848 protein-coding genes, 1 tRNA gene, 3 rRNA genes, 11 pseudogenes and 2 riboswitches (2 of these 865 only partly in view) are annotated in these 905,428 nt (G+C 73.2%); of the genes and pseudogenes, 517 read left to right on the top strand and 346 right to left on the bottom strand.

The window, feature by feature from the left end; translation table 11 throughout:
- From GA0074704_RS13015 to GA0074704_RS28780, 3 genes are all read left to right on the top strand, one after another.
- Positions 1-1,683, top strand: partial view of an RHS repeat-associated core domain-containing protein gene (locus GA0074704_RS13015; RefSeq protein WP_231926845.1) — the 3' end only. It extends 4,782 nt beyond the left edge of the window; 1,683 of the gene's 6,465 nt are visible here — the last part of the coding sequence; its start codon lies beyond the left edge, outside the window; it ends in the stop codon at positions 1,681-1,683.
- A 92-nt stretch (positions 1,684-1,775) separates the two neighbouring features.
- Entirely contained in the window at positions 1,776-2,288 is a 513-nt protein-coding gene (locus GA0074704_RS28775; protein ID WP_157743664.1) for a DUF6346 domain-containing protein, read from the top strand.
- On the top strand, positions 2,281-2,604 hold the full coding sequence (locus GA0074704_RS28780) for a hypothetical protein (protein WP_157743665.1): 324 nt from the start codon (positions 2,281-2,283) through the stop codon (positions 2,602-2,604). The genes GA0074704_RS28775 and GA0074704_RS28780 overlap by 8 nt, the downstream gene beginning before the upstream one ends.
- Positions 2,605-2,723: 119 nt before the next feature.
- Here the strand turns inward: GA0074704_RS28780 and glgB are convergent, their stop codons facing one another.
- Positions 2,724-4,826 carry a 1,4-alpha-glucan branching protein GlgB gene (gene glgB / locus GA0074704_RS13030; RefSeq protein WP_088970753.1) on the bottom strand — a complete coding sequence of 701 codons (2,103 nt, stop codon included), beginning with the start codon at positions 4,824-4,826 and terminating at the stop codon, positions 2,724-2,726.
- Positions 4,827-5,101: 275 nt separating this feature from the next.
- A pseudogene (locus GA0074704_RS13035) lies at positions 5,102-7,168 on the bottom strand (maltotransferase domain-containing protein); the annotation flags it as partial.
- Between the two features lie 117 nt (positions 7,169-7,285).
- On the opposite strand from GA0074704_RS13035, the gene GA0074704_RS13040 reads away from it, so the two are divergent.
- Genes GA0074704_RS13040 through GA0074704_RS13050 form a run of 3 tightly spaced genes read left to right on the top strand, consistent with a single transcriptional unit; the run spans position 7,286 to position 8,992 of the window.
- The gene (locus GA0074704_RS13040) at positions 7,286-7,543 is read left to right on the top strand and encodes an AbrB/MazE/SpoVT family DNA-binding domain-containing protein (protein WP_231926846.1); all 258 of its coding nucleotides are present in this window, start codon (positions 7,286-7,288) and stop codon (positions 7,541-7,543) included.
- Positions 7,533-7,988, top strand: coding sequence for a type II toxin-antitoxin system VapC family toxin (locus tag GA0074704_RS13045; RefSeq protein ID WP_088970755.1), 456 nt, complete (start codon positions 7,533-7,535; stop codon positions 7,986-7,988). The genes GA0074704_RS13040 and GA0074704_RS13045 overlap by 11 nt, the downstream gene beginning before the upstream one ends.
- Before the next feature lie 59 nt (positions 7,989-8,047).
- Complete coding sequence (locus GA0074704_RS13050) at positions 8,048-8,992, top strand: inositol-3-phosphate synthase (RefSeq protein ID WP_088970756.1); 945 nt, start codon at positions 8,048-8,050, stop codon at positions 8,990-8,992.
- A gap of 44 nt (positions 8,993-9,036) precedes the next feature.
- Here the strand turns inward: GA0074704_RS13050 and glgA are convergent, their stop codons facing one another.
- Positions 9,037-10,245 (bottom strand): glycogen synthase, encoded by a 1,209-nt coding sequence (gene glgA, locus GA0074704_RS13055; RefSeq protein ID WP_088970757.1) that lies wholly within the window; start codon positions 10,243-10,245, stop codon positions 9,037-9,039.
- Between the two features lie 95 nt (positions 10,246-10,340).
- Here glgA and glgC point away from each other — a divergent pair, with 95 nt between their 5' ends.
- On the top strand, positions 10,341-11,573 hold the full coding sequence (gene glgC, locus GA0074704_RS13060; RefSeq protein ID WP_088970758.1) for a glucose-1-phosphate adenylyltransferase: 1,233 nt from the start codon (positions 10,341-10,343) through the stop codon (positions 11,571-11,573).
- 70 nt (positions 11,574-11,643) lie between these two features.
- Positions 11,644-13,287: a phosphoglucomutase (alpha-D-glucose-1,6-bisphosphate-dependent) gene (gene pgm / locus GA0074704_RS13065; RefSeq protein WP_088970759.1), complete on the top strand. Its 1,644-nt coding sequence runs from the start codon at positions 11,644-11,646 to the stop codon at positions 13,285-13,287.
- A gap of 9 nt (positions 13,288-13,296) precedes the next feature.
- Here the strand turns inward: pgm and GA0074704_RS29880 are convergent, their stop codons facing one another.
- Positions 13,297-13,881: an acyltransferase gene (locus tag GA0074704_RS29880; protein ID WP_088970760.1), complete on the bottom strand. Its 585-nt coding sequence runs from the start codon at positions 13,879-13,881 to the stop codon at positions 13,297-13,299.
- A 247-nt stretch (positions 13,882-14,128) separates the two neighbouring features.
- Between GA0074704_RS29880 and GA0074704_RS13075 the strand changes: the two genes are divergently transcribed.
- Positions 14,129-14,704 carry an O-methyltransferase gene (locus GA0074704_RS13075; RefSeq protein WP_088970761.1) on the top strand — a complete coding sequence of 192 codons (576 nt, stop codon included), beginning with the start codon at positions 14,129-14,131 and terminating at the stop codon, positions 14,702-14,704.
- A gap of 169 nt (positions 14,705-14,873) precedes the next feature.
- On the opposite strand, the gene GA0074704_RS13080 is transcribed toward GA0074704_RS13075, so the two are convergent.
- On the bottom strand, positions 14,874-15,788 hold the full coding sequence (locus GA0074704_RS13080; protein WP_088973650.1) for an NAD(+)/NADH kinase: 915 nt from the start codon (positions 15,786-15,788) through the stop codon (positions 14,874-14,876).
- A 109-nt stretch (positions 15,789-15,897) separates the two neighbouring features.
- Complete coding sequence (locus GA0074704_RS13085) at positions 15,898-18,999, bottom strand: M14 family metallopeptidase (protein WP_088970762.1); 3,102 nt, start codon at positions 18,997-18,999, stop codon at positions 15,898-15,900.
- A gap of 303 nt (positions 19,000-19,302) precedes the next feature.
- Between GA0074704_RS13085 and GA0074704_RS13090 the strand changes: the two genes are divergently transcribed.
- The 4 genes from GA0074704_RS13090 (at position 19,303) to GA0074704_RS13105 (ending at position 25,354) form a co-directional block, all read left to right on the top strand.
- On the top strand, positions 19,303-21,462 hold the full coding sequence (locus GA0074704_RS13090) for a Gfo/Idh/MocA family oxidoreductase (protein WP_088970763.1): 2,160 nt from the start codon (positions 19,303-19,305) through the stop codon (positions 21,460-21,462).
- 168 nt (positions 21,463-21,630) lie between these two features.
- Positions 21,631-22,890: a glycosyltransferase gene (locus GA0074704_RS13095; RefSeq protein WP_231926912.1), complete on the top strand. Its 1,260-nt coding sequence runs from the start codon at positions 21,631-21,633 to the stop codon at positions 22,888-22,890.
- Complete coding sequence (locus GA0074704_RS13100; RefSeq protein WP_157743667.1) at positions 22,884-24,170, top strand: hypothetical protein; 1,287 nt, start codon at positions 22,884-22,886, stop codon at positions 24,168-24,170. Before GA0074704_RS13095 ends, GA0074704_RS13100 begins: the two co-directional genes overlap by 7 nt.
- Positions 24,167-25,354: a glycosyltransferase family 4 protein gene (locus GA0074704_RS13105; protein ID WP_088970766.1), complete on the top strand. Its 1,188-nt coding sequence runs from the start codon at positions 24,167-24,169 to the stop codon at positions 25,352-25,354. Before GA0074704_RS13100 ends, GA0074704_RS13105 begins: the two co-directional genes overlap by 4 nt.
- Before the next feature lie 94 nt (positions 25,355-25,448).
- Here the strand turns inward: GA0074704_RS13105 and GA0074704_RS13110 are convergent, their stop codons facing one another.
- The 4 genes from GA0074704_RS13110 to GA0074704_RS13125 form a co-directional block, all read right to left on the bottom strand.
- Positions 25,449-26,564, bottom strand: a complete 1,116-nt coding sequence (locus GA0074704_RS13110; protein WP_231926847.1) for a glycosyltransferase family 4 protein — start codon at positions 26,562-26,564, stop codon at positions 25,449-25,451.
- 68 nt (positions 26,565-26,632) lie between these two features.
- The gene (locus GA0074704_RS13115; protein ID WP_088970768.1) at positions 26,633-28,627 is read right to left on the bottom strand and encodes a heparinase II/III domain-containing protein; all 1,995 of its coding nucleotides are present in this window, start codon (positions 28,625-28,627) and stop codon (positions 26,633-26,635) included.
- Positions 28,628-28,663: 36 nt separating this feature from the next.
- Positions 28,664-29,818: an aminotransferase class I/II-fold pyridoxal phosphate-dependent enzyme gene (locus GA0074704_RS13120; protein ID WP_088970769.1), complete on the bottom strand. Its 1,155-nt coding sequence runs from the start codon at positions 29,816-29,818 to the stop codon at positions 28,664-28,666.
- A complete protein-coding gene (locus tag GA0074704_RS13125) occupies positions 29,815-30,450 on the bottom strand; it encodes a sugar transferase (RefSeq protein ID WP_269458919.1) in 636 nt (211 codons plus the stop codon). The genes GA0074704_RS13120 and GA0074704_RS13125 overlap by 4 nt, the downstream gene beginning before the upstream one ends.
- Before the next feature lie 305 nt (positions 30,451-30,755).
- Between GA0074704_RS13125 and GA0074704_RS13130 the strand changes: the two genes are divergently transcribed.
- Positions 30,756-31,766, top strand: coding sequence for a DUF389 domain-containing protein (locus GA0074704_RS13130; RefSeq protein WP_088970770.1), 1,011 nt, complete (start codon positions 30,756-30,758; stop codon positions 31,764-31,766).
- Here GA0074704_RS13130 and GA0074704_RS13135 read toward each other — a convergent pair.
- Both GA0074704_RS13135 and GA0074704_RS13140 read right to left on the bottom strand, forming a co-directional pair.
- Positions 31,729-32,163, bottom strand: a complete 435-nt coding sequence (locus tag GA0074704_RS13135; protein ID WP_088970771.1) for a hypothetical protein — start codon at positions 32,161-32,163, stop codon at positions 31,729-31,731. The two genes, GA0074704_RS13130 and GA0074704_RS13135, sit on opposite strands and share 38 nt — an antisense overlap.
- Positions 32,164-32,491: 328 nt before the next feature.
- Positions 32,492-34,984, bottom strand: a complete 2,493-nt coding sequence (locus GA0074704_RS13140) for a Tex family protein (RefSeq protein ID WP_088970772.1) — start codon at positions 34,982-34,984, stop codon at positions 32,492-32,494.
- Between the two features lie 109 nt (positions 34,985-35,093).
- Between GA0074704_RS13140 and GA0074704_RS13145 the strand changes: the two genes are divergently transcribed.
- The 3 genes from GA0074704_RS13145 to GA0074704_RS13155 all read left to right on the top strand — a co-directional run bounded on the left by GA0074704_RS13145 (position 35,094) and on the right by GA0074704_RS13155 (position 39,559).
- Positions 35,094-36,605: a deoxyguanosinetriphosphate triphosphohydrolase family protein gene (locus GA0074704_RS13145; RefSeq protein WP_088973652.1), complete on the top strand. Its 1,512-nt coding sequence runs from the start codon at positions 35,094-35,096 to the stop codon at positions 36,603-36,605.
- 273 nt (positions 36,606-36,878) lie between these two features.
- Positions 36,879-38,264 (top strand): lipopolysaccharide biosynthesis protein, encoded by a 1,386-nt coding sequence (locus GA0074704_RS13150; RefSeq protein ID WP_157743668.1) that lies wholly within the window; start codon positions 36,879-36,881, stop codon positions 38,262-38,264.
- Between the two features lie 125 nt (positions 38,265-38,389).
- Positions 38,390-39,559 carry a glycosyltransferase gene (locus GA0074704_RS13155; protein WP_088970774.1) on the top strand — a complete coding sequence of 390 codons (1,170 nt, stop codon included), beginning with the start codon at positions 38,390-38,392 and terminating at the stop codon, positions 39,557-39,559.
- Positions 39,560-39,568: 9 nt separating this feature from the next.
- Here GA0074704_RS13155 and GA0074704_RS13160 read toward each other — a convergent pair whose 3' ends face one another.
- The 7 genes from GA0074704_RS13160 to GA0074704_RS13190 all read right to left on the bottom strand — a co-directional run bounded on the left by GA0074704_RS13160 (position 39,569) and on the right by GA0074704_RS13190 (position 47,849).
- Entirely contained in the window at positions 39,569-40,213 is a 645-nt protein-coding gene (locus tag GA0074704_RS13160; RefSeq protein WP_088970775.1) for an acetyltransferase, read from the bottom strand.
- Between the two features lie 103 nt (positions 40,214-40,316).
- Complete coding sequence (locus GA0074704_RS13165; protein WP_088970776.1) at positions 40,317-41,459, bottom strand: MBL fold metallo-hydrolase; 1,143 nt, start codon at positions 41,457-41,459, stop codon at positions 40,317-40,319.
- 145 nt (positions 41,460-41,604) lie between these two features.
- Positions 41,605-42,639, bottom strand: coding sequence for an SDR family NAD(P)-dependent oxidoreductase (locus GA0074704_RS13170; RefSeq protein ID WP_088970777.1), 1,035 nt, complete (start codon positions 42,637-42,639; stop codon positions 41,605-41,607).
- The gene (locus GA0074704_RS13175; RefSeq protein ID WP_088970778.1) at positions 42,636-43,820 is read right to left on the bottom strand and encodes a zinc-dependent alcohol dehydrogenase; all 1,185 of its coding nucleotides are present in this window, start codon (positions 43,818-43,820) and stop codon (positions 42,636-42,638) included. Before GA0074704_RS13175 ends, GA0074704_RS13170 begins: the two co-directional genes overlap by 4 nt.
- A 602-nt stretch (positions 43,821-44,422) precedes the next feature.
- Entirely contained in the window at positions 44,423-45,184 is a 762-nt protein-coding gene (locus tag GA0074704_RS13180) for a succinate dehydrogenase/fumarate reductase iron-sulfur subunit (protein WP_088970779.1), read from the bottom strand.
- Complete coding sequence (locus GA0074704_RS13185) at positions 45,181-47,115, bottom strand: fumarate reductase/succinate dehydrogenase flavoprotein subunit (protein ID WP_088970780.1); 1,935 nt, start codon at positions 47,113-47,115, stop codon at positions 45,181-45,183. The genes GA0074704_RS13180 and GA0074704_RS13185 overlap by 4 nt, the downstream gene beginning before the upstream one ends.
- Positions 47,116-47,117: 2 nt before the next feature.
- Complete coding sequence (locus GA0074704_RS13190) at positions 47,118-47,849, bottom strand: succinate dehydrogenase cytochrome b subunit (protein WP_172880536.1); 732 nt, start codon at positions 47,847-47,849, stop codon at positions 47,118-47,120.
- Between the two features lie 35 nt (positions 47,850-47,884).
- On the opposite strand from GA0074704_RS13190, the gene GA0074704_RS13195 reads away from it, so the two are divergent.
- Together GA0074704_RS13195 and GA0074704_RS13200 are read left to right on the top strand one after the other, a co-directional pair.
- Positions 47,885-48,829, top strand: a complete 945-nt coding sequence (locus tag GA0074704_RS13195; protein ID WP_088970781.1) for a LysR family transcriptional regulator — start codon at positions 47,885-47,887, stop codon at positions 48,827-48,829.
- A gap of 112 nt (positions 48,830-48,941) precedes the next feature.
- Positions 48,942-49,967 carry a potassium channel family protein gene (locus GA0074704_RS13200; RefSeq protein ID WP_157743669.1) on the top strand — a complete coding sequence of 342 codons (1,026 nt, stop codon included), beginning with the start codon at positions 48,942-48,944 and terminating at the stop codon, positions 49,965-49,967.
- Positions 49,968-49,981: 14 nt separating this feature from the next.
- On the opposite strand, the gene hrpA is transcribed toward GA0074704_RS13200, so the two are convergent.
- Positions 49,982-54,022, bottom strand: a complete 4,041-nt coding sequence (hrpA, locus tag GA0074704_RS13205) for an ATP-dependent RNA helicase HrpA (RefSeq protein ID WP_088970783.1) — start codon at positions 54,020-54,022, stop codon at positions 49,982-49,984.
- A gap of 90 nt (positions 54,023-54,112) precedes the next feature.
- On the bottom strand, positions 54,113-55,417 hold the full coding sequence (locus GA0074704_RS13210) for an MFS transporter (protein ID WP_088970784.1): 1,305 nt from the start codon (positions 55,415-55,417) through the stop codon (positions 54,113-54,115).
- A 61-nt stretch (positions 55,418-55,478) separates the two neighbouring features.
- On the opposite strand from GA0074704_RS13210, the gene GA0074704_RS13215 reads away from it, so the two are divergent.
- The 3 genes from GA0074704_RS13215 to GA0074704_RS13225 all read left to right on the top strand — a co-directional run bounded on the left by GA0074704_RS13215 (position 55,479) and on the right by GA0074704_RS13225 (position 57,516).
- The gene (locus GA0074704_RS13215) at positions 55,479-56,039 is read left to right on the top strand and encodes a CGNR zinc finger domain-containing protein (protein ID WP_088970785.1); all 561 of its coding nucleotides are present in this window, start codon (positions 55,479-55,481) and stop codon (positions 56,037-56,039) included.
- A 61-nt stretch (positions 56,040-56,100) separates the two neighbouring features.
- Positions 56,101-56,568 (top strand): cytidine deaminase family protein, encoded by a 468-nt coding sequence (locus GA0074704_RS13220; RefSeq protein ID WP_088970786.1) that lies wholly within the window; start codon positions 56,101-56,103, stop codon positions 56,566-56,568.
- An 84-nt stretch (positions 56,569-56,652) separates the two neighbouring features.
- A complete protein-coding gene (locus GA0074704_RS13225; RefSeq protein ID WP_088970787.1) occupies positions 56,653-57,516 on the top strand; it encodes a phytanoyl-CoA dioxygenase family protein in 864 nt (287 codons plus the stop codon).
- A gap of 6 nt (positions 57,517-57,522) precedes the next feature.
- Here GA0074704_RS13225 and GA0074704_RS13230 read toward each other — a convergent pair whose 3' ends face one another.
- The gene (locus GA0074704_RS13230; RefSeq protein ID WP_088970788.1) at positions 57,523-58,464 is read right to left on the bottom strand and encodes a MerR family transcriptional regulator; all 942 of its coding nucleotides are present in this window, start codon (positions 58,462-58,464) and stop codon (positions 57,523-57,525) included.
- Positions 58,465-58,583: 119 nt separating this feature from the next.
- Here GA0074704_RS13230 and GA0074704_RS13235 point away from each other — a divergent pair, with 119 nt between their 5' ends.
- The 4 genes from GA0074704_RS13235 to GA0074704_RS13250 are packed head-to-tail and all read left to right on the top strand — an operon-like array spanning position 58,584 to position 62,555.
- Entirely contained in the window at positions 58,584-59,630 is a 1,047-nt protein-coding gene (locus tag GA0074704_RS13235; protein WP_088970789.1) for a FecCD family ABC transporter permease, read from the top strand.
- A complete protein-coding gene (locus tag GA0074704_RS13240; protein WP_231926849.1) occupies positions 59,627-60,712 on the top strand; it encodes a FecCD family ABC transporter permease in 1,086 nt (361 codons plus the stop codon). Before GA0074704_RS13235 ends, GA0074704_RS13240 begins: the two co-directional genes overlap by 4 nt.
- 5 nt (positions 60,713-60,717) lie before the next feature.
- A complete protein-coding gene (locus GA0074704_RS13245) occupies positions 60,718-61,611 on the top strand; it encodes an ABC transporter ATP-binding protein (RefSeq protein WP_088973655.1) in 894 nt (297 codons plus the stop codon).
- Complete coding sequence (locus tag GA0074704_RS13250; protein WP_088970790.1) at positions 61,611-62,555, top strand: ABC transporter substrate-binding protein; 945 nt, start codon at positions 61,611-61,613, stop codon at positions 62,553-62,555. The genes GA0074704_RS13245 and GA0074704_RS13250 overlap by 1 nt, the downstream gene beginning before the upstream one ends.
- A 163-nt stretch (positions 62,556-62,718) precedes the next feature.
- On the opposite strand, the gene GA0074704_RS13255 is transcribed toward GA0074704_RS13250, so the two are convergent.
- From GA0074704_RS13255 to trmB, 5 genes are all read right to left on the bottom strand, one after another.
- Entirely contained in the window at positions 62,719-63,654 is a 936-nt protein-coding gene (locus GA0074704_RS13255) for an endonuclease domain-containing protein (protein ID WP_088970791.1), read from the bottom strand.
- Positions 63,655-63,887: 233 nt separating this feature from the next.
- Positions 63,888-64,532: a hypothetical protein gene (locus GA0074704_RS13260; RefSeq protein ID WP_088970792.1), complete on the bottom strand. Its 645-nt coding sequence runs from the start codon at positions 64,530-64,532 to the stop codon at positions 63,888-63,890.
- A gap of 126 nt (positions 64,533-64,658) precedes the next feature.
- Positions 64,659-65,501, bottom strand: coding sequence for an FkbM family methyltransferase (locus GA0074704_RS13265; protein WP_088970793.1), 843 nt, complete (start codon positions 65,499-65,501; stop codon positions 64,659-64,661).
- A 143-nt stretch (positions 65,502-65,644) separates the two neighbouring features.
- Positions 65,645-68,158, bottom strand: a complete 2,514-nt coding sequence (locus tag GA0074704_RS13270) for a DEAD/DEAH box helicase (protein ID WP_088970794.1) — start codon at positions 68,156-68,158, stop codon at positions 65,645-65,647.
- 134 nt (positions 68,159-68,292) lie between these two features.
- Positions 68,293-69,024, bottom strand: a complete 732-nt coding sequence (trmB, locus tag GA0074704_RS13275; RefSeq protein WP_088970795.1) for a tRNA (guanosine(46)-N7)-methyltransferase TrmB — start codon at positions 69,022-69,024, stop codon at positions 68,293-68,295.
- Positions 69,025-69,153: 129 nt separating this feature from the next.
- Between trmB and GA0074704_RS13280 the strand changes: the two genes are divergently transcribed.
- Together GA0074704_RS13280 and GA0074704_RS29420 are read left to right on the top strand one after the other, a co-directional pair.
- A complete protein-coding gene (locus tag GA0074704_RS13280) occupies positions 69,154-69,771 on the top strand; it encodes a hypothetical protein (protein ID WP_088970796.1) in 618 nt (205 codons plus the stop codon).
- Positions 69,772-70,811: 1,040 nt separating this feature from the next.
- Positions 70,812-71,414, top strand: a complete 603-nt coding sequence (locus tag GA0074704_RS29420) for a class F sortase (RefSeq protein WP_377470941.1) — start codon at positions 70,812-70,814, stop codon at positions 71,412-71,414.
- A 92-nt stretch (positions 71,415-71,506) separates the two neighbouring features.
- Here GA0074704_RS29420 and GA0074704_RS13290 read toward each other — a convergent pair whose 3' ends face one another.
- From GA0074704_RS13290 to GA0074704_RS13300, 3 genes are all read right to left on the bottom strand, one after another.
- Positions 71,507-71,827, bottom strand: a complete 321-nt coding sequence (locus GA0074704_RS13290; RefSeq protein WP_088970797.1) for an antibiotic biosynthesis monooxygenase family protein — start codon at positions 71,825-71,827, stop codon at positions 71,507-71,509.
- Positions 71,828-71,865: 38 nt separating this feature from the next.
- Positions 71,866-72,663, bottom strand: coding sequence for an exodeoxyribonuclease III (locus GA0074704_RS13295; RefSeq protein ID WP_088970798.1), 798 nt, complete (start codon positions 72,661-72,663; stop codon positions 71,866-71,868).
- A gap of 85 nt (positions 72,664-72,748) precedes the next feature.
- Positions 72,749-73,669 carry a proteasome assembly chaperone family protein gene (locus tag GA0074704_RS13300; protein ID WP_088970799.1) on the bottom strand — a complete coding sequence of 307 codons (921 nt, stop codon included), beginning with the start codon at positions 73,667-73,669 and terminating at the stop codon, positions 72,749-72,751.
- A 419-nt stretch (positions 73,670-74,088) separates the two neighbouring features.
- Between GA0074704_RS13300 and GA0074704_RS13305 the strand changes: the two genes are divergently transcribed.
- The 3 genes from GA0074704_RS13305 to GA0074704_RS13310 all read left to right on the top strand — a co-directional run bounded on the left by GA0074704_RS13305 (position 74,089) and on the right by GA0074704_RS13310 (position 76,128).
- Positions 74,089-75,069, top strand: a complete 981-nt coding sequence (locus GA0074704_RS13305; protein WP_088970800.1) for a peptidase M23 — start codon at positions 74,089-74,091, stop codon at positions 75,067-75,069.
- Between the two features lie 86 nt (positions 75,070-75,155).
- On the top strand, positions 75,156-75,305 hold the full coding sequence (locus GA0074704_RS29050; protein WP_172880539.1) for a hypothetical protein: 150 nt from the start codon (positions 75,156-75,158) through the stop codon (positions 75,303-75,305).
- 37 nt (positions 75,306-75,342) lie between these two features.
- Complete coding sequence (locus GA0074704_RS13310; protein WP_377470807.1) at positions 75,343-76,128, top strand: hypothetical protein; 786 nt, start codon at positions 75,343-75,345, stop codon at positions 76,126-76,128.
- A gap of 39 nt (positions 76,129-76,167) precedes the next feature.
- Here the strand turns inward: GA0074704_RS13310 and GA0074704_RS13315 are convergent, their stop codons facing one another.
- Together GA0074704_RS13315 and GA0074704_RS13320 are read right to left on the bottom strand one after the other, a co-directional pair.
- The gene (locus tag GA0074704_RS13315; RefSeq protein WP_088970801.1) at positions 76,168-77,016 is read right to left on the bottom strand and encodes a GDSL-type esterase/lipase family protein; all 849 of its coding nucleotides are present in this window, start codon (positions 77,014-77,016) and stop codon (positions 76,168-76,170) included.
- A 93-nt stretch (positions 77,017-77,109) separates the two neighbouring features.
- Positions 77,110-77,715, bottom strand: coding sequence for an antibiotic biosynthesis monooxygenase (locus GA0074704_RS13320; protein WP_088970802.1), 606 nt, complete (start codon positions 77,713-77,715; stop codon positions 77,110-77,112).
- A 154-nt stretch (positions 77,716-77,869) separates the two neighbouring features.
- Between GA0074704_RS13320 and GA0074704_RS13325 the strand changes: the two genes are divergently transcribed.
- The 5 genes from GA0074704_RS13325 (at position 77,870) to GA0074704_RS13345 (ending at position 82,477) form a co-directional block, all read left to right on the top strand.
- Positions 77,870-78,133 (top strand): DUF6343 family protein, encoded by a 264-nt coding sequence (locus tag GA0074704_RS13325; RefSeq protein ID WP_088970803.1) that lies wholly within the window; start codon positions 77,870-77,872, stop codon positions 78,131-78,133.
- Between the two features lie 15 nt (positions 78,134-78,148).
- Positions 78,149-79,561, top strand: a complete 1,413-nt coding sequence (locus tag GA0074704_RS13330; RefSeq protein ID WP_088970804.1) for an NADP-dependent succinic semialdehyde dehydrogenase — start codon at positions 78,149-78,151, stop codon at positions 79,559-79,561.
- Between the two features lie 78 nt (positions 79,562-79,639).
- The gene (locus GA0074704_RS13335) at positions 79,640-80,605 is read left to right on the top strand and encodes a TIGR03885 family FMN-dependent LLM class oxidoreductase (protein ID WP_088970805.1); all 966 of its coding nucleotides are present in this window, start codon (positions 79,640-79,642) and stop codon (positions 80,603-80,605) included.
- 37 nt (positions 80,606-80,642) lie between these two features.
- A complete protein-coding gene (locus GA0074704_RS13340; RefSeq protein ID WP_088970806.1) occupies positions 80,643-82,223 on the top strand; it encodes a Na+/H+ antiporter in 1,581 nt (526 codons plus the stop codon).
- The gene (locus GA0074704_RS13345) at positions 82,220-82,477 is read left to right on the top strand and encodes a UBP-type zinc finger domain-containing protein (protein ID WP_088970807.1); all 258 of its coding nucleotides are present in this window, start codon (positions 82,220-82,222) and stop codon (positions 82,475-82,477) included. The genes GA0074704_RS13340 and GA0074704_RS13345 overlap by 4 nt, the downstream gene beginning before the upstream one ends.
- Positions 82,478-82,487: 10 nt before the next feature.
- Here GA0074704_RS13345 and GA0074704_RS13350 read toward each other — a convergent pair whose 3' ends face one another.
- Genes GA0074704_RS13350 through GA0074704_RS13370 form a run of 5 tightly spaced genes read right to left on the bottom strand, consistent with a single transcriptional unit; the run spans position 82,488 to position 86,923 of the window.
- Positions 82,488-83,408, bottom strand: coding sequence for a hypothetical protein (locus GA0074704_RS13350; protein ID WP_088970808.1), 921 nt, complete (start codon positions 83,406-83,408; stop codon positions 82,488-82,490).
- A gap of 59 nt (positions 83,409-83,467) precedes the next feature.
- Complete coding sequence (locus GA0074704_RS13355) at positions 83,468-84,001, bottom strand: GNAT family N-acetyltransferase (RefSeq protein WP_088973658.1); 534 nt, start codon at positions 83,999-84,001, stop codon at positions 83,468-83,470.
- Positions 83,998-85,224, bottom strand: coding sequence for an MFS transporter (locus tag GA0074704_RS13360; RefSeq protein WP_088970809.1), 1,227 nt, complete (start codon positions 85,222-85,224; stop codon positions 83,998-84,000). Before GA0074704_RS13360 ends, GA0074704_RS13355 begins: the two co-directional genes overlap by 4 nt.
- Position 85,225: 1 nt before the next feature.
- The gene (locus GA0074704_RS13365) at positions 85,226-86,263 is read right to left on the bottom strand and encodes a serine hydrolase domain-containing protein (protein WP_197697626.1); all 1,038 of its coding nucleotides are present in this window, start codon (positions 86,261-86,263) and stop codon (positions 85,226-85,228) included.
- A gap of 57 nt (positions 86,264-86,320) precedes the next feature.
- On the bottom strand, positions 86,321-86,923 hold the full coding sequence (locus GA0074704_RS13370) for an HAD family hydrolase (RefSeq protein ID WP_088970810.1): 603 nt from the start codon (positions 86,921-86,923) through the stop codon (positions 86,321-86,323).
- 54 nt (positions 86,924-86,977) lie between these two features.
- Here GA0074704_RS13370 and GA0074704_RS13375 point away from each other — a divergent pair, with 54 nt between their 5' ends.
- Positions 86,978-87,487, top strand: coding sequence for a GNAT family N-acetyltransferase (locus GA0074704_RS13375; protein ID WP_088970811.1), 510 nt, complete (start codon positions 86,978-86,980; stop codon positions 87,485-87,487).
- Positions 87,488-87,495: 8 nt separating this feature from the next.
- Here GA0074704_RS13375 and GA0074704_RS13380 read toward each other — a convergent pair whose 3' ends face one another.
- Complete coding sequence (locus GA0074704_RS13380; RefSeq protein ID WP_157743670.1) at positions 87,496-87,990, bottom strand: GNAT family N-acetyltransferase; 495 nt, start codon at positions 87,988-87,990, stop codon at positions 87,496-87,498.
- Between the two features lie 108 nt (positions 87,991-88,098).
- On the opposite strand from GA0074704_RS13380, the gene GA0074704_RS13385 reads away from it, so the two are divergent.
- Both GA0074704_RS13385 and GA0074704_RS13390 read left to right on the top strand, forming a co-directional pair.
- Entirely contained in the window at positions 88,099-88,398 is a 300-nt protein-coding gene (locus tag GA0074704_RS13385; protein ID WP_088970813.1) for a hypothetical protein, read from the top strand.
- A gap of 141 nt (positions 88,399-88,539) precedes the next feature.
- Complete coding sequence (locus GA0074704_RS13390) at positions 88,540-89,019, top strand: hypothetical protein (RefSeq protein ID WP_088970814.1); 480 nt, start codon at positions 88,540-88,542, stop codon at positions 89,017-89,019.
- A 107-nt stretch (positions 89,020-89,126) separates the two neighbouring features.
- Here the strand turns inward: GA0074704_RS13390 and GA0074704_RS13395 are convergent, their stop codons facing one another.
- Complete coding sequence (locus GA0074704_RS13395) at positions 89,127-91,742, bottom strand: glycoside hydrolase family 9 protein (RefSeq protein ID WP_088970815.1); 2,616 nt, start codon at positions 91,740-91,742, stop codon at positions 89,127-89,129.
- Positions 91,743-91,979: 237 nt separating this feature from the next.
- Here GA0074704_RS13395 and GA0074704_RS13400 point away from each other — a divergent pair, with 237 nt between their 5' ends.
- Complete coding sequence (locus GA0074704_RS13400; protein WP_088970816.1) at positions 91,980-92,708, top strand: PP2C family protein-serine/threonine phosphatase; 729 nt, start codon at positions 91,980-91,982, stop codon at positions 92,706-92,708.
- A 22-nt stretch (positions 92,709-92,730) separates the two neighbouring features.
- Here GA0074704_RS13400 and GA0074704_RS29885 read toward each other — a convergent pair.
- Together GA0074704_RS29885 and GA0074704_RS29890 are read right to left on the bottom strand one after the other, a co-directional pair.
- Positions 92,731-93,798 (bottom strand): annotated as a pseudogene (locus tag GA0074704_RS29885) (ATP-dependent helicase C-terminal domain-containing protein); the annotation flags it as partial.
- A gap of 123 nt (positions 93,799-93,921) precedes the next feature.
- Positions 93,922-95,460: pseudogene (locus tag GA0074704_RS29890) on the bottom strand (helicase-related protein); the annotation flags it as partial.
- A gap of 99 nt (positions 95,461-95,559) precedes the next feature.
- Here GA0074704_RS29890 and GA0074704_RS13410 point away from each other — a divergent pair.
- Positions 95,560-96,663, top strand: coding sequence for an IS30 family transposase (locus tag GA0074704_RS13410; RefSeq protein WP_088968620.1), 1,104 nt, complete (start codon positions 95,560-95,562; stop codon positions 96,661-96,663).
- A 118-nt stretch (positions 96,664-96,781) separates the two neighbouring features.
- On the top strand, positions 96,782-97,513 hold the full coding sequence (locus tag GA0074704_RS13415) for a class I SAM-dependent methyltransferase (protein ID WP_088970818.1): 732 nt from the start codon (positions 96,782-96,784) through the stop codon (positions 97,511-97,513).
- Positions 97,514-97,582: 69 nt separating this feature from the next.
- Here GA0074704_RS13415 and GA0074704_RS13420 read toward each other — a convergent pair whose 3' ends face one another.
- The gene (locus GA0074704_RS13420; RefSeq protein WP_088970819.1) at positions 97,583-98,410 is read right to left on the bottom strand and encodes a SigB/SigF/SigG family RNA polymerase sigma factor; all 828 of its coding nucleotides are present in this window, start codon (positions 98,408-98,410) and stop codon (positions 97,583-97,585) included.
- A 375-nt stretch (positions 98,411-98,785) separates the two neighbouring features.
- On the opposite strand from GA0074704_RS13420, the gene GA0074704_RS13425 reads away from it, so the two are divergent.
- Entirely contained in the window at positions 98,786-99,562 is a 777-nt protein-coding gene (locus GA0074704_RS13425) for a hypothetical protein (protein WP_088970820.1), read from the top strand.
- On the opposite strand, the gene GA0074704_RS13430 is transcribed toward GA0074704_RS13425, so the two are convergent.
- A complete protein-coding gene (locus tag GA0074704_RS13430; RefSeq protein ID WP_088970821.1) occupies positions 99,511-101,100 on the bottom strand; it encodes a phospholipase D family protein in 1,590 nt (529 codons plus the stop codon). The genes GA0074704_RS13425 and GA0074704_RS13430 overlap by 52 nt on opposite strands.
- 134 nt (positions 101,101-101,234) lie before the next feature.
- On the opposite strand from GA0074704_RS13430, the gene GA0074704_RS29665 reads away from it, so the two are divergent.
- A complete protein-coding gene (locus GA0074704_RS29665; protein ID WP_269458920.1) occupies positions 101,235-101,363 on the top strand; it encodes a hypothetical protein in 129 nt (42 codons plus the stop codon).
- A 62-nt stretch (positions 101,364-101,425) separates the two neighbouring features.
- Here the strand turns inward: GA0074704_RS29665 and GA0074704_RS13435 are convergent, their stop codons facing one another.
- The gene (locus GA0074704_RS13435; protein WP_088970822.1) at positions 101,426-102,397 is read right to left on the bottom strand and encodes a pirin family protein; all 972 of its coding nucleotides are present in this window, start codon (positions 102,395-102,397) and stop codon (positions 101,426-101,428) included.
- 10 nt (positions 102,398-102,407) lie between these two features.
- The gene (locus GA0074704_RS13440) at positions 102,408-102,890 is read right to left on the bottom strand and encodes a MarR family winged helix-turn-helix transcriptional regulator (RefSeq protein WP_088970823.1); all 483 of its coding nucleotides are present in this window, start codon (positions 102,888-102,890) and stop codon (positions 102,408-102,410) included.
- 159 nt (positions 102,891-103,049) lie between these two features.
- Here GA0074704_RS13440 and GA0074704_RS13445 point away from each other — a divergent pair, with 159 nt between their 5' ends.
- Both GA0074704_RS13445 and GA0074704_RS13450 read left to right on the top strand, forming a co-directional pair.
- The gene (locus GA0074704_RS13445) at positions 103,050-103,586 is read left to right on the top strand and encodes a GNAT family N-acetyltransferase (RefSeq protein ID WP_088973660.1); all 537 of its coding nucleotides are present in this window, start codon (positions 103,050-103,052) and stop codon (positions 103,584-103,586) included.
- Positions 103,587-103,596: 10 nt separating this feature from the next.
- A complete protein-coding gene (locus tag GA0074704_RS13450) occupies positions 103,597-104,184 on the top strand; it encodes a DUF1684 domain-containing protein (protein ID WP_088970824.1) in 588 nt (195 codons plus the stop codon).
- Between the two features lie 69 nt (positions 104,185-104,253).
- Here the strand turns inward: GA0074704_RS13450 and GA0074704_RS13455 are convergent, their stop codons facing one another.
- Positions 104,254-104,835: a general stress protein gene (locus GA0074704_RS13455; RefSeq protein WP_088973661.1), complete on the bottom strand. Its 582-nt coding sequence runs from the start codon at positions 104,833-104,835 to the stop codon at positions 104,254-104,256.
- Between the two features lie 121 nt (positions 104,836-104,956).
- Here GA0074704_RS13455 and GA0074704_RS13460 point away from each other — a divergent pair, with 121 nt between their 5' ends.
- Genes GA0074704_RS13460 through GA0074704_RS13470 form a run of 3 tightly spaced genes read left to right on the top strand, consistent with a single transcriptional unit; the run spans position 104,957 to position 108,131 of the window.
- Positions 104,957-106,798 carry a glycoside hydrolase family 15 protein gene (locus GA0074704_RS13460; RefSeq protein ID WP_088970825.1) on the top strand — a complete coding sequence of 614 codons (1,842 nt, stop codon included), beginning with the start codon at positions 104,957-104,959 and terminating at the stop codon, positions 106,796-106,798.
- On the top strand, positions 106,795-107,574 hold the full coding sequence (locus GA0074704_RS13465; protein WP_088970826.1) for a glucose 1-dehydrogenase: 780 nt from the start codon (positions 106,795-106,797) through the stop codon (positions 107,572-107,574). The genes GA0074704_RS13460 and GA0074704_RS13465 overlap by 4 nt, the downstream gene beginning before the upstream one ends.
- Positions 107,575-107,621: 47 nt before the next feature.
- Positions 107,622-108,131 carry a metallophosphoesterase family protein gene (locus tag GA0074704_RS13470; protein WP_088970827.1) on the top strand — a complete coding sequence of 170 codons (510 nt, stop codon included), beginning with the start codon at positions 107,622-107,624 and terminating at the stop codon, positions 108,129-108,131.
- Here GA0074704_RS13470 and GA0074704_RS13475 read toward each other — a convergent pair.
- Positions 108,125-108,343: a DUF3072 domain-containing protein gene (locus GA0074704_RS13475; protein ID WP_197697627.1), complete on the bottom strand. Its 219-nt coding sequence runs from the start codon at positions 108,341-108,343 to the stop codon at positions 108,125-108,127. The genes GA0074704_RS13470 and GA0074704_RS13475 overlap by 7 nt on opposite strands.
- A gap of 80 nt (positions 108,344-108,423) precedes the next feature.
- On the opposite strand from GA0074704_RS13475, the gene GA0074704_RS13480 reads away from it, so the two are divergent.
- Entirely contained in the window at positions 108,424-109,380 is a 957-nt protein-coding gene (locus tag GA0074704_RS13480; RefSeq protein WP_088970829.1) for an NAD(P)/FAD-dependent oxidoreductase, read from the top strand.
- Positions 109,381-109,470: 90 nt separating this feature from the next.
- Here GA0074704_RS13480 and GA0074704_RS13485 read toward each other — a convergent pair whose 3' ends face one another.
- The 3 genes from GA0074704_RS13485 to GA0074704_RS13495 all read right to left on the bottom strand — a co-directional run bounded on the left by GA0074704_RS13485 (position 109,471) and on the right by GA0074704_RS13495 (position 113,723).
- Complete coding sequence (locus GA0074704_RS13485; protein ID WP_088970830.1) at positions 109,471-110,784, bottom strand: cation:proton antiporter; 1,314 nt, start codon at positions 110,782-110,784, stop codon at positions 109,471-109,473.
- Between the two features lie 94 nt (positions 110,785-110,878).
- Positions 110,879-111,556 (bottom strand): HAD family hydrolase, encoded by a 678-nt coding sequence (locus GA0074704_RS13490; RefSeq protein ID WP_088970831.1) that lies wholly within the window; start codon positions 111,554-111,556, stop codon positions 110,879-110,881.
- Between the two features lie 10 nt (positions 111,557-111,566).
- The gene (locus GA0074704_RS13495) at positions 111,567-113,723 is read right to left on the bottom strand and encodes an ATP-binding SpoIIE family protein phosphatase (protein ID WP_088970832.1); all 2,157 of its coding nucleotides are present in this window, start codon (positions 113,721-113,723) and stop codon (positions 111,567-111,569) included.
- A gap of 189 nt (positions 113,724-113,912) precedes the next feature.
- On the opposite strand from GA0074704_RS13495, the gene GA0074704_RS13500 reads away from it, so the two are divergent.
- A complete protein-coding gene (locus GA0074704_RS13500) occupies positions 113,913-114,764 on the top strand; it encodes a mechanosensitive ion channel family protein (protein WP_088970833.1) in 852 nt (283 codons plus the stop codon).
- A 58-nt stretch (positions 114,765-114,822) separates the two neighbouring features.
- Here GA0074704_RS13500 and GA0074704_RS13505 read toward each other — a convergent pair whose 3' ends face one another.
- Complete coding sequence (locus GA0074704_RS13505; RefSeq protein WP_088970834.1) at positions 114,823-115,185, bottom strand: DUF6401 family natural product biosynthesis protein; 363 nt, start codon at positions 115,183-115,185, stop codon at positions 114,823-114,825.
- Positions 115,186-115,330: 145 nt separating this feature from the next.
- Between GA0074704_RS13505 and GA0074704_RS13510 the strand changes: the two genes are divergently transcribed.
- Complete coding sequence (locus GA0074704_RS13510; protein ID WP_088970835.1) at positions 115,331-115,780, top strand: hypothetical protein; 450 nt, start codon at positions 115,331-115,333, stop codon at positions 115,778-115,780.
- Here GA0074704_RS13510 and GA0074704_RS13515 read toward each other — a convergent pair.
- From GA0074704_RS13515 to GA0074704_RS13535, 5 genes are all read right to left on the bottom strand, one after another.
- Positions 115,777-115,986, bottom strand: coding sequence for a hypothetical protein (locus GA0074704_RS13515; protein WP_088970836.1), 210 nt, complete (start codon positions 115,984-115,986; stop codon positions 115,777-115,779). The genes GA0074704_RS13510 and GA0074704_RS13515 overlap by 4 nt on opposite strands.
- A gap of 196 nt (positions 115,987-116,182) precedes the next feature.
- On the bottom strand, positions 116,183-116,443 hold the full coding sequence (locus tag GA0074704_RS13520) for a hypothetical protein (protein WP_088970837.1): 261 nt from the start codon (positions 116,441-116,443) through the stop codon (positions 116,183-116,185).
- Positions 116,444-116,562: 119 nt separating this feature from the next.
- Entirely contained in the window at positions 116,563-117,024 is a 462-nt protein-coding gene (locus tag GA0074704_RS13525; RefSeq protein WP_088970838.1) for an SRPBCC family protein, read from the bottom strand.
- A 52-nt stretch (positions 117,025-117,076) separates the two neighbouring features.
- Positions 117,077-117,493 carry a DUF2795 domain-containing protein gene (locus tag GA0074704_RS13530; RefSeq protein WP_088970839.1) on the bottom strand — a complete coding sequence of 139 codons (417 nt, stop codon included), beginning with the start codon at positions 117,491-117,493 and terminating at the stop codon, positions 117,077-117,079.
- A 64-nt stretch (positions 117,494-117,557) separates the two neighbouring features.
- A complete protein-coding gene (locus GA0074704_RS13535) occupies positions 117,558-118,538 on the bottom strand; it encodes a YihY/virulence factor BrkB family protein (RefSeq protein WP_088970840.1) in 981 nt (326 codons plus the stop codon).
- Between the two features lie 163 nt (positions 118,539-118,701).
- On the opposite strand from GA0074704_RS13535, the gene GA0074704_RS13540 reads away from it, so the two are divergent.
- On the top strand, positions 118,702-119,115 hold the full coding sequence (locus GA0074704_RS13540) for a ChaB family protein (protein ID WP_088970841.1): 414 nt from the start codon (positions 118,702-118,704) through the stop codon (positions 119,113-119,115).
- A 61-nt stretch (positions 119,116-119,176) separates the two neighbouring features.
- Here the strand turns inward: GA0074704_RS13540 and GA0074704_RS13545 are convergent, their stop codons facing one another.
- Positions 119,177-120,610, bottom strand: a complete 1,434-nt coding sequence (locus tag GA0074704_RS13545) for an aldehyde dehydrogenase family protein (RefSeq protein WP_088970842.1) — start codon at positions 120,608-120,610, stop codon at positions 119,177-119,179.
- A 72-nt stretch (positions 120,611-120,682) separates the two neighbouring features.
- Between GA0074704_RS13545 and GA0074704_RS13550 the strand changes: the two genes are divergently transcribed.
- Positions 120,683-122,317 (top strand): phytoene desaturase family protein, encoded by a 1,635-nt coding sequence (locus GA0074704_RS13550; RefSeq protein WP_088970843.1) that lies wholly within the window; start codon positions 120,683-120,685, stop codon positions 122,315-122,317.
- Between the two features lie 48 nt (positions 122,318-122,365).
- On the opposite strand, the gene GA0074704_RS13555 is transcribed toward GA0074704_RS13550, so the two are convergent.
- Both GA0074704_RS13555 and GA0074704_RS13560 read right to left on the bottom strand, forming a co-directional pair.
- Positions 122,366-123,133, bottom strand: coding sequence for a polyprenol monophosphomannose synthase (locus GA0074704_RS13555; protein WP_088970844.1), 768 nt, complete (start codon positions 123,131-123,133; stop codon positions 122,366-122,368).
- 128 nt (positions 123,134-123,261) lie between these two features.
- On the bottom strand, positions 123,262-123,708 hold the full coding sequence (locus GA0074704_RS13560) for an SRPBCC family protein (RefSeq protein ID WP_088970845.1): 447 nt from the start codon (positions 123,706-123,708) through the stop codon (positions 123,262-123,264).
- 173 nt (positions 123,709-123,881) lie between these two features.
- Between GA0074704_RS13560 and GA0074704_RS13565 the strand changes: the two are divergent.
- The 8 genes and pseudogenes from GA0074704_RS13565 to GA0074704_RS13600 form a co-directional block, all read left to right on the top strand.
- Positions 123,882-125,600: pseudogene (locus tag GA0074704_RS13565) on the top strand (HAD-IIIA family hydrolase); the annotation flags it as partial.
- A 68-nt stretch (positions 125,601-125,668) separates the two neighbouring features.
- A complete protein-coding gene (locus GA0074704_RS13570; protein ID WP_088970847.1) occupies positions 125,669-126,643 on the top strand; it encodes a glycosyltransferase in 975 nt (324 codons plus the stop codon).
- The gene (locus GA0074704_RS13575; protein WP_088970848.1) at positions 126,628-127,848 is read left to right on the top strand and encodes a glycosyltransferase; all 1,221 of its coding nucleotides are present in this window, start codon (positions 126,628-126,630) and stop codon (positions 127,846-127,848) included. Before GA0074704_RS13570 ends, GA0074704_RS13575 begins: the two co-directional genes overlap by 16 nt.
- On the top strand, positions 127,845-128,600 hold the full coding sequence (locus GA0074704_RS13580; RefSeq protein ID WP_088970849.1) for a D-sedoheptulose-7-phosphate isomerase: 756 nt from the start codon (positions 127,845-127,847) through the stop codon (positions 128,598-128,600). Before GA0074704_RS13575 ends, GA0074704_RS13580 begins: the two co-directional genes overlap by 4 nt.
- Entirely contained in the window at positions 128,597-130,087 is a 1,491-nt protein-coding gene (locus tag GA0074704_RS13585) for a PfkB family carbohydrate kinase (protein WP_088970850.1), read from the top strand. The genes GA0074704_RS13580 and GA0074704_RS13585 overlap by 4 nt, the downstream gene beginning before the upstream one ends.
- On the top strand, positions 130,084-130,785 hold the full coding sequence (locus GA0074704_RS13590; protein WP_088970851.1) for an SDR family oxidoreductase: 702 nt from the start codon (positions 130,084-130,086) through the stop codon (positions 130,783-130,785). The genes GA0074704_RS13585 and GA0074704_RS13590 overlap by 4 nt, the downstream gene beginning before the upstream one ends.
- On the top strand, positions 130,782-131,735 hold the full coding sequence (locus GA0074704_RS13595) for a glycosyltransferase family 9 protein (protein WP_088970852.1): 954 nt from the start codon (positions 130,782-130,784) through the stop codon (positions 131,733-131,735). Before GA0074704_RS13590 ends, GA0074704_RS13595 begins: the two co-directional genes overlap by 4 nt.
- Positions 131,719-132,702: a DNA topoisomerase IB gene (locus GA0074704_RS13600; RefSeq protein ID WP_088970853.1), complete on the top strand. Its 984-nt coding sequence runs from the start codon at positions 131,719-131,721 to the stop codon at positions 132,700-132,702. The genes GA0074704_RS13595 and GA0074704_RS13600 overlap by 17 nt, the downstream gene beginning before the upstream one ends.
- Before the next feature lie 302 nt (positions 132,703-133,004).
- On the opposite strand, the gene GA0074704_RS13605 is transcribed toward GA0074704_RS13600, so the two are convergent.
- On the bottom strand, positions 133,005-133,769 hold the full coding sequence (locus GA0074704_RS13605; protein WP_231926851.1) for a TetR/AcrR family transcriptional regulator: 765 nt from the start codon (positions 133,767-133,769) through the stop codon (positions 133,005-133,007).
- 79 nt (positions 133,770-133,848) lie between these two features.
- Here GA0074704_RS13605 and GA0074704_RS13610 point away from each other — a divergent pair, with 79 nt between their 5' ends.
- Positions 133,849-135,471, top strand: coding sequence for an MFS transporter (locus GA0074704_RS13610; protein WP_197697628.1), 1,623 nt, complete (start codon positions 133,849-133,851; stop codon positions 135,469-135,471).
- 164 nt (positions 135,472-135,635) lie between these two features.
- On the opposite strand, the gene GA0074704_RS13615 is transcribed toward GA0074704_RS13610, so the two are convergent.
- A complete protein-coding gene (locus tag GA0074704_RS13615) occupies positions 135,636-136,139 on the bottom strand; it encodes a hypothetical protein (RefSeq protein ID WP_088970855.1) in 504 nt (167 codons plus the stop codon).
- A gap of 83 nt (positions 136,140-136,222) precedes the next feature.
- Entirely contained in the window at positions 136,223-137,854 is a 1,632-nt protein-coding gene (locus GA0074704_RS13620) for a RecQ family ATP-dependent DNA helicase (RefSeq protein ID WP_088970856.1), read from the bottom strand.
- A gap of 113 nt (positions 137,855-137,967) precedes the next feature.
- On the opposite strand from GA0074704_RS13620, the gene GA0074704_RS13625 reads away from it, so the two are divergent.
- Together GA0074704_RS13625 and GA0074704_RS13630 are read left to right on the top strand one after the other, a co-directional pair.
- Complete coding sequence (locus GA0074704_RS13625; protein ID WP_088970857.1) at positions 137,968-138,804, top strand: class I SAM-dependent methyltransferase; 837 nt, start codon at positions 137,968-137,970, stop codon at positions 138,802-138,804.
- A 44-nt stretch (positions 138,805-138,848) separates the two neighbouring features.
- Entirely contained in the window at positions 138,849-139,490 is a 642-nt protein-coding gene (locus tag GA0074704_RS13630) for a TetR/AcrR family transcriptional regulator (protein ID WP_088970858.1), read from the top strand.
- Positions 139,491-139,517: 27 nt separating this feature from the next.
- On the opposite strand, the gene GA0074704_RS13635 is transcribed toward GA0074704_RS13630, so the two are convergent.
- Complete coding sequence (locus GA0074704_RS13635; protein ID WP_088970859.1) at positions 139,518-140,468, bottom strand: TIGR03557 family F420-dependent LLM class oxidoreductase; 951 nt, start codon at positions 140,466-140,468, stop codon at positions 139,518-139,520.
- 80 nt (positions 140,469-140,548) lie between these two features.
- Positions 140,549-140,671, bottom strand: a complete 123-nt coding sequence (locus GA0074704_RS29670; protein ID WP_269458921.1) for a hypothetical protein — start codon at positions 140,669-140,671, stop codon at positions 140,549-140,551.
- A gap of 180 nt (positions 140,672-140,851) precedes the next feature.
- Between GA0074704_RS29670 and GA0074704_RS13640 the strand changes: the two genes are divergently transcribed.
- Complete coding sequence (locus tag GA0074704_RS13640) at positions 140,852-142,339, top strand: glycoside hydrolase family 3 protein (protein ID WP_088970860.1); 1,488 nt, start codon at positions 140,852-140,854, stop codon at positions 142,337-142,339.
- Positions 142,340-142,343: 4 nt separating this feature from the next.
- Here the strand turns inward: GA0074704_RS13640 and GA0074704_RS13645 are convergent, their stop codons facing one another.
- Both GA0074704_RS13645 and GA0074704_RS13650 read right to left on the bottom strand, forming a co-directional pair.
- Positions 142,344-142,631 (bottom strand): GNAT family N-acetyltransferase, encoded by a 288-nt coding sequence (locus GA0074704_RS13645; protein ID WP_088970861.1) that lies wholly within the window; start codon positions 142,629-142,631, stop codon positions 142,344-142,346.
- Positions 142,628-143,854, bottom strand: coding sequence for a cysteine desulfurase-like protein (locus tag GA0074704_RS13650; protein WP_088970862.1), 1,227 nt, complete (start codon positions 143,852-143,854; stop codon positions 142,628-142,630). The genes GA0074704_RS13645 and GA0074704_RS13650 overlap by 4 nt, the downstream gene beginning before the upstream one ends.
- A 90-nt stretch (positions 143,855-143,944) precedes the next feature.
- On the opposite strand from GA0074704_RS13650, the gene GA0074704_RS13655 reads away from it, so the two are divergent.
- The 7 genes from GA0074704_RS13655 to GA0074704_RS13685 all read left to right on the top strand — a co-directional run bounded on the left by GA0074704_RS13655 (position 143,945) and on the right by GA0074704_RS13685 (position 148,384).
- Positions 143,945-144,298 (top strand): hypothetical protein, encoded by a 354-nt coding sequence (locus tag GA0074704_RS13655; protein WP_088973663.1) that lies wholly within the window; start codon positions 143,945-143,947, stop codon positions 144,296-144,298.
- Positions 144,299-144,361: 63 nt separating this feature from the next.
- Positions 144,362-145,183: a DUF1206 domain-containing protein gene (locus tag GA0074704_RS13660; RefSeq protein WP_088970863.1), complete on the top strand. Its 822-nt coding sequence runs from the start codon at positions 144,362-144,364 to the stop codon at positions 145,181-145,183.
- 69 nt (positions 145,184-145,252) lie between these two features.
- Positions 145,253-146,449 carry a mechanosensitive ion channel family protein gene (locus tag GA0074704_RS13665; protein WP_088970864.1) on the top strand — a complete coding sequence of 399 codons (1,197 nt, stop codon included), beginning with the start codon at positions 145,253-145,255 and terminating at the stop codon, positions 146,447-146,449.
- 331 nt (positions 146,450-146,780) lie between these two features.
- Entirely contained in the window at positions 146,781-147,215 is a 435-nt protein-coding gene (locus GA0074704_RS13670; protein WP_088970865.1) for a phage holin family protein, read from the top strand.
- A complete protein-coding gene (locus GA0074704_RS13675) occupies positions 147,212-147,622 on the top strand; it encodes a DUF3618 domain-containing protein (RefSeq protein WP_088970866.1) in 411 nt (136 codons plus the stop codon). The genes GA0074704_RS13670 and GA0074704_RS13675 overlap by 4 nt, the downstream gene beginning before the upstream one ends.
- Positions 147,619-147,891, top strand: a complete 273-nt coding sequence (locus tag GA0074704_RS13680) for a DUF4235 domain-containing protein (protein WP_088970867.1) — start codon at positions 147,619-147,621, stop codon at positions 147,889-147,891. Before GA0074704_RS13675 ends, GA0074704_RS13680 begins: the two co-directional genes overlap by 4 nt.
- A 289-nt stretch (positions 147,892-148,180) precedes the next feature.
- The gene (locus GA0074704_RS13685; protein ID WP_007075740.1) at positions 148,181-148,384 is read left to right on the top strand and encodes a cold-shock protein; all 204 of its coding nucleotides are present in this window, start codon (positions 148,181-148,183) and stop codon (positions 148,382-148,384) included.
- 133 nt (positions 148,385-148,517) lie between these two features.
- Here GA0074704_RS13685 and GA0074704_RS13690 read toward each other — a convergent pair whose 3' ends face one another.
- Positions 148,518-148,712 (bottom strand): hypothetical protein, encoded by a 195-nt coding sequence (locus tag GA0074704_RS13690; protein WP_088970868.1) that lies wholly within the window; start codon positions 148,710-148,712, stop codon positions 148,518-148,520.
- 16 nt (positions 148,713-148,728) lie between these two features.
- The gene (locus GA0074704_RS13695; RefSeq protein WP_088970869.1) at positions 148,729-149,712 is read right to left on the bottom strand and encodes an aldo/keto reductase; all 984 of its coding nucleotides are present in this window, start codon (positions 149,710-149,712) and stop codon (positions 148,729-148,731) included.
- An 87-nt stretch (positions 149,713-149,799) separates the two neighbouring features.
- Here GA0074704_RS13695 and GA0074704_RS13700 point away from each other — a divergent pair, with 87 nt between their 5' ends.
- Together GA0074704_RS13700 and GA0074704_RS13705 are read left to right on the top strand one after the other, a co-directional pair.
- The gene (locus GA0074704_RS13700) at positions 149,800-150,594 is read left to right on the top strand and encodes a trans-aconitate 2-methyltransferase (RefSeq protein WP_088970870.1); all 795 of its coding nucleotides are present in this window, start codon (positions 149,800-149,802) and stop codon (positions 150,592-150,594) included.
- Positions 150,591-151,616: an adenosine deaminase gene (locus GA0074704_RS13705; RefSeq protein WP_088970871.1), complete on the top strand. Its 1,026-nt coding sequence runs from the start codon at positions 150,591-150,593 to the stop codon at positions 151,614-151,616. Before GA0074704_RS13700 ends, GA0074704_RS13705 begins: the two co-directional genes overlap by 4 nt.
- Positions 151,617-151,825: 209 nt before the next feature.
- Here GA0074704_RS13705 and GA0074704_RS13710 read toward each other — a convergent pair whose 3' ends face one another.
- Positions 151,826-153,223: a HAMP domain-containing sensor histidine kinase gene (locus GA0074704_RS13710; RefSeq protein ID WP_088970872.1), complete on the bottom strand. Its 1,398-nt coding sequence runs from the start codon at positions 153,221-153,223 to the stop codon at positions 151,826-151,828.
- Between the two features lie 29 nt (positions 153,224-153,252).
- Positions 153,253-153,942, bottom strand: coding sequence for a response regulator transcription factor (locus tag GA0074704_RS13715; RefSeq protein WP_088970873.1), 690 nt, complete (start codon positions 153,940-153,942; stop codon positions 153,253-153,255).
- 74 nt (positions 153,943-154,016) lie between these two features.
- Here GA0074704_RS13715 and GA0074704_RS13720 point away from each other — a divergent pair, with 74 nt between their 5' ends.
- Complete coding sequence (locus tag GA0074704_RS13720) at positions 154,017-154,931, top strand: ADP-ribosylglycohydrolase family protein (RefSeq protein WP_088970874.1); 915 nt, start codon at positions 154,017-154,019, stop codon at positions 154,929-154,931.
- A 120-nt stretch (positions 154,932-155,051) separates the two neighbouring features.
- On the opposite strand, the gene GA0074704_RS13725 is transcribed toward GA0074704_RS13720, so the two are convergent.
- Positions 155,052-156,044: a DUF1775 domain-containing protein gene (locus GA0074704_RS13725; RefSeq protein WP_088970875.1), complete on the bottom strand. Its 993-nt coding sequence runs from the start codon at positions 156,042-156,044 to the stop codon at positions 155,052-155,054.
- A gap of 212 nt (positions 156,045-156,256) precedes the next feature.
- Here GA0074704_RS13725 and thrS point away from each other — a divergent pair, with 212 nt between their 5' ends.
- Both thrS and GA0074704_RS13735 read left to right on the top strand, forming a co-directional pair.
- A complete protein-coding gene (gene thrS / locus GA0074704_RS13730; protein WP_088970876.1) occupies positions 156,257-158,308 on the top strand; it encodes a threonine--tRNA ligase in 2,052 nt (683 codons plus the stop codon).
- A 61-nt stretch (positions 158,309-158,369) separates the two neighbouring features.
- Positions 158,370-158,921 carry an HIT family protein gene (locus GA0074704_RS13735; RefSeq protein ID WP_088970877.1) on the top strand — a complete coding sequence of 184 codons (552 nt, stop codon included), beginning with the start codon at positions 158,370-158,372 and terminating at the stop codon, positions 158,919-158,921.
- Between the two features lie 40 nt (positions 158,922-158,961).
- On the opposite strand, the gene GA0074704_RS13740 is transcribed toward GA0074704_RS13735, so the two are convergent.
- Complete coding sequence (locus tag GA0074704_RS13740; RefSeq protein ID WP_088970878.1) at positions 158,962-159,459, bottom strand: hypothetical protein; 498 nt, start codon at positions 159,457-159,459, stop codon at positions 158,962-158,964.
- Between the two features lie 112 nt (positions 159,460-159,571).
- Here GA0074704_RS13740 and GA0074704_RS13745 point away from each other — a divergent pair, with 112 nt between their 5' ends.
- Positions 159,572-160,573, top strand: a complete 1,002-nt coding sequence (locus GA0074704_RS13745) for an aldo/keto reductase (protein WP_231926915.1) — start codon at positions 159,572-159,574, stop codon at positions 160,571-160,573.
- Between the two features lie 41 nt (positions 160,574-160,614).
- Here the strand turns inward: GA0074704_RS13745 and GA0074704_RS13750 are convergent, their stop codons facing one another.
- The gene (locus GA0074704_RS13750; RefSeq protein ID WP_088970880.1) at positions 160,615-162,777 is read right to left on the bottom strand and encodes an elongation factor G-like protein EF-G2; all 2,163 of its coding nucleotides are present in this window, start codon (positions 162,775-162,777) and stop codon (positions 160,615-160,617) included.
- 240 nt (positions 162,778-163,017) lie between these two features.
- On the opposite strand from GA0074704_RS13750, the gene pgsA reads away from it, so the two are divergent.
- The 7 genes from pgsA (at position 163,018) to GA0074704_RS13785 (ending at position 169,351) form a co-directional block, all read left to right on the top strand.
- Positions 163,018-163,638 carry a phosphatidylinositol phosphate synthase gene (gene pgsA, locus GA0074704_RS13755; protein ID WP_088970881.1) on the top strand — a complete coding sequence of 207 codons (621 nt, stop codon included), beginning with the start codon at positions 163,018-163,020 and terminating at the stop codon, positions 163,636-163,638.
- Positions 163,635-164,564, top strand: coding sequence for a phosphatidylinositol mannoside acyltransferase (locus GA0074704_RS13760; RefSeq protein ID WP_088970882.1), 930 nt, complete (start codon positions 163,635-163,637; stop codon positions 164,562-164,564). Before pgsA ends, GA0074704_RS13760 begins: the two co-directional genes overlap by 4 nt.
- A 52-nt stretch (positions 164,565-164,616) precedes the next feature.
- The gene (locus GA0074704_RS13765; protein ID WP_088970883.1) at positions 164,617-165,777 is read left to right on the top strand and encodes a glycosyltransferase family 4 protein; all 1,161 of its coding nucleotides are present in this window, start codon (positions 164,617-164,619) and stop codon (positions 165,775-165,777) included.
- Positions 165,778-165,859: 82 nt separating this feature from the next.
- On the top strand, positions 165,860-166,363 hold the full coding sequence (locus GA0074704_RS13770; RefSeq protein WP_088970884.1) for a hypothetical protein: 504 nt from the start codon (positions 165,860-165,862) through the stop codon (positions 166,361-166,363).
- A 478-nt stretch (positions 166,364-166,841) separates the two neighbouring features.
- Positions 166,842-167,762: a pyridoxal 5'-phosphate synthase lyase subunit PdxS gene (pdxS, locus tag GA0074704_RS13775; protein WP_088970885.1), complete on the top strand. Its 921-nt coding sequence runs from the start codon at positions 166,842-166,844 to the stop codon at positions 167,760-167,762.
- Positions 167,763-167,764: 2 nt separating this feature from the next.
- Positions 167,765-168,370 (top strand): pyridoxal 5'-phosphate synthase glutaminase subunit PdxT, encoded by a 606-nt coding sequence (gene pdxT / locus GA0074704_RS13780; RefSeq protein WP_088970886.1) that lies wholly within the window; start codon positions 167,765-167,767, stop codon positions 168,368-168,370.
- 228 nt (positions 168,371-168,598) lie between these two features.
- Complete coding sequence (locus tag GA0074704_RS13785; protein WP_088970887.1) at positions 168,599-169,351, top strand: YebC/PmpR family DNA-binding transcriptional regulator; 753 nt, start codon at positions 168,599-168,601, stop codon at positions 169,349-169,351.
- A 64-nt stretch (positions 169,352-169,415) separates the two neighbouring features.
- Here the strand turns inward: GA0074704_RS13785 and GA0074704_RS13790 are convergent, their stop codons facing one another.
- The 5 genes from GA0074704_RS13790 to GA0074704_RS13810 all read right to left on the bottom strand — a co-directional run bounded on the left by GA0074704_RS13790 (position 169,416) and on the right by GA0074704_RS13810 (position 174,504).
- On the bottom strand, positions 169,416-170,477 hold the full coding sequence (locus GA0074704_RS13790; protein ID WP_088970888.1) for an ABC transporter permease: 1,062 nt from the start codon (positions 170,475-170,477) through the stop codon (positions 169,416-169,418).
- The gene (locus GA0074704_RS13795; RefSeq protein ID WP_088970889.1) at positions 170,474-171,367 is read right to left on the bottom strand and encodes an ABC transporter ATP-binding protein; all 894 of its coding nucleotides are present in this window, start codon (positions 171,365-171,367) and stop codon (positions 170,474-170,476) included. Before GA0074704_RS13795 ends, GA0074704_RS13790 begins: the two co-directional genes overlap by 4 nt.
- A gap of 80 nt (positions 171,368-171,447) precedes the next feature.
- A complete protein-coding gene (locus GA0074704_RS13800) occupies positions 171,448-172,140 on the bottom strand; it encodes a response regulator (protein WP_088970890.1) in 693 nt (230 codons plus the stop codon).
- The gene (locus tag GA0074704_RS13805) at positions 172,137-173,414 is read right to left on the bottom strand and encodes a sensor histidine kinase (protein ID WP_088970891.1); all 1,278 of its coding nucleotides are present in this window, start codon (positions 173,412-173,414) and stop codon (positions 172,137-172,139) included. Before GA0074704_RS13805 ends, GA0074704_RS13800 begins: the two co-directional genes overlap by 4 nt.
- Before the next feature lie 91 nt (positions 173,415-173,505).
- Positions 173,506-174,504 (bottom strand): hypothetical protein, encoded by a 999-nt coding sequence (locus GA0074704_RS13810; protein ID WP_088970892.1) that lies wholly within the window; start codon positions 174,502-174,504, stop codon positions 173,506-173,508.
- Positions 174,505-174,553: 49 nt separating this feature from the next.
- On the opposite strand from GA0074704_RS13810, the gene GA0074704_RS13815 reads away from it, so the two are divergent.
- Complete coding sequence (locus tag GA0074704_RS13815) at positions 174,554-175,234, top strand: TetR/AcrR family transcriptional regulator C-terminal domain-containing protein (RefSeq protein WP_088970893.1); 681 nt, start codon at positions 174,554-174,556, stop codon at positions 175,232-175,234.
- Between the two features lie 45 nt (positions 175,235-175,279).
- Here the strand turns inward: GA0074704_RS13815 and GA0074704_RS13820 are convergent, their stop codons facing one another.
- Both GA0074704_RS13820 and GA0074704_RS13825 read right to left on the bottom strand, forming a co-directional pair.
- Positions 175,280-176,227: a permease prefix domain 1-containing protein gene (locus GA0074704_RS13820; RefSeq protein ID WP_088970894.1), complete on the bottom strand. Its 948-nt coding sequence runs from the start codon at positions 176,225-176,227 to the stop codon at positions 175,280-175,282.
- Positions 176,224-176,565, bottom strand: a complete 342-nt coding sequence (locus tag GA0074704_RS13825) for a PadR family transcriptional regulator (protein WP_088973664.1) — start codon at positions 176,563-176,565, stop codon at positions 176,224-176,226. Before GA0074704_RS13825 ends, GA0074704_RS13820 begins: the two co-directional genes overlap by 4 nt.
- A gap of 133 nt (positions 176,566-176,698) precedes the next feature.
- Here GA0074704_RS13825 and GA0074704_RS13830 point away from each other — a divergent pair, with 133 nt between their 5' ends.
- From GA0074704_RS13830 to GA0074704_RS13840, 3 genes are all read left to right on the top strand, one after another.
- Entirely contained in the window at positions 176,699-178,174 is a 1,476-nt protein-coding gene (locus tag GA0074704_RS13830) for a LamG domain-containing protein (RefSeq protein WP_088970895.1), read from the top strand.
- A 159-nt stretch (positions 178,175-178,333) separates the two neighbouring features.
- Positions 178,334-181,870, top strand: a complete 3,537-nt coding sequence (gene dnaE / locus GA0074704_RS13835; RefSeq protein ID WP_088973665.1) for a DNA polymerase III subunit alpha — start codon at positions 178,334-178,336, stop codon at positions 181,868-181,870.
- A 213-nt stretch (positions 181,871-182,083) separates the two neighbouring features.
- Positions 182,084-183,121, top strand: coding sequence for an aminotransferase class V-fold PLP-dependent enzyme (locus tag GA0074704_RS13840; protein ID WP_088970896.1), 1,038 nt, complete (start codon positions 182,084-182,086; stop codon positions 183,119-183,121).
- A gap of 84 nt (positions 183,122-183,205) precedes the next feature.
- Here GA0074704_RS13840 and GA0074704_RS13845 read toward each other — a convergent pair whose 3' ends face one another.
- Entirely contained in the window at positions 183,206-184,378 is a 1,173-nt protein-coding gene (locus tag GA0074704_RS13845; protein WP_088973666.1) for an acyl-CoA dehydrogenase family protein, read from the bottom strand.
- A 151-nt stretch (positions 184,379-184,529) separates the two neighbouring features.
- Between GA0074704_RS13845 and GA0074704_RS13850 the strand changes: the two genes are divergently transcribed.
- The 8 genes from GA0074704_RS13850 (at position 184,530) to GA0074704_RS13885 (ending at position 191,821) form a co-directional block, all read left to right on the top strand.
- A complete protein-coding gene (locus GA0074704_RS13850) occupies positions 184,530-185,174 on the top strand; it encodes a TetR family transcriptional regulator (protein WP_088970897.1) in 645 nt (214 codons plus the stop codon).
- Entirely contained in the window at positions 185,171-186,244 is a 1,074-nt protein-coding gene (locus tag GA0074704_RS13855) for an alcohol dehydrogenase catalytic domain-containing protein (RefSeq protein ID WP_172880542.1), read from the top strand. The genes GA0074704_RS13850 and GA0074704_RS13855 overlap by 4 nt, the downstream gene beginning before the upstream one ends.
- A 243-nt stretch (positions 186,245-186,487) precedes the next feature.
- Complete coding sequence (locus GA0074704_RS13860) at positions 186,488-187,249, top strand: ABC transporter ATP-binding protein (RefSeq protein WP_088973668.1); 762 nt, start codon at positions 186,488-186,490, stop codon at positions 187,247-187,249.
- Entirely contained in the window at positions 187,236-187,928 is a 693-nt protein-coding gene (locus GA0074704_RS13865) for an ABC transporter ATP-binding protein (protein ID WP_088970898.1), read from the top strand. Before GA0074704_RS13860 ends, GA0074704_RS13865 begins: the two co-directional genes overlap by 14 nt.
- Positions 187,929-187,982: 54 nt before the next feature.
- Positions 187,983-189,227, top strand: coding sequence for an ABC transporter substrate-binding protein (locus GA0074704_RS13870; RefSeq protein WP_172880545.1), 1,245 nt, complete (start codon positions 187,983-187,985; stop codon positions 189,225-189,227).
- Positions 189,228-189,234: 7 nt separating this feature from the next.
- Positions 189,235-190,116: a branched-chain amino acid ABC transporter permease gene (locus tag GA0074704_RS13875; protein WP_088970900.1), complete on the top strand. Its 882-nt coding sequence runs from the start codon at positions 189,235-189,237 to the stop codon at positions 190,114-190,116.
- On the top strand, positions 190,113-191,129 hold the full coding sequence (locus tag GA0074704_RS13880) for a branched-chain amino acid ABC transporter permease (RefSeq protein ID WP_088970901.1): 1,017 nt from the start codon (positions 190,113-190,115) through the stop codon (positions 191,127-191,129). The genes GA0074704_RS13875 and GA0074704_RS13880 overlap by 4 nt, the downstream gene beginning before the upstream one ends.
- A 77-nt stretch (positions 191,130-191,206) precedes the next feature.
- On the top strand, positions 191,207-191,821 hold the full coding sequence (locus tag GA0074704_RS13885; RefSeq protein WP_231926852.1) for a transcriptional regulator: 615 nt from the start codon (positions 191,207-191,209) through the stop codon (positions 191,819-191,821).
- Positions 191,822-191,836: 15 nt separating this feature from the next.
- On the opposite strand, the gene GA0074704_RS13890 is transcribed toward GA0074704_RS13885, so the two are convergent.
- The gene (locus GA0074704_RS13890) at positions 191,837-192,409 is read right to left on the bottom strand and encodes a TetR/AcrR family transcriptional regulator (protein WP_088970902.1); all 573 of its coding nucleotides are present in this window, start codon (positions 192,407-192,409) and stop codon (positions 191,837-191,839) included.
- Between the two features lie 54 nt (positions 192,410-192,463).
- On the opposite strand from GA0074704_RS13890, the gene GA0074704_RS13895 reads away from it, so the two are divergent.
- The 3 genes from GA0074704_RS13895 to GA0074704_RS13905 all read left to right on the top strand — a co-directional run bounded on the left by GA0074704_RS13895 (position 192,464) and on the right by GA0074704_RS13905 (position 195,893).
- Positions 192,464-193,525, top strand: a complete 1,062-nt coding sequence (locus GA0074704_RS13895) for an FAD-dependent monooxygenase (RefSeq protein ID WP_088970903.1) — start codon at positions 192,464-192,466, stop codon at positions 193,523-193,525.
- A gap of 176 nt (positions 193,526-193,701) precedes the next feature.
- Positions 193,702-195,273, top strand: a complete 1,572-nt coding sequence (locus tag GA0074704_RS13900; RefSeq protein WP_088970904.1) for an MFS transporter — start codon at positions 193,702-193,704, stop codon at positions 195,271-195,273.
- 11 nt (positions 195,274-195,284) lie between these two features.
- The gene (locus tag GA0074704_RS13905; protein WP_088970905.1) at positions 195,285-195,893 is read left to right on the top strand and encodes a TetR/AcrR family transcriptional regulator; all 609 of its coding nucleotides are present in this window, start codon (positions 195,285-195,287) and stop codon (positions 195,891-195,893) included.
- A gap of 98 nt (positions 195,894-195,991) precedes the next feature.
- On the opposite strand, the gene GA0074704_RS13910 is transcribed toward GA0074704_RS13905, so the two are convergent.
- The 3 genes from GA0074704_RS13910 to GA0074704_RS13920 all read right to left on the bottom strand — a co-directional run bounded on the left by GA0074704_RS13910 (position 195,992) and on the right by GA0074704_RS13920 (position 200,016).
- A complete protein-coding gene (locus GA0074704_RS13910) occupies positions 195,992-197,911 on the bottom strand; it encodes a helix-turn-helix domain-containing protein (protein WP_088970906.1) in 1,920 nt (639 codons plus the stop codon).
- A gap of 14 nt (positions 197,912-197,925) precedes the next feature.
- Entirely contained in the window at positions 197,926-198,708 is a 783-nt protein-coding gene (locus GA0074704_RS13915; RefSeq protein ID WP_088970907.1) for a 3-hydroxybutyrate dehydrogenase, read from the bottom strand.
- Between the two features lie 141 nt (positions 198,709-198,849).
- Complete coding sequence (locus GA0074704_RS13920) at positions 198,850-200,016, bottom strand: hypothetical protein (RefSeq protein ID WP_157743671.1); 1,167 nt, start codon at positions 200,014-200,016, stop codon at positions 198,850-198,852.
- Positions 200,017-200,273: 257 nt separating this feature from the next.
- Here GA0074704_RS13920 and ruvC point away from each other — a divergent pair, with 257 nt between their 5' ends.
- The 8 genes from ruvC (at position 200,274) to GA0074704_RS13960 (ending at position 209,730) form a co-directional block, all read left to right on the top strand.
- Complete coding sequence (ruvC, locus tag GA0074704_RS13925) at positions 200,274-200,801, top strand: crossover junction endodeoxyribonuclease RuvC (RefSeq protein WP_088970909.1); 528 nt, start codon at positions 200,274-200,276, stop codon at positions 200,799-200,801.
- The gene (gene ruvA, locus GA0074704_RS13930) at positions 200,798-201,400 is read left to right on the top strand and encodes a Holliday junction branch migration protein RuvA (protein ID WP_088970910.1); all 603 of its coding nucleotides are present in this window, start codon (positions 200,798-200,800) and stop codon (positions 201,398-201,400) included. Before ruvC ends, ruvA begins: the two co-directional genes overlap by 4 nt.
- Positions 201,401-201,443: 43 nt before the next feature.
- On the top strand, positions 201,444-202,508 hold the full coding sequence (ruvB, locus tag GA0074704_RS13935; RefSeq protein WP_088970911.1) for a Holliday junction branch migration DNA helicase RuvB: 1,065 nt from the start codon (positions 201,444-201,446) through the stop codon (positions 202,506-202,508).
- A 139-nt stretch (positions 202,509-202,647) separates the two neighbouring features.
- Complete coding sequence (gene yajC, locus GA0074704_RS13940) at positions 202,648-202,995, top strand: preprotein translocase subunit YajC (RefSeq protein WP_172880548.1); 348 nt, start codon at positions 202,648-202,650, stop codon at positions 202,993-202,995.
- Positions 202,996-203,219: 224 nt separating this feature from the next.
- Positions 203,220-205,184, top strand: coding sequence for a protein translocase subunit SecD (secD, locus tag GA0074704_RS13945; protein WP_172880550.1), 1,965 nt, complete (start codon positions 203,220-203,222; stop codon positions 205,182-205,184).
- Between the two features lies 1 nt (position 205,185).
- Positions 205,186-206,379, top strand: a complete 1,194-nt coding sequence (gene secF, locus GA0074704_RS13950) for a protein translocase subunit SecF (RefSeq protein WP_088970914.1) — start codon at positions 205,186-205,188, stop codon at positions 206,377-206,379.
- A 101-nt stretch (positions 206,380-206,480) separates the two neighbouring features.
- Positions 206,481-207,047, top strand: coding sequence for an adenine phosphoribosyltransferase (locus GA0074704_RS13955; protein WP_088973670.1), 567 nt, complete (start codon positions 206,481-206,483; stop codon positions 207,045-207,047).
- Between the two features lie 226 nt (positions 207,048-207,273).
- On the top strand, positions 207,274-209,730 hold the full coding sequence (locus GA0074704_RS13960; RefSeq protein WP_172880912.1) for a RelA/SpoT family protein: 2,457 nt from the start codon (positions 207,274-207,276) through the stop codon (positions 209,728-209,730).
- Positions 209,731-209,799: 69 nt separating this feature from the next.
- Here the strand turns inward: GA0074704_RS13960 and GA0074704_RS13965 are convergent, their stop codons facing one another.
- Entirely contained in the window at positions 209,800-210,627 is an 828-nt protein-coding gene (locus GA0074704_RS13965) for a peptidylprolyl isomerase (RefSeq protein WP_088970916.1), read from the bottom strand.
- 60 nt (positions 210,628-210,687) lie between these two features.
- The gene (locus GA0074704_RS13970; protein WP_088970917.1) at positions 210,688-211,554 is read right to left on the bottom strand and encodes a peptidylprolyl isomerase; all 867 of its coding nucleotides are present in this window, start codon (positions 211,552-211,554) and stop codon (positions 210,688-210,690) included.
- Positions 211,555-211,812: 258 nt separating this feature from the next.
- Between GA0074704_RS13970 and GA0074704_RS13975 the strand changes: the two genes are divergently transcribed.
- The 3 genes from GA0074704_RS13975 (at position 211,813) to GA0074704_RS13985 (ending at position 214,952) form a co-directional block, all read left to right on the top strand.
- Positions 211,813-212,529 carry an MBL fold metallo-hydrolase gene (locus GA0074704_RS13975; RefSeq protein ID WP_088970918.1) on the top strand — a complete coding sequence of 239 codons (717 nt, stop codon included), beginning with the start codon at positions 211,813-211,815 and terminating at the stop codon, positions 212,527-212,529.
- Positions 212,530-212,614: 85 nt separating this feature from the next.
- Positions 212,615-213,943: a histidine--tRNA ligase gene (gene hisS / locus GA0074704_RS13980; protein WP_088970919.1), complete on the top strand. Its 1,329-nt coding sequence runs from the start codon at positions 212,615-212,617 to the stop codon at positions 213,941-213,943.
- 70 nt (positions 213,944-214,013) lie between these two features.
- Entirely contained in the window at positions 214,014-214,952 is a 939-nt protein-coding gene (locus GA0074704_RS13985) for an acyl-ACP desaturase (RefSeq protein ID WP_088970920.1), read from the top strand.
- A 4-nt stretch (positions 214,953-214,956) separates the two neighbouring features.
- Here the strand turns inward: GA0074704_RS13985 and GA0074704_RS13990 are convergent, their stop codons facing one another.
- Entirely contained in the window at positions 214,957-215,472 is a 516-nt protein-coding gene (locus GA0074704_RS13990) for a PaaI family thioesterase (RefSeq protein ID WP_088970921.1), read from the bottom strand.
- A gap of 56 nt (positions 215,473-215,528) precedes the next feature.
- Here GA0074704_RS13990 and GA0074704_RS13995 point away from each other — a divergent pair, with 56 nt between their 5' ends.
- Positions 215,529-216,035 (top strand): winged helix-turn-helix transcriptional regulator, encoded by a 507-nt coding sequence (locus GA0074704_RS13995; RefSeq protein WP_088970922.1) that lies wholly within the window; start codon positions 215,529-215,531, stop codon positions 216,033-216,035.
- On the opposite strand, the gene GA0074704_RS14000 is transcribed toward GA0074704_RS13995, so the two are convergent.
- Positions 216,036-216,866: an SGNH/GDSL hydrolase family protein gene (locus tag GA0074704_RS14000; RefSeq protein ID WP_088970923.1), complete on the bottom strand. Its 831-nt coding sequence runs from the start codon at positions 216,864-216,866 to the stop codon at positions 216,036-216,038.
- A 244-nt stretch (positions 216,867-217,110) separates the two neighbouring features.
- On the opposite strand from GA0074704_RS14000, the gene GA0074704_RS14005 reads away from it, so the two are divergent.
- Together GA0074704_RS14005 and GA0074704_RS29895 are read left to right on the top strand one after the other, a co-directional pair.
- On the top strand, positions 217,111-218,166 hold the full coding sequence (locus GA0074704_RS14005; protein ID WP_088970924.1) for a S1 family peptidase: 1,056 nt from the start codon (positions 217,111-217,113) through the stop codon (positions 218,164-218,166).
- A 90-nt stretch (positions 218,167-218,256) separates the two neighbouring features.
- On the top strand, positions 218,257-218,529 hold the full coding sequence (locus GA0074704_RS29895) for an MFS transporter (protein ID WP_157743672.1): 273 nt from the start codon (positions 218,257-218,259) through the stop codon (positions 218,527-218,529).
- On the opposite strand, the gene GA0074704_RS14010 is transcribed toward GA0074704_RS29895, so the two are convergent.
- The gene (locus GA0074704_RS14010; RefSeq protein ID WP_157743673.1) at positions 218,411-219,004 is read right to left on the bottom strand and encodes a DUF998 domain-containing protein; all 594 of its coding nucleotides are present in this window, start codon (positions 219,002-219,004) and stop codon (positions 218,411-218,413) included. The two genes, GA0074704_RS29895 and GA0074704_RS14010, sit on opposite strands and share 119 nt — an antisense overlap.
- Positions 219,005-219,403: 399 nt before the next feature.
- On the opposite strand from GA0074704_RS14010, the gene aspS reads away from it, so the two are divergent.
- From aspS to GA0074704_RS14030, 4 genes are all read left to right on the top strand, one after another.
- A complete protein-coding gene (aspS, locus tag GA0074704_RS14015; protein WP_088970926.1) occupies positions 219,404-221,209 on the top strand; it encodes an aspartate--tRNA ligase in 1,806 nt (601 codons plus the stop codon).
- Between the two features lie 68 nt (positions 221,210-221,277).
- A complete protein-coding gene (locus tag GA0074704_RS14020; RefSeq protein WP_088970927.1) occupies positions 221,278-222,087 on the top strand; it encodes a sugar nucleotide-binding protein in 810 nt (269 codons plus the stop codon).
- Positions 222,088-222,172: 85 nt separating this feature from the next.
- Positions 222,173-222,805: an ArsR/SmtB family transcription factor gene (locus tag GA0074704_RS14025; RefSeq protein ID WP_088970928.1), complete on the top strand. Its 633-nt coding sequence runs from the start codon at positions 222,173-222,175 to the stop codon at positions 222,803-222,805.
- Complete coding sequence (locus GA0074704_RS14030; protein WP_088970929.1) at positions 222,802-224,094, top strand: MFS transporter; 1,293 nt, start codon at positions 222,802-222,804, stop codon at positions 224,092-224,094. Before GA0074704_RS14025 ends, GA0074704_RS14030 begins: the two co-directional genes overlap by 4 nt.
- A 13-nt stretch (positions 224,095-224,107) precedes the next feature.
- On the opposite strand, the gene GA0074704_RS14035 is transcribed toward GA0074704_RS14030, so the two are convergent.
- On the bottom strand, positions 224,108-224,848 hold the full coding sequence (locus tag GA0074704_RS14035) for a GNAT family N-acetyltransferase (RefSeq protein WP_088973671.1): 741 nt from the start codon (positions 224,846-224,848) through the stop codon (positions 224,108-224,110).
- Between the two features lie 162 nt (positions 224,849-225,010).
- Here GA0074704_RS14035 and GA0074704_RS14040 point away from each other — a divergent pair, with 162 nt between their 5' ends.
- The 22 genes from GA0074704_RS14040 (at position 225,011) to GA0074704_RS14145 (ending at position 251,192) form a co-directional block, all read left to right on the top strand.
- Positions 225,011-225,223 (top strand): hypothetical protein, encoded by a 213-nt coding sequence (locus GA0074704_RS14040; RefSeq protein WP_088970930.1) that lies wholly within the window; start codon positions 225,011-225,013, stop codon positions 225,221-225,223.
- Between the two features lie 75 nt (positions 225,224-225,298).
- Positions 225,299-226,822 carry a replication-associated recombination protein A gene (locus tag GA0074704_RS14045; RefSeq protein WP_088973672.1) on the top strand — a complete coding sequence of 508 codons (1,524 nt, stop codon included), beginning with the start codon at positions 225,299-225,301 and terminating at the stop codon, positions 226,820-226,822.
- A gap of 2,084 nt (positions 226,823-228,906) precedes the next feature.
- The gene (locus tag GA0074704_RS14050) at positions 228,907-229,605 is read left to right on the top strand and encodes a hypothetical protein (protein ID WP_088973673.1); all 699 of its coding nucleotides are present in this window, start codon (positions 228,907-228,909) and stop codon (positions 229,603-229,605) included.
- A 150-nt stretch (positions 229,606-229,755) separates the two neighbouring features.
- Complete coding sequence (locus tag GA0074704_RS14055; RefSeq protein ID WP_088970931.1) at positions 229,756-230,217, top strand: DUF948 domain-containing protein; 462 nt, start codon at positions 229,756-229,758, stop codon at positions 230,215-230,217.
- 31 nt (positions 230,218-230,248) lie between these two features.
- Positions 230,249-230,554 carry a hypothetical protein gene (locus GA0074704_RS14060; protein WP_088970932.1) on the top strand — a complete coding sequence of 102 codons (306 nt, stop codon included), beginning with the start codon at positions 230,249-230,251 and terminating at the stop codon, positions 230,552-230,554.
- Positions 230,551-233,229 (top strand): alanine--tRNA ligase, encoded by a 2,679-nt coding sequence (gene alaS, locus GA0074704_RS14065; protein WP_088970933.1) that lies wholly within the window; start codon positions 230,551-230,553, stop codon positions 233,227-233,229. The genes GA0074704_RS14060 and alaS overlap by 4 nt, the downstream gene beginning before the upstream one ends.
- A 72-nt stretch (positions 233,230-233,301) precedes the next feature.
- On the top strand, positions 233,302-233,763 hold the full coding sequence (gene ruvX, locus GA0074704_RS14070) for a Holliday junction resolvase RuvX (protein WP_088970934.1): 462 nt from the start codon (positions 233,302-233,304) through the stop codon (positions 233,761-233,763).
- A complete protein-coding gene (gene mltG / locus GA0074704_RS14075) occupies positions 233,760-234,998 on the top strand; it encodes an endolytic transglycosylase MltG (protein ID WP_088970935.1) in 1,239 nt (412 codons plus the stop codon). Before ruvX ends, mltG begins: the two co-directional genes overlap by 4 nt.
- Entirely contained in the window at positions 234,995-235,807 is an 813-nt protein-coding gene (locus GA0074704_RS14080; RefSeq protein WP_088970936.1) for a shikimate dehydrogenase, read from the top strand. The genes mltG and GA0074704_RS14080 overlap by 4 nt, the downstream gene beginning before the upstream one ends.
- A 192-nt stretch (positions 235,808-235,999) precedes the next feature.
- Positions 236,000-237,754, top strand: a complete 1,755-nt coding sequence (locus tag GA0074704_RS14085) for a CBM96 family carbohydrate-binding protein (protein ID WP_088970937.1) — start codon at positions 236,000-236,002, stop codon at positions 237,752-237,754.
- Positions 237,755-237,964: 210 nt separating this feature from the next.
- Positions 237,965-239,905 (top strand): hypothetical protein, encoded by a 1,941-nt coding sequence (locus GA0074704_RS14090; RefSeq protein WP_231926918.1) that lies wholly within the window; start codon positions 237,965-237,967, stop codon positions 239,903-239,905.
- Between the two features lie 95 nt (positions 239,906-240,000).
- The gene (locus tag GA0074704_RS14095) at positions 240,001-240,549 is read left to right on the top strand and encodes an acyltransferase (RefSeq protein ID WP_088970938.1); all 549 of its coding nucleotides are present in this window, start codon (positions 240,001-240,003) and stop codon (positions 240,547-240,549) included.
- Entirely contained in the window at positions 240,542-242,227 is a 1,686-nt protein-coding gene (locus GA0074704_RS14100; protein ID WP_088970939.1) for a lipopolysaccharide biosynthesis protein, read from the top strand. Before GA0074704_RS14095 ends, GA0074704_RS14100 begins: the two co-directional genes overlap by 8 nt.
- A gap of 79 nt (positions 242,228-242,306) precedes the next feature.
- Positions 242,307-243,557, top strand: a complete 1,251-nt coding sequence (locus GA0074704_RS14105; RefSeq protein ID WP_231926919.1) for an O-antigen ligase family protein — start codon at positions 242,307-242,309, stop codon at positions 243,555-243,557.
- Positions 243,554-245,140, top strand: a complete 1,587-nt coding sequence (locus tag GA0074704_RS14110) for a lipopolysaccharide biosynthesis protein (RefSeq protein ID WP_088970940.1) — start codon at positions 243,554-243,556, stop codon at positions 245,138-245,140. The genes GA0074704_RS14105 and GA0074704_RS14110 overlap by 4 nt, the downstream gene beginning before the upstream one ends.
- 11 nt (positions 245,141-245,151) lie before the next feature.
- Entirely contained in the window at positions 245,152-246,054 is a 903-nt protein-coding gene (locus GA0074704_RS14115) for a sulfotransferase domain-containing protein (RefSeq protein ID WP_088970941.1), read from the top strand.
- Positions 246,051-247,316 carry a hypothetical protein gene (locus tag GA0074704_RS14120; RefSeq protein ID WP_231926853.1) on the top strand — a complete coding sequence of 422 codons (1,266 nt, stop codon included), beginning with the start codon at positions 246,051-246,053 and terminating at the stop codon, positions 247,314-247,316. Before GA0074704_RS14115 ends, GA0074704_RS14120 begins: the two co-directional genes overlap by 4 nt.
- A gap of 47 nt (positions 247,317-247,363) precedes the next feature.
- On the top strand, positions 247,364-247,846 hold the full coding sequence (locus GA0074704_RS14125; protein ID WP_088970942.1) for a glycosyltransferase family 28 protein: 483 nt from the start codon (positions 247,364-247,366) through the stop codon (positions 247,844-247,846).
- Positions 247,843-248,505 (top strand): glycosyltransferase, encoded by a 663-nt coding sequence (locus GA0074704_RS14130; RefSeq protein ID WP_377471374.1) that lies wholly within the window; start codon positions 247,843-247,845, stop codon positions 248,503-248,505. Before GA0074704_RS14125 ends, GA0074704_RS14130 begins: the two co-directional genes overlap by 4 nt.
- On the top strand, positions 248,502-249,419 hold the full coding sequence (locus GA0074704_RS14135; protein ID WP_088973677.1) for a glycosyltransferase family 2 protein: 918 nt from the start codon (positions 248,502-248,504) through the stop codon (positions 249,417-249,419). Before GA0074704_RS14130 ends, GA0074704_RS14135 begins: the two co-directional genes overlap by 4 nt.
- A gap of 71 nt (positions 249,420-249,490) precedes the next feature.
- The gene (aroC, locus tag GA0074704_RS14140) at positions 249,491-250,669 is read left to right on the top strand and encodes a chorismate synthase (protein WP_088970944.1); all 1,179 of its coding nucleotides are present in this window, start codon (positions 249,491-249,493) and stop codon (positions 250,667-250,669) included.
- Positions 250,670-250,685: 16 nt separating this feature from the next.
- Positions 250,686-251,192, top strand: coding sequence for a shikimate kinase (locus tag GA0074704_RS14145; RefSeq protein ID WP_088970945.1), 507 nt, complete (start codon positions 250,686-250,688; stop codon positions 251,190-251,192).
- Here GA0074704_RS14145 and GA0074704_RS14150 read toward each other — a convergent pair.
- Positions 251,182-251,997, bottom strand: a complete 816-nt coding sequence (locus GA0074704_RS14150) for an alpha/beta fold hydrolase (protein WP_088970946.1) — start codon at positions 251,995-251,997, stop codon at positions 251,182-251,184. The two genes, GA0074704_RS14145 and GA0074704_RS14150, sit on opposite strands and share 11 nt — an antisense overlap.
- 85 nt (positions 251,998-252,082) lie before the next feature.
- Here GA0074704_RS14150 and GA0074704_RS14155 point away from each other — a divergent pair, with 85 nt between their 5' ends.
- The 5 genes from GA0074704_RS14155 to nusB all read left to right on the top strand — a co-directional run bounded on the left by GA0074704_RS14155 (position 252,083) and on the right by nusB (position 256,081).
- A complete protein-coding gene (locus GA0074704_RS14155) occupies positions 252,083-253,048 on the top strand; it encodes a helix-turn-helix transcriptional regulator (RefSeq protein WP_088970947.1) in 966 nt (321 codons plus the stop codon).
- Positions 253,049-253,113: 65 nt separating this feature from the next.
- Positions 253,114-254,190, top strand: coding sequence for a 3-dehydroquinate synthase (gene aroB, locus GA0074704_RS14160; RefSeq protein ID WP_088970948.1), 1,077 nt, complete (start codon positions 253,114-253,116; stop codon positions 254,188-254,190).
- Positions 254,187-254,630, top strand: a complete 444-nt coding sequence (aroQ, locus tag GA0074704_RS14165) for a type II 3-dehydroquinate dehydratase (RefSeq protein ID WP_088970949.1) — start codon at positions 254,187-254,189, stop codon at positions 254,628-254,630. Before aroB ends, aroQ begins: the two co-directional genes overlap by 4 nt.
- A 459-nt stretch (positions 254,631-255,089) precedes the next feature.
- Positions 255,090-255,647, top strand: a complete 558-nt coding sequence (efp, locus tag GA0074704_RS14170) for an elongation factor P (protein ID WP_088970950.1) — start codon at positions 255,090-255,092, stop codon at positions 255,645-255,647.
- A 23-nt stretch (positions 255,648-255,670) separates the two neighbouring features.
- A complete protein-coding gene (gene nusB, locus GA0074704_RS14175; RefSeq protein ID WP_172880914.1) occupies positions 255,671-256,081 on the top strand; it encodes a transcription antitermination factor NusB in 411 nt (136 codons plus the stop codon).
- Positions 256,082-256,149: 68 nt separating this feature from the next.
- Here the strand turns inward: nusB and bldD are convergent, their stop codons facing one another.
- Positions 256,150-256,638 carry a transcriptional regulator BldD gene (gene bldD / locus GA0074704_RS14180; protein ID WP_088970952.1) on the bottom strand — a complete coding sequence of 163 codons (489 nt, stop codon included), beginning with the start codon at positions 256,636-256,638 and terminating at the stop codon, positions 256,150-256,152.
- Between the two features lie 288 nt (positions 256,639-256,926).
- Between bldD and pyrR the strand changes: the two genes are divergently transcribed.
- The 19 genes from pyrR to GA0074704_RS14275 all read left to right on the top strand — a co-directional run bounded on the left by pyrR (position 256,927) and on the right by GA0074704_RS14275 (position 279,310).
- Positions 256,927-257,508 carry a bifunctional pyr operon transcriptional regulator/uracil phosphoribosyltransferase PyrR gene (gene pyrR, locus GA0074704_RS14185; RefSeq protein ID WP_088970953.1) on the top strand — a complete coding sequence of 194 codons (582 nt, stop codon included), beginning with the start codon at positions 256,927-256,929 and terminating at the stop codon, positions 257,506-257,508.
- Between the two features lie 55 nt (positions 257,509-257,563).
- Positions 257,564-258,490 (top strand): aspartate carbamoyltransferase catalytic subunit, encoded by a 927-nt coding sequence (locus GA0074704_RS14190; protein WP_088970954.1) that lies wholly within the window; start codon positions 257,564-257,566, stop codon positions 258,488-258,490.
- Positions 258,487-259,764: a dihydroorotase gene (locus tag GA0074704_RS14195; protein WP_088970955.1), complete on the top strand. Its 1,278-nt coding sequence runs from the start codon at positions 258,487-258,489 to the stop codon at positions 259,762-259,764. The genes GA0074704_RS14190 and GA0074704_RS14195 overlap by 4 nt, the downstream gene beginning before the upstream one ends.
- A 58-nt stretch (positions 259,765-259,822) precedes the next feature.
- The gene (carA, locus tag GA0074704_RS14200) at positions 259,823-261,013 is read left to right on the top strand and encodes a glutamine-hydrolyzing carbamoyl-phosphate synthase small subunit (RefSeq protein WP_088970956.1); all 1,191 of its coding nucleotides are present in this window, start codon (positions 259,823-259,825) and stop codon (positions 261,011-261,013) included.
- Positions 261,006-264,398 carry a carbamoyl-phosphate synthase large subunit gene (gene carB, locus GA0074704_RS14205; RefSeq protein WP_088970957.1) on the top strand — a complete coding sequence of 1,131 codons (3,393 nt, stop codon included), beginning with the start codon at positions 261,006-261,008 and terminating at the stop codon, positions 264,396-264,398. The genes carA and carB overlap by 8 nt, the downstream gene beginning before the upstream one ends.
- The gene (locus GA0074704_RS14210; RefSeq protein WP_088970958.1) at positions 264,395-265,438 is read left to right on the top strand and encodes a quinone-dependent dihydroorotate dehydrogenase; all 1,044 of its coding nucleotides are present in this window, start codon (positions 264,395-264,397) and stop codon (positions 265,436-265,438) included. Before carB ends, GA0074704_RS14210 begins: the two co-directional genes overlap by 4 nt.
- A 181-nt stretch (positions 265,439-265,619) precedes the next feature.
- Complete coding sequence (locus tag GA0074704_RS14215; RefSeq protein WP_088970959.1) at positions 265,620-266,894, top strand: adenosylmethionine--8-amino-7-oxononanoate transaminase; 1,275 nt, start codon at positions 265,620-265,622, stop codon at positions 266,892-266,894.
- A 76-nt stretch (positions 266,895-266,970) separates the two neighbouring features.
- Positions 266,971-267,807, top strand: a complete 837-nt coding sequence (gene pyrF, locus GA0074704_RS14220; protein WP_088970960.1) for an orotidine-5'-phosphate decarboxylase — start codon at positions 266,971-266,973, stop codon at positions 267,805-267,807.
- 179 nt (positions 267,808-267,986) lie between these two features.
- A complete protein-coding gene (gene mihF / locus GA0074704_RS14225) occupies positions 267,987-268,304 on the top strand; it encodes an integration host factor, actinobacterial type (RefSeq protein ID WP_088970961.1) in 318 nt (105 codons plus the stop codon).
- A gap of 26 nt (positions 268,305-268,330) precedes the next feature.
- Complete coding sequence (locus tag GA0074704_RS14230) at positions 268,331-268,864, top strand: guanylate kinase (protein ID WP_088970962.1); 534 nt, start codon at positions 268,331-268,333, stop codon at positions 268,862-268,864.
- Between the two features lie 48 nt (positions 268,865-268,912).
- Positions 268,913-269,176, top strand: a complete 264-nt coding sequence (gene rpoZ, locus GA0074704_RS14235) for a DNA-directed RNA polymerase subunit omega (protein WP_007075826.1) — start codon at positions 268,913-268,915, stop codon at positions 269,174-269,176.
- A 15-nt stretch (positions 269,177-269,191) separates the two neighbouring features.
- Complete coding sequence (gene coaBC / locus GA0074704_RS14240; protein ID WP_088970963.1) at positions 269,192-270,400, top strand: bifunctional phosphopantothenoylcysteine decarboxylase/phosphopantothenate--cysteine ligase CoaBC; 1,209 nt, start codon at positions 269,192-269,194, stop codon at positions 270,398-270,400.
- Positions 270,401-270,483: 83 nt separating this feature from the next.
- Positions 270,484-271,689 carry a methionine adenosyltransferase gene (gene metK / locus GA0074704_RS14245; protein ID WP_088970964.1) on the top strand — a complete coding sequence of 402 codons (1,206 nt, stop codon included), beginning with the start codon at positions 270,484-270,486 and terminating at the stop codon, positions 271,687-271,689.
- Between the two features lie 59 nt (positions 271,690-271,748).
- On the top strand, positions 271,749-273,659 hold the full coding sequence (locus GA0074704_RS14250) for a primosomal protein N' (RefSeq protein ID WP_088970965.1): 1,911 nt from the start codon (positions 271,749-271,751) through the stop codon (positions 273,657-273,659).
- Between the two features lie 213 nt (positions 273,660-273,872).
- A complete protein-coding gene (locus tag GA0074704_RS14255; RefSeq protein WP_088970966.1) occupies positions 273,873-274,853 on the top strand; it encodes an AAA family ATPase in 981 nt (326 codons plus the stop codon).
- A gap of 84 nt (positions 274,854-274,937) precedes the next feature.
- Positions 274,938-276,209: a cytochrome P450 gene (locus GA0074704_RS14260; protein ID WP_088970967.1), complete on the top strand. Its 1,272-nt coding sequence runs from the start codon at positions 274,938-274,940 to the stop codon at positions 276,207-276,209.
- Between the two features lie 41 nt (positions 276,210-276,250).
- The gene (def, locus tag GA0074704_RS14265) at positions 276,251-276,811 is read left to right on the top strand and encodes a peptide deformylase (protein WP_088970968.1); all 561 of its coding nucleotides are present in this window, start codon (positions 276,251-276,253) and stop codon (positions 276,809-276,811) included.
- Between the two features lie 4 nt (positions 276,812-276,815).
- Positions 276,816-277,742, top strand: a complete 927-nt coding sequence (gene fmt / locus GA0074704_RS14270; RefSeq protein WP_088970969.1) for a methionyl-tRNA formyltransferase — start codon at positions 276,816-276,818, stop codon at positions 277,740-277,742.
- The gene (locus GA0074704_RS14275) at positions 277,739-279,310 is read left to right on the top strand and encodes an RsmB/NOP family class I SAM-dependent RNA methyltransferase (RefSeq protein WP_231926854.1); all 1,572 of its coding nucleotides are present in this window, start codon (positions 277,739-277,741) and stop codon (positions 279,308-279,310) included. The genes fmt and GA0074704_RS14275 overlap by 4 nt, the downstream gene beginning before the upstream one ends.
- Positions 279,311-279,543: 233 nt before the next feature.
- On the opposite strand, the gene GA0074704_RS14280 is transcribed toward GA0074704_RS14275, so the two are convergent.
- On the bottom strand, positions 279,544-280,434 hold the full coding sequence (locus GA0074704_RS14280) for a septum formation family protein (protein WP_088970970.1): 891 nt from the start codon (positions 280,432-280,434) through the stop codon (positions 279,544-279,546).
- 259 nt (positions 280,435-280,693) lie between these two features.
- Here GA0074704_RS14280 and rpe point away from each other — a divergent pair, with 259 nt between their 5' ends.
- From rpe to pheT, 17 genes are all read left to right on the top strand, one after another.
- Positions 280,694-281,374 carry a ribulose-phosphate 3-epimerase gene (rpe, locus tag GA0074704_RS14285; protein ID WP_088970971.1) on the top strand — a complete coding sequence of 227 codons (681 nt, stop codon included), beginning with the start codon at positions 280,694-280,696 and terminating at the stop codon, positions 281,372-281,374.
- Position 281,375: 1 nt separating this feature from the next.
- The gene (locus GA0074704_RS14290) at positions 281,376-282,332 is read left to right on the top strand and encodes a response regulator (protein ID WP_088970972.1); all 957 of its coding nucleotides are present in this window, start codon (positions 281,376-281,378) and stop codon (positions 282,330-282,332) included.
- A gap of 81 nt (positions 282,333-282,413) precedes the next feature.
- Positions 282,414-282,587: riboswitch (FMN riboswitch) on the top strand.
- A gap of 167 nt (positions 282,588-282,754) precedes the next feature.
- Positions 282,755-283,816, top strand: a complete 1,062-nt coding sequence (gene ribD, locus GA0074704_RS14295; protein WP_088970973.1) for a bifunctional diaminohydroxyphosphoribosylaminopyrimidine deaminase/5-amino-6-(5-phosphoribosylamino)uracil reductase RibD — start codon at positions 282,755-282,757, stop codon at positions 283,814-283,816.
- Between the two features lies 1 nt (position 283,817).
- Entirely contained in the window at positions 283,818-284,429 is a 612-nt protein-coding gene (locus GA0074704_RS14300) for a riboflavin synthase (protein WP_088970974.1), read from the top strand.
- On the top strand, positions 284,429-285,124 hold the full coding sequence (pnuC, locus tag GA0074704_RS14305) for a nicotinamide riboside transporter PnuC (protein WP_088970975.1): 696 nt from the start codon (positions 284,429-284,431) through the stop codon (positions 285,122-285,124). The genes GA0074704_RS14300 and pnuC overlap by 1 nt, the downstream gene beginning before the upstream one ends.
- On the top strand, positions 285,121-286,398 hold the full coding sequence (locus GA0074704_RS14310; RefSeq protein ID WP_088970976.1) for a bifunctional 3,4-dihydroxy-2-butanone-4-phosphate synthase/GTP cyclohydrolase II: 1,278 nt from the start codon (positions 285,121-285,123) through the stop codon (positions 286,396-286,398). The genes pnuC and GA0074704_RS14310 overlap by 4 nt, the downstream gene beginning before the upstream one ends.
- A gap of 2 nt (positions 286,399-286,400) precedes the next feature.
- A complete protein-coding gene (gene ribH / locus GA0074704_RS14315; protein WP_088970977.1) occupies positions 286,401-286,898 on the top strand; it encodes a 6,7-dimethyl-8-ribityllumazine synthase in 498 nt (165 codons plus the stop codon).
- A gap of 329 nt (positions 286,899-287,227) precedes the next feature.
- The gene (locus GA0074704_RS14320; protein WP_088973679.1) at positions 287,228-287,491 is read left to right on the top strand and encodes a phosphoribosyl-ATP diphosphatase; all 264 of its coding nucleotides are present in this window, start codon (positions 287,228-287,230) and stop codon (positions 287,489-287,491) included.
- Positions 287,492-287,536: 45 nt separating this feature from the next.
- Positions 287,537-288,382 carry an ATP phosphoribosyltransferase gene (gene hisG / locus GA0074704_RS14325; RefSeq protein WP_088970978.1) on the top strand — a complete coding sequence of 282 codons (846 nt, stop codon included), beginning with the start codon at positions 287,537-287,539 and terminating at the stop codon, positions 288,380-288,382.
- Positions 288,379-289,347: a DMT family transporter gene (locus GA0074704_RS14330; protein ID WP_088970979.1), complete on the top strand. Its 969-nt coding sequence runs from the start codon at positions 288,379-288,381 to the stop codon at positions 289,345-289,347. The genes hisG and GA0074704_RS14330 overlap by 4 nt, the downstream gene beginning before the upstream one ends.
- Positions 289,344-289,817, top strand: coding sequence for a PH domain-containing protein (locus GA0074704_RS14335; protein WP_088970980.1), 474 nt, complete (start codon positions 289,344-289,346; stop codon positions 289,815-289,817). The genes GA0074704_RS14330 and GA0074704_RS14335 overlap by 4 nt, the downstream gene beginning before the upstream one ends.
- A 350-nt stretch (positions 289,818-290,167) precedes the next feature.
- Positions 290,168-290,818, top strand: coding sequence for a translation initiation factor IF-3 (gene infC / locus GA0074704_RS14340; RefSeq protein ID WP_088970981.1), 651 nt, complete (start codon positions 290,168-290,170; stop codon positions 290,816-290,818).
- Positions 290,819-290,837: 19 nt separating this feature from the next.
- Positions 290,838-291,032 (top strand): 50S ribosomal protein L35, encoded by a 195-nt coding sequence (rpmI, locus tag GA0074704_RS14345; protein WP_088970982.1) that lies wholly within the window; start codon positions 290,838-290,840, stop codon positions 291,030-291,032.
- A gap of 32 nt (positions 291,033-291,064) precedes the next feature.
- Entirely contained in the window at positions 291,065-291,457 is a 393-nt protein-coding gene (gene rplT / locus GA0074704_RS14350) for a 50S ribosomal protein L20 (protein ID WP_088970983.1), read from the top strand.
- A gap of 32 nt (positions 291,458-291,489) precedes the next feature.
- Positions 291,490-292,329, top strand: a complete 840-nt coding sequence (locus GA0074704_RS14355) for a TrmH family RNA methyltransferase (RefSeq protein WP_088970984.1) — start codon at positions 291,490-291,492, stop codon at positions 292,327-292,329.
- Between the two features lie 217 nt (positions 292,330-292,546).
- Positions 292,547-293,629 (top strand): phenylalanine--tRNA ligase subunit alpha, encoded by a 1,083-nt coding sequence (pheS, locus tag GA0074704_RS14360; RefSeq protein WP_088970985.1) that lies wholly within the window; start codon positions 292,547-292,549, stop codon positions 293,627-293,629.
- 40 nt (positions 293,630-293,669) lie between these two features.
- Positions 293,670-296,252 (top strand): phenylalanine--tRNA ligase subunit beta, encoded by a 2,583-nt coding sequence (pheT, locus tag GA0074704_RS14365; RefSeq protein ID WP_088970986.1) that lies wholly within the window; start codon positions 293,670-293,672, stop codon positions 296,250-296,252.
- Between the two features lie 47 nt (positions 296,253-296,299).
- Here pheT and GA0074704_RS29175 read toward each other — a convergent pair whose 3' ends face one another.
- On the bottom strand, positions 296,300-298,588 hold the full coding sequence (locus GA0074704_RS29175) for a beta-1,3-glucanase family protein (RefSeq protein WP_088970987.1): 2,289 nt from the start codon (positions 298,586-298,588) through the stop codon (positions 296,300-296,302).
- Positions 298,589-298,862: 274 nt separating this feature from the next.
- Between GA0074704_RS29175 and argC the strand changes: the two genes are divergently transcribed.
- Genes argC through argH form a run of 8 tightly spaced genes read left to right on the top strand, consistent with a single transcriptional unit; the run spans position 298,863 to position 307,365 of the window.
- Complete coding sequence (argC, locus tag GA0074704_RS14375; RefSeq protein ID WP_088970988.1) at positions 298,863-299,864, top strand: N-acetyl-gamma-glutamyl-phosphate reductase; 1,002 nt, start codon at positions 298,863-298,865, stop codon at positions 299,862-299,864.
- Positions 299,861-301,033: a bifunctional glutamate N-acetyltransferase/amino-acid acetyltransferase ArgJ gene (gene argJ, locus GA0074704_RS14380; RefSeq protein ID WP_088970989.1), complete on the top strand. Its 1,173-nt coding sequence runs from the start codon at positions 299,861-299,863 to the stop codon at positions 301,031-301,033. Before argC ends, argJ begins: the two co-directional genes overlap by 4 nt.
- A gap of 58 nt (positions 301,034-301,091) precedes the next feature.
- Positions 301,092-302,033 carry an acetylglutamate kinase gene (gene argB / locus GA0074704_RS14385; protein WP_088970990.1) on the top strand — a complete coding sequence of 314 codons (942 nt, stop codon included), beginning with the start codon at positions 301,092-301,094 and terminating at the stop codon, positions 302,031-302,033.
- Positions 302,030-303,247, top strand: coding sequence for an acetylornithine transaminase (locus GA0074704_RS14390; RefSeq protein WP_088970991.1), 1,218 nt, complete (start codon positions 302,030-302,032; stop codon positions 303,245-303,247). The genes argB and GA0074704_RS14390 overlap by 4 nt, the downstream gene beginning before the upstream one ends.
- Positions 303,244-304,173, top strand: coding sequence for an ornithine carbamoyltransferase (gene argF / locus GA0074704_RS14395; RefSeq protein ID WP_088970992.1), 930 nt, complete (start codon positions 303,244-303,246; stop codon positions 304,171-304,173). Before GA0074704_RS14390 ends, argF begins: the two co-directional genes overlap by 4 nt.
- On the top strand, positions 304,170-304,685 hold the full coding sequence (locus GA0074704_RS14400) for an arginine repressor (RefSeq protein ID WP_088970993.1): 516 nt from the start codon (positions 304,170-304,172) through the stop codon (positions 304,683-304,685). Before argF ends, GA0074704_RS14400 begins: the two co-directional genes overlap by 4 nt.
- Entirely contained in the window at positions 304,682-305,887 is a 1,206-nt protein-coding gene (locus GA0074704_RS14405) for an argininosuccinate synthase (RefSeq protein ID WP_088970994.1), read from the top strand. Before GA0074704_RS14400 ends, GA0074704_RS14405 begins: the two co-directional genes overlap by 4 nt.
- Positions 305,888-305,901: 14 nt before the next feature.
- Positions 305,902-307,365, top strand: a complete 1,464-nt coding sequence (gene argH / locus GA0074704_RS14410) for an argininosuccinate lyase (protein WP_088970995.1) — start codon at positions 305,902-305,904, stop codon at positions 307,363-307,365.
- Between the two features lie 57 nt (positions 307,366-307,422).
- Here the strand turns inward: argH and GA0074704_RS14415 are convergent, their stop codons facing one another.
- From GA0074704_RS14415 to GA0074704_RS14445, 7 genes are all read right to left on the bottom strand, one after another.
- Positions 307,423-308,580, bottom strand: coding sequence for a phospholipase D-like domain-containing protein (locus GA0074704_RS14415; RefSeq protein WP_088970996.1), 1,158 nt, complete (start codon positions 308,578-308,580; stop codon positions 307,423-307,425).
- Entirely contained in the window at positions 308,577-310,850 is a 2,274-nt protein-coding gene (locus GA0074704_RS14420) for an MMPL family transporter (protein ID WP_088970997.1), read from the bottom strand. The genes GA0074704_RS14415 and GA0074704_RS14420 overlap by 4 nt, the downstream gene beginning before the upstream one ends.
- Positions 310,851-311,028: 178 nt before the next feature.
- Positions 311,029-311,301, bottom strand: a complete 273-nt coding sequence (locus GA0074704_RS14425) for a hypothetical protein (protein WP_157743674.1) — start codon at positions 311,299-311,301, stop codon at positions 311,029-311,031.
- Positions 311,298-311,630 carry an ArsR/SmtB family transcription factor gene (locus GA0074704_RS14430; RefSeq protein WP_197697530.1) on the bottom strand — a complete coding sequence of 111 codons (333 nt, stop codon included), beginning with the start codon at positions 311,628-311,630 and terminating at the stop codon, positions 311,298-311,300. Before GA0074704_RS14430 ends, GA0074704_RS14425 begins: the two co-directional genes overlap by 4 nt.
- 81 nt (positions 311,631-311,711) lie before the next feature.
- Positions 311,712-312,059, bottom strand: a complete 348-nt coding sequence (locus GA0074704_RS14435) for an MmcQ/YjbR family DNA-binding protein (protein ID WP_088971000.1) — start codon at positions 312,057-312,059, stop codon at positions 311,712-311,714.
- Between the two features lie 64 nt (positions 312,060-312,123).
- Positions 312,124-314,649: an AMP-binding protein gene (locus GA0074704_RS14440; protein ID WP_088971001.1), complete on the bottom strand. Its 2,526-nt coding sequence runs from the start codon at positions 314,647-314,649 to the stop codon at positions 312,124-312,126.
- A 138-nt stretch (positions 314,650-314,787) separates the two neighbouring features.
- Positions 314,788-315,228, bottom strand: coding sequence for a hypothetical protein (locus GA0074704_RS14445; RefSeq protein ID WP_088971002.1), 441 nt, complete (start codon positions 315,226-315,228; stop codon positions 314,788-314,790).
- A 164-nt stretch (positions 315,229-315,392) separates the two neighbouring features.
- Here GA0074704_RS14445 and GA0074704_RS14450 point away from each other — a divergent pair, with 164 nt between their 5' ends.
- The 3 genes from GA0074704_RS14450 to GA0074704_RS14460 all read left to right on the top strand — a co-directional run bounded on the left by GA0074704_RS14450 (position 315,393) and on the right by GA0074704_RS14460 (position 316,922).
- Complete coding sequence (locus GA0074704_RS14450; RefSeq protein ID WP_088971003.1) at positions 315,393-316,010, top strand: DNA-3-methyladenine glycosylase; 618 nt, start codon at positions 315,393-315,395, stop codon at positions 316,008-316,010.
- Positions 316,011-316,156: 146 nt separating this feature from the next.
- A complete protein-coding gene (locus GA0074704_RS14455) occupies positions 316,157-316,624 on the top strand; it encodes a hypothetical protein (protein ID WP_088971004.1) in 468 nt (155 codons plus the stop codon).
- A 31-nt stretch (positions 316,625-316,655) separates the two neighbouring features.
- Positions 316,656-316,922 (top strand): transcriptional regulator, encoded by a 267-nt coding sequence (locus GA0074704_RS14460; RefSeq protein ID WP_231926433.1) that lies wholly within the window; start codon positions 316,656-316,658, stop codon positions 316,920-316,922.
- A 28-nt stretch (positions 316,923-316,950) separates the two neighbouring features.
- Here the strand turns inward: GA0074704_RS14460 and GA0074704_RS14465 are convergent, their stop codons facing one another.
- Positions 316,951-317,361: a hypothetical protein gene (locus GA0074704_RS14465; RefSeq protein WP_088971006.1), complete on the bottom strand. Its 411-nt coding sequence runs from the start codon at positions 317,359-317,361 to the stop codon at positions 316,951-316,953.
- Between the two features lie 147 nt (positions 317,362-317,508).
- On the opposite strand from GA0074704_RS14465, the gene GA0074704_RS14470 reads away from it, so the two are divergent.
- Both GA0074704_RS14470 and GA0074704_RS14475 read left to right on the top strand, forming a co-directional pair.
- The gene (locus tag GA0074704_RS14470) at positions 317,509-318,603 is read left to right on the top strand and encodes an LLM class flavin-dependent oxidoreductase (protein ID WP_088971007.1); all 1,095 of its coding nucleotides are present in this window, start codon (positions 317,509-317,511) and stop codon (positions 318,601-318,603) included.
- Positions 318,600-319,223 carry a CE1759 family FMN reductase gene (locus GA0074704_RS14475; protein ID WP_088971008.1) on the top strand — a complete coding sequence of 208 codons (624 nt, stop codon included), beginning with the start codon at positions 318,600-318,602 and terminating at the stop codon, positions 319,221-319,223. Before GA0074704_RS14470 ends, GA0074704_RS14475 begins: the two co-directional genes overlap by 4 nt.
- Positions 319,224-319,227: 4 nt before the next feature.
- On the opposite strand, the gene GA0074704_RS14480 is transcribed toward GA0074704_RS14475, so the two are convergent.
- Both GA0074704_RS14480 and GA0074704_RS14485 read right to left on the bottom strand, forming a co-directional pair.
- Positions 319,228-320,106 (bottom strand): universal stress protein, encoded by an 879-nt coding sequence (locus GA0074704_RS14480; protein WP_088971009.1) that lies wholly within the window; start codon positions 320,104-320,106, stop codon positions 319,228-319,230.
- 117 nt (positions 320,107-320,223) lie between these two features.
- Positions 320,224-321,120 (bottom strand): universal stress protein, encoded by an 897-nt coding sequence (locus tag GA0074704_RS14485; RefSeq protein WP_088971010.1) that lies wholly within the window; start codon positions 321,118-321,120, stop codon positions 320,224-320,226.
- Between the two features lie 149 nt (positions 321,121-321,269).
- Between GA0074704_RS14485 and GA0074704_RS14490 the strand changes: the two genes are divergently transcribed.
- Together GA0074704_RS14490 and GA0074704_RS14495 are read left to right on the top strand one after the other, a co-directional pair.
- On the top strand, positions 321,270-321,686 hold the full coding sequence (locus tag GA0074704_RS14490; RefSeq protein WP_088971011.1) for an Hsp20/alpha crystallin family protein: 417 nt from the start codon (positions 321,270-321,272) through the stop codon (positions 321,684-321,686).
- A 103-nt stretch (positions 321,687-321,789) separates the two neighbouring features.
- Positions 321,790-322,260: a cyclic nucleotide-binding domain-containing protein gene (locus GA0074704_RS14495; protein WP_088971012.1), complete on the top strand. Its 471-nt coding sequence runs from the start codon at positions 321,790-321,792 to the stop codon at positions 322,258-322,260.
- A gap of 8 nt (positions 322,261-322,268) precedes the next feature.
- On the opposite strand, the gene pflA is transcribed toward GA0074704_RS14495, so the two are convergent.
- The 4 genes from pflA to ppdK all read right to left on the bottom strand — a co-directional run bounded on the left by pflA (position 322,269) and on the right by ppdK (position 328,673).
- The gene (gene pflA, locus GA0074704_RS14500; protein ID WP_088971013.1) at positions 322,269-323,054 is read right to left on the bottom strand and encodes a pyruvate formate-lyase-activating protein; all 786 of its coding nucleotides are present in this window, start codon (positions 323,052-323,054) and stop codon (positions 322,269-322,271) included.
- Complete coding sequence (pflB, locus tag GA0074704_RS29180; protein WP_088971014.1) at positions 323,051-325,315, bottom strand: formate C-acetyltransferase; 2,265 nt, start codon at positions 325,313-325,315, stop codon at positions 323,051-323,053. The genes pflA and pflB overlap by 4 nt, the downstream gene beginning before the upstream one ends.
- Before the next feature lie 221 nt (positions 325,316-325,536).
- Positions 325,537-326,001, bottom strand: a complete 465-nt coding sequence (locus tag GA0074704_RS14510; RefSeq protein WP_088971015.1) for a hypothetical protein — start codon at positions 325,999-326,001, stop codon at positions 325,537-325,539.
- 11 nt (positions 326,002-326,012) lie between these two features.
- Positions 326,013-328,673: a pyruvate, phosphate dikinase gene (ppdK, locus tag GA0074704_RS14515; RefSeq protein ID WP_088971016.1), complete on the bottom strand. Its 2,661-nt coding sequence runs from the start codon at positions 328,671-328,673 to the stop codon at positions 326,013-326,015.
- Between the two features lie 131 nt (positions 328,674-328,804).
- On the opposite strand from ppdK, the gene GA0074704_RS14520 reads away from it, so the two are divergent.
- The 3 genes from GA0074704_RS14520 (at position 328,805) to GA0074704_RS14530 (ending at position 331,406) form a co-directional block, all read left to right on the top strand.
- Positions 328,805-329,308, top strand: a complete 504-nt coding sequence (locus GA0074704_RS14520; RefSeq protein ID WP_088973680.1) for a GNAT family N-acetyltransferase — start codon at positions 328,805-328,807, stop codon at positions 329,306-329,308.
- A gap of 10 nt (positions 329,309-329,318) precedes the next feature.
- Entirely contained in the window at positions 329,319-329,951 is a 633-nt protein-coding gene (locus tag GA0074704_RS14525; RefSeq protein WP_088971017.1) for a YgjV family protein, read from the top strand.
- Between the two features lie 123 nt (positions 329,952-330,074).
- Positions 330,075-331,406 carry a hemolysin family protein gene (locus tag GA0074704_RS14530; protein WP_088971018.1) on the top strand — a complete coding sequence of 444 codons (1,332 nt, stop codon included), beginning with the start codon at positions 330,075-330,077 and terminating at the stop codon, positions 331,404-331,406.
- Between the two features lie 3 nt (positions 331,407-331,409).
- On the opposite strand, the gene GA0074704_RS14535 is transcribed toward GA0074704_RS14530, so the two are convergent.
- The 4 genes from GA0074704_RS14535 to GA0074704_RS14550 all read right to left on the bottom strand — a co-directional run bounded on the left by GA0074704_RS14535 (position 331,410) and on the right by GA0074704_RS14550 (position 333,805).
- Positions 331,410-331,721 (bottom strand): PRC-barrel domain containing protein, encoded by a 312-nt coding sequence (locus GA0074704_RS14535; RefSeq protein WP_231926435.1) that lies wholly within the window; start codon positions 331,719-331,721, stop codon positions 331,410-331,412.
- Positions 331,714-332,094, bottom strand: coding sequence for a hypothetical protein (locus GA0074704_RS14540; protein WP_088971020.1), 381 nt, complete (start codon positions 332,092-332,094; stop codon positions 331,714-331,716). The genes GA0074704_RS14535 and GA0074704_RS14540 overlap by 8 nt, the downstream gene beginning before the upstream one ends.
- Positions 332,091-333,317, bottom strand: coding sequence for an NRAMP family divalent metal transporter (locus GA0074704_RS14545; RefSeq protein WP_088971021.1), 1,227 nt, complete (start codon positions 333,315-333,317; stop codon positions 332,091-332,093). The genes GA0074704_RS14540 and GA0074704_RS14545 overlap by 4 nt, the downstream gene beginning before the upstream one ends.
- Positions 333,318-333,421: 104 nt before the next feature.
- Positions 333,422-333,805 carry a PaaI family thioesterase gene (locus GA0074704_RS14550; RefSeq protein WP_172880917.1) on the bottom strand — a complete coding sequence of 128 codons (384 nt, stop codon included), beginning with the start codon at positions 333,803-333,805 and terminating at the stop codon, positions 333,422-333,424.
- Positions 333,806-333,913: 108 nt separating this feature from the next.
- Between GA0074704_RS14550 and tyrS the strand changes: the two genes are divergently transcribed.
- From tyrS to rrf, 4 genes are all read left to right on the top strand, one after another.
- Positions 333,914-335,197 (top strand): tyrosine--tRNA ligase, encoded by a 1,284-nt coding sequence (tyrS, locus tag GA0074704_RS14555; protein ID WP_088973681.1) that lies wholly within the window; start codon positions 333,914-333,916, stop codon positions 335,195-335,197.
- A 647-nt stretch (positions 335,198-335,844) separates the two neighbouring features.
- A 16S ribosomal RNA gene (locus tag GA0074704_RS14560) occupies positions 335,845-337,359 on the top strand.
- Positions 337,360-337,731: 372 nt separating this feature from the next.
- A 23S ribosomal RNA gene (locus GA0074704_RS14565) occupies positions 337,732-340,844 on the top strand.
- A gap of 77 nt (positions 340,845-340,921) precedes the next feature.
- Positions 340,922-341,038: ribosomal RNA gene (rrf, locus tag GA0074704_RS14570) — 5S ribosomal RNA — on the top strand.
- Together the 16S, 23S and 5S rRNA genes form the textbook arrangement of a ribosomal RNA operon.
- Positions 341,039-342,342: 1,304 nt before the next feature.
- On the opposite strand, the gene GA0074704_RS28795 is transcribed toward rrf, so the two are convergent.
- Positions 342,343-342,804 (bottom strand): hypothetical protein, encoded by a 462-nt coding sequence (locus GA0074704_RS28795; RefSeq protein WP_157743675.1) that lies wholly within the window; start codon positions 342,802-342,804, stop codon positions 342,343-342,345.
- Between GA0074704_RS28795 and GA0074704_RS14575 the strand changes: the two genes are divergently transcribed.
- Together GA0074704_RS14575 and GA0074704_RS14580 are read left to right on the top strand one after the other, a co-directional pair.
- The gene (locus tag GA0074704_RS14575; protein ID WP_408632000.1) at positions 342,781-343,746 is read left to right on the top strand and encodes a tetratricopeptide repeat protein; all 966 of its coding nucleotides are present in this window, start codon (positions 342,781-342,783) and stop codon (positions 343,744-343,746) included. The two genes, GA0074704_RS28795 and GA0074704_RS14575, sit on opposite strands and share 24 nt — an antisense overlap.
- Positions 343,743-344,759, top strand: coding sequence for an HAD-IIA family hydrolase (locus GA0074704_RS14580; RefSeq protein ID WP_088971023.1), 1,017 nt, complete (start codon positions 343,743-343,745; stop codon positions 344,757-344,759). The genes GA0074704_RS14575 and GA0074704_RS14580 overlap by 4 nt, the downstream gene beginning before the upstream one ends.
- A 19-nt stretch (positions 344,760-344,778) precedes the next feature.
- On the opposite strand, the gene GA0074704_RS14585 is transcribed toward GA0074704_RS14580, so the two are convergent.
- Positions 344,779-345,114 (bottom strand): SCP2 sterol-binding domain-containing protein, encoded by a 336-nt coding sequence (locus GA0074704_RS14585; protein ID WP_088971024.1) that lies wholly within the window; start codon positions 345,112-345,114, stop codon positions 344,779-344,781.
- Between the two features lie 114 nt (positions 345,115-345,228).
- Here GA0074704_RS14585 and GA0074704_RS14590 point away from each other — a divergent pair, with 114 nt between their 5' ends.
- The 5 genes from GA0074704_RS14590 to GA0074704_RS14610 all read left to right on the top strand — a co-directional run bounded on the left by GA0074704_RS14590 (position 345,229) and on the right by GA0074704_RS14610 (position 351,791).
- Positions 345,229-345,828, top strand: a complete 600-nt coding sequence (locus GA0074704_RS14590) for a phasin family protein (protein WP_172880553.1) — start codon at positions 345,229-345,231, stop codon at positions 345,826-345,828.
- Between the two features lie 28 nt (positions 345,829-345,856).
- The gene (locus GA0074704_RS14595; protein WP_088971025.1) at positions 345,857-346,120 is read left to right on the top strand and encodes a hypothetical protein; all 264 of its coding nucleotides are present in this window, start codon (positions 345,857-345,859) and stop codon (positions 346,118-346,120) included.
- Positions 346,121-346,142: 22 nt separating this feature from the next.
- Positions 346,143-347,006 carry a TlyA family RNA methyltransferase gene (locus GA0074704_RS14600; RefSeq protein ID WP_088971026.1) on the top strand — a complete coding sequence of 288 codons (864 nt, stop codon included), beginning with the start codon at positions 346,143-346,145 and terminating at the stop codon, positions 347,004-347,006.
- Positions 347,003-347,893, top strand: a complete 891-nt coding sequence (locus GA0074704_RS14605; protein WP_088971027.1) for an NAD kinase — start codon at positions 347,003-347,005, stop codon at positions 347,891-347,893. The genes GA0074704_RS14600 and GA0074704_RS14605 overlap by 4 nt, the downstream gene beginning before the upstream one ends.
- Positions 347,894-348,068: 175 nt before the next feature.
- The gene (locus GA0074704_RS14610; RefSeq protein WP_088971028.1) at positions 348,069-351,791 is read left to right on the top strand and encodes a S8 family peptidase; all 3,723 of its coding nucleotides are present in this window, start codon (positions 348,069-348,071) and stop codon (positions 351,789-351,791) included.
- A gap of 160 nt (positions 351,792-351,951) precedes the next feature.
- Here the strand turns inward: GA0074704_RS14610 and GA0074704_RS14615 are convergent, their stop codons facing one another.
- Positions 351,952-352,950: an HTH domain-containing protein gene (locus tag GA0074704_RS14615; protein WP_231926437.1), complete on the bottom strand. Its 999-nt coding sequence runs from the start codon at positions 352,948-352,950 to the stop codon at positions 351,952-351,954.
- A gap of 81 nt (positions 352,951-353,031) precedes the next feature.
- Here GA0074704_RS14615 and recN point away from each other — a divergent pair, with 81 nt between their 5' ends.
- From recN to GA0074704_RS14715, 20 genes are all read left to right on the top strand, one after another.
- Positions 353,032-354,789: a DNA repair protein RecN gene (gene recN / locus GA0074704_RS14620; protein ID WP_088971029.1), complete on the top strand. Its 1,758-nt coding sequence runs from the start codon at positions 353,032-353,034 to the stop codon at positions 354,787-354,789.
- Positions 354,790-354,909: 120 nt separating this feature from the next.
- The gene (gene steA / locus GA0074704_RS14625; protein WP_088973683.1) at positions 354,910-356,088 is read left to right on the top strand and encodes a putative cytokinetic ring protein SteA; all 1,179 of its coding nucleotides are present in this window, start codon (positions 354,910-354,912) and stop codon (positions 356,086-356,088) included.
- A gap of 28 nt (positions 356,089-356,116) precedes the next feature.
- Entirely contained in the window at positions 356,117-357,055 is a 939-nt protein-coding gene (locus tag GA0074704_RS14630) for a copper transporter (protein ID WP_088971030.1), read from the top strand.
- Positions 357,056-357,119: 64 nt separating this feature from the next.
- A complete protein-coding gene (locus GA0074704_RS14635; protein ID WP_088971031.1) occupies positions 357,120-357,986 on the top strand; it encodes a hypothetical protein in 867 nt (288 codons plus the stop codon).
- Between the two features lies 1 nt (position 357,987).
- Positions 357,988-359,667 (top strand): murein biosynthesis integral membrane protein MurJ, encoded by a 1,680-nt coding sequence (gene murJ / locus GA0074704_RS14640; RefSeq protein ID WP_088971032.1) that lies wholly within the window; start codon positions 357,988-357,990, stop codon positions 359,665-359,667.
- A gap of 120 nt (positions 359,668-359,787) precedes the next feature.
- Positions 359,788-360,954 carry a glycosyltransferase family 4 protein gene (locus tag GA0074704_RS14645; protein ID WP_088971033.1) on the top strand — a complete coding sequence of 389 codons (1,167 nt, stop codon included), beginning with the start codon at positions 359,788-359,790 and terminating at the stop codon, positions 360,952-360,954.
- The gene (locus tag GA0074704_RS14650) at positions 360,954-363,227 is read left to right on the top strand and encodes a hypothetical protein (protein WP_231926440.1); all 2,274 of its coding nucleotides are present in this window, start codon (positions 360,954-360,956) and stop codon (positions 363,225-363,227) included. The genes GA0074704_RS14645 and GA0074704_RS14650 overlap by 1 nt, the downstream gene beginning before the upstream one ends.
- Before the next feature lie 150 nt (positions 363,228-363,377).
- Positions 363,378-365,132 carry a CTP synthase gene (locus tag GA0074704_RS14655; RefSeq protein WP_088971034.1) on the top strand — a complete coding sequence of 585 codons (1,755 nt, stop codon included), beginning with the start codon at positions 363,378-363,380 and terminating at the stop codon, positions 365,130-365,132.
- A complete protein-coding gene (locus GA0074704_RS14660) occupies positions 365,129-365,734 on the top strand; it encodes an NUDIX domain-containing protein (RefSeq protein WP_088971035.1) in 606 nt (201 codons plus the stop codon). Before GA0074704_RS14655 ends, GA0074704_RS14660 begins: the two co-directional genes overlap by 4 nt.
- Before the next feature lie 453 nt (positions 365,735-366,187).
- Positions 366,188-367,303 carry an alanine dehydrogenase gene (gene ald / locus GA0074704_RS14665; RefSeq protein WP_088971036.1) on the top strand — a complete coding sequence of 372 codons (1,116 nt, stop codon included), beginning with the start codon at positions 366,188-366,190 and terminating at the stop codon, positions 367,301-367,303.
- 26 nt (positions 367,304-367,329) lie between these two features.
- Complete coding sequence (locus GA0074704_RS14670; RefSeq protein WP_088973684.1) at positions 367,330-368,322, top strand: site-specific tyrosine recombinase XerD; 993 nt, start codon at positions 367,330-367,332, stop codon at positions 368,320-368,322.
- Between the two features lie 255 nt (positions 368,323-368,577).
- Positions 368,578-369,501, top strand: a complete 924-nt coding sequence (locus GA0074704_RS14675; protein WP_088971037.1) for a ParA family protein — start codon at positions 368,578-368,580, stop codon at positions 369,499-369,501.
- A 41-nt stretch (positions 369,502-369,542) separates the two neighbouring features.
- Positions 369,543-370,541: a segregation and condensation protein A gene (locus GA0074704_RS14680; protein WP_231926442.1), complete on the top strand. Its 999-nt coding sequence runs from the start codon at positions 369,543-369,545 to the stop codon at positions 370,539-370,541.
- Between the two features lie 4 nt (positions 370,542-370,545).
- Positions 370,546-371,529, top strand: coding sequence for an SMC-Scp complex subunit ScpB (gene scpB, locus GA0074704_RS14685; RefSeq protein ID WP_088971038.1), 984 nt, complete (start codon positions 370,546-370,548; stop codon positions 371,527-371,529).
- Positions 371,516-372,286, top strand: coding sequence for a pseudouridine synthase (locus GA0074704_RS14690; protein WP_088971039.1), 771 nt, complete (start codon positions 371,516-371,518; stop codon positions 372,284-372,286). Before scpB ends, GA0074704_RS14690 begins: the two co-directional genes overlap by 14 nt.
- Before the next feature lie 185 nt (positions 372,287-372,471).
- Positions 372,472-373,152 (top strand): (d)CMP kinase, encoded by a 681-nt coding sequence (gene cmk, locus GA0074704_RS14695; RefSeq protein WP_088971040.1) that lies wholly within the window; start codon positions 372,472-372,474, stop codon positions 373,150-373,152.
- A gap of 58 nt (positions 373,153-373,210) precedes the next feature.
- Positions 373,211-374,614 (top strand): ribosome biogenesis GTPase Der, encoded by a 1,404-nt coding sequence (gene der, locus GA0074704_RS14700; RefSeq protein ID WP_088971041.1) that lies wholly within the window; start codon positions 373,211-373,213, stop codon positions 374,612-374,614.
- 225 nt (positions 374,615-374,839) lie between these two features.
- Complete coding sequence (locus tag GA0074704_RS14705) at positions 374,840-377,080, top strand: hypothetical protein (RefSeq protein ID WP_088971042.1); 2,241 nt, start codon at positions 374,840-374,842, stop codon at positions 377,078-377,080.
- A 44-nt stretch (positions 377,081-377,124) separates the two neighbouring features.
- On the top strand, positions 377,125-377,646 hold the full coding sequence (locus GA0074704_RS14710; protein WP_157743676.1) for a low temperature requirement protein A: 522 nt from the start codon (positions 377,125-377,127) through the stop codon (positions 377,644-377,646).
- Positions 377,647-377,685: 39 nt separating this feature from the next.
- Positions 377,686-377,759 (top strand) — tRNA-Pro (locus GA0074704_RS14715).
- 75 nt (positions 377,760-377,834) lie between these two features.
- Here GA0074704_RS14715 and GA0074704_RS14720 read toward each other — a convergent pair.
- The 13 genes from GA0074704_RS14720 to GA0074704_RS14785 form a co-directional block, all read right to left on the bottom strand.
- Entirely contained in the window at positions 377,835-379,118 is a 1,284-nt protein-coding gene (locus GA0074704_RS14720) for a tyrosine-type recombinase/integrase (RefSeq protein ID WP_088971044.1), read from the bottom strand.
- Positions 379,118-379,324 carry an excisionase family DNA-binding protein gene (locus GA0074704_RS14725; protein ID WP_088971045.1) on the bottom strand — a complete coding sequence of 69 codons (207 nt, stop codon included), beginning with the start codon at positions 379,322-379,324 and terminating at the stop codon, positions 379,118-379,120. The genes GA0074704_RS14720 and GA0074704_RS14725 overlap by 1 nt, the downstream gene beginning before the upstream one ends.
- 153 nt (positions 379,325-379,477) lie before the next feature.
- The gene (locus tag GA0074704_RS14730) at positions 379,478-381,073 is read right to left on the bottom strand and encodes a replication initiator (RefSeq protein WP_088971046.1); all 1,596 of its coding nucleotides are present in this window, start codon (positions 381,071-381,073) and stop codon (positions 379,478-379,480) included.
- Entirely contained in the window at positions 381,070-381,966 is an 897-nt protein-coding gene (locus GA0074704_RS14735; RefSeq protein WP_088971047.1) for a DUF2637 domain-containing protein, read from the bottom strand. Before GA0074704_RS14735 ends, GA0074704_RS14730 begins: the two co-directional genes overlap by 4 nt.
- A complete protein-coding gene (locus tag GA0074704_RS14740) occupies positions 381,963-382,271 on the bottom strand; it encodes a hypothetical protein (protein ID WP_088971048.1) in 309 nt (102 codons plus the stop codon). The genes GA0074704_RS14735 and GA0074704_RS14740 overlap by 4 nt, the downstream gene beginning before the upstream one ends.
- Positions 382,272-382,287: 16 nt before the next feature.
- Positions 382,288-382,962 carry an NUDIX domain-containing protein gene (locus GA0074704_RS14745; RefSeq protein ID WP_231926443.1) on the bottom strand — a complete coding sequence of 225 codons (675 nt, stop codon included), beginning with the start codon at positions 382,960-382,962 and terminating at the stop codon, positions 382,288-382,290.
- On the bottom strand, positions 382,959-383,303 hold the full coding sequence (locus GA0074704_RS14750; RefSeq protein WP_088973686.1) for an RRQRL motif-containing zinc-binding protein: 345 nt from the start codon (positions 383,301-383,303) through the stop codon (positions 382,959-382,961). The genes GA0074704_RS14745 and GA0074704_RS14750 overlap by 4 nt, the downstream gene beginning before the upstream one ends.
- A gap of 782 nt (positions 383,304-384,085) precedes the next feature.
- On the bottom strand, positions 384,086-384,805 hold the full coding sequence (locus tag GA0074704_RS14760; RefSeq protein WP_088971049.1) for a GGDEF domain-containing protein: 720 nt from the start codon (positions 384,803-384,805) through the stop codon (positions 384,086-384,088).
- Complete coding sequence (locus tag GA0074704_RS14765) at positions 384,802-385,320, bottom strand: DUF6197 family protein (RefSeq protein ID WP_088973687.1); 519 nt, start codon at positions 385,318-385,320, stop codon at positions 384,802-384,804. Before GA0074704_RS14765 ends, GA0074704_RS14760 begins: the two co-directional genes overlap by 4 nt.
- An 86-nt stretch (positions 385,321-385,406) precedes the next feature.
- On the bottom strand, positions 385,407-385,592 hold the full coding sequence (locus tag GA0074704_RS14770) for a hypothetical protein (protein WP_088971050.1): 186 nt from the start codon (positions 385,590-385,592) through the stop codon (positions 385,407-385,409).
- Positions 385,589-386,479 carry an FtsK/SpoIIIE domain-containing protein gene (locus GA0074704_RS14775; protein WP_088971051.1) on the bottom strand — a complete coding sequence of 297 codons (891 nt, stop codon included), beginning with the start codon at positions 386,477-386,479 and terminating at the stop codon, positions 385,589-385,591. The genes GA0074704_RS14770 and GA0074704_RS14775 overlap by 4 nt, the downstream gene beginning before the upstream one ends.
- A 106-nt stretch (positions 386,480-386,585) precedes the next feature.
- Positions 386,586-387,518 carry a hypothetical protein gene (locus GA0074704_RS14780; protein ID WP_088971052.1) on the bottom strand — a complete coding sequence of 311 codons (933 nt, stop codon included), beginning with the start codon at positions 387,516-387,518 and terminating at the stop codon, positions 386,586-386,588.
- A gap of 125 nt (positions 387,519-387,643) precedes the next feature.
- Positions 387,644-387,976, bottom strand: a complete 333-nt coding sequence (locus GA0074704_RS14785) for a hypothetical protein (RefSeq protein ID WP_088971053.1) — start codon at positions 387,974-387,976, stop codon at positions 387,644-387,646.
- 193 nt (positions 387,977-388,169) lie between these two features.
- Here GA0074704_RS14785 and GA0074704_RS14790 point away from each other — a divergent pair, with 193 nt between their 5' ends.
- A complete protein-coding gene (locus tag GA0074704_RS14790) occupies positions 388,170-388,919 on the top strand; it encodes a helix-turn-helix domain-containing protein (RefSeq protein ID WP_088973688.1) in 750 nt (249 codons plus the stop codon).
- 26 nt (positions 388,920-388,945) lie between these two features.
- Positions 388,946-389,416 (top strand): NUDIX hydrolase, encoded by a 471-nt coding sequence (locus tag GA0074704_RS14795; protein WP_088971054.1) that lies wholly within the window; start codon positions 388,946-388,948, stop codon positions 389,414-389,416.
- Here the strand turns inward: GA0074704_RS14795 and GA0074704_RS14800 are convergent.
- Positions 389,404-389,958, bottom strand: a complete 555-nt coding sequence (locus tag GA0074704_RS14800; RefSeq protein WP_088971055.1) for an HD domain-containing protein — start codon at positions 389,956-389,958, stop codon at positions 389,404-389,406. The two genes, GA0074704_RS14795 and GA0074704_RS14800, sit on opposite strands and share 13 nt — an antisense overlap.
- A gap of 118 nt (positions 389,959-390,076) precedes the next feature.
- On the opposite strand from GA0074704_RS14800, the gene GA0074704_RS28800 reads away from it, so the two are divergent.
- Positions 390,077-392,458: a hypothetical protein gene (locus GA0074704_RS28800; RefSeq protein WP_157743677.1), complete on the top strand. Its 2,382-nt coding sequence runs from the start codon at positions 390,077-390,079 to the stop codon at positions 392,456-392,458.
- 509 nt (positions 392,459-392,967) lie between these two features.
- A complete protein-coding gene (locus tag GA0074704_RS14805) occupies positions 392,968-394,437 on the top strand; it encodes a hypothetical protein (protein WP_157743678.1) in 1,470 nt (489 codons plus the stop codon).
- A 522-nt stretch (positions 394,438-394,959) separates the two neighbouring features.
- On the opposite strand, the gene GA0074704_RS14810 is transcribed toward GA0074704_RS14805, so the two are convergent.
- Positions 394,960-395,412 carry a DUF3592 domain-containing protein gene (locus tag GA0074704_RS14810; protein ID WP_157743679.1) on the bottom strand — a complete coding sequence of 151 codons (453 nt, stop codon included), beginning with the start codon at positions 395,410-395,412 and terminating at the stop codon, positions 394,960-394,962.
- A 361-nt stretch (positions 395,413-395,773) separates the two neighbouring features.
- On the opposite strand from GA0074704_RS14810, the gene GA0074704_RS14815 reads away from it, so the two are divergent.
- Genes GA0074704_RS14815 through GA0074704_RS14830 form a run of 4 tightly spaced genes read left to right on the top strand, consistent with a single transcriptional unit; the run spans position 395,774 to position 399,184 of the window.
- Positions 395,774-396,610: an ABC transporter ATP-binding protein gene (locus GA0074704_RS14815; RefSeq protein WP_088971058.1), complete on the top strand. Its 837-nt coding sequence runs from the start codon at positions 395,774-395,776 to the stop codon at positions 396,608-396,610.
- Entirely contained in the window at positions 396,607-397,431 is an 825-nt protein-coding gene (locus tag GA0074704_RS14820) for an ABC transporter permease (protein WP_088971059.1), read from the top strand. The genes GA0074704_RS14815 and GA0074704_RS14820 overlap by 4 nt, the downstream gene beginning before the upstream one ends.
- Positions 397,428-398,570 (top strand): sensor histidine kinase, encoded by a 1,143-nt coding sequence (locus tag GA0074704_RS14825; protein WP_088971060.1) that lies wholly within the window; start codon positions 397,428-397,430, stop codon positions 398,568-398,570. The genes GA0074704_RS14820 and GA0074704_RS14825 overlap by 4 nt, the downstream gene beginning before the upstream one ends.
- Positions 398,567-399,184, top strand: a complete 618-nt coding sequence (locus tag GA0074704_RS14830; protein ID WP_088971061.1) for a response regulator — start codon at positions 398,567-398,569, stop codon at positions 399,182-399,184. The genes GA0074704_RS14825 and GA0074704_RS14830 overlap by 4 nt, the downstream gene beginning before the upstream one ends.
- A 138-nt stretch (positions 399,185-399,322) precedes the next feature.
- Here GA0074704_RS14830 and GA0074704_RS14835 read toward each other — a convergent pair whose 3' ends face one another.
- Positions 399,323-400,066, bottom strand: coding sequence for a TetR/AcrR family transcriptional regulator (locus GA0074704_RS14835; RefSeq protein WP_157743680.1), 744 nt, complete (start codon positions 400,064-400,066; stop codon positions 399,323-399,325).
- A 106-nt stretch (positions 400,067-400,172) separates the two neighbouring features.
- Here GA0074704_RS14835 and GA0074704_RS14840 point away from each other — a divergent pair, with 106 nt between their 5' ends.
- Complete coding sequence (locus GA0074704_RS14840) at positions 400,173-401,738, top strand: MFS transporter (RefSeq protein WP_197697531.1); 1,566 nt, start codon at positions 400,173-400,175, stop codon at positions 401,736-401,738.
- The gene (locus GA0074704_RS14845; protein WP_157743681.1) at positions 401,704-403,386 is read left to right on the top strand and encodes an FAD-dependent oxidoreductase; all 1,683 of its coding nucleotides are present in this window, start codon (positions 401,704-401,706) and stop codon (positions 403,384-403,386) included. Before GA0074704_RS14840 ends, GA0074704_RS14845 begins: the two co-directional genes overlap by 35 nt.
- A 107-nt stretch (positions 403,387-403,493) precedes the next feature.
- Here the strand turns inward: GA0074704_RS14845 and GA0074704_RS14850 are convergent, their stop codons facing one another.
- Complete coding sequence (locus GA0074704_RS14850) at positions 403,494-405,467, bottom strand: acyl-CoA dehydrogenase family protein (RefSeq protein WP_088971064.1); 1,974 nt, start codon at positions 405,465-405,467, stop codon at positions 403,494-403,496.
- Positions 405,468-405,688: 221 nt separating this feature from the next.
- Here GA0074704_RS14850 and GA0074704_RS14855 point away from each other — a divergent pair, with 221 nt between their 5' ends.
- From GA0074704_RS14855 to GA0074704_RS14870, 4 genes are all read left to right on the top strand, one after another.
- Complete coding sequence (locus GA0074704_RS14855) at positions 405,689-405,958, top strand: BON domain-containing protein (RefSeq protein WP_157743682.1); 270 nt, start codon at positions 405,689-405,691, stop codon at positions 405,956-405,958.
- Positions 405,959-405,990: 32 nt separating this feature from the next.
- Positions 405,991-406,374 (top strand): DUF1330 domain-containing protein, encoded by a 384-nt coding sequence (locus tag GA0074704_RS14860; protein ID WP_088971066.1) that lies wholly within the window; start codon positions 405,991-405,993, stop codon positions 406,372-406,374.
- Between the two features lie 203 nt (positions 406,375-406,577).
- Positions 406,578-406,817 (top strand): hypothetical protein, encoded by a 240-nt coding sequence (locus GA0074704_RS28805; RefSeq protein ID WP_157743683.1) that lies wholly within the window; start codon positions 406,578-406,580, stop codon positions 406,815-406,817.
- A gap of 421 nt (positions 406,818-407,238) precedes the next feature.
- Entirely contained in the window at positions 407,239-407,841 is a 603-nt protein-coding gene (locus GA0074704_RS14870; RefSeq protein ID WP_231926445.1) for a L,D-transpeptidase family protein, read from the top strand.
- Positions 407,842-407,895: 54 nt separating this feature from the next.
- Here GA0074704_RS14870 and GA0074704_RS14875 read toward each other — a convergent pair whose 3' ends face one another.
- Positions 407,896-408,576: a hypothetical protein gene (locus tag GA0074704_RS14875; RefSeq protein ID WP_197697532.1), complete on the bottom strand. Its 681-nt coding sequence runs from the start codon at positions 408,574-408,576 to the stop codon at positions 407,896-407,898.
- Between the two features lie 136 nt (positions 408,577-408,712).
- Between GA0074704_RS14875 and fdh the strand changes: the two genes are divergently transcribed.
- From fdh to nrfD, 3 genes are read left to right on the top strand one after another with little or no spacing between them, the layout of a single operon-like run.
- Positions 408,713-412,009: a formate dehydrogenase gene (fdh, locus tag GA0074704_RS14885; RefSeq protein ID WP_269458897.1), complete on the top strand. Its 3,297-nt coding sequence runs from the start codon at positions 408,713-408,715 to the stop codon at positions 412,007-412,009.
- Positions 412,006-413,007 carry a 4Fe-4S dicluster domain-containing protein gene (locus GA0074704_RS14890; protein WP_088971070.1) on the top strand — a complete coding sequence of 334 codons (1,002 nt, stop codon included), beginning with the start codon at positions 412,006-412,008 and terminating at the stop codon, positions 413,005-413,007. Before fdh ends, GA0074704_RS14890 begins: the two co-directional genes overlap by 4 nt.
- Positions 413,004-414,047, top strand: a complete 1,044-nt coding sequence (gene nrfD, locus GA0074704_RS14895; protein WP_088971071.1) for an NrfD/PsrC family molybdoenzyme membrane anchor subunit — start codon at positions 413,004-413,006, stop codon at positions 414,045-414,047. Before GA0074704_RS14890 ends, nrfD begins: the two co-directional genes overlap by 4 nt.
- A gap of 12 nt (positions 414,048-414,059) precedes the next feature.
- Here nrfD and GA0074704_RS14900 read toward each other — a convergent pair whose 3' ends face one another.
- On the bottom strand, positions 414,060-415,310 hold the full coding sequence (locus GA0074704_RS14900; RefSeq protein ID WP_157743684.1) for a low temperature requirement protein A: 1,251 nt from the start codon (positions 415,308-415,310) through the stop codon (positions 414,060-414,062).
- Between the two features lie 196 nt (positions 415,311-415,506).
- Here GA0074704_RS14900 and GA0074704_RS14905 point away from each other — a divergent pair, with 196 nt between their 5' ends.
- The 18 genes and pseudogenes from GA0074704_RS14905 to GA0074704_RS14995 all read left to right on the top strand — a co-directional run bounded on the left by GA0074704_RS14905 (position 415,507) and on the right by GA0074704_RS14995 (position 434,848).
- On the top strand, positions 415,507-415,950 hold the full coding sequence (locus GA0074704_RS14905) for a phage holin family protein (RefSeq protein ID WP_088971073.1): 444 nt from the start codon (positions 415,507-415,509) through the stop codon (positions 415,948-415,950).
- A 102-nt stretch (positions 415,951-416,052) separates the two neighbouring features.
- Entirely contained in the window at positions 416,053-417,264 is a 1,212-nt protein-coding gene (locus tag GA0074704_RS14910) for a cation:proton antiporter domain-containing protein (RefSeq protein ID WP_088971074.1), read from the top strand.
- 240 nt (positions 417,265-417,504) lie between these two features.
- A pseudogene (locus GA0074704_RS29900) lies at positions 417,505-418,263 on the top strand (SigB/SigF/SigG family RNA polymerase sigma factor); the annotation flags it as partial.
- Between the two features lie 493 nt (positions 418,264-418,756).
- On the top strand, positions 418,757-420,322 hold the full coding sequence (locus GA0074704_RS14925; RefSeq protein ID WP_088971076.1) for an ANTAR domain-containing protein: 1,566 nt from the start codon (positions 418,757-418,759) through the stop codon (positions 420,320-420,322).
- A gap of 121 nt (positions 420,323-420,443) precedes the next feature.
- Complete coding sequence (locus GA0074704_RS14930; protein ID WP_088973692.1) at positions 420,444-420,893, top strand: DUF1622 domain-containing protein; 450 nt, start codon at positions 420,444-420,446, stop codon at positions 420,891-420,893.
- Positions 420,890-421,153, top strand: coding sequence for a DUF1622 domain-containing protein (locus GA0074704_RS14935; RefSeq protein WP_088971077.1), 264 nt, complete (start codon positions 420,890-420,892; stop codon positions 421,151-421,153). The genes GA0074704_RS14930 and GA0074704_RS14935 overlap by 4 nt, the downstream gene beginning before the upstream one ends.
- Before the next feature lie 68 nt (positions 421,154-421,221).
- Positions 421,222-422,889, top strand: a complete 1,668-nt coding sequence (gene ctaD, locus GA0074704_RS14940) for an aa3-type cytochrome oxidase subunit I (protein WP_088971078.1) — start codon at positions 421,222-421,224, stop codon at positions 422,887-422,889.
- 96 nt (positions 422,890-422,985) lie between these two features.
- A complete protein-coding gene (locus tag GA0074704_RS14945) occupies positions 422,986-423,309 on the top strand; it encodes an NADH-quinone oxidoreductase subunit A (protein ID WP_088973693.1) in 324 nt (107 codons plus the stop codon).
- Positions 423,300-424,556, top strand: coding sequence for a hypothetical protein (locus GA0074704_RS14950; RefSeq protein ID WP_088971079.1), 1,257 nt, complete (start codon positions 423,300-423,302; stop codon positions 424,554-424,556). Before GA0074704_RS14945 ends, GA0074704_RS14950 begins: the two co-directional genes overlap by 10 nt.
- On the top strand, positions 424,553-425,476 hold the full coding sequence (locus GA0074704_RS14955) for an NADH-quinone oxidoreductase subunit H (protein ID WP_088971080.1): 924 nt from the start codon (positions 424,553-424,555) through the stop codon (positions 425,474-425,476). Before GA0074704_RS14950 ends, GA0074704_RS14955 begins: the two co-directional genes overlap by 4 nt.
- Position 425,477: 1 nt before the next feature.
- On the top strand, positions 425,478-426,017 hold the full coding sequence (locus tag GA0074704_RS14960; protein WP_088971081.1) for an NADH-quinone oxidoreductase subunit J: 540 nt from the start codon (positions 425,478-425,480) through the stop codon (positions 426,015-426,017).
- Positions 426,018-426,025: 8 nt separating this feature from the next.
- Positions 426,026-426,319 carry an NADH-quinone oxidoreductase subunit NuoK gene (locus tag GA0074704_RS14965; protein WP_377471475.1) on the top strand — a complete coding sequence of 98 codons (294 nt, stop codon included), beginning with the start codon at positions 426,026-426,028 and terminating at the stop codon, positions 426,317-426,319.
- Entirely contained in the window at positions 426,316-428,226 is a 1,911-nt protein-coding gene (locus GA0074704_RS14970) for a proton-conducting transporter transmembrane domain-containing protein (protein WP_088971083.1), read from the top strand. Before GA0074704_RS14965 ends, GA0074704_RS14970 begins: the two co-directional genes overlap by 4 nt.
- 3 nt (positions 428,227-428,229) lie before the next feature.
- Positions 428,230-429,711, top strand: coding sequence for a complex I subunit 4 family protein (locus GA0074704_RS14975; protein WP_088971084.1), 1,482 nt, complete (start codon positions 428,230-428,232; stop codon positions 429,709-429,711).
- Entirely contained in the window at positions 429,708-431,120 is a 1,413-nt protein-coding gene (locus tag GA0074704_RS14980) for an NADH-quinone oxidoreductase subunit N (protein ID WP_088971085.1), read from the top strand. The genes GA0074704_RS14975 and GA0074704_RS14980 overlap by 4 nt, the downstream gene beginning before the upstream one ends.
- 35 nt (positions 431,121-431,155) lie before the next feature.
- Positions 431,156-433,054: a chloride channel protein gene (locus GA0074704_RS14985; RefSeq protein WP_088971086.1), complete on the top strand. Its 1,899-nt coding sequence runs from the start codon at positions 431,156-431,158 to the stop codon at positions 433,052-433,054.
- Between the two features lie 103 nt (positions 433,055-433,157).
- Positions 433,158-434,612: a cation:proton antiporter domain-containing protein gene (locus tag GA0074704_RS14990; RefSeq protein WP_088971087.1), complete on the top strand. Its 1,455-nt coding sequence runs from the start codon at positions 433,158-433,160 to the stop codon at positions 434,610-434,612.
- 53 nt (positions 434,613-434,665) lie between these two features.
- Positions 434,666-434,848 carry a hypothetical protein gene (locus tag GA0074704_RS14995; RefSeq protein ID WP_157743685.1) on the top strand — a complete coding sequence of 61 codons (183 nt, stop codon included), beginning with the start codon at positions 434,666-434,668 and terminating at the stop codon, positions 434,846-434,848.
- On the opposite strand, the gene GA0074704_RS15000 is transcribed toward GA0074704_RS14995, so the two are convergent.
- Genes GA0074704_RS15000 through ccsA form a run of 5 tightly spaced genes read right to left on the bottom strand, consistent with a single transcriptional unit; the run spans position 434,787 to position 439,314 of the window.
- Positions 434,787-435,725: a cytochrome c-type biogenesis protein CcmH gene (locus tag GA0074704_RS15000; protein ID WP_088971089.1), complete on the bottom strand. Its 939-nt coding sequence runs from the start codon at positions 435,723-435,725 to the stop codon at positions 434,787-434,789. The genes GA0074704_RS14995 and GA0074704_RS15000 overlap by 62 nt on opposite strands.
- Complete coding sequence (locus GA0074704_RS15005) at positions 435,722-436,276, bottom strand: TlpA family protein disulfide reductase (protein WP_157743686.1); 555 nt, start codon at positions 436,274-436,276, stop codon at positions 435,722-435,724. Before GA0074704_RS15005 ends, GA0074704_RS15000 begins: the two co-directional genes overlap by 4 nt.
- A complete protein-coding gene (locus tag GA0074704_RS15010; RefSeq protein WP_088971090.1) occupies positions 436,273-438,162 on the bottom strand; it encodes a cytochrome c-type biogenesis CcmF C-terminal domain-containing protein in 1,890 nt (629 codons plus the stop codon). The genes GA0074704_RS15005 and GA0074704_RS15010 overlap by 4 nt, the downstream gene beginning before the upstream one ends.
- Positions 438,152-438,553, bottom strand: coding sequence for a cytochrome c maturation protein CcmE (locus tag GA0074704_RS15015; RefSeq protein ID WP_088971091.1), 402 nt, complete (start codon positions 438,551-438,553; stop codon positions 438,152-438,154). Before GA0074704_RS15015 ends, GA0074704_RS15010 begins: the two co-directional genes overlap by 11 nt.
- Positions 438,550-439,314 (bottom strand): cytochrome c biogenesis protein CcsA, encoded by a 765-nt coding sequence (gene ccsA, locus GA0074704_RS15020; RefSeq protein WP_088971092.1) that lies wholly within the window; start codon positions 439,312-439,314, stop codon positions 438,550-438,552. Before ccsA ends, GA0074704_RS15015 begins: the two co-directional genes overlap by 4 nt.
- A gap of 132 nt (positions 439,315-439,446) precedes the next feature.
- Between ccsA and GA0074704_RS15025 the strand changes: the two genes are divergently transcribed.
- From GA0074704_RS15025 to GA0074704_RS15095, 15 genes are all read left to right on the top strand, one after another.
- Positions 439,447-440,478, top strand: coding sequence for a cytochrome c oxidase subunit II (locus tag GA0074704_RS15025; protein ID WP_172880556.1), 1,032 nt, complete (start codon positions 439,447-439,449; stop codon positions 440,476-440,478).
- A 7-nt stretch (positions 440,479-440,485) separates the two neighbouring features.
- A complete protein-coding gene (gene ctaD / locus GA0074704_RS15030) occupies positions 440,486-442,411 on the top strand; it encodes a cytochrome c oxidase subunit I (protein WP_088971094.1) in 1,926 nt (641 codons plus the stop codon).
- Entirely contained in the window at positions 442,408-443,013 is a 606-nt protein-coding gene (locus tag GA0074704_RS15035; RefSeq protein WP_088971095.1) for a cytochrome c oxidase subunit 3, read from the top strand. The genes ctaD (GA0074704_RS15030) and GA0074704_RS15035 overlap by 4 nt, the downstream gene beginning before the upstream one ends.
- Positions 443,013-443,411: a hypothetical protein gene (locus tag GA0074704_RS15040; RefSeq protein WP_088971096.1), complete on the top strand. Its 399-nt coding sequence runs from the start codon at positions 443,013-443,015 to the stop codon at positions 443,409-443,411. The genes GA0074704_RS15035 and GA0074704_RS15040 overlap by 1 nt, the downstream gene beginning before the upstream one ends.
- A 29-nt stretch (positions 443,412-443,440) precedes the next feature.
- Complete coding sequence (locus GA0074704_RS15045; RefSeq protein ID WP_088971097.1) at positions 443,441-444,292, top strand: cytochrome c oxidase assembly protein; 852 nt, start codon at positions 443,441-443,443, stop codon at positions 444,290-444,292.
- Positions 444,289-444,678, top strand: coding sequence for a c-type cytochrome (locus GA0074704_RS15050; protein WP_088971098.1), 390 nt, complete (start codon positions 444,289-444,291; stop codon positions 444,676-444,678). Before GA0074704_RS15045 ends, GA0074704_RS15050 begins: the two co-directional genes overlap by 4 nt.
- Positions 444,679-444,681: 3 nt before the next feature.
- Positions 444,682-445,497: a cytochrome bc1 complex diheme cytochrome c subunit gene (gene qcrC, locus GA0074704_RS15055; protein ID WP_088971099.1), complete on the top strand. Its 816-nt coding sequence runs from the start codon at positions 444,682-444,684 to the stop codon at positions 445,495-445,497.
- Positions 445,494-446,360: a Rieske 2Fe-2S domain-containing protein gene (locus GA0074704_RS15060; RefSeq protein WP_157743688.1), complete on the top strand. Its 867-nt coding sequence runs from the start codon at positions 445,494-445,496 to the stop codon at positions 446,358-446,360. Before qcrC ends, GA0074704_RS15060 begins: the two co-directional genes overlap by 4 nt.
- Positions 446,357-448,081: a cytochrome bc1 complex cytochrome b subunit gene (qcrB, locus tag GA0074704_RS29185; RefSeq protein ID WP_197697533.1), complete on the top strand. Its 1,725-nt coding sequence runs from the start codon at positions 446,357-446,359 to the stop codon at positions 448,079-448,081. The genes GA0074704_RS15060 and qcrB overlap by 4 nt, the downstream gene beginning before the upstream one ends.
- On the top strand, positions 448,078-448,566 hold the full coding sequence (locus GA0074704_RS28815) for a DUF421 domain-containing protein (RefSeq protein WP_157743690.1): 489 nt from the start codon (positions 448,078-448,080) through the stop codon (positions 448,564-448,566). Before qcrB ends, GA0074704_RS28815 begins: the two co-directional genes overlap by 4 nt.
- Before the next feature lie 172 nt (positions 448,567-448,738).
- A complete protein-coding gene (locus tag GA0074704_RS15075; RefSeq protein WP_088971100.1) occupies positions 448,739-450,505 on the top strand; it encodes a thiamine pyrophosphate-dependent enzyme in 1,767 nt (588 codons plus the stop codon).
- Positions 450,502-453,582, top strand: a complete 3,081-nt coding sequence (locus GA0074704_RS15080; RefSeq protein ID WP_088971101.1) for an FAD-binding and (Fe-S)-binding domain-containing protein — start codon at positions 450,502-450,504, stop codon at positions 453,580-453,582. Before GA0074704_RS15075 ends, GA0074704_RS15080 begins: the two co-directional genes overlap by 4 nt.
- Positions 453,579-454,667, top strand: coding sequence for an enolase C-terminal domain-like protein (locus GA0074704_RS15085; RefSeq protein WP_088971102.1), 1,089 nt, complete (start codon positions 453,579-453,581; stop codon positions 454,665-454,667). Before GA0074704_RS15080 ends, GA0074704_RS15085 begins: the two co-directional genes overlap by 4 nt.
- A gap of 1 nt (position 454,668) precedes the next feature.
- Entirely contained in the window at positions 454,669-455,037 is a 369-nt protein-coding gene (locus GA0074704_RS15090; RefSeq protein WP_088971103.1) for a hypothetical protein, read from the top strand.
- The gene (locus tag GA0074704_RS15095) at positions 455,034-455,474 is read left to right on the top strand and encodes a PPC domain-containing DNA-binding protein (RefSeq protein ID WP_088971104.1); all 441 of its coding nucleotides are present in this window, start codon (positions 455,034-455,036) and stop codon (positions 455,472-455,474) included. The genes GA0074704_RS15090 and GA0074704_RS15095 overlap by 4 nt, the downstream gene beginning before the upstream one ends.
- A 4-nt stretch (positions 455,475-455,478) precedes the next feature.
- Here the strand turns inward: GA0074704_RS15095 and GA0074704_RS15100 are convergent, their stop codons facing one another.
- Positions 455,479-457,248, bottom strand: a complete 1,770-nt coding sequence (locus tag GA0074704_RS15100) for a glycoside hydrolase family 15 protein (protein ID WP_088971105.1) — start codon at positions 457,246-457,248, stop codon at positions 455,479-455,481.
- 252 nt (positions 457,249-457,500) lie between these two features.
- Here GA0074704_RS15100 and GA0074704_RS15105 point away from each other — a divergent pair, with 252 nt between their 5' ends.
- The gene (locus tag GA0074704_RS15105; protein WP_088971106.1) at positions 457,501-458,514 is read left to right on the top strand and encodes an SDR family oxidoreductase; all 1,014 of its coding nucleotides are present in this window, start codon (positions 457,501-457,503) and stop codon (positions 458,512-458,514) included.
- Positions 458,515-458,729: 215 nt separating this feature from the next.
- Here the strand turns inward: GA0074704_RS15105 and GA0074704_RS15110 are convergent, their stop codons facing one another.
- The 5 genes from GA0074704_RS15110 to GA0074704_RS15130 form a co-directional block, all read right to left on the bottom strand.
- Positions 458,730-459,041 carry an STAS domain-containing protein gene (locus GA0074704_RS15110; protein ID WP_157743691.1) on the bottom strand — a complete coding sequence of 104 codons (312 nt, stop codon included), beginning with the start codon at positions 459,039-459,041 and terminating at the stop codon, positions 458,730-458,732.
- A gap of 121 nt (positions 459,042-459,162) precedes the next feature.
- Positions 459,163-459,450 carry a BON domain-containing protein gene (locus GA0074704_RS15115; RefSeq protein ID WP_088971108.1) on the bottom strand — a complete coding sequence of 96 codons (288 nt, stop codon included), beginning with the start codon at positions 459,448-459,450 and terminating at the stop codon, positions 459,163-459,165.
- A 43-nt stretch (positions 459,451-459,493) separates the two neighbouring features.
- Complete coding sequence (locus GA0074704_RS15120) at positions 459,494-459,757, bottom strand: hypothetical protein (protein WP_231926447.1); 264 nt, start codon at positions 459,755-459,757, stop codon at positions 459,494-459,496.
- A gap of 52 nt (positions 459,758-459,809) precedes the next feature.
- Entirely contained in the window at positions 459,810-460,220 is a 411-nt protein-coding gene (locus GA0074704_RS15125) for an STAS domain-containing protein (protein ID WP_088971110.1), read from the bottom strand.
- 226 nt (positions 460,221-460,446) lie between these two features.
- Entirely contained in the window at positions 460,447-460,983 is a 537-nt protein-coding gene (locus tag GA0074704_RS15130) for a MarR family winged helix-turn-helix transcriptional regulator (RefSeq protein ID WP_088971111.1), read from the bottom strand.
- 24 nt (positions 460,984-461,007) lie between these two features.
- Here GA0074704_RS15130 and GA0074704_RS15135 point away from each other — a divergent pair, with 24 nt between their 5' ends.
- Together GA0074704_RS15135 and GA0074704_RS15140 are read left to right on the top strand one after the other, a co-directional pair.
- The gene (locus tag GA0074704_RS15135; protein WP_088973697.1) at positions 461,008-461,796 is read left to right on the top strand and encodes a potassium channel family protein; all 789 of its coding nucleotides are present in this window, start codon (positions 461,008-461,010) and stop codon (positions 461,794-461,796) included.
- Positions 461,789-462,886: a PP2C family protein-serine/threonine phosphatase gene (locus GA0074704_RS15140; protein WP_088971112.1), complete on the top strand. Its 1,098-nt coding sequence runs from the start codon at positions 461,789-461,791 to the stop codon at positions 462,884-462,886. Before GA0074704_RS15135 ends, GA0074704_RS15140 begins: the two co-directional genes overlap by 8 nt.
- Positions 462,887-462,955: 69 nt before the next feature.
- Here GA0074704_RS15140 and GA0074704_RS28820 read toward each other — a convergent pair whose 3' ends face one another.
- Complete coding sequence (locus GA0074704_RS28820; RefSeq protein ID WP_157743692.1) at positions 462,956-464,722, bottom strand: serine/threonine-protein kinase; 1,767 nt, start codon at positions 464,720-464,722, stop codon at positions 462,956-462,958.
- 126 nt (positions 464,723-464,848) lie between these two features.
- Here GA0074704_RS28820 and GA0074704_RS15150 point away from each other — a divergent pair, with 126 nt between their 5' ends.
- Positions 464,849-465,943 (top strand): AI-2E family transporter, encoded by a 1,095-nt coding sequence (locus GA0074704_RS15150; RefSeq protein ID WP_157743693.1) that lies wholly within the window; start codon positions 464,849-464,851, stop codon positions 465,941-465,943.
- Positions 465,944-466,132: 189 nt separating this feature from the next.
- On the opposite strand, the gene GA0074704_RS15155 is transcribed toward GA0074704_RS15150, so the two are convergent.
- Entirely contained in the window at positions 466,133-467,326 is a 1,194-nt protein-coding gene (locus GA0074704_RS15155) for a DUF2254 domain-containing protein (protein WP_088971114.1), read from the bottom strand.
- 100 nt (positions 467,327-467,426) lie between these two features.
- On the bottom strand, positions 467,427-468,560 hold the full coding sequence (locus GA0074704_RS15160; protein WP_231926451.1) for an FUSC family protein: 1,134 nt from the start codon (positions 468,558-468,560) through the stop codon (positions 467,427-467,429).
- Between the two features lie 176 nt (positions 468,561-468,736).
- Here GA0074704_RS15160 and GA0074704_RS15165 point away from each other — a divergent pair, with 176 nt between their 5' ends.
- Entirely contained in the window at positions 468,737-469,252 is a 516-nt protein-coding gene (locus tag GA0074704_RS15165; RefSeq protein ID WP_088971115.1) for a DUF421 domain-containing protein, read from the top strand.
- Between the two features lie 191 nt (positions 469,253-469,443).
- Here the strand turns inward: GA0074704_RS15165 and GA0074704_RS29055 are convergent, their stop codons facing one another.
- Positions 469,444-469,614: a hypothetical protein gene (locus GA0074704_RS29055; protein WP_172880559.1), complete on the bottom strand. Its 171-nt coding sequence runs from the start codon at positions 469,612-469,614 to the stop codon at positions 469,444-469,446.
- Between the two features lie 412 nt (positions 469,615-470,026).
- Between GA0074704_RS29055 and GA0074704_RS15170 the strand changes: the two genes are divergently transcribed.
- Positions 470,027-471,313, top strand: a complete 1,287-nt coding sequence (locus GA0074704_RS15170) for an IS256 family transposase (RefSeq protein ID WP_088970031.1) — start codon at positions 470,027-470,029, stop codon at positions 471,311-471,313.
- Between the two features lie 108 nt (positions 471,314-471,421).
- Positions 471,422-472,483: an NAD(P)/FAD-dependent oxidoreductase gene (locus tag GA0074704_RS15175; RefSeq protein ID WP_088971116.1), complete on the top strand. Its 1,062-nt coding sequence runs from the start codon at positions 471,422-471,424 to the stop codon at positions 472,481-472,483.
- 289 nt (positions 472,484-472,772) lie between these two features.
- Here GA0074704_RS15175 and GA0074704_RS15185 read toward each other — a convergent pair whose 3' ends face one another.
- A complete protein-coding gene (locus GA0074704_RS15185; protein ID WP_088971117.1) occupies positions 472,773-473,180 on the bottom strand; it encodes a RidA family protein in 408 nt (135 codons plus the stop codon).
- Positions 473,181-473,590: 410 nt separating this feature from the next.
- Entirely contained in the window at positions 473,591-474,610 is a 1,020-nt protein-coding gene (locus tag GA0074704_RS15190) for an aldo/keto reductase (RefSeq protein ID WP_088971118.1), read from the bottom strand.
- Between the two features lie 146 nt (positions 474,611-474,756).
- Between GA0074704_RS15190 and GA0074704_RS15195 the strand changes: the two genes are divergently transcribed.
- A complete protein-coding gene (locus GA0074704_RS15195; RefSeq protein ID WP_088971119.1) occupies positions 474,757-475,344 on the top strand; it encodes a TetR/AcrR family transcriptional regulator in 588 nt (195 codons plus the stop codon).
- A 32-nt stretch (positions 475,345-475,376) separates the two neighbouring features.
- Here GA0074704_RS15195 and GA0074704_RS29430 read toward each other — a convergent pair.
- From GA0074704_RS29430 to GA0074704_RS15205, 3 genes and pseudogenes are all read right to left on the bottom strand, one after another.
- A pseudogene (locus tag GA0074704_RS29430) lies at positions 475,377-475,472 on the bottom strand (IS5 family transposase); the annotation flags it as partial.
- A 33-nt stretch (positions 475,473-475,505) separates the two neighbouring features.
- Positions 475,506-475,961, bottom strand: a complete 456-nt coding sequence (locus GA0074704_RS15200) for a nuclear transport factor 2 family protein (RefSeq protein WP_088971120.1) — start codon at positions 475,959-475,961, stop codon at positions 475,506-475,508.
- Positions 475,962-476,038: 77 nt separating this feature from the next.
- On the bottom strand, positions 476,039-476,545 hold the full coding sequence (locus GA0074704_RS15205; RefSeq protein ID WP_269458924.1) for a nuclear transport factor 2 family protein: 507 nt from the start codon (positions 476,543-476,545) through the stop codon (positions 476,039-476,041).
- Between the two features lie 81 nt (positions 476,546-476,626).
- Between GA0074704_RS15205 and GA0074704_RS15210 the strand changes: the two genes are divergently transcribed.
- Positions 476,627-477,190, top strand: coding sequence for a TetR/AcrR family transcriptional regulator (locus tag GA0074704_RS15210; protein ID WP_088971122.1), 564 nt, complete (start codon positions 476,627-476,629; stop codon positions 477,188-477,190).
- Between the two features lie 394 nt (positions 477,191-477,584).
- Here the strand turns inward: GA0074704_RS15210 and GA0074704_RS15220 are convergent, their stop codons facing one another.
- The gene (locus GA0074704_RS15220; protein ID WP_088971123.1) at positions 477,585-478,559 is read right to left on the bottom strand and encodes a CPBP family intramembrane glutamic endopeptidase; all 975 of its coding nucleotides are present in this window, start codon (positions 478,557-478,559) and stop codon (positions 477,585-477,587) included.
- A gap of 21 nt (positions 478,560-478,580) precedes the next feature.
- Positions 478,581-479,231 carry a hypothetical protein gene (locus GA0074704_RS15225; RefSeq protein WP_088971124.1) on the bottom strand — a complete coding sequence of 217 codons (651 nt, stop codon included), beginning with the start codon at positions 479,229-479,231 and terminating at the stop codon, positions 478,581-478,583.
- Positions 479,232-479,329: 98 nt separating this feature from the next.
- Here GA0074704_RS15225 and GA0074704_RS15230 point away from each other — a divergent pair, with 98 nt between their 5' ends.
- The 4 genes from GA0074704_RS15230 (at position 479,330) to GA0074704_RS15245 (ending at position 483,575) form a co-directional block, all read left to right on the top strand.
- Positions 479,330-479,938, top strand: a complete 609-nt coding sequence (locus GA0074704_RS15230; RefSeq protein ID WP_088971125.1) for a TetR/AcrR family transcriptional regulator — start codon at positions 479,330-479,332, stop codon at positions 479,936-479,938.
- Positions 479,939-480,027: 89 nt separating this feature from the next.
- Positions 480,028-481,206, top strand: a complete 1,179-nt coding sequence (locus GA0074704_RS15235; protein WP_088973699.1) for a GDSL-type esterase/lipase family protein — start codon at positions 480,028-480,030, stop codon at positions 481,204-481,206.
- 320 nt (positions 481,207-481,526) lie between these two features.
- Positions 481,527-482,432 carry a class A beta-lactamase gene (gene bla, locus GA0074704_RS15240; protein ID WP_088973700.1) on the top strand — a complete coding sequence of 302 codons (906 nt, stop codon included), beginning with the start codon at positions 481,527-481,529 and terminating at the stop codon, positions 482,430-482,432.
- A 180-nt stretch (positions 482,433-482,612) separates the two neighbouring features.
- Entirely contained in the window at positions 482,613-483,575 is a 963-nt protein-coding gene (locus GA0074704_RS15245) for a CPBP family intramembrane glutamic endopeptidase (protein WP_088971126.1), read from the top strand.
- Here the strand turns inward: GA0074704_RS15245 and GA0074704_RS15250 are convergent.
- From GA0074704_RS15250 to GA0074704_RS15265, 4 genes are all read right to left on the bottom strand, one after another.
- The gene (locus tag GA0074704_RS15250; RefSeq protein ID WP_088971127.1) at positions 483,572-484,492 is read right to left on the bottom strand and encodes a serine hydrolase; all 921 of its coding nucleotides are present in this window, start codon (positions 484,490-484,492) and stop codon (positions 483,572-483,574) included. The genes GA0074704_RS15245 and GA0074704_RS15250 overlap by 4 nt on opposite strands.
- Positions 484,489-485,418 carry a LysR family transcriptional regulator gene (locus tag GA0074704_RS15255; protein WP_088971128.1) on the bottom strand — a complete coding sequence of 310 codons (930 nt, stop codon included), beginning with the start codon at positions 485,416-485,418 and terminating at the stop codon, positions 484,489-484,491. The genes GA0074704_RS15250 and GA0074704_RS15255 overlap by 4 nt, the downstream gene beginning before the upstream one ends.
- 130 nt (positions 485,419-485,548) lie before the next feature.
- A complete protein-coding gene (locus GA0074704_RS15260) occupies positions 485,549-486,202 on the bottom strand; it encodes a Type 1 glutamine amidotransferase-like domain-containing protein (RefSeq protein ID WP_088971129.1) in 654 nt (217 codons plus the stop codon).
- Positions 486,203-486,304: 102 nt separating this feature from the next.
- Complete coding sequence (locus GA0074704_RS15265; RefSeq protein WP_088971130.1) at positions 486,305-486,934, bottom strand: DUF4291 domain-containing protein; 630 nt, start codon at positions 486,932-486,934, stop codon at positions 486,305-486,307.
- A 137-nt stretch (positions 486,935-487,071) separates the two neighbouring features.
- Here GA0074704_RS15265 and GA0074704_RS15270 point away from each other — a divergent pair, with 137 nt between their 5' ends.
- Positions 487,072-487,428, top strand: a complete 357-nt coding sequence (locus GA0074704_RS15270; RefSeq protein ID WP_088971131.1) for a VOC family protein — start codon at positions 487,072-487,074, stop codon at positions 487,426-487,428.
- A 13-nt stretch (positions 487,429-487,441) separates the two neighbouring features.
- Here GA0074704_RS15270 and GA0074704_RS15275 read toward each other — a convergent pair whose 3' ends face one another.
- Entirely contained in the window at positions 487,442-488,674 is a 1,233-nt protein-coding gene (locus tag GA0074704_RS15275; protein WP_088973701.1) for a DUF6357 family protein, read from the bottom strand.
- A gap of 8 nt (positions 488,675-488,682) precedes the next feature.
- Entirely contained in the window at positions 488,683-489,336 is a 654-nt protein-coding gene (locus GA0074704_RS15280) for a hypothetical protein (protein WP_088971132.1), read from the bottom strand.
- 313 nt (positions 489,337-489,649) lie between these two features.
- Here GA0074704_RS15280 and GA0074704_RS15285 point away from each other — a divergent pair, with 313 nt between their 5' ends.
- Positions 489,650-490,636: a LacI family DNA-binding transcriptional regulator gene (locus GA0074704_RS15285; RefSeq protein ID WP_172880562.1), complete on the top strand. Its 987-nt coding sequence runs from the start codon at positions 489,650-489,652 to the stop codon at positions 490,634-490,636.
- Between the two features lie 8 nt (positions 490,637-490,644).
- Here GA0074704_RS15285 and GA0074704_RS29765 read toward each other — a convergent pair.
- A pseudogene (locus GA0074704_RS29765) lies at positions 490,645-491,013 on the bottom strand (formylglycine-generating enzyme family protein); the annotation flags it as partial.
- A gap of 86 nt (positions 491,014-491,099) precedes the next feature.
- Entirely contained in the window at positions 491,100-492,005 is a 906-nt protein-coding gene (locus GA0074704_RS15295; RefSeq protein WP_157743694.1) for a hypothetical protein, read from the bottom strand.
- A gap of 278 nt (positions 492,006-492,283) precedes the next feature.
- Between GA0074704_RS15295 and GA0074704_RS15300 the strand changes: the two genes are divergently transcribed.
- Complete coding sequence (locus tag GA0074704_RS15300) at positions 492,284-494,239, top strand: elongation factor G (protein WP_088971135.1); 1,956 nt, start codon at positions 492,284-492,286, stop codon at positions 494,237-494,239.
- A 195-nt stretch (positions 494,240-494,434) separates the two neighbouring features.
- On the top strand, positions 494,435-497,620 hold the full coding sequence (locus GA0074704_RS15305; protein ID WP_088971136.1) for a penicillin acylase family protein: 3,186 nt from the start codon (positions 494,435-494,437) through the stop codon (positions 497,618-497,620).
- Positions 497,621-497,738: 118 nt separating this feature from the next.
- Here the strand turns inward: GA0074704_RS15305 and GA0074704_RS15310 are convergent, their stop codons facing one another.
- From GA0074704_RS15310 to GA0074704_RS15320, 3 genes are all read right to left on the bottom strand, one after another.
- Positions 497,739-498,191, bottom strand: coding sequence for a MerR family transcriptional regulator (locus GA0074704_RS15310; RefSeq protein ID WP_157743695.1), 453 nt, complete (start codon positions 498,189-498,191; stop codon positions 497,739-497,741).
- Positions 498,191-499,681: a SulP family inorganic anion transporter gene (locus GA0074704_RS15315; RefSeq protein WP_377471860.1), complete on the bottom strand. Its 1,491-nt coding sequence runs from the start codon at positions 499,679-499,681 to the stop codon at positions 498,191-498,193. The genes GA0074704_RS15310 and GA0074704_RS15315 overlap by 1 nt, the downstream gene beginning before the upstream one ends.
- A 173-nt stretch (positions 499,682-499,854) precedes the next feature.
- Complete coding sequence (locus GA0074704_RS15320) at positions 499,855-500,634, bottom strand: thioesterase II family protein (RefSeq protein WP_157743696.1); 780 nt, start codon at positions 500,632-500,634, stop codon at positions 499,855-499,857.
- 414 nt (positions 500,635-501,048) lie between these two features.
- On the opposite strand from GA0074704_RS15320, the gene GA0074704_RS15325 reads away from it, so the two are divergent.
- The 5 genes from GA0074704_RS15325 to GA0074704_RS15345 all read left to right on the top strand — a co-directional run bounded on the left by GA0074704_RS15325 (position 501,049) and on the right by GA0074704_RS15345 (position 514,415).
- On the top strand, positions 501,049-501,786 hold the full coding sequence (locus GA0074704_RS15325) for a PAS domain-containing protein (protein WP_088971139.1): 738 nt from the start codon (positions 501,049-501,051) through the stop codon (positions 501,784-501,786).
- A gap of 161 nt (positions 501,787-501,947) precedes the next feature.
- A complete protein-coding gene (locus GA0074704_RS15330; protein ID WP_197697534.1) occupies positions 501,948-502,667 on the top strand; it encodes an aspartate/glutamate racemase family protein in 720 nt (239 codons plus the stop codon).
- 29 nt (positions 502,668-502,696) lie between these two features.
- The gene (locus tag GA0074704_RS15335) at positions 502,697-505,369 is read left to right on the top strand and encodes a non-ribosomal peptide synthetase (protein ID WP_088971140.1); all 2,673 of its coding nucleotides are present in this window, start codon (positions 502,697-502,699) and stop codon (positions 505,367-505,369) included.
- Positions 505,350-513,089, top strand: coding sequence for an amino acid adenylation domain-containing protein (locus GA0074704_RS15340; RefSeq protein WP_088971141.1), 7,740 nt, complete (start codon positions 505,350-505,352; stop codon positions 513,087-513,089). The genes GA0074704_RS15335 and GA0074704_RS15340 overlap by 20 nt, the downstream gene beginning before the upstream one ends.
- Positions 513,090-514,415, top strand: coding sequence for an MFS transporter (locus tag GA0074704_RS15345; RefSeq protein ID WP_088971142.1), 1,326 nt, complete (start codon positions 513,090-513,092; stop codon positions 514,413-514,415). It abuts the gene before it with no gap.
- 31 nt (positions 514,416-514,446) lie between these two features.
- Here the strand turns inward: GA0074704_RS15345 and GA0074704_RS15350 are convergent, their stop codons facing one another.
- The 5 genes from GA0074704_RS15350 to GA0074704_RS15370 are packed head-to-tail and all read right to left on the bottom strand — an operon-like array spanning position 514,447 to position 522,319.
- The gene (locus GA0074704_RS15350; RefSeq protein WP_088971143.1) at positions 514,447-515,865 is read right to left on the bottom strand and encodes a condensation domain-containing protein; all 1,419 of its coding nucleotides are present in this window, start codon (positions 515,863-515,865) and stop codon (positions 514,447-514,449) included.
- A complete protein-coding gene (locus GA0074704_RS15355) occupies positions 515,858-517,099 on the bottom strand; it encodes a cytochrome P450 (RefSeq protein ID WP_088971144.1) in 1,242 nt (413 codons plus the stop codon). Before GA0074704_RS15355 ends, GA0074704_RS15350 begins: the two co-directional genes overlap by 8 nt.
- Positions 517,096-520,254 carry a non-ribosomal peptide synthetase gene (locus GA0074704_RS15360; protein ID WP_088971145.1) on the bottom strand — a complete coding sequence of 1,053 codons (3,159 nt, stop codon included), beginning with the start codon at positions 520,252-520,254 and terminating at the stop codon, positions 517,096-517,098. Before GA0074704_RS15360 ends, GA0074704_RS15355 begins: the two co-directional genes overlap by 4 nt.
- Positions 520,255-520,280: 26 nt before the next feature.
- Complete coding sequence (locus GA0074704_RS15365) at positions 520,281-522,107, bottom strand: non-ribosomal peptide synthetase (RefSeq protein ID WP_088971146.1); 1,827 nt, start codon at positions 522,105-522,107, stop codon at positions 520,281-520,283.
- Positions 522,107-522,319 (bottom strand): MbtH family protein, encoded by a 213-nt coding sequence (locus GA0074704_RS15370; protein ID WP_088971147.1) that lies wholly within the window; start codon positions 522,317-522,319, stop codon positions 522,107-522,109. Before GA0074704_RS15370 ends, GA0074704_RS15365 begins: the two co-directional genes overlap by 1 nt.
- Before the next feature lie 279 nt (positions 522,320-522,598).
- Here GA0074704_RS15370 and GA0074704_RS15375 point away from each other — a divergent pair, with 279 nt between their 5' ends.
- Both GA0074704_RS15375 and GA0074704_RS29190 read left to right on the top strand, forming a co-directional pair.
- Positions 522,599-523,780, top strand: coding sequence for a S8 family peptidase (locus tag GA0074704_RS15375; protein ID WP_088971148.1), 1,182 nt, complete (start codon positions 522,599-522,601; stop codon positions 523,778-523,780).
- Positions 523,781-523,805: 25 nt separating this feature from the next.
- Positions 523,806-524,972 carry a M23 family metallopeptidase gene (locus tag GA0074704_RS29190; protein WP_088971149.1) on the top strand — a complete coding sequence of 389 codons (1,167 nt, stop codon included), beginning with the start codon at positions 523,806-523,808 and terminating at the stop codon, positions 524,970-524,972.
- Here GA0074704_RS29190 and GA0074704_RS15385 read toward each other — a convergent pair.
- From GA0074704_RS15385 to GA0074704_RS15395, 3 genes are read right to left on the bottom strand one after another with little or no spacing between them, the layout of a single operon-like run.
- Entirely contained in the window at positions 524,952-526,145 is a 1,194-nt protein-coding gene (locus GA0074704_RS15385) for an HAD-IA family hydrolase (RefSeq protein WP_157743697.1), read from the bottom strand. The two genes, GA0074704_RS29190 and GA0074704_RS15385, sit on opposite strands and share 21 nt — an antisense overlap.
- A gap of 8 nt (positions 526,146-526,153) precedes the next feature.
- Positions 526,154-526,855 (bottom strand): HAD family hydrolase, encoded by a 702-nt coding sequence (locus GA0074704_RS15390; RefSeq protein ID WP_088971151.1) that lies wholly within the window; start codon positions 526,853-526,855, stop codon positions 526,154-526,156.
- Between the two features lie 3 nt (positions 526,856-526,858).
- The gene (locus GA0074704_RS15395; protein WP_088971152.1) at positions 526,859-527,617 is read right to left on the bottom strand and encodes an HAD family hydrolase; all 759 of its coding nucleotides are present in this window, start codon (positions 527,615-527,617) and stop codon (positions 526,859-526,861) included.
- A gap of 487 nt (positions 527,618-528,104) precedes the next feature.
- Here GA0074704_RS15395 and GA0074704_RS15400 point away from each other — a divergent pair, with 487 nt between their 5' ends.
- From GA0074704_RS15400 to GA0074704_RS15410, 3 genes are all read left to right on the top strand, one after another.
- Positions 528,105-529,265: a glycosyltransferase family 39 protein gene (locus tag GA0074704_RS15400; protein ID WP_088971153.1), complete on the top strand. Its 1,161-nt coding sequence runs from the start codon at positions 528,105-528,107 to the stop codon at positions 529,263-529,265.
- 100 nt (positions 529,266-529,365) lie between these two features.
- Positions 529,366-531,273: a glycosyltransferase family 2 protein gene (locus GA0074704_RS15405; protein WP_088971154.1), complete on the top strand. Its 1,908-nt coding sequence runs from the start codon at positions 529,366-529,368 to the stop codon at positions 531,271-531,273.
- Positions 531,261-532,406: a glycoside hydrolase family 26 protein gene (locus tag GA0074704_RS15410; RefSeq protein WP_088971155.1), complete on the top strand. Its 1,146-nt coding sequence runs from the start codon at positions 531,261-531,263 to the stop codon at positions 532,404-532,406. Before GA0074704_RS15405 ends, GA0074704_RS15410 begins: the two co-directional genes overlap by 13 nt.
- Here GA0074704_RS15410 and rfbB read toward each other — a convergent pair.
- Positions 532,403-533,422, bottom strand: coding sequence for a dTDP-glucose 4,6-dehydratase (rfbB, locus tag GA0074704_RS15415; RefSeq protein WP_088971156.1), 1,020 nt, complete (start codon positions 533,420-533,422; stop codon positions 532,403-532,405). The two genes, GA0074704_RS15410 and rfbB, sit on opposite strands and share 4 nt — an antisense overlap.
- An 88-nt stretch (positions 533,423-533,510) precedes the next feature.
- On the opposite strand from rfbB, the gene GA0074704_RS15420 reads away from it, so the two are divergent.
- Positions 533,511-534,677 (top strand): low temperature requirement protein A, encoded by a 1,167-nt coding sequence (locus GA0074704_RS15420; protein WP_231926453.1) that lies wholly within the window; start codon positions 533,511-533,513, stop codon positions 534,675-534,677.
- Between the two features lie 33 nt (positions 534,678-534,710).
- Here the strand turns inward: GA0074704_RS15420 and GA0074704_RS15425 are convergent, their stop codons facing one another.
- Positions 534,711-535,667, bottom strand: a complete 957-nt coding sequence (locus GA0074704_RS15425; RefSeq protein ID WP_088973703.1) for an SDR family NAD(P)-dependent oxidoreductase — start codon at positions 535,665-535,667, stop codon at positions 534,711-534,713.
- 82 nt (positions 535,668-535,749) lie between these two features.
- On the opposite strand from GA0074704_RS15425, the gene GA0074704_RS15430 reads away from it, so the two are divergent.
- Positions 535,750-536,661 carry an AraC family transcriptional regulator gene (locus GA0074704_RS15430; protein WP_088971158.1) on the top strand — a complete coding sequence of 304 codons (912 nt, stop codon included), beginning with the start codon at positions 535,750-535,752 and terminating at the stop codon, positions 536,659-536,661.
- Here the strand turns inward: GA0074704_RS15430 and GA0074704_RS15435 are convergent.
- Positions 536,631-537,170 (bottom strand): hypothetical protein, encoded by a 540-nt coding sequence (locus tag GA0074704_RS15435; RefSeq protein WP_157743698.1) that lies wholly within the window; start codon positions 537,168-537,170, stop codon positions 536,631-536,633. The genes GA0074704_RS15430 and GA0074704_RS15435 overlap by 31 nt on opposite strands.
- A 210-nt stretch (positions 537,171-537,380) precedes the next feature.
- Here GA0074704_RS15435 and GA0074704_RS15440 point away from each other — a divergent pair, with 210 nt between their 5' ends.
- A complete protein-coding gene (locus tag GA0074704_RS15440; RefSeq protein WP_088971160.1) occupies positions 537,381-538,235 on the top strand; it encodes an NAD-dependent epimerase/dehydratase family protein in 855 nt (284 codons plus the stop codon).
- A 51-nt stretch (positions 538,236-538,286) separates the two neighbouring features.
- On the opposite strand, the gene GA0074704_RS15445 is transcribed toward GA0074704_RS15440, so the two are convergent.
- From GA0074704_RS15445 to GA0074704_RS15455, 3 genes are all read right to left on the bottom strand, one after another.
- On the bottom strand, positions 538,287-538,556 hold the full coding sequence (locus GA0074704_RS15445; protein WP_088971161.1) for a GlsB/YeaQ/YmgE family stress response membrane protein: 270 nt from the start codon (positions 538,554-538,556) through the stop codon (positions 538,287-538,289).
- A 101-nt stretch (positions 538,557-538,657) separates the two neighbouring features.
- Positions 538,658-539,674, bottom strand: coding sequence for an Acg family FMN-binding oxidoreductase (locus GA0074704_RS15450; protein ID WP_088971162.1), 1,017 nt, complete (start codon positions 539,672-539,674; stop codon positions 538,658-538,660).
- Positions 539,675-539,847: 173 nt separating this feature from the next.
- Positions 539,848-541,080 carry a PucR family transcriptional regulator gene (locus tag GA0074704_RS15455; protein ID WP_088971163.1) on the bottom strand — a complete coding sequence of 411 codons (1,233 nt, stop codon included), beginning with the start codon at positions 541,078-541,080 and terminating at the stop codon, positions 539,848-539,850.
- A gap of 86 nt (positions 541,081-541,166) precedes the next feature.
- Between GA0074704_RS15455 and GA0074704_RS15460 the strand changes: the two genes are divergently transcribed.
- From GA0074704_RS15460 to GA0074704_RS15475, 4 genes are all read left to right on the top strand, one after another.
- Positions 541,167-542,258 carry a ferredoxin reductase gene (locus tag GA0074704_RS15460; protein ID WP_088971164.1) on the top strand — a complete coding sequence of 364 codons (1,092 nt, stop codon included), beginning with the start codon at positions 541,167-541,169 and terminating at the stop codon, positions 542,256-542,258.
- Positions 542,259-542,272: 14 nt separating this feature from the next.
- Positions 542,273-543,442, top strand: coding sequence for a fatty acid desaturase family protein (locus GA0074704_RS15465; RefSeq protein ID WP_088971165.1), 1,170 nt, complete (start codon positions 542,273-542,275; stop codon positions 543,440-543,442).
- Between the two features lie 300 nt (positions 543,443-543,742).
- Positions 543,743-545,254, top strand: a complete 1,512-nt coding sequence (locus GA0074704_RS15470) for an ATP-binding protein (RefSeq protein ID WP_088971166.1) — start codon at positions 543,743-543,745, stop codon at positions 545,252-545,254.
- A gap of 61 nt (positions 545,255-545,315) precedes the next feature.
- Positions 545,316-547,130 carry an acyl-CoA dehydrogenase gene (locus GA0074704_RS15475; protein WP_088971167.1) on the top strand — a complete coding sequence of 605 codons (1,815 nt, stop codon included), beginning with the start codon at positions 545,316-545,318 and terminating at the stop codon, positions 547,128-547,130.
- A 4-nt stretch (positions 547,131-547,134) separates the two neighbouring features.
- On the opposite strand, the gene rph is transcribed toward GA0074704_RS15475, so the two are convergent.
- The gene (gene rph / locus GA0074704_RS15480) at positions 547,135-549,732 is read right to left on the bottom strand and encodes a rifamycin-inactivating phosphotransferase (RefSeq protein ID WP_088971168.1); all 2,598 of its coding nucleotides are present in this window, start codon (positions 549,730-549,732) and stop codon (positions 547,135-547,137) included.
- A gap of 477 nt (positions 549,733-550,209) precedes the next feature.
- Between rph and GA0074704_RS15485 the strand changes: the two genes are divergently transcribed.
- On the top strand, positions 550,210-550,542 hold the full coding sequence (locus GA0074704_RS15485; protein WP_088971169.1) for a YciI family protein: 333 nt from the start codon (positions 550,210-550,212) through the stop codon (positions 550,540-550,542).
- Entirely contained in the window at positions 550,539-551,759 is a 1,221-nt protein-coding gene (locus GA0074704_RS15490; protein WP_088971170.1) for an RNA polymerase sigma factor, read from the top strand. The genes GA0074704_RS15485 and GA0074704_RS15490 overlap by 4 nt, the downstream gene beginning before the upstream one ends.
- Positions 551,760-551,771: 12 nt before the next feature.
- On the opposite strand, the gene GA0074704_RS15495 is transcribed toward GA0074704_RS15490, so the two are convergent.
- Positions 551,772-552,371 (bottom strand): TetR/AcrR family transcriptional regulator, encoded by a 600-nt coding sequence (locus GA0074704_RS15495; protein ID WP_088971171.1) that lies wholly within the window; start codon positions 552,369-552,371, stop codon positions 551,772-551,774.
- Between the two features lie 26 nt (positions 552,372-552,397).
- On the opposite strand from GA0074704_RS15495, the gene GA0074704_RS15500 reads away from it, so the two are divergent.
- A complete protein-coding gene (locus GA0074704_RS15500; protein ID WP_088971172.1) occupies positions 552,398-553,138 on the top strand; it encodes an SDR family oxidoreductase in 741 nt (246 codons plus the stop codon).
- Between the two features lie 17 nt (positions 553,139-553,155).
- Here the strand turns inward: GA0074704_RS15500 and GA0074704_RS15505 are convergent, their stop codons facing one another.
- The 3 genes from GA0074704_RS15505 to GA0074704_RS15515 form a co-directional block, all read right to left on the bottom strand.
- Complete coding sequence (locus GA0074704_RS15505; protein ID WP_088971173.1) at positions 553,156-553,818, bottom strand: MOSC domain-containing protein; 663 nt, start codon at positions 553,816-553,818, stop codon at positions 553,156-553,158.
- A 639-nt stretch (positions 553,819-554,457) separates the two neighbouring features.
- Positions 554,458-555,156 carry a COG1361 family protein gene (locus GA0074704_RS15510; protein WP_088971174.1) on the bottom strand — a complete coding sequence of 233 codons (699 nt, stop codon included), beginning with the start codon at positions 555,154-555,156 and terminating at the stop codon, positions 554,458-554,460.
- A 34-nt stretch (positions 555,157-555,190) separates the two neighbouring features.
- Positions 555,191-555,829, bottom strand: coding sequence for a hypothetical protein (locus tag GA0074704_RS15515; protein WP_088971175.1), 639 nt, complete (start codon positions 555,827-555,829; stop codon positions 555,191-555,193).
- Positions 555,830-556,187: 358 nt separating this feature from the next.
- On the opposite strand from GA0074704_RS15515, the gene GA0074704_RS15520 reads away from it, so the two are divergent.
- The 6 genes and pseudogenes from GA0074704_RS15520 (at position 556,188) to GA0074704_RS15555 (ending at position 560,846) form a co-directional block, all read left to right on the top strand.
- A complete protein-coding gene (locus GA0074704_RS15520) occupies positions 556,188-556,679 on the top strand; it encodes a hypothetical protein (protein ID WP_088971176.1) in 492 nt (163 codons plus the stop codon).
- Between the two features lie 534 nt (positions 556,680-557,213).
- Positions 557,214-558,401: a helix-turn-helix domain-containing protein gene (locus tag GA0074704_RS15530; protein WP_088971177.1), complete on the top strand. Its 1,188-nt coding sequence runs from the start codon at positions 557,214-557,216 to the stop codon at positions 558,399-558,401.
- Between the two features lie 268 nt (positions 558,402-558,669).
- Positions 558,670-558,993 (top strand): annotated as a pseudogene (locus GA0074704_RS29770) (hypothetical protein); the annotation flags it as partial.
- Positions 558,990-559,208, top strand: a complete 219-nt coding sequence (locus GA0074704_RS15545) for a hypothetical protein (protein WP_088971180.1) — start codon at positions 558,990-558,992, stop codon at positions 559,206-559,208. The pseudogene GA0074704_RS29770 and the gene GA0074704_RS15545, both read left to right, overlap by 4 nt.
- 35 nt (positions 559,209-559,243) lie before the next feature.
- Entirely contained in the window at positions 559,244-559,540 is a 297-nt protein-coding gene (locus GA0074704_RS15550; protein WP_088971181.1) for a hypothetical protein, read from the top strand.
- Between the two features lie 127 nt (positions 559,541-559,667).
- The gene (locus tag GA0074704_RS15555; RefSeq protein WP_157743699.1) at positions 559,668-560,846 is read left to right on the top strand and encodes a glycoside hydrolase family 26 protein; all 1,179 of its coding nucleotides are present in this window, start codon (positions 559,668-559,670) and stop codon (positions 560,844-560,846) included.
- Here the strand turns inward: GA0074704_RS15555 and GA0074704_RS15560 are convergent.
- Positions 560,767-561,681: an AfsR/SARP family transcriptional regulator gene (locus GA0074704_RS15560; protein WP_231926459.1), complete on the bottom strand. Its 915-nt coding sequence runs from the start codon at positions 561,679-561,681 to the stop codon at positions 560,767-560,769. The two genes, GA0074704_RS15555 and GA0074704_RS15560, sit on opposite strands and share 80 nt — an antisense overlap.
- A 292-nt stretch (positions 561,682-561,973) precedes the next feature.
- Between GA0074704_RS15560 and GA0074704_RS15565 the strand changes: the two genes are divergently transcribed.
- Positions 561,974-562,648 carry a hypothetical protein gene (locus GA0074704_RS15565; protein WP_088971183.1) on the top strand — a complete coding sequence of 225 codons (675 nt, stop codon included), beginning with the start codon at positions 561,974-561,976 and terminating at the stop codon, positions 562,646-562,648.
- Between the two features lie 35 nt (positions 562,649-562,683).
- Here GA0074704_RS15565 and GA0074704_RS15570 read toward each other — a convergent pair whose 3' ends face one another.
- From GA0074704_RS15570 to GA0074704_RS15585, 5 genes are all read right to left on the bottom strand, one after another.
- Positions 562,684-563,298 (bottom strand): HD domain-containing protein, encoded by a 615-nt coding sequence (locus GA0074704_RS15570; RefSeq protein WP_088971184.1) that lies wholly within the window; start codon positions 563,296-563,298, stop codon positions 562,684-562,686.
- Between the two features lie 77 nt (positions 563,299-563,375).
- Positions 563,376-565,076, bottom strand: a complete 1,701-nt coding sequence (locus tag GA0074704_RS15575) for a long-chain-fatty-acid--CoA ligase (protein WP_269458925.1) — start codon at positions 565,074-565,076, stop codon at positions 563,376-563,378.
- Positions 565,077-565,146: 70 nt separating this feature from the next.
- On the bottom strand, positions 565,147-565,314 hold the full coding sequence (locus GA0074704_RS29060) for a hypothetical protein (RefSeq protein WP_172880565.1): 168 nt from the start codon (positions 565,312-565,314) through the stop codon (positions 565,147-565,149).
- Between the two features lie 84 nt (positions 565,315-565,398).
- Positions 565,399-566,112 carry a polyamine aminopropyltransferase gene (locus GA0074704_RS15580; RefSeq protein ID WP_088971185.1) on the bottom strand — a complete coding sequence of 238 codons (714 nt, stop codon included), beginning with the start codon at positions 566,110-566,112 and terminating at the stop codon, positions 565,399-565,401.
- Positions 566,113-566,242: 130 nt separating this feature from the next.
- Positions 566,243-566,623 (bottom strand): hypothetical protein, encoded by a 381-nt coding sequence (locus GA0074704_RS15585; RefSeq protein WP_088971186.1) that lies wholly within the window; start codon positions 566,621-566,623, stop codon positions 566,243-566,245.
- A gap of 238 nt (positions 566,624-566,861) precedes the next feature.
- Between GA0074704_RS15585 and eccB the strand changes: the two genes are divergently transcribed.
- Positions 566,862-568,250, top strand: a complete 1,389-nt coding sequence (gene eccB, locus GA0074704_RS15590; protein ID WP_088971187.1) for a type VII secretion protein EccB — start codon at positions 566,862-566,864, stop codon at positions 568,248-568,250.
- A gap of 4 nt (positions 568,251-568,254) precedes the next feature.
- Here eccB and GA0074704_RS15595 read toward each other — a convergent pair whose 3' ends face one another.
- The 4 genes from GA0074704_RS15595 to GA0074704_RS15610 all read right to left on the bottom strand — a co-directional run bounded on the left by GA0074704_RS15595 (position 568,255) and on the right by GA0074704_RS15610 (position 572,255).
- On the bottom strand, positions 568,255-568,860 hold the full coding sequence (locus GA0074704_RS15595; protein WP_088973706.1) for a class I SAM-dependent methyltransferase: 606 nt from the start codon (positions 568,858-568,860) through the stop codon (positions 568,255-568,257).
- Between the two features lie 181 nt (positions 568,861-569,041).
- A complete protein-coding gene (locus GA0074704_RS15600; protein ID WP_088971188.1) occupies positions 569,042-569,908 on the bottom strand; it encodes a carbohydrate ABC transporter permease in 867 nt (288 codons plus the stop codon).
- Positions 569,908-570,864 (bottom strand): carbohydrate ABC transporter permease, encoded by a 957-nt coding sequence (locus GA0074704_RS15605; RefSeq protein ID WP_088971189.1) that lies wholly within the window; start codon positions 570,862-570,864, stop codon positions 569,908-569,910. The genes GA0074704_RS15600 and GA0074704_RS15605 overlap by 1 nt, the downstream gene beginning before the upstream one ends.
- On the bottom strand, positions 570,861-572,255 hold the full coding sequence (locus tag GA0074704_RS15610) for an ABC transporter substrate-binding protein (RefSeq protein ID WP_088973707.1): 1,395 nt from the start codon (positions 572,253-572,255) through the stop codon (positions 570,861-570,863). Before GA0074704_RS15610 ends, GA0074704_RS15605 begins: the two co-directional genes overlap by 4 nt.
- A 116-nt stretch (positions 572,256-572,371) precedes the next feature.
- Between GA0074704_RS15610 and GA0074704_RS15615 the strand changes: the two genes are divergently transcribed.
- Genes GA0074704_RS15615 through GA0074704_RS15625 form a run of 3 tightly spaced genes read left to right on the top strand, consistent with a single transcriptional unit; the run spans position 572,372 to position 575,612 of the window.
- A complete protein-coding gene (locus GA0074704_RS15615) occupies positions 572,372-573,412 on the top strand; it encodes a zinc-dependent alcohol dehydrogenase (RefSeq protein ID WP_088971190.1) in 1,041 nt (346 codons plus the stop codon).
- Positions 573,409-574,227, top strand: a complete 819-nt coding sequence (locus GA0074704_RS15620) for a sugar phosphate isomerase/epimerase family protein (protein WP_088971191.1) — start codon at positions 573,409-573,411, stop codon at positions 574,225-574,227. Before GA0074704_RS15615 ends, GA0074704_RS15620 begins: the two co-directional genes overlap by 4 nt.
- Before the next feature lie 23 nt (positions 574,228-574,250).
- Positions 574,251-575,612 (top strand): MGH1-like glycoside hydrolase domain-containing protein, encoded by a 1,362-nt coding sequence (locus GA0074704_RS15625; RefSeq protein ID WP_088971192.1) that lies wholly within the window; start codon positions 574,251-574,253, stop codon positions 575,610-575,612.
- Here the strand turns inward: GA0074704_RS15625 and GA0074704_RS15630 are convergent.
- The 3 genes from GA0074704_RS15630 to GA0074704_RS15640 all read right to left on the bottom strand — a co-directional run bounded on the left by GA0074704_RS15630 (position 575,574) and on the right by GA0074704_RS15640 (position 578,192).
- A complete protein-coding gene (locus GA0074704_RS15630; RefSeq protein WP_088971193.1) occupies positions 575,574-576,278 on the bottom strand; it encodes a CBS domain-containing protein in 705 nt (234 codons plus the stop codon). The two genes, GA0074704_RS15625 and GA0074704_RS15630, sit on opposite strands and share 39 nt — an antisense overlap.
- A 121-nt stretch (positions 576,279-576,399) precedes the next feature.
- Entirely contained in the window at positions 576,400-577,638 is a 1,239-nt protein-coding gene (locus GA0074704_RS15635) for a hypothetical protein (RefSeq protein WP_088971194.1), read from the bottom strand.
- Positions 577,639-577,679: 41 nt separating this feature from the next.
- Positions 577,680-578,192 carry an NUDIX hydrolase gene (locus tag GA0074704_RS15640; protein ID WP_088971195.1) on the bottom strand — a complete coding sequence of 171 codons (513 nt, stop codon included), beginning with the start codon at positions 578,190-578,192 and terminating at the stop codon, positions 577,680-577,682.
- A 73-nt stretch (positions 578,193-578,265) separates the two neighbouring features.
- Here GA0074704_RS15640 and GA0074704_RS15645 point away from each other — a divergent pair, with 73 nt between their 5' ends.
- Positions 578,266-578,760, top strand: a complete 495-nt coding sequence (locus tag GA0074704_RS15645; protein WP_088971196.1) for a type II toxin-antitoxin system PemK/MazF family toxin — start codon at positions 578,266-578,268, stop codon at positions 578,758-578,760.
- A gap of 58 nt (positions 578,761-578,818) precedes the next feature.
- Here GA0074704_RS15645 and GA0074704_RS15650 read toward each other — a convergent pair whose 3' ends face one another.
- Positions 578,819-579,469, bottom strand: a complete 651-nt coding sequence (locus tag GA0074704_RS15650; protein WP_088971197.1) for a GGDEF domain-containing protein — start codon at positions 579,467-579,469, stop codon at positions 578,819-578,821.
- Positions 579,470-579,725: 256 nt separating this feature from the next.
- On the opposite strand from GA0074704_RS15650, the gene GA0074704_RS15655 reads away from it, so the two are divergent.
- The 6 genes from GA0074704_RS15655 (at position 579,726) to GA0074704_RS15680 (ending at position 585,049) form a co-directional block, all read left to right on the top strand.
- Positions 579,726-579,965, top strand: a complete 240-nt coding sequence (locus GA0074704_RS15655) for a DUF397 domain-containing protein (protein WP_088971198.1) — start codon at positions 579,726-579,728, stop codon at positions 579,963-579,965.
- A gap of 127 nt (positions 579,966-580,092) precedes the next feature.
- On the top strand, positions 580,093-580,980 hold the full coding sequence (locus GA0074704_RS15660; protein WP_088971199.1) for a helix-turn-helix domain-containing protein: 888 nt from the start codon (positions 580,093-580,095) through the stop codon (positions 580,978-580,980).
- Positions 580,981-581,064: 84 nt separating this feature from the next.
- A complete protein-coding gene (locus GA0074704_RS15665) occupies positions 581,065-581,913 on the top strand; it encodes an SAM-dependent methyltransferase (protein WP_088973708.1) in 849 nt (282 codons plus the stop codon).
- A gap of 146 nt (positions 581,914-582,059) precedes the next feature.
- Positions 582,060-583,127 carry a LacI family DNA-binding transcriptional regulator gene (locus tag GA0074704_RS15670; protein WP_088971200.1) on the top strand — a complete coding sequence of 356 codons (1,068 nt, stop codon included), beginning with the start codon at positions 582,060-582,062 and terminating at the stop codon, positions 583,125-583,127.
- Between the two features lie 2 nt (positions 583,128-583,129).
- A complete protein-coding gene (locus GA0074704_RS15675; RefSeq protein ID WP_088971201.1) occupies positions 583,130-583,333 on the top strand; it encodes a hypothetical protein in 204 nt (67 codons plus the stop codon).
- A gap of 198 nt (positions 583,334-583,531) precedes the next feature.
- Complete coding sequence (locus tag GA0074704_RS15680) at positions 583,532-585,049, top strand: serine/threonine-protein kinase (protein WP_088973709.1); 1,518 nt, start codon at positions 583,532-583,534, stop codon at positions 585,047-585,049.
- A gap of 33 nt (positions 585,050-585,082) precedes the next feature.
- Here GA0074704_RS15680 and GA0074704_RS29450 read toward each other — a convergent pair whose 3' ends face one another.
- Positions 585,083-585,499, bottom strand: a complete 417-nt coding sequence (locus GA0074704_RS29450; protein ID WP_231926460.1) for a phosphotransferase — start codon at positions 585,497-585,499, stop codon at positions 585,083-585,085.
- Between the two features lie 70 nt (positions 585,500-585,569).
- Here GA0074704_RS29450 and GA0074704_RS29455 point away from each other — a divergent pair, with 70 nt between their 5' ends.
- From GA0074704_RS29455 to GA0074704_RS15695, 3 genes are all read left to right on the top strand, one after another.
- A complete protein-coding gene (locus GA0074704_RS29455; RefSeq protein ID WP_231926462.1) occupies positions 585,570-585,779 on the top strand; it encodes a hypothetical protein in 210 nt (69 codons plus the stop codon).
- Positions 585,780-585,846: 67 nt separating this feature from the next.
- Positions 585,847-586,644 (top strand): DedA family protein, encoded by a 798-nt coding sequence (locus GA0074704_RS15690; protein WP_088971202.1) that lies wholly within the window; start codon positions 585,847-585,849, stop codon positions 586,642-586,644.
- Between the two features lie 862 nt (positions 586,645-587,506).
- Entirely contained in the window at positions 587,507-588,094 is a 588-nt protein-coding gene (locus tag GA0074704_RS15695; RefSeq protein ID WP_088971203.1) for a hypothetical protein, read from the top strand.
- 65 nt (positions 588,095-588,159) lie between these two features.
- Here GA0074704_RS15695 and GA0074704_RS15700 read toward each other — a convergent pair whose 3' ends face one another.
- A complete protein-coding gene (locus GA0074704_RS15700) occupies positions 588,160-589,521 on the bottom strand; it encodes an alpha/beta hydrolase family protein (RefSeq protein WP_231926464.1) in 1,362 nt (453 codons plus the stop codon).
- 216 nt (positions 589,522-589,737) lie between these two features.
- Here GA0074704_RS15700 and GA0074704_RS15705 point away from each other — a divergent pair, with 216 nt between their 5' ends.
- From GA0074704_RS15705 to GA0074704_RS15715, 3 genes are all read left to right on the top strand, one after another.
- The gene (locus GA0074704_RS15705) at positions 589,738-590,049 is read left to right on the top strand and encodes a MazG-like family protein (RefSeq protein WP_088971204.1); all 312 of its coding nucleotides are present in this window, start codon (positions 589,738-589,740) and stop codon (positions 590,047-590,049) included.
- A 141-nt stretch (positions 590,050-590,190) separates the two neighbouring features.
- Positions 590,191-591,165 (top strand): pirin family protein, encoded by a 975-nt coding sequence (locus tag GA0074704_RS15710; protein ID WP_088971205.1) that lies wholly within the window; start codon positions 590,191-590,193, stop codon positions 591,163-591,165.
- Positions 591,166-591,208: 43 nt separating this feature from the next.
- Positions 591,209-591,874, top strand: a complete 666-nt coding sequence (locus GA0074704_RS15715; RefSeq protein ID WP_088971206.1) for an HhH-GDP family DNA glycosylase — start codon at positions 591,209-591,211, stop codon at positions 591,872-591,874.
- A 243-nt stretch (positions 591,875-592,117) separates the two neighbouring features.
- On the opposite strand, the gene GA0074704_RS15720 is transcribed toward GA0074704_RS15715, so the two are convergent.
- A complete protein-coding gene (locus tag GA0074704_RS15720) occupies positions 592,118-592,774 on the bottom strand; it encodes a DUF1345 domain-containing protein (RefSeq protein WP_197697535.1) in 657 nt (218 codons plus the stop codon).
- Between the two features lie 43 nt (positions 592,775-592,817).
- Positions 592,818-593,090 carry a DUF2795 domain-containing protein gene (locus GA0074704_RS15725; RefSeq protein WP_088971207.1) on the bottom strand — a complete coding sequence of 91 codons (273 nt, stop codon included), beginning with the start codon at positions 593,088-593,090 and terminating at the stop codon, positions 592,818-592,820.
- Between the two features lie 166 nt (positions 593,091-593,256).
- On the opposite strand from GA0074704_RS15725, the gene GA0074704_RS15730 reads away from it, so the two are divergent.
- On the top strand, positions 593,257-593,667 hold the full coding sequence (locus tag GA0074704_RS15730) for a DUF2267 domain-containing protein (protein ID WP_088971208.1): 411 nt from the start codon (positions 593,257-593,259) through the stop codon (positions 593,665-593,667).
- A 96-nt stretch (positions 593,668-593,763) separates the two neighbouring features.
- Here the strand turns inward: GA0074704_RS15730 and GA0074704_RS15735 are convergent, their stop codons facing one another.
- Entirely contained in the window at positions 593,764-594,939 is a 1,176-nt protein-coding gene (locus GA0074704_RS15735) for a CaiB/BaiF CoA transferase family protein (RefSeq protein WP_088971209.1), read from the bottom strand.
- An 80-nt stretch (positions 594,940-595,019) separates the two neighbouring features.
- On the opposite strand from GA0074704_RS15735, the gene GA0074704_RS15740 reads away from it, so the two are divergent.
- The 6 genes from GA0074704_RS15740 (at position 595,020) to GA0074704_RS15765 (ending at position 600,376) form a co-directional block, all read left to right on the top strand.
- Positions 595,020-596,102 carry a glycosyltransferase family 4 protein gene (locus GA0074704_RS15740; RefSeq protein ID WP_088971210.1) on the top strand — a complete coding sequence of 361 codons (1,083 nt, stop codon included), beginning with the start codon at positions 595,020-595,022 and terminating at the stop codon, positions 596,100-596,102.
- A 175-nt stretch (positions 596,103-596,277) separates the two neighbouring features.
- Positions 596,278-597,300 carry a TerC/Alx family metal homeostasis membrane protein gene (locus GA0074704_RS15745; RefSeq protein WP_088971211.1) on the top strand — a complete coding sequence of 341 codons (1,023 nt, stop codon included), beginning with the start codon at positions 596,278-596,280 and terminating at the stop codon, positions 597,298-597,300.
- 116 nt (positions 597,301-597,416) lie between these two features.
- Positions 597,417-598,007, top strand: coding sequence for a sulfite oxidase-like oxidoreductase (locus GA0074704_RS15750; protein WP_197697536.1), 591 nt, complete (start codon positions 597,417-597,419; stop codon positions 598,005-598,007).
- A gap of 1 nt (position 598,008) precedes the next feature.
- Positions 598,009-598,770, top strand: a complete 762-nt coding sequence (locus tag GA0074704_RS15755) for a ferredoxin reductase (RefSeq protein ID WP_088973712.1) — start codon at positions 598,009-598,011, stop codon at positions 598,768-598,770.
- Between the two features lie 17 nt (positions 598,771-598,787).
- A complete protein-coding gene (locus GA0074704_RS15760) occupies positions 598,788-599,081 on the top strand; it encodes a DUF6510 family protein (protein WP_088973713.1) in 294 nt (97 codons plus the stop codon).
- A 707-nt stretch (positions 599,082-599,788) separates the two neighbouring features.
- Positions 599,789-600,376: a hypothetical protein gene (locus GA0074704_RS15765; protein WP_088971213.1), complete on the top strand. Its 588-nt coding sequence runs from the start codon at positions 599,789-599,791 to the stop codon at positions 600,374-600,376.
- An 80-nt stretch (positions 600,377-600,456) separates the two neighbouring features.
- On the opposite strand, the gene GA0074704_RS15770 is transcribed toward GA0074704_RS15765, so the two are convergent.
- The 8 genes from GA0074704_RS15770 to GA0074704_RS15805 form a co-directional block, all read right to left on the bottom strand.
- On the bottom strand, positions 600,457-601,398 hold the full coding sequence (locus GA0074704_RS15770) for a carbohydrate kinase family protein (protein ID WP_088971214.1): 942 nt from the start codon (positions 601,396-601,398) through the stop codon (positions 600,457-600,459).
- 3 nt (positions 601,399-601,401) lie between these two features.
- The gene (locus GA0074704_RS15775; protein ID WP_088971215.1) at positions 601,402-602,505 is read right to left on the bottom strand and encodes a glycoside hydrolase family protein; all 1,104 of its coding nucleotides are present in this window, start codon (positions 602,503-602,505) and stop codon (positions 601,402-601,404) included.
- A 136-nt stretch (positions 602,506-602,641) separates the two neighbouring features.
- Complete coding sequence (locus tag GA0074704_RS15780) at positions 602,642-603,676, bottom strand: LacI family DNA-binding transcriptional regulator (RefSeq protein ID WP_088971216.1); 1,035 nt, start codon at positions 603,674-603,676, stop codon at positions 602,642-602,644.
- Between the two features lie 72 nt (positions 603,677-603,748).
- Positions 603,749-604,876 carry a glycoside hydrolase family 172 protein gene (locus GA0074704_RS15785; protein WP_088971217.1) on the bottom strand — a complete coding sequence of 376 codons (1,128 nt, stop codon included), beginning with the start codon at positions 604,874-604,876 and terminating at the stop codon, positions 603,749-603,751.
- 37 nt (positions 604,877-604,913) lie between these two features.
- The gene (locus GA0074704_RS15790) at positions 604,914-605,750 is read right to left on the bottom strand and encodes a carbohydrate ABC transporter permease (RefSeq protein WP_088971218.1); all 837 of its coding nucleotides are present in this window, start codon (positions 605,748-605,750) and stop codon (positions 604,914-604,916) included.
- A complete protein-coding gene (locus GA0074704_RS15795; RefSeq protein ID WP_197697537.1) occupies positions 605,750-606,712 on the bottom strand; it encodes a carbohydrate ABC transporter permease in 963 nt (320 codons plus the stop codon). Before GA0074704_RS15795 ends, GA0074704_RS15790 begins: the two co-directional genes overlap by 1 nt.
- The gene (locus GA0074704_RS15800) at positions 606,709-608,031 is read right to left on the bottom strand and encodes an ABC transporter substrate-binding protein (RefSeq protein WP_088971219.1); all 1,323 of its coding nucleotides are present in this window, start codon (positions 608,029-608,031) and stop codon (positions 606,709-606,711) included. The genes GA0074704_RS15795 and GA0074704_RS15800 overlap by 4 nt, the downstream gene beginning before the upstream one ends.
- A 165-nt stretch (positions 608,032-608,196) precedes the next feature.
- Positions 608,197-609,210 carry a LacI family DNA-binding transcriptional regulator gene (locus GA0074704_RS15805; RefSeq protein ID WP_197697538.1) on the bottom strand — a complete coding sequence of 338 codons (1,014 nt, stop codon included), beginning with the start codon at positions 609,208-609,210 and terminating at the stop codon, positions 608,197-608,199.
- A gap of 147 nt (positions 609,211-609,357) precedes the next feature.
- Between GA0074704_RS15805 and GA0074704_RS15810 the strand changes: the two genes are divergently transcribed.
- Genes GA0074704_RS15810 through GA0074704_RS15820 form a run of 3 tightly spaced genes read left to right on the top strand, consistent with a single transcriptional unit; the run spans position 609,358 to position 613,206 of the window.
- Positions 609,358-609,546 carry a hypothetical protein gene (locus tag GA0074704_RS15810; protein WP_088971221.1) on the top strand — a complete coding sequence of 63 codons (189 nt, stop codon included), beginning with the start codon at positions 609,358-609,360 and terminating at the stop codon, positions 609,544-609,546.
- Between the two features lie 37 nt (positions 609,547-609,583).
- A complete protein-coding gene (locus GA0074704_RS15815) occupies positions 609,584-610,789 on the top strand; it encodes a NosD domain-containing protein (protein WP_088971222.1) in 1,206 nt (401 codons plus the stop codon).
- A 20-nt stretch (positions 610,790-610,809) separates the two neighbouring features.
- Positions 610,810-613,206: a glycoside hydrolase family 32 protein gene (locus tag GA0074704_RS15820; protein WP_172880571.1), complete on the top strand. Its 2,397-nt coding sequence runs from the start codon at positions 610,810-610,812 to the stop codon at positions 613,204-613,206.
- A 49-nt stretch (positions 613,207-613,255) separates the two neighbouring features.
- Here the strand turns inward: GA0074704_RS15820 and GA0074704_RS15825 are convergent, their stop codons facing one another.
- Positions 613,256-614,488: an MFS transporter gene (locus GA0074704_RS15825; protein WP_088973715.1), complete on the bottom strand. Its 1,233-nt coding sequence runs from the start codon at positions 614,486-614,488 to the stop codon at positions 613,256-613,258.
- 373 nt (positions 614,489-614,861) lie between these two features.
- On the opposite strand from GA0074704_RS15825, the gene GA0074704_RS15830 reads away from it, so the two are divergent.
- Entirely contained in the window at positions 614,862-615,395 is a 534-nt protein-coding gene (locus GA0074704_RS15830) for a GNAT family N-acetyltransferase (RefSeq protein ID WP_088971224.1), read from the top strand.
- 21 nt (positions 615,396-615,416) lie between these two features.
- Here GA0074704_RS15830 and GA0074704_RS15835 read toward each other — a convergent pair whose 3' ends face one another.
- Entirely contained in the window at positions 615,417-616,865 is a 1,449-nt protein-coding gene (locus tag GA0074704_RS15835) for a M20/M25/M40 family metallo-hydrolase (protein ID WP_088971225.1), read from the bottom strand.
- 137 nt (positions 616,866-617,002) lie between these two features.
- Here GA0074704_RS15835 and GA0074704_RS15840 point away from each other — a divergent pair, with 137 nt between their 5' ends.
- Positions 617,003-618,301, top strand: a complete 1,299-nt coding sequence (locus GA0074704_RS15840) for an NAD(P)/FAD-dependent oxidoreductase (RefSeq protein WP_088971226.1) — start codon at positions 617,003-617,005, stop codon at positions 618,299-618,301.
- A 40-nt stretch (positions 618,302-618,341) separates the two neighbouring features.
- Here the strand turns inward: GA0074704_RS15840 and GA0074704_RS15845 are convergent, their stop codons facing one another.
- The 3 genes from GA0074704_RS15845 to GA0074704_RS15855 form a co-directional block, all read right to left on the bottom strand.
- Positions 618,342-619,436 carry an AI-2E family transporter gene (locus tag GA0074704_RS15845; RefSeq protein ID WP_088971227.1) on the bottom strand — a complete coding sequence of 365 codons (1,095 nt, stop codon included), beginning with the start codon at positions 619,434-619,436 and terminating at the stop codon, positions 618,342-618,344.
- A gap of 46 nt (positions 619,437-619,482) precedes the next feature.
- On the bottom strand, positions 619,483-620,265 hold the full coding sequence (locus tag GA0074704_RS15850) for a spermidine synthase (RefSeq protein WP_088971228.1): 783 nt from the start codon (positions 620,263-620,265) through the stop codon (positions 619,483-619,485).
- Positions 620,266-620,333: 68 nt separating this feature from the next.
- Entirely contained in the window at positions 620,334-621,302 is a 969-nt protein-coding gene (locus GA0074704_RS15855) for a DUF2267 domain-containing protein (RefSeq protein WP_088971229.1), read from the bottom strand.
- A gap of 203 nt (positions 621,303-621,505) precedes the next feature.
- On the opposite strand from GA0074704_RS15855, the gene GA0074704_RS15860 reads away from it, so the two are divergent.
- Positions 621,506-621,820: a hypothetical protein gene (locus GA0074704_RS15860; RefSeq protein WP_088971230.1), complete on the top strand. Its 315-nt coding sequence runs from the start codon at positions 621,506-621,508 to the stop codon at positions 621,818-621,820.
- Between the two features lie 60 nt (positions 621,821-621,880).
- Here GA0074704_RS15860 and GA0074704_RS15865 read toward each other — a convergent pair whose 3' ends face one another.
- Both GA0074704_RS15865 and GA0074704_RS15870 read right to left on the bottom strand, forming a co-directional pair.
- Entirely contained in the window at positions 621,881-622,228 is a 348-nt protein-coding gene (locus GA0074704_RS15865; RefSeq protein WP_172880577.1) for an STAS domain-containing protein, read from the bottom strand.
- A gap of 84 nt (positions 622,229-622,312) precedes the next feature.
- Complete coding sequence (locus GA0074704_RS15870) at positions 622,313-622,720, bottom strand: STAS domain-containing protein (RefSeq protein WP_231926466.1); 408 nt, start codon at positions 622,718-622,720, stop codon at positions 622,313-622,315.
- A 212-nt stretch (positions 622,721-622,932) separates the two neighbouring features.
- Here GA0074704_RS15870 and GA0074704_RS15875 point away from each other — a divergent pair, with 212 nt between their 5' ends.
- From GA0074704_RS15875 to GA0074704_RS15895, 5 genes are all read left to right on the top strand, one after another.
- The gene (locus GA0074704_RS15875) at positions 622,933-624,693 is read left to right on the top strand and encodes a PP2C family protein-serine/threonine phosphatase (protein ID WP_088973717.1); all 1,761 of its coding nucleotides are present in this window, start codon (positions 622,933-622,935) and stop codon (positions 624,691-624,693) included.
- On the top strand, positions 624,690-625,739 hold the full coding sequence (locus GA0074704_RS15880; protein ID WP_088971232.1) for a cobalamin B12-binding domain-containing protein: 1,050 nt from the start codon (positions 624,690-624,692) through the stop codon (positions 625,737-625,739). Before GA0074704_RS15875 ends, GA0074704_RS15880 begins: the two co-directional genes overlap by 4 nt.
- Before the next feature lie 87 nt (positions 625,740-625,826).
- Positions 625,827-626,174 (top strand): STAS domain-containing protein, encoded by a 348-nt coding sequence (locus tag GA0074704_RS15885; protein ID WP_088971233.1) that lies wholly within the window; start codon positions 625,827-625,829, stop codon positions 626,172-626,174.
- Between the two features lie 72 nt (positions 626,175-626,246).
- Positions 626,247-626,693: a response regulator gene (locus GA0074704_RS15890; protein WP_088971234.1), complete on the top strand. Its 447-nt coding sequence runs from the start codon at positions 626,247-626,249 to the stop codon at positions 626,691-626,693.
- A 123-nt stretch (positions 626,694-626,816) separates the two neighbouring features.
- Positions 626,817-627,335 (top strand): ATPase, encoded by a 519-nt coding sequence (locus tag GA0074704_RS15895; RefSeq protein ID WP_088971235.1) that lies wholly within the window; start codon positions 626,817-626,819, stop codon positions 627,333-627,335.
- A 48-nt stretch (positions 627,336-627,383) separates the two neighbouring features.
- Here the strand turns inward: GA0074704_RS15895 and GA0074704_RS15900 are convergent, their stop codons facing one another.
- Positions 627,384-628,250, bottom strand: coding sequence for a hypothetical protein (locus GA0074704_RS15900; protein ID WP_172880580.1), 867 nt, complete (start codon positions 628,248-628,250; stop codon positions 627,384-627,386).
- A 305-nt stretch (positions 628,251-628,555) separates the two neighbouring features.
- Here GA0074704_RS15900 and GA0074704_RS15905 point away from each other — a divergent pair, with 305 nt between their 5' ends.
- Positions 628,556-629,503 (top strand): endonuclease/exonuclease/phosphatase family protein, encoded by a 948-nt coding sequence (locus tag GA0074704_RS15905; protein ID WP_231926468.1) that lies wholly within the window; start codon positions 628,556-628,558, stop codon positions 629,501-629,503.
- 23 nt (positions 629,504-629,526) lie between these two features.
- Here the strand turns inward: GA0074704_RS15905 and GA0074704_RS15910 are convergent, their stop codons facing one another.
- Positions 629,527-629,952 carry an OsmC family protein gene (locus GA0074704_RS15910; RefSeq protein WP_088971236.1) on the bottom strand — a complete coding sequence of 142 codons (426 nt, stop codon included), beginning with the start codon at positions 629,950-629,952 and terminating at the stop codon, positions 629,527-629,529.
- A 60-nt stretch (positions 629,953-630,012) separates the two neighbouring features.
- Complete coding sequence (locus GA0074704_RS15915; RefSeq protein ID WP_088973720.1) at positions 630,013-630,963, bottom strand: serine/threonine-protein kinase; 951 nt, start codon at positions 630,961-630,963, stop codon at positions 630,013-630,015.
- A 182-nt stretch (positions 630,964-631,145) separates the two neighbouring features.
- Between GA0074704_RS15915 and GA0074704_RS15920 the strand changes: the two genes are divergently transcribed.
- Positions 631,146-631,379, top strand: a complete 234-nt coding sequence (locus tag GA0074704_RS15920) for a hypothetical protein (protein ID WP_088971237.1) — start codon at positions 631,146-631,148, stop codon at positions 631,377-631,379.
- 4 nt (positions 631,380-631,383) lie between these two features.
- Here the strand turns inward: GA0074704_RS15920 and GA0074704_RS15925 are convergent, their stop codons facing one another.
- Positions 631,384-632,049 (bottom strand): alpha/beta fold hydrolase, encoded by a 666-nt coding sequence (locus tag GA0074704_RS15925; protein WP_231926470.1) that lies wholly within the window; start codon positions 632,047-632,049, stop codon positions 631,384-631,386.
- A 295-nt stretch (positions 632,050-632,344) separates the two neighbouring features.
- Between GA0074704_RS15925 and GA0074704_RS15930 the strand changes: the two genes are divergently transcribed.
- From GA0074704_RS15930 to GA0074704_RS15950, 5 genes are read left to right on the top strand one after another with little or no spacing between them, the layout of a single operon-like run.
- A complete protein-coding gene (locus GA0074704_RS15930) occupies positions 632,345-633,085 on the top strand; it encodes a response regulator transcription factor (protein ID WP_088973721.1) in 741 nt (246 codons plus the stop codon).
- Positions 633,063-634,583 carry a sensor histidine kinase gene (locus GA0074704_RS15935; protein ID WP_088971238.1) on the top strand — a complete coding sequence of 507 codons (1,521 nt, stop codon included), beginning with the start codon at positions 633,063-633,065 and terminating at the stop codon, positions 634,581-634,583. The genes GA0074704_RS15930 and GA0074704_RS15935 overlap by 23 nt, the downstream gene beginning before the upstream one ends.
- A gap of 51 nt (positions 634,584-634,634) precedes the next feature.
- Positions 634,635-637,022: a glycosyltransferase family 39 protein gene (locus GA0074704_RS15940; RefSeq protein ID WP_088971239.1), complete on the top strand. Its 2,388-nt coding sequence runs from the start codon at positions 634,635-634,637 to the stop codon at positions 637,020-637,022.
- A 3-nt stretch (positions 637,023-637,025) separates the two neighbouring features.
- Positions 637,026-638,252 carry a glycosyltransferase gene (locus GA0074704_RS15945; protein ID WP_088971240.1) on the top strand — a complete coding sequence of 409 codons (1,227 nt, stop codon included), beginning with the start codon at positions 637,026-637,028 and terminating at the stop codon, positions 638,250-638,252.
- 44 nt (positions 638,253-638,296) lie between these two features.
- Positions 638,297-638,977, top strand: coding sequence for a helix-turn-helix transcriptional regulator (locus GA0074704_RS15950; RefSeq protein ID WP_088971241.1), 681 nt, complete (start codon positions 638,297-638,299; stop codon positions 638,975-638,977).
- 34 nt (positions 638,978-639,011) lie between these two features.
- Here GA0074704_RS15950 and GA0074704_RS15955 read toward each other — a convergent pair whose 3' ends face one another.
- Complete coding sequence (locus GA0074704_RS15955; protein ID WP_088971242.1) at positions 639,012-639,410, bottom strand: VOC family protein; 399 nt, start codon at positions 639,408-639,410, stop codon at positions 639,012-639,014.
- A 194-nt stretch (positions 639,411-639,604) separates the two neighbouring features.
- Here GA0074704_RS15955 and GA0074704_RS29065 point away from each other — a divergent pair, with 194 nt between their 5' ends.
- The 4 genes from GA0074704_RS29065 (at position 639,605) to GA0074704_RS15970 (ending at position 644,683) form a co-directional block, all read left to right on the top strand.
- Positions 639,605-639,754, top strand: a complete 150-nt coding sequence (locus GA0074704_RS29065; protein ID WP_172880583.1) for a hypothetical protein — start codon at positions 639,605-639,607, stop codon at positions 639,752-639,754.
- Between the two features lie 9 nt (positions 639,755-639,763).
- On the top strand, positions 639,764-641,191 hold the full coding sequence (locus GA0074704_RS15960; protein ID WP_088971243.1) for a methyltransferase domain-containing protein: 1,428 nt from the start codon (positions 639,764-639,766) through the stop codon (positions 641,189-641,191).
- The gene (locus tag GA0074704_RS15965; protein ID WP_088971244.1) at positions 641,184-643,232 is read left to right on the top strand and encodes a sulfatase-like hydrolase/transferase; all 2,049 of its coding nucleotides are present in this window, start codon (positions 641,184-641,186) and stop codon (positions 643,230-643,232) included. The genes GA0074704_RS15960 and GA0074704_RS15965 overlap by 8 nt, the downstream gene beginning before the upstream one ends.
- Positions 643,233-643,399: 167 nt before the next feature.
- Positions 643,400-644,683 carry a citrate synthase gene (locus tag GA0074704_RS15970; protein WP_088971245.1) on the top strand — a complete coding sequence of 428 codons (1,284 nt, stop codon included), beginning with the start codon at positions 643,400-643,402 and terminating at the stop codon, positions 644,681-644,683.
- Positions 644,684-644,969: 286 nt separating this feature from the next.
- On the opposite strand, the gene GA0074704_RS15975 is transcribed toward GA0074704_RS15970, so the two are convergent.
- Positions 644,970-646,373, bottom strand: coding sequence for a glycosyltransferase family 4 protein (locus GA0074704_RS15975; protein ID WP_088971246.1), 1,404 nt, complete (start codon positions 646,371-646,373; stop codon positions 644,970-644,972).
- A 317-nt stretch (positions 646,374-646,690) separates the two neighbouring features.
- Here GA0074704_RS15975 and glgX point away from each other — a divergent pair, with 317 nt between their 5' ends.
- The 9 genes and pseudogenes from glgX (at position 646,691) to bla (GA0074704_RS16015) (ending at position 657,468) form a co-directional block, all read left to right on the top strand.
- Positions 646,691-648,811 (top strand): glycogen debranching protein GlgX, encoded by a 2,121-nt coding sequence (gene glgX / locus GA0074704_RS15980; protein WP_088971247.1) that lies wholly within the window; start codon positions 646,691-646,693, stop codon positions 648,809-648,811.
- Positions 648,812-648,815: 4 nt separating this feature from the next.
- Entirely contained in the window at positions 648,816-651,146 is a 2,331-nt protein-coding gene (gene treY, locus GA0074704_RS15985) for a malto-oligosyltrehalose synthase (protein WP_088971248.1), read from the top strand.
- Positions 651,143-652,876, top strand: a complete 1,734-nt coding sequence (gene treZ, locus GA0074704_RS15990; protein ID WP_088971249.1) for a malto-oligosyltrehalose trehalohydrolase — start codon at positions 651,143-651,145, stop codon at positions 652,874-652,876. The genes treY and treZ overlap by 4 nt, the downstream gene beginning before the upstream one ends.
- A gap of 245 nt (positions 652,877-653,121) precedes the next feature.
- Positions 653,122-653,790, top strand: coding sequence for a tetratricopeptide repeat protein (locus GA0074704_RS15995; protein WP_231926472.1), 669 nt, complete (start codon positions 653,122-653,124; stop codon positions 653,788-653,790).
- A gap of 161 nt (positions 653,791-653,951) precedes the next feature.
- On the top strand, positions 653,952-654,269 hold the full coding sequence (locus GA0074704_RS16000; RefSeq protein ID WP_088971250.1) for a PadR family transcriptional regulator: 318 nt from the start codon (positions 653,952-653,954) through the stop codon (positions 654,267-654,269).
- On the top strand, positions 654,266-655,096 hold the full coding sequence (locus GA0074704_RS28830; RefSeq protein WP_157743700.1) for a hypothetical protein: 831 nt from the start codon (positions 654,266-654,268) through the stop codon (positions 655,094-655,096). The genes GA0074704_RS16000 and GA0074704_RS28830 overlap by 4 nt, the downstream gene beginning before the upstream one ends.
- A gap of 64 nt (positions 655,097-655,160) precedes the next feature.
- Positions 655,161-655,898 carry an ABC transporter ATP-binding protein gene (locus tag GA0074704_RS28835; RefSeq protein ID WP_157743701.1) on the top strand — a complete coding sequence of 246 codons (738 nt, stop codon included), beginning with the start codon at positions 655,161-655,163 and terminating at the stop codon, positions 655,896-655,898.
- Complete coding sequence (locus GA0074704_RS16010; protein ID WP_088971251.1) at positions 655,885-656,682, top strand: ABC transporter permease; 798 nt, start codon at positions 655,885-655,887, stop codon at positions 656,680-656,682. The genes GA0074704_RS28835 and GA0074704_RS16010 overlap by 14 nt, the downstream gene beginning before the upstream one ends.
- Positions 656,683-656,722: 40 nt before the next feature.
- Positions 656,723-657,468: pseudogene (bla, locus tag GA0074704_RS16015) on the top strand (class A beta-lactamase).
- A 16-nt stretch (positions 657,469-657,484) separates the two neighbouring features.
- Here the strand turns inward: bla (GA0074704_RS16015) and GA0074704_RS16020 are convergent.
- Together GA0074704_RS16020 and GA0074704_RS16025 are read right to left on the bottom strand one after the other, a co-directional pair.
- Positions 657,485-657,712 (bottom strand): helix-turn-helix domain-containing protein, encoded by a 228-nt coding sequence (locus GA0074704_RS16020; protein WP_088971252.1) that lies wholly within the window; start codon positions 657,710-657,712, stop codon positions 657,485-657,487.
- Positions 657,712-658,191: a DUF2975 domain-containing protein gene (locus tag GA0074704_RS16025; protein ID WP_088971253.1), complete on the bottom strand. Its 480-nt coding sequence runs from the start codon at positions 658,189-658,191 to the stop codon at positions 657,712-657,714. Before GA0074704_RS16025 ends, GA0074704_RS16020 begins: the two co-directional genes overlap by 1 nt.
- Before the next feature lie 273 nt (positions 658,192-658,464).
- On the opposite strand from GA0074704_RS16025, the gene GA0074704_RS16030 reads away from it, so the two are divergent.
- Together GA0074704_RS16030 and GA0074704_RS16035 are read left to right on the top strand one after the other, a co-directional pair.
- Positions 658,465-658,821 carry a hypothetical protein gene (locus tag GA0074704_RS16030; RefSeq protein ID WP_088971254.1) on the top strand — a complete coding sequence of 119 codons (357 nt, stop codon included), beginning with the start codon at positions 658,465-658,467 and terminating at the stop codon, positions 658,819-658,821.
- 8 nt (positions 658,822-658,829) lie between these two features.
- Positions 658,830-659,489 carry a nucleotidyl transferase AbiEii/AbiGii toxin family protein gene (locus GA0074704_RS16035; protein ID WP_231926474.1) on the top strand — a complete coding sequence of 220 codons (660 nt, stop codon included), beginning with the start codon at positions 658,830-658,832 and terminating at the stop codon, positions 659,487-659,489.
- 89 nt (positions 659,490-659,578) lie between these two features.
- Here the strand turns inward: GA0074704_RS16035 and GA0074704_RS16040 are convergent, their stop codons facing one another.
- Complete coding sequence (locus GA0074704_RS16040) at positions 659,579-661,057, bottom strand: glutamate--cysteine ligase family protein (RefSeq protein ID WP_088973724.1); 1,479 nt, start codon at positions 661,055-661,057, stop codon at positions 659,579-659,581.
- Between the two features lie 179 nt (positions 661,058-661,236).
- On the opposite strand from GA0074704_RS16040, the gene GA0074704_RS16045 reads away from it, so the two are divergent.
- Positions 661,237-661,575 carry a DUF3817 domain-containing protein gene (locus GA0074704_RS16045; RefSeq protein WP_088971256.1) on the top strand — a complete coding sequence of 113 codons (339 nt, stop codon included), beginning with the start codon at positions 661,237-661,239 and terminating at the stop codon, positions 661,573-661,575.
- A 67-nt stretch (positions 661,576-661,642) separates the two neighbouring features.
- Here the strand turns inward: GA0074704_RS16045 and GA0074704_RS16050 are convergent, their stop codons facing one another.
- Positions 661,643-662,185: a hypothetical protein gene (locus GA0074704_RS16050; protein WP_088971257.1), complete on the bottom strand. Its 543-nt coding sequence runs from the start codon at positions 662,183-662,185 to the stop codon at positions 661,643-661,645.
- 153 nt (positions 662,186-662,338) lie between these two features.
- Here GA0074704_RS16050 and GA0074704_RS16055 point away from each other — a divergent pair, with 153 nt between their 5' ends.
- The 4 genes from GA0074704_RS16055 to GA0074704_RS16070 all read left to right on the top strand — a co-directional run bounded on the left by GA0074704_RS16055 (position 662,339) and on the right by GA0074704_RS16070 (position 668,303).
- Positions 662,339-663,463: a baeRF2 domain-containing protein gene (locus GA0074704_RS16055; RefSeq protein WP_088971258.1), complete on the top strand. Its 1,125-nt coding sequence runs from the start codon at positions 662,339-662,341 to the stop codon at positions 663,461-663,463.
- Entirely contained in the window at positions 663,456-665,219 is a 1,764-nt protein-coding gene (locus tag GA0074704_RS16060) for a thiamine pyrophosphate-binding protein (protein ID WP_088971259.1), read from the top strand. The genes GA0074704_RS16055 and GA0074704_RS16060 overlap by 8 nt, the downstream gene beginning before the upstream one ends.
- 307 nt (positions 665,220-665,526) lie before the next feature.
- Positions 665,527-666,897: a hypothetical protein gene (locus tag GA0074704_RS16065; protein WP_088973725.1), complete on the top strand. Its 1,371-nt coding sequence runs from the start codon at positions 665,527-665,529 to the stop codon at positions 666,895-666,897.
- Positions 666,898-667,163: 266 nt separating this feature from the next.
- Positions 667,164-668,303: a SigB/SigF/SigG family RNA polymerase sigma factor gene (locus GA0074704_RS16070; protein ID WP_088971260.1), complete on the top strand. Its 1,140-nt coding sequence runs from the start codon at positions 667,164-667,166 to the stop codon at positions 668,301-668,303.
- Between the two features lie 359 nt (positions 668,304-668,662).
- Here GA0074704_RS16070 and ctaD (GA0074704_RS16080) read toward each other — a convergent pair whose 3' ends face one another.
- The 5 genes from ctaD (GA0074704_RS16080) to GA0074704_RS16100 all read right to left on the bottom strand — a co-directional run bounded on the left by ctaD (GA0074704_RS16080) (position 668,663) and on the right by GA0074704_RS16100 (position 674,434).
- Positions 668,663-670,666 carry an aa3-type cytochrome oxidase subunit I gene (gene ctaD, locus GA0074704_RS16080; protein WP_088971261.1) on the bottom strand — a complete coding sequence of 668 codons (2,004 nt, stop codon included), beginning with the start codon at positions 670,664-670,666 and terminating at the stop codon, positions 668,663-668,665.
- 87 nt (positions 670,667-670,753) lie between these two features.
- Positions 670,754-671,482: an ATP-binding protein gene (locus GA0074704_RS16085; RefSeq protein ID WP_088971262.1), complete on the bottom strand. Its 729-nt coding sequence runs from the start codon at positions 671,480-671,482 to the stop codon at positions 670,754-670,756.
- Between the two features lie 88 nt (positions 671,483-671,570).
- The gene (locus tag GA0074704_RS16090) at positions 671,571-672,035 is read right to left on the bottom strand and encodes a DUF4383 domain-containing protein (protein ID WP_088971263.1); all 465 of its coding nucleotides are present in this window, start codon (positions 672,033-672,035) and stop codon (positions 671,571-671,573) included.
- A gap of 145 nt (positions 672,036-672,180) precedes the next feature.
- Positions 672,181-673,338 (bottom strand): glycosyltransferase, encoded by a 1,158-nt coding sequence (locus GA0074704_RS16095; protein ID WP_088971264.1) that lies wholly within the window; start codon positions 673,336-673,338, stop codon positions 672,181-672,183.
- Between the two features lie 112 nt (positions 673,339-673,450).
- Complete coding sequence (locus GA0074704_RS16100; RefSeq protein WP_231926923.1) at positions 673,451-674,434, bottom strand: glucosyl-3-phosphoglycerate synthase; 984 nt, start codon at positions 674,432-674,434, stop codon at positions 673,451-673,453.
- Between the two features lie 249 nt (positions 674,435-674,683).
- Between GA0074704_RS16100 and GA0074704_RS16105 the strand changes: the two genes are divergently transcribed.
- The 6 genes from GA0074704_RS16105 to GA0074704_RS16130 all read left to right on the top strand — a co-directional run bounded on the left by GA0074704_RS16105 (position 674,684) and on the right by GA0074704_RS16130 (position 682,421).
- Positions 674,684-675,685: a Gfo/Idh/MocA family protein gene (locus GA0074704_RS16105; RefSeq protein ID WP_088971266.1), complete on the top strand. Its 1,002-nt coding sequence runs from the start codon at positions 674,684-674,686 to the stop codon at positions 675,683-675,685.
- A complete protein-coding gene (locus GA0074704_RS16110) occupies positions 675,678-676,766 on the top strand; it encodes a zinc-binding dehydrogenase (protein ID WP_088971267.1) in 1,089 nt (362 codons plus the stop codon). The genes GA0074704_RS16105 and GA0074704_RS16110 overlap by 8 nt, the downstream gene beginning before the upstream one ends.
- Positions 676,767-676,801: 35 nt before the next feature.
- A complete protein-coding gene (locus GA0074704_RS16115) occupies positions 676,802-678,541 on the top strand; it encodes an ABC transporter ATP-binding protein (RefSeq protein ID WP_088971268.1) in 1,740 nt (579 codons plus the stop codon).
- A gap of 100 nt (positions 678,542-678,641) precedes the next feature.
- Positions 678,642-680,936, top strand: a complete 2,295-nt coding sequence (gene secA2, locus GA0074704_RS16120; RefSeq protein ID WP_088971269.1) for an accessory Sec system translocase SecA2 — start codon at positions 678,642-678,644, stop codon at positions 680,934-680,936.
- 165 nt (positions 680,937-681,101) lie between these two features.
- Positions 681,102-681,842 carry a GAF and ANTAR domain-containing protein gene (locus tag GA0074704_RS16125; RefSeq protein WP_088973726.1) on the top strand — a complete coding sequence of 247 codons (741 nt, stop codon included), beginning with the start codon at positions 681,102-681,104 and terminating at the stop codon, positions 681,840-681,842.
- Positions 681,843-681,917: 75 nt separating this feature from the next.
- On the top strand, positions 681,918-682,421 hold the full coding sequence (locus GA0074704_RS16130) for a DUF2231 domain-containing protein (protein ID WP_088971270.1): 504 nt from the start codon (positions 681,918-681,920) through the stop codon (positions 682,419-682,421).
- Between the two features lie 7 nt (positions 682,422-682,428).
- Here GA0074704_RS16130 and GA0074704_RS16135 read toward each other — a convergent pair whose 3' ends face one another.
- Entirely contained in the window at positions 682,429-683,397 is a 969-nt protein-coding gene (locus GA0074704_RS16135) for a DUF3500 domain-containing protein (RefSeq protein WP_172880587.1), read from the bottom strand.
- Positions 683,398-683,450: 53 nt separating this feature from the next.
- The gene (locus GA0074704_RS16140) at positions 683,451-683,843 is read right to left on the bottom strand and encodes an ankyrin repeat domain-containing protein (protein ID WP_088971271.1); all 393 of its coding nucleotides are present in this window, start codon (positions 683,841-683,843) and stop codon (positions 683,451-683,453) included.
- Positions 683,844-683,937: 94 nt separating this feature from the next.
- Here GA0074704_RS16140 and GA0074704_RS16145 point away from each other — a divergent pair, with 94 nt between their 5' ends.
- From GA0074704_RS16145 to GA0074704_RS16190, 9 genes are all read left to right on the top strand, one after another.
- Positions 683,938-684,315: a cupin domain-containing protein gene (locus GA0074704_RS16145; RefSeq protein WP_088971272.1), complete on the top strand. Its 378-nt coding sequence runs from the start codon at positions 683,938-683,940 to the stop codon at positions 684,313-684,315.
- 115 nt (positions 684,316-684,430) lie between these two features.
- Positions 684,431-684,874 carry a cysteine dioxygenase gene (locus tag GA0074704_RS16150; RefSeq protein WP_088971273.1) on the top strand — a complete coding sequence of 148 codons (444 nt, stop codon included), beginning with the start codon at positions 684,431-684,433 and terminating at the stop codon, positions 684,872-684,874.
- Positions 684,875-684,931: 57 nt separating this feature from the next.
- Positions 684,932-685,423: a rhodanese-like domain-containing protein gene (locus GA0074704_RS16155; protein WP_088971274.1), complete on the top strand. Its 492-nt coding sequence runs from the start codon at positions 684,932-684,934 to the stop codon at positions 685,421-685,423.
- Positions 685,424-685,552: 129 nt separating this feature from the next.
- Complete coding sequence (locus GA0074704_RS16160; protein WP_408632010.1) at positions 685,553-686,128, top strand: winged helix-turn-helix domain-containing protein; 576 nt, start codon at positions 685,553-685,555, stop codon at positions 686,126-686,128.
- Between the two features lie 225 nt (positions 686,129-686,353).
- Entirely contained in the window at positions 686,354-686,962 is a 609-nt protein-coding gene (locus GA0074704_RS16165; protein ID WP_088971276.1) for a winged helix-turn-helix domain-containing protein, read from the top strand.
- Between the two features lie 23 nt (positions 686,963-686,985).
- Positions 686,986-687,612 carry a nucleoside/nucleotide kinase family protein gene (locus tag GA0074704_RS16170; RefSeq protein ID WP_088971277.1) on the top strand — a complete coding sequence of 209 codons (627 nt, stop codon included), beginning with the start codon at positions 686,986-686,988 and terminating at the stop codon, positions 687,610-687,612.
- Between the two features lie 172 nt (positions 687,613-687,784).
- Positions 687,785-688,183 (top strand): TraR/DksA family transcriptional regulator, encoded by a 399-nt coding sequence (locus GA0074704_RS16175; RefSeq protein ID WP_088971278.1) that lies wholly within the window; start codon positions 687,785-687,787, stop codon positions 688,181-688,183.
- Between the two features lie 45 nt (positions 688,184-688,228).
- Entirely contained in the window at positions 688,229-689,101 is an 873-nt protein-coding gene (locus GA0074704_RS16180; RefSeq protein ID WP_088971279.1) for a DUF72 domain-containing protein, read from the top strand.
- Between the two features lie 302 nt (positions 689,102-689,403).
- Positions 689,404-689,832 (top strand): DUF2267 domain-containing protein, encoded by a 429-nt coding sequence (locus tag GA0074704_RS16190; RefSeq protein ID WP_088971281.1) that lies wholly within the window; start codon positions 689,404-689,406, stop codon positions 689,830-689,832.
- Positions 689,833-689,886: 54 nt separating this feature from the next.
- Here GA0074704_RS16190 and GA0074704_RS16195 read toward each other — a convergent pair whose 3' ends face one another.
- On the bottom strand, positions 689,887-690,645 hold the full coding sequence (locus GA0074704_RS16195; protein ID WP_088971282.1) for a DUF72 domain-containing protein: 759 nt from the start codon (positions 690,643-690,645) through the stop codon (positions 689,887-689,889).
- 10 nt (positions 690,646-690,655) lie between these two features.
- The gene (locus tag GA0074704_RS16200; RefSeq protein ID WP_088971283.1) at positions 690,656-691,405 is read right to left on the bottom strand and encodes a PIG-L deacetylase family protein; all 750 of its coding nucleotides are present in this window, start codon (positions 691,403-691,405) and stop codon (positions 690,656-690,658) included.
- A gap of 246 nt (positions 691,406-691,651) precedes the next feature.
- Here GA0074704_RS16200 and GA0074704_RS16205 point away from each other — a divergent pair, with 246 nt between their 5' ends.
- Together GA0074704_RS16205 and GA0074704_RS16210 are read left to right on the top strand one after the other, a co-directional pair.
- Positions 691,652-691,957 carry a hypothetical protein gene (locus tag GA0074704_RS16205; RefSeq protein WP_088971284.1) on the top strand — a complete coding sequence of 102 codons (306 nt, stop codon included), beginning with the start codon at positions 691,652-691,654 and terminating at the stop codon, positions 691,955-691,957.
- 3 nt (positions 691,958-691,960) lie between these two features.
- Positions 691,961-693,250 (top strand): cupin domain-containing protein, encoded by a 1,290-nt coding sequence (locus GA0074704_RS16210; RefSeq protein ID WP_088971285.1) that lies wholly within the window; start codon positions 691,961-691,963, stop codon positions 693,248-693,250.
- Positions 693,251-693,708: 458 nt separating this feature from the next.
- Here GA0074704_RS16210 and GA0074704_RS16215 read toward each other — a convergent pair whose 3' ends face one another.
- From GA0074704_RS16215 to GA0074704_RS16235, 5 genes are all read right to left on the bottom strand, one after another.
- The gene (locus GA0074704_RS16215) at positions 693,709-694,377 is read right to left on the bottom strand and encodes a hypothetical protein (protein WP_088971286.1); all 669 of its coding nucleotides are present in this window, start codon (positions 694,375-694,377) and stop codon (positions 693,709-693,711) included.
- Positions 694,374-697,046, bottom strand: a complete 2,673-nt coding sequence (locus GA0074704_RS16220) for an FtsK/SpoIIIE domain-containing protein (RefSeq protein ID WP_088973728.1) — start codon at positions 697,044-697,046, stop codon at positions 694,374-694,376. The genes GA0074704_RS16215 and GA0074704_RS16220 overlap by 4 nt, the downstream gene beginning before the upstream one ends.
- Positions 697,039-698,136, bottom strand: a complete 1,098-nt coding sequence (locus tag GA0074704_RS16225) for a hypothetical protein (RefSeq protein WP_088971287.1) — start codon at positions 698,134-698,136, stop codon at positions 697,039-697,041. Before GA0074704_RS16225 ends, GA0074704_RS16220 begins: the two co-directional genes overlap by 8 nt.
- An 8-nt stretch (positions 698,137-698,144) precedes the next feature.
- Positions 698,145-698,405 carry a hypothetical protein gene (locus tag GA0074704_RS16230; protein WP_088971288.1) on the bottom strand — a complete coding sequence of 87 codons (261 nt, stop codon included), beginning with the start codon at positions 698,403-698,405 and terminating at the stop codon, positions 698,145-698,147.
- 185 nt (positions 698,406-698,590) lie between these two features.
- A complete protein-coding gene (locus GA0074704_RS16235; protein ID WP_088973729.1) occupies positions 698,591-698,968 on the bottom strand; it encodes a hypothetical protein in 378 nt (125 codons plus the stop codon).
- Between the two features lie 116 nt (positions 698,969-699,084).
- Here GA0074704_RS16235 and GA0074704_RS16240 point away from each other — a divergent pair, with 116 nt between their 5' ends.
- From GA0074704_RS16240 to GA0074704_RS16245, 3 genes are read left to right on the top strand one after another with little or no spacing between them, the layout of a single operon-like run.
- Positions 699,085-701,640: an ATP-dependent Clp protease ATP-binding subunit gene (locus GA0074704_RS16240; RefSeq protein WP_088971289.1), complete on the top strand. Its 2,556-nt coding sequence runs from the start codon at positions 699,085-699,087 to the stop codon at positions 701,638-701,640.
- Between the two features lie 19 nt (positions 701,641-701,659).
- Positions 701,660-701,815: a hypothetical protein gene (locus tag GA0074704_RS29070; RefSeq protein ID WP_172880590.1), complete on the top strand. Its 156-nt coding sequence runs from the start codon at positions 701,660-701,662 to the stop codon at positions 701,813-701,815.
- Entirely contained in the window at positions 701,815-702,165 is a 351-nt protein-coding gene (locus GA0074704_RS16245; protein WP_088971290.1) for a DUF3140 domain-containing protein, read from the top strand. Before GA0074704_RS29070 ends, GA0074704_RS16245 begins: the two co-directional genes overlap by 1 nt.
- A 56-nt stretch (positions 702,166-702,221) precedes the next feature.
- Here the strand turns inward: GA0074704_RS16245 and GA0074704_RS16250 are convergent, their stop codons facing one another.
- From GA0074704_RS16250 to GA0074704_RS16260, 3 genes are all read right to left on the bottom strand, one after another.
- Complete coding sequence (locus GA0074704_RS16250) at positions 702,222-702,458, bottom strand: hypothetical protein (protein WP_088971291.1); 237 nt, start codon at positions 702,456-702,458, stop codon at positions 702,222-702,224.
- A gap of 16 nt (positions 702,459-702,474) precedes the next feature.
- Positions 702,475-703,482, bottom strand: a complete 1,008-nt coding sequence (locus tag GA0074704_RS16255; protein WP_088971292.1) for a LysR family transcriptional regulator — start codon at positions 703,480-703,482, stop codon at positions 702,475-702,477.
- A 73-nt stretch (positions 703,483-703,555) separates the two neighbouring features.
- Positions 703,556-704,173 (bottom strand): hemerythrin domain-containing protein, encoded by a 618-nt coding sequence (locus GA0074704_RS16260; protein ID WP_088971293.1) that lies wholly within the window; start codon positions 704,171-704,173, stop codon positions 703,556-703,558.
- Between the two features lie 159 nt (positions 704,174-704,332).
- On the opposite strand from GA0074704_RS16260, the gene GA0074704_RS16265 reads away from it, so the two are divergent.
- On the top strand, positions 704,333-705,661 hold the full coding sequence (locus GA0074704_RS16265; RefSeq protein ID WP_088971294.1) for a M20/M25/M40 family metallo-hydrolase: 1,329 nt from the start codon (positions 704,333-704,335) through the stop codon (positions 705,659-705,661).
- 60 nt (positions 705,662-705,721) lie between these two features.
- Positions 705,722-706,381 carry a hypothetical protein gene (locus tag GA0074704_RS16270; protein ID WP_088971295.1) on the top strand — a complete coding sequence of 220 codons (660 nt, stop codon included), beginning with the start codon at positions 705,722-705,724 and terminating at the stop codon, positions 706,379-706,381.
- 66 nt (positions 706,382-706,447) lie between these two features.
- Here GA0074704_RS16270 and GA0074704_RS16275 read toward each other — a convergent pair whose 3' ends face one another.
- Both GA0074704_RS16275 and GA0074704_RS16280 read right to left on the bottom strand, forming a co-directional pair.
- The gene (locus tag GA0074704_RS16275; protein ID WP_088973730.1) at positions 706,448-706,639 is read right to left on the bottom strand and encodes a DUF5703 family protein; all 192 of its coding nucleotides are present in this window, start codon (positions 706,637-706,639) and stop codon (positions 706,448-706,450) included.
- An 82-nt stretch (positions 706,640-706,721) separates the two neighbouring features.
- Positions 706,722-707,693 carry an aldo/keto reductase gene (locus tag GA0074704_RS16280; RefSeq protein ID WP_088971296.1) on the bottom strand — a complete coding sequence of 324 codons (972 nt, stop codon included), beginning with the start codon at positions 707,691-707,693 and terminating at the stop codon, positions 706,722-706,724.
- 164 nt (positions 707,694-707,857) lie between these two features.
- Between GA0074704_RS16280 and GA0074704_RS16285 the strand changes: the two genes are divergently transcribed.
- Positions 707,858-708,910, top strand: coding sequence for an LLM class F420-dependent oxidoreductase (locus GA0074704_RS16285; protein ID WP_088971297.1), 1,053 nt, complete (start codon positions 707,858-707,860; stop codon positions 708,908-708,910).
- On the top strand, positions 708,907-709,743 hold the full coding sequence (locus tag GA0074704_RS16290; RefSeq protein WP_088971298.1) for an undecaprenyl-diphosphate phosphatase: 837 nt from the start codon (positions 708,907-708,909) through the stop codon (positions 709,741-709,743). Before GA0074704_RS16285 ends, GA0074704_RS16290 begins: the two co-directional genes overlap by 4 nt.
- Before the next feature lie 71 nt (positions 709,744-709,814).
- Here the strand turns inward: GA0074704_RS16290 and GA0074704_RS16295 are convergent, their stop codons facing one another.
- Positions 709,815-710,405, bottom strand: coding sequence for a hypothetical protein (locus GA0074704_RS16295; RefSeq protein ID WP_088971299.1), 591 nt, complete (start codon positions 710,403-710,405; stop codon positions 709,815-709,817).
- 959 nt (positions 710,406-711,364) lie between these two features.
- Here GA0074704_RS16295 and GA0074704_RS16300 point away from each other — a divergent pair.
- The 4 genes from GA0074704_RS16300 (at position 711,365) to mshC (ending at position 714,907) form a co-directional block, all read left to right on the top strand.
- Complete coding sequence (locus GA0074704_RS16300) at positions 711,365-712,078, top strand: histidine phosphatase family protein (RefSeq protein WP_088971300.1); 714 nt, start codon at positions 711,365-711,367, stop codon at positions 712,076-712,078.
- A gap of 112 nt (positions 712,079-712,190) precedes the next feature.
- The gene (locus tag GA0074704_RS16305; protein WP_088971301.1) at positions 712,191-712,781 is read left to right on the top strand and encodes a DUF3090 domain-containing protein; all 591 of its coding nucleotides are present in this window, start codon (positions 712,191-712,193) and stop codon (positions 712,779-712,781) included.
- Positions 712,778-713,596: an SCO1664 family protein gene (locus GA0074704_RS16310; protein ID WP_088971302.1), complete on the top strand. Its 819-nt coding sequence runs from the start codon at positions 712,778-712,780 to the stop codon at positions 713,594-713,596. The genes GA0074704_RS16305 and GA0074704_RS16310 overlap by 4 nt, the downstream gene beginning before the upstream one ends.
- A 72-nt stretch (positions 713,597-713,668) precedes the next feature.
- Complete coding sequence (gene mshC, locus GA0074704_RS16315; RefSeq protein WP_088971303.1) at positions 713,669-714,907, top strand: cysteine--1-D-myo-inosityl 2-amino-2-deoxy-alpha-D-glucopyranoside ligase; 1,239 nt, start codon at positions 713,669-713,671, stop codon at positions 714,905-714,907.
- Between the two features lie 196 nt (positions 714,908-715,103).
- On the opposite strand, the gene GA0074704_RS16320 is transcribed toward mshC, so the two are convergent.
- Entirely contained in the window at positions 715,104-715,895 is a 792-nt protein-coding gene (locus GA0074704_RS16320) for a GntR family transcriptional regulator (protein ID WP_088971304.1), read from the bottom strand.
- Between the two features lie 114 nt (positions 715,896-716,009).
- The gene (locus GA0074704_RS16325) at positions 716,010-716,879 is read right to left on the bottom strand and encodes a PAC2 family protein (protein WP_088971305.1); all 870 of its coding nucleotides are present in this window, start codon (positions 716,877-716,879) and stop codon (positions 716,010-716,012) included.
- A gap of 236 nt (positions 716,880-717,115) precedes the next feature.
- On the opposite strand from GA0074704_RS16325, the gene metH reads away from it, so the two are divergent.
- Complete coding sequence (metH, locus tag GA0074704_RS16330; RefSeq protein ID WP_088971306.1) at positions 717,116-720,631, top strand: methionine synthase; 3,516 nt, start codon at positions 717,116-717,118, stop codon at positions 720,629-720,631.
- A 57-nt stretch (positions 720,632-720,688) separates the two neighbouring features.
- Here the strand turns inward: metH and GA0074704_RS16335 are convergent, their stop codons facing one another.
- From GA0074704_RS16335 to GA0074704_RS16365, 7 genes are all read right to left on the bottom strand, one after another.
- A complete protein-coding gene (locus GA0074704_RS16335; RefSeq protein ID WP_157743702.1) occupies positions 720,689-721,513 on the bottom strand; it encodes a phosphotransferase in 825 nt (274 codons plus the stop codon).
- A gap of 100 nt (positions 721,514-721,613) precedes the next feature.
- On the bottom strand, positions 721,614-722,042 hold the full coding sequence (locus GA0074704_RS16340) for a DUF6069 family protein (protein WP_088971308.1): 429 nt from the start codon (positions 722,040-722,042) through the stop codon (positions 721,614-721,616).
- Entirely contained in the window at positions 722,035-722,502 is a 468-nt protein-coding gene (locus GA0074704_RS16345) for an SRPBCC family protein (protein WP_088971309.1), read from the bottom strand. Before GA0074704_RS16345 ends, GA0074704_RS16340 begins: the two co-directional genes overlap by 8 nt.
- On the bottom strand, positions 722,499-722,843 hold the full coding sequence (locus tag GA0074704_RS16350; RefSeq protein ID WP_088971310.1) for an ArsR/SmtB family transcription factor: 345 nt from the start codon (positions 722,841-722,843) through the stop codon (positions 722,499-722,501). Before GA0074704_RS16350 ends, GA0074704_RS16345 begins: the two co-directional genes overlap by 4 nt.
- 153 nt (positions 722,844-722,996) lie before the next feature.
- The gene (locus tag GA0074704_RS16355; RefSeq protein ID WP_088971311.1) at positions 722,997-725,174 is read right to left on the bottom strand and encodes a HelD family protein; all 2,178 of its coding nucleotides are present in this window, start codon (positions 725,172-725,174) and stop codon (positions 722,997-722,999) included.
- A gap of 213 nt (positions 725,175-725,387) precedes the next feature.
- Positions 725,388-726,203, bottom strand: coding sequence for an MBL fold metallo-hydrolase (locus tag GA0074704_RS16360; protein WP_088971312.1), 816 nt, complete (start codon positions 726,201-726,203; stop codon positions 725,388-725,390).
- On the bottom strand, positions 726,197-726,784 hold the full coding sequence (locus GA0074704_RS16365; RefSeq protein WP_088973731.1) for a dihydrofolate reductase family protein: 588 nt from the start codon (positions 726,782-726,784) through the stop codon (positions 726,197-726,199). The genes GA0074704_RS16360 and GA0074704_RS16365 overlap by 7 nt, the downstream gene beginning before the upstream one ends.
- 72 nt (positions 726,785-726,856) lie before the next feature.
- Between GA0074704_RS16365 and GA0074704_RS16370 the strand changes: the two genes are divergently transcribed.
- Positions 726,857-727,372: a winged helix-turn-helix transcriptional regulator gene (locus GA0074704_RS16370; protein WP_088971313.1), complete on the top strand. Its 516-nt coding sequence runs from the start codon at positions 726,857-726,859 to the stop codon at positions 727,370-727,372.
- Between the two features lie 104 nt (positions 727,373-727,476).
- The gene (locus tag GA0074704_RS16375; RefSeq protein WP_088971314.1) at positions 727,477-728,055 is read left to right on the top strand and encodes a dihydrofolate reductase family protein; all 579 of its coding nucleotides are present in this window, start codon (positions 727,477-727,479) and stop codon (positions 728,053-728,055) included.
- Here GA0074704_RS16375 and GA0074704_RS16380 read toward each other — a convergent pair.
- A complete protein-coding gene (locus tag GA0074704_RS16380; protein ID WP_088971315.1) occupies positions 728,045-728,746 on the bottom strand; it encodes a helix-turn-helix domain-containing protein in 702 nt (233 codons plus the stop codon). The two genes, GA0074704_RS16375 and GA0074704_RS16380, sit on opposite strands and share 11 nt — an antisense overlap.
- An 86-nt stretch (positions 728,747-728,832) precedes the next feature.
- Between GA0074704_RS16380 and GA0074704_RS16385 the strand changes: the two genes are divergently transcribed.
- On the top strand, positions 728,833-729,507 hold the full coding sequence (locus tag GA0074704_RS16385; protein ID WP_088971316.1) for a nucleotidyltransferase domain-containing protein: 675 nt from the start codon (positions 728,833-728,835) through the stop codon (positions 729,505-729,507).
- Positions 729,504-730,250: a nucleotidyltransferase domain-containing protein gene (locus GA0074704_RS16390; RefSeq protein WP_088971317.1), complete on the top strand. Its 747-nt coding sequence runs from the start codon at positions 729,504-729,506 to the stop codon at positions 730,248-730,250. Before GA0074704_RS16385 ends, GA0074704_RS16390 begins: the two co-directional genes overlap by 4 nt.
- Before the next feature lie 11 nt (positions 730,251-730,261).
- On the opposite strand, the gene GA0074704_RS16395 is transcribed toward GA0074704_RS16390, so the two are convergent.
- The 4 genes from GA0074704_RS16395 to GA0074704_RS16410 all read right to left on the bottom strand — a co-directional run bounded on the left by GA0074704_RS16395 (position 730,262) and on the right by GA0074704_RS16410 (position 733,105).
- Positions 730,262-731,155, bottom strand: coding sequence for a DUF4253 domain-containing protein (locus tag GA0074704_RS16395; protein ID WP_088971318.1), 894 nt, complete (start codon positions 731,153-731,155; stop codon positions 730,262-730,264).
- Between the two features lie 81 nt (positions 731,156-731,236).
- Positions 731,237-731,803, bottom strand: a complete 567-nt coding sequence (locus GA0074704_RS16400) for a snapalysin family zinc-dependent metalloprotease (RefSeq protein ID WP_088971319.1) — start codon at positions 731,801-731,803, stop codon at positions 731,237-731,239.
- Positions 731,804-731,921: 118 nt separating this feature from the next.
- Complete coding sequence (locus GA0074704_RS16405; protein WP_231926476.1) at positions 731,922-732,815, bottom strand: bifunctional helix-turn-helix transcriptional regulator/GNAT family N-acetyltransferase; 894 nt, start codon at positions 732,813-732,815, stop codon at positions 731,922-731,924.
- Positions 732,816-732,829: 14 nt separating this feature from the next.
- Complete coding sequence (locus GA0074704_RS16410) at positions 732,830-733,105, bottom strand: alpha/beta fold hydrolase (protein ID WP_197697690.1); 276 nt, start codon at positions 733,103-733,105, stop codon at positions 732,830-732,832.
- A 173-nt stretch (positions 733,106-733,278) separates the two neighbouring features.
- Between GA0074704_RS16410 and GA0074704_RS29195 the strand changes: the two genes are divergently transcribed.
- Positions 733,279-733,722: a hypothetical protein gene (locus tag GA0074704_RS29195; RefSeq protein WP_197697539.1), complete on the top strand. Its 444-nt coding sequence runs from the start codon at positions 733,279-733,281 to the stop codon at positions 733,720-733,722.
- Between the two features lie 40 nt (positions 733,723-733,762).
- Complete coding sequence (locus tag GA0074704_RS16425; protein ID WP_088971320.1) at positions 733,763-734,056, top strand: DUF1330 domain-containing protein; 294 nt, start codon at positions 733,763-733,765, stop codon at positions 734,054-734,056.
- Between the two features lie 121 nt (positions 734,057-734,177).
- Here the strand turns inward: GA0074704_RS16425 and GA0074704_RS16430 are convergent, their stop codons facing one another.
- The 4 genes and pseudogenes from GA0074704_RS16430 to GA0074704_RS29205 form a co-directional block, all read right to left on the bottom strand.
- Positions 734,178-734,447 (bottom strand): hypothetical protein, encoded by a 270-nt coding sequence (locus tag GA0074704_RS16430; protein WP_088971321.1) that lies wholly within the window; start codon positions 734,445-734,447, stop codon positions 734,178-734,180.
- A gap of 37 nt (positions 734,448-734,484) precedes the next feature.
- Positions 734,485-734,865, bottom strand: coding sequence for a VOC family protein (locus GA0074704_RS16435; RefSeq protein WP_088971322.1), 381 nt, complete (start codon positions 734,863-734,865; stop codon positions 734,485-734,487).
- A gap of 361 nt (positions 734,866-735,226) precedes the next feature.
- Positions 735,227-735,841 (bottom strand): DinB family protein, encoded by a 615-nt coding sequence (locus tag GA0074704_RS29200; protein ID WP_197697658.1) that lies wholly within the window; start codon positions 735,839-735,841, stop codon positions 735,227-735,229.
- Positions 735,842-735,862: 21 nt separating this feature from the next.
- Positions 735,863-736,717, bottom strand: a pseudogene (locus tag GA0074704_RS29205) (dihydrodipicolinate synthase family protein); the annotation flags it as partial.
- 70 nt (positions 736,718-736,787) lie between these two features.
- Between GA0074704_RS29205 and GA0074704_RS16450 the strand changes: the two are divergent.
- Together GA0074704_RS16450 and GA0074704_RS16455 are read left to right on the top strand one after the other, a co-directional pair.
- Entirely contained in the window at positions 736,788-737,708 is a 921-nt protein-coding gene (locus GA0074704_RS16450) for a LysR family transcriptional regulator (protein WP_088971324.1), read from the top strand.
- A gap of 57 nt (positions 737,709-737,765) precedes the next feature.
- The gene (locus tag GA0074704_RS16455) at positions 737,766-737,975 is read left to right on the top strand and encodes a hypothetical protein (protein WP_088971325.1); all 210 of its coding nucleotides are present in this window, start codon (positions 737,766-737,768) and stop codon (positions 737,973-737,975) included.
- Between the two features lie 65 nt (positions 737,976-738,040).
- On the opposite strand, the gene GA0074704_RS16460 is transcribed toward GA0074704_RS16455, so the two are convergent.
- Positions 738,041-738,466 carry a hypothetical protein gene (locus GA0074704_RS16460; RefSeq protein ID WP_088971326.1) on the bottom strand — a complete coding sequence of 142 codons (426 nt, stop codon included), beginning with the start codon at positions 738,464-738,466 and terminating at the stop codon, positions 738,041-738,043.
- 129 nt (positions 738,467-738,595) lie between these two features.
- Between GA0074704_RS16460 and GA0074704_RS16465 the strand changes: the two genes are divergently transcribed.
- On the top strand, positions 738,596-739,360 hold the full coding sequence (locus tag GA0074704_RS16465) for a neutral zinc metallopeptidase (RefSeq protein ID WP_088971327.1): 765 nt from the start codon (positions 738,596-738,598) through the stop codon (positions 739,358-739,360).
- A 123-nt stretch (positions 739,361-739,483) separates the two neighbouring features.
- Positions 739,484-740,131: an HAD family hydrolase gene (locus tag GA0074704_RS16470; protein ID WP_269458898.1), complete on the top strand. Its 648-nt coding sequence runs from the start codon at positions 739,484-739,486 to the stop codon at positions 740,129-740,131.
- An 80-nt stretch (positions 740,132-740,211) separates the two neighbouring features.
- Here the strand turns inward: GA0074704_RS16470 and GA0074704_RS16475 are convergent, their stop codons facing one another.
- The 4 genes from GA0074704_RS16475 to GA0074704_RS16490 form a co-directional block, all read right to left on the bottom strand.
- A complete protein-coding gene (locus GA0074704_RS16475) occupies positions 740,212-742,761 on the bottom strand; it encodes an ABC transporter permease (protein WP_088971328.1) in 2,550 nt (849 codons plus the stop codon).
- Complete coding sequence (locus GA0074704_RS16480) at positions 742,761-743,528, bottom strand: ABC transporter ATP-binding protein (RefSeq protein ID WP_088971329.1); 768 nt, start codon at positions 743,526-743,528, stop codon at positions 742,761-742,763. The genes GA0074704_RS16475 and GA0074704_RS16480 overlap by 1 nt, the downstream gene beginning before the upstream one ends.
- Before the next feature lie 317 nt (positions 743,529-743,845).
- Positions 743,846-744,532 (bottom strand): response regulator, encoded by a 687-nt coding sequence (locus GA0074704_RS16485; RefSeq protein WP_088971330.1) that lies wholly within the window; start codon positions 744,530-744,532, stop codon positions 743,846-743,848.
- Between the two features lie 208 nt (positions 744,533-744,740).
- Positions 744,741-745,706 carry a RecB family exonuclease gene (locus GA0074704_RS16490; protein ID WP_231926478.1) on the bottom strand — a complete coding sequence of 322 codons (966 nt, stop codon included), beginning with the start codon at positions 745,704-745,706 and terminating at the stop codon, positions 744,741-744,743.
- 144 nt (positions 745,707-745,850) lie between these two features.
- Between GA0074704_RS16490 and GA0074704_RS16495 the strand changes: the two genes are divergently transcribed.
- The 3 genes from GA0074704_RS16495 (at position 745,851) to GA0074704_RS16505 (ending at position 748,737) form a co-directional block, all read left to right on the top strand.
- Entirely contained in the window at positions 745,851-746,942 is a 1,092-nt protein-coding gene (locus GA0074704_RS16495; protein WP_377471113.1) for a site-2 protease family protein, read from the top strand.
- Positions 746,939-747,976 (top strand): tRNA (adenine-N1)-methyltransferase, encoded by a 1,038-nt coding sequence (locus GA0074704_RS16500; protein ID WP_088971331.1) that lies wholly within the window; start codon positions 746,939-746,941, stop codon positions 747,974-747,976. Before GA0074704_RS16495 ends, GA0074704_RS16500 begins: the two co-directional genes overlap by 4 nt.
- A gap of 191 nt (positions 747,977-748,167) precedes the next feature.
- Positions 748,168-748,737, top strand: a complete 570-nt coding sequence (locus tag GA0074704_RS16505; RefSeq protein WP_088971332.1) for a hypothetical protein — start codon at positions 748,168-748,170, stop codon at positions 748,735-748,737.
- Positions 748,738-748,812: 75 nt separating this feature from the next.
- On the opposite strand, the gene GA0074704_RS16510 is transcribed toward GA0074704_RS16505, so the two are convergent.
- Positions 748,813-749,106 (bottom strand): ferredoxin, encoded by a 294-nt coding sequence (locus GA0074704_RS16510; protein ID WP_088973737.1) that lies wholly within the window; start codon positions 749,104-749,106, stop codon positions 748,813-748,815.
- Positions 749,107-749,283: 177 nt separating this feature from the next.
- Between GA0074704_RS16510 and arc the strand changes: the two genes are divergently transcribed.
- The 8 genes from arc to GA0074704_RS16555 all read left to right on the top strand — a co-directional run bounded on the left by arc (position 749,284) and on the right by GA0074704_RS16555 (position 758,202).
- Positions 749,284-751,065, top strand: a complete 1,782-nt coding sequence (gene arc, locus GA0074704_RS16515) for a proteasome ATPase (RefSeq protein ID WP_088971333.1) — start codon at positions 749,284-749,286, stop codon at positions 751,063-751,065.
- A gap of 168 nt (positions 751,066-751,233) precedes the next feature.
- Positions 751,234-752,751 carry a depupylase/deamidase Dop gene (gene dop / locus GA0074704_RS16520; protein ID WP_088971334.1) on the top strand — a complete coding sequence of 506 codons (1,518 nt, stop codon included), beginning with the start codon at positions 751,234-751,236 and terminating at the stop codon, positions 752,749-752,751.
- Positions 752,752-752,857: 106 nt separating this feature from the next.
- Positions 752,858-753,067, top strand: coding sequence for a ubiquitin-like protein Pup (locus GA0074704_RS16525; protein ID WP_088973738.1), 210 nt, complete (start codon positions 752,858-752,860; stop codon positions 753,065-753,067).
- Positions 753,068-753,213: 146 nt separating this feature from the next.
- A complete protein-coding gene (locus tag GA0074704_RS16530) occupies positions 753,214-754,362 on the top strand; it encodes an RNA-guided endonuclease InsQ/TnpB family protein (RefSeq protein ID WP_088971335.1) in 1,149 nt (382 codons plus the stop codon).
- A 142-nt stretch (positions 754,363-754,504) separates the two neighbouring features.
- Complete coding sequence (gene prcB / locus GA0074704_RS16540) at positions 754,505-755,344, top strand: proteasome subunit beta (protein WP_172880596.1); 840 nt, start codon at positions 754,505-754,507, stop codon at positions 755,342-755,344.
- Between the two features lie 71 nt (positions 755,345-755,415).
- Positions 755,416-756,246 (top strand): proteasome subunit alpha, encoded by an 831-nt coding sequence (prcA, locus tag GA0074704_RS16545; RefSeq protein WP_088971337.1) that lies wholly within the window; start codon positions 755,416-755,418, stop codon positions 756,244-756,246.
- Positions 756,247-756,589: 343 nt separating this feature from the next.
- Positions 756,590-757,948 carry a Pup--protein ligase gene (pafA, locus tag GA0074704_RS16550; protein WP_088971338.1) on the top strand — a complete coding sequence of 453 codons (1,359 nt, stop codon included), beginning with the start codon at positions 756,590-756,592 and terminating at the stop codon, positions 757,946-757,948.
- Between the two features lie 59 nt (positions 757,949-758,007).
- Positions 758,008-758,202 carry a hypothetical protein gene (locus GA0074704_RS16555; RefSeq protein WP_088971339.1) on the top strand — a complete coding sequence of 65 codons (195 nt, stop codon included), beginning with the start codon at positions 758,008-758,010 and terminating at the stop codon, positions 758,200-758,202.
- 108 nt (positions 758,203-758,310) lie between these two features.
- On the opposite strand, the gene GA0074704_RS16560 is transcribed toward GA0074704_RS16555, so the two are convergent.
- From GA0074704_RS16560 to GA0074704_RS16590, 7 genes are all read right to left on the bottom strand, one after another.
- Positions 758,311-759,417: a sensor histidine kinase gene (locus GA0074704_RS16560; RefSeq protein ID WP_088971340.1), complete on the bottom strand. Its 1,107-nt coding sequence runs from the start codon at positions 759,415-759,417 to the stop codon at positions 758,311-758,313.
- Positions 759,396-760,094 carry a response regulator transcription factor gene (locus tag GA0074704_RS16565; protein WP_088971341.1) on the bottom strand — a complete coding sequence of 233 codons (699 nt, stop codon included), beginning with the start codon at positions 760,092-760,094 and terminating at the stop codon, positions 759,396-759,398. Before GA0074704_RS16565 ends, GA0074704_RS16560 begins: the two co-directional genes overlap by 22 nt.
- A 5-nt stretch (positions 760,095-760,099) precedes the next feature.
- Positions 760,100-760,759: a VanZ family protein gene (locus GA0074704_RS16570; protein ID WP_231926480.1), complete on the bottom strand. Its 660-nt coding sequence runs from the start codon at positions 760,757-760,759 to the stop codon at positions 760,100-760,102.
- Positions 760,760-760,795: 36 nt separating this feature from the next.
- Positions 760,796-762,046, bottom strand: a complete 1,251-nt coding sequence (locus GA0074704_RS16575; protein ID WP_088971342.1) for a serine hydrolase domain-containing protein — start codon at positions 762,044-762,046, stop codon at positions 760,796-760,798.
- A 199-nt stretch (positions 762,047-762,245) separates the two neighbouring features.
- Positions 762,246-763,169 (bottom strand): hypothetical protein, encoded by a 924-nt coding sequence (locus tag GA0074704_RS16580; RefSeq protein ID WP_088971343.1) that lies wholly within the window; start codon positions 763,167-763,169, stop codon positions 762,246-762,248.
- A 266-nt stretch (positions 763,170-763,435) separates the two neighbouring features.
- Positions 763,436-764,521, bottom strand: coding sequence for a DUF3866 family protein (locus tag GA0074704_RS16585; RefSeq protein WP_088971344.1), 1,086 nt, complete (start codon positions 764,519-764,521; stop codon positions 763,436-763,438).
- A gap of 42 nt (positions 764,522-764,563) precedes the next feature.
- The gene (locus GA0074704_RS16590) at positions 764,564-765,562 is read right to left on the bottom strand and encodes a cation diffusion facilitator family transporter (protein ID WP_088971345.1); all 999 of its coding nucleotides are present in this window, start codon (positions 765,560-765,562) and stop codon (positions 764,564-764,566) included.
- A gap of 130 nt (positions 765,563-765,692) precedes the next feature.
- Here GA0074704_RS16590 and GA0074704_RS16595 point away from each other — a divergent pair, with 130 nt between their 5' ends.
- The 5 genes from GA0074704_RS16595 (at position 765,693) to tatC (ending at position 769,473) form a co-directional block, all read left to right on the top strand.
- Positions 765,693-766,682 (top strand): helix-turn-helix transcriptional regulator, encoded by a 990-nt coding sequence (locus tag GA0074704_RS16595; RefSeq protein ID WP_088971346.1) that lies wholly within the window; start codon positions 765,693-765,695, stop codon positions 766,680-766,682.
- A complete protein-coding gene (locus tag GA0074704_RS16600; protein WP_088971347.1) occupies positions 766,679-767,686 on the top strand; it encodes a helix-turn-helix transcriptional regulator in 1,008 nt (335 codons plus the stop codon). The genes GA0074704_RS16595 and GA0074704_RS16600 overlap by 4 nt, the downstream gene beginning before the upstream one ends.
- A gap of 10 nt (positions 767,687-767,696) precedes the next feature.
- Positions 767,697-767,945, top strand: coding sequence for a hypothetical protein (locus GA0074704_RS16605; protein ID WP_088971348.1), 249 nt, complete (start codon positions 767,697-767,699; stop codon positions 767,943-767,945).
- A 214-nt stretch (positions 767,946-768,159) separates the two neighbouring features.
- Complete coding sequence (gene tatA / locus GA0074704_RS16610; RefSeq protein ID WP_088971349.1) at positions 768,160-768,501, top strand: Sec-independent protein translocase subunit TatA; 342 nt, start codon at positions 768,160-768,162, stop codon at positions 768,499-768,501.
- An 18-nt stretch (positions 768,502-768,519) separates the two neighbouring features.
- Entirely contained in the window at positions 768,520-769,473 is a 954-nt protein-coding gene (gene tatC, locus GA0074704_RS16615) for a twin-arginine translocase subunit TatC (protein WP_088971350.1), read from the top strand.
- A gap of 69 nt (positions 769,474-769,542) precedes the next feature.
- Here tatC and GA0074704_RS16620 read toward each other — a convergent pair whose 3' ends face one another.
- The 6 genes from GA0074704_RS16620 to GA0074704_RS16645 all read right to left on the bottom strand — a co-directional run bounded on the left by GA0074704_RS16620 (position 769,543) and on the right by GA0074704_RS16645 (position 775,386).
- The gene (locus tag GA0074704_RS16620; RefSeq protein ID WP_088971351.1) at positions 769,543-770,568 is read right to left on the bottom strand and encodes an ABC transporter ATP-binding protein; all 1,026 of its coding nucleotides are present in this window, start codon (positions 770,566-770,568) and stop codon (positions 769,543-769,545) included.
- Positions 770,565-771,548, bottom strand: a complete 984-nt coding sequence (locus GA0074704_RS16625; RefSeq protein WP_088971352.1) for an ABC transporter ATP-binding protein — start codon at positions 771,546-771,548, stop codon at positions 770,565-770,567. The genes GA0074704_RS16620 and GA0074704_RS16625 overlap by 4 nt, the downstream gene beginning before the upstream one ends.
- Entirely contained in the window at positions 771,545-772,426 is an 882-nt protein-coding gene (locus GA0074704_RS16630) for an ABC transporter permease (RefSeq protein WP_088971353.1), read from the bottom strand. The genes GA0074704_RS16625 and GA0074704_RS16630 overlap by 4 nt, the downstream gene beginning before the upstream one ends.
- Positions 772,423-773,367 (bottom strand): ABC transporter permease, encoded by a 945-nt coding sequence (locus tag GA0074704_RS16635; protein WP_088971354.1) that lies wholly within the window; start codon positions 773,365-773,367, stop codon positions 772,423-772,425. The genes GA0074704_RS16630 and GA0074704_RS16635 overlap by 4 nt, the downstream gene beginning before the upstream one ends.
- 16 nt (positions 773,368-773,383) lie before the next feature.
- Complete coding sequence (locus GA0074704_RS16640; RefSeq protein WP_088971355.1) at positions 773,384-774,922, bottom strand: ABC transporter substrate-binding protein; 1,539 nt, start codon at positions 774,920-774,922, stop codon at positions 773,384-773,386.
- 146 nt (positions 774,923-775,068) lie between these two features.
- Positions 775,069-775,386 (bottom strand): hypothetical protein, encoded by a 318-nt coding sequence (locus GA0074704_RS16645; RefSeq protein ID WP_088971356.1) that lies wholly within the window; start codon positions 775,384-775,386, stop codon positions 775,069-775,071.
- A 175-nt stretch (positions 775,387-775,561) separates the two neighbouring features.
- Here GA0074704_RS16645 and GA0074704_RS16650 point away from each other — a divergent pair, with 175 nt between their 5' ends.
- From GA0074704_RS16650 to GA0074704_RS16660, 3 genes are read left to right on the top strand one after another with little or no spacing between them, the layout of a single operon-like run.
- Positions 775,562-775,903, top strand: a complete 342-nt coding sequence (locus GA0074704_RS16650) for a YciI family protein (protein ID WP_088971357.1) — start codon at positions 775,562-775,564, stop codon at positions 775,901-775,903.
- Positions 775,900-777,129: an RNA polymerase sigma factor gene (locus GA0074704_RS16655; RefSeq protein ID WP_088971358.1), complete on the top strand. Its 1,230-nt coding sequence runs from the start codon at positions 775,900-775,902 to the stop codon at positions 777,127-777,129. Before GA0074704_RS16650 ends, GA0074704_RS16655 begins: the two co-directional genes overlap by 4 nt.
- 47 nt (positions 777,130-777,176) lie before the next feature.
- Positions 777,177-778,106: a diacylglycerol/lipid kinase family protein gene (locus GA0074704_RS16660; protein WP_088971359.1), complete on the top strand. Its 930-nt coding sequence runs from the start codon at positions 777,177-777,179 to the stop codon at positions 778,104-778,106.
- A 6-nt stretch (positions 778,107-778,112) separates the two neighbouring features.
- Here GA0074704_RS16660 and GA0074704_RS16665 read toward each other — a convergent pair whose 3' ends face one another.
- The gene (locus tag GA0074704_RS16665; protein ID WP_088971360.1) at positions 778,113-778,997 is read right to left on the bottom strand and encodes an ABC transporter substrate-binding protein; all 885 of its coding nucleotides are present in this window, start codon (positions 778,995-778,997) and stop codon (positions 778,113-778,115) included.
- Between the two features lie 59 nt (positions 778,998-779,056).
- On the opposite strand from GA0074704_RS16665, the gene GA0074704_RS16670 reads away from it, so the two are divergent.
- Positions 779,057-779,359, top strand: coding sequence for a GNAT family N-acetyltransferase (locus GA0074704_RS16670; protein WP_088971361.1), 303 nt, complete (start codon positions 779,057-779,059; stop codon positions 779,357-779,359).
- 7 nt (positions 779,360-779,366) lie between these two features.
- Here the strand turns inward: GA0074704_RS16670 and kynU are convergent, their stop codons facing one another.
- A complete protein-coding gene (gene kynU / locus GA0074704_RS16675) occupies positions 779,367-780,626 on the bottom strand; it encodes a kynureninase (protein ID WP_088973740.1) in 1,260 nt (419 codons plus the stop codon).
- A 111-nt stretch (positions 780,627-780,737) separates the two neighbouring features.
- Positions 780,738-780,923 (bottom strand): hypothetical protein, encoded by a 186-nt coding sequence (locus GA0074704_RS16680; RefSeq protein WP_088971362.1) that lies wholly within the window; start codon positions 780,921-780,923, stop codon positions 780,738-780,740.
- A gap of 236 nt (positions 780,924-781,159) precedes the next feature.
- Between GA0074704_RS16680 and GA0074704_RS16685 the strand changes: the two genes are divergently transcribed.
- The 3 genes from GA0074704_RS16685 (at position 781,160) to GA0074704_RS16695 (ending at position 783,977) form a co-directional block, all read left to right on the top strand.
- The gene (locus tag GA0074704_RS16685) at positions 781,160-782,203 is read left to right on the top strand and encodes a zinc-dependent alcohol dehydrogenase family protein (RefSeq protein ID WP_088971363.1); all 1,044 of its coding nucleotides are present in this window, start codon (positions 781,160-781,162) and stop codon (positions 782,201-782,203) included.
- 113 nt (positions 782,204-782,316) lie between these two features.
- Positions 782,317-782,967: a fasciclin domain-containing protein gene (locus GA0074704_RS16690; RefSeq protein WP_088971364.1), complete on the top strand. Its 651-nt coding sequence runs from the start codon at positions 782,317-782,319 to the stop codon at positions 782,965-782,967.
- Positions 782,968-783,050: 83 nt separating this feature from the next.
- A complete protein-coding gene (locus GA0074704_RS16695; protein ID WP_088971365.1) occupies positions 783,051-783,977 on the top strand; it encodes a diacylglycerol kinase in 927 nt (308 codons plus the stop codon).
- On the opposite strand, the gene GA0074704_RS16700 is transcribed toward GA0074704_RS16695, so the two are convergent.
- Entirely contained in the window at positions 783,940-784,971 is a 1,032-nt protein-coding gene (locus GA0074704_RS16700) for an EamA family transporter (RefSeq protein ID WP_377471110.1), read from the bottom strand. The genes GA0074704_RS16695 and GA0074704_RS16700 overlap by 38 nt on opposite strands.
- Positions 784,972-785,110: 139 nt before the next feature.
- On the opposite strand from GA0074704_RS16700, the gene GA0074704_RS16705 reads away from it, so the two are divergent.
- Positions 785,111-786,214 carry an IS30 family transposase gene (locus GA0074704_RS16705; protein ID WP_088971366.1) on the top strand — a complete coding sequence of 368 codons (1,104 nt, stop codon included), beginning with the start codon at positions 785,111-785,113 and terminating at the stop codon, positions 786,212-786,214.
- A gap of 54 nt (positions 786,215-786,268) precedes the next feature.
- Here the strand turns inward: GA0074704_RS16705 and GA0074704_RS16710 are convergent, their stop codons facing one another.
- Positions 786,269-787,003: a TetR/AcrR family transcriptional regulator gene (locus GA0074704_RS16710; protein WP_231926482.1), complete on the bottom strand. Its 735-nt coding sequence runs from the start codon at positions 787,001-787,003 to the stop codon at positions 786,269-786,271.
- Between the two features lie 76 nt (positions 787,004-787,079).
- On the bottom strand, positions 787,080-787,850 hold the full coding sequence (locus tag GA0074704_RS16715; RefSeq protein ID WP_377472145.1) for an HAD family hydrolase: 771 nt from the start codon (positions 787,848-787,850) through the stop codon (positions 787,080-787,082).
- An 85-nt stretch (positions 787,851-787,935) separates the two neighbouring features.
- Between GA0074704_RS16715 and GA0074704_RS16720 the strand changes: the two genes are divergently transcribed.
- From GA0074704_RS16720 to GA0074704_RS16730, 3 genes are all read left to right on the top strand, one after another.
- A complete protein-coding gene (locus GA0074704_RS16720) occupies positions 787,936-790,734 on the top strand; it encodes a DEAD/DEAH box helicase (protein WP_088971368.1) in 2,799 nt (932 codons plus the stop codon).
- 166 nt (positions 790,735-790,900) lie between these two features.
- On the top strand, positions 790,901-791,797 hold the full coding sequence (locus GA0074704_RS16725; protein ID WP_088971369.1) for an MHYT domain-containing protein: 897 nt from the start codon (positions 790,901-790,903) through the stop codon (positions 791,795-791,797).
- 68 nt (positions 791,798-791,865) lie between these two features.
- Positions 791,866-793,542 carry a glycoside hydrolase family 10 protein gene (locus tag GA0074704_RS16730; protein ID WP_231926484.1) on the top strand — a complete coding sequence of 559 codons (1,677 nt, stop codon included), beginning with the start codon at positions 791,866-791,868 and terminating at the stop codon, positions 793,540-793,542.
- Positions 793,543-793,555: 13 nt separating this feature from the next.
- Here GA0074704_RS16730 and GA0074704_RS16735 read toward each other — a convergent pair whose 3' ends face one another.
- Complete coding sequence (locus tag GA0074704_RS16735) at positions 793,556-794,434, bottom strand: alpha/beta fold hydrolase (RefSeq protein WP_088971370.1); 879 nt, start codon at positions 794,432-794,434, stop codon at positions 793,556-793,558.
- Positions 794,435-794,521: 87 nt separating this feature from the next.
- Between GA0074704_RS16735 and GA0074704_RS16740 the strand changes: the two genes are divergently transcribed.
- Positions 794,522-796,486 carry an AfsR/SARP family transcriptional regulator gene (locus tag GA0074704_RS16740; protein ID WP_231926486.1) on the top strand — a complete coding sequence of 655 codons (1,965 nt, stop codon included), beginning with the start codon at positions 794,522-794,524 and terminating at the stop codon, positions 796,484-796,486.
- A gap of 45 nt (positions 796,487-796,531) precedes the next feature.
- Here GA0074704_RS16740 and GA0074704_RS16745 read toward each other — a convergent pair whose 3' ends face one another.
- The 3 genes from GA0074704_RS16745 to GA0074704_RS16755 all read right to left on the bottom strand — a co-directional run bounded on the left by GA0074704_RS16745 (position 796,532) and on the right by GA0074704_RS16755 (position 799,208).
- A complete protein-coding gene (locus GA0074704_RS16745) occupies positions 796,532-797,275 on the bottom strand; it encodes an SDR family NAD(P)-dependent oxidoreductase (RefSeq protein WP_088971371.1) in 744 nt (247 codons plus the stop codon).
- 98 nt (positions 797,276-797,373) lie between these two features.
- Positions 797,374-797,997 carry a TetR/AcrR family transcriptional regulator gene (locus GA0074704_RS16750; RefSeq protein ID WP_197697540.1) on the bottom strand — a complete coding sequence of 208 codons (624 nt, stop codon included), beginning with the start codon at positions 797,995-797,997 and terminating at the stop codon, positions 797,374-797,376.
- Entirely contained in the window at positions 797,994-799,208 is a 1,215-nt protein-coding gene (locus tag GA0074704_RS16755; RefSeq protein WP_088971372.1) for an acyl-CoA dehydrogenase family protein, read from the bottom strand. The genes GA0074704_RS16750 and GA0074704_RS16755 overlap by 4 nt, the downstream gene beginning before the upstream one ends.
- 120 nt (positions 799,209-799,328) lie before the next feature.
- Here GA0074704_RS16755 and GA0074704_RS16760 point away from each other — a divergent pair, with 120 nt between their 5' ends.
- From GA0074704_RS16760 to GA0074704_RS16785, 6 genes are all read left to right on the top strand, one after another.
- Positions 799,329-800,081 carry an SDR family NAD(P)-dependent oxidoreductase gene (locus GA0074704_RS16760; RefSeq protein ID WP_231926928.1) on the top strand — a complete coding sequence of 251 codons (753 nt, stop codon included), beginning with the start codon at positions 799,329-799,331 and terminating at the stop codon, positions 800,079-800,081.
- Between the two features lie 68 nt (positions 800,082-800,149).
- On the top strand, positions 800,150-801,679 hold the full coding sequence (locus tag GA0074704_RS16765) for a long-chain-fatty-acid--CoA ligase (RefSeq protein WP_088971374.1): 1,530 nt from the start codon (positions 800,150-800,152) through the stop codon (positions 801,677-801,679).
- The gene (locus GA0074704_RS16770) at positions 801,676-802,662 is read left to right on the top strand and encodes a phosphotriesterase family protein (protein ID WP_088971375.1); all 987 of its coding nucleotides are present in this window, start codon (positions 801,676-801,678) and stop codon (positions 802,660-802,662) included. The genes GA0074704_RS16765 and GA0074704_RS16770 overlap by 4 nt, the downstream gene beginning before the upstream one ends.
- Before the next feature lie 47 nt (positions 802,663-802,709).
- Positions 802,710-803,453, top strand: a complete 744-nt coding sequence (locus tag GA0074704_RS16775) for an SAM-dependent methyltransferase (protein WP_088973746.1) — start codon at positions 802,710-802,712, stop codon at positions 803,451-803,453.
- A gap of 103 nt (positions 803,454-803,556) precedes the next feature.
- On the top strand, positions 803,557-804,309 hold the full coding sequence (locus GA0074704_RS16780; RefSeq protein WP_088971376.1) for a dienelactone hydrolase family protein: 753 nt from the start codon (positions 803,557-803,559) through the stop codon (positions 804,307-804,309).
- 9 nt (positions 804,310-804,318) lie between these two features.
- Positions 804,319-805,053 carry a YqjF family protein gene (locus GA0074704_RS16785; protein WP_088971377.1) on the top strand — a complete coding sequence of 245 codons (735 nt, stop codon included), beginning with the start codon at positions 804,319-804,321 and terminating at the stop codon, positions 805,051-805,053.
- 139 nt (positions 805,054-805,192) lie between these two features.
- Here the strand turns inward: GA0074704_RS16785 and GA0074704_RS16790 are convergent, their stop codons facing one another.
- On the bottom strand, positions 805,193-806,116 hold the full coding sequence (locus tag GA0074704_RS16790; protein WP_088971378.1) for a 5'-3' exonuclease: 924 nt from the start codon (positions 806,114-806,116) through the stop codon (positions 805,193-805,195).
- 55 nt (positions 806,117-806,171) lie between these two features.
- The gene (locus tag GA0074704_RS16795) at positions 806,172-806,399 is read right to left on the bottom strand and encodes a hypothetical protein (RefSeq protein WP_088971379.1); all 228 of its coding nucleotides are present in this window, start codon (positions 806,397-806,399) and stop codon (positions 806,172-806,174) included.
- 102 nt (positions 806,400-806,501) lie between these two features.
- Here GA0074704_RS16795 and GA0074704_RS16800 point away from each other — a divergent pair, with 102 nt between their 5' ends.
- Positions 806,502-807,599 carry a DUF4037 domain-containing protein gene (locus GA0074704_RS16800; RefSeq protein WP_088971380.1) on the top strand — a complete coding sequence of 366 codons (1,098 nt, stop codon included), beginning with the start codon at positions 806,502-806,504 and terminating at the stop codon, positions 807,597-807,599.
- Here GA0074704_RS16800 and GA0074704_RS16805 read toward each other — a convergent pair.
- Both GA0074704_RS16805 and GA0074704_RS16810 read right to left on the bottom strand, forming a co-directional pair.
- Complete coding sequence (locus tag GA0074704_RS16805; RefSeq protein WP_088971381.1) at positions 807,596-807,949, bottom strand: YciI family protein; 354 nt, start codon at positions 807,947-807,949, stop codon at positions 807,596-807,598. The two genes, GA0074704_RS16800 and GA0074704_RS16805, sit on opposite strands and share 4 nt — an antisense overlap.
- A 4-nt stretch (positions 807,950-807,953) precedes the next feature.
- Complete coding sequence (locus tag GA0074704_RS16810; protein ID WP_088971382.1) at positions 807,954-809,183, bottom strand: MalY/PatB family protein; 1,230 nt, start codon at positions 809,181-809,183, stop codon at positions 807,954-807,956.
- Between the two features lie 306 nt (positions 809,184-809,489).
- On the opposite strand from GA0074704_RS16810, the gene GA0074704_RS16815 reads away from it, so the two are divergent.
- Positions 809,490-809,810, top strand: coding sequence for a TraR/DksA family transcriptional regulator (locus tag GA0074704_RS16815; protein ID WP_088971383.1), 321 nt, complete (start codon positions 809,490-809,492; stop codon positions 809,808-809,810).
- Between the two features lie 49 nt (positions 809,811-809,859).
- Here the strand turns inward: GA0074704_RS16815 and GA0074704_RS16820 are convergent, their stop codons facing one another.
- The 3 genes from GA0074704_RS16820 to GA0074704_RS16830 form a co-directional block, all read right to left on the bottom strand.
- The gene (locus GA0074704_RS16820; RefSeq protein ID WP_088971384.1) at positions 809,860-811,296 is read right to left on the bottom strand and encodes a cellulase family glycosylhydrolase; all 1,437 of its coding nucleotides are present in this window, start codon (positions 811,294-811,296) and stop codon (positions 809,860-809,862) included.
- Between the two features lie 158 nt (positions 811,297-811,454).
- Positions 811,455-812,888, bottom strand: a complete 1,434-nt coding sequence (locus tag GA0074704_RS16825; protein WP_088971385.1) for an ATP-binding protein — start codon at positions 812,886-812,888, stop codon at positions 811,455-811,457.
- Positions 812,885-814,552: an FAD-dependent oxidoreductase gene (locus GA0074704_RS16830; protein WP_231926488.1), complete on the bottom strand. Its 1,668-nt coding sequence runs from the start codon at positions 814,550-814,552 to the stop codon at positions 812,885-812,887. The genes GA0074704_RS16825 and GA0074704_RS16830 overlap by 4 nt, the downstream gene beginning before the upstream one ends.
- Before the next feature lie 177 nt (positions 814,553-814,729).
- On the opposite strand from GA0074704_RS16830, the gene GA0074704_RS16835 reads away from it, so the two are divergent.
- From GA0074704_RS16835 to GA0074704_RS16855, 5 genes are all read left to right on the top strand, one after another.
- Positions 814,730-817,315: a discoidin domain-containing protein gene (locus GA0074704_RS16835; protein ID WP_088971386.1), complete on the top strand. Its 2,586-nt coding sequence runs from the start codon at positions 814,730-814,732 to the stop codon at positions 817,313-817,315.
- Positions 817,316-817,376: 61 nt separating this feature from the next.
- Positions 817,377-817,946, top strand: a complete 570-nt coding sequence (locus GA0074704_RS16840; RefSeq protein WP_088971387.1) for a GNAT family N-acetyltransferase — start codon at positions 817,377-817,379, stop codon at positions 817,944-817,946.
- A gap of 137 nt (positions 817,947-818,083) precedes the next feature.
- Complete coding sequence (locus GA0074704_RS16845) at positions 818,084-818,206, top strand: 50S ribosomal protein L36 (protein WP_088971388.1); 123 nt, start codon at positions 818,084-818,086, stop codon at positions 818,204-818,206.
- Positions 818,207-818,241: 35 nt separating this feature from the next.
- Complete coding sequence (locus GA0074704_RS16850; RefSeq protein ID WP_088971389.1) at positions 818,242-818,691, top strand: DUF5709 domain-containing protein; 450 nt, start codon at positions 818,242-818,244, stop codon at positions 818,689-818,691.
- Positions 818,692-818,835: 144 nt separating this feature from the next.
- A complete protein-coding gene (locus GA0074704_RS16855) occupies positions 818,836-820,083 on the top strand; it encodes an ROK family transcriptional regulator (RefSeq protein ID WP_088971390.1) in 1,248 nt (415 codons plus the stop codon).
- 22 nt (positions 820,084-820,105) lie between these two features.
- Here the strand turns inward: GA0074704_RS16855 and GA0074704_RS16860 are convergent, their stop codons facing one another.
- The 7 genes from GA0074704_RS16860 to GA0074704_RS16890 all read right to left on the bottom strand — a co-directional run bounded on the left by GA0074704_RS16860 (position 820,106) and on the right by GA0074704_RS16890 (position 828,607).
- The gene (locus tag GA0074704_RS16860; RefSeq protein WP_088971391.1) at positions 820,106-821,515 is read right to left on the bottom strand and encodes a GH1 family beta-glucosidase; all 1,410 of its coding nucleotides are present in this window, start codon (positions 821,513-821,515) and stop codon (positions 820,106-820,108) included.
- A 17-nt stretch (positions 821,516-821,532) separates the two neighbouring features.
- A complete protein-coding gene (locus tag GA0074704_RS16865; protein WP_088971392.1) occupies positions 821,533-822,564 on the bottom strand; it encodes an ABC transporter ATP-binding protein in 1,032 nt (343 codons plus the stop codon).
- Positions 822,561-823,610: an ABC transporter permease gene (locus GA0074704_RS16870; protein ID WP_088971393.1), complete on the bottom strand. Its 1,050-nt coding sequence runs from the start codon at positions 823,608-823,610 to the stop codon at positions 822,561-822,563. Before GA0074704_RS16870 ends, GA0074704_RS16865 begins: the two co-directional genes overlap by 4 nt.
- Before the next feature lie 3 nt (positions 823,611-823,613).
- A complete protein-coding gene (locus tag GA0074704_RS16875) occupies positions 823,614-824,591 on the bottom strand; it encodes an ABC transporter permease (protein ID WP_088971394.1) in 978 nt (325 codons plus the stop codon).
- Complete coding sequence (locus tag GA0074704_RS16880) at positions 824,588-825,733, bottom strand: ABC transporter ATP-binding protein (RefSeq protein WP_088971395.1); 1,146 nt, start codon at positions 825,731-825,733, stop codon at positions 824,588-824,590. The genes GA0074704_RS16875 and GA0074704_RS16880 overlap by 4 nt, the downstream gene beginning before the upstream one ends.
- Before the next feature lie 74 nt (positions 825,734-825,807).
- Positions 825,808-827,484, bottom strand: a complete 1,677-nt coding sequence (locus GA0074704_RS16885) for an ABC transporter substrate-binding protein (RefSeq protein WP_088971396.1) — start codon at positions 827,482-827,484, stop codon at positions 825,808-825,810.
- Between the two features lie 121 nt (positions 827,485-827,605).
- A complete protein-coding gene (locus GA0074704_RS16890; RefSeq protein ID WP_088971397.1) occupies positions 827,606-828,607 on the bottom strand; it encodes a LacI family DNA-binding transcriptional regulator in 1,002 nt (333 codons plus the stop codon).
- Positions 828,608-829,088: 481 nt separating this feature from the next.
- Between GA0074704_RS16890 and GA0074704_RS16900 the strand changes: the two genes are divergently transcribed.
- From GA0074704_RS16900 to GA0074704_RS16915, 4 genes are read left to right on the top strand one after another with little or no spacing between them, the layout of a single operon-like run.
- Positions 829,089-830,204 (top strand): M24 family metallopeptidase, encoded by a 1,116-nt coding sequence (locus GA0074704_RS16900; protein WP_088971399.1) that lies wholly within the window; start codon positions 829,089-829,091, stop codon positions 830,202-830,204.
- A complete protein-coding gene (locus GA0074704_RS16905; RefSeq protein WP_088971400.1) occupies positions 830,201-831,343 on the top strand; it encodes an acyl-CoA dehydrogenase family protein in 1,143 nt (380 codons plus the stop codon). The genes GA0074704_RS16900 and GA0074704_RS16905 overlap by 4 nt, the downstream gene beginning before the upstream one ends.
- A 21-nt stretch (positions 831,344-831,364) precedes the next feature.
- Positions 831,365-831,586, top strand: coding sequence for a DUF433 domain-containing protein (locus tag GA0074704_RS16910; RefSeq protein ID WP_088971401.1), 222 nt, complete (start codon positions 831,365-831,367; stop codon positions 831,584-831,586).
- 54 nt (positions 831,587-831,640) lie between these two features.
- Positions 831,641-832,123 (top strand): Lrp/AsnC family transcriptional regulator, encoded by a 483-nt coding sequence (locus GA0074704_RS16915; RefSeq protein WP_088971402.1) that lies wholly within the window; start codon positions 831,641-831,643, stop codon positions 832,121-832,123.
- Here GA0074704_RS16915 and GA0074704_RS16920 read toward each other — a convergent pair whose 3' ends face one another.
- Together GA0074704_RS16920 and GA0074704_RS16925 are read right to left on the bottom strand one after the other, a co-directional pair.
- Positions 832,124-834,520: a hypothetical protein gene (locus GA0074704_RS16920; protein WP_157743703.1), complete on the bottom strand. Its 2,397-nt coding sequence runs from the start codon at positions 834,518-834,520 to the stop codon at positions 832,124-832,126.
- Between the two features lie 25 nt (positions 834,521-834,545).
- Positions 834,546-835,112 carry a histidine phosphatase family protein gene (locus GA0074704_RS16925; protein ID WP_088971404.1) on the bottom strand — a complete coding sequence of 189 codons (567 nt, stop codon included), beginning with the start codon at positions 835,110-835,112 and terminating at the stop codon, positions 834,546-834,548.
- A 177-nt stretch (positions 835,113-835,289) separates the two neighbouring features.
- On the opposite strand from GA0074704_RS16925, the gene GA0074704_RS16930 reads away from it, so the two are divergent.
- The 4 genes from GA0074704_RS16930 to GA0074704_RS16945 all read left to right on the top strand — a co-directional run bounded on the left by GA0074704_RS16930 (position 835,290) and on the right by GA0074704_RS16945 (position 836,682).
- Positions 835,290-835,484, top strand: coding sequence for a CsbD family protein (locus tag GA0074704_RS16930; RefSeq protein ID WP_088971405.1), 195 nt, complete (start codon positions 835,290-835,292; stop codon positions 835,482-835,484).
- A 95-nt stretch (positions 835,485-835,579) separates the two neighbouring features.
- Positions 835,580-835,909 carry a hypothetical protein gene (locus GA0074704_RS16935; protein ID WP_197697541.1) on the top strand — a complete coding sequence of 110 codons (330 nt, stop codon included), beginning with the start codon at positions 835,580-835,582 and terminating at the stop codon, positions 835,907-835,909.
- On the top strand, positions 835,906-836,337 hold the full coding sequence (locus GA0074704_RS16940) for a MerR family transcriptional regulator (RefSeq protein ID WP_088971406.1): 432 nt from the start codon (positions 835,906-835,908) through the stop codon (positions 836,335-836,337). The genes GA0074704_RS16935 and GA0074704_RS16940 overlap by 4 nt, the downstream gene beginning before the upstream one ends.
- 9 nt (positions 836,338-836,346) lie before the next feature.
- Positions 836,347-836,682: a YnfA family protein gene (locus tag GA0074704_RS16945; RefSeq protein WP_088971407.1), complete on the top strand. Its 336-nt coding sequence runs from the start codon at positions 836,347-836,349 to the stop codon at positions 836,680-836,682.
- Positions 836,683-836,736: 54 nt separating this feature from the next.
- Here GA0074704_RS16945 and GA0074704_RS16950 read toward each other — a convergent pair whose 3' ends face one another.
- Positions 836,737-838,143: a KamA family radical SAM protein gene (locus tag GA0074704_RS16950; protein WP_088971408.1), complete on the bottom strand. Its 1,407-nt coding sequence runs from the start codon at positions 838,141-838,143 to the stop codon at positions 836,737-836,739.
- A 145-nt stretch (positions 838,144-838,288) separates the two neighbouring features.
- Between GA0074704_RS16950 and kdd the strand changes: the two genes are divergently transcribed.
- The 6 genes from kdd (at position 838,289) to GA0074704_RS16980 (ending at position 845,103) form a co-directional block, all read left to right on the top strand.
- Complete coding sequence (gene kdd / locus GA0074704_RS16955; RefSeq protein ID WP_088971409.1) at positions 838,289-839,350, top strand: L-erythro-3,5-diaminohexanoate dehydrogenase; 1,062 nt, start codon at positions 838,289-838,291, stop codon at positions 839,348-839,350.
- 5 nt (positions 839,351-839,355) lie between these two features.
- Positions 839,356-840,942 carry an amidohydrolase gene (locus GA0074704_RS16960; RefSeq protein WP_088971410.1) on the top strand — a complete coding sequence of 529 codons (1,587 nt, stop codon included), beginning with the start codon at positions 839,356-839,358 and terminating at the stop codon, positions 840,940-840,942.
- Positions 840,943-841,014: 72 nt separating this feature from the next.
- On the top strand, positions 841,015-842,580 hold the full coding sequence (gene kamD, locus GA0074704_RS16965; RefSeq protein WP_088971411.1) for a lysine 5,6-aminomutase subunit alpha: 1,566 nt from the start codon (positions 841,015-841,017) through the stop codon (positions 842,578-842,580).
- On the top strand, positions 842,577-843,374 hold the full coding sequence (gene kamE / locus GA0074704_RS16970; RefSeq protein ID WP_088971412.1) for a lysine 5,6-aminomutase subunit beta: 798 nt from the start codon (positions 842,577-842,579) through the stop codon (positions 843,372-843,374). Before kamD ends, kamE begins: the two co-directional genes overlap by 4 nt.
- The gene (gene kal / locus GA0074704_RS16975; protein WP_088971413.1) at positions 843,371-843,769 is read left to right on the top strand and encodes a 3-aminobutyryl-CoA ammonia lyase; all 399 of its coding nucleotides are present in this window, start codon (positions 843,371-843,373) and stop codon (positions 843,767-843,769) included. The genes kamE and kal overlap by 4 nt, the downstream gene beginning before the upstream one ends.
- Complete coding sequence (locus GA0074704_RS16980) at positions 843,766-845,103, top strand: glutamate mutase L (protein ID WP_088971414.1); 1,338 nt, start codon at positions 843,766-843,768, stop codon at positions 845,101-845,103. The genes kal and GA0074704_RS16980 overlap by 4 nt, the downstream gene beginning before the upstream one ends.
- 419 nt (positions 845,104-845,522) lie before the next feature.
- On the opposite strand, the gene GA0074704_RS16985 is transcribed toward GA0074704_RS16980, so the two are convergent.
- Positions 845,523-846,098, bottom strand: a complete 576-nt coding sequence (locus tag GA0074704_RS16985) for a helix-turn-helix domain-containing protein (RefSeq protein WP_088971415.1) — start codon at positions 846,096-846,098, stop codon at positions 845,523-845,525.
- A 78-nt stretch (positions 846,099-846,176) separates the two neighbouring features.
- Here GA0074704_RS16985 and GA0074704_RS16990 point away from each other — a divergent pair, with 78 nt between their 5' ends.
- The gene (locus tag GA0074704_RS16990) at positions 846,177-847,748 is read left to right on the top strand and encodes an FAD-dependent oxidoreductase (RefSeq protein WP_088973749.1); all 1,572 of its coding nucleotides are present in this window, start codon (positions 846,177-846,179) and stop codon (positions 847,746-847,748) included.
- A 25-nt stretch (positions 847,749-847,773) separates the two neighbouring features.
- Here GA0074704_RS16990 and GA0074704_RS16995 read toward each other — a convergent pair whose 3' ends face one another.
- The gene (locus GA0074704_RS16995; RefSeq protein WP_088971416.1) at positions 847,774-848,409 is read right to left on the bottom strand and encodes a response regulator; all 636 of its coding nucleotides are present in this window, start codon (positions 848,407-848,409) and stop codon (positions 847,774-847,776) included.
- Positions 848,406-849,623 (bottom strand): sensor histidine kinase, encoded by a 1,218-nt coding sequence (locus GA0074704_RS17000; protein WP_231926489.1) that lies wholly within the window; start codon positions 849,621-849,623, stop codon positions 848,406-848,408. Before GA0074704_RS17000 ends, GA0074704_RS16995 begins: the two co-directional genes overlap by 4 nt.
- Before the next feature lie 218 nt (positions 849,624-849,841).
- Between GA0074704_RS17000 and GA0074704_RS17005 the strand changes: the two genes are divergently transcribed.
- From GA0074704_RS17005 to GA0074704_RS17025, 5 genes are read left to right on the top strand one after another with little or no spacing between them, the layout of a single operon-like run.
- Complete coding sequence (locus GA0074704_RS17005) at positions 849,842-850,879, top strand: ABC transporter permease (protein WP_231926491.1); 1,038 nt, start codon at positions 849,842-849,844, stop codon at positions 850,877-850,879.
- Positions 850,876-851,583: an ABC transporter ATP-binding protein gene (locus GA0074704_RS17010; protein WP_088971417.1), complete on the top strand. Its 708-nt coding sequence runs from the start codon at positions 850,876-850,878 to the stop codon at positions 851,581-851,583. The genes GA0074704_RS17005 and GA0074704_RS17010 overlap by 4 nt, the downstream gene beginning before the upstream one ends.
- Before the next feature lie 30 nt (positions 851,584-851,613).
- Positions 851,614-853,212 carry an apolipoprotein N-acyltransferase gene (gene lnt / locus GA0074704_RS17015; RefSeq protein ID WP_088973752.1) on the top strand — a complete coding sequence of 533 codons (1,599 nt, stop codon included), beginning with the start codon at positions 851,614-851,616 and terminating at the stop codon, positions 853,210-853,212.
- Positions 853,213-853,250: 38 nt separating this feature from the next.
- Positions 853,251-854,051 (top strand): polyprenol monophosphomannose synthase, encoded by an 801-nt coding sequence (locus GA0074704_RS17020; protein WP_088971418.1) that lies wholly within the window; start codon positions 853,251-853,253, stop codon positions 854,049-854,051.
- Between the two features lie 51 nt (positions 854,052-854,102).
- Positions 854,103-854,618, top strand: coding sequence for an FxsA family protein (locus GA0074704_RS17025; RefSeq protein WP_088971419.1), 516 nt, complete (start codon positions 854,103-854,105; stop codon positions 854,616-854,618).
- A 55-nt stretch (positions 854,619-854,673) separates the two neighbouring features.
- On the opposite strand, the gene GA0074704_RS17030 is transcribed toward GA0074704_RS17025, so the two are convergent.
- Positions 854,674-855,015: an RNA polymerase-binding protein RbpA gene (locus GA0074704_RS17030; protein WP_046564157.1), complete on the bottom strand. Its 342-nt coding sequence runs from the start codon at positions 855,013-855,015 to the stop codon at positions 854,674-854,676.
- Between the two features lie 222 nt (positions 855,016-855,237).
- On the opposite strand from GA0074704_RS17030, the gene GA0074704_RS17035 reads away from it, so the two are divergent.
- On the top strand, positions 855,238-856,719 hold the full coding sequence (locus GA0074704_RS17035; RefSeq protein ID WP_088971420.1) for a peptide MFS transporter: 1,482 nt from the start codon (positions 855,238-855,240) through the stop codon (positions 856,717-856,719).
- 1 nt (position 856,720) lies between these two features.
- Here GA0074704_RS17035 and GA0074704_RS17040 read toward each other — a convergent pair whose 3' ends face one another.
- Positions 856,721-857,860, bottom strand: coding sequence for a hypothetical protein (locus GA0074704_RS17040; protein ID WP_088971421.1), 1,140 nt, complete (start codon positions 857,858-857,860; stop codon positions 856,721-856,723).
- An 83-nt stretch (positions 857,861-857,943) separates the two neighbouring features.
- Between GA0074704_RS17040 and GA0074704_RS17045 the strand changes: the two genes are divergently transcribed.
- Both GA0074704_RS17045 and GA0074704_RS17050 read left to right on the top strand, forming a co-directional pair.
- Positions 857,944-858,453 (top strand): NUDIX hydrolase, encoded by a 510-nt coding sequence (locus GA0074704_RS17045; RefSeq protein ID WP_088971422.1) that lies wholly within the window; start codon positions 857,944-857,946, stop codon positions 858,451-858,453.
- A 56-nt stretch (positions 858,454-858,509) separates the two neighbouring features.
- Complete coding sequence (locus GA0074704_RS17050; RefSeq protein WP_088971423.1) at positions 858,510-859,064, top strand: GNAT family N-acetyltransferase; 555 nt, start codon at positions 858,510-858,512, stop codon at positions 859,062-859,064.
- Here the strand turns inward: GA0074704_RS17050 and GA0074704_RS17055 are convergent.
- Both GA0074704_RS17055 and GA0074704_RS17060 read right to left on the bottom strand, forming a co-directional pair.
- Positions 859,051-859,776: a sulfite exporter TauE/SafE family protein gene (locus GA0074704_RS17055; protein ID WP_088971424.1), complete on the bottom strand. Its 726-nt coding sequence runs from the start codon at positions 859,774-859,776 to the stop codon at positions 859,051-859,053. The genes GA0074704_RS17050 and GA0074704_RS17055 overlap by 14 nt on opposite strands.
- Positions 859,773-860,183: a YkvA family protein gene (locus GA0074704_RS17060; RefSeq protein WP_088971425.1), complete on the bottom strand. Its 411-nt coding sequence runs from the start codon at positions 860,181-860,183 to the stop codon at positions 859,773-859,775. The genes GA0074704_RS17055 and GA0074704_RS17060 overlap by 4 nt, the downstream gene beginning before the upstream one ends.
- A 140-nt stretch (positions 860,184-860,323) precedes the next feature.
- Between GA0074704_RS17060 and GA0074704_RS17065 the strand changes: the two genes are divergently transcribed.
- Positions 860,324-860,806 (top strand): DnaJ family domain-containing protein, encoded by a 483-nt coding sequence (locus GA0074704_RS17065; RefSeq protein ID WP_088973753.1) that lies wholly within the window; start codon positions 860,324-860,326, stop codon positions 860,804-860,806.
- Positions 860,807-860,909: 103 nt separating this feature from the next.
- Here GA0074704_RS17065 and GA0074704_RS17070 read toward each other — a convergent pair whose 3' ends face one another.
- The gene (locus GA0074704_RS17070) at positions 860,910-861,707 is read right to left on the bottom strand and encodes a class I SAM-dependent methyltransferase (protein WP_088971426.1); all 798 of its coding nucleotides are present in this window, start codon (positions 861,705-861,707) and stop codon (positions 860,910-860,912) included.
- Between the two features lie 18 nt (positions 861,708-861,725).
- Here GA0074704_RS17070 and GA0074704_RS17075 point away from each other — a divergent pair, with 18 nt between their 5' ends.
- On the top strand, positions 861,726-862,130 hold the full coding sequence (locus GA0074704_RS17075) for a methyltransferase domain-containing protein (RefSeq protein WP_157743704.1): 405 nt from the start codon (positions 861,726-861,728) through the stop codon (positions 862,128-862,130).
- 335 nt (positions 862,131-862,465) lie between these two features.
- On the opposite strand, the gene GA0074704_RS17080 is transcribed toward GA0074704_RS17075, so the two are convergent.
- Both GA0074704_RS17080 and GA0074704_RS17085 read right to left on the bottom strand, forming a co-directional pair.
- The gene (locus tag GA0074704_RS17080; protein ID WP_088971428.1) at positions 862,466-862,936 is read right to left on the bottom strand and encodes an HNH endonuclease; all 471 of its coding nucleotides are present in this window, start codon (positions 862,934-862,936) and stop codon (positions 862,466-862,468) included.
- A gap of 163 nt (positions 862,937-863,099) precedes the next feature.
- The gene (locus tag GA0074704_RS17085) at positions 863,100-864,014 is read right to left on the bottom strand and encodes an alpha/beta hydrolase (RefSeq protein WP_088971429.1); all 915 of its coding nucleotides are present in this window, start codon (positions 864,012-864,014) and stop codon (positions 863,100-863,102) included.
- A 108-nt stretch (positions 864,015-864,122) separates the two neighbouring features.
- Between GA0074704_RS17085 and GA0074704_RS17090 the strand changes: the two genes are divergently transcribed.
- Entirely contained in the window at positions 864,123-864,557 is a 435-nt protein-coding gene (locus tag GA0074704_RS17090) for a MarR family winged helix-turn-helix transcriptional regulator (protein WP_088971430.1), read from the top strand.
- Positions 864,558-864,795: 238 nt separating this feature from the next.
- Here the strand turns inward: GA0074704_RS17090 and GA0074704_RS17095 are convergent, their stop codons facing one another.
- The 3 genes and pseudogenes from GA0074704_RS17095 to GA0074704_RS17105 all read right to left on the bottom strand — a co-directional run bounded on the left by GA0074704_RS17095 (position 864,796) and on the right by GA0074704_RS17105 (position 869,320).
- Positions 864,796-866,244 (bottom strand): DUF4153 domain-containing protein, encoded by a 1,449-nt coding sequence (locus GA0074704_RS17095; protein ID WP_231926495.1) that lies wholly within the window; start codon positions 866,242-866,244, stop codon positions 864,796-864,798.
- A 1,154-nt stretch (positions 866,245-867,398) separates the two neighbouring features.
- A pseudogene (locus GA0074704_RS29465) lies at positions 867,399-867,809 on the bottom strand (hypothetical protein); the annotation flags it as partial.
- Between the two features lie 35 nt (positions 867,810-867,844).
- The gene (locus GA0074704_RS17105; RefSeq protein WP_231926497.1) at positions 867,845-869,320 is read right to left on the bottom strand and encodes a hypothetical protein; all 1,476 of its coding nucleotides are present in this window, start codon (positions 869,318-869,320) and stop codon (positions 867,845-867,847) included.
- A gap of 116 nt (positions 869,321-869,436) precedes the next feature.
- Between GA0074704_RS17105 and GA0074704_RS17110 the strand changes: the two genes are divergently transcribed.
- Together GA0074704_RS17110 and GA0074704_RS17115 are read left to right on the top strand one after the other, a co-directional pair.
- Positions 869,437-870,465, top strand: coding sequence for an aldo/keto reductase (locus tag GA0074704_RS17110; protein WP_088971433.1), 1,029 nt, complete (start codon positions 869,437-869,439; stop codon positions 870,463-870,465).
- Between the two features lie 158 nt (positions 870,466-870,623).
- Positions 870,624-872,102, top strand: a complete 1,479-nt coding sequence (locus GA0074704_RS17115; RefSeq protein WP_172880599.1) for a vWA domain-containing protein — start codon at positions 870,624-870,626, stop codon at positions 872,100-872,102.
- Positions 872,103-872,120: 18 nt separating this feature from the next.
- Here GA0074704_RS17115 and GA0074704_RS17120 read toward each other — a convergent pair whose 3' ends face one another.
- Positions 872,121-872,939 carry a TIGR04222 domain-containing membrane protein gene (locus GA0074704_RS17120; RefSeq protein ID WP_088971434.1) on the bottom strand — a complete coding sequence of 273 codons (819 nt, stop codon included), beginning with the start codon at positions 872,937-872,939 and terminating at the stop codon, positions 872,121-872,123.
- Between the two features lie 89 nt (positions 872,940-873,028).
- Positions 873,029-874,279: an MFS transporter gene (locus GA0074704_RS17125; protein WP_088971435.1), complete on the bottom strand. Its 1,251-nt coding sequence runs from the start codon at positions 874,277-874,279 to the stop codon at positions 873,029-873,031.
- Positions 874,280-874,348: 69 nt separating this feature from the next.
- Between GA0074704_RS17125 and GA0074704_RS17130 the strand changes: the two genes are divergently transcribed.
- From GA0074704_RS17130 to GA0074704_RS17165, 8 genes are all read left to right on the top strand, one after another.
- On the top strand, positions 874,349-874,840 hold the full coding sequence (locus GA0074704_RS17130) for a MarR family winged helix-turn-helix transcriptional regulator (protein WP_088971436.1): 492 nt from the start codon (positions 874,349-874,351) through the stop codon (positions 874,838-874,840).
- 32 nt (positions 874,841-874,872) lie between these two features.
- Positions 874,873-875,388 carry a GNAT family N-acetyltransferase gene (locus GA0074704_RS17135; protein ID WP_088971437.1) on the top strand — a complete coding sequence of 172 codons (516 nt, stop codon included), beginning with the start codon at positions 874,873-874,875 and terminating at the stop codon, positions 875,386-875,388.
- Between the two features lie 84 nt (positions 875,389-875,472).
- Positions 875,473-875,907 (top strand): Hsp20/alpha crystallin family protein, encoded by a 435-nt coding sequence (locus GA0074704_RS17140; protein WP_088971438.1) that lies wholly within the window; start codon positions 875,473-875,475, stop codon positions 875,905-875,907.
- A 106-nt stretch (positions 875,908-876,013) separates the two neighbouring features.
- Complete coding sequence (locus GA0074704_RS17145) at positions 876,014-877,012, top strand: tyrosine-type recombinase/integrase (RefSeq protein WP_088971439.1); 999 nt, start codon at positions 876,014-876,016, stop codon at positions 877,010-877,012.
- Positions 877,013-877,061: 49 nt separating this feature from the next.
- Complete coding sequence (locus GA0074704_RS17150) at positions 877,062-877,763, top strand: TetR/AcrR family transcriptional regulator (protein WP_088971440.1); 702 nt, start codon at positions 877,062-877,064, stop codon at positions 877,761-877,763.
- The gene (locus tag GA0074704_RS17155) at positions 877,760-878,188 is read left to right on the top strand and encodes a VOC family protein (protein WP_157743705.1); all 429 of its coding nucleotides are present in this window, start codon (positions 877,760-877,762) and stop codon (positions 878,186-878,188) included. The genes GA0074704_RS17150 and GA0074704_RS17155 overlap by 4 nt, the downstream gene beginning before the upstream one ends.
- 233 nt (positions 878,189-878,421) lie before the next feature.
- On the top strand, positions 878,422-878,961 hold the full coding sequence (locus GA0074704_RS17160) for a DUF1062 domain-containing protein (protein WP_231926498.1): 540 nt from the start codon (positions 878,422-878,424) through the stop codon (positions 878,959-878,961).
- A 91-nt stretch (positions 878,962-879,052) separates the two neighbouring features.
- Positions 879,053-879,898, top strand: a complete 846-nt coding sequence (locus tag GA0074704_RS17165) for an LLM class flavin-dependent oxidoreductase (RefSeq protein ID WP_088971442.1) — start codon at positions 879,053-879,055, stop codon at positions 879,896-879,898.
- Positions 879,899-879,946: 48 nt separating this feature from the next.
- On the opposite strand, the gene GA0074704_RS17170 is transcribed toward GA0074704_RS17165, so the two are convergent.
- The gene (locus GA0074704_RS17170; protein WP_088971443.1) at positions 879,947-880,318 is read right to left on the bottom strand and encodes a VOC family protein; all 372 of its coding nucleotides are present in this window, start codon (positions 880,316-880,318) and stop codon (positions 879,947-879,949) included.
- Positions 880,319-880,332: 14 nt separating this feature from the next.
- Entirely contained in the window at positions 880,333-881,082 is a 750-nt protein-coding gene (locus tag GA0074704_RS17175) for a helix-turn-helix domain-containing protein (RefSeq protein WP_088971444.1), read from the bottom strand.
- Between the two features lie 232 nt (positions 881,083-881,314).
- On the opposite strand from GA0074704_RS17175, the gene GA0074704_RS17180 reads away from it, so the two are divergent.
- Together GA0074704_RS17180 and GA0074704_RS17185 are read left to right on the top strand one after the other, a co-directional pair.
- Positions 881,315-881,980 (top strand): DUF4097 family beta strand repeat-containing protein, encoded by a 666-nt coding sequence (locus GA0074704_RS17180; RefSeq protein WP_331716633.1) that lies wholly within the window; start codon positions 881,315-881,317, stop codon positions 881,978-881,980.
- Between the two features lie 13 nt (positions 881,981-881,993).
- A complete protein-coding gene (locus GA0074704_RS17185; protein WP_088971445.1) occupies positions 881,994-882,809 on the top strand; it encodes an alpha/beta fold hydrolase in 816 nt (271 codons plus the stop codon).
- Positions 882,810-882,813: 4 nt separating this feature from the next.
- Here GA0074704_RS17185 and GA0074704_RS17190 read toward each other — a convergent pair whose 3' ends face one another.
- The gene (locus GA0074704_RS17190; protein ID WP_088971446.1) at positions 882,814-884,520 is read right to left on the bottom strand and encodes an acyl-CoA dehydrogenase family protein; all 1,707 of its coding nucleotides are present in this window, start codon (positions 884,518-884,520) and stop codon (positions 882,814-882,816) included.
- A 112-nt stretch (positions 884,521-884,632) separates the two neighbouring features.
- Here GA0074704_RS17190 and GA0074704_RS17195 point away from each other — a divergent pair, with 112 nt between their 5' ends.
- Positions 884,633-885,091, top strand: coding sequence for an Rv0361 family membrane protein (locus GA0074704_RS17195; RefSeq protein WP_088971447.1), 459 nt, complete (start codon positions 884,633-884,635; stop codon positions 885,089-885,091).
- A gap of 3 nt (positions 885,092-885,094) precedes the next feature.
- Here the strand turns inward: GA0074704_RS17195 and GA0074704_RS17200 are convergent, their stop codons facing one another.
- The 3 genes from GA0074704_RS17200 to GA0074704_RS17210 are packed head-to-tail and all read right to left on the bottom strand — an operon-like array spanning position 885,095 to position 888,038.
- Positions 885,095-885,814, bottom strand: a complete 720-nt coding sequence (locus GA0074704_RS17200; RefSeq protein WP_088971448.1) for a thymidine kinase — start codon at positions 885,812-885,814, stop codon at positions 885,095-885,097.
- A 45-nt stretch (positions 885,815-885,859) separates the two neighbouring features.
- Positions 885,860-887,251: an MFS transporter gene (locus GA0074704_RS17205; protein ID WP_088971449.1), complete on the bottom strand. Its 1,392-nt coding sequence runs from the start codon at positions 887,249-887,251 to the stop codon at positions 885,860-885,862.
- A gap of 19 nt (positions 887,252-887,270) precedes the next feature.
- Complete coding sequence (locus tag GA0074704_RS17210) at positions 887,271-888,038, bottom strand: glycerophosphodiester phosphodiesterase (RefSeq protein WP_088971450.1); 768 nt, start codon at positions 888,036-888,038, stop codon at positions 887,271-887,273.
- 106 nt (positions 888,039-888,144) lie between these two features.
- On the opposite strand from GA0074704_RS17210, the gene GA0074704_RS17215 reads away from it, so the two are divergent.
- Both GA0074704_RS17215 and GA0074704_RS17220 read left to right on the top strand, forming a co-directional pair.
- Positions 888,145-888,582 carry a helix-turn-helix domain-containing protein gene (locus GA0074704_RS17215; RefSeq protein ID WP_088971451.1) on the top strand — a complete coding sequence of 146 codons (438 nt, stop codon included), beginning with the start codon at positions 888,145-888,147 and terminating at the stop codon, positions 888,580-888,582.
- Positions 888,575-888,943 carry a DUF4180 domain-containing protein gene (locus GA0074704_RS17220; RefSeq protein WP_088971452.1) on the top strand — a complete coding sequence of 123 codons (369 nt, stop codon included), beginning with the start codon at positions 888,575-888,577 and terminating at the stop codon, positions 888,941-888,943. The genes GA0074704_RS17215 and GA0074704_RS17220 overlap by 8 nt, the downstream gene beginning before the upstream one ends.
- On the opposite strand, the gene GA0074704_RS17225 is transcribed toward GA0074704_RS17220, so the two are convergent.
- The gene (locus GA0074704_RS17225) at positions 888,940-889,785 is read right to left on the bottom strand and encodes an SDR family NAD(P)-dependent oxidoreductase (RefSeq protein ID WP_088971453.1); all 846 of its coding nucleotides are present in this window, start codon (positions 889,783-889,785) and stop codon (positions 888,940-888,942) included. The genes GA0074704_RS17220 and GA0074704_RS17225 overlap by 4 nt on opposite strands.
- 427 nt (positions 889,786-890,212) lie before the next feature.
- On the opposite strand from GA0074704_RS17225, the gene GA0074704_RS17230 reads away from it, so the two are divergent.
- Positions 890,213-891,046, top strand: coding sequence for a nitroreductase/quinone reductase family protein (locus GA0074704_RS17230; RefSeq protein WP_088971454.1), 834 nt, complete (start codon positions 890,213-890,215; stop codon positions 891,044-891,046).
- Between the two features lie 30 nt (positions 891,047-891,076).
- Here the strand turns inward: GA0074704_RS17230 and GA0074704_RS17235 are convergent, their stop codons facing one another.
- Positions 891,077-891,853: a lysophospholipid acyltransferase family protein gene (locus GA0074704_RS17235; RefSeq protein WP_088971455.1), complete on the bottom strand. Its 777-nt coding sequence runs from the start codon at positions 891,851-891,853 to the stop codon at positions 891,077-891,079.
- Positions 891,854-892,028: 175 nt separating this feature from the next.
- Between GA0074704_RS17235 and GA0074704_RS17240 the strand changes: the two genes are divergently transcribed.
- Positions 892,029-893,441, top strand: a complete 1,413-nt coding sequence (locus GA0074704_RS17240; protein WP_197697665.1) for a cytochrome ubiquinol oxidase subunit I — start codon at positions 892,029-892,031, stop codon at positions 893,439-893,441.
- A gap of 16 nt (positions 893,442-893,457) precedes the next feature.
- Positions 893,458-894,456, top strand: coding sequence for a cytochrome d ubiquinol oxidase subunit II (cydB, locus tag GA0074704_RS17245; protein WP_088971457.1), 999 nt, complete (start codon positions 893,458-893,460; stop codon positions 894,454-894,456).
- Positions 894,457-894,524: 68 nt separating this feature from the next.
- On the opposite strand, the gene GA0074704_RS17250 is transcribed toward cydB, so the two are convergent.
- Positions 894,525-894,962, bottom strand: coding sequence for a hypothetical protein (locus tag GA0074704_RS17250; RefSeq protein WP_088971458.1), 438 nt, complete (start codon positions 894,960-894,962; stop codon positions 894,525-894,527).
- Between the two features lie 102 nt (positions 894,963-895,064).
- Here GA0074704_RS17250 and GA0074704_RS17255 point away from each other — a divergent pair, with 102 nt between their 5' ends.
- Positions 895,065-895,484, top strand: coding sequence for a MarR family winged helix-turn-helix transcriptional regulator (locus GA0074704_RS17255; protein ID WP_088971459.1), 420 nt, complete (start codon positions 895,065-895,067; stop codon positions 895,482-895,484).
- 39 nt (positions 895,485-895,523) lie between these two features.
- Complete coding sequence (locus tag GA0074704_RS17260) at positions 895,524-896,726, top strand: GNAT family N-acetyltransferase (protein WP_088971460.1); 1,203 nt, start codon at positions 895,524-895,526, stop codon at positions 896,724-896,726.
- Positions 896,727-896,810: 84 nt separating this feature from the next.
- On the opposite strand, the gene GA0074704_RS17265 is transcribed toward GA0074704_RS17260, so the two are convergent.
- The 4 genes from GA0074704_RS17265 to GA0074704_RS17280 form a co-directional block, all read right to left on the bottom strand.
- Positions 896,811-897,650, bottom strand: a complete 840-nt coding sequence (locus GA0074704_RS17265) for an alpha/beta fold hydrolase (RefSeq protein ID WP_088973757.1) — start codon at positions 897,648-897,650, stop codon at positions 896,811-896,813.
- Positions 897,651-897,709: 59 nt separating this feature from the next.
- Entirely contained in the window at positions 897,710-898,405 is a 696-nt protein-coding gene (locus GA0074704_RS17270; RefSeq protein WP_088971461.1) for a hypothetical protein, read from the bottom strand.
- 67 nt (positions 898,406-898,472) lie between these two features.
- Positions 898,473-898,928: a peroxiredoxin gene (locus GA0074704_RS17275; protein WP_172880601.1), complete on the bottom strand. Its 456-nt coding sequence runs from the start codon at positions 898,926-898,928 to the stop codon at positions 898,473-898,475.
- A gap of 75 nt (positions 898,929-899,003) precedes the next feature.
- Positions 899,004-899,843: a patatin-like phospholipase family protein gene (locus GA0074704_RS17280; RefSeq protein ID WP_088973758.1), complete on the bottom strand. Its 840-nt coding sequence runs from the start codon at positions 899,841-899,843 to the stop codon at positions 899,004-899,006.
- A gap of 75 nt (positions 899,844-899,918) precedes the next feature.
- Between GA0074704_RS17280 and GA0074704_RS17285 the strand changes: the two genes are divergently transcribed.
- Positions 899,919-900,647, top strand: coding sequence for an SDR family NAD(P)-dependent oxidoreductase (locus tag GA0074704_RS17285; protein WP_088971463.1), 729 nt, complete (start codon positions 899,919-899,921; stop codon positions 900,645-900,647).
- Between the two features lie 55 nt (positions 900,648-900,702).
- On the opposite strand, the gene GA0074704_RS29675 is transcribed toward GA0074704_RS17285, so the two are convergent.
- Positions 900,703-900,831 (bottom strand): MFS transporter small subunit, encoded by a 129-nt coding sequence (locus tag GA0074704_RS29675; protein WP_269458900.1) that lies wholly within the window; start codon positions 900,829-900,831, stop codon positions 900,703-900,705.
- Positions 900,828-902,249, bottom strand: a complete 1,422-nt coding sequence (locus GA0074704_RS17290; protein ID WP_088971464.1) for an OFA family MFS transporter — start codon at positions 902,247-902,249, stop codon at positions 900,828-900,830. Before GA0074704_RS17290 ends, GA0074704_RS29675 begins: the two co-directional genes overlap by 4 nt.
- 202 nt (positions 902,250-902,451) lie before the next feature.
- Between GA0074704_RS17290 and coaD the strand changes: the two genes are divergently transcribed.
- The gene (gene coaD, locus GA0074704_RS17295) at positions 902,452-902,889 is read left to right on the top strand and encodes a pantetheine-phosphate adenylyltransferase (protein WP_088973759.1); all 438 of its coding nucleotides are present in this window, start codon (positions 902,452-902,454) and stop codon (positions 902,887-902,889) included.
- 80 nt (positions 902,890-902,969) lie between these two features.
- Here the strand turns inward: coaD and GA0074704_RS17300 are convergent, their stop codons facing one another.
- Positions 902,970-903,533, bottom strand: coding sequence for an AAA family ATPase (locus GA0074704_RS17300; RefSeq protein WP_088971465.1), 564 nt, complete (start codon positions 903,531-903,533; stop codon positions 902,970-902,972).
- Between the two features lie 83 nt (positions 903,534-903,616).
- Here GA0074704_RS17300 and GA0074704_RS17305 point away from each other — a divergent pair, with 83 nt between their 5' ends.
- Both GA0074704_RS17305 and GA0074704_RS17310 read left to right on the top strand, forming a co-directional pair.
- Complete coding sequence (locus GA0074704_RS17305; RefSeq protein ID WP_088971466.1) at positions 903,617-904,627, top strand: tyrosine-type recombinase/integrase; 1,011 nt, start codon at positions 903,617-903,619, stop codon at positions 904,625-904,627.
- Between the two features lie 19 nt (positions 904,628-904,646).
- Positions 904,647-904,727: riboswitch (ZMP/ZTP riboswitch) on the top strand.
- Between the two features lie 13 nt (positions 904,728-904,740).
- On the top strand, positions 904,741-905,428 hold the 5' portion of the coding sequence (locus GA0074704_RS17310) for a bifunctional 5,10-methylenetetrahydrofolate dehydrogenase/5,10-methenyltetrahydrofolate cyclohydrolase (RefSeq protein ID WP_088971467.1). Its footprint extends 191 nt past the window's final position; only the first 688 of its 879 coding nucleotides appear in the window; its start codon is at positions 904,741-904,743; its stop codon lies off the right edge, out of view.

A 905,428-nucleotide genomic window follows, 5' to 3' on the forward strand; every position in this document is an offset into this window, starting at 1 on the left:
TGGACCGCCACCGACAGCTGCGCCACCACCCCCACCGACACCAACAAGAGCATGGTGGGCAACAGCATCGGTGGCAGCGCGTACTGGACCAGCTGGAGCATCGACCTACTCGGCAACCGCACCCAGCAAACCGAACACGGCCTCGGCGGCGCCGGTAACACCACGACGACCTACACCTATGACGGCAACGGCCAGAACAAGCCCCACACCCTGACCTCCACCACCAAGGCAGGAGCCGCCACCGGCACCACCGCCTACACCTACGACGCCGCCGGCAACACCGCAACGCGCAACGCCGCCCAGGGCAACCAAACCCTCACCTGGGACGACGCCGGCGACCTCGTCACGGTCAGCGGGGGCACCAGCGGCAACAACGACTTCATCTATGACGCCGACGGCAACCTGCTGCTCCAGAAAGAGCCCGGCAAGGCCACCTTGTACCTGCCCGGACAGCAGCTGACCCTGAACACGGCCACCGGCATCATCGACGGGGATCGCTATTACGCGCTACCTGGCGGGGGCAACTGCATTCGCTCGGGCAGCGGTACGGCGTACACCTTCGCTGTGACCGACCACCAGGGAACGCCGTCGCTATACCTCGACAGCACCGCCCAGAACCCCACCTGGCGGCAGTACACCCCCTATGGGGGCCCCCGTGGCGCCACCGTCACCGTGCCCGACAATCGAGGCTTCCTGAACAAGCCGATGAGTCCTACCGGACTCACCGTCATCGGCGCCCGTGAGTACGATCCGACTATCGGGCGGTTCGTATCGGTGGACCCGATGCAGGACGCCGGCGATCCTCAACAGTGGAACGGCTACGCCTACGCCGATAACACCCCGGTGACGTCCAGCGATCCCACCGGCATGATCCCGGAGGACTGCCGACACTTCGACTGCTACGGCTACAGCCCGACCAAGGGTTGCCCCGGCGGCTGCGGCTCGACGGATAACGTGAAATGGGGCAAGAAGCATCACAAGTCGAGCACCAAGCCGAAGCCCCACGGCAAGTATGTGCCGCCGCCGCGACCGGCCCCCAAGCCCAAGATCAAGCCCAAGAGCAAGTGCGGCGCCTTCTCCTGGGTCTGCAAGCAGGCCTCCCGCGCCGGTGACTGGATGAAGGATCACCCGGACATCACCGGGGCCGTGGCAGGGCTCGTCGTCGGCGTGGGATGCACGGCCTTCACGCTCGGAGCAGGCGCTCTCGCATGTGGCGCTCTCGGTGGTGCGGTGGGCAGCGGTCTCACCTCAGCGCTGGAAGGAAACAGCATCGGTGAGGTGGCATTCGACACCACCGTGGGTGCCCTGTTCGGTGTAGCCGGGGGAGTCGCAGGAAATACCGGCGGTGCCTTCGTCGGACAAACCTTCAAGGCTCTGGGAAAGAAGGCCGTCGGTGAAGCGCTCCAAACAGGGGGCAAGGCAGCCGGCAGCACCTTCAAGAGCCTCTTCAACAGCGAGGCGCGTGAGGTCATGACCCGCAGCGGTATGAAGGGATTGGCGAAGACCCACAAGGTGCTGCTCGGTAATAGGCTCGGTCGAGGGGTGTATGGAAAGGTGCTCAAGGAGGGTGCGCCCAACATGGCCGGTGGTTTCGTGGTCAACGGGTTCATACCAGGCAGCCCGAGTGACATCGGAAAGTGGAACCCCTTCAACGCCGTACAGGGTGCTCTGACCGGCTTCTAGGGGAGAGAGTTCTTTTGTCTCATTCTGCTCGCGGCGCGGGAGACAGTGGGCGGAGCTATCTCCGCTCACTGCTCTCCTGCGCCGCCTGGTCAGTGCTGATCGCTGCCGTCACGGGGATCCTGGGCCTGGGGCTGACGACCGTGATGAGTGCATACCCGGGGGAGACGACGCCGGCCTGGTCATCTCCGGAGTCCGTTCGCGCGGACGTGCTTCGATGTGCACGGATCGGCCCGGTGAGTTCATCCGGATTCGGCTACTGGTGGCGGTGCCAGGTGATGGTGATGGGGCCGGAAGGATCCACGAGGAAAGTCACCCTCAGCGGTTCCGTGGTAACCCAGGCCGACATGGGGCGGTCGATCAGGCTCGTGGAAAGGTGCACCGGCCGAGACAGCCGCGAGTGTGTGTACACACGTCCGGGTAGCGAGGTGGTTGCGGCGGCGTTTCGTCTCCTCCACATCGTGCGGTTCACCGTCGTCGCCGTCGGGCTTGTCACCATCGTTCTGCTGCTGGTCCGGGGTGTGCTCGGCCAGCGACTGTACAGTCGGCTCGTCCCGTCCGGCCGAGAGTCGGCTTCGCAGGGAGGAAGTAGTAAGAGTGATGAATGAATCCCAGGTCCGTTCCGGCGAAACCGGGCTGAAGATCCGGTTCTCCTACCCGGCCGGTCCGTTCGCGGACGTCTACCGATCCACCCGTCCCGGAGTTGGCCTGAACGGGTCCCCTCCTGTGCTGTCGAACTGGGGGGAACAGTGGTTCCCCGTTCCTGCCGGCTCCTGGGCCGTCAAGGTTACGGTGGCCTTCGGCGGCCAGGATGGCTTCGGCGTCGCCGAGTGTGTGGTGTCGGTGGGCGAAGGGGCTGTCGTCGATCTGGAGTACCGCGCCCCGACTGTCCTCGGATTGAGCGGTACCCTTCGTCGCCGCTGACCCGCGGGGCCTGTCCCGCAGCCCGGCTGGTCACGCCGGCAGCGGCGGTAGCGATCGCTGTCCCGGCGCGGCGCACCCCCGGAGTCGGCGCTCAGGCGAGTCGGATCCCAGCGCCGCACCTATTTCCTGAGCAGCCAGAGCACACCCAGCGGCGGCACCCGCAGCGCCACGGACGCCGGCATCCCGTGCCACGGCACGTCCTGCGCGTGCACCGCGCCCAGGTTTCCCACCCCCGACCCGCCGTAGTGCTGCGCGTCGGTGTTGAGCACCTCGCTCCACGTCCCGCCCGCCGGCAGCCCGACCCGGTAGTCCTCCAACGGCGTCGCGGAGAAGTTCGCCACGCAGACCAGGGTGCCGCCGTCCGGAGCGATCCGGATGAACGAGACGCTGTTGTTGGCGACGTCGTCCCCCGCGATCCACCGGAAGCCGGCCGGCTCGGTGTCCTGCGCCCAGAGCGCCGGGACCTCCCGGTACGCGCGGTTCATGTCCGCGACCAGGCGCTGCACGCCGGACCGGGCCGGGTCGTGCAGGAGGTACCAGTCCAGGCCGCGCTGCTCGCTCCACTCCCGGTCGTCGGCCAGCTCGCAACCCATGAAGAGCAACTGCTTGCCGGGGTGCGCCCACATGTACGCCAGCAGCGCGCGTACGTTGGCCAGCCGCTGCCAGGTGTCGCCGGGCATCTTGCCGGCCAGCGACCCCTTGCCGTGCACCACCTCGTCGTGGCTGATCGGCAGCACGTAGTTCTCGCTCCAGGCATACGCCAGGGAGAAGGTGAGCTGGTGGTGATGGTGCTGGCGGTAGATCGGGTCCTTCGAGGTGTAGAGCAGGGTGTCGTGCATCCAGCCCATGTTCCACTTGAACCCGAAGCCGAGCCCGCCGTCGGCGGTGGGCCGGGTGACCCCCGGCCAGGCGGTCGACTCCTCGGCGATCATCAGCACACCCGGGTGGTTCTTGTAGACGGTGGCGTTGGTCTCCTGGAGGAAGGCGATCGCCTCCAGGTTCTCCCGGCCGCCGTACTGGTTGGGCAGCCACTGCCCCTCCTGGCGGGAGTAGTCCAGGTAGAGCATCGAGGCGACCGCGTCGACCCGCAGCCCGTCGACGTGGAACTCGTCGAGCCAGTAGAGCGCGTTGGCGACCAGGAAGTTGCGGACCTCGCGGCGGCCGAAGTCGAAGACGTACGTGCCCCAGTCGGGGTGCTCGCCGCGGCGCGGGTCGGGGTGCTCGTAGAGCGCGGTGCCGTCGAAGCGCGCCAGCGCCCACTCGTCCTTGGGGAAGTGCGCGGGCACCCAGTCGAGGATGACCCCGATCCCGGCGCCGTGCAGCCGGTCGACGAGATGGCGGAAGTCGTCCGGGTCGCCGAAGCGGGACGTCGGGGCGTAGTAGCCGGTCACCTGGTAGCCCCAGGAACCGCCGAACGGATGTTCCATGACCGGCAGGAACTCCACGTGGGTGAAGCCCAGCTCGGTGACGTACTCCGTCAGCTGGTCGGCCAGCTCCCGGTAGCTCAGGCCGGGCCGCCAGGAGCCCAGGTGCACCTCGTAGACGCTCATCGGCTCCTGGTGCGGCTGCCGCTTCGCGCGCCGGGCCAGCCAGTCGTCGTCGGACCACTCGTACGTCGAGTGGTGCACCACGGAGGCGGTGGCCGGCGCGGTCTCGGCGTACCCGGCCATCGGGTCGGCCTTGTCCCGCCACCGCCCGTCGGCGCCGAGGATGCGGTATTTGTAGCGGGCGCCGACGTGCGCGCCGGGCACGAAGACCTCCCAGACGCCGCTGGAACCCAGCGTCCGCATCGGCCAACCGTCGTCCGGGCCCCAGCCGGTGAAGTCGCCGACCACCCGGACCGCGCGGGCGTTGGGCGCCCAGACGGCGAACGCCACCCCCTCGTCGAAGACCCGCGCGCCGAGCGCCTCCCAGAGCCGCTCGTGCCGACCCTCGCCGATCAGGTGCAGGTCCAGCTCGCCCAGCGTCGGCGGGTAGCGGTACGGGTCGTCCCGGACCGCGCCGTCCACCTCGACCCGGTAGTCGAGCACCTCGCCCGGCACGGTGACCTCGAAGACCCCGGCGTCGTGCGCCCGCTTCATCGGGTGCCGTTCGCCGTCGAGGAGCAGCGTGACCTCACCGGCGCCCCGACGCAGGGTGCGGATGGTCGTCCGCCCGTCGGCCGGGTGCGCGCCGAGCAGGGCGTGCGGGTCGTGCGACTCGCCGGCGATCAGCTGGTCCATCGGGTGTCCTTCGGGGCGTTCGTGGGCTGGGCGGCGCCGCGCTTGCGGCCCTTGCCGCCCTTGCCGCGGCGGGGCCGCGGAACGGCGGCGGCCTGGGCGGCCGTCGGCGCGCCGGGACCGGCCGCCGGTGGGCCGGAGTCGGCCGGAGCGCCGGGGCCGGCCACCGAAGAGTCCCGGTCGGCCTGCGCGTCGGGAGCGGCCCGGGGGCCGTCGGGGGCGCGGCTGGCCGGACCGGGGGCGGGGCCGTGGCCGGTCCCGCCGGCCCGCGGCGGGCCGTCGACCGGTCCGGTCGGCGCGGTGCCACCGGACAGGTCGTCCGGTACGTCCTCGATGGTCAACTCGGCCGGCGCGGTCGCCGCCACGGGCTCCGCCGGCACGGCCGGCCGCCGGACCGTCAGCACGTGCGCCGGTTGCAGGTACGGGTCCAACCGGACCGCGTTGCGCTGCCCCCAGTCGTAGCTGGCGCCGGTCAGCTCGTCGTGCACGGTGAACCGCTCGTGCCAGTCGAAGCCCAGCGCCGGCATGTCCAACGTCGTGTTGCCCCACTGCACCGTCTGCGGGTCGAAGGAGCAGACCACGATGACCGTGTTGCCGGTCTCCGGGTCGTGCTTGGACCAGCAGAGCAACGCCGGGTTGTCGATGTCGTGGAAGCGCAGGTTGCGCAGCCGGTGCAGGGCCGGGTTCTCCTGGCGTACCCGGTTGAGGGTGGTGATGAACGGCGCCAGCGACCGGCCGTGCGTCTCGGCCGCGGCCCAGTCCCGGGGGCGCAGCTCGTACTTCTCGTTGTCCAGGTATTCCTCGGCGCCGGGGCGGGCGACGTGCTCGAAGAGCTCGAAGCCGGCGTACATGCCCCACGAGGGGGAGAGCAGCGCGGCCAACACCGCCCTGATCTTGAACATCGGCGGGCCGCCGTGCTGCAACGACTCGTGCAGGATGTCCGGCGTGTTGGGCCAGAAGTTGGGCCGCATGTAGTCGGCCGCGGCGACCAGCTCCTCGCAGTACGCCCGCATCTCCGCCGCGCTCGTGCGCCAGGTGAAGTACGTGTACGACTGGGTGAAGCCGACCTTGCCCAGCCCGTGCATGATCGCCGGCCGGGTGAACGCCTCGGCCAGGAAGAGCACGTCCGGGTCGACCTTCTTGACCTCGGCGATCAGCCAGTGCCAGAAGTCGAACGGCTTGGTGTGCGGGTTGTCCACCCGGAAGATCCGGATGCCCTCGCCCACCCAGTGCAGCACCACCCGCAGCACCTCCGCGCGGATGCCCTCCGGGTCGTTGTCGAAGTTCAGCGGGTAGATGTCCTGGTACTTCTTCGGCGGGTTCTCCGCGTACGCGATGCTGCCGTCGGCCCGGGTGGTGAACCACTCCGGATGCTCGGTCACCCACGGGTGGTCGGGGGCGCACTGCAACGCCAGGTCCATCGCCACCTCCAGGCCCTCCTCTGCCGCGGCGGCGACGAACGCGCGGAAGTCCGCCGGCGTACCCAGGTCGGGGTGGATGGCGTCGTGGCCGCCCTCGGCCGCGCCGATCGCCCACGGCGAGCCCACGTCGTCCGGCCCGGCGGTGAGCGCGTTGTTCGGGCCCTTGCGGTTGACCCGGCCGATCGGGTGGATCGGCGGCAGGTAGAGCACGTCGAAGCCCATCGCGGCGACGCCCGGCAGGCGCTCGGTGGCGGTGGCGAAGGTGCCGGACCGGGCGGGGGAGTCGACGGTGGCCGCGACGGCGCCCTCGGAGCGGGGGAAGAACTCGTACCAGGCGGAGAAGAGCGCCCGGGGGCGGTCCACCCAGAGCCGGTGCTCCACGCCGGTGGTGACCAGTTCGCGCACCGGATGGTCCCAGATCAGCTCGGCCAGCTCCAGCGCCGGGGCGACCCGGCGGGGCAGGTCGAGCGCGGTGTCCTCAAGCGCCGCGACGGCGGCCCGGACCCGCTCGACGTCCGCCGCCGGCACCAGGTCCAGCGCGGCGGTGAGCACGCGTACGCCCTCGGCCAGGTCGTTGGCCAGGTCGGCCGGCCCCTGCCCGGCGGCGATCTTCTTGGTCACCGCGTTCTGCCAGGTGAGGTAGGGGTCCTGGAACGCCTCGACGGTGAACACCCAGTCGCCGACCGCGTCGGGTCGGATGGTGGCGTGCCAGGTGTCCTGGCCCGGCTCACCGGCCCGCATCCGGGTGAAGGGGCGCGCCGCGCCGTCCGGGCCGCGCCACACCACGTTGCAGCCGAGCGCGTCGTGTCCCTCCCGGTAGGCGCGCGCCGACACGGGCACCACCTCGCCGACCACCGCCTTGGCCGGGTATCGACCGCAGGCGACGGAGGGGGAGACGTCTTCGATCGGGAACCGTCCGCTCACCCCGCCAACCTACTGTGCGAGATCCCTTCGTGCGCGGCCAAGCACCCCAGGCGCCGCTCGGGCGCGAGGAAACTGACCTGCACCGTGACGGGACGTGTCACGTATCGTTGGTATTACGTGACGGAAGGCCAGGGCATGCGGTTGAACAGCAAGGGCCAGGTGACGATCCCGGCAGCGTTGCGGGCCCGGTACAACCTGCACGAGGGCGACGAGGTCGACGTCGTCGAGGAGGGCGGCGCCCTCCGCATCGTCCGGTTGTCCGGCGGCGACACCCGGGGGCAGCGCCTCGTGCGCCACATGCGGGGCCGGGGCACCGCCAAGGAGACGCAGCACATGTCCACCGAAGAGTTGATGGAGCTGCTGCGTGGCGAGTGACCGGCTCTGTGCGGTGGCGCCGCGTCCAGTGGATGCGGCGACGACCCTGGTCGACACGAATGTGCTGCTGGACGTCCTCACCGACGACCCCAAGTGGGGGGAGTGGTCCGGCAGCGCGCTCGCCGAGGCCCGGGATGCCGGCAGCCTCGTGATCAACCCGATCGTGTACGCCGAGGTGTCGGTCCGCTTCACCCGGGTCGAAGAACTGGACGAGGCGTTGCCGGCCGGGGACTTCCTGCGCGAGGAGCTTCCCTACCCAGCGGGTTTCCTGGCCGGCAAGGCGTATGCCCGGTACCGCAGGTTGGGCGGGGTGAAGCGGTCACCTTTGGCCGACTTCTACATCGGCGCTCACGCAGCGGTGTGCCGCTACCACCTACTGACCCGTGACGGCACGCGGTACCGCACCTACTTCCCGAACCTGTCGCTGGTCACGCCGGACGCCTGACCGCGGACGGACGGTTTCGCGGGCACCCGCGACCGGTCGTCCTGCCGTACCGTCGCTCGATGATCGAAAGAGTGAGAGTGGCGGTCGTGGGCGTCGGCAACAACACCTCGGCGCTCGTGCAGGGAATCGCCCGCCACCGGCGGACCGGCGACCCGGCCGGTCTCCGCCGGCCGGTGATCGACGGGCTCGGGGTGGGTGACGTCGACATCGTGGCGGCGTTCGCCACTTCGGCCGAGAAGGTGGGTCGGGACCTCACCGAGGCCATTTTCCTGCCGCCGAACAACTTTCCCTGCCTCGACGGCCCCATACCGTCGGTGGGAGTCCCGGTGACCAGGGGGCTCGTCGACGCGTCCGGGGTGGAGCGGGTGGCTGCGGCCCTGGCCGGGGCCGAGGTTCTGCTCTACTCGGCGCCGAGCGGCCGGCCGGAGACCGCCCGAGCGTACGCCGAGGCCGCCCTGGCGGCCCGGGTCGCGTTCGTGAACACCACGTCGGACCCGGTGGCCCGCGACACCGCGCTGCTGGACAGGTTCACCGCAGCCGGTCTGCCGCTGCTCGGCGACGACCTGGCCAGCCAGTTCGGCACGTCGGTGCTGCACGACGCCCTGCTGCGGCTGCTCGCCGAGCGGGGGCTCGACCTGGTCAGTTCCTACCAGGTCAACCTGGGCGGCACCGAGGACTTCCGCAACCTGGTCGAGCGGCCCAACACCAAGCACCAGTCCAAGCTCAACGCCCTGTCGGCCGCCGACAAGGTGCAGATCGCGCCTCTCGGTTATCTGTCGCAGCTCGGATCGCAGAAGGTGGCCCACCTCAACATCGAGGCGCAGGGCTGGGCCGGGACGGCCGTGAGCCTCGACGTCAAGCTCAAGGTGCACGACCCGAGCGGTGCCGCAGGGGTCAACATCGACCTGGTCCGCCTGGCGGCGAGCGCGTTACGGGACGGGCGCGGCGGGCACTGCGCAGAAGCGACGCCACTGTTCAAGTCCCCGCCGGGAACGCCGGTCTGAAACCCGCCCGTGGGGACGGCCGAGGTCGGCCGTCCCCAGCGTGGTCAGCCCGCCGCGCCCACCGACCGGTACACCTCCACCGTCTGCTGCGCGATGGCGTCCCAGGAGAAGTGCTCGACCGCCCGCCGCCGCCCGGCCAGGCCGAACTCCTGCGCCCGCTTCGGGTCGCCCAGCACCTCGTTCATCCCGGCCGCCAGGTCGGCCACGAACTTCTCCGGGTCCAGCGGTCGCCCGCTGCCGTCGGCGGCCTGCTCGATCGGGACCAGCAGCCCGGTCTCGCCGTCGGCGACCACCTCGGGGATGCCGCCGGTGGCGGTGGCCACCACCGCCGTCTCGCAGGCCATCGCCTCCAGGTTGACGATGCCCATCGGCTCGTAGACCGACGGGCAGACGAAGATCGTGGCGTGGGTGAGCACCTGGATCACCTCGGGCTTGGGCAGCATCTCGGCCACCCAGACCACCCCGGAGCGGTTGGCCCGCAGCTCGGCGACCAGGCCCTCCACCTCGGCGGCGATGTCGGGGGTGTCCGGGGCGCCGGCGAGCAGCACCAGCTGGGTGTCGGCCGGCAGCTCGCGGGCGGCCCGCAGCAGGTACGGCAGGCCCTTCTGCCGGGTGATCCGACCGACGTAGACCACGCTGGGGCGCGACGGGTCGATGCCGAGCCGGTCCACCACGTCGGTGCCGTGGTCGGGGGCGTACTGGGCGGTGTCGATGCCGTTGTGGACCACGTGCACCCGGTCCGGATCCACGTCGGGATACGCGGTCAGCACGTCGCGTCGCATCCCCGCGCTGACCGCGACGATCGCGTCGGCCGCCTCGTACGCGGTCCGCTCGCACCAGGAGGAGAGCGCGTACCCGCCGCCGAGCTGCTCGGCCTTCCACGGGCGCAGCGGCTCCAGGCTGTGCGCGGTGACCACGTGCGGCACCCCGTGCAGCAGCTTCGCGGTGTGCCCGGCCAGGTTGGCGTACCAGGTGTGGCTGTGCACCACGTCGGTGCCGGCGCACCCGGCGGCCATCTCCAGGTCGACGCCCATGGTGCGCAGCGCCGCGTTCGCCCCGGCCAGCGCGGCCGGCTCGGCGTACGCGGTGACCCCCGGCTCGGTGCGCGGCGCGCCGAAGCAGTGCACCCGCACGTCGGCGAGCCGGCGCAGCTCCCGGGCCAGGTACTCCACGTGCACCCCGGCGCCGCCGTAGACCTCCGGCGGGTACTCCCGGGTCAGCAGGTCGACGCGGAGCGGGGTGAGATCGGTCATGCCCGGCACCCTAGTGCAGAAACCCGCCCCGCACCCGGCGCGCAACTGTGCCCGTACGAGTGGTGAAGTGGCGGCGACATGGCTAGCGTCGGGACATGGCTGCAAAGGTGCTCGCTATCGTTCTGGCCGGCGGAGAAGGCAAGCGCCTCATGCCGCTCACCACGGACCGGGCCAAGCCGGCCGTCCCGTTCGGCGGGATGTACCGCATGGTCGATTTCGTCCTGTCCAACCTGGCGAACGCCGGCTTTCTCAAGATCGTCGTGCTGACCCAGTACAAGTCCCACTCGCTGGACCGGCACATCACCAAGACGTGGCGGATGTCGACCCTGCTCGGCAACTACGTCACCCCGGTCCCCGCCCAGCAGCGGCGCGGTCCGTGGTGGTTCGCCGGCTCCGCGGACGCGATCTACCAGAGCTTCAACCTGATCAACGACGAGCAGCCGGACTACGTGATCGTCTTCGGCGCCGACCACATCTACCGGATGGACCCGCGGCAGATGGTGGACGACCACATCGCCTCCGGCGCCGGCGTCACCGTGGCCGGCATCCGCCAACCGCTGTCGATGGCCGACCAGTTCGGGGTGATCGAGGTCGGCGACGACGGCAAGCGGATCCGCGCCTTCCGGGAGAAGCCCACCGACGCGGTCGGCCTCCCCGACGCCCCGGACCAGATCTACGCCTCGATGGGCAACTACGTCTTCAGCACCCGGGCGCTCTGTGAGGCCGTCGAGCGCGACGCCGAGGACAAGACCAGCAAGCACGACATGGGCGGCAGCATCATCCCGATGCTGGTCGAGCGGGGCGAGGCCAACGTCTACGACTTCAAGGACAACGAGGTCCCCGGCAGCGACGACCGGGACCGCGGCTACTGGCGGGACGTGGGGACGCTGGACTCGTTCTACGACGCCCACATGGACCTGATCAACGTCCACCCGGTGTTCAACCTCTACAACTTCGACTGGCCGATCTACACCGAGCAGCCGCCGTACCCGCCGGCGAAGTTCGTCCACCAGTGGGGTGAGCGGGTCGGCCGGGCGGTCGGCTCGATGGTCTCGCCCGGCGCGGTGATCTCCGGCTCGCTGGTGGAGAACTCGGTCGTCTCGCCGAAGGTCAAGGTGCACTCCTGGGCGCACGTGGACGGCGCGGTGCTGATGGAGGGCGTCGAGATCGGCCGGCACGCGGTGGTCCGCCGGGCCATCCTGGACAAGAACGTCTACGTCCCGGAGGGCGCCGAGATCGGCGTCGACCTGGAGAAGGACCGGCAGCGCTACACCGTGTCCGACAATGGCATCGTGGTGATCGGCAAGGGGCAACGCGTCGAGCCGTGAGGCAGGTGTGACGCCCGCCCGCGCCGGGAACCACCCACCGTCCGTACCCCGCTTCCTGGAGGTTGCCGCAGTGGCCCACCCCCGTGCCGGACAGCCGGCCCAGCCCGCCGACCTGGTCGACGTGCCCCGGCTGCTCACCGCCTACTACGCCGAGCACCCGGACCCGGCCGACCCGGCGCAGCAGGTCTCCTTCGGCACCTCCGGGCACCGGGGGTCGTCGCTGCGCAACGCCTTCAACGAGGACCACATCCTCGCCGTGACCCAGGCGCTCTGCGACTACCGGCGGGAGCAGGGCCTGTCCGGCCCGCTCTTCCTGGCCCGGGACAGCCACGCGCTCTCCGCCCCGGCGGAGGCCAGCGCGCTGGAGGTGCTCGCCGCCAACGAGGTGACCGTGCTGCGGGACAGCCGGGACGGCTACACCCCGACCCCGGCCGCCTCGCACGCGATCCTCACCCACAACCGGGGTCGCACCAGCGGGCTCGCCGACGGCATCGTGATCACCCCGTCGCACAACCCGCCGGACGACGGCGGCTTCAAGTACAACCCCACCAACGGCGGTCCGGCCGACACCGACGTCACGAAGTGGATCCAGGACCGCGCGAACGCCATCCTGGCCGCCGGGCTCAAGGAGGTGAAGCGGATCCCGTACGCGCGGGCCCGCGCCGCCGACACCACCGGGACGTACGACTTCCTCGCCAACTACGTCGACGATCTGCCCGCCGTGCTGGACATCGACGCGATCCGCGACGCCGGGGTGCGGATCGGCGCCGACCCGCTGGGCGGGGCGAGCGTGGCGTACTGGGGGGAGATCGCCGAGCGGCACCGGCTGGACCTCACGGTGATCAACTCGACGGTCGACCCGACCTGGCGGTTCATGACCCTGGACGGCGACGGCAAGATCCGCATGGACTGCTCGTCGCCGAACGCGATGGCCTCGCTGATCGCCGCCCGCGCCGACTACCAGGTCTCCACCGGCAACGACGCCGACGCCGACCGGCACGGCATCGTCACCCCCGACGGCGGCCTGATGAACCCCAACCACTACCTCGCGGTCGCCATCGGGCACCTGTTCCGCACCCGCGACCAGTGGGGCCCGGCCGCCGCGATCGGCAAGACCCTGGTCTCCTCCTCGATGATCGACCGGGTCGCCGCCGACCTGGGCCGGCCGCTGCTGGAGGTGCCGGTCGGCTTCAAGTGGTTCGTGCCCGGCCTGCTGGACGGCACCGTCGGCTTCGGCGGCGAGGAGAGCGCCGGCGCGTCGTTCCTGCGCCGTGACGGCGGCACCTGGACCACCGACAAGGACGGCATCCTGCTCTGCCTGCTGGCCGCCGAGATCATCGCCACCACCGGCCGTACGCCCAGCCAGCACTACGCCGAGCTGGCCGAGCGGTTCGGCGCGCCCGCGTACGCGCGGATCGACGCGCCGGCGACCCGGGAGCAGAAGGCCGTGCTCGGCAAGCTCTCCCCGGAGCAGGTGACCGCCACCGAGCTGGCCGGCGAGCCGATCACGGCCACGCTCACCGAGGCGCCCGGCAACGGGGCGAAGCTCGGCGGGCTGAAGGTGACCACCGAGTCGGGCTGGTTCGCCGCCCGGCCGTCGGGCACCGAGGACGTCTACAAGATCTACGCCGAGTCGTTCCAGGGTCCGGAGCATCTGGCCCGGATCCAGGCCGAGGCGAAGGACCTGGTCGACGGGGTGCTCGGGCAGCACTGAGAAGGATGGCTACGGAGTCAGCGGGCGGATGTCGGTGGGGCGTGGTCCGAAGTACAGAGCATTGGGTGGAACGTCGGCTCGGACGATCGCCCCGGCTGCCACGACGGAGCCGTGGCCGATCCGGCAAGGTCCCACCAGCACCGCCCGCCCCCCGATCCAGCAGCCGTCCTCGATGATTACCTCCGTCGACCGTCCTGCGCCGGCACGTTGATCCGCCTGCCCAATCTCGTGCGTTCCGGCCAGAACGCAGACGTCTGGGCCGATGGCGCATCCAGAGCCGATCTCCATCCGACTCGTCGGCCCGCCATATGCGCGGAAGTGATGACCCACAAAGGTGTCAGGCCCGATCGAGACCTGCCTGATGAGGAAGCTGGCACTGGCGGTGACTCGAGCGGTTCGGTGGACCTCCAGCCCTGCCGCGGTGAGAATTACCTGCCGTAGTCGAAAACCGCGAGTGTTTGGCGTGAGCCGCATGGCGTTGCGCAGTAACAGATGACGCGAACCCATAGCTGGCTCTCCTGGTCTCGTTGACGCTGGTGGCGTCTCCTTCCCGTACCGAGGGGGAACGAGTCGACCCTGATGTCGGTTACTCATCTCGGTTTCTCGGCTGCCACACCTGTCTGCCCAGGTGCCTGGATCAATGCCAGGGAAGTGTGTCCACCCGGATTGAAGCACTTTCTAGACAAGCCTGCCCAAGGGCGGAACCGTGCTGTCCCTCGATCGTTGGGCACGGAGGTCGTCGCAAGTCGGTCGATCGACGTTAATCAGAAGCAAAAGTGAGGCAATCTTGCGAACCTTCCGCCATTGGACGCCCCGATATGTCGTTGACCGTTCTCTTGAGATGCGCTTTCGCCGCAGTCACCCGGGAACGCCGTGGCTCACGCCGCGGGCGATCGAGATCCTGGACGGCGTGTTGCTGAAGACAGACCGCGGGCTCGAGTTCGGTTCGGGGGGAAGTACCCTTTGGTTCGCCAACCGGCTTCAGCGCTTGGTCAGTGTGGAGCATGACCAGTCCTGGCACGACCTGGTGTCCCGGCAGTTGAAAGAGCAAGCGGTCCATAACGTGGACTACATATTCGCGCCGCAGGATGTGTCGGAAGAGCTGGGGAATGAGAGTGAGTACGCTCGCACTGCCCTCCGCTTCGCTGATGGCAGTCTGCAATTCGTTCTGGTCGACGGTGTGTACCGGGACCACTGCACACGGTTGGTCCTGTCGAAGATCGCTCCGGGTGGTGCGCTTGTCATCGACAACGTGAACTGGTGTCTGCCTTCGGATTCGCGTGCCCCCGGTTCGCGTCGCCCCGCTGACGGTCCGGCGACCGAAACGTGGCGCGAGATCGCAGGAATCATCTCCGGCTGGCGCACGATTTGGACCAGCTGCGGAGTGTCGGACACAGCCATCTTTGTCCGGCCCTGAGTGGTGCTACTTCCTCCTCGCTGAGTCTCCTGCTTTGGGCTCAGATACCGGCTGTCACGTGCCGAGAGGCAAGGAGGTGCCGGAGCAGTTGCCGCAGTCACGGCACTCTGCCCGCAGCCTGCCGAGCTCCGGCCCGAAGTGCCGCCCGGCCAAGGGCGCCACGCCCTGATCAGCAGGGCGGTGGCAGCTCACGCTGGTCGTGCTGCCGCCGCAGCTCCTCCGGGAGCAGCTCGCGGAGCTGGTCGGGCAGGAACGGCAGGTCGAGCAGGCTGAGCTTGAGCTGGTTGCGTTCCTGGTAGCGCAGCGGGTCGAAGCGGACCACCAGCCCGGCGTCGCGGCGGTAGCTGATCGCCACCGTTCCCTCGGTCGCCGCGTCGTTGATCACCTGACCGTCCATCTCCACGGCCACCGCCGCCGAGTTCGGTTGCAGCTCCAACCGGATGCTCTCGTTCGGGGAGAGCACCAGCGACCGGGAGATGCCGGCCATCGGCGCCGACGGGGTGACCACCACCGCGTCGGCGGCCGGGGAGACCAGCGGGCCGCCGGCGGCGTAGCTGTACGCCGTCGAGCCGGTCGGGGTGGCCACCACCAGCGCGTCGCAGCGGTAGTAGCCGTAGCGCTGGCCGTCCACGGCGAGGGTGGCGGTGACGAAGCCGGAACCGGGCTGCCGGACCAGCGCGATGTCGTTGAAGGCCACCACGTCGTCGCCGCACAGGTCGCAGGCCAGGCAGGCGTGCGACTCGACGGTGAAGTCCCTGGCCAGCAGCCGGCCCAGCGCCTCCGGCAGCTCCGGCGGTGCGATCTCCACCAGGAAGCCGAGCCGCCCCAGGTGTACGCCGAGGACCGGCTTCGGGTCGCGGACGGCGGAGCGAAGCGCGCCGAGCATGGTGCCGTCGCCGCCGATGCTGATCAGGGCGTCGGCCCGGGCCGCCAGCTCGTCGCCGGGGACCGGTTCGACGCTGGTCGGCACCCGGTGCTGGTCGGCCGTGGCCACCATCAGCGACTTGTGGTTCCTCGTCGCCCACCGCTCGATGATGTCGACCACCTCGGAGACATCCCGGGTGGGATGCAGCACCAGACCCAGCCCGCCCACCCGTACAGCTCACCACATCCGGGTCGGGGGCGCTCGGCGTACCGGCCAGGTGCGCCGGCGGTGCGAACACCGCCGGCGCACCCCTCGGTCCGGTTCCGTCCTACGGCTTGGCGGCCAGGTGCTTCAGCGACCGGGCGACCAGGTCGTCCCGGGCGGCCGGGGCCAGCCCCTCCAGGCCGAAGCCGAGGTAGACGCTGTCCGTGGTGACCACGGCCGCCCCCTCCGAGAACGCCTGCTGGCTGCGCGACCAGTCGTTGGCGGCGGTGTCGGAACCGGCCGGCGGGCCGGCCACCGTCCAGCCGCCCAGGTCCGGCGTCTCGAAGGAGGTCTGCGAGACCACCGCACCGTCGGCGATAACCCGCGCGTCGTCCAGGAAGACGCCCAGGCCCTGGGTGCCCCAGTCGGAGACGTACGAGATGGAGACCTCCACCTGCTTGCCGGCGTACGCCGACAGGTCGACGGCGAACTCCTGCCAGCCGCCGGAGGCGCCGGTGGCCGCGTTCCAGGTGCCGGTGCTGCCCGTCGGCGAGCAGTCCGCCCCCTGGTAGTGACCGAGGAACGGGTGCAGCTGCGCCACCCAGCCCGACTGGCAGCTCTCCCCGGTGCCGGTGCCGGTGTGCCCGTTGGTGTCCGGCAGCGTCGTCCAGGTGTCGCTGCCCACCTCGTGCGCCTCGACGAGCATGTAGTCCCAGTCCTGCTCGATGTCGTACGAGGTGAAGAAGCGCAGCTCACCGCTGCTCGCCCCGGTCAGGTCCACGGTCCGGGTGAGCCGCTTGTACGACTGGTCCGCCCGGCCGCTGTAGAGGTACCAGTCGCCGGTGTGCGGATCGAACGGCGCGCCGCCCGGCCGTACCCAGTCCACCGCCGCCGAGCTGGCGAACTGCGGGAACTGGTCGGGCTTGAGGAAGCTCGACGTGGTCAGGAAAGACGCCGTGTGGTCCTGGTTGCCCGCCGATCCGGCGGCGTTGAGCTGCCCGGTGAAGCCGGTGAAGGCCCCCGCCGAGCCGCGCACCGGGTAGGGGTTGCCGTCCGCGTCGGTGCCGCCGTCGCTGACGTAGTTGTAGGCGCCGAGGTAGTACTGCTGGAAGTCGTTGAGCAGCGGCAGGCAGGCCACGTCGTTCGGGTTGGTGCACTCCGGTGGGGCGTCCGGCCGGTAGACGTACGAGCCGTTGGCGCCCTGCGCGAAGAGCGCGTACTTGCCGCTGACCAGGACCTTGCCGCCCTCGTTGAGGTAGTCACGGACGGCCAGCTCGGTGTCCAGCGCGGCTCGGGCCGCGGTGCCGCCGACCTGCCCCGGCGAGCGGGGGATGATGTCGTCGCCGGTCTCCCAGATCACCGTCTTGTAGTGCGACAGCACGCCCAGCGGGTGCGGGGCCTTGCGGCCCATCGCGTCGAAGTCGTACACGTCGGCCCGGTGACCGGCCTTCGTCACCGACGCGGCGATCTGGTCGGCGTACTTCGCGGTGGGGGTGTTCTGCGCCGGGCTCAGGCCGGTGGTGTCCTCCACCGCGAGGACCAGCACGTCCCCGCCGACGTCGGTGTGCACCCGGTAGGTGAAGTGACCGCTGGCCACCGGACCGGTGCGGGGCTTGACGCCGGTGAACCAGACCTCCACCCGGTCACCGGGTTTCGTGCCGGTCACGGTGCCGCGCAGCTCGGCGTAGTAGTCGTCGTTGGTGTCGCCGTACCGCTCACCGCCGCGCCACTCGCGGACCTTGACCGTCTTCGGCCGGCCGCCGTTGACCACGTAGTGCATCCGGACGTCCTTGAGGGCCCGCCGGGCGATCGTGGCGACCTGCTGGGTCCGGCCGTACGAGGTGTCGAAGGAGTCCACCACGAAGTCCGGGGTGCTGCGGCCGACCACCGACACCGGGTCGTCCGGGTCGCCGGCCGACTTGGCCACGGCGAGGGCGAACGGCAGGTTCTTGGTCACCTCGGCGGAGATCAGCTTCTCGTCGTCGGGGAAGATGAAGCCGCTGACGCAGTCGGCCGGGTCCCACTGGTCGTCCGGGTCGGACGCGGAGGCCGTCTGGCAGGTGGACATCTCCGGGGTGAAGCCGAGGGTCTTGTAGCGCACCTGCGCGTGGGCGTCGGTGTCGCCGTTGGTGGTGTACAGCTCGGCGGAGATGTCCGGGTCGTAGCCCGGGACGGCCGGGTGGGCGTCGTCGCCGGCCATCGTTTCGTAGATGACGTCGTCCGGGGTGGGCGTGCTCACCTGCCAGCCCACGCCGTAGAGCAGCAGCTCGGCGGCGGAGTGGTAGTTGATCAGGAACTTGAAGCCGACGCGCTTGAAGAGCCGGTCCAGCGCCTTGGTCTCCGGCTCGGAGTTCGGCCCGGTGCCGCGGTACGTCTCGCTGGACGGGTCCGGCGAGGAGCCCTCGTCGTCGTAGCCCCACTTGTAGGCGAAGTTACGGTTGAGGTCGACGCCGTCGCCGCTGGTGATCTGTCCGTCGCCGTTGTTGTCCCGGAGGTTCTTGCGCCACAGCCGGTTGCCCGGGGTGAACGTGTAGTCGTAGCCGTCCGGGTTGGCCACCGGGAGAAACCACAGCTCCCGGGTGTCCACCAGGGAGGTGATCTCCGGGTCGGTGCCGTAGTTGTCCAGGTAGTGGTGCAGCAACCGTCGGGTCATCTCCGGGGTGATCCACTCCCGGGCGTGCTGGTTGCTGGCGTAGAGCACGGCCGGCCGGGTGCCGTCGGGCACCTTGCCGGCGTTCTTCGTCACCTTCACCGCGAGGATCGGCTTGCCCTGCACGGTCCGACCGATGGTCTCCAACTTCGCGATCTTCGGGAACCGGGCCGCGGTCGCGGTCAGCTCGTCGCGGATGCCGCCCGGCTCGCTGTACGAGCGGAACGCCTTCCAGCCGGCGGTGGCCTGCTCCCGCAGCAGCTGCGACGCGGGTTTGCCGTCGACCTTCTTGACGCTCAGCGGCACGCCCTGTCCGGCCAGCCGCTTCGCCTCCCGGCGGCTGAGCACCGTCTCGACCCGGGCCCCGCCGGCGGTGGTCTGCACCGCGTCGTGTCCCAGGTCGACCCCCGCCGCGCGGAGCTTGCCCAGCTGCTGCGCGTCCACCGTGCCTACGTACACCTCCAGACCGTCGCGGGCGACCGGGTCGGACGGTGGTCGGGCACTGGCCGGTGCGGTCAACGCCAACGCGCCGACCAGTGTGAACACGCCGGCGATCGCCAGCCGTCTGCGCCTCATCGCGCCCCCTTCGGTGGAAGGACCTGTGGTCGGAGCCTTCCCGGGTTGGTGAATACATGTCAATGACTCGATGAGGTATTTCGTCGACCGTCGGTGTCGGCCCGGTCGCGGTTCGGCGCGCCTCCAGGCCCAAATGCCGGACCAGCCCGTTGGCTTGTCGCTTTTGCGTGACTAACCGCTGATCCCGGTCGTTGAGTGTGGGACGAGGCGCGGCCGGCCGCCGCAACGGTCGTGCGTCCGCGTCGGCGGGACGAGTCGCCCGCCATGTACCCGATGTCCTCTCTTCGAAGGCAGGCACGCCCCGTGAAGCAGATCGTCCAGTCGGTGTCCGACGGCGAGCTGAGGGTCGTCGAGGTTCCGCAGCCCGAGCCGGCCGCGACCGAGACGCTCGTCGCCACCCGCAGGTCTCTGCTCTCTGCCGGAACCGAACGCGCCGTGCGGGAGCTCGCCTCGGCGAGCCTGCTGCGCAAGGCCCGGGCGCGGCCCGATCTGGTCCGCCAGGTGGTGAGCAGGGCGCGCACGGCGGGCATCCGCTCGACGGTCGCCGCGGTCCGTAGCCGGCTCGACGAGGACATGCCCCTCGGGTACAGCGCGACGGGTGTCGTCGTCGCCGCCGGTGCCGCGACCGAGGGACTGCGGCCCGGGATGCGGGTGGCCACCGCCTCGGTGGGGCATGCCGAGTACCAGGCGGTGCCCGGCCTGCTCGCGGTGCCCGTCCCCGAGCCGGTGTCCGACCAGGCCGCCGCGTTCGGCGCGGTCGCGGCCATCGCACTGCAGGGCCTTCGGCAGGCCGAGGTCGGCGTGGGCGGGTCGGTCGCCGTGGTCGGTCTCGGTCTGGTCGGACAGCTGACCGTTCGCCTGGGGCTGGCCTCCGGCCTCACCGTCATCGGCATCGACCTACGGGACTGGACGGCCGAGCTGGCCGCCAGCGGCGGCGCGGTCGGCCTGGTGGAGGCCGGTGCCGCGACCACGGACCAGATCATGGAACTGACCCGCGGCCGGGGGGTCGACGCCGTCCTGATCACCGCCGCGACCCGCTCGTCGGAGCCGGTGACCCGCAGCACCGAGATCGCCCGCGACCGCGCCCGGTTGGTGGTGGTCGGGGACGTCGGTCTGGAGCTCGACCGCCGGGGTTTCTACGAGCGCGAGCTGGATCTCCGCTTCGCGCGCAGCTATGGGCCCGGCCGACACGACCGGGCGTACGAGGACTGGGGCGTCGACTACCCGATCGGCCACGTCCGGTGGACGGCAAGGCGCAACATCGAGGCGTACCTGGACCTGGTGGCCGGCGGTCGGGTCGCGGTCGACGACCTGGTCACGCACGTCTTCCCGGTGGATCAGGCAACGGCGGCGTACGACGTGCTGGCCGCCGATCCCCGCGCGCTGGCGGTGCAGCTCAGCTACTCCGCTCCCGCCGAGCCGACCCGGGACGCGATCACCGTCCGACCGCGCAGCCGCTCCCCACGACCCCGGGCCGGCCTGATCGGCGCCGGCAACTACGCCAAGGCGACGTTCCTGCCCGCGCTGAAGGCGGCCGGCTGGGCCGACGACCTCGCCGCCATCACTTCGGCCAAGGGCTTGACCGCCCGGCACGCCGCGGAGCGCAACGGCATCGCGCTCGTCCTGCCGACCGCCGCGGACCTGCTGGCCCGCGACGACATCGACACGGTGTTCATCCTCAGTCGCCACGACTCGCACGCCGACCTGGTGGCGCGGGCGCTCGACGCCGGCAAGCACGTCTTCGTGGAAAAGCCGCTCGCGCTGACCCAGGACGAGCTCGACCAGGTCCGAGCAGCGTACGACCGCAACTCCGGCCACCTGTTCGTCGGCTACAACCGCCGGCACGCGCCCATGGTCGCTCACACGAAGCGGGTCCTGGCGGCCGACGTCGGGCCGCTGAGCATCAGCTACCGAGTCAACGCCGGAACTTTGCCCGACACGCACTGGTACCACGACCGCCGGCAGGGCGGTCGGATCCGCGGCGAGGTGTGCCACTTCATCGACCTCGCGTCCTGGCTGGTGGGTGGACAGCCTGCCGCCGTGCACGCGTACGGCAGTGGGCGTGGCGAGCCGGGACTCGAGCAGGACGTCAACGTCCTGCTCGGCTACCCGGACGGTTCCACGGCGACGATCACGTACTGCACGCGTGGGCACCGGAGCACCTCGAAGGAGCGGCTGGAGATCCTCGGCCGGGGACACACCGTTGTGATCGACGACTTCCGGCGTCTGGAGATCGACGGGCGGGAGGCGAAGCTGTCCGCAGGGGGCAAAGGGCACCGAGAACTGCTCACCCACGTACGAACGGCGGTCGCTAAGCCGGTGTCCGACCAGCGGGAGCTCGCCGCGTCCTTCGGTTCGACGAGGGCCGCCCTGTCCGTGGTCGCCGCCCTGGCCGGTGTCGACGCGCAACCGTCGCGCCTTCCTACGCAGGTGGGTGACGTGACCGCCGGGTATGCCTCGTGAACGGGGCATCCGTACCAAGCCGCGGGACGGTCTTTATCCCCTGGCACCAGGAGCATGCGGCGAAACTCGGGTACAAGTCCACTCCAAGGCATGCCCCGTACATCCAGGCGGATCGTCTGCTAGAGGTATCCGACAGGGCTGTTCGGCAGCTCGTTCGCTACGCGCGTGATGGTGGCGCGGATGTATAGGTCTGGTCGGCCGGACAGCGTCCGCGTAGGTGTCTTCGTCGGTCACTTCATCCCCGCCTACCGATCGGGTGGACCGATCCGCAGCCTGTCGGCGATCACCGCAGCCCGGACTTCCGGTGTCACTTACACGGTGTTCACCCGCGACAGGGACGCGGGCGACCCGCAACCGTTCTCCGTCGCGCGACCCGGCCACCTCGTCGAGTTCCAGGGGCGCAGGGTGATGTACGTCGACATCACCCGCCCGCTGGCCTACCTGCGGGCGCTGCGCCGCTTCGTCCGGCCGGGGTACGACATCTATTACTTCAACAGCCTCTGGAACCGGCCGTTCACGATGGTGCCACTGCTGCTGATCTGTCTGGGCGTCCTGGCCCGCAGGCCGGTGCTGCTCGCACCGCGCGGTGAACTGCTCGCCGGTGCGCTCGGCCCCAAGGCGTGGCGCAAACGAGCGGGGCTGCGCGTCATGCAGCTCCTGCTAGCCAGGGTCGAGGCGGCAATCCACTGCACCTCTGCCGAGGAGGTGGACAGCGCCCGCCGCTTCTTGCCAGCCCGCCGCATCGAGCTGGTGCAGGACGCGTTCGACCCGGACGAGCGCTTCGACGTCGAGCCGCCGCGCGACCCAGAACCCGCCGGCCCGCTGCGGGTCTGTTTCTTCTCGCGGGTCCACCCGCACAAGAACCTCGCTGGCGCACTCGCTGCGTTGGCCCTGATGACCGAGCCGGTACATCTGCGGGTGATCGGCCCGGCGGCGGACGAGGCTTACCACCGTCACTGCCAGGACCTGGCCGCGCGGTTGCCGGGGCACATCCGGGTGGAATTCCTGGGTGCGGTGCCGCATGAACAGGCGGCTGCCGCGCTCGTCTGGGGGCACGTCTTCCTTCTGCCGACCAAGGGGGAGAACTTCGGGCATGCCATCCGAGAGGCGATGGCCGCAGGACTGTGCCCGGTGATCTCCGACGCAACCCAGTGGACCGAACTCGTCCGCGAGGCCGGTGGCGTCGCGTTGCCGTGGTACGACACTGACGGTTTCGCTCGGCACCTGTCGTTGCTGGCCCGCTGCTCCCCACAGGAGCTGCGGGCCCTGCGGAGCGGAGTGCTCGCCGCGTACCAGGCATGGGCTCGACGTCAGATTCCCAGTCCGGTACTCATGGACGAGCTCCTGGCAAGGCTAGCGGGGAAGATCGTCGCACCGACGATCGCGCCGGGCGTCGCCGGCGCACTGAGGGGCGGGCGCGCATGTTAGTCGATGTCCGGGGCGTTCCGGCGGTGGTAGCCATGATGTTCTGCGCCGCTGCGGCCGGTGCGGCGGCGGGAACCAGCCTCCTGCTGGGTGCCGTCGTGTGCACCCTGCTCGTCCTGCTCCTGATTTTCCTGCTAGACAGCAGTGAGACATGGGTGTGCGGAGTGTCACTGGTGCTGTGCCTGGCCTGCGCCGTCTCGCTCGAACAACTGGCGCCTTTTCAGGACGTCGTCCGGATTGCCGCGGTCCTCTTGCTCGTTGCAGGTGTTGCCTCCGGCATGCTGCGGACGGCCAAGTGGTACGGCCGCCGGCTCCGCCCGGCTCGCCCTCTGATGGAGCTGTACCTGATCGGAATGACGGGTTACCTGCTCGCAGCCACCCTGCCGTTCGGCGAGGCCCGGGCGCTGGCGGTGGGTATCCTCGGGCTGCTAACGACCGCCGCGTACCTGCTGTTGGCCGCGAGGTACGTGTCACCCCGGGCGCTCGACGCGGCTCTCGTCGCGGTGCTGATGCTGACGGTCGCCGCGTCCCTCGTGCTCGGCCTTGTGGCACCGGACGTCGCCGTGGTCGGCGAGCGGTTGAGGGGCGTCACGGCCAATGCGAACCTGCTGGGTGTATACGGCCTGCTCCTGGTTGCGACGGTCGTGCTGCGCAAGCGCTCCTGGCCGTTGACGTCGGCTGGAGCTGTGTTGGGCGGTGCGGCGATCGTCTGGACAGCGAGCCGGGGCAGCGCCCTGTCACTGCTGCTTGCGCTCGTCGTGGGCGCCGTGGTCAACGCGGGACGCGCCCGCCGGTTGGCGTTGCCGGTGGTGGCCTTGGCGGCCGCACCCTTTTTCTGGAGCCTGCGTAACGCGTCCGCCGCCGACCTGACCCTCTACCGCACCAACAACTCCCGTGAGGTGGGCATTCGGGAGGTAATGGAGCTGATGCGAGCCGACTCCCTCGCCGGGCTGGGCATCCACAACGCCTATGCCGCGAACGGTAGCGCCGTGCTGACGGCATTCGTTCAAGGCGGGCTGCTGGCAATATGCCTCATTCTGATGATCTGCGTCGCCTTCCTCTGGTCCAGTTGGAAATCGGGACCGGCCACTTTCGCGCTCGCCTTGGGCGTGGTGCTGCACTCCAACTTCGAGCCGTGGGCGTTGGCCTCGATGAGCCCGATTTCGCTCCTCGTAGCGCTGACCTGGCTCTCCCTGGTCGAAACGGGCGCCAGGACGCTTCCGAAGCGCGCGGCGCCGACCGCTAGCTCTCTAGTCCGGCATCCCCTCGGGAGCACCGCATGAAGCGTGCGATCTTCTGGCAGAACTGTCCCTCGATCCATCAGACGGCGCTGATCCGGTCTGTCGGGGACGTGCTCGGCACACCGAGTGTAGTGGTGATCGAGGCACCTTTGGACCAGCGGCGACTGGGTGCTGGCTGGACCATGCCTGATTACGGCGACAGCACGGTCATCGTCGCCCCGTCCGCCGCCGAGCGCAGGCGACTGGAAGAAGCCTCCGCCGATTCGGCGATGCACGTTTTCTCCGGGCTGGGCGCCTACCCGCAGACGACCGGATCAATGGTGCGCCTCGCCCCGTCCCGGCGCGCCGGTGGCTCGGTCAGCCTCGTCTACGTCGAGCCGTGGCCCGAGTCGCTGCTACGGGATGTCAAGTATCGCTTCGCGCGGCTGCGACACCGGGGCACGGTAGACGGGGTGCTGGCATGTGGCCGGGCTGGCGTCGAGCAGTACCGGCGGATTGGATTCGGAGCGTCACGGGTCTTCGAGTTTGGCTACTTTCTCGACGTGGCCGACGCGTGTAAGTATCCGGATGTGGGTGCGGGTGCCGGCGGTACCGGCCCGGTGCGGCTCGTCTTCGTGGGGCGGCTTGATGGAAACAAGCGCCTGAACTGGGCCCTGAAAGCGCTCTCCGTTCTGCGGGACCGGGACTGGCGTCTCGACGTCGTAGGTACGGGACCCCGGCACGACGAACTGACTCGGCTGGCGGACGAGCTTCATGTCGGTGATCGCGTGCGATGGCACGGTGTGTTGCCCAACCATGAGGTCAACGTCCTATTGGCGGCCTCCGACGTGCTGGTCCTGCCGAGCCGGTACGACGGCTGGGGGGCGGTGGTGAACGAGGCCCTCGGCGCCGGCACGCCCGCCATCGTCAGTGACGCCGCGGGCTCTGCTGCCCTCGTGGCCGGCGGCGCCCGGGGGAGCGTCTTCTCGGCGCTGTCGCTCGATTCCCTGCGTCGCGCGTTGCTTCATCATCTGGATGAGGGCCCGGTGGACCCGGGACGGCGGGCGGACATCCGTTCCTGGGCGGCGCATCGCGCCTCTGCGCCGGCCGCAGCGACGTACCTGCTGGAGATCGCGGCCTCAGTACGCAGCGGCGGACCGGTGCCGGCCCCGCCTTGGAGGATGCCGCCGCTCGAGGCCGGACCGGCAGCTGGCTGGTCAGGCGGGCCCACCGGCGTGAGCTTTTGACCAGACCCACCGGGCAAGTCGACGCACGGCTCCCTGCCGCCTGCTCGACCGAGGTCAGGCGTACGCAGCACCACAGCGCCGGGGCCGGCGGCGGTCAGTCCGGCTCATCCGCCGCTGTATCGACAACTGAGGTGAGCAGGCTGGCGAGAGCAGCCGTCATCGCCCGGCGCGACTGGTTCTCCCCGATCCACCGCCGCCCGGTCGTGCCCATCTTCGCCAACTCGTCGGTACTGGCCTGGGCCACCTGACCGAGACCATGGGCCAGGTCAGTCGGCGGCGTCACAAGACCTGCACCGGTGCTCATGACGAGATCACCGACGGTCCCCGGGGAGTTGGTGACGATCGGCAGCCCGGCGGCCATGTAGTCGAACACCTTGTTCGGGCTGACGCCGATACGGAACAATTTCACGTCGGCGAGTACATGCACGCCGACGTCCGCGGCGTGAAGCAGGTCGGGCATCTCGGTCTTCGGTACCGGGTCAAGGAATCGAACATTGCGGATTTCAGCCGCCGCCGTCTGCAGACGCGGCTTCTCGGCACCCGATCCCACCAGCACGACGTCCAGTTCAGGGACCGCCCTGGCTGCATCGAGAAGCAAATCGAGCCCGTTGGCGGGACCGTGCGCCCCGGCGTAGACGGCGGTGCGGCGGGTGAACCCGTAGTGCTGCCGCAAAGTGTCGCGGGCAGCGCCGGGCACGAAATCCTCAGGGTCGGCCGCGTTGGGAATGAAGGCGATCCTCTCGGGCGCCACGCCCTTGGCCTCGATCGTCGCCCGCACGCCCGGGGCCATGATCACCACCCGGTCGGCCCGCCGGTACAGGAACCGCTCCAAGCGCTCCAGCATCCGGTACGCCGACGACTCCTCCGCCAGAGTTCCCATGTCAACCAGCACGCGCGGCCACAGGTCCCGGACCTCCAGGACGAGCGGCGCTGACCGCAGGGCGGCCACGATCCAGCCGGCCAGACCGGCCAGTAGATGCGGTGAGGAGGCGTACACCACGTCCGGGCGGGGCTGCCGCAGACCGGCTGCTGTCGCGGTGACCGCGAAACTAGCCCAGTTGAACACTCGTCCCAGGCCGTTTCCCCGGTACGGGGTCACGGCGACCGGGTGAAATCCGGGCTCCGCGCGTTGCGGCAGCCCGGTCGTCAGGTTCCGGCGAGCCGCGATGATCACTGACGACCAGCCAGGCAGCCGGCTGAACAGCTCCACGTGCCGGGTGCCTCCCGGCTGGCCCCGGGGCACGGCAAAGTGGTTGAGGACGAGGACGCTGCGTCGGGTCATCGTGGCGCTCGCACGTGGTGGACCTGCCCTGAATCGGTGTGGGTGACGGCCAGGCACGCCCCGGTTCGACTCCAGGTCACTGCGAACCGGAGCCCGTCGAGGTCGTCCGGTCCGCCCCGCAGACCTGGTGCGGTGCCGAGTCCCCACACGGTGGTGGCGGCCCGGCTCTCGGCGGTGATCCAGGTCGCCGGCTCCCAGCGGCCGTAGGTCCGGCTGTACCAGCCCGCGAACGGCGTGGACCGGCCGCGTACCGTCGAGTGGCCGGCCAGACCGAAGAGGCCGACCTTGCTCTCGCCGACGGTCATGGTGTCGCCGTCCAGCAGGACGTCGGGGTGCAGTGGGACGGTCAGCGACCACGACCCGACGGCAGTGGACCGGTCGGCGAACTCGACGACCGCCACGTACCGGTCGGCCACCACGACGGCGCGGCCAACTCGTACCGGGCGCTCACCTCGCGCGTACGCGTCGTGCCAGCCGAAGAGGACGGTCTGCCCGGGCAGGATGAGCGGTTCCCCCAGATGGCCGCGGCCGCTGTTGAGCCAGCGGAACGCCCGGTGCGGTACGAGCTGGTCGCGGCCATCCGGCCGGCGCACCGGGTGGGCGGCCGAGGTGCGCAGCCCGTTGCGCACCTCCAACGGGCCGTTGTACGTGCCGGTGCCCGGGTCGGCGACCAGCCACCGGTCACCGTGTCTGATCCAGACCGAGGTCAGGTCGGCGTGGCCGTGCGAAGGGCCAGCGTCCACCTTGAACCAAACTCGCCACGGCCCCCGCTTGACTCGAGCGATGCCTCCCGAGGCCGTCACGGCCGGGGTGCGGACGGTCGGGGCGAGGTCGCCCGCCTCGGGCGGCTCGGGCGCGTACCACGCCAGCTCGTCGAAGTCGGCGTACCACCGGGTCGGCACCCGATCGCCGCACAACACGAGGCCGAGTGCGACCGAACCGGCCACGTCGAGCGGGTCGCCGGAGGACGCGAGCACGCGCCCCTCGTCCCAGTCGCCGTACTGTGGGATCTCACCGTCGAACACACCGAGCCGTATCAGGTGGCGGCTAGCCGCGTGAAGGTCATGTCGTACGCCGGCCGGCGCCTCGCCCAACAGCACCCGCACGATGAGCATCTCGAGGACGAACCGGTGGTACGACAGGGAGTCCTCGATCATCCGGCCGTCGGCGGCCACGTGCCGGCGAAGCTGGGCCGCGAACATCCGCTCGCCGGCGAGCCCCCACCAGCGCGCCCGTCGAACGGTGGGGAACATCCGTGACAGCACGATCAGCCCGAGTGCATCGCCGAGCATGTGGTTGTTGCGCATGCTGCTCATCGTGTAGGGCAGCTCAACCGTCAGGTGGCGGGCGCTGGCCAGTAGCAGCCGCTCCATGGTGACCACCAGCTCACGGGGTAGTCGCTCGCCCGCCAGTACCAGAATCTGGCTCCATGCGATGGCCCGTAGGGCGAGTTCGAGGCTGGAGTACCAGTTCACTCCCCGCTCCGGTGGCGACTGCTCGCACCAGGACCGCAACAGGCCGGTGAGCCCGTCCAGCCATGGCCCGGTCGGGTCGAGGTGGGCGGCGCGGGCCAATACCACCAGGTCACGGTGGCGAGCAACCTCCCAGGTGTGCTTGACGTCTGACAGTCGAGCGTCGGAGCGGATGTCGATCCGCCACCACGGCTCGAGCTCCGGCCATTGCCGCCCGGTCAGCGGGTCGGTGGACCACGGCGCGGACCCCCCGGTCCTCACCCGCTGTCCGAAGGCGCGCAGGCCCTGTCCGAGCACGCTGCCGGCGTCGTCCAGGCAGCGCTGCCGAGCCGCTTCGCCGTGCGGCAGCAGACCGGTCAGGTGCACCGGGACGGCCGGGTGGTAGCGGCGCACCTTTCCGCGGAACAGGACGGCGTGGAATCCACTGCGCTTGGACGCCTCGTACGCCGCTCGAACGGGCGCAGACGGGCCAAGGGCGCGGGTGTCCGCGGCGATCGTGCGCAGAGCGCTTCGTGCCATCGGCTTCCTCCAGAGGCGGTTGACGCGCGTCTTTCGTCAGGCCGGCTGGGCGACGTGCTGGTCGCGAGCGGCGACGAAGGTTTCGACAGCTGCGAAGACCCGGGCTGTGTCCGCCTCGGTCATCGCCGACCCGCTGGGCAACGTCAGCCCGGTCGCGAACAACGCCTCCGCCGCGCCGGTCAGCAGCGCCTCCGCCTCGGCGTACACGGGTTGCAGGTGCATCGGCTTGAACACCGGCCGGGTCTCGATGTCCCGTTCGCGGAGGAAGGCCCCGAGTTGCTCGGCCCGCCAGCCGGTCTGCGCCTGGTCCACCACAACGGTGGTCAGCCAGCAGTTGGCCGCCCGGTCGTCGCCGGCAAGCACCCGTACGCCGGGCACCGGCGCGAACAGTTTCTCGTACCGTTCCCGTAGGTGCCGGCGTCGGGAGACCATTCCGTCGAGGCGGCGCAGCTGGGCCAACCCGAGCGCGGCGAGCAGGTTGCTCAGCCGGTAGTTGTAGCCGATCTCGGTGTGCTCGTAGTGGGCCACGGGTTGGCGGGCCTGGGTGGCGAGATACCGGCAGCGGGCCAGCAGTTCCGCGTCGTCGGAGAGCAGCATTCCGCCGCCGGAGGTGGTCAGGATCTTGTTGCCGTTGAACGAGAGGACACCCACGCGGCCGAACGACCCGGCCGCCTGCCCAGCCTGGGTGGAGCCGAGGGCCTCGGCGGCGTCCTCCACCACGGGCACTCCGAAGCGGTCACAGACCGGCAGCAGGGCCGGGTAGTCGGCGCAGGCGCCGAAGAGGTCCACCGGCACGACCGCTCCGACCCGCTGGCCGCGTTCGTGCTGGCGCTCCAGGAGTCGCTCGACCAGGGTGACGTCGAGGTTGCCGGTGTGCGGGTCGCAGTCCACGAAGACCGGCCGGGCACCGGCGTACCGCACCGCGTTCGCGGTGGCCACGAAGGTCAGCGTCGGGACGACGACCACGTCGCCCGGCCTGACTCCCACGGCCAGCAGGGCCAGGTGCAGGGCGGCGGTGCCGGAGCCCACCGCGACCGCTCCGTGGGTGCCGACACGCGCGGCCATCTCCCGCTCGAACGCGTCGAGTTCCGGACCGACCGGCGCGATCCACCCCGACCTGAGGGCAGCTGTCAGGTACGACTCCTCCAGCGGTCCGACGTCGGGTGGGGACAGATGGATGGTCCGGCTCATCGCGCTCCTTCGGTGCGGGCGGTCACGCCGTGCCCCGGTTCGATCCGCACCGGGTGGGCCGGCGTGCCGAGGAATTCCGGAGCGGTGACGTGACCGGCCGCGGAGATCCCCTCTCGTCGCAGCACGGTCCGGACGGTGTCGAGCAGGATCGCCAGATCCAGTCGGAGGCTGCGGGTGTCCACGTACTCGACGTCGAGGTCGAGCTTCTCCTCCCAGCTCAGGCTGTTGCGTCCGCGCACCTGGGACAGCCCGGTGACACCGGGCCGGACCTCGTGCCGGCGGGCCTGCCACGGGGAGTACCGGTCCAGGTATTCGGGGAGCAGCGGGCGCGGTCCGACCAGGCTCATGTCGCCGCGCAACACGTTCCAGAGGCTGGGCAGTTCGTCCAGACTGGTCGCGCGCAGCCACTTCCCGAAGGCGGTCAGCCGGGCGGCGTCGTCGAGCAGTCCACGGCTCGGGTCCATCGGCAGCATGGTGCGGAACTTGACCACGTCGAAGCACCGGCCGTGCAGGCCGGTGCGGCGTTGGCGGAACAGCACCGGTCGGCCCAGCCCCACGGCAACCAGCAACGCGACCGCCGCGATCACCGGTGCGGCGAGCACCAGCAGCAGGGCGGCCATGGCCACGTCCACGATCCGCTTTCCGCGGTCCCTGCGGAACTCTCGCGGGGGACGGGGAGGCGCAACCACCACACCGGTCACCGGCACCGCTCCGACCTCCCGTCATCTACTGTTAAAACAACATAAAACATGTACCACGCCCAAACCTGGCGTAACCGTGCGTTCGGTTTGTTGAGGGGCGGATCCGTCCGGATCAACCTGCGGAACGCCCGACAGGACACGGCCCCGCCCGTTTCGGAGCCGGAACCGGGGGTGGGGGGACCGGCGTCGCGCGCGCAGTAGGGTTCCTCCACAGCGCATCGGGCGACGGGAGGGCCATGCTGCATCTGAGGGTGATCGCACCGGCTGACCAGTCGTCAGCGGTCGCCGACCTGTTGGCGGCCGATCCCGGCGTGACCCATCTGGTGGTCCTGCCGGGCGCCGCCCGCCAGCCGGCCGGCGACCTCATCACCTGCGACGTGGTCCGGGAGAGCGCCGACGGCGTGCTGCGGCACCTTCAGCGGTTGGGCGTGGAGGCACGCGGGGCGATCGCCGCCGACGACGTGGACATGACGCTCTCCGCCGCCGCCGACCGGGCCGCCGAGGCTGCTCCTGGCCATGGCGAGGACGCCGTGGTCTGGGACGAGATCGCCGCGAAGACGGGCGAGCAGACCGTGCTCACCGGCACGTTCCTGGCGCTGATCATCGTGGCCACGATGATCGCCGGCGTCGGCGTGCTGCTGGACCAGCCGATCCTGATCGTCGGCGCGATGGTTGTCGGCCCGGAGTTCGGGCCGCTGGCGGCGCTCTGCGTGGCGCTGCTGCGCCGGCAGCCCGACATCATCGGCCGCTCGATCAAGGCGCTGGTGGTCGGTTTCCCGGTCGCCATGGTCGCGACCGTGCTGAGCACCTGGGCGCTCACCGCGACCGGCCTGGTCAGCCGGGAGATGCTGCTCGCCGACCGGCCGCTGACCGACTTCATCTGGCGTCCCGACGCGCTCTCCTGGGTGGTGGGCATCCTGGCCGGGATCGCCGGCATGCTCTCCCTGACCTCGAAGAAGTCGGGTTCCCTGGTCGGAGTGCTGATCTCGGTGACCACCGTGCCGGCCGCGGCCAACGTGGCGGTGGCGGCGGCCTACGGGGTGTGGCACGAGGCGGCCGGCTCCGCGCTCCAGCTGGTGATCAACCTGGCGGCGATCGTGCTGGCCGGCCTGCTCACCCTGGTGGTGCAGCTGCTCTGGTGGCGGCGGGTCGAGCGCAGGGGCAACGGCGGCGTGCCACGTCAGCGGACGGACCGGCCGCCGGCTGGGGTCACCGCCAGTCGTCGCCCGCCTCGAGACGCAGGCTGAGCAGCGTCGCCAGCGGCATCGACTCGCCGTCCCGACCGCCCCGGCCGACCACCAGCGGCGGCGGGGCGGGCTCGGGGCTGGCGCCGAGCAGTCGGGACCGCAGGCTGGCCGGCACGGTCAGCAGATAGAAGCGTCCCGCGGTGTCGACCGCGCGGCTCCGGGCCCGGTCGACGTACCAGCCGGTGAGCCCGGTGCGGTAACGGCCGCGCCCGTCGTAGGACGCCGCCGTGAGCCGCTCGGCGCGCAGCCCGCGCCAGGTCGCCTCGGCGGCGAACCCGGCGACCAGCTCGGCCGCCTCCGCCTGCTCGGTCGCGCGCTGCCGGGCGTCCGCGTCGGCGTGCGCGCGTACCGCGTGGCGCTGCCGCTCCCGCCACTCGCGGCCGTCGTCCTCACCCACGCACCCGACGGTACGCGCGACGCGGATGCCGCGTCACGGCGGCTGCGCCCGGCCGGCGGTCCCGGCGTCCACGACTGTCCCCGGAGCGGGCGGGTCCCGCGAGCCGTGGCGGCGGCCGGGCCCGCCAGTCGACCACTACCGACCTGAGAGCGTGGACGACTCAGCGCCGTGAGTCGTTCACGCCCTCAGGTCCGTAGCGTCCGTCGAGCGATGCGACCGGCCGCCAGGCCCGCCGACGCACCGGTCAGGCCGCCGGACCCGCCTGATGCACCGTTCGGGCCGCCGGGCCCGCCCGACGCACCGGCCAGGCCGCCGCAGCGGGCCCGGCTCAGGCGAGTCCGGCCCGCCGCAGTGCCTCCGCCATCTCGCTGTTGGCCGGCGCGGCCGTGCCCCGGCCCTGGCGCTGCGGGGACCCGCCGCGGTCGCCGCCCGCGGTGCCGCCCCGCCCACCGCGTGAGCCCGAGCCGCCCTGCCCGCCGCGCGAGCCGTCCTGCCCGGCCCGGGGGCCACCGCGCGTGCCGCGGTCGCCGCCGCTCGCGCCGGCCCGGTCACCGCGGGCGGCGGCACCCTGATCCGGCCGGGGGCCGCGCTCGCGGCGACCACCGCCGCCCTGGGGTCGGCCACCGTCGGCGGGCGTCTCGTCGTCCAGCCGCAGGGTCAGCGAGATCCGCTTACGGGCCGCGTCCACGTCGAGCACCTTGACCCGGACCACGTCACCGGACTTCACCACGTCGCGCGGATCCTTCACGAAGGTGTGCGACATCGCCGAGACGTGCACCAGGCCGTCCTGGTGGACGCCCACGTCGACGAAGGCCCCGAACGCGGCCACGTTGGTCACCACGCCCTCCAGCAGCATGCCCGGTGTCAGGTCGCCGATCTTCTCCACGCCCTCGACGAACGTCGCGGTGCGGAACTCCGGCCGCGGGTCGCGACCCGGCTTCTCCAGCTCGGCCAGGATGTCGGTGACGGTGGGCAGGCCGAACTTGTCGTCGACGAAGTCGGTGGCCCGCAGCCCGCGCAGGATCGCCGACCTCCCGATGACCGCGCGCAGGTCCTGCCCGGTGCTGGCCAGGATCCGCCGCACCACCGGGTACGCCTCGGGGTGCACGCTGGAGGAGTCCAGCGGGTCGTCGCCGCCGGGGATGCGCAGGAAGCCGGCGCACTGCTCGAACGCCTTCGGCCCCAGCCGGGCCACCTTCTTCAGCTCCGAGCGGGTGCGGAACGGGCCGTTGGCGTCCCGGTGCAGCACGATGTTCTCGGCCAGCCCGGCGCCGATCCCGGAGACCCGGGTGAGCAGCGGCGCGGAGGCGGTGTTGACGTCCACGCCGACCGCGTTGACGCAGTCCTCGACGACCGCGTCGAGCGACCGGGACAGCTTCACCTCGGACAGGTCGTGCTGGTACTGCCCGACGCCGATCGAGCGCGGGTCGATCTTCACCAGCTCGGCGAGCGGGTCCTGGAGGCGCCGGGCGATGGAGACCGCGCCGCGCAGCGAGACGTCCAGCCCGGGCAGCTCCTGGGAGGCGTACGCGGACGCGGAGTAGACCGACGCCCCGGCCTCGGAGACCATCACCTTGGTCAGCTTCAGCTCCGGGTGCCGCTTGATCAGGTCGGCGGCGAGCTTGTCGGTCTCCCGGCTGGCGGTGCCGTTGCCGATGGCGACCAGCTCGACGCCGTGCGCGCCGGCCAGCTTCGCCAGGGTGTCGATCGAGGCGTCCCACTGCCGGCGCGGCTCGTGCGGATAGATCGTGTCGGTGGCCACCACCTTGCCGGTCGCGTCGACCACGGCCACCTTCACCCCGGTGCGCAGGCCCGGGTCCAGGCCCATCGTGGCCCGGGTGCCGGCTGGCGCGGCGAGCAGCAGGTCGCGCAGGTTGGTGGCGAAGACCCGGACGGCCTCCTCCTCGGCCGCCTGCCACAGCCGCATCCGCAGGTCGGCGCCGAGGTGGATCAGGATCCGGGTACGCCACGCCCAGCGCACCGTGTCCGCCAGCCACCTGTCGGCCGGCCGGCCCTGGTCGCTGACGCCGAAGCGCCCGGCGATCGCGGCCTCGTACCGGGTCGGGCCGGTGACCACGGCGTCGGAGTCGCCCTCGGGCTCCGGGTCCATGGTCAGGTCGAGCACGCCCTCCTTCTCGCCCCGGAGCATGGCCAGGATCCGGTGCGACGGCAGCTTCGGGTACGGCTCGGCGAAGTCGAAGTAGTCGGCGAACTTGGCGCCGGCGCTCTCCTGGCCGTCGCGTACCCGGGAGACCAGCCGGCCCCGCGACCACATCTGCTCGCGCAGCGTGCCGATCAGGTCGGCGTCCTCGGCGAACCGCTCGATCAGGATGTGCCGGGCGCCCTCCAGCGCGGCGGCGGCGTCGGCCACGCCCTTGTCGGCGTCGACGAACCCGGCGGCGGTGCCCCGGGGGTCCTGCGTCGGGTCGGTGAGCAGGGTGTCCGCGAGCGGCTCCAGCCCGGCCTCGCGGGCGATCTGCGCCCGGGTCCGCCGCTTGGGCTTGTACGGAAGGTAGATGTCCTCCAGCCGGGACTTCGAGTCGGCCGCCATGATCTGCGCTTCCAGGGCCTCGTCGAGCTTGCCCTGGCCGCGGATCGACTCCAGCACCGCGGCCCGCCGCTCGTCCAGCTCGCGCAGGTAGCGCAGCCGCTCCTCGAGGGTGCGCAGTTGCGCGTCGTCGAGCAGGCCGGTGGCCTCCTTGCGGTAGCGGGCGATGAACGGCACGGTGGCGCCGCCGTCGAGCAGCTCCACGGCCGCCCGCACCTGGCGTTCGGCGACGCCGAGCTCGTCGGCGATGCGCTGGTGAACAGACTGGGTCACGATCTTGATCCGCCTTCGCTCTGGGTTCCGTGCCCGATTCTGCCGCCCCCCGCCGCCGCGCGGGGAAGGGCCCCTTCCAGACGCCTCCCGTCCGGCTATCGTGGCGATCATGGAACAACCTGCGGATCCGCGGGCCCGACGGCTCTTCGGCGGCAGCGCCCGGGCGCTCGGCGACCTCGCCACCGGCCCGTTCCGCGCCGACCGGGACCGGATCGTCGGGTCACCCTTCTTCGCCCGCCTCAACGGTGTCACCCAGGTGATCAGCCCGGGTGGCTCGGGCCTGCTGGTGCACAACCGGCTCACCCACAGCCTCAAGGTGGCGCAGGTGGCCCGGGCCATCGCCGAACGACTCACCGCCGACGAGCAGGTACGCGCCGTCCTGGAGAAGCTGGGCGGCTGCGACCCCGACGTGGTGGAGGCGGCGGCCCTCGCCCACGATCTGGGGCATCCGCCCTTCGGGCACCTGGGGGAGCGGGTCCTGGACCGGCTGGCCCGGCAGCGGCTCGGGCTCACCGACGGGTTCGAGGGCAACGCGCAGTCGTACCGGATCGTCACCAGCACCGAGATCCGCGGCGCGGCCACCACCGGGCTCGACCTCACCGCCGCGGTCCGCGCGGCGATGCTGAAGTACCCGTGGACCCGGCTGGATCACCCGGACCCGCACCCGCGCACCATGGACCCGCCGCCCCGTGGCGCGACCCCGCCGCCGGACGACCCGGAGAGCGGCTCGTCGAAGTTCGGGGCGTACCGCACCGAGCTGGACGACCTGCGGCAGGCCCGGGAGCCGTTCGCCGGGCGGATCGCCGACTGGCAGCAGACCGTCGAGGCGTCGATCATGGACACCGCCGACGACATCGCGTACGCCATCCACGACGTGGAGGACTTCTACCGGGTCGGGGTGCTCCAGCAGGGTGCGGTGGCGGCCGAGCTGATGGCCTGGCAGCGCGACGTCGGGCACCTCCGCACCGCCACCGACGGTGGCCTGGACTCCGGTGGCCGGCGGCCGGGCGCGGCGATCGAACGGCTGCGCCGCCAGCTGCACCGCAAGGACGCCTGGATCGCCGACGACGAGGCGTTCGCCGCCGCCGTGGAACACGTCCGGCAGGAGCTGGTCGAGGGGCTACTCGCCTCGCCGTTCGACGGCTCGATCGAGGCCGAGCAGTACGTGGCCCGCTTCTCCGCCCGCTGGTCCACCCGGTTCGTCGAGTCGATCCGGGTGACCACCGATCCGAACGTCCGCTCCGGGCACGTGCTGCTGGCCGACGCCCAGTGGCACGAGGTGCAGGTGCTCAAGTTCGTCCACCACCGGTTCGTGCTGGCCCGCCCCGACCTGGCCCTGCACCAGCGCGGTCAGGCCCGGCTGCTCGGCACCCTGGTCGAGGCGCTCTGGGAGTGGCTGCTGGACCCGGAGGAGTCGTCCCGGCTGCCGCGCCGGCTGCACGACCTGGTGGAGCTGGCCGAGGCGGAGCTGCACCCGCGTACCCCGGACCGGATCGGCAAGGCCCGCGGACGGGCCATCGTCGACTTCGTCGCCCAGCTCACCGACGGGCAGGCGGTGGCCATGCAGGACGCTTTGTCGGGGCGCTCCGGCGCCCTCTGGACCGACGCCTTCGTGCTCTGACCGTCATCAAGTTCGGGCTTTCGAGAGTCGGCCGGCAACTCCGGCTGCCCTGGCTCGTTCACCGAGTGGAGGGCCGGGGCGCGGCAATCTAGGGCCCTGAACAGCCGCATGCGAGGGCGAGCCGACAGAACGGGGAATACCAGTGCAGATCGTCACCGCTCGGACCGGCCTGCCTTGATCGACCAAAACAGCGGTGGTATGACGAGGACGACGAGTGGAGCAGCGGCACCCCGCCCGGCTTCGCAAACAGGTCCGGCCGGGGGCGGACGACGCTTGCGCGCTCTGCAGAACCTGCTGCCGATCGCCGCCGGAGAGCGGCGTGTCCTCGTCAACGTGCTGACCGCGGTGGCCGGCAAAGGGATTGGCTTCCTTGCCCCACTGATCATCACGCCGGTGGCCTTCACCTACATGGGCGCCGAGCGGTACGGGCTCTGGATGGCGGTCACGGCACTGACCGGCATGGGAGTGTTCGCCGATCTTGGGCTGAGCGACGGGTTGCTCACTCGGCTGAGTTACCACGCCCGGACGGATCAGGAGAAGGCGCGGGAGATCGCCAGTGCCTACACCGTCCTCGGGGCGAGCGCGCTCGTGCTGCTGGCGATCGTGGCGCTGGCTAGCCGCACCGTTCCGTGGGCGGAACTGCTCGGTGTCGACGATCCCCGGCTGGCGGGCCAAGTGCCGATGCTGGTTCTCATCTGCTTCGGTCTCCTCGCCGCCAACGTTCCGTTGACCATAATTCATCGCATCCAGTACGCCCAGGGAAAGGCCGCGCTGAGTAACGGCTGGCAGGCCTTGAGTGCCGTCGTGTCAGGCCTGGCCGTCCTGGCCGGCGTAGCTATGGATCTGGGGTATGTCGTCGTCGTCGCGGTAGCGGTCGCGGCCATACCGTTGATGAATCTTATTAACACATTTCTCTACTTCGCTGTCTGGAACAGGCCTCTCCGGCCGCGGCTGGCGAATGCCGACCGGAATGCGGCCCGCAGGCTCCTGAGGCTGGGCCTGAAATTCTGTCTCCTCTCGCTGCTCTGGTCAATCGCCCTCAACGTCGACAGTCCGTTGATCGCGCGAACGCTTGGCCTCGCCGCCGCAGGCGCATACGTTGTCGTCGCTAAGCTCTTCGCTCTGCTGAACGTGTTTGTCACCGTCATGAACCTGGCCATCTGGCCCGCCGTCGGCGGCGCGTTGGCTCGAGGTGATGTCGCACGGGTCCGTCGCGGCATTCGTCACATGATCCTCCTTTACACTTTCGGCGTCGGCGGTGCCGGGCTGCTGCTGGTCGTCTTTGGGCGAGACCTTCTGCGTGTCTGGGTGAGCGCGGTGGACGATTCCTCGGTTCCCCTGCCGTTGTTGGGTGGACTGGCTCTCTGGGCGGTTGTCTCGGCGATGGTTACGCCGCTCTTCGTCGTGCAGACCGCTACCGGGATGATGAAACATCAAATCCGTGGTTGGGCGGGCTTCCTGGTCCTGTCGATCGTCTTGAAGTATCTCCTGTTGCGACATATCGGGGTCGTCGGCATTCCTGCGGGAGCCTGTCTCGCCTACTTGGTTGTCATGTGGCCGTCCGCCGTGGTCGGTTACGCGCAGGCTGTCCGCTCGGTTCAGGGGGAGAGGGTCGGGCCGCACGGTACCGTGGCCGGTGCCGAGCGGCTGTCGGTGTAGCTGCCCTCCCTTCCCTCGCGGCAGTGACTGTCAAGGCGTGCCATTTTTTCTTTTAGGCAGTTATTGTGGCTTATTCGTCATAGTCTGTCTGATACCTGCACCGCATCAACGGAGGATTGGGATCCATGCTGCATCAGCGATACCTGACGGAGGCGACGGCTGCTCATCCGATGCGGCACGCCGCTACTCCGACGCGCCGGGTGTTGAGAGTTGTGGCACCGATGAATTTCGGAGGGACCGAGCAGTGTGTGGCCGATCTGCTGCCACGCATCGCCAGCGCTGGCGTGGTGACCGACTTCGTGACGCTAAGCAGCGAGATCGGCCAGGGCCCGCTGGCCGAGGCGGCCCGACAACAGGGGGGAAGGGTGTGGCCGGTCGCGCTCGACAGGCGGTTTAGCGTCACCCTTCTGCGTCTGCTGCGGCAGGTCCGTCCGGATGTGGTGCACTCCGACTGCGGTAACTTCTCCGGACTGATCCTCACACTCGCGGCGGCCGCGGGGGTGTCCACCCGGATCGCACATTTCCGGGGTGACGACAACCACCGCCGTCGTCTACATCAGCGCGCCAAGCGCGCAGTGCTTCGACGACTCGTCCATGCGGCGGCCACAGACATCATCGGGGTGTCACCGAGTGCGCTGACGTGCGCATATAGGCCCTCCTGGCAGGCCGATCCACGCTGCCAGGTCGTGCTCGAGGGGTTGGACCTGGACCGGCTGATGCGGCCCTCGGATTTCGACGTCAGGCAGGCTATCGGTGCGCTACCCGGCGAGCTGATCTGCCTGACGGTGGCTCGTTCATCCCCGCAGAAGCGTAGATGGCTGTTGCCGCCGGCGATCGCGGCACTGGGCGCCCGGGGAGTGAGAGCGCACTGCGTCATCGTCGGGCCCCTTTGGGGTCCAGATGACGAGCGGGTACGCCAGGTCGCAGCCGAATGCGGCGTGGCGGATCGGGTGCATCTGTTGGGAGCCCGCAACGACATCGGTAGCCTGCACCGGCAGGCGGACGTGTTTCTCCATCCGTCGAATCTGGAGGGACTGCCAGGCGCGGTGCTGGAGGGCGTGGCGCTGGGAACACCGACGGTTGCCACTGACCTTCCCGGCGTTCACTTCATCGCGGAGCGCCTTCCGGGTCTGACGATCGTCGACTTGGACGAGTCTCCCTCCGGCTGGGCGGCAGCCGTCCTGAAGGCGGTCTCACGGCCCATTGATCGGCCGGCGGCGATGGAACGCTTCCGCGCCAGCATCTTCTCCGCTGATGCGGCGGCCGCCACCTATGTGGACATCTATCGTCGCTGAGCGTCGGGGTCAGCGCGCCGGTACGCCCTTCACCGCCGTGCCGGCCGGCACGTCCCGGGTCACGCACGCGCCGGCACCCACCGTCGCCTCGGCACCTATCCGCCGGCCGGGCAGCACCACCGCACCCGCACCCACGAGGGCGGCCCGGCCCAACCGGCAGTCGCCGGACACGGTCGCCATGGGGTGCAGCGAGACGAAGTCGTCGGCCACACAGTCGTGCGCCAGGGTCGCGTTCTGGTTGACGTGTACGTGCCGGCCGACCACGACGTTCGTGGTGATCCGGGCACCGGCGAAGACCACCAGCCCTTCGGCCGAGACGAGGTCTCCGCCGACGGTGGCGTCCGGGTGCACCAGCGTGGCGTACGGCAGGTCGGCGGTGTCGGCACGGAAGGCGACCACCCGGCGGGCGCGCGGATCGCCGATGCCGAGCACCACGTGGGTGGCGCGGGGCAGTTCCCCCAACGTGCCCAGCGGACCGAGCCAGGACATCCCGAGAGCCTGGACCCGTTTGCGGTTGACCTCGGAGGGAGCGTCGTCCACGAAACCGAGCAGACGCCACGGTGTTGCGTCGGTGACTCGGTTCGCGGCGCGTACCAGCTCCGCGATCTCACGGCCGTGGCCGCCGCAGCCGACGATGACGAGATCCACGGTCATGGTGCCCCTCCGATTCCGGCTGCCAGCACCCAAACTATCCACGAACGGGACACCGAGGTTATGGCTGCTGCCGGACCTCTTCGGGCGGGCGGCTTCGGCGGGGTCAGGCGATCGACTGCCACCAACCGTCGACCGCCGGCGGGTCGTCCACCACCACCCGCTCACCCGGTCGGGGCACCGCCAGCCGGACGTCGCGCGCCTTGGCCTCCGCCCAGAGCCGGTCCACCGGCTCCGCCCAGTCGTGCAGGGCCAGGTTGAAGGTGGCCCAGTGCACCGGGACGAAGAGCCCGCCCCGCAGGTCGAGGTGGGCGGCGACCGCCTCCTCGGGGAACATGTGGATGGTCGGCCACGCCCGGTCGTACGCGCCGATCTGCATCAGCGTGACGTCGAACGGGCCGTGCTCGGCGCCGATCTCGGCGTACCCGTCGAAGTAGCCGGAGTCGCCGGTGTAGAAGACCTTCCGGTGCGCCCCGGCCACCACCCACGAGCTCCACAGCGTGCCGTCGCGGCGCAGGCCGCGGCCGGAGAAGTGCTGGGCGGGAGTGGCGGTGATCGTCAACCCGTCCAGCCGGTGGCTCTCCGACCAGTCCAGCTCGATGATCCGCTCCGCCGGCACCCCCCACCGGTCCAGGTGCGCGCCCACCCCCAGCGGCACCAGGAAGGGCGCCGACTGGTGGGCGACCAGGCCCTGGACCGTGGCCATGTCGAGGTGGTCGTAGTGGTCGTGGGAGATCAGCACCGCGTCGACCGGCGGCAGCTCCTCGAGGCGGACCGGGGGCTGGTGGATACGGCGGGGGCCGACCGCCGCCGAGGGGGAGCAGCGCTCGCTCCACACCGGGTCGATCAGCACCCGGCGTCCCTCGATCTCGATCAGCGCCGAGGCGTGGCCGTACCAGACGATGCTCAGCTCACGGTCGCTGTCGTCGGCCGGCGCGCCGGCCGGGCGCAGCAGCGGCACGGCCGCGGTGGGCCGCCGCTTCTGCTTGCCGAAGATCAGCTCCCGGAGCACGTTGCGGCCCGGGTCGGCCACCATCGTGCGGGTGTCGGCGCGGTTGTGGAAGGTGCCGTCGCGGAACCGGGGGGAGCGGGCCGCCCGTTCCGCCCGGGCGCCGGCGAGCCGCCCGCCGAGCTGGGCCGGCACGTCCCGCGCCGTCCAGGCCAGGCCCGCCACCGCGGCCAGCCCCGCCATCCGCCACAGCCGCCCGCCGAGTGCCCGCTCGACCGTCCGTTCCGCTTCCGCGCCCATTCCGCCGCCCTCTCCGCCGTGTCCCGCCGTACACGGTAGTCACCCGGGGCCCGGCCCGCCCGTGAGCGGGGCCCGCCGGTCCCGCGGCCGGCCCCGGCGCCCACCGGCGGGCCCCGCGGAAAGCCGGACCCGCGCGGTACGCCGGTCAGCCGTCGCGGCGCAGCAGCGCCGCGCTCACGGCGGTGGCCGAGTCACCCACCGCCTTTGCCGCCCGGGTGCCACCGGCGAGGGCCGAGCCACCGAGCGACCGAGCCGCCCGGCCGCCCCGGGCCGCGGCGAAGCCGCCCACCGACCGGGCCAGCCCGGCCAGGTCGGGCAGCCAGCCGCCCCGGACCGCCTCACCGGCGGGGTTCGGGCTGAACACGACGCCGTCGTGCGGCTCCACCGGCCGGCGGGCCAGCCCGGCCAACCGCATCAGCGGCCCGACCAGCACGTCGTACACGCCGGGCAGCAGGGTGAAGCCGGCCCGCATGACCACGTTGGCCCGGCCCACCGAGACCTCCCGGCGGGGCCGGTCGACGCAGTGCGCGATGGCCCGCGCCACCCGTTCCGGGGTGGTGATCGGCAGCGGCGGCCGGCCGATCCGGCCCAGGTAGTTCGCCGCCTGCTGGTAGACCGGGGTGTCCACGCTGCCCGGGTTGACCAGGCAGATGTTCACCCCGGGCAGCTCGCGTGCCTCCTGCTGCAACGCCCGGGTGAGCCCCTGCAACCCCCACTTGCTGGTCACGTAGCCGCTCATGTAGGGCGCGGTCACGTGCCCGAGCACCGACCCGGTGAGGATCAGCGTGCCACCGCCGACGGACTTGAAGTGCCGCAACGCCACCCGGGCAGCTCCGGCGGCGGCCAGCAGGTCGGTGCGGACCACCTGCTCGAAGACCTCCGCCGGCACGTCCTCGAACCGCCCGTACGCCATCACCGCGGCGGTGTGCACCCAGACGTCGATCCGGCCGAACTCGGCGAGCGCGGTGGCCGCGAGGGCGTCCAGCGCCCCGGGCTCGGTGACGTCGGTGGGTACGTCCCGGACCTCGGCGCCGGCGTCGCGGCACTCCCGGCGTACCTCGGCCAGGGTCTCGGGGGAGCGGGCCGCGAGGACCAGACGGTCCCCGCGGCCCGCGAACTCCCGGGCCGCCGCGCGACCGATGCCGCTGGTCGCCCCGGCGATCACCACGACCCGGCTCACGGCGCGAGCACGACCTTCACGCAGCCGTCGTCCTTCTTCTGGAACATCTCGTACGCCTGCGGCGCCTGCTCCAGCGGCACCCGGTGGGTACGCAGGTCCTCCACGCCCAGCGGGTCGTCGGAGCCTGCGAGCAGCGGCATGATCTCGTCGGTCCAGCGGCGTACGTGGCACTGCCCCATCCGCAGCTGGATGCCCCGGTCGAACATCTCCATCAGCGGCATCGGGTCGACCTCGCCGCCGTACACGCCGGAGATGGAGACGGTGCCGCCGCGGCGGACCGCCTTCAGGGCGGCCTTGAGCACGACGAGCCGGTCCACGCCCACCTTGTCGGTCATCGTCTGGGCCAGCTTGTCGGGGAGCAGCCCGGCGGCCGTCTGCGCCAGCTTGCCGGTGGTGGAGCCGTGCGCCTCCATGCCCACCGCGTCGATGACCGCGTCCGGGCCGCGCCCGTCGACCAGGTCGATCAGCGCGCTCGACACGTCGTCGAGTTTGCTGACGTCGAGGGTCTCGATGCCGTGCCGGCGGGCCATCTCCAGCCGCTCCGGAACCAGGTCCAGGCCGATCACCCGGCCGGCGCCGAGGTGGCGGCCGATCCGGGCGGAGAGCTGTCCCACCGGGCCGAGACCGAACACGGCCAGCGTGCCGCCGGGCGGGGTGTCGGCGTACTTCACCGCCTGCCACGCGGTGGGCAGGATGTCGGACAGGTAGAGGTAGCGCTCGTCCGGGCCGCCCTCGGGGATCTTGATCGGGCCGAACTGGGCCTGCGGGACCCGCAGGTACTCGGCCTGCCCGCCGGGGACCGAGCCGTAGAGCGAGGTGTAGCCGAACAGCGCGGCGCCCTTGCCCTCGGCGGTGACCTGGGTGGTCTCGCACTGGGCGTAGAGCTGCCGCTTGCACATCCAGCAGTCGCCGCAGGAGATGTTGAACGGGATCACCACCCGGTCGCCGGGCTTGAGCCGGCTCACCCCGGAACCGACCTCCTCGACGATGCCCATCGGCTCGTGGCCGAGGATGTCGCCGGGCTTCAGGTAGGGGCCGAGCACCTCGTACAGGTGCAGGTCGGAGCCGCAGATCGCGGTCGAGGTGATCCTGACGATGGCGTCGGTCGGCTCCTCGATGCGGGGGTCGGGGACCTCCTCCACGCGTACGTCGCGCTTGCCGTGCCAGGTGAGTGCCTTCATGCCGGATTTCCCCTCTCGGTGCCGTCCATGGGACTGCTACCCGGGAGAACGGGCTTGAACCGATGCGTGGGCCACCTTCGCGGCGGCGGGATCTCCGTGCGGAGGTGGGCGGCGTCACCCGACCGGTCCGTGGGGCCGGCGCCTTGGCGGAACCCGCCCGCCCGGTTGGTCGAGGGCCTCGCCGGCGGTCACCGACGGTCAGCCGCGCGCCGCCAGCGAGGTCCACCCCGGGCCGCTCTGCTCTGCTCGCCCCGACGCAACACTACTCACCGTCACCGGGATGGCAGGCTGGTTCGCTGAGGTGACGGCGAGGAAGCACTGTTCAGGGCGGTGTTGCGCGGGCGGCAGCAGAGCAAAGACGCGCGGCGGGGGCGGCGGGAGCCCGGCCAGGGTCACGTCGGGTGACTGGCCAGGCGGCCGCCACTTGCCGTACGGAGAGTCGTCATTGCGGCCACGCATGCGCCGTCCCCGAGGCCGGAGACCGCGTACCGCCGGTCGTGGTCGGCCGGTTGTCGCGTCACCGGGTACGAAACCGCCGGCCGCCGCGCCCGAAGGGGGCGTGGCGGCCGGCGGTCAGGACGGGTCCGGACGATCGGGCGGTGTCAGGCGCCCGGGGTGTCCCCGCGCTTGGCGGTCGCCGCGAGGTAGTCGCGGTTGAGCCGGCCGATGGTGTTCAGCGGGATGCCCTTCGGGCAGACCGCGGTGCACTCACCGGCGTTGGTGCAGCCACCGAAGCCGGCCTCGTCGTGCGCGTCCACCATGCCGATCACCCGGGTGTACCGCTCCGGCTGGCCCTGCGGGACCAGCGACAGCTGGGTGATCTTGGCGGCGGTGAAGAGCATGCCGGAACCGTTCGGGCAGGCCGCCACGCAGGCGCCGCAGCCGATGCAGGCCGCCGACTCGAAGGCGGCGTCCGCGTTGGCCTTGGCCACCGGCACGGAGTGCGCCTCGGGGGCGCTGCCGGTCGGCGCGGTGATGTAACCACCCGCGGCGATGATCTTGTCGAAGGCGCCGCGGTTGACCACCAGGTCCTTGATGACCGGGAAGGCCCGGGCCCGCCACGGCTCGATGTCGATCGTCTCGCCGTCGGAGAACTGCCGCATGTGCAGCTGGCACGCGGTGGTGCCGCGCTGCGGCCCGTGCGCGTCACCGTTGATCATCAGGCCGCACATGCCGCAGATGCCCTCGCGGCAGTCGTGGTCGAACGCCACCGGCTCCTCCCCGCTGAGGATGAGCCGCTCGTTGAGCACGTCGAGCATCTCCAGGAACGACATGTCCGGGGAGATGTCCTCGACCGGGTAGGTCACCATCCGACCCTTGTCGTTGGGGCCGTCCTGGCGCCAGATGCGCAGGGTCAGGTTCACTTGTAGCTCCGCTGCGTGGGGTGGACGTACTCGAACTTCAGGTCTTCCTTGTGCAGCACCGGCTCGCTGGGCCCGCCGTACTCCCAGGCCGCCACGTAGGCGAACCGGTCGTCGTCGCGCTGCGCCTCGCCGTCCGGGGTCTGGTGCTCGGCCCGGAAGTGACCGCCGCAGGACTCCTCGCGGTGCAGCGCGTCGATGCACATCAGCTCGGCCAGCTCGAAGAAGTCGGCCACCCGGCCGGCCTTCTCCAGCGACTGGTTGAGCCCCTCGCCGTCGCCCGGGACCTTGACCCGCTGCCAGAACTCGTCGCGCAGCGCCCGGATCTGGTCGATCGCCTTGCGCAGGCCGGCGTCGGAGCGCTCCATGCCGCAGTGCTCCCACATGATCTGACCCAGCTCGCGGTGGAACGAGTCGACCGTCCGGTCACCGTCCACGGCCAGCAGCCGGGCGATCCGGTCCTCGACGTCCCGCCGGGCGGCGACCGCCTCCGGGTGACTCGGCTCCACCTTCTCCAGCGGGCCGGAGGCCAGGTAGTTGGCCAACGTGTTCGGCAGCACGAAGTAGCCGTCCGCGAGGCCCTGCATCAGCGCCGAGGCACCGAGCCGGTTCGCGCCGTGGTCGGAGAAGTTGGCCTCCCCGATTACGAACAGGCCGGGGATGCTCGACTGGAGGTCGTAGTCGACCCAGAGGCCGCCCATCGTGTAGTGCACGGCCGGGTAGATCCGCATCGGGACCTCGTACGGGTCCTCGCCGGTGATCCGCTCGTACATCTCGAAGAGGTTGCCGTACTTGGCCTCGATGGCCTTGCGGCCGAGCCGGCCGATCGCGTCGGCGAAGTCGAGGTAGACGCCGAGCTTGGTCGGACCGACGCCACGACCCTCGTCGCAGACGTTCTTCGCGGCGCGGGAGGCGATGTCCCGGGGGACCAGGTTGCCGAAGGAGGGGTAGATCCGCTCCAGGTAGTAGTCCCGCTCGTCCTCTCCGATGTCCTTCGGGTTGCGGTCGTCGCCCTTGGCCTTCGGCACCCAGACCCGGCCGTCATTGCGCAGCGACTCGCTCATCAGGGTCAGCTTCGACTGGTGGTCGCCGGAGACCGGGATGCAGGTCGGGTGGATCTGCGTGTAGCAGGGGTTGGCGAAGTACGCGCCCTTGCGGTGCGCCCGCCAGGTGGCGGTGACGTTGCAGCCCTTGGCGTTCGTGGAGAGGTAGAAGACGTTGCCGTAGCCGCCGGAGGCGAGCACCACCGCGTCGGCCATCTCGGTGCTGATCTCACCGGTGACCAGGTCGCGGACGACGATGCCGCGGGCCTTGCCGTCGACGATGACCAGCTCCAGCATCTCGTGCCGGGCGTTCATCTCCACGTTGCCCAGGCCGATCTGCCGCTCCAGCGCCTGGTACGCGCCGAGCAGCAGCTGCTGGCCCGTCTGACCCCGGGCGTAGAAGGTGCGCTGCACCTGGGCGCCGCCGAACGAGCGGGTGTCCAGCAGGCCGCCGTACTCGCGGGCGAACGGGACGCCCTGGGCGACGCACTGGTCGATGATGTTCACCGACACCTCGGCCAGCCGGTGCACGTTCGACTCGCGGGAGCGGAAGTCGCCGCCCTTGACGGTGTCGTAGAAGAGCCGGTGCACCGAGTCGCCGTCGTTGCGGTAGTTCTTGGCGGCGTTGATGCCACCCTGGGCGGCGATCGAGTGCGCCCGGCGCGGGCTGTCCTGGTAGCAGTAGGACTTGACGCGGTAGCCCTGCTCGGCGAGGGTCGCGGCGGCCGAGCCGCCGGCCAGGCCGGTGCCGACCACGATCACCGTCATCTTGCGGCGGTTGGCGGGGTTGACCAGCTTCGCCTCGAACCGGCGGGTCTCCCAGCGGTTCTCGATCGGCCCCTCCGGGGCCCTGGTGTCGGCGATCGGGTCGCCCTCGGTGTAGAGATCCATGGTCAGGACACCAATCCGGTGAGTACGGCGAACGGGACCACCAGGTAGCCGGCGCAGAGCGCCACGGCGAAGACCAGCGCGGCGGTACGCGCCCGGCGCTCGCCCTTCGGGGTCTGCTGTCCGAGGCTGCGGAACGCGCTGAAGGCGCCGTGGCGCAGGTGGAAGCCGACCGTGACGATCGCCAGGGTGTAGAAGAGCGTGACGTACCAGCGTTCCGGGGCGAAGTCGGCGACCACGTTGCCGTACGGGTTGCTGGCGTCGCCCTGGGGGTTCAGGTGACCGGTGGTCAGGTCCAGGATGTGGTAGATCACGAAGAGCAGGATGATCACCCCACCCCAGCGCATGGTCCGGGCGGCGTAGCTGCCGTTGACCTTCTTGCGGTGGGCGTACTTCACCGGGCGCGCGGCGCTGGCGCGCCGGGCCAGCACGGTGGCGGCGACGATGTGCGCGACCACGGCGCCGGTGAGGACGGCTCGCTGGATCCACAGGTACCAGGTCTCGGGCAGCAGCGGCGTGCCGATGCCCCGCAACCAGTGCGCGTAGTGGTCGAACGACGTCTCGCCGGTGAAGATCTTGAGGTTCCCCAGCATGTGCACGATGAGGAACAGCGCCAGCAGGATGCCCGTCACCGCCATGACGGCCTTCAGGCCGACGTTCGAACGGATGGGCGACCGAGTTTTCGTGATTACCACCTGACCGACGCTAGGAGCAGTTTGATCAGTCGTCCAATGCATCGACCTCGTAGTCTTGATAGCCATAAGCTATGTAGATGCAGCTCCATCAGCTCCGGTACTTCGTCGCGGTCGCAGAAGTACGACATTTCACCCAAGCCGCCGACCTGGTGGGGATAACCCAGCCCTCGTTGAGTAAGCAAATTCACGCCCTGGAGACCGACCTCGGGGCCCCGCTCTTCGAACGGGTAAGGGGCAACATCGCCCTCACCGCGGCCGGCGAGGTGCTGCTGCCGCTGGCCAAGCGGATCCTCGCCGACGTGGACACCGCCACCCGGGAGGTGCAGGAGCTGGTCGGGCTGCGCCGCGGCCGGGTACGCCTCGGGGCCACCCCCAGCCTGGCCACCTCGCTGGCCCCGCCGGTGCTGCGCCGGTTCCGCGACGCGCACCCCACCGTCGACCTGCGGGTGGTCGAGGGCGGCTCACAGGACCTGGTCCGCGACCTGCTCCGCGGCGACCTGGACCTGGCCCTGATCATCATGCCGTCCAGCGGCGGCGACCCGGGCCTGCGCGCCGATGCGATCCTGCGGGAGAGCCTGGTGGTCGCCTCGGTCGAGCCGCTGCCCGCCGCCGAGGACACCGGCGAACTGCGGATCGGCGACCTGCGTGACCAGCCGCTGGTGATGTTCCGCGAGGGCTACGACCTGCGCGACGCCACCCTTCAGGCCTGCCGGGAGGCCGGCTTCGAGCCGACTCTCGCCGTCGACGGCGGCGAGATGGACGCCGTGCTGAGCTTCGTCGAGGCCGGCCTCGGTGTCGCCCTGGTGCCCGGCATCGTGGTGGCCCGCCGCCCGGGCGTCCGGGTGACCCGCCTCGCCCCGCCCGGCGTGCGCCGCACCATCGCCGTCGCCCGCCGCCGCGACGTCGTCCCCACCCACGCCGGCCGCGAGCTGCGCCGCATCCTGCTGGAGTACGTCCACGACGCCACCGCCGCCGCCGACCTGCCCCCCGGGGTGGAGCCGCTCGAGGCACACCGAAATTGACCTTCGGGTTGCGGCCACTCCGAACCTGTCCGAGGTTGGTACGACCTGGCCGTCCCCCGGCGTCCAGGCCAGCGACCGCGGAAAGAGACAGCGACCGCGGAAAGAGACAGTGGTGGAGTTTGTGAGTGCGGTGCTGATCACTCTGGGTGTGCTCGTGGTGCTGGTCGTCGTGGTCGACACCACGTTGACCACGATGTCGCTCCGCGGCGGTGCCGGTCCGCTGACCAGCCGGTTGGCGGAGACGGTGTGGCGGGCGATGTGCCGGCTGGCCGGCCCCGGTCCCGGCCGGCACCGGCTGCTCGGCTGGGCCGGCACGGTCGTGCTCCTGATCACCTTCCTGACCTGGGTCGCCGGCCTGTGGGTGGGATGGTTCCTGGTGTTCAGCGCCGAACCCGAGTCGGTACTCGACCAGTACGGCCGGCCGGCCGACGGCTGGTCGCGGCTCTACTACTCCGGGTTCTCGATCTTCACCCTGGGCGTCGGCGACTACACGCCCGGCACGACGAGCGCCCAGGTGTCCACGAGTCTCGCCGTGCTCACCGGACTGTTCCTGGTCACTCTCGGCATCACCTACCTCCTGCAGGTGGTGTCGGCGGTGGTCGACAAGCGGACCGTCGCCGGCCACATCGCCGCCCTGGGCGACGACCCGGTCGACATCGTGCGCCGGGGGTGGACCCCGGACGGTTTCTCGCCGATGTTCACCCAGCACCTCACCAGCCTGACCCCCGAGGTGATCCGGCTCGGCGAGCGGCACGTGGCGTTTCCGGTCCTGCACTACTTCCATGCCCACCACCGGGCGGAGGCCGCGCCGGTGGCGATGACCGTGCTGGACGGGGCGGTGCTCCTGCTGCGCCACGGCGTGCGTCCCGCCGACCGGCCGGACGTCGGCGCGGTGGACCCGCTGGCCCGGGCGCTACGCCAACTGGTCCGTACCTTGGAAGGGTCGTTCATTCCGGTGCCCGACGTCCCGCTGAACCCGCCGAGCCTGGACGCCGTCGCCCGGTCGGGCGTCCCGGTCGTCGACCCGCAGACGTACGAGCAGTCCGTGGAGGACTGCCGCGGCCAACGCTGCGGCCTGCGCGGCTGGTGCGCCAGCGACGGGTGGACCGAGCAGGATCTGAGCCTGGCCGCGGACTGACCCCGTCCCGGCCGTCAGCGCCCCTCGGCGTCGTCCATCGCCCGGTAGATCCGCTGCTCGGAGACGGGATAGGGGGTGCCCAGCGCCTGGGCGAAGACGTTCACCCGCAGCTCCTCGATCATCCAGCGGATCTGCCGGGCGGCGACCGACTGCCGCTTCGCCGGGGGCAGCGCGGCCAGCATGTCCTGGTATTCCCTCTGCACCACCGCGATCCGGTCCTGCTGAGACTTGTCCCGCTGGGGGTTTCCGGCCAGCCGGTCCAGCCGCCGCTCGATCGCGGTGAGGTAGCGCAGCAGGTCCGGCAGGCGGGCGTAGCCGGCCTCGGTGATGAAGCCGGGGTGCACCAGGCCGGAGAGCTGGTTGCGGATGTCGGCCAGGGCGGCCACCACGGCCAGGTTGCGGGTGGCGCCGAGGCGCTGCTCCACCGCGTACGCCGAGGCGAGCACGCCCCGGACCCGGTCCATCACCTCGACCACCGTGTCCACCAGGTCGGCGCGGACCCGCTCCCGCAGGGCGGCGAACCCCTCGGCGTCCCAGGCGGGGCCGCCCGCGTCGGCGATCAGCTTGTCGATGGCGGCTCCTGCGGCGTCGGAGATCAACGCCTGCACCCCGCCGTGCGGGTTGCGGGACAGCGCCAGCTTCGCCTCGTTCGAGAGCCGCCCCTGGAGGAACTTCGCCGGGGACGGCACGGTGAGCCGGAGCAGCCGGCGGGTGCCCGCCCAGTGCGCGGCCTCCTGCTCGGCGGGGGAGTCGAACACCTTCACCCCGACCGTGGCGCCCTCGTCGACCAGGGCCGGGTACGCGGTCACCGCGTAGCCTGCGCGCACCTGCTCGATGGTCCGGGGCAGCGCGCCGATGCCCCACTCCTTCAGGCCCGTGCGGGCGACGTCCGGCGCGGCGGCGGCGACGACCTGGCGTACCTCCTGACGGAGCCGGCGTTGCAGGTCCGGCAGGTCCTTGCCCTCGGCGACCGGCTTGTTCTCCTCGTCGAGGATCCGGAAGCTGACCCGCAGGTGCGCCGGCAGCCGGGCGGTGTCCCAGGCGTCGCGGGGCACCGTCACCCCGGTCATCCGGCGCAGCTGGGCGGTGAGCGCGTCGAGCAGCGGCTCCCTGCCGGCCGGCATGGCGGCCAGGGCGGCCCGGGCGTAGTCGGGGACCGGCACGAAGTTGCGCCGGACCGCCTTGGGCAGCGACCGGATCAGCGCGATGACCAGTTCCTCGCGCAGGCCGGGCACCTGCCAGTCGAAGCTCTCCGCCGGCACCTGGTTGAGCAGCGGCAGCGGGATGTCCACGGTGACGCCGTCGGTGGGCGCGGTGGGGTCGAAGGTGTACGTCAGCGGCAGGTTCACCCCGTCGGCCGACCACTCGTCCGGGTAGTCGGCCTCGTCGACGCCGCCCCGGCCGGCGTTGACCAGCAGTTCCCGGGTGAAGGTGAGCAGTTCCGGGGTCTCCCGCCGGGCCTTCTTCCACCACGAGTCGAAGTGCCGGCCGGAGACGACGTCGGCGGGGACGCGCTCGTCGTAGAACTGGAAGATGGTCTCGTCGTCGACCAGGATGTCGCGGCGGCGGGCCCGGTTCTCCAGCTCCTCCACCTCGGTCAGCAGCTTCTGGTTGTCGGCCCAGAACTGGTGGTGGGTGGACCAGTCGCCCTCGACCAGGGCGTGCCGGATGAACAGCTCCCGGCTCAACGTCGGGTCGATCCGCCCGAAGTTGACCTTGCGGGAGGTGACGATCGGGATGCCGTAGAGGGTGACCTTCTCGTAGGCCATCACCGCGGCCTGCTTCTTCTCCCAGTGCGGCTCGCTGTAGCTGCGCTTGACCAGGTGCTGGGCCAGGGGCTCCACCCACTCGGGCTCGACCCGGCCGGCGACCCGGCCGAAGAGCCGGGAGGTCTCCACCAGCTCGGCGGCCATCACCCAGCGCGGTGGCTTCCGGAACAGCGCCGACCCGGGGAAGATCATGAACTTCGCGCCACGCGCGCCCAGGTACTCGTGCTTCTGGGCGTCCTTGAGCCCGAGGTGCGACAGCAGGCCGGGCAGCAGCGACTGGTGCACCTTCGGGGTGTCGATCTCCTCGGGCAGGTCCGCGGCGACCCCGCGCCGATCGCCGTCGCCGGCCGGCTCGCCTCCGCCGCGCCGCGCACGCCGCCCGTCACCCGGCTCGGGGGTACGCAGCACCTGGCGCAGTTGGCTGACGATGTCCTGCCACTCCCGCACCCGCAGGTAGTTGAGATATTCGGCCTTGCACATCCGCCGGAACGCGCTGGACGACAGCTCCCGCTGCTGCTCGCGCAGGTACCGCCACAGGTTGAGGTACGCGACGAAGTCCGACTCCTTGTCGGCGAACCGGGCGTGCGCCTGGTCGGCCTGGGCCTGCTTGTCGGCGGGCCGCTCGCGCGGGTCCTGGATGGACAGCGCGGCGGCGATCACCACCACCTCGGTGGCGCAGCCGTTGCGCTCGCCCTCGATCACCATCCGGGCCAGCCGCGGGTCGACCGGAAGCTGGGCGAGCCGCCGGCCCAGCGCGGTGAGCCGCTTCTCCGGGTCGGTCTCGGCCGGGTTCAGCGCGCCCAGCTCGTGCAGCAGGTTGACGCCGTCGGTGACGTTGCGCCGGTCCGGTGGGTCGATGAACGGGAACGCGGCGACGTCGCCGAGCCCGATCGAGGTCATCTGGAGGATGACCGAGGCCAGGTTGGTGCGCAGGATCTCCGGGTCGGTGAACTCGGGCCGGGACGCGAAGTCCTGCTCGTCGTAGAGCCGGATGCAGATGCCGTCCGAGGTACGCCCGCAGCGACCCTTGCGCTGGTTGGCGCTGGCCTGCGAGACCGGCTCGATCGGCAGCCGCTGCACCTTCAGCCGGCTGGAGTAGCGGGAGATCCGGGCCGTGCCCGGGTCCACCACGTACTTGATGCCGGGCACGGTCAGCGAGGTCTCCGCGACGTTGGTGGCCAGCACCACCCGACGGTTGGTGTGCGCGGCGAAGACCCGGTGCTGCTCGGCGGCCGAGAGCCGGGCGTACAGCGGCAGGATCTCGGTACCCAGCAGCGACCGCTTGTTCTGCACCAGCTTGGCCAGCGCGTCGGCGGTGTCCCGGATCTCCCGCTCGCCGCTGAGGAAGACCAGGATGTCGCCCGGCCCCTCGGCGGCCAGCTCCTGCACCGCGTCGCCGATGGCCTGGATCTGGTCGCGGACGTTCTCGCCGTCGGCGTCGTCCTCCTCGTCGGCCTCGGTGACCTCGACCAGCGGCCGGTACCGCACCTCCACCGGGTAGGTACGGCCGGAGACCTCGACGATCGGCGCGGGCCGGCCGTCGGCGTCGGCGAAGTGCTGGGCGAACCGGTCGGTCTCGATGGTCGCCGAGGTGATGATCACCTTGAGGTCGGGGCGGCGGGGGAGGAGCTGCCGGACGTAGCCGAGGATGAAGTCGATGTTGAGGCTGCGCTCGTGCGCCTCGTCGATGATCAGCGTGTCGTACTGCCGGAGCATCCGGTCGGTCTGGAGCTCGGCCAGGAGGATGCCGTCGGTCATCAGCTTGACCAGGCTGTTCTCGCCCACCTGGTCGGTGAAGCGGACCTTGTAGCCGACCACGTCGCCCAGCTCGGTGCCGAGCTCCTCGGCGATCCGGTCGGCGACGGTGCGGGCGGCCAGCCGGCGGGGCTGGGTGTGCCCGATCAGGCCGGTGATGCCGCGCCCCAGCTCCAGGCAGATCTTGGGCAGCTGGGTGGTCTTGCCGGAGCCGGTCTCGCCGGCCACGATCACCACCTGGTGGTCGCGGATCGCCGCGGCGATGTCGTCGCGACGCTCGCTGACCGGCAGCTGCGGCGGGTACGTGATCGTCGGCACCGCGGCCCGCCGGCTGGCCAGCCGGGCCTGCGCCCGGTCCATCTCGGCGGTGATCTCGACGAGCGCGCTCTCCCGGCGCTGCGGATCCCTCAACCGGCGTACGCCGTCGAGCCGCCGTTGCAGCCGGCGCTGGTCGCGGAACATCAGGTCGGGCAGGCGGCGGTGCAGCTCGCGGACGGGATCGGACGCGGCGGAGGCGGGTGGAGTCTGCATGTCGTCGCCAAGGATAGGCAGGCGGGCCGACGTTCGCCCCCGGGTTACCGCCCCGCCGTCGTGCCCGGCCGGCCTCCGCCGCCGCTCGGGTCACCGGCCGGGTGCCGTCCGGGCGTCGGCACGGGCCGGACGCGGGGACGGCGGCGCCGTGCCGGTGGCCGGGCGGGCGTCCTCGGGGCGGCGCAGGGTACGGATCCGCCGGGTGAACATCGGCAGTGCGGAGACGGCCAGGCCGGCTGCCCCGACCGCGACCGCACCCCGGCTGCCCAGCGTCGAACCGAGCGCTCCGCCGGCCGCGGCACCGATCGGCAGCACTCCGAAGATCAGCAACCGGTAGCCGCCGTTGCTGCGGGCCAGGGAACCGGTCGGGATGACGATCTGGCGCAGCGTGACCGAGAGCACGTTCGCCGCACCCAGCCCGATCCCGCTGACGAACTGCACGACGGCCAGCCCGGTGGCGAGCGCCATCCCGGAGCCGGGCAGGACGGCGATCAGCAGCGGCGTACCGGTGGAGAGGACGAGCGCGGCCGCGAACGCCCGCCCGTAGCCGAGCCGGTCGGCCGCCCGCAGTGAGGTCACCGTGCCGAGGAAGGCGCCCGCGCCGGCCGCGCTGATCGCCAGGCCGAACAGGCCGGCGCCGAGCTGCCGGTCGGTCACCGCCCAGACCACCAGGTTGACGGTGAGGATCTGCGCCGCGCCGTTGTAGACGGTGGCGTGCGCGGTCATCGCCCGCAGCCAGGGATTGGCCGCGATCACCCGCAGCCCGCCCAGGATCCCGGTCCCCTCCTCCTCCCGTGGCGGCGCCGGTTCCGGGCGCCGGGCCCGGTGCACCCCGACCGCGCTGGCCAGGTAGCTCGCCGCGTCCAGGGCGATCGCCAGCGGCGGACCGGCCAGCTGGGCCAGCCCGCCGGCGATGCCCGGGCCGGCGACCTGGGCGGCGGTGCTGGAGCCCTGGGCGGCCCGGTTGGCGGCGGCCAGGTCTCCCGGCTCGACCAGTGACGGCAGGTAGGCGAAGCTGCCGATGTCGAAGACCACGCCGGCCGCGCCGACGGCCAGCGCCACCGACACCAGCAGCGGCACGGAGAGCAGCCCGCCCAGGTACGCGGCGGGAACGACGGCGAGCGCGGCGGCCCGGACCAGGTCGGCCAGCACCATGATCCGCCGGCGTCGGCGGCGTTCCAGCCAGTGACCGACGAGCAGCGGCAGCAGCAGGTTGGGCAGGTAGCCGGCGGTGGCGACGGCCGCGACCCCGGCGGCACCGGCGTCCAGGGTCAGCGAGGCGACCAGGGGCAGGGCCACCGCGGTGACCTGGCTGCCCACCGCCGACACGGTGTGTCCGGCCCAGAACCAGCGGAAGTCGCGGTTGCGGGCGAGCAGGCCCGATCTCGTTACCATCTGAACCCCACTATCCAGTAACGGTTACCGGTTGACCCTCCCATGCCGGTACGTTTTCCGCATGCGACAGCCCGGTGACCGCGCCCCCGCACCGGCTCCGCTCGCCTTGGTGCAGGACCTGGCCAACACCGCCGACATCGAGGCGGGGCGGGACGAGCTGCGGACCGTCGACGAGCTGACGGCGTTCTGCGCGGCGCACGACGTGCCGGCGATCGCGCTGACCGACGCGGACGTGGCGCGGGCCCGCCGGCTGCGCGAGGCGTTGCGCGACGTCTGTCAGGCGCACACCGGCACCGACCTGCCGGCCGAGGCCGGCCAGCTGCTCGCCGAGCAGTTCCGGGCGGCGCCGCTGATGGTCACCTTCGGTCCGGACGGGCGGGCCGGCGCGGCGCCAGTGCCCGGGTTGGGTGGCGTCGACGTGCTGGTCGCCGAGGTGGGGCGCGCTGTCCTCGCGGCGGTGGCAGACGGCACCTGGCTGCGGCTCAAGGCGTGCGCGGCGCACGGCTGCCGGTGGGTCTACTACGACCACAGTCCCGGCGGGCGCAGCCGCTGGTGCACGATGAGCATCTGCGGCGCCCGGGCCAAGATGCGCGCCTTCCGGGACCGCAACCGGCCCGGCTGACCGGGATCGCCGGGCGGCCCGGCTAGAGTGGCCGCCGACCCACCCCGTGGACGGAGGCCAGATGAAGGAGACCGACCGGGCCCTGGTGCAGGCCGCCACGGCGGTGGCGAAGCTGCGCTGCCGAAGTGAGAACCACACCGTCGCCGCCGCGGTGCGTACGGTCGACGGCCGGGTGTTCACCGGGGTGAACGTCTACCACTTCACCGGTGGCCCGTGCGCCGAGCTGGTCGCGCTGGGTGCGGCCGCCACCCAGGGGGCGGGGGAGCTGGAGGCGATCGTCGCGGTCGGGGACCGGGGTCGGGGCGTGCTGGCCCCGTGCGGTCGCTGCCGGCAGGTGCTGGCGGACCACCACCCGTCGATCCGGGTGATCGTCGGGCCGATGGACGCGCTGCGGCTGCTGCCGGTCACCGACCTGCTGCCCGAGACGTACGTCTGGGCGGACCAGCAGCTGGACCCGGCCCTGACCGTCCGGACCGGTCAGTGGCCGATGCCGGCGGTGCCCGGCAGCCGTCCCGCCTCCGAGGACTGAGCCCACCGCGGGTGCCGTCCGGCACCTCTTGCGGACGTTCTACAACGTTGTAATACTCGGGTCGTCCGCCGACGAGGAGGCCCGATGACCCCGCCCGCCACCCCGGCCACCAGCCACCCGGCCGCCCCCGCCGACGAGGCCGAGACCCCGGTCGAGGCGCTCGGTGACCTCTACCGCGACGGCATCACCGCCTGCCGGGGCGCGTTCTCCCCGGACTGGGTCCGGCGGGTCGGCGAGGACGTCGACGCCGCCTTCGAGGAGGCCCGCTCCCGGCCCGACGGCGCCGTCGGCCGCGGATTCCAGCGGTGGTACGTCGAGATCCACCCCGAGCAGCTGCGCGGTTTCGTCGACCTGGTCACCCACCCGTGGGTGGTGTCGGTCTGCCGCGCCGTCCTCGGCCCCGCGTACGAGATCGTCGAGCTGGGCTTCGACATCCCGTTCCCCGGCGCGGCCATGCAGCCCTGGCACCGGGACTTCCCGATGCCGGAGGAGACCCGGCTGCGGCGCCGGCTCACCTCGCTGGCCTTCAACCTGACCACGGTGGACACCGTCGAGGCGATGGGCCCGTTCGAGATCGCCCCGGGCACCCAGTGGGACGACGGGCGGCACTTCGACCACGAGATGTTCCCGCCGAAGGAGCGCTACCCCCGCTACGAGGCCCGCGCCGTGCGCAAGTACCCGAAGCGTGGGGACATCTCGGCGCGCTCCGCCCTCACCGTGCACCGGGGCACCCCGAACGTCAGCGACCTGGCCCGGCCCGTGCTGGTGCTCGGGGTCGACGCCCCCGGCGCCGGCAACGCCGAACACCACGACCTGGCGGTCACCCGGGGCTACTGGGAGAGCCTGCCGGAGCTGGTCCGGGCCCACCTGCGCTGCCCGGTGGTCGACGCGCTGGAGCCGATCCGGCAGAAGCACACCATCGAGGGGCTGGTGATGGGCGCGGAGTGAACGCGCTCAGTCCGCCGCCGCGCGGGTCCGGGCCCGCAGCGCCCGGATCGACCAGTCCAGCACCGGGGTCAGGTTCTCGCCGGGCGGCCAGCCGTTGACCACGGACAGCAGGTGCTCGTACCGCTCCCGGCGCGGGTCGTTCGCGGACTCCAGCCGGTCCAGCAGCCGCCGCCGCAGGTCGGCGTCGTCGGGGCGGCCGCAGAGCCGCGCGTACCGGTCCGTGGCCGCGGCGAGGACCGGGTCGGCCCGGGGCGAGGTGGGGTCCACGCCGGCCGCGAGTGCCGGGCCGACCTGCTGGCGGACCATGGCGACCGCGTCCCGGCGTACGCCCGGGGTGCCGGCCCGGTCGGCCGCGTGCTGCTCCGCCAGCCGGCGCAGGAGGGCCCGGAACTCCGGGTCGAGGGTCAGTTCCGCCAGCTCCACCCAGGCTTCCACCTGGTCGTCGTCGGGGTCGTCTGGCAGCTCCGGGGTCAGCGAGCGGCGGATCCCGCCGAACCCGGCGTCGGCGGGCAGGCCGGTGAAGGCGGCGTCGAGGAGGTCGTCGACCAGGCGCCGCCGCTGCGCCTCGGCCAGGCCGGCGAGCCGGTGCAGGAGGTCGGCCTGCGCCACCGTCGAGTCGCGTCGGGCGATCACGGTCAGCACCGCGCGGCGAAGCCGCAGCAGCCGGATCTGCGTGGCCAGGGCGTCGGCGTGTGCCGCGGCGACCTCGGGAAGCGAGATCTCCCGGTGCACGGCCCGGCGGACCGTGGGCAGGTCCACGCCCAGCTCACGCAGGGTCCGGACCAGGTTCAGCCGGTTCGCCGCCTCGGCGCCGTAACGACGGTGGCCGCTCGGGCCGCGGTCGGTCGGCGGCACGAGGCCCCGGTCCGACCAGAACCGGATGGTCCTGACGGGCAGCCCGGTCCGCCGGGCCAGGTCGCCGATCGAGTAGTGGGTCTCGTCGTCCATGCGCCCACCCTGCCGCCTCCACCCGCTGGAGGTGCAACCCCGCATCGAAGAATCCAAGTTAGGCAACCCTAACTACTCTCTACTAAGGTAAGGCGAACCTAAGTTGAGAGGGGTGATCCGTGCCCACCGTCGCCGTGCGACCCACCCGGGCCGGCAGCCCGAGCCGTCGCGGCACCGGCCGCCGCGTCGCGGTCGCCTCGGCGGCTGCCCTGCTGCTCGCCGCCGCGCTGCTCGCCAGCCTGGCGCTGGGCAGCCGGACCCTCCCGGTGAGCCAGGTGTGGGCCGCCCTGGTCGCCCCGGACGGCGGGGACGCCACCACGATCGTCCGGGAACTGCGGCTGCCGCGTACCGCCCTGGGCCTGGTCGTCGGGCTCGCCCTCGCCCTGGCCGGGGTGCTCTTCCAGGCCGTCACCCGCAACCCGCTCGCCGAGCCGCGCATCCTCGGCGTCAGCGCCGGCGCGTCCTGCGGCGTGGTGCTCGCCATCGCGGTCTTCGGCGTCGGCACCCTCTCCGGGTACGTCTGGTTCGGCGTCGCCGGCGCGCTCCTGGCCGGCCTGCTGGTCCTCGCCGTCGCCAACGGCACCCGCGAGGGCGCCGCCCCGGTCACCCTCGCGCTGGTCGGCGCGGCCCTCGACGCCAGCCTCGCCGCCGTCGTGTACGCGCTGCTCAGCATCGATGCCCGCACCTTCGAGGAGTACCGGTTCTGGGTGGTCGGCGGGCTCACCGGACGGGACGTCGGCGTCGCCGGGCAGGTGCTCCCGTTCGTCCTCGCCGGGACCGCCCTGGCCGCCCTGGTCGCCCGCGGCCTCGACGCGCTCGCCCTCGGCGACGACGTCGCCCGGGCCCTCGGCAACCGGACCGGGCTGGTCCGCCTCGGCGCCGGGGGCGCCGGCGTGCTGCTCACCGGCGCCGCCGTCGCCGCCGCCGGACCGATCGCCTTCGTCGGGCTGGCCGTGCCGCACCTGGCCCGGGCCATGGTCGGCGCCGACCACCGGTGGACCCTGCTGGTCGCCGGGCTGCTCGGGCCGACCCTGCTGCTCGGCGCCGACATCGCCGGCCGGCTGGTCGCCCCGCCCGGCGAGATCCCCGCCGGCATCGTCACCGCCCTGCTCGGCGCCCCACTGCTCGCCCTGCTCGTCCGCCGCGCCCGGGTGGTGACCGCGTGACCGCGCTGCTGCCGGCCGGAGCGCCGCCGACCGGTGACGGCGCCCCGACCATCGCACCGGCCGGACGGGTGCTGCTGCGGGTCGGGCCGGTCGTCGTGCCGTTCCGCCGACGGCCGGTGACGGTGGCCGCCGTGCTGCTCGGGCTGCTCGCCGTCGCCGTGGTGCTCAGCCTCTCGGCCGGCACCCCGTACGTCGCCCCGGCCGACGTGCTGCGCGCGCTCTCCGGCGCCGGCACCCCGTACGACCTGGTGGTGCTGGACCTGCGACTGCCCCGCGCGGCGCTCGCCGCACTGGCCGGGGCGGCCTTCGGGATGGCCGGCACGCTGATCCAGAGCGTGGCCCGCAACCCGCTGGCCAGCCCCGACGTCATCGGCGTCACCCAGGGCGCCGGACTGGCCGCCACCGTCGCCCTCACCACCGGCGCGGCGGCGGTGCTCGTCGCGCCGGCCGCGCTGCTCGGCGGGCTGCTGGCCGCCGCCCTGGTCTTCGCCCTCGGCGCACGACACGGCCTGGCCGCCCAGCGGTTCGTGCTGGCCGGCGTGGCCCTCGCGTTCGCCTTCCGGGCGTCGACCGAGGTGGTCATGCTCGCCGCCGACCCGATCGACGGCCTGCGCGCCCAGCTGTGGCTGATCGGCACCCTGGCCGGCAAGGGCTGGTCGGAGGCCGCCTGGATCGGCGTCACCCTGGCCGTGCTGCTGCCCGTGCTGGCCTGGGCCGGCTGGGCCCTGCGCAGCACCACGCTCGACGACGACACCGCCCGCGGCCTCGGGGTACGCCCCGTCGCCCGGCGGATCGGCCTGGCCGCCACCGGTGTGCTGGTGGCCGCGATGGCCACCGCCCAGGTCGGCGCGGTCGACTTCGTGGCGCTGGTGGCGCCGCAGGTGGCCCGCCGCCTGGTCCGCGCCGAGCGCCCGCCGCTGGTCTGCGCGGCGCTGCTCGGGGCGCTGCTGCTGGTCCTCGCCGACCTGGCCGGCCGCCGGCTGTTCGCCCCCACCCAACTGCCGGCCGGCGTGCTCACCGCGGCCATCGGCGGCCCGTACCTGATGTTCCTGCTGCTGCGGAACCGAGGAAGGCGGTCGTGACCGCGATGCTGTCCACCCGCGACCTGGTCGCCGGCTACGACGAGCGGACCGTGCTCGACGGGCTCGACCTCGACCTGCCCACCGACGCGTTCACCGTGATCGTCGGAGCGAACGCCTGCGGCAAGTCCACCCTGCTGCGCACCATGGCCCGGCTGCTCACGCCCTGCCGGGGCGCCGTGCTGCTCGATGGTGCCGCCATCCGGGACCTGCCCACCCGGGACGTGGCCCGGCGGCTCGGCGTGCTGCCGCAGAACCCACTGGTGCCCGAGGGGATCACCGTCGCCGACCTGGTCGGCCGCGGCCGGCAGCCCCACCAGCGGTGGTGGCGACAGTGGTCCGCCGAGGACGGCCGGGCGGTGGACACCGCGATGGCCATGGCCGACGTGGCCGGGCTCGCCGACCGCCCGGTCGACACCCTCTCCGGCGGGCAACGCCAGCGGGTCTGGATCGCCATGGCGCTCGCCCAGGACACCGAGGCGCTGCTGCTGGACGAGCCGACCACCTTCCTCGACCTGGCTCACCAGGTGGAGGTGCTGGACCTGCTGCGCAGCCTCCGGGCCGAACGGGGCCGCACCGTGGTGGCCGTGCTGCACGACCTCAACCAGGCCGCCCGGTACGCCGACCACCTCGTCGCGATGCGCGCCGGCCGGGTGGTCGCCGCCGGACCGCCCCGCGAGATCCTCACCGCCGGCCTGGTCCGGGAGGTCTTCGGGCTCGACTGCGTGGTGGTGCCCTGCCCGGTCAGCGGCGCCCCCCTGGTGGTCCCCGCCCTCACCCAGACCCCGGCCGCCACCGCCCCGGCGACCCCTTCCACCAGCTCCCCGGCCGCCCCGGCGGTCCGTTCCACAAGCGACGACGCGGAACCGCCGCGCGTCGGCACGTACCCGAAAGGACTCTGATGCGTCGACTCGCCGCCGCCCTCACCGCGGCCCTGTTCCTCGGCGTCGGCCTCACCGCCTGCGGTGAGAGCGACCCGGTCGCCGGCACCGCCACAGGCGAGACCCGGGAGATCACCCACGCCATGGGCACCACCCGGGTGCCGGCCGCCCCGAAGCGGGTCGTGGTGCTCGACACCGACAAGATCGACACCGCGCTCTCGCTCGGCGTCACCCCGGTCGGCGCGGCCACCGCCGGCGAGGCGCGCAGCTGGCCCACCTACCTCGGCGAGGAGAAGCTCGCCGCCATCAAGGAGGTCGGGGTGCTCACCGAACCCGACCTGGAGGCGATCAACGCGCTGAAGCCCGACCTCATCCTCGGCAGCAGGTTCCGCCAGGAAAAGTTCTACGACGAGCTCGCCGCCATCGCCCCGACCGTCTTCACCGAGAAGGTCGGCGTCACCTGGAAGGAGAACTTCCTCCTCGACGGCCAGGCCCTCGGCCGGCAGCAGCAGGCTCGCGACCTGCTCACCGCGTACGAGCAGCGGGCGAAGGAGTTCGGCGCGTCGCTGGGCGACGCCGCCGCCCGCCAGATCTCCATCGTGCGGTTCATCCCCGGCAACATCCGGGTGTACGGCCCCGACTCGTTCTCCGGCATCGTCATCGGCGACACCGGGCTCGGCCGCCCCCAGCGGCAGCTCCTCGACGGCAAGGAGGACCGCCGCTTCGACCTGGTCAGCCCCGAGCGGATCAACGAGGTCGACGGCGACGTCATCTTCGTCACCGCGTACGGCGAGAAGGCGGCCGGTGAGCAGGCGAAGGTCACCGGCGGCAGCCTCTGGCAGCGGCTCTCCGCGGTCCGGGCGGGCAAGGCGCACCCGGTCTCCGACGAGGTCTGGATGACCGGCATCGGCGTCGGCGCCGCCAACAAGATCCTCGACGACCTGGCAAAGCACCTGACGCCCTGACCCCGCTCTTCGCCCGCCCCGCCCGCGCGGCCCGCGCGGCCCCGCCCAAGATCGCGCTTGATCCAGGAAGTAGTGGCCTCCTTCCGCGCCGGAGGCCACTGTTTCCATGTTCGAGCGCGATCTTGTGGGCGAAGCGGGATCCCGCCGGCGGGGCGACGGGGTGTCACGTCCGGCCTCGGTGACCTCTGGCCCGGAGGGCGGCGCGGACCTCGGCGAGGAAGCCTTCGAAGTCCTCCCGGAGACGTTTGCCAGTCACATGCAGCACGATCCAGTCGCCGCCGATCAGTTGGTTGAGGCGGCGGCGGTCCCGGTGGAACTGCTCGGCATCGTCGTGCCACAGCCCGTCGTACTCGACGGCGACCTTGAACTCCGGCCAGGCCAGGTCGAGCCTGGCGACGAAGCGGGTCCCGTCGGCCACGACCCACTGGGTCTGCGGCCGGGGCAGCCCAGCCAGCACCAGACGGGCCCGCGTGCGCGACTCCTGGGGGGACTCGGCCCCCGCGTCGGCGAGGTCGACGGCACGTAACAGGGACCGCCAGCCCCGCCGTCCGGCCCGGGCGAGCGCGTACTCCCGCAGCGCCGGGATCCCGACCAGTCGACGGGCCAGCAGCCCGTCGAGGATGACGACCGCCTCCACCACATCCAACCAACCGGACACGTCCCAGCACGTACGCGGAACTGTGGTGACCAGCAGCCCGTCCTGGTCGCAGACATCGTCCGGATCAACCTCCGCCCGATGGACCCGCAGCCCAGAGGCCGGGCCCCGCCGCGCGCCGACTCTGGTCCCCCTGGTTGTCGGAGCGAGGAGCTCCGGCTCCCCGCCGGTGGCGCTTAGTGCGTCGCGCGACGGCTGATCCGACCCGCAGACGGTGGGCACCAGGACGTCCACCGGTTCCCGCGGCTCGACCTTGCCGACCCGGTAGAGAGCCGCGGCGGAGCGACCGGCGACAGCGGTGCCGGGAGGCACGAGCCAACGGGTGACCGCCCGGCAGCGATCGCGGTGTGAGACCGGCAGTAGTGCGTCGGCGTAGACGTCCCGGAACAGGTTGCGCCAGGCCGTGCTGCGTAGATCGTTGCGGGTCAGCAGACCCTGGGACACGGCAACCGATCCGCGGAAGATCCGGCCGCGCAGTTGGGGAGGTCGTCGGGGCGCCTTCGGCATGCGGGCCACGCTGCCAAATTCGCTCGCCTGGAGTCGACCCCTGTGGACAACCCTGCAAGATCGCGCTTCAACATGGAAGTAGTGGCCTCCCTGGCGGCGGGAAGCCACTACTTCATGGATCGAGCACGATCTTGCGGAGCGGAGCGGGGCGGGGCGGGGCGGTTTGGTGGTCAGGCGGCGGTGGACCAGATGGCGCGGAAGGCGGCCGCCTCGCCGGCCAACCACTGCTCCACCTGGTCGGGCTTGACCGCCTCCGGCATGCGGTGGGCCTCGCCCCGGCGGACGTCGACCAGGACCGGCTCCGCGTGCGGGAGCACCGCGTCCATGTGTCGGGCCATCAGGTGCAGGGTGGCCAGGGCGGCCTCCTCGCTCGGCGGCGCCTCGTCGAAGTGCAGCCGGATCGCCTCGGCGCGGCCGTCGGCGTACCGGACGCCGAAGTGGGGGTTGATCTTCACTGGCAGGTCACCGAGCATCGCCAGGGCGTCGCGGGTCTGCGCCAGGTCGACCCCGGCCGGGTCGCCGAGCGAGCGGAGCCAGCTGGTGGCCCCGGGCACGAGGGCCTGGTAGAGCGGCTTCCAGCGGGGCTTGACCAGGTCGGGCACCTGCTCGAGGTGGGTGCCGCCGGTGTGGAAGGCGACGTCGGCCTTCAGCGCCTTGACGAACTGGCCGTGCGGGTTGAAGCCGTGGCGGCTGGCGCGCTGCTTGCGCAGGCCGCCGACGAAGGTGGCCTTGGTCGGCCCGGTGCGGTCGACGTACCGGGTGAAGCCGAGGAGCGTGGCGTAGGGGGTGAGCGGGGCGGAGGCGGGCGCGGTCACGGGCGTCCTCCCAGTTCAGGAGCGCTATTAGTACATACATTCTAATAGACGGGGCTGACATCGCCCAGGGCACAAAAAGGGCCGCCCGGACATCCTGGGCGGCCCTTTTTCGAGTCTGATGGATCGTTACGACCGCAGACCGACCTGTGGCGTGCGTGACGCATAGACGTAGTACGGCACCCAGGGGCGACCGTCGACGGGCCGGGTTCGAATGGTGAAGCCAGCACCGCGTAACAGCTCGACCACTCCCTTGAAGGTGCGCTGCCACTCCCGTCCTGGCTGGTCGGCCAGAAAGTCGTGGCAGGAGACCGCCAGGTGGCGCACCGCGCTCAGGGCCTCCACCGACCCGCGAAGCGCCGGCAGTTCCGCCCCCTCGATGTTCATCTTGAGCAGGTCGACACGACGCAGGTCGTACGCGGACATGACCTCCGCGAGGGTGCGACCGCGGACCGGCACACCCGCCGACGCGTCGGTGGTCAATCCGTTGACCACGTGTCCCTGGTCGTCGTCATTCTCCAGGTGGACCGTTCCCGGGGTGTCCACGATCGCGCACTCCACCGGGGTCACGTTGGTCAGCCGGTTGAGGGCGACGGTACGACGCAGGCAGTCGAACGTGCGCGGATGCGCTTCGATCGCGACGACCCGGCCATGCTCCCCGACCAGTCGGGAGAAGAGACGGACCTCGCCGCCGATGCCGGCCCCGACGTCGAGGACGGTGTCGCCCGGCTGTGGCCGGTAGGCGTGGAGGAAGAAGTCCTCAGCCTCTCGATCCTGCCGGTCCGGCGTGAGCGGCGTGAGGAAGGTGTTCACCAGGGTGCCGGTCGGATGCCGGTGGATCCAGGCGCCATCGTCGTATCGCACACGGCAGGGGATTCCGCGCGCGGAGTAGTAGGCACCGCCGATCCGCGCCGTCAGGCGCGGACCGACCCGCCTGGTCAACAGGTCCACCATCTGCCGTTTGCCAGCCATACCCTCTCCTCGCTCGACGGGCACGCCGGCGCCCGCCGAGCTCCGGAAGTGTCGTCCCCGCTATTGGAGAAACGACAGGGACCACCCGACCGTGACGCGAGAAGCAGGCCAATTCGGACACCTGTAACAGGCGTCGACCGAGGTCAGAGCTGGCCGACGTCGGTGATCCGGACGACCGCCACCCCGGCCTCGTCGGAGGCGGCCAGGTCGACCTCGGCGCTGATGCCCCAGTCGTGGTCGTCCTCCGGGTCGTCCAGGATCTGCCGCACGGTCCACTTCTCGCGGCCCTGTTCGATCATCAGCAGCGCCGGCCCGCGCGCGTCCGGTCCCACCCCGATCAAGTCGTACGCCTCGAAGTACGGCTCCAGCGCGTCCGCCCAGGCGTCGGCGTCCCATCCGTTCGCCGCGTCCAGCTCGCCGAGCAGGTCCCAGCGGCGCAGGGCGGCCAGCTCGACCCGGCGGAACAGCGCGTTGCGCACCAGCACCCGGAACGCGCGGGCGTTGCGGGTGACCGCCGGCACCTTCTCCTCCAGGGAGGCGTGGGCCTGGGCGGCGTCGGCGACGTCGGAGGGGTTGCGCAGCCGCTCCCACTCGTCGATCAGGCTGGAGTCGACCTGGCGGACCAGCTCGCCCAGCCACTCGATGAGGTCGACCAGCTCCTCGGTCTTGGCGTCCTCGGGGACGGTCTGCCGCAGCGTCTTGTACGCGTCGGCGAGGTAGCGCAGCACCAGCCCCTCGGAGCGGGTCAGGCCGTAGAACTGGACGTACTCCCCGAAGGTCATGGCCCGCTCGTACATATCCCGGACGACCGACTTGGGGGAGAGCTCGTGGTCGGCCACCCAGGGGTGCCCCCGGCGGTACATCTCGTACGCCCCGTCCAGCAGCTCCGCGAGCGGCTTGGGCCAGGTCACCTCGTCGAGCAGCTCGATCCGGGCCTCGTACTCGATGCCCTCGGCCTTCATCGCGGCGACCGCCTCGCCGCGGGCCTTGAACTGCTGCGCCGACAGGATCTGCCGCGGGTTGTCGAGGATCGACTCGATCACGCTGAGCACGTCGAGGGCGTACGACGGGGACTCGACGTCGAGCAGCTCGATGGCGGCCAGCGCGAGCGGGGAGAGCGGCTGGTTGAGCGCGAAGTCGAGCTGGAGGTCGACGGTGAGCCGGACCCGGCGGCCGGTCTCGTCCGGCTCGGCCAGCTCCTCGACCACCCCGCCAGCGCGCAGCGCCCGGTAGATGGCGATGGCCCGGCGGATGTGCCGGCGCTGGGCGGTAGCGTCCTCGTGGTTGTCGGTGAGCAGGTGCCGCATCGCGGTGAACGCGTCGCCGGGGCGGCCGATCACGTTGAGCAGCATCGAGTGGCTGACCTGGAAGCTGGAGGTCAACGGCTCGGGCTCGGCGTCGACCAGCCGCTGGAAGGTCGGCTCGCCCCAGCCGATGGAGCCCTCCGGCGGCTTCTTCTTGACCACCTTGCGGCGCTTCTTCGGGTCGTCGCCGGCCTTGGCGAGGGCCTTCTCGTTCTCGATGACGTGCTCGGGGGCCTGCACGACGACCCGGCCGATGGTGTCGAAGCCGGCCCGCCCGGCCCGGCCGGCGATCTGGTGGAACTCGCGGGCCTTGAGCAGCCGGGTACGCACCCCGTCGTACTTCGACAGGCCGGTGAAGAGCACCGTGCGGATCGGCACGTTGATGCCGACGCCGAGGGTGTCCGTACCGCAGATGACCTTGAGCAGGCCAGCCTGGGCCAGGGTCTCCACCAGCCGGCGGTACTTGGGCAGCATGCCGGCGTGGTGCACGCCGATGCCGTGCCGGACCAGCCGGGACAGCGTCTTGCCGAAGCCGGAGGTGAACCGGAAGTTCCCGATCGCACTCGCGATCATGTCCTTCTCGGCCCGGCTGCACACGTTGACGCTCATCAGCGCCTGGGCGCGTTCCAGCGCGGCGGCCTGGGTGAAGTGCACGACGTACACCGGGGCCTGCTTGGTCTCCAGCAGCTCCTCGAGCGTCTCGTGCAGCGGCGTGGTCGCGTACGAGAAGATCAGCGGGACCGGCCGCTCGGCCGAGCGGACGACGGCGGTGGGCCGGCCGGTACGCCGGGTCAGGTCGTCGACGAAGCGGGTGGTGTCGCCGAGGGTGGCGGACATCAGCACGAACTGCGCCTGCGGCAGCTCGATGATCGGCGCCTGCCACGCCCAGCCCCGGTCGGGCTCGGCGTAGAAGTGGAACTCGTCCATGATCACCTGGCCGACGTCGGCCCGGGCGCCTTCGCGCAGCGCCAGGTTCGCCAGGATCTCGGCCGTGCAGCAGATGATCGGGGCGTCGGCGTTGACGCTGGCGTCGCCGGTCAGCATGCCGACGTTCTCCGCGCCGAAGACCTCGCAGAGGGCGAAGAACTTCTCCGACACCAGTGCCTTGATCGGCGCGGTGTAGAAGGTGGTGCGGTCGTCGGCCAGCGCCGCGAAGTGCGCCGCGATCGCCACCAGGCTCTTGCCCGAGCCGGTCGGCGTATTCATGATCACGTTCGCGCCGGAGACGATCTCGATGACCGCCTCCTCCTGGTGGGGATAGAGGTCGAGGCCGCGCTCGGACGCCCAGGTGGCGAACGCGTCGTAGAGGGTGTCGGGGTCGGCGGTCTTCGGCAGCGCGGCGGTGAGAGTCATGGCGGCTCCCATCGTGCCCGGATCACGGCCCCTCGCGCCAACCGGGTCCGCCACGACGCCCGCCGGGCGCCCGCGTCGTCCCGCCTGTCCGGCTCCGCGCCCGCGCCGGCCCCGGCCGGGGTACGCCCCGCGGGTCAGCCCCGGGCCGCGTCGACCCGCCGGTGGACCAGGTCGAAGACCGGCCGGCCGGCGGTCAGCGCCCGCCGCTCGAACTTGGTGACCGGCCGGTGCGCCGGGCGGGGAGCGTACCCGCCGTGCACGTCGACCAGCTCCGGGTCGGCGGTGAGCGTCTCGCGCATCGACTCGGCGTACTGCGCCCAGTCGGTGGCGCAGTGCAGGGTGCCGCCCGGGACCAGCCGGGAGCGCAGTAGCGCCACGTGCTCCGGCTGGATGATCCGCCGCTTGTGGTGCTTCGACTTCGGCCACGGATCGGGGAAGAAGACGTGCACCGCGTCCAGCGAGCCCTCCGGCAGCGCCCGGACCAGGTCCAGCGCGTCGCCCTGCGCCAGCCGGACGTTGGCCAGCCCCTGCCGCTGCACCAGGTCCAGCAGGTTGGCGATTCCGGGCGTGTGCACCTCGACCGCCAGATAGTCTCGGCCCGGGTCGGCGGCGGCCATCACCGCCGTCGCGTCACCCATCCCGGAGCCGATCTCCAGCACCACCGGGGCCCGACGGCCGAAGAGCGCGGCCGGATCGAACGGCCCGGTCAACTCCTCGGTGATGTCGAAGCCGTAGGTGGGCCAGAGCCGGTCCAACGCGTCGGTCTGCCGGCCGCTCATCCGGCCGCGGCGCGGGTGGAAGGTGCGGATGCGGGACGCGGGGCCCGGCGGGCGCGCGGCAACGGGGTTCGGGTCGGTGGAGGTCACAGCGAACCGAGCGTACGCGACGGCTCCGCCGGAACGGATGTGGTGGGCGGCCGGGGGTGAGAGGATTCATCCCGTACGGCAGGACGGGCGGTCCGCTGCGCGGTACGGCCCACGGCGCCGGGAGGGGTCATGAGGTCAGTCACGCGGCTCGGCGCGGCGGTCGCGGTCGCCGCGATGGCCGGCGCCCTGTCGGCGGCCACCCCGGCGAACGCCCGCGCGCTGCCGGCCCGGGCCGAACCGGCCCCCGTCGAGGAGACCCCGTCCTCCGGCGACATCATCTTCATCGAGGTGACCCCGGCGACCGTGGAGGCGGGTTACCTGGTCGGCATCCGGGCGAGCTGCCGGGAGAACTCGGTGCCCGCGATCGCGGTGTCGGACGCCTTCGGCCGGGTCCAGGTGCAGCCGCAGCGGGGTCTGCTCACCGCCTCCCCGATGGTGCACGAACGCACCCGGCCAGGGAACTACCGGGTCAAGCTGGAGTGCCGGGGCGGCGAGACGGCCTCGACCATGCTCCAGGTGGTCAAGTCGGTACGCCCGACCGCGTCGCCGACCCGTCAGCCCACGAGGCCGCCCACTCACCCGCCCACTCACCAACCCAGCCGGGGCCCGGCGACCGGCTTCGGCGGCACCGCCGACTCCGGAGGGCTGGGCGGGCTGCTCGTTCCCGGTGGGTTGGCGCTCACCGTCGCCGGGGTGGCCGTGGGGCTGACCGCCCGGCGCCGGCCTCGCGGCATCGTCCGGCGCTGAGGCCCGCCGTGGCGTCGCCCACCGCCCCGCCACCGGCCCGCGGCCGGCGTCCCTCCCCGTTCCCGGTCGCCGACCCGCCGCCCGAGCCCGCCCCACCGGCCGTCGGGGCACCCGGCTCCGCGGCGGATCCGCCGGCCGCCGTCGCATCGCCCGCCGCCGCATCGCCCGCCGCCGCATCGCCCGCCGCCACGCCGCCCGCCGCCACGCCGCCCGCCCTGGCCGGCGACGCATCGCCCCGCCCGGCCGCCGCCGGGCCGGCCGGGCACCGGGTCGCCGGGCGACCCATGGGCCGGGTGTACGGGTCACGAGCCCGACGGCCGGCGCGCCCGGACGGGCGGCAGCGCGGGTCGGTGACCGGCGCGGAGCCCGGGCCGGAGATACCCGACACCGAGGCGCCGGCCCCGATCTGGGAGCCCGACCCGTCCGGGTCGCAGTTTCGCCACCCGGAGCCGTCAGCGGCGATCTGGGAGCCGGAGCCGTCACCGCGGGCCTCGTCGCCGAGCCCTGCCGAGCAGGCCGGGACGATCGCCGGTTCTCGCCCTGAGCAGGCCGGGACGATCGCCGGTTCTCGCCCTGAGCAGGCCGGGACGATCGCCGGTTCTCGCCCTGAGCGGGCCGGGACGGCCGCCGGTTCTCGCCCCGACCGGGCCGGGGTCGGACCTCGCCCCGACCGGGCGGAAGCACCGACGTCCGACGGCCCACCATCGGCCCGGGCGGCGGGTCCGGCCGGCGGCGCCTGGTGGCCGGTGGATCAGCCGCCCCCGCCCGGCGACCTGCGATCCCGCCCACCGGGCGCCAGTCGGGGCCAGCTGTCCCGGGCCGCCCGCTGGGTAGGGGCGTGGCAACCGGTCTCGTCGCCGCCGGCCGCCCGTCCGTCTCCCGCCCGGCGGGCCTCCGTGGTCCGCCCGGTGGTCGGCCGGGACCTGGTCGCCCCCGAGCGGGCCGCCCGGCCCGCCGACGCCCCACCGCCGGTCCCGCCGACGACGGGCGCCGGCTCCCGCCCGGACCGGGGTAGGGGCCGCCGCCCATGGTCCGGGCCGCTGGCGATCGTCCTGGTGTTGTTCGGCATCTTCGCCACCGGGGCGGGGCTGGGGCGTACCGCCGGCCCGTTCGACCGGTTGACCGGCGGCGGGACGGCCGAACGGGCTCCGGTCGCGGCGCCAGAGCCGGCCCGCTTGCCGGTCAGCCGCCCGATCCGGCTCAGTGTGCCGGCGATCAAGGTGGCGGCGCCGGTCTCCGCGGTCGGCCAGGCCCCCGACGGGACCATCGCGGTGCCGCCGCTGAGCCGGCACAACGAGACCGGCTGGTACGACCGCGGCCCGACCCCCGGCGAGCCCGGTCCGGCGGTGATCGTCGGTCACGTGGACACCAAGACCGGTCCGTCCGTCTTCTACGACCTGCGCAAGCTGAAGCCGGGGGACCGGATCGAGGTGACCCGGGCCGATCGCAGCGTGGTGGTCTTCAAGGTCGACTCGGTCGAGTACTTCGACAAGGACAACCTCCCAGCCGACCGGGTGTACGGCGACCAGGGGCCGCCCGGCCTGCGTCTGATCACCTGCGGCGGCGACTGGGTCGGTGGGCACACCGGCTACGCCGACAACGTGATCGCCTTCGCCTCGCTGGTCGAGACCCGCCGCCCCTGACCGTCGCCGTCCGGCCCGCGCGTCGCCGTCCGACCGCCGGCACGGCTCGACGACCCGTAGGTCCGGCCGGCGCGGCGCCCGCCGGTGGAGCGTCAGCCCTTGCCGGTCACCTGCTGGACCACCTCGAACTCCAGCAGCGTCGCGCCGGAGGCCACCGGTCGCCGCTGCTCGCCACCCTCGCCGCCGGCGTGCGCCGCCCGGGACGGCCCGGCCGCCCACGCCTGGTACGCCTCCTCCGTCTCCCAGCGGGTGTAGACGAAGTAGCGGGTTTCACCGGCCACCGGGCGCAGCAGTTCGAAGCCGAGGAAGCCGGGGGAGTTCTCCACCGCGCCGGCCCGGGCCGCGAACCGTCGTTCCAGCTCCTCGCCGGCGCCGGACGGGACGTCGATCGCGTTGATCTTCACGACTGCCATCCGCCCACCCTAGCCGGCACGGCCCGGTGCGCAGCGGCTCACAGCGGTTCGACGGCGGGCACCAGGTCGGCGTCGACCACGATCGGGGCGTGGTCGGAGGGGCCCTTGCCCTTGCGGGCCTCCCGGTCCACGTAGGCCGCGCGGACCGTGCGGGCGAACGGGGCGGAGGCGTACACCAGGTCGATCCGCATGCCCTTGTTCTGGTGGAACATGCCGGCCCGGTAGTCCCAGTAGGTGTAGGGGTGCGGACCCTTCATCGGCGTCGGCACCACGTCGTCCAGGCCGAGGTCGCGCAGGGCGGCCAGGGCGGCCCGCTCGGCGGGGGTGACGTGGGTGGAGTGCCGGAACAGCGCCGGGTCCCACACGTCGGCGTCGGTGGGGGCGACGTTGAAGTCGCCGCAGACCGCCACCGGCAGGCCACCGGCGAGTTCCGGTTCCAGCGCGTCCCGCAGGCCCGCGAACCAGGCCAGCTTGTACGCGTAGTGCGGGTCGTCGGGGGAGCGGCCGTTGGGCACGTACACCGACCAGACCCGCAGCCCGTCGCAGGTGGCGGAGATGGCGCGGGCCTCCGGCTCGGGGAACCCGGGCTCGCCGGGGAACCCGACGGTCACGTCGGCCAGCCCGACCCGGGACAGGATGGCCACCCCGTTCCACCGGCCGTCGCTGTGGCTGGCCACCGTGTAGCCCAGCTCGCCCACCTCGGCGACCGGGAACGCCCCGTCGGGGCACTTGGTCTCCTGGAGGCAGACGACGTCCGGGGCGGTGCCGGCGAGCCAGTCCAGCAGCCGGGGCAGTCGGGCCTTCACCGAGTTGACGTTCCAGGTCGCCAGGCGCATGGGTCCAGCCTGCCGCATCGGCGGCCCGCCCGCCGCCCGGCACGACGGAGGGTCCCCCCGACGCCGGGGGGACCCTCCGCGACGATCAGCTGCCCGGCGCGTCGTTGGGGCGGCTCTGCTCGGCCAGGAAGCGTTCCAGCTCGGCGCCGAGCTCGTCGGCGGTGGGCAGCGGCCCGTTCTCGGCGGCCAGCAGGTTCTTCTCGCCGCGCCCGCGGGCGAACGCGTCGTACTGCTCCTCCAGCGCCTGGACCAGGGCGGCGGCGTCGTCGGTCTGGGCGACCTGGCGGTCGATCTCGACCCGGACCACCTCGGCGGCGGCCCGCAGGCCGTCGTGCGGCAGCAGCAGGCCGGTGCTGCGCGACACCGAGCTGAGCAGCACCTCGGCGGCGGCCGGGTACTCGGCCTGGGCCACGTAGTGCGGCACGTGGGCGGCGAAGCCGAGCGCGTCGCGGCCCTGCTGGCCGAGCCGGTACTCCAGCAGGTGGCCGATGCTGCCGGGCACCTGTACCCGCTGCAGCCACGGCTCGTAGCCGGCGATCAGCTCCGGGCGGGTGGCGTGCGCGGTGAGCCCGGTGGGCCGGGTGTGCGGCACGGCCATCGGGATCGAGTTGAGCCCGACGGTGAGCCGGACGTCGAGGCGGGCGGTGAGCCCGGCCACGGCGGCGGCGAACCGCTCCCACTGGAGGTCCGGCTCGGGGCCGGTGAGCAGCAGGAAGGGCGTCTCGTCGTCGTCGTGCAACAGGTGCAGTGTGAGTTCGGGGGCGTCGTAGTGCTCCCAGTGGTCCTCGACGAAGGTCATCACCGGGCGCCGGGAGCGGTAGTCGAAGAGCTGGTCGACGTCGAAGGTGGCGATGGGGCGCGCCTCCAGCGAGGTGAGCAACTGCTCGCGCGCCAGCCGGGTGGCGTTGCCCGCGTCGACGAAGCCGGTCAGGGCCTGGATGAGCACGGGTTGGCCGAGGTCGGGCAGGTCGTCGGTGAGCTGGTAGAGCTCGTGTGGGTCGAGCACCGGTAGGGACCTCCTGGGAAACGCGCGTACGGGCGCCGCGCGGGAACGGCACCCGGTTCGGGGAACCACCCGCAATCCTGATCCATTCCATCAGGCGCCGATCACCGGCCGTCGGGCCGTCCCACCGGGCCGCCGACCACGTGGCCGGAGCCGTGGATGGCGAGACATCCACCGTACGGGCCGACAGGTGGTCAGCCGTACGACCGATGCGGGTGATCTTGACCGGTCGAGTGCCGGCGAGCGTGCTTCCTGCCTGCGCCGCCCCTCGGCGGGGCGGTTGACCGGTTGGCCCGACCCGGGCGGTTTGGCAGGTTGTGCGGGCGTAAGTGGCGGTCTGCCGAGCTTGCGGGGTCTTGTTTGTGTTCAGCGCCACGTGATCACCCACCGTGATCATGCGGATCTCCGCCTAGCCTCGTCGAATGCGTGACGACGGCACCCTCGACGACCAGTACGCCCCCGAAGGCACGACTGGCCGTTCGGACGACATCCCCTCGTCCGATCGGACCGGCGCTTCCCGTGACCCCCGCCAGGGCCGGATCCTCGGCCGCCTGCTCCCCCGTACCCGTTCCGCCCAGCGGACTAACCCCGCCGGCGCCACCGGGCGCCCCGTGCGCGCCCGGGTGGCCGTGGCCACCGGCCTGGTCTGCTGCCTCGGCGCCGCTGCCGGCGTCACCCAGTTCGGTGGTGGCCTGACCGACCAGGTCGGCCGGACCGTCGGGCTCGCCGAGCAGGCCGAGCGGGCCGCCGCCGAGCCGGCCTCCCGCGGACTGGAGCGGGCCGCCGTGGCCGCCCCGCCCTCGCCCCGGCCCTCCGCGACCGCCACCTCGACCCCGGACCCGGACGTCTCCCCGACGCCGACCAAGAAGCCCACCGCCACCAAGAAGCCCACCGCCACCAAGAAGCCGAAGCCCAAGGTCAAGCCGAAGCCCCGGCCGAAGCCGGTCCTGGTCGACGCCGCCCCGGTCGCCGGTCTCGACGAGACGCAGATGGACAACGCCAAGGCGATCGTGCGCGCCGCCAAGAAGATGGGCGTGCCGCGGCAGGCGATGGTGATCGCGGTGGCCACCGCCATGCAGGAGAGCACCCTGCTCAACTACGCCAGCGGCGTGCTGCCCGAGTCGCAGGACTACCCGCACCAGGCGATCGGCTGGGACCACGACTCGGTCGGGCTGTTCCAGCAGCGGCCGAGCAGCGGCTGGGGCACCGTCGAGCAGCTGATGGACCCCGAGTTCGCCACCCAGGCGTTCCTCGCCGTGCTGCTCCAGGTCCCCGGCTGGCAGGACATGCCGGTCACCGTGGCCGCGCAGATCGTCCAGGTCTCGGCCTTCCCCGACGCGTACGCGCAGTGGGAGTGGGCGGCCACCGAGGTGGTCGACGCGATCTACCCGCGTCGGAACTGACCGGGGCCCGCATCTGGCCACTGTGGACGCTTGAGCGTTGTCTCCGCGGGGTACACATGATGAGGAGCAACCCACAGGAGGTCGACATGTCAGCACTGGTGCGACGGATCAGCACGTTCCTGCGCTCGCCCCGCGGGCAGCAGCTGGTCGAGCGCGGCCGGCGGGAGATGGCCAAGCCGGAGAACCAGGCCCGGCTGCGGCAGCTCGCCACCCGGCTGTCTTCTCGCCGCCGCTGACCACGGCGCAGCCGTCCCTCGACCTCCGGGAGCATCCGTGACCGACTCCGCGTCCGTCGAACCGCCCACCGGCCGGGACGCCGCGCCGACCGACCCCGTCGTGCCGCCCGCTGCCGGCCCGGCGCCGGCCGACGGCACGGACGCGCCCGACGCCCCACCGGCCCGGCTCTGGGACCGGATGCGGGACGACCCGCAGTACGCCCCGGAGCACCTCGCCCTGGAGGCGGTACGCCGGCTCGGGCCGGAAGCCGCCCGCTGGGCGCGACGGGCCCGGGCCGACCGGCCCGGTGTCTCCGCCGAGGAGTTGGCCGAGCAGGCCGTCCGCCGGTTCGTCAACCACGCCCGGTTCTCCGGCGCGGTTTCCGGCGCCGCGGGGCTGCCCGGCGCCGTGATCGACGTGGGGGTGCTGGCCTGGACCCAGGCCCGGATGGTGCTGCACGTCGCCGCCGCGTACGGGGTGGATCCCGAGCACCCGGACCGGGCCACCGACCTGCTGGTGCTGCAGAAGGTGCACAAGGTCGCCGAGAGTGCCCGGCTCGCCCTCGGGGTGGCCGCCGGGCGGGAGCGCGCCGGAGCGCTCTTCGGCGCCGGCGGGCAGGGCCCGCTGGGTCGGGCCATGCTGCGGCTGGGCGTACGCCTGGCGCAGATGGCCGGGGTGCGCGCCGCCAAGCGGGTCGCCGCCAAGGTCATCCCCGGGGCAGCCATCGTCCTGGGCACCTGGGCCAACTCGTCGGCCACCACCGACCTGGCCGCCCGCGCCCGCACCCTCTACCGGGCCGGGGCGCCGCCCGTGCCGACACCGCGTGACGGTACGTCGGCATAGCCGCGGCAGCGGCCGGTCGGCCCGGCCGGCGGCGGCCGGTCAGTCGGCCCAGCCGGCGGAGCGCCAGGTCGCCTCGGCGAGCCGGCGCTGGCCGGTGGCGTTGGGGTGGAACCAGTCCAGCTTGTTGACCAGGTCCAGGGAGAACCGCACCCGGTGCACGGCCCCGCCGTCGTGCCGGCAGCGTGACCCGTACGCCCGGCAGGCCGCCCGCAGCTGCGCGTCGTAGTCGTCGATCCGCTGCCGGAAGGTGGCCCGGCGGGCGACCGCCGCGGGCGCGGTCGAGGTGGGGTCGGCCAACAGGGCCGGGCAGACGCCGTACCGCCAGGCGCGCACGGCCCGGTCGTCGGTGTGCCCGACCTGCCAGAGCCGGTAGAGGTCGGGGATGCTGACCACCAGCACCCGCGCCTTGGGTCGGCCCTTGCGCAGCACCCGCAGCGCCCGGTCGACCTGGTCGCGGAAGGTGGCCACCGGGGTCATCTGGTCGATGCCGCCCCGGCAGGCGTCGTTGGCCCCGATCAGCACGGTCACGTAGTCGGCGCGGTCGCGGACCGCCGCCTCGGCCTGCCCGGTGAGCGCGGTGGCCCGGGCCCCGGGCGCGGAGCGGTTGTGGGCCCGGCCGCGCAGCGCCGGATCGATCTCCAGCAGTCGCTGGTAGTGGCTGTCTATCCGCAGGCCGTCCCCGGTGGACCAGGAGTTGCGCTGGCACGAGGTGAGCACCACGCAGGAGCCGAAGCCGGCGGTGATCGAGTCACCCAGCGCCGACATGCTGACGGGCAGGCCCGGCCGGCCGGGGTCGCGGGACGGGCGGGGAGACGCCTGACCGCCCTCGCAGGCGAGGGCGACGAGCGCCGCGAGGCAGGCGACGGCGGCGACCCAGCGACGTGGCATGGTCCACCCCAGTTCGGTGCGGAGAGCAACGGCGGGGTAACCCTATGCGGTCGATCGACGGCTGTCGAGAGGTTGCCCGGTGGACGGGTGGGATCAGCGGCGGGCGGCCCGCCACGGCGCCGGCTGGCCGTGCAGCCACCAGTGCAGGGCCCGGGTGATCCGGGGCAGCACCAGGTAGGTCATCAGCGGCGTCAGGCAGAGGGTCATCAGCAGGGTCCGGGCGGCCAGCGGCACGTCGGGGATGAACCGGGCGGTCAGCAGGGTGGCGGTCAGGCTCAGCGGGAAGAAGGCCAGCCAGATCGTCACCGCCTGCTTCCACCGGGGCGGGGCCGGCGGCACCGCCGGCTCGGCCGCGAGGGTCTCGACGACGTGGTCGACCGGGGCGTCGAACCAGCCCTCGATGCCGGTACGCCGCTCCACCCGGGTGTGCTCGACGATGCCCTGCGCGGAGGTCAGCCACCAGGTGCGCTGGGGCGACTCCTCCCAGCGGCGCAGCGTCTCGTCGTCGGCGAAGCGGTAGAGCATGTGCCACTCGGGCGAGCCCGGGGCGCTCTGCACCCAGCCCACGCCCAGGAAGCCGGGGAAGCCCTCGGCCAGCGCGCTGCCGGCCCGCATCCACGCGATCATCTCGTGGCTGCGGGCGGGATCGGCGCGTCGGGCGATCGCGACGGTCACCGGCATCGTCTGGGTCATGGTCATGCCCTCATCCTTCCGGTCGGCGTCGGTTCGGGCCCGGTCACGGCGCAGGGTTGTAACGCAACGCACCGGGCGGCTCATCCCGGGCGGTGGCGGGGATCACCGGCTCGGGGCGGCGCACCGGTTAGGGCGGCACCAGCGGGGGTAGCCCGATGCAATGACGAGATCCCAGCCCCGGCGCGCCCGCGGGACGGTCGGGCACGCGTACAGCGCGCTGAACCTGCGCCTGGCGCTGGCGGCGTTCGGTCTGGTCACCATGACCCTCTTCGCCGTGCTGGCGTTCCGGGCGCACGTGGTGTGGCTCGGCGTGGTCTGCGCGCTGTTCGCCCTGGTCGCCGTGGTCGACCTGGTCGTCGTGCAGCGCCGCCGCGCCGCCCGGCACCGCGAGCAGCCGGGCGCGCGGCACTCACTGTTCGAGTGACAGGAGTACGACACGATGCCCATCGCCACCACCAACCCCGCCACCGGACAGGTGCTCAAGACGTACGACCCGATGTCGGACGAACAGGTCGACGCCGCCATCGAGCGGGCGCACCTCGCGTTCCGGCAGTTGCACGACACGACGTACGCGCAGCGGGCGCAGTGGCTCAACGCCGCCGCCGACCTGCTCGACGCCGAGCGGGACGCCACCGCCCGGCTGATGACCACCGAGATGGGCAAGACATACGCGGCCGCGAAGGCCGAGGTCACCAAATGCGCCACCGCCTGCCGCTTCTACGCCGCCAACGCGGAGAAGATGCTGGCCGACGAACCGGCCGACGCGGGCGCGGTGAAGGCGACCCGGGCGTTCGTCCGCTACCAGCCGATCGGGCCGGTGCTCGCGGTGATGCCGTGGAACTTCCCGCTCTGGCAGGTGATGCGGTTCGCCGCGCCGGCCCTGATGGCCGGCAACACCGGCCTGCTCAAGCACGCCTCCAACGTGCCGCAGACCGCGCTCTACCTGGAGGACGTGTTCCGCCGGGCCGGCTTCCCGGAGGGCGCGTTCGGCACCCTGTTGGTCGGCTCGGACGCGGTGGAGCGGATCCTCGCCGACCCCCGGGTCCGCGCGGCCACCCTCACCGGCAGCGAGGCCGCCGGCCGGTCGATCGCCCAGATCGCCGGCCGGGAGCTGAAGAAGACGGTGCTGGAACTGGGCGGCAGCGACCCGTTCGTGGTGATGCCCTCGGCCGACCTGGACAAGGCCGCCGAGGTGGCCACCACCGCCCGCTGCCAGAACAACGGCCAGTCCTGCATCGCCGCGAAGCGGTTCATCGTGCACACCGATGTCTTCGACGCGTTCGCCGAGAAGTTCGCCGCCCGGATGTCCGCGCTGCGGGTCGGCGACCCGATGGACGAGAACACCGACGTCGGGCCGCTGGCCAGCGAGCGGGGCCGCGACGAGATCCACGACCAGGTGAGCGACGCGGTCGACAACGGCGCGACGGTGCTCTGCGGCGGCGAGAAGCCCGACGGCGACGGCTGGTTCTATCCGCCGACCGTGGTCACCGACCTGAAGCCCGAGATGCGGATGTGGTCCGAGGAGGTCTTCGGCCCGGTCGCCGGCCTCTACCGGGCGAACTCCTACTCCGAAGCCATCGAGATCGCCAACGGCACCTCCTTCGGGCTGGGTTCCAACGCCTGGACCACCGACCCGGCCGAGCAGGAGCGCTTCGCCACCGACCTGGACGCCGGCAACGTCTTCATCAACGGGATGACCACGTCCTATCCGGAGCTGCCGTTCGGCGGGGTGAAGAACTCCGGCTACGGCCGGGAACTGTCCGCGGTGGGCATGCGGGAGTTCTGCAACACCAAGACGGTCTGGATCGGCGAGGGCGAGGCCGTCGCCGGCGCCGGCGCGCACTCCGAGTAGCCCTCCGTCGTCAGCAGGCTCCCGGTTCGCGCCGGGGGCCTGCTTACGTTGCGGGCGGGTTGGGTAGGAGGTGCGGCCATGACGGTGTTCGGCTTCCACGCTTCCCACGAGCAGATCCACCCGACCAAGCTGCTGGAGGCGGTGATCCACGCCGAACGGGCGGGCTTCGGGGCCGCCATGTCCTCGGACCACTTCTCACCCTGGAGCGCGCGGCAGGGCCAGTCGGCCTTCGCCTGGTCGTGGCTGGGCGCGGCGCTGCAGGCCACCAACCTCTCCTTCGGCGTGGTCAACGCCCCCGGCCAGCGGTACCACCCGGCGATCATCGCCCAGGCCATCGGCACCCTCGGCGCCATGTACCCGGGCCGGTTCTGGGCCGCGCTGGGCAGCGGCGAGGCGAGCAACGAGCACATCACCGGCGACGGCTGGCCGCGCAAGGAGCTGCGCAACGCGCGGCTGCGCGAGAGCGTCGACGTGATCCGGGCGCTGCTCGCCGGCGAGGAGGTCAGCCACGACGGCCTGGTCCGGGTGGACCGCGCCAAGCTCTGGACCCGCCCCGAGCAGCCGCCCGCCCTGATCGGCGCGGCGGTCAGCGTCGAGACCGCCCGGTGGGTCGCCGACTGGGCCGACGGCCTGATCACCGTCAACGCGCCGATCGAGCACCTGCGGCAGATGATCGACGCCTACCGGGAGGCCGGCGGGCGGGGGCCGCTGCACCTCCAGGTGCACGTCAGCTGGGCGCCCGACCAGGACCAGGCCGAGGCCATCGCGTACGACCAGTGGCGCAGCAACGTCTTCCCGCCGCCGGTCTGCTGGGACCTGGACACCGCCGAGCACTTCGACGCGGTCAGCGAGCAGGTGCCGATGGAGAAGGTCTCCTCGACCGTGAACGTCTCCGCCGACCTGGGCCGGCACGTCGGCTGGCTGGAGGAGTACGTCGAGCTAGGCTTCGACCAGATCGCGCTGCACCACGTCGGGCAGGAGCAGCGGGCGTTCATCGACGCCTTCGGCGCCGAGGTGCTGCCGAAACTGCGGACCGCCGGCTGATCGGGAGGAACCCGGACGCCGCCTAGGCTCGTACCCCATGGAACCTCTCTTCGAGGTTGTGATCTTCCTGGCGATCGCGACCTTCGGTGCGGCGCTGGCCCGCCGGCTGGGCCTGCTCGCGCCGATCCTGCTGGTGGTGCTCGGCCTCGCCCTGTCCTACCTGCCCGGCTTCCCTGAGGTCCGGCTCGAACCGGACCTGGTGCTGATCGGCATCCTGCCGCCGCTGCTCTGGGTGGCCGCGCTGGAGACGTCGGTGCCGGCGTTCAAGCTCAACCTGCGGCCGATCCTGCTGCTCGCGGTCGGCCTGGTGATCTTCACCGCGTTCGTGGTCGGCACCGTCGTGCACCTGTTCCTGCCCGCGCTGCCGTACTCGATCTGCCTGGCGCTGGGCGCGGTGGTGGCGCCGCCCGACGCGGTCGCCGCCACCGCGGTCGCCCGCAAGGTCGGCCTGCCCCGCCGGATCGTCACGATCCTGGAGGGGGAGAGCCTGGTCAACGACGCCACCGCGCTGGTGCTGCTGCGGGTGGCGATCGCCGCGGCCACCGCCGGCAGCGGTGGGGTCGGGGTCGGCTACGTGGCCCGGGAGGTGCTGGTGGCCACCGGCGGCGGCATCCTGGTCGGCCTGCTCGGCGTGGTGGTCTTCAGCTGGCTGCACAAGAAGATCGACGAGCCGCTGCTGGACAACGCCCTGTCGCTGATCGTGCCGTTCATCGTGGTCTTCGCCGCCGAGGAGATCCACGCCTCCGGGGTGGTCGCGGTGGTGGTGACCGGCCTGGGCATCGGGCACAAGCTGCCGCTGCTGCTGTCGGCCGCCTCCCGGTTGCAGACCACCGCCTTCTGGCGACTGGCCCGGTTCCTGCTGGAGGGCGTGGTCTTCCTACTGGTCGGCCTGCAACTGCGGGAGGTGCTGCGCGAGTTGGACGAGCCGTTCGGTTTCCTGGCCGGGATCACCGCGGCGGTGCTCGCGGCGGTCTTCCTGTCCCGGTTCGTCTGGCTCTTCCCGGCCACCTACCTGGCCCGGCTGGTGCCCGGGGTGCGGCGCAGGGACCCGGTCCCGCCGGTCCAGGTGCCGATCGTCATCGGCTGGGCCGGGATGCGCGGCGTGGTGACCCTGGCCGCCGCGCTGGCGCTGCCGCTCACCCTGGCCGGTGACCGGCCCTACCAGCGGGCGCTGTTCATCTGGCTGGCCTTCGCGGTGATCGTGGTGACCCTGGTCGCCCAGGGCGCCACGCTGCCCGCCGTGGCCCGCCGGTTGCGGCTGCCCGCCGACGACCCGGTGCAGGACGCGCTCTCGGCCGCCGCCGTGCAGCAGCGCGCCAGCCGGGCCGCCCGCGACCGCCTGGAGGAGTTGGCCGACAGCGTCCCCGACGCGGTCGCCGAACGGGCCCGGCGGGTCCTGGAGAACCGCACCAACATGGCCTGGGAGCGGCTCGGCGGCGCCGAGCGGGAAACCCCGTCGGCGGCGTACGGTCGGCTGCGACAGGAGATGATCGACGCGGAACGGGAAGTGTTCCGGGCCGCCCGCGACTCGGGGAAGATCCCCGAGGAGGTCCTGGTCCGGGCCTATCGTGACCTGGATCTGGAGGAGTCGTTGCTGCGCCAGGAGGAGAACCGATGAGCTGCCAGCACCTGGCCGAGGCCGGGACCGCCGAACCGGCGACCACCACCGAGTGCCCGGACTGCGTGGCCATCGGCAACACCGACTGGGTCCACCTGCGCTCCTGCCTCACCTGCGGGCACGTCGGCTGCTGCGACTCGTCGCCGTACCAGCACGCGTCGAAGCACTTCGCGTCCACCGGGCACCCGGTGATGCGGTCGATCGAGCCGGGCGAGGCGTGGCGGTGGTGCTTCGCCGACGAGGAGATCGGCTGAGCGGCCCCGGTCAGGCCGTCCCGAGGGTGGTCAGCGGTTCGGTGCTCAGGCAGGAGATCAGGCAGCGTTCCTTGGCGTCGCCCAGCAGGCGGGCCGTCCAGTCGGTGAAGCCGCCGTCGCCGACCTCCAGCGCACCGCCGCGCAGGGTGACGCGCACCGCGCCGCAGCGGTAGTAGCCGCGCCCGCGCCGGCGGTCCGGCTCGTCGTACAGGGGCACCGGGCCGCCGGCCACCGCCGGGCGTACGGTGTCGGCGAGCCGCTCGGCGAACACCGGAGCGTCCAGGACGGTCACGTGCAGCCCGGGGTCGGCCCCGCCGGCCAGTTCGTCGAGCACCCTTTGCCAGAAGGCGAGGTGCCGGACGAGCAGGCGCGCCTCGGTTCGGCCCGACCCGGTGTCGCGGGCGGTGGAGACCAGCGTGAAGAGGCGGAAGTGGGGTCCCCACTCCGGGCCGAAGTCCTGGGCCCGCAGCACCCGGTGTGCGGCGGCCAGGTGCAGCTCGCCGCGGTGGCCGCGGCGGCGGCGGTCGGCCGCCTCGACGGCCAGGGCGTTCGTCGGGTCGCTCACCACCTCCGTGGCGCGCGCCGTGCTGAGGATCCGGTGCTGACTGACCGGCGCGACGGCCGAGCAGGTGCCCAGCGGGACGACCGGGGAGAGTTCGACGCCCGCCACGTCGGCCGGCAGCAGCGCCCAGATCCGGCTCTCCAGCCGGGCCAGCGCCCGCGGGTCGACGGCGGCCGGGCGGACGAAACGATCCTGCTGCCAGCCGCGCAGCACCTGCGCCGGGCGTACGCCGGTGGCCCGGTCCCGGGCCACCGCCATCAGCAGCGTACGCAGGTCGGCCCCGGACAGGCCGGCCAGCGCGGCGCGGGTGCCCGCCGGCAGGGCCGCCCACACGCGGCGTTCGGGTCCGGGCAGTCGGGGCGCGTCCATCGGGCCACCATCGTTGACGCCCCCGGCGCGACGCGACCGGTTTTCGGTTCGCCGACCGCTCAGTCGACCCGACGTTCGAGCACCTGACCCGGCCACGGGGGCCGGCCGGGTCGTTCGACGGTGAACGGGTCGGTGGCGGTGAAACCGCAGCTCTCGTAGAACCGCACCAGCGCCCGGTCGTCTCCGGCGTAGCAGTCCACCCGCAGCAGCCCCACCCCGCGCCGGCGGGCCAGCTCGGCGGCGTGCGACAGCAGCCGCGCCCCGATGCCGAGGCCGGCCTGCGCCCGGTCGGTGATCAGCAGGTTGACGTACACCTCGGGCTCGGTGGGCGGCGGCACGTAGGCGGTGGATTCGCCGACCACCAGCGCGCCGACCGGCCGGCCGTCCAGCTCGGCCAGCCACAGGCCGTCGCCGTTGGCATAGGCCTGCACCTGTGCGATCCGGGCCGGGTCCGTCGAGCTGGGTCCGGTGCCCCACTGGCCGGTCCGGCCGCGCGCCGCCAGCCAGGCGATGGCGGTGTCGAACAGCCGCAGGATGGCGTCGGCGTCGGCCGGGCCGCCGGGGCGCAGGGTGAGGGTGGGCTGATCCGTCATGGCGGAGATGCTGCCACCTCGCCGGCCCGCCCGTCGGCCGCGCGGGCCCACCGGGTCAGCGCCGGCACGGCCAGGCCGGTGCCGGCGAAGACCACGCCGAGCACCAGCCAGCCGGGACCGCCGCCACCGAGCACCAGGGGCGTGAGCAGCGCCGGCCCGACCGCCCGGGCCAGGCCGCCCAGCATGCCGTCCACCCCCTGGTACGCCCCGATGGCGTCCGGCGTCGCCAGGTCGTACGCCAGTCCCGCGCCGGCGCTGCTGTGCCACAGGTCGCCGACGGTCAGCAGCACCGTGGCGGCCAGCAGCAGCACCGTGGCCGTACCGGAGGACCGGCCGGCGCTCGCGGCGTAGAGCGGGGTCGCGGCGGCCAGCAGCAGGCCGGCGCGGCGCATCCGCCGGGCGGCCGGGGCGGCCCGGTCGACGCCCCGGCTGAGCCGGACCGCGAGCAGCACGGTGAGCACCGTGTTGACCAGCAGCACCGCCGACACCACGGGTGGCGGGGCGCCGGTCCGGCCGACGATCCACAGTGGCACCACCAGACCGAGCAGCGTCACGTAGAGGGAGAGCACCGCCGAGGCGGCGCTGACCGCCACGAACCGCCCGTCGCGCAGCGCCGCCCAGGGGCGTTTCCTGGTCGCGGCCACCGGTGGCTGCGGCGGTAGCCGCAGCAGCAGCGCCGCCGAGAGCAGGTAGGTCAGCACGTTCCCGACCACCAGCGCCCGGTAGCCGGCCACGCTGTCGGCCGCCAGCGCGAACCCGGCCGACCCCGCGCCGACGGCGATGCCCAGGTTCGCCACCGCGCGCAACGTGGCGAAGGCGTGCACCCGTCCGCCGGGTCCGCCGACCGCCGCGACCAGGGCGGCCCGGACGGCCAGGTTGCCGGTGGCGAGCAGGCTCTCCACCACCGCCACCAGCAGGAAGACCGGCACCGAGTCGACCAGCAGGTACGCCCCGGCGGCCACCGCCTGGCCGACCTGGAGCAGGGCCCGCAGCGTACGCGGATCCCGGCGGTCGGCCAGCGCGCCCAGCGGCACGCTCGCGGTGAGCCCGACCAGCCCGGCGACGGTCAACCCGGCGGCGACGGCGGTGGCCGGCAGCCCGACGCCCCGGGTGAGGTAGAGGGCGCCACCGGCCAGCCACAGCCCGGTGCCGACGGTGTTGGCGAGGGTGGCCAGCGACAGCGTGCGCAGCGGGCCCGGCGCGGGCAGCGGGGAGAGTCGCATGTCAGTCGGGGAACGCGGCGGAGACCTCACGGATCAACGCCGCCACGTCGTCGCCCCAGTGCGAGGCGATCACCAGATCCCGGGCCGGGTCGACCCAGATCAGGTGGCGGCCGCCGTTGCCCCGGGCGCAGCGCCCGCTGGCCGGCGCCCCCGGCTGCACCCGGCCGGTGTCGTTGCGCCACCACAGGTAGCCGTAGTCGGGGTTCAGCGCGCACGGCGCCCAGGCCCGGTCGATCCACTCGGCACTCAGCAACCGCCGCCCGTACCAGGTGCCGCCGGAGACGTACAGGTCACCGAGCAGGGCCAGGTCGCTCGCGGAGATCCACAGCCCGCCACCCCAGTGCGCGCCACCACTGACCACCGGCACCGGTCGGCCGTCGATCGTGACCACCGAGTCGGCGTACCCGTGCCAGGACCAGGTGTCCGACGCGCCGAGCGGGTCGAGCACCGCCTCCCGCAGCACGTCGGGCAGCGGGCGGCGGAACAGCAGCGTCAGGGCCAGGCAGAGCAGGTTCACCCGTACGTCGTTGTAGGCCCAGCCGGTGCCGGGCGCGCCCTCCCGCTCGAAGCCCTCGCGGCGGCTCTGCGCGTCCACCCCGGTGGGCTTGCCCCACAGCTCACCGGTCCATCCGCTGGTCTGCTGCAGCAGGTGCTCCCAGGTGATCCCGTCCACTGCGAGACGGGCCAGCACAGGGTGGTCGACGGCCTCCGTCACGGGGGTGCCCGGGGTGAGCAGTCCCCGGTCGAAGGCCACTCCGGCCAGGGTGGACACCACGCTCTTCGTGCCGCTGAACAGCATCTCGGGCACGGTGGGGTCGCCCCAGCTGGCGACGACCTCGCCGCGGTGCCGGATCACCCCGCTGGCGCCGGAGCCGGGCAGCAGCGGGCCGATCACCTCCCGGTGTGACTCGTCGGCGACCTGCGCGGCCAGGTAGCGGGGCATGTCGTCGATGCCGGCGGTGACCCGCTCGGCTTGGCGGTCGGCGGCGGCACGCAGCGCGTCGAGGTCGGGTCGGGCCACGTCGTCATTGACGGTCATGACCGGACCCTAGGCCGGTTCCGCCTCCGGACGCCGTCCCGTACGACGCGACGCCGGTCACAGGGCGGCGGCGCGCTCCCGAGGGTGGGGCACCCGGACCGAGGCCATGCCGGCGGCGGTGGCGGCCTGGATACCGAGGTCGGTGTCCTCGAAGACCAGGCACGACTCCGGCGGCACGTCGAGCAGCCGGGCGGCGGTGAGGAAGGCGTCCGGCGCGGGCTTGGCCCGCGGGTACTCCCCGGCGCAGACCAGCACGTCGAACCGGTCGAGCAGACCGAGCGTGCGCAGCGAGCCGGTGACGCCTTCCCGGGTGCTGCCGGAGACCACAGCGAACGGCACCCGGCCGTGCGCGTCCTCGATGTGGGCCAGCACCTCCGGCACGGCGGTCAGCCGGGGCAGCGCCTCCTGGTACAGCTCCTCCTGGCGGCGCAGCACCGCATCGACCGGCATGGCCAGGCCGTGCCGTTCGTTGAGGTTGGCGACGATGTCGGCGACCGGCCGGCCGCCCCAGGCGTAGAACAGTTCCTCCGGGAACTCGCAGTCCCACTCGTGCAGCGCCGCCGTCCAGGCGACGTGGTGCAGCGGCATCGAGTCGGCGATGGTGCCGTCGCAGTCGAACAGGTACGCGCCGAACTCGCCGGCCGGCAGGGGGAGGGCCATCGGCTGAGGATAATTCGCTGGGCCCGACGGCGGCGACCTGGTTGCCTCGGGGCCATGGAACCGATCCGCGCCGCCCGCGCCGACGAGTTGACCGAGCTGCAGTCGATCGAGGTCGACTCGGGGGCGCCGTTCCGCGACATCGGCATGACCGACGTCGCAGACAGCCCACCGATGCCGCACGACGTGCTCGCCGGCCATCAGGCGGCCGGCCGGTGCTGGGTGGCGGTCGACGGGGACGACCAGCCGATCGCCTTCGTGGTGGTCGAGCCGGTCGACGGCTGCGCCCACGTCGCGCAGATCAGCGTCGCGCCCGCGTACGCCCGGCGGGGTGTGGGGCGGCGGCTGCTCGACCACGTCGCGGGCTGGGCCGGCGGGCGTGGACTGCCGGCGCTGACCCTGACCACATTTCGCAGCGTGCCCTGGAACGGGCCGTACTACGTCCGCTGCGGCTTCCGGGAGCTTTCGGCCGCGGAACTCGCCCCCGGCCTGGTCGACACGCTGGCGGCCGAGGCAGCGATGGGACTGGACATGACCGACCGGGTGGCGATGCTGCGCCGAGTCTGACCGCCGGGTCAGGGCGGGGGTGTGGGCAGCCGGCGGCCGAGGGAGAGCCCCGAGTCGCCGTACCCGTGCCGTCGGTAGAACGCGACCGCGCGGTCGTTGCGGTGGTGGATCCCGGCGGAGAGCCAGCGGATGCCCTGGTCGTTGGCCCAGCTCTCGGCGGCGGCCAGCAGCGCGGCCCCGACGCCGTGGTCGCGGCGGTCGGGCAGCACAACGGTGTGCACGGCCGCGGACGGCTCGGGTCGCAGGATCTGGTGCTCGGGCGGATCGCCGTGCCGCAGCACCTCGATCATGCCGACCACCCGCCCGTCCGGTGCCTCGGCCACCAGCACGGCGTCCCGGCCCCCGGCGAGCACGGCCCGGAAGTGGTCGGCGACGACGTCCGACCGGGGAACGCGGTAGGTCTCCGGGTCGAGGGCGAGGTGGGCGTCGGCGTTGGCCAGCCGCAGTGCCACCAGGGCGGGCAGGTCGGCGGCGGTGGCCGGTCGGACGGTGGCTGACCTCACGGCCGCCATTGTCCCAAGAAAATTCCCGCCGACTGCATCCGGCGTGGACGGTGCCGGCGAAGTGCTTGGTGGAACACCCCATGTCAGGAGCGCAGAAGGGGAAACACCATGAAGAAGATGCTGTACGCCGCCGGCGTCACCGCCGCGTTCGCCGCCAGCCTCGCCGTCGCCGCGCCCGCCTCGGCCGCCCCGGCCAACGACGGCGCCGCCTGCGTGCAGGCCGGTCTGGGCACGCTGAAGAGCCTGGGCCTGCTCCAGGCCGCCGCCCAGCAGAAGATCGACTACTCGACCCTGGCCGACCCGACCGCCGGCCCGATCTTCGCCGACCTGCCGGAGGGCTCCTACCTCTCCCTCGGCCAGGTCGTGAAGCTGCACACCACCAACCCGGAGCTGTTCGCCTGGTGCTGACGCCCGCGACCGGCGGTTGGAGCTGACGGCCGGTCACGATTCAGGTCCATTGCGGAACCAGGGCCTTCCCGACCGAGGGGAGGCCCTGGTTCGTGTTCCTGGCCGCCCGCCCCGGGGGCCGGCGGCCGATAGGGTGACCGCATGGTGCTGCCGTTCGTGGTCACCCTGCGCGGCTACGACATGCGCCAGGTCGAGGGCCTCTTCACCGAGGTCGACCGTGCCCTGGCCGGCGACAGCGAGGTGGCGCGGGCCGCCGCACGGGACGCCCTTCGGTCGGCTGGCCTGCGCCGTCGGATACGCGGTTACGCGCCCGGCGAGGTGGATGCCGCGATAGCTCACCGGCAGGAGGCACTCTCGTCCCTGGGCGGCCGGCTGCGACCCGTACCGGTGCGACCGGCTGCCGACACGCCGGCTCCGTTCACCGTCGTCGTCGGCGGATACGACATCCGCCAGGTCGACGACCTCCTCGCCACGGCTGACCGTGCGCTGGCCGCCGACAGCGCCGTGGCGCGGGCCGCGGCGCGGGACGCCCTCCGGTCGGCCGACCTGCGCCGTGGGTTGCGCGGGTACGCGCGCCGAGCCGTGGACGAGGCGGTGGCAGAGCGGCTACGGGCTCTCTGACATCGCCCAGCGGTCGGCCCGGTCATGATCCCGCTCGAACATGGAAACAGTGGCCTCCCGGAGCGGGGAGGCCACTGTTTCCTGGATCGAGCACGATCACGCGGGGGTCAGGACAGCGTGCACGCCTTCCCGTTGAGGGTGACCAGGCCGGGGTTCGGGTTGGGGCCGCCGGCGCTTCCGCCGTTGAGCCCGAAGGTGACCTCGGCGCCGGGGAGGATCTTCGCGTTCCACGACTCGTTGCGGGCGGTCACCGTCGCACCGGACTGGGCCAGCCGGGCCGACCAGAAGTTGGTGACGTGCTGGTCGCCGGTGAACGCCCAGCGCACCGACCAGCCGTCCACCGCCGTGGCGCCGGTGTTGCGGACGGTCACCTGGGTGGTGAAGCCCTCCGGCCAGCTGCCGTGCGTGGTGTACGTGGCCATGCAGGTCGGCGCCGGCACCGCCGCCGCGTCGCCCTGGTCGGCGAGGAACGACGCCAGCCAGGCCAGCGCCGAGTTCCAGTTGATCGCGACCTCGTTGGTCGAGTACGAGTTGATGTCGTCGACGTAGCAGAACATCGGCTGGCAGCCGGCGAGCAGCTGGGCGGCGTACGGGTCCTGGATGCCGGCGTTCGCGCCACCGGCCAGCGAGCCGGCGGGCGGGTTCGGCAGCTCCGGGTTCAGCTGGTGGGCGAAGATCCGGCTGTGCTGGTTGTGCGCGTTCCGCTCACCCCAGCCGGTCACGTACGACATGTTCAGCGCGTTGCGGCCGAGCAGGTAGTCGGCGGCCTGCACCGCCCCGTCCCGGTACTTCGCGTCCCGGGTCAGGTCGAAGGCGGTGCCCAGCACGACGGCGTTGTTGACGATGTTGCTGTTGCTGCCCCAGACGTACGCGCCGGCCTCGCCGGGCAGCGGCAGCCCGTACGCCTGCGTCTTCGCGGCGGTCAGGTAGCGGTCGGCGGCGGCGGTGACCGAGGCGCGCACCTTCGCCTTCTCGGTGGCCGGCAGTGTGCTTGGCACGGTGGCCAGGTCGAGGCGGCCCAGCGCGGCCACGCTCTGCCAGCCGAACGCGCCGCCCGCGTCGAAGACGTCGGCGGTGTGCAGCGGGGAGCCGGTCAGGTCGGTCAGGTACGCCTTGTCCCCGGTGGTCAGGAAGAGTTCGACGGCGGCCCAGTAGAACTCGTCGGCGACCTTGTCGTCCTCGTACGCGCCGCCGCCGGTGCCGTCGGTGACGCTGGCGTAGATCGCCGGGTGGGCCTTGGCGGCCGCGTACGCGGTCTTCGCGGCGTCCCGGCAGCGCTGGGCGAACGCGGCGTCGTAGCGGGCGTAGAGCCGGGCGCACTGGGCGCCGACGGCGGCCAGGTTGAGGGTGGCCGCGGTGGACGGCGGGTGCAGCTCGCGTGGCTGCGGGTCGTCCTGCGGGGCGAGCGGCAGGCCGGTCCACGCCCTGTCGTGGATCTTGTGGTGGGCCATCCCGGCCAGCGGCTGGCCGGCCGGCACCTGCATGCGCAGCAGGAACTCCAGCTCCCAGCGGGCCTCGTCGAGGATGTCCGGCACCTTGTTGCCCCGCTCGGGCACCCGCAGAGTCGAGTCGCCCAGCGCGGCGCCGCCGGCGGCGGTCTCGGCGGTCTTGGTCCGCTCGAAGGCGTTGAGCAACTGGTAGGTGGCGATGCCGCCGTTGACCACGTACTTGCCGTGGTCGCCGGCGTCGTACCAGCCGCCGCGCACGTCCAGCTCGTAGTCGCAGACGCCGGGCTGGCAGGGCACGTCGGTGTCGCCCTGGTTGGGCGCCACGCCGAGGTGCCCGGCCGGCCGGGCGTACGCCGCGCCGATCAGGTCGCCGTCGATCGGGGTGCCGCTGCGCTGGGCGTAGAAGAACTGCAACGAGTCGGCGCGCAGCCGGTCGTAGACGGCGCCGGAGATGTCGAACGGGTGGCTGGTCTCGCCGTCGACGACCAGGGTGTAGCCGGTCCCCGGGGTCTTCACGGCGGAGAAGTCGACGGTCTGCACGTTCTGCCCGGAGGCGGCGTCGACCCCGCGCGGCGTGGCGCTGCCGCTGGCCACCACCGTCCCGGCAGCCGACCGCAGCTGCCAGGGCAGCGGGTCGGTGGCCTCGGTGACCACGGTGGCGTTCTTCGGCCCGCCGGGCAGGTAGCCGACCTGGTTGACCCGCACGCGCGGCCCGGTGTCCGGCACGTACGGCGGCGCCGCCTCGCCGCCGCGCAGCGAGACGTTGTCCAGGCAGAAGGTCTGCGCGTCGGCGCTGCCGCCGACCTGGAAGATCAGCTGCGCCGAGGGGTTGTCGGTGCCGGCGGTGAAGGTCTGCTCGACGTGCCGGGCGGCGCCGCTCGCGGCGACCTCGCTGGCGAAGTAGCCGGTGTAGGGGGCGCTGCCCTGCTGGAGCACCGCCTTGACGGTCGCCCCGGGGGTGGCCCGGACGTCGAAGGCGATGGTGTACTCGGCGCCGGCGAGCAGGCGTACCCCCTCCTGGCCGATGCCGGCGTCCCACGGGTTCGCCGTGCCGGCGGCCACGCCGGTGCAGAGCCAGCCGTCGACCACGTCCAGCGGGCCGGTGCCGTAGGAGAACCAGGGGTTCACCCCGGCGGCGAAGTCGCCGTTGGTGAGCTGTTCGGGGGCGTCCGGCGGCACCTCGGCGTACGCCGTGCCGGCGCCCGTGCCGAGGAGGGCCAGGACGGTCGCCGCGGCGAGCGCCGCACGGCGGCGTCGACGGCGGTCAGATGGCATCACGGGGCTGTCCTCCGGTGGTGGGGTCTGCTGCGGTGAGCAGGGAAAACGTTCTCCCGATACTGGGAGCGCTCCCAGCGCTCGATGTTTCCAGTCGGTAACCCGGCTGTCAATCGATCCGACCCGATGAGCTGCGAATCGGCCGGACGGAGGAGGACAGTGAGATTCGCCGCGCCACGCGTCATCGTCCTGATCTCCTAGAGACAATTCCGCCCTCCGCCTGGCAGGCTGCCTCCCATGACCCTGAAGCTTCGTTCCGTCGGGGCGAGCGACCGTGGGCTGATCCGCAGCGGAAACCAGGACGCCCTGCACGCCGGCGCCTGGCTCGTCGCCGTCGCCGACGGCATGGGCGGCATGGCCGCCGGTGACCTCGCCAGCCGGATCGCCATCGACGCGGTCGGGCCGCTCGACCTCGAGACCCCCGAGCACGCCCTGGTCGAGGCGCTACAGAGCGGCATAGAGCTGGCGACCGCCCGGATCCGCCAGGCCGTCGTCGAGGACCCGGAACGACAGGGCATGGGCACCACCCTGACCGCGCTGCTGTTCGCCCGTACCGGCAGCTGCCTGGCGCTGGCCCACGTCGGCGACTCCCGGGCCTACCTGTTCCGCGAGGGGGTGCTCAAGCAGGTCACCCGGGACGACACCTTCGTGCAGATGCTTGTCGACCAGGGTGTGATCAGCCCCGAGGAGGCCAGCAGCCACCCCCGCCGGGCCGTGGTCACCCAGGCGTTGCAGGGCGACGAGGTCTCCCCGGCGTACGCCACGATGGTGCCCCGCCCTGGTGACCGCTGGCTGCTCTGCAGCGACGGGCTCTCCAACGTGGTCCGGCCGGACACCCTCGCCGAGGTGCTCGGCGACCACGCCGACCGGGGCGAGTGCGCCCGCCGGCTGATCGACCTGGCGTTGCGGGCCGGCGGCCCGGACAACGTCACCGTGGTCATCGCCGACGTCACCGACGAGGACTGACCCGCCGGGCCGACGGCCCGGGTCAGCGGCGGCGGGGCGTGGCGTGCCGGGTCGGCGCAGCGGTGGTCGGATCCTCCGGCCACGGGTGCCGTGGGTAGCGTCCGCGCAGCTCGCCACGGACCTGCGGGTAGCCGGTGCGCCAGAACGACGCCAGGTCCGCGGTGACCGCCACCGGCCGGCCGGCGGGGGAGAGCAGGTGCAGCAGCACCGGCACCCGCCCGTCGGCGATCCGGGGCGCGACCGGCCAGCCGAAGGTCTCCTGGAGCTTCACCGCGAGCACCGGGGCGGCCGGGTCCGAGTAGTCCACCCGGACCCGGGAGCCGCTGGGCACCGTGAGCCGCTCCGGCGCCAGCTCGTCCAGCCGGCCCGCCAGGGACCACGGGACCAGCCGGCGCAACGCCGAGGTCACGTCGACCCGGCCGAGGTCGGCCCGGCGGCGGGCGGCGGCCAGCTCCGGGCCGAGCCACTGCGGCGCCGCGGCCAGCAGCGCCTCGTCGTCCACCTCCGGCCACTGGCCGCCCAGCGCCTGCCGGCAGAACGCCAGCCGGGCGCGAAGCGCGTGCGCGGCCGGCGTCCAGCCGAGCAGCCCCAACCCCTCCTGCCGCAGCCCGGTCAGCAGCGCCGTGGCAACCCGCTCCGGATCGGGGCGGGCCAGCGGACGCTCGGTCAGCTCGATCGCACCCAGCCGCACCACCTCCCGGGCCACCACGTCCCCGTTCGACCAGGCGGTCTCCCGCTCCCGGATCAGCAGCGGGCCGGCCACCTCCCGGGCGGTCGCCTCGTCCACCGGCGCGGCCGAACGGACCCGGGCGGTGGGCGCGCCGGGCCGGCGGTCCGCGACCGCGACGGCCAGCCAGGCGGAGCCGGCCAGCCCGGACCCGGGCGCCAGCTCCGCGGCGGTCCCGCCGGCCATCAGGTACGACCCGCCACCGGCGCGCCGGGCCCGTGCCAGCCGCTCCGGGTACGCCAACCCGACCAGCAGCCCCGCGGCCAGATCGTCGGGCAGGTGCTCCCCGACGCCGGTCCCGCCGGCGGGGCGGTCCTCCCCGCGGGCCCGGCCCGCCGCTCCGGCGGTCCGGCCGGCTCCCGGTTGGCCGGTCCTCCGGTGACCGGCACCGGGCTGGCCGGGCGTCGTGCCGGTGGGCTGGCCGGGCGTGGTGCCGGTGGGCTGGCCGGGCGTCGTGCCGGTGGGCTGGCCGGGCGTGGTGCCGGCGGGCAGGGCGGCGCGCAGCCGGCGTACCTCGGCCCGCCAGCGGGCGGTCGCCCCGGCGTCGATCCCCGCCCGCAGCCGCCGCCAGGCGGCCGGCAGGTCGTCGCCCGGCCCGACCACACCCTCCTCCGCCAACAGGGCGACCACCTCGGCGGCCCGGTCCGCGCCGACCCGAGGTGCCCCGTCGAGCAGTGCGCGGGCCAGGCGTGGGTGCGCGCCCGCAGCCGCGATGGCCCGGCCCCGGCCGGTGATCCGCCCGTCGTCGTCCACCGCGCCGAGGCCGGCCAGGGTGTCCCGGGCGACCGTCATGGCGGCGGTCGGCGGCGGATCGGGCAGCGCCAGCCCGGTACCGTCGGGACGGCCCCACGCCGCCAGTTGCAGCGCGAACCCGGTCAGGTCCGCGGTGGCGATCTCCGGCTCCGGTTGGGCGGGCAGCCGCTGGTGGGTGGCCTCCGACCAGCAGCGGTAGACGTACCCGGGGGCCTCCCGGCCGGCCCGGCCGGCGCGCTGGGTGGCGGCCGCGCGGGAGACCGGCACGGTCACCAGCGCGCCCAGCCCACGGGACAGGTCCATCCGGGGCACCCGGGCGAGCCCGGCGTCGACCACCACCCGGACGCCGGGCACGGTCAGGCTGCTCTCCGCCACCGCCGTGGCCAGCACCACCCGCCGCCGGTCCGCGGCTTCCCACCCGGGTTCGGACCCGTCAGGCCGGGACGGCCGGCGCAGGGCCGCGTCCTGGTCGGCGCCGCGCATCCGGCCGTGCAGGGGCAGCACCGTCACCCGGTCACGCAGGTCGGCCAGGCGTCCGGCGACCCCGGCGATCTCCCCGGCGCCGGGGAGGAAGACGAGCACGTCGCCGTCGCGTTCGGCCAGCGCCCGCCGGACGGTGGCCGCCACGTGGTCGAGCAGGGCCGGGGCGACCCGGGTGGGATCCGGGGTGACCGCGCGCGGCGGCGGCGCCCAGATCCGCTCGACCGGGTGCAGGGCGGCCTGCGCGCTCACCACGGGCGCCGGGGCGCCATCCCCGCCGAGCAGGGCGGCGAACCGGTCCGTCTCCGGGGTGGCGGACATGGCCAGCAGCCAGAGGTCGGGGCGGAGCGCCGCCCGGGCCTCGACGGTGAAGGCGAGCGCCAGGTCGGCGTCGAGCTGCCGCTCGTGGCACTCGTCGAGCAGTACCGCGCCGACCCCGGACAGCTCCGGGTCGTGGTGCAGGCGACGGACCAGCAGGCCGGTGGTCACCACCTCCACCCGGGTGTCCGGGCCGACGCGCCGCTCGCCCCGCACCGCGTACCCGATCCGACCGCCGACCCGTTCGCCGAGCAGGTCGGCCATCCGGTGCGCCGCCGCCCGGGCAGCCACCCGCCGAGGCTGCGCCACCAGCACCCGGCCGTCGACCCGGTCGGCGACGGCCAGCGGCGCGAGGGTGGTCTTGCCGGTCCCCGGCGGCGCCACCAGCACCCCCGCGCCCGCGTCGCCCAGGGCGGCCACCACCGCCGGCAGCACCCCCCGCACCGGCAGCTCCAGCCCCACCTCGCTCAACACACCAACACTCTCCCACCCCCGCCGGAACCTGGGCCCGGCCGCCCAGCCCGTTGATCATGAAGTAAGCGGCGAAGTCGATCTGGCGGTTTCTAGGCTTCAGTGCAACTGATCTTGGTTGGGCTGGAGGTGCTGGTGGCGAGGCCGGGTGTGTTGACGTTCGGGCATCGGCAGGTGTTGGAGCATTTGTGGGGGGTTGGTCGGACGATCTCGCAGATCGCGGGGGTTCTCGGGGTGCCGGTGTGCACGGTGTCGCGGGAGGTGGCGCGGAACAACAGTGCGCGGCACGGGACGAAGAACCCGCTGGGGCGGTCACTGCCGCATGGGCGGGGGCGCCGCCCGTATCGGTGGGGTTATCAGGCGCAGTGGGCGCAGCGGCGGGCTGACGCGGCCAGGCGGCGGCCGGCGAGGGCGAAGCTGGCGGTCGGTACGCGGCTGCGGCAGGTGGTGGCGGGGAAACTGGCCCGTAGGTGGTCTCCGAAGCAGATCGCCGCGTGGTTGCGGGCCACGTTCGCCGACCGGCCGGAGTTGCAGGTGTCCCACGAGACGATCTACCAGGCGATCTACGTGCAGTCGCGAGGCAATCTGAGGGCCGAGTTGACCCGGCAGGTAGCGCTACGGTCGGGACGCACCCAGCGGCGTCCGCAGTCACGTGCCGCGGGCGCCGCTCGCCGTCGGCGGCCCTGGATCGCAGACCTGCACATCAGCACCCGGCCCGCGGAGGTCACCGACCGGGCGGTGCCCGGGCACTGGGAAGGTGACCTGGTCATCGGCAAGGCCGGCGCCTCAGCGATCGTGACCCTGGTGGAACGAGCCACCCGTTACGTGATGCTCGGCGCCCTACCCCACGGCCGCGACAGCGAAGCCGTCATCGGTGTGCTCACCAACCTGGCCACCCGCATGCCCACGCACCTGCGCCGGTCGCTGACCTGGGACCAAGGCGTGGAAATGGCCACCCACCCCGTGTTCACCGTCGCCACCGGCTGCCCGGTCTACTTCTGCGACCCCCACAGCCCCTGGCAACGCGGCACCAACGAAAACACCAACGGGCTGCTACGCCAGTACTTCCCCAAGAGCAGCTACGACTTCCGCACCATCGACCAGAACGGCTTGGACGAGGTCGCCCACGAACTCAACACCCGCCCCCGACAGACGCTGGACTGGAACACCCCAGCCCAGCGTCTGGCTCACCTCATCACCGCCTAACGATTGCACTCACCCCTTGACCCCGCCTCTCCAAAACTGCCGCAAACTTCATGATCAACGAGGTGGGGGTGGGGTTTTTCATATTGAGGGGGATCGAAGGGTGGGGTTGGGTGGAGGGGTGGGGCGGATCGCGTACGACGAGGAGCAGGCCGCCGCCTTCGCCGCCGGGCGAGGGCTGGGGCTGGGCGGGTTGGGGGCCTGGCGGGACGCCGTGGCGCGACACCTGCCGGCCGAGCCGGGAGTGCGGCTGCTGGATCTGGGGGCGGGGACCGGCACCTGGTCCGCGGCGTTCCGGCAGTGGTTCGACGCCGACGTGCTGGCCGTCGAGCCGGCGGCGGCGATGCGGGCGCGGTGCGCGTACCCGGGGGTGGTCGGCGGTCGGGCGGAGGCCCTGCCGGTCGCGGGGGCCAGCCTGGACGGCGCGTGGATCTCCACGGTGATCCACCACCTGCCGGACCTGGCCGCGGTGGCCGCGGAGCTGCGGCGGGCGCTGCGGCCCGGCGCGCCGGTGCTGATCCGCTCCGTCTTCGCCGGCCGGGGCGGAGGGGTGAGCCTGTTCCGGTGGTTCCCGGAGGCGCTGCGGGTGCTGGAGACGTATCCGTCGGTGGCCGAGGTCTGCGCGGCGTTCGGGACGGCGGGGTTCGAGCCGGTCGCCCTCGAGTCGGTGCCGCAGGTCAGCGCGCCCTCGCTGGCGGTGGCCGCGGCCGACCTGCGCCGGGCGGCGCACACCCCGCTGGTGCTGCTCGACGACGCCGACTACGAGCGCGGCGTGGTGCGGCTGCGGGTCGCCGCCGAGCGGGCGCCGCTGGCGCCGGTGGTGGATTCGCTGGACCTGCTCGTGCTGCGCTGAGCGGGCCCGGACACGACGATGGCCGGGTCCGCCGACCCGGCCATCACCGTGTTACCCCCTGGAAAAGACTCAGTAGGTGCCGTCCAGCTGCCCGCGCAGCTTGGTCAGCGCCCGGGCGAGCAGCCGGGAGACGTGCATCTGCGACACGCCGATCTGCTCGGCGATCTGCGACTGGGTCAGGTTGCCGTAGAAGCGCAGCGTGAGGATCTTCTGCTCGCGCTCGTCCAGCGTGGCCAGCGCCGGGCCCAGGGCGACCCGCAGCTCGGCCAGCTCGAACTCGTTGTCCTCGCCGCCGAGCATGTCGCCCAGCTCGGTGGCCCGGTCGCCGTCGCCGGTCGGCGTGGACAGCGACACCGCGTTGTAGGCGCGGGCACCCTCCAGGCCCTCCAGGACCTCTTCCTCGGTGAGCTTGAGGTGGGCGGCGATGTCGGCGACCGTCGGCGAGCGGCCGAGGGTCTGCAGCAGCGAGCTGTTGGCGTCGGAGATGGCCAGCCGCAGTTCCTGGAGGCGACGCGGAACCCGGATGTCCCAGGTGCGGTCGCGGAAGTGCCGCTTGAGCTCACCGATGATGGTCGGGATGGCGTATCCGGCGAAGTCCACGCCCCGGGTGGGGTCGAACTTGTCGATCGCCTTGATCAGGCCGACGGCGGCGGTCTGCGCCAGGTCGTCGGTCGGCTCGCCCCGGCCGCTGTAGCGGTGGGCGAGGTGGTTGGCGAGCGGCAGCCAGGCCTCGATGGCCTTGTCACGCATCGCGGCGCGGGAAGGGTGGTTCGCCGGCAGGGCGGCCATCGCGTTCAGCAGGTCGGCGGCGCTGTCGGTGAGCGCCCGCGGGTCCAGCTTCTCGGTGGTCGTCGGCGCGGCGGTCGCCGTCTGCTCAGTGGTGGTCGGCGCGGTCATGGGTGGTCCTCCCTGCACCTCGTCCGCGGATAAAAGACGTGACGCTTTGGTTTAACTTCAGATGGGCCGTTCGGGAGTCACCTTAGCCTGATCGGCTCCCGGAAATCTAGCCGAAAGTACGATGTACTTAAGTTATTTACGGGCAGGAAGGCCGTGAACCGGACAAAAATTCCGGTTTTGTGATCGCGGTTACCGGTACGGACGGCCCACCGTGACCCGACGATCACCCGGCGTCGACCAACCGGCCGTCGCCGCCGCTCGGCTGATCGGCAAGAGGAAACCCGACAATCGGCGCCGACTGTCGGGTTTCCGTCGTTGTTCCGCCGCCGGGACGCGCCGTAGCGTCGCTGGGACAGTTCCCTGGTTGGAGGCGCCGTGCTCGACCCCACCGCACCCCAGATCGTGGTGCAGTGCCGGACGCTCTCCTTCAGTTGGCTGCCCGCCGACCCGGACGCGGTCGCCGCCCTCGTTCCCGCCGGCCTGTGCCCCCGACCCGACCGCCAGGTCTTCCTCAGCCAGTACGTGGTCGACGACGAGACGCAGACCTCCGGCTTCGGCGCCTACTCCCTGACCTACCTCGGAGTCGCCCTGGTCGGGGTGGACGCCCCCGACGGCCGCCCCGGCGGCTGGTGGACCCACTATCTCGCCTCCAGCGACAGGGTGCGGAAGTACGCGACGGCGCGCGGCGCCCCCGTGGCTGCCGGCCGTACCCGCGTCGACGTGCGCGGTGACCGGCTGGAGGCGGTGACCGAGGTCGACGGGAAACCGCTGATCCGGTCCCGCTGCCGGGTCGGCGACACCGGCACCCGGATCCGCAGCGGCCACAGCCGCTTCCTCACCGCGACCGAGGACGGCCGGCTGCTCAGCGCGCTCTATCCGTTCCTCGCCGAGCCGGTGGCGCCGTTCGAGGTCGAGTCGGTGGAGTTCCTCGACCCCGGGCACCCGGTGTACGCGCTGCGTCCGGACAACCCGTTGACCATCGACTGGGGCTTCTACACCCCGCGCGCCTCGTTCGCCTTCCCCGGCGGCTTCGACAGCATGCCCGGGCCGGCCGAGCGGGGCCGCCCCCACGGGGAGCCCGGCGAGCCGCTCACCGGCGGTCAGAAGGTGCCGGCGCGGCGGGCCCGCAGCGGTCTGCCGTCCGGGTCGTAGACCAGCCGGTAGACCGGCAGCGCCCAGATCCGGGTGTACCAGGGCAGTCGCTCCGGCTGGTGCGGGCGCAGCCGCCCGGGCGGGCGCGGGCCGACCCGGCCGCCGTCGTGCCACCGCTGCAACTCCTGGGCGGTCGAGACGATCGCCTCGACCGCCGTCGCCGGGTCCAGCAGGTCGTCGTCCCCGCCCCCGTCGGGATCCCGGTCCAGGTGCTCCCGCCACAGCCGAAGCCGCAGGTCCCGGGCGAAGACCCGGGCCCCGTCGCCGTGGCCGCCCGGGTCGGGGGGCTCGCGCTCGTCGCGGGTCTCGTCGAGCACCGCGCAGGACAGTTCGCTGTCGTGGGTCCACGACCGCCGGTTGAAGTTGTCGCTGCCGACGCTGGACCAGGTGTCGTCGACCACGCACACCTTGGCGTGCACGTAGACCGGCTCGCCGGCGTGGTTCTCCACGTCGAAGACGTGCACCCGGTCCGGCGCGGCCTTCTGGCAGAGCGAGAGCGCCTGCTCCCGGCCGACCATGTTCGGCGGCAGGGCCAGCGCACCGTCCACGTCCGGGTGCCGGGGGACGACCGCCACCAGGTGCAGCTCCGGGTTGGCGCGCAGCGCCTGGGCGAACAGCTCCGCCACCTCGGTCGACCAGAGGTACTGGTCCTCCAGGTAGATCAGCCGCCGGGCCCGGCGGATCGCCTTGGTGTACCCGCGGGCCACGGTGCGCTCACCGTCCGGGGCGAAGGAGTAACGCGGGCGTACCGCCGGGTAGGTGCGCAGCACCTGGATCTGGTGCGGGCCGCACGGAGGCGGGTCGGCCGGCTGGTCGGGCAGCGGATCCGGGCGCAGGTCCGAGCCGCGCAGCCGGTCCCGCAGATAGGCCAGCGGGTTCTCCGAGTCCAGCGGCATCGGGTCGGTCCAGCGCTCCCGGAAGGCGGTGTCCAGCGCGCCGACCACCGGCCCGCGCAGCGCCAGCTGCACGTCGTGCCAGGGCGGGTGCGGGCCGTACTTCGGGGACATGACCACGGCCTGCGGGTCGCCCCCGTGGTCGGCGTCGTCCCGGCGGCTGTGGCACAGGTCGATGCCGCCGGCGAAGGCGATGTCCCGTTCCGGCGCGCCGGGGCGGCGCAGCACGACCAGCTTCTGGTGGTGCGAGCCGCCGCGGCGTACCCGCTGGTCGAGCAGCACCTCGCCGCCCGCGGCGCAGATCGCCTCGCTCAGGCTCCGGTTCTCCGCCTCGCTGTAGGAGAGCGCGTCGAGGTGCGAGCGCCAGAGCAGCCCCTTGACCACCACCCCGCGCTGGGCCGCCCGGGCGAACAGCTGCACCACCGTCGGGCCGTCCGGGCGCATCCGCTCGTCCGGGTCGCCGCGCCAGTCGGTGAAGAAGAGATGGTCGCCACGTTCGAGCGCCTCCACCTCGGCGACCAGGCGATCGAAGTACGCGGCGCCGTGAATTAACGGCTCGGCAAGGTTTCCGGTCGTCCAGACGGGTAATTCCGAGACCGGGTTGGCGCGTTCCTGCTCGGTGAGGAACCAGTCCCGCAGCGTCACGTTCCAGCCCCCCGAGGTCGACGACGTCCTCACGGTATGGCCCCCGCGACGGTCGCGCACCTCCGGCCCCCTGGTCGGATGCGGTCTCACGGGGACGGGCGTACCGAAACCGACAACGCCGAGGAGGCCACCCCATGCCCGCCGAGACGACGAACACCGTGACCGAGTACCGCGAGCCGGCGGTCGAGGGGGAGCGGGGTGCGCTGGTGGCGGTGTTGGTGATGGTGCTGCTGGGCGTGGCGGGGATCTTCGCCGTCTCCTGATCCCGCGTACGCCCGCGGACGCCCCGGCGATCGCCGGGACGCCCGCGTGGAGCGGATCGGGGTCAGGCGCCGGTGTGCGGCATCCGCCCCGCCGGGACGACACCGAGCCGGCCGGCCTGGAAGTCCTCCACGGCCTGCATGAGCTCGGCCCGGGTGTTCATCACGAACGGCCCGTAGTGCGCCACCGGCTCCCGGATGGGCTGTCCGCCCATGATGTAGAGCTCCAGCGCCGGGGTGTTGGCGTCCTGCCGCGCGTCCGCGGTGACCCGCAGCGCGTCGCCGGGGCCGTGCACGGCGAGCTGGCCGGTGTGGATCGGCCGGCTGTCGGTGCCGACGGTGCCCCTCCCGGCCAGCACGTAGACCAGCGCGTTGAAGTCGGCCCGCCAGGGCAGGCTCAGCTCCGCGCCTGGCTGCACCGTCACGTGCGTGATGGTGATCGGGGTGTGGGTCGAGCCGGGCCCCTGGTGGCCGGCGACCTCGCCGGCGATCACCCGGATCAGCGCGCCGCCGTCCGGCGTGGTGAGCAGCGCCGACTCGCGACCCCGGATGTCCTGGTAGCGCGGCGGGATCATCTTGGCCACCTTCGGCAGGTTGACCCAGAGCTGCAGGCCGTGGAAGAGGCCGCCGCTGGTCACCAGGTGCTCCGGCGGCGCCTCGATGTGCAGCAGCCCGCTGCCGGCGGTCATCCACTGGGTGTCGCCGTCGGTGATGGTGCCGCCGCCGCCCTGCGAGTCCTGGTGGTCCATGATCCCGTCGATCATGTAGGTCACCGTCTCGAAGCCGCGGTGCGGGTGCCACGGGGTGCCCTTCGGCTCACCCGGCGCGTAGTCGACCTCGCCCATCTGGTCCAGGTGGATGAACGGGTCCAGCTCGCTCATCGGCACGCCGGCGAAGGCCCGGCGCACCGGGAAGCCCTCGCCCTCGTAGCCGCTGGGCGCGGTGGTGAGCCGGCGGACCGGCCGGTAGGCGGTCGACTCGTCGAGCCGGGGCAGGCGGGGCAGGACCAGGACGTCGTCCACGGTGATCGCGGGCATCTCGAACTCCTTAGCTGTCGCGGTGGGTGGCCGACGCGTCGCGGTCGGCGCGCAGGCGCCGGCCGAGCCGTTCGAAGACCCGGGTGAGGCAGGCGACCTCGGCGTCGTCGAGGTCGTCCATCAGGTGGCTGCGCACGGAGCGCAGGTGGTGCGGCGCCGCCTCGCGCAGCGTGAGCAGGCCGGCTGCGGTGAGCACGGCCTCGCTGCCCCGGCGGTCGCCCGGGCAGCTCTCCCTGGCCACCAGGCCGCGCTTCTGCATCGAGGTGATCTGGTACGTCAGTCGGCTGGGCGAGAACACCAGCCGGCCGGCCAGCTCGCCCATCCGTAGCCGCTGGCCGGGGGCCTCGGAGAGCAGCACCAGCACGTGGTAGTCGGCGAAGCTCAGCTCGCTGTCGGTGCGCAGGTCGTCCTCCAACTGGGTGAACAGCCGTTGGCTCGACTCGATGTACGCCCGCCAGCAGGCCATCCGCGTGGCGTCCAGGCTCTCGGTCACGGCACCACGATATCACTCCTTGAAATTTGAACAAACCCGTTCCGGGCTGTCGATCCCGAGAACGTCGGCGAGGAGCGGCGATATTCCTCAGAATTTGAACGAGATGGTCGGGGTAATGCGGGTGCCCACGGCCCGGGCGCTGTGCCACACTCCGGCACCGTGGAACCCGTCGCCCTCACCGCCCCCGGCCTGTCCCTGCGTCCCTGGCGGATGACGGACGCCCCGGTCGTGCTGGCGGCGTTCGCCGACCCGGCGATCGCCCGCTGGAACCCGCAGCAGGTCACCGACGAGGCCGGAGCCGCGCAGTGGCTCCGTCGCCGGACGGGCGCCGACGACAGCGCGATCTCCCTCGCGGTCACCGACGCCGCCGACGGCGCCCTGCTCGGCGCCGTCTCGCTGCACCACCTCCACGGCGAGGACGCGCAGGTCGGCTACTGGACCACCGCCGCGGCCCGCGGCCGGGGAGTCGCCACCCGCGCCGTCACCGTGCTCACCGGATGGGGCTTCGACCGGCTCGGGCTGCACCGGATCGAGCTGTGCCACGCCGTGCCGAACGTCGCGTCCTGCCGGGTCGCCGAACGGGCCGGGTACGCCGCCGAAGGGGTGCTGCGCGAGTCCTACCGGTACGGCGACGGCCGGCGGTACGACGAGCACCTGCACGCCCGGCTCGCCACCGACCCGCCGCCCGCCCGATAGCGTCGAGGGCGTGGACGATCTCGACCTGCTCGACTGGCGCGAACGCGTCGCCCAGCTGTACCTGTCCGACCTCGACCTGGCCGGCTTCCGGTCCGCCCGCGACGAGCTCTTCGCCACCCACCCGAGCAGCCCGCTGCCGGCGCGGGCGCGAGCCGGCTTCACCGGGCTGCCCTGGTTCCCGCCGAACCCCGAGGCAGTGGTCGAGGCGCCGCTGCGCCCCGCCACCGGAGAACTGGAGATCGACACCGGCGGGCCGGACGGGGTGGTGCGCTACCGCCGGTTCGCGGTCGCCGCCACGCCGTGGGGCGAGCTGACCCTGTGGTGGATCGAGGCGTACGGGGGCGGGCTGTTCGTGCCGGTACGCGACGGCACCAGCGGACTCCAGACGTACGGCGGCGGCCGGTACCTCACCGACACCGTCAAGGGCACCTTCGGCCGGGGCCTGACGGTGCTGCCCGGCGAGCGGGTCCGGCTGGACGCCAACTACCTCTACAACCCCTCCTGCGCCTACGACGACCGGTGGGCCTGCCCGCTCGCGCCGCCGGAGAACCGGGTCGACGTCCCGATCCGGGCCGGCGAGCTGTCCTGGCATCCGTGACCGGCGACCCGACCGGCACGCGCCGACGCTCCCGGCGCACCGTGCGCCGGGAGCGTCGAACCGAGGGCCTCAGCGGGCCGTCGTGCCGGTGGGTGTCAGGTGCATCCGTCCCAGCAGCTGCCGCGCATGGTCGGCCAGGTCGGCCTCCACGGTCACCGCGTACTGGCTGGCGCGCAGCGAACTGGCCGAGGTGAAGTCGCGCTGGCCACCCGTCATCGCGTGCGCCACCGCCCCGAACACCGCGCCCCAGATGGCGCCGATCACCAACCCGACCAGGATCACCGCGATCCAGTTGCCGGCGGTGAAGATGCCGAACAGCAGGCCGATGAAGAGGCCGAACCACGCGCCGGTACCGGCGCCCACGGCAGCCGCCCGACCGGTGTTCATCCGGCCCAGCACGGTCTCCACAAGCGTCAGGTTCGTGCCGACGATCGAGGTCCGCTCCACCGGGAACCGGTTGTCCGCCAGATAGTCCACCACCCGCTGGGCGGACGGATAGTCCGGGTACGAGCCGATCGTCACGGTCGGCGGGCCGGCCTGCGGGCCGTGGCCGTCACCGCTGGGCGGTTCCGGCCGGCCGGCCGGCCCGGTCGGTAGGTTGCCACCAGTCGTGGGTCGCCAGGCGGCGGTGGGTGTCGAAGGTCTGGTCATCAGCATCCTCCTTCGTCAACACCCCGCGTTCCCGAGCCCGACGACGGGTAACGCGCCCCGCCCCGGTCGATCCCGGCGGCCGAGGGGGAATGCGGCAGGCAGGGCCGGGGTAACCCGCCCCGTGCAGAGCGGACGGATCAGCGAGCACGGCTTCCTGGCCGACGGCCGCAGCGCTGCCCTGGTCGATCGCGCCGGCGCGGTCAACTGGTGGTGCCCGGCCCGGTTCGACGGGCCCTCGGTCTTCGGCCGGCTGCTCGGCGACGACGCCGGGCACTGGTCGATCCGACCCGAGGGCGAGTTCACCAGCGAGCGGTCCTACCTGGACGACACGCTGGTGCTGCGTACCGTCTTCCACACCGCGCACGGCTCCGTCGCGGTCACCGACGCGCTCGCGCTCGAACCGGGGGCGCGGGGGCACGACATCGGGCGGCGCTCGCCCGGCGTACTGGCCCGGCTGGTGGAGGGGCTCTCCGGCGAGGTGCCGATGCGGCTGGACTACCGGCCGCGGTTCGAGTACGGCCGGGTGGACGCGTACCTCACCGAGGACGACGGCGTGGTCCGGGCCACCGCCGGGGCGGACCGGCTGGCCCTGCGCGGCGCCGTCCCGCTGACGTACGGGGTGGGGAAGGCCGGCGCCCGGTTCACCGCCCGGGCCGGCCGGTCGTACGGCTTCACGCTGGGCTACGCGCCCACCTACGGTGGCGGCGACCCGGTGCTGCCGGACGCCGACCGGGTGGTCGCCGAGGCGGTCACCGGCTGGCGGTCCTGGGCCGGCCTGCACGACTACCGGGGGCTCTACCGCGACCAGGTGCGGCGCAGCGCCATGGTGGTGCAGGGGATGACCTACGGCCCCAGCGGCGCGATCGTCGCCGCCGCCACCACCTCGCTGCCGGAGGAGATCGGCGGCGACCGCAACTACGACTACCGGTTCGTCTGGGTGCGCGACTTCAGCCTCACCCTCCGGGCACTGTGGCGCTCCGCCTGCCCGGACGAGGCGAACCGCCAGTTCTCCTGGGTGTCCCGGGCGATGGGCCGCATCGGCGACGAGCCGGTGCCCATCATGTACGGCGTCCAGGGCGAACGGGACCTCACCGAGCACACCCTCGACCACCTGCCCGGCTACCAGGACAGCCGACCGGTCTTCGTCGGCAACGACGCCTGGCGGCAGCGGCAGACCGACGTGCTCGGCGAGATCCTCGACGCCGCCTGGCTGATGCGGCACTACCTGGACCCGATGGCCCCGGAGGTCCGCCAGCTGCTGCGCGACCTCGCCGACCAGGCCACCACCGACTGGCGCCGCCCCGACGCCGGCATGTGGGAGGCGCGCGACGCGGAACGGCACTACGTCTCGTCCAAGGTGCAGTGCTGGACGGCGCTGGACCGGGCGGTGCGGTTCGGGCCGCGGATCGGCGACGCGGCCGACGTCGCCCGCTGGGCCGCCGCCCGCGACGAGGTACGCGAGGCGGTGCTCACCCGGGGCTGGAACGCGCGGGTCGGCGCGTACACCGGGGCCTTCGACTCCGACGACCTGGACGCCTCGGTCCTGCTGATGCCGTTGGTGGGTTTCCTGCCCGCGACCGACCCGCGGATGCGCGCGACCATGGACCTGATCGAGCGACGGCTCGGACACGACGGCCTGCTGCGCCGCTGGGACACCGACCCGGCCGGGTTCGTCATCTGCTCGTTCTGGCTGGCCGGCTGCCTCGCCGAGGCCGGCGAGGTGGACCGTGCCGCCGCACTCTTCGAGCAGCTCGCCGCCCGGGTCAACGACCTGGGACTCTTCGCCGAGCAGATCGACCCGGTCAGCGGGGAACAGCTCGGCAACTTCCCGCAGGCCTTCTCGCACATCGGACTGATCAACACCGCCGGCCGGATCACCGACGCGCTCGCGCGGTCGGCCGCGACGTCCACCGCACCCGCCGTGCCGACCGGCGCGGCGTCGAGGGAGGGAGCACGGCGATGACCGGACGACTGGACGGCAAGAAGGCCCTGATCACCGGATCGGACTCGGGTATCGGGCAGGCCACCGCGATCGAGTTCGGCCGGGAGGGTGCCGACGTGGTGGTGCACTACCTGCACGACCACGCCGGGGCCAACCACACGAAGGCCGAGATCGAACGGGCCGGGCGGCGGGCGGTCGTCGTGCAGGGCGACATCAGCGTCGAGCACCAGGTGGACGCCATGTTCGACGAGGCGCTGGCGGAGTTCGGGACGCTGGACATCCTGATGAACGACGCCGGGGTGGACGCGTCCGGCATCCCCGTGGCCGACCTGGACACCGAGACCTGGGACCGGTGCATCCGGACCAACCTCTACGGCATGTTCTTCTGCTCCCGCCGCTTCGTCCGGCACCGCAGGGACGCCGGCGGCGGTGGCCGGATCATCAACATCACCTCCATCCACCAGGAGGTGGCCCGGGCCGGCGGCGCCGACTACGACGCCAGCAAGGGCGGCATGCTGGAGCTGGCCAAGAGCCTCGCGCTGGAGGTGGCGCCGATGCGGATGAACGTCAACAACATCGGCCCCGGCATGGTCCTCACCCCGTTCAACCAGGAGGCCATCGACAACCCGGACTACCTGCACGAGCAGGTGCAGAGCATCCCGTGGAAGCGGGCCGCCGAACCGGGGGAGATCGCCAAGCTCGCCGTCTTCCTGGCCAGCGACGACGCCGACTACGTGACCGGCTCGACGTACTTCATGGACGGCGGCCTGATGCAGAACCAGGGCCAGGGAGCCTGAGCGGGCCGCGCCGGGCGGCCGGTGGCGCCGCCCGGCACGATGGGGACATGCGCCTCGTCGTCACCGCCGACACCCACGTTCCGAAGCGGGCCCGGGACCTGCCCGAACCGCTCTGGACGGCGATCGACGCCGCCGACGTGGTCGTGCACGCCGGGGACTGGGTGGACGAGGCGCTGCTGGACGCGGTGCAGGCCCGGGCCCGCCGGCTGGTCGGGGTGTACGGCAACAACGACGGCCCGCCGTTGCGTGCCCGGCTGCCCGAGGTGGCCCGGGTCGAGCTGGCCGGGCTCCGCGTCGCCGTCGTGCACGAGACCGGCCCGAAGCAGCGCCGCGAGGAACGCTGCGCCGCCCGGTTCCCCGACTGCGACCTGCTGGTCTTCGGGCACTCCCACATCCCGTGGGACAGCGTCGCGCCGGGTGGTCTGCGGCTGCTCAACCCGGGGTCGCCCACCGACCGGCGGGCCCAGCCGTACGCGACGTACCTGACCGCGCGGGTGGCGGCGGGGCGGCTCGACGAGGTCGAGCTGCACCGCCTGCCCCCGCGCGGCGGTCACTGACCGCGGCCGGTCTCCGCCTGGAGCTCGTCGATCCGCTTCGAGGCCTCGGCCTTGGTGAGGTCCTCCGGCACCTCGGCGCCGGCCTCCTGGGCCAGGGTGTGCAGGTACGACTCCTGGGCGGCGGTGGGCGGCTCCTCGCCGGTGACCCACTCGTCGGGGTCCTTGACGGCGGCCTGCGGGTTGGCGTTGCTGCGGTTGGCGTCGGTCATCATCAGTCCTCTCCTCGAACACCTGTGCCAGTACCCCGGTGGTGTCGGCTTCATTCCGCCCCGCCGCCGCATACGATCACCGGATGGACACGGGTGTGGTGGTGGTCGGCGCCGGGATCGCCGGGGTGGCGTGCGCGGTCGAGCTGACCCGGGCCGGGGTGCCGGTGGAGATCCGCGAACGGGGACGCGTCGCCGGCGGCCGGATGGCCAGCAAGCGCTTCGACGGGCGCCCCGCCGACCTGGGCGCCGCCTACTTCACCGTCGACGACCCGGACTTCGCCGCGGTCGCGCAGCAGTGGCGGGCCGCCGGGCTGGCCCGGGAGTGGACCGACACCTTCGTCGCGTACGACCGTGACGGCCGGCGGGAACGGCGCGGGCCGGTGCGCTGGGCCGCCCCCGGTGGCCTGCGTTCCCTGGTCGAGCACCTGGCCCGGGACCTGCCGCTGACCGTCGACCGGCTGGTGCTCGGGGTCGAGCCGGGCCCGGTCGTCGACGGTCGGCCGTGCGCCGCGGTGGCGCTGGCGGTGCCCGGCCCGCAGGCCGCCCTGCTGCTCGACCCGGCGCTGGTCGAGGCGACCCGGGTGGTGCAGGACCAGCGCTGGACGGCCGCGCTCGCCGCCGTGCTGCGCTTCCCCGGCCGCCGCTGGGCCGACTTCCGGGGTGCGTTCGTCAACGACCACCCGGTGCTCGCCGTGGTCTGCGACGACGGCGACCGGCGCGGCGACGGCGCCCCGGTGCTGGTCGCGCACACCACCCCGGAGTTCGCCGCCGGGCACCTGGCCCAGCCGACGGGTGCCGGGCCGGCGATCGAGGAGGCCGTCCGGGACCTGCTCGGGCTCCCCGAGCCGGCCGAGTTGGTGCACGTGCACCGCTGGACGTACGCCAAGCCGGCGTCGACCGCGGAGGGGACGTACCACCTGGACGCCGACGGCATCGGGCTGGCCGGGGACGCCTTCGGCGGCAAACCCCGGGTGCAGACCGCCTGGCGCTCCGGCCGCGACCTCGGCCGAGCCCTGACCACCCACCTGACCACCCCCTAACCCCCGCCGCTCGTCGATCAGGGAGTTCTGGTCGTCCGGAAGCGCTCTCCGTGACGAAAACTCCTTGATCGACGAGCCGGACGGGAGGGGTCAGCCGTTCGCGGCGGCCGGGGTCGGTTCACCGGCTGGGGTCGGTTCCTTGGCGGCCTGGCGTTCGGAGGTGTCCTGGGTGCGTTCGCCCTCGCGGTCCAGCAGTTGCATGACCGGGGTGGCGGCCATGCCGTGCACCACCACCGACACCAGCACCACCAGACCGGCCATCGCCCAGACGAGCTGCGCCTGCGGGAACTCCGTCTTCGTCGTGGCGTACGCCAGGTAGTAGAACGAGCCGACGCCCCGGATGCCGAACGCGGAGATCACCCAGTGCTCCGCCGGCCGACCGGGCGCCCCGCGCAGCGACAGCCAGCCCGCCAGCGGGCGGATCACGAAGATCAGGGCCAGCCCCACCGCGGCGGCCTGCCAGGTCAGCGGCTTGAGCAGGCCGCCGACGATCGCGCCGCCGAAGAGCAGCAGCAGCATGACGGTGAGCAGCCGCTCCACCTGCTCGGCGAAGTCGTGCAGCACCGAGTGGAACTCGTGGGTCCGCTCCGCCGCCCGGATCGCCCGCGCGGCCACGAAGACGGCGAGGAAGCCGTACCCGCCGGCCACCTCGACCAGCCCGTACGCCAGGAAGGTGGCGGCCAGGGCCAGGAACCCCTCGGCGTGCTTGGCCAGCCGGATCTCGCTCGGGGCCCGGAAGAAGAGCTTGCCGAGCAGCCAGCCGATGAGCAGGCCGCCGCCCACCCCGACGGCGAGCTTGTAGAGCACGTCGACGGCGAACCACTCGGCGAACCAGTCGGCCGGGGCGAGGCTGGTGGAGGCGATGGCGATCGCCGCGTACACGAAGGGGAAGGCCAGCCCGTCGTTGAGCCCGGCCTCGGAGGTGAGGGCGAAGCGCACCTCGTCCTCGGAGTCCTCCGCGTCGGTCGGCTCACCGACCTGCACGTCGGAGGCGAGCACCGGGTCGGTGGGGGCCAGCGCGGCGCCCAGCAGCAGCGCGGTGGCCGGCACCAGGCCCGCCCACCACCAGCCGAGCAGCGCCACCGCCGCGATGCACAGCGGCATGGCGATGGCCAGCAGCCGCCAGGTCGACGACCAGCGGCGCCAGCTCAGTGGCCGGTCGATCTTCAGTCCGGCGCCCATCAGGGCGACGATCACCCCGACCTCGGTCAGGTGGGTGGTGAACGTGTCGAACCGGAGCGGGTCGGGCACGGGCAGCCCGACCGGGAGCAGGAACACCAGCATGCCCAGCCCGAGGAAGGCGATCGGCATGGAGAGGGGCCGGCGTTCCAGCACCCGGGGCAGGATCCCCGCGAGCAGGGCGCCGATCCCCACCACTGCGAACGCCACGTCTACCGGCTCCACGACACCACCCTTCGGCCTCGCCCGTGCCTCGGGGAGGTGGTGACACACCTTGCCCTGCGGACGACCCCGCCAATCGTGGCTGTCCGGGTGATCGTCACCGCAGTGCGGCGATCGGGCTTTCCGCCAGGCCGGCCAGCAGCGCCGCCGGGTCGTCGTAGACGGCCACCGCGCCCGCGCCGGCCAGCTCGCCGCGGCTGGTGCCGCCGCAGGCCAGCCCGATGCACGGGATGTCCAGCTTGCCGGCCGCCGCCACGTCCCAGACCGAGTCGCCGACGAACACCACCTCGGCGGCGTCCAGTCCGGCCTGCTCGAGCGCGGCGATCAGGATGTCCGGCGCCGGCTTGCTCTGCTGCGCGTCCGCCGAGCTGGTCACCGTGTCGATCACGTCGTCGGCGTCGAGCACCTTGCGCAGCGCGGCCAGCTCGTGCTCGGCGGCGGAGGTGGCCAGCACCACCCGCAGGCCCCGCGCCGCGCAGGCCCGCAACAGCTCCGCCGCGCCGGGCAGCGGGGCCAGCCGTTCGAACCAGCCCGCGAAGAGACTGTCGTGGGCGTCGCGGAGCTTGTCGTCCTGGTCCCGGTCGCGTTCCGCGCCGAGCAGGTGGTCGAGGAGCTTGTCCGAGCCCATCCCGATGGACCGGTGGATGACCGCCATGGGCACCCGGTGGTCGGCCTGGCGCAGCGCCTCCCACCAGGCGACGGTGTGCAGGTAGGTCGTGTCGACGAGGGTCCCGTCGACGTCGAGGAGGACTCCGCTGCGCTTCAGATCGGGCATGGCGCTCCTCCTACCCGTCGGAACCGTCCGCGACGCCTGGCCGGTCGGCCGGGATGAGGATCTCGAACCAGACGGTCGAACCGCGCACCGTGGGGTCGGTGCCCCAGGCGTCGCTCAGCTCCTCGATCAGCCCGAGGCCCCGGCCCCGGCTGCTCAGCGTGTCGGTCTGGGCGCGGGTCACCGTGCCCCGGGTGCCCGAGTCGGCGACCGAGACCAGCAGCCGTTCCGGGCTCAGGTCGACCGCCACCCGGGCGGCCGTGCCGGCGTGCAGCAGCGCGTTGGTGGTCAGCTCGCTGGTGCACAGCACGGCCGCGCCGATCACCTGCTCGGGCACCTGCCAGTCGGTGAGCTGGCCGGTCATCCAGTGCCGGACCCGGCTCGGCGCGGTCGGCTCGGCCGGCACCTCCATGCTCGCCGACCGGCTCGGCCGGAGCGCGTGCTCCACGGCCAGCACCGCGACGTCGTCCTCGGTGGCGCCCGGCACCGCCGCGCTGGCCACCGCGCACAGCGCCCGGGGGTCGCCGCTGCCCGCCCCGGCCACCGCCGCCGCCAGCCCGTCCAGCCCCGCCGACAGGTCCTGCCAGCGTCGCTCGACCACCCCGTCGCTGAACATCAGCAGCGTGTCGCCGGCGGTGAACGGCACGGTGGCCGTACCCGGGCGGCAGCCCAGCCCGAGTGGCGGGCCGGCGGGCAGGTCGACGTAGCGGGCGGTGCCCGTACCGTCCGGGGCGCAGCGCCGGATCAGCGGCGCCGGGTGCCCGGCGCTGGCCAGGGTGACCTGCTGCGACTCCAGGTCGATCACCCCGAAGACCACCGTGACGAACAGCTCGTAGGTGTCGGCCTCGGTGCCGAGGCTGGCGACCAGCCGGTCCAGGCCGCCGAGCACCGCGTCCGGTCGGGGGTCGCTCAGCGCCAGCGCACGCAGCGCGGCGCGGACCTGCCCCATCCGGGCGGCGGCCTGCACGTCGTGGCCCGCCACGTCGCCGAGCACCACACCCAGCCCGCCGGTGGGCAGGGTGAACGCGTCGTAGAAGTCGCCGCCGGCGGCGTTGCCGTCCACGCCCGGCTCGTAGCGGGCGGCGATCCGCAGCCGGGGCATCGCCGGCAGGTGCTCCGGCAGCATGCTGCGTTGCAGCAGCTGGGCGGTGCCGTGCTGGGTCTCGAACCGGCGGGCCCGCTCGGCGGCCTGGCCGACCAGCTCCACCGCCGCGGCGAGCAGGGCCCGTTCCGCGCCGGTCCAGGTGTGCGCCTCCTGGTAGCCCACCGACAGCGCGCCGCGGATCACCGACGAGCGCAGCGGCAGCACCGCCAGCGCCCGGATCTTCTGGTCGTGGCGGTCCACCGCGCTGTCCCGCAGCGGCTGGCCGTCGGCGACCAGGAACGGCACCCCGCTGCGGGCGGTGGCGATCACCGGAGCGGCGGAGTCCTGGGCGGCCCGCCGCCACAACGGCGGCAGCCGCTCGTCGGCCTCGTCCAGCAGCTCGCCCCGGACCCGCCGCACCGTACGCCAGTTGCTGCCCTCGTCGATCGCGAAGGACACCCGGTCGGCGTCGAACGACCCCAGCGCGTAGCGCAGCGTCACCCGCGCCACGTCGTCCAGGGTGAGCGTGCCGGCCAGTGCTGCGGCGAAGTCGCTGAGGCTCTGCAGCTGCTGGGTGACCTGGCTGGTCTGCACCAGCACGCTCAGCACCCCGACGATGCGGCCCGCGCTGTCCTGCACCGCCGAGTGCGCCCGGGTGAAGGCGGCCCGGCCGGCGGTGCCGAGGCTGCGGTGGATCGGCAGCGTCGAGTCGCGCTCCAGGAACGGCTCGCCGCGCCGGTAGGTGCGCTCGATCACCTCGGCGGCGCCGGGGGCGTGCCACACGTCGGCGAAGACCTCGGCTGCGGGCCGACCGATCGCGGCGGGGTGCCGCGGGCCGAGCACCTCGGCGTACCCCTCGTTGTAGAGCAGCACGAAGTCGTCGCCGTAGAGCAGGCACATCGGCACCGGCGAGGCGAGGACGACGTCGATGACCGCGCGTACGGCCGGGTCCCACCGCTCGCGCGGACCCAGCGGGGTGTCGCCCCACGGGTGGGCGAGCACCGCGGCCGCCGCGTCGGTGGGCCCGGGAGCCTCCGTGGGAGCGGGAGCGGATGGGGTGGGAACTCGCCCGACCGTGCCTGGCATGGACGCAGCCTATCCGGAGCCCCGACCGGGCGACCCGATCATGCCGGCCGAGCCGGCGCGGCGGAGAGTTCCGGCAGGTCACGGCCGGTATGCCGGCCGATGTCGGGAAATTCCGCCAGGCGGCTGCGGCGTGCTGCCCGGTCGAGGGGGTATGCGGGCGGCGCTAGTCCATGCGACAGGAGGGACATCATGCCGAAAACCCTCGCGGTCGGGCAGGCCGACATCGGTTCCGCCCTGACCGACTTCTGGAGGTCGGTGCTGCTCTTCATCCCGAGGGCCATCGCGTTCATCGTGATCCTCGTGGTGGGCTGGCTCATCGCCCGAGCCGTGCTGAAGATCGTGGACGCGGCACTGGAACGGGTCGGGTTCGACCGGGCGGTCGAACGCGGCGGCATCAAACGTGCGCTGGAACGGACCAAGTACGACGCCAGTGACATCCTGGCCAAGCTGGCCTACTACGCCGTGCTGCTGTTCACCCTGCAGTTCGCCTTCGGGGTGTGGGGACCCAACGCGATCAGCGACCTGATCCGCGGCGTGATCTCCTGGCTGCCCAGGGCGTTCGTGGCGATCATCATCGTGGTCGTGGCCGCCGCCATCGCCAACGCGGTGCGCGACCTGATCACCGGGGCGCTGGGCGGGCTGTCGTACGGAAAGGTGCTGGCCGACCTGACCGCCGTGTTCATCCTGGCGCTCGGCATCATCGCCGCGCTGAACCAGGTGGGCATCGCCACCACGGTCACCACGCCGGTGCTGATCGCGGTCCTGGCCACGGTGGCCGGCATCCTGGTCGTCGGCGTCGGCGGTGGTCTGGTGAAGCCGATGCAGAACCGCTGGGACGGCTGGCTCAACCGGATGGCCGAGGAGTCCCGGGCGATCCAGGCGCAGCGGCAGGGGCAGAACGCCGGGCGCAGCGACTACGAGCGGCAGATGGCCGACCGTGGTGGTCAGCGTACCCAGGTGATGCCGGAGTCCTCGATGACCGGGTCGCGCGGCGGCCGGCCGGGGGACGAGACCCAGCAGTTCGGCCGGCCGAACGGCTGAGCCGGCGACGGTGCGACGAGGGTGTCCGCGGGGCGATCGCGGGCACCCTTCGCCGTGCTCAGGCCAGGTGTCGGGGATCCAGCGAGCGGGTCAGCGCGCAGACCGCCAGCAGGCGGGTGAGCGTCCAGTCGGGCTCCGCCCACCAGTCGGCGTCGGCGGGCGGCCACCAGCCGTGCTGGCGGGCAGCGGAGCGTACTCCCTCGGCGTAGCCGGCGAGGGCGGCCGGGGTGAGCGGCCGGCGGTCGCCGTCGAGGCTGTCGCGGACGGCGGCGGCGTGCTGGTCGACGCTCGCCAGCAGGCCCGGCCGGGCGGCCGCCGCGGCCATGCCGGCGGTCCCGACCGACGCCGTCAGCAGGGCGAGGGTGGACCGGGCGGAGGCCACCGCGGTTCCGGTGGTTACCTGGGGGTACGGCACTCGCATGAGCTACGAGGCTAGCCATCCGGTGCCTCGGGCAACCTCGGCCGCTCGGGTCGACCGGACTCGGTCGCCGGGATTGACCCGGATTCCGCTGGGCAGAAGGAGAAGCGGGCCCCGATCGGGGCGGACCGGGGATGCGGAGGCACGGATGGGACAACGGGTGGACGGGCCGGACGAGGCCCACCGGCGGCCGGCCGGGGTGAGCGACGAGACGGTCGCGGCGCTCGGCAAGCTCAGTGAGGCGCTGGAGACGGTGGAGCGGGTACGCGGCCACCTCTATTCGCTGCACCAGCTGGTGGGGCACGCCGACCTGATGCTCGACGAGGCGGTGGAGAAGTTCCGCGCCGCCGGGCACCCGGAGATCGCCGACCGGATCGCCACGGAGCTGCTCGGCCGCAACGTCATCGCGGGCCGGTGGACGTTCCAGATCGTCGAGGACTTCGACGACGGCTACTACGCGCTCTTCCGCCAGGTCGACCGGGACGCCCGCGACGAACTGGTCGACGGTATGCGGCACCTGTACGAGGCGGAGATGAAGGAGGAGCGGCGTACCCGGGGGCTGCCCGGGCACGAGGCGCGGCCCGGCCGCCGGGGCTAGTCGGCGCCGGCGCCTTCCGGCTGGCGACGCTTGGTGTCGTCGGCGAGAATCACGGTGGCCACCATCAGCGCGACGCAGAGGCTGAACAGCCACGAGTCGTCGGAGACCAACCAGGCGGCGACGGGGGCCTGGAGCGCGGCGAGCAGGAAGCCGAGCCAGGCCAGCCGACGCTGACGTGGGGTGAGGATGCCGGAGCCCTGTTGCATTCCGAAAGTCTTACGCGACGGCCCCGGCCCGCCCGAGCCCTCGGCGTCGATTCTGGATGACCTGTCCGCTTTTCCGGACGACCGGGCCGCATATTTTGTCGGTTCGGGGGTGGTCGGTGGCGGCGCCGGTTGTTCTCGTCGGGCACGACGAAGGCGCCCGGCCGTACGCCCGGGCGCCTGACCTCGCCGCAGCGCCTCACATGGTGTCCGGACCGGTCCGTCCCGTGGTCGACGGCCGGTACGCGCGCTCGGCGTCGGTCATCTCCCGCCGTTCGGCCTGCGGGCCGGCGCCGCGGTCGACCGCCTCCGGCCCGTGACCGAAGGCCGCCTCCTCACCCGCGTCGTTGCCGGTGACGTCGTCGGCCTGCCCGTCGATGGTCGACCGGGCGATGGCCCGGTCCAGCTCCTCCAGCGGGGTCTTCTGCTCGTCCCGCCACACCCTGTCGTTGTCCGTCATCCCTCTGCGGTACCCGGGCGGGATGATCGCAAACGGCCGCCTGGACGGGCGGGCCCGGAACGCGCCGACGGCCGCCGGAGATCCGGCGGCCGTCGGCGAAGACGGAACGGGGGAGGGGATCAGGGGGTCGGCCGGTCCACCGAACCGCGCCACGCGCCGGTCTCCTGACCGCGCCGCTCGATGAACGTCTTGAACCGCTCCAGGTCACCCTTGGCCCGGCGGTCGACCACGCCCAGCTTGTCGCCGGCCTGCTCGACCACGCCGTGCGGCTCGAAGTCCATCTGGAGGGTGACCCGGGTGTGCCCCTCGTCGAGGCGGTGGAAGGTCACCACGCCGGCCTGCTGGGTGCCGCCGGTGGACTTCCAGGCCACCCGCTCGTCGGGGAGCTGCTCGGTGATCTCGGCGTCGAACTCGCGCTTGACCCCGGCGATCTCCACCGTCCAGTGGGTCATCGTCTCGGAGAGCTGCCGGACCTCCTGCACGCCCTCCATGAAGTGGGGGAACTCCTCGAACTGGGTCCACTGGTCGTACACGGTCCGGATCGGGACCGCGACGTCCACGTGCTCGACAACGCCGCTCATGCAGGTTCCTCCTTCGTCCGCCGGTGCTCGGCCGGATCGTGGGCCGATCCGGTCACCAGCGGGTCGTCTCGTTCTTGTGCCCGAGCGCGGCCCACACCTCGGAGATCGTCTGGTAACGGGTGCCCTCGGGGAGCCGCTCCAGGGCGGCCACGATGTCGGCCGGCGCCTGGTTCTCCAGGGCGTTGGCCACCAGCGCCGCACGGTCACCGGGCAGGGCGGTCATGGTGATGAACCGGCCCAGCCGACTGCGCGCCTCCACGTCCTCGGAACTCATCCCCTGCGGGGAGCCGGTACGCAGGTCGCCGGCCGGGGCGGTGGTGGCGCCCGGCTGGTCCTCACCGGCCGGCTCCGCCTCGCGGAACTCCTCCACGCGCGAACCACCGGTTCCCGGTCCCTGCACGAGCCCGGCCACGTCCTGGCTCATGTTGTCGTCGACCCGGGGCGAGTGCTTGCTGCTGCCTCGTTCCATGTCGTGAGCGGTACCCGGGCAACGGGCCGGCAAACCGGAGCGCCGCGAGACTGGCACCACATCGTCACGAATCAGCCGGTTCCCGGGGCGGCAGGATCGGCTCACCGGGATCCTTCGCCCCGCTCTGCAACACCCGCCCCCGCTGCAACTCCGCGTTGATCTGCACCCCGAGCATCAGGGCGCAGTTGGACAGGTAGAGCCAGACCAGGAACGCGATGACCGCGCCCAGGCTGCCGTAGGTGACGTCGTACGAGCCGAAGTTCGCGACGTACAGGCCAAAACCGAAGGAGGCCAGCAGCCAGGCCAGCAGCGCCACCGCGCCGCCCGGGGTGAGCCAGCGGAACCGGGGCTGGCGCACGTTCGGCGCGATCCAGAACAGCAGGGACAGCAGCACCATCACCACCATGGCCAGCGCCGGCCACTTCGCGACGCTCCACAGGGTACGGCTCAACCCGCCCGCCCCCACCAGGTCGCCGACCGCGTCGGCCACCGGGCCGCTGACGATCAGGCCGGTCGCCACCACGGCCAGCAGCAGCAGCGACAGCGCGGCCAGCCCGATCTGGATCGGGCGCAGCTTGTAGACCGGCCGGCCCTCCTGCACCCCGTAGATGGCGTTCGAGGCCCGGGTGAACGCCCCGATGAACCCCGACGCCGACCAGAGCGCGCCGAGCAGACCGAAGCTCAGCAGCACCTTCGCCCCGCTCTGCTGGTCGACCACCCCACGGACCACGCTCACGAAGCCCTCGTTGCCCACCACCGAACCGGCGCCGACGTCCCGGGCCAGGTCCAGCACCGTGTCCACGGTCCGCTCGCCCTCGGAGACCAGCCCGACCAGGGCGACCACCACGATGGTGGAGGGGAACAGCGCCAGCACCCCGTAGTAGGTCAACGCGGCAGCCCAGTCGGCGCAGTTGTCCTTGAGGAAGTTGCGCCCGCTGCGCACCAGCACCCCGCGCCAGGTGCGCCAGCTCAACTGGCGTACCCGGCGGGGGATCCGCCGCTGTGCGCCCTGCGGCGCCGCGGCCGGCTCCGTCGTCGCTGCCATGCCCGCTCCCGTCGCCCCGGCCGCCGGACCGCTCGTTCATCGCCGGCGCGCACCGGTCGAGGCGGTACCCGGGCCGGAAAATCGACAAACCCGACCCCGCGTTTGCCGGTGCCGCCGGGGGGAACGGTCCAGGCAGACGCAATCGACGCGCAAGGAGGACGAGATGCCCGGGCGCGAGGTACTGCCCAGCACGCTGCGGCGCTCCCCCCAGAAGGCCCAGCGCACCTGGGAGAAGACGCACGACTCGGCCGTCGAGACGTACGGCGAGGGGGAGCGGGCGCACCGCACGGCGTTCGCCGCGGTGAAGCACGAGTTCGAGAAGGTCGGCGACCACTGGGAGCCCAAGGGCCGCAAGGGCCCGAGCGACCGGCAGGCGGCCGGCGGCGGCCCCGCCCGGCGCGCCCCCACGGCCGGCGGCGTGGACGCCAACGCCACCAAGGACCACCTCATGGAGGTGGCGAAGAAGCTGGACGTCCCGGGCCGGTCCCGGATGACGAAGCCGGAACTGGTCAAGGCGATCGAGAAGGCGAACACCCGGCAGACCGCCAAGGCCCGGGAGAAGAGCAAGGGTCGCTGACCCGACCGGGTACGCGAGGGAGTGGCCGTCGGATCCGACGGCCACTCCCTTTCGTCTCAGCTCACCAGTGCCCGCCGCCGGGGGCCTGGAGGTGCACCGTCTTGACGGTGCTGAACTCGTCCAGCAGTTCCGGCCCGTACCCGAAGCCCTGCCCGCTGCCGCGGCGTGGCTGCGCGGCGCCACCCGGCGCGCCCCCGAAGACCGCGTTGACCTTGACCGTGCCCACCGGCAGCTCCCGCCAGGCCCGCTGGGCGTGGCTCATCGACGGCGTCAGCACCGTGGCGGCCAGCCCGTACGGCGAGTCGGCGGCGCAGCGCAGCGCCTCGCTGAACGAGTCGACCACGACCACCGCGGCGACCGGCCCGAACGTCTCCTCGCGGACCAGGGTCATCTCGTGCCGGCAGTCGGTCACGACCGTCGCCGGATAGAACGCCCCCGGCCCCTCCGGCAGCACCCCGCCGGCCCGCAGCGTCGCCCCCTCGGCCACGGCGGCGGTCACCTGCCCGTGCACGTGGTCCCGGTGCCGCCGGTCCACCAGCGGGCCCAGCTCCGTGGACGGCTCGCGGCCCGGACCGACGGCCAGCGCGCCGGCCCGCTCGACCAGCGCGTCGACGAAGTCCTCCGCCACGTCCCGGTGCGCGTAGATCCGCTCCACCGCCACGCAGATCTGCCCCGCGTTGGCGAACGAACCCATCGCCGCCTGCTCGGCCGCCCAGACCGGATCCACCCCGGCGTCCACGATCAGCGGGTCACTGCCGCCGTTCTCCAGCAGCGCCTTCGCCCCGGTACGGGCGCACGCCGCGGCGATCGCCCGGCCGGTGGCCGTGGACCCGACGTGGGCCACCACGTCCACCTCCTGCCCGGCCAGCGCCGCGCCCACCTCGCCGCCGCCCGTCAGCAGCGACAGCACCCCGGCCGGCAGCACGCCGTCCAGTGCCTTCGCCAGCAGCCAACCGGTCGCCGGGGTCCGCTCGCTCGGCTTGTAGAGCACCACGTTGCCGGTGACCAGGGCGGCGCCGAGCAGCCCGCAGGAGACCGCCACCGGGTCGTTCCACGGGGTGATCGCGGCGACCACCCCACGCGGCTCCGGCGCCATGAAGTCGATCGCGTCGGCGCTGCCGTGCAACGTCCGGCCGCCGCGCAGCGGCGCCAGCTCGGCGTACTGGCGCAGCGTGCCGATGCCCGCCTCGACGCCGCCCCGGGCGTCGCCCAGTGGCTTGCCCATCTCGGCGGTGACCGCCTCGGCCAGCTCGTCGGTCATCGCCGCCACCGCGTCCGCGGCGCGGTGCAGCGCCGCCGCGCGTTCCGCCGCCGGCGTCACCGCCCACTCCGCGGCGACGCCGCGCGCCGCCTCCACCGCCTTGGCCACCTCGTCCGGCGTGGCCACTCCGACGGTGCTGACCGGGGAGCCGTCGGCCGGGTCGTGCACGACCAGTTCGCCCCCTTCGCCGCCCGCGCCCCACACTCCACCGATGAGCTGCTCAACCCTGTACATGCGGCAGTGGATGCCCCCGCTCCGGCGAGGCAAACGCGTTTCGCCCGGTAACCGGCCGGGTAGGCGGATCGGATGACGTCGCCCGCCATCCCGACCGGTTCCGCCCTCCCGACCGGTGCGGAGAGCGTCGATGCCATCGTCGTCGGCGCCGGCCACAACGGCCTGGTCGCGGCGAACCTGCTGGCCGACGCCGGCTGGGAGGTGCTGGTGCTGGAGGCCACCGAGGCCCCGGGCGGCGCCGTCCGGTCGGCCCAGGTCACCGCCCCCGGTTACCTCAGCGACCTCTACAGCTCCTTCTATCCGCTCGGCTACGCCTCCCCGGTGCTGGCCGGGCTGGACCTGGACCGGTACGGCCTGCACTGGACCAACTCCCCGGACGTGCTGGCGCACCTGCTGCCCGACGGACGGGCCGCGGTGATCAACCGGGACCTGGACACCACCGCCGCCTCGCTGGAGAAGTTCGCCCCGGGCGACGGCGACCGCTGGCGGCACGCGTACGCCGACTGGCGCGAGGTCTCCGGGCCGATGCTGGACACCATCACCAGGCCCTTCCCGCCGGTGCGCGGCGGGGTGGAGCTGCTGCGCCGGCTGCGGGTCGGCGGCGCGCTGCGGCTGGCCCGCCGGCTGGTCGTCCCGGTCCGCAAGCTCGGCGACGAGCTCTTCGAGGGCGAGGGCGGCCCCGCGCTGCTGGCCGGCTGCGCGCTGCACACCGACCTGTCCCCCGAGGAGGCCGGCTCCGGCGTGTACGGCTGGCTGCTGGCCATGCTCGGCCAGGAGGTCGGCTGGCCGGTGCCGGTCGGCGGCGCCCAGAAGATCACCGACGCGCTGGTGGCCCGGCTGACCGAGCGGGGCGGGCGGATCCTCTACGGCGCCCGGGTCGACCGGGTGCTCACCGCCCGGGGCCGCGCCATGGGGGTACGGACGGCCGGCGGCAGCCGCTGGCGGGCCCGCCGCGCGGTGCTGGCCGACGTGCCGGCCCCCGCGCTCTTCCTCGACCTGGTCGGCGCGGACGCCCTGCCGCCCCGGCTGGTGGAGGACCTGGCCCACTTCAAGTGGGACGGCTCCACCCTCAAGGTCGACTGGGCGCTCTCCGCCCCGGTGCCGTGGACCAACCAGGAGGTGGCCACCGCCGGCACCGTGCACCTCGGCGCCGACCTCAACGGGCTGACCAGCTATTCCGGCGCGCTGGCCCGGGGCGAGGTGCCCCGCGACCCGTTCCTGCTGGTCGGGCAGATGTCGGTGGCCGACCCGAGCCACTCGCCGCCGGGCACCGAGTCGCTCTGGTCGTACACCCACCTGCCGTTCCGGCGGACGTGGCGGGCCGAGGACCTGGCCGGGCACATCGAGCGGATGGAGGAGGTGCTGGAGGCGGCGGCCCCCGGCTTCCGCTCGCTGATCGTCGGGCGGCACGTAGCCAGCCCGGCCGACCTGGAGAACGGCGACCCGAGCCTGGTGGGCGGCGCGCTGGGTGGGGGCACCGCGGCCGCGTACCAGCAGCTCTTCCTGCGGCCGGTCCCCGGCCTGGGCCGGGCGGACACCCCGGTGGACCGGCTCTACCTGGCCAGCTCCTCCGCGCATCCCGGCGGCGGGGTGCACGGGGCCCCCGGGGCCAACGCCGCCCGGGCGGCGTTGGCCCGCGACCGGGCGCTCACCGGCGGCCTGTACAAGGGCGTGATCGGCGCGGCGAACCGGGCCGTCTACCGCTGACCGGCGGGTTCGCGCCGGTCAGCGGGTCGGCGAGACGGTGCCGGCCGTTCAGCCGGGCAGGTTGCGGTGCCGGCTGCGCAGCTTGAACGGCATCAGGGCGCTCTCCACCTTGGTGGCGGTGGTCATCTTCGACAGGCCGTCGCGCCGCTCCTCGAAGCGGATCGGCACCTCGAGGATGGTGTGCCCGAGCTTGGTGGCCAGGTAGTGCATCTCCACCTGGAAGCTGTAGCCGTTGGACTGGACCCGGTCCAGGCCGATGTCGCGCAGCGCGTCGGCCCGCCAGATCTTGAACCCGGCCGTCAGGTCGCGGATCCGCACCCGCAGCAGGGTGTGCACGTAGAGGTTCGCCCAGCCGCTGAGCGCCCGGCGGTAGAGCGGCCAGTTCTCGTCCAGCTGCCCACCGGGCACGTAGCGGGAGCCGATCACGACCCCGGCCTGGGTGGAGAGCAGCGCGCCGAGCATGCCGGGCAGCGCCTCCGGCGGGTGGGACAGGTCGGCGTCCATCTGCGCGACGTAGTCGGCGCCGCCGTCGAGGGCGCGGCCGATGCCATCGACGTACGCCCGACCCAGGCCCTCCTTGCCGGGCCGGTGAACGACCTCGATCCGGTCCGGGTGCTCGATGGCCAGCTTGTCGGCCACCTCACCGGTGCCGTCGGGGGAGTTGTCGTCGGCGACGAGCACCTTCAGCCCGGGCAGCGGCAGGGCGAGGAGCCGCTCGACCAGCACCGGGAGGTTGCCCGCCTCGTTGTAGGTCGGAACGACGACGGTCAGGCGCGCGTCCCGCCACGGCGAGGGCAACTGCACGGGTTCGATCATGGCGATATCCTCGGTTTGCCGACAGGGTTCCCTGAGAGGGTAGCCACTGGCCCGGTGGCCCGCGGCCCAGGCTCCCCGTACGCACCGTATCCGCGGCTCGCCGCCCGCCCCACGGGCCGGGCGGCGGGTCACTCCTGCGGCTTCTGCCGCACCGCGATGTCGGAGAGCCGACGCAGCGTCTCCTTGTTCCGCTGGTGCAGCACCAGGTCGTTGAGCTTGTTGCGGAACCAGCGCAACGGCCCGGCGGCGAAGTCCTCGCCGAGCCGGACCCGGGTGGCGCCCGCGCCGACCGGCTCCAGCGCGAACGAGACGATCGCCTCACCCGCGGGCCAGAGCCCGGCGCGCAGCACCAGCCGGTGCGGCGCGTCGCAGAGCAGCACCGTCGAGGCGTCCTGGAGAGAGAGGGGCCACGGGCCGGCCCGGTGGTGCAGCTGGGTGCCGACGCGCGGCCAGTCCGGGTCCACGTCGCGGACGTGCGCCGTGCCCACCACCCAGTCGCTGTACGTCCACCCGTCGGAGAGCACCTTGAAGACCTGCTCCGGGGGAGCCTGGATCACTTTCTCCACAATCGCCACGCGGCACCTCATACCCCTCACGCCGGTACCGGTAACCGGGCGGCCGGGTTAGCTTCTCGGCGACGACGGGTAACGCCGCACCGACCCTCGGTGCAGCGGGACGGGTCGTGCCGGCCGGCGTACCCCGGCCGAAGATGATGTTTACTCCTCCGGGCCCCGGGAACCCGCCGCCCGTGCGACGGGACCAGGAGGAGCCGGATCAGCGCAGGTCAGCCCGGGTCGACCCGGGTGGTGACCGGCTCTTCCCGCCGCCCACCCGGCCGGCCGGGGTGCTGTTCGACGCGGTGCTGCTGGACCGGGACGGCACGCTCGTCGAGGACGTGCCCTACAACGGTGACCCGGAGAAGGTCCGCCCGCTGCCCGGGGTGCGGGAGGCGCTGGACCGGCTGCGCGCCGCCGGGCTGCGGCTCGGGGTGGTGACCAACCAGTCGGGCCTGGCCCGGGGCCTGTTCGGCGCGGCGGACCTGGCCCGGGTCAACGCGCGGGTGGAGGAGTTGCTCGGGCCGTTCGACGACTGGCAGGTCTGCCCGCACGACGACCGGGCCGGGTGCCGGTGCCGCAAGCCGGAGCCGGGCATGGTGTACGCGGCCTCGGGCGCGCTGGGCACCGTACCGGCCCGCTGCGTCCTGGTCGGCGACATCGGCGCCGACATGGTGGCGGCCGGTGCCGCGGGCGCGGGCGCGATCATGGTGCCGACGCCGGTGACCCGGCCCGAGGAGATCGCCGCCGCGCCGCACGTGGCCCGGGACCTGCCCGCCGCCGTCGAGGAGATCCTGCGCCGCCAGAACGCCGTCCGCCCCGCCGCCCCGCGCCGGGACAGAGCCGGCACCGTCCTGGTGGTCCGCAGCGACTCCGCCGGAGACGTCCTGGTCACCGGACCCGCCATCCGCGCCGTCGCCGCCGGCGCCCACCGCGTCGTCCTGCTCTGCGGACCCCGCGGCCGCGCCGCCGCCGACCTGCTGCCCGGCATCGACGAGATCATCGAATGGCCACTGCCCTGGATCGACGGCAACCCCGAGCCCGTCGACCCCGACGACATGCGCCACCTCACCGAGCGCCTCGCGCAGGTCGACGCCGACGAGGCGATCATCTTCACCAGCTACCACCAGTCGGCCCTGCCCCTGGCCCTGCTGCTGCGCGTCGCCGGCGTACCCCGCATCCACGCCATCAGCGACGACTACCCGGGCAGCCTCCTCGACACCCGCCACCGCGTCCCGGTCGGCGTGCCGGAACCGGAGCGCGCGCTGTCCCTGGCCGCCGCCGCCGGTCACGCCCTGCCCGACCACGACGGGCCCGGGCTGCGGCTGCGCACCGACGCGGTCCCGCCACCCCCGGCCGAGCTGGGCGGGCCCGGCTACGTGGTGCTGCACCCCGGCTCCACCGTCCAGGCCCGCGCCTGCCCGCCCGAGCTGGCCGCCCGGATCGTCCGGGTGCTCGCCGAGGCCGGCCACCGGGTGGTGGTCACCGGTGGGCCGCACGAGCGGGAGCTGACCGCCCTGGTCGCCGGCGACCTCGGCGTGGACCTGGGTGGCCGGACCGGCCTGGCCGAGCTGGCCGCCGTGCTCGCCGGGGCCGGCGCGCTGGTGGTCGGCAACACCGGCCCGGCGCACGTGGCCGCCGCGCTCGGCGTACCGGTGGTCAGCCTCTTCGCCCCCACCGTCCCGTACGGACAGTGGGGCCCCTACCGGGTACCGACCGTCCGGCTCGGCGACGCCGGGGCGCCGTGCCGGGACACCCGGGCCACCAGCTGCCCGGTCGCCGGGCACCCCTGCCTGTCCCGGCTGGACCCGGCCGACGTGCTCGCCGCCGTACGCCTGCTCGGCGTCCCCGCCGACCGCCCGCCGGCCCGGACCGGCCCCGCCGTCGGGGTGGCCGCCGTCGCGGCCGGATCATCCGCCGCCGTCGCGGCCGGGTCGCCCGCCGCCGGTCGGGCGGTCACCACCAGCGGCGGGAGCGGCCGATGAACGTGCTGGTCTGGCACGTGCACGGGTCGTGGATGACCTCGTTCGTGCACGGCAAGCACCGCTACCTGGTGCCGGTCACCCCCGAGCGCGGCCCGTACGGGCTGGGTCGGGCCCGCACCTACCCGTGGCCGGCGGACGCCGTCGAGGTGACCCCGCAGGAGCTGCGCCACGCCGACGTCGACCTGGTCGTGCTGCAGCGGCCCGAGGAGTTCGACCTGGCCTGCGAGTGGCTGGGCCGGCGGGTCGGCCGGGACATTCCGGCGATCTACGTCGAGCACAACACCCCGAAGGGCGACGTGCCGAACACCCGCCACCCGATGGCCGACCGCGACGACCTGCTGCTGGTCCACGTCACCGCGTTCAACGAGCTGTTCTGGGACAACGGGAGCACCCGCAGCACGGTGGTCGAGCACGGCATCGTCGCCCCGACCGTCGAGTGGACCGGTGAGCTGGACCGGCTCGCCGTGGTGATCAACGAGCCGGTGCGCCGCTGGCGGGTCACCGGCACCGACCTGCTGCCCCGGTTCGCCGAGATCGCCCCGCTGGACGTCTTCGGCATGGGGGTGGCCGGACTGGCCGAGCGGCTCGGGCTGCCCGCCGGCCGGGTCACCACCCACGACGACGTGCCCCAGCACCTGATGCACGCCGAACTCGCGCGGCGGCGGGCGTACCTGCACCTGTGCCGGTGGACCTCGCTCGGGCTGAGCCTGATCGAGGCCATGTCCATCGGCATGCCGGTGGTCGCGCTGGCCACCACCGAGGCGGTGGTGGCGGTGCCGCCGCCGGCCGGCGTCCTGTCCACCCGGATCGACGTCCTGCGCGACGGCGCCCGACGGTTCGTCGAGGACCGGTCGCTGGCCGCCCGCACCGGCGCGCAGGCCCGTGCGGCGGCGCGGGAGCGCTACGGCCTGGAACGTTTCCTCGCCGACTGGGACCGGCTGCTGGAGGAGGAAGTATGCGCGTCGCGCTGATCTCGGAGCACGCCAGCCCGCTCGCCGTCCTCGGCGGGGAGGACGCGGGCGGCCAGAACACCCACGTCGCGGAGCTGGCCGCCGCGCTGGTCGACGCCGGCCACGAGGTCCGGGTCTACACCCGCCGCGACGCGCCGGACCTGCCGGTCACCGTCCGAGCCCCGGACGGCTTCGACGTGGTGCACGTACCGGCCGGACCGGCGGAGCCGCTGGCCAAGGACGAGCTGCTGCCGCACATGCGGGAGTTCAGCCACTGGCTGGTGGACCGGTGGCGGGGCGGGGACTGGACGCCCGAGGTGATCCACGCGCACTTCTGGATGAGCGGGCTGGCCGCGCTGAGCGCGGGCGGACGGACCGGGGTGCCGGTGGTGCAGACGTACCACGCGCTGGGCACGGTCAAGCGGCGGCACCAGGGGGTGCAGGACACCAGCCCGGCCCGACGGGTCGCGTACGAGCGGGAGCTGGGCTGCTCGGTCGACCGGGTGGTCGCCCAGTGCCGCGACGAGGTCGGCGAGCTGGTCCGGATGGGAGTCCCCCGGTCCCGGATGACGATCATCCCGTCCGGGGTGAACCTGAGCACCTTCACCCCGCTCGGCCCGACCGCCGAGCGGGTGCCGGGGCGGGCCCGGATCCTCACCGTCGGCCGGCTGGTGGAACGCAAGGGCTTCCAGACGGTGATCCGGGCGATGGCGCACGTACCCGATGCGGAGTGCGTCGTGGTGGGGGGTCCCCCCGCCGGCCTGCTGGAGTCCGACCCGTACGCCCGGCGGTTGCGGGCCCTGGCTGAGTCGTGCGGGGTGGCCGACCGGGTGCGGCTGGTCGGCGCGGTGCCCCGGGAGGAGATGGGGCGCTGGTACCGGTCGGCGGACGTGCTGGTCGCCGCCCCCTGGTACGAGCCGTTCGGCCTCACCCCGCTGGAGGCGATGGCCTGCGGCATCCCGGTGATCGGCACCGCGGTCGGTGGCCTCACCGACACGGTGGTGCCCGGCCGCACCGGTGACCTCGTCCCGGCCCGCGACCCGCGGGCGTTGGGCACCGCCGTCCAGGGCCTGCTCACTGACCGGATCCGCCGCTTCGGGTACGCCACCGCGGCGCTGGACCGGGCCCGGCGGTGCTACTCCTGGGCCACCACGGCGGAGAGGCTCGCCGAGGTCTACGGGGAGGTGGCCGCGGTGCGCCGGCCGAGCCGGGTGGTCGCCGGATGACGGCGCGGTCGCCGGACCTCCGGCCGGCCGACGGCGGGGGACCGTCGGTGCTGGACGTGCACCTGGCCCACCTGGCGGAGGCGCTGCTGTCCTACCGGGAGTGCGAGGGACTGCTCGCCCGGTGGGGCCGGGAGCTCGCGGCGACCCTGGTGGCGGGCGGGCGGTTGCTGGTGGCCGGCAACGGCGGCAGCGCCGCCGAGGCCCAACACCTCACCGCCGAACTCGTCGGCAAACTCCGCCACGACCGCGAACCACTCTCCGCCATCGCCCTGCACGCCGAAACCAGCGCCATGACCGCCATCGGCAACGACTACGGCTACGACGAGGTCTTCGCCCGCCAGGTCCGCGCCCACGGCCGACCCGACGACATCCTCCTGCTCCTGTCCACCAGCGGCACCAGCCCCAACCTGCTCACCGCAGCCCACGCCGGCCACGCCACCGGCCTGCGCACCTGGGCCTTCACCGGCCCCGCCCCCAACCCACTCGCCGACGCCTGCCACGAGGCCCTCGCGGTGTCCTCGGCGGACAGCCAGGTGGTGCAGGAGCTGCACCTGGTCTCGGCTCACGTGCTCTGCGAGTACGTCGACTGGGCCCTGACCGCCGTGCCGGGCGCGGCCACCGAACCGGTGCCGGTCGCGGCGACGCGTCCGGCCCCCGCCGGGACCACCCGGGCGGGGCCGGTGCGCACGGGGGTCGAGGTGGTGCTCGGCGCCGACCGGGAGACCGAGCCGGAACGAGGAGGTCGAGCGTGACGGGACCCGTGGTGGTGATCGGCGACACCCTGCTGGACCGGGACGTCGAGGGAGTGGTGAACCGGCTCTGTCCGGACTCGCCGGTGCCCGTGCTGGACGAGACCGCGCACGTGGACCGGCCCGGCGGGGCGGGACTCGCGGCGCTCTTCGCCGCCGCGCAGGGTGCCGAGGTGGCCCTGGTGACCGCGCTGGCCGACGACGCGGGCGGGGCCCGGCTCAGCTCGCTGCTCACCGCCGCGGGAGTGCAGGTGTACGGGCTGCCGTTGGCCGGCGCCACACCGGAGAAGATCCGGCTGCGGGCCCGGGGACGGGTGCTGCTGCGGCACGACCGGGGTGGGCCGGCGGGGGAGCCCGGGCAGCCCAGCGAGGCGGTGCTGCGGCTGATCGCCACCGCGTCGGCGGTGCTGGTCAGCGACTACGGGCGCGGGGTGGCCCGGCAGCCGGCACTGCGGGCCGCGCTCGCCGCCACCGCCGCCCCGGTGGTCTGGGACCCGCACCCGCGCGGGCCGGCGGCGGTGCCCGGCGTCCAGTTGGCCACCCCGAACGAGTCCGAGGCGCGGGAGCTGGCGAAGGTCGCGCCGGGCGCGTCCCGCCTGGTCACCGCCTCCCGGGGCGCGCAGGGACTGCGGGAGCGCTGGCGGGCCGGCGCGGTGGCGGTCACCCTGGGCGGCGACGGGGCGCTGCTCTGCCACGCCGGGTCCACCCCGCTGGTGGTGCCCGCCCCGGCCAGCGCCGAGGGGGACACCTGCGGCGCGGGCGACCGGTTCGCGGCGGCGGCCAGCCTCGCGCTGGCCCGGGGAGCGCTGGTCTCCGAGGCGGTGCAGCACGCGGTCGCCGAGGCGTCGGCGTACGTGGCGGGCGGGGGAGTGGCCGCCGTCCTGCCGCCGCCGGTGCGTACGGCGCCCGCCGTGGTCACCGTGTCCGGCGGGGACCGGATCGGCGTGGTGGCCGCGGGCGCGCTCGCCGCCGAGGTACGCGCGGCGGGTGGCACGGTCGTCGCCACCGGCGGCTGCTTCGACCTGCTGCACGCCGGTCACGTCGCCACCCTCCAGGCCGCCCGGCAGCTCGGTGACTGCCTGATCGTCTGCCTGAACTCCGACGCCAGCGTCGCCGGGCTGAAAGGGCCGGACCGGCCGGTGGTGCCGCAGGGCGACCGGAGCCGGATGCTGGCCGCGCTGAGCTGCGTCGACGCGGTGCTGATCTTCGACGAGGCCACCCCGCACGCGGCGCTGTCCTGGCTGCGGCCCGACGTCTGGGTCAAGGGCGGCGACTACGCCACCGGGGCGGGTGACGAGCCGGCGCTGCCCGAGGCGGAGCTGCTGCGCCGCTGGGGCGGGCACACGGTGGTGGTGCCCTACCTCGACGGCCGGTCCACCAGCGACCTGATCGCGGCGGCCCGGGCGGGCCGGCGGCGGGCGGCGGAGAGCCAGGTGGGCGAGCCGGGCCGGCACGAGGTGCGGTCGGCGACGACAGGGAGGTCACGATGAGCCGTGGGGTGCCCGGAGCCGGGCCGACCGTCCTGGTCACCGGTGGGTCGAGTGGGCTGGGCGCGGCGGTGGTGGCCGCGGTGGCCAGGGCCGGTGGGCGGCCGTTGGTGCTGGACCGGCGGGCGCCGGCCGACGGGGTGCCGTGGGTGGAGTGCGACCTGGCGGACGCCCGGGCGGCCGAGGAGGCCACCCGGCAGCTCGCCGAACGCTCGGGCGGGTTGGACGGGGTGGTGACCGCCGCCGGCATGGACGTCCCGGGGAAACTCGCCGACCTGCCCGGGGAGACCTGGGACCGGATCGTCGCGGTGGACCTGCTGGCCACCGCCGCCGTGGTGCGGGCGGCACTGCCCTATCTGGAGGCGTCCCGGGGCAGCGTCGTCACGGTGGCCTCGACGTTGGGCGTCAAGGCGGTCAGCGACGCCACCGCGTACTGCGCGGCGAAGTTCGGGGTGGTCGGCTTCACCCGCGCCCTCGCCGCCGAACTCGCCGGCACCGTCGGCGTCACCCTGCTGATCCCCGGCGGCATGCGGACCGCCTTCTTCGACGACCGGGACGAGCAGTACAAGCCCGGCCCCGACGCGATCCTCAACGATCCGGCCGACACGGCCGCGGCCGTCATGTTCGCGCTGTCCCAGCCGGCCGGCTGCGCGGTGCGGGAGATGGTGGTCTGCGCCGAGCAGGAGTCGTCGTACCCGTGATCCTCGTCCTGCGGGCGCTCGGCGTCGGGGACCTCGCCACCGGGGTCCCCGCGCTGCGCGCCCTGCACGCCGCGTACCCGGAACAGGAGTTGGCCCTCATCGCCCCCGCCTGGCTCGACCCCCTGATCGACCTGGTCGGCGGCATCGACCGACGGATCCACACCGACGGCCTCGGACCCCTGCCCCGGACCGGGCCGGCACCGGAGATCGCGGTCAACCTGCACGGCAGGGGCCCACAGTCACACCGGATGCTCACCACCACCCGACCCGACCGCATGCTCGCCTTCGCCAACCCCGACGCCGGACACCACGACGGACCGGCCTGGAACGACGACGAACACGAGGTGCACCGCTGGTGCCGGCTGCTCGCCTGGTACGGCATCCCCGCCGACCCGGGCGACCTGGCGTTGCTTGCGCCCCCGCCGTCGGGCGTGCCGACCGGGGTGACCGTCGTGCACCCGGGCAGCAAGATCCGGGCGAAGCGCTGGCCGGCCGACCGGTTCGCCGCCCTGGCGCGGCAGCTCACCGAACGGGGACACCGGGTGGTGGTCACCGGCTCCGCCGACGAGCGGGAACTCGCCGGGCGGGTGGCGGACCGGGCCGGGTTGCCGGCCACGGCCGTGCTCGCCGGCCGCACCGACGTCGGCGAGTTGGCCGCCCTGGTCGCCCGGGCCCGGTTGGTGGTCAGCGGGGACACCGGGGTGGCCCACCTGGCCACCGGCTACGGCACCGCCTCCGTGGTGCTCTTCGGACCGGTCCCGCCGGACCGGTGGGGACCGCCGCCCGGCCGCTCCCGGCACCGGGTGCTGACCGCTGGCGACGGTGAATGGACCGGTGGCGCAGGGGTAGGAACGCCATCGACGATGGCGGCCATCCCGCTCGACCGGGTGCTGGCCGCCGTGGACGAGGCGGAACAGGCGGTGCGGACGTCCGGTGCGATTGCGGCGTAGTGATCCGGGCAGGCCGGGGTACGGACGTCGCCGGCGCGGCGAGGGCTGGCGGTACGTCGACAAGGCCGGCGCGCCGCTGCGCGACCCGGACGAGGTGGCCCGGATCGACGGCCTGGTCATCCCGCCCGCCTGGGAGGACGTCTGGATCTCGCCGTACCCCAACGGGCACATCCAGGCCACCGGCATCGACGCGGCCGGACGCAAGCAGTACCTCTACCACCCGCAGTGGCGGCGCAAGCGGGACGAGGCGAAGTTCGACCACGTCCTGGAGGTGGCGCACCGGCTGCCGGTGCTGCGCAGCCGGGTGGCGCAGGACCTGGAAGGTCGGGGACTGAACCGCAACCGGGTGCTCGCCACGGTGACCCGGCTGCTCGACATGGGCATGTTCCGGGTCGGCAACGACCAGTACGCCGTCGGCGACGAGGCCACCTACGGGGTCTCCACGCTGCGGCCGGAGCACGCCCGGTCCCGGGGTGGCTGCGTGGTCTTCGAGTTCCCGGCCAAGGGCGGCGTCGAGCAGGTACGCCGGATCGAGGATCCGGAGCTGTGCCGGGTGCTGACCAACCTGCGCCGGCGGCGTCGCAGCGAGGAACGCCTCTTCGGCTACTGGGACGGTCGGGACTGGCGCGACGTGCGCAGTGACGAGGTCAACGACTACCTGCGCGACGCCAGCGGCGGGGAGATGACCGCGAAGGACTTCCGCACCTGGCACGCCACGGTGCTGGCCGCCACGGAACTGGCGACGTTGGGTCCGGCGCGCTCGGCGACGGCCCGTAAGAGGGCGGTGGCCGCCGTGATGCGGTCCGTGTCGGAGCTGCTGGGCAACACCCCGACGGTGGCCCGGACCTCCTACGTGGACCCGCGGGTGGTCGACCTGTTCCACGACGGGGTGGTGGCGCCGGTGGCGCCGCAGACGCCACGGGAGGACGCCGAACGGATCGTGTTGGCCCTGCTGGAGGACGCCTGACCGGTGCCGGCGGAGGTTCGGGGCGCGGCGGGGACCGCGGGAACCTGACCGGTCCCGCCGGGTCCTGGGGGAACCGCGACGGGACCGGCGTTCGGTGGTGGCGCGTCGGTCCGGCGGGAGCCGCCGGGCGGTCGCCCGCGACCGTGGTCGCGGGCGCCTCGCCCCAGCCCCCCGATGTGCCCGGGCCTGCCGGTCTCGACCGGCGTCGGCCCGCATCGAGTATGGCCAGCGGAGGTTGACCGTACGCGCCAGCCGGTTGACGATCCGCGCCACCCGTCCCGGCTGGGCGCGTCGGTGGCGGTTCAGCCGGTGGTCCGCCGGCCGATCAGCGCGGCCACCCCGTCGAGCACCCGCTCCAGGCCGAAGACGAACTCGTCGTCCGGGTCGTCGTCGCGGTCGAGCACGCCCGCCGCCAGCACCCGGTGCAGGGCGGGGAACCGCTGCGGGTCGGTCACCCGGGCGACCAGCCGCCGGTAGGTGGGCATCAGCTCGCCGGGCGCGATGCCGGCGGCCCGGGTGCCTTCGACGATCTGCGCGGTCAGCAGGGACTCGTTGCGGACGTACCCGGTGACCAGCAGGATGACCGACATCTTCTCGTTCTCGGCGAGCCCGGTGTCGGCGAGGCAGCGCAGGCCGTCCTCCAGCCACGCCAGCGAGTTGGGGGTCAGCGGCGGGCCGGCGATCGGCACCAGCAGCATCCACGGGTGCCGGCGCAGCGCGGAGCGGTCGGCCCAGGCCCACCGGGCCAGCCCCGCGCGCCAGTCCCGGCCGTCGTCGCCGGCGCCGGGGGGTTCGCCGTACGCGGTGTCGACCATCAGGGTGAGCAGCTCGTCCTTCGCGCCGACGTACCGGTAGAGGGCCATCGTGCCGGCGCCCAGTTCCTTGGCGACCCGGCCCATGGAGACGGCGGCCAGGCCCTCGTCGTCCGCCACCCGCACGGCCGCCTCGACGATCCCGGCCAGGGTGAGGCCGGGCCGGGGGCCCTTCGGCGCGCGGTCGCGCAGGCCCCAGGCGGCCTCGATGGCCGGGGGGAGAGCGGGACCGGTGTCGTCCTTCGTCGCGTCCACATTTCCTCCTTGCCCCGTCATCCTATTTCTGCGTATGGTCTACGCAGAAGAGCGTATGCCGTACGCAGAAGGAGTCGCGATGAGTCAGACGGGGGCCCCGGCCCGGGCGGGCCGGCGGGAATGGATCGGGTTCGGCGTGCTGATGCTGCCGCTGCTGCTCGTCTCGATGGACGTGTCGGTGCTCTACTTCGCCGTCCCGTTCATCAGCGAGCAGCTGCGGCCCAGCGCCACCCAGCAGCTCTGGATCTTCGACATCTACGGGTTCATGCTCGCCGGGCTGCTGATCACGATGGGCGCGCTCGGTGACCGGATCGGCCGGCGCCGGCTGCTGCTGCTCGGGGCCGCCGCGTTCGGCGGCGCGTCGCTGCTGGCCGCGTACGCCGACAGCGCCACCGCCCTGATCGCCGCCCGCGCGGTGCTGGGCGTCGGCGGGGCCACCCTGATGCCGTCCACGCTGGCCCTGATCCGCAACATGTTCCACGACGAGAAGCAGCGCGGCACCGCCGTGGGCATCTGGACCGCGGCGATGACCGGCGGCGTGGCGATCGGGCCGGTGCTCAGCGGCGTGCTGCTGGAGCACTTCTGGTGGGGTTCGGTCTTCCTGATCAACATCCCGGCGATGCTGCTCCTGCTGCTGCTCGCCCCGGCGCTGGTGCCGGAGTTCCGCAACCCGGCCGCCGGCCGCTTCGACCTGCCCGGGGCGGTGCTCTCGCTCGGGGCGCTGCTGCCGGTGATCTACGGGATCAAGGAGGCGGCCCGGGACGGCTGGACCCCGGCCCGGGGCGCGGCGGTCGCCCTCGGCGTGCTGCTCGGCGTCGCCTTCGTCGCGCGGCAGCGCACCGCCCGGCACCCGATGGTCGACCTGGCGCTGTTCCGCCGCCGTGCCTTCAGCGGCGCGCTCGGCGCCAACCTGCTGGCCATGTTCGGCCTGGTCGGCTTCGCCATCTTCACCACCCAGCACCTCCAGTCGGTGCTCGGCCTGAGCCCGCTGCGGGCGGCGCTGTGGAGCCTGGTGCCGGCGCTGGCGGTCGGTGGCGTCGCCCCGGCCGGCACCGCCCTGGCCCAGCGGGTCGACCGCGCCTGGCTGATCGCCGTCGGCTTCGTGGTCGCGGCGGGCGGCTTCACGGTGCTCACCCGGGTGACGCCGGACTCGCCCCTGTGGCTGCTGCTGCTCGGCGCGGCCGGCTACGCCGCCGGCCTGGTCCTGGTGATGTCCCTGGTCACCGAGTTGGTCCTGGGGGCGGCCCCGCCGGAGCGGGCCGGGGTTGCTTCCGCGCTGACCGAGTCCTCCAGCGAACTCGGCGGCGCGCTCGGGATGGCGGTGCTGGGCAGCGTGGGCGCCGCGGTCTACCACCGGGAGGCGGTCGACGGACTGCCGTCCGGCCTGCCCGGCGGCGCGGTGGCCACCGTCCGGGAGACCCTCGGCGGGGCGCTCGCCGTGGCCGACGGCCTGCCCGCCGCCACCGGCGCGGCGGTCCTGCGTGCCGCCCGGCTCGCCTTCACCGACGGGCTGCACTCGGCCGCGGTGGCGGCGGCGCTGGTGATGCTGGCTGCCGCGGTGGTCGCGGCAGCGGTGCTACGGGGCGCCCGCCTGCCGGCGGCGGCCGGGTCGGTCGCCGTGGAGACCGCACCGACCGACGTGCCGGCCACCCCGGCCGCCGGGGCCGTCCTCGCCCCACCGGTACGACCGCAGTCCCGCTGAGCCCGGGGCCCGCGTCCGGGGCGAGCCGGGGTGCCGCAGGTCGGGTCGTCAGGGCGACGGGACGGGCCGACAGGCCGCGGGTCGGTGCTCTACACACGCAGGGGCGATCCGCGCGGGCACGGGGCCGCGCGGATCGCCCCTGCGTCGACGCTCGTCCGGCGTCGTCAGTCGTTGAGCACGTGCGACAGCCGGTCCCGGAACCGCCGCTCGGAGTCGCTGACCTGGTCCCCGCCGATGCCGAGGATGCCCCCGCTGGAGGCCGCCCCGACCACCTGCTCGGCGATCTCCACCAGCCAGTGCTTGTACGCCCCGGCCTGGCCCTCGTCGACCCGGGCGGCCAGCAGGGCGGCGGCCTCACCGGCGCGGACCAGCACGTCGTCGATCATGGGCTGCGGGTCGGCCGGCGCGATGACCGGCAGTTCGGCGCCCGCCTCCGGGTCGCCGACCCGGGTGACGATCTCGCCGGCGACCGCGGCCACCAGCGGGCTGGCCGACTCGCGGCCCGCGGAGATGGTCTCCAGTCCGGCGGCGTTCTCCGCCATGGTGCGGCGGGTGCTGTCGGACTCGGCGGCGCTCGCCGCGGTCACCACGGACTGTGGAAGGCCGACCAGCAGCCCCCACTCCTCGTCGGAGAAACCGAAACCGGTGTACGCCGGCTGCTCGATCACGGCAGAGCCCTCCTCGGCACAGCTTGTCAGGGTCAGGTGGTGGTTCCGGCCGTCACGTGCCGGCGGCCGGGGTCCGGCTCAGGCTAGTCCAGCGTCAGCAGGCCCTGTTCGGACACCACGCGTACGGACAGGGTCTTGTATCCCACCTCGTCGAAGAGCACGGTCATCTTGTCGTCCTCGTAGTTCAGCACCAGCCCGGGCCCCCACTCGGGGTGCCGGACCTGGCTGTGCACGGGGAACGGCCCTACCGCGCCGGTGTCGGCGACGCTGGTGCCGGCGTGGCAGTTGTCGCAGTGCCCGCAGACCTCGCTCATCTGCTCGCCGAAGTAGGCCAGCAGGGCCTGGCCGCGGCAGCCGGTGGTCTCGGCGAAGGCGCGCATCATGTCGGTCCGCGACCGGGTGACGGTCTGCTGGCGCTCGGCCTCGGCCAGTGCCGCCGCGGCGGCCTCCGCCGGCTTCGGGGCGTACCGGGGGGCACCCAGCTTCTGCTTGGCCCGAAGCTCGACGGCGCCGATCTGTTCCAGCAGGGACAGGAACTGGCCGAGCTTGCGCGGCCCGAGACCGCTCCGTTCGCGCAGCTCCTTCTTGGTCACCGGCTTCTTGCGGACCAGCGCGGCCAGCTCGCGGAGTTCGTTCTCGTTGGGCAGGCCGCCGCTGAAGAAGCGCTGCAGGCCCACGTCCTCGGCCCGCCAGAGCAGCAGCACCCGGGCCGGCTGGCCGTCCCGCCCGGCCCGGCCGATCTCCTGGAAGTAGCTGTCCGGGGAGTCGGGCAGGGCCATGTGCACCACCCAGGCGATGTTCGGCTTGTCGATGCCCATGCCGAACGCCGACGTGGCCACCATGATCGGGACCTGGTCGGCGAGGAACGCCTCGTGCAGCTCGTTGCGGGCGGCGGTCGGCATGCCGCCGTGGAAGAACTTCGACGGGAAGCCGGCGTCGGTCAGGCGCTGCGCCAACTCCTCGGCGGCCCGCCGGGTGGGCACGTAGATGATGCCGGGCCGCTCGTCGTCGCGGAGCAGGGCGGTCAGCCGCCGCCAGCGGTAGTCGTCGGTGGGGCAGTACGCCACCTCGAGGAAGAGGTTGGGGCGGTCCAGCCCGGAGACCACCACCTCGGCGTCGCGCAGGTGCAGCCGGGCGATGATGTCGTCGCGTACCGGCGGGGAGGCGGTGGCGGTCAGCGCCACCACCGGCGGCCGGCCGAGGCCGTCGATGAGGTGCCCGAGCGCCAGGTAGTCCGGGCGGAAGTCGTGTCCCCAGGCGGAGATGCAGTGCGCCTCGTCGATCGCCACCAGGGCCGGCTTCAGCTCGCGCACCTCCGCCATCCGGTCCGGATTGCTCAACGCCTCCGGGGTGATGAAGAGGAACTCGGCCCGGCCCTCGCGGATCTCGACGATCGCCTGCGCCTGCTGGGCGGCGCTCTCGTCGGAGCTGATCCGCACGGCCCGCAGCTCGGGGCGTTGCCGTTCGTTGAGCGCGGCGATCTGGTCCTGTTGCAGGGCCAGCAGGGGGGAGATGACCACCGTGGGTCCGGGGATCAGGCTCGCCGGGATCTGGTAGATCGCCGACTTGCCGGCGCCGGTGGGGAGGACCACCAGCGCGTCGCGTCGCTTCATCACCGCGCGCATGGCGGCGAGCTGGTTGGGCCGCAGCTCGGTCCAGCCGAAGAGGCTCTTCGCGGCACGGCGCAACGTCGTCGAGTGCGTGGACAGTTTCATCGGTGACCGGACGTACCCGAGCCGATCAACGCCGAAACCGTTGACCGCGGGACAGTCCCGACATCATTATGAACGCCTGTTCATGAATGTCGGTTCATTACGGGAGGGGCCGCATGGCGACCATCGTCAACACCCACCAGTCCGCCGCCTGGAACGGCTACGAGGGGCGGCACTGGGCCGACCATCAGGCCCGCTACGACGCGGTCAACGGCGGTTTCAGCGACGTCCTGCTCGCCGCCGTGCGCCCCGGCGACCGGGTGCTGGACGTCGGCTGCGGCAACGGCCAGCTCACCCGGCTCGCCGCCCGGGCCGGCGGCGGGTACGCCGTCGGTGTGGACCTCTCGGGCCCGATGCTGGAGCGGGCCCGCTCCTCGGCCGCCGAGGAGGGCCTACCCGACGTCGAGTTCGTCCGCGCCGACGCGCAGGTGCACCCGTTCCCGCCGGGCGCGTTCGACGTCGCGCTCAGCCGCTTCGGGGTGATGTTCTTCGCCGACCCGGTGGCCGCGTTCGCCAACGTCGGCCGGGCGCTGCGCCCCGGCGGCCGGCTCGCCTTCGTCTGCCTGGACAGCTTCCGCCACGGCGACCTGGGTGCGGTGCTCGGGGCGCTCGCCGGTCATCTCCCGCCGCCGGGGACCGACGGCACCGGCGCGGCGGAGCCGCTCTCCCTGGCCGACCCCGACGTCGTCCGCCGGGTGCTCACCGCCGCCGGCTTCGCCGGCGTGGAGTGCGAACCGGTGGAGGCCGTCGGGACCTGGGGGCGCGACGCCGCGGACGCCGGCCGGTTCCTGGCCGGCTGGGGGCCGATCCGGTACCAGCTCGACCGGGTCGACCCGGCCACCGCGGAGCGCGCCCGGGCCGCCCTGGTCGACGCGCTGCGCCGCCACGAGCACCCGTCCGGGGTACGCCTGCGCGGCACCGCCTGGCTGGTCACCGCCGACCGCCCCGCCTGACCGTTACGACTGCCCGGTCACCGGCGAGCCTAGGATGCCTGGTGATGTCACCGAGGAGAGCCGCCGCCCTGCGCGACGGGGGGCAGAACCTGCGCGAGCACCTGATCGCCGCCGCCGGCCGGCTCGTCGCGACCCGCGGCACGGCGGGGCTGACCGTACGGGACATCGCCCGGGAGGCCGGCGTCGCCGACGGGGTGCTCTACAACCACTTCGCCGACAAGGAGGAGCTGGTCGCGTACGCGCTGCACGCGCACGTGCGGGCGGTCGGGGCCGGGCAGGCCGGGGAACCGCCCCGGCCGGGGGAACGGACGGTCGGGGCGAACCTGCGGGCGTACCTGGAACGGGCCCTGGCCGTCCACGCGGCGATCCTGCCGGCGTTCACCGGGGTGGTCGGCCAGCCCAAGGTTCTGGCCCGGCTCGCCGAACTGCCGAACCCGATGGGCGGCGGGGACGGGTTGCGCGCGGAGTTCGCCGGCTACCTGCGCGCCGAGCAGCGGCTCGGTCGGGTCCGCGCGCAGGCCCGGCCGGAGGCTGTCGCCACCCTGCTCGTCGGCGTCTGCCACGACCTGGTCCTCGGCCGGTTGCTCGACCCGTCCGGCCCGGCCGTGCCCGAGCCCGCCCCGGACCTGGTGTCCGACGTGGTCGAGACCCTGCTGCACGGCCTCGCCCCGCCCGGTGCCGGCTGACCGCCCCGGCGCCCCCTCCGACTGCCGTCAGCGCAGGCGCGGGAGGACGTCCCGCTGGTAGAGGTCGAACAGCCCCTGCCAGTTCGGGCCGGTGTTGGCGACGTAGACCTCGTCGAAGCCGGCCTTGGCGTACCTGTCGATCATCTCCAGGTGCGCGTCGGCGCTGTTGCCGCAGACGAACGACTCCTTCATCATCTCCGGCCGGACCAGCTGGGCGGCCTGCTCGAAGTGACGCGGCGAGGGGAGCACCTGGGACAGCTCACCGGGCACCCCGGCGTTCGGCCACTTCTCGTACGCGATCCGCATGCCGGCCTCCTCGCTGTCGGCGTACGCGGCCTTGAAGCCGGCCTGGCACGGCTTGTCCCCGCCGCCGCCGTCGCGGAACCGGCGCACCATGTCGGCGTCGGGCATGGTGCTGACGTAACCGTCGCCGATCCGGGCGGCCAGGTCGATCGCCTTGGGGCCGAAGCCGGAGACGTAGACCTTCGGCGGTGTCTCCGGCAGCGTGTAGATCCGGGCGTGCTCGACGGTGTAGTGCCGGCCGTGGTGGTTGACGAACCCGCCCGCCCACAGCTCGCGCATCACCTCGACGGCCTCCTCCAGCATCTCCAGCCGGACGTCGGTCTGTGGCCAGGCGTCGCCGAGGATGTGCTCGTTGAGCGCCTCGCCGGAGCCGACGCCGAGCACGAACCGACCCTCGTGCAGGACGGCGCTGGTGGCCGCCGCCTGGGCCAGCACCGCCGGATGGATGCGGACGGTCGGGCAGGTCACCGCGGTGGTCACCGGGAGCGAGCAGACCTGGCTGAGCGCCCCGATGGTGGACCAGACGAAGGGGCTCTGGCCCTGGGCGTCGACCCACGGGTGGTAGTGGTCGGAGATCCACAGTGCCTCGAAGCCGGCCCGCTCGGCGCCGCGCGCCTGCTCCAGCAGCTCCGCCGGGGTGTACTCCTCGCTGGACAGGAAGTATCCGATCCTCATCGCTTTCCCCTCGTCACGTGCCGTTGCGGACGGGGAGTGCGGTACCCGGGCGGGGCCGGGCGGAACCGCCGACGGGCCGATCAGCGCTTGAACATCGCCCGGATCGCGATCAGCAGGAACAGGCCGCCCACCACCAGGCCGAGCAGGCGTACGCCGGGGATGTCGGCCGCGCCGGTGGCGTCGGCGAGCAGCGTGGGAGCCATGCCGGCACTCTCCCACGCGGTCCCGCCGAGCGCCAGCAGGAAACAGTAAGGTTTATTGACTGTTTGGGGCCGCGGGTGTGACCATGGCAGGCACGCGCCGGGCGGCGGTGGGTGGCGAGGTACGGGGTGGGTGGCGATGAACGCTGTGCGGACCGGTCAGGGCGTCGGGGCGGAGGCGGCGTGAGCTTCCCGGAACGCGAGCTGACCCGGCTGGCCGCGGCCGTCCTGCAACCCGGCTTCGTCGGCACCACCCCACCGCCCTGGATCCGCCGCTGGCTGGCCGACGGGCTCGGCGCGGTGGTCCTGTTCGCCCGCAACGTGGCCGGCCCCGAGCAGCTCGCCGGCCTGACCGCGGCGCTGCGCGCCGAGCGCCCCGACGTCGTCGTGGCGATCGACGAGGAGGCCGGCGACGTCACCCGGATCGAGTCGACCCGGGGCAGCTCCCGCCCCGGCAACCTGGCCCTCGGCGCGGTGGACGATCCGGCGCTGACCGAGGCGGTGGCCCGCGACCTCGGCCTGGAGCTGGCCGCGGCCGGCGTCACCCTCAACTACGCCCCGGACGCCGACGTCAACTCCAACCCCGGCAACCCGGTGATCGGGGTGCGTTCCTTCGGCGCCGACCCCGACCTGGTCGCCCGGCACACCGCCGCCTGGGTACGCGGCCTCCAGACCGGCGGGGTGGCGGCCTGCGCCAAGCACTTCCCCGGCCACGGCGACACCAGGGTCGACTCGCACCACGACCTGCCGGTGATCGGCGCCTCCGGCGCGGCGCTGCGCGCCGGTGAGCTGGTCCCGTTCCGGGCCGCCGTGGCGGCCGGGGTGCAGGCCGTGATGACCGGCCACCTGCTGGTGCCCGCGCTCGACCCGACGCTGCCGGCGACGCTGAGCCCGTACATCCTCGGTGGCCTGCTCCGCGAGGAGCTCGGCTTCCACGGCGTGGTGGTGACCGACGCGATCGAGATGCGCGCGGTGGCCGACCGGTACGGCCTGGCCGGTGCCGCGGTCCGGGCCCTCGCCGCCGGGGCCGACGCGGTCTGCGTGGGCGGGGAACACGCCGACGAGGAGACCGCCACCCGGCTGCGGGACGCGATCGTGGCCGCCGTGCGCGGCGGCGAACTGCCCGAGGAGCGGCTGGCGGAGGCCGCCAAGCGGGTCGGCGAGCTGGCCGCGTGGACGGTGGCCGCCCGCGCCCGGACGACCGGCGCGGCCCGGCCCGGGGCGACGGTCGGGCTGGCCGCGGCGCGGCGGGCCGTGCGGGTGACCGGGACACCGGCCGGGGCGGGCCTGCTGCCGCTCACCCGGCCGCCGCACGTGGTCGAGTTCGCCCCGCCCCGCAACATCGCCATCGGCCCGGAGACCCCGTGGGGGGTGGCCGCCCCGCTCGCCGCGCTGCTGCCCGGCACCACCACCGCCCGGTACGACCGCGACGCGACGCCCACCGACCCGACCGCCGAAGCGGTCGGCCGGCCGCTGGTGCTGGTGGTGCGGGACCTGCACCGGCACGACTGGATGCGGACCGCCGTGACCCGGGCGCTGGCCGCCCGCCCCGACGCGGTGGTGGTCGAGCTGGGCGTGCCCGAGCTGGTCACCGGCGCGGTCCACCTGGCCACCCACGGCGCCACCCGGGCCTGCGCCCGGGCCGCCGCGGAACGGCTCACCGCCGGTTGACGCCTCAGGAGTCGACGGTGACCAGGTCGGCGTAGTCGGGGTGCCGTTCGATGAAGGCGGCCATGAACGGGCACCGGGGGACCACCCGGCCGCCCCGGGCCCGGATCTGGTCGAGGGTGCCCCGGATCAACGCCGCGCCCACCCCCATGTTCTGGAACCTCTCGTCCACCTCGGTGTGCGTGAAGACCAGCACCTCCCCGCGCGGCACGTACGCGGTGAAGCCGGCCAGCGCGTCGTCGACCAGGATCTCGAAGCGGTGCGCGGCGGGGTTCTCCTCGACCAGAAAGCTCACCGGGCCATTCTGCCCCGGCCGGCGACCAGCCTCGCCAGTTCGGCCAGCAACCGGTCGGTCTCCTCGACGGTGTTGTAGTGGTAGACGCTGGCCCGGACCGCCCCGCCGCGCTCCCGCAGCCCCATCGCCTGGAAGTACTCGTAGGCGTAGTAGTCGCCGGAGGAGAGGCAGAGCCCGGCGGCGCCCAGCTCGGCCGCGGTCTCGGCCGGGGTCAGCCCGGCCACCCGGAAGGAGACCGTCGGGCAGCGCCGCGCCGGCGAACCGAGCACGGTCACCTCGGGCAGCGCCGCCAGGCCGGCGACCAGCCGCGCGAAGACCAGCTCCTCGTGCTCCTGCGCGGCGGCCAGCCCGGCCCGGACCCGGGCCCGCCGGTCACCCGTCGCCGCCGGGTCCAGGGTGGCCAGGTGGTCCACCGCGGCGGCCACCCCGGCCAGCAGCGGGAAGCTGGGAGTGCCGAACTCGAACCGGTCCGGCACCGCGTCGGAGGACGGGAGCAGCTTCTCCGGACGCAGCTGCGCCCAGCGGGCCGGGTCGGCCACCATCGCGCCCAGGTGCGGGCCGGACCACTTGTAGGCGCTGGTCACGAAGAAGTCCGCGCCGAGCTGCTCGAGGTCGGTGGGACCGTGCGGCACCGAGTGCACCCCGTCCACGCAGACCAGCGCCCCGGCCGCGTGCGCCGTCTTCGCGATCGCCGCGACGTCGGGCACGGTGCCGGTGGCGTTGCTGCCGGCGGTCACCGCCACCAGCCGGGTGCGCTCGCCCACCAGGTCGGCGTACTGGCCGGCGGGCAGCTCGGCGGTGTCCCGGTCGAACTCGGCCCAGCGCACCGTCGCCCCGGCCGCCTCGGCGGCCTGCACCCACGGCCGGACGTTGGCGTCGTGGTCCAGCCGGGAGACCACCACCTCGTCGCCCGGGCGCCAGGTCGCGCCGAGGGTCCGGGCGAGGGTGTACGTGAGCGCGGTGGCGCTCGGCCCGAGGACCACCCCGGCGGGGTCCGCGCCGAGCAGGTCGGCGACCGCGGTCCGGGCGGCGGCGACCAGCTCCAGCGACCGCCGGCCGGGGGCGAAGGCGGCGCTGCGATTGCCGATGGCGTGCCGCATCGCCGCGGCGACGGCCTCGATCACCGGCGCGGCGGTCTGGGTGCCCCCGGCACCGTCGAAGTGGGCGAAGCCCTCGGTCAGGGCGGGGTACGCGGCCCGGGTGCGGGCGATGTCGAACGGCATGCCCGGACCCTAACCCGCACCGGCGTTCGGCCGGAAAAGATGATCAACCGGCTGGTGACCGGCGTGCCGGCGTCTCGTACCCTTGGCCCGGTGACGAACCGACGGCACCTCCCCTCCACCATCGCCGCCCGACGGGCCGGCGGCCTCCTGGCCGGCCTGGTGCTCGGCGCGGCGCTGCTCACCGGATGCAGCTCGCAGGGCGCCTCCACCGACTGCGGCCTGGACGCCTGCACGGTCACCTTCGACCGCGGTGTCGAGGCCAGCACCACCATCCTCGGCGTCGAGGCCAAGCTGGTGGGCGCCCAGGGCGACCAGGTGACCGTCGAGGTGGCCGGTGAGCAGCTCTCGCTGACCGTGGGTCAGCAGGCCGCCTCGGCCGGGGACTTCTCGGTCACCCTGGACAGCGTCACCGACGAACAGGTCAAGATCCGGGTTTCGCGCTAGTTCCGGCAGCTCGGGCCGGGCGGCCCACGTTTGGAAATCTTCGCAACCGGAGATTGTGCCGCCATGTCTCTCACCCGGAACGCCGAAGCCACCGCCTCGCAGGCCGCGAACAGCCGGTGGCTCGAACTGCTGACCCGCGCCGGCTTCATCGGCTACGGCATCGTGCACCTGCTCTTCGCCTGGCTGGCCTTCCAGATCGCCTTCGGCCGCTCCGGCGAGGAGGGCAACCAGAACGGCGCCCTGCGCACCCTGGGCGAACAGCCGCTCGGCGAGTTCCTCCTGATCGCCGTCGCGGTGGGGCTGATCGCGATGGCCATCTGGCAGCTGTTCGAGGCGATCCTCGGGCACCGCTCGGCGCAGGGCAAGGAGCGGCTGGTCGAGCGGATCACCTCCGTGGTCCGCACGATCGTCTTCGGCTGGCTGGCGTACACCGCCATCAAGGTCGTCCAGGACGCCAGCGCCAACGCCTCCGACCGGCAGCAGGCGCTGTCGGAGAAGCTGATGGCCTCCACCGGCGGCCGCTGGCTGGTCGGGCTCGCCGGCCTGGTGCTCGCCGCGGTGGGCATCGGCATGGTGATCTACGGGATCAAGAAGAAGTTCCTGCGCAACCTCAAGACCGAGCAGATGAGCCCGAAGGCGCTCTCGCTGACCCGCCGCCTCGGCATGGCCGGCTACGCGGCCCGGGGCACCGTCTTCGCGATCGCCGGGATCCTGGTCGTCACCGCCGCCGTGAAGTACGACCCGGAGAAGGCCCGTGGCCTGGACGCCGCGCTGCGCACCCTGCGGGACCAGTCGTACGGGCCGGTGCTGCTGGTGCTGATGGCCCTGGGCATCGCCGCCTTCGGCGTCTACTGCTTCGTGCAGTCCCGCTACCGAAAGGTCTGAGCTGGTCGATGGCGGGATCGCCGGGCACCATTGGGCCTTTGCCCGACGCCCGGTGGGGGGAGACAACCTGTGCAGAGCTACCTGACGACGATCGCCGCCGCGCTGGGCGCGGCGGCGATCGCCCTCGTGGTGGTGGAGGTGATCCACCGGGTGGTGCGCCGGCTCGGCCGCCGCTCGCTGCTGATGACCGAGCTGACCGATCACGCCCACCGCTCGTTCCAGGTTGCCGCGACGGTGTTGGCCGTCCAGCTCGCGGTGCGTTACACCACGACGTACGCGGTGGGGACCCCGTGGCGGAAGCTGGTGCTGCACACCCTGGTGCTGGCCGTGGTCGCCGCCGTCGCCTGGCTGGTGGCCTCGCTGCTGGTGGTGGTCGAGGACACCGCGCTGGCCCGGTTCCGTACGGACGTGCCGAACAACCGGCACGCCCGTCGGGTGCGCACCCAGGTGGTGCTGCTGCGGCGGCTGACGATCGCGGTGATCGTGGTGCTGGCGGTGGGCGTGATGCTGATGACGTTCCCCGCCGTCCGCGGCATCGGCGCCGGCGTGCTGACCAGCGCCGGTGTCTTCGGTGTGGTCGCCGCGCTGGCCGCGCAGAGCCTGCTCGGCAACGTCTTCGCCGGCCTCCAGCTCGCCTTCAGCGACGCGGTACGCCTCGACGACGTGGTGGTGGTCGAGGGGGAGTGGGGCCGGATCGAGGAGCTGACCCTCAGCTACGTGGTGGTCCAGATCTGGGACGACCGGCGGCTGATCCTGCCCACCTCGTACTTCACCAGCACCCCGTTCCAGAACTGGACCCGCACCGAGGCGGCGGTGCTCGGCACCGCCGAGTTCGACCTCGACTGGTCCATCCCGGTCCAGGCGATGCGCGAGGAGCTGCGCCGGCTGGTGGAGAGCACCGAGCTCTGGGACGGCCGGGTCTGCGTACTCCAGGTCACCGACGCCACCGGCGGCATGATCAAGGTGCGGGCGCTGGTCAGCGCGGCCGACGCCGGCAGCCTGTGGGACCTGCGCTGCCTGGTCCGCGAGCACCTGGCCGCCTGGGTACGCGACCACCGGCCGACCGCCCTGCCGCGGCTGCGCACCGAGCTGGGCGACGCCTCCGGGGCGCTGCCCTGGCAGTGGGTGCAGCCCCGCCGGCCGGTCCGTCGGCTCGCCGAGCCGGAGATGCCCGACGACGCGCGGGTCTTCGGCGGCAGCGACGACGGCGACGCCCGCAGCGAGGCCTTCGTCGGCCCCGAGGAGACCGCCGACGGGCGCCGCTGATCTCCTGACTCGTCCCCGCGCCCCCGGTCGCCTCCCACGGCGGTCGGGGGCGCGGCCGTGTCCACCCCGGGTGCGTGACCTTCGGTGGTCGACGGACGTTGGCCCGTACGCCGGGCGAGTCGACCCGGTGCGGCGCGGACCGGTGGCCGCCGGCGGGTTTGACGGCCCCGTTCCGGGGGACCTGCTGCGCACGCCCTGCGTCCGGCCGGTCGCCCGTCGGGCCACGACCGGGCGGCGGGCTCGTGCGGCCGGTTTCCACCGGTCGCCCCGCGCAGGATTGACGGGCGGCGGCTCCGGGCATACAGCGCGGTGATGATGAAAGGAGGACAGCATGGCTGACGTCGCGAGTCGCAGCACGTCCCGGACCGGAAGCGAGCCGTCCACCGCCGAGTTGGTGCAGCGGGCCACCGAGCAGGTCTCCCGCCTGGTGCGGGACGAGTTGGCGCTGGCCCGGGCGGAGTTGACCGAGAAGGGCAAGCACGCCGGGATCGGGATCGGACTCTTCGGCGGTGGCGGGGTGATGGCCCTGTACGGCGCCGGCGCCCTGGTCGCCACCGTGATCCTGCTGTTGGCGCTGGTGATGCCCGCGTGGCTGGCCGCCCTGATCGTGGCGGTGGTGCTCTTCGTGCTCGCCGGGATCCTCGCCCTGATCGGCAAGAAGCAGGTCAGCCGTGCCGTCCCGCCGGTGCCGGAGGCGACGGTCCGCAGCCTTCGGGCGGACGTGGACACCGTCACCGCCGCGGTGAAGGACGGGAGGCGGGCATGACGACGGGCAACGGGACCGGTGACAAGGAGGCGCTCCGCGAGGAGATCCGCCGGACCCGGGTGGAACTGGGCGAGACCATGGAGCTGCTGGCCGCGAAGGCGGACGTGAAGGCCCGGTTGCGGGAGTCCGCCGAGCAGGCCAAGGAGCGGATGCGGGAGCAGGCGGCGCAGACCGTGGCCCGGGTGCGCGGGCAGGCGGCGCAGAAGGCCGTCGAGATCCGCGGGCAGGCGGCGCAGAAGGCCGTCGTGATGCGGGGCCAGGCGGCGCAGAAGGCGCAGGTCGCGCGGGTGCAGGCGTACGAGACGGGATCCGCCGTGCGTCGCAACCCCGCGCCGTGGGCGGCGGTCGCGGCGGGTGCGCTGGCGACCGTGATCGTGGTGTTGATCGTGCGGGGGAGGCGTTCGTGAGCAAGGGCATCGGCAAGGCCGCGTACAAGCCGGTCGGGGTGCTGCTCGGCATCGCCGCGGGCACCGTCGCCGGGGCGATCTTCCGTAAGGTCTGGACGATCACCGCCGGTGACGGCGAGGCGCCCAGCGCGACCGACGAGGACCGCCGCTGGGGCGAGATCCTGGCCGCCGCGGCGCTGCAGGGCGCCATCTTCGCGGTGGTCCGGGCGGCCGTCGACCGTGGCGGCGCGGTCGGGGTACGCCGGCTGACCGGCCGCTGGCCCGACTGAGGACGGCAGTGTGAAAGGCCCCTTCCCGCATCGACGGGTAAGGGGCCTTTCGCACGGCCGGACCGGCCCGGCCAGCCGATGGAGACATCCGTCAGGTCACATGTCGGAGATTTTTCGTCCGGTGGGCTGTGCAGAGTTTTCGCCACGTGGTTTGCTGTTCCACGCTGTTGCGAGATGGCGTGGGTTGAGAGAAGTCTCCTTCACCGGGGGCCGCCTCAGGCGCCGCTGCTCGAAAACGGCCAATCGGCCGCACGGCGTGCTCGGCCGCCAGTTTTAGAAGGAGATACACATGGCGCAGGGAACCGTGAAGTGGTTCAACGCAGACAAGGGCTTCGGCTTCATCACCGTCGACGGCGGGGGTGCTGACGTGTTCGTCCACTTCTCGGCCATCCAGACCAGCGGCTACCGCACGCTGGAGGAGAACCAGCGGGTGGAGTTCGAGATCGCCCAGGGTCAGAAGGGTCCGCAGGCCGAGCAGGTCCGCCCCATCTGATCGAGCAGGGACCGGCCGGCAGCCGCCGGTCCGGTGATCCGGACCCCCGGATCGACGTTAAGCCCCGTGTCCTGTCCGGACACGGGGCTTTCCGCTGTCCCGTCCCCGCCCGGGGACGGGGCCGCGTGGTGGGTCAGGGACGGCGGCGGGAGCGCAGGCCGCGCCAGAGCACGACGAGTCCGACCAGGACCAGCAGCGGCCCGAGCAGCGCCCAGATCCGCTGGTCGGTCATCACGCTGCCCCCGACGTAGCCCAGGCCCTGCACCGTCCACACCGCCCCGACCACGACGGCCAGCAGGCCGAGGGTCAGCGTCAGCCACCCCTTCATCGGTCCCCCCTCCGCGTCACCACCGGTGGTGCACCTGCGGCCGGATCAGCTCGTCGTAGGTGTTCCGCACGGCGGCGATCTCCTCGGGCGCGAGCGGCGGCTGGTCGGCCGTGGCGGCGTTGCGCCGGGCCTGCTGGGCGTCGCGGGCGCCGGGGATGACCACGGTGACCCCGGGCTGGTCGAGCACCCAGCGCAGGGCGAACTGCGCCATCGTGCGGTCGTCGCCGGCCAGCGGAGCCAGCCGGCGTACGGCGGCCAGCCCGAGGTCGTAGTCGACGCCGGAGAAGGTCTCGCCGACGTCGAAGGACTCGCCGTGCCGGTTGAAGTTCCGGTGGTCGTCGGCGGGGAAGGTGGTGTGCTCGTCGTACCGGCCGGAGAGCAGGCCGCTGGCCAGCGGCACCCGGGCGATGATGCCGACGCCGGCCGCCGCGGCGGCGGGCAGCACCTGGTCCAGGGGCTTGAGCCGGACGGCGTTGAGGATGATCTGGACGCTGGCCACGCCGGGGCGGGCGATGGCGGTGAGCGCCTGGTCGCAGGTCTCCACGCTGACCCCGTAGCCGGCGATCCGCTCCTGCGCCACCAGGGTGTCCAGGGCGTCGAAGACCCGGTCGTCGGCGAAGACCGGGGTGGGTGGGCAGTGCAGCTGGACCAGGTCCAGGGTGTCGACGCCGAGGTTGGCCCGGGACCGGTCGGTCCAGGCCCGGAAGTTCTCCAGGGTGTACGCCTCGGGGACCTGCTCCACCCGCCGGCCCATCTTGGTGGCCACGGTCAGCCCGTGCCCGGGGCGTCCGCGCAGGAACCGCCCGATGAGCTGCTCGCTGCGGCCGTCGCCGTACACGTCGGCGGTGTCCAGGAAGGTGACCCCGGCGTCCACGGCGGCGGCCAGGACGGCCAGGGCGTCGTCCTCGCCGACCTGTCCCCAGTCGCCACCGAGCTGCCAGGCGCCGAGTCCGACGATGCCGACACGCCGGCCGAGCCGGTCGAAGCTGCGCTGTTCCATTGGACCGAGCCTAATCAGTAGGTTGCCGGGGCGCGCGGCGGGCCGTACCGTCTCCAACAAGACGGACGTACGGTTTGGGAGGCTGTCATGTGGGACCCGACCACCTACCTGCGCTACGGCGACCAGCGGTCCCGGCCCTTCCACGACCTGGTGGCCCGCGTCGTGGCCGACCGGCCCCGGGCGGTGGTCGACCTCGGCTGCGGTCCCGGCACGCTGACCGCCACCCTCGCCGATCGCTGGCCGGCCGCCCGGATCGCCGGCCTCGACTCCTCCGCGGAGATGATCGGCCGCGCCACCGCGCTGGACACCCCGGTCGACTTCGCCGTGGGTGACGTCCGGGCCTGGCGTCCGGAACCGGACGTGGACGTGCTGGTCTGCAACGCGGTGCTCCAGTGGGTGCCCGGCCACGAGGAGCTGCTCACCCGTTGGGCCGCCGAGCTGCCCGCCGGGGCCTGGCTGGCCTTCCAGGTGCCCGGCAACTTCGCCGCCCCCTCGCACCGGGCGCTGCGCGCGGTCGCCCGCCGCGACCGGTGGGCCACCACCCTGGGCCCGCTGCTGCGCGAGGCCCCGGTGGGCGACCCGGCCGACTACGCGGCGCTGCTCACCGGGGCCGGCTGTGCGGTGGACGCCTGGGAGACCACCTACCTGCACCTGCTGCCGGCCCCCGACGGCGCCGAACACCCCGTGCTGAGCTGGATGGAGGGGACGGCGCTGCGCCCGGTCCGGGCCGCGCTGGACGCCGCCGGCTGGTCGGACTTCCGCGCCGAGCTGGGGGTCCGACTCGCCGAGGACTACCCGGTACGGCAGGGTCAGGTGTACTTCCCGTTCCGCCGTATCTTCGTGGTGGCCCGAACCGGCGCCCACGCAGAGGAGAAACCGTGACCGACCTGCCCACCTTCATCGCCGGGCTGCCGAAGGCGGAGCTGCACGTGCACCACGTGGGCTCCGCCTCGCCCCGGATCGTCGCCGAGCTGGCCGCCCGCCACGAGGGACGCAGCCCCGTCCCGGCCGACCCGGACAAGCTCGCCGACTACTTCGCCTTCCGCGACTTCGCCCACTTCATCGAGGTCTACCTCAGCGTCGTGGACCTGATCCGCGACCCGGAGGACGTCTGGATCCTCACCCACGAGGTGGCCCGCGAGCTGGCCCGCCAGCAGGTCCGCTACGCCGAGCTGACCGTCACCCCGTACTCGCACGTGCACCGGGGCATTCCGGCGCCGGCCTTCTGCGAGGCCATCGAGGACGCCCGCAAGCGGGCCGAGGCCGACTTCGGCATCGCGCTGCGCTGGTGCTTCGACATCCCCGGCGAGGCCGGCCTTCCCGCCGCCGAGGAGACGCTGCGGATCGCCCTGGAGGAACGCCCCGACGGGCTGATCAGCTTCGGTCTGGGCGGCCCGGAGATCGGGGTGCCCCGACCGCAGTTCAAGCCGTACTTTGACCAGGCTCGGGCGGCCGGGCTGCGTTCGGTGCCGCACGCCGGGGAGACCACCGGCCCGCAGACCGTCTGGGACGCCCTGCGCGAGCTGGGCGCCGAGCGGATCGGGCACGGCATCTCCGCCGCGCAGGACCCGGAGCTGCTGGCGTACCTGGCGCAGCACGGGATCGCCCTGGAGGTCTGCCCCACCTCCAACGTCCGCACCCGGGCGGTGCCGACCATCGCCGAGCACCCGCTGCGGCAGCTGGTCGACGCCGGTGTGCTGGTCACGATCAACTCCGACGACCCGCCGATGTTCGGCACCACCCTCAACGACGAGTACGCCGTGGCAGCGTCGCTGCTGGACATCGGCCCGGAGGGACTGACCGCGCTGGCCCGCAACGCGGTGACCGCGTCCTTCCTGGAGCCGGCGGAGAAGGCCCGGCTCGGCGCCGAGATCGACGCGTACCTGGCGGGCGTCGCCGGCTGAGCGGCGGGAAGGTGGCGCGCGGCGGAAGCCTGGTGTGGGGGGACCGGCTCCCGCCGCGCGCGGCTCCGCCGGCCGGGTGGGTGGAACGGGGCGAAAGGCCGGCGGAACTGATGGGTTCGCCAGACGATCCTGACAGCCCGCGAGCCGGTCACCTGCGCCGTTAACCCGGATCTAAGGAAGACTTGCGACGGCCCACAGTCGACGCCGGTTCAGGCGTCGGTGGGACGTTGCCTCGGCCAGCGCCGGCCGGTCTTCGGCTCGCGGGCGTCCCGCGCCATCCGACCGACCAGCCCGAACCGGCTCACCTGGCGGGGCACCGCGTCCGGGTCGGTCAGCAGCATCACCACGCTGGCGCCGCCGAGCCGGGCCCGGTCGATGCTCACCGACCCGTTGGCCTGCAGGGCGACCCGCTTGGCGATGTCCAGCCCCAGGCCGGTCGAGCCCTGGTCGCTGGCGCCCCGGCGCAACGCCCGGTCCGGGTCGGGGATGCCCGGGCCGGCGTCGTCGATCCGGATCGCCACGTACCCGTCCCGGCGGGAGACGGCCACCTCGAACGCGGTGCCCTGCGGGGTGTAGCGGAAGACGTTGCCGATCACCGCGTCCAGCGCGGCGGCCAGCTCGGCCCGGGGCACCGACGCGGGGATCCGCAGTTGCGCCCCGGTCACCCGGTGCGGGCGGTTCTGGTCGCCGGCGAGGGCCGCCCAGAAGACCATCCGGTCCCGGACCACCTCGCTGACGTCGCACATCGCCGGGCCGCTCTCCTGGCCGACCGCCTTGCGGGTGGCCTTGATCAGCTGGTCGACCTCGCCCTCCAGCGTGACGATCGCCTGCCGGATCCGCCGGATGCCGCGGCGCCGGTCCAGCTCCGCCTCGCTGAACGTGCCGATGCTGGTGTCGTCGGACTCCAGCGCCTCGGCGTCCAGCCGCAACGCCGTCAGCGGGGTACGTAGCCGGTGGGAGAGGTCCGCCACCAGTTCCCGCTCGTCGGCGCGCGCCGCGACCAGGCGGTCGGCCATCCGGTTGAACGCGTACCCGGCCTCGGCCAGCTCGCGCGGGCCGCTCGGCTCGAGCCGTACGCCCAGGTCGCCGGCGCCCACCGCGAGCGCCGCCTTGACCAGCTCGCCGGTGGACTCCACGGCCCGGGCGGCGACCCGGTCGACCACGATCACCGACGCGCCGACCAGGGCAGCCGCGACCGCGGCCAGCAGCAGCCAGCGACCGCCCGCACCCTCGTCGAGCAGGTCCTGCGGGACGAAGACCTCGACCACGACCACCCGCTCGCCGAGCACCACCGGGTCGAGCCGGGCCTTGCCGCCGGGCACGTCCACCACCACCGAACGGCGCCCGTCCCGGGCCTCGGCCAGGTCGGCCTCGCCGACCCGACCGGCGGGACCGGCGCCCAGCCCGTGCACGACCGCCCGGGTGTCCGGGGTGTCGCCGCTGGCCTGCACCGCGCGGCGGACCGCGGCCGGTTCCGTGCTGACCGCCAGCGCGCCGGTGACCAGCGCGCCGCGCCGGGCGGCGTCGGCGAGCACCTGGTCGTGCGCCTCGTCGCCCAGGCTGATCCCCAGCGGGACGAGGAAGGCGAGCGCGACCAGGCTGCACATGCCGGCCGTGAGCGCGGCCAGCGCGGCCCTCAGTCCGGGGCCACCAGCCGGAATCCCACCCCCCGCACGGTGCGCAGGTAGCGCGGCTTCGCCGCGGACTCGCCCATCTTTCGGCGTAGCCAGTAGAGGTGAACGTCGATGGTCTGGTCCTCGCCGACCGACGGCTGCCGCCATACCTCCTCCAAGAGTTCCCGGCGGGACACTACCCGGCCCGGCCGCGCGGCGAGATACGCCAGCAGGTCGAATTCCTTGCGGGTGAGCGCCAGCGGCTCACCGTCGAGCAGCGCGCTGCGCTCACCCACGTCCACCCGCAGGCCACCAACGGTGTGCACGGCCGGCTGCACGGTCCGGCTGGCCCGGCCGACCCGGCGCAGCACGGTGGTGATCCGGGCGTCGAGGTGCGCCCCGGTGAACGGCTTCACCATGTAGTCGTCGGCGCCGGCCCGCAGCAGCCGGACCACCGACTGCTCGTCGTCGCGCGCGGTGGCGATGATGATCGGCACGTCGGTGATGCCGCGCAGCATCCGCAGCGCGTCCGAGCCGTCCAGGTCGGGCAGGCCCAGGTCGAGCACCACCAGGTCGGGGGTCTCGGCGGCTACCCGGCGCAGCGCGTCCAGCGCGGTGCCCACGGCGTGCACAGCGTGCCCACGGTCGGTGAGGGAGCGGAGCATCGCGCCGCGGACGACGTGGTCGTCTTCGACCAGGAGCACGGTGGCCACGTGGAGAACCGTACTTGGCGTGGCAAGTTGATCGCGTTGCGGCACACCCCGGAACCGGGCAAGCTGGGACGACGATGGCCTTCACTCTCTTCCCCGACACCCGGCTGGCGCTGGCCCGGGACGCCCTGACCGGCCTGTCGGTCGGCGACGCGCTCGGCGCGACCTTCTTCCGGCCCGGCGACGCGGTGGCCCCCTGGGGTGACCCGCCGACCGGCCCGTGGCCGTGGAGCGACGACACCGAGATGGCCTGCTCGGTGCTGGCGGTCCTCGCCACCGCGGGCGAGGTCGACCGGGACGACCTGGCCACCTCCTTCGCGCAGCGTTACGACCCGGCCCGCCGCTACGGCGCGGGAGCGGTCGGGATCCTCGAACTGATCCGCGGCGGCACGCCCTGGCCGGTGGCCGCCGCGTCGGCCTTCGACGGGCAGGGCTCCTGCGGCAACGGGGCCGCCATGCGGGTCGGCCCGCTGGGCGCCTGGTTCGCCGACTCCACCCGGCGCGCCGCCGACCAGGCCCGCGCCTCCGCCGAGGTCACCCACGCCCACCCGGAGGGGATCGCCGGCGCCGTCGCGGTGGCGGTCGCCGCCGCGCTCGCCGCCCGCGCCCGGCTGGCCGGCGACCGCCCCGAGCCGGCCCGGCTGCTGGCCGCCGTCACCGCTGCCCTCGACCCGACCGGCGAGGTGCACGACGGGGTACGCCGGGCCGCCGCGCTGCTCGGCCGGCCGCTGCCACGGGTCGTGGACGTGCTGGGCAACGGCTCCCGGATCACCGCGCAGGACACCGTGCCGTTCACCCTCTGGGTGGCCGCCACCCACCTCGACGACTACCCGACCGCGCTGCGCGCCTGCGTCGAGGCGGGCGGGGACGTGGACACCACCGCCGCCATCGTGGGCGCCGTGGTCGCCGCCCACTGCGGGGTGGGCACCCCCGGCGGCGTCCCGTCCGGCTGGCTGTCCGCCCGGGAACCCCTCCCCACCTGGCTCCCCTGACGCCGCCCGCCCCGCGCGCCGCCCCGCCCCGCGTCAAGATCCGCGCAACGTCGTGGAAGTTGTTGCCTCCCTCGTGGGGGATGGGGACTCTTTCCGTGAAGTTGTCCGCTCGGCGAGGGCTCAGCGGGCCTCGGCGGGGGCGCTGGAGGGACGGGCGGGGATGAGGTCGCGGTCGGGGTCGGAGTGGGCGTCGGGGGTGTCGGGCGGGAGGGCCAGCACGTGGTGTCGGCGGCGGCTGACCAGCCAGCCGATCGCGGCCCCGCCGCCGAGCCCGGCGAGCAGGCCCCCGCCCAGCAGCAGGTCGGCGCTCGGCCCGTCGGTGGATGCCGCCGTCGACGCCGGCCCCGCTGCCCGAGCCCCGTCACTCCCTGCGTACGCCCCCGGTGCCTGGTCCGATCCCGGTGCCTGACCCGCACCTGTCGCCGGCCCCGGCTCCGAGCCCGATGCCGAGCCGGGCTGCTGGACCGGCCCGGCGGCGTCGGTGCCGCCGTGCCCGGCGTGCCCGCCCGAGACGGGCAGGGCCGGCAGCAGGGGGATCGTCGGCGCGGGATGTGCCCCGCCGGCCGGGTCCGTCCACCGGATCACGGTGCCGTCGGCGTACGTCTGGATCAGTTGGAAGGTCACCCGGTCGGTGGCGGGCATCGGTCCCATGCCGAGGGAGAGCCGGGCGGGCGCGGTGCCGGCGCCGGGCGCCCGGGTCCAGGTGACGGCCTCGGTCACTCGGTCGAGTTCAGGGGAGTGGATGCCGGCGACCGGACGGTCGAGGGTGCGGGTGGTGATCCGGGGCGCCCAGTCCGGCACGGACAACGGATAGACCTCCCCGATCGGCGCGTCGGGCGGCATCCGCAACTCGATCCGGGTGGTCCGGCTGCCGGCCCGTTCCTCGGGCAGCAGCACGGCCACCTCGACCGCGTCCCCCTGGTGCACCTGGGCCGGGGTGGTCGTCACCGTCGCCCCCGCCGCCGCACCGGGAACGGCCGCCGCGGCTCCCCTCGGCAGGCCGGAGATCCCGGCGCCGGGACCCGCCGCCGAGGCGGTACCCGGCCAGCCCAGGGTCCCGGTCGCCACGGCGGTCAGCAGCAGCGCCGTCCGAACCCGACGGGTCATCGTCATGTCGCCCCCATCCGTCTGTGCCGGGCCGGTACCGGCTCCGGCCCCACCCGGTAGTTCGGCGCCGGGAGCGGAAAGGTTCAACGGTGGGCCGAACCGGACGCCACCGGCGGGGGCGGACCCGGCGTCGCCGACGGCGCGCCGGAGGGCGACCGATAGCATCGCAGGAGCCGGTGACCCGGCACCCCAGATCCGTTTCGACGACAGGAGCCACCGTGTCCGCACCCCGTACCCCCGTCGTGGCCGACCCCGTCGTCGTCGCCGCCGGGACGACGGCGGCCGACGCGGTGGCCGCGGCCGGCCTGCCCACCAGCGGCCCCAAGGCGATCGTGGTGGTCCGCGACCCGCAGGGTCAGCTGCGCGACCTCGACTGGGCGCCCGCCGAGGAGACCAGCGTGGAGCCGGTCGCCATCGACACCCCGGACGGGCTGAACGTGCTGCGCCACTCCACCGCGCACGTGCTCGCCCAGGCCGTGCAGGACGTCTTCCCCGAGGCGAAGCTCGGCATCGGCCCGCCGATCGAGAACGGCTTCTACTACGACTTCGCCGTCGACAAGCCGTTCCAGCCGGACGACCTGGCCAAGCTCGAGAAGCGGATGCAGGAGATCGTCAAGTCGGGCCAGCGGTTCCGCCGCCGCCGCTTCGGCAGCCTGGACGAGGCGAAGGCCGAGCTGGCCGCCGAGCCGTTCAAGCTGGAGCTCGTCGACCTCAAGGGCGAGCAGGAGCAGAGTGACGTCAAGGGCGAGGGGCTGGACTCCTCCGAGGTGATGGAGGTCGGCGGTGGTGAGCTGACCATCTACGACAACCTCGCCGCGAACGAGGACAAGGTCTGCTGGTCGGACCTGTGCCGTGGCCCGCACCTGCCGAACACCCGGCTGATCGGCGCGTTCAAGCTGATGCGTTCGGCCGCCGCGTACTGGCGGGGGTCGGAGAAGAATCCGCAGCTGCAGCGGGTGTACGGCACCGCGTGGCCGACCCGCGACGAGCTCAAGGCGTACCTGAAGCTGTTGGAGGAGGCGGCCCGCCGCGACCACCGCAAGCTCGGCACGGACCTCGACCTGTTCAGCTTCCCGGACGCCATCGGGTCGGGCCTGCCGGTCTTCCACCCCAAGGGTGGCGTGATCAAGCGGGAGATGGAGGACTACGTCCGCACCCGCCACATCGAGGAGGGCTTCCAGTACGTCGGAACCCCGCACATCTCGAAGGAAGGGCTCTTCCACACCTCGGGCCATCTGCCCTACTACGCCGACGGCATGTTCCCGCCCATGGAGCTCGAGGGCGCGGACTACTACCTCAAGGCGATGAACTGCCCGATGCACAACCTGATCTACCAGTCGCGGGGGCGGTCCTACCGGCAGCTGCCGATGCGGCTGTTCGAGTTCGGGTCGGTCTACCGCTACGAGAAGTCGGGCGTGATCCACGGCCTGACCCGGGTGCGCGGCTTCACCCAGGACGACTCGCACTCCTACTGCACGAAGGAGCAGGCGCCGGCCGAGATCAAGCACCTGCTGACCTTCGTGCTGGGCCTGCTCAAGGACTTCGGCATCGACGACTTCTACCTGGAGCTGTCGACCCGCGACGAGGCCAAGCCGGAGAAGTTCGTCGGCACCGAGGAGGACTGGGCGACCGCCACGGCGGTGCTGGAGGAGTGCGCCCGGGAGACCGGCCTGGACCTGGTGCCCGACCCGGGCGGCGCGGCGTTCTACGGCCCGAAGATCTCCGTGCAGGCCAAGGACGCCATCGGCCGCACCTGGCAGATGTCGACGATTCAATACGACTTCAACCAGCCGAAGGGCTTCGGGCTGGAGTACCAGGCGGCGGACGGCACCCGGCAGCAGCCGGTGATGATCCACTGCGCGAAGTTCGGCTCGATCGAGCGGTTCATCGGGGTGCTCACCGAGCACTACGCGGGGGCGTTCCCGGCCTGGCTGGCCCCGGTGCAGGTGGTCGGCATCCCGATCCGCGACGACCACGCCGACTACCTGGAGGGCTTCGCCGACACGCTGCGCCGGCAGGGGATCCGCGCCGAGGTGGACATGGGCGACGACCGGATGCAGAAGAAGATCCGTAACGCCCAGCAGCAGAAGATCCCGTTCATGGTGATCGCCGGCGACGACGACGTGGCCGCCGGCACGGTCTCCTTCCGCTACCGGGACGGCTCGCAGCGCAACGGCGTACCGCTGGACGAGGCGGCAGCGCACGTGCTGGACGTGGTCCGCTCCCGGACCAACGCCGGCCCGACCGCGCCCGGCACCCCGAACACCTGACGGAGCCCGGGCGGGCCGTGCCGTGCGGCGGCCGGCCCGCCCGGACCGTAGGATCGCCAGCGTGACAGGGGCGGAGCGGCACCTCGACGGCGACGACGGACTGGCGGACGGTCTGGAGCGGCTCTGGACGCCGCACCGGATGACCTACATCTCCGGGGAGGACCGGCCCGAGGGCGGCTACGAGAAGCCCACCGGCTGCCCGTTCTGCCTGGCCCCCGGCCTGCCTTCGGAGACCAGCCTGGTGGTGGCCCGGGGCGAGCACGTCTTCGCGGTGCTCAACCTGTATCCGTACAACCCCGGTCACCTGCTGGTCTGCCCGTACCGGCACGTGGCCGACTACACCGAGCTGGACCTGCCGGAGACGGCCGAGCTGGCCGCCTTCACCCAGGACGCGATGCGGGTGGTGCGGCGGGTCAGCAACGCGCACGGCTTCAACCTGGGGATGAACCAGGGCGGGGTGGCCGGCGCCGGGATCGCCGCCCACCTGCACCAGCACGTGGTGCCCCGGTGGGGCGGCGACGCGAACTTCATGCCGGTGGTGGGGCGGACCAAGGTCCTGCCGCAGCTGCTGGCCGACACCCGCGACCTGTTCGCCAAGGCCTGGCCCGCCTGAGGGGCGCGGCGCGCGGCCGGCGCCCGGCCGCCGCGGTGGCTCAGCCCGCCGCGCGGAACGCGGCCACCAGCTCCGGCCAGCTCTCCACCCGGTGTACGCCGGCCAGGTGGGCGGTGTGCGCCACGACCTCGGCCGGGCGGGGCCGGAACAGGTACCGGTGCCCGACGGTGTCCAGGTAACCGAGCACCTCCAACCGGTCGTCGACGAAGTCGGTGAGCCCCAGTCGCGCCGCGATCGGCCCCTTCTCCGGCCTGCTGCGGCAGAAGTGCAGCCGCTCCGGACCGATGCCGGTGCGGTCGTGGAAGCCGTGGTGGGCCAGCCAGTCCCGGGTACGCCGTTCGGTCGACTCGCCGCACTTGGACACCACGTGCACCTCGTCGGCGAGCCCCGTGAGCGTCGCCAGCGCCTCGAAGGCCCCCGGCACAGGTGGCGTGAGCCGCCAGTTCGGCCCGAAGAACGACGTGTCCTCGTCGGAGTCGGCCGGTTCGATGATCACGCCGCCGACGTCCACTCCCAACAGCCGCATGCGGTCGATCATGCACCAACGGTCACGATCGCGCCCATCGGGCCGAACGGGATGGCACGATGCGTCGGTGGCAGTGACGACGCGGACGCTGGGCCGCAGCGGCATCGAGGTCAGCGCCCTCGGCATGGGGTGCTGGGCGATCGGCGGCCCCTGGGCCGAGGCGGGCCGGCCGCTGGGCTGGGGGCCGGTCGACGACGAGGAGTCCGTCCGGGCGGTCCGCCGGGCCCTGGACCTGGGGGTGACCCTCTTCGACACCGCCGACACGTACGGCGCGGGGCACGGCGAGCGGGTCCTCGGCCGGGCGCTCGCCGGCCGCCGCGACGAGGCGGTGATCGCCACCAAGTGGGGTTACACCTTCGACGAGGACGCCCGGCAGGCCACCGGGGAGGACACCAGCCCGGCGTACCTGCGCCGGGCGGTGGTCGCCTCGCTGCGCCGGTTGGGCACCGACCGGATCGACCTGTATCAGCTGCACCTGGGCGACCTGCCGGTGCCCCGGGCCGAGGCGCTGCTGGGCGCCTGCGAGGAGCTGGTCGCCGACGGGCTGGTCCGGGCGTACGGGTGGAGCACCGACCGGCCCGACCGCGCCGCCGCCCTGGGCCGGCGGGGCAGTTCGGCGACCGCCGTGCAGCACGGCCTGTCGGTGCTGCGCGACGCCCCGGAACTGCTCGCCGTCTGCGAGAAGTACGACCTGGCCAGCGTGGCCCGGGGGCCGCTCGGCATGGGCCTGCTGACCGGCAAGTACGCCGCCGGCTCCACGCTGCCCCGCGACGACGTACGGGGTACCGGGCCGACCTGGCTGGAGTGGTTCCGCGGCGGCCGGCCCGCTCCGGAGTGGCTGCGCCGGGTGGCGGCGGTACGCGGCGCGTTGACCGCCGACGGCCGTACCCCCGCCCAGGGTGCCCTGGGCTGGATCTGGGCCCGCAGCGGCCGGACGGTGCCGATCCCGGGCTGCCGCACGGTGGCCCAGGTCGAGGAGAACGCCGGGGCGCTGCGCCTCGGCCCGCTCTCCCCGGACCAGTTCGCCGAGGTGGAGCGCCGCCTAGCCGCGGTCCGGTCGGCGGCCCTGCGCGACGCCGACCGCCCGTTCTGGCCGATGCCGTCGGTGCCCACCGCCCGCCCCTGACCGCCGTCGTCGCCGACGACGGCCGGGCGCGGATCGGAGGTTCAGCCGTTGGCGGCGTGTTCCTTGCGGAGCTGGTCGGCGAGGTGGGTGGGCATCGGGTCGTAGCGGGCGAACTCGCGGCGGAAGGTGCCGGTGCCGGCGGTCATCGCGCGCAGCTCGACCGCGTACCGGAGCAGTTCGGTGGCCGGCACCTCGGCCCGGACCAGGGTGCGGCCCTCGGCGTCCGGGTCGGGTTCGGTGCCGAGCACCCGGCCGCGCCGGCCGGACAGGTCACCCAGCACGGCGCCGACCGACGGGTCGGGCACCCGGATGGTCACCTCGTCGACCGGTTCCAGCAGCGCCGGGGCGGCCTTGTCGGCGGCGTCGCGCAGGGCCAGCGCCCCGGCGGTCTGGAAGGCCGCGTCGGAGGAGTCGACGCTGTGCGCCTTGCCGTCGACGAGGGTGACCCGCAGGTCCACCACGGGGTGGCCGGCGACCAGGCCGCGTTCCATCTGGGCCCGGACGCCCTTCTCCACCGACGGGATGTAGTTGTGCGGCACCGCCCCGCCGACGACCTTGTCGACGAACTCGAAGCCGGCGCCGCGGGGCAGCGGCTCCACCTCGATGTCGCAGACGGCGTACTGGCCGTGGCCGCCGGACTGCTTGACGTGCCGGCCGTGCCCGCGGGCGGCGCCGGTCAGCGTCTCGCGCAGCGACACCCGCACCGGCTCGGTCTCCAGTTCGACGCCGCCGCTGCGCAGCCGGTCCAGCACCACGTCGGCGTGCGCCTCGCCCATGCACCAGAGCACCAGCTGGTGGGTCTCCGGGTTGCGTTCCAGCCGCATGGTCGGGTCACCGGCGACCAGCCGGGCCAGGTTGCGGGCCAGGGCGTCCTCGTCGGCCCGGCTCTTCGCCACGATCGCCACCGGCAGCAGCGGCTCGGGCATCTCCCAGGGGGCGATCAGCAGCGGCTCGTCCCTGGCGGAGATGGTGTCGCCGGTCTCCGCGCTGCCGGACTTGGTGATCGCGCAGAGGTCGCCGGCCATGCAGGCGCTCACCTCGCGCAGGGTCGCGCCCAGCGGGGTGAAGATGTGTCCGACCCGCTCGTCGGCGTCGTGGTCGGGGTGGCCGCGTTCGGTCAGGCCGTGCCCGGAGACGTGGATCACCTGGTCGGGGCGGAGCGTGCCGGAGAAGACCCGGACCAGGGAGACCCGGCCGACGTGCCGGTCGACGGTGGTCTTGACCACCTCGGCGACCAGCGGACCGTCCGGGTCGCAGGTCAGCGGCGGCCGGGGGCCGCCGTCCACCCCGGTGACCGCGGGCAGGTCGTGCTCCAGCGGCGACGGGAAGCCGGCGGTCAGCACCTCCAGCAACGCGTCCAGGCCGACCCCGGTCTCGGCGCAGACCGGCACCACCGGATAGAAGTGGCCGCGGGCGACCGCCTTCTCCAGGTCCTCGATGAGGATGTCGGTGCCGATCTCCTCGCCCTCGAGGTAGCGGTCCATCAGGGTCTCGTCCTCGCTCTCGGCGATGATCCCCTCGATCAGCTCGCCGCGGGACTCGGCGATGGCCGGCAGGTGCTCCGGGTCGGGTTCGCGCACGGCGGCGGGGTGCCCGGCGGTGTAGTCGAAGACCCGCTGGGTGATCAGGCCGAGCAGCCCGGCCACGGAGACCCCGTCGTCGCCGAGCATCGTCAGGTAGAGCGGCTGCACGTTGTCGCCGAAGACCCGCTGGCACAGCGCCACGGCCTCGTCGAAGTCGGCGCGCGGGTGGTCCAGCCGGGCCACCGCCACCGCGCGCGGCATGTCGACCGCCGCGCACTCCTCCCACAGCGCCGCGGTGGCCGCGTCCATTCCGTCGACGGCGGAGACCACGAACAGCGCCGCGTCGGCGGCCCGCAGGCCGGCCCGCAGCTCACCGACGAAGTCGGCGTAGCCGGGGGTGTCGAGGAGGTTGACCTTGACGCCGTCGTGCACCAGCGGGGCGCAGGCCAGGCTCACCGAGCGCTGCTGGCGTACGGCCGCCGGGTCGTGGTCGCAGACCGTGGTGCCGTCGGTGACCGTGCCGGCCCGACCGATCGTGCCGGTGGCGGCGAGCAGCGCCTCCACCAGGGTGGTCTTGCCCGCGCCCGAGTGCCCGACGAGCACCACGTTGCGAACCCTGTCGGGTCCGGTCACCACCGGCGTGCCGCCGGTGACACCCTTCTCCTGATTTTTCTGCGCCATCGGGGCGCACCTCCCTCAGCCGTGGTGGGTGGTGTCCGCCGCGCGCGACGGGAAGCGGCCCGAGCGGGTTCCGCGGCGACATCCTCCGGTGCTCTGCTGCCTTGCGGTCACGGGACGGGTGGCCGGGTGAGCTGGCTCACCCCGCCACATCCGATCTCACACCCGTTGTCGACCCGGCACAAGGCTCCGGGCTGACCGGCCGTACCGCGTCGCGGGACGGACCGTTATCGTGGGACCGCCATGGCGAAGATCTTCCAAGTGTCGGCCCGCGCGGGGATGACCCGCGTCGTCGAGCCGATCGCGCGCGGCCTGCTCCGCGCCGGCGTCACCCCCAACGCGGTCACCGTGACCGGCACCCTCGGCGTGCTCGTCGGCGCTCTCGGCTTCGGCGCCCGCGGCCACCTGGTCGCCGGTGCCCTGATCGTGACGTTCTTCGCGCTGACCGACCTGCTCGACGGGACGATGGCCCGGATGAGCGGCGGCTCGACGCGGTTCGGCGCCTTCCTCGACTCGAGCATGGACCGGATCGCCGACAGCGCCGTCTTCGGCGCCGTCGCGTACTGGCTGGCCACCGAGGGCGACCACGCCGGGACGGCGGCCGCGCTGATCTGCCTGGCCGCCGGCGGCCTGGTCTCCTACGTCAAGGCCCGCGCGGAGGGGCTCGGGATGACCTGCAACGTGGGCATCGCCGAGCGCACCGAACGGCTGCTGATCGTCGGCGTGGGCGGCCTGCTCACCGGACTGGGCGTGCCGCTGGCCCTGGAGATCGCGTTGTGGCTGCTGGCCGCCGTGTCGATCTTCACGGTCGGGCAGCGGATGGCCCATGTGTACCGGCAGGCCCAGCGGGTCGGCACGGAGTGAACCTCACCGAGCTCGGCTATGTCGCCGGATGGCGTCTGGCCCGGGCACTGCCCCAGCCCGTGGTGGCGGCGGCGTTCCGGGCGGGCGCGGACCGCGCCCACCGCTCCGGCGGCAGGGGTACGGCCCGACTGCGCGCGAACCTGCGCCGGGTGGTCGGCCCCGACGTGCCGGAGGCGGAGCTGGACGACCTGGTCCGGCGCGGCCTGCGCTCGTACGCCCGGTACTGGATGGAGGCGTTCCGCCTGCCGTCGCGCAGCCGGGAGCAGATCCTGGCCGGGTTCCGGCTGGACGGCGTGGAGAAGCTCGCCGCCGACGTGGCCACCGGCCGGGGCGCGGTGGTGGCGCTGCCGCACGCCGGCAACTGGGACGCGGCGGGCGCCTGGGTCGCGGCCACCGGTTGGCCGATCACCACGGTCGCCGAGCGGCTCAAGCCGGAGGGCGTCTACGAGCGATTCCTCGCCTTCCGGCAGGGGCTCGGGATGGAGATCCTGCCCACCCACGGCGGTGACCGGCCGACGTTCGACGTGCTGGTGGACCGGGTGAAGGCGGGCGCGGTGGTGCCGCTGCTGGCCGACCGGGACCTCTCCGCCCGGGGCGTGGAGGTGGACTTCTTCGGCGGGCGGACCCGGATGCCGGCCGGCTGCGCGCTGCTGGCGATCCGGACCGGCGCGCCGCTCTACGTCGCCTCGATGTGGTACGAACCGGACGCCGCCCGCGCCTCGATCGAGGGGCCGCTGGAGCTGCCCGACCCGGACAGCGGCCCGCTGGACCAGCGGGTGCGGCTGCTGACCCAGCGGATTGCCGACGGTCTGGCGGCGGGCATCGCCCGGCATCCGGAAGACTGGCACATGTTGCAGCGGATGTGGCTGGACCAGCCCGGCGCCGCCCGGGGCGGGACCGCCCCGGCGACCACCGGCTCGGTCTGAGTGGGCGGCCGGTTGGTCGCCGACGACGCGGGCGCGGACGAGAGGCGTTGACGTGCGGATCGGCATCGTGTGCCCGTATTCCTTCGACGTCCCCGGCGGGGTGCAGAACCACATCGTCGACCTGGCCGAGGCGCTGATCGGTCTGGGGCACGAGGTCAGCGTGCTGGCCCCGGCCGACGACGACGCCGCGCTGCCGCCGTACGTGGTGTCGGCGGGGCGGGCGCTGCCGCTGCCGTACAACGGGTCGGTGGCCCGGATCGCGTTCGGGCCGGTCTCCACCGCGCGGGTGCGGCGCTGGATCACCCGGGGCGAGTTCGACGTGCTACACGTGCACGAGCCGCTCACGCCGAGCCTGTCGATGTTGGCGGTGCTCTGCGCCCGGGGCCCGGTGGTGGCCACCTTCCACACCGCGATGACCCGTTCCCGGGTGCTGTCGGCCGCGCAGGGGCTGCTGCAGATCCTGCTGGAACGGATCACCGCCCGGATCGCGGTCAGCGCCCTGGCCCGCAAGGTGCAGGTCGAGCACATGGACGGCGGCGCGGTGGAGATCCCCAACGGGGTGACGGTCGCCAAGTTCGTCGACGCGCAGCCGCTGCCGGGCTGGCCGGGGGAGTGCGGGCCGGGCGTCGGCGGGACGCTGGGTTTCCTGGGCCGCTTCACCGAGACGCGTAAGGGTTTCCCGGTGCTGCGGGACGCGTTCGTGGCGCTGGCCGCCGAGCGGCCGGGGCTGCGGTTGCTGGTCGCCGGGCCCGGCGACCGGGACGACCTGTTCGAGCGGATCCCGGCCGGGCTGCACGACCGGGTCACCTTCCTCGGCCTGGTCTCCGAGGCCGACAAGGCCCGGATGCTGCGCAGCGTGCACCTGTACGTCGCGCCGAACATCGGTGGGGAGTCCTTCGGGATGATCCTGACCGAGGCGCTCGCCGCCGGCACCACCGTGGTCGCCAGCGACCTGGACGCGTTCCGTCGGGTGCTCGACGGCGGTCGGGCCGGCCGGCTCTTCCCGACCGGTGACCCGCTGGGGCTGCGCGCCGCCCTGGCCGAGCTGCTCGACGACCCGGCGCAGCGGGCCGTGCTGACCGCCTGCGGCGACCAGGTGGTCACCCACTTCGACTGGCCGGTGGTGGCCCGCCGGGTGGTGGAGGTGTACGCCGCCGCGATCGAGGCCACCGACGGGCGGGTCATCGACCAGGAATGGGTGGGACTCGGCTGAGTCCTGGGCCGGTTGGTACGGATGTGACGTTCGCGTGACGAGGGCCGCGTCCGTGCCGGGCGGGGAACCGGGCGGCACTACGATGCCGGGCATGTGGTGGCTGGTGGGTGCGGGTCTGGTGCTCGGGCTGGTGGCGGCGTACCTGACCTGGACCGCCGGGCGGGTCGAACGGTTGCAGTCGCGGGCGGAGCTGGCGGCCCGGGCGTTGGACGCCCATCTGCTGCGCCGGGCGGCGGCCGCCGCGGTGCTGGCCGAGCGCCGGTACGGCGTCGAGCTGTACGCGGCGGCCCGGATCGCGCTGGACGCGGCCCCACAGGAGCGGGAGGCGGCCGAGAACGACCTGACCCGGCAGCTGCGCGCGGTGGACCTGGACCCGACCGACCCGGACTGCGAGGCGGTGGTGGCGGCGAGCCGCCGGTTGGCGCTGGCCCGGCAGGTGCACACCGACCTGGTGCGGGACGCCCGGACGGCGCGCAGTCGCCCGCTGGTGCGGTTGTTCCGGATGGGGCGGCGGCACACCTGGCCCCGCTACTTCGACATCGACGACCCGACCCTGGCCGTCCCCGCCGACGTCACCACCGGCTGACCCGCGCCCGCCTGGCCCGCGCCCGGCACCTGCGCTCCGGCGGCCTCTGGTCGGCGGGCCCAGGTCGGGGTGGGCCCGGTCGGCGGCCCGCCGGTTCCGGTCGGCGCCGGTGACGGCATGTCGGCTCTACCCGCCGGGTTGGCTGCGGGTCGTGGCGTGTTGGCCGCCGGCGTCGGTGTGGCTGCGGGTTGCGGGTGAGGGCGTTGTCGGCCGGCGGCGCAACGAGAGGTGCTCGTGGCGATGTTCGTGCCCCACGGCTGCCTACGGCGCCCGCCCGGAGGAGCGCCGGCTGGTTCGGGCCTTCCGCACTCGGGTCGCGGCGCGGTGCGGGATTCCGGCGGGGGAGCGCCCCCGACCAGGGGTGATCGGGGCCACAGGGCAGGCCACCGGGGGTCTGATTGGCTGTCGGACCAGCGTTGACGCCGTCGTAGCCTGACAGCGATCCACCCCCAGTGTCCGTCCCAAGGAGCGATGACCCGTGTCCGAATCCACCTCTCCGAACACCGGCGCCACCAGCCCCGTCGTCGGCACCGCGCGGGTCAAGCGCGGCATGGCCGAGATGCTCAAGGGCGGTGTGATCATGGACGTGGTGACCCCCGAGCAGGCGAAGATCGCCGAGGACGCCGGCGCCGTCGCGGTGATGGCGCTCGAGCGGGTGCCCGCCGACATCCGGGCCCAGGGCGGCGTCTCCCGGATGAGCGACCCGGACATGATCGACGGCATCATCGAGGCGGTCTCCATCCCGGTGATGGCCAAGGCCCGCATCGGCCACTTCGTCGAGGCGCAGGTCCTCCAGTCCCTCGGCGTGGACTACGTCGACGAGTCCGAGGTGCTCACCCCGGCCGACTACGCCAACCACATCGACAAGTGGCAGTTCACCGTCCCGTTCGTCTGCGGGGCGACCAACCTGGGTGAGGCGCTGCGCCGGATCACCGAGGGCGCGGCGATGATCCGTTCCAAGGGCGAGGCCGGCACCGGCGACGTCTCCAACGCCACCATGCACATGCGGAAGATCCGGCAGGAGATCGCCCGGCTCAGCTCCCTGCCGGCCGACGAGCTGTTCGTCGCCGCCAAGGAGCTCCAGGCGCCGTACGAGCTGGTCAAGGAGGTCGCCGAGACCGGCAAGCTGCCGGTGGTGCTGTTCACCGCGGGCGGCATCGCCACCCCGGCCGACGCCGCCATGATGATGCAGCTGGGCGCCGAGGGCGTCTTCGTCGGCTCGGGCATCTTCAAGTCCGGCAACCCCGCCCAGCGGGCCGCCGCGATCGTCAAGGCCACCACCTTCCACGACGACCCGGACGTGCTGGCGAAGGTCTCCCGGGGCCTGGGCGAGGCGATGGTCGGGATCAACGTCGACGAGATCCCCCAGCCGCACCGCCTGGCCGAGCGCGGCTGGTGACGATGCGCGCGCCCACCGTCGGTGTGCTCGCCCTCCAAGGCGACGTACGGGAGCACGTGACCGCTCTCGCCGCGGCCGGCGCGGACGCCCGACCGGTGCGCCGCCCGGTCGAGCTGGACGCGGTCGACGGCCTGGTGATCCCGGGCGGGGAGTCCACCACGATCAGCAAGCTGGTCGACGTCTTCGAGCTGCGCGAGCCGATCGACAAGCGGATCGCCGGCGGGATGCCGGTCTACGGCTCCTGCGCTGGCATGATCATGCTGGCCGGCGAGGTGCTCGACGGTCGGCCCGACCAGCGCGGCTTCGCCGGCATCGAGATGACCGTACGGCGCAACGCCTTCGGCCGGCAGGTCGACTCGTTCGAGGCGCCGGTCGAGGTCACCGGCGTCGAGGGCGGGCCGTTCCACGCGGTCTTCATCCGGGCGCCGTGGGTCGAGCGGGTCGGCGACGGGGTGGAGGTGCTGGGCCGGGTCACCGACGGTCCGGCGACCGACCGGATCGTCGCGGTCCGGCAGGGCAACCTGCTGGCCACCTCGTTCCATCCGGAGCTGACCGGCGACCGGCGGCTGCACGCGTACTTCGTGGAGCTGGTTCGGGCCGCCGCCTGAGCCGGCGGTTTCCACCGGTTTGCCGCACTGCGGCGGCCCGCTTCGGGCCGCCGCAGTGCGGCGCGTGACATCCGCCCGGCCGGCGTCGGTAGGATTGCCGAGATTCGGCAGGGCCATCTGCCCGCCACGGCTTCCACCAGAGCTGACCGGCACCTCCGCGTGCGCCGGCGGGAGCGGGGCGTGCGCGGTGCGGTCGATGCAGACGGCGGGTAGCAACGGAGGTAACAGATGTCCGGCCACTCAAAGTGGGCGACGACCAAGCACAAGAAGGCGGTCATCGACGCCAAGCGCGGCAAGATGTTCGCCAAGCTGATCAAGAACGTCGAGGTCGCGGCGCGGACCGGCGGCGGTGACCCGGCCGGCAACCCCACCCTCTTCGACGCCATCCAGAAGGCCAAGAAGAACTCGGTCCCCAACGACAACATCGACCGCGCGGTCAAGCGCGGCTCCGGCCTGGAGGCCGGGGGCGCCGACTGGCAGACGATCATGTACGAGGGCTACGGCCCGAACGGCGTGGCGATGCTGATCGAGTGCCTCACCGACAACCGCAACCGGGCGGCCACCGAGGTGCGTACCGCGCTGACCCGCAACGGCGGTTCGTTGGCCGACGCCGGCTCGGTGTCGTACATGTTCTCCCGCAAGGGCGTGGTGATCGTCCCCAAGGCCGACACCACCGAGGACGACGTGATGATGGCGGTCCTCGACGCCGGCGCCGAGGAGGTCAACGACCTCGGTGAGGCGTACGAGGTGGTCTCCGAGCCGACCGACCTGATCGCGGTCCGCACCGCCCTGCAGGACGCCGGCATCGAGTACGAGTCGGCCGAGTCGTCGCTGATCCCGAGCGTGAACGTGCCCCTGGACGAGGAGGGCGCGCGCAAGGTGTTCAAGCTGATCGACGTCCTCGAGGACTGCGACGACGTGCAGAACGTCTACGCGAACTTCGACGTCCCGGACGAGGTCATGGCGGCGGTCGACGCCTGATCCCGATCCGCCGCCACGGGCGCCGGCACCCTCTCGGGGGTCCGGCGCCCGTAGCGTGTCCGGCTCAGCCGATCCGCTCCCGCTGCCGCCAGGCCGCCCGCACCGAGGTGCGCCCGTTCGTCCGCAGCAGCGAGCCCTCGTAGACCCGCGCCCCGGCGGCGAGGAAGCCGGCGGCGGTGAGCAGCAGCAGCGCCAGCGCCACGAACGGCTCCCAGCCGGCCGCGTCCCCGGTGAACAGCCGGACCGGCATCGCCGTCGGCGAGGAGATCGGCAGGTACGACAGGATCCGCATCGCGGTGGCGTTGTCGTTGAGGAACACCACCGCGAAGAACGGGGCCATCACCGCGAGCTGCACCGGCGTGGCCGCCCCGGCGATGTCCTCCTGCCGGTTGACCAGCGCCCCGGCCGCCGCCCACATCGCCGCCAGCAGCAGGAAGCCGAGCAGGAAGAACGGCACGAACCAGCCCAGCGCAGGGGCGACCAGGGCGAGCAGGTCCCCACTGCCGGCCAGGCGCATCCCGGCCAGCGCGGTGAGCGCGATCAGGGCGACCTGTCCGAGCGCCAACGCTCCGGCGGCGAGGATCTTGCCGGCCAGCAACGCCCGGACCGGCACCGCCGCCACCAGGATCTCCACGATCCGGGTCTGCTTCTCCTCGGTGACGCTCTGCGCCACCTGGATGCCGAACGTCTGGGACATGATGAAGAAGACGAACGCGAACGCGAACGGCACCAGGTAGGCGGTGACCGGGTCCACCGCGTCCGGGTCGAGCAGCCGCACCGTCGGGGCCGTGCTGAGCGCCCGCACCACGTCGTCCGGGGCGCGGTCGTCGCCGATCACGATGGGTCCGGCGACGACGGCCGCGTCGGCGTCGCCGGCGCGTACCGCCCGTTCCGCCGCGGCGTCGTCGGCGACCACGAGGACCTCCAGGCCGGCGGTCCGCAGCGGAGATGCCTGGGCGGCGGTGACCGCCACGGTCGACGGGCCGCCCCGCAGCAGCGCCGGCAGGACGGTGGAGGCGACGGCGATGAGCAGGAAGATCAGGGTGCCGTAGAGGAACGACTTGTCGCGGAGCTTGACCTTGATCTCGCGGGCGGCGACCAGTCGGGTGGCCTGGTAGGTGTTCACTGGTTGACCTCTCGGAAGATCTCGGCGAGCGACGGGGTGACCGGGTGGAAGGCCCGCACCGGTCCGCGGGCCAGCGCCGCGCGCAGCACCGACTGGTCGTCCGACGCCGGGTCGAGGTCGAACACGGCCCGTCGCCCGTCGAGGTCGACCAGGTTGACGCCCGCCTGGTCCCGTAGCCATCCGGCGTCGCCGTCGACCACCAGCTCGAACCGGGGTGTCGTGTACGCGGCCCGCAGCTCGTCGCGGGGCCCGGCCGCCCGGATCGTGCCACCGGCGATGATCACGAGGTCGTCGCAGAGCCGTTCGACCACGTCGAGCTGGTGGCTGGAGAACAGCACGGGCGCGCCGGCGGCGGCGCGTTCCCGCAGCACGGCGACCACCGTGTCGACGGCCAGTGGGTCGAGCCCGGAGAAGGGCTCGTCGAGGATGAGCACCTCCGGGTCGTGCACCAGGGCGGCGGCGATCTGGGCCCGCTGCTGGTTGCCGAGGGACAGGGTCTCCAGCAGGTCGTCGCCGCGCTCACCCAGGTCGATCCGCTCCAGCAGCGCGTCGGTGCGGCGGCGCGCCGCCGCCGGGTCCAGGCCGTGCAGGCGGCCGAGGTGGACCACCTGCTCGCGGGTGGTCATCTTCGGGTAGAGGCCCCGTTCCTCCGGCATGTAGCCGAACCGCCGCCGCGCGTCGCGGGTGAGCTGTCGCCCCTGCCACGTCACCTGCCCCGCGTCGGGGGCGAGCACGCCGAGGACGATCCGCATGGTGGTGGTCTTGCCGGCGCCGTTGCCGCCGACGAACCCGGTCAGCCGGCCGGCGGTCACGTCGAAGGTGACGTCGGAGAGCACCTGACGGCCGTCGAAGCTTCGGTCGACGCCGTCCAGGTGGAGCACGCTGGTCATGCCGGCGACGCTACGGCCACGAGGGCGGTACGTCGTCCCACCACGGGTTGATCACCAAGGTCCGCCGGGCGGTGGACCCGTCACCCGCCGGGCCGCACCAGACCGTGCTCGTACGCGAAGATCACCGCCTGGACGCGGTCACGCAGGCCCAGTTTCGCCAGCACCCGGCTCACGTGGGTCTTCACGGTCGCCTCGCCGACGTGCAGCACGGCGGCGATCTCCGCGTTGCTGGACCCGCGCGCCACCAGCGCCAGCACCTCCCGCTCACGCGGTGTCAGCTCCGCAGTCGCGGCCTCGTTCCGGGGGCCGGTCGGCGCCGCGCCGGGGCGGGCGAAGGTGGAGATCACCCGCCGGGTGAGCGCCGGGGCGATCAGTCCGTCGCCGCGTGCCACCACCCGCACCGCCTCGATCAGGTCCTCCGGGGTGCCGTTCTTGAGCAGGAAGCCGCTGGCCCCGGCGCGCAACGCCGCGAAGAGGTAGTCGTCGCGGTCGAAGGTGGTGAGGATCAGCACCGCCGGGCCGTCGGGGTCCCCGGCGCCGGTGATCCGGCCGGTCGCGGCCAGCCCGTCGAGCACCGGCATCTCCACGTCCATCAACACCACGTCCGGGCGCAGCGCGGCCGCCATCGCCACGGCCCGCTCCCCGTCGGCGGCCTCGCCCACCACCTCGATGTCCTCCTCCACCTCGAGGATGACCCGGAAGCCGCTGCGGACCAGGTGCTGGTCGTCGACGAGCAGGACCCGGACCGGCCGGTCGGACACCAGGGCGTTCACGCCGACCGTCCCGCCGTCTCGACGGGCAACGGGATGCGGGCGCGGACCCGGAAGCCACCCCCGGAGCGGGGTCCGGCCTCCAGCGTCCCCCCGTGGGCGGCGGCCCGCTCACGCATGCCGATCAGCCCGAGGCCGTGGCCGTGCGGCACGCCACCGCGTCCGTCGTCGCTCACGTCCACCTCCAGCTCCCGCGCCAGGTAGCGGATCCGGACGTCCAGGCAGGTGGCGTTGGCGTGCTTGACGGAGTTGGTGACCGCCTCCTGCACCATTCGGTACGCCGCCTGCGACACCGATCGGGGCAGTGGGAGCGGATCGCCGAACACGCCGAGTTCGGCGTGGAGCCCGGTCTCCCGGGCCCGGTCCACCAGCGCACCCACCTGGTCGATGCCGGCGGTGTCCGCCGGTGCGTCGCCGGGCCCGACGTCCGGGTCGCGTAGCACGCCGAGCATCCGGCGCAACTCGTCGACGGAGGTCCGGGCCGTGTCCTCGATGGCGCTCAGCGCGGTCCGCGCCTTGTCCGGGTCCCGGTCGAGCACCCGCCGGCAGGCGGCGGCCTGCACTCCCATGACCGACACGTGGTGGGCGACCACGTCGTGCAGTTCCCGGGCGATGCGTACCCGTTCGCTCATCACCGCGCGTTCCCGTGCCTCCTCCTGCGACCGGCGGAGCTGTTCGGCCTGCTCCCGCAGCTCGTGCCGGTGACGGGCGGCGACCCAGGCGGTCTGGCCGAAGTAGTAGGCGAAGGCGAAGAACAGCACGTTGAACAGCACGCCGTTGATCACGGCGGCGAGCACCGGCGGCACCGGTCCGGCCGCGTCGGTGAAGCTGCTCGACGAGAGCTGGTCGGCGCGCAGCGCGAGCGACAACCCCAGCCAGCCGAACATCGCGGCGATGACGCCGATCCGGATGCGCCCGGCCAGCCGCCGGTCGGCGCCCCACGCGCCGAGGGTGTAGAGCGCGGCGAAGAGCGCCCCGGAGGGCAGTTGCGACAGTGGGATCGCCCGGGCCTGCCCGGCGACGAACGCGATCGACACGAGCACGGTGACGGCGGCGGGCCAGCGTCGCCGGACCGCCAGCGGGGCGGTGGCCGCCACGGTCCACCAGAGCTGTTCGGCGAGGCTGGGCGGCGGGCCGAGCAGGAACGCCCCGGTGCTGCGGGCCAGGGTCAGCTCGAACAGGGCCAGCACGGTGACCGCCAGACCGATCCAGAGGTCGGCGCGGCGCTGCTCGACGCTGGGAGGGGGCCGTCGCCAGCCGGTGGGTGCGGTGCTCACCGTACGACCATGCCACCCGGACCTGTGCGCACCCGGCCGGGGTGGTTCCCGCCCTGCCCCGTGCCGGGACGGGGACCACCCCGACCGGTGGTCAGCTCCCGGCGAAGCGGCGTGCGACCGCGTCGAAGGCCGCCTTGCGCCGCACCCGCCCGTCGGGCAGCACGGCGACCAGGCCGTAGCCGGCGGCGTCCAGGTCGAGTTCCGGCTCGGGGTGGTGCGGATAGCTGAACGCCGCGTAGCTGAAGACGAAGGCGCCGTCGACGCCGGCCGCCTCCGCCGCGTCGAGCAGCGCGCCGACCTCCTCGGCCTGGCCGGCCTCGTCCCGGGTCACCGGCTCGCGGAGCCGCGGTGGGTCGGCTTCCCGGTCGACCACGGTCCAGGCCGTGGCACCCCGCTGCGCGGCCCCCGTGTACGTGGCGCAGCCCAGCTCGGTGAGGACCGTCGGCCGCCCGGGTCGGCGCCAGCCGGCGATCCGCCCGGCCCACTCCTGGCGGGTCTGCCCGGCCCGGTAGTGGTCGACGCCGACCAGGTCGAACGGCGTCCAGTCGACGGTCTCGAAGTCCAGCGCGGCGTAGGTCACCGGCCCGGTGAAGTGCGCCCGGGCGGTTGCCGCGGCGCGCCGCAGGTGCCGGTTGAGGGCCCACGGGAACGGGCCGTGCCGCAGGGTGCTGGCGACCAGCCGACGAGGGCTGGTCAGGGTGGCCACCCGTTGTGCCGCGGTGGCGCCGGCCACGATGCCGCGCAGGAACAGGGTGGCCTCCCAGCCGGCCACCAGCACCACGTCGGCGCCCTCGGCGCGCAGCCGCTCGGCGTCGTCGGCGCAGGCCGCCAGGTGGGCCCGGGCGGTGGCGGGGGTGACGTCGATCAGGCCGGGGGAGACCCACACCGAGAGGCCGGCCTCGGCTGCGGCGATGCCGGCCGTACGCAGCCGCGCCGGGTCGCGGCCGATCAGGCGTACGGCGTTGGCGCCCAGCTCGGTGCGGATCACCCGCAGGTCCCGCCGGACCCCGTCCGGGTCGAAGTGGGGCCGGGAGGGGCGGCCGGGCAGCAGCTCGACGCCGGTGTCGTAGACGACGCCCCGGATCCGCATGGCCACTCCTTATCGATACGCCGTATCGTTGCCGGTACACTGTAGCGCCATGACCGTGGTCTGGGAACGCCCGGAGCCCGCCCGGCGCCACCGCCCGCTGCTGGACCGGCCGTCGATCGTCGCCGCGGCGACCGCCCTGGCCGACGCCGGTGGCCTGGACGCGGTGACCCTGCGCGGCGTCGCCGCCCGCCTCGACGTGCTGCCGATGCGGCTCTACCGCCACCTCGACTCCCGGGACGATCTGCTCGACCTGCTCGCCGACGCCACCTGCGGCGAGATCGTGCTGCCCGCCGCCGGGGCCGGTGACTGGCGCGCCCGGCTGCGGGCCCTCGCCGCCGCGACCGTGGTGGTGGCCCGCCGGCACCCCTGGTACGTGCCCCTGCTCGGCAGCCGCCCGCCGTACGGGCCGCACGGCCTGGCGTACCAGGAATGGCTCTTCGCGGCGGTGGACCGGCCGGGCCTGCCGGTGGACACGCTGATGCACGCCGCCGACGCGTTCCTGGGCTATCTGGTCGGCCAGCTGCACCTGGAGCTGCTGCGGGTGCCGGCCGGGGCGTCAGCCCACGTGCCGGCCCCCGAGCAGCTCGCCTACCTGGCCCGGGCCGTCGCCGGCGGCCGGCACCCCACCCTGGCCCGGATCTTCGCCGAGGGCCGCCAGCTCGACGCCACCGAGGCGTTCGACGCGGGGCTGGAGATCGTCCTCGACGGGATCGCCCCGAGACTCGGTTGAGGGGCGGCCGGCCCGGCACCCCCGTGTGCGCCGGGCCGGCCGCGGTCAGTGGGTGGCGCGGTGGGTCTTGATGCCGGCCTCGATCAGCCCCCAGAGGGCGATCCCGACGGTGCCGACGATCGCGACAGTGCTGACCGTGGTGAGGTTGCCGTCCTCGCCGAGCCAGTCGACGCGCCGGACCAGCTCCGGGTTGATCAGCCGCTCGCTGTGCAGCAGCCACACCACCGGCAGGACGAAGGCCAGGTCGAGTGCGAGCCGGACGCCGAACAGCGGCCAGGTCCACCGCCCGACCCGGTACTTGACGATCTCGAAGAGCGCGCCGAGCAGCAGGACGGCGAGCAGCGCCGGCAGCCAGGTCCGCCACAGCGCGGGGTCGAGCAGCGGGACGTCCCGACCGTCCCGCCCCGGCACCCAGGAGCGGAAGTGCTGGGCGACCAGAAAACCGCCGAACAGGGCGAGCATCGCCACCGAGGCGCAGGTGTCGGTCAGCCGCAGGTCCCGCTCCTTCGGTACCGCCGGCAGCTGGTCCGGGGTCCAGGCGGGAAGTTCCAGCGGGGTCCGGGTGCGCTCCAGCACCGCGAAGACCAGCGTCGTCCAGAAGGCGATCTGCGCGGTGGTCTGGATGGCGGCGCTGATGCCGGCGCCGACGGCGCCCCCGGCGGAGCCGGTCGCCGCCTCCACAACCCCGACCACCACGCCCACCAGCGCCGGGATGTAGGTGAGCAGCCGGCGCAGCAGGTTCCACCAGATCAGGTAGTAGGTGGGGCCGATCAGGTGCAGGGTGCGGTCGGTGTACCGGGCGGCGAGCCGGTCCGGCGGCCCCAGCTCGGTGAGCACCTCCCGTTCGGCGGCGGAGGGGTCCTGCCCGGCGCCCGCCCGGTCCTCGATCATGTCCGCGATGGCGGCCCGCAGCTCGGTGGCGATCTCCTCGCGGCGCTGCGACGGCACGGATCGCAGCGTCGCGGCGAGGTAGCGGTCGGTCAGGGTGTTCATTCGGCTACTCCTTCGATCAGCCCGGCGACGGAGGTCTGCACGGCGGCGAGGTCGTCGAGCAGCCGGCCCAGCAGCGTCTCGCCATCGGCGCTGGTCCGGTAGAACTTGCGCGGTCGGCTCTCCTCGGTGTTCCACTCGCTGGTCAGCAGCCCCTGTTCCTCCAGCCGACGCAGCAGGGGATAGAGCGTGTTCGCGTCGACCGGGAAGCCGTGGGCCGCGAGTCGTTGCAGCAGCGCGTAGCCGTAGTCGGGGCGGCGCAGGGCGATCAGGCTCGCCAGCACCCCCGTGCCCCGGCGCAACTCCTGGAGGTGGGTTCGGAGGATCTCGTCGTTCACCACGAGTAGCACTATACCGTGTGCCGCACACTATTAGTGCCCCGCACGATGAAGTGCGATATGGCCGGGGCGGCGCGGCGGGGATCGCGACTGGCAGACTGCCGACCGTCGATCATGGAGATTCGGGGGTACGCAGATGGTCAGCAGGCGGGGACTTCTCGGTGGCGCGGCCGTGGCCGGGGTGGCATCGGTGGCCGTCGGGGCGCTGCGTCCGGCGGCGGCGCTGGCCGAGCCGCTGGACACGCCCCTCACGCCGGTCGACGGGCCGCACCTGGCCCAGGCCGAGCTGATGGTGCGGTACCAGCGGATGCTGGCCGCCGGCCTGCTCACCGACGGGCTGGTGGGCCACTGGCCGCTCGACGGCGCCGGCGCCGACATCTCCGGGTACGGCCACGACGTCTCGCCCGGCCCCGGAGCGACCTGGACGAAGCTTCGGGCCGGGGGCGAGCTCAGCCTGGACGGCACGTCCGGCGCGTACGCCCAGGTGCCCGGCCGGGTGGTCAACACCCTGTCGTCCTTCACCGTCTCGGCGTGGGTGCGGCTGGCGGAGACCGCCTCGCTGACGAACATGTACACCGCGGTGAGCCAGGACGGCACGACGAGCCGCTTCCTGCTTCAGTACGACCCGGCGTACGGCTGGGCGTTCAAGCTGCGCCGACCGGACGAGAGCGGCTTCGTCGTGGCGCGCACCGCCACCAACACCGCCCAGCTCGGCGTCTGGACCCACCTGGCCGGAGTGTTCGACGCCGCCGCCAACACGATCCAGCTGTACGTCGGCGGGCAACTCGCCGGCAGCGCGGCGGTCACCTTCCCAGCCTGGGACGCCACCGCCGGGTTCAACATCGGCCGTGCGCTGTTCGGCGGCGCGTACGTCAACCGGTTCAACGGGGCGATCGACGACGTGCGCGCCTACGGGCGGGCGCTCACCGCCGCCGAGGCGGCGCTGATCGGCGGGTACACCGCCCGGCAGAACAACCGCTACTACACGGACGGCTCGTCGTCGGTGACCTGGGGGTCGCCCGCCGACCCCACCACGTGGGTGTCGCTCGCCCGCTGCTCGTCCTTCCTGACCTGGGTGCTGAAGCGGTCCTGCCCGTGGGCCACCGACGCCTACTTCCGGACCTGGTTCAACGACACGATCCCCGAGGCGGCCGACTACCGACAGGCATTCGCCGACGGCACCGGTGGCCCACACTTCCGGCGGATCACCCGGGTGGCCGACCTGCGCCCGGGCGACCTGATCGCGATCGACTACCGGGGCACCGTCAGCGGCAACACGGGGCACATCGTGATGGTGCGCAGCGTCAAGGGCACCTACAGCGGTGGGATGAACTTCTCCGGCGAGACGCAGTACGCCGTCGAGATCGTCGACTGCACCTCCGACGCGCACGGCATGTACGCCAAGGGCAACTACGATCTCTACCCCGACACCCGGGTGGTCGAGGACGACCTCCGCAAGACCAACTTCGAGGGCGTCGGCATCGGCCACATGATGTTCTACGCCTCCGACGCCACCGGTGAGTTCTCCCGGTACCGGTGGAGCGTCAACAGCGGGACCACCAACACCCACACGGTCGCCGACCGACCGGTCGCAGCTGCCCGGGTGTGCTGAGCCGACCGCCGAGAGTGACCCGCGGCGGGTGAGGCGGAGAGACCTCCGCCACCCGTCGCGAGGTCCGCCCGCGCGGCTCTCCCAGCCCCTGATCGAATCTCGGTAGGGTGGGCCGACGGCCTCGACCAACCCATGATCCTGACCCGGGGGGCGCCACGCATGGGCGATTCGTTCGCGCATCTGCACGTACACACCGAGTACTCGATGCTCGACGGGGCGGCCCGGCTCAAGGACCTGTTCGCCGAGGCCAAGCGGCTGGGCATGCCGGCCGTGGCGATGACCGACCACGGCAACATGCACGGCGCGAACGACTTCTACAAGCAGGCGATGGACGCCGGGATCACCCCGATCCTCGGCGTCGAGGCGTACGTGGCGCCCGAGTCGCGCTTCCACAAGGCGCGGGTCAAGTGGGGCCGGCCCGAGCAGAAGAGCGACGACATCTCCGGCAACGGCGCCATCACCCACATGACCATGTGGGCGGCGAACGCGACCGGCCTGCACAACATGTTCCGGCTCAACTCGCGCGCCTCCATGGAGGGCCACTACGTCAAGTGGCCCCGGATGGACATGGAGCTGATCGCCGAGCACGCCGAGGGGATCATGGCCACCACCGGCTGCCCCTCCGGCGCGGTGCAGACCCGGCTGCGGCTGGGCCAGTTCGACGAGGCACTCAAGGTCGCCGCCGCCTACCAGGACATCTTCGGCAAGGACAACTACTTCCTGGAGATCATGGACCACGGCCTCGACATCGAGCGCCGGGTCCGGGACGGGTTGACCGAGATCGCCCGCAAGCTCGACATCCCGCCGGTGGTCACCAACGACTCGCACTACACCCACGAGGCGCAGGCCGAGGCGCACGACGTGCTGCTCTGCGTGCAGACCGGCAGCAACATCGCCGACCCCAACCGATTCCGCTTCGAGGGCGGCGGCTACTTCATCAAGTCGGCCGACCAGATGCGCGCGGTGGACTCCTCCGAGCTGTGGCAGCAGGGCTGCCGCAACACCCTGTTGGTCGCCGAGAAGGTCGACCCGACCGGCATGTTCCAGTTCCACAACCTGATGCCCCGGTTCCCGATCCCCGAGGGGGAGACCGAGGAGTCGTGGTTCCGCAAGGAGACCTTCGCCGGGCTCAAGCGCCGGTTCCCGAACGGCATCCCCGAGGGGCACGTCGTCCAGGCGGAGTACGAGCTGGGCGTCATCATCCAGATGGGCTTCCCGTCGTACTTCCTCGTGGTCGCCGACTTCATCCAGTGGGCCAAGAGCCAGGGCATCGCCGTCGGCCCCGGCCGTGGCTCGGCCGCCGGCTCGCTGGTGGCGTACGCGCTGGGCATCACGGACCTCGACCCGATCCCGCACGGGCTGATCTTCGAGCGGTTCCTCAACCCCGAGCGCGTCTCCATGCCGGATGTCGACATCGACTTCGACGAGCGTCGGCGCGGCGAGGTGATCCGCTACGTCACCGACAAGTGGGGCGAGGACAAGGTCGCCCAGATCGCCACCTTCGGCACGATCAAGGCGAAGGCCGCGATCAAGGACTCGGCCCGGGTGCTCGGCTTCCCGTACGCGGTGGGCGACCGGATCACCAAGGCGATGCCGCCCGCGGTGATGGGCAAGGACATCCCGCTCACCGGCATCTTCGATCCGCAGCACCCGCGCTACGCCGAGGCCGGCGAGATCCGCGGCCTGTACGAGTCCGACCCGGACGTGCGCAAGGTGATCGACACCGCCAAGGGCATCGAGGGGCTGATCCGGCAGACCGGCGTGCACGCCGCGGGCGTCATCATGTCCGCCGAGCCGATCATCGAGCACATCCCGCTGATGCGCCGGGACGCCGACGGGGCGATCATCACCCAGTTCGACTACCCGACCTGCGAGTCGCTCGGGCTGTTGAAGATGGACTTCCTCGGCCTGCGCAACCTGACGATCATCGACGACGCGGTCAAGAACATCGAGCTCAACCACGGGAAAAAACTCGACCTGCTGGCCCTTGAGCTGGACGACAAGGCCGCGTACGACCTGCTCGCCCGGGGCGACACGCTGGGCGTGTTCCAGCTCGACGGCGGCCCGATGCGCTCGCTGCTGCGGCTGATGAAGCCGGACAACTTCGAGGACATCTCGGCCGTGCTGGCGCTCTACCGGCCCGGCCCGATGGGCGTCGACTCGCACACCAACTACGCGCTGCGCAAGAACGGCCTCCAGGAGATCACCCCGATCCACCCGGAGCTGGAGGAGCCGCTGCGGGAGATCCTCGCCCCCACCCACGGCCTGATCGTCTACCAGGAGCAGGTGCAGCGCGCCGCACAGATCCTCGCCGGTTACACGCTCGGCCAGGCCGACCTGCTGCGCCGGGCGATGGGCAAGAAGAAGAAGGAGATCCTGGACAAGGAGTTCGTCCCGTTCCGGGACGGCTGCCGCGAGCGCGGCTACTCCGACGCGGCGATCCAGGCGGTGTGGGACGTGCTCGTCCCGTTCGCCGGGTACGCCTTCAACAAGGCCCACTCGGCGGCGTACGGCCTGGTGTCGTACTGGACCGCGTACCTCAAGGCGCACTACCCGGCCGAGTACATGGCGGCGCTGCTGACCTCCGTCGGCGACGACAAGGACAAGATGGCGCTCTACCTGTCGGAGTGCCGGCGGATGCGCATCCAGGTCCTCCCGCCGGACGTGAACACCTCGGCCGGTCCGTTCACCCCGGTCGGCGCGGAGATCCGCTTCGGCCTCGGCGCGGTCCGCAACGTCGGCGCGAACGTGGTCGCCTCGATCATGCGCTGCCGCGACGAGAAGGGCGACTACACCGACTTCTACGACTTCCTGTCCAAGGTCGACGCGGTGGTCTGCAACAAGAAGACCATCGAATCGCTGATCAAGGCGGGCGCCTTCGACGCCCTGGGGCACACCCGCAAGGGCCTGCTCGCCGTGCACGCCGACGCCATCGACGCCTTCGCCGACGTCAAGCGCAAGGAGGCCGTCGGCCAGTACGACCTGTTCGGCGCCGGCTTCGGCGACGCGGACACCGGCGGCGGCAGCACCACGGTCATGCCGGTCATCGGCGAGTCGGAGTGGGACAAGCGGGACAAGCTCGCCTTCGAACGCGAGATGCTCGGCCTCTACGTCTCCGACCACCCGCTGTTCGGGCTGGAGCACGTGCTCGGCGCGGCGGCGGACTGCACCATCGCCGCGCTGTCGGAGGAGGGCACCGTGCCCGACGGCGCGGTGGTCACCCTGGCCGGCATCCTCTCCGGGGTGCAGCGCCGGGTCACCAAGCAGGGCCGGGCCTGGGCCTCGGCCACCCTGGAGGACCTGGCCGGCGGGGTGGAGACGCTGTTCTTCCCGAACACCTACGAGGTGATCGGGCAGTACATCGCCGAGGACGCCATCGTGGTGGTCAAGGGGCGGGTCGACCGGCGTGACGACACTCCCCGGATCATGGCGATGGACATGTCCATGCCGGACGTCAGCACCAACCCGGCGAACAAGCCGATCACGCTGACCATCCCGGTGCACCGCTGCACCCCGCCGCTGGTGGAACGGCTCAAGGAGACCCTGGTGCTGCACCCCGGCGACGCCGAGGTGCACGTCAAGCTGCTCAACGGCGGCAAGGTGACCACGCTGCGGCTCGGTCCGTTCCGGGTGGCGCCGACCACGGCGTTGATGGGCGACCTGAAGAGCGTCCTCGGCCCCGCCAACGTCAGCTGACCCACCCGTCGCGCCCGCCGGCCCACCACCCGCGCGCCCGCCCGCCCGCCCGCAGGATCGTGCTCGATCCATGATGTAGTGGCCTCCCTGTCACCACGAGGCCACTACATCCATGTTCGAGCGCGATCATGGGGCCGGCCGGGCACGGTGGGCAGGCCACGACTGGGTGATTGGCGCTGACCGGTGGCCGGTGGCCGCCGCTAGCGTCGGGGTATGGAGATCTCGAAGGCGCAGCAGTTGTGGCAGCCGGAACCCGGCTGGTTGAACACCGCCACCTACGGGCTGCCGCCGGAGCCGGCGTGGACGGCGATGCAGGAGGCCCTCGCCGGCTGGCGGGTGGGGCGGATGTCCTGGGAGGGCTGGTCGGAGTCGGCCGGGCGGGCCCGGGACGCCTTCGCCGGCCTGGTCGGGGTGGCGGCGACGGACGTGGCGGTCGGCGCGACCAGCTCGCAGCTGCTCGCCCCGGTGGCCGCCGCGCTGCCGTCCGGCGCCACGGTGGTGGTCCCCGAGGTGGAGTTCACCTCCAACCTGTTCCCGTGGCTGGTGCAGCAGGAGCGCGGGGTGAAGGTCCGCACGGTGCCGCTGGCCGGGCTGGTCGACGCGATCGACGCCAGCACCGACCTGGTCGCGTTCAGCCTGGTCCAGTCGGCCGACGGCGCGATCGCCCCGTACGAGAAGGTGGTCGCGGCGGCCCGCGCGCACGGCGCCCTCGTCGCGGTGGACGCCACCCAGGCCTGCGGTTGGCTGCCCTTCGACGCCGGGCTGGCCGACGCGGTGGTGGTGTCGGCGTACAAGTGGCTGATGGCCCCGCGTGGCACCGCGTTCGCCTACCTGGCCCCGCAGCTGCGGGACCGGATGCGTCCCGACGCGGCCTGCTGGTACGCCGGCGCCGACCCGTACGCCTCCTACTACGGTCCGCCGCTGCGGCTGGCCGACGACGCCCGCCGGTTCGACATCTCCCCGGCCTGGTTCAGCTACGTGGCCGCGGCGCCCGCCCTGGAGCTGCTGGCCGAGATCGGGCTGCCCGCCGTGCACGCGCACGACGTGGCGCTGGCCAACCGGTTCCTCGCCGGGCTGGGCCGGCCGCCGGGGGAGAGCGCCATCGTGTCGGTCGACGTGCCGGACGCCCAGGAGAAGCTGGAACGCGCCGGCGTGCGCGCGGCGGTCCGCGCCGGCCGCGTCCGCGCCTCCTTCCACCTCTACACCACCGAGCAGGACGTCGACCGCGCCGTCGAGGCTCTTACCGCCTGAGTGGACAACTCCGGGGAAGTTGCTGCCTGCCAGCTGATTCAGGCGGCACCTTCCCCGACACTGCGAGCCGGGCCGGGGAACGCGTCAGGCGAGGTGGCCGCCGATCTTCGTGTAGCCGCGCAGGAGGTCGCGGGAGATGATCAGCCGCTGCATCTCGTCGGTGCCCTCGAAGATCCGGTACAACCTCACCTGCCGGTACCAGCGTTCGATGGGCAGCTCCCGGGTGTAGCCCATGCCGCCGTGGATCTGGAGCACCCGGTCCACCACCCGGTTGACCATGCCGGCGCCGTAGAGCTTGCCGATCGAGGAGGCGTGCCGGGGGTCCAGGCCCTGGTCGACGGTCCACGCGGAGCGCAGCACCAGCCAGCGGGCGGCCTCCAACTCGACCTCCGAGTCGGCGATCATCCACTGGATCGCCTGGTTGGTGCCGATCTTCGCGCCGAACGTCTCGCGGGTGTTGGCCTGGTCGATCGCCATCTGCAACGCTCGTTCGGCGATGCCGATGGCGTGCGACGGGATCGTGTAGCGGCCCTTGCCGATCCATTCCATGCCCAGCGCGAAGCCCTGGCCGACCTCGCCGAGGATGTTGCGGTGCGGCACGCGTACGCCGTCGAAGACCAGCGCGGCCGGACCGCCCTCGCCCATCGTCTGGATGAACTCCGACCGCCAGCCCATCGCACGGTCCACCAGGAACGCGGTGGCGCCGCCGTTGCGGGCGCCCTTCTCCGGGTCGGTCACCGCGACCACGATCGCGAAGTCGGCGTCGTTGCCGTTGGTGATGAACGTCTTCTCGCCGTCGAGGACCCAGTCGTCGCCGTCGCGGCGGGCCCGCAGCCGGATGTTCGCCGCGTCCGATCCGGCGCCCGGCTCGGTGATGGCGAAGCAGGAGATCCGGTCGCCGGCGATGGTGGGGAGCAGGAACTCGCGCTTCTGCTCCTCGGTGGCGTGGAAGAGGATGTTGTCGGCCTCGCCGCCGAAGCGGAACGGCACGAAGCTGCGACCCAGTTCGGTCCAGATCAGCGACTGCAGCACGGCGGGCAGGTCCATGCCGCCGTACTCCTCGGGGGTGGCCAGCCCCCAGAAGCCGAACTTCTTGGCCTTGAGCTGCAGCTCGCGAAGCTCGGAGCGCTCCAGGCCGGGCCGGTGGGCGCGCTCGCGGCGCAGCACCTCCTGCTCCAGCGGCACGACCTCGCGGGTGATGAACGTCCGGACAGTCTCCCGGACCGCCCGTTCCTCGTCGGTCAGCGAGAAGTCCACCATGGGCCCCTTCCGAAGGGTGTGTCGTGACGGTGCGGCGGCCCTTAAACTAGCGGCGTAAGTTTTCCGGCGTCCAGACCCCGGCCCGGTCCCGGTCGCCGCCTGCCCGCGCCCGCCGTCGGGCCGGGTGGCAACCCCACGAGGAGTACGCGTGGCCCGACCTCGGCAACCCCTGCTGGACCGACGGCGCATCGTCGAGGCGGCCCGGGCGGTGATCGACGCCGAGGGGCTGCCAGCGCTCTCCACCCGCCGGCTCGCCGCCGAACTCGGCGTCCAGGGGCCCTCGCTCTACAACCACTTCGCCACCAAGGACGAGATCCTCGACGCGGTGGCCGACAGCGTCACCGCCACCGTGGACACCTCGGCCTTCGCCACCCTCGGCTGGCAGGAGGCGCTGCGGCACTGGGCGCGCTCCTACCGGCGGGCGTTGGCCGCGCACCCGAACATCGTTCCCTACCTGGTGCAGGGCCCCGGCCGTCGACCCGCCGCCCTGGCGATGGCCGACACCGTGCACGGCGGACTGGTCCGGGCCGGCTGGTCACCGGCGCGGGCCACCCACATCGGCGCGGCACTGCGCTACTTCGTGGCCGGCTCCGCGCTCGCCTCGTTCGCCCGCGGCTTCCTCGACGACCCGCAGCTGTACGCCGGACACCCGCACCTGCACCAGGCGCACCGGATCGCCGGGCGGCAGCGCAGCGTCGACGAGGGCGCCTTCGCCCTCGGCCTGGAGGCGCTGCTGCACGGCCTCGCCGCCGAGTACGACCGCAGCGTCGTGGTGCAGGGGGCTCAGCCGTGAGGGCGCTGGTGGCCCGCGGCGGCGGCGACCCGCGCGTCGAGGAGGTACGCCTGCCCGCCCCGGGCCCCGGTGAGCTTCGGGTACGCATCCGGGCCGCCGGGCTCTGCCACTCCGACCTGTCCATGGTGAACGGCACCATGCCGGCGCCGTTCCCGCTGGTGCTCGGGCACGAGGCCGCCGGTGTGGTGGCCGAGGCCGGGCCCGGCGCCACCGTGCCGGTCGGCACGCAGGTGGTGCTCAACTGGGCGCCGGCCTGCCGCACCTGCTGGTTCTGCCGGCACGACGAGCCGTGGCTCTGCGCCGCGAACACCGCCCCTGCGGTGCCCCGGGGCGTCACTGCAGAGGGGGAGCCGCTGCACGTCACGCTCGGCCTGGGCGCGTTCGCCGAGGAGGTGGTGATCCCGCAGGCCGCCGCCGTCCCGGTGCCGGCCGACCTGCCGCCGGCGCAGGCCGCGCTGCTCGGCTGCGCGGTGCTCACCGGCTCCGGCGCGGTCCGCAACACCGCCCGGGTCGCCCCGGGCCAGTCGGTGGCCGTGCTGGGCCTGGGCGGGGTGGGGCTGTCGGTGATCACGGCGGCCCGGGCGGCCGGGGCGACCCCGATCCTCGCCGTCGACGTGGCCGAGGCGAAACGGGACCTGGCTCTGGCCGCCGGGGCGACCGACTTCCTGCGCTCCGACGACACCCTGTCCCGGGAGGTCCGGGCGCGTACCGGTGGCCTGGGCGTCGACCACGCCTTCGAGTGCGTCGGCCGGTCCGCCACCATCCGGGCGGCCTGGCGGCTGGCCCGGCGCGGGGGAGCGGTCACCGTGGTCGGGATGGGCGCGAAGGACGACCTGCTCACCCTCTCCGCGCTGGACGTCTTCCACTCCGCCCGTACCCTGCGGTCCTCGGTCTACGGCTCGTCCGACCCGGATCGGGAGGTGCCGGTGCTGGCCAGGGCCGTCGCCGACGGGGCGCTGGACCTGACCCCGCTGGTCAGCGGCACCATCGGGCTCGACGAGGCGCCGGCGGCGTTGCGCCGGCTGGCCCGTGGCGAGGGCGCCCGCTGGGTGGTCACCTTCCCGGGGTGACCGCGCGGCGCCGCGCAGGTGGACCGGCCACATGTGGGCGTCGGTCGATGTGTCGCGGGTCCGGTGACCGGGCGTCGGCGGACCCGTCCCTATGGGGAGCGGGCCCGTCCGACGCCGGGCGAATGTGTGGGGCTTCGACATGGCTCGGCTTTGCCGCCCCACCGTAGGTTTCCAGCACGCGACGGCCCTGTGACCACGGTCACCGACCTGGCCGTCGCCTGAGGACCTGCGGAGGATGTGGCGATGGCCGGGCGAGCGCTCCTGTCGGCCCGTGGGCTGACCCGCGACTTCCGGGGTTTCCGGGCCGTCGACCAGGTCGACCTCGACGTCGCCGCGGACAGCGTGCACGCCCTGGTCGGCCCGAACGGCGCCGGCAAGACCACCCTGTTCAACCTGCTCACCGGCTTCCTGCCGCCGACCGCGGGCACGATCGAGTTGGACGGCCGGGACGTCACCGGCCTGCCGCCGGAACAGGTCGCCCGGCTCGGCGTGGCCCGCTCCTTCCAGATCACCAGCCTCTTCCCGCAGCTGTCCGGCCGGGAGCACGTGGAGCTGGCGTTGCAGAGCCCCAGCGGGCTGGGCTGGCGGTTCTGGCGCTCGGCCAAGCTGATGCGCCGCTACCGCGAGCGGGCCGACGAACTGCTGGACATGGTCGGCCTGGCCGAACTCGCCGAGGCGCCCGCCGAGGCCCTGGCGTACGGGCGCAAGCGGGCCCTGGAGCTGGCCATCGCGCTCGCCCTGGACCCGAAGGTGCTGCTGCTCGACGAGCCGACGGCCGGGATGGGGCTGGAGGACGTCGACCGCACCGTCGAACTGGTCAGCCGGGTCCGCCAGGGCCGGACCGTGGTGATGGTCGAGCACAACATGAGCGTCGTGGGCCGCCTCGCCGACACCGTCACCGTGCTCCAGGCCGGCAAGGTCCTGGTCGAGGGCCCCTACGAACAGGTCCGCGCCGACGAGCGGGTCATCACCGCCTACCTGGGAGCCACCGATGCTGCGCATTGACAACCTCTCCGCCTTCTACGGCGAGGCCCAGGTGCTGCGGGAGGCGAGCCTGGAGGTGGCCCCCGGTGAGGTGGTCACCCTGGTCGGCCGCAACGGCGCTGGCAAGTCCACCCTGCTGCGCTGCGTGATGGGGCTGCACTCCGGCCAGCGGGGGACGATCAGCCTCGACGGCCGGGATCTCACCCGGCTGCCGGCGTACAAGCGGGCCCGGCTGGGGCTCGGTTGGGTCCCCGACGACCGTGGCGCGTACGCCACGCTCACCGTGACCGAGAACCTGTCCCTGCCGCCCCGGGTCGGCCCCGACCCGTGGTCGCTCGAGCGGGTCTACGAGGCGTTCCCCGCCCTGTACACCCGGCGGGACTCGCCGGCCACCAAGCTCTCCGGCGGGGAGCAGCAGATGCTCGCCCTGGCCCGGGTGCTGCGGATGGGCGCCCGGCTGCTGCTCTGCGACGAGCCCACCGAAGGGCTGTCGCCGCTGCTCGTGCAGCAGGTCGGCGACCTGCTGCGGGAGGCAAAGCGGCACGGCGTGACCGTGCTGCTGGTGGAGCAGAACCTGCACTTCGCCACCGGCGTCGCCGACCGGCACTACCTGCTGGCCGAGGGACGGGTCGTGGAGGCGATGGACAACTCCGAGGTGCGCTCGCGGGAACGCGAGCTGCTGGCGTACCTGGGGATCTGAATTTCTTCAACGGCACATCGAACCGCGCGTCGGCGCGGATGTGGAGGGATCGGCATGCGCAGAACCGCAGTTCTGGCGGCGGCGTCCGCCGTCGCGCTGCTCGCCGCTGGGTGCGGCGGCGGGGGTCCGAGCGGATCGGGTGACTCGAAGCTGACCGACGACAAGGTCGTGCTGGGTGTCCTCAACGACCAGTCCGGGGTGTACGCGGAACTGTCCGGCAAGAACTCGGTGAAGGCCGTGGAGATGGCGATCGCCGACTTCAAGGCCAAGTACGGCGACAAGGCCGTGACGAAGAACATCAGCGTCGAGTCGGCCGACCACCAGAACAAGCCGGACATCGCCAACACCAAGGCGGCCGAGCTCTACGACCGCAAGGGCGTCGACGCGATCCTCGACGTGCCGACCTCGTCGGCGGCGCTGAAGGTGGCCGACGTGGCCAAGGCGAAGAAGAAGCTCTATTTCAACATCACCGGCGCCACCACCGCCCTGACCGGGGCGTCGTGCAACAGGTACACCTTCCACTACGCGTACGACAGCTACATGCTGGCCCACGGCACGGGCACCCAGGCGACCCAGCAGGGCGCGAAGAACTGGTACATCGTCTACCCGGACTACGCGTTCGGCCAGGACATGGAGAAGAAGTTCTCCGCGGCCGTGGAGGGCGCCGGCGGCAAGGTCGTGGCGAAGGACGCGACGCCGTTCCCGAACGACAACTTCTCCACCTTCCTGCTTAAGGCGCCGACGCTGAACCCGAAGCCGGACACCCTGGGCACCATGCAGGCGGGCGCGGACCTGGTCAACCTGGTGAAGCAGTACAACGAGTTCAAGCTGCGGGACAAGGGCGTCGGGCTGGCCGTCGGCCTGATGTTCCTCACCGACATCCACTCGCTGACCCCGGCCGCGCTGGCCGGCACCACCTACACCGACGCCTGGTACTGGAACTTCGACCAGCAGAACCGGGAGTGGGCGGACCGGTTCCTCGCCGAGACCGGCACCCGGCCCACCTTCGCGCACGCCGCCAACTACTCCGCCGCCATGCAGTACCTGGAGGCGGTGCAGGCGGCCGGCACCGACGACGCCGACACCGTGGTGAAGGGCCTGGAGGGCAAGGAGATCAACGACGTCTTCCTGCGCAACGGCAAGATCCGCGCCGAGGACCACCGGGTCGTCCACGACGCCTACCTGGCCCAGGTCAAGCCGCAGGCCGAGGTCAAGGAGGACTGGGACTACGTGAAGATCCTCAAGACCATCCCGGCGGCCGAGGCGTTCGCGCAGCCGTCCGGCGACTGCAAGATGTGACCAGGCCATGACCGGTTTCCTTCAGCACACGTTCGACGGGCTGGTGAACGGGGCCTTCTACGCCCTGCTCGCCCTCGGCCTGTCGGTGATCTTCGGGATGCTCCGCGTGGTCAACTTCGCCCACGGCGCCTTCTACATGCTCGGCGCGATGGGGGCGTATGTCCTGCTGACCGAGTTCGGGGTGCCGTTCTGGTGGGCGCTGGTGATCATGCCGGTGCTGCTGGGGGTGCTGGGCATGGCGCTGGAGCGGGCCTTCGTGCACCGGCTGGCGCAGCTCGACCCGCTCTACAACTTCCTGCTCACCTTCGGCCTCACGCTGATCCTCCAGGACCTGGTGAAGTCCCGGTACGGCGTGCAGTCCAGCCCGTACACCACCCCCGCCGAGCTGGGCGGATCGGTCGACCTCGGCCTGTTCGACTTCCCGACGTACCGGGTCTTCGTGCTGGTCTTCGCCGTCGCGATCTGCGCCGGCGTGTGGTGGCTGCTGACTCACAGCCGGGTCGGCATGGTGGTGCGGGCGGCGACCGAGCGCCCGGAGCTAACCCGGGCGTTCGGGATCAACGTGGGGCGGTGGGTGACCCCGGTCTTCGGCTTCGGCATCGCGCTGGCCGGACTGGCCGGGGTCCTCGCCGCCCCGATGCGGGCGGTGAACCCGCTGATGGGCGCCGACCTGATCATCGTGGTCTTCGCGGTGGTGGTGATCGGCGGCCTGGGCTCGATCTTCGGATCGGTGGCCGCCGGGTTCGGCATCGGGCTGATCCAGGCCTGGGGCGTGGTCTACCTGGCCGACTGGCCGATCCTGTCGCAGACCCTGGTGTTCATCGTGATGGCGGCCGTGCTGATGTGGCGTCCGGCCGGGCTGTTCGGGCGTGAGGAGGCAGCGGCATGACCACGACGGTCGACAGCGAGGCCGGCGCGAAGCCCGGTCGGGCCGGCTCCGGGCTGGTCGCGGTGGCCCGCGCCCCCTGGTGGGTCCGGTACGCGCTGCTCGCGGTGGGGCTGGTGGTGGCCCTCTGGCTGCCCAACGGCCTCTATCCGGCGGTGGCCGTGGACATCCTGTGCTGGGCGCTCTTCGCGGTCTCGGTGGATCTGCTGCTCGGCTTCACCGGGCTGATGTCCTTCGGCCACGCGGCGTTCTGGGGCACGTCGGCGTACGTCGCCGGGATCGCGGCGATCGAGGCCGGCCTGCCCTTCCCGCTCGCGGTGCTGACCGGCGCGCTGGCCGCGGCCGTGATCGCCGTGCCGATCGGCTACCTCGCGGTGAAGCGGACCGGCATCTACTTCGCCATGGTGACGCTGGCCTTCGCCCAGATGATCTACTACGTCGCGAACAAGTGGGGCACGGTCACCGGCGGCGAGAACGGCCTCCAGGCGGTGCCGCGCGAGCTCGGCGGGGTGGACCTGAGCGACGAGTACTACTTCTACTACGCGGCGCTGCCGATCACCCTGCTCGGGCTCTGGGCGGCGTGGCGGATCGTGAACTCGCCCTTCGGCCGGGTGCTGGTCGGCATCCGGGACAACCCGGCACGGGCCCGGGCCCTGGGCTACCCGGTGCACCGCTACAAGCTGACCGCGTTCGTGCTGTCGGCGTTCCTGGCCGGGCTGGGCGGCGGTCTCTACGTGATGGGGCACCAGTTCGTCTCGCTGGACGCGCTGCACTGGACCACCTCCGGCAAGGCGGTGATCGTGGTGGTCCTCGGCGGGATGGGCACCCTGTGGGGCGGGGTGATCGGCGCGGGGCTGCTGGTGCGCCTGGAGGACTGGTTGTCGTTCTCCGGCTTCGAGCAGATCGGCCTGGTGACCGGCGCCATCTTCGTGCTGGCCGTGGTGCTGTTCCGCAAGGGCATCTGGGGCAGCGCCGCCGCCCTGGCCTCCCGGTGGTCGGCCGGTCGCGGCAAGTAGTCACCCGCGACGCGCATCCGTTTCGCGTCCTCCGGACGAACCCCCTGGTAGTGGTCGTCTACCCGGGGGTACGTCTGGTGCTGACTCTTCCGTTGCCGGCCGAGGCCGCCGAAACGGCGCGCAAGCGGCTGTCGTTGGCCGCCGAGGACCTGGACGGCAACCGGGTCGCGGCGGAGATCCTCGACCTGGCCGCCGGTCACGGCGTGCCGGCGCTCTGGGAGCAGGTCTGCCTGCCGGTGCTGGCCGCCCTGCCCGGGCACACCGGCGGTGAGGTCGCCGTCGAGCACGCGCTGTCCGAGGGGATCCGGGTCGGGCTCGACGTGCACCGCCGCGAGCCCGGCCGGCAGCTGCCCACCGGCGGGGTGCTGCTCGCCGGCGCCGAGCAGGAGCTGCACTGCCTGGGCCTGCACGCGCTCGCCGCCGCGCTGCGCGAGCGGGGCCGGGGTTGCCTGCACCTGGGGGCGGCGCTGCCCTGGTCCGCGCTGGCCGACGCGGTGACGCGGGCCCGGCCGCGTACCGTCGTGCTCTGGGCGCAGACCCCGGTGACCGGGCGCGCTTACCGGCTGCTGCGCTTCGCCCGCGACGTTCCCGGGGTACGCGTGCACGCCGCCGGCCCGGGCTGGATCGAGCCCTTCCCGCCCCCGTCGCCCCGACTGACCTCCCTGCCCGCCGCCGTCGCCGCCTGCCTGTAGGGAGGGGCTCTCCGCTCAGTGCCCGGACCGGCCGGCGGGGAGCAGGCCGCGCAGCAGCGCCTCGATCGCCGCCTCCGGGGCGAAGTCCTCCTCCGGGTACGCCAGCTGGTTGCCGAGCAGCCCGTCGACCAGGGCCAGCAACATCCGGAAGTGCGCGCCGGGGTCGGTCGAGCCGAGCGCCGCCACCACCGGTACGCCCCAGCGGGCCAGCCGATCGCGGCCGGCGCCGATCTCCCGCCGCAGCTCGGGGTGGACGGCGGCCTCGACGAAGAGCGCGTGCCGCGCCTGCACCACCACCCTGCCCTCGGTGGTGAGGTGGCGGACGAGCCCTCCGAGGACCGTGGCGAAGGCGTCCGGGTCGCCGGGTGGCAGCTCGCCGGCGAGCTGGTCCCACGCGGCCGTCTCGACCTCGACCAGCCGGCCGAAGACCGCGGCGACCAGCGCGTCGCGGGTGCGGAACTGGTTGGACGCGGAGCCCTCGGGGAGTCCGGCCTCGGCGTCCACGGCCCGGTGGGTGAGCTGGCGGAGCCCGCGGGTGCCCAGCACCCGGATCGCCGCGTCCAGCAGCACCTGTCGTCGGTCGGTCACCCCGTCACACTACAACCGTAGTCAGCGGCACTACATCCGTAGTAGCCTGCCGTCATGGGAACTCGGACGGCCGCGGTGGTCGGCGGCGGGATCGGCGGTCTGGCGGTCGCGGTGGGACTGCGGTCGGCCGGCTGGGAGGTCACCGTGCGGGAACGGGCGGCGGGCCTGCCCGAGGTCGGCACCGGGCTGGGCATCTGGCCCGCCGCGCTGCGCGCGCTCGACGCCCTCGGGTTGGGCGAGCGGGTCCGCCGGCGCGGCAGCCGCCAGGCCGACGGGGTGATCCGTCGGCCGGACGGCTCGCGGATCGCCACCATCGACGTCGCCCGGTTGGAACGCCGGTACGGCGAGCCCGTGCACCTGGTCACCCGGCCGGTCCTGCTGGCCGAGCTGGCCGCCGCGCTGCCCGACGGGGTGGTGCGGTTCGGCGCACCGGTGCCCGACCTGGCCGCCCTCGGCGGGTACGACCTGGTGGTCGGCGCGGACGGCATCCGCAGCACGGTCCGCGCCGGCCTGTACGGCGACCGCTACCCGCTGCGCTACGCGGGCACCGTCGCCTGGCGCGGCAGCGCTGCCGTCGAGGTCGCCACCGGGGGCGAGACCTGGGGCCGGGGGCGCAAGTTCGGCGTCACCCCGCAGGGGCCGGGCCGGACCAACTGGTACGCCGCGGTGGCCCTGCCCGAGGGCGCCCAGCCGCCCCCGGACGACCTGGCCGAGCTGCGCCAGCTCTTCGGCGGCTGGCACCAGCCGATCCCGCGGCTGCTCGACGCGCTCGCCGCCGACGAGGTGCTCCGGCACGAGGTGCACGACCTGACCCCGCTGCCGAGCTACGTCACCGACCGGGTGGCGCTGCTCGGCGACGCAGCCCACGCGATGACCCCGGACCTCGGACAGGGGGCCTGCCAGGCACTGATCGACGCCGTGGCGCTGACCGACTGCGTACGGTCCACCGACGACCTGCCCGCGGCGCTGCGCGCGTACGACCGGCTCCGGCGTCGCCCGACGCAGCGGATCGCCGCGACGGCCCGGCGGGCGGGGTGGCTGTCCCAGGTCCGGCACGCGTTGCCGGCGCGGGACGCCGCGGTGCGGCTCGCCCTCGCCCTGGGGCCGCCCGCCTGACCTCCGGCCGGTCCGGGCCCGGCACGGGGGCGGGTCCGGACCGGGCGGCGTGACCTCGCCCACAAACGATACGAACCGGTTCCGTATCGAATTCCGCTCACCTACGCTCCGGATGTTACGAGCCTGACCCGTATCGTATTTCGCGCCACGGGCGGACCGGGGGGAGAACCGGGCACATGGAACCGCACGAGAACACCGGACACCCGAGGAGGTGGGCGATCCTGGGGGTGCTGGTGATCAGCCTCCTCGTCGTCGTCCTCGACAACACCATCCTCAACGTCGCGCTGCGCACCCTCGCCGACCCGGTGCACGGCCTCGGCGCCAGCCAGGGCGAGCTGGAATGGTCGATCAACTCCTACACGCTGGTCTTCGCCGGCCTGCTGTTCACCTTCGGCGTGCTCGGTGACCGCTCCGGACGCAAGCGATTCCTGGTGATCGGCCTGGTCCTGTTCGGCCTCGCCTCGCTGCTCTCCGCGTACGCGCAGAACCCCGGCCAGCTGATCGCCGCCCGGGCCCTGATGGGTGTCGGCGGCGCGGCCATCATGCCGGTGACCCTGTCGATCATCTCCAACGTCTTCGACCCCCGCGAGCGCGGCCGCGCCATCGGCGTCTGGGCCGGTGCGGTCGGCCTCGGCGTGGCCATCGGCCCGGTGCTCGGCGGCGCCCTGCTGGAGCACTACTGGTGGGGCTCGGTCTTCCTGATCAACGTGCCGGTGGTGGCGCTCGGCGTGGTGCTGGTCGCCACCCTGGTGCCCGAGTCCCGCGACCCCAACCCGGGCCGGGTCGACCTGCTCGGCGTGCTGCTGTCCGTGGTCGGCCTGGTCGCCCTCACCTACGGCATCATCGACGGCGGCGAGCACGGCTTCGACCGGCCGTTGGTCTGGGCCTCGATCGTCGGCGGGCTCGCCGTGCTGGCCATCTTCGTCACCCACGAGCTGCGCAGCGACCACCCGTCGCTCGACGTCCGGCTGTTCCGGGTGCCCCGGTTCGCTGCGCCGGTCACCCTGATCGGCCTGGTCTTCTTCGCCGCCATGGGCGTGATGTTCTTCAACGCCTTCTATCTGCAACTGGTACGCGGCTACAGCCCGCTGGAGACCGGCCTGCTCTTCCTGCCCTTCGCCGGCGCCCAGCTGATCTTCGCCCCGCGCAGCGCCGCGATGGTCCGCCGATTCGGCGGCCGGGCCGTCGCCGTGACCGGCCTGCTGCTGACCACGGTGGCGCTCGGCGCGTTCGTCCTGGTCCAGGCGGACACCCCGATCTGGATGGTCACCGTGCTGACCTTCATCCAGGGCGCCGGCATGGCCAACATCATGCCGCCGGCCACCGAGTCGATCATGTCGGCACTGCCCCGGGAGAAGGCCGGCGTCGGCTCCGCCGTCAGCAACACCGTCCGCCAGGTCGCCGGCGCGCTCGGCGTGGCGATCCTCGGGTCGGTGCTCTCCGCGGTCTACCGCGACGACATCGCTCCGGCCGTGGCGGCCCTGCCCGCCGCCGCCCGGGACGCCGCCAGCGAGTCCATCTCCGGGGCGTACGCGGCCGCCGGGCGGCTCGGCCCGGCCGGGCCGAGCCTGATCGGCTCCGCCAACGACGCCTTCGTCACCGCCATGCACTGGGCCGCCGGGATCAGCGCCGGGGTCGCCGCGCTCGGCATCCTGGTCGCGCTGCGCTGGCTGCCCGGACCGGCCGGCGCCGCGCCGGCCACTCCCGCCACGGCCGCGGCCGAGCCGGAGTTGGCCGGAACCGCCTAGGTTCGGGTTCAATGTCTGACATGACTTCCACCGCCGATGCTCCGCGGTCGCCCGGGCGACCGCGGAGCGTCCGCGCGGACGAGGCGATCATCAGCGCCACCCTGGACCTGCTCGCCGAGGGCAGCACCATCGAGGCGCTCTCCATCGAGGCGATCGCCGCCCGGGCCGGCGTCGGCAAGGCCACCATCTACCGCCGCTGGCCCGGCAAGGACGCGTTGCTGCTCGACGCCCTGCGCACCCTCAAGGGCCAGCCGCCCGAGCCGACCGGCCACTCCGTACGCGACGACCTGATCCTGCTCGTCGGCGCCATCGGGCACAACGTCGACCCGCGCGCGGCGCGGATCATGCCCTGCCTGGTGCCCGAGGTGAACCGCAGCCCGGACCACTACCAGCTCTACCAGAACATGATCGAGCCGCGCCGCAGGCTGATGCGCGAGGTGCTCCAGCGCGGGATCCGCACCGGCGAGCTCCGCGCCGACCTCGACATCGACGTGGCGATGGCCATGCTCTCCGGCCCGATACTGATGCAGCGGATGCTGCGCTGGCACCCCGAGCTGGACGAGAAGATCCTGCCGGAGAAGGTCGTCGACGGGGTGCTGGACGGTCTGCGCCCCCGCTGACTCCGTCGTCGGGGAGGCCGCGGCTTGCGGCAGGTCGCGCCTTTCGGGTGGCCAGAGGGCGCGCGAGATGCGGCAGGTCGCGCCCTCTGGCGGCGGGTTCAGCGGCCCGGCTCGCGCAGCCGGTGCAGGCGCAGCGCCAACTGCACCTCCAACGCCCGCTCCGGGCGCTGCCAGTCCGCGCCGAGCAGTTGCCCCACCCGCTCCAGCCGCTGCGTCACCGTGTTCACGTGCACGTGCAGCTGCTCCGCCGCCCGGGCCAGGCTGCCACCCACCCCGAAGTACGCCTCCAGCGTCTTCACCAGCGCGGTGCCCCGCCGCGCGTCGTAGTCCACCACCGGGCCGACCGTGGCGGTGAGGAACCGGGTCACGTCCCGGTCGCCGGAGTCACCCACCGCGCCCAGGAGCAGCCCGACGAAGCCCAACTCGGCCGTGCTCGCTCCCTGCCCGTTGCGGCCCAGCGCACCCAGCGCGGTCAGGCAGCGGTCCGCCTCGGCGAACGTCGCCGCCAGGGCCTGCGGCCCGGTCGCCGGCCCGCTCGCCCCCGCCGTCACCGGTCGGCCGGTCACCCGGGACAGGTCGCGGGCCACCGCCCGCGCGCTGCCACCGGCATCGCGACCGGGCAGCATCAGCACCACCCGGCCGTCGCGCGCCGCGGCGAGCCCGCCCCGGGTCGAGGCGTACGTGGTGGCCCAGGAGAGCACCCGCTGCCGCGCCGAGCCGGTCGCCGCGATCGCGTCGTCGCCCACCGCCACCAGCACGTGCGGGGCGTCCAGGTCCACCCCGAGCCGGCGGGCCCGGCCGTACAGCGCGTCGGTGTCCCGCGACGGCCGGGCGATCAGGTCGTCGAGCAGCTCTCCACGGACCCGCCCCTCCGCCTCGGCGACGGTCCGGCGGAACAGCAGCAGCAACGCCGTCACCAGCGCGGCCCGCTCGAGGATCCGCTGGTCGGCGTCGACCAGCTCGCCCTCCGGTCGCAGCACCAGCGCGCCGAGGTTCTCCGCGCCGGCAACCACCGCGGCGTACCAGAGCGGCCCCCGGCGTACGCTGCGCCCCTCGGTCCGCGACGCCGCCACCGCCTCCACCAGGTCCGCCCGGTCCGGCTCGGTGATCTCGCCCACCCGGGCCAGCCGCCGGCCCTCGGCGTCCAGCGCCAGCAGCGCCCCGCCCAGCACGTCGGTCACCGCCGCCGCCACGTCCTCCATCCCGCCGCCGCGCACCACCAGACCGGTCATCCGGTCGTGGGCGGCGGCGGCCCGCTCCACCGAGCTGCTGTGCGCCCGGATGGTGCCGTTGGCCGCCGACAGCTCGGCCAGCGCCGACCGGGTCTCGGCCAGCAGCCGGGCGGTGTCGATGGCCACCGCGGCGTGCGCGGCGAGGGAGACCAGCAGGGACACCTCCTCGCGGGCGAACGGGCGGGCCGAGCGGTTCGCCGCGTACAGCACCCCGATCACGCTGGACCCCAGCCGAAGGGGCACGCCGAGGATGGCCACCAGCCCCTCCTCGCCGACCCCGCCGTCGATCTCCCCGGTGTGCCGGAACCGTTCGTCCTCCTGATAGTTCGAGGTGACGTACGGGGTGCCGGTCTGCGCGACCAGGCCACCGAGGCCGTCGCCCATTTCCAGCCGCAGCCGCTGGAACCGGGCCGAGATCGAGCCGTCGGTGACCCGCATGTACGTGTCGCCGCGCTCGTCGTCGTTGAGCGTCATGTACGCCACGTCGGTGCCGAGCAGGTTCCGCGCCCGGTGCACGATGGCCCGCAGCACGTCGTCCAGGTCGCGCAGGCCGGCCAGGTCACTGGCGGTGTCGTATAGGCCGGAGAGCTCGATCTCCCGCCGCCGGCGACGTTCCAGCAGCCCGCGGACCCGCAGCGCCACCACCTTCGCCTGCTCCAGCTCGGCCAGCCGCTCCGGAGGCAGCCCGGCCGCGCGGGCCGCCACCAGCGGCCCCTCGAACTCGACCGGGGCGGCCTCGCGGGCCAGCAGCTCCAGGAACTCCACCGGCGACGACATGAGCGACATTGTGCGCGAGGCCACTAGTTGGCCGTCCAGCCCCCGTCGAGGGCGATCGAGGCGCCGGTGATGAACGCGGCCGGCGGGGCGCACAGGTACGCCACCAGCTCGGCGACCTCCTCCGGCTCGATCAACCGCTTGATCGCCGCCCGGGCCAGCATGATCTTCTCCACCACCTCGTCCTCGCCGATGCCGTGGGTGGCGGCCTGGTCGGCGATCTGGCTCTCCACCAGCGCGGTCCGCACGTACGCCGGGTTGATGCAGTTGGCGGTCACCCCGTGCGCGGCGCCCTCCAGCGCCACCACCTTGGAGAGCCCCTCCAGGGCGTGCTTGGCCGACACGTACGCCGACTTGTACGGCGAGGCGCGCAGTCCGTGCACCGAGGAGATGTTGACGATCCGACCCCAGCCCTGGGCGTACATGTGCGGCAGCGACCGCCGGATGATCCGGAACGGCGCCTCCACCATCACCCGGTGGATGTAGGCGAACCGGTCGGTGGGGAAGTCCTGGACCGGCGCGACGTGCTGGAGGCCGGCGTTGTTCACGACGATGTCCACGTCGGCGTCGAGCCGGTCGACCGCGCCCGGGTCGGCCAGGTCGATCCCCTCGGCCCGGCCGCCGGCCTCGGCGGCGACCGCCTTGGCCGCCTCCACGTTGCGGTCCACCACCAGGACCGCCGCTCCGGCGGCGGCCAGCCGCAGGGCGCAGGCCCGGCCGATGCCGCTGCCACCACCGGTCACCAGGGCACCACGACCGGAGAGGTCGACGTGTACGACGTGGGGGACCGCCACGGGTTCTGCCGTCATGGCGCAAGAAGTTACGAGCTGTGTGGCCGGCGGCACATGGGGCGGCGACACATACTCGACCGTCAGCATGTGTGGTCCCGCGCCCGTCCACCGCCGAGGCGTCGGTACCGAATCGCGACCGGGCCCGGTCCTGCCCTGCGGCTACTTCGGGTTGTAGGGCAGCACGGTGACGAGCGCGCTGCCCGGCGTCTGTGCCCGCTCCGCCATCGAATGCCAGTCGCCCTTCTTGTCCTGCCACTTGTAGACGACAGGGGTGAGGCGTTTGGCGAACTCCACCACCGCGTTCCAATGGCTTCCCGCAGCCGTCAGATCGGCTCCGACCTGCTCGAAGTGGTCGCTGGTGAGTTCCTTCCCGGCGTCGCGGATGTCCATGGCGACATCATCGATCTCTCTGGCCAGCTTCTGCCAGATGTCGAGGATGGTCTTCAACCCGTCGTGCACCGTGGTGGCGGCCTCGGAAAGCCGCCTGAGTGAGTCGGCCGTGGTCGTCAGCGCGGCGACATCCTGGTTCTCCTGCTTGATCCTTTCGCGGAGATCCTGGATCTTCCTGTTGAGCGCCTTGACCTTCTCCCCGGCTATGATGGCGGTCGAGAGCGAGCCGCCGAAGCCGACCACGCCGACCGCGATCATGCCGGCGCCGACCGGCTGGGCGCCGGGCACCAGGAAGACCACCACGCCCACCAGCGTGAAGAAGACCGACACCGCAGTCCCGATCTGCCCGGCCGTCGCCAACTGGTTGTACGTCCGCACCTCTTTGTTGAGATCGTCGACCACCCCGGTGAGAGCCTCGATGACCTTCTTGTCGTCGCCGGCGAGGGCGAGCGCGCGGTCCGCGATGTCCTTCAGGGAATTCTGTGCGCCGAGGACCTGGCCGGAGAAGTTGTCCACGAGCTTGCAGGTGTTCTGGGTCGGGGCCCCCAGGTTGTCCTCGACCAGGCTCTTCATGTCGGCCAAGGTTGACAGGAGCTTCTCCCGGAGTTCGGGATCTCCGGGATTCTTGGTCAGCTCCGTCAGTAGGCCGCGAGCGGTCCGGAGTTGCGCCCCGAAAAGCACTGAATTGATGACGATGAGCCGGGGGATGTTGCTGAGCTGAACATCGACCCCACCCAGCCAGGATCCGAGTCGGTCGGTCTTTACCGCGCGGAGTTTCTCGTAGAACTCTTTGTACTCCTTGGTGGGATGGTTCAGGAGTGGGATGTCGGCGTTCCCGACGGCGGAGACATAAGCCGTCACGTTGGCAACGGCGTTGAAGTAGTCGGCCAGCGCCTCGTTGGTGGGAGTGGAGTCGAGAACGGCCGCCATACGCATGGCTGAGCCCCCCTTCCGCGCTTCGGTCTGGCCCGGGTGGGGCAGGTGCCCTACCTGCGACGTTAGAGCGGGCCGGGACGGATCCGGGGAGGGCCGACGACGTTCACCCGGACGAAGGATGCGCTCGACGCCCGTACGCCCTCCCGCGTACGTGGACGGCCCAGTGGTACTCGCCCGGCGTGCCGGCCCACCCGTGGGCCGGACCGACCAGTAGGGTGTCGAACACACGTACTGCTGGCGGTCGGGGAGGAGGCGGCGTGCGCGTGCTCGGCGTCGACCCGGGGCTGACCCGGTGCGGAGTCGGCGTGGTCGAGGGCGTGCCGGGTCGGCCCTGCACCCTGGTCGCCTACTACGTCGTCTACACCGATCCGGGCGACGACCTGCCGCTGCGCCTGCTGCACCTGGACCGCTCGCTGACCGAGCTGGTGGCCGAGCACCGCCCCGACGCGGTCGCCGTGGAGCGGGTGTTCAGCCAGCACAACGTCCGCACCGTGATGGGCACCGCCCAGGCCAGCGGGGTGGCCGTGCTCGCCGGCGCGCGGGCCGGGCTGCCGGTGCAGACCTACACGCCCAGCGAGGTGAAGGCCGCGGTGACCGGTTCCGGTCAGGCCGACAAGAAGCAGATGACCGCCATGGTGACCCGGCTGCTGCGGCTGGCCGAGCCGCCGAAGCCGGCCGACGCCGCCGACGCCCTGGCCCTGGCCATCTGCCACGTGTGGCGCGGCGGCACCCGGTCCAGGCTGGCCGCGGCGGCCGACCGGGTACGACGAGGAGGAACGCGATGATCGCCAGCGTGCGGGGCACGGTGACCGCGACCGGCCCGGATCAGGCCGTCATCGAGGTCGGCGGGGTTGGCCTGGCGGTGCACTGCGCCCCCGGCACCCTCGCCGACCTGCGGATCGGCCAGCCGGCCCGGCTCGCCACCAGCCTGGTGGTCCGGGAGGACTCGCTGACCCTCTACGGCTTCGCCGACGACGACGCCAAGCAGCTGTTCGAGCTGCTCCAGACCGCCAGCGGGGTCGGCCCCCGGCTGGCCCAGGCGGTGCTCGCGGTGCACACCCCGGACGCGGTGCGCAAGGCGATCGCCAACGCCGACACCGCCGCGCTGACCCGGGTGCCGGGGATCGGCAAGAAGGGCGCCGAGCGCCTGGTGCTGGAGCTGCGCGACCGGGTCGGCCCGGTGCCGGTCGGCGCCGACGGGGCGGCCGGCGTCACCGGCGGGGCCTGGCCCGACCAGGTCCGACAGGCGCTCGTCGGGCTCGGTTGGACGGGCGCCCAGGCCGAGCAGGCGGTCGCCGCGGTGGCCGAGTCCGTCGACGGCGAGACCCCGCCGGTGCCGGTCCTGCTCAAGCAGGCCATCCGCCTCCTGGGCCGGACCCGATGAGCCAGGCGTCGTGTTCCCGGCGGTCGCGACCGGAGGGCGGGGCATGAGCGGGGAGAACATGGTCTCGGCGTACGTCAGCGACGCCGAACTCGACGCGGAGGCCACCGTCCGGCCGAAGCGGCTCGACGAGTTCATCGCCCAGCACCGGGTCCGCGACCAGCTGGACCTGCTGCTCAAGGGCGCGATGCGGCGCGGCTCGCCGCCCGACCACATCCTCCTCTCCGGGCCACCTGGCTTAGGTAAGACCACCCTCGCCAACATCGTGGCGGCCGAGCTGGGCTCCGGCATCCGGGTGACCAGCGGGCCCGCCATCGAGCGCTCCGGCGACCTGGCGGCGATCGTGACCAGCCTGGCCGAGGGCGACGTGCTCTTCATCGACGAGATCCACCGGATCGCCAAGCCGGCCGAGGAGCTGCTCTACAGCGCGATGGAGGACTTCCGGGTCGACGTGGTGGTCGGCAAGGGGCCGGGCGCCACCGCCATCCCGCTGGACGTGGAGCCGTTCACCCTGGTCGGCGCGACCACCCGGTCGGGCCTGCTGACCGGGCCGATGCGGGACCGGTTCGGTTTCGTCGCCCACCTGGACTTCTACTCCCCGGCCGATCTGGAGGCGCTGCTGCACCGCTCGGCGCGGATCCTCGGCGTGCCGATCACCGACGAGGGGGCGGTGGAGATCGCCGGTCGGTCCCGGGGCACTCCGCGGATCGCCAACCGGCTGCTGCGCCGGGTGCGGGACTTCGCCGAGGTGCGGGCCGACGGGGTGGTCAACCTGGAGACGGCGCGGGCCGCCCTGACCGTGTACGACGTCGACGCCCTCGGCCTGGACCGGCTGGACCGGGCGGTGCTGACCGCGCTGGTCGACCTGTTCCGGGGTGGGCCGGTCGGCCTGTCCACCCTCGCCGTGGCGGTGGGGGAGCAGCCGGACACCGTGGAGGAGGTCTGCGAGCCGTTCCTGGTACGGGCCGGCCTGTTGGCGCGTACGCCGCGTGGGCGCGTGGCGACGGAGGCGGCCTGGCAGCATCTGGGGCGTACTCCACCGAATGGTACATTTGGTGCAGCAACCGCCGTCGCGCCCGATCTGTTCTCCGCCGCGCCCGAACAGCCGTGATCCGAACGTGATCTGTGCCGCATTCGGCGTTCTCAGGAGCAGGGATTAGACTCGCCGCGGTCTGTACAGGATGTGAAAATCCGCCTCCGCTCCGGCACCCCCTCGTGCCGGGTGGGCGGCCAAGGGAAGGTCGACAAGCGTGTTCTACGCAGCAGCGAGCGGCGGGGGAGCCGGCGGCCTGACGCCGATCCTCATGATCGCTCTGCTCTTCGGCGTCATGTACTTCATGATGATCCGCCCCCAGCAGAAGCGCCGCCGCGAGGCCGAACAGATGCAGTCGGCCCTGTCCGTGGGCGACGAGGTGGTCACCATCGGCGGGCTCTACGGCACGGTCACCGGTGTGGACGACGACACCGTCCTGCTGGAGGTCGCCCCCGGCGTGCAGACCCGCTACGCCCGTCCGGCGATCGCCCGCGTGGTGACCCGGGCCGAGCGCGTCGAGGAGACCGAGCCGGTCGTCGAGGAAGCCGAGCCGGTCAAGGAGTGAGCCGCCGTCCCGGAAGGGGCAGCGGATTCACCGACACAAGTGGATAGTTGGGTCGGCGCTCCGCCGCCGGCACGCCACAGACCGCGCCCGACGCCGCCGCGCCGGGGCCGCGGGGCGTGTCGGGCGGTGCGCCGGCCAGTCAGAACAGTCGGGCGGAGACCCCCGGCCCGACCTTCGTCGCCGCTGCACCAGCGGCGCGACCGTTACAGGGAGACAGGACAGCCGTGGCACCACCTCAGGGACAGATGCGCCCCGGACGGCAGCTCGCCGTGCTCGGGCTCATCTTCGTCGTCCTCTATCTATTGGTGTTCTTCTCGGGTGGCGCCAGCGGTGGCTGGAAGGACCGGTTGGAGCCCCGGCTCGGGCTGGACCTGATCGGTGGCACCCGGGTCGCCCTGGAGGCCACCAACAGCCTCGACGGCAAGCCGCCGACCCAGGAGAACCTCGAGGAGGCCCGGCGGATCATCGAGAGCCGGGTCAACGCCTACGGCGTGGCCGAGGCCGAGGTGGTCACCGAGGGCAACCGGAACATCGTCATCTCCCTGCCCGGTGAGAACCGGGACCTGACCGACGTCGGCACCCCGGCGGAGCTGCGCTTCCGCAAGGTGCTCAAGGCCACCGACGGCAGCGGCGCGACCCAGGCCGCGGCCCCGACGCCGACCGCCTCCGGTAGCCCGGCCCCGTCGGGCAGCGCGGCCCCGTCGGGCAGCGCGGCGCCGAAGCCGTCCGGCAGCGCGGCGGTGAAGCCGTCGGCCGGTGCCGCGGTCAAGCCGTCGGCCAGCGCGGCGGCCAAGGCGACCGCGTCCCCGTCGGCCGGTGGCCAGGGCGGCGGCGCCCCCGCGCCGACCGCCAGCGCCACCCCGGCGCCGTCGGCCACCCCGAGCGCCCCGGCCGCGTCGCCGAGCGCCAGCGCCGCAGTGCCGCAGGGCATCGAGGCGCAGCGCAAGGCCGTCGAGCAGAAGGTCGGCCCGGCCGCCTGGGCCGCGGCGAGCGCCCTGCAGGCCCCTGCCGACCTGACCGCCGACCCGTCCCTGGCGGAGAAGCTCAAGCCGTTCGGCACGCTGGACCCGCAGCAGGTCGCCGTCCTGGCGCCGGAGATGCAGTTCAACGTCCCGACGATCACCTGCGCCCAGCTGGACGACCGGCCGGCGGGCTCGGTCAAGGACCCGAAGCAGAAGGCGGTCGCCTGCGAGGGCGGCGCGAAGTACCTGCTGGACGTGGCCAAGGTCGAGGGCACCGACGTCAAGAACGCCACCGCCCAGCTCGACCAGACCAGCTCCTGGGTGGTCAGCCTGAACTTCACCGGCGACGGTCAGAACAAGTGGACCGAGCTGACCCGCGAGTCGTACCAGAACAAGGGCAAGACCTGTGACCCGAGCGCGCTCGGCCAGGGCGGCAACTGCCGGGTCGCGGTGGTGCTGGACAACAAGATCGTCTCCTCGCCGGAGATCCAGGGCGTGCTGACCGGTGACTCGCAGATCACCGGCAGCTTCACCAGCAAGGACGCCAACGCGCTGGCCAGCCAGCTGCGCTACGGCGCGCTGCCGGTGACGTTCACGCAGCAGGAGGCGCAGAACGTCACCGCCACGCTGGGCGAGACCCAGCTGCGGGCCGGTCTGCTCGCCGCCGGCATCGGCATGCTGCTGGTCATCATCTACTCGTTCTTCTACTACCGGCTGCTGGGCTCGGTCATCTTCCTGAGCCTGGTGCTGTCCGGGCTGCTGGTCTTCGGCGCCCTGGTGGTGCTGGGCCGGCAGATCGGCTTCACCCTGACCCTCGCCGGCATCGCCGGCATGATCGTCTCGCTCGGTGTGGCGGCGGACTCGTTCGTCATCTACTTCGAGCGGCTCAAGGACGAGATCCGGGAGGGGCGCAGCCCGCGCAGCGCGGTCCCCCGCGCGTGGGTCCGGGCCCGTCGGACGATCATCTCGGCGAACGCCATCACCCTGATGTCGGCGGTGGTGCTCTACATCGTCTCGGTCGGCACCGTGAAGGGCTTCGCCTTCGCCCTCGGTCTGGCCACCGTGCTGGACCTGGTGGTGGTCTTCCTCTTCCGTCACCCGATCATGACGATGTTCGCCCGTACCCAAGCGTTCCTGTCCCCGCGGGTCAGCGGCCTCGGCCGTGCCCTCCCGGCCCGGTCCGCCGAGCAGGCGACCGCCCGCAACGCGCGCGTCAAGGAGGCCTGAGATGGCTAGGAGTGGTCTGGCGTCCCGGCTCTACCGGGGCGAGGCCGATCTCAACATCGTCGGCCGGCGCAAGCTCTGGTTCACCGTCGCCGCCGCGCTGGCGCTGATCGCGGTGCTCAGCTTCGCGCTGCGCGGTTTCCAGCTCGGCATCGAGTTCGCCGGCGGCACCTCGCTGCAGGTGCCGGCCAGCGTCGGCACCCTGGACGACGCCGAGCGGCAGGTCGACCAGGTGCTGGCCGCCAAGGGCGGCGGCGCCGAGGTGGCCACCGCCCAGAAGGTCGGCGGCACCGGCGGCGACCTGTACGAGATGCGGACCTCGGAGCTGACCCCGGTCCAGACGAACGAGGTCAAGACCGAGATCGCCAACCGGTTCGGGCTGAAGTTCGAGCAGGTCGGCGCCAACCAGGTCAGCGCGTCGTTCGGCAGCCAGGTGACCGAGCGGGCCCTGCTCGGCCTGCTGATCTTCCTGGCCGTGGTGGCGCTCTACCTGGTGGTGCGTTTCGAGTGGCGGATGGCGGTCGCCGCGCTGCTGTCGCTCTTCATGAACCTGATCCTCACCGCCGGCATCTACTCGCTGGTGGGCTTCGACGTCACCCCGTCGACGGTCATCGGCTTCCTGACGATCCTCGGCTTCGCGCTCTACGACGTGGTGGTGGTCTTCGACAAGGTCCAGGAGAACACCCGGGGCATCACCGCCAACAACAACCAGACGTACGGCGAGGCGGCAAACCTGGCGCTGAACCAGTCTCTGATGCGGTCGCTGAACACCTCGGTGGTCGCCCTGCTCCCGGTCGGTGGCCTGCTCTTCATCGGGGCCTTCCTGCTGGGCGCGGGCACCCTGAAGGACCTCGGCCTGGTGCTCTTCGTCGGTATGGCGGTGGCGTTCCTGACCTCCATCCTGCTGGCCACCCCGCTGCTGGTCCTGCTGAAGAACCAGGAGCCGCGGATCCAGGCGCACAAGAAGCGGGTGGAGGCCCGCCGCGGCGCGATCGCCCGTGGCGAGCTGACCCCGCGCGGCACCCCGCGCCCCGTCACCGCCGACGGTGGCGAGGCGATCGACCCGGAGGCGGCGGCCCTGGCCGGCAGCGCGCCGAAGGTGGGTGCCCGGCCGGCGGGCAAGCGTCCGACCGGCGCCCGCGGTGGTCGTCCCGCCGGTGGCGGCGGCAACCGTCCGGGTGGCGCGAAGCGCCGCTGACCGCGGCCGGGGAGACCCGGTAACCATCGAACCGACGGCGTCCGCCATGCTGTGCGAGCAGCATGCCGGACGCCGTCGTCGTGAAGGGGAACGGGACAACCGTGACGGAGACCCACAGCACCGTGGTACGCGGAGACAGCGGCCCGCAGGTCGCCCAGCTGGTCGCCAGCCGGGTGCTGGACGTGCCGGACTTCCCGAAGCCCGGGGTGGTGTTCAAGGACCTGATGCCGCTCTTCGCCGACGGGCCGGTGTTCCGCGAGGTGATCGACGGGATCATCGAGTACCACGGGCGGGACTCGTTCGACACGGTCGCCGGCATCGAGGCGCGCGGGTTCGTGATCGCCGCCGCCATCGCGTACGCCACCGGGGTCGGGGTGGTGCCGGTGCGCAAGGCCGGCAAGCTGCCCCGGGCCACCCATTCCGCCTCGTACGCGCTGGAGTACGGCGAGGCGACGCTGGAGGTGCACCAGGACGCCTTCACGGCCGGGCACCGGGTGCTGGTGGTCGACGACGTGCTGGCCACCGGCGGCACCGCCGAGGCGACCCTGGACCTGGTGGAGCGGGCCGGTGGCACGGTGGCCGGTTTCACGGTGCTGATGGAGCTGGCGTTCCTCAAGGGGCGGGAGCGGCTCGCCCCGCGTCCGGTGCACGCCCTGCTGACCGTTTGAGCCCGTCACCGGGCGACGGAGGCGGCGCGGTCCGTCCGGCGGAAGGGCGGGACACCCTGCGTGCGGGTAGCATTGCCCTTTGCCGACCGGTCGGTTGAGGCCGTTCCGGCCGGCACGCGGAACAGAACCGGCCCCCGGGCCGGTTGGACAGGTACGTCGGCCGCACGGCCGGCGCATTCCCCGGCGAGCGGTGAGGAGGCCGGTGTCCCACGATGTCGTCCCTCCGGTGGAGGGCACGGTGCACCCGACAGGCGACGCGGACGGCTCGGTGACCGAGCGGAACGGCAACCCGCCGGCCCGGGTGACGGGTCCCGGCGAGGGCGGCGCGACCGCCGGGCCGTCGGCCGAGGAGAGTGGCGCCCTGGTGGTGCCGTTCACCGTCGACGGTTCGGACGATCCGTCCCCGAGCGGTGGGTTCGCCCTGTCCAACGCCCCGACCGGGCGGCGGGTTCGGGCCCGGCTGGCGCGGTTCAACGCGCCCTGGCAGACCTCGCAGGTCAGCGAGGTGCTGGAGCCGCTGATCGCCACCCATCGGGAGAACCACCCCAAGGCGGACGCGCGGCTGCTCCAGCGGGCCTTCGACACCGCGGCGCGCTGGCACTCGGGTCAGTACCGCAAGTCCGGTGACCCCTACATCACGCACCCGCTGGCCGTGGCGACGATCCTGGCCAACCTGGGGATGGACACCACCACGCTGGTGGCGGCGCTGCTGCACGACACCATCGAGGACACGGAATACACCCTCGACGCGATGCGGGCCGACTTCGGTCCCGAGGTGACCCTGCTGGTCGACGGCGTCACCAAGCTGGACAAGGTCAAGCTGGGTGACGCGGCCAAGGCCGAGACGATCCGCAAGATGGTCGTGGCGATGGCCAAGGACCCGCGGGTGCTGGTGATCAAGCTGGCCGACCGGCTGCACAACATGCGGACCCTGACCTTCCTGCCCCGCCCGAAGCAGGAGCAGAAGGCGAAGGAGACGCTGGAGATCCTCGCGCCGCTGGCCCACCGGCTCGGTATGAACACGATCAAGTGGGAGCTGGAGGACCTCGCCTTCGGGACGCTCTTCCCGAAGCGCTACGAGGAGATCAACCGGCTGATCGGGGAGCACCAGCCGCAGCGGGAGTCGCTGCTGCGCCAGGTGACCCAGAAGGTCGGCACCGACCTCAAGGCCGCCAAGATCAAGGCGGAGACCACCGGGCGGCCGAAGCACCTCTACTCGATCTACCAGAAGATGATCGTGCGGGGGCGCGACTTCAACGACATCTACGACCTGGTCGGGGTGCGGATCCTGGTCGACACGGTGCGGGACTGCTACGCGGCGCTGGGCGTGATCCACGCGAACTGGCAGCCGGTGCCGGGCCGGTTCAAGGACTACATCGCGATGCCCAAGTTCAACATGTACCAGTCGTTGCACACGACGGTCATCGGGCCCACCGGCAAGCCGGTGGAGATGCAGATCCGCACGTACGCGATGCACCGCACCGCGGAGTTCGGCATCGCCGCGCACTGGAAGTACAAGGAGCACAAGGGCACCCAGATCGTCGGCCCGCCGGCGCACATCGACGAGATGACCTGGCTGCGGCAGCTGCTGGACTGGCAGCGGGAGGCGGCCGACCCGAGCGAGTTCCTCGACGCGCTGCGCTTCGACCTGTCCAGCCAGGAGGTGTACGTCTTCACCCCCAAGGGGGACGTCATCCCGCTGCCGACCGGTTCGACGCCGGTGGACTTCGCGTACGCGGTGCACACCGAGGTGGGGCACAAGTGCATCGGGGCGCGGGTCAACGGCAAGCTGGTGCCGTTGGAGTCGACGCTGTCCAACGGCGACGTCATCGAGATCTTCACCTCGAAGTCGGAGACGGCCGGCCCGACGCAGGACTGGCTGGGCTTCGTCAAGAGCCCGCGAGCCCGCACCAAGATCCGCCAGTACTTCAACAAGGAGCGGCGCGAGGAGGCGATCGAGGCCGGCAAGGACGCGATCGTCAAGGCGATGCGCAAGCAGGGCATGCCCCTGCAGCGGATGCTCACCTCCGACAACCTGATGGCGATCGCCCGGGACCTGCACCTGGCCGACGTGGCGTCGCTCTACGCGGCGGTCGGCGACAGCCAGGTCTCCGCCCAGTCCGTGGTGCAGAAGCTGATGGCCACGTACGGCGGGGAGGAGGGGGCGGCCGAGGACATCGCCGAGACCGCCGTCGCGACCCGGCCGCCGCGCAGCCGGCAGAACAGCAGCGACCCCGGTGTGGTGGTCCGGGGCGTCAGCGACGTCTGGATCAAGCTGGCCCGGTGCTGCACGCCGGTGCCGCCGGACGCGGTGTTCGGCTTCGTCACCCGCTCCGGTGGGGTGAGCGTGCACCGGGACGACTGCGCCAACGCCGAGGACCTGCGGGCCCAGGCGGAGCGGGTGGTGGAGGTCAGCTGGAAGCTCACCTCCGCCTCGACGTTTCTGGTCGCGATACAGGTCGAGGCGCTGGACCGGCACAAGCTGCTCGCCGATGTGACGCGGGTGCTGTCGGAGGAGCGGGTGAACATCCTCTCCGCGACGGTCACCACCACCCGGGACCGGGTGGCGGTGAGCCGGTTCAGCTTCGAGATGGCCGACCCGAAGCACCTGGGCCACCTGCTGGCCGCGGTCCGCAAGGTCGACGGGGTGTTCGACGCGTACCGGGTCACCTCGGGCGCCTGACCCCGCCCGCAGCACACGCGAAAGCGCCCGCCGGCTGCTGCCGGCGGGCGCTTGCTCGTTCCGGGTGGCTCAGCTCATCGTCAGCTTGTTGATGACGATCTCCTTCTTGGGGTGGCCGCCGCCGGCCTGCTGGGCGAACGCCTTGTCGTCGCCGGCCGCCGCGACCTGCTTGACGATGTCCATCCCGCCGGTGATGGTGCCGAGCACGGTGTACTTCGGGTCGAGCTGCGAGTCGCCGTAGACGATGAAGAACTGGCTGCCGGTGCTGCCCGGGTCGCCGTTGTTCGCCATCGCGATGACGCCCTCCGGGTACGCGGGCCGCTTGTCGGTGGGCAGGTTCTCCTCGGCGAGCCGGTAGCTGGGGCCGCCGGTGCCGTCGGTGGGTCGCCAGCCCTTGCCGGTGACGCTCGGGTCACCGCACTGCAACACCTTGATGCCCTCGGTCACCAGCCGGTGGCACTTGGTGTTGTCGAAGAAGTTCTTGCTGGCCAGGTGGGTGAAGCTGCCAGCGGTGCAGGGCACCTTGGACCGGTCGACCTTAGCGGTGATCGCACCCAGGTTGGTGTCGAGCGTCATGGTCTGGGTGCCGGTGTCGGGTTGCTGGGTCTTCGGCAGCCCGACGTCCTTGATCTCCTTGGTGCGCTGGTCCTTCGGCACCTCGGTGAAGACGCACTGGGCGGCCCCGGCCTGCGGAGCGGCGGTGTCGGTCTTGTCGTCGTCGCCACCGAGGCTGGTCGCCAGCCAGACGGTGCCGGCGATCACCAGCAGCAGGGCGGCGCCCGCCCCGACGATCGCCTGCGTCTGCCGGCGCTTGCGGGCCTTGGCCGCCCGCTCGGCCATCTTCCGCTCGAGCTGGGCGCGCGCCGCAGCGCGCTGCCGCTCTCTGGTGGACGTCACGCTTCACTCCTTGAGGACTTGCCGGGCGCGGCCGGTGCCGCCGATCGTCGGTGGGGCGGGTCAGCCGGCGCTGGGACTGGCGCTCGGCGCCGCGGAGGCCGCGCCGCTGGGCGTCGTCGCCGGCGCGCCGGCCGGGTCGCTGACGGTGAGGCTCTGGATCACCACGTCCGTCTTCGGCTTGACCTTGGCCCCGGAACCATTGTCCACGGTCGGCAGGGCACCGATCTTCTGCACCGTGGCGAGCCCACCGGTGACCTTGCCGACGATCGGGTACGCCGGCTTGGCCGGGTTGAAGTCCTTGAAGAAGATCAGGAACTGGCTGCCGTTCTGCCCCGGCGGGTTCCCGATCATCGCGACGGTGCCCTGCGGGTACGCGGGGGCGGCTCCGGACGGCGCCGGGTCCGGGAGGTCCTCGTCGTAGAAGGTGTACGCCGGGCCGCCGATGCCGGTGCCGCTCGGGTCGCCGCAGCGCAGCGCGCCCTCGGTGGTGATCTCGTGGCACTTGGTGTTGTCGTAGAACGCCTTGCCGGCCAGGTGCGCGATGCTTGCGCCGGCGCACGGCGCGGAGGCCAGGTCCAGCTCGGCGGTGATCGGGGCGCCCTGGTTGGTGGTGACGGTCATCGTCCGGGTGCCCGAGGTGGGCAGGCCGGTCGTGTTCGGGGTGCCGACGTCCTTGAGGTTGGGGTTGCCCTCGGCGTTCTGTGGGGTCCAGAGGCAGACGTCCTCGGCGGCCTTGTTCTCCGTGGGGTCCTTGTCGAAGGCGCCCAGTCCCCAGGCCGCGCCGACCACCACCAGGACGAGCACCACGGCGGCGCCCACACCTGCCTGGATCTGCCGGCGGCGTCGGGCGGCGGCGGCCCGTCGGGCCAACTGCCGGTCGAGCTTCTCCCGCGCGAGCTTGCGCTGCCGGTCCCTGCTGGAAGCCACCCGTGCTCCCCTTCCTCTACCCTGGTCGTCACCGGCGGACGGGCGTCCGCGCCCGTCGGGCGCCGAGTGCGCCATGCCACACGCCCGCCAGAGTGTACGGGTAGCCGCTGGGAAAGTGGTGTACGAGGTCAGTGCCGCGTTATCGGAAGGCGTCACTGCCCCGACCGGCGTAGCGTCCGGCGTGCGGTCCGGTACCTCCGGTCGGCCCGATAGGCTGCTGGTCGCAGACGACAAGCTCGACACGGAAGGGGAGCTGACGTGCTCGTGGCCGGCTTTCCCGCGGACGCCTTCGGCACCAACTGCTACGTGGTGGCCACCGCGCCGGGGGAGCAGTGCGTGGTGGTCGATCCCGGCATCGGGGTGCTCGACCAGCTCGACGCGGTCCTCGCCGAGCACCGCCTGCACCCGGCCGCCGTGCTGCTCACCCACGGCCACCTGGACCACACCTTCTCCGTCGCCCCGGTCTGCGGCGCCCGCGGGATCACCGCCTACCTGCACCCGGCCGACCGGGAGATGCTGGCCGACCCGGCCAAGGCGCTCTCGATGGACCTCACCCAGCTGTTCGGCGGTCGCCTGCCGTACACCGAGCCCGACGACGTCGCGGAGCTGACCGACGGCGCGGTGCTGCGGATGGCCGGCCTGGAGATCACCGTCGACCACGCCCCCGGCCATACCGGCGGGTCGGTGATGTTCCGGATGCCCGGCGCGGGTTCGCCGTGGGAGGCCGAGCAGCTCTGCCTCTCCGGCGACGTGCTCTTCGCCGGCTCGATCGGGCGCACCGACCTGCCGGGCGGCAGCAACGAGGCGATGCTGGCCAGCCTCCGGGACAAGGTCCTCCCGCTGGCCGACGACACCGTCGTGCTGCCCGGCCACGGACCGGCCACCACCATCGGCCGGGAGCGTGTGCGCAACCCGTACCTCGTCGAGGTGGCGGGCTCCGGCGGCGCGCGACCGGCACCCACCCGCGGCCTGTAGCCGCGCCACGACCTTCCCCGCGCGGCCGCCGCGCGGGCCCTGACAGACCCGGCCGCGCCCGGCGCGGCTGCCGAGGGAGTACGCCATGAGCAAGCCCACGCCCATCTCCGGCTTCCCGGAGTGGACGCCCGCCCAGCGGATGATCGAGCAGTTCGTGCTGGACCGGATCCGCGCGACCTTCGAGCTGTACGGCTTCGCGCCGCTGGAGACCCGGTCGGTGGAGCCACTGGACCAGCTGCTGCGCAAGGGGGAGACGTCCAAGGAGGTCTACCTGCTGCGCCGGTTGCAGGCGGACGCCGACGGGCCGGCCGGTGACGACGCGCTCGGCCTGCACTTCGACCTGACCGTCCCGTTCGCCCGCTACGTGCTGGAGAACGCGGGCAAGCTCCAGTTCCCGTTCCGCCGCTACCAGATCCAGAAGGTGTGGCGGGGCGAGCGCCCGCAGGAGGGGCGCTATCGCGAGTTCCTCCAGGCCGACATCGACATCGTCGACCGGGACACCCTGCCGGCCCACTACGAGGCGGAGATGCCGCTGGTGATCGGCGACGCGCTGCGCTCGCTGCCGATCCCGCCGGTGCGGATCCAGGTCAACAACCGCAAGATCTGCGAGGGCTTCTACCGGGGCATCGGGCTGACCGACCCGGAGGCGACCCTGCGCGCCGTGGACAAGCTCGACAAGATCGGCCCGGCGAAGGTGGCCGAGCTGCTGGCGGAGACCGTCGGGGCGAGCGAGGCGCAGGCCAAGGCGGTGCTGGCGCTGGCGGAGATCTCCGCGCCGGACGCCTCCTTCGCCGATGCGGTGCGCGCGCTGGGGGTGGACGACCCGCTGCTCGACGAGGGCGTCGCCGAGCTGACCGCCGTGATGGAGACCGCGGTCGCCCACTCGCCCGGGCTCTGCGTGGCCGACCTGCGGATCGCCCGGGGCCTCGACTACTACACCGGCACCGTCTACGAGACGCAGATGGTCGGCTACGAGCGGTTCGGTTCGGTCTGCTCCGGTGGTCGATACGACAACCTGGCCAGCTCGGGCAACGTCCGCTTCCCGGGCGTGGGCATCTCGATCGGGGTGACCCGGCTGCTCGGCCTGCTCTTCGGCGCCGAGGCGCTGTCGGTGTCCCGCAGCGTGCCGACCTGCGTGCTGGTGGCGGTCGCCGCCGAGGACGACCGTCCGGCGAGCAACCGGGTGGCCGAGGCGCTGCGGTCGCGGGGCGTACCGACCGAGGTGTCGCCGAGCGCGGCGAAGTTCGGCAAGCAGATCCGGTACGCCGAGCGGCGGGGCATCCCGTTCGTCTGGTTCCCGGGGGCCGACGGCGCGGGCGACGAGGTGAAGGACATCCGCTCGGGTGAGCAGGTGGCCGCGGCGGCGGGGGAGTGGATGCCGCCCCGGGCGGACCTGAAGCCGCTGGTCAGCTGACCGGCATTACTCGCGCGTACGACGGATTCGACCTACGGTGGCGTAAGTTACGCCACCGTAGGGAGAACCGATGACCGCCCCGTTGAGCCAGACCGCCCTGCTCCTGGAACTCGAAGCCGTGGTGGAGAAGAACCTCGACCGGCACCTCTCGATGGCCAAGGAGTGGTTCCCGCACGAGTACGTGCCGTGGAGCGAGGGCCGCACGTTCGACGGCCCGCTCGGCGGGCAGGCGTGGGCCGAGACCGACTCGACCATCCCCGACGTGGCGCGTACCGCGCTGATCGTCAACCTGCTCACCGAGGACAACCTGCCCTCGTACCACCACGAGATCGCCACCCTCTTCGGTCGGGACGGCGCGTGGGGGAACTGGGTGCACCGGTGGACCGCCGAGGAGGGCCGGCACGGCACCGCCATCCGCGACTACCTGACGGTGACCCGGGCGGTGGACCCGGTGGCCCTGGAGCGGGCCCGGATGACCCACATGTCCGCCGGCTACGTCAACGCGCACGGCGACGAGGTGCTGCACTCCCTGGCGTACGTCTCGTTCCAGGAGCTGGCGACCCGGATCTCGCACCGCAACACCGGCCGGGTGACCGGCGACCCGGCGTGCGAGGCGCTGCTGGCCCGGGTGGCCGCCGACGAGAACCTGCACATGGTCTTCTACCGCAACCTGCTCGCGGCCGGTTTCGAGCTGGCGCCGAGCCAGGCTATGCGGGCGGTGGCCGACGTGCTGGCCGACTTCCAGATGCCGGGCGCCGGCATCGACGGCTTCGCCCGCAAGTCGGTGGCGATCGCGCTGGCCGGCATCTACGACCTGCGCCAGCACCGCGACGAGGTGGTCGCTCCGGTGCTGCGGCAGTGGAACGTGTTCGAGGTGACCGGCCTGGACGCCGACGGCGAGGCCGCCCGCGACCAGATCGCCGCCCACCTCGACGCGCTGGAGACCGCGGCCTCCCGCTTCGAGGAGAAGCGCGCCGCCCGGGCCGCCCGCCTCGCCGCCGCCCGCTGACGCCTCAGGCGGGGGTGTCGAGCGGGAAGAGCAGGCAGCTGGAGGTGGCGTGGGCGATCAGGCGGCCCTTCGCGTCGGTCAGTCTCGCCTCGGCCAGGGCGGTGCGCCGGCCGCGTTGCAGCACGTTGCCCTCGCAGCGCAGGGTGCCGCTGGCCACGGTGACCGCGCGGAGGAACTTCACGTTGAGGTCCAGCGACGTGTAGCCGACGCCGGCCGGCAGCGTGGTGTGCACGGCGCAGGCGGCGGCGGTGTCCAGCAGGGTGGAGATGACCCCGCCGTGTACGGTGCCGAGCGGGTTGTAGTGGAACTCCTGCGGCACCAGCTCGACGGCGACCCGCCCCTCGTCGGCCTCCATCCGAGCCATGTCGATCAGGTGCATGATCGGCGGGGCGGCCAGCTCTCCGGCGATCATCGCGCGGAGCAGTTCCAGGCCGCCGCGCCGACCGACGTGGGCCGCCCCCGCCGCCGGGTCGGACCAGGAGAAGGTACGGCTGCGCGCCGGGTCCTGCGTCTGTGTCATGGACCCAGCCTGGCAGCGCATTGCTGAGTCTGTCAATCAGACCTAGCCTGGTCGGCATGAGACCCGCGGCACTGGACTGGTCGGTGGAGAACTGCACCATCGCCCGCGCGATGGAGATCCTCGGCGAGCGGTGGACGCTGGTCGTGCTCCGCGAGGTCTTCAACGGCGTACGCCGCTTCGACGACATGCGGGTGCGCACCGGCATCCCCCGGCAGGTGCTCACCAACCGACTCGCCACCCTGGTCGAGCACGGGCTGCTGCGCCGTGAGCCGTACCGCGAACCGGGCGCCCGCGAGCGCCACGAGTACCGGCTCACCGACAAGGGGCTGGACCTGTGGCCGGTGCTGGTCGCCGTGCTGGGCTGGGGCGACCGTTACCTGGCCGACCCGGAGGGCTCGCCGCTCAGCGTCGGGCACCGCGACTGCGGCGCCGAGGTGCACGTCGAGCTGCGCTGCGCCGCCGGGCACGAGGTGGGCACCCCGCGCGACGTGGTGCCCCGGCCGGGGCCGGGCGCGCGTCGGCGCGCGGACGGGGACCGCCCGCGCGCCGCCGTGGAGGACTGACTACCAGCCGAACCCGCTGGCGTACGAGATGGTGGCCAGCACCGCCTGGCCGCTGGTGTTCGGGTGGAAGTAGTCCCAGGTGGAGACCTGGCTCAGGGCGAACGGGTAGTTGAACACCGCGTTGTCGTCGAAGTCGCAGTTCGCGCCGTACGCGGCACAGGCCTGGGCGAGCTGGGTGTTGTAGTCGACCACCCGCTGGCGTACCCGGGCCCGCCGGTCGACGTCGGTCTGGTTGGTGGAGGTGGGGTTGGCCAGCATGGACTGGCAGATCCCGAAGAGCGACCAGGTGGACCGGGCGCTGCTGCTGCCCTTGCCCACGTACCACAGGCGGTAGATGTCCGGCACGCTGATCACCGCGACCCGGGCGTTGGGCAGGCCGGCCTTGATCCGGTTCAGCGCGCTGTCGATGTTGGCCCGGTAGGTGCTCACCGGGGTCATCGTCGACTCGGAGCCGGTGCAGGCGTCGTTCGCGCCGATCAGCATCGTGACGTACTCGGCGCCCTGGCTCACCGCGCTGCCAGCCTGGCCGTACATGTCGGCGGACTTGGCGCCGGTGCGCGCGTCGTTGTAGTTGCGGCCCTGGATCGTCGGGTTGACCGCCCGGATGCGCAGGTAGTGGCTGTTCACGCTGGAGTAGTCGCCGGTGCTGAACGACCGGGAGGTGCAGTCGGAGTACCAGCCGCAGGCGTTGAAGCCGCGGGTGATCGAGTCACCCATGCTGGCCATCGAGTTGGGCGGGGGTGTGGTGGCGGCCGGGGCGGGGCCGGCGGCGAGCAGGACGAGGGCGGTGGCGCCGGCGAGTGTGGCGAGCGCGCGTCGGACGAGGGTCATGGTGGCCTCCGGATCGCGGGTGCCGGGAAGCAGGGGTGACCTCAGCGTATGGACATGCGTCGTTGTCCACAATGTTGCGGACCGGTTACATGGGACTCCCGGGTGAATTCGGGCAAACAGAGGTCTTGCTCACGATCTTAAATGTATGAATACTTTGGTCACTCGTCCGGTTCCCCAGGTCGGTCGGGTAGCCCGAGGCTCGGCCGAACGGCCGGGCCCCCATCCCCACCCGGGAGGCTGTTACATGCGACCCACGAGGTCATCGCTCCGCCGCGCCGTCACCGCCGCCGTCGCCGGAACCCTGGTCGTCGGCTCGTTGCTGGGCGCCCCCGCCCAGGCGGCGCCCGCCGCAGCCGCGTCCCCCGACGCCGCCGCCACCCTGGCTGCCAAGCTGGGCGACCGCGCTGCCGGCACGTACGCCGACGCCAGTGGCAAGATGGTCGTGGCCGTCACCGACGCCGCCGCCGCCCGCCAGGTCCGGGCCGCCGGCGCCACCCCCAAGCTGGTCACCCGCGGCGCCGCGCAGCTGGCCGGCGCCACCGCCGAGCTGGAGCGCTCGGCCAAGATCCCCGGTACCGCCTGGTGGACCGACCCGGCCACCAACCAGGTCGTCGTCTCCTACGACAGCACCGTCACCGGCGCCAAGCTGGAAAGGGTGAAGGCCGCCGCGGCCCGCGCCAACGGCGCCGTGCGGCTGGTCTCCGAGGGTGGCGTGCTGAGCAAGCGCATCTCCGGCGGCCAGGCCATCTACACCGGCGGCTACCGCTGCTCGCTCGGCTTCAACGTCCGCAGCAGCTCCGGCACCAAGTACTTCATCACCGCCGGGCACTGCACCAACCTGGGCAGCAACTGGTACTCCAACTCCAGCCAGACCACCCTGCTCGGCACCCGGGCCGGCACCAGCTTCCCGGGCAACGACTACGGCATCGTCAGGTACAGCAACCAGACCACCACCCAGCCCGGCAACGTCTACCTGTACAACGGCAGCTACCAGGACATCACCACCGCGGGCAACGCGTACGTCAACCAGTCCGTGAAGCGGTCCGGCAGCACCACCGGCGTGCACAGCGGCACGGTGACCGCCACCGGCGCCACCGTGAACTACGCCGAGGGCAGCGTCTCCGGCCTGATCCGCACCACGGTCTGCGCCGAGGGCGGCGACAGCGGCGGCTCGCTCTTCGCCGGCAGCACCGCCCTGGGCCTCACCTCCGGCGGCAGCGGCAACTGCTCCTCCGGCGGCACCACCTACTTCCAGCCGGTCACCGAGGTGCTCAGCGTCTACGGCGTGAGCGTCTACTGATCCACCCCTCGCGAGCGGGCCGCCGGGTGACCGGCGGCCCGTTGCGCGTACCCGGGACTGGGCGGCCCGCGCCGGGGTACGTTCCCGGCGGTGAGCGCCTCCGAGAAACAGACCGCCGAAGCGTCCGCGTGGGCGCCGCTGCGGATCGCCGCCTTCCGCAGCCTCTGGCTCGCCGTGCTGGCCAGCAACATCGGCACCTGGATGCAGACCGTCGGCATGCATTCGGTAGAGCAGGGGCCCCTTCTCAACACCGCGCCCGGCGCAGCCGGAGCACCACCAGCAGGGGGCAGAGCGCCTCCGCGCCGGCCGCCAGCCGCTCGGCGAGGCCGATCCGGTCGCCGCCGCCGACCAGTTCGACGGTGAACCAGCCGACCAGGAGCAGCAGCGCCGCCGCTGCGGTCGTACCCGTGCCGGTGGAGAGTCCGGCGGCCCGGTCGGGCGCGCGGCGGCCGGCGACGGCGAGCGCCGGCCAGAGCGCGAGGGCGCCGAACGCGACCGCGGCGGCCGTCGCGTGCGGCGCCGACGAGCCACCCCCGGCCGGCAGCGGCAGGGCCGCCACCGCGAGGGTGGCCGCGCCGCCGAGGGCGAGCAGCGCCCGGCCAGCCGGGCGCGCGGGCCGCAGCCCGGCCGCCGTGACGAGGTGGCACAGGCCGAGGCCGGCCAGCGCGACCGTCATGATCCACCGGTCGGTCGCGTCGTGCCCGGCGAGGGCGCTGATCGTGCCGGTGACCGCATCGAAGCCGCCGGGCTGGCGGGCGGCCGCCAGCGTCCAACCGCCGATCAGCAGCGTCGGGGCGGTCGCGGCGGAGATCAGGGCCCACGGGGGTACGACGCGCACCCGCACACCGTACGCGCCGCATCGGTGTACCAGTGCGGTCACAGTGGGCCAACATCGGGCTCGCCACGCAGCGTGACCCACCGGCCCGTCCCACCCCGCCGTCCTCGCCTCCTTTGCTCTGCTGCAACGGACGCAACACGGCCATGAGCTGCGCCGTCATTGTTTCTACGAGCAGGGCGAGTCGGACGGGCCGTTGCGCTGAGCAACTGTTGCGTGGATTGCAGCAGAGCAAAGGCGGAGGGAGGGATGGGTGGACCGGGCGGATGTGACCACCGTCGGCGACGGTCGGGCCGGTGGAGGCAGGTGGGAAGGTGGTGCTGCGGGTGCCCGGGAATCGGCGCGGGTCGCCCTGACAGAATGCGGAGGGAAGACATAGCAGCAGACGAGGAGACGCAAGCCGTGATCCGTACCCACAATGCCGGAAGCCTGCGCGCGGCGGACGCCGGCTCGACGGTGACCCTCGCCGGTTGGGTGGCCCGCCGGCGCGACCACGGCGGTGTCATCTTCGTCGACCTGCGCGACGCCTCCGGCGTGGTGCAGGTCGTCTTCCGCGAGGAGGACGCGCACGCGCTGCGCAACGAGTTCTGCGTCAAGGTGACCGGTGAGGTGACCCGCCGGCCCGAGGGCAACGAGAACCCGGACCTGCCCACCGGCGAGGTCGAGGTGACCGCCAGCGAGCTGGAGGTGCTCTCCGAGGCGGCCCCGCTGCCGCTGCCGGTGGACGACCAGGTCGAGGCCGGCGACGACATCCGGCTGAAGTACCGCTACCTGGACCTGCGGCGCAGCGGCCCGGCGAAGGCGCTGCGGCTGCGCTCGCGGGCCAGCCAGCTCGCCCGCACCGTGCTGCACGAGCGGGACTTCCTGGAGATCGAGACCCCGACGCTGACCCGCTCCACCCCGGAGGGCGCCCGCGACTTCCTGGTCCCGGTCCGCCTCCAGCCGGGCAGCTGGTACGCCCTGCCGCAGTCCCCGCAGCTGTTCAAGCAGCTGCTGATGGTCGGCGGCATGGAGCGGTACTACCAGATCGCCCGCTGCTACCGGGACGAGGACTTCCGGGCCGACCGGCAGCCGGAGTTCACCCAGCTCGACATCGAGATGTCCTTCGTCACCGAGGACGACGTGATCGACCTCGGTGAGGCGATCGTGGCGTCGCTCTGGAAGGACCTGGCCGGTCACGAGATCACCCGGCCGATCCCGCGGATCACCTGGCACGACGCGATGGCCCGGTACGGCTCGGACAAGCCGGACCTGCGCTACGGCGTGGAGCTGACCGAGCTGACCGACTACCTGCGCGGCACCGAGTTCCGGGTCTTCGCCGGCGCCATCGACGCGGGCGGCTACGTCGGCGCGGTGGTCATGCCGGGCGGCGCGGCGCAGACCCGCAAGGAGCTGGACGGCTGGCAGGACTGGGCCAAGGCGCGCGGCGCCAGGGGCCTCGCCTACGTGGTGCTCGACGCCGAGACCGGCGCACCGCGCGGCCCGGTGGCGAAGAACCTCTCCGAGGCGCACCTGGCCGGGCTGGCCGACGCGGTCGGCGCGAAGCCGGGCGACGCGGTCTTCTTCGCCGCCAGCGCCAACACCCGGGAGGCGCAGGAGCTGCTCGGCGCGGCCCGGATCGAGATCGCCAAGCGGTCCAACCTGATCGACGAGTCCGCCTGGGCGTTCTGCTGGGTGGTCGACGCGCCGATGTTCGAGCGCACCGACGAGGGCGGCTGGACCGCGGTGCACCACCCGTTCACCTCGCCGAACGCCGAGTGGGTGGACCGGTTCGAGGAGGCCCCCGACCGCGCGCTGGCCTACGCGTACGACATCGTCTGCAACGGCAACGAGATCGGCGGCGGCTCGATCCGTATCCACCGGGGTGACGTGCAGCAGCGGGTCTTCGACCTGCTCGGCATCACCCCCTCCGAGGCGCAGGACAAGTTCGGCTTCCTGCTGGAGGCGTTCAAGTACGGCGCCCCGCCGCACGGCGGCATCGCGTTCGGCTGGGACCGGGTCTGCATGCTGCTCGCCGGCGCGGACTCGATCCGTGAGGTGATCGCCTTCCCGAAGACCCGGGGTGGCTTCGACCCGCTGACCGGCGCGCCGACGCCGATCACCGGCCAGCAGCGCACCGAGGCGGGCATCGACGCCAAGCCGAAGGCGCCGACCGGCCCGCACGCCGGCACCGCCGGCCCGGCCGCCCCGGTGGCCGACCCGGTCTGATCCCTGGCCTCACCGAACGGCCCGCGTCATGATGACGCGGGCCGTTCGTCGTTCGGGGGAGAGACGTCATGACGTTGCTCGTGGTGGGGGCCAGCGGTCTGCTGGGCGCCGAGGTGTGCCGGCAGGCGGTCGCGGCGGGACAGCGGGTGGTCGGCACGTACCACTCAAATCCGGTCGTGGTGCCGGGCGTCGAGGCCCGCCGGCTGGACGTGACCGACCGGTCCGCGGTGCGCGGGCTGCTGACCGGGGTACGCCCCGACGCCGTGGTCGCCACCCCCTACCGGTACGACGACTGGGGGGTCACCGCCGACGGGGCGGCGCACATCGCGTACGCCGCCGCGGAGGTGGGTGCCCGGCTGGTGCACCTGTCCAGCGACGCGCTGCACGCCGGGCGGCCGACGCCCTACCTGGACGACGACGTGCCGACGCCGATCCACGCGTACGGCGCGGCGAAGGCGGCGGCGGAGACGGCGGTGCGGGCGATCGACCCGACGGCGGTGCTGGTGCGTACCTCGTTGATCCTGGGGGAGGGGAGCAAGCAGATCCAGCTCTGCCGGGACGCCCTGGCCGGGCGGGCGGTGCTCTTCAGCGACGAGCTGCGCTGCCCGCTCGACGTGACCGACCTGGCGGCCGCGGTGCTGGAGCTGGTGCCCGGCGACCACGCCGGCCTGCTCAACGTGGCCGGTCCGGAGGCGGTCAGCCGGGCGGAGCTGGGGTTGCTGGTGGCCCACCGGTTCGGCATCGACCCGACCGGCCTGAAGACGACGACCACGCTCGCCGCCGGCCTGCGCCGCCCCACCGACGTACGCCTGGACTCCTCCCGCGCCGTGGCCCTGCTGCGGACCCGGCTGCGCGGGGTCGGCGAACTGCTCGGCTAAGTCACCGCGTCCACTTTCCGACTGCTGCACACTTTCTATGCACAACTCTTGTGCATAGAAAGTGTGCAAAGATATTGTGCAGGGTGTGGCGAACGATGAGACGCAGACGCGACCCGAACCGAGCACGGTTCGACTCGACCACCGGCAGGTCCGGGTCCTGGCCCACCCGCTGCGCATGCGCGTGGTGGGGGCGCTGAGGGTGCAGGGCCCCCTCACCGCGACGAGCCTGGCCGAACTGCTGGGCACCAACACCGGAGCTACCAGCTATCACCTACGGCAGCTCGCCGAGGTCGGCCTCGTCGTCGAGGATCCGCAGCTGGGCACCGGCCGGCAGCGATTCTGGCGCGCCGCGCACGAGGTGACCAGCTGGGATCCCAGCGACTTCGACGACGACCCGGACTCCCGGGCCGCGATCGAATGGATCGAGGGCGACCAGTTCCGCTACCTGGCCCAGCACGCCGAGAAGTGGTTCGCCCAGCGACAGCAGTGGTCGCCGGACTGGCGGGACGCGTTCGGCATCGGCGACGCCTTCCTCACCATCCCCGCCGCCCGACTGGCGGCGCTGAAGTCGGAGATCTGGGAGCTGCTCGTGCGCTACCGCGACGAGTCCGACCCCACCGAGCCCGGCGCCGAGCAGGTGCAGCTCTACATAGCCGCGTTTCCGCTGCTGGCCGGGTTGCAGCCGACCGAGCCGCCCCGATCCGAGGAGAAGCCGTGAGCGCCCTGTCCGTACGCCAGGTCCGGTTGCGCTACCTCACCCTCTACGGCCTGCGCTGGCTGCCCAGCGGCCTGGTGATCCCGGTGATGATCCTGCTGATGCGGGAGCGCGGCCTCACGCTGTCCCAGATCGGCCTGGTCGCCATCGCACAGGGCCTGGTCGTGCTGGCCCTGGAGCTGCCCACCGGCGGGCTCGCCGACGCGCTGGGCCGCAAGCCGGTGCTCGCCACCGCCTGGGCGGTCGGCCTGGCCTCCCTGGTGCTGTTCGCGGTGGCCGACTCGTTCTGGCTCTTCTTCCTGGTCTGGGCCCTGCAGGGGATCTACCGGGCGCTGGACAGCGGCCCCCTGGAGTCCTGGTACGTCGACGCCACCCTGGCCGCCGACCCGGACGCCCGGTACGAACGCGGCCTCGGCTGGGCCGGTACGGTCAGCGGCCTGGCCATCGGCGCCGGCGCGCTGCTCAGCGGCGGTCTGATCGCGCTGGGACCCGTTGGCCCGGTCAGCGCGCTGACCCTGCCGGTGCTGGTCGCCATCGTGCTCCAGGCGGTGTCGCTGGTCGCCCTGCTGGTCCTGCTCCGCGAGACCCGGCCCGCCCGGGGCGCCGCCGCGCTGCGCGCCTCCGTGGTCGAGGCGCCCCGGATGGTCGGTCAGGCGCTCGGCCTGCTGCGCCGCTCCCGGGTGCTGCTCGCCCTGGTCGCCGTCGAACTGTTCTGGGGATTCGGCATGGTGACCTTCGAGTCGCTGCTGCCGGTCCGTCTCGCCGAGGTGGTCGGCGACACCGACCGGGCCGCCGCCCTGCTCGGCCCGGCCAGCTCGGCGGCCTGGCTGGCCAACGCCGCCGGCGCCGCGCTGACCCCGTTCCTGCTGCGCCGGTTCGGCGCCGCGCCGGCCGCCGGGCTGCTGCGGATCCTCCAGGGTGCGACGGTGGTCGGGATGGCGCTGCTCGCCGGCCCGGTCGGGGTGCTGATCGCCTACCTGGCCTGCTACACGGTGCACGGCGCGTCGAACCCGCTGCACTACGGGTTGCTGCACCGCCAGGTCGACGGCCCGTACCGGACCAGCGTGCTGTCGCTGAACTCGATGATGTCCCAGCCCGGCGGTGCGATCGGCATGGTGGCGCTCACCGCGCTGGCCGACGCCACCAGCGTCAGCCTCGCCATGCTGGTCGGCGCGGTGGTGCTGGCCGTGGCCGCCCCGCTCTACCTGCCGGCCTGGCGGGCCGCCCGGAAGGCCCCGGCCACCTCGGCCGACCCCACCGTGGCAGGTCGGGCCGGTGCGCCGGTGTCGTGACGCGGACGCGGGCTCAGTCGAGCTGCACCGAGTTGAACTCCACGGTGCCGGTGAAGCCCAGCCGCCGGTACAACCGAATCGCCCCCACGTTGTCCAGGTAGGCGCCGAGCGCCACCTGGTCGTAACGGGCGAACAGCGCCCGGGCCATCCCGACCGTGAGCGCCGCGCCCAGCCCCTGCCCCCGCCGCCGCCGGTCAACGGTCAGGCCGGCCAGGAAGCCGACGTCGCCCCGGCTGCGGTCCGCCCCGCAGGCCACCAGCCGGTCGCCGTCGCGGATGCCGTACCAGTCGGCGATGTGCGCGTCGCCCGGGCGGGAGGTGCTGGTCGGGAAGGACTCCTCGATCAGCGCGGCCAGCTCCGGGTGGTCGGCCCCGGTGAGGCGTACCACCCGCTCCTCGCCGCTGCGGTGCGGCGGCGGGGTGGTCGTGAAGAGGTAGTCCCAGCTGGTCAGCACGGTCAGCGGCAGCCGGTCGGCCAGCTCGTCGACGATCGCGCGGGGCAGCGGCAGCCGGACACCCGCGGGCAGGTCGCCGGCCGCGTACAGGTCGCGGAGCAGGTCGGCGGCCGGGGCGGCCGGACCGACCGCCCCGGCCGCCGGCCAGACACCGGGCGGCGCGAGCCAGACCACCGCGCCGTCGCGCAGCCAACCGCGCTGCTCGTCGCCCCGGGCCAGCGCGTGCCGGGCGTACGGGTGATGGCCGGTGGCGCGCAGCACGGCGTCCCGGCCCGCCAGCACCTGGTCGGCTTTGATCATCCACCCAGCGTAGAACCGGCCCGGCGCGGCGCCCGGCCGCCCCTCGAACCGACCACCGACGGTCGACCCCGCCACCGCCGGTCCACGGTGGAGATTGACGGACGGACCGATTGGGTACATCCCGCGCCGACCTACTGGTACCCCCCCACCGGAGGACCTTCCATGCTCGCCATTCTCGCGGCCATCGTGTTCGGCTTCGCGCTGCTGATCGACTTCATGAACACGAACTTCGGCGCACCCGATCTCTTCAACGTGCACACCCTGATGGTGCTCGGCCTGCTGCTGCTCTCGCTCTACCTGGCCGGGGTCGGCTCGGGCCCGCGTGGTGGTGGGGGTGGCCGCTGGTACCGGGGCCGGCGCCCGGGCCGGGGCTGACCGGAACCGATCACCATGGGCCCGGCCGGTGGCGCGATTCCCGCGCCGCGGGCCGGGCCCGGTAATGTCTTCGTGATGGAGTCCGACACCCTCTTCTCCCTCGGCGAACCCGCCGGAGCGCAGCGCGCCCCCGCGGACGCCGGTGGTGTCGCCGACTTCGCCACGGTCGAGGCCGATTCGCCCCTGCCCGTCCGGATGCGTCCCGCCAGCCTCGACGAGCTCGTCGGCCAGGGACACCTGCTCGCACCCGGGGCGCCGCTACGCCAGCTGGTCGGCGGCGGGGCGCCCATGTCGGTGATCCTCTGGGGGCCGCCCGGCACCGGCAAGACCACCATCGCCCACCTGGTGGCGCAGGCCACCGATCGCACCTTCGTCGCCATGTCGGCGCTCAACGCCGGGGTCAAGGACGTCCGGGCGGTGATCGAGACCGCCCGCCGGCAGCGCCGCTCCGGCGGCGCGCAGACCGTCCTGTTCATCGACGAGGTGCACCGGTTCAGCAAGACCCAGCAGGACTCGCTGCTCGCCGCCGTGGAGGACCGGACGGTCACCCTGCTGGCGGCCACCACCGAGAACCCGTACTTCTCGGTCATCTCCCCGCTGCTGTCCCGGTGCGTGCTGCTCACCCTCCAACCGCTGGACGACGACGCCGTACGCGGGCTGCTGCGCCGCGCGGTGGCCGACCGGCGCGGCCTGGGCGGCGCGCTCACCCTGGCCGCCGAGGCCGAGGAGCACCTCGTACGCCTCGCCGGTGGTGACGTCCGCAAGGCGCTCACCGCGCTGGAGGCGGCCGCCGCCTCCGCCGAGGCGCTCGGTGCCGGCGTGATCGACCTGGCCACCGCCGAGCAGGCGGTCGACGTCGCCGCGGTGCGCTACGACCGCGACGGCGACGCCCACTACGACGTGACCAGCGCCTTCATCAAGAGCATGCGCGGCTCCGACGTCGACGCGGCGCTGCACTGGCTGGCCCGGATGCTGGTCGCCGGGGAGGACGCCCGGTTCATCGCCCGTCGACTGGTGATCTTCGCCAGCGAGGACGTCGGGATGGCCGATCCGACCGCGCTGTCGGTGGCGACCGCCGCCGCGCACGCCGTGGAGTACGTCGGCCTGCCCGAGGTCCAGCTGAACCTCGCCCAGGCGGTGATCCACCTGGCCACCGCACCGAAGTCCAACTCGGCGACCACGGCGATCGGCGCCGCCATCGCCGACGTACGCGCCGGTCGGGGCGGCCCGGTCCCGCGCGGGCTGCGCGACGCGCACTACGCCGGCGCCCGCGGGCTCGGGCACGGCACGGGCTACCGCTACCCGCACGACGACCAGCGCGGGGTGGTCACCCAGCAGTACGCTCCGGACGACCTCGTCGGGGCGGACTACTACCGCCCCAGCGGGCACGGCGCCGAACGGTCCGTCGCCGCGCGGTTGCCGGTGCTGCGCCGGATCGTGCGCGGACTGCCGGCGCCACCGGCCCGGCCGGAACCAGTGGCACCACTCGCACGGCCGGAACCGGCCGCACCGGGGTCCGGCCGGCGCTCGCCGGACGCGGAGAACGCCAGCTCGGCGGAGGACGGCGGCACGGACGCCGCCAGGGAGGCTCAGCAGTGAATCCTCGTGGTTCGGAGCGACCGGAGGACGGCCCGGAGGAGCGGCGGGACGCCCGCGCCAAGGGCCGCCGCTGGGGGCGGGGCCGGTCCGACGCCGAGCCGGAGGCCACCTCGGGCGGCGAGGACTTCGGCTGGATCGACGACCTCCGTACGGCCAAGCAGGAGCGCTCAGAGCTGGGCCCCGGCGGTGCTCCGGCCGGTGGCCCCGGTCAGGTGCCGTCGCCGGCCGTACCGCCGGTGCGCCCCGCCCCGGGTATGCCCTCGGCCCGGCCGGCGCCGGGTGGGCCGCCCGCCGCTCGGCCGGTCCCGGGTTCGGGGCCGTCCGGCCCGGGCTCCCCGCCGGCCCAGCCGACTCCCGGCTCTGCGCCGTCAGGTCGACCCGGACCAGCCACCCGACCCGGAGCGGCTGTGCCGCCGGCCGCGCGACCCGGGGCGGTGCCTCCGCCGGGCACGCGACCCGGAGCGGTGCCTCCGCCGGGTGCCGTCCAGCCCGCCGCCGGCCCGCCCGCCGGGCCCTCCCGTGGGTCGGCGCCGCGCCGGGACGCCACGCCCGCCGGCCACGGCGGCGCACCGGTGCCCTCGCCGGCCCGTCCGGACGACTGGACCGGCCCGCAGCCGCCCCGCCGTGCCGTGGACGCCGCGGCGCAGTCCCGTCCGCCGCGCCGCGAGCCGACCCAGCCCGGTCGGGTGCCGCCACCGGCCGGCCCGGTCGCCGGCGTCGACGACCCCGCCCGCCGGGCCGGCCGCGCCCGGCCGCTGAGCCGGCCGCCGGGCGACGGCACCGACCCTGGCCGACGGGACCCGGGGCCGCCCGTCCAGCCACCGACCGACCCCGCTCGGCGAGGTGCCGAAGGCGGAACGCGTACGCCAACGGGCGCGACGGATCCCGGCCGGCGGGGTGGAGCCCGTCCGCCGGTCGACCCGAGCGCCCCGCAGCAGGGACCGACCGTCCGGGACGGCGGCGACCGGCAGCCGACCGGTCGGACCGGCGCCGGCGCGCCGGGCGCGCGCGTCGGACGACGGCGGGCCGCCGAGGACGACGCCCCGGTCGTGCCCCGCTCCGGCAACGCTCCACCCCTGCCGTCCGCGGCGGCCCGGTCCGGGCCCGCGTCCGGCCGCGGTCCGGCCGCCGGGCCGGTGAACCCGCCGACCGGTGACCGGGCCGCCACCGAGGCGGCCGCCGAGCGCCCGCAGCGCCCGGCGGACTGGCTGCGCCAGGCCGGCCGGACCCCGCACACCGATCCCGCCATGCCGGCGGCCGGCCGTTCCGGCCCGGCCGCTCCGGCCGGCCCCGGCGCCCGTCGAGGTACGCCGGCCGGCGAGGCGCGGCCGGTCTCCGGCGCGCCGGGCCGCGCCGAGCCCCCGGGTCAGCCGCCGCGCCCCGGTGAGCCGGTGACCGGCGCCGCGGATCGCTCCGGGCGGGCCCCGGGCCAACGGCCGGTCGCCGGTCGCCCGCCGGCGCCGGACCGGACGGAGCAGCGCGGAACCGCCCGCTCCGGCGGCGGCACCGGGACGCCGGGAGTGGCCCGGGCCACCGTCGAACCGCCGACCGAGGCCCCCGCCGCGCCGCGCGGCTCGGCCCGTCCGGCCAGCCCGTCGGCGCCCTGGCCGGTCTACGGCGCGGCCCGTCCCGGCCAGCCACCGGTCGACCCGCCCCGGGGACCGGCCCGCGCGGGCGCCGACGATCCCGGTGCCGGGCCGATGCCCGGTGACGGCCGGGGCCCGGTGCCCCGACCGGAGGCCGACGCAGACCGGCGACCGGGCCGCCCCCCGGTGGCCCGCGCCGCCGTGACCGCGCCCTCGGTGGCGGCCAGCGCCACCGCGCGGCCCGCCGGAGCGGCGACCCCGGTGAGCGGCCCCGGCGCACCGGCCGGTGGTCCGGCCGGCACGGTCACCGGTCCGCACGGACCCGGATCCGCGCCCGGCGCGCCGAACGGACCGGTCGACCCGAACGACCGGCAGCCCGCGCGGGCCGGCGTCCCGGTGCCGCGTCCCGCCGAGCCGCCGGCGGTGGCCCGGGCGGCCGTCGCCGTCGGCCCCGTCGACCCGGCCGACCCACGACCCGACCCGACCAGCGGCCCGCCGCTGCGACCCGGCGCCGGACCGGACGCCACCGACGCCTCCCCGGCGGGGGGCGCCCGCTCCGAGCTGCGCCGCCGGATCCGCGAACGCCGGCGCCTGCGGATGGGCATCCTGGCCCTGGTCAGCCTGGTCGTCCTCGGTGCGGTGCCGCTCTACTTCGGCATCCGCACCCTGGCCCACGACCCGGTCTTCGACTCCCTCGACCAGCTCGGCGTGCCGGACTGGGCGGCGACGAAGACCGTCGACGACGTCAGCGGCAGCCGCTGGTGCCTGCTCGACTGCCGGCTGCGGGAGCGCACCGTGGAGTCGCAGCGCCCACCGAAGGAGACCGCCCAGGTCTACGAGCGGGCGCTGACCGACGCAGGCTGGCAGCCGTGGAAGGTCACCCGGTGCCCCGAGCAGCCGGCCAAGGGGCGCTACACCTGCTGGCGCCGCGACGAGCTGACCCTCGACCTGTGGGTACGCCAGCCGACCTGCGTACCGCCGCCGGTCAACGGCGAGCCGGCGATCCCGCCGTCGCCCGTGGCGAAGCCCGCTGCGGGCAAGTGCACCGGATCGTTGGTGTCGGTGAAGGTGCGCAACGCGATCGACGACGAGCGGACCCGGCCACAACCGAGCACCGATCCGTCACTTACCGGTGAGGATCCGTTCCCCACCATCACCGACGATCCGCTCGGGGAACTGACACCTTCACCGTCCTGAGCCGCTTTTCATCACGGACGGTAGGGTCTGGGGCTGGCGCACCCCGCCACCCGCTCGCGGTCGATCGCGGGCCGGGCGCCGGCGCGGGTACGACGGTCGCGTGTTCCGAGGACGTCCGGTCCTCAGAACCCTGCTTGAGGAGGACATGGCGTGGATGGTGGACAGATCGCTGCGCTGATCGCGGCCGGCGCGTTCCTGATGCTGGTGCTCGTGCTGGCGGTGCCGATCCTGCGGCTGCGACACACCGTGGACGCGACCACCCGCATGATCACCGACCTCAACGAGCGGACCACGCCGCTGCTCGGCGACGTCAACACCACGGTGAAGAACGTCAACGTGGCGCTGGAGCAGGTGCAGACCTCGCTGGACGGGGTGAACCTCCAGCTCGCCAAGGTGGACACCATGACCTCCCACGCGCAGAACGTCACCGCCAACGTGGCGAACCTGGCGACGGTGGTCTCCGCCGCCGCGGCCAACCCGCTGGTGAAGGTGGCCTCGTTCGGCTACGGCGTGCGCAAGGCCGCCGCGGCCCGCCGCAACGCCGAGACCGAGCGTGAGGTGCGCGACACCATCAAGCAGCAGCGTCGGGCCGCCAGGCGGGGCAACCGCTGACCCGGTCGGCGCGAGCAGGAGGATTGGGAACATGAGGCGACTGTTCTGGCTGGGCATCGGTCTGGCCGTCGGCGTGGTGGTGGTCCGCAAGGCCACCCGCACCGCCCAGGCGTACACGCCGGCCGGCATCGCGAGCGGCCTGTCGGAATCCGCTGGCGGCCTGATCGAGTCGCTGCGTAGCTTCGTGGAGGACGTCCGGGTCGGGATGGCCGAGCGCGAGCAGGAGATCAACGCCGCGTTCGCCCGTGGCGAGGCGTTCGACGACAAGTTCGCCGAGCTGCGCGAGGACCCGCGCATCGGCGACCGAGAGATCTTTCCGGAGGAGCACCAGCGATGAAGACGGCGGAGATCAAGCGGCGGTACCTCGCCCACTTCGAGGCTAACGGCCATGCCGTGGTGCCGTCCGCTCCGCTGCCCGCCATCAGCGACCCGAACCTGCTGTTCGTCAACGCCGGGATGGTGCAGTTCGTCCCCTACTTCCTCGGCCAGCAGAAGCCGGCGTACAGCCGCGCGGTGAGCGTCCAGAAGTGCATTCGTACCCCGGACATCGACGAGGTCGGCAAGACCAGCCGGCACGGCACGTTCTTCCAGATGAACGGCAACTTCTCCTTCGGTGACTACTTCAAGGACCAGGCGATCCCGTTCGCCTGGGACCTGGTCACCAAGCCGGTCGCCGAGGGTGGCTTCGGGCTGGACGCGGAGCGGATCTGGCCGACCGTCTACCTCGACGACGACGAGGCGTTCGCCATCTGGCGCTCGGTGGGCGTGCCGGCCGAGCGGATCGTGCGCCGGGGCAAGAAGGACAACTACTGGTCGATGGGCATCCCCGGCCCGGCCGGCCCGTGCTCCGAGCTGTTCTACGACCGCGGCCCGGAGTACGGCCGCGAGGGCGGTCCGGAGGTCGACGAGGACCGCTACATGGAGTTCTGGAACCTCGTCTTCATGCAGTACGAGATCGCCGACGTCCGCAGCAAGGAGGAGTTCCGGATCGTCGGCGAGCTGCCGGCCAAGAACATCGACACCGGCATGGGGCTGGAGCGGATGGCCTCCATCCTCCAGGGCGTCGACAACCTCTACGAGATCGACGAGGTTCGGCCGATCCTGGCGAAGGCCGCCGAGCTGACCGGCAAGCGGTACGGTGCCCACTCCGGCCACGTGGCCAGCGAGTCGCACCCGGACGACGTCCGGCTGCGGGTGATCGCCGACCACGTGCGTACCGCCCTGATGCTGATCGGCGACGGCGTCACCCCCTCCAACGAGGGGCGTGGCTACGTGCTGCGCCGGATCATGCGCCGGGCGATCCGTGCCGTGCGGCTGCTGGGCTGGCAGGACCGGGCGCTGCCCGAGCTGCTGCCGGTGGCCCGGGACTGCATGTCCCCGTCGTACCCGGAGCTGTCCGCCGAGTTCGACCGGATCTCCCAGTACGCGTACGCCGAGGAGGACGCGTTCCTGGCGACGTTGCGCTCCGGGACGACGATCCTGGACACCGCGATCGCCGAGACCAAGTCGGCGGGCAGGCCGGCGCTCTCCGGTGACAAGGCGTTCCAGCTGCACGACACCTACGGCTTTCCGATCGACCTGACCCTGGAGATCGCGGCCGAGCAGGGGCTCCAGGTCGACGCCGAGGGCTTCCGCCGGCTGATGGCCGACCAGCGCAATCGGGCCAAGGCCGACGCGCGGGCCCGCAAGACCGGGCACACGGACGTGTCGGCGTACCGGTCGGTGCTCGACGACGGCGGCGAGGTGCTCTTCACCGGCTACACCGAGCTGAACCGGGAGTCCCGGGTCCGGGCGCTGATGTCCGGCGGCGCGGCGGTCGGCGCGGCGGTCGAGGGGGACACCGTCGAGCTGGTGCTCGACGTGACCCCGTTCTACGCCGAGGGCGGTGGCCAGCAGCCCGACCAGGGTCTGATCACGGTCGGCGGCGGGCAGGTCGAGGTCTTCGACGTGCAGCAGCCGGTGCCGGGTCTGATCGTGCACCGGGCGCGGGTGCTGCGCGGCGAGGTGCGCGCCGGGGAGACCGGGTACGCCGAGATCGACGCGTCCCGGCGGCGGGCCATCTCCCGCTCGCACACCGCCACCCACCTGGTGCACCAGACCATGCGCAACTTCCTCGGCGAGTCGGCGACCCAGGCGGGTTCGCTGAACGCCCCGGGCCGGCTGCGGTTCGACTTCAACACCCCGACCGGGGTGGCGCCGAGCGTGCTGCACGACGTGGAGCAGCAGGTCAACGAGGTGCTCCTGGCCGACCTGGAGGTGCACGCCTTCATCACCACCCAGGAGGAGGCCCGCCGGATCGGCGCGATGGCGCTGTTCGGCGAGAAGTACGGTGAGCGGGTCCGGGTCGTCGAGGTCGGCGACTACGCCCGGGAGCTGTGCGGTGGCACGCACGTGGCCCGGTCGGCCCAGCTCGGCCTGGTGAAGATCCTCTCCGAGGCGTCGGTCGGCTCCGGCGTCCGGCGGATCGAGGCCCTGGTCGGCATGGACGCGTTCGGCTTCCTGGCCCGCGAGCACCTGCTGGTCTCCCGGCTGGCGGAGCTGTTCCGGGTGCCGGGCGAGCAGGTCGGCGAGCGGGTGGAGCAGACCGTGACCCAGCTCCGCGACGCCGAGAAGGAACTGGAGAAGCTCCGCGCCCAGCTGGTGCTGGGTGGCGCGGCGGCGCTGGCGCAGCAGGCGAAGGACGTGCGCGGGGTCGCGTACGTCGGGACCGAGGCGCCGGAGGGCGCGGCCGGCAACGACGTGCGGACCCTGGCCCAGGAGATCCGCGGCAAGATCGACCCGGCCCGGCCGGCGGTGGTCGCGGTGGCGGCCCGGTCGAACGGCAAGGCGTCCCTGGTGGTGGCCGTGAACGCGGCGGCCCGCGGTCGTGGCCTCGCCGCGAACGACCTGGTGAAGGCGGCCTTCTCCGGTCGCGGCGGTGGCAGCCCGGACGTCGCCCAGGGTGGCGGCCTGCCCGCGGCCGAGGCGCCGAACCTGCTGCTCACGGTCGAGAAGGCGATCGCCGACGCGTGAGAACCTCTCCGATTGCCCAGGGCGGACCGACCCGGTCCGCCCTGGCTCGTCACTGCGGGGGAGTGACCGGTTTTGAGTGAGCTCTCCCGAGGTGTCCGGCTCGGCGTGGACGTCGGGCAGGTGCGGGTCGGCGTGGCCCGGTCCGACCCGCACGGCGTGCTCGCCACGCCGCTGGTCACCCTCGCCCGTGACCTCACCGCCGCTCCCGAGGCGGTGCCGAGTGACATCGCCGAGCTGGCGGCGCTGGTCGCCGAGCACGAGGTGGTGGAGGTGGTCCTCGGCCTTCCGGTCAACCTTGCCGGAAAGGACGGGCCCGCCGCCGTACACGTGCGGGCGTACGCCGACCGTTTGGCCCATGTAATAGCGCCGGTTCCGGTAACGCTCACCGACGAGAGGATGTCGACGGTGGTCGCCTCTCGTAGGCTTGCCGAGCGCGGCGTCCGAGGGAAACGCCAGCGCGCGGTGGTCGACCAGGCCGCCGCGGTCGAGATCCTGCAGAGCTGGCTGGAAGCACAGCGGAGGCGGACGCGATGATCGACGATCTGGACCTGGGGTTCGACGACGAGCCGGACCGGGGGGAGAAGGGGCGCCACCGCAGGGGCTTCGTCGCGAAACGCAACGGCGGGTCGAGCGGCCGGGGCAAGACCTTCTTCGCCCTGTTCATGGCGCTGGTGCTGCTGGGCGGCATCGGTGGCGGCGCATACGTCGGCTTCGACCGGATCCGTAACCACTTCGTCACCCCCGACTACACCGGGTCGGGCAGCGGGGAGGCGCAGGTCGAGGTCAAGCGCGGCGACACGGCCACCGACATCGGCGTGAGTCTCTACGACGCGGGCGTGGTGAAGAGCGTCAAGGCGTTCATCAACGCCGCCGACGAGAACTCCCGCAGCAAGAACATCCAGGTCGGCCGGTACAAGGTCCGCAAGGAGATGAAGGCCAGCGAGGCGCTGGTGATGCTGCTGGACCCGAAGAACCGGCTGGTCAGCGGGGTCACCATCCCCGAGGGCATGATCACGCTGGCGATCTACGACAAGCTCTCCAAGCAGACCAAGATCCCGGTCGCCGAGTTCAAGGCGGCGGCGAAGGACCCGGTCGCGCTGGGCGTACCGGCGTCCTGGTTCGTCCGCAAGGACGGCAAGAAGTCGCCGAAGAGCCTGGAGGGCTTCCTCTTCCCGGCGACGTACGAGCTCCCGCCGAAGGCGACCGCCGAGCAGATCCTGTCGATCATGGTGGAGAAGTTCCTCACCGTCACCGAGGAGATGAAGTTCGTCGAGACGGTGCAGGCCGAGCGGGGCGGCATCACCCCGTACGAGGCGCTGATCACGGCCTCCATCGCGCAGGCCGAGTCGGTCAACCACGTGGACATGCCGAAGGTGGCCCGGGTGCTCTACAACCGGGTCTACACCGACAACTACCACTGCCACTGCCTGGAGATCGACAGCGCGTTGAACTACTGGCTGCGGTTGCAGGGCAAGGACCCGAAGGACTCCGACGTCCTCAAGCGCAGTGAGCTCCTCGACACCAAGAACCCGTACCGGACGCACGGGCCGGGCTCGGACGGGCTGCCGATCACCCCGATCAGCAACCCGGGGATCGACGCGCTCAAGGGCGCGATGGACCCGCCGCCGGGTGACTGGGTGTACTTCATGACCATCGACAAGAAGGGCACGATGGGCTACGGCCGCAACGACGCCGAGTACATCGAGCTGACCCGGAAGATGTGTCAGAACAAGGTGCTCACGGGTTCCAACTGCGCCCGGTTCCAGTGAGAGCGGCGGTCGTCGGCAGGCCGATCGCCCACTCGCTCTCCCCGGTGATCCACAACGCCGGGTACGCGGCGGCCGGGTTGACCGGCTGGTCGTACACCCGTTTCGAGTGCGCGGCCGACGAACTGGCGGCGTTGGTCGCCGGCCTGGGCCCGGAGTGGGCCGGGCTGTCGGTGACCATGCCGGGCAAGGAGGCCGCGCTCGCGGTGGCCGACGAGGTCTCGCCGGTCGCCGCCACGGTCGGTGCGGCCAACACGTTGGTACGCCGACCCGACGGCACCTGGTACGCCGACAACACCGACGTGGCCGGCATGGTGGAGGTGCTCACCGCCGCCGGGGTGGTCCGGGGCGCCACGGTGACCGTGCTGGGCGCCGGGGGCACCGCCCGGGCGGCGCTGGCGGCGGCGGCCCGGCTCGGCGCGACCGGGGTGACCTTGGTGGCCCGCCGTCCCGAGGCGGTGGCCGAGCTGGCACCGGTGGCCGCCGCCCTCGGCGTCGCGCTGACCGGTGCGCCCTGGTCGGCGGCCCCGACCCGGGTCGAAGCGGACGTGGTGGTCTCCACCGTCCCCCGGGGGGTGGCCGACCCGCTGGTCGCCGGGCTGCGTTGGCGGCCCGGCACGGTCTGCTTCGACGCGCTGTACGACCCGTGGCCCACCCCGCTGGCCGCGTCCGCCGCCGCGGCCGGCTGCCCGGTTGTGTCCGGCCTCGACCTGCTGCTGGCCCAGGCGGTCGGCCAGTTCGAGCAGTTCACCGGCGTGCCGGCGCCCCGGGCCGCGATGGCGGCCGCCCTGGCCGCCGCCCGCCGACCCTGAGCTGGTGGGCTGCCGGAGCGGGTGTCGCATGGGGACGGTGGCGTCCGGTAATCGGGCGTTCGCCCCCGGTTTTCTTAGCCTTCGCTTAAGAAACGTTGACGTCCGGCTGTCAGGTTGGTCGCGTACCGTGACCGGCCGATAGGCTCCGGCACGGCTCCACCCCGCCGCCTCAGTAGACCCAGGGGGTCCTCCTTGAGCAGGCACGGACTGCACCGCCTCACCCGCCACGTCGGGCCACGCCGCAAGGCGCTGGTCCTCGGCGTCCTCAGCGCCGGCGTCGCCATCGGGCTGACCGCGTCGATGATGCCGTTGCTGGCCGGTGACGACGCGTCGGTGCGCCCAGTAGCCGACACCACCGCCACCACGGTCGTCCAGGACGGCGACAACGCCGCGAAGACGACCCTGGCGACCTGCCCCGCACCGTGTGAGGGCAATCCCCGCGGCAGCCGGCAGGCGGTGCTCGCCTTCGCGGTGACCACCCTGCCGGCCAACGCCACCCATGTCCGGGCGAAGCTGCGGGTGCACGCCTGGCAGCAGTTCAACGCCACGGTGACCGCCCGGGTCTCCCGGCTCGACGCCGCCGCCGCGCGCCCCGCCCCGCTGGCCGCCGGCACCGTGCTGGACCGCAACTCCGGCGTGGCCCGCGGCTTCAACGAGTGGGACGTCTCCGCCCTGGTGACCCGCAACGGCACCTGGACGATCGCGCTGGAGCAGACCGGGCTGGCGAACCGGATCTACTGGGCGTCCCGGGAGAACCGCGACTCGTCGATCCGGCCCCAACTGGTGCTCGACTACGACCTCGCCGCCCGGCCGACGACCGTGCCGAGCACGGCGGCGCCGACCACGGCCGTACCCTCGCCGACGCTGGCGCCGTCGCCCACCCGCAGCCCGTCGCCGACCCCCTCGCCGACGGCCACCGTGCGGCCCTCGCCCACGGCGAGCCCCACCCCGACCGCGACCCCGCGTCGGACCGTCGCCGCGCCCAGCCCGACGGCCGGCACCGGCTGCGGCCGGGTCTCGACCAAGCTGGTGCCCTCCTGCGGTGCCTGGTGGGGCATGTACTCCCCGGCCGGCCCGCAGGACGGCTGGGACCACGGGGGCGCGATCACCGACCTCGAGGCCAAGGTGGGCCGCCGGTTCGACATCGTGCACCGCTACCACGACTTCTCCAACACCGGCAGCAACGGCGCCTTCCCGGACCAGTACGAGCAGGAGCTGATGCGCGACGGCCGGCTGATGTTCTTCGCCTGGGAGTCCCGCGTCTTCTCCAGCGGCACCACGCTGACCTGGAGCGACGTCTACAGCGGACGGTACGACGCGACGATCGACGCGGTCGCCGGCCGGATCCGGGCCACCGGCACCCCCGTCTTCATGGGCTTCGACCACGAGCCGGAGGACTCACCGGCCAAGGGCGGCGACGCCGACTTCGTGCGGGCCTGGCGGCACGTGCACGACCGGTTCGTCCGAGCCGGCGCCACCAACGCCGTCTGGGTGTGGACGATGATGGGCTGGTCCGGCCACTACGACCGTTACCAGGCGCTCTACCCGGGTGACGGCTACGTCGACTGGGTGGCCTACGACCCGTACAACTTCTACGCCTGCAACGGCAACCCGACCTGGAAGAGCCCGTACACCACGGTGGACGGCTTCTACCGCTGGCTCGACGAGCACGGCATCGGCGCCGGCAAGCCGCGGATGCTCGCCGAGTTCGGCACGAACCTGAACCCGGCCGACCCGGGCGCCAAGCGGCGCTGGTTCGAGGAGTTCCCCCGGGCGCTGAAGGACCACCCGAAGATCAAGGCGGCGGTGTACTTCAACTCGGCGGGCATGACCAGCTTCGCCGGCAACTGCGACATGACGATGGACCGGGACGCCTCGGCGCTGGCCGGCTACACCCGCGCCGGTCAGGACGCGTACCTTCGGCAGCCGACGAGGCCGATCGGCTGATAGCGGGGTATCGGGCCCGGGACCGGCTTCCGGTCACCGGGCCCGACCCGATACGGTCGCTGTGCGTCGTCCTGCCGACTCCGTCACCGACCAATCGGCGGATGTCATCCGGAACCCCTCACAAGGCAGGCTACGCAGGTCCAATCCCCTTGGAGGCGCAGCGTGCCCGTCCCCCCGTTCCCGCGGCGATCCGCCGGAAGATCCCGCGTGCTGACCACGGCCGTCGCCGCCCTGGTGGCCGGCGCCGGCGTGCTGGTCGCCGCCACCCCGGCGTCCGCACAGGTGCTACCGGCGCCCGCGTCGGCGACCCTGGTCTCGGCGAACCCGTCCGACCTCACCCCGCACGCCAGGGACGGTGAGACCCGCGCCTTCGCGCAGGTCGGCGACCTGGTCATCGTCGGCGGCAGCTTCACCCAGCTCCGCCAGACCGCCAGCTCCGCCTGGGTCACCCAGAACTACCTCTTCGCGTACGACCGCACCACCGGGGAGATCTCCTCGACCTTCCGGCCGGTGCTCGACGGCGCGGTCAACACCCTGGTCGCCGGCCCGAACGGCACGGTCATCGTGGGCGGCGCCTTCAAGACCGTCAACGGGGTCTCCCGCAAGAACCTGGTCGCGCTCAACCCCACCAGCGGCGCGACCGTGGACAGTTGGGTCGGCCGTTCCGACGGCGGCACGGTCCGCGACCTGGAGCTCAACGGCGACTGGCTCTACGTCGCCGGCGCCTTCAACTGGCTCAACGGCACCGCGCACGCCGGGTTGGCCCGGGTCGACGCCGCCACCGGCGCCATCGACCCCACCTTCAACGTGAACATGAGCGTCGGGCGGAACACCACCTCGCCGTACGTGTGGTCCATCGACGTCACCCCGAACGGCGACACCATGGTCGTCGGCGGCAACTTCATGTACCTCAACGACCTGCCCCGCAACCAGATCGCGCTGGTCGGCCTGGAGGGCACCCCGACGGTGCTCGACTGGAGCACCCAGAAGTACGTCCCGCCGTGCGCCGCGCCCGCCACGTTCATCCACTACGTGCAGGACGTGAAGTTCGGCCCCGACGGCAGTTACTTCATCGTCGGCAGCAACGGCGGCTCCGGCTGGCCGACGGCGTACTGCGACGCGCTGGTCCGCTTCGAGACCGGGGCTCGCGGCGACAGCCAGTTGGCCACCTGGGTCGACTTCACCGGCAACGACACGATCACCTCGGTGGAGGTGGCCGACGGGGTGATCTACCTCGGTGGGCACTTCCGTTGGCTGAACAACCCTAACGCCAGCGACAAGGCCGGCCCCGGCGCGATCGACCGGCTCGGCATCGCCGCGGTCACCCCGGCCACCGGCCTGCCGGTGAACTGGAACCCCCGGCGCAGCGCCTCGTCGCTGCCGACCGGCACCACCTCGTGGGGCTCCGCGGTGCCGGTGCTGTGGCGCGGCACCGACGGCATCTACTTCGGCCAGAACTCCGACGCGATGGGCAACGAGTACCACGGCCGGCTGGGCATGTTCCCGCTCTCCGGCGGCCGCACCGTGACCCCGAAGAACCCGACCACCGCGCAGGCCGGCAACCTCTACCTGGAGACCGCCGACGGTGAGCTGAGCAAGGCGCCGTTCGACGGCACCGCCGTGGCCGCGCCGACGGTGCAGAGCCAGCCCAACTACGCCGGCGCCGGCGCGACCTGGGGGCTCGGCGACCGGATCTACTGGGCGCACACGGTGGCCGGCACCCCCACCGGCAGCCGGATCGACATCTCGCTGTTCAACGGCACCACTGTCGGTGCTCCGTGGGAGGCGTCCGGTTACAACGACTGGTACAACGCCGCCGCGCTGACCGGCACGTTCTACCTCAACGGCCGGCTCTACTACACCCGCTCCGGCGCCACCGGGCTCTACTACCGGTACTTCGAGGTCGACGGCAACTACCTGGGCGCGACCGAGTTCACCGCGCCCACCAGTGGTGTCGCCTGGTCGTCGGTCCGGGGCATGGCCTGGGTCGCCGGCAAGATCGTGTACGGCTCGACCGACGGCAAGCTGCGCTCGGTGGCGTTCGACCCGACCGCCGCTCCGGTGGTGGACGGCACGACGGCCACCGTCGTCGCCGAACCGACGGCCGAGCTGACCTGGTCCAACCCGGCGCTCTTCTTCACGGCGCAGTGAGGTGAACGACGCGTGACGCAGGACCGGTAGATTGTTCGCGTTGGGTCGGTGGCGGAGTTCCCGTCACCGACCCACGAGAGCTTGGGGGAGGGACCGTGAACGGCACCGGTGGGGCCCGGGGGCGGGCGGTGCGTACGGTCTTCGCCGTCAAGCGCGCCTGGTACCGGCTGCGCTATCCGCGGCTGACGTTGGGCCGCGACGTCGAGATCCGCGGCCGGATCCGGTTGCGCCGGGGCGTACGGGTCAGCATCGGCGACCGCACCCGGCTGAACAAACTGGTCCGGTTCTCCGGTGCCGGTGAGATCCGGGTGGGCGCGGACTGCCTGGTCAACGCCACCTGGATCGGCAGCTGGACCTCGGTGACGGTCGGTGACCGGTGCCTGTTGTCGGACTGCGAGATCTTCGACAACGACTTCCACAACCTTCCCCCGGAACAGCGGCACGACCGGCCCACGCCGGCCACCCGCGCCCCGATCGTGATCGAGGACAATGTCTGGATCGGGGCGCACGCCCTGGTGATGAAGGGCGCCCGGATCGGTCGGGACAGCGTGGTCGGTGCCGGCACGGTCGTCCGGTCCGAGGTCCCACCCCGCGTCGTGGTGATCGGCAACCCCCAGCAGACGGTGAAGAAGTTCCATGACTGACCGAACCCCGGCCCCCTGGCCCGCCGACGGCTGGGCCGCCGGCTCCGACTCCCGCACCGTCACCCTCGGGGACCTGCTCCGCGTGCCGCTGCACCGGCTCCGCCTGATCGGCGTGACGGCGCTGGTGGGGCTCCTCGGCGCGCTCGGCTACGTGCTGCTCGCCGGCGCGTCGGTGACCGCCAACGCGGTGGTCGCCGTCCGGCCCGTGGTCACCGACGCGTTCAGCCCCAGCGGGGCGGGCGCCGACCGGTCGGTCAACATGAACGTCGAGAGCGGCATCGCCACCGGCACCGACGTCGTCGGTGCGCTGTCCCGGGCCACCGGGGAGGACCCGGTCGTGGTCCGGGAGTTGCTGCAGGTCGAGGTCCCCACCGGTGGCCAGATCCTGCGCTTCACCTACCAGGGCGACGGCGCCGACGCGGCGGTCGACGCGGTCAACCTGGCCGCCCAGACCTACCTCGACGTCCGGCGGCAGATGTACGAGAAGCAGCGCGCCGACATGCTCCGCTCCTACGACGACAGCATCGCCAAGGTGGCCAAGCAGCAGGCCAGCCTCCAGAAGCGGGTGAACGGCGCCAAGGGCAGCGCCGCGGCCGACGCCGCGGTGGCCGAGCTGGCCGGCATCAACAACCAGCTCACCCAGCTGAACTCGTCCCGTACCGAGATCGCGGCGGTGGACGTCAACCCGGGCTGGATCACCCAGCGGGCCGAGCCGGCCCTGGTCACCAGCGACGGCAAGGGCGCCCTGCTGCTGGTCGCCGGCCTGCTCGGTGGCGTGCTGCTCGGTGTCGTGCTCGCGTACGCCTGGGAGGCGATGGACCGGCGGGTCCGTTCGGTGGCCGACGCCCGCGACGCCACCGGCCTGCCGCTGCTCGGCACGGTACGCCGCCGTCGCTTCCGGGGTCGCGCCCAGCCGGTCGACGCCGACGTGCGGTACGTGGCGATGGCCGTGGCCGAGCGGGTGGGCAAGCCGGCCCGGGTGGCCCTGCTCGCCGCCCGGGAGGACACCACCGTGCTCACCGCCGGTCTCGCGGTGGCGCTCGCCGCCGGGGGCCGGGAGGTGTTCATCGCCGACGACAGCGGTCGGCTGGACCGGTTGCGGGGCATCGTGCAGACCGACCGTGGCCGGCTGCCGGTGCCGATCCCGGGCCGCTCGTCGGTCCCCGCGTCCCGTCCGTCGGCGGAGGACGACGCCACCGCGGTGATCCCGATCGCCGGTTCCGCCCGGCGGCCGTCCCCGCACCCGAGTCCCGCCCCGGCGTCCACCGATCCCGAGGCGACGCTGATGCTGCCCCGGATCGCCACCGCCAAGGCGGGCACCGCCAAGGTCGGCGCCGTCAAGACCGGCACCGCGACCGGCTCCAGCAACGGCACGCCCGCCGCGGGCGGCGGTAGCCGCAACGGCCGGGCGGTCGACCCGGACAGTCTCGTCGTCGGCACCGGCCGCGTCGGCTTCGGCACCTGGCGGCAGGGCGCCGACCAGAAGCTGGTGCTGTTCAACGCCCCGCCGGCCGAGGCCGACGAGCGGGGCGTCTCCGCCGCCCGGCAGGGCACCGCGGTGGTGGTCGTCGAGCGGGACCGCACCCGGCAGAGCGACCTGCGCCGGCTGGTGGAGCGACTGCGGGCGGCCGGGGTGACTCCGCTGGGCTTCGTGCTCAACCGCAGCGGCCGTGGCTGACGGCACGCCGGCGGCTCCGATCCAGCCCGCTCCGGTCGTGGGCGCGGCGCCCCTGCTGCCGCTCTGGCCACTGGGCGCGATGTTCGGCCTGATCCCCGTCTGGTGGGGACTCGGCCTGTTCTACCTCGGCTGGCCGCTGCTGGGCGCGGTGCTGCTGGCCCTGCTGCTGGTGCGCGGCCGGGTGCCGTTGCCGCCGGGCACCGGGGTCTGGCTGTTCTTCCTGGCGATCGTGCTGGTCAGTGCCACCCAGTTGGCCCAGCCGTCCTCGCTGGTCCCGTTCGGGCTGCGGTTGGGCTTCTACCTCACCGCGCTGGTGGTCGGCTGCTACGTCTACGCCGCGGCCCGGGAACGCGGTCCCACGGCGGCGCTGCTGGTGCCGATCTGCGCGTTCTGGTTCGGCCTGGTGCTGCTCGGCTGGTTCGGGGTGCTCGCACCCCGGTTCGAGATGACCACGCCGGTCGAGGCGGCACTCCCCGGCGGCCTGGCGAGCAACCCGTTCGTCAGGGACATGGTGCACCTGCACACCAGCGAGTTCAGCCGCCGCTCGCTCAACCCGATCTACCGTCCGGCCGCGCCGTTCAGCTACACCAACGCCTACGGCAGCTCGTACGCGATGACGTTGCCCTGCGTGGTGGCCTTCACCATGCTGCGCCGTCGCGGCCTGCTGCGCTGGGCGCTGCTGGCGTCGCTGCCGTTCTCCCTGGTCCCGGCGTTCCTCACGCTGAACCGGGCGATGTTCCTCAGCCTCGGCGCGGGCCTGGCCGTGCTGGGCGTACGCGCGAGCCTGCGGGGCAACATCCGGATCGCCGCGTCGATCGTCGGCCTGGTCGCGGTCGCCGCCACGGCCACCCTGTTCATCCCGGTCACCGATCTGATCAGCAACCGGGTCGACAACAGCGACACCAACACCGACCGGTTCTCCCTCTACGCCGAGGTGCTGCGCCGGGTGCAGGAGTCGCCGCTGCTCGGCTACGGCGGCCCGGTCAGCGCGGACACGGTCACCGCGCAGGCGCCGGTCGGCACCCAGGGCCAGCTGTGGATGGTGCTGTTCAGCCACGGGGTGATCGCGCTGGCCTGCTTCCTCGGCTGGTTCGTGCTGGCCGCCGTGCGTACCGGCCGGGCGTCGTCGCCCGCGGGGCAGTGGCTGGCGGTGATCCCGGTGATCTGCCTGGTGCAGATCCCCTTCTACGGCATGGCCAACCCGAACCTCGCGGTGGCCTTCTTCATGATCTGTTTCGCGCTGGCCCTGACCGAACGGGAGCGGGCGAGGCCCGGGCCGGGCGGCACCACGCCGGACGGCGTACCCAGGACGGCGGTGGTACCGGCATGACCACGACCACGGCTCCTCCCGCCTCGGGCGGGTCGGCCGACGAGGCGGCGGAGACCCGGCGCAGCGCCCGCAGCGGGGTGGCCGGGCTGATCGGCGCCGCCACCAGTGGACTGTTCGGCTTCGTCCTGGCGGTGGTGATCACCCGCAGCTACGGCACGGTCGGCTCGGGCGCCTTCTTCGCCGCGATCGGCGTGGTCACGGTTGCCGCGGGGGTCTCCTCGCTGGGCGCGGAGACCGGCACCATGTGGTCGCTGCCGCGCCGGCGTACCGGCCCCGACGGTGACGCGGCGCGGGTGCTGCCGGTGGCCCTGCTGCCCCCGCTGGTGGTGGCGACGCTGGTCGCGGCCGTCGGGATCGCCGCGTCGGACCGGCTGGCGCCGCGGCTGCTGACCGGTTCCGGGGAGGCCGGACCGCCGCTGCTGGCGTTGACCTTCGCGGCGGTGCCGGTGGTGGTCGCCACGACCGTGCTGCTGGCGGCCGTGCGCTGCGTACGACCGATCCGGGCGTACGTCGCGGTGCAGTTCTTCCTGCTGCCGGTGGCGCGTCCGGTGCTGGTGGGCGCCGCGGCGCTGGTCGGCGGCGGGCTGCTGGCCGGCATGACGGGTTGGCTGGTGCCGGCCGCGGTGGCCCTGATCGCCTGCCTGGCCCTGGTCGCCGGGCCGCTCGGGGTGGCCCGGGGGGCCCGGCTGCGACCGGACGCGCGGGACTGGCGGACGTTCTGGGGCTTCGCGCTGCCGCGGGCCGCCTCGGCGGCGATCGACGCGGCGAGCATGTGGGTCGGGGTGCTGATGACCGCGGCCCTGGCCGGGCAGGCCGACGCGGGTGTGTTCGGCGCGGTGGGCCGCTACATCCTCGCCGGGCAGCTGGCCATGCAGGGACTTCGGGTGGCCGTCTCCCCGCAGCTGTCCCGGCTGCTCGGCCGCGGGCAGCCGGGTGCCGCCGCCGCGGTGCACCGGCACCTGACCACCTGGGGGCTGGTGCTGTCCTGGCCGGTCTACCTGCTGCTCGCGGTCTTCGGGCTGGCCTTCCTGCAACTGTTCGGACCGGAGTTCACCGCGGGCTCGACGGCGATGACCGTGCTCGCCCTGGCCATGCTGGTCAACACCGGCGTCGGCAACGTGCAGAGCCTGCTGCTGATGGGCGGCCGCAGCGGCCTGCACCTGGCCGCCACGGTGGCCGGGTTGGCCGTCAACGTGACGCTCGGGCTGCTGCTCATCCCCGGCCACGGCGTGACCGGTGCCGCGGTCGCCTGGGCCTGCGGCATCGCCACCGAGAACCTCACCGCGGTGGGCTGTGCCCGGGCCGTCTTCGGGCAGCCCCTGGTGGACCGGGCGATGGCGCGGGCCGCGGCCCTCACGGTGGCCGGGGTGGGCGCAGCCGCGCTGCTCGGCGTGCTGGCCGGCGGGCGGGGGATCCCCGGACTGCTGGTGGCGGTGGCCGTGCTGGCCGTCGGTTGCGTCGGGATGTTGACCGTTGCCCGGGTCCGGCGGGGGCTTCGGGAAATCATGGACCAGATCCGGGGACGGGACACCCGGCCGACGCCGGCCGCCGGGGCCGCCCCGACGTCAACTGAAGAGGGGTAGGTGATCGTTCCGTGTCGTCCGTCCGCAACCGGATCAAGCAGCTCGTGCCCACGCAGGTCTCCGATCGCATCAAGGGCAGCCTGGTCGACTACGGCGTACGCACCAGCGACCGTCGTCCGCTGCCGGACTTCCTGATCATCGGCACGAAACGCGGCGGCACGACCTCGCTGTGGAACTACCTCATCCAGCACCCGTTGGTGCCGCGGCTCTTCCCGGCCTGGAACACCAAGGCCACGCACTACTTCGAGGAGAACTGGCACCGCGGCGAGGCGTGGTACCGGTCGCACTTCCCGACCACCCGGCAGCGGGCGGCCCTGGAGAACCGGCACGGCGGGCCGGCGCGGGCGGGAGAGGCCGCGCCGCTGTACATGTTCCACCCCCTCGCCGCGCAGCGGGTCGCCGCGCTGATGCCCGGGGTGCGACTCATCGTGCTGCTGCGCGATCCGGTGGAGCGGGCGTACTCGCACTGGAAGGAGCGGCGCACCAACGGCGTCGAGCCGCTGGGCTTCGCCGAGGCGCTGGCCGCCGAGCCGGAGCGTACGGCGGGGGAGCGGGAACGCCTGATCGCCGAGCCGAACCACTTCAGCGAGGCGTACGACTGGTACACCTACCGGGCCCGCGGGCGCTACCTGGAGCACCTGGAGCCGTGGCTGGGGCGGTTCGACCGCTCGCAGATCCTCTTCCTGCCCAGCGAGCAGCTCTACCGGGACGCCCGTGGCACCTACCGCCGGACGCTGGACTTCCTCGGCCTGCCCCCGCACGAGCTGGGCGACTTCAAGGTCTACAACGACCGTCGGTCGGCGCCGCTGGACCCGGCGCTGCGCGCCGAGCTGACCGAGTACTACCGGCCGTACAACGCCGCGCTGCGGCAACGGCTCGACCTGGATCTCGACTGGCCGGACGGGGTGGCGTGAACGCGCGGACGGTGCAGACACCGGCGGATCCCCGTACCCGCACCGACGGGCTGGGCTGGGTGGCCCGGGCCCTGTTCCCCGACGACCGGGTGGGGGTGACGCTGGGCGACCAGCCGCCGGCCGGGCACCGGACGCACTCCCGGTACGCGGTGGTGCCCTCGGTGGAGCGGGCGCGGTTCCTGCTGCCGCTCGGCGCGCCCCGGGCCACGGCGGCGTCCCTGCTGGCGTACAACGCCCTGCGGCCACCGAAGGTCCGCGCGGCGCGGGCGGTGCTGGGCGGGCTGGCCCGGGCCGGCGCGGTGGACCTGGCGCCCTTCCCGCGGCTGACCGTGTCGGTGCCGGCCGGTGCCGACCCGGCGGAGCTGCTGCTCGCCGAGCGGCTGGCCGCGACCGCCGGGCAGTCGGGCTGGCTGGCCGCGTGCGGGGTACGCCCACCGGACCCGAACCACAAGCCCACGTTGCAGCTCTTCGGCCGCGACGGCACCCCCCGCGGGTACGCCAAGGTGGGCTGGAACCTGGCGACCCGCGCCCTGGTCACCGCCGAGTCGGCGGTGCTGCGGCAGTTGCCGCCGGTGAGCGGGGTCGGCGACCATCCGGTGGTGCCCCGGCTGCTGGGCGAGCTGACCTGGGCCGGGCAGGCGGTGGCCGTGGTGGAGCCGCTGCCCGGCGACGTACGCGGTGTCGGCGCCGACGACCCGCCGCGGCTGGCCGCGCTGCTGGCGGTGGCGCGGCGGGGCGGCCCGCCGGCGCCGCCGCTGCCGCTGGCCGGTTCGCCGTTCCTGGCCCGGCTGGCCGCCGAGGCGGCGCGGGCGGCCGACGCCGACCCGGTGGGGCAGCGGGCGCTGGCGGCCGTCGAGGCGCTGACCCGGCGGCACGGCACGACCACCGTCGAGTTCGGCCACTGGCACGGCGACTGGGTGCCGTGGAATCTCGGCGTGCACGCCGGGCGGCTGGTGGCGTGGGACTGGGAGCACAGCGGGCCGGACGTGCCGGTCGGCTTCGACCTGGCCCACGACGCCTTCCAGCGGTCCCTGGTGCTGGCCGGCGCTCCCGCGGCCGAGGCGGCCCGGGCGGTCGACGCGCACCTGGAGCGGCACGGGGACGAGTTGGGGCTCGGGCCGGCGCAGCGCCGGCTGGTCGCCGACGGCTACCTGCTGGAGATGTGGCTGCGCACCTGGCGGCTGGCCGACGCCGGCGCCGGGTGGAACGCCGCCCTGCACCCGGCGCTGCTGGACGTGCTGCGCGGTCGGGACGAGGCCTGACCTCCGGCTGGAGTACGGGTGACGGACAAGAGCAGGTGGGGAGTCGCGTGAACAGAGCTGTCGAGGATCGACCGGATCCTCCCGTGGTGCTGCTGGTCGGGTCCAGCGGCGGGCACCTGGCCCAACTGCTCGCCCTGAAGCCCTGGTACGAGGGGCGGCGCCGCCGTTGGGTCACCTTCGACACCCCGGACGCGGTGTCGTTGCTGGCCGGTGAGGAGGTGGTCCCGGCGCACCACCCGACCACCCGCAACGTGCGCAACCTGCTGCGCAACGCCCTGCTGGCGCGGCGCGAGCTGCGCCGCGGCGACGTGGCTGCGGTGATCACCACCGGGGCCGGGGTCGCGGTGCCGTTCGTGGTGCTGGCCCGGCTGCGCGGCATCCCCACCGTCTACATCGAGGTGTACGACCGGATCGACACCGCCACGCTCACCGCCCGCCTGTGCCGCCCGTTCCTGTCGGCGATGCTCGTGCAGTGGGAGGAGCAGCGCCGCCAGTACCCGGAGGCCACCGTCGTGGGGAACCTGCTGTGAACGTCGAACCGACCGCGCCGGGCGCGGCTTCCGCCACCACGTCCTGGCTGCCGGCGCAGCGGGACCACCGGGCCCCGGCCCGCACCAGCGTGCTGGTGGCGGTGGGGACCGACAAGCATCCGTTCGACCGGCTGGTGGGTTGGCTGGAGGAGTGGCACCGGGAGGTCGGCGACGCGGTGGCGTTGACCGTCCAGCACGGGCACACCCGCGCGCCGGCCGTGCCGGGCGCGGTGCCGTTCCTCGACCACGACGCGTTGCAGGCCGGGATGGCCGGGGCGGACCTGGTGGTCTGCCACGGCGGGCCGGCCACGATCCTGGAGGCCCGTCGGCACGGCCACCTGCCCATCGTGGTGCCCCGGGACCCGGGCCGCGGCGAGCACGTCGACGACCACCAGCAGCTGTTCGCCCGCCGGCTCGGCGCGGTGGGCAAGGTGGCGCTCTGCGAGACGCGGGAGGCGTTGTTCGGGGCGCTGCGCGCCGGCCTGGCGGACCGGGAGCGGTTCGCGGTGACGGCCGACCCGGCCGAGGTGGCCGCGCGCCGCGCGGCGGTGGGCCGGGTCGGCGAGATCGTGGAGGGGCTGGTGGCCGCGTCGGCGCGGCGCCGGCCGTGGTGGCGACGCCGGCCGGGCGCCGGCCGGGACGGAGGACGGAACCGATGAACCACCCCAGCGTGAGTGTGGTGGTCCCGACCCGGGACCGCCCGGAGCTGCTCCGGGCCGCGGTCGCTGCGATCCTCGCCCAGGAGCACCCCGGCGAGGTCGAGGTCGTGGTGGTGTACGACCAGTCCGAGCCGGACCGGTCGTTGACGGAGCTGTCCCGGCCCGGCCGCACCGTACAGGTGATCACCAACGGCCGTACGGCGGGGCTGGCCGGGGCCCGCAACTCGGGTGTGCTGGCCGCGACCGGTGAGCTGGTGGCGTTCTGCGACGACGACGACGAGTGGCTGCCGGGGAAGCTGGCCGCCCAGGTGGCCGCCCTGGCCGCCGCGCCGGAGGCGGAGTTCGTCAGCTGCGGGATCCGGGTCCGCTACGACGGGAACACCGTCGACCGGGTGCTGGACCGCGACCGGGTCACCCTGGACGCGTTGCTGCGCGACCGGATGACCGAGCTGCACCCGTCGACCTTCCTGATCCGCGCGTCGGCGTTGCGGGACGGCTTCGGGCTGGTCGACGAGGAGATCCCGGGCAGCTACGCCGAGGACTACGAGTTCCTGCTCCGGGCCGCCCGCAGCGCGCCGCTGGTCAACCTGCGCACCCCGTACGTGCTGGTGCGCTGGCACAAGCGGTCGTACTTCGCGCAGCGGTGGGACACCATCTCCGAGGCGTTGCAGTGGTTGCTGGAGCGCTACCCCGAGTTCGCCGGCCAGCCGGCGGGGCAGGCCCGGGTCACCGGCCAGATCGCCTTCGCCCGGGCCGCGTCCGGCGACCGTAAGGGTGCGCTGTCCTGGGCGGGGCGGACGATCCGCAGCAATCCGCGGGAGCCGCGGGCGTACCTGGCGCTGGCGGTGGCCGGCAAGGTGGTGGGCGCGGACGCGGTGCTGCGCACCCTGCACAAGCGTGGCCGGGGGATCTGAGTGGGTTCCGGTGGGCGGGACGCGGTGGCCACGCCGTCGCCCCGCTCACCGGACGTGACAGACTGACCCCCGTGTTGCGCTGGCTGACCGCAGGTGAATCGCACGGACCCGCCCTGGTGGCGATGATCGAGGGCGTCCCCGCCGGCATCGAGGTGACCACCACCGAGATCGCCGACGAGCTGGCCCGCCGCCGGCTCGGCTATGGCCGGGGCGCGCGGATGTCCTTCGAGCGCGACGAGGTCGAGGTGATCGGCGGTCTGCGGCACGGGGTGACGTTGGGCAGCCCGGTCGCCATCCGGGTGGGCAACTCCGAGTGGCCGAAGTGGCAGACGGTGATGGCGGCCGACCCGGTCGACCCGGAGGAGCTGGCCCGGCAGGCCCGCAACGCACCGCTGACCCGGCCCCGGCCGGGCCACGCCGACCTGGCCGGCATGCAGAAGTACGGCCACACCGACGCCCGGCCGATCCTGGAGCGGGCCAGCGCCCGGGAGACCGCCGCCCGGGTGGCCGCCGGCACGGTGGCCAAGGCCCTGGTGCGTCAGGCCCTCGGCGTCGAGATCGTGTCGCATGTGGTGGAGTTGGGCCCGGTCGCCGCCAAGCCCGGCCTGCGGCCCACCCCGGCCGACACCGAGCGGATCGACGCCGACCCGCTGCGCTGCCTGGACCCGGAGGCCAGCGCCCGGATGGTCGCCGAGGTCGACGCCGCGAAGAAGGCCGCCGACACCCTGGGCGGCGTGGTCGAGGTCCTGGCGTACGGGGTGCCGCCGGGCCTGGGCAGCCACGTGCAGTGGGACCGCAAGCTCGACGCCCGGCTGGCCACCGCGCTGATGTCGATCCAGGCGATCAAGGGCGTGGAGATCGGCGACGGCTGGGAGCAGGCCCGCTCCCGAGGCTCGGCGGCGCACGACGAGATCGTGCCGACCGCCACCGGCGTGCGTCGGGTCACCGACCGGGCGGGTGGCCTGGAGGGCGGCATCACCACCGGCGAGCCGCTGCGGGTGAAGGCGGCGATGAAGCCGATCTCCTCGCTGAACCGGGCCCTCGCGACGGTCGACGTGACGACCGGGGAGCCGGCGACCGCCATCAACCAGCGGTCGGACGTGTGCGCGGTGCCGGCCGCCGCGGTGGTCGCCGAGGCGATGGTCGCGCTGGTGCTGGCCGAGGCGGCCACCGAGAAGTTCGGCGGCGACTCGGTCGCGGAGATCCGCCGCAACCTGGCGGCGTACCTCGACGCGCTGGTGATTCGGTGAGCGGGAGCGTGATCCGGTGACGCGGCCGGTCTGCGTGCTGGTCGGGGCTCCCGGCTCCGGCAAGTCCACCGTCGGCCAGGTGCTCGCCGAGGCGTTGGGGGTGTCGTTCCGGGACACCGACGCCGACATCGAGCGGCTGGCCGGCAAGCCGATCCCGGAGATCTTCATCGACGAGGGTGAGGCGCACTTCCGCGCGCTGGAGCGGGCCGCGGTGGCGGCGGCGCTGGCCTCGCACACCGGGGTGCTCGCCCTCGGCGGCGGCGCGGTCCTCGCCGAGGAGAACCGCGCCGCGTTGATCGGGCACCCGGTGGTGCACCTGTCGGTCGAGTTGCCGGACGCGGTGAGGCGGGTCGGGCTGGGCGCCGGGCGACCGCTGCTGGCGATCAACCCGCGAGCCACCCTGAAGCACCTGATGGATCAGCGCCGACCGCTCTACGCAGAGGTGGCCACCGCGACCGTGGTCACCGACGGGCGTACCCCCGAGGAGATCGCCGCGGAGATCACCGCCCTGCTCACGGCCTGACCCCGGCGGCGATCTCGTCGAGCAGTCCGGCGAGCGCCGCCGGCTCGCTCAGCATCGGCCAGTGGCCGGTCGGCAGCGCGTGCAGGTCCGCGCCGGCCAGCTCGGCGAAGAACGGGTGTCCCTGCGCCATCATCGCGGTCACCACGTCCAGCGGGAAGGTGCAGGCGACCAGCGCCGCCGGCACCACCGGCGTCTCACCCGGCACCGCCAGCGTCCCACCCGGCACCGCCGGCGTCCCACCCGCCGCCGGTCGCGGTCCGGATCCGGGCCCGCCGGTCCGCCGGACCGGGTCGGTGGCGGCGCGCAACGGCTCCGGGGTGGACCGGCGGCGCAGCAGCGCCAGCGCCGTGTCGTCCAGTCCGGCCAGGCCGACCGCGTCGTCGGCCGGGTCCCAGGAGGGCGGCGGCAGCAGGTGCCCGTCGCCGATCACCGCGCGCAGTCGCTCCTGCTCCTCCGGGGGGTGGATGTCGAACTGGGCCGCCCCATCGGGCAGCGGGCCGCTGTCCACGTAGACCACCTTGGCGATCCGGTCCGGGAGCCGGTCGGCGGCCTGCGTCACCGGCATCCCCCCGCCGGAGTGCCCGACGAGCACCACGTCGTGCAGCTCCTCGGTCTCGATCAGGGCGGTGATGTCGGTGGTGTGGGTTTCCAGGCCGACCTCCGGCCCGGCCAGGTGGGCCCGTTCGGCCAGCCCCGTCAGGGTCACCGGGAACACCTCGTGCCCCCGCTCCCGCAGCTTCGCGGTCACCTCCCGCCACGCCCAACCGCCCAACCAGAAACCGGGCACCAGCACGAAAGTCGCCATCTCAGATATCTCCCTCGGTTCGTCGTACGGGGGAGACCGTAGGCTGCATTGCGGACAGGTTCCGCCCGGAACAGAGAGGTGCCGCGTGTCACATCCCGCCGGCCGGGTACTCGGCATGCTGGAGCTGCTCCAGGCCCACCACCGACTCACCGGGGCGCAGCTGGCGGGGCGCCTCGGCGTCGACGAGCGGACCGTGCGCCGCTACGCATCCACCCTGGTCGACCTCGGCATCCCGGTCACCGCCACCCGGGGCCGGTACGGCGGCTACCGGCTGCGTCCCGGCTACAAGCTGCCGCCGCTGATGCTCACCGACGACGAGGCCGTAGCCGTGCTGCTCGGCCTGGTCGCCGCCGAACGGCTCGGGCTCGGCACCGAGGCGCCGGCCACCGCCACCGCGTCGGCGAAGATCAACCGGGTGCTGCCCACCGGGCTCGCCGAGCGGCTCGCCGCGGTGCAGGAGCATCTCGGGTTCACCCTGCGTCGTACCGACCCGGCCGTCCGTCCGGCCACCGGCACGCTGCTCGCGCTCGCCGAGGCGACCCGGGAACGCCGCCGGGTGACCCTCGCGTACCGCTCCTGGGCGGGGGACGAGTCCCGGCGGGAGGTCGACCCGTGGGGGCTGGTCTTCCACGCCGGACGCTGGTATCTCACCGGCCACGATCATCTCCGGGGTGAGCTGCGTACCTTCCGGCTGGACCGGATCGACACGGTCGCCGTCGGGCCGGCGGGGTTCACCGTGCCGGACGGCTTCGACGCGGTGGCCCACGTGTCCCGGGCGTTGGCCGCCGTGCCCTACGCGCACTCCGTCGAGGTGCTGCTGGAGACCGATCTCGTCACCGCCCGCCGCCGGATCCCGCCCGCCGTGGCCGAGTTGACCGTGGTGCGGGACGGGGTGCTGATGCGCGGTCGGGCCGAGAACCTGGACGGGATGGCGCAGCTGCTCGCCGGCCTGGGCTGGCCGTTCACCGTGCTCGCGCCGGACGCGCTGCGAACCGCCGTCCGGGCCTACGCGGGCCGGTTGGCGGGCTGGGCCGAACGGACGGTGGGCTGATCTCGGCACGCCAACAGGTGGACAGCGCCCCGGCGGATGGCCGGCGCTGCACTAGGCTGCCGGCGATGGACGAGGTGACCCGGATCCCGGTCGACGGCGAGCGGCCGTACGACGTGCTGGTCGGACGCGATCTGCTGGACGAGGTGGCCGGGTTGCTGCCCGGCGCGACGCGGGTGGCGGTGCTGCACGCCCCGCCCCTGGCGAAGCTGGCCGACGCGGTCGGGACGCGGCTGCGCGCGGCGGGCGTGACGCCGCTGCTGATCGAGGTGCCGGACGCCGAGGCGGGCAAGCGGATCGAGGTGGCGGCCGACTGCTGGGACCGGCTGGGCGAGGCGGGCTTCACCCGTAACGACGCCGTGGTCGGGGTCGGCGGCGGCGCGGTGACCGACCTGGCGGGTTTCGTCGCGGCCTGCTGGCTGCGCGGGGTGCGCTGGGTTCCGGTGGCCACCTCGCTGCTCGGGATGGTCGACGCGGCGGTGGGCGGCAAGACCGGCGTCAACACGGCCGCCGGCAAGAACCTGGTCGGCGCCTTCCACCCGCCGGCCGGGGTGGTCTGCGACCTGGCGACCCTCGACAGCCTGCCCCCGGTCGACCTGGCCGCCGGACTGGCCGAGGTGGTCAAGTGCGGCTTCATCGCCGACCCGGTGATCCTGGACCTGGTCGAGCGGGATCCGGCTGCGGCGACCGACCCGGCCGGTCCGGTGGCCCGGGAGCTGATCGAGCGGGCGATCCGGGTGAAGGCCGACGTGGTCGCGAGTGACCTGCACGAGTCGGGGCTGCGCGAGGTGCTGAACTACGGGCACACCCTGGCCCACGCGATCGAGAAGGTGGAGGGTTACCGCTGGCGGCACGGGCACGCGGTGGCCGTCGGCACGGTGTACGCCGGCACCCTGGCCCAGCTGGCCGGCCGGCTGGACGAGGCGACCGCGCTGCGGCATCGCAGCGTGCTGGCCGCGCTCGGGCTGCCGACCAGTTACCCGGCGCGGGCCTGGCCGGAGCTGCTGGCGGCGATGCGGGTGGACAAGAAGGCCCGGGGCAGCCGGCTGCGGTTCGTGGTGCTGGACGGCCTGGCCCGGCCGGCGATCCTGGACGGACCGGACGACGAGCTGCTGGCCGAGGCCTACCGGGCGGTGGCCTCATGAGGGTGTACGTGCTGAACGGGCCGAACCTGGGCCGGCTGGGCAGCCGGCAGGTCGACGTGTACGGCGTGACCAGCTATTCCGACCTGGCGGACATGTGCGCCGACGTCGGCGCGGAGCTGGGGCTGGACGTGGTGGTCCGGCAGACCGACGCCGAGCACGAGCTGATCGGTTGGCTGCACGCGGCGGCCGACGAGGGCGCCGCCGTGGTGCTCAACCCGGCCGCCTGGTCGCACTACTCGATCGCGGTGCGCGACGCCTGCGCCATGCTGCGCGGACCGCTGGTCGAGGTGCACATCTCCAACATCCACGCCCGGGAGGAGTTCCGGCACCACTCGGTGGTCTCCGCGGTGGCGACCGGGGTGATCTGCGGGCTGGGCGTGGACGGCTACCGGCTGGCCCTGCACCACCTCGCGTCCCGGCCGTCCGACGCCACCGCCTGACCGGCCGGCGCCGCACACCGTCCGGCCGCACACCGTCCGGCCGCACGCCGTTCGGCGCCACGCCCTTCGGCCGCATGGTGGCGAGGGCGACACCCGGCGACGTGTGCCGTTTGTAACGTACCGTAACGCCCGCCACCCGGTCGGCGACCCGCCGCTCCGCCTTTGCTCTGCTGCGCCCCACGCGACACCGATGGTGAGCTGCCTGGTCGCATTCTGGCCCGATCTACCAGAACGGCTCACTGGCAACCGTGCGTGACTGTCGCGTGGGTTGCAGCAGAGCAAAGGCGGGCGGGGGAGGCGGTGCGGGTGGCGGTCGGCGGCGCGGTGGAGGAAGCGCCGTGGAGGAGCCGCGGCCGGTGAGCCGCCGGCCAGGCCCGGGGCTGCGGCGGGCCGGCCACGGATTCGACGCGGCTTGTAGACTTGCCAGGTCTGTCCGCCAATTGATGATCAAGGCAGGAAATGGCCTCCACCAACGACCTCAAGAACGGCCTGGTACTCAACCTCGACGGGGAGCTCTGGTCCGTCGTCGAGTTCCAGCACGTCAAGCCCGGTAAGGGTGGCGCCTTCGTGCGCACCACGCTGAAGAACGTGCTGTCCGGGAAGGTGGTCGACAAGACCTTCAACGCGGGCACCAAGGTCGAGACCGCCACCGTCGACAAGCGCACCATGCAGTACCTCTACGCCGACGGCGAGGACTACGTCTTCATGGATCTGGAGACCTTCGACCAGATCACCGTCCCCGGCGGCACCGTCGGCGAGGCCGCCAACTACCTCCTCCCCGAGGCCGAGGCGACCGTCGCCACCCACGAGGGTGTCCCGCTGTACATCGAGCTGCCGACCTCGGTCGTGCTCGAGGTGACCTACACCGAGCCGGGCCTGCAGGGCGACCGGTCGACCGGCGGCAACAAGCCGGCCACCGTCGAGACCGGCGCGACCGTGCAGGTGCCGCTCTTCATCACCACCGGCGAGAAGATCAAGGTCGACACCCGCGACGGCCGTTACCTCGGCCGCGCCTGATGGCCGAGGCACCGAAGCAGCAGATGCCTGCGCGCCGCAAGGCGCGCAAGCGGGCGCTGGACGTGCTCTACGAGGCCGACCTGCGGGACCGTCCGCCGGTCGAGGTGCTCGCCGGCTACATCGAGCGGATCGAGAAGCCCCGCCCGGAACACCTGGATTACGCGGTCAGCCTGGTCGAGGGCGTCGCCGCGCACCTGGACCGGATCGACGAGCTGCTGGCCAGCTACGCCGAGGGCTGGACGCTGGACCGGATGCCGGTGGTCGACCGGAACCTGGCCCGGATCGCGGTCTACGAGCTGCTCTACGTCGACGAGATCGACGACGCGGTGGCGATCAGCGAGGCCGTCGAGCTGGCCCGCCAGATGTCGACCGACGATTCGCCGCGCTTCCTCAACGGCCTGCTCGGCCGGATCGCCGAGTACGCCACCCGCTGACCGGCGAACCGCAGCGACGACAAGGGGCCCGTGCCGACCGGCACGGGCCCCTTGCGGTACGCGATGGATCAGGACGCGAAGAACGCCCGGGGGTCGGCGACCAGCACGCCGTGCTCGGTCAGCCGCTCGATCAGGCCCGACGGCGAGGCGTCGTACACGATCGCGAGGGCGCGCAGGTCGTCGGCGCGGATGGAGAGCACCCGGCCGTTGTAGTCGCCGCGCTGCTGCTGGATGGCGCGGGCGTACCGGGCGACGTAGGCCAGGTCCTCGGAGGCCTCGTCGTAGAGGCGCTCGAGGTCCAGCACGATCTTGCTGGTGGCCTCGTGCCGCACGCCACTGCCGTCCGGCAGGAGCTCCGAGACGGGCACCCGGTAGAAGTCGGCCAGCTCGGCCAGGCGGGACACGGTGACGGCGCGGTCCCCGCGCTCGTACGAGCCGACCACCACGGCCTTCCAGCGCCCGTTCGACTTCTCCTCCACCCCCTGCAGGGACAGGCCCTGCTGCTGGCGGATGGAGCGCAGGCGGGCGCCCAGCGACTTGGCGTATTCAGAGGGCATTCGGACACTCCCAGTGCTGTGCTTTGGGGTTCTCCCAGCGATCGCTACGGAGCGTGACGGTACGGGGATTGCGACACCTGGTCAAGTGGCGCGGACCCGCCGGTTGGGGAGCGTGGGGGGAGTTGTCCCCATTTAACCGCCCTGATCCGGAGGTCAGTGCCGACGGCGGCCGACCCGGTGACCACTGGTAACGTGGCGTGAAGCCTCGGTCGGGCCGGACCCGGACCGGCCGCAGGTGCCAGACGTCCTTTAACGACCCGTCCCGTGAGGCGGGGAAGGAGGTCCGCCGTGGCCTGCCCACCGGCTGCCCCGTCGTCGCCACCGCGACAACCCTCGGTGAAGGTGATCCTCGCCGCCACCGACGTCTCGCGAGTGGTCGACCGCATCGCCCACCAGATCCTGGAGAAGACCCAGGGCGCCGCCGACACCGTGCTGCTCGGCATCCCCACCCGGGGTACGCCGCTGGCGAAGCGGCTCGCCGCCCGGATCAGCACCTTCGAGGACGTGTCCGTCCCGGTCGGCGTGCTCGACATCACGCTCTACCGCGACGACCTGCGCCGGCACGCCACCCGCGCGATCGGCCCCACCCAGCTCCCGCCGGGCGGGATCGACGGCAAGCGGGTCGTCCTCGTCGACGACGTGCTCTTCTCCGGCCGTACCGTCCGGGCCGCGCTCGACGCCCTCAACGACCTCGGCCGCCCGGCCTCCGTGCAGCTGGCCGTCCTGGTCGACCGCGGGCACCGGCAGCTGCCGATCCGCGCCGACTACGTCGGCAAGAACATCCCCACCTCGCTCGCCGAGAGCGTGAAGGTCACCCTGGCCGAGACCGACGGTCTCGACGAGGTCAAGTTGTACGGGGGTGCGGTGTGAGCGCGAGGAGTGCAGCGGAGCGGAGCCCCGCAGTCGCGAACGAAGGGAATCTCAGGTGATCCGCCACCTGCTCTCCGGCGCCGACCTGGACGCGGCCACCGCCACCCAGATCCTGGACACCGCCGCCGAGATGGCCACCGTCGCCGGTCGCGAGGTCAAGAAGCTCCCGGCGCTGCGCGGCCGGACCGTGGTCAACCTCTTCTACGAGGACTCCACCCGGACCCGGATCTCCTTCGAGGCCGCCGCCAAGCGGCTCTCCGCCGACGTGATCAACTTTTCGGCCAAGGGCTCCAGCGTGACCAAGGGCGAGAGCCTGAAGGACACCGCGCTCACCCTCCAGGCGATGGGCGCCGACGCGGTGGTCGTCCGGCACCCCGCCTCCGGGGCGCCGCACCGGCTGGCCAACTGGGTGGACGGCTCCGTGGTCAACGCCGGCGACGGCACCCACGAGCACCCGACCCAGGCGCTGCTCGACGCGTACACGATGCGCTCCCGGCTGGGCCGGCTCGCCGGCCTGCACGTCGCGATCGTCGGGGACGTGCTCCACTCCCGGGTGGCCCGCTCCAACGTGCTGCTGCTGTCCACCCTCGGCGCGAAGGTCACCCTGGTCGGCCCGCCCACCCTCATCCCGGTCGACATCTCGGCCGCGCTCGCCCCCGGCACCGACGTCTCCTACGACCTCGACACCGTTCTTCCCGGCGTGGACGTGGTGATGATGCTGCGGGTGCAGCGGGAACGGATGGGCGACTCCTACTTCCCCTCCGCCCGCGAGTACGCCCGCCGCTATGGGCTGGACGGACCGCGGCTGCGCCGGCTGCCGGAACACGCGATCGTCATGCACCCCGGTCCGATGAACCGCGGCATGGAGATCACGCCCGAGGTCGCCGACTCACCCCGCTCCACCATCGTCGAACAGGTCGCCAACGGGGTCTCCGTGCGGATGGCCGTCCTCTATCTCCTGCTCGGGGGGAACAACCTGTGACCGCGTACCTGATCACCAACGTCAGCGTCGTCGGCGCCGCGCCCACCGACCTGCTGATCCGCGACGGCGTCGTCGCGGAGACCGGCGTCGGCCTGAGCGCGCCGGAGGCCACCGTGCTCGACGGCACCGGGCTGGTCGCCCTGCCCGGCCTGGTCGACCTGCACACCCACCTGCGCGAGCCGGGCCGGGAGGACGCCGAGACCGTCGAGTCCGGCTCCCGGGCCGCCGCCCTCGGCGGCTACACCGCGGTCTGCGCGATGGCCAACACCTCGCCGGTCGCCGACACCGCTGGCGTCGTCGAGCAGGTCTGGCGACTCGGCCGCGAGGCCGGGCTGGTCGACGTGCAGCCGATCGGCGCGGTCACCGTCGGCCTGGCCGGCGAGCGCCTCGCCGAACTCGGCGCGATGGCCGACTCCGCCGCCCGGGTCCGGATCTTCTCCGACGACGGCCACTGCGTCGCCGACCCGAAGCTGATGCGCCGGGCCCTGGAGTACGTCAAGGCGTTCGACGGGATCATCGCCCAGCACGCCGAGGAGCCGCGGCTCACCGAGGGCGCGCAGATGCACGAGGGCGAGGTCTCCACCCGGCTCGGGCTGACCGGCTGGCCGGCCGTCGCCGAGGAGGCGATCATCGCCCGCGACGTGCTGCTCGCCGAGCACGTCGGCAGCCGGCTGCACGTCTGCCACGTCTCCACCGCCGGCAGCGTCGAGGTGCTCCGGCACGCCAAGGCCCGCGGGGTCCGGGTGACCGCCGAGGTCACCCCGCACCACCTGCTGCTCACCGACGTCAAGGCCGAGACGTACGACCCGGTCTTCAAGGTCAACCCGCCGCTGCGCACCGACGCCGACGTCGCCGCGCTGCGCGCGGCGCTGGCCGAGGGCGTGATCGACATCGTGGCCACCGACCACGCCCCGCACGCCGTGGAGGACAAGGAGTGCGAGTGGGCGTACGCCCGGCCGGGCATGCTCGGCCTGGAGACGGCGCTGTCGATCGCGCTGGACGTGCTCGGCCCGCAGTGGGACCTGATCGCCGAGCGGATGTCCCGCGCCCCGGCCCGGATCGCCGGGCTGGACTCGCACGGCCTCGACCCGGCCCCCGGTGTCCCGGCCAACCTGACCCTGGTCGACCCGGCCGCCCGCCGCACCATCGAGCCGGCGGAGCTGGCCAGCCGCAGTCGCAACACCCCGTACGCCCGCATGACGCTGCCGGGTCGCATCGTGGCGACCTTCCTGCGCGGCGAGCCGACGGTCCTGGACGGAAAGGCTGTCAAGTGATCCGAGCGAGGAACGTAGCGGAGCGGAGTCCCGCAGTCCGGATCGAAGGAGGCGCAGCGTGAAGAGACGTCCTGCGATTCTCGTCCTCGAGGACGGGCGCACCTTCCACGGCGAGGCGTACGGCAGCGTCGGGGAGACCTTCGGCGAGGCGGTCTTCAACACCGGCATGACCGGCTACCAGGAGACCCTGACCGACCCGTCGTACCACCGGCAGGTGGTGGTGCAGACCGCCCCGCACATCGGCAACACCGGCGTCAACGGCGAGGACGACGAGTCCAACCGGATCTGGGTCGCCGGCTACGTGGTCCGCGACCCGGCCCGCATCGGCTCCAACTGGCGGGCCACCGGCGGCCTGGAGGACCGGCTGGCCGCCGAGGGCGTGGTCGGCATCGGCGGGGTGGACACCCGGGCGCTGACCCGGCACCTGCGCGAGCGGGGCGCCATGCGGGTCGGCATCTCCAGCGTCGACGACGACCCGAGGGCCCTGCTGGCCCGGGTCCGGCAGTCGCCGCAGATGGTCGGCGCGGACCTCTCCGCGCAGGTGAGCACCGCCGAGCCGTACGTGGTGCAGGCGCAGGGGGAGCACCGGTTCACGGTGGCCGCGCTGGACCTGGGCATCAAGCGCAACGTGCCGCGTCGGCTGGCATCCCGCGGCGTCACCACCCACGTGCTGCCCGCCGGCAGCACCATCGACGACCTGCTGGCCACCGGCGCCGACGCGGTTTTCTTCTCGCCCGGCCCGGGCGACCCGGCCACCGCCGACGCCCCGGTGGCGCTGGCCCAGGAGGTGCTGCGCCGCCGGATCCCACTGTTCGGCATCTGCTTCGGCAGCCAGATCCTCGGCCGGGCGCTCGGCTTCGGCACCTACAAGCTGGGCTACGGCCACCGCGGCATCAACCAGCCGGTGCTCGACCGGGCCACCGGCAAGGTCGAGGTGACCAGCCACAACCACGGCTTCGCCGTGCAGGTGCCCGGCGCGCAGGCCGGTGCCGTCGTCCCCGACCAGGTGATCGACACCGAGTTCGGTGGCGTCCAGGTCAGTCATGTCTGCCTCAATGACAACGTGGTCGAGGGGCTGCGGGCGCTGGACGTGCCCGCCTTCACCGTCCAGTACCACCCCGAGGCGGCGGCCGGCCCGCACGACGCGGACTACCTCTTCGACCGCTTCGCCGAGCTGATCGAGGGCCGCGCCCTCGACCGGCAGCCCAGTGAGGGCCGGAACCACACCGAGGGGCGCACGAATGCCTAAGCGCGAGGATCTCAAGCACATCCTGGTGATCGGCTCCGGGCCGATCGTGATCGGACAGGCCTGCGAGTTCGACTACTCCGGCACCCAGGCCTGCCGGGTGCTGCGCAGCGAGGGGATCCGGGTCAGCCTGGTCAACTCCAACCCGGCGACGATCATGACCGACCCGGAGTTCGCCGACGCCACCTACGTCGAGCCGATCACCCCCGAGTTCGTCGAGCTGGTGATCGCCAAGGAGCGTCCCGACGCGCTGCTGCCCACCCTGGGCGGGCAGACCGCGCTGAACACCGCGGTCGCCCTGCACGAGGCGGGCGTCCTGGACAAGTACGGCGTGGAGCTGATCGGCGCCAACATCGAGGCGATCAACCGGGGCGAGGACCGGCAGCTGTTCAAGGACATCGTCGCCAAGGCCGGCGTACGCCTCGGTGTCGAGGACCCGGCCGCGCTGACCCCGCGCTCGCGGGTCTGCCACTCGATGGACGAGGTCCGGGACACCGTCGCCGAGCTGGGCCTGCCGGTGGTGATCCGGCCGTCGTTCACCATGGGTGGCCTCGGCTCCGGCATGGCGCACACCGACGAGGACCTGGAGCGGATCGCCGGCTCGGGCCTGGCGGCCAGCCCGGTGCACGAGGTGCTCATCGAGGAGAGCGTGCTCGGCTGGAAGGAGTACGAGCTCGAACTGATGCGCGACCGGCACGACAACGTCGTGGTGGTCTGCTCGATCGAGAACGTCGACCCGATGGGCGTGCACACCGGCGACAGCGTGACCGTCGCCCCGGCCATGACGCTGACCGACCGGGAGTACCAGAACCTGCGCGACCTCGGCATCGCCGTGCTGCGCGAGGTGGGCGTGGACACCGGCGGCTGCAACATCCAGTTCGCGGTCAACCCGGCCGACGGCCGGATCGTCGTGATCGAGATGAACCCGCGGGTCTCCCGTTCCTCGGCGCTGGCCTCGAAGGCCACCGGCTTCCCGATCGCCAAGATCGCGGCGAAGCTGGCCATCGGCTACACCCTGGACGAGATCCCCAACGACATCACCCTGAAGACCCCGGCGGCGTTCGAGCCGGTGCTGGACTACGTGGTGGTGAAGATCCCCCGGTTCGCGTTCGAGAAGTTCCCCGGCGCCGACCCGGAGCTGACCACCACGATGAAGTCGGTGGGCGAGGCGATGAGCCTGGGCCGCAACTTCACCGAGGCGCTCAACAAGGCCATGCGCTCGATGGAGACCAAGGCGGCCGGCTTCTGGACCGTCCCCGACCCGCAGGGCGCGACGAAGGAGAACACCCTCGCCGCGCTCCGGATGCCGCACGACAGCCGGCTCTACGCCGTGGAGCGGGCGCTGCGGCTGGGCGCCTCGATCGCCGAGGTGGCCGAGGCGTCCGGCGGGATGGACCCCTGGTTCCTGGACCAGATCGCCGCGCTGGTCGAGCTGCGGGCCGAGATCGTGGACGCCCCGGTGCTCGACGCCGAGCTGCTGCGTCGGGCCAAGCGGGCCGGCCTGTCCGACCGGCAGCTGGCCGCGCTGCGCCCGGAACTGGCCGCCGAGGACGGCGTGCGTACGCTGCGCCACCGGCTCGGGATCCGGCCGGTCTACAAGACGGTGGACACCTGCGCCGCCGAGTTCGAGGCGACCACGCCGTACCACTACTCCAGCTACGACTCCGAGACCGAGGTCGCGCCCTCGGACCGGCCGAAGGTGCTCATCCTGGGCTCCGGGCCGAACCGGATCGGGCAGGGCATCGAGTTCGACTACTCCTGTGTGCACGCCGTTCAAGCGCTGAGAAGCGCGCCGATCGGAGCGGTCGCTGCGTCCGGTTCCGGTGCCGGAGGCACCGGTTACGAGACGGTGATGGTCAACTGCAACCCGGAGACCGTCTCCACCGACTACGACACCGCCGACCGGCTCTACTTCGAGCCGTTGACCTTCGAGGACGTGCTGGAGGCCTGGCACGCCGAGGACTCCTCCGGCCGGGCGGCCGGCGGCCCCGGCGTGGTCGGGGTGATCGTGCAGCTCGGCGGGCAGACCCCGCTGGGTCTGGCGCAGCGGCTGAAGAACGCCGGCGTCCCGGTGGTCGGCACCTCCCCGGAGTCGATCCACCTGGCCGAGGAGCGCGGCGCGTTCGGCGCGGTGCTGGCCCGGGCCGGCCTGCGCGCCCCGGCGCACGGCATGGCCACCTCGTACGACGAGGCGAAGGCGATCGCCGACGAGATCGGCTACCCGGTCCTGGTGCGGCCGTCGTACGTGCTGGGCGGCCGGGGCATGGAGATCGTCTACGACGACGCCACGCTGCGCGACTACATCGGCCGGGCCACCGACATCTCGCCGGACCATCCGGTGCTGGTGGACCGCTTCCTCGACGACGCCATCGAGATCGACGTGGACGCGCTCTGCGACGCCGACGGTGAGGTCTACCTGGGTGGGGTGATGGAGCACATCGAGGAGGCCGGCATCCACTCCGGCGACTCGTCCTGCGCCCTGCCGCCGATCACCCTGGCCGGCTCGCACCTGACCGAGGTGCGCCGCTACACCGAGGCGATCGCCCGCGGTGTCGGGGTGAAGGGCCTGCTCAACGTCCAGTACGCGCTCAAGGACGACGCGTTGTACGTGCTGGAGGCCAACCCGCGCGCCTCCCGGACGGTGCCGTTCGTCTCCAAGGCCACGGCGGTGCCGCTGGCCAAGGCGGCGGCCCGGATCGCGCTCGGCGCCACCATCGCCGAGCTGCGCGCCGAGGGGCTGCTCCCGGCCAGCGGTGACGGCGGCACGATGCCGGCGGACGCGCCGATCGCGGTGAAGGAGGCGGTGCTGCCGTTCAAGCGGTTCCGCACCCCGTCGGGCAAGGGCATCGACTCGCTGCTCGGCCCGGAGATGAAGTCCACCGGTGAGGTGATGGGCATCGACACCAATTTCGGTCACGCCTTCGCCAAGTCGCAGTCCGCCGCGTACGGGTCGCTGCCGACCGCCGGGAAGATCTTCGTTTCGGTGGCCAACCGGGACAAGCGCGGGATGATCTTCCCGATCAAGCGCCTCGCCGACCTGGGCTTCGAGATCGTCGCCACCACGGGCACCGCGGAGGTGCTGCGCCGGCACGGCATCGCGTGCGAGCAGATCCGCAAGCACTACCAGTCGGGCGAGGGGGAGGACGCCGTCTCGCTGATCCTCGGCGGTGACGTGGCCCTGGTGGTCAACACCCCGCAGGGCTCCGGCGCCAGCGCCCGCTCCGACGGGTACGAGATCCGCAGCGCGGCGGTGACCGCGGACATCCCGTGCATCACCACGGTGCCGGGCGCGGCGGCCGCGGTGATGGGCATCGAGGCCCGGATCCGGGGCGACATGCGGGTCCGCCCGCTGCAGGACCTGCACGCCTCGCTGCGGGCCGCCCAGTGATCTTCGAACGGGTGGTGCGGCCCCGGCTCTTCGCCCTCGGTGGCGGGGACGCCGAGGAGGCGCACGAGTGGACGCTGCGCCGGCTGGCCGTGCTCTCCGGCCGGCCGGCCGCGCTGGCGGCGCTGCGGGCCCGCTACTTCCAGCGGGCCCCGCGCACGGTGTTCGGCGTGGAGTTCCCGAACCCGGTCGGCCTGGCCGCCGGGATGGACAAGAACGGGGTCGCCCTGGCGGCCTGGCCAGCGCTCGGGTTCGGTTTCGTCGAGGTGGGCACGGTCACCGCGCACGCCCAGCCGGGCAACCCCCGGCCGCGGCTGTTCCGGCTGCGCGACAGCGAGGCCGTGGTGAACCGGATGGGCTTCAACAACGCCGGTGCGGAGGCGCTCGCCGCGCGGCTGTCGGCGCTGCCCCGGCCGATCGGGGTGCCGCTGGGCATCTCGCTCGGCAAGTCCAAGGTGACCCCGCTGGACCAGGCGGTCGAGGACTACCTGGCCTCGTACCGGGCGCTGCGGGAGCACGGTGACTACTTCGCGGTCAACGTCTCCTCACCGAACACCCCGGGCCTGCGGTCGCTTCAGGACCGGTCGCACCTGGACGCTCTGCTGGCCGCGCTGGTGGGGGAGAAGCCGGTGCTGGTCAAGATCGCTCCGGACCTCACCGAGCCGGCGATCGCCGAGCTGCTGGAGGTCTGCCTGGACCGGGGCGCGGCCGGCGTGATCGCGACCAACACCACGCTGGCCCGCGACGGGCTCGCCCCGGCCGACCGGGAGACCGGCGCGCAGACCGGCGGCCTCTCCGGCCGGCCGCTGGCGGCCCGGTCCCGCGAGGTGGTCTCCTTCGTGCACCGGGAGACCGGTGGTCGGCTGCCGGTGATCGGGGTGGGCGGCATCCTCGACCCCGACGACGCCGGCCGGATGCTCGACGCCGGGGCCAGCCTGGTCCAGCTCTACACCGGCTTCATCTACCGCGGACCGGCCCTGGTCCGTTCCGCCGTCCGGGCGAGCGCGGGCCGGACGGCGGTGCCGGCGGCCGGCCGGCGGTGATCCGGGAGCCGGACAGGTCCTCGCCCGCGCCTTTGCTCTGCTGCACCCGGCGCAACGCTGCCCGTCCGGTATCCGGACGTTCGGGGTTGCGCGGGCCGCAGCAGAGCAAAGGGCGGGGGAGAGGTCCGTGCGGCCGCCCGGGCCGCGCCCGCCGTCCGCTCGACGACACGAAGGAGACCCGATGACCCCCGAGGAGATCCTGGCCGGGGACCGGGCGCACGTCTGGCATCCGTACGCGACGCTCCCGCCGGGCAGCCCGCCCTACGTCGTGGAGAGCGCCCAGGGGGTACGCCTGCGGCTGGCCGACGGCCGGGAACTGGTGGACGGGATGTCGTCCTGGTGGGCGGCGATCCACGGCTACCGCCACCCGGTGCTCGACGCGGCCGTGGTCGATCAGCTCGGCCGGATGAGCCACGTGATGTTCGGCGGGCTGACCCACGAGCCCGCCGTCCGGCTGGCCCGGACCCTGGTCGAGTTGACCCCGGAGGGCCTGGAGCACGTCTTCCTGGCCGACTCCGGCTCGGTGAGCGTAGAGGTGGCGGTCAAGATGTGCCTGCAGTACCAGCGGGCCGTCGGGCGCCCCGAGCGCCGCCGGCTCGGCACCTGGCGGGGCGGCTACCACGGCGACACCTTCCACCCGATGAGCGTCTGCGACCCCGAGGGCGGGATGCACCACCTCTGGGGCGACGTGCTGCCCCGGCAGGTCTTCGCCCCGGTCCCGCCGGGTGGCTTCGACGACGAGCCGGACCCGGCGTACCTGGCGGCGCTGACCGACACGGTGCGGCGGCACGCCGGCGAGCTGGCCGCGGTGATCGTCGAGCCGGTGGTGCAGGGCGCCGGGGGGATGCGCTTCCACCACCCGGGTTACCTGCGGGCGTTGCGCGAGGTGACCCGAGAGCACGGCATCCTGCTGATCTTCGACGAGATCGCCACCGGCTTCGGTCGTACCGGCCGGCTGTTCGCCGCCGAGCACGCCGGGGTGACCCCGGACGTGCTCTGCGTGGGCAAGGCGCTCACCGGCGGCTACCTGACCCTGGCGGCCGCCCTCTGCACCCCGGAGGTGGCCGAGGGCATCTCCGCCGGCGGGGTGCTGGCGCACGGCCCGACCTTCATGGGCAACCCGCTGGCCTGCGCGGTCGCCAACGCCTCGCTGGACCTGCTGCGCGTCGGCGACTGGGCGGCCGAGGTGGCCCGGGTGGGTGCCGGGCTGCGGGCCGGCCTGGAGCCGCTGCGCGGCGCCCCCGGGGTCACCGACGTACGCGTGCTCGGCGCGATCGGGGTGGTACAGCTCGACCACGAGGTGGACCTGCCCCGGGCCACGGCCGCCGCGGTGGCCCAGGGGGTCTGGCTGCGCCCCTTCCGCGACCTGGTCTACGCCATGCCGCCGTACGTCACCGACGACGCCGACGTGGCCCGGATCGCGGCGGGGATCGCCGCCGCCGTCGAGGCCGGCTGACCGACCGCCGGCCACCACCGCGCCGCACCGGCACCGCACCGCACCGGCACCGCACCGCAACGAGGAGAGGACGTTCATGGAGAGTTTCGGGGCCCGGCTGCACCGGGCGGTCACGGAGCGGGGTCCGCTCTGCGTCGGCATCGATCCGCATCCCGGTCTGCTGGCCCGCTGGGGGCTGACCGACGACGTCTCCGGTCTCGACCGGTTCAGCCGTACGGTGGTCGAGGCGATCGGTGACCGGGTTGCGGTGGTCAAGCCCCAGTCGGCCTTTTTCGAGCGGTTCGGGGCCCGCGGAGTGGAAATTCTTGAGTCAACTATCCGACAGTTGCGCGATGCTGGAGCCCTCGTTCTGCTTGACGTCAAACGGGGCGACATCGGCTCCACGGTCGCCGCGTACGCCGCCGCGTATCTCGATCCGGCCAGCCCGCTGTACGTCGACGCGGTGACCGCCAGTCCTTACCTCGGCGTCGGCTCGCTGGCGCCGATGTTCGACCTCGCCACCACGCACGGCGGCGGCGTCTTCGTCCTGGCGCTCACCTCGAACCCGGAGGGCGCCGCCGTGCAGCATGCCCGCGCGGCCGACGGGCGCACCGTCGCGCAGACCGTCATCGACGAGATTTCGCAGCTCAACCGGGGTGCGGAGCCAATCGGCAGCTTCGGTCTGGTGGTCGGCGCGACCATCGGCGACACCGGGCACGACCTCTCCGGGGTGAACGGTCCGCTGCTGGCACCGGGGCTGGGCGCCCAGGGCGCCACGGCGGCGGACCTCCGTACCGTCTTCGGCACCAGCCTCTCGTCGGTGCTGCCGTCGTACTCCCGGGAGGTATTGAACGCGGGCCCCGACATCGGCGCCCTGCGGGCCGCCACGGACCGGGTGCTGACCGAGTGCCATGCTGCCGTGACCGCCTCCTGACTGACTGACAGGTCGGTCACTTTCTGTTGATCATGGCGCGCCCACGTTGCCGAAAGCTCCGATGACCGCTAGTTTTCCCCGCGCTGGGAACCACGGACCCCTTTGGTTGCCAGCGACACCACGTTTCACAGATGCGGCGGCGCGTCCGGCCCGTCGCGATAGGGACCTGAGGAGAACTGGTGCCGCTCCCGTCACTGACCCCTGAGCAGCGCGCTGCCGCGCTGGAGAAGGCCGCGGAGATCCGCAAGGCCCGTGCTGAGCTGAAGGAGCAGCTCAAGCAGGGCAAGACCACCCTCGCCGCCGTCCTGGACCGGGCCGAGTCCGACGACGTCGTCGGCAAGCTCAAGGTTTCGGCCGTGCTCCAGGCGATGCCGGGTATCGGCAAGATCCGGGCCACCCAGATCATGGAGAAGCTCAAGATCGCCGACAGCCGTCGCCTGCGTGGCCTGGGCGAGCAGCAGCGCAAGGCGCTGCTTGGAGAGTTCGCCGCCAACTGAGCTGCGGAGACGTGTAAAAACAAGCAGTGAGCACGGATGGTGAGGCGCGCCCGGCGGCTCGGCTCACCGTCCTGACCGGACCGTCAGGTACGGGTCGGGGCGGTGTGGCCAGGTTGGTCCGGGCGCGTCTGCCGTCGGTGTGGGTGCCGGTGCCGGTCACCACCCGGCCGGCCGGCCCCGGTGAGACCCAGGGCGTGGACCGGCACTTCGTCGACGCGGGCGACTTCGACCGGATGGTCGCCGCCGGGCAGCTGCTGGAGTGGACCCGGATCGGGTCGTACCGCCGGGGTCTGCCCCGCGAGCCGGTGCGGGCCCGGCTGGCCGCCGGGCGACCGGTGCTGCTGCCGCTCGACCTCCCCGGCGCGCTGGCGCTGCGCGCGACGGTGCCCGACGTGCGGCTGATCCTGCTCGTGCCCCCCGGGCACCGGCCGGACCCGACCGTCACGGCCGTCGCCGAACACACCGTCCGTCACGACCACACCGGGCGGGCCGTTACCGAGCTGGTAGGCTTGCTCGGTTCTTCCTTGCTGGCCCCGGCCCAGCCGCCGTCGCGCGGTTGAGGGATCGGGCCGCGTTCGCGCGGTTACTTCAGACGCAGAGGTTCATTCGTGGGATCCATCGCCAACCCCGAAGGCATCACCAACCCGCCGATCGACGAGCTCCTCGAGAAGACCACCTCGAAGTACGCGCTGGTCATCTTCGCCGCCAAGCGCGCCCGCCAGGTCAACGCCTACTACAGCCAGCTCGGTGAGGGCCTGCTGGAGTACGTCGGCCCGCTGGTGGAGACCACCCCCCAGGAGAAGCCGCTCTCGATCGCCATGCGGGAGATCAACGCCGGTCTGCTCACCGCTGAGCCGACCGACCAGCCGTAACCAGCCCGCGCGTCGATGTCCGCCGAGATCGTCCTCGGGGTCGGCGGTGGCATCGCCGCCTACAAGGCGTGTGAGCTGCTGCGGCTCTTCACCGAGTCGGGCCACCGCGTCCGGGTCGTGCCGACCGCGTCGGCGCTGCGCTTCGTCGGGGCGCCGACCTGGGCGGCGCTGAGCGGCCAGCCGGTCGCCGACGACGTCTGGTCCGACGCGCACGAGGTGCCGCACGTCCGGCTGGGCCGGCGGGCCGACCTGGTGGTCGTCGCGCCGGCCACCGCGGACCTGCTCGCCAAGGCCGCCACCGGCCTCGCCGACGACCTGCTCACCAACACGCTGCTGACCGCCCGCTGCCCGGTGGTGCTCGCCCCGGCGATGCACACCGAGATGTGGGAGCACCCGGCGACCGTGGCCAACGTCGCCACGCTGCGTGCCCGCGGCGTACGCGTCATCGAGCCGGCGGTCGGCCGGTTGACCGGAGCGGACACCGGCAAGGGGCGGTTGCCCGACCCGGCCGAGATCTTCGCGGTGGCCCGTCGGGCCCTGCGGCGCGGCCTCGACGCCCCGGCCGACCTCACCGGCCGGCACGTGGTGGTCACGGCGGGCGGCACCCGCGAGCCGCTCGACCCGGTCCGCTTCCTCGGCAACCGCTCCTCCGGCAAGCAGGGTTACGCCTTCGCCCGCACGGCGGTCGCCCGGGGCGCCCGGGTCACCCTGATCTCGGCCAACGTCGCCCTGGCCGACCCGGCGGGCGTCGACCTGGTCCGGGTCGGCACCACCGAGGAGCTGCGCAAGGCGACCCTGGAGGCGGCCGACGACGCGGACGTCGTGGTGATGGCGGCGGCGCCGGCCGACTTCCGTCCGGCGAGCTACGCGACCGGTAAGATCAAGAAGGTGGAGGACGGCAGCGCGCCCGTCATCGAGCTGGTCACCAACCCGGACATCGCCGCCGAGCTGGGCCGCCGCCGGCGGCCGGAGCAGGTCCTGGTGGTGTTCGCTGCGGAGACCGGGGACGCCGAGGTCAACGGCCGTGCCAAGCTCGCCCGCAAGCGGGCCGACCTGATCGTCGTCAACGAGGTCGGGGTGGACAAGGTCTTCGGCGCCGAAACCAACGCGGCGACCGTGATCGGCGCGGACGGCTCGGTGCACCGGCTGCCCGAGCAGCCCAAGGAGGACCTGGCCGACGGCGTCTGGGACCTCGTTTCGCCCCGGTTGGTGCAACGGTCCTGAGCCGTGGGCACTTCGCCGTTCCACGAGTCACCCTAGAACCTGGTGACTAAACTGCCGCGGAGCGACCGTTCAAGAGTTTCCACATGTTTAGGAGTGCCGTGACACGTCTCTTCACGTCCGAATCGGTCACGGAAGGCCACCCGGACAAGATTGCCGACCAGATCAGCGACGGCATCCTGGACGCCCTGCTGTCCCAGGACCCGCACAGCCGGGTCGCGGTCGAAACCCTGATCACCACCGGCCAGGTCCACGTGGCCGGTGAGGTGACCACCAAGGCTTACGCGGACATCCCGACCATCGTCCGGGAGACCATCCTGGGCATCGGGTACGACTCGTCGAAGAAGGGCTTCGACGGCGCCTCCTGCGGCGTGAGCGTCTCCATCGGCTCCCAGTCCGCGGACATCGCCCAGGGCGTCGACAATGCCTTCGAGCTGCGTACCGGCGCGTCGGAGAGCGCGCTGGACGCGCAGGGCGCCGGCGACCAGGGCATGATGTTCGGCTTCGCCTGCTCGGAGACCCCCGAGCTGATGCCGCTGCCGATCGCGCTGGCCCACCGGCTGGCCCGCCGGCTCTCGGCGGTGCGCAAGGACGGCACCGTGCCCTACCTGCGGCCGGACGGCAAGACGCAGGTCACCATCGAGTACGACGGCCTGCGGCCGGTGCGGCTCAACACGGTGGTCGTCTCCAGCCAGCACGCCGCGGACATCTCGCTGGACTCGCTGCTCACCCCGGACGTGCGCGAGCACGTCATCGCCCCGGAGCTGGAGGACCTCGGGCTGGACACCGAGGGCTACCGGCTGCTGGTGAACCCGACCGGCCGGTTCGAGATCGGCGGCCCGATGGGCGACGCCGGCCTGACCGGACGCAAGATCATCGTCGACACGTACGGCGGTTACGCCCGGCACGGCGGCGGCGCGTTCTCCGGCAAGGACCCGTCGAAGGTGGACCGCTCGGCCGCGTACGCCATGCGCTGGGTGGCCAAGAACGTCGTGGCCGCCGGCCTGGCCGAGCGTTGCGAGGCGCAGGTCGCGTACGCGATCGGCAAGGCCCACCCGGTGAGCCTGTTCATCGAGACGTTCGGCACCGAGACCGTGTCGGTCAGCTCGATCGAGAAGGCCGTCGGTGAGGTCTTCGACCTCCGCCCGGCCGCGATCATCCGGGACCTCAACCTGCTCCGCCCGATCTACCAGCAGACCGCCGCCTACGGCCACTTCGGCCGTGAGCTGCCCGAGCTGACCTGGGAGAGCACCGACCGGGCCGCCGACCTCAAGTCGGCCGCGGGAGCCTGACCGGCACCAGGCGCAGCGACCGGCGACCCGCTGACGGGTCGCCGGTCGCGCGCGTCTGCGTGGACGTGCCCCTGGCCCACCTGGACCGGCCCTTCGACTACCTGGTCCCCGCCGAGCTGGACGGGACCGCCGTCGCCGGGGTCCGGGTGAAGGTGCGCTTCGCCGGGCAGCTGGTCGACGGCTGGCTGCTGGAGCGGGTCGCCGAGTCCGACCACCCCCGGCTGGCCTACCTGGAGAAGGTGGTCTCACCGGAGCCGGTGCTGGCCCCGGAGATCGCGGCGCTGGCCCGCGCGGTCGCCGACCGGTACGCCGGCAGCCTCGCCGACGTGCTGCGGCTGGCCGTACCGCCCCGGCACGCCCGGGCCGAGAAGGAGGCCCGCGCCGACGCGGACCGGCCCGCCCCGTTCGACGGGCCCGTCGAGCCGCGCGGCTGGCGGGACTATCCGGCGGGGCCGGCGTACCTGCGGGCGCTCACCGAGGGCCGGGCCCCGCGCGCCGTCTGGTCGGCCCTGGCCGGCGAGGACTGGGCGGCCCGGTACGCCGACGCGGTGGCCGCCACGGTCGCCGGTGGCCGGGGCGCCGTGGTGGTGGTGGCCGACAACCGCGACCTCGACCGGCTCGACACCGCGCTGACCGCCGTGCTCGGTCCGGGCCGGCACGCCTGCCTCTCGGCGGCCCTCGGTCCGGCCCGCCGCTACCGGGCCTTCCTCGCCGCCCGCCGCGGCGACGTGTCCGTGGTGATCGGCACCCGGGCGGCGATGTTCGCGCCGGTGGACCGGCTCGGCCTGGTGGCCGTCTGGGACGACGGCGACGACCTGCACGCCGAGCCGCGCGCCCCCTATCCGCACGCCCGGGAGGTGCTGCTCACCCGGGCCCAGCTCGCCTCCGCCGGCGCCCTGGTCGGCGGGTACGCCCGCACCGCCGAGGCGCAACTGCTGGTGGAGACCGGCTGGGCCCGGGAGGTGGTCGCCGACCGGTCGACCGTGCGGGCGCGTACCCCGGCCATCGCACCGACCGGCGACGACCCGCAGCTGGCCCGCGACCCGGGCGCGGCGACCGCCCGGCTGCCCAGCCTGGCCTGGACCGCGGCCCGGGACACCCTGCGCGCGGACGCCCCGGTGCTGGTCCAGGTGCCGCGCCGCGGCTACCTGCCCTCGGTCTCCTGCGCCGACTGCCGTACCCCGGCCCGCTGCCCGCACTGCGCCGGCCCGCTCGCCCTGCGCTCGCACGACGCCCCGCCGGCCTGCCGCTGGTGCGGCCGGGTCGCCGCCGCCTACGCCTGCCCGGAGTGCGGCGGCCGGCGGCTGCGCGCGTCGGTCACCGGCGCCCGGCGCACCGCCGAGGAGCTGGGCCGGGCGTTCCCCGGCGTGCCGGTGCGCACGTCGGGACGGGAGGAGGTGCTGGCCACCGTGCCGGGCGGCGCCGGGCTGGTGATCGCCACCCCGGGCGCGGAGCCGGTGGCCGAGGGCGGGTACGGCGCGGTGCTGCTGCTCGACTCGTGGGCCCTGCTCACCCGGGCCGACCTGCGGGCCGGCGAGGAGGCGCTGCGGCGCTGGCTGGCCGCCGCGGCGCTGGCCCGACCCGCCCCGGCGGGTGGCCGGGTGGTGGTGGTCGCCGACGGGGCGCTCGCCCCGGTGCAGGCGCTGCTGCGCTGGGACGCGCCCTGGTTCGCGGCCCGGGAGCTGGCCGAACGGCGTGAGTTGGGCTTCCCCCCGGCGGTGCGGATGGCCAGCGTCACCGGGGTCGCCGAGGCGGTGGCCGACCTGCTCGCCGGAGCGCCGCTGCCCGAGGAGGCGGAACTGCTCGGCCCGGTGCCGGCCGACGACGACCGGGAACGCATGCTGGTGCGGGTGCCGCGGGCCCGGGCCGCCGCGCTGGCCGAGGCGCTGCACACGGCGGCCGGCCGGCGCAGCTCCCGCAAGGCCGCCGAACCGGTCCGCCTCCAGGTCGACCCGCTCAGCCTCTTCTGAGCGCCGGCCCGGTCACCCAGCGTGATGCCTTTCGGGGCTTCTGCGGAGCTTTGCCCAGGTGACAGGGTCGACGACGGACACCGTGTGCGGCGGGGGTACCGGCCGAAGGTGATAGCATCGCCCGTCATGCCCGGGCGTGACGAGGGCGCAGGCCCGTCGGTTCGACGCCAAGTCGATGATGTCAGTCAGCCGGTGATCAGGGGTGGACCAGTCGTGACCGTTCGTCAATCGATCGTCTTCAACGGTGACCTCGGCAGCGGGAAGAGCACCGTCTCCGTCGAGATCGCCAAGCGGCTGGGGATGCGCCGGGTCAGCGTCGGCGACCTCTACCGGCAGATGGCCCAGGAACGGCAGATGACCGCCCTCCAGCTCAACCTGCACGCCGAGCTGGACCAGGCCGTCGACGGCTACGTCGACCAGCTCCAGCGGGACATCGCCGCCTCCGGCGAACCGCTGGTGATGGACTCCCGGCTGGCCTGGCACTTCTTCACCGACGCGCTCAAGGTGCACATGATCACCGAGCCCGCCGAGGCGGCCCGCCGGGTGCTGCTCGGCCGCTCCGGGCCGGCCGAGAGCTACACCTCCCTGGAGGAGGCGAAGGCCAAGCTCCAGGAGCGCAGCGAGAGCGAGCGCAACCGGTTCATCGTCCGCTACGGCGTGGACAAGGCCCGGCTGCGCAACTACGACCTGGTCTGCGACAGCACCCGGGCCACACCGGAGCAGGTGATCCAGCACGTGGTCGACGCGTACGAGGGCCGGCTCGGTGCGGACGTGCTGCGCGACGCGCCCCCGCTGCTGCTGCTCGACCCGGCCCGGATCTATCCGACCGAGGACATCACCACGCTGCGCGGGCTCTGGGACTCGGAGTTCGTCGGTGAGGTCGCCGAGGGCGGCGACGAGGCCCTGGAGCCGCTGCGGATCGGCTACACCGGCGAGTACTTCTTCGTCGTCGACGGCCACCGGCGGCTCAGCGCGGCCCTCCAGAGCGGCTTCCCGCTGGTCCCGGCGCAGCTGGTGGCCGAGGTGGACGAGCCGGTGGTCGGCGGGATGAGCGCGGTGGAGTACTTCACCGCCCAGGTCCGCCCGGGCATCGTCCACGACTGGGCCGCCGCGCACGGCACCGAACTCCCGCTGCCCGCGCACGCCCTGCTCGCCGGGGACGCGGTGCTGGCCGGGGAGCCCGGCGGCGCCTGAGCCGTCCCGGCTCGACACGGGATCGCCGGATCGGCCGAATCGGAGCATGATGGGGGCTCGGGTCCGATTCCGGGGAGGCCGACCGTGGATCCTGCCGACGCCCTCGCAGAGCTGTTGGCGCCGTCGGGACGGGTGAACCCGTACCCGATCTACGAGCTGTTGCGCGAGCACGGGCCGGTGACCGCCGCCGGGCCGGTCTTCTTCGTCGCCACCGGCTACGCGGAGGTCGACGCGATCCTGCGGGACCCCCGGTTCGGGGTGCTGGACGACGCCCTGCGCGACCAGTTCCTGCCCGGCTGGCGGGAGAGCCCCGCCGTGCTGTCCATCTCCCGCTCCATGCTGCGGACCAACCCGCCGGACCACAGCCGGATGCGGCGGTTGGCCGCGGGCGCGTTCACGCCACGGCGCATCGCCGCGATGCGCGACGTGGTGGTCGCCCAGGCCGACGAGCTGATCGACGGGATGCTGGCCCGGGGCCGCGACGGCGACCCGGTCGACTTCATGGACGACTTCGCCTATCCGCTGCCGGTCGGCGTGATCTGTGCGCTGCTCGGCGTCCCGACGGCGGACCGGGGGCTGTTCCGCCGGTGGGCCGCCGAGCTGACCGGCGTCCTGGAGCCGGAGATCAGCCCGGCGGAGCTGGCCATGGCCGACCGTGGCGCCAGTGAGCTGCGCGACTACTTCACCGAGCTGGTCGAGGCCCGCCGCCGTACGCCGACCGACGACCTGACCAGCGCGCTGGTGCAGGCGCACGACACCGACGGCGCCCGGCTCTCCGGCGACGAGCTGCTGGCCAACCTGGTCGTGCTGCTGGTGGCCGGCTTCGAGACCACCACCAACCTGCTCGGCAACGGCCTGGTGGTGCTGCTCGACCACCCGCGGGAGGCGGCGGCACTGCGCGAGCACCCGGAGTTCGCCCCGGGCTACGTCGACGAGCTGCTGCGCTACGACTCACCCGTCCAGCTGACCTCGCGGGTGAGCACCGCGCCGAGCCGGCACGGCGGGGTCGACCTGCCGGCCGGCAGCTGGCTCATGCTCAGCCTCGGCGCCGCCAACCGTGATCCCGGTCGCTATCCCGAGCCGGAGCGGTTCGACCCGGGGCGTACCCAGGTCCACCCGCTCTCCTTCGGCGCCGGCCCGCACTACTGCATCGGTGCGGGACTGGCCCGGCTGGAGGCGCAGGTGGCCTTCCCGCTGCTGCTGCGCCGGCTGCCCGGCCTGGCCCTGGCCGGCGACCCGGAACGCCGGGTCCGGCTCACCCTGCGCGGGTACGCCACCCTGCCGGTCACCGTGGGCGCTGCGACCCCCGGCCCCGATCGCGGTACGCCGGCCGGGGCGGTCCGGGCGACTCCGTAGACTGGTACGGCACCGTCCGTCCACCGAAGGAGTCTGCCCGCGTGACCGTCCAGCCCATCCGTCTGTTCGGCGACCCGGTGCTGCGCACGCCGGCCGACCCCGTGGTCGACTTCGACGTGGAGCTGCGCAAGCTCGTCGCCGACCTCACCGACACGATGCGCGAGCAGAACGGCGCCGGCCTGGCCGCGCCGCAGCTCGGCGTGGGCCTGCGGGTGTTCACCTTCGACGTCGACGACGTGCTCGGCCACCTGGTCAACCCGGTGCTCGAGTTCCCCGATGAGGAGGAGCAGGACGGCCCGGAGGGCTGCCTCTCCATTCCCGGGCTCTACTTCGACACCAAGCGCCGGCGAAACGTCATCGCCAAGGGCTTCAACGGCTACGGCGACCCGCTGCAGATCGTCGGCACCGGCCTGATGGCCCGCTGCGTGCAGCACGAGACCGACCACCTCGACGGGGTGCTCTTCCTCGACCGGCTGGATCCGGCCGGCCGCAAGGCCGCCATGAAGGCGATCCGCCAGGCCGAGTGGTACGACGAGGCCGCCCCGCCCACGGTCAAGCTGAACCCGCACGCCGCCGGCAGCCCGTTCGGGCTGGGGCGGTGACCCGGTGCGCCTGATCTTCGCCGGTACGCCGGCCGTCGCCCTGCCCGCCCTGGAGGCCGTCGCCGCCTCCGGCCACGAGCTGCTGGCCGTGGTCACCCGCCCCGACGCGCCGGCCGGTCGCGGCCGTGGTCTTCACCGCTCGCCCGTCGGCGCCTGGGCCGACGAGCGCGGCATCGAGGTGCTCACCCCCGCCCGGCCCCGGGAGCCGGAGTTCCTGGACCGGCTGCGTGACCTCGCCCCGGACTGCGTCCCCGTGGTCGCGTACGGCGCCCTGGTGCCGCCGGTGGCGCTGGAGATCCCCCGGCACGGCTGGGTGAACCTGCACTTCTCGCTGCTGCCGGCCTGGCGTGGCGCGGCGCCCGTGCAGCACGCCGTGCTGCACGGCGACGAGCTGACCGGGGCCAGCGTCTTCCAGCTGGAACAGGGACTGGACACCGGTCCCGTCTACGGCACGCTGACCGACGAGATCCGCCCCACCGACACCTCCGGCGACCTGTTGGAGCGGTTGGCCCACTCCGGGGCCGGCCTGCTGGTGGCGGTGCTCGACGCGATCGACGCCGGCGGCGCCCGCGCCGAGCCGCAGCCCGCCGACGGGGTGTCGCTGGCCCCGAAGCTGACCGTCGAGGACGCCCGGGTGCGCTGGACCGACCCCGCCTTCGCGGTGGACCGGCGGGTCCGCGCCTGCGCCCCGGCGCCCGGGGCGTGGACGACCTTCCGGGACGACCGGGTCAAGCTCGGTCCGGTGCGGCCGGTGCCCGACGGGCCCGAGCTGAAGCCCGGTGAGCTGCTGGTGGAGAAGTCCCGGGTGCTGGCCGGCACGGCCACCGGTCCGGTGCGGCTCGGCGAGGTGCGGGCGGCCGGCAAGAAGGCCATGTCCGCCAGCGACTGGGCGCGCGGTGTCCGGGTCACCACCGGCGAGGTGTTCGCGTGAGCGCGCCGTCCGAGTCTCGGGGCGAGCACTCCGCCGACCAGGGCCGGTCGGCCGGCGCTCGGGGCGACGGTCCGCGCGACGGCGACCGGGGGCGGTCCTTCGACCGCGGCGACCGGTATCCGCGTGGCGAGCGCTCCGGCCCCCGCGGTGACCGGCGTGGCGGCGGGCAGTTCGGCGGGGACCGGCGTGGCGGCGGCCGGCCGGCGCGGCCGACCGTGGACCTGCCGAGATACGTCGCGTACCAGGCGGTCGCGGCGGTGCACCGCGACGACGCGTACGCCAACCTGGTGCTGCCGGCGATGCTTCGCGAGGAGGGGCTGACCGGCCGGGACGCGGCGTTCGCCACCGAGCTGACCTACGGCACGCTGCGGCACACCGGCACCCTGGACGCGATCGTCACCGACGCGGCCGGGCGGGACGTGCAGCGGATCGACCCGCCGGTGCGGGACGCGCTGCGGATCGGGGCGTACCAACTCCTGCACACCCGGGTGCCGGCGCACGCGGCGGTCTCCTCCACGGTGGACCTGGTGCGTCAGGTCGGGCCGGGCGCCACCGGGTTCGCCAACGCCGTCCTGCGGGAGATCACCACCCGGGACCACGACGCCTGGGTGGCCAAGCTCGCCCCGGATTCGGCGACCGACCCGATCGGGCACCTGGCGCTGGCGTACAGCCACCCGCAGTGGATCGTGCGGGCCTTCTCCGAGGCGCTCGGCGGTGACCTGGCCGAGACCGAGCGGCTGCTGATCGAGGACAACGAGCGGCCCCCGGTGCACCTGTGCGCCCGGCCGGGGCTGGCCGACCCGGTCGAGCTGGCCGACGAGGTGGGTGGCGCCCCGGGCGCCTTCTCCCCGTACGCGGTCTATCTCGGCGGCGGCGCCCCGGGTGACCTGCGGGCGATCGTCGAGGGACGCGCGCACGTCCAGGACGAGGGCTCGCAGCTGGTGGCGAACGCGCTGGCCAACGCCCCGCTGGACGGGCCGGACGGCCGGTGGCTGGACCTGTGCGCCGGCCCCGGCGGCAAGGCCGGACTGTTGGGTGCCCTGGCCGCGCAGCGCGGCGCCCGGGTGACCGCGGTGGAGGTGGCCGAGCACCGCGCCCGGCTGGTCGAGCAGGCCACCCGTGGGCTGCCGGTGGCCGTGCTGGCCGCCGACGGCCGCGAGGTCGGGGCGCATCCGAAGCTGCCCGAGGAGCACTTCGACCGGGTGCTGGTCGACGCGCCCTGCACCGGGCTGGGCTCGCTGCGTCGCCGGCCGGAGTCCCGGTGGCGGCGGCAGCCGTCGGACCTGCCCCCGCTGACCCGCCTGCAACGCGAGCTGCTGGGTGCGGCGCTGCGAGCGGTCCGACCGGGCGGCCTGGTGGCGTACGTGACCTGCTCCCCGCACACGGTCGAGACGCACGTGACGGTGACCGAGGCGGCCCGCCGCTCCGGGGTTCCGGCCGACTTCGTCGACGCCCGCCCGCTGCTGCCGGCCGGCATGCCGGGGCTCGGTGACGGGCCGTCGGTGCAGCTCTGGCCGCACCGGCACGGCACCGACGCGATGTTCCTCGCCGTCCTGCGCCGTACCTGACCCGGATGTCCCGGCCGCGGCAGCTCACCCTGCCGCGGCCGGGCCGTGCGTCCGCGTCAACGTCCGCGTCAACGTCCGCGTCAAGATCGTGCTCGATCGTGGAAGTAGGGGCATCGGAGCGAAACCGAGGCCACTACTTCCAGGATCGAGGGTGATCTCGAGGCAGGGTCGCCGGCGACGGCGCGCACGGCGGGGCATTGGGCGGAACGCGTCGGGCGGGGACGGCCCGCGGGTCAGATGGCGGGCAGGCCCTTGGGGCCGGCGCCGCGCATCGAGCGGGTCAGCTTCCGGTCGTCGCTCCACAGGAAGCAGCGGATGCCCCGGTCGCCCTCCTCCCACTCCCGTTGCGAGGGGGGATAGAAGATCGACCCGGCCCGGTACGGCAGGTCGCTGTTGTTCGGCACGGCGGCGAAGGCGGCGATCAGGGCCATGCAGCGGCGGTGCACCTGCTGGGTGGCCCTGACGAACTGCGCCCAGCTCATGTCCCGTTCCAGGTAGACCCCGACGAACTCGGCGCGGTGCGGCTCGGTGCAGAGCACCGGCGCCATGTAGTTGAGGTTCTTGCCGATGAGTTTCGGATCGAAGCAGCGGTGGGTCAGCGGGTTGTCGCCGATCATCGCCCCGCGCAGGCTGCCGGTGCGGTTGCGGGGCCGGGTGTTGTCGATGCTGTCGGTCTCGCTCAGGTCGCACCGGAACCAGCGGGCGCCGGCCGCCCAGGCGGCCTGGGCGGGCAGCGCGATGTTGAGGGTCAGCCGGGCGGAGTGCCAGTCCCCACCGAGCACCTCCCGGGCCCGCTGGTCGCACTCCGGTCGTGCGGTGCGCAGCGCGGGGGAGCCGGGCTCCGGCCGCCGCTCGGACTGCGCCGCCGCGCCGGTGAAGGTGCCGACGTGGATGGCCTCGGCGAGGTGGCTGCGGGCGCAGTCGACCGTCTCGTAGCTGGCGGCCTGCACCACCGGGGTGATCCGGGGCAGGCAGGCGTCGGTGGCGGGGACGAACAGCGCCGGCGGCCGCAGCGCCGGCCAGTCGTCGGTGAGGTCACCGTCGGCGTGGTGCGGGCGTACGCAGCCGCCGAGCATCGCCGTCGTCGTGCCGGCCAGCGCCAGCGCCACCAGCCACCGTCGCATCGTCCGCCCTTTCCGGGAATGACGGCCGGAACGCCGCGGCCCGGGTGCCGTCGTGCGCCACCGGGCGTGCAGCATATGTCACCGTCCTGCATGGAGTGTTGCCGTCTTTCAGTCGGTCGGCCAGTCACTGCTGGCCTTTCGTCCGATATTCGGCGAGCGGACCGGGCAATTCTGCACCACCGGTGACAGTCGGATCACGGTACGTCCCGGGTGGTGCCGCGATGCGGCCCGGGGGTGACCGCGTTCGTACACTGGCCCGGTGACCGTACCGCCGCCGATCGTCGCGCCGAGCATCCTGGCCGCCGACTTCGCCCACCTCGCCGATGAGGTCCGTGCCGTCGAGAACGCCGCCGACTGGCTGCACGTGGACGTGATGGACAACCACTTCGTGCCCAACCTGACCATCGGGCTGCCCGTGGTGCAGAGCCTGCGGGCGGTGACCCAGCTCCCGTTCGACGTGCACCTCATGATCTCCGACCCGCGCCGCTGGGCGCCCGGGTACGCCGACGCCGGGGCCTACAACGTCACCTTCCACGCCGAGGCGTGCGACGACCCGGTGGCCCTGGCCAAGGACCTGCGCTCCGCCGGGGCGAAGGCCGGGCTGGCCATCGACCGGGACACCCCGATCGAGCCGTACCTGGACCTGCTGCCCAGCTTCGACACCCTGCTGATCATGACGATCAAGGCGGGCTTCGGCGGGCAGCGGTTCATCCCGCACCTGCTGGACAAGGTGCGGGCGGCGCGCCGGCACGCCTCCGCCGGCCACCTCGAGCTGCGTATCGAGGTCGACGGGGGGATCGCCGCGGACACCATCGAGCAGGCCGCCGCGGCCGGCGCGGACGCCTTCGTGGCGGGCACCGCGGTCTACGGCGCCGACGACCCGGCCGAGGCGGTACGCCGGCTGCGGGGCCTCGCGGAACGCGCGGTCGCCGGGGCCTGAGGTGGACGCGGCCGAGGACCGACCCGACGTCATCCTGGTCGTCGACGACGACGAGGACATCGCCCGCTTCGTCGAGTTCAACCTGCGGCTGCACGGTTTCGAGGTGATCCACGCCAGCGACGGCCAGGAGGCGCTCGAGGTGATCGAGCGCCAACGGCCGGACCTGGCCGTGGTGGACCTGATGATGCCCCGGATCGACGGCCTGGAGCTGACCCGCCGGCTGCGCGCCGACCCGATGACCTCGGCGCTGCCGGTGATCATGCTGACCGCCAAGGGGATGACCGTGGACAAGGTCCACGGGCTCAGCGCCGGCGCGGACGACTACCTGGTCAAGCCCTTCGACACCGCCGAGCTGGTGGCCCGGGTCGCCTCCACCCTGCGACGGAACAAGGAGTTCCGGGAGGTCTCGCCGCTGACCGGCCTGCCGGGCAACAGCCGGATCCGCCGGGAGATCGCCGACCGGGTCCGCAACGGTGTCGACTACGCCGTCGGGTACGTCGACATCGACCGGTTCAAGAGCGTCAACGACCGCTACGGCTTCGTCCGCGGCGACGAGTTCATCTCGGCGCTGGCCCGCAGCCTGCACCGGGCGGTGGTGTCGATCGGCATCCCGCCGGCCTTCCTCGGCCACGTCGGCGGCGACGACTTCGTCATCGTCTGCGCCCCCGACCAGGTCCGCCCGCTGACCTCCCGGGCGGTGGTGGACTTCGAGAAGGCGGCCGACTCGCTCTACGACCCGCCGGACCGGGAACGCGGGTTCGTGGAGCTCAAGGACCGCCGGGGCAACATCCGCCGGGCCGCGCTGGTCACCCTCTCCATCGGCGTCTCCCTGTCCGACGCGGGGAAGCGGTTCAGCGACCCGCTGGAGGCGATCGCCGTCGCCTCGGAGATGAAGTCGGTGGCCAAGAGCCAACCGGGCTCGTACGTGGCGGTCGACCGCAGGCGCGGAGTTACCTGAGGTTGCTGTCTTTCTGTGAGTTCGCTCGCCCGGGTGGCGCGGGCACCCGCCGGACGTGTAAGACTTCCGGATGTACCCACCACGCGCTGGCGGGGCTCGGTGAAATTCCGAACCGGCGGTGATCCACGGTCCGACCGTGGTAAGCCCGCGACCCGGACGGCTTCGGCCGTGCGGTGGACCTGGTGAGAATCCGGGGCCGACGGTTGGCGACGGCACGTTCGCGTCGCCAGAAAGTCCGGATGGGAGACAGCGCGCGGGACGGGGAGAGCCTGCGCGCCGGCTGCTGTCCAGCCGCCGTTCGGGCTCCCCGGGGTCGGCCATGCCGTCCCCGGATCTCCGCCGCCGCCTGCCTGCGGCCCCTTGGCCGTTGCCTCCCGAGCCGCCCGCGCGCGACCGGCGAGTGAGAGGGCAGGGCAGCGGCGATGGCGAGGTTCTCCGTCGACGAGGCGATGCTGCGTGCCGTCGCGCTCGCCGCCCGGGGGCTCGGCACCGCGAGCCCCAACCCGGTGGTCGGCTGCGTGCTGCTCGATCCGGACGGCGAGGTCGTCGGCGAGGGATTCCACGCGTACGCGGGCGGGCCGCACGCCGAGATCGTCGCGCTCGCCCAGGCCGGTGAGCGCGCCCGGGGCGGCACCGCGGTGGTCACCCTGGAACCCTGCGACCACGTCGGGCGTACCGGGCCGTGCAGCCTCGCGCTGATCCGCGCCGGGGTGGCCCGGGTGGTGATCGCCGTGCCCGACCCGAACCCGGTCGCCTCCGGCGGGGCCCACACCCTGCGCGACGCCGGCATCGAGGTGGAGTTCGGCGTCCGCGCCGCCGAGGCCGAGGCCGGCAACGTCGCCTGGCTGACCTCCACCCGGCGCGGCTGGCCGTACGTGATCTGGAAGTACGCGGCCACCCTCGACGGCCGGTCGGCGGCGGCCGACGGCACCAGCATGTGGATCACCTCCGAGCCGGCCCGGATGGACGTGCACGCCCTGCGCGGCACCGTCGACGCGGTGCTCGCCGGGGTGGGCACCGTGCTCGCCGACGACCCCCGGCTCACCGCCCGCAATCTGCGCGACGGCACGCTGGCCATCCGGCAGCCGCTGCGCGTGGTGGTGGACAGCGCCGGCCGTACCCCGGTCGGGGCGCAGGTCCGCGACGCCGCCGCACCCACCTGGATCGCCACCGCCGCGGAGGTCGGGGCCGGGCCGGACGGCCGGGTCGACCTGCCGGCGCTCCTGGCCGAGCTGCACCGCCGCGGCGTGCGCGCCGCGCTGCTGGAGGGCGGCCCGCGGCTGGCCGGCGCGTTCCTCGCCGCCGGCCTGGTCGACCAGGTCGTCGGGTACGTCGCCCCCCGGCTGCTCGGCGCCGGGCCGACCGCCCTGCTCGACGCGGGTGTCACCACCATCGCCGAGGCCATCGACCTGGAGATCACCGACGTCACCCGGATCGGTCCCGACCTGCGGATCACCGCCCGACCCCGAAAGAGGGAGAGCTGACATGTTCACCGGCATCGTCGAGGAGTTGGGCGAGATCGTCGGGGTGACCGCGACCGGCGGGGACTCCGCCCTGGTCGCCGTCCGCGGCCCGCTGGTCACCTCCGACGCCCGGCACGGCGACTCGATCGCCGTCAACGGCGTCTGCCTGACCGTGGTCGACGTCGACGGCGGGGTGTTCACCGCCGACGTGATGGGGGAGACGCTGCGCCGCACCGCGCTGGGCGTGCTGCGCCCGGGCACCCCGGTCAACCTGGAGCGGGCCGCGGCCCTGGGCAGCCGGCTCGGCGGCCACCTGGTCCAGGGCCACGTCGACGGGGTCGGCGAGCTCCTCTCCCGGGAGCCCGCCGAGCAGTGGGAGACGGTCCGCTTCCGGCTCCCCGCCCACCTGGCCCGGTACGTGGTGGAGAAGGGCTCGATCACCGTCGACGGCGTCTCGCTGACCGTCGCCGCGGTCGGCGACGACTGGTTCAGCGTCGGGCTGATCCCGACCACCCTCCAGCTGACCGTCCTGGGCGCGAAGAGCGTCGGCGACCCGGTCAACCTGGAGGTCGACGTGCTGGCCAAGTACGTCGAGCGGCTGCTCGGCAGCCGGGCCGGCGGGGGTGAGGGCTGATGGGCCCGCTCGGCTGGCTGCTCGACGCCCAGGTCCACGTCGCCGGCTCCCCGGTGCTGGTCCGGGAGATCGTCGGCAACGTGTTCGGGCTGGCCTCCGCCCTGTTCGGCCTGCGTCGGCTGGTCTGGGCCTGGCCGGTCGGCATGATCGGCAACGCGCTGCTGTTCACCGTCTTCCTCGGCGGGGTGTTCGCCACCCCGCAGGCGCACGACCTCTACGGGCAGGCCGGCCGGCAGGTCTTCTTCTTCGCGGTCAGCGTCTACGGCTGGTGGCGCTGGTCGCGCAACCGGCACGCCGGTGACGGGGACCAGCCGGCGGTGAACCCGCGCTGGGCCACCGGCCGGGAGCGCCTCGGCCTGCTCGCCGCCGCGGCTCTCGGCACCGCCGCCGGCTACCCGCTGCTCGCGGCGCTGGGCTCCTGGGGCCCGCTGCCGGACGCCTGGATCCTGACCGGCAGCCTGCTCGCCACGTACGGCATGGCGCGCGGCTGGGTCGAGTTCTGGGTGATCTGGATCGCCGTCGACGCGGTCGGGGTGCCGCTGCTGCTGCGCGGCGGCTTCTACCCCTCCGCGGCGATGTACCTCGTCTACGGCGCCTTCTGCGTCTGGGGCCTGGTCGCCTGGTGGCGTACCTCCCGCCGGATCTCCACGCCCGCCCAACCGATCCCGTCCACCTACTCGGAGGTCGTGGCATGACCAGCACGTTCGCCAGCATCGAACAGGCGGTCGCCGACATCGCCGCCGGTCGTCCCGTCGTCGTGGTCGACGACGAGAACCGGGAGAACGAGGGCGACCTGATCTTCGCCGCCGAACTGGCCACCCCGGAGCTGGTGGCGTTCATGGTGCGGTACACGTCCGGCTACATCTGCGTCTCGCTCACCGAGAGCGAGTGCGACCGGCTGGACCTGCCGCCGATGCACCACACCAACCAGGACCGGCGGGGCACCGCGTACACGGTGACGGTGGACGCCCGGGAGGGGATCAGCACCGGCATCTCGGCCGCCGACCGCTGCCGCACCATCCGGCTCCTCGCCGACGCGGGCACCGACCCGACCGACCTGTCCCGGCCCGGGCACGTGGTGCCGCTGCGGGCCCGCGAGGGCGGGGTGCTGCGCCGCCCCGGCCACACCGAGGCGGGCGTGGACCTGACCCGGCTGGCCGGGTTGCGCCCGGCGGGCGTGCTCTGTGAGCTGGTCAACGACGACGGCACCATGATGCGGGTGCCGGACCTGGAGAAGTTCTGCGCCGAGCACGAGCTGACCCTGGTCACCATCGCCGACCTGGTGGCCTACCGGCGGCGGCACGAGAAGCAGGTCGAGCAGGTCGCCGACGCCCGGATGCCCACTCCGCACGGAGTGTTCCGGGCGCTGGGCTACCGGGCCGAGCACGACCCGGCCGAACACGTCGCCATGGTGTACGGCGAGATCGGCGACGGGCAGGACGTGCTGGTCCGGGTGCACTCCGAGTGCCTGACCGGGGACGTGTTCGGCTCGCTGCGCTGCGACTGCGGCCCGCAGTTGCAGGCCGCGCTGGCCCGGGTCGCCCGGGAGGGGCGCGGGGTGGTGCTCTACGTCCGCGGTCACGAGGGCCGGGGCATCGGCCTGCTGCACAAGCTGCAGGCGTACCAGCTGCAGGACCTGGGCCGGGACACCGTGGACGCGAACCTGGACCTGGGCCTGCCGGCCGACGCCCGGGACTACGGCACCGGCGCGCAGATCCTCTACGACCTGGGCGTGCGGTCGATGCGGCTGCTCACCAACAACCCGGCCAAGCGGGCCGGGCTGGAGGGGTACGGCCTGACCATCACCGGCCGCGAAGGGCTGCCGATCCGGTCCAACCCGGAGAACGTGCGGTACCTGCGCACCAAGCGGGAGCGGATGGGGCACCTGTTGGACGAGTTCGACGAACTGGGCGAGCAGACCGAGGCGCCGATGGGGCGTCCGGTCGCCGGCGACGAGATCGGAGCATAGCGATGGCGGGATTCGGCGAGCCCGGGGTGGACGCGGTCGACGCCGCGGGCCTGACCGTGGGCGTGGTGGCCGCCCGGTGGCACGGCGAGCTGACCGACCACATGCTCGACCGGGCCGTGGCGGCGGCGCAGGCGTGCGGCGCCCGCGCCGTGGCGGCCCGGGTGGCCGGCTCGGTGGAGCTGCCCGTGGTGGCGCAGGCCCTGGCCCGCCGCTGCGACGTGGTGGTCGCGCTCGGCGTGGTCGTCCGGGGCGCCACCGCCCACTTCGACTACGTCTGCCAGTCGGTCACCGAGGGGCTGACCCGGGTGGCCCTGGACGAGGGGAAGCCGGTGGCCCACGGTGTGCTCACCGTCGACACGATCGAGCAGGCCCGGGACCGGGCCGGCCTGCCCGGCTCCGCCGAGGACAAGGGCTGGGCGGCGACCGTGGCGGCGCTGGACGCGGCGCTGACGATCCGGGGCCTGGACCGGTCCGGCCAGCGGGTCGGCTTCGGCGGCTGACCGCCGGCCGGTCGGCTCGGCCGGGCCTGCGTGCGTCCGGCCCTTCCGGTCGGCTCCGGCTTTCCGAACCGCCCTGCCGGGCGACGGAGGTGGAGTCCGGCCGCCTACAGACTTGAGAGCGTCGACGACTCACCGCCGCGAACGCCGCCCGCCGGCCGTCCGCGACGCGGGCCTGTGTCGTCGTGAGTCATCTGTGCTCTCACGTCCGTAGGCGCGCGGCGGGGACTCTGGAGCCCCGGCTCGGGGGCCGACCAGCACTCACCGTGGGGAAGATGACCCGTCCGGACCCGGCGCACGCGGCCCGGCCGGTCGGCTGGAAGAATCGCGGCGTGAAGACGTTCGAGGAGTTGTTCGCCGAGCTGCAGGCCAAGGCCGCCGCCGGCACCCCGGGCTCCGGCACGGTCGCCGCCCTGGAGAAGGGGGTGCACTTCGTCGGCAAGAAGGTCGTCGAGGAGGCGGCCGAGTCGTGGATGGCCGCCGAGCACGAGGGGCCGGAGCGTACCGCCGAGGAGATCTCCCAGCTGCTCTACCAGGTCCAGGTGCTGATGCTGGCCAGCGGTCTCGAGCTCAAGGACGTCTACCGACATCTGTGAGTGCGCCCACTCGTTGATCACACCCGATCGAAGGAGCACTCCGTCATGCTGCGTGTCGCCGTACCCAACAAGGGCGCCCTGGCCGAGAAGGCCGCCCAGATGCTGCGCGAGGCGGGCTACCGCCAGCGCACCGACCCGAAGGACCTCGTCTGCCGCGACGAGGCCAACGACATCGAGTTCTTCTACCTGCGGCCCAAGGACATCGCCACCTACGTCGGCTCCGGCGACCTGGACGTCGGGATCACCGGCCGCGACCTGTTGATCGACTCCGGCGCCCCGGCCGAGGAGATCGTCGACCTGGCGTTCGGCCGGGCCACCTTCCGCTTCGCCGCCCGCCCGCAGGACGTCGACGACGTCCGTGAGCTGGGCGGGCACCGGATCGCCACCGCGTACCCGGGTCTGGTCGAGCGGCACCTCGCCGAGCTGGGCGTCAAGGCCGACGTGATCCGCCTCGACGGGGCGGTGGAGAACGCCATCCGCCTCGGTGTGGCCGACGTGGTCGCCGACGTGGTGGAGACCGGCGCCACGCTGCGCCAGGCCGGCCTGGTGGTCTTCGGTGAGCCGCTGCTGCGCTCCTCGGCGGTGCTGGTCCGGCGCAGCGGCGCCCCCGGCTGTGCCCAGGCCGACCAGCTGCTCCGCCGGCTGCACGGCGTGCTGGTCGCCCGGCGGTACGTGATGCTCGCCTACGACGTGCCGGCCGGTCTGCTCGACCGGGCCAGCTCGCTGACCCCGGGCATCGAGTCGCCGACCGTCTCCCCGCTGCACCGGGAGGGCTGGGTCGCGGTGCAGGCCATGGTGCTCCGCGACGACGTGCACCGGATCATGGACGAGCTCTACGACCTGGGGGCCCGGGCGATCCTGGTCACCAACATCCACGCCTGCCGGCTGTGAGGCCGCTGCCGTCGGCGGTCGCCCTGGCCGTGGTGGTCCTGGGTGGGGCGGCCGCCGCGGCACAGGGCGCGGTCAACGCCGAGCTGGGGGAGCGGGCCGGCAACCCGGTGCTCGGAGCGGTGGTGAACAACCTCGGCGGCACCCTGCTGATCCTGGTCGGCCTGATCGCGCTCCCCTCGATGCGGGCCGGGCTGGCCGCCCTGCGCCGCGCTCGGCTGCCCTGGTGGGCATACCTCGGCGGGCTCGGCGGGGCGGCGATCGTGGTGGTCGGCACGTACGTCGTACCCGTGCTCGGCGTCGCGGTCTTCACCATCGCGCAGGTGGCCGGGGGCAGCCTCGGCGGCCTGGCGGTGGACCGGGCCGGGCTGGCGCCGGTGGGGCGGCTGGCGCTGACCGTGCCCCGGGTGGCCGGCGCGCTGCTCGGGGTGGCCGCGGTCGCCCTGGCGCAGCTCGGCCGCCCGGTCGGTGAGTTGGCGGTCGGGCTGGTGCTGCTCGCGGTGGGCGGTGGGCTGGCGGTCGCGGTGCAGACGGCGCTGAACGGTCGGGTCTCCGCCGCCGGCACGTCGTCGGCCGGGGTGGCCGTCAACTTCGCCACCAGCACCCCGGTGGTGCTGCTGGTGGCGGTGGTCGCAGGGGCGTTCAGCGGCCCCGCGCCGGGCTGGCCGACCACCTGGTACCTCTACGCCGGCGGACTGCTCGGGGTCGGCATCGTGGCGTCCCTGGTGGTGGGCGTACGGGCGGTGGGGGTGCTGCGCACCGGGCTGGCCCTGGTGGCCGGGCAGCTCGCCGGGGCGCTCCTGCTCGACGTGCTGCTGCCCGGTGGAGCGGGGCTGCGGCTGCCGGTGCTGGCCGGCTCGGCGCTGACCCTGCTGGCCGTGCTGGTCGCCGGGGTACGGCCCCGCCGCCGGCCGGTCCGTGTGGCGGCCGAGCCCGCCGGTGAGTCGGATGGCAGACTGGTGGGGTGAGCGACGACGATCGGGTGAGCCTGCGACCACGCAAGATCCGGCTGGTGTGCTGGACGTCGGCGGTCGTCCTGGTCGTGGTCTTCAGCCTGGTGGCCACCTCGCTGACCGGCCCGACCGGCGACGGCTACGGCAGCTTCCAGCGCGGCGACCAGATCGCCATGATCGGTCTGGGCGTGTTCGGCGCGCTCGGCCTGCTGCTGTTCACCCGGCCACGGGTGGAGGCGGACGCCAAGGGCGTGCGGGTGCGCAACGTGACCGGATCGTACGACCTGCCCTGGGAGGTCGTCCGGGGGGTCCGGTTCGACCGGGGCGCGCCGTGGGCCAGCCTCGAGCTGCACGACGACGACCTGCTGCCGATGGTCGCCCTCCAGGCCGCCGACAAGGAGCTGGCGGTGGAGGGCGTGCGCGCCCTGCGCCGGCTGCACCGGGCCCACCTGGCCACCCTCGGCGAGGCCGCCTCCGGCCGCTGACCGGCCCGCCCCGCCCCGGCGTGCCGACGGTGCCCGGTTTGGGAGGCGACGCCGGCAGGGTGTAGTGTTACCGAGTCGACCAGGCTGCCCCCGTGTCTCACGAGTGGGCAGCCGTTGAAGCGGAGCGCCTGCTCCCACCCGAGTCGCCGACGAGGCGTCCGGGTCCGGTCACCGGTTCCGGGGACACCCCGGTCCCGGATGCGCGACCATGTGGTCGTGCCGACCGGTCGAGCGGGCCCTGGCATGCGCCGGGGCCTTCTGCTTTCCGGGTCGCTCCCACCCGGGAGCTCCCGCGGGTCGGCACCGCAGGAGACTTGACTCGAGGAGGCCACATCAGCGTCGAACCACGCGTGAACGAGCAGATCCGGGCACGTGAGGTCCGACTGGTCGGCCCTGAGGGTGAGCAGGTGGGCATCGTCCCGCTGGAGCGCGCCCTGCAGCTGGCCGCGGACGTCGACCTGGACCTGGTCGAGGTTGCGCCGATGGCGCGCCCGCCGGTGTGCAAGCTCATGGACTTCGGCAAGTTCAAGTACGAGAGCGCACTCAAGGCGCGCGAAGCGCGGCGTAACCAGCAGCAGACCGTCATCAAGGAGATGAAGCTCCGCCCGAAGATCGACCCGCACGACTACGAGACCAAGAAGGGTCACGTGGTGCGGTTCCTCAAGGCGGGCGACAAGGTCAAGGTGACGATCATGTTCCGCGGTCGCGAGCAGAGCCGCCCGGAGCTGGGTTACCGGCTCCTGCGTCGGCTCGAGTCCGAGATCACGGACCTGGGATACGTCGAGGCCGCTCCGAAGCAGGACGGCCGAAACATGATCATGGTTCTCGCTCCGCACCGGGCCGTCAAGGCCTCCGCGGTCGCCGCCACGGCGTCCCGCGGTGGACCGCGCGACCGGGCGGCGGAGGAGTCGGCCGCCCCGGCAGGTGGCGAGACCCCGGCGGCCGGCGAGACCGCAGCAGCCGGTGAGACCGGCACGACCGCTGACACCAGCGGCCAGTAACAGGGGAGAGACGTTCCACATGCCGAAGATGAAGAGCCACACGGGTATGGGCAAGCGGGTCCGGCTGACCGGCAAGGGCAAGGTCGTTGCCCAGCAGGCCGGCCTCCGCCACAACCTGGAGAAGAAGGCCTCCACCCAGACCCGCCGGCTGACCGGCACGGTCGAACTGGCCAAGGCCGACACCAAGCGCATCAAGAAGCTGCTCGGCCGCTGACGCGCGCCACCTGAACCGAAGAAGGAGTTGAGATGGCACGCGTCAAGCGGGCTGTTAACGCCCAGAAGAAGCGCCGCGCCCTGCTGGAGACCGCGAGCGGTTACCGCGGTCAGCGCTCCCGGCTGTACCGCAAGGCCAAGGAGCAGGTGCTGCACTCGATGCAGTACGCCTACCGGGACCGTCGCGACCGCAAGGGCGACTTCCGGCAGCTCTGGATCCAGCGGATCAACGCTGGCGCCCGCGCCAACGGCATGACCTACAACCGGCTGATCCAGGGCCTGCGCCTGGCCGGCATCGAGGTCGACCGCAAGATCCTGGCCGACCTGGCCGTCAACGACGCCGCGGCCTTCGCCGCGATCGTCGAGCTGGCCCGCGCCGCCGTGGCGGCCGAGGGCACCGGTGGCGCAGCGGCCCAGGCCGCCTGATCCACCCCTGGCAGCAGATCGAGGCGTCTCCCATGCAGTCACCATCGCGCGGGAGGCGCCTCGACGCCGTCTCCGGCCCGTTCACCCCACGCACCCCCAGGGTCGTGGCCGCCCGCCGGCTGCAACGCCGCCGGGACCGCGAGGCCACCGGCCGGTTCCTGGCCGAGGGCCCGCAGGCCGTCCGCGAGGCCCTCGCGCGCCCGGACACGGTGGTCGAACTCTTCGGTACGCCGGCCGCTCTGGACCGGTACGCCGACCTCGCCGCGTCGGCCGCCCGGGCCGACGTGCCGGTCTCCGAGGTGACCGACGAGGGGCTGGCCGCCCTCGCCGAGACGATCGCCCCGCAGGGCCTGGTAGCCGTCTGTCGGCACCTCGACGTGCCGCTGACGGCCGCCCTGGACCGTGCTCCGCGCCTGGTCGCGGTGCTGGCCGAGATCCGCGACCCGGGCAACGCCGGGACCGTGCTGCGCACCGCCGACGCGGCCGGCGCGGCGGCGGTGATCTTCGCCGGGGACGCCGTCGACCCGTACAACGGCAAGTGTGTGCGGGCCTCCGCCGGCAGCCTCTTCCACGTCGACGTGGTCCGCGCCCCCGACCCCGCCGAGGTGGTCGGCGCGCTGCGGTCCGCGGGGCTGACCGTGCTGGCCACCACCGGGTACGGCGACGCCGACCTGGACGACCTGGCCGACGCCGGCCGGCTCGCCGCGCCGACCGCCTGGCTCTTCGGATCCGAGGCGCACGGGCTGCCCGAGGAGCTGACGGCGGCCGCCGACGAGCGGGTCCGGGTGCCGCTGCACGGGCGCGCCGAGAGCCTCAACCTGGCTGCGGCCGCGGCCGTCTGCCTGTACGCTTCGGCGAGAGCACATCGATGACCGCAGGTGACCTGCGGCGGTCGACCGACGAAGGAGAGCGTCCGCCCATGAACGCGCCACGGCGTTCGTTTAGCCAGCCCGCCGGTGTCGGCGGGCGGCGGGCCTGACCTGCTCCCTGCGTAACTCCCACCGGCGGGCTGCGGCACAGCCGCGCGTCCGTAGACTCGCCTAGCCGCCCGGAAGGGTAGGCGCCGCCGTGAGGGAGTGCCCGTACGCCATGAGCTACCGCAACGATCCGTACGACCCGAAGCAGGTCGCCCTGCTCGACCCGGCCGCACTGGCCGCCGCCGTGGCCGACGCCGAGCAGGCGTTCGCCGCCGCCGCCGACCCGGACGCGCTGACCGCGCTGCGCCCCGCGCACCTGGGGGACCGCTCCCCGGTGTCGCTGGCCCGCCGGGAGATCGGCGCCCTGCCGCCGGCCGCGAAGTCCGACGCCGGTAAGCGGGTCAACGAGGCCCGCCGTGCCGTGGAGGCCGCGTACGCGGCCCGCGCCGAGGTGCTCGAGGAGGAGCAGGCCGCCCGGGTGCTGGTCGAGGAGCGGGTGGACGTCACCCTGCCGTACGACCGGCGTCCGCGTGGCGCCCGGCACCCGCTCAACGTGCTGATGGAGCAGATCAGCGACCTGTTCGTCGGGATGGGCTACGAGGTGGCCGAGGGGCCCGAGGTCGAGCTGGAGTGGACCAACTTCGACGCGCTGAACATTCCCGCCGACCATCCGGCGCGCGGGCTGATGGACACCTTCCACATCGCCCCGCCGGCCGGCGCGGAGAACTCGGGCCTGGTGCTGCGCACGCACACCTCCACCGTGCAGACCCGCGCCATGCTCACCCGCAAGCCGCCGATCTACGTGATCGTGCCGGGCCGGGTCTACCGGACCGACGAGATCGACGCCACCCACAGCCCGGTGTTCCACCAGGCCGAGGGGCTGGTCGTCGACAAGGGCATCACGATGGCGCAGCTGCGCGGCACCCTGGACCACTTCGCCCGGGCGATGTTCGGCGAGGGCGCGAAGACCCGCTGGCGGCCGCACTACTTCCCGTTCACCGAGCCGTCGGCGGAGTTCGACGTCTGGTTCCCGGAGCACCGGGACGGCCCGCAGTGGGTCGAGTGGGGTGGCTGCGGCATGGTCAACCCGCGGGTGCTGCGGGCCTGCGGGATCGACCCGGAGGTCTACTCCGGATTCGCGTTCGGCATGGGCATCGACCGGACGCTGATGATCCGGCACGGGGTGAGCGACATCCGGGACCTGTTCGAGGGCGACGTCCGGTTCGCCCGGGCACTGGGCGCCGGGGCGGCGTAGGCGATGCGGGTACGTACAACGGAGACGGTGGTCTGAAGTCATGCGAGTTTCTGTCAGTTGGCTGCGGGAGTACGTCGACCTCCCGGCCGACCTGCCCGCCGGTGACCTGGAGCAGGCGCTGGTCGACCTCGGCATCGAGGTCGACTCGATCGTGGACCTGCGCAGCTCCGTCAGCGGACCGCTGGTGGTCGGTCAGGTCCTGGAGATCGAGGAGCTGACCGGCTTCAAGAAGCCAATCCGGTTCTGCCGGGTCGACGTCGGCGCCGCCAACGGCACCGGCGAGCCGCAGGAGATCGTCTGCGGGGCGCGCAACTTCGCCCAGGGCGACAAGGTGGTGGTGATCCTGCCCGGCGGCGTGCTGCCCGGGAACTTCGCCATCGGGGCGCGCAAGACGTACGGGCGCAACTCCGCCGGCATGATCTGCTCGGCGCAGGAGCTGGGCCTGGGCGACGACCACTCGGGCATCATCGTGCTGCCCGAGCACGTCCCCGCCTCGCCGGGCGACGACGCGCGGCCCCTGGTCGGGCTGGACGACGTGGTGCTGGAGCTGGAGGTCACCCCGGACCGCGGCTACGCGTTGAGCCTGCGCGGGCTGGCCCGGGAACTGTCGTACGCCCTCGGGGTCGGGTTCCAGGACCCGGCCCGCCGCGAGGTGCCCGGCGCCACCGAGCAGCCCGCGTACCCGGTGGAGGTGCGCGACCCGGTCGGCTGCGACCGGTTCGCGGCCCGGATGGTGCGCGGCGTCGACCCCACCGCGCAGACGCCCGACTGGATGCGGCAGCGGCTCACCGTGGCCGGCATCCGCAGCATCTCGCTGCCGGTGGACATCACCAACTACGTGATGCTCTGCCTCGGCCAGCCGATGCACGCCTTCGACGCCGACCGGATCAGCGGCCCGCTGGTGGTCCGCCGCGCCGAGGCGGGGGAGAAGCTGACCACCCTGGACGGTGTGGCGCGGACCCTGTCCGAGGAGGACCTGGTCATCTGCGACGCTGGGCTGCCCAACGACCTCGCAGGCGAGGACGCCGGCGTCCCGATCTCGCTGGCCGCGGTGATGGGCGGCGAGACCAGCGAGGTGCTCGCCTCCACCACGAACGTGCTGTTCGAGGCGGCGCACTGGGACCGGGCGACCATCGGCCGCACCGCCCGCCGGCACAAGCTGTTCAGCGAGGCCGCCAAGCGGTGGGAGCGGGGCGTCGACCCGACGTTGCCGCTGGCCGCCCTGGACTTCGCGGTGCAGCTGCTGGTGACCCACGGCGCCGGCACCGCCGGCGAGGAGATCCTCGACGTCGACCACGTCCGCCCGCTGTCGCCGGTCGTCCTGCCGGTGGGCCTGCCGTCGGAGCGGATCGGCGTCACGTACTCCCCGGACCGGGTGGTCGAGCTGCTGGAGCAGGTCGGCTGCACGGTCGTGCGGGGCACGGACCGGTTGGCGGAGGACCCGGGCGAGGCCGGGGTCGCCGCCGCCGGCGGCGCGGACGTACTGACGGTCACCCCGCCGAGCTGGCGGCCCGACCTGACCGACCCGGCCGACCTGGTCGAGGAGGTGGTCCGCCTCGACGGGTACGACCGGGTGCCGTCGGTGCTGCCCACCGCGCCCGCCGGCCGCGGTCTGACCTGGCAGCAGCAGCGCCGCCGGGCCGTGGCCCGGTCGCTGGCCGAGCGCGGGTACGTCGAGGTGCTGGCGCACCCGTTCGCCTCCCCGGAGCTGGCCGACCAGCTGGGCCTGCCGGCCGACGACCCGCGTCGGGCCGCCGTCCGGTTGGCGAACCCGCTGTCGGACGAGGAGCCGCTGCTGCGCACCACGCTGCTCGGTCCGCTGCTCGGCGTGCTCAAGCGCAACGTCGGCCGGGGCCTGCGAGACGTGGCGATCTACGAGATCGGCGCGGTGTTCCACCCGCGTCCGGGCGCCGGGGAGCCGCCGGCCATGGGCGTGGACCGTCGGCCCAGCGACGCCGAGTTCGCCGCCGCCGACGCGGTGGTGCCCGACCAGCCCCGGCACGTCGCCGTGGCGCTCGCCGGGGACATCGAGCCGGCCGGCTGGTGGGGCGCGGGCCGTCCGGCCGGCTGGGCGGACGCGGTCGAGGCCGGCCGTACCGTCCTCGCCGCGGCCGGCATCCCGGCCGACCGGGTCGAGGTGCGGGCCGCCGAGCACGCTCCGTGGCACCCCGGCCGCTGTGCCGCGTTCGCGGTCGACGGCACGGTCGTGGGGTACGCCGGTGAGCTGCACCCGGCCGTGGTGACGGCCCTGGAGCTGCCGCGCCGCACCAGCGCCATGGAGCTGGACCTGGACGCGCTGCCGGCGGCCACCCTGGTCAGCGGCCCGACCATCTCCACCTTCCCACCGGCGCTGATCGACGTGGCGCTGGTGCTGGACGAGTCGGTGCCGGCGGCCGAGGTGGAGCGGGCCCTCACCGAGGGGGCCGGTCCGCTGCTGGAGGACGTCCGGCTCTTCGACGTCTACGCCAGCGAGCAGCTGGGTGCGGGCCGCCGGTCGTTGGCGTACAAGCTGACGTTCCGGGCCCCGGACCGGACCCTCGCCGGTGAGGAGGCGGTGGCGGCCCGGGACGCGGCGGTGGCCGTCGTCGCGGAGCGCTTCGGCGCCACCCTGCGCGGCGCCTGAGGTACGGGCAGGGGCCCCTTCCCGAGGGAAGGGGCCCCTGTCGACGCTCAGCCGGTGTACGGCAGGACGATCCGCGACGAGTCACCCACGCCCAGGCTGGTCGGGGTGGTGCCGATGGCGTTCCAGACCTCCACCTGCACCGTGCCGTTCACCAGGTCGCCCAGCGTTCCGGTCGCCGAGGCGAGCCCGCGGCCCTGGGTGTACGTCTCCCATCCGGTGACCGGGTCGGTGGCGAAGTAGTCGTACGTCTCGATCCGGTCGAACCGGCCGTCGCCGGTCAGGTCGTAGGAGACGCGGACCTGGGTGCCGTTGCCGACGCCGGTGCCCGCGTCGACGGTCAGCGTGAACGACGTCGTGCCGCCGGCGTACCGGGCGGTCAGGTTGGTGGCCCGGTAGGTCCGCGCGTCGTGCGGGGTGCCGATCCAGCTCCCGTTCGCCGCGCCGATCGTGGCGGTGGCCGTGCCGGCCGGTCGCGCGTTCAGCATGCCGGGCTCCTGGAGGAGGAGCTGGGCGCCGAACGGGCTCATGGTCGGCGTCGGGCTCACCGTCGTGGTGACGGTGGGCGTGGGGGTCGGACTGCGTTCGGGGTCGACGAACGGCAGCACGAGCTTCGAGGTGTCACCGACGCCGACCGTGGTGGGGGTGCCGCCGATGGCGTTCCAGACCTCGACCCGTACGGTGCCGCCGACCAGGTTGCCGAGGGTGCCGGTGGCGGTGCGCAGGCCCTGGGTCTCGCGGTAGTGCTCCCAGCCGACGACCGGGTCGAGGGCCTGGTACCGGTAGGTCTCCACCCGGTCGTGCGTGCCGTCGCCGGTCAGGTCGTAGGAGATCCGGGCCTGCACGCCGTCGCCCACGCCGGTGCCGGCGTCGGCGGCCAGGTCGAACGCGGTCGTCCCGCCGGCGAAGTCGAGGGTGAGGCCGGTGGCGGTGAAGACCTGCGGGTTGGTGGGCGTGCCGTCGTGGTTGCCGTTGGCGGCGGCGAGGGTGACGCTGCCGGCCGGGCCGCCGCTGCGGTCCAGTGCGCCGCCGGTGCGCAGGTACCAGGTGGGGCTGGGCTGCGGGCCGGGTGAGGTCGACGGGGTGGGCGAGGTCGACGGGCTGGGGCTGGCGGTGGGGCTCGGCGGGGGGCTGGTCGGGCCGCCGTCGGGTCCGAACGGGCTCAGGTCGATGCCGGCCGCGCGCGGGTCGCCGTCGTGCACCAGCGACTCCTGGTTCTGTACGTCGTCGAAGGCGAACCCGTACGCCTTGCCGTCCACCATGTTCGCGTGCACGATCCGCGAGTAGTGGTTGGTGAGCGTGCCCTGGTAGAAGTCGGCCGGGCCGCCGGAGGGCTGCACGTCGCGGGTGCCCAGCGTGGAGCGGTGCAGGGCCGCGCAGAGCGTCCGGGCGATCGGCCCGACGACGAGGTCGTTGGGGGCGGCCAGGGCGCCGTCGCAGTCCCACACGTCCGAGCTGGACGGCTTCTGGAACGTGGCGACCTGCCGCCCCGCCCCGTCGGTGAAGGTCATCGTCGTGCCGCTGGTCCGGCCGAAGTACTTCACGTCGGGCTGTTCCAGGAAGGGCGTCACGGTCAGTGTCTTCGTGGCGTACGCGTTCCAGGCCGAGGTGATGTACGGGTCGAGGTAGCCGGCGCCGAACAACCCGGCGTCGGCGGCCTTGCCGGGGGAGAGGACCCGCAGCACGGTGCCGTCGGCGCGGGTCTGCACGGTGCCGCCCCAGCCGGGCTGGGCGCGTACCGCGTCGATGACCCTGCTCCGGCCGTCGTCGACGAGGGTGCCGGTGCGGCGGGTGGCGCCGTCGGCGCCGGTGACGCTGACCGTGTGCGGGACGGCGAACATGTCGACCTGTGAGCTGTTGAGCCAGAGCCCGGAGTCGTTGTAGGTGAACTCGGACCAGTCGAAGAGGATGTCGCGGTTCAGGTCACCGGGGGCCCAGGGGGCGGGCTGGACCAGTCCGTCGGGGGTGAGGAAGAACGTCAGCTTCTCGCCGAAGGAGAAGTAGATCCGGCCGGAGATGTTGCGCGGCACCTTGAGCACGGTGCTCGCGCCGAGTGCGGGGCCGGGGATGGACACGTCGGGCGCCGGGGTGGGGGGCAGGCCGCCGGCCGGCCAGGGCGTGAATGTCCCGCCGGCGTCGACGTAGCCGAGCCGGCCGGAGTTCAGGTCGACGCCGAGGACGTACAGGTGCACAGCATCGGCTCGCCCGGTGTTGTTGGTGACGGTGAACGGCAGCTGGCCCGGGCCGACGGCCCGGGCCAGCGTCGCCGCGCCGACGGAGGCGCCGACGGCGAGCACGAGCGCGACGAGGGCGCCCGTCAGTCTTCTGCGGATTCGCAACGCGTACTCCTTGTCCGCCGCCGGCCGGATCCGGGGCGGGCGTGGTGGTGGTTTTCGGGGTGGTTGATGGCGTACGCCCTGAAAAGAAAGCCCGGAGAGCGCTCTCTCAGCATCGGACCCGGATGGGCTCCTGTCAATGCGGCAGAAGGGTTTCGGCGGGACGGCGGGGAGCGTGGCGGGCGTCACGGCCGCAGTTTCATGCAGTGCAACGTATGACCTTGCATCAGTCGACCGGCGCGACTAGCCTTCACTGCATAGTCATGCGGAGGTGGGTATGGGCATTCGAGTCGCGGTAGCGGGAGCGAGCGGTTACGCCGGCGGGGAACTGCTGCGCCTGATCGCCGGTCACCCCGAGTTCGACCTGGTCGCCGCCACCGCCCACGCCCAGGCCGGCCAGCCGGTCGCCGCCGTACACCCGCAGCTCACCGGCCTGGACCTGGTCCTCGACGCCACCGAACCGGCCACCCTGGCCGACGCGGACCTGGTCTTCCTGGCCCTGCCGCACGGCGCGTCGGCGACGCTCGCCGCGGCCCTGCCCGAGACCGTCAAGGTGGTCGACCTCGGCGCCGACCACCGGCTGCGCGACCCCGACGCCTGGGCCCGGTACTACGGTGGCGCGCACGCGGGCACCTGGACCTACGGCCTGCCCGAGCTGCCCGGGCAGCGGGCGGCGATCGCGACGGCGAACCGGGTCGCCAACACCGGCTGCTACGCCGTGGCCACCACCCTCGCCCTCGCCCCGCTCATCGCCGCCGGCGCGGTCTTCCCCGCCGACCTGGTGGTGGTCGCCGCCTCCGGCACCTCCGGCGCCGGCCGGGCCGCCAAGCCCCACCTGCTCGGCAGCGAGGTGATGGGCGACCTGTCGCCCTACAAGGTCGGCGCCCATCAGCACGTGCCGGAGATCAAGCAGGCGACCGGGGCGACCAGTCTCTCCCTCACCCCGGTGCTCGCCCCGATGCCGCGTGGCATCCTCGCCACCGTCACCGCCGTGCCGACCGGGGACACCGACCCGCGCGAGGTCCTGGCCGAGGCGTACGCGGACGCGCCGTTCGTGCACGTGCTGCCCGAGGGGACGTGGCCGCACACGGCTGCCACCGCCGGCTCGAACACCTGCCACCTCCAGGCCACCGTCGACGCCGACTCCGGCCGGGTGATCGCGGTCAGCGCGATCGACAACCTCGGCAAGGGTGCCGCCGGCCAGGCCGTGCAGAACGCCAACCTGATGCTCGGCCTCCCCGAGACCACCGGCCTGTCAGCCTTCGGAGTCGCACCATGACCGTCACCACCCCCCGGGGTTTCCGGGCCGCCGGCGTCGCCGCCGGGCTCAAGGCCAGCGGCGCGGCCGACGTCGCGCTGGTCGTCAACGACGGCCCCGACGCCACCGTCGCCGGCGTCTTCACCGCCAACCGGGTGAAGGCCGCGCCGGTGCTCTGGACCCAGCAGGTCGTCCGGGGCGGCGTGGTTCGCGCCGTGGTGCTCAACTCCGGCGGCGCGAACGCCTGCACCGGCCCGGCCGGCTTCCAGGACACCCACGCCACCGCCGAGCACACCGCCGCCGCCCTCACCGGCAGCAGCCCCCGCCGCCGGCTCGGCGCCGGCGAGGTCGCCGTCTGCTCCACCGGCCTGATCGGCGAGCGGCTGCCCATGCCGAAGCTGCTGCCCGGCGTACGCACCGCCATCCGCGGGCTGTCCCGCGACGGTGGCGCCGCCGCCGCCGAGGCGATCATGACCACCGACACCCGGCCCAAGACCACCGTGGCCAGGGGCGCCGGCTTCACCGTCGGCGGGATGGCCAAGGGCGCCGGAATGCTGGCCCCGGCCATGGCGACCATGCTCTGCGTGCTCACCACCGACGCGGTGGCCGGGCCGGAGGCGCTCGACGCGGCGCTGCGGGCCGCGACCCGGGTCACCTTCGACCGGATCGACTCCGACGGCTGCATGTCCACCAACGACACGGTGCTGCTGCTGGCCAGCGGCGCCTCCGGCGTGGAGCCGACCGAGGACGAGCTGGCCACCGCGGTCACCGCCGCCTGCCACGACCTGGCCCAGCAGCTGATCGCCGACGCCGAGGGCGCCACCAAGCAGATCGCCATCGAGGTGGTCGGTGCGGCGAGCGAGGACGACGCCGTCGAGGTGGGCCGCTCGGTGGCCCGGAACAACCTGGTCAAGACCGCCCTGTTCGGCAACGACCCGAACTGGGGCCGGATCCTCGCCGCCGTCGGCACCACCACCGCCGCCTTCGAACCCGACGCGCTGGACGTCGCCGTCAACGGGATCTGGGTGTGCCGGGGCGGCGCCGCCGCCGAGGACCGCGCCAAGGTCGACCTGACCGGGCGGGACGTCACCATCCGCATCGACCTGCACGTCGGCGACGAGACCGCGACGGTCTGGACCAACGACCTGTCGCACGCGTACGTGCACGAGAACTCGGCGTACTCGACGTGAGCGCGAGGAACGCAGCGAAGCGGAGTCCCGCAGTCGCGAACGAAAGGCAGGCTCGAGCATGAGTCTCTCCGCGGACCTGGCCCGGGCCCAGGCGAAGGCCGAGACCCTGATCGAGGCGCTGCCCTGGCTGGCCGACTTCGCCGGCGCCACCGTCGTGGTCAAGTACGGCGGTAACGCCATGGTCGACCCCGACCTGCAGCGCGCCTTCGCCGCCGACATGGTCTTCCTCCGCTACGCCGGCCTCAAGCCGGTCGTGGTGCACGGCGGCGGCCCGCAGATCTCCGCCATGCTGGGCCGGCTCGGCATCGCCAGCGAGTTCAAGGGCGGCCTGCGGGTGACCACGCCGGAGGCGATGGACGTGGTCCGGATGGTGCTCGTCGGGCAGGTCGGGCGGGAACTGGTCGGCCTGATCAACGCGCACGGCCCGTTCGCCGTCGGCCTCTCCGGCGAGGACGCCGGGCTCTTCACCGCGGTGCGCCGCTCGGCGTACGTGGACGGGGAGCCGGTCGACGTCGGGCAGGTCGGCGACGTGGAGTCGGTGGACGGCTCCGCGGTGACCGACCTGATCGCGGCCGGCCGGATCCCGGTGATCTCCACGGTCGCGCCGGACGCCGACGGGGTGCTGCACAACCTCAACGCCGACACCGCCGCCGCCGCGCTGGCCATCGCCCTTCAGGCCCGCAAGCTGGTCGTCCTCACCGACGTCGCCGGCCTGTACGCCGACTGGCCGGACACCTCCAGCCTGGTCAGCGAGATCAGCACCGACGACCTGGCGAAGCTGCTGCCGTCCCTGGAGTCCGGGATGGTCCCCAAGATGGAGGCCTGCCTGCGCGCGGTGCGCGGCGGCGTCCCGGCCGCGCACGTGGTCGACGGCCGGGTCGCCCACTCCACGCTGCTGGAGGTCTTCACCTCGGAAGGATTCGGAACGATGGTGAGCGCGAGGAGCAAGCTTGCGAGCCCCGCAGTCGCGACCGGAGAGGGCTCGGTGATCGGGTCATGAGCGGCCTGGTGGAGCGCTGGGGCGCGACCATGATGGACAACTACGGCACCCCGCCGCTGGCGCTGGTCGCGGGCTCCGGCGCCGTGGTCACCGACGAGGCCGGCCGGGAGTACGTCGACCTGCTCGGTGGCATCGCCGTCAACGCCCTCGGCCACGCCCACCCCGCCGTGGTGGCCGCCGTGTCGAAGCAGGTCGCCACCCTCGGGCACGTCTCCAACCTCTTCGTCGCCGAGCCGCCGGTGGCCCTGGCGGAGCTGCTGCTGGCCCTGGCCGGCCGGCCCGGCCGGGTGTTCTTCGCCAACTCCGGCGCGGAGGCCAACGAGGCGGCGTTCAAACTCTCCCGACTCACCGGCCGCAGCCACGTGGTCGCCGCCACCGGCGGTTTCCACGGCCGCACCATGGGTGCCCTGGCGCTCACCGGCCAGCCGGCCAAGGCCGACCCGTTCCGCCCGCTGCCCGGCGAGGTCACCCACGTCCCGTACGGCGACGTCGCCGCGCTGGAGGCGGCGGTCACCGACGCCACCGCGATGGTGATCCTGGAGCCGATCCAGGGCGAGAACGGCGTGGTCGTCCCGCCGGCCGGCTACCTGGCGCAGGCCCGCCGGATCACCGCCGCGCACGGCGCGCTGCTGGTCCTCGACGAGGTGCAGACCGGGGTGGGCCGCACCGGCCACTGGTTCGCCCACCAGGCCGAGGGCGTGGAGCCGGACATCGTCACCCTGGCCAAGGGGCTCGGTGGCGGCCTGCCGATCGGCGCCTGCCTGGCCTTCGGCCAGGCGGCCGACCTGCTCGGCCCCGGCTCGCACGGCACCACCTTCGGCGGCAACCCGGTCAGCTGCGCCGCCGCCCTCGCCGTCATCGCCACCATCGCCAACGAGGGGCTGCTCGACCACGTCAAGCGGGTTGGGGAGCGGCTGCGCCGGGGCGTCGAGGCGCTCGACCACCCACTGGTCGCCGGCGTACGCGGCGCCGGGCTGCTGCTCGGCGTCGTGCTCACCGCCCCGGCCGCGACCCCGGTGGCGAACGCCCTGCGCGAGGCGGGTTTCCTGGTCAACCCGGTGCAGCCGGACGTGGTGCGGCTCGCCCCGCCGCTGATCCTCACCGCCGGGCAGGCCGACGCCTTCCTCGCCGCCCTCCCGGCGGCCCTCGACGCCGCCACGCCGGCCGACCTCGCCCCGGCCGCCGCCCCGACGACGATGGAGACGAGCGCGTGATCCGGCACTTCCTGCGCGACGACGACCTCACCCCGGCCGAGCAGTCGAGCGTGCTCGACCTGGCCGCCCGGATGAAGGCGGACCGGTTCGCGTACCAGCCGTTGGCCGGGCCACGGTCGGTGGCGGTGCTCTTCGACAAGCAGAGCCTGCGCACCCGGTTCTCGTTCGACGTGGGCATCGCCGAGCTCGGCGGCCATCCGCTGGTGGTCGACACCCAGGTCACCCACTTCGGGCGGGGGGAGACCCTCGGCGACGCCGGCCGGGTGCTGTCCCGCTACGTCGCCGCGATCGTGCTGCGCACCCACGGCGACGACCGGATCGCCGAGGTCGCCGCGCACGCGACCGTGCCGGTGGTCAACGCGCTCACCGACGCGTACCACCCGTGCCAGCTCCTGGCCGACCTGCTCACCGTCCGGGAGCGGTTCGGCGCCACCGCCGGGCGGACCCTCGCGTACGTCGGGGACGCGGCGAACAACATGGCCCACTCGTACCTGCTGGCCGGGGCGACCGCGGGCATGCACGTCCGGGTCGCCGGGCCGGCCGGCTTCCAGCCCGACCCGGAGATCGTCGCCCGGGCCGAGAAGATCGCCGGCGGCACCGGTGGCTCGGTGCGGACGCTCACCGACCCGGTCGAGGCGGTCCGGGGCGCCGACGTGGTGGCCACCGACACCTGGACCTCGATGGGGCAGGAGTCCGACGGGCTGGACCGGCTCACCCCGTTCCGGCCGTACCAGGTGGACGCCGCGCTGCTCGGTCACGCCCGGCCGACGGCGATCGTGCTGCACTGCCTGCCCGCCCACCGGGGCGAGGAGATCACCGACGAGGTGCTCGACGGGGCGCGGAGCGCCGTGTTCGACCAGGCGGAGAATCGCCTGCACGCCCAGAAGGCGCTGCTGACGTTTCTCCTGGAGGCATCCACCCCATGACCGCCCCGCTGAACCGTGCCGCCCGGCACGCCCGCATCGTCGAGCTGATCCGCGACCAGGCGATCCACTCCCAGACCGAGCTGGCCGACCTGCTCGCCGGTGACGGCATCCAGGTCACCCAGGCCACCCTGTCCCGGGACCTCAAGGAGCTGGGCGCGGTCACCGCGCGCGGCGGCGACGGGCGGGGCGTCTACCTGATCCCCGAGGACGGCCACCGGCCGCTGCGTGACGCCGAGGCCGCCCCGGCCCGGCTGGTGCGGCTGCTGCGCGAGCTGCTCAACGGGGTCGACGCGAGCGGCAACATCGCCGTGTTGCGTACCCCGCCGGGCGCAGCCCACTACCTGGCCAGCGCGTTGGACCGGGCGGGCCTGCCCCAGATCGTCGGCACCATCGCCGGCGACGACACCATCCTCGTCGTGGCCCGCGCGGCCGACGGCGGGGCCGCGCTCGGCGACCAGCTCGCCGGGTGGGCCCGCCGGGAAGACAACGTTGAAGGGAGCACCACACCATGACCGAGCGGGTCGTTCTCGCCTACTCCGGGGGTCTCGACACCTCCGTGGCCATTCCGTACCTCGCCGAGCAGACCGGCGCCGAGATCATCGCGGTGGCGGTCGACGTCGGGCAGGGCGGCGAGGACCTGAACGCCATCCGGCAGCGGGCGCTGGACTGCGGCGCCGTCGAGTCCGAGGTGGTGGACGCGCGCGACGAGTTCGCCGCCGACTACTGCCTCCCGGCGATCCGGGCCAACGCCCTCTACATGGACCGCTACCCGCTGGTCTCCGCGCTGTCCCGGCCGCTGATCGTCAAGCACCTGGTGGCCGCGGCCCGCAAGCACGGCGGCACCATCGTGTCGCACGGCTGCACCGGCAAGGGCAACGACCAGGTCCGCTTCGAGGTCGGCCTGGGCGCGCTCGCGCCCGACCTGAAGATCGTCGCCCCGGCCCGGGACTTCGCCTGGACCCGGGACAAGGCGATCGCCTTCGCCGAGGAGAAGGGCCTGCCGATCGACGTGTCGGCGAAGTCGCCGTACTCGATCGACCAGAACCTGTGGGGCCGCGCGGTGGAGACCGGCTTCCTGGAGGACATCTGGAACTCGCCCATCGAGGACCTGTACTCGTACACCTCCGACCCGGCGCAGGAGCGCGACGCCGACGAGGTCGTGATCACCTTCGACGCCGGCGTGCCGGTCGCGGTGGACGGCGAGACGGTCACCCCGTACCAGGCGATCCTGGAGCTGAACCGGCGTGCCGGCGCCCAGGGCGTCGGCCGGCTCGACATGGTCGAGGACCGGCTGGTCGGCATCAAGAGCCGCGAGGTGTACGAGGCCCCCGGCGCGATCGCCCTGATCACCGCCCACCAGGAGCTGGAGGCGGTGACCGTGGAGCGGGACCTGGCCCGGTTCAAGCGCGGCGTGGACCAGCGCTGGGGCGAGCTGGTCTACGACGGCCTCTGGTTCTCCCCGCTCAAGGACTCGCTGGACGCGTTCATCGACGACGCCCAGCGGCACGTCACCGGCGAGGTGCGGCTGACCCTGCACGGCGGGCGGGCCACCGTCACCGGCCGGCGCTCCGAGGCCAGCCTCTACGACTTCGGCATGGCCACCTACGACACCGGGGACACCTTCGACCAGTCCCTGGCCAAGGGTTTCGTGCAGCTGTGGGGCCTGCCCAGCAAGATGGCCGCCGCGCGGGACGCCCGGCTGGGTGGCTCCTGAGCATGGGCACCACAATGGGCGGCGTGGACGACAAGAGCCTGACCGAGAACAGCGCCGCCACCAACCGGACGAGCCTGTGGGGTGGCCGGTTCGCCGGCGGCCCCGCCGAGGCCCTGGCCCGACTGTCGGTGAGTGTCCAGTTCGACTGGCGCCTCGCCCCGTACGACATCGCCGGGTCCCGGGCGCACGCCCGGGTCCTCGCCGGCGCCGGCCTGCTCGACCCGGAGGAACTCGGGAAGATCCTGGCGGCGCTGGACGACCTGGAGGCGGCCTGCGCCTCCGGGCAGTTCCGCCCCACCGTGGACGACGAGGACGTGCACACCGCCCTGGAGCGGGGCCTGCTCGAGCGCCTGGGCAGCCTCGGCGGCAAGCTGCGCGCCGGCCGGTCCCGTAACGACCAGGTCGCCACCGACCTGCGGCTCTATCTGCGCGACCACGCCCGGGGCGTGGCCGCCCGGCTGGTCGAGCTGGCCGAGGCGCTGGTCGAGCAGGCCGAGCGGCACGTGGACACGGCCGCGCCCGGGATGACCCACCTCCAGCACGCCCAGCCGGTCACCTTCGGGCACTGGCTGCTGGCCCACGTGCAGCCGCTGCTGCGCGACCTGGAACGGCTGCGGGACTGGGACCACCGGACGGCGGTCAGCCCGCTCGGCGCGGGCGCGCTGGCCGGCTCCGGGCTGCCGCTGGACCCGGTGGCGGTGGCCCGGGAGCTGGGCTTCCGGACCTCGTTCGCCAACTCGATGGACGCGGTCGCCGACCGGGACTTCGTCGCCGAGTTCCTCTTCACCACCGCCATGGTCGGGGTGCACCTGTCCCGCCTCGGCGAGGAGGTGGTGCTCTGGACCTCGCACGAGTTCGGCTGGGTGGAGCTGGACGACTCGTTCGCCACCGGGTCGTCGATCATGCCGCAGAAGAAGAACGCGGACATCGCCGAGCTGGCCCGGGGCAAGTCCGGCCGGCTGGTCGGCGGGCTGATGAGCGTGCTCACCATGCTCAAGGGTCTGCCGATGACCTACGACCGGGACATGCAGGAGGACAAGGAGCCGGCCTTCGACGCGGTCGACACCCTGGAACTGCTGCTGCCGGCCCTGGCCGGGATGATCTCCACGATGACGGTACGGGTGGACCGGCTGGTCGCCGCCGCGCCGGTCGGCTTCTCCCTCGCCACCGAGGTCGCCGACTGGCTGGTCCGCAAGGGCGTGCCGTTCCGCGACGCGCACGAGATCACCGGGAAGCTGGTGGCGCTCTGCGTGGCCCGGGAGTGCGCCCTCGACGAGGTCTCCGACGAGGACCTGGCCGCGGTCAGCGAGCACCTCGACCCGTCGGTGCGCGACGTGCTCTCGGTGCGGTCGGCGCTGGCGGCCCGCACCACCCCGGGCTCGACCGGCCCGGGGCCGGTGGCCGAGCAGTTGGCCGCCGCCGCGGACAAGCTGGCCGGCTGGCGGGAGTGGGCCGCCGAGCGGGTCGTACCCCGCTAGGGCTCCGACGGCACGACGCGGCGCGCGGGACGGTCCGCGCGCCGCGTAGCCGTCCGCTCAGAGCTGGGCGGAGTCGCGCATCGCCCAGAAGTTGCTCCGGTACTGGTCGTGGATGGCCGAGGAGTTGATCCGCAGCATCGCCTCGTCGTTCTCCCGCAGCGACGAGTCGTCGTAGTTGTGGCTGCCGGTGAAGACCCACTTGGTGTTCACCCGGCCCGCGTACGTCCCCTCGATCAGCAGGTACTTCGAGTGGACCAGCTCGCCGTCGGCCTTGTTGAGCTGGTACGTCTTGATCCGCGGGTGGGCAAGCGCGGAGGCGCTGCCGCTGCTTAGGGTGCCGTAGACGATGTCCACCCAGCAGTTGGCGTTGGCCAGCGCGCGGAGCTTGTCGGCGATCGCCTCGCGGGTGATCTTCCACGCCGCGATGCGGATCTTGGTGTATCCGTCTACCGTGCCGTAACCGGGGTCGTTGCCCGGGCAGGTCACGTTGTTCAGCACCTCCACGATGGTGTCGGTGTCCGCGGTGGCGCCGGCGCGCGGGAAGAAGTACGACTTCACCGGGTCCGACGAGGTCATCCGGTAGTAGTCGCTGTCGTTGTGCAGCGCCTTGGCCAGGTCCCCGAAGTACGCCCGGTAGGCGTCGTAGATCGGCCCGTTGTTCACGATGGTCACCGCGTTGTTCCAGTAGCTGCCGGTGTTCAGCGAGGTCAGGTTCGCCGAGGACTGCACCAGCACCTTCGACGCGCCGCCGGTGGACGAGAACAGGTAGAACTTGTTGTGGTTGATCGGGTTGACGCTGGCCGGCGCGCCCGAGACGCAGGCCAGGTCGGTGGCGCAGACCTTCAGCCACGAGCCGGCCGTGGTGTCGGTGCCCAGGCCGGTCGTCGCGCTGGCCAGCGCCAGGGCCGGCGTCCGGGTGCGGTAGGTGGCGTCCAGCACCACCCGCACCCGGACGCCCCGCTGCCGGGCGGCCCGGATCAGCGCGTCGGCCACCGGCTGCTCGTCGAAGGCGTACATGGCGACGCTGATCTCCGCGCCGGACGGGGTGCCGTCGATCAGCGAGACGATGTGGTCGACGATGACCCGCTCGCTGCCCGCCACCGTCGGGTTGTTGAAGATCGCCCCGGTGACCGGCGTGACCGCCGCGGCCGGGCCGCTCCAGGCGGTGGTGGTCAGCAGGACGGCGGCCAGTACCGCACCGATGAGACGTCTCACCTGTTCTCCTCGCGCTCCGGCGCCGTGTTCGGCGCACCGGTGGCGAGCATAGGGGTGGTCGACGTCCACTGTGGCCCGGCCGGCCGGCGACCCCAGGCCCGGTCGCCGCAGAGCGCCAGCGCCGCCGGCAGCAGCACCCCGCGGACCAGGGTGGCGTCGACCAGCACCGCCACCGCCATCCCCAGGCCGAGCATCTTGTACTCGATCGCGCTCAGGGTGAGGAAGACCGCGAAGACGGCGACCATCACGGTGGCCGCGCTGCTGACCACGCCCGCGCCGCGTCCCACACCGGCCACGATGGCGGGGCCGGGGGCCGCGCCGGCCGCCCAGCGTTCCCGGATCCGGCTGAGCACGAACAGGTGGTAGTCCATGCTCAGCCCGAAGAGCAGGACGAACATGAACAGCGGCAGCCAGCCGACCACCCCGCCGTACGGGGTGAAGCCCAGCGGGCCGGCCAGGTGCCCGTCCTGGAACGCCCAGGTGAGCACCCCGTAGGCGGCGCCGATCGACAGCAGGTTCAGCGCGATGGACACCAGCGGCACCGCCAGGGTCCGGAAGGTGACGGTGAGCAGCGCGAAGGCCAGCAGCAGCACCGCGCCGACCACCAGGGGCGCCCGCCCGGTCATCCGCTCGGTGAAGTCGTGGGCGAACGCCGTCCGACCCATGACCGCGTGCTCGACCCCGTCCACCCGGCCGACGGTGGCGGGCAGCACCTCGCCGCGCAGCGTGGCCAGCGCCCGTTCCGACGCCCGGTCGGTGCCCGAGCCGGCCAGCGGCACCCGTACCACCAGCGCCCGGTCGACGGTGGCCACGGTGACCGGGCCGGCCAGCCCGGGAACGCCGCCGGCGATCCGCGCCCGCAGGTCGGTCACGGCGGCGTCGACCTCGGGTCGACCGGCGACCGCTGCGCCGTCCGGGCGCCACAGCACCACCCGGGCCGGCGCGGCGGCGCCGGGGAAGTCCCGCTGCATGCGTACGGCGGCGTCGACGGTCGGCACGGTGCGGGGCAGGCTGTCCACCACGGCCGCGTCCTGCGGGTGCATCCGCAGCGCCGGCAGGGCCAGCGTGACCAGCAGCGCGGCCCCGGCGAGCGTCCACAGCAGCGGGCGGCGGACCACCCGGACGGCCACCGCCGTCCAGAACCGGGACGGGGCGGTGGCGGTGCGCCGCCGGCCCGGCCAGGGCACCCGCAGCCGGTCCACCCGGTCGCCGAGCAGCGCCAGCAGGGCCGGCAGGGCGGTCACCGAGGCGAGCACGGTGGCGCCCACCACCAGCACGATGCCGAGCGTCGCACCCCGGTACGCCGAGATGCCGGTCAGCAGCAGCCCGCACAGGCACACCATCACGGTCGCCCCGGAGACCAGCACCACCCGCCCCGAGGTTCGCGCGGTGATCGCCAGGGCGGTGCCCAGGTCGTGTCCGGCGGCCCGTTCCTCCCGCAGCCGACGCAGGTTGAACAGGCAGTAGTCGACGCCGACCGCCATGCCGATCAGCAGCACCATCGGCGCGGTCACGCTGTTGATCGGCAACCACTGGTCGACCACCTGGAGCAGGCCCAGCGTCGCGGCGACCGCGGTCAGGGTGAGCAGCAACGGCACCGCGGCGACCACCAGCGAGCCGAAGACGACCAGCAGGATCAGCACCGTCAGCGGCAGCGACAACTGGTGGGCGAGGGCGAAGTCCCCCTTGACGCCCTGGTCGACAGCCTGGGCGAGGCTGCGGTCGCCGGCCTGCGCCAGGCGTACGCCCGGATGCCGGCGGGCGACGTCGCCGACGGCGGCGGTGGCGGCGTCGTAACGGACCAGCCGCTCGTCGAGCCCGCCGTCGACGGCGAAGCCGACCAGCAGCGCGCGACGGTCGGCGGAGACCCGGTCGGGGGCGTCGAGGGGGTCGGCGACGGTCACCCCGCCCGCGGGAAGGGCGCGCAGCGTCCGGACCAGGTCGGCCACTGCCGCTCGTACCGTCGGGTCGGTGGCGGCCGGTGGTCCGGCGGGGTCGGTGGCCCGGACCAGCACGTTCTCCTGGATCGGTTCGTAGCCGCCCTGGGCGTCCAGCACCCGGCGTGCCGTGCCGGCCTCGCCGGGGTCCACCGGCGGCGCGCCGTCGCCGGTGACCAGGACGCCGGCGAGCACGGCCGCCGCGACCAGGGCCAGCCAGCCGGCCATCGCCCGGGCCCGGTGCCGCACCGACCAGGTGACCAGCCGTTCGGTGAGTGGCCTGGGTCCGGCGTCCGGCGGTGGGTGGAGCGTCGATTTGCGTTCGCGCAGCATGGACTGCTGTCCTTTCCGTGGACGGGTCGTCGCGCTGAGAACTCGCCGTCGGCGAGGTGATGCCCGCCCCGCCGGGCCGTCGAGCTGCAACTCGACGGCCCGGCATCCCTCGGGCGGTGGTGATCCGCGGTAGCCGGGCTGCAACCCGGCGACACGGAGGGTCGGCGTGGGAGGCCGTCTACTCGACGTCGCGCAGGACGCGCTCCACCGACGACATCCGGCCCTCGACGTCGGTCAGGCGGGCGCCGATCGCCGTGAGCTGCCGGGCCAGCTCCTCCTGGGCGCGTACCGAGCTCTCGGCCAGGGCGCGGTACTCGGCGTCGCGGGCCGTGCCGACCCGGGTACGCCAGCGCGGCGCGATCCGGGTGACGACCGCGACGAGCAGGACCGTGGCCAGGGTGAACATGCCGACGGCGCCGACGACCTCCGCCAGTTCGTGTCCGTCCATCATCGGGTGCCTTTCTCTGCGTCGTCGCTGCTCAGGGTGGGGGCCGCCGCCGCGATGGCCTGCGGGGTGAGCCGGTAGGCGAACGGGGTGACCTCATAGAACTTCATCGCCTTGCCGTCGGGGGAGAGTTCGAGCTGGGCGGTGACCAGGCCGGCCGCCTCCAGCTTGCGCAGGTGCAGCTGGAGCAGCGCCCGACTGATCCCGAGGTCGCGGGCGAGCCGGCTGACGTAGGTGCGCTCGCGGGTGAGCGCGGCGATCACCCGCAGCCGGTGCGGATTGGCGAGCGTGCCGAGCACCGCCAGCAGTTCGTCACCCGTCGGCTCGGCACTCACAACGAAAACCTGCACATGCCAAGAAAAGCTAGCAGGTCTAGGCGCACGCCGGTGCCCCCGGCCGCCGAATTCAGGGTCGGGTCAGGGTCGCTCGCGGCGCGGCAACCGGGCCAGCACCGCGTCGTACGAGCCGTCGACCGCGTCGAGCAGGTCCTCGTCGGGGATCGACCCGTCCAGCCGCAGCGCGTTCCAGCCGTACCGCCCGAGGTAGGGGGCAGCGGTGGCCTCGCCCGGGAACCGGTGCAGCCACTCGTCGGCCACCACCCGGTCGGGCCCGCACTTGGCCCAGACCCGGGGCTGGCTGTCGGGTGCGCCGAGGAAGGCGAAGATCTTGCTACCGACCTTCACCACCTCGTCGGCCTCCCAGGGCCGGTCCAGCCAGGCCCCCGGCTTGCCCAGGCAGTACGCCAGCAGTTCCTCGCGCCTCATCGCGCCCTCCCGTCGGCGGTGTGCACCGAAGGCAGTCTGCCGCGCCCCTGTGACAACCCGGCGGCTATCCCGCAGCCGTCCGGCGGGACCGGAGGCGGGCTGCCCACCGCCAGGCCTGCTCGACGAGCAGCCCGTACGCCACGCCGGCCGCCAGCGAGGCGACCAACGCCAGCAGCGGCCGGTCCCGCAGGTGCGGGTAGACCTGCCAGTGGGTCAGGTAGACGTAGAGCGAGCTGCCGGCGAGCACCCCGGCCAGCCGGTTCACCGTCCCCACGCTCGGCACGGTGGGCAGCCAGACCAGCAGCGCGAACCCGGCGACGATCAGCGCCTCCCGGGCCGGCTCGCCGAAGAATCCCGGCACGGTGGCCGCAGCCGCCACCGTCACCAGCAGCCGCTGCCGGGTGCCGCGGGCCCGGGCCGCCGCCCAGCCGAGCGCGAAGAGCCAGAACGCCACCACGCCGCCGGGAAGGTCGTGGCGGGCGTCGAGGCCGAACACGTCGTACCGGCCGAGGAGGCCGAGCCCGGCCAGCGCGACCGGCAGCGCGAACGGGAAGCGCCGCTCCCACCGGTCCACCGCGGGCAGGGCCAGCAGGGCGCCGGTGCCGAGCAGGACGTAGACCAGTCCCTCGATGAACCAGAAGTGCCACTCGGTGCGCCCGTCCGCCGGCCCGACCAGGCTGTTGACCAGCAGCAGCGTGCTCAGCCGGTACTGGTCGGTGAGGGCCATCACCGCCGCGATCCAGACCATGGTGGGCAGCACGATCCGGGCCAGCGCGGCGCGAATCTGTCGCAGCCGGTCCCGTCGGCTGACGTCGGTGAGCTGGAACCGGGCGAAGTTGAACCCGGCCACCGCCAGCAGCAGGTGCGCCCCGCCGGTCAGGTGGAACAGCGGGATGTGCGAGCCGACGATCAGCACGATCGCCGCCGCCCGCAGGGCGACGCTGGTCTCCAGGACCCGCCGCCGGGGTCGCGCGGCGGGCCGGACGGGCAGCGCGGCGATCGGCAGCGTGTGCCAGTCCGGCGGGAGCTGGCCGAGGACTCGTTCCAGGCGGACCGACATCTCCACGTACGACAGGGAGTCGCCGCCGAGGTCGACGAAGCTGTGCTCCGGGGTGACGTCCGTCCGTTCCAGCACCTCGGCGTACAGCCGGCACAGGTCGTGGTCGGCGGTCGGCGCGGCGGCGGGCGGGGCGGGTTCGGGCGCCTCGGCGTGGGCCCGCAGCGCCGGATAGTCGACCTTGCCGCTGGCCAGCCGGGGCAGCCGGGGCGCCGGGAGCACCCGGACCGCGCGCGGTGGCAGGCCGACCTCGTCGGCGACCAGCCGCCGGACCCGGGCGGGCGTGGCGTCACCGGCGACGGCCACCACCAGCTCGTCGTCGGCGCCCAGGCAGGCGGCCTCGACCCGGTGCCGCGCCAGCAGGCCCTCCACCGACTGCGGGTCGACCCGCACGCCGAGGATCTTGGCGAACCGGCTGCGCCGGCCGACGATCTCCCACAGGCCGTCCGGGCCGCGGCGGGCCAGGTCGCCGGTGTGCAGCTCGTCGACGGTACGCCCGGACGCCAGGTCGGCGGGGCGTTCGGCGTAGCCGAGCATCACGTTCGGGCCGGCGTACACCAGTTCGCCGACGCCGTCGGGCTGGTCGGGCGCCGGGGCGAGCCGGAACTCCCCGCCCGGCACCGGCACCCCGATCGCCTCGGGCCGGGTGCGCGCCAGGTCCGGCGGCAGGTACGCCATCCGGGCGGTCGCCTCGGTCTGCCCGTACATGACGAACAGGTCCCAGCCGTGCCGGCGGCCGAGCTCGGCGTAGCGGCGCACGGTCGCCGGAGCGAGCCGCCCACCGGCCTGGGTCACGTAGCGCAGGTGCGGCAGGTCCATGCCGGCGAAGCCGACCCGGTCCAGCAGGTCGAAGGTGTACGGCACCCCGGCGAACGTCGTGCCCCGGGCGGCGCGGAACAGGTCCCAGAAGCAGGAGTCGGCGACGGAGAGCCCGGTGAGGATCAGCGCGGCGCCCCGCGTCAGGTGGCTGTTGACCACGGACAGGCCGTAGCAGTAGTGCGGCGGCAGACTGGTCGCCGCCCGGTCGGTGTCCCGGATGCCCAGGTAGCCGGCGATCGCCTCGGCATTGGCCTGAAGGTTGGCGGCGGAGAGCCGGACCAGTTTCGGCGAGCCCGTCGAGCCGGAGGTGCTCAGCAGCAACGCCAGCTCGGGGTGCAACTCGTGGGCGGTGCCGCGGCGGCGCTCCTCGATCGTCCAGGTCCCGTCGACCGGCCCGATCACCACGTCCGGGTCGTACGCCTCGACCAGGGTCCGGGTCGCCGGGCCGGAGTCGGGCACCAGCAGGACGGGGTGGCCGCCGCGCAGCCCGGCCAGGTAGGCCACCAGCGCCTCGACGGTGTTCGCGCCGGCGACCAGGACCAGCCGCCGTTGCGGGCCGAGCCGCCGGGCGGCCTCCTCGACCCGGGTGGCCAGCTCGGTGTAGGAGATCGTGCCGTCGGCGGTGATCAGGGCGGGGCGGTCGCCGTGGGTGGCGAGGTCGTGGACGAAAGGCGCCGCGTCGGTGGCCGGCAGCAGCTCGGGCAGGGGCGTCACGCCGACCCACTCTAAGGTAAGGCTGCCCTAATCTGTAATCCGCCCCCGGCATGCCGTGAGCGCCGCGACATCGTGCGGGGCAGGGCCGGCGGAAGCACCTCCCGCTTCGTGTTCCCGCCGGCCCCGGTGCGCGCGGTGTTACTTGGTGAGCTGGATGGCGCCCTCGTCGACGAGCGTCTCGCACATGAACATCGGGTCGCAGATGGAGGCCTTCGCGCTGGCGTACGCGACGCCGTTCTTGAACGCCCGGACGTCCGGGGTGATCGGCACGACGAACTGCTGGGCGGTGCCGTCGCAGGTGATCCGGTACACGGGGGTCGTGCCGGTGGTGATGCCGCTGCCCACGTTCTGGGTGAGGCTCACCTCCAGGCTGGCCGAGTATCCCGCGCCGCAGGTCAGGCTGACCGGCACGTAGGCCACCGCGCCCTTGGCGTCCAGCGTCCCGGTGTCGGCGACGGTCACGGTCGAGGTGGACTCGGCCGCGGAGGCCGCGCCGGCCGGCAGGGTGAGGGCCAGCGAGGCGCTGGCGGCGAGCACGGCGCCGGCGACGAGCCGACCGCGGATTCCGGTGAGGTTCATGAGGGGGTCCCTTCGGTGTGGTGTGCTGCGATGACAGCGGATACACGGCCGGGCGGGGTGGTCGGTTGCGGGCGATCACAGTCGGCAGGCCGACAGTGCTTTCGGGCTCGACGGGACGGATATCCTCGGCCGATGCCCGTACGATCCCGCCCCCGGCCGACGCGATGACCGGCACCGACCTCGACGCCCTGGCCGACCTGCTCGCCGGCCCGGTGGAGCCGGCCGCGCACGGCCTGCTCGGCTGCCTGCTCTCCGCCGGCGGGGTCACCGTCCGGCTCACCGAGGTCGAGGCGTACGCGGGCACCGCCGGGGATCCGGCGTCGCACGCGTACCGGGGACGCACCCCGCGCAACGCGGTGATGTTCGGCCCCGCCAGGCACGCCTACGTCTACTTCACCTACGGCATGCACTGGTGCGTGAACGTGGTGACCGGGGTCGAGGGGGAGGCGTCGGCGGTGCTGCTGCGCGCCGGTGAGGTGATCGACGGCCTCGACGCCGCCCGGGCCCGCCGTCCCGCCGTACGCCGGGACGTGGACCTGGCGCGCGGCCCGGCCCGGCTCTGCGCCACCCTGGGCATCGACCGCTCCGCCTACGGCCTCGACCTGCTCGCCGACGGTGCGGTGCGGCTGCGCCCGGCGCCGGACCCGGTGCCCGACGCGGCGATCTCCGCCGGTCCCCGGGTCGGGGTGACCGGCGCCCACGACGTGCCGTGGCGGTTCTGGCTCACCGGCGACCCGACGGTGAGCGCCTACCGCCGGCACGTCCCCCGCGCCCGCCGCTGATTCATGATGGTCGCGGCCCTGGCGAACGGGCCCTGGGGCGTGGGTCGAAGTGTTTCGACGGTGAGAGGTTGGGACCCGGATCGGCTCCGCTGGAAGACCTGCGGCATCACTTGCCGAACCGGAAAGACACCTTTAGCCTTGCCGTCATGGAAAATGACTTCGAGCGTCCAGATCGGGAGGCCGCCGCCGAGGCCCTGCGGACGCTCCACGCCGACCGGGAGCGACTCGCAAGCGCCGTCGAGGTGCCTCGGCTGCTGCTGCTCGCCTTCGGCGCCCTCGCTGCGTGGTGGGTCGCCGCAGCAGCCACCACCGACCCGGGCGCCACCTACCAGCCGCCGACCTCCGGCTGGCTCGCCCTGGTGGGCGGGCTCGTCATCGCGTATCTCGTCCGGCGCGAGACCGGTATCCGATTCCGGGTCATGGGGGCACGCGCCGGCTGGGCCGTCGCCGGAATCGTCGCGACCTGCCTCGCCCTGTTCAGCGTCTCGCTCGGGCTGGTCTCCTTCGATCTGCGTTGGGCAGTCACCTTGACCAGCGCTGCCGCGTTCCTGGTGACGACCTGGCTGGCGGGAGTCGCCTACCGGTCGGCGATCGCCGAACTGCGCCGTGACTGAGGCGAGGTTCGACGACACCATCCATGCCCCGGTGCGACTGCGCATCTGTGGGCTGCTGAACAACGCCGACCGCCTGGACTTCGCCGTGGTGCGCGACACCCTGGGCGTCTCGGACGCGACCCTGTCCAAGCACGTCAAGACCCTCGTGGACGCGGGGCACGTGACGATCAGCAAATCCGCGTCCGCCAATCGCACCGATGCTCGTCGCGTCACCTGGCTGTCCCTCAGTCCGACCGGGCGATCGGCGTTCGCCGCGCACATACGTGCGCTGCAGGACATCGCCGGCAGCCGTACCTGACTCTCGGAGAATCGACAGCGGCAGATCGCTAGACCGCCGGGCCGGGTCCGTCCTGCCGGATTCGACCCGGCGGCAGCAGGTACGGCGCCAGCGCCCGGCGGGCGGCCAGCGCGCCGAGCGCCAGGGCGGTGACCACCGCCTGCCCGACCCGGGCCGCCGTCCCGCCGCCGCCCAGGCCGTAGGTCGCCCAGCCGTTGGCCGCCGCGTCGGTCACCAGCACCAGGCAGGCCAGGTCCGCGCCGAGTCGCCGTCGGCCCAGCAGCAGCGCGGCGGCGAGCGGGTCGAGCACCGTCAGCGAGACGAAGTACGCGGCCAGCCAACCCGGCGCCCAGGGGTACGGGTCGCGGCCGCCCATCAGCAGCTGCGCCACGTGCACGCCGCCCCCGTACAGCAGCACCGCCGCGTATCCGCCGGCGATCCAGCGGGTCGGGCGTGGCATGCCGGCCCAGCCCCAGCACCTCATCGGGCCAGTCTGCGCGACGCCGGCCACTCGCCGCCGCCCCGCCCGCCGGAATAGTTGACTCGTCAAATATGTTGTCGGCGGAGTACAGGTCATTCCGACCCGGTCGGACACGAGGAGCAGGTCATGCAGTTCGGGATCTTCACCGTCGGCGACGTCACCGTCGACCCGACCACCGGGCGGGAGCCGACCGAGCACGAGCGGATCAAGGCGATGGTGGCCATCGCGCTCAAGGCCGAGGAGGTCGGCCTCGACGTCTTCGCCACCGGCGAGCACCACAACCCGCCCTTCGTCCCCTCCTCGCCGACCACGATGCTGGGCTACATCGCCGCCAGGACCGAGCGGCTGCTGCTCTCCACCTCGACCACGCTGATCACCACCAACGACCCGGTGAAGATCGCCGAGGACTACGCCATGCTGCAACACCTGGCCGACGGCCGGGTCGACCTGATGATGGGCCGCGGCAACACCGGCCCGGTCTACCCCTGGTTCGGGCAGGACATCCGCAACGGCATCCCGCTCGCCATCGAGAACTACGACCTGCTGCGCCGGCTGTGGCGCGAGGACGTGGTCGACTGGAAGGGGCGGTTCCGCACCCCGTTGCAGTCGTTCACCTCGACCCCGCGCCCGCTCGACGGCGTACCGCCGTTCGTCTGGCACGGCTCGATCCGCAGCCCCGAGATCGCCGAGCAGGCCGCCTACTACGGTGACGGCTTCTTCGCCAACCACATCTTCTGGCCCGCCGAGCACACCCAGCGGATGGTCGGGCTCTACCGGCAGCGCTTCGCCCACTACGGCCACGGCACGCCGGAGCAGGCCATCGTCGGCCTCGGCGGCCAGGTCTTCCTGCGGCGCAACTCGCAGGACGCGGTCCGGGAGTTCCGGCCGTACTTCGACAACGCCCCGGTCTACGGGCACGGGCCGTCGCTGGAGGAGTTCACCCGGGAGACCCCGCTGACCGTGGGCAGCCCGCAACAGGTCATCGACCGGACGCTGGGCTTCCGGGAGTACGTCGGCGACTACCAGCGCCAGCTGTTCCTGATCGACCACGCCGGCCTGCCGCTGAAGACCGTCCTGGAGCAGCTCGACCTGCTCGGCGAGGAGGTCGTGCCGGTGCTGCGCAAGGAGTTCGACGCGCTGCGTCCCGCCAACGTGCCCGAGGCGCCCACCCACGCCGCGCTGGTCGCCGCCCGCCAGGCCACCACCGGGGCGGCCCGATGAGCAGCCGCACCCTGGCCGTGGTCTCCGCCGGCCTCTCCCAGCCCTCGTCGACCCGACTGCTGGCCGACCAGCTCGCCGCGGCCGCCCGCGACGAGCTGCTCCGGCGCGGCGCCGAGGTGGAACTGCGGGTGATCGAGCTGCGCGACCACGCCCACGACGTGGTCAACCACCTGCTCACCGGGTTCCCGCCGGCGCCGCTGCGCGAGGCGCTGGATGCGGTGGCCGCCGCCGACGGAGTCGTCGCCGTCACGCCGATCTTCAACGCCTCCTACAACGGGCTCTACAAGTCCTTCTTCGACGTGCTGGACGACAAGGCGCTGGTCGACAAGCCGGTGCTGATCGGCGCCACCGGCGGCACCGCCCGGCACTCGCTTGCGCTGGAGCACGCCGTCCGGCCGATGTTCGCCTACCTGCGGGCGGTGGTGGTGCCCACCGCCGTCTTCGCCGCCGGTGAGGACTGGTCCGGCGGCGGCCCCGACGGCGCGCTGCGCGGCCGGGTGCTGCGCGCCGGCGCGGAGCTCGCCGACCAGGTCGACCGGCGCCCGGCGCCCACCGGACCGGCCGACCCGTTCACGCTCACCACCGACTTCGCCCAGCTGCTCGGCCGCCGCGACGACTGACCCGTCAGTCCGGGTACGGATGGGCGACCAGCACCGGGCAGTGCGCGTGCTGGAGCACCGTCTGGCTGACCGAGCCGAGCAGCATCCCGGTGAAGCCGCCCCGGCCCCGGGTGCCCACCACCAGCACCGACGCCTCGCCGCTGGCGGTCACCAGGCCCTGCGCCGGGGTGCCCGCGCGGACCGGGTGCTCCCGCACCGACAGCTCCGGTCGGCCCTCGCGGGCGGCGGCGGACGCCTCGGCCAGCAGCCGCACCGCCCCGGCGTGGTACGCGGCCTGCTCCTCCTCGATTTCCTCCGGCACCGGACGGTCCCCGTCCGGCGGGCCCACGTGCACCAGCACCAGGGCGGTGCCGCGCCGGACCGCCTCCCCGGCGGCGTACCGGGCGGCCAGCACCGCGGCCGGTGAACCGTCCACCCCGGCCACCACCGGCCCGTCCGCCGTCGGGATCGGCTGCTCCTCGGGGCGGACCACCAGCACCGGGCAGTGCGCGTGCGCGGCCACCTGGCCGCTGACCGAGCCGAGCAGCAGCCCGGCGAAGCCCCCCAGCCCACGGCTGCCCACCACCACCAGCTCCGCCCGGCGGGACTCCTCGACCAGCGTCGCGCCCGGCCCGCCGGCCACCTGCCGGGCCGCCACCCGCAGCCCCGGCCAGCGCCGGGCCAGGTCGTCCGCGGTTCGCCGCACCATCCGCTGCGACTCCTCCGACGGCTCGGGCACCCCCAGGTCGTACGGGTTGAGCGGCACGCCGTAGCCGAGCGGGTGCAGGTAGCCGTGCACCAGCTCCAGCGGCCGGCCACGCAGCGTGGCGGCCTGCGCCGCGTGCTCGGCGGCGACCAGGCTGGACGGTGATCCGTCGACCCCCACCACGACAGGACGTTCCATTCGACTCCCTCTCGCTCGGTTCCGGCCATTGTCGGCCGGATCGCCCGCGCGGCCCGGTAGATCCACGCGACGCCGCGCCGGTCGGGGGAGCGGCCGGCGCGGCGCGGTCGGTGGAACTCAGCGGCGACCGAGGTCCCGCCGGTGCCGGACGATCGCCAGCGGGCTGCGGGCGTGGTGCAGCAGGGCGTGGCTGACCGAGCCGAGCAGGGCACCCGCCAGGCCACCACGGCCGTGCGCGCCGAGCACGGTCAGCTGTGCGTCGGTGGACTCCTCGACCAGCGCCCGGGCCGCCGGGGCGGCCACCAGCTTCGTGCTCACCGGCACCTGCGGGTAGCGCTCGGCGAAGCCGGCCAGCGACTCGGCGAGCACCCGTTCCTCCTCGGCGCGCAGCTCCTGCGGGTCGTACGCCATCGGCACGATGTCGCCCGGGCCGACCGCGGTCGGGTAGAGCCAGGCGTGCACGGCGACCAGTCGGGTGTCGCGCTGCGCGGCCTCGGCGAAGGCGAACCCGAGCGCCTCGGTGGAGAGCGCCGAGCCGTCCACCCCGACCACCACCGGGCCGTCGGCGCGGGCCTCGCCGCGGACCACCAGCACCGGGCAGTCGGCGTGCGCGGTGACCTGAACCGTGACCGAACCGATCAGCAGCTCGGCGAAGCCACCCAGGCCCCGGTGGCCGAGCACCAGCAGCGCCGCGTCGCGGGACTCGCGCACCAGCACCGCCGTCGGGCCGCCGTCGCAGAGCCGACCGGTGACCGGCACCTCCGGGGCGACCTTGGCCGCCTCCTCCACCGCCTCGTCGACCGTACGCTGCGCCGCCGCGCGGACGGCGTCGTCGCCGCACACCACCGGCACCGGGCCGAGCGGCGTACCGAGCAGCGGCCACCCGAAGGCGTGCACCACCCGCAGCGGCCGGTGCCGGTCCGCCGCCTCCCGGGCGGCCACCCGCACCGCCTCCAGTGCCGAGCCGGAACCGTCCACGCCCACCACCACGGGCGCACCCGTCCTGCTGGTCATCACGACCTCCTTCGTCCACCTCCAGCCTCCTCGCCGCCGGCCCGTCCGGGCAGGGGCGTAGCGCCTTGCCGGGCCGGGACCAACGGCCCTGACCGGGGGTGTTCCGAGGGAGTGGGATGGAGTCAGGACGAGCGACAAGGAGGTCGACGATGTCCACCGTCACGAAGTTCCGGGGCGGCACGATCGCGCCGTTCGACTGGACGAACCTCTCCTGGTTCCCGCTGCTGGCGCCGACGATCCGGGTCGAGGACTACCTCGACGGCGACCGGTACGTGGTGCGCGCCGAGCTGCCGGGGATCGACCCGGCCAAGGACGTCCGGATCACCCGTACCGGCGAGAACCTGCGCCTGGACGTGGTCCGACGGGAGAGCCACGCGGACAAGGCCCGCTCGGAGTTCCACTACGGCTCCTTCTCCCGCCTGATCCCGCTGCCCGCGGGCGTCAAGCCGGAGACCATCGCCGCCCGGTACGCCGACGGCATCCTGGAGATCAGCGCGACCGTCGGCGAGCCCGAGCCGACCCCGCGGGAGATCCCGGTGACCGTGGAGCACACCGGGAAGCGGTGAACCGACCCCGGGGCCCCGGCCAGCCGCCAGGCGTCCCGGCGAATCCGACCGAAGGGGCCCGGCCGCCGGCCGGGCCCCCACCGCAACCCCCGGGAGCCCCCTGATGACCCCGCTGGAACTGCTCCGCGACCACCCCTTCCTCGCCGACCTGCCCGAGCGGTGGCTGCCCCCGCTGACCGCGTACGCCCGACCGGTGGTGTGGCACCCCGGCCACCGGCTGTTCCGCGCCGGAGCACCGGCCGAGCGGTTCTGGCTGATCCGCGGCGGCGAGGTGGCGCTGGACTTCCCGGTGCCCGGTCGCGGAGACGTCGGCATCGAGACGATCGGCGCGGGCGGGGTGCTCGGCTGGTCCTGGCTCTTCCCGCCGTACCGCTGGCAGTTCGGGGCGGTGGCCGTGCGGCGCACCACCACCGTGGAGTTCACCGCGGCCGGCGTACGGCGGCTGATGGCCACCGACGACACCCTGGGCCGCGACCTGACCGGCCGTTTCATGGCCGTGGTGGTGGACCGGTTGCAGGCCTCCCGGGTCCGGCTGCTCGACCTGTACGGCTACCCGACGTCCTCGGCCGGCTGACCGCGCGGTCAGTACGCGACCAGTCCTCGGGTGGTGAACTGAGCCCGCACCCGGTCCAGCAGCTCCGGGCCGGGCGGTTCGGTGTCGGCGAGGGGGAACGCCAGCCCCAGCTCGGCGTACTTGTGCGCGCCCAGGCGGTGGAAGGGCAGCACGTCGACCCGTTGGACCGTTCCCAGGCCGGCGGCGAAGTCGGCCACGCCGGCCACGTTCTCCTCGGCGTCGGTGAGCCCGGGGACCAGCACGAACCGGACCCAGATCGGCGTCCCCCGGTCGGCCAGCCGGCGGCCGAAGCGCAGCGTCGGCGCCACCGAGCCGGTACCGGTGACCCGCCGGTACGTCGCCGGGTCCCACGACTTGACGTCCAGCAGCACCAGGTCGGTGGCGTCGAGCAGGGCGTCGTCGGCGTTCGCGCCGAGGAAGCCGGAGGTGTCCAGCGCGGTGTGCAGCCCCAGGCCGTGGCAGCGGCGCAGCACCTCGCCGGTGAACCGGGGCTGGCGCAGCGGCTCCCCGCCGCTCAGCGTGATCCCGCCGCCGGCCACGTGGATGAACCGCCGGTACCGCTCGATCTCGCGCATCAGCTCGTCGGTCGACATCCGCCGCCCGTTGCCCGGGAACCAGGTGTCCGGGCTGTGGCAGTACCGGCAGCGCAGCGGGCAGCCGGCCAGGAAGGCCACGAACCGGGTACCCGGCCCGTCCACCCCGTGCGACAGGTCCCACGAGTGCACCACGCCGTCGGTCGCGCCGGCCCGCCCGGGCCGGACCGGCCCGGGCGGCGGGGTGCGGGTCGGGTTCACAGCGATCCGTGGAAGGTCCGGGAAACCACGTCCCGCTGCTGCTCGGGGGTGAGCCGGACGAAGTTCACCGCGTACCCGGAGACCCGGACGGTGAGCTGCGGATAGCGCTCCGGGTGGGCCATCGCGTCGAGCAGGGTCGCCCGGTCCAGCACGTTGACGTTCAGGTGGAATCCGCCGGCGTCGGCGTACCCGTCGAGCACCCCGGCCAGGTTGTCGATCCGCTCGGCGCGGGTACGCCCCAACCCGTCGGGGGTGACCGTGCCGGTCAGCGAGATGCCGTCGCGGGCCGCGGCGTACGGCAGCTTCGCCACCGACAGCGCGGCGGCGACCAGGCCGTGCGTGTCCCGCCCGTTCATCGGGTTCGCGCCCGGAGCGAACGGCTCACCGGCCCGCCGCCCGTCCGGCGTGTTGCCGGTGTGCTTTCCGTAGACCACGTTGGAGGTGATGGTCAGCACCGACATGGTCAGCTCCGCGTCCCGGTAGGTGCGCTGCCGGCGCAGCTTCGCCGCGAACGTCTCCACCAGCCACACGGCGATCTCGTCGGCCCGGTCGTCGTTGTTGCCGTATGTGGGGACGTCGCCGTCGACCACGTAGTCGACCGCCAGCCCGGTGGCGTCACGCAGCACCTTCACCCTGCCATAGCGGATCGCGGCGAGGCTGTCCACGGCGACGGAGAGCCCGGCGATGCCGGTGGCCATGAACCGGCGCACCGGATGGTCGTGCAGCGCCATCTCCAGCCGCTCGTAGGCGTACCGGTCGTGCTGGTGGTGGATGACGTTCAGCGCGTCCACGTACGTCTCGGCGAGCCAGTCCAGCGTCCGGTCGTACGCGGCGAGCACCGCGGCGTGGTCGAGCACCTCGCCGCCGACCGGCGGGCTGGGCGGGGCGACCTGCTCGCCGGTCAGCTCGTCCCGGCCACCGTTGATCGCGTACAGCAGCGCCTTGGCCAGGTTGGCCCGGGCCCCGAAGAACTGCATGTCCCGGCCGACCCGCATCGCCGACACGCAGCAGGCGATCGCGGTGTCGTCGTCGTACGCGTCGCGGATCAGTTCGTCGTTCTCGTACTGGATGGCGCTGGTGTCCAGCGACACCTGCGCGCAGAACCGCTTGAACCCGGTGGGCAGCCGGGGCGACCAGAGCACCGTCAGGTTGGGCTCCGGCGCCGGCCCGAGGTTGTACAGCGTCTGGAGGTAGCGGAAGCTGGTCCGGGTGACCAGGGGCCGGCCGTCGGCGCCCATCCCGCCGAGCGCCTCGGTGACCCAGGTGGGGTCGCCGGAGAAGAGCTGGTCGTACTCGGGGGTACGGAGGAACCGGACGATCCGCAGCTTGATCACGAAGTCGTCGACCAGTTCCTGGGCGTCCATCTCCGACAGCCGTCCCTCGGCCAGGTCCCGCCGCAGGAACACGTCGACGAAGTTCGCCGTGCGGCCCAGCGACATCGCCGCGCCGTTCTGCTCCTTCGCCGCGGCCAGGTAGGCGAAATAGAGCCACTGGATGGCCTCCCGCCCGGTCCGGGCCGGCCCGGAGATGTCGTGGCCGTACGACGCGGCCATCTGCTTCAGCTCGCCCAGGGCGCGGGCCTGCTCGGCCAGCTCCTCCCGGTCCCGTACCACCTCGTCGGTGCAGCGCCGACCGTCCAGCGCGGCCCGCAGCGCGTGCCGCTCGGCGATCAGCCGGTCCACCCCGTACAGCGCCACCCGCCGGTAGTCGCCGATGATCCGGCCCCGCCCGTACGCGTCGGGCAGCCCGGTGATCACGTGCGAGCGCCGGGCGGCCAGCACATCCGCCGGGTACGCGTCGAAGACCGCGTCGTTGTGGGTGCGCCGGTAGCTGGTGAAGATCCGGTGCACGACCGGGTCGGGGGTGAAGCCGTACGCCTTCAGCGCGGTCTCCACCATCCGCAGCCCGCCGGCCGGCATGATGGCCCGCCGCAGCGGCGCGTCGGTCTGCAGGCCGACGATCAGCTCCTTGTCCCGGTCGATCCAGCCGGGGGCGTGCGCGGTGATGGTGGACGGGGTGGCCGCGTCGACGTCGAGGACGCCGCGTTCGCGTTCGACGACGAAGAGCTTCTTCAACGCCCCCCACACCTCCAGGGTGCGGCAGGTCGGGCCGGTGAGGAAGCCGGCGTCCCCGGTGTACGGCTCGTGGTTGGCCCGCAGGAAGTCGGCGACGTCCACGGTGTCCCGCCACGTCCCGCCGGTGAAGTCCCGCCACGGGTCGAGTGGGGCCGTGCCGGTCGTGGTGACGACGGTCGCGCGCATCGGGAGCCTCCCAGGTCCGCCTCTTCGCTGCCAGGACCAGCCTCGTCGGGCCGGCCGACGCGGGGCAGGGCCCCCGGGACCACCCCGGCGGGACCAAAGGCCCCCGCCGGGATCGGGGTACGCGGGTGACCGCCCCGGGCGGGCGTGGCCGTTGTGGGAGGACCACCACGCCCGGCCCCGGGACGGTCGGTCGGTGGCGCCGCGCGCGCCGCGTACCCGGGTCAGCGTTCGACCACCAGCCGGCGGGCCCGCAGCGCCCGCGCCCACCAGGGCCGGCGCCGGGCCGGCCGCAGCGCCGGGACCCGGGTGCCGCGCAGGCTCACCCAGCCGCCGGGACCCATGGTGACCGCGCCGATCGCCGGCGGCCGGCGGCGGCCCAGCACCGCCACGGCGGCGGTGAGCAGCGCGACGGCGGCCGCGCCGGCCGCCGCGGCGAGCACCTGGTCGGGGTCGCTGATCGACCGGTAGCGGACCTGGCCGCCGGCGAGCACGAACGCCCCCACGGCCCGGCCGTCGCGGGTCACCGGCACCAGCGCCGCGGCCGGCGTGCCGGGCAGCTCCAGCACCGGCCCCACCGGGTGCGCCGAGGGTACGGCGGCGGCCGGCTCCTTGGCCGCCTCCACCGCCCGCCGAGGTGCCGGCGGGGTCAGCGGGGCGGGACCGGTCGGGTTGAGGATCGCGGTCATCGTGCTGCCTCCTAACGGGAGTCGGACGTGCCGGTGGCGGGGTGCACGGCCGCCCGCCCGGCGGCCAGCCGGGCGATCGGCACCCGGTACGGCGAGCAGGAGACGTAGTCCAGTCCCACGGCGGCGAAGAACGCCACCGAGTCGGGGTCGCCGCCGTGCTCCCCGCAGACCCCGATCGTCAGCTCGGGGCGGGTCGCCCGTCCCTCGGCGACGGCCAGCCGGATCAGCCGCCCCACGCCCCGGGTGTCGATGCTCTCGAACGGCGACACCGGGAAGATCCCCCGCTCCAGGTAGTCGGCGAAGAACGAGCCCTCGACGTCGTCGCGGGAGAACGCCCAGGTGGTCTGGGTCAGGTCGTTGGTGCCGAAGGAGAAGAAGTGCGCCTCGGCGGCGATCTCGCCGGCGGTCAGCGCCGCCCGGGGCACCTCGATCATCGTGCCGATCGGGATCGGCGGCGCCCCCGGCACCCCGGCGAGGACCCGCTCGGCCTCGACCCGCACCGCGGCCAGCTCCTTCACGTCGCCGACCAGCGGCACCATGATCTCCGGTCGCGGGTCGCCGCCGTCGCGCACCCGCTGCGCGGCGGCCTCCGCCACGGCCCGCACCTGCATGGCGAACAGGCCGGGCACCACCAGGCCCAGCCGCACCCCGCGCAGCCCGAGCATCGGGTTGGCCTCGTGCATCCGGCGTACCGCCGCGAGCAGGACGCCGTCCCGGCCGGGGTCCTCACCGCGCGCCTGCGCGCCGGCCACCCGGGCGGTCAGCTCCGCCAGCGGGGGCAGGAACTCGTGCAGCGGCGGGTCGATCAGCCGGATCGTCACCGGCAGCCCGTCCATGGCGGCCAGGATCCCGGTGAAGTCCTCCCGTTGCAGCGGCAGCAGCGCGTCCAGTGCCGCGCCGACCTGCTCCGGACCGTCGGCCAGGATCAGCCGCTCGACCAGCTCCCGGCGTGGGCCGAGGAACATGTGCTCGGTGCGGCACAGCCCGATCCCGGTGGCGCCGAGCCGGCGGGCCCGTCCCGCGTCGGCCGGGGTGTCCGCGTTGGCCCGTACGCCCAGCCGGCGCACCGCGTCGGCGTGACCGAGCAGCCGGTGCACCGCCGTGACCAGCGGGTCGGCCTGCGGGGCCAGCTCGCCGTCGAGGTAGCGGGCCACCGGGGACGGCTGCACGGGCAGCTCACCGGCCCAGACCTGGCCGGTGGTCCCGTCGATGGAGATCACCTCGCCGGCCCGGACCACCCGGTCGCCGACGGTGAACTCGCCGCGCTCAGGGTCGATGCGCAGCGCGTCCGCCCCGCAGACACAGGTGCGGCCCATGCCCCGGGCGACCACGGCGGCGTGGGACGTCTTGCCGCCCCGGGAGGTGAGCACCCCGGCCGCCGCGATCATGCCGGGCAGGTCGTCCGGGTTGGTCTCCGGCCGGACCAGGATCACCGGCCCGTCGGCGGCGACCGCCGCCGCGGAGTCGAGGACCACCCGCCCGACGGCGGCCCCCGGTGACGCGCCCACCCCGACGGCGAGCGGCGCCGGGGCGTCGGTGGTGTCGAACGCCGGGAACATCAACTGGGCCAGCTGCGCGCCGGTGACCCGGTGCAGCGCCTCGTCCAGGGTGATCAGCCCCTCGTCGACCAGCTGCGCGGCGATCACGAACGCCGCCGCCGCGGTGCGCTTGCCGACCCGGGTCTGCAACATCCACAGCTTCCCGCGTTCGATGGTGAACTCGATGTCGCACAGGTCCCGGTAGTGCCGCTCCAGCGTCGCCATGATCTCCATCAGCCGGCGGAAGCTGACCGGGTCGAGCCGCTCCAGCTCCGGCAGCGGGATCGTGTTGCGGATGCCGGCCACCACGTCCTCGCCCTGCGCGTCGGCCAGGTAGTCGCCGTACACGCCGGGCGCGCCGGTGGCCGGGTCGCGGGTGAACGCCACCCCGGTGCCGGAGTCCGGGCCCAGGTTGCCGAAGACCATCGCCATCACGTTCACCGCCGTGCCCAGGTCGTCCGGGATCCGCTCCCGGCGGCGGTAGATCCGCGCCCGGTCGGAGTTCCACGACTCGAACACCGAGCGGATCGCCACGAAGAGCTGCTCGTGCGGGGCCTGCGGGAAGTCGTGCCCCACCTGCCGGGAGAAGATCTTCTTGTACGTCTCGACCAGGTCCCGCAGCTGCCCGGCGCTCGGGCCGGCCGCCCCGGCGGTGGCCCGGACCGACTCCAGCGCGTGCTCGAACTCCTCGGCGGGAATCCCGTACACGGTCCGGCCGAACATCTGGATCAACCGGCGGTACGAGTCCCAGGCGAACCGTTCGTCGCCGAGCCGCGCGGCCAACCCCTCGACGGTGGCGTCGTTCAACCCGATGTCCAGGATCGTCTCCATCATCCCGGGCATCGAGTACCGGCCACCGGAGCGCACCGCCAGCAGCAGCGGGTCGTGCGGGTCGCCGAGCCACCGGCCCAGCCGCGCCTCGACCTCCCGCAGGTGGGCGTTCACCTCGTCGAAGAGCCCGGCCGGCGGCGACCCGGTGGCCAGGTAGACCCGGCAGGCGTCGGTGCTGACGGTGAAGCCCGGCGGCACCGGCAGGCCCAGCCGGGTCATCTCGGCCAGGTTCGCCCCCTTGCCGCCGAGCAGGTCCGCCCGGCTCCGGTCACCCTCGATGAAGTCGTAGACGTACTTCGGCATGGTCCGGCCTCCTCGGCTGCGTCTCTCCTCTCTTGGTAGCCGGGCCGGCGGCGGCCCCGGCAGGGCCGGACGGGACATCGACCGGGCCGGAGGTCCCGACCGTGTCGGTGCGGCTGGGTATCCTCCGGCCCGTGACCAGTGAGCTGCGGCTGCGGCCGGTGCGCGACGACGACCTGCCCGCCTTCTTCGCCCACCAGCAGGACGCGGAGGCGAACTGGATGGCCGCCTTCGGCCCCGCCGACCCGGCCGACCGGGCCGCCTTCGACGCGCACTGGGCACGGATCCGCGCCGACCCGCGGATCGTCAACCGCACCGTGCTGGCCGGCGACGAGGTGGTCGGCTACGTTGCGGCCTTCCCGGTCGACGAGCAGACCGAGGTCAGCTACTGGATCGACCCGCGCCGGTGGGGTCGCGGCCACGCCACCGCCGCGCTGACCGCGCTGCTGCGCGAGCTGCCGCCGGGGCCGGTGCACGCCCGCGCGGCCAAGGACAACCGCGCCTCCCTCGCCGTGCTGCGCAAGTGCGGCTTCGTCGTGGTCGGCGAGGACTCCGGGTACGCGGGCGGCCGGGGCGCCGAGGTCGAGGAGTGGGTGCTGGAGCGGCCCGCCGAGTCGGCTGACCAGCCCGGCCACTAGTCTCCCCGGGGTGAACTGGCTGGAACTCGTCGGCTGGGCCGGCTCCGCGCTGCTGGTCTGGTCCCTGCTGCAGACGCGCATCCTGCGGCTGCGCGCCCTGAACCTGATCGGCTGCCTGATCCTGATCGGCTACAACGCCGCCGTGCAGGTGTGGCCGATGGTCGGCCTCAACGTGGTGCTCGCCGTGATCAACGTGTGGTACCTGCGCAGGATGCTCGCCACCCGGCACGACGAGCAGACGTACCAGGCCGTCGAGGTGGGCGTCGGCGACCAGTTCCTCGCCCACACCCTGCGGGTGCACGCCGCCGACATCGCGAAGTTCAACCCCGGCTTCGACTGGGACTCCCTCGGCGACGCCCGCTCGGCGTTCCTCGTGGTCAGCGCTGACGAGGTGGTCGGGGTGGTGCTCTCGCACGCCGAGGCGGACGGGGTGGCCCAGATCGACCTGGACTACGTCACCCCCCGGTTCCGGGACTTCACCCCGGGGGAGTTCGTCTTCCGGCGCAGCAGCCTCTTCACCGACCGGGGGTTCCGCCGGGTGGTCAGCCCGCCCGGGATGCGCTCCCCGTACTACCACCGGCTCGGCTTCCGGCCGGAGGGCGACGCGTACGTGCTCGACCTGCCCGCGCCGCAACCCGCCTGACCCCCGGCCGGGCGGGAGAGGGTTCGCCGACGCGTCGGCTGGGCACATGCACGGCTACGCTGGCGGGGTCCTCCGGCCGGCGCCGCCGGCCGTGGCGGTGAGAAGCGTGAGGGAGAACCGGGCGTGCAGAGCTACTGGAGCCAACTGGCCCTGGTCGGAGTCCTGGTCATCCTCAACGCGATCTTCGCGGGCAGCGAGATGGCGCTGGTGTCGCTGCGGGACAGCCAGATCCAGCGGCTGGAGCGGACCAGCCGCGCCGGGCGCACCCTGGCCCGCCTCGCCAAGGACCCGAACCGGTTCCTGGCCACCATCCAGATCGGCATCACCCTGGCCGGCTTCCTGGCCTCCGCCGCCGCGGCGGTCTCGCTGGCCAAGCCTCTGATCCCCCTCTTCGGGTTCGCCGGCACCGCCGCCGAGACGGTCGCCATCGTGCTGGTCACCCTGGCGCTGACCTTCGTCACCCTGGTCTTCGGCGAGCTGGCCCCGAAGCGGATCGCCATGCAGTCCGCCGAGCGCTGGGCGCTGCTGGTGGCCCGCCCGCTGGACATCCTGTCCACGCTCACCCGACCGGCCGTCTGGCTGCTCGGCGCCACCAGTGACGTGGTCGTCCGGCTGTTCGGGCTGAACCCGAAGCACGAGCCCGACGAGATCGGCCCGGACGAGCTGCGCGACATCGTCGCCGGCAACCACGGCTTCACCAAGGAGCAGCGGACCATCATCGCCGGCGCGGTGGAGATCGCCGACCGGCAGCTCAAGGCGGTCCTGGTGCCCCGGCTCCAGGTCTTCACCCTGGACAGCGGCACCACCGCGGAGGCCGCCCGGCTGGTGCTCGCCGCCACCGGCCACTCCCGGGCGCCGGTGGTCCGCCACGGCGGCCTGGACGACGCGGTCGGGGTGATCCACCTGCGGGACCTCGTCGGCGTCCCCGACGACCGGCCGGTCGACGAGATCGCCCGCCCGCCGATGCTGCTGCCCGACTCGCTGCCGGTGGTGAACGCGCTGCGCCAGTTCAAGGCCGAACGGCAGCACATCGCCCTGGTGGTGGACGAGCGCGGCGCGGTCGACGGGATCGTCACCCTGGAGGACATCCTCGAGGAGATCGTCGGCGAGATCTACGACGAGACCGACCGGGACCTCGCCTCGATCCGCACCGAGGCCGACGGCGCGCTGGTGCTGCCCGGCACCTTCCCGGTGCACGACCTGCCCGACGTGAAGGTCGAGCTGCCCGGCCGGCCGCACGGCGACTACACCACCATCGCCGGGCTGGTGCTCACCTGCCTCGGCCACATCCCGACCGTCGCGGGGGAGAGCGTCACCGTCGACGGCTGGGAGCTGGAGGTGGCCGACATCGACCAGCGGGCCATCACCCGGGTCCGGTTGCGCCAGGTCACCGCCGACACCTCCGAGCAGGAGGCGCCGGACGAGACGCCGGTGCTGGACGAGGCCCGCAGCTGAGCCTCAGCGGTCCCGGGCCGGGCGGCCGAACGGGAAGCCGGGCACCGGCGGCAGCAGCTGGACCCGGTCGGCCGGGAACTGGTGGGTGCTGCGCCCCAGCAGCCGAGCGGCGACCCGCAGCAGCCACGGACCGGACGGGTGCAGCTCCGGCCCGATCAGCCGGTCCGTGACCCGGGTCCACCAGTGCCCGGCGACGATCACGTCGGTGATCCGCAGCCGCTCCGGGGGGAAGCCGCCCCGGACCACCACGTCCACCACCCACCCGAGCCGTCGCCCGTGCAGGTCGTACGCCCGCCTGCCGATCAGCTCACCCACTCGCACGATCGGCCCCCGGGATCCGGTCGATGAGGTGCCGGCGCAGCCAGGACTCCACCGGCGACGGCGGCAGGTCGGCCGCCGCGCAACGCAGCCGTACCGCGCTGTCCACCCGGGCGACCTGGGCCAACGGTATCCGCAGCGGCGGCACGGGCGGCCGGTCGACGAAACGGTCGGCGACCGCCACCAGCAGCCGGCCCACCCGGCCGCCGACCCGCTGCCCGAGCGCGCCCTGCCCGGTCAGCAGGAACTCCACGTACGGGTAGCCCTCCTCGTCGACGGCGAAGACGATGTCGTCGACCCGCCCGACCAACCGGCCGTGCACGTCGACGATCTGCCGGTCGAGCAACTGCTTGGCGAGCTGGAGCCTCACTGTCCCATCCTCGTGATGATCGCCAACGGGATCGCCGCCACCGAGGCGGCGACGATCAGCAGCAGGAACAGCGCGCCGAGCAGGTTGTTCCACCGTCCGTTGACCCGGTCGCCCAGGTAGCCGCGGTCGTTGGCGACCACCAGGATCGGCAGGTACGTCAACGGCAGCACGACCGCGCTGAACACCAGCATGTACTCGGTGAGCCGCACCGGGTCGACGGCGGTCATCAGCATCAGCACCCCGAGCAGCACGCTGACCAGCAGCACGCTGTGGAACCGGGCCGCCTCCCGCGGGCTGACCCGCTTGCCCCACTGCCAGCCGAAGTACTGCGCGGCGGCGTACGCGGCCGACAGGCCGGTCTCCAACGCGGCGCCGAAGGTCACCGCGAAGAACGCCAGCACCGCGACGACCAACCCGACTCCGCCGAAGGCCGTCACCACCGGCTGCGCCACCTGGTCGAGGCTGTTCACCGACATGCCCGACGGGTGGTACGCCACCGCGGCGACGGCGATCAGCGACAGTGCCAGGAAGCCGCCGACCGGGAAGCCGATCAGCACGTTGGAGCGGGCGGCGGCGAGGTCGGCGGCGCTCCAGTTCTCCTCCACCCCGCCAGAGGAGAAGAAGAACACCTCGTACGGGCTGACCGTGGAGGCGAACAGGGCCACCGCCACGAACCAGTACACCGACCAGCTCTCCGCGCCCGAGCTGACGTGCAGGCTCTGCTGCCCGAGCCGGCCCCAGTCGGTGGGCAGCGCGAACAGCGCCACGGCGAAGACCAGCAGCGCCAGCCCGGCCAGCCCGAAGACCCGCTCCATCAGCTGGAACCGCATCCGCCACAGCACCAGCCAGACCGCCACCCCGGCCACCGGCACCCAGACCAGGTAGTGGATGCCCGAGGCGAGCTGCAACGCCAGCGCCACCCCGCCGAGCTCCGCGGCGAGGGTGAGCACGGTGACCAGCCAGGAGGCCACCAGGTTCAGCAGCGCCACCCGCGGCCCCAGCCGCTCCCGCACCAGGTCGAACACCGCGCGGCCGCTCACCGCCGCGATCCGCCCGGCCATCTCCGCGTACGCGCAGATGCCGAGCACCCCGACCAGCAGCACCCAGGCGTGCGCCATGCCGAAGCGGGCCCCGGCCTGGCTCGCGGCCACCAGGTCGCCGATGTCGACGAAGCCCCCGATCGCGGAGAGGATCCCGAGGGTGGCGGCCAGCAGCCTTCTCACGGCGCGCGGCGGTCGGGTGTCATCGCCGTGACGATATTCGGTACGAACCGGTCAGGTTGCGGCATTCCGCAACATCGCGTGACCGGCCTCCGGTCGGCAGCCGGTCAGGCGGCGGTCAGGTTCTGCAGGCGTACCTGGCCGCGGGCGACCAGCCGCTCGTCGGCGTCGGTGATCTCCACCAGCCAGAGCTGCTGGCTGCGGCCCCGGTGCACCGGGGTGCCGACGGCGGTCAGCTCCCCGTCCCGGACGGCGCGCAGGAAGTCGGTCTGGTTGGACACCCCGACCACCCGTCCCCGGTCGCCCAGCCAGAGCGAGCCGCCGATGCTGGCGGCGGTCTCCACCACCGAGCAGTACACGCCGCCGTGCTGGATGCCGAACGGCTGGTGCAGCTCGGGACGGACCTGCCAGCGGATGACCACCCGGTCGCCGCTGACCTCGTCCAGCTTCAGGCCCAGCAGGGCGACGAAGCCCCCGGTCAGATCCGGCATCTCCACGGCTGCTCCTCCTCGCTGGTGTGCGAACCGACAGCCTAGTGGCGACGGTCGCCGGCAAACCCGGTACGGCCCCGGCCCGGTCATGGGGGAGAATCGGTGACCGTGACCGACAGCAAGCGCCCGCACGGGCGGGACTCCCTGACCGAAGACCTGCGGTGGCGGGGCCTGATCCAGGACTCCACCGGCCCCGACGAGCTGCGTGAGCTGCTCGACGGCGGGACGGCCACCTTTTATGTGGGCTTCGATCCGACCGCGCCCAGCCTGCACGTCGGCCACCTCATGCAGGTCGCCACGGCACGCCGGCTCCAGCTCGCCGGGCACCGGCCGCTGCTGCTGGTGGGCGGGGCCACCGGGCAGATCGGCGACCCCAAGGAGAGCGCCGAGCGGACGCTCAACCCGCCCGAGGTGGTGGCCGGCTGGGTGCAGCGGATCCGCGACCAGCTCGCCCCCTTCGTGTCGTACGAGGGGGAGAACGCGGCCCGGCTGGTCAACAACCTGGACTGGACCGGCCAGATGTCGGTGGTGGAGTTCCTCCGCGACGTCGGCAAGCACTTCCCGGTCAACAAGATGCTGGCCCGGGAGGTGGTCAAGGCCCGGCTGGAGAGCGGCATCAGCTTCACTGAGTTCAGCTACCAGCTGTTGCAGGCCAACGACTTCTTCGAGCTGCACCGGCGGCACGGCTGCCAGCTGCAGTACGGCGGCTCCGACCAGTGGGGCAACATCACCGCCGGCGTCGACTACGTGCGTCGGCGCGGCGCCGGGCCGGTGCAGGCGTTCACCACCCCGCTGGTCACCCGCGCGGACGGCACGAAGTTCGGCAAGACCGAGGGAGGTGCGGTCTGGCTCGACCCCGAGATGACCAGCCCGTACGCCTTCTACCAGTTCTGGGTCAACGCCGACGACCGGGACGTGACCCGTTACCTGCGCTACTTCAGCTTCCGCAGCCGGGAGGAGCTGGAGGAGCTGGAGAAGGACACCGCGGAGCGGCCGCAGGCGCGGCTGGCCCAGCGGGCGCTGGCCGAGGAGCTGACCACGCTGGTGCACGGCGAACGCGAGATGGCGCAGGCCGTCGCGGCGAGCCAGGCGCTCTTCGGTCGGGGGTCGTTGGAGGAACTCTCCCCGGAGACCCTGCGCGCGGCGCTCACCGAGGCGGGGCTGGTGCACCTGACGGAGTTGCCGGACGTCGCGGGCCTGCTCAAGGAGTCGGGCCTGGTGCCGAGCATGAAGGAAGCGCGCCGGGTGATCACCGAGGGCGGGGCGTACGTCAACAACACGCGGGTGACCGAGGTGGACGCGACGGTCTCCCCGGCGGACCTGCTGCACGGCCGGTACCTGGTGCTGCGCCGGGGCAAGCGGTCCTTCGCCGGCGTTGAGCTGGGCAGATAGTCCGCGGTCGACGGTGTGACGGGGGACGCCCCCGGCGGATTTGACGATCAATCCGCCGGGGGCGTAACTTTTTCTCCGTCAGCGCGGAACGGACGAAACAGGCGAAAGACCTGGGAGGCCGGAGCGCAGAGACAATCCCCGAAGCCCGATGGTTCACGCCGGCGGGAACAGGGACCGGGCGATGCCCCGGATTCGCCGGGAGGCGGATTTGGTGGGGCGGAGTCGACCGGGTAAGGTAGTCGACCGGCAGGGAAACGGACGAGCTCGCGGGTGACCGCAGGGCGGCCGGCCTGTCAAAGCCATGAAGCGTCCGGCGCGAGCTGGTTGATTTGTGGTGCCCGGAATTCGGGTGGAAGCATGACAAACCGCGAAACACTGGTTTGACACGGCGGAAACCACCGGGTAACGTAGTAAAAGTGCCCGGCGCGAGAGCGGCGGGGATGCGGACGAAATGCCCCGGACGGGGTCCTGCGGTTAGTGGGGCTGTCGGATGGTGTGTGGTTGTTCTTTGAGAACTCAACAGGGTGTTTGATAAGCCAGTGCCAATTATGATTTATACCCCGTACTGGTTGAGGGCTTCGGTTCTTGGCTGGTTGGGATTCCTTTGGCAACACTTTTGTTGCCGGGATGGATTGTTCAACAAGTTTTTGTTGGAGAGTTTGATCCTGGCTCAGGACGAACGCTGGCGGCGTGCTTAACACATGCAAGTCGAGCGGAAAGGCCCTTCGGGGTACTCGAGCGGCGAACGGGTGAGTAACACGTGAGCAACCTGCCCTAGGCTTTGGGATAACCCCGGGAAACCGGGGCTAATACCGAATATGACCTTTCCTCGCATGAGGTTTGGTGGAAAGTTTTTCGGCCTGGGATGGGCTCGCGGCCTATCAGCTTGTTGGTGGGGTGATGGCCTACCAAGGCGACGACGGGTAGCCGGCCTGAGAGGGCGACCGGCCACACTGGGACTGAGACACGGCCCAGACTCCTACGGGAGGCAGCAGTGGGGAATATTGCACAATGGGCGGAAGCCTGATGCAGCGACGCCGCGTGAGGGATGACGGCCTTCGGGTTGTAAACCTCTTTCAGCAGGGACGAAGCGTAAGTGACGGTACCTGCAGAAGAAGCACCGGCCAACTACGTGCCAGCAGCCGCGGTAAGACGTAGGGTGCGAGCGTTGTCCGGATTTATTGGGCGTAAAGAGCTCGTAGGCGGCTTGTCGCGTCGACCGTGAAAACTTGGGGCTCAACTCCAAGCCTGCGGTCGATACGGGCAGGCTAGAGTTCGGTAGGGGAGACTGGAATTCCTGGTGTAGCGGTGAAATGCGCAGATATCAGGAGGAACACCGGTGGCGAAGGCGGGTCTCTGGGCCGATACTGACGCTGAGGAGCGAAAGCGTGGGGAGCGAACAGGATTAGATACCCTGGTAGTCCACGCTGTAAACGTTGGGCGCTAGGTGTGGGGGGCCTCTCCGGTTCCCTGTGCCGCAGCTAACGCATTAAGCGCCCCGCCTGGGGAGTACGGCCGCAAGGCTAAAACTCAAAGGAATTGACGGGGGCCCGCACAAGCGGCGGAGCATGCGGATTAATTCGATGCAACGCGAAGAACCTTACCTGGGTTTGACATGGCCGCAAAACCTCCAGAGATGGGGGGTCCTTCGGGGGCGGTCACAGGTGGTGCATGGCTGTCGTCAGCTCGTGTCGTGAGATGTTGGGTTAAGTCCCGCAACGAGCGCAACCCTCGTTCGATGTTGCCAGCGCGTTATGGCGGGGACTCATCGAAGACTGCCGGGGTCAACTCGGAGGAAGGTGGGGATGACGTCAAGTCATCATGCCCCTTATGTCCAGGGCTTCACGCATGCTACAATGGCCGGTACAATGGGCTGCGATACCGTGAGGTGGAGCGAATCCCAAAAAGCCGGTCTCAGTTCGGATCGGGGTCTGCAACTCGACCCCGTGAAGTCGGAGTCGCTAGTAATCGCAGATCAGCAACGCTGCGGTGAATACGTTCCCGGGCCTTGTACACACCGCCCGTCACGTCACGAAAGTCGGCAACACCCGAAGCCGGTGGCCCAACCCTTGTGGAGGGAGCCGTCGAAGGTGGGGCTGGCGATTGGGACGAAGTCGTAACAAGGTAGCCGTACCGGAAGGTGCGGCTGGATCACCTCCTTTCTAAGGAGCACCATCCAGCGAAAGCTGGTATGGAGCCCGCACCGTCCGAATGTGGCGGTGGGGTGCTCGATGGCGGAGACACTGGCCAGTTTTTCCTCGGCAACGGTCGGGGCGCCTAGTACAGCCACTTCGGTGGTGGGAACGGTTTGCCTTCGGTGCGGCTGAGGAGGAGCGCAGAACACCCTGTTGGGTCCTGAAGGAACAACCGTTGGTTGTCTTTCAGAGCCTTGATGATGAGCGGAAGCTTGTCGAGGCGCCAGGCACGGCCTGGCCTTGCAAACCGTGATCCTGTGTGGGTCGTAGGTGTGGGGCTGTTCGGGTTGTGGGTTGGTCGTTTGTTGAGAATTGCACAGTGGACGCGAGCATCTTTGTGGTCAAGTTGTCAAGGGCGAACGGTGGATGCCTTGGCACCAGGAGCCGATGAAGGACGTGGGAGGCCGCGATAGGCCTGGGGGAGCTGTCAACCAAGCTGTGATCCCAGGGTGTCCGAATGGGGAAACCTGGCACCAGTCATGTGGTGTCACCTGCACCTGAACACATAGGGTGTATGGGGGGAACGCGGGGAAGTGAAACATCTCAGTACCCGTAGGAAGAGAAAACAATTTAGTGATTCCGTGAGTAGTGGCGAGCGAAAGCGGATCGAGGCTAAACCGGCTGCGTGTGATACCTGTCAGGGGTTGCGTGGTCGGGGTTGTGGGACCCCGCTAGACAAGCTGACACTTGTCTGAGGAGTTACAAAGTCAGTGGCTAGCCGAATGGTGTGGAAAAGCCAACCGTAGACGGTGACAGTCCGGTACGTGAAAGTTGCTGACCTTCTGTGGGTGTTCCCGAGTAGCGGCGGACCCCTGAAATCTGCCGTGAATCTGCCAGGACCACCTGGTAAGCCTAAATACTTCCTGGTGACCGATAGCGGACGAGTACCGTGAGGGAATGGTGAAAAGTACCCCGGGAGGGGAGTGAAATAGTACCTGAAACCGTTCGCCTACAATCCGTCGGAGCCTTGCGGGGTGACGGCGTGCCTTTTGAAGAATGAGCCTGCGAGTTAGTGGCATGTGGCGAGGTTAACCCGTGTGGGGGAGCCGTAGCGAAAGCGAGTCTGAATAGGGCGCTCTTGAGTCGCATGCTCTAGACCCGAAGCGGAGTGATCTAGCCATGGGCAGGCTGAAGCGCGGGTAAGACCGCGTGGAGGGCCGAACCCACCAACGTTGAAAAGTTGGGGGATGACCTGTGGTTAGGGGTGAAAGGCCAATCAAACTCCGTGATAGCTGGTTCTCCCCGAAATGCATTTAGGTGCAGCGTCGCGTGTTTCTTGCCGGAGGTAGAGCACTGGATGGTCTAGGGGGCGCACAAGCTTACCGAAATCAGCCAAACTCCGAATGCCGGTAAGTGAGAGCGCGGCAGTGAGACTGCGGGGGATAAGCTTCGTAGTCGAGAGGGAAACAGCCCAGATCACCAGCTAAGGCCCCTAAGCGTGTGCTAAGTGGAAAAGGATGTGGGGTCGCATAGACAACCAGGAGGTTGGCTTAGAAGCAGCCACCCTTTAAAGAGTGCGTAATAGCTCACTGGTCAAGTGGTTCCGCGCCGACAATGTAGCGGGGCTCAAGCACACCGCCGAAGCTGTGGCATTCACATTTTAACCTCGTCGGGTCTTGATATCCGGTGCAGGTGTGTGGATGGGTAGGGGAGCGTCGTGCCGGGGGTGAAGCAACGGGGTGACCTAGTTGTGGACGCGGCACGAGTGAGAATGCAGGCATGAGTAGCGAAAGAAGGGTGAGAAACCCTTCCGCCGGATGACCAAGGGTTCCAGGGCCAGGCTAATCCGCCCTGGGTGAGTCGGGACCTAAGGCGAGGCCGAGAGGCGTAGTCGATGGACAACGGGTTGATATTCCCGTACCCGCGAAAGAGCGACCCTGACGAACCTCGTTGTGCTAACCACCCAAACCATCCAAGACCTTCGGGTTGAGGGTGGGGAGCGTGGGAACCTGGCGGGTAGTAGTCAAGCGATGGGGTGACGCAGGAAGGTAGCTGAGCCCGGCCGGTGGTTGTGCCGGGGTAAGCGTGTAGGCCGTACCGTAGGCAAATCCGCGGTGCACATAGGCTGAGACGTGATGCCGAGCCGATTCAGGTGAAGTCAGTGATCCTATGCTGCCGAGAAAAGCCTCTAGCGAGTTCTTAGCGGCCCGTACCCCAAACCGACACAGGTGGTCAGGTAGAGAATACCGAGGCGATCGGGCGAACTGTGGTTAAGGAACTCGGCAAATTGCCCCCGTAACTTAGGGAGAAGGGGGGCCGGAGACGTGAAGCCCCGCGCGGGTGGAGCGTTGTATGGCCGCAGAGAGCAGGGGGAAGCGACTGTTTACTAAAAACACAGGTCCATGCGAAGAAGTAATTCGATGTATATGGACTGACGCCTGCCCGGTGCTGGAACGTTAAGGGGACCTGTTAGCTCTTCGGGGCGAAGCGGAGAACTTAAGCGCCAGTAAACGGCGGTGGTAACTATAACCATCCTAAGGTAGCGAAATTCCTTGTCGGGTAAGTTCCGACCTGCACGAATGGCGTAACGACTTCCCCACTGTCTCAACCACAGGCCCGGCGAAATTGCATTACGAGTAAAGATGCTCGTTACGCGCGGCAGGACGGAAAGACCCCGGGACCTTTACTATAGCTTGACATTGGTATCTGAATGAGCTTGTGTAGGATAGGTGGGAGCCGGTGAAGTCCATACGCCAGTATGGGTGGAGGCAATCTTGAAATACCACTCTGGTTGATTTGGGTATCTAACTTCGGACCGTTATCCGGTTCAGGGACAGTGTCTGGTGGGTAGTTTAACTGGGGCGGTTGCCTCCTAAAGGGTAACGGAGGCGCCCAAAGGTTCCCTCAGCCTGGTTGGCAATCAGGTGTTGAGTGCAAGTGCACAAGGGAGCTTGACTGTGAGACTGACAGGTCGAGCAGGGACGAAAGTCGGGACTAGTGATCCGGCACTGGCATGTGGAAGCGGTGTCGCTCAACGGATAAAAGGTACCCCGGGGATAACAGGCTGATCTTCCCCAAGAGTCCATATCGACGGGATGGTTTGGCACCTCGATGTCGGCTCGTCGCATCCTGGGGCTGTAGCAGGTCCCAAGGGTTGGGCTGTTCGCCCATTAAAGCGGTACGCGAGCTGGGTTTAGAACGTCGTGAGACAGTTCGGTCCCTATCCGCCGTGCGCGTAGGATACTTGAGAAGGGCTGTCCCTAGTACGAGAGGACCGGGACGGACGAACCTCTGGTGTGCCAGTTGTCCCGCCAGGGGCACGGCTGGTTAGCTACGTTCGGAAGGGATAACCGCTGAAAGCATCTAAGCGGGAAGCTCGCTTCAAGATGAGGTATCCCACCACTCTTTGAGTGGGTAAGGCCCCCAGCTAGACGACTGGGTTGATAGGCCGGAACTGTAAGCCCGGTAACGGGTTCAGGTGACCGGTACTAATAGGCCGAGGACTTGACTACGAAGCTGCTACGCGTCCACTGTGCAACTCTGAACAACCGAACACCCCACGAGAGTGTGTTTGACATGTTCATAGAGTTACGGCGGTCATGGCGGAGGGGAAACGCCCGGTCACATTCCGAACCCGGAAGCTAAGCCCTCCAGCGCCGATGGTACTGCACTCGGGAGGGTGTGGGAGAGTAGGACGCCGCCGGACAAACATTCCAGTCGAGGGCCGCCCCAATGAGGGTCGGCCCTCGACTGCGTTAGCGTCCTCGGAGACGCATGAGGAAGGATGTACCCGTGAGTGCAGGACCGCAGGGCGGCGATCGCCCCCGTCGTTACGAGGACCGTACCGACCGTCAGCCGGGGCGTGACGACGCCCGCCGCGACGACCGTCCCCCGTACCGCGGGAGCCGCGACGACCGCGCCGGCGGCCAGCGGGGTGGCGCCGGCGGTGACCGCCGTGAAGGCGGCTTCCGCCGAGGCGACAACCGCGAAGGTGGCTTCCGCGGCGGTGACCGCCGTGAGGGTGGCTTCCGGGGCGGTGACCGTGAGGGCGGCTTCCGCGGTGGTGAGCGTCGCGAAGGCGGCTTCCGCTCGGGTCCCCGTGAGGGTGGCTTCCGCGGTGGCGACAGCCGCGAGGGCGGGTTCCGCGGCGGTGACCGTGGTGAGCGTCGTGAGGGTGGCTTCCGCGGCGGCGACCGTCGTGAGGGCGGGTTCCGTTCCGGTCCGCGTGAGGGCGGCGCGCGCGAGGGTGGCTTCCGCGGTGGTGAGCGCCGTGAGGGTGGTTTCCGCGGTGGGGACAGCCGTGAGGGTGGCTTCCGGTCCTCGGGTCCGCGTGAGGGTGGCTTCCGCCGTGACGGCGACGCGCCGCGCGAGGGTGGCTTCCGTGGCGGCGACCGTCGTGAGGGCGGTTTCCGTGGCGGGGACAGCCGCGAGGGTGGCTTCCGCGGCGGTGACCGCGGTGAACGCCGCGAGGGCGGCTTCCGCTCCGGGCCGCGTGAGGGCGGTGACCGTCGTGAGGGTGGCTTCCGGTCCTCGGGTCCGCGTGAGGGTGGCTTCCGCCGTGACGGCGACGCGCCGCGCGAAGGCGGGTTCCGCGGCGGCGACCGCCGCGAGGGTGGCTTCCGTGGTGGCGACCGCGAGGGTGGCTTCCGTGGCGGCGAGCGCCGTGAGGGCGGTTTCCGCGGTGGGGACAACCGCGAGGGCGGGTTCCGCTCCTCGGGCCCGCGCGAGGGCGGCTTCCGCGGCGGCGACCGTCGTGAGGGTGGCTTCCGAGGTGGCGACCGTGAGGGTGGCTTCCGCGGCGGTGACCGTGGTGAGCGCCGTGAGGGTGGCTTCCGCGGTGGCGACAATCGTGAGGGCGGCTTCCGCTCCGGGCCGCGTGAGGGCGGTGACCGTCGTGAGGGTGGCTTCCGGTCCTCGGGCCCGCGTGAGGGTGGCTTCCGCCGTGACGGCGACGCGCCGCGCGAGGGTGGCTTCCGCGGCGGTGACCGTCGTGAGAGTGGCTTCCGGTCTTCAGGTCCGCGTGAGGGCGGCTTCCGCGGTGGCGACAACCGCGAGGGCGGGTTCCGCGGTGGTGAGCGCCGTGAGGGCGGTTTCCGCGGTGGCGACAACCGCGAGGGTGGCTTCCGCGGCGGTGACCGTGGCGAGCGCCGTGAGGGTGGTTTCCGTGGCGGGGACAACCGTGAGGGCGGTTTCCGCGGCGGCGCGGACCGGCCGCGTACCGAGCGGGACGGCGAGCGGCGTGGCTTCGGTGAGCGCCGCAGCTTCGACGACCGGCGTCGCGAGGGTGGCGACGGTGCCGGGGCGCCGCGCGACCGTGACGACGACCGGCGGGACCGGGCCGAGGGTGGCGAGGGCGGACGCCCAACGGCGCCCGCCCTGCCGGACGAGATCGTCGCGAGCGACCTCGACACCGCCGTCCGCGCCGAGCTGCTCTCGCTGAACAAGCCGGTGGCGGAGACCGTCGCCCGGCACCTGGTGGCGACCGGCCAGCTGATCGACGAGGACCCGGCCGAGGCGCTGGCGCACGCCCTGGCGGCACGGCGGCTCGCGTCGCGGATCTCCGCCGTGCGGGAGGCGGTCGGGCTGGCCGCGTACCACGCGGGCGAGTGGCAGACGGCGATCGCCGAGCTGCGGACGTACCACCGGATGACCGGTCTGCAGAGCCACCTCGCGGTGCTGGCCGACTGTGAGCGGGCACTGGGCCGTCCGGAGCGGGCGATCGACCTGTTCCGCGGCGCCGACCAGGAGAAGCTCGACAAGGCCGTCTCGATCGAGCTGCTGATCGTGGCCGCCGGCGCCCGGGGTGACCTCGGTCAGAAGGACGCGGCCGTGGCCATGCTCCAGGTGCGCGAGCTCACCACCGAGACGCCGGAGCCGTGGACGGCCCGGCTGCGCTACGCGTACGCCGACGCGCTGCTGGCGGTCGGCCGCCGCGAGGAGGCCCGTGAGTGGTTCTCCCGGGCCGCCGACGTGGACGCCGAGGGCGAGACCGACGCCGCCGAGCGGCTGCTGGAGCTCGACGGTGTGGTCATCGAGGGCGACGACGAGGACGAGGAGTCGGGCGAGGAGATCGCCGCCGGCCCGGCGACGCTGGGCGCGGTCCCGGCCCGGCCGGACGCCGACCTGACCGCCGACGTCAGTGACCTCGACGAGGACGACGACGGCGCCGATGACCTCGAGGACGACGAGGACGAGGACGACCTCGACGACGACCTCGACGAGGACGCCCGCGACGCCGACGCACCGACCGCCGGCGAGCGCACTGCCGACGAGCGCACCGCGGACGAGCGGACCGACGGCGAGCGCGCGCACCTGACCGGCCCGCAGGCCGGCGTGGCCGAGCCCACCGGTCCGGTCGCCAGCGGCGAGGTCACCGGACACACCGGGGACGAGCCGGAGTCCGCGCAGCGATGACCACGAGCGCCGGGGAACGGCTGGTCGACGGGTACGCCCTGGTCGTGTTCGACCTGGACGGCGTCATCTACCTGATCGACCGGCCGATCCCCGGTGCCGTGGAGGCGGTCGGCCGGCTGCACGCCGAGGGTCGGGCCGTCGCGTACGCCACGAACAACGCGTCCCGCCGATCCAGTGAGGTCGCCGACCTGCTCACCGGCATGGGCGTACCGGCCCGGCCGGAAGAGGTGCTGACCTCCGCCGCCGCCTCCGCGGAGCTGCTCCGCGACCGGCTACCCGCCGGCGCGCCCGTGCTGGTGGTCGGCGCGGAGGCGCTGCGGGCCGAGGTCCGCGCCGTCGGGCTGCGCCCCGTGGAGCAGGCCGAGGACGAGCCCGCGGCGGTCGTGCAGGGGTACGGCCCGCAGGTCGGCTGGGTCGACCTGGCCGAGGCGTCGGTGGCGATCCGGGCCGGGGCGCTGTGGATCGCCACCAACACCGACCGGACGCTGCCCAGCGGCCGGGGTCCGCTGCCGGGCAACGGATCCCTGGTGGCGGCGCTGGGTACCGCGCTGCGCCGGGATCCGGACGTGGTCGTGGGCAAGCCGGAGCCGGCGCTCTTCGCCACGGCGGCCCGCCGGGCGGGCACCGGGCGGACCCTGGTGGTCGGGGACCGCTTGGACACCGACATCGAGGGCGCCCGGCGTGCCGGGCTGGACAGCCTGCTCGTGCTCACCGGCGTCAGCGACGTACCGGAGCTGCTGTCGGCCCCGCCGGAGCGGCGACCGACGTACATCTCCCAGGACCTCGCCGGGCTCTTCGACCCGGCGGCCCTGGTCCGGGTGCCCGCGACATCGCCCGCCGGGGACTGGTCGGTCCGGGTGACCGGGAGCGACCTGGAACTCGACGGCGCCGGTCGGCCCCTGGACGCGCTGGCGGCGCTCTGCGCCGCCGCCTGGTCGGCCGGCGTCGAGCCGCTGGTCCGGCCGGCGTCACCGGACGCCGAAGCGGCCCTCGAGGCGCTCGGCCTCGCCTGACCCCGCCTCGGGCGGCGGATCAGAGCAGCTTGCGGAGCTTCATCAGGTCGAACGGGTTGGCCTTGATCGACACTCGCCGCGCCGCGACCGCCTTGGTCACGTCCAGTTCGCCGCGGAGCAGGGCGACCAAATCGTCGCTGGTGGTGCTCAGCGCGATCTTCGCCTTCGGGTCGTCGCCGTCGGTCAGGTCGACCAGCCGGCCGCCGGTGAGCCGCCCGTGGAACGCGGTGTCGAGGTCGGTGACCCGGCAGGCCAGCGTCCGGTCCAGGTCGATCCGCTCCTGCATGTCGGCGTGCCGGTCCAGGCGGGCCGCCAGATCCTGCAACGCCTGCCGGCACTCGTCCACGCTGGCCACATCGTCTCCTCACCGCACGCCACGCCGTTCCCCCGGCACGGTACCGCACCGGGTGTTTCCCAGGGCCCGGTAGCGTGACACCTGCACACCCCACCCCGCGGAAGGACTCAGGGCATGCAGGACGCGTGGCGCGCCTACCTCGAGCTGGCCATGGGCCTGACGGAGGCACCCCGGAAGAGGGCTCAGGACGTCGTCCGTCGACTGGTCGGCTCCGGCGGCGCCACCGCGGCGCAGCTCCAGGCGCTGGGCGAGGAACTGGTCTCCACCGGCGTGGCGAACCGGGAGGCGCTGACCAAGCTGGTCCGCTTCGAGGTCGACCGGGCGCTGGGCGCGGTGGGGCTCGCCACCGCCGACGAGGTGGCCGAGTTGACCCGCCGCGTGCACGAGCTGGAGAGTCGGCTGCGGGAGGCGAAGGGCGGCCCGGCCGCGCCGGTGACCGGACCGCCGCCGGTCGCCCCACGGTCCGGCGCCGCCCCGACGTCCGACCGGATCCCGGCCCCGACCTCGCCCGCCTCGGCCCCGCGCTCACCCGCACCGGCCGGCACGCCGGCCCCGGCCGCGCCGGTGGCCCGTAAGGCGGTGGCGAAGAAGGTTGCTAAGAAGACCGTGGCGAAGAAGGCGCCGACCACCGTCGCCCGTACCGCCGACCAGCCGGTGCCGACGGCGGCGAAGAAGGCCGGGCCGGCCCGCCGGCCCGCGGACGACGACCGGTGAGCCGGCCCGCTGGCGCCGGGACCGGCTCGTGAGCGGGCCGTTCCGGCCGGGACCGACGCCCGGCCCCCGGCCCGGCCCGCCGCCCGCGGCGCGGCCGGGTCCGCCCCCGGGCGGCCGGCCGGCAGCCCCGCTCCCGGTCGAGGACTTCGACGACGCCCGGCACCCGGCGGTGGACGCCGCCGTGCAGGCGATGGAGAACGCCGCGGCGCTCTCCCCAGCCGACCAGATCCCCCAGTACGAAGCGGCGTACGACACGCTGCGCGAGACCCTGGCCACCATCGACCAGGCCTGACCGAGGCGGAGAAGCACCACGCATGGCACGTCGCAACCGGCTCGACGCCGAACTCGTCCGTCGCGGCCTGGCCCGCTCCCGTGAGCAGGCAGCCGCGCTGGTGAGCGCCGGCCGGGTCCAGCTCCGCGGGGTGGTCGCCGGCAAGCCCGCCGCGATGGTGGACCCCGCCGATCCGCTGCTGGTAACCGGCGAGGACCCCGGCACGGAGTACGTCTCGCGCGGGGGCCACAAGCTGGCCGGCGCGCTGGCCGCCTTCGCCCCCGGCGGGCTGGCCGTCGCCGGCCGGCGCTGCCTCGACGCCGGCGCCTCGACCGGCGGCTTCACCGACGTGCTGTTGCGCGCCGACGCGGCCGAGGTGGTGGCGGTGGACGTGGGCTACGGCCAGCTGGCGTGGCCGCTGCGCAACGACGAGCGGGTCCGGGTCTTCGAGCGCACCAACGTGCGTACGCTCACGCCGGAGGCCATCGGCGGCCAGGTGGACCTCACCGTGGCCGACCTGTCGTTCATCTCGCTGCGGCTGGTGCTGCCGGCTCTGGCCGCCTGCACCCGTGCCGACGGTGACCTCGCGCTGATGGTGAAGCCGCAGTTCGAGGTGGGCAAGGAGCGGGTCGGCGCCGGTGGGGTGGTCCGCGACCCGGCGTTGCGGGCCGAGGCGGTGCTGGACGTGGCCGGGGCGGCCGCCGGGTTGGGACTGGGACTGGCGGACGTGACGGCCAGCCCGCTGCCCGGGCCGAGCGGCAACGTCGAGTTCTTCGTATGGTTACGCCGGGACGCGCCGCCGGCCGACCCGCAACGGGTCCGGGCGGTGGTCGCGGCCGGCCCGCAGGGCCTGGCGACGTCCGGCGACGGTCCGGACCCGACGCACACGGATGAGGTGGCCCCATGAGCGCGGATCGGACGGCCCTGCTGGTCACCCACACCGGTCGGCGGCGGAGCACCGAGCACGCCCGGGCGGTGGCCGCGGACCTGATCACGGCGGGGTTCGAGGTGCGGGTGATGGCCGAGGAGGCCGACGACCTGGACCTGCCCGGTGTGGTGCCGGTGACCGGCCCGGAGGCGGCCGAGGGCGCCGAGATCGTCTTCGCGTTGGGCGGGGACGGTACGTTCCTGCGCGCCGCCGAGCTGGCCCGGCCGGCGAAGGCCCCGCTGCTCGGGATCAACCTGGGCAAGGTGGGCTTCCTGGCTGAGGCCGAGATCGACGACCTCGACGTGGCCGTGCGGGACGTGGTGGCGCGCAACTACACCGTCGACGAGCGGCTCACGCTGGACGTCACCGCCGAGTTCGAGGGCGGCCCGACGATCGAGTCGTGGGCGTTGAACGAGATCAGCGTCGAGAAGGGCGAGCGCGCCCAGATGCTGGAGCTGCTGGTCGACGTGGACGGTCGGCCGCTGTCGCGGTACGGCTGCGACGGCGTGGTCTGCGCGACGCCCACCGGTTCCACGGCGTACGCGTTCTCCGGCGGTGGTCCGGTGGTCTGGCCGGAGGTGGAGGCGTTGCTGCTGGTGCCGATCAGCGCGCACGCCCTGTTCAGCCGGCCGCTGGTCACCGCGCCCACCTCGACGTTCGTCATCACCGTCGACCCGTTCACCACCCTCGCGGTGCTCGCCTGCGACGGCCGGCGGGTCTACGACCTTCCGCCGGGCGCCCGGGTGACGGTGCGCCGTGGCGGGCTGCCGGTGCGGATCGTGCGGCTGCGGGCGCGCCCGTTCACCGACCGGCTGGTGGCCAAGTTCGGCCTTCCGGTGCACGGCTGGCGGGGCAGCCGACGCTGAGCGCTGCGCGTCGCCCGGGTCACCGGGCGTGCCGGCGGCAGCCGCCGGTCGTGTCCACCTGGCGACATGTCGCCGGTGCGGCGGGCCGGGGGTAGTGACCCGGGGTTGATCTCCATCGCAGACTCCGACGGGTCGCCCTTCGCGGGCGGCCGAGTCGTTCAGCGAAGGAGCACCCATGAACTGGCCCCCGCGTTGGTTCGCCCTCGGGGCGACCGCCGTGCTGGTGGCCGGCGTCGCCGCACCGGCGTCCGCCGAGCCGCCCGGCCCGCCCCCGCCGTCCACCCCGCCGCCCGTGGGCGCCGCCGCGCCGGCCCCGGCCCGGGTCACGTTGATCACCGGTGACGTGGTCGAGCTGGACCGGGTCGCGCCGGGCCGGGCCACCGCCTCCGTCCGGCCCGCTGCCGGACGCGAGCGGGTCACCTTCCACACCGTCACGGTCGACGGGCAGCTGCGGGTGCTTCCCAGCGACGTGGTGCCGTACCTGGCCAGCGGGGTGCTCGACCCGGACCTGTTCGACGTGGAGGAGCTGGTCGCGCAGGGCTACGGCGACGCGGACACCGGTCGGCTGCCGCTGATCGTCCGCTACCGCGACGGGGCGAACCGGCGGGCCGGCGCGTTCGCCGCCACCGCCACCGACGTACGCCCGCTGCCCAGCATCGACGGGGCCGCCCTCGCCGTCGGCAAGGGCGAGCTGGGTGGCCTCTGGTCGGCGCTGCGGGCCCAGGGGGCCGGGGTCGCCGGGGTCGCCGCGAGCGGCCGGCTCGGCGCCGGGGTGGAGCGGGTCTGGTTGGACGGCCGGGTCCACCCGGTGCTGGACCGCAGCGTGGCGCAGATCGGCGCGCCGGCGGCCTGGGCGGCCGGGCGGGACGGCTCCGGGGTGACGGTCGCGGTGCTCGACACCGGGATCGACGCCGGGCACCCGGACCTGGCCGACCGGATCGCCGACAGCCGGGACTTCACCGGCGCCGGCGGGGTCGCCGACGGTCACGGCCACGGCACCCACGTCGCGTCGATCATCGCCGGCAGCGGGGCTGCCGCCGGGGGCACCCGCAAGGGCGTCGCGCCGGGCGCCCGGCTGGTCGTCGGCAAGGTGCTGGACGACTCCGGCTCCGGCTACGACTCGTGGATCATCGAGGGCATGGAGTGGGCCGCCCGCTCCGGCGCCCGGGTGGTCAGCATGAGCCTCGGCGGATCCCCGACCGACGGCACCGACCCGATGAGTCAGGCCGTGAACGACCTGACCGCCGAGACGGGGACGCTGTTCGTGGTCGCCGCCGGCAACTCCGGCGCCGACTACGCGGTGAACGCTCCCGGCGCGGCCGACGCCGCGCTCACCGTGGGCGCGGTCGACCGGGACGACGCCCTGGCAGCGTTCTCCAGCCGCGGCCCCCGGGTCGGTGACAACGCGGTCAAGCCGGAGATCACCGCGCCGGGCGTCGGAATCGTCGCCGCCCGGGCCGCCGGCACGACGATGGGCACGCCGGTGGACGACCGCTACACCGCCGCGTCCGGCACCTCGATGGCCACCCCGCACGTCGCGGGCGCCGCCGCCATCCTGGCCCAGGACCACCCCGACTGGCGGGCCGATCGGCTCAAGGACGCCCTGGTCAGCACCGCTCGCGGCGCCGCCGGGCAGAGTGTGTTCGCCCAGGGCGGCGGCCGGGTCGACGTGGCCCGCGCCCTCGGCCAGCGGGTGTACGCCTCGGCGGTCGCCGACTTCCGGCGGATCGACCCCGGCACGGCCGGCGACGGGCTGCGCCGCGAGGTCGCGTACACCAACCTCACCGGCGTGCCGCAGACCCTGCGGTTGCGGCTGGAGGTCCGCAACGTCGACCGGAACGCCGACGAGCCGGACGGCTTCGCCCTGGGCGGCGACGAGGTGACCGTCCCGGCCGGGGCGACCGTGCCGGTGTCGGTCGTCGCGGACCCGGCGAAGCTGGACCGGGGGCGGCACGGCGGTTGGCTGGTCGCCACCGGCGCGGACGGCGTGCAGACCCGCACCGCGCTGGCCGCCACCCTCAGCGGACCCCGGCACACCGTCACCCTGCGCGGGGTGGACCGGTCCGGCCGGTCCACCAGCGTGCCGGTGGTGACGCTCTTCGGTGAGCAGCCCGAGTCGGACAGCCTCGGCTGGATCCCCGAGGGCGGCGAGGTGACCTTCACCGTCGAGGAGGGGACCTACCTGATGCACGCCGTCATCGAGGACGGCGTCCCGCTGGACGAACAGTCCACCCTGCTGGTCGACCCGCAGCTGTCGGTCACCGGTGACGTGACGGTCGTCCTGGACGCCCGGCGGGCCACCCCGGTACGGATCGAGACGCCGAAGCCCGCCGAGCAGCAGACCACCCTGGCGTACTACGTGCACCGGGTCTTCGGCAACGGCCGGCAGGTCGACCACGGCGTCATGCAGTTCAGCACGATCAGCCAGCTCAACGTCACCCCGACCGCCCGGGTCACCGACGGCGAGTTCGAGTTCGCCTCCCGGTGGCAGCTGGTCGCCCCGATGGTGCAGGCGAAGGTGACCGGGCTGAGCGGGCCGCTGGACGTCAACCTGCTCTACCAGTCGCCGGACGCCGACCTGCACCGCGACCTGCCGCTGGTCGACGCCGGCACGGGGGCGCCGGACGAGCTGGGCGGGGTGCGGGGCGCCGCGGCGCTGGTCTCGACCAGCCCCGACCGTTCCGAGGAGGAGCAGGTCGCGGCGGCGGCCGCCGCCGGGGCCGCCGTGGTGCTGGTGGTCCGCCCCGCCGACCGCAGCGCGTGGACGTCGTGGCGTCCGCAGGGCGACCGGTTCGCCGTACCGGCGATGGCGCTGCCGTACGACGACGGGCAGCGGGTGCTGGCCGCCGCCGCGCGCGGGGCCCGCGTCCAGCTCACCGTCACCGTGTCCAGCCCCTACCTGTACGACGTGTTCCAGGTCTCCCGCCAGCAGGTGCCGGCCACCGTGGTGCACCGGATCACCGCCGCCAACTCGGCGCGGCTGACCACCCGCTACGTCGACACCGGCGGCTTCGCCTGGGCCAAGGAGCAGCGGTTCGGCTGGCGGCCGTGGCAGCGGTTCGCGCTGGAGACGCAGCGGATCGTGCGTACCGGCACCGCCCGCGAGGAGTGGGTGAGCGCCGGGGACTCGCTCTGGCGGCAGCGGGCCAGTCACCTCTACCTGTGGAGCGACGGCCAGATGAACAGCGGGGCCACCGAGCCGCTGCGCCGCTACGCCGGGGGCAGCAGTGCCACCCGGAGCTGGTTCGCGCCGGTGGTCCGGCCGGCCCTGACCGAGGCCGCGGCGGCGAGCCGCAGCGGTGACCTGCTGGACCTGCCGGTCGCGCCGTTCGTGGACGCCGACGGGCACTGGTCCGCCGCCGACGGGGAGAGCATGGACACGGTCCGGGCCGTGCTGTGGCGCGACGGCCGGCAGATCGCCGACCTGACCACCGGCGAGCCGGTGGTCACCGTCGCCGACCGGGCGCGCTACCGGCTGGAGCTGGACACCACCCGCGGCGCCGAGGAGTGGCGGTGGGCCGCGCGGGCCCACACCGCCTGGGAGTTCACCTCGGCCCGGCCGGACGGGACCGACGCCGCGCCGCTGCCCCTGCTCCAGCTGGACTACCGGGTGCCGACCGACCTGTCCGGCACGGTCGACGGCGGCCGGCCGCACCGGGTGGGGCTGACCCTGCGTCACCAGGCCGGCCTGCCGGCGCCCACCGGCACCCGGGTCGACGTCGAGGTCTCCTTCGACGACGGCGCGCACTGGCGGGCCGCCCCGGTCAGCGGTTCCGGCACCGCCTGGACGGCGACCGTGCCGGCCGGGACCGGCAGCGTCTCGCTGCGGGTACGGGCCGCCGACGCCGCCGGCAGCACCCTCGAGCAGTCCGTGATCGGGGCGTACGGGCTGCGCTGAGCCGGCGCCCGCGCGGGACCTCCCCCCCTTCCCGCGCGGGCGTCCGGTCGGGCCGTCGGGGTTCCCGCCAGGGGGTGGTGGGAACTTCGGCGGCCTCCGGCCCGGTGTGGCCCTTCGGGTGGGCGGCACCGGGCCGGGACCACCGGCCGGCGCCTCGGGTCTACAGCCAACCGCGACGGGCGGCCTGGTAGGCCAGCCCCGGCCGGGTGTCCACCCCGGCCAGGGTCATCAGGTCGGCGAGCCGCCGTTGGATGGTGCGGCGGCTCACCCCGAGCTGCGAGGCGATGGACTTGTCGGGCACCCCGGCCACGAACAGCGACAGCAGCAGCCGCTCGTCGGCGCTGGGACCGCCGTCGACGGTGGGCCCGACGCCGGACAGCAGCGGGGTGGCGGCGTTCCAGTGGCTGTCGAAGAGGGCGAGCAGGGCGTCGAGGAGTTGGCTACGGCCGATCACCGCGGCGGTCGGCTCGCCGCTGGCCCGGTCGGGCACCAGCGGGCAGATGGCGGTGGCCCGGTCGGCCACCGCGAGTCGTACCGGCAGCAGGTCGGTGACCCGGGCCTGCTCGCCGCTGCGGACGGCCTTCTCCACGTCGGCCAGCGCCGCCGGTTCGGCCAGCAGGTCCCGCTCGTAGATCGCCCGGTAGCTGACCCCGCGGGCCAGGGCGGGGAACTCCCCGAGGTTCTCCGGGCCGGACATGGCCAGCGGATTGGCGCGGCAGAACCAGAGCACCTCGACGCGGGCCTCGTCCTGCATCCGGCCCAGCCGCGCCCGCAGGGCGTCCGCCCCGGTGATGATTTCCACCAGGTGGTCGGCGTCGTGCCGCCGTACGCCCGCCCGGTACTCCTCGGTGAGTTGCGCGACCCGGCGCCGGGCCGACTCCAGCGACTGCTGGTGGCGCAGCAGTTCGTCACCGAGGGCGACGTCCGGGGGCAGCGGGCGCAGCGGGGCGTCCGGGGCGGTGCCGTTCGGGGCGACCAGGCCCCGCTCCCGCAGCCCACTCAGCGCCCGCCCGAGCCGGTCGGCGTCCAGCGGCAGCTGCGCGCCGAGTTCGGCGGGCCGTCCGGTGGACAGCCGCAGCAACACCCGGTAGACCTGCTCCTCGTCCTCGTCGAGGCCGAGAATCCCCAGCACCTGCCGCCCACCGCCGGTCGCGTCCACGGCCGGTGATGCTACGTGGGGCCGCCGCGCCGCCCGCGCCGGCTGGTCAACTGTCACACGGCGCGTCTACTGTCGGTTGCTGTGCTGGAAGAGCTGCGCATCACCGGACTGGGCGTCATCGAGGACACCACCCTCCCGCTGGCCGGCGGGATGAACGTCATCACCGGCGAGACGGGCGCGGGCAAGACCATGGTCGTCACCGGCCTGGGCCTGCTCTTCGGTGGCCGCGCCGACGCAGGGAGGGTCCGCGCGCAGCCGGGGCGGGCCGTGGTCGAGGGGCGGCTGCGCCTGGCCGGGCGGGTCGCCGCGACCGTGCACGCCCGGATCGTCGACGCCGGTGGTGAGCCGGACGAGGACGGTTCGGTCCTGCTCAGCCGCACGGTCACCGTGGAGGGTCGGTCGCGGGCGCACCTGGGCGGCCGGTCGATGCCGGTGGCCATGCTCGGTGAGGTCGGCGAGCAGGTGGTGGCGGTGCACGGCCAGTCCGACCAGCTGCGCCTGCTGCGTCCGGCCGAGCAGCGGGCCGCGCTGGACCGCTTCGCCGGGCCGGAGCACGAGAAGCTGCTGGACGCGCTGCGCGAGGCGTACACCCGCTGGCGGGCGGTGGTCGACGACCTGGCCGACCGGCGCAGCAACGCCCGGGCCCGCAACCAGGAGGCCGACCTGCTGCGCCTCGGGCTGGACGAGATCACCCGGGTCGACCCGCAGCCCGGCGAGGACGACGAGCTCAAGGCCGAGGCGCAGCGCCTGGAGCACGCCGAGGGGCTGCGCACCGCCGCGCAGCTGGCCCAGCAGTGCGTTGCCGGCGGGGTGGAGGCGACCGACGACACCCCGGACGCCACCGTGCTGCTCGGCACCGCGCGGCGCACCCTGGAGGCGCAGGCCGGCACCGACCCGGCCCTGGGTGACCTGGCCGGCCGGCTGGAGGAGGCCGCCACGCTGGTCGCCGACGTCTCCGCCGAGCTGTCGACCTACCTGGCGGCGCTGGACGCCGACCCGGCCCGGTTGCAGACCATCTACGAGCGCCGGGCCGCGCTGCGCGCGTTGACCCGCAAGTACGCCGACGACGTCGACGGCGTGATCGCCTGGGCGGACCGGGCCCGGGAGCGGCTGTCGGACCTGGACACCTCCGACGACCTGCTCGACGAGCTGGACCGGGAGGGCCGGCGGCTGGCCACCGAGGTGGCCGACCTGGCCGGTCGGGTGTCGGCGTCCCGGCAGGAGGCGGCGGTCCGCTTCGCCGACCAGGTCACCGTGGAGCTGGCCGGGCTGGCCATGCCGCACGCCCGGATCGAGGTGGCGGTGCTGCCCCGGTCGGCCGGCAAGGCCGAGCCGAGCCTGCCGGTCAACGGGGTGGAGGTGGGCGTCGGGCCGGACGGCGGCGACGAGGTCGAGCTGCGGCTGCTGGCCCACCCGGGCGCGCCGTCGCTGCCGTTGCAGCGGGGCGCCTCCGGCGGTGAGTTGTCCCGGGTGATGCTCGCCATCGAGGTGGTCTTCGCCGGGTCCGGCGGGCCGCCCACGCTGGTCTTCGACGAGGTCGACGCCGGGGTCGGCGGGCAGGCGGCGGTGGAGATCGGCCGTCGGCTGGCCCGGCTGGCCCGCAGCCACCAGGTGCTGGTGGTGACCCACCTGCCGCAGGTGGCCGCGTTCGCCGACCGGCACCTGGTGGTGGCGAAGGACACCGGGGGAGCGGTGACCACCAGCGGGGTGCGGGTGGTGGAGGACACCGAGCGGGCCCGTGAGCTGGCCCGGATGCTCGCGGGTTTGCCGGACTCCGATCTGGGTATCGCCCATGCGGAGGAGTTGCTGGCCGTCGCGGCGAAGGAAAGGCGACCGTGAGGCCGGCTTTGTGAGCGCAAGCACACCGGGCCCGTGTCCGGGTGTGCTTACCTGGGTAGGCGGCCCTGCTCAGGCATGTCGCGACAGATGATGCCTGCCTCACATGCCAGGATGGTCACGATGCGTCTACCCACGTTGCGCCGAACCCGAAACGCGGAAGCGGGCCGGGTCGTCGGCACCGCACGCCTCGACCGTCGTACCAAACGCCTGGTCGGGCGACTCCGACCCGGTGACATCGCGGTCATCGACCACGTCGACCTGGACCGGGTGGCGGCCGACTCGCTGGTCGCCGTCGGCGTCGCCGCGGTGCTCAACGCCAAGCCGTCGGTCTCCGGCCGCTACCCGAACCTGGGCCCGGAGGTGCTGGTCGCCGCCGGCATCCCGCTCCTGGACGACCTCGGCGAGGGGGTCTTCGAGCAGATCCGCGAGGGCGACCAGGTCCGGATCGAGGGCAACACCGTGTACGTCGGCGACGAGCCGGTGGCGCACGGCGCCCTGCAGGACGCCGAGACGGTCGCCAAGGCGATGGCCGACGCCCGCGAGGGGCTATCGGTGCAGTTGGAGGCGTTCGCCGCCAACACCATGGACTACCTCAAGCAGGAACGCGACCTGCTGCTCGACGGTGTAGGCGTACCGGACATCCAGACCCGGATGCAGGGTCGGCACTGCCTGATCGTGGTCCGCGGCTACGACTACAAGGCCGACCTGGACGTGCTGCGGCCGTACATCCGCGAGTTCAAGCCGGTGCTGATCGGGGTGGACGGCGGCGCGGACGCGCTGGTCGAGGCGGGCTACACCCCCGACATGATCATCGGCGACATGGACTCGGTCACCGACGACGTGCTGCGCTGCGGCGCCGAGGTGATCGTGCACGCCTACCCGGACGGCCGGGCGCCCGGGCTGGCCCGGGTCAACGGTCTCGGCGTGCCGGCGCTCACCTTCCCGGCGGCGGCGACCAGCGAGGACCTGGCGATGCTGCTGGCCGACGAGAAGGGCGCCTCGCTGCTGGTCGCGGTCGGCACCCACGCCACCCTGGTCGAGTTCCTCGACAAGGGGCGCGGCGGCATGGCCTCGACGTTCCTCACCCGGCTCAAGGTGGGCGGCAAGCTCGTCGACGCCAAGGGCGTCAGCCGGCTCTACCGGCAGAGCATCTCCGGCTCGTCCCTGCTGCTGCTGGTGCTCTCCGCGATCGCGGCGATGGCCTCCGCGGTGGCGGTCTCCACCGTCGGCAAGGCGTATTTGGGCGTGGTGTCGGAGTGGTGGGACAATTTCGTGTTCCAGCTCGGCCAGCTCTTCTAGCTCCCCCACCGATCAAGAGGCTGCAAGCGTGATCAACTTCCGGTACCACGTGGTGTCCCTGACCGCGGTCTTCCTGGCGTTGGCCATCGGCCTGGTGGTCGGCACCGCCGCCCTCAACGGCCCGGTGGCCGACTCGCTGAAGGAGAACGTCAGCGCGCTGCGCAAGGACAACCAGCAGATGCGCCAGTCGGTCAACAGCCTCCAGAAGGAACTGGACATGGAGGAGGACTTCGCGGCCGAGATCGCCCAGACCGTCCTCCCCGGCAAGCTGGCCGGCAAGCGGGTGCTGGTGCTCAGCCTGCCCAGCGGGCGCGACCACACCGAGGGTGTGCTCAAGATGCTGGAGCTGGCCAACGCCGACGTGACCGGCCGGATCGACCTGCAGGACAAGTTCATCAACCCGGACAACAACGCCAACCTGATGGAGCTCGCGGTCACCGCCGCCCGGCCGACCGCGCCCGCCTCCGGGCTGCCCGGCAACGGGCACGGCGTGGAGACCTCCAGCGCCCTGCTGGCCAGCGTGCTGCTGGACCGGGCGCAGGGCGCCGCCCCGGTCAGCGACGGCGACCGACGGGCCGTGCTCGCCTCGTACACCAACGCCGGCTACCTGACCACCGAGGAGCGGGTGGCCCGCTCCGCCGAGGCGGTCGTGCTGGTCACCGGGCAGCCGTACGTGGACAAGGACTCGGTCAAGAAGGACGAGTCGGTGGTGAAGGTCGCCGAACAGTTCGACCGGACCGGCGCGATCGTGATCGGCGGCAACGGCTCCGAGGGGGGCAACGTGGTCTCCGTGGTCCGCGGCGACCCGGTGCTCGCGCAGACCATCTCCACCGTCGACAACGCCAACACCATCCAGGGTCAACTGGTCACCACCCTCGCCCTGGTGCAGCAGATCGAAGAGAAGAAGGCCGGCCAGTACGGCGTGGGCGGTAACGCGGCGTCGCTGTTGCCTAAACTGCCCCAGTGAACGAACGACTGTCCGGTCCGCGCCGCGCCGCGGCGTGCGTCCGGTGGCGGATCGGAGGGCTCGCGTGAGCAGGTGGGGTCGGCTGTTGGCCGCCGGAGCCGGGGCGCTGGCCGCCCGCTACGTCCTGCGCGAGGTGCGTACCGCCCCGGTGGCGCCCGCCCTGGAGCGGACGAACTTCCGCGGCCGCACGGTCACCCTGGCGGCCGGGCCGGCGCTGGCCGTCGGCGCCGCCACCGCGGGCGCGCTCGGCGCGGGCAGTGGGCCGGCCGGGTTCGCGGCGCTGGTCGCCGGGGTGGGCTCGGGCGCCGTCGGCCTCTACGACGACGTGGTGGGCGCCCGGCCCGAGCAGAAGGCCGCCAAGGGCTTCGCGGGCCACCTGGCCGCGCTGCGCGAGGGCCGGGTCACCGCCGGGCTGGTCAAGATCGTCGGGGTGGGTGCCGCCGGCCTGGGCGCGGCGGTGCTGCTCGCCGCCGATCCCCGGGTCGCCGCACATCCCCGCCGCCGCGCGCAGACCGGCCCCGGCCGCGTCATGGACGTGCTGCTCGGCGCCGGCGTGGTGGCCGGCACCGCGAACCTGCTCAACCTGCTCGACCTGCGTCCCGGCCGGGCGGCGAAGTCCGGCCTGCTGCTCGCCGCCCCGCTCGCCACCGGCCCGTACGGCGGGATCTCCGCCGGTGCCGCCGGCGCCGCCGCCGGCCTGCTCGGCGACGACCTCGACGAGACGGTGATGCTCGGCGACAGCGGGGCCAACGCGCTCGGCGCGCTGCTCGGCGTCGCGCTGGCCGCCCGTACCGGGCCGCTGGGCCGGGCCGGTGCGCTGGCCGTGCTGGCCGGGCTCACCGCCGCCAGCGAGAAGGTCAGCTTCACCCAGGTGATCCAGCGGACCCCCGTGCTGCGGGAGCTCGACGCGCTGGGCCGTCGCCGCGACTGACGTGACGAAACCGGCCCCCCTCGCCGGCGCCGGCCGGGTCGCCGGAGCGGCCGCCCTCATCGCCGCGCTCACCGTGCTCAGCCGGCTCGCCGGCTTCGGCCGCACCATGGTGTTCACCTGGACGCTCGGCCCGTCGGACCTCGGCGGCACCTACGTCATCGCGAACAACCTGCCGAACTTCATCTTCGAGATCGTGGCCGGCGGGGCGCTGGCCAGCCTCGTCGTACCCCTGCTGGCCGGGGCGGTCGAGGCCGGCGACCGCCGGTCCGTCGCCGCGACCACGGGCGCGTTGCTGACCTGGACGGTGAGCCTGCTGGTCCCGCTGGCCGTGCTGGTGGCGCTGCTCGCGGGCCCGCTGATCGCGCTGCAGGGCGGCGGCCTCACCGCCGAGCAGCACGACGCGGGCGTACGGATGCTGCGCTGGTTCGCCCCGCAACTGCCGATGTACGGGATCGGCATCGTCCTGACCGGGGTGCTCCAGGCGCACCGCCGGTTCGCCTGGCCGGTGATCGCGCCGCTGCTGTCCAGCCTGACGGTCATCGTGGTCTACCTGGCCTTCGCCGTCGCCGAGGGGCGGCTGGCCACCGTCGGCGGGGTGAGCCGGGCCGGGGAGACCCTGCTCGCCGCCGGCACCACCTTCGGCGTGGTGGTGCTGACGCTGTCCCTGCTGATCCCGCTGCGCCGGCTCGGCCTGCGGCTGCGCCCCGGCTACGGGTTCCCCGCCGACGCCCGCGCCCGGGTGGGCGGGCTGGCCGTGGCCGGGGTGGTCACGGTCGCCGCCCAGCAGGTCGCCCTCATGGTCAGCCTCAACCAGGTCAGCTACGGGCCGCGGTCCAACCCGGGCGTCTACAACCTCGCCCAGACCGTCTACTTCCTGCCCTGGGCGGTGCTCGCGGTGCCGCTGGCCGTGGCCGCGTACCCGACGCTGGCCGCCGCCCGCGCGGCCGGCGACGAGCGGGCCTACCGGGAGACCCTCGCGCCGGCCGTGCGGGGGGTGGTGCTGTTCAGCCTGCTGGGCGCCGCCGCGCTGATCGGCACGGCCGGCCCGGTCGGGCACTTCTTCTTCCCACCGGCCGCCGCCGGCACGGCCGCCGCGGCCATCACCGGCTTCGCGCCCGGACTGCTCGGCTACGGCCTCTTCGCGGTGCTGACCCGCGCCCTCTACGCCCGGGGCGCCACCCGGGCCGCGACCGTCGCCACGGCCGTCGGGTGGCTCACCGTGCCGCTGCTGGTGCTGCTCCTCGGCCAGCTCCTGCCGGTCGAGGACCGCGTGCCGGCGGTGACCCTGGCCACCTCCGGCGGCATGCTCGTGCTGGGCGCCCTGCTGCTGGTGGCGGTGCGCAGGTCGGCGGGACCGGCCGCGCTGGCCGGCGTCGGTCGGGCCAGCCTGGCCGGCCTGGTGGCGGTCGTGCCGGCCGCGCTGGCCGGGGTCGGCGTCTCCCGCCTGGTGGCCGGTGGCGGGCCCCCGACGACCGGCGCGGCCCTGCTGCAGGGCATGCTGTCCGGAGTCGTGGTCGCGGCCGTGTTCCTCGCCGTCGCCTGGCTGGTGGACCGGCGGGACGTGGCGCCGCTGCTGGCCGCGGTCACCCGCCGGCTGGGCCGACGCCGCGCCCCGGCCGCTGCCGGCCCGGCCGAGGACGTGGTGCCGGCCGCACGGTCGCGAACGGAAGGGGACCGGTGAGCGCGAGGAGTGAGCCGGTGTTGCGAGCCCCGCAGTCGCGAACGGAAGGGGACCGGTGAGCGCGAGGAGTGAGCCGGTGTTGCGAGCCCCGCAGTCGCGAACGGAAGGAGAGCAGAGCCCATGACGGAGACGACACCGGAACCCCGGTGGCCCGGCTCGGTGGCCCTGCTGCTCGCCTCCAGCACGGGCGGGGTGGGGCAGCACGTCCGGTCGGTGGCCCGGGGCCTGGCCGCGGGCGGCGCGTCGGTGCTGGTCTGCGGTCCGGCCGCGACCGAGGAACAGTTCGACTTCACCGGGGTCGGCGCCCGCTTCGCCGCCGTCGAGATCCCGGCCAGCCCCACCCCGGCCGACGCCCGGGCGGTCACCGCGCTGCGCCGGGCGCTCGCCGCCACGCCGGTCGACGTGGTCCACGCGCACGGGCTGCGCGCCGGGCTGGTCGCGGTCCTCGCCCGGCCGGCCGCCCCCGTGGTGGTCACCTGGCACAACGCGGTGCTCGCCGGCGGGCTGCGCGGCCGGGTGTCCCGGCTGGTCGAGCGGATCGTGGCCCGGTCCGCCCGGGTAGCCCTGGGCGCCTCCACCGACCTGGTCGAGCGGGCCGCCGCGCTGGGCGCGACCGACGCCCGCCTCGCGCCGGTCGCCGCGCCCACGCTGCCCGCCCCGCGCCGCCGCCGGGCGGCCGTACGCGCCGAGTTCACCGTCGCCGCCGACCAGCCCCTGATCCTCTCGGTGGGCCGGCTGCACCCGCAGAAGCGGTACGACATCCTGGTCGACGCCGCCGCACGCTGGCGTACCCGCCGGCCGGCGCCGGTGGTGGTGATCGCCGGGAGCGGTCCGGCGTACCTGCCGCTGGCCGCCCGGATCTCCGCCACCCGGGCGCCGGTGACCCTGCTCGGGCACCGTACCGACGTCGCCGACCTGCTGGCCGGTGCCGACCTGGCGGTGGTCACCAGCGACTGGGAGGCCCGCCAGCTGTTCGCCCAGGAGGCGCTGCGGGCCGGCGTACCCCTGGTGGCGACCGACACCGGCGGCCTGCCGGAGCTGGTCGGCGACGCGGCCCTGCTGGTGCCGCCCGGCGACGTGGACGCGGTGGACGCGGCGGTACGCGGGCTGCTCGACGACCCCGAACGCCGCGCCGACCTGGGCCGACGGGGTGTCCGCCGGGCGGCCACCTGGCCCACCGAGGCCGACACCGTGGCCGCGCTGGCCGCGCTCTACGCCGAGCTGGCGCCGGTCGGAGTCGGCCCCGCCGCGCCGGACAGCGGCGCCGAGTCGGCGGGGCAGCGCTGATGCTGCGTCGACTGACCCCGGTTCTGCTCACCCTGCTCGTGGTGGTGCTCGGCATCACCGCGCTGGCGGCCCGGCCGGAGCGGGACGGGCCGCGCCGGTCGGCCGACTTCGTGGTGCTCGCCGGGGTCGCCGGCCTGCGCTGGGAGGACGTCGACCCGCAGCGCACGCCGACGCTGTGGCGGATGGCCGAGGAAGGCTCGATCGGGTCGCTGTCGGTGCGCTCGGCGCACCGCCCCACCTGCCCGGTGGACGGCTGGCTGACCCTCGGGGCCGGCAACTTCGCCGCCTGGAACGGCGCCCGGCACGCGGGCGGCTGCCCGACCACGGCGGTCACCGTGGAACAGCCGGACGGGATCGGCGCGAACCTGCCCCAGCAGCAGAGCGTGGTCGGCTACAACCAGGACCGGCTGCCGTGGGGCGCGGTGCCCGGCTCGCTGTCGGAGTCGGTGCGCTGCTCGGTGGCGGTCGGCCCGGGAGCGGCGGTCGCCGCGGCCCGGCCGTTCGGCCGGGTCGACCGGTACGCCTCGGCGCTGCCCCGCGACCCGCGGGCCCTGCTCGGTTCCTGCGTGCTGAGCATCGTGGACCTGGGCACGGTGACCGGCGAGGACCCGGCGGCGCGGCAGGAGGCGGCCCGGCGCGCCGACGAGCAGCTGGCCCGGGTGCTGGCCGCCCGCCCGCCCCGCTCGCTGGTGCTGGTCGCCGGGATCTCCGACACGGACCAGACGTCGCGGTTGCACGTGGCCGTGGCCGACGGGCCGGGCTGGGAGCGGGGCTGGCTGACCTCCGCCAGCACCGGCCGCGAAGGCTACCTGCAACTGGCGGACCTGGCGCCGACCGCCCTGGTGGCGCTGGGCCGTCCGATGCCCGAGCGGCTCTTCCTGGGCCGTCCCGCCCAGTCGGTGCCGGGTCGCCCCGACGACCTGCCCGCGGCGATCGCGGCGCCCGCCGACGCGGACCGGGAGGCGGGCGCGCAGCGGCGGGTGGCCGGCTGGTTCTTCGCCCTGCTGGCCGCGGCGCAGGTGGCGCTGGCCGTGGCGGTGCTGCCGCTGCTGCGCCGGGCCCGCCGGCACGCCGGCCCGCACGGACCCGTTCCGGTCTCTTCGCGGGTGGTGCGGGTGGTGGAGCTGCTGCTGATCGCCGCCTCGCTGGCCGTGCCGGCGGCGCTGCTCGCCGACGCGGTGCCCTGGTGGCGTGGCGACCACGCCGGGCTGTACTTCGGGGTGGTCACGGTGCTGCTGACGGTGGGTGCGACCGCCGTCGTGCGGTTCGCCCCGGGGTACGCCCGGACGCTGGGACCGCTCGGCGCGGTCGCCGGCCTGGCCACCCTGGTGGTCGGGGCGGACGTGTTCACCGGCGCCCGGTTGCAGCTCAACGGCGTGGTGGGCTACTCGGCCCTGGAGGGCGGCCGGTACGCCGGGCTGGGCACGGTCGGGCTCGGGGTGTTCCTGGCCGGCGCGCTGCTGTGCGGCGGCTGGTTGGCCCAGCGGGTCCGGCGGGGCTGGCGTCCGGCGGTGATGGTGCTGGTGGGCGGTGTGGCGGTGGTGGTGGTCGGCAGCCCGTACCTGGGTGCCGACTCGATCGGCGCGATCGCCCTGACCGCCGGGGTGAGCGTCGCCGCGGCGATCAGCACCGGTGGCTGGTTGACGGTGAGCCGGCTGGTCTGGGCGACGATGGCCGGCCTGGCGGTGACCGTCGGTTTCGCGGTGGTGGACCTGCGCCGGCCCGAGTACGAGCGGGGCAGCCTGGGCCGCTTCCTGGCCGCCCTGGGCGACGGCACCGGCGGGCTGACCGTGCACCGGTCCAGCAGCGCGAACTTCCAGACGCTGGTTAACAGCCCGCTGACGGTGATCGCGCTGGCCGGCGCGGCGCTGGTCTTTCTGGCGCTGCTCCAGCCGTGGGGCGGGCTGATGCGGCTGTTCGGCATCTACCCGGCGGTCCGGGCGGCGATGGCCGGTACGGCCGTGGCGGCCGGGATCGGCGGTCTGCTGGGCGGGGTGGCCCTGGACGTGGCCGGGGCGGCCGGGGCGCTGGTGGTGCCGATGGCGGCGCTGGCGGCGCTGCGGGTGCTGGACCACTCCACCGACCGCACCCAGCCGGTCATCGGGCGCCCGTGGGACGACGCGGCGAGCGACCCGCCGGCCGGGGACCCGCCGGAGGTGCCCCCGGGTGGGGGAGCGGGCGCACCGGACACCGGTGACGGACCGGACGAGGACGGTGCCGGACCGGTGCCGCCGCAGGCCAGGCGGCCATCGACCGGGGCCACGCTCCGCTGAGCCGGTGCGGCCGGACGCGGCCGCGAGGCCGGGTGCGGCCAGGGCCGTCGGACGGGAAGGTGTTACCGTGGAATCCCGTGGACTGCGTGATCACTTCGCTGATCGGCACGGCGGTTCGCACGACCGCGACGGACGACACGGGAGCAGGCCTTGGCCCCAACAGCACGGACGACCAGGCACATTTTCGTCACCGGGGGAGTCGCCTCCTCGCTGGGTAAGGGCCTCACCGCCTCCAGCCTCGGCAATCTGCTGACCGCCCGCGGGTTGCGCGTGGTGATGCAGAAGCTCGACCCGTACCTCAACGTGGACCCGGGCACGATGAACCCGTTCCAGCACGGCGAGGTCTTCGTCACCGACGACGGCGCCGAGACGGACCTCGACGTCGGGCACTACGAGCGGTTCCTCGACCGGGCGCTCTCCGGCAAGGCGAACGTCACCACCGGTCAGATCTACTCGGACGTGATCGCCAAGGAGCGGCGCGGGGAGTACCTGGGCGACACCGTCCAGGTCATCCCGCACATCACCAACGAGATCAAGGCCCGGATCGTCGGCATGGCCGACCCGGACGGCGACGGCCAGGTGCCGGACGTGGTGATCACCGAGGTCGGCGGCACGGTGGGCGACATCGAGTCGCTGCCGTTCCTGGAGGCGATCCGCCAGGTCCGCCACGACCTGGGCCGGGACAACTGCTTCTACCTGCACGTCTCGCTGGTGCCCTACCTGGCCCCGTCGGGCGAGCTGAAGACCAAGCCGACCCAGCACTCGGTGGCGCAGCTGCGCAACATCGGGATCCAGCCCGACGCCATCGTGCTGCGCTGCGACCGGGAGATCCCGGAGAAGCTGAAGGAGAAGCTCTCCCTCTACTGCGACGTGGACCGCGAGGCTGTCGTCGCCGCCCCGGACGCGCCGAGCATCTACGACATCCCGAAGGTGCTGCACCGCGAGGGCCTCGACGCGTACGTGGTGCGCCGGCTCGGGCTGTCGTTCCGGGACGTGGACTGGACCAGCTGGGACGACCTGCTGGACCGGGTGCACCAGCCGCGCCACACGGTCACCGTCGCGCTGGTCGGCAAGTACGTCGACCTGCCCGACGCGTACCTGTCGGTCAGCGAGGCGATCCGGGCGGCCGGGTTCGGCCACCGGGCCCGGGTGCAGCTGAAGTGGGTGCCCAGCGACGACTGCGTCACCCCGGCCGGCGCGGCAGCCGCCCTGGCGGGTGTGGACGGCATCGTCATTCCCGGCGGGTTCGGCGTCCGCGGCATCGAGGGCAAGATCGGCACCGCCCGGTACGCCCGGGAGAACGGCATCCCGCTGCTCGGCCTCTGCCTCGGCCTGCAGTGCATGACCATCGAGGTGGCCCGCCACCTGGCCGGCCTCGACGGCGCGAACTCGCTGGAGTTCGACGAGGAGGCCAAGCACCCGGTCATCGCCACCATGGCCGACCAGGAGGACATCGTGGCCGGCCGGGGCGACCTGGGCGGCACCATGCGGCTGGGGGCTTACCCGGCGAAGCTGACCGAGGGGTCGATCGTCGCGCAGGCGTACGGCAGCACCGAGGTCAGTGAGCGGCACCGGCACCGGTACGAGGTGAACAACGCCTACCGCGACCAGCTCGAGAAGGCCGGGCTGCACATCTCGGGCACCTCGCCGGACGGCCGGCTGGTCGAGTTCATCGAGCTGGACCGGGAGCTGCACCCGTTCTTCGTGGCCACCCAGGCGCATCCGGAGCTGAAGAGCCGGCCGACCCGGCCGCATCCGCTCTTCGCCGGCTTCGTCAAGGCCGCCATCGCGTACTCCGAGGCCGACCGGCTCCCGGTCGACCTGGATGCCGCTGCCCCGGCGGCGGCGAAGAAGGCCGGCCGCAACGGCGGCGCCCCGGCGGCCAAGGCGGCCTCGGGCTCATGAGTGCCGTCGAGCACCGTTACGAGGTGACCGACCGGACCGAGCGCTACGCCGGGCCGATCTTCACCGTGCTCAGCGACCAGGTCACCATGCCCGGTGGCGGCACCGCGCCCCGGGACCACGTGCGGCACGTGGGCGCGGTCGCCGTGGTGGCGCTCGACGACGCCGGCCAGGTGGTGCTGCTGCGGCAGTACCGGCACCCGGTCGGGCGGCACCTGTGGGAGCTGCCCGCCGGGCTGATGGACGTCGACGGCGAGGAGCTGCCCACGGCGGCGGCCCGGGAGCTGGCCGAGGAGGCGGACCTGACCGCCGGGCGGATCGACCTGCTGGTCGACCTGCACACCTCGCCGGGCTTCTCCAACGAGCTGGTCCGGATCTTCCTGGCCCGGGACCTGGCCGAGGTGCCGCAGCGGCAGCGGCACGAGCGGACCGACGAGGAGGCCGACCTCCAGGTCGTCCGCCTCGACCTGAACGAGGCGGTCGGCATGGTGCTGGCCGGCGAGATCACCAACGGTCCGTGCGTGGCCGGCCTGCTGGCCGCCGCCCGGGCCCGCGACGCCGGCTGGTCGGTGCTGCGCCGGGCCGACGCCCCGCTGCCCGGCTGACCCTCGCGTACGCCCCGACGGGGCCGTCCGGTGACCACCGGGCGGCCCCGTTCGCGTCGGGGGCGAGGAGTGTCCTGAGCGTGATACCTGAGAGTCATCAAAATACCCGTGAGGTATCAGGCTCGAACCCGTTGTGCCCCGCCGCTCGGGGTGGGTGACCCGCCCGCGCGTCCCACCGTGGCCGGCACACCGGGTCCGGACGCGTCGCGTCCGGCCGGCGACGACCGTCACGTGGTGCGACGATGGGGGCGCGAGGCCGCGGCGCGGCGGCTGGCCCGGCCCGCCTGACACATCGTCAGGCGGACCGGACACCGGATGTCACTGTGCTGGCTCCGGGAGGGTGACCACGGCCCTAGACTGCCGCCGGCGGTACCGGTGGACCGCGTCGGCAACGGAGCCGTCGTGGCACCGAGCAGTCGGGGACGAGCAGCCCCGGAGGAAGGTGTCTGCATCGTGAAGGTCGGAATCCCACGCGAGGTCAAGAACCACGAGTACCGCGTGGCGATCACGCCGGCGGGCGTCAACGAGTTCACCCGCAACGGGCACGAGGTCTTCGTCGAGTCCGGCGCCGGGGTCGGGTCCAGCATCACCGACGACGAGTTCGCCGCCGCCGGCGCCAAGATCCTGGGCACCGCCGACGAGGTGTGGGAGACCGCCGAGCTGGTGCTCAAGGTCAAGGAGCCGGTCGCCGAGGAGTACCACCGGATGCGCGAGGGGCAGGTGCTCTTCACCTACCTGCACCTGGCCGCCTCCAAGGACTGCACCGACGCGCTGGTCGACCGCAAGGTCACCGGCATCGCGTACGAGACCGTCGAGCTGCCCGACCGGTCGCTGCCGCTGCTCGCCCCGATGTCCGAGGTCGCCGGCCGGCTCGCCCCGCAGGTGGGCGCCTTCTACATGATGCGTACCGGCGGCGGGCGGGGTGTGCTGCCCGGCGGCGTCTCCGGCGTGTACGCCGCGAAGACCGTCGTCATCGGCGCCGGCGTCTCCGGCCTGAACGCCGCCGCCATCGCGCTGGGCCTGCAGTCCGAGGTGCTGCTGCTGGACAAGAACGTCGCCCGGCTGCGCTCCGCCGACGCCATCTACCGCGGCCACCTGCAGACCGTCGCCTCCAACGCGTACGAGATCGAGCGGGCCGTGCTCGACGCGGACCTGGTCATCGGCGCGGTGCTGGTGCCCGGCGCGAAGGCCCCGAAGCTCATCTCCAACGAGCTGGTCTCCCGGATGAAGCCGGGCAGCGTGCTCGTCGACATCGCCATCGACCAGGGCGGCTGCTTCGAGGACTCGCGCCCGACCACGCACGCCGACCCGGTCTACAAGGTGCACGACTCGATCTTCTACTGCGTGGCGAACATGCCGGGCGCGGTGCCGAACACCAGCACCTACGCGCTGACCAACGTCACCCTGCCGTACGCGCTGGAGCTGGCCAACCAGGGCTGGCGGCAGGCGCTGCGCAACGACCCGGCGCTGGCGCTGGGCCTGAACACCCACGACGGCCAGGTCGTCTACGGCCCGGTGGCCGAGGCGCACGGCATGCCGACCCTGCCGCTGGACGAGGTCCTGGGCTGAGGAACGCCAGCCCGAAGGGGAACAGCCTGACCGCTGCTGCGCGCAGGGCCGGCCCGGGCACGCAGCCCGGGCCGGCCCTGCGCCGTGCCGTGCGCGGCTACCTCGACCACCTGACCGTCGAGCGGGGACTGTCGGCGAACACGCTCGCGTCGTACCGCCGGGACCTGGATCGCTACCTGGCGACCCTCGCCGCCGCCGGGGTCGGCGACCTGGCCTCGGTCGACGCCGGCACCGTCGAGTCGCACCTGGCCCGGCTGCGCGCCGGCGACGACGAGCACCCGCCGCTGGCCGCCGCGTCGGCCGCCCGGGCGGCCAGCGCCGTGCGCGGCCTGCACCGCTTCGCCGTCCGCGAGGGGCTGGCCGGCGCCGACCCGAGCCGGGACGTCCGCCCGCCCACGCCGGCCCGCCGGCTGCCCCGGGCGCTGCCCGTCGAGGACGTGATCCGGCTGCTGGAGACCGCCGGGCCGACCACCGCCACCGGCGAGGGCGCGGCCCTGGCGCTGCGCGACCGGGCGTTGCTGGAGTTCCTGTACGGCACCGGGGCGCGGATCTCCGAGGCGCTCGGCCTGGCCGTGGACGACCTGGACACCGCCGATGGCGCGGTGCTGCTGCGCGGCAAGGGCGGCCGGACCCGGCTGGTCCCGATCGGCGGGTACGCCGTGGAGGCGCTGCGCGCCTGGCTGGTGCGGGCCCGCCCGCAGTTGGCCGCGACCGGCCGCGGCACCCCGGTGGTCTTCCTCAACGCCCGCGGTGGCCCGCTGACCCGGCAGGGCGCCTGGACCATCCTGCGTCGCGCCGCCGAGCGCGCCGGACTGCCCACCGACGGTCCGGAGGCGGTCTCCCCGCACACCCTGCGCCACTCCTACGCCACCCACCTGCTCGACGGCGGCGCGGACGTGCGGGTGGTCCAGGAGTTGCTCGGGCACGCCTCGGTGACCACCACCCAGGTGTACACGTTGGTCACCGTGGAGCGGCTGCGCGAGGTGTACGCCACCGCCCACCCCCGCGCCCTCGGGTGAGCGCGAGGAGTGAGCCGGGGTTGCGAGCCCCGCAGTCGCGAACGAAACGGCATTCCGACTGAACCGCCCCGGCGCGTCGCGACATCGTCACCGGCCGACACGCCGGACCGGTACCGAACGCCCTGCTCGCCGGTGGCGTACAGTCGGCTTCGGCGCGGACCTCCTGGGGTGACACGACCGGGGTGCGCAGCGGCGCCGCGAAGGACGTCGGACGGCTCCGACGCCGGGTGGTCGTCGGGAGGGGGCAACGAGGACATGGCTGGCAACGGTGATCGTGCCGACGCCTGGACGTCGGAGCTCCGTGAGCAACAGGCGTCGCTCGGCGCGGACCTCGGGCCGGCGGACCCGGCGGCGTACACGATGCGCAAGCCCATCCCCGAGCCGATGCCGACCGACCGGCACGGCCCGGCGCGGATCATCGCGATGGCCAACCAGAAGGGTGGCGTCGGCAAGACGACCACCACCATCAACCTGGGCGCGGCGCTGGCGGAATACGGCCGCAAGGTGCTGCTGGTCGACTTCGACCCGCAGGGCGCGCTCTCGGTGGGCCTGGGCGTCAACCCGCACAACCTCGACCTGTCGGTCTACAACCTGCTCATGCAGGACGACGTCACCGCCGAGGACGTCCTGATCAAGACCGACGTCGCCGGGCTGCACCTGCTGCCCGCCAACATCGACCTGTCGGCCGCCGAGATCCAGCTGGTCAACGAGGTCGCCCGGGAGATGGCCCTGGCCCGGGTGCTGCGGACCATCCGCAAGGAGTACGACTACATCCTGATCGACTGCCAGCCCTCGCTGGGCCTGCTGGCGATCAACGCGCTCACCGTCGCGCACGGCGTGCTCATCCCACTGGAGTGCGAGTTCTTCAGCCTGCGCGGTGTCGCGCTGCTGCTGGACACCATCGACAAGGTCCGCGAGCGGCTCAACTTCGACCTGGAACTCGAGGGCATCCTCGCCACCATGTACGACTCCCGCACCACGCACTGCCGGCAGGTGCTCCAGCGGGTCGTCGAGGCGTTCGGCGACAAGGTCTACCAGACCGTCATCACCAAGACGGTCAAGTTCCCGGAGTCCACGGTGGCCGGTGCGCCGATCACCACCCTCGACCCGGCCTCCTCGGGCGCCCGCAACTACCGCCAGCTCGCCCGTGAGGTGATCGCCGCCCAGGCGGAGCGGTAGCCGGCAGCCCGGGCGGCCCCGACGTGGACTACGGTCTTCCGGTGACCGCGCCCCTGCTGGACCCGCCGACGACCCCGGAGCAGCCGCCCGTGGTGGCGGCCGAGGTCGCCGCCAAGGTGCCCACCGACGGCGCCGGCGTGCCGGAGGCGCAGGAGAGCGCCGGGTTCACCGTCCGGCTGGCGAACTTCACCGGCCCGTTCGACCTGCTGCTGCAACTGATCAGCAAGCACAAGCTGGACGTCACCGAGGTGGCGTTGCACAAGGTCACCGACGAGTTCATCGCGTACATCCGGGCGATGGGCGACCAGTGGGACCTGGACGAGACCAGCGAGTTCCTGCTGATCGCGGCGACCCTGCTGGATCTGAAGGCGGCCCGGCTGCTGCCCTCGGCCGAGGTGGAGGACGAGGAGGACCTGGCCCTGCTGGAGGCCCGGGACCTGCTCTTCGCCCGGCTGTTGCAGTACAAGGCGTACAAGGAGGCGGCGGCGCACATCGCCGAACTGGAGGCGGTGGGCGGCCGACGCTATCCGCGGGCGGTCACCCTGGAGCCCCGGTACGCCGAGGCGCTGCCCGACCTGGTGCTCGGCATCGGCCCGCAGCGGCTGCTCAAGCTCGCCGTGAAGGCGATGACCCCGAAGCCGGTGCCGGAGGTCTCCATCGCCCACGTGCACATGGTCCGGGTCAGCGTCCGCGAACACGCCGAGATCATCTCCGGGCGGCTGCGCCGGGCCGGCACCGCCACGTTCAGCGCGCTCTGCGCCGACTGCGAGATGACCCTCGAGGTGGTGGCCCGCTTCCTGGCCCTGCTGGAGCTGTACCGGCAGGGCCTCGTCGCGTTCGTGCAGGAGCAGGCCCTCGAAGAGCTGACCGTACGCTGGACCGGCCCGGCCGACGGCGACACCGAGCTGGACGTCGACGAGTACGCCGGCGCCCCCGCCGAACCGGCCCCGGGCCCGGAAACTGCGTCGGTCGAGGGTGCTCCGGCACCGGCCGGCGGGGCGGCCGGTGTGGTGCACGAGACCGCGCAGACGCAGGAGTGACCCGATGAGCGACGAACAGCGGCGCGACTCCCTGGCCGAGCAGGCCGCCGCCTGGATCCCACCCTGGGAGCGCCCGCCGGCTGCCACACCCGCGCAACCCCAATCGGACACCGCCCCCGCTGAGGAGTCGCCGATCTTGGACAGTTTCCGTTCGTCAGGAACGGAAACTGTCCAAGATCCGGAGATGGTGGGCGAGCCGGCGTCGGCCGGAGCGGAGGAGGCGGCCACGCCGTCCGGGCAGACGGCCGCCGGGTCGTGGGAGCCCGCAGAACCGGAGACCGGTGGACCGGAGGCCGAGCCGCGCGAGCGGGCCGGCCGCGACGACCGGGACGGCACGCCCGGGCAGCCGCCGACGGCGGGGGAGCCGGCTGCCGGCGTACCCCGGAACCGGCCGGCGGGGCGGCGGCGCGCGACGGCCGTGCCGGAGCCCGCGCCGGTGCTGGACGACGCGGAGCTGCGCGGCGCCCTGGAGGCCATCCTGCTGGTGGTGGACGAGCCGGTGAGCGAACTCACCCTGGCCCAGGTCCTCGACCAGTCCCCGGAGCGGATCGGGCCGGTGCTCGACGACATCGCCGCGGGCTACACGGCCGCCGGGCACGGCTTCGAGCTTCGCCAGGCCGCCGGTGGCTGGCGGTTGTACACCCGGCCGGAATACGCCGAGCACGTCGAGCGGTTCGTGTTGGACGGGCAGTCGGTACGGTTGACCCAGGCCGCCCTGGAGACCCTGGCCGTGATCGCCTACAAGCAGCCGGTGACCCGGTCCCGCATCTCGGCCATCCGGGGTGTGAACTGCGACGGGGTGATCCGTACCCTGGTCTCCCGCGGCCTGGTCGAGGAGTGCGGCACCGAATCCGACAGCGGGGCGTTCCTCTACCGGACCACCACCCTGTTCCTGGAGAAGCTGGGCCTGGACTCGGTGGCCGACCTGCCGCCGCTCGCCCCTTTCCTGCCCGACGACGTAGAAGAGCTTGCCGATGCCACGCGATGACCGTTCCCCGAAGCCCGACGCGCCCGTGTACGAGAGCGCCGAGCGCCTGCAGAAGGTGCTCGCCGCCGCCGGCGTGGGCTCCCGGCGTGCCTGTGAGGACCTGATCTTCCGGCGCCGGGTGACCGTGAACGGGCGGGTGGCGCAGCTCGGCGACAAGGCCGACCCGACCCGCGACGTGATCGTCGTCGACGGGGAGCGGTTGCAGGCCGACGTCCGCCTGGTCTACGTGGCGATGAACAAGCCGCGCGGGGTGGTCACCACCATGGCCGACGAGAAGGGCCGTACCGAGCTGGCGGACTTCATCGGCGCGCGGCTGGAGCAGCGGGTCTACCACGTCGGGCGGCTCGACGCCGACAGCGAGGGCCTGCTGCTGCTCACCAACGACGGCACCCTCGCGCACAAGCTGATGCACCCGTCGTACGAGGTGCTCAAGACGTACCTGGCCGAGGTGGCCGGGCCGATCCCGCGCAACCTGAGCAAGCGGCTGCTGACCGGCGTGGAGCTGGAGGACGGGCCGGTCAAGCTCGACTCGTTCAAGCTGGTGGACACCCTGGGCAAGAGCGCCCAGGTGGAGCTGACCCTGCACGAGGGGCGCAAGCACATCGTCCGGCGCCTGATGGCCGAGGTCGGGCACCCGGTGTCCCGGCTGATCCGTACCTCGATCGGGCCGATCAAGCTGGGCGACCTGCGCACCGGGCGGCTGCGCCGGCTGACCAACGCGGAGGTCGCCGCCCTGTTCAAGGCCGTCGGGGACTGACCGGCGTCGTTACGGGTACCGCTGCCGGTAGGCTTCGTCGCGGCCGGGCGCCGGCCGGTGGCGTGGATCGCCTCCGGGAGCGGCGCGTGCGGGCCCGATCGGGGCCGCGGGCATCATTGACACCGAACACATCCGCTCAACGGCACAGCAGGGTGCCCGCGAGACACGGGCCGAGGAGGAACACGGTGGGGCAGAACATACGAACCGGGCGGTGTGTGGTCGCCGTCGACGGGCCATCCGGTTCGGGCAAGTCCACCGTCTCCCGACGGCTGGCGAGCGGCATCGACGCCCGCTACCTGGACACCGGGGCGATGTACCGGGCGATCACCTGGGCCGTGCTGCGCTCCGGCGTCGACCCGGCCGACGTCGAGTCGGTGGCCAAGGTCGCCGGTGAGGTCGAGCTGCGCATCGGCACCGACCCCCAGGGGTACGGCGTGACCGTCGACGGCACCACCGTCGACAAGGACATCCGGGGCCCGGAAGTCGTCGCGGCGGTCTCCGCCGTCGCCGCCGTCCCCGCCGTGCGCGCCCTGCTGGTGCAGCGGCAGCGGGAGATGATCGCCAACGCCGGCCGGATCGTGGTCGAGGGCCGCGACATCGGTTCGGTGGTGGCCCCCGACGCCGACCTGAAGGTCTACCTGACCGCCTCCGAGTCGGCGCGCGCGAAGCGGCGCAGCACCGAGGACGCCGCCGACGTCGCGGCGACCGCAGCCGACCTGGCCCGCCGGGACCGGCTGGACTCGACCCGCAAGGCCGACCCGCTGCGGCAGGCCGACGACGCGGTCGTGCTGGACACCACCGAGCTGGGCATCGACGAGGTCGTGGCCCGGCTGCGCGAGCTGCTCACCGAGCGGGGTGCCCTGTGAGTGCGAGGAGTGAGCCGGTGTTGCGAGCCCCGCAGTCGCGAACGAAGGGTGGCCGGGCGTGACTGAGGATCTCGGCTGGGTGGAGCTGCGGGAGCCGGACCTCGACGCCGAGGAGCAGTCCGGTCCGCAGCCGGTGGTGGCCGTGGTCGGCCGCCCCAACGTGGGCAAGTCGACGCTGGTCAACCGGATCATCGGCCGCCGGCAGGCGGTCGTCGAGGACATTCCCGGGGTGACCCGGGACCGGGTGCCGTACGACGCGCAGTGGAACGGCCGGCAGTTCACCGTCGTGGACACCGGCGGCTGGGAGCCGGACGCGAAGGACCGGGCGAAGGCGATCGCCGCGCAGGCCGAGATCGCGGTGGCCACCGCCGACGTGGTGATCTTCGTGGTGGACGCCATGGTCGGCTCGACCGACGTGGACGAGGCCGCGGTGAAGATGCTGCGGCGCAGCGCCAAGCCGGTGATCCTGGTCGCCAACAAGACCGACAACACCGCCATCGAGCTGGAGGCCACCTCGCTGTGGTCGCTGGGCCTCGGCGAGCCGTACCCGGTCTCCGCGCTGCACGGCCGGGGTTCCGGCGAGCTGCTCGACGCGATCCTGGACGCGATGCCCGAGGCGCCCAAGATCGTGGAGAACCGCCCGCGCGGCCCGCGCCGGGTGGCCCTGGTCGGCCGTCCCAACGTCGGCAAGTCGAGCCTGCTCAACCGCTTCTCCGGTGAGGAGCGGGCGGTCGTCGACTCGGTCGCCGGCACCACCGTCGACCCGGTGGACAGCCTGGTGGAGATCGGCGGGGAGACCTGGCAGCTGGTGGACACGGCGGGCCTGCGCAAGCGGGTCGGCCAGGCCAGCGGCACGGAGTACTACGCGAGCCTGCGGACCGCCGCGGCGATCGAGGCGGCCGAGGTGGCGGTGGTGCTGCTGGACTCCAGCGAGGTGATCAGCGAGCAGGACCAGCGGATCCTCTCCATGGTCGTCGAGGCCGGCCGGGCCCTGGTCATCGCGTTCAACAAGTGGGACCTGGTCGACGCCGACCGCCGGTACTACCTGGACAAGGAGATCGACCGGGAGCTGCGCCGCATCCCCTGGGCGATCCGGTTGAACCTGTCCGCGCAGACCGGCCGGGCGGTCGACAAGCTCGCCCCGGCGCTGCGCAAGGCGCTGGCCAGCTGGGAGACCCGGGTCCCCACCGCCCAGCTCAACCAGTGGCTCACCGCGCTGGTGCAGGCCACCCCGCACCCGGTGCGCGGCGGTCGGGCCCCGAAGATCCTCTTCGCCACCCAGGCCGGCGTCGCCCCGCCGCGCTTCGTGCTGTTCACCACCGCGCCGCTGGACGCCGGCTACCAGCGCTTCGTCGAGCGCAAGCTGCGCGAGGAGTTCGGCTTCGAGGGCAGCCCGGTGGAGATCTCGGTACGCCCGCGCAAGAAGCTCGGCCCGGGTGGCCGCGGCAAGGCGCACGGCTGATCCTGGTACGCCCCGACGCCGGGTGACCGCCTCAGGTCACCCGGCGTCCGCGTACCCGCCGACACCCCACCCTCCTAGGACGCCTTAGGGAGAGTGGCGCGCATCGTGCCCATGAATGACCCGGCATCGTGGGGGTAGTCACCCGCGCCAGCCGGCGCCGGGGTCGTCCCGACGTCGGTCCGCGGCCCGTACCGGGTCGCCGGCCATGCCGCGGGGGTCGGGCCGATGTCGGAGGGGTCGCCGTCCCGGCGCCAGGAGGCGTCCCGGGCCGTGGTGGAGCTGCGGGTGCACGGCGTGTCCGGCGCGGAGGCCGGCCAGATCCTCGACCGGCCGCACCTGTACCAGGTGGCCGGCGACCGCAGCGGCGGCTTCCACCGCCCCCGGCCCGGCTACCCGGACTCCACCGGACCGGGCGGCGTGGTGCTGGAGGCGTACCGGTGGAGCGACCTGCCGTCGGGCACCGCCGTCCGGACGCTCTCGCTGGTCTTCCTGCTGCCGTTCATGCTGAGCAACGTGGCGATCTGGATGCGGCCCGCCGGGCGGGGATCGGGGGGCGGCGTCAAGGTGCTGTGCCGGCTCGTCGCGCTCAACCTCACCCTGCTCTACGTGCTATCCGCCGCCGGAGTCGCCCTCGACCTGATCGCCTGGAAGTGCATGGGCTCCGCGCGGTGCCTGACCAGCCGCACCTGGCTGTCCTGGCTGGGTGACCGCCCCCCGGGGCTGCGGCTGGCGGTGCTGACCCTGCTGCCCGTCGCCGCCATCGTGCTGGTCTGGCTGCTCGGCGCCCGACCCGGCCACTCGTACGACGCGTTCCGCACCCCCGGCGGCGAACCCGGCGGGGACCGCCTCACCGCGGTCGGCCAGTGGGACGCCATGCCGATGGTGGGCCGGCTGCGCGCGATCCACACCGCCGCCGCGTTCGCGATGCTGGCCCTCGTCCTCCTCGTGGCGAGCGACGCCGCCGACCCCTCCCGGGTGCCCACCGTGCTGGCCGCGCTCACGCTGCTGGTGCTGGTCGCCTGCGCGGCGCTGCTCTGCGTTCCCGCCCTGCTGGAACGCCCCGCCGCCGCCCGTACGCCGGACGGGCTCACCTCGGGGCTGCGCGCGATCGCCTGCGGGCTGGCCGTCGTCGCCGTCGCCGTCGTCGCGCTGAACCGCGACGGCTGGCCGGCGTCGTTGGGCCTGCCCGGATACGGCCGGATCGTCGGCTGGGTGCTCCTCGCCCAGATGGTGCAGTTGGTCGCGCTGGCCGTGCTGGCGCTGTCGCGGCGGGCCGGGCGGAACTCCCGGCCGGAGCCGATGCGCGGCCTCGGCGCGCCGGTCCTCGCGTCGGTGGCGGTGGGCCTCGCGGGTGCGCTCTCCGCCGAATTGGTCTACCGGACGGCATACTTCCTGAACCGCCGCGCCATCACCGCGCGCCCCGACGACCTGGCCGCCCCACCGCCGGCCTACAAGTGGGCGATCTTCAGCTTCTTCTTCACCTCGATCGCGGCGGTGCTGCTCGCCGTCGGGACGACCCTGCTGACCCGCCGCGACCGCCGCCGGGCCGCCGCGGCGATCGTCGCGGCCGACTTCCCCGACGCCCCGCCGGCGGCCGCCGCCCGCACGGAGCGGGTCGCGAAGACCATCACCCGGGCCCGCTTCACCGAACGCTTCGGCTCACTGGCGATGATGTACGCCTTCCTGACGGCGCTCGGGCTGGCCGCGAGCGTGCTCGGGCTGTTCGGCGTGCAACCCAGCCCGCTGGCCGAGCGCCTCCTCGGCGTACCGAGCGACTTCGTCAACTTCGCCCTCACCGTCGGCAGTTACCTGATCGCCGGCGTCGTGGTCGCCCTCGTCGTCGGTGGGCTGTTCGCGTACCGGACCGCCGAGTTCCGCCGGTACGTCGGCGTGCTCTGGGACCTCGGGACGTTCTGGCCCCGGGCCGCCCACCCCTTCGCGCCGCCCTGCTACGCCGAACGCGCCGTGCCGGAACTGGCCAAGCGGATCTGCTACCTGGCCGAGCGGCACGCCGGCGTCCTGCTCACCGGGCACAGCCACGGCTCCGTCCTGCTGGCCGCCACCGTGCTCCAACTGCCGCCCCGGGTACGCCGGCGGGTGGCGCTGCTGACCTACGGCTCGCCGCTGGACCGCCTGTACGCCCGGCTCTTCCCCGCGTACCTGGGTCGGGACGTACTGCACGAGATCGGCGACCGGATCGGCTGGCGCTGGCTCAACCTGTGGCGCGACACCGACCCGATCGGCGGCTGGATCTTCGCCGCCCACCGGCCGGGCGACCCACCCGTTGCCGGACCGGCAGGCGCCGTGGACCGGCGGCTGCGGGACCCGCGGGACGTGGTGGCGCCGCCGGGGGACAGCGTGCCGCCGCCCATCCAGGGCCACTGGCCGTGCGAGTCCGACGAGCGGTTCACCGAGGCGGTACGGGAGCTGGTCGAGCGGCTGCGGCGCACCGAGCCGGGATCATGAGGGCGCCCCGATGGCAGTACCCCAGTGGTGCCCCGGCCGACCGGGTGACCCCGGTCGAGGTCTTCGTCGACGTCGTCTTCGTCTTCGTCTTCGTCTTCGTCTTCACGCTGACCCAGCTCACCCGGATCCTGGAGGCGGACCTGACGGTGGCCGGCTTCGGCCGCGTCCTGCTGCTCTTCGGCATCCTCTGCTGGATGTTCGACGGGTACGTGGGGTTGGCCAACCACGTGCCGCCGCGGCTACCCGCCCAGAAGCTGCTGCTGTTCCTCGGGATGGTGGGCTTCCTACCTGGCGGCGATCATCGCGATCCGGTGTTCACTGCGTATCGCGCCGGTGCGCAGCAGGGTGATCACGGTCGTCGCCGTCATCGGCACGGTGCCCGTCGGCCTGGCCACCAGCGGAGCGCTGAACCTCGCCGCGCTGGTCGTCGTGGTCGTGGTCATGCTGGTAGTGGACCGCCGGTACCACGCCGCCCAGACGCTCCCCGAAGCGGAAGCGGCATCACCTCGCGGCGGCGGTGGATGACGGGTGGGGCCTGTGCGCGCGGTGCGAAGATCCTGCGCTAAGCTGTACCGGCTGTCGCGGGGGAAACCGCGCGGGGGCATCGGGACGTGGCGCAGCTTGGTAGCGCACTTGACTGGGGGTCAAGGGGTCGTCGGTTCGAATCCGGCCGTCCCGACGCAGGTCAGAGGCCATTCGGAATCTTCCGGGTGGCCTTTTCTGATCTTGTACAGCAGCGAAGTACAGCAACGGCTCATTGATCGAGGCTTTCGCCGAGCTTCCGCAGGGCTTCCCGCGTGGCCTTGGACGACACCTGGCTGTAGATCTCCATCGTGATTGAGAAGTCCGCGTGTCTCAGGATCGCCATCGCGATCCGGGGATGCACGTCCAGGTCGACCAGCAGGGAACCGCAGGTGCGTCGGGCGTCGTGAACCGTGATCTTCGGGACGCCGGCGTTGGCGATCCGGGCGTCGTAGGAGCGGTTGAAGTTCCGCGGTTCGACCGGCAGTCCATAGCGCGTCGTAAGGACCATGCCCGTGTCGTGCCATGCCTCGCCGGCCTTCTCTCTTGCCGCCTCCTGTTGGCGGTGGCGGCGCCGCAGCGCGGTGACGCAGATGGCCGGTAGTGGCAAGGGGGCGTCGGACTCCTCGGTCTTGGTGGCCCGGTGCAGGAGCCGACCGCGTACCCGTTGGAGCTGCTTGTCGATGACGAGGCTGATGTCGTGCTGCTCCCGGCAGTGCTCGCAGAATTCCTCGCCGTGTGGCGTGCAGGGCTTGTCCCAGCCGCCCCACTCGATGTGATCCCACGTCAGGCCGAGTACTTCACCCTTACGAAGGCCGAGCACGAGGACCAGGACGTAGGCGGCATAGAGGTAGTCGTCGCCGTCGCGGGACGACTCCAGGAACGCCCGTGCTTCCTCGCTGCTCCACGACTTCCCCTTGCGGGCGCGGATCGGCGGGAGCTTCACGAGCGCCGCCACGTTCTTGGCGACCAGCTCTTCCACGACGGCCTGAGAGAGTGCCGAGCGGAGAACGGCGCGAATGCCCTTCACCGTCCGGGCGGCGGGGATGTCTTGGCAGCACCGGCCGATCGCGCAGCATTTCCGGTCCTTCGGCGGCCGGCGTTCGTCCTTTCCCTGGGCGCAGCACTGGCAGGTCTTCGCGACCTTGTTAAGCCAGGTCTGCACCTCCCGCACCGACAGCCGGCCGTCGAGCCGCTTAGCGCCAATACCGGGAATGATGTAGAGGCGAGTCAACGTCTCGTAGGTGGCGTAGGTGAGCGGTGCGAGGTTCGGCTCCACGATCTCAGCCAGCCAGTACGTCATGTAGTTCGCGACCGTCGGCACATTCGTGGCGACCGGCCCGGCCTTGGCTTGCTGGTGCAGCCGGACCCACTTGTCGTGGACCTCGTCGCGGGTCTTCCCGTAGACGTACTTGCGGTCCCGTTTGCCGTCGGGCTTGGTGACCCAGACGTAGGCGGCGAAGCCGTTGCGGTACGGGAAGATGGACCCTTCACCGTTGGCGCGTTTGCCGGCCATCAGGCCGCCTCCTCCCGATCGATCTGCGCCTGGATGTACTCATCGATCCATTCCGGCAGGATGCGGCGGTACTTGCCGTCCTTGATCGAGCGCAGTTCCCCGGTGGCAATCTTCATCTTCACTTTCGACAGGCCGTAGCCGAGGATCGCGGCGACCTCGGCGGGGGAGTGCCACTTCGGCACGATGGGGGCCGGATTCCTGTTCATGTGGTGCCTCCTTCGGTGGTTGAGGGGATGCCGACGCGGCGGTCGCCGCTGTGCTGGGTGCGGGGTGGGGGACAAGCCGGAATCAGGGCTGGTGCTCGTGTCCGCTGTGGAGTTGTCAAGGAACGGGCTCACGGGGTCGTTGACACGTACGTGTCAAGCGGCCAGGGATCGGGTCGCGGTGCGCTGCTGGGCCAGCTCGTCGGCCAGGGCGTCGAGGCCGGCTTGGTTTCGGGCGCGGGCCATCGCGGCGGCGGTGTTGGCGAGCAGCGCATCGCCGGTGGTGATCCAGCCGGTGGCTTGGTAGCCGAGTTCGTAGATGACGCGTTCGGTCTGTTCGTCGTCCCAGGTGTGGGGGTGGCCTTCGGTGCGGCGCCAGATGGTGCGCTGCATGCGCAGGAAGCCGAGCGTGACGGAGAAGGCGCGGCTCTTGGTGGCGATGTGGCCGCCGTAGCCGAACTGGTGGGCCCAGCGGCGCAGCCGGGCGTAGGCGGGGTGCTCGCCCAGGTCCCAGCAGGCGCGGATGAGCCGGCCGAGGTGGGTACCGGGGTCGCCGTGGACCTGGACGGAGAGGTCGTCGACGCGCCGCAGCGCCAGGCCGGTCACCTCGGTGCTCTTGGTGACGTACTTGGCGATGTACCCGGTGATCTGGGCCAGGTTCACGGTGCCGCCGGGGGCGTTGACGTGCTTGAGGTCCAGGCCCTTGTCACCCCAGGCGATGTGCCACCCCTGCCCACCGTTGGACGGGTGCGAGGCGGAGGTGTAAGCGGTCTTCACGAACGCGGTCCGCACGGCCTGTTCGAACATGTCGCGGGTGATGGCCGCCGGCGGCGGGACGATGGCCTCGGGGCAGTCGGGGTTATAGCCGTCGAGGCGGATCAGGGCGTGGTAGTGGATGACGCCGCGTACCTGGAACTCGTAGACCTTGATGTAGCGGCGGCGCAGGTCGACGCCGTGGACGCGGCCGAGGCGGCGTAGCTCACGGTCGACCTGTTGGATGGTGCGCCGCCACAGCTCGGGTGCCTCGTGGTTCCAGACGACCTGGCCGGCGTGGTCGTAGCAGTCCAGGCATAGCGGCTGCCCCAGCTGCCCGTCACCGGCCTTGTGCCGGTCGCCGCAGCGCAGGTCGACTCCGTGGGGACAGGTGCGGCCGAACGGGTGGCAGACGGAGGATCGGCAGGTGCAGCCGTCCTTCTTGCGGCAGTCCGCGGCGTGGACCTTCACCACCCGGTGATGCACCGGGCCGAACGAGGGCGCGGTGGCGGTGAGGAAGATGGCGATGTGCTCGTGCAGCGGCGGTACTCCCCACCGGTCGCCCTGGAGGCCGGCCTTGATGAGGTGGAAGGTGTCGCGGCGGTACAGCTCGGCGCAGGACGGGCAGACGCTGGCGCGGCGGTTGCCGCAGGGGGTGTAGATCGCGCCGTCGGGCATGTCCTCGGTGTCGACGGTGGCCATGCGGTTGCCGTCGGCGTCGTTGACGTGGATCTGCCCGGCCAGCCGGATCGGGTGCTTGCACGCCGAGGCGGCTTTGACGTGGTGGAGCCACCCGTCGTAGTCGGGGTCCTGGGCGCGGGCGCGGCCGGAGGCGACGGTGCGGGGGTCGTGCCCGCGTACCCATCCGTCGTCGGCGGGGGTGCGGGTGGTGCGGGTGGGGGTGGCCCAGGGCCAGTAGCCGACGGTGGTCTCGGCGCATGCTCCCGTGCCCGAAACCGTGGTGGTTTCGGGCGCGAGAGGCAACGTCGAGGACGTCACGCGGTGGCTCCCACAGGGGTGCCGTTGTGGGTCTTGTCGTTGTTGGTGGTCGGGTTGCTGTTGAGGGCCGTCAGGATGTCGGCGGCCGTGTTGGTCGGTACGCGCAGCCGGACGGCGAGTTGGCCGGCGGTGATGGGCTCACCGTGGGCCTTCTCGTGAGCGCCGGCGACGATCCGGGCGTTGGACAGAAGCGCCGGCGGCGGGCCGGTGGTGACCGGTTCCGGTGCCGCAGGTGCCGGGGTCGGGTCCTTCTCGGTAATGTCCGGGGTGTGCTCGACCGTCGTCGCGGTCGCGGGTTCCTCGCCAGAGGTGGGCAGGGTGATGGGTTCGTTGGCGGGTTCGGTGTCGTTGTCGGGAGTGGGGTTGGTGGCCGGGGTCGCGGCGGCCGGGCGGACCAGCGGCGAGGCGGGGATGTCGGATGACGGGGCCTCGGCGGTGGTGGCCGGCGCGGGTGCCGGGACGAGTTCGGGCCGGGTGGCGCGTTTTCCGGTGGCGAGCAGGGCAGTGGTGGCCATGAGCATCAGGCCGTCGACGGCGAGGGGCCCGAACCAGACGACGAGGGTTTCCTCGTTGTAGTGGTCGAGCAGTCCGGACAGGTGCCGGTAGGACACGAACGCGGCGACCAGGGCGACGGGCGGGAGCCCGACCCAGCGCAGCAGCCGCCAACCCGGGCCGGTCGGCCAGGGCGTGCGGGCAAGGATCTCGATGGCGATGAACAGGAACAGCGGCCAGACGATGGCCGAGACGACCGCGCCGGGTTCCGGCGTCCAGCCAGCCGGAGCGTTGGGCGGTGCGATGAACGAGTGGGCGATGTTGGCGGCGACGGAGACGAGTCCGCCGAGGATCAGGCCGAGGTAGGCCCAGCCGCGAGAGGGTTGAGAGGTGGTCGTCATGACCACCGGCCTCGGGACGAGGGCTTGCGCGAGGGGTTGAGGTTGGGGTCGCGACGGGCGTCGCGGTTCGGGGTCGGGTTGGCGGGACGGCGGGTGTCCCGGTTGGGGTTGTCGTCGCGGCGGGGGTTGGCGTAGAGGGAGAACGCCATGATGACGACGTTGCGGTAGTCCCGGCCGGTGAGGTCGGCGGTGACGGGGGCGAGGTCTTCGACGGTGGAGATGCGCTGCTCGGTGGTGACGTCGAGGGTGCCGATGGCGAAGCCGTTCGGGGACTGGTAGGCGAACGAGACGTAGTAGCGGTGCATGGTGTGTCCTTCCGGGTCAGTGGGTGGCCGTGTCGAGGGCCGAGGCGAGTAGGGGCCGGTGCGCGGCGAAGATGCCGCAGCAGGGCAGGTGGCGGGTGAGCGCGTCGTAGGTGTCGGCGCGGACCCAGGCGGCTTGCGCCGCGTCGTCGGCGTGGGCGATGTCGGGGAAGGCATCGGCCGGGTAGGTGCCGAGGTGGGTTCGGGCGAGGACGGTGACCATCCACGCTTCGTCGGAGGCGCGGGGGTCGGGCACGTAGCGCGGAGGCTCGGTGTGCCAGGTGGCGTCGGGGATGACGAGGCCGGTTTCTTCGGCCAGTTCACGGGTGGCAGCGTGGCCCGCGGTTTCGCCGGGGTCGACGTATCCGCCGGGCAGTGCCCAGCCGTGGCCGTCGGCGCGTTCAATCAGGAGAATCCAGCGGTGCCCGCTGGTGTCGGTCAGGGAGACGAGGGCGTCAGCGCACAGCTGCTCGCCCCAGTGGCCGAGCTCGTTACGGCCGTAGCGAACAGCGGTCCGCTCGCAGGGGTTGACGGGTCGGCCGTCCATGACGGCGAAGGGGATGGCGGCGTATGCCTGCCGCGTCGTCCAGTCGATGAGGGTGGGGTCCATGGTGGGGTCGGCCCACGCGGCGCCAGCGGCGATGCCGGCGAGCACACTCGGGTGCGTGTAGGTGACGGTGGTCGTCGTGGTCACTGGGAACCTCCAGGGCAGTCGAGGCAGGTGCCGGTTCGGCGGGGGATGTAGTAGGGCTTGACCTGGCCGCAGTCGGGGCAGGTACGCCGCGCGGTGAGCGCCTTGTCGATGGCGGCGCGTTGCGCCGGGGTGGCGGTCCGCTTGGGCACCGCCAAGTCGAGACGGAACAGGTAGGCCACGCGCTTGCCACGCCGCCAGAGGATCTGCGCGGCGGGCTCTTGGCCGCCGGGGCGCAGGTCGCGGGTACGCAGTTGCCGGCGGGTCAGCAGCCCGTCGGGGGCGAACTTGAACGGGTAGGTCGGCAGGCCGTAGCGCTCGCCGGTCGGGTCATAGAAGACCATCGGGTCGTCGTCCTCCGAGTCGTCGGCGTCGTCCTGGTCCTGGTCCTGGTCGCCGCCGGCGGCAGTACCGGTGGCGAAGGTGGGGTGTTCGTAGGTGTCGCGGTCGATCTCCTCGGGCAGGAACGCGGTGCCGCAGGAGGCGCAGACGATCGGGCCTTCCTCGAAGGCGGCCTTGGAGATGCGCAGCTTGCGCGGGCATTCGCATTCGCAGGTGAAGCCGTTGTTGTTGTTCGTGCGGGCCTTGCCTTCCCCGGTCGGTTCGGGGTGGCGATGGAAGCGCAGCGCGTCGGCCAGACCGGCGATGGACGTCCGGTAGCGGGCGCGGGTGAGGTCAGTCAGGGTGCAGGGCGAGTAGCCGAGCTTGTCGTCCTTGGTCGTGGACAGGCCGAGTTCGGCGGCGAGGGTGGCGAACTTCTTGTTGTGCCAGCGGCCCTGCCGGGACGTGTCCTGGACGCCTCGGACGTCGGCCAGGGCGTGAGTCGCCTCGTGCAGCAAGGTGGTGAAGACGGCCTCCGGTTCGCGGGACAGGCCCTCACCGGAGATGAGGATTTCGGGGAGCTGGTTGTCGCCGGCCTGCCAGCGCAGCGCGGCGAAGTGGCCCCACTTCATGCCCTGGTTGGGCTTGGTGGGAGAGCCGGAGCCGACCACGAGGACGGCGGCCGGGACTTCGGTGTGCTGGGCGCGGATCGCGGTCCAAGCAGATTCCAGCGCGGCGACGAGCGCGGCGGTAGAGGGGGAGTCTTGACACGTACGTGTCACGTCGGTGATCTCATCGGCGGTGGTCATGCGGCCCTCCGGGTGGTCGGGGCGGCGGCGAGGGGACTGGTGGGTCGAGCCAGGTCACGGGCCCGGTCGGTGGTCTGCGTGGCGTTGGTTTCGGTGGCGCCGGTGAAGACGGCGGTGGTGCGCCGGCCGGCGCGGGCGGCGTACATGGCGAGGTCGGCGCGGTGCAGCCAGACGGGCGCGGGGTCGCCGGGGTCGGCCAGGACCGCGCCGAGGGTTGCGCCGACGGCCAGGTGCCGGTCGTCGTGCCGGACCGGTGTGGTCAGGCGGGTGTGGATGTGGGTGAGCCAGTCGGCCAGCCAGGTGTCGGCGTCGTCGCGCCGGGTGGCGGGGCCGGTGGTGATGAGGGCGAACTCGTCGCCGCCGAGTCGGGCGGCGAGCCCGGCCGGGCCGGCGATGCCGGTCAGCCGGTGGGCGACGGTGGTGAGGATGTGGTCACCGGCGTCGTGGCCGTGGGTGTCGTTGACCTTCTTGAAGCCCACCAAGTCGACCAGGACGACGGCGACAGGCCGGCTGGTGGTGTGGGCGGTGGTGATGAGGGTGTCGGCGGTGGCCGAGAGGCCGGCGCGGTTGGCGATGCCGGTCAGCGGGTCGTGGGTGGCCGCGTGCCGGACGGTGGTGAGTTCGGCCCGCAGGCTGTGGCGGGCGGTGAGGTAGCCGGCGGTCGCGGCGGCGCTCATGGCGCTGGCGGTGGCCAGGGCGCGCAGCCGGGGGGTCATCGGGCGGCCCGCCAGGTGAGGAAGCCGGCACGGGTGGGCAACCGCTCGTTGTCGTACTCGTGCTGGGCGTAGGTTTCGAGCTGCTCCTCGGTGGCGTGAGTCCAGTCGTAGTCGTCGGCGGCGTCGCGCAGGACGTCCAGGACGTCGGCGAGGGTCTGGGTAGCGTCGTCGTTCCAGTCGGCGACGATCTCGCGGTCGGAGGCGCACAGCGCGCCGTAGTAGTCGCCCGGCGGCACCGATCCGTCGCGCCACAGGTAGTCCGCCAGGTAGCGCAGGGTGCGGTCGCTGTTGCCGTCGTCTCCACGCAGGACCGGCATGCGGTCGCCGTAGACGGCCATGCCAATCGCTGCGGTCACGCAGGCTGGCGGGAACGCCGTGTCGGTGGCGCGGTCGAAGGGGACGCGCTGGGTCCAGCCGCGCAGTTCGAGGTAGCGGGCGGCGCAGCGCAGGATGTCGGCCGGGGTCAGGTCGGCCAGCGCGGCGCTGGTGTCGGGCTGTTTTTGGGTAGGGTTCATGACGGCCACGTCCTTTCGTGGGCGGTGGTTAGGCCGGCGGGCCGGGTTCGCTTTCCTAGGGCTGGTCCCGGTTCGTCGGCCGTCTTCTATCGGTGGTGCAGGTGGAGCCGGAGGAACACCCGCTGCCGGCCGTCGTCGGCCGGGGTGGGTGCGGAGCGGAAGACGAGCGAGCCCGTACGGCGGGCGATGGCGGTGAGGGCGGCGATGTCCTCGCCGTCACCGACGAGCACCAGGTCCAGGACGCGGGCCGGGACAGCGGTCGTGGTCTTCATGCCGCCTCCTTGGCGGCGGGCCGGTCGGACGAGGTGAGGCCGCCGGCGCGGCGGCGGGTCCAGGCGGCGTAGTCGGCCACGCGGATGATGTCCGCGTCGGTCATGTAGGCGGCCTTGACCAGGGCGGGGATGCCGCCTTCGGCGATGAGCAGTCCGGCGCCCTGGTTGTTGGGGTCGATGGTGTTGGAGGAGAAGCCGCGGGCGGCCCAGCCGTGCCCGAGCACGATGTCCGACGACACGTCGGTGGTGCAGCGGCCGGCGAAGCGCCAGGCGAAGATGTCTCGCAGCGAGGTCGGGATGATGTCCGACGACGGGCGTTGCGTCGCGGCGGCCACGATGATGCCGACCGCGCGGCCACGCGCCACGATGTCGCGCAGCAGCGCGTGGAACAGCTCCTGGTCCTTCTTCTCCCCGGCGGTGGCGGAGAAGTAGGCGATCTCGTCGCAGGCCACGAGGATCTGACCGAACACGTCGTTCGGGCCGATCTTGCGGCGGCGGCGGGACTTCAGGAACGTGTAGCGGTTGTCCATCACCGTTTGCACGCGGCGCAGGGTGCGGTTGGCGTGGTGCAGGTCGGGGCCGACGAACACGTCGCAGGCGTCCTCCCACAGGCCGAGTTCGACCTGTTTGCCGTCGAGCAGGCACAGCCGCACGTCGGGGCACAGGGCCGCATGGCCGACGATCGTGTTCAGCAGCGAGGACTTGCCCGCGCCGGGCTCACCGCCGATGAGGATGTTGCGGTAGATCATCGGCAGGTAGACCGGCTGGCCGAACTCGTCAATGCCGAGGAAGACCGGATCGAATATGGACAGGCCCGCGCCGACCGGGACCGTCTCCGGCGCGTCCGGCTGCGTGGGCAGTTCGATGGTGTCGTCGGTGAGGTCCATGGGAGGCTCCCGGGTCGGTTGACACGTACGTGTCAAAGCGGGTGGGGGAGGGAAGGGCGCGGACGCTTGACCCGTCAGGGGTGCTCGGTCCGCGCCGTCCCGGTGGTCAGGCGTAGTCGGAAGGGTCGAACCCGTTCGGGCTCGCTGTGGTGGTCGGGTTGTTGCGAGGGCGGCGCGGCCGGGGAGTGTCGGCCGGTGCGATGACCGGCCCGTCCGGCACGTCGGGCAGGTCCAGGCCGACAGGCGGCATGCCCGGGGAGGTAGGAGCGTTGACCGGCACGTCGGTGGGGACGTAGTCCGGCAGCGGCGACACGACCTTGCCCGCCAGCGGTTCACGGCGGGTGATGTCCACACGGATCAGGGCGGCGTAGCGCCGGGAAGCGCGCATGACGCGGACCTCGTTGGCCCAGCACGCCACGGCGAGCTTCTGCACCTGGCCGTCCTGCTCCAGATCCCGCAGGGACAGCCCGGGACGCAGCCACACCCAGACCCGTTCACCGGCCGGGGTCGGCCGAGCGGGCAGGATCAGCGGCAGCGAACCGTGCCGGTTGGTGGCGATGAACGCGGCGAAGCACAGCCGCAGCCGATGCCGCACGACCAGACACCAGATCAACGCCATCACGCGGCGACGACTCGGGCCGATCGCGGCCGGCAGGCCCACGAACAGGGCGACGATGAGCAGCGACGCCCACAACGGGGTCGACTGCATCACCGCAATCCAGCCGTAGACGCCGGCCAGGCCGAGCCCGATCTCCGGCAGCCAGTGCCAGAAGACGCGCAGGACCGGCCACGCCGCGATCAGCGCAAACACCACCGCGCCGAGTAGGGCGCCGATGACACCGCCGAGCAGGGCACCCAGGACCGGGTGCAGGTAGTGGGAGGCCACCGTGGCGGCCAGGAGGCCGATCACCCCGAGGGTGACCCAGAACGCGATGACGGCCCGACGACGGTACGAGCGGGCAACCGGCGCTTCGATGACAGTGACAGTGCCCCCACGGTTCGACCAGCCGAACGGGGACCGTGAACTAGGCTTGGACACGACAAGTCCTCCCAGCAGTGGGATCGGAGTTGTTGGACAGGACGCGGGGTCGCAGACGACGCCAATCAACGGCGACCCCGTGTCCACCTCTTCACTTCGCGTGGAGCCGATCGAGGAACCGTCCGCTACGCGACGGCGGTGTCCAGCGCCTTCAGGGCCGAGGCCCGGAACGCCACACCGGAGCGGACCTTGCCGTCCCGGTCGTTGACCCAGGGCAGTGCCTCCAGGTCCACCGGCACGACCGGCTGACGAACGGTCACCGGCGGCAGGGTCGGGCTGACCACCGTCACGTTGATGACCTCACCCGAGTTCTCCGACAGCGCGTACAGGTGCACGGTCCACATCGGGTGCTTGGTCTCCCGGTCGAACTTCTGCTGACCGTTCTGGTCCAGCTTCGGCACCGGGTTGACCGACACCTCGTACGACACCCGCGAGGTGTCCAGCAGCAGACGTCCCATGACTGACTCCTTCATCCTGTGAGCAGGGCCCAATCGGTGGGCCAGCTCCGTCCTTCCTGGACGGCAGCTCTTGTGGAATCAGATTGCGTCGATTGGTAGTGACGAGTTCACCACGAGACGTGGACGACTAGGGACGTCCTTGGTAGGCTGAGTCGTCCCTATGGACGTCCCTACCTCAATCGCGGGAGGCGAGATGCCGAACGACCGGCTGCGCGAAGGCCTGCTCAGGAAGGGCCTCACGACAGCGACGCTGGCGGAGAAGCTGGATGTCGACCCGAAGACGGTGGAGCGATGGATCACTCAGAGCCGCAACCCGTACCCGCGCTACCGGCACGCGATCGCCGCACTCCTCGGAGAGAGTGAGTCGTACCTGTGGCCGGACGCCCTGCCGACTGAGCGGGTCGCCCAGGTCAGCCAGTCCGAGGTCGTCCATATCTACCCCCGCCGCGGAGCCGTGCCGCCGGACCTTTGGCAGCGGCTGTTGGACCAGACGACACGGCACGTCGGCGTCTTGGTCTACGCCGGGCTGTTCCTGCCCGAGTACAACCCCCGCTGGGTGTCAACGCTCCAGGAGAAGGCAAAGACGGGAGTGCAGGTCGAGCTGCTGTTCGGCGACCCTGAGGGCGAACATGTCGCCGCACGTGGAGAGGACGAGGGCATCGGCTCTGCGATGGCAAGCAAGATCCTGAACGCGCTCGCCTTCTACAAGGAACTGCGGGATCTAGAGAACGTCGGAATCTACTACCACAACACGATTCTCTACAACTCCATCTACCGCTTTGACGACGAGATGCTGGTCAACACCCACCTCTACGGCACTCCGGCCGCCTACGCCCCGGTGCTGCACCTGCGCCGGCTCGGCGGCGGGGAGCTGTTCGACAGCTACCTGTCCAGCTTCAACAGGGCGCTCGGCGTGAAGCGGGCCGTCTGGCCCGACCACTGAGCCGCCGGCGGTGAGAGGCTAGAGACATGGCCCGGATCGAGCACTTCAACAACCCGAACGCCCCGAAGCCCAACAGCATCGTCGTCGCGGTCACCGTCTTCGTCCAGGACGAGCAGGGGCGGGTGCTGCTCATCCAGCGGACCGACAACGGGCTGTGGGCTCTGCCGGGCGGCGCCCAGGACTTCGGCGAGTACATCGCCGAGACGGCAGTGCGGGAGACGCGCGAGGAGACCGGCATCAACGTCGAGGTGACCGGGGTAATCGGGATCTACACGAACCCCAACCATGTAGTTGAGTACAGCGATGGCGAGGTTCGGCAGCAGTTCTCGATTTGTTTCCGTGGCCGCTATGTTGATGGTAACCCGAGGACAAGCACTGAGTCGTCAGCCGTCCAGTGGGTTGCGCGGTCTAAGCTGGGCAGCTTATCAATTCATCCGTCGATGCTGCTCCGCATCAACCATGGATTTGATCGGCGTAACGAGCCCTATGTTGGTTGAGCTGCAATCCGTGCCTGCGTCCGACGAACGGCCGCAATCAACTTCGGCTCAGCCTTTTCCCAGAACCGGGTGACGATATCGTCAGGGCCGTAACGTTCTTTAATTTCGGCCAACCTTTCTTCTGCTGAAAGGTTCTGGCCATCAGGGCCTGTCGTCATATCTACGAACCACAGTGCGTCTGAAATTGCTGATTGCTCATCTGCGAACTCTTCCGCCAAAGCCTGGCTCAGCCCTCTCTCCTCGGCCTCATAGGAGGCGCACGAGTGATAGGCGACTAGGCCGGCTAGGCGCGGAATGAATCCCTCTCGCTGTAGCCAACGGGCTCCGTCTAGGGCGTGAAATCCGGTCTCCACCACCCCGGGGGCATACCCAACGTCGTGAAGCCAGGCCGCTGCTACCAGCATCTCAGCATCCGCCTCCATCAGTGGAGCAACCTGTGCAGCCTTCGCCGCTACCGACTGCACGTGCCGCCACCGGCGAGGGAGGGAGTGGGCGAGCATGCGCTCGGCCACCGAGGCAGCCTGATCAAGAGGTACACCCATGGCCTGATCCTACGGGCGATGGCTATCGTGCCAAAGTGCAGGCCCAACGGGCTGTCTCCAGGGTTGGCCGCAGGATCCAGGAGTCCTGAGACCAGGTAAGTGACGGTATCCTTTGTGGATGGATAACCACATTCCAGGCCTGCTCGACCAGACTCCCGTGCAGGGCCCGGTAGCTCTCGACAGGTACCTCAGCCCAACTCGCAGCGCTTTAATCGTCAGACAGGATAGTTATTCGGACGCCACCACCGCTATAGCTGAAGCGTGCACATTGTGGGGAGGCGCTTCGACTCTCCTGATTCCGGCACCCAATGGTGGTCCAATTTCTTCGACTTGGCAAAATTTTCTCATCGACAACGGTGTCGACATTACTGCTACTAGAGCTGTCGTGCCTGAAGAACTGTTATCTTCGGGCGCTGGAACGGTGACCATTTCGGCGAAGGGCGAGTTAATGATTGCCGTTCTTGCCAGGAAAGACGACACCGGGCAATGGCCTCGCATATTCGACACTGCGACAGTGTCCGAGGAGGATCCCTGGCACCTCGCGTATTCTGCCTGCCTGGGCGGGCTGCCGCTGCCGCCAACTCCCGAGGAATTGCACCTAGAGCGACTAAAGGATATATCCGTCCAGGACTTGGTGGGTGTAGACGTCACGCCACCTTCGGAATCGGGCTGCGAAGATCTTCTGAGGCGGACACGCGGCAATCCTTCGCTCAGCCCTGTAGCAGCCACGCTCTCTGACTGGGCAATACACCTTCCACCCCAGGGCTCCACTTTCTTCAGTCTCCCCAGTATGCCTGTCAAGCATGGCGAAGCAACACGATTCAATCACAACATTCTCGTCATATACACACCGAAAAATGTCGAAGACCTATGCCTTGCCTGGAACCTTAGATCGATCTATGGCCAGCCTGGTCATGCTCCCTTCGCTATTCCTGTTACGGCTGACATTCCCGCAGTGGTGGCTCAACTCAAGGCAGGACATGCCTTTTCCGCAACTGGCCTTCGCTCTTTGGAGGTCGCAGTTGTTAGCGCCAGCTTATCGATTGATCGACTAGAAGCTATCGCGGCTCAGTGCGGTGATGGATTCTCGGCGATACCTACTGAATCTGTTCTAAGAGCCGGGGTTCCGTTGTCACGCCATAGCTCCGAGGTCGTGGTATTCGAACAGGGGCAGGCTCAGGCTCCTGTATGGTCTCAGCAAGATCGAAGAGACATCAGTAGCTTGGCTGGCCCTTTGGTTGCAGCCGGTTTCACCGTTCGTTTCGCGATGCGCAATCATCCCATCCCACCGATCAAGTCGTTTAGCGGAAGAGGAGTGCTTTCGGACAGGGTGGCGCACGGAGCACTATACGCGCGTAACTCGGCGCCATCTGATGTCGCTAAATTGGCGTGGCCGGATGGCTGGCTAACTCTTTCTGCTGCCTGCCACGACAGAGGGCTATCGGCAAGCCCGAGTACCCCAGGGCACGTGGCAGCGGAGCTAATCCATCGAGTGGGTGATTGGGAAGGGCTTTTGCCCTTTCTGCACCCGGATATTCTAGACCTTCTGCAACAACTTGCTCAGCGTAGCGGCATGTCTTGGTTTAAGAACCGGCTTAATGGCGTGCTCCGCGAAGTCTCCTTAGCTGAAGATCAAGCTGCCGAACTGGAGCGTCAGATTCATGGCTTGAGCATAGGTGCTAAGTCGGATGAAGAACTCCAGCATGTTACCTTGGATGCGTTTCAGAAAGCACTGGGAAAATCCCGTCGAGCCGCAGAGGCTTGGCTGAGGTGGGCCGAGAAGAGTCAGTTGCTGCTTCGCGGAGTACTCATGAAATGCGATGCATGCAGACGTGAGTCATGGTTGCCGCTACGTGAGATGGCACCTCCAGTTACATGCCGTCGCTGTGCTCGAATTGTTGAACGCCCCTATGGCCCGAGGGATGTAGTGTTCCGGTACCGGGCATCCGAACATCTCCTTAGTGTCCTCGAACTTGATAGCATGTCCCATCTTTTGGCTGGCCGGTTCTTGCTGCAGATTTTCGACGCCAAATTCGGGCCCGGTTACGTTTACGGTCTTTATCCTGGCGTGACTTTGAAGCACTCTTCAACTGGACGAGAACTTGAAGCTGACGTCTTAGCGCTCCTCCAAGACGGCTCCCTCGTGCCTGGCGAATGCAAGAGAACCGCAGTAGGCCTCAAGCAGCAGGATCTAGATAACCTGGATGAGTTGTGCGACATGCTCGACGCCCCTTGGTCCTTCATTGCGACTCTAGATCCTGCCGAGAATTGTGGGCCTCTTTGGCGAAATGCTGAGAGGCGACTGGGTCGTCCTCGTTTCGTACTTACACGGGAGCAGCTGCTTTCGCTCAGCCCGACATGGCTGCTCAATGCCGATCCACTGCGGTTCGGGGGTGACGAAGGCTTGAACTTCCTGGGGTCGGTCCCTGAGTTCATGGCTGAGCAGGGAGAGGATTTTGTGGACTTCCGCCCTACGTTCCAGTACCGACCGTCGTCCTAGAAGCTTTCGCCAGCGCTCCCGTGTGAGAACTTTCTGTACGGGATCAAGGCGGCCCGCCTCGCGGGCCGCTCGCGCCGCCGACCAGGGGCCGACCCAGAGGGTCGCCGCTCGGGGACCCCGCCGCCCAGGCGCAAGCGCCGGCGGCACCCCGGCGGTTCCAGCCCCGCCGGTGGCGCGACATACGAGGAAGCCCCGGGCCGCCATGGTCGATGGCAGTTCCGGGGCTTCATGAGTTCGGGACACAAGCAGTGCCTCCGGCGGGGTCCTCGGGCGCTCTGGGATGGTGGCGCCATCCCGGCAACCTCCGTCCGGGCGAAGCCGAGCAGGTGGGGCCTGCCCGGTCAAGGTCGTTCAGACGTGGGGTGCTCCACCTTGACCGGGCAGGCCCCACCCGCTCCACGGGGTGCGGACGAAGGCCGACGGGATGGCGTGGGTGGACCGACGAAGCAGGCAGGCTTTTCTCCACGCATTGATGTTGACAGAGGGTAGACGTAGCATGACCTTCCGTTGTGAGGCTGGGCGATGTCTGGAGCGCTATGAGAGTTTCAGAGTATTTTCAGTTGGGACGCACTCAGCCAGAGCTAGATTTTGTGGACGTCGACACAGCAACCGACTCTCGCGTATTTATTGACCCCAGAGCTATTCGCATCCAGCAATCAGACTTCGCCGAGAAATGCCAGATGCTGCTCGTGTCATTCTTTCATGAGCTACTCATGGCAATCGTTGAGAAAGATGACGATCGGGTTTACAACCTCCTCGGTCAACTAACTGAGCCGAACGAGACTCATCTCGGGTACTCGCGAGGTCGTTCGCGCGGTCGCGGCCTCGGCGGTCTCGGTGCTGGGCGTGTTGCAAACATGATCCGAAAGAGCAAAGCTGCTGAGTCTGGCGTGTTGGCCGACCTTGAAGACACTGCGCTCTTTATCCCCGGAATTAAGAACGATATCGTGTCGGACATTGCAACGCATGTCCTGCGAGGTGCGCTCATAGGTTATACGCAGAAGGCCGCGGAGTATTACCACATTCCGGTCGAGCGACAGTACAGCGGGGCAATCTGGAACCCGGACACCGGGGAATGGGATTTTGACTATGTCGACTTGCCCCGGGTTAACGAAAGCCCCTTGCTTCTCATCCCCAAGTCCATCGTCCGCTTCGAGCTTACCCTAGACGAAGATAAGTACTACAACGGCTTTCTGGCACCGTTGCACGAGGCTGCGGAAATCGACGCGAGGAGCAACCTGGTATCCATATTGAAGAATGGCACCCCGCGCGTCAACCGCCTAAAGCTGCGCGAAAAGTACCCGGTGAACAAGACGGCAATTGTAGAGTATACCCAGCAGTTTCCCGGAGTTCTCGATCGGTACAAGGAATCCATCTCTCACTCGACAAGTCCGGTTCTTACTCATGAGCAGTTGGCGCAAAGGCTCGATGTGCCGACACCGAACTACGATGCTCTGCTCGCCCGCGTGAAGCGGATTCCAGCTGGCAAGGCCGCAGCACACATCTACCATCGAGCGGTCGAAGAACTCATGTCCGCGCTTTTCTATCCGCATCTAGGCAACATGCGGTTAGAGAGAGAGCTCCACGAGGGTCGGAAGCGGATCGATATTTGCTACGACAACTTGAGCAGCATGGGCACATTCTTCTGGTTTACACAACATAAGGCTGCGGAGATTCCAGTCGAGTGTAAGAATTACCGGAAGGATCCAAGAAACCCTGAACTCGATCAGCTCGCTAATCGATTCTCGGTGCATCGAGGTCGCGTGGGTTTCATCGCTTGCCGAAAGCTTTATGACAAGGACCTATTCATTCAGAGGTGTAGGGATACGGCTCTCGATGGGAATGGGTTCATCCTCCCGCTGGACGACGTTGACTTTGAAGAGCTTGTGCGAGAGCGTAAGGCGGTGGCGCAGGCGTCGTTCCGGGACAAGTCCATGTACAAGCTGCTTCGAGAGCGCTTCGACGCACTCATCTCTTGACCCCTGCCTTAGAGACGGGCTCAATGAAGCCAGGAGACGTACGAAGCCGCCCATCCAGCTGCTGAGTGCCGCCCAGTGGTTGTACAGCAGCGAAGTACAGCAACCGACCACACCGAGCGGCGCATCTAGGAGCGGCATCTGACCACCACCTAGCGGCCGACAACGAACGGAACTCCCTTGCCGATCTCTGGGGGTCAAGGGGTCGTCGGTTCGAATCCGGCCGTCCCGACAAGGTGAAATGGCAGTTCAGAAAGGCTGGTCCGAGGCGTCGGACCAGCCTTTTCGGCTTTCTGGAGACCGCGTCGGTCAAGTGCGTTGTCCGGTAGCGCTCCTTGACCGGTGGTCAAGTTCCAAGACTGACCTCTTGCCTGCCGAACTGCTTCCTGACGTATCAAGACGGCGGCCCGCAAGCCGGGCCGCGCCGGCCCGGCCACGGCCTGTGCTGGCGACGTCTGGCCGGCATCGGCTCGGAGGCTCTCGACGGCCTATCGCCACGAATCTGCCGCACGAGCGGCCGACGAGTCAGCGGCTCAGCGCAACGGCGTACACGATGACGGCCAGAATCACGGTCACGACGATGACGGCGCCCGTGTCGAAAACGAGTGAGTTGGAGTCATCGGATACGATCGCGACCTTTGGATTTGCCGGGAGGTAGCGGACCTCGTACTTCTGCCCGACCCTGAGGTCTGGCCCGGCGTGGTCCTTGATCGTGTACTTGCCCTGTGGGGTGGAGTACTGGATTGTTCCAGTCGTGCCGGCCCTGTATGGACCGATCCTCCGCTGGAGACTGATGACCCTGCCGGTGACCGTGACCGTCTCACTGGAGAACCGCAGTCGCCACTGCCATACCGTTGTCCGGCCCAAGGTCAGGTAGAAGATCGTGAACCAGGCAATCAAAAGAAGCGGGCTGAGCCAGTAGAAGAAATACATGATCGCCCCCATTCGCTGCCTCGTGACGGCCGTCACGGTAGTCACCGGACGCCAGTCTGGCGGCATGGTCCGCTGACACGTAGGTGCTGCGCAGCCGGACGCGGGGGAGACCGCGTTCCATGCACCCGCTCTACACATCTCGGGCGGCAGTAGGGGTGGTCGGCACGTCAAGTCAGGCCATGGACAGGGTTAGCTTGCTGGCATCGGCATGTCTTGAACCGTGTCGTAGTCCGGCTCGTTCTTGAGAATGGCTTAGTGATACAGGCGAGCGGTTCGGCGTGACCTCCCAGAGAAGAGCGAAGTGGTCAGGGCTCGCTGCTGCTCAGGTGTCCACCGTTCGGTGGACGGTCCCTGACGGTCGAGTGGTCGTTCCGCGGGAGGCGTTGCAAGCGGCACTGTCGATGGCATGGCAGCCATTGAGGCCAGGGGCCTCCGGAAGTCCTATCAGGATCATGAAGTCGTGTGCGGCATCGACCTGACGGTTGAGCGTGGTGAGGCCTTCGCGCTGCTCGGCCCGAACGGGGCGGGCAAGACAACCATGGTGGAGATTCTCGAGGGGCACCGCCGTCGCGACGCCGGCGATGTCCGGGTTCTCGGCGAGGACCCGAGTGCCGCGGGGCGGGCGTGGCGGGCGCGGGTCGGAATCGTACTACAGGACGCCGACGACGCGGCCGATCTCACGGTCCGCGAGATGGTGCGGCACATCGCCGGGTTCTATCCCGACCCGAGGCCGGCCGACGAGGTGATCGAGCTGGTCGGCCTCGTCCAGAAGCGTGACAGCAAGATTCGGGCGCTTTCCGGCGGACAGCGCCGCCGCGTCGACGTGGCGCTGGGCCTCGTGGGACGCCCGGATCTGCTCTTTCTCGACGAGCCCACGACCGGCTTCGACCCCCAGGCGCGTCGGCAGTTCTGGGAGCTGGTGGGTGCCCTCGCCGCGGAGGGCACGACGATCCTGCTCACCACACATTATTTGGAGGAGGCCGAGGCGTTGGCCGACCGGCTCGCGGTACTCGCGGGCGGCCGTATCCTCGCGGAGGGCGCTCCCGCCACGCTCGGTGGGCGCCTCACGGCTGGCGCCACGGTCAGCTGGCGCGAGAACGGCGAGCCGCGCGCCGAGAAGGTCGCCGATCCGACCGAGCTGGTCCGCAGGCTGGTCGCCGAGGGCAACGACCTGAGCAGTCTCACGATCACCCGTCCCACTCTCGAGGATGTCTACCTGACCCTGATCGGAGCCGGGGAATGACCACCGCCCTGCGGCGCTCGGTCGCCCCTCCGTCCACCCTGGGGAGCGGCCTGAGTCGGGGCCGTGTCGAGCTGCTCATGTTCCTGCGCGACCGCACCGCCATGGTGTTCACGTTCGCGTTTCCGGCCATGATCCTGCTGCTGTTCGGTGCCATTTTCGGTGGCGACCACGATCAGAGCGGTGTGAGCGCGAGTCAGGTCTATTCGGCCAGCATGATCGCATACGGTGCGTTGTCGACCGCCTTCGTGACGATGGGCTCGGGCCTCGCCATGGATCGCGAGGACGGCACTCTCAAGCGCCTGCGGGGCACGCCGATCCCAGCCGCCTCGTATTTGCTGGGCAAGCTCGTGCTGGTCCTCGTGCTCAGCATCGTCGAGGTGGTCGTGCTGGTCGGCGTGGGCGCGCTCGTCTTCGGCATTCCGATGCCTGAGCCGTCGCACTGGGCCACGTTCGCCTGGATCTTCCTACTGTCGATCACGTCGTGCGGGCTGCTCGGCGTGGCGGTCAGCGCGATGGTAGGGCACGCCCGCACGGCAGGCACGATCCTCACTGTGCCGGTGGTGGCACTCCAGTTCATCTCCGGTGTCTTCATCCATCCCATCACGCAGCTGCCGCACTGGCTGATCGTGGTGGCCTCGTTCTTCCCCGTGAAGTGGATGAGCCAGGGCTTCCGCTACGTCTTTCTGCCCGACAACATGAAGGCGCTCGAAGCCGCCGGCCAGTGGGAGCTCGGCCGCACGGCGTCGGTGCTCGTCGCCTGGACCGTGATCGGATTGGTGCTATGCCTGGTGACCTTCCGATGGAACCAGAAAGACCGATGAGAGGGGGCGAGGCGCACGCGGGCTACCTTCGCTGGTGGGACGCCTACTTCGGCCTGGTCGCGGTCGCGGTCGCGGCCGCGACCCTGCTGGTTGACGACCACCGGCCATGGCGCCGCGGGCTGGCCGTCGGCGCCATCGCTGCCATGGCGGTGCTGCATGTGACGGCCGGGCGGAAGCAGATCCGGCGCGGCGCAGAGGACGGCGCAGCTCTCACCGTCACGCTGACGCACCTCCTGCTCTACGTCGTCGCGGTGGTGTCCGCACCGTTCACGAGCTGGCTGCTGTTCGCGGTCGTCCCGCTCATCTTCCAGCTCATGAACGTGCGTACCGGCATCGTGCTGGTGATCCTGGCGAACCTGGTCATCCCAGCCGTGGCCCTGGTCGAGGAGCCGCAGACGGCGACCGCCAACCTGCTGATCGCCGTCATCACGGGAGCGGCGAGCATCTGGGTCTCCTACTGGACCATGCGCGTGATCCGGCAGAACGTGGAGCGCGGCCAGCTCATCGACGAGCTTGAGGCGAGCCGCGCCGAGGTGGCCCGCCTGTCCCACGACGCGGGGATATCCGCCGAGCGGGCCCGTCTCGCCGGCGAGATCCACGACACGCTCGCGCAGGGCTTCACGAGCGTCGTCACCCTGCTGCAGGCGTACGACCCGCAGCTGCGCGACGAGCGCCTGGCGCTGGCGGTGCGCACCGCGAAGGAGAACCTGGCCGAGGCGAGGGCTCTGGTAGCTGCGCTGGCGCCCGCCGCGCTCGCGTCGACGTCGCTGTCCGATGCGGTACGCCGGCAGGCCGACCGGTTCACCGAGGAGGCCGGGATGCCCGCCACCGTGCGGGTGACCGGGACGCCGCGGGAGCTGCCCACCCCGGTCGAGGTGGTGCTGCTGCGGGCCGCCCAGGAGGCGCTGACCAACGTACGCCGGCACGCGCACGCCACCGAGACGGAGGTGGTGCTCACCTACGACGAACAACGGGTGCGGCTGGTCGTACACGACGACGGGCGCGGCCTCGCGTCGGACCACACCGATGGGTTCGGCCTCGCAGGCATGCGCTCACGCGCAGAGCAGGTGCGCGGCTCCCTGACCGTTCGTGGCGGACAGCCGGGCGGCACGACCGTCGAGCTGGAGGTGCCCGCGTGATCCGCATCGTGCTCGTCGACGACCATCCGGTCGTGCGGATGGGGCTGCGCGGCATGCTCGACGCCGAGGAGGACCTGGCCGTGGTCGGCGAGGCGTCGTCTGGCCAGGAGGGCATACATGTCGCCGTCGAGAAGCACCCCGACATCGTGCTCATGGATTTGCGGATGCCGGGCGGCGACGGAGTCGAGGCGACCGCCCGGATCCGGGCGCGCGTTCCCGGCGTCCGCGTGGTGGTGCTCACGACGTACGAATCCGACCGGGACATTCTCCGGGCGATCGAGGCCGGCGCCAGCGGCTATCTGCTCAAGGACGCCTCGCCAGCGGCGCTGGCGGAGGCGATCCGCGCCGCGGCCCGGGGTGAGACGGTACTCGCACCGAGCGTCGCCTCCACGCTGATACGGCAGGTGCGGCGCCCCGCACCGCCGGCCTTGTCGGGTCGTGAGGCCGAGGTGTTGCGCCTGGTCGCGCGGGGCCTCACGAACGCCTCCATCGGGCGCGAGCTCTACATCAGCGAGGCCACCGTCAAGACACACCTGCTGCGCATCTTCGGCAAGCTCGACGTTGCCGACCGCACGGCCGCAGTGACCACAGCGCTGCACCACGGCCTGATCTGACTGCCTTCACGTGACCGCGGCCTTGTCCGGTCTCGCCGGGCACCGGGCCGACCACGCGGTGGCGCTCGTCGGCGCCGACCAGCGGCTGCCCATGCTGCTGCTGGTGCATCAGCCGAAGCAGATCGGCGACGCGCTCCGTCAGGGGTGGCCGGCTGTGGGTGTCCTCGGGTTCGGTGCCGCTGGCGTGGCAAGGGCGGTGGACGCACCCCGCCGCCCCGGCGCCTTCGCGCCGAGATCGGTGGAGGCCGGCTCGCCGTAGCCGGCGCGCGGTCGGTCACCTGCCTGCGCCGGCGTACCCAGGTCGCCGGTGAGCAGGTGCTGGAACAGCGGCCCGAGTGCGGCGACCAACTCGTCGTGGTCCGCCTCCACCAGAGCGGGCAGGCCGACCACGTTGCGTGCCATCTGAAGTCCGACGACCTGCGCGGCCAACAGGCTGGCCCGCAGCTCCGGCCGGTCGGCCGAGACCCGGGCCGCCAACGGTCCGAGCAGGCGGGTCGAGACGAGCTCCCGGACCATGGCGGCAGCCTGCTCCTCGGAGGTGGCCGCCCTGATCATCCCGGTGAGCACGGAGACCTCCGGGCCGGTGAGGGTGCCGATGACGAATGCGGCCAGACGCTCGCCGAGGCCCTCGACACCGGGTCCGAGGATGCCCTCGAACGCCTCGGCCGGATCGAAAGGCAGCTCGACCACCGACACGAAGAGCTCCTGCTTGGACCCGAAGAAGTGTTGGACCAGGCGGGGGTCCACGCCGGCCTCGGCGGCGACGCTCCGGATCGAGGTCCTGGGATAGCCCTGGGCGGCGAACTGGCGCCTGGCCGCGGCCGCGATGACCTCGCGGCTGTCCCCGCCGCCCGGTCGCCGCCCGCGCCTGCCGCCGCTCACCGCACGCTCCTTGACAATTCCACAACCTCAGAATAACAATGAGTTATCTCCACGACCGTGGAATTAATGCCCAGCTGGAGGAGCCGTGTCCGGTTCTGCACCCCCTGTGATCTCTGCGGCGCGTGCCCGTGCCGTCCTGGTCGTCGTCGCCCTGGCGCTGATGACCGTGGTCTCCGCCGTCAGTGGCCTCAACGTGGCCCTGCCGAGCATCGCTCGCGACACCGGGGCGACCCAGACCGAGCTCACCTGGATCGTGGACGCGTACACGGTCGTCTTCGCGGGCCTCTTGCTGTTCGCAGGCGCCCTGGGGGATCGCTACGGGCGGCGGCCACTGCTCGTGATCGGGTTGATCGTCTTCGGGTCAGCCGCCGTGGTGGGGCTGTTCACCACCGACCCGCAGGCCCTCATCGGGGTGCGCGCGACCATGGGTCTCGGTGCGGCGGCGATCATGCCCACGACCCTGTCGGTCATCACGACCTCGTTCGCAGAGGAACAGCGTCCGCAGGCGATCGGCGTCTGGGTCGGCATGGCGGGTGGTGGTGCGGTGCTCGGCCTGTTCGGCTCGGGGATCCTGCTGGAGTTCTTCAGCTGGAGCTCGTTCTTCGGGCTCAACGTCGTCCTTGCGGCGCTGGCACTGATCGGGACGCTCGCGGTGGTGCCGACCTCCGTCGACGCCGATGCGCCGCGCCTGGACCTCGTCGGCGGGGTCCTGTCGCTGGTCGCCGTGTCCGGGCTGGTCTTCGGCATCATCGAGGGCCCGACCCGCGGCTGGGGTGACACGCTGACGGTCGCGTCGCTGTCGGCGGGGTTGGCGGCGGGCGTCGGGTTCGTCCTGTGGGAGCTGCGGCGGCGCGACCCGATGCTCGACCCGCGGCTGTTCCGTATCCCGGCCTTCGGTGCGGGCTCCCTGAGCATCACCGCCCAGTTCTTCGCGGCCTTCGGCTTCTTCTTCATCGTCCTGCAGTACCTGCAGTTCGTCCTCGAGTACTCGCCCCTGCAGGCGGCGCTCGCGCTGCTCCCGCTGCCGGTCGTCCTCATGCCGGTGGCCCGCAACGCCCCGAAACTTCTCGGCCGGGTGGGGTTCCGGGTGCTGGGACCGGTGGGGCTGGTCCTCATGGCAGGCGGCTTCGGTGTCCTGTCATTCCTGGAGACCGAGATGAGATGGCCGCTCTTCGTCGGCGGCATCGTCCTGTTCGCCGCCGGTATGGGCCTGGCCGGGACCCCGGCGACAACCGCCATCACCGCCAGCCTTCCGCCCGAGAAGCAGGGCGTGGCCTCAGCCGTCAACGACACGGCCCGTGAACTCGGCAGCGCGCTGGGGATCGCGATCCTGGGCAGCGCCCTCAACCAGGCCTACCGTTCGTCGATGGCCGAGGCCGTCACCGCGCTGCCCGGCCCTGCGGCCGACCGCGCCCTCGAATCGGTGGCGTTCACCCAGTCACCGGAGATCTCGCGCCTCGGCGACGCCGGGCAGCGCCTCGTCGCGGCCGGACACCACGCCTTCGTCGACGGCGTCGGCACGGCCGTACTGATCGCGGCTGCGGGCCTTCTGGTCGCGGCCCTGACGATCTGGGCATGGGCCCGGCCCACCCCACACCCCGCGGCGAGACCCGCGCCGCGAGATGAAGCGCGGACCGATGCCGATCGCGGACTGGAGCACGCGCATGACTGAGCAACGGGTTCTCGTCGTCGGCGCCGGACCGACCGGCCTCACCCTGGCCCGACAACTGCACCGCCACGGAGTCGACGTGACGATCGTCGACGCGGCACCGGGACCGGCCGAGCAGTCCCGGGCGCTCGCCGTCCAGGCGCGTACGCTGGAGGTCCTCGGTCCACGGCTGGCGAACGCCCTGGTGGCGCAGGGCCAACCGCTACGCCGAGCCGAGATCTGCTCCGGCAGTGACGTGGTGGCGACGCTCGACCTCGGCGGGACGCCGACGCCTTACCCGTTCGCGCTGGGCCTGTCGCAGAGCGCGCTGGAGCGCACGTTGATCGAGGACCTCCGCGTGCGCGGCGTCCATGTGCTCCGAGACACCAGCCTGACCGTTCTGGAGCAGTTGGAGCGCGGTGCCCGCGCCACCCTCAGCCATGACGGCGCCACCCGGACCGAGGACTTCGCCTGGGTCGTCGGCGCGGACGGGGTGCACTCGACCGTGCGACGGCTCGCCGGCATCTCCACCGCCGGCGGCGGCCAGGACCGCTGGTGGCTACTGGCCGACACCCGGCTGTCGGGTCCGGGGGTGCCCGCACACGACACCGGCCGGGTCTTCCTCAACCCCGACGGCGTCCTGGCCTATCTCCCTCTGGAGCAGGGCTGGTGGCGGATCATCGCGACCGGGAGCACCGAGCCCGGACGACCGGAACTCTCCCTGGCCGACTTCGAGCGGCTGAACGAGCGGTCCCCGCGGCCGGTGTCGATCGACGAGCAGCGCTGGATGTCCGCATTCCGCATCCGCGAGCACGTCGCGGACACCTATCGCGTGCACCGTGTCCTGCTCGCCGGCGACGCGGCGCACGCACACAGCCCGCTGGGCGGACAGGGAATGAACACCGGGATGCAGGACGCCTGCAACCTCGCCTGGAAGCTCGCCATGACCCTGCGGGGCGACGCCGGCCCCGCACTGCTCGACAGCTACGAGGCCGAACGGCGACCGGTCGCGCAGCGACTGGTCAGCAGCACCAGCCGCGGCACACGAGCGATGCTGGCCTCGTCACCCTGGGCGGTGTGGCTGCGCAACCGCGCCATCGCCACAGCCCTCAGCTTCGACGGAGTGTCCGACCGCGCCCGGCACGCACTGGAGATGTTGTCACTGTCGTACGAGGACAGCGCCATCGTCGCGCAGCTCCGGGGCGACGAGCGCACCCACGGAGAAGGTCCGGACGGCCGCCGGCGCCGCGAACTGCGCGGCGCCGCGTCCGCCGGACAGCCGGTCCGTGTCACCGAGCCCCCGGTAGCCGAGATCATCGACAGGCCGGCGCACACGCTCCTGCTGTTCGACGGCCGCGAAAAGACCCGGGACGGATACCAGCGGATGCGCTCGGTCGTGGCGGAGGTCGCCTCCGACCCGTACATCGAGGCTTTCGTGGTCCTCGCGGACACGGCCGCGCTCGGTCGTGCCGGAGACCTCGCGCAGTGCGCGATCGTCGATGTCGACCGCTCGTTCACGCGCACGTTCGACGCCGACACGGAGTGCGCCGTCGTCATCCGACCGGACGGCTACATCGGTTACCGGAGCGACCCGATCGTCCCTCAGCACCTCCGCGACTGGTGGGCAGGCATCCGGTCCGGAACTCACGGCATCCCCTCGGACGGCTCCTGACCGGCGCGGATGTGTCCTACCGGCCGGCAGGGTACCGCCTGACAGCGCCTGCCGGTCGACGCCACGGCCAGCCGTGCCGGGCGCGAGAGCCGGCGTTGCCGCAGGCGCTAGCGGCCACCGGCGACGTCGTGGTCGGCCATTGTCTCCTGCCGACGGGGCTCCTCACGCAGGACGGCGCAGTTCAGCCAGGCGTCCGGGATGGCGAAGCCGTCCACGAGTGTGCGCATGTGCGGGCGAAGCTCCTTGAGCAGGCCGTTGACCACACCGGTGACCGTCTTGGCGCGGGCCGGGGTCAGCCGGGCATGCTCCAGCAGCCATCCCTTGTCGGCCTCGATGACGCTGAGGGCGTAGAGGTCGCAGACCCGGGAGAGCAGTGCCCGGACCGCCTGGTCGGCGGTGGCGTCGATGCCGGCGACGAACGCTTCCAGGGTGACCCGGTCGATGTGCGCGGCGGCAACGGCGATGACGTGGTCCTGGACGTCGTTGAAGATGTCGAAGGGGTGGTCCTTCTTGGTGGCGGCGCCGTTGCGCAGGCGGCGGACCGCGCCGTCGAGCCGGTGCCGCTCGCGGTCCTCGAAGATCTTGAGCTGCCAGCCCCGGTCGGTGACCGCCACCTCCTCGTCACGGCCGGGCACGGCGCTGATCAGCCGTTCGACGAGCGGCCGCGCGGCGGTGCGTTCGAGGACCATCTCCCGGACGTGTTCGGCGACGAAGGAGGCCCGTCCCCAGCCGTCCAGGGAGCCGAACTCGTCCCGGTAGCCGGTGAGCAATCCCTTGGCGACCAACTGCAACAGCACCGTGTTGTCACCCTCGAAGGTGGTGAACACGTCGGTGTCGGCCTTGAGGCCGGGCAGTCGATTCTCGGCCAGGTAGCCGGCGCCGCCGCACGCCTCCCGGCACATCTGGATGGTGCGGGTCGCGTGCCAGGTCTGTGCCGCCTTCAGACCGGCGGCGCGGGATTCCAACTCCCGTTGCCGGTGCTCGTCGACCGGCCCGGAACCGCCCTGCACCTCGCTGAGCGTGGCGACCAACTCGGCCTGGGCGAAGTGCAGCGCGTACGTGGTGGCCAACGCGGGCAGTAGCTTGCGCTGGTGGGCCAGGTAGTCGTTGAGCAGCACCTCGCGGTCGGCGTCGGGCGTGCCGAACTGGCGACGGATGTCGCCGTAGCGCACCGCGATGGTCAGCGCCGACCTGGTCGCGGCCGACGCGGCCCCGCCCACGCTCACCCGGCCCCGGACCAGGGTGCCGAGCATCGTGAAGAAACGCCGCGAGTCATCCTCGATCGGGCTCGAGTACGTCCCGTCCTCGGCGATCTGGGCGTACCGGTCCAGCAGCATGTCCCGCGGCACCGACACGTGGTCGAAGCTGAGCCGTCCGTTGTCCACGCCGAGCAGGCCCGCCTTGGGCCCGGCGTCGCAAATGGTGACCCCGGGTAACGGGTTGCCGTGCTCGTCGCGGATCGGGACCAGCCACGCGTGTACGCCGTGCTTACGTCCGTTCGTGATCAGTTGGGCGAAGACCACCGCCATCCGTCCGTCTCGCGCCGCGTTGCCGATGTAGTCCTTGCGGGCCGCCTCGTGCGGGGTGTGCAGATCGAAGGTCCCCGTCTGCGGGTCGTAGGTGCACGTGGTGCGCAGTTGCTGGACGTCGGAGCCGTGTCCCGTCTCGGTCATCGCGAAGCAGCCGAACAGGCTGCCCGAGACGATGTCTCGCAGGTAGGCGTCGTGGTGCCGGGTGGTCCCGAGGGCCGCGACCGCACCGCCGAACAGGCCCCACTGCACCCCTGCCTTGACCATCAGCGACAGGTCGACCTGGGCCAGCATCTCGATGGCGACGATCGAGCCGCCGACGTCGTCCCCGCCGCCGTACTCGGTGGGGAAGCCCGCACGGATTCCCAGTTCGACCGGGAGTTCGGCGAGCAGCCGACTGACCCGTTCGCGTGCCTGGTCGCCGGTCTCGCCGTACACCGGCAGGAACCGCTCGTCGAGGTGCTTCCGGTGTGCGTCGCGGACCCACGCCCACGGTCCGTCGAGCACGGCGCGCAGGCCGCCCGGATCCACCACGGCGGGTGCGTTGCTCATGTCCACCTCTGATGACGACGTCATGGGTGGTTGCCGTACCCGTCCAGGCCGCCGACTTGCGCCGGCGACGTGGTGAGAAACCTCATGCCAGCCGTACGCCCGGCCCGCCCGTCCCATCTGTCACGCCGATGGGCGCAGATCGTCACTGATCTGTCGTATTGCGGGAGGAACCCTTGGGGTAGGCCATGAGTAACGCCGATGTGAGACGTCAGGAGGCCGTCATGACCTACCCGTGGTCCTTCCCGGAAGGGCAGCCGTCGCTGTTCGACGACGGGCCGGCCGCGATCGACACCCGGTTGGCGTGTCGCGTCGTCGAGCAGATGCAACGTGACCCGTTGCTGCGTCGCGAGCGCATCTGCGTCGAGGTGCAGAACCGGGTGGTCATCATGGAGGGGCGGGTCGGCTCCGTCGACGTGCTGGCCGTCGCTCGCCTCCTCGCCTGGGCCGTGCCCGGGGTGCACGACGTCAATGTCCGGCTGTACGTGGTCTGATGTCGTCACGAAGACGACAGGAGGCTCGCGTCATGGCAGTCGATCCCACCGGCCGGGACCTGAAGGGGTTCCTCGCCGCCGACCCCGACGCCCCGGTGGTCATGCTCAACCTCCTGCGCTTCGCCGAGGGCGGACGGGAGTCCTATGAGCGTTACGCCGCCGCCCTGCGGGAGACGTTCCTGCCCCGCTACGGGGGCGAGGTCCTCTATGCCGGTGACGGGGGACCGGCGCTGGTGGCCGAGGAGGGCCAGGCGTGGGACGCGGTGCTGCTGGTGCACTATCCGAGCCGGACGGCGTTCAGCCGGATGGTGGCCGACCCGGAGTACCAGGAGGTCACCCGGTGGCGGACCATGGCGCTGCGGGAGGCCGTTCTGCAACCCACCGTCGCCTGGGCCGGACCCGGCAGCACCGAGTGAAGGAGCAACCGCGGATGGAGAGCTGTCACCTGCGGTCCCGTCGGGTGACGGTTCTGCTGTCGATGATCAGCCTGCTCGTCGGAGGCTGCGCCAGCCGCCCGGATCCACGGCCTGCGCCGGAGCCGACCTCCACGGTGCGCCTGGGCACGGTCGCCCGGGCGGAGGTGGGTAGCCCTCTCACCGTGACCGCGACGGTCGACCGCGTGATCACGGACGCCGCCTTCATCGTGCGCGACGTGGATTTCACCGACGGGACGCTGCTCGTGCTGTCGACCGAGCCGATCACGGCGGAGCCGCCGCAGCTGGTCACCGCGCGTGGCACCGTGATCGACTTCTCCTATCGGGAGCTGTCCGACCGCTACGACCTCGGACCCCTGGCCGCGTTCCGGGACTTCGAGGGCGGTCGGGCGCTCGTCGCCCAGGAGGTCAAGGTCTGGAAGTAGGCACCATCGCTCGGGCATTTTGCATACCTGCCGAAAGGTCGGTTCTCCTGGCGAGAGGGAGACTCCGACCGGATCCTGGAAGGGGGTGGGCCGGGACCCCGGCACGCCAATCATGAAGAGTCGACACATCAGGGTGTCCATCGCGTCCGCCGCCGTGCTGATGCTCGCTGCCGGCTGCGGAGACGCCCGGGACGCCGGGCCGACCACGGCGGGTCCGAGTAGCGCGGCGCCGGCGACATCCCCGCCGGGAACGCCGACGGCCACCACGACCGGCGCTGCACCCACGCCCACCACGACCAGTGCCGCGCCCACGCCCACCACGACCAGCGCGGCGCCCTCGCCCACCACGACCAGCGCGGCGCCCACGCCCTCGCCTTCGCGCTCGTCGGCTCCGTCGCCGTCGACCACCGCAGGGGCCGGCGTGAAGCTCACCCTGCGCCGTGGTGACACCGGCGACGCGGTCCGGGCGCTCCAGCGGCGGCTGGACCGGCTCGGGTACTGGGTGGGCGAGTCCGACGGGACGTTCGGCCTGCTCACCGAGCAGGCGGTCTACGCGCTGCAGAAGGCGGCGGATCTGCGGCCCGACGGCATCGTCGGGGCGGAGACCAGGGCCGCGCTCGCCGACGGGAAGCGTCCGGAGGCCCGCAGCACCGACGGCCACCTGGCCGAGGTCGACCTGGACCGGCAACTGCTGATGATCGTCGACGACGGTACGGTGAGCCGGATCTTCAACACCTCGACCGGCACGTTCGAGCACTACACCTACCAGGGCGACACGTACCTGGCAGACACCCCGCGCGGCAAGTGGACCATCGACTGGCAGGTCGACGGCTGGCGCGACGGCCCGCTCGGCCGGCTGTACCGACCGAAGTACTTCCAGGAGCAGGGGATCGCGATCCACGGCTACACCAGCGTGCCACCGTACCCGGCGTCGCACGGGTGCGTGCGGGTGACGCTGCCGGCGATGGACTGGTTGTGGGCGCAGGACGTCCTGCCGAAGAAGACGCGGGTCTGGGTGTACTGACGCTTGCCGCGGACCGGCCGGGTTCCCGGTCCGGCCGGCGCCTGACGGCGGCGCTCACTCCTCCGGCTGGCGGCGTTCGTCGTCGGCCCGCTCCCGGCTGAGGAAAAACGCGCCGAGGGCACCGGCCAGCGTGCCGAACACCGCCACCGAGTACGCGGCCAGCACCAGCTCCAGGACCTGCGCGAACGTGTCGTTCACGCGCAGCGGCTCGCCGGTGATGGTGGCGAACGCCGCGTCGTGCAGGGCCCGGGGGAGGCTGCGGTAGGAGTTGGTGACGACGAGCAGCTGCCCGGACGCGAGGATGACGGCCAGGGTCACCACGGCGAGCCAGGCCAGCCGGTCGGTGAGTAGCCGGCCGGCGGAGCGGGAGCCGCGGATGGCGGCGGCGACCACGCCCCCGCCCCGGGCGGCCCGCAGTGCGCTCGCCGCCCGCAGGAAGCGCAGGAACGGTACCGCCAGGAAGATCAGTTGCCACCAGTTGTGTCGCCAGAACTCGCCGGCCCGGTGCCGGGCGAGCCAGGCGCGAAGCGTGAACTCGGCGACGAAGACCGCCCACAGGATCCAGCTGGTGACGGTGAGCACAGTGCTGAGCGGCTCGTCGTGGACGACCGCCTGCGCGAGGACGAGGATCAGGAAGAGCAGCCCCAGGACGCCCATCGGCTTGTCCAGCCGGTAGGCGAGGCCGTTGAGGCGGGCATCGTCCTCGGCGCGTCGCCGGCCCGGATCGTCGCTCACCCTGCTGCAGCCTACCCGCGTCCGAATTCGGCAACGGCCGCTCTCGGCACGGCGGCCGGCCTGCGGGATCCGGCGAAACGGCACGAGGATGCCCCCGGCACGGGTAGACACGGGACAGGTGACGCGAGGGGGTGCGATGGGACTGCGCGAGACGTTCCTGCCATGGCCCGTGCTCCGCCAGACCCTGGCCGTGCTCGGTGGTGGTGACCGGCTGGCCCGTGGCGCCGCGGCCCGGTCGAGGCGCAGCGACGCGCTGGTGGCCCGCACCGAGACCGCCGACCGGGTCGTAGCCAGCGTCTGCCCCTACTGCGCCGTCGGCTGCGGGCAACTCGTGTACGTGCGGGACGAGCAGGTCGTGCAGGTCGAGGGGGATCCGGCGTCGCCGGTCAGTCGCGGGCGGCTCTGCCCGAAGGGCGCGGCCACCAAGCAACTCGTCACCAACTCGTTGCGCCAGACTCAGGTGCGCTACCGGCGGCCACACGGCACCGAGTGGGAAGACCTCGACCTCGACACGGCGATGGACATGATCGCCGACCGGGTGATCGCCACCCGCGCCGCCACCTGGGCGGACCAGGAGAACGGTAAGCGGGTACGCCGGACCATGGGTCTCGCGGCGCTGGGCGGTGCGACGCTCGACAACGAGGAAAACTACCTGATCAAGAAGCTCGGCACCGCGCTCGGTGCGGTGCAGATCGAGAATCAGGCCCGTATTTGACACTCCGCCACCGTTCCCGGTCTGGGAACCTCGTTCGGTCGCGGCGGCGCCACCACCTTCCAGCAGGATCTGCAGAACTCCGACTGCATCGTGCTGCAGGGCTCCAACATGGCCGAGTGTCACCCGGTGGGTTTCCAGTGGGTGATGGAGGCCAAGGCGCGCGGCGCCACCCTGATCCACGTCGACCCGCGACTGACCCGTACCGGGGCGCTGGCGGACCTGCACGTGCCGATCCGGGCCGGCACCGACATCGCGCTGCTCGGCGGCCTGATCAACCATGTGCTCAGCAACGGGCTCGAGTTCCGCGAGTACGTGGTGCACTACACCAACGCGGCCACGGTCATCAACGAGGAGTTCCGGGACACCGAGGACCTCGACGGGCTCTTCTCGGGCTGGCGCGACGACACCGCGAGCTACTCCACCGACAGCTGGCAGTACGAGGGCGTGCGGGTGGCGAGTTCCGCCGGCAAGCGAGAACAGGGTACGGCGAAGGCCGGTGACGAACGGGCCCACCAGCGTCACGCGACCGAACGGGGCCACGAGCACGGCAGCCACGGCGCGTCCCTGGCGGACCTGCACAACCTGCGCCGCGACGAGACCCTCGAGCACCCGCGCTGCGTCTTCCAACTGTTGAAGCGGCACTACCGCCGCTACACCCCGGCAATGGTGGCGAAGATCTGCGGGATCCCCGAGGAACTGTTCCGGCAACTCGCGGAGGCGATCACCCGCAACTCCACCCGGGACCGCACCACCGCCTGGGCGTACGCGGTGGGCTGGACCCAGCACACGGTGGGCGTGCAGTACATCCGGGCCGCCTCGGTGCTGCAACTGCTGCTGGGCAACATCGGCCGGCCCGGCGGGGGCATCCTCGCGCTGCGCGGGCACGCCAGCATCCAGGGCAGCACCGACATCCCCACCCTCTACAACCTGCTGCCCGGCTACCTGCCGATGCCGCACCCGGACTCGCACGGCAGCCTCGACGCGTACGTCGCCGACGATTCGGCCGAGACCGGCTACTGGGGCAACATGCGCGCCTACGCGGTCAGCCTGCTCAAGGCGTACTGGGGCGACGCGGCCACCGCCGACAACGACTTCTGCTTCGACTACCTGCCCCGCATCACCGGCGACCACAGCACCTACCGCACGGTGCAGGCGCAGCTCGACGGCACCTGCAAGGGCTACTTCCTCAACGGGCAGAACCCGGCCGTCGGCTCGGCCAACGCTCGGGCGCAGCGGCTCGGCATGGCGAACCTCGACTGGCTGGTCGTGCGGGACTTCGCGCTCATCGAGAGCGCCACCTGGTGGCAGGACGGCCCGGAGATCGAGTCGGGGGAGCTGCGCACCGAGGACATCGCCACCGAGGTGTTCTTCCTGCCGGCCGCGACGCACACCGAGAAGGACGGCAGCTTCACCAACACCCAACGGATGCTGCAGTGGCACCACAAGGCGGTGGAACCGCCCGGCGACGCCCGCAGCGACCTGTGGTTCTGGTACCACCTGGGCCGGCGGATCCGGGCGAAACTGGCCGGCTCCAGCGCCGACCGGGACCGCCCGATCCTCGACCTGAACTGGAACTACTCCACCTCCGGCCCGCACGAGGAGCCCAGCGCCGAGGAGGTGCTGCAGGAGATCAACGGCCGGAAGGCGGACGGAGCGTTCCTGTCCACCTACGAGCAGCTGAAGGCCGACGGCTCCACCGCCTGCGGCTGCTGGATCTACTGCGGCTCCTACGCCGACGGCGTGAACCAGGCCGCCCGGCGCAAGCCGCACACCGAGCAGAACTGGGTGGCCCCCGAGTGGGGCTGGGCGTGGCCGGCGAACCGGCGCCTGCTCTACAACCGCGCCTCCGCCGACCCCCAGGGCCGGCCGTGGAGCGAACGCAAGGCGTACGTGTGGTGGGACGCCGACCAGGGGAGGTGGACCGGCCACGACGTGCCGGACTTCCAGCCGACGAAGGCGCCCGACTACCGGCCGCCGGAGGGCGCGCTCCGACAGGACGCCCTGTCCGGCGTCGACCCGTTCATCATGCAGGCCGACGGAAAGGGCTGGCTGTACGTGCCCGCCGGGCTCTCCGACGGGCCGCTGCCCACCCACTACGAGCCGCAGGAGTCGCCGGTGCCGAACCTGCTCTACGGCCAGCAGCAGAACCCGGCCCGACAGCTGAGCCGACGGCGCGACGTCGACCCGTACCAGCCCAGCGGCAGCGACGTCTTCCCGTACGTGCTGACCACCTACCGGCTGACCGAGCACCACACCGCCGGCGGGATGAGCCGCTGGCTGCCGTACCTGTCCGAGCTGCAACCGGAGCTGTTCTGCGAGGTGTCCCCGGAGTTGGCGGCGACGGTCGGCCTGGAGCACCTCGGCTGGGCGACCATCGTGACCGCCCGCAGCGCCGTCGAGGCCCGGGTCCTGGTCACCGACCGGATGGTGCCGGTGCGCGTCCACGACCGGATCGTCCATCAGGTCGGGCTGCCCTACCACTGGGGTCGCAACGGCATCACCACCGGCGACTCCGCCAACGACCTGACCCACATGGCGCTCGACCCGGACGTGCACATCCAGGAGGTCAAAGCGCTCACCTGCGACATCCGGCCCGGCCGCCGGCCCCGGGGCCCGCAGCGGCGCCGGCTGGTCGAGGAGTACCTGGGACGGGCCGGGATCGACGCGGCGACCGGCACCGCCCACCGCACCACGGAAAGGCACGGGGACCGGGCATGACCGACAACCTGCTGGAGGGGCGCGAGGACCCCGCGCCGGACTCCGGGTACGCGCAGCCGCCACCGCGGATGGGCTTCTTCACCGACACGTCGGTGTGCATCGGCTGCAAGGCCTGCGAGGTGGCCTGCAAGGAGTGGAACCTCGTCCCCGACGACGGCTTCTCCCTGCTTGGCATGTCGTACGACAACACCGGGATGCTGGGCGCCGACACCTGGCGGCACGTCGCCTTCATCGAGCAGGACCGCCGGCTGGGCCGGCAACAGAACGCCGTCGCCCTGATGCCGGTCGGCCCCACCTCCACCGACCGCAACCACCGCAGCGTGGCGGCGGGCCTGGGGGAGCGGCACGGTGCGCGGCTGGGCAGCGACACGGGCGCCACGCAGGTCGTGCCGGGTCCGCGCGGGGAGCCGGTCACCCCCGACGGGCGTACGGAGCTGCGCTGGTTGATGGCCAGCGACGTCTGCAAACACTGCACGCACGCAGCCTGCCTCGACGTCTGTCCCACCGGCAGCCTCTTCCGTACCGAGTTCGGCACGGTGGTGGTGCAGGAGGACATCTGCAACGGCTGCGGCTACTGCGTGCCGGCCTGTCCCTACGGCGTCATCGACCAGCGCAAGGACGACGGTCGGGTCTGGAAGTGCACCCTGTGCTACGACCGGCTGAGCGTCGGGCAGGAACCCGCCTGCGCCAAGGCGTGCCCCACCGACTCGATCCAGTACGGGCCGCTCGACGAGCTGCGGGAGCGCGCGGCGCATCGGGTCGCCCAGCTGCACGACGCCGGGATGCCGGAGGCCCACCTGTACGGCGCCGACCCGGACGACGGGGTGGGCGGCGCCGGCGCCTTCTTCCTGCTGCTCGACCAACCCGAGGTGTACGGATTCCCACCCGACCCGGTGGTGACCACCCGGGACCTGCCGGCCATGTGGCGGCACACCGTCGTCGCGGCGGCCGGCGTGGCCGTCACCGCGCTCCTGGCGTTCGCCGGAGCCCGGCGATGACCGCCGGCGAGCGCACCGGCAGTGATGTCCGCCGGGACGGGCTGCACCACGTCGCGCCCGGACGGGACGCCCTGGTCGGCTCCCGGGGCGGCCGGCGGGGCGGTCGGGGTGGGGAGGTCGTGCCGCCGGCCGAGTTCCGCTCCTACTACGGGCGGGCGGTGATCAAGCCACCGATCTGGAAGGCGCACAACATCGCCGGCTATCTGTTCCTCGGCGGCGTCGCCGGGGGCGCCGCGCTGCTCGCCGCCGGCGCCGACCTTACCGGCCGGGCCGGGATGCGCCGGTCCGCCCGGCTCATCTCGGCCGGCGCCACCGGCGTCTCCCTCGCCGTCCTGGTCGCCGACCTCGGCCGCCCGAAGCGGTTCGTGCACATGCTGCGGGTGATCAAGCCGACCTCGCCGATGTCGATCGGCACCTGGCTGCTCAGCGGGTTCGCTCCGCTGGTGGCCGTCGCGGCGCTCGACGAGGTGTCCGACCTGCTGCCGCCCCCGGTGGCGGAGCTGGTCGGGCGGCTGGCCCGCCCGAGCGGCCTGGCCGCCACCGCCGTCGCGCCCGCGGTGACCACGTACACCGGCACGCTGATCGCCGACACCGCCGTGCCGGTCTGGCACGGCGCGTACCGGGAGTTGCCGTACCTGTTCGGGGCGAGCGCGCTCGCCGCGGCCGGCGGCCTGGTCGCCGCCGCCTCCCCGGCCCGGGAGGCCGCCCCGGCGCGGCTCGCCGGCATCGCCGGCTCCGTCGCCGCGCAGGCGCTCGACCGGGCCGTGCACCGCCGGCTCGGGATGGTCGCCGAGCCGCTGACCGAGGGCCGGCCGGGACGGCTGCTGCGCGCCTCCCGCTGGTGCTCCCGGGCGGGCATCGCGTTGCTGGGGGTGTCGGCGGTGCGGCGCAGCCGGGCCCTGGACGCGGCCGGGGGTGTGGCGCTGGCCGCCGAGTCCGCGCTGACCAAGTTCGCCTTCTTCTACGCCGGCGACGCCTCGGCGGCGGACCCGAAGTACACCGTGGCGCCACAGCGGGAGCGTGCCGTCGCCACCGGCTGAGGCAGGTCCGCGTCACAGCCGTTCGCGGCGCCAGCGGCTGACGGCCTCCTCCGCCACCTGCTCCTCCGCGCGGACCATCGCCTTGACCCGCTGCCGGGCGACCTTGCCGGTGAACCGCTGGACCACTGCCAGGGCACAGCAGACCGTGGTGAGGGCGGCGAGCGCGACGAGCGGATCGACGAACGTCGCCGGCCCGATCAGGGCAACCACGACTGCCGCGGCGGTCAGGTCGGAGGGGCGTGGCCGGCGGGACAGCCTCAGGCCGATCGCCACGCCGGCCAGAACGTAGAGGAGCACCCCTGCGTACAGGGTGCCCACCGCCGACCAGGGCAGCCGATCTGCTCCCGGCATGGCGAGCGTCTCCAGCACCAGTTTGAGCCCGAGCGCCGTCGACACGACGCCGAAGATGAGCACCAGGTGCAGATAGGTGAAGACGTCCCTGGCCAACGGCACCCGCGACAGGTCACGGACCCGGTGCAGCGTCTGCTCCACCGACGGGCTCAGGGTGTCGAAGTGCAGCCACCACAGGGCGGCGATGAGGACGATGCCCAGCGCGCAGGCGGCGATCACGGGAATGGTCAGGGCCAGCCGGTCGAAACGGCCGGGGCCGATGCCCAGCGAGATGACCGCCTCACCCAGGGCGATGAGGACGATGAGCCCGTGTCGTTCCGCCCAGTGCGCGGCCGAGGCCACCGACCAGCGGGCGTACGGCAGGACCAGCCCGACGGAGTACTCGGCGAGCAGGGCGGCGCTCCACAGCGCCAGGCGCGTACCGGTGACCGCCTCTGCGGGGATCCACCGGGGAAGGACGACGGAGAGCACGACCAGTACGGCTGCGACCAGCGCCGGGACGGTGAGGACGGCGAACTGCCCGCGGGTGTGCCCGGCCGACGTCAGGACGAGCAGGAAGCCGGCCACGGTCACGGCGCGGACGAACAGGTAGGCCACGGCGAAGACCAGCGGCCCGGGCAGGTCGTCCGGCTGGTCGACGAAGGCCTGCGGAATCGTGATCGCCAGGACGAACACCCCGGTCATGATTGCCATCCCGACCAGTGGAATCACCCCGTGATCGGCGCGGACAGTGTTGGACAGGGCGACGAAGCCGGTCCAGCACCACCACAGCAGCGCCAGCACCACCGCCCCGGCGTACAGCGACCGGGGTGTGGGGTGTCGGGCGGCGAGTCCGGTGACGTTGAGGAACGCGAAGACGAAGATCAGGTCGTAGAAGAGCTCCAAGCGGGTGACCCGGCTGCCCGGAGCCACCGGCAGGAGCCACCGCGAGCGGCGAAGACGCGGCGGCACACTCACCTCACCAGTCTGTCCGCCGTCGAAAGGCAAGGTGTTGTTTCCGTGCTTCCGGCCCCTCGACCTGGCCGGGCCCGGAAAGCGCCCCCACGGCGGTGTGCGACCGGACCACCCGGGTACGTCAGCGGCTCGCGAGGGTGGGGACGGAGGAGAGATGAGCGACGAGAGCTACGGGCGACAGGGGGACGGACCGACATCCAGCGCGACGGAACGGCTGGCCAGGGACGTGGCCGACGTCGTCCGGGAGGAGGTCAGGGCCGTTCGCGGCCAGGTGACCGAGGCGGCCCGCCCGGCCGGCCTGGGCGTCGCCCTGCTGGCCACCGCCGGTGGGTGCCTGGTGCTCGGCGCCGGTGCGGCGTCGACCACCGTGCTGCGGATGCTGGAGACCTTTCTGCCTCGCCGGCTGGCCGCCGCGGGTCTCACCGCCGGCTATCTGGCCACCGCCGTCGTCCTCGGACGGCTCGGGCTGGCCCAGTTGCGCGCCGCCGGCGGCACCTCGGCCCGGCTGGCCGATGAGGTGCGGGACATGGTCTCCGCCACCGCCGGGCGAGTCGTGCCGGCGGCTGGTGAGGCGGCCCGCGACGAATTCGACCGCTGATCGCGGCGGAACGCGAGGGCGCAGGGTCTGAGCGCCCCGCCCCGGTCGGCAGGTTCCCGGCGGCCGGAGTGTGACCGTCCCGGCAACGGGTAGCGCGTCGGGATGGACCCCCTTCTGCTCAGTTACGCCCTCGTCGGAGTCCTCGCCGTGCTGCTGGCGTTCTGGTCTAGCGCCATCCGCCGTACGGTGCTGACCGAGCCGCTGCTCGCCCTCGGGCTGGGGGTCCTTGCCGGCCCGGTGCTCGGACTGATCGACGTGGCCGACCGGCTCGGCTACGAGCTGACGCGTGAGGTGAGCCGGGCGTTGCTCGCGGTCTCCCTGATGGCGGTCGCGCTGCGCTTCCCGATTGCCGCCTACCGGGCCGTGCGGCGTCCGGTGCTGGTGCTGCTCTCCGCCGGCATGGTGGGGATGGCGGTGGTCACCGCGGGCCTGTCCGGGTGGCTGCTCGGTGTGCCCCTGGCCGTCGCCGCGCTGCTGGGCAGCTGCCTGGCCCCCACCGACCCGGTCCTGGCCTCCAGCATCGTCTCCGGTGGTCCGGCCGAACGCCAGCTGCCCGCCCGACTGCGTCAGGTGCTCAGCGGCGAGTCCGGCGGCAACGACGGCCTGGCCTTCCCCCTGGTCGTCCTCGCCCTGGCCGGGGTCGGCGCCCGGCCCTGGGGCGACGAGGTGCGTTCCGCGCTGTGGGGCGTGGTGGGGGCGGTGCTCGCCGGGGTGGTGCTCGGCTGGCTGGCCGGGCACGCGGTCCGCGCGGCCAGCCGACGGGAGACCCTCGACCGGGGCTCCCTGGTGATCTTCGCCGTCCTGCTCGGGATCGCCGCGCTCGGCGTGGCGCGGGCGCTCGACACGGACGGCATCCTGGCGGCCTTCGTCACCGGGTTGGCCTACAACGCGGTCATCGGCGACCAACCGCGGGCGGCGGAGCAGAAGCTGGACGACTCGTTGACCCGCTACCTGGTGCTGCCGCTGTTCTTCCTGCTCGGCGTCGAACTGCCATGGCGTGACTGGATCGACGCGGGTTGGCGGTTGCCGCTCTTCGCCGTCGCCGTGCTGCTCCTGCGGCGGCTGCCGGTGGTCCTCGCTCTCAGGATCCCGCTCGGGTTGGGTTGGCGGGACCTGCTCTTCCTGGGCTGGTTCGGCCCGATCGGCGTGTCGGCGCTGTTCTATCTGACCTTCTCCCGCGACGAGGGCGCCCACGATCCGCTGCTCTGGACGGCAGGCAGTCTCGTCGTCGCGCTGAGCACCCTGGTGCACGGCGTGACCGCCATGCCGGGCCGACGCTGGTACGCCGCCGCAGGGCCACCAGCCGAGCACTGACGGCCCGGATGGTCTCGTCCCGGTAACAGCCTCCGTTGACCGGGTTTGATCCTTCCTGTCGAGGAAAGCCAGAGACGGTAGCCCCCGCGCTTCGACGCCGCGGTGTCGACGAACGGCACCAGGACCTGGTCCACCTGACGGCTCAGCGCGCACCGGGCTCCCGCCTGCCCGCCGACGGAGTCGGCCGGCCTCCCGTGCGGTCGCCCCCTGCCTCGCCTCCGTCTGGAGTTCGTCATGACCATGTCCGCCCGTACCGCCCCAGCGGCGCCCCCGTCCGACGCCGGCGTCACGGACCTGTTCGCCGTCCTGCACGAGACCGGCCGTCCGCCCGCCGAGCGCCGCCGGGCGCGGCACCGTCTGGTCGAGTTGCACCAGCCGCTCGCCGCGGCCCTCGCCCGCCGTTTCGTGAAGAGCGGCGAGCCGCTCGACGACCTGACCCAGGTGGCCTGCTACGGCCTGGTCAAGGCCGTCGACGGGTACGACCCCGGTCGTGGCGTGCCGTTCGGTGGATACGCCACCCCGACCATCCTCGGAGAGCTGAAGCGGCACTTCCGGGACCACGGGTGGGGGGTGCGGGTGCCCCGCGGCCTGCAGGAACGTTACCTGTGTGTGGCCGCCGCCCGGACCGAACTGACCCGCCGGCTGCAACGCCAGCCTGCGGTCGAGGAGGTGGCCGCCCACCTCGGCGTCCCGCCGGACGAGGTCGTCGAGGCGCTCGTGGCCGGCCAGGCGTACGCGAGCGTGTCGCTGCACCGCCCGGCCGGCGCGGACGACGAACCGGCCCTGCGGGAGGAGTTGCTGGCCGAGCGGGACGCCCGGATCGACGGGGTCGGTGACCGGCTCGACCTGCGGGCGGCGCTGCACCGGTTGCCCGAGCGGGAGCGTGCCGTGGTGATCCGCTACTTCCACGGCAACCAGACGCAGGAGCGGATCGGCGAGGAGCTGGGAATCTCCCAGATGCACGTGTCCCGGATCCTGCGCGGGGCGCTCGCGCGGCTGCGCCGAGACCTGTCCGCCGACCAGCCGCGGCCGGCCGAGGGTAACGGGGACGCGACGGTGACGGTGCGCCGGACGGGTGACACCGCCGTCGCGACGGTGTGCGGCGCCCTGGACGAGGAGGGCGCGGACCTGCTGCGGGACCAGCTCACCCGGCTGGCCGTCGTCGAACGACCACCGGCGCTCGTGGTCGACCTGCGTCGGGCGTCGGTCGAGTCGCCCCGCATCGCCCGGACGATCATGGACATCGGCCGCGCCTGCGCCCACGTGCGGGCGCGGCTCACCCTGGTGAACCTGTCCCGGCACGGGTTCGCGCTGCTCCGCGCGGCCGGCCTGACCCGGTTGGTCTCGTGCCTACCGTCGCGGGCCACCGCGCCGGACGGTCGCGCCCCGGTGGAGACGGCCCGGGAGCGGGCGCGGACGGTGCCGTCGTGCCGGCCGTCGGCGGCGGCGATAGGCTCGGTCGGAAGCAACGGGCAGGCGAGAAGGTGGGAACGTGACGCGACGGCGGCGGGCGACCCCGGCGGCCGCGCCACCCGCGAGCACCGTCGCCCGGCTCCGGCGCGAACTCGACGGCCTGCGACGGGCGCAGCGCTCCCAGGCGGTGGTGGAGCAGGCCACCGGGCTGTTGATCGCCCGGTTGGGCTGCTCGCCGGAGGACGCCTTCGCGCAGCTGGCCCGGATGTCCCAGCAGACCAACACCCGGCTGGTGGAGGTGGCCGCCGCCCTGTTGGGCGTCGCCGCCCCGCCGTCGGCGCCCACGACCGGGGCGGAACCGTTCCGGCCGGACCGCTACCTCCACCGCCCGCCGTCCCCGGCGCCGGATCGAGCCCCCGCCCGGGTGCCGCTGGCCGGGCAGGTCGCCGCCCGTTACCACCTGGCCCGGGCCGCCATGACGGCGGCGGCCGACCCCAACGCGCTCGCCGAGGCGCTCTGGACGGAGGGCGTACGCCACCTGGCGGCGACCTCCACCCTGCTCGGTGTGCTCGAACCCGACGGCGCCGTACGGCTGGCCGGGTCGTACGGGTTGCCCCCGTCCGTGGCCAGCCGCTGGCAGCGGGCCCCCGCCTCGGTCAACATGGCGTTCCTGCGCACCGCCGTCGACGGACGGCCACTGTGGCTGACCCGGGACGAGGCCCACCGCCTGGGCTACGACTTCATCGGCGGGGGCGCGGTGCGGGCCTGCCTGCCGCTGCGCCGGTCGGATCGCACCTTCGGCGTGGCCGCGATCAGCTGGGACGAGCACCGGGAGTTCGACGCCGCGACGAGGGCGTACGTGGAGGCGGTCACGGAGGTGGCCGGCCGGCGGCTGGCCGAGCTGTCGCCGGGGGCACCGGCCGCGCACTGGGTGGAGACGGTGCTCGACGCGCTGCCCGGATCCGTGGCGTGGTGGTGCCCGGTGCGCGACCCGGCCGGCGAGATCGTGGACTGGCGCTTCGACCGGTGCGGCCCGGAGGCCACGGACGGGGCGGGGCGACCCGCCGGGGCACTGACCGGACGGCACCTGCTCGACGTGCATCCGTCCGCGGCGGAGGACGGCATCGTGGCCGGCTGCGCGGCGGCCCTGCGCGACGGCGTCCCGTTCCGGTGGGGGCCCGGACCGGTGTGGCAGGCTGCCGATCCCCGCCCCGTCCCGGTGCTGTTCAGCCTCCGCGCCGTCCCGTTCGGCGACGGGTTGCTGGCCAGTTGGGCCTACCACGACGAGCAGCGCCGCACCGTCGAGCGGGTGGCCCGGCTGGAACGCGCCGGCGACGTGGGCTGGACCGAGTGGGACTTCGCCGCCGGCCGGGTCGAGTGGTCGCCGGCGGCGTACCCGATCCTGGCACGGGACGTCGCGGACGGGCCGCTTCCGCTCGGCGCCCTGCATCGCTGCGCGGCGGAGGCCGACGCGCCGGCGCTGCGGGCGGCGGTGCACGCCCTCACCGAGCGCGCGGAACCGGTCGACATGGTCTTCACCCTGCGCCGGCACGGCGAGACGCGTCCCGTCCGGTTCCTCGCCGACCCCGTCGTGGACGGGGCCGGGCGGGTCACGGGCGTGCGGGGCGCGGTGGCGCGCGCCTGAACCAGCCCGTGCGCGGCGCCGTGGCCCGGGCCTGAACCAGCCCGTGCGGCCGCCGCGGTGGTGATCGATACGCGGGTGCCGCGAGGTGTGGACCGCCGACCGCGGGGCACCGCAGACCGGCATGGAACACGTTCTCGGTGAGGAGTGGCTCTCCCACTCGGTGGATCTGCTGGTGCGGCTGGTGGAGGCCGCCGGCGCTCTGATCATCTTCTTCGGCGCGATGAGCGCCCTGGTCCGCTTCGTCGTCGTCGGCCTCCGTGAGCGGCGTACCCGTGCGTTCGTGCCGGTGCGGCTGGGACTGGGCCGCTTCCTGGCGCTGGGGTTGGAGTTCCAGCTCGCCTCGGACATCCTGCGGACCGCGATCGCCCCGACCCTGCGGGAGATCGGCGAGTTGGCGGCCGTGGCCGCGATCCGGACCGCGTTGAACTTCTTCCTCGCCCGGGAGATCAAGCAGGAACGGGCGGAGCTGGCCCGGGAGGGCCGGGCGCCGGACCCGGTGGACGGGCCGGTACCCCCTCGCCCCCGTGCCGGCCGGGACCTGACGCCGGAGCCGCTGGATCGGTCCTCGTGAACGCCGTGATCGGCTACGCCTCGCTGGCCTGCGTCGCCGCGGGGCTGCTGGCCGGGCTGACCGCCCTCGCCGTCACCCGCGACGGCCGGGCGGCCCTGCGGGTGGCGCTGGACCTGTGGCTCGCCGCCGGGCTGCTCCGGCTGGCCCTGCCGCCCTCCTGGGACCAGCTGCTCAGCGCCGCCGCCATCGTCGCGGTCCGGCAGCTCGTCGGCCTCGGGATGAGCGCGGGAGGAGCAAGGACACCGGCCACCGGAGACTGACGCCCCGCCAGGTTTGCGCCACCGTCGAGCCGGACACCGAGGGGACAAGATCGGCGGAAGGTAGACGCATGGACCTGTGGACAGCTCCCGTACCGACCGTCGTGGTGGGGCCGGTTCGTCGGCCGGTACGTGGTTCTGCGCTGGCCCGGCTGCTGCGGACGACCGACGCCAAGCAGATCGGCATCCTGTACCTGACCACGGCCTTCGGGTTCTTCCTGGTCGGTGGCGCGCTGGCGCTGGTGATGCGCGCCGAGCTGGCCCGCCCGGGCATGCAGCTGCTCTCGCCCGAGCAGTACAACCAGCTGTTCACCATGCACGGCACGATCATGCTGCTGCTGTTCGCCACCCCGATCGTGTTCGCCTTCGCGAACTATCTGGTGCCGCTGCAGATCGGCGCCCCGGACGTGGCCTTCCCCCGGCTCAACGCGTTCGCGTACTGGCTCTACCTCTTCGGCGGTCTGCTGGTGCTCGGCGGGTTCGCCACCCCGGGAGGCGCCGCCGACTTCGGCTGGACGGCGTACCAGCCGCTCGCCGGGGCGGAGCACTCCCCGGGCGTGGGCGCGAACCTGTGGGCGGTCGGGCTGGTCGGGTCGGGTCTGGGGACCATCCTGGGCGCGGTCAACATGATCACCACCGTGCTGACCCTGCGGGCGCCCGGCATGACGATGTTCCGCATGCCGATCCTGACGTGGAACATCCTGATCACGTCCGTGCTGGTGATCCTGGTGTTCCCGCTGCTGGCGGCCGCGTTGCTGGCCGTGCTCGCCGACCGGGAGCTGGGGGCGCACGTGTACGACGCGGCCACCGGGGGGCCGCTGCTGTGGCAGCACCTGTTCTGGTTCTTCGGCCATCCCGAGGTCTACATCGTGGCGTTGCCGTTCTTCGGCATCATCACCGAGATCATCCCGGTCTTCTCCCGCAAGCCGGTCTTCGGCTACAAGGGCCTGGTGGCCGCGACGATCTCCATCGCCGCCCTGTCGATGAGCGTGTGGGCGCACCACATGTTCGCCACCGGCCAGGTGCTGCTGCCGTTCTTCAGCTTCCTCAGCTATCTCATCGCGGTCCCGACAGGAATCAAGTTCTTCAACTGGATCGGCACCATGTGGCGGGGCCAGATCAGCTTCGAGACCCCGATGCTCTTCGCGGTCGGCTTCCTGGTCACCTTCCTCTTCGGTGGCCTGACCGGTGTGCTGCTGGCCAGCCCGCCGGTCGACTTCCACGTGCACGACTCGTACTTCGTGGTGGCGCACTTCCACTACGTGCTCTTCGGCACGATCGTGTTCGCGGTCTTCGGCGGCATCTACTTCTGGTTCCCGAAGATGTTCGGCCGGATGCTCGACGAGCGGCTCGGCAAGATCCACTTCTGGCTGACCATGACCGGCTTCCACACCACCTTCCTGGTGCAGCACTGGCTCGGCAACGAGGGCATGCCCCGCCGGTACGCCGACTACCTGCCCGGCGACGGCTTCACGACCTTGAACACGATCTCGACCATCGGGTCCTTCCTACTCGGTGTCTCCCTGCTGCCGTTCCTGTGGAACGTGTGGCGCTCCTACCGGTTCGGCGCGGTGGTGCGCGAGGCCGACCCGTGGGGCCACGGCCTGTCCCTGGAATGGGTCACCTCCTCGCCGCCGCCGCTGCGCAACTTCGACCGGATGCCCCGGATCCGCTCCGAGCATCCCGCGTACGACCTGCGGCGGGAGCGGGCGGCGCTGCCCCGACAACGGCAGGGCTGAGAACCCTGCACGGGACATGGCCGGCTGGCAGGGTGGGGGCAACGCAACCGACACGGGAAGGGAGCGCAGGTGGAGGCGTACCTGCCGGTGCTGACGATGCTCGGGGTGGCGGCGGCCCTGGTCGGCACCCTCTACCTCGTACAGCTGGGCACGGCGGTGGCCCGGGACGCGACGACGGTGCCGGCGTTCCGTTCCGGGCTGCCTCCGCGTGAGCACGCCGTGTCCCGGTTCCACGCCCGCTGGTACGCGGTCAGCCTGCTCTTCCTCGCCTTCGACGTGGAGATGTTGTTCATGTACCCGTGGGCGGTGGTCGTCGCCCAGGTCGGCACGCCCGCCGTCGTGGAGATGTTCGTCTTCCTCGGCCTGCTGATGGCCGGTGTGCTCTACGCCTGGCGGGAGGGGGCGTTGCGATGGGCCTGATCGGCGACCGTCTCGCGGCCTGGGCGGCCCGCCGGCCACACCTGCTGCTGGCCGCCGTCCCCGGCGCCACCGACGTCCGGCTCGCGGTCGAGGCACAGGCCCACCGGTACGGCTGGCCGCTGGCCGCCTCCCCGGCCGACGCGGACCTGCTCGTGGTGGCCGGGGAGCCCGGCCCCGAGCTGGCGGAGGCGATCGAGCGGGTGTGGGCCCAACTACCGGGGCCCCGCGCCCGGGCCCGGACAGGGGACCGGCAGGGCGCGGCCGGCATCCTGGCGGCGATGGCACGGCGACTCACCGGAGCCGACGGCGAGGCAGTGGACCTGGGACCCGACGGTGGCATGGCGCCCGCACACCAGGGCGGCACCGGCGGTCACGACGGCGATGACCATCAGGGGGGCGACGACCAGCGGGGCGGGCACGACCAGCGGGGCGGGCCCGGCGGCCACGGCCGTCAGGGTGGCCACGACCAGCAGGGCGGCCGCGGCGGCGACGAGGGCCAGGGCCACGGCGGGATGTCGATGCCGGGTGGGCTGATGATGGCCGACCGGGCGGACGACCGGGACGGGCTGAAGCTGGACGTGCTGCACCTGGCGCTCGGCCCCGTGCTGGCGGACTGGCCGGCCGGGCTGGTGGTCGAGCTGACCGTGCAGGGCGACGTGGTGCAGGCTGCCACCGGCCGCGTGCTGCCACCGGCAGCCCCCGTCGAAGAGGCGTTCTGGGACGCGGACGTACCCGGGGAGCGTCGTCGCCGGCACGCCGCCTCCCACCTGGACTCGCTGGGCCGGCTCTGGGCGGTGGCGGGCTGGCCGTCCGGGGCGGCGACGGCCCGCCGGCTGCGCGACGAGCTGATCGACGGCGGGCCCGTCGACGAGGCGTACCGGGAATTCGAGCGGCTCGACCGGCGGGCCCGCCGCTCACGCGCGCTGCGCTGGTCCACCGACGGCCTCGGGGTGCTGTCCGCGCCGGACGCCGCGCGGGCCGACGTCACCGGGCCGGCGGCCCGGGCGGCGGACACCGGCGGCGACGCGACCGCGCGGTGGCGCTGCTGGCTGGCCGAGACCGGCCGGCTGCTGGCCGGCGGCGAGCCCACCGCGACCGGCCCGAGGGGCGCCGGCGGCGCGTCGGCCGCCCTGCTGGCCGTGGCGACGCGCCTGATGGTCGGACTCGACCTGGCCGCCGCCCGCCTGGTGCTGGCCTCCTTCGACCCCGATCCGGACGAGCTGGCGGCCGTCGGGGTGCGACGGTGACCGCGGGTCCGTGGTGGAGCGTGCTGGTCGCCGCCGGCGTGCTGGTCGGCGCGGCGCTGGCCGGGGCGGTGCTGGCGGGCGTCCTCGACCCGGCCGGTGGTGCGACCGTCGCCCACCGGGCCGGGCGGCCGTTGTGGGAGGCCGGACGGCTGCTGCGGCAGCGCCGCCGGCGGATCGTCGCGGCCGACCTGCTGCTGTGGCGGCTGGGCCTGGCCGGGCCGCTGGTGGTCGCCCTGCTCATGGTCGTGGTGGTGCCGCTCGGCGACCGGGCGGTGGCCGACCTGCCGGTGGGGGTCGTCTGGTTCAACGCGATGGACGTGCTGCTCTGGGCGGCGGTGTGGCTGGCCGGCTGGGGCGCCAACAGCGGGTACGGCCTGGTGGGCGGCTACCGGTTCCTCGCGCAGGGGCTCGGCTACGAGTTGCCGCTGATGTTCGCGCTGACCGCGCCGGCGGTGGCGGCCGGCAGCCTACGGGTCGCGGACGTGGTGGCGGCGCAGCGGAGCCTGTGGTTCGTGGCGTCGATGCCGGTGGCGTTCCTGGTCCTCCTCGGTGCGGTGCTGGCCTTCAGCATGTCCGGGCCGTTCGCCTACCCGGACGGGCGGGATCTCGCGGGTGGGGTGCTGGCCGAGCCGTCCGGGGTGGACCGGCTGGTGCTGCAGGCCGGCCGGTACGCGCTGCTGGCCGCCGGTGCGGCGATGGCGGTGGCGCTCTTCCTCGGTGGGGGAGCGGGGCCGCTGCTGCCCGGCTGGCTGTGGAGCATGGTCAAGACCCTCGCCGTGCTGGCCGCCCTGGTGGCGTTGCGGGGCCGGATTCCCGTGCTGCGGGCCGACCGGTTGATGCGGCTGGCCTGGCTGGTGGTGCTGCCCGCCACTCTGCTGCAGGTCCTCGTCGTGGCCGTGCTCGCGGTGGAAGGGCACTGAGATGGCCGTCGTGGTCTTCGTCGTGCTGGCGCTCGTCGCGGTGGCGTCCGGCGTCGCCGTGTTCACTGTGGACTCGATGGCCCGGGCGACGTTCGCGCTCGCGCTGTCGTTCGTCGCGGTCGGTGGGGAGCTGATCCTGCTCGACCTGGGTTACCTGGGCGTGGTGACGATCCTGATGATGGTGATGGAGATGGCCGTCATGGCGGTCTTCATGATCATGTTCATGATGAACCCGGCCGGGCTGATGCCCATGTCGATGCTGCACAACCGCCGGGGCGCGCTGGTGGTCTCGGTGCTCACCTTCGTCGTGCTGGCCGCCGGATCACTGCTCGTGCCCTGGCCGACCCGCCGGGGTGGACCGCCCGGTGACCCGACCCGCGTCCTGGGCGAGGCGATCATGGGGTCGAAGATGCTGGTCATGATGGCCGTGTCGGCGGTCCTCTTCGCCACCATGATCTCGGCGCTGGTGCTCGCCACCGCCCGGGGCCGCTACGACCGCGCCGACGCGGCGACAGTCGTCGACCACCAGGAGCGGCCGTGACGCTGCCGATGTTCCTGCTGCTCGCCTCCGCGCTGATCAGCGTCGGTCTCTACGGCGCGCTCAGCCAGCAGGCCGTGGTGATGGTGATGATGGGCCTCGAACTCATGATCAACGGGGTGATCGTGGCCGCCGCCGCGCTCTGGTGGTTCCTCGCCCCGCAGCAGCCCGACGGCCAGGTCCTGGTGCTGGTGGTGATCGCCGCGATGACCGTGGAGATGGCGATGGGCTTCGCCGTGGTGACCCTGCTGTTCCGCAGCAGCGACGCCGACATGACGGACATGGCCGGGGAGCTGCGCGGATGAGCGGCGCGCTGTGGGCCCTCGTCGCTCTGCCGGCCCTGGCCGGAGGCGTGCTGCTGCTGGCCGGGCGGCGGGCCGGACGGATCGCCGCGCCCGCGGCGCTCGGCGTCGCCGTGCTGGTGACGGCGCTGGCCGGCCTGGTGGCGGCCACCCGCCCGGCCGTCGACGCCCCGTTCCTGGCCGGCGCGCGCTGGGGACTGGCCGTCGACGGGCTCGCCGCGCTCGTCGTACCGGCGGTGGCCGGGGTGGCGCTGCTCGTGCTGGCGTACGCCGCCGTCGAGATCCACCGTCACCGGGCCCGGTTCCACGGACTGATGCTGGTCTTCCTCGCCGCCGTCCTGCTCACCGCCACGGCGACCAGCCTGCCCGTGCTGCTGCTGGCGTGGGAGGTCATGGGTGCCATGTCGTACGCCCTGATCGCGTTCCACTGGCGGCGCGACGACGCGGTGACCGCCGGCGCCACCGCGTTCCTCACCACCCGGGTCGGCGACCTCGGCCTCTACCTCGCCGCCGGTGCCGCGCTGGCCGCAGCCGGCACGCTCGACCTGACCGGGCTCGCCGCGCTGCCGACCGGCTGGCGGGACCTGGCCGCCGCCGGCGTGCTGGCCGCCGGCTTCGGCAAGGCTGCCCAGCTGCCGTTCTCGTTCTGGCTGTCCCGGGCCATGCTCGGCCCGAGCCCGGTCAGCGCGCTGCTGCACTCCGCGGCCATGGTGGCGATGGGCGGCTACCTGCTGATCCGGCTGCACCCACTGCTCGCCGCGACCGGCTGGGCGGTGGACGTGGCCGCGTGGGGCGGCGCGGCGACCGCCCTCGCTCTCGGCGCCGTCGCGCTCGCCCAGGCCGACCTCAAGCAGCTGCTCGCCGCCTCCACCAGCGCCCAACTGGGCTACGTGGTGCTCGGTGCCGCCGTCGCGCCCGCCGGCGCGGTCGCCCACCTGGTCGCCCACGCCGCCACCAAGGCGCTGCTCTTCCTCGCCGCCGGAGCCTGGCTGACCGCGCTGGGCACCCGCCGGCTGTCCGCGCTGCGCGGCGCCGGACGGCGGTACCCGCTGGTCGGGGCGGCCTTCGCGGTGGGCGCCGTGGCGCTGGCCGGCGTGCCTCCGCTCGCGCTCTGGGCCACCAAGGACGAGGTGCTCGCCGGGGCGCGGGAGCACTCGTTCGCGCTGTATCTCGTCGGCCTGGCCGGCGCCCTGCTCGCTGCCCTCTACGCCGGTCGCGCGCTCGCTGTGGTCCTGCGTCCGGCGCCGTCCGACGTCGAGTCCGGGTACGACGGCACGCGCGAGGTCAGCGCCGGGCAGCGGCTGCTGCTGGTGCCCCTGGCGGTCGGCGCGGTCCTGCTCGGCGTCCTGGCCCTGCCGCCGCTGGCCGGACGGGTGGCGGGAACCGTCGGGCTGGGCCCGGCCCCGCCGGCGCGCCCCGCCGAGTTGGCGCTGTCCGGCCTGCTCGCGCTGGCCGGGCTCGCGGTGGCCGTGGCCGCGCCCGACCGGCTGCCCGCCCCGGCCTGGGCGCTGCGCTGGCTCGGGCTGGAAGCGGCCGCCCGGCTGCTGCTGGTCCGGCCGACCCTGGCGCTCGCGCGGGCCCTGGCCCGCTTCGACGACCGGGTGCTCGACCGGGGGGTGCACGCCGTGCCGCGCGCCGCCGTCGTCGCCGCCGGCACCCTGGCGCGCTTCGACGACGCCGTGCTCGACCGGGGGGTGACCGGCGCGACGATCGGGACGCGCCGACTGGCCGACGTTCTCGCCCGCGCCGACGACCACGGGGTCGACGGGACGGTACGCCGGCTCACCGGGCTGGCCCGCCGGCTCGGCGCGCTGGCCCGGCGGCCGCAGACCGGGCTGGTCCACCAGTACTACGTCCAAGTGGTCGTCGCGCTGGGCGCCGCCGTGCTGATCCTGCTGCTCATGAGGTGACCGATGCTCTCCCTGATCGTCTTCGCGCCGCTGGTCGTAGCGGTGGTCCTGCTGCTCTGGCGGGGCCTGCCCGATCGGGCGGTGTCCTGGATCTGGGTCGCGGTCAGCGGGGTCGAGGTGGCCGCCGTGCTCGGCGCCTGGTGGGCTTACCCGGGGGAGGGGGTCGCGTACGAGACGAACCGGCCCTGGATCCCGGGGGCCGGCGCCGGTTACCACATCGGCGTGGACGGGCTCTCCCTGCCGCTGCTGGCCCTCACCGCCGTCGTCTTCGCCGCCTGCGCCGTCTACTCGCTGCGCCGCCAGCGCCGGCCCCGTCAGTTCGCCGCGCTCTTCCTCGCCCTGCAGACCACCTGCCTCGGGCTGTTCGTCTCGCTCGACCTGATCCTGTTCTTCGTCTTCTTCGACCTGTCCATCGTCGGCATGTACGCGGTGATTGCCGGCTGGGGGCACGGCGCCGACGCCCGCCGTTCGGCGCTCAAGTTCTTCCTCTACACCTTCCTCGGCTCCCTGGCGCTGCTGCTGGGGTTCATCGGTCTGTACGTCGCCGCCCGGCCGCACACCTTCGACATCGTGGCGCTGACCCGCGAACCGCCGGTGGCCGGTACGGCGGGGGGCCTCGTGCTGCTCGCCGTCCTGCTCGGGCTGGCCATCAAGACCCCGACGTTCCCGTTCCACACCTGGCTGCCCCCGGCGCACACCGACGCCCCGGCCGCCGGGTCGGCGGTGCTCGCCGGGATCCTGCTGAAGATGGGCACGTACGGCTTCGTGCGGATCGCCATGCCGCTGCTGCCCGACGCCTGGCGGCGCTACGCCTGGGTGGTCGTCGTGGTCGGCGTGGTGAGCGTGCTGTACGGAGCCCTGGTGGCGCTGGCGCAGTCCAACTTCAAGCGGATGGTGGCGTACACGTCGGTCAACCACATGGGCTACATCGTGCTGGCGGTCGGCGCCGCCGGGCTGGTCGCCGGCTCGGACGCGCAGGCCCGTGCGGTGGCGGTGACCGGGGCGGTCACCCAGATGGTCAGCCACGGGCTGATCACCGCCGCGCTGTTCCTGCTCGCCGGAGTCCTGCACCACCGGGGTGGCACGTACCGGATGGACGCCTACGGCGGGCTGGCGGCCGACACCCCCCGGTTCGCCGCGCTGACCGCGGTGGCCGCGTTCGCCAGCCTCGGCCTGCCCGGCTTCTCCGGATTCATCGCCGAGTTCCAGATCTTCGCCGGCAGCCTCGGCTCCGCGCCCGTCGCGGTGGCGTTCGCGCTGCCCGGCATCCTGGTCACCGCCGCGCTGTTCCTCTGGGCGCTGCACCGGATCTTCCTCGGACCGTCCCGGCACCGCCTCTCCGCGGCGGCCGACCTCACCGCCGCCGAGGCGACCGCGGTGGTGCCCCTGCTGGCGCTGGCGCTGCTCATCGGTGTCTTCCCCCGGCTGCTGCTGGACGTCGTGGAGCCCGCCGCCCGGGCGGTGACCGACCTGGTGGGCCGGTGAACGAGCATCCTTTGGCGCTGCTGCCCGAGCTGGTGCTGCTCGCCGGCGCGGTCACCACCCTGCTCACCGGCGCGTTCCTGCCCCGTGGCCGGCAGTGGATCGCCCGGCTCGTCGCGGCCGGCGCGCTGCTCGCCACCGTGCTGGTCACCCTTCCGACGCTGGACGACCGGGGGACCGTCTACGGGCACAGCTACGCCCTCGACGCCGCCACCGCGACCGCCCGGCTGTTGATCCCGGTCGCCGCCCTGCTGGTCGTCGGGATAGCCGCCGGCCGGATCGCCGGCAACCGGCGGGAGACCGAGTTCTACGTGCTGACCCTGCTCGGCACGCTCGGCGCGGTGCTGCTCGCCGGGGCGTCCGACCTGTTGCTGCTGGCGGTGGCGTACCTGCTGTCGTCGGTGCCGCTGTCCGGGCTGGCCGGCTGGGGCCGCGACCGGCGCGGGGCGGAGGCGGCGCTCAAGCTCTACCTGGTGGGCGCGCTGGCGGGCGTCGGGTTGCTGGCCGGCGCGGCGGTGCTGACCGCCGTGGCGGGCGGGCGCAGCGACTACGACCGGCTGGCCGCGGGTCTCGCCGGGGCGCCTCCGGCCGCCGTGGCGGTCGGGCTCGTCGGCGTGCTGGCGGGGCTGCTGTTCAAGATCGGGGCGGTGCCCGGTCACTTCTGGGTGCCCGACGCTGTGCAGGGGGCGAGCATTCCGGCCGGCGCGCTGCTCACCACGGTGCCCAAGCTCGGCGGTCTGCTCGCCGCGTACCGGCTGTTCGCGGTGGTGCCCGCCGAGGTGGTCGACTGGCCGCTGCTGGTCGCGGTGCTCGCGGCGGTCACCATGACGCTGGGCAACTTCGCCGCGTTCGGCCAGTCGGACCCGCGGCGGCTGCTCGCCTACTCGACGATCGCCCAGGTCGGCTACCTGCTGATGGCCGTCGCGGTCGCCGGGCGCGCGGAGCGGGCGCTGCCCGCCCTGCTGGTCTACCTGGCCGGGTACGCCGTCACGAACCTCGGCGCGTTCGCGGTGCTGGCCGCCGCCCCGCACGAGCGCCTCGACGACTACCGGGGGCTGGCCCGCCGCCGGCCCGGGCTCGCTGCGGCGCTGGTGATCTGCCTGCTGGGACTGGTCGGTACCCCGCCCACCGCGGTCTTCGCGGGCAAGCTGACCGTCTTCGTCGCCGCCTGGGACGGCGGCCTCGCCTGGCTGGTGGTGATCGCGGCCGTCAACACGGTGGCCAGCCTCTTCTACTACCTGCGTTGGCTGGTGCCGGCCCTCACCCTGCCACCTGGCCCGCCTGGTCTGCCCACCGGTGAGCGGGACCGGACGTTGGCGGCGACGGTGGGGGTGACCGCCGCGATGGCGCTGGCCGGTGCAGCGGCCACGGGTCCGCTGTACCCCTTACTGGAGCGCACGCTGCAGCGCTGATGCCGATCACCCTGTATGCATGCAACAATTGCCTCATGCAACGACCTGTGGCCGCGATCGACGACGTCCCGTCCCAGCCACCGGCGCAGCCGGGCGGCGCACCCGTCACGGTCACGCTGCCCCGGCGTGCGCTCGTCCGGGTAGCGGACGGGGTCCGTGGTGGGGCCGGCGGACTGCTCGTCCTCGCCGTACTGGTCGGCGCCGGCGCCGGCGTGGGCGCGGTGGCGTTCCGCTGGCTGGTCGGCACGGCGACCCTGGTCTTCTCCGGCCACCCCGACTACGCCGCCGTGCCGGGTGCCCCTCATCCACAGCTGCCCGCCCTCGGCCGCTGGTTCGTGGTCCTGGCACCGGTGGCGGCCGGGCTGCTGTACGGCCCCCTGGTGCAGCGCTTCGCCCGCGAGGCGCGGGGGCACGGCGTTCCCGAGGTCATGTACGCGGTCGCCCGGCGCGGCGGCCGGATCCGGGGCCGGGTCGCGGTGGTGAAGGCGGTGGCCAGCGCACTCTGCATCGGGGGTGGTGGCTCCGTCGGCCGGGAGGGCCCGATCGTGCAGATCGGCTCGGCGCTCGGCTCCACGGTCGGCCAGCGGATCCGGCTGCCTGAGACCCGCCTACGACTGCTCGTCGCCGCCGGAGCCGCCGGCGGTATCTCGGCCACCTTCAACACCCCGATCGCCGGCGTCTTCTTCGCACTCGAACTGATCCTCGGCGACTTCGCCGTCGAGTCCTTCGCCGCGGTGGTCCTCGCCGCGGTCACCGCCGCGGTGATCGGTCGGGCGGTCCTCGGCGACGTACCCTTCCTCGACCTGCCGCCGTTCCACGTCGTCTCCGCCGGTGAGTACCTCCTGTTCGCGGCGCTGGGGCTGCTCGCGGCCCTGGTGGGGGTGGGCTTCAGCCGGGTCCTCTACGCGGTGGAGGACCTGTGCGACCGGCTGTGGCGGGGGCCCGAATGGCTCCGGCCGGCCGTCGGTGGCCTGCTGCTCGGTGGTCTGCTGCTCGTCCTGCCGCAGATGTACGGTGTCGGCTACCCGGTGCTCGGCGAAGCGGTCGACGGCCGGTACGCCCTGGCCTTCCTGCTGGTGCTGCTCCTCGCCAAGGTCCTGGCCACCAGCCTGACCATCGGCATCGGCGGCTCCGGCGGCGTTTTCGCCCCGTCGTTGTTCGTCGGCGGGATGCTCGGCGCGGCCTTCGCCGCGGTCGTGCACTCCGCCCTCCCCGGCCTGGCCGGGCCGACCGGGGCGTACGCGCTGGTCGGCATGGGCGCCGTCTTCGCCGGGGCGGCCCGCGCACCCATCACCGCAGTGGTGATCATGTTCGAACTGACCGGGGAGTACAGCATCATCCTTCCGCTCATGGTCGCGATCGCCCTCGCCGCAGGGCTGTCCCGACTGGTGTCCGCCGACGACACGATCTACACCCGCAAGCTGCACCGGCGGGGAGTGACCCTCGAGCCGGGGCCGCCGGCACGGTGGGACCAGCTGACCGTCGCGGTCGCGTGCCGCCCGCTGCCGGCCCCGCTGTCGCCCGACTCCGCGCTGCCGGAGTTGGCAGCCCGCTTCGCGCAGGAACCCGAGACCGTGCTGCCCGTGGTGGACCGGGAGGGGCAGCTCCGCGGTGTCGTGTCGGCCGCGGAGGTGGAGGCGGCCAGCCAGGACGGCAGCGGGGCCGTCACGGCGTCGCAGCTGGCTCGTACCGTGCCGGCGTTACGCCCCGATCAGCTGCTGGAGGAGGCCCTCGCGGAACTGGTGCGGAGCGGTTCGGCGCTGCCGGTGGCGGACCCGGAGACCGGTGGGCTCACCGGATGGCTGAGCCACCGAGAGATCCTCCGGGTCGTGGCGGCCGGTGCCGTCGGTGCCGGCGCACCCTCGGACGCGAAGTACGCCCGTCCGCCCTCGCCACGTTTGCCGCAGGTCGATACTGACACCTGCGGCGGTTGACCTCCTGCCCGAACCCGCGCCGCACCCGGTCGACGCGGAGGCGACCGGGTGGCGGCAAGGGAAAGGCCGCCGGAACGTCGAAGCCGAGCAGGTGGGGTGACCGTTGACGGAGTTCGCGCTCTACGTGACCGTGCTGGGTGCCGTGGCTGTCCTCGCCGTGCTGTCCAACCGCCTCGCCGACCGCCTGCGACTGCCCGCGCCGGCGCTGTTCCTGTTCGCCGCCGCGATCCTCTCCGACGTGTTCCCCAGCCTCAACCAGCTGTCGCTGTACGCGGTCCGCCACCTGGTCGAGCTCGCGCTCGTGCTGGTGTTGTTCAGCGGCGGCATGTCGATGGGCTGGCGGCGGCTGCGGCCTTCGCTCGGCCCGGTCGCCCTGGTGGGTGTGCTGGGCACGCTGCTGACCGCGGGGCTGCTGGCCGTGGCGTTGCACTGGCTGTTCGGCTTCGACTGGCTCGCCGCGCTGCTGGTCGGCACCGCCCTGTCGCCCACCGACCCGGCCGCGGTCTTCTCCGTGCTCGGCCGACGGACGGTGGTGGGACGCAGCGGCACCGTGATCGAGGGCGAGTCGGGCGCGAACGACCCCGTCGGCATCGCCCTGATGGTCAGCCTGCTCGCCGCCGGGACCGCCGGCGGCTGGTCGGCCGTGGCGTCCGGCGCCGGCGAGTTCGCCCTGCAACTCGCGGTGGGCACGGCGGTCGGGCTGGCCGGCGGCTGGTTGATCCGGCAGCTGATGCGCCGGGTGGTCCTGCCCGACGAGAGCCTCTACCCGTTGCAGGTGCTCTTCGCCGCCGGAGCGATCTATGGCGTGGCCACACTTGCGCGTGGCTCGGGGTTCCTCGCCGTCTTCCTCGCCGGCATCCTGGTCGGTGACGCGAAAGCGCCGTTCGCGCGGGAGATCCGGCGCTTCCACGGCGCCCTGGCCAGCCTGGGGGAGATCCTGGCCTTCAGCCTGCTCGGGCTCGTCGTCTCGCTGCGGAGCATGGTCACCGAGCGCGCCTGGCTGACCGGTCTGGGTCTCGCCCTGCTGCTCACCTTCGTGATTCGGCCGCTGGTCGTCGGTGGCCTGCTCACCACCGTGCGGCTGCGCTGGGGGGAGCGGATCTTCATCGTCTGGTCGGGCCTGAAGGGCGCCGTGCCGATCCTGCTGGGCACCTTCATCCTCACCGCCGATCTGGAACAGGACCTGCGGCTGTTCGACATCATCTTCGCGGTGGTGGCGTTCTCGATCGTCGTGCAGGGCGGGCTGGTCCCACTGGTGGCCCGCTGGTGCCGGGTGCCGATGCGTACCCTGCCGCTGCAACCCTGGGCGGTCGGCCTGCGGGTCCGGGGCGAGCCGGTGGGGCTGCGGCAGTACACCGTCTCGGCCGGCGCGCCGGCCGACGGGCGGCCGCTGTTCGAGCTCAGCCGTGACGAGGGGGTGTGGGTGAGCCTGGTCAGCCGCGGCGGCGAGCACGTCCGGCTGGATCGGGACACCGTACTCCGCGCCGGAGACGATGTGCTGGTGGCCGGCGGTGAGCAGCCCGCGGCGAAGCGCGTCTTCACCGGCACCACCGACTGACGTTTCACCACCGACCCGCCGGGTAGGGGGCGGGCGAGAGGATGGTGGGCGCGATGAACCTCGGCAAGCTGTCCGACGCGGCGGTGGGCACGGTCGGCAACCTGGCTGGCGGCGTGGTGGACCCGAAGGCGGGCCTGGGCAAGCTCCGCGCGGCGGTCACCCCCGGCCGGGCGGTCACGCTGGCCGCCGGTCTGCTGCTCGGCTACCTGGTGGCCCGCTCCCGGCGCCGTTCCTGAGGCCGAGCAGTCGGCGGATCTCCGCGGCGGCCGGGTGCTGCGGCGCGACGGTGAGGAACCGCCGCAGCGTGGCCGGCGCGTCGACCGGCCGGGTCGTGCGTTGGGCCAGCCCCAGCACCAGCAGTCCGTCGGGCGATCCGGGCGAGTCGTCGAGGACCTCCCGCGCGACCTGTTCCGCCCCCGAAGCATCGGCGGAGCGCAGCAGGGCGAAGGCGAGGCGCAACCGGATCCCGTCGTCGGGCCGCTCGCGTAGCGCCTCGCGATACATCTGGACGGCGGCGTCGTACCGTTGCTGACCCTCCAGGTCCTGCGCCAGCCGCAGCGCGACCACCGCGGGGTCGGCGGAGGCGGGCGGCGGCGTCGGCGCCGTCAGCTGGTCGGCGGCCACCGCCACCGTCACCACCAGCATCGTCAGCCCGGCGGCGGTGCCCCACCAGGCACGCCGGGGCCGTCGCGTCGGGGCACGGTTCCGCCGGGTACGGTCGTCGCCCGGTCGCCTTGCACGCAGGGAGCGGGCCGCGGCGCCGCCGGTCCCGAGGAGCGCCACCACCGGCACCACCCACAGCAACAGCGCCGGGCCGCGCAGGGGCGGCTGCGCGAGCACCTCCTCGCCGTAGCGGTCGACGAACCATCGGCGGATCTCCTGCGGGCTGCGGCCCGCCGTCACCTGGTCGGCGATCACCTGCCGCATCGAGGCCGCGATCGGGGACCGGGAGTCGGCGACCGACTCACCCTGGCAGGCGGGGCAGCGCAGACCGGCGGCGATCGCCGCGGCGGGGTCGGCCGGACCGGCCGACCCGGCGGAGCGGACCAGCCCGGCGACGGCCAGCACCACCAGCACCGCGAGGCCCAGCGTGGCGGGCAGCCGCCGGGTCATGGCGACTCCAGCAGCGGGGACAGTCGTTCGCGCAGCCACTGGCGGGTGACGACCCCCGACTGATGGGCCACGATCCGGCCGTCACGGTCCACCAGGAAGGTCTCGGGTACGCCCCGTACCCCCCACTCGACGGCCCGGGTGCCGTCGGGGTCGGGCAGTACCGTCAGGTCGTCGGCGTGGGTCTGCTCCAGCAGCGCCCGCACCGCGTCCGGGCCGTCGCGCAGGTTCAGGGCGACCACCCGCAGCCCGCGCGGCGACCACTGCCGGCCGGTCTCCACCAGCAGCGGAAGTTCGTCCCGGCAGGGCCCGCACCACGAGGCGAAGACGTTCACCACCACCACGTGCCCGCGTGCCGCCGAAAGGTCGAACCGCTCGCCCGCGAGGGTGGTGCCGGCCAGTGCGGGCGCGGCCGCCGGTCGGCGCGCGGTCTCGCCGGCCCCGGAGCGATGGCCCACGGCCAGCGCGGCCCCGAGGCCGGCGGCCAGCAGCAGGACCACGGTCGGGACCGGCCGTACCCGCCGCCACCAGGAGACGCGGGCTCGTCCATTCACGCCGGACCTCCGGCCGCCACCAGGGCCCGCCGCGTGGCCCGAGCCGCGCGGCGGGTGCGTCGCACCGTGTCGCGCAGCGCGAGCAGGCCGCCGGCGGCGGCGACCGCTCCACCGGCCCAGATGAGCCCGACGAGCGGGTTCACGGCCAGGCGTACCGTCGCGCTGCCGCCGTCGCCGGCCGCGGCGACGAGGGTGAGGTAGACGTCCCGGCGGAGGCTGCCGTCGATCGCCGGCACGGTGACGGCGGTGTCCCGGGCCGGGTCGTAGCGCAGCGCCGGACCGACGACGCGGGCAGGACCACTGCCGGAAACCACCAGCCGCGCCCGCACGGCCATCCGGGCGTCCGGCGTGCCGCGCTCCACCGACACCAACCGGGCCGACACGGCGCCCACCCGCAGCGCCTCGCCCACCCGCAGGGTCCGCTCCTCCGCCCGCCCGTATGCCGACGAGGCGGCTATCCCCACGGCGAGCAGGGCCAGCCCGGCGTGCGCCAGCACCCCGGCCCAGCGCCGGGGACGCGTGGTGAGCAGGCCGGCGAGGACGAAGGCGGCTGCTCCGAACGCGGTGAGTGCCGCCGGTCCGGGCCGGCTGAACAGGCCGACGGCGGCCACCGTGGACAGCGCCGCGACCGCGGGCGCGGCCAGGCGGCGCACGGCGACGGCCCGGCCGCGACCGCGCAGTGCGGGTGGAACACCGGCCAGCAGGAGCACGACCACCGCGAGTGGCACGGCGGTGCGCTGGTAGTAGCCGGCGCCGACGGTGGCCCGGGCGCCGGTGAGTGGTTCGGTGAGCAACGGCAGCACGGTGCCGATCAGCACCGCGGCGGCGATGCTGACCAGCAGGACGGCGTTGACCAGCAGGACGACGCGCCGGGACCACAGCGGGACGCTGTCGCGTGCCGGGGGCGGTCGCCGACGGCCGGTCAGCACGGTGGCGGCCAGGGTGGCCAGCAGGACGACCCCGAGCAGCAGGGGCCCCAGCGGCGAGTCGGTGAAGGCGTGCACGCTCGCCACCGCGCCGGAGCGGGTCAGGAAGGTTCCGAGCAGCACCAGCAGGAAGCCGGCGCAGGCCAGGACGCTGTTCCAGCGGTCCCGATCCCGGCCGCCACCGAGGCTGGTGTGCAGCAGGGCGGTGGTGGTCAGCCAGGGCAGCAGGGAGGCGTTCTCCACCGGGTCCCAGGCCCAGTAGCCGCCCCAGCCGAGCACCGCGTACGACCACCAGGCGCCCAGGACGATGCCGGCGGTGAGGGTGCACCAGGCCACCAGCACCCAGGGCCGGGCCCGGCGGACCCAGTCCCGCCCGGACGCACCGGCGAGCGGGGCGGCCAGCGCCAGGGCGAACGGCACCACCGTGCCCAGGTAGCCGGCGTACAGCAGGGGCGGGTGCACGCCCATCGCCGGATGCTGTTGCAGCAGCGGATTCGGCCCCGGCCCGTCCAGCGGGACCGGGTCGACGCCGCGGAACGGGTTGGCGGCGAAGGTGGACAGCGCGAAGAAGAACGTGGCGACCACGCTGACCACCACCAGCGCGTACGCCCGCAGCCGGTCGGCCCGGCCCCGGGCCAGCAGGGCGGCGTAACCGGCGAGGACCAGCAGCCAGAGCAGCAGCGAGCCGTCCATCGCCGACCAGAGGCTGGTGACCGTGTAGTAGACGGGCACGTGCCGGCCGCCGTTCTCGGCGACGAACCGGACGCTGAAGTCGTGCCCCAGCAGCGCCGCCTCCAGCGCCGCGCAGGCCCCGGCGGCGGCGAGCAGCGCGGCGGCCGACGCCAGCCGGGCCGGCCGGGCCGGCCCGCCGAGCAGGGCCACCCGCAGCCAGAGCAGCGCCGCGAGCGGGGCGGCCACCAGCCCGCCGGCAAGGGCGGCGGTGCCGAGGTCAGCGAGCATCGACCGGCTCCGGTGCGGCGGGCCGGTACTCGTTGCCGTGGCGCACCACGACCCGGTCGGCGTCGAACACCCCGTTCGCGCCGAGGCGCCCTTCGACGACCGCGTCCTCGCCCTCGCGGAAGGTCTCCGGCGGTACCCCCCGCTGCCGTACGGCCACCTGGTGGCCGGAGTCGGCGAGCCGGAACGTCACCAGGTCGCCGTCGTGGCGCAGCGAGCCGGGGACGACCTGGCCGCCCAGCCGGACGCGGTCGCGGCCGGCGGCCGGGTCGGCGAGCACCTCACCCGGGGTGCGGTAGTAGGTGAGGGTGTCGCGCAGGGCGCTGGTGACGAGCAGGCCCCCGGCGGTGAGCAGCACCGCGACCAGCGCGAGGCGTCCCGGCCGGCGGATCATCCCACTCCCGCCGGGCTGGAACGGTGCGCCGTCGTCGGTTCCCGGGTGGCGGTCGTCGCGCGTTCCAGTCGGCGCACCCGGTGCGCCAGGACGAGGAGTGCGCCGGTGCTCGCCGCCGCCACCGCGAGCAGCAGTGCGAGCGCCATCCGCGGATCGATCGGGGGCCGCTGCGGGGCGAGGATGGTCGCCTGCTGGTGCAGCGAACGCCACCAGAGCACCGAGAAGTGCACGACGGGCACGAGCAGGAATCCACCGATGCCGACGACGGCCGCCGGACGGGCCACCGGTCGGCTGCCGTCGTCCGCGCCGCCGGCCCGTTCGGCGAGCGCCCGGCGCAGCGCCAGATAGCCGGCGTACGCCAGCAGCAGCAGCGCAGTGCTGACCAGTCGCGGGTCCCAGGCCCACCAGGTGCCCCAGACCAGATGCCCCCAGAGTGCGCCGGTGCCGATGGCCACGGCGGTGAGGCCCACTCCGATCTCCGCGCCGCCGCGCGCGACGCGGTCCCAGCGCGGGTCACCCCCGATCAGGTACGCCAGGCTGGCCCCGAGCACGGCGGTGAACGCCAGGTACGCCACCCAGGCGGCCGGTACGTGCAGGTACATCAGCCGTTGCGCCTGCCCCTGGTTGGCGTCGGCCGGGGCGAGGAGCCCACCGGTGAGCCCGGCCGCGGTGGCGAGCCCGGCGGTGATCCACGCCGTCGTCCGGCGGGCGGCGGCTCCCCGTGGGTCGTCGGCGGTCAGGTCCACGGTGGTGGTCGGCATGATCGTCCCGTCCGCGCCGTCGGCGCTTGCCCGGCTTTTCCCCGAGACCGACCCTAAACCGGCCAAAGCTCTTGTTGCCTATCTTTCGGGAAGAGAGTGGACATGCCTCGGAAATCGCTAGGGTCGGTGTCGGTGGACACCACAAGCGACCCGACGATGCGCTCCAGGCCGGAGCGCCGGCGGCGGCTGCTGGCGGCAACGGTGCTGTGCGCCGCGCCGGCCCTCACCGGCTGTTCCTCCGGAGCGCCCTCCGCGCTGGACCCGGCAGGGTCCGGGTCGGGCCGTGTCGCGAACCTGTGGTGGCTGCTGTTCTGGCTCTCCATGGCCGTCTTCGCCGAGGTCATGGTCGTGCTGGCCTGGGCGCTGCTGGTCCGCCGTCGCCCCGACGTGCGGGTCCGGCACGGGCAGCCGTTGCGTTTCGTCACGGTGGCCGGAGCCGGCATCCCCCTGGTGATCCTGGTGACCGTCTACGCCGTCGGCCTGCGCGACCTCGCCGCGCTCGGCGACGAGCCGGGCCCGCGCGCCCCGACCATCGAGGTCACCGGCCACAAGTGGTGGTGGGAGGTACGCGTCCAGGGCGTCGAGGGCGCCACCGCCAACGAGCTGCACGTGCCGGTGGGGGAGAAGGTGCGGGTCCGACTGCGCACCGCCGACGTGCTGCACAGCTTCTGGGTGCCGCAGCTGATGCCCAAGACCGACCTGATCGCCGGGGAGGTACGCGAGACCTGGCTGCACGCCGACCGGGCCGGCAGCTATCGCGGTCAGTGCGCCGAGTACTGCGGTACGCAGCACGCGCACATGGCCTTCCTTGTGGTCGCCGAGCCCCGGGCGCAGTTCGATGCCTGGCTCGCCCGGCTCGCCGCGCCCGCCCCGGTCCCGCGTACCGACGCCCAACGGCGCGGACAGGAGGCGTTCGTGCGGGGCAGCTGCGCCGGCTGCCACGCGGTACGAGGCACCGACGCGAACGGCGGGATCGGTCCCGACCTGTCCGACGTGGGCTCCCGGTGGAGCATCGGCGCCGGCGCGGTCCCGAACGACGGCGGGCACCTCGGCGGCTGGATCGCCAACTCGCAGACCGTCAAGCCGGGCAACTACATGCCGCCGCAATCGGTGGACGCGGGCCGGCTGCCGGACCTCATCGCCTACCTGCAGTCGCTGAAGTGAGGTGAGGATGTCCACGACCGCCGCGCCGGCGCCCGGCGCCAGCCGGGACGAGCTGGCCGCGCTGGAGGAGCACTGGGGGGAACGGCCCTCGCTGCGTTCCTGGTTCAGCACCGTCGACCACAAGCGGATCGGCCGGCGGTACCTGGTCACCGCCGCGTTCTTCTTCGTCCTCGCCGGGCTGAGCGCGCTGGCGATGCGTACCCAGCTGGCCCGGCCGGAGTCCCGGCTGCTCTCCCCGCAGGAGTACAACCAGCTGTTCACCATGCACGGCACGGCGATGATCTTCCTGTTCGCCACCCCGATGCTCTTCGGCTTCGGCAACTTCCTGGTGCCGCTGATGATCGGATCGCGGGACATGGCGTTCCCGAAGCTCAACGCGCTGGGCTACTGGGTGTTCCTGTTCGCCGGGCTGTTCATGTGGGCCAGCCTGCCGTTCGGCGCCGCCCCCAACGGCGGCTGGTTCGCGTACGTGCCGCTGACCGAACGGACCAACACCCCGGGCCTGCACATGGACGTCTACAGCCTGGGCCTGCTCTTCCTCGGCATCGCCACCACCGCCGGCTCGATCAACTTCATCGTCACCGCGCTCAAGCTCCGCGCCCCCGGCATGTCGCTGAACCGGGTACCGCTGTTCGTCTGGGCGATCGTCGCCACCGCCTTCATGGTGATCTTCGCGCTGCCGGCGCTGAACCTCGACAACGCCATGCTCTTCCTGGACCGGCGCTTCGGCACCCACTTCTTCGACCCCGGCGCGGCCGGCAACGTGCTGCTCTGGCAGCACCTGTTCTGGATCTTCGGACACCCCGACGTCTACATCATCGTCATGCCGGCCCTGGGCATCGTGTCCGCGGTCCTGCCCGCCTTCACCCGCCGGGGTGTGGTCGGCTACCCGCTGATCGTGCTCGCCATCGTCTCGATCTCGATCATCTCGTTCGGCGTCTGGGTACACCACATGTTCGCCACCGGCCTGCCTCGGCTGTCGTACAGCTTCTTCAGCGCGGCCAGCACCATCATCACCATCCCGTCCGGCATCCAGATCTTCGCCTGGCTGGCCACCATGGCGCTCGGCCGGCTGGTGCTCAAGGTGCCGATGCTGTTCCTGATCGGGTTCATCGTGACGTTCGTGCTGGGCGGATTCACCGGCACGATGTTCGCGCTGACCGCCTTCGACCAGCAGGTCACCGACTCCTACTTCGTGGTGGCCCACTTCCACTACGTCCTCATCGGCGGCGCGGTGTTCCCGATGCTCGCCGGCATCTACTACTGGCTGCCGAAGATCACCGGTCGGATGTACCACGAACGGCTCGGCCGGTGGGCGTTCTGGCTGGTCTTCGCCGGCATGCACGTCACCTTCTTCCCGATGCACCTGTACGGGCTCTTCGGCATGCCGCGACGGGTCTATACCTATCGCAGTGAGCCCGGCTGGGACGGCTGGAACCTGGTCGCCACCGTCGGGTCGTACCTGCTCGCGGTCGGGCTGCTGCTGGTGCTCGTCGGCGTGGTGCACGCCGTCCGGCGCGGCCGGCCCGCCCCGCCGGACCCGTGGGGCGGCGACAGCCTGGAGTGGTCCACCGACTCGCCGCCGAAGCCGTACAACTTCCCGGTCCTGCCCCGGGTGCACAGCCTGCACCCCACCTGGGACGAGGAGAGCCGCGCATCGATGGTCGACGACGCCGGGGACCGCGTCCTCGCCGACGGGCGCAAGACCCTGTTCACCAGCGAACTCGACGGCCACCGGGAGCGGGTGGTGCAGATGCCGGAGGCATCCCTGCAACCGCTGGTGCTGGCCGTGGCCCTGCTGGTCTTCTTCACCGCGATGCTGGCCGCCTGGTACCCGGTCGCCGCCGTCGCGGCGCTCGCCGTGGCGGCCACCATCGCCGTCTGGCTCTGGCCGCCCCGCCGCCCGGACCAGGAACTCGGGGTGCAGGCATGACGGCCACCAGTACGGAGGCGCTGACCACCGAGCTGCCGGTCGGCCGCTCGACCGGCTGGTGGGGCATGGTGATGTTCGTCGTCACCGAGGCGACCCTCTTCGCCTGTCTGCTCGGCAGTTACTTCTACCTGCGCTTCCAGTACGCCGGCCCGTGGCCCCCCGGCGACATCGGCAAGCCGAAGCTGCTGGTCCCCCTGGTGATGACCGCGGTGCTGCTGCCGAGCAGCCTGCCGGTGGTGTGGGCCGAACACGGCATCCGCAAGGGCCAGCGCTGGCGGCTGCGCGCCGGGCTGGCCGCGACCCTCGTCCTCGGCGTCACCTTCCTGGCCCTGCAGGCCAACGAGTACGCCGAGAAGCTGCGCGAGTTCACCATGACCACCAACGCGTACGGCTCGCTGTTCTATCTGATCACCGGCTTCCACGGGCTGCACGTGCTGGTCGGCCTCACCATGATCGGCTGGCTCCTGGCTGCCTCCCTGCGCGGCGGCAGCTTCGGGGCGCACCGTCACGAGCGGGTCCGCAACGCCGCCATCTACTGGCACTTCGTCGACGCGGTCTGGGCCGCCATCCTCTTCACCATCTACCTGTCGCCGAGGCTGTGATGAGCACCCACCCCGGCCCGCGCGCCCGGCTGACCGGTGGCCTGCTCCTCTGGTACGCCGTGCTCGGCGGCGCCGCCGCCTGGGCGGTGCACCTGATCGCCGGTTGGGGTGTCGACGAGCTGACCTGCGCCAGCGACCGGGACCGGATCGGCGCGCTGCCGCTGCGGGTCGTCATCGCGGGCGCGGTGGTGCTGCCCGCTCTCGTCACCGTCGGCGCGCTGCTGGCCGCCGCGCTCGTCTGGCGGCGTACCGCGCACCCACCGGACGGGGTCGAGGAGCGGCCGGTCAGTCGTAGCCGCATGCTCGCCGTGGTGGCCATCTGGTCCAACCTGCTCTTTCTCGCCATCATCGTGTTGGGCGGGATCGCCCTGCTGGTGCTGCCACCGTGCCTGCGCTGAGCACGACCGGGCCGGCGGGCGGAGACGACGTGACGGCCGGGCTGCTCGCCATGCTGCTGGCCACCGTCCTCGCCCTGCTCGCCGCCGGCTACGGTCGCGGCGTCCACGAGCTGTGGGCCCGCCGGGGCGCCGGTCGGATCCTGCCCGCCGGGCGGGTCGCCGCCTTCGGCGCCGGCCTGCTCTGCGCGCTCGCCGCCGAGCAGGGGCCCGTCGCCGGGGTCGCCGAGCGGTCCTTCGCCGGGCACATGACCCAGCACATGCTGCTGCTGCTCGGTGCCGGCCCGCTGCTCGCCGCCGGGGCCGCCGGGCTGCCGCTGACCCTGGCCTGTCCGCCGCCCCTGCGCCGGTGGCTGGCCCGGCTGCGGACGTCCGAGCCGGTCCGCTGGCTGCGCCGCCCGACCGTCCTGGCGCTCACCGCCGGCGGGATCCAGACCGTGGTGCTCTGGTTCTGGCACCTACCCGTTCCCTACCTCGCGGCCGAGGGGGAGCCGGTCGTGCACGCCGTCGAACACACCTGCTTCCTCGGCGCCGCGTGGCTGCTCTGGGCGCCGCTGATCGGCGCGCCACGGCACCGGCTGCCCGTTCCGGGCGCCCTCCTGCTGCTGATCGGCACCATGCTGCCCGCCTCCGCCCTCGGTGCGGTGCTGACCTTCGCGCCGCAGCCCGTCTACCCGACGTCGGTCCTCGGGCCCGACCCGCTGGCCGACCAGCAGCTGGCCGGGCTGCTGATGTGGGCACCGATGGATCTGGTGGTGCTGGCCGCCACCCTGACGGCGTTCCTGCGTTGGCTCCTCGTCCTGCAACGGCGACGCCCCGAGCGGGTGACTTCCCCCGAGACCCGCCGCGACCTACCAGCCGGCAGCGGCAGAGTTGTGCCATGAGCCACCGGATTCCCGCCCGCTGGTTCCTGCTGGTGACGGCGCCACTGCTGCTGGCCCTGCCCGCGTGCGCGCGTACCAGTGCCCCACCGCCACCGGAGGTCCGCACCGGCCGTCCGGACCGGGGGGCCACCCTCATCGCGCGGTACGGCTGCGGCTCCTGTCACACCATCCCCGGCGTCGACCGAGCGAACGGCCTCGTCGGACCGCCGCTGACCCGCTTCGGCTCGCGCTCGTACGTCGCCGGGAAGCTGACGAACAACGCCGACAACCTCCAGCACTGGATCACCGACCCGCAGGGAGTCGAACCCGGCAACGCCATGCCCGACCTGGGCGTCAGCCCAATCGACGCGCAGGACATCGCCGCCTATCTGTACACCCTGGACTGAGCCGTGAGCGTACGGGCGGTCCGGTCGGCGCGTGCGTGGTGGCACCCGCGACGGGCGGCCCTGCTCGGCGCGGCGCTTGCCCTGGCCGCCGGTCCGGCGGCCCTCGCCGCGCCCGCGACACCGGACCCCTCCGCCGCACCCGCGGCACCGGCCTCCTCCGCCACCGCCACGCCGCCGCCCGTCGACCGCCGGGGCGCGCAGCTGTTCCGGCAGAACTGCGCCAGCTGTCACGGCGAACAGGGGCAGGGCGCCCAACGTGGGCCGTCGCTGGTGGGCGTCGGACCGGCCTCGGTGGACTTCCAGCTCTCCACCGGCCGGATGCCGATCCCCGACGAGATGGCGCAGCCGCGCCACGCCGAGCCCGCCTTCTCCGCCGACGACATCGCCGCCCTGGTCGACCATGTGGCCGGCTTCGGCGGCGGCCCACCGATTCCCACGGTACGGCCGGGCAGCCTCACCGGCGGACGAGCGCTGTACGCCGCCAACTGCGCGCCCTGCCACGGGGCCACCGGCGCCGGTGCGGCCCTGACCAACGGCTGGATCGCCCCGCCGCTGTACGACGCCACCTCCGTACAGGTCGCCGAGGCGATCCGGGTCGGCCCGGGACTGATGCCGGTCTTTCCGAGTCAGGTCCTCACCGACGCGCAGGTCGACGACCTGGCCACGTACGTGCGCCGGCTGCGCAGCGAGCACCTGGACCGCGGCGGGAACCCGTTGGGCCGGCTCGGGCCGTTGGCCGAGGGGCTGCTCGCCTGGGTCGTCGCTCTCGGGCTGCTCGTGGCGGCGGCCCGCTGGCTGGGTCGGCGGGCCGGCGAGTGAGCCGCAAACCGCGCCCGACCGCCGCCCCGCCCGGGGTGAACCGTCGCATCGTCGCGTCCTTCCTGGCCGCCGCGGCCGGTGCGGTCGGCTTCGCGGTCACCTACGGGCTCGGCGGGCAGACCCAGTGGGAGGGGGTCTGCCTGGGGGTGGCGTTCGCGGGCCTGGCCACCGGCCTGGCGATCTGGGGCCGACGGTTGGTGCCGGTCGGCGGCTACGTCGAGGAACACGAGGGTTTCACCCCGCCGCCGGTCGAGCAGGCGTTGACCGCCGCGGTGCTGACCGCGCCGGACAGCCCGATCCGTCGCCGTGGCCTGCTCGCCGCGCTGGGGCTGGCGCTGTCCGCGCTGGGCGTCGCGGCGCTGTTCCCGCTGCGGTCGCTGCTGCCGTGGGACCGTTCGCGGCCGCTGCGGGCGCGCCGGGACACCCCGTGGGGGCCGGGGGTCCGGCTGTTGACCGCCGACGGGCGGCCGCTGCGGCCGCAGGACGTGCCGGCCGGCGCGGTGGTCGCCGTGTTCCCCGAGGGCGGCACCGGAGCCGGGGACGGGCCCGCCTTCGCCGTCCGGTTGCAGCCGCAGCGGTTCACCCGACCGCCGTCGGCCGGGCACCTGGACGGGCTGGTCGTCTACTCGTTGCTCTGCACCCACGCGGGCTGCCCGGTGCGGCTCTATCTGAAGGGGACCGGTCGGGTGCTGTGCCCGTGCCACCAGTCCTCGTTCGACCTGCTCGCCGACGCCGCCGCGGTGGCCGGACCCGCCGCCCGGCCGCTACCCGGCCTGCCGATCGAGGTCGGCCCGGACGGTCACCTGCGCGCCCGGGGAGACTTCACCGCGCCGCCCGGCGCCGGCTTCTGGAGCCGGCCGTGATCCTGGACCGGCTCGCCCGCGCGGTCGACGACCGGCTGCGGCTGTCCCCGCTGACCCGCAAGGCGTTGGCGAAGGTGTTCCCGGACCACTGGTCGTTCATGCTCGGCGAGCTCGCCCTCTACTCGTTCGTTGCGCTCCTGCTCACCGGGGTCTACCTGACCCTGTTCTTCGACCCCAGCTCCGCCGACCGGGTCTACCACGGCGGGTACGCCCCGCTCGACGGCACGACGACCTCCGCCGCGTACGCCTCGACGGTGCGGCTGAGCTGGGACGTGCGGGCCGGACTGCTGATCCGGCAGACCCACCACTGGTCGGCGCTGCTGTTCGTCGCGGTGATCCTGGTGCACCTGGTGCGGATCTTCTTCACCGGCGCGTTCCGCAAGCCCCGCGAGCTGAACTGGCTGGTCGGGGTGACCATGCTGACGCTGGCCCTGGCCAACGGCTTCACCGGCTACTCCATGCCCGACGACCTGCTCTCCGGGCTCGGCGTGCGGATCATCGTCTCGGTGGTGGAGTCGATCCCGCTGGTCGGCTCGTGGCTGGTCGCTCTCGGCCTCGGCGGTGAGTTCCCGTCCGACGAGATGATCCCGCGGCTGTTCGTCACCCATGTGCTGCTGGTGCCCGCGGTGCTGGTCGCGCTCGTCTCCGCGCACCTGGCGATGGTGGTGCGGCAGAAGCACACCCAGTTCCCCGGCCCCGGCCGCACCGAGCACAACGTGGTCGGCTCCCGGCTCTACCCCAGCTACACCCTGCGATCTCTCGCCCTGTTCGCCTGGGTGCTGGCGGTGCTCTTCGCCCTCGGCGGCCTCGCCCAGATCAACCCGGTCTGGCTCTACGGCCCGTTCGACCCCGCCCAGGCCACCTCGCCGGCCCAACCCGACTGGTACGTCGCCTGGGGCGACGGCGCCCTGCGGCTCTTCCCGCCGTGGGAGATCCACATCGGCGGGTACCTGGTGCCGGCGCCGTTCTTCCCCGGCGTGGTGCTCGGCGGCGTCACCTTTCTCGCCCTGTACGCCTGGCCGTTCCTCGAACGCTTGTGCACCGGCGACCGTGCCCCGCACCAGCTGCTCGACCGGCCGCGCGACCACCCGGTCCGGATGGGTGTCGGAGTGATGGCCCTGACCTTCTTCGGGGTGCTGGTCGTGACGGCCGGCGACGGCATCATCGCCCGCCTGCTCCGGGTGCCGGTCTACGACGTGCTGAACGTGCTGCGGGTGCTGGTGCTGGTGCTGCCGCCGCTCGCCGGGGCACCGGCGTTCCTGCTGGCCCGGGCATTGTGCCGGGGCGACGCGGCCCGCCTGGGCGAGCTGACCCGGGCCGACCTGCGCGCCGGCCGGCAGCCCACCCGCCGCCCGGGGCGGGACGCGGCCGAGGAGCCGGAGCTGCCGGCGCCGGACCGGCCGGGGGAGCGGATCGAAATCTGGCCCGACGGGGACGTCTGGCGGTGGCGTTACCGCGACGAGCCGTCAGGTGTGGCGATCCTGGCCAACCGTGCGGTCCTCACCGAGCAGGAGGCGACGGAGTCGGCCCGGTCGGCGTACCCCGGTGTCGACCAGGTGACCGTGCCCGGCCCGCAGCCGCCCGCGCCATCCGGCCGGGCCCGCACCGCGCTGCGCCGTCTCGGCAACGCCGCCCTGGGGGCGTCACTGCTGGCGGCGGCCCTGCGGCAACGCCGTGCCCGCCGCTCCGGCGAACGCGGAGACGAGCCAGGGCCGCGGTGAACGGCATCGACGCGCTGATCGGGCATCCCGGCTGGTTGGGCTGGGTCGCACTGAAGGCTTTTCTGCTCTACGTCACCGCGGTGCTCGGGCTGCGTGTCGGCGGCCGTCGCACCCTGGCCGACCTGTCCCCGTACGACTTCGTGGCCGCCGTAGCGATCGGCGCGATCGTCGGTCGGCTACCGAGCGCCCCGGACGCGAGCTACCTGTCCGGCGCGGTGACCCTGCTGGCGATTCTGGCCGCCCACGCGCTGATCACCTGGGTGCGGCTCCGGCCGGCGGGCCGACGGTTGATCGAGCAGGGGCCGGTGGTCGTCGTCGCCCGAGGCCAGGTGCTCTGGGGAAACCTGCACCGTTCCGGTATCACCCGGTCCGACCTGGACGCGCTGCTGCGGGAACACGGCGTGGCCGATCCCGCCGGGGTGCACCTGGCCGTGTTGGAGGGCCGGGGGCGGCTGTCGGTGCTCTCGCGGGAGCGAAGCGGATGAGGATCCGCTCGGACCTCGGCGGATTGCCCGCCGGGTTTGGTTTGCCGGTCGTGGGGCCGGGTAGCCGCCGCTTCGTCCGCCCTGGCCCGTCGTGTCCGGTCCCCGGTCGCAGCGAGCCGGACCAGAGCGGGCCCGACCAGGGCGGACAGACCCCCGGAACGAGGAGGACGACGTGCAGGAGATAGTGGGCGAGAGCCTGGCCCGGCGACTGGTGGAGTGGGGGGTCGACACGGTGTTCGGCCTGCCCGGCGACGGCATCAACGGGCTGATGGAGGGGTTCCGTCGGCAGCGGGAGAAGCTGCGGTTCGTGCTGGTGCACCACGAGGAGGCCGCCGCGTTCATGGCCACCGGCTACGCCAAGGCCACCGGCCGGCTCGGCGTCTGCGTGGCCACCTCCGGCCCCGGCGCGATCCACCTGCTCAACGGGCTCTACGACGCCAAACTCGACCACGTGCCGGTCCTCGCCATCACCGGCATGCAGGAGACCTCGGTGCTCGGGCAGAACTACCAGCAGGAGGTGCACACCACCCAGCTCTACCAGGACGTCGCCGCGTACAACCTGATGGTCACCAATCCGCAGCAGATGCCCGGGGTGGTCGACATCGCCATCCGCAATGCCCTGTCCAAGCGGACGGTCGCGCACCTGACCTTCCCCAACGACGTGCAGGTGGCGCTCGCCTCCGAGGACCCGTACCGGCACGTCAGCCCCGGTGAGCCGCCGACGAGCGCCGCGCTGATGTCCTACCCGCAGTTGCCGCCGGACCCCCGGGAGTTGACGAAGGCCGCCGAGGTGCTCAAGGCCGGGCGCAAGGTCGCCATGCTGGTCGGCGTCGGGGCCCGCGGGGCCCGCGAGGAGGTGCTCGCGGTGGCCGAGGCGCTGGCCAGCCCGATCGTCAAGACACTTCCCGGCAAGCTGGTGGTGCCCGACGACCACCCGATGACCACCGGCGGTCTCGGCCTGCTCGGCACCGCGCCGAGCGAGGAGCTGATGGAGGAGTGCGACACCCTGCTGATGGTGGGCACCTCCTTCCCGTACGGGAAGTACCTGCCGTCGCCGGGGCAGGCGACGGTGGTGCAGATCGACGTGGACCCGAGCCTGATCGGCATGCGGTTGCCGGTCGAGGCGCCGGTCTGCGCGGACGCCCGCCTGGCCCTGCGGGACCTGCTGCCGATGCTCGGCCACTCGCCCGACCGGGCGTTCCTGGAGAAGTACCAGGGCAAGATGAACGACTGGCGGTCGGAGATGCGTAGCCTGGTGGACCCGCAGCGGTCCCCGATCGCGCCGCAGTACCTGATGGGCTGCATCGATGAGGCCGCCGCCGACGACGCGATCCTCACCTGTGACTCCGGCACCATCGCGACCTGGTCGGCGCGGCACTGGACGATCCGCGGCGACCGCGAGTTCTACCTCTCCGGCAACCTGGCCACCATGGCGCCCGGCCTGCCGTACGCGATCGCCGTGCAGCACGCCCACCCGGGCCGGCAGGTGATCGCGTACGTCGGCGACGGCGGGTTCGCGATGCTGATGGCCGAGTTCCTCACCGCCGTGCGGCACGAGCTGCCGATCAAGGTGGTGGTCAACAACAACAACTCGTACGGGCAGATCCTGTGGGAGCAGATCGTCCTCGGCTACCCGGAGTACGCGGTGCGCCACCGGCAGCCGGAGGCGGACTTCTCCACCTGGGCGCGCGGCTGCGGGGCGTTCGGCGTCAAGGTGACCGACGCGAAGACCCTGCCGGGCGCGATCCGGGAGGCCCTTGCCCATCCGGGTCCGGCACTGGTCGACTGCGACGTCAATCCGAACGAGCCGCCGATGCCCGGAAAGGTCAAGTACGACCAGGCGAAGCACTTCACCGAGGCGTTCCTGCGCGGCCAGCCGCACAAGGCCGCCACGCTCGCCACCGTCGCCCGCGACAAGATCAACGAGCTGCGGTCATGAGCGAGGTCCTGCTTCCCGAACCGCTCCTGCGCCCGCCCGAACCCGCGCACGACGTCGACCTCGCGGCACTCGCCGCCGATCTGCGCACCGAGGTCGACGGGGAGGTCCGCTTCGACGACGGCTCCCGCGCCGCCTACTCCACCGACGCCTCCAACTACCGGCAGGTGCCGCTCGGCGTGGTGGTGCCGCGCACGGTGGAGGCCGCGGTGGCCGCCGTCGCGGTCTGCCGCCGGCACCACGCGCCGCTCACCTCCCGCGGCGGCGGCACCAGCCTGGCCGGCGAGTGCACCAACACCGCGGTGATCCTGGACTGGTCGAAGTACTGCCACCGGCTGCTGGAGGTCGACGCCGACAACCGGACCTGCCTGGTGGAGCCGGGCATCGTCCTCGACGAGCTCAACGCGCAGCTCGGGCCGACCGGACTGGAGTACGGCCCGCGCCCGGCGACCCACAACCACTGCACCCTCGGTGGCATGCTGGGCAACAACTCCTGCGGTGCCACCGCCCAGCGCACCGGCAAGGTGGTCGACAACGTCGCCGAGCTCGAGGTGCTGCTCTACGACGGCACCCGGATGTGGGTGGGGGAGACCACCGACGAGCAGTACGCGCGCATCCAGCGTGACGGCGGCCGCAAGGCGGAGATCTACCGGCAGCTACGTGCGCTGCGGGACGAGTACCTGGCCGACATCCGTACCCGCTACCCGGACATCCCACGGCGCGTCTCCGGCTACAACCTGGACAGCCTGCTGCCGGAGAAGAACTTCCACCTCGCGCAGGCCCTGGTCGGCTCGGAGGGAACCCTGGTCACCATCCTGCGCGCCCGGCTGAAGCTGGTGCCGGTGGTCCGGGCGCAGTCGATGGTGTTCCTGAGCTACCCGGACATCGCGGCGGCCGGCGACGACGTGCCCCGGGTTCTCGAACACGAGCCGATCGCGCTGGAGGGCATCGACGACAAGCTGGTCAGCTTCGAGCGGCGCAAGAGCCTGCACCCGCACGCGCTGCACGAGCTGCCCGAGGGCGGTGCCTGGCTGATGGTCCAGCTCGGCGGCGACACCCCGCAGGAGGCGCGGCAGGCCGCCGACCGGCTGATCTCGGCGGTCCGGCGCGACGGCGGACCGACGGTGCACGAGTTCACCGACCCCGCCGACGAGAAGCGGATGTGGGGAGTCCGCGAGTCCGCGCTGGGCGCGACCGCCCACGTACCCGACTCGGAGAACACCTGGCCAGGGTGGGAGGACTCGGCGGTCGCCCCGGACCGGCTGGGCGGCTACCTGCGTGACCTCCAAGCGCTCTACCGCGAGTACGGCTACGAACAGGCCTCGCTGTACGGCCATTTCGGGCAGGGCTGCGTGCACACCCGCATTCCGTTCCGGCTGCGCACCGCCGACGGGCTCCGCGACTTCCGGTCCTTCCTCGAACGCGCCGCCGACCTGGTCGTTTCCTACGGCGGCTCGTTCTCCGGCGAGCACGGCGACGGGCAGGCCCGCGGCGAGCTGCTGCCGAAGATGTACGGCGACCGGCTGATCCGGGCGTTCGGCCGGTTCAAGGCGATCTTCGACCCGGACGACCGGATGAACCCCGGCAAGGTGATGCCCCCCTACCCGCTGGACAGCCACCTGCGCCTGGGCGCCGACTACGACCACGGCGCCGTGGACACCGCCTTCGCCTACCCGGACGACGGCGGCAGCTTCGGCAACGCCGTCCTGCGCTGCGTCGGCGTCGGCAAGTGCCGCCGGCACTCCGGTGGCGTGATGTGCCCGTCGTACATGGTCACCCGGGAGGAGGAGCACTCGACCCGGGGCCGCTCGCGGCTGCTGTTCGAGATGCTCGACGGCAGCGCGCGCGGCGGGACCATCGGTGACGGTTGGCGATCGGAGGCGGTACGGGACGCGCTCGATCTCTGCCTGGCCTGCAAGGGCTGCAAGGCCGACTGCCCGGTGAACGTGGACATGGCCACCTACAAGGCCGAGTTCCTGTCCCACCACTACGCCGGCCGGCTTCGCCCCCGGAGCCACTACTCGATGGGCTGGCTGCCCCTGGTGGCCGCCGTCGCCGCCCGCCTGCCGCGCACGGTCAACGCCCTCGCCCACGCGCCCGGCCTCGGCCGCCTGGCCAAGACACTCGGGGGGATCGACCAGCGCCGCGACGTCCCGGTCTTCGCGCCGGAATCCTTCCAGCACTGGTTCGCCCGCCGGACCCCGACCGGCGACGGCGCCCGCGGTGAGGTCGTTCTCTGGCCCGACACCTTCACCAACCACTTCCACCCCGGTGTGGCGCGGGCGGCGGTGGAGGTGCTGGAGGCGGCGGGCTGGCGGGTGCGCGTACCGGACCGGCCGGTGTGCTGCGGGCTGACCTGGATCTCCACCGGGCAGCTCGACATCGCCAAGCGGGTGCTGCGCCGCACGGTCGACGTCCTGCGCCCGCACCTGCGCGCCGGCACCCGGATCGTCGGGCTGGAACCGAGCTGTACCGCGGTCTTCCGCAGCGACGCGCACGAGCTGTTCCCCGCCGACGACGACGTCACCCGGCTGCGCGAGCAGACGGTCACCCTCGCCGAGCTGCTGCACGACCACAGCCCCGGCTGGCAGCCGCCCCACCTCGACGCGCACGCGCTGATCCAGACGCACTGCCACCACCACGCCGTGCTCGGCACCGCCGCCGACCGGGCCGTGCTGTCCGCGGCCGGAGTCGATGCCCAGTTCCTCGACTCCGGCTGCTGCGGTCTGGCCGGGAACTTCGGCTTCGAGCAGGGGCACTACGAGGTCTCCGAGGCATGTGCCGAGCGGGTCCTGCTGCCCGCCGTGCGCGACGCCGCCGAGACCGACGTGATCCTCGCCGACGGGTTCAGCTGCCGTACCCAGGTCGAGCAGAGCTCTGCCGCCGGCCGTTCCGCGATCCACCTGGCCGAGTTGCTCCGCGCCGGCCTGCGCCACGACGGCGTGTCAGGCCGTCCGGAGCAGAGCTGGGCCGACCGGCCGCGCCACCCCTCGGCCATCTCGCGATGGGCGACGGCCGGTCTGGTGGGCGTCGCCGCGCTCGCGCCGCTGGCCGCGTTGGCCCGCCGGAGAACCCGATGACCGGGATCCGGCTGGCCGCCGAGGCGTACCGGATTCCGACCGACGCTCCCGAGGGTGACGGCACCCTGGCCTGGACCAGCACCACGATGGTGCTGGTCCGGGCCGAGGCCGACGGTTGCACCGGGACCGGTTGGACGTACGGGCCGACGGCCGTCGTGCCGGTGGTGACCGACCTGCTGGCGCCGGTCGTCGCCGAACTGGACCCGGACGACGTTCCGGCGGCCTGGACCAGCATGCAGCGGCGGCTGCGCAACGCCGGGCGGCCGGGCGTCGCCGGGCTCGCCCTGTCGGCCGCCGACTGCGCGCTGTGGGACCTCAAGGCCCGCCGGCACGGCCTAGCGCTGGCGCGGCTGCTCGGCGCCGCCCGCCATGAGGTGCCGGTCTACGGCAGCGGCGGCTTCACCACCTATGACGCCGAGCGGCAGCACCGGCAGCTCGCCGACTGGGTGCACGAGCAGGGCATCCCCCGGGTGAAGATCAAGATAGGGGAGTCCTGCGGCACCGAGGTGGCCCGCGACCTGGACCGGATGACCGCCGCCCGCCGCACCATCGGCGACGACACCGAGTTGTACGTCGACGCCAACGGCGGCTACCAGCGCAAGCAGGCGATCCGGGTCGCGCGCGCCGCCGCCGACCTGGACGTGCGCTGGTTCGAGGAGCCGGTCAGCTCCGACGACCTGCCCGGTCTCGGCCTGGTCCGCGACCACGTCAACCCGGACGTGGCGGCGGGGGAGTACGGCTTCGACCTGGTCTACTTCCACCGGATGGCCCCGTACGTGGACTGTCTCCAGATCGACGTGACGCGGTGCGGCGGCATCAGCGAGTTCCTGCGGGCAGCGGCGGTGGCGGATGCCGCGGGCCTCCAGGTGTCCGGGCACTGCGCACCGCACCAGCACCTGCCGGTCGCCGCCGCCGTGCCCAACCTGCGGCACCTGGAATGGTTCCACGACCACGTACGGATCGAGTCCATGCTCTTCGACGGTGCGGCACCGGCGACCGGCGGTAGCCTCCCGGTGCCGCTGGACCGTCCCGGCACCGGCCTGGACTTCCGCACCGACCACGCGCAGCAGTACCGGGTGGCGTGAGATGACGCGCCGGTCCGTCGAACCGCCGCTGCGGCACGTGCTGGTCGTGGGCCGACTCGCCTGGGGCGGGCTGCTGCTGCTCGCGCCCGGCCTGCCGCTGCGGCCGTTGGGCCCCGGCACCGCCACGGCGGTCGGTACGTTACGGGTGCTCGGCGCCCGGCACATCGTCCAGGCGGCGGCGACCGGCGCGCGGCCCACACCACGCGTGTTCGCCGCCGGTGCGGCCGTCGACGCGATCCATTCGCTGACCGCGCTCGCCCTGGCTGCCGTCGACCGCCGGCAGCGGCCCGCCGCACTGGCCAACGCGGTGGTCGCCGCCGGTTGGGCGGCGCTGGGCGTCGCCGTCGCCAGACAAGGGGGAACACCGTGAGGACCGAGGAACTGCACCAACCGACCGGCCGGGTGCTGGTCGTCGTCTGTGACAAGGGCGAGGAGCCCGTCTCCGTCATCGGCGCCGCGCTGCGCCGGCACGACCTGCGCGCCGGCCGGGTCACCGCAGTGGGCGGCTTCCAGCAGGCCGAGGTGGGATGGTTCGACCGGGAACGCCGCGACTACCGGCGCATCCCGGTGCGGGAACAGGTGGAGGTGCTGTCCCTGCTCGGGGACGTGGCCTCCCGCGACGGCGAGCCGGTGCTGCACGTGCACGCGGTGCTCGGCCGCGCCGACGGCAGCACCGTGGGCGGGCACCTGCTCTCCGCACAGGTGTGGCCGACCCTCGAGGTGATCGTCACCGAGGTGGCCCCGGAGCTGGCCAAACGGGTGGACCCGGAGACCGGTCTGGCGCTGATCGCCGGTCCGGGCCGCTGACCGGTCAGTGGCACGGGTCGACCTGACCGAGCGTCACCGCCGTCTCCAGCATCAGCGCGTGCACGAACCCCTGCGGCAGGTTGCCGCGCAGTTGGCGCTGTCGCACGTCGTACTCCTCGGTGTAGAGCCCGGGCGGTCCGCAGGCCGCGCGGTTGCGCTCGAACCACCGGTTCGCCCCGACCGCGTCCCCGGCCTGCCAGGCGGCCAGGGCGGCGGCGAACCCGCAGAGCAGGAACGCGCCCTCGGCGTCGCCGAGCGGCCGTCGGTCGGGCCGGAACCGGTACAGGTAACCGTCCTGAGCCAGCTCCGCCAGGACCGCCCGGTGGGTCAGCCCGGTGCGCGGGTCCTGCGGGGGCAGCGCACCCCGGATGCCGGGTAGCAGCAACGCCGCGTCGACCCGGTCGTCGTCGTAGGACCGCTGCCAGTGCCCCTGCGCCGCCAGCCCGTGGGCCGCCGCGTCGGCGAGGATCCGGTCGGCCAGCGCCGTCCAGCGCCCCGCCAGCGCCGGTATGGTCGCACGCGCGGCCGCCCGCAGTCCCGCGACGCAGGTCAGCTTCGAGTGGGTCCAGTGCCGCGGCGGCAGCTCCCAGATGCCGGAGTCCGGCTGCGACCAGCGCCGGTCGATCGCATCGGCCGCCAGCTCCATGGCCCGCTGCCCGTCGCTGTCCAGCCGGTCGTGCCGCTGCGCGGTGGCCAGCAGCATCAGCACCTCACCGTACGCGTCGAGTTGGAACTGCCCGCGCACCCAGTTACCGGTCCGGGCCCGTGCCCCCGGGTACCCGGGCAGGTCGGGCAGCCCGTGCTCCCGCGGGACCGGACCGCCGTCGACGGTGTAGGCGGGGGCGAGGCGGTCCCCGTCGGCCAGCACCCGGTCGGTGAGAAAGGCGGCCGCGTCGTCGAGCAGGTCGAAGCGGCGCACCAGGGCCGACGCCTGCCCGGCGAAGGACTGGTCGCGGATCCACGCGTACCGGTAGTCGTAGTTGCGCCCGGCCATGGCGCGTTCCGGCAGGGCGGTGGTGGCGGCGGCGACCATGCCGCCGCCCGGGCGGGTCATGCCGCGCAGCACCGCGTACGCCAGCACGGCGTCACGGCGGGCCGGTCCGGCCAGCGACGGCACCACCGCCGACCAGTGGTGCTCGGTGATCCGCCACAACTCCGCTGGTTGCTGGCACGGCTGCTCCAACGGGCCGGTGGCGACCTCCAGCACCAGGTCGTGCCGGCCCCCGGCCGGGAGCGTCAGCTCGCCGACGAGGAAGCCGTGCCGGTCCCGCCGCAGCTCGCTCCCGCCGTGGAACCGCAGGTGCAGCCCGCCGGTACGGGCCAGCCACCGATCGCCGTCGCGGGCGACGTCGCGGACCGGTTCCCGGCCGAAGTCGGCCCGCGGGTCCACCACCACCCGGACCCGGGCCGGTCCCTCCACCGCGCGGATCTGGCGTAGCAGGACCAACTTCTTCCGCTCGCCCGGAAAGGCCAACGCTTCGCGGGACTCGACGATGCCGTCCCCGGTGACCCATCGACTCTGCCAGATCAACGATCCCGGCTCGTAGTGCCCACCCCACACGTACCGCCCGCCCGCCGGAGTGACCAGGAACCGGCCCGCCCCACCCAGCAGGGTGCTGAAGACCGCCGGGTCGGACCAGCCGGGGGCGCACAACCACGCTACGTCACCCGCCGGGCCGATCAGCGCACCCCGGTGCCCGTCGGCGAGCAGCGCGTAGTCGCGCAGCACGGCCGGGGTGACCCCGGTGTTCGGCTCGGTGTCGGTACCTGGCATGTCGTCCGCCCTACCGCGTCGCCCGGCCGCAGATCCCGCCGAGGACGACCGGCTGCGGGTGCGCTCCGGGCATGCGAAGGGCTCCTCTCGGCTCGGCGGCCTCGGAATCGTTCTTCCCGGCGTCCCACCCCAGAAACGCCTCAGGGCTGCTCACTTCCGGCAACCACCCGAACCCGCACATCGGGCCGGTCCCGGCGACTGGTCCGGGCGCGGACGGGTAGTGCCTCGTCGAGAGCGACGACGGGAGGCGACATGGGCAGGCGGGTGCAGGACGTCCGGGTGGCGGTGGTGACCGGCGCGAGCGCGGGAGTGGGCCGGGCCACCGCTCGCCTGCTCGCCCAGCGGGGTATCGAGATCGCCCTGCTGGCCCGGGGCCGGGTCGGGCTCGACGCGGTGGCCGAGGAGGTACGTGCCGCCGGCAGCCGCGCCTTGCCGATCGAGGTCGACATGGCCGACCACGAGCAGGTGGTGGCCGCCGGTCGGCGGATCATGGCGGAGTTCGGCCCGGTGGACCTGTGGATCAACGACGCCTTCAGCTCGGTCTTCGCACCGTTCCAGGAGACCCGGCCGGAGGAGTTCCGCCGGGCCATGGAGGTGTCCTACCTGGGCTACGTGCACGGCACCCGGGTCGCCCTGTCCCAGATGGTCCCCCGCGACCGGGGCACCATCGTGCAGGTCGGCTCCGCCCTGGCCTACCGCGGCATCCCCCTGCAGGCCGCCTACTGCGGGGCGAAGCACGCGATCGTCGGGTTCACCGAGTCGCTGCGCTGCGAGCTGCTGCATGAGCGCAGCAACGTGCGGGTGACGATGGTGCACCTGCCGGCGCTGAACACCCCCCAGTTCGACTGGCTGCTGTCCCGGCTGCCTCGGCACGCCCAACCCGTACCGCCGATCTACGAACCGGTGGTCGCCGCCCGCGCGATCGTCGGCGCGGCCGACCGGCCCGGGCGCCGCGAGTACTGGGTCGGCATGTCCACGGTGCTGACCATCCTCGGCAACCGGGTCGCCCCGGGACTGCTCGACCGCTACCTGGCCCGCACCGGCTACAAGTCGCAGCAGACCGCCCGGCCCGCGGATCACGACCGCCCGAACAATCTGTGGCAGCCGCTCGACGGGCCGGGCGGGCACGACTACGGCGCACGAGGCGAGTTCACCGGCCGCTCCCACAGTCGCAGCCCCCAGGCGTGGCTGTCCCGGCACCGAAGGTTGACCGCCGCCGGGCTGGCCGCCGCCGCTGCAGGGACTGCCGCCTGGCGTCGGCGCTGATCGCTGCCCGACCGCGCCGTATGTCGGTCGGCTGGCCCGACGCGACGACGCGATGAGTACGAACCGGGGCCGCCCCAGGGCGTTCGTATCTCGGCGGCCGCCAGGCGACGGCTCCGGTTCGAAGGCGAGGACGTCGTCACGCCCGCAGCCCGGCCGCGAGTCGCCAACCAGCCGGCGCACGAGTCCATCGGCGCCGAGTAACGGCGGCAGCAGGATCACGCCAGATAGCCCTCCGCTCCGGCGCTCGACAGCTGTGCGCGTACCCGTGGCGATGGGTGGGTGACCACGATGGTGGTGCCCTCCCGAGCGGCCGTTCCCAGCACAGCCAGCACCGCCTCGGCGGTCCCTGGCTCCAGCTCCAGCAGCCGTGATACGTCCATCTCCATCCGCGTCGGCCGGTGTGTGCGCAGCAGCGCGCCGACGGTCTCGGCCAGTACGGTGGTGTCGGCCCGACGCAGTGAACCGTGCAACACCACCACGATGGTCCCGGTGGCCCGGACAGTGGGCGTGATCGACAGCCACCTCACCTGTTTTCCCTGCGGTGCGCACGATGCTCGGCGAAGCCGGGTGGCCCGGCGGCGCCACGGGTCGCGACGGCGCCCATCGACGTCGGAGCGGGCCACGCCGAGCGCCGGGGAGGCCTGCGACTCATCGTCGGCCACGACCCCGACCGCGCAGGGTGAGCGCATTGCACACGTCGAAGACGCCAGGAACGTCCCAGGCCAGCTCACCGGCGGTCGTCCTGGTGTCCGGGTCGTTGACGACGCCGGTGAGGATGACCACGGCGTTCTGCACGGTCACCGATATCTGCTGCCGGCGGGTGCTCCAGTCGATGCTGATCCGCTGGGACACCAGCGCGGCGAGCCGCAGGTCCTCCTCCGATGGAGGGCTGTCCTCGGGGCGATGGTTGTGCTCGGGGTATGGCCAGGGAATCATTCCGCCGCCTCCCTCATCAGTTCCCGCCCCTCCCGACCGACCGTCACCGTCGTGCCGTCGTCGCGTCGTCCTGCGGCCGCCGATGCCCGGCGGCGACAAGGGCGAAGACGACCACGGGGACTGCGAGCCCCACCTGAGCCACCGACCGTGGCATCCAGGCGTCCGGATCGACTCCGATCAGACGAACGATGATGGAACCCAGCTGAGCTGCCGCCACGCCGAACGAGACGGTCAGCCACACGGGCGCGGCCTTCGGGCCCGGCAGGGCGAGTCGCCCGAGGAGGCCGACCACGACGCCGACGGCCACGGCGGTGACCAAACTGATCCCACTCACAGGTTCTCCTTCCCCCGACGCTCGGTCAGTACTCGGCGGCGGCGACCCGCGCCCGTCCCTGCACGGCCCCTGGCCGGGAACGCCGGGGGTCGTTCGAGGGCTGCCGAACCGGCGCCGGTGACGTGACGACGTGCGGGGGACCGTCCAGGGCTGCGGTGTCGAGGATCCGCCGGATCCGCGGATGCGGCGCGCGGATGGTGAGCACCGCGCCGCGACGGTTCAGACGCCGTCTCACATCCAGCAGCAGGCCGATCGCCGCTGCGTCGACATGCCGGCATTCGGACAAGTCGATCACCACCTCCATTGGCTGCAGAGACAGGACCCGGTCGATGGCCACACCGACCTCGGACAGCTGAGGCAGGGCGAGTTCCTCGACGATGTCGATCTCTACCCGGGGCACCCGACACTCCGGTGGGAGGGGAGGAGGTGCGGTCACGGCAGGCTCCTGTGCGCTTCTTGTTGGTTGCGACTTCCCTGACCACACTGCGCGCCGATCGTGGAGGTCATTCCGCGGAGCCATGACAGTTGCGTGACATCGGCGCCGGAAGCGACAACGGACCGCCGGCCTCCTCGCCGCCCACCCGGCACGGTTTCGGGCTCGGCGTTGCGACTTTCGTACCTCATGGAGACACCGGGACGACCAGAGCGTCGTGGCCGGCTCCTCAGGCGATCTCCCCGGTGCGATCACCCGCCGCCCAGTTCTGCCACCATTCGGCCTCGGTCGGCTCACCGGCCGCGGACACCAGCCGGCTGATCAGCTTCCGGCCACTGGCCGAGCCGGCGACACCGGCGGCACGGACCAGCTCGCGGATCCGGTCCGAGCGACCGCGGGTCACCGTACCGGTCAGGTGACGCCCCGTGTCGGTGAGGCCCAGCCACGCCACCCGTCGATCGGTGGTGCCCTGGCGTCGCTCCACCAGACCCCGACGGATCAATCGGTCGCAGGTACGCGTCACGGTCGACGGATGGACGTCGAGAGCGGCGGCCAGGTCCACCGTGCGCAGCGGCCCGCGCGCGGCAAGCAGCACCATCGTGCGGTACTGGGAAAGAGTCAGCTCCGCGTCGAGGCCGGCGAGCGTACGAGCGGTCAGACCGACGAGAACCCGGCTCAGCGCTGCAAGATCGTCGACGAGCGCCGCCTCGGCGTCGGTCGCCCCCGGATCGGGCCGCACGTAAAGTTCCACGAGCAATGATTGCATGCATACAGGAAGGGCGGTGGCGTGGTGGTGAGCCTTCGGGAGGGATCCCGACAGCGGCGGATCGAGCGTTGGGAACAGGTCAGCGCCGCTCCGCTGACCCTCCTGTCGGTGGTGTTCCTGGCCGCGTACGCGTGGCCGATCCTGGTGCCGGACCTCGCGAGGCGGTGGGTGGTCGCGTGCGAGGCGAGCGGCGTGGCGATCTGGCTCCTCTTCTGGGTCGACCTCCTGGTGCGGCTGGCACTCGCCGGGGACCGGTGGCGGTTCCTGCGCAGCCACCTGTTCGACCTGACGGTGTTGGTGCTGCCGTTCCTGCGTCCGCTGCGGGCGCTTCGACTGGTCACGGTCGTGCTGAACCTGACCCGCCGGACGACCGTCTGGGCCCGGGGGCGCCTCGCCCTCTACGTCAGCGCGACGACCGTCCTGCTGATCGTCGTGGCCGCACTGGCGGTGCTCGACGCCGAGCGGGGCGCGCCCGACGCCTCGATCACCTCCTACGACGACGCCCTGTGGTGGGCGGCGGTGACGATCACCACGGTGGGCTACGGCGATCTCTTCCCGGTCACCCCGGCCGGTCGGCTGGTGGCGCTGGGGCTGATGATCGGCGGGATCGGCCTGATCGGTTTCGTGACCGGCTCGCTCGCCACCTGGATCGTCGAACGGGTCGCCGACCGTGACCGTCCGCAGCCGGCGACGGCGGCCGACGTGGCGGCCCTGCGGTCGGAGATCACCGCGCTGCGGCTGATGATCGAGTCGCAGCCGGCCGTGGGACAGTCCGGGTCGGTGCATTCCCACCCGATCGGCCGCGATGGCTGATCCGGCGCGCGGGCAGGAGGCCGGTCGGCCGCGGTGGCTCGGCCTGCCGGCGGCGTTGGCCGTCATCGCCGCCGTGCTGCTCGTCGACGTGGCCGCCGCCGCGCACGCGGTATTGATCGGATTTCTCTCCCTGGCCCCGCTCGTGGCGGCGGCGGTGGACACGACGAGACGTACCGCCGTGGCGGCCGTTGCCGCGACAGTGGCCGCGATCGTGGCCGGACTGCCGAGCCAGACCCTCGGCAGTCTCGACCATGTCCTCCGGGTCGCGGTGGTGATCGCGGTGAGCATCGCTTCGCTCTACGTGGCGCGGGCTCGAACCCTCCGCGAGGAGCGGATCCGCCGCATGGGCGAGATCGTGAGGGTCACCCAGCGGGCGATCCTGCGCGACGTTCCACCCCGGGCCGGCGCGGTCGCCCTGGCGGCCCGGTACGTCTCCGCGCACCAGGACGCGGGCGTGGGCGGCGATCTCTACGAGGTGGTGCCCGGACCGGACGGGCTTCGCCTCATCGTCGGTGACGTCTGCGGCAAGGGACTTCCCGCCGTGCAGCTCGCGTCGGCGGTGATCGGCGCTTTCCGGCAGTCCGCGATCGTGCGCACCCGGCTGGAGGAGGTCGCCCTTGATCTCGACGCCCTGGTCGCCCGCGAACCTGCGCCCGCTCACGGCGCCACCTTCGTCACGGCCCTACTGGTGGAGATCCGTGGACCGGAGTTGTGGGTGGTGAACTGTGGGCACCCCGCGCCGCTGCGGCACCGGCCCGGCGCGGCGCTTGCCCCGCTCGGTCAGGAGGAGCCCGACCGACCACTGGGGTTGGGGGGCCCGCGTACCGCTTCGGCGCCGCACCGCTGGGCCGTGGGTGACCGGCTGCTGTTCCACACCGACGGTCTGATCGAGGCGCGTGACCGTACCGGTCGGTTCTTCCCCCTCGACCGCCTGGAACGTCCGCTGGCCGCTTCGTCGCTTGAAAAGGCGCTCGACGGGGTGTGGGACGCGGTACGCACCCACGTCGGCGGTGAGCCCCGCGACGACGTGGCGCTGCTGCTGGTCGAGCGGTTGCCGGACGGCGGCCGGCGAGACGACGGTAGCCGCTGACCGGTCCGGGCGCGGTCGGCGTCCTGTTCCCGTGGTTCGGGGCGCCTGGCCGGCACGACCTGGGTCCCTTCAGCGCGGTTCCCCGCTCGGGGTGGGTGTGGGATCGGGTGGCCGCGTCGGGGTTGGGTCTGACGCCTCGCTGGGGAGGGGCGTCGGGGAATCGGGGCTGCTCGGGGCCGGGGCAGGGGAGGCGGGCGGACTGGTGGACTCTTCGGCGGGCGGGGTGGTCGGCCCGGAGCTCTGCTGGGGGGCGGGGGTGGTGGTCTGCTGGGGCATGGGCGAGGCCGGCGGGCTGGTCGTCTGCTGCGGCACCGGCGGGGCCGTCTGCTGCCGATCAGTGTCTGCCGAAGCCGAAGATCGGACAGTTCCGGGGGCGGACCCGGTCCGGGTCGGTGGCGTGTCCTCCTCGTCGCGGTCCTCGGCTGCCGTCACCGGTGGACTCGTCCGCCCCGCTGGCCGGACCGGGCCCGGTTCACCGACGTTCGACCGGTGGTCGTCGGCGGTGGCTCCGGGTCCGGCCTCCTCTGCGACGGTGACCAGGGCCGACGATCTGCGGCAGGACACGCCGGCGAGCGCGAAGCGGTCGGGCGCTGGTTGGGACCTGCTCTCGTAGGTGCCTCGCAGGGGCACCCGGGCCCGCGACGAACGCAGCGGGACGGGCAGCCGCACCAGTCGTCCGGACTGCCAACGGTCCAGTGGTGCGGCCAACCGCTGGCCGGGGGAGAGCCGGAAGGACAACATCGAGGGGCCGGTGGGGGGCGTCCCGGTCACCTCGAGACCGAGCTCCGCGCCAAAGGTCCCGTTGCCCCGGTCGGAGGAGTACGTGACGGCGCAGCCGAAGGCCGCCGTACCCGGCTCCGAGGCACTGCCGGCATCCTTCGCCGATCCCGAACCGGGAAGCTGGGAGAGGAGCACCACACCCGCCAGCACCACCGGCAGTGCCCCGGCCAGTGCCGCCCGTCGGACGCCGGAGCCATCGCCTCGGGCGGCGACCGCGATCGTTGGCCGCGGCTCCGTACGGCCGACGGTGGCCGGCCGGAGTCGCACCGGATCGGCGGCGGCGGCAGCGGCGAGCGACCGGGCAACCGTGTCCGCCGTGGGGCGTTCGGCAGGGTCCGGAGCGAGGCACCGGCGGCGCAGTCCCTCGATCTCCTCGGGCACGCCATGTGCCCGGGGCATCTCCAGGGGGTCCTCACGTGGTGATCCGGTGGGCCGCCCGGTGAGACATTCGGTGAGGGTCAGAGCGAGAGCGTAGACGTCGCAGGCAGGCACGGCCGGCTCGCCGCGGAGTTGTTCAGGTGCCATGTAGGAAGGCGTGCCCCGGACCTCGCCCCGGCTGTTGACGGTTGGGGAACCAACTGCGAGGGCCACGCCGAGGTCGACCAGTTTCGGTCCTTCGGCCGCCAGCATGACATTGCCCGGCTTGACGTCGCGGTGCACCAGCCCCGCCTCGTGGATGGCCGCCAACCCGGCCGCGACCTGCGCACAGATCCGTCCCGCGTGGGGCCACCCGAGCGCCCCGCAGCGGCGGATCAGGTCGCCGAGTGTCTCGCCGTCGACGTATTCCAGCACCAGGAAGGGCGACCGGCGCACTCCCGACAGGCGGGTCTCGCCGTAGTCGTAGACCGCCGCCACGTTCGGGTGGTTCAGGCGCGCCGCTGCTCTTGCCTCGTCGCGCACCGCGTCCCGCCACCCGCGACCGGCCGTACTGCCGGGGACCAGCATCTTGACCGCCACCGTCCGGTCGAGCAGCTGGTCCAGAGCCTGCCAGACAACGGCCGAACCTCCGCGGCCGACCTGGCGGACCAGGCGGTAGCGTCCTCCCAGCGTCCGCATCGCTCACCTCCTCCCGGCCGTGTCGATCGCTGTACGTCGCGAGGTCCTGCTACCCCGGCCCGCGACGGGGAAAACGGCGGGATCGGCGGCAGGGGTACCTGGGCCGGGGACGGGTACCGCCCATCGGTGAGGGATCAGTCAGGCGACCGCCGCCCGCTGCTGCGAGGTGCCTCCGCCAACCTGGTGCGAGCCGGGCTGAGCTGCGGCAGCCTGCTCGTCATCGGTTTCACCGTGCTGCTCGCCGCCCGCGTGGTCGTACGCCTCGGGCCCGTCACGGTCGCGGTCGCGGCGGCGCTGCTCGTCGCCGCGTTGTTGCTGCCGGTCGTCGACGCGCTCCGCCGCATCGGCATCCCGCGGGGTCTGTCGGCGTTCATCACGGTCCTTGGACTTCTCGCCGTGTTGACCGGTCCGCTGGTGCTGCTCGGTGCCCGGGTCGCCGGCCAGTTCGGAGACCTGGGACGGCAGCTCGACGAAGGCGTGGGCCGGACCAGATCCTGGCTGATCCGGGGGCCTGCGCCGCTCGACGCCCGACAGCTCGACCAGTTGTGGCGTGAGCTGCGCGGGGCGCTCGTCGACGCGGCCCCCGCGCCGGTGGTGGGGGCCTCTCTCGTCGCCGAGACACTGGGTGCGGCGGCGCTGGCGGTGGTGCTGCTGTTCCTGCTGCTCAAGGACGGCCGGCAGATGTGGGGGTGGCTGGTGGGCCGGCTGCCCGAGCGGCACCGTGGGCGAGCGGATCGGGCGGGTCGAGCAGGTTGGGCAGCTGTCGCCGGCTACGTCCGGGGCACGGTGATCATCGCGGCCGTCGACGCCCTCGGTGTGGGGCTGGCGCTGTTGGTCGTCGGGGTGCCCCTGGTGCTGCCGCTGGCGCTGCTGACCTTCGTAGCGGCATTCGTGCCGATCGTCGGCGCGACCCTGGCCGGCGCCGCAGCCGTCCTGGTCGCGCTGGTGGCCGATGGTCCGGTCGCGGCCCTGGTCGTGCTCGCTGCCGTCATCGGAGTGCAGCAGGTCGAAGGCAACCTGCTCCAACCCCTGATCATGGGCCGCACCGTGCGTCTGCACCCGGCGGTGATCCTGATCGCGGTCGCTGCCGGAACGGTCCTGGCCGGTGTCGCGGGCGCGGTGGCCGCGGTGCCACTCTGCGCCGCCGCCTACCAGATCGCCCTCGCCCTGTCCGGGGAGGCCGGGCCTGCCAGCTGCACGCCCTCATCCCCGACGCACTGATGATCCGCCCGGACCCTGGCCCAGGGCTCGACCGGCGGCGCGGGGCTGCGCGCTCCGGAGGGTGACGAGCCGCTGCCGCTGGTGCTGTCCGTGCTGTCATTCGACGCCGACCATCGGTTGCGGGGGTGCGACGACGTCCGGGTGGGCGGTCTGGTCCCCGGTCCGGTGACGTGGGCTCGCGGGAAGAGATCACCCGTGAAGGCGACGGAGAATGTCCGGCAGGTGCTCCGGCAGGGCGACGGTCCGCAGGTCGGCCAACGTCGCGTCCAGCAGGCGGGTGATCCGCGGGTCGTCCCGGCCGGCCCGCCGCAGTTCGTCCACCGCGATGGCGAGGAAGTGGTCGAACGACTGACGTTCGGCTCTGGCCCGCACCGCGCCGTCGTCGTCCCGTACCACCCAGGGGTGAAACGGCCGCGCGGCCAGCCGGCGCAACAGGTCGTGCATCTCCTGCGCCGCCCGCACGGCGGTGGTGGTGTCGTTGATGCCTGGCGACAGGGCCCGCTCGGCGATGTCGGCGAGCTGTCGGAAGCCGAAACCGACATCCTGCCCGGGCGTGCGCTCGATGCTGATCGACACCACCCGGGCCGCCTCCTGCGCTGCCACCGGGGTGTTGGTCTCGTTGTCGAGCGGGTGGACGGTCACCAGCGGCTGCCCGGCTGCGACGAAGTCGCCCGGAGCTGGCAGGACGGCCATCGCGGAGCCGTGGCGGCGAGCGAGAGCGGCGAGCAGGTGCAGGTCGATGTCGTCGACGAGCCCCGGGACATCCGCGCAGACGGTCTGGTTCGGCGGGGACAGTGACACCGACGTTCGCTCGATCTGGTCGTCCGGGTACTGCTCACCGATGGTGCCCCGGGTCTGCGCCCCGATCGCCGCGATGATGTGCGACACCCGCATGGTGGTGGTGATGTGATGCAGGTAGTAGATGAACAGTCCGCTGCTGGCGAGCACCAGCGCCATCGCGACGGCCAGGGACAGTTCCGGCAGCCGCACCGTGGACCGGTCCGGCAGCGTGGCGAGGACCACCATGGCGAACAGGAAGGTCGCGACGAACGTCCCGAGGGTGGCCTGGGTCACCCGATCCTCGAGGAACGTGCGGAGGACCCGTGGTGAGTACTGACTACTGGCCAACTGCAGCGCCACCACCGTGATGGAGAAGACCAACGCGGTGAACGAGATCATCGCGGTGATGATCGACGACAGGAGCGACCGGGCGCCGGCGGGGCCGCTGGGAAGGATGTCGTTGAACGGCAGGGCCAGCCGCAGCTCAAGCAGCGACAGTCCGATCGCCAGCAGTACCGCGCCGGCGGAGAACGCCGCCGGCACCAGCCAGAAGGCCGCGCGCAGGGAGGCGAGCCGGGAACGACGGGTACGCGGACGGGCCATGCCGGCCCTGTTCCCGGAGGAAGGCGTCGCCACACTCCCCAGAACCGCGCCGGTTGGAGAAACACGCCGCGGCTCTGCCGTCTCCGCTCGCGGGGGGCAGTCAGGAGAAATGGGGGCGGACGCCCCGTTCACCACCGCGTGCCGCGTCCCGCACCTGCTGGTTCGCCTCGTCCACCGAGCAGCCGGTGGCCCGCAGCAGGTCGCTGGCGGTCACTCGGACCTGAGTGGCGACGGAGGTGGCGAAACTCGGCAGTTCCCGGCCGGTGGCCCGGCCCGCCCCCGCGGCTGCGCGCAGAGCATGCCGTCGGGTCCCGTCGTGGTCCCGGTCGGACCGCACCTCCCGCTGCAACTGTCGTACGGCGTCGGCGAGTGCGGCGACGGCGTCGGGGAGGTCTCCGGGGATCTTTTCGTCGTACTGCACCATCGTCGCCGACCGTCGGGCCAGGTTCTGGCTGTCGGCGACGACGCGGGTCAGGTAGGCGACGCCGCGTTCGTACCGCTGATAGTGCCGCCGCCAGTGCCACCTGGCGGGCGCGACCGTCACCACCTCTTCCGCTCCGCTGAGCGCTTCGCGGAGTCGCTCCACGTCCGGCCCCATGGCGCGTAGGCCGTCCATCGCCTCCACGGCACGATCCGAGTTCCTGGTCCGTATCGCCGCCTCCGTCTCGTGGAGGTTGCGCGCGAGCGCGTCGAAGACCGGCGGTACCGCCCGGCGCAGGACGCGCATCGGGTGAAGGGGCAGTAGTAACGCCACCACCAGCAGACCCACCAGGCTCCCGGTCACCGCGTCGACGATCCTGGGTAGCTCCAGGTTCTGTTGGGTGGAGGAGAGCGTGGCGATCAGCACCGCCGTACCACCGACCTGGCTGACCACGGTGCCGCCCCGGCCGGTCAGCCCGAGGGCCACTCCGATGGCCAGGGTGACGATGATGCCCGTCTGCCATGGTCCGGTTCCGATGAGCAGGACCAGTCCGTCGCCGATGGCGATGCCCAGCCCCACCCCGAACAGCAGTTCGAACGTACGGCGGGTGCGCTGGCCGATCGCCGCGGCGATCGTGCCCACCGCGGCTGTCGGCGCGAAGACCGGATTCGGATTCCCCAACAGGTTGAACGCCAGCCACCAGGACAACGCCGCTGCCAGCCCGGCTTGCACCGCGATCAGTCCGATGATCTCCAACTGGCGCAGCCGCAACCGTCCCGCCCGGCTGGTCCGACCACGGGTTCCGGCGATCACTCTCCTTGCTTGCCGGCCGAGCACGACCAGCGGTGCCGTGTCGCCCCGCTTCGGCGGCGGATTCGTCACGCCCGCGACTACCCGTCAGGCCACCGCTGAATCGTGCAGCCGACTCTGGTCAGCAAGCAGGCGGGTGCGGAGCGGTACGAGTCGGACGTCGGGGGTAGGTCTGAGGAATGGTGTTGGAGAACCCCGGTGATCTGCTGCGTCTGCTCGTCGTCGCGGTGCTGGTTTATCCGGCACTTGTGGTCATCCTGCGGGTCTCCGGCAAACGGACGCTGTCCAAGCTCAACGCGTTCGACTTCGTGGTCACGGTGGCGTTGGGTTCGACCCTGGCAACGATTCTGCTGTCTCGGGACGTCTCCCTGGCCGAGGGGATCGTCGCGTTGGCCCTGCTGGTCGGCCTGCAGTACCTGGTCGCCGTGTTCGCGGTCCGGTGGCCGCCGTCGCAGCGGCTGCTCAAGTCCCAGCCGACCCTGCTGCTGCGTGACGGACGGCTGCGGCACCGAACCTTGCGCCGTGTACGGGTGGCCGAGAGTGAGGTCCGGCAGGCCGCCCGCAGCCACGGCTTCGGTGACCTTGCCGACGTGGCGGCGGTGGTGCTGGAGAGCGACGGAAGCCTCAGTGTCATCAACCGAAGCCAGCTCGGTGATGGCAGCAGCCTGGCCGACGTGCGCGACGAGGAGCGGTAGCCGGACTTCAGGCGACGGTCGCCCGGTCGCCCGGCCGCTCGGGCGGGCTATCGGCCCCTTGACCGGTCGACCATAACGAGGACCGGTTCGCCGGCCGGAAAGGCTGCGCCGAGCGGTGCCACCCCGCCGCCCTGCGGGTATGCGCCCCGGTGGTGGTCGTACCGGGCGAGCCCGCCGTCGCATGGCTCCGCCTAATTCTCATCGTCAACGGTCTCGGTGCGGCCCTCCCGGGTCACGGTCGGCTCCAGATGCTCGTCCGGTTGTGGGGCCTGCGCCATGGTGTGGTGCGGATCGCCGTCCGGCGAGAACAGCACCTGGTCGGTCTTCGAGGTCTTTTCCCGGCTCTCGTCCGGTTCGGTCATCGCCCTCCTCCTTCGGTTCGGGTGCCCCTCAACGCTATGCCGGAGGTTGACTATCCGAACCGGATTCGTGCCATCTGGCTAGGGCGGACAGTGGGAGGTTGGAACCAAGGGTGGGCCTGCTGCACCGACAGGTGACAGGTGACAGGTGGAGCTTGCGTTCGGCGGTGCGGTGTCCGGTGATGCCGGCCAGCCACAAGCGGTTCGGGCCACCGGCGGTGAAGTTCCGCTGGACCACGTCGTCGTGCACCGGCGGACCGGCCTTGCCGCCCTGCCCGACGCTTGCGCTCGCTGAACGCGCTGAACCGGCCCATGCGGGAGCAGATGCGGTGCGGCCCGCTGGTCGGGAGTGTGGATCTAACGGTGTTTCCGGCCTGACCCGCCAGGCGTTGTGCCTGGTGAGGAGGGTGCCGTAATGACCGCGACACTGAACGACCAGACCGGACGTAGGAAGCGGCCCGAGCCGTCGGCGGAGGCGAAGGCCGCCGCCGATCTGGTCCGGGCCGCTAAGGAACAAGGGCTGTCGTTGACCGGCCCGGACGGGCTGCTCAAGCAGCTGACCAAGACGGTCCTGGAGACCGCGCTCAACGAAGAGATGACGGAGCACCTCGGCTACGAAAAACACGACCAGGCTGGTGCCGGGTCGGGCAACATCCGCAACGGCACCCGGTCGAAGACCGTCTTGACCGACGCCAACGGTCCGGTGCAGATCGACGTGCCGCGGGACCGGGCCGGCACGTTCGAACCGCAGATCGTCCGCAAGCGGCAGCGGCGCCTGTCGGGGGTCGACGAGGTCGTGTTGTCGCTGTATGCCAAAGGCCTCACGACCGGGGAGATCAGCGCGCACTTCGCAGAGATCTACGGGGCTTCGGTGTCGAAGGAGACGATCTCCCGGATCACCGACAAGGTGATCGAGGAGATGACCGACTGGTCCCACCGGCCCCTGGATGAGATCTACGCCGCCGTGTTCATCGATGCCATCGTGGTCAAGGTCCGCGACGGGCAGGTCGCGAACCGGCCGTTCTACGCCGCGATCGGGGTCACCCTCGACGGGGAGAAAGACATCCTCGGGCTGTGGGCCGGCTCCGGCGGTGAAGGCGCGAAGTTCTGGATGAGCGTGCTGACCGACCTGCGTAACCGGGGCGTCAAGGACGTGTTCTTCCTCGTCTGCGACGGCCTCAAGGGCCTGCCCGAGGTCGTGACGAACGTGTGGCCCCGCACGGTGGTGCAGACCTGCGTGATCCACCTGATCCGCAACACGTTCCGCCTCACCTCCCGCCGGTACTGGGACGAACTCAAGCGCGACATCAAGCCGATCTACACCGCCGTCAACGCCGACGCCGCCCGGGCCGCCTTCGACGACCTGGCCGACAAGTGGCGCGGCCGGTATCCGGCGGTGATCCGACTGTGGGACAACGCCTGGGCGGAGTTCATCCCGTTCCTCGACTACGACCTGGAAATCCGCAAGGTCATCTGCTCCACGAACGCGATCGAGTCCCTCAACGCCCGCTACCGGCGAGCGGTCAAGGCCCGCGGCCACTTCCCCAACGAGCAGGCCGCGTTGAAGTGTCTGTACCTGGTGACCCGGTCCCTGGACCCCACCGGAGCAGGCAGAACCCGATGGACGATGCGCTGGAAACCCGCGTTGAACGCCTTCGCCATCACCTTCAGCGACCGCTTCCCAGCCGCTGAAACCTACTAACCAAGCTCGCCGGAAACACCGTTAGCGAGACAGCCCCCGCTGGTCTCGGTTTTTGCCGAAATGGCATGGATCCTTGCTGTCGGCGGACGCTGCTCGCACGCTGTTGGCATGAACGATGTCGAGTTGCTGCGGGCCGATGAACGGATCTGGGACGTGGTGGTGGTCGGTGGCGGTACTGCTGGTCTTTCCGGAGCGTTGAACCTGGCCAGGGTGCGCCGGTCGGTGTTGGTGATCGATGCGGGTGAGCCGCGTAATGCGCCGGCGGTCAATGTCGGCGCGCATGGCTTGCTTGGTCGTGAGGGGATCTCCCCGCTGGAGTTGCTGCGGCGCGGGCGGGAGGAAGTCGCGTCGTACGGCGGCCGTGTCGTTTCGGGCCGGGTGGCTCGGGTCGATCGGGACGGCGAGACGTTCTCGGTCGTCGCTGAGGATGGGCAGCGGGTGCGAGCGCGGCGGGTGCTGGTGACGACGGGGTTGGTCGACGAGTTGCCGGACGTGCCGGGGCTGGCTGACCGGTGGGGCCGGGATGTGCTGCACTGCGTGTACTGCCACGGCTGGGAGGTCCGCGACCGGGCGATCGGTGTGCTCGGCAGCTTCCATCAGGCGCTGTTGTTTCGGCAGATGTCGGAGGATGTCACCCTGTTCCGTCACACCGGCATCGAGCTGACCGGCGAGCAGTGGGAACAGCTCGCGGGCCTGGGCGTCGCCGTGGTTGACGGGGAGATCGCCGGCGTCGAGGTCGATGCCCAGGATCAGCTCTCCGGCGTCCGGCTCGGGTCAGGCAGGGTGGTGCCGGTTCGCGTGCTGGCGGTCGCTCCTCGGTTCATGGCCCGCGCCGGGTTCCTCGAGGGACTGGGTCTGAGGTTGCGGGAGCACCCGATGGGCCTGGGGGAGCAACTCCAGGTAGATGCGTCCGGTTTCACCGGGGTGTCCGGCGTGTGGGCGGCGGGCAACGTCAGCGATGTGCTGGCTTTGGTGCCGGTCGCTGCCGCGGGTGGGGTCACCGCGGCCGCGGCGATCCACATGGATTTGTTGATGGCTGACGCCAAGGCTGCCGCCGCGTCCCGGGTCGGGGGCGCAGGTGTGTTCGATGGCCCACTGGAGGCCGAGGTGTCACGGCGTGTGCTGGGCGCCGGTGGGCACGGCCTGGATCCGTTCTTGGGCGAGCAGTAAGCAACTCGGGCGTCAGGTGGTGCGGGCCTTGAGATCGGCTCGCTCTACCTGACGCCGGAAGAGGACGAGTAGTTCGACAGGTTGGTCGCCGTCGGGTCCGAGCCAGTGCGACACGTGGGACAGGAGCTTGTGCGCCTGGATGCCGGCGGGCCGGCTGAGCGGTACGAACGTGTGCTTCCGACGAACGGCGCCCGCCAGCCGAGGTACCGTTCGTCGGTGGCGTCCTGTGGGCGACACCGGCCTGGTTGGAGGTCGGGATGGCGACGTTGCGAATCGACTGCCGTCGTGCTCAGTCCATGACGGCGGTGGCTTCCACTTCGACGAGGTAATCGGGGCCGGCGAGGGCGCTGACGCCCAGCCCGGTGAACGGCGGGACCGGAGTGACTCCGAGCTTCGTGGCGGCCCGGGTGATGCCGTCGATCAACGGCGTCATCTTGTCCGGTGTCCAGTCGACGACGTACACGGTCAGGCGTACCACGTCACCGAACGACCCACCGACCCCGGCCAGGGCCGTGGCGACGTTGAGGTAGCACCGCTCGACCTGGGCGGTGAGGTCTCCGACGCCGACCGTGCCGCCGTCCGCGTCGACGGCCACCTGGCCGGCGATGAAGACCTGCTTCGCGCCGGTCGCGACCGCGACGTGACGGTACAGGTCGACCGCCGGTAGGCCTTCCGGACTGATGAACGAGACGGCCATGGTGCGCTCCTTCCGGGTGAAGCCGCTGATCAGCGACGCTATTGGTCCAGGTGTGGCCTTGGGGCTCATCGGCGGTGTGGTGGCGGACGACCAAGTCGGGACGTGCCCGATGAACGTGGCCGCGGTCGGCGGAGGCGGTGGGCGGCGGCTTCGATGCGGGTCAGCCTGTATACCCAACCGCCCTCCATCGATGCGCAGCATCGGGCCGGATCCTCGTCAGGTGCGTCCTGGCGGGAGCTGACCATTCTCACCTCGGTGGACCGGGGGTGCTGACCCTGCATCAAGGCAGTCGTGAGCGCGGAGCTGGGCGAACGCTTGCGTGGCCGGGGTTCCCTGCGCGGCGGGTCAGGCGGCAGGCGGACGCGCCGGGCGGACGTCCGTCTGCCGCCTGTCTCGGACGTGCCGGGTGGTCAGCGGCGGCGCAGCGCCGGCTCGAGCAGGGCGGGCGGGGTGTCGTTCTTCTCGTGGGCGGCGAGGTCGACGCCGGGAGCCACGATCGCGTCGATCGCGTTCAGCACGTCGGTGCTGAGCACGGTGTCCGCGGCGGCGAGCTGCGAGTGGAGGTGGTCGATCGTGCGGGGCCCGATGATGGCGCTGGTCACGCCCGGGTGGGCGGTGACGAAGCCGAGCGCGAGCTGGATCATGCTGAGGCCGGCCTCGTCGGCAACGGTGGCGAGCTGCTCGACGGCGTCGAGCTTGGCGCGGTTGGCGGGGATGCTGATGTCGTAGCGCTGCTGCATGAAGCCCGCGCGGTTCGTGCTGATTGCGTGGCCGGCGCGGATCGCGCCGGACAGCCAGCCGGACGCCAGCGGGCTCCAGGCGAGCACGCCCATGCCGTACTCCTGCGTCGCGGGCAGCACGTGGGTCTCGATGCCGCGCTGCAGGATCGAGTAGTTCGGCTGCTCGGTCACGTAACGGCTCAGCCGTCCCTCGCGGGCGGCCCACTGCGCCTGCACGATGCGGTAGGCCGGGAAGGTCGAGGAGCCGAAGTAGCGGATCTTTCCCGCGCGCTGCAGGTCCGTCAGCGCCGACAGCGTCTCGTCGTCGCTGGTGGTCGGATCCCACCGGTGCATCTGGTAGAGGTCGATGTGGTCGACGCCGAGGCGGCGCAGGCTGTTCTCCAGGGCGGTGACCAGCCAGCGGCGCGAGCCGCCCCGCTGGTTGCGCTCGTCGCCCATCGGCAGGGTCGCCTTGGTGGCCAGGACGACAGCGTCGCGGCGGCCGGCGATGGCCTTGCCGACCATCTCCTCGGACTGGCCGCCGCTGTAGGCGTCGGCGGTGTCGATGAGGTTGATCCCCGCCTCGAGCGCGCCGTCGACGATGGCGGTGGCGTCCTCCTGGGTGGTGTTTCCGATCTTGCCGAAGTTCATCGCGCCGAGTACGAGGGTGCTGACCTGCACACCGGTGCGACCCAAGGTGCGGTACTGCATGACTGTTCCTCCTTCAGGCGTCCGGCCGTCCGCGTTTGGCGGCAGCCCCGGCCGGTCGGTATGCTGAACAAGCGGAACGCTGTTCCGGTAACCAACATACGGAACAACGTTCCGGTTGCCAAGTGGAGTGACGGAGGTAACGCGACGTGGCCGACACCGACAGCGGCTCGGAGCGACCGGCCCCGCGCAAGCGGGCCGACGCCCGGCGCAACGAGAGGGCCCTGCTCGACGCTGCGGCCGCGGCGTTCGTCGCCTCCGGCGTCGACGTCCCCGTGCGGGACATCGCCGTCAGGGCGGGCGTCGGCGTGGGCACGATCTACCGCCACTTCCCCACCCGGGCCGACCTCATCGTCGCCGTCTACCGGCACCAGATCGAGGCGTGCGCCGACGCGGCACCGGCGTTGCTGGCCGACAGCGACACACCGCACGCGGCCCTGGCCCGGTGGATCGACCTGTTCGTCGACTTCCTGGTCACCAAGCACGGCCTCGCCGCAGCGCTACAGTCCGACGACGCCGCCTTCCAGACCCTGCACGCCTACTTCCTCGACCGGCTGGTCCCGGTCTGCGACCACCTCCTGGACGCCGCCGTCGCCGCCGACGAGATCCGCCCCGACCTGGACGCCTACGGCCTGCTGCGCGGCGTCGGCAATCTCTGCATCGGCGCGGGCAACGACCCCCGCTACGACGCACGACGCCTGGTCGACCTCCTCGTCACCGGACTTCGCGTCCGCTAGGTGACGCTGCCGCTGGGCGACCAGATCGAACGCGGGCGGCCGCCTTCGGATCCCTTGGCCCAACGGTGGGCGTCCTGACCGGCTTTGCTCGGGATGCACGCCTCGGTTCTGCGGGCGCGCAGGTGAGCGGTTACTTTGCTGGTCGGCTTGAAGAACCGTGACTACTCGGGTCGTTGTGCGAAGACACCGATGTTTCCCTCGATCCAGATGGGTCGGGCTACCAACCTGCTGATTCGCCACCGCTCGCCTACGCGCCGCAACTCGAACTCGTACGTGCCGCCGTTGTGCCACAGCCGCCCGCCCGGCACGTTGTCACGTCGTAGCCAAGCCAGCACGTTCGCGGTTGCCGTGGCGGTATCGCCCGTCACATCGGCGATCACCCCGGTGACCACATGCTGTGTGCCATCCAACACGCCAAGCTCCCGTCGCCACCGATCTACCGGCTCGGGGCCGGGGAGAGTCTCTGCGTCGCCGCCGCTCATCGCGGTGTAGTCGACGACCACGGTGTCGGCGAACGTCTCCACCAGAGCGTCCCAGTCACGGCGGTCCACAAACCAGGCGTACTCGGTGATCACCCGCTGGATGGCGAACTGGTCGACCAGATCCTGTAGACGCATGTCACAACTCCTCTTCGTGGTGGCTGAAGGTGGTGGCGGAGGGGCGCCTCGACTCAAGGCGCCCCATCACCACCGGGTTACTTGGCGTCGAACGCCGCGTACATGCTGGCGTCGCTCGCCACGTTGAGTGCTTCGGCTGCGACCAGCGGGTTCCAGAAGTCGACGTAGCGGCTGATCTTTCCCTCCACCGTCTCCACGACGGAGATGTAGGTCTGGTTGTACGGCTTGCCGGTGCCCACCGCCTGGCCCACGGACTTGAACTCGGCGATGACCAGGGTGGGGTCGACGGTCTCGTGGAAGTGCAGGTCGACGAACTCCACCTCGAAGTGCTCGGGGAAGTTCCGCATGTAGTCGAACAGGGCCTGCTTGCCTGCGACCTTCTGCGGGAAGCCGGCCGGACCGTACGGGAACTCCAGGACGCCGTCCTCGGTGAACAGGTCCACCCACTCCTCGATCCGCCCGGACGACAGGTACTCCAGGTGGTTCTTGAAGGCTTGCTGGGCGGTTTCGCGAACGTTCATGGCGCTTGTCCTCTTCCTTGGTGTTTCCGATGGGTGCTGAAGGGGTCCGGGTCGGCGGGCCAGCCGCCTAACGCGAACATCTTCGCGTCAGACCATAGCCCGTGCGCGGTCAAACGCCAAACTTCTCGCGTTAGGATTACCTCCGTGAGTGACCAACACCAGTCCCGCCCCGGCGGACGCACCGCGCGAGTCCGCGCCGACGTCCTACGCGCAGTCGACGACCTGACCACCGAACAACCGCTGGCCCAACTCACCCTGGCCCAGGTGGCGGAGCGTTCGGGAGTGCACCTGGGCACCCTCTACCGGCGCTGGGGCACTCTCGACGGCCTACTACTCGACGCGGTCGCCGAACGCCTCACCACCGGCTCGCCGATACGCGACACCGGCAACCTCCACGCCGACCTGGAGGACTACGCCCACCGTGTCGCCGAAGACCTCTCCGGCCCAGATGGACAACTACTGCTGCGTACGCTGGTCGCCGTCCGTCTCGGGACCAAGGCGGAACTACCACCCGCCCTCACCCGACGGTTCCACGAAATGCAGGCACTACTCGATCGAGCTCGCGCACGCGGCGAGAATCCACCCACACTCCAACAGGTCGTCGACATCGTCGTGGCACCGCTGTACACAGCCCTACTGTTCGGCACCACACCAGCCAATCCAGCCACCCTCGTCGACCGCCTGCTGAAGCTTCACCCCGACCAATGACGTGGCCGCCAGGCGCCGCGGCGTGATTCGCTGACGGCGCCCCTGTCCTCGTCGGCCGTCGATTCAGGTCGCGGCGGCCTTCGCCGGGCAGGTCGGCCTCGATGCGTTCCTTGCGGACCTCGCCGGCGACGGTGTCGGTGACGGTCTCCTTGCCCAGACGTACGCGCTCCACCGGAACCGTCTCGGTGTCGACGACGGGGCGTTCGGCGTGCCAGGGGCAACGTCGTGTCCTTCCTCGCCGATCGCCGGGCCAACGGGGGTCTTGCCGATGTTGGCGTCGGTGATCGGCTCCCGCTCCAGGCGTACCTCCTCGCGCTGCGGCGGGACCGTGACCTGCTCGTGCTCGCCGACGGCGGACGAGCGGCGGCCCACCTCCGGGGCCGCCGCCCCGTCACTACCGCGTGTGGCGTGGCGTCGTACTGCGGCCCGCGGTAAGTGCTGGTCCTGTCTTTCGGGTACGCCACCAGATGGTGGCGGTGATGACGACGACCGCAAAGGCGGGGACGAGCTGATACGGCGTGCCGACTCCGGCTGAGCGGTCCTGCAGTGCGCTACCGAGGTCCACCCGCAGGGTGACGGCCAGGACGAGGGAGAACGTGTTGAGTACGGCGTGCAGCATGACGGGGATCTCGAGCCCGCCGGTGCGCCAGGTGATGACGGCCAGTCCGGTCCAGAGCACGAAGTACCAGACGATGATGTACGGATCCGTCGCGCCGTGTACGGCCGTGAACAGCACGCTCGAGACCAGCACCCCGGCGACCAGTCCCGCCCGTGGGCTGCGGGTCCAGCTTCCGATCACGCGGAAGATCAGGCCACGGACGCCGTATTCCTCGCCAGCCGACTGCAGCGGGGTGAGGAGCATCGTGGCGAGGAAGATGGCGACGAGGTCGGTCTGCGACCAGGGGAACTCCTCGACGGGTGTGAGGGCTCCGACGGCGTTGACCACCAGCCAGGCGGGACCGAAGATGAGCAGCGACCTGCCGAGCAGGTCGAAGCGGAACCGCGACGTCACGGAGTGCAGCGACGCACCGGGTACGCCGTAGAGCCACCGCTGGATGAGCATGCTCCAGGGAATGAGCAGGCCGAGGGAGAGCATCGTGCTGGCGTGGTACAGCGGCGTGTAGTCGGTGCCGCCCACGATTGGCGGGGTGTTGCCCATCCGTACGTCGATGAGCGCAGTCGCCCTGCCGACGACGTTCGGGAAAATGACGATCCCTGCCAGTAGGAGGATGATGGCGAGAATGCCGCGGCCGATCCGGCGTTCTTCGCCGGCGAGCACCCGGTGGTACTCCACTCCGGTGGGGACTGACGGCCCGTTGCGAGGCTCGGCCGGGGTGAGTAGCGAGTTCGGCGCGTTCATGGTGGTCATGGCTTCCTCTGGTGGATGTGGCTACTTGCCGGCCTGGTCGAGCACGCTGTGACGCAGGCGGAGTGCCCGCTCGGTGCTCCCCAGTACGGCCCCGACGGCCAGGGCGAAGTTGAGCCAGATCGGTAGCCGGACGGGCGATTCGAAAGTTCCGACGTTCTCGGCGATCGGGGGGATCCGCGACAACGGTTCGGCCAGTTGCAGCAGGTTCAGGCCCACGCCGACGAGGAGCATCAGCGCCGAGAGGAAACTGATCGAGTGGCTCAGTGCCGGGTGCTCGCGTTCGATGCGGGCGCGGCGCCCCTCGGCGGACTTCGGGTCAGGGATGAGCCGGTGCTCCGCGCCGGCGGTGGTGACGTAGTGGCAGCGCTTCAGCCCGAAGGTGCTGGCCGCCACCTCGATGGTGCCGCCCTCGACGGGAAAGGCGGCCGGGAGCTTGGACTCGGCGTGGTGCCTGCCGTCGAGATACAGGTGCGCTCTCGCCTTGCCGCCTTCCGGGTCGGTCCGGCGCGGGATGTCGACGGCATACACCGTCCGCCGGCCGGCCCCGTTGGGTAGCGGGAGGTGATACAGGGCGCGGAAGGGCAGCTGCCACCAGCGGAGGCGTTTCAAGGCCCGTCCGTCTCCGCTGGTGATGCGCTTGGCTGCCCGCCGTTGCCGCCAGTTGTCGATCACGTTTCCTCGCTCACCGTTGGCCGCCGCTTCGCACTAACACGCTGTGCTAGTGGCAACGCTAGCACAGCGTGCTAGTACGCTGTACCAGGAGGTGTCGGATGGCACGAGACGATGGCAGTGCCGGCTCGCGGGAACGGATCCTCGCGGCTGCGGCGGCGATGCTCGCAGAGGATGTGACCACGCGGTTGAGCGTGCGCGCGGTCGCGGCGCGGGCCGGGGTGAGCACGGGCTCGCTCAGGTTCCACTTCCCGACCCAGCGGGCGTTGCAGGACGCCGTGCTCGCCAGGATCTACGACCAGATCTTCCCGGACGACCCGATCCACGACCGGTCGCTACCCGCCCGGGATCGACTGGTCAGCTGTCTGCGGCAGGTGCTAGCCCCCGCCGGAGTGGGGGAGCAGGCGCGTGCGGCGTGGGGCGCGGCGTACCAGACATTCATCGCCCCCGACCAGACCGCGGAGGTCCGCGCGGCGTATCTGGCCGTGGAGCGGGAAGGATGGCGCCGGGTCGAGTACTGGCTGACGGTTCTCGCTGGCGAAGGCGCGCTCCCCAGGGAGGACCACACCCGCCGGGTGAGATTCCTGCTCACCGTCCTGCAGGGGCTCTCCATCGAACGAGCCCTGCCCGCCGAGGACTCGATCCTGAAATCCGAAACCGAAACCCTCTACCTGGCCGTTGACTGCGTCCTCAACGCCCCGGCCCTGTGATGGCCCGAGGCTGCCCGCGACGCCGCGGACACGACCCGGCGGTGATCGACCAGCCGCCGTTCCCGAACGCCGAACGATGGATTGAGAGCATGAACTCCACCTGGATCACCACTCCGATCACCGCCGACCTCCTGCGCGGCGCGCTCGACGTCGAGCACACCGCGCGCGGTGTGCTGCCGCACCGGCTGCCGGCCTGGGCCCGTGGCCAGAACACCGACGGCCAGGTCGCCATGGTGGAGGCCCAGCCCGCCGGCGTACGGCTAGCCCTGCGGACCCGCGCCACCATGGTCGAGGTGGACACGCTGCCCACCCGGTGGACCTACATCGGCCTGCCGTCGCGCCCGGACGGCGTGTACGACCTACTCGTCGACGGTCACCTGACCGACCAGGCCACCGTCACCGGTGGCGACACGGTGAGCATCGACATGGCCAGCGGGACCACGGAGCGTCGGTCCGGTCCGCCCGGCACCGTCCGCTTCACCGGCCTGCCCGACCGGGTGAAGGATCTGGAGATCTGGCTGCCGCACCACGAGACCACCGAACTGGTCGCCCTGCGTACCGACGCCCCCGTCACGCCCATGCCCGACCGGGGTCGTCGGGTCTGGTTGCACCACGGCAGCTCCATCAGTCAGGGCTCCAACGCCACCAGTCCCACCGCCACCTGGCCGGTTGCCGCCGCGTCCCGTGGCGGTGTGGACCTGGTGAACCTCGGCTTCGGCGGGAGCGCGCTGCTCGACCCGTTCACCGCCCGTACGATGCGGGACACCCCGGCCGACCTGATCAGCGTGAAGATCGGCATCAACCTGGTCAACGCCGACGTGATGCGGCTGCGTGCCTTCACCCCGGCCGTACACGGATTCCTCGACACCATCCGCGAGGGCCATCCGCACGCTCCGCTGCTGGTCGTCTCCCCGATCTACTGCCCGATTCACGAGGACACCCCCGGCCCGGGCACGTTCGACCTCGCCGCCCTCGCCACTGGACAGGTGCGGTTCCGGGCCACCGGCGACCCGGCCGAGCGGGCCAGCGGCAAGCTCACCCTCAGGGTCATCCGCGACGAGTTGGCGCGGATCACCGCCCAGCGGGCGGCGGACGACCCGAACCTGCACCACCTCGACGGTCTCGACCTCTACGGGGCGGCCGACTTCGCCGAGCTGCCGTTGCCCGACCAGCTCCACCCGGACACCGCCACCCACCGGCGCATCGCCGAACGCTTCGCGAGGCGGGTCTTCGGTGCCGGCGGCCCCTTCGCGGGACCCACATCCTGACCGGCCCGGGTCGGCGGCGGGGGAGGGGCGGTCAGCAGCCGCCCGCCGCCGAACCTGGTCGTCCCAGGGTGCTGCCGGGCCGGCGCCCGGAAGGCCCGGCCTCGGCCGCCGCCGTCCCGGGACCGTCGGCCCGATCTCGGCCGGGCGGCGGTCAGCGGGGACGAGAACGGCCGGGGAGCTGACCGTCGGCACCGACGATGCCGAATCAGCATGAACACCGTCGTTTCCGTCTTCGACCGCATGCCGGATCCCTGTCAGGGTCGAGTCCGGTCCGCTCGGCGCCCTTCCGGCGCCGACCCACGCATGGACAAGGAGTGATCATGGCTTTTGCGGCACACCGTCTGGTGGCCACGGTGGCACTGGTGTCCCTGACCGCCTGCAGTCCCGCCGATGCCGCCGAACAGCCGACGCGGGACAGCGCACCGGCGTCGACCGCACCCGCCGCCGCCGACCGGGAGCACGAGTTCCGGCAGCTGGAGGAGAGGTTCGACGCCCGGCTGGGGGTCTACGCGATCGACACCGGCACCGGCCGGACCGTGCAGTACCGGGCCGACGACCGGTTCGCGTACGCCTCGACCTTCAAGGCGCTGGCCGCCGCCGAGGTCCTCGACGAGACCACGGACGCCGAGTTGGACCGGGTGGTGCGGTACTCGGCGGACGACCTGGTGACCTACTCGCCGATCACCGGGCGGCACGTCGACGAGGGCATGACGCTGCGCGCGATCGCCGACGCGGCCGTGCGCTACAGCGACAACACCGCCGGCAACCTGATGCTGCGGCAGCTCGGCGGACCGCAGAAGTTCGAGAAGGAACTGCGCGAGGTCGGCGACAAGGTCACCGACCCGGCGCGCTGGGAGACCGCGCTCAACGAGGCCCGGCCCGGCGACCGGCGGGACACCAGCACCCCGCGGGCCATGGCCGGATCGCTGCGGGCGTACGCCGTCGGTGACGCCCTCGAACCCGCGGACCGCGACATCCTCACCGGTTGGCTGCGAGGCAACACCACCGGCGGCGAGCTGATCCGCGCCGGCGTTCCCGACGGCTGGGTCGTCGGGGACAAGACCGGTGCCGGCGGCTACGGCACCCGTAACGACATCGCGGTGATCTGGCCGCCGGACCGGGTGCCGATCGTCCTCGCGGTGCTCTCCAGCCGCGACGAGAAGGACGCCGACTACGACAACGCCCTCATCGCCGAGGCGACGAAGGTGGCGCTGGCCGGCTGGTGATCCGCTGACCGGCACCCACTCGCCGAGCGTCCGCCCGGACGCGTCGGACGTCGCGGGGCGGCAGCGACGCCCGCTGCCCCGTCGGCGACGACTCCGCCACCAGCCGGTGCGGCGGCACCGCCCGTCGGCGCGCTGTGCGGTGCAAGGAAACGTCCACCCCTTTCGGAAGGAACCCTCCCGATGAGTACGCCACGATCCGACGGATCCTGGACGACGACGGATCGTCCCGGCCCTGCCGAACCCGGCCCGGGACCACGGACACCGGAGCATCCGGCCGTCGACAGTTCCCGCCCGTTCGGCGCCCACCTGCGCATGGCCTGGTGGAAACCGCTCGTGGTCCTCGCCGCGCCGCCGCTGGTGATGCTGGTCCTCCAGGTGCTGTCCTGGCAGCTCGTGGGCGTCATCGAGGGCAGCGACGACCCGATGTCCCCCACCATGACACCGTTGAAGTCCCTGGGCATCAACCTCAGCATCGGCGCGTCGGGCGTCGTGGCGGTCCTGCTCCTGGCGCGGCTCGCCCGGGTGCCGTGGCGGAGCCTGATCAGCTCACCCCGCGCCTTCGACGCCCGCCGCCTGGGAACCTACCTGGTCGCCGCGGCGCTGCTGGTGAGTGCCGGGCTCGGTGTCGTGGCGCTTGTCGCACCGGACTCGACGCCCTGGGTCGGCTTCGGTGTCAGCGGCACGACCGTCGCCCTGCTGGTGGTCACCGTGCTGACCACGCCGCTGCAGTCCGCCGGCGAGGAGCTGTGGTGGCGCAGCGCCGTGCTGCCCGCCACCGCGTCGTGGGTGCGCGCGGTCCGGCCCGCCCTGGCCGTCGGGCTCGTCGTGTCCAGCCTCGGCTTCGCCGTGCTCCACGGCTCGACCGACCCCTGGCTGTTCGGCTACTACGCCTTCATCGGCCTCTGCACCGGCCTGATGGCGATCATCAGCCGCGGCATCGAGGCGCCGGTCGCCTTCCACGTCGCCAACAACGTCCTGTTCGGGATCGTCAACACGGTGCTGGCGGACGGTGAGCCCTACGCGATCGACCGGTCCACCGACTCCGGTGACGCGTCGCTGCTGATCCTCGCGGCCGTCAACATCGCCATGGTGGCGCTGGTCTGGTTGCGCGAGCGGCGGGCCCGCGCCGTCGGCGTCGGCTAACCCCACCAGGGCATGGTGCCCGTGCGCAGATGGTCGTGCAGCGACCGGGCGACCTGCGCCATCGTCGCCTCGCTGCCGGGTTGGGCCGCGGCGGGCACCCGGGAGGCGGTCAGCGCGGCGACCGCGTACGACTGCCCGTCGGCGTGCTCCACCACGCCCACCTCGTGGCGCAGGTGCAGCAGGGTGCCGGTCTTGGACGACCAGCGGGAGGCGTCGGAGGTGAAGTCGGGGGCGAGCCGCTGCCGGTGCAGGTTGTCGCCCATCAGGGCGCGTACCCGGGTGGCGGCCGCCTCGTGGATCGTCGAGGGTCGCCAGAGGGCGTGCAGCAGGTCGACGAAGGCTCGCGCCGATCCGGCGTTGGCCCGGTTGACGTCGAGCTGGGCGACCGGATGGCCCTGCCCAGGGGTCGCCGCGCCGATGGCGAGGGAGTGGGCCAGGTGCACCTCGTCGGGGCCGAGACGTTCCGCCGGCGTGTCGGCGAGGTCGCCCGCCCGGTGTCGTACCGCGATGCCGTCGACGCGCAGTCGCCGCAGCTCGGCGGCGACCGCGGCCGGTGGAACGAGGTCGAACAGGGCGTCGGCGGCGACGCTGTCGCTGATGCAGGTGCTCAGGTAGAGCAGGTCGTCAACGGCGATCCGCGCCGGGTGGCGGAAGCGACTCAGCCCGGTCGGGCCCGGTGTGGTGACCCGGCCGGGCGGGACGTCGACAGGCGTCGCCGGGTCCAGTTCCCCGCGCGCGACCCGCTCCAGCACGGCGACCGCTAGCGGGATCTTCACCAGCGACGCCGCCGGGTACGGGGTCTCCGTGTCGAAGCCGATCTCCGCGCCGGTGTCGAGGTCGCGTACCAGGAAGGCGCCGTGCAGCCCCGCCTCGTCGAGCAGGTCCTGGGCGTTGCGGACGACCGCGGTGGCGCTCATGTCGGATCTCCGGTCGACGGGCTGCCCGGTGGGGAACCCTCGGTGGGCGACGGGTGGTCGGCGGCGCCCAGGCAGTGTGCGATGTCCGCGTACAGGACTGAGCGCAGCTGGTCGAGGTCCTCGCGCACGCCGGCCGCGACGTCGTAGCCCCGCAGCAGCCACGGGTCGGCGAGCGGACGCCAGTGCAACGCGAAGTCCTCGGCCTGCTGACGGGAGCAGAGCAGCAGGTCGGGGGAGCCGAGGGCCGCCGCCGCGGCGTCGACCAGCGACGGCGCGACCGTCACCTGAGACGGCGCCAGCCCGGCCGACTGCCCGGCACGGGTCAGCGGGTCCCGCAGGTGCGCGACGTCGTCCTCGGGTTGGATCAGGATCCGCCGACGTGCCTGCGTGCGGGCCCGGCCGCTGCGCAGCGTCTCCAGGAACACCGTCGGCGCCGGAATGGGGGTCCGCGCGGCCAACCCGAGCGGTACCCGCCAGGTCGCCGCCGCCTCCGGAACCGCGACGATGCCGGCGCCGACCTCCAGGGTCCGGCAGAGCCGTTCGCGCTCCTGCGGACCGGCCGGCCGTACCTCCAGGTGGATCCGCTGCCGCCGCGCCGCGACCACCAGCGCGGCGAGGCGGGGCGGCGGGCAGATCTCGGGTACGGCGACCCGCAGCGGGCGCAACCGGGCCCGCTCGGCGTCGTCGGCCATGGCGTCGGCGAGGTCGACCAGGCGCCGGGCCGACGGCAGCATGTCCCGCCCGAACGGCGTCAGCCGCACCGCCCGGGACGACCTGTCGAACAGCCGCGCCCCGAAGTGCTCCTCCAGGGCGGCGATGCGGCGGCTGGCGACCGACTGGGGGATGCCCGCGGCGGCGGCCCCGGAGGTGAAGCTCCCGTGACCGCTGACCGCGACGAAGGCCCGGCAGGCGGCGACCACATCCACCTGGCGAACCTATACCCGGACCGCATGGGTGGGCCGGCGCGGTGCCCTGCCCCGCATCGGCCGGGCAGCCGGGAACGCGGCAACGACACCTCGTCGTGCGGGGCGGTCACCATGCCTCACCTGGCAGCGGCTACGAGGGGAACCGCCTCCAGTGCCCCTCGGAGACGACCTCGACAGCGCCGTCGGTCACCTTGATGGCCGTCTGGTCGTCGATCGCGTACGCCGGCCCCGCGATCTCGGCCACCCATTTCTCGGCACCGGCCATGGTGTTGTCCGGCTCGAGACCCAGGTGCGGGAAGATCGAGAAGTCGACGAACCCCAGGGTGCGGTCGTCGGGCGCGGACTGCCACTCCACGAAGTCCGCACCGATGCGTGGGGTCAGCACCATGCTCCCCGCGCTCAACCCCACCCAGACGGTGTCCCGCAGCGAGGGCAGGAGGTCCGCCAACCCGGACTGCCGCATCCAGTGGCACAGGTACGTCGCATCACCGCCGGCCACGAGCATGACGTCCGCCTCCCGGACCCAGGGGACCCACCGCTCCTCGCCGATGCTGGGCAGCGCCGTCAACTCGAGGACGCCCAGCGACTTCCAGCCCAGGCCGCACATGGGTAGCGGCGACTGACCCGTGATGAAGCGCCAGGCCGAGGCCGGCCCGCCCATGGGATGGCAGGCCGTGGGGATGCAGAGGGCACTGGACTCCGCGATCGGCTTGCCCAGCAGCTCGACCAGCGCATCGCGGATGCTCGGGTTCTGGACGCCCGCGGATGTGAGAAGAAGCTTCACGCTTGCCTCCGGTAGGTAGCGGTCATGACGCTCTCCGGCGAGAGTCAGAAGATCGGGTGTACGGGAAGACAGACCCGACGCCACGACGAAACTCATCGCGTACTACCGGTCGGATCGCGCTCCCACGGTGACGACTGGGCCGGCGTCGAGGCCGGCGGCGATCTCGGCCGGCAACGGATAGCCGCGTTCGACAGGCAGCTGAGCTGCTGCCGCCGCTTCGTCGCCGTCCCGCAGAAGCTGCCGGACGCGATGCACCATGGGAGTGATGTCGGTGACGGCGACGATCCAGTCGTCGACGTACCGGTCGACCGCCTCGCCCGACAGCCCGACCTGCAGCGAGCGGTACGGCAGTGCCGTCAGCTGTAGTGACCGTTCCGGATCCCACTGCACCCGTACCGGGCTGGTCCTCAGCCGCCGCGACCAGCTCGCCCGGTCGCCGTGCAGGGCCCGGTCGTAGTGGCTCAGGCAGGCGCGCGCCAGCGCCCACTCGAAGCCTTGCCGCGTGATGTCGACGGCCAGCACGCGCTCCTGACCCACCTTGGTGGCCCAGCCGCAGCGGTACATCATCCACAGGAAGGATGGCTTGATCCACGTCATCCGGTCCCGCTTGAAAGGGGCCACAAAGTGGCCCGCCGCCACCGCAGGAAGGGCGATCTGCGGGGGATACGCCTGGTAGACGGTGATGGTGTCGGACGAGTAGCGGGCGCGGATCTGACGGGCGGGAACGGACACGAGCCGATCCTGACCGATCGGGACTCGGACGCTCCAGCGGAATTCCGCACCCGTGCCGCCGGGACCGGTCAGTCGGGTGGCAGCGGCGCGACCGGGCGGACCGCCGCGAACTGGTCGTGCTCTGTCAGGATCGGCGCATGGCGAACGTCTGGTCCGGTGTCACGATCGACTGCCTCGACCCCGAGCGGGTGGCCCGATTCTGGAGCGCCCTGCTCGGTCGCGAGTTCGGCCCGTCGCAGGAGGGCTGGGTCTACCTCGGCGAGCGAGGTGAGCCGCAGCCGCGGCTGGTGTTCCAGCCGGTGGCTGAGCCCCGAACAGGCAAGGTGCGGATCCACCTCGACATCTCCGTCGACGACATCGACGAGGCCATGGCGGCGGTCATCGATCTCGGTGGCCGGTTCACCGGTGAGCGGCACGACTACGAGGAGGGTGTGGTCGTCGTCATGGCCGACCCTGAGGATCACGAGTTCTGCCTGGTCGAGTACTACGGCTGAGCGGACCGAGCCGCTACCGGGCGGTGCTCCCTCGACGCGCCCGCTCGAACTCGGCGACATCCGACATCCAGGGACCGTGCCCGTCGAGTGCGGCGCAGCCACCGCGGACGAAGGCGCTCACCAGCGTCCGGTACCCGCCGATCCCGTCCACCAGGCTGTACTCGACCTGGTACTGCGGATCCGACCCGGCGTCCCCGTTCCGCACGGTCGTGATCCGGGCGATGGAGTCCGCGTAGAAGTGCAGCTGGATCCCCTCGCCCAGCTCCTCGTCCTCGATGGTGAACACCTCGTTGTCCCCGGCGGAGCGATCGGCGACGAACTCCCAGAACTCGGCGGAGGCGGTGCGGGGACCGCCCCGTAGCCACTTCCGCTCGCCGTCCTTGTCGTCGGTGAACGTCAGGGCGGTCTTTCCGAGGTCCGCCTCGTCGTCCTCCACCGGGGTGTCCCCGGCGCGGTGCGCGGCCTCCGAGCACATCAGGAGGCTCACCGTACGCACCGCGTCGCCGGCGAGTGCGGGGTACGCGCGGCGCACGGCGGCGTCGACCGTGGCCGCCAGCCGCTCCCAGTCGCGCTTGTCGGTGGCCCGGTGTCCCCGTCGCGGATCGAGGCCGATCCGCATCCCGGCGCACGCCTGCTCGGCGGTGGCGATCACCCGCAGGACCTGGGGCAGCAGCGCGGGGTCGACGGCGTCGGGCGTGCGCCTGGGCACCGTCGCGCCGTGCAGGTACTGGCCCGTGTACGTCAGGATCGCCGCGTCGAGTGGCCCGAGGACCGCCCCGCGCTGGGCGCGGCGACGGTTCGCGTGATGCTCCTGAGCGCGTTTCTCGTTCGCCTCCTCTGTCGCCGCGCGCATCGCCCCGCAGACCTGACCGCGCTCGAGCAGACCGATGGTGGCGCCATGGGCGACGAGCCGGCTGCTGTCCCACGGGATGCGCCGAAAGAGCGCGTCGACGTCCTCGGGCGGGGCGAGCAGGATCGGGTCCAGGAGCGCGACTGCGGCGTTCTCGTCGAGTCGCCCCCGGGTGCCGGCGGCCTCGCACAGCGGAAGGAGCGCACTCCACAGCAGCAGGTGTCTGGCCAGGTCCTCCTGGATCACCGCAAGATGGGCTTCGGAGATCGGGACCGTGAAGACGCGGGGTTCGTGGTTGGCGTCGGCCCCGGCGGCGAGCAGCAGTTTCGGCTCACCCTTCTCGCGGATCACGTTCGGGATCCAGCCGCTGCTGCGGGTGAAGACGATGTCTCTCACCGCTCTGTTCACGCCCACCGTGCGGACTCGGCGTCGAGGCGTGGGTCGGTGCGGACCCAGACTTCGCCCCCGGCGGCCTCGGCCGGGGCGTCGGCCCGTTCGAGACCGAGGAACTCGATCAACTGGAGCAGTTCGGCCCGTTCGGCCCGGTCGTCGTCGACGTCGTGCGAGTCGAAGAAGACGTAGTACTGGTCGGACGGGTCGACGATGCCCGAGTCTGCCCAGATCCGGCCGACTTCCTCGATCGCCGTGGCTTCCGTCGTGAACGTGGCGGCGCGGGCGGCACCCCGGGTCTCCGGCGACGCGTCGAGCAGTGAGAGGTCGGAGAACCACTGGCCGAAGTGGTCGAGGCCGGCGTATCCGTTCTCGAAGAACAGCCACGCGCTCGGAAGGTAGCGGTTGCCCCTGTTGACCTTGAGGTGCTCCGAGGAGGGCTGGTCCCCATCCCTGGTCCGGGAGATCACCCCCAGGCTGGGCCTGAGCACCAGACTCTGGCCCGCCGGCTCATCCCTGATGGTGTAGGTGTCGGACTCTCGACCCTGGAGGAACGCCGTGAACGCCGTGTTGGCCCCCTGCGGGTCGGCCACCGAGACGTGTTGATCGTTGCCGTCACCGGCAGAGAAGACGAACTGCTTCGGTCCGGGACGGTAGGGGCGGGCCATCTGGTCCTTCGTCTGCGTGAGAGGGCTCCACGAGCGGAGCGGATCAGGGCGGACATGCCGGCGGCCCCGATCATAGGCGTGCCGTGCGCGCCGGTCCCGCCGAGCGACCAGCCGGCTCGACCAGCAACGATCATGGCGGATGCGCCTCGGCCGGCTGGATGACCGCCGGGCGTACACTGGCGCTGGTCTCGTGGGGCGGGCGCCCGCGTCTCGTCGGGCGTGCGTGGGGCTGCCAATGGTGCGTCCAGCCGCCCGGCCATAGGGCGTGGTCGGGGGCCTGGCGGGAGGGTGGGGTGCCGTGCGTGGTCCCGCGATGACGGATGTCGCCCGTCTGGCCGGCGTCTCCCATCAGACGGTCTCCCGGGTGCTCAACGGGCACCCCAACGTCCGCGAGCAGACCCGGTTGCGGGTGCAGGCGGCGATCGTCGAGTTGAACTACCGGCCCAACCGGGCCGCTCGCGCCCTGGTGACCGGGCGGTCCCAGGTCATCGGTGTGGTCGCGCAGAACACGACGCTCTACGGCCCGGCGTCGCTGCTGGCCGCGCTCGAACAGACCGCCGCGGAGGAGGGCTTCGCGGTGAGTGTGGGCAGCGTCCGGGATCTGGACCGGGTGTCGATCTCGGCGGCGGTGGAGCGGCACCTGGCCTACCGGGTGGCGGGGATCGTGGTGATCGCCCCGGTGGAGTCGGCCGGTGAGGCGTTGGAGCACCTGCCCAAGGACGTCCCGCTGGTGACGGTCGACGGTGACCCGCGCCGGACGGCGCCGCTGGTGACCGTGGACCAGGTCGCCGGTGCGCGGGAGGCGACGCGACACCTGCTGGAGGCGGGGCACCGGACCGTGTGGCACGTGTCCGGTCCGGCCGACTGGTTCGACAGTGCCGGGCGGATCGAGGGTTGGCGGGAGACGTTACGGACGGCCGGTGCCGAGGTGCCGCCGGTGGTTGCGGCGGACTGGTCGGCGGCCTCGGGTTACCGGTGCGGGCAGATGTTGGCGCGGATGCCCGAGGTGACGGCGGTCTTCACCGCGAACGACCATCTGGCGCTGGGCGTGCTGCGGGCGTTGCACGAGTACGGCCGTCGGGTGCCCGACGACATCAGCGTGGTCGGCTTCGATGACGTGCCCGAGGCGGCGTACTTCATTCCGCCGTTGACCACGGTGCGGCCGGACTTCGTCGCGGTCGCCCGGGCCAGCCTCGACCTGCTGCTCGCGCAGCTCGGCTCCGACACCGTCGGTGAGCTGCGGCAGACGATCGCCCCCACCCTGATCCCTCGGCAGAGTGTGGCAGCGCCACCGTCCTGATCGACGCCGGAGACCGGGCGGACCGCCGTGACCTGATCGTGCTCGTACCGGGCGGCGGAGAGGAGCAGCAGCCACTCGTCGCAGCCCTGCCACGGGTGGAGATCGGCGGCTCCGCCCCGCATGGTCCGGGGCCCCTCGCCGGTCCGTGGCCGCTCGTCGGCCGGCGCGTCCGCGAACCCGGGAATCCACACGTCGGCGCAGAGTTCGCTCGCCGACCCCATCGCCGCCAGCCCGAAGCCGTTCTCCGCGGCGGCCGTACGGGCCTCGTCGCCGAAGTCGTCGAGCAGTTGGTCCTCGCCGGGCTTTCCGTTTCCGCGGAAGGTGAGCGTGGTGGTGCCGGCCCGGGCCGCGTACTCCCACTGCGCCTCGCTGGGCAGCTAGCAGCCGAGTCGGCGGTCGGCCGTCCCGATCCACCGTGCCCGATCGGCACGCCCGGTGGGCCGCGCCGGACCGCGGGCACGGTTCACCCGCCGGACCGGCAGGAGCCCTCCCACGCCCGGTACGCGTCGCGGGCCCGCACGACCGCCTCCGCCACGGCGAAGACTTGCCGCCACCCGCGCTCGTCGAGCTCGTCGTGGTTCCGGAAGTAGGCGAGGAACCAGCCGTCGACCACCTCGGCGCTCATCGGCCGATCGTGATCGTCCAGCAGCGCGACCAGTTCGTCGGTCATGAACGCGCGGGCCCCGGCGTGCGCGGTGGTGGCCGCGTACAACGCGAACCTCTCACCCGGGAAGACGTCGGTGTCGAGGATGGCGGCGGGCTGCACCCCGCCCCGGCGGCCGGGGTGGAAGGTGAGGCGGGGCGGCTCCACGTCCAGGCGGACCGCGAGGACCCGCACCAGCAGCTGCCCCTGGCCGGGCCGTTGCCGGGTGTGCGTGGCGACGTCGAAGGACAGGCCACCGTCCGGCCAGTGCACCCGGTGCATGGTCCGGGCGTGCGGATTCGCCACGAAGATCGAGCCCGGCAGCTGCCGGGCCGGCGCCTCCGGCTCGACCGACAGGTCGTTGGCCCGGGCGAACGCGACCAGCCGGACCAGTCGCCCGGCACCGCTGCGCTCGCCCCGGTCGGCGAGCAGCTTGACCATCACCCCGAGGAGTACGGAGCCGGCCAGGAAGAGCCCGCCCACGACCAGCCCTTCGCCGTCGCCCTCGCCCTGAGCGACCATCATCCCGATGGTGATGAGCATGATGATGGCCAGGAAGCCGCCCACCAGGCAGCCGGTGCCGGAGCTGCGGGCTCCCGCACCGGCGAGGTGCCGGGCGGTCTCCTCGCCGAGGTCGCCACGGCGTGCGGCATCGAGCACCTGGGCCGATTCGGCGGCGGTGGGGGTCGCCTGCAAGGGGGCGTAGTCGATCATGTCTGGACGCACGCGCCAGAGGTTAGCGGCCCGCCGCCAGTGGGTCCGAGAGCGTTGCCGGCCATCGCGGCACCAGGGGCCGGCCTCTCGGCTCGTGGCCCGCCCCGTGGGGAGGGTACCCGCCGCGCCGCGGCCCGGGCCCTAATTCGGTGGCGGCGCCTCCGACGGGCGTGCCACCGTGGGACGGCCCACAGCCGTACCCACCAACGGGCGGCAACCACGACGAGGAGTGACGATGCGAGCAGATTCCACGCTCCGGACCCTTGACCGTCCCACCGTGGAGTTCTGCCTTGGCCTTGTTGAACCTCGGAATCGTCGCCCATGTTGACGCCGGAAAGACCAGCCTGACCGAACGGCTGCTCTACGAGGCCGGCGCCGTGGCCCAGTTGGGCAGCGTCGACGCCGGCACGACGCGTACCGACTCGATGGAGCTGGAACGCCGACGCGGTATCACCATCCGGGCCGCCGTCACGGCCATCACCATCGGTGGCCTGCGCGTCAACCTGGTGGACACCCCCGGGCACCCGGACTTCATCGCGGAGGTCGAGCGATCGCTCGCGGTGCTGGACGCGGCCGTGCTCGTGGTGTCGAGCGTGGAGGGCGTCCAGCCGCAGACCGTCGCCATCTGGCGGGCGCTGCGCCGCATCGGTGTGCCGACGGTGTTCTTCCTCAACAAGGTGGACCGTCGCGGCGCCGACGTCGACCGGGCCATGACCCAGCTGCGCCAGCGGCTTGGCGCCCATGCGGTCCTGCTCAGCGCCGTCACCGGACAGGGCGGCCCCGACGCCCGGGTGCGGGCCGTCGGTCTCGACGCCGAACCCGTGGTGGCGGCGGTGGCCGAGGTCGACGACACCGTGGCGGCGCGCTGGCTGACCGATCAGCCGGTACGCGCCCGCGACGTCCGGCGGGCGATCCGCAACGCGGTACGCCGGGCCGAACTCGTCCCGGTGGCGTGCGGGTCGGCGATCACCGGAGCCGGTGTGCCTCAGCTGCGTCACCTCCTCGCCGACCTGCTGCCGTACGCGCAGAAGCGGGACGGCCCGCTGGCCGGCACGGTCTTCGCCGTCGACCGGGACGGCCACGGCCGGCGGGCCTGGCTGCGGGTGTGGTCCGGCAGCCTGCGCGTACGGGACCGGGTGGCGCTCACCGGATCCCGCCCTGCGTCGGTGACCCAGATCGCCGTCGTCGAACCCGACGGCGTGCTCGTCCGGCCCTGCGTGACCGCCGGGCAGATCGCCGCGGTACGCGGGCTGTCGGCCCGGATCGGGCAGCACATCGGCGAGCCGCCGCGGCGGCACGGGTACCGGTTCCCGCCGCCGACCCGGCAGGCGATCGTCGAGCCCGTCGACCCCGACCAGCGGCTGGCGATGTTCGCCGGCCTGGCCGAGCTGGCCGACGAGGACCCGCTGGTGGACCTGCGGCTCGACGAGCAGCAGGCGGAGGCGGTGATCCGGCTGCACGGCGAGGTGCAGAAGGAGGTGCTGGCCGCCCTGATGGCGGACCGGTACGGCGTGCGGGTGCGGTTCTCCGGCACGCTCACGGCCTGCATCGAGCGGGTCGTCGGCAGCGGAACCGCCGAGGAGCGGGTGAAGGAGCGCGGCAACCCGTACCTCGCCGGATTGGGGTTACGGATCGACGCCGCCCCGGTCGGCAGCGGCATCGAGTTCCGCCCCGGCGTCGAACCCGGCCGGCTGCCGCCGGCGTTCGTCGCCGCCACCGAAGAGGGCGTACGGGCCGCGCTGCGGCACGGCCGGCACGGCTGGCCGGTCACCGACTGCGTGGTCACCATGACGGCTTCCCGGTACTGGCCCCGGCAGAGCAGGCCGCACCAGAAGTTCGACAAGTCGATCTCGACCGTGGCGGCGGACTTCCGCAACCTCGCCCCGGTCGTGGTCGCCGCGGCGCTGCGCGGCGCCGGCACCCGGGTGTGCCAGCCGATCGAGCGGTTCGACGTCAACCTTCCGCAGTCCACGGTGGAGACGGTGCTGGCGCTGCTGGGCCGGCTGGGCGCGGTCGTCCACGACACGGCCGTCGCCGGCGGGTACCTCGAGGTGAGCGGCACCCTGCCGTCGGCGCGGGTCCCGCAGGTCGTCGCCGCGCTGCCCGACCTCACCGGTGGCGAGGCGGTCCTGACCACCACCTTCGACCACTACGCGCCGGTCAACGCCGAGGCGCCGCCGACGTTGCCCCGACGCGGGCCCGACCCGGGCGACCGGGAGGCGTGGTTCCGGGCCGTACCGCGGTAGGCGGCCGGCGAAACGTCGGCATTGGCGGGTGGTGAACGACGGCTATCCCGGACGCCGGTCCTACGTCGATCATTGCCGGAGATTGATATGAGTCATTCTCACCTCCGGGTGGAACGCCCGGGCGCGGAGGGCGAGACGTCGGCACCGGCAGCCGGGCGTACCGAAGGCCCGACTCCGCGTCCCCGGAGGATCGCCATGCCCAGACCCGCTCTCCGCGCCCGGCTCGCGGCGGTCAGCGCCGCCGCCCTGACCGCCAGCGTCCTGACGGTCACCCCACCGTCACCGGCGCTGGCCGCCACCACGTTCGCCGCCAACGACTACTGCCTCGGCCAGTGCGCCGACATCCTGCCCCCGGGGGAGAACGGCAATGCCACCCTCGCCGGCATCCTGGCCCACCAGGCGCTCGGCACCCGCCCGGCGCACTCCAGCGACCAGCTCGACGAGTACGCGAACCTGGTCTACAACTACGCCGGGCTGACCGACGAGCAGATCGCCCACTTCTACAACGACTCCTCGTTCGGGGTGCCCGCCGCACAGGTGGAGAGCACCGTGTCGCCACGCGCCGACGTCACCATCGTGCGCGACCGGGCCACCGGCGTCCCGCACGTCACCGGCACCACCCGCGCCGGCACCATGTTCGGCGCCGGCTACGCCGGAGCCCAGGACCGGCTCTGGGTGATGGACCTGCTGCGACACGTCGGGCGCGGCAACGTCACCTCGTTCGCCGGAGGCGCCCCCGGCAACCGGGAACTGGAGCAGAGCGTCTGGGCCAACTCGCCCTACACCGAGGCGGACCTCCAGGCCCAGGTGGACGCGCTGCGCACCAAGGGCCCCCGCGGCCAGCAGCTCTACACCGACGTCGTCGACTACATCGCCGGCATCAACGCCTACATCGACAAGTCCATCGCCGACGACAACTACCCCGGCGAGTACGTCCTCGCCGGCGCCGGCAAGCCGAAGCACTTCACCATGACCGACCTGATCGCCACCGCCGGCGTGATCGGTGGGCTCTTCGGCGGGGGCGGCGGCAGCGAGATCCAGTCCGCGCTGGTCCGGGTGGCCGCCCGGGCGAAGTACGGCGCCACCGAGGGCGACCGGGTGTGGGCGGCGTTCCGCTCGCAGAACGACCCGGAGACCGTGCTCACCCTGCACGACGGGCAGAGCTTCCCGTACGGTGCGACACCGCCCGGCGCGACCAGCGCCGTGCTCCCCGACGCCGGCACCGTCACCGCCGAACCGCTCGCCTACGACGCCAGCGGCGGGGCCACCACCCTCACCGGCACCAGCACCGCCACCCAGGGGCTGCTGGGCGGCCTGACCAACCTGCGCGCCCACGGCATGTCCAACGCGGTGGTGGTCTCCGGACGGCACACCACCACCGGCAACCCGGTCGCCGTGTTCGGCCCACAGACCGGCTACTTCGCCCCGCAACTGCTCATGCTCCAGGAGTTGCAGGGGCCCGGGATCAGCGCGCGCGGCGCCGCGTTCGCCGGGCTGAACCTCTACGTGCTGCTCGGCCGCGGCCAGGACTACGCGTGGAGTGCCACGTCGGCCTCCCAGGACCTCACCGACACCTACGCGGTACCGCTGTGCACCACCGACGGCACCGCGCCGACGCTGCGCACCAACAGCTACCTCTACCACGGACAGTGCCTGGCCATGGAGGTCCTGGAGCAGCGCAACTCCTGGTCGCCGACGCTGGCCGACTCCACCCCGGCCGGCTCCTACACGCTGCGCGCCCTGCGCACGAAGTACGGGCTGGTCGCCTACCGGGGGCTGGTGAACGGGCAGCCGACCGCGTTCACCAGGCTGCGCTCCACCTACCGGCACGAGGCCGACTCCGCGATCGGCTTCCAGGCCTACAACGACCCGTCGGCGATGGGCAGCGCGGCGGCCTTCCAGGCGTCCGCCGCCAGCGTCGGCTACGCGTTCAACTGGTTCTACGTCAACTCGACCGAGGCGGCGTACTACAACTCCGGCGCGAATCCGGTCCGGTCGTCGGTCACCGACCCGAACCTGCCGGCGAAGGCCGAGCCGGCGTACGAGTGGGTCGGCTGGAACCCCGACACCAACGACGCCACCTACGCCCCGCCCTCGGCCCACCCGCAGTCGGTCAACCAGGACTACTACGTCAGCTGGAACAACAAGCAGGCGCGGGACTTCGGGGCGGCCGACGGCAACTTCAGCTTCGGCTCCGTACACCGGGGTCAGCTGCTCGACGGCCCGGTGCGCGCCGCGATCGCCCAGCGCAAACTCGGCCGCGCCGACGTCGTGAAGATCATGGCCGACGCGGCGGTGACCGACCTGCGCGGCCAGCAGGTCCTCGGCGACCTGCTGCGGGTGCTCGACAGCGCGCCGGTCACCGACCCGGCGCTGGCCGACGCGATCAGCAAGCTGCGCGCCTGGCAGCAGGCCGGCGCGCGACGGGTGGAGACGGCCCCCGGCTCCAAGGTCTACCAGCACGCCGACGCCATCCGGATCTTCGACGCCTGGTGGCCGCTGCTCGCCTCGGCGGAGTTCCGCACCGGCCTCGGCCCGGACCTGTACGCCGCGCTGGTCGACGCCATCGAGGTCAACGAGGCGCCGTCGGGCGGCCAGAACGGCGGGCGGGACGGCACGGTGAGCTGGACCGCGCAGGGCCAGGCCCACAAGGGCTCGTCGTTCCAGTACGGCTGGTGGGGCTACGTCGACAAGGACGTGCGCGCCGTGCTCGGCGACCCGGTGGCGGGCGGCCTCGGGCGGGCGTACTGCGGTGGCGGCGACCTCGGCGCGTGCCGGACGGCGCTGCTCGGCGCGCTCGGCCAGGCCGCCGCCGTGCCGGCCAGCACCGTCTACCCGGGCGACAAGTCCTGCGGCGCGGGCGACCAGTGGTGCGCCGACGCGATCGCCCAGTCCGGGCTGGGCGGCATCACCCACCCGCTGATCGCCTGGCAGAACCGTCCCACGTACCAGCAGGTCGTCTCGTTCCCGGCGCGCCGGGGCGACGACGTCACCAACCTGGCCCAGGGCCGCCCGGCCAGCGCGTCCAGCACCCAGTTCCTGACCAGCTACACGCCGAACAAGGCGGTCGACGGCAGCCTCGGCAGCCGGTGGGCCAGCAGCTACAACGACAACCAGTGGCTCCGGGTCGACCTCGGCGCCGCCCGCACCGTCAGCCGGGCGGTGCTGCGCTGGGAGTCCGCGTACGCCACCGCGTACCGGATCGAGGTTTCCGGCGACGGCAGCTCCTGGACGCCGGTGTTCGCCACCACCACCGGCAACGGCGGCGTCGACAACGTCACCTTCGCCCCGGTCGCCGCCCGCTACGTGCGGGTGTACGGGGTCAAGCGGGCCACCTCGTACGGGTTCTCCCTCTACGAGTACGAGCTCTACGGACGGTGACCTCCGCTGCGGGAGGGCCGGCGGGCGCCATCCGTCGGCCCTCCCGCGGTGAGCGGTGCCACACCCTGCCGGGTCGTCCGTTCCGCCCACGCCAGCCCGCCGGCGCGAACGGTGGTGCTCAGGTGGTCGGACCGCCGTGGCGGTCCAGTTCGTCGCGCAGCGTGCCGGCGAAGCCTTCGGCCATGGCGAGTTGGTCGCGCAGCGCGGTGACCCGGGTCGTGGCGGCGGTGTGGAACGCGCCGAGCCGGTCGAGCAGGGCGGCCCGGTCCGCCCCGGTGGCGGTGCCGAGCGCGTCGAGCACACCGAGCAGGTCGCGCATCTCGTCGAGGGTGAACCCGAGCGGCTTCATCCGCTTGACCACGGCGAGCCGGTCGAGGTCGGGGGCGGTGTAGAGCCGGAAGCCGCCCTCGCTGCGGGCGGAGGGCACGATGAGGCCGACCTCCTCGTAGTGCCGGATGGTGCGGATGCTGAGCCCGACCCGCTCGGCGGCCTCGCCGATCTGCATGAGACGTCCGGTGGCCGGGCCGGAGGCGTGCTGCTCCGGCCCGGTGCCGCGGCTGGTGGCGGCCATCAGTGGCCGACGCCGAGCTGGCCGGCGAGGGTGTCGTGGATGCGGGCGCTGGGCTTGTTCAGCTCGATGATCTCGACAGTTTTGCCGCGGGTGGCGTACTTGGTGGTGATCGCGTCGAGGGCGGCGACGGAGGAGGCGTCCCAGACGTGCGCGTGGGTCATGTCGATCACCACCGTGTCGGGGTCGCCCGCGTAGTCGAACTGGCCGACGAGGTCGTTGCTGGAGGCGAAGAACAGCTCACCGTGCACCGAGTAGATCCGGGTGCCGCCGTCGGGGTCGAGCACGCTGGTCACCTCCACCAGGTGGGCGACCCGCCGGGCGAAGATCACCATGGCGGTGAGCACGCCGACCACCACGCCGACGGCCAGGTTGTGGGTGGCCAGGGTGGTCGCCACGGTGGCGAGCATGACGACCGTCTCGCCGTACGGCATCCGCCTGAGCGTGGCGGGGGCGACGGAGTGCCAGTCGAACGTCGACACCGCGACGATGACCATCACGGCGACCAGGGCGGCCATCGGGATGACCGCGACGACGTCGCCGAGCGCGACCACCAGGATCAGCAGGAAGACGCCGGCGAGGAACGTGGAGAGCCGGGTACGGGCGCCGGACGCCTTCACGTTGATCATCGTCTGGCCGATCATGGCGCAGCCGCCCATGCCGCCGAAGAGGCCGGTGACGATGTTGGCGACACCCTGGCCCCACGACTCCCGGGTCTTGCTGGAGGGGGTGTCGGTGATGTCGTCCACCAGCTTGGCGGTCATCAGCGACTCCATCAGCCCGACCAGCGCGATGCCCAGTGCGTAGGGGGCGATCAGGGTGAGGGTGTCCAGCGTCCACGGAATCTGCGGCAGGCCGAGGGTGGGCAGGCTGTCCGGCAGGGCGCCCTCGTCGCCGACGGTCGGCACCGCCGCGTGCGTGGCGACCGTGATCAGGGTCAGCACCACGATGGCGACCAGCGGCGCGGGCACGGCACGGGTGAGTCGGGGCAGTCCGACCATGATCGCGAGGGCGACGGCGACGAGCGGGTACACCAGCCACGGCACGCCGAGCAGATGCGGCATCTGGGCGGCGAAGATCAGGATCGCCAGGGCGTTGACGAAGCCGACCATGACGCTGCGGGGGATGAAGCGCATCAGCTTCGCCACCCCGAGCGCGGCGAGCAGGACCTGGATCGCGCCGCCGAGGATCACCGCGGCGACCAGGTGGTCCAGTCCGTACTTCTTGGCGAGGGGTGCGACGACGAGCGCGACGGCGCCGGTCGCGGCGGAGATCATCGCCGGCCGGCCGCCGCAGATCGCGATGGTGACGGCCATGGTGAACGAGGCGAACAGGCCGACCCGGGGGTCGACGCCAGCCAGGATCGAGAAGGAGATCGCCTCCGGGATCAACGCAAGGGCGACGACCAGGCCGGCGAGAACCTCGGTGCGGAACACCTTCGGCGACAACCAGGACGGACGGGACAGGCGCGGCCGGACGGCCGCGGGAAGCATGGACATGTAACCATTTCCACTCGACGCGCGAAGGCGCGGAAGGGTTCGGCCGGGACGACGTACGGGCCCCGGACCGCTGATCAACGGACCGAACCCTACCCTTCCGTCAGGGGAGAGTTCGGGGCGACGTGGCGATGATCACCGGCCGGGCCGGACGCTCCCGGCCGTGGCGGTCAGTGCACCCGCACCGATCCGAGCAGGTCCAGCACCAGGTCACGGTGGTCCAGCACGGTGAAGTGCCCGCCCGGCAGCAGCTGGCGGGTGAACGGACCGCTGGTCCACTCCCGCCAGCCGGCCACCTCGTCCACCGGCACGCTGGCGTCGTCCACCCCGACCAGAGCCGTCACCGGGCAGCCGAGCAGCGGCTCCGGCGCCGGCCGGTAGCCCTCCACCGCGGCGACGTCGCTGCGCAGCGTCGGCAGGTACTCCCGCAGGAGATCGGGGTCGTCGCGGATCACGTCGGGAATGCCGCCGTAGCGGCGTTGCAGCTCGTCGGTGAACTCCGCGTCGGAGAGCCCGGACAGCCGGAGCCGGCGGGCCTCCACCCCGGGTGGGGGTGACGCGCCGACCAGCAGGTGCACCGGTGCCGGCAGGCCGCGGTCGGCCAACCGTCGCGCCACCTCGAAGGCGACCAGTGACCCGAGGCTGTTGCCGAGCAACGCGAAGGGTGTGCTCAGCAGCGGCGCCGCCGCCCGGAGGAAGTCCTCGGCGAGGTCGGCGACCCGGTCGAGGCGGGGCTCGTCCCACCGGCTCTCGCGGCCGGGCGCCCGGACCGGGCAGACCTGGACCGGTGTCCGGCGCCCGCCGGTGACCCAGGGGCGGAACGCGGCCGCACCGCCGCCGGCGTGCGCGAAGCAGAACAGCCGCAGCGCGGGCGGCTGCCCGCCGGCGTCGAGCCACGGCAGCACGCGTGCCGGTGCCCCGGCGGCGGATGGATCGCCGAACTCGCGCAACGCTCGTACCTTTCGTCGCGGGTCACGGCCGGGTCCGGCCCTGAGCGCAACCTCCAGGACAAGACCGTGACACAGGCCGGGCCGGCCCTCAACCGCGCCATCCGGGCCGCACCAACCGGGCCGCACCATCCGGCTACGGTGGCCTGCAAGATTTGCCATGCCCGCCGAGGAGATCGACCACCTTGACGGCATCATCGGACCGGTTGTAACTTCGGCCCGTATCGAAAAAGGGTCCGGCGCTGATCACCTGTGCCTGAATAGAATTGTTTACCGAGCGCCGGCGTGACCCCGTGAACGGTCCTTCCATTCACCGGTACGGGCCCTTTCCGGGGCTGTTCTGTTGCCGCTAATCGTCGTGCATCTGATTCACTGGCCTGGCGTGCCGCACAATCGACACGGGAGAGCTGTCACCACATGTACACCGCGAATTCATTGGTAGAACTGCCCTTCGTCCCGTATCCCCAGCAGCTGCCCCGGAACCAGCGCGCCGTCACGCCGGTGACGCCGGCCGCGGAGATCAGCGGCGAAGAGTACGGGGACGTGGTGCTCTCCCTGTTCGAGAAGTCCGGCATCGGGTTGGCGGTCCTCGACCCGGCGCTGCGCGTACGGGCCTCGAACCAGGTGTTCAGCGAACAGTGCGGGCGGCCCCGAGAGGCCATCCGGAACCAGAGCTTCCTGGCCTTCCTGCACCTCAGCGTGCGACAGAACCTGCTGCGCCAGTTCGAGCGGCTGGTCCAGGGCCGGCCCACCCGGGCCGCCTGCCACTCGCTCGCCGCGCGTTTCGAGGGAACGGACGTCACCGGGCAACTGGCCGCCTTTCCGGTGGACGACGCCACCGGCAGGATCCGCATGATCGTGGTGCAGTTCGCCCCGGAGCGGGTCGACGAAACCGTGCCCGTGGTGCGGGAGCAGCGGAAGCTGACCGCCCTCACCGCCCGGATCCTGGAGGGCGTGGCGGCGGGCGACCCGACCGTGCGGCTGGCGGCGAAACTCTTCCTGAGCCGCCAAGGAATCGAATACCACGTGAGCATTCTGCTGCGCCAGTTCAAGGTGCCGAACCGTACGGCACTCGCCGCGAAGGCGTACTCGATGGGGGTGTTCAGCATCGGCTGCTGGCCGCCCAAGGTGCTGCCCGAGTACATCCGATCCTGACCCCGCCCGAATTGCCTTCCGTCGCTGGCCCACGTCCGGAGTATCGATGCCCGGCGCGGGCCTCGCGAGCCCGCTGGTCGCCCACTGAAAGAACCCTTAGTGCCGCGGCGGCCGGGGCTCAACTAGAAATTGCCTTAGCCCGACGCGGCTTTACTGGGCGCATGACGGCTACCGGTTACGACGGCGCCCTGGGTGTGCTCGGCGGGATGGGCCCGTCGGCGTCGGCCGGCTTCCTCCAGACCGTGTACGAGTCGGCGGCCGAGCGCTCCGGCCCCTTCGCCGAGCAGGTCCTTCCCCGCTGCCTGCTCGACTCGGACCCGGCCTTCCCCGACCGGACCGAGGTGATCCGCGCCGGCGGGGAGACCGAGTTCGTGGCGCGGCTCGCGCGCCGGCTGGCCGGTCTGGAACACCTCGGTGCCACCCGGATCGTGGTCGCCTGCGTGACCGCCCACCACTTCCTCGACCGGCTCGAACCGGACCGGCGCGCCCGGGTGATCTCGCTGGTCGACGTGATCCTCGACGACCTGGAGACCGTCGGCGCCGGGGAACGCCTGCTGCTGGTCGCGACCCACGGCACCCGCGACGCCCGCGTCCTGGAGCGCAGCGCCCGCTGGCCCGCCGTGGCCCACCGGGTCGTGCTGCCCGGGCCTCGGGTGCAGGAGACCCTGCACCAGCTGCTCTACCGGCTCAAGTGGGAACCCGTCACCGACGAGATCACCGACCGCTTCCTGCGGATCGCGGCCGAGCACGGCTGCCAGGGGTTGATCGCCGGGTGCACGGAGGTCCACCTGCTGACCCGCCGGCTGCGCGGCGGCGGGCTGCGGATCGTCGACCCCCTGCTCACCATCGCCACACAACTGAAGTCCCTGCTCGCCGAATGACGGGGACGACGGAACGAAGGAGTGCCCGGGTGAATGCGGACGAAGCGCTGCGGTACTGGCGGGAGCGGCTCGCCGGGGTCACCCAGCCGACGCGGCTGGGCGTCGAGCGTCCCGCCGCCTCCGGTGCAGGCGAGCGCGGCCGGGCCCGGCTGCCGTGGCCGGCGGGGCGGGTGTCCGAGCTGGAGCGCGCCGCCGCGACGGCCGGCCGGCGACCCGAACACCTCGTCCTGGCCGCCGTCGGGCTGCTGATCGCCGCCCACGCCGGCGAGCAGGACGTGGTGCACGGCGTGCTCCCCGACGGATCCGGCGGCGAGCCGTGGCCGATGCGGGTACGGGTGGACCCGCTGCGGCCCCTCGCCGAACACCTCGACGACGTCCGGGACGGCTGCGCGGCCGGCGCCGCACACGCCGGACCGACCCCGGCCGAGCTGGCCGCCTGCGCCGGCCTCGCCGACGGCGTAGCCCTCTTCGGCACCGTCGTGCGGGTCACCCGCGCAGCGCCCGTCACCACCGGGTCCGCGTACGACATCGAGCTGACCGTCGCGCTCGGCCCGGAACCCGGGTTGCACCTCGACCACGCCCACGGCCTGCTCGCCGGCGTCGACGCCGACCGGCTGCTCACCCACCTCGACCGGATCGTGTCCAGGCTGGTCGCCGCCGCCGACACCGACCCGGTGGGCGACCTCGGCCCGCTGTCGGACGCCGAACTCGCCCAACTCCTCGGAGAGTGGAACGACACCGCGCGCGACCTCGGCGAGCCGCGCTGCCTGCACGAGCTCTTCGAACTCCAGGCCGCCCGCACCCCGGACGCGCTCGCCGTCGTCCAGGGCGCGGACCGGCTCAGCTACGCCGAACTCGACGCCGCCGCCGATCGGCTGGCCGCCCGGCTCGCCGCGGCGGGCGTCGGTCGCGGCGACACGGTGGCGCTCTACCTGCGCCGCACCGTCCGGATGGTGGTCGCCCTGCTCGGCGTCCTGAAGGCCGGCGCCGCGTACGCGCCGGTCGACCCGGCGCTGCCCGCCGAGCGGGTACGCGAACTGGTGGGGACGCTCGCCGCGCCGGTGGTGCTCAGCGACCCGGACGCCGTACCGGAGGTGCTGCGGCGCTGCGCGGGACTGCCCGCGCTGCGGGCGGCGCTCTGGCTGGGCGGCGACGGCCGGCCACCGGCGGCCGGGACGACGGACGGGGTGGTGGTCGACGACGCGCTCGCCGCGCCTGCGGCGGGTGCGCCCCGGCCCGACCGCGCCCACCCCGACGACCCGGCGTACACGATCTTCACCTCCGGCTCCACCGGCCGGCCCAAGGGAGTGGCGGTGGCGCACGCGCCGGCGGTGAACCTGATCCGCTGGGTCAACGAGACGTACCGGGTGGGCCCGGCCGACCAGGTGCTCTGCACCGCCTCGCTCAGCTTCGACCTGTCGGTCTACGACATCTTCGGGCTGCTCGCCGCGGGCGGCAGCGTCCGGGTGGCCGCGACCGAGGAACTGCGCGACCCGCAGCGGCTGCTGGCCGTCCTGGACGACGAGCCGGTCACCTTCTGGGACTCCGCCCCGGCCGCCTTGCAGCAGCTGGAACCGTTCTTCGCCCTGCGCGAGCCGCCCGCCGAGCACTCGCTGCGCCTGGTCTTCCTCAGCGGCGACTGGGTGCCGCTGACCCTGCCGGACGCCGCCCGCACCGCCTTCGCCGACCCGGAGGTGGTGGCGCTCGGCGGCGCCACCGAGGCGGCGATCTGGTCCAACCACTTCCCGGTGACCAAGGTCGACCCGGACTGGCCGAGCATTCCGTACGGCCGCCCGATCACCAACGCCCGCTACCACGTGCTCGACGCCGGGCTGCGGCCCGCGCCGGTCGGCGCCCCCGGTGACCTCTACATCGGCGGCGGCTGCCTGGCCACCGGCTACCACGCCGACCCGCGGCTGACCGCCGCCAAGTTCGTCCCCGACCCGTACGGCCACACGCCCGGCGGGCGGTTGTACCGCACCGGCGACCGCGCCCGGTTCTGGCCCGACGGGGTGATCGAGTTCCTCGGCCGGCAGGACGACCAGGTCAAGATCCGGGGCTTCCGCGTCGAGCTGGGCGAGGTCGAGGTGAACCTGGCGGCCCTGCCCGGGGTGGGCTCCGCCGTCGCCGCCGTGCACGGCACCGCCCCCAACCTGCACCTGGTCGCGTACGCGGTGCCGAGCGCCGGGGCCACGCTGGACCCGGCCGGGTTGCGTGCCGGCCTGGCCGACCGGCTGCCGCCGTACATGGTGCCGGCGCAGATCGTCGCGCTGGACGCGTTGCCCGTCACCGCCAACGGCAAGCTGGACCGGGCCGCCCTGCCGGCCCCCGACTTCGCCGACGCCGGCGGCGCGACGTACGTCGCGCCGCGTACCCCGGTGGAGGAGGTGGTGGCCGAGCTGTGGGCGGAGGTGCTCGGGGTCGACCGGGTCGGCGCCGAGGACGGCTTCTTCGACCTGGGCGGCCACTCGATGCTGATCCCGCAGGTGCTGGCCCGGCTCAGCAGCGACCTCCAGGTCACCGTGCCGCCGGTGACGGTGCTCAACCATCCCACCCTTGCCGGCTTCGCCGCCGTGGTCGAACGGGCCCTGCTCGACCAGATCGAGGCCGCCGAGGCTGCGCAGTCGGCGCAGGCGGCGGATACGGCGCAGGCGGCCGGGACCGGCGGGAAGGAGTCCCAGGGTGCCGGCCACCGACGCTGACAAGCTGCGCGACCTGCTCGGCCGCCGGCTCGCCGCGGCCCGCCGCGACCGGGGGTCCCGGACCGCCATCGAACGCTCCACCGGCCCCGGTCCGGTCGCCCCGCCCCAGGAGCGGATGCTCTTCCTCGACGAGTTGGAACCGGGCGGCTCCGCCTACCACCTGATCCTCACCTTCCGGCTGGAGGGACCGGTCGACGCCGGGGCGCTGGAGCGGGCGCTGCGCGGCATCGAGGAACGCCACGAGGTGCTGCGCAGCCGGTACGAGCGGCGCGACGGCGCCGAGACGCTGGTGCCGGACGAACCGTCCTTCACGCTGCGTCGCGCCGACCTGACCGACGACCCGGACGCCGTGGCGGCGTTCCAGACCGCGGAACTCGGCCGCCCCTTCGACCTGCGCGCCGGCCCGGTGTGGCGCGGGGTGCTGGCCCGTACCGACGACACGCTGCACCACCTGGTGCTCACCGCCCACCACATCGCCATCGACGGCTGGTCGATGGACATCCTGCGTCACGAGCTGGCCCACGGGTACGCCGCCGAACTCGGCCGGGGCACCCGGCCCGCCGCGCCCGCCGTCCGCTACGTCGACTACGCGGCGTGGGAACGCCGGCGCCTCGACACCGGCGACCACGACGAGCAGCTCGCCTACTGGCGGCAGCGGCTGGCCGACCTGCCGCCCGCCCTCGAGCTGCCCACCGACCGCCGCCCGCCGCAGCGGCGCACCCGCCCCGGCGGCCTGGTGTCCGGCCTCGTCGACGCCGAGCTGGCCGCCGCCGTCCGCGCGCTGGCCCGCGACGCGGGGGCCACCCCGTTCATGGTGCTGGCCGCCTGCCTGCAGACCCTGCTGCACCGATACTCCGGCCGGTCGGACTTTCTCGTCGGCGTCCCGGTGGCGGGCCGGACCGAGCCGAGCCTCAAACCACTGATCGGCCTGTTCGTCAACACCGTCGTGCTGCGCGCCGACTGCCGTCCCGGACTGTCCTTCCGGGACCTGCTCGACCGGACCCGCGGCGACGCCGTGGCCGCGTTCGCCCACCAGGGCGTGCCCTTCGAACGCGTGGTGACGTCCCTGCCGCCGTCCCGGGCGGTCGCCGGCACGCCGTTGTTCGAGGTGATGCTGGTCTGGAACGGCGCCGACCAGGGCACCTGGGCGCTCGGCGACGCCAAGGCGGTCTACCTGCCCTGCCCGGCCACCGGTACCGCCAAGTTCGACCTGAGCCTCCAGGTCACCGAGGCGGGCGACGCCTACGAGCTGCTGCTGGAGTACGACCGCGAGCTGTGGGACGAGGCGAGCGCCGCCCGGATGCTGGGTCACCTCGTCACCCTCACCCGGGCCGCGGTCGCCGAGCCCGACCGGGAACTGGGCCGGCTGCCGCTGCTCGACGCCGCGGAGCGTGACCTGGCCGACCGGCACGCGCGGGGGCCCGTGCGCGCGTACCCGGGGCCGGTCGACCTGGCGGCCATGGTGGCCGAGCGGGCCGCCCGCGACGGCGACGCGGTCGCGCTGGTGTGCGACGGCGCCGAGCTGACCCACCGGGACCTCGACCGGCGGGCCAACCGCCTCGCCCACCACCTGCGGGCGCTGGGCGTGCGGCCCGACCAGCCGGTGGCGGTGCTGCTGGAACGCTCCTTCGACCTGGTGGTAGCGATCCTGGGGATCGTCCGCTCCGGCGGCGCCTACCTTCCCCTGGACCCGGAGCACCCGGCCGGGCGGTCCGCGGGCGTCCTGCGCGACGCCGGGGTACGCGTCGTCGTCACCCACACCGCCCTGGCCGGCGCGGCCGAGGCCGGCGGCTGCACCCCGGTACGCCTCGACGCCGACGCCACCGCCATCGCCGCCCACCCCGACACCTGGACCCTGCCGCCGGCCCTGCCCGACCAGCTGGCGTACGTCTTCTACACCTCCGGCTCCACCGGCCGCCCCAAGGGCGTGATGGTCAGCCACCGGGCCGCGCACAACCAGATCCGCTGGCAGGTCGACCGGTTCGGCATCGGCCCCGGCGAGACCGTCCTGCTCAAGACGAACGTCACCTTCGACGACTCGGTGGTCGAGGTGTTCGCCGCCCTGGCCGGCGGCGCCCGGCTGGTGATCGCCGAGCCCGGCGGCCACCGCGACCCGGAGTACCTGCGCGCGCTGCTGGCCGCCGAGCGGGTGGGCTATGTCCGGTTCGTGCCCACCATGCTGGCCGCGCTGCTGGAACACGGCGGCGACGTGCCGGTGCCCGCGCTGCGGGTGGTCAAGAGCGCGGGGGAGGCGCTCCCGCCCGAGCTGGCCGCCCGCTGCCTCGCGGCGCTCGACGCGGAGCTCTACAACGCGTACGGTCCGACGGAGGCGGCGGTGAACGTCACCGTCGCGCGCTGCCGGCCGGGGGAGCCGATGGTGACGATCGGCACCCCGATCGAGAACGTCCGCTGTCACGTGCTCGACGACGCGCTGGCGCCGCAACCCGTCGGGGTGCCCGGCATGCTCCACCTGGGCGGTGTGCAGCTCGCCCGCGGCTACCACGGCCGTCCCGCGCTGACCGCCGAGCAGTTCGTGCCGGACCCGTTCGGACCGCCCGGCGGGCGGCTGTACCGCACCGGTGACCTGGTGCGCCGGCTGCCCGACGGCCGGCTCGACTACCTGGGCCGGGCCGACCGGCAGGTCAAGGTCCGCGGCATGCGCATCGAGCTGGGCGAGATCGAGTCCGTCCTCGCCGAGCACCCCACGGTCGGGCAGGCGGTGGTCGCCGCCCGCGACGACCGGCCCGGCGGGGCACGGCTGGTCGCGTACCTGCTGCCCAGCGCCGCCGGCACCCCCGACCCGGGGCAGCTGCGCGGCTGGCTCGCCGACCGGCTGCCCGAGTACATGGTCCCGGCCGCGTTCACCGTGCTGGCCGCCTTCCCGCTGCTGCCCAGCGGCAAGGTGGACCGCAGGAGCCTGCCGGACCCGGAGCCCGACGCCGCCCCGGTGCAGGCGTACGAGCCGCCGCGCGGCGACCTGGAACGGGCCGTCGCCGAGGTCTGGGCCGGCACCCTGGGCGTCGAGCGGATCGGCCGCGACGACAGCTTCTTCACCCACGGCGGGCACTCCCTGCTCGCCATGGAGACGCTGCTCGCCCTCCGGGAACGCCTGCGCCGGCCGGTGCCGCTGCGGCTGGTCTTCGAGGCGCCCACCCTCGCCGCGTTCGCCGCCCGCGTCGCCGAGTTGCCCGCCACGGCACCGGACCTCCCACCGGTGGAGCCGGTACGCGCCCGCGTCGACGGCGTCGCGGACGTCTCGGCGGCCGAGGCGCGGATCTGGTTCGCCGACCAGCTGGAGCCGGGCGACCCGGCGTACAACCTGCCGGTGGTCTGCCGGCTGCGCGGCGACGTCGACGTGCCGGCGCTGCTCGCGGCGCTGCGCGCCCTGCCCGACGCGCACGAGGCGCTGCGTACCCGCTTCCCGTCGGTCGACGGGCGGCCGGTGCGCGTCGTCGCCGTTGGGGTCGACCTGCCGCTGCGCGTGGTCGACCTACGCGGCCTCGACCCGGCCGGACGCGACCGCGCGCTGGCGGCGGCGCTCGCCGAGGAGGCCGGCGCCCGCTTCGACCTGGACACCGGACCGCTGGTGCGCGCCGCCGTGCTGCCGCTCGGCGACGGCGAGCTGGTGCTGGCGCTCACCCTGCACCACATCGTCGCCGACGGCTGGTCGATCCAGCCGCTCCTGGCCGACCTGGGCACCGGCTACGCGGCGGCGCGGGCCGGCCGGCCCGTGGAGCTGCCCGGCCGGCTCGGCGCCGGCGACTACGCCAGTTGGCGCAACCGGCCCCTCGCCGACGAGGCGCGGGCGGCGGAACTGGCGCACTGGCGGGAGCGCCTGGCGGGCCTGCCCGACGCGCCGGAACTGCCCACCGACGGCCCGCGCGACGGCTCCGCGGGAGCCGCCGTGCCGTTCACCGTCCCGACCGCGACCGCCGACCGGGTACGGGAGCTGGCCCGGGCCGAGGGCTGCACCCCGTTCATGGTGCTGCTGGCCGGGTACGCCGCCGTGCTCGCCCGGCACTGCGCCACCGACGAGGTGGTGCTGACCATGCCCGTCGCCGACCGGGGCCGGCCCGACCTCGACGGCATCGTCGGCCTGCTGCTGGACACCGCCGTCCTGCGGCTGCCGGTCCGCGCCGACGACGGCTTCCGGAGGCTGCTGCGTACCGCCCGCACGGCGGTGCTCGACGCCCAGGAACACCGGCTGCTCCCGTTCGACCAGGTCGTCGACGCGCTCGGGCTCGACGGCCGGGCGCTGGCCCGGTACGCCGTGTCGATGGACCCGCTGCGGGCCGGCGCCGCCCCGTTCGCCGACGGCGTCACCCTGGAGCCGGAACCGTTCGACCTGCGGCACTCCAAGGCCGACCTGAACGTGCTCTTCGCCGACGGCGAGCAGGGCCTCGGCGGCGGCGTCGTGCACCGCACCCCGCTGTTCGGCGGCGACCGGGTCCGGCGGCTGACCGGGCACCTGCTCACCCTGCTCGACGCGGCGACCCGCGCTCCGGACGCCCCGCTGGCCGGGATCGGCCTGCTCACCCCCGCCGAGCGGGCCGAGCTGGCCGCCGGCGGCGCGCCGCCGGCCGCCGCCCCCGCCCCGGCCTGCCTGCACACGCTGGTCCTCGACCAGATCGCCCGCACCCCGCACGCGGTGGCCCTGGTGACCGACGAGGGGGAGTGGACCTACCACCGGCTCGGTGAGCGGGCGGCACGCCTGGCCCGGCACCTGACCGCCCAGGGCGTACGGCCGGGCACGCTGGTCGGCCTCTGCCTGGGCCGGGGAGCGCAGCAGCCGGTCGCCGTGCTGGCCGTGCTGCTGGCCGGCGCCGCGTACGTCGCGCTGGACCCCGCCCACCCGCCGGCCCGGCTGCGTGGCGTGCTGGCCGACAGCGGCGCCGTCGCCGTCGTCACCGACCGGCCCTGGGCGGCGGCGTGCGCGGGCAGCGGCCTGCCCACCGTGGTGCTCGCCGACGACGAGGCCACCATCGCCGGGCAGCATCCCGACGTCCCCGACACCGCCGCGACGGTCGACCCGGCCGCCGTGGCGTACCTGGTCTACACCTCCGGCTCCACCGGGCGGCCCAAGGGCGTCCGCACCCCGCACGCCGCCGCGGCGGCCTACCTCCGCGACTACCTGGGCGGCTTCGGCCTCGGCGTCGGCGACACCGTCCTCCAGCTCGCCGGGCTGGCCTTCGACGCCTGCGTCCGCGACCTGCTCGGGCCGCTGACCACCGGTGCCCGGGTGGTCCTGCTCGACGACGAGCGGGCCGCCGACCCGCAGGCCGTGGTCGCCGCCGTCGACCGGCACGGGGTCACCGCGGTGCTGAGCGTGGTGCCCACCCTGCTGCGGGCGCTGCTGACCGTGGCCGAGCAACGCCGCCCGGCGCCGGGCGGCCGGCTGCGCCTGCTGCTCACCGCCGGCGAGGCCCTGGACCGGGCCGACTGCGCCCGCGCCGGGACCGCGTTCGCCGGGCGGCCGACGGTGGTCAACCAGTACGGGCCGACCGAGGCCACGATGACCACCACCAGCGCGCCGGTGGACGCGGCGCCCGGCGAGCGCGGTCCCGCCCCGCTCGGGGTGCCCGTGGCCGGGGCCCGGGTGTGGATCGTCGACCGGCACGGCGACCTGGCCCCGGCGGGCGTGCCCGGCGAGGTGTGGATCGGTGGCGGGCGGCTCGCCGACGGCTACCACGGCCAGCCGGCGCTGACCGCGGCGAGCTTCGTACCCGATCCGTTCTCCGGCGTTCCGGGGGCCCGGGCGTACCGCACCGGCGACCTGGCCCGCCGCGCGGCCGACGGCACCCTGACCTTCCTCGGCCGGGGCGACGACCAGGTCAAGATCCGCGGCCACCGGGTGGAACCGGCCGGCGTCGAGAGCGTGCTGCGCACCCTGCCCGGCGTCGAGGAGGCGGCGGTCGTGCCGGTGCGCGGCGACTCGGGCGTCGTCCGGCTGGTCGGCTGCGTCGCACCGGCCACCCTGGACGCCGACGCGATCCGCGCCGGGCTGCGCGGCCTGCTCCCCGAATACCAGGTGCCCGCCGTCATCCGGGTGCTGCCCGCGCTGCCGCGCACCCCCAACAACAAGGTGGACCGCCGGCTGCTGGCCGCGCTCGACGAGCCGGTACGGCGTTCGGCGCCACCCCGCACCCCCACCGAGGCCGTGGTGGCCGACGTGTTCACCGAGGTGCTCGGCGACGAGCGGGTCGGCTCGTCGGAGGTGGGCCGCGACGACGACTTCTTCGCCCGCGGCGGCCACTCGCTGCTCGCCGCCCGGCTCGCCGCCCGCCTGCACCGGGCCACCGGCCACCAGGTGCCGCTGCGCGAGGTCCTCGACCTGCGGACGGTGGCCGCGCTGGCCGGCTGGCTGGACCGGGCGGGACCGGTGCGGCCCGACGTCCGGCCCGACGGTCCGGCAACCCCCGACGCCACCGCGGCGGACCGGCCCACCCCCGGGCAGGAGTCGATCTGGCGGCACTGCCGGCGGGAGCCGGACACCGCCGCGTACAACGTGGGTTTCACCGCCCGGGTCGTCGGCGAGGTGGACGAGGTCGCCCTCGCCCGGGCCCTGGACGCGCTGGCCGACCGGCACCCGGCGTTGCGCACCCGGTTCCCGGACACCGGAGCGGGACCGGGCGTGGTGGTGGCGCCCCGGGTGCTGCTCCCGCTGAACCGGCACGACGTGTCGGGGGAACCCGATCCGGGGCAGGAGGCGCTGCGGCGGGCCACCGCCGAGCTGCGGGCCCCGTTCGACCTGGAACGCGGGCCGCTGGCCCGCGCCGTGCTGATCCGCTGCGGCCCGCGGGAGCACCTGCTCGGCCTGACCGTGCACCACATCGTCGCCGACGGCTGGACCCTCTCGGTGCTCCAACGCGACCTGGCCGCGCTGCACGACGAGTTCGCCGCAGGCCGGCTGCCCGAGCTGCCGCCGGTGCCCGGCTTCGCCGGCTACGCCGCCGCGCAGCTGGCCCGGCTGGACACCCCGCGCTCCGCGGCCGACGCGACCTACTGGCGGGACCGGCTGCGCGACGTGCCGACGGTGCTGCCGCTGCCCACCGACCGGCCCCGGCCACCGCGCTGGTCACTGGCCGGGTCGGTGGAGCCGTTCACCGTCGACCCGGCCGTGGCCGCCGGGGTACGCCGGCTCGCCGACGAGACCGGCGCCACCGGATTCGTGGTGCTGCTGGCCGCGTTCCAACGCTGGCTGCACCGGCTGTCCGCCGCGGAGCGGTTCCTGGTCGCGGTGCCGGTGGCGAACCGGCCCGACCCGGAGTCCGAGCGGGTCGCCGGGCCGTTCGCGAACATCGTGCCGGTCCCCGCCGACCTGCGCGGAGCGCCGACCTTCCGGGAACTGGTCGGGCGGGTCCGGGAGACCTTCCTCGAGGTGTGGGAACACCGTGAGCTGCCGTACGAGCAGCTGGTCACCGCGTACGCCGACGCGGCCGGCGACCGGCCGCCGCTGTGCCAGGCGATGTTCGCCGTGCAGAACCTGCCGCCGGCCGGGCCGGGCCCGAGCGGGCTCACCGCCACCCCGCTGCTGCTCGACCGCGGCACCTGCCGCTACGAGCTGCACATGCGCTGCCACGAGACGCCCGACGGGCTCGCCGGCTGGCTGGAGTACAGCACCGCGCTGTTCGACCGGCCGGCGGTGCTCCAGCGGCTGCGTGGCTTCCGCACGCTGCTGGCCGAGGCGGTCACCGCCCCCGACGATCCCGGAGCCTGCTGAGTGCGCGTCTTCAACCTGATCTGGGCCGGCCAGGCGACCTCGCTCATCGGCTCGGCGATGACCGCCTTCGGCGTCGGGGTGTGGATCTTCGCCCGGACCGGGTCGCCCACGGCGTTCGCCACGCTGATCCTGGCGGCCTCGCTGCCCGGCCTGCTCGCCCTGCCGGTCGCCGGCGTGGTGGTCGACCGCTTCGACCGGCGGCGGGTGATGCTGCTGAGCGACCTGGGCACCGCGACGGGGCCGCTGGTGCTGCTGATCCTGCACACCGCCGGCGCGCTGCAGCTGTGGCACCTGTACGTGATGGCCGCCGTCAGCTCGGTGTTCAAGGCGTTCCAGTGGCCGGCCTTCTCCAGCCTCGTCCCGCAGCTGGTGGCCAAGGACAAGCTCAGCCAGGCCAACGGCCGGGTGGGCATGGCCGAGGCCGTCGGCATGGTCTTCGGTGACCTGCTCGGCGGAGCGCTGTACGCGGTGCTCGGCCTGCGCGGCCTGCTCCTGGTCGACCTGGTCACCTTCGCCGTGGCGGCGACCACCATGCTGCTGTCGTACCGGCTGCGGCCGGCGATCCCGCCGGTCCGCGTCGAGGGCGCCCCGCGCCTCCCGATGCGCTCCGAGATGACCCAGGGCTGGCACTTCATCCGGCAGCGCCGCGGCCTGCTCGGCCTGCTGCTCTTCTTCGCCGGCTACAACCTGATGATGGAGATGGCGCTGGTCCTGCTCGCGCCGTTGGTGCTCAGCTCGCACCCGCCGTCGGCGCTCGGCGTCATCAACGCCGTCGGCGCGGTCGGCATGATCGCCGTCAGTGGCGTGCTGAGCTTCACCCGGCAGCCGCGCCGCCTGGTCCGCGCCCTCCTGCTGGTCGCCGTCCTGCACAGCTGCCTGCTGCTGGGCATCGGCGCCAGCCACGGCACCCCGTGGCTGCTGGCCGTCGGCATGTTCGGCGTCCTGGGTGGCTACGCCGTGACCAACGCCGTCACCCCGACCATCTGGCAGCGCAAGACCCCGACGGAGGTGCAGGGCCGGGTCTTCGCCATCCGGCGACTGCTCGCCTGGTCGTCCGGCCCGATCGCGTTCGCCGCCGCCGGACCGCTGACCGAGTACGTCGGCACGCCGCTGGCCGACGGGCCGCTGGCCGGCTCGGTCGGGCGGCTCACCGGGTCGGGCACCGGCGGCGGGATCGCCATGGTGTTCTTGCTCTGCGGGGTGCTGCTGCTCGGCGTGGTGGCCGTCACCTGCCTGCCCCGGGCGGTACGGCGGCTGGAGCAGGACCTGCCGGACGCCGAGGTGGCGCAGGAGCCGACACCCGTGGGCGCGGCGGCGCCGTCCTGACCCATGGTCGGCCCGGCGCCGCCGCGCCGACTCAGCTCCCGGCGAGCTCCGCGTCCTTTAGGGCTGCGTCGGGGTGCCGGGCGACCTGCCGCATGACGGCGACGAACCGGTCGTGCAACCCGCGTACGGTGCTCTCCGCCAGCAGCGCGGAGCGGTACTTCCAGACCGCGACGTGGTCCGCGCCGCGCCGCCCGAGGCTCACGGTGAGGTCCAGCGCCGACTTCTCCGCGAACAGCTGCCGGTAGGAGACCTCGACGCCGGGGAACTCGGGCTCGGCGAAGCCGGTGTTGTCCAGCTGGAGGATCACCTGCACCAGCGGCAGGCGGCCGGGCGCCCGGGCCGGCCGGACGGCGTCCACCAGACGCTGGAAGGGCACCTCGCCCTGGGCGAAGTCGTCCAGCGCGTTCTCCCGGACCCGGCGCAGCAGCTGCGCGAAGGACTCCTCCGGCCGGACCAGCACCCGCATCGGCAGCGTGTTGGTGAACACGCCCACGAGCTGCTCGGTCTCGGGCAGCTCCCGGCCGGCCACCGGCGACCCGACGACCAGGTCGCGCTGGTCGGAACCGCGCCACAGGGTGACCGCGAACGCGGCCAGCAGGGCCATGTAACCGGAGGCGCCGACCGCGCCGGCCGTCGTCTCCAGGTCGTCCACGACGGCTCCCGGGATCCGGGCGAACAGGGTGCCGGACTCCAGCGCCTCGGTCTCGCCGGGCGGCCGGTCGAAGGGCAGCGGCACGGTGGTGGGGGCCCCGGCCAGCCGCTGTCGCCAGTAGGACAGCCCTCGTTCCAGACCCGCGCCGGACTGCCGCTCCCGCTGCCCGATCGCGAAGTCCGCGTACTGGATGGGCAGCTCCGGCAGGCCGGCCGGCTCCCCGGTCACCCGGGCCCGGTACAGCTGGGACAGGTCGCGGTTCAGCACACCCTCGGACCAGCCGTCGGCGGCGATGTGGTGCATCCGCAGCACCAGGTGGTGTCCGCCGTCGGCGGCGCGCAGCAACGTCCACGACACCGGCGGCTCGGTGGCCAGGTCCAGCTTGCGGACCAACTGCTCCCGGGCGAAGGTCTCCAGCGCCTCGGCTGCCCCGTCCGCCGGGAGGTCGACGGTGGGCACCGGGACCTCCGACGGGGGCAGCACCCGCTGGAAGAGTCCGCCCCGGCCCGGCTCGACCACGGTGCGCAGCACCTCGTGGCGGCGGGTCAGGTCGCTGACCGCGCCGCGCAGCGCCGCGACGTCCAGGTCGCCGCGCAGGCCGATGACGAACACGGTGCTCTCCGTGGACGCGTCCGGGTCCAGCCAGTCCGACAGCCACATCCGCTCCTGGGCGAAGCTGGCCGGGACGATGTCGGGCCGGGGCGCGACGGTCCGCCGGGCCTGCGCGGCACGGGCCAGCAGCCGCCGCTCGAAGTCGATCCGGGCCGCGGAGACCGCGGGCGTACGAGCCTCAGCCATGCCGGCCGCCGTCCGTCGTCGGGGCGGGCCGCAGCGCGACGACCGCCTCCTCGAATCCGGCGATGTGGTTGGAGCGCACCCGACTCACCGGCCCGGGCACCTCGATGGTGGCCACCCGGCGGGCCACCTCGCCGAAGAGCACGCGCAGCTCACTGGTCGCCAGGGCGCCACCGAGGCAGTAGTGGGCGCCGTGGCCGAAGGTCAGGTGCCGGTTGGGTCTGCGGTCGAGGCGGAAGACGTCCGGGGCGTCGAAGACCGTCTCGTCGCGGTTCACCGACCTGCCCCACACCACGACCGGCTGTCCCGCCCCGATGCGCCGCCCGGCGAGTTCGGTGTCCCGGGCCGCGGTGCGCAGGGTGTGCGCGCCCGGCGTGGTCCAGCGCAGGATCTCCTCCACGGCGGTGGGCAGGACGGTGGGGTCGTCGCGCAGCGTCCGCCACTGGTCGGGGTGGGCGGCCAGGGCGAGCAGGCCGCCCACGGAGGCGTGCCGGGTCGTCTCGTTGCCGCCAGAGATCAGGCCGTCGCAGTTGAGCAGGATCTCCTCGTCGGTGAGCGGACGCCCGTCGACCTCGCCCCGGACCAGGGCGGTGACCACGTCCTCGCGCGGGTCGCGGCGACGCTGCTTCACCAGTTCCAGGTAGTACAGCAGGATGTCGGTGTGCGCCTCGGCCGCCGCCGCCGTCGGGCCGCCGTGCTCGTCGACGGCGCCGAAGGCCACGGTGGTGCGGTCCAGCATGAAGTCCCAGTCCTCGCGGGGGACGCCGAGCAGGTCGCAGATGACCGAGACGGGCAGTCGGGCGGCGATCCGCACGAGGTCGCAGGTGCCCCGCTCGAACGCCTCGTCCAGGCAGGCGGTCACCGTCGCCCGCATGTTCTGCTCCAGCCGCTGCACCGTCCGCGCGGTGAACGCGGAACCGATGATCCGCCGGATGTCGCCGTGCCGGGGCGGGTCGGTGACGATCAGCATCTTGCGGGAGGCGGCCGCGGCGGCCAGCGGATCCCCGCCCAGCCGGATGCCGCGCTCGGAGGAGAAGGTCCGGCTGTCGCGGAGCACCCGTACCGCGTCGGCGTGCGCGGTGACCGACCAGTACGCGTCCCGGTTGGGGCGTACGGTCCAGCGCACCGGGTCGTTGTGGCGCATCCAGCGCCACACCGGGTCGAGTACGCCGTCGCGGTGCAGCACCGGGTCGGCGACGTCCACGGTGGTCGGGTCGGCCAGCTCCGGCGCGGTCATCGGGCGGCCTCCCGCTGCTCCTCGCCGAGGGCGAGCTGCATGATCGCCTCGGCGAGGTCGGCCAGCACCCGGTGCTCGAAGAGCAGCCGCACCGAGACGTCCAGGCCGGTCGCCGCCTTGACCCGGGCGATCACCTGGGCGGCGAGCAGCGAGTGGCCACCCTTGTCGAAGAACGAGTCGTGCACACCGATCCGCGGGACGTCCAGCACCTCCTGCCAGATGTCCACCAGGATCTCCTCCAGCGGGGTGCGGGGCGGCTCGTAGTCGACGCTCTCCGGCTGGACCCGCTCGCCGGCCTCGTCGATCAGCGCGGCCAGCGCGGCCCGGTCGGCCTTGCCGTTGCCGGTGATCGGCAGGCTCTCCAGGAAGACGTAGCCGGCGGGCCAGAAGTGGGCGGGGAGCCGGCCGGTGAGGTGGTCGCGCAGCTGCTCGGTGGAGACGGGCGGCCCGTCCGGCGCCCGGACGACGCAGGCGGTCAGCCCGACCACGCCCAGGCTGTCCGCGCGGGCCACGATCGCGCACTCGCGTACGCCGGGGTGGGCGGCGAGCGCGGACTCGATCTCGCCCGGCTCGACCCGGAAGCCGCGTACCTTGATCTGGTCGTCCGCCCGGCCGGCGAAGACCAGTTCCCCGTCCGAGCGCCGGCGAGCCAGGTCCCCGGTGCGGTACAGCCGGGCGCCGGGCCGCGCGGAGTACGGGTCGGGCAGGAACCGCTCCGCGGTCAGCCCGGGCCGGCCGAGGTAGCCGCGCGCCGTCCCGACACCGCCGACGTACAGCTCGCCCACCACGTTGACCGGCACCGGGCGCAGGTCCTCGTCGAGCACCAGCGCGCTGTAGCCGGGGATCGCGGTGCCGATCGGCAGGGCGCCGTCGACGTCGGACTCCCGCACCTCGTGGCCGGTGGCCCAGATGGTGGCCTCGGTGGGGCCGTACAGGTTGAAGCAGCGTGCCTGCGGCGTCCAGTGCCGCACGGCGCCGGCGGTGAGCACCTCGCCGGCCCCGATCACCACCCGCAGGCTCGGCACGTCGGCGGCGCCCAGCGCGGCGATCGCCGACGGCGGGGCCGTCCAGGAGGTGACCCGGTGCCGGCGCATCAGCGCCGCCAGCGGTTCACCGGGCACCAGCTCGTCGCGGGTGCCCAGGGCGAGGCGGGCGCCGGCCCCGACGGCCAGCCCGATCTCGAACATCGAGGCGTCGAAGCTGGGGGAGCAGAACTGGAGCACCGTGTCGTCGGGGCCGTGCGGCAGCCGGGCCCGCTGCGCGGCCAGCAGCGCCGCGTACGACGCGTGGGTGATCTGCACGCCCTTGGGGCGGCCGGTGGAGCCGGAGGTGTAGATGACGTAGGCCAGGTCGTCCCGGTGCGGACCGGGCCCGGTGTCGGTGGCGTCGGCGCATGCGTCGGGCGACAGCAGGGGGACGCCAGAGGCCCGGGAGAGCTCCTCGACGGCCGGTCCCGAGCCGATCAGCACGCTCGCGGCGGAGTCGGTGAGCATGTATTCGAGGCGGGCCGCCGGGTACTCCGGATCCAGGGGAAGGTAGGCGCCGCCGGCCTTGAGGACGGCGAGCAGCGCGGTGATCCACTCGGTGGTGCGGGGCAGGCAGACGCCGACCCGGGCCTCCGGACCGACGCCGTGGGCGCGCAGGGCGGCGGCGAGCCGGTCGGCCCGGGTGTCGAGCTGGGCCCAGCTCAGCGACCGGTCGCCGTCGGTGACCGCGGTGACGTCGGGCCGTTCCCGCGCCCACCCGGCGACCAGCTCGGGCAGCAGCGGCGGCTCCGGGTCGGCCGCGGGGCCGGGCGCGAGCAGCGCCTCCCGCTCGGCGGCGCCGAGCATCGGCAGCTCGGACAGGCGCAGGCCCGGATCGGCCACCGCGGCCTCGAGCAGCGTACGCAGGTGCGCGTGCAGCCGTTCGATGCTGCCCGCGTCGAACAGGGCGGCGTCGTACTCCCAGGCGGCGGCGAGGCCCGAGTCGGTGGGCACCAGGGTCAGCGCCAGGTCGACGCCGGGGGCCTGGGTGTCCATCCGCACCACGTCGACGGTGAGCCCGTCGAGGTGGATGCTGTTCAGCGACACCTCCGCCAGGTGCAGCACGGTCTGGAAGAAGGTCTGCCGGTCGCCGTCCCGGTCCGGGCGCAGCTCCTTCACCAGCCACTCCAGCGGCACCTCCTGGTGCCCGACGGCCTCCAGCGACACCTCCCGGACCTGCCCGAGCAGCCGGTCGAAGGTGGGGTCACCGGCCAGGTCGGTCCGGGCGACCACGGTGTTGACGAAGCAGCCGATCAGCTCGCCGAGGCCCGGCTGGCCGCGGCCCGCCATCGGCACGCCGACCAGCACGTCGGTCTGGCCGGAGTACCGGTGCAGGAGCGTGTCGAACGCGGCGAGCAGCACCATGAACACCGTCGCGCCGCGCCCGGCGGCGAAGGAGCGGACGTCCTCGATCAGGTCACCGGGGAGCGTGGCCAGCAGCAGGCGTCCCTGGGCGGCCGTATCGGCGGTACGCGGCCGGTCGGTGGGCAGCCCGGTCGGGTCGCCGGCGCCCTTGAGCCGCTGGCGCCACACCTCCATGGACGGCCCGAGCGTCTCCGGGGTGACGTTCTCCCGTTCCCAGGCGGCGAAGTCGGCGTACTGGATGGGCAGGTCGTCGCCGCGCGGCTCGGCGCCGGCGCGCAGCCGCCGGTAGTTCTCCACGACCTCCCGGTAGAGCAGCTGGAGCGACCAGCCGTCGGCGATCAGGTGGTGCAGGCCCAGGGCCAGGCGGTGTTCCTCCTCGCCGAGGCGCAGCAGCGCGGCGCGGAACAGCGGGCCGGCCTCGATGTCGAACGGCCGCTGCCAGGCCCCGGAGAGCCACTCGTCGGCGGTGCCGGCCGGGTCGTCGCGGTCGTCGCAGGCCACCCGCTCCAGCTCGATGCCGGACCAGGGCCACACCACCTGCACCGGATCGCCGTCGGCCGCGGCGAAGGTGGTGCGCAGCGCCTCGTGGCGGCGGACCACCGCGTTCACCGCCTCGTGCAGCAGCTCCGGGTCCAGGGCGCCGCGCAGCCGCAGGACGGCCTGGATGTTCCAGGCGGGTCCGCCGCCCTCCATCTGTTCCAGGAACCACAGCCGCCGCTGGGAGTACGACGTCGGGACGACGAACTTCTCCTCGGTGAGCTCCATGCCTACTCCTTCGGGTCGGACCTGCGTCAGCTCGGGACCGTGCGCCGGGCGGGGCGCGGGATGCGGGTGATGGGCGGGCGCCCGGTCCCCCCGCCGGCCGCCGCCCGGGACACCGCGTCGGCCAGGCCTTCGACCGTCCGTCCCTGCGCGAGCAGCGTCTCCAGCCGCAGCTGTACGCCGTGGGCCTTCTCGATCCGGGCGACCACCTGCGCGGCGAGCAGCGAGTGGCCGCCCAACTCGAAGAAGTCGTCCCGGATGCCGATCTCCGGCTGCCCCAGCACCTCCTGCCAGATCCGCAGCAGGTCCGCCTCGACCGGCGTGCGGGGCGCGACGACGGGCACGTCGCGTCGGCGCGGACCGGAACCCTGGGCCAGCAGGGCCGCGTGGTCGACCTTGTGGTTCGGGGTCAGCGGAAACTCCCGCACCAGGGTGATGGAGTTCGGGACCATGTAGTCGGGCAGCTCGTCGGCGAGGTGACGGCGCAGCAGCCCACCGGTCACCGCGTCCTGACCGGACGCCGGCAGGACGAACGCGAGGATCTGGCCGCCCAGCAGGCCGGTCTCCCCGACCAGCACCACAGCCTGGCTGACCCGGGGGTGGCGCTCCAGCGCCTGCCGGATCTCGTTGAGCTCGATCCGGTGGCCGCGGATCTTGACCTGTCCGTCGGCGCGACCGGAGAACTCCAGGGCGCCGTCGGGCAGGAACCGGCCCAGGTCACCGGTGCGGTACAGGCGCGAGCCGGGCACCCCGGAGAACGGGTCGGGGACGAACGCCGCCGCGGTCAACGCCGGCCGGCCGAGGTAACCGCGGGCCACCCCGGCGCCGCCGATGCAGATTTCGCCGGTCCCGCCGGGCGGTGCGGCCGTACCCGCCGGGTCGTCCACGACGTACAGCGAGACGCCCGCGCACGGTGCCCCGATCGGCACCGAGGGCAGCTCGCCGTGCTCCGGGGTGACCTCGAACAGGGATGCCGCGACCGTGGTCTCGGTCGGGCCGTAGCCGTTGACGAAGCGGTGCCGGGCGGCGAACGAGGCGGCCAGCTTGGGCGGGCAGGCCTCCCCGCCCGAACCGACCACCGCCAGGTCGGGGAACTCCTGGTCGACCAGGGTGGCCAGCACCGAGGGCGGCAGCGCCACCGTGTGGATGCGCTCGCCGCGCAGCCGGTCGGCCAGCCGCTCGGGCGAGGCCACCTCCTCCTTGGTGGCGATGACCAGCGTGCCGCCGTTGGTCAGGGTGGCCAGGGTGTCGAAGACCGAGATGTCGAAGCTGAACGACACGCACTGCAGGGTGCGCCGCCCCGGGCCGACCTCCAGCGCCGGCGTCAGCCCCGCCAGCATGTTGCCCAGCGAGGCGTGGGTTACCTGGACGCCCTTGGGGCGGCCGGTGGAGCCGGAGGTGTAGATGACGTACGCCAGGTTGTCCGGGTGGGCGCCGGGACCGGTCGCGCTGCTGGCGGTTTCCGCGTCCGGGGCCAGCAGGGGGACGTCGCAGGCCCCGGCGAGGTGCTCGGCGGTGGGCCCGGTGCCGACCAGGACGGTGGCGGCGGAGTCGGCGAGCATGTATTCGAGGCGGGCCGGCGGGTACTCCGGGTCCAGTGGCACGTAGGCGCCGCCGGCCTTGAAGACGGCGAGCAGTGCGGTGATCCAGTCGGCGGTGCGGGGCAGGCAGATGCCGACGCGGGTCTCGGGGCCGACGCCGTGGGCGCGCAGGGCGGCGGCGAGGCGGTCGGCCCGGTGGTCGAGCTGGGCGTAGGTGAGGGACCGTCGCTCGGAGCTGACGGCCACGGCGTCGGGCCTCTCCCGCGCCCAGCCTGCGACCAGCTCGTGTGCCAGAGTGCCGGGACCGCTGCGCATCAGGACCCCTGCTCGGCCATCCGTCGGCGCAGGCTCAGTGGACGCATGTCGGTCCAGACCTCCTCGATGTGCGCCAGGCACTCCTCGCGGGTGCCGGTGGCGCCCTCGTCGCGCCAGCCCGGAGCGTTCTCCCGGCCGGCCGGCCAGATGGAGTACTGCTCCTCGTGGTTCAGCACGACCTTGTAGGGGCGGCTGTCCTGGTTGTCGCTCATCTCTCCTCCGTGGGTGGTGCCCGCTGCGGCACCCGGCGCCGGCGCGCGGCGGGGTGATCCGGGGCCCATTCGACCGTGGCGACGGCCGGTCACACCGCTGCCGGGGGAGGTACTAGAACAACACCTGGAACCTGTGGTGGAGCCACTGCGGACGGTGGCGTGGCTAGGTGAAGCCCTACACCTGCGGTCGGTACGACGACAGCGGCCGGGCCGGCGCGGACACTACGCATCGGACGCCCCGACCAGGGGCGATCCCACCGTTGGTCACGAGGAGGAACAGTGCCCGCAGCGTCGCTGACCGCCCGCCGCCGAGCCGGCGCCGTCCTGGTGGCCGCCGGGACCGTACTCGGGATGGGTGTCCTGGCGGTCCCCGGGCCCGCCGGGGCCGCCCGGCCCGTCGTCAACTCCGGCAGCGCCCGGGCCGTGCCCGGCAGCTACCTGGTGCTCTTCGCCGAGGGGGAGCGGCCCGACATCGCCGGCCGGTACGGCGTACGGGTCCGGGACAGCTACCACAGCGCGGTTCGCGGGGCGCTGGTCCAGGCGAGCGAGGAACAGGCGCGGCGGCTGGCGGCGGATCCGTCGGTGCGGCTGGTGGAGCAGGACACCAGGATCGAGCGGGTGGCGTCGCGCACCGGCACGCAGCAGGTCCCCTCCTGCGGCCTGGACCGGATCGACCAGCGGCAGCTACCGCTGGACGGCTCGTACACGTACCCGGCGGCGGCCGGCGCCGGCGTCGACGTCTACCTGGTCGACACCGGCATCGACTACCGCCATCCCGACCTCGCCCCCCGTGCCCGGCCCGGCTTCGACGCCTTCGGCGGCGACGGCGCCGACGAGCTGGGCAACGGCACCCTGATGGCCGGGATCGTCGGCGGCACCACGTACGGCGTGGCGAAGAAGGCCCGGTTGATCTCGGTGAAGGTGCTCGACGCGCAGGGCGGCGGCACCCTCGGTGGGGTGCTGGCCGGAATCGACTGGATCACCGCGCACGCCTCCGGCCCGTCGGTGGCCAACGTCGTCATCGGCGCCCCGGCCAGCGACGTGCTCGACGAGGCGGTACGCGCCTCCGTCGCCTCCGGTGTCACGTACGTGCTGTCGGCGGGGGCGAGCGCCGACGACGTCGACAACTCCTCTCCGGCCCGGGTACGCGAGGCGGTCACCGTCGGCTCGTCCGACTGCGCCGACACGGCGGCGTGGTTCAGCAACTACGGTCCGGGGCTGGACCTGTACGCTCCCGGGGTGGACATCACCTCCACCTGGCCGGGCGGCGGCACCAGCTCCGACTCCGGCACCTCGGTCTCGGCCGCGCACGCCTCCGGGGCGGCGGCGCTCTATCTGGGCGGGCGTCCCATGGCCACCCCGGCGCAGGTAGCCGGGGCCCTGGACCGGGCGGCCGTTGACGGCGCGCTCACCGGCGTACCGGCCGGCACGCCGAACAAGCTGCTCCAGACGGTGCGCTGACACCGGACGAGGTGACCCCGCCCCGATGGCACTGGACCTGCTGACCGCCGCGACCGTCCTCGCCGTGCTGGCGGCCGTGCACTGGTACCTGTACCGGCGACTGGTCCGCGACGTCTCGGCGACGGGCGGCCGGTGGCGGCGGGTCGGCACGGTCGTCGTGCTGCTGCTCGCGGCGGGCACCGCGCTGCTGCTCACCGTCGGGCCGCTGGAGCCGCCCGTGCCGGTACGCCGCCTCGCGGCGGGGTGGGCCGCCTGGTGGCTGCCGCTGCTGCTGTACCTGATCCTGGCGCTGCTGCTGGGCGAGGTTGTCCGGCCGCTGCTGCGGCGTGCCCTCGCTCGCCGGGCGACCGACCCGCCGCATCGGCCCGCCGACGTGGACGACCGGCCCGACGCCTCCCGCCGGCTCTTCGTCGCCCGCACGGTCGCCGTCGGCGCCTCGGTGGTGGCCGTCGGTGGCGCCGTCGCCGGCCGGTCCGCTCCGGTGTCCGGCCAGGACCCGGCGGCCGGGGGAGTGGAACTGGCGCTGCCGTTCACCGGGCTCTGGCTGGCCCGCAACAGTCCGGCCCGGCGGGTGCCGAGCCACGGCACCGACCTGCTCGGCGGTCGCTACGCCATCGACTTCGTCGCCGTGGACGCGGCGCACCGGACGTCCGGCCGCCACGACTGGCGGAGCCTGCTCACCAGCGAACCGCCGGAGCGGTTCCTGGCCTTCGGCCGGCCGATCCTGGCGCCCGCAGCCGGCACCGTCGTCGCGGCCCACGACGGCGAGCCGGACCACGAGGCGCGGCGGTCGCAGCCGGCGCTGGTGCCGTACACCCTGGGGCAGTCGGCGCGGCTGCGCCGGGGGGTGGCCGCGGTCGCCGGCAACCACGTGGTCATCGCGCTGCCCGGTGGCGGCTTCGTGGGACTGGCCCACTTCCGGTCCGGTTCCCTGCGGGTCCCGGTCGGCGCGCGGGTGGTCGAGGGCCAGCACCTCGCGGACTGCGGCAACTCCGGCAACTCCACCCAGCCGCACGTGCACATCCAGGCCATGGACAGCGCCGACCTCACGGTCGCCCGCGGGGTGCCGATGCTGTTCCGGCGCTTCCGCGAGTGGCCCGCCGGCCCCGGTCCGGGGCGGGTCAGGGAGCGGACCGTGCCCGGTGAGGAGGCGGTGGTGGAGCCGCTGCCGTCACCGCCCGTCGGGGGGTAGCGCCCGGTCGCCGATGCGCAGCTGGCCGAGCCGGCGCCGGATCGCCACGACCTGGTCGGTACGTCCCCGCTCCTGGGCTATCCGCAGCAGCGACGACAGTGGAAGCACCGGAACCAGCCGGCCCCACGACGGGATCCACAGCCGGTCGTCCGGCGTCGCCGGGGCCGACCAGCCGCCGTCCTGTCGGCGGTTGCGGACGCCGACGAGGATCTCGAACGGGGTTTCGTCCAGTGCGAGGCGGAGCCGGGCGCGCGCGGTCACCCCGACCGCCCGGAACGGCTCCGCCACGCTGACGTCCCCGAACCTGCGGCGCAGCGCCACCAGCCCGGCCGGGTCGGTCACCACGTCGACGTCACGCGGGGTCACCGCCGCGCCGTGCAGCGCGACGGCGGCGCTTCCGGTGACCGCCCAGCGGGCCCGGGGGTCGATCAGGTCCGCGAACCGGTCCAGCGCCGCCCGCCAGGAAGCCGGGTGACCTCCGGCGGGCGTGGTGGCGGTGGTCGCGCGGAGTTCGGGCAGCCGGGTCAGCCGGTCGATCCGGATGGCCGACACGTCGGCGCGGCGGGCCGTACGGTCGAGCCAGGTGCCGTCGAGCCCGGCTCGAAGGGAGGCCCGGTGGTCGGTCTCCGGGTCGTCGCCCACGTACCGCAGGTGACGGGGAGGGTGGCCCAGTCGTTCGGCGGCGAGCCGGAAGGCGGCCGGGTCCGGTTTGGCCACGCCGAGCTCCGAGGAGCAGCAGACCACGTCGAAGGCGTCGCCCAGGCCGATCGCCGACAGCTTCCGCCGCTGCTGGCCGGCGTCACCGTTGCTGAGCACACCCAGCCGGTACCCGCGGCAGCGCAGCCCGACCAGCGCGTCGACGACGTCGGGGTAGGGCCGCCAGGCCGCCTCGTAGTGCCGCAGGTAGTCGGCGAACTCGTCGTCGAGCCGCGCCTCGTCGACCGCCGACCCCAGCAGCGCGAGGACCGCCCGCATCCGGCGCCGCCGCTGCTCGGTGAACGAGCACTCCCCGGCCAGGTAGGCGGCGAAGTGTTCCCGTTCCAGGGCCGACCAGGCCGCGACGAGCGTCGGGTCGCCGCCCACGCCGGGCGCGACGGTCGCCGCCCAGGCGGTGACCGCCCGGCGGGCGGCCCCGGCGTGGTCGAGCATGGTGCCGTCCAGGTCGAACAGCACGCCGACGGTCACCATGGGCCGGCCGGCCCACGGGCCGGCGGATCGGTCCGCACGCCGAGCAGCCGGGCGGCCAGCCCCAATCGTTCGTCGCGGACACCGGTCAGCGGCGGCAGCAGCAGGGTCGGCATCCCGACCTCCACGGCGGCGCCGTCGTGCCCCTGACGATCGCCGACCATCAGGGTCTGCCCGGGTACGGTGCCGAGCCGGTCGAGGGTCAACCGGTAGATCCGCGGGTCGGGCTTCTGCACACCGTGCTCGTGGGACAGGACGAAGGTCGAGACCAGGTCGGCCAGGCCCGCGGCGGCGAAGGCCGGGCGTACGTCGAAGTGGATGTCACTGACCACGGCGATCCGCAGGCCGTGCCCGGCGATCGCCCGCAGCACCGGGTCGACGTCGACGGCGAACGGGTTCTGGGTGGCGTCGGACTCCACGGCGTACAGGGCGCCCACCAGCGCGTCGTCGAGACCGGCGTCGGCGAGGACCCGGTGGTACGTCTCGCGGTGGAAGGCCGCGTCGCAGTCCAGCCCCGGCGGATCCAACCGGTCCGGCTCGCCGGCCGCCGCGTCGATGGCCGCCGCCACCTGGGCGACCACCACCGGCCGGGTGTCCCGACCGAGGCGCCGCAGCGCGGTACGCACCCACTCCTGCATGGAGAGCGTGGTGACCAGGGTGCCTCGCCAGTCGAAGGCGACCGCCCGGAACTCGACCACGGCTCAGCTCCCGATCCGGTGCGCTTCGGGCCGGTCTCCCGGTGCGGGCGCGACCACGGCGGTCACCGCCGTGCCGCCGGGTGGCCACCCGTCCCACGTGCCGATGACGTGGTCGACGGCCGCGCGCAGCGTCGCCACGACGGGCACGCCGAGGTCGGCGACGTGGTCGCGGGCGTGCAGCGCGTCCTCTCCCGGGTGGTAGACCACGCAGTGGGTGCCGCACTCCCGCGCGGCCAGCGCGTCGTCCACGCTGTCGCCGACCAGCACGGTCCGCTCCGGCCGCAGCCGCTGGATTTCCAGGTGGCGGCGCAGGTGCGGGGCCTTGCGCGGCACACCGGGCGGCGCCGTCCCGTCGACCCGGGTGAAGAACCGGTCGATGCCGGCGGCAGTCACCAGCGGAACGAGCCGCTCGTGCGGGTACATGGACAGCAGTGACTGGCCGCGTCCGGTGGCGTCCCACCGGGTCAGGGCCTCGACGGCGTCCACGGTGAGCGTGACGCGTTCCCGGTGGCGGCCGTACGCGGCGTGGAAGCACCGGTCCAGCTGTTCCTGCTCCTGGTCGGTCAGCTCCCGGCCGGCGAGGCGTTCGTAGAAGTGCGTGATCGGCTGGGTGTGGTGACGCTGGTAGTCGGTGCGGGTCACCGGGGGCAGCCCGCAGGCGGCGAACGCCTCGATGGTCGCCTCGATGAGCGCCCGGCTGTCACCGAAGACGGTCCCGTTCCAGTCCCAGACGATGTGGTCGATGCCTGCCGTGGGATCCATTGGTGCCCTCCTGCGCGGTTGCGGGACGGTGCACGCCGGGTGCGCCGGCGCTGCGCTGCCGGAACCGGGTCGCGGGCACACTGCCGCCCGGGGCATGAACCGTCGCTGTCGACGGCACGACCCGAAGCGGGCCCTGCGACCGGTGACGAGGCGTCAGGGGGCGAAGTCGGACCGCTCGTGGTCGTCGCCGTACAGCGGGAGGGCGGGCGTGATCCACCGGGCGTACGCGGCCGCGACGGCCTCCACCGGGGTCACGATGTCGACAGTAGTGCATTCGTGGCGCCGACACCGCCCCGCCGGAACCGGTCGATCGGCCCGCGACGGGTGGGGCCCTTTCGGACGGACTCTCGGATCCGGCTGCCGCCCGCAGGCCCGTCGGATATGGTGCTTTTGACCGTTCTGGTGGCGTTTGTCGGAGCCGCCGGCCGGCCAATTTCCGGCCCACGGCGAGCCCGACCGTCCATCCCACAGAGGTGTGTGAGCCACGATGAAGGACGCGGAGACGCTCGTCCTGACCCCGGTCCCCGCGGCCGGGGCCGGCGTCGAGGACCCGTGGGGGGAGGACCACGACCCCGTGGTCCCACCGGAGGCGGACCCGCCCCGCCGGTCGATCACCCCGTGGCTGCTCCCGACGCTGCTGATGGGCGCCCTCGCCACCACCGGCGCGCACCGGTCCGCCCCGGCCGGCGCCGACGTCGCCAGCCCGCTGCACCACCTGCTGCTGCGCGCCTGGGCCACCGTCTTCGGCCAGTCCGACCTCGCGCTGCGTACGCCGTCGATCCTCGCCGTCACCGCCACCGCGGCCCTCGTCGCGGCCCTGGCCGCTCGGGTGTTCACCCCCCGGGTCGGCCTGCTGGCCGGACTCATCTTCGCCCTGCTGCCCGCGACCACCCGGTACGCCCAGCAGCCCCAGCCGTACGCGCTGGCCATGCTCGCCGCCGTGCTCGCCACCTGGTGCCTGGTGCGGTTCGTCGAGGCGCCCACGGCCCGCCGGCTGGCCGGCTACGGTGCCGCCGTACTCCTGTTGGGAACCTGTCACGCGCTGGCGTTGCTGCTGCTGGTCGGGCACGGCTGGGCGGTGGTCTTCTTCCGCCGCGGCCTGGCGCCTCGCTGGCTGCTCGTGGCGGCCCTGGGCGCGGCGCCCGCCGCGGCGCTGCTGCTGCTCGACGCGCGGCGCGGCGATCGGCTCGCCGCGGGTGTCGCACCGACCCTGGACGTGCTCGCCGCGACACCCGGGCAGCTGTTCGGGGTCACCGCCCTGGCCGGCGTCCTGGGCTGGCTGGCGCTGTTCAGCCTCCCGCTGCGCCGCTCCGCCGCCCTCTACACGGCATGGGCGGTCGCGCCGCCGCTCGCCCTGCTGCTGATCGCCCAGGCGACACCGGTCTGGCTGCCGTCGGTGCTGCTGTTCACCCTGCCCGCCTGGGCGACCCTCGGCGCGGTGGCCCTCGCCCGGGTCCGCGCCGGCTGGTGCGCCGCCGTGCTGGTGGCGGTCGCGGTGCTGGCCGCGCCGGTCCAGGTGGCCCTGCGCTCGCCCGACGCGGACCAGCGGGCCGACGGCCGGCTGACCCGGATCACCCGGCTGTGGACGCCGCCGTCCGGCGACGTCGCCGCCGTCCCGTCCGGCCCGCGGGGGGCCGGCGGCGGCTGAGCGGCCGGCGGCTCGCACACGTCATCGTTCGTCACCGAGATGTCGACACGGCATCGGCCCGGCCGGGTCCACGGCGGGCAGATCTCTTCATGGGGGCAATGTGGGCGTCGTCAGTGACACGCGCCTGGCTCGATCCACCGGGGAGGGTACGCCGGGCGGCGCCCCCGCCCCCGGCCCGTCCCGCCGGTCACCGTCCGTACGTCACCGCGACCGGCGCCGGCTCAACGTCCGGGCACGACTGGCGTACGCGGCCTGCGGGGCGACCGCCGGACCGCTGACCGCGCCGGAGAGCCCGGACGCGCCGGTGCGCTTCCGCGCCGCCCTGACACCCGCGTCGCGGCTGGTCCTGACGCTGTTCGTCCTGCTCAACGCCGGCACCGGCCTGCTCTTCGTCGGCTGGCTGCTGATCCCCGCGCACGTGCCCGGCGCGGGGGTCGTCGGCCCGGGTGGTTGGCAGACCTTCGCCGCCCGGCTCGGCTTCTGCGTGGTGGTGGGCGTGGAGCTGATCCGCCTGGCGCAGAACGTCGTGGTCTGGGTCTTCGCCTTCCACGCGAAGGACCCGGTGCCGGTCGACCCGCCGGTCGGCCTGCGGGTGGCGCTGCTGACCACGATCGTGCCGAGCAAGGAACCGATCGACGTGGCCGAGCGGACGCTGCGGCGGATGCGGCAGATCGTCTACTGCGGCCAGGTGGACGTCTGGATCCTCGACGAGGGCGACGACCCGGCGGTGCGGGCGATGGCCGAGCGGCTGGGCGTACGACACTTCAGCCGCAAGGGCCGCCCCGAGTACAACCAGCCCAGCGGCGAGTTCCGGACCCGGACCAAGTCCGGCAACCACAACGCCTGGCGGGCCGAGCACGAGCACGACTACGACGTGGTGGCCAACGTGGACCCGGACCACGTGCCGCTGCCGGGCTTCTTGGAACGGACCCTCGGCTACTTCCGCGACCCGGACGTGGCGTTCGTGGTGACGCCGCAGGTCTACGGCAACATGCACCAGAACTGGGTGGCGCACGGCGCCTCGGTCCAGCAGTACCTCTACAACGGGCTGATCGCGCGCGGCGGCAACGGCCTGGACGCTCCGCTGCTCACCGGCACCGGGCACCTCTACCGGCCGGCGGCCTGGCGGACCGTGGGCGGCTACCAGGACTCGATCATCGAGGACCACCTGACCAGCATCCGGGTGCACGCCGCGGTCAACCCCGGCACCGGCAACCGGTGGAAGGGCGTCTACACCCCGGACGTGGTGGCGATCGGGGAGGGGCCCACCTCCTGGGCCGACTACTTCAACCAGCAGAAACGCTGGGCGGCCGGGATCTGCGAGATCCTGGTCCGGCCCGACCTGCGGACCCCCCGCGAGCTGGGGTCACGCCGTCGCTGGCAGTACCGGCTGCTCCAGTTCTACTACCCGAGCGTCGCGGTCAGCCTGCTGCTGGGCAACCTCGCCACCGTCCTGTACCTGTTCACCGGCGTGGGCATGAGCCGGCTCGACGTCGCCGTCTGGTCGGCGCTGTGGACCTCCACCATCGGCTCCTGGTTCCTGCTCTGGCTCTGGCTGCGCCGGTTCAACATCGCCCCCCACGAACGGGAGGAGATCGGCCTGGTCGGGATGGCCCTGGCGCTGTTCACCGGGCCGATCTACGTGGCCGCCGCCGTCGGCGCGCTGCTGCGCCGCAAGCTGGCCTTCGTGGTGACCGCCAAGGGAACGCTGCGGACCAGCGAGTCCCTGGCCACCTTCCGGCTGCACTTCGCCTGGGCGGCCTTCGCTGCGGTGCTGCTCGGGGCGGGTTTCCTGCTCGACGACGGGCTCACCCCGCTGCGGGTGTGGCCCGTGGTGACCCTGCTGACCGGCCTGGGCCCGCCGTTGATCGCCATCGGCTCGGGTCTGGCCGCCCGCGCCGGGCGCCGCCGGCGCCCGGCCCACCTGGCGACCCGGACCACCGCGGGACGACGTCGCCCGCCCCGATCCCGGGTGCCGGCCGAGAGGAGCGTGCCGTGGCACGGCTGACGGTCCCGCGCGGTGCGCTGCTGGTCACGGCCGCGCTCCTGCTGACGTACGTCTTCGTGATCGCGCCGGGCACCTCCGGTCAACCGACGCAGCCGTCGCCGGACCGGGTGGCGAACGCCGAACCGGGGCCCACCGCGACCGCCACCCCGAGCCCGCCGCCCCGACCGCCCTTCCCGCCGGCCGGCCGGACCTTCGTCGGCGTCGCCACCCGCGAGGGCCCCTACGACTTCCGCGCGGTGGACGACTTCACCGCGGCGACCCGGCACGCCCCACAGGTCATGCTCTTCAGCGTCGGCTGGACGTCCGGCCCGTTCGACCGTGCGCTGTTCGACCGGATCCGCGACCGGGGCATGCTGCCGATGCTGGCCTGGGAGCCGTGGGACCACCGGCTGGACGAGGCGGCGCTGCGCAACCAGATCGCCACCGCGCAGATGAACCGGGAGCGGGCCACCCAGCCCCGCTACCGGCTCTCCCGCATCGCCGCCGGTGACTTCGACGACTACCTGCGCTCCTGGGCCGAGGGCATCCGGTCGCTGGACTACCCGGTGGCCATCCGCTTCGCCCACGAGATGAACGGCGACTGGTACCCGTGGTGCGAACGGGCCAACGGCAACCGGCCGGGCGACTACGTCAGGGCCTGGCGGCACGTGCACGACCTGTTCCGGTCGGCCGGGGCGACGAACGTCACCTGGGTGTGGAGCCCCAACGCGCGGTGGAACAACTCCGCCCCGACGCTGCACGCGTACTACCCCGGCGACGACTACGTCGACTGGCTGGGGATCTCCGGCTACTACGGGATGGGCGCGTTCGCGACGTACCGGTCCTTCGACCAGATCTTCCGGGCGACCATCGTCCAGCTGCGCACCTTCAGCCATCGCCCGATGGTGATCACCGAGACGGCCGCCACCGACGCCGGCGGTCACAAGGCACGGTGGATCACCGAGGCGTTCCGGTCGCTGCCCCGATACCCCGAGCTGATCGGCCTGATCTGGTTCGAGGTGGACAAGGAGGTGGACTGGCGGGTCGCCGGCTCCCCGGCGTCGGCCAGGGCGTTCGCCCAGGCCGTGGCGGACCCCCGCTACGCGCTCACCTGGACACCGGACTCGGTCGCGCGTACCCGGACCGGTGACTAGGGCCGCGCGTCGCCCCAGGCGCTCTCCTGGACGGTCGAGGCGCGGGCGAGCAACGGTCGCCACCAGCTCTCGTTCTCCCGGTACCAGGAGATGGTCTCCCGCAGGCCGGCGGCGAACCCGATCCGCGGCGCCCAGCCCAGCTCGGTACGCACCTTGCCGGAGTCCAGCAGGTAGCGGCGGTCGTGCGACGGCCGGTCGGGCACCCGCGCCTTGAGTTCCGGGCCCAGCCCCAGCTCGGCGAGGACGCTGTCGGCCAGCGTCTCCACGTCGACCTCCACCCCGCTGCCGATGTTGTAGGTCTCGCCGGTCCGGCCGTGCAGGAGGACCGCCTCGACCGCCCGGCAGTGGTCCTCGACGTGCAGCCATTCCCGCCGGTTGCGGCTGGAGGCGTAGACCGGCAGGGGCCGACCCTGGAGTGCCTGGGTGACGAAGAGCGGGATGACCTTCTCCGGGAACTGGTAGGGCCCGTAGTTGTTGGCGCAGGTGGTGACGGTGAACGGGATGCCGTACGTGTAGCCGAAGGCCCGGGTGGCGTGGTCACCGCCGGCCTTGGCGGCGTTGTAGGGCGTACGGGGGAGGTAGGGCGACTGCTCGGTGAAGGCGCCCGGCGCGTCCAGGGCCATGTCCCCGTAGACCTCGCAGGTGGAGATCTGGTGAAAGCGGATCCCGCCGGACGAGACCGCGCGGACGGCCTCCAGCAGCGCGACCGGCCCCATGACGTTCGTCTCGAAGAAGGCGGCGGGCTCCAGCACCGCCCGCGAGTTGTGCGACTCCGCCGCGAAGTTGACGACGACATCGACGCCGCATCTGCGGAGCGTCCGCTCGACCGTCCGCCGGTCCCGGATGTCACCCTCGACGAAGTCGATGCCGGCGACGTCGGCGAGGTTGGCCCGGCACCCGGAATAGGTGAGCAGGTCGTAGGCGATCACCCGGTCGGCGGGGTGCGCACGCCGCCAGTGCCGGACGAAGTTGGAACCGATGAAGCCGGCGGCGCCGGTGACGAGAATGGCGTTCACGACCCACGCTAGCAGGGCGGCCAGGACCGTCCGTTCCAGGTGGCAAATCCGGCTTCCCGGGGCCGCCCCGCCGCCTACGCTCGAACCCGTGCCGCCGACGCCGGCCGCCCGGGACCACCGGGCCGTTCCGTTCGAGATCTTCTTCGACCTGGTCTTCGTCTTCGCGCTGACCCGGATCATGGCGTTGATGCAGCCGCCTACCGGACCGGCGATGGCCCGGGCGCTGCTCCTGCTGGTTCTCCTCTGGCTGGCCTGGTCGTCGTACGCGTGGCTGGGCAACCAGACCCGGCTCGACGTCGGCGGGGTCCGGGCCGGTGTGCTGGTGGCGATGGCGGCGCTCTTCATCGCCGCCCTGGTCATGCCGCGGTCGTGGACGCCGGCGCCGGGACTGGACGCGCCCGTGCTGCTGGCGCTGGCCTACATCCTGCTGCGCAGCGTGCACCTGGCGCTGTACCACTGGGTGGCGGCCGGGCAACCCGACCTGCGCCGGCGGATCCGGCTGTTCGCCACGGTCAGCCTGGTCTCGTGGGCGCCACTGCTGCTCGGCGCCCTGCTCGGCGGTACCGCGCAGGCCGTGCTCTGGGTGGTCGCCTTCGTCGTCGAGGTGGTCGGGCAGCGCCTGTCGTACGCGCTGCGCGGCGGATGGCCCCTGCACAGCGTGGCCCACTTCGCCGAACGGCACGGGCTCGTGCTGATCATCGCGCTCGGTGAGTCGCTGGCCGCGGCCGGCGTCGGGGCCGGCAGGGCGGTGACGGCACCACCGGTGCTCGGGGCCGCGCTGCTGGGCCTGACGGTGGTGGTGTGCCTGTGGTCGCTCTACTTCGACCGCGCCGCGCCGGCCGGCGCCCGAGCCCTCGGCGCCGCCACCGGAGGCCGGCGGGACCGGATGGCCGCCGACGCGTACAGCCAGGCCCACCTGCTGCTGATCGTCGGCGTGATCTATCTGGCGTGCGGCGTCGAGGAGGTGCTCGCCCAGGTCGCCGAGCCGTACGGCGGTGGCCACCACGGCCGCCGGGAGCTGAGCTGGCCGGCGGCCTTCGCCCTGTACGGCGGGGTGGCGATCTTCCTCGCCGGACGGCTGCTCTTCCTGCGGCTCTCCGCCGGGTCGGTCCGGCCGGTGCAGCTGGTGCCGGCCGGCGCGGCGTTGGCGCTGCTGCCGGTCGCCCGGCTGCTGCCCGCCGCCGGGGCGCTGGTGCTGCTGACGCTGCTGGTCGCCGCCGCCGCCGGCTACGAACGGCTGGCCCGGGCCCGCTGAGCGGACCGGGCCGCACCGGCGCCGGTGTGGGGCTCAGCGGGCGGCCAGCTCCCGCTCGCCGTACGCCCAGAGCCGGTCCGCGGTCGCCGGGTCCACCGCGTGGGCCGCCACCCCACCGGTGGCCTCCGGCCCGCCGGGCACCACCTCGACCTCCTGGTTGTCCTGGAGGTACCGGCCGGTGACCCCGGCGGCCAGCGGCGACGCCGCCAGCAGTACGGAGGTGGCCGCGCCCTGGGCGGGGGTCTTGAAGTAGTCCGGCGGCTCGATCGGGTTGCCCGCGTCGTCCAGCACGCCGAACGCGCGCAGGGTCCCGTCGTCCAGGTGCCGCTGGAGGTTGGTCATGACGTACCCCGGGTTCAGGGCGTTGGCGGTGATGCCGTCGGCGGCCCACCGCCGGGCGATGCCCACGGCCATCAGCACGTTCGCGGTCTTCGACCGCCCGTACGCGGCCCACGGGTCGTACGGCTGGCGGGCGAAGTGCGGGTCGTCGAAGTCGAAGGGCTGCCCCAGGTGTGCACCCGAGCTGACCAGCACCACCCGGGCCGAGCCGGCGGCGCGCAGCCGGTCGTGCAGGCCCCGGGCGAGCGCGAAGTGGCCCAGATGGTTGGTGGCGAGCTGCATCTCCCAGCCCTGCGCCGTGAGCTGCCTGGCGGGCAGCGCCATGATCCCCGCGTTGGTGACCAGCGCGTCCAGCGGCCCGTCCCACCCGGCGACGAAGGCGTCGACGCTGTCCGGGTCGGCCAGGTCCAGGGCGCCCGCCCGGACACGGCCGGCGAACTCGGCGACCAGCTCCTCGGCCGCCCCCGGCCTGCGGGTCGCCACGGATACCTCCGCCCCCGCCCCGGCGAGGGCCCGGACGGTCTCCGCGCCGATTCCGGACGCGCCGCCGGTGACGATCATCCGACGGCCGGTGAGGTCGACGCCGGTCAGGATCTCGGTGGCCGTGGTGCGGGTGGTGAACGGGGTGCGTAGGCGAGAGGTGGTTGTCATGCCGTCCACGCTAGGGTCGCCAGCCTGGACTTCTCGTACGATGACGTCCAGCACTCTTCAGCGATCGTCCAGAGGAGGTCGGGTGGATCCCCTGGCGGACGTGCTGGCCATGGTCGGTGCCACCAGCCGGATCTCCGCCGCCCTGGCAGCCGGCGGCCGGTGGGCGGTCCGGTTCGCGCCACCGGCGGGCGTGAAGTTCAACGCCGTGCGGCGCGGGGGCTGCCTGCTGCGGGTCGACGGGGTCCCCGAGCCGATCACCCTGGCCGAGGGGGACTGCTACCTGCTCACCCGGCCGCTGGGCTTCACGTTGGCCAGCGATCTCGACACGGCGCCCGAACCTGCCGAGCCGCTGTTCCGGGCGGCCGTCGACGGGGTGGCCCGGGCCGGCGCCGGCACCGACCTGTTCCTCGTCGGCGGTGCGTTCTCCTTCACCGAGCGGGGCCGCGACCTGCTGCTGGACGCTTTGCCCCCGGTCATCCACGTGCCCGCGGCCACCCCGGCGGCCGCCACCCTGCGCTGGGCCGTCGCGGAGATCGACGCCGAGCTGCGGACGTCGGCGCCGGCCGCCGGCCTGGTCGCCGAGCACCTGGCCATGGTGATGCTGATCCGGATCCTGCGCCTGCACCTCGCCCGGAGTGGGACGTCCGGCTGGCTGGCCGGCCTGGCCGACCCCGTGGTCGCCCCCGCCCTGCGGGCCATGCACGCCGCGCCGGCGCACCCGTGGACCGTCGCCGAGCTGGCCCGGGTGGCCGCGGTGTCCCGCTCCACCCTGGCCGCCCGGTTCAAGCAGGTCGTCGGCCGGGGGCCGCTCGACTACCTCACCGGCTGGCGGATCGAACTCGCCGCCGACCGGATCCGGCGCGGCGACGGCACCTTGGCCGGCATCGCGCGGGCCGTCGGGTACGGATCGGAGAGCGCGCTCAGCGTGGCCTTCAAGCGCAGCACCGGCCGTTCCCCGCGCGACTACCGCGCGTCGGTCGCCCGGTCCACCTGATCCCGGGATGGCACCTGGCCCAGCGCCGCCCGCAGCCGGTCCACCCCGGGCCGGATCCCGAACAGGGGGAGCTGGATCTCGTGCGGCCGCGGCCTGCGGGACTGGTTCCAGAAGCCCAGCTCGCCCCACTCGTACGCCGACAGCACCGGCCGGGTGCGCTGCGGGTCGGCCACCACCAGCACCAGGTGCCGGCGGCGCACCTCGGTCACCGCGAGCGCCGCGCGCTCGATCACCAGCGGGCTGCCGTCGGGCCGGGTGAGCACCAGCTCCTGCGGGGTCACCAGCAGCGGCAGGCCCTTCTGCCGGCCGATCCGGACGTACGACCCGACGGTGCCGAGCAGGAAGACGGGCAGCACCGTCCAGAGGTCCCACCACGGCTCGTCGAAGACCAGCGCGTTGACCGCCCCGGCGGCAGCCGTGACCGCGACCAGGGTCCCGGCCAGCCACGCCAGCATCCGCGCCCGCGACCGTTCGAACCGCACCCCGCCCGCAGCATCGACCCCCGTCATGGCGCGGGAGATTCCCGTCGCCAGTGGACGGCAAACGTCTGCGGTGGCCCGATGGGTGTCGACGTCGACGCGTACCTCGTCTGCGCCGCCCCGCGCACCGGCGGCAGGCCGACGCGCTGAACGCGGCGTGGATCGCCCGCCACCGCCTCCGGTGACTGAGCGGCCCACCGGGTAGGAATGGGGGCAACCGTCCTACGGAGGTGTGTGTCCATGACCCGCGTCGCGGTCACCGGTGGCAGTGGCAAGCTCGGCCGTGCCGTCGTCGACGAACTGCTCGACCACGGCTACGAGGTGGTGAACCTCGATCTCGCGCCGCCGGCGCAGCCCCGCTGCCCGTTCACCCGGATCGACCTGGGTGACTACGGCCAGGTGCTGGAGGCGTTGACCGGCATCGACAGCCGGTACGACCACGTGGACGCCGTGGTGCACCTGGCGGCCGTCCCGGGGCCCGGGGTGACCGGCAACGCCGCCACCTTCACCCACAACATCACCGCCACCCACCACGTCTTCGCCGCCGCCCGCGCCGCCGGCATCCACAACGTGGTCTGGGCGTCCAGCGAGACGCTGCTCGGCCTGCCCTTCGACGAGAGCCCGCCGCCGTACGTGCCGGTCGACGAGGAGTACCCGGCCCGGCCGGAGACCTCCTACGCCCTGGCCAAGCACCTGGAGGAGCAGATGGTGGCCCAGTTCTGCCGCTGGGAGCCGCGGCTCAAGGCGATCGGGCTGCGCTTCTCCAACGTGATGGAGCCGGCCGACTACGCCGACTTCCCCGGCTACGACGCGGACCCGCGGCTGCGCGCCTGGAACATGTGGGGTTACATCGACGCCCGCGACGGCGCCCAGGCCGTGCGCCGCGCCCTGGAGCACCAGGCCACCGGGATGGACGTCTTCGTCATCGCCAACGCCGACACGGTGATGAGCCGGCCGAGCGGGGAGCTGGTCGCCGAGTACTTCCCCGACGTGCCGGTCCGCCGGGCCGTCACCGGCACCGGCACGCTGCTCAGCATCGACAAGGCCCGCCGGGTACTGGGCTACGAGCCCCGGCACGGCTGGCGCAACGGCTGAGACACGGAACCGGCCCGCCGCGGTGTGCGGCGGGCCGGTCACGAGTCGGGGTCAGTGGCGACGGCGGCCGTACGCCCCGGCGGCCAGCCACACGCCGGCGGCGGCGAAGAGCACCTGCAGGAGCAGCTCGATCCAGTCGATGCCCGCGGTTTCGGCCACGCCGAACGCGGCGGCGACCAACGTGCCGAGGATCGCGGCGACCACACCGATCAGCAGGGTGAGCCAGATCGGGATGTTCTGCTTGCCCGGCACCACCAGCCGGCCCAGCGCGCCGATGATCAGACCGATGATGATGGCGGTGAAGATGCCGGTGATTTCCACGAGATCGTCCTTCCGAGGAGTTGAGGTCGACGAGCTGATGCCCCCGGCCGGAAGCCGCCAAAACGGTTCGCACCCGTTCCCGGCGACTTGTCACGCGACTGTCATGGCGTCGTCGTGGGACCGTCACCGAACTCGATGACCTCGGCCCCCGACCGGCGCGGCACGGCCGGCAGGTCGGCCGCCGGCTGGCCGTAACCCAGCCGCACCACCAGGTACGGCTCGCCCACCCCGGCCAGCAGGTCGCGCATCACCCGGCGCGGCCAGGCCAGCTCGATGGCGTCGCTGATCGGGGCGGTCGACAGGCCCTCGGCGGTGGCCGAGAGCAGCAGCGCGGAGAGCGCCTCGCCGCCGCGCAGCCAACCCACCGCGTCGTCCCGGTCCCCGAAGAGCAGCACGTACGCGGCCCCGCGGTCGAAGTCGGCGCCCGGGCTCAGCCCGGCCGCCTCGCCCGGTGCGTGGTCCCGGACCGGCACCCGACGCGGCGCCGGGCGGACCGCCGTGGCCGTCGGCACCCCGTCCCCGCTGCCGTCCGGCCGGTGCGTCCACTCGTGCAGCTCACCCCGGTAACCCGGGTCGGCCAGCTCGGCGGCGGCCGCCCGGGCGGTGGAGACGGCCAGCATCGGCATCTGGTCCAGCCGCACCACGTGCAGGAAGGCGCCCTCGTCCTCCACCGTCGCCCGCAGCCGGGCCAGCAGTTCCCGGGACACCGGGCGGTCGCCGTACGCCCGGCGGTCGGTGCGCCGGCGGGGGATCGCCTCGACCAGCCGCGCGGCGGCCAGGTCCAGCGGCACCGGGCCGGCCGGCGTGAGCCGGGCCAGCAGCGCCGGGTCCGAGCGATCCGGGAAGCGCTCCACGCAGACCGTCCAGCCGGCGGCGGCCAGCGAGACCCGGGCGTGGTGCAGTGCGGCGCCGCAGCTGAGGGTGAGCAGCCGGCCGTCCGGGTCGGTGACGGTGAGCTGGCGCCCCGGGTCGGCACGCAGCTCCAGCGAACCGGCGGTGACCCGCCATCGCCACGGCTGGGTGTTGAACACCGACGGGGCGTACAGGGACTGGCGGGCGGCGGCCTCCAGCACCCGTACCAGCGGCGGCTGGTCGGTCCAGGTCGACGGCTGCGTCATGGTGGCCTCCTCGATGCGCGTCCCCCTTCACCCTGGGTGACGCGGCCGGCAGCCGACCAGGGCCGGACGGCCCTGGTCCGCGGGCCCCGGCGACCGGGCCCGGGTCCGCCGCGGCCCGGCTCCACCGCCGAGGCCAGCCGCCGTGCTGCGACCGCCCGGGTCGGCCGCGCGGCTCAGTCGCCCGGCTCGGCGGGCGGTGGCATGGCCAGCGCGAGGGTCAGGTCCAGCACGACGGACGGGTCGTGCAGCCGGTCACCGTACAGCTCCCGCAGCTTGCCCATCCGGTAGCGCACGGTCTGCGGGTGCACGAACAGGTCGGCGGCGACGTCGTCGCGCCTGCCCTGGTGCAGCAGCCAGGAGCGCAGCGTCTCGGCCAGCCGCGCCGCGGTGGCCGGGGGCAGCCCGGCCAGCGGCTCCAGCACCTGGGCGCGCAGGTCGGCCAGCCCTTCCGGATCCATGCTGAGCACCAGTTCGGCCAGGTGCTGCTCGGTGTCGAGCACCGGGCCGCCGTCCACCGGGCCCAGCCCGAGGGCCAGTGCCCGGGCGGCCCGCCGGTAGGAGTGGGCGACCCGGGTCCAGGGCCGCACCGGGCCGAGCACCGCCCGGTGCCCGTGCAGCACCCGGGCGAGCTGCCGGCGCCGGGCCCCGTGCATGTCCGGCACCAGCAGCACCGCCATCTCCTCGGCCAGGTCGACCCCGGGCCGGTCCTCCTCGCTCTCCAGGGTGTGCGGGCTGAGCAGGGCCAGCACCGACCGGACGTTGCTGCGGGGCAGCAGCACCACGGTGAGGGTCTGCGGCGCCGGCCAGTCGGCCCGCTCGGCGCTGCGCCGCAGGGTCTCCTCGACCTCGCCGGCCAGCAGTTGCTGGGTGAGCCGTTCCAGGTAGCGCCGCCGGACCCGGCCTGCGCTGGCCAGTTCGTCGGCGTGCCCGGCGACGCTGGCCGCGGAGAGCTCGTCGATGTAGGCGAACATCAGCTCGGCGAACTCGGCCACCGTCTCGGCGGACAGGCCGCTGCGCACGGTGGTGGTGGAGACCTCCCGCCAGGCCACCCGGGCACCCACCCGGTACGCGGCCAGCAGCGCGTCCATGCTCCGCCCGGAGCGGGCCTCCCCGCTGCCCAGCGCGTACGCCGCCTCCAGGGCGGGGGTGAGCGGGGTGCTCGGGTCGGCCGACGACTGGGTACCCTCGATGAGCTGGAGGAACGTGCCCAGAGCGATGCGCACCGCGTTCTGGATCTTCTCCCGCATCGAGCCGGTGAGGGCACCCGAATAGCTGGGCACCTCGGCGGTGATCGCGCTGACCGTCCGCTCGGCGACCATCGGCAGCCGGTCGCGCAGTCGGCCGGCCACCCACTCGTCGAGTTCGAGGTGGGCGGCGCGCCGCGTCGTGGTCGACTCGTCGGACATCTTTTGTACTCTCCGAACAAAAACCTGCGAGTAATTCACCTTTGCCGGTCAAGATGTTATGCGATTCGGCCGGTCACGCTGGTCGTATGACCACAACTGTCCCGCGTCCTCCCGAGAAGGTGACCCTCCGGGACAGGATGCTGCGCCTCGCCGAGATGGTGACCACCCCGCTGCTGCCGCAGGACTACCTCGACCTGGTGGCACCGCTGCGCTCCGGCGCCGACCTGCGCGGCCGGATCGTCGCCGTCGAGCCGGAGACCCCGGACGCGGCGACCCTGGTCATCCGCCCCGGCCGCGGCTGGCGCGGGCACACCCCCGGCCAGTACGTCCGGCTCGGCGTGGACGTCGACGGGGTCCGCCAGTGGCGGGCGTACTCGGTGACCTCGCCGACCGACCGGCCCGACGGCTGCATCACCGTGACCGTCAAGGCCATCCCGGACGGCAAGGTCAGCAACCACCTGGTCCGCCGGGTCCGGCCCGGCACGCTGATCCACCTCGACCAGGCGCAGGGCGACTTCGTGCTGCCCCCGGCCACGCCGGAGCGACTGCTCTTCGTCACCGCCGGCAGCGGCGTCACCCCGGTGATGGGGATGCTGCGCTCCGGGGCGCACCGCGGAGCGGACGTCGTGCTGGTGCACTCCGCGCCCCGGCCCGAGGACGTCATCTTCGGCGCGGAGCTGCGCGACCTCGCCGACCGGGGCGAGATCCGGCTCGTGGAGCGGCACACCGACGTCCACGGCCTGCTCGGCGTCGACGAGCTGGCCGAGCTGGTCCCCGACCACCTCGACCGGCAGACCTGGGCCTGCGGCCCGGTCGGGCTGCTCGACGCGCTGGGGGAGCGCTGGACCACCCGGGACGTCGCCGACCGGCTGCACGTCGAGCGGTTCCGCCGCTCGGTCGTCGCCGTCGGCGAGGGGGGCACGGTGACCTTCGCCCGTTCGACGGTGACCGTGACGGCCGACGGCGCCACCCCCATCCTCGAAGCCGGTGAGCAGGCCGGGGTCCTGATGCCGTCGGGCTGCCGGATGGGCATCTGCTTCGGCTGCGTGGTCCCGCTGCGCGAAGGCTCCGTGCGGGACCTGCGCAACGGGGACCTGACCACCGCCGAACCCGGCGACGGCGTCCTCATCCAGACCTGCGTGTCGGCGGCGGCCGGCCCCTGCGACATCGAACTCTGACGGAGGAACCGGACGTGACCGTGATCCAGAAGAAGGCCGACAACCCGATCGCGCACCTGACCGCCGAGGACATCGAGTCGCTCGGCAAGGAACTCGACGCCATCCGCGACGAGGTCATCGCGAGCCGGGGTGAGAGCGACGCGGCGTACATCCGCAAGGTGATCAAGACGCAGCGGACGCTGGAGATCAGCAGCCGCGCGGTGCTGCTCTTCTCGCTGTTCCCGCCGGCCTGGCTGGTCGGCACCGCCGGCCTGTCGGTGGCCAAGATCCTGGAGAACATGGAGATCGGCCACAACATCCTGCACGGCCAGTACGACTTCATGCGCGACCCGAAGATCCACTCCACCACCTGGGAGTGGGACCACGTCTCCCCGGCCGACCAGTGGAAGCACTCGCACAATCAGCTGCACCACACGTACACCAACGTGCTCGGCAAGGACAACGACCTCGGGTACGGCATCATGCGGGTCGACGAGGACCAGAAGTGGCACCCGATGCACCTCGGTCAGCCACTGTGGAACTTCCTCAACGCCTGCTTCTTCGAGTACGGCATCGCCGCGTACGACCTGGAGCTGGGCCGCAACCTCCAGAAGGGCCGGCACAGGTCGCCCGAGTTCCGGGCCCGCGCCCGCGCCGTCGGCCGCAAGATCCGCAAGCAGGTCCTCAAGGACTACGTCGTGCACCCGCTGCTCTCGGGTCCGTCGTTCCTGAGCACCCTCGCCGCCACCTTCACCGCGAACCTGATCCGCAACGTGTGGAGCCACTCGGTGATCATGTGCGGGCACTTCCCCAACGGTGTCGAGACCTTCGAGAAGAAGTCCATCGAGGGGGAGACCAAGGGGGAGTGGTACCTGCGGCAGATGCTCGGCTCGGCCAACATCAGCGGCAGCCGGCTGATGCACATCATGACCGGCAACCTCTCCTTCCAGATCGAGCACCACCTCTTCCCCGACCTGCCCAGCAAGCGTTACCAGGAGATCGCCCCCAAGGTCCGCGACCTGTTCGACCGGTACGGCCTGACGTACACCACCGGCCCGCTGCCCAAGCAGGTCGCCTCCGCCTGGTGGAAGGTCATCCGGCTCTCGCTGCCGAACCGGCGCGACGCCCGCCCGGCGCAGGACCGGCCGGTCGATGGCGGCCCGGCGCAGTCCCGGGTGCCGGCGCTGGCCGGGACCGGCGCCTGACCCGGACCCACGCCTGACCCGGACCCACGCCTGACCCGGGCCGGCATGGGCCCGTCGGCAGCCGAAAGGACATTCTCGAGCGTGATACCTGACAGGTATCACTATTCCTCTGAGGTATCACGCTCGTCGGAGGTTTCGCTCCCCGCGCCATCACCGTCGGTGACTGTCACCGTGTCGACCGCCGTCCGCCACCTGGCGCCGCTCCCGGTCGGGCTGTCCTTCCGGCTGGCGGTGGCAGGTGTCGGGGGCGGGTGTCAGACTTGCCCCGGGTCACCACCGTGACGCGAGGAGCTGGTTGGCATGACGCAGCAGGGACACGACCTTCGACCCGACGCCGAACGCTTCGAGCTGTTCGGCGCCGAGGTGACGATCCTGGATCCCGTCGCCCTGCTCGCCGAGGCGGGGTCGCACCCGGTGGAGCTCTTCGCCGGCTGCTTCTTCCCGGCGCCGGTGCGCGAGGTCCGGCTCACGGTCCGGGTCGACGAGACGGCCGGCTCCCCGGTCCACCGCTTCGACGCGGAGGTCCGCGCCGCCAACAGCCTCGCCGGCGGGCTGCTCGCCCTGGGCGCCGTCGGACCGGTCGGGGTGCTGCTCGCCCGCCGACTCGCCGCCGCCGACCCGGCGGCCGGGCGGGTGGTGGCCGGCGCCGGCCGGATGGCCGCCGAGGCCACCCGGCGGCTCGGCCTGGTCGTCCCGGCGGCCACCGCGGTCGCCGAGCGCGGGCCCGACCCGGCTGGCGCGGAGGTGCTGCGTACCGCGGAGGAGCTGGGCCTGCGACCGGAGGTCGACCAGCAGGAGGGCCCGAACGGCGCGCGTACCGCCACCGTCCGGGCGGCCGTCGCCAGCGACCAGGTCACCCCCGCCCACCTGCGGGCCGCCGTCGGGCTGGTCCTGCAGACGGTACGCGAGCTGGCCGGCGACGACCCGCAGCCGCGGGTGCTGCGCGGGCGGAGCTACGTGCTGGGCCGGGCGGTGGCGCCGACGGTGTCGGCGAACGCGCCGCGCAGCGAGACGGTGACCCTGGACATGGTGGGTGGCCTGGACGAGGTGGTCGCCCGGTTCCGGGAGATCGCGGTCTCGTTCCGCCACCCGGCGGTGATGGCTCGCTGGGGCGCCCGCCGGCCGCAGGGCATCCTGATGTACGGCCCGCCCGGCACCGGCAAGACCATGCTGGCCCGGGCGCTGGCCAACGAGATCGGCGCCGAGTTCGTCGAGATCCGCACCCCGGAGATCCTCGACAAGTATCTCGGCGGCTCGGAACGCAACATCAAGCAGATCTTCCGCGACGCCCGCCACTACCGGGAGCCGACGGTGATGCTCTTCGACGAGTTCGACAGCATCATCAGCTACGCCGGCGCCGGTGGGGACGCCGCGAGTCAGGCCGTCAACGCGGTCGCCGGGATCTTCAAGCAGGAGATGAACACCCTCATCGAGGAGAACCCGAACGTCATCGTGGTGGCCACCACCAACTTCCCGCACCGGGTGGACGCCTCGCTGACCCGCTCCGGACGCTTCGACATCAAGGTGGCCATCCCGCTGCCCGACGAGGGCGGCCGGGCGGCCATCATCGCCAAGATGATCCGCGAGCTGATCGTCCGGCACGAGCGCGCCGGGTTCCGGATGTTCGGCGACGACGTCGACCCGGCCGAGCTGGCCGCCCTCACCCCGGGCCTCACCGGCGCCGACATCCGGGAGATCCTGCGCCGGGTGCAGCTGGCCAAGGCGATGGCCGAGGCGACCGGCGGTGGACCGGTCGGCCCGATCAGCCAGCACGACCTGCGCGAGGGCGTCGCGGGCCTGCGCCAAGGTTGAGGCGTACGGTCGGGAGGCCGTCCCGTCCCCGCCGCCCGGGCGGGTGTTGGAGAGGAGACCCGTGTCGTCCACCCTGCTGTCCCGCCGTGACCTGCGCTTCCTGCTGCACGACTGGCTCGACGTCACCCGCCTCACCGAGCGGCCCCGCTATGCCGAGCACTCCCGGGAGACCTTCGACGACGCCCTGGACCTGGCCGAGCGGGTCGCCACCGCGCACTTCGCCCCGCACAACCGGGCCGCGGACCTCGCCGAGCCGACCTTCGACGGTCGCCGGGTGCACACCATCCCCGAGGTGCGGGCCGCCCTGGACGCCTTCGCCGACACCGGCCTGCTCGCCGCCGCGATGGACCAGCGGGTCGGCGGGATGCAGCTGCCGCAGGTGGTCTCCGCGGCCTGCTTCGCCTGGTTCCAGGCCGCCAACGTGGGCACCTCGGCGTACCCCTTCCTGACCCTGGGCAACGCCAACCTGCTGCTCGCCCACGGCAGCGACGAGCAGATCGACACCTGGGTGCGCCCGATGCTCGAGGGTCGGTTCTTCGGCACCATGTGCCTGTCCGAGCCGCAGGCCGGCAGCTCGCTGGCCGACGTCACCACCCGGGCCGAGCCGCGCGACGACGGGACGTACCGGCTCTTCGGCACCAAGATGTGGATCTCGGCGGGGGACCACGAGCTCTCCGAGAACATCGTCCACCTGGTGCTGGCGCGCATCCCCGGAGGTCCGCCCGGCGTCAAGGGGATCTCGCTGTTCATCGTGCCGAAGGTGCTGCTCGGCCCGGACGGCACGCCCGGCGCCCGCAACGACGTGGTGCTGGTCGGCCTCAACCACAAGATGGGCTACCGGGGCACCACCAACACGCTGCTGAACTTCGGCGAGGGCGTACACCGGCCGGCGGGTGAGCCCGGCGCGGTCGGCTACCTGGTCGGCGAGGCGCACCAGGGTCTGGCGCAGATGTTCCACATGATGAACGAGGCACGGATCGGAGTGGGTGCCGGCGCGACCGCGCTGGGCTACACCGGCTACCTGAAGTCCCTGGCGTACGCCCGCACGCGCCCGCAGGGCCGTCCGGTCGCCGACAAGGACCCGACCGCCCCGCAGGTGCCGATCATCGCCCACCCCGACGTACGCCGGATGCTGCTGGCGCAGAAGAGCTACGTCGAGGGGGCCCTGGCGCTGGTGCTCTACTGCGGACGGCTGCTCGACGAGGAACGATCGGCGCCCACTGAGGAGGACCGGCGCCGCGCGCACCTGCTGCTGGACCTGCTCACCCCGATCGCCAAGAGCTGGCCGTCGCAGTGGTGCCTGGCCGCCAACGACCTGGCCATCCAGGTGCACGGCGGGTACGGCTACACCCGCGACTACGACGTGGAGCAGCACTGGCGGGACAACCGGCTCAACCCGATCCATGAGGGCACCCACGGCATCCAGGCCCTCGACCTGCTCGGCCGCAAGGTCACCATGCAGGGCGGGGCCGGCCTGGAGCTGCTGCTGGAGACCGTCCGGGCCACGGTGAACCGGGCCTGGAAGGCGGACGGCCTCCCGGCTGAGCTGGCCGGGCAGCTCGGCGCGGCGGTCGACCGGATCGCCCTGGTCACCCGGCGGCTGTGGGGCGGCGGGGACCCGGAGGTCGCCCTGGCCAACGCCTCGGTCTACCTGGAGGCCGTCGGGCACGTGGTGGTCGCCTGGATGTGGCTGGAGCAGCTGCTCGCGGTGGAGGCGCTGGGCTCACCGGACGGCCCGGAGGGGGACTTCCTGGCCGGGAAGCGGCAGGCGGCGCGGTACTTCTTCCGCTACGAGCTGCCCCGGACCGGCCCGCAGTTCGACCTGCTGGAGAGCCTGGACCGGACCACCCTGGACGCCCGGGAGAGCTGGTTGTAGACCGTCAGCTCAGCAACTCCACGTAGCCGTCGGCGCCGTGCACCCGGATCCGCTGCCCGTCCCGGATCAGTCGGGTCGCGTCGGCCACCCCGACGACGGCGGGCAGGCCGTACTCCCGGGCGACCACCGCGCCGTGGGTCATCAGGCCACCCACCTCCGTCACCAGCCCGGCGACCGCGACGAACAGGGGTGACCAGCTCGGGTCGGTGTACGCGGTGACCAGGATGTCGCCGGGCTGGAGGTCGGCCGCGGCGATGTCCGGTACGACCCGGGCCCGGCCCTCCACCACTCCGGTGGAGACGGGCAGCCCGACCAGCGCGCCGGCCGGCACGTCGTCGCGCCGGTACGCCCCGTTGAGGCACTCCCCGTCGGAGGTGAGCACCCGGGGCGGGGTGAGCGCCTGGTACGACCGGAACTCCTCGCGGCGCCGGCTGATCAGCCCGCGATCCACCCGCCCGGTGCGTACGGCGTCGTGCAGCTCGGCGAAGGTGAGGAAGTAGCTGTCCTCCCCGCTGGCGAGCACGCCGTCCCGGACGAGGTGGGCGACCTCCGCCAGCAGGGCCTGCTTGTAGACCAGGTAGCGGCTGACGATGGCGTACTTCGGATACTCCCGGTAACCGATGAAGGTGCGGACCCGGTCGATCATCCGCTTGGTCTCGTCGGCCTTGCGCTGTCCGTCCGGCAGGGCCCGCAGCCGGGCCAGCACGTCCCGTTCCTTCTCCGCCGCAGCCCGTCGGCCCTGGTCGAAGCGCCGCTCCCGTTCGCCGGGCGGGAAGTTCCGGACGTCGTCCAACAGCAGGGGAAGCAGCGAGCCGGGGCGTTCGCTCCACCGCGGCCTGGTGATGTCGATCTCGCCGACGCAGCGCATGCCGTACCGGTCGAGCCAGCCGCGGATGGCGTCCCGGGCCCGCTCCCCGCCGGGCAGGGTGGGCAGCTCGTCCAGGAAGCCGTCGTCGGTGGCCTTCTCCAGGAAGGCCACCACCGCCGGATGGGGGCGGACGACGTCGGCGACGTCCAGCAGGGCCAGCCCCATCTCCGAGGTGATGTTGCCGGGCGCGGAGAGGGTGAGGGTGTCGGCGGCGTTCTTCTCGCCCAGCCACTCCCGCAGGTTCTCGTTGAGCCACCAGGAGGCGTCCATCCCCGCCATGAGCACCTGCATGCTCAGCGGATCGCGCAGCAGCCGCTTGTGCTCCTCGAAGGCGGCCAGCAGGAAGTCGAACCGCGCCGGCCCGGACGTCGCCGCGATGTCGCGGCGCAGGGCGGCGAGGGCCGTCTCGCTGCGGTCGACCAGCTCGGCGACGATCGCCGGATCGGCCTCGACCGGCGCGGGCGGACCGGCCGGCGGCGGTGGGGGCGTGGGCTGGTCGGTCAGCTCGGGCAGGAACTCGCCGCGGTCGACGACGGTCTCCAGCGCGTCCCGCACCAGCGGGTCGCCCCGGCCCACCAGTTCCAGCAGGCCGGCGCGGCGGGCCGGCGACGCCAGGGTCGCGGTGACGTCGACGAAGAGCCGTCCACCGGCGGCGTGCATCGGCGCGATCGCGGTCAGCTGCCACATCGACCAGCCCAGGGGCTTCATCGCGTCGGTCATCATCTGCTGGTGTCCCACGGAGACGTACACGTGGTTCGCCCCGTCGCCGGCCTCGGGGACCGGGAAGAGCGTGGTGACCGGCCGGCTCTGCACCACGTGGAACTCGTCGTCGACCAGGCACCACTCGATGTCCTGTGGGCGGCCGAAGTGGGCCTCGATCCGCCGGCCGAGCCGCACCAGCCGCAGCACCTGCTCGTCGGTCAGCGCCGGTTCCCGCTGCTGCCGCGGCTCGATCGCCGCCCGCGTGGTGCCGCCGCCGGTTCGGGGGCGCACGGCGAGCCGCTTGGCGGCGATCGAACGCTCGACGATCCGGCCGTCGCGTACCCGGTAGATGTCCGGGTCGACCAGGCCCGCGACCAGCGCCTCGCCGAGGCCGAAGCCGGCCTCCACCGAGGCGACCTTCCGGTCCGAGGTGACCGGGTCGGCGGTGAACAGGACGCCCGCCACCCGCGGGAAGAGCATCTTCTGCACGACCACGGCCATCCGCACCGCCCGGTGGTCGATGCCGTTGCGCTGCCGGTAGGCCACCGCGCGTTCGGTGAAGAGCGAGGCCCAGCAGCGACGGACGTCCCGCAGGACAGCCGCCGTCCCGACGACGTTGAGGTAGGTGTCCTGCTGGCCGGCGAAGGAGGCCGTGGGCAGGTCCTCCGCCGTCGCGCTGGACCGCACGGCGTACGCGTCGTGCTCGCCCAGCTCGCCCAGCGCCCGGGTGACCGCCGCCGCCAGGTCCTCGGGGAGGGCGCTCTCCTCGACGTCCCGCCGGATCTCCGCCGCGAGCGTGCGGGCCGCCCTCCGGTCGTCCGGGTCGAGGCGGGACAGCTGGTCGAGCCGCTCCTCGACCGACGGAACGCCGGCCAGCATCCGCCCGAAGGCGTGCGTCGTCACGCAGAAACCGGGCGGCACCGGGAGACCGTCGATCCGCGACAGCGCCCCCAGGTGCGCGCCCTTGCCGCCGACCAGCGTCAGCTGCGTCTCGTCGACCTCGTGCAGCCCGCACACGTACCGCTGGTTCATCCCCGTGCCTCCGATGCCGTCAGCGGTTCAACGACGCTGCGCCCGCGGTGGTCGGGCCCCCGCGTGCGTACGTCGTCCCCCCGTTCACCCCGCCCGTTTCCCGGTCCGGCGGACGATTCTGCGCCCGGACCCGGGTCTTGCGGCAAGACCCGGGGTGCGATATATGTTCAAGTGGGAGGAGTTGCCGCGCCCTCGTGGCGCGCGCCCCGGCCTGACCGGGCCGTCCTACCGCCTCTCGTCGACGGCGCGCACGGTGTGCCGGAAGCCCACCATCTCGTGCCCGACCACCTCCACGATCGCCGCCTGGGGATGAGCGAGAGCACCAGCAGCGGCACGGGAGCGACTGAATCCGTTGCCGGGGAGAAGAACCACCCGGAGAATCGCGACGGCGGGTGTCCGATCCGGGGGGAGGCGGTCGTAGCAGCGGTGAACGGCGGCCCGACCGGGCGGCCGACGGTGCACAGGAGATGATCGGTGATGGCGCAGTACCTGATGTCCGTGCTCCACGACTCGACCGACCTGGCCACCGCCGAGGAGATGGCGGCGATCGACGTCTTCAACGCGAGGCTCCGGGCCGACGGCCACTGGGTGTTCGCCGGTGGCCTGACCTCGCCCCACACGGCCACCGTCGTCGACGGCCGGCAGGGGGAACCGGTCTTCACCGACGGCCCCTACGTCGAGTCGAAGGAGCACGTCATCGGCTTCTGGATCGTCGACGCGCCCCACCTCGACGTGGCGCTGCGGCTCGCCGCCCAGGGGTCGAGGAGCTGCAACCGGCGGATCGAGCTGCGGCCGTTCCTCGGCGAATGACCGACGCCGGTGCGGTGATCACCCGGGTCCACCGCGAGGAGTGGGCCCGGCTGGTCGCCACCCTCGCCCGCCGCCTCGGGGACCTCGACGTCGCCGAGGAGATGGCCGCCGAGGCGTTCGCCTCGGCGGTGCGGCGCTGGCCGGTCGACGGCGTCCCGCCCAATCCCGGCGCGTGGCTCACCACCACCGCGTACCGCAGGGCCGTCGACCGGCTCCGGCGCGAGGCCCGGCGCGAGGAGAAGCACCGGGAGGCGTTGATGCTGTTCCACCCCGCCGAACCGCTCGGGGCCGTCGACGACGACCGGCTGCGCCTGATCTTCACCTGCTGCCATCCCGCCCTGTCCATGGAGGCCCGGGTCGCGCTGACCCTGCGGATGGTCGGCGGGCTCACGGTGGGGGAGATCGCCCGCGCGTTCCTGGTCGAGGAGGCCACCATGGGCCGCCGGATCACCCGGGCGAAGGCGAAGATCAGAGCCGCCCGGATCCCGTACGGTGTGCCGTTGCGGGAGGATCTGCCGGCCCGGGTCACCGGCGTGCTCGCCGTCCTCTACCTGATTTTCAACGAGGGCTACCTGGCCTCGGACCCCGGGCGGGGACCGATCCGCGCCGAGCTGACCGCCGAGGCGATCCGGCTGACCCGGCTGGTCCGGGCCCTGCTGCCGGCCGACGGCGAAACCGCCGGGCTGCTGGCGCTGATGCTGCTGACCGAGGCCCGCCGCGAGGCGCGGGTGTCGGCCGACGGCGAACTCGTCACGCTGGACGAGCAGGACCGCGGGCTCTGGGACCGCCGGCGGATCGCCGAGGGGCACGCGCTGGTCCGCGCGCTCGTCGCCGCCGGCCGGCCGCCCGGCCGCTACCAGATCCTCGCCGCCGTCAACGCCGTCCACACCGACGCCGCCGACGTCCGGCAGACCGACTGGTCGCAGGTGGTCGTCCTCTACGACCAGCTCACCCGCCTCGACCCCTCGCCGATCGTACGGCTGAACCGGGCGATCGCGGTCGCCGAACTCGACGGCCCGCAGGTCGCCCTGGCGCAGGTCGACGGGCTGCCGCTGGAGGGCTACCGCGCCTTCCACGCCACCCGCGCCGAACTGCTGCGCCGGCTGGGCCGCGTCGAGGAGTCCCGGGCGGCGTACGACCGGGCGGTCGGGTCGGCCGGGAACGCCGCCGAGACGGCGTACCTGGTCCGTCGCCGCGACCAGTTGGCTGGCCCGTGAAAGGCGTCGCGTTCAGCGGTTCGGTGCGCGCAGGCCGTCGACGAGGATCGACAGCAGACGCGGCCCCCGGGCGTCGAGCTCGGCGTCGTCCAGGCGGGTCAGCCAACTGATGAGAACGATCACGTCGCGGGCGTCGGCGTCGGCGCGGATGCTGCCGGCGGAGCGGCCGGCGGCCAGCAGCAGTTCGATCGACTCGCCGATCGGGCCGAGGCTGTGGGCGGCGAGGTCACGCCAGGTCGCCGCCTCGACGGCGGCGAAGACGTCGCGCTTGACCCTGGCGTAGGCGGCCACCCGGTCGAACCAGGCCGCCAACGCCTGCAGCGGCGGGCGGGCCGCCAGCAGTCGCGGTGCCTCGGCGACCAGCTCGTCGACCTCCTGGCGGTACACCTCGGCGAGCAGGTCCTCCCGGGTGGGAAAGTGCCGGTACAAGGTGCCCTGTCCGATTCCGCAGGCTTTCGCGACGGCGTTTAGCTTCAGCTCGCCCGGCTCGTGCACGAGTTCGCGGGCCGCGTGGAGGATCCGTTCGCGGTTGCGCCGCGCGTCGGCGCGTGGCGCGGTGCCGCTGGCGGAAGCGGACACGTGTCCGCTAGAGTGGTCGAAGTAACCGGACATGTGTCCAGTCTAGCTTGAGGAGCCTCATGACCATCCAGGGTAAGGTCGTCGCGATCACCGGCGCCAGCAGCGGGATCGGCGAAGCCACGGCTCGCCACCTCGCCGCACTCGGCGCGTCCGTCGTCCTCGGCGCTCGCCGCACGGACCGGCTCGACCGCCTGGTCGCCGAGCTCGAAGCCGCCGGCGGCAGGGCGGCCGCCACCCGGGTGGACGTCACGACACCCGCCGACCTCCAGTCGCTGGTCGACCTCGCCGTCGAGCGCTTCGGCCGGCTGGACGTCCTGGTCGGCAACGCCGGGATCAGCAGGATCAGCCCCGTCGCGGACCTGGACGTCGAGGGCTGGTCGGCGATGGTCGACGTGAACGTCAAGGGCATCCTGCACGGGATCGCCGCCGCCCTGCCCGTGTTCACCCGCCAGGGCAGTGGCCATCTCGTCACGGTCGTCTCGACGTCCGGCCTGAAGATCGTCCCCACCCAGGCGGTGTACGCCGGGACGAAGAACGCCGTCCGCACCCTGCTGGAAGGCCTACGGCAGGAGAGTACGACCGGGGTCCTGCGGACGACGTCGATCTCCCCCGGCTACGTCCGCACCGAACTGATCGACAACGCCGTGGACGACCCCGCCGTGCGGGAGCGGACCAGGCAGAACATGGCCGACCTCGGGATCGACCCCAGGGCAGTGGCCCACGCGATCGCCTTCGTGATCGACCAGCCCCACGACGTCGAGATCGGCGACCTGACCATCCGACCGACCCGGCAGGGCTGACGGCCCCCGCCCCTCGGTCAGCGCCGGCCGGGAAGCCGTTCGGCCAGAGCGTCCCGCAGGCCGTCGGGCAGCCCGTCGACCGCGAGCAGCTCCGGCAACAGCTCCGGCTCGGTCAGGTAGGCCCGGAACGCCCGCGCGACGGTCACCCCGTGCGCCGGACGATCCTCCACGGTCACCGGATCACCGGCCCGCACCTCGCCCGGCTCCAACACCCGCAGGTACGCGCCGGGCCGGCCCGCTGAGGCGAAGGTCTTCACCCAGCGGGGCTCACCCATCTTGTGCTGGAACGTCGCGCACGGGATGCGGCCGAAGGTGGGCTGGAGCACCAACCGGGGACCGACGCGCCACCGCTCGCCGATCACCGCGCCGTTGACGTCCACCCCCTCGGTGGTCAGGTTCTCCCCGAAGAGCCCGTCGGGGAGCGGGCGACCCAGCCGCGCCTGCCACCAGTCGTAGTCCTCCCGCGCGTACGCGTAGACCGCCTGGTCGTCACCGCCGTGGTGCTCGACGTCGAAGATCTGGTCACCGACCAGGCCGCTGTGCAGCCCGATGGTCTTCGGCCCGGGCGCCCGCACCTGGACGGGGTGGTCGACCGGCCGCTTGTTGATGCCGGTCACCCCGACGCCCTTGGCCGGGTTGGGCTCCGGCACCGCCAGGTTGACCGAGAGGATCGTCGACACGGCCGGAAGCCTAGCGGTGCGCGCTCCCGAACGCCGACCGGTTTCCTGAACCGGTGTCGCAGGTTGAATCCTGCCGGGGGCACCACTACTAGCAGGGCAGGCGCCAGGAATCCATCGATTCTGGCAAGATCCTGGGTCCGTTCCTGGTCCGTCAGCTTCAGCTCGGCATGCTGTCGCCGGAGGCTCGGGCGCGCTCTGGCTCGACGCGGGCGGAAAGATCGAGCGGCTTTCGGAGCAGATGGGCCACGCCAGCTATGAGACCACGCAGAAGTTCTACGCCCACCTGATCCTGCCGGATGAGTATGCGCCGCACATCTTCGCGGCTCGACCTGCGGTGCCCAAGCCCCAGCCGAGCAACGTACGACCTCTGCGGCCGACCGGTACGCAGTAGCCCCAACAGAAGGAGAAAGAGATGACCCACCGACCCGCACCGAGGTCAACCTCAACGTCGCGCTGGTCAGCGCGAAGTGGGTGACCACCTACGGCCCTGGCCGGGCAGTGAAGGAGCTGGTGCTGACGTTCGCCGGCGCGGGCGATCCGACCAAGAGGTTTGAGGCCATGCTCTCGGCGGACCGCCCCGGGCCTACACCGGCTGACGCTCGCACCCCCAACCCGAGGCGGTTGGGGGTGCAGCACATGTCACTCCGTACCGGGAGCGGACTCCAGCGAGTCTGACGAGCTTCCCGCCTGAGGTGGGACCGCCGTAGCGGGTAGGTGGCCAGCTATCTTCTTCTGCTGCTGCAATGCGATCTTGTCGAGCGCCTTGCGCGCCTTCTCCAGTTCATTCGCGATCTTCTTCGGAGCTGGGGCAGCCGAATCGCTGCGCCGGACATCGTTGAGGTTGATGACGTAGCTCAGCTCCTCGACCGGGCCGAACGGACCGTCAGCGTTGATGGTGACGGTGTACTGCCGAGGGGCATCCGGTGAGTTCAAAAGCTGGAAGCTGATGTCAAAGAACCACTTGACAGTCCGGCCGGGCGGGAGGGTGGCGATTTGGCCATCAAGCACCTCCTCCATCTCCTCTGTGAACTCGGGCATGGCGACCGAGGAGAGCGGCGGATCGAACCGCACCCGGACGTTCTTGGCGACGGTCGCGCCGGTGTTCTGAACGACCAGCATGACCTTCACTGGCTCTTGCTCGTCCGAGCGGAGGTCGGCGAAGACATACGGTTGGGCCTGGTCCTTGCGGACCTGCTCGGCGAGCGTGAGCTGTTGTTGGGCGTAGCGGGACTGCTCAGTTGCGGCGACTGCCTGTGAACCGGCGAAGAGTGCCGCCACGATGGCGGTCAATGCGCTCACCACCGCGACCAGCAGCGTGATCGCTTCCGATGTGTCCATGCGGCCCTCCCCGTGAAGCTTCGCAGATGTGGATCTAGGGCCAAGGAATGGTGAGGATGCCGGCAGCGGCAGCGGTACCGGCCGCCTTGACCAAGCTGTCGCGGACGGACGTGCCGAACATCTGGAGGATTGGCCACCGAGGAGTCGGGCTCTCCAGCTCACGGCTCATGACCGCTAGATCCGCCTCCGTCTGAGCTCTGGTGCCCGAGTCCAAGTTGTCATTTCCCAGGATCTTCCGCGCGGCCGTGATGAACGCCTCGGCGTTGTCGCGCTGGTTGACCTCGATGTGCCCGGTCTGCGTCGCGCCTGGGCTGCCCTGCTGGATCTGCGAGCCGATCACCGAGCCGTGGATGTTGGTGATGTTTACCAGCGGCACGAAGTGCTCCGTCCGCTCGGTCGGCTCGGAGAGCAGCTGCTCCATCTCCCGGATGCCCTCGTGGGTTAGCTGCACCGACGGCAACTCGCCCATGCTCCAGTGGGCCTGGACCAGATACTCGCCCTCCAGGAATCTGATCACGTCCTCTATGTCGCTCTCGCTGGGCCTCTCGCCCGCCCATCCGTGCGGCACTCGGAACTCCGACGCCTCGCCTAGTTGCAACTGACTGCCGCCCGTGGTCGCGAACAGCCAGTTCATGAAGGCCGTTCGTAGCTTCCGCTTGGTGTTGATGTCCACAGCTCTCCTAGGGTATCTGGCCTTGCCGTGGTGAACCCCGCCCACGGAATGCCAAGTACCGATCATATGTACGACTGCAACGACTGCCGGATACCGACACGTGCCGCCGCGCGGGGCTGTATGGTGGCGGGCGGGTATAGCTCTGCACCCCGTCCCACCCGGAGGAGTCCCGGATGTCCGAGGATGGCCAGAACCCGCAGCCGGCACCACCCCCGCCTGCACCGCCAAAGCCTGAGGCGGTGCCACCGCAGCCGGACCCGGAGATCTGGATGACTACCGAACTCGTCCGCAACACCCGGCCGCCAAGCAGGGCCAACTTTGGCGACCGGAGTCCGCGGCAGGAGCAGAGGTCTGAGGATTGACCGACGGCGGAGCGAAGTTGGCCGCCTTTGTCGAGCAGGAACTCAAGGCTGAGCGTGACCGCCGGGTGTCGATTGACGCTCGCGGGCAGTCCGTCGTAACCACGTCCGGTAGCCTGGTAACCCTACTGGCGGCGTTGGGTGCCTTCGTCACCAGCCAGGACAAGTACCAGCTTCCGCAAGCCGCGTTGCTGCCGCTGGTCGTGACGCTGACTCTGTTCGCTGTAGCAGCGTTTCTGGGGATCCTCGCTACGTACAACTTCGCGTATCGGGTGGCCGATGGCTCGACCCTGTCCGCGATACCCCAGCACATGAAGGACAGCGAGGAAGTCGCCAGCAAGAACATCACGAACACGAACGTCTTGACCGTCCTCACCATGCGCGCGGGCAACAACAAGAAGGCGTTACTGCTTCTCATTGCGATGTTCATTCAATTGGGCGCGCTGGTCGCCTTGGCCACGACCCTGTATGTCGTGCTGGCGTACGCCTAGCGTAGTCGCCCAAGTACCCCGACCGAGGCGGTTGGTGCTCGCTGGTGGAACGCGGCGACGTCGGATATGTAGTCGTCACGCTCGTAGCTCTCGGCGCGGTCCGACGCTCCGTGCCCGCGCTGATCGAGTGCGATCACCCGCCAACGGGGGCCAACGCCTCGGCCAGCGGTGCGAATGCCGACGCTTCGTTGTAGTGCCCGTGAAGAGCCAGGAGCGGGGCGCCCACACCAGCACAGTCCAGATTGGAAAGCCTTCGACTCCCAACCGCGAAGAACCCACGCATGCCCAGGATGCCAGACCCGCTCGTTGTCGGCGGTCGGGCAGCGCTGAGTGGTCGGTCGCCGTGCCCGATGGTAGGGGCGGCGGCGGTTGACGGTGGCCAGCTCCGTGCGGGCTCAGGACGGCAGCGTCGCAACGACCACTTCAGATGGTGGGTGTCGAGGTGACCCGGTGTACCGTGCGAGTGATGGCCGATCGAGCCGAGCGAGGCTCGTCGGTTCTCTACACACCTCCAGCAGGGAGGCGGGCGAAGGTATGGGCGACAGGGCCGAGACGATCGGCGCGCGGATCCGCTACTGGAGGATGCGCCGGGGCGGTATGAGCCAGGCCGTTCTCGCCGGACTGGCGGGAGTGAGCCAGTCGTACGTCTCACAGGTCGAATCCGGCCGCAAGGCCGTCGACCGGCGCTCGACCCTGGTGGCCATCGCGGCCGCACTGCAGGTGACCGTGGCCGACCTGCTAGGCCAGGGCAGCGAGACCGGGGATCCGGCCCGGGAGCGGGCCGCCGACTGCGTTCCGGCGATCTGGTCGGCGCTCATCGAGATCGAGGATGGCGAACGCCGGCCGCTGACCCGGAGCCGGGACGAGCTGGCCGCCAATATCGCGCGCAGCGACCAGCTCCGCAACCGTTCCAACTATCCGGCCATGGCCCGGATGCTGCCTGGCCTGCTGCTGGAGGCCGCCGCCGTCGGCGGAACCGTGCTCGCTCAAGTCGCGTACCAGGCTTCGACGTGTCTGAGGAATCTCGGCTATCGGCACCTAGCGCTCAATGCCGCACGGGTGGCGGTGGCCGCCGCCGAGCACGCCGAGGATCAGGCGTGGCTTGGCGCGTCCCGGTTCGCCTACACGCAGAGCCTCCCGATCGAGTCGGCGGCGTTGGCCGCCCGGGCTGCCGACCGGTCGCTTGCCGAGCTCCAGACCGGTGCCGAAGACGAGCGGGTCCGGCAGATGCTCGGCCAGCTGCATCTCTCCGCCGCGCTCACCTCGACGGTCAGTGGGCGGTCGGACATTGCTCAGGACCATCTCGTCGAGGCCGCTCGCGAGGCGGCCACGCTGGGGGATCCGCCCGACGGCGCCGGATTCAACGGCTGCGGATTCGGGCCGACCAACGTCGGGCTGTGGCAGATGTCCATTGCGGCCGAGTCGGGCGAGCCCGGCCGGGTCATCGAGCTGTCCAGGACGGTACGGCCGCAGGTGCTCACCGCGTCGATCCGGCAGTCGTCGTACTGGCTCGACCTCGGCCGGGCGCTTACCGAGTCCGGCCGAGACCCGGAGGCGCTGGCGGCCTTCGTCCGCGCCGAGCAGGCGGCACCCGTGCCGTTCGCGCTGAACCCGCTGGCGCAGGACGCCGTCGTGACGATGGCGCAGCGGGTGAAGCGGCGTGCCGTCCCCCACGAGCTGCGCCTGCTCGCAAGTCGTCTGGGCATCAACCTGGCGTCATAACCAGCGGTAATTCCGCGATCACCGAACCGCCCTAGTGTCCGGTTCGGGTGCGACGCGGTCAGGCCCTCTGCCGACCGGCTGTCGTGCCCTTACCTGCGGAGGTGGGGATGGGTGGTCGGAGAAACGCTTTCCGGCGAGGTGTGGGACAGCAGATCCAGAGAGCTGAGCAGGAAGCGGCGAAACGCCGGATCCTCGCCCTGGCCGAAGCGGGTCAGATGGAGCCCGAACAGGCCAGCGGGCGCGTCATGTATGACGCTTTCCTGCTCGCGGTGGCGCTCACCCTGGCCCGGCGGCACCGGCCCGTCTGGTCCTGGCGCAGGTGGCGGCGGGTCTGCCGGTGCGGGGCCGACCTGCCCTGCCACGTCCGGCACCGGCTGCCGATCGGTCGCGGTCACTGGCCCGGCGGGGAGACCCGGTGATCGACCAGGAGCGACGGATCCTCGCCGTGCACGTACGCGGGATCGACGGGATGTGCGCGGGGTGCCGGGCGTGGTGGGCGCGGCTGACTCCGTACCCCTGCTGGCAGGTGGAGTGGGTGACCAGCCGGCAGGCCCGCGCGGTGACCGCCCGGTTCCTGGGGGTCGGGACGTGAGCGTCCACGGGCCGGTGCTGCCGATCTGGACCTGCGGTGGTTGCGGCGCGCCGTGGCCGTGCGCGACCCGACGACGGGAACTGCGAGCCGAGTACGCGGACGCGCCCGTCTCCCTGGCGCTGTATCTGGGCGCGCAACTGGTACGCGCCACGGCCGACCTGAGCTGGGCGCCGGCTGGCACGCTGCACCGGCGTTTCCTCGGTTGGCTGCGGTGAGCGCCGAACGCCCCACCGGCGGGTACGGTCGTTGCATGCGTGTTCCCACCGCCGCGACCACCGCCGGCTCCCTCATCGGTGGCTGGCAGCTCGCCCGCCGCACCGGCAACCGCCCGCTGGGCGGCCTCGTCCTCGCCGCCGGCGGTGTGCTGGCCGGCCGGGAGTGGGCCCGGCGGACCAGCCCGGCGGTCACGGCGGCGCTGGTCGTCACGTACGTCGGTGCCTTCGGCCTGTCCCACCCGCTGGCCCGGCGGATCGGTTCCTGGCCCTCGGTGCTGGCGGTCTCGGCCCTCACCGCCGCGGCCTCCTACGCCCTCGCGGACCGCCGCTGAGGTGATGTTCGAGCGGTTCCACGCGTAGGGCGAGGGCCTGTGGCGGACCTGTGACGGATCTGTGGCGGGCCGGCGGATGATTCCCCCGGCGGCCACCCGGCCGCCCATCCCCGCGAAAAGGAGAGACATGCGCCGACTGATGGCCATGTTCGCCGCCGCCGCCGTCGCCCTGGTCACCCTGCCGACACCCGCGCACGCCAGCACCCCCACCGTGTTCGGGGCGTCGGTGTACCAGCCGTCGGGGCAGACGTTCACGCAGGCGCTGGCCAACGCCGTCTCCCGCTACGGCACGCTGCCTGTGCTGCGGGTGTTCTACCCCGGCGCGCCGGGTGCCTGGACGGACGCGAAGCTGAACACCCCGGGCCGCTCGACCGTGGTGTCCTTCAAGTACGACGCGGACACCGTTCTCACCGGTGCCGCCGACGACTACCTGCGCTCCTGGTTCGCCGCCGCGCCCCGTGACCGGGACATCTTCTGGTCCTACTACCACGAGCCGGAGGACGACATCCGCGACGGCGCGTTCACCGCCGCCGCGTACCGGGCCGCCTGGCAGCGCATCGCGGGGCTGGCCGACCAGGCGGGCAACTCGCGCCTGTACGCGACCACCATCTGGATGGACTGGACGCTCGACCCGAAGAGCGGCCGCAACTGGCGGGACTACTACCCCGGCGCCGCGTTCGTCGACGTGATGGCGTGGGACGTCTACAACTTCGACGTGGCCAACTCGGAGACCATGGCGACGCACAACGCGAACCGTCCGGGTCTCGAGGTGGCCCGCTCGGAGGGCAAGCCGTACGCGGTCGCCGAGATCGGCGTCGACGACCACGCGAACCGTCCGGCGATGCTCCGGGAGATCGCCCGGTGGATGCGCGGAACGGCCGACGCCCGCTTCGTCACGTACTTCGACGCCACCGGCTGGCCGCAGTACGACCTCAACGGCGACACCGCGAGCATCCAGTCGTGGAAGGAGGCGGTGACCGGCACGCTCTTCGCGGGCACCCCGACCATGACCACGACCGCGGGACCGGCCGCCCCGACGGCCTCGACGATCCAGTGGAGCACCCGGGTCGACCCGGCGCAGAAGGTGGGCTGGGTGTCCTGCGCCTCCTGGCGTACCAGCGGATCCGACTTCCTGGAAGGTCCCCGGCAGTACGTGGCGGGCAACCCGGAGACGGTCACCTGCGACCGCACCGGCCTGCCGGCGAACACGTCCTACCGGGCGCGGATCAAGTGGTGGGACGCCCAGACCGGGGGCTCCCTGCTCTACACCAGCAACACCGTCGACCAGGTGACCGCCGCGAGTTGACGGCGGGACCGGGCGACCGGCCGGGTGCCCCGCGAGGGTCACCCGGCCGGTCCACCGCCGGATCGGCGTCCCGGACCGCCGGGGCGCTCTCCCCGCGCAGCAACGCCTCGTGCAGGGTACGGATCCGTGCGCCCGGCTCCACCCCGATCTGCTCGCCGAGCATCGCCCGGAGCCGGCGGTAGGCGTTCAGCGCCGCGACCCGCTGACCCGAGCGGTGCAGCGCCAGCATGAGCAGCGCATGCACCTCCTCCCGGAACGGGTGCGCGCCGGCCAGCTCGGTCAGCTCCGGCACCAGGTCACGATGCCGGCCCAGGTCCAGGTCGAGGTGGATGCGGCGTTCCAGCGCCGTCAGCCGGCGTTCCTCCAGGCGTACGGCGGCAGCCGCCAGCGGTGGGGTCTCCAGGCCGTCCAGCGCCGGCCCCCGCCAGAGCTTCAGCGCGGCCCCCAGGGCCGCTCTGGCCTCGGCGACGCGGCGGGCGGCGGACAACACCTCGGCCCGGCGGATCTCCTCGTCGAACCGGCGCAGGTCGAGCTCCCAGCCGTCGAGGTCGACCAGGTAGCCGGTGCCCTCGGTGACGATGATGTCGCCTCCCGGGCGCGCGGCCCGCAACGCCCGACGCAGGGTGCCCACCCGGTTCTGCACCTGGGCTCGGGCACTGGTCGGTGGATGGTCACCCCAGCCGGCCGCGATCAGCCGGTCGATCGAGACCGTCCGCCCCGGGTCGAGCAGCAGGGCCGCCAGGATGCACTCGCTGCGGGTGCCGCCGAGCGGCACCCGCTCGCCGCCGACCCGCACCCGCAGCGGACCCAGCAGCGCCAACGTCTTCGATGCCAACAGGCCCTCCCCGTGTGACCGCCCGCCATCGCGCCCGCGAAGGGAACACCGGCCGGAGGTCGAGGTCCATCGACTTCCTGTCCGGGCGCCCGAGACGCCCGGCCACTGACCGGCAGCCTACAAAGCTTCGGCGCTGACCGTGGACCCGTCGGGGTGGTGGCCCGGCCGGCGACGGGCCGGGAACCACCGGTTGGCCGTCGCCGAGCCGGGGCCCTCCCGGCGCGGGCCGCTGGTCTATCCTGCTGTCGCCGTCGTGAGTGGACACGCGGGCGGCGAACGGGGGAGCGGGACATTGAGCACGTCGATCACGGCGGGGGACACCCTGCCGCTGCGGCTGTGGGCGACGAGGGTGCTGCTCGGCGTCGGCGTGGTGCTGACGCTGTGCGCGGGGAACACCTGGCTGTTCGGTGCGATCGGCGTGGCGCTGGCGATCGGCGCGGTCGCGTACCTCGCCCAGCTCAAGGTGGTCGCCGCGGGCCCGCCGGACCGTGCCGCCTCGGTCGCCACGGTGGCGCTCTTCGTCGGGCTCGCGCTCGCGCTGGCCGCCGGCGCCGGCCTGCTGGCCCGCTGGCAGTTCGGGTACGAGTACGCCGCCCGCTACGGCACCCGCACCACGGTGACGCTCTCCGACCGGTGCACCGTCCACGAGAAGGTCTACCGGGGCAGCATCCACGCCTCCGACCACACCGAGTGCGAAGGGTCGACGTGGACGGCCGACGGGCGGCGGCACACCGGTGACGCCGTGCTGCGCTGGGACTCCTTCGACGGGGCGAAGCCCCCACGGCAGGTCGAGGCGAACGCGGTGGGCGACGAGGCGTACAGCGTCATCCCCGACCGGGAACGGTCCTCGGCCGCCCTCTGGGGTGGCGTCCCGCTCTGGGTGCTCTGGGCCGGCCTGGCCGGCGCCGGCGTCGGCCTGGTCGTGCTCGGCGCCCGGGGCCGGCTGGGCCTGCGCGACCTGGACTGAACCGGCCGCGGGCGGTGCCGCCCGGAACAGGCCCGTCAGCTGATCCGGTGCCCGTGGCGGCGCGCCAGGCCGGTCAGGTCCGGCTCGCCGAACTTCTCCACCAGCGCCGCGAAGCCGGCGACCTTGTCCGCGCCGAACCGGCTCACCTTCGCCGCGTACGACGCGCAGGTGAGGAAGGCGGGCGGCGTCGACTTGCTGTGGAACTTGTCGGCGTACATCACCAGCTGCTCCTCCTCGCTGTCGGCGGTGTAGTCGTCCACGGGCAGCGGCAGGCCCTGGCGTCGCACGTCCTCGCGGGTCAGTCCGACCCCGGTGTGGTGGGAACAGAACCGGCCCAGCTCGTCGGGCAGCCCGAGGTCCCGCAGCAGCGCGTGCCCCAGCACGCCGTGCCGCAGGTAGTTCGCGTGGTCCAGGCGCCCGGTCGAGTCGTAGAGGCGGTAGACGCCGATGTCGTGCAGCAGGGCGCCGGCGCGTACCAGCTCGACGTCCAGCGGTGCGCCGTGCCGGTCGAGCAGCTGCTCGGCGACCTCGCAGACGATCCGGCAGTGGGTGTGGACCAGCTCGAACGCCTCCTCGCTCGGCGCGAACCGCTCGTGCAACGCCCGGATCTGCTCGTCGGTCGGAAGCACCGACGTGCGTTCGATCGTCACCTGCCGTCACCCGTCCCGCGTCGCCGTCACCGCCGGCAACACCATACGGGTCGGGCCGCCGGCCGGCAGCGGGCCGGTCAGTCGCCGGCGAGGAGGCGGTCGCGGACCTCGCGGCGCAGGACCTTGCCGATCTGGGAGCGGGGCAGCTCCTCCACCGGCACCACCCGGCGGGGCACCTTGTAGCCGGCCAGGTGCTGGCGGCAGGCGGCCCGGATCTCCTCCGGCTCGCCCGCGGCGTCGGGGTCCAGCACCACGGCGGCCACCACTTCTTCGGCCCCGTCCGGGCCGGGCATCCCCACCGCGGCGGCGTCGCGTACGCCGGGCAGCCGGCGCAGCGCCTCCTCCACCTCCGACGGGTAGACGTTGAACCCGCCGGTGATGATCATTTCCTTGATCCGGTCGACCACGCTGACGAAGCCGTCGTCGTCCATCACCACCACGTCGCCGGTACGCAGCCACCCGTCGGCCAACAGCACCTGCGCGGTCTCCTCGGTGCGACGCCAGTAGCCGCCGAACACCTGCGGTCCGCGGACCAGCAGTTCGCCGGGCTCACCGGTGGGCCGGTCCCGGGACGGGTCCTCCGGGTCGACGATCCGCACGTCGGTGGAGGGGAACGGGATCCCGACCGTGCCGGGGCGGCGGGCGGGGGAGACCGGGTTGCCCAGCGCGATCGGGGACGCCTCGGTCATCCCGTACCCCTCGACCAGCAGCCCACCGGTCACCGACTCCCACAACTCGACCGTGGCCGGAGGCAGGGACATCGCACCGGAGAGGGCGTACCGGGCCGAGGTGAGGTCGACGCCCCGCTCCCGGGCCGCCGTGGCCAGCCGCTCGTAGATCGGCGGCACCGCGGGCAGGAACGTCGGCGGCCGGCGGCCGACGGCGTCGAGCACCTGGTCGAGGTCGAAGCGGGGGAAGAGCACCATGGTCGCGCCGATGCCCACCGAGAAGGTGAGGCAGAGGGTGAGCCCGTACGCGTGGAACAGCGGCAGCACCGCGTACACGGTCTCCTCGCCGTCGCGCAGGCCCGGCACCCAGGCGCGGCCCTGCGCGGCGTTGGCCCGCAGGTTGCGGTGGCTGAGCACGGCGCCCTTCGGGGTGCCGGTGGTGCCGCCGGTGTACTGGAGCAGCGCGGTGTCCCCGGCGCCCGGCGCCGGGTGGTCGGCGGCCAGCGGGGTGGCCGCCGCGAGCAGCTCCGCCCAGGACAGCGCGCCGGGGGCCGGCGCGGTCATCGCCGCCCGGGCGGCGCGGGCCTTCGCCAGCGGCAGCCGCAACGCCCAGCGCTTGCGCCGGGGCAGCGCCCGGGTCAGGTCGACCGCGATCACCGTCCGCACCTCGGCCCGGCCGGTCACCGCCGGGGCGATCTTGTCCCACACCACGGCGACCCGCGCGCCGTGGTCGGCGAGCTGGTGTTCCAGCTCCTGCGGGGTGTAGAGCGGGTTGTGCTCGACCACCACCGCGCCCAGCCGCAGCACGGCGTAGAAGGCGACCACGTGCTGGGGGCAGTTCGGCAGCACCAGCGCCACCCGGTCGCCGCGACCGACGCCGAGGCGGCGCAGCGCCTCCGCGGCGCGGGACACCTGCCCGGCCAGCTCGGCGTACGTGGTGGTGGCGCCGAAGAAGTCCAGCGCCACCCGGGGGCCGAAGCGGTGTGCGGCGTCGGTCAGCAGGTCGACCAGCGAGCCGTCCGGCAGGTCGATCTCCGCTGGTACGCCGGGGGCGTAGCTGCGCAGCCAGGGCCTCTGGTCGGTACGGTCCATCGCCGCCTCCTCGCTCACCGCCAACGCCGCCCAGATTAACCTACGCGTTGGTAACCTACGGGAGCGTAGGTGGGCGTGGTGGTCGGGATCAGCGCCGGGAACGCACCGACTGGCGACCCTTGACGAAGGCCAGGACGATCACCGCGACCAGGGCGATCAAACCGATGATCACCAGCCAGCGGGCCGCCTCCAGCAGCAACCCGAGCAGGATGAGCGCGCCGCCGACGACGCCGACGACCCAGAGCAGGGCCCGCATGTTCGCCTCCCGTGACCGACGTGTCCCCGGCGGGGACACCCGGCCCCGCCTTCCCGCTCCGGCCGCGCCCATGCCGGCCGCCGGTCAGCGGCGGGCGACGTACACCGTGTTGGCCGACTCGCGGCGCTGCAACGGGTTGGGGAAGCGGACGACGTGGGCCAGCGAGGTCGGGAACACCTCGGTCAGGATCCGCTGGAACTCCCGGTCCGGCGGGTCGTTCGACCAGAGCGCGAAGACCCCCTCCGGGCGCAGGTGGCGGGCCATCCGGTGCAGCCCCTCCACGGTGTAGAAACCGGCGTGCGACGGATGCAGCACGTGCCGGGGGGAGTGGTCCACGTCGAGCAGGATCGCGTGGAAGAGCCGGTCCGGGTCGTCCGGGTCGAAGCCCGCCCCGCTCTCCACCGCCGCGAAGAAGTCGGACCGCACGAACCGGGTACGCGGGTCCGCCGCCAGCCCCTCGGCGAAGGGCAGCAGGCCCCGCCGGTGCCAGTCGATGACGTCCTCGATCGCCTCGACCACCACCATCGAGCGGACCCGGGCCTCCTCCAGCACCGTACGGGCGGTGTAGCCGAGGCCCAGGCCGCCGACCACCACGTCCAGACCGTCACCGGTCAGCGGCGCGAGCCCCAGCCGGGCCAGCTCGATCTCCGCCACCGGGAACAGGCTCGACATCAGGAACTCGTCGTCGAGCTTGACCTCGTACACGTCCAGGTCGAGCGACGGGTCCCGGCGCCGGCGCAGGCTGATCTCCCCGATCGGGGTCTCCCGCCAGGCCAGTTCTTCGAATCGGATGCCCACGCGGTCCCTCATTTCCGGCCGGTTCCGTCGTCGGATGCTACCGGCCCGACCATCCCGCCCGGGCCGGCATGCGGCCACACGACCTGGACGGATGCCGCCCGGGCCATCCCCGGCCGGGTACGCCCGCCGATCACCACCGCCAGAGCGCGGCCCCCGCCACCCCGGCCAACGCGACGGCCCCGAACACCGACGCCGGCCCGGAGGCGCCCCGGCAGCGCAGGGTGACCGCCGCCGTGGCGGTGAGCAGCAGGGCAACCGGTCCGGTCACGACCAGCCAGGGCTCCCAGCCGGCCGCCTCCCCGCTGCCCGAACCCACCGGCCCGGCGGTCAGCAACCACCCGCCGAAGAGCGTGCCCGCCCAGCTCACCGGGGTCAGCGCCGAGGTGGCGGCGGCCAGCGCCGCGAGCGTCGGCGCCGGCCGAGAGGAGTCGGGGCCACGAGTGGCGTCGGCGATCGGGCCGCGGCGGGGCACGGCGGGTCGGAGTCCCGGTCGGCGGGCGGCGGTGATCACGCGGCGACGCTACGCCCCGGCCGGCCCGGTCCGGATCAGCCGTGGGGTCCGGCCGGGTGGACCGGCGTGCCGGCTGCCTCGCCGCTTCGTCCGGCCGCCCCGACCGGCGGGTGGGTCGTGTTCGGCCCGAGGGGCTTCGGGCGGGCCGGGTGGCGGCGGCTCGGCGGACACGCAGGGTCCCCGGGATGTCGACGGAACGCTTATCCTGTGCGCCGACCGTATCGCCGGAAGGGACCGCATGCCGTCGCGGCAGGACCAGCTGCACTCGTACCAGTTCACCGTCCAGCGGGCGGTCGCCGCCCTGGTGATGCGGGAGACGGACCCGGCCAGGTCGCCGTTTCGCCGGCTCGCCGGCGCCGGGCTGGCCAGCGTCCTGGTCGCCGCGATCGCCCTGGGCGGCTCGACACTGTACGGACTCTTCGCCAGCGGTGGCACCAAGTGGCGGGACTCGGACGCGGTGATCGTGGAGAAGGAGTCCGGCGCCCGGTTCGTCTACCGGCAGGACAAGCTGCACCCGGTGCTCAACTACGCGTCGGCGCTGCTGATCATCGGCGCGGAGCAGCCGAGGACCGTGCTGGTCTCCCGCCGGTCGATCGAGGGGGTGCCGCGCGGGCTGCCGCTCGGCATCGCCGACGCCCCCGACTCACTCCCCGCCCCCGGACGGCTCGCCACCAGCGGCTGGACGGTCTGCTCGGTGCCCGGCGCCGACCCGGACCGCCCGGGTGCCCGCTCGGCGCTGCTGATCGGCCGGGACGTCACCGGAGGCCGACCGCTGCGCGAGGACGGGCTGCTGGTGCGGCACCCCGACGGCACCCTGCACCTGGTCTGGCACCAGCGGCGACACCTGATCCGCGACCCCGACCGGGTGCTCGCCGCGCTGGCCGCAACCCGGGAACGGGCCGTCCCGGTGGCGCCCGCCCTGCTCAACACCCTCACCGCGGGCGTCGACCTGGCCCCGCTGGCCGTACCAGGGCTGGGTGGGCCGTCCCGCAGGGTGCCGGGGGCCACCGTCGGCACCGTCTACCTGGTCCGCAACACCGGCGGTGGCCGCCAGTACGCGGTGGTCGAGCGGGAGGGCCTGGCCGGGATCACCGAGCTCCAGGCGAGCCTGCTGCTCGCCCGTACCGGCCAGGGTGCGCCCGAGCAGCTCAGCCTCGGTCGCTTCGCCGAACTGCCCAAACTGCGCGACCGGGTGCCCCGGGGCGCCGCCGCCCCGCCGTCCTCACCACCCCGGCTGGCCGGCACGGAGGGGGGCAGCGTCTGCGCCCGTACCGGCGACGACGGTGGCGCCCGGGAGTTGCGGCTGGGCGGCTCGCTGCCGGATCTCACCGGCGCCGCGCGGACCACGCCGTCGGCCGGTGGTCCACCGCTGGCCGACCACGTCCTGGTGGAGCCGGGCCGGGGCGCGGTGGTGGAGAGCGTCGCCGCGCCGGGCGCCACCGGGGGCGCCGTCTCCGTGGTGACCGATCTCGGGCGCCGGTACGTCCTGGCCGACCGGGCCGTGCTCGGCATGCTCGGCTACCGCGACGTGCGGCCGGTACGCCTGCCCGCCGGGCTGGTCAGCCTGGTGCCGGCCGGTAGTCCGCTCGACCCGGAGGCGGCCCGCGCGGTCGCCGCACCCGGCTGACGGGTCAGTCGGCCGGGCGGCGCAGGGCGGTGACCGCGAAGGTGGCCTCGTCGTGCCAGGGGCGCAGGTCCCAGGTGGCGAAGCGGTGTTCGAGGCGCAGGCCGACCGCGGCGGTGTCGGCGTCGAAGTCGGGCAGCCGGTAGCCGCGGTCGGTGCCGAAGCCGACCACCAGCAGCCCGTCGGGGCGCAGGTGGGCGGCGATCCGGCCGAGCACCTGCCGCTCGGTGCCCGGCGCCACGAAGGCCATCACGTTGCCCGCGCAGACCGCCGCGTCGAACGGCTCGGCCTCGCCGTCCGCCGGCAGGTCCAGCTCGGCCAGGTCACCGACCAGCCAGCGCGGCCCGGGATGGTCGGCGCGGGCGGCCTCGACCAGAGCGGGATCGGCGTCCACGCCGACGACGGTGTGGCCCCGCTGGGCCAGTGCCGCGCCCACTCGACCCGTGCCGCAGCCGGCGTCGAGGATCCGCGAACCCGGGGCCACCATCGCGTCGATGAGTCGCCCCTCACCGGCCAGGTCCACCCCTTCGGCGGCCAGCCGGCGGAACCGGTCGATGTACCACTGCGAGTGCTCGGGACCGGTCTCGGTCACCCAGCGGGTCGGGTTCGCCATGCCGCCACGGTAACCGCCCCGCCGGCCGGGCCCACGGCGGAGCCGGGCCTCCGGGTCGGAGTCGGCGTGCCGGACCGTTGGGGCCATGGGAGTCGTCCGAGCGTGATACCTCAGAGTCATATCGATGACTCTGAGGTATCACGCTCGACCGGCTTGTTTCCTCCGCCGCCCGGCCCTGGGCTCAGCCCTTCTCGGCGCCGCTGGTGAGGCCCTCGGTGAGCAGGCGTTCGCTGGCGAAGAAGAGGATGACGATGGGGAGGGTGAGCAGCACCGACCCCGCCATCAGCACCGTCTTCGGCACCTCGACGCCGTCGGAGAGCAGGGACAAGCCCAGCGACACCGTCCACCGGTCGGGCTTGTCGACCAGGAACAGCAGGGCGAAGAAGAACTCGTTCCAGGCGATCATGAAGTCGTAGAGCGCGACCGCCATGATCGACGGAGCGGCGAGCGGCAGGCTTACCCGACGGATGATGCCGAGCCGGCCGGCGCCGTCGATCGCCGCGGACTCCTCCAGGCTGACCGGGATCGTCTCGAAGTAGTTCTTCAACATGTAGACCGACACCGGCAGGGTCTGCGAGATGTAGACCAGCACCAGCCCGAGCAGCGAACCACGCAGCCCGGCCCGGGTGAAGACCACGAAGAGCGGGATCGCGATGACGATCGACGGGAACAGGTAGACCGCCAGGAACAGGAAGCTCACCTGCCGCCGGCCGAAGAACCGCAGCCGGGACACCGCGTACGCGCCGGGGATGGAGACCAGCAGGGTGAGCAGGGTCGCGCTGACCGCGACGATGCCGCTGTTGCGGATGAAGGTGAGGAAGCCCTGCCCGCCCTCCTCGACGGACTTCAACACCTCGGCGTACGTCGAGACGGTCAGCTCGCCGAACGGCACGAGCAGCGCCCCCGGGTCGAGCAGCAGCCGCTCGATCGGGCGTACCGACAGCACCAGCATGTAGTAGAAGGGCAGCACGGTGACCAGCAGGAAGGCCACGATCACCACCCGGCGCAGCCAGCGCAGGGTCACCGTCTCGATCTGGTCCCGGTCCATCACGCCTCCTTCCGTGCGGTGAAGAAGCGCAGGTAGATGCCGACGAAGATGATCAGCACGACGGCCAGGACGACCGCCTGGGCGGCAGCCGCCCCGATGTCGGTACGCGCGGTGAGGAACTGGTAGACCCGGACGCTGACCACCTCGGTGCCCGCCGCGCCGCCGGTGAGCAGGTAGACGTCGTCGAACTTGTTGAAGGTCATGATGAACCGCAGCAGCGACAGCAGCGCGATCACCGGCAGCAGCTGCGGGAACAGGATGTGCCGGAACCGCTGGGTCGGGGTGGCCCCGTCGACCCGGGCGGCCTCCTCCAGTTCACCGGGGACCGCCTGGAGGCGGGCCAGCAGGAAGAGGAAGGCGAACGGGAAGTACCGCCACGCCTCGAAGCCGATCACCGTCCACAGCGCGGTCGAGTCCTGGGACAGGAACGGGATGGGGGTGTCCCAGCCGAGGAACCGCTGCCCCCAGTTGTTGACCAGGCCGAGCTGCGGGTCGAGCAGCACCTGCCAGAGGAAGGCGACGGCCACCACCGGCGCCACGTACGGCAGCAGCATCGACGCCCGGACCAGGGTGCGGCCCTTGAACGGCCGGCGCACCACCAGCGCGGCGACCAGGCCGATCGCGATCGAGCCGAAGGTCGACCCGATCGCGTAGAGCAGGGTGGTCCAGAGCGTGTCGGCGAACCCGGGGGTGTGCAGCACCCGGTCGAAGTTGGACATGGTGAACTCGCCGAAGAGCCCGGTCTTGCGCAGCGTGGCCAGGCGTACCCGCTGGAAGGCCAGGACCACCGTCCAGACGATCGGGACGCCGATCACCGCGACCACGACGAGCAGGGTCGGCGCGACCAGCGCGAGCCCGGCGCGGGCCTCGCGCTGGCGCAGCGTCACCGGCTTGCGGCCGGTGGGCGGCCGCTCCCGGGTGGGGGAGCGGCCCGCCTCCGGCGCGGTGGTGGTCAATTCACACCGGCCTTGATCGCCTCGACGTCCTTCTTGGCCCGCTTGGCCGCCGCGGCGGCGTCGGACTTGCCGCCGACCACGTCGGCCAGCGCCTTGGGTACGGGCAGCTCACCGAGGATCGCCCCGACCAGCTTGCCCTGCCCCTGCGGCAGCCCCCACCGGGTGAAGGTGTCCGGGCTGCGGCCCAGGGTGTCGAGCACGTCCTTGCCGTAGACGTCGGAGAGGGGCTTCTTGGCGTCCACCCCGGCCTGGCTGGTCCGCCAGGCGGTCAGGAACTTCTCCTTGTCGTCGGCGGTGCCCTTGCGGACCGGGAACCGGCCCTCGGGGGACATGCCGAACCAGCGCGGGTAACCGTCGGAGAGCATGTACTCCACGAAGGACTTCGCCGGGTCGCTGGCCGCGCCGTCGAGGACCGCCCACGAGCTGATCTCGCCGTACTGGGCCGGCTCGGTGGCGTTCGGGCCCTTGATCGCGGTGACGAAACCGCTGTTCTTGGCCAGGAACGTCGGGTCGGCCACGCACTGCGGGCAGGTCGGCTTGGCGTCGTTGCGCAGCCCCGCCATCTCGTCGAGGATGAACGGCGACCAGACCACCATGGCCGCCTTGCCGGCGAAGTAGGTGGCCCGGGTGGTGTCGACGTCCTGCGCGCCCTTGACCGAGTGGTTCTTCATCAGGTCGCCGTAGAACCGGAACGCCTCCACGCACTCCGGCGAGTCCAGCTTCACGTCGCCCGCGTCGTCGGTGAGCTGGCAGTTGTTCGCCAGCGCCAGGTGCTCGAAGGTCTGCTGGGTGAAGACGTCGCCGGGGGCGGTGGCCGCGGTGATGCCGGCGACGCCGCCGGTGTTCAGCCTGGTCGCGGCGGCGGTGATCTTCTCGTACGTGTCGGGGGCGGGCAGGCCGGCCGCGTCGAACAGGTCCTTGCGGTAGACCAGCAGTTGGCCCCACCCGTCACTGGGGACGGAGAGCTGCTTGCCGTCGTCGGAGGTCAGCTCCAGGGCGCGGGGCGAGAAGGTCTCCTTGCCGAGCTTGTCGACGATCTGCGCGTTGGCGTCCGGGTGCAGCAGTTCGTTGCCGGCGAGCGTACGGATGCCGGCCAGCGAGACCGAGCCCACCACGTCGGGCAGCTCACCGGCCGCCGCGCTGGAGGCGATGAGGGAGGGGAACTGGTCCTCGTTGACGGGGACCAGGTTGACCTTGACGCCGGTCTTGGCGGTGTAGTCCGCGATGATCGCCTTGGTGGCGTTCACCCGGTCGGCCACATCCTCGAGGCTCCAGACGGTGATCTGGGAGTTGTCGCTCTTGGGCTCGTCGTTGCCGCAGGCCAGCAGGCTGGCCCCGGCCAATGCCATGATCAGGGTTGAGGCGAGGATCCGCGTCGGAGGGGATGACACCGGTGGCACTCCTCTCGAAGGGTACATGAAGGATTCAACGTCTTGTACTGATCAATTACAAGACATATAACTATTTTTGTCATTCGCACCAACCCGGCGCTTCCGGGAAGTGACTCATGGGCAATTGGGTTGTCTCACTCGCCGGGCCCCGACGGATCAGTCTGGAGCCCTGCGCCTCCGATCCGCTCGGCCCCGGCCAGGTGCGGGTCCGCACCTGCTACTCCGGCATCTCGGCCGGCACCGAGCTCACTCTCTACCGGGGCAGCAATCCCCGGCTCAGCAAGGACTGGGACGACGTCACCCGGATGTTCGTACCCCGTCAGACCCCCGTGCCATACCCGCTGGTGGGTTTCGGCTACGAAGAGGTCGGCGAGGTGGTCGAGGTGGCCTCCGACGTCTCCGACCGACATCCGGGCCAGACCGTCTGGGGCATCTGGGGGCACCGGGCCCAAGCGGTCGTACCGGCCGGCGCGGTCACCCCGCTGCCGTCCGGAATGGACCCGCTGGCCGCGGTCTTCGCCCGCCCCGGCGCCATCGCACTCACCGCCGTCCTCGCCGCCGACCTGCACCTCGGGGACTGGGTGGGGGTGTTCGGGCAGGGCGTCATCGGGCTGCTCGCCACCCGGCTCGGCATGCTCTCCGGCGCCCGGGTGGTCGCCGTCGACCGGGTGCCCGCCCGGCTGGCCATGGCCGCCCGGCTCGGCGCCCGGCTCACCGTCGACGCCGGTGTCGAGTCGGCCGCCGGCATCCTGCACAAGGCCACCGACGGCCGCGGCGCGGACGTCTGCCTCGAGCTGTCCGGGGCGTACCCGGCCCTGCACGAGGCGATCCGGGCCACCACCCACGCCGGCCGCGTGGTGGCAGCCGGCTTCTACCAGGGCCCCGCCGACGCTCTCGGCCTCGGCGAGGAGTTCCACCACAACCGCATCCAGCTGGTGGCGGCGCAGGTCTCCGGCCCCACCCCCGCGCCGGGCATGGCCGGGCGGTGGACCGGCACCCGTGTCGCGCACACCTTCATGGAACTGGTGGCCGAGGGCAACGTCGACCCGTTGCCGCTGGTGAGCCACGTCGTCGACGCGAGCGCGGTGGCCGACGCGCTGGCGCTGCTCGACCACGGGGCCGGTGACGTCCTACAAGTCGTGCTGAGGTTCTCATGACCATTCCCATCGCCTGCCAGGAACAGCTGCTCCCCGGCACCGACCTGATCCAGAAGTACGCCCTGGCCGCCTCCCTCGGCTACGACGGCATCGAACTGCGCGGCCGCGCCGACTTCGCCCTCGCCCGCCGACTGCCCGAGCTGCGCCGGGCCCGGGCCGCCGGGGTGGCCATGCCCACCGTCTGCGTCGAGATGGACCACTTCATCGGCGACTTCGACCCGGCCCGCTCCCGCGACGCCGTGGCCAACCTGCGCTCCCAGCTGTCGGTGATCGCCGAGCTCGGCGGCATCGGGGCGATGACCCCGGCCGCCTGGGGCATGTTCTCCCGCCGGCTGCCGCCGTTCGAACCGCCCCGCTCGCCCGCCGGCGACCGGCAGGTGCTCGTCGACGCCTTGGGCGAGCTGGGCGAGCACGCCCGGGCCGAGGGAGTCACCCTCTTCCTGGAACCCCTCAACCGGTACGAGGACCACATGGTCAACCGGCTGGAGGACGCGGTCGCGCTCTGCGCCACGGTGGGGCTGCCCTCGGTACGGGTGGTGGCCGACACCTTCCACATGAACATCGAGGAGGACGACGTGCACCGGGCGCTGCGCGCCGCCGCGCCGTACCTCGGCCACGTGCAGGTCAGCGACTCCAACCGGTGCCAGCCCGGTGCGGGTCACCTGGACTGGGCGGCGCTGCTGCGCACCCTGCTGGAGCTGGACTACCGGGGCTGGCTCGCCCTGGAGTGCCGGCTGCGCGGCGACCCCGTACGCGCCCTGCAACAGGCCGCCACCGTGCTCCGGCACGCCCAGCCCCGGCAGGCCGCCGCGTGACCGCCCCGGGACCGGCCGCGCCCATGGTGACCGGCGACGGGGGCGGGCCGGCCGAGGCGGACCAGCTGCGCCGGCTCGCCGTGGCCACCCTGGACGGCAACTGGGAACACGACCACACCGTGCCGTCGCGCACCCTCTACCCGCACCAGTGGAGCTGGGACTCGGCGTTCATCGCGATCGGACTGGCCCACGTCCGCCCCGACCGCGCCTGGCAGGAGCTGCGGACCCTCTTCGCGGCCCAGTGGGCCGACGGCCGGGTGCCGCACATCGTGTTCAACCCGCGGCTGCGGGTCGGGGCGTACTTCCCGGGGCCGCAGTTCTGGGGATCGGAGCGCGCCGACGGCGCCCCGGCCGCGGCCACCTCGGGGATCGTGCAGCCGCCCGTGCACGCGCTCGCCGCCTGGCTGGTGCACCGCCGCGCGCCCTCGACCGCCTCGCGGGCGGCGCTGACCGAGCTCTATCCCGCCCTGGTGGCCCAGCAGAGTTACCTGACCGAGCGGCGGGACGTCGCCCGCGGCGGGCTGGCCTGCGTTGTCCACCCCTGGGAGTCCGGGCTGGACAACAGCCCCGCCTGGGACGAGCCGATGGCGGCGGTACCCGCCGACGCCGCCGTGATGCGCGCGTACACCCGGCACGACACCGCGCACGCCGACGCCGCGCACCGCCCCACGGACCTCGACTACGCGCGCTACCTGGCGATGGTCGAGTCGTACCGCCGGCACGACTACCGCGACGACGGCCTGGCCGACCGCCACCCGTTCCTGGTCGAGTGCCCGCTGTTCAACGCCGCCCGGGGCGCCGCCGAACACGCCCTCGCCGACATCGCCGGGGTGATCGGCGCCGACCCCGTTCCGCACCGCGACCGCGCGCGGCGGATCACCGAGGCCCTGGTCGACCGCCTCTTCGACCCGGTCACCGGCACCTTCCAGCCCCGCGACGTCCGCGCCGACCGGTTGGTGAGCGCGCGGACCGCGCTCGGCCTCACCCCGCTCATCCTGCCCGACCTGCCGCCCCGGCAGGTCGCGGCGGTGGTGACCGAGGCGGGCTCGGCCCGGTTCGGGCTGGCCCGCCGGATGGACCGGCCACTGCCCAGCCACGACCGGACCGCCGGCGACTTCGAGCCGCTGCGCTACTGGCGGGGGCCGAGCTGGATGAACCTCAACTGGCTTCTCTGGCGGGGACTGCGCACGCACGGCCGCCCCGACCTGGCCGCCGGACTGCGCCGGTCGATGATCGGCCTGGTGGCCGGGGCCGGCTGCCACGAGTACTTCCACCCGGACACCGGCGCCGGCCTCGGCTCGGCCGCGTTCGGCTGGACCGCCGCCCTGCTGCTGGACGCCCTCGCCTCAGGCGATGCCGGCCGGGGTGGAGCCGCCGAGGCGTAGCGCGGCCATCGGCGCGTCGTCCACCGCGTACCCGAGCGCGTCGACCACCTGCACCACGCCGCTGACCTGCGCGGTCAGCCGCAACGCGAGGTGCACCGTGGACCAGCGGTCGAGCTGGCCGGTCAGCGTCACCACGCCCTCGTGCACCGTCACGTCGACGGCGGTGTCCGGCACCGCGAGCACCCGGTGCAGCACCTCCTGCACCACGTCCCGGCGGATGTCGTCGTCCGGGCGCAGATGCACCGCGAGCAGGTCACCGCGGGTCACGATGCCGACCAGCCGACCCAGGTCGTCCACTACCGGCAGCCGCTTGACCCGCCGCCCGGTCATCAGTCGGGCCGCCTCGACCAGCGTGGCGTCCGGCCCGACGGTGATCGCCGGGGCGGTCATCAGGTCCGCGGCCAGGGTCGCGCCCGCCTTGATCCGGGCCTGCCGCCGCCGGCGGCCCGGGAACACCCGGCGCTCGTGCGGCTGTCCCAGCAGCTCCACCTTGTGCAGCAGGTCCGCCTCGGAGACCACCCCGAGCACCCGCCGGCCGCCGTCCACCACCGGCACCGCGGTCACCCGCCGGCCGGTCAGCACGTCCACGACCTCCCGGTACGCGGTGTTCTCCCGTACCGTCGCGACGTCCGTCGTCATCACGTCCCGCACCTGCCACGTCCGCATGGTGACCTCCTCGGTTCCCCCTTCGACGCTAGGAGCCGGGCGGCCGGCCCGGCAGGGGCGCACGGACCCCGTCGGAACGGGACCCGTCCCGGTCCACCCGGGCCGGAGGTCCCGCCCGGACTCACTCCGGCCGGTCGCCGGCCTCGGCCGCCGGCAGCTCCGCCGGCTCGGCCACCCAGGCGGAGAAGACCGGCAGGCCGTGCCACGGGCCCGACCCGTCGCCGCGCCGGTCGGTGGCCACCGCGAGCACCGCGTACGGGTGACCGAAGCGCAGCTCGGCGGTGCGGGCGACCCCCTCGGGCGGCAGCGACACCAACCCCATCAGCCCGGTCACCGCGGCGGCCTCGAAGCCGTACCGCGAGTAGCGGGCCACCGCGGCCTGCCGCGCGGCAAGCTCCGCTCCGGGCGCGCCCACCAGCGCCGCCAGGGCCCGCCCGACGGTGGTGAAGCCCAGCCCGTCGGCGGTCAGGTCGTGCTCGTCGGCCGCCGACCAGCAGGGCAGCGTGGCGACGTGCCGCTCCTCCCGCCCACCGGGGGCGTTGGTCGGGACGGTCTCCTCGCGCAGCGTCCACAGCGGTGTGTCGCCCAGCGGCAGCTCGAACAGGGACCGACGCCCGGGCGGGCCGTCCCCGTCGAGCACGGTGGGGGCCAGCTCGTGGGCGGCGGCCAGCACGTCCCGGGCGGGCACCCCGGGGGCGGCGGCGACCGACACCACGGTCAGGCCGCCGCCGTCGGCGTCCCGGGCGTCGGCGGCGTGCACGGCCACGTCGCCGGCCCGCCCGGTGGCGACGATCCAGGCCCGGTGGCCGTGCCGGGGCGTCCGCAGCACCCGGGTGAGCCGCCCCGACCAGCGGCTGCCCGGACCGAGGGCGTCGGCGCGGACCACCTCGAACGGCTGCTCCCAGGAGACCCGGGTGGCCACCGTGCCGGCCAGGGCGAACAGCACGTCCGGGCCGACCGGCAGCGGGAACCTCTCCATCAGGCCGAGGGTGTGCTCGCGTACCCAGGCGTCCAGCTCGTCCCGCCCGGGCAGCGGGCCGGTCCCGGTCGCCTCGGGCAGCGCGGCCCGCCAGCCCGCCCAGCCGGCGGTGTCGTACCCGGGCCGGTGCCAGGCGGCGGTCGCGGCCGCGACCAAGGGGTGCGGGTGGTCGAGCAGCGCGGCGGCCCACCGGCCCGCCGTCGCCGGGTCGGCGCCCAGCAGGTCGGTCAGCTCGTCCCGGTCGGGACCGGTGGCCGCGCCGGCGCCGAGCGCCAGCAGCAGCCAGGCCCCGAGCGGCGAGGCGACGTGGTGCCGGTCGCCGACCGAACCGTGCAGCCGGGCGGCGTAGCGGGCGAGAGCGGCGTGCGGAGTCTGGGTCATCCCTCCACTCTGCCCACCCGGCGGCCGGTCGGCACGGCTCGTCACGACCAGAGTTCGAACGGCTCGTCGATCTGTCCACCGGCCAGGAGGTCCTCGATCAGCAGCGGCAGGCGGCCGGGATAGAACCGGGCCGACGCCGCGACGATCTCGGCGACCGGCCACCAGCGGAATCCGAAGTAGTCCTCGATCTCGTAGTCGAGCCGCTCGGCGCCGTCCACCTCCGGGCCGGGGCCGGCCAGGCGTACCGTCAGCACCACCTCGTCCTGCACGTGCCGCAGCTGCCGGTGCACGAAACTGGCCCGGCGCCGCCAGGTCGGCGGCCCGAGCTGGTCCGCGGTGGCCCGGATGCCGGTCTCCTCGCGCAGCTCGCGCAGGGCGGTGTCGAGGTACGTCTCACCGGGGTCCATCCCGCCGCCGGGCAGCTCCCACCAGGTGCCGAGCCGAGGATGGTCGGGGTCGCGGGTGTGGAAGAGCAGCACCCGCCCGTCGCCGTCGAGCACCACCAGGCGGACCGCCCGGCGTTCGATGACGGGCAGGTCGTCCGGGAGCTCCATCCGGCCAGTCAAGCACGGTTCGGGTGACCACCGCCCGCTGCGCGGTCGACCGGCTGCGGTTAGGCTGCCCGCCGTGGCGAACCTGTTGAGGAACGTGGCGTCGAGGCTTGGCCGGGTCACCGGGAGGGGTGCGCCGTCGGCCGGTGTCCCGGCGGTGATCCCGGCGCAGGCCGCCCGTCGGCGCCAGGTGGCCGCCCTGCAACGCCGGGAGCTGACGTACGCCCCGGAGCTGGACGGGCAGGCCGACCCGGGGGAGATCGTCTGGACCTGGGTGAACTACGAGGACGATCCCCGGCAGGGCAAGGACCGGCCGGTGCTCGTGGTCGGGCGCTCCAGCCGCACCCTGTTCGGGCTGATGCTCTCCAGCCAGAGTGAGCGGGACGGCCAGCGGCACTGGCTCGCGCTCGGCCCCGGCGAGTGGGACCGCGACCACCGACCCAGCTGGGTACGCCTCGACCGGGTGCTCACGATGCGCGAGGACGGCATCCGGCGCGAGGGCGCGGTGCTGGACCGGGCGCGGTTCGAGCGGGTGGGGCAGGCGCTCCGCGCCGGCTACGGCTGGCGCTGACCCGTCCGGGTGGCGGTTCGGCTCGGCGTGCCGGGAGGCCGGCGCGCCGAGGGCCGCTTCAGCACTCGGCGAGGCGTGCGGTCTCCAGCAGTGCCCGCCGGGGCCGGGTGGCGCCGAGGCTCTTGGCTCGGTACATCGCCTCGTCGGCCCGGCAGAGCGCCTCGGCGAGCTGGGTCTGGCCGGTCACCGGCGCCAGTCCGACCGAGGCGGTGACCCGCAGGCTCAGTGAGCCCAGTGGGATCGGCGCGGCCATGGAGTCGCAGAGCCGGCGGGTGGCGTGGTCGATCCACCGCCGGTCCACGGTGGGGGTGGTCAGCAGGCCGGCGAACTCGTCGCCGCCGAGCCGGGCCACCAGGTTGTCGCCGGCGAAGGCGGCCAGCCGCTGCGCCACGCAGATCAGCACCTGGTCACCGGCGGCGTGCCCGTAGCGGTCGTTGATCTGTTTGAAGTCGTCGAGGTCCAGGACCACGGCGATCAGCGGCTGGCCGGCGGAGTCGGTGAGCAGGGTGGCGGCGAGGCGGTGGAAGGCCCGCCGGTTGGGCAGCCCGGTCAACGGGTCGTGGCTGGCGGCGTGCCGCTCGGCGGCCAGCTCCGCCTGGAGGTGCCCGATCTTCTCCTCGGCCCGCAGGGCACGGGTGCGCAGCTGCCAGGCGGAGATCAGCGCGCCCGCCGCCGAGATCCCGGACGCGACGGTCAACGGATCCGGCACGAGCCCTCCCATCACCGGCTGTCTCCGGCCCGCGACGGTGGCGTCCGCCCCCGCGTCAGGCCACGTTTTCCCTGCGTGTCGCCAGGTTGGGGGTAACCCAAAGTGAACGGATGGGTACCGGTCCCGTGCGTTATCATGCTCGCTGTCCGATGCAGATGCAATAGCAGATGCACGTGCATCCAGGTCCACATTCGACGTTCCCGGCCACCACCGCCCCTCCCCGCGGCATCGGCAGGCTCTTCACGAAGGACGCGCCATGCAGCAGCCTCAGAACGGCGTTCCGGTCACCCTCCTGCCCGTGCTCAAGTGGCAGAAGAGTCGGCGGAGCAACCCGAGCGGCAACTGTGTCGAGCTGGCCGAGCTGCCCGGTGGCGCCGGCATCGCGATGCGCAACTCGCGACATCCCGAGGGACCGGCCCTGATCTACACGGTGGACGAGATCGCCGCCTTCGTCCTGGGCGCCCGCGACGGGGACTTCGACCATCTGATCAACTGACCGTCCCGTCCACGGGACCGAAAGTCCGTCCGGAGGAGTTCTTCTCACTGACCGTTCATGGCATGCTTACACGTCGGCCGGGCTGGGGCGCCCGGCGGCGCGTCTGCAGGCATCCGGAGGGCGGCACGTGACGATGGTTCCCGCCGAGGGCGGCCCGGCCACCGGCCCGACCGTGCTGCGCATGCTGCTCGGCGCCCAGCTGCGCCGGCTGCGCGAGACCGCCGGTGTGACCCGCGAGGGCGCCGGCTGGGAGATCCGCTCCTCCGAATCCAAGATCAGCCGGATGGAGCTCGGTCGGGTCGGTTTCAAGGAGCGTGACGTCTCCGACCTGCTCACCCTCTACGGGGTCAAGGACCCCGACGAGCGGGCCGCCCTGCTGAAGCTGGCCCGCGACGCGAACAGCCCCGGTTGGTGGCACCGCTACGGCGACGTCCTGCCGCCCTGGTTCCAGTCGTACCTCGGGCTGGAGGCCGCCGCCGCGCTGATCCGCACCTACGAGGTCCAGTTCGTGCCGGGCCTGCTGCAGACCGCCGACTACGCCCGCGCCGTGGTGCTGCTCGGTCACCCGTCGGCCACCCCGGACGAGCTGGACCGCCGGGTCGGCCTGCGCATCCAGCGCCAGGAGCTGCTGCGCCGCAGCGACCCGCCGCAGCTCTGGGCGGTGGTCGACGAGGCCGCGCTGCGCCGGCCGATCGGCGGCGCGGCGGTGATGCGTGGGCAGATCACCGCGCTCATCGAGGCCACCCGCTCGCCGAACGTGCGCCTCCAGGTGATCCCCTTCGACGCCGGCGGCCACGCCGCCGCCGGTGGCGCCTTCACCATCCTGCGCTTCGGCGACCAGGACCTGCCGGACATCGTCTACATCGAACAGCTCACCAGCGCCATCTACCTGGACAAGCGCGAGGACCTCGACTTCTACGCGCTGGCCATGGAACGGCTCTGCGTGGAGGCCGAGCCGCCGGAGCGTACCCCGGAGATCCTCGGCCGGCTGCTGGCGGAGCGGTACCCCGGCTGACCGGGTCACCGGCGGTGGGGGAGGAGCATTAGCATGGTCCGACCAGTGACAGTGGACATACCGCGCAGCGTGACGGAGGCCCCCTTGACCACCGACGTTCCGGGCAGCCCGGCTACCGCCCCGCACCCCAGCGACCGGATCGACACGTCGGTGGCGCATCCCGCCCGCCGCTACAACTACTGGCTCGGCGGCAAGGACAACTTCCAGGCCGACCGGGAGTCCGGCGACGCGATGGCGGCTCGCTTCCCGACCATCCGCACCAGCGCCCTGGAGAACCGCCGGTTCCTGCGGCGCGCGGTCGGCTACCTGGCCCGCGAGGCCGGGATCCGGCAGTTCCTCGACATCGGCACCGGCATCCCCACGGCCGACAACACCCACGAGGTGGCGCAGGCCGTCGCCCCGGAGTCCCGGGTGGTCTACGTCGACAACGACCCGATCGTGCTGGCCCACGCGCGGGCGCTGCTCACCAGCTCGCCGGAGGGGGCGACCGCCTACCTCGACGCCGACGTCCGCGATCCGGAGCGGATCCTGAGCCACCCCGACCTGCTGCGCACCATCGACCTGTCCCGCCCGGTGGCGCTGATGCTGGTGGCGGTGCTGCACTTCGTGCCGGACGCCGACGACCCGTACGCCGCGGTGACCCGCCTGCTGGACGCGCTGCCGGCGGGCAGCTACCTGGTCGCCTCGCACGCCACCCACGAATACCTTCCGCCGCACATCGCCGAGGAGGCCAAGGCGGCGGCGAAGGGCGGCGGTCCGCACGGTGTGATCAACCTTCGGACCCGCAAGGAGTTCACCCGCTTCCTCGAGAGGCTGGAGCTGATCGAGCCGGGCGTCACGTCGGTGGCGGAGTGGCGCGCCGACGACGAGCCGCAGCCCCGGCCGTCGGTGGTCGACGTGAGCATGTACGGCGCGGTGGCCCGCAAGAACTGACGTCCCCCGTTCGTTTTGGCCCGGTGGTGCCCTGCGCCGCCGGGCCGTTCCATGTCTGTCCTCCGCCGTTCTCCATTGACGTACGCCGACGAGCGCGCGTAGTCTCTGAATCGATACAGTTCTGAATCGATTCAGAAGGGGATCCGGTGAAGCCCACCCTGCAAGCCGTGGCGGACGCCGTCGGTGTCTCCCGCAGCACCGTCTCCAACGCCTACAGCCGGCCCGACCAGCTCTCGCCGGCGCTGCGCGAGCGGATCCTGGCGGCGGCCCGGGAGCTCGGCTACGCCGGCCCCAACCCCACCGCGCGGTCACTGCGCCGGGGCTTCGTCGGCGCTATCGGCGTCCTGTTCACCTCGCAGCTGTCGTACGCGTTCACCGACCCGTTCGCCGTCCGTTTCCTGGCCGGGGTCAGCCGGGCGGCCGAGCGGCACGGCACGAGCCTGCTGCTGGTGCCCCTGCCGGACGACCCGGCCGGCGCGCGCCGGGCGGTCGAGAACGCCGCCGTCGACGGCTTCTGCGTCTACTGCGCCGGCGACGAGAGCTGGGCGCTGGACGTGATCGGTGAGCGCGGCCTGCCGTACGTCACCACCGCCGCCCGGATCGGCGCGGGCGGCGACCATCGGTACGTGGCCATCGACGAGCGGGCCGCGGCTCGCTCCGCCGCCGAGCACGTGGCCGCCCTCGGGCACCGGCGGGTGGCGTTCCTCGGCGACAGCGTCCTGCCCGACAGCCCGTCGGGCCCGCTGCGACTGTCCGGCGTGGACGACGTGCCGCACCCCACCACCCGGGGCCGGCTCGCCGGTTTCCACGACGCGTTCGCCGCGGTCGGCGTCGAGTGGTCCGAGGTCATCCTGCTCACCGCCACCGACAACAGCCGGGCCGCCGGCGCCGATGCCGTCCGCGCCCTGCTCGCCCACGACGCGCCACCGACCGCCGTGCTGGCCTGCTCCGACGTGCTGGCGCTCGGGGTGCTCGACGCCCTGGCCGCCCGGGACCGGCGGACCGCCGACCGGCATCCCGTCTCGGTGACCGGCTTCGACGACGTCGCCGAGGCCGCCGAGGCGGGTCTCACCACGGTGCGGCAACCGGCCGAGGAGAAGGGCCGGATCGCCACCGAACTGCTCCTGGAACCGCCCACCGACCCGGCCGCCGGGCAGGTCCTGCTCGACACCGAACTGATCGTCCGCACCTCCACCCGTCCCGTAAGGAGCTGACCATGGAGCACCCGACCGGCTACACCCTCGCCATCGACGCCGTCACCCGGCACGTCAACTCGGCCCGCCCGGACGCCCCCGTGCTGCCCCACCGGGAACCACGGCCGCGCCTGGCGCCGAGCCGGCTGCTCGCGGCGACCGCCCTGCGCCGGCTGGCCGACCTGATGGAGCCGGCCCCGGCCCCGGCCAAGCCCTGCGCCGGCTGACCGTTCGACCCGTGCGGCGCGGGCCCGTGCGCCCGCGCCGTCACCCGGCCCGGGCCACGTCGCCGGCCACCCGGACCGACCGCTCCGGGTGGCCGGGCCGCCCCACCGACCGGACACCGCGCCCATCCGCCCCCGGCCGGGGCGAAAACCGGCACCGGGGTGGTGGCCGACGGCGGCGGGAAGGCACACTGGGGCACCATGTCGCCGTTCACGCCCGCCCTGAGGCTGCACGATCGGTACGTCCTGCGGGCGCGCATCGGCCTCGGCGGGATGTCCGAGGTGTGGCGCGCCGACGACCAGGTGCTGCACCGGCCCGTCGCGGTCAAGGCCCTCGCCGCCCCGCTCGCTGCGGACCCGCAACTGCGGGCCACCATCGGGCGTGAGGCCCGCGCCGCCGCCCGGCTGACCCACCCGCACGTCACCCAGGTGTACGACTACGCCGAGGCGACCCTGCCCGACGGCAGCGTCGTGCCGTACCTGGTGATGGAACTCGTCGAGGGGGAGAACCTCGCCGACCGGCTCGCCACCGGCCCGCTCGCCTGGCCCGACGCCGTCCGGATGGCCGGACAGGTGGCCGGCGCGCTGGCCGCCGCGCACCGCATCGGCGTGGTGCACCACGACATCAAGCCCGGCAACGTCATGCTCACCGAGACCGGCGCCAAGGTCCTCGACTTCGGCATCGCCGCCATCGCCGGACCCCGGCACCCCGGCCGGTCCGGCGAGCCGATGATGGGCACGCCCGCGTACTTCGCCCCGGAACGCCTCGCCGCCGGCCCGCCCGACCCGGCCAGCGACGTGTACGCCCTCGGCGCGCTGCTCTACCGCGCCCTGACCGGTGCACCGCCCTTTTCCGTGCGTACCTGGGAGGACGCCCGGGCGGTGCACGCCCGGGCCGCCGCGCCACCGCCGCTGCGGGTGCCCGGGCTGCCGGCCGACCTGGCCGCGTTGACCCTGGCCTGCCTCTCGCCCGACCCGGCCCGCCGGCCGGTCGCCGCGCAGCTCGCCACCCGGTTCACGGCCGGACAGCCCGCCGACCCACCCACCGCCGTGCTGCCCACCGTCCCGCCCCGCCCCGGCCACCCGCCGCACGGCGCGACCGTCGGTCAGCCGGCCTTCGCCCCGGCCCCAGGGAGTGCGGGCCCGGCCCGCGCCGGGCACCCGCCAACGATGATCGACCGGGCCGTTCCGCGTCCGGCGCGGGCTGCCGCCGGGCGGTCCAACCGCCTGCTCGGCGTGCTGGTCGCCGCCGGCCTCGCCCTGCTGGTCGGCCTGGTCGCCCTGGTGGGTCGGGACGGCGGAGCCCCCGGCGCGACGTCCCCCACCAGGCCGGCCACCGAGGCGCCCGTCGAGGCCCCCGCCGCGGAGCCGTCGACCGTGCCGCCCGCGCCGACCCCGCCGGCGACCAGCGCCGCGCCGCCGGCCGCCGGGCAGCCGGTGCCGGTGACGTTGCGGCAGGTGGCCGCCGCGTTCGCCGCCCTCCTGAACCAGGCGGAGCGCGCCGGACGCGTCGACGAGGACACCGCCGACGAGCTGCGCGACAAGCTCGACGATCTGGACCGGGGCAAGCCCAAGGACCGGGCCAAGCGGGTCGACGACCTGCGCGAGAAGGTCACCGAGGCGGTGGAGAAGGAGCGGCTCGACCCGGCCACCGCCGACGGCCTGCTGCGGCTGCTGGACGCGGCCGACCGGCTGCGCGGTGGCCGCAACGCTGGCTGAGCCCTGGTCGGTCGGGCGGGCTGGCCGGAGCGGTCATCGCGGTGCCAGCGCGCGGACCAGCGAGGCCGCCGGCGCGAGCCGCGCGGGGGCGTGCGGGCCGGTCCGGGCCCGCAGCTCGACCGCCCGGTCCAGCGCCTCGGCCGGGCCGGCCTCGACCAGGAAGGCGGCCAGGAACTCGTGCGCCGGGCCGGTCAGGGGTCCGGCCGGCTCGGTGGCGACCTCCGCCAGGAGCAGCGCCGTCGTCGCGCGGTCCAGCGGCGGCGGCCCCTCGTCGGTGTTGCGCCAGTCGATGACGACCGGGCCCGCGGAGGTGAGCAGCACGTTCGCCGGATGCAGGTCGAGGTGCAGGATCGCGTGGTCCGGATCGGCCGACCGGAGCACCGGCAGGGCGTGCAGCCGTCGGTGCAGGTCGACCAGGATCCGCGCCCCCGGACCGGACGTCGAGGTCACCGCCGACGAGCGCGTCGACCATGGTGGGTCCGAAGAGCCGCTCCAGCTCCAGGTCCGGCCCGTCCGCGCGGTGCACCAGCGGCACGGGATAGCCCACCCCACGCAGGTACGCCATCACCTCGGCCTCGACGCGTACGTCGCCGCCGCGGCGGTAGCGGCGCAGCACGCGATCCGCGCCCAGGGCGTACACGTCGGCGTCCCGGCCGGAGGCCAGCGGGGTGGGGTCGGCGACGGGATCGGTCACCGGTCCACCGTAGCCACGCGGGAGCCGCCGGGCTGACCCGTGTCGGACGCACAGCGGTGCGCCGGGCGTGGGCGAAGAACCGAACGCCCCGTAACTTTGTCGGATGATCAAAGACGCGCAGCTGGTGCTCGGGCCCCGTACCGTGGCTTCGGAGCCAACCTCCGACGGGCCGGTCGGTTTCGTGACCGGCCTGGTGGAGCGGCTCGGTGGGCCCGGCGCCGGGCTCGCCGTCGCCCTGGAGAACCTCTTCCCGCCGATTCCCAGCGAGGTGATCCTGCCGCTGGCCGGGTTCACCGCCAGCCAGGGCCGGATGAGCCTGTTCGGGGCGATCGCCTGGACCACCCTCGGGTCCGTGCTCGGGGCGCTGGCCCTGTACTACGTCGGCGCCGCCCTCGGACGGGAGCGGATGCGCGCGATCGCCGAGCGGCTGCCCCTGGTCAAGCTCGCCGACGTCGACCGGACCGAGGCGTGGTTCCTGCGGCACGGCACCAAGGCGGTCTTCTTCGGCCGGATGATCCCCATCTTCCGCAGCCTGATCTCGGTGCCGGCCGGGGTCGAGCGGATGCCGGTGCCGACCTTCCTGCTCTACACCACGCTGGGCAGCCTGATCTGGAACAGCATCTTCGTGCTCGCCGGCTACCTGCTCGGCGAGAACTGGCACCTCGTCGAGTCATACGTGGGCACCTTCCAGAACGTCGTGATCGCGGTCTGCGTGGCCGGGTTGGCGTGGTTCGTGGTGTCCCGTGTCCGGCGCTCACGACGGGCGGGTGCCGACTCCGGCGACGCCGTGGAATCCGGCGTCCCCCCGACGTCCGGCCGGGCGTACCGCGGCACCGTCTACCGGGGCGGCACCTGGGGGCAGGAACGCGCCGAGGGCAGCGAGTCGCCCGACCGGTGGTGAGAACCGGCGGCCGGGTGAGGTCCTGCGGTTCGTGAGGGCTGCCTGCGGTCGGGTGAGGGCGTGCGGTCGGTGATGGCTGGTGGTTCGTGAATGGCCGGCGGGTGGTGAGGTCGCGGGTTGCCGCGCGTGCCGGTCGGTGCCGGGGTGCCGGGCCGGCCGGGACCGTTGTCGTGGGGACAGAATGCTGTGGCTCGGGTGCCTACCGACTTGAGAGCGTGGATGACTCACCGGTCCCGTGCCGGACGGGCTTTCGCCCGTTGCCTGCGACCGCGATGCGACCGTCGCGTCGACCTCCCGGATCAACCATGTGGGCGGTCGCTGGGTGAGTCGTCTGTGCTCTCAGGTCTGTAGGCGGATGAAGTCGGTGGTCGGGGCTGCGGCGGTTGACCGGTATCGCCCCTGGCTGCGGGGCCTGTGGTTCTGGGGGCCGGGTTGTCGATGCCACCCGTGGGCAGTCTGGGGCGAGTGTCCGGATTCTGGGTGTGGCCGGCGGCATCTCGGCGGTGGAATGGCGGCCGGGGCCGGGTCGTTACACCACCCGGACGACCGCAGCAGCGCCCCCGGCTGCCAGCGCCGATACCTGGTGGGCTCGGGTCGGGCCCCGGAATGATGTGGGGCCGGCGGTCGTTGCACCTGGTCCGCCGCCACGACGAGCCCTCGGGTTCGGGTGGCTGGCCGGGAGCCGGACATTCCGCCGGCCCCGACTGGTGGGCAGGCGAGAGACCGGCCGCGATGAGCCCCGCTGGGTCCGTGGCCGTGCCGGACACCAAAGACTTTCCCCTGTTTTTCGAGCGCCTGTCGTGGTGCTTGCGCGTCGCCTGTCCCCTGTCGGGTGGCGTGCCGACCCCCGAGGAGCTTCGTCATGAACAAGATGCTGACCAAGAGTGTGCTGGGTGTTGCTGGTCTTGCTTTCACCGGTGGTGTGTTCGCCGGTCCGGTGGCCGCTCATGCCGCTGAGCCGGTGCACGGCAAGCCGGTGGCGGTGGCGGTGCAGGCCGACAAGCCGGACGCCGGCAAGCTGATTCCGCACGGTGTGCAGGGCAAGCAGTCGCGCATCGATCTGAACGACGAGCAGACCGGCAATGTGAAGGCGATCATTGCCGCGACGAAGAAGGCCGGTCTGCCCGAGCGGGCCGCGGTGGTCTCGATCGCGACGAGTCTGCAGGAGTCGAAGTTGGAGAACCTGGGTCATCTGGGTGACAAGAATGACCATGACTCGCTGGGCCTGTTCCAGCAGCGCCCGTCCAGTGGTTGGGGAACGCCGGAGCAGATCACCGATCCTGAGTACTCGACGACTGCGTTCCTGAAGGGTCTGAGGCAGGTCGACGGGTGGCAGGACATGCCGCTGACCGACGCCGCGCAGACGGTGCAGGTGTCGGCCTACCCGGATGCGTACGCGCAGTGGGAGCAGCAGGCCGCCGACCTGGTCGCCCAGCACTGGAACAGCTGACACCGCTTGAACGACACGCTGGCCGGCACCCTGACGGGTGCCGGCCAGCGGCGTGTCCGGGTCCGTCAGGGGCAGCGCGCGAAGAGCGGGCGGGTGCCCGTGCCGTACGCCGTCGGGTCGGTGAACCGGCAACCGAAGTCCGCCGCGGCGACCTTCTTCCGGTCGGTCACCTCGTCGCCGGCCGGTCGTGCGCCACCGCGTACCCAGGTGGTGAGGTCGTCCCAGGCCGCGCCCGCCTCGGCGGGGCTGAACTCGCAGTGGTTGGCGGCGCGGACGGCCCGCTGGACCAGCAGCCGGCTGCGCCCGTGGTGGGCGACGTCCCGGGCGTACGCCTGCTCCATGGAGAAGGGCACGAACATGTCGCCCAGGTCGTGCAGGCTGAGCACCGGCGCGGTGGGCCGGCCGGCGATCCGCGGCACCTCGGTCAGGGTCGGCAGGACCCGCTGCCACAGGTTCTCCGGCGCCACCCGCTGCACGGTCGCGTTGACGTTCACCGGGCTGTTCGGCGTGTACCAGGTCAGCAGGTTGGTGGCGAGCTGACCGGGCCGCTGCGCGGGGGAGTCGCCGCCGTTGGTGGTGGCGATGCCGAACAGAAAGTCCTTCCACACGGCGAAGGCCGCCTCGGCGCCCGGCCGGTCACCGCCGGAACGGTTCACGGTGATCTCGCGCAGCTGCTTCCCGAGCGCGTTGGTGGTGTCCGGTCCGCCCGGCTTGAGCCCCGCCAGCCCGAGCGCCACCTGGATCCGGGGCACCGCGTTGGTCAGGTAGTCCGGCGGCGTCGGGTAGGCCCGCACCCCGGCCAGCGCCTGCGCGACCAGGTTGTAGTCCAGGAAGAAGTCGAACAGCTCGTGGTCACCGAGCACCCCGCACATCGGCAGGGCGCCGTCGTAGTAGCCCGGGTACTGCTCCAGCGAGCGGCCGATGATGTGGCCGCCCATCGACACCCCGGCCATCAGCACCCGCTTCGGCCGGGCCACCGTGTCGGTGAACAGGTCGGCCAGCGCCCGGGTGGTCAGCACCCCGGAGCGGATGTCGTACCCGTTGCGGTCGTAGGACGACGCGGCCCAGGCGTACCCCTGGGCCAGCATCCGCTGGCGCAGGCCGAACGCGGGCGTCTCGGGCGACAGCACCGGGGTCTGGCCGCGGTAGCCGTGCGCCCACATCACCAGCTCGCCGTTCCAGTTGGCCGGGGTCTCGATGATGTACGCGGCGTGCTCGTGCACACCCTGCCGGACGGTGGTGGTGGCGCCGTCGATCTGCAGCGGCGCGAGCGGCGGGTTGCTGATCGTGTAGCCGGGCAGCGGCTGGCTGCCGTCGTCCTCGCCGACGGCGGCGGCGGCCGGGGCGGCGCCGGTCAGTCCCAGGGCGAGGGTGAGGGCGGCGCCCGCGGCCAGCAGGCGGCGGGTGAGTCGGGTGGTGGACAGCATCGTTGCTCCCCCGGGGACGGTGCCGCCCGCCGGGGGCGGCCGGTGGGACGGGATGCCTACCGGTCGGTAGCGCACTGAAACTAGGCCGGTCACCGATCCCTGTCAATCGTTGACTGACCGAACGGTCAGCGGGCGCGTCCACAGAGGTCCGACCCGCGCCCGACCCGGGTGGGCCCTGCCGGCCGTCCCGACGGCCCCGTCCGGTTCACTGGTCGGATGGACGAGTCGATCTGGGCCGCCGCCCGGGCCTCCCGATCGTGGCTGGACGCCGCCAACGGCACAGGCCGGGCGGAGCTGACCGCCCGCATCCTCAAGCTCAGCGAGGAGGCGGGGGAGGCCGCCGGGGCGTGGATCGGGGTGCTCGGCCAGAACCCCCGCAAGGGGGTGACGCACGCCCCCGAGGACGTGGTGGGGGAGCTGGCCGACGTGGTCTTCACCGCCCTCGTGGCGATCGAGAGCCTGGGCTTCGACTCGCGGCAAGCCGTGGAGTCCTGTGCGGCCAAGGTCCGGTCCCGGCTGCCGACCTGATCCCGGACCTCGGTGAGGACCTGTACCGGATCGGTGGGCCGGCCGACAGCGGGATCAGACCCGACCCTGAGTTGCTACCTGACCTGGTGGCGGGTGCCAACACGGTGAGCGTCGGCGCGGGCCCGGCGTAGAGTCGGGCCGGTGGAGCGTACCGAATCGTTGCCGGCACAGACCCGACCGCCCGGCGTGGCGGACGCCGACCCGGGCAGCGTGCTGCTGCCGGGACACGACGTGCCGCTCGGTCGGTACACGACGGTACGCCGGCTGCTGCCCCAGCGGCAGCGGCGGATGGTCGGCGCCTGGTGCTTCGTCGACCACTTCGGTCCCGACGACGTGACCGAGCGGCCCGGCATGGAGGTCCCACCGCACCCGCACACCGGCCTGCAGACGGTGACCTGGCTGCTGGACGGGGAGATCCTGCACCGCGACAGCCTCGGCAACGTGCAGCCCATCCGGCCCGGCCAGCTCAACGTGATGACCTCGGGGCACGGCATCGCCCACTCCGAGCGTTCGCCGCGGGCCCACCCGCCGCTGATGCACGGCGCCCAGCTCTGGGTGGCCCTGCCCGACCCGGCCCGCTCCGGCCCGGCGGACTTCGCCCACCACGCCGACCTGCCTCGCTTCCGCGACGGGGACCTCGACGTCACGCTCCTCGTCGGCGAGCTGGCCGGCGAACGGTCCCCGGCGAAGGCCCACACCCCGCTGCTCGGCGCGCAGCTCGAGCTGCGCGGTGCCGCCCCGGCCGCCGTGCCGCTGCGCCGCGACTTCGAGTACGCCATGGTCGCCCTCTCCGGCGCGGCCGAGGTGGACGGGGTGCCGCTCGCCCCCGGCGCCCTGCTCTACCTGGGTGCCGGGCGGGAGTCGATGGCCATGCGGGCGACCCCGGAGTGCCGGCTGCTGCTGCTCGGCGGGACGCCCTTCGAGGAGCCGCTGGTGATGTGGTGGAACTTCGTCGGCCGGTCCCACGAGGAGGTGGCCGCCGCCCGGGAGGAGTGGATGGCCGGCAGTGACCGGTTCGGGGTGGTCGCCGACGACCCGGCGCCGCCGCTGCCCGCGCCGGCGCTGCCCACCACCCGCCTCAAGGCCCGCGACCGGCGGGGCGGGCTGCACGGCTGACCGACGGCAGGAGTGCCGGCCACCGGTTCGGGTAGTCGCCGGCATGCCGACCAGTGCCAGCTCCACCATCGAGGACAAGAAGCGCCTGGTCCGCCGGCTGGCCGGCGGCGGGCGCGGGTTCGCCGAGCAGTACGGCTTCCGGGTCACCAACAACCCGTCCAGCCTGTTCCAGCTGCTCTGCCTGTCGGTGCTGCTCGCCCGACGGGGTGACCACCGCCGGGCCGTGGAGGCCGCCGCCGCGCTGCGCGACGCCGGCTGGGACAGCGCGGCGCGGCTGGCCCGCTCGTTGCAGGCCGACCGGGTACGCGTGCTGCGCGACCACGGGCAGCGCGGCGACGTGGACGCGCTCGCCGACCGGCTGGGTGACCTGGCCCGGACCGTCGTCGACCGGTACCGGGGCGACCTGCGCCGCTTGCGGGCCGTCGCGCACCACGACCCGGCCGCCGAACGGCGCCTGCTCACCGAGCTGCCCGGAGTGGACGCCGAGGTGGTGGACCTGTTCCTGCGGGAGGCGCAGGCGTTGTGGCGGGAGGTCGCCCCGGTCGCCGACCGGCACGCCCTGGCCGCGGCCCGGCGGCTGGGGCTGGGTCGCTCCGCCGACGACCTCGCCGGACTCGCCGGCAGTGGCGAGTCGGAGCGGCTGGCCTGGCTGGTCGGCGCGCTCGCCCGGGTCGACCTGGAGAAGCGGTACGCCGAACTGAGTGCTTGATCAGTCCAGAGCCGGCCCGGCCCGCCTGGTGGGCCGGGCCACACATTCGCCAAAGTCCCCCGAACGGATGACGTGACGCCGTATGCTTGTACCGGCAGTGATGCCCGCCCGGTTCGGGCGTATCTCCGCCGTACGGCGATCGCGACCCGGTTCGGGCGTGAACCACCGGCACGGCAGGTCCTGTGGGGCGCCCCGGTCGCGGTTCGTGACCCGGGGCGCCCGCGGTTCTCTCTCCCCCCGGTCTCACCCGGCCAGGCCGGCCAGCAGGTTCACCGTCGCCGCTATGATGACGGCCCCGAACAGGTACGACACCACCGCGTGCCGCAGCACCGTCCGGCGGATCTCTGGACTGCAGATGTCGGTGTCGGAGACCTGGAACGTCGCCCCGACGGTGAAGGCCAGGTACGCGAAGTCGGCGTAGCAGGGCCGGCCCTGCTGGTGGAAGTCCACACCCCCGTCGACGCCGCCGTAGTAGAGCCGCGCGTACCGGGTGGCGAACACGGTGTGCACCACGAACCAGGAGAGGAAGACGCTGACCACGCCGAGCCCGCCGTAGGCGTCCCGGGACAGCCGGGCCGGCGCGGCGTGCGCCGCGGTCAGCACCACGGCCACCGCCACCAGACTGGCCAGGCAGGCCGCCAGCAGCAGCGCGTCGCGGGTGGCGCGGTTCGGGTCCTCGCGCATCGCCAGCTGCTCGGTGCCCGCCGCGTCCAACGGCCACAGCCGCCGCCAGGCGAGGCCCAGCCAGGTCAGCGCGGCGGCGTCCCAGCCGACCAGCGGACTCAACGGCACCGAGACCAGCACCGCGAACGCCACCGCGCAGAGCGCACCCACCAGCCCCATCACCGCCAACTGCACCGCGGCCGGGGTGTGTCCGTCGTAGTCGGCGAGCCGCCTCACCGGCGGGTCACCGGCGCGGGTGTCGCGGACACCGGGAGGCGGGTCAGATGCCGCGCAGGTGCTGCGAGACGCGCTGGTGGCGCTTGTCCCGCGCCTGTTCGGCCCGCTGCGCCGTACCCACCTCCGGGGCGGCCTCGATCTTCGCGGACCGGGCCACCTCGGTGCCGTTGGCGTAGTCGACCGGCGGCAGCGCCCGCAACGCCCGCAACACCTCCGGCGGGGCGCCCTCCCGCTCGGCCTCGCGTACGACGTCGTCCTTCTCGGCCGGATAGTCCAGGCTCGACAGGTACTGCAGGACGTCGGAGTAAGTCGCCATCAGTCGGGCTCCTCGGCACTTCGTTCCGGTCACGACCGGCCGCGGTTACCCGTCCGCGGCCCGCTCACGCGCCGATCCGGGAGCGAATTCGGCGGTTTCCGGGTCCCCCGGGCGGGTACCCCGCGCCGGCCCGGCGGCCGGCCCGACCGGGGAGGGGAGTGCACCGATGAACTACGACACCTTCGTCGACCAGGTCGCGCAACGCACCGGCCTCGACCCCGACCGCGCGGTCCAGCTGATCCACGCGACGCTGCGTACCCTGGCGGAACGGTTGACCGGCGGGGAGGTGCTCGACCTCGCCGCGCAACTGCCCGATCCGCTGCGGCTGGCGTTGCGGACCGGCCCGCACGACGAGGCGGCCGAACGGTTCGGCGCCCGCGAGTTCGGGGCCCGGGTCGGCGAGCGGGCCGACGCGGACGAGGCCACCGCCCGGGCCGCCGCCCGCGCGGTCCTCACCACCCTGCGCGAGGCGGTGACCGGCGACGAGTTCGACGACGTGGTGACCCAGCTGCCCCGGGACTACCGCGACCTGGTGGAACCCGCGATGGCTCCCGGCGTCGGGCTGCGCCGCGCCTGACCGCCCGCGCTCCGGGCCGTCCGCGGCCGCACTCCGGGCCGCCCGCGGCCCGGGACGTCCGCGGCCCGGGACGGCGGTACGCGCCGACCACGCGGGTCAGGCGATCGCGCCGGCCGCCCGTAGCTCGGCGATCCCTTCGGCGTCCAGCCCCGCCTCGGCGAGCACCTCGTCGGTGTGCTGCCCGGGATGCGGCGGCGGGCGGCGTAGCGCGGTCGGCGTACCGGAGAACCGGGGCGCCGGGGCTGGCTGCTTGACCCCGGCATGGGTCACGAAGGTCCGCCGGGCCGCCAGGTGCGGGTGCGCGGGCGCCTCCGCCCAGTCCAGCACCGGGGCGACGCAGGCGTCGGAGGACGCCAGCAGCTCCGCCCACTCGTCCCGGGTGCGGGTCCGGAACAACCGGGCCCACGACTCGCGCAGCGCCGGCCAGTTCCCCGGGTCGGTACGGTCCAATGCCTCCTCGCCGTCGAGCGGGAACCCGGCGAGCCGGACCAGTTCGTCGTAGAAGCGCGGCTCCAACGCGCCCACCGCGAGGTGCCGACCGTCGGCGCACTCGTACGTGTCGTAGAACGGTGCGCCGCCGTCGAGCAGGTTGACCCCGCGCTCGTCACGCCACATGCCGAGTCGGCGCAGCGCGTGGATCTGGGTGCTCAGCACCGACACGCCGTCCACGATGGCCGCGTCGACCACCTGGCCGGGAGCGCCGGCGCGGACCGCGTACAGGGCGGCCACCACGCCGAGGGCCAGCATCATCCCACCGCCGCCGAAGTCGCCGAGCAGGTTCATCGGCGGCACCGGCCGCTCACCGGCCCGCCCGACCCCGTGCAACGCACCGGTCAACGCCAGGTAGTCGATGTCGTGGCCGGCGTACGGGGCGTGCGGACCGTCCTGCCCCCAGCCGGTCATCCGGCCGTAGACCAGCCGTGGGTTGACCGCCAGGCACTCCACCGGTCCCAGGCCGAGTCGCTCGGTCACCCCGGGCCGGAAGCCCTCCAGCAGCACGTCCGCCCCGGCCACCAGGGCGAGCACCGCCGCGCGCCCACCCGGCGACTTCAGGTCCACCGCCACCGACCGGCGACCCCGGTTGAGCAGGTCGGGATGGGGGCCCTCGGCGGTCGGGTCGGCGTCGGCGACCCGGTCCACCCGGATCACCTCGGCGCCCAGGTCGGCGAGCATCATCGCGGCGAACGGGCCCGGCCCGATGCCGGCCAGCTCGACCACCCGGACCCCGGCCAGCGGTCCGGTCGGCGCGGCAGTTTCGGTGGCGTCGGTCACCGGCCCACGATAGGCGTAACGGGTTTGCCGCGACAGGGCACGGGAACGCCCCCGCGCCGACAGGTGAGCGGAGGGGTGGCATGGCCGACGAGCGGATCCGGGTGGCCATGCTGCACGACCCGGACGCGGACGGGCTCGGCGACTACCTCGCCCACCTGGTGCGGGCGCTGGACGAGGCGGGCGTACGGGTCGAGCCGGTGCCGGTCGGCCCCGGCGGGCTCACCGCCGGCTCCCGGGCCGCCCGCGAGGTACGCCGCCTGCATCCGGACCTGGTTCACGTGCAGCTCCCGTCGACGGCGTACCGGCTGCCCGGGCTGCTCCCCGGCCTGCTGCCCCGGGCCACCCCGCTGGTCACCACGCTGCACGCCGACGGTGACCACGACGGGCACCGGGCGGGACGTCTCGCGACGGCGCTGCGCCATCTGACCGACCGGCTCACCCCGGGCAGCGCCGCGGTGGTGGTCACCGACCCGCGGATCGACGTGCCGGGTGCGGCGCCGGTGCACATCCCGGTCGCGCCGCCGGTCGCCGACCAGCCGGGCGCGGCGACCCAGGGGCGGCGGATGCGGGCCCGGCTGGGCCTGCCGGAGGGCGCTCCGTTGCTGGCCTTCCTCGGGCCGGCCGGGCCGGAGGGCGGCCTGGGACACCTGGTTCGGGCGCTGCCCGAGCTGCGCCGTGCCCATCCGGACCTGCGGCTGCTGGTGATCGGCGGCGGGACGGTCGGGGATCCGGCGGACGAGCCGGCCGCGCTGGCCCGCCGGTACGCCGTCGCGGACGCGGTCACCGTGACCGGTCCGGTGGGTCCGGACCGGCTCTCCGCCGCCCTGCACGCCGCCGACGTGGTGGTGCTGCCCGCCGTGGCCGGGGTGGGCGCGACCAGTGGCGAACTGCTCACCGCGCTGGCGCACGGCGTCCCGACGGCGGTCACCGTTCCCGACGGTGGGGACGGGGAGCCGCACCGGGCCGGGGCGGTGGCGGTGATCAGGCAGCGGGCGGACAGCGCCGCGATCGTCGCGGCGGTCGGCCGGCTGTTGGCCGATCCGGTGCTGCGTCGCCGGCTGGCCGAGCGGGGGCGGGCGTTCGTCGCCGCGTACACGTGGCCCCGGGTGGCCGCCGCGCACCTGGAGCTGTACCGGCGGACCCTGGGCCGCGCCGGGGGCTGACGTTGCGTCGTTTCTTGGCGATCCGGCAAGGTTGCCCTAACCTGGTCGCACGAGGGGAGTACTTCCCACGAACCATGCCGGTCAGTACGGCGCGCCCCGGGCGTGCCTCGGGTGGTTGCCCACGATCAGTGGGTGAAGGAGACCTCGAACATGTCACGGTGTTCGAGGAGGCCCCATGACCGAATTGTCGTACCTGTCCGCCGGTGAGCTGTCGTCCGTCGGCACCCCCACGCTGTGGGCGGTGACCATCGCGGGCGTGCTCGTCCTGCTGGTGCTGGACTTCCTGGTCACCCGCAAGCCGCACGAGGTGTCGATCCGCGAGGCGCTCGGCTGGTCGGCCTTCTACATCGCGCTGCCGCTGGCCTTCGGCGCCTGGATCTGGTCCCGGTTCGGCTCCCAGCAGGGCGTGGAGTACCTGACCGGTTACCTGGTCGAGAAGTCGCTCTCGGTCGACAACCTCTTCGTCTTCATGCTGCTGCTGGCGGCCTTCGCGGTGCCGGCCGTGCTGGCCCAGCGGGTGCTGCTCTACGGCATCGCCGGCGCGCTGGTGCTGCGCGCGATCTTCATCGCCCTCGGCGCCGCCGCCCTGCAGACCCTCGACTTCGCCTTCCTGCTGTTCGGCCTGATCCTGGTCGCCACCGCGATCAAGCTGCTGCGCGACGCCCTCTCCGGGCACGAGCAGGAGGTCGACATCAACAAGATGCGGTCGGTCAAGCTGCTGCGCAGGTTCATGCCGGTGGTCGAGGAGTACCACGGCACGAAGATGACCATCCGCCAGCAGGGCCGCCGGGCGCTGACCCCGTTCGCCCTGGTCGTGGTCGCGGTGCTGGCCACCGACATCGTCTTCGCCGTCGACTCGGTGCCCGCCGTCTACGGCATCACCGAGGACCCCTACCTGGTCTTCGCCACCAACGCCTTCGCGCTGCTCGGCCTGCGCGCGCTCTACTTCGTGCTGCACGCCGCGCTGAGCCGGCTGGTGCACCTCAGCTACGGCCTGGCCATCATCCTGGCCTTCATCGGCGTCAAGCTGGGTCTGCACTGGGCGCACGGCATCTGGAAGGGCGTCCCGGAGATCCCGACCCTGGCCTCGCTGGGCGTGATCATCGGTGTTCTGGTGGTGGTCACCCTGACCAGCCTGCGGGCCACCCGCCACCGGGAGCCCGGCGACCGCGAGGTGGTCGCCGACCGGCAGCACTGACCGCGGCGCGTCGCGGCCCGTCGACCCCGGCGGGCCGCGACGCCTCCGGTGGGTCCGGCGTACGGGAAAGCTCCCGTCCCGCCGCCCCAGGGTGGTACGAACTACGAGTGGGAATCGTGTCTCCGGGATTCCAGGGGCGGCCGCGTTCGGCCGAACCGGCACTGCCGCCCGGGCAGTACCTGACCGAGGACTTCCCGGTGCTCTCCGCCGGCCCGACACCGAAGGTGCCGCTGGAGACCTGGGAGTTCGTCATCACCACCGAGAACGGCGACGAGCGTCGCTGGTCCTGGGCGGAGCTGATGGCCCTGCCCCAGGAGACGGCCGAGGTCGACCTCCACTGCGTCACCCGGTGGTCCAAGCTGCACACCAGCTGGCAGGGCGTCTCCCTGGACACGCTGCTCGACGGCGTCGACACCGACGCCCACTACGCCCTCGCCCACTCCTACGGCGGGTACACCACCAACCTGCCGCTGGACGACCTGCGCGGCGGGCGGGCCTGGGTGGCGCACACCTTCGACGGCGCCCCGCTGCACCCCGAGCACGGCGGCCCGGCGCGGCTGCTGGTGCCGCACCTGTACCTCTGGAAGTCCGCCAAGTGGGTCCGCGGCATCAAGCTGAAGACCATGGACCAGCCCGGCTTCTGGGAGACCGCCGGTTACCACGACTACGGCGACCCCTGGCGCGAGCAGCGCTACCAGGGTGACTGAGGTGACCGCCGCCGCGTCGGGCAGCCGGGCCGCCGCCCCCCTGACCTGGCGGGTGGCCCGCCTCGTCGAGCGCCGGGTGGAGACGGCGACGGCCCAGACCCTGGTGCTGGAGGTGCCGGGCTGGCCCGGCCACCTGCCGGGGCAGCACGTCGACGTGCGGCTCACCGCCCCCGACGGCTACCAGGCCGCCCGCTCGTACTCGCTGGCCGGGCCGGCCGAGGGGGAGCGGATCGCGCTGACCGTGCAGAAGGTGCCCGACGGTGAGGTCTCGCCGTACCTCACCGACGTCTGGGCCACCGGCGACCCGGTGGAGGTACGCGGCCCGGTGGGCGGCTGGTTCGTCTGGCGGCCGGAGGAGAAGGCGCCGGTTCTGCTGGTGGCCGGCGGCTCCGGCATCGTGCCGCTGATGGCCATGCTGCGGGCCCGGCGCGCGGCCGGCAACCGGTCCGCGTTCCGGCTGGTCTATTCGGTCCGCACCCCCGACGACGTGATCTACGCCGAGGAGCTGCGCCGCCGGGCCCGCGACGACCACGGCCTGGACGTCGCGTACGTCTGGACCCGGGCCGCGCCGGACGGCTGGCGGGGTGAGCCGCACCGGATCGGGCTGGCCGACCTGAACACCCACGGCTGGCCGGCCGACCTGGAGCCGCTCTGCTATGTCTGCGGGCCGACCGGTTTCGTGGAGACGGCAGCGGACCTGCTGGTCGGGCTGGGTCACCAGTCCCGGCGGATCCGCACCGAACGGTTCGGCCCCACCGGGTGAACGGCGAGGAGACGCTGATGACCGACATGTCGTACCTGGACGGCAACATGCTCGACGGGCCGCTGCGCGAGCTCTTCGCGGTGGACCTGAGCAGCGCCACCGGCCGCTGCGAGTCCTGCGGGATGGTCGGCCCGATGGCCGGACTGCACGTCTTCTCGCACGCGCCCGGCCTGGTCGGACGTTGCCCGAACTGCACCGAGGTGATGCTGCGCCTGGTCCGCTCGCCCGACCGGGCCTGGCTGGACCTGCGCGGCGCCACCTTCCTCCAGGTGCCGATGCCCCTGGACCAGCCCCATCCCCGCCCGCTCTAGGCCGACGCTCCCGCGCCCCGGCGCCGACCCGGGAGTTCGGGCCCGGCCGTCGCGTCGTCGTCGGCCGTCGGTGGCCGGCGGCCGTTTCGTGGACTGCGACGGATCGGGCCGGTTCGGCGGCTACAGACCTGAGAGCGTGAACGAGTCACAGACCTGCCACATCTCGGTGTGTGCGACCGGCACGGCGGCCTGCCGGACGACCCGCGTGACCGTTGCGGATGAGTCATCTGTGCTCTCAAGCCTGTAGGCGCGTGGAGGCAGCCGTCGGGGCGTTCACGTCGGTTGACCGGTCTCCCCGATCGCGCCCGATCTTGGAGGTTCGGGGCGGCATGCCGGTCGATTCTTCCCAGGATCTCCACGGAGTCACGTCGCCGATGCCCGCGACGGGCGCGTTGGGGTGATTGTCCGAATCGCGGGTGACCGGCCGCACCCGGGCGGTGGAATGGCGGCCGGGCCCGGGTCGTTACATCATCTGGACGACCGCAGCAGCACCCCCGGCTGCCAGCGCCGATACCTACGGGATCGGGTCGGGCCCCCGGGAATGATGTGGGGCTGGCGGTCGTTACACATGGTCCGCCGCCACGACGAGCCCCGCCGGGTCCGTGGCCGTGCCGGACACCCCCCAAGACTTTTTGAGCGCCTGACGGTGCTTGCGCGTCGCCTGACCCCCATCGGGTGGCGTGCCGACCCCCGAATGGAGCTTTCCCATGAACTCGATGCTGACCAAGAGCGTGCTGGGTATCGCTGGTCTGGCTTTCGCCGGTGGGATGGCCGCCGGTCCGCTGAACCACGCCGACACCACCCCCACCACCGCCCTGACCCCGGCCGCCGTCGTGCAGGCCGACAAGCCCGACGCCGGCAAGCTGATCCCGCACGGCGTGCAGGGCACCCAGTCGCACATCGATCTGAACGACGAGCAGACCGGCAATGTGAAGGCGATCATCGCCGCGACGAAGAAGGCCGGTCTGCCCGAGCGGGCCGCGGTCATCTCGATCGCTACCAGCCTGCAGGAGTCGAAGCTGGAGAACCTGGGCCACCTGGGCGACAAGAATGACCACGACTCGCTGGGCCTGTTCCAGCAGCGCCCGAGCTCGGGTTGGGGAACGCCGGAGCAGATCACCGACCCCGAGTACTCCACCCTGGCGTTTCTGAAGGGTCTGAAGCAGGTCGACGGGTGGCAGGACATGCCGCTGACCGACGCCGCCCAGACGGTGCAGGTGTCGGCCTACCCGGATGCGTACGCGCAGTGGGAGCAGCAGGCCGCCGACCTGGTCGCCCAGCACTGGAACAACTGACCCGAAGACAGCACACCGCCGGCCGGCATCCCACCACGGGGTGCCGGCCAGCGGCATGTCCGGCGAGCGGCCTGCGATGCTCAGGCGTCGACGAGGCCGGCCAGCTCCTGCCCGTGGGGCGGGTCCGCGCCGGGTCGCCCGCAGGTGATCGCCGCGACCCGGGTCGCGTGTTCCAGCACCGCGTCCAGCCCGGCGGCGTCGAGTGAACCCACCGCCGACGGCGTTGCGGCCGCGACCTCCACCAGCGCGTCGAGCAGGCCGGCGGTGAAGGCGTCGCCGGCCCCGACGGTGTCCACCACGGTCACCCGCCGGGCCGGGTGGTGCCGCTGCACTCCGTCGGCCGTGACCGCGTACGAGCCGGCGGCGCCGCGGGTCACCACGACCAGGCGTACCCCGAGGGCGATCAGGTGGGCGGCGGCCTGCTCCACGGTGGCGCCGGGCAGGAGCCAGGCCAGGTCCTCGTCGCTGGCCTTGACCAGGTGCGCGTACCGGGCCAGGGCGAGCAGCCGGGCCCGGGCAGCGGCCGGGTCGTCGAGCACCGCCGGCCGGACGTTCGGGTCGAGGCTGACCAGCACCCGCCCGGCCGCGTGCTCCCGAGCCAGCAGGTCGGCGACCACGTCCGCCCCGGGCGGCAGCAGTACGGCCAGCGAGCCGGTGTGCAGCACCTCGGTGCCGGCCGGCAGCCCGACCAGTTCGTCGCTGGTCCACTGCCAGTCGGCCGTCCCGGTGAGGTAGAAGTCGTACTCCGCCGTCCCGGTGGGGTTGAGGGAGACCACGGCCAGGGTGGCCGGCCGGTCGTCGGCGACGGCGTGCGTCAGGTCGACCTTGTTGGTGTCCGCGTGCGCGCGCAGCCGGCGGCCGAACGCGGTGCGGGAGAACCGGGCCAGCATGGCGGTGGGCCGGCCGAGCCGGGCCAGCCCGACCGCCACGTTGAGCGGACTGCCGCCGGGGTGGGCGGCGAACAGATCGCCACCCCCGGACGGGGCGAGGTCCACCACGGCCTCGCCGAGCACGGTCAGCACGGCTCAGGCCCCCGCCGTGACCGCGTCGGCCGGCGTACCCGTGGAGGGCGCGCTGTCGGCGGCGGCCGTGGTGTCGTCGGCCCGGGTCCGCGCGCCGGCCCGGGCCGGGTCGGGGGCGACGTCGCGACGGCCGTGCACCGAGTACGGGGTGCCGGGCTCGGCGTCGCCGAGCAGCACCGTGCCGTCGGCGGTGACCCGCACCGGGATCGGGTCGCTCAGCTCGCCGACGAACCGGCCCTGCTCGTCGTGGTTGAGGAAGGCCAGCAGCTGCCACTCGCCGGCGGCGTCACGCACCAGCCGGCCGCTGTAGAGGCTGTCGTCGGTGAGCCGCTGCGCCCGGGTGACGTCGAACGGGCCGAGCAGCGAGTCGCCGGGGACCGCCCAGACGCCGCAGGCACGGGCGTCGCGGCAGCGCTCGGCGAGCTGGTCGTGCAGGCAGGAGAAGATCAGGATCGGCCGGCCGTCGACGATCTCCACCTGGGGCACCTCGAGGTGACCGAAGCCGCTGCCCGGCGTGGTCACCGGCGGCTGTGCCTCCCAGTGCACCAGGTCGTGCGAGCGGGCGTGGGCGATGACGCCACGGTCGTCGACCGGTCCCTCGTTGGCGCGGGCGGTGATCAGCATGTGCCAGCCGTCGCCCTCCGGGTCCGGGAAGACCCACGGATCGCGCCACGCCTCGTCCTGCCAGGTGGAGTCCCCGAACCGCTCGTACCAGCGACCGGCTGCGGTGAGCACCGGCGAGGTCGGGTGCCGCTCCCAGGTGACCAGGTCAGTGGAGGTGGCCAGTCCGATCCGCTGCACCAGGGCCCGTTCGGTGCTGCCCGCGCCGGTGTAGAACATGTGCCAGCGGCCGTCCGGCCCGGGCAGCACCGAGCCGGTCCAGGTGGCCACGTCGTCGAAGGCCGGCCGGTCGGCGGGGACCAGGGCGTCCGCGAGCTGTGTCCAGGTGCGCAGGTCGGTGGAGACGGCGTGCCCGACGCTGGCCCGGAAGTGCCGGCGGTCCGGGTCGCCGAGCGCCCGCGAGGCACGTAGGAAGAACAGGTGGTGGGTGTCGCCCTCGCGGGCGAACCAGAAGTCCCAGATCCAGGCGTCGGGGAGTCGCAGCACGGTGGGTCCTTTACCTTCGGCGCCGCCCGGGGGCGGCGGGTGCGTCGAGGCCGCGGCTGCGGCGGGGGTACGTCGGTACGGCCGTACCGGCGAGGGCCGGTCGGCGGTGGTGTGTGGCGGGGGTGGGGACCCGTCGTCAGCCGGGTGGGGCGGCGACCGACGCGCGCGTGACCAGCGGGCACGGCATGACGACCTGCCGCGCGGCGCGCCGTCGCGCCCCCTTGGGCTGGTTGAGCAGCTCGACCATGGTCTCCACGGCCCAGGCGCCCATCTCGTAGTGCGGCAGGGCCACCGTGGTCAGGCCGGGGTGCAGCCCGTCCGCGATGAGCTCCTGGTTGTCGAAGCCGATCACCGACAGGTCGTCGGGGATCCGCAGGCCGAGTTCGGCCGCCGCCCGGTAGGCGCCCATCGCCATCCGGTCGTTGAAGCAGAACAGGGCGGTCGGCCGCCGCGGGCGGGTCAGCAGTTCCCGGGCCGCCCGGTAGCCGCCGAGGGTGTCGGAGACCTCGGCGAGCACCAGGTCCGGCCGGTAGGGCACCCCAGCCTCCCGCAGCGCCTCCTGGTAGCCCAGCAGGCGGCCGCGGGTGGCGGGGATGTCGTCGACGTTGGTCACGAAGCCGATCCGCCGGTGCCCCCGGTTGAGCAGTTCCCGGACGGCGACCCGGCCGCCACCGATCTCGTCCGGCACCACCGAGGGCAGGCTGGGGTCGGTGCTGGCGGCGTCGAGCAGCACCACCGGCATCGGCCCCAGCTCGTCGGGGACCTGTACGACCCGGTGGTACATGGTCGCGTAGAGCACCCCGTCGACCCGGTGCTGCGCCAGCGCCTGGATCTCCCGCCGCTCGACCTGCGGGTCGCCGCCGGTGGTGAGCAGCATGAGCACCCAGCCGCGGGCCGAGGCGGTCTCCTGCGCGCCGAGGATGATCCGGCCGGCGTGCGGGGTGGTGGCGATGACGTCGCTGAGCAGGCCGAGGGTGTGCGAACGTTGCAGCCGCAGCCCCCGGGCCAGCCCGTTGGCCGCGTAGCCGAGCTGTCGGGCCGCCGACTCGACGCGTTCGCGGGTCTCCGGACTGACCCGGGTGCCGGACTTGTTGTTGAGCACGTGGGACACCGTGGTCACCGAGACGCCCGCGGCCGCGGCCACGTCCCGGATGCTCACCTTGGATCCCATCAGCTCATCACCGCATCACTCGGCTGGGGTCGGTCGTCCGGAAAGGACGGCCGGCCAACGGTATCGGACCGGTCACTCGTCCCACAGGCCGTGCTCGGGCCAGCGGCGCGGCAGCCGCTCGGCCACCGGCGGCAGCTCCGGCAGCGGCTTGTGCGGGTGGTGCTGGTACCAGTACGCCACCGAGGAGAAGTCGTTGCCCTGGTCGTTGGCGTGCCCGTGCTCGATCGTCACCTTGATGGACTTCGAGAAGCGCACCGGGTCCTCGATGTGGAACCGGTACATGCTCCACAGGCCGAAGTGCTCCTGCGGGCTGCTGGCCAGGCTGATGCCGTGGTACGGCCCGGCGTACGCGCCGCTGGGGAAGCCCCACGCCGCGTTGAAGTAGTCCTCGGTGCCGGTGCCGTGCAGCGACGGCGGCCACTGCTCCCCGTCGATGAAGATCATGTCGTCGCCCTCGCCCGGCCAGGTGTACGGCTGGTTGGAGGCGTTGTGGTTGTCGATGCTCAGCACGCAGCCGACGTAGTGGCCCGCCCCGCCCTCGGCGTCGAGGATGACGTAGTTGTCCTCGCCGGTCAGGTTGACCCCCGGCAGGTCCCACGGCGCCGGCACCTCACCGGGAGCGAGGCCGTTCGGCACCGGGGTGCAGGGCTTCTCCTGCCGGTAGTACGCGTGGAAGTACGCCACGTCGTCCGGCTTCGCCTCGTCGGTCAGGTCGTAGTCGACGTAGTAGAACAGGTTCTCGATCGGCATGTCCGACTCGTTGCGGATGACGATCTTCGCGCTCGTGCCGAACGGCATCGGGAAGTACGAGTTCATCGCGGCGGCGAACGGGCCCTTCGGGCCGCGACGCGGGCCGAACACCATGCTCAGCGGCAGCGACACGTAGTGCGTGCAGGTGGCGTGCCCGACGCCGAAGAAGTCGCCGAGCGGGCTGCGGACGCTCGGGTTCTCCTCGCCGTCCCAGTACATCTCGATGACCAGCTTGCGCAGGTACTTCTCGGAGTAGCAGCGGGTGGTCAGCCAGATGTGCTCGATCACGCCGGTGCCGGTGATGTCGGCCAGCACGTGGGTCTCGCCCGGCGGCACGACGGCGAAGTCGCGGTTCCCGCCGGTGCGGTCCCAGCTCGACTCGCGCTTGGAGCGACCGGCCTTGACCCGGGTGAGGCCCGCCAGCGGGCTGGTGGGGCGCCAGAACGACATGGTGTTTCCTTTCGGGGGTTGTGCGGGGTGGAGCGGGTCAGCCCTTGACCGCGCCGAGGCTGAGCCCGGCGACGATGCGGCGCTGCAGCAGCAGCGTCAGCACCACCGCGGGTACGGAGTAGAGGGTCGCCAGGGCCGTCATCGGGCCCCAGTCCAGGCCGAACTGGCTCTGGAAGTTGGCGATCGCGATCGGGGTGGTCTGTGCCCGTACCGAGGTGAGCAGCAGGGCGAAGAGGAACTCGTTCCAGGAGGCGAGGAAGGCGAAGATGGCGGTGACCGCCAGTCCGCCGGATACCACCGGCAGGATCACCCGCAGCAGGGCGGTGAACCGGCCGCAGCCGTCGACCAGGGCGGCCTCCTCGATCTCCCGGGGCATCCCCTCGAAGAAGCTGGCCAGCAGCCAGATCGACAGCGGCAGCGCCACCGTTGTCTGGGCCAGCGCCAGCCCGGTCGGGGTGTCGGTGAGCCCGGCCGCGCCGAGGATGGTGACCAGCGGGATGCCGATCGCCACGGCCGGAGCCATCCGGACCAGCAGCGAGCCGGCCATCAGCAGCCGCCCGGCGCGGGTCCGGTAGCGGGTGATCCCCCAGGCGGCCGGGATCGCCAGGGCCATCGACAGCAGCGTGGCGATGACGGCCGTGCTGACGCTGTTGATGAACGAGGCGGTGACGCCGGGCCGGTTGAGCGCGGTGAGGTAGTTGTCCAGGGTGAACCGCTGCGGCAGCACGGTCGGCGGCACCGCGATGGCGTCGACGGCCGGCTTGAACGAGGTGAGCACCAGGTAGACGAAGGGGAAGCCGTAGACCACCACGACGGCGACGGCGGCGGCCCAGAGCAGCCCGGTCCTGACCCGCGCGGCGAGCAGGTGCGACATCAGGACTCCTTGCCCGGTCGCCAGATGGTCAGCACCGCGACCATCGCGACCACCATCATCACGATCATGAACAGGGTGCTGGTGGCGGCGGCCGTGCCGGGGTCGTTGTAGCTGACCATCGTCCTGTAGATGGTCAGGCTCAACGTCTCCGACGCCGACTGCGGCCCACCGTCGGTCTGGATGAGGATCACGTCGAACGCCCGGGCGGCGTCCACTCCCCGGATGATCAGCGCCACCGCGATCACCGGCCGCAGCAGCGGCAGGGTCACGCTGACCAGGAGCCGCAGTCCGCGGGCGCCGTCGAGGCGGGCGGCCTCGTACAGGTCCGGCGGGATGGCCTGGAGGCCGGCGTAGAGGACCAGGGTCATGAACGAGGTGGTGAGCCAGATGTCCGGCAGGGCGACCGAGAAGAGCACCAGGTCCGGGTCGCTGAGCCAGGAGACGTCGCCCGGGTTGTCGAGGATGCCGACCCGGGTGAGCAGCTCGTTGACGATGCCCACGTTGTCGATCATCAGGAACCGCCAGAGCAGGCCGGCGACCACCGGCGCGATCATCAGCGGATAGAGGAACAGCGTCTGGAGGATCCGGGCCTTCGGGCCGAGCCGGTGGAACAGCAGCGCCACCGCCAGGCCGAGCACCAGCTCGGCGCTGACCACGATCAGGGTGTACGCCAGCGTCCGCCCGGCCGCCGCCCGGATCCCCGGGTCGGTCAGCGCGGTGAGGTAGTTGTCCACCCCGGCGAAGCTGCGTCCGTCGCCGAGCCCGGACCCGGTGTAGAGGCTGTCGACCACCAGCTTGACCAGCGGCCAGCCGACCAGCGCCAGCAGCACCACCGCGGCCGGCGCGGCGAGCAGGGTCGCGTACCCGGCGTCCGACAGCCCGCGGCGGGCCCGTCGCCCACCGGTCGGGGCCGGGGTACGCGGGGCGCTCCGCGGTGGTGCCGCCTGCGCTGTCGGGCTCACTTGACGATGCCCTCGATCTGGGTGCGGGCGGCCTTGAGCAGGGCGGCGTAGTCCGCGCCCGGGGTGAGTGCCTTCTGGATCGTGGGCACCAGCACGCTGTCGACGATCCGCTGCCAGTGCGGGCTGGCCGGGCGCGGCCGGGTGGCGCTCGCGTTGAGGGTGGACAGCAGCGGACCGAACGACTCGAAGCCGGGCTTTTCCGCGTACGACTGGTAGGCGGACTTGCGGGCGGCCAGGCCGAGGCTGGTCTCGATGCTCAGCGCGTTGTTGTCGTAGGCGGCCTTGATGAACTGCTTGGCCAGGTCGGCCTTGGCGCCGCCCTGCGGGGCGGACAGGTACCACGGCCCGGGGATGCCGGCGACCCCGGCGGTGCCGCCGATCATCGGCGCGGCGCCGACCTTGCCGGCCACCTTGGCGTCGGCGGGAATCTGCCGGTACGCGTGCGCCCAGAACCGGGTCATCGCGGTCTGGCCCTGGTTGAACAGGTTCTGCGCGGCGCTCCAGTCGGTCTGCGCGGCGCCGGCCGGGGCGACCTTGTGCTTGTTGTTGAGGTCTGCGTAGAAGGTCAGCGCGGCCAGGTGCTGGGCGTTGTCGACGATGACGTTGCCGCTGTCGTCGAGGACCACGCCGGGGGAGCCGGCCTGGAGCACGTGGGCCAGCCACTCGGTCTCCACCGCGCCCTTGACGTCGGTGCCGTAGAGCTTCTGGCCGGGCCGGGTGAAGAAGACGGCGATGTCGGTGAACTGCTGCCAGGTGGTGGGCGGGGCGAGGGGGTAGCCGTACTTCTTCTCGAAGGCGGCCTTCTCCTTGGGGTCCTCGAAGAGGTCCTTGCGGTAGAACAGGATCTCGCTGTTGGTCCAGACCGGCATGCCGATGAACTTGCCGCCGGACTGCGCCTCCTGGACCAGCGCCGGGAACAGGTCGTTCTTCACCTCGGCGGTGAACAGGTCGTCGAGCGGGGCGAGCTTACCGGCCAGCAACGGGATCCAGACTGCGTCGACGGCGCACACGTCGAACGACGCGCGGTTGCCGGACAGCTCGCTGGTCAGCCGGTTGAACAGCCCGTCGTAGGGGAGCTCGACCAGGGTGACGGTGGTGCCGGTGTCCTGCTTGAACTTGTCGGCCACGGGCTGGAGCTCGATCTTGCCGCCGCCCTCGCAGGCGACGGTGAGGGTCTTGTCGTCGCCGGAGCCGCCGGCGGCGGTGCTGCCACCGGCGCCGCAGCCGGTCGTGCCGAGCAGCGCCGCCGCGCCGGCGCCGACGCCCAGGCCGAGGAAGCCACGGCGGGGCCAGCCGCTGGTTGTCGCGCGAGATGCCATGGTTCTGCTCCGTTCGAAGGGGTGGTCCGGGCGCGTGGGGGCGCACGCCGGAGCGTGTGGTGGGTGGTCGGTGAGGCGGTTGCCAAAACCTTTTGGCAAAAGCTTTTGGCAGAGCGTAGGGGCGGTTTCCGTGTCGGTCAAGGGTCGAGCCGGTAAATTCCTGCGTCAGACCGAGGCGCGGGAGACCAGCGGGCAGGGCAGCCGGGTCGCGCCGGGCGGCAGCGGGGTCGCACCGACCAGATGTTCGACCGCCCGCCGGCCCATCTCGCGGTAGGGCAGGGCCACCGTGGTCAGGGCCGGTCGCAGGTGGGCCGCGATCTCCTCGCGGTTGTCGAAACCGATCACCGCGACGTCCCCCGGCACCCGTAGACCGCGCTCGCGCAGCAGGTCGTACGCGCCCATCGCCATCCAGTCGTTGGCGCAGAACAGCGCCGTCGGTGGCTCGGGCAGGTCCAGCAGCGCGGCGGCCCCGGTGTGGCCGGACTCCTGCCACCAGTCACCGACACGGATCAGCCGCTGGTCGACCTCGACGCCCGCCCCGGCCAGCGCGTCCCGCCAGCCGGCCAGTCGGCCCGCCGAGGCCGGGTAGTCCGGCGGGCCGTTGACCAGGCCGATCCGCCGGTGTCCCGCCGCGAGCAGGGTGTCGGTGGCGAGCCGCCCGCCCTGCCGCTCGTCGGGCACCAGCGCCGGCAGCCGGCCGTCGGCCTCGACGCAGTCCACCAGCACGGTCGGCGGCAACCCGGCCACCTCGCCGTCGAGGGACACCTCACGGTGGTGATCGGTGGCCAGCATCAGCCCCTCGACCTGCCAGCGGGTCATCGCGGCGGCGGCGTCCAGCAGCGAGCCGGCGCCACTGTCGGTGTCCACGATGAGCAGGGTGCGACCGTGCCGCGCCGCGGCCTCCTGCGCGCCGGCGATGATGCCCACCGCGTACGGGGTGGTGGCGATCGCGTCGGTGACCAGGCCGAGTACGCCGCTGCGCCGGGAGCGCAGACCCCGGGCCAGCTCGTTCGGCCGGAAGCCGAGCTGTTCCACGGCCGCCCACACCTTGGCCCGGGTGGCCGCCGGGATGGCCACGCCGGTGACGCCGTTGACCACGAACGAGACGGTCGTCCGGGACACGCCGGCCAGCCGGGCCACGTCCTGCTGTGACGGTCGGGTCGGGCGCTCACTCGTCACCCGGCCGAGCATATCGGTAGGCGTCGGTGTCTTGACAGCGCGCGGACCGGGCGAGTACTAACACGTGTTAACGCCGGGTTGCCCGGCTGTTTCGCACTCTCCCCGACCGACCCGGCCCCCACCGGCACCCCGCACCAGGAGAGTTCCATGGACCCTCGCCAACTGCCCCGCCGTACCCTGCTGCGGGCGCTCGCCCTCGGCGTCGCCGCCGTCCCCGCGGCCCTCGGCGCGACACCCGCCGCCGCCGCGCCGCCCGCGGCCCCCGGTGCCCGCGCCGACGCCCCCACCGTCGCCGCCGGGCGCCCCTCGCACGCCCACCTCATCGGCGTGCTCTGACCTCACCGGCCCCGCCCATCGCCTGCAAGGGAGTCCCATGTCGACCGTGTACGACGTGACCACCTGGACCGTCCCCGGCAACCCCGCCGTCACCTGCTGGACCGACGTCGGCGCGGTGATCAACAGCATCATCGCCGCCGTGAAGGCCGGCCAGCCCGACCAGAACAGCAAGCCGGGAGCGGTGATCTACCTGCCGCCCGGCGACTATCCGCTGAAGACCCGGGTCGAGGTGGACGTCAGCTACCTGACCATCAAGGGCTCCGGGCACGGCTTCACCTCCTCCAGCATCCGCTACAACTCCGGCGACACCTCCTCCTGGTGGGAGATCTGGCCCGGCGGCAGCCGGATCCGGGTGCAGAACACCGACGGGCGGGCCGAGGCGTTCCGGGTCGCCCGCACCGGCAACCCCCGGCTCAGCTCGGTGGTCTTCGAGAACTTCTGCCTCGACGGGGTCGGCTTCACCCCCGACCAGAACTCGTACCGCAACGGCAAGGTCGGGATCCTGGTCGACACCGCCAACGACGCCTTCCGGATCGAACGGATGGGCTTCGTCTACCTGGAACGCGCCCTGGTCGTCCGGGACGCCGACGCGCTCAGCGTCAGCGACAACTTCATCGCCGAGTGCGGCAACTGCGTCGAGCTGATCGGAAGCGGTCAGGCGTCCAAGGTCACCGACAACCTGATCGGCGCCGGCTACGTCGGCTACTCGCTCTTCGCCGAGGGACACGAGGGGCTGCTGGTCACCGCGAACAACATCTTCCCCCGGGGGAAGAGCGCCATCCAGTTCAGGAACACCAACCGCTCGTCGATCACCGCGAACCGGCTGCACGGCTTCTATCCCGGCATGATCACCTTCGAGGGGTTGAACAAGGAGAACCTGGTCAGCGGCAACCACCTGCGCCGGGAGGCCGAGCCGTGGGGGCCGATGCAGCCGTACGGCAACGGCCGCGACGACCTGTTCGGCGTGATCCAGCTGCGCGGCGACAACAACCTGGTCACCGGCAACCTGATCGCCTGGTACGTCGACCCGGCCAAGATCACCCCGGCCGGCGCCACCCCGACGATGATCCTGGTCGCCTCGGGCGCCAGCAACGTGATCGCCACCAACCACGTGGTGGCCAACGTGGGCGTGAAGACCGTCGTGCTCGACGCCACCACCACCGGCACCCGGGTGCTGGACAGCGGCACCGCCGCGCAGTTCCAGGCGTACACCGGCAGTTACGCCTTCCGGGCCACGCCGTGAGCCGGCGTACCCGCACGGGGGTGTGGCTCGCACTGGTCGCGACCGTGCTGGCGCTGCTGCCGGGACTGCCCGCAGCGGCCGGCACGCCCGGCGACTATCCCGAGTTCCCCTACCCGGCGACCGGCTACACCGAGCCACAGCGTGGGCAGTTCCACTTCAGCCCCCGGGCCGGCTGGATGAACGACATCAACGCCCCGCTCTGGCACAACGGGCAGTACCACCTGTTCTTCCAGCACAACCCGCACGGGCTGACCTGGGACACCATGCACTGGGGGCACGCCACCTCGCCGGACCTGGTGCACTGGACGCAGAAGCCGATCGCGCTGGAACCGGGCGTCCACCCCGGTGATCTGTGGTCCGGCGGCGGCGTCGTCGACACCGCCGACACCGCCGGCCTCAAGACCGGCGCCGACGCCCCGATCGTGGTGTTCACCGGCACCAACGGGGTCAGCCTCGCCTACAGCAACGACGGTGGCCGCACCTTCCAGAACTACGACGGCGGGCGTCAGGTGCTCGCCCTGCCCGCCAACAGCCGCGACCCGAAGGTCTTCTGGCACGCCCCCACCGGGCGGTGGGTGATGGTGGTCTGGACCGACAACGGCGGCAACGCCGCCCTCATCTACACCTCGCCCAACCTGCGCGACTGGACCTGGCGCAGCCGGTACGCCGCGGACTGGCTGCTGGAGTGCCCCGACCTGTTCGCCCTGCCGCTGGACGGCACCGGCCCCACGAGATGGGTGCTCACCGACGCCAGCGGCGAGTACGTCGTCGGTGGCTTCGACGGCGCCACCTTCACCGCCGACTCGCCCACCCCGCAACGGATGGACCAGGGCGCGAACAGCTACTTCGGCACGTTCTACGCCGGACTCACCTTCCAGAACATGCCCGACGGCAGGGTCGTGCAGATGGCCTGGCAGCCCGGTAACACCGGCAAGGGCTGGACCGGCAACGCCACCGTCCCGGTGCAACTGGGCCTGCGCAGCTATCCGGAGGGGGTCCGGCTCACCCGGTTCCCGGTGGCGGAGCTGGCCACCCTGCGCACCAGCAGCCAGAGCTGGGCCGACCGCACGGTCACCGCCGACCCGGCCACCGACCCGCTCGTCGGCCTCACCGCCGACACCTACGAGCTGGTCGCCGAGTTCGACACCGCCGCCAGCACCGCCAGCCGCTTCGGCTTCGACCTGCACCGGCGGGCCGACGGCAGCTACGACCGGCGGGTCGCGTACGACCGTGCGGCGCAGACCCTGTACGGGGCACCGCTGGCCCCGGCCGGCGGACGGGTGAAGATGCGGATCCTCGTCGACCGCGGGCAGTTGGAGATCTTCGGCAACGACGGGAAGCTGTCCTACACCGACAACGTCGCCTTCGACTCGTCCCCTGGCAGCCAGGGGCTACGGCTGTTCGCCGAGGGCGGCGGGGTGCGGGTGGTCTCGTTGCAACTGCACCGGATCGGCTCCACCTGGGGGCAGGGCGAGTCCACCCTGGAGGGCAACCTCGCCGGGCCGTGGACCACTGCCGGCGGCACCTGGACCGACGTGACCGGCGGCAAACGCGGCGAGGCCATCGGGGACGGCTTCTACCTCAGTGGCAGCACCGCCGGGGACGTCGCGTACGAGGCCGACGTGCGGCTGGAGACCGCGGCGGCGGCCGGGATCACCGTCCGGGCCAGCGCCGACGGGTCCGCCCACTACACCGCCAACGTCGACGCCGCCGGGCTGGTCAAGCTCTGGCGACCGGGTCGGGACATCGCGGTGTACCCGACCCCGGTCAGCCGGGGGCGGACCTATCACCTCAAGCTGGTGGCCAGCGGGTCGAGCCTGAAGGTCTACCTGGACCACGGCGCCACCCCGGTGATCGACGCGACCGACACCGCGTACGCCACCGGCCGGCTCGGGGTCAACGTCTTCGCGGGGGCGGCGGTGGCGCAGAACGCCCAGCGGGACGCCGCGGGGTTCCGCACCAACCTCGGTCAGCGGTGGAACCCGGTGGCGGGGGAGTGGACCGTGCCGACCGGCGGGCTGCGCGGGCGGCGGATGGACAACGGTTTCCGGCTCAGCGAGCGCACCGCCGGTGACCTGACCCTCACCGGGGACGTCCGGGTGCTCGCCGGCCGGGCCGCCGGGCTGACCTTCCGGGCCAGCACCGACGGCGCCGCCCACTACACCGTCAACGTCGACACCGACGGGCTGGTCAAGCTCTGGCGGCCGGGCCGGGACATCGCCACCTGGCCGACGACGATCGTGCCGGGGCGCACGTACCGGTTGCGGGTGGCCGCCACCGGGCCGCGGATCCAGGTCTTCTTCGCCGGTGGCGCGACGCCGGTCATCGACGTCGCCGACGGCACGTACGCCACCGGGCGGGTCGGGGTGAACGTCTTCGACTCGGTCGCCGAGTTCCAGGACGTGACGATCGGCTGACCGCCGGGGCACCGGGCCGGGTTCGCCGGCCCGGTGCCCCGGCCGCCGCTCAGCCGGCCGCGACCGCCAACCGCCGCCACACGGCGACGGTGAGCGCCGCGAGGGCGCCGGCCGCCGCCCAGAAGGGCGCGGTGATCCAGCCGGTGGCCTGGGCGAGCAGGCCGCCGAGCGCGGTGCCCACGGCCGCCCCGCCCAGGTCGGCCAGGGCGTAGACGCTGTTCACCCGCCCGCGCAGCCGGTCCGGCACGAGGCGCTGCCGCAGCGAGACCACCAGCACGCCCCAGACCATCGTGTGCACGCCCCAGATCGCCAGCGCCGCGCCGGCCACCCAGGGTTGTCGGGTGGTGGCCAGCACCAGCTGGAGTCCGACCTCGATCAGCAGGCCGACGCGCAGCAGGGCCGGCGTGCCGAACCGGGACCGCAGCCGGGTGGCCAACGCGCTGCCGGCCAGCCCGCCCACCGCCGAGGCGGTGAGCAGCACGCCGTACCCGACGTCGCCGAGCCCGAGCCGCTGGCGGGCGTAGAGCACGAAGGCGGCGAACGCGGCGCAGAACGCCACGTTCATCACCGCGATGCAGACCACGAGGGTGCGCAACGCCGGGATCGACCACAGGGCCCGCAGGCCGTCGCGTATGTCGGCCCGGATTGACCGCTTACGATCAGCACTCGGCGCCGATTCGGCCGGTGGCGGCAGCGGTCGCCAGCGCAGCAGCGCCACGAGCAGCGCGGCCAGTCCGAAGCTGCCGGCGTCCACCGCGAAGGGCAGCGCCGCCCCCACGGTGAACAGGTACGCCCCGAGCGGCTTCGCGGCGAACTGGTTGCCCACCACGAAGGTGGCGAAGAGCCGGCTGTTCGCCCGTTCCAACTGCTCCGCCGGGACCAGCGCCGGCAGCAGCGCGCCGGAGGCGGTGTCGGCGAGGGTCTCGCCGAGCCCGGTCAGGAAGAACGCCAGGCAGATCACCGGCACGGTGGCCGTACCGGTGAGCACCGCGACGGCTAGCGCGGCGAGCACCCCACCCCGGGCCACGTTGACCGTGACGACCAGGCGGCGCCGGTCGAGCCGGTCCACCAGGGCGCCGCTGACCAGCGCGAAGAGCAACCAGGGCAGCTGCGGGGCGAGCGCCGCGGCGGCCACCGCGGCGGGATCGTCGCTGATCGAAGCGACCAGCAGGGGGCCGGCGACCATGGTGACGCCGTCGCCGAGGTTCGACACGGCGTTCGCGGTCCAGAGACGGGTGAAGTCGGGGCCCAGCCGGGCCCGGTCGGCGCTGACGGCGGTCATCGGGACCACCGGCGGGTGCAGCGGCATGCGGGCGCGCGGAAGCGCCCGCACGGCAGGTGCGGAAACACGAGGACTCCCTCGGAAGCGATGTGGTGGCGTGGTCACGCCATGACGGAGGACCCGCGCCTGAGGCGGGTCACTTCATCGCTTCGCGACGGGTGAGCGGGGGGTGCGTCGACCCCGGAGGGTCAGCGGACCGGCGTCGCCCGCGACGAAGCGGAGGCCAGCATCGTGCCGAGAGCGCCCATACCCATGATCAGCCTCCGAACCTCGGTGGAATGCCGACCCTACTGGCCGGCCATGCCGTCCGCGACCCCGTCGGCAGCCAGTGCAGTTGGACAGCCCTTCGGGCGAGGGACGAGAGTGGTCGGTCGTGAGATACCTGCGTACCGCCGGGAGGGTCGGAATCCGCCGGCCGCGACCGGACGACGAGGCCGAGTTCACCGCCGCCGCCCGCCGCAGCGCGCAACTGCACCACCCCTGGGTGGCCGCGCCCGCCACCCCGGCCGCGTTCGCGGCGTACCTGGCCAAGGCGCGTCGGCGCGACACCCAGAGCTTCCTGTTCTGCGACCGGGACAGCGGGGCGATCGCCGGGTACGCCAACATCGGCGGGATCATCATGGGGCCGCTGCGGGGCGGATTCCTCGGCTACGCCGCCTTCCTGCCGTACGCCGGCACCGGTCACGCCTCGACCGGGATCGGCCTGGTCGTGGCGCACGCCCTCGACACGCTGGGCCTGCACCGGTTGGAGGCGAACATCCAGCCCGGCAACGAGCCGTCGAAGCGGGTGGCCCACAGGCTGGGCTTCCGGCTGGAGGGCTTCTCACCCGACTACCTGTTCGTCGACGGCGCCTGGCGCGACCACGAACGCTGGGCGGTCACCGCGGAACGGGAGGGGCTCCGCTGACCGGGGCCCCTCCCGGCCGGGTCAGCTGCCGGGGCGGGGGAAGGCGACCGGGCTGCGGTGCCCGGCGGTGTCCACCGCGCGTACGCCGAAGAAGACGTTGTCCTTGGACAGGTCGACAGTGACCTCGGTGACGTCGCCGACCGGAATCACCTTCTGCCACTCGGCCGCCGTGGTCTCCCGCCACACCACCTCGTAGCCGGCGAGGTCCGGCTCGGTGCCGCGCTGCCAGCGCAGGGTGGTGTCGTTGGTCAGGTTGGTGGTGACGACGATCGCTCCCTTCGGGGTGCCCGGCGCCTGGGCGAGGGACCACAGCGCCGCGCCGTTGACCCGCGCCACCCGGGTGATGTAGTCGAAGTCGCAGAACTCCGGCAGGTCGCCGTACTGGACGCCGTCGACCACCCGGACGTCCTGGTGCTGGTGGGCGAAGTCCTCGTTCGGCTCGGTGAACCGGGCGGCCGGCCAGCCCTCGCGCAGGAACGGGATGTGGTCGCTGCCGCGCAGGTAGCGGTCCCGCCGGTAGATCACCCGGACCCGCATGCCGGTGGCGCCGTTCTCGGCCACGTCGACGACGAACCGGGCGAGCTGGCGGGACGGCGAGTCGTTCTCGCCGCCGACCGACTGCCGGACGCTCGCCTCGGCGGGGGTCTCCGTGGTCGGCACGCCCTCGGCGAAGAGCCGGACCGTACGCGGGTCGCGGGTGCCGTCGTCTGCGGTGCTGGAGCCGACGATGTCGTCGCTGAACATGCCCTGCACGTCCACGCCGGCCGCCTTGAGCTGCCCGGCCAGGTAGGTCGAGCCGTACAGGCCCTGCTCCTCGCCGGCCACGGCGGCGAAGACGATGGTCGCCTCGCTGCGCCGGGTGGCCATCACCCGGGCCAGTTCCATCAGCACCGCCACGCCGGAGGCGTCGTCGTCGGCGCCGGGCGCGTCGCCGACCGCGTCCAGCACGTCGGTGGCCCGCGAGTCGTAGTGGCCGGTCACCACGTACACCCGGTTCGGCGCGGTCTCGCCGCGCAGGGTGGCGACCACGTTGGTGATCCGGGTGGCCACCGGGATCCTGGACGCGGGCTGCTGAACGTACGACTGGAGCTGCACGGTCATCCGGCCGCCGGAGGCGGCGGCGTACCCGGAGAGCTGCGCGAAGATCCAGTCCCGGGCGGCGCCGATGCCCCGCTCGGGACTGTCCTGGTCGGAGAGGGTGTGCCGGGTACCGAAGGCGGCCAGCCGGCGCACGGTGGCCTCGATCCGGTCCCGGTCCACCTCGCGCAGCAGCGCGCGCAGCTCGCGGTCCGGCTGCTGCGGGTGGGCCGGTTGGCCCGGACCGTGCGGCACGAGGGTGTCGGCGTCGACGGCCTGCGCGGTGGCCGGTGAGGTGGTGACGGCGGCCGCGGTGGCCGCCGCCGAGGCGGTCAGGAAGGTACGCCGGCTGGGCCTGGTGGGCCCGCCGCCGGCGTTCTCATTGATTCCCATCACCGCATCCTCGCCCCGGGTACTGACGCTTGTCCATGTCTGGAGCGGTGGTGACCGCCGCCGGCGCGGCATCGGACGGGCCGGCGTCGGCGGGTCGACAACGTTTGGCTGCCCCACCGACGGGAACGGGAGCGGGCATGACGAAACCTCGTGTGGTGATCGTGGGGGCCGGATTCGCCGGTTACCACGCGGCGAAGACGTTGAGCCGGCTGGCCGGCGACCGGGCCGAGATCGTCCTGCTGAACTCGACCGACTACTTCCTCTATCTGCCGCTGCTGCCCGAGGTGGCGGCCGGGGTGGTCGAGCCGACCCGGATCTCGGTGCCGCTGTCCGGCACGCTCGACGGGGTCCGGGTGGTGATCGGCGAGGCGGACCGGGTCGACCTGCAGAACCGCTGGGTGGGTTTCACCCAACCCGAGGGTGACCGCAACCAGCTCGCCTACGACCGGCTGGTGCTCGCCGTGGGCAGCGTCAACAAGCTGCTGCCGATCCCCGGCGTCACGGAGTACGCGCACGGCTTCCGGGGCCTGCCCGAGGCGCTCTACCTGCACGACCACGTGATCCGGCAGATCGAGCTGGCCGAGCAGGCCGAGGATCCGGCCGAGCAGCAGGCCCGAGCCACCTTCGTGGTGGTCGGCGCCGGCTACACCGGGACCGAGGTGGCTGCGCACGGGCAGCTCTTCACCGACGCGCTGGCCGCCCAGCGGCCCCGGCTGAGCATCCGCCCGCGGTGGATGCTGCTGGACGTGGCGCCCCGGGTGCTGCCCGAGCTGGACCAGCGGATGTCGCGCACCGCCGACCGGGTGCTGCGCCGGCGCGGCGTCGACGTGCGGATGGGCACCTCGGTCGCCGAGGCCACCGCCGACGGGGTCAAGCTCACCGACGGCGACTACGTGCCGACCTGCACGCTGGTCTGGTGCGTCGGCGTACGCCCCGACCCGTTCGTCGCCCAGCTCGGGCTGCGCACCGAGAAGGGCCGGCTGGTCACCGACGAGTACCTCAACGTGCCCGGCTACCCCGAGGTGTACGCCTGCGGCGACGCCGCCGCCGTGCCGGACCTGACCCGCCCCGGCGAGATCTGCACGATGACCGCCCAGCACGCCCAGCGGCAGGGCAAGCTCGTCGCGCACAACATCGCGGCGTCGTACGGGCAGGGCCGGCGCAAGCCGTACAAGCACCACGATCTGGGCTGGGTGGTCGACCTGGGTGGCAAGGACGCCGCGGCGAACCCGCTGAAGGTGTCGCTGTCCGGGCTGCCGGCGAAGGCGGTGACGCGGGGCTACCACCTGATGGCCATGCCGGGCAACCGGGCCCGGGTCGGCGCGGACTGGGTGCTGGACGCCACCCTGTCCCGGCCGGCGGTGCAGCTGGGCCTGGTCCCGGCGAACGCGGTGCCGCTGGAGAGCGAGTCGCCGGAGACGATCCGCCGACACTGACCGCCTGCTCGACGACCCGGGGACCGCGCGCCCCGGGGCGTCAGCGTGCGTCGTCGGCGGCGTCGTCCGGACCGGCTCCCTCGGCGGGGATCGGGACGTGCCAGCGCCCGGCCGGGGCGAACTCACGCAGCAGGATCTGCACGACGCCCGCCGCCGGAATGGCCAGCAGCGCGCCGAGCAGGCCGGCGAGCTCCACCGCGAGCAGCACGCTCACCAGCACGGTCAGCGGGTTCAGCCGGACCGCCCGGCCCATGATGACCGGTTGCAGCAGGTGGTTCTCGACCTGCTGGTACACCACGAAGAAGACCAGCACCACGATGCCGGCGGTGGGGGAGTGCAGGAACCCGGCGCCGGCCGCGATGATCGCGCCGAGGGTCGCCCCGACCAGCGGGATCAGGTCGGCCACGGCGACCAGCAACGCGATCACCCCGGCGAACGGGACGCCGGTCAGGGCCAGCACGACGAAGGTCAGGCCGCCGCAGATGACGCTGATCAGCAGGTTGCCGGTGAGATAGCCGGTGACCGTGCGCGAGCACTCCCGGCCGATCCGCCGCAGCCGGTCGGCCGCCCCGTCGCCGACCAGGCCCAGCGTGCTGCGGATGATCTTCGGGGCCTCCAGCACCATCAGATACGCCAGCACGATCACGGTCAGCAGCCCGGCCAGCGTGGTCAGCACCCCACGGACCACCCCGACGGCCGGTTGGCGCAGCTGCGCGCCGTACCGCTGGACCTGGTCCGGGTGCGCCACCAGGTACGACCGCAGCCGCAGCCGCTCCAGCGCCTCGCCGAACGGCCCCCGGCCGGCCCGGGTCTCCCGGTACACCTCCGGCGCCCGGTCGACGAACCGGCCCACCTCGTCCAGCAACGGCACCACGATCAGCGCGCCGAGCGCCGCGAGCAGGCCGAACACGGCCAGGAACACCAGCAGCGTGGCGAGCGCCCGGCGGCGCACCAGCCGCCGCTCCAGCCGGTCGACCAGGGGCTTGAGCGCGACGGCGAAGAACGCCGCCACCACCAGCCACACCAGCACCCGCCGGGTCACCCAGATCAACGCGAGACCGGCGACGGTGGCCAGCACCAGACCGATCACGATCAGCGCCCGGCGGGCGGTGCCGCGGTCGTCGGCGTCGCTCATCCGCCGCGCCTACCCCCGCCCGTCCGGGAAAAACGCGGCGGCCCGGTCAGGGGGCCAGGGTGGCGTCGGTGGCCGGGCGGGCCCCGGCGACGAAGGCGTCCAGCGTCTGGGCGTGCAGCACCACGCCGGGCAGCGGGTCCCGGGCGACCCGCGCCGCGAGCCGGGTCACCGGCAGCCGGCCGGGCCGGACCGCCGCGGCCAGCACCAGGTTGCCGTAGCGGCGGCCCCGGACCATCCGCCGGTCGGCGACCAGGCAGACGTCGGCGAAGACCGCCCGCAGGGTGGCCACCTGGGTACGGCAGAAGACCAGCGGCGGCAGGTCGGTCACGTTGAGCAGGTACGCCCCGTCCGGGCGGAGCACCCGGGCCACCTCGGCGACGAACTCCACGCCGGCCACGTGCCCCGGCATCCGGGCCGCCCGGTAGACGTCGCCGAGCACCACGTCGTACCGGCCGGCCGGGGCGGCGGTGACGGCGGCGCGGGCGTCGGCCACGTCGACGCGTACCTCCGGCGGCAGCGGGGGCAGCTCCCGGGCGACCAGCTCCACCACCCGGGCGTCCCGCTCGACGACGGTCTGCGGCGAGCCGGGGCGGGTGGCGGCGAGGTAGCGGGGCAGGGTGAGCGCCCCGCCGCCCAGGTGCAGCGCGGTCAGCGGCACGCCGGGCGGGGCGGCCAGGTCGAGCAGGGCCGCCATCCGCCGGACGTACTCGAAGTGCAGGTGGCGGGGGTCGGCGACGTCGACGTACGACTGGGCGACCCCACCGGCGAGCAGCGTGCGGCCGGTCCGCCGGGCCGGGTCGGCGACCAGCTCCGGGGCGTCGGAGGGCATGGCCGCACGCTAGCGCAGCGGGCGCCGGGCCCGGTCGCGGGTGTGCCGGCGACCGGGCCCGGCGGCGGTCAGCCGGCGTTCATGCCGGCGCCCGCCTCCTCGATGGCGTCGTCCACCCGCAGGGCCAGGTCCACGTCCAGCGCGGTCACCGCGTCGGCCTGCTGGGTGCGTACCGTGAGCACCGCCGTCTCGGCGGTCGGCCGCCCGATCTGCGGGGACCGGCCGGTCTCGTCGCGGAGCCGGTCGATGCGGTCCAGCACCCGGTCGAGGTTGTCGGCGGGCAGCTCCACCGTGCGGACCAGCGACCGCTGGTCACTGGACCAGTAGGTCAGCCGGTCGAGCGCGTCGCGCAGCTCCGGTTCGGTCAGCGGCGCGGTCGCGGTCCGCGCACCGACCAGGCCGCCGCCGACCGGCGGTGGCGCGACCAGGTCCCGCAACCCGTCGGGTACGTCCAGCGAGGCGACCAGGTCCGCGTCCCGGTCGGCCAGCGCGGCCAGCGTCGCCTGCGCCTGGTAGCGCGCCTGTTCCGGGGTGAGGCGGCTGCGTCGGCCCACCTCGGCCAGGAATTCGGGCAGCTCCTCGGCGCGTTCGATCCCGTCGACCGGGACCACGTCGTGCAGCTTCATCGGCACCGCGTCGAGCAACCGTTCCCGCTGCGCCTCGCCCAGCGCCCAGGCCAGGGTCAGCACGGTCGCCTCGGCGGCCACCTTGGCCGTGGAGAAGTCCACCCCGGCCCGCCGGCCGACGTCGTCGACCAGTTCGCGGTAGCTCATCGTGGGCAGTCCGGCTCCCGGCTCGGGCCGAGGCCAGGTGCGCTCCGCCACAGCCACCGGCGGCGGGGCGGGGCCGCCGCGCGTACTGTCCGGCTTATGCCGGCCGGCCGGCGGTGGCCCGGCCCGTTTGCCCTGGTCGAGGTGGGTGAGCTGCTTGCTGGCGCTCAGGCTCGCGCCGGTCTCGCTCGGCCGCTGCCCGCGTTCCCGGGCCTGGCGGGCCAGGGCCCGGCGGCGCTGGTTGTCGCCCTCCATCTGCTTGCGCATGTCGCACCTCGTCTCCGCGTCGGCGGGATGTGCTCCGGTCCCACCCCGCCTTCCCGGGCGGGCGAGGAAGGTAACGGCCCCGGCCGGGAAGGCGGGGTGGGACCGGAGCTTCATCCGCTGCGGGTGAGGGGCGCTCACCCGCACCGGCGGCACGATCCAGATGGACCGGAATTTCTTCCGAGTTTGCGGAAGGGAAGGTCGTCATGAAGAGGATCGTCGAGATCGTTCCCGCCCGACCCGGCTGGTACGCGCGCTGGCAGGTCTCCCCGGAGACCACCCGCTGCTACCCGGTGAGCCTCTGGGCGCTGCTGGAGGAGGCCGACGGGACCGGCCGCGAGGTCGTCGGCGTCGACTGTGTCGGCCAGTGGCCGGGCGCGGACGACAACGAGGTGGGTGGGGAGTTCGTCCGTTACCTGTTCCAGACGCCGGATTCCGGAACGCCCGAGGACGTCGAGCCGCCCGACCCGGGCGAGCTGCGCGAGAGCGGGCCGCGGCTGCAACCGGTCACCGCGGCGTAGGCATTGCTCCGGCCCCCGGCCCCTGGTCCCAGGGCCGGGGGCCTCCCCGACGGCGCCGGCTCAACCGACGTCGCGTACCCCGTCCTCGGCCGCCGGGGGCGCGAGCGCCAGCAGTTCCCCCAGGCCGGTGCGGTTCAGCAGCCCCTGCACCTGGGCGTTGGCCCCGGTCAACCGGATCGGGCCGGTCCCGGCGCGGTGGACCACGACCAGCGCGCTCAGCCCGGACGAGTCGCACAGACCCACCCCGGACAGGTCGATCTCCAGCTGCTGGTGGCCGTCGCGGCGGGCTTGTGCGGCCGCGGCGATCAGCTCCGGAGCGGTGTCGAAGTCCAGGTCACCGGTCAGCCGGAGCCGGGCGCGGCCCGCGTCGAGCGGGCCCACCTCGATGATCAACGGCTGGGGTGGCATGTGTCCATGTTCCCAGCCGTCCGGCAACCGGAAACCTCCGGGGCCGTCCCGCCGGGTGGCGCGGTCCCGCCGGATGCGGTGGGCTCAGGCCGAGGTGGTGGGGCCGGTCGCGGCGGAGGCCCGATCCGGCTGGTCCGCGCGGGCGGCGGGCAGCGGCCGGTCCAGCAGCCCGGTGACGCCGGTCATGTCCAGGATCGTGGTGAGGAACCGGGGGGTCGAGCGCAGCCGCACGACGGTGCCGCTCCGCTGCCCCTCCCGCCACGCGTGCACGATCACCGACAGGCCGGTGCTGTCGATGAAGAGCAGCTCACCGAAGTCGAACACGATCGCCGAGGGCCGACCGGCGAGGAGCCGGTCCACCGCGGCCCGCAGCGGTGCGGCGGTGGTGAAGGCCAGGTCACCGGCGACCCGCAGCAGCGGCGCCTCGGGGTCGGAGTCGTCGACGCCGACGGTCAGCGGGTTGTTCTCGGCTTTCCGCCCATGGGATGCCACTCTCACGCCTTTCCGCAGGCTGCCGGTCGGGCAGGGGTCGTCCGGGATCGTAACAACGCCTGCGATGCGCCGCCCGGCGCGCGGGATCCGCGCTGGTCCGGCCGTGGGGTGGCGGTACCGGCGCACCGGCGTAGGGTGGGGCGAAGAGATTGGAACACATACACCGTTTCGGAAACGACCGTGGGTATCGACAAGGAGTGGGGCTTCAGCTGGTGACTGCCGCCGACGTCAGGGACTGGGACCCGGGCGACGGACCGATCTCCACGCCGAGTCCCGCCCGGGCCCCGGCTCGGTCCGCCGGGGCCCCGGTTCGTCCTGCCCAGGCGCTGCCGCCGCTGGCCCCCGACCGCGGCCACTCCGCGCCGGACTGGTCCGAGGTCGTCGAGCACTTCCGCGAGGGCCTCATCGTCTGTGACGCCGACCAGGTCGTGCGCCACCTCAGCCCGGTCGCCGAGCGGCTGCTGCCGGAGGTCTCGCCCGGCGCCACCCTGGCCGCCGCCGGGATCGCCGAACTGCTCGGCGGGGACGATCCGGCCGAGTTCACCCACCGCGCCCGCCGGCTGCGGGTCCGGCGGGTACCGCTCTCCGCCGCGCGCTCCTGCTGGTACGTCGAGGACGTCACCGAGAGCGTCACCCGCGCGGACGCGCTGCTGGCCGAACGTGCCCGCTCCGCCTTCCTGGCCGTGGTCGGCGAGAAGCTCGGCAACCCGCTGCACCCGGACCGGGCCGCCGCGGCGGTGGTCCGGCTGGCCGTGCCGACCCTCGCCGAGGTGGCCGTGCTGGTGCTGGCCCCCCGCTCCGGGCGGGCCCGCTGGTGGCGGGCGTCCCGCTCCGATGACGAGGCGCCGACGGTGGACTCCGGCGTGCTGACCTCCGCGGAGCTGCCGACGGCGATCGAGGAGGGGCTGGCCGGCACCGAGCCGCACGCGGTCGGCTGGTTGGTGGAGCAGGCCGTCGAGGCCGGCTGGCTGCCCGGCCTGGCCACCCACGAGACGTCCGCGCGGGTCGTGCCGCTGCCCGGCCACGACGCGCCGGCCGGTGTGCTGCTGGTCGCCCGGCGGGCGGTGCGCTACTACGACGAGGCCGACGTCGACCTGGTGCGGGCGTTCGCGGCCCGGGCCGGGGCGGCGCTCACCACCGCGGTGCTCTACCGCGACCAGGCCGAGGTCGCCGACACCCTCCAGGCCAGCCTGCTGCCGGTCGAGCCCGCCCCGGCCAGCGGAGTGCAGTGGGGCACCGCGTACCGCCCGGCCCAGGCGGGGCTGCGCATCGGCGGGGACTTCTACGGCTCGCACCGGCTCGCCGACGGCGGCTCGGTGTTCTTCCTCGGCGACGTCTCGGGCAAGGGCGTGGAGGCCGCCGTCTTCACCGGCCAGCTGCGGCAGTGCCTGCAGGCGCTGCACCGGGTCGAGTCCCGTCCGGCCCGGTTGCTGCGGCTGCTCAACGACGCGCTGCTGGAGACCACCCAGGCGCACGGCCAGGGCCGCTTCGCGACCATGGTGCTGGGGACGGTGCGTCCGCACCGCGACGGCGGCCTGACCCTCACCATGGCCGGCGGAGGTCACCTGCCGCCGCTGGTGCTGCGGTCCTCCGGCGAGGTCGAGCAGGTCGGCCTCACCGGGATGCTGGTCGGCGTGGTGCCGGATCCGCGGATCGGCGAGGTGACCGTCCAGCTGGAGCCGGGGGAGACCTGCCTGCTCTACAGCGACGGGGTGACCGAGGCCCGGGGCGGTCGGCGCGGCGACGAGCTGTTCGGCACCGACCGCCTGGTCGGCGCCCTCGCGGGCTGCCAGCGGATGCCGGCGCCGGCGCTCGCCGAGCGGGTCGAGCAGGTGACCTGTGACTGGCTCGGGCGCGGCGACCACGACGACATCGCCGTCCTGGCGCTGCGCGCCACCGGGGCGGGCGCCCGGATGTCCCGGCACCTGCACTCGGTGCCCCGCCCGCCCGAACAGAGGGAGAGCAACGAATGACCGCCCCGACCACCGAGGCCAGCCCCGACGCCGCCTTCCCCGGCTACCTCGACTGCCTCGCCGAGGCCGACGAGTACGCCGCGATCGACGTCGCGCTGGGGCTGGTCGACGCCGGGGTGCCGGCCGAGCGGGTCCTGCTGGACCTGGTCGCCCCGGCGCAGGCCGAGGTGGGTGAGCGGTGGGCGCGCAACGAGTGGAGCGTGGCGCAGGAGCACGCGGCGACCCACATCAGCGAGCGCGTGGTGGCGGCGATCGCCGCTCGGGTCAACCCGCGCCCCACCCGGGGGCGGATCGTGGTGGCCTGCATGGACGGTGAGTGGCACGCGCTGCCGCCCCGCCTGGTGGCCGAGGTGCTGCGGCTGCGCGGCTGGCAGGTCACCTTCCTCGGCGCGAGCGTGCCGGTCGCGCACCTGGTGTCGTACCTGCACCGCTACGACGCCGAGGCGGTGGCGCTGGCCTGCGCGCTGCCGATGCGGCTGCCGCACGCGCACCGCATGATCGAGGCGTGCCGGCGATCGGACGTACCGGTGGTGGTCGGCGGCCGGGGCTTCGGCGCCGACGGCCGGTGGGCCCGCCGGCTCGGGGTGGCCTGGGCGCCGGACGCGCCGACCGCGGCCGAACTGGTGGCCGACGAGCGGACCCTGCGCCGGGTGCCGCCGGCGCAGCTGTCCCACCTCGCCGACGACGAGTACGCGGGCCTGCTCAAGCGGCGCGGCGAGCTGATCGACTCGGCGCTGGCGGACCTGCGGGACCGGGTTCCGGGGATGCGCGACTACACCGGCGCCCAGATGGACTCCACGGTCAGCGACCTGGGCTACATCGTGGACTTCCTGGCCGCGGCGCTCTACGTCGACGACGAGTCGCTGTTCACCGAGTTCGTGCAGTGGCTGGTGGCCATCCTGACCAGTCGTGGCGTACCGGGCGCGGCGGTCGGCGCGACGCTTCACCACTACGGCGCGGTGCTGCACGACTTTCCCCGGGCCGGGCGGTTCCTCGCCGCCGGCGCGGCCGTGATCCCGGTGCCGAGCGGCGCGGGCCGGCGCTGATCGCCGGGGTGCCGGCCCGTACCCGCCCCGTGCTTATACTTGCTCCACTGCAAGCGTCCGCCTGCGGTGGGAGCGAGAGGGAACACGGTGACGTTCACCGTCACGTACGCCCCGCGCGACGGGGGTACGGCGTGCCTGCGCCTGGTGGGCGAGCTCGACATGAGCACGGCTGCCGAGCTCAACGCGGCGATCGACCAGCTCGCCGCCGACGGGCACCGGCACCTGGTGGTGGACCTCTCCGAGCTGACCTTCTGCGACTCCACGGGCATCGCCGCGTTCGTCCGCGGTGACAACCAGGCGGCGGCCGAGGGCGGCTGGTTGCGCGTCACCGGGGCGAGTGGCCGGGTGCAGCGGGTGCTGGTGATCACCGGTCTGGCGGACGTCCTGCGGTACGACCCGGACACGCCCGACCCAGCCTCGCGCACCGTGCCGTGATCGGCTAGATTTCCCCGGCCAGCAGGGGACCGAGAGGTCCGTTCCGTCACCAGAGATAAGCAGGTATCTCCCATGGGTCCAGGCACCCCGAGCCCCGTCCGCATCCTGGTGGTGGACGACGATCCCGGTGACGTGCTGATGATCGAGGAGGCCCTGGAGGACTCCGACGTCGACAAGGTCATCGACGTGGTCAACGATGGCCAGGAGGCGATGGAGTTCCTGCGCCGCACCGGCCGGCACACCGAGGCGCGTCGCCCGGACGTCATCCTGCTGGACCTGAACATGCCGCGGATGGACGGTCGCCAGGTGCTCAGCGAGGTCAAGCAGGACGAGGACCTGCGCACCATCCCGATCGTGGTGCTGACCACCTCCAACGCCGACACCGACATCGTCGGCAGCTACACGCTCCAGGCCAACGCGTACGTCACCAAGCCGATCGACCTGGACGACTTCAACGACGTGGTGCGCCGCATCGACGAGTTCTTCGGCCGGGTGGTCGTGCTCCCCAAGCGCGTCTGAGCCTTCCGGTCGCCCCGCGCGTCACGCGGATGCTGAACAATTTTCGCAGAATGTCCCCGGGTGGCGGCGGCACCGCCGAGGATCGGCAGGTGGGAAGGAACCAGCTGCCTGGGGGGCGACACCATGAGGTTCTCCGTCGTTGAGACCGGTTACGACCAGCGGCAGGTGGACTCCTGCCTCGACCAGCTGCACCTGCGGCTGACCCGGCTCGCGGCCCGGGCCGAGCGGGCCGCCGTGGCCGGCCGGGAGTGGGACCAGATCCGGCAGGAGGCGCTCGCGCTGCGCAGGCTGGTCGGCCGCCCCGCCGATCCGGCCGACGCCGACCGGGACGCCGTGCGTCGGGGCGTACCGACGGTGCAGCGGGAGGCGGCTCAGCTGCTCGACGCGGCGCGGCAGGAACTCGACGCCGCCCGCGAGGAGGCCCGCCGGCTCCGCGAGCGGGCGTACGCCGAGGCGGTGCAGGCCCGTCGGGACCTCGAGGTGGCCCTGGCCGAGCGCCGGCGGCGGGCGGAGCTGGTCGACCGGTTGCTGGACGGGACGACGGTGCCGGTCGACGCGCCGACCGCGGCGGCGGGGGTGCCCGTCTCGCGTGCCGTCGGCGCCGGGGCTGACGAGCCCGCTCCGGGCACCAGGGCGGCCTGACCCAGGGCGGAGGCAGGGTGACCGCGGTCGGGGTCCGCTGGCGCCGGCTCAGGCCAGCAGCGCGTCCACCACGGCGCCGGCCCGCTCCTCGTGCTTGGCGTACGCGTCGGGGAACGCGGAGATCTGCACGGCCTGGGCGGCGTCGGTGACGCTGAGCTCGGTCCAGGCCGGGATCTCGGCCAGCGCCAGGTAGAACGCCCGGGCGGCGTACGCCGGGTTCATCAGTTGGCCCACCGTGCCCCAGCCGCTGCTCGGTCGCTGCTGGAACAGGCCGACCGAGTCGTGGTCGGCGCCGGTGCCCTGGTGGGGGTACTCGGTGGACTCCGGGACGACGTCGCTGGCGAGGTTGTGCAGTTCGCTCTCCTGCATGGCGGTGGACAGCGCCACCACCAGGCCGCGCCGCGGCATCTTGAGCGCCACGCCCACGTCGACGATCACCTTGGCGTTGTCCATCTGGGCCTGGTCGAGCCCGGCGACGGGGCGGGGGCGGCGCGGCGGGGCCGGCACCTTCCGGAGGGCGGGCTTGCGCAGCGCGGGCGGCTTGGGGGCGACCGGGCGAGGGCTGGTGGTGGGGCCGGCCGGCGGCACCGGCACGGGGCTGCGGTCCAGCGACCGGGAGGACCGCTGTTGGGCCTCGGCGGCGATCGCCGCCCGGTCCGCCAGCACCTCGTGCACCGGCTGGGTGGGTTCGGCGGCCTCACCCCGGGAGACCCCGGCGAACCCGGCAGCGCCCAGACAGCAGGTCACGCCGGTGGCCAGCGCCACCCGCAGCGGGGTGGCACCCAGCAGGGGCCGGCGGGGCGGCTCCGGGACCCGGTGGCGGCCCACCCTCCGAAGGGTTGAGGGGGCATCGGTCGAACGGCTGTCCGGTCGCGTGGCGGTCGGCTTCTGCTCAGGGGAGTCGTCGGGATGCACCCGCCGAACCTAGAGAGCTTCCCGGCCGTTGCCATCGGGGTAGTTGGTGGCATGCGCCACAATTGGCCAGAATCAGCAGCGACATTAGCGTCAAGAAACAACGGAATTCTCGTAACTCCACAATCTATTATTCCTTATATGTCTGTTATATACGGGCAAAGCCGGCGTCGACTCGGATCGAATGTCGCCGTTGTCCGACTCGTACGTTCGGAGGAGGGGGCGACGTCGACCCGGGGAGGCGGGGTGGGGCCGTTGTGTCGGCTCAACCGCCCCGCCGCCACGTCCCCCTCGGTACGATGCGGACGGTGATCGGCAGTGTGATGGAGGAGCCCACCGCGGGCGGCGCGAGCCCGGCCCGGCACCCGCGGGGCCGGGTCGTCGCCGTCCTGGCCGTGCTGCTCGCCGCCGTGCTGCTCGGCCACCGCCTGGTCCCCAACGTGCACGGCTTCGGCAGCCTGCTGGACAGCGTCGCGCCGCTGCTCGGCCTCGGTGTGCCGCCGCTGGCGCTGGCCGCGCTGCTGCGCCGGTCCCGCACGGCCCTGCTCGCCGTGCTGCTCCCCGCCGTGGTCTGGGCGGCCCAGCACGGGCCCGCCTGGCTGCCGCCCGGGGCCGAGGCGGGTGAGACCGAGCTTCGGGTGGCCAGTCAGAACCTGCGGGTCGACAACCCGGACCCGGCGGCCACGGTGAGCGCGCTGGCCGGCGCGCAGCCGGACCTCATCGCGCTCCAGGAGGTCGCCGACGAGGAACGGATCGCCCCGGCGCTCGGCCGCCGGTACCCGCACCGGGCAGCCGTCTCCACCGTGGCGCTCTACAGCCGCTACCCGATCCGGACCGAGGCCGGGGTGGACACCGGACTGGGCTGGACCCGCGCCCTGCGGGCCGTCGTCGCCGCACCGGGCGGCGACGTCGCCGTCTACGTCGTACACCTCGGGTCGGCCCGGGCCGGCCACACCGCCACCCGGGACGGCACCGTGGCGGCGCTGGCCGGGGCGGTACGCGCGGACCCGGCGGGCCGGTTGGTGGTGCTCGGGGACCTGAACACCGCGAGCACCGACCGGTCCTTCCTGCCGCTGAGCCACCTGCTGCACGACGCGCAGGCCGACGCGGGCCAGGGGTTCGGCTTCACCTGGCCCGCCGAGCTGCCGCTGACCCGCCCGGACCACGTCCTCTACCGGGGGCTCACGCCCACCACGGCCGGGGTGCTGCACACCCCGGACAGCGACCACCGGGCGGTCACCGCCGGTTTCCGCTGAACCGCGCCCGTGGGTGCCGCCGGTCAGTGCCGGCCGTTCTCCGCCGACGTCACGGTCAGCCGGTGCCGGGTGCTGTCCCCGCTGGAGAAGGGCCAGAGCCGGTCGGCGTACTCGACCAGGGTGGCCAGCTGCTCCCGGCTCAACCCGGCGGACGAGATGGAGGCGTGCACGTCGGCGCGGTAGCGGCCGTCGTCGTCGCGCCCCAGCTTCGCCTCGGCGGTCACCTGGACCGTGTGCGCCTCGTCGGTGATCTCCCCGGCCGCCTCCACCGCAGCGTGGTGCAGGCAGGATGCGAACGCGGCGGCGAGCAGCTGTTCGGGCGTCAGCCCGGTGCAGTGCGGCGCCAGGGGTGACGCCAGCGCCGTGGAGAGCCCGCCGTCGTCGGTGCGTACGTGCCCACCCGTCGCGGTGGCCGTTGCCTCGTGCAGCCAGGAACTGGGATCCGGCATGGCGTTCCTCCCGTCGTCCACGCCCCGGCTACCCGGCCCACAGGCGGTGAAACGAGCGGGTCAACGCTCGGCGACGGTGTCCCACTCCAGCGCCGCCGCCTGGGTCGCCTCGGCCGCGGCCTGTTCGGTCCAGGGCGACACCACCGGCTGGCGGGGGCGGGGGCGGGGGACGATGTTCGCCATCGGCACGTACACCCGGGCGTCCACCACCTCGGCGAGCAGCAACGCCGCGACCAGGCTGCTGGGCCGCTTCTCCGGGTCGTCGTCCAGGCAGCGCCAGCACAGCTCGGCCACCTCGGCGGGCAGCCCCGGCACCTCCGGCAGCGGCTCGGGCGCCTGCCGCCGGCGCATCCCCAGCAGTTGGGTGGTGGAGTCGGCCGGATAGGGCAGCCGACCGGTCAGGCAGTAGTAGAGCAGCACCCCGAGGGCGTACATGTCGGCGGCCGGCGTGACCGGCCGGCGGTCCAGCTGCTCCGGCGCGAGGTACGCCGGGGTGCCCACCACCATCCCGTCGGGCGTGCGATCGGGGGCGCCGGCGGGGGTGGCGATGCCGAAGTCGAGGACCTTCACCCCGGCCGGGGTGAGGATCACGTTGGCCGGCTTCACGTCGCGGTGCACGATGCCGTGCGCGTGCGCGGCGGCCAGCGCCGCGCTGATCTCGGCGCAGACCCGCACGGCGATCCGCCAGTCCAGCGGGCCGTCGCGCAGGTGACTGGCCAGCGTCTCGCCCTCCGCCAGCTCCATCACGATGTACGCCGACCGGCTGCCCGGCAACGTCGCGGCGGTGCCGAAGTCGTGCACGCTGGCCACGTTCGGGTGCACCAGCCGCGCCGCCGAGCGGGCCTCCGCGCGGATCCGCTCCACCGAGGTCTCCGCCCCGTGGTCCTCGGGCGACATCACCTTCACCGCCACGGACCGGTCCAGCACCACGTCGTGTGCCCGCCACACCTCAGACATGCCGCCGATACCGATGCGCTGTTCGAGCTCGTACCGCCCGTCCAACGTCCGCATCGGGTGCTCCTCGGTCTCGTCCGCCGGGCTGGTGTCCGGCGCTGGAGCCTCCGGTACCCGGCCTCTCAGCAGCACAAACCGCCGGGGGTGTCGGAGCGGCGGGGGTGTCGGCCCCGACTGCGGTAACGTGCCGGACGGAGCCGGTCACACAGCGTGCCGGCCGGTGCGGACGGCGGTCGGGGATGGGCGAGGTGCGGGTGCGGTTCGTCGGCGGGCCGGCCGACGACCTGGTCCGGGACCTGCCCGCCGAGCCGGGCGGCGGGCCCCCCGCGCACTGGGTGCTGCGCCACCCTGGCGGCGCCGAAGTGCCCGGGGAGCCCGGGGCGGACCATCTCTACGAACGGGACCGTCCCGCCCCGGGTGGGGAGTGGACGATGCGCTTCGTGCACAGCTATCCGGTGGGTGCCGGCGAGTAACGGCTCAGCCTGCCGCGCTGGTGGTCTCCAGGATCACCGAGGCGACCAGCTCCGGGGCGTCGTACATCGGCACGTGACCGCAGTCGACGAGGTCCAGGTGGCGGGCATCGGGCAGTCGGGTCCGGGCGGCTGCGGCCTGCCGGTACGGCAGGATCCGGTCCCGGGTGCCCCAGGCGATGGTGACCGGCACGGCCGGTACGCCGGTGAAGGCGTAGCCGCGGCCGGCGCGGGCGACCGCCCGGAAGGCGTGTGCGTCGCGCAGCGCCCGGGTGTCGGCCAGCGCCACGTCGAGGGTGAGCCGGTCGGCCCGCGCCACGATCATCCCGAGCGCCAGTGCGCGCAGCGCCGGCCGGGCGAGCACCGCGCTCACCAGCGGCTCGGGCAGCCGGGCGGCGGCCCGGTGCGCGCCGAGCACGGTCATCGCCCGGCGCAGCTCCCGCGGGCTGCAGAAGCCGGCCGGGGAGAGGGCGGTGACCGAGGCCGCGTGGCCGGCGGCGGCGAGCTCCAGGGCGATCGCCCCGCCCAGGCTGTTGCCGGCGACGTGCGGCCGGTCCAGGCCCAGCGCCGCGCAGAACTCCGCGATCGCGGCCACCACCTGCGCCATGTCCCGGGGCAGGCCGGTCGGCGGCACCGGTGAGCGGCCGAAGCCGGGCAGGTCCAGCGCGACCACGTCGTGCCGGCGAGCAGGTCCAGCACCGGCAGCCAGGCCGCCCAGTGGTGCCCGATGCCGTGCAGCAGCACCAGCGGCGGGCCTGCGCCGCGTCGTTCGAACGCCACCCGCACGCCCGTGGAGGAGCCGTCACCAGCCGTGCCCACGACCGGAAGTTACCACTGGGTAACGCGCTGTGGTAGAGGCTTCCGGCTCCCTTGTCCGGCCGGTCGCAGGCCCGCCGGGCGGCACAGCTGGTACACAGGAAGCGCAGAGGTGCGGCACAGCGACGGCGCCCACGATGGGGGACATGGTCATGGAGGGGCAGGCCGCGCAGGGCCGCATCGAACTGCGCCGACCCGACGGCGAGCCGGTCCGGGTGCTGGTCGTCGACGACGAGCCGACCCTGACCGACCTGTTGTCGATGGCGCTGCGCTACGAGGGCTGGCAGGTCCGCAGCGCCGGCAACGGAATGGCCGCGCTCACCGCCGCCCGGCAGTTCCAGCCGGACGCCGTGGTCCTCGACGTGATGCTGCCCGACCTGGACGGCTTCCAGGTGCTGCGCCGGCTGCGCGAGCAGACCCCGACCGTGCCGGTGCTCTTCCTGACCGCCCGCGACGCCGTGGAGGAACGCATCGCCGGGCTCACCGTCGGCGGCGACGACTACGTGACCAAGCCGTTCAGCCTGGAAGAGGTGATCGCCCGGCTCCGGGCGCTGCTGCGCCGTTCCGGCTTCGCGGTGGCCGCCCGGGAGGACGCCGTGCTCACCGTCGGCGACCTCAGCCTCGACGAGGACAGCCACGAGGTACGCCGGGACGGCACCATGATCACGCTGACCGCCACCGAGTTCGAGCTGCTGCGCTACCTGATGCGCAATCCCCGCCGGGTGCTGAGCAAGGCGCAGATCCTCGACCGGGTCTGGAACTACGACTTCGGCGGCCAGGCCAACGTGGTGGAGCTCTACATCTCGTACCTGCGCAAGAAGATCGACGCGGGCCGGGCGCCGATGATCCACACCCTGCGGGGCGCTGGTTATGTCCTCAAGCCGGCGGAGTGACCTGAGCCGGCGGCTGCGGCGGTGGCTGGCCGGCTGGTCGCTGCGCCGGCGCCTGGTCGTCTCCGTGGTGGCGCTCCTCGCCCTGGTCAGCGTCGGCATCGGCGGGCTCACCACCGTGGCCCTGCGGCACTTCCTGATCGCCCAGGTCGACAACCAGCTGACCTTCGGTGACCGCCGGCCCGCCGAGCTGGCCCGGTGGTTCCGCTCCGGCGGCCCGTCCTGGCCGGGCCGGCCAGGCCCGCCGGGGGAGGAGGCCGACATCCCTGAGCCGCCGCCCAACTTGCCGACCGGGTCGATCGCGGTCCGGGTGCCCCCGGTGGGAGAACTCACCGCCGGCGTCCGCACCGAGAGCGCGACCACCGAGGCCGTCCCCGCCGCCGAGGTACGGGGCTTGGCCGCCGTGCCCATCGACGACCGACCTCGCACGGTCGAGGTCGGCGACCGCGGCGACTACCGGGCGATCGCGACCCTCTCGCCGCGCGGCGACAGGGATGTGCTCGTCCTGGCCATCCCACTCGCCCAGGTCGACGACACCATCATGTGGATGGTCGTCGCCCAGGCCGGCGTGGCGACAGCAGGGCTGCTGATCGCCGGCAGTCTCGGCGCGCTGATCGTCCGGGCCACGCTGCGCCCGCTCAACCGGGTCGCCGGCACGGCCGTGCGGGTCACCGAGCTGCCCCTGGACCGGGGCGAGGTGGCCCTGTCGGTGCGGGTGCCCGACGCCGACACCGACCCGCGTACCGAGGTGGGGCAGGTGGGGGCGTCGCTGAACCGGCTGCTCGGGCACGTCGCCGCGGCGCTCGCCGCCCGGCAGGCCAGCGAGACCCGGGTACGCCAGTTCGTCGCCGACGCCAGCCACGAACTGCGTACCCCGCTGGCCGCCATCCGCGGCTACGCCGAGGTGGCCCGGCGCGGCCGGGACCGGGTGCCGCCGGACGTGGCGCTGGCGTTGAGCCGGGTCGAGTCGGCCAGCACCCGGATGACCAGCCTCGTCGACGACCTGCTGCTGCTGGCCCGGTTGGACGCCGGCCGGCCGCTGGCCACCGGGCCGGTCGACCTCACCGCGCTGGTCGTCGAGGCGGTCGCCGACGCGCACGTCGCCGGTCCCGAGCACCGCTGGCAGCTCGACCTGCCCGACGAGGCGCTCGACGTGCCCGGCGACGCCGTACGCCTGCACCAGGTGGTGGCGAACCTGCTGGCCAACGCCCGGGTGCACACCCCGCCCGGCAGCACCGTGACCACCCGACTGGTCCGGCTGGGCGACGCGGTGGAGCTGAGCGTCACCGACGACGGCCCGGGGATCCCCCCGGAGCTGCGCGACGAGGTCTTCGAACGGTTCGCCCGGGGCGACAGCTCCCGGTCCCGGGAACACGGCAGCACCGGCCTCGGCCTGGCCATCGTGGCGGCCGTCGTGGAGGCCCACCACGGCGCCGTCACGCTGGACAGCGAGCCCGGGCGGACCGTCTTCACGGTCCGGTTGCCGGCAGGCCACAGCTGACCCACAGCCCCATCATGGGGCGGGAACAAGAACCTCGCCGAGGCTTCCGGCATGGACAGAACCGAGAGCCTGCTGGCCGTGCCGGACGGCCCGGCGGCGCAGATCCCGCCCACGCCCGACCCCATACCCGTCGAACCGGAACCGCCCCGCCGCGATCCCGCCTGGACCCGGCCGGCCCTGGTGGCGCTGCTGCTGGGCACCGGGCTGCTCTACCTGTGGGGGCTCGGCGGGTCGGGCTGGGCGAACTCGTTCTACTCGGCGGCCGTGCAGGCCGGTTCACAGAGCTGGAAGGCGTTCTTCTACGGCTCGTCGGACGCGGCGAACTCGATCACGGTGGACAAGACCCCGGCCTCGCTGTGGCTGATGGCCCTGTCGGTACGCGTCTTCGGGCTGAACAGCTGGTCGATCCTGGTGCCGCAGGCGCTGCTCGGGGTGTCCACGGTCGGAGCGCTCTTCGCCACCGTCCGCCGCTGGTACGGCCCGGTCGCCGGCCTGGTCGCCGGCGCGGTCCTCGCCCTCACCCCGGTCGCCACCCTGATGTTCCGGTTCAACAACCCCGACGCCCTGCTGGTGCTGCTGCTGGTGCTCGCCGCGTACGCCACGGTACGGGCGGTGGAGACCGCGGGCACCCGGTGGATCGTGCTCGCCGGCGCGCTGGTCGGCCTCGGCTTCCTCACCAAGATGCTCCAGGCGTTCCTGGTGGTCCCGGTCCTCGCCGGGGTGTACCTGCTGGCCGCGCCGACCGGGCTGTGGCGGCGGATCCGCCAGCTGCTACTGGCCGGGCTGGCCCTGCTGGTGGCCGGCGGCTGGTGGGTGGCGATCGTCGAGCTGGTGCCGGCTAGCGCCCGGCCGTACGTCGGCGGATCGCAGCACGACAGCGTCCTGGAGTTGACCCTCGGCTACAACGGGCTGGGGCGGCTCACCGGCGAGGAGGAGGGCAGCGTCGGGGGCGGCGGTGGCCCGTTCTCCGGGCAGACCGGCTGGCTGCGGATGTTCGACACCGAGGTCGGCGGGCAGATCTCCTGGCTGCTGCCGGCCGCGCTGATCCTGCTGGTCGCCGGGCTGCTGCTCGCCGGCCGGGCGGCCCGCACCGACCGCGCCCGGGCCGGGCTGCTGCTCTGGGGTGGATGGCTGCTGGTCACCGGGCTGGTGTTCAGCTTCATGTCCGGGATCTTCCACGCCTACTACACGGTGGCGCTCGCCCCGGCCGTCGGCGCGTTGGTCGGCATCGGGGTGGTCCTGCTCTGGCGCGAGCGCGGGCGACCGGCGACCGGGCCGGCGGGCCGTACGGTCCCGGCCGGCGGCACCGGCCCGGTGGACGGCGTCCCGCCGACGGATCCCGAGGCCCGGCGGGGGAGCGGCCGTGCTGCTGCCGCCACGGCGGTGCTGGCGCTCACCCTCGCGGTCACCGCCTGGTGGTCCTGGCGGCTGCTCGGTCGCAGCCCCGACTGGTACCCCTGGCTGCGCACCGGCGTGCTGGTCGCCGGTCTGGTCGCGGCGGCGCTGCTGCTGCTCACCGTCCGACTGTCCCGGCGGGTGGTCCCGCTGGCCCTGGTGCTGGGCGCGGCGGCGGCGCTGGCCGGCCCGGCCGCGTACGCCGCGCAGACGGCGGCCACCCCGCACACCGGCGCCATCCCGACCGCCGGCCCGTTCGTGGAGGGCGCCTTCGGCCCGGGCCGGGGCGGCTTCCCCGGCGGCGGCTTCCCCGGCCGCGCCGGCCGGGGGCAGGCGGGTGAGTTCCCCGGATTTCCCGGTGGCGGTCAGTTCCCCGGTTTCCCGGGCGGTGGCCAGTTCCCCGGTTTCCCGGATGGCGGCCAGTTCCCCGGCTTCCCGGGCGGACCGAACGGCACCGCGCCCAACGGCACCGGGTCGAACGGCAGCGGTCCGAACGGCAGCGGTCCGAACGGCAGCGGTCCGAACGGCAGCGGTCCGAACGGCACCGGGTCGAATGGCACCGGGTCGAATGGCACCGGGTCGAACGGCAGCGGCCAGAACGGCGCCGGTCAGCTTCCCGGACTGCCGGGTGGGTTGCCGGGCGGGCTGCCCGGTGGGGGCCGGCGGGGCGGCATGGGCGGGCTGCTCGACGCCCGTGAGCCCAGCGCCGAGCTGCGGGCGCTGCTCACGGCCGACGCCGACGCGTACACCTGGGTGGCGGCGACCGTCGGGTCCAACAACGCCTCCGGCTACCAGCTGGCCACCGGCGAGCCGGTGATGGCGATCGGCGGCTTCAACGGCAGCGACCCGTCCCCGACCCTGGCCCGGTTCCAGGCGTACGTCGCCGACGGGCGGATCCACTGGTTCGTCGGCGGCGGCGGATTCCGGGCCAACGGCGGCAGCTCCGCGTCGCAGGAGATCGCCACCTGGGTGGCCGAGAACTTCGAGTCGAGGACCGTCGACGGCGTCACCGTCTACGACCTGAGCAGCGGAAGGCAGGGCTGAGCGATGACCGGTACCCCCGCAGTACGCCCGGCGGTCGACGTCGCGGTGCAGGCGCCCACCGTGGTGCTGGACGTGGTGGTCCCCGTGTACAACGAGGAGGCCGACCTCGGGCCCTGCGTACGGCGGCTGCACGCGCACCTGGGCGAGCACTTCCCGTACCCATTCCGGATCACCGTGGCGGACAACGCCAGCGTCGACGCGACGCTGGCCGTCGCCGAGTCGCTCGCCGCCGAGCTGCCGAACGTGCGGGTGCGGCACCTGGCCGAGAAGGGTCGGGGCCGGGCCCTGCGGGCGGTGTGGGGCGCCTCGGACGCGCCGGTGCTGGCGTACCTGGACGTGGACCTCTCCACCGACCTGGCCGCGCTGCTGCCGCTGGTCGCGCCGCTGATCTCCGGGCACTCCGACCTGGCCATCGGCACCCGGCTGGCGCGTACCTCCCGGGTGGTGCGCGGCGCGAAGCGGGAGGTGCTCTCCCGGGGCTACAACCTGCTGCTGCGCGGCGCGCTGGCGGCCCGTTTCTCCGACGCGCAGTGCGGCTTCAAGGCGATCCGGGGCGACGTGGCGGCGCAACTGCTGCCGCTGGTGGAGGACACCGGCTGGTTCTTCGACACCGAGCTGCTGGTGCTGGCGCAGCGGGCCGGGCTGCGCATCCACGAGGTGCCGGTGGACTGGGTGGACGACCCGGACAGCCGGGTGGAGATCGTCCCCACCGTCCTGGCCGACCTGCGCGGCATCGGCCGGCTCGGCCGGGCCCTGCTCACCGGTGCGCTGCCGCTGCCGCGGCTGCGCGAGCAGCTCGGCCGGGCCCCGCTGGCCGCCCCGCCGGCGCAGGTGCCGGTCGGGCTGCCCCGGCAGCTGGCCCGGTTCGCCGCGATCGGGGTGGCCAGCACGCTGGCGTACCTCGCGCTGTTCGTGGCGGCCCGGGGCGCGCTCGGCGCGCAGCCGGCGAACCTGCTGGCGCTGCTGCTCACCGCCGTGGCGAACACGGCGGCGAACCGGCGGCTGACCTTCGGCATCAGCGGGCGCCGCGACGCCGGCCGGCACCACCTGCAGGGCCTGCTGGCCTTCGGGCTTGGCCTGGCGCTCACCAGCGGCGCGCTCGCCGGGTTGCACCTGGTGGCGGCCACCCCGCCGCGTGCGGTGGAGCTGGCCGTGCTGGTGGCGGCGAACCTCGCCGCCACCGTCCTGCGGTTCGCGTTGTTGCGGCTCGCCATGCACCACCGGCGCTGACCGGCCTCGCGCCGTCCAGGGCACGCCGTGGCAGGCTGAGCGGCGTGTATCGGGAACGACCGGCCGCGATCGCGGGCGCGGTGCTCTGGACCAGCCACAGCGCCGGAAGGCCGACCCGGGTGCTGCCGGACGGCTGCCTCGATCTGCTCTGGTCCAGTCGGGCCGGCCTGCTGGTGGCCGGTCCGGACCGTCGGGCGTACGTGACCGGGTCGGCCGCGGGCGAGCGGTGGCTGGGGCTGCGGCTGCCACCCGGAGTCGGCCCGGCGGTGTTCGGCGTTTCCGCCGACGAGCTGCGGGACCGCCGGGTGCCGTTGGAGGCGCTCTGGGGCCGGGCGGCCGGTGAGATCGCCGAGCGGTTGGGCGACCGGCCGACCGGCGCCGCGCTGACCGCGGTGGCCGCCGGCCGGCTCGCCGCCGCCGGTGGTCCGGACCCGCTCGGCCCGCGGGTGGCCGCGCTGCTCGCCGCCGGCCGGTCGGTGGCCGCGACCGCCGCCGAGGTCGGCCTCGACCCGCGCCTGCTGCACCGGCGCAGCCGGGCCCTGTTCGGGTACGGCCCGAAGACCCTGGCCCGGATCCTGCGGATGCGTCGGGCGCTGGCGCTGGCCGGCACCGGCATCGGGCTGGCCGAGGTGGCCGCCCGCACCGGTTACGCCGACCAGGCGCACCTGACCCGGGACGTTCGTGACCTGGCGGGGGTGCCGCCGCGGGCGTTGCTCGGCGGCTGATCCGCAGCCCGTCGCCCGCGGGACGCGGCGCCGCTCAGTCGCCGCCCAGCGGGGCGAACAGGTCGACGCCGTTGCCGTCGGGGTCGTGCAGCACCGCGTACCGCTGGCCCCAGAAGGCGTCCCACGGCGGCAGCTCGCCGTGGAAGCCGGCCTCGGTCAACTCCGTCCAGTACCGGTCCACCTCCGCCGGGTCGGCGCAACGGAAGGCCAGGGCGGCCCGGGGGCTGCCGGTCGGCGCCGTCCAGTTCGGGTGGAAGCCGAGGACCATCTCCACCGTGTCCCAGGCCAGCCGGAGCCCGTTGGGCAGCGTGATCTCCACGTGCGGTTCGGACTCCGCGCCGGCCGGGATCGGCAGGCCGAGTCGGCGGTAGAAGTCCAGCGTGCGGGCCATGTCGGTGACCACGCTGCCGAGCAGGTCGAGGTGAGGTGCCATGGCTCGGCACGCTACCGGCGGCTCGGCGGCCCGGTCTTGAACGAATCGGACGGGTGGTGTGCCGGGTGTGACCGTCACGGCGGAGTCGGGACGGCTACGGTGACAAGGAGACAATCCCGGCTTAACGGTCATCGCCGCCGCATGGTGGCGTCCGTTCACGCCGGCTTCCACGACGGCGAGGAGAGGAGCGGTCGGTGATGCACCTGGCCTACCTGGACGCGGGGTCCGGCAGCCTGATCGTGCAGGCGGTGGTCGGCGGAGTTGCCGGTGCGGCGGTCGCCGCCAAGCTCTACTGGCGCCGGCTGGTCGCCCGGTTCCGCCGGCAGCCCACCGACCACGGCTGAGCCGGGGCGATGGCGATCTCCGAGAGCGGCGTACGGGTCGAGCCCGGCTCGTTCCGTGACCCGGCGAACCGGGTCTTCCACGCCGGTGGCGACGTGCTGCGGGCGCTGGACGAGACGGCCGCCGCCGACTGGCGGGCGCTGGCCGGAAGCGAGTTCTTCCCGGCGCTGATGGCGTCCGGCCGGGTCTGCCGCACCGAACCGGTCGAGCCGGCCGGCCCGCTGCCGGAGAGCGGCCGGGCCTGGGCCGCGGTGCTGCGCCACGAGCGGATCCCGTTCGTGGCGCACCCGTACGAGTGGTCCTTCTCGATGCTGCGCGACGCCGCGCTGCTGCACCTGGAGATCCTGCGCGCCGCGCTGCCGGCCGGCTTCACCACCAAGGACGGCTCGGCGTACAACCTCCAGTGGCGCGGGTCCGACCCGGTCTTCATCGACGTCGGCTCGTTCACCCCGGTCCGCGACGGCGAACCCTGGGCCGGCTACCGGCAGTTCTGCCAGACGCTGCTCTATCCGCTGCTGCTCCAGGCCCACCTGGGGCTGGACTTCCAGCCGTTGCTGCGGGCCCGCGTCGACGGCATCGAACCCGAGCAGATGCGGCGGATCTTCGGCGGCGCCCGGCGGCTGCTGCCCGGCGTACCCACCCACGTGCACCTGCACGGCGCCATGCAGCGCCGCAACTCCGGCGCCACCACCACCGACGTACGCTCCCAGCTGCGCGCCGCCGGCTACTCCCGGGAACTGGCCCTGGCCACCGTACGCGGGCTGGAGAAGCTGGTCCGCCGGCTGGACCACCGGCCCGGCGCCAGCCACTGGGCCGACTACCAGCGCACCTGCGGCTACACGGGTCAGGACCGGGCGGCCAAGGAGCAGTTCGTGACCACCGCGGTCGCCGGCGACCCGGAGCTGGTGCTCGACCTGGGCGCCAACGACGGCCGGTACGCCCGCCTCGCCGCCCGGCACGCCCGGTACGTGGTTGCCGTGGAGCAGGACCCGGCGGTGGTCGACGAGCTCTACCGGGCCCTGCGCACCGAGCGGGAACAGCGGATCCTGCCGCTGGTGATGGACCTCGCCGACCCGTCGCCCGGTGGTGGCTGGCGGGGCGTGGAGCGGGCCGGCTTCACCCCGCGCGCGGCGTGCGCCGACGTGACGCTCGCCCTGGCGCTGGTGCACCACCTGGCCATCGGGCGCAACGTGCCGCTGCCCGAGGTGGTGGACTGCCTGGCCGGGTGGTGCGCGCCGGGCGGGCGGCTGGTCGTCGAGTTCGTCGACCCGGCCGACCCGATGGCGGTCCGGCTGCTGGCCAACAAGCCCGACGGGCTCTTCCCCGACTACCACCGGGAGGAGTTCGAGCGGCTGCTCGCCGGCCGCGGCCGGGTCGAACGCCGCCTGGAGCTGCCGTCGGGCACCCGTACCCTCTACCAGGTGGTCGTGGGTGGCTGACCGGACCCTCGCGCCGCCCGCACCGGCCGCGCCCGCGGCGTCGCCCGAGGCGGCGACCACCGCCGGCTGGCGGGTGGAGCTGCGCCGGCTGGCCGAGGTGGCCGCGCTGGTCGGCCTGGTGGTCACCCAGCCGGTGCTGGACGTGCTCGGGCACAGCCCCGACTTCTTCCTGTTCCATCGCGCCCGACCCTCGGACGTGCTGCTGCTGGCGGGGCTGATCGCGGTGGTGCCCACCGTGCCGCTGGCGCTGCTCGGGGCGGCCAGCCGGCTGGCTGGCCGGATGGTCCGCGCGGCGGTGCACACCGGGCTGGTCGGGCTGCTGCTCGCCGCGCTCGCGGTGCAGGTGGGACGGCAGGTGACGCCGCTGCGGGGCGTACCGCTGCTGCTGGTGGCGGCGCTGGCCGGCGCCGCCGGGGCGACCGCGCACCGGCGGTGGCGGGTGCCCGGCCGGGTGCTGCGGGTGGCCGCCGTCGGCCCGCCGGTGTTCGTGCTGCTGTTCCTGTTCGCCTCGCCGGCCTCGGCGGTGGTGCTGCCGCGCGGGCAGGGCGGAGCCGCCGGTCAGGTCGCGACGGGCGCCCACCCGCCGATCGTCATGATCGTCCTGGACGAGTTCCCGCTGGTGTCGCTGCTGGGCCCCGACGGCCGGATCGACGCCGCGAAGTACCCGCACTTCGCCGAGCTGGCCGGCGGGTCGACCTGGTACCGCAACGCCACCGGGGTCAGCGGCTGGACCCCGTACGCGCTGCCGGCCATGCTCACCGGCCGGTTCCCGGCGAAGTCGGTCGCCCCGCACTACTCGCAGTACCCGGACAACCTCTTCACCGCCCTCGGCGGCCTGTACGACGTCCGCGCCGAGGAGAGCATCACCCGGCTCTGCCCACCCAGCCGCTGCGAGCAGCCCCGCACCCCCGAGCAGGGCCTCGGCGTGCTGGTGCGGGAGAGCGGCAAGCTGCTGCGCCAGGTCGCCGCGCCGGTGGACAGCCGGATCGACCCGGAGGAGTCGTACCGGGAGCGGACCGCGGCCGAGGCGGGGCTGGACGCGGCCGAGCCGATCCCGGACGACCCGAAGTTCCGCTTCGACAGCCTGGACGACAACCAGCCGGCCCGGTTCACCAGCTTCCTGGCCGGGCTGCGCCCGAGCCCCCGACCGACGCTGCACTTCCTGCACCTGCTGATGCCGCACGCGCCGTGGGTGTTCCTGCCCTCGGGCGCCCGCTACGCCGCCCCCGAGGACCTGCCCAACGACGGGGCCGGTTGGGTGGACCTGGCCCGGGCCCGGCACCTGGCCCAGCTCGGCTACACCGACCGGCTGATCGGCGAGACGCTGCGGACCCTGAAGGCCACCGGCCTGTACGACCAGGCGCTGGTGCTGGTCACCGCCGACCACGGGGTGAGTTTCCAGCGGGACTGGCAGGGCCGGGGCCTGGACGCGATCAACCACGCCGCCGGGCAGGTGGCCTGGGTGCCGATGTTCGTCAAGGAGCCGGGCCAGCGCGCCGGCCGGGTGGACGACCGCAACTGGGAGCACGTCGACCTGCTGCCCACCATCGCCGACTACGCCCACGTACGCCTGCCGTGGCGGGTCGACGGGCGGTCGGCGCGGCAGGCCCCCCGGCCGGACACGGACAAGCGCTTCTACGACCGGCCCGGGCAACCGCTGACGATCACCGGCGGGGTGCCCGCCCCGCCACCGTCGCCGGCCGTCCACCCGCTGGTCGGCACCACGGTCGGCGACCGGCCGGCCGCGGGTGGCGCCACCGTGGCGAACCTGGCCGCGTTCCGTGACGTCCGGCCGCAGAGCGGGGAGCTGCCGGCGCTGGTCTGGGGCACGGTGCCGGCCTCGGTGCCGGACGGCACCCTGCTGGCCGTGGCGGTCAACGGCCGGGTGGGGGCGGTGGTGCCCGTGACGCCGCCGGACCCCGGCGGGCGCCGGTTCGCCGCCCTGCTCGCCGACGACCGGCTGTTCCGCCCCGGCGCCAACGACCTCGCCCTCTACCGGGTGGGGCCGGGGGACGCGCTGCGTCGGCTGCGGCTGTCCTGAGATAGCCTTCCGCCTTCGCGGACGAGCGGGTTTCCGATCGGCCAGGTCGGGAATCGGGTGACGCATACCTCACCCCCGAACCACGGTGGGCGGTATCGGCCGGACCGCGATTACGGTAAAAGCGAAGGCAATTCAACGAGGATTTCGCCGGCGAAGCGAGGAACCACATGACGGAAGTCAAGCTCGATCACCCGGGTGGCCAGCTCTCGATGCCGGTGCACAGCGCGGTCGAGGGCCCCGCGGGCATCGGGGTGAGCAAGCTGCTGAAGGAAACCGGGATGACCACGTACGACCCCGGTTTCGTCAATACCGCCTCCTGTTCGTCCGCGATCACCTACATCGACGGTGACGCGGGCATCCTGCGCTACCGGGGCTACCCGATCGAGCAGCTGGCGGAGAAGTCCTCCTTCCTGGAGGTCTCGTACCTGCTGATCTACGGTGAGCTGCCGTCCCAGCAGCAGCTGACCGAGTTCTCCGAGTGGATCCGGCGGCACTCGCTGCTGCACGAGGAGATGCGCCGCTTCTTCGACGGCTTCCCGCGCGAGGCGCACCCGATGGCGGTGCTGTCGTCGGCCGTGAGCGCCATCTCGACCTTCTACCAGGACAGCCTGGACCCGTTCGACTCCGAGCACGTGGAGATCTCCACTGTCCGCCTGATGGCGAAGGTCCCGACCATCGCCTCGTACGCGTACAAGAAGGCGATCGGCCAGCCGCTGCTGTACCCGGACAACTCGCTGGGCTACGTGGAGAACTTCCTGCGGATGACCTTCGGCGTGCCGGCCGAGCAGTACGAGGTCGACCCGGTGATGGCCCGCGTGCTGGACATGCTCTTCGTGCTGCACGCCGACCACGAGCAGAACTGCTCCACCTCCACGGTGCGCCTGGTCGGCTCCAGCAACGCCAACCTGTTCGCCTCGGTGTCGGCGGGCGTCAACGCCCTGTTCGGGCCGCTGCACGGTGGCGCGAACCAGGCCGTGCTGGAGATGCTGCAGAAGATCCAGGAAGACGGCGGCGACGTCCAGTCCTTCGTCCGCAAGGTCAAGGACAAGCAGGACGGCGTCAAGCTGATGGGCTTCGGCCACCGGGTCTACAAGAACTACGACCCGCGGGCCGCCATCGTCAAGAAGGCCGCCCAGGACGTGCTCGGCCGGATGGCCAAGCCGGACCCGCTGCTGGACCTCGCGATGCAGCTGGAGGAGATCGCGCTCGCCGACGACTTCTTCGTCTCCCGCAAGCTCTACCCGAACGTGGACTTCTACACCGGCCTGATCTACAAGGCCATGGGCTTCCCGACCCGGATGTTCACGGTGCTCTTCGCGCTGGGCCGGCTTCCCGGCTGGATCGCCCAGTGGCGCGAGATGATCAACGACCCGGACACCAAGATCGGCCGCCCGCGGCAGATCTACAGCGGCGCCGCGGCGCGGGACTACACCCCGCTGACCGAGCGCTGACCGGACTCGGCACGAGGAGAGGCCGCCGGCCCCGCGAGGGGTCCGGCGGCCTTTCGCGTACGCCTGCCGCGCAAGCCCGTGCAGATCTTCGCGCGAGGGTGCTGGAGCGGTCGGCGTGGACCGGTGCTGGCTTGCCGGACTCGCTCGGCAGCGGACGACTTTTCGAGCATCGACCGGCAGAATCCGACCCGCCAGACCCGCCAGACCCGCCAGACCCGCCAGACCCGCCAGACCCGCCAGACCCGCCCGGTGGGAAGGCCGGACGGGTCGGGGACGGTCGGCGCCGTCAGCGCAGGCCGGCGGCGGCGAGCAGGTTGCCGGCGACGGTGGGGGCGGTGGGCCGGCCCAGCGTCATCCGCAGTTCGGCGCGTTCGGTGGCGAACGCCGGGGCCCTGGTGATCGCGGCGGTGTAGGTGGCGGCGGTGCGGTGGGCGATGGCCGCCCAGCCGTACTGCTCGTGCACCATCGTCCGGGCCCGGCGGGCGATGTCGCGGGCACGCTCGCGGTCGGTGAGCAGCGTGTGCACGGCCTCGCTGAGCCCGTCCGGGTCCTGCGGGGCGAAGGTCATCCCGGTGACGCCCGGCTCGACGATCTCCGCCAGCCCGCCGGTGGCCGCGACGGCCAGCGGCGCGCCGGCCGCGGCGCCCTCCAGCGCCACCATGCCGAACGGCTCGTAGATGCTGGGGACCGCGAAGCAGTCCGAGGCGGCCATCACCGCCGGCAGGTCGGTGCCGCCGAGGAAGCCCGGCATGCTCACCGTGTCGCCGAGCCCGAGCCGGTGCACCTCGGCCTCCAGCTCACCCCTGTACGGGCCGTCACCGACGATCACGGCCCGCAGCCCGGGGTGCCGTTCGCGCAGCCGGGGCAGCCCGGCGATCAGGTGCTGGACGCCCTTCTCGTAGACCAGCCGGCCGGCGAAGGTGACCAGCGGGCCGTCGGCGGCGAAGCGGGCGCGGGCGGAGGCGACCGCGGCCACCGGAACCCGCCAGCGGTGCGGCTCCACCCCGTTGGGCACCACGTCGACCCGGTTCGGCTCGACCCCGAACAGCGCGCCCACCTCGTCACGCATGTAGCCGGAGCAGACGATCACCCGGCCCGACTCGTTGCTCAGCCAGTGCTCCACCCCGTGGATGGTGCGGTTCATCTCCTCGGGCAGCCAGCCCTGGTGCCGGCCGGCCTCGGTGGCGTGGATGGTGCTGACCAGCGGCACGTCCAGGTGGTCGCGCAGGGTCATCGCGGTGTGGGCGACGAGCCAGTCGTGGGCGTGGATGACGTCGTAGGCGCCGGTTTCGGTGGCGCGGAGGGCGGCGCGGGTGAGGGTGTGGTTGAAGGCCATGGTCCAGGCCAGGAGGGAGTCGGTGGCGAGGGGGAAGCGGACGGGGTCCTCGGCGGCGCGCAGGATGCGGACGCCGTCGGCGTATTCCTCCAGGGGTGCGCCGTCGGTGTGGCGGGTGACGACGGTGACCTCGTGGCCGGCGGTGGCGAGGGCGACGGAGAGGGCGTGGACGTGGCGGCCGAGGCCACCGACGAGCACCGGCGGGTACTCCCAGGAGAGCATCAGGATCTTGAGTGGACGGCCGGCGCCGCCCGTGCCGACCGGCGTCGACTGCCGGGGCAGGGTGGTGACGGTGGGCCGGCGGGTCCGGTCCGGGGCGGTGGCGGGCTGGTCGCCGAACCGCAGGGTGGTCACATTGATCTCCGTCCATGCACGCGGGGGTACGACGCCGGCATCGGTGGCGGCGGAGGAACAGGCTGAGGATTGGCCGAGGGCCGAGGTGGACACGCGCCCGCGCGCCCGCACCTAGCAAAGGCCATCGCGCGCCGAGGCGCATCTCGAAAAGGGCCATCGTGACGGATGACACCCGAACGTCCAGGCGGTACCAGGACGGTGGATATCGGTTACGGTCCGATCGGGTGGATTGCCGGCTCGAGTGGCGGGGCATTAGCGGCGTGCGCATCGGCGGTCCGCCCGACCGGAGCGCTCATGATCATGGTTGAAGGAGCGAGATGCAGGTCTGGCCGGGCGAGCGCTATCCCCTCGGTGCCACCTACGACGGGATGGGCACCAACTTCGCGATCTTCTCGGAGGTGGCGCAGAAGATCGAACTCTGCCTCTTCGACGAGTGGGACACCGGCGCCGAACGCCGGGTCGAGCTGCGCGAGGTCGACGCGTACGTCTGGCACGCCTACCTGCCGGGGATCGAGCCCGGTCAACGCTACGGCTACCGGGTGCACGGCCCGTGGGACCCCGCCAACGGGGTCCGCTGCAACCCGCACAAGCTGCTGCTCGACCCGTACGCCAAGGCGGTCGACGGGGAGATCTCCTGGGATCCGGCGGTCTACGACTACGAGGTCGGCGGCGACCCGGACCGGATGAACGAGACCGACTCGGCGCCGTACATGCCGAAGTCGGTGGTGGTGAACCCGTACTTCGACTGGGGCAACGACCGGCCGCCGCGCACCCCGTACCACCACTCGGTGATCTACGAGACCCACGTACGCGGCCTGACCATGCGCCACCCCGACATCCCCGAGGAGCTGCGCGGCACGTACGCGGCCATCGCCTCCCCGGTGATGATCGACTACTTCAAGCAGCTCGGGGTGACCGCGGTCGAGCTGATGCCGGTGCACGAGTTCGTGCACGACCACCGCCTGGCCGACCTCGGCCTGCGCAACTACTGGGGTTACAACACCATCGGCTTCTTCGCCCCGCACCACGGCTACTCGGCGCTGGGCCGCCTCGGCCAGCAGGTGCAGGAGTTCCGCGGCATGGTCAAGGCGCTGCACGCCGCCGGCATCGAGGTCATCCTCGACGTGGTCTACAACCACACCGCCGAGGGCAACCACCTCGGCCCGTCGCTGAGCTTCAAGGGCATCGACACCCCCAGCTACTACCGGCTCTCCGAAGAAGACCGGCGCTACTTCGTCGACTACACCGGCACCGGCAACAGCCTCAACGTCCGCAACCCGCACTCGCTCCAGCTGATCATGGATTCGCTGCGCTACTGGGTGACCGAGATGCACGTCGACGGCTTCCGGTTCGACCTGGCCGCCACGCTGGCCCGCGAGTTCTACGAGGTCGACCGCCTCTCCACCTTCTTCGAGGTGGTCCAGCAGGACCCGGTGGTCAGCCGGGTCAAGCTGATCGCCGAGCCGTGGGACGTCGGCCCGGGCGGCTACCAGGTGGGCAACTTCCCGCCGCAGTGGACCGAGTGGAACGGCAAGTACCGGGACACCGTCCGGGACTTCTGGCGCGGCGAGCCCGCCACCCTCGCCGAGTTCGCCTCCCGGATCACCGGCTCCGCCGACCTCTACCAGGACGACGGCCGCCGCCCGTTCCACAGCATCAACTTCGTCACCTGCCACGACGGGTTCACCCTCAACGACCTGGTGTCGTACAACGACAAGCACAACGAGGCCAACGGCGAGGAGAACCGGGACGGCGAGAGCCACAACCGGTCCTGGAACTGCGGCGTCGAGGGGGAGACCGACGACGCCGGCGTGCTGGCCCTGCGGCAGCGGCAGCGGCGCAACTTCCTGGCCACCCTGGTGCTCTCGCAGGGCGTGCCGATGATCGGCCACGGCGACGAGCTGGGCCGCACCCAGTGCGGCAACAACAACGCCTACTGCCAGGACAGCGAGCTGGCCTGGATCGACTGGGAGCGGGTCGACGAGGACCTGCTCGCCTTCGTCCGCCGGCTGACCGACTTCCGCGCCCGCCACCAGGCGTTCCGCCGCCGCCGCTTCTTCACCGGCCTGCCGGTCGGCGGCCGCGCCGCCCAGTCCCCCCTGCCCGACCTGGCCTGGTACACCCCCGACGGCCGGGAGATGAGCCACGAGGACTGGGGCAACGACTTCGGCCGCTCGGTGGCCCTGTTCGTCAACGGCGACGGCATCCCGGAACGCGGCCAGTACGGCCAGCGGCACCGGGACGACTCGTTCCTGCTGCTGTTCAACGCGCACGACGCGCCCCTGGACTTCACCCTGCCCGGGGAGGAGTTCGGGCCGCGCTGGGAGCTGGCGATCAGCACCGCGGAACCGGATCCGGAGAAGACGACGACGGTGGAGGCGGGCGGCACCATCTGCGTGCCGGACCGGTCGCTGCTGGTCCTGGAGAGGACGGTCTGACCTGATGCCCGACACCCCCCGACCCCCGAGGGCGCCGACGACGCGGGTGGGGTCGACCTACCGCGTGCAGATCCGCCCCGGCTTCGACCTGGACGCCACCGCCGGCGTCACCGGCTACCTGGCCGCGCTGGGCGTCACCCACCTCTACAGCGCCCCCCTGCTCACCGCCACCCCCGGCTCCCAGCACGGCTACGACGTGGTCGACCACCGCGCGGTCAACCCCGAACTCGGCGGCGAGGGCGGCCGGCAGCGGCTGGCCCGGGCGCTGCGCGCCGCCGGGCTCGGCCTGGTCGTCGACATCGTGCCCAACCACGCCGGGGTGGCCCAGCCCGCCGCGAACCCCGCCTGGTGGGACGTGCTGCGCCGGGGCCGGGCCTCGGCGTACGCGGACTGGTTCGACATCGACTGGGACCGGGGCCGGCTGCTGCTGCCGGTGCTCGCCGACACCCCCGACGCGCACGACGACCTCAAGGTGGTCGACGGCGAGCTGCGCTACCACGAGCACCGCTTCCCGATCGCCGACGGCACCGGCGACGGCGCCGCCCGGCAGGTGCACGACCGGCAGCACTACGAGCTGGTCTCCTGGCGGCGCGGCGACGGCGAACTGACGTACCGTCGCTTCTTCGCCGTCTCCGACCTGGCCGGTCTGCGGGTGGAGGACCCGGCGGTCTTCGACGCCACCCACGCCGAGATCCTGCGCTGGGTCGCCGCCGGCGACGTCGACGGCATCCGGGTCGACCACCCGGACGGCCTGCGCGACCCGGCCGGCTACCTGGCCCGGCTGCGCGCCGCCGCGCCGCAGGCGTGGCTGGTGGTGGAGAAGATCCTGGAGTACGGCGAGGAGCTGCCGGACTGGCCGGTGGACGGCACCACCGGCTACGACGCGCTCGCCGCCGTCAGCGGGCTCTTCGTCGACGGCGACGCCGAGGGCGACTTCACCGCCCTGGACGCTTGGCTCACCGGCCGGCACACCTCCTGGCAGGACCTCACCCACGACACGAAGCTGGCCGCCGCCACCCGGCTGCTCGCCGCCGAGCTGAGCCGGCTCGCCGCGCTCGCCTCCGAGCTGGACCGGCACGACACCCGGGCCGCCCTCGCCGAGCTGGCCGCCTGCTTCCCCGTCTACCGGGGCTACCCGCCCGAGGGCGCCCGGCACCTGGCGGCCGCCCGCGCCGAGGCGGGCCGGCGGCGCCCCGACCTGACCCGGACCCTGGACGCGGTCACCGCGCTGCTGCGCGACCCCGACCACGAGCTGGCCGCCCGGTTCCCGCAGCTCACCGGCGCGGTGATGGCCAAGGGCGTGGAGGACACCGCCTACTACCGGTGGAGCCGGTTCGTCGCCCTCAACGAGGTCGGCGGCAGCCCGGCCCACTTCGGCGTGCCGCCGGCGGAGTTCCACCGGTTCGCCACCGCCCGGCAGGTCCGCTGGCCGGCCGGGATGACCGCCCTGTCCACCCACGACACCAAGCGCGGCGAGGACGTCCGGGCCCGGCTCGCCGTCCTGTCCGAGCTGCCCGGCCGCTGGGCCGAGCAGGTGGCCCGCTGGACGGCGAAGGCCCCGCTGGCCGACCCGGACTTCGCCCACCTGCTCTGGCAGACCGCCGTCGGCGCGTGGCCGATCGAGCGGGAGCGGCTGCACGCGTACGTGGAGAAGGCGTCCCGGGAGGCGTCGGTCTCCACCAGCTGGGCCGACCCCGACCTGGCCTTCGAGCGGGAACTGCACGCCCTGGTCGACCGGATGTACGACGACCGGGAGCTGCACGCCGAGCTGACCGCGTTCGCCACCGAGCTGACCCCGGCCGGCTGGTCGAACTCGCTCGGGCAGAAGCTGGTGCAGCTGGCCATGCCCGGGGTGCCCGACGTCTACCAGGGCACCGAGCTGTGGGAGAACTCCCTGGTCGACCCGGACAACCGCCGCCCGGTCGACTTCGCCGTACGCCGGGAGCTGCTGGACCGGCTCGACGCCGGCGACCGGCCCGAGGTGGCCGCCGACGGCGCGGCCAAGCTGCTGGTGGTGTCGCGGACCCTGCGGCTGCGGCGGGAGCACCCGGAGCTGTTCAGCACCTACCGCCCGGTGCCCGTGCGGGGGCCGGGCGGGGCGCACGCGGTGGCCTTCGACCGGGGCGGGGCGATCGCGGTGGCCACCCGGCTGCCGCTGGGCCTGGCCCGTGCCGGCGGGTGGCGGGACACCACCCTGTCACTTTCCGTTAATCAGGTGACTGACATGTTCACCGGCCGGGTCTACAGTGGCTCTGAGCTGCCCGTGCATGATCTGTTGAGCACGTACCCCGTCGCCCTCCTCGCACCCACCGATTCCGTGGAGGCTGCCTCGTGACCGAATTCGCGGTGTGGGCCCCCGACGCTGCCCGGGTGCGGCTGCGCCTGCCCGGCGCCGCCGACCGGGAGATGACCGCCGACCGGGGCGGCTGGTGGCGGGCCGAGGCGCCCGACGCCGGCCCCGGCACCGACTACGCCTTCGTCCTCGACGACGACGAGCGGGCCCTGCCCGACCCCCGCTCGGCGTGGCAGCCGCAGGGGGTGCACGGCCCCAGCCGGGTCTACGACCATGCCGCGTTCGGCTGGACCGACCAGGGCTGGACCGGCCGGCAGCTGCCCGGCAGCATCCTCTACGAGCTGCACATCGGCACGTTCACCCCGGAGGGCACCTTCGACGCGGCCATCGACCGCCTCGACCACCTGGTGGAGCTCGGCGTCGACCTGATCGAGCTGCTGCCCGTCAACGCCTTCAACGGCGAGCACAACTGGGGCTACGACGGCGTCTGCTGGTACGCCCCGCACCAGCCGTACGGCGGGCCGGACGGCCTCAAACGCCTGGTGGACGCGGCCCACGCCAAGGGGCTGGGGGTGATCCTCGACGTCGTCTACAACCATTTCGGGCCCTCCGGGGCCTACGCGCCGATGTTCGCTCCCTACCTCAACGACCAGTCCAACACCTGGGGGCGCACGGTCAACCTGGACGGCCCGCACTCCGACGAGGTACGCCGCTACATCATCGACAGCGTGCTGATGTGGCTGCGCGACTACCACGTCGACGGGCTGCGGCTGGACGCCGTGCACGCCATGCCGGATTCCCGCGCCACCCACTTCCTCGAGCAGGTCGCCGTCGAGGTGGAGGCGCTCTCCACCCACCTGGGTCGGCCGCTGTCGCTGATCGCCGAGTCCGACCTGAACGACCCGACGCTGATCACCCCGCGCGAGGCGGGCGGCTACGGTCTGCACGCCCAGTGGAACGACGACGCCCACCACGCCCTGCACACCCTGCTCACCGGGGAACGACAGGGCTACTACGGCGACTTCGGCTCGCTGGAGTGCCTGAGCGACGTGCTGACCGGGGCGTTCTTCCATGCCGGCACCTGGTCCAGCTTCCGCAACCGCAGCCACGGCCGCCCGGTGGACCGGCAGCGCGTCCCGGGGCACCGCTTCGTGGCGTACCTGCAGAACCACGACCAGATCGGCAACCGGGCCACCGGCGACCGGATCTCCGCCACCCTGTCACCGGCGCTGTTGCGGGTCGGGGCGGTGCTGTTGCTGACCGCGCCGTTCACTCCCATGCTGTTCATGGGGGAGGAGTGGGCGGCGTCGACGCCGTGGCAGTTCTTCACCAGCCACCCCGAGCCGGAGCTGGCGGTCGCGGTGGCCACCGGTCGCAAGCGCGAGTTCGCCGCGCACGGCTGGCCGCCGGGCGACGTGCCCGATCCGCAGGACCCGCAGACGTTCGTCCGCTCCCGGCTGGACTGGGCCGAGCTGGACAAGGCCGAGCACCGCGAGATGTACGACTTCCACCGCCGGCTGATCGCCCTGCGCAAGTGCCGTCCCGAGCTCTCCGACCCCCGGTTGGGCGCGGTGGAGGTGCGCCACGGCGACCAGTTCCTGGTGATGCGGCGCGGTGAGTGTCTGGTGGTGGCGAACCTGGCAGATCGGTCGCAGCGGGTCAACCTGCCCGGGGTGGTGCGCCGGGTGCTGCTGGCCACCTCCGAGGGGGTCACGGTGATGCGGGACGGGATCCAACTGCCGGCGGAGAGCGCGGCGATCGTCTCGCTCTGATCCACGGGGTCCGTGGCGGGTTCAGCCGGTGCGGCCACGGGAGCCGGACGGGGCTGCGGCCCGGCCCTTGACGTCGTAGGCTGCCGATCGCCCTGGGAGCCGGCCTTCTCCTCGCTGCCTGCGGCAGCTGATGTCGTCGACGACTCACCTTCCGGGCTGCCCGGCCCGGCTGAGGGAGAGCCGGTGTTCATCCCGGGCGTCGAGTGGACGAGGCACTTCGCTGGTCGCGGTGCCGGACGGGGGCGATGATGACTGTCGAGGGTCGGATCCAGTGGGCCAGGACGCTCTATGAGCGGGCCGTGTTCAACGGTGACGCCGACGCGTTGAAAGATGCGGCGCGGGCGCTGGACGCGGTGGAGGCCGATGGCGCGCTCGCGCGCGGACGGATCCTGCACGCGCGGTTCCTCCTCGACCGCGGTCGACCCGGCTCGCCGCCCGTCGAGGACCCGGCCGAGTTGCCGTTGTTCCGCCGTGCGCTGGAGTTGTACCGGGCCCTGGGCGACACCCGTGGCGAGGCGGAGGCGTTGTTCTGGATCGGCTGCCTGTACCAGGTCATCCGTCGGGACGACGAAAGCGCCGTCGCGGACCTCGAACGGTCCCGTGAGTTGGCGGCGCGGGTCGGCGACAGGTCGACCGAGTCCGAGGCGCTACGGCATCTCGGCATCGCCGCGCACACGGCCGGCCGGCTTGACGAGGCGACCGAGCGGCTCGCGGAGTCGACCCGGCTGCGTCGGGAGTGCGGGGCGATGCCGGGTGTCGCCGCGAACATGGTCGGGCTCGCCTACATCGCCGCCGCACAGGACCGTCGCGCCGACGCGCTCGCGACGCTGGACGAGGCCCACGCGATCGCCGAGGCACACGGTGCGCTGGCCGTCGTGCGCCAGATCGACCAGGCGAGGCAACAGATCTCCTGAGGCTCGGCCGCTGGCCGGGGTGCCCCACCTCTGTCTGGTCGGGCTGCTGCGCCGGCCGAGGACCTGGACCGTCGCCTCCCGGCGCTACACCTCCGCAGGGCCTGTCGTTATATCGTCTGGCGTAGTACGCTGGGCGATATAACGACGGTTGGAGTAGCAGCATGGCGAGCGACGAACCGAGCCGGTGGGCCGAACCCGGCCTGCTGATCCTGGCCAGCCTGGCCGACGGCGCCAAGCACGGCTATGCGATCACCACGGATGTCGCCGAGCAGGTCGGGGTGACCCTCGGCCCGGGGACGCTCTACGCGGCGCTGACCCGGCTGGAGAAGGCCGGCCTGATCGAGGGCCTGCCGGCCGAGGGGCGGCGTCGGCCCTACCGACTGACCGCAACCGGGGCGGCCGAGCTGTCCGCCCAGGCGACCCGGATGCAGCGGTTGGCCGCGTTGAGCCTCGGCCGCCTCGGGGCGACGCCGGCATGAGCGGGGACGGCCGGCTCGTACGGACGCTGGTGGCCTGCTACCCGGCCCGGTGGCGTCGTCGGTACGGCGAGGAGTATGCGCAACTGCTGTGCGACCTACGGGTCCACCGGCACGCCGGGCTGATCCTCGACTCGTTGCTCGGTGCCGTACGCGCGCATGGAGGTGTGCTCATGTCCGAGGGTTCGCCGACGACCGCGGTGGTGTGGGCGGTCGGGCTGTTCACGGTGGCCGGTCTCGGCTTCGCCAAACTGGCCGAGGACGTCGGCGGCCGGGCCGGCGGCGCCTACGCGCTGCTCGTGGTCGCCGCCGTGGTGGCGCTCTCGGCGTCGGTGCTCGCCACGGCGCCCGCCGCACTCGCGGCGGTCCGCGCCGATCGCCGTCGGTGGTGGCACCTGGCCGTTCCGTTCGTCGGCGTCCCCCTGTGGTACGGCGTCCTGCGGGTCGCCCTGGCGATCTCGGCCGGCCACCCGGTCCACTCGGCCCCCAACGTGGCCGCGTTCGCGCTGGTCACCGGCGTCGGGATCGCCGTGGTCGGCGCCACCGCGCTGGCCGCCACCCGGGTCCTGCGCCAGGCCCCGGCCGGGCCGCCGACCGGGCCCGACCGCATCGCCCGCACCGTCGTGGTCGCCGGCATGGGTGTGGCCACCGGCGCCGCCGCGGCCTGGGGACTTCGGGTGCGGGCGGTCGACCCGGCCGTGTTCCGCGGCGCCGACGGCATCCTGGCCACCCCGTTCATCTCCAGTTGGATCGCCGTCGTGGCCGCCCTGGCCGCTGCCACCGCCCTGGCCGCGACGCACCGCCGCCGACGGCCGACCACGCCGCGGTAGGTCCGCCGCCACGTCCCGGTCCGCTTCCGACCTTCCGGCCACCGCCGAGAAAGGGCGATGCCCCGTGTCCGCGCCACCAGTCATGATTCATGCCGACGGGCTGTCGAAACGCTACGGCCCACGGCAGGCCGTCGAGCAGCTCTCCTTTGCGGTGACGGCCGGGCAGATCTGCGCCCTGCTGGGGCCGAACGGCGCCGGCAAGACCTCGACCATGCGGATGCTCGTCGGCCTGGCCAGGCCGGACACCGGCACGGCGTGGATCGCCGGGCAGCCCGTACGCCTGGGCGCGCCGGTCCTGCGGCGGGCGGGTGTCCTGATCGACGGGCCCGCCTTCGTCCCGCACCTGACCGGTGCTGCGAACCTGCGGCTGCTGTGGGGCGCCGCACGGCGGGACCTGCCCCCGCCCGCGCTCGACGCCGCCCTGGAGCTGGCCGGTCTGGGGCCGGCGATCGACCGGAAGGTCGCAGGCTACTCGACGGGTATGCGGCAGCGGCTCATGCTCGCCCACGCGCTGATGCGCGACCCCGATGTGCTGATTCTCGACGAGCCGACCAACGGACTCGACCCCGCAGAGGTGCGAGCGCTGCGGCGACACCTCGCCGCGCGAGCCGCCGCGGGCGCCGCCGTCCTGGTCTCCAGCCACCAGCTCGGTGAGGTCCAACTGCTGGCGAGTCACGTCGTCGTGCTCAGCCGTGGTCGACTGGTCGCCGCCGGTCCGCTCGACGCGATCGTGGGCAGCCACCGGTCGCTGGAGGACGCCTACCTCGCGATGACCGAAGGAGCGGACCGTGCTGCGTTTTGAGCTCGCCACCCAGCTCCTGCGCCTGCGTACGCTGATCGCCCTGCTCTGCCTGGCCGCCGTTCCGGTCGTCGCCGGGCTGTCGCTCGCCTCGTCCGCCGGGCACCGCAACGGCGACGAGGCCGGCCTCTACGGCGCGTCCCCGTTCTCGTCGCTTAATCATGCGATGGCCAGCCTGCAGTTCACCGGCCCGTTGCTGTTGCCGATCGTGGTCGCGCTGCTGGCCGCCACCATCGCCTCGGCGGACCGGGACTGGGGCGTCCTGCGCTACCTCTACGTCGCGCCGGTCACCCGGGGCCGGCTGCTGGGGGCCAAGCTCGCCGCCACGGCCGTCGCCACCGGCGCGGCCGTGCTGAGCGTGCTGGTGGGCGGCCTGGCCGCGGGCACCTTCCTGTTCGGCTGGCATCCGTTCCACGTCATCGGCGCCGCCGACCTCACCGCCGGCGCCGCGGCCCTCCGGGCGTTGTCCGCCATCGGCTACACCCTGCTGTGCATGCTGGCGATGGCTGCCATCGCCTTCGTGCTGGGGCTGCTCCTGCCCCGGGGTGTCGAGGCGCTGGCCACCGGGATCGGCTTCGTCGTGGTCGCCAGCGTCGTCAACGGTCAGGGGGCGCTCCACGCGGTGGCCGTCGTCCTGCCGGTGCACTACTGGCAGAACTGGGTGGGGCTGTTCGCGCCGGCCGGGGCCGCCGGGCTGGGGTTGGGCGCAGCTGTCCAGGCCGCGACGATCGCCCTGTGCCTGGCCGCGAGCTGGGTTGTCCTGCGGCGCCGCGATCCGGCCGCGTGACGCCTCGGCGGCTGGCCTACGGTGAGACTGAGCCGGAGGGATGACCGATGACCGATCTCCACCGGCGCTCGCGGTCGCCGCGGTGACGGCCGTGCTCGTCCCGGCGGCCGCCTGCACCAGCGCCGACGCGTCGACGTTCAAGGCGCTGGCCGCCGCGGCGGTGCTGGACGCCACCAGCGAGGCGCAGTGGGACGAGCGGGTCCGGTCCACCGCCGCCGACCTGGTCACCTACTCGCCGGTGACAGAGAAGCACGTCGGCGACGGGATGACGCTCGGCGCGGTGGCCGAGGCGGCGGTGCGCTACAGCGACAACACCGCCGGCAACCTGCTGCTCGAACGGCTCGGCGGGCCGGCCGGACTGGAGGCGGCGCTGCGCGGGATCGGCGACACCGTCACCGAGCCCGCGCGCACCGAACCGAGCCTCAACGAGGCCACCCGGGCGACGTCCGGGACACCAGCACGCCGCGGGCCCTGGCGACCGACCTGCGGGCGTACGCGGTGGGCGACGTCCTCTCGGCGGCGGACCGCGCGGTCCTGGTCGACCTGCTCAGGCGCAACACCACCGGGGCGAAGCTGATCCGGGCGGCCATGCCGGCCGGCTGGCAGGTCGGGGACAAGACCGGCGCGGGCGGGTACGGCAGCCGCAACGACATCGCCGTGGTGTGGCCGCCCGAGGGCGCCCCGCTCGTGCTGGCGGTCATGTCCACCCACCCGGCGAAAGACGTCGAGGCCGACGACGCCCTGGTCGCCCGGGCTGCCGAGCTGGCCCTCACCGCCCTGCGCTGAGCCGCCACCGACCACCTCATCGGCCCTCGCCTTCGCCCTCGTCCTCGACGAACTCGAGCAGGTCGCCGGGCTGGCAGTCGAGCACCCGGCACATCGCCTCCAGCGTGCTGAATCGGACCGCCTTGGCGCGGCCGTTCTTCAGCACGGCCACGTTCGCCGGGGTGAGCCCGACCCGTTCCGCGAACTCGCCCACGCTCATCTTGCGTCTGGCCAGCTCAACGTCGATGCGTACGACGATCGGCATCAGATCACCGCCTCCATGTCGGTACGCAGCGTGGTGGCCTGCCGCAGCAGCGCCCGCATGACCACCATCAGCAGCCCCAGCACGGTGACCCCGGCCGTCATCAGGAAGAACGCCACGATCGGCCCCGGGTCGTCGGCGCGCAGGCCGACCCAGAGGAACACGCCGACCAGGGTCAGCCAAGCGGCGGCGATCGCCCAGACGATGACGTCGACCCAGACCAGGGCGCCCTCGGTGAAGATCCGGTCGCGTCTGACCAGGGTGAGCAGCTTCCAGGTGGCCACGATGACCACCTGGACGCAGACCACCCAGAAGACGGTCACGGCGGTGGACGGCCAGCGCAGGTACGCCTCGTCCGGGTTCTGCCGGGCCAGGTAGGCGAACTGGCCGGGCAGGGAGAGGGTCTCGAACGGGATCAGCACCGCGAAGAGCACGGCCAGGACGACTCGGAGGGCGGTCACCGCCAGACGCTCGGTCAGCATGTATCGACTATCACTCATTAGCTATCGAAAATCAATAGAAACGGGGCCTGTGATCGCTGGGGACGGGTGGCTGACGGCCGGCCCGCGTTGCCACCTCGAGCGCCTGCAGACCTGAGAGCGTGGACGATTCATGACCCGGGCGGGCAGCCCTGGTGGTGGACCCGGGCAGCGGTCCCGGCAACCGGCGGCGTGCAGTCGACGATCCATTCGACCCTCCGGACACGCCATGGCCGGATGCCACCGGCCCGATCCGGCGGGACTAAGCTGTGGGGCATGGACCCGGCACGCTCCGTCCGCGCTCTGCGAGCCCCGTACGAGGCCCGCCCCGGGCGGCGGGCGGTCGTGGTCCTCGACCTGGGCGAACTGCGGGGCCCCGTCAGTGGGGTGGTGGAACTGCCACACCGACTGTTCTGGCAGCCCGAGCGGCGGGTGGACCTCGACTCTCCCGGTCTGCTGCCCTGGATGTACGAGACGGTGCTCACCGAAGCAGTCGACCCCGACGAACTCCGCGACTGGCTGCACGGGCCCACTCTCACCGCCCTCTGGCCCGACCTCTATCTGCCCCGCGGCGTACGGCGGGCCTGGGAAGAGCACCACGCGGTGCTGCGGGCGCGGAATATCGCTGCCTGATGCCCTCGGTGCCTGACCCGTTCCAGCAGCAGGTCGCCCGTATCGCGCTCACCGTCGCCCACCGCCACGGCTTCGCTCTCGCCGGTGGTCAGGCGCTCATCGCCCACGGCATCGGTGCCCGACCCACCGAGGACATCGACCTCTTCACCGACATCGACGGAGGGGTGGCCGCAGCCGCCGACCTGGTGCGTGACGCCCTTGTCAACGCAGGCCTCCAGGTGGACTCGATCGCCGACTCCGGTGAACTGGAGGACGTCTTCTACGGGTTCGACCATGACATGATCGAGTTCGAGGTCAGCCGCGACGACCAGAGCGTGCGAGTGCAGCTCGTACGCTTCGCTCGCCTGAACGACCCGGTGGACAGCAACGTGGGCCCCGTGCTGCATCGCGACGATGTGATGAGCACGAAGGTCGCTGCCATGATCACCCGGGCTCAACCCCGTGACTATGTCGACGTCGCGGCGGCCCTCGATCGCTACACCATGAACGAGTTGCTGGCACTCGGTCGTCGTGCCGACCCGGACATCAGCACTGACGAGATCCAGGATGCTCTCCGCCGGCTCGACCGGCTCCCCGACACCGTATTCGCGCTCTACGGCCTTGCCCCGTCGCAGGTAGCGGAACTACGCAACGCATTCGAGGGCTGGCCCCGCACGGCTCAGTGGTGACCACCGTCGTTCTCGGTGTCTCCCAACCCCGCCCACGGTCGTTGCCGCCGCGGCGAGCGTGTCGAGCGTGGCGGCCCCCGTCTCTCGGGTCAGGGGATCGGCCACTCGTGCACCGGCCGGTTGCTGTGCATCAGGTCCACGTAGTGCCGGACCACCTCACGCAGCGCCGCCGGCCGGTCCAGGTGGTCGGCCTGCTCGAACCGGTGCAGCGCCTCCACCTGCCAGCTCGCGCCGTTGCGTCCGGTCAGGCAGCGCTGCTCGATGATGCCGAGCAGCCGGTCCCGCTCGGCCGGGTCGACACCCCAGCGATCCAGCCCGTGGTACGCCAGCGGCAGCAGCCGGCGCAGCACCAGCTCGGTGGCCGGCAGGTAGCCCAGCGCCGGCCAGAACACCTGGGCGTCGATGCCGTGCCGGGCGCAGCTGGTGAAGTTCTCCTCGGCGGCGCTGAACGACATCTGCGACCACAGTGGCCGGTCCGACTCGGCCAGGGCCCGGACCAGCCCGAAGTAGAACGCCCCGTTGGCGACGGTGTCCACCACGGTCGGACCGGCCGGCAGCACCCGGTTCTCCACCCGCAGGTGCGGGCGGCCCTTCAGCACGTCGTACACCGGGCGGTTCCAGCGGTAGATGGTGCCGTTGTGCAGCCGCAGCTCGGCCAGCTTCGGCACCTCACCGGCGGCGAGGGCCTTCGCCGGGTCCTCCGGGTCGCAGACCGGCAGCAGCGCCGGGAAGTAGCGCACGTTCTCCTCGAACAGGTCGAAGACGCTGGTGATCCAACGCTCCCCGAACCACACCCGGGGACGTACCCCCTGGGCCTTGATCTCCTCCGAGCGGGTGTCGGTGGCCTGCTGGAACAGCGGCACCCGGGTCTCCCGCCACAGCTCCCGGCCGAAGAACAGCGGCGAGTTCGCGCCCAGGGCGACCTGGATGCCGGCCACCGCCTGGGCCGCGTTCCAGTAGTCGGCGAACTGGGCCGGGCTGACCTGGAGGTGGAACTGGGTGCTGGTGCAGGCCGCCTCCGGGGTGATGGTGTCCGCGGTGGCGCGCAGCCGCTCCACGCCGCTGATCGAGATCGGCAGGTCCTCGCCGCGGGCGGCGAAGATCTGCTCGTTGAGCAGCGCGTAGCGCGGGTTCGCCGAGAGCGTCTCGGCGGTCAGGTGCTCCGGCCGCAGGGTGGGCAGGATGCCGATCATCACCATGTGCGCGTCGACCGTACGGGCCTTCGACTCGGCCTCGTTGAGGCTGGCCCGGACGTGCTCCTCGAACTCGGCGGTACCGGTCCCGGTCAGCCGGCGCGGTGCGACGTTGATCTCCACGTTGAACTGGCCCAGCTCGGTCTGGAAGTCCGGGTCGGCGACCGCGGCCAGCACGTCGGCGTTGCGCATCGTCGGCATCGAGTCGTCGTCGACCAGGTTGAGCTCGATCTCCAGGCCGGTCATCGGCCGCTCCACGTCGAACCGCGACTCGCGCAGCATCTCGGCGAAGACGTCCAGACAGCGGCGGACCTTCTCCCGGTACCGGGCCCGGTCCTCCCGACTGAAGGTACGCGCACCGACGTCCTCGCCCATGGTCACCACCCTGTCACCGTTGGTCTCCCCAACCTCGCACGGGTCGGCGGGCGAGGGAAAGACCCGAAGGACTCTTTACCTACCCAGTCGTGGCCCGGGTGATCCCCGTCGCGTGTGGGCGCGCGTACCGAGGGTGGCGGCCGGGGAGTGGCTAGCATGGCCACGGACGAGGGAGGACCATGCGCGAGAAGACCACCCGGCTGTTCGTGGCGGCCGCCATCGCCGAGGCGTGCTCCTGGCTCGCTCTGCTCGTCGGCATGGCCGTGAAGTACGGGCCGCCGGACAACGAGATCGGCGTCAAGATCTTCGGCCCGATCCACGGCGCGCTCTTCGTCGCGTACGGCCTGCTGGTTCTCGCGGTCGCCCGGCTGCACCGGTGGAGCCTGCCGGTGACCGCCCTGGCCCTGGCCTGCGCGGTGCCGCCGTTCGCCACCGTCGCCTTCGAACGCTGGGCCCGGCGGCGAGGGCTGCTGCGGGTCACCGCGACGCCCCGCCGCGACCTCACCCGGGTCGGCTGAACCCGGTCGGCGAGCACGGCCGCCGACCCCCTGGGCCTGCGCCAGGGCGAACCCGGGCGGCCTGCGCTCAGCCGGTGAGCACCGACCAGGTGACCAGCGCCGCCACCAGCAGCGCGCCGAGGATCGCCTGGAGCAGCAGCGGCGGTCCCAGGTGCGACCAGAGGGTCGGGATGCGCGGAGTGAGCAGTTGACCGGTGGTGAGGTTGACGATCCGCTCGATCCGCGGTGGCAGGTCGGCGTCGCGCTGCGGGCGCAGGGTGATCTGCACGTGGTCGGCCGGGTGCAGGGCGCTCTGCGGCAGGTGCCCGTGCAGCTCCACCTCGCAGAGCCGGCCGGCGCCGTCGCGCAGCCGGACCGGGGTGACCAGGAACTCCGGGCCCTGCTTCAGCTCCTTCCAGCTGCGCCGGGCCCCACCGCCGCCGGTGGAGAGCAACGCCCGGGCCAGCCGCAGCAGCAGCCCCACCAGCCCCGCGGCGGTCAGCACCGCCACCAGCACCGGCTGTCCCACGCGTACCTCACGCGGGTAGCCGTCGAGCAGGCGGACCACCCGGGCGGTGATGATCCGCTCCGTCGGCCGGACGATGCGTGGATAGTGCAGGTCTGTGTCCATCGATCACCACCGAGAGTCCTGTTCCGTTCACTGATGGTATCGGCCATTGAGGTTGAACGACGTGAATGAATCCTGGTCACGGGTGGTGTGGAGGTCAGGTGACAAGCGGATCGGTGCGGGTATGCGGAGGGCCGAGCCGGAAAGGGGTCGAGCATGCAGCTGTCCTTCCTGCGTCCGCTCTACGACCGTCCCGGGCCGTGGTGCTCGGTCTATCTGGACGCCTCCCGGGACACCCACGATGCGCATCCCCAGGTCGACCTGCGGTGGCGAGCCCTCAAGGGCAACCTGCTGGAGCAGGGCGCCGACCCGGCGACCATCGACGCGGTCGAACGGGTGGTGCGCGGCCACGATCCGATGGCGGGGGACTACGGCCTGGCGGTGTTCGCCACCGGTGGCCGCGTGGTGCTCACCGAGTACCTCTCCGCGCCACCGCTGCGCGACCTCGCCACCTGGTCCACCCTGCCGCACACCATGCCGCTGGTGGCCCAGCGCGGCGAACAGGTCGCCTGGGTGCGGGTGCTCGCCGACCGTACCGGTGCCGACGCCGTCGCGGTCAGCGCCGGCGGGGTGCCGCGCCGGGCCAGCGTGCAGGGCCGGGAGAGCTACCAGCTGCGCCGGGTGCAGCCCGGCGGCTGGTCCCAGTCCCGCTACCAGCGGGCCGCCATGGAGGCCTGGCACCACAACGCCGGCGACGCCGCGGCGGCCACCGTGGAGCTTGCCGAGAAGGTCGGCGCCGACGTGGTCGTGGTGGCCGGCGACATCCGGGCGACCGGCATGATCGCCGCCCAGCTGCCCGAACGCTGGCAGGACGTGCTGGTCCGCACCGACGCCGGCAAGCGCGCCGGTGGCGCCGACCCGGTCCGGATGGACGACCTGACCGTGCAGACCATCGCCGAGGTGGCCGACCAGCGGATCACCGCCGCGCTGGACCGCTTCGGCATGCAGGAGGACGTGGGCGCCGGCCTGGACGCCGTGGTCTCCGCACTGCAACGCAACCAGGTCGACACCATGCTGATCGTGGACGACGCCTCCGCCGACGGCGAACTCTGGATCGGCCCCGACCCGACCGAGATCGCCACCGACCCGGCCCAGCTGGCCGCCATGTCCGTCAGCGACCCGCAGCGGGTCCGGGCCGACGCCGCGCTGCTGCGGGCGGTGGCCGGCACCGACGCCGAACTCACCGTCCTCGCACCCGAGGAGGCGCCGGAGCTCACCGACGGCGTGGGCGCGGTCCTGCGCTTCGTGGACGCCAGCACCCCGGGTCGGGGCAATGGCTGAGCGGACCGCGGCCCACCTGGTGGTCGAGCGGCTGCGCGCCTGGCGGGTGCCGCGGGCGTTCGGCTACCCCGGGTGGGCGATCGCCCCTCTGGTGGAGGCGCTGGACGCGTCCGGCGGAGACCCGGAGTTCGTGCCGGCCCGGCACGAGGAGACGGCGTCCTTCATGGCCACCGGACACGCCAAGTTCACCGGCGGCATCGGCGTCTGCCTGGCCACCCAGGGGCCCAGCGCGGTGCACCTGCTCAACGGCCTCTACGACGCGAAGCTCGACAGCAAGCCGGTGGTGGCCATCGTCGGCGAGGACATCACCGGGCCGCTGGGCGCCGCGCACCAGGAGATCGGCCTGAGCCGGCTCTTCGGGGACGTGTGCAACCAGTTCGTCCGGTACGCGCGCAGCCCGGAACAGGTCCCCGCGGTGCTGGACCAGGCGTTCCGCACCGCGGCGGCGACCCGCAGCCCGGTCTGCGTGGTGCTGCCCCGGGCGGTGCAGGTCGCGCCGATGCCCGACCGCCACCCGCAGGACGGCCGGATCGTCTCGGCCACCCCCGGGGAGCCGCTGGCCCGGGTCCTGCCGCACGACGGTGACCTGGACGCCGCCGCGTCGCTGCTGCGTACCGCGCACCGGGTGGCGATCCTGGTCGGCCAGGGCGCCCGGGACGCCGCCCCGGAGATCGTCGCGCTGGCCGACCGGCTGGGCGCGGGCGTGGCCACCTCGCTGCTCGGCAAGCCGGTGCTCGACGAGCGGCTGCCGTTCCACACCGGGGTGCTCGGCGAGGTCGGCACCCCGGCCAGCGCCCAGCTGATGGGGGGTTGCGACACCCTGCTGATGGTGGGCACCACCGAGCCGTGGACGGACTACCTGCCGATGCCCGGGCAGACCCGTACGGTGCAGATCGACATCGACGGGCGCCGGATCGGCAACCACTACCCGATCGAGGTGACGCTGGTGGGCGACGCCGCCGAGACGCTGCGGGCCCTGCTCGACCGGGTGCCGCACCGGCGCAACGAGGACTGGCGGGGCGTCGTCGAGACGACGGTGGAGGGCTGGCGGGGCCAGGCCGCCGAGCGGGCCAGCGACCCCGCCGAGCCGGTGAACCCGCAGCTGGTGCTGCACGAGCTGTCGTCCCGGCTGCCGTCGGCCGGAGCGGTCGCCGTGGACGTCGGCTCGGTGCTCTACTGGTACGCCCGCCACCTGGAACTGCCCCCCGGGGTCAACGCGCAGCTGTGCGGCACGCTCGGCTCGATGGGCTGCGCCCTGCCGTACGCGGTCGCCGCCAAGCTCGCCCGGCCGGACCAGCCGGTGGTCGCGCTGCTCGGCGACGCGGCGATGCAGCTCAACGGCCTCGCCGAGCTGATCACCGTGGCCCACCACTGGCCGGAGTGGAGCGACCCGCGGCTGGTGGTGCTGGTGCTCAACAACCGCGACCAGTCCGGGATGGGCAGCGGCCGGCGGCTGCCCGCCACGGCCGCCGACCGGCTGCCCGACGTGCCGTACGCCGGCTGGGCCCGGCTGCTCGGGCTGCACGGCGTCCGGGTGGACCGGCCGGAGCTGGTCGGCCCGGCCTGGGACGAGGTGCTCGCCGCGGACCGGCCCGCCGTCCTGGAGGCCGTCGTCGACGCGCGGGTGCCGCTGGCCCCGCCGGAGCCGGCCTTCGCGGACCTGCGCGGTGTCTTCGCGGCCGGCGACGCCGCGCGGCGGGTCCGCGACCGGATGCTGGAGACCTCGATGACCGTGGAGGCCGAGGACATCCGGTAGGGGTGGCCGTCGGATCGGTTCGGCGGGGGTGGGGGACTGACGTCCCTCACCTCCGCCATTGGTCGGCGCGGGTCGGTATGCGCGGCCCGGGGCTCGCGTTCCCCGCTGCCCGCCCGCGGGGCCGCTGGGGCCGATGGTCGCCGCTCGGCCCCAACCGCCGCCGCGTAAGGGATTGACCCCACCGGGGGGCGGATGCCCGTTTAGACCCGATCGGGACGGGAAGCCGGGCCGCGTGGTGAGCAGCGAACGAGGCAGGGTCGAACCGGCGCAAGAGGCGCACCGGGAACTCACGGCGGCGCACGCCGGTCTGGCCGGCGACCGGGTCGTCGCCGTCAACAGCACCGCCCGGGTGCTGGTGGCGGCGGCGGCCCGGGCCCTGCGCGGCGCCGACTGCGCCGACCTTGGTGGGCCGCGGCCGATGTCCCGATTCCCCGGCACCCCGGACCCGGTACGCCGCGCGGCGGCCACCCGGGCCGCCACGAGGGTCGCCCTGACCCCCGCCCAGACCGCGGAGGTCGACGCCGCACGGGTGGCGGACTGGCTGGTCGGGCAGTACCCGCGCCGCCGCTACCCGGGAGTGCTGCTGGGCTCGGCGCACGGGGCCGCGGCGCACCTGGCGGCCGCGCTGGACATGCCCTGGCTGCCGGCCTCGTTCGAGATGTCGGTGCACTGGAGCCGGGGGGCGGTGGACCAGCCCCGGGCCGCCCTGGACCACGGCGCCGCGCTCACCGCCCGACTGCTCGCCGGCAACCCCGACGTGCACGTACGCCAGGTGCACTGCCCGGCCAGCCGGGGCGCGCTGGCCGGCGCCACCGTCTCGCTGTCGGTGCGCTGGCGGACGCTGCCGGTGGCGTACCGGCGGTTCCTCGCCGACCGGCTGCACCCCGGTGGCGCGGTGCTGTTGCTACGCGACGCCCGCACCTGGCCCGTGCTCGACGAGGGGCTGGGGCACAGCTTCCAGGTCGGCTCGCCGGCCAGCGGGCTGGAGCCCGTCGACTTCCATCCCGACTCGCACGCCCTGCGCCAGGTGCTCCGTTCGGCCGGCGGTGACGGTGCCCGGTGGGAGCCGCCGGAGGTCACCGCGCCCCGGGAACCCGCCGAGACCGGGGTGGACGCCGGCTTCACCGACAGCGTGGCGGTCTGGTCCGGGCGGCACGGCCACCCGCTGCACCGGGTGCTGTTCCCCCAGCCCGAGGCGCTCAGCGCGGCCACCGCCGACCTGTACCGCGGCTGGCTGCGGCGGGCCGGCAAGACGGGGGACCGGCTGGTGGTGGAGTGCGGGCGGCTGCTCGACCCGTGGCAGGTGGTCCGGGCCGGGCTGGTGCCGTACTGGTGCGAGAACGCGACCCGGCGGCGGGTGGAGGGGGTGGAGTGGTGGCTCGCCGGCAGCGAGCCGTTCAGCTCGGTCGACGTACTCCCGGAGCCGCCCGGGGTCCGCTCCCCGGCGCTGGCCGGGCTGCCGCAGTGGCTCGCGGTGGCCGCGTTCGGGCGGCGGCGCCGGGCCCTGGACCGCGGCTCCGCGCGCGGCTACCCGGTCTCCTCGGTGCCCACCTCCCGGGCCACCGAGGTGCTGCGCAACCAGCCGTACGACCTGCCCACGCCGCCGCCGTTGCCGGTGGCCGACGCGCTCGGGGCGTTGCGGGACGGCGGTGCCGCGCAGGGGCTCGTGCTGCGCTGACCGGCCGAAACCGCGCGCCGTCGCCCGTTGCGGCGGGCCCGGCGGGCCAGCCTGCCGAAACTTCCTCGCGAACCCTGGGTTGCGTGATTGAGTACCTACGGAGCGGGAACACCGCTCGCTGCGACGGCCTGATCATGCCGTGCTGCGTGCGGTCGCCGCCGTTGGCATCCCATGTCACGTAACCCAACTTCCGGCCCGGTGCGTGGTCCGACCACGCGCACGACCGGTTCCCATCCGGGCGGGGGACCTTCCTGAGGGAGGCGCGGATGTTCGGACAGACGACCACGACCACACCGCCGGCCACCGAGCGGGGCCTGGAGGACCTCGACGCCGCCGCACTGGCGTACGCGGCCCGCATCGAGGGCCTGCCACCCGAGCGGCGGCAGGAGGCGCGCGACGACCTCGTCCGGTTCGCCCTGCCCTTCGCCGGCCGGCTGGCCCGCCGGTACCGGGGGCGCGGCGAACCGCTGGAGGACCTGGAACAGGTGGCTCGGCTCGGGCTGGTCAACGCCGTCGACCGGTACGACCCGGAACGGGGCTCGTTCACCGCGTACGCCGCGATCACCATCGTCGGCGAGATCAAACGGCACTTCCGGGACCGGACGTGGGGCGTGCACGTGCCGCGCCGGCTGCGCGACCTGATCCTCGAGGTCGGTCAGGCCACCGCGGCGCTGACCAGCGAGCTGTCCCGCGCGCCCACGGTGGCGGAGCTGGCCGAGCGGCTGGAGACCCCGGAGGAGGAGATCCTGGCCGCGCTGGAGTCGGCCGCCGGCTACAGCCCGGCGTCGCTGAACGCGCCGGTCGGCGGGGAGAGCTCGGCCGAGTTCGGCGACCTGGTCGGCGAGTCGGACAACGCGCTGGAGTCGGTGGACGACCGGGTCACGGTCAGCGGGCTGCTGCACCGGTTGCCCTGGCGTGAGCGGCGGATCCTCGCGATGCGCTTCTACGGCAACCAGACCCAGGCGGAGATCGCCGCGCGGTTCGGCATCTCGCAGATGCACGTCTCCCGGCTGCTGTCCCGGGCGTTGACGTGGCTGCGCCAGGCGATGCTCGCCGACGCCCCGCCGCCCTGGCAGAACGGCGCCGCCGAGTCCGGCACGACCAGGTCGAAGATCTCGGTGAAGCAGAACGGCGACCGGGTGGTCGTCGAGGTCGGCGGCGAGATCGACCGCGACGGCGCGGACCAGCTGCGCCGGGCGGTGCTGGAGGCGGTCACCGGCCAACCCAGCGAGGTGGTGGTGGACCTGGTGGGCGCCGGTGGCTTCGACGCCGGCGGGATCGCCGCCCTGATGGCCGGCCGGGACGCCGCCGCCTGTACGGGCGTGCCGTTGCGGCTGACCCGGGTGCAGCCGGCGGTCCGCCGCTCGCTCACCGCGGCCGGCCTCGCCGCCACCGTCGACGCCTGACCCACGCCACCACCGGAGCCCCGGCCCGCACCCGCGCGCCGGGGCCCCACCCTCCCCACCCACCCGGCCCCGGCCCCGGCCCCGGCCCCGGCCCCGGCCCCGGCCCCGGCCCCGGCCCCGGCCCCGGCCCCGGCCCCGGCCCCGGCCCCGGCCCCGGCCCCGGCCCCGGCCCCGGCCCCGGCCCCGGCCCCGGCCCCGGCCCCGGCCCCGGCCCCGGCCCCGGCCCCGGCCCCGGCCCCGGCCCCGGCCCCGGCCTCGGCTCGGCCCGGCTCGTTGATCATGAAGTTAGCGGCGATGTGGATCTCTTTCCGTGCCGCTAACTTCATGATCAACGGGTGCCCTCGGGTCCGCCCGGGGGGTCAGTGGTCTTCGGGGTCGCTCTTGGTGTGGGGGTGGCGCCAGCGTTCGTTGGGCTGGGGCGCCCGTTCGGCGCCGAGGGTGTCGGTCTCCGGCGCGTCGGTCTGCTCGAAGCTGGGCCGGCGGATCTCCTCCGGCTCCGGCACCTCGACCGGCCGGGCGCCGGACTGCGGCGCCGGGTGGTACGCGACCGCCTCCCGGGCGCCGTGCGCGCCCTCGGCCGCCGGCGACTCGGGGATGTGCCGCTCGTGCCGGAACTCCTCGCGGAACTCCTGCGGCGGCCGGGTGGTGCGCTGCGGCAGGTCGCGGCCGAGGTCGGCGACGAGTTCGCCGTACTTGGCGTCGAAGGCGGGGCGCTCGGAGCGGATCCGGGGCATCCGGTCGAAGTTGCGCAGCGGCGGGGGACAGGTGGTGGCCCACTCCAGCGAGTTGCCGAAGCCCCAGGGATCGTCCACGGTGACCATCGCCCCGTACCGCCAGGACTTCCAGACGTTGTACATGAAGAACAGCGTCGACGCGCCGAGCACGAACGAACCCACCGTGGAGATCTCGTTCAGGACGGTGAACCCGTCCTGCGGCAGGTAATCGGCGTACCGGCGGGGCATGCCCTCGGCGCCGAGCCAGTGCTGCACCAGGAACGTGGCGTGGAAGCCGATGAACATCGTCCAGAAGTGCAGCTTGCCCAGGCGTTCGTCGAGCAGCCGGCCGGTCATCTTCGGGAACCAGAAGTAGACGCCGCCGAAGGCGGCGAAGACGATCGTCCCGAAGAGCACGTAATGGAAGTGGGCGATGACGAAGTAGCTGTCGGTCACCTGCCAGTCAACCGGTGGGCTGGCCAGCAGCACGCCGGTCAACCCGCCCAGCAGGAAAGTCACCAGAAAGCCGACGGCGAAGAGCATCGGCGTCTCGAAGGTGAGCTGGCCCTTCCACATGGTGCCGATCCAGTTGAAGAACTTCACCCCGGTCGGCACGGCGATCAGATAGCTGAGGATGCTGAAGAACGGCAACAGCACTTGTCCGGTGCCGAACATGTGGTGCGCCCACACGCTCATCGACAGCACGGTGATCGCGATGGTGGCCAGCACCAGACCGGTGTAACCGAAGATCGGTTTGCGGGAGAAGACCGGAATGATCTCGGTGATTATGCCGAAGAACGGCAGCGCCACGATGTAGACCTCGGGATGGCCGAAGAACCAGAACAGGTGCTGCCACAGCATCGGCCCGCCCGTGGTCGGATCATAGACGTGCGAGTGCAGGAGCCGGTCCGAGGCCAGCGCCAGCAGGGCCGCGGCCAGCAGTGGGAAGACCAGGATCACCAGGACGCTGGTGAGCAGCAGGTTCCAGGTGAAGATCGGCATCCGGAACATGGTCATGCCGGGCGCACGCAGGGTCAGCACCGTGGTGATCAGGTTGACCGCGCCGAGGATGGTGCCCAGGCCGGAGATCACCAGCCCCACCACCCACATGTTCGCGCCCACCCCCGGACTGTGCTGGGCGGTGCTCAGCGGGGTATATGCGAACCAGCCGAAGTCGGCCGCGCCACCCGGGGTGAAGAACCCGCCGAGCACGATCGATCCGCCGAAGAGGTACAGCCAGTACGCGAAGGCGTTGAGCCGCGGGAACGCGACGTCCGGCGCCCCGATCTGGAGCGGGACGATGTAGTTGCCGAAGGCGAACACCAGGGGCGTCGCGAAGAGCAGCAGCATGATCGTGCCGTGCATGGTGAACGCCTGGTTGTACTGCTCGGGGGAGAGCAACTGCATGCCCGGGCGGGCGAGTTCGGCCCGGAGCAGTAGTGCCAGCACGCCGCCGATGAGGAAGAACACGAAGGATGTGATCAGGTACAGCAGACCGATCTGCTTTGCGTCGGTGGTACCGAGCAGTTTGATCAGTTTGTTGCCTGGCAGTGCCGAGCGTACCGGGCCGGGATAGCCGCCGAACCGGGCCGGCGCCAGGATGGCGGGCCCCCGGTCGTGTGCCGGCTCCGTGACTACCCGTTTGGGCATGGCTCTCACCCCGTCGTGACGGCGGAAAGGACGGGCGTGGCTACCCGACCCACCACCCATAAAACCAGGCGAGAGGGGAAAATTCGGTCAGTTTGCCGGTAGCATCGCCCAGACGACCTTGCCGTTGCCCGCGGGCGAGCTGCCCCAGCGCTGGGTCAGGTCCCGGACCAGCATGAGCCCCCGGCCGCCCTCGGCGCGCAGGTCCATGGTCCGCGAGCGGATCTCCTCGTGGCTCTCGTCGAAGACGGCGAGGTGCAGGTACGGCCGGCGCAGGGTGACGGTGACCCGCATCGGGGTGCCGGCGTGGCGGACCACGTTGCCGACCAGTTCGCTGAGCACGAGCGACGCCGGTCCGACCGCCTCGGGCAGGTTCCACCGCCCGCACGCCTCGGTCACCAGCTCCCGGGCCCGCCGGCAGGCGCCCGCCACCGGCTCCAGCCGGGCGCGGAGCCGGGGTGCCGCCGCCGCGCCGACCGTCCGGGTGGCCTCCGCGCAGTCCGGGCTGACCGGCACCACCCGGCAGACCGTGGACTCGGCCAGCCAGGCGGCGGCGTCGGCCGGCGGGGAGCAGAGCACCATCGGCACCGCGGGCCAGCTCGCGGCCTGCCGGGCCGCGGCGGCGAAGACGGAGAGCGCCAGCCGGTCCTTAACCTGCACCTCGGTCAGGTCCACCACCAGGGCGTCGGGCTGCTCGGACAGGCAGCGGTCCAGCACGCCGTGCACCGGGCGCATCGTGCCGGTGTCCAGGCCGCCGGCGAGCCGGACGACGGTCACCGGCGTCCGGTCGTCGACCTGGCACCTGATCCGGCTCGGCATGGCGGCCCTCGTTTCCGTGGTGGCGATGGCCTGCGAACTACCCGGGGCGTACCGGGGTCAAACCGGACGGAGGGCCGGTCGCGGCCGCTCAGTGGTGACGGCGACCACGGGTGGTGAGCAGGCCGAGCGCGATCATGCCGACGCCGAGCAGCAGGTGCAGCCAGTTGTCGGCGTTGTTCACCGGGATGAAGTTCGCGCCGCTGGAGTGGTCGACCACCACGCCGTAGACCCAGAGCACCAGATAGATCGCCCCGCCGCCGATCAGGAAGGTCCGCGCGCCGGAGATGGTCCGGGACAGCGCGAGGCCGGCGACGCCGAAGGCCAGGTGTACGAGATTGTGCAGCACGGAGACCTGGAACACCCCCAGCAGCTTCGCCCCCGACCCGTGGCCGGCGACGGAGAGGTCCGCGAAGGGGGTGGTGATCCCGGGCACGAAGCCCAGCACACCGATGACCAGGAAGATCACGCCGGCCGTGGCGGCGGCCCGGCGTACCGGGGAGTGCCCGTCGGCCGGTCCCCGGCGGCCCCGGCTGTGCGCCATCGCGTTGGCCATCACGCGCTCCCTCCGTGCCCCGGTGTGCCGGTGCGGCGGGTTCCCCGGCCGCCGCGCCGACAAACGCGGGCGCGACCGCCGCGCCGACGAACGCGGGCCCGGTCCGCCGTGGTGGCGGACCGGGCCCGTCGGGGACGGGGCGGGTTCAGACCGGCTGAAGCCGCCGGGCCCCGGACAGCGCGCGGACCCGCTCGTAGAGGTCCACGTACTTCTCGGCCATCACCGCGGGGGTGAACCGGGTGGCCGCCTCCCGCCGGCACTCGTCCGGGTCGAGCAGGCCGGCCGCCATCACCAGGTCACCCAGCTCCTCCTCGTCGGTGGTGAGCAGCCCGGTGCGGCCGTGCTCGATCAGCTCCGGCAGGCAGCCCCGCGCGGTGGAGACCACCGGCGTACCCAGGGCCAGGGACTCGACCACGGCGGTGCCGCCGGGCTCCTCCCAGCGCAGCGGGAACAGCGACGCGCGGGCCCCGGCGAGCAGGTCGTCGCGCTCCTGGCCGGCGACCGTGCCGACCCAGCGGACCAGGTCGCCGTCGACGTGCGGGGCCACGTGTTCGTAGAAGAACCGCACGTCGGGGTTCTGCCGGGCCTCGTCGCCCGCGGCGGCCAGGTCCTCCGGTCGGTGGTACGGCCCGACCGGGCCGGCCAGCACCAGCGGGAAGCCGGCCTGCCGCGCCAGCCGGGCGCCGACGTCCTGGCCCTTGCCCGGGTTGATCCGGCCCAGGATGATCATGTAGTCGCCCTTGTCCACCCGGGGTCGGCGGTCGGCGTCGACCGCGAGCGGGGTGGACAGGTGCACGTGCCCGACCGAGTGGTCCCGCAGCGCCTGCGGCGCCCGGGCCAGCTGCGAGGCCGACACGCCGTTGACCCGCACCCGGTCGCCGCCGTCGAGGTTGCCGTACAGCTCCGGGTGCTTGGCCAGGTCCCAGTGCAGGGTGTGCAGCACCGGCGGCGCGTCCGGACCCATCGCGGCCATCGTCGCCAGCCCGACCGCCTCGACGTGGTCGTGCACCAGGTCGATGTCGTCGCGGGAGTGCAGCGCCCGCACCACCCCGCCCAGGTGCGCCTGGGAGACCCCGCAGACCTGGTTGTACGGCCGCTGGAGGGCGTGGAACTGGCCGTCGGGGAAGACGGAGATCTTCTCGTCCACCGGCAGGGTGCTGGTCTCCACCGAGGCGAGGACGACGCGCACCCCGAGTCGCCGCAGCTCGGGCACCAGGGTGGCGATGACGTTCTCGATACCGCCGTAGCCGGGCGGTGGCACGGAGAGCCAGGGACCGGCGTTCATCAGGACCGTGAGACTCATCGTGCGGGGTTCCTTCCTTCGGCGCGGCCACCCGGGGGCGTCCGCTCTGCGCCACCGACCGGCCACCGCGGCCGGGCGTGTCGTCGTACTCCTGGCCGGTGCGGCCGTACCCTCACGCGGCCGCCACCCGGCGGCGCGGAACCCGGTGCCGCAGCTGCGCCAACGGCGGCCGCTCCTGCACCGAGACGTCGCTGACCACGATCTCCCGCTCCAGGTTGGGCAGCGCCTCGGAGCCACCCCGCCGGAACTGGGTCAGCAGCGGCGCCGGTACGGTGCCGGGGCTGGCCCAGCCGCGCCGCTGCAACCGCGACCACGCGGTGTGCATGATCTGCGCCGACATCCGGCCCAGCGCCGCGGTGTCCTGGTGGCGGTGCTTGCGCTCGCCGAGGTCGACCTGGGCCAGCGCGTCCAGCCCGACCAGCTCCAGCAGGTCGATCAGCATGGCCGTCTCCACGCCGTAGCCGGAGACGAACGGCACCTGGGCCAGGACGTCACGACGGCCGGCGTACTCGCCGGCCAGCGGTTGCACGAATCCGGCCAGCTCCGGCCAGAACAGGTTGAGCAACGGTCGGGCCATCAACTCGGTCACCCGGCCGCCGCCGTCCTGCTCCACCGTGGAGGAACCGACCAGGGGCCGGTGGTAGAAGCCCTTGACGAAGTCGACGGACGGGTCGGTCAGCAGCGGGCCGACCAACCCGGTGACGAAGTGCGGCCGGAACTCGCGCAGGTCCGCGTCGATGAAGGCGACCACGTCGCCCTCCGCCGCGGCCAGCCCGGCCCAGAGCGCGTCGCCCTTGCCGGTCAGTCGCGGCAGGCCGCGGGTCATCGCGTCCTGGCTGACCACCTCGGCACCGGCGGCGCGGGCCACCTGCGCGGTCCGGTCGGTGGACCGGGAGTCGACGACGATGAGTTCGTCGACCAGCGGGACGCGGTCGACCAGGTGCTCCCGGATCGTCGACACGATGGCGCCGACGGTGGCTTCCTCGTTGCGTGCGGGCAGCACCACGCTCACCCTGGTGTCGCCCTTGGCCTGCATCAGCCGTCGCGGCGTCCATTCCGACGCCGTGGTGGTCCGGTACGTCGCCCAGGCCTCCACCACCGGAGAGACGGTCGATTCAGTATCCCGCACGGGCACACCCCCAGATCGTGGCGGAAACGCAGAGCTTCTTTTCCCAGCCTTGGCCCCGCGCTAACCGGTTTTGTCGCTTACAGCTTGATCACGAAGATCACACCAGCCGGTTCCGGGCAGATGAACGGCTGATTGCGCCGCCCGATGGTTTGGCGTGGAGTCCAGCCGGGGAGAGCTGCGGACGAAACGTGAAACCGTGGCGAGAGGGTTCGTTTGATGCGCACGTGCCGGGTGGGACTGGTAGGGGCCGGCGGGGTGGCGCAACGCCACGCGCGGGTGTTGGGCGGATTCGAGGACGTCGAGATCCTGGGCGTGACCGACGTGTCGCGGGAGGCCGCCGAGGCGCTGGCCGGCGAGCACGGCGCGGGCACCTTCGCCGACGTCGAGGAGCTGCTCGCCGCCGGGCCGGACGCGGTGTACGTCTGCGTGCCACCGTTCGCGCACGGGCCGGTGGAGGAGGCGGTGATCGCCGCCGGGGTGCCGATGTTCGTGGAGAAGCCGGTCGCCGTCGACCTGGAGACCGCCGAGCGGATCGCCGCCCTGGTGGAGGAGAAGGGCCTGCTCACCGCGGTCGGCCACCACTGGCGTTACCTGCACGTCGTGGAGCAGGCCCGCGAGCTGCTGGCCGACCGTCCGGTGCGGATGGTCAACGGGGCCTGGCTCGACAAGGTGCCGCCGGTGGCCTGGTGGGCGGTGCGGGACCGCTCCGGCGGCCCGGTCGTCGAGCAGGCCGCCCACGTGCTGGACCTGGTCCGCGCGCTGGTCGGGGAGGCGGTCGAGGTCACCGCGTACGGCGACGGCACTCCGCCGCCGGTGGACGGGGCCGACATCGACTCGGTCACCGCGGCCACCCTGCGCTTCGCCGGCGGCGCCGTCGGCACCCTGGCCGCCGCCTGCGTGCTGACCTGGAAGCACCGGGCCGGGCTGGAGATCCTCGCCGACGGGCTGGCCCTGTCGCTGGCCGAGGACGGCCTGACCATCCGGGACGCCGGCGGCGAGCGCCGCGTCGAGTCCGACCCGGACGGCGCCCGGGTGGCCGTCGACCGCGCCTTCGTCGACGCCGTACGCGGGGTCGGCGACGACGTACGCGTCCCGTACGCCGAGGCGCTGCGTACCCAGCGACTGGCCCTCGCCGTCGCCGAGAGCGCCCGCACCGGCCGCCCGGTCGGCCTGCCCACAGCGCCGCTGGCCACCGCGGGGGTGAGCGTCGATGCGTGACCGGGTGGTCGCCGTCACCGGCCCCGGCCGGGTGGAACTGGTCGAACAGGACGCCACCGAGCTGCCCGAGGGCAGCTTCCGGGTGGAGACGCTGTTCAGCGGGGTCTCCGCCGGCACCGAGCTGAGCTTCGTCAAGGGCACCAACCCCTACCTCAACGTGACCTGGAACCCGGGTCTCGGGCTGTTCCAGCCCGGCGAGGCGAGCACCCCGTACCCGGTCACCCGGCTGGGCTACATGCAGGTGGGGCGGGTGGTGGAGAGCCGTACCCCGGCCATCGCCGTCGGCGCCGTCGGCGCGATGACCTACGGTCACCGCAGCGGGTACGTCGCCGACCCGCTCGCCGAGCGCTTCGTCCCGCTCCCCGACGACCTGGACCCGATGCTCGGCGTCTACGTCGCCCACATGGGACCGATCTGCGCCAACGGCGTGCTGCACGCGGCGGCCGACCTGTACGGCACCGACGTCCGTTCGCTCGGCGACGGGGTCCGCGGGCGGCGGGTCGCGGTGGTCGGCAGCGGGGTCGTCGCCCTGCTCACCGCGCTGTTCGCCAAGCGGCACGGCGCCGCCTCGGTGGTGGTGCTGGACCCGACGCCGCAGCGCCGGGCGGTCGCCGAGGCGCTCGGCCTGGAGACCCTCGACCCGGACGCCGACGACCCGGCCGTGGTGCTCAAGACCCGCTGGAACCACGCGGCCGGTGACCGGGGCGCCGACGTGGTGTTCCAGTGCCGCGGGCAGTCCTGGGCGATGCAGCTCGCGCTGCGCCTGCTGCGCCCGCAGGGCACCGTGATCGACCTGGCCTTCTATCAGGGTGGCGCGGACGAGGTCCGGTTCGGCGAGGAGTTCCACCACAACGGGCTGTCGCTGCGCTGCGCCCAGATCGGCCGGGTGCCGCGCGGGCTCGCCCCGACCTGGGACCGGGAGCGGCTCTCCGCGGAGACCATCGAACTGCTGCGCCAGTACGGCGACCTGATCCGCAAGCACCTGGTCACCGCGGTGGAGCCGCTCGCCGACGCGCCGACGGTGCTGACCGAGCTGGCCGAGCGTCGCCGCTCCGAGCTGCAGGTGGTGTTCACCGGCTGACGGCGGCGGCCCGTACCCGGGCTACCGTCTTCGGCATGACCGTCGACGACCGGCGGGTCGGCCTCGCCGCCCTGCTGCCGTACCTGCGCGCCCACCGCGGCACCCTCGCCGTGGTGGGCGCGTTGTCGCTGGCCGGCGCCGCCGCCTCGCTGGGCCAGCCGCTGCTCACCCGGACCGCGCTGGACCGGGTGGCCGCCGGCCTGCCGGCGGCCGGACTGATCGGTGTGCTGGTCGTCCTGGTGGTGCTCGGCGCCGCGCTCGGCGGGATCCGCGACTACCTGCTCCAACGCACCGCCGAGGGGCTGGTGCTCGGCACCCGGCGCCGGCTGGCCGGACACCTGCTGCGGCTGCCGATCGCCGAGTACGACCGGCGGCGCACCGGTGACCTGCTCTCCCGCGTCGGGTCGGACACCACCCTGCTGCGGGCGGTGGTCACCTCCGGGCTGTTCGAGACCGTCACCGGGGCGATCATGGTGGTCGCCGCCGCGACGGCGATGCTGCTGCTCGACCCGGTGCTGTTCGGGGTGACCCTGGCCGGGGTGGCGCTCGGGGTCGGCTTCGCCCTCACCGTCGCCCGCCGGGTCCGCGGCATGGCCCGCCGGGCCCAGGAACGGATCGGCGAGATGACCTCCGCGGTCGAGCGGGCCCTGTCGGCCGCCCGGACCATCCGGGCCGCCCGGGCCGAGGACCGGGAGACGGCGGCCGTCGGGGCCAGCGCCGAGGCGGCGTACGCGGCCGGGCTGCGGGTCGCCCGGGTGCAGGCCTGGGTGGGGCCGGTCAGCACGATCAGCATCCAGGGCGCGTTCCTGCTGGTGCTCGCCGTCGGCGGGGCCCGGGTGGCCGGCGGGGCGATCAGCGTCGGTGACCTGGTCGCCTTCGTGATGTACCTGTTCTTCCTGGTCCTGCCGCTCGGCCAGGCGGTGCACGCGTACACCCAGCTGCAGACCGGGTTGGGCGCGTTGCAGCGGATCGAGGAGATGCTGGCCGTCCCGCTGGAGGGCACGGCCGACCGGCCGGCCGTCGACGGGCCGGTGCCGGCCGGCCCGGCCGCGATCGAGTTCGACCGGGTGAGCTTCGGCTACCCGGGCGGCACGTCGGTGCTGCACGAGGTCAGCTTCACCGTGCCCGCCGGCAGCCGGACCGCGCTGGTCGGCCCCTCCGGCGCCGGCAAGTCGACGCTGCTGGCCCTGGTGGAACGCTTCTACGAGGTGAGCGCCGGTTCGCTGCGGCTGGACGGCGTGGACGTGCGCGAGCTGCCGCGCGACGCGCTGCGCGCCCGGCTCGGCTACGTCGAGCAGGAGGCGCCGGTGCTCGCCGGCACGCTGCGGGCGAACCTGCTGATCACCGCCCCCGGGGCCACCGAGGCGCAGCTGCTGGCCGCCCTCGACGAGGTCAACCTCGCTCACCTGGCCACCCGCTCGGAGCAGGGGTTGGACGTGCAGGTGGGGGAGGGTGGGGTGCTGCTCTCCGGTGGTGAGCGGCAGCGGCTGGCCATCGCCCGGGCGCTGCTGGCCGGGCCGCCGGTGCTGCTGCTCGACGAGCCGACCAGCAACCTGGACGCCCGCAACGAGGCGGCGCTGCGCCGGGCCATCGACGCGGTGGCGTCGCGGCGGACCCTGTTGATCGTGGCGCACCGGCTCGCCACGGTGGTCGACGCCGACCAGATCGTGGTCCTCGACGGCGGCCGGGTGGTGGCGGTCGGCACGCACGACGAGCTGACCGCCGGCAACGACCTCTACCGGGAGCTGGCCGCCCACCAGCTGCTCGTCGGTTGACCCGGCTGACCAGGGCGAACGGGCTCGCCGGGGGACATCTTGCCCGACCGGGGACGGGCGGACCACGAAAGTCGCGTCGGTTCGCGTACCGTTGCCGCTCATGGGTGTGTCGCAACGGTTGAAGACCAGGTTCCGGCGGTTCCTCCAGCGCCCGGGGACGACGGTCGACCTGGCTCCGCTGGAGAAGCTGCTGCCGGCCGTGGAGGCCCGCGAGGACGAGCTGAAGGCGCTCGACGACGCCGGGCTGACCGAGGCCGCCGGGGCCGCCGAGGGCTACACCGAGATCTGCGCGATCGGCCGCGAGGCCGCCCGCCGCGGCCTCGACCAGCGCCCGTACGACGTGCAGCTGCTCGGCGCGATGGCGCTGCTCTCCGGCAAGGTCGCCGAGATGGCCACCGGTGAGGGCAAGACGCTCACCGCCACGATCGCCGCGTACGGCCACGTCCGGATGGGCAACGGGCCGGTGCACGTGCTCACCGTCAACGACTACCTGGCCCGCCGCGACGCCCAGTGGATGGAGCCGGTCTACACCCTGCTCGGGCTGAGCGTCGGCTGGGTCAACGAGGCGTCCACCCCCGACGAGCGGCGGGCCGCGTACGCCTGCGACGTCACCTACGTCTCGGTCAGCGAGGCGGGCTTCGACTACCTGCGCGACCAGCTGGTGACCGACCTCGAGGACCGGGTCCAGCCGCCGCTGGCCACCGCGATCGTCGACGAGGCCGACTCGATCCTGATCGACGAGGCCCGGGTGCCGATGGTCCTGGCCGGCGCGGTCGCCGGCGAGCAGGACCCGGTGCACGCCGCGGCCGGCCTGGTCCGGGGCCTGCGCAAGGGTAAGCACTACACCGTCGCCGAGGACGGCCGCAGCGTCGCGTTCACGTCCGCGGGGCTGGCCGCGGTCGAGGCGAAGCTCGGCGGGATCGACCTGTACGACACCGAGCACGTCGCGCAGCTCTCCGCGGTCAACGTGGCGCTGCACGCGCACGCCCTGCTGCACCGCGACGTCGACTACATCGTCCGCGACGGCTCGGTGGAGCTGATCGACGAGATGCGCGGCCGGGTGGCGCAGCGCCGCCGCTGGCCCGACGGGTTGCAGGCGGCGGTCGAGGCCAAGGAGGGGCTGGACGCCACGGCCGAGGGCGAGGTGCTGGGCACCATCGCCGTGCAGGCGTTCATCGGCCTCTACCCGCGGGTCTGCGGGATGACCGCGACCGCGGTGCTGGTCGGCGACCAGCTGCGCGAGTTCTTCGGCCTGGAGGTGGCGGTGATCCCGCCGAACACCCCCTGCGTCCGCGAGGACGAGCCGGACCGGATCTACGCCACCCGGGCCGAGAAGGAGGAGGCGCTGGTCGACGAGATCAAGCGCAACCACGAGCGCGGGCGGCCGGTGCTGGTCGGCACCCTGGACGTGAAGGAGTCCGAGGGGCTGGCCGCGGCCCTGCACGCCGCCGGGGTGCCCTGCGCGGTGCTCAACGCCAAGAACGACGACGAGGAGGCGGCGATCATCGCCGAGGCCGGCGCGTACGGCGCGGTGACCGTCTCCACCCAGATGGCCGGCCGGGGCGTGGACATCCGCCTGGGCGGCAGCGACCAGGCCGACCGGGACCGGGTGGCCGACCTCGGCGGGCTCTACGTCATCGGCAGCGGCCGGCACGACAGCCGCCGGGTCGACGACCAGCTGCGCGGGCGGGCCGGCCGCCAGGGCGACCCGGGTGGCTCGGTCTTCTTCGTCAGCCTGGAGGACGAGCTGGTCGTGCGGCACGCCGCCGACGCGGTGCCGGCGTCGCCCCGGATGAACGCCGACGGCCTGGTCACCGACGACCAGGTCGACTACGCCGTGGAGCACGCCCAGCGGGTCGCCGAGGGCGTCAACCACGAGATCCACCGCAACACCTGGCGCTACAGCGTGGTCGTCGAGCAGCAGCGCAAGGCCCTGGCCGAGCGCCGGGAGCGGCTGCTGACCAGCGACGTGGCCGCGCTGATGCTGCTGGAGCGGGAGCCGGAGAAGGCCGGCGAGATGGACGAGGACCTGCTCGCCCGGGCCGCCCGGTCGATCGCGCTCTACCACACCGACCGGCTCTGGGCCGAGCACCTGGCCGAGTTGTCGGAGGTCCGCGAGGGCGTGCACCTGCGCGCGCTGGGCCGGCTCGACCCGCTGGACGAGTTCCACCGCGCCGCGGTGCCCGCGTTCACCAACCTGATCCCGGAGATCGAGCGGCGGACCATCGCCACCTTCGAGGAGACCGAGTTCGCCGAGGACTGGGAGCCGGACGCCTCGAAGCTGGTCCGCCCGACGGCCACCTGGACCTACCTGGTGCACGACAACCCGTTCGGCTCGGAGCTGGACCGGCTGATCGCCGCGGTGGGCCGCCGGCTCAGCGCCGGCTCGCGCTGACGTACCAGGGGTCCCCTCCGGCGCCGGAGGGGACCCCTTTACGCGGTTTCGATCCTGGTTTGCGAGGGTAGTAGCGCGGGGCTCACGAGTCGGCAGAGAGATCGGGACGATGACACAGGCAACGGGGCCGGTGGCAGGCGGCGGGTGCACGGGGACCGCGGGCCGGTGAACCTGGACACGCGGGAGCCCACGATCGACACCATCGGCGTACTCGAGACGGCCGCGCTGCTGCGCGAGCTGACCGCCGGGCTGATCGCCGTCGACGACTTCGACCGGGCGCTGGCCGAGCTGGTCCGCATCGCCAGCGCCGCCGTACCGGGCGTGACCTGGTGCGGCTTCACCGCGCTGCGGGCCGGGGAGCCGGCCGGGGTGGCGGCCTCCGACGACCGGCTGGCCGAGCTGGACGACCTGCGGCACGGGCCGGACTCACCGGCGATGAGCGCCATCCGCCGCCGGGAGATGACCAGCTCCGAGGAGCTCGACGGCGAGCAGCGCTGGCCGTCCTGGACGGCCCGGGCCCGCCGGCTCGGCGTACGCGGGGTGATCTCCGCGCCGGTCGACGTGGACGAGCAGGTGATCGGCGCGATCAACCTGTACGCCGACGCCCCGGGCGCGCTGACCACCCGGCACCAGCTCACCGCGATGCTGCTCGCCGAGCACGCCGGCCTGCTGCTGGCCGCCGTACGCGACCGGGCGCGGCGTACCGCCGAGGCCGGGGAGCGGGACTCGGCGCTGCTCGCCGACGGCGTGGTCGGTCAGGCCATCGGCGTGATCATGACCCAGCGCGGCTGCCCGGCGCCGGAGGCGCTGGACGTGCTGCGCAGCGCCGCCTCGTCGTTGGACATCCCGCTGCGCGAGGTGGCCGAGCGGCTGGTGCTGACGGTCTCCCGGTCCAGGGCGGGCTGATCCGAGATCGTTTCGCCCCGGTTGCGCCCGGGTAGCACCCTGGACTGGTGCACCGTGCCGACCTGGGAGGAAACGATGGAGAGCCGACTGCGGGTGCAGGGCCACCCCATCCAACCGATGCTGGTGACGTTCCCGTTCGGGCTCTTCGTCAGTGCCACCGTCTTCGACCTGGCGGACCTGGCCGGTGGGCCGGCGTTCCTCGGTGAGGTGGGCTACTGGACGGCGGTGGCAGCCCTGGCCGCCGCCGCGCTGACCGCGATCGCCGGGATGGTCGACCTGTGGGACGTCCGGGCCGACCGGACCCGCCGCACCGCGGTCACCTTCAACGTGGTGAACGTGCTGATGGCCGGCCTGTTCCTGGTCTCCTGCCTGGTCCGCGCGCACTCCCCGCAGCGTGGCGCCTCGGGCGTGCTGCTCGGCGTCGAGCTGCTCGCCCTGCTGGCCGGCGCGATCGGGGTGGCGGCCGGGGCCCGGCTGATGCGCCAGTTCGACCGCCGGCGCCGGGCCGAGTCCAGCGGCATCGACGCCCTGCGCGGCGTTGCGGGCTCCACCGTGGAGATCGTCCGCCCGCGCGCCTGACCCGCGGTCACCGGGGCGGGCCGGCCGCCCCGTGCGCGTCGGCGTGGTGGTCCGCCAGCACGTCGGCGCCGAAGTCGCTGGCCGGGCGGCGCAGCACGGTGTGCGCGTGGTTGCCGTCGTCGGTGGTGTTGTCGTACTCGATCAGCAGGTCGTCGCCCTGCACCCGGTAGTAGTGCCGCTGCCCCGGCCGGGTCGGTCCGGCCCAGGCGAAGTGCAGCTCGCCCCCGTCGAGCCGGGCGGCCTCCCGGGCGGCCAGCTCCGGCGGCAGCCGGTCGAGATAGAGCGCGACGAGCTGGTCGAGCAGCGCCCGGCCGCCGGGGCCCAGCCGGCCGCGCGGCATCCCCAGTGGCTCCAGCCGGCCCGGCGCCCGCGGCCGGGTGGCGCTGATGATGTCGCCGGGCGCCTCGTCGGCCACGATCGCCGCCGTTCGTCCGGCCGGCCCCATCGCCTCCAGCAGCTCGCGGGCGAGGTCCTCCTCGACCCCGAGCGGGCGGGAGACCGGGCGCCCGGCGTGCCGCACGGTGGCCGGGTTGGCGCCCAGGAAGAGGGGGGCGGGGGAGACCTGGTCGTCCACCACCGTCATGGTGACCGACAGGTGGTGGCCCTCGACCCGCCAGGACCACCGGTCGTCGCGGGCCGGGTCGCCGAAGACTGCCACCCAGTAGTCGCCGCTGTGCCGGCCGCGGCGCCACCCCTCCGCCCGGTCCAGCACCTCCTCCAGCGCGACGATCGCCATCGCCTGGGCGTACGCGGCGGGGCTCAGCGCGGTGGCGAGCAGCCGGTGGGCGGCCTTGCGGCCGGCGACGTCGAGTTCGGCGAGGCACGCGCCGGGCCGCGCCCGGGGCCGGTACTCCAGCCAGCGCCGTGCGCCGTCGTCGTCGAACGGGTACGTCGCGCGGTGGCGCGCCGGTTCGTCGAGCGCCGTCAGCAGCGCCACCGCGGCCGCGCGCATCTGCTCGGGCAGGGGATCCTCCACCGCCCCTGTATACCGTCCGTCACGTCCGGGCGCGCGCCGCCCGACGACGCGGCTCAGTCCCGCCCGAGGGCGGTGAGCATCTGCGGCAGGTCGAAGAAGCGGGCGGTCTCGGCCGCCGACGGGTTGCCGTGGTCCGGGTCGGCCCCGGCGTCGAGCAGTGCCCGGACCGCCTCGGCGTTCTGCCGGAACACCGCCGCGGCGAGCGCCGTCTGGCCCCGGTCGTTGGCCCGGGTGTGGTCGGCGCCCCGGGCGAGCAGCGCCGCGACGGTCCGCGGGTGGGCGTGGTAGGCCGCCAGGATCAGCAGCGTGTCGCCCTTGGCGTTGGTGAGGTTGACCGGCAGGCCGGCGTCGACGTTCGCGGCGAGTTCGTCGGTCGCCCCGGACCGGGCGAGGTCGAACATCCGGTGGGCGAACGCGATCGTCTCGGCGTCCAGGTCGTCGGTCATCGCCCCAGGTTAGTGCCGCCCGCACGGGGTGCGCCTGGTAGCTTGCCGAGCCGGCGGAGCCGGTCGAGCCGGCAGAGCCGGCGGAGGGGGTGGGATGAACGAGGCGGTGTACGTCGGCAAGGCGGGCGTCGACGGGGCCACGAACGCGGGGTGGCTGCTCGGCCACTTCATGCCGGCCGGGGACCCCCGGCACAGCGCCGAGGTCGAGGTGAAGTGGGGCGTGCACCCGCCGGGCGAGGCCCGGTCCCGGTGGGCCACCGGCGAGCTGCGGACGGCCCTGCTGGTGCTGGTCAGCGGAGCGTTCCGGGTGGAGTTGCCGGACCGGACGGTGGTGCTGCGCGAGCCGGGGGACTACCTGGTGTGGGGGCGCGGCGTGGACCACTCCTGGTACGCCGAGCGGGAGTCGGTGGTGCTGACGGTGCGCTGGCCGTCGGTGCCGGGCTACCGGGTCGAACCGCCGGTACGCCGCTGACCGAGGCGAAAGCAGGCGACACCGCGTCCCAGCATCCGGTATTACCTACTAACTCTATAGGTTTTACCTACTAAGCTGGTGGGCGAAACCGCCCCTCATCCCCGAGGACGCCGCCATGACCCGCACTGACCCGCTCGCCATCGCCGGCCGGTACGCCGACCCCGCCGGCTGGTCCGTCCCGCTGAGCTTCGACCCGGCGCACCGCTGGTACGCCCGGCTGGCCGTCGGCCCGGAGCACGAGGTGTGGGCCCTGAGCTGGCTGCCCGGCCAGGGCACCGACCTGCACGACCACGGCGGCTCGGCCGGTGGCTTCCTGGTGGTCGCCGGTGGACTCACCGAGGAGACGGTCAGCGGCGGCCGGCTGCGCCCGCACCACCTCGGCACCGGCGCCGGCCGCCGGTTCGGCGCCCGCCACGTGCACCGGGTGACCAACCACGGCGACCAGCCCGCCGTCAGCGTGCACGTCTACACCCCGGCGCTGCGCCGGATGACCCGCTACCGGCTCGACGCCGGCCGGCTGCTGGTCGCCGACGTCGCGGAGGCGGGCGTCGCCTGGTGACCCCGCCCGCCGCCCGCGCCACCCGCCCACCCCCGGCCGCCCAGGAAGGACCCCGCGATGATCCACAGCCCGCTCCGCGCCGACAGCTGTCCCGTGCCACCACCCGGGTCACGGGGGATCGACGAGATCCTCGCCGACGCCCGGTCCCGGCTGCGCCGGCTCGACCCCGAGACGGCCCACCTGGCGTACCGGGCCGGCGCGCTGCTGGTGGACATCCGTCCGGGCGGCCAACGTGCCGCGCACGGCACCGTCCCCGGCGCCCTGGTCATCGAACGCAACGTGCTGGAGTGGCGGCTCGACCCCCGCTGCCCGGCCCGGCTGCCGGTCGCCGTCGGCTACGACCTCGCGGTGGTCGTGCTCTGCCAGGAGGGCTACACGTCCTCGCTGGCCGCCGCCGCCCTCCAGGATCTCGGGCTGCACCGGGCCACCGACGTGGTCGGTGGCTTCGCCGCCTGGCGGATCGCCGGCCTGCCCGCGCTCGGCCCCACCTCGCCGTACCGCCCCTCGTCCGTCGCGCCGCCGGTGACCGCCGGCCGGGCGCCGCACTGACCGCCACCGCCACGAACCGGTGGCGGCGCCACCGCCCAGGAGGCCCGCATGTCCGTCGTCGCCATCTCCCCCCGCCCGCACCCGTACGGCCGCGTCACGGTCGCGTCCCGGGCCCGTGCCACCCCGACCCTGACCATCACCCTCGACCTGTCCGGCGCCGCCCTCACGCCCGGGCTGTCCCGCCTGCTCGACCTGATCGGCGAGCTGGCCGCCTCCGGCGAGGGCGTGCTGCGTCACGAGGTGACGCCGCCCCGGCCCGGCGGCGGGCGCCGCCCCGCCGACGTCAGCCCCGCCGCCCCGCCGCTCTCCGCGGCCGTGCCGGCCGGCCCGGTGCGGCAGTCGGCACCCCGGCCGACCGGTTCCACCCGCGAGCCGGCATCCCAGCCGACCGGTTCCACCCACGAGCCGGTCCGCATCCTGGCCGGCACCCGGGTGGTCCGCCAGGGCGAGCGGGTGATCCCGCTGACCCGGATGGAGTTCGACCTGCTGCGCTTCCTCGCCGAGCACCCGCACCGGGTCTTCACCCGGCTGCAACTGCTGACCGGCGTCTGGGGGCACGCGCACGGCGTGGCCCGCACCGTGGACGTCCACGTGCGCCGGCTACGGGCCAAGCTCGGTCCGGGGAACCCGCTGGTCACCACGGTGTACGGCGTCGGCTACCGGCTCACCGACCCGGCCGGGGTGGTGATCGAGCGGGACCGCTGACCGGCCCGCCCGGAACCGCTCGGGTACCCCCGTAACGGGGCATCCGGGCGGTTCTGCTGTAATCATCAGGCTCGTACGCAGAGCGAGCGGACGGCTCCGATGCGTTCGTCAATTGTCACATTCATGCAACGCAGCCGCCCCTTGACCCTCGTCGAGGCGCCGGGAAGCATCGATGCAGCGGCGTCCCGGGCCGTGGGGAGACACCCGGACCAGCCAAGGAGGACCATGTCGGTCAGCCCCGCCTCGTCGCGCGCCGGATGGCATACGTCCCAACCCGCTGTTCCCGGTCGTCCCCCCGGCGGTCAACGGCGTCCCGCCAGCACCCCGGCCCCGGTGCTCACCGTGACCCTGTCCATCCCGCTGGCCGGTGAGGAGTCCCTCACCCCGCCGGCCCGCCGGCTGCTGGAGGCCGCCCGCGAGCTGCTGGAGCGCGGCGAGGGCACCGTCTCCACCAACGCCGTGCCGGCCGAACGCCGCCCCGAGACGCTGCCCGCCGGGCGTACGCCGGGCCGCCCGCTCGCCGCCATCATCCCCACCCTGCACATCCTCGCCTCCTCCCGGTCGGTGCTGCGCGACGGCGAACCACTGCCGCTGACCCGGCTGGAGTTCGACCTGCTGCTGCACCTGGTCGCCCACCCCCGCCGGGTCTTCACCCGGTTACAACTGCTCACCGCGGTCTGGGGCTACGAGCACGCCGGCGTGCGGACCGTCGACGTGCACGTCCGCCGGCTGCGCGGCAAGGTCGGCGTCGACGTCCCGCTGGTCACCACCGTCTACGGCGTGGGCTACCGGCTCGCCGACGACGCCCGGGTCACCATCGACCGCACCGGCTGAGCCCGGCGGGGCACCATGGTCCGATGCGCATCCGCCCCATCTCGCCGGACCTGCTCGTCGCCGAGCTGACCGACCGGCTCGCCGCCGCCACCCCACCCGGCCGGCTGCGGGTGGCCGTCGACGGCCCGCCGGCGGCCGGACCGGACCGGCTCGCCGCCGCCCTGGTCGACCCGCTGCGCGCCCTGGGCCGCCCGGCGCTGCACGTACGCACCGACGACTTCCTGCGGCCCGCCTCCGTCCGGCTGGAACACGGCCGCACCAACCCGGACACCTACTACGAGGGCTGGTACGACGAGGCCGGGCTGCGCCGCGAGGTGCTCGACCCGGCCGGCCCGGACGGCGCCGGACGGCTGCTCCCGTCGCTCTGGGACGCCACCACCGACCGGGCCAGCCGGGCCGGCTACGTGGAGCTGCCGGCCGGGGGAGTGGTGCTGGTCAGCGGGGCGTTCCTGCTCGGCGGAGGGCTGCCCTTCGACGTCACCGTGCACCTGGCGCTCTCCCCGGCAGCGCTGGCCCGGCGTACCGGTGAGGACCTGCGGTGGACGCTGCCGGCGTTCGCCCGGTACGCCGACGAGGTGGCCCCGGCCTCCTTCGCCGACGTGGTGGTCCGCGCCGACGACCCCCGCCGTCCGGCCCTGGTCGAGCCCTGAGCCGACGAACCGGACCCCCGGTCGCAGACCGGGGCGGAAAATTCGCGGTTTGATCCTCGCCGGCCACGGGTATCCGCACGGCTCACAGAGCGCGGGTGATCACCTGCACCGCGCCGACGACGGACCGGACCCGCGGCGCGAGCCCCGGGTCGACCAGGAAAGGCAGGCAGCGATGCTCGTCCACGACACGGTGGCCACCGGCCGCTCCCAGGCGGAGACCGACCAGATCCGGCTCTCGCTCCGGTCGCGCTACGACGAGCTGTCCGCCGAGTACGAGCAGGCGGTCATGCAGAGCCAGGTGCTGCGGCTGGTGGAGGTCGGCGACACCGCCGGCGACGACCAGGCCGACAGCGGCACCAAGACGGCCGAGCGGGACACCGCGCAGTCCCTGCTGCGCACCATCCTCGACCGGCGGGCCCAGTTCGAGCACGCCCTGACCCGCCTCGACGAGGGCACCTACGGCTTCTGCGAGGGCTGCTCCGCGCCGATCCCGGTCGAGCGGCTGGAGATCTTCCCGTCGGCGACCGCCTGCGTCACCTGCAAGCAGAACCGGGAACGTCGGGCCGCCTGAGCCGCAGCGGTTGCCGGTCGGGCCGCACCGCGGTGGACTCCACCCATGGGTGAGACAAAGGTGGGCACCGCCTCGTGGACCGACCGGACCTTGCTGGACTCCGGCTGGTATCCGCAGACGGCGGACACCCCGGAGAAGCGCCTGGCGTACTACGCCCGGCAGTTCCCGCTGGTCGAGGTGGACGCCACCTACTACTCGCCGCCCGCCGAGCGGACGGCGCGGCTGTGGGTGGACCGCACCCCGCCAGGGTTCACCTTCAACGTCAAGGCGTTCAGCCTGCTCACCGGTCATCCGACCCGGGTCTCGGCGCTCTACAAGGACCTCCGGCCGGACACCGACAAGAAGAACGTCTACCCCGACGACCTGCCCGCGCAGGCGTACGAGGAGGTGTGGACCCGGTTCCTGTCCGCCCTGGACCCGCTGGTCGAGGCGGGGAAGCTGGGCGCGTTGCTGTTCCAGTTCCCACCCTGGTGGGGCATCCGCCGCGACCACAAGGACTACCTGGTCGAGGTGGCGAAGCGGTGCGCCCCGCTGCGCCCGGTCTTCGAGTTCCGGCACGCGTCCTGGTTCGACGGGGACAACCAGGAGGAGACGCTGTCCTTCCTGCGCCGGCACGAGCTGCCGTTCGTCTGCGTGGACATGCCGCAGGGGCACCGGTCCTCGGTGCCGCCGGTGCTGGCCGCCACCGCCGACCTGGCGATGGTCCGCTTCCACGGGCACAGCGACAAGTGGACCAGCAAGGACATCCACGAGAAGTTCGGCTACCGCTACTCCGACCGGGAGCTGCGGGACTGGGCGCCGAAACTGCGCGAGCTGGCCGACTCCGCCGAGCGGACCCACGTACTCATGAACAATTGTTACCGCGACTACGCCCAGACGAACGCCACCACCCTGGCCGGCCTGCTGGATGCCGGCTGACCGGCCGGTTCACCCCCGACGGGTGAGGCCGGGTCACCCCACCGCCGCGCAGCATGGACGGTGTGTGCGGTCGGGTCGCCGGACCCGGCCGGAGAGGGTACGGAGGTGGCATCAGATGGCGGTTCGAGTGGTGGCGGACCCGCGACGGGGCGCCGTGCTGCACGTCGTCGGCTCCGGCGGTGACCCCCGACGGCCGGCGCGACCCAACCGGGTGCATCCGACCCGGTTGTGGCGGGGCCCGTCGGGTCCGCCGCGGCGCACCGACGACCGACGCTGGGAAACCGACGCACGGGGGTGGGCAGATGGCTGAGCAGTTGCATTCCGCGTTCGAATCCTCGCTGGACAAGACCAACCTGATCCTCAAGGACATCGAACAGGCCTACGGCTGGCCGAAGGAGCAGCGCAACCAGTCCTACGCGGCCCTGCGTACCGTGCTGCACCTGCTGCGCGACCGGATGCCGGTGCAGGAGAGCGCGGAGTTCGCCGCGCAGCTGCCGGTGCTGGTCCGGGGCATCTACTTCGACGGCTGGCAGCCGGAGAACGTGCCGATCAAGCTCAACCGCGACGACTTCCTGTACGAGGTCCGCCAGGGCTTCCCGTACGACGTGCAGGGCGGTCCGCAGCGGGTGGTGCAGGTGGTGCTGGACACCCTGCGCCGGCACGTCACCCAGGGCGAGTGGGACGACGTGATGGCGACCATGCCCGCCGACGTGGCCCGGATGACGGCCTGACGCCGTCCGGGGCGATCCGGCCCGCTCCCGCGACCGGGGGCGGGCCCTCGCGCGTCACCGGCCCGGCGTGCGGGTGACCCGGTGCCCGGCGCGGCCGGCCAGGCCGGCGAAGGCGACCGCGTTGACGATCGCCGCGCCGCCCGGGTCGTTGTTGAAGTAGACGTACGCGGGCCGCGCGTCGTCGAACGCCTCCCCGAGACGGCGGACCCAGCTGGCCAGCGCGGTGCGGCCGTAGCGCGGCCACGGCCGGGCCCGCCCCTCGTGCAGCCGCAGGTAGCCGAAGTCGGTGGTACGCCACAGTGGCGTCACCGGCCGGCCGAGCCGGTCCGCCCAGACCAGCGCGGCGCGGCGGCGCTCCAGGACACGGCGCAGGTCGTCGGTCCACCAGGAGGGGTGCCGCGGCTCCACCGCGACCCGCACGTCGGCGGGGAAGAGCCGCAGGGTGGCGTCCAGGGCGTCGGGGTCGGCCCGCAGGTTCGGTGGCAGCTGCACCAGCACGGGACCGAGCCGGTCGCCGAGGGCGGTGGCCCGGCCGAGGAACCTCGCCACCGGCTCCTCGGGGTCACGCAGTCGCTTCACGTGGGTCAGGTAGCGGCTCATCTTCACCGCCACGCAGAAGTCGTCCGGGGTCCGGTCCCGCCAGGCGGCGAAGGTGCCCCGCTCGGGCAGGCGGTAGAACGCGTTGTTCACCTCCACGGTGGCGAACTCGCCCGCGAAGTGCTCCAGCCAGAGCCGCTGCGGCAGCTTCGCCGGATAGAACCGGTCCCGCCAGTCCCGGTACTGCCAGCCCGAGGTGCCCACCAGCATCACCATCGCGTACGCCTCAGGACAGGTCGAGGCGGAACACCTCGAACGCCGCGCCGTACCGGACGCCGAGACGGGTGCCGGCCGGCCGGCTGATGCCTTCGAGGAACTCCTCGGCGTCGAACGCGCCGTCACCCAGCCCGCTCAGGTACGCCCCGTGCGCGCGCAGCGAGGCCAGCCCCCGGTCGAAGGTGGCGGTGACGTCCACCCCGTGCCGCGAGTCGGGGGAGGCGGCCGCCCACACCTGGCGTACGCCGTTCCACGGCTGCCCGCCGCCGGTGAGCTGCTCGGGGAAGACCCACCGGTTGCCGGCGTCGCGGACCGCGTCCAGGGTGGCCCGTCCGGTGGCGATGTGGTCGGCCTGGTTCAGCGCGTACGCGCCGTCCCAGGTGTCCCGGAAGTTGTTGGTCAGCACGATCTCCGGGCGGTGCCGGCGTACCGCGTCGGCGATCCGGCGGCGCAGCGCGACGCCGTACTCCAGCACCCCGTCGGGCAGGCCGAGGAACTCCACCTCGGTGACCCCGACCAGGCCGGCGGCGACCCGCTGCTCCTCCTCGCGGACCACCCGGGTCCGCTCCGGCGGCATCCCGTCGATGCCGGCCTCGCCGCTGGTCACCAGGCAGTAGACGATCTCCTTGCCCTGGCCGGTCCAGCGCGCCACGGCCGCCGCCGCGCCGAACTCGAGGTCGTCGGGGTGGGCCACCACGGCCAGCCCGCGGGTCCAGTCCTCCGGCAGCGGATCCAGCGGCGCGCCCTGCGGTTCCGTCATTGCCGACCTCCCTGCCGTCGCGGGTCGCCGTCCATCCTGTCACCGGGCCCGGCCGGCCGCCGGCTCGCCGGCTCCGGCCTCGGCCTTCGGCGCAGGTCCCGGGCCCGGTGGCCGGCCGCGGCGAACCGGGCTCGCCGCCGGGCCCGGGGCTCTACCGTGTGGTTAGAGAAGATCGCGCGTGGGGTACCACCCGCTGCACCACCGAACCCCGGCACACGGCGGGGCGGCACATCCGAGGGAGCACCCATGGCACTGAACGACGACGACATCCAGACCAGCACCGGCGGCGGCCTCGAGGGTCCGGCGGACGGTGGCGCGAGCGCGGGTCACCAGGACGGTGGCGCCGACGGTGGTGCCGAGGGTCCGGCCGACGGTGGCGCGACCCCGGGCCAGCAGGACGGTGGCGCCGACGGTGGTGCCGAGGGTCCGGCCGACGGTGGCGCGACCCCGGGCCAGCAGGACGGCGGCGCCGACGGTGGTGCCGAGGGTCCGGCCGACGGTGGCGCGACCCCGGGCCGGCAGGACGGCGGCGCCGACGGCAGCGCTGCCTGAGCCGTGACGTACCTCGACCCGCCGGGCGGCCACGACCGCCCGGCGGTCCCGTCTTCCGCCACCCGGGCCCTCGCCCGGTGCATCGCCGTCGAGCCGGCCAAGTTCGCCGCCGCCCACTGGGGCCGGGCGCCGCTGCTGTCCCGCGCCGCCGAGCTGCCCAACCCGGCGGGCTTCACCGACCTGCTCAGCCCCGACGACGCCGACGAGCTGCTCAGCCGCCGCGGCCTGCGTACCCCGTTCCTGCGGGTCGCCAAGAACGGCGAGCTGGTGCCGGCGGCGCGCTGGACCGGCGGCGGCGGTGCCGGCGCCGAGATCGGCGACCAGGTCCTCGACGAGAAGATCCTCGCCCAGTACGCCGACGGCGCGACCCTGGTGTTGCAGGGGCTGCACCGGATCTGGCCGGCACTTGTCGACTTCACCCGTGACCTGGGCACCGCGCTGGCCCAGCCGTTGCAGGTCAACGCCTACCTCACCCCGGCCGGCAGCCAGGGCTTCGCCACCCACTACGACACCCACGACGTCTTCGTGCTCCAGGTGGACGGCCGCAAGCACTGGCGGATCCACCCGCCGGTGCTGACCGACCCGCTGGAGAAGCAGCCCTGGGGCGGACGGGCCGACGAGGTCTCCGCCACCGCCGCCGGGCCGGCCGCCCTGGACGTGGTCCTGGAACCGGGCGACGCCCTCTACCTGCCCCGGGGCTGGCTGCACAGCGCCCAGGCGCAGGAGTCCAGTTCGCTGCACCTGACCGTGGGCATCCGGGCGCTGACCCGGTACGCCCTGGTGGAGGAGCTGCTCGCCCTCGCCGCCGAGGATCCGCGGCTGCGGGCCGGGCTGCCGTTCGGCACCGACGTGGCCGACCCCGACGCCGTCGAGCCCGAGCTGACCGAGACGGTCGAGGCGCTGCGCGACTGGCTGTCGAGGGCCGATCCGGCGGCGGTGGCCGCCCGGTTGCGCGGGCGGGTCTGGCCGGCGGCCCGACCGGCCCCGATCCGTCCGCTCGCCCAGGCCGCGGCGCTGGCCGCCCTGGACGCCGACACCGAGATCGCCCCGCGCGCCGGTCTGCGCTGGCAGCTCACCGGCACCGGCGACGGGAAGGTGACGCTGCGCCTGTTCGACCGCGTCCTGACCCTGCCCGCACAGTGCGAACCGGCCCTGCGGGCGGTGCTCACCGCCGACCGGATCCGGGTGGGCGACCTGCCCGGGCTCGACGACGACGCCGACCGCCGCACCCTGGCCCGGCGCCTGCTCGGGGAGGCCGTCGCCACCCCCGCCCCGGCCTCCCCGGCCGGCTAGCGGGCCGGCCGGGTTCGTCGGAACCCACCTCGCCCCGGCGGACGGCCCGCACCGCCGCCCGAGCCGTGCCGCCGTCCGTCGAGCCGGGCTGCCGTCCCGCGAGCCGTGCTGCCGTCCCGTGGAACGGGCGGCCGGTGCGGTGACTTTCCGTTACGGCCGCATCTCTGTCACGCCGCGTGAGGCGCCGCGTGCCGCAGCCATGGTCCCCGCCTCCCTTTGCTCTGCTGCCACGGGCGCAACACGCCGCCCACCTGGGGCTCTGGTTTCCGCGAGCCGCGATGCCGCCCGAACGCGGGCACACTCGGTGACTATTGCGCCGGTGGCAGCAGAGCAAAGCGGCGGAGCGCGCGCCGGAAGGTTCCCGTCACCATCACCCACGGTGGCAGGAGGTGGCGGTCTCGCGGCGCGCCCGGTGACCCCTGCGGCACGCCTCGCCGCGGGCGGGCGACGTGGACCGTTCAGCGTGGCAGGAGGGTGAGCAGCAGGATCGTCGTCACCAGGCCGGCGACCAGGACCACGAAGATCGGCCGGGGGCCGAGGACGGCGTGCCGACGGTCGGCCACCAGCTTCGCCGGGGCCAGGCCGAGCAGCGGACCGAGCAGGGTGACCACCAGGGCCAGCACCGGCAGGCCGACGGCCAGGTCGCCACCGCCCGCCACGCCCAGCGCCCGGGCCGCCGCACCCAGGGCGTACGCCAGCACGGCCCCGGCGACCCCGCAGAGCGCCAGCACCGGATTCACCGACGCGGGCAGCTCGCCCGGCTGGCGGGCCCGGTCCAGCAGCTCGTGGACGCCGCGCAGCAGCGGCACCGGATCGCCCGACGCGTCCCGGGTCGGGGCGGGCGGATCGCCCAGCCGCCGGGCACCCACCCCGAGCCGCCCGCGCAGCTGCTGCCACAGGTGCGCCACCTCGGCGTCCACCCGTTCCTGCAACTCGCGGGCCTGCGCGAGCTCCGCCTCGGCGCGGCGCACCTGCTCCTGCGCGTCGGCCACCGCCCGCTGGGCGGTGGCGCACTGCTGGTCGTACCAGGTGTGCGCCTCGTCGCGCTGGCGCGCCACCCGGGCGGTCAGGTCGGCGAGCCGGCGCACCTGCGCCGCGTACGTCTCACTGGTCACCGGTTCGTTCATCGGGTCGGACCATAAGGGATGATCACCTGTCCGGTGCGGTGCACCGCCCGGTCGAAGAAGAGCCCCCGCCACGGCCGGGGGTACCAGTCCGGGCCGCCGGTGCCCGGATAGAGCGACGACCCCAGCTCGGCGCCCTGCACGTCCAGCGCCACCCAGGCGCCGATCTGGTCGGTGCGGGCGCCCGCACCGCCGAGGTCCACCCGCATCCGCGCCACGCCCCGCCACCAGGCCAGCACGTGGGTACGCCGTTCCGGCCCGTCGTGCAGGATCCGGCGCAGCTGCTCCAGACCGGTGCGCCGACCGGCCCGACCGGCGAGCTGTCCGGCTGCCGCGTCGACCGCGTACAGCAGCAGGTAGTGCGGGACGCTCGGCACGCCCGGGGCGCCCAGCGAGTCACCGACCTCGGCCATCAGCTCGGGCAACGTCTCCTCGTCGTACCAGGAGGCGTCGTCGGCGAGGTCGGCGTAGAGCTCCCGGGCGGCCGGGTCGGCGTCCGGGTCCAGGCAGGCGATGGAGAACCGGGCGGTGCCGGGACGGTGCTGGCGGGCCAGCGACCGGGCGGCCGCGTCGAGCACCGCGCAGGCCTCGTCGACCCGGGTGCCGATCACCGCCAGGTTCCGTCCGGGGGCCCGGGGCAGGCGCAGCGCCGCCGAGCGGGCCTGCACGTCGATGATCTCGCCGAGCAGGGCGACCGGGCTGCGCGGCACCTCCTCCTCGGGCGGGGTCAACGCCCGGAAGTCCGGCGCCTCGGCCAGCCGAGGGATGGCGTCACCGTCGAAGAGCCGGGCCGGCGCCGCGTCCTGCGGGCGCATCCGCCACAGCCGGTGCTGCAGGTCGCTCCAGCTCTCCCAGTCGCTGGCGGACGGGATCCGGGCCACCTGGTTCCCCTCCACCAGCCCCGACTCCGCGTTGATCACCGCGTGGTGCCGGGGCAGCGACTGGGCGGCGTCGTTGCGCTCGGCCAGGATGCGCAGCGCCTTGGGCAGCGCGATCCGCAGGGTGAACTGGGCGACCAGCGCCGGCCGCCCCCACAGCGCCTCGATGCCCCGGACGTCCTGGGAGGCGAGGACCAGGTGGATGCCCTGGGAGCGGCCCCGCCGGGCCAGGTCCTCCAGCAGGTCGGCGGCCTCCCGGGCCACCACGTCCCGGCCGGCGAGCAGCGCCTGGAACTCGTCGACCACCGCCACGATCCGCGGCCAGTGCCCGGTCGGATCCACCGCGCGCAGCTCGGCCAGCTTGGTGACCTCGTGCTTCTTGGCCGCGTCGGCGCGGCGGCGCAGCTCCTCGGCGAGGAACCGCAGCAGGGCCAGGCCGAACTCGCGGTCGGTGTTGACGTTGATGCCGACCAGCCGCATGTGCGGCAGCCAGCTCGGATCCCGCCGGCCCTGCGCGAACCGGGCGAAGGACACCCCCTCCTTGAAGTCGAGCAGATAGAACTCCAGCTCGGCGGGGGAGTAGCGGGAGGCCAGCGCCCCGATCCAGGCGAAGATCAGGTTGGTCTTGCCGGTGCCCGACGGGCCGCCGATCAGCGCGTGCGGCGGGTAGTCGCCCAGGGTGAGCAGGACCGGCCGGCCGTGCGGCCCCTCCCCGATGGGGGCGGTCAGCCCGGTGGCCGAGTCCTCCCGCCACATCCGGTCTGCCGGCGGCAACAGGTCGGCGAAGGGTGTCGGGGCCGGGCCGGCGTTGACCCGGGAGGCGATGCCACGGCAGGTGTCGGTGACCAGCGCGGCCGGCGGCGGGTCGTCGAGGGTGACCGGCAGGTCGCCCACCCGGGCCTGGGCGGGCCCGACCAGCACCCGGGTGACCGTCGGGTCGTCGGGCAGGTCGATGCCCCGGACCACCAGGTGCACCCCGCACGCCGCGCCGGTGCGCACCACCCGGTCCAGTTGGCCGCGTTCGTGCCGGGACAGCTCGTCGCCGCCGAGCAGCACCGCCACCCGCCACGGCTCGGGCCGTCGGCCGGTGGCGGCGGCCAGCTCACGTAGCGTCCGGTACTCGCCGGCCAACACCGTCTCGTTGATCCGCCGGATCTGCTCCACCAGGTCGTCCAGCAGCCGGCCCAGCCCACCCGGCCCGACGAAGGTGAGCAGGCCGGCGGTGCCCAGCGGCGCGAAGCCGGCCAGGCCGCCGCCGAGGTGCTCCGGGTCGTACCCGAACAGCCGCACCGCGCCCGGGTCGGCCCGGCCGACGCTGCGCAGCAGCAACGCGGGCACCACGGCGGCGTACCCCTGCGGGTCGCCGCCGGCCAGGTGGACGTGCCCGGCGTCGAGCAGCGGCACCAGCGCCGGTACCGGTTCGGCACCGTCGATGTGGACGGTGCCGACCCGCACCGAACCGGGCGCCTCACCCCGGCCGGCGGGCGTGGGCGCCCAGCCGTCCCAGCCGGCCGAGGCCGCGCCCGGGGCTTCCCGCCGGGCCGCGTCGGCCGCCCGGCGGGCCAGGTCGGCGAGGCGGGCGGCGTGCCGGGTGTCGATCTCGGCCAGCCGCCGGTCGCGTTGCGCGCCGACCCGGTCCGGCACCGCGGCGGCGGCCCGGCGCACCCGGGCCAGCCGGTCGCGGGCGGCGGTCAGCTCCGCGCCGGCGGACGCCGAGCGGGTACGGGTGGCGCCGAGCGCGTCGGCGAGCATCCCCCGCACCCGCGTCACCAGTTGTGCGCGCAGGTCAGCCACGTCGCCCGCCGTTCGCCTCGCCACCCGGCCGGGCGGTCGTCGCACCCGGCGGCGTACCCCGGCCCCGGCCCGGGGCCGGCGCTCCCCGGCCGGCGCGGTCGTCCCGCCCGGTGGTGTCGCCCCGGCCCGCGGTCGGTCCGCCCCGGCGGTCCGCCGCGCCGCCGCGGTCGCCGGCCGCGCCGTTCCCGCCACCCGGCGTGCCGCCCCGGCCGCCCGCCGCGCCGTCGCGGGCCCGTTCCGGCTCCCGGACCGGAACGTCGCGACCCACCCGTGCGGCGAGCACCGCGGTCGCCACGGCGGCGGTGACCGCCGAGTCGGCGGCGTGCGGCGGCTCGCCGGAGCGCGGCGGTGGGGGCATCCGGCAGACTCGGGTCAGCAGTGTCTCCAACGCCGGCGGCGGCAGGCCGGGCAGCAGGTCACGCACCCGACCCGACAGCTCCCGCCGCAGCCGGTCCAGGTCGTCGGCGCGGGGCGGGTGGCCCAGCAGCTCGGTGGCGAGTTCCCGCAGCACCGGCGGCGAGACCGCCGCCAGCCCGAGCCCGACGTCGGCGTGCGCGCCGCGCAGCTCCCGGTGCAGCCGGTCCCGGTCACCGGAGCGGACCCCGGCGGCGACCCGGTGCAGCAGCTCCCGGGGGTCGTCGATTCCCGGGTCCAGCGCGTCCGGCGCGCCCTCCGACCCGCCGGTCAGCTCGGCCACCCGCGCCGCCCACCAGCGGCGTACGGTCGGATCCTGCCCCTGCTCGGGGGCGGGCCCGGCGGCCGGCGGGGCGACCTCCCGGGGCTCGTCGTGCCGCTCCCGTGCCGACCCGTCGGAGCGCGGCGGCGGAGCGCCGTCGGGGGCGAGCCCGATCGCGGCCAGGTACGCCGACAGCTGCTCCTGGGCGACGCGCAGCGCGTACCCGGCCGTCTCGGCGTGCTCGGTGGCGGCGGAGAGCTCCGGCACCCCCATCGGGTTGGCGGACTCCTGGCGTACCCAGCGCAGCCGCTCGGTGGCCTGCCCGAACTTCTCCAGCGCCTGGGCCAGCTGCCCCAGCGGCAGCTCCTCGGCGGCGGCGCGCACCTGGGCGCCGACGTCCTCGATGATCGACACGGCCGCGCCTACAGGGTGGCGACGTACTGCTGCGCCTGCTCGACGGCGACCAGCGTCGCCGCGAGGCATTCCTCCAGCTCCTGGCTGGCCTGGGTCAGCGATGACTGGGCGGCCTCGACCGTCTCGTGCCCGCTGCCCTCGAGTGCCCCGGCCAGGGTCTGCTGCGCCTCGGCCAGCTTCTCCCCGGCGGCCTGCACCGCTGTCTGCCCGTCACCGATCTGTTGGAGGGCGATGTCGATGGCTGCCTTCAACTCGGCGACGCTCGCCACGGGGGACCTCCAGGGGGCGGGGAGAGATCTCCATTACAACCCATCCGTCAGGGGGAGAGAACATCCGCCCTGCCCGCGTTCCTGCCCGGGTGTCCGGTTACCGCCCTGACGTGCGCGAAGGCATCTCACGTACCCGCCGTCGGTCCTGTCACCGGTGCGGCCGGTCCCGTCCACGGGACCAGCTGTCAGGGGCGCACGCGGCGCGGCCCGTACACCTCGGCGCCCAGCGCCACCACCCGCTCGCGCAACCCCCGGTCGGCCGTCACCACCGCGCGGCGCCGGTTCCCGGCCTCGGCGACCAGCTCGACGATCGTGTCGTCGCCGGAGCCGGGCGCGGCGACCACCGTGACTTCCGGCGTCCCGGTGACCCCCCGGGCCGCTCCCTCCACCACCAGCACCACCTCCACCGGTCCGGGCAGCTCGGGCGGCAGTCCCGCCCCGGCCAGTCCGGCCAGCCCGTCGCGCAGCCGCGCGGCGGCGCCGGCCCGGTCCCGCCACCAGCCGTCCGGGCGTGAGCCCACGACGTTGGCGGCGTCCACGATCAGCAGCGGTACGGGGTCCACCCCCACAGCCTGCCACCGCGTTTGTCGCCCGGGCCGCCGGGTAGCCACCGGCGACCGTGCCGCGCCCGCGGTGTCGCCTCCGGCGGCCGTGTCGCGCCCGACAGCGGAGGACAGAGATGATGGGACCCGGCGACTACGGCAACGACCCGTGGGACGAGTTCCTGGCCCGGTACTTCGGCCGGGGAGAGGGCGGACGCCGGCCGGCGCACCGGGTCGACATCACCCGGTTGATGACCGCGGACGCCCGGGAGATGCTGGCCGACGCGGCCCGCCGCGCCGCGCAGAAACACAGCAACGACCTGGACACCGACCACCTGCTCTGGGCGGCCCTGCAAAGGGAACCGCTGCGCGACCTGGTCCGGCGGGCCGGCGCCGACCCCGACGCACTGGTCAACGCGCTCGGCGGGCGGGGGGAGGGCGCGCCCCGCGGCGAGGTGCCGCCGAACCTGTCCCTGACCCCGGCGGCGAAACGGGCCCTGCTCGACGCCCACCAGCTGTCCCGGGCGATGGGCGCGAACTACATCGGCCCCGAGCACATCCTGATGGCGCTGCCGCTCAACCCGGAGTCCCCGGCCGGCCGGATGCTCGCCGCCGGGCGCATCCAACCCGAGTCGTTGCAGGCCGCCGGCGCCGAGCGGGGCGCGATGCCGAGCCCCAAGCCGGACCGGGGCACCCCGACCCTCGACCAGTACGGCCAGGACCTCACCGAGCTGGCCCGGATGGACCAGATCGACCCGGTGATCGGCCGGGCCGACGAGATCGAACAGGCCGTCGAGATCCTGTCCCGGCGTACCAAGAACAACCCGGTGCTGATCGGTGAGGCCGGCGTCGGCAAGACCGCCATCGTGGAGGGGCTGGCCGAGCGGATCTGCGACGGCGACGTGCCGCAGACCCTGATCGGCAAGCGGGTGGTCCAGCTGGACCTGGCCGGCCTGGTCGCCGGCACCCGCTACCGGGGCGACTTCGAGGAACGCCTGAAGAAGGTCATCGACGAGATCCGGGCGCACCGCGACGAGCTGATCGTCTTCCTCGACGAGATCCACACCCTGGTCGGCGCGGGCGGCGCCGGCAGTGAAGGCGGCATGGACGCCTCCAACATGCTCAAGCCCGCCCTGGCCCGCGGCGAGCTGCGGGTGATCGGCGCGACCACGCTGGACGAGTTCCGCAAGAGCATCGAGAAGGACGCCGCGCTGGCCCGCCGGTTCCAGCCGGTCTTCGTCCCCGAACCCAGCGTCGAGGACACCGTGGCCATCCTGCGTGGCCTGCGCGACCGCTACGAGGCGCACCACCAGGTCCGGTTCACCGACGAGGCGCTGGTCGCCGCCGCGGAACTCTCCGACCGGTACGTCACCGACCGGTACCTGCCGGACAAGGCGATCGACCTGATCGACCAGGCCGGCGCCCGGATCCGGCTGCGCACCCGCACCCCGGCCTCGGACGTACGCGAGCTGGAACAGCAGCTCGACGACGTACGCCGGGACAAGGAGCAGGCCGTCGCCGACGAGCAGTACGAGAAGGCGTCCCAGCTGCGCGACCGGCTCGCCGAGGTGGAGGAGCAGATCCGCCGCGCCCGCGGCGACTCCGGCGGCGGCAACCAGGTGCCGTCGGTCGGCCCCCGGGAGATCGCCGAGGTGGTGTCCCGGGCCACCGGCATCCCGATCAACCAGCTCACCGAGGAGGAACGCGACCGGCTGCTGCGGCTGGAGGGCCACCTGCACGAGAAGGTGGTCGGGCAGGACGACGCGGTGACCGCCGTGGCCGAGGCGGTCCGCCGCTCGCGTACCGGCCTGGCCGACCCGGACCGGCCGATGGGCAGCTTCCTGTTCCTCGGCCCGACCGGTGTCGGCAAGACCGAACTGGCCCGGGCGCTCGCCGAGGCGCTCTTCGGCGAGGCCGACCGGATGGTCCGGGTGGACATGAGCGAGTTCCAGGAGCGGCACACGGTGGCCCGGCTGATCGGCGCGCCCCCCGGCTACGTCGGGTACGAGGAGGCCGGCCAGCTCACCGAGGCGGTCCGCCGCCGCCCGTACGCCGTGGTGCTGCTCGACGAGATCGAGAAGGCCCACCCGGACGTGTTCAACATCCTGCTCCAGGTCCTCGACGACGGGCGCCTCACCGACAGCCAGGGCCGCACGGTGAACTTCAAGAACACCGTGCTGATCATGACGAGCAACCTGGGCTCGGAGCTGATCACCGGCAGCCAGCGGGCGGTCGGCTTCGGCGCCGGCGAGCCCGGCGGCACCGAGGAGAGCGACGAGCTGCGCGAGCGGCTGATGCGCCGGCTCCAGGAGAACTTCCGCCCCGAGTTCCTCAACCGGATCGACGAGGTGATCATCTTCCGCCGGCTGGAGCAGCAGCAGCTGCGTCAGATCACCGAGCTGCTGCTGGAGGAGACCCGCCGCCGGCTGCACGCCCAGGACATCGAGGTCGACATCACCACCGCCGGGGTCGACTGGCTGGCCGAACACGGCTACCAGCCGGAGTTCGGCGCCCGCCCGCTGCGCCGCACCATCCAGCGGGAGGTGGACAACCGGCTGTCCCGGATGCTGCTGGAGAACGCCGTCAACTCCGGGCAGAAGGTCACCGTCGACGCCCGGGACGGGCAGCTCACCTTCGACGTGGCCGCCGGCGAACGCGGCTACACGGCGGCCACCACGTCCCATCCGAGGTGAGGCGGAGGAGGCGGAACCGATGCGCGATCCCGAGGAGAGCGACGAACGGACCGAACCGATCGTGGCGCCGCCGACGGCGAACCCGGCCCGGGTGCGGGTGCCGCCGGAGGGCCTGAAGCAGCAACCGGACGACGGTGACCCGGCGCCGGCCGGGCCGGCCGAAGAGGAGGCGTGATGGTACGCGAGACGCGGCTCGACCCCGAGGTCGAGGTCATCTGGGAGGACTTCCACGCCGAGGTCAACGTCCCCTCCGAACAGCTGCGGCAGTGGCTGCTCACCCGTGGCTCCGGTGAGGAGGCGTTCGGCCCGGACCCGACGATGGACCTGCCCGAGCCCGGCCGGCAGATCCTGCACGTGCTGAGCAAGCGCAAGGTGGACCTCACCCCGGCCGACGTCGAGGTGATGCGGGCGGCGATCGACCGGATCCGGGAGCTGACCGCGGAGAAGCCCCGCCGGGGCAACGCCGACGACGAGTGGCGGCACGCGCTGCTCGACCTGGGCCACGACGTCCTCGTGGAACGCTGAGCCGACAGCCGGCGGCCCCGCCCCGATCCCGGGACGGGGCCGTCGGCGTCAACCGGTCACTCCGACTCCATGCTGGGCAGTTGCAGGCCGGCGGTGTCCGCGGCGGACTGCCGCTCGCCACGGGCCCGCTCCTCCCGGCTGAGCAGGTTGGCGTACTCGGCGACGTCGGCCGGGTCGGGGACGTCCGGCAGGCGCCGTAGGAAGGCCTCGAGGTCACGGGCGGCGGCGGTGGCGGTGGCCGCGGCCTGGCGCAGCAGCTCCCGCTCGTCGGCGGCCGGGTAGAGATCGGTCATGCTGCCCTGATACCCGTCATCGCCCGGTTCGCACCCCACCGCCCCCGGCCACCGGATCCGCCCCGGCCCGGCGTACCCCGAAGTCGGGGTTGCCCAGCAACCAGGTCAGATAGCCGGGATGCGCGGCCAGCGAGTCGGTGTACGCCGCCACCGCCGCCTCCAGCACCGCCCCCGCGTGCCGGGCGGCCGGCGAGTCGGGGTGCCAGCCCAGCAGCAGCCGCCACCGCAACGGCACCCCGGCCAGCCGGCGGGTCACCAGCTCCGCCGGGGGCCGGAAGGTGGCCTGGCACAACGCCACCGCCTCGCCCGCCTCCACCAGGTCGACGCAGCCACGCACGTCGGTCTCGTACACCTTGCGCGGGGTGAAGCCGGCGCGGGCGCAGGCGGCGGCGAAGCAGTCGCCGAAGCAGCCGTCGCCCGGCGCCGCCACCCACCGTTCCCGGCGCAGCTCCACCAGCGGCACCTCGGCGCGGCCGGCCAGCGGATGGGTCCGCGGCAGCATCACCAGCACCGGGTCCACCGCCACCTCCCGCCAGCGCAGCCCGAACTCGGCCGACGGGGTGGTGTCCCCGCACGCGCCGACCAGCGCGAAGTCCAGCCGGCCGCCGGCGGTCAGCTGCGCCAGCTCGTCCACCGACCAGGAGGCGTACGTGCTGATCTGGGCCTGCGGCTGCTCCCCGCCGAGCCGGTGCACCAGCCGGCCCAGGATCGGGCTGTTCACCCCGCCGAAGCGGTACCGGGTGGGGGTGGCGCCCGCGCCGGCCAGCCGCGCCGCCTCGTCCTGCAGGCCCTTCATCGCCGGCAGCAGCACCCGCGCCCGGGCCAGCACCAGCTCACCCAGGGCGGTCGGCCGGGCGCCCCGGCGGTCCCGTTCGAACAGCGCACCGCCCAGCGTCCGCTCGATCCGCTGGAGCTGAGCGGTCAGCGCCGGCTGCGCCAGACCGAGCATCGAGGCCGCCTTGGTCACGCTCCCCGTCTCGGCGATCGCGCAGACCACCCGCAGGTGTCGCAGCTCCAGATTCATACCGTGACGGTAGGACCACGCAGCGATCAACGGAAGGGTACGGACCGGCGAAGGGCGATGCCGTCCCGGCCGGTCAGCGGCGCGGTTCCCGGTCCAGGTCCGCCAGGTAGGTCCGGCGGCGGCTCACCGCGTCGCGGACCTTGTCCACCACCCCCACCGCCGGCTCGACGATCCGGTTCCACGGCGGGGTGGCCGGGGTGCCCGGGTGCGGCCGGGTCGGCGCCGCCTCCTCGGCGATCTGCCACCGGTTGCCCAGCCGGATCAGCTCCGCGTCGGTGGCCACCTCGCGCAGCGGGGTGACCAGCGCGGTGACCCGGCCGACGTGCCGGCGGACCCGGTCGACCACGTCGGCCAGCGCCTCGTCCTCGGGGCCGGCGAGCCCCTTGAGCGCGGTGAGCAGCGCGCCGTCCGCCTGGATCTCCCGGTCGACCAGGTCGGCGCTCGCCGGCACCGCGGCACGGGCGGCGGGGAAGAGGTACTGCTCCTCGGCCGACAGGTGCCGGGACACCGCGGCGGTGAGCACCTCCAGCACCCCCCGGCGGCGCTGCGGCGTCGCGTCCGCCGCCGTCACCTCGTCACACAGCTCCAGCAGCTGCCGGTGCTCCCGGTCCACCAGGTCGGCCATGCTCCGGCCGCCCGGCCGGTAGGTGTCGTCCGCGGCCGGCGGCAGCGGCGGCAGGGGTACGGACATGGTGCCCTCCTCGGCTGGCGACGACCCGATGAGGGTCGATGCGGGGACGCCCAGCGCGGTACCCTGCCGCTCCGCGCGCGAAACGCCACCCCGGTGCGGCCCGCGTCGCCGCCGCGGCCGAGGCGGCGTGCCGGGCGGCGCGGCTGGTATGAAGAACGGATGACGAGCGACGCCGCCTCCGCCCGACCGGACCCCACCGACGAGGTCGTCGACCTCTGCCGCGACCTGCTGCGCATCGACACCACCAACACCGGGGACAACGCCACCAGCGCCGGGGAACGCCGGGCCGCCGAGTACGTCGCCGAGAAGCTCGCCGAGGTCGGCGTCGAGTCGCGGCTGGTCGAGTCCGCGCCCGGCCGGGCCAACCTGGTCGCCCGCATCCCTGGCGCCGACCCGGGCCGGGACGCCCTGCTGGTGCATGGCCACCTCGACGTGGTGCCCGCCGACGCCGACGAGTGGTCGGTGCACCCGTTCTCCGGTGAGATCCGCGACGGCTACCTGTGGGGCCGCGGCGCGATCGACATGAAGGACTTCGACGCGATGATGCTCGCCGTGGTCCGCCACTGGCAGCGCACCGGCGTCCGCCCGCCGCGCGACATCGTGCTGGCGTACACCGCCGACGAGGAGGCCGGCAGCGACTACGGCGCCCGCTTCCTGGTGGAGCGGCACCCGGACCTCTTCGACGGCTGCACCGAGGCGATCGGCGAGGTCGGCGGCTTCTCCTACTCGGTGAACGACACCACCCGGCTCTATCTCATCGAGACCGCCGAGAAGGGACTGGACTGGCTGCGGCTGCACGCCAAGGGCCGGCCCGGGCACGGCTCGTTCATCCACGACGACAACGCGGTCACGGCGCTGGCCGAGGCGGTCGCCCGGGTCGGCCGGCACCGCTTCCCGGTGACCGTCACCGACACCGTGCGGGCGTTCCTGGCGGAGGTCTCCGACGTCCTCGGCGTCGAGCTGGACCCGGAGGACCCGGAGACCGCGATCGCCAAGCTCGGCCCGATCGCCAACATCATCGGCGCCACCATCCGCAGCACCGCCAACCCGACCCGGCTGCAGGCCGGCTACAAGGACAACGTCATCCCCGGTCGGGCCAGCGCCACCATCGACTGCCGCAGCCTGCCCGGGCAGTCGGAGATGCTGGAGCGGCAGCTGCGCGAGCTGGTCGGCCCGGACATCGACATCGAGTACGTCCAGCGCCAGCCCGCCTGGGAGACCACGTTCGACGGTGACCTGGTCGCCGCCATGTCGGCGGCGCTGCGCGCCGAGGACCCGGGCGCCCGGCCGGTGCCGTACATGCTCTCCGGCGGCACCGACGCCAAGGCGTTCGCGCAGTTGGGCATCCGCTGCTTCGGGTTCGCGCCGCTGCGGCTGCCCGCCGACCTCAATTTCTCCGCCCTGTTCCACGGCATCGATGAGCGGGTCCCGGTGGACGGGCTACAGTTCGGCGTGCGGGTTCTCGACCGGTTCCTCCGCAGCTGCTGACCGCCGCGGTGCTTCCCGCCCGGACGACGAACCTCCCCCATCGCGAAGGGACTGCCTCACATGACCGACCAGCACGGTGAGCTGGACGCTGCCCTCGAGCGCGTGATCGAGACCGCCCGCCGGCACCTGGCCGCCGTCCGCGCCGCCCAGGGCCGGGTCGACGACGACGACGTCTGGCAGGCCTACGTGGCGTTGAACAACGCCTCCTACGCCTACGACGAACTGCTCCTGGACGCCTTCGGGGAGGTCACCCCCTGGGACGTGGAGTCCATCGACCCCGACGAGGCCGACGAGCGGTTCGCCGGCGCCGAGGGCGTCGAGGCATCCGACCCGCACCCGAGGGTCATCTCGGTGCGCCAGCGCCGCGACTACCGGGTGCCGAGCATCGCGGCGCTGGTCCGGGTCGCCGAGGCGGCCCGCCGCGAGGGCACCCCGGAGGGCGACGAGCCGGCGCCGGTCGAGGGCGTCGGCGAGGCGGTGCTGGAGCTGCTGCAGAGCGGCGACGGCTCGCTGTCGGCGCTGGACGTGCCGGAGCTGGAGCCGCTGGACGGCGTGGTGATGGTCAGCGAGGTGGGCACCCCGGTCGACCTGGAGTCGTTCGACGACGACGACCCGGTGGGCCCGTTCCAGCCGGCCGCCGACGACCGCCTCGTGGGTCGGCTCGACGAGCACCCCTTCCTGGACGACGAGGAGCACGACCACGCCGGCCACAGCCACTAGGGCGCGGACGCACGTGGGGGTCGGGCCGTGGTACGCGGCCCGGCCCCCACGCGTATACCCGCCGTACTAGTACGACAGGCCCGGCTCCAGCTTGTTGACCCGGCGCCGGCGCAGCATCACCTGCCGCGTCCCGTCCCGGAACAGCTGGACCCGGGCCAACTCCCAGCCGGAGAACTCCGCCTGGATCGCCAGCTGCACCGCGGCGGTCACCCGGTCGACGTTCGGCGGCAACCGCAGCGGCGCGTATTCGTAGTCCATGCCGTCCATGCTGCCCAGCTCGCGGGCCCGGCGCCACCCCCTGACCGGTGACCCGCGCCGCCCCGGAGCCGGACAGTCGCCCTCAGCCGTCGCGTTCCGGATAGCCGACCGGCATCGCCGACACGTCGTCGAGGGCGGTGACGATCTCGTCGGGCAGGGTCATCCGCTCCACCTGGAGCGCGCCGAGCAGCTGCCCCACCGTCCGGGCCCCCAGGATCGGCGCGGTCACCCCGGGCCGGTCCCGGATCCACGCCAGCGCCACCTCCAGCGGCGAGACACCCAGCCCGCCGGCCGCCGTGGCGACCGCCTCCACGATGCTGGAGCAGCGCGGGTCCAGATAGCTGGCGACGAAGCGTTCGAAGTGCGGCGACACCGCCCGGGAGTCCGCCGGACGGCCGTTGCGGTACTTGCCGGTGAGCACCCCGCGGCCCAGCGGCGACCAGGGCAGCACCCCCAGCCCCATCGCCTCGCAGGCCGGCAGCACCTCGCGCTCCACGCCCCGCTCCAGCAGTGAGTACTCCACCTGGGCGGCGACCACCGGGGCCCGGCCGGGCCAGGCGGCCTGCCAGGCGGCGGCCCGCGCGGTCTGCCAGCCGGCGAAGTTCGACACCCCCACGTACCGGGCCCTGCCGCTGGACACCGCGTGGTCCAGCGCCGACAGGGTCTCCTCCAGCGGGGTGTACGGGTCGTACCCGTGCACCTGCCACAGGTCGACGTGGTCGGTGCCGAGCCGGCGCAGCGACGCCTCCAGGGTGCGCAGCAGGTGCCCCCGGGAGCCGTCGCGGCGGCGTCCGCTGCCCGGCCGCAGCCCCGCCTTGGTGGCGATGAGCAGCTCGTCGCGGGGGACCAGGCCACCCAGCAGCGACCCGATGACGGACTCGGCGTCGCCGTCGGCGTACACGTCGGCGGTGTCGACCAGGTTGCCGCCCGCGTCGAGGTAGCTCTTCAGCTGGGCGGCCGCGTCGTCGGCGTCGGTGTCCCGTCCCCAGGTCATGGTGCCGAGCGCGAGCCGCGAAACCGCCAGCCCGCTTCGGCCGAGCGGTCGCTGTTGCATGGGTGAACCTTATTTCGAAGCTGCCGTCACGGATATCCTCGCCCGGAGTCAACTTCCCGCTCCACCGGCCGGAGGGTGTGACGTTTTCGGGTGAGCCGGTGATCGGGCCCACGTTCGGCATTGCGTAACCTGATGCGACCTGTGGTGCGGATGGGGGAGGACCAGTGCGACTCGGGCTCAGCCTCGGATACCAGACGGCGTGGAGTACGCCGGCAGACCACCTGGCTCTGGCGCAGGAGGCGGACCGACTCGGCTACTCGGTGGTGTGGGCGGCGGAGGCGTACGGCTCCGACTCGCCGAGCATGCTCGCCTGGATGGCCGGTCAGACCGAACGGATCGACGTGGGCGCCGCGGTGATGCAGATCCCCGCCCGTACCCCGGCGATGACCGCGATGACCGCGGCGACCATCGACGCCCTCTCCGGGGGCCGGTTCCGCCTCGGCCTGGGCGTCTCCGGGCCGCAGGTCTCCGAGGGCTGGCACGGCGTACGCTTCGCCAAGCCCCTCGCCCGGACCCGCGAGTACGTCGACATCGTCAAGCTCGCGGTGGCCCGCAAGGAGGTCGCGTACGACGGCGAGCACTACACCCTGCCGCTGCCCGACGGGCCCGGCAAGGCGCTGCGGCTGGGCTTCCACCCGCCACGCGAGCACATCCCGATCTACCTTGCCGCCGTCGGCCCGAAGAACCTCGAACTGGCCGGCGAGATCGCCGACGGCTGGCTGGCCGTCTTCTACGCCCCCGAGTTCGCCGAGGAGCAGCTCGCCTCGGTGCGTGCCGGCCGGGCCAAGGTCGGCAAGGAACTGGCCGGCTTCGACGTGGTCCCCTCGGTGCCGGTGGTCGTCGGCGACGACGTGGCGTCCTGCGCCGAGCTGGTCCGTTGGTACGCCGCGCTCTACGTCGGCGGGATGGGCAGCCGGCAGCAGAACTTCTACAACCAGCTCGCCACCCGGATGGGCTACGGCGACGCCGCCCGCGAGGTGCAGGACCTCTATCTGGCCAAGCGGCAGCGCGACGCCGCCGCCGCGGTGCCGATGGAGTTCATCGACCGCACCTCGCTGCTCGGCCCCAAGGAACGCATCGCCGAGCGGATGCGCGAGTACGCCGCCGCCGGGGTCACCACCCTGTCGGTGTCCCTGTTCGTGGCCGACCGGGACAGCGGTGTGCAGACGCTGCGTACCGTCGCCGAGGCGCTGGAGCTTTCCGGAGTCGGCGAGTGACCTGGATCGAGGCCATCGTCCTGGGCATCGTCCAGGGGCTCACCGAGTTCCTTCCGGTCTCCTCCTCGGGGCACCTGCGGATCACCTCGGCCATCTTCTTCGGCCGCGACGCCGGTGCGTCGTTCACCGCGGTGACGCAGCTCGGCACCGAGGCGGCCGTGCTGATCTACTTCTTCAAGGACATCTGGCGGATCGTCCGTACCTGGTGCCTGGGGTTGGTCGACAAGTCGGTCCGGTCGAGCCTCGACTACCGGATGGGCTGGTACGTCATCGTCGGCACCATCCCGATCGGCATCCTCGGGCTGCTGTTCAAGGACCAGATCCGCACTGCCGGCCGGAACCTGTACCTGATCTCCTTCACGCTGATCTTCTTCGCCCTGGTGCTGGCCTTCGCCGAGTACTGGGGCCGGCAGACCCGCACGCTGGAGAACTTCCGGATGCGCGACGGCGTGGCGATGGGTCTGGGCCAGGCGATGGCACTCATCCCGGGCGTCTCCCGGTCCGGCGGCACGCTGACGGTCGGCCTGTTCCTCAACCTCACCCGGGAGACCGCGGCCCGCTACTCGTTCCTGCTGGCCATCCCGGCCGTGGTCATCTCCGGGGTGTTCAGCATCCCGGACGTCTTCGAACCGTCCGCCCCGGGCACGGCCGCGCCGAGCGTCGCGCAGATGATCGTCGCGACCGCGATCGCCTTCGGCATCGGGTACGCGGCGATCGCCTGGCTGCTCAGGTACGTCGCCCACCACACCCTGTACCTGTTCGTGCTCTACCGGGTGGCGCTCGGAACCCTGGTCCTGTGCCTGCTGCTGACGGGAACCATCAGCGCCACCTGACAGTTCAGTTGGCTACGCCGCTGGCCGGCACCCGTCAGGGGTGCCGGCCAGCGTGTCGTTCAGGTGGTGGGTCAGTTGTTCCAGTGCTGGGCGACCAGGTCGGCGGCCTGCTGCTCCCACTGGGCGTACGCGTCCGGGTAGGCGGACACCTGCACGGTCTGGGCGGCGTCGGTCAGGGGCATGTCCTGCCATCCGTCGACCTGCTTGAGACCCTTGAGGAACGCCAGGGTGGAGTACTCAGGATCGGTGATCTGCTCAGGCGTTCCCCAACCCGAGCTCGGGCGCTGCTGGAACAGGCCCAGCGAGTCATGGTCGTTGCGGTCGCCCAGGTGGCCCAGGTTCTCCAGCTTCGACTCCTGCAGGCTGGTGGCGATCGAGACCACGGCGGCCCGCTCCGGGAGACCGGCCTTCTTCGTCGCGGCGATGATCGCCTTCACATTGCCGGTCTGCTCGTCGTTCAGATCGATGCGGGACTGGGTGCCCTGCACGCCGTGCGGGATCAGCTTGCCGGCGTCGGGCTTGTCGGCCTGCACGACGGCGACCGGGGTCAGGGCGGCGGTGGTGGGGGTGGTGTCGGCGTGGTTCAGCGGGCCGGCGGCCATCCCACCGGCGAAAGCCAGACCGGCGATACCCAGCACGCTCTTGGTCAGGATCGTGTTCATGGGAAAGCTCCATTCGGGGGTCGGCACGCCACCCGATGGGGGTCGGGTGACGGGCAAGCACCACGTCAGGCGCTCAGACAAGGGGAAAAGTCTGGGGGTGTCCGGCACGGCCACGGACCCGGCGGGGCTCGTCGTGGCGGCGGACCATGTGTAACGACCGCCGGCCCCACATCATTCCCGGGGCCCGACCCGATCCCGTAGGTATCGGCGCTGGCAGCCGGGGGTGCTGCTGCGGTCGTCCAGATGATGTAACGACCCGGCCCCGGCCGCCATTCCACCGCCCGGGTGCGGCCGGTCACCCGCGATTCGGACAATCGGCCGCAGACCACCGGGCCGGCCGCAGACCGTCAGGCCACTCGCCGTCAGGCCACTGGCCGAATCCCACCCCGGCACCCACTCCCGGCGAAGTGCGGGCACCCGCCCTTCTCGAGGGGCGGTGGCTCGCTCTTCGGGTGACTACAGACTTGAGAGCACCGACGACTCACCCAGCGGTTGCTGTCCGACAGCGGACCGCCTGTCCGGGCCGTGCTTCATGTTCCGATAGTCCGGTTCGCCTCGGGCGCCCACCAGGACCCTTCCGATCCGGTCCAGGCGCGGTGAGTCATCCACGCTCTCAAGTCCGTAGCGGGACGAGCTCCCCCTCGGGTCGCCCATCAGCCGAGGTGCGAGACGGACCGGCAGACGCCGCGGGACCGAAGCCGCCGCCATGAGTCTCCGCGTCCGGAGACGACCATGATGTTCCACCCATCGACGTGCCGGGCGATACCGCCTCCCCGATCTCGGCCCGGGAGCCTGGGGATCGGCCGGTAGTGGCCGCCGCGACCCTGGGCGGGACCGGTGCGGTGGCCACCGCACCCGGGACCGACCGGATGGCCGGGCGTCGACCCGGGCGTGCCGGGACACGACGGACGGCTGTGACCCGGGCCGCCGCGGGTGGTGGGGCAGAGCCAGGCCCTAGGGTGGTCACCGTGGCGACCCTTCTGCTTCTGCGACACGGCCGGACCACCGCGAACGCCGACGGCGGCCTCGCCGGCCGGCAGCCGGTGGAGCTGGACGACACCGGGCGGGCCCAGGCGGCGGCCGTTGGCGAGCGCCTCAAGGGGCTTCCGCTCGCCGCCGTGGTGACCAGCCCGCTGATCCGTTGCCGGCAGACCCTCGATCTCGCCCTGCCGCAGGCCACTCCGGTGGTGGAGGAGGGGCTGATCGAGTGCGGGTACGGCAGCTGGGAGGGGCAGCCGCTGAAGAAGCTGGCGAAGGAGCCGCTCTGGCCGGTGGTCCAGCAGCATCCCAGCGCGGCGGTCTTCCCCGAGGGGGAGGCGATGGCGGCGATGGCCGCGCGGGCGGTGGCGGCGGTTCGCTCGTGGGACGCCCGGATCACCGCCGAGCACGGTCCGGAGGCGGTCTGGCTGGCCTGCAGCCACGGGGACGTGATCAAGGCCATCGTGGCCGACGCGCTGGGCGTACACCTGGATCTGTTCCAGCGGATCGTGGCGGACCCGGCGTCGGTGACCGCGATCCGCTACACCCCCCTGCGCCCGTTCCTGGTCCGGCTCAACGACACCGGCGGTGATCTCGCGGGTCTGGTGTCGCCGCCGCGCAAGCGGCGCCGGCGGGCCACCCGGGCGGCGGACTCGGACGCGGCGGTCGGCGGTGGCGCGGGGGCGGCGCGGTGAGCCGCGCCGCCACGCCCGGGACGCCGGCGGGGGCGCTCCGGCGTTTCGCCCTGGGCGGAACCACCCACGGTGCGCTGCGCGCCGTTCCCACCCGCCGGATAGGGTCGTGGGTATGACCCACCAGGTGCACGCCTTCGAGCCGCCGGAGCGGTTCGTCGCCGGGACCGTCGGGCCGCCGGGGGAGCGCACGTTCTTCCTCCAGGCGCGCGGCGGCGGCCGGCTGGTCAGCGTCGCGCTGGAGAAGGTGCAGGTGTCGCTGCTCGCCGAGAAGCTCGAGGAGCTGCTCGTCGAGGCGCAGCGCCGGTTCGGCGTCGACCTGCCCGAGGCGCCCGCGGCCCCCGTCGTCGGCGACAACGACCCGCTCGACACCCCCGTCGACGAGGAGTTCCGCGTCGGCACCCTCGGCCTGGCCTTCGACGTCGACACCGCCACCGTGGTGATCGAGGCGATCGCGGCCGGCGAGGCCGAGACCGAGGTCGAGCTCGGTGACGACGACGAGGACGACGACGATGACGACGAGGTCGAGGAGCTGAACGACGACCTCGACCGGCTGCGGGTGCGGCTGACCCCGGAGGCCACCCGCGAGTTCATCGCCCGGGCCCGCCGGGTGGTCAACGCCGGTCGCCCGCCCTGCCCGCTCTGCGGCCAGCCGCTGGATCCCGCCGGGCACCTCTGCCCGCGGCACAACGGTTACCACCGGTGACGTCGTCGGAACTCCGACCCCGGCAGGACGAGCGCGCCTCGTTGCGGCTGCTGCACGACGGTGAGCTGGAGCTGGAGGGTCGGCTGGTCGACGCCTCCAACACCACCCTGCGTGGCATCGTCACCCTCGACGGGGTGAGCGCCCGCTGCGTCTACAAGCCGGTGCGCGGCGAGCGCCCGCTCTGGGACTTCCCCGACGGCACTCTCGCCGGCCGGGAGGTCGCGGCATACCTCGTCTCCCGGGCCAGCGGCTGGGACCTCGTCCCGCCGACCGTGCTGCGGGACGGCCCGTTCGGCCCCGGCTCCTGCCAGCTGTGGATCGACGAGCTGGAGGACGCCGAGCCGCTGGTCGGCTTCGTCCCGGCGGACGCGCTGCCGCCACGCTGGTTCCCGGTCGCGGCGGCCCGGGACGACGACGGCGCCGCGTACGCGCTGGCGCACGCCGACGATCCGCGGCTGGCCCGTCTCGCGCTGCTCGACGCGGTGATCAACAACGCCGACCGCAAGGGCGGCCACGTGCTGGTCGGCCCGGACGACCGGATCTACGGCGTGGACCACGGGGTGAGCTTCCACGTCGAGGAGAAGCTGCGGACGGTGCTCTGGGGCTGGGCCGGCCGGCAGCTGCCGCCCGACGCGGTGGAGATGCTCGACGGCCTGGTCGACCAGGTCACCGGTGAGCTCGGCGAGGAGCTGGCCGAGCACCTCACCATCTCCGAGGTGGCCGAGCTGGCCGCCCGATGTGAACGGTTGCGCGACGCCGGCACCTTCCCGCTGCCCCCGGAGGACTGGCCGGCGATTCCGTGGCCCCCGATGTGAGTGGTTGTCATGTTGATCACCCGAGTGCTGGCAGTGGCCCGCGCCGGGCTGGCGGCTCGTTAGGCTGGGGTAATGGAGTCTTGGGCGGGTCACGAGGTGCCACGGCTGCCGGGTGAGGGCAGCACCCTGGGGTTGTACGACTCGGCGCGGCGGAGCGTCCAGCCCAGCCGCCCCGACGGCACGGCCGCCATGTACGTCTGCGGCATCACCCCGTACGACGCCACCCACCTCGGCCACGCCGCCACCATGATCACCTTCGACCTGGTGCAGCGGATGTGGCGCGACGCCGGCCTGACCGTCCGGTACGTGCAGAACGTCACCGACATCGACGACCCGCTGCTGGAGCGCGCGAACCGGGACGGCGAGGACTGGAAGGTCCTGGCCATGCGGGAGACCGCCCTGTTCCGGGAGGACATGGAGGCGCTGCGGATCATCCCGCCGGCGCACTACGTCGGCGCGGTGGAGTCCATCCCGGACATCGCCGAGAAGGTCGAGGTGCTGCTCAAGGACGGTGCCGCGTACCGACTCGACGACGGCACCGGCGACGTCTACTTCGACATCAGCGCCGCCCCCCGGTTCGGCTACGAGTCCAACCTGTCCCGCGCCGAGATGCTGGAGATCTTCCCCGAGCGGGGCGGCGACCCGGACCGCGCCGGCAAGCGGGACCCGCTGGACCCGCTGCTGTGGCGCGGCGCCCGCGAGGATGAGCCCTCGTGGCCGGGTGGCGAGCTCGGCGCGGGCCGCCCCGGCTGGCACATCGAGTGCGCCGTCGTCGCGCTGAACCTGCTCGGCGACCGGATCGCCGTGCAAGGCGGCGGCAACGACCTGCTCTTCCCGCACCACGAGTGCTCCGCCGCGCACGCCGAGCGGCTCACCGGTCAGACGCCGTTCGCCGACCACTACGTGCACGCCGGCATGATCGGCCTGGCCGGCGAGAAGATGTCCAAGTCCAAGGGCAACCTGGTCTTCGTCTCCCGGCTGCGGGCCGACCACGTGGACCCGATGGCGGTCCGGCTGGCGCTGATCAGTGGGCACTACCGCGCCGACCGCTCCTGGACCGACGAGTTGCTGACCATCGCCGAGCAGCGGCTGGACCGCTGGCGGCGGGCCGCCGCGGCGCCCGCCGGGCCGTCCGGGGCCGAGCTGCTGGCCGGCGTACGCGCCCGGCTGGCCGACGACCTGGACACCCCGGGTGCCCTGGCGGTGGCCGACGCCTGGGCCGACCGGGCGCTGGCCGGCGCCGCCGATGACACGGACGCACCGAAGCTCTTCGCCGACACCATCGACGCCCTTCTCGGCATCCGCCTGTAAGGAAGGCCCTGTCGGCGCGTCCGGTACGGCAGGGGGCCTCTTCTTGACGCTCCGCCCCCGGCGACGGCACGCCCGGGCATTGACGTGCCCGGGCGTCAGCACGCCCTGGCAACGGCGCGGCGTGGCGTCGGCAGTGGCCGGGCGACGACCTGCCCTGGACGCGGGTGCCTCGGCCGTCGATGCCGGCCGAGCCGGTTCAGCCCAGGACGAGGCCCGGGTCCGGGTCCTGCTCGGGAACCGGTCCGGGGATCTTGTACTCCTCGGTGAGGGTGGTCATCGGCCCGGGCCAGGTGGCCTGGGCGACCTCGATCGGCTTGTGGTGGGCGTCGTAGGCGACGTGCAGCAGGTGCAGCACCGGCGTGTCCGGGCGGATCTGCAACGTCTCCGCCTCCTCCCGGCTGGGCTGCCGGGCGCTGATGGTGTCGGTCGCGGTGGCGTACCGGCGGCCGGTGGCCTCCTCGGCCTCCTGGTAGAGCGGTCGGCCGAACGCCTCCGCCCGTTCCAGGGAGGTGCCGGCGGTGTCGGCCGGCAGGAACCAGGAGGCGCCGACCTCGACCGGTGAGTCCTCGGTCCGCACCAGGTGCCGGCGGCAGAGCAGGTCGGTGCCGTCGGCGACGCCGAACGCGTCGGCGACCTCCGGCGGGGCGGGGGAGCGGCCCACCGAGACCAGTTGCTGCCGGTACCGGGCGGCCAGGTCGGTGTGGTAGCCGCGGAAGCCGCCGTACCGTCCCCGGGAGAGCCGGTTGAGCCGCCGCCGGGTGCCCCGGACGTACGTACCCGAGCCGGGCTTGGTGATCAGGATGCCCTCGACCCGCAGCTGGTCGACGGCGCGCTGCACCGTCTGCTTTGCGACGCCGAACATCTCGGCGATGGCCGGGATGGACGGCAGCCGCTCGCCCGGCGCCCAGTCGCCGCGGCGCACCTGGGCCTTGAGCTGCGCGGCGATCTGCCGGTGGGGGAACTCGGCGGCCCCCGGGTTGATCTGCACGCCCGCCTCCTCAGAACAGCTAGGTTCCTAGGATGCCCTAGCGGCGGTGGCCGCGCCAGCTCGGACACGCAGAAGGCCCCGGACGTCGGAACGCCCGGGGCCCTGAGTGCTCTTCTACCAGGAGCCGGCGGTGGGGCCGGCGGAGCCGCCCCGACGGCGCAGGTACTTCTCGAACTCCTGGGCGATCTCGTCCCCGGTCAACGGGGTGATGCCGGCGTCGCCGACCCGCTCCTCCAGCTCGCGCACGTACTCACCCAGCTCGGCGTCCTGCTCGGCGGCGCTGCGTACCCGCTGCTCCCACTCGGCGGCCTCCTCGGCCAGGTCGGCCATCGGCACCGGCAGGTCGAGCACCTCCTCGACCCGGTGCAGCAGGGCCAGGGTCGCCTTCGGGCAGGGCGGATTGTTGGCGTAGTGCGGCACGTGCACCCAGAAGGAGACGGCGTCGACCTCGGCCCGGGTGCAGGCGTCGTGCAGCACCCCGACGATGCCGGTCGGCCCGTCGTAGCGGGTGGGGGTGAGCTGGTAGCGGCGGGCGGACTCGGCGTCCGAGGCGCTGCCGGTGATCGGCAGGGGGCGGGTGTACGGCACGTCGGCCAGCAGCGCGCCGAGCAGCACCACCCGTTCGACCTCCAGGCTGTGGCAGATCTCCAGCACCTGCTCGCAGAAGGTGCGCCAGCGCATGCTCGGCTCGATGCCCCGGATCAGCACCACGTCCCGCTCGGTGCCCTCGGGGCTGGCCACCATGAACCGGGTCGTCGGCCACTCCACCCGCCGGGTCTCGCCCTCGGCCATCGTGATCGTCGGCCGGCTGACCTGGAAGTCGTAGAAGTCCTCCGGGTCCAGCTCGGTCACCTGGCGGGCCTGCCAGACCTGCTCCAGGTGCTCGACCGCGGCGGTGGAGGCGTCCGCGGCGTCGTTCCAACCCTCGAAGGCCGCGATCGCCACCGGGGACCGCAGCACCGGCAGTCCGTCGAACTCGGTCACGCCGTCACCCCGCCCTGCTCGTCGGCCCGGACGATGGCGTCCTTGTTGTCCTTCACGTCCGTCAGCCTACGTGCCGGCGCGGTGGCCGGCCCGTCGGCCGCGCCGGTCACCCGCCGCGCGGGCGCCGGACCCAGCCGGCGAATCGGACGAACGGGACGCGGTGATCCGGCTGACAGTATGTGGGAAGCCGCAGCGTGGCGCGGCGGGGGCGGAGGTGGGCGCACTAACCTGGCGGGATGCGGGCTTCGTTGCTGGATGTGCTGTCAGACCGGATCCTCATCGCCGACGGGGCGATGGGCACCATGCTGCATGCCGCCGACCTGACCCTGGACGACTTCGAGGGTCTCGAGGGCTGCGTCGAGATCCTCAACGTCTCCCGTCCCGACGTCGTCCGGGGCGTGCACGAGGCCTACCTGGCCGCGGGGGCGGACTGCATCGAGACCAACACCTTCGGCACCAACCTGCCCAATCTCGGCGAGTACGGCATCCCCGGCCGGATCCGGGAGCTGGCGCAGGCGGGCGCGCGGATCGCCCGGGAGGCCGCCGACGCGTACGCCACGGCGGAGCGGCCCCGGTTCGTGCTCGGCTCGATCGGCCCGGGCACCAAGCTGCCCACGCTGGGCCACGCGTCGTACGCCGCGCTGCGCGACGCGTACCAGGAGAACGCGGCCGGCCTGATCGCCGGCGGCGCCGACGCGCTGATCGTCGAGACGTCGCAGGACCTGCTCCAGGTCAAGGCCGCGGTGGTCGGGTCGAAGCGGGCGATGGCCGAGCTGGGTCGGGACGTGCCGATCATCTGTCAGGTGGCGGTGGAGACCACCGGCACCATGCTGCTGGGCAGCGAGATCGGCGCCGCGCTGACCGCGATCGAGCCGCTCGGGGTGGACCTGATCGGGTTGAACTGCTCCACCGGCCCGGCCGAGATGGGCGAGCACCTGCGCTACCTGTCCCAGCACGCGCGCATCCCGGTGTCGGTGATGCCGAACGCCGGCCTGCCGGTGCTGACCGCCGACGGGGCGTACTTCCCGCTGACCCCGGTGGAGTTGGCGGACGCCCTGGAACGCTTCGTCACCGACTACGGAGTGGCGCTGGTCGGCGGCTGCTGTGGCACCACCCCGGAGCACATCCGGGTGCTGGCCGAACGGCTGCACGGCACCACCCCGGTGGCCCGTGAGCCGCAGCCCGAGGCCGGTGTCTCCTCGATCTACCACCACGTGCCGTTCGCCCAGGACGCCAGCGTGCTGATGGTGGGGGAGCGGACCAACGCCAACGGTTCCAAGGCGTTCCGCGAGGCGATGCTCGCCGCCGACTGGCAGGCCTGCGTGGAGATCGCCCGCAGCCAGGCCCGGGACGGCTCGCACCTGCTGGACCTCTGCGTGGACTACGTCGGCCGGGACGGCACGACGGACATGCGGGAGCTGGCCGGTCGGTTCGCCACCGCCTCCACCCTGCCGATCATGCTGGACTCCACCGAGCCGGCGGTGGTCGAGGCCGGGCTGGAGATGCTCGGCGGCCGGTGCGTGGTCAACTCGGTGAACTTCGAGGACGGCGACGGCCCGCAGTCCCGCTACGCCCGGGTGATGCCGGTCGTCAAGGAGCACGGCGCCGCCGTGGTGGCGCTGCTGATCGACGAGGAGGGCCAGGCCCGCACCAGGGACTGGAAGGTCCGGGTCGCCGGCCGGCTGATCGACGACCTGACCGGCCGGTGGGGGCTGCGCCGAGAGGACATCCTCATCGACGCGTTGACCTTCCCGATCGCCACCGGCCAGGAGGAGACCCGCCGGGACGGCATCGAGACCATCGAGGCGATCCGGGAGATCGCCACCCGCTGGCCGGGGGTCAACTTCACGCTGGGCATCTCGAACATCTCGTTCGGCCTCAACCCGGCCGCCCGGCAGGTGCTCAACTCGGTCTTCCTGCACGAGTGCGTGCAGGCCGGCCTCACCTCGGCCATCGTGCACGCCAGCAAGATCCTGCCGATGGCGAAGATCCCCGACGAGCAGCGGGAGATCGCCCTGGACCTGGTCTACGACCGGCGCCGCGAGGGGTACGACCCGGTGCAGCGGTTCATCGAGGTCTTCGAGGGCGTGGACGCGGCGTCGGCCCGGGCCACCCGGGCGGAGGAGCTGGCGGCGCTGCCGCTGGACGAGCGGCTCAAGCGCCGGATCATCGACGGCGAGCGCAACGGCCTGGAGGCCGACCTGGACACCGCGATGGCCGGTGGCCGGGCGCCGCTGTCCATCATCAACGACATCCTGCTGGACGGGATGAAGGTCGTCGGTGAGCTGTTCGGCTCCGGGCAGATGCAGCTGCCGTTCGTGCTCCAGTCCGCCGAGGTGATGAAGACCGCGGTGGCGTACCTGGAACCGCACATGGAGACCGCCGAGGACGGCGGCAAGGGCCGGATCGTGCTCGCCACGGTCAAGGGCGACGTGCACGACATCGGCAAGAACCTGGTCGACATCATCCTGTCGAACAACGGCTACGAGGTCGTCAACATCGGCATCAAGCAGCCGATCAACGCGATCCTGGACGCCGCGGAGGAACACCGGGCCGACGCCATCGGCATGTCCGGGCTGCTGGTCAAGAGCACCGTCATCATGAAGGAGAACCTGGCCGAGATGGCGTCGCGCGGGGTCGCGGAGCGCTGGCCGGTCCTGCTCGGTGGGGCGGCGCTCACCCGCGCGTACGTCGAGGACGACCTGCGGTCGATGTTCCCCGGCCAGGTGCACTACGCCCGCGACGCGTTCGAGGGGCTGTCCCTGATGGACCGGGTGATGGCGGCGAAGCGCGGCGGCGTACCCCTGGTGGACCCGGAGCGGGAGGCGGCCCTGGCGGCCCGGCGGGCCCGGCGGGAGAAGCAGCGGGCGATGGTCAGCGAGGCGCTGCCCGAGCTGCACGACGCCTCGGTCCGCTCCGACGTGGCCGTCGACGTGGCGGTGCCGAAGCCGCCGTTCTTCGGCACCCGGGTGGTCAAGGGCGTCCCGCTGGCCGACTACGCGGCGCTGCTGGACGAGCGGGCCACCTTCCTCGGCCAGTGGGGGCTGCGCGGCTCGCGCGGCGGCCAGGGCCCGTCGTACGAGGAGCTGGTGGAGACCGAGGGCCGGCCGCGGCTGCGCTACTGGCTGGACCGGCTCACCGCCGACCAGGTCCTCGAGGCCGCCGTGGTGTACGGCTACTTCCCCGCGTACGCCGAGGGCAACGACCTGGTGGTGCTGGACGAGAACGGGCACGCCGAGCGGGCCCGGTTCTCCTTCCCCCGGCAGCGGCAGGAGCGGCGGCTCTGCCTGGCCGACTTCTTCCGCCCCAAGGGTGACGAGCTGGACGTGGTGGCGTTGCAGCTGGTCACCGTGGGGCAGCCGATCAGCGACTACACCGCCAAGATGTTCGCCGCGAACGAATACCGCGACTACCTGGAGGTGCACGGCCTGTCCGTGCAGCTCACCGAGGCCCTCGCCGAGTACTGGCACCGGCGGATCCGCACCGAGCTGACCCTGCCCGGCGGCGGCACCGTGGCCGGCGACGACCCGGCTGACCTGGCCGGGCTGCTGCGCAACGACTACCGCGGCTGCCGGTACGCGTTCGGCTATCCGGCCTGCCCGGAGCTGGAGGACCGGGCGAAGATCGTGGAGCTGTTGGGGGCGGAACGGATCGGGGTGCAGCTGTCGGAGGAGTTCCAGCTGGTGCCGGAGCAGGCGACCGACGCCATCGTGGTGCACCACCCGGAGGCGAACTACTTCAACGCCAAGTGATCGCGGCAGGCGCTCTGGAGCGTTGTGGAGCGCCTGCGACGACCCCGACCTCCATGATCATGCCCTCGCCAGCCCGATCAGTGCCCCATCGAGGCGCGGCGCGAGGGAATGCAGCCAGCGCAGCTCCCGCGCATGGTGCTCAAGGGCGTCGGCGGCCTCCGCGGCGGACACCGGCGCGTACTTGATCCGTTCGGCCGCGAGCAACCTGCAACGCTGCAGGGCGGGCAGGATCGCGCGCCGATCGCTCAGGCCGTAGGCGTCCACGAAGATCCGGAGCCGCGCTGCCACGTCGGGAACGGGGTCGAACCCCGCCTCGTGGAGTTGCTCGGGTGGGGCGAGGGGGACGAACTCCCACGCCGCCGCGGCCAGTTCGACGACGGGGACGATCGGACCGGCGGCGTCCCAGTCGATGAACGCCACCGGCACGCCGTGCCGGTAGACGGTGTTCCACGGGCCGAGGTCACCGTGCGAGACGATCTCACCCGTGCGCAGCGGACGCGGATCGAAGCGGAATTCCACGTCGCGGGGCCGGTAGCCACGTGCGGCGTCGTGCAGCTGTCGTACCAGCCTGGCCGCGGCGACCAGGGCCGCCTCTGAACGGGCGTACGGGGGGAGCCGGTGCCCCCGTCCGGGCTGCCACTGCGGATCCGCCGGTACCTCGCCGTCGATGTAGGTGAGGACCTCCCGCTCTCCCTCGGTGCCGAGGAAACGAGGCGCGCCGGAGAACGTCGCGGTTTCCAAGTGGAGCAGATAATCGTGCACTGCGCCGGACCACGCGCCCATCGGCCGCAGAAGTTGTCCGCCGCGCCGGGTGATGCCCTGCGTCATCCGCCCGCCGGGAAGCGGAATCTCTCCGGCACGGGTGAACTGTCCCTGACTCACGCAGCAAGTATCGGTCGATGTCGGTCGTTCGCACCCGGCGTCAGTTGCCAGCCGATCAGGGCGTGGGTCGGCGTCCCCTCTGGCATCCCACGTGGGGCGATCACGTCGGTACGGCTGTCACCGCAATGGTGGAACGCGCCCGTCTTGCGATGGCGACCACGGCGGCGAGGGTGATCGGCACGAGGGTCACATGGCAGAGGGCCAGGGTCACCTTGCTCATGGTGTCGAAGTCCGTCGGCAGGGTCATCAGGACGATGGTGCCCACCGCCAGCACCGGCCCCACGACCAGGGCGGCCCGGGCGATCCAGGCGGTGACCGGTGCCAGTAAGGCGACGACGCTCAGGCCGACGAGCAGCGGTATCGCGCTGAAACCGGCGACGGTGACCGCATCGACCTCGGCCGGCCCGGTGGGCGAGGTGAACCGGAAGGTGCCTCCGGCTGCTCGACCGAGGCCGTAGAGCGCCAGGTTGACCAGCGCGGCGGTGACGGCGGCGAGTGCGACGACTGCCGTCCGTGGGAGTCTAGACATGGGCCGGCTCCGTCCCGGTTTGACGGGCCAGGAACGCCGTGATGCGGGCGAAGGCGCCCGCCCACACCTCGCCGACGAAGAAGTCCCGGACCTCGGCGGCCGGGAAGCCACTCTGGACGACGGTCATCAGGGTGCCGCCGTCCTTCTCCTCGAAGGTGACCTCGATGCGGGTCGTCATGGTCATGCCGTCGGGGCTGGCTCCCGTGGACTCGGTGACCAGCCGGTGGGGGCGGTCGATCTCGACGAATGTCTGTGTCTCCCGGAACAGCATGTCCCGGCTGGGCCCCCACACCGCGGTCTGCTGGCCGCCGACGCGCAGATCCACCTCGATCTCGACGATGCCGGGTTGCTCGTCGAGGATGGTGAACCAGATCTTCTGCTTCTCCGCGTCCGTGTACGCGTCGAAGACCTCTTCCGGCGTCGCGGCGAGTTGCCGCGACACGCGCAGGTCGAGCGTCATGAATCCTCTCCCTCCGGGTTGGACTGCATGGTGAAGTAGACGTCGAGACCGTCGAGACGGCGGGCCCAGAGTCGCTGGTAGAAGCCCATCCAGCCCATCACCTCATCCAGTGGTGCGGGACTGAGGCGGCACCGGCGTGACCGTCCGATCTTCTCGGTGACGACGAGCCCGGCGTCCTGGAGCACCTGGACGTGCTTCTTCATGCCGGTCAGGCTCATCCCGGTCGGACCGGCGAGATCACCGATCGTGGCCGGGCCCGAACCGAGTCGGATCAGAACGCTTCGGCGGGTCGGATCGGCCAGGGCGCTGAACACCCTGTCCAACACGTGTTGATGAACCATGCGGTTCACCTTAATAAACTGAACCTACAGGTTCAACGTTTCGCGGCTCAGCCTTTCAGTCCGTCCCGCTCGACGGCGTACGCGCCGGCCTTCCGGTTCCGGAGGACGTCCGGGACACGCCGCCCATCCCGACGTGTCCTTCGGGAAATGCGCCTACTCCTGCGTGATCCGAAGCTGCCCGAGTTCCTGCGTGCACCGGGTGAGCGCGACGTAGAGCCCGTTCCACCCGCGCGGTTCGGCGGCGATGCCCTGCGGGTCGACCAGCAGCGTCGCGTCCCATTCCAGCCCCTTGGCCTGGGTCGCGGTGAGCACCGGCACGTCACTCAGCACGGTCAGCAGCTCGGCGACCCGGTCCGCGGGGGCGACGACGCCGACCGTCCCGCCGTGCCACCGCCGCCGCAGCTGTCGCACGGCCCGGGTGGCGGCGCCGGCGAGCTCGGCGGGCGCGACGGAAAGCTCCCAGGGCGCGATGCCGGCGGAGCGCACCGCCCGGGGCGGCATGTTGTGGCTGCCGGCTTCCCTCAGGACCGGCCCGGTCAGCTCCATGACCTCGCGCGGGGTCCGGTAGCAGATGGTGAGTTCCGCGGCGGTCCAGCGGTCCCCGAAGACGACCCGTACCGCCTCCGCCCAACTGGTGTGCCGGTGTGCCGCCTCGGCCTGGTCGATGTCGCCGACGGCGGTGATGGAGCGGCTGGGGCAGCGCCGCAGGACCATCTGCCACTGCATCTCGGACAGCTCCTGCGCCTCGTCGATGACGACGTGGCCGTACACCCAGCCGCGCTGGCGGCGGGCGTGGTCGGCGACGGACTCGCCCGGCGGTGGCGGGGCGTCGGCCTCGCCGAGCAGGTCGGCGAGGGCGTCGAGCAGGGGAATGTCGCTCGAGGCCCAGGTGGCGGGTTCCGCGGTGACGGCGGTGATCTCCTCCGGGGACAGCTGCGGGGCGAACCGGGCCAGCTGGGTGCGGTCGGTCAGGAGGCCACGCAGCAGGGTCGCGGCGTCGCGGGCGGGCCACCATGCCTCGACGAACCGGGCGATGGCGGCGTTCCCGGCGATCCGCTCACGGAGTTCCTCGACCTCCTCCTCCGAGAGGAGTCCGTCGACGTCGCTGCCGGTCGACGTCCCGCCCGGGTGGTGGTCGTGCCGCATGCTCCGGTCGACGCGGGCGAGGATGTCCTCGAAGCCCTCCTCCATCTCGTTCATCAGCGGCTCGCGCTGCTCGGCGACGACGTCGGCGAGGAGGTGGTGCAGCTGCTCGGCGAACGCCGCGCGGGCGCGATGGTACGGGCGTCCCTGCACCGCCGAGGCGAGCGCCTGCGTCACCGCCGCCGCGGGGATGGCGTGGAACTCGCCCTCCCAGCGCAGCCGCAGCTCGCGAGGCCGGGGGAGCAGTGACGCGACGTAGTCCTCGAGCGCGTGCTGCCAGAGGGCGCGGCCCTTGATCTCGGCGAGCGGGCGGCTCTCGTCGCGGCCCACCCGGATCCCGGGCAGCAGCGTGTCGCAGGTCGCCGAGACGACGGCGGTCTCACCGAGTGCGGGCAGCACCTGGGCGATGTAATCCAGGAACCGCGGCGACGGGCCGAGGACCAGGACCGCCTGGTCGGCGATCGTCCGGTGGGCGAACAGCAGGTAGGCGACGCGGTGCAGCGCGACGACTGTCTTGCCGGTGCCGGGACCACCCTGGACGATCAGCGGACCGGTCGCGTCGGCCCGGATGATGTCGTCCTGTTCGCGTTGCAGCGTGGAGATCGCCGTGGACATGTGACCGGTACGCCGCTGGTCCAGGGCGGCCAGGAGCGCGCCTTCACCGACGAGTTCCGTCGTCGTCGTTCCGTCCAGTGGCTCGTCGTCCACGCCGACGACGACCGACTTCTTCGTACGGATGTGGCGCCGGCGTGCCTGTCCCTGCGGGTCGACTGCCGTCGCGGTGTAGAACGGCCGGGCGGCTGGCGCGCGCCAGTCGAGCAGCAGGGGCTCGTCGTCCTCGCCGTCGTTGCGCAGACCGACCCGGCCCACGTGTCGCACGGTGCCGTCGAGGCCGTCGAGGCGGCCGAAGACCAACCCTTCCCTGGCCCGCCGTAGCTCTTCGTACTGCTGGCGGAGCATGCGCTGCCGGGTTCGTTCCAACGCGTCCAGGGCCTCGGCCGAGAGTTCGACCTCCAGGCGGTCGACCAGCGTGTCGCGCCGGGCCGAGGCCAGGTCGAGGAACTCCTGCTCCTCGGCGACCGCGGACCGGTGCGCGCCGTGTTCCGCGGTGGAGGTCGGCGGCTCGCCGGCCGGAATCGTGTCGATGACATCAGTGGTGCCGTGGTGCGGAGCGGACTTCCGGCGCATTCACGAATCCTCGGATCGGGTCCCCGTCGGCCCACGCGGGCCGCAGTGCATCAGGCGGAAAGCATAGGGATGGCCCTTCTCATGAGCCAGCAGTTTCGTGGGTCGAGATCGGAGTCTCAATTCCTTGCAGATCCACGTCGATCGTGGCCTCGATGAATCGTGATTCGCGCATTGGACCATCGATGCCGTCCGGAAACCCACGTGGCCGGTCGGTCAGCCCCGCTCGGCGACGCGTCGGGCCTGCCCGTCGTGCAGGTCGCCGACCCACTCCCAGCCGGGCCGGGCCGAGGGGCCGATCCGCGGGTCGTCGGGCTCCCGGCCCTCCCGCAGGGCGAGCACGTACGCCCGGTCCCGCTCGATCCGTTCCAACGCCTGACCGGCGCCGCCGACCGACCCGTGGCCGGGGATCACGACGTCGACGTCGGCCGCCACGTCCTCCAGCAGCCGCAGCGCGGTGAGGTAGTCCCCGACCGGGTCGTCGGCGTCCTCCAGGTCGAGCATCGGGACCAGGACGTCGGAGAGCATGTCGCCGGCGACGAGGACGCGGCGCTCCTCGAGGAGCAGCGCCGCATGGCCGACCGCGTGGGCGCGGTGCTCGATGATCCGGGCCGCCGGGCCGTCCCAGGGGATCCGCGCCGCCCCGGCGGGCAGGGCGGTGACCAGGCCGTACCCGTCCAGCGGGACCTGCCCGGCGATCTCCGTCTCGGCCAGGTGTTCGGTGATCCGGGCCTTCAGGTCCGGGTCGGACAGCTGCTCGCGTACGGCGGCAGCGCAGCGTGCGGTGCCGTGGCGGGGCGCCTCGCCGAGCCGGGCGTGCCAGAGCAGGTGGTCCCAGTCCGGGTGGGTCGAGAAGCCCGCCACGACGGTCCGGCCCGACCCGGCCAGGTCGTCGGCGAGGCAGTCGAGTTCGTGCTCGGTCAGGCCGGGGTCGACGAGCAGGACACCGGTGGGACCCTGCACGACGGTGGTGTTGGTCTCAAGGAACACGCTCTGGTGGACCAGTACGCCGTCCGTAACCTGACTCAGCACGGAATTGCCTCCCGAATGGTGTAGTGATGCATCGTGACGCCCTGCGTGAACGACCGCTGCTCGATCAGGTCGAGGTCGATCGGCCGGTCGTAGTCGTCGAAGAGCGGCCGGCCGAAGCCGAGGACCGACGGGTGGGTGAAGAGCAGCAGCTCGTCGAGGAGCCCGGCCCGGAGCAGCTGGGTGGCGAGCGTCGCGCCGCCCACCCCGATGGTGCCGTCGGTCTCGGCCCGCAGGGTGGCGAGTTGCGCGATGGCGTCGTCCCCGCCGATGATCCGGGTGTCGTGGTCGGCGGTGTGGCGGGTGCGGGAGACGAGCACCTTGGGCGCGTCGGTCCAGATGTGGCCGTACTCCCGCATGACGTCCGGCAGCGACGCGTCCTCACGGGCGCGCGGCCAGTACTCCTCCATCGTCTCGTACATGATCCGGCCCTGGACCATGGCGACGAGCTTGCGCGCCCGGGCGTTGAACTCGCGGTGCAGCTCCTCGTCGATGCGCAGCCACTCGCCCGCGCCGTCGTCCCCGGGAACCTGTTCGATCCGCAGGTCGAGCGAGACGTTCATCCAGTACAGGAAGCGGCCCATCTGGCCCCCGTTCATAGTGGTTGCGATTTGCAACTACTCTATTGAGGACGACATGCCTGTCAAGGAGGAAGTGTGGAACCACGGTCCGGGTGTCCGATCAACGCCGCCGTCGAGGTGCTCGGGGACCGCTGGGCGCTGCTGGTGCTCCGCGACGTCATCTTCGGCGACCGGCGCCACTTCCGGGCCCTGCTCACCGGGTCGATCGAGGGCATCGCCTCGAACATCCTGGCCGACCGTCTCGTGCGGCTCGTCGAGGCGGGGCTGCTCACCCGCGGCACCGCGGCCCGGGGGCAGCGCGCCCGCTACAGCCTCACCGAGGCCGGCATCCAGACCCTCCCGGTCATCCAGGCGCTGGCCAACTGGGGGTTGGACTGGTGCCCGGGCAGCGACGAGCTGCGGATCCGGGAGCAGATCGTGCGCGCCGAGGGTCCGGGGTTCGTCGAGGAGCTGATGGACGAGCTCCGGGTACGCCACCTGGACGCCCCACCGAAGGTCGAGCACGGGCCGGGCGCCTTCGAGCGGCTCGACGCCGCGTGCGCCGCCGAGCGGGAACGCCGGCGTACGGCCGATCCGGTCGCGGACCGCTGAGCTGACGCCAACGGGCGCGCCGCATGTCGTTTCCGTCCAAGACGACCGCCGTCGAGACGGCTACGGTCGAACCGCAACCCAGAAGACGATGAGGGGACAGCACCATGCGTGACCTGGTCTACACCGGTTTCATGTCGCTCGACGGCGTCGTGGACTCGCCCGGCGGCGGGCCGGGGGAGGAGCACCGCAGCGGCGGCTGGGTGTTCAAGGACCTCGAGTTCGTCCCGGAGGCCTGGTCGCTGAAGGGCGAGGAGCTCGCCGACACCACCGCGCTGATGTTCGGCCGCCGCAGCTACGAGGCGTTCGCGCCGGTCTGGCCCGGCTCGCCGGACCACGCCGACTACAAGGACCTGCCCAAGTACGTCGTGTCCAGCACGCTGGCCGCCGACGCCCTGGTCGACGGGTGGGGGCCGACGACCATCCTGCGCTCGACCGAGGACGTGGCCGCGCTCAAGGCGGGCGAGGGTGGCGCGATCTTCATCCACGGCAGCGCGGAACTGGCCCGGCGACTGTCCGACGCCGGCCTGATCGACCAGTACAACCTGCTCGTCTTCCCGGTGCTGCTCGGCGCCGGCAAGAGCCTGTTCGGCCGGGCCGACCGGGACAAGCACATGCTGACGCTGCGCGAGTCGGAGAGCTACCCCAACGGGATCCTCAAGCTGGTCTACGACGTCAGGCGCTGACCCAGTCGAGGCCGAGCGCGCCGCCGGTGCCCTCGCGCAGCTGCCCGGCGGTGCGCCCGACGTAGCCGCGCAGGGCCCGGGCCAGGTGCGGCTCGTCGAAGTAGTCGAGCTTGGCGACGACGTCGGCGGCCGGTTCGCCGGCCGCCAGCAGCTCCGCCGCCGTGCGGGCCCGCTCGATCTGCCGGACCGCGCCCCGGGTCAGCCCGGTCGCGGCCCGGAACCGGCGTTCGACGGTACGCCCCGACACCGCCGGCCGGTGACCGCGCAGCACCTCGGCCACGAGCGGGTCACGGACCACCGTCCCCGCCCGGACCAGCGCGTCGACCAGCGCCTCGACGTCGTCGGGGCCCGGTGTCTCCCAGCGCGCGCCGTCGAGCCGGAACGACCGCCGGGTGGTGTCGGGAAGCTCGACTCCGCCGTCGACCAGCGTCGGCGTCGGCATCGCCCGCAGCGAGGTGCCCACGGCGAACTCGATGCCGGTGAAGGCCGCCCCCTCCGGCACCGGCGCCGTGCCCGCCCGCGTGCCGGGACCGGTGACGCTCGTGTACGCGCGGCCGGCCTGCTGCCAGAACACCAGGCCCCACCGCGCGCCGGCGACGGACGTCATCGCGGTGACCCGCTCGCTCGTGCAGGTCCAGACGGCGTCCACCCACGGCGAGTCCGACCCACGCGTCTTGAACACCAGCCCCACGGGCCGAAGGATACGCCGGGGGTCCGACCGGGTGCGGCCGGAAAAGACCACGCGTCCACCGCGGCGCTTCGGTAGCGTTCCCGCTCGTGATCGAGCTTGTGGAGCGGCACACCGTGCTCGCCGTGGTGGTCGGGTCGCGGGCGTACGGGCTGGCGGGCCCGGACTCCGACCATGACCGGCGCGGTGTGTTCGTCGCGCCGACCCGGGCGTTCTGGCGCCTCGACAAGCCGCCCACCCACCTGGACGGACCGGCCGAGGAGCAGTTCTCCTGGGAGTTCGAACGCTTCTGCGTCCTCGCGTCGCAGGGCAATCCGACGGTGCTGGAGGTGCTCTGGTCCCCGCTTCACGAGGCGGTGACCGAGGACGGGGAGCACCTGTTGGCGGCCCGGTCGGCCTTCCTGTCCTGGCGGGTCGCCGAGACGTACGGCGGCTACGCGCGGGACCAGTTCGCCCGGGTCACGGCCCGCCGGGAACGCAGCGGGGAGACGAACCACAAGCAGGCTATGCACATGATCCGGCTGCTGGTCGCCGGGGCGCACGTGCTGCGTACCGGGGAGGTCCTGGTCGACGTGCGGCACCTGCGGGACCGGCTGCTCGCGGTGCGCCGGGGCGAGCTGCCCTGGGCCGCTGTCACCGGCTGGGCGGACGAGCTGCACGCCGAGCTGGCCGAGGCGGCCGCCGTCACCGTCCTCCCGGAACGGCCCGACCTGGCCGCCGTGGACCGGCTGCTCACCGGCGTACGCGAGAGGAACCTGCGGTGACCGTCGACGTGCCGGCGTGGGCGGCGCAGGCCGCCCGGGCGCTGCCCCGTCCCCTGCTGTTCGCCACCGTCAGCGGCGCCCACCTCTACGGTTTCGCGTCGGTCGACTCCGACCTGGACCTGCGCGGCGCGCACCTGCTGCCCGCAGCCGAGGTGGTCGGCCTGCGCACCGGGCCGGAGACGTTGCAGCACACTGGGGTACGCGACGGCGTGGAGCTGGACGTGGTCAGCCACGATCTGCTGAAGTTCGCCCGGCTGCTGAACAGCCGCAACGGGTACGTCCTGGAGCAGGTGCTGTCGCCGCTGGTGGTGGTGACCACGCCGGTGCACGACGAACTGCGGTCCCTGGCCCCGCGCCTGGTCACCCGCCACCACGCGCATCACTACCTGGGCTTCGCGGCCGGCCAGGAGCGGTTGTCCGCCCGGACCGGGCAGCTCAAGCCGGCCTTGTACACGCTGCGGGTGCTGCTCACCGGCATCCACCTGATGCGTACCGGCCGGCTGGAGACGGACCTCGGGGTGCTCGGGACCCACCTGGCGTACGTGCCGGAGCTGATCGCCGCCAAGCGGGAGGCCGAACACGGGCCGCTGCCCGCGGGCGCCGCGCGGCGGCTCGCCGTCGACGTGCCGCGGCTGCGCGCCGAGCTGGAGGCGGCCCGGGACTCCTCGGCGCTGCCCGAGCACGCCGACCCGGCCGCGGTGGACGCCCTGCACGACCTGGTGGTTCGCACCCGCCTCGGCTGAGGCCGGTGGGCTCAGGGGCGGGAGAACAGCACCCAGTGACGCAGCTCCGTCAGCAGGTGGGCGTGCTCGCGCAGCGCGACGGCCGGGGTGGCGAGGGTGTTCTCGGCGAGGGTGTGGTGCTCCGTCGCCAACCGCCAGGCCTCCCGCGGGTCGGTGGGCGGCCGGGTGACCCGTAGCCAGGTCGACACCTCCAGCGCGGCGACCGGCTCGGCGCCGTGTCGCTCGTACCACCGCCGGGCGGCGGCCACCAGCAGGTCCTGGCCGTACGCGCAGGAGTCGTGCAGGGCGTTGACGTAGGCGTACACCGCCCAGGGCTGCGGCACCGGCAGCAGCACCAGCGTGGTGAGCTCGTCGGGGGACCCGTACCACTCCTGGATGCCCGGGTCGGGCGCGACCAGCCGCGGGCGGCCGTGTTCCCAGTCGAACAGGCTTCCTTCGATGGCGACCTCGACGGTCTCGTCGTCGCTCACGGCGGCGCGGATCTGGGCCGCGTCCGGGGCGTCGCCGTAGCGCTCGCGGGTGTCCTCGCGCGCCCGGTCGATCTCCTGGTCGACCCAGTCGCGCAGGCCGTCGGGGTACTGGGTTCGCCACTCGACCAGCCGGGCGTCGACGTCGATGCGTTCGGCGCGGGCCAGCACGGCCGCCGGGCTGGCATCGGCGCCGTCGGCGCCCTCGTCGAAGTAGAACCGGGAGAACAGGTCGCCGTCGTGCGCCAGGTGTCGCTGGCAGAGCACCGGCCAGCGGCCGGTGCGGTCGACCGTGGTCCGGGCGGTCGCCCACGCGTCGAGCGCTTCGTCGGGGGAGACGTCGACGAGCACGGCGGTGCCGCTGCCGGCGGCGTCCTGGGTGGTGGCCGGCCGCCCGCCGAGACCGACGGCGTCCAGGATGGACGGTACGGAGTTCACCGGCGGAGCGTACGCGAGAACTGGCTGACCGCGGGCCGCCGGCCGGGCCGACGCGAGCGTCGGCCCGGCCGGCGGCGACGTTCAGCGGCCGGCGCCCACCGTGGCCGGGGCGGGCCAGCTGTCGGTGAAGACCCCGGAGGTCGCGGCGGTGCGGGCGGCGAAGCCGAAGTTGCGATCGACCGTCGCGGCCTCGCCGGAGCTCGGGTACGGGTTGGTGCAGCTGGTGCCGGCGCTGCCACCGGACATCAGGATCGCGCAGTTGCCGTTGTAGTTGTCGGGCAGCCCGAGGATGTGCCCGATCTCGTGGGTCACGATCCGCAGCGGGGAGTACTGCTGCGCCTGGTAGTAGTCGATGACCACGTAGCCGTTGCCGAGGCTGTTGCGCACGGCGTACGAGCCGCCGCCGTAGGTGTAGTAGATCATCAGGTTCGAGCCGCACTGCGCCATGTTGATGTTGAGGGTGGCGTTGTTCCAGATGGTGGCGGCCTGGTTGGCGTAGCTGGCGAACGGTCCGGCCTGGCTGGTGTTGTAGCAGACGTTGCGGAGGGCGGCGGTTGCCGGCGCGGCTTCGACCGCGACGGCGCCGAGAGTCGCCATCGTGGCTGCGGCGAGGGTGGCGAGGGCTCGGGTGATCCTGGGCAGACGCATCGTTCACGCTCCGTCGGGGGAAGGGGTGAGCGGGATGAGTCAACCCTATAAATTTATATAGATCGATTTCAATGATCGACCAACATAAATTCGACGGCTGGCGGCATCCCCGCCGGACTCACGGAGCGAGCTGCTTCTCGAACCAGTGGTGCGCGTACCGCTCGGTGTTGTACGCCTCGACCTCCCGGTAGCCGGCCGAGCGGTACAGCGCGATCGCCTCGGTGAGGTTGCGGTTGGTGTCCAGCCGGATCCGGTGCCAGCCGCGCTCGGCGGCCCGTCGTTCCAACTCGTTCAGGAGTCGCCGGCCGACCCCGAGCCCGCGTACCGACTCGGCGACCCAGACCCGTTTGATCTCGGCGGGGGCGCCGGGGTGCAGCTTGACGGCGCCGCAGCCGACCGGCTCGGCGTTGAGCGTGGCCAGCAGGAACAGCCCGGCGGGTGGGGTGAGGTCGGCGTCGTGCACCGGGCTGCTCAGCGCGGGATCGAATCCGTCGTCGAACCGGCGGGCCACCTCCCGGGCGTAGGCCCGCACGCAGGCCCGGGCCCGGGGGTCGCCGGGCGGGCAGGGCTCGATCACCACCATCGAGGCGACCAGCAGCCGCTCGACCTCGGCCATCGCCGCGACCAGTCGGTCCCGGTGCGGCGCGGTGAGCGGCTCCAGGATCGAGTGAGCGAACGCGTCGGAGCGCTCGTCGAGTTCTGCCCACTCGGCCCGGCCGGCGGCGGTGAGCCGGGCGTGCCGTACCCGTGCGTCGCCGCCGGCCCGGCCGCTCGGTCCGACGGTGACCAGCCCGTCGCCCTCCAGGGCCCGCAGCAGGCGGCTCAGGTGGCCCGAGTCCAGGGCCAGTCGGGCGCGCAGCGCCGCGACCTCCGCGCCGTCGGGCCCGATCTCCCACAGTAGGCGTGCCTGTGCGAGGGGTCGCGCCCGCGCCATGTACTCGTCGTCGAGGGCGCCCACCCGTTGGGTGACCGTGCGGTTGAACCGGCGTACGGCGGCGACCAGTTGCTCCATAATGCTGACTTTAGTCAGGCATCCTGGTTCCGCAACCTCGCGTGCCGGTTCAGCCAGGAATCCAGCAGGGACAGGGTGGCGGCCGGGTTTTCCAGGTGCGGCAGGTGCCCGGCCTCGGTGACGACCTCGAGCCGGCCGTCGCCGAACGCCGCGGCGTAGGCCGCCCCGTAGGCCGGGGTGACGATCCGGTCGCTCTCGCCCCAGAGCAGCCGGGTGGACGTCCGCGCCGCGGCCAGTCGACGCGCCAGCGTCGGGTCGTGCATGTAGGGGTCGCCGGCCAGCACCCGCATGGTCTCGCGGTCGGCCAGCCGGCGGGCGAGCTGGTCCGGCGTGACGGTGGCCGGGTCGACGTGACCGCGGCGGTGGTCGTGCCAGGCGTGCTCGGCGAGGCCGCGGGCGTCGGGCGCCCGCCGCCGCCACCTTCCAGACCTAGCAGGCCTTCGGCGCGCTTGCCGGCCGGCTGGTGGCGCAGCGTCTGGTGGAGCGTCGCCCCGGGCGCGGCCGGCGGATCGAGCACCACCTAACGCCGGCCGGTGAGCGGGTCCTCGGGGCCGGTCACCGGGTCGCCGACGAGGTCCTGCGGGACTGCTACGCCACCTCCGTCGCCGGGGCGAACATTGCCATGTTCGTCGCCGGGCTCGTCCTCATCCCGTTCTCCGTGCTGGGGTTCGTCGCCGGCAGGATCACGCCTCGACTGCGCGAACGGATCGAGGGCCCCGTGCTCCTGGCCGCCGGCACCGACACCGGCCGGCTCTTCCCGAACGACAGCGCCTACACCACGGCAGCGCTGGTCGGGTTGGCTGCGATGGCGCTGACCACCTTGGTCAGCCTCATGCTCGCCCGCCAAAGCTCCCGTGCGCTGAATCACCCGGTCACCGCCGTCGGGCAAAGTCGATCTAGATTGTGAACTCGACGTCAGATGTGCTCGTCCGAACACTGGAGGTTTCGTGGCCAAGGGCTACTGGGTCAGCGCCTACCGCACCATCTCGGACCCCGAGAAGCTGGCCGCATACAACAGGCTGGCCGCTGCGGCCGTCAAGGCCGCGGGCGGGCGTACCCTCGCCCGCGGCGGTCGGGTCGTCGCACACGACGCCGGAATCGCCGGGCGCACTGTCCTGGTCGAGTTCAACAGCTTCGAACAGGCCGTCGCGGCGCACGAGAGCAAGGCCTACCAGGAGGCGCTCCTCGCCCTCTCCGACGGCGTCGAGCGCGACTTCCGCATCATCGAAGGCGTCGACTGAACCGGGGGCCCGGTCGGCGACCTGTCCGGCTCCGACCGGCAGCGCGATGCAGAAGGCCACCACGTGCCGTCGGTCAGCCCGACCTCGCCGCCCGTCTGACGATCTCCCGACTGCCGTTGGCTTACTGGCCCGGCTCGCCCCCGCGCCGCCGTCGGCCGTGCACCAGCGCGGCGACGCCCAGCGCGGCCAGTACGCCCGCACCGGCCAGCGCCAGCACCAGCCGGTGCCGCGCCGCGGCGATCTCGGCCGCCTGTCGCTCCAGCACGTCCGGCGGCGCGTCCTGCGGCGGCAGCGACCCGCCGGCCCAGTCTCCGAACGGGACACAGGGCAGCAGGCAGGCCGCGACGAGCAGCAGGATCCCGACGATCGTGGCCAGGCGAGCACGTGACATCGCGCCAGGATGCCAGGGGCGCCGTTCGCCGCGTGCGTCAGGGCCAGGCGCGGGCCTGCGCGTCGAACAGCTCCCGGTCGCTCTCCACCGGCAGCACGCAGACCAGGTGCCCGCCCGGCACCCGCAGCACCCGACACTCCTGCCACCGCGCGACCTGGGTCGCGCCGAGGGCGAGCAGCCGGTCGGTCTCCGCGACCGGATCGTCGGTTTCGATGTCCAGGTGCAGGCGCGGTGCGTCGTCGACCGACTGCACGGCGGCCACCAGCCCGGGCAGCGCGCCGTGCAGGTCGATGAACTGCGGCTCGCCCGGCGCGGGGCCGGCCGGTACCCCGAGGGCGGCCGACCAGAACGCCGCCGCCGCGTCGGCCTCGTCCCGCGGGGCGTCGATGATGAGGGCGTACACCCGGCTGCGATGCATGCCCGGACCATAACCGCCGGTCGCGCCGTGCGCCCGGCGGCCAGGTCAGCGACCGTCCCCTAACCCGATGATCGACGCCACCGAGCCGGGGCGCAGCGGGCACCGAGCTTCCTCCACAAGGGTCGGTCTGGCAGCGTCTGCCATCGTCGTCGCAGCGGGAACCAGGGCGCACGGCCTTCTTCGGGAACCGCCGCCGGCCGCCGGGTGCGGGCCCAGGTCGGGCAGGGTGACTCGGCGCCCGACCCGCGGGCGAAGCCGGGCGACGAACTGCCCATCGTGTACAACCCGCAGCACCCCACCGGCGACGTCCGGGACTCGCGGACCCCGGAGAACCACAGGGGCGTCTACCTGCTGCCGGGCGTCACGATGTTCGGGCTGGTCGGTGGCTCGCTGGCGTCGCGGGGACTGGTCCGCGCCGAGCGCCGCGAGCGGGCCGGCGGGGCCGCTGGCTGGTGACGTCGTGCTCGTGGTGCAGCACGTCGTGCAGGAAGTAGACGGCGAAGGTGCGCACCGTGAACACCGAGCCGTTGTCCCGTCGGCCCGGGCGCTCCCACTGGTCGTCGCGTACCGCGTCGAACGCCGCGGCGGTCGCCGCCGCCTCGGCGGCCAACTGCTCGGCCACCTCGGCGGGGGACCGGTGGAAGTAGTCGTCGGCGACCGCGGTGGCGTCCTGGTCCCAGTTGGCGAAGGTCGGGTCGTTTTCCCGCAGCATCAACGCCAGGCGCTCGCGGAAGATCCGGCAGGTGTCCCGGACGTGGCAGGCGTACTCGACCGGTGACCAGACCGTCGGCGCCGGCCGCTCGCGGGCGTCCGGCCGGGCCAGCCGGGTCCGCCACAGCGGCACGGAGGCGCGCAGCCGGGCCCCGGTGGTGTCGGCCGGCGGCGGGGTGAACCCGCACTCCCGGCACCCGCGTTCGATGACGAAGGTCCAGTCGGTCGTCTCGGGCGGCACCGCCGCCGGCTCCTCCGCGGTCACGGCCGGCGGGCCCGCCAGGGTGTCGAGCCGACGCAGCGCCGCGGTGGCGCTCCGGGCCGACGCGGGCAGCAGCGGCAGGCGCACGGCCGGGGTCGGGATCCGCCCCCGGGCGTGCAGGACGGCCTTGACCACGGTGGGGTTGGGCTCGGCGAACAGCGCGGCGGCCAGCGCGGCCAGCCGGTGACCCAGCGGTCGGGCCCTTGCCGCGTCACCGACCCGCCACGCCTCGACCAGCGCGGCGAAGTCGGCCGTGGCGAGATGCGCGGAGGCGGCGATGGCGCCGTGCGCGCCGAGCGCCAGCACCGGCGAGAGCAGCTCGTCGTCGCCGCCGAGCACCGCGAAGCCGGGCGGCGAGTCGGCGAGCAGCCGGACCGTGGTCGGGTCGACCGCGCCCACGGCGTGCTTCACCCCCACCACGCCCGGGATCGCCGCCAGCTCGCGCAGCGTCCCGGTCGACAGGTGCTGCCCGGTCCGGTGCGGCACGTGGTAGACGACCAGCGGCACCGGGCTGACCGCGGCCAGGTGGGCGAAGTGGGCGAGCACCCCCCGTTCGCCGGGCCGCACGAACGGCGGCACCAGGGTCAGCGCGGCGGACACCTCCGGCCGCCCGGCCAGCGCCGTCAGCTCGTCGGGCGTGTTGGCCCCGACCAGCAGCGGCGCGGACCGCTCCCGGCACGCCCGCGCGACCGTGTCGAGCACCGCGCGCCGTTCGGCTGGGGAGAGCGTGCCCGGTTCAGCGGTGGTGCCGAGGGCCACCAGGCCGGTCGCCCCGCCGTCGAGCACCTGGCGGGCGAGGCCGGCGAGCGCGTCCAGGGCCACCGTCCCGTCCTCGGCGAACGGGGTGATCAGCGGAACGAAGAGGCCGGTCATCGTCATGACCCCAGCCTCGGCCACCGGACCGGTCAGCACCAGTTCAGATTCCTCAACGAAACCGTAAGCTGAACTGATGCTCGACGTACGCCGCCTGGTCCTGCTGCGCGACCTCGCCCACCTCGGCACCATCGCCGCGGTCGCCGACGCCCACGCGTACACCCCGTCGGCGGTCTCCCAGCAGTTGGCCGCCCTGCAACGGGAGGCCGGGGTGCCGCTGCTGGAACGCACCGGCCGCCGGGTCGGTCTCACCCCCGCCGGAGTGGCGCTGGTCCGGCACGCCGAGACCGTGCTCGCCGCCCTGGAGTCCGCCGACGCCGCGCTGGCCGCCGCCCGTACCGGCCTGTCCGGCACGGTCCGCATCGGCGCCTTCCCCAGCGCCGTACGCACCCTGCTGCCGGCGGCCCTGGTGGCCCTCGGCCGGGAGCACCCGGCGCTCGACCTGATGGTCACCGAACTGGACCCCACGGCCGTCCCGGCGGCGCTGCGCGAACGGCGCCTCGACGTGGCCCTGGTCCACGACTACGACATCGCCCCCGTCCCGCCCGAGCCGGCGCTGGACGCCGAACCGCTGCTGACCGAGACGGTCTACCTGGCGGTGGCCGACGACACGCCACTCGACGACACCACCGACCCCGTCCAGGCGACCCGGCACGCCGACTGGGTGATGGGCAGCCCCGGCACCCTCTGCCACACCATGGCCGTACGCGCCTGCCAGCTGGCCGGCTTCACCCCGACCGTCCGCCACCACGCCGACGACTTCACCGCCGTGCTGGCGCTGGTCGCCGCCGGCCAGGGGGTGGCGCTGGTGCCGCAACTCGGGGCGGACGCCCCACCGCCGCAGGTGCGGCTGGCGCCGTTGCCGTTGCGCCGGCTCACCCGGATCGCGTACCGGCGCGGGGCCGGCCGGCACCCCGCCGTCCTGGCCTGCGTCGACGCGCTGCGCGCGTCCACCGCGGACTACCTGGCCGGCCGAACCGGCGGGCCGGAGGGCTGACCCGAGCGGTGCCGATCAGGGCGGGCCGACGAGCGCGGCTGCGCTACCGTCCCGGGCATGCGGACGATGTGGATCGTGATCGGAGCCGTGCTGCTGCTCGGCCTCGTCTCCATCTGGTACGTCACCCGGCGGGACCGGGCCCGGACGACCTCCGGCGAGGACGCCGCAGCGGCCCGGATCGCCACCGCCGAGCAGGAACGGCACGCCGCCGAACGGCACGGCGCGCAGGGTGGCGCCTGGCAGCGCGGGCAGCAGGGGCCCGGCTGAGTCCCGCGTGGACGCGGTGGAGGAGAGGACCACGGCCCTCCGGTCACCCGTACGACCGGATCCCGTCAGCGCCGGACGCCGGAGCCGGCCGCCACCAGGGCGTCCCGCCAACCGCGCATGTTCCATGCGGCGCGTTCGTTGAACATCGCGTCGACGAACCCGGGTCCCTCCGTGGCGTCCGGCGCGGCGGCCCGGGCGGCCCGGAACGCGTCGAGCGCCTGCCGCTGCTCGCGGCTGACGTCGGGGGACACACTGGAGCCCCGCCCGACCAGGGCGTACCGTCGGCCGCCCACGTCCAGCAGGAGGGTACGCATCCGGGTGAGTCGGCCGCCGACCTGCCCGACCGGCACCGCGAACACCTCCGCGCCGGCCCGGTCCCGGGCCCGCAGCCAGCCCTGTTCCAGGGTCATCAGCACCGGCACGCAACGGACGCCGTTCCAGATGCTCTTGCGCCAGTAGACGATGCTTGCGTGCGCCACGCCGTTGATCACGACGGCACCCTACCGCTGCGGCGCCACTGAACGTTCTCCGGCCGTGGCACGTGATCAGCAACGGGCATCATCGGCGCGTGCTTGGGGTACTGCGCCTGACAGCGAACGACTGGAGCCGGGGAGGCAACCGTGGGGCAGAAGGCGGGACGTCGGCGGCTGGGACCGCTGGCCGGGCTCATGGTGGCCGTCCTGGTCGGCGTCGGATGCGCGGCCGGCGGGGTGGGCGGCGAGGGTGACCCGCAGGGGCAGCCACCGGAGCAGCAACCCCGGCAGCAGCAGCCCCGCGGCTCGGCCGACCCGCAACAGACCCGCGCCGACGGCACCACCAGCGTCGCGGAGTTCAAGGAGGACTTCAACGGCGCGGTCGGCGGCGCCCAGCAGTACTGGACCGCCCAGTTCAAGGCCTCCGGCGAGCGGTTCCGGCCGATCCGGCGGGTCATCCCGTACCAGCGCGGCGGCGAGGTGGCCTGCGGCGACCAGCCACTGCCCCGCAACAACGCCGTCTACTGCTCGGCCGGCGACTTCATCGCCTACGACGTCAACTGGTCCGTCCAGGCGTTCCGCAAGATCGGCGACGCGTTCGTGTTCTACCTGCTCGGCCACGAGTACGCCCACGGCGTCCAGGTCCGCCTCGGCATCCGCTACAGCTACACCATCCAGCAGGAGCTGCAGGCCGACTGCATGGCCGGGGCGTGGATCGGCGACTCGGTGCGCGACAAGTCGCTGACGTTGCAGGACGGCGACCTGGACGAGCTGCGGGAGGGGCTGCTCGCGGTCGGCGACGACCCGGACCAGCCGTGGTTCGCCGAGGGCGCCCACGGCACCGCCGAGCAGCGCACCGAGGCGTTCTTCCGCGGCTACGAGAAGTCGTTGGACGCCTGCGACCTCGGCTGACCGGCGACGGGACGTGGGTCACCCCGCGCCGGGACCGTCGGCGTCCCGGCGCGGGCGGCTGAGAGGATCCCCGGGTACGCCACACCCCGGGAGGATCCGCTGAGCAGCCCGCACCCCGCCGCCGTGCTCTTCGACATGGACGGCACCCTGGTCGACAGCGAGAAGCTGTGGGACGTCGCCCTGCGCGAGCTGGCCGCCGAGTACGGCGGGACGCTCTCCGACGACGCCCGCCGCGCCATGGTCGGTACCGCCATGGCCACGTCGATGCGCATCCTGCACGACGACCTGGGGCAGCCGGAGCGGGACCCGCTGGTCAGCGCCGCCTGGATCGAGGCGCGGATCCTGGAGCTGTTCCGGACCGGACTGCGCTGGCGGCCCGGCGCGCTGGCCCTGCTGCGTGCCATACGCGCCGCCGGTGTCCCCACCGCGCTGGTCACCTCCAGCGGCCGGCCCCTGGTCGAGGTGGCTCTGGAGACCCTCGGGCGGGACAGCTTCGACGCGGTGGTCTGCGGCGACGAGGTCACCTCCGCCAAGCCGCACCCGGAGCCCTACCTGACCGCCGCGCGGCTGCTCGGCGTGCCGATCGGGCGGTGCGTGGCGATCGAGGACTCGCCGAGCGGGGTGGCCAGCGCCCTGGCCGCCGGGGCGGCGGTGCTGGCCGTGCCGGCGGAGGTGCCGATCGCGCCCGCCGACGGCGTACACCAACTGGAGAGCCTCACCGCGGCGGACCTGGAGCTGCTGGCGGCGCTGCTCGGTGAGTCCCCGGCCTGAGCCGGCGGCGTCCCGTCGATCCGTGCCCGGACGCGTGACGGCCCCACGCCGCCGGCGTGGGGCCGTCACGCTGCGGTCGCTCAGTCGTGGGCGATGGCGCCCAGGACGTTGATCCGGGCGGCGCGGATGGCCGGCACCACCGCGGCGACCACCCCGACGATCGCGGCCAGCAGCAGGAAGACGCCCATCCGACCCCACGGTAGGACCAGGTCGGTGATCCCCTCGTCCTTGAGCGCCCGGACCACGGCCGCACCCAGGCCGGTGCCCACCACCACGCCGAGCAGCGCGCCGAACACCGAGATCACCACCGCCTCCACGGTGATCATCCGCATGGTCTGCGACCGCCGCAGCCCGATCGCCCGCAGCAGGCCCAGCTCCCGGGTGCGTTCCAGCACCGACAGCGCCAGCGTGTTGACGATGCCCAGGACCGCGATCACGATCGCCAGCGCCAACAGGATCTGGATCATCGTGAGCGGCGTGTCCAACTGGCTGGTCTGTTGCTTGATGAAGGCGTCCCGGTCGGCCACCGACACCTCCGGGCTGTCGGCGACCAGCCGGTCGAGCTGCGGCTGCACGTCGGCGACCCGGGCGCCGGGCGCGAGCTGCACGTAGCCCTGGATCGGCTTGGGGATGCGGAAGTCCTTCGCCGCCGACGCCGGCAGCACCGCCGGGTTGGTCAGTTGGGAACTCTCGAAGATGCCGCTGACGGTGTACGTGCGGGCCTCGCCCCGCGACGGCTGGACGGTGACCTGCTGACCGACCCGCACCCCGCGGGACTTCGCGGTGTCCGAGCTGAACAGCATCTGGTCCGGGCCGAGCCGACTGATGTCACCGGCCACCCGCTCCGCCCCGAACACCCGCGTGAGCGCCGCCGGGTCGCTCGACGCGCTCACCCAGGTGTTCTCCCCGTTCACCACCGCCAGGTCGCCGTACTCGCCGTCGACCAGGGCCACCCCGGGGATCGCGGCGGCCTGCTCCAGCACCGCCGGGTCGAAGCTCGGCGGGCGCGGTCCGCCCTGCTGCCCGGCGATCACCAGCTCCGCCGAGATCCGGTCCTCGGCCAGCTTGGTGATGCTGCCCTTCGCCGAGTCCAGGATCACCGTCACCCCGGTGACCAGCGCGATGCCGACCATCAGCGCGGCGGCGGTGATCGCCGTGCGGCGCGGGTTGCGCCCGGAGTTGAGCCGGCCCAGCTTGCCCGGCACCGACCAGGCGAACAGCGACCCGAGCAGCGTCACCACCGGTCGGCTGATCAGCGGGGTGAGCAGCGCGACCCCGATGAAGGTGAAGAGCACCCCGCCGAGGATGGTCGGCAGCGTCTGATCGCCGGCGTTGTCGGTGAGCCCGAGGAAGAGCAGCACCGCGCCGACCGCCGTGACCAGCGCCCCGCCCACGGTCACCTTGGTCAGCGGCCGGTCCGGCGTGGCGACGTCCTGCATCGCCGCGATCGGCGGGATCCGCGCGGCCCGCAGCGCCGGCAGCAGCGCGGCCACCACCGTGATGACCAGACCGACCGCGAACGCGCCGATCACCGCGGCGGCCGGCACGCCCAGGCCGGCCAGGGTGAGCCCGCCGGCGAGCTTGCCGAACAGGTACGCCAGCAGCGCGCCCACCCCGATGCCCGCGGCCAGCCCCAGCGCCGAGGCGACCAGTCCGACCGCGATCGCCTCCAGCACCACCGAACCGACGATCTGCCGCCCGCTGGCCCCGATGGCCCGCATCAGGGCCAGCTCCCGGGTCCGCTGCGCCACGATGATCGAGAACGTGTTGAGGATCAGGAAGGTGCCCACCAGCAGGGCCACCGCGGCGAAGCCGAGCAGCACCTTGTTGAAGAACGACAGTCCCTCCTTGAGCCCGGCGGACGCGTCCGCCGACTCCTGGGCGCCGGTCTTGACCTGGTACCCGTCGCCCAGCGCGCGGGCCACGTCGTCGCGCAGCGCCGCGTCGTCGACCCCGTCCGCGGCGGTGATCCGGACGTTGGAGAAGGAGTCCTTCTGCCCGAGCATCAGCTGCTGCGCCACCGGGGTGGTGAAGGCGACCTCGTTCACCCCGCCGACGGAGTCCCGGCCACCGCTGTAGCCGAAGACGCCGACCAGCGTGAACTCCCGCTTCGGCTCCAGGGTCAGCACACCGACCCGGTCGCCGACCTTCACCTTCGCCGCCTTGGCCAACGCGGCGTTGACCACGATCTCGGTGTCCGCGCGCGGCTCGCGCCCCTCGCGCAGCCGCACCAGGTCGTCCTCGCCCAGCCAGTTCTCGCCCAGCTGCGGCGGCCCGAACGAGGTGACGGCCTTGCCGTTGCTGCCGATCAGCAGAGCACCGTCGGCGGCCACCACGCCGGTCGCCTCGGCGACCCCCGGCACCCCGCGCACCTGCTGGAGCACGGTACCCGGCACGGGCGCCGTGACCTGCTCACCCTCGGTCTCGCCGACCGCCACCTTCGGCTTCGCCGAGACATTGACGTCGACGCCCTCGTACGCGTCGGCGAAGACCTGGTCGAACGAGCGGCCCAGCGTGTCGGTCAGCACGAACGCGCCGGAGACGAACATGACGCCCAGCACCACCGCCAGGCCGGAGAGGACCAGGCGGACCTTGCGGGCGAGCAGGCTCTTCAGCGTCGCCCGGAACATCAGCGGGTCACCTCGACCGCGGTGTCCAGCTTCTTCATGGTGTCCAGCACGGTCTCCGCCGTCGGCTCGGTCAGCTCCGAGACGATCTGCCCGTCGGCGAGGAAGACCACCCGGTCGGCGTACGCGGCCGCGGTCGGGTCGTGGGTGACCATCACGATGGTCTGCCCGTGGGCGCGAACCGAGTCGCGCAGGAACGCGAGCACCTCGGCGCCGGAGCGGGAGTCCAGGTTGCCGGTCGGCTCGTCGGCGAAGATCACCTCCGGGCGGGCGACCAGCGCCCGCGCACACGCCACCCGCTGCTGCTGGCCGCCGGAGAGCTGCGCCGGCCGGTGCCCCAACCGGTCCCGCAGCCCGACCGTGTCGATCACCGTGTCGTACCAGGCCGGATCCGGCTTGCGACCGGCGATCGACAGCGGCAGCAGGATGTTCTCCTGGGCGGTGAGGGTGGGCAGCAGGTTGAACTGCTGGAAGATGAAGCCGACCTTGTCCCGGCGCAGCTTCGTCAGCCCGGCGTCACCCAGCCCGGTCACCGTCGTCTCGCCGATCGACACCGTGCCCCGGGTGACCGAGTCCAGCCCGGCCAGGCAGTGCATCAGCGTCGACTTCCCCGACCCGGACGGCCCCATGATGGCCGTGAACCGGCCACGTTCGAACTCCGCGGTCACCCCCCGCAGCGCGACGACCTGCGCCTCACCGCTGCCGTACACCTTCCACACGTCGTCGGCCCGGGCCGCAGCCCCGGCCTGCCGGCCCACCGTAGCCGTCACGTCATATCCCTCTTCCTGCCGTGGTCGCACCGCCCCCGCTGGTCGGTGCGGCTACTCCATCCTCCGTGCCGCGCTGCCCCGTACCGTCCGCCTGACGGCGGAGCCGGTGCGGATCTTTCGCTGCGGGTCGGCCCCGAGTCCGACTCAGGGTCATCCCCGACCGCCGCGGTCGCGTCGTCGACGCTAGGGCCTGACGCCACGCCAGGATCAACCCCGCCGCGCCGCCTGCGGTCACGGTAGGTGACGACGGCAAGCGCCGTCGTCCGCCCGCAGGAGGATCTTCGGGTACGCCCGACGCGTGGCCCCGGGCTGCGCGGCTACGCCCGGGGGCGTACCAGACCCGACTCGTACGCCAGCACGACCGCCTGCACCCGGTCCCGCAGGCCGAGCTTCGTCAGCACGTGCCCGACGTGCGTCTTGACCGTGGTCTCGCTCACCGCCAGCACCCGGGCGATCTCCGCGTTGGACAGCCCCCGCGCCACCTGCACGAGCACCTCCCGCTCCCGCTCGGTCAGCGCGCTGAACAGCCGCCGCGGCTCCGCCGCCGGATCGGGCAGCAGCTCGGCGAGGCGGTCCAGCAGCCGCTTGAGGATGCGCGGAGTCACCGCTGCCTCGCCGGCCGCGACCGTCCGGATCGCCGCCACCAGATCCTCGGCCGGCACATCCTTGGCCAGGAAGCCGTACGCCCCGGCCCGCACCGCGCCCACCACGTACTCGTCCAGGTCGAAGGTGGTGAGCACCAGCACCCGCACCGGCAGCCGGGCCTCGACGATCGCCCGGGTCGCCGCCACCCCGTCCAGCCGCGGCATCCGCACGTCCATCAGCACCACGTCGGGTAGGAGCCGGCGGGCCAGCTCGACCGCCTCCACCCCGTCGGCCGCCTCGCCCACGATGTCCAGGTCCGTCTCGGTGCCCAGCACCATCCGGAATCCCGCACGCAGCAGCGGCTGATCGTCGGCGAGCAGGACGCGCACCGGACGGGTCGCTCGCGCGCTGTCGGTCATCCGGCCTCCCGGTCTTCGCCGTGACCCTGGTCGTCCTCCGCCGCCGGGCCTCGGCCGTTGCACCGCGCATTGTCGCCCAGATACGCGCCCGCCGTCCGGCCCTGCCCCAAAGGTCGCTCGTCGGCCGTCTGGTCGGGCCACGAAGGGGTGGCTCGTCGGCCGCCCGGCGGGGCCGGCGGCCCGGGTGGGGCCGACGCCGCCCGGCGGTCTATTCGTCGGCGCCCGGCGCGGCCGGTCGGGAGCGGGCGTCGGTCAGCGGATCGGCGGCGCCGGCCGCGACCGGGAACGGCGGCGGCGTCCCACCGAACGCCGGGCAGTGCGCCTGGTGGCTGCACCAGTCGCAGAGCCGGCTCGGCCGGGGCCGGAAGTCCTGCCGCGCGGTGGCCTGCTCGATCGCCTGCCACAGCGCCACCACGGTGCGCTCGAAGCGGCTCAGCTCGTCGGCGTCGGGGGAGTAGTCGCAGACCTCGGCGTCCTTGAGGTAGAGCAGCCGCAGCACCCGCGGCACCACCCCACGGGTGCGCCACAGCACCAGGGCGTAGAACTTCAGCTGGAACAACGCCCGGGCCTCGAACGCCTCCCGCGGCGCCCCGCCGGTCTTGTAGTCGACCACCCGCAACGCGCCGTCCGGCGCCACGTCCAGCCGGTCGAGGTAGCCGCGGATCAGCAGCTCGTCGTCGACCACCGCGGAGATCAGGCTCTCCCGCTCGGCCGGCTCCAGCCGGCTCGGGTCCTCCACCGCGAAGTAGCCCTCCAACAGGGCGGCGGCCGAGCGCAGGAACTCGACCGGGCCGGCCTCGTCACCGGCCACGAAGAGCCCGGCCAGCTCGGGCTGCTCGGTGACCAGCCGGTCCCACTGCGGGGCCACCAGGTCACCGGCCGCCGCCGGGGTACGCGCCGCCGCCGGCAGGTCGAACAGCCGCTCCAGCACCGCGTGCACCAGCGTGCCCCGGGCCTGCTCCACGGTCGGCCGCTCCGGCAGCCGGTCGATGCTGCGGAACCGGTAGAGCAGCGGGCAGGTCTTGAAATCCGCCGCCCGCGACGGCGACAGCGACGCCCGCACCGAGGGCGGGGGCACCACCACCGTGGTGGTGGACACCCCGTCCCGGGGCGCCGGGCCGGCGCCGTGCGGGGCGAGGATTTCCTGTCCGTCGATCACCGGTTCCGCCGTCATGCCCGGAAGGTTAGGCCACCGGTGTGACAGCCCCTCCGTCGCCGCACCGGAGCATGATCCGCGCCGCGTAGCATCGACCCGGTGGAGCAGACGAGCAAGCCGCCGCGCCGACCCCGGCGCCGCCCCGGCCTGACCGTCGGCCGGATCTTCGGGGTGCCGCTGCGCGTGGACCTGTCGATGCTGCTGCTCACCCTGGTCGTCACCGTCACCTACGCCGAGCTGGCCCGGGACCGGCTCGGCTTCACCGCGCTCGGCGGCTACCTGATCGGCCTCGGCTTCGTCGTGTCGCTGCTCGGCTCGGTGCTGCTGCACGAGCTCGGGCACGCGCTGACCGCCCGCCACCACGGCATCGGCGTGCGCGGGATCACCCTGGAGCTGCTCGGCGGGTACACCGAGATGGACCGGGACGCGCCGAACGCCCGGATCGACCTCCAGGTCTCGCTGGCCGGGCCGGCGGTCTCCGCCGTCCTCGGCCTGGCCGCCGTCGGCGCCACCCTCGCGCTGCCCGCCCACACCCTGGCCCACCAGCTGGCCCTGCAACTGGCGCTGAGCAACGTCATCGTCGCGGTGTTCAACCTGCTGCCCGGTCTGCCGCTGGACGGCGGTCGGGCGCTGCGCGCCGCCGTCTGGGCGCTCACCCACGACCGGCACCGGGCCACCGAGGTCGCCGGCTGGGTCGGCCGCGCCGTCGCCGTCGGCACCGCCGTCGGGGTGGTGCTGCTGACCCTGGCCGACGTGGTGGTCCCCCTGGTCCTGCCGCTGATGCTGCTGGTCGTCCTCACCCTCTGGCGCGGCGCCGGCCAGTCCATCCGCTACGCCCGGATCAGCCGCCGCTTCCCCCTGGTCGACCTGCGCCGGCTCGCCCGACCGGTGCTCGCCGTGCCCACCGGCACCCCGCTGGCGGAGGCGCACCGCCGTCGCGCCGAACACCAGCCGGCCGGCGCCGCGGTCACCGTCGTCGACTCCGCCGGCCGTACCGTCGCCCTGGTCGACCCCGCCCGCGCCGAGCGGGTACCCGCCGAGCGTCGCCCATGGGTCGCGGTCGACGCGGTGTCCCGACCGCTGGCCCAACTGCCCGCCCTGCCGGTCGGGCTGGACGGGGAGCGGGTGATGGAGGTCGTCCAGACCCACCCGGGCGCACAGTACGTCGTGACGGCAGGCGAAGATGTCGTCGGCGTTCTGCACATCGCGGATCTGGCGCAGCTCCTGGAACCCAAACGGAAGATGAACACGTGACCGCACAGCCCTCCACCGTCCCGGCCGACCCCGCCACCCCGGCGCTGCCCCCCGTGCCGACCGCTCCAGGTCGCGGCGCGGCGTCAGACGCGCCGAGCTGGAGCGGTCGCAGGGGGCCGTTCCGGGTCGGTGACCGGGTGCAGCTGACCGACCCCAAGGGCCGGATGCACACCCTGACGCTGGAGCCCGGCAAGGAGTTCCACACCCACCGCGGCATCCTCAGGCACGACACCCTGATCGGCCTGCCCGACGGCAGCGTGGTCACCACCACCGGCGGCGGCACCGCCTTCCTGGCCCTGCGCCCCCTGCTGTCGGACTACGTGCTCTCCATGCCGCGTGGCGCCCAGGTGATCTACCCCAAGGACTCCGCGCAGATCGTCGCCATGGGCGACATCTTCCCCGGCGCGAAGGTCCTGGAGGCCGGCGCCGGCTCCGGCGCGCTGAGCTGCTCGCTGCTGCGTGCCGTCGGCACCGAGGGCGAACTGCACTCCTTCGAGGTCCGCGACGACTTCGCCCAGATCGCCAGGCGCAACGTCGAGGCGTTCTTCAACGGCCCCCACCCGGCCTGGAACCTGCACGTCGGCGACGTGGCGCAGTGCGAGGAGACCGGCTTCGACCGGATCATCCTGGACATGCTCACCCCCTGGGAGACCCTCGACATGGTCGAGCGGGCGCTCGTGCCCGGCGGGGTGTTCATCGGCTACGTCGCCACCACCCCGCAGCTCTCCGAGTTGGTCGAGGCGCTGCGTGAGCGCGGCGGCTGGACCGAACCGCGGGCCTGGGAGTCCCTGGTCCGCGACTGGCACGCCGAGGGACTTGCCGTGCGCCCCGACCACCGGATGATCGCGCACACCGCGTTCCTGGTCTCCGCCCGCAAGCTCGCTCCCGGGGTCACCGCCCCGCCGCGCCGGCGCAAGCCCAGCAAGGGCGCCGAGGCGTACGCCGAGCGGCGGCAGGCGCTGCGCGCGGCCGAGGCGGCCCGGCAGGCGGCCGTCGAGGCCGAGCCGGCCACCCCGGAGCCGGAGCAGCCGTGACGCCGACGGCGAGGCGACCGGCGTGACCAGGAACGACGGGAACCGCCGTCGAAACCGGGCCGGCCGGTTGGTGAACGCGGCGCGGAGCCGCGTATCCTCGCCCGCGGCGTGGACCGGCCCTGGGGAGGCGGTGGCATGAGCGTGCGCAACGGCGTGCGGCGCGGTGCGGTCGACCGGTCGGAGGCGACCGCGTGAGCCGGGCCGGCTTCAACGGCGACGTGTCCGCCGTCTTTCCCGACTGGTCGCCGTACCAGGACCTGGAATCGGCCGCCCGGGCCTACCTGCGTGACCCGGACGTGGCCCTGGAGGCCCTCGGCGGGGTGCTGCGCGGCGCCTCCGTGCTCGGCTTCACCCTGGAACGCTTCGTCAACGAGGTCAACGGGGTCTGGCAGGAGGTCGTCGTCTGCGACGGCAGCCGGCTGGTGCTCTGGCACGGCGAGGACGTCCCGCCGGGGGAGGGGCCACCGGGCTCGATGACCTCGTCGCTGCGGGTGGTGCCGGTGACCACCGTCACCGAGGTCGGCTGCCGGCGACGGCTCACCCGGGCCGAGAGCGGCGAGATCCGGGTCGACAGCATCGACGTCTATCTGCTGCTCACCTCGCTGGACGAGGCGCCGCCCGGCGACGAGGTGGCCGGCGCGCCCCGACACGACGCGCTGCGCTTCGGCAAGACCCTCGACGACGGCGGCGCCGGTCAGATCGCCCGGCTGGAGGAGTTCGCCCGGCTGGTCGCCTCGGTGGTCGGCCGGCCGGTGCTCTGAGCGCCGGCCCGCCGTCTGCCCTGAGCCCCGGTCCGCCGCCTGCTCCGAGACCCGACCCGCCGGCCGGCGGGTCGGTCAGTCCTCGGCGTCCGGGCCGGCAACCTCGACGCCGTCGCTGCCGCGCACCACGTGGATGCAGTCGCCGGGGCACTCCTTCGCCGAGTCGATCACCTCGAGGCGCAGGTGCTCCGGCACGTCGACCCGGCTGCCCGGGGCCAGCCGCAGCTCGCCGTCGGCGCCCTTGACGTACGCCAGGCCGTCGACGTCGAACTCGAAGACCTCCGGCGCGTACTGCACGCAGAGTCCGTCACCCGTGCAGAGATCCTGGTCCACCCAGACCTGCAACTGGTCGGTCGCGACCTCGGCCACCGGTGCACCCCCCATGTTCTCCCGTCCCACGCCTCGACGGTACCCGAACGCCCGGACCAGCCCCGGAGGCCACCCTGGCGATCAAGGTTCAGTGACGAGGGCGTTGCGTGGGACCGAATCGGGCTCACAGCGGCTAGTGTTAGGCAAGAACGTTCAAGCCCCCCGGGGAGGTGGGACGTGGCACGCAGCGACGACGCGGACTCGCGCGCCGCACGGTGGGAGAAGGAGGCCCACGATCTCTCCACGCAGGTCGCGTTCCTTCAAGAGGAACTCGCTCTGGTGCGGCGCAAGTTGACCGAAAGCCCCCGACACGTCCGGCAGCTCGAAGAGCGGCTGGCGGCCACCCAGGCACAGTTGGCGCGGCTGACCGAGAACAACGACCGGCTGGTGAGCACCCTCAAGGAGGCTCGCGCGCAGATCGTGACGCTCAAGGAGGAGATCGACCGCCTCGCACAGCCGCCGAGTGGCTACGGCGTCTTCCTGGCGAAGCACGACGACGGGACGGTGGACGTGTTCACCGGTGGGCGCAAGCTCCGGGTCGCCGTCTCGCCCTCGCTGGACGTCGACGAGCTGCGACGCGGCCAGGAGGTCCTGCTCAACGACGCGCTCAACATCGTGGACGCGTTCGGTTACGAGCGGGTCGGCGAAGTGGTGATGCTCAAGGAGGTCCTGGCGGGCCCCGACGGTGCTCCGGGTGACCGGGCGCTGGTGGTCTCGCACTCCGACGAGGAACGGATCGTGCACCTGGCCGAGACCCTGATCGGTTCGCCGATCCGGGCCGGCGACTCGCTCATGATCGAGCCCCGCTCGGCGTACGCGTACGAGCGGATCCCGAAGAGCGAGGTCGAGGAGCTGGTCCTCGAGGAGGTGCCCGACGTCGACTACACCGACATCGGTGGCCTCCAGTCGCAGATCGAGCAGATCCGCGACGCCGTGGAACTGCCCTTCCTGCACGCCGACCTGTTCCGCGAGCACCAGCTCCGACCGCCCAAGGGCATCCTGCTCTACGGCCCGCCGGGCTGTGGCAAGACGCTCATCGCCAAGGCGGTGGCCAATTCGCTGGCCAAGAAGATCGCCGAGCGTGAGGGCAAGGAGCGGCACACCAGCTTCTTCCTCAACATCAAGGGCCCGGAGCTGCTCAACAAGTACGTCGGCGAGACCGAGCGGCACATCCGGCTGATCTTCCAGCGGGCCCGGGAGAAGGCCGGCGAGGGCACCCCGGTGATCGTGTTCTTCGACGAGATGGACTCGATCTTCCGGACCCGTGGCTCCGGTGTCTCCTCGGACGTGGAGAACACCATCGTCCCGCAGCTGCTCAGCGAGATCGACGGCGTGGAGGGGCTGGAGAACGTCATCGTGATCGGCGCCTCCAACCGGGAGGACATGATCGACCCGGCCATCCTGCGCCCCGGCCGGCTCGACGTGAAGATCAAGATCGAGCGTCCGGACGCCGAGGCGGCCAAGGACATCTTCTCCAAGTACGTCCTCTCCGGGCTGCCGCTGCACTCCGACGACCTGGCCGAGCACGGTGGCGACCCTCAGGCCACCGTGGCCGCGATGATCGACGCCGTGGTGCTGCGGATGTACTCGGAGACCGAGGAGAACCGCTTCCTCGAGGTCACCTACGCCAACGGCGACAAGGAAGTCCTCTATTTCAAGGACTTCAACTCCGGCGCGATGATCCAGAACATCGTCGACCGGGGCAAGAAGATGGCCATCAAGGAGTTCCTCACCTCCGGGCGCAAGGGGCTGCGGCTCCAGCACCTCCTCGACGCCTGCGTCGACGAGTTCCGCGAGAACGAGGACCTGCCCAACACCACCAACCCCGACGACTGGGCCCGCATCTCCGGCAAGAAGGGCGAGCGGATCGTCTACATCCGCACGCTCGTCTCCGGCGGCAAGGGCGCCGAGGCCGGACGGTCGATAGAGACCGCCAGCAACACCGGCCAGTACCTGTAACGACCAGCACCACGAAGGCCCGCGGCAGCCCGCCGCGGGCCTTCGCGCGTACCGGCCCGCGCGCCGACACCGTCGGCCCGCGCCGCCGGCACGCCCCCATCCGGCGTGACGACGACTACGCTCGACGTGACGGGGGCACCGGGACGGGCGAGCAGAGCGGTAGGTCGGATGAGCGTCAGACGGATCATGGGCACCGAGGTCGAGTACGGCATCTCCGTACCGACCCAGGCCGGAGCCAACCCGATGGTCACCTCCTCGCAGGTGGTCAACGCCTACGGGGCCCGCCCGGAACTCAACCGCGGCGGCCGGGCCCGCTGGGACTACGAGGAGGAGTCGCCGCTGCGCGACGCCCGCGGCTTCACCTACTCCGGAGCCGCGTACGACCCGGCGGAGGCGCTCGCCGACGAGGACCTGGGACTGGCCAACGTCATACTCACCAACGGCGCCCGGCTGTATGTCGACCACGCGCACCCCGAGTACTCCACGCCCGAGGTGACCAACCCCCTCGACATCGTGCGCTGGGACAAGGCGGGGGAGCGGGTGATGGCCGAGGCCGCCCGCCGCGCCGCCACCATCCCCGGCACCCAGCCGATCCACCTGTACAAGAACAACACCGACAACAAGGGCGCCAGCTACGGCGCCCACGAGAACTACCTCATGCGCCGGCAGACCCCGTTCACCGACATCGTGGCGTACCTGACGCCGTTCTTCGTCACCCGGCAGATCGTCTGCGGCGCCGGCCGGGTCGGCATCGGCCAGGACGGCGGCCAGAGCGGCTTCCAGATCTCCCAGCGCGCCGACTTCTTCGAGGTCGAGGTCGGCCTGGAGACCACCCTCAAGCGGCCCATCATCAACACCCGCGACGAGCCGCACGCCGACGCCGACAAGTACCGGCGGTTGCACGTCATCATCGGCGACGCCAACCTGTCGGAGATCTCCACCTACCTCAAGGTGGGCACCACGGCGCTGATCCTCACCATGATCGAGGAGAAGGCGCTCGGCGGCGACCTCGGCATCGCCGACCCGGTGGCCGAGCTGCGCGCGGTCAGCCACGACCCGTCGCTCAAGCACCGGATGCGGCTGCGCGACGGCCGCCGGCTCACCGCCCTGGACCTGCAGTGGGCGTACCTTGAGCGGGCCCGTTCCTTCGTGGACGACCGGTACGGCGCCGACGCCGACGCGCAGACTGTCGACGTGCTGGACCGCTGGGAGAGCGTGCTGGACCGGCTCGGCCGCGACCCGTTCGAGTGCGCCACCGAGCTGGACTGGGTGGCCAAGCTGCGGCTGCTGGAGGGCTACCGGGAGCGGGAGAAGCTGGCCTGGGGCTCGCACAAGCTCCAGCTGGTCGACCTCCAGTACTCCGACGTCCGGCCGGACAAGGGCCTCTACCACCGGCTGGTCACCCGCGGTTCGATGAAGACGCTGCTGACCGACGAGCAGACCCGCACGGCGATGACCGAACCGCCGGAGGACACCCGGGCCTACTTCCGCGGCCGCTGCCTGGCCCAGTACGCCTCGGAGGTGGTGGCCGCCAGCTGGGACTCGGTCATCTTCGACGTCGGTCGGGAGTCGCTGGTGCGGGTGCCGATGATGGAGCCGGAGCGGGGCACCGCCAAGCACGTCGGGGCGCTCTTCGACCGCTGCGACACCGCCAAGGATCTGCTGGAGACGCTGACCGGCGGCTGAGGCGTACGACCGCGGGGCCCGTCGCGTGCCGAAGGCCGGCGCGCGGCGGGCTTTTCGTCGCTCCCGCGAGGTAAGTTCATCGCAGGCGATCGTGGAGGAGGACGACATGGCGCAAGAGGGTGGTCAGACCCAGTCCGGCAAGTCGACCCAGGGCGAGGAGGTCGACGAGGTCACCGCGCAGGCCAATCCCGAGGTGGCGGAGCGGCACGCCGAGATCACCGAGGACGTCGACGACCTGCTCGACGAGATCGACTCGGTCCTGGAGGAGAACGCAGAGGAATTCGTGAGGGGATACGTACAAAAAGGGGGTCAGTGAGAAGAATGTCCGATTTGCTAGGTTCCGAGGCGGCGGCGCGTCTGTAGTGCTACTCACGCCAAGGTGACCTCGGCTATGTCGGGACATTGGCCCGCGTGACGCGAGTGTCACGACTGAGCCGATCGGCAAGGAGGTGGGGTGCCGACGTGAAAATCGTGGTCCAGGTTCGCCTGTATCCGGACGCCGCGCAGGAGGTGGCGCTGTCGGCGACGCTCAAGCTGTGCAACGAAGGTGCGAACATCGCGTCGGCTGAGGCGTTCAAGCGGCGGATTCACGCGAAGCGGGAACTGCAACGACTCACCTACGGCCGTTTGAAGGTCCTCGGCCTGTCGGCTCAGCCCGCGATTCAGGTTGCTCGTAAGGTTGCTGGCGCATACGCCACCTTGAACGGCAAGATCCGCGCCGGCAACCTTGGTCAGCTCGGATCGAAGCGTCGTATCAAGGCAGAATCTAAGCCGATCCAGTTCCGGCATGACGCTGCACAGCCGTTCGATGACCGCTGCCTCTCCTGGCGGCTCGCCGACCGCACCGTGTCGATCTGGTCCGTGAGAGGTCGGTTGACGCGAGTGCGATTCGGCTGCTCGCCGCAGCAGTATCTGACCCTCGTGGCGCACCGACAGGGCGAGTCCGACCTTGTGCATCGTGACGGCAAGTGGTTTCTGTACGCCACCTGCGACATCCCCGACGTCGAGGCGAAAGAGCCGGACGGATTCCTGGGCGTAGACCTGGGTATCGCGAACATTGCCACCGTCGATGGCGGACGCCGGTACTGCGGCAAGGGCTTGAACCGTGTCAGGCACCGTAACCAGCGGCTGCGAACCAAGCTTCAGCGCATCGGCACCAAGTCGGCCAAGCGGTTGTTGAAGGCTCGTCGCCGTAAGGAATCACGGTTCGTGGCCGACACCAACCATCGCATTGCCAAGCAGCTCGTGACCGAGGCCGAACGCACCGGCCGCGGGATCGCACTTGAAGACCTCAAGGGCATCCGTGACCGGGTACGGCTCCGACGGCCCCAGCGGGTCACACTGCATTCGTGGGCGTTCTACCAGCTCGCTCGGTTGATCACTTACAAGGCGGCTCGGGTGGGGATCAGGGTCGTTCGCGTTGATCCGTCGTACACCTCGCAGCGCTGCTCCGTGTGCGGCTATACCGCCAGGGCCAACCGGTCTCGGCAATCGACCTTCCGGTGCATGTCGTGCGGTTTCGCTGAGCACGCCGACGTGAACGCAGCCCGCAACATCGCCGCTCGCGGTGTTGCGGACTGGGCAGCCGCCAGCCTGCCGAACGCGGCGTAACCCGTGCAGCCAGTACGACGTTCGCAGCCGCAAGCTCGGCCCTTCGGGGCCGGGAAGCTGACTTGCAATGGTGGTCTTGGCCAGTGCTGCGAGAATCCTCGAAGACTGGCTATGGTGATCAAAACTCTCTGAGAGGAACCACGTGGCAGCGGGCTTCGATCCATCCGGGCGTCTACCAGATGTGTTCACCAACGCGGGGACGTCCTCCTTCACCACGTTCCTGAGCAGGGTGGCTCCCGAGATGCTGCCCGGCCGTCGGCCGCTGCCGCCGGGCATGGCCGCCGACCTGGCGCCGCACGCCACCACCATCGTGGCCATCTCGGCCGCCGGTGGTGTGGTGATGGCCGGCGACCGGCGCGCCACCATGGGCAACCTGATCGCCCAGCGCGACATCGAGAAGGTGCATCCGGCCGACGCGTACTCCCTGGTCGGCATCGCGGGCACCGCGGGCATCGGCATCGAGCTGATGCGACTGTTCCAGGTGGAGCTGGAGCACTACGAGAAGATCGAGGGCGCGATGCTCTCGCTGGACGGCAAGGCCAACCGGCTGGCCTCGATGATCCGGGGCAACCTCGGCGCGGCGATGCAGGGCCTCGCGGTGATCCCGCTCTTCGCCGGTTTCGACCTGGCGGCGAGCGACCCGGCCCGGGCCGGACGGATCTTCAGCTTCGACGTCACCGGCGGCCCGTACGAGGAGACCGGCTACGACGCGATCGGTTCGGGTTCGCTCTTCGCGAAGTCGGCGCTGAAGAAGCGCTACCGCGCCGGGATCTCCGTCGACGACGCCGTCCGGCTGGCCGTCGAGGCGCTCTACGACGCGGCGGACGACGACACCGCGACCGGTGGTCCGGACCTGACCCGCCGGATCTACCCGGTGGTGATGACCGCGACCGCGGAGGGCACCCACCGGCTCACCGACGCCGAGACGGCGACGATCGCCGAGGGCGTCGTCGCCGGCCGGATGGAGAACCCGGGCGGCTGACCCGCCCGTCCCGTCCCCCTCCCGCACACCAGCAGTCGTCAGCACAGCGCCTTCGAAGGAGAACCGCCGCCGTGGCCATGCAGTTCTACGCCTCGCCCGAGCAGATCATGCGCGACCGCTCCGAGCTGGCCCGCAAGGGCATCGCCCGGGGTCGGAGCGCGGTGGTCCTGAGCTACGCCGACGGGGTGCTCTTCGTCGCGGAGAACCTCTCCAGCGCCCTGCACAAGGTCAGTGAGATCTACGACCGGATCGGCTTCGCCGCAGTGGGGCGGTACAACGAGTTCGAGAACCTGCGTCGGGCCGGCGTGCGGATGGCCGACCTCAACGGCCTGAGCTACGACCGGCGCGACGTCACCGGTCGGGCGCTGGCGAACGCGTTCGCGCAGACCCTGGGCGCGATCTTCACCGAGCAGTCGAAGCCGTTCGAGGTGGAGATCTGCGTGGCGCAGGTGGGGTCTTCCCCGGAGGACGACGAGCTGTACCGGCTGACCTACGACGGTTCGGTGAACGACGAGCCGGGGCGGATGGCGATGGGCGGCCAGGCCGACGCGATCACCGGGGTGTTGAAGTCGCAGCACCGGCCGGAGATGTCGCTGGGTGAGGCGGTCAAGGCGGCGGTGGCCGCGCTGGGCAGCGTGGGCGGGGAGGGTGGCGCGTCCCGGACGATCGCCGCGCACCAGCTCGAGGTGGCGGTGCTGGACCGGCGCCGGGTGGGGCGGACGTTCCGGCGGATCACCGGCGCGGCGCTGACGGCACTGCTCGAAGGGGACGCCTCGGCGGACACCGCGCCCGCGCCGGGCGTGGCGAAGACGCCGGCCGTGCCGACCGAGGAGGCGCACAAGCCGACCACGTCGGCCGGCTCGGCGGACCTGGAGGGTCAGCAGGAGCAGCCGGAGGCTTAGTCCACGACGGATGTCCCGGGCCCCGGGCGCGCGCCCTGGCATGCTCGGGGCGCGCCCGCGTCCCGTCCTCGCGGCGGAGTGCCCCCGCGTGCCGCGCATCGGGCCATGCCCGCCGGGCATCGCCCCCGTATGCCGCGCGTCGTTCCATACTCGCCGCCGGACGTCGCGGTATGCCGCGTCCAGTGCCCGCTGGCCGCGCACGTCCGGTCGCCCGTGCAGCGCGGGTCCCGCTGGTCGCACGCGGCGTTCGGCTCGGCGGGTCGGGCGTCCCACGGCATGGACTCGGGCGGTTCCGGTGATCGAGCCCTGCCCATTCGGGCGCTCGGGCGGCTAATGTCACATCATGGAGCGGCGAATCTTCGGCCTCGAGACCGAGTACGGCGTCACCTGCACCTACCGCGGGCAGCGCCGACTTTCCCCCGACGAGGTCGCGCGGTACCTGTTCCGCCGGGTGGTGTCGTGGGGCCGGTCGAGCAACGTCTTCCTGCGCAACGGGGCCCGGCTTTACCTGGACGTCGGTTCGCACCCGGAGTACGCGACACCGGAGTGCGACTCGGTCACCGATCTGGTGGCCCACGACCGGGCGGGGGAGCGGATCCTGGAGGGGCTGCTCGTCGACGCGGAGAAGCGGCTGCACGACGAGGGCATCGCGGGTGAGATCTACCTGTTCAAGAACAACACCGATTCGGCCGGCAACTCGTACGGCTGCCACGAGAACTACCTCGTGTCCCGGCACGGGGAGTTCGGCCGGCTGGCCGACGTGCTGATCCCGTTCCTGGTGACCCGGCAGTTGATCTGCGGGGCGGGCAAGGTGCTGCAGACCCCGCGGGGTGCGGTCTACTGCCTGTCGCAGCGCGCCGAGCACATCTGGGAGGGCGTCTCGTCGGCGACCACCCGCAGCCGGCCGATCATCAACACCCGGGACGAGCCGCACGCGGACGCGGAACGCTACCGCCGGCTGCACGTGATCGTGGGTGACTCGAACATGAACGAGGTCACCACGCTGCTCAAGGTGGGCAGCGCCGACATCGTGCTGCGGATGATCGAGGCCGGGGTGGTGATGCGGGACCTGTCGCTGGAGAACCCGATCCGGGCGATCCGCGAGGTCTCGCACGACATCACCGGGCGGCGCAAGGTGCGGCTCACCTCCGGCAAGGAGGTCAGCGCCCTGGAGATCCAGCAGGAATACCTGGCGAAGGCGACGGAGTTCGTGGAGCGCCGGGGCGGCGACCAGACCGCCAAGCGGGTGGTGGAGCTCTGGGGCCGGGTGCTGCGGGCGGTGGAGACCGGCGACCTGGACCCGGTGGCCCGCGAGATCGACTGGGTGACGAAGCTGAAGTTGATCGAGCGGTACCAGCGCAAGCACGACCTGCCGCTGTCGCATCCTCGGGTGGCGCAGATGGACCTGGCCTATCACGACCTGCGCCGGGGCCGCGGCCTGTACGGGTTGCTGGAGCGGCGGGGCGAGGTGGACCGGGTGGCGACCGACCCGGAGATCTTCGAGGCGAAGGAGACTCCGCCGCAGACCACGCGGGCGCGGCTGCGGGGCGAGTTCATCCGGCACGCGCAGGAGAAGCGGCGTGACTTCACCGTCGACTGGGTGCACCTGAAGCTGAACGACCAGGCGCAGCGCACGGTGCTCTGCAAGGACCCGTTCCGGGCGTACGACGAGCGGGTGGAGCGGTTGATCGCCAGCATGTGAGGCGGTGCGCCGGCCGGCGTGGGTGCCGGCCGGCGCCGGGCCGGTAGGCTGGCGGCGCGATGAACACTTCTGATCCCTCCGACCGCGACGGCGGCACCGAGAAGCTGAACTGGATCGACCGGCGGCGGGCCAAGATCCGCGCCGAGGTCGAGCGCAACCGGCGTGGTGAGTACACCGTGCCGACCTGGGTGCTGGCGGTCGCGCTGGCCGTGATCGTGGGTGCCTGGCTGGCGTTGATCATCTTCCTGGGCTGAGCCGCCGAGTCGCTGCCTGGCCTGCGCCGTTGGGTCGCCGAGCCGCTGGGTGCCCTGCGCCGTTGAGCCGAATGAAGCCCCGCCGGTCCGGTGAGCCGGGGCCGGGCGCTAGCGCCTGCCGGGCAACCGGACCGTGACGAGCAGGCCGCCGGCGGGTCGGGCGGTCAGGGCGAGGGTGCCGCGGTGGGCCCGGACGACGCTGCGCACGATGGCCAGGCCGAGGCCGGCACCGGTGTGTCCGTCGGTGCGCACGCGGTCCGTTCCGCGCCGGAAGGGTTCGGTGAGGGTCGGTACCAATTCCGGCGGCAACGGCTGCCCGGTGTTCTCGACGTGCAGCACGACGGCGTCGCCGCCCGCCTCGGTGCGGACCGTCACGGTGCCACCGGTCGCGAGGTTGTGGACGACGGCGTTCTGCACGAGGTTGCTCACCATCCGCGCCAGGAGTTCCCGGGAGCCGCGGGTCGGCGCCGCCGCGCCGGTGACGTCCAGGGTGATCCGGCGCTGTTCGGCCAGCGGCAGCAGCGTTTCGGCGGCCTCCTCGGCGAGCAGGGACAGGTCGACCGGCTCCCGGCCGAGGTCGGCCCGGTCGCCGCGGCTGAGCAGCAGGAGGGCCTCGGTGAGGTCGATCGCCCGCTGGTTGACCGCGTACAGGCGCTCGACGAGTTGGTCCCGGTCGTGGGCCGGGTCGCGGCGGGCGACGTCGAGCAGCGCCCGGGAGATGGCCAGCGGGGTACGCAGCTCGTGGGAGGCGTTCGAGGCGAATCGCTGTTCCTCCGCGACGTGGGACTCGAGTCGTTCGAGCATGGTGTCGAAGGCGTCGGCGAGTTCCCGGAGCTCGTCGCGGCGGCCGGGCATCCCGATCCGGTGGGAGAGCGACCCGACGGTGGCGCTGCGGGTGGCGGCGGTGATGCGGGCCAGCGGGGCGAGCATCCGGCCGGCCAGCAGCCATCCGCCCAGCACCCCGAAGATCACCAGGAACCCGGTCACTTCGGCCGCCCGCGGGGCGAAGGCCCGTAGCAGGTCACCGCGGCTGGGACTGCCCAGCAGGGGAGGCGCGTGCGGACCGGTCAACGGCTGCGCGGTGGGCGCCTCGGGCACATAGCGCAGGAGGAACACCCAGACGACCGTGAGCAGGAGCGCCCCGGCGAGCAGCACGAAGCCGGCGTAGCTGGCGGTGAACTTGAGACGGACGCTCAGGCCCGGGGCTCTGTCCATGAGTCACCCTCTCGTGCCGGGGTGTCGATGCGGTAGCCGACGCCGGGCACGGTGGCGATGACCCAGGGTTCGCCGAGCCGTTTGCGCAGCGCGGAGACGGTGATCCGCACGGCGTTGGTGAAGGGGTCGGCGTTGGCGTCCCAGGCCCGCTCCAGCAGGTCCTCGGCGCTGACCACCCCGCCGCCGGCGTCGACGAGGACCTCCAGCACGGCGAACTGCTTACGGGTGAGGGCGACGTGGCGTCCGTCGCGGAAGACCTCCCGGCGGAAGGGGTCCAGTCGCAGGCCGGCGAGCTCGCGGACCGGGGGTCGGGCGTGTCCGCGCCGGCGGTCCAGCGCCCGCAGCCGCAGGACGAGTTCGCGCAGCTCGAACGGCTTGGTGAGGTAGTCGTCGGCCCCCGACTCGAACCCGGAGGCCTTGTCGTCGATCCGGTCGGCGGCGGTGAGCATGAGGATCGGGATGCCGCTGCCGGAGGCGACGATGTGCCGGGCGACCTCGTCCCCGGAGGGCCCGGGAATGTCGCGGTCGAGGACCACGAGGTCGTAGGAGTTGACGCCGAGCGCCTCCAGGGCGGCGTCGCCGTCGCCGGCGACGTCGGCGGCGATGGCCTCCAGCCGCAGGCCGTCCCGGACCGCTTCGGCCAGGTAGGGCTCGTCCTCCACGACCAGTACGCGCATGCGACTCAGTCTGCCCTCGCCGGTGCGGGATGCGATTGCTCGGTCGGCACCGGCGCGGCGGTGCGCCACCAGCGGCGTGACGCCACCCCGAACAACGCCGCGCCGACGGCGTTGACCAGGACGTCGTCGACCGACGACACCCGATCCAGCCGCAGCACGTACTGCAGGGTCTCCACGAGGGCCGAGCAGCCCGCCCCGAACGCCAGGACGCGCGGCAGGGACGCCAGCGCCGCGAAGCGCATCGGGGCGAAGAAGCCCAGCGCCGCTAAGATGACCAGGTTGCCGGCGATCCCGAGCGGTCCCATGGTGACCAGGTCCCGCAGCGGGACCAGGCTCACCCGGCCGGGAACGGCCCCGGCCCCGGGGCCAGGCATCAGGGTGAGCCAGACCATCGGCGCCGTCCCGTGGACCATGCCCACCTCGGCCAGCGACGCCCGCCACGCCGCGGGGGCGTCGGCGGCCCGCCGGTGGCGGGCCAGGGCCCACACCAGCACGGCGGCCGGCGGCAGCCCGAGAAACATCAGGAACAGCACTCCGTTCTCGGTGTCCCCGCAGCCGTGCCACCGCCCGGCCAGGCAGGCCGGGGCGGACATCAGCAGCGGCCGCCGCACGGCGTACGCGGCGCCGGCCACGACGAGGACCGCCAGGCCGGCACGCACGGCCACGCGCGGGCGGCGACGCGCCGCTGACTGCCCCACGGCTCAGCCACCCGACCCGTCGCCGTCGGGCGCGACGCCGGTGACGGCCTGCATCTCCCGCGCGATCATCTCCGGCAGCGGCGCGTCGTCCCGGTTGGTGAGGATGACACCGACCCAGCCGGTGTCCGGATAGCTGCTCCAGTTGGCACCCACGCCGGGGTTGCCGCCGGCACGTTGGACCGCCCACTGGCCGCCGAGGATCTCGGACGACGGTCCGTACGTGCCGAAGGTGGTCGGGCCCAGCGGGATCTTCGCCGCGGTGAGCACGTCGGCCCAGGGCCGGTCCAGCAGCGTGCCGTCACCCAGGGCACGGACGAACCGGACGAGGTCGGGCGCGGTGGCGAAACCGCCGTCGCCGATGGCGTCGATGAAGGCGCGGCCAGGATTGCGGCCCAGCAGGTACGGGTACGGGCTGCCCTGGTCGAGGTGGCGCAGGGCGTCGACCCGGCTCCCGTCGGCCAGGGTCAGGTACGGATGGGCGATATGCCGGTCGGTGAGCCACTGCGGCCTGGTGAAGAACGCCGAGCCAGTCATGCCGCAGCGCCGGAAGACGTTCTCCTCCACATGGTCCCAGTAGCGCTGCCCCGACACGGCCTCCACGATCAGCGCGGGGATGACGGCCTCCGCGCCGGCGTGGAAGGCGTTGGGCGTGCCGGGCACACCCACCAGTTCCGCCCGCCGCGCCCACCGCTGCTGGTAGTCGTGGACCTCACGGCGGCTGCGGAAGATCCGACGGACGTCCTCGTCGGGGGTGTTCAGCCCGGAGGTGCCGGAGAGCAGGTGGTGGATGGTCACCTTCTCGGCGACGTCGCGGGCGAAGCCGGTCAGGTGGGCGCCCACCGGGTCGGTCAGCCGCAGCCTGCCCTGCTGCGCCAACTGAAGGACGGCCACCGCGCAGAACGGTTTGCCGGCCGAGCTGAGCGTGAAGGCCGTGTCCGTTCGGTTCGGGACGCCCCGCTCCCGGTCGGCCAGGCCGTAGGCGCGCGACAGCACCGTCCGGCCCCGGTGCGCGAGGAGCACCACGCCGGAGAACCTGCCCTCGGCGGCCAGCCGGGCCACGTACCGGTCGTAGGCGCCACCGGGCCGGGTGTCCGGCGGGATCCGGTCGTGCCGCGGCGGGTGGTCCGGGCCCGCGGCGGCATGTCCGACGGCTGCCCCCGGCGGGCCGCCGGCCACCGCCACTCCGACGGCGGTCACGCCACCCCAGGTGAGCAGCCGCCGCCGGCCGATGCCTCGTACCGGATTCGATTCCATCCGCGCGATTCCTTCCTGGCTGGAGACCCGGCGCCGACGGGTGCGGCGCCGCGGTTCGTTCTCCAGCCAAGACCTCGGATCGTTGCGGCAGCGTAAGCGTTTTCCGATACGTTCCCGATACGCCTGCCCCGGGCCACCCGGTCAGCCCGGCCGACAGGCCGCGTGCCGCCCGGCGGCGGCCGGCGCCGCTCCCCGCACCTCAGTTGTACGGCATGTGGGGGAACCAGCCGATGCCGAAGTTGGCCGGCACCCGCAGGTCCCAGTAGACGACGGTGAAGACGCCCAGCGCGACGAGCAGCGCCCCGGTCACCACCGCGGCGCGGCGCGGGTCGCCCATCCAGCGCAGGAACCGTCCGCGGGTGACCACCACGAGGACGGCGAACAGCAGCGTGACGAGCAGGATGTTGCCCAGCGACTGCAGGGTGAAGGCGAGTGCTCCGTAGAGCGGGTTGCCGGTGTCGGCCGCCCAGTGGAACAGCTTGTTGAACAGCGGATAGGGCCGGCCGATGAGGAAGCCGCCGACCAGCGCGCCCATGGTCACCACACGGGCGACCGGTCGACGGGCGAAGACGTCGGGAAGCAGTCCGAGCGCGGCAAGGCCGAGGTAGGTCAGGGCCAGACCGATCACGCCGAAGACGACGAAGGACTGGATCAGGCGTACCGGCACCCCGCCGACCACGTCGGTGGAGAGCTGGGGGAGTCGGTCGCCGAGCAGGACGCCGAGGGCGCCATAGCCGGCGGAGACGGTGAGCATGCCGAGGGCCAGCCAACCGACCGGGCGGAGAAGGGACCGCAGGGCGGCGCCGGAGCCGGAGACCTGACTCATCGGGCCGACCGAGGCGGCCATCGCGATGTTGCAGGCGGTGAAGGTGCCGGCGAATCCGGAGACGAACGCGAACAGCAGTCCGGCGGCGGTGCCGGTGATCGCGGTGGCCTTGGCGTCGTGGCCGAGGACAGTGTTCGCGACGTTGTCGCCGATGACCGAGTCGACCAGCTCGAACGACCACACGACGGCGAGCAGGACGCCGGCCGCCGCGCTGATCAGGGCCACCCGTGGTCGACCGTGGCGGTGCCTGGTGGGCGCGCGCAGCCGGTGCGCTTCGGGCAGTTGCCGTAGGGTCATGACGCCTCGCATTCCGCAGTCGGTGCCGCGCGCTGCCCGACGCGGGCCTACCGGCGGCGCCGGCCGGCGCGGCGGGCGAACGGGCCGGGGGTGCCTCGCCAGCATGCGGCGGGGGCGTCGCGTGTGGCGTCTCCGAGCGTGCGGGGTTGCTGCCTCGGGCCGGCGCCGCCGTCGGGCGGCTGCTCCGCGCCACGGCGTCCGGCCGCGCCACGGCGTCCGGCCGCGCCACGGCGTCCGGCCGCGCCACGGCGGGGGCCCGGCGGCGCTCAGTCGAGCAGACGGGCCGCGTGCCGCCCGGCGGCGGCCGCCGTCAGAAAGTAGGCGTGGTCGGCGTCGAGCCCGCGGCCCATCGTCGACAGCCCCACCGGGCTGGCCCGCAGGGCGGCGTCCAGGCCGTCGGCGGGCACCCGGACGATCCGGTGCCGGCCGGCCAGCGGGGTCAGCGCCGCGTCCACCTCGGCGGCCAGCGCCGGGTCGAGGCCGTCGGGCACCACCAGGTCGGCGCCGGTCAGGGCGACCCGGCCGTATGCGGTGAGGCTGTGGTGGGACACCCCACGGTGGCGGGGTCGGGGGTCGGCGTCGGAGATCCGCAGCGAGCCGACCGGCCGTCCGCCCAGCGCGGCGACGGCGTTGACGGCCTCGCCGACGGCCACCCCGGAGAAGCCCCAGCGGGTGCCGGTGCCCAGGTTGCCGGGCCCCTGGGCGACGATCGCCACGTCGGCGCGGAGCACGTGCCGGGCGGCGAGCAGGCCGCTGTGCAGGGTGCTGGCCTCCAGGTCGCCACCGAAGGCCTGGCCGACGCTGACCGTGCCCGCGAGCTGGCCGGCGAGGCCGGCGAGCGTACGGGAGAACCAGGCCGGCAGTGCCCCACCGTCGGTGAGCAGGTACGCCACCCGGGCGTCGGGCGCGTCGGCGTGGATGCCGGCGAGGACTGCCGGCAGGGCGGAGTGCAGGTCGGCGGTGACCACCGGCATCCCGTCGACGTCCTCGGCGGCGGCGAGCAGCTCCCGGTGCGGGGAGGCCTCCTCGTCGACGCCGAGCAGGATCGGCTGCAACGGGGTGTAGCGGGCCTTGACCAGGTGGCCGGCGTCGCGGGTGTCACCTGCCTGCGGCGGGTCCGGGGGCAGCCGGTCGGGCAGGGCCACCACCAGGGCGTACCCGCCGGTGCCGAGCCCCATCAGCAGGGCGCCGGCGTTGAGCAGCACCCGGTCGCCGGGCTCGGGGTCGCCGACCAGCGCGGGGTAGGCCAGGGCCCGCATGGTGGCGCCGTCGGGCAGGGCGACGTCGAGTTCCACCGCGCCGGTCCACCGCCGCCGTACCGCCGTGACCGTGCCGGACCGCCATCGCACCATCCCGGCACGGTATCCGCGCCCGGGGACCCGGCCGCGGCCGGGTCAGGGTTGCGGGGCGGTCGGCTCCTGGTCGCCGTCGTCCTGGGTACGTCGGGCCCGCCGCCCCTCCAGGCCGGGCAGCGACCGGGTGGGGTCGAGGAAGACGTACGCGATCTCCGGGTAGCGCTCGGTGAGCCGCCGCTCGGCCTCGTCGGCGGCGGCCTCGATGTCGGCGCCGGTGGCGTCGTCGCGGAAGTCGACCTTGGCGGCGACCAGGATGTCCTCCGGCCCGAGCTGCATGGTCATCAGCGTGTCGATCCGGTCGACGGTGGGCAGGCCGGCCAGGTCGCGTTCGATCTCGCGGTGGATCCGCTCGGGCACCGCCCGACCGACCAGCAGGGAGATGTTGCTGGTGGCGAGGATGGCGGCGACCACCAGCAGCAGCACGCCGATCAGGATGGAGGCGATCCCGTCGTAGAGCTCGTCGCCGGTGAGCTCCGACAGGCCGAGGCCGACGCCGGCGATGAGCAGGCCGATCAGCGCGGCGCTGTCCTCCAGGAAGACCGCCTTGACGGTGGTGTCGGGGGTGAGCCGCAGGAACCGGCGGGGGCTGGTGCGCCAGCGGCGGGACTCCTTGCGGACCTGGCGTGCCGCCCGGGCCAGGGAGATGGCCTCGATGACGAAGGAGATGGCCAGCACGATGTACGAGATCAGGTAGTTGCCGCTGTGCTCGTGCACGAGGATGGTGGTGACGCCGTGGGTGATGGCGAATCCGGCGCCGGCGACGAAGGTGAACAGCGCCGCCAGGAAGGCCCAGACGTAGCTCTCCTTGCCGTACCCGAAGGGGTGGCGGGTGTCGGCGGGCTTCGCGCCGCGGCGCAGCGCCAGGTAGAGCAGCACCTCGGTGGTGGTGTCGGCGACCGAGTGGGCAGCCTCGGAGAGCATCGCCGCGGAGCCGGAGATCAGGCCGGCGACCAGCTTGGCGATGGCGATGGCGAGGTTGGCCGTCCCGGCGACCACGACCGTGCCGACGCTCTCGGTCTTGACTTCCGCTTCCGACATGGGCCTCACCCTAAGTCCGGCCGGTCCGGGACGCCGGGCGACGGCGCCCCGGTGGCGCCGAATGTGGCGTACGGCGCGGCACGCCCGCGCGGGTCCCCGGCGCGGACGTGTGGGCTGCTAGCGTCTAACCGTGTCGCGGACCCGCACCGAACGCCTGGTCAACCTGGTGATCTGCCTGCTCTCCACCCGACGGTTCCTGACCGCCGCGCAGATCGCCGCGACCGTTCCCGGGTACGAGCACGACCCCGACGACGCCAAGGACCACGAGGCGTTCCAGCGCAAGTTCGAGCGGGACAAGGCCGAGCTGCGGGAGCTGGGTGTGCCGTTGGAGACCGGGACGGCGAGCGTCTTCGACGCGGAGCCCGGCTACCGGATCGCCCACCGGGAGTACGCGCTGCCCGACATTCCCCTGGAGCCGGACGAGGCCGCGGCCGTGGGCATCGCCGCCCGGCTGTGGCAGCACGCCGGGCTGGCCGCCGCCGCCTCCTCGGGGCTGGCGAAGCTGCGCGCCGCCGGGGTGGACGTGGACCCGCAGGCCACTCTCGGGCTGGAGCCGATGGTGACGGTCGACCCGGCGTTCGCGCCGCTGACCGCCGCGGCCCGGGACCGCCGGGAGGTCAGCTTCGACTACCGGGTGCCGGACCGGGACGATCCGACCACCCGCCGGCTGCAGCCGTGGGGCGTGGTCTGCTGGCGCGGCCGCTGGTACGTGGTCGGTCACGACCTGGACCGGGCCGCCACCCGCTGCTTCCGGCTCTCCCGGGTGGTCGGCGCGGTGCGGCCGACCGGCACGCCGGGCGCCTACCGGCCGCCGGCGGACCTCGACCTGATCAGCCACGTCGCCCGCTGGTCCGGCCCGGTGGAGCGGACCGGGCGGGCCACCGTGCTGGTCACGCCCGGTCGGGCCGCCGGGCTGCGCCGCTGGGCGGTGGAGAGCGTCTCCGGTCCGGACGGCGACCGGCTGGTGCTGCCGTACGCCGACGCGGACTACCTGGCCGGCCAGTTGGTCGGATACGGGTCGGACGTGCGGGTGCTGGAGCCGCCGGAGGTGCGCGAGGCGGTCATCCAGCGGCTCAAGGAGATCGCCGCCCGCCACGACGAGCTGGCGGTGGCCCGGTGAGCCGGCCGACGCCCCGCGTCGGGTCCCGGACGTCCGCCGACCGGCTGGCCCGGCTGCTGAACCTGGTGCCCTACCTGCTGGCCCGGCCGGGCATCGAGATCGCCGAGGCGGCCGGTGACCTGGGGGTGACCGAGCGGCAGCTGCGCGAGGACCTGGAGCTGCTCTGGGTGTGCGGGTTGCCCGGTTACGGTCCGGGTGACCTGATCGACATGGCGTTCGACGGGGACCGGGTGACCATCACCTACGACGCGGGCATCGACCGGCCGCTGCGGTTGACCCCGGACGAGGCGCTGGCCCTGGTGGTGGCGCTGCGGATGCTCGCCGAGACGCCGGGCGTGGCCAACCGGGAGGCCGTCGAGCGGGCCCTGGCCAAGATCGAGAGCGCGGCCGGTGACCTGGCCGGGGCGCCGGTGGAGGTGCGGCTGCCCGGGGACACCGCCCGGGTGCGCGAGTTGCGCGCGGCGGTCGAGGGCGGCCGGGCGCTGCGGATCACCTACTACACGGCGGCCCGGGACGAGACCACCGAGCGGGTGATCGACCCGCTGCGGATGCTGATGGTGGGTGGCCGGGCGTACGTCGAGGCGTGGTGCCGGCGCGCCGAGGCGGTCCGGCTGTTCCGGGCCGACCGGATCGACGCCGTCGCCGTGCTGGACGAACCGGCCGTGGTGCCGCCGCAGGCCCGCCCGCAGGACCTCAGCGACGGGGTGTTCCGCCCGTCGCCGGACCTGCCGCTGATCACCCTGCGGATCGGGCGGGGGGAGCGGTGGATCACCGAGTACTACCCCTGTGAGCGGGTGGAGCGCGGCGCCGGGGACGAGTGGGTGGTGTCGCTGCGGGTGACCGACCTGGGCTGGGCCCGCCGTTTCGTGCTCGGCCTCGGGCCGGACGTGACGGTGGTCGCCCCCGCCGAGCTGGCCGAGCAGGTCCGCGCGCAGGCGACCGCGGCGCTGGCGGCGTACGCCGTCCCGGCGGGCGACCCGGCGGTGGCGGCGGCCACCCAGTAGGCTGACCGCCGTGGTGAAGTGGATCGTGCTCGCGATGCTGCTGTTCGCGCTCGTCGTGCTGGCCCTGGCGGTCCGGCCGGTGCTGGCGCGGCTGCCCCGGCTGCGCCGGGCGGCCGTGGCGTTGCAGCGGCGGCAGGGCGAGGCGGAGGCGCTGCGGGCCGCGGCCGAGGAGCTGACCGTGCGCGCCGAGGAACTCCAACGTCGTGCCGAGACCGCCCAGCAGCGGGTGGAGCTGATCAAGGCCAGGCGCGGCAACTGATCGATCCCGGTCGGTGGCGTGTGCGCGACTGCGCGTTGGCCGTCCGTTTCACGCCCGGATGATCAGTCCCGGGTGGTTGACGGGACACTTCGTGGTGGTCAAGACTTCACCGGCCGGCACCCACCAGCAGGGGCCCGGCGGGTGGCAACGGCCCGTGACGCACGTACGATGGGCTGCGACACACCCTTCGAACACAGAGCGACTGGAGCTTCCCATGGGTGCCCTCAAGCCGTGGCACATCGCCGTACTCGTGGTCGTGCTGATCCTGCTCTTCGGCGCGAAGCGGCTCCCCGACGCGGCCCGCTCGCTGGGCCGCTCGCTGCGGATCATCAAGGCGGAGACCAAGAGCCTGCACGACGACGACCTCGCCGAGAAGGCCGACGCCCAGGCCGGCTACCAGCCGCTGCCGCCCCAGCAGCAGTACGCCCAGCAGCAGCAGCCGTACGCCCAGCCGCAGCAGCAGCCGTACCCGCCGCAGCCGCAGGCCCAGCCGCAGCCGGTGCAGCAGCCGTACGCCCCGCCGGTCGACCCGGTGCAGCGCGTCCGCGACAACTGACCGAAGGGCCCGAGCACCGTGGCCTTCGCCCTCCGCAAGCGCGGTCCGAGCAACTTCGACCGGGCCGCCGACGGCTCGATGACGCTCATCGAGCACATCCGCGAGCTGCGTACCCGCCTGTTCCGCGCGTCGCTGGCGATCGTGGTCGGCTTCGGCTTCGGCATCTGGCTGGCTACGCCGGTCCGGCAGTTGCTGTCCGAGCCCTACTGCAATCTGCCGCAGTCGAGAGACCCGGACACCGGGCTGTGCAAGTTCGTGCAGCTCGGCGTGGCCGATGTCTTCCTGTTGAACCTCAAGATCGGTCTCTGGGTCGGGCTCATCTTCGCGGCACCGGTCTGGCTCTACCAGCTCTGGGCGTTCATCGCACCGGGCCTGCACCGGCACGAGCGGCGATACGCGTACCTCTTCACCGCCTTGGCGGCGCCGCTGTTCGCCGCCGGCGCGGTGCTGGCGTTCTTCGTCACCACCAAGGGCCTCGAGTTCCTGCTCAACGTCTCCGGTGACGACATCGCCACGAACCTGGAGGTCACCCGGTACATCTCCTTCGTCACCAACCTGATCCTGCTGTTCGGGGTGGCGTTCGAGTTTCCGCTGATCGTCCTGATGCTCAACTTCGTCGGGCTGGCCAGCGCCAGACGGCTGCTGAGCTGGTGGCGGGTGGCGATCTTCGTGTTCTTCGCCTTCTCGGCGGTGGTCACCCCCACTCCGGACCCGTTCGGCATGACGGCGCTGGCGATCTGCCTCTCCGCGCTGTACTTCGGCGCGGTCGGGGTGGCGTTCCTCAACGACCGGCGCAAGGGCCGGGGTCGGGAGCTCTACGCCGACGTGGCCGACGACGAGGTGTCGCCGCTGGACCTGAGCACCGAACCGGTGGAGGCGGGCCGGCGGGTCGAGGCGGTCGACCCGATCGCCGCGCCGGAGCCGGTGGCCGCGCCGGCACCGATCGAGCGCCGCTGGGACGACATGACCTGACCGGTGCCGTTACGGCATCGACGGTGAACGCCGCCCCCGGTCGCGGGGGCGGCGTTCACCGTTTCCGTCTCAGGGGGTGGCGGTCTCCCGCATCTCCCGGACCGCCTGACCGGCGTACCGGCAGGCGGCCCGGTGGTCACCGGCCACCGGTTCCAGCGCCGGGTCGCTGTCGGCCACCGGTTCCAGCGCCGGGTCGGTGTCGGCGCAGTCGGGTCGGGCGCTGGGGCAGCGGGTCCGGAACCGGCAGCCGCTCGGCGGGTCCACCGGGCTGGGGATGTCACCGGCGAGGATGATCCGCCGCCGGTGCCGTTCCACCGCTGGGTCGGCCTCCGGGATCGCCGACAGCAGCGCGGCGGTGTACGGGTGGGCCGGCCGCTGCCAGAGCTGCGCCGGGCTGCCCGTCTCCACGATCCGCCCCAGGTACATCACGGCCACCCGGTCGCTCATGTGCTCGACCGCGGCCAGGTCGTGCGAGATGAACAGGTAGGTCAGGCCCAGTTCGCGTTGCAGCCGGCGCAGCAGGTTCATGATCTGTGCCTGCACGCTCAGGTCCAGCGACGCGATCGGCTCGTCCAGCACGATCAGGTCGGGCTCACCGGCCAGCGCCCGGGCGATGCCGACCCGCTGCCGCTGGCCCCCGGAAAGCTCGTGCGGGTGCCGGCCGCCGAGCTCTCGGCGCAACCCCACCAGGTCGAGCAGTTCGTCGACCCGCCGCCGCCGCGCGTCGGCGTCACCGGCCAGCCGGTGCACCACCAGCGGCTCGGCGACGCTGGCCGCCACGGTGTGCCGCGGGTCCAGTGACGCCTGCGGGTCCTGGAACACCATGGCCACCTTCCGGCGTACGCCGCGCAGTCGGCGCCTCGACCAGCCGGTCACGTCCTGCCCGGCCACCCGGACCCGCCCGGCGGTGGGGTCGACCAGCCGCAGCAGGGCCAGCCCGGTGGTGGACTTGCCGCTGCCGGACTCGCCGACCAGCCCGAGCGTCTCGCCGCGGTGGATCCGCAGCGACACCCCGTCCACCGCCCGGACCGCGCCACCGGCCGCCGGGAACCACACCTTCAGGTCGTCCAGCTCGGCGACCACCTCGGCGCTCATCGGTCCTCCCCGGCACGGTAGAAGCTGCGTACCCGATGGTCCGGCCCGACCGGCGTCAGCGGCGGCAGCTCGTGCTCGCAGCGGGCGTCGCCGCGCACCGGGCAGCGCGGCCAGAAGGCGCAGCCGGCCGGCAGCTCCAGCGGGCTGGGTGGAGCGCCGGGGATGGCCGGCAGGTCGTCGCCCGCGCCGCCGGGCCGTGGCCGGGCCGCCAGCAGGGCCCGGGTGTACGGGTGCCCGGGCGCGGCGAAGACCGCGTCGACCGGCCCCTGCTCGACGATCCGGCCGCCGTACATGACCGCCACGGTGTCGGCGACCCCGGCGACCACGCCGAGGTCGTGGGTGATCCAGACGACGGCGGTCCCGAGCCGCTGCTGCAACCCGGCGACCAGCTCGACGATCTGCGCCTGGGTGGTGACGTCCAGGGCGGTGGTCGGCTCGTCGGCGATCAGCAGCGCCGGGTCGCAGGCCAGCGCCATCGCGATCACCACCCGTTGCCGCATCCCGCCGGAGAACTGGTGCGGGTGGTCGTCGACCCGGCGGGCCGCCGACGGGATGCCGACCAGGTCCAGCAGCTCCACGGCCCGGTCGCGGGCCTGCCGGCGGCTCATCCCGAGGTGTTCCTCGCACGCCTCGGTGACCTGCCGGCCGACGGTCAGCACCGGGTTCAGCGACGTCATCGGGTCCTGGAAGACGAAACCGACGTGCCGGCCGCGCAGCTGCCGGCGCCGTCGCGGGTCCAGCGCGGTCAGTTCCTCGCCCAGCAGCCGCACCCGGCCGGTGACCCGGGCGGTACGGGGCGCCAGGCCGGTGGCGGCGAGCACGCTCATCGTCTTGCCGCTGCCCGACTCGCCGACCAGGGCCAGGGTACGGCCCGGCTGGACGGACCAGTCGACGCCGGCCACGGCGCGGGCCGCCCCGGAGCGGGTCCCCAGGGTGACGGTCAGTTCCTCGACGGCGAGCACGGGTCGGTCGTCGGTCACGTGGTGCTCCTCGATGCCTCGCCGAGGGTCAGCTGACGGGGGTCCAGCACGTCGCGCAGCGCGTCCCCGACCAGGTTGAAGGCGAGCACGGTCAGGAAGATCGCCGCGCCCGGGAAGAAGCCCAGCCACCAGGCCTCGGTGACGAAGCCGCGCCCGTCGAAGAGCATCCGGCCCCAGGCCGGGGCGGGCGGCTGGATGCCCAGGCCGAGGAAGGAGAGCGCCGCCTCGGAGAGGATGGCGAAGGCCAGCGACAGCGAGGTCTGCACGATCAGCGGCGCGGCGATGTTCGGCAGCACGTGCCGGCGGATGATCCGCAGGTCCGAGGCGCCGATGGAGACCGCGGCCCGGACGAAGACCTGCTCCCGTACGGAGAGCACGCCGGCCCGGGTGACCCGGGCGAAGATCGGGGTGTAGACCACGCCGATCGCGATCATGGCGGTGAGCAGGCCGGGGCCGAGGACCGCCACGATGGCCACGGCCAGCAGCAGCACCGGGAAGGCGAACAGCACGTCCATGCCGCGCATCAGCACGTTGTCGACCCAGCCGCGGTAGTACCCGGCCAGCAGGCCGATGCCCGCGCCGACCAGCAGCGCGATGCCGACGCTGACCACCCCGACCTCCAGCGAGACCCGGGCGGCCACCAGCACCCGGCTGAGCACGTCGCGGCCGAGCTCGTCGGTGCCGAACGGGTGCGCCCAGCTCGGCGGATGCAGCATCTGGTCGACGTCGACGTCGTTGACGCCGGCCGGGGCGAACCACCGCCCGGCGATCCCCACCACCACCAGGGCGAGCAGCACCACGGCGCCGCTCACCGCGGGCGGATCGTGCCGCAGCGCCGACAGGGCACGGCGCGCCTGGCTGTCCCGGGCGGCGCTCATCGGGCGGTGATCCGCGGGTCGAGGCGGGCGTAGAGGATGTCCACCAGCAGGTTCATCAGCAGGAACAGCGCGGCGACCAGCAGCACCGCGCCCTGGAGCACCGGATAGTCGCGGGCCTGGACGGCGTCGTAGGTGAGCCGGCCGATGCCGGGCCAGGCGAAGAGCACCTCGACCACGATCACTCCGCCGAGCAGGCTGGCGAGCTGGACCGCGACGACGGTGACCACCGGGATCAGGGCGTTGCGCAGCACGTGCCGCAGCACCACCACCCGGGCGCGCAGCCCCTTGGCCTCGGCGGTGCGGACGTAGTCGGCCGACAGCACCTCCAGCACCGAGGAGCGGATGAACCGGGTGAGGATGGAGGCGGTGACCAGCCCCACCGTGGCGGCGGGCAGCAGCACGTGCGCCAGCCAGCCCGCCGGATCCTCGGTGAGCGGCACGTAGCCCGACGGCGGCAGCCAGCCGAGCACACCGGCGAAGAGCAGGATGCCCATGATGCCCATCCAGAAGTCGGGCACCGAGACGCCGAACTGGCTGAACACCCGGGCGGCGTGGTCCAGCGCCGAGCCGCTGCGCATGGCGGCGAGCACGCCGAGCGGGAACGCGACCAGCACCGCGATCAGCACGGCGGTCAGCGCCAGCGACAGGGTCGCCGGCAGGCGTTCCAGCACGATCCGGGTGACCGGCTGGCCGCTGCGGAAGCTCACCCCGAGGTCACCGGTGACGGCCCGGCCGACGTAGCTGACGTACTGAGCGACCAGCGGCCGGTCCAGTCCGGCCCGGGCCCGCAGCGCCTCGTACGTCTGCGGGTCGAAGCGGGTGCCCAGCGCCACCCGGACCGGGTCGCCGGGGACCAGTTGCAGCAGCAGGAAGACCACCAGCGTCACCCCGAGCAGAACGACGGCCGACTGGAGCAGCCGGCGCAGGACGAAGCGGCTCACCGCGCCTCCCGCCGGGTCACTTGGCCAGGGCGACGTCGCGGAAGCGGATCGCCCGGTCGGTGCGGGCCTGGTAGCCGGTGACCTTCTTCGACCAGCCCTGCACCACGTCCGGGTTGTAGAGGTAGATGTAGCTGGCGTCGTCGACGATCTGCTTCGCCGCCTGGTCGTACGCCTGCTTGCGGGCGCCCTGGTCGGTCTGCGTACGGGCGTCGTCGAGCAGCTTGTCCACCGCCGGGTTGCGGTACTTCTGGAAGTTGAAGGTGCCGCCGCTGTGGTGCTGGGCGTAGTAGAACTCGTCCGGGTCGATGTTGCCCAGCCAGCCGAGCATGAACGCGTCGAAGGTGCCCTTGCCCTGCTCGTCGAGCCACTGGGCGAAGTCCAGGGTACGGATCTTCACGGTGATCCCGACCTGCTTGAGCTGGGCGGCGATCACCTGCGCGGCGCTGACCGTCTCCGGGTACTCGCTGGTCACCATCAGGTCCATGGTCAGCCCGCTCACCCCGGCCGCACCGAGCAGCCGCTTGGCCTGCTCCGGGTCGTGCCGGTACGGCGCGTACTCGTAGTACCAGGAGCTGCCCTTGGGGATGGCGGTCTGGTTGACGGTGGCCAGCCCGAACTTGGCGGCCTTGGTGATCGCGGCCGGGTCCAGGGCGAAGGCGACCGCGCGCCGCACGTTCACGTCGCCGTACGGCTTGCGGGCCTGGTTGAGCGCCAGGTACCAGTAGTCCGCCGACGGCTTGCGCTGCACGGTGATCTCGCCGCCGTCGGCCAGCGCCGGGACCTGCTGCGGCGGCAGGTTGTCGGTCCACTGGGCCTCGCCGCCGCGCAGGTTCTGCAACGCCACCGTCGGGTCCTTCACGAAGGTGAAGGTGACCCCGGAAAGCTTCGGTTTGGTGTTCCAGTAGTTGTCGTTGCGGACCAGCTTGATGCTGTCGCCGGAGGTGTACGACGCGACCGCGAAGGGGCCGCTGCCGACCGGCTTCGTCTTGATCGCGCCGGACTCGACGTTGGACCTCTCGACGATGGCGACGCCCTTGAACCCGCCGAGGTTGGCCAGCAGGTTGGGGGTGGGCGCGGAGAGGGTGACGACCACCGTCGTCGGATCCGGCGCCGCGACCGATTTCACCGTGGCGAACTTGTACGCCGCGTTCAGCTTCTCGCCGACGATGCGGTCGTAGGAGTACTTGACGTCCTCGGCGGTCAGCGGCGACCCGTCGGAGAACCTCACCCCCTCGCGCAGGGTGAACGTCCAGGTGAGCTGGTCGGCGCTGGTGGTCCACTTCGTCGCCAGCGACGGCTGCATCCGCAGGTTCTCGTCCGGCTCGACCAGGGTGTCGTAGACGTTCTCCAACACCTCGAAGCTGTAGTAAGCCGAGGTCCGATGCGGGTCGAGCTGGTCGGGTTCGCCGCCGATCGCGGCGGTCAGCACTCCGCCGGCGCCCCCCTGGGCGGCCCCGCCGTCGACGTCGACGCCCTCGCCGGAGCTGCATCCGCCGGCAGCCCCCAGCGCGAGGGCGAGTGCGGCGCCGATCAACCTGGATCCGATTCTGGACACGGTCCCCCTCCGATGCCTCGCGGAACGAAGGTGCCATCGTTCTGCGAATCGGAGGTGATGTCAATCAATGGTGGGAAAGGCCGCCGACCGCCCCTTGTGGTGCGTACGGGAGAAGTCCGTTAATGATCAGCCTCGATGGTGGTGGGTCAGGCCGCGGAGCGGGACCGGCGGCGGTCCGGCCGCTGCGACGTCGGGCCGCGCCGCTCGCCGGTCAGCGGCCAGCCCCGGCGGGACCCGCTCGGCCGGTCGCCCGTCGGTTCGCCACCGGCGAGCTGGCGCGCCCGCTCGGCGTTGGCCAGCGGGCCGCACGGCACCTGCTGGCCGGCGCAGAGCAGGTTGCGGCAGGTGCCGTTCTCGTCCGGCTGGTGGGCCGCGGCGACGTCCTCGGCGAGCCGCCAGAGCAGCGGGTCGGTCACCCCGGCGGGCAGGGGGCGGGACTGGCTGGGTCGGCTGCTGTTGGCCATCGGTGCTCCTCCGGTCGACGTCCTTCCAGCATTTCCCGACGGCCGGTCGGTAAACGACCATCCGGGGCGTGACCTCGGCGACAACCTGGTCCAGAATTTCTCCGCCGGTGCTGTCCGGTTCGACGGTGGCCGTTCGTCACCCTGGTCAGAGCCCCACAACCGAGGAGCGTCCACGATGAAGTACCTGATGTTCGTCTGCACCGACACCGAGCCGGACCCCGACACCGCCGCCCACCCCGACATCGAGAAGTGGGTGGCCGACAACGACGCCAACGGCCGGCGGCTGGACGGCAGCGTCCTCGGCCCGGCCGCCGCCGCCACCACCGTGCGGGTCCGCGACGGGGACCTGCTGGTCTCCGACGGCCCGTTCGCCGAGACCAAGGAGTTGATCGTCGGGTTCGACCTGCTCGAGTGCGCCGACCTCGACGAGGCGATCGAGGTGGCCCGGGCCCACCCGATGGCGTACGCGGGCCGCCTGGAGCTGCGCCCGCTGGTCGACCTGCCCGAGCCCGCGTGACCGACACCCGGCCGACCGCGGTGGCGCAGGCCGCCGCGGTCGCGGGCGCCGAGTCGTACCCGCGGATCGTCGCCGCACTGATCCGGGTCACCGGGGACTGGGCACTCGCCGAGGACTGCGCCCAGGAGGCCCTCGCGGCCGGCCTGGAGCGCTGGCCGCGCGACGGCGTACCGGCCAACCCGGGCGGCTGGCTGATGACGGTGGCCCGCAACCGGGCGTTGGACGTGCTGCGCCGCGCCTCGGTGGAGCGGCGCAAGCTGCGCGACCTCGCGGTGCTCACCCTCACCGACGCCGAGGACGGTGAGCCGGGGGAGGGGGAGGACCTGGTGGACGACCGGCTGCGGCTCGTCTTCACCTGCTGCCATCCGGCGCTGCGCCTCGCCGACCGGGTGGCGCTGACCCTGCGCACGGTCCTCGGTGTCCCCACCGCCGACATCGCCCGCGCCCTGCTGGTGGGCGAGGCCACGATGACCCGTCGGCTCACCCGGGCCAGGACCCGGATCAGGGCGGCCGGCATCCCGTACCGGGTGCCCAGCGGGCCGGCGCTGCCAGAGCGGCTGCCCGGTGTGCTGGCCGTGCTCTACCTGCTGTTCACCCTCGGTCACGACGCCGACGGGGAGCCGGCCTTCGCCGACGAGGCGATCCGGCTGACCCGCCTGGTGGCCCGGCTGATGCCGGAGCAGCCGGAGGTCGCCGCGCTGCTGGCGCTGCTGCTGCTGCACCACTCCCGCCGCGCGGCCCGCCGGGACGCCGACGGCAACCTGCTCACCCTCGACCGGCAGGACCGGGCCCGGTGGGACGCCGCCGCCATCGGCGAGGCGCGGGAGGTCCTGGCCGGCCTGCCCGACGGCCCGTACGCCTGGCAGGCCCGGATCGCCGCCTGCCACGCCACCGCGCCGAGCACGGCGCGGACCGACTGGGCGGCCGTCGCCACCGCGTACGACGCGCTGCTGCGGCTGCATCCCAGCCCGGTCGTGGCGCTGAACCGGGCGGTCGCCCACGGCCACGCGTACGGGCCGGCGGCCGGACTGCGGCTGCTCGCCGCGGCCCGCGACGGTGGAGGGTTGGCCGGCAACGCCGACGCCACCGCCGCGGAGGCCCACCTCACCGCCCGGCACGGCGACGCCCCGCGGGCCGCCGAGCTGTTCCGCCGCGCCGCCGAGCAGGCCCACGGCCCCGCGCAGCGGCGGGCGCTGCTGGACCGGGCCGCGGAGCTGGCGCCGTAGCGGCACACCGGCGGGCGGGTGGGCGCCGGCGGATAGGCTCGGTGCCCATGCGGACCAAGCAGGAGCTGGGGGCGGCCATCCACGAGCAGCGGCGGGCCGCCCTGGTGGTCAACGCCCACTCCCGGCGCGGTCGCCGGCTCTACGACGGCGCCCGGTCCCGGCTGCTCGCCGCCGGGTTCACCCTGGTCCGGGACTGCCCGGTGGACCGTCCGGGCGAGCTGGAGAGGCAGCTCGCCGAGGCCGCCGACCTGGGCCCCGACCTGCTGGTCGCCGGTGGCGGCGACGGCACCCTCGGCACCGCCGCCCGGCTGCTCGCCCACCGCGACATCGCGCTGGGGCTGCTGCCGCTGGGCACCACCAACAACTTCGCCCGCACCGTCGGCGTGCCGCTCGACCTCGACGCCGCGGTCGGGGTGCTCACCGGCGGCAAGGTGATCGACGTCGACCTCGGCCTGATCGGCGGGACACGGTTCGCCAACCACGTCGGGGTGGGCCTGTCCGCCGACATCATGCTCCGCACGCCGCCGCGGCTGAAGCGGCTCACCGGCCGGCTGGCGTACCCGGCGACGGCGCTGGCGCTGCTGGCCCGGCACCGGCCGCTGCGGGTCACGCTGCGGGCCCGCGACACCGCGCGGGAGCTGGTCACCCACCAGCTGTACGTCGCCAACGGCGGTTTCCAGGCCGGCCGGCCCATCACCGCGGACGCGAACGCCGACGACGGGCTGCTGGTGGCGTACCCGGTCGGTGGGGCCACCCGGCGCGGCCTGCTGCGCGAGACCACCCGCAACGCCGCCACCGGCCACCGCCGCAGCCTCGCCGACGAGCCGTTCCTCGCCGTCGGGGAGCTGTGGCTGGAGACCGACCGCCCGGCCCGGGTCGAGGTGGACGGCGAGCTCTGCGGCACCACCCCGGTCCGGATCGGACTGGACGTCAACGCGTTGCGGGTGATGGCCCCGGCCGACAGCCCCGACCGCTGAGGCGCCTCAGGCGACCCGGGCGACGCTGCCCGCCGGTGCGGCCGGCACGGCGTCCGGGTGCAGGATCGCGGCGATCGCCTCGACGCCGTCGACCAGACGCGGGCCCGGCCGGACGATCAGCGCGTCGGCGTCGACCGCCCAGACCTCGGCGCCGGGGAACCGGCCGGCGACTGTCCGGGCCTGCTCGACCGCGCCGTCGAGGTGGAACCCGCACGGGGTGACCAGCACGACCTGCGGGTCGGCGGCGGCCAGCTCGGCCCAGGTGGTCGGCGCCGACCGCTGCCCGGGCCGGCCCGCGACCGGCTGGCCGCCGGCGGCGGTCACCAGGTCGGGCACCCAGTGCCCGCCCGGGAACGGCGGGTCCACCCACTCCACCACCGCGACCCGCCGCCGGTGCCGGCCGGCGACCGCCGCCGAGACCGCCGCAAGCCGGGCGCGCAGGCCGTCCACCAGGGCGTGCGCCCGATCGGGTACGCCCGCCCGCTCACCCACCGCGAGCACGGTGTCGAACACCTCGTCCAGGGTGTGCGGGTCCAGCGAGAGCACGTCGGCGCGGCAGCCGAGATGCTCCAGGGCGGCCGACACCTGCCCCGACGGCAGCGCGCAGACCCGGCACAGGTCCTGGGTGACGATCAGTTCCGGGTCCAGCCCGGCGAGCGCGTCGCGGTGCAGCGTGTACAGGTCCGCCCCGGCCGCCGCCCGCTCCCGCACGTACGCGTCGATCTCGCCCGGGGTCATCCCGCGGGTGTCCCGGCCGCCCACCACCACCGCCTTGCCGGCCCGGTCGGCGGCCGGCACCTCACACTCGAAGGTGACCCCGACCAGCTCGTCACCGAGCCCCAGGGCGTAGACGATCTCCGTGGCGGAGGGCAGCAGCGAGACCAGACGCATCGGGCCATCCTGCCAGGCGCGGCCGGGGTCGCTCCGGCGAGGCGTGGTTGGATGGCGGGGTGCAGTTCACCGTGACAGACGCGCCGGAGCGGGAGCGGTTCGAGGCGCGCGACGAGACCGGGGCCGTCGCCGGAGTGGTCACCTACCAGCTGACCGGCGCGATCATCGCCTACACCCACACCAAGGTGGAGCCGGAGTTCGAGGGCAAGGGCGTCGGGTCCACCCTGGCCCGGGCGGTGCTGGACGACGCCCGGGCCCGCAACCGGATGGTGGTGCCGATCTGCCCGTTCATCGCCGAGTGGCTGACCCGCCACCCGGAGTACGAGGACATCGTCGTCCGCTCCACCCGCAAGGTGAAGTGACCGCCGCTCAGGTCACCCGGGACGGCTCGCCCGGAACCTGCTCGTACGCCCGCCGCTCGACGATGTCGCGCAGCCGGTCCATCGCGTCCCACACGTCCACGAAGCGGGTGTAGAGCGGCGCCGGCCCGAGCCGCAGCCGGTCCGGGGCCCGGTAGTCGCCGACCACCCCCGCCTCGGCGAGGGCCCGGGAGATCCGCAGCGCCTCCGGGTGGTGCAGCGAGACGTGGCTGCCCCGCCGCGCCGGGTCGCGCGGGGAGGCGACCGTGAAGCCGTACGGGGTGAGCCAGGCGTCGGCCAGGTCGACGATCAGCTCGCCCAGGCGTACCCCCTTGGCCCGGACCCGGTCGACGCCGGCCTCGGCGAGCACGTCCAGGGCCGGGTCCAGCGCCGCCATCCCGAGGATCGGCGGGGTGCCCACCTGGAACCGGTCCAGCGTCGGCACCGGTTCGTAGTGCGGGCCCATCGCGAACTGGTCGCGCTGGCCGAACCAGCCCTGGATCGGCTGGCGCAGCCGCTGCTGCAGCTCCCGGCGCACGTAGAGGAATGCCGGCGCACCCGGACCGCCGTTCAGGTATTTGTAGGTGCAGCCGACGGCCAGGTCGGCGCCGCTCGCGGTCAGCTCGATCGGCACCGACCCCACCGCGTGCGACAGGTCCCACAGCACGTACGCGCCGACCTCGCGGGCCGCCGCGTTCACCGCCGCCATGTCCAGCAGCGCCCCGCACCGGTACGACACGGCCGAGAGCACCACCAGGGCGACGTCCTCGGTCAGCGCGTCGATCAGGGTCCGCGGGTCGAGCCCCTCGTCGAGGTCGGAGGGGAGCATCGTCAGGGTGAGCCCGCGCGCCTCGGCCAGCCCCTGCAGGACGTACCGGTCGGTGGGGAAGTCCTCGGCGTCGACCAGGACGGTACGCCGGCCGGGGTTCGCGTCCAGCGCCGCCGCGGCGAGCTTGTAGAGGTTCACCGAGGTCGAGTCGGAGACCGCCACCTCGCCCGGACGGGCGCCGACGGCGTGCGCGGCGATCCGGTCGCCGATCCGCCCGGCCCACTCGATCCACGTCGGCCAGCCCCGCACGAGCCGCTCGCCCCAGCCGTCGCGGACCAGCCGCGCCAGGTGCTCCGGGGTGGCCGCCGGCAGCCGGCCCAGCGAGTTGCCGTCCAGATAGATCAGCTGGTCGTCGGCGATGACGAACCGGTCCCGCAGGTCGGCGAGGGGATCCTCGGCGTCCCACTCCTTGCACCGGTAACGGGGGAACTCGTCTTGCACGTGCACTCCTCGGCATGACCGTCGCCGTCGGCGGGCGACCGGAGCCAGCCTAGGCGGCCCCGCGACCGGGCCGGCGGGGACCGCCACCGGTGCCCATCCGGCGGGACCGGATCAGTGCGGCGAGCGGCCGAACTGCGCCCCGAACGCCAGGCCGGCCGTGCAGGACAGCTCGCCGGGGGCGAGCTGGACCCGGGACGGGCGCCAGAGCTGCGCCCCGTCGACGGTGACCCGGGCGACCAGGCAGTCGTAGCGGGTGGCCCGCAGCGCCACCCCGACCCGGCCGTCGGCGGCGGTCACCTCCTGGCGTACCCGGGGATCCAGCCGCAGGCCGGCCAGCGCGGCCCGGACGGCATTGTCCGCCGGTGACGCCCGGTGCGCTGCCGCGCGCCGGGCCCGAGGGTGAGCCCGGACACGGCGGGCGCCCGGTGAGCGGCACCCGGTCGATCGCCGGACTACCGTCGGGCGGGCCGCCGCCGCACCCCCTTCCGCGGCGCGGACCCGCCACCGATCACTGTCGATCCCGAGGACGGCCCATGCGCGCAACCGTGATCCACGGACCGAACGACATCCGCGTCGAGCAGGTGCCCGACGCGACCGTCCGCAACCCCACCGACGCGGTGGTCCGCGTGGTCAGCGCCTGCATCTGCGGCAGCGACCTGTGGGCGTACCGGGGGGTCGCCAAGCGGGAGGCCGGCCAGCGGATCGGCCACGAGTTCCTGGGCGTGGTGGAGGCCACCGGCGCCGAGGTCACCTCGGTGCGGGTCGGCGACCTGGTGGTGGCGCCGTTCGTCTGGTCCGACGGGGTCTGCGACTTCTGCCGGGAGGGCCTGCACACCTCCTGCCCGCACGGCGGCTTCTGGGGCTCCGCCGGCTCCGACGGTGGGCAGGGCGAGGCCGTGCGCGTCCCGTACGCCGACGGCACCCTGGTGCGGCTGCCCGCCGAGGCGGCCGGCGACGAGCGACTGCTCGCCGCGATGCTGGCGCTGTCGGACGTGATGTCCACCGGCCACCACGCCGCCCTGGCCGCCCGGGTCCGCCCCGGGGTCACCGTCGCCGTCGTCGGCGACGGGGCGGTCGGGCTGTGCGGGGTGCTGGCCGCGAAGCGGCTGGGCGCCGAGCAGATCATCGCGCTGGGGCGGCACACCGCCCGCACCGACATCGCCCGCACCTTCGGCGCCACCGACGTGGTCGCCGAGCGCGGCGAGGCGGCGATCGCCGCGGTGCGGGAGCTGACCAAGGGGCAGGGCGCGCACGCCGTGCTCGAGGCCGTGGGCACCGAACAGTCGATGCGTACGGCCATCTCCATCGCCCGCGACGGCGGCGCGGTCGGCTACGTCGGCGTCCCGCACGGCGGCAGCGCCGGCGTCGACATCGGCCAGATGTTCGGCCGCAACGTGGCCGTCGGCGGCGGGGTCGCGCCGGCCCGGGCGTACATCCCGGAGCTGCTGGCCGACGTGCTGAACGGCACGATCGACCCGTCGCCGGTCTTCGACCGGGTGGTCGGGCTGGACGAGGTGCCCGAGGGCTACCGGGCGATGGACGAGCGGACGGCACTGAAGGTCCGGATCGCCTTCTGAGTCGTCCGGGCGGAAAACGTCCCCGGTGACTGCATCCGTACCCGCCGTCGCGGGCGAAGCAAGGGTCGTGACGAGACGTCACTGATCTGGTCGCCTCGACGAAAGGCTCACCGATGAAGATCGCCCGACTCGCCGCCCGGCTCGCCGTGGGCGCGATGGCCACCGCCGTGGCCGCGACCGCCGTCGCCGTACCCGCTCAGGCCTCCGGCCGGGACCTCGGCAACCGGTCGCTGGCCGCGGTGCTGACCCGCGACACCGGGGGTTTCGACCACAACTCCCGGGACTTCGACGTGCTCACCGCGGCGGTGCTCGCGGTGCTGGAGGCCAAGCCCGACTCGCCGGTGAAGGTGCTCACCGACGGGACGGTCGCACTGACCGCGTTCGTGCCCACCGACGCCGCGTTCCGGGAGCTGGTCCGCGATCTCACCGGCGCGCACCGGCTGCCCAGCGAGCAGGCGGCGTTCACCGCGGTCGCCGGCCTCGGCATCGACACCGTGGAGAACGTGCTGCTCTACCACGTGGTGCCGGGCGCCACGATCGACCGGAAGGCGGCGCTGAAGGCCGACGGGGCCGACCTGACCACCGCGCTGGGCGCCACCGTCGAGGTGGACGTGCGGCACACCTGGTTCGGCCGGCAGGTGCGGCTGGTCGACGCCGACACCAGCGACCGGAACGCCCGCGTGGTGGTCTTCGACATCAACCGGGGCAACAAGCAGATCGCCCACGCGGTCGACCGGGTGCTGCGCCCGATCGACCTGCCCTGACCCGTACGCTCCCGCGACGGCGCCCGGCCCGGCCGGGCGCCGTTCGCGTCGGCCCTGGTGGCCGGCGCGGCCGGTGCCGTACGGTGCTCGCCGTGACCGCGCACGATCATGTTCCGCCCGGCCCCGTCGCCGTGCTCGCCAACCCCACCGCCGGCCGGGGCCGGCACCGGGGGCTGCTGCCCGAGGTGCTGAAGCGGCTGGCCGACGGGGGGCGTCCCGTCGAACTGCTCCCGGCGGCCACCCCGCAGGAGGCGGAGGCGGCCTGCCACGCGGCGGTCGCCGCCGGCGCCGGCGCCCTGGTCGCGGTCGGCGGTGACGGCACGGTGCACCGGGCGCTGCAGGCGGTCGCCGGCACCGCCGTGCCGTTCGGGCCGGTCCCGGCCGGCACCGGCAACGACTTCGCCGTCGAGACCGGCTTCCCGGCCGACCCGCTCGCCGCCGCCGAGGCGATCGCCGCGGCGCTGCGCGAGGGCCGCAGCCGACCGGTCGACCTGGCCCGGATGACCACCGCCGACGGCGGTGACCGCTGGTACGGCGCGGTGCTCGCCGCCGGCTTCGACGCGATCGTCAACGAGCGCGCCAACCGGATGCGCCGTCCCCGCGGCCCCCGCCGGTACGACCTGGCGATCCTGGTGGAGCTGGCCCGGCTGCGCCCGCGCCGCTACGTGCTGCGGCTCGACGGCGAGGAGCACCGGGTCGACGCGGTGCTGGTGGCCGTCGGGAACTGCGCCAGCTACGGCGGTGGGATGCGGATCTGCCCGGCCGCCGACCCGACCGACGGGCTGCTGGACGTGGTGGTGGGCGGGGAGTTCGACCGGCGCACCCTGATCCGGGTGAAACCGCGGATCTACCGGGGCACCCACGTCTCCCATCCGCTGGTGCGCAGCTACCGGGCCCGTACGGTCGAGGTGGCCGCCGAGGGCATCACCACGTACGCCGACGGCGAGCGTTCGCTGGACCTGCCGGTGCGGATCAGCGCGGTGCCGGCGGCGGTGCGGCTGCTGCGCTGACCGGTGGCGGCGGCGCCTTCGCGGGCCCGCCGGCGCGGACCGCACCGATGCTGGCGGCGATCACCAGTGCGATGGCGACCATCTCGCGGACGTGGAGCGCCTGCCCGAGCACCAGCCAGCCGGCCAGGGCGGCGATCGCCGGCCCCAGGCTCATCAGCACGGCGAAGGTGGCGGTGGGCAGCCGGCGCAGCGCCAGCAGCTCCAACGTGTACGGCAGGACCGAGGCGAGCAGCGCCAACCCGGCGCCGAGCCCGAGCACGGCCGGATGCCAGAGCCGGGCGCCGGCGTCCAGCAGCCCGATCGGCAGGGTCACCAGCGCCGCCACCGCGAGCGCGAGGGCCAGGCCGTCGGCGCGGGGGAACCGTCCGCCGACCCGCGCCGAGCAGACGATGTACGCCGCCCACAGCGCCCCGGCGCCGAGCGCCAGCGCCGCGCCCACCGGGTCGAGGCGTTCGAAGCCACCCTGGCCGAGCAGGGCCACCCCGGCCAGGGCCAGGCCCGCCCAGCACCAGGCGGCGAGCCGGCGGGCGGCGAACACCGACAGCGCGAGCGGGCCGAGCACCTCCAGGGTGACCGCCGGACCGAGCGGGATCCGCTCGATCGCGTGGTAGAAGATCGAGTTCATTCCGGCCAGGGCCAGCCCGAAGGCGGCCACCGCCGCCCAGTCCGCGCGGTCGTGCCCGCGCAGCCGGGGCCGGCAGACCAGCAGCATCACCAGCGCCCCGAGGGTCAGCCGCAGCGTCACCGCACCGGACACCCCGGTGCGGGGGAAGATCGACGCGGCGACCGCCGAGCCGAACTGCACCGACAGCGCCCCGCCGAGCACCAGCCCGATCGCGCCGATCCGCCCACTCCCGGCCCGGCCGGTGGCGCTCGGCCCGGACGCCGGCGGGCCCGCGACGCTCGGCCCGGTTCCCCCCGGGCCCGCGACGCTCGGCCCGGTTCCCGCCGGGCCGGGGGCGGGGATCGACGCGGAACGGGCGGCATGGCTCACCCCTGCGAGGCTAGGCCCGGCACCCCACGGCGCACACCGCGCCCCGCCCGATGGTGCCGTCCGTCGCCCACCCTCGGCCGCCCAGCAGCGTTGATCATGAAGTTGGCGGCGATGTGGATCTGGCGGTTTCTAGGCTTCAGTGCAACTGATCTTGGTTGGGCTGGAGGTGCTGGTGGCGAGGCCGGGTGTGTTGACGTTCGGGCATCGGCAGGTGTTGGAGCATTTGTGGGGGGTTGGTCGGACGATCTCGCAGATCGCGGGGGTTCTCGGGGTGCCGGTGTGCACGGTGTCGCGGGAGGTGGCGCGGAACAACAGTGCGCGGCACGGGACGAAGAACCCGCTGGGGCGGTCACTGCCGCATGGGCGGGGGCGCCGCCCGTATCGGTGGGGTTATCAGGCGCAGTGGGCGCAGCGGCGGGCTGACGCGGCCAGGCGGCGGCCGGCGAGGGCGAAGCTGGCGGTCGGTACGCGGCTGCGGCAGGTGGTGGCGGGGAAACTGGCCCGTAGGTGGTCTCCGAAGCAGATCGCCGCGTGGTTGCGGGCCACGTTCGCCGACCGGCCGGAGTTGCAGGTGTCCCACGAGACGATCTACCAGGCGATCTACGTGCAGTCGCGAGGCAATCTGAGGGCCGAGTTGACCCGGCAGGTAGCGCTACGGTCGGGACGCGCCCAGCGGCGTCCGCAGTCACGTGCCGCGGGCGCCGCTCGCCGTCGGCGGCCCTGGATCGCAGACCTGCACATCAGCACCCGGCCCGCGGAGGTCACCGACCGGGCGGTGCCCGGGCACTGGGAAGGTGACCTGGTCATCGGCAAGGCCGGCGCCTCAGCGATCGTGACCCTGGTGGAACGAGCCACCCGTTACGTGATGCTCGGCGCCCTACCCCACGGCCGCGACAGCGAAGCCGTCATCGGTGTGCTCACCAACCTGGCCACCCGCATGCCCACGCACCTGCGCCGGTCGCTGACCTGGGACCAAGGCGTGGAAATGGCCACCCACCCCGTGTTCACCGTCGCCACCGGCTGCCCGGTCTACTTCTGCGACCCCCACAGCCCCTGGCAACGCGGCACCAACGAAAACACCAACGGGCTGCTACGCCAGTACTTCCCCAAGAGCAGCTACGACTTCCGCACCATCGACCAGAACGGCTTGGACGAGGTCGCCCACGAACTCAACACCCGCCCCCGACAGACGCTGGACTGGAACACCCCAGCCCAGCGTCTGGCTCACCTCATCACCGCCTAACGATTGCACTCACCCCTTGACCCCGCCTCTCTTTCGGTGCCGCAAACTTCATGATCAACCAGATGTGGCGGTGGGTCCGGGGGGAGGGGGTGAGCCGAGGCGGGCCAGCCACTCGTCCAGGAGGGCGCGTTCGGCGGGCGTGAGGTCGGTGGCGAGGGTGGGCAGGGCGGCGCGGAGGGCGACGGCGTGGCGTACCGCCGGCTGGGGACGGTGGGCGCGGGCCAGCGCGCTGTCGCTGCAGACGGCGGCCAGCATCGCCTCCCGGGTGGTCGGCGACAGCTGCGGATCGCGGTCGGGCTCCGGGGTCTGGATCAGGGTGAGGGTGACCCCGCAGGCGGCCGCGTGGATCATGGCGGCGGCCCGGTCCACACCGGTACGCAGCCGGCCGGCCTCGGCCACCCGGGTGACCAGTTGGCGCAGGATGTCGGCGGCGACCCGGGCGGCGGTGCTCTGCACGCCGGGGCGGGGATCGCCGTACATCAGCGTGTGGAAGGCGGGGTTCGCGACGCCGAACTCGACCTGCATGTCCCAGCCGGCGCGCAGGTCGTCGACCGGATCGGCGGCCGGCTCGCGGGCGGCCTGGGCGTGCAGGTACGCGGCGAAGCCGTAGCTCGCCGCCGCGTCCAGCAGGCCCCGCATGTCGCCGAACTGGCGGTAGATGGTGGGGGCCTGCACGCCGGCGGCGCGGGTCACCGCCCGGGTGGAGACGGCGTCCCGGCCGCCCTCGGCGAGCAGCGTGGCGGCGGCCCGCACGATCCGGTCCCGGGGTGAGCTGTCCAGCGTGTTCACGACAGCGACGATAACGCCGAGGGGTTAGCGCCGCCCGTTAACGCGAGAGCTGTTCCTCGGTTATCGGTGCTAACGATCAGTCGCGTAGGGCCAGGTCAAGGACCGCGCCGAGGCCGTTGCTGCGACCGGGGTCGGCGCAGGGCAGCACCAGCACCGCGCAGCCGGCGTGCACCGCGCCGGCGTCTGCCGGCGTGTCGCCCACCATCAGCGCGTGCTCCGGGTCGACGCCGAGCATCCCGCAGGCGCGCAGGAAGATCCCCGGGTCGGGCTTGCAGCGCCCCACCTCGTACGACAGGGCGTAGGCGTCGACCAGGTCGGCCAGCCCCCAGGCGGCCACCAGCGGCCGGACGTCGAAGCCGACGTTGCTCACCACCGCCACCTTGACGCCGGCCTGACGCAGGCCCTTGAGCACCGCCTCGACGTCCGGGTACGGCACCCAGCCCTCGGGCACCAGCACCCGCTCGTAGAGCGCCTCGGCCAGTCCGTCGATGCCGGCGTCGACGGTGGCGGCCAGGCCGGTGTACGCGCCGCGGTGCGCGTACTCGTAGAGGTCCCGGTCGGCCCAGAGCTCGGCGAGCGGCGGTGGCACCCGGGTCGGCATCGGCCCGCCGGCCCGGCCGGCGATGAGCAGCCGGTCGGCCAGCACGGTGGCCCGGGCCCGCTCCAGGGTCACCCCGCACGTGGCCGCGGCGGCGGTGACCCAGTCGCGGGCGTCCTCCACCTGGGCCAGGGTGCCGTGGAAGTCGAAGAGCACGGCCTCCACCGGTCGGCGGGGCACCCGCGGGTCGACGGCGTCGTCGGCGTCCCCCGGGGTGGGATCGTGGGTGTATCGGGCATGGTCCGGCACGCCGTGCACCCTACCGACCGCCCCGGACGGTCCGTCCGGACGCCTTGCCGGGTGGCATGTCGGCGCACGCATTAATCTTGGTGACATGTCGAGTCCCGCCGAGCGGTACGCCGCGGCGCGCCGCCGGGCCGCGTACGCATCCGAGTTCCCGGCCCTGGACGAGTTCGCCCGCGATCTGGGGTTCGACCTGGACGACTTCCAGCGGGAGGCGTGCCAGTCCCTGGAGCGGGGCAGCGGCGTGCTGGTCTGCGCCCCGACCGGCGCCGGCAAGACGGTGGTGGGCGAGTTCGCCGTACACCTTGCCCTGCGTGGCACGCCCGCGCAGCCGTCGGTGGCCGACGGTGGTCCGTCCGGCACCACCCGGCGCAAGTGCTTCTACACCACGCCGATCAAGGCGCTGTCCAACCAGAAGTACCACGACCTGGTCGACCGGTACGGCGCCGAGCAGGTCGGCCTGCTCACCGGCGACAACGCGATCAACGGCGACGCGCCGGTGGTGGTGATGACCACCGAGGTGCTGCGCAACATGCTCTACGCCGGCTCCAGCACCCTCGAGGGCCTCGCCTACGTGGTGATGGACGAGGTGCACTACCTGGCCGACCGGTTCCGCGGCGGGGTGTGGGAAGAGGTGATCATCCACCTGCCCGCCTCGGTCACCCTGGTCTCGCTGTCGGCGACCGTCTCCAACGCCGAGGAGTTCGCCGACTGGCTGGTCACCGTGCGCGGCGAGACAGCCGTGGTGGTCAGTGAGCACCGGCCCGTCCCGCTGTGGCAGCACATGCTGGTCGGCAAGCGGATGTTCGACCTGTTCCACGACGCCGACGCGGCGCGCAAGCACGACGTGCACCCGGAGCTGCTGCGCTACACCCGGGACACGGTGCGCCGCCTCGAGCTGGGCGAGGGGCGCAGCGCCGGCCCGGGCGGCGGACGCCGTGGCCCCCGGTGGCGCGGCCCGATGCGCCCGGACATCGTCGACCGGCTGGACCGGGAGGGCCTGCTGCCGGCGATCCTGTTCATCTTCAGCCGGGCCGGCTGCGCCGCCGCCGTGCAGCAGTGCCTCGCCGCCGGCCTGCGGCTGACCTCACCGGAGGAGCGGGCCGAGATCCGCCGGGTGGTCGAGTCCCGGGTCACCGCCATCCCCGGCGAGGACCTGTCGGTGCTCGGCTACTGGGAGTGGCTCGACGGCCTGGAGCGCGGCCTGGCCGCCCACCACGCCGGCATGCTGCCGGTGTTCAAGGAGATCGTCGAGGAGCTCTTCGTCCGCGGCCTGGTCAAGGCGGTCTTCGCCACCGAGACCCTGGCGCTGGGCATCAACATGCCGGCCCGCTGCGTGGTGCTGGAACGCCTGGTCAAGTACAACGGCGAGGCGCACGTCGACCTGACCCCGGGGGAGTACACGCAGCTCACCGGGCGGGCCGGCCGGCGGGGCATCGACGTCGAGGGGCACGCGGTCGTGGTCTGGTCGCCGGAGACCGACCCCCGGCACGTCGCCGGCCTGGCCTCCACCCGCACCTACCCGCTGCGGTCCAGCTTCCGGCCGTCGTACAACATGGCGGTCAACCTGGTCGGGACGGTCGGCGCGGAGCCGGCCCGGGCGCTGCTGGAGTCGTCGTTCGCCCAGTTCCAGGCGGACCGGTCGGTGGTCGGCCTGGCCCGGCAGGTGCAGCGCAACACCGAGACCATGGAGGCGTACGGCGCGGAGGCGGCCTGCCACCACGGCGACTTCGACGAGTACTTCGCACTGCGGGTGGCGATCACCGAGCGGGAACGCGCCATCGCCCGGCAGGGGCAGACCCAGCGCAAGGCGGCCGCCGTGGCGTCGCTGGAGCGGCTGCGGGTCGGTGACGTGATCCGGGTGCCGTCCGGGCGGCGGGCCGGTCTCGCCGTGGTGCTCGACCCGGCCACCGGAGGCTTCGGCGAGCCGCGCCCGCTGGTGCTCACCCAGGACCGCTGGGCCGGCCGGGTCAGCCCCGGCGACTTCACCACCCCGGCCGAGGTGCTCGCCCGGATCCGGGTGCCGAAGCACTTCAACCACCGCTCGCCGGCCGCCCGTAGGGACCTGGCCGCGGAGGTCAGCGGCACCGGCCTGGACCGGCACGGCGGTCGCCGGGGCGGCCGGTCCCGGCAGGCCGCCGGGGAGGACCACCGGCTCAGCCAGCTCCGTGGCGAGTTGCGCCGGCACCCGTGCCACTCCTGCCCGGAGCGGGAGGAGCACGCCCGCTGGGCGGAGCGGCGGCGCCGGCTGGAACGCGACACCGAGGAGCTGCGGCAGCGGGTCGCCGGGCGGACCGGTTCGCTGGCCCGTACCTTCGACCGGATCGTGGCGCTGCTGACCGCCCGCGGTTACCTCGCCGCGGAGGGCACGGTCACCGACGCGGGCCGGATGCTCGGCCGGATCTGGACCGAGGCTGACCTGCTGGTCGCCGAGTGCCTGCGGCGTGGCGTCTGGGACGGGCTCTCCCCGGCCGAGCTGGCCGCCGCCGTGTCGGTGGTGGTGTTCGAGGCGCGCCGGGACGTCGACGAGCGGGCCGGGCTGCCGCGCGGTCCGGTCTCCGACGCGGTCGGCGAGACGCTCAAGCTGTGGGGCGAGATCGAGACCGACGAGGCCGACCGTGGGCTGGCGGGCACCCGCGAGCCGGACCTCGGCTTCGCCTGGCCGATCTACCGCTGGGCCCGGGGCGAGCCGCTGGCCAAGGTGCTGGCCAGCGGCCACCAGATCGAGGGCGAGATGCCGGCCGGCGACTTCGTCCGGTGGGCACGCCAGGTCGTCGACCTGTTGGGCCAGCTCGCCGACTCCGGCGGCGCGTCGGTCGAGCTGCGGGCCACCGCCCGCCAGGCGATCGCCGCGGTGAACCGGGGAGTGCTCGCGTACCACGTCGGATGATGGTCACTATCGGTCATCGGTAGTCCCGCCGACGGGACTGCGCAGGGTTACCGCGACAGCACCCCCCGAATTGTCCGGGGGGTGCCGTCGCGGCTGCTGGCGGCCTCACCGATCATTGTCCGGGCGCGACTGCTACGCGCCGGTAGCTCTCTGGGGGGAAGCCGCGGTGGCGGAGATCAATCACTTTGAGTACGGATGGATCACACCGGCGCTCAGCTACGCGCTGTCGGTGCTCGGGTCCTTCCTCGGGCTGGTCTGCGCCGGCCGGATCCGTACCGCCTCGACCGCCGGCCAGCGCGCCTGGTGGGGTCTGCTCGCCGCCTGGGCGATCGGCGGCACGGCCATCTGGGCCATGCACTTCATGGCCATGCTCGGCTTCGCCGTGGCCGGCACCCGCATCCGGTACGACATCCCGATCACCGCGGCCAGCACCCTGATCGCGGTGACCGGCGTCGGTGTCGGGCTGGCCATCGTCGGCACCGGCCGCCTCTCGGCGCCCCGACTGCTGGTCGGCGGCCTGTTCACCGGCGCCGGCGTCGCGGCCATGCACTACACCGGCATGGCGGCCATGCGGCTGGACGGCACCCTCGGGTACGACCCGACCCGGGTGGCCCTGTCGGTCGTCATCGCCCTGGTCGCGGCCACCGTCGCGCTCTGGCTGTCGATGACCGTCCGGCGTGGCCTGGCGCTGGCCGCCTCCGCCCTGGTGATGGGGATCGCCGTCAACGGCATGCACTTCACCGGGATGAGCGCGCTCTCGGTGCACCTGCACGAGCGGCGCGGCGAGCTGACCGGCACCGAGGTCAGCGGCCTGCTGGTGCCGATCGTGCTCGCGGTCATCTTCGGCGTGGTCGGGCTGATCTACGCGCTGCTCGCCGCGCCGACCGACGAGGACCGGGCCGGATTCGCCTACGTGGACGGGCGCCTCGCGCCGGACCCGGCCGGGCCGGCGCCCGCCGCGCCGCCGCAGCCCGCCCCGGACCCGGTCGGCCTGCGCGCCCGCTCCACCCTCGGCCAGCCCGGCACGCCGTTCCCGTCGCGGCGCGACACCACGCCCCGCTGATCGCCGCGCCACCGCCGCCTTCGGGGGCCGGCGCTGCGCGGGGCCGGTCCACTGGGCAGACTGGGCCGATGCCCGCCGCCCCCATCCCCGCCCACCGTCGTCGCAGCCGTGTTCCCGTGGCCGTCATCGCCCTGCTCGCCGTCGCGGCCACCGCCGGCGCCTGGACGCTGCGGGACCGGATGGTGGGCGACGGTTCCGCCCAGTCGGCCGGCCGACCCACCGCCGCGCCGTCCGGCACCGCCGCGCCGTCCGGCACCGTCGCGGCGGCTGGCACCGACTGCGCCGGGCGGGCCGTCCGGGCGACCCGTGAGCTGCGCGGCATGTGGATCACCACGGTGAACAACATCGACTGGCCGAGCAAGCCCGGGCTGCCGACCGAGACCGTCCAGGCCGAGTTCCGCGGCTGGCTGGACCTGGCCGTGCGGCACCACCACAACGCCGTGTTCGTGCACGTCCGGCCGAGCGGGGACGCGCTCTGGCCCTCGGCGTACGCGCCGTGGTCGCAGTGGCTGACCGGCCGCCGGGACGGTCGTGATCCGGGCTGGGACCCGATGGAGTTCATGGTCGCCGAGGCGCACGCCCGCAACCTGGAGTTCCACGCCTGGTTCAACCCGTACCGGGGTGGACAGCCGGCCACCGTGGGTGGTCCCGGGCCGCGGCTGGACCAGCTCGCGCCGGACCACCCGCTGCGCAAGCACCCGGAGTGGGTGGTCACCTACCCCAGCGCCGACAAGCCCGGCAGCCGGCTGTACTTCAACCCCGGGGTGCCCGAGGCACGCCGGTTCGTCGAGGACGCCATGCTGGAGGCGGTCGGCCGGTACGACGTCGACGGGGTGCACTTCGACGACTTCTTCTACCCGTACCCGGAGGCCGGTCAGGACTTCCCGGACGGCCCGGCGTTCGCCCGCTACGGCCGCGGGTTCGCCGACCGGGACGCCTGGCGGCGGGAGAACGTGAACACGCTGGTCCGGGAGATGAGCGAGCGGATCAAGGCGATCAAGCCGTGGGTGAAGTTCGGCATCAGCCCCTTCGGCATCTGGCGCAACGCGCGTACCGACCCGGCCGGCTCGGCCACCGCCGGCCTGCAGAGCTACGACGACATCCACGCCGACACCCGCCTGTGGGTACGCCGGCAGTGGCTGGACTACGTCGTACCGCAGCTCTACTGGCACATCGGCTTCGACAAGGCCGACTACGCGAAGCTGCTGCCCTGGTGGGCGGCGACCGTGCGGGGCACCCGCGTGCAGCTCTGGATCGGCCAGGCCGACTACCGGGTCGGCGAGCGCGGCGCCTGGAGCGACCCGGCGGAGCTGGACCGTCAGCTCGCGCTGAACCGCCGTTACCCGGTCAGCGGCAGCGTCCACTTCAGCGCCGCCCAGGTACGCGCCGACCGGCTCGGCGCGGTCGGCCGCTACAGCCGGGCGCACTACGCCGAACCCGCGCTGGTGCCCACGATGGCGCAGCTGCCGGCGGCCCCGCCGGCCGCCCCGACGCTGACCGGGGCGCGTCGGGACGGCACCGGCGGGGTGGCGCTGACCTGGCGGGGGGAGGGCGCCACCAGCTTCGCCGTCTACCGGGTGGACGCCGACGGCGCCCGGCTGGTCGGCACCACCCGGTCGGCCGCCTGGGTCGACGGCACCGCCCCGGCCGGTGGGTCGCTGTCGTACTGCGTGTCCGGACTGGACCGCAGCGGCAACGAGGGCGGCCTGAGCGCGGCGGCGCCGGTCGCCGCGGCCGGCGGCTGACCGGGCGGCGGCGTCACCGGGCCAGCAGGCGGCGCAGCTCCCGGCTGACCTCCGCGGGTGCCTGCTCGGCCATGAAGTGCCCCGCCTTCGTGGTGACGTGGGCGAGGTCCGGGGCCCAGGCCCGCCAGAGCGCGTCCGCGTCGTAGCCGAGCACGGCGCCCCAGTCCTGCTGCACGACGGTGACCGGCATGGTGAGCCGGTTCCCGGCCGCCCGGTCGGCCCGGTCGTGGTCGACGTCGATCCCGGCCGAGGCGCGGTAGTCGGCGACGATCGACGGGACCGCCTCGCGGGACGCCCGCAGGTACTCGGCGCGTACCGCCGCCGGGATGGCGTCGGGGTTGCCGCCCCAGAGGTCGAGGAAGTGGCCGAAGAACGCATCGGCGCTGGCGCTGATCATCTGCTCGGGCAGGCCGGGCGGCTGGGCCATCAGGTAGAGGTGGAAGGCGACCGCCGCGCCGGCGCCGTGCAGGACGTCCCACATGTCCAGGGTGGGCAGCACGTCGAGGGCGGCGAGGTGGGTGATCGCGTCCGGGTGGTCCAGGCCGGCGCGGACGGCGACCAGGGCACCCCGGTCGTGGCCGGCGAGGGCGAACCGCTCGTGGCCGAGCCGCCGGGCCAGGGTCACCACGTCGGCGGCCATGGTCCGCTTCGCGTACGTGTCGGCGTCGCGCGCGACGGGCTTGTCGCTGTCGCCGTAGCCGCGCAGGTCCGGGCAGATCACCGTGTGGTCGGCGGCCAGGTCGGCGGCGACGTGCCGCCACATCAGGTGGGTCTGCGGGAAGCCGTGCAGCAGCACGACCGGGCTGCCCGAGCCGCCCACCGCCACGTTGAGCGTCACGTCGTCGTCGACGGCGACCCGCTGGTACTCGAAGTCGGGGATGGTGATGGTCATGCTGGGGTCCTTCCGCTGGTCGGGTGGGCTGCGACCAGCCTGCCGAGCGCCGATGAGCAACCGATGAGCGCGCTACGGTGATCTCCGGTGGGAGGTGGTCCGGTGGAGGTCCGGTTCGGGGTGCTGGGACCGGTGCTGGCCTGGGACGACGCCGGCGTGCCGATCGACCTGAGGGGGCCGGCGCACCGGGCCGTCCTGGCCCGCCTGGTGGTCGCCCGCGGGCACGTCGTACCCGTCGGGCGCCTCGTCGACGACCTGTGGGACGAACCGCCGGCGGGCGGAGTGGGCGCGGTCCGCACCTTCGTGGCGGCGCTGCGCCGCGCGCTGGAGCCGCGACGCCCACCCCGGCAGCCGGCCCGGCTGCTGGTCACCGAGGGCCCCGGGTACGCGCTGCGGGCACCCGCCGACGCGGTGGACGCCTGGTGGTTCGAGGCGCGGGTCGGCCGGGCTGCGCAGGCCGCGCCGCAGCGGGCGCTGGAGGTGCTCGACGAGGCACTGGGCCGCTGGCGGGGCCCGGCGTACGCCGACTTCGCCGACGCGCCGTGGGCCCGGGCGGAGCGGCACCGGCTCGACCAGCTCCGGTTGCAGGCGGTCGAGCTGCGGGCCGGAACGCTGCTCACGCTCGGACGGGCCGCCGAGGTGGTGCCGGACCTGGACGCCCAGGTGGCCGAGCATCCGTGGCGGGAGGAGTCGTGGCGGCTGCTGGCCCTGGCCCTGTACCGGGCCGGCCGCCAGGGCGACGCCCTCGCGGTGCTGCGCCGCGCCCGGGAACTGCTCCGCGACCAGCTCGGGGTGGATCCGGGCCCGCGCCTGCGCCAGGCGGAGACCGACATCCTGCGCCAGGCCGACCAGCCGGCCGACGGCGCCGCGGAGCGGATCTGGGCGAAGGCCGCCGCGACGTACGACCGGGCGGTGGCCGCCGGTGCCCGGGGGCGACTGGAGTCCACGGTCGGCCTGCTGCGCAGCCTGGCGGTGGCCGGTGCGGGCGGTCTGACCGCCGCGCGCGAACAGCGGTACCCGGCCATCGCCGCCGCCGAGCGGCTCGGCGACCCGGAGCTGACCGCGCGGGTGATCGGCGGCTACGACGTGCCGGCGATCTGGACCCGCTCGGACGACCCGGCGCAGGCCGCCCGGATCGTGGACGCGGCGGAACGGGCGCTGGCCGGCCTCGACCCCGGCTCGCCCGACGGCGCCCGGGCCCGCCTGCTGGCCACCATCGCGGTGGAGTCCCGGGGCACCCGGGCGGACCGTGGGCCGCAGGCCGCCCGGGAGGCGGAGCGGATGGCGCGGGCACTGGGCGATCCGGCCCTGCTGGCGTTCACCCTCAACGGCGTGTGGATGCAGACCTTCCACCGGGCGGGCCTGGCCCCCGAGCGGGACGCTATCGGCGCCGAACTCGTGGCGCTGTCCAGCCGGCACGGGCTGACCACGTACGAGATACTCGGCCACCTGGTCCGCCTCCAGGCCCGGGGCGCGCTCGGCGACCTCACCGGCGCCGACGAGCACGCGGCGGCCGTGGACCGGCTCGCCGAGCGGGACGAGCGGCCGCTGGCCGGGGTGTTCACCCGGTGGTACCGGGCCATGCGGCTGGCCGCGACCGGTGCGGCCGTGCCGCGGGCGCGGGACGCCTACCGGGAGGCGGCGGCACACCTCGACGGCGCCGGCATGCCCGGCGTCGAGCGGGGCCTGCTCCCGCTGGCCCTGCTCTGCCTGGACACCTGGCACGGGCAGCCGACCGCCCTCGACGAGGACACCGACTGGGGGCCGTACGCGCCCTGGGCCCGTCCGCTGGTGCTGCTGGCGCGGGACCGTCCCGCCGACGCCGCGCGGGCCCTGCGCCGGACCCCGCAGCCGCCACGCGACCTGCTCTTCGAGGCGCTGTGGGTGCTCACCGGCGAGGCCGCGATCCGGCTCGACGACCGCGCGAGGATGCGCCGGGCCCGCGACGAACTCACCCCGGCCGTCGGCGAGCTGGCCGGGGCGGGCAGCGGCATGCTGACCGTCGGCCCGGTCGCGCACCACCTCGACCGGCTCACCGCCGCCCTGGGCTGAGCCGTCCGGTGGCGTGCCCGGCGACGCGGAGGGCCGCGGTCCGGCTCAGCCGCAGCCGCCGCGCTCGCGCAGCCAGCGGGGGAAGTCCGTCGCGACGATGCGCTCGTCGTGCACGCCGGACGCGGCGTCGGAGGCCAGCCACACGACGGGCGGGCCCATCACCGCCGGATCCAGGAACGTCCGACCGCCGTCCCCGGCGTCGGAGGACAGCATCCCGGTGGCGGTCGCGCCCCCGGGCAGCAGCAGGTTGACCGTCACGCCGGTGCCGCGCAGGTCGGCGGCCATGATCCGGGACAGCGCCTCGCTTCCGGCGCGGGAGGGTCCGTACGGGACGAAACCGGCCCGGTGCATGGTCGACTCGTTCACCGAGATGGTGACGATGCGTCCGGCGCCGGCGGCCAGCATCCGCGGCGTCACCGCGCGTGCCACCAGGAAGTAGCCGGTCAGGTTGGTCTCGACCACCGCGCGGAAGCCGTCGACCGGCACCTCCCAGAAGCCCCGTGGCCGGGTCATGAACTGCGGGTTGACCGTACGCATCCCGATCCCGGCGTTGTTCACCAGCATGTCGATGCCGCCGAGCCGGCTCCAGGCCTCGTCGACCGCCCGGGTCACCGACGACTCGTCACGTACGTCCAGCTCGACACCGACCGCACCGGGCAACCCGGCGGCCACGGCATCCGCCCGCCGGCCGGACCGGCCGGTCAGCGCGACCGTCGCCCCGGCCTCGGCCAAGGCCGTCGCCATGGCCAGCCCGAGTCCGCTGGTCCCACCGGTCACCAGCACCTTCATCCCGCGCTCCTCCCACCGGGCCCGACCACCGACGCTAGCGGTTGGAGTGCGCTCGAGGTCGAGAGGCGGCCGGCGCGCTTCCCGCCGTCCTGCGCCTGTCAGGCGGGTGGGCGCAGGCCGCCGACGAAGAGGGCGACCAGCTGGTTGCCGACCTCGGCGAAGCTCAGCGGCCCGTCCGGGTGGAACCAGGTGTGCGTGTTGCCCAGGGCGCTGAGGAAGGCATGGGTGATCACGGTGGCCGATACGTCGGTGCGGACCACGCCCCGGTCCTGTCCCTCGCGGACCAGGTCCCGGAACAGCTCGTGGTAGCGGCGGCGTTCCCGCCGGGTCGCCTCGGCCTGCTCGTCGTCGAGCAGGTGCGCCGAGCGGGCCCACACGGTCAGCTCGGCGGCGTGCGCGGCGGTGTGCGCGACGACGTCGAGGGCGGCGGCCCGCAGCCGCTCCTCGACCGGGTCGGCGCCGCCCGCGATCGTCGCCAGGCGCCGGGTCTGCTCGGCGAGCAGCTCCCGGTAGATGCTGGTGAGCAGCTCCGACTTCGAACCGAACCAGTGGTAGAGGGCGCCCTTGGTGACCTGTGCGGCCGCCACGATCTCCTGGACGCTGGTCGCCTCGTAGCCGCGCCGGGCGAACAGCTCGGTGGCGGCGGTGACGATGGCGTCCCGGGCCGAGCCGCGGGGGGCCCGCCGTCGTCCGGCCGGGGCGTCGGCCGCCGCCACGGTCACCGCGGTTCCAGCCGGCGGCGGATCTCCCGCCGGGCCACATCGCGCACGTGCACCTCGTCCGGGCCGTCGGCGATCCGCAGGGTACGCGCGCCGGCGTACATCCCGGCGAGGGGCACGTCGTCGGAGACGCCGGCGCCGCCGTGCACCTGGATGGCCCGGTCGAGCACGTCCAGGGCGACCCGCGGGGCGATCACCTTGATCGCGGCGATCTCGGTGCGGGCGGCCTTGGTGCCGTACCGGTCGATCATCCAGGCGGCCTTGAGGGTGAGCAGCCGGGCCTGCTCGATCGCCATCCGGGACTCGGCGATCTGCTGCTGCACCACGCCCTGCTCGGCGAGCGACCGGCCGAACGCGACCCGGCTCGCGGCGCGACGCACCATCAGCTCCAGGGCCCGCTCGGCCAGCCCGATCGCGCGCATGCAGTGATGGATGCGGCCGGGGCCGAGCCGGGCCTGGGCCAGGGCGAAGCCGCCGCCCTCCTCACCGAGCAGGTTGCCCACCGGCACCCGTACGTCGGTGAAGAGCACCTCGCCGTGGCCGTGCTGGTCGTGGTAGCCGAATACCGGCAGCGACCGGAGCACCTGGACGCCGGGGGTGTCCACCGGCACCAGGACCATCGACTGCTGCCGGTGGGTGTCGGCCGACGGGTCGGTCTTGCCCATCAGAATCATGATCTTGCAGCGCGGGTCGGCGATGCCGGTGGTCCACCACTTGCGGCCGTTGATCACGTACGAGTCGCCGTCGCGCTCGATCCGGGTGGAGATGTTGGTGGCGTCGCTGGAGGCGACGTCCGGCTCGGTCATCGCGAACGCCGAGCGGATCTGGCCGTCGAGCAGCGGACGCAGCCACTGTTCCTGCTGCTCGGGGGTGCCGAACATGTGCAGGATCTCCATGTTGCCGGTGTCCGGGGCGGCGCAGTTGGTGGCCTCCGGCGCGAGTTCGATGGAGCGGCCCATCAGCTCGGCGAGCGGGGCGTACTCGACGTTGGTGAGCCCGGACAGCGCCGGCAGGAAGAGGTTCCACAGGTCGCGGCGGCGGGCCTCGGTCTTGAGCTCCTCGACCACGGCGGGCAGCTGGTGCGGGGTGCCGGCGGCGGCCAGCTCGGCGCGCTGGGCGGCGTAGACCGGCTCGGCGGGATAGACATGCGCGTCCATGAAGTCCTGAAGTCGCGCCAGGTGCTCGGTGGCCCGGGCGGTCGGTTCGAAGTCCATGGCTTCCTCCCCATTGACGCGCATGTCGGCGGCTCGCTACCGTCGCCGGACGCCGAACATACCGGCTGGTCGGTATGGCGTCCAGAGCACAGCGAAGCAGGGAGCACCGACGTGAGCGTGATGGACCGGTTCCGCCTCGACGGGAAGGTCGCCGTGGTCACCGGCGCCTCGTCCGGCCTGGGGGTGTCGTTCGCCCGCGCGCTCGCCGAGGCCGGCGCCGACGTGGTCCTCGGGGCCCGCCGCGCCGACCGCCTGCCGCAGACCGGCGCGCTGGTCGAGGCCGCCGGCCGCCGGTACGCCGCCCGCGCCACCGACGTCACCGACCCGGCCGACTGCGAGGCGCTGATCGCCACCGCCGTCGACCACTTCGGACGAGTCGACGTGCTGGTCAACAACGCCGGCGTCGGCACCGCCGTACCGGCCACCCGGGAGACCCCGGACCAGTTCCGCTCGGTGGTCGACGTCAACCTGATGGGCAGCTACTGGATGGCCCAGGCGTTCGCCCGGGCGGCGCGCGACGGCGGTGCCGTGGTCAACGTCTCCAGCGTCATCGGGCTGCGCCCCGGCGGCATCCCGCAGGCCGCGTACGCCTCCAGCAAGGCCGCCGTGATCGGCCTGACCCGGGACCTGGCTGCCCAGTGGACCGGCCGCAAGGGCATCCGGGTCAACTGCCTCGCCCCCGGCTTCTTCCCGTCGGAGATGAGCGACCAGCTGGAGCCGGGCACCCTGGAGATGGTCAAGGCGCTCGCCCCGGCCGGCCGGCTCGGCGACCCCGAGGAGCTGGCCGCCACGCTGATCTGGCTGGCCAGCGACGCCTCGTCGTACGTCACCGGGGTGACCGTCCCGGTCGACGGCGGACTCGTGATGCCTTGACGAACGGCGGCGGCAGGGCGTAGACCAGCTCTCACGTTCCTCGATGCGTCCCACCCGGAGGAGATCCGATGAGCTTCAACCTCGCGACCATCCTCCGGGAGCCCCGCCGGGCCCATCCGGACAAGCCGCTGTGCCACCTGGGCGACCTGACCTTCAGCTACGCCCAGGTGGACGAGATCTCCGGTCGGGTCGCCGCGACCCTGCTCGCGTCGGGCCTGCGCCGCGGCGACAAGGTGGCCGTGCAGCTGCCGAACGTGCCGCAGTTCCTCTTCACCTACTTCGCCATCCTCAAGGCCGGGCTGGTGATGGTCCCGCTCAACCCGCTGCTGCGGGCCGGCGAGATCGCCTACCACCTGGCCGACTCGGACACCCGGGTCCTGGTCACCTTCGAACTCTTCGCCGACGAGGCGGTCAAGGGCGCGGCAGAGGTCGACGGCGTCACGACGTACGTGGTGAACCTGCCCGGCAGCGACCGCCGGCCCGACGGCACCCGCTCCTACGACGAGCTGTACGCCGCGCCGGACACCGGGGAGATCGTCCCGACCGACGCCGACGACACGGCGGTGCTGCTCTACACCAGCGGCACCACCGGCCGCCCCAAGGGCGCCGAGCTGACCCACTTCAACCTCTACATGAACTGCACCGTCGGCGGGGAGCTGTTCGGCTTCCGCGACGACGACATCGGCCTGGCGGTGCTGCCGCTGTTCCACGTCTTCGGCCTGTCCAGCGTGCTCAACGTGGCCGTCCGCTACGGCGGGACGGTCGTGCTGGTGCCCCGCTTCGAGGTGGACCCGGTGGTCGCCGCGATCGAACGGCACCGCTGCACGATCTTCTCCGGCGTACCCACGATGTACTTCGCCCTGGTGCAGGCGGACCTGACCGGGCGGGACCTGGGCTCGCTGCGGGTCGGCGTCTCCGGCGGCGCGGCGATCCCCGGCGAGGTGATCCGGGCCTTCGAGGAGAAGGTGCCGGGCGTGGTGATCCTGGAGGGGTACGGCCTGTCCGAGACGGCCAGCACCACCACCTTCAACATCAGCGCCGAGCAGCGCAAGGTGCTCTCGGTCGGCAAGCCCATCTGGGGTGTGCAGACCCGGGTCGTCGACGAGTCCGACCGGCCGCTGCCCGCCGGCCCCGACCACGTCGGCGAGATCGTGGTGCGCGGCCACAACGTCATGAAGGGGTACTACAAGAACCCCGAGGCGACCGCGGAGGCGATGCGCGGCGACTGGTTCCACACCGGAGACCTCGGGTACGCCGACGACGACGGTTACCTGTTCATCGTGGACCGCAAGAAGGACATGATCATCCGCGGTGGGTTCAACGTGTATCCGCGCGAGGTCGAGGAGGTGCTCTACGCCCACCCGGCGGTCGTCGAGGCCGCCGTGATCGGCCGCCCCGACGCCAAGCTCGGCGAGGAGGTCGTCGCCGTGCTCAGCCTCACCCCGGACGCCCAGGTCACGCCCGAGGAGCTGGTCGCCTGGTGCCGGGAGCGACTGGCGGCCTACAAGTACCCCCGCCAGGTGCGTGTCGTCGCCGAGCTGCCCAAGGGCCCCACCGGCAAGCTGCTCAAGCGGGAGCTCAAGAAGGAGCTGGGATGAGCCGGGTCGACACCGTCGCCGGGCCGGTCGACAGCGCCGACCTGGGCCGCACCTACATGCACGAGCACGTCTTCGTGCTCACCGCCGACGTCCAGGCCAACCACCCGCAGGAATGGGGGAGCGAGGAGGACCGGGTCGCCGACGCGGTGACGAAGCTGCGCGCCCTCGCCGCCCAGGGCGTCCGCACGGTCGTCGACCCCACGGTGGTAGGCCTCGGCCGCTACATCCCGCGCATCCAGCGCATCGCAGCGCAGGTGCCGGAGCTGAACCTCGTCGTCGCCACCGGCGTCTACACGTACGACAGCGTGCCGTTCTGGTTCCACCACCGCGGGCCGGCCCTGGCCGCGGTGCTCGGCGCCGAGCCGCCGGACCCGATGGTCGACCTGTTCGTCGCCGACATCACCGAGGGCATCGCCGGCACCGGCGTACGCGCCGGCATGCTCAAGTGCGCCATCGACGAGCCGGGCCTCACCGCGGGCGTCGAGCGGGTGATGCGCGCCGTCGCCCGCGCCCACCACGCCACCGGCACGCCGATCACCGTGCACACCCACCCGGGCACGCGGACGGCGCTTGACGTCCGGCGGGTGCTCTGCGACTCCGAGGGCGTCGACCCGGGGCGGATCGTGCTGGCCCACAGCGGCGACACCACCGACTGCGACCACCTCGCCGCCCTGGCCGACGCCGGCTTCGTCCTCGGCATGGACCGGTTCGGCCTCAACCTCGGGCCGACCACCTTCGAGACCCGCGCGGACACCCTGGTCGAGATGTGCCGACGCGGGTACGCCGAGCGGATGGTGCTGTCCCAGGACGCCTCCTGCTTCATCGACTGGATCGACCCGATGGTGATGCCGTTCCTGTCCCAGTGGCACTACCTGCACCTCGGGGAGGAGGTGCTGCCGTACGTCCGCGAGCGGGGGGTCACCGAGCAGCAGATCGACACCATGCTGGTGGCCAACCCGCGTCGGTTCTTCGAGGGCGGCTGACCGAAAACCCGTCCCGGGGCGGCCGGCCGGTCGTGTTCACTGTGCCGATGGATCGTCAGCGGCTCAGCAGCATCGCCCACACCCACCACCCGATCGCGGCGCCGATCTTCGGGGTCAACGTCAACCGGCTGCTGCGCCGGGCGGACCGGCGGCCGAACGCCCGCATCCTCGACCTCGGCTGCGGTGAGGCCGCCTGGGCCCTCCAGGCGCTCGCCCACTATCCCGACGGGCACGCCGACGGCGTCGACACCAGCCCGTACGCCCTGGAACGCGCCGCGGCGGCCGCCGCCGTACGCGGCCTCGCCGACCGGCTCACCCTGCACGAACGCGACGCCCGCGCGTACGTCCCCGACGGCGACCACGACCTGGTGATGTGCGTCGGGTCGACGCACGCGTTCGGCGGGTTCACCGAGACGCTGGAGCTCGCCGGCCGGCACGTCAACCCCGACGGCGTGCTGCTGGTCGGGGAGGGCTACTGGCAGGTGCCGCCCACGCCGGCGGCGCTGGCCGCGCTGGACGCCAAACCGGAGGACTTCACCGACCTCGCCGGACTGGTCGACACCGCCGAGCGGGCCGGCTGGACACCGATCTTCGCCCACCTGAGCACCGGCGCCGAGTGGGACGACTACGAGTGGTCGTGGGTGGGCTCGCTCACCGAGTGGGCGCTGGACAACCCCGGCCACCCCGACTCGGCCGGGGCGCTCGCCGTCGCCCGGGAGCACCGGGAGCAGTGGCTGCGCGGCTACCGCGACGTGCTGGGCTTCGCCACGCTGGTGCTGCGCCGCGGCTGACGGCCGGGGCGGCCGGTCGACCTGCGTCCCGGGCCGCCGGGCGGCCGGAACCGACCGGAGGTAGCGTGCGGGACGACGACGATCACCTGGGAGAGGCCGACCGATGCAGACGACGACGGTGGACGTGCCGACCGGCGACGGGGTCGCCGACGCGTACCTGGTGCGGCCGGACGGCGACGGGCCGTTCCCGGCGGTGCTGGTCTTCATGGACGCCTTCGGGCTGCGTCCCCGGATCGCCGAGATGGCGCAGCGGATCGCCGAGCGCGGCTACCTGGTGCTGGTGCCCAACCTGTTCCACCGGGCCGGCCGGGCCCCCCTGGTGGACCTGTCCGGGCTGGGCGACCCGGAGCAGCGGGCTGCCATCTTCGGGCGGCTGATGCCGTTCGTCACCGCGCTGACCCCCGAGCTGGTGCGCGCCGACGGCGGGGCGTACCTGGACTTCCTGGCCGCCCGCGACGACGTCGCGCCCGGGCCGGTGGCGATGGTGGGCTACTGCATGGGCGGCACCAACGCGCTGCGGGTCGCCGAGGCCCACCCGGACCGGGTGGCGGCGCTGGCCACCTTCCACGCCGGACGGGTGGTCACCGACGAGCCGGACAGCCCGCACCTGGGCGTCGGGTCGGTCCGCGCCGAGCTGTACCTGGCCCACGCCGACCAGGACGGGTCGATGACGCCCGAGCAGATCGCCACCCTGGAGAAGACCCTCGACTCCGCCGGCGTGCGCTACCGGTCGGAGCTCTACCCCGGGGCCCACCACGGCTTCACCATGGCCGACACCCCGGTATACGACGAGCGGGCCACGCAGCGGCACTGGGCGGCCCTGTTCGACCTGCTGGATCGCACCTTCGCCGGCTGAGGCGTTCCGGTGTACGCCGAACCGGTCGACTCCGCCCCCGCCCAGGCGTTCCGCCGCGCCACCCTGCGGCAGCGCTGGGAGGACCTCACCTTCGTGCACTGGGCGGTGCCGCCCGAGGTGGTCGCGCCGCTGCTGCCGGCCGGCACCCGCCCGGACACCGTCGACGGGTCGACCTACGTCGGCCTGATCGGTTTCCGGATGGTCGGGCTGGGACTCGGCGTCGGCCCCGGCGTGCCGTACCTCGGCAGCTTCGCCGAGACCAACGTCCGGCTCTACTCGGTCGACGGCACCGGACGGCGGGCGGTGGTGTTCCGGTCGCTGGACGCGTCCCGGCTGGTCCCGGTGCTGGTCGCCCGGGCCACGCTGCGACTGCCGTACCTCTGGTCGGCGATGCGGGTGGAGCGCGACGGCGACCGGTACGCCTACCGGTGCCGCCGCCGCTGGCCCGGTCCGCGCGGCACGACCAGCCGGCTGGCCGTGCGGGTCGGCGCGCCGATCGCGGAGCCGACCCCGCTGGAGCACTTCGTCACCGCCCGGTGGGGACTGCACACCCGGGCGTACGGGCGCACCCTGCACCTGCCGAACTGGCATCCGCGCTGGCCGCTGCACCGGGCCGAACTGCTGGACCTCGACGACGAACTGGTCACCGCCGCCGGCCTGCCCGCGCCGACCGGTGCGCCGGCCAGCGTGCTCTTCTCACCGGGCGTGCCGGTCCGGTTCGGCCCGCCGGTCGCGCTGCGCTGACCCGCCTCCCGTCGCCCGCCCGGACCCGCTCGCCGAGGCCGGCCCGGAGTCCCACGCGCCGAGATCAGCCCCGGGCCCCATGCGCCTGGAGCAGGCCCGCCGCCGACGCGCCGAGTCCAGCCCCCGGGGCGTGCCGGGGTCAGCCCCGGTCGGCGGCCAGGGCGTCGACCAGGCGGCGGCAGGAACCGGCCAGGTTCCACCGCTGGGCCAGGCTGAGCAGCCGGTCCGGGTCGGCCGGGGCGGTCGGCAGCGCGGTGGGCAGCGCCGGCAGCGGCACGTCCAGCGCCACCCGCACCACCTTCGGCGCGACGGCCAGGTAGTCCCGGGCGGCGTCGAGCTTGCCGCGCAGCCCGGGCGCGAAGCCGGAGGCGGGGTCGTCGAGGGCGGCCAGGATGCCGTCGAGGCCGCCGTACCGGTCGATCAGCCGGGCGGCGGTCTTCTCGCCCACGCCCGGCACGCCGGGCAGGCCGTCGCTCGGGTCGCCGCGCAGCGCCGCGAAGTCGGCGTACCGGTCGGCGGGGACGCCGTAGCGGGCGCGCACCGCGGCGTCGTCGCAGTCGTCCAGCTTGGCCACCCCCCGCCCGATGTAGAGCAGCCGGGTCGGGTGGGCGTCGTCGACCAGCTGGAACAGGTCCCGGTCGCCGGAGACCACCTCGACCGGGCCGGGCTGGGTGACCGACAGGGTGCCCAGCACGTCGTCGGCCTCGTAGCCGTCGGCGCCGACGGCGGTGATGCCGATCGCGTCGAGGACCTCCAGGATCACCGGCACCTGCGGGGACAGCGTGTCCGGCACCACCTCGCCGCCCTCCGGCGCGACCCGGTGCGCCTTGTACGACGGCAGCAGCTCCACCCGCCACTGCGGCCGCCAGTCGTGGTCCAGCGCGCAGACCATCCGGTCGGGCCGGCGGGTGCGGACCAGCTGGGCGAGCATGTCGAGGAAACCGCGGACGGCGTTGACGGGCTGGCCGTCCTGCGTCCGGGCGGCCGACTCGGGCACGCCGAAGTAGGCCCGGAAGTAGAGGCTGGGGGAGTCGATCAGCAGGATCGGGGAGCGCTGTGCCACGCCGACAGCCTGGCACAGCGGTACGACGACGTGGGGGACGGCCGGGGCGGGCGGGTCACCGGTCGTCGCGCCGGTACAGCGTCTGCCGCCGGGCCAGGCGTTGCAGGGCGTAGCTGGCCACCAGCAGGATCACCGCCAGCGCCACCTCGACCCCGGCGACGGTGCCCCGGGCCACGGTGAGGCCCAGCGCGAGCAGCGCCAACCCCGCCACGGCCAGGATGCCGGCGATCAGCAGCCGGCGCCGGCGTACGCCGCCACGGCCGTCGCGCTGCCCGGTCGTCATCGTCGGTGCCCCTCCCGTCCTGCTGACCACGCTATCGGCGGCGACCGGCGCGCGGGGCGATAACCGCTCGGTCATGGGCGCACCGGCGGGCAGACTGCACCGATGGTGTTCGTACCCGGGCTGGTCCTCGCCCGCCGTTTCCACGACGAGGCCGTCGCCCCGCTGCTGACCCGGCGCCTGCCCGGCCTCGACCACGCCGCCGGCCTGCTCGACGGCGGCTCCGAGCTGCTCGGCCTGGACACCGAACGCTCCACCGACCACGACTGGGGTCCGCGCGTGCAGCTCTTCGTCGCCGACGCCACCGACGCCGAGCGGGTACGGGCGGTGCTGGACGACGGGCTGCCGGCGCGGTTCCTGGGCTGGCCGACCCGGTTCGCCGGTGGCCCGAGCACCCGCCTCGGGGTGGCCGCCCCGGACGGCGACCGGCACGGGGTGACCGTGGACGACCTCGGCGGCTGGCTACGCGGCCGGCTCGGCTTCGACCCGCGCGACGGGATGGGCGCCGACGACTGGCTCTCGGTGCCCACCCAGCGGCTGGCCGAACTGACCGGCGGCGCGGTCTTCTCCGACGGGCTGGGCGGGGCGCTCACCGCCGTCCGGGACCGGCTGGCCTGGTATCCGGACGACGTGTGGCGGCACGTGGTGGCCGCCGCCTGGACCCGGATCGGGCAGGCCGAGCACCTGCCCGGGCGGTGCGCCGAGGTGGGCGACGAGCTGGGCAGCCGGGTGGTGACCGCCGGGCTGGCCCGCGACCTGATGCGGCTGGGTCTGCTGCTGCACCGCCGCTGGCCCCCGTACGACAAGTGGCTCGGCAGCGTCTTCGCCCGGCTGCCGGGCGCGGCGCCGGTGGTCGACGCGCTGGCCCGGGCGCTCGGGCCGGAAGGCTGGTCCGACCGGCAGGCCGGCCTGGCCCGGGCCCTGGAGATCGTCGCCGGGTGGACGAACGACCGTGGGCTGGCCGCGCCGGTGGCGCCGACCGCCCGGCCCTTCCACGGCCGGCCGTTCCTGGTGCTCGGCGGCGACCGGTTCGCCGCCGCGCTGCGCGCCGCGATCAGCGACCCGGATCTGCGGGACCGGCCGCTGGTGGGGGCCGTCGACCAGTTCGTGGACAACGTGGACGTGCTCACCCACCCGGACCGGGTCCGCCCGGTGGCGGCGGTGCTCACCCGGGGTCGGCCCCCGGACCGGCCGGCCCGTTAGGCGACTTCCGTCCCGCCGGGTGGCCCGTCGAGCAGCGGCCAGACCTCGACCACGCCGTGGGCCACGGCGCACGGCGTCCGGGCGGCCATCTCCACCGCCGCCTGGAGGCTGTCGGCCTCGATCACCGCGAACCCGGCCATCGGCAGGGCGGAGGACAGGAAGGCGCCCTCCCGGATCTCGGTCCCGGCCGCGTCGTGGTTACGGACCTGGACCGGGGTGCCGGCCAGGCCCATCCGCACGCCTGCGGCGCGCAGCTGGTCGTCGTGCGCGTGCGCAGCGTCCCGTACGGCCGGGTCGGTGCGGTCGTAGCCGTCCCGGTCGCCGTAGCCGATGGTGATGAAGGTGGGCACGGTGCTACTCCGTTCCTGGGTGTGCGTCGACGGCCCGCCCCATCCGGGTGACGGCCTCGGTGAGCAGGTCCGGCGAGGTGGCGAAGTTGAGCCGGACGAAGCCGGTGCCGCCGGTGCCGAAGACGTGCCCGGAGCTCAGGGCGACCCGCGCCCGGTCCAGGAACATCCGGGCCGGTCCGGCGAGGTCGCTGGCCACGCCGGGCCCGTCGCCGTGCTCGGTGGCCACGCCCAGCGCCGTGCAGTCCAGCCAGGCGAGGTAGGTGCCCTCGGGACGGTGGTAGCCGACGGTGGGCAGGTGTGTGGCCAGCAGCTCGGCCAGCAGCGCGCGGTTGGCGGCCAGGCCGTCGAGGAGCAGGTCGAGCCACTGCTCCCCGGCCCGGAACGCGGCCGTGTGCGCGAGGATGCCCAGGTGGCTGGGGCCGTGGCCGACCTCCTCCGGCATCCGGCGCAGGTCCGCGACGGCACGCGGCCCGGCGACCGCGAGCGCCGCCTTGAGGCCGGCGAGGTTCCACGCCTTCGACGCCGAGACCAGGGCGAAGGCGCTCTCCGCGCCGGCGACCGTGAGGTACGGGACGAAGCGCGCCCCGGGCAGCGCCAGCGGAGCGTGGATCTCGTCGGAGATCACCCGCACCCCGTGCCGGTCGGCCAGCTCGGCGACCGCCTCGAGTTCGTCGCGGCGGTGCACGACGCCGGTCGGGTTGTGCGGGTTGCACAGCAGGAACGCCGGCCGCCGGCCGTGGGCCCGGGCCGCCCGGAACGCCTCGTCCAGCGCGGCCGGGTCCAGCCGCAGGTCGGGGCCGAGCGGCGCCTCGATCACCCGCCGGTCGGCGTGGCTGACGAAGGCGTAGAAGGGCGGGTAGACGGGGGAGCAGACCACCACCGCGTCCTGCGGCCCGGTCACCAGCCGCAGTACCTCCACGACGCCCAGCATCACGTCGGGTACCAGCGCGGTGTGGTCGACCCGGAAGTCCGTCCACCCCCAGCGCCGGGCGGCGAAGTCGCCGAGCGCCTCGGCGTACGCCGTGCCGTGCGGATAGCCGGTGTCGCCGAGGTCGACCGCGCGGCGCAGCGTCTCGGCCACCGGCGGCGCCAGCGGCACGTCCATCTCGGCCACCCACAGGGGAAGCACGTCGGCGGGGTGCATCCGCCACTTCACGCTGGTGCGCTGCCGCAGCTGCGCCAACGAGAGCTGGGTGAGCGGGTTCTGCCCGGGCGGGGCGGTGGAGCCTCCCATGCCGCCACCCTAGGCGTACCCGGGCGTGGCCGCCCGCCGTGACCGCGCGGAGAACGTGGTTGGTTTCCCGGCCGGCGCGGCCTATGGTGGGCCGCATGTGTGCGGCCGGCCTGCGTCTGCGCGCCGCCGTCGGCACGGCGGCGGCGGTTCCGGCTGCCCAGCGCCACGCCGTTCCCGCGATCCGGCCGGTGCCGCCGACCGCCGCCGGCCGCGGTCCCCCGGAAGATCCGATCTTTCTCCGCAACGGCCGTCCAGGGCGAAGCTCACGCAGCTTCGGCCCTTTTTTGTTTCCCAGGAGGAATCGAGATGAGCACCGACCTGCACCGTTCCGACCCGCAGTGGCTCACCCAGGCGCGGGCGACGTTGACCGGCGAGTTCGCGGCGCAGACCGCCCGGCTGACCGAGTTGACCGCCGACACCGGCGACCCGGCCGAGGCGCACACCCGCTCCGCGCTGATCGCCGCCACCCGGCAGAGCCTGGCGCAGATCACCGACGCGCTGGGCCGGATGGCCGACGGCAGCTACGGCAGCTGCCAGCGGTGCGCCGGGCGGATCCCGCCGGAGCGGCTGGAGATCCTGCCGCACGCGACCTTCTGCGTGCCCTGCCAGCAGCGGCAGAACGGCTGACCCGCAGGGTCCCCGGGCGGCGAACGTCGCCCGGGGACCACCGGTGCGGTCAGCTGGTGGGGAAGCTGTCCGGGGTGCGGATCCGGTCCCGCAGGAACGCCCCGGACTGGGTGAGCACCGAGGTGCCGGCGTACGTGCCACCGGCGCAGGTGCCCGGCCGGAACGCGGCGCTGCCCTCGGCCGCGTCCGAGTAGGTCCAGTTCGCGTAGCTGATCTTCAGCCGGTCAAGCAGGTCCAGCCAGGCGGTGCTGCTGGCGGTGTCCACCGCGCCGTCACCGGTGTAGGTGACCGTGCCGAACTCGGTGACGAAGAGCGGGAGCCGGGATGCGGCGCGCTGCACCTCGTTGCGGTAGGCGTCCTTGTGCGAGGCGGCGTAGAAGTGGAACGTGTACATGATGTTGTCGGCCCGGACCGGGTTGTTGACGATCTCGTCGGAGTTGCTGCCGTCGGAGACGCCCAGTGAGGACCAGCCCCGGGTGCCGACGATGACCACCGCGTCCGGGTCGTTGGCGCGGATCACCGGGATGACCTGCTCGGCGTAGTTCTTGATGGTGGACCAGCTGACGCCGTTGGGCTCGTTGGCGATCTCGTAGATCACGTTCTTCTTGGCGGCGTTGCGGGCGGCGACCGAGGCGAAGAAGGTCTTGGCCCGGTCCAGGTTGTATGTCGGGTCGCCGGGGGTCAGCGTGTGGAAGTCGATCAGGGCGTACATGCCCCGGGCCTCGGCCTTGTCGACCAGGGCGTTGACCTGGTTGGTGAAGCCGGTCGGGTTGGTCTCGTAGCCCTGCTCCTGCACGTACATGGCGATCCGCAGCAGGTCGGCCCGCCAGTCGCCCGCGAGGGCGTCCAGCGAGGCGTCGTTGTAGCAGTTGGCGAACCACTGCAGGCCGTGGGTGCTCATCCCGCGCAGCTGGATCGGGCGCCCGTACTGGTTGCAGAGGTTGACCCCGCAGACCCGCAGCTGCCCGTTGATCGCCACCGGGGTGGTGCCGGTGGGCGGCGGCGGGGTGCTCGGCGACGGCGTCGGGGTGGGGGTCGGGCTCGGCGAAGAGGTCGTGGTGCTGCCGGTGCAGGCCACGCCGTTGAGGGTGAACGCGGTCGGCTTCGGGTTGGCGCCGGTCCAGCTGCCGTTGAAGCCGATGGTGGTGCTCGCCCCGGTGCCCAGGCTGCCGTTGTAGTCGAGGTTGCGGGCGGTGACGGCGGTCCCGCTCTGCTGGTAGGTCGCTGACCAGCCCTGGGTGACCCGCTGGCCCGCGTCGGGGAAGGCGAAGCCGAGCGTCCACCCGGTGACCGGGTCGCCGAGGTTCTTCACGGTGACGGTGGCGGTGAATCCGCCCTGCCAGTCGTTGGTGGTGTAGGTGACGGCGCAGCCGGTGGCGGCCGAGGCCTGCATGGCCGGCAGGGCCACGGTCGCGCCGAGGGTCAGCGCGCCGACGGCGGCGGCCGTGAGGACGCTGCGCCGGGACGGGCGGGGGACAGGTGTCATCGGGATCGGTCCCTATCTCTGCTGCGGGTGGTGGTGTGACGGCCCGGCCGGACGCGAACTCGCCCGGAGAGTTCGGTGGCGGCAGGGCATCGCGGGAGCGCTCCCACGGGCAGCGTAGATCGGTCGTCGTCTCCGTGCAACACCACCGGCGACCCGGCTCAGCCCGCCGGTGACGCCTCCGCGGTCAGCGGCAGCAGCACCCGGAACACCGTCGCGCCGGGGGCCGACTCCACCCGGATGTCGCCGTGGTGCTTGTGCGCCACGATCCGGTACGAGATGTCCAGCCCCAGCCCGGTCCCGGAACCGACCGGCTTGGTGGTGAAGAACGGCTCGAAGATCCGCGGGCGGATCTCCGGCGGGATCCCCGGCCCGGTGTCGGCCACCTCCACCACCAGGTGGTCGTCGCTGCGCGAGGTGCGTACGGTCAGCACCCCCCGCTCGCCCATCGCGGCCAGCGCGTTGTCGATCAGGTTCGTCCAGACCTGGTTCAGCTCGGCGGCGTACGCGGGCACCGGCGGCAGGCTCCGGTCGTACTCCCGGACCAGCTCGACGCCGGCGGGCTTGCGCGCCTTGAGCATCACCAGGGTGGCGTCGAGCAGGTCGTGCACGTCGACCACCTGGAACGGGGCCCGGTCGAGCTGGGAGTACTGCTTGGCCGCGCCGACCAGCTTGGCGACCCGACCGACCGCGTCGTCGATCTCGCGCATCAGCAGCTCGGTGTCGACGGTGTAGACCAGCCAGCGCACCGCCGCCTCCAGGTCCGCCGGGCCCACCGCCGGCTCCACCTTGGCCAGCCAGTCGGCGTCCAGGCCCCCGCCGACCAGGATCGGCGCCAGGTCCCACCCCTCGCGTACGCCGTGCTCGTCGAGCCAGTCGGTCACCGCGTCCTCGGCGTCGGCGGCGGCCATCGGGGTCAGCCGCGGCGCGGTCGCCACCCGGGCCACCGCCTCCTCCTGCAACTCCACCAGCCGGTGCAGCGCCCGCCCGTCGAGGCGGCCGTCGGCGACCAGGGCGAGCTTGTGCCGCATCCCGGCGACCCGGTCGCGCAGCACCGAGGTGGCCCGCACGGCCGCCGCGGCCGGGTTGTTCAGCTCGTGGGTCAGCCCGGCCGACAGCGCGCCCAGCGCCAGCAGCCGCTCCCGCTCCCCGATGATCGTCTGGGTGTCGCGCATGCCGATGAACAGCCCCTCGAGCAGGTGCATGGCCATCGGGAACCAGGTCCGCACGGCGTGCGCGAAGTCCTCGGCGGGCAGGACGAACAGGTCCGCGTCGGTCACCGCCCGCAACGAGTTGCGGTAGATCTGCGGCTGCTGCTCGTCCAGGTACGCCTGGGTCGCGCCGCCGTACACCCCGCGCTGGTCGGTGCGGCTGATCTCGACGTCGTCGTCGCGGACCCGCCGGTGCAGCGCCACCGTGCCGGCCAGCAGCACGAAGAAGCAGGTCGCCGGCTCGCCCTCGCCGTAGACCAGGGCGCCGGCGGCGCGCCGCTCGACCCGGCCCTGCTCGGCCAGCCAGCCCAGCTGCTCGTCGTCGAGCGCCTCGAACAGGAACAGCCCGCGCAGCTGCGCCGGGGTCAACGATCCGGTGGTCACTGGGCCTCCAGGTAGCGGTGCACGAGGGAGACGGCCATCGCCCCCTCGCCGACGGCCGAGGCGACCCGCTTGACCGACTGGGCGCGTACGTCGCCGGCGGCGAAGACACCGGGCAGGCTGGTCTCCAGGTGGTACGGGTCGCGCGGCAGCGACCAGCCTGCCGGGCGGCGGCCCTCGGCGAGCAGGTCCGGGCCGGTGACGATGAACCCCTGGCGGTCGCGCACCAGCACCCCGTCCAGCCAGTCGGTACGCGGCTCGGCGCCGATGAAGATGAACAGCCAGGACGTGTCGACGGTGCGGGTGGCGCCCGTGCGCCCGTCGCAGAGGGTCAACCGCCGCAGGTGGTCCTCGCCCTGCGCGCCGACCACCGTGGTGTGCGGGTGCACGGTGATGGTGTCGATCCGGTCCAGCTGGTCGATCAGGTAGCGGGACATCGAGGCGGTCAGGTCGGCGCCCCGGATCAGCAGGTGCACCCGGGAGGCGTACCGGGAGAAGTGCACCGCGGCCTGGCCGGCGGAGTTCGCCCCGCCGACGATGTAGACCTCCTGCTCCACGCAGCTGGGCGCCTCGGTGGCGGTGCTGCCGTAGAAGACCCCCCGTCCGGTGAGGTCCGACAGCCCCGGCGCGTCCAGCAGCCGGTACGACACCCCGGTGGCCAGCACCACCGTGTGCGCGGCGATCTCGCTGCCGTCGTCGAAGCGGAGCACCCGGGCCGACCCGGCGTCGTGGAGCCCGACCACCTCGCGGGTGCTCAGCAGCTCGGCCCCGAACTTGGTGGCCTGCCGCCGGGCCCGGTCGGTGAGCTGCGCCCCGGACACCCCGTCGGGGAAGCCGAGGTAGTTCTCGATCCGGCTGCTCTGGCCGGCCTGCCCGCCGGTGGCCCGGCGCTCCACCAGCACCGTGCGCAGCCCCTCGGAGGCGCCGTAGACCGCCGAGCCGAGGCCGGCCGGCCCGCCGCCGACCACCACCAGGTCGTAGAAGTCCGTCGCCGGCACCACGGCCAGCCCGGCGAGGGTGGCCAGCTCCGCCTGGGTCGGCTGCACCATCGCCTTGCCCTCGGGGGTGACCACCAGGGGCAGCTCCGCCTCGGTCGCGCCCGCGGCGTCGAGCAGCCGGGCGCCCTCCGGCTCGTCGGCCAGCAGCCAGCGGTAGGGCACCAGGTTGCGGGCCAGGAAGTCGCGCACCTTGAACGAGGGCGCCGACCAGCGGTGCCCGACCACCCGGATCTCGGTGAGCGCGGCGTCCGGGCTGGCCGACCAGGCGTCGAGCAGGGTGTCGAGGACCGGGTAGAGCTTCTCCTCCGGCGGGTGCCACGGCTTGAGCAGGTAGTGGTCCAGGTCGACCACGTTGATCGCCTCGATGGCGGCGTCGGTGTCCGCGTACGCGGTCAGCAGCACCCGGCGGGCGGCGGGGAAGATGTCCATCGCGGCCTCGAGGAACTCGATGCCGGTCATCTCCGGCATCCGGTGGTCGGCCACCAGCAGCGCCACCTGCTCGCCGCGGAGCTTCACCTCGCGCAGCGCGTCGAGGGCCTCCGGCCCGGAGGCGGCGCGGACCACGCGGTAGCGGTCGCCGTAGCGGCGCCGGACGTCGCGGGCCACCGCCCGGGACACCGCCGGGTCGTCGTCGACGGTCAGGATCACCGGGTTCGCCATGGCGCCCATGAAATCACCCCGCTGACCCCGGCCGCACCTGCCCGCGGCGGGAGACCGGCGCGCACTAAGTTCCGGACTTTGCATAAGGTGCGAAATAAGTGGCCGGCGAGGCCGGATGCCATTGACACTCGTCGCTGCCAACTGGACTCTCGGTGCGCCACCACCCCGACCCCAGCAGGGAGAGCCATGTCGCCGCTGCCCCGCACCGCCAGACCACCACACCACCCCGCCCGCCGGCTGCTCGCCGCCGCCGTCACCGCGCTGCTCGCCGCCGCCGCGCTGGTCGCCGGCCCGTCGGTCGCCTCCGCCGCCGGAACCCTGCTGTCGCAGGGCCGGCCCACCACCGCGTCGTCGAGCGAGAACGCCGGCACCGCCGCCGGCTACGCCACCGACGGCAACCCCGGCACCCGCTGGTCCAGCGCCTTCGGCGACCCGCAGTGGCTCCAGGTCGACCTCGGTGCCACCGCCACCGTCAGCCAGGTCACCCTCACCTGGGAGGCGGCGTACGCGCGGGCGTACCAGATCCAGACCTCGACCGACGGCGCCAGCTGGACCACCGTGTACGCCACCACCACCGGCGACGGCGGCACCGACGACCTCACGGTGACCGGCACCGGCCGCTACGTGCGGGTGTACGGCACCGCCCGGGCCACCGCCTACGGCTACTCGCTCTGGGAGTTCCAGGTTTACGGGACCACCGGAACCGGCGGCGGCTGCGGCGCCACCAACACCGCCAAGGGCCGGCCGGCCACCGCCTCGTCGGTCGAGAACGCCGGCACCCCCGCCTCCGCCGCCGTCGACGGTGACACCGGCACCCGCTGGTCCAGCGCCTTCGGCGACCCGCAGTGGCTCCGGGTGGACCTCGGCGCCGGCCAGAGCATCTGCCGGGTCACCCTGACCTGGGAGGCGGCGTACGCGCGGGCGTACCAGATCCAGACCTCGACCGACGGGACCAGCTGGACCACCGTGTACGCCACCACCACCGGTGACGGTGGCACCGACGCGGTAACCGTCTCCGGCACCGGCCGCTACCTGCGGGTGTACGGCACCGTCCGGGCCACCGCCTACGGCTACTCGCTCTGGGAACTGGCTGTGAACACCACCGGCGGCACCACCATCCCCGGCGGTGGGTCGCTCGGCCCGAACGTGCTCACCTTCGACCCGTCGATGTCCGGCGCCACCATCCAGAACCAGCTCGACACCGTCTTCCGCACGCAGGAGGCCAACCAGTTCGGCACCCAGCGGTACGCGCTGCTGTTCAAGCCGGGCGACTATTCCGGCATCAACGCCCAGATCGGCTTCTACACCTCGATAATGGGCCTGGGCCGTAACCCCGGCGACGTCCGCATCCACGGTGACGTCACCGTCGACGCCGGCTGGTTCAACGGCAACGCCACCCAGAACTTCTGGCGCTCCGCGTCGAACATGCAGGTCTTCCCGTCCGCCGGGTTCACCCGCTGGGCGGTCTCCCAGGCCGCGCCGTTCCGCCGGATGGACATCCAGGGCGACCTCAACCTGGCCCCCGCCGGCTACGGCTGGGCCAGCGGCGGCTACATCGCCGACTCCCGGGTCACCGGCATCGTCCAGCCCTACTCCCAGCAGCAGTGGTACACCCGGGACAGCAACGTGGGCGGCTACCAGAACGCCGTCTGGAACGTGACGAACTCGGGCGTGGTCGGCGCGCCCGCGACCAGCTTCCCGAACCCGCCGTACACCACCCTGGCCCGGACCCCGGTCAGCCGCGACGTGCCCTACCTCTACCTGGACGCGGCCGGCGGCTACAACGTGTTCGTGCCGTCGACCCGGACCAACGCCTCCGGCGCCTCCTGGCTCGGCGGATCCACCCCGGGCACCTCGCTGCCGCTGAGCCAGTTCTACGTCGCGCACCCGGGCGACTCGGCCGCCACCATCAACGCCGCGCTGGCCCAGGGCCTGAACCTGCTGTTCACCCCCGGCGTCTACGACGTCACCGAGACGATCACCGTCAACCGGCCCGGCACCGTCGTGCTCGGCCTCGGCTTCCCGACGCTGATCCCGCAGAACGGGGTGACCGCGATGTCCGTCGCCGACGTCGACGGGGTCCGCCTGGCCGGGCTGCTCCTCGACGCCGGTCCGATCAACTCCCCGGTGCTGCTGCGGGTCGGGACGGCCGGCGCCACGGCGAGCCACGCCGCCGACCCCACCTCGATCCAGGACGTCTTCTTCCGCATCGGCGGCGCGGGCGCCGGCAAGGCCACCACCAGCCTGGTCGTCAACAGCAACGACACCCTGATCGACCACATCTGGGCCTGGCGGGCCGACCACGGCACCGGGGTCGGCTGGACGGTCAACACCGCCGACACCGGGCTGGTGGTCAACGGCGCCAACGTCACCGCCCTGGGCCTGTTCGTCGAGCACTACCAGAAGTACGAGGTGGTCTGGAACGGGGAGAACGGCCGGATCGTCTTCTTCCAGAACGAGCTGCCGTACGACCCACCGAACGCCGCCGCCTGGACGAACGGGTCGATGGTCGGCTACGCGGCGGTCAAGGTGGCGGGCGGGGTGAGCACCTTCGAGGGCTGGGGGATGGGCAGCTACTGCTACTTCAACGTCGACCCGACGATCACCGCGTACCACTCCTTCGAGGCGCCGGTCGCCCCCGGTGTCCGGTTCCACGACCTGCTCACCGTCTCGCTCGGCGGCAACGGCTCGATCACCCACGTCGTCAACGACACCGGCGCCACCGCGCAGGGCACCGCGACGGTCCCGGTGAACCTGGTCAGCTACCCGTGACGGACCCGGCGACGGCGGACGGGAACACCGTCCGCCGTCGCCGCCGCTAACGTCGTCACCCGTGACGACCCCCGACATCACCGTTGCCACCCGGGCGGACCGGCCCCGCGCGATCAGCTCCCTGGTCGCCGCGTTCGCCGCCGACCCGGTCCTGCGCCACCTGTTCCCCGACGACGCCGACTACCCGCGGTACGCCGCCGCGTTCTTCGGCCACCTCTTCGACAAGCGGGTGGACCAGAAGACGATCTGGACCATCTCCGGTGGCGCCTCGCTCGCCATGTGGGACGCGCCGGCGGCCCGGACGGCGCAACCGGACGATCCGCTCGCCGCCCAGCTGCCCGTCGACGCGCTGGCCCGGATGCACGCCTACGACGAGGCGGTGCGCGCCGCCCTGCCGCGCACCCCGTACTGGTACCTCGGCGTGCTGGGCACCGATCCCGCGCACGCCGGCAAGCAGTGGGGGCGGGCCGTCATGGCGCAGGGGTTGCGTCGGGCGGCCGCGGACGGCCTGCCGGCGCTGCTGGAGACCGGCAATCCGGTCGACGTGGAGATCTATCGCCGCGCCGGCTGGGAGGTGGCGCAGGTGGTGACGACCGCTGCGCCGCTGACCATCTGGATCATGCAGCGGTAGGGCGCGCGCCTACGGCGGTCCGGGAATGAACGCGCCTGCGGCGGCATTTCATCAACGCGGCCCGGCCCGCCCGGCTCGGGCGCAGCGCACCGGCCCACCTCCGGTGGACGCGGTGGATCCAGGAGAGGGGTTTCCCGATGAAGGTCAGAAGCTCGCTGCGTGGACTGAAGCGCAAGCCGAACTCGATCGTGGTTCGCCGCAGGGGCAAGCTCTTCGTCATCAACAAGGCCGATTCCCGGCAGAAGGCCCGCCAGGGCTGACACCACACACTCACGGACTCACCCGGAGGTTCGCCATGAGCACCGACAGCTTCCAGCAGTACGACGACGTGGAGGACGACGGCGTCCTCGACGCCTCCGACACCCTCGACGACGGCGTCGGTGACCCGCTGGACACCGGCATCGCCGCGAGCGACCGCTGGTCCGGCGCCGACCGGTTCGGCACCACCGCCGCCGAGGAGCGCGCCGGGGAGTCCCTCGAGCAGCTGCTCGCCGAGGAGGAGCCGGACGTCACCGGCGACGACCCCGACGCCTACGGCGACTCCGACGAGCTGACCCCGCGCGGCTACGAGTCTGACCCGCGCGCCGGCCGGCTGGTCGAGCGCGACGAGGGCTTCGGCGAGGACGACGAGCCGGACTCCGTGGGCCGGGACGTCGGCATCGACGGCGGCGGCGCCAGCGCCGAGGAGGCCGCCGTGCACGTCGTCGACGGCCCGGACGACCGGTCCGACACCCCGCTCTGGTGACCCGCCCGCGACCGCCGCGCCGCCCGGTGCGGCGGTCGACCCACGTCGCCGGTTCGCGGCTTTGTTCATCGCGTTAACCTGGCCCGGCAGGGTCGCCGAGGGGCACGGGTCGCCGAGGGGCACGGCGGAAAGAGGTGGGCGGAGATGGACGCCAGACGTACCACCGTGCGGGACATGCGCCGCGCCAACCGCTCGCTGCTGCTCACCCGGATCTGGCTGGACGGCCCGCTCAGCCGCCACGAGCTGGGCCAGAGCACCGCGCTGAGCCTGGCCAGCGTGAGCAACCTGGTCGGCGAGATGATCGCCGAGGGGCTGGTCGAGGAGGCCGGCTCGGTCGAGTCCGACGGCGGCCGACCCCGGGTGCTGCTGCGGGTGGCGCCCGCCCACGGCTACCTGGTCGGCGCCGACGTCGGGGAGACCCGGGTCCAGGTGGAACTCTTCGACCTGGCGATGACCGCCCTGGCCAAGGCCGAGTACCCGATCGCCGCCGCCGAGCCGGACCCGGACGACGTCGCCGCCCACCTGCTGCACGGCCTCGCCGCCGTGCTGGAGCAGGCCGGCGTCGACCCGGCCGCGGTGCTCGGCTTCGGCGTGGCCGTCTCCGGGACGGTGGAGCGCACCCTCGACGCGGTGGTGCACGCCCAGACCCTCGGCTGGGACGGGGTGCCGCTGGGCGCCCTGCTGCGCGCCGGCACCGACATCCCGGTGCACGTCGACAACGGCGCGAAGACCCTCGGCCAGGCCGAGATGTGGTTCGGCGCCGGCCGGGGCACCCGGCACGCCGTCGTCGCCCTGGTCGGCTCCGGTGTCGGCGCCTGCGTGGTCGCCGACGGGGTGGGCTACCGGGGCGCGCACAGCAGCGCCGGGGAGTGGGGACACACCACCATCGCGTACGGCGGGCGCCGGTGCCGGTGCGGCAACCTCGGCTGCCTGGAGGCGTACGTCGGGGCGGAGGGGGTGCTCGACCGGTTCCGGCAGGCCAACCGGGGCCGCCCCGCACCCGGCGGCGACGAGGAGACCGCCTTCGGCGAGCTCCTGCGCGCCGGCTCGCGTACGGCGGAGAAGGTCCTCGACGAGACCGTCGGCTACCTGGGCGCCGGGGTGGCGACGCTGGTGAACCTCTTCAACCCGGAGCGGGTGGTGCTCGGCGGGTGGGCCGGGTTGGCGCTCGGCGAGCGGTACCTGCCCCGGATCCGGGAGGCCACCGCCCGGCACGCGCTGCGCCAGCCGTACGCCCAGACCTCGATCGAGCTGTGCCGGCTCGGACCGGACGCGGTCGCGATGGGCGCGGCCACCCTGCCGATGGCCCGGCTGCTGCGCGACGGCGGCGTGCCCCGCGCCGCCGCCCGGCCGACCACGGTGACCGCCCGCCCCGGCCGGCGCACCCGCTGACCCGGCCGGGGCGGCGGCCCGGTCAACGCTGTCCGCGCACCCGCCGGACGGTGTCGCGGTACCACAGCGCGCTGCGCTTGGGGGTGCGCCGCTGGGTGTCGTAGTCGACCCGGACGATGCCGAACCGCTTCTCGTAGCCGTACGCCCACTCGAAGTTGTCCAGCAGAGACCAGGCGAAGTAGCCGCGCACGTCCGCCCCGGCCAGCCGGGCCCGGGCCACCGCCCGCAGGTGCTCGGCCAGGTACGCCACCCGGTCGTCGTCGGCCACGAACCCGTCGGCGTCCGGCCGGTCGTCGAAGGCCGCGCCGTTCTCGGTGATCACCAGCGGCACCCCGGGGTAGTCGCGGCCGAGCCGGACCAGCAGGTCGGTGAAGGACTCCGGGACGATCTCCCAGTCCATCGCCGTGCGGGGCAGATCCCGGCGGACCACCCGCCGCACCGGCGCGCCGTCGGCGTCGCGGTCCCGACCCTGCTCGTCGACGCCGGAGAACAGCTGCCCGAAGTAGAAGTTCACCCCGAGCACGTCGATCGGCGCGGCGATCACCGGAAGGTCCCCGTCCTCGACCGGGATCCGCACGCCCTGCGCCGCCAGGTCGGCGACCACGTCCTCGGGATAGCGGCCGTGGATCAGCGGGTCCAGGTAGAGCCGGTTGCCCAGCCCGTCCGCGGCCCGGGCGGCGTCCCGGTCCAGCGAGGTGTCGGTGGCCGGGTCGGCGGTGGCCAGGTTGACGGTGATGCCCACCTCGATCGGCCGGCCGGCTCCCGCCCGCAGCCGCGGCACCGCCAGCCCGTGACCGAGCAGCAGGTGGTGCGCGGCGGCGATCCCGTCGCCCAGGTTCCGCCGACCCGGGGCGTGCACGCCTTCGACGTACCCGAGCATCGCCGAGCACCACGGCTCGTTCAGCGTGGTCCAGGTGTCCACCCGGTCGCCGAGGGCGTCGACGACCAGCTCGGCGTAGTCGGCGAACCGGTACGCGGTGTCCCGGGCCGGCCAGCCGCCGGCGTCCTCCAGCTCCTGCGGCAGGTCCCAGTGGTAGAGCGTGACCCACGGGTCGATCCCGCGGCCCAGCAGCTCGTCGACGAGCCGGTCGTAGAAGGCCAGCCCGGCCGGGTTGGCCGGCCCGCGCCCGCCCGGCTGCACCCGCGGCCAGGCCACCGAGAACCGGTAGGTGTCCAGTCCCAGGTCGGCGACGAGCCCGACGTCGTCCGGCATCCGGTGGTAGTGGTCGCACGCCACGTCGCCGGTGTCGCCGCCCGCCACCGCGCCCGGCACCCGGCAGAAGGTGTCCCAGATCGACGGGGTCCGGCCGTCCTCGGCCACCGCGCCCTCGATCTGGTACGACGAGGTCGCCACCCCCCACCGGAAGCCGGGCGGCAGGGTGTCGATCGGGTCGGCCTGCCCGACGCCGGGGCTCGTGCGGTCGCTGTCCATGCGGGTTCTCCTCGCGGTCACGGGTGGTCGGTCGGGGTCGGTCGTCCGGGCGCCGCCGCGCCGGCCGGGTGCAGCCAGCACGCCACGGCGCGACGCGGATCGTCGTCGGCCGGCGGCCCCAGCGGTGGCAGTTCGCCGACGCAGGGCGCGAAGGCCCGCGGGCAGCGGGGATGGAACGCGCAGCCGGTCGGCATGGCGCGCAGGTCAGGCGGCGATCCCGGGATGCCGGTCAGCTCCCGGCGCGGCCCGTGCAGCGCCGGGAAGGAGTGCAGCAACCCGTCGGTGTACGGGTGCAGCGCCCGCCCGTACAGCTGCGCCGCGGGCGCCTCCTCGACGATCCTGCCGCCGTACATGATGGCGATCCGGTCGGAGAACTCCACCAGCAGCGACAGGTCGTGGGTGATGAACAGCACCGCGAAGCCCAGCTTCCGCCGCAGCTCGGCGAGCTGCCCGAGGATCTGCCGCTGCATCACCACGTCCAGCGCGGTGGTCGGTTCGTCCATGATGACCACCTGCGGCTCCAGTGCCAGCGCCATGGCGATCATCACCCGCTGCCGCATGCCGCCGGAGAGTTGGTGCGGGTAGCTGTCCAGCCGGTCGGCGGAGATGCCGACCAGCCGCAGCAGGTCCCGGGCCCGGGCCCGCCGGCCGGCGCGGGTGCTGTCCGGCTCGTGCGCCCGGATCACGTCGTGCAGCTGGGTGGAGACCTTGTGCACCGGGTTGAGCGAGTTCATCGCGCCCTGGAACACGATGGACGTCTCCGCCCAGCGGTACGCGCGCAGCTGCGCCGGGGTCAGCGTCAGCACGTCGACCGGGGGGCCGTCGACCCGGTGGTGCAGCACCTGCCCGCCGCTGACCACGCCGGGCGGGGGGAGCAGCCGGGTCAGCCCGTACGCCAGGGTGGACTTGCCGCTGCCGCTCTCCCCGGCCAGCCCGAGCACCTCACCCCGGTGCAGGGTCAGGTCGACGTCGCGGACCGCCCGTACCGCCTGGTCGCCGAGTCCGTAGTCGACGCGCAGGCCGCGGATCTCCAGCACCGGGTCGCTCATCGGGTCTCGTCCTCTCCGGTCGCGCCGTCGCGCGGCGCCGGCACGGCCGGTGTCGGCGCCAGGACGGGGGTGAAGCCGACCCGCATCCGGACGGTGCGCCCGTCGGCGGTGCGGATCCGGGACCGTCCGCTGGTGCGCAGCCGGGGGCTGACGAACTCGTCGATGCCGAAGTTGATCAGCGCGAGGGCGGTGCCGAGCAGGGCGATGGCCAGCCCGGCCGGCACGAACCACCACCAGGCGCCCTGGGCGAGGGCCTGTTGGCCCTGGGCCCAGAACAGGATGGTGCCCCAGTTCCAGGAGGAGACCGACGAGATGCCGATGAAGGCCAGGGTGATCTCCGACATCACCGCGAAGATCACGGTGCCGACGAAGCCCGAGGCGATGATCGCGGTGAGGTTCGGCAGGATCTCGAAGCCGATGATCCGCCAGGTCCGCTCGCCGGTGGCGCGGGCCGCCTCGACGTAGTCCCGACGGCGCAGCGACAGCGTCTGCGCGCGTAGGACGCGGGCGCCCCACGCCCACGCCGTGCAGCCGATGATGAGGGCGACCAGCAGGTCGCTGGCCTGCTCCACGACCGAGGTGACGATGATGATCAGCGGCAGCGCGGGGATGACCAGGAAGACGTTGGACACCGCCGAGAGTCCCTCGTCGGCGGCGCCGCCGAGGTAGCCGGCCGTCACCCCGACCAGGATGGACAGGAGCGTGGCCAGCACACCGGCGATCAGGCCCACCACCATGACGCTGCGGGCACCGACCAGGATCTGGCTGAGGATGTCCTGGCCGAGGTGGGTGGTGCCGAACCAGTGCCGGCCCGAGGGCGGCTGCAGGACGTCGCCGCTGCGGGCGTCCGGGTCGTACGGCGCCACCCACGGCCCGATGACCGCGAGGAGGCCGTACCCGGCCAGGACGACCAGTCCGGTGGTGGCCTTGCCGTTGGCCAGGAACCGCAACCGGCGCCGTCTGGCCCGGCCCGACGCGGCCGACGGCGGGGCCATCGCCCCCTGGCCGGGGACGACCTGGTCGAGGCTCGACGGGGAGATCGTCATCGCTCAGCTCCTTCGGGTACGCGGGTCGAGGAGCAGGTACGCGACGTCGGCCAGCAGGTTCGCCACCAGCACGGAGATCGTGATGATCAGGAAGATCCCCTGCATCAGCGGGTAGTCCTTGTAGCCGACCGCCTGGAACAGTTGGTAGCCGAGGCCCGGGTAGGAGAAGACGATCTCCACCAGCAGCGTGCCGCCGACGATGAACCCGAGCGACAGGGCGAAGCCCGAGACGTTGGGCAGCAGCGCGTTGCGGGCGGCGTAGCCGAGGGCCACCCGGCGCTCCGACAGCCCCTTGGCGTGGGCGACGGTGATGTAGTCCTCCGACGAGACGGTGACCATCATGTTGCGCATGCTGAGGATCCAGCCGCTCATCGAGGAGACCAGGATGGTGGCGGCGGGCAGGACGCTGTGCCGTACGGCGCTCGGCACGAAGTACTGGTCGAAGGCCGGCACCAGGCCCGGCTCGTAGCCGCCGGAGGAGGGGAAGAAGCTTCCCGGGCCGGTGAACACCGCGATGGCGACCAGACCCAGCCAGAAGTACGGGATCGAGGACAGGAACGTCGTGGCCGGCAGCAGGCCGTCGACCCAGGAGCCGCGCCGCCAGCCCGCGCCGACGCCGAGCGCGGTGCCGAGCAGGAAGCTGACGATGGTGGTGACGCCGACCAGGCCGACCGTCCACGGCAGGCTGTCGCCGATCACCGTCGACACCGGCGTCGGGAAGAACGTGAACGACAGCCCCAGATCGCCGTGCAGTATCTGGCGCCAGTAGTCGACGTACTGCTCCCACAGGCTCTGGTCACGGTCCAGGCCGAACAGCACGCGCAGCGACGCGATGGCGTCGGCGCTGATCCGGCCCTGGTTGCGGGAGATGAGGGACTGGACCGGGTCGCCCGGCACCAGCCGGGGGATCAGGAAGTTGAGGGTGATCGCCGCCCACGCGGTGAACAGGTAGAAGACCGTGCGTTGCAGCAGGAACCTCATCGCGCCTCCCCGGCGCCGGGTCGCCCGGTGAGCGCGGGCGGTGCCGTCGAATCGGTGTCGGCGGCGGCGGAGCCGGGCGGGTCGGCGGCGACGGTGGCCGCGTCGAAGAGCCAGCACGCCGCCCAGTGACCGGACTCGTCGATGGTCAGCCGCGGCGGCAGGTCGGTGGCGCAACGCCGCATGGCCTGCGGGCAGCGGGGGTGGAAGCGGCAGCCGGCCGGTGGTTTGATCAGGCTCGGCGGTTCGCCGCCGCCACGGTCGGCGCGGCTGGCGTCGGCGCCGCCCACGGCGCCGACGATGCGTTCGGGGTCCGGCGCCGACCCGGTCAGCAGCCGGGTGTACGGATGGGCCGGGGCCTGGGTGACCGTCTCGCTGTCGCCGCCCTCGACCATCCGGCCGGCGTACATCACGATCGTCTCGTCGGCGAAGTAGCGGGCCGAGGCGATGTCGTGGGTGATGTAGAGGATCGCCAGGTCGAGCCGTTGCTTGAGGTCCTGGAGCAGGTTGAGCACGCCGAGGCGGATCGAGACGTCGAGCATCGAGACCGGCTCGTCGGCGAGGAGCACCTCCGGGTCGGCGCCGAGCGCCCGGGCGATCGCCACGCGCTGCCGCTGGCCCCCGGACAGCTCGTGCGGGAACGCGTCCAGGTAGCGCTCGGGCGGGGTGAGGTTGACCCGGGTCAGCAGGTCGGTCAGCGCCCGCTCCAGCTCCTCGCCGCCGCGCCCGGCGTTGCCGTGGATCCGCAGCGGTCGGGTGAGGTGGTGCCGGACGGTGTGCACCGGGTTCAACGAGGCGAACGGGTCCTGGAGGATCAACTGGACCCGCCGCACGTAGGCCCGGAACCGACGGCCACCGCGCACCCGGGTCGACGTGCCGTGCAGGCGGATGTCGCCCGCGGTGCGCGGGTGGAGCTGGGCCAGCAGCCGGGCCACCGTGGACTTGCCGGACCCGGACTCCCCGACCAGCGCGGTCACCCGGCCGCGGCGCAGCGCGAACGACACGTCGTCGACGGCGTGCACCACGGCCGGCGTCCGGGAGAAGAGGTCGCGCAGCCGCCCGCGGACGGGGAAGTGCTTGGTCAGGCCGACGGCCTCCAGCACCACCTCACCGGCCGGCGCCGCCCCGCTCTCGCTCAACGTCATGCTGGGTTCCTGTCTGCACGTGAGGGGCGCCTCCCCGGCCGGCCCCGAGCCGGCCGGGGAGGCGCAGGGTGGGGTCAGCTGCCGGCGGGCTCGAGATGCAGGACCACGTCCAGCGCGTTGGGCTGGGTGGGCTGCAGGGCGCCGTACGGGTTGGCGTCGTCCGGCCAGCCGGTCCAGTTCTTCGTGCTGTACGCGCCGCCGATGTTGTCCGCGCCGACCGGGATCATCGGCATCTGGTCGACGAAGACCTTCTGCAGCGTGTTCAGCGCCGCCGTGCGGGCCGCCTCGTCGGTGGCGTTGGCGTAGGCGACCAGGGCGGCGGTCGCCTCCTTGTTGTCGAACCGGCCGAAGTTGCCGGCGGGCGAGGCGGTGCCGATCGGCTTGAGCTGCCGGCCGTCCATGATGGTGCGGTAGATGTCGTACGGCGTGGCGCCGCCCTCGGTCCACCGGAAGGTGCCCTCGAAGTTGCCCTGCTCCACGTTGCGGAACCAGGCGTCCTGGTTGGCCTTGTCGATGGTCGCCGCGATGCCGATCTTGGACAGTCCGTCCTTCACGATCTCCAGGCTGGTCTGGTAGTCCGACCAGCCGGCCGGGTCGGTCAGCTTGATCGTCACGGCCTTGCCGGTCCGGTCCTTGAGCGTGGTGCCGTCGAGCTTGTAGCCGGCGCCGGTGAGCAGCGCCTTGGCGCCCTCGACGTCGACCTTGTGCTCCTGGCCCTTGAACTCCGCCGCGACGAACGAGTCACCGGCCGGGCTGGGCAGCCCGGTCACGCTCTTGACCTCGGGGTGGAAGTATCCGGCCTCGGCGGTGGTGAAGATGTCCGCCCTGTCGATGACCATGTTCATCGCCCGGCGCAGCGTCGGGTCGTCGAACGGCTTGCGGGTGGTGTTGAGGTAGAGGCCGTGGATGCCGAGGATCGCCGGCGCCCACACCTTGTGGTGCTCCTGGTCCTTGGCGACGAAGACGGTCTGGTAGTTGGGGATGAAGACGAAGCTCCACTCCGACTCGCCGTTGGCCAGCGCGGTGGTCTGCGCGCTGTTGTCGGTGTACGACGTGTAGCGCAGCTCCTTGACCTTGGGCGGGGCCTGCCAGTAGCCCTTGTCGCGCACGGTCAGCGTGGTGGTGGCCGGGGTGAACGACTTGAGCGTGTACGGGCCGCTGCCGACCGGCTGCTTGACCGGGTCGGTGGTCGGGTCGCCGATCTTCTCCCAGAGGTGCTTCGGCACGATCGGCACCCGCCACAGCACCTTCTGCTGGTTGACGAACTGCGGGCTGGCCATGGTGATGGTGACCTCGTTGCCGCTGGCCGTCGCGCCCGTGTAGGGGACGCCCTGGTCGTTGAGGGCCGGGTACTTCTTCACCAGTTCGTAGGTGAACGCGACGTCCTCCGCGGTCACCTTCTGCCCGTCGGACCAGGTGGCGTCGTCGCGGACGGTGACCTTGACCGAGGTGTAGTCGGCGGACCACTCGGCCTTGGTGGCCAGCCACGGCTTGAACGCCTCGGCCGGCTTGACCGGGTTCCACATCATCAGCGGCTCGTAGATCTGCCAGCGGTACCCCAGCGAGGCGGCGGCCGAGGTGGTGAGGAACGGGTTGTTGTTCTCGGCCTGTGGGCCGTTGGGCATGCCGATGTTGAGCACGGTGGCCGCCGCGCCGTTCTTCTTGCCGGCGTTCGGGCTGTCGCCACACGCGACGACCCCGGTGGCCAGGGCACCGGCCAGCGCGACGGCGAGGAACTGCCTTCTTCTCATGGAGGTCTCCCTCGATGGTCCCGCGTTGGTCGGGCGGGATGTGGTGGATGGAGGGTGTGCGGTGCCATCGCCGACGGGCGTGCTGCCGGCGGTGCGGGTGGTTGGTCGAGCGGTGCGAGGGTCAGGTGGCCCCGGTCGAGGCGCGGACGGTGAGGCTGGTGGGGATGACGGTCGGCGGGTCGGGCAGTGGCTTGCCGGCGAGGTGGCCGATGAGGGCCCGGGCGGCGGCCGCCCCCATCTCGCGCAGCGGCTGGCGTACCGAGGTCAGGGGCGGGTGGGTGTGCCCGGCCAGGGGCAGGTCGTCGAAGCCGACGACGGCGACGTCCGTCGGGACGCGCCGGCCGGCGTCGCGCAGCGCCTGGAGGGCGCCGGCGGCGGAGAGGTCGTTGTGCGCGAAGACCGCGTCGAAGTCGACCCGGTCGGTGAGCAGCCGGCGTACGGCGGCACGCCCGCACTCGAAGGTGAAGTCGCCCTCGACCAGGCGGTCGGGTGCGACGGGCAGGCCCGCCTCGGCGTACGCCTCGGTGAAGCCGGCGGTGCGTTCCCGGGTGCAGCCGAAGCGGCGCGGCCCGGTGACGACCAGGGGACGCCGTCGTCCCCGGTGCAGCAGGTGGGCCGCCGCGCTGCGGGCGCCGGCCTCGTTGGTGGTCCGCACCGACGGGAAGCCCGGCTGGTGGCCGCGGTCGTCGACCAGGACCACGGGCAGGCCCCGGCGGTGCAGTTCGGTGATGTAGTCCAGGGTGCCCTCGGGCTCCACCACCAGCAGCCCGTCGAAGGATCTCGCCGAGACCTGGGAGGCGAAGCGCCGCATCGACTCGTCGCCCCGGTTGCAGGTGAACAGCAGCAGCCCGTACGCCTCGGACTCGACGACGTCGACCGCGCCCTGGAGCACCTCGCCCATCCAGGGCCAGGTGAGCGCGGGCACCAGCATGCCGACCACCCGGGTGCGTCCCCGGGCGAGGTTGACCGCCCGGGCGTTGGGGACGTAGCCGAGGTCGGTGATCACCGCCCGCACCCGGTCGGCGGTGCGCCGGTCCACCTCGCCCTTGCCGTTGAGCACCCGGGAGACGGTGGTCTTGCTGACCCCCGCCCGGGTGGCGACGTCGACGATGGTGATCGGCACGGGACGCTCCCGTCGGCAGCTCGGTGGGGTGGCGCGGAACCGGTTGCGGTAGCGGTTCCGGTGGCAGTCAACCGAAGCGACGCCATCGGCGTCAATAACGAGGACGTAACGAACCATGCCTAATTTCAAGATCTTAAAGAAGCCTCCGGCGTGCGCGGACCCGCTCCGGCCCGGCCGCACCGGAGCTGACCTGCGTCGATGGCTTTCGGCGTCGGCCGGCCGGACGACCAGCGCCGGCGGTGCGGGGTGACCGGGCGGCAGGGAGGGAAGTGCGTGCGACGGTCGTTCCTCAACCGGTCGGGCAGCCTGCGGTGCACGCCGCCGGTGTTCGCCGAGGTCGCCGAGGAGGAGAAGGCCCGGGCCGCCGTGCTGCGCGCCCGGGAATCGGGTACGAACCTATCTTCCTAGGACGCCGTGGGGATGGTGTCTCGCGCCGCACCGCGACTCCCGCACTGCCCCAAACGACCGTTAAGCTGACTGGGTGGGACACGAGGAGCTGTACCCGGCCGACCGGCTCGCCGCCGCGCGCAACGCCACCGCCGCGGCCGGCCTGGACGCGCTGCTGCTCACCCCCGGCTCCGACCTGCGCTACCTGACCGGGTACGACGCGCACGCCGGCGAGCGGCTGACCTGCCTGGTGCTGCCCGCCGAGGGGGAGCCCACCCTGATCGTTCCCACCCTGGAACGCCCGGCCGCCGAGGCGTCCCCGGCGCCGGCCACCGGCGTCCGCATCGTCGACCACGGCGACGGCACCGACCCGTACCCGCTGCTGGTGGCCGCCCTGGGCGGCCCGGTCGGCGCGGTCGGGCTGGCCGACCGGATGTGGGCCGAGCAGGTCCTCGCCCTGCGGGCCGCGCTGCCCGGCGCCGACCAGCGCCTCGCCTCGGAGGTGCTGCGGGAGCTGCGGATCCGCAAGTCGCCGGCGGAGGTGGCCGCGCTGGCCGAGGCGGGCGCGGCGATCGACGCGGTGCACCGGCGGATGGGGGAGTGGCTGCGCCCCGGACGCACCGAGGCCGAGGTCGCCACCGACATCGCCGCGGCGATCCGGGCCACCGGGCACGTGAGCGTCGACTTCGTCATCGTCGCCGCCGGCCCGAACGGCGCCAGCCCGCACCACGGCACCTCCGACCGGCCGATCAGCGTCGGTGAGCCGGTGGTGGTGGACATCGGTGGCACGATGCCCTCGGGTTACCGCTCCGACTGCACCCGCACCTACGTCGCCGGCGGGCCGGCGCCGGCCGAGTTCGTCGACTACTACGCGGTGCTGCACGAGGCGCAGCGCACCGCGGTGGCCGCCGTCGCGCCGGGGATCACCGCCGAGGCGCTGGACGCGGTCGGCCGGGACGTCATCACCGCCGCCGGCTACGGCGACGCCTTCCTGCACCGCACCGGGCACGGCATCGGGCTCGACGGCCACGAGGAGCCGTACGTCGTCGCCGGCAACCCGCGGCCGATCGAGGCCGGCATGGCGTTCTCCATCGAACCCGGCATCTATCTCGCGGGCCGGCACGGCGCCCGCATCGAGGACATCGTCGTCTGCACGCCGGACGGCGTGGCACGGCTCAACACCACCCCCACGGAGCTCATCGCGCTATGAACGTCGACCGCATCCTCCCCACCGACGAGGCCCGCGACCTGCTGGACCTCGCCACCGAACTCGCCGACCGGGAACTGGCCCCGAAGGCCGCCGAGTTCGAGCAGCGCGCCGAGTTCCCCCGGGAGGTGCTGCGCACCCTCGGCCGGGCCGGCCTGCTCGGCCTGCCGTACGCCGAGGAGCACGGCGGCGCCGCCCAGCCGTACGAGGTGTACCTCCAGGTGCTGGAGATCCTGGCCAGCCGCTGGTTGGCGGTGGCCGAGGCGGTCAGCGTGCACACCCTGTCCTGCTACCCGGTGGCCCAGTTCGGCACCGACGCGCAGCGCAAGCTGCTGCCCGACATGATCGGTGGCGAGCTGCTCGGCGCGTACTGCCTCTCCGAGCCGCAGGGCGGCTCCGACGCGGCGGCGCTGACCACGAAGGCCGTCCGGGACGGCGACGACTACGTGGTCACCGGCACCAAGGCGTGGATCACCCACGCGCGGGTCGCCGACTTCTACAACATCTTCTGCCGCACCGGCGGGCCGGGCGCGAAGGGCATCTCCTGCCTGCTCGCCGACCGGAACACCCCCGGCATCGCGCCGCAGGCCGCCGAGCGGACCATGGGCCTGCACGCCTCCCCGGTCGCGCAGATCGCCTTCGACGACGCCCGGGTGCCCGCCGACCGGCTGATCGGCGGCGAGGGGATGGGCTTCACCATCGCCATGTCCGCCCTGGACTCCGGCCGCCTCGGCATCGCCGCCTGCGCCGTCGGCCTGGCCCAGGCCGCCCTGGACTACGCCGTCGGCTACGCGAAGGAGCGGCAGCAGTTCGGCCGGTCCATCATCGACTTCCAGGGCCTCGGCTTCGGCCTGGCCGACGCGGCCACCCAGATCTCCGCGGCCCGCGCCCTGATGCTGGCCGCCGCCCGGCTGCGCGACGCCGGCCGGCCGTACTCGATCGAGGCGGCCAAGGCGAAGCTCTTCGCCACCGACGTGGCGATGCGGGTGACCACCGACGCGGTGCAGGTCCTCGGCGGCGCCGGCTACGTGGCCGACCACCCGGTCGAGCGGTACATGCGCGAGGCGAAGGTGCTGCAGATCGTCGAGGGCACCAACCAGATCCAGCGGCTGGTCATCTCCCGCGCCCTCGCCAAGGGCTGAGCCGGTCCGTAACCTGGGCCGGTGACGTTCCCGAGGATCACCATCGACCCCGAGGTCATGGGCGGCGCGCCCTGTGTCCGGCAGTCCCGGATCCCGGTGGCGACGCTGCTGGCGATGCTGGCCGAGGGCATGACGGTCACCGACATCCTCACCGACCTGCCCTTCCTCGATGAGGAGGACATGGCCGAGGTGTTGAACTTCGCCGCCGACGCGGTGCGTGACCGTACGGCCCGCCCGGCGTGACGTCGGGGCGGGCCGTCGTCGCACCGCGGCGGGTTTACCGGTAGGTTGCTCGCCGTGGAGGAGATCGACCGGGCCATCGTCGCCGCGCTCACCGGGGACGGCCGGCTGTCGTACACCGACCTGGCCGAGAAGGTGGGGCTGTCGGTGTCCGCCGTGCACCAGCGGGTCCGCCGGCTGGAGCAGCGCGGGGTGATCCGGGGGTACGCGGCGCGGGTGTCCTTCGAGGCGCTTGACCTGCCGTTGACGGCGTTCGTGGCGATCCGCCCGTTCGACCCGTCCCAGCCGGACGACGCGCCGGAGCGGCTGGCCCACCTGCCGGAGATCGACTCGTGTTACTCGGTGGCGGGGGAGGACTTCTACCTGCTGCTGGTGCGGGTGGCCGGTCCGGCCGACCTCGAGCGGGTGTTGCAGGAGATCCGGACGGCGGCGAACGTCACCACGCGGACGACGGTGGTGCTGTCCACACCGTACGAGCACCGGCCGCCCAAGGTGGGGGAGTCGGGCCTGGTCCGCGGCCGGGAGCAGTCCGCTTCCTGATTACTTGCGCTGGATGGCCTCGTTGATGCCGGCGCCCAGCGCGACGGCGAGCAGCCAGCCGATGATCACCATGAGCCAGGTCCAGCCGAGCAGGAAGGTGCCCCATCGGCCCTTGGTGGCGTCCGGCACCCACTTATCGACCTCCTGCAGGTTCGCCACCGGGATGAAGAGCTGGACCGAATAGGCGAGCGGGTTGAAGCAGGGGAAGTCGCCGGGGCAGTGCATCTCGTCGTGATGCGCCTGCTCGGTCCTTCCGCCGACCGGTTCCATGAGCCTGGCGTGCTCGGCCGTGTGGTAGATCGGGAAGTTCAGCACGATCAGCGCGAGCGCGATGACGAACGGTCGCCAGAGCTCGTAGCCGTATCCGACGGTGTGACGAAGAAAGCGGTTCCACGTCCGCGCCGGCCATTTCTGGTCGTCCCGTTTGCGGTAGTCCACGCGCCCGGCGATGGCCACCTTGCGCTCGTCCTTGTCCCGGCCCGCCTCCCGGTAGACCCGGCTCAGTTGCTGGTACGGCTGGAGCGAGAACTTCGTGGTGTGCCGGAGGATGTCGAGGCGTTCGTCAGTGGAGATTCCGTCCTCGACGTTCTGGTAGGTGAAGCCCTCCATCGCGGTCCCGGCGACGGGCCAGCTGGACCGGCTGTCCTTGAGCCGCTGGACGGTGGCGAACCGTACGTCGACGAGCCCGCTCGGCGGCTCCGCCAGCCGAAGGGTGAAGGTCCCGCCGACGTGCAGGTTGACCGCGTCGAGCGCCGTCGTGCCGGACACCTCGAGGTGGCCGTCCGACAGGTCGACGTCCCGGTCGACGGTCGCGTCGCGTAGCCGTACCTCGCCGGTCGCCCGGAAGCCCGCGTTGAGCAGGACGTCGCCGCGCCCGACTAGGCCGGTCAGGTCTAGGGCAGGGCTCTCGGTCGAGTCGAACGAGCCGGCGCTGCAGACCAGTTGGCGCCCGACGGTGGCCCGGCTGAGCCGTACCCGGCCGATGGCGCGGAACGTTCCGTCGAGTCGGACGTCGCCGGTGGTGGTCAGTCCGTCCGCGTCGAGTGCGACGTCGCCCTGGTGGGCGAACAGGCCATCGGTGCAGACGAGGGCCTCGTCGATGCCGGCGCCGCACATTCGGACCTGCCCGTCGGCATGGAAACCGTGGGCGCACTGCGGGTCCCGATCCAGGTAGGCGCTACCTGAGCAGTTGAGGCCGGTCAGGTCCAGCGCGACACCGGCCGGATTGTCGAAGCGGCCACTGGTGCAGGTGAGCTGGCGGGTCAGTACCGCGCCGATCAGTCGTACCCCGCCGTCGGCGTGGAACCCCCGGTCGAGGTACACGTCCTTCGCGGCCAGCCGTTCGGCCTCGATGGCGGCGCCACATCGGCTGGTGAAGGTACTGGCGGTGCAGCTCACCTCGCCGTCGATCTGCGCGCCCACCAGGCGTACGGTCCCCTCGGCACGCAGTCCCTGGTCGAGGTAGCAGCCGAGTTCCGCGCGGAGTGAGTCGGCGCGCAGCGCCACGCCGTCAGGGTTCTCGAGTCGCGCCCTGCGGAACGACACGGTGGTCGCCCGTGCCCAGCAGAGCCGGACCTCCCCGGTGGCGCGGAAGTCCCGGTCGCCGCGCAGTTCCCCGCCCACGGTCACCGACGTCGCGTCGAGCGCCAAGCCGGAGCCGTTGTCGAACCGCGCGGAGCGAAGATCGAGATCCTTTCCGACGTGGCTGGACGCCAGAAGCACCTCTCCTGAGACCTTCGCACCGTCGAGACGGACCGATCCCTCGACGACCATCGCCGGTCCGTTGAACGCTGTGCGGCCCGGGCGGTGTTCGAGGGAGGTCTCGCTGAGTCTCAGGTCCTCCTTGATCTGCGCGCCGGCGAAACTCGTCCGGATCAGGTGGCACTTGAGGGCGCTGATGCCCTTGGTCGCGACGATCTCGTCGGCGTGCAGGCCGGTCATCCGGCAGTCGACGAACTCGATGAGTTCGTCGCAGTTAGCCCAGGACAGGTCCACGTCGTCGGCGAAGTGGCAGTCGGTGAACCGCAGGCCGTGCTTGAGGTGCTGCCGGGACAGGTCCAGCCGCCCCTCGATCCGCACCTTGTTCAGGGTCACCCGGTCGACGTCCGGGATCGGGTGGCTGCACAGGGAGCGGACGAAGTCCGCCCGTAGGGTCTGACCCTCGAACTGGGTGAACCTGTCCTCCGGGTCGCCGGCGACGAGGCCCGTGTGTTCGCGTAGCGTGGGTTCGATCTTCCTGCCGCACACGATGCCCCCGAGCGCGGGTGGGGTTCGGTTGCGTGTCCGAACCGGGCCTGAAGAATCGTAACTTTCGGTGCGGGTCGGGCAGGCGCGATCGCCGGCATCCGGCGTGCGGGCGGGGGCTTCGGCGGACGGCGCGGGTGCCCGGTCGCTCACCCGGCGGTGAGCCGTCCAGGCCGGTTCAGCGTCCGTTCCAGCGCAGGATGACCGGGCGGCCGTGCTCGTAGCCGAGGACGGAGACGGTGGCGGTGTCCAGGCGCAGCTTGCCGCCGCCGGCGGGCGGCAGGCCGATCCAGCGGGCGCCCAGCACCCGGAGGCTGTGCCCGTGGCCGACCAGGGCGACGCTGCCGCGGTCCAGCAGGGGAGTGACCCGGGTCAGGAGTCGGTCGATGCGGGCGCCGATCTGCTCCGGCGTCTCCCCGCCGGGGCCGCCGTCGGCCCAGATGTTCCATCCCGGGTGGTCGGCCTGGATGTCGTCGCTGGTGCGGCCCTCGTAGTCGCCGTAGTTCCACTCGGCCAGGTCGTCGTCGACCGCGTCGACGGTGAGGCCGGCGAGCTGGGCGGTGCGCAGGGCGCGCTGGCGGGGACTGGCCAGGACCCGGGCGAAGCGGCGGCCCACCAGCACGCCGCCGAGGGCGCGGGCCTGTCGCTCGCCGTCGGGTGTCAGCGGCAGGTCGGTGTACGAGGTGTGCCGGTGGCTGGCACTCCAGGTGGTCTCGCCATGGCGTACCAGCACGATCTCGCTCACCCGCCCAGTTAACCACCGGTCGGTGGCTCGGGCCGGGCGAGCGTCCGCTCGATCGCCACCAGGTCACCTATCTTCCTAGGATGCCCTAGCGGAGGTGGCACCCCTCACCCGGTTTGCGGTCGACGACACCGGGCAAGCGACGAAGACCCGCACCCGATCGAAGGTCGAGGAGGCGAGATGAGCTTCACCGAGAAGGCGAAGAACAAGGCCGAGGAGCTGAGCGGCGCCGCGAAGGAGCGGCTCGGCGACATGACCGACAACGAGCGGATGCGCGCCGAGGGAGCCACCCAGCAGAGCACGGCCAAGGCGCGGCAGGCCGGCGAGCACGTCAAGGATGCCGGTCGCGACGTCCGGAGCTCGTTCGAGAAGTGATGCGGAAGTGCGCGGGGGCCACCGGTTCAACCGGTGGCCCCCGCGGCCGTCTCCGGCTTGCAATCGGTACCGGGGTACGGGCTTACCGTCGGAGGATGAGCCTGACCGACGAGACCTGGGTGCCGGGGTCGTGCGCCCTGCCGACGGTGGACCGGCCACTGCGGATGGCCGAGTTCGACGACCTGTTCGCGACCGCGCTGCGCGGCCAGGCCAGGCCCGCGCCGGCCGCCCTGATCTGGGATTTCGCGCCGAAGGCCGCGGCCCGGGTACGGGAGTTGATCGAGCGGGAGTCCGCCTGCTGCCGGTTCTTCGTCTTCACGGTCTCCGCCTCGGCGGCGACCGTCCGGGTCGAGGTGGCCGTTCCGGAAGCGCACGTCGACGTGCTGGACGCGTTGGCCGGGCGGGCGGCGCGGAGCCTGCGGTGACGGGCCTGCGCAGCGGGGAACTGGCCCGGGCGGCCGGGGTCCATCCGCAGACGGTGCGCTACTACGAGCGGCGGGGACTGCTGGCGGAGCCGGAGCGTACCGCCGGTGGGCATCGGGTGTATCCGGCCGAGGCGGTGTCGGTGCTGCGGGCGGTCCGGGCGGCGCAGCGGTTGGGGTTCTCGCTGGCGGAGGTGGCCGGACTGCTGGGCGTACGGGCGGGTCGGCGGTCCGGGGCGGCGGACCTGCGACGGCAGGCGGTGGGGAAGCTGGCCGAGGTGCAGGAGCGGATCGCGGAGTTGCAGGTGGCCGCGGCGGCGCTGCGGGCGGCGGTGGAGGCGGGCTGCGCCGATCTGGTGGAGTGCGCCGGCCGGGAGTCCTGTCCGATCCCGTTCGAGGCGTCGGGTGGGGGCGTCGCGGGTGGTGGTTAGGGTCGCGGCGTGACGGTGCTGCGTTCCCTGGTGTTGTTCGTGCTGGCCGCGCTGGCGGAGATCGGCGGTGCGTGGCTGGTCTGGCAGGGCTGGCGGGAGCAGCGGGGCCTGTGGTGGGTGGCGGCCGGGGTGGTGGCGTTGGGGGCGTACGGGTTCGTGGCGACGTTGCAGCCGGATGCGAACTTCGGGCGGATCCTGGCGGCGTACGGAGGTGTGTTCGTGGCCGGTTCGCTGGTGTGGGGGATGGTGGTGGACGGCTTCCGCCCGGATCGGTGGGACGTGACCGGGGCGGTGATCTGCCTGGCCGGCGTGGCGGTGATCATGTACGCGCCGCGGGGCGCGTGAGACGCGGCGGCGCCCCGCGACACGGGTCGCGGGGCGCCGGCGGGTGGTGCGGGGTCAGTCGTCGCGGTGGGCGGCCCACCAGGACTGGCCGGCCTCGGGCAGGGTGTCGATCGGGTCGTAGTAGGCGTAGCGCTTGTTGAGCGCTTCGAGGTCGGCCGACTCGATCGAGGTGCGGTAGTTCTTGGTCCAGTAGGAGATGCCGCGTTCGCGGTCGTACTCGGTCAGCATGTGCACCCAGCGCTTGCCGACGAAGGGGACGTCGCAGACGATGCGCGGGGTGGCGTAGCCGGGCAGGTAGCCCATGATGTCGTGCTGGAGCTGCTGGGCGTGCCAGACGGGGACCCGCCAGTGCTCGGCGTTGGGGATCATGTCGCACATGTAGAAGTAGTACGGCAGGATGCCCGCCTCGCCCTGGAGTGCGAAGCAGAGGTCGAGCAGGTCCTCGCTGGTGGCGTTGACGCCGCGCATGAGCACGCCCTGGTTGCGGACGTCGCGGACGCCGACGTCGAGGGCGGTCTGGGCGGCCTTGGCGACCAGGGGGGTGATCGACTGGGCGTGGTTGACGTGGGTGTGGATGGCCAGGTTGACGCCGCGGCGGGCGGCGGTGCGGGCGACCCGCTCCAGGCCTTCGACGACGTCGTTCTGGAGCCAGTGCTGGGGCAGGCCCATGAGGGCCTTGGTGGCGAGCCGGATGTCGCGGACGGTCTCCAGCTCCAGCAGCCGCATCAGGTACGACTCGAGGTTGCGCCACGGCACGTTGGCCACGTCGCCGCCGGAGACGACGACGTCACGGACGCCGGGGTGGGCCTTGAGGTACGCGATGTGGGCGTCGTAGCGGTCGACGGGCTTGAGGGTGAGCTTGAGCTTGTCGACGGCGGGGGTGGAGTTGCCGACCAGGTCCATGCGGGTGCAGTGGCCGCAGTACTGGGGGCAGGTGGAGAGCAGTTCGGCGAGCACCTTGGTGGGGTAGCGGTGGGTGAGGCCCTCGGCGACCCACATGTCGTGCTCGTGGAGGCTGTCGCGGCTGGCGTACGGGTGTGACGGCCAGTCGGTGCGCCGGTCGGAGGCGACGGGGATCATGTAGCGCCGGACCGGGTCGGCGAGGAACGCCTCGGTGGTCATCGGCGCGAACGGCACCATCGTGTTGATCATCTGTGGCGGCACCAGCATGGACATGGTGGCCAGGGCCTTCTGGTCGGCCTCGAGGTCGGCGTAGAAGGTCTCGTCGACGGTGTCGCCGAGGACGGTGCGCAGCTGCTTGATGTTCTTGACGCAGTTGACGCGCTGCCACTGGGCGTTCTCCCACTGCTCGCGGGTGACGTGTCGCCAGCCGGGGAAGCGGGCCCAGTCGGGTTCGACCAGGGGGCTGCGGCGGTATTCGTAGGGCTGCCCGGCGGTCGGTACGGCGACCGGGGCGTGACGAGGCCCCGGGATGGTGTCAACCGGTTGGGTCTGGGTCACGGCCCCTCCTCGGATTGGTGGCTCGGTTTGATCAACGATCACGAAGGCTACTGGAAAATATCCGGTGAAGAAATTAGTCTGCCGTAAGTTTTCCCGCGATGCGAGCCCTGACCAGGGCATCGGGCGGCAACAGGGGGAGGTCGGCGTGACGTCACCGGTGGGTCTGCACCGCGTCGTGGAACCGGCGGGAGTGCTGCCGCAGGCGGCCTGGCGGCTGGACGCCAGGCCCGAGATCGCCCCGAACGAGGTGCGCATCCGGGTGCAGCGGCTCAACCTGGACGCGGCGAGCTTCCGGCAGCTGTCGGAGAAGCACGGCGGGGACGGGGAGAAGGTCCGCGCCGAGGTGCTCGACATCGTCGCCACCCGGGGCAAGATGCAGAACCCGGTGACCGGTTCGGGCGGCATGCTGATCGGCACCGTCGAGGAGGCCGGCCGGCGCTCGCCGCTGGGCCTCAAGGCCGGTGACCGGGTGGCGACGCTGGTGTCGCTGACCCTGACGCCGCTGACCATCCTCGACGGGCTGGCCCGCTGGGACGGGCGCAGCGAGCAGGTGCCGTGCGACGGGTACGCGATCCTGTTCGCCCGCTCCATCGCCGCGGTACTCCCCGACGACCTGCACCCGGAGCTGTCCCTGGCGGTGCTGGACGTGTGCGGGGCGCCGGCGTTGACCGCGCGGGTGGTGGCCGAGCAGGTGGCGCGGCGCCAGCGCGAGGGTGATCCCCGGCCGGTGGGTGTCGCGGTGATCGGTGGGGCCGGCAAGAGCGGGTCGCTGTCGCTGGCGGCGGCGCGGCGGGCGGGCGCGGGTCGTACCGTCGGGGTGGTGCCGGTGGTCGCGGAGCGCGACGCGCTGGCGGGGGTGGGTCTGGCCGACGCGGTCGCGTTGGCCGACGCCCGTGATCCGGTGGCGTTGTCGACGGCGGTGACCACCGCGTTGGGTGCGCCGGCGGACGTGACGGTGGTCTGCGTGGACGTGCCGGGCTGTGAGCACGGCGCGGTGCTGGCCACGGCCGACGGCGGCACGGTGATCTTCTTCTCGATGGCGACGAGCTTCGCGGCGGCGGCGTTGGGTGCGGAGGGCCTGGCGGCGGACGTGACGATGCTGGTGGGCAACGGGTACGTGCCGGGGCACGCGGAGCTTGCGTTGCAGTTGTTGCGGGCCGAGCCCGGGGTCCGTGCGTTGTTCACCTCCCGGCTGGCGGCAGACTGAACCCCATGACGAACCCCTCGACGACGCGCCCCTCGACGTTGTACCGCGGTGGCGTGCTGCACTGTCCGGCGGAGCCGAGCGCCACGGCGTTGCTGGTGCGCGACGGCCGCATCGCCTGGTTGGGTGTCGACGCGGACGCGCCGGCCGCCGATCGGGTGGTGGAGCTCGACGGTGCGCTGGTGACCCCGGCGTTCGTGGACGCGCACGTGCACGCCACGGACACCGGCCTGGCGCTGTCGGGGCTGGACCTGTCGTCGGTGCGGTCGGCGGGGGAGCTGCTGGACGCGGTCGCCGCGTTCGCGGGTCGGCTGCCGGCGGACGCGGTGGTGCTGGGGCACGGGTGGGACGAGTCGAACTGGGCGGACCCCACGCTGCCGGACGCGGACGCGGTGGACCGGGCGGCGGGTGGCCGGCGGGTGTACCTGTCGCAGGCGTCGATCCATTCGGCGTTGGTGTCGCGGGCGTTGCTGGCGGCGTGTCCGGAGGCGGCCGCGGCGCCGGGTTTCGACGCGTCGGGGTGGTTGCGGCGGGACGCGCACCATGTGGTGCGGGCGGCGGCGCAGGGGTCGGTGACGCGGGCGCAGCGGGTGGCGGCGCAGCGGGTGGCCCTGGCGCACGCGGCGTCGTTGGGGATCGCTGCGGTGCACGAGTGCGGTGGTCCGGAGATCTCCGACGAGGAGGACTTCACGGGCCTGCTGGGTGTCTCCGGGGACGGGGTGCCGGAGGTGTACGGGTACTGGGGTGAGCTGGGTGGCGCGGCGCGGGCCCGGGAGCTGGGTGCGGTGGGCGCCGGGGGTGACCTGTTCGCCGACGGGGCGTTGGGGTCGCGGACGGCGCACGTGTCGGCGGCGTACCTGGACGGGGAGCCGGGCGGGTGCGGGCACGGGTACGTCACGGCCGAGCAGGTGCGGGACCATCTGCTGGACTGTGCGGCGCACGGCATGCAGGGCGGTTTCCACGCCATCGGCGACGCGGCGATCTCGACGGTGCTGGAGGGTTTCGCGGGGGCGGCGGCGCGGCTGGGCACGGAAAGGTTGCGGGCGGCCCGGCACCGGATCGAGCACGCGGAGATCATGAGCAAGCGGTTGATCGCCGGGTTCGTGGAGTACGGGATCGTGGCGTCGATGCAGCCGGCGTTCGACCGGTTGTGGGGTGGCGCGGGGCGGATGTACGAGTCGCGGCTGGGCCTGGACCGGTCGTTGGAGTCGAATCCGATGGGTGCGATGCACTCGGTCGGGGTGGCGTTGGCGTTCGGGTCGGACTCGCCGGTGACGCCGCTGGATCCGTGGGGTTCGGTGCGGGCGGCGGCGGCGCACCACAACCCGGTGCAGCGGATGAGTGTGCGGGCGGCGTTCGCGGCGCACACCCGGGGCGGCTGGCGGGCGGTGCATCTGGACAACGAGGGCGTGATCGCGTTGGGTGCGCCGGCGACGTTCGCGGTGTGGTCGACGCCGGCGGGCGTGGAGCGGGGTCTGCCGGTGGTGCAGGCGGAGGATCCGGAGGCGCGGGGTGCGGACGATCCGACGCCGCTGCCGGTGTGCCGGGCGACGGTGCTGCGCGGTGAGGTCATCTACGAGGAAGGCGTTTCGTGAGCGAGCTTGCGAGCGAACCATCGACACAGTGTGACGCCGGCACGGCGTCGCCGAGCGCGGCGAGGTGACGGCGTGACAGGGAAGCTTGACCTGGATCCGGTGCTGGTGGCCCGGGCGCGGGAGTTGGCGCGGCGCGCCGGGCAGCCGGTGGTGGATCTGGCGCGCAGCCACACCACGGTGTCGGTGGAGCGGGCGGTGCTGCGGCTGGCCGGGGTGACCGGTGCGGATCCGGACGGCATTCCGTGGGTGAACCGCCTCGTCGACGCGGTGGTCGCCGACATCGGGTTGGGTCACGGGGTGGCGGCGCCGGTGTTCGACGCGATGGCCCGGGAGGGCCTGACCGATGTGACGTTGCTGGCGCAGAAGGCGGCGGCCGGGTCGGTGCGGTTCGGGGTGCCGGCGGGGAAGGCGGCCACCTCGGCGCGGAAGGCGGCCCGTAAGGCGGTCGGCGCGGGGATCCGGCAGGTGGACCGGCGGCGGGTCGAGCGGGACCGGCTGGTGAAGCGGTACGGGGATCCGAAGCAGCGGCCGTGGATCTATCTGATCGTGGCCACCGGCGACATCTACGAGGACATTCCGCAGGCGCAGGCGGCGGCGCGGGCCGGCGCGGACGTGATCGCGGTGATCCGGTCGACGGGTCAGTCGCTGTTGGACTATGTGCCGGAGGGCGCGACCCGGGAGGGTTTCGCCGGCACGTACGCCACGCAGGAGAACTTCCGGCTGATGCGGGCCGCTCTGGACGAGTCGTCGAAGGAGCTGGGCCGGTACGTGCGGCTGACGAACTACGCGTCGGGGCTGTGCATGCCGGAGATGGCGACCCTCGCGGGCCTGGAACGCCTGGACATGATGCTCAACGACTCGATGTACGGGATCCTGTTCCGCGACATCAACCCGATCCGTACGTTCGTTGACCAGCGGTTCTCCCGGCAGGTGCACGCCCGGGCGGGGATCATCATCAACACCGGTGAGGACAACTACCTGACCACCGCGGACGCGGTGGACGAGGCGCACACGGTGACGGTGTCGCAGCTGCTCAACGAGTACTTCGCGCACGAGGCGGGGTTGGCGGACTGGCAGTTGGGGCTGGGGCACGCGTTCGAGATCAACCCGGAGGTGCCGGAGTCGTTCCGGTTGGAGTTGGCGCACGCGCTGCTGGCCCGGGAGTTGTTCCCCGACGCGCCGTTGAAGTGGATGCCGCCGACGAAGCACATGACCGGGGACGTGTTCCGGGGCAACCTGCTCGACGGGTTCTTCAACCTGGTGGGCACCATGACCGGGCAGGGGATCCTGCTGGTGGGGATGATGACGGAGGCGGTGGTGACGCCGTGGTTGTCGGACCGGGACATCGCCCTGCAGAACGTCCGCTACGTGCTGGGTGCGGCCGGTGGGCTGCACGAGGACTTCGTGCCGGCGGCGGGCGGGTTCATCCAGCAGCGCGCCAACCGGGTCCTCGGCGAGGCCCTCGACCTGCTGGAGCGCATCGGTGACCAGTCGCTGTTGACGGCGATCGCCGAGGGCACGTTCGGGATCATGAAGCGGCCCGCGGACCGGGGCAAGGGCCTCGACGGGGTGGCCCGGCACGAGGCCGGCTACTTCAACCCGGCGTCGGACCTGCTTGAGGAAGGGGCGACCCGATGAGCAGCGAGGAGCGCAGCGCCTTCCACGGTCACCCGGTGGAGCCGGGCGACAAGCGGGTCGTGCGGCCGTACGGGGACACCAGCGGCGACGGGATGGTGCAGATCAGTTTCACCCTGCCGGTGCCGCACACGAAGCGGGCCGAGGGCGCGGCGGTGCAGCTGGCGAACAAGATGGGCATGGACCCGGCGATGCTGGTGCACGCCAAACCGATCGGTGACGGGTTCACCTTCTTCGTCGTCTACGGGCGGGTCAACCACCTGGTGGACATGTCCAAGGTGCACGTGGTGGAGCGGGACTACCCACTGCTGGGCGCCAAGGAGGTCAACGCGGTGGTGAAGCAGCGGTTGCGGCGCAAGCTGTCGGTGGTGGGGGCGTGCATCGGCACCGACGCGCACACCGTGGGCATCGACGCGATCCTCAACGTCAAGGGCATCGCCGGTGAGAAGGGCCTGGAGTACTACCGGGAGTTGAAGGTCACCAACCTGGGTGCGCAGGTCAGCGTGCCGGAGCTGGTGGAGGCCGCCCGGGTGGAGAAGGCCGACGCGGTGCTGGTGTCGCAGGTGGTGACGCAGCGCGACGCGCACCTGCACAACACCCGGGAGATGTCGGCGGCGTTCCGGGAGGCGATGCCGGCGGGGAAGCGGCCGCTGCTGATCGTCGGCGGGCCGCGGTTCGACGAGACGATGACCGCCGAGCTGGGCGTGGACCGCATCTTCGGCCGGGGCACCACCCCCGGTGAGGTCGCGTCGTACCTGGTCCACGCGTTGATCACGAACAGGAAGCAGAAGGCATGAGCGAGCAGGACCCCCGGGTCGGGTTGACCGTCACCCACCGCCGGTACGTGCCGTACTCCCACGCCCACTACGCGGGGAACCTGGTCGACGGGGCGTACGCGGTGGGGTTGTTCGGGGACGTCGCCACGGAGGTGTGTATCCGCACCGACGGTGACGAGGGGCTGTTCGCGTCGTACTCGGACGTGCAGTTCCGGGCGCCGATGAAGGCCGGAGACGTGCTGGAGGTGCTGGCCACGGTGACCCGGGTGGGCACCCGTAGCCGGACCATCGACTTCGAGGCGCGGGTGGTGTGCCGCGGGCGTCCGGACAAGGGTGAGTCGGCCGCGGAGGTACTCGACACCCCGATCGTGGCGGTCACCGCGACCGGCACCGTGGTAGTCCCGCCAGTTCAGTGAGCGTCGCGGTCTGCGCCGACGTCGGGTCGACGTACACGAAGGTCGCGGTGGTGGACCTGGACGGCGGCCGGCTGGTGGCGGCGGCGTCGGCGCCGACGACGGTCGGCACGGACGTGCTGCACGGCCTGGACGCGGCCGTCGCGGCGGCCACCGCCGGTCTCGACGCCGCCGGGGCGCCCTGGTACGTGTGCTCGTCGGCCGGTGGTGGGTTGCGGCTGGCCGTGGTCGGCTACGAGCCTCTCGTCACGGCTCAGGCGGGCCGGCGGGTGGGCCTGTCGGCGGGGGCGAACGTGGTGCACGTGGCCGCCGGGCGGCTCGGCGCGGCGGAGCTTGCCGCGTTGCGGGCGGCCCGCCCGGACGTGGTGCTGCTGGTCGGTGGCACCGACGGCGGTGACGCCGAGGTGCTGACCCACAACGCGACGCGGCTGGCGAAGGCCCGCTGGCGGGTGCCGGTGGTCCTCGCCGGCAACGCCGACGCCCGGGTGGAGCTGTGCGACCTGCTGGCGGCGGCGAAGGTGCCGGTGACGGCGGCGGAGAACGTGCTGCCCCGCATCGGGGTGCTCGCCCCGGCGTCGGCGCGCGCGGCGATCCGGGAGGTGTTCCTGCGGCACGTCATCGGCGGCAAGCGGCTGTCGCGGGGTGGCCGGTTCGCGGCCCTGGTGCGGGCCGCCACGCCGGACGCGGTGCTGACCGGGGTGGAGGTGCTGGCCGACAGCCTCGGCGGTGACCTGGTGGTGGTGGACGTGGGTGGCGCCACCACCGACGTGTACTCGGTGCTCACCCCCGACGAGCGGGACACCGGCCCGGGCCGGGAGGTCGCCGGGACGCTGTGGCGGGCCCGGACCGTGGAGGGTGACCTGGGCATGCGGTGGTCCGCGCCGGGGGTGGTGCGGGCGGCGGTCGAGGAACGCCTGCTGGACCCGGCGCAGGTCGACGACCTGGCCGCCGCGGCGGCGGCCCGCGCCGCCGACCCGGGGTTCCTGCCCGGCGGCGACGCCGACCGGGCGGCCGACCGGCGGATCGCGGCCCTGGCGGCGACGGTGGCGGTGCGCCGGCACGCCCGGGGTGGCGCCACCGGTGAGCGGGGTGGGCGGGACCTGCGCGACGTGCGGCTGCTGGTGGGTTCCGGTGGGGTGCTGCGGCACGCCGACCCGGGCGACGCCGGTCAGGTCCTCGCGGCGGTGCTGACCGACTTCGCCGGCGGGTGGCCGGTGCCGCGCGACGCCCGCCCGGTGGTCGACGTGGACTACGTGCTGGCCGCGGCGGGGCTGCTGGCCGACGAGCATCCGGGGGTGGCGCGGGGGTTGCTGCGTCACCACCTCGGCGGGCATTGAGACGCGCCGACGCGACACGCCGTGGTCAAACACACGACTGGCCGGGGGTGGGTTGACAGGATCGGGGGGTTGGCACGTACCGTCTTTGAGTCCTACTACGGGAAGCGGCTGTTGTTCGCTTCGTCCTCTCGCCCGCTGGCCGAGCGGCACGACACACCGGTGCGACGTGGTGTGCGTTAGTCGCGGCGGCCAGGTCCAGCGGGCGGGGGTCGGCGGGGCGGCGCGAACCGGCCGCGGTTACCGGTGTACGGGCAGGGTGAGGTGCACGGCCAGTAGACAACGGCCAGGCGGGGGCAGCCAGTCCACCGTCGGGTCGGTCCGAAGGTCGGCGTGCAGCATCCTCGCCCCACCGGCCGGGGAGGGCCTGGGAGCATCGGGGCGCGGCGTATGCCGCGCCCCGATTTCGTTCCGGGGCGCCGTCAGGACGGGCGGGCCCGCACGTGCAGCCGTTCGCCCTGCGGCCCGAACAGGCTCAGCACCTCCGCCGGCCGCGGATCGGGGTTGGCGACGGCGTGCGGCAGTCGGGTGTCGAACTCGGCGACCTCGCCCTCGGTGAGCAGCAGGTCGTGGTCGCCCAGCAGCAGCCGGACCCGCCCCGACAGCACGTACAGCCACTCGTGGCCCTCGTGGGTCTGCGGTTGCGGGTCGGCGGGGGTGTGCTGCGGGAAGATCTGCTTGAAGGCGCGTACGCCGCCGGGGCGGCGGGTCAGCGGCAGGAACGTGATCCCGTGTCGCACGATCGGGCGGGGACGCACCCGTGGGTCCCCGACCGTTGGGGCGCCGACCAGCTCGTCCAGGGGCACCTGGTGGGCGCGGGCCAGGGGCAGCAGCAGTTCCAGGGTGGGCCGTCGGCCGCCGGACTCCAGCCGGGACAGGGTGCTCACCGAGATGCCGGTCAGCTCGGACAACTCGGTCAGGGTGGTGCCGCGTCGGCGGCGCAGCTCCCGCAGTCGGGCCCCGACCGCCGCCAGCACCGCCGCCTCGTCGTTTGCCATACCGGCAAAGATACTTGCCGGCCGGATCGGGGTCGGCGGATCGTGGGCGGCGACGGCGAGACGACGAAGGGTGCCGACGTGGACGACAGGTACGACGTGGTGGTCATCGGTGGTGGCGCGGCGGGGCTGGCCGGGGCGCTGACCCTGGCCCGGGCCCGCCGCACGGTGCTGGTCATCGACGCGGGACAGCCCCGCAACGCCCCCGCCGCCGGGGTGCACAACCTGCTCGGCCACGACGGGACGCCGCCGGCGCGCCTGTACGAGGCGGGCCGCGCGGAGGTGACCCGGTACGGCGGGCACCTGGTCGACGGCACGGCCGAGCAGGCCACCGCCGACGGCGACGGTTTCCGGGTGCGGCTGTCCGACGGGCGGGACGTGCACGCCCGCCGGCTGCTGGTCACCACCGGTGGAGTCGACGAGCTGCCCGACGTGCCCGGCCTCGCGGCGCGGTGGGGACGCGACGTGCTGCACTGCCCGTACTGCCACGGCTTCGAGGTCCGCGACCGGCGGATCGGGGTGCTGGCCGCCGGGCCGCTCGGCGTGCACCAGGCGCTGCTGTGGCGGCAGTGGAGCCCGCACGTCATCCTGCTGACCCACGACGGCCCCACGCCCGACCCGGAGCAGGTCGAGCGGCTCGCCGCCCGCGGGATCGCCGTCGTGCCCGGCCCGGTCACCGCCGTGCGCACCGACGACGACACCCTCACCGGTGTGCTGCTCGCCGACGGCGACCGCGTCGCCCTGGACGCCCTGGCCGTCGCCGCCCGGCTGCACGCCCGCTCCGTCGTGCTGACCGGGCTCGGCCTGACCCCGGTCGACGTCGAGCTGGCCGGGCAGGTGGTCGGCGCGCAGATCCCCGCCGACCCGACCGGCGCCACCACGGTGCCCGGCGTGTGGGTGGCCGGCAACGTCGCCGACCTGCGCGCGCAGGTGGCCACCGCCGCGGCCGCCGGGATGACCGCCGGTGCCGCGATCAACGCCGACCTGGTCGACGCGGACACCCGCGACGCCGTGGCCGCGCACCGGCGGCTGCGCGCCACCATGCACGAACGCGACACCTGGGAGGAGCGCTACCGGTCCCGGCCGGCGGTGTGGAGCGGCCGCCCCAACCCGCAGCTGGTCGCCGAGGCGGCCGACCTGCCCGCCGGGCGGGCCCTCGACGTGGGCTGCGGGGAGGGCGCCGACGCCGTGTGGCTGGCCGGGCGCGGCTGGCAGGTCACCGCCGTCGACCTGGCCGAGGTCGCCGTGGCGCGGGCCGCCGGTCACGCCACCGACGCCGGGGTCGCCGACCGCACCACCTTCATCCAGGCCGACCTGCGGCACGAGCCGCTGCCCGGCACCGGCTACGACCTGGTCACCGCCCAGTACGTGCACCTGCCCGCCGAGCAGCAGCGCGAACTGTGGCAACGGCTGGCCGACGCGGTCGCCCCCGGCGGCACCCTGCTCATCGTCGGGCACCACCCGGCGGACCTGCGGACCGGGGTGCGCCGCCCGCACCTGCCGGAGCTGATGTTCACCGCCGCGCAGGTCGCCGACACCCTCGACCCGCACCGGTGGGCGGTGACCGCCGAGGACCGGCCGCGGGAGATCACCGACCACGACGGGCGGGCCGCCACCGTACGCGACGCCGTGCTGGTCGCCCGGCGGCGCTGACCGCCGTCGCCGCCGCCCCGACCCCTCAGCGGCGGATCACGCCGAGGTCGGTGGCGGTGGCGACCGCGGCGGTACGCGAGTCGACGCCGAGCTTGGCGTAGATCCGCGCCAGATGGGACTTGACGGTGCCCTCGGTGAGGTGGAGTCGCCGCCCGATCCCGCGGTTCGACAGGCCCTCGGCGACCAGGGTGAGCACCTCCGTCTCGCGTCGGGTCAGGGCGGTCGCCGGGGCGCGCAGCCGGTTCATCAGCCGGTCGGCGACGGCCGGCGCCAGCGTGGTGCGGCCGGCCGCCGCCGTGCGCACGGCGGCGGCCAGTTCCTCGGGCGGGGCGTCCTTGAGCAGGTAGCCGGTGGCGCCGGCTTCGATGGCGGGCAGGGTGTCGGCGTCGGAGTCGTAGGTGGTGACGATCAGCACCCGGGGGGCGCCGGGGCGGGCGGTGATGGCGGCGGTGGCCTCGGCGCCGGTCATGCCCCTGCCGAACCGCAGATCCATCAGCACGACGTCGATGTCGCCCTCGGCGGCGCGGGCGACGGCCTGTTCCGCCGTGGCGGCCTCGGCCACCACGAGCAGGCCGGCTTCGGTCTCCAGCACGGCGCGCAGCCCGGCCCGCACGACGGGATGGTCGTCGGCCAGCAGCAGGCGGATCTGTCCGGCCGTCACGGCCCGGCCTCGACCCTGACGTCGGGTGCGGGGTCGGTGACCGGGAGCCGCGCGCTGAGGGTGGTGCCGTGGCCGGGGGCGGACCGGACGGTGAAGGTGCCGCCCAGAGCACGTACCCGGGCCCGGGCGCCGGGCAGGCCGAAGCCGCCGCCGTCCGGATCGGCCGGGGGCGGTCGGCGCGGGTCGAAGCCGGTCCCGTCGTCGACGACGTCGAGGGCGACCTGGCCGTCCAGGTAGCCGAGGGTGACCTCGGCGGTGCTCGCGTCGGCGTGGCGGACCGCGTTGGCCAGGGCGGACTGGGCGACGCGCAGCAGGGCGACCTCGTGCGCGGTCGGCAGCGGCACCGGCTCCCCGGTCAGGTGGAAGTGGGCGTCGAGCCGGTCGCGGGCGCTGGTGGTGGCGCACAGCCGCCGCAGGGCGTCGGCGAGGGTGGTCCCTTCCAACGCGGGCGGGGTGAGGGCGGTGACGAAGCGGCGGGCCTCGGCGAGGTTGTCCGCGGCGGCCTGGCGGGCCTGCTCCACGTAGCCGGCGGCGGCGCCGGAGGTGTCGGGCAGCGTGCGTCCGGCGGCGCGCAGCAGCAACTGGATGCTGGACAGCCCCTGGGCGAGGGTGTCGTGGATCTCCCGGGCGAGGCGTTCACGTTCCGCCAGCACACCGGCGGCGTGCTGGGCGGCGGCCAGGTCCGCGCGGGCGACGGTGAGCTCCTCGATCAGCCGCCGGCGTCGCTCACTCTCCCGGTACAGGGCCTGGTAACTCCACACCACCGCCACCGCCACCGCCGCGCCCAGGGCCGGACCGACCACGGTGCCCGCACCCCACCCGCCCTGGTGGGCGGCGGAGGCGAGGATCGCCGCGAGCGTGGTGACGGCGACCGCCGCCAGGCCGGCCCGGCGCGGCAGGACGTGCAGGTGGAGGAAGTACAGGGGGAAGGCCAGCCACACCCCGTCGGCGGAGAGCACCAGCAGCACCACCCACACCGCGCCCACGGCGACCAGCCACCAGAGCACGGCGCGGTGGCCGGCCCCGCCGCGGCGCAGCAGCCCGCCCGCCGCGTACGCCAGGGCCAGCGCCGCGGCGGCGGCGACGACGCCGGGCGCGCGCGGGTCGGCGTCGACCACGGCCCGGCCGGCGGCCAGCCCGAGGAGCCCGACCATCAGCAGGTGCAGGCACCAGGCCAGGGTCCGGGCGCCCGAGGTGGCGGCGGTCGTGTTCACGGTCCCTCCAGCGTAGGCGCCGGTCACCGGATCTCCCTCTGCCGAAAGATGCAAGTCGGCTGCCGCCGTTCGACCCGCGAAGTACCGTCGCCGGCCAGATGTTCCCGGCGGCCCGCCCGGCGACGGTGGAGGGACACCGCTTCCACCGTCGAAAGGGCCACCCCGTCGTGTTTGTCGCCTGGAGAGACCTGCGGTTCGCCCGCGGGCGCTTCGCCCTGATGGGGGCCGTCATCGCGCTCATCAGCGCACTGGTCGGGCTGGTGTCCGGCCTCACCGCCGGCCTGGCCCGGGACAATGTCTCCGCGATCACCGGCCTGCCCGCCGACCGGATCGCCTTCGGCCCGTCCGGCGACGGCCAGGGCCCGTCGTACGCCGACTCCTCGGTCACCGAACGGCAGTGGCGGCGGTGGGCCGCGGCCCCCGGCGTGACCCGGGCGGAACCGCTGGGCATCACCACCACCAGGGCCACCGCCGGCGGCACGACCGTCGGCGTGACCGTCTTCGGCGTACGTCCCGGATCCGCGCTGGCGCCCGACGGCGGCACGATCGACGACCGGTCGGTGGTGCTCTCCGGACCCGCCGCCGAGGACCTCGGCGTACGGGCCGGTGACGCCGTCGACCTCGCCGGGCGGGCGCTGACCGTCGCCGCCGTCCGGGGCGACGCCTCCTACAGCCACACCCCGGTGGTCTGGACCAGCCTCGACACGTGGCGGGCGGCCGCGCCTCCGACCGCCGCCGGCGAGGGCCGCACCGCCACCGTCGTCGCCCTGGACGTCACCTCCGACGCCGACGTCGAGGCCACCGACGCCGCCGTCGGCACCCGGAGCGTCCCGCTGTCGGAGTCGCTGTCCGCGGTCGGCTCCTACCCGGCCGAGAACGGTTCCCTGCAGCTGATGCGGGGCTTCCTGTTCGTCATCGCCGCCCTGGTCATCGGGGCCTTCTTCAGCGTGTGGACCATCCAGCGCAGCGCGGACCTGGCTGTGCTCAAGGCCCTGGGCGCCGCCACGGCGAACCTGCTGCGTGACGCGCTCGGCCAGGCCGTCGTCCTGCTCGGCGTCGGCACCGCCGCCGGCACCGCCGTCGCCGTCGCCGTCGGCGCCCTGGTCACCGCCGCGGCCGTGCCGTTCCGGCTCACCCCCGCCACGGTCCTCGCACCCGCCGCCGTCATCGTCGTCCTCGGCGCGCTGGGGGCGGCCCTGTCCATCGGACGGATCACCTCCGTCGACCCGCTGACCGCCCTGGGGAGCGCCCGATGAGCCTCAACCTGACCGACGTCACCCTCACCTACCCCGACGGCGCTGGCCGGCTGACCGCCCTCGATCACGTCACCCTCGACGTCCCCCGGGGCACCCTCACCGCCGTGGTCGGCCCCTCCGGCTCCGGCAAGTCCAGCCTCCTCGCCGTCGCCGCGACCCTCGTCACCCCCGACGCCGGCACCGTGACCATCGACGGCACCCCCACCACCGGCATGAGCCGGGCCGAACTGACCGGCCTGCGTCGCCACCGCATCGGCATCGTCTTCCAGCAGCCGAACCTGCTGCCCGCCCTCACCGCCGTCGAACAACTCCAGGTCATGGCCCACCTGGGCGGGCGCTCCGCCGCCCACGCCCGGTCGCGGGCCATCGACCTGCTGCACGCCGTCGGCCTCGCCGACCAGGCCGGAAGGCGCCCCCACCAGCTCTCCGGCGGCCAACGCCAGCGGGTCAACATCGCCCGGGCCCTGATGAACGAGCCCACCGTCCTGCTGGTCGACGAGCCCACCAGCGCCCTCGACCACGAGCGCGGCGCCGCGGTGGTCGACCTGATCACCCGCCTCACCCACCGGCAGGCGACCGCCACCGTCCTGGTCACCCACGACCGCACCCACCTCACCGCCGTCGACCGGGTCGTGCAGGTCCACGACGGCCGGCTGAGCGCCGCGGCACCCGGCACGTACGCCGGCGGCGTCGGGTGCGGGTAGCCTTCGGCCCGTGATCGTGGTGAGGTGCCGGTGACGACGCTCGACCGGGAACAGACCCCTACCCCCGCCGAGGTGACCGCCGGCGCGCCCGGGCGGCCCCTGCCGCTGCGCGCGGCCGTGCCCCTGGCAGTGGTCGCCGGGCTGGCGATGCTGGCCGCGTTCCCCCCGTACGGGCTGTGGCCGTTGGCGCCCGTCGGGGTCGCCCTGCTGGCCGCCGCCGTGCACCGGCGTCGGCTGCGGGCCGGCGCCGGGCTGGGTTTCCTGGCCGGGGTGGCGCTGTTCGCGCCGATGCTGGAGTGGACCAACCTGCACACCGGCTACCTGCCGTGGCTGCTGTTGTCGCTGTTGCAGGCGGGCTACCTGGCGCTGCTGGGGGCGGCGACGGCGTGGGTGTCGCCGCTGGCGGACCGGTGGCGCGCCGCCTGGCCGGTGCTGACCGGGCTGCTGTGGGTGGGGCAGGAGGCGCTGCGTGACCGCACCCCGTTCGGCGGGTTCCCGTGGGGTCGGCTGGCGTTCAGCCAGGACGGCTCGCCGCTGCTGCCGCTGGCCGCCCTCGGCGGCGCCCCGCTGGTCACGTTCGCGGTGGCGCTGCTCGGTGGCCTGCTGCTCACCGTCGCCTGGCGGCCCTGGCGCGACCGGCGGCAGGCGCGGGCGTGGCGGCCGGTCGCCGCCACCGTCGCCGCGCTGCTCGCGGTGACCGCCGCCGGGCTGCTCGTCCCCACCGGGGTACGCGGTGCCGGCGACGAGGTGACCGTGGCGATCGTGCAGGGCAACGTGCCCCGGCTGGGCCTGGACTTCAACGCCCAACGCCAGGCGGTGCTCAACAACCACGTCGACGCCACCCTGACCCTCGCCGGGCAGGTCGCCGCGGGCGCACAGCGCCGCCCCGACCTGGTGGTGTGGCCGGAGAACTCCAGCGACATCGACCCGCTGCGCAACCCCGACGCGGGGGCGCGGATCAGTCAGGCCGCCGACGCGATCGGCGCGCCCATCCTGGTCGGCGCGGTGCTGCTCGGCCCCGGCGCCGGGCAGGTCCGCAACGCCGGCCTGCTGTGGCGGCCGGGCACCGGCCCGGACCTGGATCAGCTGTACACCAAGCGGCACCCGGTGCCGTTCGCCGAGTACGTGCCGCTGCGGGACATCGCCCGCCGGGTCAGCGCCGAGGTCGACCGGGTCCGCTCCGACTTCGTGCCCGGCACCACCCCCGGGGTGCTGCGTACCGGGCCGGCGGTGCTCGGCGACGTGATCTGCTTCGAGGTGGCCTACGACGGCATCGTCCGGGACACCGTCGTCGGTGGGGCGCAGCTGCTGGTGGTGCAGACCAACAACGCGACCTTCGACGCCGCCGAGGCGCGCCAGCAGTTGGCGATGGTCCGGTTGCGGGCCGTCGAGCACGGTCGCGCCGCGTTGATGGCCTCCACGGTCGGGGTGTCCGGGTTCGTTACCCCCGACGGCCGGGTATCCGGGGCAACCGGGTTCAACACCGCCGAGGTGGTGGTCCGGCAGATGCGCCTCGGTGACGGGCGCACCCCGGCCACCACGGTCGGGGTGTGGCCGGAGGTGGCCCTGTCGGCGCTCGCGGTCGCCGCGCTCCTGGGCGCGGCCGGGCTGCGCCGCCGGCGGGCCTGAACCGCCACCGACCCGGGCGGACGTCGCGGGCCGGGCAGATGCGGAGGGCAGGCGTGAGCGGGGCGGAACCGAGGACCGGCCATCCCGGCGTGGGGCGGGTGCTGGTGGTCATCCCCACCTACAACGAGGCGGACAACGTCACCGACATCGTGGCGCGGGTCCGGCGGGCCGCCCCCGCGGTGGAGATCCTCGTCGCCGACGACAACAGCCCCGACGGCACCGGCGTCATCGCCGACGCGCTCGCCGACACCGACCCGGCGGTGCACGTGCTGCACCGGGAGGGCAAGCAGGGCCTCGGGGCGGCGTACCTGGCCGGTTTCGCCTGGGCACGCCAGCGCGGCTACGACGCGGTGGTGGAGATGGACGCCGACGGCTCGCACGCCCCGGAGGACCTGCCGGCGCTGCTGGCCGCCGCGGCGGACGCCGACGTGGTGATCGGCTCCCGGTGGACCCGCGGCGCGCGGGTGGTCAACTGGCCGCTGCGGCGGCTGCTGCTGTCGCGCTGCGGCAACCTGTACGCGCGGCTGGCGCTGGGCATGCCGGTCAGCGACGCCACCGGCGGCTACCGGGTGTACCGCACGGCCGCGCTGGAGGCCATCGACCTGGCGTCGGTCTGTTCCCAGGGCTACTCGTTCCAGGTGGAGTTGTCGCGGCTGGCCCACCGGGCCGGGGTGCGGATCGTGGAGGTGCCGATCACCTTCGCCGAGCGGGAACGCGGGGACAGCAAGATGAGCCCGCTGATCGTGGCCGAGGCGCTGTGGCGGATCACCGGGTGGGCGGTGCAGGACCGGCGTACGGCGTGGCGGCGGGCCGGGCGAGCGCGGGCCCGGTGGCCGTGAGCGGCGCCGTGTCATGCTGGAGGTCAGCGGTCGTACGGCAGATGGGGTGACATGCGTCGAGGACTGAGGTACGTGCCGCCGGCCATGCTGCTGGCGCTGATCCTGGAACTGGCGGTGTTCGTGGCGGTGGGCCGGGGCATCGGTTTCGGCTCGGCGGTGCTGCTGGTGTTCGCGGCGTCGCTGGTGGGGCTGGTGTTGCTGCGCCGCGAGGGGATGCGCGCCTGGCGCCGCTTCCGGGCCGGCGTCGAGGCGGGCGAGCGTCCGGGGCCGCAGGTGACCGACGGGCTGGTCGGGCTGCTCGGCGCGCTGCTGCTGGCCGCCCCCGGCCTGGTCAGCGGCGCGGTGGGCGTGCTGCTGCTGGTGCCGCCGGTGCGGCGGGTCGCCGGCGCCGGGGTGCGCCGGGTCGCCGAGCGGCGGATGTCGTCGATGGTGGCCGCGGACCTGTTCGGCCCGCGCCGCGTGCGGGTCCGGCAGGGGGAGCCGCAGCCCGGCCCGGCCCACACCGGACAACCGGTCACCGACCCCAACCGGGCCATCGAGGGTGAGATCGTCGAACCGCGCCCCTGAGACGCGAAACGCCCCCGGGAGGAGGAACCTCCCGGGGGCGTCGTCGTTTCGCCGGTCAGGCGCGGCCGCGGCGGGTGCGGACCTCCTGCAGCCGCTCGGCGAGGATGTCCTCCAGCTCGGCGATGGAGCGGCGCTCGAGCAGCATGTCCCAGTGGGTACGCGGCGGCTTGGCCTTCTTCTGCTCCGGCTCGCTGCCGTCGACCAGCCGGGCGACGCTGCCGTCGAACTTGCACTCCCAGGTCGTGGGGACCTCGGCGTCGACGGCGAACGGCACCTCGAACTGGTGGCCCTTGGCGCACAGGTACTCACGGGTCTGCCGCGGCGCGAGCTCCGTGTTCCGGTCGGATTCGTAGCTGACCGCGCCCAGACGGCTTCCGCGCAGCATACGCTCGCCCATGATCGACTTCCCCTCGTTCGTGGTGCTGGTCTTCTCGTGTAACGGCACATCTGAGGCGGGTCATTCCCACCCGGCGGGCGGGTGTCCACGCCGACGGGCCCCTGCAAGGGTAGCCGGCCACGCCGGTCGCCCGGCGGGGTCGTCCCCGGCCGGGCTCAAATGGTGGAGTGTTTTGCCTGCTACCGGGGATGCTAGCCGCCCCACAGCAACGGGAGGTGCCGAGTGGCCAGTGACACGCCGGTCGACAGCCGACCGCCGGGCGGGCGGACCTTCTTCGGCCATCCCCGTGCCCTGGCGACGCTGTTCCTCACCGAGATGTGGGAGCGGTTCAGCTTCTACGGCATGCGGGCCATCCTGGTGCTGTACCTCACCGCGGCCAGCGCCGACGCCGGACTGGGACTGCGCGAGTCCACCGCCAACGCCGTCTACGGCACGTACAACGCGATGGTCTACCTGATGGCGCTGCCCGGCGGGTGGGTCGCCGACCGGTTGCTCGGGGCCCGGCGCAGCGTGCTGTGGGGCGGCATCGTGATCGCCGCCGGGCACTACGTGATGGCCATCCCCACCGGCTGGAGCGTCTTCGCCGGCATGACCCTGATCGTGCTCGGCACCGGGCTGCTCAAACCGAACATCTCCACCATGGTCGGCGACCTGTACGACCGGGACTCCCCGCGCCGCGACGCCGGCTTCTCGATCTTCTACATGGGCATCAACCTGGGGGCGTTCATCGCCCCGCTGGTCTGCGGCTTCCTCGGCGAGAAGATCAACTGGCACCTGGGGTTCGCCGCCGCCGCCGTCGGCATGACCTTCGGCGTGATCCAGTACGTCCTGGGCGGGCGCAACCTGGGCGACGCCGGCGCCCGCCCCGTCGACCCGCTGCTCGGCGCCGACCGGCGACGGGCCCTGCGCCTCATCGGCATCGGCGTGGCGGTCCTGGCGCTGGTGCTGCTCGCCCTGGGCGTGGCCGGCCTGTTCACCGTCAACAGCGTGGTCAACCTGCTCACCGTCGCCACCGTGGTGATCACCGTCGGCTACTTCGCCCGGATCCTCACCGACCGGGAGATCAGCTCGACCGAGCGCAGCCGGATGAAGGCGTACCTGTGGCTGTTCATCTTCGCCGCCGCGTTCTGGCTGATCTACGACCAGGCCGGTTCGGTGCTGAACATCTTCGCCGCCGACCGCACCGACCGGGACGTGTTCGGCTTCACCTTCCCCGCCTCCTGGCTCCAGTCGGTCAACCCGATCCTGATCATCATCGGGGCGCCGCTGGCCGCCGCGCTCTGGGTCAAACTGGGCCACCGCGTCTCCACCCCGGCGAAGTTCGCCGTCGGCCTGATCCTCAACGGCCTGTCGTTCGTGCTGATGGCCGCCGCCGCCCGGGCCGCCGTCGGCGGCGACCTGGTCTCCCCGTGGTGGCTGGTGGCCGTCTACGCCATCCAGGTCGCCGGTGAGCTGGCCCTGAGCCCGGTCGGCCTGTCCGCCACCACCCGACTCGCCCCGGTCAAGTACGCCAGCCAGATGATGGGCCTGTGGTTCCTGGCCACCGCCGTCGGCGACGCCATCGGTGGTCAGGTCGCCCGGCTCGCCGAGACCTGGCCCGAGCCGACGTACTTCCTGACCTTCGGCCTGGCCTCGGTGGTGCTCGGGGTGGCGGCCGTGGCGGCCAGCCGGCACATCCGCCGGATGATGGCCGGCATCCACTAGCTCACTGCGGCCGGGCCGCCGGGGCCAGCCGGGCCAGCGCGGCGGCCAGGTCGCTGACCTGGTCGGCGAGCTGCGCCGCCCGCCGCTGGGCGCTGTCCCGGTCGTTCTCCGCGGCCCCCGTCCGGACCTCCAGCTCCGCCAGCCGGGCCCGGACGGCCGCGTCGGCGTGCCGGGCGGCGGCGAGTTCCGCGGCGAGCGCGTCGCGCTGCCCGGCCGCGGCGGCCGCGTCCTCCCGGGCCCGGGCGGAGACCGCCGCCAGTTCCTCCCGGGCCGCCGCCAACTCCTCGCCGACCGCCTGCGCCGCGGCCCGGGCCTGGTCACGGTCGCGGGTCGCGTCGGTGGTCGCCGCCTCGGCCCGCCGGGCCCGCTCCGCCGCGGCGTCGGCATCGGTACGCGACCGCGCGCTCTCCTGGTGGGCCTGCTCGGCACGGGTCAGCGCCTCGGCGGCCGCGGCGGTGGCCCGCTGCGCGTCGGCCCGCGCCGCGTCCCGCTCGACGGTCGCGTCGGCGGCGCGCTGCCGCTGCTCGTCCCGTTCGGCGCGCAGCGTCCGCAGCTCGTGGCGGGCCGCGTCGCGGTCCCGTTCGGCCTGGACCCGCAGCGCCACCGCGGCGCCCGCGTCGCGCCGCGCCTCGTCCCGCTCGGCGGTCGCCCGCTCCGCCTCCTGCCGCGCGGTGGCCGCTCGGGCGTCGGCGCCGGCGGCCCGAGCGAGCGCGGAGTCCCGGTCGGCGGTGGCGGCCTGCGCCTCCTGCCGGGCGCGGGCGGCCTGCGCGGCCGCCGTCTCCGCCTCCGCCCGGGCCTCGTCGCGGTCGGTGTGGGCCCGCGCGACCTCCGCGGCGGTCTCGGCACGCAGCTGGGCCAGCTGACGTTCCACCCCGGCCGGGGACAGCTCGGCGTGCAGGGACTCGGTCAGCGTCTGCACGATCTGGTCCAGCCGGTCCACCGCCTCCCAGGTGCGGGCGACCTGACCGGGCAGGCCCGGGGCGCTGCGGTGGCGCATCCGCACGTTGCGGGAGGCCCGCTGGCAGGCGCCGTCGTTGTCCCGGCAGTACCGGAACGGCCGGCCGGCGCCGGCGCGCTGCGGCACCTCGCGTCCGCAGTGGGCGCAGGGGCGGGTCTCGGTGGAGGTGGGCTCGGCGTCCATCGAGGCGGAAGTCTAGTTCCGCCGCCGGCCCGCGCCCCGGTCGGTGGGCACCGGGCGGCGGCGCCACCGGATAGCATCCGCCGATGGCCTTGTCTCCGTACATCGCCCGGCTGCGGGCCCACATCGGTCACGACGTGCTGCTGCTGCCCGGGGTCAGCGCCGTGGTCCGCGACGACGCCGGTCGGGTGCTGCTGGCCCGCCGCAGCGACAACGGCCGTTGGTCACTGCCCGCCGGCCTGGTGGACCCGGGGGAGCAGCCGGCCGACGCGGTGCTGCGCGAGGTCCTGGAGGAGACCGGCGTACGCGTGGAGATCGAGCGGGTCGGTGGGGTCGCCACCCACCCCGTCGTCTACCCCAACGGGGACGCCTGCGAGTACCTGAACGTGTGGTTCCGCTGCCGGCCCGTCGGCGGCGCCCCGACGGCCGACGGCGACGAGTCCCTGGAGGTCGGCTGGTTCGCCCCGGAAGCCCTGCCCGAGCTGGACGACTGGTCCCGCCTGCGGATCGACACCACCGTCGCGCAGGACGCGCCCACCTGGCACGCCGCGCCGGGGGAGAAGCACCCCGCGCTGGGGCAGCCCGACGCCCTGTAGGACCGGAGCGTGGGTCGGGGCTGCGCCGGGCGCCGGTCACCGGGCACACTGCACAGATGTCCGTGACCCTGCGGGTCGCCGGCACCGCTTCCGGCCCCGAGCTCGAGCTGCGCTGCTGGCGCCTCGACGACGTACCCGCGCTGCTCGACGCGCACCGCGACCCGGGGCTGCGGTCCCGGGTGCGCCAGCCGCTGACCACGCCCGCCGAGGCGCGGCGCTGGATCGACGGCAACCGGCAGGCCTGGGCGGCCGGCCGCAGCTTCAGCTTCGCCGTCTGCCAACCGGCCGCCGACGACAACCGGCTGGTCGCCTGCGTGGTGCTGAAGAACGTGCTGCCCGGACGGCTGGGCGCCGAGGTCGGCTACTGGACCGCCGCCGCCGCGCGCGGCCGGGGCGTCGCGCCACGGGCGCTGACCGCCGTCACCGACTGGGCGTTCACCCGGTTCGCCGCGACCGGCCTGTCCCACCTGGAGCTGCTGCACCAGGTCGACAACCCGGCCTCCTGCCGGGTCGCCGAGAAGACCGGCTACGACTTCGTCGAGGTGCTGCCCGCGCGCCCACCGTTCCCGCTCGACGGGCACCGGCACGTGCGCCGGTTCACCCCACGATGAGCAGCAGCGCCCCGGCCACGACCAGCCCCACCTCGACCAGCGTCACGAAGACCCGGTCGCTGATCCGGGCCACCACCCGCCGGCCCAGCGCCGCTCCGAGCACCGTCGCCGGGGTCAACGCCGCCCCGAGCGCCAGCACCCGGCCGTCGAGCAGCCCACCGGCGGCGTAACCGGCGGTCTTGGCCAGGTGCAGGGTCACCGCGGCCGCCGCCTCGGTGCCCACGTACGCGGCGCCGGTCAACCCGTACCCGAGGAAGAACGGCGCGGTCAGCGGCCCCACCGAACCCAGCAGCGCCGACCCCAGGCCGGAGGCCGCGCCCACCGCCACGAACGCACCCGCCCGGGTACGCGGCGGACGGGGCCGCCACCGCCGCCACGCCACCACAGCGAGCAGGAAAACCCCGAGCAGCCGGCGCAGCCCGGCCAGCGGGGCGTGGGCCAGCAGCAGCGCCCCCGCCACCGCCAGCGGCACCGCGCCGAACGCGAACCGGGCGACCAGTGGTCGGTGCAGCTCGCGCCGGTTCACCCAGACCCGGGCGCCGTTGCTGGACAACTGGGCAAGGGTGAGCACCGGCACCGCCACCCGCAGCCCGAACAGCGCGGTGAACACCGGCAGCAGCAGCACCCCGCCACCGAAACCGGTCACCGCCGACAGCAACGACAACGCGCACGCCGCCGCCGCGGCCAGCAGCAGCGCCTCGACCCCGCTCACCCGGCGGGCGTCGGCTCACCGGCCGGGCCGAGCAGCCGCAGCAGCAGCCGCGGCTCGCCCGGCCACGCGGCCAGCAGCACCTCCCGGGGCACCTGGCGGCCGGCGTAGCGCAGCGCCAGGGCGACCACCACGATGTCGTCGAGCGGTCCGATCACCGGCAGGAACTCCGGGATCAGGTCGATCGGGCTGGCCAGCCAGATCCCGGCGAACACGATCGCCACCTTGGCCTTGCGGGGCACCCGGGGATCGGCGCGCAGCCGCCGCACCGTGGTCAGGCAGTCCGGGATGAACGCCGCCAGGTCCCGCAGGATGCCCGGCGGCAGCCGCCGGGCCAGCAGCACCAGCAGCGCCCAGCTGGCCAACAGGCAGGCCACCGCCACCGCCAGGCCGATCAGCCAGTCCCGCACCCGTGCCTCCTCCGCAACGCTCTGCCGGCAATGTACGCCGCCCGCCCTCGCCCCGCCCGACGGCGGGGAATGCCGGCCCGTGGCCGGACGCTGCACCGTTGTCGGAGGCCCGGATACGGTGGAGCGAGGAGGTGGCGGCGGTGATCGACGGGTGGGAAGCGGCGGTCGAGGCGAAGATCCGCGAGGCGCAGGCGCGCGGCGAGTTCGACAACCTGCCCGGCGCGGGCAAACCGATCCCCGGCCGCAACGACCCCTACGACGAGTGCTGGTGGATCAAGAGCTTCCTGGAACGCGAGCAGCTCCCCGGTGACCTGCTGCTGCCCACCCCGCTGCAACTGCGCCGGCGCATCGAGCAGCTCCCCGACGAGGTCCGCGACCTGCCCACCGAGCAGTCGGTCCGGGCGTTCGTGGTCGACCTCAACCGGCAGGTGATCGAGTGGCTGCGTACGCCGACCGGGCCGCGGGTGGTGGTCCGGCCGGTCGATGTGGAGGCGGTGCTGGCCGGCTGGCGGGCCGACCGGGCGCGGCGCACGGCCCAGCGCACCGTGGCGGCCGCCGTCGAGTCGGTCGCCCCCGTGCCCGCCCGTCGACGGTCGTGGCGGCTGCCCTGGCGCCGCCGCTGACCGGCGGACACCTGATCGTCCGTCCCCGCCGGGTGGGGGTCGCCGCCCGTCCGCGATCCAGGTGTGTGCCGGGGGTGCCGCCGCGAGGCGATGTCCCAGTCGTTCACCGCCGCCGCACGCGCAGCACGCAGGTCAGCATCGGGAGGCTGAACTCGCCGTGCGCGGTCTGCGGGGTGTCGGCCAGGAAAGCGCGGATCCGGTCGAGGGTGGCTTCGCGCTGCGGAGCCGGCATCACCAGCATTCCCGCCCTGGTGGCGAGAGTCGCGACGAGCGAGTCGGCGGTGCGGCGCTGGGCGTGCCGGAACTCGGCCTGCTCCGGCGACCCGAACGCGACGGCCCCACCGCCGCGCGGCAGGTACGCGGTCGCCGTCTCGATCCGCCAGCTGTCCGGGGTGTCGCGGGGGCCGATGGCGGCGCCGCCGGCGACCCGGGCCAGCTCAGCCACCCAGCCGACCCGGTCGTCCAGGGTGTTCCACAATCCGGCGAGGGTGCTGCCGGGTGTCAGCACCCGGGCGATCTCCGGTCCCGCGACCGCCATGTCGAACCAGTGCATGGCGTTGCCCGCCAGTACGGCGTCGACGCCGCCGTCGGGCAGGGGGATCGCCTCGGCGCTGCCCCGGTGGGCGGGGACATCGGGCAGGGAGCGCCGCAGCTCGGCCAGCATGGCCGGGTCGGGCTCGACGGCCGTGACGTCGAAGCCCATCGCGGCAAGGGTGCCGGTGAGCTTGCCCGTGCCGGCCCCCAGGTCGAGCACCCGCCGACCGGGTGCCCCTTCCAGCGCCCACCGCACGGCGTCGCGCGCGTAGTCGGGGCGGTGCTCGGCGTACGCGGTCGCCGCGGCCCCGAACGACGAGGCGTGCCGTTCCCGCTCGCGCTGTTCGGTCCTGTCCCGTGCCGTCATCGTCTCTCACCTCTCGTGGTGAAGCCGCAGGAGGCCATCTTCGCAGTCGCCCGTTGCGGCGTGCCTGTCGTGGACCCGGCCGACGGAACCTCTTCCGTATCTCCATGGAACCTTCACCAACTGCCGGTGGCCCTGTGCTTCCGTGTGCGGATGGTCGGACTTCCGGCGGCGACCGCCGCGCCAGATCAGATCGCCTACCTGGACGCGGCTGCCAGCACGCCGGTGGGCCTGGACTACAAGCAGCGGTTCGTGGCGTCGCTCGAACTGCTGCCGGGCCAGACAGTGGCCGACATCGGCTGCGGTCCGGGAACGGACCTCGGTCGTCTCGCCGACGCGGTGGGGAAGGACGGCTGGGTCATCGGTGTCGACCGGGAGCCCCCGCATGCTCGCGGAAGCACGGCGCCGCCTGGGCGGGCGGTATGAGCGAGGCGAACGCCGAATCCTGGCTACGGCGACTCGTCCAGGGCCCCGTGGTCGCCGGCTTCACGTTCTACCTGGTGATCGCCGAAGCCTGATCCCACCGGCCACATCGCAGCGCCCCGGGAGGCCGCCAGGCTTCCCGGGGCGCTGCCACCTTCAAGCTCACGGCTCTGCACAGATCCCCACACCCGAATTAACGGATAGCCATTACCGGTAATCCGATATTTAGCACGGACAAACCGGACGTAACGGCAGTGCATCATAATGACGGTTCTTTGGCGTAAGTACTTACGCTGGTGTAAATCCCCGAGGATCTCTCACCCGAGACCGCCGGAAGGTCAATCGGTCCGAGAGCGCCCGTACTCGGCCCGGGCCCGGGCCACCTCGGCCGACTGCCGGTCCCGCCACCGCTTCTGCGCCTGCCGGTTGCACTCCCGACACACCCGGCGGTAGCGCCGCGTGTCGGGGTCGATCTCCCGGTCATGACCGTTGCGGCACTGCGGCGGCTGGGCGCGGCCGCGGCAGTTCTCCGCATGGGTCAGCTGTTGCAGGTGGGTCGGCTCGATGCAGTCGGGGACGCCGCAGAGGTGGTGAACATTGAGATCCGGGTCGTACCCGCCGAGGAACACGACGTAGGCGGCGATGTGTGCCCACGCTCGACCAGCGAGCTTCTGGTGGATGCCACGCCGGCTGCCATAACCGCGCACGATCAGACAGCCGTCGTCGAGCCTGACCGAGCGACCGATGAGGTAGGAGCGCAGTGATTCCTCGGTGAAGTGGCCTGACAGCCCACGGATCTGCGACAGCACGCCGACAGCGTAGGAGAGCGGGGTGACAGGACGAGGGCGCGCCGGCGCCGTACACCCGGGGCGGCGCAATCAGGACCTCGGGGACCAACGGAACCGTGGTTGTCGGTGAGAACGATCTCGCCCGTACCGTGTCGGTCCAGTGAGGCGTCGTCCACGCCCGCGGTCACAGGTTGTTCGCGTAGAAGCTGGTGAGTCGTTCGACGGCGGCGTCGACGTATTCGGGTTCGTCGTACATCTCGTAGTGGCCGGCGCCGTCGATCACCATGAGGTCGACGGGGTTGGGGGCCAGCTTCCACAGTTGCATGCCGGTGTCGTAGGAGCCGGTGTTGCCGATGTGTCCGGCGAGGATGACCTGCAGTGGCTGGGTCATGAGCTGATCGGCCAGGTGGAAGGCGTCGTAGCCCAGCAGAAGGGAGTCGCTGCGCAGGAGGCGCCGGTTCGTGGAGTGTTCGTTGCCGCCGCGCTCGGTGCGGTAGTAGGTGATGGCCTGAGTGGTGTCGATGTCGGTCACGCCCGCTGCCGTGGCGTCCTCGATGGTGTCGGGCAGCCAGTTCACGCGGGTCGTCTCGCCGCGGCGGGCCTCTTCGGTCCGTGCGTCCGCGAGGGCGTCGAGTGCTGCGGCCGGACCGTCGGGGGAGAAGCTGCGGAACGCGTTGCCGATGTCGACGGGGACGACCGTGCCGACCGCCTTGATGCGGTGGTCCGTACGGGCGGTGTGGACGGCGTACCCGCCACCGGCGCAGATGCCGAGGACGCCGATGCGCTGTGGGTCGATGCCGGGGGTCGTGGTGAGCAGGTCGATGGCGTAGGAGATGTCCTCGCCTCGGCGGTAGGGGTCTTCGAGGTCGCGGGGCTCGCCCCCGCTCTGGCCCTGATGGCCGGGGTCGAGGACGAGGGCCGCGATGCCGCGGGCGGCGAGACGGGAGGCGTAGTTGGCGCCGATCTGCTCCTTCACGCTGCTGCCCGGGGTGGAGAGCACCACGGTGCGCAGCGGTGCGCTGCTGTCGGCGTTGTCGGGCAGGTGGAGGTCCGCGGCGAGGTTGATGGGGCCGCGCGGGATCAAGAGGTGCTGAAGCATGTCTGGCTTCCTTCGTGAGATTATTGTTCCACAGGAGTCCAGTACAAGACCGTATCTTGTACGATCTGGAACTAGTACGAAACTGTATCACTCGGATGGAGGGGCCGCATGTCGGTCGACGGGGCGCGGCTGTGGACGCTGAACCAGCGGCTGCTGGGCGTCGTGATGGATGCCTGCACGGGGGAGCTGGCGGAACTCGGGCTGGAGACGAAGGAGTTTTTCGTCCTGGCCGAGGTGGAGGCATCGCCGTACCCGGCCGAGATCGCGACTGCGCTGCTGCTGCCCAAGGCGAGCGTGACGGTGTACGTCCGCAACCTCGTCGCCAAGGGCCTTGTCCGGCGCGAGATCGACGAGGCGGACCTGCGGCGTCACCGGCTCGTACTGACCGACGAGGGCAGGAAAGCACGCGATCGAGCACTTGCAGCCCTCGCAGCGGAGTACGACCGCAGGCTGGCGAGGGTCACCCCCCAGGACCGCGCCGAGCTGCAACGCATCCTCAAAGCGATGCTCGACTCGCCCGCGTCAGCCCGTGTGCGCGAGTGACCCGTCTGTCCGGTGTTCTGCTGCGACGTGCTTGTCCCGGTCGGTCTTGACCGCGGCTGTGGCGGTCGCAGGATCCTTGTCCACCGCGTGCCGCCCGGACCATGATCGTTTACCGATGTTCCCCGAGGCCGAATCAGCGGTCACTTGTTGCGTGGGGTCGTCGATCCAGGTGCCGGACCCGCCGCGCCGGCCGCAACCACGGTTCCGCGATCTGGCTGCCCGCCCTTCGTCCCTGTCGTCACCAGTTGCGGGTCTTGGGCAGGTCGAACTGGTCGGCGGCCTTGCAGTCGCGCTGCCCGCCGACCGCGGCCGGCCCGATCCGCCGCAACTCCGCCCGAGCCCGGGCGCGGCCCAGGTTCCAGGCGTTCCACGGATCGCTCCCCGCCAGGTCGTCGGCGATCCAGCTCAACGTGCAGCGCCGCACCTCGTCGGGCAGCGTCGCCAGGGCCGGCGTGGCGTCGGCGGAGAGCGCCCGCAGGTACCACGCATCGATCTTGCCGGTCTGCTCGTAGCGGTCGACGTTGCGGCGGGCCGCGTAGTCCTCCGGATTGAGCACGGCCAGGCTCAGCAGCATGACCACGGCGAGTGCCACGGTCAGCCGCGGGATCCAAGCCCCCCGCCAGCGGACCCCGGCCACCATGATCATGATGAGGACGGCGCCGAGGAGCAGCTCGGACGCCATCACGAAGATGCGCTCCCCGGTGAAGCTGTAGACCTTCTGGTAGGCGTACATCCGCGACAGCGCGGACACCACGATGACGACGCCCAGCGTGCTGAGCAGACCGAGCAGGACCCGCAGCACGACACGCTCGACCGGTCGGTCGCGCCGCGCCCACCGGCTCACGCCACCCAGCACGGCCAGGGTCAGCAGGGTGACCGCGACCAGTTGCCAGAACCCGCTGCGGGCGTACTCGGCGTAACTGAGGCCGGCGGTTCGCAGCACGTGTCGTTGGCCGCCGAAGAGCACCGTGAACTGGACCGCGACGAAGCCGACGAACAGCACGGTCAGCGCCCCGAGCGGCAGGACGTACTCCACCAGTCCGAGCCGGCGCGCCCCCGGCTTGTCCAGTGCGGACAGGTCGGGTGGTGCCGAGATCGTGTAGACGGCGGCGACCGCGATCAGCCCGCCCACCGCCAGCAGGAAGATCCATCGGAACACGCTGCCGACGTTGATCTCGGGGACCAGCTTGCCGAGCACCACGGAGAAGGCCGCGTCGGCCGACGACAGGAGCCCGCCGAAGACGATCAGCACGAGCACGGTGACCAGCACCGACCAGCCGATCCGGCGGACCGCGGTGGGGCGGGCCGGGGCGCCGACGTGCCGGCGTACCCAGGGCAGGCCCCGCACCGCCGCGAACGGCGCGGCCACCAGACTGAACACGATCGACCGGACCAGTCGGCCGCCCACGATGGCCAGTGCCCCGCAGCCCAGCGCGCCGAGAACGCAGAAGGTGACCAGCCACCAGGCGTTGCGGAAGGTGAGCACCGAGGTCAGCGCCAGCGCCGCGACCGCCCAACCGGCGCGGACCCACCGCTGCGTACGCGGTTGGTCGGCCGTCGCTCGCCGTACCGCGATCGCGACCCCGACGACCAGGGCCAGGCAGCTCAGGAACCAGCCGACGCCGGTGTGACCGAGCGGCAGAAAGGCGGCGAGGCCCACCGCCCCGGCGAGCACCGCCGCCGGCACGGCGCGGCCCGTCGCCGGCGCCGGTCCCGGCCACCGGGTCGCCAGAAAGCCCGGGGGCGGTGGGGTGGGTTGGAAGAATCCGCCGTGCGGCGACATCGGCGTAAGGGCCCGCGGTCCCGGAGCGGGTGGCGGTGGCGCCAGGACCCGGTGCTGCGACACCGGCTGAGTCCCGGGCATCGGCCGGGGTGCCGGCGTCGGCCGGGGTGTCACGGCAGGCGCGGGCGTCGTCGGCGTGGTGCTCGCCGGTGGCGGGCCGGGTTGTGGCTCGTCCCCTCCGGACTCCGCGAGAGCCCTCGCCGCCGGGTCGTCGGCGGGCGGGGGAGTGCTTTCACCAGCCGCGGCACCACCGGCAGGTGGGAAATTCACCTCGCCGCCCGCACCACCGTCGGCAGGGATGGGCAGGGGTCGCGGCGTCGGGACCGGTTGCCCGCCCGGCACCAACGGGACGAACACCGCATAGCCCCGGGTGCCGGGCGGGACGGTCACCGGGATCGCCCAGGCGGGCTGCCCGTCGGGCCCCGGCCAGGGCACCCCGGCCGGTGCTCCCTCGACGGTGGGCATGACCAACAGATACGGGGTCGGGTCGCCGGGGTTCCCGCCCGCCACGGATCCGGGCTTGCGTCCGGGGTCAGGCACCGGTGGCGGCTCGACCAAGGCACTCTCCTCTGTGAAACGGCGCGGTCAATGTACGGGGTCACGCGCCGCCGCGCCGTCCCATGATCGCCCGGTGCCGCGCCGACTACCCCGCGTGCAGGATGAGCAGCGTGATCTCGCTGGGCGCGAAGATCCGGAACGGCGGGCCCCAGAAGCCGGCTGAGACCCTGCACGACCGGTTGGTCGAGTCGACTCCGTCGGTGGTGGGCCAGGTCGACGACGGGGGCGTCCGGCAGGACGTCCGCCGAACTCCGTCGAGATCGGCTGCGAGAAATCCGAAGGCCGTACCGGAGCAGCCCGGCTCAGCGGGTCGGCCCCGGCACGGCCGATGGTCAGCCTCGGGAGCGGTCGTCGATCTCGGTGTCGGACTCGCCGGGTCGGGCGCCGATCGCCTCCTCGGCGGCGACGCCACCGGTGCTCTCGTCGCCCAGCGTCAGGCTGCTGCGCGGCAGCCCCGCCAGGTCGGCCGGGTCCCGCACCTCACCCTGGACGCGGCCGACGTCGCGGCTGCGGTCCTCGATCCGGGTCTCCCCGGGCCGGGCGCCGATCGCCTCCTGGGCGGCCCGACCGCCGGTGCTCTCGTCGCCCAGCGTCAGGCTGCTGCGCGGCAACCCGGCCAGGTGGGCGGGATCGCGGGTCGGCTGGTCCGGCCAGCCGGTCTGGGCGCCCACGCCACCGGCGGATTCCCGCCGTCCGGCGCCGCGGGCGTGGTACACCCCGGCGTCGGTGCCCGGATCACCGGGATCGGCGATGCTGGTGTCCACCGGCCGGCCGTCCGGTTCGGCCAGACCGGCCCGCCGCAGCATGTCGACCAACTCGTCGTGCGGCATGCGCTCGGTGTCCGGTATCCCGGCCCCGCGCGCGATGGACTGCAGGGTCATCAGGTCCTGGTCTGCGAAGGTCTCGGCCATGGAAATGCCTTCCCGAGGCCCAAGACAAGGAAACCTCAGGCCCGCGCACCGCCCAGGCCGAGCAGCACGGCCAGGCCGAGGGCGCTGCGCGGGGCGTACGGGATGCGCCACAGCCCACCGTGGGCGGCGGCGTACGCCTCGTCCTGCCACGGGTGCGGTTGCGTCGGGCCGCCCCCGGTGCGCAGATCGTGCACGAGCAGCGCCGCCATCAGCGTGTTGCTGGTGGCCGGTTCGAACACCTCGACGCCGAAGCGGTGCGCCCCGGCGTACGCGGCGGCGAGGGCCCGGTTGCGCAGCACCGACCGGGTACGCGTCGGCGGCGCCACGCTGAACGACACCGTCGCCCCGCCGTCGCGGGCCACCGCCGCCCGCCACCGTTGCAGGCGCTTGGCCAGGGCGTAGTTCGGGCCCTGCTGGGGGACGAGACTGTCGTTGACTCCGGGGTCGGCGCCGGGCGGGTAGTTGCGGTGCAGCAGCCGGCCGCCGGAGAGCACCCGCAGCGACCGGCGGGCCAGGCCGCGGGCCGCGTAGCCGCGTTCGGCGTGGGCGACGGCCTCGCCGGGGACGGCGTACACGTCGGTGGGGGTGGCCAGGAAGGCCAACGCGACGTCGGGGCGTTCCCGGGTCAGCGCGACGGTCAGGGCGTCCACGGCGGTGGCGACCCGCACGTTGGTGGCGCCGTCGGCGTACACGTAGTTGCCGAGCACCAGGCGGCCGTCGACGCCGCGCAGCCAGCCGGTGGCCTGCGGGAGGCGGTGCAGCAGGTCCGCGCCGGCGCCCTGCGCGAGGGCCGCGTCGTCGCCCGAGGTGCCGGGGCGTACCGGCAGGTGCAGTCGGCCGCCGTGGCGGCGGGCGGTGCGCAGCACCCGGCGCCAGATCTCCGGGCGGGGCAGGTCGACGGCGACCACGTCGCCGCCCCAGCGCAGCACCGACGGCAGCGGGCCCATCTCGGCGCCGGCGCCGAGCACCACGATCCGCTGGTCGCGCAGGTCCAGCCAGTCCGGGTTGGCGAGCACCGCGCGGACCGCCTCGGCGCAGGTCGGTTCCACGACGCCGGCCTCGACCCAGGCGTCGAGGCGGCGGCGCAGGTCGTCGCCGCGCAGCCGTTGCCCCCGGTACGGCAGGGAGAACTCCCGCTCCACGTCGCCCCCACCGGTGACGGTGGCGGTCTCCAGCGGCTCGCCGTCGGGCAGGTCGCACGCCTGGTCCAGCGGCACCTCGGCGTCACCGTCGGGCCGGTAGCGCATCCGGGCGTGCAGGGCGGCCAGCCCGTCGCGGGCCACGGTCAGCGCCGCCTCCCGGGACAGCAGCCCGGCCTCGACCAGCCGGCGGAAGTGGCCGAGGTAACCGTGCCGCCAGTCGGTCTCGTGTTCGGCGGCGCGGGCGCCCACCGGGTCGACGGCGCGCAGCGCGTCGGCCACCACCGACCGGCCCAGCGCGCTGGTGCTGCGCGCACCGCGGATCTCGGGGAACACCACCCCGGTCGGGCCCTGCACGTTCGCCGTCGTCACGGGCCCCACTCTGCCGTATCGCCCGATGGGTCGCAGCGGGGGCGGTCTGCGCTGCGGGCCGGCACGGGGCGGTGGCAGGATCGGCGGGTCACCGGCGACGACCTGGGAGGAAGACCATGCGACACCGCACCCTCGGCGGCAGCGGCACGGTGGTGTCGACCCTGGCCCTGGGGACGATGACCTTCGGCGCGGAGACCGACGAGGCGGGCAGCTTCGCCCAGCTGGACCGGTTCGTGGCCGCGGGCGGCACGTTCGTGGACACGGCCGACGTCTACTCCTCCGGAGTGTCCGAGGAGATCGTCGGGCGGTGGCTGCGCCGCCACCCCGAGCGCCGCGACCAGCTGGTGATCGCCACCAAGGGCCGGTTCCCGATGGGCCCGGGCCCCAACGACGCCGGACTGTCCCGGGTGCACCTGACCCGCGCCCTGGACGCCAGCCTGCGCCGCCTCGGCGTGGAGTACGTCGACCTGTACCAGGCGCACGCCTGGGATCCGTTGACCCCGCTGCCGGAGACGCTGCGCTTCCTCGACGACGCGGTACGGGCGGGGAAGATCCGCTACGCCGGGGTCAGCAACTTCACCGGCTGGCAGTTGCAGAAGGCGGCCCTGCTCACCGGGCACCTCGGCCTGGCCCCGATCGTGACCCTGCAACCGCAGTACAACCTGCTGGTGCGGGAGATCGAGTTCGAGATCGTGCCGGTGTGCGAGAACGAGAACATCGGCATCCTGCCCTGGTCGCCGCTGGGCGGGGGCTGGCTGACCGGGAAGTACCGGCGCGACACCCCGCCCACCGGCGCCACCCGGCTGGGTGAGAACCCGGAGCGTGGCGTCGAGGCGTACGCGGGGCGCAACGCCCAGGAGCGGACCTGGCGGGTGGTCGACGCGGTGCGTGAGGTGGCGCAGCGGCGCGGGGTTTCCATGTCGGCGGTGGCGTTGGCCTGGCTGGTGGACCGGCCGGCGGTCACCTCGGTGATCCTGGGCGCCCGCACCACCGACCAGCTCGACGACAACCTGAGCGCCGCGGACCTGCGGTTGGACGCCGAGGACAGCCGGCTGCTGGACGAGGCGAGCGCCCCGCCGGTCGGCGACTACCCGTACGGGCAGGCGGGGGTGCGCCAGCGCGGCCGGGAGCTGCCGGCCGGTTGAGGCGGGCTTCGGTAACGAGCCGCCCACGGAACGGTAACGACGTTCACGCTTGGGTCTCGACTCGGCCACGGCGGGAGCCGTCGGCGCACCGGGGCGCGTCCAATGACCATGCCGGGACCCGACCGGGTCCGCCCACCCCTCGCCCTCGCGGAGGAAGCATGGTCCACAGACGACGGATGGCGCTGCTGTCGGGGGTGCTGTTGGCCGCCCTGTCGGTCACCGCCTGCTCCGCCGGTGGTCCCACCGGGCGCAGCAGCGACGCGGGGCGGCCGGCGCCGGCACCGTACCGGGAGGACGGTCCGACCGCCGCCGGTGGCGACACCCAGACGCAGCGGGACGCCCAGTCCACCTTCGGGGTCGACGTGGACACCGCGTCGTACGGCTACACCCGCCGGCTGGTGCGCGACGGCCGGCTGCCGCGGCCCGCCGAGGTACGGCCCGAGGAGTTCGTCAACTCGTTCCGGCAGGACTACCCCGAGCCGACCGGAGACGGGTTCGCCATCCACACCGACGGCTCGCGGCTGCCGCGTGACGCCGAGGCGCCCGGGGAGACCCGGTTGCTGCGGGTCGGCCTGCAGACCCGGTCGGAGGACCCGCGCAGCCGCTCCGACGCCGCGCTGACCTTCGTCGTGGACGTGTCCGGGTCGATGGGCGAGCCGGGGCGGCTGGACCTGGTCCAGGACGCGCTGCACACGCTGGTGGACCAGCTGCGGCCGACCGACTCGATCGCGATCGTCGAGTTCAGCGACGAGGCCCGGGTGGTCCGCGAGATGACCCGCGTCTCCGACGCCCGCGCCCTGCACGACGCGGTGGACGCGCTGCACACCCGGTCCAGCACCAACCTGGAGGCCGGGTTGACGCTGGGCTACCGGGTGGCGCGGGACGGGTTCCGGGCCGGCGGCACCAACCGGGTGATCGTGCTCTCCGACGGGCTGGCCAACGTGGGCAGCACCGACGCGGAGCCGATCCTGCGCCGGGTACGCGCCGAGGCGGAGAAGCAGATCGCGATGCTCGGCGTGGGCGTCGGCAGCGAGTACGGCGACCAGCTGATGGAGCAGCTGGCCGACCGGGGCGACGGGTTCGCCGTGTACGTCAGCGACCTCGGGCAGGCCCGCAAGGTGTTCGTCGAGCAGTTGCCGGCGACGTTGACCGTGCGGGCGTTGGACGCGAAGGTGCAGGTGACGTTCGAGAAGGACACCGTGCGCTCGTACCGGCTGGTGGGGTACGACAACCGGGCGATCGCCGACGAGGACTTCCGCGACGACCGGGTCGACGGTGGCGAGGTGGGTCCGGGGCACAGCGTCACGGCGCTGTACGAGGTGCGGCTCGCCGACGGGGCGAAGGCGTCGGCGCGGGCCGCCCGGGTGCAGGTGCGCTGGGCGGATCCGCGTACCCGGGAGCCGGCGGAGACGTACGCGTCGGTGAGCGTCGCGGACCTGGACCGGGACTTCGCCGAGGCGTCGGCGCGGCTGCGGACCTGCTACGCGGCGGCCTGGTTCGCGCAGGCGTTGCGGGAGGACCGGCCGGCGCACCTCGACGGGCTGGCGACGATCGCGGACCGGGCGGCGGCGGACACCGACGACGGAGACGTACGGGAGCTGGGTCGGGTGATCCGCGCGGCCGACGAACTGAGCTGACCGCCGGCGGGGGTCAGCTCAGCGGCGGGCGAGTTTCGGTTGCTGGGTGGGGCGGTCGCGGTCGGGATCCACGCCGACCTGCACCGCGAAGCGGGGGTCGACGGCGAGCAGCGGACGCGGACCGAACAGCGCCATCGCGGTGAGCAGGTCGTCGGTGCCGTGGTCGCTCCACGTGGGGCGCTGTTCGGGCGCCAGGTGGGCGTGGGCCCGGCGCCGGCGGCGCAGCAGGCCACGGGCCGCGGCCCCGGTCTCGGGGACCTCGCACAGCCACCAGCCGCCCAGTGCGGTGGCCAGGCAGCACAGCAGCAGGCCGGCCACCGACGCGGGGGTGCCGGCGTCGCGGTGCTCGACGGCGCTGTCGACCAGCCGGGTCACGCCGACGGCGGCGACGGTGAACAGTGGCACGGTGGCCAGCGCGACGCGGCGCCGTTGGGCGGGGGTGAGCAGCCAGCCGTCGCGGACCAGCCGGCCGACCAGCCGGCGCAGGGCCCGGCCGACGGCCGGGTCGGCGAGCACGGCGGCCCAGGTCTGCGGCCGGCGCAGCGCGGCGTGCAGGGCGCGGACCAGCTGCGCGGAGCGCGGTGGCGGGGGACCGTCGACCGACATGGTGGCCAGCTCGCCGAGGTGCACCACGCCGGCGCGGCGCAGGGCGGCCATGCCGACCTGGCAGGCCAGGCCCGCCCGGTCGGTCAGGTACGCCAGCTCGACGATGTCCGGTTCCGCGCCCCGGGCACGTCGGCCGGTCGTCGCGCGCACCGCCAGGGCGACGGCGAGCGTCCCGGCGACGGCGGCGAGGTAGTCGAGGAGGAAGAGCGGTCCGCTGACACCCCAGAGCATGTCGCCCAGTATGGCCGGGCCGGCCGGGGCGGCGCGGCGCGGCCGGTGGGCAGCGGGAGGTGCCGCTGCCCGCCGGAGACCGGCGGCGCCTATCGCGCCGGGGCCGGCGCCGCGGCGGCGGGAGCCGGCTCGGGGGCGGCCGCCGGTCCGGTGGTCCAGGTGAGTCGGCGTACGCCGGGGACGGCCGCGGTGCCGGCGCAGAACAGGGCGACCAGCGCCGCCGCCACGAGCAGCGGGGTGCCCGTCCCCCAGGCCCGGGCGGCGAGCGGGGCCAGGGCGTAGCCGACGGGCATCGCGGCCAGCGAGACGAGCCAGTCGTAGGAGCTGACCCGGGCCAGCGCGTGGGCGGGGATCCGGTCCTGCACCACGGTCTCCCAGACCGGGTTGAGGAAGCCGAGGGCGGCCAGCGCCAGCCCGTAGGCGGGGATCACGACCACCGCGGGTGCGGCGAGGCCGAGCAGGAGCAGCGGTGCGGCGTACCCGGCCAGGGCCAGGTTGCCGACCAGGACCGGGCGGGTGGGGCGGGCGCGGGTGGCCAGCAACGAACCGGCCAGCAGTCCCACTCCGCCGGTCTGCTGCATGAGCACCCAGACGCCTTCACCGCCCAGGCGGTGCACGGCGACCACCGGGCCGACGACGAGCAGCACGGCGGCGGCGCCGTTCCACACCCCGTGGGCGATCAGGCTGGACCAGTACCAGTCGCGGGTGCGTACCTCCCGCCAGCCCGACGCGAGGTCGGCGCGGAGCGAACTCCTGGGCACCGGGACGCGGCGTACCTGGATGGCGGCCAGCAGCGCGGCGCTGACGGCGAAGGTGGCGGCGTCCAGGACGAAGGCCCAGCCGGGGCCGACGGTCCAGACCAGCAGGCCGGCCAGGGCCGGTCCGGCGAGGCGGCTGGCGTTGGCGGTGGCACCCATCAGCGCGTTGGCGCGTTGCCGGCCGGCGGCCTCGACGGTGCCGGCGACCAGCGGCGACGCGGTCGGCATGGCGAACGCGGAGGCGGCGCCGCCGATGGCGGAGGCGACGGCGAGGTGGGTCAGGGCGGGGGTTCCGCCGAGCAGTTCGAGACCGACGGCGAGTTGGGCGGCGCCGCGGACCAGGTCGGTGATGATGGCGACCCGGCGGGCGGGGAAACGGTCGGCGATGACGCCGCCGAGGGGGAGCAGCAGCAGCTTCGGCACCATCGCGCAGCTCAGCACGAGGGCCAGCGCGCCGGCGGAGCCGGTGACGCGCAGCACGGCCAGGGCCAGGGCGACGGGCACGACGGCGTCGCCGACGGCCGAGGCGGTACGGCCGATGAAGAGCAGGCGGAACGCGGGCAGCCGCAGGGGATGGGTCATGACCCAGAAGGTAGTTCGACGCCGAACCTTTCGTCAACGAATATTTCGATGTCGACGTACACTGGTCGGGTGACCGACCGCGACCGCACCGACGCCCACATCGACCGGTGGCTGCCGGTCCTGCCCGACCTCGACGCCGACGTGGAGGGCTCGGTGGTGCGGATGCTGCACCTGACCCGCCACCTGCGCGCGGTCAAGGAGCGGGTGCTGGCCGACCACGACCTGCCGGCCCACGAGTACGACACCCTGCACGCCCTGGCCGGACGAGGGGGCCGGGCCGCCCCGTCCGAGCTCGCCGACGACCTGCGGATGGCCCCGGCCTCGGTCACCGCCCGGGTCGACGCCCTGCTGCGACGCGGCCACGTGCGCCGCATCCCGTCGACCGTGGACCGCCGCCGGATCGACGTGGAGCTCACCGACGCCGGCTGGGACGCCTGGCGGGCCGCGATGCAGGTGCAGGGCGACGAGGAGCACCGCCTGCTCGGCGTCCTGGACCCGGAGGAACGCCGGCAGCTGGCCGACCTGTTGCGGCGGGTCATGCTGCTCGCCGAACGTCCCTGAAACCGCGTTGACCGGGCAACGAGGATCGGAGCGTGACCACCTCGACGTGGACGGTGCGACAGGCCCGCCCGGACGACCCCGACGCCGCGGCGCTGTTGTGGCGCTACTACGCCGAGATCGTGGGCCGCTGGCACCGGCGCCCCGCCCAGAGGCGGGAGGTGGCCGAGGCGATGAGCGCCTTTCCCAGCGACGACCTGGCCCCGCCGACCGGCGTGCTGCTGGTGGCCGACCGGGGCGGTGCGCCGTCCGGCTGTGCGGGGCTGCGGTGGCGACCCGGGTGGGCGGAACTGACCCGGCTCTTCGTCGATCCGGCGCACCGCGGCCTGGGTGGCGGGGCGGCGCTGTTGGCCGAGGTGGAGCGGCGCGCCGGCGCTGCGGGGGCCACCCGGATCCGGCTGGACACCCGCTCGGACCTGGTCGAGGCGCGGGCGCTGTACGCCCGGCACGGGTACGCCGAGATCCCGGCGTTCAACGACGATCCGTACGCCCAGCACTGGTTCGAGAAGGCGCTGCCCACCGCGCTTGACGAGTCCCGTGCGGCGCGCTAAACAAGGAAGTGGAAGTTGAGTCCCCTCGGCTCAACTAACGACCCACGAGACCTTCGGCCCTGGAGAACCCGAGGAGGCACACCGATGTTGATGCGTACCGACCCGTTCCGCGAGATCGACCGCCTCGCCGAGCAGCTGTTCAGCACCGCCACCCGGCCGGCCGTCATGCACCTGGACGCCTACCGCGACGGCGAGTGGTTCTACGCCGTGTTCGACCTGCCGGGCGTCGACCCGGACAGCATCGACTGCACCGTCGAGCGCAACGTGCTGACCGTCCGCGCGCAGCGCCGGCGGCCCACCGGCGAGAGCGTCGAGCTGGTCGCCGCCGAGCGGCCGATGGGCACCTTCAGCCGCCAGTTGTTCCTCGGCGACACCCTGGACACCGATCGGCTGGAGGCCGGCTACGACAACGGGGTGCTGACCCTGCGCATCCCGATCGCCGAGCGGGCCAAGCCCCGGCGGATCAGCGTCACCGCCGCCCACCCCGACGGCAACGGGCGCAGGGAGATCAACGCCTGACCTGGCGGGCCGGTCGACGCCACGTCGTCGACCGGCCCGTCCCCGACGCGACCGTCCCGGGCGCGCCTGCGCGGCAAATCCGGTCCGGGCTGAGAGCCTTTCTCACATGCTGCGTCGCGACGTCCCGGTGCTGCCCCGCCAGTCGGCCCGGCCCGCCCTGCCCGGTGGGCCGGTCGACTTCACCGAGGCGTGGTTGCGCAACCGGCGCCTGTCCGAGCACACCCGCGACGCGTACCGGCGGGACGTCGCCACCTGGCTGGCCTGGTGCGACCGGCGCGACCTCGACCCGCTGCGGGCGAACTTCCTCGACGTCAACACCTACGCCCGGGAGCTGGAGGCCACCCGGGGCGTGCGTAGTGGCCGCCCGCTGACCCCGGCCACCGTCGCCCGCCGCCTGTCCGCCCTGTCCAGCTGGTACGACTTCCTGGTCCGGCTGCGGGCGATCGACGCCAACCCGGTGGCCGGCGCCGACCGGCCCCGCATCGACCGGGACCACTCGGCGACGATCGGGCTGACCCCGGACGAGGTGGACGCGCTGCTCGCCGCCGCCGAGGCGGACGCCGGCCCGACCGCCGCCCGCAACCGCGCCGCGATCGCCCTCCTGGCCGACCTGGGTCTGCGGGTGGGGGAGCTGATCTCGCTGGACCTGACCGACCTGGGCGCCGAGCGGGGCCACCGCAGCGTGCGCTTCGTCGGCAAGGGCGGCCGGCCCCGCCGCCGGGCGCTCACCCCCGGCACCGCGTACGCCGTCGACGCGTACCTGTCCGCCCGGGCCGCCGCACAGGGCGTACCGGTGGCCCAGTTGACCGGCCCGCTGCTGGTCACCGCCAGCGGCGCCCGGCTGGACCGGCACTCGGTGTTCCGGCTGGTGCGCCGGCTGGCCCGGGAGGCGGGGATCGCGGCGTGGGCGAAGCTGTCCCCGCACTCGCTGCGGCACGCCTTCGCCACCACCGCCCGCGCGGAGGGGGTGCCGCTGGAGGACGTGCAGGACGCCATGGGCCACGCCGACCCGCGCACCACCCGCCGCTACGACCGGGACCGGCACAACCTGGACCGGGATCCGGCGTACGTGATCTGGGCGGCCCGGGCGCGGCGGCGCGGCTGACCGCTAAATGCGTTGCGGAGTGACCACTCACTCCGCAAAGGTCGGTGGCATGACGACCACCGACGTACCCCGGCGACGCGCCCCGGGGATGAGCCCACAGGACCGGCGGGCGATGATCGTGCGCGCCGCACTGCCGCTGCTGACCACCCTCGGCCCGGCGGTGACCACCGCCCAGGTGGCCCGCGCCGCCGGCATCGGCGAGGCCACCGTCTTCCGGGCCTTCGCCGACAAGGACGCCCTGCTGCGGGCCTGCGTGGCCGAGGTGCTGCGGCCGGACACGGTACTGGCCGAACTGGCCGCGATCGAGCGCGGTGAGCCGCTGCCGCGGCGGCTCACCACCGCCGCCGAGGCGGTGCTCGCCCACCTCGACCGGCTCGGCGCGGTGCTCGGCGTGCTGCACGCCACCGGTCACGGCGGCCGGGACCGGCACCGCGCCGACGCCGACGACCATCCGGGCCGCAACGCCGATGACCGTCCGGGCCGCGCCGCCGGCGACGGTGCTCCCGGCCGCGACGCCGACCGGGAGCACAGCCGGCCGGACCGGGACACCGCCACCGAGGCCGTACGCCTCGCCGTGGCCGACCTGCTCGCCCCGGACGCCGACCGGCTGCGTCTCCCGGTGGACCGGCTCGCCGCGCTCTTCCTGGCCCTGCTGACCCCCCGGGGACCACTGACCGGCCACCCACCGGACCCGGCGGAACTGGTCGACCTGTTCCTGCACGGCGCCCTGACGCCGGCGGTGGCGGGATGACGGTCACCCTCAACCACACCCTGGTGCCGGCGGTCGACCACTCGGCCGCCGCGGAGTTCTTCGCCCACGTGATGGGCCTGCCCCTGCTCCCGCCCGCCGGCCGGCACGGCCACTTCCGGCCGGTACGCGTCAACGACCAGCTCACCCTCGACTTCGTCGCGGTGCCGGAGCCGCCCGGCGTGCACCTCGCCTTCGACGTCGATCCGGACACCTTCGACGCGATCCTGCGCCGGCTGCGCGCCGCCGGGGTGCCCTTCGGCAACGCCCCGACCAGCCCCGACAACGGTCGCACCGACCATCCACTGTGTGCCCGAGGGCTCTTCTTCGCCGACGCCGACCACAACCTCTACGAGGTGATGTCCCGACCCGGGACGCCGGACGGCCGGGCCGAAAACCCGTTGAGCCCCCCGGCCGGCGGTGCGTAGGTTCCTCCCGACCCGAGCCCCAGCCGAGTGAGGACAGAGGAAGACACCGGATGACCCCGCCCGCTCGCCAGATCTGACACCTTTCCGCGCTCACCCGTGACCGACGGTCCCGTCGGTCACGCCGGGCTGCCCTCGCGTGCCCGGTCCACAGCGTTCGAGGCCGCGCGTGATCGGCCTCGTGTCAGGTCTACCGAGATCAGGTCTGCAACCTCATGTCTTCACAACCTCATACCGTGCTGTCCTGGTTCGTCCGTCGAACCCGGCTGCCCCTGCTGACGCTGCCCTGCCTGGACTGCCCGTCGAAGTCGGCGACCACCGGCCGGGGCAGGTTCCGCGTCAACGCCAACCGCAAGCTGCTGGACGTGTGGCTGCTGGTCCGCTGCGTGTCCTGCGACCGGACCCGCAAGCTCACCGTCCACGAACGGAGCCCGGTCAGCTCCCTCGACCCGGCCGAGTTGCGCGGCTACCGGGTCAACGATCCGGCCCTCGTGGCGTCCTGGCTACTGGATCCGGCGCTGGCCCGCCGGGGCCACTTCAGCCTGGACTGGACCGGCGCGTGGCGGCTGGACACCACCCCGGTGCCGCTGGACCAGGGGTGGCCGGTCCGGGTCGAGGTCGTCTTCGACGATCCGGTGCCGGTGCGCCCGGACCGGCTCATCGCCCACGGGCTCGGCCTCACCAGGCCGCAGGTGCTGCACCGGGTCAAGTCCGACCGGTCGCTGAGCCGTCCGACGAGCACCGGATTCACCGTCACCGTGCTGGCCGAGGGCTAGTGGGAGGTGGCCGCGCCGGGCGCCGGACCCGGCGCGACCACCGCCGCCACGGGCGGGGCGGCTGTCAGCCCCCGGCCGTACCGTGCTGCGGATGAGACACGGACTGGAGATCTCCTGCGGCGGAGCTGGCATGAGCGCGGCGCTCCTGACCGAGTTGGGCGAGCGGGCCGAGCGGGCCGGTTGGGACGGGGTGTTCTTCGAGGACTACCTCGTCTACTACGAGGGCGTCGACCCGCCGACCTTCGACCCGTGGCTGCTGCTGGCCACCATCGCCGCCCGTACCAGCCGGATCAGGCTCGGCACCACGGTCACCGGGCTGCCCCGACGCCGTCCGGCGAAGCTGGCCCGGGAGGTGCTCACCCTCGACCACCTCTCCGCCGGTCGCGCCACCGTCGCGGTCGGTCTCGGTGACCCGAACGATCCCGGGTGGGCGCCGTGCGGTGAGGCCACCGAGGTGAAGACGCGGGCGGCGATGCTCGACGAGGGCCTGGACGTGCTGCTCGGCCTGCTGGCCGGCGAGCGGCTGCACCACCGGGGAGCGCACTACCGGGCCGACGGCGTGGCGCTGCGGCCGGTCGCGGTGCAGCCGCACCGGGTGCCGGTCTGGGTGGGCGGCAGCACCCAGGCCAAGGCGGTGCTGCGCCGGGCCGCCCGCGCGGACGGCATCGTCCCCTACAAGCTCACCGACACCGCCGACTGGACCGACCTCACCCCGGACGAGGTGCACGACCTGGTCACGGCACTGCCGGCCACCCGTGCCGACGGCGAACGGTTCGACGTGGCGATCGGCGGTCGGCGACGGCGCCCGGACGAGCGCGCCGAGCGGGCCTACCTGGGCCAGATCGAGCAGGCGGGGGCGACCTGGTGGCTGGAGTTCGTCAAGTCCGGTGACCCGGACGCGATGCGGGCGGCTGTCGAGCGGGGCCCGCTGCGCTGATCGCCGCGGCCGGTTCGGCGCGCCGTCGGCGCGCCGAACCGGCCGTCGTCAGCCCTGGGGGCGGGGGCAGATGCAGAACGGCTGGCCGATCGGGTCGATGAGCACCACCCACCGGTCGCCGCCGGGCTGGTGCTCCGGCCGGCTCGCCCCGGCCGCGACGAACCGCTCCTGCGCCTCGGCCAGGTCGTCGACGTACAGGTCGAGGTGGTAGCGCTTGGCGCCGGCGGTGTCGGGCCAGGCCGGCGGGCGGTAGTCGGGGACCAGGCCGAAGCCGATCGACGTGCCGTCTTTGGTGATCATCGCGTACTCGGCCTCGCTGTGGGTGACCTCCCAGCCGAGGGCGTCGGCGTAGAAGGCGGCGTGGGCGGCCGGGTCGGAACTGTCCAGGTTGACCATGATGAGGTCGGCGGGTGCGGTCATGGCTGCCATCCTGCTCACCGGCCCTGACATTTCTCGGCGGTGTCCGCCCGTGGGCCGGTCGGGGCGTGCAGGACCTCGCGGGCCTGCTCGGCGGCGCGGACGATGCTCTCGCTGATGAAGTCGAGGAAGCGGGCGATGTTCTCCAGCCGGGCGGCGGCCGGGGTGTCGGGGCCGAGGACGGCCACCCCCTGGCGGGCGGTCGCCACGAGCTGGTCGTTGGCGCGGGCGCTGGCGATGGTCGCCTGGTAGAAGAGTTCGTCGTCGACGATGTAGCGGTCGCGGCGGCGTTCGTCGCGTTCGCGGCGGACGAGGCTCTGGCCCTCCAGGAAGGTGATCGCCTTGGAGACCGACGCCGGGCTGACCTGGAGGCGCTGCGCCAGGCCCGACGCGGTGAGGCTGCCCGCGTCGGTGGTGAACAGGCAGGTCAACACCCGGGCGGTCATCCTGGGCAGGCCGGAGGCCATGAGCACGGTGGTGAGGGCCTCCTCGTACTCGGCCAGGGCCTCGGCGCCGCGTCCCGGAGCCGGTGCGACCTGCTGCGCGGTGCGGGAGGCAGCGGACCGGCGGCGGTGGGCACGGCGCTCGGTCGCACGGTGGGCCAGGTCGGCGCGGTAGGCGGTCGGGCCGCCGTTGCGCATCACCTCCCGGGTGACGGTCGACGTCGGACGCTCGATGCGGCGGGCTATCTCGGCGTAGGGGAGGCTGTCGGCCAGCCCCAACGCGATCTGCTGGCGTTCCTGCTGGCTGAGCCTTCCTCCCGGCATCGCGGTCCCCTCGGTCGTCCCTGACGGCGGTCGTGTCGTGCCGACCATAGCGTTCACCGCCATCCATTGCAACGGCCGACGGTAATCGTGTTGCGTTACGTCCATACCCGTTGCAACGAAAAGCGGGCTCTGAGCAGCTATTTCAGCACCTCGACGCAACAGGTATGTTGCCGCGACATCGAACGCAACGTAGCTTTTCCTCTGTCGGAAACAAAGCCCAGCAGTGGAGAGCATGATGCAGACGTTCGACACCCCCACCCCGATCACCGCCGTGCTGGCCCTCCCGGCCGGGCGCGTCCAGGTCATCGCCGCCGACCGCGCCGACACCACCGTCGAGGTCCTGCCCACCGAGCCGGCCAGGAACAGCGACGTACGGGCCGCCGCGCAGACCACCGTCGCCCTCACCGACGGCGTCCTACGCATCCACACCCAGCAGCGCCCCAACCGGCTCCTGGGCCCCTCCGGATCCCTGACGGTCACCGTACGACTGCCGGCCGGCTCCGACGTCGAGGTCAAGGCCGCCGGCTCCGAGCTGCGCGGCGTCGGCCGCCTCGGCGACCTCACGGTCGACGGCGCGTACCGCACCAAGGTCGACGAGGCCGGGCACGTCCGCCTCACCGCGATCGACGGCGACGTCGAGATCGGCCGGCTCACCGGTCCGGCGGAGATCAGCACCGCGCGCGGCGACATCCGGATCGGCGCCGCCGTGTCCGGCACCGTCGTGCTGCGCACCGGCTCCGGCGACATCTCGGTCGCCGCCGCGGCCGGAGTGTCGGCCGCCCTGGACGCCGGCACCGGCACCGGCCGCATCAGCAACGCCCTCCGGAACGACGGCACTGCCGAACTCGACATCCACGCCACCACCGGCCAGGGCGACATCACCGCCCGCAGCCTGTAGAAGGAGCAGCAGCATGACGAAGAACAGCACGTCCCCGACCGGCACGACGTGGACCGGCATGGTGCCGGTCGAGGACACCGCCCTGGCCGTCACCGACACCGGCGGCCCCGGCGTCCCGGTGGTCTACCTCAACGGCCAGTTCGCCACCCAGGGGTACTGGCGGCACGTCATCGCCGACCTGGGAACCGGGTGGCGGCACATCACCTACGACGAGCGGGCCCGCGGCAGGTCGCGGCGCTCGGCCGACTACTCCTTCGCCGCGGCCGTACGCGACGTCGACGCTGTGCTGGCCGCCCGGGACGTTTCACGGGCGGTGCTGGTGGGCTGGTCGTACGGGGCGTTCGTCGCGGCGCACTGGGCCAGCCGCAACCCCGACCGCACGATCGGCGCGGTCCTGGTCGACGGGGCGTTCCCGTACGACTGGCTCGACGAGGCGATGGAGCGGCGGATCCGCACGCTGTTCCGGCGGATGAGCTGGTTCCTCCCGCTGCTGCGTCCCACCGGCCTGGCGCCGCGGATGACGGCCGCACAGCAGGCCGACAGCAACATCGAGGTGGGCGTCATCTCCCGGGAGCGCGAACTGGGGCCGGTGCTGGACGCCATCACCGTCCCGGTGCGGTACGTCGTCGCCTCCGGGACGTCGTTCGGCAGCCGCGGCGACGAGCAGGAACGGATCCGCACCAGCCTGGACGCGGTGACCGCCCGCAATCCGCACATCGAGGTGGGCGCGAAGGTGTCCAGCAACCACGGAGCGCTGCTGAAGAAGGACTTCCCGGCCATCTCCGCGGCCGTGCGGGAGGTCGCCGCCCTCGGCGGCGAGCAGCGGTGAGCGGTCAGCAGAGCAGCTCCAGGTGTCGGTGGGCGTCGGCGGCGACGTCGGAGTGGCGCAGCCACCGCCGGGTCCACAGCCGGGCCGCCACCGCCGCCTGCTCGTCGCCCCACGCGGCGTGCTCCACCAGCAGCGCGGCGGTGAGCGCGTACGCCAGGCGCAGCGCCAGCCCCCGCGCGCCGGCCACCACCTCGACCGCCGTCGGGTCGGCGGCGACCCGACCGACGGTGTCGCGCAGCTCCCCGGTGACCGTGGCGAGGGTGTCGGCGAGGGCCGGGTCGAGCGCCGCGGCCAGGTCGGTGGCGGCGGCCAGCCGGGCCAGCAGGGGCGTTCCGGCGCCTTCCCGGCTGATCGCCCGCAGCACGTCCAGCGCGAGCACGTTGGTGGTGCCCTCCCAGATGGGCAGCACCTGCGCGTCGCGTAGCAGCCGGGGCACGCCGGTGTCCTCGACGTAGCCGGCCCCGCCGAACGCCTCCACGTACTCGCTGGCCGAGGCGACGGCGAGGCGGCCGGTGGCCAGCTTGGCCAGCGGGGCCACCACTCGCAGCTCGGCGTCGGCGGCCGGGTCGGCGTCGACCTCCACCCGGCCGAGCAGCGCGAAGGCGTGCCCGGCGAGGACGAACGCACCGGCCGCGTCGACGGCGAGGGTGCCCAGGGTGGCTCGGTGCAGCGGGTTGTCGGCGAGCCGGCCCCCGGCCACGTGCCGGGCGTCGGCGTACGCGCGGGCGTGGGCCAGGCCGCGGCGCATCCCGGACGCGGCGGCGTTGGCGTTGTGCACCCGGGTCACCACCACCAGGGTCATCGCCCGTCCCAGGCCGGGCACGTGCGGGTCACCCAGCGGCAGCGCGTACGCGTCGCGCAGGCCGATCTCGGCGGTGGGCAGCGCCCAGGTGCCGAGCTTGTCCTTGAGCCGGTGCACGGTGACCCCGGGGGCGGGGAAGTCGCCGGGCAGGGTGGCGCCGGCCAGCGGCGAGTCGGCGGCGTAGCGGGGCACCAGGAACGGGGCGAGCACCCGGCTGCCCCGGCCGGCGCCGTCGGGGCGGGCCAGGGCCACCGCCATCGGCGCGTCGGCGGCCGAGCAGAACCACTTCTCCCCGGTCAGCCGCCACGACCCGTCGGCGGCCGGTCGCGCCACCGCGCCGGAACGCGACAGGTCCGACCCGCCGGTCGACTCGGTCATCCACTGCCCGCTGACCACGGCGGTGTCCGGGTCGGTGGAGGTCAGTCGGGGCAGCCAGGCGGCGCGGATCGCGGGGTCGACCTCGGGACGGCTGAGCAGCGCGGCGGCGCCGTCGGCCATCGCGACCGGGCAGGAGAAGGTGGCCGACTCGGGCGCGTACAGGTGCAGCAGGGCGTGCTGGACGACCCGTGCGGTGGCGCCCCAGGTGTCGCGGGCGGAGTCCAGCCAGGGCAGCGCGACCACGGCGTGCCGGGCGGCGGCGGCGCGCTGGGCCTGCCAGCCGGCCGGGGTGTCGATCCGGTCGATCCGCGCGCCCCACGGGTCGTACCGGCGCAGGGTGGGCGGGTGCGCCTCGGCGTCGGCGTGCGCGGCGCGCAGCGCGCCGGTGACCTCGGCGGCCAGGTCGGCCAGCCGGCCCTTCGCGGCCGCGTGCCCGCCCGCACCGAGCTGCCGTTCCAGCCAGGAGCGCAGCAGCGCGTCACCGGTGTACGGATCGTCGGGGGGCGGCGCCGGCTGCACGAAACGGGTCATCGGTGGGCTCCTCCCGGGGGTGTCGGTGCCGACCGTAGACGATGCGACGCCCCCGGCGACAGGGCCGGACCTCCTGCGCGGTGGCCGGTTCGTTGCCTACGGTCTACAGGTGATGGGCACGCAGCAGCGGTGGAGCAGGCCGGCCCGGCGCGTCCGGCCGGTCCGCTCCGGCCTGGTGCTGGCCGGGCTCGGGCTGGGCACCTGCCTGATCGGGGTGGCCGGGTTGGCGGCCTGGAACGTGCAGGTGGTGACGCAGGCCGGCGGCCCGGTACGGGAGACCGCGGACGGGTTCCTGCAGCAGGTCGCCGCCGGGGACACCGAGCGGGCGTACGGGAAGCTGTGCGCCGACGCCCGGACCCGGTGGAGTCAGGTCGGCTTCGACAGCTGGGTACGGACCCCGCCGCGGGTCAGCGGCTACGAGATCACCGACGTGTCGATCTCGACCCTGCGGGGGCGGCCCCGGGCCACGGTCACGGTGCGGTTGACCCGCGACGGCGGGGCAGGCGAGGAGCGGAAGCTGCCGGTGGTGCAGGAGGACGGGAAATGGCGGGTCTGCGGCGACCCGTTCTGAGGCTCAGCCGCGCGGCCCGAGGTCGCCGGCGCGGTAGTGGCGGCGGCAGAGCACCTGGTAGCGCACGTCGGCGTTGTCGACGGTGTCACCGATGACCACCTGGGCGCCCTCGCGGACCACCCGGTCGTTGACCACCCGGGCGTTGAGCAGCCCTTCCCGGCCGCACCAGCAGAGCACCTCGACCTGGATGCGGGCCACCTCGTCGGCCAGTTCGAACAGCCGCTGCGCGGCGGGGAACAGGCAGGAGCGGAAGTCGGTGGCCAGGCCGAAGGCGTACACGTCGACGTCGTAGTTGTCGACCAGGTCGGCCATCTGCTCGACGTGCTCCAGGTTGTAGAAGGACGCCTCGTCGCAGATCAGGTAGTCCACGCGTACCCCCTCGGCCCAGGCGTCGCGGACCAGGTCGCGCAGGTCCAGCGAGTCGGTGACCTCGATGGCCTCGTGGGCCAGGCCGATGCGGGTGGTGACCTGCGGGCCCAGCGACCGGTCGATACGGGTGGTGACCAGCCCGCGGCGGCCCTGCCGGGCGTGGTTGTAGTTCATCTGCAGGGCCATGGTGGACTTGCCGCAGTCCATCGGGCCCCAGAAGAACTTCAGCGCGGCGGCGTGCAGCGGCCGTCCGTCGACGCCCCGCGCGGCGGCGCAGCCGATGGCGGTGGGGTCGTCGGGCCCGGGCAGGGGCCGGGCCAGGCAGATCGGGGCGGCAGCGGCGTCGTCGGTCACGTCGGGGCAGCCTAGCCCATCGGTCGTGGCCGATCGGTCTGGTGCTTACAGCACCCGCGGTGGGGTGTTGCCCGCGGCGAGGATCGCCCGGCGGATCGGCACGGCCGCGAGCAGCGCGAAGCCGAGGACGAAGAAGATCAGCAGGGAGACCAGGCCCACCCGGTAGGAGGAGGTGAGCTGGAACACCAGGCCGAAGGCGAGCGGCCCGAGCCAGCTGGTGCCCTTGTCGCTGATCTCGTAGAAGCCGTAGTATTCGCCCTCCTTGCCGGCGGGGATGAGCTGGCTGAACAGCGACCGGCTCAGCGCCTGGCTGCCGCCGAGGACCAGGCCGATGCACCCGCCGAGGATCATGAACGGCACCGGCGCCTCGGCGGGCAGCCGGAACGCGGCGATGATCACACCGGTCCACAGCACCAGGGACAGCAGCACGGTCTTCCAGGCGCCGATGCGTCGGGCCAGCGCGCCGAGGGCGAGCGCGCCGCCGAAGGCCAGGAACTGCACCAGCAGGATCGTCACGATCAGGGTGCCCTGCTCCAGCCGGAGCTCCTCGGTGCCGTACTGGCTGGCCAGGGTGATGACGGTCTGGATGCCGTCGTTGTAGACCAGGAACGCCAGCAGGAAGAACAGGGTCAGCGGGTACGCCTTGATCTCCCGCAGGGTGCGGCCGAGCTGCCGGAAGCCGTCGGTGAGCACGTTGCCGCCGCCGCGTAGCGCCTCGGCCGTGGGGTGCTCGCGCAGCCAGCGCAGCGGCAGCAGGGTGAACGCCGCCCACCACACCCCGGCCGACACGATCGACCAGCGGGCCAGGTCCAGGGTGCGTTGCGGGTTGCCGTCCTCGGACAGCATCGACACCGCGACCAGGTTGAGCGCGAGCAGCAGGCCGCCGCCCAGGTAGCCGATGGCCCAGCCGCGGCTGGAGATCGCGTCGCGTTCGTCGGGCCCGCCGAGCTGCGGCAGGAACGAGTTGTAGACCACCACGGCGGCGCCGAAGGAGATGTTGGCGACCAGGAACAGCGCCCCGCCGAGCAGGTACCGCTCGCCGGTGACGAACGCGAAGGCGATGGTGGCGCCGGCGCCGGCGAACGCGGCGGCGGCCAGCAGCCGCTTCTTGTGCACCGACCGGTCGGCGACCGCGCCGACCACCGGCAGCACGAAGACGGTGAGGAACACCGACAGCGAGATCAGGTACGGGTAGTAGGAGCCGGCCGCCACCCGGATGCCCAGCGGGTGCACCACCCCGTCGCAGCTGTCCGCGCCCAGCTCGCAGCCGGCGGCCAGTTCGGTGACGGTGGTCAGGAACGGTCCGAGGAACACCGTGATGACGGTGGTCTGGAACGCCGAGTTGGCCCAGTCGTACAGGTACCAGCCGCGCCGCTCGCGGGGAGTGCTCGCCGGCCGGGGGGCGTCGGCGAGGTCGGGGGCGACCGTCTCGGCCATCTTCGGTCCTCGGGGAGGTTCAGGCGGCCCAGTGGCCGCGGCTGCGGTAGACGTCGCGCAGCACGCCGACGTGATCGGTCATGATGCCATCCACACCGAGATCAAGTAAGTGGTGCATCTGGTCGGGTTCGTCGATCGTCCAGACGTGCACGTGCAGGCCGAGGCGGTGGGCGTGGTCGAGGAACCGGCGGTCCACCACCCTGATCCGCCCGTACCGGACGGGGACCTGGGCGGCGACCACGGACGGGGGCAGCCGCAGCGGCCGGCCGTGCAGGGAGGCCAGCCGTAGCCGGGCAACCCCGCGCATGCCCAGGCCGGTGGCGACCCGCCCCTGGGTGAGGGCCCGCAGGCGGGCCAGCCGGGCGTCGCTGAACGAGGCCAGCAGCACCCGTTCGCCGGCGCCGGTGCGCCGTACGGTGTCGACGGTCGGTTCGACGCCGCCGTCGGCCTTGACGTCGATGTTGAACCGCACCTGCGGCCAGGCGGCGAGGACCTCGTCGAGGCGGGGCACGACGGCGGCGCCGCCGACGCGTACCGACGCCAGGTCGGCCCAGCGCAGGTCGGCGATGCGGCCGGGTTCGCCGGTGACCCGGCGCAGGGTGGTGTCGTGGAAGACCACCGCCACGCCGTCGGCGGTGCCGTGGACGTCGGTCTCGACGTACCGGTAGCCCAGGGCGATGGCGCGGGCGAACGCCGCGGCGGTGTTCTCGTCGCCGTCGGCGGCGCCGCCACGGTGGGCGAACGCCAGCGGCGCGGGGGCGTCGAGGTAGCCGCTGCGGGTCAGCACGCGAGGCAGTATGCCCGGCGGGGATGACGGCCGGGTGACCGGGCGGCGACCTTACCGCGCCGCCGGCATTCCCTATCCTTCCCTATCCGGGCTATGGTTGCGGGCGATGAGTGATGATGTGTACTCCGTGGAGCAGGTCGCGGCGCTGCTCGACCTGCATCCGCGCACCGTGCGCGGCTACATCCGCGCCGGGCGGCTGCGCGCCACCCGGATCGGCAAGCAGTACCGGATCACCCGGGCCGACCTGGACGCGTTGACCGGCCGCCCGTCCCCGCCGACGCGGCGCTCGGTGGAGGTGTCGAGCATCGTGCAGGTCGACGCCGTCGACCGGGTGACCGCCGACCGGCTGGGCACCCTGCTGCTCGCCGCGGCGAACACCGGCGGCGAGCCGGGCCGGCCGCTGCGGGTGCAGGTGGTGCACGAGCCCGAACGCGACCGGCTGCGGGTGGTGGTGCTCGGCGGTCCCGCGGCCACCGCGGACCTGCTGCGGCTGCTCGACGCCCTGCTCACTGACGTGTTCGCCGAGGGGGCCCGCGGTGCCTGACGAGATGCGCGAGATCGCCGGAACGCCGGTGCTGGTCTGCGACCCGGCCGGGCCGCCGCTGGCCACCGAGGCCGACGCGTTGGACCTGATCGGCGCCGCGTTCGCCGGCGCCGAGGTGGTGGTGGTGCCCGCCGGCCGACTCGACCCCACCTTCTTCTCCCTGGGTACCCGCTTCGCCGGTGACGTGATGCAGAAGTTCGTCAACTACCGGCTGCGGCTGGCCGTCGTCGGTGACATCAGCGCACACCTGGCGGCCAGTTCCGCGCTGCGCGCCCTGGTGCACGAGTCCAACCGTGCCGGCCACGTGTGGTTCGTGACCGACCTCGACGCCCTCGCCGACCGGCTGCGCGGGCGGGGTTAACCCACCCAGGTGGCGGTCATCCCGGTGACGGCGCTGCCGTCCAGGTCGGCGAGTTTCACCCCGACGAACCGGCGGGCGCCCTCGGAGGTCTGCACCCGAAACGGTGGGGTGGCCCGCCCGGCGACCACGTCGACCACCACCGCGGCGGCGTCGGCCGGGGACTGGGCGGCGGCGAACGACGACGCGGCGGTGTCCAGGTAGGCGCCGAGCGCCGGCCCGTACGCCCCGGCGGCGGCGACGGCGGCGTCCCGGTCCAGGCCGATGTTGGCGACGAACTCGCTGGCCACCGCGCCCGGCTCGGCCACGGTGACGCTCACCCCGAGGGTGGCGGCCAGCGGGGCGAGGGATTCCAGGTAGCCCTCGACGGCGAACTTCGCCGCGCAGTACGCCTCGTTGAACGGCTGCCCGACCACCCCGCCGACGCTGGTGACCGCGACGAGCCGGCCCCGGGCGGCGCGCAGGTGCGCCAGGGTGGCCCGGCTGACGTGCAGCACCCCGAAGAAGTTGGTCTCCATCACCCGGCGTACGTCGTCGACCCGGTCCAGTTCCAGGGTGCCGACGTGACCGGCGCCGGCGTTGTTCACCACCGCGTCGAGTCGCCCGTACGCGTCGATGACGTCGGCGACGCAGGCGGCCACCGACGCCTGGTCGGCCACGTCGAGCCGGCGTACGTCGATCAGGTCGGTCACCCCGGCGGCGTCGGCGGCGGCGCGTAGCGCGTCGGCGCGACCCAGGTCGCGCATGGTGGCCACGGTGCGCCACCCGGCGCGGGCGCAGCCCAGGGCGATCTCCAGTCCGATTCCGGTGGAGGTGCCGGTGATCAGCACCGTCGGCTCGCTCATGCCTGTCCCGCCTTCCCGTTGGGGTCCTACCGGGCAGGGTCTCACCGTCGGCGCGTGTCGGCGGCGGAAATCGTCCGCCTGCGTTGTCCGGACGGGGGTTGGCCCCCTACGGTGGGGGGCGTGACTGCCGGGTCGGCCTCAGGCCATCAGCGGACAGGGCACCCGGCCGGCGCGTGAGCCGCCGGCGGGCCCGCGCCCCGCCGTTTCCTCTTCTTCTCCCCGCCCGGCCCCCGGCCGGCCCACCCGCGTGACGTGCGTGCGGTGGTGCCCGCCGGCCCGGGCGGGTACGCCGCATCCGTACGCCGACCGTGCCGCCGCCGGGCGACCCCGCGCCACGGTCCGCGACCCTCCCGGACAGCTGTCCTTCCTGCTCGCCGCGTGCGCGTCGCCCGCGCCGGCTCGAGATCCACCGGAGAATCCACGACCCATGCCGAACGACTTCAACGACACGATCATCGAGGAGTTCCGTGCCAACGCCGGCCGCCTGGGCGGCCCGTTCGCCGGGGGCCGACTGCTCCTGCTGACCACCACCGGCGCGCGGACCGGCACCCCGCACACGACCCCGCTGGGTTACCTGCCCGACGGTGGGGACCGGGTGCTGGTCATCGCCTCGGCCGGCGGCGCGACCCGTGACCCGCAGTGGTTGCGCAACCTGCTCGCGGACCCGCTGGTGACCGTCGAGGACGGCGTCTTCACCTACCGGGCCCGCGCCGAGGTCCTCACCGGTGCCGAGCGGGACGGGGTCTTCGCCCGCGCGGTGGCCGCCGACGCCGGGTGGAGCGACTACCAGCGCCGCTCCGGTCGGGTGCTGCCGGTGGTGGCGCTGGTGCCGCTGCCCGGGCCGCCGACCCCGGCCGCCGCCGCCTCCCCGGGGGCGGCGCTGGTGGCGATCCACGACGCGTTCCGCCGCGAGCTGGACCTGATCCGCCGCGAGGTGGCCGGGGCGGGGGCGGGGATCGGCGCGCAGTTGCGGATGAACTGCCTGACGGTGTGTCAGGGGTTGCGCAACCACCATCGTGGCGAGGACGAGCGGATCTTCCCGTGGCTGGCGCAGCGGGGACCGCGGCTGCGCCCGGTGCTGGAGCGGCTCGACGCCGAGCACCGGGCGATGGCCGCGTTGCTGGACGAGCTGCGGGAGCTGCTCGCCGCGCCGGCGGTCGACCCGGTGACGCTTCACGCCGAGGTGCGGCGGCTCACCGCCCAGGTCGAGGCGCACCTGGCCTACGAGGAGGAGCAGCTGGTGCCGCTGCTGGACGGCTGAGGGCTGTCCGCCGCCGCCCGTCCGTCGGGTTCATTCGGGCGGGCGGCGGCGGTGGGCGCGGCTGGTGTCGACCGGCCGGCCGGGGTCGACGTGGCGGGGCCGGTCCGGCTCGTCGGGGCGCAGCGGCACCAGGGTGTCGGTGATGGCGTCGATGATCCGGTCGGTGCCGCGCCGGGCGGTGCCCGGGGCGCCGGTCGGCAGGTCGTGCAGGTCCAGCGGTTCACCGAAGCGCACCCGGACCACCGGGCGGCGCAGCAGGGATCGGGCGATGCCGCGCAGAGCGCCCTTGGGCGCGCGGTAGGGCAGGATCTCGTGGGAGCCCCACTGGGCGACGGGGATGACGGGTGCGCCGCAGGCCAGGGCGAGCCGGGCGGCGCCGGTCTTGCCCCGTTCGGGCCACATCCCGGGGTCCAGGCCGATGCGGCCCTCGGGGTAGACCAGGATCACCGAGCCGGCGGCGGCCGCCGAGGCGGCGTCGTCGAGGGCGCGGTGCACGGCGGCGGTGCCCCGGTCGACGCGCAGGTGCCCGGCGCGGCGCATCAGCGACCCGAGCACGGGGGCGCGGAACAGGCCGCCGGTGGCCATGATCCGGGGGGCGACGCCGCGGGTGGCACAGGCGGCGGCCAGGACCACGGGGTCGAACGGGCTGATGTGGTTGGCGGCCAGCACCAGGGGGCCGCGGCGCAGCCGCTCGGGCACGTCGCCGCTGACCTCGAGGCGGGCCAGGGCGGCCACGACGCCGCGGGCGAGCAGGAGGGCGGCGCGCCAGATCAGGGGTGGCCGCCACGGGGTCGGGGTGTTCGTCACCGCGCCGATGGTCGCATGCCCGTGGGTGGGCCGGTGACCCGATCCCGGGCCGGTCGGCAGAGGTGATCAGGGTCATTGGTCCCGGGTGGGTAGGGGACCCCCGCCCCTGCCGAAACTTCTACGACGCGCAGTAGTATTTACTACGTCTCGTAGTATGCAGAGCTGGGGGTTCCAGGTGGACGCGTTGGACGTCGCCCGCTGGCAGTTCGGTGTCACCACCGTCTACCACTTCCTTTTCGTGCCGCTGACCATCGGCCTGTCGGTGCTGGTGGCGATCCTCCAGACGATGTGGCACCGCACCGGCAACGAGCGCTACCTCAAGCTGACCAGGTTCTACGGCAAGCTCTTCCTGATCAACTTCGCGATGGGCGTGGTCACCGGCATCGTGCAGGAGTTCCAGTTCGGCATGAACTGGAGCGACTACTCCCGCTTCGTCGGCGACATCTTCGGCGCCCCCCTGGCGATCGAGGCCCTGGTGGCCTTCTTCCTGGAATCCACCTTCATCGGCCTGTGGATCTTCGGCTGGGACCGGCTGCCCAAGCGGGCGCACCTGGCCAGCATCTGGGCCGCGGCGATCGGCACCAACCTGTCGGCGTACTTCATCCTCGCCGCGAACTCGTTCATGCAGAACCCGGTCGGGTTCCGGATCAACCCCGACAGCGGCCGGGCCGAGCTGACCGACTTCGTCGCCGTGCTGACCAACAAGGTCGCCCTGATCACCTTCCCGCACACCCTGGCCGGGTCGTTCCTGGTCGCCGGGTCGCTGGTGCTCACCGTCGGGCTGTGGCACGTGATGCGCAACCGCGACAGCGCCGACACCGGCGCCTACCGCTTCGCCACGAAGTTCGGCGCCTGGACCGTCATGGTCGCCACCGCGGCCGTGCTGATCACCGGCGACATCCAGGGCAAGATCATGACCCAGGTGCAGCCGATGAAGATGGCCGCCGCCGAGGGCCTCTACACCACCGAGAGCCCCGCCTCATTCTCCGTGTTCACCGTCGGCAGCCTCGACGGCAGCCGCGAGGTCTTCGCCCTGAAGATCCCCTACCTGCTGTCGTTCCTCGGCACCGGCGACCCGAACGGCACCGTGCAGGGCATCAACGACCTGCAGGCCCAGTACGCCAGCCAGTACGGCCCCGGCAACTACGCCCCGATCATCCCGGTCACCTACTGGAGCTTCCGCTTCATGATCGGCTTTGGGCTGGCCGCCGCCGCCATCGCCCTGCTGGTGCTCTGGAGCCAGCGCAAGGGCCGCACCCCGACCAGCCGGTGGCTGCTGCGCGCCGGCCTGGTCCTGCCCGTGCTGCCGCTGCTGGCCAACTCCTTCGGCTGGATCTTCACCGAGATGGGCCGCCAGCCGTGGATCGTCTTCGGCGAGATGCTCACCCGCAACGGGGTGTCCCGCAGCGTGTCGCTGACCGAGGTGCTCACCTCGTTCACCGCCTTCACGCTGATCTACGCCACCCTCGCGGTGATCGAGTTCAAGCTGCTGGTCCGCTACGCCCGCGCCGGCGTACCCGACGTCACCCCGGCGCCCGTCGACGACGACACCGACGACGCCGAGCGCCCGCTCGCCTTCGCCTACTGAAACCCCGGAGCCTCCCGTGGAACTGACCACCATCTGGTTTCTCCTCGTCGCCGTGCTGTTCACCGGCTACTTCATCCTCGAAGGCTTCGACTTCGGTGTCGGCATGCTGCTGCCGGTGCTCGGCCGCGACGACCGGCAACGCCGCGTCCTGATCAACACCATCGGCCCGGTCTGGGACGGCAACGAGGTCTGGCTGATCACCGCCGGCGGCGCCATGTTCGCCGCCTTCCCCGAGTGGTACGCCACCCTCTTTTCCGGCTTCTACCTGCCGCTGCTGCTGATCCTGCTGGCGCTGATCGTCCGCGGCGTGGCCTTCGAGTACCGGCACAAGCGGCCCGAGGCGTCCTGGAAGCGCCGCTGGGACACCGCGATCTTCGTCGGCTCGCTGGTCCCGGCGATCCTGTGGGGCGTCGCGTTCGCCAACATCCTGCGCGGCGTGCCGCTTTCCGCCGACCACGAGTACGTCGGCGGCCTGGTGGACCTGCTCAACCCGTACGCCCTGCTCGGCGGGGTGACCACCGCGGCGCTGTTCCTCACCCACGGCGCGGTGTTCATCGCCCTGAAGACCACCGGCGAGATCCGCGAGCGCGCCGGCGCCCTGGCGGTGAAGCTGGGTGTCGGCACGGCCGTGGTCGCGGTGGCCTTCCTGGCCTGGACGTTGACCATCCGCGCAAGCGCCGCCGCCGTCGTGCTCGCCGTCGGCGCCGCCCTCGCCCTGGTCGCCGGCCTGGCCGCCGCCCGGGTACGCCGGGAGGGCTGGGCGTTCACCGGCACCGCCGTGGCGATCGCCCTGGCCGTGGCCACCCTGTTCGCGGCGCTGTTCCCGAACGTGCTGCCGTCCACCCTGGACGCGGCCGGCACGCTGACCGCCAGCAACGCCTCGTCCACCCCGTACACCTTGAAGATCATGACGTGGGTGGCGGTGGTGTTCACCCCGATCGTGCTGGCCTATCAAGGTTGGACCTACTGGGTGTTCCGGCGCCGGATCGGGGTACAGAACATTCCGCAACACTGATTGACGCGCGTGGGGCGCGAGGGGAAGCGGGGCCGGTGCGAGGGGGTCGCACCGGCCCCGCTGGGCGTTCACCGGCCGGCGCCGGCCAGTTCCGCGTCGGCGCGCCGCCGCACCAGATCCAGTACCCGGCCGGCGACGGCCATGTCGTGCGCCGGGATGTCCGCGTACAGACGGGTGGTGATGGCGGAGACCGCCGCACGGACCCGCTCGTGGACGCCGCGGCCGTCTGCGGTGAGCGCCAGCCTGCGTCCGCCGGCGAGCAGGCCGGCGGCCAGCAGCTCCTCGATCGCGGCCGTGACGAGCGGTTCCTCAGCCTTGAGGGCGACGGTCATCGCGGCCACGAGGGCGGCCCGCGGCGTCGCGCCGCCCTCGGCCGCGACGAGGTTCAGGGCGACCGACTGGGGAAACGAGATCCCGACCGCGGTCAGTTCGCGTTCGAGCACGGCCCGGGTGGCGTGATGGGCCTGGCCGAGCACCTGGCCGTTGAGCAGGGGAGGGGTGGACATGGTAGCCCCTTTCCGTCGAATCCGTTGGCTGAACCAACGTTGGCCCAACCAACGTAACAGGAATCGTGGGTCCCGCCAACGATTTCTGGTAGCGTCCGCCGCATGGAACCCGCCGCCCCGAGCTGGCTGATCAACCAGGTCGCCGCACACGCCACCCGGCTCGTCCACGACGGCTTCGCCGCCCACGGCGCCCGCGGCTACCACTACCGACTGCTCGCCGCCCTGCAACAACACGGCCCCGCCAGCCAGGCCGACCTCGGCCGTCGCTGCGGCATCGACCGCAGCGACGTCGTCGCCGCCCTCAACGAACTCGCCGCCCGCGACCTGGTCCGCCGCACCCCCGACCCGGACGACCGGCGCCGCAACGTCGTCACCCTCACCGAACCCGGCCGCCGCGAACTGGACCGCCTCACCGCGACCCTCGACCAGATCCAGGACACCCTGCTCGCCCCGCTGTCCCCGGCCGACCGGGCCGACCTCACCCGCCTGCTCACCGCCCTGCTCGAACACCACCAGCGCTGAGAAAACCCGGTGCCACCACCGCGCCGCCCCCTCTACGGTGTGCCGGTGCCTCTCACCGTCCGGGAACTCACCCCCGACGAGCTGACCGACGCCTGGCAACTCGGCCGGCTCGCGTTCGGCTCCGCCCCGCAGCCACCCGCCCACGCCACCGCCCCGGCACCCGGAATGACCCGCTACGGCGCCTTCGACGACACCGGCCGGCTCGTCGGCCGGGCCGTCGACCTGCACCACGACCAGTGGTGGCACGGCCGCCGGGTACCCGCCGCCGACGTCGCCGGGGTCGCCGTCGCACCCGAGGCCCGCGGCCGGGGCATCGCCCGCGCCCTGCTCACCACCCTGCTGCGCGGCGCACACGAACGCGGCGCCGCGATCAGCGCCCTCTACCCGACCGTCGCCGCCCCCTACCGGGCCTGCGGCTGGGAGGTCACCGGCGCGCTGCGCGTGCTCGACCTGCCCACCCTGGCCCTGCCCCGACACCGGCCCGCCGCCCACCTCACCGTCCGCCCCGGCGGCCCCACCGACCTGCCCGCCGTCACCGACCTCTACACCCAGGTCGTCGCCCACCGCGCCGGCCCACTCACCCGCGACGGCGCCCTGTACGACCACTTCGCCGCCCTCCGCGCCGCCGACGACCTCGGCCACGACGGACTCACCCTGGTCGAACACGACGGACGGCTCGTCGGCTACGCCAGCTACGACCGCGGCCGCGGCTACCACTCCGACGCCATACTCACCCTCGGCGACGTGCTCGCCACCACCGCCGACGCCGCCCGGGAACTCCTCGGCGTGCTGCGCGGCTGGGCCAGCGTCACCCCCACCCTGCGGATCTGCCCGCTGCCCGGCGACGCCGTCACCGCCCAGCTGCCACTGGACGCCGCCCGCGACCACTCCCGCGACATCTTCATGCACCGACCGGTCGACCTCGCCGCCGCCCTGACCAGCCGCGGCTGGCCGGCCCACGCGCGCGGCACGGTCGACTTCGCCGTCGACGACGACCTCGCCCCCTGGAACACCGGCGCCTGGCACCTCGACGTCGCCGACGGCCACGCCCAGGTCACCGCCGCCACCACCGACCCGGCGCTACGGCTCACCCCACGCGGCTTCGCCCTGCTGCACGCCGGCGCCGCCGACGCCCGCACCGTCGCCCAGGCCGGCCTGCTGCACCACCCACCCGGCCACGACCCCCGAGCCCTGGACCTGCTCACCGCCGGTGGCCCCGCCCAACTGCTCGACTACTTCTGACCTCGACCACGCCTCCCCACCGCCAACCCGACGCTGCCCGCCACGACGGCGGCGCCCCTCGCCGACCGGCGAGGGGCGCCGCCCTCAGGCCAGGAACGCCTCGACGGTCGCCGCGAACCCCGCCGGGTCGTCCAGCCACGGGAAGTGCCCCGCACCCGCCTGCACCACGAACCGGGCGTCCGGGAACAGCGCGGCATACTCGACCAACGCCGGGGGAGGGGAATTCACGTCCACCTGCCCGGCCAGCACCAGCACCGGCCGACCGAACACCGCCAACGCCGCCCGCGTCCCCGCCGGATCGAACGCGCCATCGGCCAGGAAGTACGGCACCGCCGCGTCGTTGCGCTGCCGTACCTCCGCCGCCGCGTGTGCCCGCGCCTGCTCGTCCCATCGCCCGTACCAGAACGGCGTGACCAGGTCCCGGGCGTCCGGCGGCGGATCACCGGCCAGCATCGCCGTCAGCGCCGCGTACGCCGACGGGAACCACGACTCGCCACGGCGCAGCTCCGCCGTGGCCCGCCGCACGTCGGCGTCCACACCGATGCCCACCCCGAACACGCTCGGCGTCACCAGCACCAACCGGTCCACCCGCTCCGGATGCCGCTGTACGTACCGCACCGCCACGTTCGCCCCGGCCGAATGCCCCAGCAGGTCAACCCGCTCCAGGCCCAACTCCACCCGCAGCGCCTCGACGTCGTCGACCAGCCGGTCGCAGCGGTACGACCCCGGATCGGCCGGCACCGCCGAGTCACCCGTACCCCGCAGGTCCAACCGCACCAACCGCCGATGCCCGGCCAACCCACCCAGATCACCCAGGTACACCGACGCCTGCAACGGCCCACCCGGCACACACACCAACACCCGCCCCCGACCGGACCCGTGATAGGCCAACTCGGTCCCGTCGAACGCGCTGAAGATCGGCATGGCCGCCACCCTGACAGCCGCCCCACCCACCGGGCAACGGATATCCGGAGCCCACCCGGTCAGTGCGCCTCGCGCAACTCCGCCAACCGCGCCTCGATCTCCGCCAACTCCGCCCGCAGCTTCTGCGCCTGCTGCTCCGCCTCGGCCCGCTCGGCGGACAGGATCTGCTCCACCGCCTCCCGCACCCCGGCCACGTCCACCAACGCCACCATCTTCAACGCCTCCGCCGGCTTCACCACGTACGGCTTCGCCAGCGCCTTCGCGCCCTGCTGCGCCGCCACCGTCCACTCGCCGTCGGCGTACGCCAACGTCACCGTCAACCCCGCCGGACCCTTCGGCTTCGCCGACTTCACCGCCCGCCGCGGCGCCGGCCGCTCCTGCTGCTGCTCCACGCTCGGCTCCTCCCGCCGCGGCGCCGGCACCCGCGGCCGGTCCAACACGAACTCCGGCTCCACCACCGCCGGCTGCACCGCAGCCTCCGGCTCCGGCTCCGGCTTCGCCTCGGCCACCGGCTTACGCCCCGCACCCCGCGGCGCGATCGCCACATCCGCGGGGGAGAACGGCAACTCGTCGCGGCCGAACCGCACCACCACGAACTCGTCGGAGCCGGCCGGATCGGTCAACTCCACCACCTGCCCCACCTGACCGGAGATCTGACCCGCCGAGGCGGTGAACACCACCTTCGGCTTCCGGCCGGCCGCCACCGCCTCCCGCAGAGCACGTACGTCGTCATCGGACAAACCCTGGCCCGCCATCACAGCCCTCTTCCGTACACGTGTCTGATACCTGCCTTGATACCAGCCGGCACCGACAGCAGGAAGATCAACCCCCAAGGACCCGCAACGCCCGATCCGCGTGCTCGTTCATGCTCACCTCGGAGTGGATCACCTCGACGATCCGCCGATCGGGCCCGATCACGAACGTCATCCGCTTCGTGCTCAACGGCCCCAACGGCAACCGCCGCCGCACCCCCAACCGCTGCGCCACCACCCCGTCCGGGTCCGACAACAACGGATAGTCGAAACCATGCCGGCGGGAGAACTCCGCCTGCCGCTCCGGAGCGTCCCGGCTGATCCCCACCCGCTGCGCACCCACCGCCGCGAACTCCGCCGCCAGATCCCGGAAATGACACGACTCCGCCGTGCACCCCTTCGTCATCGCCGCCGGATAGAAGAACAACACCACCGGCCCCTTCGCGCAGAACTCCGACAACCGCCGCGGCGCACCCGTCTCGTCCCGCAACTCGAAGTCCTCGACCAGATCACCGACACCCGCCACGCCCGACCACCTCCACACACTCCACACCGACGCCGCGCAGCGTACGCGCCCCCGCTGAACCGACACTGACACGCGTCAACCCCACACCGCCGCCACCGCCGCACCCACCACACCCGCCTGCGCGAACCCCGCCCGCGCCGCACCCGCCCGCCGCCCCTGATCCAGCACGTTACGACCGATCGCCGCCCGCGCCGCCCGGTCCGGCCGCACCACCACCACCCGCGCACCCGCCGCCCGCAACCCCGCCACCTGCGCCGACAACCTCGGCATCGGCCCGAACGACGACGACGCCGGCGCCACCACGACCACCCGATCCGCACCAGCCGCCAGATCCGCGTTCACCAACGACCGCACCCCACCGTCGACGTACCGCCGCCCACCGATCGTCACCGGCGGCCACACCCCCGGCACCGCGCAACTGGCCCCCACCGCATCCACCAACGACACCCCACTGCCGGCGTCGAACACCACGAACTCACCCGAGGACGCCTCCACCGCCGTCACCAACAGCCGGCCCGCCGGCCACCCCGAACCCGGCAACCGGGCCGCGATCACCGCCCGCCGCACCTCCTCCGGCTCCGTCCGCGCCGCCAACGCCAACGCCCCGATCCGCGCCCGCGCCCGCCGCTCGTCCCGCGTCCACGACCCCGCCCACACCAACCGCGCCACCTGCGCCACCCCGAACCGGGCACTCACCTCACCCGATCCCGACCCACCGGCCCGCTCCGCGTCGTACCACCGCGACGCCGGCTCACCCGAACGCAACTGCGCCCCCACCACCGACCCCGCCGACGTGCCCACCACCACGTCCGCCGCGTCCAGCGACACCCCCCGCTGCGCCAACCCGGCGATCAGCCCCCACTCCCAGGCCACCCCGGTCACCCCACCGCCGCCCAGCACCAACGCACGCGTCACACCGACCACCCTCTCCCACCGTCAGTGTCCGAAACGGTAGCGTCACCGCTGAACACCGCACGGGGGAGAGGCACATTGAGCCCGGTCACCGTCATCACCGGCGCCAGCCGCGGCATCGGCGCCGCCACCGCCCGCCGGCTCGCCCACGCCGGCCACGACCTCGTCCTCGGCTACCGCACCGACCACGCCGCCGCGGCCACCGTCCTGGCCGCCGTGCACGCCACCGGCCGCCGCGCCGTCACCGTCGCCGCAGACACCACCGACCCCGACCACGTCGCCCGCCTCTTCACCGCCGCCGACGACCTCGGCCCCCTCACCGGCCTGGTCAACAACGCCGGCGTCACCAGCCCGATCGGCCCCTTCACCGACCTCACCCACACCGACCTGCGCCACGTCGTCGACGTCAACCTCATCGGGTACGTCCTCTGCGCCCAACACGCCGTCCGCCGGATGACCACCGGCGCCGCCATCGTCAACATCTCCTCCGCCGCCGCCACCCTCGGCAGCCCGGGGGAGTACATCCACTACGCCGCCGTCAAGGCCGCCACCGACACCCTCACCGTCGGTCTCGCCAAGGAACTCGCCCCCCGCGGCATCCGCGTCAACGCCGTCGCACCCGGCATCGTCCGCACCGACATCCACGCCACCTCCGGCGTACCCGACCGCGCCGACTCCGCCGCCGCCCGCATCCCACTCGGCCGCGCCGGCGAACCCGACGAGGTCGCCGCCGCCATCGCGTGGCTGCTCGGCCCCGACGCCTCGTACACCACCGGCACCGTGCTGCGCGTCGCCGGCGGCCTCTGAGCACGCACAAAAAAGGGGGACGCCGGAGCGCCCCCCTTTTTTTCGCCCTGCCCGCTCAGTGGGTGAACAGCTTCGCCGCCGTGATCAGCGTCTGCACCACCCCGTAACCCAGCAGCAACCCGACCACCAGCCACGACACCCACAACCGGACCGTCTGGCCGCCCCGGGACACCTCGTCGTTCATCGCGTACCGCTCCTCTCCGCCGCCACCGGCTCCGAACCCGTACCGTCACCCCGACCACCGGTCGGCTCGTGGAACCGCTCCGGCACCGGCCGCACCAGCAGGTTCGCCACGAACCCCACCGCCAGCACGCCCACCATCGTGAACAACGCCGGCCGGTACGCCGACGCCGTCAACGTGCCCGGCTTGCCCTGCGCGTCGAGGAACGCGTTCACGATCAGCGGCCCGGCCACCCCGGCCGCCGACCACGCCGTCAGCAACCGCCCGTGGATCGCGCCCACCTGGTACGTGCCGAACAGGTCCCGCAGGTACGCCGGGACCGTCGCGAACCCGCCACCGTAGAAGGAGATGATCACGCACGCCAGCAGCACGAACAGCGCCGTCGCGGTCTGCCCGAACAACGCCAGCAACGTGTACAGCACCATCCCGACGCCCAGGTACACCACGTAGATCGGCTTACGACCGATCGCGTCCGACGTCGAGGACCACACGAACCGGCCCGCCATGTTGAACAGCGACAGCAGACCCACGAACCCACCGGCCGCCGCCACCGTCACCGCCGACGTCCGACCGTCCCGGAAGAAGTCCTGGATCATCGGACTGGCCTGCTCCAGGATGCCGATCCCGGCGGTCACGTTGCAGAACAGCACCACCCACAGCAGCCAGAACGACCGGGTCCGCAGCGCGTTCGCCGCCGACACGTTCGCCGTGGTCACCATCGGCTTCGCCGCCACCCGCGACGGGTCGAACCCGGCCGGCTTCCAGTCCGGGGCCGGCACCCGCACGTTGAACACCCCGAACATCATGACCACGAAGTAGCCGAGACCCAACGTCACGAACAGCCACACCAGCGCACTGCCCGACGCCACCGAACCCGCGTTCGACGGGTCGTAGGCCGGGTCGTAGAACGACAGCAGCTGCCGGGACAGGGGAGAGGCCACCATCGCCCCACCACCGAAACCCATGATCGCCAGCCCGGTCGCCAGACCCGGCCGGTCCGGGAACCACTTGATCAACGTGGAGACGGGGGAGATGTACCCGATCCCCAGGCCGATCCCGCCGAGCAGCCCGTACCCGAGGTAGAGCAGCCACAACTGCTTCGTGGCGATGCCCAGCGAACCCACCAGGAAACCGGTCGCCCAGAAACACGCCGACACGAACATCGCCTTGCGCGGCCCGTTGGCCTCCACCCAGGTGCCCGCCACCGCGGCCGACAACCCGAGCATCACGATCGCGATGCTGAAGATGATCCCCACCGCCGTCTGGCTGGCGTCGAAGTGGGCGATCAGGGAGTTCTTGTACACGCTGGTCGCGTACACCTGCCCGATGCACAGGTGGATGGCCAACGCCGCCGGCGGGATCAGCCAGCGACTGTAGCCGGGCGGCGCGACGGTGTGCCGCCGATCGAGCGCGGAAAGCATCAGGCTGCTTCCTCTCCGGAGATGCGAGATTCGTTCCCGGCTTCATGCCCGCTTCGATGGGCACCGCCAAACCTCGTCAGCGCCCGACGGTCCGAAAAATGAGCCGAACGGCAATCCCACGACCACCGCCGGCACCGAGCGTCACACCGATCCCACACGCCGGCATCATTCCCACCTCCTGGCCGGCGGATAGCATGTGTCGATGCCTGACCCGCCGGCGACCGGCCCCCGACGCTCCCGATGCGTCTATCCCGGCACGTTCGACCCGTTCACGGCCGGCCACCGGGACCTCGTCGACCGGTCCCGGCGCCTGTTCGACCACGTGACGGTGCTGGTCGCGGTGAACGCCGGCAAGCAACCCACCAGGACCGGCGAGCAGCGCGCGCGGGAGATCCGGGCCGCGTTGCCAGCGGACTGGCGGAACGTCACGGTGGTGGCGTGGAGCGGACTGACCGCGGACTACTGCCGTCTGCACGCAGCCACGGCGATCGTCCGGGGCGTACGCAACGCGTCGGACGCGGAGCACGAGAGCCGGCTGGCGGCCATGAACGAGACGCTCGGCGTCCCGACGGTGTTCCTGCCGGCCCGCCCGGAACTGGCGACGGTTTCCTCGACCGCCGTGCGGGCGACGGCGACCTAGGCGCGTTTCCCCTCGTCAGCACGCCCAGGCGCGGATTCGATAATGCACATTATGTCAAGTAGGCCGGTTCCGGCCCTCCCTCACGCCGGATCCTCGGCCCAGCGGCGCAGGTCCCACTCGACCAGGTCGGCGCGCTCCGCCACGGTGCCCGGCGGCACCGGCACGAGCAGGTGGCCGTGCTCGGCGTACACCTGCTCGTGCACCCGCGCGAAGGCCAGCGACTCCGGGTAGCCGATCCGGCGGGCCGCGGTCGGCGTGACGAAGCCGATCGGCTCGACCAGGAACACCCGACGGTCGTAGACCGCCTCCCGGCGGATCCGGAGCAGCTCGGCGGCGAGCTCCGGGGTCACCCGCCGGCCCAGGTGCCGGGCCAGCGCCAGGGTGCACAGCGGCGAACGGTCGTAGAGCTGCGTACCTCCCGACCCGGCCGCGCGTTGGCGGCGGCATTGCTCCCGGGCGACCAGGTCGACGAAGTCGCCCTCCTGCCAGGGCTCGGGACAGCCCTGGCGCTGGCGGCGGGCGATCACGTCCGTGGCCGCCTCGGCGACGACCAGGTGCCCCCGCCGCGCCAGCAGCTGCGCCAGGCTGGTCTTGCCGGCGCCCGGTGCTCCGGTGAGGACGTACCGACGGGTGTGGTCGATCATGCGCCCACTCTCCCCGACCGGTCGGCGGTCATGGATCCCCCGCCCGGTCGACCGGAACCCGAAAATCATGCATAATATCCCTTATGCATGACAAAGCGGACGAATCGGTACGGTGCCTGATCGAGGAGTTCCTGACCGCCCGCGCCACCCGCAAGCCCTCCCCGCACACCCTGGCGGCTTACCGGCGGGACCTCACCATCGTGGCCTGCCTGATCGCCGACGACGGGGCCACTCCCCTCCCCCTCGACGACCTCCCGGTCGGCGCCCTCTCCCCCCGGGTGATGCGCGCGGCGTTCGCCCGGTTCGCCGCTCCCCGAGCCGCCGCGTCCGTGCACCGCGCCTGGTCCACCTGGAACAGTTTCTTCGCCTTCCTGGTCGCAGAGGGGGTCGTGGCCGGCAATCCGATGCCCGCCGTGGGGCGCCCCCGGGCCCCGCTCCCCCAGCCCAAGCCGCTGCGGGGTGAGGACACCCCGGAGGAGCTGCTGGCCGCGGTGGCTCGGGAACAGGGCCGCCAGCGCGACCCCTGGCCGGAGCGGGACCTGGTGGTGCTGGCGTTGGCGCTGTGCGCCGGGTTGCGGCTGTCGGAGCTGCTCGCGCTGCGGGTCGGGTCGCTGGCCGGCCGGGCCGGTGAGCGGCGGGTCGACGTGTCCGGCAAGGGTGGCCGGCCACGGACGGTGCCGATCGAGGCGGGGGTCGACCGGGTGCTGGAGGGCTATCTGGACAGCCGGCGGCGGCGTTTCGGGGGGCGCAGTGTCCGGCCGGAGTCGCCGTTGCTGGTGGACCGGCAGGGCGAGCCGCTGCGCCGTGGTGGTCTGCAGTATCTGGTGGAGTCGTGCTACCGGCGGGCCGGGGTGGGCGACCGCGTGCCGCGGGGGGCGCGGCTGCACGCGTTGCGGCACACGTTCGCGACCCGGCTGGCGGAGGACGGGGCGAGCGCGGCGGAGATCATGCGGTTGCTGGGGCACGCGTCGTTGGCGTCGTCGCAGACGTACATCGAGGTGACGGCGGGTCAGCAGCGGGCGGCGGTGCGGTCCAACCGGACGAACGCGGCGGTGGCGGCGCTGGCGGGTGGGGTCGTGCCGGAGCGGGGCTAGCGGGGGTGGCTAGGCTGGGTGGGACTGCGACTGGCGGCACCGGGGATGGGATCGACCATCGGGGAGCTCGTCGCGGGGGTCGACCGCCTGGGCCTCCGCGCGCGAGGTGAGCCATGTCTTCGACGGGTACGACGGCGCGGGTCCTTTCCGGTGGGCCGGTGGCCGAGCGGATCCTTTCCGAGGTGGCCGAGGGTGTTTCCGGGCTGCGGGCGGTGGGGGTGACGCCGGCGCTGGCGACGGTGCTGGTGGGTGACGACGACGCGAGCGCGGGTTACATCCGGATCAAGCAACGGCAGGCGGCGGAGTTGGGGTTCGCGTCGCCGCACGTGCGGCTGTCGGGGTCGGCGTCGCAGGCGGATCTGCACGCGGTGTTGGCGGACTTCAACGCCGACCGGGGTGTGCACGGGGTGTTGGTGCAGTATCCGGTTCCGGGGCAGCTGGACTACGACCGGGCGTTGCAGGTGCTGGATCCGGACAAGGACGTGGACGGTCTGCATCCGGTGAACATGGGCCGGTTGGCGTTGGGGTTGCCGGGTCCCCTGCCGTGTACGCCGGCGGGGATCGAGGCGTTGCTGGCGTTCCATCAGGTGCCGGTGGCGGGTCGTGAGGTGGTCGTCCTGGGACGGGGTGCGACGTTGGGTCGGCCGTTGGCGATGTTGCTGGCGCAGAAGCGGCCGACGGCGAACGCGGCGGTGACGGTGGTGCACACCGGGGTGGCGGACTGGCCGAGGTACACGCGGCGGGCGGAGATCCTGGTGGCGGCGGCGGGGGTGCCGGGGATCGTGCGGCCGGAGCATGTGC

Origin of the sequence: Micromonospora siamensis, from assembly GCF_900090305.1 — a bacterium.
Classification (GTDB): Bacteria; Actinomycetota; Actinomycetes; order Mycobacteriales; family Micromonosporaceae; genus Micromonospora; species Micromonospora siamensis.

What these genes read in the sequence shown, in the direction of transcription:
- GA0074704_RS28780 (WP_157743665.1), top strand. Translation starts at nt 2,281, where the DNA reads ATGAATGAATCCCAGGTCCGTTCCGGCGAAACCGGGCTGAAGATCCGG.
- glgB (WP_088970753.1), bottom strand. Translation starts at nt 4,826, where the DNA reads ATGGACCAGCTGATCGCCGGCGAGTCGCACGACCCGCACGCCCTGCTC.
- GA0074704_RS13050 (WP_088970756.1), top strand. Translation starts at nt 8,048, where the DNA reads ATGATCGAAAGAGTGAGAGTGGCGGTCGTGGGCGTCGGCAACAACACC.
- glgA (WP_088970757.1), bottom strand. Translation starts at nt 10,245, where the DNA reads ATGACCGATCTCACCCCGCTCCGCGTCGACCTGCTGACCCGGGAGTAC.
- glgC (WP_088970758.1), top strand. Translation starts at nt 10,341, where the DNA reads ATGGCTGCAAAGGTGCTCGCTATCGTTCTGGCCGGCGGAGAAGGCAAG.
- GA0074704_RS29880 (WP_088970760.1), bottom strand. Translation starts at nt 13,881, where the DNA reads ATGAGTAACCGACATCAGGGTCGACTCGTTCCCCCTCGGTACGGGAAG.
- GA0074704_RS13075 (WP_088970761.1), top strand. Translation starts at nt 14,129, where the DNA reads ATGCGCTTTCGCCGCAGTCACCCGGGAACGCCGTGGCTCACGCCGCGG.
- GA0074704_RS13085 (WP_088970762.1), bottom strand. Translation starts at nt 18,999, where the DNA reads ATGAGGCGCAGACGGCTGGCGATCGCCGGCGTGTTCACACTGGTCGGC.
- GA0074704_RS13095 (WP_231926912.1), top strand. Translation starts at nt 21,631, where the DNA reads ATGGTGGCGCGGATGTATAGGTCTGGTCGGCCGGACAGCGTCCGCGTA.
- GA0074704_RS13100 (WP_157743667.1), top strand. Translation starts at nt 22,884, where the DNA reads ATGTTAGTCGATGTCCGGGGCGTTCCGGCGGTGGTAGCCATGATGTTC.
- GA0074704_RS13105 (WP_088970766.1), top strand. Translation starts at nt 24,167, where the DNA reads ATGAAGCGTGCGATCTTCTGGCAGAACTGTCCCTCGATCCATCAGACG.
- GA0074704_RS13115 (WP_088970768.1), bottom strand. Translation starts at nt 28,627, where the DNA reads ATGGCACGAAGCGCTCTGCGCACGATCGCCGCGGACACCCGCGCCCTT.
- GA0074704_RS13120 (WP_088970769.1), bottom strand. Translation starts at nt 29,818, where the DNA reads ATGAGCCGGACCATCCATCTGTCCCCACCCGACGTCGGACCGCTGGAG.
- GA0074704_RS13130 (WP_088970770.1), top strand. Translation starts at nt 30,756, where the DNA reads ATGCTGCATCTGAGGGTGATCGCACCGGCTGACCAGTCGTCAGCGGTC.
- GA0074704_RS13145 (WP_088973652.1), top strand. Translation starts at nt 35,094, where the DNA reads ATGGAACAACCTGCGGATCCGCGGGCCCGACGGCTCTTCGGCGGCAGC.
- GA0074704_RS13155 (WP_088970774.1), top strand. Translation starts at nt 38,390, where the DNA reads ATGCTGCATCAGCGATACCTGACGGAGGCGACGGCTGCTCATCCGATG.
- GA0074704_RS13160 (WP_088970775.1), bottom strand. Translation starts at nt 40,213, where the DNA reads ATGACCGTGGATCTCGTCATCGTCGGCTGCGGCGGCCACGGCCGTGAG.
- GA0074704_RS13165 (WP_088970776.1), bottom strand. Translation starts at nt 41,459, where the DNA reads ATGGGCGCGGAAGCGGAACGGACGGTCGAGCGGGCACTCGGCGGGCGG.
- GA0074704_RS13175 (WP_088970778.1), bottom strand. Translation starts at nt 43,820, where the DNA reads ATGAAGGCACTCACCTGGCACGGCAAGCGCGACGTACGCGTGGAGGAG.
- GA0074704_RS13185 (WP_088970780.1), bottom strand. Translation starts at nt 47,115, where the DNA reads ATGGATCTCTACACCGAGGGCGACCCGATCGCCGACACCAGGGCCCCG.
- GA0074704_RS13190 (WP_172880536.1), bottom strand. Translation starts at nt 47,849, where the DNA reads ATGCATTGGACGACTGATCAAACTGCTCCTAGCGTCGGTCAGGTGGTA.
- GA0074704_RS13195 (WP_088970781.1), top strand. Translation starts at nt 47,885, where the DNA reads ATGCAGCTCCATCAGCTCCGGTACTTCGTCGCGGTCGCAGAAGTACGA.
- hrpA (WP_088970783.1), bottom strand. Translation starts at nt 54,022, where the DNA reads ATGCAGACTCCACCCGCCTCCGCCGCGTCCGATCCCGTCCGCGAGCTG.
- GA0074704_RS13210 (WP_088970784.1), bottom strand. Translation starts at nt 55,417, where the DNA reads ATGGTAACGAGATCGGGCCTGCTCGCCCGCAACCGCGACTTCCGCTGG.
- GA0074704_RS13215 (WP_088970785.1), top strand. Translation starts at nt 55,479, where the DNA reads ATGCGACAGCCCGGTGACCGCGCCCCCGCACCGGCTCCGCTCGCCTTG.
- GA0074704_RS13220 (WP_088970786.1), top strand. Translation starts at nt 56,101, where the DNA reads ATGAAGGAGACCGACCGGGCCCTGGTGCAGGCCGCCACGGCGGTGGCG.
- GA0074704_RS13225 (WP_088970787.1), top strand. Translation starts at nt 56,653, where the DNA reads ATGACCCCGCCCGCCACCCCGGCCACCAGCCACCCGGCCGCCCCCGCC.
- GA0074704_RS13230 (WP_088970788.1), bottom strand. Translation starts at nt 58,464, where the DNA reads ATGGACGACGAGACCCACTACTCGATCGGCGACCTGGCCCGGCGGACC.
- GA0074704_RS13245 (WP_088973655.1), top strand. Translation starts at nt 60,718, where the DNA reads ATGCTGTCCACCCGCGACCTGGTCGCCGGCTACGACGAGCGGACCGTG.
- GA0074704_RS13250 (WP_088970790.1), top strand. Translation starts at nt 61,611, where the DNA reads ATGCGTCGACTCGCCGCCGCCCTCACCGCGGCCCTGTTCCTCGGCGTC.
- GA0074704_RS13265 (WP_088970793.1), bottom strand. Translation starts at nt 65,501, where the DNA reads ATGGCTGGCAAACGGCAGATGGTGGACCTGTTGACCAGGCGGGTCGGT.
- GA0074704_RS13270 (WP_088970794.1), bottom strand. Translation starts at nt 68,158, where the DNA reads ATGACTCTCACCGCCGCGCTGCCGAAGACCGCCGACCCCGACACCCTC.
- GA0074704_RS13280 (WP_088970796.1), top strand. Translation starts at nt 69,154, where the DNA reads ATGAGGTCAGTCACGCGGCTCGGCGCGGCGGTCGCGGTCGCCGCGATG.
- GA0074704_RS13290 (WP_088970797.1), bottom strand. Translation starts at nt 71,827, where the DNA reads ATGGCAGTCGTGAAGATCAACGCGATCGACGTCCCGTCCGGCGCCGGC.
- GA0074704_RS13295 (WP_088970798.1), bottom strand. Translation starts at nt 72,663, where the DNA reads ATGCGCCTGGCGACCTGGAACGTCAACTCGGTGAAGGCCCGACTGCCC.
- GA0074704_RS13305 (WP_088970800.1), top strand. Translation starts at nt 74,089, where the DNA reads ATGCGTGACGACGGCACCCTCGACGACCAGTACGCCCCCGAAGGCACG.
- GA0074704_RS29050 (WP_172880539.1), top strand. Translation starts at nt 75,156, where the DNA reads ATGTCAGCACTGGTGCGACGGATCAGCACGTTCCTGCGCTCGCCCCGC.
- GA0074704_RS13315 (WP_088970801.1), bottom strand. Translation starts at nt 77,016, where the DNA reads ATGCCACGTCGCTGGGTCGCCGCCGTCGCCTGCCTCGCGGCGCTCGTC.
- GA0074704_RS13320 (WP_088970802.1), bottom strand. Translation starts at nt 77,715, where the DNA reads ATGACCATGACCCAGACGATGCCGGTGACCGTCGCGATCGCCCGACGC.
- GA0074704_RS13325 (WP_088970803.1), top strand. Translation starts at nt 77,870, where the DNA reads ATGACGAGATCCCAGCCCCGGCGCGCCCGCGGGACGGTCGGGCACGCG.
- GA0074704_RS13330 (WP_088970804.1), top strand. Translation starts at nt 78,149, where the DNA reads ATGCCCATCGCCACCACCAACCCCGCCACCGGACAGGTGCTCAAGACG.
- GA0074704_RS13335 (WP_088970805.1), top strand. Translation starts at nt 79,640, where the DNA reads ATGACGGTGTTCGGCTTCCACGCTTCCCACGAGCAGATCCACCCGACC.
- GA0074704_RS13340 (WP_088970806.1), top strand. Translation starts at nt 80,643, where the DNA reads ATGGAACCTCTCTTCGAGGTTGTGATCTTCCTGGCGATCGCGACCTTC.
- GA0074704_RS13345 (WP_088970807.1), top strand. Translation starts at nt 82,220, where the DNA reads ATGAGCTGCCAGCACCTGGCCGAGGCCGGGACCGCCGAACCGGCGACC.
- GA0074704_RS13350 (WP_088970808.1), bottom strand. Translation starts at nt 83,408, where the DNA reads ATGGACGCGCCCCGACTGCCCGGACCCGAACGCCGCGTGTGGGCGGCC.
- GA0074704_RS13355 (WP_088973658.1), bottom strand. Translation starts at nt 84,001, where the DNA reads ATGACGGATCAGCCCACCCTCACCCTGCGCCCCGGCGGCCCGGCCGAC.
- GA0074704_RS13360 (WP_088970809.1), bottom strand. Translation starts at nt 85,224, where the DNA reads ATGCGACTCTCCCCGCTGCCCGCGCCGGGCCCGCTGCGCACGCTGTCG.
- GA0074704_RS13365 (WP_197697626.1), bottom strand. Translation starts at nt 86,263, where the DNA reads ATGACCGTCAATGACGACGTGGCCCGACCCGACCTCGACGCGCTGCGT.
- GA0074704_RS13370 (WP_088970810.1), bottom strand. Translation starts at nt 86,923, where the DNA reads ATGGCCCTCCCCCTGCCGGCCGGCGAGTTCGGCGCGTACCTGTTCGAC.
- GA0074704_RS13375 (WP_088970811.1), top strand. Translation starts at nt 86,978, where the DNA reads ATGGAACCGATCCGCGCCGCCCGCGCCGACGAGTTGACCGAGCTGCAG.
- GA0074704_RS13385 (WP_088970813.1), top strand. Translation starts at nt 88,099, where the DNA reads ATGAAGAAGATGCTGTACGCCGCCGGCGTCACCGCCGCGTTCGCCGCC.
- GA0074704_RS13390 (WP_088970814.1), top strand. Translation starts at nt 88,540, where the DNA reads ATGGTGCTGCCGTTCGTGGTCACCCTGCGCGGCTACGACATGCGCCAG.
- GA0074704_RS13395 (WP_088970815.1), bottom strand. Translation starts at nt 91,742, where the DNA reads ATGCCATCTGACCGCCGTCGACGCCGCCGTGCGGCGCTCGCCGCGGCG.
- GA0074704_RS13400 (WP_088970816.1), top strand. Translation starts at nt 91,980, where the DNA reads ATGACCCTGAAGCTTCGTTCCGTCGGGGCGAGCGACCGTGGGCTGATC.
- GA0074704_RS13420 (WP_088970819.1), bottom strand. Translation starts at nt 98,410, where the DNA reads ATGACCGCGCCGACCACCACTGAGCAGACGGCGACCGCCGCGCCGACG.
- GA0074704_RS29665 (WP_269458920.1), top strand. Translation starts at nt 101,235, where the DNA reads ATGCCCGCCGAGACGACGAACACCGTGACCGAGTACCGCGAGCCGGCG.
- GA0074704_RS13435 (WP_088970822.1), bottom strand. Translation starts at nt 102,397, where the DNA reads ATGCCCGCGATCACCGTGGACGACGTCCTGGTCCTGCCCCGCCTGCCC.
- GA0074704_RS13455 (WP_088973661.1), bottom strand. Translation starts at nt 104,835, where the DNA reads ATGACCAGACCTTCGACACCCACCGCCGCCTGGCGACCCACGACTGGT.
- GA0074704_RS13465 (WP_088970826.1), top strand. Translation starts at nt 106,795, where the DNA reads ATGACCGGACGACTGGACGGCAAGAAGGCCCTGATCACCGGATCGGAC.
- GA0074704_RS13470 (WP_088970827.1), top strand. Translation starts at nt 107,622, where the DNA reads ATGCGCCTCGTCGTCACCGCCGACACCCACGTTCCGAAGCGGGCCCGG.
- GA0074704_RS13475 (WP_197697627.1), bottom strand. Translation starts at nt 108,343, where the DNA reads ATGATGACCGACGCCAACCGCAGCAACGCCAACCCGCAGGCCGCCGTC.
- GA0074704_RS13480 (WP_088970829.1), top strand. Translation starts at nt 108,424, where the DNA reads ATGGACACGGGTGTGGTGGTGGTCGGCGCCGGGATCGCCGGGGTGGCG.
- GA0074704_RS13490 (WP_088970831.1), bottom strand. Translation starts at nt 111,556, where the DNA reads ATGCCCGATCTGAAGCGCAGCGGAGTCCTCCTCGACGTCGACGGGACC.
- GA0074704_RS13495 (WP_088970832.1), bottom strand. Translation starts at nt 113,723, where the DNA reads ATGCCAGGCACGGTCGGGCGAGTTCCCACCCCATCCGCTCCCGCTCCC.
- GA0074704_RS13500 (WP_088970833.1), top strand. Translation starts at nt 113,913, where the DNA reads ATGCCGAAAACCCTCGCGGTCGGGCAGGCCGACATCGGTTCCGCCCTG.
- GA0074704_RS13505 (WP_088970834.1), bottom strand. Translation starts at nt 115,185, where the DNA reads ATGCGAGTGCCGTACCCCCAGGTAACCACCGGAACCGCGGTGGCCTCC.
- GA0074704_RS13510 (WP_088970835.1), top strand. Translation starts at nt 115,331, where the DNA reads ATGGGACAACGGGTGGACGGGCCGGACGAGGCCCACCGGCGGCCGGCC.
- GA0074704_RS13515 (WP_088970836.1), bottom strand. Translation starts at nt 115,986, where the DNA reads ATGCAACAGGGCTCCGGCATCCTCACCCCACGTCAGCGTCGGCTGGCC.
- GA0074704_RS13520 (WP_088970837.1), bottom strand. Translation starts at nt 116,443, where the DNA reads ATGACGGACAACGACAGGGTGTGGCGGGACGAGCAGAAGACCCCGCTG.
- GA0074704_RS13525 (WP_088970838.1), bottom strand. Translation starts at nt 117,024, where the DNA reads ATGAGCGGCGTTGTCGAGCACGTGGACGTCGCGGTCCCGATCCGGACC.
- GA0074704_RS13530 (WP_088970839.1), bottom strand. Translation starts at nt 117,493, where the DNA reads ATGGAACGAGGCAGCAGCAAGCACTCGCCCCGGGTCGACGACAACATG.
- GA0074704_RS13535 (WP_088970840.1), bottom strand. Translation starts at nt 118,538, where the DNA reads ATGGCAGCGACGACGGAGCCGGCCGCGGCGCCGCAGGGCGCACAGCGG.
- GA0074704_RS13540 (WP_088970841.1), top strand. Translation starts at nt 118,702, where the DNA reads ATGCCCGGGCGCGAGGTACTGCCCAGCACGCTGCGGCGCTCCCCCCAG.
- GA0074704_RS13545 (WP_088970842.1), bottom strand. Translation starts at nt 120,610, where the DNA reads ATGTACAGGGTTGAGCAGCTCATCGGTGGAGTGTGGGGCGCGGGCGGC.
- GA0074704_RS13550 (WP_088970843.1), top strand. Translation starts at nt 120,683, where the DNA reads ATGACGTCGCCCGCCATCCCGACCGGTTCCGCCCTCCCGACCGGTGCG.
- GA0074704_RS13555 (WP_088970844.1), bottom strand. Translation starts at nt 123,133, where the DNA reads ATGATCGAACCCGTGCAGTTGCCCTCGCCGTGGCGGGACGCGCGCCTG.
- GA0074704_RS13570 (WP_088970847.1), top strand. Translation starts at nt 125,669, where the DNA reads ATGAACGTGCTGGTCTGGCACGTGCACGGGTCGTGGATGACCTCGTTC.
- GA0074704_RS13575 (WP_088970848.1), top strand. Translation starts at nt 126,628, where the DNA reads ATGCGCGTCGCGCTGATCTCGGAGCACGCCAGCCCGCTCGCCGTCCTC.
- GA0074704_RS13580 (WP_088970849.1), top strand. Translation starts at nt 127,845, where the DNA reads ATGACGGCGCGGTCGCCGGACCTCCGGCCGGCCGACGGCGGGGGACCG.
- GA0074704_RS13590 (WP_088970851.1), top strand. Translation starts at nt 130,084, where the DNA reads ATGAGCCGTGGGGTGCCCGGAGCCGGGCCGACCGTCCTGGTCACCGGT.
- GA0074704_RS13610 (WP_197697628.1), top strand. Translation starts at nt 133,849, where the DNA reads ATGAGTCAGACGGGGGCCCCGGCCCGGGCGGGCCGGCGGGAATGGATC.
- GA0074704_RS13620 (WP_088970856.1), bottom strand. Translation starts at nt 137,854, where the DNA reads ATGAAACTGTCCACGCACTCGACGACGTTGCGCCGTGCCGCGAAGAGC.
- GA0074704_RS13625 (WP_088970857.1), top strand. Translation starts at nt 137,968, where the DNA reads ATGGCGACCATCGTCAACACCCACCAGTCCGCCGCCTGGAACGGCTAC.
- GA0074704_RS13630 (WP_088970858.1), top strand. Translation starts at nt 138,849, where the DNA reads ATGTCACCGAGGAGAGCCGCCGCCCTGCGCGACGGGGGGCAGAACCTG.
- GA0074704_RS13635 (WP_088970859.1), bottom strand. Translation starts at nt 140,468, where the DNA reads ATGAGGATCGGATACTTCCTGTCCAGCGAGGAGTACACCCCGGCGGAG.
- GA0074704_RS29670 (WP_269458921.1), bottom strand. Translation starts at nt 140,671, where the DNA reads ATGGCTCCCACGCTGCTCGCCGACGCCACCGGCGCGGCCGACATCCCC.
- GA0074704_RS13650 (WP_088970862.1), bottom strand. Translation starts at nt 143,854, where the DNA reads ATGCCGTTCGACATCGCCCGCACCCGGGCCGCGTACCCCGCCCTGACC.
- GA0074704_RS13660 (WP_088970863.1), top strand. Translation starts at nt 144,362, where the DNA reads ATGTCTCTCACCCGGAACGCCGAAGCCACCGCCTCGCAGGCCGCGAAC.
- GA0074704_RS13670 (WP_088970865.1), top strand. Translation starts at nt 146,781, where the DNA reads ATGGCTGACGTCGCGAGTCGCAGCACGTCCCGGACCGGAAGCGAGCCG.
- GA0074704_RS13675 (WP_088970866.1), top strand. Translation starts at nt 147,212, where the DNA reads ATGACGACGGGCAACGGGACCGGTGACAAGGAGGCGCTCCGCGAGGAG.
- GA0074704_RS13685 (WP_007075740.1), top strand. Translation starts at nt 148,181, where the DNA reads ATGGCGCAGGGAACCGTGAAGTGGTTCAACGCAGACAAGGGCTTCGGC.
- GA0074704_RS13690 (WP_088970868.1), bottom strand. Translation starts at nt 148,712, where the DNA reads ATGAAGGGGTGGCTGACGCTGACCCTCGGCCTGCTGGCCGTCGTGGTC.
- GA0074704_RS13695 (WP_088970869.1), bottom strand. Translation starts at nt 149,712, where the DNA reads ATGGAACAGCGCAGCTTCGACCGGCTCGGCCGGCGTGTCGGCATCGTC.
- GA0074704_RS13700 (WP_088970870.1), top strand. Translation starts at nt 149,800, where the DNA reads ATGTGGGACCCGACCACCTACCTGCGCTACGGCGACCAGCGGTCCCGG.
- GA0074704_RS13710 (WP_088970872.1), bottom strand. Translation starts at nt 153,223, where the DNA reads ATGTGCAGCCTGGTCGCGCTCGCCTTCCTCGTCCCGCTGGGGATCAGC.
- GA0074704_RS13720 (WP_088970874.1), top strand. Translation starts at nt 154,017, where the DNA reads ATGGCCTTCACTCTCTTCCCCGACACCCGGCTGGCGCTGGCCCGGGAC.
- GA0074704_RS13725 (WP_088970875.1), bottom strand. Translation starts at nt 156,044, where the DNA reads ATGACGATGACCCGTCGGGTTCGGACGGCGCTGCTGCTGACCGCCGTG.
- GA0074704_RS13740 (WP_088970878.1), bottom strand. Translation starts at nt 159,459, where the DNA reads ATGATCGACCGCATGCGGCTGTTGGGAGTGGACGTCGGCGGCGTGATC.
- GA0074704_RS13745 (WP_231926915.1), top strand. Translation starts at nt 159,572, where the DNA reads ATGGGGTGCTGGGCGATCGGCGGCCCCTGGGCCGAGGCGGGCCGGCCG.
- GA0074704_RS13750 (WP_088970880.1), bottom strand. Translation starts at nt 162,777, where the DNA reads ATGGCGCAGAAAAATCAGGAGAAGGGTGTCACCGGCGGCACGCCGGTG.
- pgsA (WP_088970881.1), top strand. Translation starts at nt 163,018, where the DNA reads ATGGCGAAGATCTTCCAAGTGTCGGCCCGCGCGGGGATGACCCGCGTC.
- GA0074704_RS13770 (WP_088970884.1), top strand. Translation starts at nt 165,860, where the DNA reads ATGCCGGGCATGTGGTGGCTGGTGGGTGCGGGTCTGGTGCTCGGGCTG.
- pdxT (WP_088970886.1), top strand. Translation starts at nt 167,765, where the DNA reads ATGCGCGCGCCCACCGTCGGTGTGCTCGCCCTCCAAGGCGACGTACGG.
- GA0074704_RS13785 (WP_088970887.1), top strand. Translation starts at nt 168,599, where the DNA reads ATGTCCGGCCACTCAAAGTGGGCGACGACCAAGCACAAGAAGGCGGTC.
- GA0074704_RS13795 (WP_088970889.1), bottom strand. Translation starts at nt 171,367, where the DNA reads ATGACCAGCGTGCTCCACCTGGACGGCGTCGACCGAAGCTTCGACGGC.
- GA0074704_RS13810 (WP_088970892.1), bottom strand. Translation starts at nt 174,504, where the DNA reads ATGCGGATCCGGGGCGTCGTCTACGACACCGGCGTCGAGCTGCTGCCC.
- GA0074704_RS13815 (WP_088970893.1), top strand. Translation starts at nt 174,554, where the DNA reads ATGACCGTGGTCTGGGAACGCCCGGAGCCCGCCCGGCGCCACCGCCCG.
- GA0074704_RS13820 (WP_088970894.1), bottom strand. Translation starts at nt 176,227, where the DNA reads ATGAACACCCTGACCGACCGCTACCTCGCCGCGACGCTGCGATCCGTG.
- GA0074704_RS13830 (WP_088970895.1), top strand. Translation starts at nt 176,699, where the DNA reads ATGGTCAGCAGGCGGGGACTTCTCGGTGGCGCGGCCGTGGCCGGGGTG.
- dnaE (WP_088973665.1), top strand. Translation starts at nt 178,334, where the DNA reads ATGGGCGATTCGTTCGCGCATCTGCACGTACACACCGAGTACTCGATG.
- GA0074704_RS13840 (WP_088970896.1), top strand. Translation starts at nt 182,084, where the DNA reads ATGGAGATCTCGAAGGCGCAGCAGTTGTGGCAGCCGGAACCCGGCTGG.
- GA0074704_RS13860 (WP_088973668.1), top strand. Translation starts at nt 186,488, where the DNA reads ATGGCCGGGCGAGCGCTCCTGTCGGCCCGTGGGCTGACCCGCGACTTC.
- GA0074704_RS13865 (WP_088970898.1), top strand. Translation starts at nt 187,236, where the DNA reads ATGCTGCGCATTGACAACCTCTCCGCCTTCTACGGCGAGGCCCAGGTG.
- GA0074704_RS13870 (WP_172880545.1), top strand. Translation starts at nt 187,983, where the DNA reads ATGCGCAGAACCGCAGTTCTGGCGGCGGCGTCCGCCGTCGCGCTGCTC.
- GA0074704_RS13875 (WP_088970900.1), top strand. Translation starts at nt 189,235, where the DNA reads ATGACCGGTTTCCTTCAGCACACGTTCGACGGGCTGGTGAACGGGGCC.
- GA0074704_RS13880 (WP_088970901.1), top strand. Translation starts at nt 190,113, where the DNA reads ATGACCACGACGGTCGACAGCGAGGCCGGCGCGAAGCCCGGTCGGGCC.
- GA0074704_RS13895 (WP_088970903.1), top strand. Translation starts at nt 192,464, where the DNA reads ATGGGAACTCGGACGGCCGCGGTGGTCGGCGGCGGGATCGGCGGTCTG.
- GA0074704_RS13900 (WP_088970904.1), top strand. Translation starts at nt 193,702, where the DNA reads ATGGAACCGCACGAGAACACCGGACACCCGAGGAGGTGGGCGATCCTG.
- GA0074704_RS13905 (WP_088970905.1), top strand. Translation starts at nt 195,285, where the DNA reads ATGTCTGACATGACTTCCACCGCCGATGCTCCGCGGTCGCCCGGGCGA.
- GA0074704_RS13910 (WP_088970906.1), bottom strand. Translation starts at nt 197,911, where the DNA reads ATGTCGCTCATGTCGTCGCCGGTGGAGTTCCTGGAGCTGCTGGCCCGC.
- GA0074704_RS13915 (WP_088970907.1), bottom strand. Translation starts at nt 198,708, where the DNA reads ATGACGGCAGAACCCGTGGCGGTCCCCCACGTCGTACACGTCGACCTC.
- GA0074704_RS13920 (WP_157743671.1), bottom strand. Translation starts at nt 200,016, where the DNA reads ATGCGTATGGCGGCCGTTCTCGACTCCACTCCCACCAACGAGGCGCTG.
- ruvA (WP_088970910.1), top strand. Translation starts at nt 200,798, where the DNA reads ATGATCGCCAGCGTGCGGGGCACGGTGACCGCGACCGGCCCGGATCAG.
- ruvB (WP_088970911.1), top strand. Translation starts at nt 201,444, where the DNA reads ATGAGCGGGGAGAACATGGTCTCGGCGTACGTCAGCGACGCCGAACTC.
- secF (WP_088970914.1), top strand. Translation starts at nt 205,186, where the DNA reads ATGGCTAGGAGTGGTCTGGCGTCCCGGCTCTACCGGGGCGAGGCCGAT.
- hisS (WP_088970919.1), top strand. Translation starts at nt 212,615, where the DNA reads ATGAGCAAGCCCACGCCCATCTCCGGCTTCCCGGAGTGGACGCCCGCC.
- GA0074704_RS13985 (WP_088970920.1), top strand. Translation starts at nt 214,014, where the DNA reads ATGACCGCCCCGTTGAGCCAGACCGCCCTGCTCCTGGAACTCGAAGCC.
- GA0074704_RS13990 (WP_088970921.1), bottom strand. Translation starts at nt 215,472, where the DNA reads ATGACACAGACGCAGGACCCGGCGCGCAGCCGTACCTTCTCCTGGTCC.
- GA0074704_RS13995 (WP_088970922.1), top strand. Translation starts at nt 215,529, where the DNA reads ATGAGACCCGCGGCACTGGACTGGTCGGTGGAGAACTGCACCATCGCC.
- GA0074704_RS14000 (WP_088970923.1), bottom strand. Translation starts at nt 216,866, where the DNA reads ATGACCCTCGTCCGACGCGCGCTCGCCACACTCGCCGGCGCCACCGCC.
- GA0074704_RS14005 (WP_088970924.1), top strand. Translation starts at nt 217,111, where the DNA reads ATGCGACCCACGAGGTCATCGCTCCGCCGCGCCGTCACCGCCGCCGTC.
- GA0074704_RS14020 (WP_088970927.1), top strand. Translation starts at nt 221,278, where the DNA reads ATGACGTTGCTCGTGGTGGGGGCCAGCGGTCTGCTGGGCGCCGAGGTG.
- GA0074704_RS14035 (WP_088973671.1), bottom strand. Translation starts at nt 224,848, where the DNA reads ATGATCAAAGCCGACCAGGTGCTGGCGGGCCGGGACGCCGTGCTGCGC.
- GA0074704_RS14040 (WP_088970930.1), top strand. Translation starts at nt 225,011, where the DNA reads ATGCTCGCCATTCTCGCGGCCATCGTGTTCGGCTTCGCGCTGCTGATC.
- GA0074704_RS14045 (WP_088973672.1), top strand. Translation starts at nt 225,299, where the DNA reads ATGGAGTCCGACACCCTCTTCTCCCTCGGCGAACCCGCCGGAGCGCAG.
- GA0074704_RS14060 (WP_088970932.1), top strand. Translation starts at nt 230,249, where the DNA reads ATGAGGCGACTGTTCTGGCTGGGCATCGGTCTGGCCGTCGGCGTGGTG.
- alaS (WP_088970933.1), top strand. Translation starts at nt 230,551, where the DNA reads ATGAAGACGGCGGAGATCAAGCGGCGGTACCTCGCCCACTTCGAGGCT.
- mltG (WP_088970935.1), top strand. Translation starts at nt 233,760, where the DNA reads ATGATCGACGATCTGGACCTGGGGTTCGACGACGAGCCGGACCGGGGG.
- GA0074704_RS14100 (WP_088970939.1), top strand. Translation starts at nt 240,542, where the DNA reads ATGACTGACCGAACCCCGGCCCCCTGGCCCGCCGACGGCTGGGCCGCC.
- GA0074704_RS14105 (WP_231926919.1), top strand. Translation starts at nt 242,307, where the DNA reads ATGTTCGGCCTGATCCCCGTCTGGTGGGGACTCGGCCTGTTCTACCTC.
- GA0074704_RS14110 (WP_088970940.1), top strand. Translation starts at nt 243,554, where the DNA reads ATGACCACGACCACGGCTCCTCCCGCCTCGGGCGGGTCGGCCGACGAG.
- GA0074704_RS14135 (WP_088973677.1), top strand. Translation starts at nt 248,502, where the DNA reads ATGAACCACCCCAGCGTGAGTGTGGTGGTCCCGACCCGGGACCGCCCG.
- GA0074704_RS14150 (WP_088970946.1), bottom strand. Translation starts at nt 251,997, where the DNA reads ATGGCGACTTTCGTGCTGGTGCCCGGTTTCTGGTTGGGCGGTTGGGCG.
- aroB (WP_088970948.1), top strand. Translation starts at nt 253,114, where the DNA reads ATGGACGAGGTGACCCGGATCCCGGTCGACGGCGAGCGGCCGTACGAC.
- aroQ (WP_088970949.1), top strand. Translation starts at nt 254,187, where the DNA reads ATGAGGGTGTACGTGCTGAACGGGCCGAACCTGGGCCGGCTGGGCAGC.
- efp (WP_088970950.1), top strand. Translation starts at nt 255,090, where the DNA reads ATGGCCTCCACCAACGACCTCAAGAACGGCCTGGTACTCAACCTCGAC.
- nusB (WP_172880914.1), top strand. Translation starts at nt 255,671, where the DNA reads ATGCCTGCGCGCCGCAAGGCGCGCAAGCGGGCGCTGGACGTGCTCTAC.
- bldD (WP_088970952.1), bottom strand. Translation starts at nt 256,638, where the DNA reads ATGCCCTCTGAATACGCCAAGTCGCTGGGCGCCCGCCTGCGCTCCATC.
- carB (WP_088970957.1), top strand. Translation starts at nt 261,006, where the DNA reads ATGCCTAAGCGCGAGGATCTCAAGCACATCCTGGTGATCGGCTCCGGG.
- GA0074704_RS14215 (WP_088970959.1), top strand. Translation starts at nt 265,620, where the DNA reads ATGACCCCCGAGGAGATCCTGGCCGGGGACCGGGCGCACGTCTGGCAT.
- pyrF (WP_088970960.1), top strand. Translation starts at nt 266,971, where the DNA reads ATGGAGAGTTTCGGGGCCCGGCTGCACCGGGCGGTCACGGAGCGGGGT.
- coaBC (WP_088970963.1), top strand. Translation starts at nt 269,192, where the DNA reads ATGTCCGCCGAGATCGTCCTCGGGGTCGGCGGTGGCATCGCCGCCTAC.
- metK (WP_088970964.1), top strand. Translation starts at nt 270,484, where the DNA reads ATGTTTAGGAGTGCCGTGACACGTCTCTTCACGTCCGAATCGGTCACG.
- GA0074704_RS14280 (WP_088970970.1), bottom strand. Translation starts at nt 280,434, where the DNA reads ATGCGACGGTGGCTGGTGGCGCTGGCGCTGGCCGGCACGACGACGGCG.
- ribD (WP_088970973.1), top strand. Translation starts at nt 282,755, where the DNA reads ATGGCGAGGTTCTCCGTCGACGAGGCGATGCTGCGTGCCGTCGCGCTC.
- GA0074704_RS14300 (WP_088970974.1), top strand. Translation starts at nt 283,818, where the DNA reads ATGTTCACCGGCATCGTCGAGGAGTTGGGCGAGATCGTCGGGGTGACC.
- pnuC (WP_088970975.1), top strand. Translation starts at nt 284,429, where the DNA reads ATGGGCCCGCTCGGCTGGCTGCTCGACGCCCAGGTCCACGTCGCCGGC.
- GA0074704_RS14310 (WP_088970976.1), top strand. Translation starts at nt 285,121, where the DNA reads ATGACCAGCACGTTCGCCAGCATCGAACAGGCGGTCGCCGACATCGCC.
- ribH (WP_088970977.1), top strand. Translation starts at nt 286,401, where the DNA reads ATGGCGGGATTCGGCGAGCCCGGGGTGGACGCGGTCGACGCCGCGGGC.
- hisG (WP_088970978.1), top strand. Translation starts at nt 287,537, where the DNA reads ATGCTGCGTGTCGCCGTACCCAACAAGGGCGCCCTGGCCGAGAAGGCC.
- rpmI (WP_088970982.1), top strand. Translation starts at nt 290,838, where the DNA reads ATGCCGAAGATGAAGAGCCACACGGGTATGGGCAAGCGGGTCCGGCTG.
- rplT (WP_088970983.1), top strand. Translation starts at nt 291,065, where the DNA reads ATGGCACGCGTCAAGCGGGCTGTTAACGCCCAGAAGAAGCGCCGCGCC.
- GA0074704_RS14355 (WP_088970984.1), top strand. Translation starts at nt 291,490, where the DNA reads ATGCAGTCACCATCGCGCGGGAGGCGCCTCGACGCCGTCTCCGGCCCG.
- pheS (WP_088970985.1), top strand. Translation starts at nt 292,547, where the DNA reads ATGAGCTACCGCAACGATCCGTACGACCCGAAGCAGGTCGCCCTGCTC.
- pheT (WP_088970986.1), top strand. Translation starts at nt 293,670, where the DNA reads ATGCGAGTTTCTGTCAGTTGGCTGCGGGAGTACGTCGACCTCCCGGCC.
- argC (WP_088970988.1), top strand. Translation starts at nt 298,863, where the DNA reads ATGGGCATTCGAGTCGCGGTAGCGGGAGCGAGCGGTTACGCCGGCGGG.
- argJ (WP_088970989.1), top strand. Translation starts at nt 299,861, where the DNA reads ATGACCGTCACCACCCCCCGGGGTTTCCGGGCCGCCGGCGTCGCCGCC.
- argB (WP_088970990.1), top strand. Translation starts at nt 301,092, where the DNA reads ATGAGTCTCTCCGCGGACCTGGCCCGGGCCCAGGCGAAGGCCGAGACC.
- GA0074704_RS14390 (WP_088970991.1), top strand. Translation starts at nt 302,030, where the DNA reads ATGAGCGGCCTGGTGGAGCGCTGGGGCGCGACCATGATGGACAACTAC.
- GA0074704_RS14400 (WP_088970993.1), top strand. Translation starts at nt 304,170, where the DNA reads ATGACCGCCCCGCTGAACCGTGCCGCCCGGCACGCCCGCATCGTCGAG.
- GA0074704_RS14405 (WP_088970994.1), top strand. Translation starts at nt 304,682, where the DNA reads ATGACCGAGCGGGTCGTTCTCGCCTACTCCGGGGGTCTCGACACCTCC.
- argH (WP_088970995.1), top strand. Translation starts at nt 305,902, where the DNA reads ATGGGCGGCGTGGACGACAAGAGCCTGACCGAGAACAGCGCCGCCACC.
- GA0074704_RS14420 (WP_088970997.1), bottom strand. Translation starts at nt 310,850, where the DNA reads ATGCTGCGCGAACGCAAATCGACGCTCCACCCACCGCCGGACGCCGGA.
- GA0074704_RS14425 (WP_157743674.1), bottom strand. Translation starts at nt 311,301, where the DNA reads ATGATGGACGGACACGAACTGGCGGAGGTCGTCGGCGCCGTCGGCATG.
- GA0074704_RS14435 (WP_088971000.1), bottom strand. Translation starts at nt 312,059, where the DNA reads ATGAGGCGCGAGGAACTGCTGGCGTACTGCCTGGGCAAGCCGGGGGCC.
- GA0074704_RS14445 (WP_088971002.1), bottom strand. Translation starts at nt 315,228, where the DNA reads ATGAACCTCACCGGAATCCGCGGTCGGCTCGTCGCCGGCGCCGTGCTC.
- GA0074704_RS14450 (WP_088971003.1), top strand. Translation starts at nt 315,393, where the DNA reads ATGACCGGCACCGACCTCGACGCCCTGGCCGACCTGCTCGCCGGCCCG.
- GA0074704_RS14455 (WP_088971004.1), top strand. Translation starts at nt 316,157, where the DNA reads ATGGAAAATGACTTCGAGCGTCCAGATCGGGAGGCCGCCGCCGAGGCC.
- GA0074704_RS14465 (WP_088971006.1), bottom strand. Translation starts at nt 317,361, where the DNA reads ATGCCACGCCCGACCCGCTGGATCGCCGGCGGATACGCGGCGGTGCTG.
- GA0074704_RS14470 (WP_088971007.1), top strand. Translation starts at nt 317,509, where the DNA reads ATGCAGTTCGGGATCTTCACCGTCGGCGACGTCACCGTCGACCCGACC.
- GA0074704_RS14475 (WP_088971008.1), top strand. Translation starts at nt 318,600, where the DNA reads ATGAGCAGCCGCACCCTGGCCGTGGTCTCCGCCGGCCTCTCCCAGCCC.
- GA0074704_RS14480 (WP_088971009.1), bottom strand. Translation starts at nt 320,106, where the DNA reads ATGGAACGTCCTGTCGTGGTGGGGGTCGACGGATCACCGTCCAGCCTG.
- GA0074704_RS14485 (WP_088971010.1), bottom strand. Translation starts at nt 321,120, where the DNA reads ATGACCAGCAGGACGGGTGCGCCCGTGGTGGTGGGCGTGGACGGTTCC.
- GA0074704_RS14490 (WP_088971011.1), top strand. Translation starts at nt 321,270, where the DNA reads ATGTCCACCGTCACGAAGTTCCGGGGCGGCACGATCGCGCCGTTCGAC.
- GA0074704_RS14495 (WP_088971012.1), top strand. Translation starts at nt 321,790, where the DNA reads ATGACCCCGCTGGAACTGCTCCGCGACCACCCCTTCCTCGCCGACCTG.
- pflB (WP_088971014.1), bottom strand. Translation starts at nt 325,315, where the DNA reads ATGCGCGCGACCGTCGTCACCACGACCGGCACGGCCCCACTCGACCCG.
- GA0074704_RS14510 (WP_088971015.1), bottom strand. Translation starts at nt 326,001, where the DNA reads ATGACCGCGATCCTCAACCCGACCGGTCCCGCCCCGCTGACCCCGCCG.
- ppdK (WP_088971016.1), bottom strand. Translation starts at nt 328,673, where the DNA reads ATGCCGAAGTACGTCTACGACTTCATCGAGGGTGACCGGAGCCGGGCG.
- GA0074704_RS14550 (WP_172880917.1), bottom strand. Translation starts at nt 333,805, where the DNA reads ATGCCGGATCTGACCGGGGGCTTCGTCGCCCTGCTGGGCCTGAAGCTG.
- GA0074704_RS14580 (WP_088971023.1), top strand. Translation starts at nt 343,743, where the DNA reads ATGACCACGAGCGCCGGGGAACGGCTGGTCGACGGGTACGCCCTGGTC.
- GA0074704_RS14590 (WP_172880553.1), top strand. Translation starts at nt 345,229, where the DNA reads ATGCAGGACGCGTGGCGCGCCTACCTCGAGCTGGCCATGGGCCTGACG.
- GA0074704_RS14600 (WP_088971026.1), top strand. Translation starts at nt 346,143, where the DNA reads ATGGCACGTCGCAACCGGCTCGACGCCGAACTCGTCCGTCGCGGCCTG.
- GA0074704_RS14605 (WP_088971027.1), top strand. Translation starts at nt 347,003, where the DNA reads ATGAGCGCGGATCGGACGGCCCTGCTGGTCACCCACACCGGTCGGCGG.
- GA0074704_RS14610 (WP_088971028.1), top strand. Translation starts at nt 348,069, where the DNA reads ATGAACTGGCCCCCGCGTTGGTTCGCCCTCGGGGCGACCGCCGTGCTG.
- steA (WP_088973683.1), top strand. Translation starts at nt 354,910, where the DNA reads ATGCGTCTACCCACGTTGCGCCGAACCCGAAACGCGGAAGCGGGCCGG.
- GA0074704_RS14645 (WP_088971033.1), top strand. Translation starts at nt 359,788, where the DNA reads ATGACGGAGACGACACCGGAACCCCGGTGGCCCGGCTCGGTGGCCCTG.
- GA0074704_RS14650 (WP_231926440.1), top strand. Translation starts at nt 360,954, where the DNA reads ATGCTGCGTCGACTGACCCCGGTTCTGCTCACCCTGCTCGTGGTGGTG.
- GA0074704_RS14660 (WP_088971035.1), top strand. Translation starts at nt 365,129, where the DNA reads ATGAGTGCCGTCGAGCACCGTTACGAGGTGACCGACCGGACCGAGCGC.
- GA0074704_RS14675 (WP_088971037.1), top strand. Translation starts at nt 368,578, where the DNA reads ATGGCTGGCAACGGTGATCGTGCCGACGCCTGGACGTCGGAGCTCCGT.
- scpB (WP_088971038.1), top strand. Translation starts at nt 370,546, where the DNA reads ATGAGCGACGAACAGCGGCGCGACTCCCTGGCCGAGCAGGCCGCCGCC.
- GA0074704_RS14690 (WP_088971039.1), top strand. Translation starts at nt 371,516, where the DNA reads ATGCCACGCGATGACCGTTCCCCGAAGCCCGACGCGCCCGTGTACGAG.
- GA0074704_RS14705 (WP_088971042.1), top strand. Translation starts at nt 374,840, where the DNA reads ATGTCGGAGGGGTCGCCGTCCCGGCGCCAGGAGGCGTCCCGGGCCGTG.
- GA0074704_RS14720 (WP_088971044.1), bottom strand. Translation starts at nt 379,118, where the DNA reads ATGGCCGGCAAACGCGCCAACGGTGAAGGGTCCATCTTCCCGTACCGC.
- GA0074704_RS14725 (WP_088971045.1), bottom strand. Translation starts at nt 379,324, where the DNA reads ATGAACAGGAATCCGGCCCCCATCGTGCCGAAGTGGCACTCCCCCGCC.
- GA0074704_RS14735 (WP_088971047.1), bottom strand. Translation starts at nt 381,966, where the DNA reads ATGACGACCACCTCTCAACCCTCTCGCGGCTGGGCCTACCTCGGCCTG.
- GA0074704_RS14740 (WP_088971048.1), bottom strand. Translation starts at nt 382,271, where the DNA reads ATGCACCGCTACTACGTCTCGTTCGCCTACCAGTCCCCGAACGGCTTC.
- GA0074704_RS14750 (WP_088973686.1), bottom strand. Translation starts at nt 383,303, where the DNA reads ATGGTCTTCTATGACCCGACCGGCGAGCGCTACGGCCTGCCGACCTAC.
- GA0074704_RS14760 (WP_088971049.1), bottom strand. Translation starts at nt 384,805, where the DNA reads ATGACCCCCCGGCTGCGCGCCCTGGCCACCGCCAGCGCCATGAGCGCC.
- GA0074704_RS14765 (WP_088973687.1), bottom strand. Translation starts at nt 385,320, where the DNA reads ATGAACCCTACCCAAAAACAGCCCGACACCAGCGCCGCGCTGGCCGAC.
- GA0074704_RS14770 (WP_088971050.1), bottom strand. Translation starts at nt 385,592, where the DNA reads ATGAAGACCACGACCGCTGTCCCGGCCCGCGTCCTGGACCTGGTGCTC.
- GA0074704_RS14775 (WP_088971051.1), bottom strand. Translation starts at nt 386,479, where the DNA reads ATGGACCTCACCGACGACACCATCGAACTGCCCACGCAGCCGGACGCG.
- GA0074704_RS14785 (WP_088971053.1), bottom strand. Translation starts at nt 387,976, where the DNA reads ATGGGACGTCTGCTGCTGGACACCTCGCGGGTGTCGTACGAGGTGTCG.
- GA0074704_RS14790 (WP_088973688.1), top strand. Translation starts at nt 388,170, where the DNA reads ATGCCGAACGACCGGCTGCGCGAAGGCCTGCTCAGGAAGGGCCTCACG.
- GA0074704_RS14795 (WP_088971054.1), top strand. Translation starts at nt 388,946, where the DNA reads ATGGCCCGGATCGAGCACTTCAACAACCCGAACGCCCCGAAGCCCAAC.
- GA0074704_RS14800 (WP_088971055.1), bottom strand. Translation starts at nt 389,958, where the DNA reads ATGGGTGTACCTCTTGATCAGGCTGCCTCGGTGGCCGAGCGCATGCTC.
- GA0074704_RS28800 (WP_157743677.1), top strand. Translation starts at nt 390,077, where the DNA reads ATGGATAACCACATTCCAGGCCTGCTCGACCAGACTCCCGTGCAGGGC.
- GA0074704_RS14815 (WP_088971058.1), top strand. Translation starts at nt 395,774, where the DNA reads ATGGCAGCCATTGAGGCCAGGGGCCTCCGGAAGTCCTATCAGGATCAT.
- GA0074704_RS14820 (WP_088971059.1), top strand. Translation starts at nt 396,607, where the DNA reads ATGACCACCGCCCTGCGGCGCTCGGTCGCCCCTCCGTCCACCCTGGGG.
- GA0074704_RS14825 (WP_088971060.1), top strand. Translation starts at nt 397,428, where the DNA reads ATGAGAGGGGGCGAGGCGCACGCGGGCTACCTTCGCTGGTGGGACGCC.
- GA0074704_RS14845 (WP_157743681.1), top strand. Translation starts at nt 401,704, where the DNA reads ATGCCGATCGCGGACTGGAGCACGCGCATGACTGAGCAACGGGTTCTC.
- GA0074704_RS14850 (WP_088971064.1), bottom strand. Translation starts at nt 405,467, where the DNA reads ATGAGCAACGCACCCGCCGTGGTGGATCCGGGCGGCCTGCGCGCCGTG.
- GA0074704_RS14855 (WP_157743682.1), top strand. Translation starts at nt 405,689, where the DNA reads ATGACCTACCCGTGGTCCTTCCCGGAAGGGCAGCCGTCGCTGTTCGAC.
- GA0074704_RS14860 (WP_088971066.1), top strand. Translation starts at nt 405,991, where the DNA reads ATGGCAGTCGATCCCACCGGCCGGGACCTGAAGGGGTTCCTCGCCGCC.
- GA0074704_RS14890 (WP_088971070.1), top strand. Translation starts at nt 412,006, where the DNA reads ATGACCGACAACCTGCTGGAGGGGCGCGAGGACCCCGCGCCGGACTCC.
- nrfD (WP_088971071.1), top strand. Translation starts at nt 413,004, where the DNA reads ATGACCGCCGGCGAGCGCACCGGCAGTGATGTCCGCCGGGACGGGCTG.
- GA0074704_RS14905 (WP_088971073.1), top strand. Translation starts at nt 415,507, where the DNA reads ATGAGCGACGAGAGCTACGGGCGACAGGGGGACGGACCGACATCCAGC.
- GA0074704_RS14910 (WP_088971074.1), top strand. Translation starts at nt 416,053, where the DNA reads ATGGACCCCCTTCTGCTCAGTTACGCCCTCGTCGGAGTCCTCGCCGTG.
- GA0074704_RS14930 (WP_088973692.1), top strand. Translation starts at nt 420,444, where the DNA reads ATGGAACACGTTCTCGGTGAGGAGTGGCTCTCCCACTCGGTGGATCTG.
- ctaD (WP_088971078.1), top strand. Translation starts at nt 421,222, where the DNA reads ATGGACCTGTGGACAGCTCCCGTACCGACCGTCGTGGTGGGGCCGGTT.
- GA0074704_RS14945 (WP_088973693.1), top strand. Translation starts at nt 422,986, where the DNA reads ATGCTCGGGGTGGCGGCGGCCCTGGTCGGCACCCTCTACCTCGTACAG.
- GA0074704_RS14950 (WP_088971079.1), top strand. Translation starts at nt 423,300, where the DNA reads ATGGGCCTGATCGGCGACCGTCTCGCGGCCTGGGCGGCCCGCCGGCCA.
- GA0074704_RS14960 (WP_088971081.1), top strand. Translation starts at nt 425,478, where the DNA reads ATGGCCGTCGTGGTCTTCGTCGTGCTGGCGCTCGTCGCGGTGGCGTCC.
- GA0074704_RS14965 (WP_377471475.1), top strand. Translation starts at nt 426,026, where the DNA reads ATGTTCCTGCTGCTCGCCTCCGCGCTGATCAGCGTCGGTCTCTACGGC.
- GA0074704_RS14970 (WP_088971083.1), top strand. Translation starts at nt 426,316, where the DNA reads ATGAGCGGCGCGCTGTGGGCCCTCGTCGCTCTGCCGGCCCTGGCCGGA.
- GA0074704_RS14975 (WP_088971084.1), top strand. Translation starts at nt 428,230, where the DNA reads ATGCTCTCCCTGATCGTCTTCGCGCCGCTGGTCGTAGCGGTGGTCCTG.
- GA0074704_RS14985 (WP_088971086.1), top strand. Translation starts at nt 431,156, where the DNA reads ATGCAACGACCTGTGGCCGCGATCGACGACGTCCCGTCCCAGCCACCG.
- GA0074704_RS14995 (WP_157743685.1), top strand. Translation starts at nt 434,666, where the DNA reads ATGAACCTCGGCAAGCTGTCCGACGCGGCGGTGGGCACGGTCGGCAAC.
- GA0074704_RS15000 (WP_088971089.1), bottom strand. Translation starts at nt 435,725, where the DNA reads ATGACCCGGCGGCTGCCCGCCACGCTGGGCCTCGCGGTGCTGGTGGTG.
- GA0074704_RS15010 (WP_088971090.1), bottom strand. Translation starts at nt 438,162, where the DNA reads ATGCTCGCTGACCTCGGCACCGCCGCCCTTGCCGGCGGGCTGGTGGCC.
- GA0074704_RS15015 (WP_088971091.1), bottom strand. Translation starts at nt 438,553, where the DNA reads ATGATCCGCCGGCCGGGACGCCTCGCGCTGGTCGCGGTGCTGCTCACC.
- ccsA (WP_088971092.1), bottom strand. Translation starts at nt 439,314, where the DNA reads ATGCCGACCACCACCGTGGACCTGACCGCCGACGACCCACGGGGAGCC.
- ctaD (WP_088971094.1), top strand. Translation starts at nt 440,486, where the DNA reads ATGTCCACGACCGCCGCGCCGGCGCCCGGCGCCAGCCGGGACGAGCTG.
- GA0074704_RS15035 (WP_088971095.1), top strand. Translation starts at nt 442,408, where the DNA reads ATGACGGCCACCAGTACGGAGGCGCTGACCACCGAGCTGCCGGTCGGC.
- GA0074704_RS15040 (WP_088971096.1), top strand. Translation starts at nt 443,013, where the DNA reads ATGAGCACCCACCCCGGCCCGCGCGCCCGGCTGACCGGTGGCCTGCTC.
- GA0074704_RS15050 (WP_088971098.1), top strand. Translation starts at nt 444,289, where the DNA reads ATGAGCCACCGGATTCCCGCCCGCTGGTTCCTGCTGGTGACGGCGCCA.
- GA0074704_RS15080 (WP_088971101.1), top strand. Translation starts at nt 450,502, where the DNA reads ATGAGCGAGGTCCTGCTTCCCGAACCGCTCCTGCGCCCGCCCGAACCC.
- GA0074704_RS15085 (WP_088971102.1), top strand. Translation starts at nt 453,579, where the DNA reads ATGACCGGGATCCGGCTGGCCGCCGAGGCGTACCGGATTCCGACCGAC.
- GA0074704_RS15090 (WP_088971103.1), top strand. Translation starts at nt 454,669, where the DNA reads ATGACGCGCCGGTCCGTCGAACCGCCGCTGCGGCACGTGCTGGTCGTG.
- GA0074704_RS15100 (WP_088971105.1), bottom strand. Translation starts at nt 457,248, where the DNA reads ATGCCAGGTACCGACACCGAGCCGAACACCGGGGTCACCCCGGCCGTG.
- GA0074704_RS15105 (WP_088971106.1), top strand. Translation starts at nt 457,501, where the DNA reads ATGGGCAGGCGGGTGCAGGACGTCCGGGTGGCGGTGGTGACCGGCGCG.
- GA0074704_RS15115 (WP_088971108.1), bottom strand. Translation starts at nt 459,450, where the DNA reads ATGATTCCCTGGCCATACCCCGAGCACAACCATCGCCCCGAGGACAGC.
- GA0074704_RS15130 (WP_088971111.1), bottom strand. Translation starts at nt 460,983, where the DNA reads ATGCAATCATTGCTCGTGGAACTTTACGTGCGGCCCGATCCGGGGGCG.
- GA0074704_RS15140 (WP_088971112.1), top strand. Translation starts at nt 461,789, where the DNA reads ATGGCTGATCCGGCGCGCGGGCAGGAGGCCGGTCGGCCGCGGTGGCTC.
- GA0074704_RS28820 (WP_157743692.1), bottom strand. Translation starts at nt 464,722, where the DNA reads ATGCGGACGCTGGGAGGACGCTACCGCCTGGTCCGCCAGGTCGGCCGC.
- GA0074704_RS15155 (WP_088971114.1), bottom strand. Translation starts at nt 467,326, where the DNA reads ATGGCCCGTCCGCGTACCCGTCGTTCCCGGCTCGCCTCCCTGCGCGCG.
- GA0074704_RS15165 (WP_088971115.1), top strand. Translation starts at nt 468,737, where the DNA reads ATGGTGTTGGAGAACCCCGGTGATCTGCTGCGTCTGCTCGTCGTCGCG.
- GA0074704_RS29055 (WP_172880559.1), bottom strand. Translation starts at nt 469,614, where the DNA reads ATGACCGAACCGGACGAGAGCCGGGAAAAGACCTCGAAGACCGACCAG.
- GA0074704_RS15170 (WP_088970031.1), top strand. Translation starts at nt 470,027, where the DNA reads ATGACCGCGACACTGAACGACCAGACCGGACGTAGGAAGCGGCCCGAG.
- GA0074704_RS15175 (WP_088971116.1), top strand. Translation starts at nt 471,422, where the DNA reads ATGAACGATGTCGAGTTGCTGCGGGCCGATGAACGGATCTGGGACGTG.
- GA0074704_RS15185 (WP_088971117.1), bottom strand. Translation starts at nt 473,180, where the DNA reads ATGGCCGTCTCGTTCATCAGTCCGGAAGGCCTACCGGCGGTCGACCTG.
- GA0074704_RS15190 (WP_088971118.1), bottom strand. Translation starts at nt 474,610, where the DNA reads ATGCAGTACCGCACCTTGGGTCGCACCGGTGTGCAGGTCAGCACCCTC.
- GA0074704_RS15200 (WP_088971120.1), bottom strand. Translation starts at nt 475,961, where the DNA reads ATGCGTCTACAGGATCTGGTCGACCAGTTCGCCATCCAGCGGGTGATC.
- GA0074704_RS15220 (WP_088971123.1), bottom strand. Translation starts at nt 478,559, where the DNA reads ATGACCACCATGAACGCGCCGAACTCGCTACTCACCCCGGCCGAGCCT.
- GA0074704_RS15230 (WP_088971125.1), top strand. Translation starts at nt 479,330, where the DNA reads ATGGCACGAGACGATGGCAGTGCCGGCTCGCGGGAACGGATCCTCGCG.
- GA0074704_RS15235 (WP_088973699.1), top strand. Translation starts at nt 480,028, where the DNA reads ATGAACTCCACCTGGATCACCACTCCGATCACCGCCGACCTCCTGCGC.
- bla (WP_088973700.1), top strand. Translation starts at nt 481,527, where the DNA reads ATGGCTTTTGCGGCACACCGTCTGGTGGCCACGGTGGCACTGGTGTCC.
- GA0074704_RS15245 (WP_088971126.1), top strand. Translation starts at nt 482,613, where the DNA reads ATGAGTACGCCACGATCCGACGGATCCTGGACGACGACGGATCGTCCC.
- GA0074704_RS15250 (WP_088971127.1), bottom strand. Translation starts at nt 484,492, where the DNA reads ATGAGCGCCACCGCGGTCGTCCGCAACGCCCAGGACCTGCTCGACGAG.
- GA0074704_RS15270 (WP_088971131.1), top strand. Translation starts at nt 487,072, where the DNA reads ATGGCGAACGTCTGGTCCGGTGTCACGATCGACTGCCTCGACCCCGAG.
- GA0074704_RS15280 (WP_088971132.1), bottom strand. Translation starts at nt 489,336, where the DNA reads ATGGCCCGCCCCTACCGTCCCGGACCGAAGCAGTTCGTCTTCTCTGCC.
- GA0074704_RS15285 (WP_172880562.1), top strand. Translation starts at nt 489,650, where the DNA reads ATGACGGATGTCGCCCGTCTGGCCGGCGTCTCCCATCAGACGGTCTCC.
- GA0074704_RS15305 (WP_088971136.1), top strand. Translation starts at nt 494,435, where the DNA reads ATGCCCAGACCCGCTCTCCGCGCCCGGCTCGCGGCGGTCAGCGCCGCC.
- GA0074704_RS15310 (WP_157743695.1), bottom strand. Translation starts at nt 498,191, where the DNA reads ATGGCCGCCACCAGCCGCGGCACCGGGCCGGAGCAGCACGCCTCCGGC.
- GA0074704_RS15315 (WP_377471860.1), bottom strand. Translation starts at nt 499,681, where the DNA reads ATGCTTCCCGCGGCCGTCCGGCCGCGCCTGTCCCGTCCGTCCTGGTTG.
- GA0074704_RS15325 (WP_088971139.1), top strand. Translation starts at nt 501,049, where the DNA reads ATGTACACCGCGAATTCATTGGTAGAACTGCCCTTCGTCCCGTATCCC.
- GA0074704_RS15330 (WP_197697534.1), top strand. Translation starts at nt 501,948, where the DNA reads ATGACGGCTACCGGTTACGACGGCGCCCTGGGTGTGCTCGGCGGGATG.
- GA0074704_RS15350 (WP_088971143.1), bottom strand. Translation starts at nt 515,865, where the DNA reads ATGGCTGAGGCTCGTACGCCCGCGGTCTCCGCGGCCCGGATCGACTTC.
- GA0074704_RS15355 (WP_088971144.1), bottom strand. Translation starts at nt 517,099, where the DNA reads ATGACCGCGCCGGAGCTGGCCGACCCGACCACCGTGGACGTCGCCGAC.
- GA0074704_RS15360 (WP_088971145.1), bottom strand. Translation starts at nt 520,254, where the DNA reads ATGGAGCTCACCGAGGAGAAGTTCGTCGTCCCGACGTCGTACTCCCAG.
- GA0074704_RS15365 (WP_088971146.1), bottom strand. Translation starts at nt 522,107, where the DNA reads ATGCGCAGCGGTCCCGGCACTCTGGCACACGAGCTGGTCGCAGGCTGG.
- GA0074704_RS15370 (WP_088971147.1), bottom strand. Translation starts at nt 522,319, where the DNA reads ATGAGCGACAACCAGGACAGCCGCCCCTACAAGGTCGTGCTGAACCAC.
- GA0074704_RS29190 (WP_088971149.1), top strand. Translation starts at nt 523,806, where the DNA reads ATGGCACTGGACCTGCTGACCGCCGCGACCGTCCTCGCCGTGCTGGCG.
- GA0074704_RS15395 (WP_088971152.1), bottom strand. Translation starts at nt 527,617, where the DNA reads ATGGATCCCACGGCAGGCATCGACCACATCGTCTGGGACTGGAACGGG.
- GA0074704_RS15400 (WP_088971153.1), top strand. Translation starts at nt 528,105, where the DNA reads ATGAAGGACGCGGAGACGCTCGTCCTGACCCCGGTCCCCGCGGCCGGG.
- GA0074704_RS15425 (WP_088973703.1), bottom strand. Translation starts at nt 535,667, where the DNA reads ATGACAACCACCTCTCGCCTACGCACCCCGTTCACCACCCGCACCACG.
- GA0074704_RS15435 (WP_157743698.1), bottom strand. Translation starts at nt 537,170, where the DNA reads ATGACGGGGGTCGATGCTGCGGGCGGGGTGCGGTTCGAACGGTCGCGG.
- GA0074704_RS15440 (WP_088971160.1), top strand. Translation starts at nt 537,381, where the DNA reads ATGACCCGCGTCGCGGTCACCGGTGGCAGTGGCAAGCTCGGCCGTGCC.
- GA0074704_RS15450 (WP_088971162.1), bottom strand. Translation starts at nt 539,674, where the DNA reads ATGACGCAGCCGTCGACCTGGACCGACCAGCCGCCGCTGGTACGGGTG.
- GA0074704_RS15455 (WP_088971163.1), bottom strand. Translation starts at nt 541,080, where the DNA reads ATGTCCGACGAGTCGACCACGACGCGGCGCGCCGCCCACCTCGAACTC.
- GA0074704_RS15460 (WP_088971164.1), top strand. Translation starts at nt 541,167, where the DNA reads ATGACCACAACTGTCCCGCGTCCTCCCGAGAAGGTGACCCTCCGGGAC.
- GA0074704_RS15470 (WP_088971166.1), top strand. Translation starts at nt 543,743, where the DNA reads ATGACGCAGCAGGGACACGACCTTCGACCCGACGCCGAACGCTTCGAG.
- rph (WP_088971168.1), bottom strand. Translation starts at nt 549,732, where the DNA reads ATGAACCAGCGGTACGTGTGCGGGCTGCACGAGGTCGACGAGACGCAG.
- GA0074704_RS15485 (WP_088971169.1), top strand. Translation starts at nt 550,210, where the DNA reads ATGGCGCAGTACCTGATGTCCGTGCTCCACGACTCGACCGACCTGGCC.
- GA0074704_RS15490 (WP_088971170.1), top strand. Translation starts at nt 550,539, where the DNA reads ATGACCGACGCCGGTGCGGTGATCACCCGGGTCCACCGCGAGGAGTGG.
- GA0074704_RS15495 (WP_088971171.1), bottom strand. Translation starts at nt 552,371, where the DNA reads ATGTCCGGTTACTTCGACCACTCTAGCGGACACGTGTCCGCTTCCGCC.
- GA0074704_RS15500 (WP_088971172.1), top strand. Translation starts at nt 552,398, where the DNA reads ATGACCATCCAGGGTAAGGTCGTCGCGATCACCGGCGCCAGCAGCGGG.
- GA0074704_RS15510 (WP_088971174.1), bottom strand. Translation starts at nt 555,156, where the DNA reads ATGGACACATCGGAAGCGATCACGCTGCTGGTCGCGGTGGTGAGCGCA.
- GA0074704_RS15530 (WP_088971177.1), top strand. Translation starts at nt 557,214, where the DNA reads ATGGGCGACAGGGCCGAGACGATCGGCGCGCGGATCCGCTACTGGAGG.
- GA0074704_RS15550 (WP_088971181.1), top strand. Translation starts at nt 559,244, where the DNA reads ATGCGTGTTCCCACCGCCGCGACCACCGCCGGCTCCCTCATCGGTGGC.
- GA0074704_RS15555 (WP_157743699.1), top strand. Translation starts at nt 559,668, where the DNA reads ATGCGCCGACTGATGGCCATGTTCGCCGCCGCCGCCGTCGCCCTGGTC.
- GA0074704_RS29060 (WP_172880565.1), bottom strand. Translation starts at nt 565,314, where the DNA reads ATGCGGGCCCTGCTCTGGGTCGTCGGCGTCGTCGGCGGCGCGCTCATC.
- eccB (WP_088971187.1), top strand. Translation starts at nt 566,862, where the DNA reads ATGCCGTCGCGGCAGGACCAGCTGCACTCGTACCAGTTCACCGTCCAG.
- GA0074704_RS15595 (WP_088973706.1), bottom strand. Translation starts at nt 568,860, where the DNA reads ATGGCGAACCCGACCCGCTGGGTGACCGAGACCGGTCCCGAGCACTCG.
- GA0074704_RS15600 (WP_088971188.1), bottom strand. Translation starts at nt 569,908, where the DNA reads ATGGACCGGGACCAGATCGAGACGGTGACCCTGCGCTGGCTGCGCCGG.
- GA0074704_RS15615 (WP_088971190.1), top strand. Translation starts at nt 572,372, where the DNA reads ATGGGCAATTGGGTTGTCTCACTCGCCGGGCCCCGACGGATCAGTCTG.
- GA0074704_RS15620 (WP_088971191.1), top strand. Translation starts at nt 573,409, where the DNA reads ATGACCATTCCCATCGCCTGCCAGGAACAGCTGCTCCCCGGCACCGAC.
- GA0074704_RS15625 (WP_088971192.1), top strand. Translation starts at nt 574,251, where the DNA reads ATGGTGACCGGCGACGGGGGCGGGCCGGCCGAGGCGGACCAGCTGCGC.
- GA0074704_RS15630 (WP_088971193.1), bottom strand. Translation starts at nt 576,278, where the DNA reads ATGCGGACGTGGCAGGTGCGGGACGTGATGACGACGGACGTCGCGACG.
- GA0074704_RS15635 (WP_088971194.1), bottom strand. Translation starts at nt 577,638, where the DNA reads ATGACCCAGACTCCGCACGCCGCTCTCGCCCGCTACGCCGCCCGGCTG.
- GA0074704_RS15640 (WP_088971195.1), bottom strand. Translation starts at nt 578,192, where the DNA reads ATGGAGCTCCCGGACGACCTGCCCGTCATCGAACGCCGGGCGGTCCGC.
- GA0074704_RS15655 (WP_088971198.1), top strand. Translation starts at nt 579,726, where the DNA reads ATGCAGCAGCCTCAGAACGGCGTTCCGGTCACCCTCCTGCCCGTGCTC.
- GA0074704_RS15675 (WP_088971201.1), top strand. Translation starts at nt 583,130, where the DNA reads ATGGAGCACCCGACCGGCTACACCCTCGCCATCGACGCCGTCACCCGG.
- GA0074704_RS15680 (WP_088973709.1), top strand. Translation starts at nt 583,532, where the DNA reads ATGTCGCCGTTCACGCCCGCCCTGAGGCTGCACGATCGGTACGTCCTG.
- GA0074704_RS15690 (WP_088971202.1), top strand. Translation starts at nt 585,847, where the DNA reads ATGATCAAAGACGCGCAGCTGGTGCTCGGGCCCCGTACCGTGGCTTCG.
- GA0074704_RS15695 (WP_088971203.1), top strand. Translation starts at nt 587,507, where the DNA reads ATGAACAAGATGCTGACCAAGAGTGTGCTGGGTGTTGCTGGTCTTGCT.
- GA0074704_RS15700 (WP_231926464.1), bottom strand. Translation starts at nt 589,521, where the DNA reads ATGCTGTCCACCACCCGACTCACCCGCCGCCTGCTGGCCGCGGGCGCC.
- GA0074704_RS15705 (WP_088971204.1), top strand. Translation starts at nt 589,738, where the DNA reads ATGGACGAGTCGATCTGGGCCGCCGCCCGGGCCTCCCGATCGTGGCTG.
- GA0074704_RS15715 (WP_088971206.1), top strand. Translation starts at nt 591,209, where the DNA reads ATGCCGACCAGTGCCAGCTCCACCATCGAGGACAAGAAGCGCCTGGTC.
- GA0074704_RS15725 (WP_088971207.1), bottom strand. Translation starts at nt 593,090, where the DNA reads ATGGCGACTTACTCCGACGTCCTGCAGTACCTGTCGAGCCTGGACTAT.
- GA0074704_RS15730 (WP_088971208.1), top strand. Translation starts at nt 593,257, where the DNA reads ATGAACTACGACACCTTCGTCGACCAGGTCGCGCAACGCACCGGCCTC.
- GA0074704_RS15740 (WP_088971210.1), top strand. Translation starts at nt 595,020, where the DNA reads ATGGCCGACGAGCGGATCCGGGTGGCCATGCTGCACGACCCGGACGCG.
- GA0074704_RS15745 (WP_088971211.1), top strand. Translation starts at nt 596,278, where the DNA reads ATGACCGAATTGTCGTACCTGTCCGCCGGTGAGCTGTCGTCCGTCGGC.
- GA0074704_RS15760 (WP_088973713.1), top strand. Translation starts at nt 598,788, where the DNA reads ATGACCGACATGTCGTACCTGGACGGCAACATGCTCGACGGGCCGCTG.
- GA0074704_RS15765 (WP_088971213.1), top strand. Translation starts at nt 599,789, where the DNA reads ATGAACTCGATGCTGACCAAGAGCGTGCTGGGTATCGCTGGTCTGGCT.
- GA0074704_RS15780 (WP_088971216.1), bottom strand. Translation starts at nt 603,676, where the DNA reads ATGGGATCCAAGGTGAGCATCCGGGACGTGGCCGCGGCCGCGGGCGTC.
- GA0074704_RS15785 (WP_088971217.1), bottom strand. Translation starts at nt 604,876, where the DNA reads ATGTCGTTCTGGCGCCCCACCAGCCCGCTGGCGGGCCTCACCCGGGTC.
- GA0074704_RS15790 (WP_088971218.1), bottom strand. Translation starts at nt 605,750, where the DNA reads ATGTCGCACCTGCTCGCCGCGCGGGTCAGGACCGGGCTGCTCTGGGCC.
- GA0074704_RS15800 (WP_088971219.1), bottom strand. Translation starts at nt 608,031, where the DNA reads ATGGCATCTCGCGCGACAACCAGCGGCTGGCCCCGCCGTGGCTTCCTC.
- GA0074704_RS15810 (WP_088971221.1), top strand. Translation starts at nt 609,358, where the DNA reads ATGGACCCTCGCCAACTGCCCCGCCGTACCCTGCTGCGGGCGCTCGCC.
- GA0074704_RS15815 (WP_088971222.1), top strand. Translation starts at nt 609,584, where the DNA reads ATGTCGACCGTGTACGACGTGACCACCTGGACCGTCCCCGGCAACCCC.
- GA0074704_RS15825 (WP_088973715.1), bottom strand. Translation starts at nt 614,488, where the DNA reads ATGACCGCCGTCAGCGCCGACCGGGCCCGGCTGGGCCCCGACTTCACC.
- GA0074704_RS15835 (WP_088971225.1), bottom strand. Translation starts at nt 616,865, where the DNA reads ATGGGAATCAATGAGAACGCCGGCGGCGGGCCCACCAGGCCCAGCCGG.
- GA0074704_RS15840 (WP_088971226.1), top strand. Translation starts at nt 617,003, where the DNA reads ATGACGAAACCTCGTGTGGTGATCGTGGGGGCCGGATTCGCCGGTTAC.
- GA0074704_RS15845 (WP_088971227.1), bottom strand. Translation starts at nt 619,436, where the DNA reads ATGAGCGACGCCGACGACCGCGGCACCGCCCGCCGGGCGCTGATCGTG.
- GA0074704_RS15850 (WP_088971228.1), bottom strand. Translation starts at nt 620,265, where the DNA reads ATGCCCTCCGACGCCCCGGAGCTGGTCGCCGACCCGGCCCGGCGGACC.
- GA0074704_RS15855 (WP_088971229.1), bottom strand. Translation starts at nt 621,302, where the DNA reads ATGCGCAAGCAGATGGAGGGCGACAACCAGCGCCGCCGGGCCCTGGCC.
- GA0074704_RS15860 (WP_088971230.1), top strand. Translation starts at nt 621,506, where the DNA reads ATGAAGAGGATCGTCGAGATCGTTCCCGCCCGACCCGGCTGGTACGCG.
- GA0074704_RS15865 (WP_172880577.1), bottom strand. Translation starts at nt 622,228, where the DNA reads ATGCCACCCCAGCCGTTGATCATCGAGGTGGGCCCGCTCGACGCGGGC.
- GA0074704_RS15880 (WP_088971232.1), top strand. Translation starts at nt 624,690, where the DNA reads ATGACCGCCCCGACCACCGAGGCCAGCCCCGACGCCGCCTTCCCCGGC.
- GA0074704_RS15890 (WP_088971234.1), top strand. Translation starts at nt 626,247, where the DNA reads ATGGGTCCAGGCACCCCGAGCCCCGTCCGCATCCTGGTGGTGGACGAC.
- GA0074704_RS15895 (WP_088971235.1), top strand. Translation starts at nt 626,817, where the DNA reads ATGAGGTTCTCCGTCGTTGAGACCGGTTACGACCAGCGGCAGGTGGAC.
- GA0074704_RS15910 (WP_088971236.1), bottom strand. Translation starts at nt 629,952, where the DNA reads ATGCCGGATCCCAGTTCCTGGCTGCACGAGGCAACGGCCACCGCGACG.
- GA0074704_RS15915 (WP_088973720.1), bottom strand. Translation starts at nt 630,963, where the DNA reads ATGCGGACGTTGGACGGGCGGTACGAGCTCGAACAGCGCATCGGTATC.
- GA0074704_RS15920 (WP_088971237.1), top strand. Translation starts at nt 631,146, where the DNA reads ATGGGCGAGGTGCGGGTGCGGTTCGTCGGCGGGCCGGCCGACGACCTG.
- GA0074704_RS15930 (WP_088973721.1), top strand. Translation starts at nt 632,345, where the DNA reads ATGGAGGGGCAGGCCGCGCAGGGCCGCATCGAACTGCGCCGACCCGAC.
- GA0074704_RS15935 (WP_088971238.1), top strand. Translation starts at nt 633,063, where the DNA reads ATGTCCTCAAGCCGGCGGAGTGACCTGAGCCGGCGGCTGCGGCGGTGG.
- GA0074704_RS15940 (WP_088971239.1), top strand. Translation starts at nt 634,635, where the DNA reads ATGGACAGAACCGAGAGCCTGCTGGCCGTGCCGGACGGCCCGGCGGCG.
- GA0074704_RS15945 (WP_088971240.1), top strand. Translation starts at nt 637,026, where the DNA reads ATGACCGGTACCCCCGCAGTACGCCCGGCGGTCGACGTCGCGGTGCAG.
- GA0074704_RS15955 (WP_088971242.1), bottom strand. Translation starts at nt 639,410, where the DNA reads ATGGCACCTCACCTCGACCTGCTCGGCAGCGTGGTCACCGACATGGCC.
- GA0074704_RS15960 (WP_088971243.1), top strand. Translation starts at nt 639,764, where the DNA reads ATGGCGATCTCCGAGAGCGGCGTACGGGTCGAGCCCGGCTCGTTCCGT.
- GA0074704_RS15970 (WP_088971245.1), top strand. Translation starts at nt 643,400, where the DNA reads ATGACGGAAGTCAAGCTCGATCACCCGGGTGGCCAGCTCTCGATGCCG.
- glgX (WP_088971247.1), top strand. Translation starts at nt 646,691, where the DNA reads ATGCAGGTCTGGCCGGGCGAGCGCTATCCCCTCGGTGCCACCTACGAC.
- treY (WP_088971248.1), top strand. Translation starts at nt 648,816, where the DNA reads ATGCCCGACACCCCCCGACCCCCGAGGGCGCCGACGACGCGGGTGGGG.
- GA0074704_RS15995 (WP_231926472.1), top strand. Translation starts at nt 653,122, where the DNA reads ATGATGACTGTCGAGGGTCGGATCCAGTGGGCCAGGACGCTCTATGAG.
- GA0074704_RS16000 (WP_088971250.1), top strand. Translation starts at nt 653,952, where the DNA reads ATGGCGAGCGACGAACCGAGCCGGTGGGCCGAACCCGGCCTGCTGATC.
- GA0074704_RS28830 (WP_157743700.1), top strand. Translation starts at nt 654,266, where the DNA reads ATGAGCGGGGACGGCCGGCTCGTACGGACGCTGGTGGCCTGCTACCCG.
- GA0074704_RS16020 (WP_088971252.1), bottom strand. Translation starts at nt 657,712, where the DNA reads ATGCCGATCGTCGTACGCATCGACGTTGAGCTGGCCAGACGCAAGATG.
- GA0074704_RS16025 (WP_088971253.1), bottom strand. Translation starts at nt 658,191, where the DNA reads ATGCTGACCGAGCGTCTGGCGGTGACCGCCCTCCGAGTCGTCCTGGCC.
- GA0074704_RS16030 (WP_088971254.1), top strand. Translation starts at nt 658,465, where the DNA reads ATGGACCCGGCACGCTCCGTCCGCGCTCTGCGAGCCCCGTACGAGGCC.
- GA0074704_RS16040 (WP_088973724.1), bottom strand. Translation starts at nt 661,057, where the DNA reads ATGGGCGAGGACGTCGGTGCGCGTACCTTCAGTCGGGAGGACCGGGCC.
- GA0074704_RS16045 (WP_088971256.1), top strand. Translation starts at nt 661,237, where the DNA reads ATGCGCGAGAAGACCACCCGGCTGTTCGTGGCGGCCGCCATCGCCGAG.
- GA0074704_RS16050 (WP_088971257.1), bottom strand. Translation starts at nt 662,185, where the DNA reads ATGGACACAGACCTGCACTATCCACGCATCGTCCGGCCGACGGAGCGG.
- GA0074704_RS16055 (WP_088971258.1), top strand. Translation starts at nt 662,339, where the DNA reads ATGCAGCTGTCCTTCCTGCGTCCGCTCTACGACCGTCCCGGGCCGTGG.
- GA0074704_RS16060 (WP_088971259.1), top strand. Translation starts at nt 663,456, where the DNA reads ATGGCTGAGCGGACCGCGGCCCACCTGGTGGTCGAGCGGCTGCGCGCC.
- GA0074704_RS16070 (WP_088971260.1), top strand. Translation starts at nt 667,164, where the DNA reads ATGTTCGGACAGACGACCACGACCACACCGCCGGCCACCGAGCGGGGC.
- ctaD (WP_088971261.1), bottom strand. Translation starts at nt 670,666, where the DNA reads ATGCCCAAACGGGTAGTCACGGAGCCGGCACACGACCGGGGGCCCGCC.
- GA0074704_RS16085 (WP_088971262.1), bottom strand. Translation starts at nt 671,482, where the DNA reads ATGCCGAGCCGGATCAGGTGCCAGGTCGACGACCGGACGCCGGTGACC.
- GA0074704_RS16090 (WP_088971263.1), bottom strand. Translation starts at nt 672,035, where the DNA reads ATGGCCAACGCGATGGCGCACAGCCGGGGCCGCCGGGGACCGGCCGAC.
- GA0074704_RS16095 (WP_088971264.1), bottom strand. Translation starts at nt 673,338, where the DNA reads ATGAGTCTCACGGTCCTGATGAACGCCGGTCCCTGGCTCTCCGTGCCA.
- GA0074704_RS16105 (WP_088971266.1), top strand. Translation starts at nt 674,684, where the DNA reads ATGCGCACGTGCCGGGTGGGACTGGTAGGGGCCGGCGGGGTGGCGCAA.
- GA0074704_RS16110 (WP_088971267.1), top strand. Translation starts at nt 675,678, where the DNA reads ATGCGTGACCGGGTGGTCGCCGTCACCGGCCCCGGCCGGGTGGAACTG.
- GA0074704_RS16115 (WP_088971268.1), top strand. Translation starts at nt 676,802, where the DNA reads ATGACCGTCGACGACCGGCGGGTCGGCCTCGCCGCCCTGCTGCCGTAC.
- secA2 (WP_088971269.1), top strand. Translation starts at nt 678,642, where the DNA reads ATGGGTGTGTCGCAACGGTTGAAGACCAGGTTCCGGCGGTTCCTCCAG.
- GA0074704_RS16130 (WP_088971270.1), top strand. Translation starts at nt 681,918, where the DNA reads ATGGAGAGCCGACTGCGGGTGCAGGGCCACCCCATCCAACCGATGCTG.
- GA0074704_RS16140 (WP_088971271.1), bottom strand. Translation starts at nt 683,843, where the DNA reads ATGACCGACGACCTGGACGCCGAGACGATCGCGTTCGCCCACCGGATG.
- GA0074704_RS16145 (WP_088971272.1), top strand. Translation starts at nt 683,938, where the DNA reads ATGAACGAGGCGGTGTACGTCGGCAAGGCGGGCGTCGACGGGGCCACG.
- GA0074704_RS16150 (WP_088971273.1), top strand. Translation starts at nt 684,431, where the DNA reads ATGACCCGCACTGACCCGCTCGCCATCGCCGGCCGGTACGCCGACCCC.
- GA0074704_RS16155 (WP_088971274.1), top strand. Translation starts at nt 684,932, where the DNA reads ATGATCCACAGCCCGCTCCGCGCCGACAGCTGTCCCGTGCCACCACCC.
- GA0074704_RS16165 (WP_088971276.1), top strand. Translation starts at nt 686,354, where the DNA reads ATGTCGGTCAGCCCCGCCTCGTCGCGCGCCGGATGGCATACGTCCCAA.
- GA0074704_RS16170 (WP_088971277.1), top strand. Translation starts at nt 686,986, where the DNA reads ATGCGCATCCGCCCCATCTCGCCGGACCTGCTCGTCGCCGAGCTGACC.
- GA0074704_RS16175 (WP_088971278.1), top strand. Translation starts at nt 687,785, where the DNA reads ATGCTCGTCCACGACACGGTGGCCACCGGCCGCTCCCAGGCGGAGACC.
- GA0074704_RS16180 (WP_088971279.1), top strand. Translation starts at nt 688,229, where the DNA reads ATGGGTGAGACAAAGGTGGGCACCGCCTCGTGGACCGACCGGACCTTG.
- GA0074704_RS16190 (WP_088971281.1), top strand. Translation starts at nt 689,404, where the DNA reads ATGGCTGAGCAGTTGCATTCCGCGTTCGAATCCTCGCTGGACAAGACC.
- GA0074704_RS16195 (WP_088971282.1), bottom strand. Translation starts at nt 690,645, where the DNA reads ATGGTGATGCTGGTGGGCACCTCGGGCTGGCAGTACCGGGACTGGCGG.
- GA0074704_RS16200 (WP_088971283.1), bottom strand. Translation starts at nt 691,405, where the DNA reads ATGACGGAACCGCAGGGCGCGCCGCTGGATCCGCTGCCGGAGGACTGG.
- GA0074704_RS16205 (WP_088971284.1), top strand. Translation starts at nt 691,652, where the DNA reads ATGGCACTGAACGACGACGACATCCAGACCAGCACCGGCGGCGGCCTC.
- GA0074704_RS16215 (WP_088971286.1), bottom strand. Translation starts at nt 694,377, where the DNA reads ATGAACGAACCGGTGACCAGTGAGACGTACGCGGCGCAGGTGCGCCGG.
- GA0074704_RS16240 (WP_088971289.1), top strand. Translation starts at nt 699,085, where the DNA reads ATGATGGGACCCGGCGACTACGGCAACGACCCGTGGGACGAGTTCCTG.
- GA0074704_RS29070 (WP_172880590.1), top strand. Translation starts at nt 701,660, where the DNA reads ATGCGCGATCCCGAGGAGAGCGACGAACGGACCGAACCGATCGTGGCG.
- GA0074704_RS16245 (WP_088971290.1), top strand. Translation starts at nt 701,815, where the DNA reads ATGGTACGCGAGACGCGGCTCGACCCCGAGGTCGAGGTCATCTGGGAG.
- GA0074704_RS16250 (WP_088971291.1), bottom strand. Translation starts at nt 702,458, where the DNA reads ATGACCGATCTCTACCCGGCCGCCGACGAGCGGGAGCTGCTGCGCCAG.
- GA0074704_RS16255 (WP_088971292.1), bottom strand. Translation starts at nt 703,482, where the DNA reads ATGAATCTGGAGCTGCGACACCTGCGGGTGGTCTGCGCGATCGCCGAG.
- GA0074704_RS16260 (WP_088971293.1), bottom strand. Translation starts at nt 704,173, where the DNA reads ATGTCCGTACCCCTGCCGCCGCTGCCGCCGGCCGCGGACGACACCTAC.
- GA0074704_RS16265 (WP_088971294.1), top strand. Translation starts at nt 704,333, where the DNA reads ATGACGAGCGACGCCGCCTCCGCCCGACCGGACCCCACCGACGAGGTC.
- GA0074704_RS16270 (WP_088971295.1), top strand. Translation starts at nt 705,722, where the DNA reads ATGACCGACCAGCACGGTGAGCTGGACGCTGCCCTCGAGCGCGTGATC.
- GA0074704_RS16275 (WP_088973730.1), bottom strand. Translation starts at nt 706,639, where the DNA reads ATGGACTACGAATACGCGCCGCTGCGGTTGCCGCCGAACGTCGACCGG.
- GA0074704_RS16280 (WP_088971296.1), bottom strand. Translation starts at nt 707,693, where the DNA reads ATGCAACAGCGACCGCTCGGCCGAAGCGGGCTGGCGGTTTCGCGGCTC.
- GA0074704_RS16295 (WP_088971299.1), bottom strand. Translation starts at nt 710,405, where the DNA reads ATGAACACGATCCTGACCAAGAGCGTGCTGGGTATCGCCGGTCTGGCT.
- GA0074704_RS16305 (WP_088971301.1), top strand. Translation starts at nt 712,191, where the DNA reads ATGACCCACCAGGTGCACGCCTTCGAGCCGCCGGAGCGGTTCGTCGCC.
- mshC (WP_088971303.1), top strand. Translation starts at nt 713,669, where the DNA reads ATGGAGTCTTGGGCGGGTCACGAGGTGCCACGGCTGCCGGGTGAGGGC.
- metH (WP_088971306.1), top strand. Translation starts at nt 717,116, where the DNA reads ATGCGGGCTTCGTTGCTGGATGTGCTGTCAGACCGGATCCTCATCGCC.
- GA0074704_RS16340 (WP_088971308.1), bottom strand. Translation starts at nt 722,042, where the DNA reads ATGTCTAGACTCCCACGGACGGCAGTCGTCGCACTCGCCGCCGTCACC.
- GA0074704_RS16345 (WP_088971309.1), bottom strand. Translation starts at nt 722,502, where the DNA reads ATGACGCTCGACCTGCGCGTGTCGCGGCAACTCGCCGCGACGCCGGAA.
- GA0074704_RS16350 (WP_088971310.1), bottom strand. Translation starts at nt 722,843, where the DNA reads ATGGTTCATCAACACGTGTTGGACAGGGTGTTCAGCGCCCTGGCCGAT.
- GA0074704_RS16355 (WP_088971311.1), bottom strand. Translation starts at nt 725,174, where the DNA reads ATGCGCCGGAAGTCCGCTCCGCACCACGGCACCACTGATGTCATCGAC.
- GA0074704_RS16365 (WP_088973731.1), bottom strand. Translation starts at nt 726,784, where the DNA reads ATGGGCCGCTTCCTGTACTGGATGAACGTCTCGCTCGACCTGCGGATC.
- GA0074704_RS16375 (WP_088971314.1), top strand. Translation starts at nt 727,477, where the DNA reads ATGCGTGACCTGGTCTACACCGGTTTCATGTCGCTCGACGGCGTCGTG.
- GA0074704_RS16400 (WP_088971319.1), bottom strand. Translation starts at nt 731,803, where the DNA reads ATGCGTCTGCCCAGGATCACCCGAGCCCTCGCCACCCTCGCCGCAGCC.
- GA0074704_RS16405 (WP_231926476.1), bottom strand. Translation starts at nt 732,815, where the DNA reads ATGGAGCAACTGGTCGCCGCCGTACGCCGGTTCAACCGCACGGTCACC.
- GA0074704_RS16410 (WP_197697690.1), bottom strand. Translation starts at nt 733,105, where the DNA reads ATGCGGGTGCTGGCCGGCGACCCCTACATGCACGACCCGACGCTGGCG.
- GA0074704_RS16430 (WP_088971321.1), bottom strand. Translation starts at nt 734,447, where the DNA reads ATGTCACGTGCTCGCCTGGCCACGATCGTCGGGATCCTGCTGCTCGTC.
- GA0074704_RS16435 (WP_088971322.1), bottom strand. Translation starts at nt 734,865, where the DNA reads ATGCATCGCAGCCGGGTGTACGCCCTCATCATCGACGCCCCGCGGGAC.
- GA0074704_RS16450 (WP_088971324.1), top strand. Translation starts at nt 736,788, where the DNA reads ATGCTCGACGTACGCCGCCTGGTCCTGCTGCGCGACCTCGCCCACCTC.
- GA0074704_RS16455 (WP_088971325.1), top strand. Translation starts at nt 737,766, where the DNA reads ATGCGGACGATGTGGATCGTGATCGGAGCCGTGCTGCTGCTCGGCCTC.
- GA0074704_RS16475 (WP_088971328.1), bottom strand. Translation starts at nt 742,761, where the DNA reads ATGTTCCGGGCGACGCTGAAGAGCCTGCTCGCCCGCAAGGTCCGCCTG.
- GA0074704_RS16485 (WP_088971330.1), bottom strand. Translation starts at nt 744,532, where the DNA reads ATGACCGACAGCGCGCGAGCGACCCGTCCGGTGCGCGTCCTGCTCGCC.
- GA0074704_RS16490 (WP_231926478.1), bottom strand. Translation starts at nt 745,706, where the DNA reads ATGACGGCGGAACCGGTGATCGACGGACAGGAAATCCTCGCCCCGCAC.
- dop (WP_088971334.1), top strand. Translation starts at nt 751,234, where the DNA reads ATGAGCGTCAGACGGATCATGGGCACCGAGGTCGAGTACGGCATCTCC.
- GA0074704_RS16525 (WP_088973738.1), top strand. Translation starts at nt 752,858, where the DNA reads ATGGCGCAAGAGGGTGGTCAGACCCAGTCCGGCAAGTCGACCCAGGGC.
- pafA (WP_088971338.1), top strand. Translation starts at nt 756,590, where the DNA reads ATGGAGCGGCGAATCTTCGGCCTCGAGACCGAGTACGGCGTCACCTGC.
- GA0074704_RS16555 (WP_088971339.1), top strand. Translation starts at nt 758,008, where the DNA reads ATGAACACTTCTGATCCCTCCGACCGCGACGGCGGCACCGAGAAGCTG.
- GA0074704_RS16560 (WP_088971340.1), bottom strand. Translation starts at nt 759,417, where the DNA reads ATGGACAGAGCCCCGGGCCTGAGCGTCCGTCTCAAGTTCACCGCCAGC.
- GA0074704_RS16565 (WP_088971341.1), bottom strand. Translation starts at nt 760,094, where the DNA reads ATGCGCGTACTGGTCGTGGAGGACGAGCCCTACCTGGCCGAAGCGGTC.
- GA0074704_RS16575 (WP_088971342.1), bottom strand. Translation starts at nt 762,046, where the DNA reads ATGGAATCGAATCCGGTACGAGGCATCGGCCGGCGGCGGCTGCTCACC.
- GA0074704_RS16580 (WP_088971343.1), bottom strand. Translation starts at nt 763,169, where the DNA reads ATGACCCTACGGCAACTGCCCGAAGCGCACCGGCTGCGCGCGCCCACC.
- GA0074704_RS16585 (WP_088971344.1), bottom strand. Translation starts at nt 764,521, where the DNA reads ATGGTGCGATGGCGGTCCGGCACGGTCACGGCGGTACGGCGGCGGTGG.
- GA0074704_RS16590 (WP_088971345.1), bottom strand. Translation starts at nt 765,562, where the DNA reads ATGTCGGAAGCGGAAGTCAAGACCGAGAGCGTCGGCACGGTCGTGGTC.
- tatA (WP_088971349.1), top strand. Translation starts at nt 768,160, where the DNA reads ATGGGTGCCCTCAAGCCGTGGCACATCGCCGTACTCGTGGTCGTGCTG.
- GA0074704_RS16620 (WP_088971351.1), bottom strand. Translation starts at nt 770,568, where the DNA reads ATGAGCGCCGAGGTGGTCGCCGAGCTGGACGACCTGAAGGTGTGGTTC.
- GA0074704_RS16630 (WP_088971353.1), bottom strand. Translation starts at nt 772,426, where the DNA reads ATGAGCGCCGCCCGGGACAGCCAGGCGCGCCGTGCCCTGTCGGCGCTG.
- GA0074704_RS16645 (WP_088971356.1), bottom strand. Translation starts at nt 775,386, where the DNA reads ATGGCCAACAGCAGCCGACCCAGCCAGTCCCGCCCCCTGCCCGCCGGG.
- GA0074704_RS16650 (WP_088971357.1), top strand. Translation starts at nt 775,562, where the DNA reads ATGAAGTACCTGATGTTCGTCTGCACCGACACCGAGCCGGACCCCGAC.
- GA0074704_RS16660 (WP_088971359.1), top strand. Translation starts at nt 777,177, where the DNA reads ATGCGGACCAAGCAGGAGCTGGGGGCGGCCATCCACGAGCAGCGGCGG.
- GA0074704_RS16665 (WP_088971360.1), bottom strand. Translation starts at nt 778,997, where the DNA reads ATGCGTCTGGTCTCGCTGCTGCCCTCCGCCACGGAGATCGTCTACGCC.
- GA0074704_RS16685 (WP_088971363.1), top strand. Translation starts at nt 781,160, where the DNA reads ATGCGCGCAACCGTGATCCACGGACCGAACGACATCCGCGTCGAGCAG.
- GA0074704_RS16690 (WP_088971364.1), top strand. Translation starts at nt 782,317, where the DNA reads ATGAAGATCGCCCGACTCGCCGCCCGGCTCGCCGTGGGCGCGATGGCC.
- GA0074704_RS16720 (WP_088971368.1), top strand. Translation starts at nt 787,936, where the DNA reads ATGTCGAGTCCCGCCGAGCGGTACGCCGCGGCGCGCCGCCGGGCCGCG.
- GA0074704_RS16730 (WP_231926484.1), top strand. Translation starts at nt 791,866, where the DNA reads ATGCCCGCCGCCCCCATCCCCGCCCACCGTCGTCGCAGCCGTGTTCCC.
- GA0074704_RS16735 (WP_088971370.1), bottom strand. Translation starts at nt 794,434, where the DNA reads ATGACCATCACCATCCCCGACTTCGAGTACCAGCGGGTCGCCGTCGAC.
- GA0074704_RS16745 (WP_088971371.1), bottom strand. Translation starts at nt 797,275, where the DNA reads ATGAAGGTGCTGGTGACCGGTGGGACCAGCGGACTCGGGCTGGCCATG.
- GA0074704_RS16755 (WP_088971372.1), bottom strand. Translation starts at nt 799,208, where the DNA reads ATGGACTTCGAACCGACCGCCCGGGCCACCGAGCACCTGGCGCGACTT.
- GA0074704_RS16760 (WP_231926928.1), top strand. Translation starts at nt 799,329, where the DNA reads ATGGACCGGTTCCGCCTCGACGGGAAGGTCGCCGTGGTCACCGGCGCC.
- GA0074704_RS16765 (WP_088971374.1), top strand. Translation starts at nt 800,150, where the DNA reads ATGAGCTTCAACCTCGCGACCATCCTCCGGGAGCCCCGCCGGGCCCAT.
- GA0074704_RS16770 (WP_088971375.1), top strand. Translation starts at nt 801,676, where the DNA reads ATGAGCCGGGTCGACACCGTCGCCGGGCCGGTCGACAGCGCCGACCTG.
- GA0074704_RS16775 (WP_088973746.1), top strand. Translation starts at nt 802,710, where the DNA reads ATGGATCGTCAGCGGCTCAGCAGCATCGCCCACACCCACCACCCGATC.
- GA0074704_RS16780 (WP_088971376.1), top strand. Translation starts at nt 803,557, where the DNA reads ATGCAGACGACGACGGTGGACGTGCCGACCGGCGACGGGGTCGCCGAC.
- GA0074704_RS16795 (WP_088971379.1), bottom strand. Translation starts at nt 806,399, where the DNA reads ATGACGACCGGGCAGCGCGACGGCCGTGGCGGCGTACGCCGGCGCCGG.
- GA0074704_RS16800 (WP_088971380.1), top strand. Translation starts at nt 806,502, where the DNA reads ATGGTGTTCGTACCCGGGCTGGTCCTCGCCCGCCGTTTCCACGACGAG.
- GA0074704_RS16810 (WP_088971382.1), bottom strand. Translation starts at nt 809,183, where the DNA reads ATGGGAGGCTCCACCGCCCCGCCCGGGCAGAACCCGCTCACCCAGCTC.
- GA0074704_RS16815 (WP_088971383.1), top strand. Translation starts at nt 809,490, where the DNA reads ATGAGCACCGACCTGCACCGTTCCGACCCGCAGTGGCTCACCCAGGCG.
- GA0074704_RS16820 (WP_088971384.1), bottom strand. Translation starts at nt 811,296, where the DNA reads ATGACACCTGTCCCCCGCCCGTCCCGGCGCAGCGTCCTCACGGCCGCC.
- GA0074704_RS16830 (WP_231926488.1), bottom strand. Translation starts at nt 814,552, where the DNA reads ATGGGCGCCATGGCGAACCCGGTGATCCTGACCGTCGACGACGACCCG.
- GA0074704_RS16835 (WP_088971386.1), top strand. Translation starts at nt 814,730, where the DNA reads ATGTCGCCGCTGCCCCGCACCGCCAGACCACCACACCACCCCGCCCGC.
- GA0074704_RS16845 (WP_088971388.1), top strand. Translation starts at nt 818,084, where the DNA reads ATGAAGGTCAGAAGCTCGCTGCGTGGACTGAAGCGCAAGCCGAACTCG.
- GA0074704_RS16850 (WP_088971389.1), top strand. Translation starts at nt 818,242, where the DNA reads ATGAGCACCGACAGCTTCCAGCAGTACGACGACGTGGAGGACGACGGC.
- GA0074704_RS16855 (WP_088971390.1), top strand. Translation starts at nt 818,836, where the DNA reads ATGGACGCCAGACGTACCACCGTGCGGGACATGCGCCGCGCCAACCGC.
- GA0074704_RS16860 (WP_088971391.1), bottom strand. Translation starts at nt 821,515, where the DNA reads ATGGACAGCGACCGCACGAGCCCCGGCGTCGGGCAGGCCGACCCGATC.
- GA0074704_RS16865 (WP_088971392.1), bottom strand. Translation starts at nt 822,564, where the DNA reads ATGAGCGACCCGGTGCTGGAGATCCGCGGCCTGCGCGTCGACTACGGA.
- GA0074704_RS16870 (WP_088971393.1), bottom strand. Translation starts at nt 823,610, where the DNA reads ATGACGATCTCCCCGTCGAGCCTCGACCAGGTCGTCCCCGGCCAGGGG.
- GA0074704_RS16875 (WP_088971394.1), bottom strand. Translation starts at nt 824,591, where the DNA reads ATGAGGTTCCTGCTGCAACGCACGGTCTTCTACCTGTTCACCGCGTGG.
- GA0074704_RS16880 (WP_088971395.1), bottom strand. Translation starts at nt 825,733, where the DNA reads ATGACGTTGAGCGAGAGCGGGGCGGCGCCGGCCGGTGAGGTGGTGCTG.
- GA0074704_RS16885 (WP_088971396.1), bottom strand. Translation starts at nt 827,484, where the DNA reads ATGAGAAGAAGGCAGTTCCTCGCCGTCGCGCTGGCCGGTGCCCTGGCC.
- GA0074704_RS16905 (WP_088971400.1), top strand. Translation starts at nt 830,201, where the DNA reads ATGAACGTCGACCGCATCCTCCCCACCGACGAGGCCCGCGACCTGCTG.
- GA0074704_RS16930 (WP_088971405.1), top strand. Translation starts at nt 835,290, where the DNA reads ATGAGCTTCACCGAGAAGGCGAAGAACAAGGCCGAGGAGCTGAGCGGC.
- GA0074704_RS16935 (WP_197697541.1), top strand. Translation starts at nt 835,580, where the DNA reads ATGAGCCTGACCGACGAGACCTGGGTGCCGGGGTCGTGCGCCCTGCCG.
- GA0074704_RS16960 (WP_088971410.1), top strand. Translation starts at nt 839,356, where the DNA reads ATGACGAACCCCTCGACGACGCGCCCCTCGACGTTGTACCGCGGTGGC.
- kamE (WP_088971412.1), top strand. Translation starts at nt 842,577, where the DNA reads ATGAGCAGCGAGGAGCGCAGCGCCTTCCACGGTCACCCGGTGGAGCCG.
- kal (WP_088971413.1), top strand. Translation starts at nt 843,371, where the DNA reads ATGAGCGAGCAGGACCCCCGGGTCGGGTTGACCGTCACCCACCGCCGG.
- GA0074704_RS16985 (WP_088971415.1), bottom strand. Translation starts at nt 846,098, where the DNA reads ATGGCAAACGACGAGGCGGCGGTGCTGGCGGCGGTCGGGGCCCGACTG.
- GA0074704_RS17005 (WP_231926491.1), top strand. Translation starts at nt 849,842, where the DNA reads ATGGGGGCCGTCATCGCGCTCATCAGCGCACTGGTCGGGCTGGTGTCC.
- GA0074704_RS17010 (WP_088971417.1), top strand. Translation starts at nt 850,876, where the DNA reads ATGAGCCTCAACCTGACCGACGTCACCCTCACCTACCCCGACGGCGCT.
- GA0074704_RS17020 (WP_088971418.1), top strand. Translation starts at nt 853,251, where the DNA reads ATGCGGAGGGCAGGCGTGAGCGGGGCGGAACCGAGGACCGGCCATCCC.
- GA0074704_RS17025 (WP_088971419.1), top strand. Translation starts at nt 854,103, where the DNA reads ATGCGTCGAGGACTGAGGTACGTGCCGCCGGCCATGCTGCTGGCGCTG.
- GA0074704_RS17030 (WP_046564157.1), bottom strand. Translation starts at nt 855,015, where the DNA reads ATGGGCGAGCGTATGCTGCGCGGAAGCCGTCTGGGCGCGGTCAGCTAC.
- GA0074704_RS17040 (WP_088971421.1), bottom strand. Translation starts at nt 857,860, where the DNA reads ATGGACGCCGAGCCCACCTCCACCGAGACCCGCCCCTGCGCCCACTGC.
- GA0074704_RS17045 (WP_088971422.1), top strand. Translation starts at nt 857,944, where the DNA reads ATGGCCTTGTCTCCGTACATCGCCCGGCTGCGGGCCCACATCGGTCAC.
- GA0074704_RS17050 (WP_088971423.1), top strand. Translation starts at nt 858,510, where the DNA reads ATGTCCGTGACCCTGCGGGTCGCCGGCACCGCTTCCGGCCCCGAGCTC.
- GA0074704_RS17070 (WP_088971426.1), bottom strand. Translation starts at nt 861,707, where the DNA reads ATGACGGCACGGGACAGGACCGAACAGCGCGAGCGGGAACGGCACGCC.
- GA0074704_RS17085 (WP_088971429.1), bottom strand. Translation starts at nt 864,014, where the DNA reads ATGCTTCAGCACCTCTTGATCCCGCGCGGCCCCATCAACCTCGCCGCG.
- GA0074704_RS17090 (WP_088971430.1), top strand. Translation starts at nt 864,123, where the DNA reads ATGTCGGTCGACGGGGCGCGGCTGTGGACGCTGAACCAGCGGCTGCTG.
- GA0074704_RS17110 (WP_088971433.1), top strand. Translation starts at nt 869,437, where the DNA reads ATGCGACACCGCACCCTCGGCGGCAGCGGCACGGTGGTGTCGACCCTG.
- GA0074704_RS17115 (WP_172880599.1), top strand. Translation starts at nt 870,624, where the DNA reads ATGGTCCACAGACGACGGATGGCGCTGCTGTCGGGGGTGCTGTTGGCC.
- GA0074704_RS17120 (WP_088971434.1), bottom strand. Translation starts at nt 872,939, where the DNA reads ATGCTCTGGGGTGTCAGCGGACCGCTCTTCCTCCTCGACTACCTCGCC.
- GA0074704_RS17125 (WP_088971435.1), bottom strand. Translation starts at nt 874,279, where the DNA reads ATGACCCATCCCCTGCGGCTGCCCGCGTTCCGCCTGCTCTTCATCGGC.
- GA0074704_RS17140 (WP_088971438.1), top strand. Translation starts at nt 875,473, where the DNA reads ATGTTGATGCGTACCGACCCGTTCCGCGAGATCGACCGCCTCGCCGAG.
- GA0074704_RS17145 (WP_088971439.1), top strand. Translation starts at nt 876,014, where the DNA reads ATGCTGCGTCGCGACGTCCCGGTGCTGCCCCGCCAGTCGGCCCGGCCC.
- GA0074704_RS17150 (WP_088971440.1), top strand. Translation starts at nt 877,062, where the DNA reads ATGACGACCACCGACGTACCCCGGCGACGCGCCCCGGGGATGAGCCCA.
- GA0074704_RS17155 (WP_157743705.1), top strand. Translation starts at nt 877,760, where the DNA reads ATGACGGTCACCCTCAACCACACCCTGGTGCCGGCGGTCGACCACTCG.
- GA0074704_RS17165 (WP_088971442.1), top strand. Translation starts at nt 879,053, where the DNA reads ATGAGACACGGACTGGAGATCTCCTGCGGCGGAGCTGGCATGAGCGCG.
- GA0074704_RS17170 (WP_088971443.1), bottom strand. Translation starts at nt 880,318, where the DNA reads ATGACCGCACCCGCCGACCTCATCATGGTCAACCTGGACAGTTCCGAC.
- GA0074704_RS17175 (WP_088971444.1), bottom strand. Translation starts at nt 881,082, where the DNA reads ATGCCGGGAGGAAGGCTCAGCCAGCAGGAACGCCAGCAGATCGCGTTG.
- GA0074704_RS17180 (WP_331716633.1), top strand. Translation starts at nt 881,315, where the DNA reads ATGATGCAGACGTTCGACACCCCCACCCCGATCACCGCCGTGCTGGCC.
- GA0074704_RS17185 (WP_088971445.1), top strand. Translation starts at nt 881,994, where the DNA reads ATGACGAAGAACAGCACGTCCCCGACCGGCACGACGTGGACCGGCATG.
- GA0074704_RS17190 (WP_088971446.1), bottom strand. Translation starts at nt 884,520, where the DNA reads ATGACCCGTTTCGTGCAGCCGGCGCCGCCCCCCGACGATCCGTACACC.
- GA0074704_RS17195 (WP_088971447.1), top strand. Translation starts at nt 884,633, where the DNA reads ATGGGCACGCAGCAGCGGTGGAGCAGGCCGGCCCGGCGCGTCCGGCCG.
- GA0074704_RS17205 (WP_088971449.1), bottom strand. Translation starts at nt 887,251, where the DNA reads ATGGCCGAGACGGTCGCCCCCGACCTCGCCGACGCCCCCCGGCCGGCG.
- GA0074704_RS17215 (WP_088971451.1), top strand. Translation starts at nt 888,145, where the DNA reads ATGAGTGATGATGTGTACTCCGTGGAGCAGGTCGCGGCGCTGCTCGAC.
- GA0074704_RS17225 (WP_088971453.1), bottom strand. Translation starts at nt 889,785, where the DNA reads ATGAGCGAGCCGACGGTGCTGATCACCGGCACCTCCACCGGAATCGGA.
- GA0074704_RS17230 (WP_088971454.1), top strand. Translation starts at nt 890,213, where the DNA reads ATGCCGAACGACTTCAACGACACGATCATCGAGGAGTTCCGTGCCAAC.
- GA0074704_RS17250 (WP_088971458.1), bottom strand. Translation starts at nt 894,962, where the DNA reads ATGTCCACCCCTCCCCTGCTCAACGGCCAGGTGCTCGGCCAGGCCCAT.
- GA0074704_RS17255 (WP_088971459.1), top strand. Translation starts at nt 895,065, where the DNA reads ATGGAACCCGCCGCCCCGAGCTGGCTGATCAACCAGGTCGCCGCACAC.
- GA0074704_RS17265 (WP_088973757.1), bottom strand. Translation starts at nt 897,650, where the DNA reads ATGCCGATCTTCAGCGCGTTCGACGGGACCGAGTTGGCCTATCACGGG.
- GA0074704_RS17270 (WP_088971461.1), bottom strand. Translation starts at nt 898,405, where the DNA reads ATGGCGGGCCAGGGTTTGTCCGATGACGACGTACGTGCTCTGCGGGAG.
- GA0074704_RS29675 (WP_269458900.1), bottom strand. Translation starts at nt 900,831, where the DNA reads ATGAACGACGAGGTGTCCCGGGGCGGCCAGACGGTCCGGTTGTGGGTG.
- GA0074704_RS17290 (WP_088971464.1), bottom strand. Translation starts at nt 902,249, where the DNA reads ATGCTTTCCGCGCTCGATCGGCGGCACACCGTCGCGCCGCCCGGCTAC.
- coaD (WP_088973759.1), top strand. Translation starts at nt 902,452, where the DNA reads ATGCCTGACCCGCCGGCGACCGGCCCCCGACGCTCCCGATGCGTCTAT.
- GA0074704_RS17300 (WP_088971465.1), bottom strand. Translation starts at nt 903,533, where the DNA reads ATGATCGACCACACCCGTCGGTACGTCCTCACCGGAGCACCGGGCGCC.
- GA0074704_RS17305 (WP_088971466.1), top strand. Translation starts at nt 903,617, where the DNA reads ATGCATGACAAAGCGGACGAATCGGTACGGTGCCTGATCGAGGAGTTC.